The sequence below is a fragment of the Actinoalloteichus sp. GBA129-24 genome, from assembly GCF_001941645.1.
GTDB classification, from domain to species: Bacteria; Actinomycetota; Actinomycetes; order Mycobacteriales; family Pseudonocardiaceae; genus Actinoalloteichus_A; species Actinoalloteichus_A fjordicus.
Window position 1 is genome coordinate 3,270,268 of record NZ_CP016077.1, and the last position, 922,746, is coordinate 4,193,013.

Genomic DNA, 922,746 nt, shown 5'->3' on the forward strand with positions numbered 1-922,746 from the left:
GACGAGTGACCCAGCCGAAGAAGATCCGCAGCCGCGAAGAGCTGTACCGCCGGGTGCTGTCCACCGACCCGCAGGACGTCGCTGACCGCGAGGCGATGCCACTCGTAGCGCAGATCTACGCCTCGATGCTTGTCGCCGTCGAGCTGCAACTCGTCGCCACGCTCGCCGGGAGGCCCGGCCGCGAGTTGGAGATCACTCGCGTGCGCCGTGCGATCGGCGGCGGACATGGCTGACCCCGTGCAGACCCACGACGAGATGAAGAAGAAGTACACCCCGATCGGAGTCGGGAAGTGAACGATTCGGTGTTCGTGGCCGGCCATCCCGCCCCGCAGGGTTCGAAACGCCACGTCGGACGGGGAATCCTCGTGGAGTCCTCGAAAGCGGTGAAGCCATGGCGGGAATCCATTCGGTGGGCGGCCTCGGGAATGACCCGGCACGGCGCAGGAGAACCCGTTGCCGTCGACCTGGAATTCGTGATGCCCCGGCCGACGAGCACGCCGAAGCGGCGGACACCGCCCGCAGTTAAGCGTCCTGACCTCGATAAACTCGTCCGCGCCGTGTTCGACGCGCTCACCTCGGCGGGCACTATCGCGGACGATTCGCAGGCAACGGAACTGCGCGCGCGGAAACGGCTCGCGGAACTCGACGAGATCCCCGGAGTGCATATCCGGGTCATGTCGGCGAATGCGAATGCCGAACTCGAAATGGTAGAATCGGCCCAGTGAAATAGGCGTCGGGCGGGTGTCCGAATCACCCGCCCGACCGTCGGATAACACCTAGGAGGAATCCGACATGGAGAATCGTAACAGTCTCACGATCAGCAAGGATCACCTGCGCATCCTCGATGTGGATGCGAAGGAGGCCACGTCATGAGCACCCACACCGAGGGGGAGATCCTGGCGTGGGTCGAGGCCGGACTGCTGACCTGCGACGCCGACGACGTGTGGTGGGCGCGGCAGCCGGTCGGCCCGGTCCTCCTTGACCCGCAGGGGCAGGCCTCCGCCTCATACCTCCTCTGGGAGGGACGCATCGTCTCCCCGCGTGGCGGACCGTGCGAGCTGACCCAGATCGGCCGCGACCTGCTGGCCGTGTACCGAGACCAGGCCCTCCGGGAGGACGTCGACGCGCCCGGCCCCTTCGCGCCGGGCGACACGGTCTCGCACCTGGACCGCGCCACCGGCCTCACCCGCCGGGGCACCGTGATCACCGTGGGAGCGGAGGACGCACTGGTGCGGTTCGCCGCCGACGAGTTCGAGTTGATCCGCCACTCCGACCTCATCGTCCTGCACGCCCCTGCCTGACCCGCCGGCCGACGCCGGACCACCCGGCGTCGGCCCTTCACCCCTGGAGGGGACATGAGCACCGACACCCCGCACTACGCCTACATCCAGGCGTGCGCGTCCGCCCTCACCGCCGCCGGAATGCCGGTCGAGACCTGGTACGCCGACGAGGGCGACCTCCTCGACGCTGGCATCACACTGGATTCCGGGCGTTGCCTGGCGTGGTCCGAGGAACGCGCCTGGTACGCACTCACCTCGGACGGCGGCAACGTCATCGACTCGTTGGGAGCGTTCGCCCCGCCTCCCGCCGGTGTCGCCGCCTGGGCTGCCGCGATCCCGGCGAGGCCCAGGGTCATCGAGGCCCCCCGGTTCCGCAGCGCCGAGGACGAGGACGACGCCCTCCGCGCCGAAATCCTCGCCGACCTCGCCGAGTATCGAGGGGAGACCTCCGATGCCTGACCCCATCGCCCAGATCCGCGCGATCCTCGCCGAGCACGGCGTCGACCTGTCGAAGATCGTGATCGGCCGATCCGACATCGACGGCGAGGCGGTCGTCTACACCGGGCGCACCGAGACGGAGTCGATCGAGGCGAACTACCGACCGCTCGGCGACGTCCTGCGCGACCTCGTCGCCATCCACCAGGGAGAGCCGACCGATGACGAGTGACCCCGACACGTCTCCCTCCCCGGTACGCTTGCCCGAGCCGTGCTGGTGGGTTGACTACGGCGATGCCTGGGAGGACCCGCACTGCCTGACCCGCGCCGACGCCGTGCGGGTGATCAACCCCGGCCGGGGACACGGCATCGTCCGACAGGAGGCGCTGCCCTGTTGGCAGGTCACCTGCCACACCTGCGGCGAGCAGCAGCACGCCGCCGCCCTCGACGGCGAGTGCGGCTGGGAGTGCGGCGGCCCGCTCCTCGACCCCGGTGACGTCCCGCCGCCCCGCCACCCGGATCAGTCCGCGCTGTTCGAGGCGATGCCCACTGATGACCTCGGCATCCCCGGCGGCATGGTCGTCATGACGGAGGTGTGTGATGGCTGACTTCCCAATGCGCCCTCAGAATGTCGCCGTCCACCCTGTACCGGACGAGCAGCGTTCCCGCGCCCGCTTGGCCGTGGCCGCCGCCGCGACGGACGCGGCCGACTGCCGGGTGCTGCTGGACTGCCTCGGGCTGCTGCCCGACACCGCGGAGAGGCGGGCATCGTGAGCCGCCCGCCGATCCGCGTCACGATGACCGCGGTGGTCGACGTCCCCGAGGGGGACTATGCCCACACCGATGTGGACGACGTCGTGGCGGTGGCGGTGAACGTGTCCGCAGGTCGGGCGCATGACATCGTCCGCGCCGTCGAGACCCTGTCGGACGGATCACGCCGGATCACGGTCACCGCCCGTCTCGGGGAGTACCGGCCGCTCTGGGAGCCAGAGGAAACGACTGGGCCCGCCCCGGAGCCGGTCCCGCTCGCCCAGCTGTTCGGACCCGAGGAGTCGTCGTGACCGAGCAGACCACCAACCTCCTCCGGCGGGCCGCCGCCCGGCTGGACAGCCTGACCGACGTCCCGCCCACCCCCGCCCTGGGGGTCGCGTGGGTCCTCGGCCTCGCCCCGTCGGCCGCCGCCCCGCTCGCCGCACTCCTGCGGGCGGAGGCGGATCGTCTCGACGTCGAGGCCGCGCCGACACGACAGGCCTACCGGGAGTCCCTGCCGGGCACGGACCTGGCCCAGATCATCCTCGGGGAGGCGTCGTGATCGCCGACCGAACCGCCATGGCCGTGGCCCTCCTGTCGCTCGCTTCCCTCTGGGCTGGTGCCCCGTGGTGGGTGCAGACCGCATCGGCGGCGGTGTGCGTCGCCATTGCTGTCCCCGTTATCCGAGGAGACCTGCCGTGACGAACATCCCGACGATCGCCCCGAGCTGGCCGACCCCGATTCGCCGGGGACGAGGCCGCAAAGCCCGCGACCAGGCGATGGCGGAATCCGGCCGCTGGCTGGCCGCCCTGATCGCGGACAGCCGGGGGAAGCAGAAGGAGAAGGAGAAGCAGGGATGATCGACATCGTTGCGGCGATCGATGGCGCGCTGGCTGACGAGCGGGCCGCCGAGCTCCAGCTCGACCAATGCGCCACCTGCTCCCGCCGCCTGCGGGGCGACGCCTCCTACTACTGGTGCTCGGACACCTGCCAGGAGAGGTGGCACGCCGCCCGGTCGGAAGGCGAGGCCGAGGGTGGAGGGCTCGGCGGCGAGCTGCGGGACTGGCTGTCAGCCCGGCGGGCGGGCCGCCCGCCGGACCCCGATCCCATGCCCGACTACCGGCCCCGGTGGATGGGCGCGGCCGTCAACATGGCCTGGGTGGACGAGATGCCCATCTGGCAGGCACCCCGACGGATCGACTACCTCGTCACCGAACGGGGCGCCCACCGGCGTCGGTGGTCGGAGCCGCTCGCAGCAGCTCCGACCTCGTGGCGAATCGACGAGCTCCGCAGGTTCGTCGACCGCGCCGAGCTCACCCCCGTCGAGTTGGCAAGGACACGCGCCGCGATCCAACGGCTCACCCCAACCCCGGTGGACAACGGCTGGACAGCCGGGGATGAGATCGTCATCGCGCCGAACCCGGACGACCATGTCCTGGCCGAGACCTGGAACAGGTTGTACGACAGCCTGGTCTACCTAGCCGAATTCAACGGTCTTTCCCTGGTCAGGGTGACGAGCTACGAACAGCTCAGCGTGCCGCAAGGAACGCAGGTAAAGATGTCCGCGCTCCTAGGAACAGGACATAACCGTCCGTTCGGGTTCACCGGTGACACACGCCCTCGACACTGAGTTCATGACGAATGATCAGGAACTCGCCTACTACCGGTTGGCTCTCCTCAAGGCGTCCGACCGCCGGGACGACAAGGAACAGAGCAGGTTCAGACGGACCCACGGTGGAGTCATCCACCGGCTCCTCGATGAACATCGGCCCGACGGCGAACAGTGCGCCGCACCGGGCTGCGACACCGCCTGGCCCTGCGGAACCGTCCTAGGAGCACAGACCGACCTCGGCGGCATCCGCCCCTACGGAAGCTGACCCCCCTGCCGCCCCGGTGCTCCCACAGACCGGGGCGGCAGCGCAGGGGACACTGATACGCGACAACCCCGCCAAGGAGAGCGCCATGAACGGACAGGAATTCTTCGACAACCTCGAGCAGACCTTCCGCGACCACGATCGGCAGCGGCGTGCCGAGATCCGCAAAGCCCGCCGTGCCGCCGCACCCGCCGCCGAGGAGACGGACGCTGAGCAACCCGACCCGCGCAAGGACGTCCCGCCCGCCGACTAGATGTGGTGCCCTCGTGCCCGTGCCGCCCCCTCATCTGGTGGCGACACGGGCACATACACGAGCGCGCCTCGCGTGCAATCACCCGAACGGGCGCTACGCTGATCCGGTCGCCGCGCCTGGGAGGTCCACAGTGAACACCTGCTCTGCCTGCGAAGCCCCCACTGACATCGCCCTGTGCCCGCGCTGCGTCGCCCGCCTGACGCGCGCCCTCGGGCAGGTGCCGGAGCTGGACCGCGAGCTGGAGATCACCATCACCCGGCAGGCCGCGCAGAGGCCGGTCTCAGGTGGACGGTCAGCGGAGACGGTCGTGTCGTTCCACGAGGACGCCAGCGCGATCAAGCGGACGCTGCTCGCCGCCCTCGCCCGAGCGGTCCGAGCTGTCCACCAGCCCGACCCCGGCACGCATGTGTTCCTCCCCGCGGGCGTTCACCACACCCTCACCGGCCTCTCGACGTGGCTGTCCACCCGACCCCGCCCAACGTGGCTCGCGACCCACGAGGACGCTGCCGCCTTCGCCGAGGACATCCACGACGCCGTGTCCGCCGCGTGGCGAATCATCGACCGGGGCCCCGACCGGCGCTGGATCGGCCCCTGCGACACCGGGGACTGCCGCGCCGACGTCCGCGCCATCGAAGGACGGACAACCGCGACGTGCCGGGAGTGCGGAGCCGAACACGACGTCGAACAGCGTCTCGCTTGGATGGTCGAGTCAGTGCGCGGCCTCACCGGGGGAGCAGCGGAGATCACCGCCACCCTCCGCGCCGTCGGCGTCGACATCCCGGCGACGCGCATACGCACGTGGGCGTCCCGAAGGCGGCTCGCCGCCGTCTCGCCCGGCGTATACCGGGTCGCGGACGTGCTAGACCTCAATCGACCTGCGGAAATAGCCGCATAGTGTCCACTTGCGCCGAAGGGCTTGACACACTAGTCTGATTATGTTGCGCAATCGGTGTATCTACCCGATGCCACGCGAACCCCGCCGAGTGCGGGGTTTCGTCGTCTACAGCCCCGCCTTCCTTGCGCCCCGTGAGCACGCCACTGGCCTGCCGGGGATCTGGCCACCCTCTGGCGGGGATGGACGGCCGGTCCCGGTCTGGCGGCACGGGACCGGTCAACCCCCGCCGCCGCTGAGGAGCGAACGTGATTCCTGACGACCTTCCCCGCCGCTTCCGTCTGATCCGCGCGGTCGACGTCACCGGCCCGTCCGGCACCGGCCACGTCGCAGACGGCGTGCTCTGGCCCGACGACACCGCCACCGTCCACTGGCGCGGCGAGCGCGTCTCGAACGTCCACTGGACTGGCGGCCTGGCCGATGTCGAGGCCGTCCACGGACACGGCGGACTGACGACCGTCGAGTGGATCGACTGAGGAGCCTGCCGTGCGCTATCGGAAGATGATCGTCACCCACATCGACGGCACTGAGACCCGACACGGCGGCACCCACCATGACGTAACGGACGACGTGCTTCGGGTGTGGACGCGCTCGGATTACGGCGGCGAGCGGCAGAACATGACCTCATATCCGCTGGTCAACGTCAGATCGTTCCGCAACCGCGAGGACGGCGAGCCCGAATGTCACGCTGAGTAGATCAGACCACCGGGCTGGTACTCGCACTAGCAAATAATGCGATACAGGGAGTGACATCGGGGGGTTGGATGCGGATCGTGTGCTCGCACACCGAGGTCGAACTCGACGTCACCACCGCTGCTCCCGACGACACCGCCACCGCAATCTTCGAGTGGACGACCAGCCGGGACGGACGTCGCTACGCCACCGTCACGACCTGGTGCTGCGTCGCGCACACCGGTCGATCATGGGATCTGTTCTCGCTGGACTGTCCGCCGTGGTTGCAACGGCTCGCTGCTGAGCATCAGCCTGCGAGGTCAACCTCGTAGCCGAGCAGGACCAACGACGGCCCGGTCAGCACCTCCGTACGCAGCCGCGTGCAGTCCGCCGATTCTGCCTCGTGGCAGCCGATCTCCTCGTACTCCTCGTACGAGGCGAACAGGTTCGACGCAGCAGTCGTCATCGACGGCCACTCAGCCTGCGCCGCCATGTCCGTCACCGAACGCACGTCCTGCACCACCCCGGCCAGGTACCGGCCGCACCGCGGCTCCGTCCACCCCTCGTCGTAGCAGGCTTCTGCCCGAGCCGGGTTGTCGATGCCTTCCAGGTGCGGGCGCCAGTCCGACTCCACCGCCAGCAGCGTCCCCCCATCCGTGGGGTACGTCCGGGGTGCGGCATCCACCGTGGACACCGGGGACGACGGCAGGGGGGCGGGCTCGTCCGCCTCCGCCGTGCACGCGGCGAGCAGGAGCAGAGCAGGCAGGGCGAGCAGGCGGCGGCGGGACATCGGTACTCCGATCGGCAGGCGGGACTCACCCGAGGCATCGCACCCCGCACGCCTGCGGTTACCGAGGGAGCCCCGATGCGCCGAGCCCCAACCCCGTGCGTAGTACCCGGATGCCGGGGCCACGCGGTGCGCCTGTCCCGATGCCCCACCCACGCCCAGGCCCGTGACGCCCACCTGGCACGCACCACGCCAACCAAGGTGGCACGAACAACGGCAGTGAGAGTACGACGAACCAACGCCGTCCGAGCATGGCGCACCCAGCACGGGGACCACTGCCCAGGCTGGGGCACACCGCCACACGCAGCAGCCGACCTGACCGCCGACGACCCCGTGCCCATCGCACGCGGAGGCGATCCAATGCAGGCGTTGACCGTGCTGTGCAGGTCCTGCAACGGGCGCAAGGCCGCGCGCTGACCTGCAACAACAGGTCGGTCGATCGAATCGAGATCGAATCGAGTTGCATCACCGCAGGTCAGGGGGGTGGGGGGAACCCCTCCGCCCCGGCCAGCAGGAGCCCCGCCCCGTGCAAGGCGGACGCTCGCACCCGCAAAAACCAACCCCGGCCTTGATCGGCCCCTTCTTTCGGTTCGGCGCGATGCCGTCCGACCCTGATTCGGCGCGATGCCGAGGAGGACGCCATGCCCCAACCCAAGACCGGCCGCGCCGCTGGCCGACCCCGTAAACCCGTTGAGCGCGAACGCGCTGCGGGAAACCCCGGACACCGTCCGCTGCCTGCGTCCCCGATGCCCGGCCAAGGGATCGCGTCGGACGGGACGATCCCGGACGCTCCGGATTCCTTGGGGGAACAGGGTCGTGAGGTCTGGCGGCTTGTGTGGTCGGGCGCCCGGACGTGGATGGCTCCTGGTTCGGACCCGATTGTCGTTCGCCAGCTCTGCGAGGCATGGGACGAACGGCACGCGCTGCGCGAACACCTAGAAGCCGCGGGAACTGAAGGCCGCTGGTACACCACGGCGAACGGGCAGGTCGTCACGCATCCGTCCGTCACGCAGCTCCGCGCCCTCGATGCCCAGATCACGTCATGGCTGGCTGCGTGCGGGCTGACCCCGTCGGACCGTGCTCGCCTCGGGCTCGCCGAGGTGCGCGTGGCCGACCCGATGGACGATCTCGCGAAGCGCCGGGCCGACCGTGCCGCTGAGTCCGCCTGACCCCCAGTGGGCCCCGTCGATCTGGACGCCGTCTCGGTACAGCCGGTCTGGTGGCGATGATGTCGGAGACTTCGCCGAGACGTTGCTGACCGTTCCGAAGGGACCGAAGGCCCGGCAGCCGTTGGCGTTGACCCGCTGGCAGCAGTGGTTGTGCCGCTCGCTGCTGGAGCGCAAGGACGACGGACTGCTTCGCTACAGCGTCGCGATCGTCGGGCTCGCGAGGAAGAACGGCAAGTCGCTTCTTGGTTCGTCACTGGCCTTGGATCACCTGTTCTTCGGGCCGCCGGGCGCGGAGGTCTACAGCGCTGCCAAGGACCGGATGCAGGCCCGAATCGTGTTCGGCGAGGCCCGCAAGCAGGTCTTGGCGAGCGCACCGCTGAAACGCGTCGCGAAGGTCTACCGTGACGCCATCGAGGTCCCGGCGAAGGGCTCGGTGTACCGGGCGCTGTCCGCTGACGGTGGTGCCGCACAGGGGCTCAACCCGAGCTTGGTGATCGCCGACGAGGTGCACGTCTGGCCGTCCGGACCGAACAGCCGAGCTGGTGACGACCTCTGGGAGGCGCTCACCGAAGGTTCAGGTGCTCGCGAGGAGGCGCTGGTCGTGGCCATCACGACCGCGGGTTCCACTCTCGACTCCCTACTCGGTCGTCTGTACGAGTACGGCTCGAAGGTCGCGAGCGGCGAGGTCGACGACGAGACCTTCGGATTGTTCTGGTGGGCTGGGGCCGATGACGCACCGATCGACGACGAGCAGGCGTGGCGGGCCGCGAACCCGAACCTTGCTGAAGGGCTGCTGAGGCTCGACGACCTGAAGTCCTCGTCGAAGAGAACGGCTTGGCCAGCGTTCCGCCGGTACCGGATGAACCAATGGGTCAGCATGTCCGGCGAGGGTTTGGTGCCGCCGCAGCAGTGGCGCGAAGCAGCCCGACAGCAGCCGATTCCCTCGGGGAGTCGGGTCACGCTCGGCTTCGACGGATCCATCTCCGACGACGCGACCGCTCTCGTCGCCACCGACCTCGACACCGGCCTGCAACAGCTCCTCGCCATGTGGGAAGCGGACCGGTCCGATCCGGACTGGACGGTGCCGCGGGACGAGGTCGAGGCAGCCGTAATGCGCGCCTTCGAGTCGTACAACGTCGAGTTGATGTGGTGCGACCCCGCTTTCTGGGAAACCGAGGTCGAATCGTGGTCTGTCCAGTGGCCGGGCCGCGTCGAGCGGCTGCCGATGTCCAATGCCCGCATCGGCCCGATGGTTGCCCAGTGGTTGGCCGATCTTGCCGAGGGACGTCTGCTCCACGTCGAGAATCCGGGCCTGACCCGGCACGTCATGAACGCCATCGCGAAGGACACGCCGAGCGGAATCACGTTCCGCAAGGAGCGCCGCGACTCTCCCCGGAAGGTCGACGCCTACGCGGCGGCCGTCCTGTCCAACGGCGCACGTCACGACATCGTCGCGTGGGAAACCGCATCGTCCCGACACGAATCCAACCAGGTCATCGTCATGTGAGGAGGTCCGCGTGGCCCTCTGGGACCTCACCGACGAAGAGTGGTTCTCCCGACTGAATCAGAAGCGGTTGGAGCAGAAGTGGTCCGGCCGGAAGTGGTGGGAGTACTACGACAACGAACAGCCGCTCGCGTTCGTGGCCAGGATCTTGCAGGAGCAGGAGTACCGGTTCCCGCCGCTGATGATCGCGTGGCCCGAACTTGTTATCGACTCCCTCGAAGAGCGTCTGGACGTCGAGGGCTTTCGACTCGGTGACGATGACGAGGCCAGCGAGGCGCTGCACGACATCTGGCAATGGAACGACCTGGACGAAGAGTCTGAGGAAGCGCACCTCGCTGCGCTTGTCACGTCCACGTCGTACGTCATGGTCGGTCCAGCCGAACCGTATCCGAAGATCACCATCGAGTATGGCGACGAGGTTGCCGTTGAGGTCGATCCAGGTACGCGGCGCGTTGTTGCTGGGTTGAAGGTCTGGTCATCGGACGGGAAGATCGACAACCGGGGAACCCTCATGCTCCCTGGCCGGTTGATCGAGTTCGAGCTGGGGAAACCGGTTGGTTCGCAGTCTTCGCGCTGGTCCCCGGCGGCGGAGAGCCCGCAGGCCAGTCCGTTGGTCCCCTTGCTTCCGATGCTCAATCGAGCGCGAAAAAGCAAGGGCCGATCAGATCTCGTTGCAATGCGTCCGTTGGTTGACGCCGCAAACCAAACTGCGACCAATCTGCTGGCTGCCGTCGAGCACCATGCCCTTCCGAGGAAGTACGCCATCGGAGTCAGCAAGAAAGACTTCGTCGACGAGGAAGGTCGGCAACTTCCGACGTGGAAGGTCGGCACGGGAGCCGTGTGGGCAGTTCCCGGACGGCCAGCGCAGCGCGGCGAGACTCCTCCGCAGATCGAGTTGGGGCAGTTCCCGGCTTCTGATCTGCGGAACTTCATCGAGACGATCAAGCTCATGGCCCAGACTGCGGCCAGCCTTTACGGACTTCCGCAGAGCTACATGGGATTCGTTGCTGACAACCCCGCTTCCGCCGATTCGATCCGCGCCGCCGAGGCCCGGCTGATCAAGCGCGCCGAGCGACGACAAATCCGGTTCGGCGGAACGTGGGAACGGGCAATGCGAATCGCGTGGGAGATGCGCGGCGAAGGCCCGGCCGCAGCAACCCGGCTCGAAACGGTGTGGCGCGACCCTGCCACTCCGACTCGTGCGGCTCGGATCGACGCAGCCACGAAGGCGCTGCAATCCGGCCTCGCCGACGACGAACAGGCGCGGGAGGATGCGGGCTACACCGCCGAACAACGTCGTGCAATGCGCCGTCGAGCAGCGGAGAACCGAAACAGAATCTCCGATGACGTCCGCGCTTTGGATGTGACGGGGGTTCCGGATGCCGCTTCCATCCTCGGTGGCGCAGGTGGCCCAGTCCCACGCCAGCCAGCAGCAGGCGTACCAAGCTGACGCGCTGTCGCTGGTCCTGGAGGCGATGGACGGGTGGTCGGGCGACCCGGACGCATGGTTGGACCGGGTCCGCCTGATCGGCGACGAACTCCTTCGGCTCCAGGTCCTTGCTGCGGCACTGGCCGACGCTTACCTGTCCGACGTGCTCGACATGCAGGGCGCGGACCCGCGCTCGGATGGCGAAGTCGACCCGTCCGCGTTCGCCGACCTCACCGACGGCGGCGGATCGTGGCTTCGACTGCTCGTCTACGCCCCGACGTCGGTCGCTCGCATCGAGGACGGCATCGATCGTGCCCGATGGGTGGCGCAGTCGATCGCCCTGACCGGGATGCAGGACGTGGGACGGTCGGCGGTATCGGCGGCGATGTGGTCCCGACGTGCAGCAACGGGCTACGTGCGGATGCTCGTGCCGCCGAGCTGTGCGCGATGCGCAATCCTCGCTGGCCGCGTGTACCGGCGGGTGACGGCGTTCCGGCGGCACCCGAGGTGCGACTGCCGCCACGTTCCCCAGGCCGAAGACAGCGGAGACGACTGGTCGACGGACCCCGCGACCTACTTCCGGTCGCTGAGCGATGCCGAGCAGGACCGCATCTTCACCTCCGCAGGAGCGCAGGCGATCCGAGACGGCGCTGATATTTCGCAGGTCGTCAACGCGAGATCCGGCATCACCACGGTGACGGCGTACGGCCGGACCGTGCAAGCCACAACAACGGGCACGACAACGCGGGGCACTGCCGGTCAGCGCCTCGCCGAGGAAGCGGGCACCGACCGCGATGGTCGTAACCGCCGTGCCCGTACTCCCCGGCTGATGCCGGACGAGATCTACCAAGCCGCCGAGCTGGAGGGCTGGAGCCGAGACGAAGTTTTACGGCAGCTCTTTCGCTTCGGATACATCATCTGACCTGCCGCGATGGTCGGTCCAGATCCACTGTGGAGGACGGCGCGATGCCGGATACCGATGCACCTACGCCGGACGAGTCCGGCACCACCGAGGCCGCCGCGACGGCGGTCACGGAGTCCCTGGGAGACCCCGGAAAGGCGGCACTGTCCGCCGAACGGAAGCGGGCGAACGAGGCTGAGCGGAAGCTCAAGGAGTTCGAATCCCGCGTCCGCGAGTTCGAGGACCGCGACAAGTCCGATCTGGAGCGCGCCTCCGCCGAGCGGGAACGGCTCCAGGCGGAGCTGGCCACGGAGCGCGCGACGCGCCTGCGGCTGTCCGTCGCCGCCGAGCACGACATCCCGCGGGACTACCACCACCTGCTGACCGCGAGCTCCGAAGAGGAGCTGACGGCGCAGGCCAAGACCGTATCCGAGCTGGTCGCGCTCAAGGCCGCCCCGCAGTTCGCCGCGAATCCCGCGCAGGGCAAGAGGTCCGCAGAGTCCTCGACGCCGACACTGGAAGGCGGCGCCGCGGCCTACGCCGATCGGTTCGGAACCAACAAGTAAGGACGACCATGGATCTCAGCATCCGCGGCGAGTCGTTCGGGGTCGGTGACCAGTCGTGGCTGGGCTCCGAGCACGGGACGAGCATGACTCGCTCCATCACCCTCGACACCTCGGCGTTCGCCGCAGCCACTCACTTCCCGGAGGGGTTCTTCCTCTCCGGGCTTCCCCTTCAGCAGCTTCCCAGCGGCCTGTACGGGCCGTATGCGACGGACGGAACTCTAATCGGGTTCCTCTTCATGGCCGTCCCCGCCCCATCTCAGGGTCGCGACGTCGATGTGCAGGGCGCGATGTACGAGCACGGCCGTGTGATCGTGTCGAAGCTGCCCGTGGAGCTGCCCGAAGCCGCGCAAGAAGACCTGCACGGCCAGATCGTCTTCATGTGAGGAGGTGAACCATGGACCTGATCAAGGACTATATCGATCCGGTGACTCTCACCGGGTTCGCTCGTGAGGCCCTTCGCGACCTCCAGCAGAACCAATTCACCCTGTCCCGGTTCCTCAGTAACCGGACCATCGACGACATCGACTTCCGCGTCAACCGAGACCAGGCGGGACTCGCGAAGACGGCGAAGTACCGGGCCTACGACGCCGAGTCGCCCATCTCCGGTCGTCGGGGCATCCAGCGGATCATGGGCGAACTGCCCCCGATCTCCGAGAAGAGAATGCTCGGCGAGTACGAACGAATCAAGCTGCGCCGTCTCACCAGCAACGACCCGATCATCGCCTCGATCTACAACGACACCTACGAGCTGGTGCTGGCGATCTCGGCGCGAGTTGAGCTGGCTCGAGGTGAGGCACTAGCGACGGGCCGGATCGTCCTCGACGAGAACGGCGTCGTGTCCACGATCGACTTCGGACGCCGGGCCGACCATACGGTCGTGGCGGCGGTCCCGTGGTCGGACCCGGCGTCGACCCCACTGACGGATCTGTTGGCGTGGAAGGCGTCGTACCGGCAGCACAATGGCCGGCTGCCGGGCGTGATCCTCACGTCTGATCGCGTTGTGCAGTCCCTCATGCGTAATGAGGAGTTCCGGCAACTCGCTGCGACGGCGGTTGGTGGGACGCCAAACATCGTGTCGCAGGAGGCCATGCAGTCGACGCTCGTGGCGTACGGCCTGCCACGCATGGAGATCTACGAGGCTCAGGTCGAAGTCGACGGCACGGCGACGCAGGTGATCCCCGAGGACCTGGTAATCCTCCTGCCTGGCAACGACCGGCTGGGTACGACCCTATGGGGCACGACCGCCGAGGCCACCGAGCCATCGTTCGGTCTCGCCGAGGGCGGTCAGCCGGGCATTGTCGCAGGTAGTTACCGCAAGCCCGACCCGGTGTCACTGTGGACCAAGGCAGCGGCGATCGTCCTGCCGATCCTGCCGAACCCCGACCTGTCGTTCGTGGCGTCGGTGCTGAGCGACGACCCGGAGCCGGACCCTTCTCCCTGACGGTGACCCCGTCGAGCGCCTCGATCCCTCTGGGATAGGGGTGGGAGTCACCGAGAGGAGCAGGTCAGATGCCTGAACTCGCACGGACAGTGTGGGTGACCGATGAACGGGGTAGGCCTCATCGGTTCGGCCCGGGTTCGCCGCCACCGGAATGGGCGGCGGTGAAGATCCGAAATCCTCGGGCGTGGGCAACCGGCGGTAAGCCTGCCCCGCAGCAGACAGCGCCGCCCGTGCCTTCTGCTGCCAGCCCGCCTCCCCGATCGGGCGCTGGCTCCGGCGGTGCAGCGTGGCGGGCTTTCGCCGCGCAGCACGGTGTCGACGGCGCCGGGCTCAGTCGTGACGAGCTGATGGCCGAGCTGGTCGAGCGCGGAGTCATCAAGGAGGCGTGATGGACGAGCCGTTCGCCACGGTCGAAGAGTTCCGGGCGCGGTACAGCTCGGGGCTCTCTGACGAGCGGATCGCCGCGCTCCTGGATGACGCATCCGAGCTGATCCGGGCGCGGCGTCCGAGAATCGACGAGTGGATCGCGTCCGACCGTGTCCGGGCGGGCGCGGTTCGCGCAGTCGTGATTCAGATGGTGGCGCGTGCGGCGACGGCGGCGGAGACCCGGCTCGGGCTCCAATCGGAGACCGTCCCGGAGCACTCGTACGCGCTGACCACGGCTGCCGCGAACGGTCTGTACATCATGACGGCGGAACTCGCCGATATCACTCCGCAAGAGGACGCCGAGCGGGCGTTCTCCATCATTCCGGGGTGAGGCGATGTTCCCGACGTTCATGAGGATTCCGCTGATCGTCGAGACCCCGACTCGGATCACGGACCCGCTGACCGGGGACGCCGTTGACGGTCCGCCGACGATCGAGATGACCGACCGGGGCTACATCGAGGCAGCCCCCGTAGCTCAGGTGGGCTGGCAAACGGAGATGCTGGCCACCCAGCAGACGGTGCAGTCACTCTCGACCGTGATGGTCCCGCCCGAGGTTGCGATCACGGCGGGTTCCACGGTGATCGACCCGCGCGACGGTTCGCGGCACAAGGTCGTCGGCAAGCCCGCGATCCGGCGGAACCTCGCAGGCGAGCACAACTTCACTTCCTGCGCCGTCCGCTGGATCTCCGACATGCAGGGGGTGACGTGATGCCCGGACGCATGAGGATCACGGTGTATCCGGAGCAGTCTCGACGGGAGGCGTATCGCAGCTCGACGCCACCTCGACGGACGATCGCCGAGGCCGTCGTGGCCGGTGGACGATCGGACGCTCCTGTGCTGACCGGCGAGTACCGGGATGGCATGGGCGTTCGACAGGAGGGCGATCGGGTGTTCGCGGAGGACACCGACGACGAGGCGATCTACAAGGAGTACGGGACCAGCGACACCCCGGCGCACGCTTCGCTGACGGACTCCGCCCGCAGGTTCGGTCGGTACACGGGTTGGACGCCGAGGTGACGCTGCCGTGGATTCCGGGCGCGATCCGAGCCCTGCTGCTCGCTGACCCCGTGTTCGTCGAGGCGTGCCCCGGCGGGGTGACTCCTCGGGCTCCTTCGGACGTGACCCGGCCGTACGCGACGGTACAGGCGGCGGGCAACTACCAGATGGACCAGTCATCGACGGTGTTCCGTCCGCTGATCCAGATCGACGGTTGGTGCGGCGGGACGTCAGCATCCCCGCAGCCGCTCGCGTGGCGGGTGGCTGCGGAGGCGGCTCGGGTGCTGAGTACGGCGCGGAACGCGGCATGGGGGGACCTTCACTTCACGGCGCGGATCACCGACGGGCCGATGGAGCTGTCCCCGGACGTGTCCCGTGGGCCGTCGCTGCCCGTGTATCGGGCCGTTATCCGGGCCGAGCTGACGGTTCACGTCCGAATCTCCCCGGTATAACCACCCTCGACGACTTTCGTCACATGACGAAACTCTAACTCCGGCCTGCCTGCTTCGCGGGCGCCTTGCCAGGCAGGCCGGACCCCAATGACTTCGCACCACCGCAAGGCGCCCGAACCACCTCCATGCAAGGCGCCCGCCTGCCCGCGTTCGCGGGGAAGCAGGAGGAGACCATGTCTCAGTACGCGGACCCAGCGCTTACGCGGGTCTGGCTCGACGGCGACGCATTCCGGGCGCCCGCTGGAACCGCACTTCCTGACGACATCTTCGCCGAGGCATTGGACGGTTGGGATGCCTTCGGCGGCATCAAGGCTGGCTTCGAGGTCGAACGCACCACCGAGGTCACCCGGCACACGATCTGGAACTCGCGCGGCACCTACCGCCAGACCAGGGGTAACGAGGAACCGGTGATCCGACTCCGGCCGGTGGACTTCAGTATCGCCACGGCCATGACGCTGCTCACGGGTGGAACCACCGAGGAAGGCGCTGGCGGATTCGAGTGGGTTGAGGGCGACGACGAGCGCTTCGCCCTGATTCTGCGCGTGGTCGACGGTGACACCGCGAAGGCGTACTACGTCGAGAACGGTGAGCTGGCGAACAGGCCCACCGAGGCACTGAACGCCGATGACGTACAGGGATGGGACCTGGAGATCACTCCACTCGTGCCGGACGGCGGTGGACGGGCGATCCGTGTGTTCACGACCGAGGACCCGCTGGCGTCGGTTCCCCCGGTCCCTTCTCCCTGACGGTGGCGCCCTCAGCAGTCGTGCTTCCGCTCGGCTAGGCGTCACCGAAACCCCCACGAGAGAGGCGATAAATGGCAACGCAGCAGCTTGCCGCGACGCTCAACATGAGCGACGGCAGCACCCAGACCGTTACTTCGACCGCGACGTGGACGTCGTCCGATGACGAGGTGGCCACCGTGTCGACCGGCGGACTCGTGACCGCCGTCGCCGAGGGCGCGGCCACGATCACGGCTGCGCACTCCGGCCAGTCCGGGACGTGCGCGGTGACCGTCCCCGCTGCGGAAGCGGAGTCCCTGTCCGTGACCCCACCAACCGCCACGGTCGAGCTGGGCTGACGAGGAGTAGATGATGCAAGGCGCCCCGAACGAAGTCCTCGACTTGGACGAGTGGTTCTCGAAGCGGAAGTTGAACGACCGGCGGCTGAAGATCGGTGGCCGGTCGTTCCGTTTCCGTGCCGTGTATTCGGCTGACGAGGTCATCGAGGTCGACCAGATTATGAGGAAGGGCGACCTGCTTGGGTTGCTCACGTACTCGCTTCTCGATCGTGACCGTGCCGAGGATCTGCACGCGGCCTACCGAGAACCAGCTGAGCTTGAGACCAACCGACAATTCAAGAACGCCGTGGTCGAGCACCTGTTGAAGGGAATCGACCTGGGGGAATCCGAGGCGTCCTCGCCTGGGTCGTCGGCCCCGGCTGGGACGCCTGCCTCGCAGGATTCCGCCGACACTACGGACTCGACCTCCGGGACTGCCTGACCGCGCTGCCCGCACAGGATCTCGTGGCGCTCGTGCGGCAGCTCCCCGCTCCGTGGTCCCACCACGAGGAGAACACCGCCCGGCTGTACGAGGCGATGCATCACTGGCTGGACACGGACTGGGTGCGGTCGACGACCGACCCGGAAGACCCCGAGGTTCGCCGGGAGCGCGCCGAGGCTCGACGGTCCGGGGTGCGTCCGCCGAAACACCCGATCATCCCGCCCATCGGCCTACGCCCGGCGGACATCGCCGAGTCGCACTGGTCTCAGTACAAGCAGGCCGTCGAAAAGCACACCGCGCCCGCCATCGAGCGGACCCGCGAATCCCTGGCCCCCGATGAGTGGGCACGTCGTCTCGGGATCGAGATCGAGCACGTCTGATCGGAGGTCGAACGATGGCCGGTGGTCAGATCGAGATCGAGGTCGTGCCCGATCTCCGTCGTTTCCCGCAGGACCTCAGGTCTGGCCTGGAGCGCACCCGATCTGCCGCTGGTGCTGTCGCGCGTGGCATCGGTGTGGCGATCACTGCTGGAGTCGTCGGCGCAGGGGTCGCGTTTCGGTCGATCATCTCGCTCGGCAATGAGCTGACCTCGAATCTGAACACTCTCCAGGCCGTCAGCCAGGCGACCGGCGAGCAGATGGAGTCCGTCCGCGCCCGAGCCGAGGAACTGGGGTCTGACCTCACCCTCCCGGCGACGAGCGCGGCGGACGCGGCTGCGGCCATGCTCGAACTCGCCCGTGGTGGACTCACCGTCGAAGAGGCAATGGAGGCCGCGCGGGGCACGATCCAGCTCGCTGCGGCGGCGCAGGTAGACGCAGCCACGGCCGCCGAGATCCAAGCAGCGGCCCTCAGTCAGTTCCAGCTCGACGCAAGCGAGGCGTCGAGGGTCGCGGACGTGCTTGCCAACTCGGCGAACGCGAGCGCCGGAAGCATCACCGACATGGCGTACGCACTGCGGTACGTCGGCCCCGTCGCACAGTCCCTCGGCATCTCCATCGAGGACACGGCGGCGGCGATCGCGCAGCTGTCCAACGCCGGATTCTCCGGTGAAACCGCTGGTACAGCCCTTCGTGGAATCCTCGTCTCGCTCGCCGCGCCGAGCAACGAAGCTGCGGGCGCCATCGAGACGTTGGGGCTCACGGCGTTCGACGCAGAAGGTCGCTTCGTCGGATTCCAGGAGGTCATCGGCCAGCTCGCCGATGCGCAAGCGAGGCTCACTGACGAGCAGTTCGCGGGCGCGGCTGCGACCGCCTTCGGCCGCGAACCGCTAGCTGCCGTCAACGCTCTGGCGACGGAGGGCGCCGCGTCCTTTGATGCCATGGCGGAGGCCGTCGGCCGCCAGGGCGGCGCTGCCGAAGTCGCCGCAGCTCAGATGCTCGGTCTGCCTGGCGCTATGGAGCAGTTCGCATCGCAGGCGGAGAGCGCGGGCCTGCGGATCTATGACGCGATCGACGAGCCGCTGGAGGCGCTCGTCCGGTCGGCGGCCCAGCGGATGGAGCCCCTCGGGGAGTCCATCGCCGAAGGCATCGAGACCGGCCTGTTGGTTGCCGAGACGTTCGGCCCCCAGCTCGCCGACGCACTGTCGGAGCGGGGCGACGCAGTCGAGGACGCGCTCGATCGGCTCCTCGGGCCGATCGCTGATCAGATCGGGCCCCTGCTCAACGAGGCGCTCAACATTGGCATCACCGCCTGGGATGGGTTTACCGAGGTCGCAGGCGCGGCCGTTGACGAGCTGGAGCCCCTGGCACAGGCGACCGGTGAACTCGTCGGTGCGCTCACCGAGAGCGGTGCGCCGCTGACGGCGTTCGGTGCGGGACTCGGTCTCGCCGCCGACGCGGCGACGGTGACCGTGACGGCCCTCGGGCCGATCGTGGACATCGCCGCATCGCTCGTCGCGGGGTTCGCGGCGCTCCCCGGTCCGGTGCAGAGCGCGGTCGCGGCGATGCTGCTGCTGCGTCTCGTCCGACCGCAGGTGGACGGACTCGCGTCGTCGGTTCGTGATCGCTTGTCCACGGCGTACACCCGCCTCCAGGAGGAGATGCGCCTCCAGCAGTCCCTCGCCGCAATGGAGCGAGCGAGCCTTCGGGACAGCGCAACCGGTTTCGCCAGCGTCCGCGATCAGATTGACGCGACGACGGGCGTGGCACGGGTGCACAACCAGGTTCAGCGCGAGTCTTACGACTCGATCGGTGCGATCGGTTCGCAGGTTCCGGCGATCGGCCGGATGGCAACGGCGTACACGGCGGCCCGCGATGGAGCAGCCGTCTGGCTCGGTCGTCAGCAGCAGCTCGTGGCGGAGTCAGATCGACTCACCGGGTCGCTCCGTCAGGGCCTGACCCCGGCGGTGCAGGCCGTCGGTTCGCAGGCTGCGGGCGTCGCCGCAGGCGGGCTGTCCCTGCTCCGAACCGGCGTCGGCGGACTCGTGTCCGCGCTCGGCGGGCCGTGGGGTCTGGCGATCGGCGCGGCGGCGATCGGTCTCGGGATGCTGGCGGACAGCCAGCGGCAGGCCGCGCAGGCTGCGGAGGAGCACCGGGCGAGGATCGAGACACTGGCGTCCACCCTGGACCAACAAACCGGCGCGGTCACCCGCGCCACTCGGGAGATGCTGGCCGCCGAGGTAGCGGAAACCGGTCTCGATGACGCGGCTCGGTCCCTCGGGTTGTCCAGCAGCATGGTCACCGAGGCCATGCTCGGCAACGAGGCCGCTATTGCTCGGGTGAACTCGGCGATCCGGTCTCAGGCGGACGCGACGTCCGAAGCCGATGAGCGCTACGGCAGCTGGGTGCGTGGCGTCGAGCAGTACGGCGGAACCTGGGAGCAGCTACGCGAGGCCGCTCTCGGCAACGTCGATGCCTACGACCAGATCATGAGCTTGGTCAACGGGCCCGTCAACACCTCTGCCATGCAGGGACTCATCGACAACGTCCGCAGCGGCATCGGACCGGCGCACGAGCTGGCCGCCGCTCTTGGGTCGACTCGTTCCGAGCTGGACCAGGCGGCCGATCGAGTGCGGGAGTCCGCCACCGCGATGGGCGAGAACACCTCGTCGTCGCGGGAGCTGGAGTCCGCGATCGAGGCGCTCGGCTCTGCGGCGTCCACGTCGGAGCAGCGTATCGACGCGCTCGGCACGGCGCTGGATGCGCTGTCCGGCGGGCAGCGGGACTTCGATGAGAGCCTCGCTGATCTCGAGGCGGCTCTCGGCAACGTCGGGACGGCATCGAGATCGCTCGGGGAGTCGCTGGAGGAGAGCGGTGGCGCACTGCTCAACCAGGCGGGTCGCCTCGACGTCACCACCGAGGCCGGACGGCGGTTTCAGGACTCGGTGTTCCGGTCGCGGGATGCCCTGCTGACACACACGACCGTGGCATACGAGGACATCGCGGCACGGGAAGGGCAGGCGGCAGCCGCTGAGTATCTGACGGGGCAAGTCGACCGGACGAGGGAAACCCTGATCGGGGAGATGGTCCAGCTCGGCGCCACCCGAGACCAGGCAGAGCAGTACATCGACACGCTCAGCCTGACGCCCGAGATGGTGCTCACGGCGATCGAGCAGCCGGGGATGCTGGACTCGCTGGCACGGACGTCTGACCTTCGGCAGCGCCTCGCCGACCTCCCGGAGGGCGAGTTCGTTCGCATCGACGTGCCGACCGAGCAGCAGCGGAACGACCTGATCGACCTCGGCTACCGGGTGCGGACGCTCCCGGACGGTTCAATCGAGGTGTTCGCGAACACCGGCCCGGCCGACGGCAGCATCGCTGATCTGATCCGAAGGAACGACGGCCGGACGATCACGCTCACCGTAGCGACCGTCGGTATCGGCCCCGGTGGCGTGCCGACGTACTCGTACCCGTCCGGACCAGGTCGAACGCAGGCACGCGGCGGCATCCTCGGAACATACGGCGCCCCGATGTCCAGCTCGGTCGCCGAGATCGTCCCGCCGAACACCTGGCGCATCGTGGGCGATCGGATGCACGGAGACGAGTCTTTCATCCCGATCAACTCCTCGGCGCGGTCCGCCGCGATCCTCGCCGAGACCGCCTCTCGGATGGGCTATCAGATCCTCCGCCGCTACGCGACCGGCGGAATCGCCAGCACGGGCGGAGCGTCCCGCCTGCCGGACCCGGTTCCAGCGGGTCCGTCGCAACTCGTGGGGTCCCTCTACCTCGACTCCGGCGAGTTCCTCGGCGTCGTGCGCGGCGAGATCCAGTCATCGAATCGAGCGACCGGCAGCGCCATCGCGCGCCGAAGGAGGGTGTGAACGATGGCCTACGAGAACAGGCTGACCAGGGATTTCACCATCGGGACGATCCTCACCCCGGTGGCGCTGTCCGATACTACGATCACGAGCGATGCGTTCGCGGCCCTGGGGAGCGCCTACAACGCCTCGACGTACATCCCGCTCACCCTCCATCTGCCTGCCGAAGGCCGCGCCGAGGTGGTCTGGGTGACCGGCCACGAGGCGGGATCATCGGCGGTCACGGTGATCCGGGGCAGGGAGGAGACGTCGGCGCAGGCGTGGCCTGCCGGGACGGAGGTCCTGTGCGCGCCGCTGCGCCGTGACCTCATCGTCGGCGTGCCGGACCGGGCGTCGTTGCCAGCTGACCCGCACACCGGGATGCGTGCGCTGTCCGGGGTGGATGGGAAGGTCTTCGAACGGGTTGGGCCAGCCTGGGTGACTCCAACGAACTTCGCCAGCCCGAACCATGAGATCGGCCCCCGGCGGGGCGGGGCTGTCCCGCCGGACACGTCGATCCAGCAGATCCGCAGCGGCCAGGTCGCGGGGACGACCAACGCCAGCGGCGACTTCGTAGTGACGTACCGGGTCCCATTCCGAACGAACACCAACGTAGCCGTGTGTACGAACTCCAACCTCGCCGCCTTCTCGGGCCACTTCGTCGCCCACGCCGAGAGTGCGACCGGGTTCACGGTGCGGGCTATCGCCGCGCCCGGTTCCGCTGCGCCGAACCAGGCGTTCGGCATTGGATATATCGCGACCGGGTGGTGAGGTCGGGTGACTGCACCGCTCGGTACAGGCGCGTACGGGCACGGCGACGTCTCCGGTCGAATGCCGCCGATCGACCACACGAAGCCGCCGCCGCTGCCGGGCGGGACGAGGCGGTGGACGTACGACAGGGTGATCGGACCGGCCCCACTCGGCCTGCGGACACTCGGCGGGCTGCGCTTGCCGGACCCGTATCCGGGTGGCGGTGTGCTGGCCGCGCCCATCTCCGATGCGGGCGTGATGCGGGTGTGGGCGTGGTGGCCATGGGCTGAGACCGTGCAGATCCTGCGGATCGGGGCGGACGGTTCCCGTACCCCAGTTCGCGGTGCGTACCCGGCTACACCGGGGACGACCCGGCTCAACGCTGCCGGTAACCCTACGGCCGCCATTTCCCTCGCTGGGTTCGCGCCGGTTGACGACACCGCCCTGGAACGGGTCGCGGTCGACGATGTCGGACTGCCCGGCGTGACCACCGCCGTGCGCATGACCCCCTCGCCGAGCAGCACCCTTGGCGATGCGGTCGTGATCACACCCGGCTGGATGGAGGGACCGTGGAACGTGTCGTTTCATCTGCGGCTCAGCCAGTGGCCAGCTGACCCGGCGTTCGGCGTGCAGGTCCGAGCCCGCTGGCACAACGCGGCGGGCACGCTCGTCGCAACGAGGGTCGACCGCCTGCCGTCCGACGAGGTGGCGCGCAGCGTCGGCCAGTGGGCGCGGCAGGAGTTCCAACCGCCACAGTCCCCGACCGGCGTGCGGGCGACGATCGACATCGAGATCCTCGGCATCCCCGGCGGATACGCGGATGTGACGGCCATCCTGATCGAGGAGGCACCCGGAGGCGGGTTCTTCGACGGCTCCACGCTGGGCGGACAGTGGCTCGGCGTCGACCACCTGTCCCCGTCCATCCTGGCTGACGTGGTCGTCATCGACGACGGCGAGGCGCCGCTGGACGAGCTGGTCAGGTACGAGGTGTACTCGCCGACCAGCGTCTACGGCGGTCGGATGCGCTCCGAGTCCGTGTTGCTGCCGTCCGAGGGCCGGTCGTGGCTGACGCACCCGGACTTCCCGTCTCGTCCGATCGCGGTGCTGCCGTCGGCGGCCCCGGTTGTCGAGCGCGGGGCACGGCAGGCCGCGTGGGATGTGATCGGCCGCAGACTGCCGGTGGTGGTGTCGGACGGGCGAAGGCGCGGCATGGCCGGGTCGATCGCTGTCCCGTGTTTCGACCGCGCCACCTACGACGCGCTGCTGTCCATGCTGGACGACCTGTCCCCGGTGCTCTGGCGGACGCCGCACGGCTACCGGCCGGGCACCTACCTGTGGATCAGCCTCGGGGACCTCACCGAGGACCCGCGCGGCCACATCGTCCAGCACATTTACCGGATGCTGTCGGCCCCGTGGGCGCAGGTCGACGCACCTGCGGTTGTCGCCTGAGGAGGTTCGCGTGTGGCCTCTGCCGACGCGCATGGCTCAACGACTCGCGCACTCGCACCAGGTGACGGTTCGCGCCACCGTGTCCTCGCCCGAGTACGGCATCCTGTCCGACCTTCCGGTATCCGGCGGCGACGTCGTGGCAGACGCGGGATCGCAGGTGCGGCGGACGGCCCGCGTCGAACTGGCTGACCCATCACTGTGGCCGGACCACCCTAGAGCCGTCCTCTCGCCCCTCGGATCGGAGATGCTCGTCGAGTACGGCGTGCACGTGGGGGGCGGGGACATCGAGTGGGTTCCGCTGATCACCGGCGTGCTGTCCTCCGGTCACCGTCGCAGGCCGCAGACGTCCGGACCTGTCCGCATCGAGCTGGTCGACCGGTCCGACCTCGTCGCACAGGACCGGTTCGAGTCTCCAACGCAGACCCTCTCCGGGGTCACGGCGGTCTCGGAAATCACGAGGCTGATCCGGCAGACACTGCCGCAGGCTGAGGTGATCGACCTATCCGGGTCGACGGTGACGGTGCCGCGAATCGAGATCGAGCGGGAGCGGTGGGCCGACGGCATCGAAGCGGTTGCCAAGTCCGCGTCCCTCGACGTGTGCGCCGACCAGCTTGGGCGCTTCACAATCCGCCGCGTGCCGCAGGTGTCGGACCCGGCGGCATGGACGATCACCGAAGGCGAAGGGGGGACTCTCGTCGAGGCGGAGGAAGAGCTGACCCGCGACCGCGTCTACAACCGCGTGATCGCGACCGGCGAACGCACGGACGGGTCGACGCCGGTGGTCGGCACGGCGACGGACACTGACCCGGCGTCGCCGACCCGGTACAACGGCCCGCTCGGCAGGAAGCCGCGCTTCTACAGCTCTCCTCTGCTCGCCTCGACCGCGCAGGCCCAAGCCGCAGCCGCCTCAATCCTCGAGACCGCACGAGGTGTCGCCGCGCAGGTCACGCTGCGCGCCATCACTAATCCCGGCCTGGAGCCGGGCGACGTTGTACGACTCGCCGGAGGAAGAACCCCGCAGGTGCACATCCTCGATCGCGTCGTCACGCCGCTGGGAGTCGGGCTTCAGCAGCTCGCCACCCGCTCGCTCGACCTGCCCATGGAGGGCTCATGACCGACCCTGCCGATGCCATTGAACAGCGGTTTGCCGACGCCACATCGGGTCTCGTGCGAACCGGGGTGGTCACCGGAACCTCGGGCACCCAGCTCGTCGTCACGGTCGCAGGGACAGCAATGACTCTGCCACGGCTTGTTACCTACACGCCCACCGTCGGGCACGTCGTCATCATCCTGGCCGCACCGGGGGCGTGGCTGGTCCTCGGCAGAGTTGCCTGAACCGGAAGGAACGTCATGACCGAACCTGTGGACCCACCGTTAGATCCCCCCGTGGACCCTCCCGACGAGACCGAGCCGATGCCGCCAGCCGACCTCGTGCAGGACCCGGCGTGGCGGCAGCGCGTTGGTGTCGCGATCATCCGCGCCGCTCGTCATGTCGCGGTCATCGCCAACCCGCACGCCGATTACATGCAGCGCGACCTGTCGAAACAAATCCTTCAGCATCCCGATTCGTGGATCACGCCGATGGGGTGGGCGCTGGCCGTCGGCGACGTCGGTGGGGCCGGTGCGGTGACCGCTGAGTCCACCGATGAGGAGCTGTATGACGCGGCGCTGGCGGTGTGGGACCCGATGTGTAGCGCGACGACGTCGCTGATCCCGCGAACCTGATCTGATCAACAGCAGTGCTCGGGGGAGGCTGCCCAACAGCACGGAGCACACACATGCCTGACTGGCTCTCCGATCTCACCATCGCTCAGGCCGCCGGGTGGCTGGCCGCCGTAAGCGTGGTCGTCACCGTCCTCGCGCGGGCAGTCCGCTGGGCGGGCCCGCGATTACGACGTCTCGGTCACCTGATCGACGACCTCAGCGGCGAACCCGCAAGACCGGGGCACCCCGCACGGCCTGGTCTGATGCAGCGGGTCGGCACCCTCGAGGACCGCCTGGGGGTAGTGGAGGAGCGGACGCGGGAGTTGAAGCACAACGGCGGCTCGAGCATCAAGGATGCCGTGCATCGCGTCGATGCCGCTCTCTCTGATCGGGAGGAGTGACCGTGCAGATCATTAGCCGCGCCTCGTGGGGCGCCCGCTTCCCGGACGGTTTTCGGGCTGCACCGATCCCTGCCCGCGAGGTGTGGCTGCATCACAGCGTCACCTCGGGGTCCGGCGCCGCAGCGGTGCGGACGCTGGAGGCCGTCGGCCAGTCCCGGTTCGCGGGCGGCATCAGCTACACCTTCGTCGTGGACTCGGCAGGCCGGATCTACGAGGGCCACTCCGTGGGCCGTCAGGGGGCGCACACCGGGGGCCGCAACGACATCTCAAGAGCGATCTGCCTGATCGGCAACTACGAGACCCAGCAGATGACCGACCAGCAGATCCGCGCCGTCGCCTGGCTGCTCCGCCACGGCGCGGCCCATGGCTGGTGGCGGGCCAACCAGCTGAACGGCGGGCACCGGGACGCGCCCGGCGCCTCCACCGCCTGTCCCGGACGCCACGCGCAGGCACGCATCGGCGAGATCAACCGGCTCGCCGCATCAGACGACGACCTGGAGGACGACGACATGACTCCCGACGAGCGCACCGCCCTGTTCGAGATCCGCGACACCCTGCGCCAGGGCCTGTCCAACTCGCACCCGCCCGGCGACATCTGGCTGGCACTCACCGAACTGCGGAAGACGAGCAGCGCGGTGCTCGCAGCGCTCACCCCTGGGAAGGCGAACCAGAAGCTCCCCGGAGAGATGTACCTGGAGGTTCATCGCCTGCGCACCGAGGTCGCCGCGCTCACTGCGACGGTGGCGGCGCTCGCTGCTTCTGGTCCGGTCGATGCGGACGAGCTGATCGAGCGGATCAAGGACGCAATCGAGTCGGTGGAGATCCGACTGACCACAGAAGGAGCAGCATGACGCACGCACCCCCGGCCGCGCCTGTAGAGGCGAAGGTGAAGTCGGCGACCATCGCGGCGACGCTGACCGGCCTCGTCCTCGGCCTGATCACCACGTACCTCGGCGGGCCCGCGCCCGAGGCCATCGTGACTGCCGTGACCGCCCTCGTTGGCGGCGGCGTGTCCGGCCTGGTCACGTTCGCGGCGGGCTGGACGGCGCGGCACACGCCACGGGTGCTGTCGGTCGAGGACGTCGAGCCGGTGGAGTAGCCTGGCCGCATCGTCCCCACCCCGGTGGGGGTGGCCCCACTTGACACTTCGCGTCGGGCCAGTACAGCGACTCTCCCCGCTGGCGCGGGGGTCGACATGCGAACGCCCCGCATCACCGTCTGGTGGTGCGGGGCGTTTCGGCATGTTCGCCCTCACTCGAGCGGGGGGCTGACCTCGCAGCTCTCGGGCATGGCGGCGCAGGCCGCGCAGACGTAACCGGTCCGCCCGGTGCCGTCGATGATCTCCTTGAGCGCGACCTTTCGCGAGTCGTCGTCGCAGTAGTCGTTCTGGCAGTGGCCACGCCGCGCCCGTGCCGCCGCGCGCTTCTCTGCCGCCGCTTCCCGCTTCGCCTCGGCGTCTACTTCGGCGGTGATCTCAGCCAGCAACTTCCGTGCTTGCGGGATGGCGTCGACCGCCCACCTGTCCACATCAGGAACGAGTGCGCGGATGCGTGCCCGGTGCCATTCGGTGTCGTGCGTGCCGTTGTCGACGTCGGCGCCGATCTCATTACGCACCCAGCGGACGCGGTATCCATGCTCAGTCATCGTCTCGGCCAGGCGCTGCCCGGCCAAGCCCAGCGCCATCCTCTTAACATCCACGTCGACGTCGCCGACCTCATCGATAGTTCGCGCCCAGGTGATGTGCTCTCCGTCGTCCCCGGTGAGGTCGTGCCACGTCACGTAGGTGACATCTCGGCGGGTGGTCACGCGCGCTCCTCCTCGTCGGTGTCGGTCAGCTCGTCGACCAGGCACCTCGCGCAGTGCTCGCAGCGCGTCCACCACGCTCGGGTGGAGGTCCCGACGAGCCACACCGTGTCGCCGGGGTACGGGTAGGGACCTGGGTCGGGATCGGGGATGCGTCCGATGAGCGCTTCTCCGGTCCCCTCGGCGTCGCGGATCGAGTCGGGCCGGGAGCGGAGTTCGTTGATCTCGTCGAGGACTAGCATCAATTCCTCCTGGCGGGGAGTAACGATCTGTATCTCTGCGTAGCATCTCAGGCGGGTCGGACAGTTCGGGATCAGGTGATGTCGCCCTCATGGCGATCACATCCCCGCAGGTCACACGCTGTCCCGGTGACCGAGCCCGCCTACCCGACCCGCTGCGACCGTGGCCACCCGCTCGTCCCCGGCTGGCTTCTTGTCGGCTGGCATCCCTGCGACTGCACCCCCGGACTCCTCGGGCATCGCACCGTGACCTGCGTCCGCTGCCTGGACGCCGGAGCGGGCCGGGACACCTGGCATCACCCGCCGTGCAGCGGCAGCGTCCTCGGACGGCGGTCGTACTGATCACCCCCGCACGGGCGGGGAGGATTCGTCAGAGGATGGTCTCCAGCGGCCCCGCGTAGACCCACAGCGCTCGAGGCGGTCGGTGTTCCTCCGGGTCCAGCGACACGCCCTCGTCCTGTCGAGCCGCGTCGATCACCATCCGGTAGGGAGCCGACGGTCGAACCCGCTCTCGCGTCTCGGGGTGCCGGTTGACGTCGTCGACTGCCTGCGCCGCAGCGAGCGCCAACGCCTCGTCGAGCGGAATCTCCCGCGTCGCCCCGTCCACGGGGCCGCCGACATAGGTGGTGGTGATCTGTTGGGCGAGCAGCTGCTCGCCCACGGTGTCGATATCCATGCCCCTGTGTATCGGCAACAGGGCCGACGCGATCAAGGCCGAAACGAAGAAGACCCCGAACCGGTCCGGTTCGGGGTCTTCTCTCTTGCGGGCTTCGCCCTGCAAAATGGAGTATTGAGATCCGCCCGGCCTGGGCCGGTACTCGCCACCCGGGCAAGCCCACGTGGCGCAATGTCCGATCGTCGCAGACACACGACGGTAGACGTTTCGATCCGCGCCCCGATCTCTCGGGACTCTCACACCAGGCCAGCCTGGTGGAGCCAGCGGCCGAAGCCGCGCACACAGCATATCAGGGCGCCGACTTCCGCTTTCCGCGACCTGGTCGGCCCTCGATCCAGGCGTCGATGGTCGAGGGCTTCCACGCTGCCCCGCCGTCGGTGGTGTCGGGGGCGGGCATTTCCCCTCGTGCCCGGTATCGGTGGATGGTGCGGGGCTGCACGCCGATCCGGGCCGCGACCTCGCGCGGCGACAGAATCGTGTTGTCGCCCGACGTGAACCGATGCAGGGTGGTCCCCCGCCCGGCCAGGAGTGCCGCCATGTAGGGCGCGAACTCCGGGACGAGTTCGGTGACGCGGTCGGGCGCGGGTCGACTCCAGACGTCCCAGCCGAACACTGTGAGACCGCGCTGCCCGCCATCGCCGATCGGCAGCACGGTGCCGTCCTTGAGGATGCGGCGTGCGGGGGTGTCGTCTCCGGTGACGACGGCGTGGACGCGGGCGTTTTTCGGGGCGGAGTCGCCCTTGCGGCCGGTGACGGTGACCCAGGTGATGGTGGCGTCGTCGAGGCGGGTCATGTGCCAGCTGGCGCCTGCGGTGTAGGTCATGATCAACCCTTCGGTTTGTCGCACTTTGTGTTGACGTACCGACCGTACATCAACTAGAGTTTGTCGCACAAGGTGTAGACAAACTTGGAGTTGAGATGCTGAAGAAAACCCTCCGCGACGGACGCACCGTCACGATCGTGCGAGACCACCGAGGAGTCCTCGCCGCGAAACTCGCCGACGGCAGCACTCTCGCCCGCGGCGTCCTCGAGCGGCACCCGCGCCCACCGGCCCCCGAGATCACCCACCGACTCGGGCGACTCGGGCTCACCACGTCGGAGGCGGCAGAGGCGGAGAGGCTGGCGGCGCAGCCTCGGCTCGCTCCGGAGATGCCCCTGGTGGACCAGAGGGAGGCGCTGGTCCGCCGCATCACCAGCGCGATCGATGCGGACAGCGACGACCGGGCACGCGCCCACGACGCGGGAAACCCTGCCGGGTATTACCGCGGACGGAAGGCGCAGAACGACCTCGCCATCGCTGCGGCGCACCGCGCCCTCGGCGACTTTGACCGTGCACACCCCGAGGTGGTCGAGCAGGAGCGGGCGCGGTCGGCTGCGGACGTCCAGCGCTGGGCCGGGTGCTGAAGCAGCGAACGCGGGACTCTCGCGCCGGGCGAACCGGCGGAGCCAAGACGCGATCCCCGGACGTGCCACGGCCCCGCCTGCGGGGGATCAGGCGGGGCCGTGGTGCCGGACGTGGGATCAGGCGTCCGGCAGCTCGGGGGCGTGGGCTGCCGCCCAGGTGCGGAGTTCGGCGCGGCGGTCCAGACCAAGCCGCTCGCGCGCGTGGCGGAGGTGGCTCTCGACCGTTCGCGTTGGCATCCCGAGGTCGTCCGCGATCGCCGCCGGGGCCATCCCCCGGGCCAGCCTCGCGAGGACGCGGGCCTCGGTGGGCGTCGGCCAGCGGCGGGGCATCACGGCGGTCACGCGGCGACCAGCGCTCTCGACGGGGCGTGGCCGAGGAGTGCGTCCATCAGGAGGTCGGTGTCCTTGAGGTCATCGAGGATCGCGTCCGGACCGGCTGCCTCCAGGTCCTCCCGCGGGTCCGCACCGCCGCAGACCACCACCACACGGGTGCCAGCGTGACGCCCGGCCCGGATGTCTTCCACGGTGTCGCCGAACACCACTGCGTCACGGGGATCGGTGCCAGAACGCTCGAGCGACAGCAGCGCTGTATCGCCGCGCACCCATGCTTCGTCGCCCCACGCGGACGCCTCCACATCGACGAAGCCTTCCGCTCCGATCGCGGCCAGCTTGTCTATCCCCGGCAGCAGCATGTTCGCGCTGACGATCGATACGTCAAAGTGAGAGCTGATGTATGCCTGGCGGAGGAACTCCATTGCTCCTTGTCGCGGCTGGATGAGGGGCATCCATGATCGGCGACGTTGGCTGGCCAAGGCGGCGATCGCCCGGACTGAGTCCTTCACCGTGTCGTCGTCGTGTTCGTCTTCGGCTGCGATGAGGTTCCGCCGCAGTCGGTCCCATGCGGTGATTCCGGTGGGCAGCTTCAGAGCGGGGTACTTCCTGTGCCGCTTCTTCGCGAACGCAGCTGCGTAGCAGTCGAAGACTGACCCTTGCGGGTCGACGAGGGTTCCGTCGAGGTCGGCGAGGATTCGGATTCGGCAGCTCACGGCTGGTTCTCCTTCGCGGCAGGGGTGGCGGTTCGTCGTCCGGGGCTGGGCTGGTGCGTGCAGCGCATCTCGTGTGCGTCGGAGGCGGGGAAGTCCTCGTCCTCCCGGCCGCACCAACAGCAGGTGCGCGTCAGCCGCTTGCTGCGGTCCTGCTCGGTTTCGTCGTCGCGCCTGTGCATCCACGGCTTCATGACTCGCCCCCGTGGCAGGCGGGGCACGGCTGGAGCCGCTCGCCGTCGTCGGCAGGCCGAAGCACGGCGCCGCAGCGCGCGACGTCAAGCGCCCGGTACTGCGGGTCATGGATGTGCGAGTAGCCGGGGCGCAGCAGGCCCGCCCAGACGGCGCCTTTGAGGGTGCCTTTGAGGGCAGTCACCGTGACACCGCCCAGTAGAGCTGTTGAGCGGACCATGCAACACCTAGCACGCATATGAAAATGCAGGCGGCAGGAAACATGAGGAACCCCCTCGTTCTCCCAGTTCAAACCCGTTGCGCAACAATATACCGATGCTGTGCAACGGCGGCAACGCGGGTAGCGAATGCGAGGGTCATGTGACTATGATGTGTTGCATGGCAGGCAACAGCGGCAACGCCGCAACCAGGGCGATCGGTGAAGAGGTCGCCTCGTATCGCAAAGAAAAGGGACTGAGCGCCCGCAGTCTCGCCACACTCGCCGGGTTCAACGTGTCCACGATCTCCCGCGTCGAGTCCGGGAAGATGACCCCGTCAGTGGCCGTCCTGTCGACGATCCTCGCGCGCCTCGACGTCGTCGGGCCGGAGCGGGAACGACTGCTGTCGATGGTCGACGCTGCCGCTGCACCGCAGTGGATTGAGACCGGTGCGGGTCTGCCGCATCAGTTGCACGCCCTGCTCCGGTTCGAGCGCTCCGCGACGTCGGCCACCGAGGTTCACCCTGTTCTGGTCCCCGGCCTGTTGCAGGCCGAGAAGTACACGCGCGCGATCCTGCGGGCGTCGAATGTCCCGGACGAGGTCGTCGAAGCGCGCGTCGCGGTTCGCATGGGTCGACAGCGGGTCCTGCCCGCGCTCGCCTTCGAGGCAATCATCGACGAGACGGTGCTGCTGCGGCCCCTTGGCGGCAGCGGGGTGATGGCGGAGCAGTGCGAGCTGCTTCTGGACCGGTCCAAGCAGGGGACGACAGTTCGTGTCCTACCGATCGACCGGCTGCACCCCGCGCTGAACGGGGCGTTCTCGGTGTTCCGGTTCCCCGCCGACCGGCCGATCATCCACCTCGAGCACCTGTCGTCGGGGGTGTTCATCGACGACCCCGAGAGGACGCCGCCGTTCCTCAACGCGGTGGATAGTCTCCGTGAGACCGCGATGAGCCCGGCCGACTCGCAGGAGCTCATCGCGGCCTACAGAGACCGCCATCGACGAAACGAGGCAGAGTAATGACGGTACTGCATGGCTGGAAGAAATCATCTCGGAGCGGCGCAGAGTCGTCCTGTGTCGAGGTCGGCCAGGCCCCCGGCATCGTCGGTATCCGGGACACGAAGAACCGGGACGGCGGAACCCTCGTCGTCGACCGGTCGACGTTCGGCGCGCTGCTCGCGTCGATCCGGGCCGACCGGCTCCGCTGAGCCAGTGGCGGTCACCCCGTTGGCGGGTGGCCGCCACCCAAGCGGCAGGCGCGAGCATGTCCCGGCCGACGACACGATCGGGACATGGCGAAGAAAGACGACGGCGGGCTGTTCCCCGAGCCGTGCCGACACACCAGCACCCGACAGACCGAGCACGAGATCATCTGCACCGCCTGCGGCGAGGTCGTGGGCACCGCACCGCACTTAGGAGCGAAACCATGACCGTCTCATCGTGGGGCGACGTGACGCCCGGCGTCCCCGCCCATCATCACTGCCTCGCAACGCTGGAGTACGCCTCCGACCCGGCCCGGTGGGCCGACGCCTCCACCGAGAAGCCCACCCTGGTGGCGTGGTCTCCGAGCGAGGTGATCACCTGGGTTCGCGAGCAGATCGCCGAGCACGTGGACGAGGCTGTCCGCTCCGAAGGTGGAGAGGGGACGTCGATGGCCGAACTGCTTGACCTGTACTCGGCCGACCCGGCCCCGCTGGGTTCGTGGGAAGCGCTGCCGAATCTCTGGGAGCGGCTGGGGAACTCGACGTCGCGAGGGGGCTGGGCGATGGAGACCTGGAAGCTCAGCTCGGGTCGCCGCCTGGTCCTCCAGGTCCTCAGCTACGCCGATCGTGGCCAGCCGCCGGGCGAAACCAGGGGCCGCCTGTACGAGGTGTGCCGATCGCACAACCGCCCTGCCGAGGTTCCGTACCGGGCTCCGGCGGAGCTGGCCGCAGTCTGAGCCCGCAACGCAACGCGCCCCCCACGCCGTGCTGGCGTGGGGGCGTCGTCGTTCAGCGGCGTCGTCCGCCGCGCTGGTGTCGTCGGCGGTCCGGACGCGGCAGGCGGGTTGGACGTGGTCGGCGGGGCATGGGCGGCTCCTCGGGTAGTGGTTTCCTACCCCGGAGGTCTGCGCGCCCGGTCCGGTCTGCTCAGCGCCAGCTGCGTTTCGTCGGCGGCGTCGCGTCCTCCTGCGCCTCCGCGAGTCGCTCCGTGGCGGCGGGCGGACGGTCGATGGCCGCGCCGATTCCGAGCATGGCTAGCACTGTCGACCGTGCCTCCCAGTCTGGATGTGCCGTGGACATGGCGTTCGTTGCGGCCGTTTCGTGCTCGTCGAAGTTCATTCGTTCCTCTCGTGGTCTCCCGCGTCTACCGGTCTCCCGCCTACCGCATCCGGCGGTGGGCGGTGGTGGGGTGCGACCTGCGGTTTCTCCGCACCCTTGCCGGTGTCGCGGGTCTTCCCGGTATAGGCGGGAGAGGTGATATGTGCAGGTCAGAGCGGTAGGACTCGGTAGAGCGGTATACCGGGTCCTACCGGTGGTCTACCGCTGTTCTCCCGCCTTCCGGAGGGAGGACACGAGGTAGCCGCGCACTGTTCCCCTGCCGGGAATGTGGGCCTGCTCGCTCTCGATCCCCCACCGCTTCTTGAGTTCGCGGGTGAGCGCGGCGCCCTCCCGGGCGATGGCCGGGGTGTCTCCGTGGCGGGCTTTCCCGATCGCGGTGATGAGGTCCTTCGCCGCAACCATCTGGGCACCGGATGCGGTGGTGAGCACGAGGTCCGGACGCGCGCCGATCGCGTCCAGGATCGCCTGTAGCGGCTGCGGCAGGCGGCGGGCAGGGGCAGCGGGGGGAGCGGGCTCCGGGGCGGCGGGAGGCGGCTCGGGGGCAGCCTGCGGGGTGGGGGTCGCTGGCACGGCGGGTTCGCCCGGCTCGGCGTCGAGCACGGGCAGGGTTTCCAGCGCGGCGAGTGTGTCGCCGATGCGCTCGTCGGTCAGCTCGCGAGCCAGTCGACGGCGAGCTGTACTCCTTTGCAAGCGGGCGGTCGCTTCGCGCATCTTCTGCACGCCGGGACTGACCGCAGGCTCGGCGGTCGGAATGGGCGCAGGCGAGGCTGGTTCCTTCCCGGAGTAGACGTAGGCCAAGAACTCCTCCGGGGACGACTTCCACCTGTCCGCGAAGGCGTTGTCCGCGACGGTCAGTACGTCGCTGGCCCAGGACGGCCAGGTGCCACCGAGTCCAGCGACCGCCCGCGCTGACGCGGGAATGGACCGGAGCTTCTCCATCTTTGCGAGCATCGGGGACCGTTTTCCGACCTTCACGTAGGCGGTGCCGGGGTGGGTCAGGTTGACGTTGGTCATGCCGTAGGTCACGTCAGGTATGACGCGGCCGAGGTCAGCCGGGTCGGCGGACCGAAACGCCATGTGCCATGTGAGATTGGCCTTGATGCTGCCTCCCTGCATCCCGAAGTGGTCGGTGGTTCCACGCTGAGAGGCGAGAACGAGGTAGACGAACGCCCCCGTCGCGCCGCTGGTGAGCGCCTCTATCAGGGCTGATGCGTCGCGGGTGACCCCGTCGTGGCAGGTGATCTTCACGCGGGACTCGATGAGGCGGTGGACCTCGTCGAGGAACACTACGTAAGCGGGCCACTCGCGCGTCGGCTTTGTGGGTCGCTGTGAGGCCGGGGTGGAGAAGAAGTGGTCGGCGTACTGCCACATCGCGGCGAGCAGTCGCATCGCAGATATGGCAGTAGGTGACAGCCACCCGAACGGCGTCCGCAGGCTCTGTCCGGACTCCAGGTCTGCCAGCCATGGGGACACGAGGTCGGCCAACTTCCACGAGCCTCCCACGAGCGGGACCGCGTCCGAGCAGCGAGCCACGTGCTCGATCGCGGACTGCATGGTCGTGGACTTGCCGCTCTGGGAGGCTCCGATCATCTGCCCGTGTCCTCGCAGGCTGATCTCAACCCTGGAGCCGTCCAGGTGTTCACCTGGGCACCAGGGGTCCTGGATAGAGACCGGCTCGGACGAGGCGGGGCGCAGCCGTTCCTGGGCGAGGACGTCCCTCGTGAGCAGGCGGACCTGGGCTGTCCCCGCAGTGAGCCCGCGCTCGATCACGACCGATCCGTAGGCCACCTGAAGGTCGGGCCACTGACGGCCAGCGGCGGTGGCGATCCGGTCCGGGGTCTTCGCTCCGAACAGGACGTCGAGGTCTCCCTCGACTGCGGCGACGGATGCCGTGTAGCCCGCAGCGAACCGCTCGACGCCGACGACCCGGACCGAGACGCCCTTGAGGTCCAGGACGGGTTGCCATGCGGATGGGTCGGACGGGTCACCTGTCCCGACCGTCCCCGTCCGCACGCCACCCGTTCGTCCTGTCCCGCCCGTCTCGCCCGTCCCGTCTGGCGAAGGCGCGACGGGCTCGGGCAGGGACACGAGTAGCGGGTGCAGGACGCCCCACGCCACCACCGCGAGCAGCAGCAGGGACACGACAATCCCGCCGGAGATCACTGTCCCGGCGGCGAGCGCCCACGTCAGCCACGCCGAGGCGAGCACGCCGATTCCCCACGTCATCCAGCGGGCGGCTCGCCGCTGTCCCCATGTAGCGGCCAGCCGACGATCCAGTGCCCACTGGATGCGCCAGTGGGCGGCGGCGACGGCGAGCAGCCCGCCGACGGCCGCCGCCCACGGAGGTGTGGACGTGGCGGAGACCAGCACCGCGGCAAGGCCCCACAGGGATATCGCTCCCATGAGCGCCCAGGCAGCCGCCCTGGGTACGGTCATCTCCTCCACGTCCACTCCCATGTCAGCCCCTCACGTTCCAGTGCTGCTCGTTCGCACGCGGGGACTCGTGGCGGTTGAGGTCCACCTCGTGTTCGCGGACGAACGCCATCGCGGCGTCCTCCGCGCCCTGCTCCGTCGCACTCACGGCGGCACCGAGTTCACGGAGAGTGTCCGCCACGGAGGGGGCGTAGGGGTAGTTCGCCGCGATGTTCTCGGCTAGTGCGGCGAACCCTGCGCCGAGGTCGCGGATCTCGCCGGGCAACGCCATGAGGGCGTTCTTCATCTGGGTGGGCTCGTCGGGGTTGAACGCGGCCAGGGACTGGGCTGCGTCGGAGATGCCGAACATGCTTCCTCCTGCGATCACGGGTCGGGTCGGGCTGGACGGACGTTCCGTCCGGGTCGGGTCGGGTCGGGTTTCGGGGGTCGGGTCGAGGTGGACGGTCGGGCGGAGCCGGTCGACGCGCGTCCGTCCGCTGGCCGGACGTCGGGGGACGACCACCGGGGGACGGCGGAGACCGGACGCCCCGACAGGACGGTCGAGACGGGGGACGGGGGTCGGTTCGGACGGCTGGGACGGGACGAACGGACGCCCCGCCGCCTTCAGTCCGACCGCCCCGTCTCGGACGGCCTCAGCGGCGGACGCTGCGGCACGGCGGGCGGCGAGGCGCGGATCGGGCAGGCCCTCGAACGGGTCGCGCAGCGCCTGTCCCATGGGGGCGAGGTAGCGGTCCCAGATCCGTCGGTACTCCCGCTTTGACTTGCCCTGCTTCTCCGCAGGCTTGCCGTTGCGCCACGAGTCGTCGATCGGCAGGTCGTCGTCGCCGTCGACCAGTTCCTCTTCCTCGGCGGCCAGGCGGGCCTCCTCGGCGGCCACACGCGCGTCGTACTTCGCCTCCCGCTTCATGTGACGCTTCTCTTTGCCGTCCTCGATCCGGGCACGTGCCCACTCCCGCATCAAGGACGGCTCGCTGCGCGTCTTGGGCTTCTTGCCGCCGCCTCCGTGGGTGGTGTGCGTCGAGGTGTCCTTGACCTTCGGCGGCGTCCGCTTCGACGCAGGCGTCCGTCCCGCCGTGGACAGAGCGGACCGTCCCGACCCGGCTCGGGCAGCGGACGGCGTCCGGGCCGGACGGACACCACCGGGCCGGGGCGAGGGACGGGCACCAGCCGACCGGGGGGACGCGGGCCGTCCGGCCAGCCGGGTCGGACCGGTCGGACGTCCCGTCCCCGTCCGGCGTCCAGCGCTGGGGAGCCCGCCGGAGCGGGTGGCGGTGGTGTGCCCGGCGGTGCGACGGGCACGGGGAGAGGTGGGGCCTGCTGGCGTCCGCCCACCCGCCCGTCCTCCTGCGGGTCGGGACGGTCCCGTCCCGGACGTCCGTCCGGCGAGACGTCCAGTCCGTCCGGTCGGGGTCGTCCCTCCGCGCTGTCCCGCGTTCGGTGTCCGGCCGCGTCCGGCGAGGCGACCGGCGAGACCGGGGCGGGCCGCCCCGGCTCCGGTCCGTCCGCCTGTCCGACCCGTGTTCGTCCCGGCCCGTCCGGTCCCGGCCGTCCGTCCCCCGCCTGCCGTCCGTCCTGTCCTTCCGGCCACCGTGGGTCGGGTGCCTGCGGGACGGGCGGCTGCGGGACGGGCCGACCTGATCCGGTCAGCCAGACGGCGGACGGTCTGGGAGGCGGGACGGGGCGTGCTGGACGGACGGGAGGACGGGGAGCCGGGACGGGACGGGGCGGACGCCCCCTTCGGGGAGGGCTTCCCTCCTGTCCCCGAGCTGGCGGACGTGCCTGCGGGCTTCGAGGCCGTCTTCCCGCCGTCCTTCGTCGCCGCCTTGGTGGCCTCCGCAGCCGCCTTCGCCCGCTTGGCCTTGTGCGCCCGGATCACCAGCCACGCGGCGAGAGCCCCCACGGGCGGCAGGAGCCCGGCCCACCCCCACGCGGAGATGAGCACAGCGGACGCCCCGAGTCCGCCTGCCCCGGCGGCGACGGTGCCGACGGCGCGCACGGGGACACCCCCGGCCGCAGTAGCAGCCGGGGGGACCTCGGTCGTCTCGGGTGGTGGAGTCGCTGGTTGTTTCTGCTGGTCAGGCACGGGGACTCCTAGAAGATCGAGTTCCAGACGCTGACCGCGGTGGCGGCGATGCCGTTCACCGAGGCCGACGCGGCCTGGAGGAGGTTCGGGCCGATGGTGGTCGATGAGAGAACGACCCCGGCGACCGTCGCGAGGACAATCGCGATGATCATTCGGCCGCGACGGCCGATCAACCACGCGAGGAAGCAGAAGACTGCGAACAGGGCATATCCGGCAATCACAGGGCACTCCCAAGGGCACTGAGGACGGCAGGGACGCCGCGGTTGGCGATGAGTACGACGGAGAGCGCGACGGCGACGGCGAGGAACGCAGGCTGGATCAGCCCCTCCTCGGTGTCGGAGCCGCAGGGCGTGGTCCACGGCAGGCGGACGTACCGCCAGCCGCCGATCGGCCCGAGCAGCGGGACGCCCATCGGAGTTCCGGCGTCGAGCAGCAGGTGTGAGGCCCACCCGGCGGCCACGGCGTAGGGCAGCAGGGGCACGACGTCGGCGACTGCGGCGGACGGGTCGATCAGCACGCCGAGGACGAGCAGTCCAAGCGGGACGGTCCAGCCGTCCCGTCCGACCGCCCGGCGGAGCATCAGTCCCGACCCGGCCAGCAGGACGGCCGTCCCGATCAGGGCGCCCGTCCCCACTTCGGGGACGAGCAGGTCCGTGGCGATCGCAGCCAGCCAGACGGCTCCGAGGGTGTGGGTGATCCCCCGGTGTCCTCCGTCCTGCGCGGGACGGTCGGGACGGACGAGGACCCGTCCGCCCGTCCCCCGGTAGACCGTCCGTCCTGCCGTCCCGACCGTCCGGGACGCGATCCGTCCGACCGCCCCGAACGCCGTCGAAGCGGTGGACTCCGGGTGGTCGATGTCCGGGGCCAGCGCCGCCCCGGCGGCCACGGTGCCGAGGACCGCCGTGGCGGCCAGCCCGACCCCGGACACGACCGCGACGCCCAGCCCGGCGAGCCACCCTGCGTAGAGGTGTGTGCGGCCCCTCATCGCGTCCACCCCCGCAGCGGCGGATCGGCGGTGATGGGCAGGTCGCTCGTGGTCCGGTGCCACGGTCCGGGGTGTCCCGGTCCGCGACGCCAGATGCGGTCCACCGCCCACTCGTAGATGGAGGTGGCGGCGGCCTCGTCGGGCCAGTCCTCCTCGGACATCGCCGCGACGGGGTGTCCGGGGTGGACGATGCCCGTCCACCACGTCCCGTCCGTCCGCTGGTGGAGGGTGACCCTCCGGACGGCGGACGGGTCGGCGGTCGGCCACAGCTCGGTCTGGCGGATCATCCCGTCACCGCCTGGTAGATCACGATGGCGAGGATGACTAGCGGGGCGAACATGCCGAGCAGGTAGATCAGGTCCATGCCGTCGCGCTTCATGCTGCCCTCCGGGCGTTCAGTTCGTCGCGGACCTTGCGGGCACGCTCCGCCTTCACGCCGCTTCCGCGCATCTCCCGCAGGGTGTCCTGCACCCAGTCCTCAGTGATCCGCTGTCCGTCCGGGACAACACCGTTGGCGTGCTGCTCCAGCTGCTCGATCAGCTCGTCGAGGGACTGCCGGGCCGCTGCGATACGTACAGGGGACGGAGTCGGACGGGGCGGGACAGCCGAGGTCGGCTCGGTCGGACGGTCGGGACGGGCTGACCGGTCCACGGCCTCGTCCCGGTCGGACAGCGACAGCCCGAGGACTGCGGCGAAGTCGGACACGCCTAGCCGAGGGGACGGGTCGGGTCGAACCTCTGGGCGAACTGCGACCGGGACGGTTTCGGCGGGACGGGGCTCCGGGTTCTCCCGGTCGACGCGGGGCTTCCCGGGCGAACGGGTTTCCTTATCCTGCTTCCGGTCCGACCCTCGTGGCGTGTCCAGGTCTTCCTGGTAGTCGGCCTCGGCGTCGAGGCGGGCAGCGACGGACGCCATCTCCCAGGCTCGCTCCGAACCCCATGACGGGTCCAGGGTCCGCAGGCGCGCAGCCCGGTAGTAGATGACGGGGTGCATGATCCGCTGCATGGCCTTCTCGCGAAGGTCGGCGAGGTCGAATCCCGCCCGCTGCTCCCGAGCGAGAGTGACGTAGGAGTGCCACGTGATCGGGGCAAGCAGGGATACGCCGCCGAGGACGAGTCCGGTCATGAGGTCGTTGGACAGGTCGGCACCGTGCACCGTGTTGATGACGGCTGCGATCCCGGAGAACAGCCACATGCGGGCGATGTGCTTCCCGCTAGGAAGACCTCGGCGAGAACACCATGCGGCGAACACGCCGAACACCCAGCCGACCCCGACGACTACAGCGGCGATCGGGTAGGCAAGGTCGATCATGAGGTCGACAACGGGGATGCGGAATTCGAGTGGGAGGCTCAGGTAGTAGGAAATCTGCGCGGCGAGGTCGACGGCGGACGACCCCCCGGACAGGAGGATCGCTACGGTCAGCGCGCCTTGGTCGGATGCCCACTGGCGCAGCGATCGGCGCTTCGACTCGCGCCTGCGACGGCGGAAGAGGCCCATCACCGGCCCCCGCCGGTCAGCCGGTCGAGCCATCCTCGGCGGGGAGCGGAGGCCCGCTCCTGCTCCGCCTCGTGGGCTTCCTGCGCGAGGGATTGGAGCCCCCGCAGGAGATCGGCCTGCTCGGCACCCTGGGCGAGCGTGGCGTGAACTTGCGCGGCGGCGAGGTTGGCTGTGGCGTCTCGCGCCCACGAGAGAGACAGCCTGCCGTCGTCGACCTGCGCGGCGGCCAGGTGCTGCGCCGCGGCGGCGCGGTGCTCGTCGGGGGTCATCGCCGCACCCCGATCCGGGCGAGGAACCGGCGGGGGAGCTTCGTGTCCTCGGCGGCCCGATCCGCGATGAGCCGCTGGTCGCGCGCCCGCTGCGCCGCCTGCCAGGCGGCGTTCCGCGCTGCCATGTCCGTGGCCATCCGCAGCTGGGCATCGAGGACGAGCGCGTCGGCGAGCAGCTCGACGCTCCGGTGGTCGCCGCGCTCAGCTGCCGCGAGCACCGCGTCGAGGCGGTCGGCGTCCACATGGGTCTCGGCCTGACCGGCCAGGGTCCGTCCGGCGCTGAGGAGTGCGCGGGCGGTGATCCGGTCGGACATCGCCCGACGGGTGTCGTCGGTCCCGGACTGGTGGTGCTCGATCTGGCGTGCGGCGGCGGAGGTCGCGGCGTCCAGCAGACGCCGAACGGGGGTCGGGGCGCTCATCGGGCACCCGCCTCGACGGTCGCAGCAGCCTGCGCGAGGGTGGCGTACACCTGGGCGGCGGCGAGCCAACCGGCGCTGGGCGCGGTTCCCATGCCGACCTCGCCCGCGTTGGTGAGGCACTCGGCGGCGGCCACGGTCAGCTCGGCGCGGAGCGCAGGGTGGCGCTGCGTGCCATCTGGGTTGTGGAAGCCGATCAGCGGAAGCCTTGACATACTGGCAGGCACGGCCTGCTCCTCTCGTGGATCGAGATGGTAGGAGTGGGTCGAGGCCCTCGGCCAGCGTTTGCCGCGCTGCCGGGGGCCGTCTTAGACGTCAAGACGGAATGGGCTCGCAATTCGGTCACCGAGTTCGCGACGATGGGCCTGTTGCCGCAGATGGCGGAGTCCTTCGGCGTCTCGATCCCGGCGACCGGCAATGCCATCACCTTCTACGCACTCGGTGTCGTGGTGGGTGCGCCGCTGATCGTGAGTCTGGCCGCCCGACTGCCGCGTAAGGGCCTGTTGATGGGGCTGATGGTCGCGCTCGCCGTGGGCAACGTGCTGTCCGCCGTGGCACCGAGCGCCTCGCTGCTCGTGGCCGCCCGGTTCGTCGCCGGGCTGCCGCACGGGGCGTTCTTCGGGGTCGCCGCCGTGGTGGCGGCCGCGCTCGTCCCGCCTGGTCGGCGGGGTCGCGCGGTCGCCAGGATCATGATCGGACTGACCATCGCCAATCTTGCGGGGGTCCCGGTCGCGACGGCGGTGGGGCAGCAGGTCGGCTGGCGCAGCGCCTACTGGGCGGTGGCGGTGATCGCGGTGGTCACCGCGCTGGCGGTGCACCGGTACGTGCCGAGGATCGCGGCGACGCATGGGGCGAGCATCGTCGGCGAGCTGCGGGCCTTCGGCAGGCTTCAGGTGTGGTTCGCGCTGGTCACCGGGATGATCGGCTTCGGTGGCATGTTCGCCGTGTACTCCTACATCTCGCCGACCACCACCGAGGTCACCGGCCTTCCCGAGGCTGCGGTGCCGTGGATGCTGGCGGTGTTCGGTCTAGGGCAGACCGTGGGGGCCCTCATCGGCGGGCGGTTCGTGGACCGGTCGGTGCTGGGATCGGTGATCGGCTCGCTGATCGCGTCGTCGTCGGTGCTGGCGCTGTTCGGGCTGACGGCAACCCTGCCGGTGCTCGCCGTCGTCTCGGTGTTCCTGATCGGGTTCACGTCGCAGGTGCTGGCCGGTGCGCTTCAGGTGCATCTGATGGACGCCTCGCCGGACGCGCCGTCGCTGGCCTCGGCGTCGAACCACTCGGCGCTCAACATCGCCAACGCCGCCGGGGCGTGGCTCGGCGGCCTGGCCATCACGGCCGGGTGGGGCTACGCGTCCACGGCGTGGGTCGGGGTCGCGTTGAGCCTGACCGGCCTGGCCGTGGCTCTGCTGTCCGTCGTGGTCGCCCGCGCGAGTCGCAGTCGGGTGCTCGCCCCGGCCGGTGCTCCTCGGACGCGGGGCTGAGTCCTCGGTCCTCGGCACGCCTGCCGTTGCCGGTAGTCGGCGCGAAGTGCGCACGGTCCCGACTTGCTGCGCGGGTGTTCTCCACCCGATGCGGGGTCGGCCCGCACGGCTCGGCGCGGGCCCGGCGTCAGTCGATGTCGATCAGATCGTCGTCGGCGGGCGGCCACTCGCCGCCCCAGCGGACGTCACGGGCGGCCCGATAACGGGTGCCCTGTCGCCTGGAGACCGTGACATCGGCGATCTTTCCGTCGTCCGAGCAGAGTCGGAGCGCCACCTGCCCCTTCGGCTTCTGCGGATGACGCAGGACTCGGCCTGCGGCGCGTCGCCAGTCGTGCGGTGAGGCGACCACGTAGGAGAACTTCTCGTCTTCGAAGCTCAGGGCGCCGTCCTTGAGATAGCGGTGGGTGGCGCTGCGCGGGAGCCGTGTCGAGAAGTGGCACCAGTCCCGGCCTCGGGGGATGGGGCAGACGTCTTCGTGGGGGCAGGGCGCCACCAGCCGTAGGCCGAGGTCACGCAGCAGGTCCCGCGCGGCGACGATCCGTTCGTAGCCTGCGGGCGTGCCGGGTTCGATGATCACCAGCATGCCGGTGCTGCGGGACAGCCAGCGCACGGTCTCGGCTCTGCGACGTTCCGGCAGTTCACCCAGCACGTAGGACAGGGTGACGAGGTCGGCGGCCGGCGAGTCGGCGGTGGTGTCGATGGCGGCGCGCGTCCACGAGGACTGACGGACCGGCGCGGCCGAGGCGGCCTCGACGAGGCGTCGGCCGAGGGCGACCGCCGGGGCGGACTGCTCCAGGACGGTGATGTCGGTGAGCGAGGACCAGGCGTCGGCCGCAGCCCACACGTCGGCTCCCGTGCCGCCGCCGACGTCGATCTGAGTACGCGGCCTGAATCCGGGGGCGACCGTGATGACCTGGTCGAACACCGAGCGAACTGCCGCATAGGTGGCGGGCATCCGGTAGCAGGCGTACGCGGCGACGTCCACATCGGAGTTCAGGATCGGCTGTGCGGGCGGGGCGCCCTCCCGGTAATGCTGGATGAGTCGGTCTACCGACCGCGCCAGGGTCTGGCGGGGGAAGCGTGTCAGCGCACCGTCGAGCGCGGACATCAGATCGTGGGGGAGTGCCGACATGGGAGACCATTCTGCCGAGCGAGCCGGGGCCTCCTCGGCGCCGGCCCCGCGTTGTGGTCGAGCGGGAGAGCAGGCGCACCCTCGGATCACCCCTGGCGTGGGCGACCGGCGGTGGCAGGCCGACGCGGCCCGGCGTTTCGCGGCCTTCTTGTGCTGCTCGGCCTGCGGGGCGGATCGGACCGTAGCGCCTCGAGTGTGTGTCGCAGGTCCACGACCGTCCGTGTGACGGGCGTCGGTGCATGCAGGGCGGGTCCGTATGGCGTAGGTCTCACATCGGACGGCGGCCGGGTGTGCGGTCGTGCATCTGTCGCGGTGACCGACCGTTGACCTCGCCGTAATCGGAACGTGGTTGCCTGATCACCTGGTGCTGTCTTTCCTGGTGGAAGGGACGGATGATGACGACCATCTACGAAGAGATCGGCGGTCACGAGGCACTGATCACCGTCGTCGACGACTTCTACGTGCGTGTGCTGGCCGATCCCCAGCTCGCCCCCTTCTTCACCGGTGTGCGGCTGGCCCGGCTCAAGGGCCGTCAGGTGGAGTTCTTCGCCGCCGCGCTCGGCGGCCCGGGGCCCTACACGGGGGCGTCGATGAAGTCCGTGCATCGCGGTCGTGGGATCGAGCAGGCGCATTTCGACCGCGTCGCGGGACATCTCGCCGACTCACTGGCCGACGCAGGCGTGCCCGCGGCGACCATCGGGCGGATCATCGCCGCGATAGCGCCGTTGTCGAGCGACATCGTGAGCTCGGCGGCCTGACGGCGAACGAATCTGCGGTGCCGCGGCGGGCCCGGTGGCGCCTGCGGCCCCGGCGGTCGGCCGTCTCGGACCGCCGAGGTCTGCCGACACCATGTCGGGCCTTCGGCGTCCCGTGCCTGAGCCGCAGACACTCGAGTCGTCGGCCTCAGCCGCAGGCCGCGCGTGCCGGGTCGGCGCGACCTTGACGTCCGCGTCTCGGCCGTCGTCTGCGCCGGTCACGGTGCCCGGCGGGGCGCGCACGGCGGGCTTACGCTCGGCGGATGGTGCTGCATTCGGGCCGCCGCCAGGGGCCGACCCCCCAGGGAGCAGGCAATCCGTTCTACGGCCTGGCCGACCCCGCGCCGGGCTCGGAGATCACGCTGCCCCATCAGCGGCTGGGGGCGGGGCCCGTCCCACCCGACGCCGCGCTTCAGCTCGTGCGCGACGAGTTGGAACTCGACGGCAGTGCCCGACTCAATCTCGCGACCTTCGTGACCACCTGGATGGAGCCGCAGGCCCGCGAGCTGATGAACGACTGCGTGGCCAAGAACATGATCGACAAGGACGAGTATCCGCAGACCGCCGAGCTGGAGCGTCGCTGCGTGAACATCCTCGCCGACCTGTGGCACGCGCCCGAACCCGCCGATGTCATCGGCTGCTCGACCACCGGCTCCTCCGAGGCCTGCATGCTCGCGGGCATGGCGTTCAAGCGTCGGTGGCGCGGACCGGGCAGGCCCAACCTCGTGATGGGCGCGAACGTGCAGATTTGTTGGGAGAAGTTCTGCCAGTACTGGGAGGTGGAGCCCCGGCTCGTGCCGATGGCGGGGGACCGGTTCCACCTCAGCGCCGACGAGGCCGTCGCGCGGTGCGACGAGAACACCATCGGCGTCGTCGCGATCCTGGGCTCCACCTTCGACGGCAGTTACGAGCCCGTCGCCGAGATCACCGCCGCGCTCGACGGACTTCAGCGGCGCACCGGTCTCGACATCCCGGTGCACGTGGACGGCGCCTCCGGCGCCATGATCGCCCCGTTCCTCGATCCCGGACTGACCTGGGACTTCCGCCTGCCGAGAGTGGCGTCGATCAACACCTCCGGCCACAAGTACGGGCTGGTCTATCCCGGTGTGGGCTGGGTGTTGTGGCGGCATCGGGACCGGCTGCCTGCCGAACTGGTGTTCAAGGTCAACTATCTCGGCGGAGAGATGCCGACCTTCGCGCTCAATTTCTCCCGGCCCGGCGCCGAGGTGGTGGCGCAGTACTACACCTTCGCCCGGCTGGGCAGGGAGGGCTTCCGCGCGGTGCAACAGGCCGCCAGGGACGTGGCCACTCGACTGGCGGACCAGATCGCGGAGCTCGGGCCTTTCCGGCTGCTCACCAGGGGCGACGAACTGCCGGTGTTCGCCTTCACCACGAATGAGCGCGCCGCAGGCTTCACCGTCTTCGATGTCTCGCGTCGGCTGCGAGAACGCGGCTGGCAGGTCCCCGCCTACACCTTCCCGGCCGATCGGGAGGACCTGGCGGTCCTGCGGATCGTCTGCCGCAACGGCTTCACCCAGGACCTCGGCGACCTGTTCGTCGAGGAACTGCGTCGAGTACTCGCCGATCTCGACTCCTCGCCCGGTTGCGGGCATGCCACGGAGACCGCCTTCCACCACTGAGCCTGCGGCCGGTCGGCGGCGATGGCGGACGGCTGAGAGGCGGCGGGGACTCGGACGACCGAACGGGCCGGTGTCTGCCGTTCGGCCCGGCTGTCCTCTCGCTCTTGTCTGTCCGCCGCCGAGGCGCGACGGCCAAATCTGCACGGACCGTCCTCGGCGGAGGCTGACCGATTCGGCGCCTGCCGAGGCCCGCCGCGGCCTTGACGTGACCCGGTGCCGGCCGGATCTTCGGGGGCCGACCGGGACGAGCGATGCCGTCTGCCGGGGAGGCCCGCCTCCGCATCACCCGGCGTCGGGCGCGCCTCGGCATGACGGCCCATGCCACTACGCGGCGCGGAACGCTCCGTGGCCCGACGCGGAGCCGGGACGGACAGGCAATGGGAGCGCAGCCTGCTCGGCGTACCGGGCGATTCGTACTCGGAGTAACCGGACAGCTCGGCTGGGGGACACCCGGCTCAGGTAGACGGCCGTCACAGGCCTACGGTGGCATGACGTGACTGTCGCATGAACGGCGTGATCGAAGGCTTCTTCGTCATCGGAGCCGTCATCCTGGTGGGCTATCTGGTGGGGCGGACCGGCGTACTCGGCCCGTCGGCCACGCAGGTGCTCTCCCGAACGTCGTTCTTCGTCGCGACGCCCGCTCTGCTGTTCGTCACCCTCGCCCGCGCCGACGTCGGCGCCGTGCTCTCCTCTGCCCTGCTCGTCACCGGCGTGACCAGCTCCCTGGCCTGCCTGCTCTACGTGCCGGTCGGCATGCTGCGTCGGCGGCCGGGCGGCGAGACCGCCATCGGTTCCATGGCCGCCGGTTACGTCAACGCAGGTAATCTCGGCCTGCCGATCGCCGCCTACGCCCTCGGCGACGCGGCCGAGATGGCGCCGATCCTGCTGTTCCAGCTCGGCGTGCTCACTCCGGTCTTCACCACGGTCCTCGACATCCTCTCGGAGCGGGCCAACGGCACTCGCCCGGCCCTGCTGCGCACGGTGACCGCCCCGCTGCGAAACCCGATCGCGGTCGCCACCGCCGCAGGCCTGATTGTCTCGGCGACCGGCTTCATCCCGCCGGAACCGGTGATGGCGCCGATCGAGTTGCTGGCGAACCTCGCCGTGCCGGGGATGCTGCTGGCGTTCGGCATCTCCCTGCGCGGAGCGGCCCTGCCCGGCCGGTCGAAGGAGATCGTTCCGTCGCTCGTGGCCGTCGTGGTGATCAAGAACCTCGTTCATCCGCTGCTCGCGCTGCTCCTCGGGCTGCTGTTGGGCCTGGAAGGCCACGCGCTGCTGGCCGTCGTGGTGTGCGCAGCGCTGCCCTCGGCGCAGAACGTGTTCGGGTATGCCGTGCGCTTCGATCAGGGCGTCGCGCTGGCACGGGAGTCCGCGCTGACCACCACGATCCTGAGCCTGCCGGTGCTGTTCCTGGTGGTCGCGCTGCTCGCCTGACCTCCGGGCGCCGGCGTGGCGCGGCAGGCAGTCCGGGGCGGCGACGCGGCTCCTCGGCTGATCGGGCCGTCGCCGACCCGCGAGTTCCGCTGCGGTCAGGCGCCGCCTGCCGGGCACGGGGCGGCGCGAGGCGTCGCGGCCTGCGCCGACGGATCGGTCCGGTCGGCCGACTTCCCGGCCTCGCGGCCCGCGCACGTGCATCTTGAGCAGATCACGATCATGCCGACTCCCCAGGGCGTGAGCCGGGGCCGAGGTGTGGATCGATCCCGGCGTCGGCCTGCGGTCCGCGCCTCGGCGGCGACCCTGCGTCTCAGTGCCGAGCTGCCTGGTGCCGACCCGAGACAGGGTCTCGATGCCTGCGGCGGCGGGACACACCGCCGCGATCCGCCGACCCCTCAGCTCCGTCGGCGATTCGACAGCATATCGAATTCGATTCGATATTCCGAACGGTTAAATGACTGCTCGTCTCGCGCGGGTCGGCGAGGTCGGCAGCCGATCGGCATCGCTTAGCTGGTGAAGGAGGGTCGCCGAGGGTTGACGGATGTTCACGCTCCCACTACCGTCTGGGGAAACGCTTTCCGTCGAACTGAATTCGACATTTCGAACACCTGGGAGGCAATGATGCCTCGGCTGTTCCCGGACGCCTCGAACGAGGCGACCCCCGAAACGGCCCCCGGTACGCCGGAACGCCGCGCGCCCGGTGCAGGCTGCCTGCGTCCGGTCCGGCGGGCGGATGCCCGTCGGGGAGCGACGAGCACCGACCCGCGTCGAGGCAGTGCCCGCCGCGGTTCAGCCGGCATCACGGCAGCGAGGTCGGCCCCCCGACGCACCGACACCCCGCCGCCCCGGCAGCGTGACGCAGCGGGCACCACCCCACTCCATCACCGCGACCGATACCGGTAGACGACGACGCCGACCGAGCGGTCCCAGCTGGACGTCACGGCGGCGGGAGGGAACTGCGATGTCCGGTTCACCAGCGACGCCCCGCACGACGACCCGACGGGGAGCCGCCGTCGCGGTGGCGGCCGTGCTCGCCACGGGAACGGGCGTGCTCGCCCCGACCGCCCCCGCCGACACCCCGAGCCGCGAGCCCTATGCGGGCTACGTCTTCGTGTACTTCACCGGCGAGGGGACCGCCGACGGGGAACAGGTCTACTTCGCGGCCAGCCGAGGCGACGACCCGTTGGCCTTCGACGAGCTGGGCGGCGGGCGGCCCGTGCTGACCTCGGACCTCGGCGACCGGGGAGTACGTGATCCCTTCCTCATCCGCTCGCCCGAGGGCGACCGGTTCTTCCTGATCGCGACGGATCTGCGGATCCACGGCAACGGCGACTGGGACGGCGCGCAGCGACACGGCAGCCGCTCGATCATGATCTGGGAGTCCGAGGACCTGGTGACCTGGTCCGATCAGCGGATGGCGACGGTCTCGCCGCCGACGGCGGGCAACACCTGGGCACCCGAGGCGTTCTGGGACGCCGACCGCGAGGTCTACGTCGTCTTCTGGGCCTCCACGCTCTACGCGGCCGACGACCCGGACCACGTCGGCGACAGCCACCACCGGATGCTGTACGCCACGACGCGGGACTTCGTCGAGTTCAGCGAGCCTGCGGTGTGGGTGGACCCTGGCCACTCGGTGATCGACTCCACGCTCATCGAACACCAGGGCGCCTACTACCGCTTCACCAAGGACGAACGCGACGCGAGCGCGTCCAACCCCTGCGGCAAGTACATCGTCGCCGAACGCGCCGAGGATCTCCTCGACCCGTCATGGGACCTCGTCGCCGAATGCATCGGCCGGCCGACCGAGGACGGCCCCGGCATCGAACGGGGCGAAGGACCCACGGTGTTCAAGTCGAACACCGTGGACAAGTGGTACCTCTTCATCGACGAGTTCGGCGGCCGAGGCTACGTGCCGTTCGAGACGACCGACCTCGCCGAGGGCCGATGGACGATGTCGCGTGACTACGACCTGCCTGCCTCGCCCCGACACGGCACGGTCCTGCCGGTCACCCAGGCCGAGCACGACCGGCTGACCGAGGCCTTCGCCGCGCAGGCCCCCCGGTGACACCACACATGGCGGTCCGCTGCGGGCGGGCCGGTTCGGCGAACCCGCCCCGCCGCCGCCTCGATTCGATCGGTACCCGGCCGGATGCCCGGCCTGCCGGGTCCTTCACGACAGTTCCCCGCCCGGCCCACCGCCCCGTCGCGGGCCGTCGGCGGGCTCGACACGCGAAGGAGACCCCATGACCAGTCCGACGGCATCACGCTGGCTGCGCCTGTTGGTCGGCGCCGCCATGGTCGCGACGGCGGCCCTCACCGGCGCGGCCGAGGTGCTCGCGCCGCCGCAGGCCTCGGCCACCGCTGACGACGCCCGGCCCGCTGCCGCCCCCGCCGACACGGGCGCGAACATCCCCACCCAATGCGGCGGCGGTACGTTCCACGCCGAGGCGTACCTGAACGGCAGCACCTGGACCGCCCGCCGGGGCACCTCGACCGTCTACACCGGCAACGACATGCGAGCCGCCGTGCAGGCGGCGATCGGCAGCCTCTCCTCGGGACGCACCACCAAGGAGCGGGTCGTCGTGTGGAGTTCCGGCTCGATCAGCGCCGGAACCCGAATCTCACTGCCCAGCTACACGGTGCTCGACGTCTGCGGCACCATCAACGTCACCGGATCGGGCTCGGGCGACCAGGCCCCCGTCTACGCCAGGGGCGCCACCGACATCGAGGTGCAGAACCTCAGCGTCACCGGCTCCCCGCTGTACGGCATCTTCATGCGCAACGTCACCAACGTCCACCTCGGACAGATCGACATGCGGCTGTCCGGCGGCCTCGGCATCCGCATCGACAACCGAGGGGACACCAGCGTCCGCAGCAGGAACATCCGGATCGACAACGTCTTCGTCTCCGGGGCCAGCGCGCACGGCGTCGAGACCTACGGCGTCGACGGGCTGACCATCGGCACCGTGACGGCCCGCAACACCGGCGAGTCCGGACTGCTGCTCAACGACACCATCAACGCCACCGTGACCAGAGTGGACGGTCAGGGCACCGGGGCGGGCACCGGGTACGCGGCCTTCCGCATGGCCAACCGCAACGGTCGCGTCGGCAGCAGCTACCCCACCAACATCCGCGTCGGCGAGGTCATCGCGCGGGGCGGCGGCCGGGGGATCTTCTGTGTCTCGGAGAGCGGCGGAGCGGTCATCGACCGGGTGGACATCGCCAACACCGGCAACAACGCCATCCTGATCGAGAACTGCCACAACGTGACCATCGCCGCCCAGAGCGGCACCGTCACCGGCCCCGGGGACATCCGGCTCGCGGCGCGGACCGAGTTCGCCCCGAATTCCAACATCACCATCCAGAATCTGACCGTGACCAACTCCGCCGTCACGGAGAATCCGTGCAACGGCAGCAACATCACCTTCCGCAACATCACCCGGGTCAACAGCGGCTACAACGTGTGTTGAGGCCGTGATCCGCTCAGCCTCGCCTGGTCGGGCGCGGAGCCTCGGCTCGGCGCCCGACCGACCCGGTGTCGCGGAACCGGCTGACGCCTGCGCACCAGTCCGGGCGACCTCGAGGGGTGCGTGGCCGCGCTCCACCGCTCGGCGGGCTCATACAGGCCGAGCGGGCCGGACGCCGTGTCCGTGCCATCCATCGCGAGGGTTTCTGCCCGCCTCGGTGGTCACCTCGGCCCGCGACCAGGCTGCGGAGCCCCTGGCGGTCAGCCCGCCGAGGCCGCACGCAGGAGTCGGAGCTGGCCGATCTCGGCGACGTTCTTCGTCAGCTCGGTGTTGACCCAGGCGAGCATGTGGGCGACGGTCAGCTCCGGGCTGTCCCGCCACGGGAACGGCGCGGGCGCGTCCAGATCCGCGTCGGTGAGCCGATCCGACACCACGGCCCACTCGTCACGCAGCCCGCGCAGCCAGTCGATCGTCGGGGCACCGGGGCCGGGCCAGGCGATCTCGGTGCGGTCGCGGGGCGTCCTGCCCTGTGCGTGATCGATCGTCACACTCCACCACCACCCGACATGCCAGGTCAGCCACGCGATCGTCGGGACAGGGACCGGATCGGGCTCGACCTCGGCGAAGTCCGCCACCCAACCGCCGTCGGCGTCGGGCCGCATCGTCCAGCAGGGCCTGCCGGGCTCCCAGCCGAAGTCCGCAGGCGTCAGCTGCGCCAGGTGGAACTCCGTCAGTGCCCAGGTCAGGTCGAACTGCCAGCGCAGCAGCTCGGCACGGGATGTCGACATCGGCCGATCGTGTCACGCCCGCGACTCTGAGCCACAGTGCTTTTGTGCCCGCGCCTGCCTGCGGTGGTGTGCAGGCGGGCGCGGGCGGTCGTGGGATGTCGGGAAGCGGAGGTCTTGACCCGACGTGAGCGGCTGTGCTGATCTGTAGTTGGTCTGGACCAACTTCCCAGGAGGTCCCGTGTTTCCACGCTCGTCCCGTACCGCCGCCCTGGTCGCGCTGCTGTCCGCCCTCGCGCTGTCGGCATCGGGGACGGCGGTCGCAGCTGAGGAGGGCCCCGTGTCCACAGTGCCGATCGTGACTCCGACCCCGCAGCAGATCACGCCCAACGGCCGCGACGTCCGGGTGCCGCGCGAGGTCGCGCTGGTGCTCGGCGCCGAGGTCGACCAGTCGACAGAGGACCTCGTTCGCCGCACCCTCCGCCAGGCGGGCGCCCACGACATCCGAGTCGACGGACGCGCCGAACTCACCGTGGTGGTCGGTGCGATCGACGATCCGGTGGTCGCCGACGCGTTGGCGGACGCGGGCGGCGAACGACCCGACGAACTCGTCCCCGAGGGCTATTCGCTGGCGGGGGCGGCCCGCGGCCGAGGCGGCCTGGTGGCCCTGGCGGGCAACGACGGCGACGGCGTCTACTACGCCGCGCAGACCTTCCGGCAGCTCGCCCGCGACGGCGCCCTCGCTGCCGTGTCCGTCGTCGATCACCCCGTGATGGCCCTGCGCGGGAGCATCGAGGGGTTCTACGGCGCCCCGTGGTCACACGCCGACCGCCTCGATCAGCTGGCCTTCTACGGCGACGTCAAGGCGAACACCTACGTGTACACGCCGAAAGACGACCTCTACCTGCGCGAACGGTGGCGCGAGCCGTATCCGGCGGAGGACCTCGACGAACTCGAGGAGCTCGTCACCGAGGCGACCACCCATCACGTGCAGTTCACCTACGCCGTCTCGCCGGGACTGTCCATCTGCTATAGCGACCCGGCCGACCTCCAGAGTCTGACGGACAAACTGGACTCGCTCTATCAGCGCGGCGTCCGCAGCTTCTACGTCGCCTTCGACGACATCGACTACACCGAGTGGAACTGCGCAGGCGACCGGGAGCACTACGGCGAACCCGGTCAGGCGGCCGCAGGCCGCGCGCAGGCGGAGCTGCTCAACGCCGTTCAGCGTGGATATCTCGACACCCTGCCCGACGCCAACCCGCTGCAGATGGTGCCCACCGAGTACTCCGACGTCGAGGACTCGCCCTATAAGACGGTGCTGCGCGAGACGCTCGACGAGCGGATCGTCATTCAGTGGACCGGCACCGACGTCGTGCCGTCCTCGATCACCGTCGAGGACGCGGAGCGGGCCGCGCAGGTCTGGGGCCGCAAGGTCTACCTCTGGGACAACTACCCGGTGAACGACTTCGGGCAGACCGCAGGCAGGCTGCTGCTCGCCCCCTACGACAAGCGAGACGCCGAACTGGACTCGGCACTCAGCGGCATCGTGCTCAACCCGATGAACCAGGCCGCGCCGAGCAAGGTCGCGCTGTTCGGCGGCGCGTCGTTCGCGTGGAACAGCCGGGACTACGACGCCGACACGACCTGGCGGGCCGCCGCCGACTACCTGGCCGACGGTGACCCGGACACCGCACGTGCACTGCTCGCGTTCTTCGACACCTCGCACCTGGCGCCGACCTTCGGCGAGGTGCCGTGGCAGCCGCAGTCGCCCGCGCTCCAGGCCGAGATCGACGCGGTGCGTGACCAGCCGCACGGCGAGCCGCTGGACCGACTACGGGAGCGCGCGAGGCTGCTGGCCACCGCCTCGGAACAGATCCGGGCAGGCGTCGACGATCCGGCCTTCGCGGCCCAGACCAGGCCGTGGCTGGACGCGTTGACCCTGTGGGGCGGCGCCCTGGAGTCCACGATCGACGGCATCGACCGGGCCGAGGACGATCCGGCCGGTGCCGACCGGGCCTTCGCGCACGCGGCGGAGTTAGCCCGGGAGGCCGCGGCGATCCAGACGATCCCCGGCACGACGCGACCGCAGGGGCCGATCAAGATCGCCGACGGCGTGCTGGACGTCTTCATCGCCGACGCACCGGGGCTCGTCGGCCGAGGCTGAGCCTGCCTGCGAGCGGACCGACACCGGCTCGGGCGATCTCCTCGATCGTCCGAGCCGGTTCCGTCGTGGCGGTCGGCACCGGGCGGCTCTGTCCCCGCCTTCTGCGGCATCGACCTGGCAGCGGCCTGTCCGACGGCCACCGTCGCCGGAACCGGCCCCGTAGTGCAGGGGTCGGTGATCGTCCGCAGAAGCCGCGGCCGCCTTGATCGACTACGCGGGCGTCTGCTGATGGACGAGCAGTCGCCCGCCGTCGCCGTGTCGCAGGTAGGTGCTGGCCAGCGTGGCGGTGTACGTCGATGCGCCGCGCCGTCCCGCGAAGGTGTAGACGACGGTCGCGGTGTGCTCCGTCTCGACCAGCCGTTCGTCGGTGAACGAGGTCTCGTCCCAGCCCGGCGACGAGTTCATCGCGTCGATGCACTGAGCCTTGTCGAGCACGGCACCGGGGACGATCACGAGAGCGTCCTCGTGGAGGACGGCGGCGTAGTCCTCGCCGCTGCCGTGGGCCAATCGTCGCTCGACGGCAAGCAGCTCCTGCAGCACGGTCATATATACAGTGTACATATGGAGGCGGATAGACCGACGCTCACTCGACGGCGAGTCCTGGCTGAGGCGCTGGTACTGGTCGACACGGAGGGCACCTCGGCCTTGGGCGTGCGTCGTCTCGCCGCGCGGCTGGGCGTGACTCCGATGGCGCTGTACAACCACGTGGGCGGCAGACAGGACCTCGTCGACGGCCTGGCCGAGACCGTGCTGGCCAAGGCCCGCCTCAGCCCGGCGGATCGATCGCCCTACGAGACGATCGTCGCCCAGGCAGACGCGCTCTACCGCGCCTACCGCGCCCACCCGAACGTCGTGCCCCTGATCCGGCTCGCCTGCGGACGAGGCGACGAGATCGCCCATCCGTTCCTGGCCGTCGAGCAGGCCTGTCGGGCGGCCGGGCCCACGGCGGACCCGGTCGCGATCTGGATCTCGGTGAACGCGCTCGCCGCCGGGTTCGCCGAGTACGAGGCCGCCGGGCACGCGGTCGGCCACGACTTCGAGACCTCGTTCCGGTCCTCGGTGGAGACGCTCGTGCGGGGCCTGCTGCCTGCGGCACGGGCTCCGTCGTGATCCGCCCGGCTCCTGACGGCGGTGTTCGGCGGCAGTGCGGTGCGAACCGTCGCGGCGGCGTCGGTTCCGCTGCCGCCGGCTCAGGTGCACATCTTGTCGGCCACCGGTTCGGGACCCGCCTGCTGCGACACGTGGAAGGTCACGGGCAGGTTCTCCGCGCCGCGTCGGGACAGGTCGGCGATGCCGACGACGACGATCTCGATCCAGTTCTCGTCGCCGCCGGGGACGACCGTCGACTGACCGATCGCCAGTCCCAACGCGGTACACGTCTCACCCGGTGCCTCGACGAAGAAGTCCACGAACCCGGTGGTGCTGCTTCCGGTGCTGTCGTCGGCGCTGACCGCGACTCCGCCGCCGCCGGGCCCGGTCGCCCCGCCCGCCGCATACTTCGAGCCGTCCTGACTGGTCATCCCGAGGGCGGCCGTCACCCCGATGGTGACCGCGCCGTCCGATGTCTCGTTCGTGCCGAACAGCGGGACCACGAGTTCCCGTGGATCGGGCGGTGACGTGCTCGGTGTCGGTGTCCCCGACGGGCGGTCGGAACGCGGCGAACCGGGCTCCGACGACGGCGGGACGTCCGGCAGCGTCGACTGATCGACGCTGCCGAGCGGCGACTGTCGTGTCTGCTGGAGGACGGCCAGCCCGATCAGGGCCGCTCCGGCGATCGCCGCCGCTGCCAGCGTCCTGCCGAGCGTACGAGGCAGCGGACGACGCGGGCGCGAGGCGTACGCCTTCCCGGCGGGTGCGGACGTCGGACCTCGAGTGAGGGCGAGCCTGCTGACGCCGCCGGTGGCGAGACGTTGGGGGAGCGGCCTGCCCAGCGCGCCGAGTTCGCTCTCGGCGTGCCGGTGGATCTCGTCCATCGTCAACGGGGTCGGTGCGGAGAGCGCCCGCAGCAATGCCGCGGTGAAGGCGGTGTTGCGGTGCCCCCGTGGCGCGTGCGAGGGAGTGGTCGCGGTGGTAGAGGTGAGGATGTAGGTGCCCTCGAGGTCCAGCTGGCCCGCCACGAGGGCTGCCGGGCTCGCCATGGCGTTGACCGCTCGACCCGAGAAGCAGCAGTCCAGGATCAGCACCCGTGCTCGCGCCCGCGACCGGCTCAGACCGCGTTTGATCACGTCCAGCGGCAGCGCTGTGAAGTCCAACAGCTGCGGATCGGTATGAGCGGCGGCCAGATAGAGCGCGCCGTCGTCGTCGAGCATGCCGTGACCCGCGTAGTAGACCAGGAGCAGGTCGACGGCCTCCTTGCCCGCGCGGGACAGCGTCGCACCGACGTGCGCGGTGTCTGTCCGGCCTGCCTCGTCGAGGTCGAGTACGACGCAGTGCTCATCGGGGTCGCTGCCGAACAGACCGCGCAGTGGGTCGCGGAACGCCGCCTGCAGGTCGGCGAGGTTGTTGCGCACCGAGGGGATCGGAGGGAGGTCGTCGGAGCCGAAGGCGCTCGCTCCGATGAGGACCACCCGGCTGGCGCCGCCGTCGGCGAACCAGATGTCGGCCATGCGCCTTCACTCCCGCTCGGGTGCGGTCAGCTGTTCGACCTCGCGGATCACCGCCACCGGATTCCGCGCCCGCTGCACGTCGACGTGGACCTGTCGGCCGTCCGGCGCCGTGACGGTGATGGTGACGTCGGATCGGCGTTGGACCAGCCAGGTCGACATCGACCGGGCCACCACCGCGCCGGTTCCCCCGGCGCCGAGTGCCACCAGCAGGACGTCTGCCAGCGCGCCCATCTCGCCCTCGGCGCCGGGGCGGCGCCGGAGCTCGAGTCTGCCCCGCAGCGCGTTCTCCCGAACCAGCCAGTTCCGGAGTGCGCCCAGCTGGTCCGACATCCCGGGTCCGCGCACGGCGAGACTCAGCGCGGCAGGGGCGATCGCGTCGGCGGAGCGGTCGATCGGGTGCATGAGGTCATCATGCCACCGTGGGTGATCAGGCGGCTTCGAACAGTTCGTCCGCGACGGAGTCGGGGGCCAGGCTCGTCGAGATCGGCGGGCGGACGTCGTTCACGCGGACGGGTCGACCTGTCGTCCGCCACGCGGCACAATCACGGCGGTGACCATCACCACGCGCACCAACTGGTCGGGCAGCGTCACCTTCGCCGCGGACCGGGTCGAGTCGCCTCGTTCCGTCGATCAGGTTCGAGAGCTGGTGACCGGCTCCCGCTCGGCCCATGTGGTGGGCGCGGGCCACTCCTTCAACCGGATCGCCGACACCACCGGGACGTTGATCTCGCTCGACGACCTGCCTGCGGTGTTCGACCTTCGCCAGGACACCGTGCGCGTCGGCGCAGGCATGCGGCTCGCCGAGCTGGCGGCCCGGCTGCACGCCCACGGCGTGGCGCTGCCCGCCCTGCCGTCCCTGCCGCACATCACGGCCGCCGGGGCCTGCGCCACCGCGACCCACGGATCGGGTACGGCGATCGGCTCCCTCGCGGGCCTGGTCAGATCGGTGGACCTCGTCACTGCCGACGGCTCGACGCTGCGGCTGGACACCACGGACGAGGACTTCGCGGGCTCGGTGGTGTCGCTCGGCGCGCTGGGCGTCGTCGTGGCGATGGAGCTGGCCGTGTGTCCGGCGTTCGACGTGGCACAGCGCGTCTTCCAGGACATGCCGTGGGAGGCGCTGGTGACGAATCTCGACGCGGTGCTCTCCTGTGCCTACAGCGTGAGCGCGTTCACCACCTGGAGCGGCACGGCGGAGGTGTGGACCAAGGTGCGCACCGGCGACCCGTCCGCCGACCTGCGCTGGACCGGCGCCCGCGAGGCGACCGAGCCCCGCCACCCCGTGCCCGGCCAGCCCGCGCACCACTGCACGACCCAACTCGGCGAGCCCGGCCCGTGGCACGAACGGCTGCCGCATTTTCGGGCGGACTTCACCCCCAGCGTGGGAGCGGAGCTGCAGTCCGAGTACTTCGTCGCCCGCGAGCACGCTCCCGAGGCGCTCCGCGCGCTGGCAGACCTGCACGCCGAGTTCGCCCCGGTGCTGCTGACCTCGGAGATCCGCACCATCGACGCCGACGAGCACTGGCTGAGCCCGACCTACCGACGACCCAGCGTGGCGGTGCACTTCACCTGGCGGCCCGACGCCGCAGCGGTGGGCCGGATCGTGCTGCGGATCGAGGAGGCCCTCGCGCCGTGGGCGACCAGGCCGCACTGGGGGAAGCTGTTCGCCCTGCCTCCGGAGGTGCTGCGCGCCCGATACGAGCGCTGGGACGACTTCCGTGCCCTCCTCGACAGGCACGACCCGACGAGGAGGTTCCGCAACGACCTCGTCGAGGGCTGGTTCGGCTGACGCTCGCCGAGCCTGCGGCTCGCCGACGGCCGGGCGTGTCCCGGGACGAGGCGATCGGTGGGCGGAGGCGCCGACGGCTTCGCTGCTGTCGCCGTCGGATCCGGGCAACCCGGCGCGGTGGGCGTCCGCAGACGGGGGCAGGCGGTCCAGCCTGCTCCGGTCTCGTAGGGTCTGTCGCGTGGAGCGGTTGCAGCAGTTGACGAGCCCGAAGATCGCGGCCGAGTGGCCGGTGGACACCGCGACGATCGCGGTGGTCGGCGCCGACGGTGCGCTGTTGGGGCAGTACGGCGACCTGGACCGGGTGTACCCGCTCGCCTCGGTCACCAAGCTGCTGACGGCCTATGCCGTGCTGATCGCCGTAGAAGAGGGCGCGGTGGAGTGGGATCACCCCGCGGGCCCGGCAGGCTCGACGCTGCGCCACCTGATCGCCCACACCTCGGGCCTCGCCTTCGAGGGCGGCACGACGGTCGCCGAGGTCGGCGCGAAACGCGTCTACTCCAACGGCGGGTTCGACCTGCTCACGGCGACGGTCGAGGAGGCGTCGGGGATCTCCTTCGCGTCGTACCTGGCCGAGGCGGTGCTGGAGCCGCTCGGAATGTCGAGCACGGTGTTGGCCGGCAGCCCGGCGGCGGGAGCCGTCGCCAGCGGGGCCGATCTGGTCCGATTCGCCGCGGAACTGCAGTCGCCGCAGCTGGTGTCACCGGAGCTGGTGAGCGAGGCGACCACCGTGGCGTTCCCCGGCCGGGACGGAGTGCTGCCCGGTTACGGGATGCAGCGTCCCAACGACTGGGGCCTCGGCTTCGAGTTGCGCGACGGCAAGGAGCCGCACTGGACCGGGACGCTCACCTCGCCGTCGACGTTCGGCCATTTCGGTCAGTCCGGCACCTTCCTCTGGGTGGACCCCGTGCTCAAGGTCGCCTGTATCGCCCTGACCGACCGCGTGTTCGGCCGGTGGGCGATCCGGGCCTGGTCCGAGTTCAACGATGCACTGGTCACCGAACTGCGTGGGCGATCATGAGGCCTCCTGACCTGGTGGTCTTCAGCGCGCGGGCTGAGCGAGCCGCTGCGCCGAGCTCGGCCGGTCGACGGTCCGGCGTCGCTCCGTACGGAGTCGAGACCAGTCGCGGGCGGCTCGGCGACTGAGCCGGTCCGCACCGATCGCTGTGCCACCATTGCGAGACGTCCGAGTCGGCTCGGATGATCGACCTTCCGCGACGCGAGTGCGGCACGCCGCCGCCTTGCCGCCCCGGACTCGTCGGGCGTATCGCCGCCTGCCGACGGCGCGGCAGCCGGTGACGTGGAGACCCGCACCTTCGGTGCGGCGGCGATCGGGCGGCTCGTGTCGGCGGGCTACCCGGCGCTCGACCCTGCCGCGCCGTTCGAACCCGTCAGATAGCGGGCGACGGTCGCACGCAGTTGATCGGCGTGCTGGTAGATCTCCTCGGCGTGGGTGATCGGGATGCGCGTCTCGTTCTTCGCCGCGTCGAACACGCCGAGGTACTTCTGAGACCTGTTGAACCACAGTCGCGCGATCGGTCTGCGGTTGTTGTCGTCGAGCAGCACGCCGAAGTACGTCTTGGTGTCTCGAGCCGTGATCCGAGCGGCTTGCACCTCGCTGCACACGATCGCCCGGACGATGCGGAAGCCCTCCAGCTCCTCCTCGGTCGTGAGAATGCCGCGACGTGCCTCACCTGCCTCCTCGTCGACGTCCGCAGGCGCTTCGCCGGAGTCGGTGATCGTCGGCCCGCCGAGGTCCGCCGCACCCATGTCGTCGAACGGGGCGACCCGGCCGCTGACGTATCCGCCCGAGGAGCCGAGGGCCGTCTTCAAACGATCGTTGACCTGTTCGGTGAGGAACTGGCGCATCGCCTTGTCCACCAGCGGCAGGAACTGATCACGGACGCGCTGCGTGAACGAGCGTTCATAGACGCGAGTGGTCAGGAACCGAACCCACTCGTCGTCGGGCTCGGTGAACTGCGCGGCGAGGACCCGCTTGATCCTTCCGACGTACTTGAGTTCGCCCGCGGCGTTGATCACGGAGTCCAGATCGAAGGACTCCTTGGTCAGCTTCGCCAACTCCGGTAACAGCGTCTCGTCGATGTCGGTGAGATCGAAGATCAGGAACGGCTTGTCGTCCATCCGGTTCGGTGCGTCGAGATCGGTGTAGAAGTGGTAGGTCTCGCCGTTGGTCAGGATTGCGATTCGTGCGTTCGTGACCGCGAAGTACCGGAACAGCTGCGAGGCATGTTCGATGCGGAGCGGGTCGTTGACCTTCTTGGCCTCGACGAGCACCTGGACCTCGCCATCGTGCACGATGGCGTAATCGACCTTCTCGCCCTTCTTCATCCCGACGTCCACGGTGAACTCCGGGATCACCTCGGCGGGATTGAAGACGTCGTAGCCGAGAACGGAGCTGATGAAGGGCATGACGAAGGCATTCTTCGTCGCCTCTTCCGTCTCGACGCTCCCCTTGTGCTGATGGACCTTCAGCGCCAGTTCCTGCGTCCGCTCCGCAATGTCCATGCCGCTGATCCTCTCGCCGGGAACATGAGCTCGCGCAGTGCGTCGGTTCTCTCGTCGCGGGAATCCGGTATTCGCGGCGGGATGGCCTTCGATCAACTGCACGAGCTGGATCGAGAGTGCGCGGCCCGGTGTTAGCGAAGTCGACCGCTCTGTCACCGGGCTGTTTCGTATTCGTGTCATCGCCGGTTCTCGCTCGGCGAGGAGGCCGCTCCCGACCGATGAGGCGGCCGGCCCCTCGGATTTGGAACGGACACCGACTCGACAGACTCCGCTTGTCCGACCGATGTCGGGACAAGCCGGTACGGCACGACGTTCCCCGGCGAGTGACGGGCCCGCGGTGAGCCGGTCGCCTCGGCCGCCCTGCTGATCTGCGATGCGAGGGGAGGGGAGGCGGGCGCGATCGCGTCGCCGTTCGGAACGGGTCGACGATGCCACCGGGGACGTCACCCAGCTGACGGTGGAGGTGTCCTACGACGACGGCGAGAGCTGGGCCACTGTGCGTACCCGGTCGGCGGACGGGTGCCTCTCCGACCAGCAGTCGGAGGCTGTCGACTCGCGGTGGGTCGTGCGCCCCGACGCCGAGGGCAACACCGCAGGACGCGATCTGCGCCTACCCGCTCTCCGCCCGGCGAGTGAGGTGATCGGGGAAGCGGCGGTCCGGTGGGGGACACGGCCGCCGCCCCGATGCACCCGACGGCGGCTACCGCATCGGCTCGACGCTGAACGGCCTGCGTTCGTGGGTGCGCTGGTGCTCGGGGAACATCGAGATGAAGAACTCCGACCAGCCGCCCATCCGGACCCGGAGGAGGTCGTACTTCTCCGGATCACGGCAGGCCGCGGCGAAGGTCTCCGGGTTCGCACAGGTCACGGTGAGCAGATTGGACCCGGCGCCCTGCGCGAAGGTACGAAGGACCTCCTTCAGCACACCGAGATCGAAGTCCTCCCTGATGTTGAAGTCGGTGGGCGCGGTGTCCCAGAGCTCGGCGGAACCCGCGCCGCTGAGGCTCTTCAACACCGTCAGGAACTCGGCATCCTGATGGTCGACGGGCCGGTCACCGGGACTGGGCGTGGGGCTGAGATCGGTGGCCAGCGGCTCGCCGGCACGGCGTCCCTCCGCCGACGCCCCCGCAGCGGCACCGAACTCCAGGTAGTTCTCGAAGGTGCCGACCCCAGGCTGCATCTGGAGACCGAAGGGATGTTCGGCCGTGCCGTACCGCCCGGCCAGCTCGACCATGGTGCGCGCGGTCGGGGCGGCGGGATCGGTGAACACGCCCAGCACCGTCGTGGACATCCGCTGGAGGAAGTCGTTCCCGAAGGAGTCGACCTCCGGATTCCCTCGGCCGTACTTCGGCAGCACCAGCGCGGCCGCTCGGATGTCACGGAAGCGTTCGGCGCGTTCGGCGATCCGGCCCTCGCCCGCCAGTGTGCTGACGAACGGCTCCACCATGGACTCGCCCCAGTCGCACATCAGCGCCTCGACGAGTTCCGGCAGGGAGGTCACCGCCGTCGTCGGATCGAAGACGAGGCGCCGCACGGCGTACAGCGAGTTGATGGCGTTGGGCAGCGCGGTGAAGCAGGGCGCGATCACGTTGTAGCGGGCGCCGCCCGCGTAGTAGTCCATGCCCTTCTCGACGCAGTCGTCGACGAAGACCGACAGCAGCGGGGACGGGCACACGTCGCTCATCTGCCCGTACAGTCCCAGCATTCCGTCGGCCTGCTTGGCGTACATCCAGGACAGGTGGGTGAAGAACAGGTCCAGCACCTCGTCGAAGGAGGCGATCTCACCGGGCTTCGGCGAGGTGAACGACACCCGCTGGCCTCGGAAGAACATCGGTCCCGCCGTCAGCCACGACTTGCCCTGATTGAGGGTGGCCTCCAGGACCTGCAGGGTGTTGACGTTGCCGAGGGTGAACCAGTTCTTCCCCACGAACTGCGGTTCGTAGCAGCCGTCGCAGGCGTAGTCTCGCGCGACGCTCAGCGGCACGGTGCTGCGCCACTTCTCCCCCGCCTTCTCGGCCACCGGGGTGAACTCCGTCGGCCCTCGGCCCGCGCCGATGTCCTCCCCGCTGCGCACGAGTCCAGGGATGACCTTCTCGTCGTTGATCAGGATCGGATGGGCACCGCCGCTGATGAGTGCGAGTGCCGACTCGTCCAGGTACTCCTGCGGAATGTCGGACCGCACTCGGAGGGACAGGCAGGGCGCGTTCAACGGCAGTCGGCGGGCCGCCCGAAGACAGAGCATCGTCATGCGGTTGTAGGCGGGCCTGCCTGCCCCCGGCTCGTCGTCGGCCAGCGTGCCGCCGACGGTGATCTGCTGCACCCACTGGTTGTTGGACCCGCCCTGCGGGTAGTTCCCCGCCGCGCCGCCCATCGCCATGTTGCCGTCCGGCTGGTGATCGTCGACGAACATGCGGTTCCAGAGCACGCTCTCGCCGAGCTTGACCCACAGGCAGTCGATGATCTCCTGTGCCTGGTCGTCGTCGATCTCGCCCAGGGCGAGATCGCGATCGTAGAAGGGCTGGAGGAGCTGGTCGAGCCTGCCGATCGCCGTCGGTTCTCCGATCAGGTGGAGGCACGAGTGCAGGGTGAAGATCAACTGGGTGGCCTCGACGAGGCTCTCCGGCGGATTCACGGCGAGCCTCCGCATCCTCGCCTCGACGTCGGTGAGGTTGCGCCGTTCGGTCTCCAAGGAGACGGGCAGCTCCGCTGCGGTGTCCGCTGCCAGGTCGGCGAAGGCCAGGCAGTGTGCCTGGACCCCCTCCAACGCGAGGCGGGTGGCGAGGTAGAACTGCCGCTTCTGTTCATCGGTCGCTTCGGCCAGCCGGGTCGCGACGTCGTCGATGAGTCCGCCAAGCCCGTGGTCCAGCAGCCGCTGGTAGTCGGGGACGACGTGTCCGACCCCGGAGGCATGACCGAGGTTGCGGAAGAAGTTGCCGAGCTTCTCGTCCTGCCGGATGTAGTCCACGACGTACTTGCCCTGGCCGAGCCCGAGAGCGGGCATGCCGCCGACGATGATCTCCAGTGGATCGAGGTGATAGGTGTCGGCGCCGTTCACCCAGTTGCCCGCCGCGTCGGTCGTGCGTCCTCGAAAGCCGTACTCCTTGCTGGCGAACACACTGCCCAGACTGAGCTTCACGGCCCAGCCCATACGCTCCGTCACCGGGCGGTTCATGATCTCCGCCGCGCGTTCGGCACCGAACTCCTTCGCCACGAGGACCGACAGGTGCCCCGGCTCCGGCTGAACGCGGTCGAAGTACCAGTTGTCCTGCCAGCGGGAGAAGGTCTTGCTCAGCAGCCGGAGCACTCGTTTGGACGGCGGCAGGAAACGCTGCCGATCGTCCCCGGCCATGGTGGTCATGCGGAACAGGTAGTCGCGGTGGTTGTAGTACATGTAGCCGTTGCGCGACCGCTCGGTGAAATGGCGGTCGAGGCGATTCCAGTCCATACCGGGGAATTCGTCCCAGCCGACGTCGGACAGGTTCGCCAGAGTGATGGGCGCCAGCTCCAGGGCGGTCTGACTCGGAATGAAGTAGAAGCCGCCGATGTCGGCGTGTGCGGAGGTCAACAGGCGGTCGGCCATGTATCCCGGCTGGTCGCCGATCTGGGTGGACATGATCGATTCCAGGACGCGGACGTCCTTGGCGTAGCCCGCGAAGTAGACGCCGTGCTCGTCACGCAGGCTCGCACCCTTACGGCGCAGGTCGTCGCGACTGACGGCGTCGGAGGTGCCGTAGGGCAGGCCGAGCCGCAGGATTCGCATCGTGTCACCCGCGTCGCCCTGCGCTCGGGAGCACTTGATGTGGCTGCGTTCGTCCCTGGTCGGCACGATGATGTCCTCGGCCGTGCGGCCGACGAGATCCTCGATCTGGTCCGGACCCATGTTGAGGATGTGGTCCCAGTTGAAGGCGAAACGCTGAGCGAGGACGAAGGAGGATCCCGCGTACGCCGGGTCCTCGTTGCCGACGATCGTGTGGCCCTCGATGGTCACCGGATCGGTGGGGTTGTTCAGGTTCTCGGAGAATCGACAGCCGAGCACCTTCCCGCCGAGCTTGTCCTTGCGTACCGACTTCGTCGCCGCCTCCTGGGACACGGTCCGAGCCGGGTCGACGCAGCCGCTGTCGGCCAGCAGCTCTGACACCAGTTCGAACACGGCGGCACAGTCGCCGTCGCGGTCTGACTTCAGGTGGAACCACAGATCGGCCTGTGAATCGGCGAAGGTGCCACGGGATCGCTCGAAGACGTCCGAGGTGCTGCCCGCGTCGCTCGACGCCGAGGGGAAGAGCATGGTCATGCCCGTCGGCGGTGCGACGCCCTCCTGCTCGCAGATCTCCAGCCACAGCCGGAAACCGACGCCGACGACCGCCGTCGTGTTGGCGTCGCCGTAGCGCTCGTGGATCGTCTCGCGGACCGTGGACATCACCCCGGACAGCAGTGCTCTGGTGACGGGGGAGCCGTTCGGCGCTCGCCAGAAGGTGGCGAAGAGGGCGTGCGGCGACGGATAGACCAGGCCGGGCTGGACATGTCGCCAGACCTCGTGTCCCTCCAACACGTTCTCCGGGGGAACGGGGCGGGCTGTCGGCCCTGGGCGGGGGCTGGGGACGGTGGTCTGCGCCGAGTCGGTGCTGGTCGATGAATCGGGCACGGGGGAACCTTTCTCGTCGCAGGGCTGCGGCGGCGTCCGCGTATCACGCGGACACGGATCGGGTGGAATGCGTCGAGTCGCCGCCTGGAGGGAACGTCTGAAATGCGCAGCGGAGCGAGAACGCACAGAAAATGAATCTGGTTGTTGTCTTCGGGTCGGGCCGGACACTCCGAAGTTCGGTGTCCGGGCAAGTGCTCACGAGTCGGCGCGCGTTACCGGGCGAACGACGAGGTGGCACGGCATCGCGAGGCTTGCGCCGAGGAAGCGGCCGTGCCGTCGGACGGACAGTCGAGACTGGCGACGACGGCGATCGGGTTCCTCCGAAAAGCGGCGACGCGAGAAGGGAAGATTCTTACTTGTAATAGTGTTTCCCGTGCGTAGGTCAGGCAACCGACAAGTTAGTCGTCGGCCCGTCGCCGTGTCATCCCTCGGTCGGGGGATTTGACCGGGTGATCTGATCCGTGATTCCTATTCACATTCTGCTCGACGCCTCGATCCGAATCCGCCGCCCGGTCATCGGTGCAGGGATGTCGACGGGCGAGCTCGCGCCCGGCCCGGCTGCTGCGGTGCCCGGATTCGCCCTCGCGCAGGCCGGGTAGCCGAGGAGACGAGCGACGACCAGAAGGAGGAGGGACGGATCATGGCACGACAGGAGTTCTCGCCCGGCGACGCCGTCGAGTGGAGCAGCCACGGCAGTACGGCGGCGGGCGAAGTGCGCGAGAAGATCACCGACGACACCGAGGCGGCGGGGCGCACCGTGCGTGCCTCGGCGGACGACCCGCAGTACCGCGTGCGCAGTGCCAAGAGCGGGCGGGACGCCGTGCATCGGCCGGACGCACTGCGCAGGCGACGTTCGTGATGCGGTGGGGTGTCAGCTCGCGTCATCCTGGACGGACGGTCGAACCCGAGGTCACGCACTGCGCCCGGCACACCCGTTCGTGACGGGACTGCCACGGACCTCACGCGCGGTCGTCGTGCTGCCATCCGTCGACCGGGGAGTCGGAGCGACTCGATACGGCGGTATCGGCGTCGAGAGCGATCGAAGCGACCCTTCCGTTGCCTGCCGCACAGCCTCGGGGAGGACGGCGCTGATCGCCGGGTGCTCCCCAAGGCCGTCGACGTCGGGCCTGCGGCGATGAACCAGGCCGCCGCGACATACGCCGCACCGCGAGCGGTGCACCAGAACGCGCGGTGCATCGGCGCGCTGGTCAGAGACGCATCATGACCGCCTTGGTCTCGGTGTAGGCGTCCAGGACGTCGGTGCCGTGTTCGCGACCGATGCCGGACTCCTTGAAGCCTCCGAAGGGCATGGTGCCGCTGGTCATCTCGCCCCAGGTGTTGACCCAGACCGTGCCGACGCGCAACGCCGCGGCGGTGCGGTGCGCGGTGGACAGATCGCGAGTCCAGACGGAGGCGGAGAGGCCGTACACCGTGTCGTCACCCAGCCGGACGGCGTCGTCGGCGTCGGTGAAGGACATGATCGCCGCCACCGGACCGAAGATCTCCTCCTGCGCGATGCGCATGTCGTTGGTGACGTTCTCGATCAGGGTCGGCGGAAGGAACAGCCCGGTCTCACCGAGGGGTCGACCGCCGAGAGCGATACGGGCGCCGTCCTCGCGTGCCACGTCGAAGTAGGAGACGACCCGGTCGAAGTGCTCTCGGTGGGCGATCGGCCCCATGACGGTGTCGGGATGGAACGGATCACCGGGAACGTAACGGCCGAGCTCCTCGGCCAGGAGTTCGCCGAACTGCTCTCGGACCGGCTCTTGGACGAGGACGCGAGTGCCGGAGACACAGCCCTGGCCGCTGCCGCCGCAGAACGCCAGTGCCGCCGTCGCCGCGGCGGCCCGCAGGTCCGCATCGGCGAACACGATGGTCGGCGACTTGCCGCCCAGTTCGAGGGTGACCCGGGTGAGGGTGTCCGCCGAGGCCGTCAGGATGCGCTTGCCGACCGGCCCCGATCCGGTGAAGGAGACCTTGTCCACACCAGGGTGCGCGACGAGGGCGGCGCCGGTGACGGGCCCGGTGCCGGTGACGACGTTGACCACTCCGGCGGGCAGGTCCGTCTCGGCGAGCAGCGCCGCGAACCGCAGCGCGCTCAGGGGACTCTGCTCGGCGGGCTTCAGGACCACGGTGTTGCCGGTGGCCAGCGCGGGCGCGAGCTTCCACGACGTCTGGAGCATGGGGCCGTTCCAGGCGGTGATCGCCGCGACGACCCCGAGCGGCTGCCGCAGGACATAGTCCAGTCGGGACGGGTCCCCGGGGCCGGTCTGGCCGTAGATCTTGGTGGGCCAGCCCGCGTAGTGGCGGAACACCTCCACCGCGTGGTCGACCATCAGCAGGCTCCCCGCCAGCGGAGCACCCATGTCGAGGGTGTCCAGCGTCGCGAGTTCCTCGCGGTGCGCCTCGATGACGTCGGCGATCTGGAACAGCAGTCTGCTCCGGGCCTGTGGGCTGATCGCCGACCACGACGGGGCCTCGAACGCGGCCCGCGCCGAGGCGACGGCGGCGTCCACGTCGGCGGTGCCTGCGGCCGAGATCGCGGTCAGCACCGTCTCGGTGGTCGGATCGATCGTCGGGAAGGTCTCCTGAGTCTGTGCAGGCCGCAGGCGCCCGCCGATGAACAGGCCGTGCGGGCCGTCGTCGAGGAACGCGGGGCGAGGTCGCGGGGTCGCCGCGTCGAGGAACGGGGGAGTGGTCACGACGTCTCCAGGTGGTGCGAGCTGGGCGGATCGGGCCGGAATCGGGTTCGCGGCTCGACGTCGACTCTGCGGACCTCTGGCCGACGCCGGGTCGGCACTTCCTGCCTAGGAACGCCGGTCCCACCCACGGCGGGGCAGGCGAGAGGACAGTGGCGGGTGTGGACGACAGAGACACCCGTGAGTTCGCCGAGTTCCTCCGCGCGCGCCGTGCCCGCCTGCGTCCACAGGACGTCGGGCTCGAACCGGGTCCGCGCCGCAAGGTCGTCGGCCTGCGCCGGGAGGAACTGGCCCTGCTGGCCGGGGTGAGCACCGACTACTACCAGCGCATGGAGCAGGGCAGGCATCTTCGGCCCTCTGACGAGGTGCTCGACGCGCTGGCCAGGGCCTTGGCGCTGACCGACGACGAGACTCGGCACCTGCACACCCTCGCGCGCGCCGTCCGACGTCCGGTGCGGCCCGAACGCAGCAGGCGGTCACCGGAGCAGGTGCCCGAGACGACTCGACGACTGCTGCACACCATGAGCGGACCCGCGATGGTGTTGGGGCGTCATCTCGACGTACTCGCCTGGAACCCGTTGGCAGGCGCCCTCTTCGGCGGCCTGGACGGGTCCGCCCGCCACGAGCGGAACGTGTTGACGGCGTTGTTCCACCACCCGGATGCCCGGGAGGTCTGCCCGGACTGGGAGGCCAGTGCCATCGAGTACATCGGAATGCTGCGTGCCTCGGTCGCCGCCGATCCGGATCACCCTCGAGCCCGCAGGCTGGTCGGCGACCTGAGCGTCCGCAGCCAGGACTTCCGGCGGCTCTGGGCTCGGCACGACGTTCGGGAGCAGACCCGAGGCACCAAGACCTTCCGGCATCCGATGGTCGGCGGGCTGACGCTGGACTGGGACGCCTATCCGCTGCCGGGGCGCCCCGGACCGGTGCTCATGGCCTATACCGCCGTTCCGGACAGCGCCGATGCCGAGCGGCTGCAACTGTTGGCAGGACTGCTCTCCCCGCCGCCGACACCGTCCCGAGGAGTCGCCACCGAGGTCCTCGGGCTCGGCCCGCGGGTCGGCTCCGAACGGGACTGAACCGCACCCGGAACAGGCGACACGGTCCGACGTGGCCTCTTCTCGGGCTGGACGGTTCCTGGCAGCCGGGGTGGCCGATCGGGGCCGCGCATCGGTGTACGAACCGGAGCCCGAGTGCCGACGCCGGTGACCTGTCGTGTTCGTACGGCGACTGGCGGGTGTCCGCATCGCACCCGACGGAGGTCTCCGGCGACGGTCCGGACACAGAACGCCGTCGAATCGTTCGAACCGGGCTGTTCGGCAGGCCGACCGTGAGAGGCTCCCGCTCGAGCGCAGGTCAGGTGCCTTGCTCCGCCGAGACGCCAGGCGTCGCCGGTGTGCGAACAGCCGAGCGTCGTCGTGGGCCGACGGGTTGATCGCGGGTGAACTCGGTTCAGCGCAGCGGTACTCGACTGCGCTGCGCGACCCTGGGGTGGAGGTGACGTGTCCTTGAGCTGGCTGATCTGGCCTGTCGGTGTGGTGGTGCTGCTCGCCGCAGGCTTCGCCTCGGCGCTGCTGCCCCGATCACGGGGCAGGCGGCAGCGACGACGGCTGTCCTGGTCCACGGCACGGGCGGCGATCGCGAGCGCGGCCGTGAGCCGGGACGCTGCCGTCACGCGGGTCCCGGAGGCGGAGGACCTGCTCCTGCGCGCCGAGCTGATCGCCGCCGAGCACGGCGGGGTGGCGGCGGCGTCGACGGCGACGGAACACGCCCGACGGGCGGACCGGCTGTGGCGGGGTGAGCGACCGTGATCGGACGAGTGCTGTCCCGGTGGCATGGCGCGCTGCGATGGGGCGCGCTCGCCGCCGCCGCCGTCATCCTCATCGTCTTCCTCTTCGCCCAGCAGCAGCGCATCGACGTCAGTTACGGGCAGTCGCCCTCCTCGTCGACTCCCGTCGAGGAGGGCTCGGCGGGGGAACTCGGCGACGTGGGAGTCCCTTCCGTCGAGGAGATGACGGAGCTGGTGCGAGCCGACCCGGTGGTGCGGCTGCCCGGCTCGATCGCCGAGTGGGACCAGACCCGGGTCGATGAGGCGATCGGCGACTCCGACGTGCGCATCCTCGTCGCACCCCCCGGCCTCGACGAGGCGGAGCAGGACAGGGTGCGCGAGGTGGAGAACGCGACGATCCGGGTGCTGGGCACCGAGGTGTCCGGCGGGATGTACGGGGTGTCGACCACCACCCTGCCGGAGTGGCAGGTCCAGTTCGCCACCGGAGACGTGACGGGCATGCTGATCGCCCTGATCGCCGCGTTGCAGGAGGAGCCGAGCCCCGATGAGCCCGGCGATCCGCTCGAGGTGCGGGAGCCGAGCGAGGCGGAGCTGGCCGAGGTCGCGGCCGACCTGCGCGCGAGCGGGGTGTACATCGCCGAGGGTGCGACGTTGACCGACGTCCCGGCGGAGGCCTCGGCATCGGCGTTCCCGGACGGCGCCCTGTACGTCGCCTTTCCCCGGCAGTCCTTCGGGGAGCCGATGGCGCGGTACGGACCCGCGCTCGCGGAGCTCTTCCCCGACACCTCGATCGTGGTGATGTACGGCTATTGGATCGAGTACCACGGCCCTGGCGCCGAGGACTTCGGCGACGTGGTCGCGGCGAGCGTCTACAGCCGGTTCCAAGAGCGCATCAGCACCTACGCCTACCCCCAGCGCAACATCCTCTTCGTCTACCTGAACCGGGTGACCGACGTGCGGTATGCGGGACTGTTCGATCGCCCGCTGCCGTACCAGCCCTTCGATCCGCTGCGGGTCGCGCTGCCCGCCCTGCCGTGGCTGTTCGTGGTCTGCGTCCTGGCATTCCTCGTGTTGTCGTCTCGGCTGCTGCGGCGGCCGGTCTCGGCCGGAACAGCCGCAGGCGACCGGGTCCGCCACACCGCCGCGCCCGCCAGGCTGGCCGGCCTCACCACCCTGGCCGTCGAGGTGTCCGCGCTGACCGACGAGACGAGCGATCCCTCGCTGACCAGGGGGATCAGTCAACTCCATGCCGCGCGCGAGGCGTTAAGGCAGAACCTGCCGGAGCGGCACGTCCACGAGCTGCTGGACAAGGCCGAGGTCGAGTTCGACGACACCGCCACGGCGATGGGGCGAGACGACTATCGGCCCGACGACTATCTGCAGGGCAGGCCGGTATGAGGCGGCGTCACGGGTTCTCCGACTCACGGTTCACGCTCGCCGTCCTCGGCCTGCTGATCCTCGCGGGCTGGGCACTCTGGTCCGGCGGCATCCTCGACGGTCCCCTCGCCAGGGACCTTCGCACCTCCTCGGTCTACGCGGCACCCGGCGTCGAGTTGGACGAGGACGCTGCGGAGCGGATCCTCGGCAATCGCCGGGTGGCGGTGGGGGTCCTGGAGCCCGGAGCCGATCTGCGGGAGGGCTGTCACAGCGTGCGCGGCGCGGCCAACGGCACCGTGGTGCTGATGATCAGTCGGGACGACGACGAGTTCGCCACCTATGGCTGCGCGCTGCTTCCCGACGCCGATGACGAGAACTTCGGCCGGGCGTTCGTCGCGGAGATGACGATCGGCAGCGGCATCGACCAGTTCGTCGACCAGCCGTTGGAGGCGATGAAGCTCATCGCGATCAACTATGACGGGCTGGTGCGGGCCGGGACCGTACCGGACGGTGCGCGGACCATCAGTCCGTCGTTACCCCGGTACCTCGTCGCGGGCGCGGCGGTCGCGGCGGTCGTGCTCGGCTCCGCACTGGTGTACGTGACCGCCTATCGGACGGGTCGGTCTGCGGTGCTGCGGCGGGGTCGTCGGGAGGCGGTCGACGACGCACGCAGCGAGCTGACCGCTGCCGCGAGCGTCCTGGCGGGGCAGATTCTCGAACTCGACAGGCAGTACGTCCTGGTCACGGGCGGCTCGGGGCGCGGCAAGGCGCCGGTCTCCCGACAGACCGCGGCGCAACGACGGGAGTTCGCCGCCCGGTACCGGCGGGTGGTCTCGGACTACACCGAACTGCTCACCGAGATCACGAGACTGGACGCGGGGTCGGGCCGGAACGTCGAGCAGCTGGTGGCGCGGGTGGAGGCGATGACCGCGCGGTGTCGGTCCCTGGCCTTCCTGCGGGTGCGCGACCGCTGAGGACGTCGAGCCCCGCGACCGGTCTTCGGGTGCGGGGCGGCGTCGCCCTGCCACCCCGCCGCTCGGCAGGCCGCGAGTCTCGCCTCCTCGGCGGCCGTCGTCGACGGACGATCTCCTCCGGAGTCGACGCGCAGGGCCGGGCCGGGTGCCCCTGCGCAGTGGTTGCATCGTCGACGGCTGCGGCGGTGGGCGACGAGACTCGCACGGCGGGTCGCGGTCACGCTCGGCCGAGCCTGCCGACGGCGTCTCCGCTCCCGCGTCTCGGGTGGAGCCGACGATCCTCTGATGGGCGGCGGGGAACCGCACGGCCACGACACCAGCCCGGCATCGGCCCCGCCCGGTCCGCGCGGCTTTCGTGACTCTCACCCGTCGTCGGGCCGACTCCGGAGGCCAGGTCGACATCGGACGGATGACGCGCGGTGGTTCCCTTCCCGCTGGTGACCGGGTAGGGATGGGGGAGAAGTCGCCGCGATTTCCCACCCGTGTCTTCGGGGGTTCACGTCCTCGCTCGGTTCGGCCGATTGGCTCTGTTCCGGCCGGTACCCACCGGGTACAGGCCCTCGGAGGTTTCCGACAGGAACGAGACGATGACGAAACGCACCCCCAGACGTCTGCTCTCCCTTGCAGGCGCAGGCATCACCATGGTCGGTCTGACCCTGAGCGCGACGAGTCCCGCGCTGGCGGACTCCGACGGGCCGAAGAACATCATCATCCTCATCGGCGACGGCATGGGCTACAACCATGTCGACGCCGCGAGCCTCTACGAACACGGCACGAGCAACCACCAGGTGGCCGTGGACCCGGCCGCCGGGACCATCGAGCATCTGCCGGGCACGCCGTCCCAGGTGTACGAGTCCTTTCCCGTTCAGGTCGGCATGTCCACGCACGCCGCCAACGGGCGGGCGGAGTACGACCCGACCGCGGCCTGGTCGGACTTCGACTGGATCTCCGAGGGCGCGACCGACTCGGCTGCGGCGGGCACCGCCCTGGCCACCGGCGTCAAGACGAACAACGGCGTCCTGGGCCTCGACACCGAGGGCAACGCCGTCAAGAACGTCGCCGAGCGTGCCGCCGAGATCGACAAGGCCACCGGCGTCGTGACCTCGGTGCAGTTCTCCCACGCCACCCCGGCGTCCTGGGGAGCGCACAACGGCAATCGCAACGCCCTGCACGACATCTCCGACGAGATGATCGCCGGGCCGCTGGACGTGATCGTCGGTGCGGGTCACCCGCTCTACGACGACGACAACCAGCTGTTGGACACGCCGCGCCACGACTACCTGAGCGAGCGCAGCTGGAACCGACTGCAGGACGGCCAGACCGGTTTCGAGCTGGTCGAGGACAAGGCGGACTTCGAGGCGATCGCGGCGGGCGAGCGGCTGCCGGAGAAGTACCTCGGCCTGACCCAGGTCGCCTCCACCCTTCAGCAGGCGCGCTCCGGTGACGTCGACGGGGTGCTGCCCTTCGAGGTCCCGGCCAACGACGTCCCCGATCTGCCGACGCTGACCCAGGGCGCGCTCAACGTCCTCGGCCAGGACGAGGACGGCCTGTTCCTGATGGTGGAGGGCGGGGCCATCGACTGGACCGGTCACGCCAACGAGACGACCCGCAACATCGAGGAGACGGTCGACTTCAACCGCGCGGTCGAGACCGTCGTGGACTGGGTCGAGACCGAGAGCAGCTGGGACGAGACCCTCGTCATCGTGACCGCCGACCACGAGACCGGCTACCTCGACGGCAGCCGGTCCGACCCGACCTGGACGCCGATCACCGGAGCCAAGGGACAGCTTCCCGACCAGGCATGGTTCTCCGGCAACCACACGAATCAGCTCGTCCCGCTCTTCGCCAAGGGCGCGGGTTCGGACGCCCTGGCCGCCTCGGCCACCGGGACCGACCCGGTGCGCGGTGCCTACCTGGACAACATCGACGTCGCTCGGGTGGCGTTCGAGGCCTGGGGGTATGCGGACGGACCCGAGGACGACGGCATCCCGATGCGGGCCACCGTGCCGGGGCAGGACGCTTCCGAGCCGGGCAGGCTGACCCTGTCGGTCGCCGACTACGGCGACGCGATCCAGCTCGGCGAGGCCCGCAACGCGGGCGACCGGCTCCGTTCCACCGGCACCCTGCCGACCGTGTCGGTCACTGACTCACGGCCTCAGGACATGGTGGGCGACGGCGGCTGGACGGTCACCGGCCGTTCGGCGGCGCTCACCTCGGGCCCGCAGGTGATCCGCGCCGGGCACGTCGGCTGGACGCCCGGCCTGGTCACCGAGAAGCCGGGCGTGACCGTCGGTTCCCCGGTGTCGACGGTGCTCGACGGCGGCCCCGGCCTCGCCGAGTCCTCGACGCTCGCCTCCGCGGTCGCCGACGCTCGGTTCGGCACCACCGAGATCAGCGCGGACCTCGCGCTGGAGGTGCCGGTCGACACCCGAGCAGGCGACTACGAGGGCAGCCTGACCGTGTCGCTCTTCCCCGTCGACTGACCTGGCGGATTCCTCGTCGATCTCCTCGGCGAGGCCGTCTCCCCGATGCACTCTTCAGCCGTCGACGGTCCTCGGGTCCGTCGACGGCTGGGGATGTCGATTCTTCCTCTCGCCCGCTCCGCAGGGCGCTCCCGGAGAAGGACACGCCCTGATGACCGCCGCTCACCCCAGACCCGGCCGTGCCTCCGCCGCGAGGCCGACGATCAACCCCCGCATCGCAGACGGCCGTTCGCCGCGCCCGCCGAGGACGGCGATACAGCGGATCGCGTCGGCAGCCTGTCTGCTCATCGCCGCGATGACGGTGACGCCGCCCGTGATCGCATCGGCACGGACTCCCGTCGAGGTCCCCGCCCAGTCCGACGGGCAGGCCAGGACGACCTGGGCGGTCGAGCCCTCCGACGGCGAGGCGCCCGACGGCCGGGTCTCCTTCCGGCACGAGGTCGAGCCCGGCGGCGAGGTCTCTGATCACGTGGTGGTCACGAACTTCAGTCCCCACCCGGCGACGTTCGAGGTGCACGCGGGCGACGGCGTCGTGACCGCCGACGGCCGCTTCGATCTGCTCCCTGAGGACGCCGAACCCGCAGGTGACGACTCGGAGTCCGCTGCGGCCGCCGTCGCAGGTCCGGGCTCCTGGATCTCGCTCGACGGGAACGACCCCGGCGAGTCGGTGGTTCTGGAGATCGACGCGGACTCCTCGACGACCGTGCCCGTCGTCATCGCCCCGCCTGCCGACGCGACACCGGGTGACCATCCGGCGGGCATCACGGCGACGCTGCGCACCGACGGCGACGCCATGGCCTTCACGACCAGGGTCGGGGCCCGGATTCACCTGCGCGTCGCGGGCGAGGTGGTGCCGAGTCTCGCCGTCCACGACGTCCAGATCACCTCGATGCCGTCCTGGAACCCCTTCGCGCCGGGCAGCATGCGGGTCGACTACACGATCGTCAATGCGGGAAACGTCCGGATCGGCGCTGATCAGGCCGTGGCGGTCCAGGGACCCTTCGGCTGGGGAGGCCGCAACGCCGAGCCCGAGGCGATCCGGGAGATCCTGCCCGGCCGGTCGATGCAGGGCAGCGTCGTCGTCGACGGAGTCTGGCCGCTGGGCAGCCTGACGACCGGAGTCGAGGTCACCCCGCTCGTCGTCGGAGAGGACGTCGTCGACGCCGAGCTGACGAGCGCGTCGGCGTCGAGTTCGACCTGGGTGCTGCCCTGGCCCCAGCTTCTGGTCCTGCTCGCCGTGGCGGGCGTCGTGCTCTGGTGGCGGGTGGCCCGACGACGCGGACAGGCCAGGGCCGAGGCCCGTGTCGAGGCGAGGGTGGCCGAGGCGCTGGCGGCCGCGCGCGCGGGCGAGCAGGCCTAGGGCGCCGACGGCGCCACCTCGGCAACGCCGGGGCTGCGACGGCGGTTGCACCTGACCCGGCCTCGTCGGGGCGGCGGGTTCCGTGCTGCCGGGCGTCGACACCCTCCCGCGTCGTGACACCGATTCGTCCATGGCGGACGGTCGCCGCCCCACGCTGAGCCGACGCGGCGGATGTCGGAGTGGGCTGCCCGTCCCGCCCCGGCAGACCCGGTCGTCGACCCGTCGCGGGGTCCCTTCCCGCTGGCTGTGTCGCTGGTACCCCTCATCTACACCGTCCGACGCCGCCTTCGAGGCCGCATCGCCCCAGCCTCAGGCCGTGGACGGGTGACCCGGCACCGCCGTACCCCGGTGCCGCGCGCAGCCGGTCCTCGACCGGCCCGTGTGCGGCGGCCCTAGACTCCCCGGATGGCGAAGTACTTCGACGTGCACCCGGAGAACCCCCAACGGCGCACCGTCGGCCAGGTGGTCGACATCGTGCGTTCCGACGGCCTGATCGCCTATCCCACCGACTCCTGTTTCGCCCTCGGCGTCCAGCTCGGCAACCGCGACGGCCTCGATCGCATCAAGTCGATCCGACGGCTGGACGACCGGCATCACTTCACGCTGGTGTGCCGCGACTTCGCGCAGCTCGGCCAGTTCGTCCACGTCGGCAACGCGGTGTTCCGTGCGGTCAAGGCGTCGACGCCCGGCGGCTACACCTTCATCCTGCCCGCCACCAAGGAGGTGCCGCGCAGGCTGCTGCACCCCAAGAAGAAGACCGTCGGCGTCCGGATTCCCGATCACGTCGTCACCCAGGCGCTGCTGGCCGAACTCGGCGAGCCGCTGCTGTCGAGCACGTTGCTGCTGCCCGACCACGAGGAGCCGTTGACCCAGGGCTGGGAGATCAAGGAGGAGCTCGATCACGTCGTCGACGCGGTGATCGACTCCGGCGACTGCGGCACAGAGCCGACCACCGTGATCGACTTCTCCGAGGACGAGCCGGTGATCGTGCGACGCGGCGCGGGCGACCCGAGCCGTTTCGAGTAGCCCGGTCGGCCGCCCCGGCGCCCGTGCTGCGGCACGGCGCCGCTGCGGGGCGTCCGTCAGTCCCTCGCGTCGGCCAGCGGCCCTCGCGCTCGGGGAAGCGGGATGACCAGCGGGGTCCCGGCATGCGGGTCGACGATGACGTCACACGCCAAGCCGAAGACCTCGGTGACCAGCTCGGCGGTCAGCACTTCGGCCGGAGCCCCCTGCGCGACGATGCGGCCTCCGGCCATCACGACGAGGTGGGTGGCATACCGCGCGGCCTGGTTCAGGTCGTGCAGCACCGCGACGATGGTGCGGCCGTCCAGATGCAGTCGTGCGCACAGCTCCAGCAGCTCGAACTGGTGGGCGATGTCGAGGAAGGTCGTCGGCTCGTCCAGCAGGACGATGTCGGTCTCCTGCGCGAGCACCATCGCGAACCAGGCCCGTTGCCGTTGCCCGCCGGACAGCTCGCCGACCTGTCGGTCCGCGCTGTCGGTCAGGCCGGTGCGGTCCAGCGCCTCGGCCACCGCGTCGTCGTCGGCGTCGCTCCACTGCCGCAGCAGCGAGTGATGCGGATAGCGACTACGCCCCACCAGGTCCCGGACCGTGATCCGCTCCGGCGCGATCGGCGTCTGCGGCAGCAGCGCCAGCCGACGCGCGACCGCCTTGCCGCGATACCGCCGCAGGCTTCTGCCGTGCAGGAGGACGTCGCCCTCGGACGGCACGACCACCCGACCGAGCGCCTTGAGGACGGTCGACTTGCCGCAGCCGTTCGGCCCGATGACTACCGTCAGTCCGCCGCGCGGGATGTCCAGGCTCAGATCCCGCACCACGGGTTCGCCGCCGCCGTAGCCGAGCGTGATGCCCTCGGCCCGCAGACACCAGACGTCCTCGTGATCGGACTCGTCGGACGGAACGGCGCCACGGGCGTCGACCCGCGCCCGCCGCGTGGTGCGGCCGTGCTGGGGAGTCATAGCGTGCCCTTCCTCCATTCGCGGATCAACAGCAGTCCCAGGTACAGCCCGCCGATTCCCATGGTGAAGATCCCCACCGGAAGCCCGTCGCCCAGCGGGGAGTGTTGCGCGATGAGGTCGGCGAGCACGAGCAGCAGCGCGCCGGTCAGGCCGGACAGCGCCAGGTTCGGGCCCGGGCTGCGCGAGAGCCGCTTGGCGATGTTCGGCGCGGTCAGTGCGATGAACGAGATCGGCCCCGCGACGCTGACCGCAGCCCCCGACAAGACCACCGACAGCACGACCGCCCATGCCCTGGTCGCCTGCGGCCGGGCCCCGAATCCGTCGGCCAGCTCGTCGCCCATCTCGGTCACCGCGATCCGGCCTGCCAGGACGGCCACGAACGGCACCGTCACCGCGAGCGCGATGCCGATGGTCGCGGCGTGCTCCCACGACCGGGCCGACAGGCTGCCGTTGAGGTATGCGGCCAGCACCGACGCCCGATCACGGGCCACCACGAACACGACGTAGTGGGTGAACGCGGTCGCCATCGCGGCGACGGCGATCCCGGCGATGATCAGGCGACCGGGTTCACGAAAGCCGGTGCCCGTCGACACGTACACCAGCAGCACCGCAGCCGCCCCGCCGACGACCGCGCCGACCGACGCGGGCAGCAGGCCGGGAACCAGGAGGGCGAAGAACGCCGCACCCGCTCCCGCGCCTGCTCCGACGCCGATCACGTCCGGACTGCCCAGGGGATTCCGGGCGACGGACTGGAACAACGCCCCCGCCATGCCCAGGGCGATCCCGGTACCGATCGCCACGACCAGGCGAGGCCCCCGCAGGCGTTCCAGCGCGAACGCCGTCTGCGCGTCGAGCCGACCGGTGAACGCGGCGAAGAGGTCGGAGAGTGGGACGCCGAGCCGCCCGAGTGAGAGAGTCGCCGCGCCCGCGAGCAGGGTCGCCAGCACCAGGATCAGCGCGAGCAGCAACGACCTCGGCCGCACCGGCAGCGTCACAGCCGGGCCGAGTCGCAGCACGGGCCTGGGATCGATCCGCACCGGCCGTGCCTGCCCGACCGGTTCGGCGGTCGCTCGGTGACGTGTCACGAGGCGCCCCCCTTCATCCGGCGTACCGCCAGCAACAGGAACGGGGCCCCTGCGAAGGCCGCCACCACGCCGACCAGGAGTTCCTGAGGGCGCAGCAGGACGCGACCCACGACGTCGGCGGCCAGCAGCATGGTTGGTCCGAGGAGCAGCGCGCAGGGGATCTGTCGTCGGAAGTCGATGCCCACCAGGGCGCGCCCGATGTGCGGCACGGCGAGGCCGATGAAGGCGATCGGGCCCGCTGCGGCGGTGGCCGCCGCGCTGAGCAGTACGGCCGAGGCCAGCCCGCCCGCCCGAATCAGCGTCGCGTTGACCCCGAGCGACGAGGCAGTCTCGTCGCCGAGGGCCAGCGCGTTCAACGCGGGCCCCAACAGCAGGGCCAAGGCCATTCCCACCAGCATGAACGGCAGGATCATCAGCACCACGTCGAGGTCCCGGCCTGCCAGCGATCCGACCACCCAGTGCCGGTGACCGTCGAACACCTCGGGCAGGCTCAGGGTGACCGCCTGGATGTAGGCACCCAGCACGGCCGAGACGACCGCGCCCGCCAGCACCAGTCGGACCAGCCCGGAGGCCGGGCCCGCCGCGCCGATCGCATAGACCAGCAGACCCGCCAGGATCGCACCCGGCAGCGCCCACCACACGGTCGTCACGGCGGCCCGCGCGCCGAGGAACATCGTCGCCGTCACGATTCCTGCCGCCGCGCCCATGTTGATGCCCAACAGCCCCGGCTCGGCGAGCGGATTGCGGGTGATCGCCTGAAGCAGGGTTCCGGCGACGGCGAGACCCGCCCCGGCGAGGACGCCCAGCAGCGTGCGCGGATACCGGCTCTCGATCACCGTGGTCAGATACGGGTCGGCGGTGCCGTCGAACACCGACAGCACGTCGGCCGGGGTGGTCACCCTGGAGCCGAAGACCAGGCTCGCGAGCACCGTGCAGGCCAGCAGCACCAGTCCCGCGCAGAGCAGCAGCAGGTACCGCCGGGTGCCGCCGCCGCGAACCCCGCCGCGTCGCGGCGGCGGGGCGGACGCGGTCGGAGCGGACGTCGTCGAGGGGTTCGTCGCCGAGGAACTCGTCACCGAGGCGCTCGACGACGGGGAGACGGAGGCCACGTCAGTACGGTCCGTCAGCCGATCCGGGAGATCGCGTCGTCGATCAGCGGCAGGTAGCGGTCGATCGTCCACGGGACGGTCAGCGGATTGATCATCGACGAGGCGGTGACGAAGGGGTTCTCGTCGCTGGCCACCAGCGAGTCGCGGGAGACGGCGGGAATCGCCGCGTACAACGGCTGGCCCTCGATCTGCTCGCGGGTCTCGGCGTCCGAGTAGAAGGTGAAGACCAGGTCGCTCTCGGCGAGCTGGTCGGCCTGTTCCAGGCCGATCAACGCCGAATCGGTTCCCTCGGTCTCGGGGAAGGTCTCCACCACCGGATCGACGGTCAGTCCCAGCCTGCTCACCATCGCGACCCGTTGCTCGTCGGGCAGGAAGACGCCGAGCGTGCCGGGGCCGGTGGTGTAGACGTAGGAGAACGTGACGTCGGCGTACTCCGGGCGAGAGGCCGCCGCCTCGGCGAACCGGTCCTCGATGTCGGTGATCAGCGCCGCCGCCTCGTCGGACATGCCCAGCGCCCGGCCGATGAGCTCGATCTGCTCGTCCCAGTCGGTGCTCCAGGCCAGGCCGGGGTAGGCCACGGTGGGGGCGATGTCGTTGAGGATGTCGAACTGCTCCTGCGTGATGCCCGACCAGGGCGCCAGGATCACGTCGGGAGCGAGCTCCACGATCGCGGGGAAGTCGATGTCCTCGCCGCCGGTGAACTGCTCCGGCAGCTCCTCACCGGTTTCGGTGATCGCCTGGTGCACCCAGGGCAGGTAACCGGTCTCGTCGCTGCCCCAGTCGTAGCGTTCGACGCCGACCGGGGTGCGACCGAGGGCGATGGCGGTTTCCGCCGAGCCCTGCCCGAGCGTCACGACGCGTTCCGGACTCTCGGGGATCTCCGCCTCGCCCAGGGCGCTCTCGATCAGGACCGGGAACGTCCCGTCACCTGTGCCTGCCTCGGTGCCGCCGTTCTCAGTCGTGGTCGAGCAGCTCGCGAGTGCGACGACCGCCACGGCGATCACGGCACCTGCGGTCCGACGTCGACCCAGCGCGGAGTTCATCGATGGTTCCTCGTTCTCGTCCCAGTAGGTGATGCACGTCGGTCGGCGCCGACGGTGCACAATGCGGGTGCGGCACGCGGCGTCAGACGCCTGCGGGCCGCAATCGCACTTCATGCATGGTTGATGAAGGTTAGACTAACCTAACCGCAAGATCGGTTCGGTGGTGTCGGACGGTGGTCGGCGTCACGTGTGCCGAGGTCCGGCGACCACCGACGGCGAGCAGGCCCGTGCGGATCAGATCCGCCGGTCGGCGTCCTGCGGCGGACCGGGCTCGCGGGCGCGACGCGGCTCGTCCGCCGTCGACCAGGTGTTCCGGCCGGCGGAGTCGTCTGCCGGGGTGGCCCGCCGCTGTGCCGCTGCGGCGAGGGCGGAGCCTCGAGCCGGTGCCGACCTGAGCCCGAGTCGTCGACCATCCTCGTCAGGTGGGAAGACCGTCTGCGGCCCCATCACGCGGCTGCTTCGCCGCGCACGCGCGAATGGTCACCTCGCCGCAGCCGTGTGAACGCTCGCAGCTCGCGATCGGGTCGCGGCCACGGTGATCGAGAGCCGGACTCTCCTCGGCGGCGGCACCGGCAGCAGGCGCCGTCCTGCGCCGGCTGCCGGTCGTCGTCAGCTGCCGTCCTCCCGGTGCGCCGACTCCTCGGGCAGCACGGCGATCGCCGTGATCACCAGGCCGTCGTCGACCAGCCAGCGGCCGGTGAAGCCGGTCAGCTCACCACCGTCCCGCGTGTGGCCGGGTACCAGGAGTCGCGCCCGGAAGGTGCCGGTGTCCGGCTCGATCGTGATGTCGGCCTCCTCGAAGCCCAGCCAACGACCGGTCAGCGGGAACCAGGTCTTGTAGACGCTCTCCTTGGCGCTGAACAGGATGCGGTCCCAGTGCACGCCCTGCGCGGTGCGGGCCAGCGTGGCGTGGCGGTCGCACTCGGCGGGCAGGGCGATCGCGGCGAGCACCCCCTCCGGCAGTCGGTCGTGCGGCTCGGCGTCGATGCCGACCGAGACCACCGCCGACGTCCTGGCCACGGCGGCGGCCCGATAGCCTGCACAGTGCGTCATGCTTCCCACGATGCGCGCAGGCCACACCGGGGCGCCCCGTTCACCGGGCAGTAGTGGAGCGGGCGGCAGGCCGAGTTCCGCCAGCGCCAGCCTGGCACAGTGCCGCACGGTGCGGAACTCCCGTCGACGCTTGTCCACCGCGGCCGCCACCACCGCCTCCTCGGCCGGGAACAGCGTCGCCTCCGGTGGATCGTCCCGCCTCTCCACTGCGACGACCTCGGACGGCAGGATCTTCTCGATCACGAGTTCCCTCTCGGCAGGACGCGGCTCGGCCGCGAGCTTCATCGGTCGTGGGCACCAGCGCAGCGCAACCCTCGACGCGGCCGGTGCGGCAGGGTCGAGGGCGGCGCTGCGTCGAGTCCGGCGGTTCGGCGACCCTCGCCGGACACCGTCTCCGGCGAAGGTCAGCCGCCCGCGGGCACCTTGTCGGTCAGCTGCGCCGCGATCCGATCCATCACGGCGTCGGCGTGGGAGTTCAGGTAGAAGTGACCACCGGGATAGACGGTGAGGTCGAAGCCGCCCTCGGTGTGCTCCGCCCACCTCTCGGCCTCCGGGACCGTCACCTTCGGGTCGGCGTCGCCGAGGAAGGCGTACACGGGTGTGGCCAGTCGGGGTCCCGGCCGATGCCGATAGGTCTCGGCCGCGCGGTAGTCGGCACGGATCGACGGCAGCACCATCGCCATTATCTGCTTGTCGTCGAGCAGGCTCGTACTGGTGCCGCCGAGCTGCCTGACCGCCGCGATCAGCTCGTCGTCGCTGCGGAGATGAGCGTCCTCGCCCTGCCGCACGGTGACCGGTGCGCGCCTGCCGGAGGCGAACAGCCCGACGGGCACGACGCCGCGTTCCTCCAGGCGTAACGCCAGCTCGAATGCGACCAGTGCGCCAAGGCTGTGGCCGAACAGGCCCAGCGGCTTGTCTCGGAACGGCAGTACGACGTCCACCAGGCGGTCGGCCAGCTCCTCGACCGACTCGATCGACTTCTCTCCGAGACGGTCCTGTCTGCCCGGATACTGGACGGCGAGTGCCTCGATGCCCGGAGCCAGTCTTCGTGAGACCGGGAAGAAATAGCTCGCGGATCCCCCGGCGTGCGGCAGGCAGAGCAGCCGCGCGGTCGCCGTCGGGGTCGGATGGAAGCGCCGCACCCAGCGGTCGTTCGTGTCGCCGATCGTGGTCATGCTGCTGATGATCCTTCCCTTCAGGGATTCGTCATGGTGGATCGTCTCGCGATGATCGGCGTGGGACAAGGAGTTCGGAACCCCGGCACCCCGCGGCGGCATGCGTGATCGGGCGTGCTCTCTCCTCGTGCCAGGCGGCGTGGGGGTCGTCCGGCTGTGCAGGCCGCCCGCCGCCGACGGTCGCCGTCACCATCGGATGGGCGGCGCTACCGCACCGCGATTCGGAGGCTTCATGACCGAGCGATCTTTCGTGAGCAGACGAATCGGCGGCCGCGCTCACCGCGCTCCCGCCCGCCTGGCGCCCCTGCGGTCCGTCGTGACTCGAAGGTGCCTGCCGACTCGCCTGTGGTCGTCGTCGGCACCGTCGGCCACCGACCGTGCAGTAAAGTACAACGCTCGTGGCAATCGGGCTGCGGATGCCGGGACGAGGAACAGAGGATCAGACCATGACCAGGCGCGACGAACCCGGAGCACGTCCACGAGGCGGCCTGCCGGACAAGCGCCGGGCGATTCTGGCAGGTGCCCACACGGTGTTCGCGCGGGACGGCTACACGCGGGCGAGCGTCGACGCCATCTCTGCGGAGGCAGGCGTCTCCACCCGCACGGTCTACAACCATTTCCAGGACAAGGCAGAGCTGTTCGAGACGGTCATCCAGGAGAGTGCGGCCAGGGTCTCCGACGCGCACATCGCCATCATCGATCGCCATCTGAGCAAGGTGACGGACCTGGAGGCCGACCTCGTCGAGTTCGGCATCGCACTGGCAGGCTCCTGGTCCCATGGCTTCACCGAGCACTCCGCGCTGGTGCGACAGATCAACGCCGACGCGGGGCACCTGCCCGCCGCCGCCCTCGAGGCGTGGCAGCAGGCCGGCCCGGTGCGGGTCCGGCAGGAGTTGGCCCGTCGCCTGGCGCGGCTCGCCGACCGAGGGCTGCTGCGGGTGGACGACTCCCAGGTGGCCGCGATCCAGTTCCAGCGGCTGACCATGATCGACAGATCGAGTCGACCCGAACTCGCGAACACCGATGCGGAGCTGGCTGAGATGGTGGTCTCCGGCGTCCGGCTCTTCCTGCACGGCTGCGCGCGCTGACGTCGGGCCGAACCCGGGCCTGCGCCGATCAGGACGTCGACGTGGTCACGGATGTCGGAGCCGGGCCGCGACCATCGGGACCGGTGCGGGTCCGGCGCCTCGCGAGGTTTCCTCGTCTCGTCTGGCGCGTCGGCGTGACCTCGAGCTGAATACGCGCGTCGACGAGGTCGCAGGACGTCGGTCGGCCTGGGCCCGCCTCCCCGGTGTCCGTGTCGTGAACGGAGTCTTCGGTGCGTGCGGGGAGGAATCCGGCGGCTCTGCGGCGCGCGGCCTGCGGAGGCGAGCTCGCCTGCGCTCGCCGGTGAGCGCGAGCGGTCGTTCGCCGACGGCAGGCCGAGGCGGTGCGCCTCAGTGCGGTGACCGCAGTGAGATCGGGTCCCGGTCGCTCTCCGGCCCGCGCATCGTTCGCGCACCGCCCCGCCGCGAGGTCGCATCAGTCTGCGGGCTCGTCCTGTCGGATCGACGACGGTGGCCGAGTGAGCTTTTTGCACTAATCGTTTTACCCATTGCCGTACACGTTGTACCGTATTCCGGTGACCGAGACCCCGACCCTTCCTGCCGTGTCCCGCAGCCGTTCCATCGTGACCCTGGTGGCCGTGCTGCTCGGCTTCCTGACCCTGCCGATGCTCATGTCCGGAACCACCGTGGCGCTCCCCGCCATCGGCGTCGATCTGGAGGCCTCCGGCGCGGCACTGCAATGGGTGGTCGTCGGCTACTTCCTCGGCGCGGCCTCGCTGATGCTGGTGGCGGGTTCGCTCGGTGACCGCTTCGGTCGGCGACGGGTGTTCGCCGTCGGCGCCGCCGTGTACACGGCGGGTGCCCTGTTCAGCGCGCTGGCGCACGACATCCTGGTGTTGGACGCGGCGCGCACGCTGTCCGGCGTCGGCGCCGCCGGGGTGATGGCCTGCGGTGGTGCGATCCTGGGCGCCACCTTCGTCGGACCCGCTCGCACCAGAGCCTTCGCCGTGATGGGCACTACAGCAGGCCTGGGCCTGGCGCTGGGGCCCTCGCTGTCGGGCTGGCTCGTCGGCGAACTCGGGTGGCGCGGCACCTTCGGCACCTTCGCCGTCGTCGGTCTGCTGCTCTGGACCGGGACGCGCTTCATGGCCGAGTCCCGCTCCGCCGCGCCGTCCAAGGTGGACGTCCCCGGCACGCTCCTCTTCATCGGTGCAATGGCGCTGGTGATGTTCGGCGTCAACCAGGCTGCCGGGGCGAGTTGGGTCGCGCTCGTCGTCCTCCTCCCGATCGCCGTCGGGCTGGTGCTGTTCGTCCTCTTCGTGCTGGTCGAGCGGCGCACGCCCGCGCCGCTGCTCGACTTCACACTGCTCCGCGACCGGAGGTTCCTGAGCTGGTGCCTGGGTTGTGCCGTGCTGGCGTCGGCACCCTCGACGGCCATGATCTTCCTGCCGACCTACCTGCAGGGGGTGAACGGCGCCTCGGCGCAGGCCACCGGTCTGACCATGCTGATGTTGAGTGCACCCCTGCTGGTCATGCCCCAGGTCGGCGCCACGCTGATGAACCGCTTCGGCGTCTCGCCTCGCATCATCGTGGTCACCAGCCTGCTGCTGATCGCGGCGGGGAACGCCTGGCTCACGGTGCTCCAGCCGGGAATCGGCACGGCAGCCCTGGCAGGTCCCATGGCGACCATCGGCCTCGGCATGGGCCTGGCGGTCGGCACCGTCGACGCCCAGGCGATGAACCTGGTCGACCGGAACCGGCTCGGGATGGCGGCGGGGATCCTCAACACCGTGCGGACCGGCAGTGCGACGCTGGCCGCCACGGTCGTCGGCACCTCGATGATCACCCTCCTGCAGAGCAGGACCGGAGACGCCGACACGGCCGCCCGCATCGCGGCGGGCAACATCCCCGATGCCGAGCGCGCCGTGCACTCGGCGCAGTACACCGAGGTCTGGCACCTGGTGCTCTGGACGGTCGCGGTCGTCTGCGTCATCGCGGCGGCGACGGTGTGGACCCTGTTGATCCCGTCGCGTTCCTCGCACGACGCCGCCGACCGAGGGGCCGCCGTCGAGCTGAGTGCCGTCGAGTCGGACACCCCGGAGCGAGGCGACCCCGAGCAGGCCGTCCCCGAGCCGCAGCGAGTGTGACGCGAAGCCACGCGCCGACACCGCTCGCCACGCCGACGACCGCCTCTATCCGACTCGCTCACCGCGAACCTGCGGAGGAGCGGCTGCGCGGCGCGACGACCGCCTCGCACCCGTCCGTCGAGGCGGCCCCTCGCGGCTGCCCGTCTCCTCGGACGAGGCCGTCTGATCGAGATCTCTCCTAGGCTGCTCCGCCGGAGAGCTTCGGCCGCCCGGGGCCGGTCCGCGCCCCGCGCATCGACCACCCCGTCGCGCGCCGCCTGGCCTCGATCGTGTCGGCGTGCACGCGGCACTGCGGCCTCGGCGGTTCAGACGGTCTTGACGGCGCCGCCGTCGATGATGTGATCGGCCCCGGTGATGCTGCCCGCGATCGGCGAGGACAGGAAGGCGACCAGTGCGGCGACCTCCGCAGGCTCGACCAGGCGCCCGGTGACCATGCCCGAGGCCGCGGGCAGCCCGTCGAGCAGCGCGTCCAGCGGGATGCCCGCAGTGTCGGCGAGAGCCGCGCCGTATCCCTCGGCCGCCTCCCACATCCTGGTTCGCGTGGCGCCGGGGGAGACGGTGTTGACCCGTACGCCCTTCGGGCCGACCTCGCCGACGAGTGCCTTGCCGAAGGCGCTCAGGGCCGCCTTCGCCGTGGTGTAGGCGATCGGACCCGCATGGGGGATGCGGGCACCGTTGGAGGAGACGGTGACCACGGCGCCTCGGGAGGCGATCAGGCTGGGCAGTGCGGCCCTGGTGGTGCGGACCGTGCTGGTGAAGTTGAGGTCGAAGGTCCGTTGCCAGTAGTCATCGTCGAAGTCGACGAGCCCGCCGATCTGTCCCGCACCGTCGTCACCCCCGCCCACGTTGTTCACGAGCACGTCGATCACGCCCGCCTCGGCGAGCGCGTGCTCGACGAGACGGGCGGGGCCCTCCGGGTCGGCGAGGTCGACGGCCAGGGTGTCCGCGCCGGTCGCCGTCAGCTCCGGCGGCACCGTCCGCGACCCGGCGATCACCCGCATCCCCTCGTTCACCAGCGTTGTCACGATGGCCAGACCGATGCCGCGACTCGCGCCGGTCACGATCGCCGTCTTCCCCGCGAGCTTCAGATCCATGTGCAGCCTCCTGCTGAAATGCGACTTCCGTGACGCGATAACGGTACAAGATGCGACAATGATGTTGCAACTAGTCGTGAATGTGCAACCGCGCGGTAGTCTGCGGAGGCAGGGTGCTCGGGATGCGATGATCGAAGAAGGTCGCCTGGGCGGGTCTCGGGGCCACCGGGCCTCATCGGTGAAGGGACGCCGTGCCAGAGCCGGGCGCGGGAACGAGACGACGGGAGAGTCGTTGGACGCGACCGAGACCGCGGTGTTCGGGGGACGCGCCCACCGCGCCGACGCGGAGCGCACCGTCGCGACGATCCTCGCGGCGGCCGAGCGGGTGCTCAGCCGTGATCCCGCCGCGACCATGGAGCAGATCGCCGCCGCCGCAGGCGTGGCCAGAACGACGGTCCATCGGCGATTCGCCAGTCGAGACGCCCTGGTCAGCGCTATGAGCACCTGGGCGGCGAGTCGGTTCGCCGCCGCCGTCGACGCGGCAAGGCCAGAGGCGACTCCGCCGCTGGTCGCCTTGTATCAGGTGACCGCGAACGTGCTGCGGGTCAAGATCGACTGGGCCTACGCGATGAGCCGTCCCGCAGGGCGAGACTCCGAGATCGCCCGGATGCACACCGAGGTCGAACAACGTTGCGACGGACTGTTCCGACGCGCCGCCGAGGCAGGTCTGCTTCGCGAGGACGTCGACCGCACGTGGGCCCGACGGGTGTTCTATGCGCTCATCCACGAAGCGGCCACCGTGGGGGACGACGTGCTCGATCCCGACAAGGGTGCGCAACGAGTCGTCGACACCCTGCTGCACGGCCTCGGCCCTCGGCAGGCCGAGAGGGGCTGAGAAGTCGACGTCCGTCGGATGCGGGGCTCAGACCCGCCTGCGTCGACGCCGTGCTCCTCCGCGCGAACGGCTCGCGCGCCGTGACCGGGCCTCCACCGCGCGGCAGGGTCCCGGTCTTCCCGGCGGTGTCTACTGCCTCGGCCTGGGCGAGAACGCGACGAGGCCGCCGATTCGGGGTATCGACGGCCTCGTCTGGAAGGCGGATCGCGGATCAACTCGCGCTCCACTAAGTCATGACGCACCAGGATCGCGACAGCGGGACCGAGCCGCGTGCCTCCCGTCCTGCCACTCGTTCGCCGCCGCGATACGGGCTCCGCACCGCCTCGGCCCGTCCCCGCCAGGAGGCCTGCCGTGGTGCGGGCCGCCCGGCAGCGACGTCGACCGAGCGGTCTGCTTCGGCGGGCCGCCCGCGCGGTTCCGACGACAACCGCCGAGCGGGATCACGGGGTTCGCAGTGGAGCGACAGCCTGGTGCGCTGCGGCGGTTCCTCTGGCCTGAGCTGGACGTGGCGCCCGCGCCCTCGACGTGGCCTGCGTCGGGGCGGGGGGATCGTGTCCGGCCGGTCGCGGCCTCGTTCGCTCGGTCTGCCGGGCGGTCGGTCGCCCGGTGACGACACCCGACCGTCTTCGCGGACCCGGGAGCGTCCGAGCTCTCGCCCGCCCGCGAGAGGCCGCCTGCCGTGCTCGGTACGGCCCGTGCTGTCCGCTGCACGCCGGACGACCGGGGGCGATGCCGGTCGGGAAAAGGTCCCGGCGGCCTCGCGCCGATGTTCTCGTCGCACCACCGCTGGTACCTCCGGCTGCTCACGGCGGGTTCTCCGGCCCACCTGACACGGGACTGCGTGCGCACCACGGACGTCGCCGGGGTGCTCGTCTGACTCGTCGTCCGGTTCGGAACCGAGGCGGTCGCCCCCGCTGCCGCTCGGGCGCACCGACAACCGTCGATCCGCGATCGGATGCCCTGCGAGCCCGGCCCCCTCGCTGCTCGGCCTCGGTGGGTCGGACCCTGCCCGCGTCTGATGCGGCGAGCGGCCGGACCCGTCGACGGCCGAGGTGTCGCGGCGAGGCGACGGACGACCTGGCTGCACTGTGCGTACTGCGGCGAACTCTCCGGAATGTCGCTGGTGGTGACGATCTCTGCGGTGTCTCAAAGATCGCAGAACTCGGCGCGACCGGCTCGGGATGCATCCCGACTTCACCCGACAGGGGCGAGTGATCGTGTACCGGGCCTCCCGGTCCGCCGTCGTACCGGAGCCGGTCCTCATCACCCGCGGCCGCCCTCGCCGAGAGCGCTCTGCATCGAGTTCACGGCCGAAGCCGCCCCCCGAACCGACCACCGTGATCTCCGGCTATGCCCGGCGTCGCCGTGCGGCTCGGCGCGTCACGTGCCATGCCGAGCAGTGACCGACCGCTTCTCCAACCGACGGCGAGCAGCGCCACCGAGCGGGCGCGATCGAGTCGGTGCCCGGCCGCACCCGGCGCGCCCGTGCGGACCTCCTCGTGCGGACTCCGGGCGGGACCGGCACGCTTCCGACGTCGACGACGTGCAGTGGTCGAACCATTGACCGGTTCGGTCGGCGCTCCTTAGTCTCGGCTGGTGTGATCTCTCCTGATCGACCACCCTGATCGACCACCCTGGAGGCGGCGATGAGCAGGCGATTCAGATACCTCGGCGTGACATTGGCCTGCACCGCGCTGCTGGGCGGGCTGAGCCTTCCCGGCTTCGCGGGAAGTGCCGATCCGACCGGGGAACAGGCCCTCGGCGAGGACCTCGACCGTATCCTCGCCGACCCGAGGCTGGCCGGGGCCGCCACCGGAGTGGTGGTCCGCCGAGCCGACGACGGCGAGATCCTCTTCCAACGCGGCGCGGACGCCAATCTGCTGCCCGCCTCCAACGGCAAGCTGCTCTCCTCGGTCGCCGCGTTGGAGGCGCTCGGGCCCGACTATCGCTTCGCCACCGAGGTCCGCAGCGACGCACGTCAGATCGGTCGCGTCCTCAACGGCGACCTGTACCTGCGGGGGACCGGCGACCCCACGCTGCTCGCGCAGGACTACGCCGACCTCGCCGCCCAGATCGCCGACGCCGGGATCACCCTGGTGCGCGGCGACGTCGTCGCCGACGACACCTGGTTCGACGACACCCGCCTGGGCACCGGCTGGTCCTGGGACGACGAGCCCTACTACTACTCGGCGCAGATCTCCGCGCTGAACGTCGCGCCGGACACCGACTACGACGCGGGAACCGTCATCGTCCGAGTCGCTCCCGGCGACGAGGCAGGCGCGGCACCGGAGATCACCGTCGACCCGCCGACCGACTACGTCACCGTCGACGCTCGGGCGGTGACCGGAGAGGCGGGCAGCGCGGAGACCATCTCGGTCGAACGAGAGCGTGGCGGCAACGTCATCCGCGTCGCGGGGGCCATCCCGGCAGGGGGAACGGCCACCCAGGACTGGAGCACCGTCTGGGAGCCCACCGGGTACGCCGCCGACGTCTTCCGGCAGGCGCTGGCCGACCACGGGGTGCGCGTCGTCGGCGACGTCGAGTTCGGCACCACCCCGGAGGGTGCCGCAGTCCTGGCCGAGCACGCGTCGATGCCGCTGATCGAGCTGATGGTGCCGTTCATGAAACTCAGCAACAACGGCCACGCCGAGGTCCTGGTCAAGGCGATGGGCCGGGAACACGGCGACGCAGGCACCTGGCAGGCAGGGCGCGCCGTACTGGCGGAGAGCCTCGACGCACTAGGCGGTCCCGACTCGTCCGAGTATCGGATGGTCGACGGTTCCGGCTTGTCCAGGATGGACATGGTGACCGCAGGGCAGCTGGCCGAGTTGCTTGTGGCGGTGCAGGACGAGCCGTGGTTCGACGCCTGGCATGCGTCGCTGCCGATCGCGGGGGAGTCCGACCGAATGGTCGGCGGCACGCTGCGCAACCGGCTCGGCGGCACCGAGGCCCAGGGCAATGTCCACGCCAAGACCGGTTCGCTCACCGGGGTGACGGGGCTGTCCGGATACGTCACCGCCGCCTCCGGCGAGGAACTCGTCTTCTCGGTGGTGGTGAACAACTACCTGAGCGCGAGCCCGAAGGACGTCGAGGACGCCGTCGCATTGCGGCTCGCCCGCTACCAGGGCGCCGACGACCGGGTGTCGGATGCCGAGACGCTGTCGGTGCCCACCGCCGAGCTGCCCGAGGACGACCCGGTCACCCTGATCGACGAGTCCGCGCTGGAGTGCACCTGGGCACGGGCCTGCTGACCCCGGCGCGGCGACCGGCCGGTCCGGTGGTCGGGGACCCGGAGCGCGTGGGCACTCGCCAGCCCAGAGCCCGTTCCGGCCCAGGCGGGGATCGACCGCCCGGACGGGTCGCCGGTCGACGAGCTGCCCGACGGCCACGGCCTACCCGGCGAGGCCGCGCCACGCCGTCGGGGCCTGAGGGCGGATCATCGTGCGCCGATTAGACTCGGCGTCCTCATGGGAGCAACCCTCGTCGCCAAGGACCTCGCGGCCGGATTCGGCGATCACACATTGTTCAGCGGGCTGGATCTCGTCGTCGCGCCCGGCGACGTGGTCGGTCTGGTCGGGGTGAACGGCGCGGGCAAGTCGACGCTGTTGCGGCTGCTCGCGGGCCGGAGCACCCCCGATCAGGGATCGATCACCCTCAACCCGCCCAGCGCGACCGTCGGTCATCTGCCGCAGGAACCCGAGCGGCGAGCCGGGGAGACCGTGCGGGACTTCCTCGCCCGTCGGACCGGAGTGGCCGCCGCACAGGAGGCGCTGGACTCGGCCGTCGCGGCCCTCACCGAAGGCGCACCCGGCGCCGAGGACGCCTACGAGACCGCCCTCGATCGATGGCTGGCCCTCGGCGGCGCCGACCTGCCGGAACGGTCGGAGGAGACCGCCGCGCAGCTCGGACTCGGGGTCGGACTCGACCTGGAGATGACCGCCCTCTCCGGCGGCCAGGCGGCCAGGGCGGGCATGACCTCGCTGCTGCTCAGCCGTTACGACGTCTTCCTGCTCGACGAGCCGACCAACGACCTCGATCTCGACGGACTGGACCGCCTCGAACAGTTCGTGCGCCGCCTGCGGTCGCCGACGGTGCTGGTCAGTCACGATCGTGAGTTCCTGGCCAGGACCGTGACCAGCGTGCTGGAACTCGACCTCGCCCAACAGCAGGTGCGGCACTACGGCGGCGGTTACGACGCCTACCTCACCGAGCGGGAGCGGGTGCGTCGCCACGCGCGCCAGGACTACGAGGAATACGCCGACACCCGCGACTCCCTGGCCGCGCGCGCCCGCACACAGCGGGCGTGGATGGAGAAGGGCGTCAAGAACGCCCGGCGGAAGGCCACCGACAACGACAAGATCGGCCGCAAGTTCCGTGCCGAGTCCACTGAGAAGCAGGCAGCCAAGGCCCGGCAGACCGAGCGGCTCATCGAACGGCTCGACGTCGTCGAAGAGCCCCGCAAGGAGTGGGAACTCCAGATGTCGATCGCCGCCGCTCCGCGATCCGGCACGGTGGTGGCGACCCTGCGGTCGGCCGTGCTACGCCGAGGATCGTTCACGCTCGGTCCGGTGGACCTCCAGGTCGACTGGGCGGACCGGCTGGCGATCACCGGGGCCAACGGTGCGGGCAAGTCGACTCTGCTGGCCGCGCTGCTGGGCAGGCTCGACCCCGAGTCCGGCGCCGCCACGCTCGGCTCCGGTGTGGTCGTCGGCGAGGTCGACCAGGCCAGGGCACTGTTCTTCGGTGATCTGCCGCTGCTGGAGGCCTTCCGCAGCGAGCTGCCCGGTCCGCCGCCCGCCGAGATCCGGACCCTGCTGGCGAAGTTCGGCCTCGTGGCCGAGCACGTCTTCCGGCCCGCGTCCTCCCTCTCGCCGGGGGAGCGGACCCGCGCGGCACTCGCCCTGCTTCAGGCGCGCGGGGTGAACCTGTTGGTGCTGGACGAGCCGACCAACCATCTCGACCTGCCTGCCATCGAGCAGCTCGAGTCGGCGCTGGACTCCTACACCGGCACGCTGCTGCTGGTCACTCACGATCGGCGGATGCTGGACGCGGTGCGGGTCACGCGCCGCATCGAGGTCGCTGACGGGAAGATCAGCGAACGCGTGGTGTGACATCGCGAGGCAGGCAGTGGGCGTCGGCGGACGTCTGGAGGGGCGATGACGTCCGGCTGATCCCGGCTCGTGGTCCGCGGCGAAGTCACCATGCGGGCCGACCTCCGCTCGGCGTACGAGGGAGCCTCCACTGTGGGCTGAGGGCCGCCGGGCCGTCGTCGGGCTGGAACCGACCACTGTCGGCGGTACGACCATCTCGGGTGGCACGGCACCTGGCGCCTGCGGCCCGGCGTCGGAGCGATTCGCTGATCGAGGCTCGAGGGCCGCAGCTTCATGCACTACGTGATGGGGCTGCGTAACCATCCGTTGCGCTGTGCGCATCGTCGGGCGGTGGCCAGGACGCTCGCGATGGCGGGCGACGGCTCGTTCGCGGGCCACAGCACCGAGAGCTCTGCCGCGATCGGCGGATCGACGACGTCACGAAGGATGATGCTCGTGCCTGCCTTCGCGGCGTGCTCGGCAAACGATGCAGGGGCCAGGCCGACCTCGTGTCCGCTGGAGAGCCGGGCGAGCATGGCGTTCACCGGCGGTTCCTCGAATGCGCGAATCTCCGGTGAGAAGCCCGCTTCGTGGCACGCGGCGACGATGCCGTCGTAGTACGTCGGCGCGAGCCTGCGTGGGAACAGCAGCAGCGTCTCGTCGCGGAGGACCGTCACAGGGATCCTCGGGGCGGTAGCGAGGCGGTGGCGGGTGCTGAGGAGTGCGGAGACGGGCTCTTCGCGGAGAAGCTCGCCATCGACCCCGTCGATGGGCTGGGGTGAGAGGGCGAGACCGATGTCCAGGTCGCCTGCACAGAGCCGTTCGGGGATCTCGGAGCTGAAGAACTCTCGGGCCTCGACGGTGAAGTCGGGGTGGTCCTCCTGGAGAGCAGCCAGCAGCACCGTGAGCGTGTCGAAGCTGGTGATCGGCGTATAGCCCAGCCGAATCGTCGTCGCGATCCCTGACCCGGCCAGCCGGGTGACCCGCACGGCCTGCTCCAGCGCAGCCAGCGCGATCGGCGCCTCGCGAGCCAGCGTCCGGCCCGCGGCGGTGAGCTGCACCCGACGGCTCGAGCGCACGAACAGCGGGGTTTCGAGGGTCTCCTCGAGCTTGCGGATCTGATGGCTCAGGGACGGCTGGGAGATGTAGAGACGCATGGCTGCGCGGCCGAAGTGGAGTTCCTCGGCTACGGCGATGAAGTAGCGGAGGACGCGGGGGCTGATATCGATAGACGAATCCTATCGCTCAGCGTCCGGACAAGTCTTGGACGTCCGCCGGATGGCCGCCGTAGTGTCGTTCTCACGCCACGGAAGACGTTCCCACCCGCCCCGTCGAGTCTGGTCGGCTCTGGTCTCGGTTCGGGTGACCGGCCGGTATATCAGCCTGGTAAGGAGAGAAGCATGAACGTCACCGTGGTCGGACGAGGCGACATGGGCGGCGGGCCTGCCGACCCGTGCGAACCTGCCGGACACCAGGTGACGCGGCTGGGACGTGGCGGCGTCGACTCCTCGGAAGCGCTGCTGCTCGCGGTCCCGGGAAGCGCCGCAGCGGCGGCTCGGTCCTCCGTCTTCGGGCGTGCGGGCACGACGGTGCTCGACGCCTCGACCTCGATGGCGGTGCCCGGCCTCCGACCGGGTCCTCCTCCCACGCCCAGTACGCCGAGGCGGTGACGGGCGGGTCGACGGCGAAGGCGTTCGACGTCGACCCTCGCCTCTCTCGTCGGTCGGATAGCCGATGTCCCTGCACGGCCGAGCCACCCGTGGTCCGGTGACGAGGCAGCCCGCGGCCTGGTCCGGCAGCGCAGCCTCACCGCCGGCTGCGCTGCGGCCAGCCTGCGCGACCTGAGCATGGCCTCCACTCAGGGCGGCCCGACCCGCGTCGTATTCGCTATCGCGAAGGTCGGGCTCGGCCGGTTCGGCTGCCCGCCGGCTTCACCCGAGCAGTTCTGACTCACACCATCGAATGTTCGACTCATCACGCCGAAGGAAACATCGTGACGCGCACCGCAAAGGCCGGACTCGAAGCACTGCTGACTCCTGAGGAGAGCGTCCTAGTGCTCATCGACCGCCAGCCTTTCCCGTTCGCCAATATCGGCAGTCACCCCTACCGCGCACCGATCCGTCGATCTCGCCGACCGAGAACGCCGATGCACTGAAGGCCGCGATCGGCTGACAGGACGGGCCCGCCGTCACCCACGACGTTGCAGGCCGCGTCCGAACCTGCACCGGCGCGGTGTGTCCTACTCGTACGAAAGGGAGCAAGTCATGCAGTTCGGCATCTTCGGTGTAGGGGACATCGCCCCGGACCCGGTCACCGGCCTGCCGCGGTCGGAGGCGCAGCGTATCCAGGACACGATCCGGGTCGCGAAGGCAGCCGATGATCTTGGGTTGGACGTGTTCGCGTTCGGTGAACACCACAACCCGCCGTTCGTGGCGTCCAGTCCGCCCGCGATGCTCGCCTACCTGGCCGCCGAGACCGCACAGATCGTGCTGTCGACCTCGATCACCCTGATCACGACCAACGATCCGGTCAAGATCGCCGAGGACTACGCCTTCGTCCAGCACCTCGCAGGCGGGCGCATGGACGTGATGCTGGGACGGGGGAACACGGTGCCGGTGTACCCCTGGTTCGGGCAGGACATCCGGCAGGGAGTCCCCCTCGCTCTGGAGAACTACAACCTCCTGCACCGGCTGTGGCGGGAGGACGTGGTGGACTGGGAAGGTGACTACCGCACCGCTCTGCAAGGGTTCACGTCGACACCACGACCACTAGACGGGGTGGCGCCGTTCGTCTGGCACGGGGCGATTCGCACGCCTGAGATCGCGGAACAGGCGGCGTTCTACGGCAACGGGTACTTCGCCAACCACATTCTCGCGCCCCACTTCCACTTCAAGCCGTTGGTGGACTTCTACCGGCAGCGGTTCGAGCACTACGGGCACGGCCGCGCCGAGGACGCGATCGTGGGGTTGGGCGGGCAGGCGTTCATCGCCCGACGGTCCCAGGACGCTTACGATCGCTTCCGGCCGTACTTCGAGAGCTACCCCATGTTCCGAGGCTCCAGCCTGGAGCAGTTCGCCCAGAACACCCCGCTCTCGGTCGGATCTCCCCAGGAAGTGATCGACAAGACCCTCACCTTCCAGGAGGGTTTCGGTGACTACCAGCGGCAGCTGTGGGCGATGGATCTGGGGTCCGTGCCCGTGGACGTCGCACTGGAGCAGGTGGAACTGCTCGCCACCGAGGTCGTTCCGGTACTCCGCAAGGAGATGGACGCACGGCGTGCGGCCGGCGTCCCGGACGCGCCCACCCACGCCTCCCTCGTACACGCGGCGTACGGAGACGGACAGCCTCGGCAGGCCCGGCCTCGCCCGAACACCGGCGACAACACCTCCGGCGCGTTGCCGTATCTCGACAGCGACCCGGCCAAGCCCGCCGACCTGCCGAGGCCCTCATGAGCTTGGGAGAGACGCCCGTCCATCTCGTGACGGTCAGCGCCGGGACCAGCGAGCCGTCCACGACCCGGATGCTCGCCGACCGAGCCGCCCACGCCGTGGTCACCCGGCTTCGCGAGTCCGGTCGGAACGTGACCACCCGGACGATCGAGATCGCCCCGATCGCGGCTGAGGTCGCACAAAGCCTGGTCAGCGGGCTACCAGGCGACACAGTCCAGACCGCGATCGAGCAACTCGCCGACGCCGACGCGCTCATCGTCTCCACACCCGTCTACAAGGCAGGGATCAGCGGGCTGTTCAAGTCGTTCTTCGACCTCGTGGACAACGACCTCCTCATCGCCAGACCGGTACTTCTGGCGGCGACCGCCGGATCGCCCCGGCACGCGATGGTCGCCGACGACCACCTCCGACCACTGTTCGCGTTCCTGCGCGCGATCCCTGCACCCACCTCCCTGTTCGCCGCCCCCGAAGACTGGAGCTCGGGGGAGACCACCGCGCGCATCGACCGCGCCGCGCGTGAACTGGTCGCCCTCGTCGTGAGCGGTGTCGGACGGCACATCGCAGGCGCCGGTTGGCACGGCTACCAGCACACGTTCGGCGGGAACGCCACGAGGGCCCAGCGCACTGCGGGCGACATCGATCTCGACACGGATCTGATGCGACTAGCCCGAGGTGAACGATGACCGCAGGCCTCCTCGCCGTGCCCTCCGGTCGCGAATCCCCAGCCGGGTCGATATGCCGTCGGTGCCGACCGCCGGCTCGACATCATGAACCCGACAGCCGAGCCCGGCGTGATGCGCGCGCGACTGTGGTGGCGATCGGTGCCGGGCAGCCCGCCGGACCTGGAGCTCCTCGCTCGGCGGGACCCGGTGGTGTGTCGATGTTCCGATCACCCCTCCTCCGAGTCGGTGCTGGACTCCGACACCGGCACGCTGCTGGTCACCCACGATCGCTGGATGCCGGATGCGGTGCGGGTCGTGCGCCGCACCGAGGTCGCCGACGGGACGATCAGCGAACGCGTGGTGTGACGGCAGCGGGGATCGCGCTCCGCACGTGGCCGTGACCATCGCCGCTCGTTCATCCTGCCGATGCGTCAGATCGCCATAAACTGCGGGTATGAGTGCCAGGTCGACCTCGGCTCCCGCCCGCTACGCCGTCGTCACAGCGCCCGGCGTCCTGGAACTCCGGACCGCTGCGGGGCCGCCGGAACCGGCGGCCGACGGAGTCGTCGTGTCCATCACCTACTGCGGCGTGTGCGCCACCGACACCCATGCCTTCACCTCCGGCGGGCTCATCCCGCCCTCGGTGTTCGGACATGAGTGGGCGGGCACCATCACCGCGGTCGGGGACGAGGTCACCGGCCTGGCGGTGGGGGATCGGGTCGTCGCGGGCGTCGGCCCGGCGTGTGGTCACTGCGCGCAGTGCCGCGCAGGCCACCCCGAGCACTGCGACACGGCCTTCGCCGAGGCGAACGGGGTCACTCCCGACGCCCCTCGGCACGGCGGCTTCGCGACGGATCTCGCGGTGAGCGCCCGACGGGTCGTCCGGGTGATCGACGGGCTCGACGAGGAGCAGGCCGCCCTCGTGGAGCCCACCGCCGTCACCTATCACGCGGTCAAGCGGGCTCGGCAGCCCTTCGGGGCGATCGTGGTGGTGCAGGGGGCGGGCCCGATCGGCCTGCTGACCGCGCAGCATGCGCGACACGCGGGTGCCGGGGTGGTGCTCGTCGTCGAGCCGTCCCCCGGTCGCCGGGCGACGGCGCAGGCGCTGGGCTTCACCGAGGTCCATGAACCAGGGGAGGGGTTCGTCGCCCGGCTCCGCCAGATCACCGACGGGCTCGGCGCGGACGTCGTCTACGAGTGCAGCGGAGTGGCCGACCTCCTCCAGTCCTCGGCGGAACTTGTGCGGCGCGGCGGGCTGCTGGCGCTGTTGGGATATCCGGTGACGTCCTCCGACGTTAGCTACGGCGACTGGCAGTCCCGTGAGCTGACGGTGCTGGGGTCGCTGGCGTACAACCACGAGGACTTCGTGGGCGCCATGCGGTCCATCGCCGGTGGTTCGGTGCGGACCGAGGAACTGCACACCGGGACCGTCGGGCTGGACGATCTGTCCCGGCTGCTGGAGGAACTCGCCTCCGGGCAGAGCCGCCACGCGAAGGTGTTGGTCGACCCGCGACGGTGAGCGGCTTGTCGCTCACGCGACGGTGAGCGGCTTGTCGCTCACGCGACGGTGAGCGGCTCGCCGCTCGGGGCATCGGCGGCTCGGCTCGGGTTCGTTCGGTCCCGGGGGCAGGGGCTGTTCTGGCAGGTGGCGGCCGTGGTGCGCTCGCTCGACGTCTTCGGAGGTGCTCATTCGGCGGGCGGGAGAGGCGGCGATGACCGGTGGGGGGTCCGATCATCGCCGCCGAGTCGACCCGACCGTCGACATGCGGCCACGCTGTTCGTGCGGGAGAACGGTGGTCATACCGTTCCGCGATGCGGACGCCATTCTCGGGTGGGCGCCGGGGAGGTCGTCCGATCGCGAGGCACGAGAGCGGGCCCGGTTTCTCAGGCCGCCGAAGCCGATCTCTCGTCCGCGCCGATGTCGAACAAGCCCGCAGTGAACTCTCCGACCTCCACCGATGCGGACGGCTCATGGCGTTTCGGCTGGGCCTGTCTCTGCACCTCGACCTCCGTTTCGTACTTTGCGTAGTCAATCAACTACGCTGGGGAGCATTGGGGGTTTCCGGTGGGTCGGCAACTCGGAGTCCCTCCTTTCACCCGCTCGGGCCACTGAACGGGCGATGTGTCTGCCGGTGTGACGCCGTGTCGTCGAGATTCGACGCGAAACGCAGCCGTGGTGAGCGGCGGTGACGTGAGGCAGGGCGCTGGTCGGCGAATTCGCTCGAGGCCTCCCGCCGCGTTCTGGCTGATCTCTGGTGCGGCACTGACCGACTTCTATTGCGACGACTGTCACCATTGCTTCAGTTTCAATTAAAGTTAATTCTCCAGAGCTCAAGAAGACGACAAAACGCGCATCGACAAGACCGAGGCCGCTTCGCGAAGTCGCCGTCGGCGGCGGGCTGACCTGTGCTCCTCGAAGTGGACCGTCGAAGCCGCAGCCAGCTCGACCGCAAGATCGGCGAGCAGGCCGGACCGGCCGGTGCACGCCGCGCGGGCCCGGGCGGCGGTGTGGTCGATTCGGCGCGAGCCCGGTGCTGGCCCGACCGTGAGAAGACGGGACCGCTGCCTGATCCGCCCGGTCGACCCGCCTCAACGACGAGGCAGGCGCGCCGTGCCGCCCGCGCCGGGACGTCTGCCGTGCCAGGCGTCCCGCAGGAGAGCATCGAGCAGTTCGGCATCGACGGGTCGCGGGTTGGGATACGGGGTGGCGACCGCCAGTCGGGCGGCCTCGCGCAGGTCGACTTCGGCCATCCCCAGCTCACGCAGCGAGGTCGGGCCGCCGAGCGAGCCGATCAGATCCGCCAGACCGCTCGGTGCATCCGGCACACCCATGGCTGCGGCGATCCCGGCCATCACCTCGGGGACGGCCGGTGCGTTGAAGGCCGTCGCGTGCGGGAGGACGACGGTGTGGGTCGGCGCATGGGACAGGCCGAAAGAGCCGCCGAGGACGTGGCAGAGCTTGTGGTGCAGGCCCATGCCCGCAGCCGCCAGACAGGTGCCCGCCAGCCACGCCCCTTCCAACAGATCCGCCCGCGCCGCGCCGTCGGCGGGCTCCTCGGCGACGACGGGCAGGGCCGGAACGATCAGGCCGATCGCGGCGTGCGCGACGGCATCGATCAGGACATTGGCCTGTGGCGAGTACAACGCCTCCACCGCATGCGCCAGCGCGTTGACGGCACTGGTGATCGAGAGATCGACGGGCAGCCCCAGCGTCAGGTCGACGTCGTAGAGGACGGTCTCGGGGAGGAGGTCGGGGGAGGATCGGGTCGTCTTCCGCCCGTCCGCCGTCTCCCCGAGCACCGAGGTCACCTCGGAGCCTGCGTACGTGGTGGGCACGATCACCTGGGGCAGGCCCGTGCGGGCCGCCACCGCCTTGGCCAGTCCGGTGGCGGTGCCGCCGCCGATCGCCACCAGGCAGTCGACGTCGTGTTCCCGCACGACCGCCAGCGCCTGTTCGGTGATCTCGACCGGGGCGTGCATCGTCGCGCCCGCGAACTCGGCGACGAGCAGCGGACCGAGGGCATCGCGAAGCCGGTCCGTCGACCGGCGGGACGGTCCGCTGACCAACAGGACCCGGCGGGCGCCGAGCCGCGCTGCCTCCTCGCCGAGTCGACCGACGACACCTGCGCCGAAGATCACCCGACTCGGGGTCGACGTGTGCACGAAGGTTCGCATCTCTGTCCTCCGATCGAGCGACCTGCCCGGCATTCTCCGGGGAGCAGTGAATTCGTCGACGACCCGGCCGGACCGTCGACGAAGCGGACCGAGGATCAGGTCCGTGCCCAGCCGAGTTCGGCGAGGCGCGCCATCACGGGGCCCGGCCTGCCGCAGGCGGGCATCCGACGGCCGGCCTGCGGCCCGCCTGCGCTCGGCTCAGTCGTCGGTCAGCCAGTCGCGCGCCGCCTGGAGGCCGGTGACGGTGATCTGATGGCCGCCGGGATGTCGATGGGTCGACACCTGAGCCGAGTTCTCCGCCAACGCCGTGACCAGCCGATCGGCGGCGGGCAATGGTGCCATCGGGTCCTGCTCGCCGTTGGACAGCAGCAGTCTGCTGCCGCTCAGCGATTCCTCCGGGGCCTCCGACAGCGGCATCATCGCCGAGAACAGCACCGCCTCGCGCAGGCTGGCGGGCCGGAGCAGTGCCACGGCGGCGGCGATGTTGGCGCCGTTGGAGAAGCCGAGCGCGATCAGCCTGCGATCGGCGAGCCGGTAGCGGCGCCGGGCGTCGTCGACGAAGTCGGCGAGCTGGTGGGCGCGGGCGATGACGTCGGCGGTGTCGAAGACGCCTTCGGCGAGCCTGCGGAACCAGCGGGCCGCGCCGCGCTCGGTGACCGGACCGGCGGGCGCGATCAGCGGTGCGGTCGGGCTCAGCTCCCGTGCCAGGCCGACGAGGTCGTCCGGCCCGCCGCCGGTGCCGTGCAGGAGTAGCAGCACCGGCGCGTCCTCGGCACCGGGATGGAACCGGTGGCGGAGTGTGCTGTCCGCGCCCCTCACGTCGTCGCCGAATCTGCGGCGGTGTGCGCGCCGAGCGCTGCGGCGGTCGTGGTCGTCTCGGGCGCGAGGCGCTCCGACGCCTCGGCCGCCGACACGGTCGAGGCGAGCCGCTGCGGGTTGTTCTCGGCGGGCAGGTTCAACCGGGGCAGCATCGCCTGGATCTGCTCGCGGTCAGGCTCCAGCCAAGGCGGGAGCCGCAGGGCGCGGCCCAGTTCGAGCAGCGGTTCGTCGGCGGTGAAGCCGGGCTCGTCGGTGGCGACCTCCAGCAGGGTGCCGCCCGGCTCCCGGAAGTAGATCGAGCGGAAGTACTGGCGGTCCATGATCGAGGTGACGGACACTCCACGGTCGAGCAGCTCCGCCCGCCAGTCGACCTGGGTGGCGGCGTCGGGGACGCGCCAGGCGACGTGATGCACGGTGCCTGCCGCGACCAGTCCGCGCTGCGCGGTGGGCGTGACGAGGACGTCCACCAGGGCACCTGGTCCGCCGTCGCCTGCGGCGAACCGCAGTCGATCGCCGTGTTGGCTGGTGAGCCGGAGACCGAGGTCGTTGACGAGCATCGCCGAGGTCGCGGTCTCGTCGGTCACCGAGAGCGTGACCGAGTGCAGGCCTCGGACGGCGTGTTCGACCGGGATCAGGCCGTCGTCCCAGGGTGAGCGGGGGTCGGGCTGGGTGTGCGCGACGAGGGCCAGCGCGAGTCCGTCGGGGTCGCGGAAGGTCAGGACGGTCTCCTCGTCGCGGTGCTCGAGTCCGTCGACCTGCACACCGTGGTCGGTGAGGTGGGTGCGCCACCAGCCGATCGATGCCTCGGGGATCGAGAACGCCGTGGCCGTCGCCTGCCCGGTGCCGTGTCTGCCTCGGGGAGCGCCCTTCCAGGGGAAGAAGGTCATCAGCGAGCCGGGGCGGCCGGACTCGTCGCCGTAGTAGAGGTGATAGGTGCCGGTGTCGTCGAAGTTCACCGTCGTCTTGACGATGCGCAGTCCGAGCGCCCGCAGGTAGAAGTCGACGTTGCGCTGCGGGTCGCCGCCGATCGCGGTGACGTGGTGCAGGCCGCTCGTCTGTATCGCCATGGTGATGCTCTCCTGGGCGTCGATGGTCGAGCCTGAGGGGTGTGACGGTTTTCCCCGCGGGGCGAGGTGGGGCAAGGCGGGGAGGGTGCCGGTGGGGTCGTGACCCCCGGTGGGCGGTGACCCCCGGTGGGGCGGCGACGCGGCCGGAACAGCCTGCCGCGCCGCCGTCGACGGCGGGTGTGCCGGTGCTGCGATGGGCGGTCAGCCCGCGTTGCCTGCCTTGAGTGCTGCGGCGACCTTGACCACGCGGCGGGCCTGGACGGCGGCGGCGGTGCGAGTGGTGTCGTCCACCGGGTTGGCGCCCTGGGCGTCGACGTGGCTGGTGCCGTAGGGGTTGCCGTCCACGAACTTGGAACCGTCGGTGTAGCCGGGGCTCACGATGATGCCGCCGAAGTGGTGGACGGTGTGGTACAGCGCGAGCAGCGTCGACTCCTGACCGCCGTGGGCGGTGGCGCTGGAGGTGAAGCCGCTGTAGATCTTGTCGGCGAGCAGGCCCTGCTGCCACTGGCCGCCGAGGGAGTCGATGAACTGCTTGAGCTGGGCGGCGATGTTCCCGTACCGCGTGGGGGAGCCGAAGATCACGGCGTCGGCCCACAGGATGTCGTCGGGGGTCGCCACGGCGATGTCGGCGGTGGCCTCGATGTTGGCCCGCCAGGCCGGGTTGGAGTCGATGGCGCTGTCGGGGGCGAGTTCGGCGACCCTGCGCAGCCGGACCTCGGCGCCTGCCTTCTCGGCCTCGGCGATGAGGGTCTTCGCGATCTCGGCGATGGTGCCGGTCGAGGAGTAGTAGATGACGGTCAGCTTGACGGGGGTGCTCATAGGTGTCGTTCTCCCGGGGTGATGTGATCTGCGGAAGATGCTACCTGGATAACATCTTCCATGGAAGATATCTCCTGGGAAGAGTTTTCCGCGTTAGACTGTGGTCGTGCACACAGGAGACGAGGAAGACTCGGTGAGCCCGGGCGCCGTGCCGGCGCCGCAGCCGGGGGACGATGAGCTGGTGACCTGGTGGGGCCTGGTCATCGAGGGCTATCACGCGACCCAGGACAGACTGATGGGAGAGATCACCGCCCGATTCGGTCTGGCCCCCGCCTCCTTCGACATCCTCATCCGCCTCATCCGCTCACCGCGGACCCGGCTCCCGATGACTCGGCTCGCCAGGGAGGCGGCGCTCACCAGCGGTGGCTTCACCAAGGTCGCCGACCGCCTCGTCGCCGCCGACCTGATCCGGCGGGAGCCCTGCTCGACCGATCGGCGGATCACCTATGCCGTGCTCACCGAACACGGCCGTGACGTGGCCGAGCGTGCGCGGGCCGCGTGCGCGCAGATCCTGCGACAGCGGGTGCTGGAGCCGCTGGGCCCTGCGGCCTCGGAGTCGTTGGCCCAGGCGATGCGCACACTGCGGTCGGCCAACGGCGACGGCGTGGAGGGGCCTGCTCCGGCCGCCGGATCGGGTCGCAGCTGACGTCGAACCGGGTTCGGTCTGCCGTCGCACAGTCTGTTCGGCGGGCCTTGCCGGGCATGCCCCTCGCCTCGTTCGGACCCGTGTCCCTCCCGGGCCACCGGTCCGTCCTCGTCGGCACCAGGTGTCGTGGCCCGGACGGGAGGTGACCTGATCTCCGCTGTTCGGCCGCCCGTTTCGGAGTGCCTGCCGGCGGTGTGCGCTGCGCCGAACGGGCGATTATCGTGCCGAATCCGGTGAGGATCTTGCCTGATTCCCTCCGATGAGGAGAATTTCCCACTGTCAGTGGCGCTCGCCGGCAGGGGAGGCCAACCGGACGTGACCTCGGGAGGCCCGGTGCACGTGTCCAGATCCCGATTCCGTGCCAGGTCGGCGGTGGCGCTGGCGACTGCGGTCGGCCTGCTCTGCTCCGCGCTCACGGTGTCCTCGGCCTCGGCGGGAACCGCGAGGGTCGACGGCAGCACCGGGCCGTCGGCAGACGGTGAACCTCGGCAGGCGGAGCAGCTGCGGGGCGCCTGGGTGTCCAGTGTGTCCAACATCGACTGGCCGAGCGGCGCGGGCCTCAGCCCGGCGGCACAGCAACAGGAGTACGTCGACCTCCTTGACGAGCTGGTGGACCTGCGCCTCAACGCCGTCTTCGTCCAGATCCGTCCCACGGCCGACGCCTTCTGGCCCTCCCCACACGAACCGTGGTCGCAGTGGCTGACCGGCACGCAGGGCGTGGACCCCGGCTACGATCCGCTCGCGTTCCTCGTCGAGGAGGCCCACGCGCGGGGTCTGGAGTTCCATGCCTGGTTCAATCCCTATCGGGTCAGCACCCAGAGCGATCCGGGCAGGCTGGCCCCGGATCATCCGGCGCGGGTGAACCCGGACTGGATCTTTCGGTACGGCACCCAGCTCTACTACGACCCGGGGAATCCCGAGGTCCGCGCGTTCGTCCAGACGGCGATGATGGACGCGGTCGAGAACTATGACATCGACGGCGTGCACTTCGACGACTACTTCTATCCGTACCCGGTGAGCGGGCAGACGATTCCCGACCAGGACACCTTCGCCGAGTTCGGCGGCGACTTCACCTCGATCGCCGACTGGCGGCGCGACAACATCAACCTGCTGGTGCGGGAGATGGGCGAGCGGGTCGAGGCCGTCAAACCCGATGTCGACTTCGGCGTCAGCCCGTTCGGGATCTGGCGCAACAGGTCCAGCGACGCGAGCGGTTCCGACACCAACGGGCTGGAGTCCTACAGCGCGATCTTCGCCGACACCCGTCGGTGGATCGAGGAGGGCTGGGTCGACTACGTCACTCCGCAGGTCTACTGGGAGATCGGCCACTCCGCCGCCGACTACGCCGTCCTCGTCCCATGGTGGGCCGACGCGGTCGCGGGCACCGGCGTGCAGCTCTACATCGGACAGGCTGCCTACAAGGTCGGCAGCAACTCGGCATGGAACACCGCCGAGCTCAGCGAGCACCTGACACTCAATCAGGCACACCCCGAGGTCGGCGGCGACGTCTACTTCAGCGTGTCCTCCCTGCGCACGAATGCCGCAGCGGCCATCGCACGAGTGGTCCAGGACCACTACGGCGAGGCCGCCGACCCGCCCGCCTAGCGCCGAGCGCGAATGATCGGGAGCGTGAACTCACTGCCGAGGGGCCGGTCGGCAGGGCCGGCTGTCGAGAAGGCCGACGCCCTGCACTGACGACGGGCCCTCGGCGTCCGATCGGCGCCGCCGGTGGCGGGGCGTTCGATGCGCTCAGGAGTAGACGACGTCGGCAGGGGCGACGATCCGGACGCCTGCCGCTGCCAACTCCTGCTCGATCTCGGTGGAGACCGCTCGCGCCGGGATCTTCTCGTCCGGGTCGTCGTAGGTCGCGTGCGCGCCCTTGACGAGCACCACGTGATGTCCTCGGTGCACGGCGGCCAGCGAGGTCGCTCGGACGCAGTAGTCGCTCTGCATGCCCGCGACGATCAGGGTGGTCGGCTCGGGAAGGAGTTCGGCCAGCCCGGTGCCCTCGAAGGCGTCGGCCTGCCGCTTGTCGACGACCTCCTCGCCCGGCCGGGGCGAGTGCACGAGCTCCCAGCCCGGGGTGCCGGGCAGGTCCGGGTCGTCGTCGGTCCCGTTGTTGCGGACGTGGATGACCCTGGCGCCCTCGGCGCGACCTCGGACGAGCAGATTCTCGATGACCGGGGCGACGAGCGCCGCCTCCGGCACCGGCTCGGGCGCTTCGAGCATGTTGCGTTGAACATCGATGAGCAGCAGCACGGCAGACATTGCTGCACGGTATCCGGCGGCTCGGACAGGACACGCCACGCGGGGTCCGCGGGCCGTCGACGATCGGGCCGCCGCAGCGGACGATGCAGCCGGTCGAGACGCGCACACCCTGGTCGCCTGTCGGTCCCGGCAGTGCGGACACGAAGACCTCGGCAATCTATTGAAAATTATTCTCAATAGTGCCATGATCGAGCTATGTGTCGTTCAGTGGTCGAGGGCGCGCGGAGCGTGATCCCTCATCGTCGTGGCCGGCCTCGATGACCGGCTCGTACGTCACTCGAAGCGACGGTGCGCGTGGTGAATCGCGAATGAGGAGTGTCGATGCACGGGAAGCCGCAGTCCGGCAGCACCACGTCGCCCGAGGTGTCGCCGGGTGATCACGAGTGGCTCGCCCGACTGCCCGCCACGCTGTCGCGGGCCGAGATCCTCGAGGTCAACAAGGCGAAGAGCGATGTGCACACCTGGCGACGCCACGAGTACAACGGCTGGGCCTTCGACGTCCCGCCGGGCGTGTTCCTGCCGGGCGGGACGAGCAGGGTGCTGCACGACCGGCTGCTCGACGGCACCATCGCCCTGGCAGACCGCTCGTATGCCGCGATGGGCGCAGGCCTCGGCGTCGAGGCGGTGATCGCGGGGATGCGGGGCGCTCGCGAGGTCGTCGTCCTCGACGTACACGCCGACAGCGTGCGCGTGGCCGCCGAGCACTACGCCCGGCTGGCGGCCCCCGAGTCCGCCTCGGAGTTCGAGGCTCTCACCTCGGATCTGTTCGACGCGGTCGCGCCGGGCACGCGGTTCGACGTCGTGACCTTCAATCCTCCCGCGGTGAGTCTGCGCACCAGCGAGGTGCCCGACGTGGTGCGCAACGTGTGCGTGGGTCGGACCATCGTGGATCGGTTCGTGGACCAGCTCGTCGACCGTGATCTGCTGGCCGTCGGCGGCTCGGCGTTTCTGCTCCTGTCCAACACCGCCGACCTGCGGGGCGCGATCGACTATGCGTTGCGGCGCGGACTTCTTGTGGAGACGGTGCACGTGCAGACCTGGGGCGACGCGGTGCTGACCTACCTGTTCCGCTTGAGCGGAGTCCGGCCGTAGCCGAGCCGGGGACGGCGACGGCCCGGTTCCTCGCCGGGCATCCTGTCCGCTTCCGCGCCCGCGTCGTCGCGAGGCGGACCGGGCGAGATGCCTGCCGAGCCGGGGACCGTTCTCGGCGGCGCGCCGGTTGGGCGTGGACGAGGTCGGCGGCGCGGGATCGTGGCCGAAGGTGATGGCGATCAGGTCGATTGTGCGGGGGCGCGGATGTATGACCATGTCACGGATGCCGTCAAACGGCCCGCGATGATCTCGGTGGACTCGGACCTGGTCTGCGTCCGATTCGAGACGATGAAGATGTACTCGGCATTGGGCGCGGTGCGTGCGCTGCTGGACTCGGGCCGGGTGCGACCCGGCGACACGCTGATCGACTCGTCCAGCGGCATCTACGCTTATGCGCTGGCCTTGGCGTGTCATCGCCACGGGATGCGGTGTCACATCGTCGGGTCGACGACGGTGGACCGGGTGTTGCAGGTCCAACTGGAGATCCTGGGAGCCACGGTGGAACTGGTCCGGCCGTCCACCAGCCTGCGGCTGGATCAGAATCTCCGGGTTCGCCGCATCGCTGAGCTGTTACGGGAGAATCCGTCGTATCACTGGATGCGGCAGTATCACGACTCCATTCACTATTCGGGATATGCCGAGGTAGCGCGTCAAATCGGCGAGGAGCTGCCCGACGGGCCGTTGAGCATCGTCGGCGCGGTGGGCACCGGGGCGTCGACCGGGGCGATCGCCTCGTGGCTGCGGGCCTCGGGGCGCGACGTGCAGCTGGTGGGGGTGCAGCCTTTCGGCAGCGTGACCTTCGGCAGCGAGCATCTCGCCGACGCGGAGATCCTCATCGCCGGAATCGGCAGTTCGATCGAGTTCCAGAATGTGCGACACGAGCTGTACGACCGCATTCACTGGCTGTCCTTCGACTATGCGATGTCGGGGGCCGTCGGCCTGTTGCGGTCCAACGCGGTGTTCGCCGGGCTCTCGGCGGGAGCGGCCTACCTGGCCGCGCGATGGGAGCACCGGCTCGACGGTGTTCGTAGACAGGTCTTCATTGCGGCGGACACCGGCCACCGCTATGTGGAGACGGCGTTCAGCAGACATGCCGAGGCGCACGAGGTGGACAAGCTGGAGCCCCTGGAGGTCGAGTCCGTGCGGGAGCTGGCCCGGCCCTGGTCGGCGATGAACTGGGCGGGCAGGCCTGCCCCGCAGCCCGCCGGGGCCGGGCGGGGTGTCCGGTGACGGGCCGGACCCCTTCCCGGGGCGGACGTTCCCGGGGCGGACATGAGGAAGGTACGGCGGTGGCGTCGAACAGGCGGTCGGCAGAGAGCGGAACCATGGCGGCGGGAGCGACGACGCTGGCGGAGCTGGCCGAGTCGGTGCTGGCAGGTGAGCTGGGCCCGCCACCGTCGGAGTTGACGGCCACCAGCGCGTTCTGGCTTCGGCACACGACGCGGCTGGCAGGCTCGGCGGCGACGTATCTCAATCACTACGTGCTGCTGCGGGTCGGCGGCGCCTTCGGGGCCAGCTCCTTCGAGACGGGAGAGGTGGCCGCCGACTTCTGCGAGGGCGTGGCGGGCCGGGTGCTGGCGGAGTTGATCGCCGACGAGCGGCCTGCGGTCCGGGTGGCGGCGTTGGACGCCTACCTGGGCGAGGTGCGGCCGCATCGGACGGCGGCCGCCGCCCAGGCCACCACACTGCCCGCCGGGACGCCGGAGCAGCGGGCGGCGGCGCGAGACGCGGCCGTGGCAGGACTGCTCGACATCGAGCCGGGGGCACGGGTGGCCCTGATCGGCGTGGTGAACCCGCTGGTCGCCGCGATCCGGGAGCGGGGCGGGGTGCCGCTGCCCTGCGATTTCAACCTGCGGGCCACCGCATGGGGCGATCCGGTCGCCGAGTCGATGGCGACCGTGCTCGCCGAGGCGGACGCGGTGGTGGCCACGGGGATGACGTTGAGCAACGGCACCTTCGACCCGCTGCTGTCGACCTGCCGGGAGCGCGGACTGCCGCTGGTCGTGTACGCACAGACCGGCAGCGCGGTGGTCCGGGAGTTCCTCGGCGCCGGGGTCACGGCCTTGTCGGCGGAGCCGTTCCCGTTCTCGCAGTTCAGTGCGGAGACCACGACGGTGTACCGCTATCGGGCGTGAGTAGCGTCCGGCTACGGCCTTCCCGGCACGAATCATCGCCGTCAGCGTGGTGCCGGGGCGATCTACGTGAGTCATCGAGCTCGAATCGGCGGCTCGAACACCGGCTGGCGGGTGCGCTGTCGACGGCTGCTGCCTTGGGGACGAGCGGAGGCATGAGGCCGTGCCGAGCCGGTCGGGGCGGGCTCGGCACGGAGTGGGGCCGATGCGGAGGGTCGCCTCACGGCGAGTTTCCGAACGCGGCTCCGGCCGGACCGGTATTCCGCGACGGCGTGGTATTGAGCCCGGGGGACACAACCGCACCGACCACTCCCTTCAACCAGCCGGGAGGCGGGGATATTCCGCTGGCACGGCACTCTGCTCGCCAGGCGGAGGAGCAGGCCTCCGGGCGGCTGGGAGCGTGCCGCCGCGCCGGAGTCGGGCCGGGCGGCTGCCGGCATCCCGACGCCGTCGAGCATCGGCCCGCCTGCCCGCCTGCCCGCCTGCCCGCCGCCTGGCGAGGCTGACAGGCCTGACGTTCGCGTCGAAAACTCGGTCCGTGGAGGATCATGTCCCGATCCGGGCCGTCCCGGACGCTGGGGCTCCTGGCGGTCCCGAGTCGTTATGACGGACGTTATCCTTAACGGCCGTCGCGGGTGAGCGAGTACAGGTACGGAACCCGCCGCCGTCGGCCTGTCGAGTCCGCAGCTGTGATGTCGGATTCCCGCCGGCTGGGGCGGGCGTGGTCCGGGCATGCTGGCCGGGTGCGGGTGGACGTCGAGCGGGTGTGCGAGGGCAGTGCACGCCTGGTCCGCTCCGTCTCGCACCGCGACCGGCCACGAGCAGCGTCGACGGCGCGTCGGTCGTCCGGTCGCTCCCGATGGGCTCGCGGCCTCGGGAGCCGTCGTGCGGATCGCGGCGCAGGAGTGCGGGCTGCCCGCCGGCCTACTCGGGCTGGTGCCTGCGGCAGGCGGTGTGAGTGCTGCGGTGGGTCGGGGAGCACCCGATCAAGGCCGTGCCGGGTGCGGAGCAGGTCTCTCCGGGTGCGACGGTGGTGACGGACTGATGATCACGTGAGTGACGAGAGAGGCAGACGATGGGGAAGGTCGGTGTCGCCGTGCGGCGGACGCATACGGTGATGGAGAGCCCGTTGGGACCGATGACATTGGTGGCGGCGGACGGCCTGTTGTGCGGCGTGTACATGGTCGAGCATCGTCACCGGCCCGCGCTGGAGACCTTCGGTCCGGCGGACGCCACGAGCTTCACCGAGTGCGTCGCGCAGCTGACCGAGTACTTCGAGGGGCGGCGCACCGAGTTCGACCTGCCGACGGCCGCGCAGGGCACGCCGTTTCAACAGCAGGTCTGGTCGGCGTTGCGGGAGATTCCCTATGGGGAGACGGTGACCTACGGGTGGATCGCCGAGCGCCTGGGCAGGCCCACGGCATCGCGGGCGGTGGGCGCGGCCAACGGCCGCAATCCGATCTCGATCATCGTGCCGTGCCATCGGGTGATCGGTGCGGGCGGCGCACTGACGGGGTACGGAGGCGGGCTGCATCGTAAGGAGCGTCTGCTGGAGCTGGAACGGGTGCATCGGGCGGTGCCCTCGGTGAACTGACGGCGGTGCAGGCCGGGGCCGGCCGCTCGGCAGGTTTCGTCAATCGGCGGTCCCGATGATCGCGGCGACGCCGGGTCGGCGGTCGGGCTGAGGTGCGCGGGCGACAGGGGCGGTCCCGGTCGTGCCGTGCGAGCCGGCCCGTGGCAGGGCGTTCCGTTGCGACGCGGTGCCCAGCCTGCGTTCGACCCGCCCCGGACGGACTCCGCCGCCGTGCCTGCCCGTACCGGTGGCCGGTGTGTGCGGCGAGCCGATCCCGCGCCGCCGCCGCGTCGACGATACGAGGCTGATCTCGCGCGGCGCACGACGATCCGAGCCGGAGTCGGGATGCGATGCACGATCCCGTCGACCCGGGTGCCGTCGGCTGCCCAGACCGCCGCTCGGCGGCGGCCGTCTGGGCACCCGCCCCGGTGGCGGCCCGGACGCGGCGGCGTGGTGCGGCCCCGCCCGTGTGGTCCGTGTGATGACCTGTCGGTCGAAAAGTCCTGCGCATCGGCGTGCTGTGGTCATCATTCACGATGAGAGGAGCCATGGTGGCAGCGAAGGTGAACCGGCGTGCTGTGCTGGGATTGGGACTGGGCACGATGGCGGTCGCGGGGGCGGCCCTGGCGACGTCGGGGACGGCCGTCGCACAGCAGGCCAGGCCTCGGCAGGCAGTGACGACGGCCTCGGCGGCGTGCGACGTGATCGCGGAGGTCTATCGCGCCGAGACCGCCGCGGCGGGCGGGACCTGGAGTTCGCTGGTCTCGGTCGTCGACGCGGCGGGGACGGCGGTGCCCTCCGTGCAGGAGTCGATCGACGAGGTCGTGGAGGCCTACAGCGTCAACAAGATCGCCGTGGCCGTGGCGGTGCTGGACAAGATCGACCGAGGCCTGATCACCTTGGATCAGCAGGTGGAGGTCTCGGCGGAGATCATCGCCAACGACGGTGACGGCGTCTTCTACCTCGACCGGGCCTACCCGAGCCAGGTGACCGTGGGGCATGTCCTCGCGTTGCTGCTGACGGTCTCGGACAACACGGCGGTCCGCCTGAGCGGACTGGTGTGTCCGGCGGCCGAGCTGAACGAGATCCTCGTCGCCAAGGGCTACCCGCAGACGCAGGTCTCGCCGGTCGCCAATCCGAATCGCTTCTTCCTGGGCAGAACGACTCCGCGTGAGACCCACGACATGCTGAACGCCTTGGTCGCAGGCACACTGCTGTCGGCCGAATCCACCGAGTTCCTGCTGAACTGCCTGCGCGCCCCGGTGGCGTTCACCGACGGCATCCGCCGCGAGATGTCGTCCGACGAGCGACTGCGGGTGGCGACGAAGGCAGGCTGGTTCAACGACGGTCGCAACGAGGCCGGAGTGATCTTCGACCTCGACGGCGCCCCGGTGTTGACCTTCGCGCTGTTCGCGCGCGGGGTGCGTGACGAGGGCAACTTCGGTGCCACCCACCCGGCGGTGCAGGCTCGTTCGGTGATGGGCCGGGTGTTCCTGGACTCGGTCACCCCGTTGACCAGCCCGCTCGAGAATCGGGAGATCCCGGACTACCGGCCGCGCAACGGCGGCTGAGCCACCCGACCGCAGCAGAGCACCCGAGGTGTCCGAGGCCGGGGGAGCGGACTCAGCGACGCTCCGCCTGCCCGGCGGGAACCTCGGTCGAGCGGCCCAGATAGGTGCCGCGCGCCGCACCGGGCACGGTGATCTCCTCGAAGCCCAACCGGTCGTAGAACGCACGGGCCGCCACGTTCTCCGGGACCATGCCCAGGTGCACCCGTGGCACCCCCCGCGCGTTCAACGCGGCGAGCAGCGTCCACATCAGGGCCCGGCCGTACCCGGAGCGCTGCACCTGCGGCAGCAGGTCGATGTGCAGGTGCGCCGGATGATCGGCGAGCACGGGGTGAACCATCCGTCCCGGGGCGTGCAGCAGCGCCCGCATCTCCTCGTCGGGCGTGTGCGGGAGGTCGCCGGGCGGCGGATGCCGGTCGGCGACCATCGGCAGCCACACCTCGGCGAACTCCGCGGCGAAGGACACCGTGTCGGCCGCCCCGATCACATAGCCGACCGCCCGCTCGCCGTCGTCGAGGACGAACGCCAACTCCGGTTGTAAATGCAGGTAGGGACCGGCGAAGATGTCGGCCATCAGGTCGGGATGGACCTCGGCGGCGTCCGCGCGCGGAAACACGGTGCGGCGACAGACGTCGTAGACGGCGTCGCGATCGGCTGGTCGGTAGGGGCGGATCACCGGCTGAGGCATGGTGACGGCGGGCTCCTCTCACGGCGGTCGACGCGCCGAGCCCCGACCTGCCTGCGTGGCAGCCTCGAGGGGAATCGGCCTTCGACGTCGTCGCATCGACTCTACGATCATGATCGTGCCGTCGTCGAGCGCGCGACGGTCGTCGGAGGCCGTGCCTGCGGTGTTCGACCTCGCCGCACCGCCGGTCCGACGCACCGGCGTACAAGGAGTGACGTGGCGGACGAGGGCCCGGAGTCCGGCGAGCCGCGTCGCGGCGGGTGGTTCGAGCCGCCGCGACGCGCACCAGAACCGGAGAGTGGCGCGCGAGACGCCTCGTGGCGGCGGGCCGAACCCGACCCGAGCCGATGACGTGCTGCGGGCGGCGAGGTCCGGCAGTACGGCCGCCTCACCGCCCGAAGGCGTGCAGCAGTCGCGCGTTGCGCAGGGCCAGCACGCCCCGCCAGGCCAGTTCCGAAGCCGGGCCGGGCGGCTGCCAGGACAGCGGCCAGCCCCCGTCGGGCTGCTGGGTCTGCTGGATCGCATCGAGGTGTGCTTCGACGGCATCCGCCGGGAACAGTCCCCGACGCGGGTGGTCCGGGCCGGGAGCGAAGTCCAGCGGTCCCAGCCCGTAGCCCGATCCGGGGTAGAGGTGGAACGACGTCCACGTGGCAGCCCGCGCGGCGATCTCGGCGGCCACCTCGCGGGCCCGATCCTGCTCGGCCGCGTGATCGAGGAAACAGAACACGGTCAGGGCGGTGTGGGCGTCGAGGGACTCGGCCGTGCGCAGCGTCTCGATGTGGCGGGCACAGAACTGTTCGGCCGCCGTCGTCCAGTCCGACGTGATCTCCAGGGCACGCAGTCGGGACACGATGCTCGCCGTGGGATTGAGTCCGGCGGGGAACTTGCCGTCACCCCAGTGCTCGGCGCGCGGATACGCGGCGATCGTGGGCAGCACGATCGGCAGGCCGCCGTCGTCCTGCGCCTGGGCCGCCAGGTACGCGGGCAGACCGGCGGCGAAGGCATGGGCGTGGTCGCGGACCGAGGCGTGCTGTCCCGACGGGGACTGCAACACCTGTTCCACGACCTCCAAGGCGAAGTCGACGGCCAACGGCTGTGAGTCCGGTGCCAGGACGTCGGCCTCCAACCCGTGGCCCAGCCCGCCGTCGGCGTTGCGGTGGCCTTCCAACGCGTGCAGCACGGCATGCGCGTGTTCTGGATCGGGCGCGGCGAACCAGGCCTGGGCGAGACGACGTTCCAGCAGCCGGGCGTGGCCGTCGAGGAAGCCGAGGGCGCTGCGTGTCGGGGCGCGGAACTCGGTGATCTGAGTGGGCATTCCGGGATTCTGCCGCCCGAACCCCGGCGGCGTCGTGAACAGAACGGTCACCTCCGACGCAGGAACACCGCCGCGGTGCGGCCGGTGAGCTCCCGACAGTCGCGAGACAGGTGCGACTGGTCGGCATAACCGGCCCTGCTCGCGACCTCGGCCAGCGGCGTCCCGTGCTCGGCCGCCGCGATCGCGCGACGCAGCCTGCTGATCCGCAGGTAGGTGGCGGGACCGTAGCCGACGGCGGCGCGGAACCGGCGACGGAGCTGTCGCTCGCTCAGCGCCACGTCGGCGATCACGGCGGACACCCGCGTCGCGCCCGCGTCGATCCTGGCGAGCACTTCGGTCAGCTCCGGATCGGGCCTGGCCAGCGGACGGCCCGCGATCACCTCGGCCAGGGCAGCCGGATCGGCCCGCAGTCGGTCGGCGAGGCGTGCCCCCGTCGGGCCCCACAACTCGCTCAGCTCGACGCGGGAGTCCCGCAGTGCGTCGGCAGGCACGCCCAACGCCCGCGCGGCCTGACCTGGCCGGAACCGCAGACCGGTGATCACCGTGTCCGGCGGCACCGTGGACTGCCAGGCGCGGGTGTCCGGGCCCGCGACGAAGACCCGCTCGGCGGCCACGATCACATCCAGGCATCCGTCGGGGACGATCAGCCGGGTCGTGGACTCCCGCGCGCGCCATAGGCAGCGGACCAGGCCGCGCAGCGGCTCCGACGGTGGTCGTTCCCGATACACGGCCGCCGATCCTGCCCGAGAGCACCGACACGTCGCGGTGCCCGGACTGATCCGATGCAGACAGCCCCGTGGCAGCAGGCTTCGGCCGACTCCGGTGGAGTGCGCGCGGACCGACGATCGGACGCGGGAGCGGCCACCGCACCGGGGGAGAGAGCCAGCGCTGCCTGTCGGGTCTGGCGGCGACGGGCGCGGCAGGCGGGTGTGGTGGTCTGCTGGTGTGGCCGGGCCGTCGCCCGCGGGAGACGTGTCGGTCGGCGCACCGAGATCATCGGCCGATCTCGTCGAGCGTGGCCCCAGCGTGGTGCCTGCTCGACGTTGTTGACTGACGGGATGGACACTCCGGGCAGGCCGGTTACCGACACCACGCCCCCGCGTTCCACCGGCCCCGACCGCACCGACGATGACAGCACCGGCTCGCCGCGAACTCCGACCCGACCCGAGACGGCGGGCGCCCTCACCGGGGCTCGCGGTCGACCGCAGCGGGCCGACGACGAACCGGACCGACGCTCGTCGCAGATCCGTACAGCCCGTCCCGGCGAGGGTGATGCCCGCCGGATCGTCGGTGCCGCACTGCCGCTGTCGTTGTCGTTGATCGTCACGGCGATGGCGGCGCTGGTCAACACCGCCGTCCTGGGGCGCCACGACACGGCGGCACTGGCCGCGTTCACGATCGCCATGGCGGTGTATCTGCCCGCCACAGCCGCCGTGAGCGGCGCGACCCGAGGAGTGATGCCCTTCGTCGCGGCGAGCGGCACCGATCAGAGCGGTCTCCGGACGGTGATCCGGGACGGCCTGGTGTCGGCGTTGCTCGTAGGGCTGCTCGGCGCCGTCGCCACCGCCGCCGTCGGCCTGGTGGCGCAGGCGGGCGGCGTGTCCGCCGCGACGATCGCGCGGCTCGGGGCGCTGCCGATGATCCTGGCGGCGGCCGTGCTGGTGACCGCCGTCGGCTCGTCGGCCTCGGCCGCCCTCGTCGGGTTGGGCAGGCCACGCCCCGTCCTGCACGGCGGACTCGTCGGCGCACTGCTCACGGTGACGCTGTCCCCTGCCCTGGTGTTCGGGCTCGCCGGAATGCCCAGCCTCGGCGCCGCCGGGGCAGGCACGGCCGTGCTGATCGCGGTGACGGGCAATGCCCTGGTGACGATGGTCGGGTTGCGCCGCGTCGTGACCGCAACGGGGAGCAGGGCGACCCGGGGCGGAACCACCGTGCGGGGAGTGACGGCGTTGCTGCGGGTCGGGATACCGCTCTCGGCCACGGTCCTGATCAAATTCGCGTCGCTGGGGGTCCTGGCCTTCGCCGCCGCCCGCATCGGCACCGCTGCCTCTGCTGCGCACGGGATCGCGGTGTCGCTGGTGAACCTGACCTTCACCACGGCGGTGGCCGTCGGCCAGGCGATGGTGCCCTTGATCGCCAGGGACGTCGCCTCGGGCGGGGCACGGAGTCGTCCGATCGCGTGGGCGGGAGTCCGGATCGGCGTCCTTGCCCTGTCCGTCGTGGCGTTGACGCTGGCGGCGTGCCGCGACCTGCTGATTCCGTTGTTCAGCGCCGACGCGGTGGTCACGGCGACGGTCTCGGGTCTGCTCCCGTGGATCCTGCTGGTGGTGGTGGCCGACGGCATGCAGGCGATGCTGGGATTCGCGTTGATCGGACTTCGCCGCACCGTGCCGAGCATGATCGTGCTGGCGGCCGGGCACGGGCTGCTCGTGCTGCTGTGTCTCCCGATCGCGGCGTCGGCGGGTCTGGCCGGGCTGTGGGCGGCGCTCCTGGTGACGAACCTCCTGCTGGGGGTCGGCCAGGTCGTGGCGTTCCGACGGGTCACGGCGAAGGCCGCCCCGCCCGGCGCGACGATCACGTGATCCGGACGACGACCGATGTGAGGCGGTGGCGGCGGCCGGTTCCGACGCTCCAGGCCCGCGGCCCGTCCGGTCGCCGGGCGCTCGCCCGTCTCACCGCAGGCCGCGGGTGAGCCAGATCAGTTCGCCCTTCCGGTCGGTCGAGGTGTGGTCTCGCTCGAACCCGAGCTTGTCCAACACGCGAAGCGATGCGGTGTTCCCGGTGCGCACGGTCGCCCAGAGCCGCCGCCGCCCGGTCGTCACGGCGGCGGCGAGCACCGCGCGGGCCGCCTCGGCGGCCTCACCACGCCCCTGGGCGTGGCGGAACAACTCGTAGCCGATCTCGGGTTCGGCGCGGGTGGCCCGACCGACGATCAACCCGCAGTAGCCGACGACGTCGCCCTCTGCTCGTCGACGAAGGGCATACAGCCGGATTCCCGAGCGCGCCGCCTCGGCGAGCTGTTCCGCGATGCGACCGTGCACGTCCTCGGCGGTGGGCAGCCCGTGGCCGCGCTCGGCTGAGGACACCCGACGAGTCGGCACGGTCGAACACGCCGCACCCCGTGCCGCAGGCCTCGTGTTCGACCGCCGCACGGTTTCGGGCGTACCGAGATCGCCGACGGCATGGCTCGAGCTGCGCTCGGCGCGATCGACCCGGCTTTCATTACTGCTACCTCTATTGTTTCAGTGTTAACTGAATCAAATACCAAACCATCACAGACAAAAGCCGCGAGGGCGTAGGCGAGGCGAGGACCGGTGTCGGCGGCGAGCGATCAGTCATGATCGGGTGATGTGCGAAGAGGAGCCGTTGACCGGTGGCAACGTCAGCGCCTCGGTGGTCCGGGTCGGTGACACGGTGCGGAAGCCCGCCGTCGAGTCCACCGCGTCGGTCGCCGCGTTCCTGGCTCACCTGCGGGACGCAGGCTTCCCGCACGCGCCGAGCTCCGCGGGCATCGACGAGCGTGGCCGCCACGTCCTGGAGTACGTGCCGGCCACGATGAGCGACCGGCTCCCGCCGATGACCGTCCCCGAGCTGCGTCGTCTCGGCGGGCTGATCCGCCTGCTGCACGACACGGCGGAGACCTTCGTGCCGAGTGACGAGGCGCGGTGGGACGTGGTGATCCCGCCCGATCGCGTCGAGTTGATCTGCCATCACGACCTGGCCCCGTGGAACCTCGTCCGCGACGGGGACCGGTGGGTGTTCATCGACTGGGACGGTGCGGGTCCAGGTTCACGGCTCTGGGACCTCGCCTATGCCGCACACGGATTCGTTCCGCTGCATCCCGGCGGTGACCCGAACATCGACGCGCCTCGGCTGCGCGCCTTGGCGGACGGGTACGGACTCGACGCGGAGCAGCGTGCCGCGCTGCCGGTGTTGATCGTCGACCATGTGCGCGGCATGCACGATCTGCTCGTCGAGGGCGCGCGGACGGGCAGGCAGCCCTGGGCCCGGCTGCACGCCGAGGGGCACGCCCGGCACTGGGGGCCTGCCGCGGAGTACGTCCGCCGTCATCTCGATGTCTGGCGACAAGCGTTGATCATGTCCCCCGACGCCGCCGGCCACCGTACGATGACACCTGAATCCGGTGCGTGATCGGACGGGCGCCGGTGGTCTTGTCGGGGCGCTGCCATAAGGTCCGCGTCGACTTGATCAACGATCTTCAGATGGGGGCGACGGACATGACGAGGGACGAGCAGCGGACTGCGATCACGGGCGTCGCCCGCAGGCGAGCGCGGCGTCGGGGAGGACGTCGGGCCGATCGTGGGCATCTGGTGCTGGTCGCCTCCGACGGTGCGGCGCTGCCTTCGGCCGTTGCCCCGGCGGCTGCAGGCGACCCGGCCGTTCGGCTTCGGCGGGAGTGCCGGGAGACGGTGCGGCGGTGGATGGTGCGCTCGCTGCCCATCCCGGTGTCGACGTTGGTCCGGCTGTTCGAGGACGAGAGCTGGCGGGCTGCGCTGTCGGCGCTCGTGGTGGTTCCGGTGGACGGGCGCGGTTCGTTGGTCACGGAGTCGGCGGGCCTGCTGCGCGACGTCGATGCCGACGGCGGTGTGCTCGTCGTGGACGCGTCCGGGGCGGTGCGCACCCTCACGCCTGCTCGGCTGGTGATCGGGCATCCCGTGTTGCTGCCGGATCTGGAGCGGTTCCAGGAGTTGGCGATCGTCCTGGAGATCGAGCAGCCGGTCGCCCAGCTCTTTCGGCAGACCGAGGTTCGGCCGACGGTGATGTCGGCGACGGCGACGGCGATCGCGGACTACGCCGACGGCTACTTCGTCGAGTTGGGCGATGCCTTGGATCGTTGTCGGGCCGAGGGGCTGACGGTGCGAGACGGGTATGCGGTCTGCTCGGTGTTCGAGCGGGGACGAACCCTCGAGGCGCGGTACTGGATCGGCAGCGGCTCACCCGATCTGCCTGCCTGCACCGGGGAGCTGTTCTGGGTGTTGCCGGAGGGGACGCGCGTGCGGTGCAGCGACGTCGGTCCGGTCGCCTGGTCGGAGGGTGCGCGGATGGCGTCGGTGGTGTTCGCGGGTCGTTTCGGCGCGGAGGCGGGCTCGGTGGCCTGAGCGGGCCTGGTGGGCCGGGCTTGTTCGTGGTTGGGGCGAGGCCCGGGCTCTGTTCTGCGGGTGGTGGTGCCTGCGATCTCGGGGGTCTGGCGCGCGGCAGGCGGGACTTCGGAACGGCATGTTCGCGGGTCCGCGGGTTGAGCCGTGTCCGCATGCCGTGACGACTGTCTACTTCTGGTCCGATCGAGGAGAGGTCGCGGCGTCCGGAGGAGTCGGGTTCTCGGGTGGAGTCGACGGAGCGTCGCGTTCAGTCCGGGCAGGCGACTCCACGCCGCGATCATCGCGCGGCGCGGCGGTCGTTGATCTCGGGCCGGAGCGTCTTCTCGGCTGTGTTCGCCTGGGTTGTCGGCGGGTGCCACGGCGCTTCGTGCGGGCTGTCTCGACAGCGGATCGGCTGTGGTGTGGGCGGCCGGTTCGCGGTGGTCAGTCGTGGGGTGTGTCGGGGTGGCGGCTGCGGTAGGAGCGCATCTTGTGGCGGGCGCCGCAGGTGCTCATGCTGCACCAGACGCTGTTGTCGCCGGGGGAGCGGTCGTAGTAGACCCATTGGCAGTCTGGTGCGCGGCAGACCTTCAGGCGGGTGCGTCGGCCCGCGATCTCTTCGGTGGCGAGGGCGGTCAGCAGTTCTCCGATCATGGTCTCGGCGGGCCGGTGTGCGACGAGGGTCAGGCGGGCCGGGCCCTGGTCGGGCCACTGTGGTGGATTCAGGATGGTCGCTGCCCGGCTGCTGAGGATGCGGCTGGCGTCGGCGGCGGTGTCGTCGTCTGCGAGGTGGTGGCGGATCGCCTCGCGCAGGGTCACCAGTTCGCGCCGGTCGTCCTCGTCGAGGTCGTCGGCGACGTCGTGGTGTCCGTGTTCTCGTAGCCAGGCCTGGGTATTCGGGAGGTCGGTGAAGGCGTCGGTGTCTCGTAGCAGGCATGCGGAGTTGCAGAACGCCTCGATCGTGGTCAGGGGAGGCGGGGCGGGGGGTCGGGTGTAGGCCACTCGAGCATGTTACCGGCTTGGCCTTGGAGCAGGTAACCACGGCTGTTACCGTCTAGCTGGACAAGACGGTAACGAAAGGTGTGATGATCATGTGGGAGCTGGTCGAGAGCTTTCCGACTCGGCACGGTGTCGTCCGTTGGACCTGCGCCGGCCGGGGCAGCCCGGTCGTCCTCCTGCACGGGACGCCGTTCTCCTCCCGCGTCTGGCACGACGTCGCGACCGGACTCGCCCGGCGGCACACCGTCTATCTGTGGGACATGCCCGGCTACGGCCGCTCGGAGATGCGGGCGGGTCAGGACGTCTCGTTCGTCGCTCAGCAGGAGGTCTTCACCGATCTGCTCCGCGAGTGGGGACTCATCGAGCCTGCAGTGGTCGCTCATGACGTCGGCGGGACCGTCGCGTTGCGGGCCGCGCTGCTGAGCGGTGTCCGCTACGCGCGGCTGGCGCTCGTGGACGCGGTGAGCGTCCGCCCGTGGGGCAGTGACTTCTTTCGGCTGGTGCGGGAGAACGCCGAGGTCTTCGGGCAGCTGCCCGGGTCGCTGCACGAGGCACTGGTCCGCCGCTACCTGGTCTCGGCGGCTCACCGGGTCCTGCCTGCCGACCTGCTTGCCGAGCTGGCCCGGCCGTGGCTGGGAGCGGTGGGTCAGGACGCGTTCTACCGGCAGATCGCCCAGGCCGACGAACGGTTCACGCAGGAGATGGAGGACCGCTATCCCGAGTTGGACCTTCCGGTTCTCGTCGCCTGGGGGGCCGAGGACGCCTGGCTGCCTGTCGATCGCGCCCACACACTGGCCGGGGTGATCCCGAACGCCCGGCTGGAGATGATCGCGCAGGCGGGTCATCTCGTCCAGTTCGACGCGCCGGGGGCGCTCACGGCGCTGCTCGACGAGTTCCTGGCCGACTGATCACGATAGCGCTGGTCTCGGCCCCGGTCGGCGTCCGCCGCAGATCGCGGCGGCAGGTCTGGTGCGCAGGCGGTCGGTGGGTGTTCTCGGGGAGGGCGTGTGTCGGGCAGGCGGGTCTGCCGGGCTCGTTCGATCAGACCGGCGTGTCGGTGGTGACCGGTCGCGGACGGCCTCCGCCCCCCGGTAGGCGCGCGGAAGGCACGCGCGGGAGGTGATCGCCTGCGCAGGCTGAGTGCCCCCTGCGGCGCCGATGTCGATGCGCAGCATCGCTGGGATCGAGCCTGTGCCGGACAGGGGTGCGGAGAGCAACGGCCGGGGTGGTCTGGTCGGTCGGGCGGCGGGTGCCTGCGGTTCGGTGCCGGTCAGGTCGGCTTGCGGGCCTCGATCAGGAAGCGCTGCGCATGGGTGACGAAGGGGCCTGCGGTGCGCATGCGGGCGTGCAGTGCGGCGAGTGGGGCCCGGTAGGCCTCGATGGAGAAGTCCGGCACGGTCCAGATCACCTTGCGGAGGAAGTAGACGACCGCGCCGATGTCGTGGAACTCGGCTCGCAGGGCCGCCGAGCGCAGGTCGGTGACGGTGAGCCCGGTCTGCCGGACGATCTCGGCGGTCTGTTCCGGGTCGGGTCTGGTGCCCGGTGGGCGGGGTCCGGTGATGGCCTCGGCGAGTTCGATCATGCTGCCGGGGCCGATGCCCTGGGAGAGCAGGGTGCCACCGGGTCGGAGTACCCGTGCCGCCTCCGACCAGGGGGGTGCGACGGGGTGGCGGCTGATCACCAGGTCGAAGGTGTGGTCGTCGAAGGGCAGCCGGGTGGGGTCGCCGTCGACGACGGTGATGCCTGCCGGTTCGAGTCTGCGGCGGGCGAGGGCGAGGTTGGGCGGCCAGTACTCGGTGGCGCAGGTCGTCGGGGGAAGTCCGGGTATCCCTGCGAGGACCTCGCCGCCGCCGGTCTCCAGATCGAGCAGGGCGGTGGCGTGCTGCACGCGTTCGGCGACGAGTCGGGTGTATCCCCACGGGGCGCGTTCCTCGGTCGCGCGGCCGGTGAGCCAGGAGAAGCCCCAGCCGTCGACGTCGGCGGCGTCGGCCTCGGCGAGGAGCCCCTCGAAGGTCCGTGTCATGACCGGGAGCGTGCCGGCTGGCGCGTCCGGCAGGCCAGCGGATTTCTCGGCGGCGTCGCCGGGGTCCTGTCTGGTGGGGGTCCTGCGGAGGCAGGCGCGGGGGAGGGGGCGGGCCGTTCGTCGTGCTCGGTGAGGCTCCTCGGGCGTGCGGGGCAGGGGCGCGGTGGTTGGTCACGGTGTCCGGCTGTGTCGGTGGGGCGGCGTCCCCGGTGTTCGTGCTGATCTTCGCCGTGCGTGGTGGGCTGTCGCCGTCGGCGGGTGTTCTCCTCGGTGCGCGGCGGTGGTCGTCGCGGAGCCTGCGCGGCGGTGTCTTCGGCTGGTTCACGGGATGACCGTCGGGGGTGGTGCTGTTATGGTGGCGCTCGCGTGATCGGGAACAAGGGAGACCGACGTGGTGAGTGACGACGACATCTCCGGGTGATACCGGAAGTGATCGGCCGTAGGCAGGTGCGCAGGTGCGCTGCCCGCCGCTGCCGTGTCGTCGTCACGTGAACCCCGTTCTCTGCCGGGCGGCTTCGGTGCGCCCGCCGTCACCTTTGAGGGCTCTGCCATGTCCGATGCGTTCATCATCTGTTCGAATCTCTCTTTCTCCTGGCCCGACGACACCCCGGTGTTTCAGGATCTGTCCTTCACCGTGGGCGGGGGCCGCACGGGTCTCGTCGCGCCCAACGGTGCGGGCAAGACCACGCTGCTCCGGCTGATCGCGGGGGAGTGCACGCCCACCGGTGGGACGGTGTCGGTCGACGGGGTGCTGGGGTACCTCCCGCAGAACCTGCCCTTGGCCGGTGATCTGACGGTGGCCGATGTGCTGGGAATCGCGCCGCTGATCAGGGCGTTGGCGGCCATCGAGGCGGGTGATGTCGACGAGGCGCACTTCACCACGATCGGCGCCGAGTGGGACGTCGAGGAGCGCACCCGTGCTCAACTGGGCAGGCTGGGTCTAGGGGAGCTGCCTTTCACCCGGCGTCTCGACACGCTCAGCGGGGGGCAGATCGTCTCCCTCGGGTTGGCCGCGCAACTACTGAAGCGGCCGGATGTGCTGCTGCTGGACGAGCCGACGAACAATCTCGATCTCGACGCCCGCCGGGCGCTCTACGCCGTTCTGGAGGAGTGGACCGGCTGCCTGCTGCTGGTCAGTCACGATCGGGCGTTGCTGGACCGGATGGACCGCATCGCGGAGCTGGATCGCGGCGAGGTCCGTTTCTACGGCGGGAATCACACGGAGTACGAGGCGGCGGTGCGGGCTGCGCGGGAGGTCGCGGAGAAGAACGTGCGCAACGCGGAGCAGGAGGTGCGGCGGGAGAAGCGGGAGATGCAGCAGGCGCGGGAGCGGGCCGCGCGTCGCGCGGGCAACGCCGCCCGCACTCTCAAGAGCGCCGGTCTGCCGAGGATCGTCGCCGGGGCGATGAAACGGGGGGCGCAGGAGTCGGCGGGTCGCGCGAACGAGATGCATGCCGCGCGGGTCAGTGAGGCCAAGGCGCGACTGGACGAGGCGGGTCGCGCCGTGCGGGACGAGCAGACGATCGCGTTGGAGCTGCCGGGCACCCACGTGCCTGCCGGGCGCACGGTGTTCTCCGGTGAACGGCTGCAGGCCGCCTTCGGGACTCGGCCGTTGTTCGCGGGTTCGGGTGTCGACCTGACGATCCGGGGACCGGAGCGGATCGCGCTGGTCGGGGCCAACGGTGCAGGCAAGTCGACACTGCTGCGGATGATCAACGGTGATGTGGACTCGTCGGGCGGCGTGATCGCCAGGGCGGACGGCCGGATCGCCTACCTGTCGCAACGGCTGGACCTGTTGGACTCGACCCGCACCGTGGTGGAGAACCTGGCTGCCGCGGCGCCCGCGATGACGGCGGGGCAGCGATTGACCCTGTTGGCCCGTTTCCTGTTCCGAGGCGACCGGGTTCACCTTCCGGTCGGGGTGCTCTCCGGTGGTGAGCTGCTGCGGGCGACGTTGTGCTGTGTGCTGTGCGCCGAACCGGCGCCGCAGCTGCTGTTGTTGGACGAGCCGACGAACAATCTCGATCTGGTCAGTGTGGCGCGGTTGGAGAGTGCGCTCGGCGCCTATGAGGGGGCGTTCGTGGTGGTCAGTCACGACGAGCGGTTCCTCGCGGAGATCGGGGTGAACCGGTGGCTGCGGCTGTCGGACGGGACGCTGCGGGATGCGGAGGGTCCCGACGGCGGCTGAGGCTCTTGAGCGGGTCGGTGGCGCGCAGCGTCGGCGGGCGGAGATCGAGGGCGGCTGGTCGTCTCCGCCAAGGGGCACGACGGGCGAGGGCGGTGCCCCGCCGCCGGTGCGCGCCTGCCGGGTCGGCGTCGGCCGGTGTCGGAGGCGTCGTCGGGGTCCGGCAGGATCGGCGGCGGACGTCGACGCTGGTCACGAGGGAAGCGGTGGGACATGCTCACGGGGTATCGGACGATCGCCCGGAACGGTGAGCACGAGATCGAGATCCGCCGTTCCCGATTCCGCTGCCTGCTGAGCAGGGTCGACGACGAGGACGCGGCCCGGGCGGTGATCGCCGCGCGCCGTAAGGAGCACTGGAACGCCACGCATAACTGCACGGCCTACGTGCTCGGCGCCGCCTCGGACAAGCAGAAGTCCAGTGATGACGGTGAGCCCGCAGGCACGGCGGGGGTGCCGATGCTGGAGGTGTTGCGGCGACGTGAGCTCAGTGACGTGGTCGCCGTGGTGACGCGGTGGTTCGGCGGGGTGCAGCTCGGCGCAGGCGGTCTGATCCGCGCTTACGGTCAGGCGGTCGCCGAGACGATCGATCTGTTCGGCACGGTGGCGTTGCGTCCGTGCAGGCTGGTGACGGTGGCGGTGGACTTCCCGCAGGCCGGGCGGATCGAGCACGCGCTGCGGGACTCGGCGTATCCGGTGCTGGCCGCCGGCTACACCGACCGGGCACGGTTCGAGGTGGCGGTGGCCGAGGAGGCGTTGCCGGAGTTCACCGAGTGGGCGGTGACGATCAGCAACGGCGCGGCCGAGCTGGTGCACGGCGAGCTGACCTACGTGGAGGGCAGGCAGTAGGCGCGGGATGACTCGCCCACCCGCGTCGACCCGTACCGCCTGGGGCGCGCTCCCGGAGGGGGGCGGTCGGCCGACTGAACTCGGAGACGATCTCGTCCTTCCCGGACCGGACCGGACCGGACCGGACCGGACCGGCGGGGCGTCGTCTCGTGTCGTCTCGGCGGGGTGCCTGCCGTGTCCGCGTCCGTTCCGGTGGCGGCAGGCGATCGACACGCCAGGTTCGTCCGAAGGAGATCGCCGCGTCGTGTCGAAGTGGCGGTGTGGCGTTCGACGAGTAGGCAGGAGACACGTTCGACGCGAGACCCGAATCGTCGGACGGCCGAATGGACGGACCGGGAGAACACGCGATGAGAAGACTGACGGTGACCATGTTCCTGTCGTTGGACGGGGTCGTGCAGGGGCCGGGAGGTCCTGACGAGGACCGCGACGGCGGCTTCGAGCACGGCGGCTGGACCGTGCCCTACGGCGACGCCGACCTGATGGCCCTGGTGACGGGCTGGTTCGGCCGGGCAAGCGGATTCCTGTTGGGACGGCGAACCTACGACATCTTCGCGGCGTACTGGCCGCTGGTCACCGATGAGGAAGACCCGATCGCCACCCGGCTGAACAGGCTGCCCAAACACGTCGTCTCCCACCGCATGACCACGCCGCAGTGGCAGCACTCCACAGTGATCGGCGGCGACGTCGCCGAACAGGTCGCGCGACTCAAGGAAGACGATCCGGACGATGCAGGCGGGGAGTTGCAGATCCACGGCAGCGGCGGTCTCGTGCAGAGCCTGATGGTCCACGACCTGGTGGACGAGTATCGGCTGCTGATCTACCCCGTCATCCTGGGCACCGGGCGGCGTCTGTTCGTCGAGGGGAGTCCGCCCACGGCGCTGCGGCTGGTCGACTCCACGATCACCGGCGCGGGCGTCGCCGTGCACACCTACCAGCCCGCCGGGCGTCCCACCTACGGCACCTATGCCCTGGAGGACTCCTGATCGCCGGCCCCGCTCCCTGCCAGGCCTCGGCGGGCGACGGCGGACGTGTCGTGTAGGTCGCAGACCTGGGCGCCCGCCCGCTCGGCGTCTCCGGCCGGGTCGGGGACGCACGGCGGGGCACGCCGACCGTGGTCCGGCGTGCCCCGCCCTCGCCCACGTCCATCCCGCCGAACCCGGCGTGCGGCGGGGCCGTGGAGGTTCCCTCAGTCGTCGGAGGTCGGTCGTGTCGGCGCCGAGGACTCGCCGGGTACGGTGGGCGGCAGAGCACGGGAGCCGTCCCCGCACCCGACGTCTCCTCGGCGGCAGGCGGTGTCCCCGTCGCCGTGACCGTCGCGGCGACCTCCCGGACCACCGTAGGTCGTCGACCCGGCAGCAGGCGGCTGATCAGCGGGAACAGCAGGATCACCGCGATGATGACGTAGATCGTCACCGCGATCGGCGAGGACACCAGGCCCGTCGGGTCGCCGTCACTGATCTGCAGGGCTCGCCGCAGTTCGCGTTCGGCCGACGGGCCGAGGATCACCCCGGTGATCGCGGGGAGCCCCGGGAAGCCCGAACCGGCGCATCGCGAAGCCGAGCAGACCGATCACGAACAACAACAGCAGGTCCAGCACCTCCCCGCCCACCGCGTAGGCGCCGACGCTGGCGAAGAACAGGATGCCCGCGTACAGGTAGGGCCGGGGGACCTGCAACAGCTTCGCCCACAACGGCGCCAGCGGAGGGTTCAACGCCAGCAGCAGCACCGAGCCGATGAACATGCTGGCGATGAGCGTCCACACCAGGCCCGCCCCCCGCTCGAACAGCAGCGGACCGGGGTGGATGCCGTACTGCTGGAACGCCGCGAGCATCACGGCCGCCACCGCCGTGGTCGGCAGTCCCAACGTCAACATCGACACCATCGTGCCCGCGGCCGAGGCGCTGGCGGTGGCCTCCGGACCGGCAGTCCCTCGACCGCGCCGTGGCCGAACTCGTCCTGGTTCTTGGAGAGCCGTTTCTCGGTGACATAGGACAGCACCGTCGTCATGTCCGCGCCGCCCGCCGGGATTGCGCCGAACGGGAACCCGATGAACGGTCCACGCAGCCACGGCTTCCACGACCGACGCAGCTCGGCCCTGCCCAGCCACGGCCTGCCCACCGGGATCGGCCGGCCCGGGGTGTGTCGCAGATGCGCGGCCACCCACAACGACTCGCCGATGGCGAACGGGCCCACCGCGACCAGCACGATGTCGATGCCGTCGGCCAGGTGCAGCGACCCCAAGGTGAGGCGTTGCTGACCGGTCATCTGGTCCAGCCCGACCAACCCGATCGTCAAGCCGATGAGCAGCGAGGACAACCCGCGAGTCCGTGACTTGCCCAGCAGGGCGGTGGTGGCGTGGCCACGAACGCCAGCACCATCAACGCGGAGTAGTCCGGAGCACCGCACGAACCCTGCGCCCCGACCTCGTCCTGCTCGACGTCTACCTGCCCGACATCCACGGCCGCACCGTCCTGCGTGAACTACGCACCCAGGACACGACCGACGGCACCGTCGCCGAGACCATCGTGGTCACCGCCGCTCAGGACGTCGAGACGGTACGCGGAGCCGTGCACGGCGGCGAACGCCTGGAATCCTTCGCCTCGATGCACCGCAGGCTCGCCGCCTTCCCCGACGAACGGGAGGTGACCCAGCGCCAGGTGGACGAGGTGTTCGGCGCCCGCCCCCGCAGCACCGACACCTCACCCAAGGGAGTGGCCGCCGAGACCGCGTCGGTGGTCGCCGACACGCTGCGCACCGCCACCCGCGCGGGACTCGGCCTGTCGGCCACCGAGTGCGCGGAACAGACGGAACTGTCCAGAGCCAGTGCCCGCCGCTACCTGGAGTACTTCGTCGACGCCGGTCGCGCCGAGGTCCGACTCCGTTACGGCAGCACCGGCCGCCCCGAACGGCGCTTCCGCTGGGCAGAGGGCGGCAGTCGACCCTGATGCGACCGCGACCGGCTGGCCACCCGAGCACCTGCGGTGCCCGCCACACGATGCGCTCCTACCGCAGCCGCCACTCGGACACACCCCGCGACTGACCCCGCGAACCTGCCGCCCACGACACCCCCACCGCAGCTGATCACCGCTCGACCCGACCCGGTCCGCCCACCCGCCGACACCGACATGTCACCCGTCGACGGACGGCGCCTGCCGCCCGCAGTTTCGATCAACGCAGCAGGCCCTCGGCGGCCCCGCACCCCGCGAACAGTCGAGGACCGCTGCTCACCGACCCGGCGCGGCCGTCTCCCCACAGCCGCCGGACGACACGACGGGGTCGAACAGACCCGCCGGATCGTGGTGGGCGCGCAACGCGGTGAGCCGACGCCGGACGTCCGGCCGGTGTGCGGTCCGTAACTGATCGGCCGTCACCCGACCGAACAGAAAGTTGAGGCCGCGCCCCGCCGTCGACGGCCGTACCGCTTCCAACGCTCTGGCATGAACCCCCAGGACCACGTCGATGTCGGAGACCCGCGCCGCCGGGGCCGGAACCGACCCTCCGACGTCGTTCCCGTCCCCGCGCCCGCGCCCGTTCGACAGACCGGCGCCGACCCGACGGACACCGACCTGCTCGGCTGCGGAGATCGTCACCGGCGAGAGGACCCCCAACAGATACCGGGCCTCCCGATGCCCGACCGCGTCGGCCGTGCCGGGCGGCCTGCCCAACGCCCCGCCGAGGTGTGTGACCTGGACGACGCACATCACCGGTGCCTCCGGCCCGCACACCGACAGCACCGTGTCCGCCGCCGACCCGTCGGGGCCGGTCAGCATCGCGTTGTCGCCCTGGTAGGCGTGCGGCTCGGTCGGGTCGGCGTTGATGACGTCGGACTCGGCGAACGTCATGTCCCGCAGGGCGTCGTCGGTGACGCCCCCGATCCGCCGTAGCGGGGCGACCCGCCGCTCCCCGTCCGCCGGGTCGCCGAGATGGGCGACGTGAACCTGCACGGTGCGCCGTCCCCGCTGCTCGGCCGGGATGTCGGGGGAGTCGGGGAAGGAGATCACCGCCACCGACGAAGACGACCCCTCGGGCGCCGAGGCGGTCCAGTCCAGGTAGGCGGCCACCACCTCGCCCGCCCGCCCGGCGTCGAAGGTCAACGTGCCGCCGTAGAGCCGGGTGACCTCACTCAGACCGATCCGCATCCCGGTGACGACGCCGAGACCGTCCCGGCCGCCACGCAGCCCCCAGAACAGATCCGGATCGGACTCGGCGGTGACGTGTCGAAGCCGCGCGTCGGGAGTGACGACGTCCAACGCCCGCACGTGCTCCGCCGCCCAGCCCTGCGCCCGGCCCAGCAGACCCAGGCCGCCCCCGAGGGTGTAGGCGATCGCGTTGAGGTGCGGCGCACTGCCGGAGGGCGGCGCCAGACCATACCGGGCCGCAGCCTCGATCACCGCGTCCCAGCGGGCCCCCGCCTCGACCCACGCGGTCCGCGCGACGGGATCCACCGCGACCCCCGCCATCCGCCCGGTGGCGATCATCAGACCGCCCGCCGGTGCCTCGGAGGAGAGCCCGTGGCCGGTGGCCTGCACCGACACCGACAGCCCTCGCTCCCCGGCGTACTCGACGGCCGCGCGGACGTCGGCTGCCTGCGTCGCTCCGACGATCACGGCGGGCCTGCGGGCCCAGGCGGTCTGGAAACCGGTGCGCTCGGCGTCGAAACGGGCCTCGCCCGCCCGCACCACCGGGCCTCGGATCAGACCGAGAAGCGCGTCGTGTTCGGCTCGCCGATCCTTCGTCGCACCGCCGGGCGGCCGCCTCGGCGACCCCGACGGCACTCTCGACTGCTGGTGAGCGGACATCTGTTCCTCCTTCTTCTGCAACGGGACTTCTCGCGGCCCGCCCCGCACAGGCTCACGCGAGGCGGCACCGTGCTCGCGATCGGCGCGACGAGCACACTTCGAAGACGGTCCGGCGGCGCCGAACGTGAGATCAGCGCCCCGATGCGGCGCCGAATTCCCCCGAAAGGTAGAAGTCCTTGCGGACAGCTGATGTCCGTGACGACTGCCAGACTGCTCGGCGTGTCCAGGAACATGCCTGCCCGGATGCTGCGGCTGGTGTCGCTGCTGCAGAGCGGACGCGAGTGGACCGGTGGTCAACTCGCCGAGCGGCTGGGCGTCACCGACCGCACCGTGCGACGTGACGTCGACCGACTGCGCGCCCTGGACTACCCGGTGCAGGGCACCACCGGCATCGCGGGCGGCTACCGACTGTCCTCCGGGCGGAACCTGCCGCCGTTGATGTTGGACGACGACGAGGCCGTCGCCGTCGCCGTGGCGCTGCGCACCGCCGCAGGCGGGATGACCGGCATCGAGGAGACCGCCGTGCGAGCACTGGCCAAGCTGGATCGCCTGCTGCCTGCCCGGCTGCGCCCGAAGGTCGCCGCCGTCGCCGACATGACGGTCTCCGTCACCGCCCGCGCAGGACCCGACGTCGACCCCGCGACGCTGCTCGCGTTGGCGTCGGGCTGCCGGGAACGCGAGGTGCTGACCTTCGACCACCGAGGGCGCAGCGGCGACCGCGCACCACGCCGGGTCGAGCCGCACCGGCTCGTCGTCTCCCACGGACTCTGGTACCTGCTGGCCTTCGACCTCGACCGCGACGCCTGGCGTACCTTCCGCGTCGACCGCGTCACCGACCCCCGCCCCACCGGTCGGCGGGCCCGGTCACGACTCGCACCCGCCGACGTGGTCGCCCTCCTGACCAGGTACGTCACCACGGCGCCGTATCGCCACACCGCCGAGGTCACGGTGACCGCCACCGCCGCCGAGGTGCGAGCCTGCCTGCCCACGACGATCCCCGACCACATCACGACTCTCGACGAGCACCGCTGCCTCGTCCGACTGGGCGCGGACTCCCTCGACTCGATCACCGGGGACGTGACGGCACTGTTCGCGCTCGGCCCGACGGTCACCGTCGAGAGCGGCCCGCCGCTGACCGACCACCTGCGGACGCTCGCCCACCGGCTCGCCACCGCGGTGACCCCGACCGGCGGGGCCCGACCACCCGGAGGCGATCCGCCGCACCGTCCGGCGGTGTGATCACCACGGTGCACGACCGTCCGTCGGGGAGAGACCCGACCGGCGAGCCGCTGGTCATCGACGAAAGACCAGCAGACCGGGCCGTTCCGGTCCGGCAGTCAATCCCGCCGAGGACACCTCCGCGCGCAGTTCGGCCTCGTCGACCGGCCACAGGTCGAAGGACTCGAACTCCTCCCGGGCCGCGCCACCCGGTGCGGTCACCCGGTAGTGGAAGGTCCACCGCAGGCACCGTGATCCCGCGATCGGCGACGCCACGACCGAGACCTCATACCGCGTGTCGCCGACGTCGACGGTGGACAGCGTCGTCGGTCGTACGGGGGCAGGACCGGTGCGGTCCACCACCAGCAGCCCGCCGGGTCGCAGCATCGCCCGCGCCGTCGACCAGAGCCGATCCCGCGTCGGCGGCGGCAGCGCGTCCACGAAGTTCACACACACCATGAGGTCGACGGGCTCGATCGGCCTCAGCTCCTGCACGGGCTCCGGATACACCCGGACATGTCTGCGCATGGGCGTCGAGCCGGCCCACCGGGACAACAGCACCGCCCGCATCGGGCGCGACGGCTCCACCGCGTGCACCGGCACCGACGTCGACTCGGCCAACACCTCGGTGACGATGCCCGTACCGGCCCCCACCTCCAGGATGCCCGCCCGCGCCGACCGAGCCAGCGAGGCCAGCTCTCGCTGCGCCTTGCGTCGATATCGGCTTCGATGCAGCAGGTCGTAGAACTCCGAGGTGACCCGGTAGGGCTCGGCGTCCGGGACCGGCGCCGAACTCGATGCCTGCGCCGAGGGGGCGCGCGTCACGGTCGCGGGGCGTGTTCGGCTCATGGCCACATCATCACGGCCGGGGCGCGTCGGGGCGCGTCGTCGGTTTCCCCGGACCGTCACGGCCCGCCCCGCCACGACGCGCCCAGACCGAACCGACGCCGGGACGGCGCCGACTCGCGCGGTCCCGGACCGGACCCCTACGGTCTGTGATGATCACAGGAGGTGATGAGATGGTCACAGAGAGGTGGTCATCGATGATGTGGCCACTGCTGGGCGCGCTGCTCGTCGCCTGGCTGGTTCTCTTCGGGATCGTGGTGGTCGGGGTGCTCCTCGTCGACTGGCTGCGACACTGCAGGCAGCGACGACAGGACCGCGAGCAGTTCGCGGAGTATCGACGCGCCATCGCCGTGCTGCGCCGCGGCCGGGTCACCCCCGGTGCCTGCCGCCGGGCCGTGCGAACCCGCGAGAACCAGAGGCGGCCCGCACCGAAGGCGGGTGTGAACCGCCCGTCCTGACCCGCATCGCCGCGACCCGCAGGGGCCCGACCGGCCCCGAGTCGCATGCCGCGAACGCCGCCGCCGTGCACACCCCGTCCGGGGCGGCACCCTGCCGGGACCGCCGATCAACGACCGGACGTTCCCGGCAGCCTCGACACCCGCACCCGCAGGACCGGCAAGAGCCCCACCCGGTGGCCGCCGCCCCCGCCGCGAACCCGGGTCCGCACCCCGGAAGCCCGGCGGGGGCACGAGGCCAGCCTGCGGCGCTGATTCCGTAGGGTTGTCGGCGTGTCTTCAGCCATCATCGCGGCATCGCCGAGCGAGCCCGCGGATCAGGACGGCCCGCCGTCACACCAGCGGCGCCGGACCGTGCTGCGCGTCCTGTCCGCCCTCGCGGCAGGGGCGCTGCTGTCCCTGACCTTCGCACCGTACTCGTGGTGGTGGCTGGCCCCGATCGCCCTCGCCCTGTTCGCCTCAGCGATGCACGGGCGCCGGGCCCGCGCGGGCTTCGGCCTGGGCTTCCTCGCGGGAATGGCATTCTTCCTGCCCCTGTTGACCTGGACCAACGAATACGTCGGCGCGGTCCCCTGGGTGGTCCTGGCCGCGTTGGAGGCATCGTTCTTCGGCCTGGCCGGGATCATGATCGCCCTGGTCGGCAGGCTGCCCGCCGCGCCAGTGTGGGCAGCGGCCTCCTGGGTCGCCGCGGAGGCCCTGCGCGGCGCGATCCCGTTCCGAGGCTTTCCGCTCGGGAGCGTGGCCTTCGGTCAGGCCGACGGCCTGTTCCTCTCCCTGGCCTCCCTCGGCGGCGTCGCCCTCGTCGGGTTCGCCGTGGCACTCTGCGGCTTCGGCCTCGCCGACCTGGCCCGCCGCGTGCTGGGCGCCCGCCGCCTCACCACGGACGGTGCATCAACCGCCGAGTCACGAACGCTCGTCAAGCCCGCGATCCTGACAGTCGTGCCCGCACTGGCCGCGTTGGCCGCCCTGCCCGCAGTGGGCACCGACGCCCAGGAGGGCACCGTCACCGCCGCCCTGATCCAGGGCAACGTCCCCCAGCTCGGCCTGGAGTTCAACGCTCAACGACGGGCCGTCCTGGACAACCACGCCGACCGCACCCGGGAACTCGCCGCCGACGTCGCGGCAGGCCGCGAACCACAGCCCGACATCGTCATCTGGCCGGAGAACGCCTCCGACATCGACCCCTTCCGCCACGCCGACGCCGACGCCGTCATCGACTCGGCCGTGCGTGCCATCGACGCCCCCACGATGGTCGGCACGCTGGAGACCCCAGACCAGGGCGACATCCATAACACGGTCGTGCACTGGGACCCCGACGGCGGCCCCGTCGACACCTACCGCAAACGCGAGATCCAGCCCTTCGGCGAGCGCATCCCGCTGCGCGGCCTGGTCTCGGCGGTGATGGGCGTGGTCAATCCCTCGATTCGCATCCCCGACCGCGAGTATCAGCCCGGTGACGCGCCCGGCGTGTTCGCCATGGGCAGCGCCGACGTCGGCGTCGTCACGTGCTGGGAGGTGGCCTTCGACCACCGCGTCAACGACACGGTGCTCGCCGGTGCCACCGTGCTCGCGGTGCCGAGCAACAACGCGGCCTTCGGCCTGACCGCGATGTCGGAACAGCAGCTGGCGATCTCCCAGGTTCGGGCGGTCGAACACGGCCGTGCCGTCCTCGTCGCGGCGACCAGCGGCATCTCCGCCGTGGTCTCCCCGTCGGGCACCGTCGTGTCGTCGACTGACCTGTTCACCGCCGATGCACTGGTCGCGGAGATCCCCCTGCGCTCGACGACTACGCTGGCCACCCGGCTCGGCGCGGGCCCCGAGTGGATCCTCTCCGCTCTGGGCGTGGCGGCGGCGGGCTGGGTCGTGATCGGCGGCGTCCGACGTCGCCGACTCGACAGGCGGTCCGCCGTTCAGGACGAGTCTCACCAGTCCTGAGACGGCGCAGACAGCAGTACAGCGAAGGTCCCGGGCGCCACCGGGAACGGGGCGACATGATCGGGAACGGACAGTCGACGCAGGCGGGAGCGGCGTCGACGAGGAGGAGACACATGGCGGAGCAGCCTGCCGAGCACGAGAGCCAGGCTCCCGGCCTGGACAAGGTGCTGGTGGTCATACCGACGTACGACGAGCGGGAGAACATCGGCCCGATCGTCGCGCGTCTGCACGCGGCGCTGCCCACGGCGGAGGTGCTGGTCGTCGACGACGGCAGTCCGGACGGCACGGGGGAGTTGGCCGACGAGATGGCCGCCGAGGACCCGCGTGTCCATGTCATGCACCGCACGGAGAAGGCCGGGCTGGGCGCGGCATACGTGGCGGGCTTCAACTGGGCGTTGGAACGTGACTACGGGGTCGTGGTGGAGATGGACGCCGACGGCTCCCACGCCCCCGAGGAACTGCCTCGGCTGCTCGCGGCGCTGGGTGACGACGCCAACGGCGCCGACCTGGTGCTCGGCTCGCGGTACGTGCCCGGTGGTAGAACGGTGAACTGGTCCAGACGCCGGGAGTGGATCTCGCGCACCGGCAACCTGTACTCCAAGATCGCGCTGGGTGCCCCCGTGAAGGACATCACCGGCGGATACCGGGCGTTCCGCAGGCAGGTGCTGGAGAAGATCCGCCTGCACAACGTCGCCTCGCAGGGCTACTGCTTCCAGATCGACCTGGCCTGGCGGGCCATCGAAGCGGGCTTCACGGTCGCCGAGGTTCCGATCACCTTCACCGAGCGGGTGCACGGTGAGTCGAAGATGAGCGGCAATATCGTTCGCGAGGCGCTGCTGCGGGTGACCAAGTGGGGGCTGCGCCGACGCGGACGGCAGATTCAGTCGCTGCTGGGCGGGAGACGCGCGAACTGAGCCCACGGGCTCGGCACGGCGCGGACGTCACGTCGCGGACGCCCTAGCAGGCGATCATCGACGCCGCGCTACTCCGGCGGCAGGGGCGAGATCATCGGGCGGCATCGCGGGCGCGGACAGCGGCGAGTCGACGTAGGGACCGCCGTCGCAGCCCCGGCGGCGGGGACGTCGGGTGCTGTTCGGCACGGAGTCACGCCGAATGCGACGTCGGGAACGAGGCGGGTGCCGGTGAGGCGACCGTGGAGCGGGGACTCCGCTGTCACCCGACGGGCCGTATCCGTCTGACCGGGAATCCCGGCAGTCGTCACATCAGAGCGTGTCGCGGTCGCTCACCGCAGCGGCGAGGCGCCGGCCGTCGCGGCAGCCGGCACGGGGGCACCGGCCGTGCGTGTCACGTCTGCCGTGCTGGGCACCGCGTCCGCCCGTCAGACGACGCGCGGACGCACGACGGCACAGGCCTCCACACGGCAAGGCCGCCTGAACACATCCGGTTCAGGCGGCCTCCCCCGCCGCATCGTGCGGCCCGCAGCTCAGGCGGACCGAGAGGTGCGCCTGCCGCGCAGCTCTTCGAGCCGCTCGGACAGCAACTCCTCCAGCTCGGGGATCGTCCGGCGCTCCAGCAGCATGTCCCAGTGGGTACGAGCCGGCTTGACCTTCTTGGGCTCCGGCTCGTTGCCGTCGAGCATCTTCGACTCGTTGCCGTGCAGCCGACATTCCCAGATCGAGGGGACCTCGGCGTCGTCGGAGAACGGGACCTCGAAGTCGTGGCCCTTGGGGCAGGCGTAGCGCACCGTCCGGCGCGGTGCGAGGTCGTGATTGCGGTCGGTCTCGTAGCTGACGGCTCCGAGCCGGCTGCCACGCAGAACGCGGTCGGCCATAACGGTGTCCTTTCGCTCGGTCCAGGGTCTGGATCGACCCTGGGGTACGTGCTCACCGAGTGCAACGACGGTGAGGTCGTTGTCGTTCCCGGTTTGGCCTAGTCGGTTGCCCACGGTGACGTGTTTCACGCGTCAACGAAGGCTTCCTCCATAGGGATGCAATCGGGCGCTGTTCGTGACGCGTTATCCGCCAAGTAGCGAGCACGACCACACGAATGGGTGATGGTGCCCAGGGCGGAGGTTATCAAGCCAGACTCAGTTGCCCCTGTCCAGTAGCGATCGGACCGAGATCACCCGCCCTGAAATGACGACGACACAACACTTGGTAACGCACCGTGACAGATTCTTGGTCGGGGAGGTCTCGACCGTCCGGGACGGCAGCGCCTGCGGAGGCCCCGTCCTGCCCGGTGTCGGCCACCAGAACGGTGTCACCGGCCCGGATCACCCGCCCGTCCACCACCCGGGCGTTGAACCGTCCGGACGAGCCGCACCAGCACAACACCTCCACCTGCACCGCCTGAATCAGATCCGCCAACTCGAACAGCCGCCGAGAACCGGGGAAGAGCCTGCTCTGAAAGTCCGTCGCGATCCCGAAGCAGTACACGTCCACCTGCACGTCATCGGCCAGCTCGGCCAGCTGATCCACCTGCGACGCCGTGAGGAACTGCGCCTCGTCGACGATCAGGTAGTCCACCGGCCTGCTCGCCGACCAACGCCCCCGCACCAGCTCCCGAATGTCCAGGTCCTCGTTGACCTCCACCGCACCCCGGGTGATGCCGATCCGACTGGAGATCTTCGGCTGTCCTGACCGGTCGTGACGAACCAGCAACATCCCCTCACGGCCCTGCCGCGCATGGTTGTGATCGATCTGCAACGCCAGCGTCGACTTCCCGCAGTCCATCGGACCGTAGAAGAACCTCACCTGACCCGCCGCCCGCCGCCCGGAACGCCGGGGGAGCGAGGAGAGGGCATCGGTCGGGTCATCGGCCAACACTGCACTGTCCACGGCCGCAGACCTTACGGTGTGCACCGATCAGCCCGACGCACCCGCACACTCCCCGGACCGAGATCACACCACCTTCGGCGGCCGGTTGCCCGCCGCCACGATCGCCCGCCGCACCGGGACCAGCGCAACCAGGATCAGACCCACCACGAAGAACACCACCAACGACACGATCGCCAGCCGATAGGACCCCGTCGCCTGCCCGGCCGCCGCGAACACCAGCGGACCCAGCCACGACGTCGCCCGCTCGCCGACCTCGTACACCGAGAAGTACTCCGCCTCCCTGCCCGGCGGCACCAGCTGAGAGAACAACGACCGCGACAGCGCATTCGTTCCGCCCAGCACCAGACCGATGCCCACCGCCAGCCCGTAGAACTGGAACTCCTGGCCCGCCTCGACGAAGAACGCCGCGCCCACCACCACCACCCACAGCACCAGACTCACCATGATCGTCCGCTTGGCACCGAAACGCCGCGCCGCCCGCCCATGAGCCACCGCACCGACGAACGCGATGAACTGCACGATCAGGATCGTCGTGATCAGCACCGTCCGATCCAGGCCCAGCTCCCGCTCGCCGTACTGGCCCGCGACGTTGGTCACCGTCACGATCCCGTCGTTGTAGACCAGGTACGCCGCCAGGAACCCCAGGGTCAACGGATAAGACTTCGCCTCCCGCAGCGTCTGCCCCAACTGCCGGAAACCCGCCCGGAACACCGCCACACCCCGCTCACGGCCCTGCGGCGGCTGATGACCACGCAGCCGCGCCAACGGGATCAGCGTGAACACCGCCCACCACAGCCCCGCCGTGAAGAAGCACCACCGCACCGCCTCGGCCTCGGTCAGGCCCAACGACTCATGGCTCAGATAGAGAGCCAGATGGAACGCCAACGCCAGGCCCCCGCCCAGATAGCCGAACGCCCAGCCTCGAGACGACACCCCGTCCCGTTCGTCGGCGTCGGCGATCTCCGGCAGGAACGAGTAGTACACCACCACCGAACCGCCGAAGCAGATGTTGGCGAGGATGAACAGCACCACCCCGAGCTGCCAGTTCGTCCCCGCTAACAACGCCAACGCCGAGGTCGCCGCCGCCCCGGCGAAGGCGAATCCGCCGAGCATCACCCGCTTGTTCTGCGTCCGATCCGCGATGGCACCGGTGATCGGCAGCACCAGCACCTGCACCACCGTGGCCACCGACAGCAGATACCCCCACAGCGACCCCGCCGGGAACGACAGCCCCCATAGGCTGATGTCGCAGTCCACCAGGGCCGAGCCGTCCGCACAGGACTGCCCCTCGGCCCGTGCGGCGGACTCGGCGACCTCCGTCAGATACAGCGACAGGAAGACCGTGATGACCGAGGTCGGGAACACCGAGTTCGCCCAGTCATACCAACACCAGCCCCGCTGTTCCCTGCGCCGTTGTGCGCTGGTCGGCGCACTCTCGACGCCCGGCTCCACGACGTTCGACCCCACAGCCCGATTCCTCCCACCGGGTGAACTCCAGGCACCCGGTGGCGGGACTGTACTCGGCGTTTCACACCCCATGACCAGGAACGGCAGAGCCGACACCGAGCAGACACCGGTTCGTCGCGACACCAGCGGCGACCCGTCGCCGATCGTTCACCGGAGCCCCGTCGCACGACCCGCAGCCACCCCGGAAGCGGCCGTCGCGCCCGCCCTGGACGATCACCGCGCCGACGGCCACGCCCCCCGCGCCACCAGCTCCGCCCGCAGCAGGTCGGGACGATCCGTCACCAGCCCGTCCACCCCCAGATCCAACAGCTCCCGCATCCGAGCCGGATCGTCCACCGTCCAGACGTGCACCTCCAGCCCCCGACGCCGCACCGCCCCCACCAACCGCTCGTCGACCACCCGCAACGACCCGCGATGCAGCGGCACCTGCGCGAGCCTGCCCGCCACCGGCAGCCCGTCACCCCACCGACCGAGCCGCGACGAGGCCCACAACAGCCGCGCCGACCCACGCCCCAACGACGTCATCAGCCTCGGCCCGCCCACCCGCCGAAGCACCCGCAGCCGCCGCTCCTCGAACGAGGCCAGACACACCCGCGACCACGCCGACATCCGCTCCACGACCCGCAACACCGGACCCACCGCCTGGTCCGACTTCACATCGATGTTGAACCGCGCCGCAGGCAACGCCTCCAGCACCTCCTCCAACCGCGACACCGGCTCCCGACCGCCGATACGGGCCCGCCGCACCGCCGCCCACGGCAACGTCGCCACCACCCCCGCCGAGTCCGTCGTGCGACCCAACGTCGCGTCGTGCTGCACCACCACGACCCCGTCGGCGGTCGCCCGCACATCGGTCTCCAGATAGGCGAACCCCTCCGCCCACGCCCTGGCCAACGCCGAGGCGGAGTTCTCCATCCCCGCCAACTCGTCGAGATGCCAACCACGATGAGCGAACGCCCGAGGATGCGGGCCGTCGAGATACGGATGCGGTCGAAGCCGTCGTCGATGCACCCGCCCAGTGTGGGGTGCGGCGTGGCACCTCGGCAGGAGAGGCCGAGCCCGCTAGCGTTCACCGCCGTGGAGCATCTCGCCGACTCCCTCGCCCCGATCACGCGCCGCGAACCCCGACACTGCACCTGGTGTGGCGCTCGCCTCTCCTCCTCAGGCCGGACCGGGCGACCACGCCGATATTGCGGACAGGCCTGTAGACAACGTGCCTATGAACGTCGCAGCATGGTGCAACGCGGCGGGCTGCCCGACGACGCGGTGGTGCTGTCCGCCACCGAGATCACCGATCTCCAAGATCGCCTGTTCCAACTCCGCTGCGCCGCGGAGGACGTCCTCACCGGAGTCGAGGAGGGCCTCGACACCGAGGAGATGCACCGGCTGGCCGCCGAGCTCGTCGAGACGGCGGGGCGGCTGGAACGTCTGCGCTGACGATCCCAGCGCAGACCGCGGCTTGCCCACGGCACCATTCGAACGCCACGATTGCTCCAGCAGGGTGGGCACCAGGGGAGGAACGGGTGACGGACGACGAGGCCGTGCGACACGCTGTGTTGCAGAACGCGGACGTCGGATTCGGAGTGACCGACGTGCGCGGGCGACTCCAGTGGCTCAACGCCGCGCTCGCCCGGCTCCTCGGCGTCACCGAGGAACAGGGCGTCGGCGTCTCACTGCCCGCACTGCTGCCCGGCATCGCCGAAGCCGCCGACGAGCTGCCCTGGCTCAGCAGGATCGCCGCCGAGGACAAACCGCCCCGGTGGATCGAGGTCGTCTGCCTCCCGTTGCCCGGCACCGACCACCGCCTGCTCTACCGGGCCATGGACGTCACCCGATGGCGAGAACAGGAACTCATCAGGACCGACGCGTCCACCCGCCGATCACCAATCGTCGGACAGGTCGGGAACTGGGAGTGGTTCGTCGGCGAGGACCGCGTGGTCTGGTCAGAAGGCATGCGGGAGATGTCCGGGCACCCCGCCGACGCCGAACTGGACTACTCCGCGTTCCTCGGCCTGGTCCACCCCGAGGACCTGCCGCTGGTCGAACGCACCCTCAGCAGAGCACTACGCACCGGAGAACCCTTCACCTACATCCACCGAGCACTCAACGCCGACCCCGACGCCGACGAACGCATCTTCGAGTGCTTCGGCGAGGTCTTCCACGACAGACAGGGCGTGCCCGTCCGACTGGTCGGCAGCGCACACGACATCACCCAGGCCCACCAGGTCCACGTCGAGCTGCGCAAGATGGCCGAGGAAGACCCCCTCACCGGCCTGCCCAACCGGCGGTCCCTCACCCGCGAACTCGAGAGCCAACTCGCCGTGAGCACCACCGGCTCACTGCTGCTCATCGACCTCGACAACTTCAAAGACGTCAACGACCTGCGCGGCCACAAGATCGGCGACCAGGTCATGTGCACCCTCGCCGCCACCCTGCGCGACCGGATGGAAGGCCGGCAGTTCCTCGGCAGGCTCGGCGGCGACGAGTTCGCCGTCATCATGCCCGAGGTCGACGCCGCCCACGCCAGAGCCATCGCCCAACGCCTCGCCGAGGCCGTCGCCGCCGTCCCCATCGACGTCGCAGGCGCCGCCATCAGGATCACCGTCAGCACCGGCGTCGCCCCCTTCGCCTCCGGCCACGGCTGGGAGGCCGTCCTGGCCAACGCCGACCTCGCCCTCTACGCCTCCAAAGCGGCAGGCCGCAACCGGGTCACCGTCTACGACCCCGCCCACTACGCCGACACCGCCAAGAGAGTCGGCGTCCTGGAACGAGTGCGCACCGCACTGGGCAAGGGACACCTCGCACTCCACGCCATGCCCATGGTCAACCTCCGCACCGGCCGCACCCTCGGCTACGAACTGCTCCTCCGACTGGAAGACCACCAGCTTCCCCGCATCGGCCCCGCAGAGTTCCTCCCCGACGCCGAACGCACCGACCTGGTCCTGGAGATCGACCGCTGGGTCCTGGGCCAGGCCATCGACGCACTGGCCGCCCACCGCGACCCCGCCCTGCGCCTGGACGTCAACGTCTCCGCCCGCACCCTCGACGACGAGGACTTCTGCGACTTCGTCCTCGACCGCCTCGCCGCCGCCGACATCACCCAGGGCCGCTTCGGCATCGAGATCACCGAGACGGCGGCCATGACCAACCTCGACGCCGCCCGCGACCTCGCCCTCCGACTCCGCGACGCGGGATGCCGGATCACCCTCGACGACTTCGGCTCCGGCTTCGGCTCCTTCGTCCACCTCAAACACCTGCCCGTCACCGGACTCAAGATCGACGGCGAGTTCGTCCGGGGCATCGACCAGGGCCAGACCGACGCCGTGCTGGTCACCGGGATGATGGAAATCGCCAACGGACTCGGCCTGTCCACCGTCGCCGAGTGGGTGGAACGCCCCTCACAGGTCGAGGCACTGATGAAGCTCGGCGTCGAGGTCGCCCAAGGCTTCCACCTCGGCCGACCGGCCCCCCTCATCGACCTGCTGGCACGGCCGAACGGAGTATTGCCCCGCTAATTCACCCGATCGATTTTCGCCTCTGTCAGAATCTACCGGTCCGTCGCCCGCAGGCCGCCCGACATGCCCCAGGAGAACGTCCGCGTGAATTCCGCCGTACGGGGTGTCCGCCGCCTCGAACTGCTGACCCCAGACCCCGCCAGATCCGTGGAGTTCCACGCGAACCTCCACCAGTGGGTCGTCCTCGCCCAAGCCGACGACCGCTTCAGCTGCTGGGTCGGCGAACGACGCACCGCGCACATCCGCCGCCCGGAACCCGGCGAGACCACCGGCTGGCACGTCGTCTTCGGCGGCGGCCGCCGCCGAGGCCCCCGCGCCCTGACCGACGTCGGCGGCGGACTGCACGCCGTCCTGGACTCCGGCCGCGTCACCCACGGCCCCTGGGCGCCGGAACCCCGCGAAGGCGAACCCTGCTGGACCGAACTGGTCACCGCCGACCCACCGCGCTCCGACGCCTACTGGACCGCCAACGCAGGCTGGGACTTCCGCCCCAGCCCCGAACCGACCACCGCCGTCTACCAGGTCGACGGCCGGGCCATCGCAGGCCGACGCACCGCCGACGCCACCGACCACGCCGTCGGCTGGATCTGCCACCTCGCCAGCCCGGACCTCACCGAGTCCCTGCACCGCGCCCTCGAACTCGGCGGCCGGATCGACAGCGGCCCCACCCACACCGCAGTAGGCCTCACCGCCACCGTGAGCTGCCCGGACGGCTTCCCCCACGCCATGGTGGAGAACCCCGGCGTGTGGGCGGGCCGCCTGGCCGGTCAGCCTGCGGGCCCGCCCCCGAGCTGACCACGACCGCACTCCACGGTCCGGTGACACCCGCCGACCACAGCAGGGGAACGACGTCAGGTCCCACCCCGGTCGAGACGAGACCACCCCCGCCGGTCACGGCCAGATGACCGCCTCGGTGCGGACCCCGTCCTCCCGCACACACGTCGTCCCCGGCGCAGTCGCCGGACCACTGGAACACATCCAGGTCCCGACCTCGACCGGCCCGCCGCCACCCATCCCCGGCGCCGCACCGGCCGCCAGCCTCAGGTAGTAGTCCTGCATGATCCGCGTCGCCTCGAAACAGGGCACCTCGCCCCCGCGCACGAACACGTCGGCCGGGAAGTCCGCCGCCGTCATCACCACGTGATCACACTGCGTCCCCGACACATCCGGAGTCACCCGCAACGACACCCAGCCCCACAGCAGCCGGTGATCCGAGCAGGCCAGCCCGCCGCACTCACCGCCGTCCACCACGACCCGAGACGCCACCTCCGCCGCGAAGTGCCCCGCGTCGACGAACACGTAATCGGTCTTGAGCCGATCCGCCCCACCCTCCCACGTCCAGGCACCCTGCCGGGCAGGCGACGGACACGCCGCCGCAGGCTCCGCCGCACCACACATCCCGACCTCGTGAAACACCCCGTCACCCACCGGCGAGGAGTACAACGACGACAACCGCTCCGCCGACGGCTCGACACCGAGATCCCCGACGACGATCGTCGGCAGCATCGGCGCCTCGAGCTGCCACTGCTCGCTCAACTGCCCCAACTGCTCGTCACCCGCCGCACCGTCGGCCAGCCTCGTCACACAGGCCTGCACCGTCGTCGGACGCGCCGTATGGGCACACACCGCGCGCGTCACCGTCGACTCGTCACCGGGAACATCGTGATAGCGGAACGCCGAGACCATCGGCGCCCGCACCAGCACCGCCAACCCACTCCGAGCCTGCTCAGCGGGAACGTCCCGACCGGCGAGAGCACCACACGCCTCCGCCGCGCCCTCGATGTCCTCCCCGGGACCGAACTCGTAGTCCACGGCGAAGTCCTCGGCGGCCAGCAACTCCGCCAGCAGCACGATCTGACTCTCACACACCTCCTGCACGGCGATCACGTCCGGTCGGCCCGCCAGGATCTCCCCGGCGAGGAACTCCACCACCTCGGTCGCCTTCGACGACACCGCCTCCGTCGCCTGCCCGTCGCTCCCCGCGTTGTACTGCACCACCGCCAACGACGCGTCCCCGGCGTACTCGGCGACGCCGTCCTCCCGCGCCGGATACTCGCCCGGCCGGGTCTCGTCCGGCAGCATCGCGACCGTCGTCGACGCGGCAGACTCTGTCGGGGACCCGTCGGAACCAGTCGCCCCGGAGCATCCCGCCGCGACGACGACGGCGGCGCCGGCAACCGCGAGGACCCGACGTCCCACGACCGTCCGGTGTCGGAGGGACCCGAACACTGACATCAGCACTCCAGAGTGGTCGAAGACCGGTGACGAACGGCCCCTCCGACGTACCACCGACGCCCCCGGTTCCGAACCACCGGACCGCCGACGGCCGATCAACCCACGTCAGACGGCGAAGGTCAGTCCCGCTCCCGATCGACCAGCCGCGCCAACGCCCGATACGTCCGATTCACCGCCGCCGCCGCCCGCTGCTCCCGACCCGTGGCCTCGATGTAGTTCTGACTCGTCGCCAGACTCGCATGCCCCAACAACGCCATGATCTCCGAGGCGTTCGCCCCGTCCTCGGCCAGCCGGGTGGCGAACGTATGACGCAACGCGTGCAGACTCGCCCCCGCGGGAACCCGGTCATGCACCCCGGAAGAGCGGAAACAAGACCGCACCAGATACTCCAGGCCGCCACGCCCGATGGCCTCGCCCTGTCTGTCCAGCAACAACGGCGCCGAAGTCCCTCTGGCTCCTCGAGGAAAGCGCGTCCGGCACGACGTCAGGTAGTCCTCGACGATCCGCTCCATCGGCGCCTCGATCGGAATGGACCGCTCCCTGCTGCCTTTGCCCCGCACGTGCAGTCGACGCTCACCCGGCCTGCCCACCAGCGAACCCAGCGTCAACTCGCGCATCTCCGCCGACCGCAGCCCGGTGATCAGACCGAGCGCCAGCACCAGCACATCCCGCTCCGGCCAGGGATCACGACCGCGACCACCACCCGTGGCCGTCGCCGTCAGAAGCTCCTCCGGAGTCTGCTCCCCCCGCAACGGCTTGGGCGTCAACGCCGGAGTCCTCGGCCGGGCCACCGCCGCCATCGGATTGCCCGCCACCAGCTCCTCGGCCACACAGAACGTCAAGAACTGATTCCACGTCGACCACGCCCGCAGGACCGAACTCTTCGCATGAGTGTCGGCGAAGGCTCCGAAGGCCGACCGCAGCGACCCCGAGGTCACCTCCTCGAGATCGAGGTCACCCGCCGCACACCCCAGATCGCCCGCCAACAGCGCCGTCACGCCCGCCAGGTCACGCCGATACGCCGCAGTGGTGTGCGGGGAGTCCTTGCGGGGACGCCGAGCGAGGAAGAACGCGTCCTGGGCTTCGATCAACCGCATGCCGATCTTGTACACCGTCACCCCGTGATCGCGCACGCCAGCAGCCGCGACGGGGGCGCGACGACGCTGGTCGGCCACCCGAACCGATGATCACACGCTAGGCCGAACAGCGGTCGCCTATCCCCGACGGGCGTGCCCGAGCGCGTACGGTGGCCATCATGCAGGCGAAAATGTGGATCACACCGGATAGCGAGTTCGGGCTGGTGTCCCTCATGATCGAGGACACCGAGACCGGGGCTGTGGTCGGCCACGTCCTGGGTCCGAAGGAGTTCGACGCACTGCAACAGGCGACCAGAGAGGCTGCCGACCGCGCGGAGTCCACCGACGACCACGTGCAGATCAATCTAGCCGAGATCCTCGACCACTGACCCGCCCACCCTGATCGCTGCTGACAGCGGGCGACGGCCTTACGCCGCGAGACCAGACCCGTGCGGCGCACCGGTCGTGCCGACTGACCATCGGGACACGAGCGGGCGGGCGCCCCCTCGGTTCGTCACGGCCATGGACGACACCCAGAATCGCGGCCCGGGGGAGAGACCGGCCCGCTTCGGGCCGCCGCCCCGGAAGACCCATACCGCCGCGATGGTGGACCGAGAACGGCAGAACCCCAGGTCGGGCCTTGCGGGTGGGCACCGGCTGGCGACGCTCGCGCCCAGCGTCGGGTGCGACGCGGTCTGAGTGACCGCGTCGCTGCGGGGTCAGCCGACGGTGAAGGTTCCGTCGTAGCCTGCGAGGGTCACGCCTCGGAAACTCACGCACTGGACCCCGGCATCGATGATCTCGACATTGAACTGAGCCGTGAACTCCTCGCCCGCGAAGCGGCCGTCGGCGATGACACCCGCCAACTCCACGTGCGCCAGTCCGGACCCCGTCAGGACGAAGTCCACTGTGCTGGTCTCCGTGGTGCCGTCCCGCAGCGCCCAGTCGATGCGGCCCTCACCGGAGGTGCCCTCCGGGCTGCCGAGACAGCTCAGGGTGCCGATCGCAGTGCCGTGCAGCGAAGCTGAGCGGACCTCGCCCGCGGCGTCGATACAGCCTCCGTCGTTGCCCGCGAGGGTGAGCGTGCTGAGCCTCGGCACGAACAGGACGCCCGGCTGGAAACCGGCCTGCCCGCTCAGGTCGCACGTCACCTCGCCCGGCTGCTGCGCGGACGCCGTCGGAACGGCGGTTACGAGTGTCGCCGTCACGAATGCCGCTGCCATGAGCTTCAGGAGGTTCCGGAACATGACGTGAACTCATCCTTCCTGGTAGGCGGGAAGAGCCACGCTCTCCCTTCGGCCCGAAAGTAGGTCCTGATGATCATCTCGGCCGCGTGTGTCCGGGTATTTCACACGGCTGGGTAGCCGGAATCGCCCGACGGAGATCGCGGGGGAGCGGTACTGATCAAGCGGCAGGAGTGCCCGCCAGCGGAACAGGGTGCGACCGGGGCGCAAAGTCGAGAGCGGGGAAGCGCCCCCGACGGTCCCGACGACGAAAACCGGGTCGCGGCGGACAGCGCGGGCGCCATGCGATCGTCTCCGCAGGCCGGTGCCTCGGAGCGCGGACACGACGATGGACCTGGGCGACACTGTGGTCAGTGCTCGTCGCACTGCACCTCGGGCATGGTCCGGCAGGGCGCCGTACGGTGATCATTCATGCATAATGGCGATTATGCATGAAATCTCGGGCCAGGCCGAGGAGGGGCGCCCCGAACTCGGGGAGTCTGACGGTCGGTTCGACGTGACCGAGCCTCTCGATCTCGATCCCGTGCGCGTGCGTCATCCGGATCACCCCTCCGGGGCGCTTCTCAGGGCGGCCCGACGGCGCACCTACGCCACCGCGCCGAAGTCACCGCGCCGAGTTCATGGCGGACGCGTTCGTGCCGGGTGCCGCCGTCGGCGACTGACTGTCGAAAGCCGGTAGGCTCTCGTCGAATCCCGTCGATACGTCACCGTGACGAATCCCAGTCGGGCTTGGGCACCCGGGCTCGACATCACCGGAGTCGTTGGAACACGAAGCGGACGACGTCGTAGTCGCCGGAGGTGCGAGCGCCCGCGACGCGTACCCCATGGCAGGGGCGGCGCTCACTGAATGGGCCGGCCAGCGGGGGCGTTCATCGGGCGCGGCGATACCAGCGGACCAGCCACCGTCGCCCGCCGACCTCGCGAGGCTCATCCGGTCCGTCGACCCGATGAAAGCCCGCATTCTCGGCCGTGCGCTGGGATGCGCGGTTGTCGACATGGGTGAACAGTCGAATCTCGTTCACCGGCCAGTTCGCCAGCACCCGATCGCACAGGGCGCGCACTGCCTGACGGGCCACGCCGCGGCCGCGGGCGGCACGGGCGACCCAATAACTCACCTCCGCGCCGTCTTCCTGGCGGGTGGCGGCGACCGAGGCCAGTCGCGTCCCGGTTGCCGCGTCGACGACCAGGTATCCCATTGCGTCGTCGTCGCTACGCAGTCTTGCCAGCGCGGCGCGGAACTCTTCGACGGTCAAGGATGCGCGTTCGATCGTGAACCGCAGGATCTCCGCGTCCTGCACCTGTTCGACGTACCACTCGGCGTCCTCGTCGGAGACGTCGCGTAAGGCGATGTCCATGCGTTCCTCTCGCGTTGCGCAGGGCCGCCCGCGTGCCGGTCGACTGAGGTGAGCCTGCCAGGAACGCCGTGGCCTGAGGTACCCGTTTTCCACCCCGATCGGCCGCCGACCTGCGCCTGGGCGTTTGGCCGATAATGTACATTATGTTAACTAGTCGGTTCGCGGACGAACCGTCCCCCGTGCAGTCTTGTGCGGCGTTACCTCGGCTATGAGGCGCCGGCACCCGTCGGCTGCCGGTCGTTCTCGCGTCCGCAGGCGCTGCGGTGCCCGTCCGAACTCACGACGTCCTGTCTGCTCGCGGCCGAGGTCGCGACTCTCACCGTTCGTTCTGGCGCCGCCCACCGTCGGCACCGTCGTCGCGTGCTTCGCCACTACGGCATGGCGTCGGCCGCCGTTCGCCACGCCGGTGATTCTGTCGCTCGGCTGCCATCAGTCGGGTCCGACCCGCCTGCGGGTCGTCTCTCTGCGGTCCGGGACCTCCCGCTTTCCGTCGTGCTGCCGCTCCTCAGGCGTCGACCGGGCCGGGTGGAAACTGCCGGAACGGCTCGTCTGCCGGTGATCGTCCCCCGTTTACGGGTCTCCCCTGTCACTCCGAGTTTCGCCTACTGTCGCACTATTCAGATGGGTCGCCCACTTTGTGGGACCGATCCGGCTGTGGTGGGCGCAGCGTGATCGACTCGCTGCGTTGCAGGCTGGTTGGCGCGAACGTGGTGTCGTTCGCGCGAACAGCGCATTGACGCCGTCGAATCGCGACAGCAGGTGACAGCTCTGCTGGGGCCGCACTCCGTTGGCGGCGCCGAATATTCTTGATCGGCCGCCACGGTGGACCGTATCCGGGCCACATCGACCAGCGTTGAGATAGTGGCTGTTCAGCGGGCTGAGGTTCGACTTGTCGAGGTGGAATATCGGTGCTCGGCACTCCCCTGCTTCTGGTCCCAGGAATCGGTTCCAGTGCAAATCGAGTAGCGGTTGTCGAATATGATCACCGCATCACCCAAATACAGTAATCGGGAGGTCGCTCTTGACACTTTTAACTGATCTCGTTAAAGTTTAAACAGTTCGTAAACTATTCACGGCACTATTGTGCTTATTGGGCAGAGGCTTCTTCCGTCAGACGGCTGCGCGAGCATGCGTCTCAGCACGGAAGGAGCATCACACGCCTGTGGCGTGTCCGACCGTCCATGGGGGAACGGTGAACTTCAGCACGTCCGATGGATCGATGACCGGCCGCACCACGCCGGGAGGCCACAGCGCCCGCTCCTCCCGGCGAGTCACCGGAATCCATGACGACAGCGTCGGACATCCCCTCGCGGCGCCCGGCGCCCGTGCCAGAGACCGCCACGCATGACCCGGCACTCCGACCGGGCCGTCGACCTGGCGGACCTGGAACGCCTGGCGGCGGTGCTCTTGCCTGCGGAGGTCCGCGACTTCATCGCAGGTGGCAGCGGCACCGAACGAACCCTGGCGGCGAATCGCACGGCGCTGGACGCGACCTACGTCGTTCCCCGGATGCTCGCGGGCGTCGAGGCGGCGGCCACCAGAACGTCGCTCGTGGACACCGTGGCGGCGCTGCCGCTCGCGGTGGCACCCATGGCCTACCAGCGCCTGGTCCACCCGGACGGGGAACTCGCCGCCGCGCGCGCGGCGGCAGCGGCCGGGGTGCCGTTCACGGTCAGCACCCTGAGCAGTCGGACGGTCGAGGACATCGCGGGCACCGACGCCGCGCTGTGGTTCCAGCTGTACTGGCTCCGAGACCGAGGCGTCGTCACGGAGCTGGTGGCGCGGGCGGAGGCCGCAGGCTGTTCGGCGCTCGTCGTGACCGTCGACGTCCCGGTGATGGGCAGGCGGCTGCGCGACGTGCGCAACGGCTTCGCGCTGCCGTCGTCGGTGCAGGCGGCCCACCTTGCCCCTGGCCCGAGCGGGGCACACGACCGGCGAGCAGGCGGCTCTGCGGTCGCCGATCACACGGGGACGGCCTTCGACCCGACGCTCGGCTGGCATGACCTGGAGTGGCTGCGGGCACGCACTCGGCTTCCGTTGGTGGTCAAGGGAGTGCTCGATCCGAGGGATGCCGTGCGGTGCGTCGACCTGGGCGCGGCTGCGGTCGTGGTGTCCAACCACGGTGGACGGCAGCTTGACGGTGCGCTGCCCACTGCGCTGGCGCTGCCTCGTGTCGTCGAGGCGGTGGGTGCGACGGCCGAAGTGTTGGTGGACGGCGGCATTCGCAGCGGTGTCGACGTCCTGCGGGTGTTGGCGCTCGGTGCGAGCGGTGCGTTGATCGGCAGGCCGATCCTGTGGGGGCTGGCTGTCGACGGCGAGCACGGGGTGGCTCGAGTCCTGCGTCTGCTGGGTGTCGAGCTGGAGCAGGCGTTGCTACTTGCGGGATGTGTCGACGTCGCCGCCGCGCGTGATCTCACGACGCACCTCGATTCCTGTCTGCCCTGACGGCCGCACGGACCGTGAACGGCGCTACCGCACCGCGATTCGGAGGCTTCATGACCGAGATGGTGGATTTCCGCTTGTTGGGGCCCTTGGAGGTTCTGGTGCGGGGAGACCAGGTCCCGATCGGAGGTCCGAGGCAGCGGGTGGTGTTGACGATGCTGCTGCTGAATGCGGGTCGGGTGGTGTCGGTGGACAGCCTGGTCGAGACGGTGTGGGGCACGCGGCCGCCGTCGAGCAGTCGGACGCAGGTGGCGATCTGTGTGTCCGCGCTGCGGAAGACGTTCCGGGAGCGCGGGGTCGAGCGGAAGCTGATCGAGACTGCGGCGCCGGGGTATGTGCTGCGGCCGGAGGGGCACCGGATGGACACGCTGGTATTCGAGGAGTTGGTGGCCGAGGCGCGGGCGCGGCGGGGGCGGCTGGCCGAGGCGGTCCGCTGCTACGACGCGGCGTTGGCGTTGCGGCGTGGACCGGTGCTGTCCAACGTCACCGGGGCGGTGCCGGAGCATGCGGCCACGCAGTGGGAGGAGAGCCTGCTCGCCGCGTATGAGGAGCAGGTGGAGCTGCGGCTGCAGCTAGGTGAGCATCGTCTGCTGGTCGCGGGGCTGGTGGAGGCGGTGGACCGGCATCCGTTGCGGGACCGGCTGCACGGGTTGTTGATGACGGCGCAGTATCAGTCCGGGCAGCGGGTCGCGGCGTTGGAGACGTTCGTTCGGTGGCGTCGGCGGTCGATCGAGGAGTTGGGGCTGGAGCCCAGCGTGGAGCTGCGGCGGCTGCACGAGCGGATTCTGCTGGACGAAGGGGGGCCGGTGGTGGATCGGCCGCCTGCGCAGCTTCCTGCCGCGACGCAGGCGTTCACCGGTCGGACGGAGTCGTTGGCGGCGTTGGACGGGTTGGCTGCGCGGGGCGGGCGGGGTGGGGCGCCGCCGCTGGGGTTGTTGGTCGGCGGGGTCGGGGTGGGCAAGACCGCGCTGGCGGTGTGGTGGGGTGCTCGCAATGCCGATCTGTTTCCCGACGGTCAGTTGTTCGTGGATCTGAGTGGGCATGATCCGCGTCGTGCTCCGGTGGATCCGCACACGGCGTTGACGTATCTGCTGCATGCGTTGGGGGTGCCGCCGGAGCGGGTGCCCAGTCCTGCGGAGCGGCCTGCGTTGTTTCGTACGTTGGTGGCGGATCGGCGGATGCTGCTGGTGCTCGACGATGCCCGTGATGCCGCGCAGGTGTGGCCGTTGGTGCCGAACAGTCCGACGTGTCAGGTGTTGGTGACGTCGCGGAGCACGTTGCGTGAGCTGGTGGCGCGGTGTGGGACCGTGCCGTTGCGGCTCGGTGGTCTGCGCCAGGACGAGGCGGTGCAGCTGGTGCGTGGGATCGTCGGGGCTGCGAGGGTGGGGCGTGATCCGGAGGCGGTGTCTCAGCTCGTCGAGTTGTGCGGGCGCCTGCCGGGGGCGTTGTCGGCGGCGGCCGCACGGTTGGCGGGCAAGCCGCATTGGGATGTGCCGAGGATGGTGCGGGAGCTGCGTCGTCCTGCCGGGCGGTTGACCGGGCTCGGTGGTGGGGGGCAGCGGCTGCATGACGGGTTGGCGAGCAGTGCGCGTCGACTGGACCCGGTGGCGGCGCATCTGTATCAGGCGTTGGGTGGTCTGCCTGCTCCGGAGTTGACGAGTTGGACGGCGGAGGCGTTGTTGGGCTGTTCGGCGCCGGATGCCGATGACGTCTTGGAGCGGTTGGTGGACGCGCATCTGTTGGAACCGGCTGTCTCCGGTGCCGATGGCGAGGCTCGGTATCGGCTGCCGAGTCTGCCGCACGCCTATGCGGCGGAGTTGGCGACCGCTCCCCCGCCTGCGCAGGCGGGTGGGTCGGTGAGCGGACGGGAGGCGTCGTCCGGGCTTCGGCGTCCGGCGACCGCCGACGTGACGTGATGCGTCGGTTGCGGTCGTGGGCGCGGTGGGGTCGGCCTGCGCGTGTGATGCTCGCGTCGGGCGCGGTGATCGGGCGCCCTTCTCGATCCTCCGGCGGCGGTTCGGTCTCTGGTCGGGGCCGTGGGGTCCGGCCGGGGGTGCTGGGCTGTCGGCCGGTTGTCACCAGGAGTGTGCTGGACGGTGCATTCCCAGAACTGATGAGGAGCCCCGTGACCACAGTCGGAACCTGCCCTTATCCCTTCGGCGATCCGGTGCGCCTTGACGTGCACCCGAGTTATGCGCGGTCGCGTGCCGAGCAGCCCGCGATGCGGGTGCGGCTGCCCTACGGTGACGAGTGCTGGCTGGTCACTCGGTATTCCGATGTCAAGACCGTGTTGTCGGACTCGCGGTTCAGTCGGGCTCGTGCGGCCGGTCGGGAGGACACGCCTCGGGTGACGCCGGAGGCCGCGCCTGCGGGTTCGATCCTGAGTATGGACCCGCCGGAGCACAGCAGGCTGCGTCGGATGATCGCGCGGGGTTTCACCGCGCGGCGGGTTCGTGAGTTCCGGCCGCGTACTCAGGAGATCGTCGACGGCCTGTTGGACGAGATCGAGCGGGTCGGTCCGCCTGCGGATCTGGTGGAGAGGCTGGCGTTGCCGCTGCCGGTGTCGGTGATCTCGCAGATGCTCGGGGTGCCGCCTGCGGAGCATCACCGGTTTCGGGACTTCTCGGCGATGGTGTTGTCCACGACGGCGTTCACCAGGGAGGAGGTCGTGGCGGCGCGGGCGGGGTTGGAGGAGTATCTGGGTGAGCTGGCCGAGCAGCGTAGGCGGGTTCCCGGTGACGACCTGATGAGTGCGTTGGTGGCCGCGCACGATGATGATCGGCTCTCCGAGCAGGAGTTGCGGCAGACGGGGATCACGTTGCTGGTCGGCGGGCATGAGTCGACGGCGAGTCAGTTCGCCAGTTCGGTGTACCTGTTGTTGTCGCGGCCGGAGCGGTGGGCGTTGCTGCGGGAGCGTCCGGAGTTGGTGCCTTCTGCGGTGGAGGAGTTGCTGCGGTTCATTCCGTTGGGCTCCGGTGGTGCCTTCGCGCGGTATGCCGTCGAGGATGTGCAGCTGGGTGAGGTGCTGGTGCGGGCGGGTGAGGCGGTGGTGGCCAGTACCAATTCGGCGAATCGGGACGATCGGGTGTTCGCCGATCCGGATGAGTTCGACCTGACTCGTGAGCACAATCCGCATCTGGCGTTCGGGGGCGGGGTACACGTCTGTCTGGGGGCGCAGCTGGCCAGGGGCGAGTTGCAGGTGGCGTTGGAGTCGTTGTTGACGCGGTTCCCGGATCTGCGGCTGACGACGCCCGCGGAGGAGGTGCCGTGGAAGGAGGGGACGTTGCTGCGTTCTCCTCGAGAGTTGCCGGTCACCTGGTGATCAGCGTCGGCTTCGGCTGGTGAGGAGGAAGTCGACCACTGCGTCGGCGGCGGAGAGTTGTCGGCTGGTCGTCCCGACGGTGCGGGGCGGGTTGGGGAACTCGCCGCCCGGCCAGGTGTGTCCGCCGCCGTGGACGACGATGGACTCCACGCGTAGTCCGGTGGTGGGGTTGGTGCAGGTGTCGCGGGTGAGGGAGGTGCCGTCGGGCTGGTCGGTGTCGGGGAGTTCCTCGTGCCGGTGTTCGTCGGCGCCGCCTGCTCGGCAGAACGCGTTCACGGTGTCGGCGGTGGAGATCGTCGGTCGGGGTGGTTCCTGCCCGATCGGCGGTGTTCCCTCGGGTGGGGTGGTGAGGCCGTCGATGGGGCGCAGCGGGTCGGCGTCGCCGTAGACGGACAGCAGCGGGATGGGGCCGCTCGGTTGGACCGGGACGGGCGGCCCCGGGAGTTGGCCTGCCACGGAGGCTGCTGCGGTGAACCAGTCGGGGTGTTCGGCGGCCAGGCGCAGTGCCATCAGTCCGCCTTCGGAGAAGCCCGCCACGGCGACGCGGTCGGGGTCGATCTGGGTGGTGCTGGTGAGTTCGTCGATCACGGCGCGGGCGAAGTCGATGTCGGCGTCCGGGTCGGGGCGCAGTGCGGTGGGTTGTGGTGAGGCGCCCCAGCCTTCGTTCGCGCCTTGGAGGTATGCGGCGGCGACGCCGTGGGCGTCGGCGGCGGCGTTGAGTCCGCTGTAGCGCTCCATCTCGGCGGCGGAGCCGCCTTTGCCGTGCAGGACGAGTATCAGGGGTCTGCCGGGGTGTTCGGCGGGGCTCTCGGCCATGCGCAGTCGGTAGGAGCGGGGGGTGCCTGCGACGGAGATGTCGCGGAGGGTGGTGACGGCGTCGGTGGCCGGGCGCAGGGCGGCGGGTGCCTCCTCCCCCGCTGCGGCGGGGTCCGCCGGGGCGGGCGGGGCGGCGGGTTCGGGGGCGGTGCACGCGGTCAACGCCGTGGTGACGGCGATGGCCAGCGCGCACCGCTGCGGGAGTCCGACCATGGTCAGCGAGCGTAATGAGCCAGTTCCGGGGGTACCGGCGTCGACACACCTCCGTCCGCCGATCGGGTGTTTCCGGTGTGCCAGAACAGGTAGGTGCCGTCGTCGGTGGTGTCGGCGTCGGCGAGGAGTCGGGCGAGAGCCTTGGCCCCGTAGCACTCGTCGACGGCGATGCCTGCCGTGTCGTGGAGCAGGCGGGCGGCGTGTTCGGACCGGGGGTCGGGCCGACCGTAGGGCGCGGCGGAGTGGCCGTCGACGTGTCGGAGGTGTTCTGGTCGGACGGCGTGCTCCTCGGCGCCGATCAGGGCGGCCGTCTCTCTGGCGCGGCCCAGCAGGCCTGCTCCGGTGACGGAGGGGTCGCCGACGACGTCGACGGCGGTCACCTCGAACGGCATCTCGGCGGTGGCCAGTCCGGTGGCCAGTCCGGCGGCGATGCCTGCGGCGGTGAGGGTGGAGGCGGCAGGCAGGTAGACCCGCAGCGGGGTGGGCAGGGCCAGTGCGCGGGCCTGGTCGGCGAGTTCTCGGCCTGCCAGGGCGTGAGCGATTCCGGCGACGGGGGCTGCGCCGCCGAAGGGGATGACGAAGGGGCGTTCGCCTCGGTCGAGGAGTTCGTCGACGGCGGCCTGGTGGCGTGGGCGGGACGGGTGCACCGACACCCCGGTGGGCACGGGGTGCAGGCGGGCGCCCGCGTTCAGTGCCAGTTGCAGGTTCCGGCGTACGAGCGGGCCGGGTTCCTGGGGCAGGACCAGTGCGGTGACGGCGAGGCCGAGTCGGGCGGCGTGCAGGGCGGTGGCGGCGATGTGGTTGGAGCCGACGGTTCCTGCGGTGAGCACGGTGGTGGCGTCGGCCTGCGTGGCGGCGCCGAGGACGAACTCCAGTGCCCTGGTCTTGCAGCCGCCGAAGATCGACGAGTTCTCGTCGTCGCGTTTGAGGTGGATTCGGCGGCGGCACAGCCCTGCGAGCGGTTGGATGCGGGTCGGTGTGGTGGTCAGTGCGACGCGGGGCGGTGCGGCGGGCTCGGTCAAGCCGAGTCTCCGGCGGCCTGGCGCAGCGCCTCGCGCAGGCTGCGGGGTCGCATGTCGGTCCAGTGTTCGTCGATCCAGTCCAGGCACTGCTGTTTCGGGCCTCGGGTGCCGACGGTGTGCCAGCCTGCCGGGACGTCTCGGTCGGCGGGCCAGATCGAGTACTGCTCCTCGTCATTGATCACGACGTCGAATTCGGCGGATTTTTCATTGTCTCCCAGCACTTGAAATACCTCCACGCAGTTTTTTGGGGACATGTTAGCGAGGGGTCTTTTCATTTCGTTATCGTTGCCAGGGGCTTCTTTTGGTGGTTATTCTCGCGGCGTGGTGATCACCCGGGGGGCGGAGCGTTTCGGATTTCCCCGGATGCGGGGACTGGGCAGGTTGGCGATCACGGCGGGTGTGGACAGTCTCGGCAGTGGTCTGTTTCTTCCGTTCACCATTCCGTACTTCCTGGCCGTCACCGATCTGGGGCTGGTGGCCGTCGGTGCGGCGTTGTCGGTGGCCGCGCTCGCGGGGGTGCCTGCCGGTGTGCTGACGGGTCCGTTGGTGGACCGGTTCGGTGCGACTGCGGTGATCGTCGGCTGCAACGTGCTGCGGTGTGTCGGCTTCCTGTCCTATCTGTGGGTGGACACGCCGTGGCAGTTGATGCTGGCGGCGGCGATGATCTACTGGGCCGACGGGGCGTGGCTGCCTGCGCAGGGGACGATGGTGGTGGCCCTGGTGGGGCTGGAGCAGCAGCCGCGTTGGTTCGCGTTGATCCGGTCCACGCGCAATGCGGCGCTGGGGTTGGGCGGGATCGTCGCGGCGTCGGTGGTCGGGTTCGGTGACATCGGTTATCACGCGTTGGCGGTGTCCAATGCGGTCAGTTATGTGCTCGTGGCGGTGCTCATCGGCACCTGGCCGAAGGCGCGAGCGTTGGCGGGCAGGCGGGCGGCGGTGGCGCGGCCGAGGGCGACCGGCGGCTACCGGCGGGTCCTGCGGGATCGGCCGTTCATGCTGCTGGTGGTGGCCAACGGGTTCTTCGTGGTCGCGGTGTACGCGATCATCCTGTTGGTGCCCGCCTATGTCGGGTTGACGTTGCCGGGGTATGCGTGGCTGCCGGGGGCGTTGTACACGGTCAACACGGTGCTGGTGGTGGTGGCGCAGCCGCCGGTGGTCCGGTGGACCGAGAAGCGGGCCGAGACGGGGGTGCTGCGGCTGGCGGCGGTGGTGTGGGCGTTGGCGTTCGTCGTGTTGGCGACCTCGGCGTTGTTGCCGCCGCTGCCTGCGCTGGTGGCGTTGTTCCTGGGTGTGGTGGTGTTCACGGTGGCGGAGTTGTTGTTCGCACCGACCAGTTCCGCGTTCGCCGCGCGGTTGGCTCCGCCGGACATGCGGGGCCGGTATCTCGGGGTGCATCAGATGTCCTGGGGGATGGCCATGGTGGTGGCTCCGGTGTTGTTCACCGGTCTGTTGGCGCAGGGGACGGTGTGGCCGTGGCCGGTGCTCGTCGGCTGTTGCGCGGTGGCGTGGCTGGCGGTGGGCGGGGCGCGGGCCTCGCGGGTGGCTGCGGCGGCGGCGCGGGTGTGAGCGGTGTGTGTCAGGTGCCTGCTTGGCGGGCGTGGTCGGTGATGAACTCGGCGAGGCGGTCCAGCCCGAGGTCGATCTCGTCGGGGGTGAGCAGGCTGACCGACAGGCGCAGGTGCGGCATCGCGGTGCCGTCGCCGTAGAAGTGGTGCATCGGGGTCCACAGCACGCGGTGCTCGCGGGCGGAGCGCTCCAGCAGTGCGTCGTCCACGGGGAAGGGCACGGTCACGACGATGAAGAAGCCGCCTGCGGGGCTGTTCCAGCGCACGCCCAGCCGGTGTGCGTCGGGGAGTCGGGCGGCGAGGCCGTCGAGGACCTGTTCGCGGTTGCGGCGGTAGACCTCGATCTCGCGGGTGTTGGCCTTGACGAGGCTGTGTCCGTGTTCCAGGAGCAGGCCGCCGATCACGGCCTGGGCGATCGGCGGGGTGTTGACGGTGATCATGCTCTTGAGTCGGGAGAGCTGGTCGGCCAGTGGGATGGTGTGTCCGTCGCCGACGTCAACGGGCTGGTCGGCGACGGCGTAGCCGATGCGGGCGCCGGGGAATCCGGTCTTGGCGTAGGAGCCGAGGGACACCACGCGGTCGCCGCCGAGGGCCTTCAGTGTGGGTGGGCGGTCGTCGGTGGAGCCGAACAGGCGGTAGGGGTTGTCCTCGAGGATCAGGAGGTCTTCGTCGGCGGCCACGCGCAGCAGTTCCGAGCGGAGTCGGCGGTCGAGGGTGGCGCCGGAGGGGTTGGCGAAGTCGGGGACCACGTAGAGGGCTCTGGGGCGCAGGCCTGCGGCGCGGGCGCGGCGCGCGGCGGCCGTGAGGTCGTCGAGGTCCACGCCTGCGGGGCCGTCGCGTACGGGGAGCACTGGCATCTCGACGAGGCGGGCGGCCCCGGTGATGCCGACGTACACCGGGGACACGGCCAGCAGGACGTCGTGTGGGTCGGCGCGCAGGGCGCGCAGGACGAGCAGCATGGCCTCCTGCGCGCCGACGGTGACCACGATGGACTCCGGGTCGACGTGGACTGCCTCGTCCTCGGCCAGGTTGCGGGCGATCAGGTCGTGGATGATGCCCTTGGTGCGGCCGTACTGGAACAGTGTTCGGCGTGCTCCTGCGGCGTCCATTCCCTGGTCCTCGACGAGGTGTCGGTGGAAGGTGCGCAGGTATCGGTGCAGGTCCTCGACGTCGAAGAACTCCTCGTAGGGCCGTCCCGGGGCGAAGGACACGGCTTCCGGGTAGCGGTGGGCGACCTCGTTGAGGAACTCCATGGCGGCCAGCACCGGGTCGGCCAGCGAGCCGTGCAGGTCGGTCAGGCGCAGCGGGTCCATCGGCGTTCCCCTCCGGGCGGGCACGGCGTCGGGGTCTGGTGTTCGGGTGCGGCTAGCGGGGCGTCTTGGCCAGTTCTGCCTCGACCGCCGCGTAGAGGGCCTTGATGTTGCCGGTGCCGAAGGTGCGTGCGCCTGCTCGTTCGATCACTTCGAGGAAGAAGGTGCCTCGGGGGTGCGTGGACCGGGCGAAGATCTGGTAGAGCTTACCGCCCTGGTCCTCGTCGACGAGGATGTCCAGTTCGCCGAGTTCGGCCACGGAGTAGCGGGTGAGTTCGATGCGGTCGGCGAGGGCGTCGTAGTAGGCGCCGGGGGTGGTGAGGAAGTCGACGCCTCGGTCGCGCAGGGCGCGGATGGAGCCGGTGATGTCGTCGGTGATCAGCGCGATGTGCTGCACTCCTGCGCCGCCGTGGTTCTTGATGAAGTCGTCGATCTGGCCGGGGCTGCGGGAGGTGTCGGGCTCGATGAGGGTGAGGGTGACGGCGCTGGAGGCGCTCTGCACGACCTGGGAGTTCATCGACTGTGCGCCGACGACGATCTTCTCTTCGAAGATCATCGTGAAGTCGAGGACGTCTTCGTAGAATTTCACGGTGTCCGTCAGCTGTCCTGGTTCGAGGCAGACGGCGAAGTGGTCGAGGCCGTGGACGCCGGTTTCGGCGGGCGGCGCGTCCTCGGTCGTGGGTGCGGCGGTGGTGGGGCGCTGCACGAAGGTGTGGACGACGTCGCCGAAGCCCATGATGGCGGCGACGACCGCGTCGCCGTCCTCGGTGGGTGCGGCCACCGGGCGGGCTCCTCTGCGTACGGCTTCGGCGAATGCGGCGCGTGCGTTGGGGACGCCCAGGGCGATGTCGGCGACGCCGTCGCCGTGGACCCTGACGTAGGCGGCTGCGGGGTGGTCCCCGGTCACGGCCTCGGTGAACACCAGGCTGATGCCGCCTGCGCCGCCCACGGTGGCCGAGCGCACCGTGGTGTCCTCGGTGGTGTCGAGCACGGCCAGGCCGTACTTGTCGGCGAGTTCCGCCGCGGCCTGGTGCGCGTCGCCGACGTGGAACACCACGTGGTCGACGGTCATGTCCTGGAACGCGCCGCCTGCCTGTGCCGCCATTGCCAACCCCTCCGGTCGGGAAATCCATGCTCATGCGAGCAGTATTTATAGCGGGCGGTCTTATCATTCGGTTTTTCGTCGGCGGTCGCGGTCGATAAGGAACTGATAATCGGTGTTCCTAGCCTGGACCGACTATGGCGGACAGCAGGCGGGACTGGGAGTGCGGGGCCCGAGTCGAGAACGGTCCGGGCCGGTTATGGCGGCTGATCGCCGCGGCGTCGACTGCGGGCGGCGATCGGGTGGCCGTCGTGTGCGGGCGGCGCCGCCTGTCCTATGCGGAGCTGACTGCCCGGTCTGCGGCGCTCGCGCGTCGACTGCGGGCGGTCGGGGTCGGCCCGGAGCGGCCGGTGGCGGTGCTGGTCGAGGACGGCCTGGACCGGGTGGTGGCCTGTCTGGCGGTCTTCCGGGCTGGTGGTGTCTACCTTCCCCTCGATCCGGGGTGGCCTGCGGGCAGGCGGGCGGCGGTGCTGGCCGATGCGCGTCCGGTGGTGACCGTCAGCTCCGCCGGGGTGTTCGAGGAGGTCGCCGGGCCGGTCCTGTCCGTCGACGGCGAGGCCGAGGGGACCGGCGGAGTCGAGGCGGGCGACGGGGTGTCCGGGGCGGTGGGGTGGCCGGACCCGGTGCCGGGGCTGGCCGCGTATCTGACGTACACCTCCGGTTCGACCGGCAGGCCCAAGGGTGTGCTGCTCACCCATGGTGCGTTGGCGAATCGGATGCTGTGGTGGCAGGACGTCTATCCGCTGTTCTCGCAGGACGTGGTGTTGGCGACGGCGTCGCCGGGTTTCGACATCGCGGTGTGGGAGCTGCTCGCCGGGCTGGTGGTCGGGGCGCGGTTGGTGATCGCCGAGCATCGGCGGCACGGGATCGTGCCGTATCTCCCGGAGTTGATGGCCGCCGAGGGGGTCACTGTCGCGCATCTGGTGCCGTCGGTGCTGGACGAGCTGGTGGCGGGCTCGGCTGACGGTGAGCGGCTGGGTCTGCGGCTGACGGTGTGCGGCGGGGAGCGGGTGCCGCCGTCGTTGCGGGATCGGTTGCTGGCCCGTTCGGACACTCGGCTGGTGCACGCCTACGGGCCGACGGAGGCCACGATCACGGTGGTGCACGACGAGGCCGGGGCCGGTGCGGCGGCGGATCGGCTGCCGTTGGGCAGGCCGATGCATAACTGTGCGGTGGCCGTCGTGGATGCCGACGGCCTGCGGGTTCCGGTGGGGGTGGCCGGGGAGCTGCTGGTGGGCGGCGTCCCGTTGGCGCGCGGGTATCTGGGCGGGGCGGCGGCCACGGCGGTCCGGTTCCTGCCGGACTGGCTCGGGCTGGACCCGGCGGGCGGCGGGCGGGTGTATCGCACCGGGGATCGGGTGCGGTGGCTGGCCGACGGTCGGCTCGAGTTCCTGGGGCGGGTGGACGAGGAGTTCAAGGTTCGCGGGCATCGGGTGGACCCGGCCGAGGTCGAGTCCCTGCTGCATCGGCATCCGGCGGTCGGCCGGGCGGTCGTGCGGCAGGTGGACGGCCGGGTCGTGGCCTACCTCCAGGGCAGCGGCGGCGCGGAGCCCGCCGGGCTGCGGGCCCATCTGGTCGACGTGCTGCCCGAGGCGGTGATCCCCACGCGGTGGGTGTTCGTGGAGCGGTTCCCGACGACGTCGACGGGCAAGATCGATCACGCGGCCCTGCCCGCTGCGTCGGCGGGCGTGGGCGTGCCGACCGACGAGGCAGGCACCGAGGTCGAGCGGGAGCTGGCCGCGTTGTGGTCGGGCCTGCTCGGGGTGGACTCGGTGGGGGTCGCCGACGACTTCTTCGCGTTGGGCGGGCATTCGCTGATCGCCGCGCGGATCGTGGCGGCGGTGTGGCGTGGGCGGCGGGTGCGGTTGTCGATGGCCGACGTGCTGGCGGCCAGGACCGTGGCGGTCTTGGCCCGTCGCGTGGTGGAGCTGTCGGCCGGGCAGGCCGGGGCCGGGCCGTCGGTCGCCGAGACGGGCGAGCAGGCCGGGGCGGCGGCTGCCGTGCCCGCCGAGCTGCCGTTGTCGCCGGGTCAGGCGCGGATCTTGTTCGAGGAGGAGTTCCTCGGCGGCCCCGGCCTGTTCACCGTGTCCGTTCCGACGCGATGGCGGGGGCCGGTGAGCGAGGCGGCGCTGCGTGCGGCGTTGGACGGCCTGGTGCGGCGACATCCGGTGCTGCGCAGCGTGCCCTCGGTCGACGACGGTCCGCCTCGACTGTCGGTGGCCGACGCCGCATCGGTGCCGTTCCGCGTCGAGGACCTGCGCCCGCTCGATGCGGCGGCGCGCGAGCGGCGGGTGGCGGCGGCCACCGACGAGGCGATGGCCGAGCCGTTCGACCTGCGCAGGCCGCCGTTGCTGCGGGCGAGGCTGCTGCGACTGGCCGAGGAGGAGCACCTGTTCCTGCTCGTGCTGCATCACATCGTCATCGATCGCTGGTCGATGCGGGTGGTGGCCGAGGAGCTGCGGGAGTTGTACGCCGCCGCTCTCGACGGCCGGGCGCCCCAGCTCGCCGCGCCCGCGAATCCGGCGGTGCTGACCAGCGTCGACGCCTCAGTCCGCGCAGAGCGGGACCTGGCGTACTGGCGGCGCAGCCTCGACGGTGCGGTGTGGGACGTCGATCTTACGGTGGGGCCGCGTCGCCGCGTGGACCACGGGCACCGGGCCGGGCGGGTGGTGCGGGTGCTGTCGCCCGAGCAGACCGCCGCGCTGAGTGCGGTGTGCGCCGCGCGCGGCGTGACGCCGTTCATGGTCCTGCTGGCGGCGTTCCAGGTGCTGCTGCACCGGTTCTCCGACGCGCAGGACGTGGTGGTGGCGGCGCCGATGGCCGACCGGGATCTGCCGGGCGCCGAGGCGGTGGTGACCATGCTGGTGAACACCGTTCCGCTGCGGGTCGATCTGCGGGGTGCGCCGCGTTTCGGCGAGGTGCTGGAGCAGTGTCGTGCGGCGGTGCCCGCGGCGTATGCGCATCAGGCGGTGCCGGTGGAGCGGTTGGCCGGTGCGCTGGGCAGGCGGCGTGACGCCGGGCATCACCCGTTGATGCGGCACATGGTGGTGTGGGAGGACTCGCTCGGCACGGCGGTGGAGCTGCCGGGGGTGGTGGCGGAGCCGCTGCGCCCGCCGTCGCGTCTCACGGCCTTCGACCTGACGCTGATCGCGCGCGCCCTGCCCGACGGCGTCGACCTGGAGTTGGAGTTCAACCACGACGTGCTCGACGGTCCGGCCGCCGAGGTGTTGGCCGACGGGTTCACGGCGTTGCTGGCCGACGTCCTCGCCGACCCCGACCTGCGGATCGGTGCGGCGCGGCTGACCACCGTGGCGGCGGCGCCGGTCCTGGCGGGGCCTGTCGAGCCGCCCGCGACCGACGTGCCGGGGCTGTTGCGTGCGGTCGCCGGCCGCACCCCGGGCGCGGCGGCCGTGGTGGACGGGTCGACGGTGGTGGACTACGCGGAGTTGGTGCGGCACGCCGACGTGGTGGCGGCGCGGATCGGCGCGGCGGGCGGCCGTCGTGGGGACGTGGTCGGGGTGTGTCTGCCTCGGTCGGTCGACCTGGTGGCGGCGCTGTCGGGGGTGTTGGCGGCGGGGTGCGCGTTCCTGCCGTTGTCGCCGGATGATCCGGATGATCGGCTGCGCGGGCAGCTGGCGATCAGCGGCGCGCGGCTGGTGGTGAGCGCCGACGTCGACCGGTTCGCTCGGCTGGGCGTCGTGGCCGTGGACCCCGGTTCGGCCGGTGATCCGGGTGGACCGGGGCCTGCGCCGCAGCCTGCCGAGGCCGCCTACGTCCTCTTCACCTCCGGGTCGACTGGTGAGCCCAAGGGTGTCGTGGTGGAGCATCGTGCGTTGGCTGATCACGTGCGGTGGGCGGTGCGCGAGTACGGGCTCTCCCCCGCCGATCGGGTCTTGCAGTTCTGCGCGGTCACCTTCGACGTGCTGGTGGAGGAGGTGTTCCCCACCCTGGTCGCGGGTGCGACGGTGGTGTTGCGCGACGAGGCGTCGGCCGGGTCGGTGCAGGCGTTGCTGCAGCGGTGCGCGCGGCACGGGGTGACGGTGGCGAATCTGCCCACCGGCTATTGGGAACGACTCGTCGACGCCCTGAACGACGAGGGCGGGCTGGTGCTGCCGTCGTCGCTGCGGCTGATGGTGATCGGCGGGCAGCAGGTCGAGCCCGACGCGGTGGCGCACTGGCACCGACGTGCGGGCGGGGTGCGGCTGGTGAACGCCTACGGGCCGACCGAGGTCACGATCGGCGCCACCGCCGCGGATCTGGTGCCCGGCGGCGGGACGCCGATCGGGGTGCCGACGGCGAACACGCGGGCCTACCTGTTGGACCGGTATCTGATGCCGGTGCCGGACGGGGTGGTGGCGGAGCTGTATCTCGCGGGCGCGGGGTTGGCGCGGGGCTACGCGCGCCGCGGTGGGTTGACCGCCGAGCGGTTTCTGCCGGACCCGTTCGTCGGGGACGGGCAGCGGATGTATCGCACCGGCGACCTGGCGCGACGCGACGGCGGGGCGCTGCACTTCGTGAGTCGCACCGACCGGCAGGTCAAGCTGCGCGGCTTCCGGATCGAGCTGGACGAGGTGGAGACCGTCCTGGCCGGGCATCCCTCGGTGGTCGAGTCGGCGGTGGTGGTGCGCGGGGACGTCCTCATCGCGCACGTGGCCGCACCGGCCGGGGTGGAGTCGGCGGCGGTGCGGGCGTATGCGGCGGGCGTGCTGCCTGCGTTCATGGTTCCTGCGGTGGTGGCGGTGACCTCGGCGCTGCCGAGGACGGCGGCGGGCAAGATCGACCGGGCCGGGCTGGTCTCGCTCGACGTCGGCCCGGAGCCCGACGAGGGTTACCGCGAGCCGAGGACCGACCGGGAGCGGGCGGCGGCTGCGGTGTGGGCCGAGGCGTTGGGGGTGGCTCGGGTCGGGTTGGGCGACAGCTTCTTCGCCCTGGGCGGGCATTCGCTGCTGGCGATGGACCTGGTGCGGCGGATGCGCGGTCTGGGCTATCCGGAGCTGCGGATGCCGGATCTGTTCGCCAACCCCACCATCGAGGGTCTGGCGCCGTGGGCGGTCGACGAGCCCGCCACGACCGACGGCGAACCCGCCGCTGCCGCCGTCGTCGTCGACACGGCGCCGCTGTCGTGGGCGCAGCTGGCGATCTGGGCGCAGGCCACCACCGCAGGCGGCAGCACCTTCCACCTGCCGGTGGTGCTGCGGTTGTCCGGGCCGCTGTCGGTGCAGACACTGCGCGCGGCGACCGCGGCGCTGACCGACCGGCACGACCTGCTGCGCAGCGTGCTCGCCGAGGACCAGGACGGGCCGAGGTGGCGACCGGCCGGTCACACCCATGCGCTGCGCGTGCTCGACGCGGACGACGCCGACCCCGACGGGCAGCTCCGTGCTCTGATCGCCGAGCCCTTCGATCTCGCGGCCGCACCGCCCGTGCGCTGGATTCTGCTGCGGCGGGGAACGACCGAGCACGTGCTGGTGATCGTGCTGCACCACATCGCCGGGGACGGCTGGTCGGCCCGCGTCCTGGTGCGTGAGCTGGCCGAGCTGTATGCGGCCCGCGTCGAGCAGCGCCCGGCGGTGCTGCCCGCCGCCGCGAGCTTCCTGATCTCGGCTGCGGCCGACCGGGCCGCGCCGACCGACGACGCGGGGCTCGCGTTCTGGGCCGAGGCGCTGCGCGGGGCACCGGAACGCCTGGACCTGCCTGCGGCGCGGAAGCCGGACACGCCCCGCGACCCCGGCCGACACACCGTGCGCGTGCCGCTGCCCGCGTCGGCCGCCGCCGCGCTGGTCGCGTTGAGTCGACGGGAGGACACCACGCTCTTCATCACCGTGCTGGCCGGGGTGCAGGCGTGGCTGGCTCGGTGCTGCGGGCAGCCCGACGTCGTGGTGGGGACGCCGGTGGCCGACCGTGCAGACGAGGCCACGGCCGGGATGGTCGGCCCGTTGGTGTCGGTGCTGCCGATCCGGGTGGCGGTGGAGTCGGGCGGCTCGTTCACCGCGCACCTCGCGCGCACTCGTGCCGCCGTGCACGCCGCGTTCCAGCACGGCGCGGTCCCGACTCAGCAGATCGTGCGGCAGCTGGGGCGCAGCGGGCGCGGCCTCAGCCAGGTGGTGTTCGATCTCGACGACGACGCCGCCCAGGAGACCACGGCCTTCGCCGACGTCACGGCGCGGACGGTGCCGCAGACCCCGACGTTGGGGGCGTTCGACCTGGAGATCACCGCGCGCACCACGGTCGACGGGATGGACGTCGAGCTGCGTGGCGCCGCCGACCTGCTGAGTCACACCGGGATCGCCCACCTCGCCTCGGCGTTGGCGCACCTGCTCGGCGGGGTGGCCGAGCAGCCCGACGCCGCCGTGGCCGGTCTCGATCTGCTGGGCGACCGGGAACGGCACCGGCTGCTGGTGGAGCCCAACCGGCAGACCATGCCGGAGCGGCCCGCGGAGGTCCTCGGCCTCGTCACCGGCTGGGCCGTCCGCACACCGGATGCGACGGCGGTGACCACGTCGACCGGGTCGCTGACCTATCGGGAGCTCGACGCGCTGTCCGACGGGGTGGCCGCGTGGCTGCGGGAGCGTGACCTGCCGGTGGAGGGGCCGGTGGCCACCCGACTCGGGCGGTGCCTGCAGCTGCCCGCCGTCGTCCTGGGCATCTGGAAGGCGGGCGGGGTGTACGTCCCGCTGGACCCGGAACAGCCCACCGAGCGGCATCGACGAATCCTCGCCGACTGTCGGGCGCACGCGGTGATCGCCGACCAGGCCGACCCGGTCTTCGGGGACACGGCGTGCCTGGTGCTCGCCGAACTGCGCCCGGCCGACCCCGGTCCGGTGCGTCGACCCGAGCCCGACCAGCTCGCCTACGTGACCTACACGTCCGGGTCGACCGGGGCACCCAAGGGCGTGCAGTGCACTCACCGGGGACTGGCCAACCAGCTGGCGTGGTCGCGGCAGACATATCCGCTGCGGCCCGGTGACGCCGGGGCACAGGTCGCCGCCGTCGGTTTCGACATCTCGCTGTGGGAGCTGTTTCATCCGCTGGCCTGCGGCGGCAGGCTGGTGGTGCTCGACCAGGACCGGCACGGGGACGTGGCCGCGATCGCGGAGCTGGTGGCCGCCCAGCGGGTGGTCGTGCTGCATCTGGTGCCCACACTGCTGGAGCACTACCTGCGGGAGCGGCCCGCCGGGTCGCTGCGGCACGTGCTGTGCGGCGGGGAGCGCCTCTCCCCCGGCCTGCCCGCGCGGTTCGCGGCGCGGCTGCCCGCGGCGCTGCATCACACCTACGGGCCGACCGAGACCGCCATCATCGCCACGCACTGGCGCAGCCCGGGCGGGGTCGAACCCGGCCGGGTGTCGTTGGGGCGGCCGCTGCCGAATGCGCGGGTGTACGTGCTGGACGCGTTCGGGCAGCCGGTGCCTGCGGGGGTGGTCGGTGAGCTGGTGATCGGCGGCGAGGTGCTGGCTCGCGGGTACCTCGGGAATCCGGCGGCCACGGCGGACCGGTTCGTCCCGGACCCGTTCGCCGACATCCCCGGTGCCCGTGCCTACCGCACCGGCGACCTCGCCCGCTACCACCCCGAGGGCGGGCTGGAGTTCGTCGGCCGGGCGGACCGGCAGGTGAAGATCGCCGGGGTGCGGGTCGAGCCGCACGAGGTGGAGTCCGCCCTCGTCGCGACGCCGGGCGTGGCCGCGTGCGCGGTGCTGCCGTACCGGGACGACGGCGACGGCGAGGACGGCGACGGCGGCGACGGCGAGGACGGCGACGGCGTGGTGAGTCTGGTGGGCTATCTGGTCGCCGAGGACCCGACGGCCGATGCCGATGCGCTCAGTGCGCAGGTGCGCCGGGCGCTGCGGGAGCGGCTGCCTCGCGCGATGGTGCCCGCCCACCTGGTGGTGCTGGCCGAGTTGCCGATCGGCGTCACCGGGAAACTGGACGTGGCGGCCCTGCCCGCTCCGGTCCCGGCCGCGGCCCCGGCGACCGGCGAGGTCGTCGCGCCGGGCAGCGACGTCGAGCGTGCCCTGGCCGCCATCTGGTCGCAGGTGCTGCCGGTGGCCGCCGGTCGGGCGATCGGTGTCGGCGACAACTTCTTCGACCTCGGCGGCGACTCGGTCAGCGCGATCCGGGTGGCGGCCAGGGCCCGCGCGGCCGGGCTGCGGGTGGAGCTGGGGCAGGTGCTGCGGGCGGCGACCCTGGCGGACCTGGCCGTCGCGGTGGTCCCGATCGACCCGGCCGCCGATGCCGCCGCGCCGCTGTCGGCGGCCGCCGACGGCAGGCTGTGGCTCACCCCGGCGCAGCGCCGGTTCCTGGCCGGGGCGGCCCGCGAGACCGGACACTTCAACCAGGCCGTGCTGACCGAGCCGACCGAACGGATCGACCCTGCGCGACTGCGGGCGGCGTTACGCGCGGTGGCCGCCCACCACGATGCGTTCCGACTGCGCGCGGTGTGGGACGACGGACGATGGCAGGACCACGCCGTCCTGGCGTCGGCGGCCGACGCACTGGCCACGGTGCTGGTGGCCGACGCTCCTGTCGTCGCGGCGGACGTCGAGGAGTGGGCCCGACCGGTCCACGCGGCCGTGGACGTCGAGCACGGACCGACGTTGGCCGCGCTGGTCGGCGAGCGGGCCGAGGGCGGGCAGGTGGTGTTGCTGGTCGCCCACCACCTCGCGATCGACACCGCGTCCTGGGAGACGGTGCTGTCCGATCTGGACAGCGCCTACCGGCAGGTGTCGCGGGACGTGCCGGTGGCCCTGCCCGTCCCGGTGACGCCGTTCGCGGACTTCGCCCGGGCCCAGCCCGTACTCGCCGCGCGCGTGGACACCCCCGCCCAGCGTGAGCACTGGCGGCGCGGGCTCGCCGACCTGCCTCGGCTGCCGCTGCTGCCCGTGCTGCCTGCGGCGACCGGGGAGGACGACGACACCGCGCCCGTGCTGCTTCTGCTGGGCGCGGCGGACACCGAGGCGCTGCTGGCGGCGACCGCTGCCCACCGCATTCGGGTGGACGAGGTCCTGCTGGCCGGGGTGGCCCGCGTCGCCGCCCGGTGGACGGGAGACCGGCGGGTCGCGGTCCTACGGGAGACGCACGGTCGGTCGGGGCCGTCGGACTGGCCGGATCTGACCGGCACCGTCGGCTGGCTCACCGGGGTGTATCCGGTGTCGGTCGAGCTGCCTTCCGAGGATCCGCTGGCCGCGCTGCGGGCGGTGCGCGCGGCGCTGGCTGAGGTGCCCGACGGCGGGGTGGGCTACGGCCTGCTGCGCGCCGATGCCGGGCCGGAGCCGGACCTGGTGGTCAATCACCTGGGCTCCACGACGGGGCGTCCGGGTGCCGGGCTGTTCGCCCGTGCCGAGCGACAGATGATCGGCGCCTACGCCGCCGCCGAGCACGCCTCGGTGCGCGGAGTGGAGGTGATCTCGGGTCTGGACGACCGGGGCCTGTGGGTGGAGTGGCTGCACGACCCGCAGCGGTTCCCCCGCACGGCGGTGCGCGGGCTCGCCGAACAGTTGCGGATTGAGCTGATCGCGCTGGTCGCGGCCTTGGCCGGGCCGTTCGGCATTGCCGCGGTGCCCGCCGACTTCCCCGCCGTCGCCCTGCCCGCCGCCGACCTGCGGGCGGTGCTCACCGCCCGCACCGGCAGTCGCACGGTGCTGCCGCTGTCCCCGGCGCAGCAGGGCATGGTGGCCTGGCACCTCGCCCGCCCCGGCTCGGTCGCCTATCACACGCAGATCCTGTTCGAGGTCGACGGCGCGGTGGATCAGAGGGCGCTGCGCGCGGCCTGGCAGCAGGTGGTGGAGCACACCGACGTGTTCCGGGCTGCGTTTCCCAGCGCGGGCCTCGACGAGCCGGTGCAGGTGATCGGCGCGAGCCCGCCGGTGGACTGGCGCGTCCACACCGGGACCGAGGCGGATCTGGACGTCGTGCTGGCGGCCGACCGGTCCGAGCCCTTCGCCCTGGCCGAACCGGGTCCGCAGCGGTGGCACTGGATCGACGGCGGCGCCCGAGGGCGGTGGCTGTTGTGGAGCCACCACCACATCCTGCTCGACGGCTGGAGCCTGCCGCTGGTGCTCGCCGACGTCGCCGAGGCCTATGCCGCCCGGGTCGCCGGGCGCAGGTGGGTGCCGCCGCGCAGGCCCGGCTACGACGCCTACCTCGCCTGGCTGTCCACTCAGGACGAACAGGCCGGAGCGCGGTTCTGGCGGGACGCGCTGGCCTCGGCCGAGCCCACCCGTCTCGGGCGGGCAGGCGCTGTCGGCGCGACGTCCTCGGCGGCGCTGGTCACCGCCGATCTGCCGCCTGCGGCGACCCGGGCACTGACCCGCCTGGCCGAACGCAGCAGGGCCACCCTGCACTCGGTGGTGCTGGCCGCGTGGTCACTGCTGCTGCGCGGCCGCTGTGCCAGCCGGGACCTGCTGTTCGGGGTGGTGATGTCGCTGCGGCCGGAGGAGGTGCCCGGGTCGGAACGGCTCATCGGGCTGTGCCTGAACACCGTGCCGCTGCGGGTGCGCATCGACGACGACGCCGAACTGCCCGCGCTGTTCCACCAGGTGCAGCGCAGCCTGGTGGACGGCTACCAGCACGCCGCGCATCCCCTGGGCCGCATTCGAGCCTGGGCCGGGGCGTCGGACGCGTTGTTCGACTCCATCGTCGTCTTCGAGAACTACCCCGGCGACCGCACCGGAGCGGCCCTCGGCGAGCACGGCGCGCTGCGGGTGGTCCGCGCGGTGGAGAGCACCGAGTTCGCCGTGTCCCTGACGGTGCTGCCGGGCGATCGACTGACCTTCGAGCTGACCCATCAGACCGACGCGCTGACCTCGGCCGAGGCGACCGGCCTCGTCCGGCGCCTGGCCCGCCTGCTGGAGCGGATCGCCGACAGCGGCGACCCCGACGGAAGAGAGAACCCGTGACGCTGCGCGTGCGCGACCTGTTCGCCGACGACGCCGACGAGACCACCGCGCAGGTGGCCGAGTGGAACGACACCGCCCGCGACCGCCCCACCGACGTGGGCGTCCACCACCTGGTGCGGCGGCAGGCGGCCGAACACGGCGCGCGTCCTGCCGTCACCTTCGACGGGTCGACGGTGACCTACGCACAGCTGGACGCGGCGGCCGCCGCACTGGCAGGCAGGCTGATCGGGCTGGGCGTGCGGCCCGGCGACGTGGTGGCCGTCGCGATGCCCCCGTCGGCCGACCGGATCACCGCCGTGCTCGGCGTGCTCTACGCGGGCGCGGCCTACCTGCCGCTGGATCCGGAACTGCCCGCCCGGCGACTGGAGTTCCTGCTCGCCGACGCGGACGCGAGCGCGCTGATCATCGACACGGCCGCGCGGGCCGGACAGCTCCGGCACGACGGCCCGGTCCTGTCCTTCGACGCCCCCTCGCCCGACCCCGAGCCCACCGGCGCGACGACGACGGAGCAGGCGGCGTTCCCCGGCGCCGACCTGGTGGCGTACGTCATCTACACCTCCGGCTCCACCGGCCGCCCCAAGGGCGTGGCGGTGAATCACCGCAGCCTGGTCAACCGACTGCTCTGGATGCGCGACCGCTACCAGGTCGGCCCCGAGGACGTGATCCTGCACAAGACCTCCTTCAGCTTCGACGTGTCGGTGTGGGAGCAGCTGCTGCCGCTGATCAGCGGCGCCCGCCTGGTGGTCACCCCGGAGGCCACGAGACGAGACTCCGGGGCGCTGGTGACGCTCATTCGCGACGAGTCCGTGACGATGCTGCACTTCGTGCCGTCGCTGCTGCCCGCCTTCCTCGACGTGGCGGGCGTGGTCCAGGCCGCGACGCTGCGGGTGGCGATCTCCAGTGGTGAGGCACTGCCCAAGCCGATGGCGGCCGAGTTTGCGCGCACCCTCCCGCACTGCGCGCTGCACAACCTCTACGGACCCACCGAGGCCACCATCGACGTCACCCACTGGGCGGTCGACGCCGCCGACGAACGGCCGTTCGTGCCCATCGGCACCCCGATCGACAACACCTCCGTCCACGTGCTCGACGACGACCTCACGCCGCTGCCGGTCGGCTCGGAGGGCGAGCTGTGCATCGGCGGACGCGCCGTCGCCGTCGGCTACCTCGGCCGAGGGTCGTTGACGGCGGAGCGGTTCGTGCCCGATCCGTTCGGCGACCCCGGCGACCGCCTCTACCGCACCGGAGACCGGGCCCGCTTCGGGCCCGACGGCGCCGTGGAGTACCTGGGCAGGCGGGACGGACAGGTCAAGCTGCGCGGCTACCGCATCGAACTGGGCGAGATCGAGTCCGCGCTGCTGGAGTCCGACCTGGTCGGTCAGGCCGCGGTGGTGCTGCGGGGCGTCGACGGGGCCCGGCGGCTGGTCGGGTTCGTCTCCGGCCGCCCCGAGACGGCAGCCGAGCGGGAGCAGGCCGCCGCCCAGGTGCTGGCCACGGTGGCGGCCGCTCTGCCCGCGTACCAGGTGCCCGCCGAACTGGTCTGGCTGGACACCCTGCCGCTGACCACCTCGGGCAAGATCGACCGGGCGGCCCTGCCCGAGGTGACCGTGCAGCGGTCCGCTGCGGCGCCCGAGACGCCCACCGAACAGGCCATCGCGAGCCTGTGGGCCGAGTTGATCGGCGCCGGGGAACCCGGTCTGGACGACGACTTCTTCCGCTCCGGCGGCGACTCGGTGTCCAGCATGCGGCTGGCCGCTCGCGCCCAGCGCGAGGGCATCCGCCTGGAGGTCGCCACGATCTTCACCGACCGCACCGTCCGAGGCATGGCCGCCTCGGCGGACCGGGCCGCGTCGACGCCCGCCGTCGAGTCGCCGTCGGACGCGGCGGGCGCGGACGCGCTGACGGCGGGCATCGACGAGGCACAGCTGGCGTCGGTGCGCGACCGGCCCGGTGTCGTCGACGTCTACCCGCTGGCGCCCATGCAGGCCGGGATGCTGTTCCGAGGGCTGTACTGGCCCGACTCCGACGCCTACTTCAACCAGAACGTGCTGGAGCTGGTGGGCGGAGTCGACGAGGCCGCGCTGCACGAGGCGTGGCGGCGGGTCGCCGACCGGTACGAGATCCTGCGCACCGGCTTCGTCTGGGAGGAACTGGCCGAACCGCTGCAGTACGTGCGCTCCGACGTCCAGCCGCCGTGGACGACGCTGGACTGGTCGCAGGAGAGCCCCGACCGGCACGCCGAGCTGTTGGAACGGCTGTTGGCGGACGACCGCGCGGCCGGTCTGGGCCTGGACGCCTGCCCCCTGTACCGGCTCACCCTGGTGCGTCGAGGCGACCAGGGCCACTACCTACTGTGGAGTCATCACCACATCCTGCTCGACGGCTGGTGCCTGTCGCTGATCTGGGGCGACATGTTCCGCATCTACGAGGACCTCGTGCAGGGTCGGGAACCACAGCTTTCGCCGTGCAGGCCCTACCGGGACTACGTGGGCTGGATCCGGGCGAAGACCGCGCAGGGCGACGAACCGGAACGGTTCTGGCGGGAGTACCTGGCCGAGTTGTCGCCCGTCCCGTTCTCCGAGGCGCCCTCCGACCGGGAGGGTCTGTTCCACACGATCGTCCACGAGTTCACCGAGTCGCTGACCGAGCTGGTCGCCGAGGCCTCCCGCCGCTACGGCGTCACCTCCAACGCGATCACTCAGGCCGCGTGGAGCATGCTGCTGGCCCTGCGATCCGGCGCCGAGGACGTCGTGCACGGCCTGACCATCGCGGGCCGCCCGCCGGAGCTGGCCGGGTCCGAGCTGATGGTCGGGCTGTTCATCAACACGATCCCGCTGCGCATCCGGCTCGACCCGGACCGGACGGTGACCGAACTGCTGGACGCCATCCACCGTGACCTCGCCATCACCTCCGCGCAGGGCCATGTCCCGTTGGCCCAGATCAAGTCGTGGGCGGGCGGCACCCGGCTCTCCGGCGGTCGGGTCTTCGACAGCCTGGTGGCCTTCGAGAACTACCCCGAGGACAACCTGCCCGGCGACGACGAGCTGAGCATCCAGGTCATCGACCTGCACGCCCAGGAGAAGACCGAATATCCCATCGGGCTGATCGTGCTCCCGCTGGAGAAGCTGGCCTTCCACTTCAACTACGACACCACGCACTTCACCGCCGCCGAGGTCGACCGGCTGATCGCGACCTTCCAGCTGCTGATGGAGCAGCTCTGCACCCGCCCGAGCGCCCGACTGCGCGAACTGGACGTCACCCCCGCCGCCGACCGGGAGCTGCTGGCGGACTGGAACTCCACCACGACGGACGAACCGGACGCGGCGACCCTGCTCGCCCTGTTCACCCGCAGCCTCGCCGCCGCCCCGCACGCCCCGGCCGTGGTGGAGGGCGACACGGTGGTGAGCTACACCGACCTGAACGCCCGCGCCGCCGCTCTGGCCGGACGTCTCGCCGAGGCCGGGGTGGCGCGCGGCGACCTGGTGGCCCTCTGCCTGCCGAGGTCGACGGCGTTCGTCACGGCCCTGCTGGCCGTCCACCGGCACGGCGCGGTGCCGGTCCTGCTCGACCCGGACCACCCGACCGCCCGACAGCACACGATCGCCGCCGACGCCGGGGTGGCCGCCGTCCTCACCAGCGGCGACCCGGCCGGGTTCGCCGCCTGGCCGGTGATCCACCCCGACGGCACGGTCACGGCACCGACCGGCCCGCCGAGCCGCACCCGAGGCGTCGCCGACCCGGACCGCGACGCCTGCCTGGTCTACACCTCCGGTTCCACCGGCACCCCCAAGGGCGTCCTGGCACCCCAGGCCGGGCTGGTCAACCGGATCGTGTGGTCCGGCACGGCGTTTCCCACCGAGCAGCCGCCACGGGTGTCGGCCACGGCGGGCACCGCGTTCGACATCGCGCTGTGGGAGGTGTTCTTCCCGCTGGCCCACGGCGGCACCGTCGTCATCGTTCCGCACGAGGTCGTGCTCGACGCGGACCGGCTCGCGGAGCTGCTGCGCGCCGAGAAGGTGTCGGTCGCCCACCTGCTGCCCACCCTCCTCGCCGCGTTCCTCGACGGCCCCGAGGCCGCGCACTGCACCGGGCTGCGCCACGTGCTCTCCGGCGGCGAGGCCGTGAGCCCCGCCCTGGTCCGGGCGTTCGCCTACTCGGGCCTGGACGCGCTCCTGCACCAGGCCTACGGCCCGGCCGAGGCCTCCATCAGCGTCACCCACCACACCTGCACGCCCGAGGACGGCCTCGGCGATCGGGTGCCGATCGGACGGCCGATCGACAACACCACCGTGCACGTGGTCGATGCGCACCTGCGGGAGGTGCCCGTCGGGTGCGTCGGTGAACTGGCGACCGCCGGGATCGCCGTGGGCGCGGGATACCTCGGCGACGCCGACCTCACCGCCCGACGATTCCCCGCCAACCCCTTCGGCGAGGGCAGGCTCTACCTCACCGGCGACCGCGCGCGATGGCGAACGGACGGGACGCTGGAGTTCCTCGGTCGAGACGACCGGCAGGTGAAGGTGCGCGGCCACCGCGTCGAACCCGCCGAGATCGACCGCACCGCCGAGGAACACCCCACCGTGCGGCACGCCGTCACGGTCGTCCACGACGGCGCACTGACCACGTTCGCCGTGCCCCGCGCCGGAGCCGCGCTCGACCCCGGTGCACTGCGCCGCCTGCTGGTCGAACGCCTGCCGGACTGGATGATCGGCGGAATCACCGTGCTCGACGCCCTGCCGGTGACCGGCAACGGCAAGGTCGACCAGCGCAGGCTGACCGAGCTCGCGGGCGCCGCGGACGCGCAAGCCGGGGCGGAGGCGTCCCGGCCGCCGACCACCGAGTTGGAACAGCTGATCGCCCGCTGCTGGGAAGAGGTGCTCGGCGTCAGCGGCATCGGCGCGCACGACGACTTCTTCGACCTCGGCGGCCACTCGCTGCTCGTGGTGCGGCTGTTGCGGGTCCTGCGCGAGAACCTGCCCGCCGGGATGCGCTGCGACGTACCCCAGATCCTTAAGGCGGGCACCGTCGCCGGGCTCGCCGAGCAGCTCCTCGGCCCGGTCGCCGGGTCGGGCTCCCAGCACGTGCACACTCTCAACCCGGACGCGACCGGCGGGGCGCTGTTCCTCGTGCATCCCGGCGAGGGCCTCGCGCTGCCCTACCACGGGCTGGCGCCACTGCTGCCCGAGTGGCGGCTGCACGTGCTCTCCGATCCCCGGTTCGGGCAGCCGGACCACCGCTTCGGCACCCTCGCCGAGATGGCCACCCGCTACGTCGAATGGGTGCGCACCCTCGAACCCGAAGGGCCGTACCACCTCGGCGGCTGGTCCTTCGGCGGCGTGGTCGCCCTGGAGATGGCCCGACAGATGCAGGCACACGGGGACGTGGTCACCGACGTCCTGCTCATCGACAGCCATAACCTCAACGCCACCGCGCCGACCGGCGATCCCCGCGAGGGCATCCGAGCGCGGCTGGTCGAGCTGGGCGTGGACGCCGACTCTCCCGAGGGCGTCGACCTCGCCGACGAACTGGAGCACAACGGCGGCCTCGCCGCCCGCTACCCGCAGCCCGCCTACCCGGACCGGGTATCGCTGCTGTCGGTCGACGCCGGCGACCGCGACGCCGCCCGCCCACACGGCTGGGATCGGGCTTTGTTCCCCGGTCTGGTCGTCACGACCGTGCCCGGCGACCACGAGCGGCTCTTCGACACCGATCACCTGCCCGACACGGCTGCCGCCGTCCGCGACGCACTGGGGGAGAACCGATGACGACCCTGCCTGCGACGAGCCTGTCGGAGACCGCCCGCCGTTCGCCTGAACGCGCGGTGGAGACCTACGTCGAGGGCAGGCCGTACGACCTGTTCTATCTGTCGTCCGCCGGACGGCGGCTGGTGGGCCGCAAGACCGAGGCCGCCTATCCCGGCCCGGATCTCGGCGACGGACCGGTCGAGCGGCTCAAGGGCTGCCTGGTCGAGCCGGGGATGCTGCTGGGCATCGTCGAACGGGAGCAGGTGGCCGAGGACCACGTCGCGGTCTTCCATCGGCCGCTGGACGAGGCGGAGAAGGCGGCGCTGTTCGCCGAGGCCGCCGCCGATCCCCTGACCGACCTGTACTACCCCTTCGCGCAGCTCGGCGACCGAGTCCGCGAGGCCGCCGCGACCGAGGAGGGCGGGTGGGAGGTCACCGAGGAGTTCGTCGCCGAACTCGACCACGCCGAGTCGGTCCTGCGGGACTACGTGCCGCAGCGACTCGCCGAGCTGGGATTCCTCGGCGGCATCGCCTACGACGCCGCCTGCTCGACGGGGGCGTTCCTGTCGGCCGTCGGCCGCCGCTTCCCCGACGTCCGCACCGTCGGTCAGGACCTCAGCGCGGCGATGGTCGAGCACGCCCGGTCTCGGGTGGACGAGGTCCACTGTGGCGACAGCATCCGCCCCGCGATCCCGGCGGGCAGCGCGGACCTGGTGGTGTGCCGCCATCTCAACGCCTTCGTCGTCGGCACCGACCAGGCCCACGACCTGTTGGCGGCGGCGGTGAGCCGCTGCCGAGACGGCGGGCTGATCGTGCTGCTCGGCCACACCCCGATCCTGATCAGCACCCAGTGGTGTGAGATGGCCGGACTGGAGGTGGTGCAGCGCTCGGCGGCCACCCCGTCCGGTCATGCGCTGTTCCAGTGCTACGTGCTGCGCAAGGGAGGGAGTCGGGATGGGTGACGAGCCGCCCGCCGACCACGCGAGCCTGCTTCCCCGCCTGGCCGCTGAGCGAGTGGTCTTACGGGCGTTCCGGCCGGCGGACGCGGCGGCGTTGGCCGCCTACCGCTCCGATCCGGCGGTGGCCCGCTACCAGGCCTGGGACACGCCCCTGTCGGAGGAGCAGGCGGCCGAGTCCATCGCGGGCCGCGCCCGCGCCGACCCGGACCAGCCGGGCTGGACGCCCTACGCCGTCGCACTCGACGGCGTCCTGATCGGCGACGTCGGTGTGAACCTGCACGACAACCGAATGCAGGCCGACATCGGGTTCACGCTCGCCTCGGCGTTCCACGGGCGCGGCTACGCCACCGAGGCGGTCGGGCGCGTCCTGGACCACCTGTTCCTGGACCGGGGGCTGCACCGGGTCTCCGCCGAGTGCGATCCCCGGAACGACGCCTCCGTGCGGCTGCTCGACCGCCTCGGCTTTCGCCGCGAAGGTCTCCGGCGAGCCAACACGTGGTTGCGCGGCGAATGGGCCGACGACCTGCTCTTCGGCCTGCTGGCTGCCGACTACCGCGCCGCGCGGGGGTGAGCGGCGAGCAGCACGGACTTGCCTGGGGGCGCCGGGCGCGGCCAGGTTCGCACCGCCGCCGCACCCGACCCGACCGCCTCAGCGCGGACCGCTCCCCCACCACGCGCCCGCCGCTGCCGCAGCGGCGACGTAGTCGGTGAAGTCGCGGGGTTCGCGGCCGAGCGCCCGGTGGACGCCGTCGGAGACGCGGGCCTCGAAGTTCTCGCGGATCGGAGTGAGGCCTGCGGCCCAGATCTCCGCCTCGGCGGCGGGCGCGCCCTGCGCGACCAGGTCGGCGATGAAGTCCTCTACCGGGATCGGGACGTAGCGGGCCTGATGGCCGGTGGCGGCGGCGATCTCGGCCAACGCCTCGGCGATGGTCAGCGGTCGAGGGCCCGACAGCTCGTAGGTCGCTCCGGTGTGGGCGTCGTCGGCGGCGGTGAGCGCCGTGACCGCGACCTCGGCGATGTCCTCGACGTCGATGAACGTCGCGGCGCCGTCGGCGGCGGGCAACCGCAGCTCGCCTTGCCGGATGGGGGTGAGGAATGGCTCGGCGCTGAAGTTCTGGGCGAACCAGCCGGGGCGCAGGATCGTCCAGTCAGTGTCCGAGTCCCGCAATGCCGCCTCGCCCGCCAGATGTCCTTCGCCTGCCAGGTTGTCGGCGCCGAAGTAGCCGGGGGTGTCGACGCCGCGAGCCGACAGCAGCACCAGTCGGGGGACGCCGAGTTCCTCCGCCCGGCGGATCAGGGCCCCGGTGCGGTTCGCGCCGTCCAGGGGGACGAGGTAGGCGGCGGTCACGCCGGTGAGCGCGGCGTCCCAGGTCGTCTCGTCGAGCCAGTCGAAGTGCGTCGTACCGGACCTCGACGCGACGCGGACGGGGATGTCGGCGGCCTCAAGCCGGGCGGTCACCCGGCGGCCGGTCTTGCCGGTGCCGCCGATGACCAGGACGGGGTCGTGTGTCATGTCCTGAGCCTGCATCGTGCGCGGCGCGTCGACCATGGGTGATGCCCTCGGCGGCATGGGTGTTCGTCTCGACGTCGAGACGACCGAGCGCCGGTCAGGCCGGACTGCCCGCCGGTTGCAGCGTGGCCGGTTCCGCGCCGCAGGCTTCGGGCGGCGAGTCGCGGCGGCCGCTGCGGTGGGAGCTGGGGGTGACGCCTCGGACGCGGGTGAAGGCCGCGCTGAAGGCGAACGGATCGGTGTAGCCCACTCGGCGGGCGACGGCGGCCACGGTCGACTCGGGTTCGGTGAGCAGGTCGGCGGCCACGGCCATCCGCCACGCGGTCAGATAGGTCAGGGGCGGTTCGCCGACCAGAGCGCTGAACCTCCTGGCGAAGGCGGCGCGGGACACGGCCGCCTCCGCCGCCATCGCGGCGACGGTCCAGGGACGGGCCGGTTCGGCATGGACGGCGCGCAGCGCGGAGCCGACCACGGGATCGCCGAGTGCGTGATACCAGGCAGGCGGATGAGTCTCCGGGCGGTCGAACCAGGCGTGGAGCGTGCAGGTGAGCAGCCAGTCCAGCAGCCGGTCGAGCACGACCTGCCTGCCCGCCCCGTGGGCGGCGACCTCGGCGGCGAGAAAGTCCAGGACGGCGTCGCACTCCTCGTCGCCGGGCACGGTCAGCACGGGCGGCAGCGCACCGGGAAGTCGCCGTCCGACGTCGGCGCTGGTGCGGTACGCGCCGACGACCAGAGTGGTGGGCCCGCCGGACTCGGGACCGCCGGGCGGCGGCGGGTTCCTCGCCCGGTGCGGACCGTCGGGGTCGGGCAGCTCGTCGACGACGCTGAACGGCGCGGGACCGAGAATGACGGCGGTGTCACCGTGGTGCAGCGGCGTCGGGTCTCCGTTGTCGGGAATGAGCCAGCCGTTGCCGTGCGCCATCGTGCAGAGGGTCAGGGGGGCACCGTCGGCGAAGCGCAGCGACCAGGGCGGAGTGAGGATCGTGCGGTGGAACAGTGCTCCGTCGGCTCGGACGCCGCGCATGAGGTCGGTCAGCGCGTCCATGCCTCGACAGTAGCCGGGCCGGTCGGTGCGGCCGACGTGATCGCTCGACAGCGGCTGAGACAGGGAGTGCCGCCCGCCCCAGGCGAGGACCTCGGGGCGGGCGGCAGAGATGCCCGTCTCGCTGCTCAGCCCGCGACCCTCGGCCGCCTGATCAGCTCGAAGAGACCGGCGACGTCGCCCTGGCCGTGGCCGTCGGCGACCCGTCGCTGCATGAGGGCGTACAGCGGGGCGAGGAGTTCGACATCGACGCCCTGCTCCCGGCCCGCCTGCGCGAGATTGGCGACGCCGGTGGTCTGCATGGCCAGGGTGTTCATGACGCCGGTGTCATGGTCGTCGGCGTCGATTCGCTGGGCGAAGAGGTCGACGCTGATCGCCATGTCGGTGAGCCAGCGGCGGAGCATCGGGGCGAAGCTTTTCGTCGGAATGCCCTCGGAGTCGACGAGCGCGAAGGCCTGGAGGATGCCGGCGAACATGCCGTACATGCCGGTGAGCAGGGCGAGGTCCTGCAGCGCGGCCAGGCCGGGATCGGTGCCCAGGTGGTGGACCTCGCCGAGGACCTCCAGCGTGGCGCGGTGAGCGTCGAGGACCTCGTCCGGTCCGCTGTAGAGGAAAAAGGCCCCGGGCGTGGCCACGGTCGGCGGGATGGCCATGATCCCGCCGTCGAGATACTCGATGCCGTGCTCCCGTGCCCAGTCCGCGGTGGCTCGGGCCTGGCCGGGGATGCCGTTGGTGAGGTTGACCAGGGTGCGGCCCCGGAGGGCCTCGGTCACCGAGGCGTCGAGGATCTCATGCAGGGCCGGGTAGTCCAGGACGCACGCGATCACCAGCGGACCGGCCGCGACGGCGTCGGCGGCGGAGTTCGCCCGGCGGGCGCCTCGGGCGACCAGGGCCTCGACCCGCCCGGGCGAGCGGTTCCACACCGTCGTCGGGTGGCCCGCAGCCAGGAATGCGTCGGCCAGTGCGGTGCCCATCGCGCCGAGTCCGATGATCGTCACTGGAGTGGCCGGGGTCGTCGAGTGGTCGTGTTCTGGCACGGATGCTCCAGTCGTCAATGCTGGTCAGGAGTATTGGTCGGGCGAAATCCGCCTGCTGCCAGCGTCGTGCCGGGAAAGCCTGGATTCAAGTACGCACTAATTAGTGCGGTACGCACCGAAAAGTGAGAATCGGCTGCTCGATTCCTGACCCGGCAGGGTTCTCGCGCTGCTCGGGCCGAGTCGGACTGGTCGCTGGTGCGGGTTGCGCACGTCGCGCCGCGAAGCCTGTTGCCCGGTCAGCAGCCGGTTGAGGGCTCGGCCAGAGCCGCGCCGAGGGCGACGGCGTGGGCACCCGCCGACCGCCCGGCCCGCTCCGATCGCCCGCGTCCCGGCGGGGGTCTCGGCTTGGCGGGTACGGGCGGCTCTCCCGCCGCACCGGCTCGAGCGGGGCCTAGACGGGAGAGTTCCGGCGCACGTTCGAGGTCAGAACACGGTCGAGCGCCGCCCGGCCCGCGGGTCCCCAGGTCGGCTTGCCGCCGGGAAGGCCCTGTTCCCCGTTCTGTCCCATGAGGATGAGGAAGAGGCTCTTCAAGGCGGCCAATCCGCGGGCGCGGCGGATCGTCGCCTCGTCCGCCTGCGCGTACACCTCGAAGAACCGTTCGGCGGCGCCTGCGGGAAGCAGCACCCAGGCGGCCGCGAGGTCCCATGCCGGATCGCCTGCGAACATGGAGCCGAAGTCGACCACGCCCGAGAGTGTCCCGTCCGAGACGACGACGTTCGCGGGATGGAGGTCACCGTGCAGCCATACCGGCGGGCCCTCCCACTCGGGGGCGGCAACAGCGTCGCCCCAGACGGCCCGGACAGCCCGGATGTCGGCGGTAACGCCGCCGGGGGCGATGGCGTGCACGAACTCTTCGAAGCCGTCCGTGCAGTTCTTGGGGTGAGCGCCGCGGTCTGAACTGGCAGGCGCCTCGGCGGGCGCCTCTCTATGGAGCGCCCGGAGGAAGCCCGCCAGAGCGTCGGCCGCGTGGTCGTCACGACTGATCGAGACGCAGTCGAGCGGCTCGCCGGGAACCCACGTCATGACGGCCCAGGGCCTCGGGAAGAGCGCGGACGGTTCGCCGATCCGCTCCGGAGCCGGAACCGGGAGCGGAAGGCGCGGGGCCAGGACGGGCAGCCACCGGCACTCCTTGCGCTGGAGATCCGGGGCGTGTTCCGTGCGCGGCATGCGCACGGCCAACTCATCCCCGAGGCGCCACATGTGGTTGTCCCAGCCGCCTGCTACCTCGCGGATGACCAGCCCGGCGAGGTCGGGATGTTGGTCCTCGAGAAGAGCGTGCACCAGCTCTGCAGTGATCTCGATCTCGGGGTCGGTCATGTGAAGCCACGGTACGTGAGTCCGGCGGAGCGGACACTCACTCGCCGGAATGCCCGCTCGCCACGCCCGTTCCGTCGGCGGCCTCTCCAGAGCAGAAGGACGCCAGGCTAACGCGGGCCTACATCGTGGGTGATGCCTGAGTCAGGACATCAGGGGCGGCGTGGAGCCGAAACGCGGGCTGGTCACCAACAGGCTGGGTTCCTCGGTGCGCCGGCGACGGTCGAAGACGAGACCACACCAGTGTCTCCCCGAGGTCCGCGAAGATCATTCCTGGTCACGAGCGGGTCCGGCCTGTTTCGGAACCGATGTTCCGGAACACGTCGCTGTTTCGGAACGCATGTTCCGGATCAGGTAGGGTGCCGCCGATGCCCGGAACTCCACGACGTCAACGGTGGGACGCCGCGCGCAATCGCACCGCGCTGCTCGCCGCCGCCAGGGAGGCCTTCGCCGCTCGGGGGCTCGCGGTCGACGTTCGAGAGGTCGCCCGTCGGGCCGGTGTCGGCATCGCGACGCTGTATCGGCACTTCCCCACCAAGGACGATCTGGTGGCGGCGACGCTGGAAAAGGACCTCGCCGAGTGGTCCGAGGCCGCCGGGGTCGCGGTGGCCACCGAGGACGCCTGGTTCGGACTGACGTTGATCATCGAGCAGACCCTGGCCGTCATGGCCCGTCACCGGGCCGTCCTGGACGGCCTGTCCGAGCCGAGGAGCGCGCCGCAGATCCTCCTGCGCAGGCTCGCGACGCTGCGCGGGATGCTGGAAGGCCTGGTGGACCGTGCGCACCGGCAGGGCACGCTGCGACTGGACGTCTCCGCCGACGACGTCGGACTGTTGATCCTGGCGCTGGGGCGGGTCGTGCAGCTCACGGTCGCGGCGGGCGGCGTGGCCGTCGCTTCCGAGGGCGACGCCTCGAACGCGGTGTGGCGCAGGCACACCGGACTCGTCCTCGACGGCCTGCACACCCATGCGGTGCGAGAGTGACGGCAGGCGTCCCCGACGTGTGGTGACGTCGCCGTAGCCGAGGCCGACCTCGCCCAGTACGGTTCCGAGGCGGGCGAAGCACTGCCCGACTTGGATGGCGAAGTCCGTGGAGATCAGGCGGCCGTCGGCGTCGGCCGCGCACGGTCCGGCCACGGCGATCAGCCCGATCCGGAGTCCATGAGACGGCTGTACCCGTAGAGGACGGCGGCGGGGTTGATCACGACAGGCGGCGTGGTCGGTCCTGGGCGGCTCCGCAGGAGGACATCACGTCTCGGCCGGTGACTCGTCCGTTCCTGCGCCGTCGATCACCATGGTCGGCCCAGGAGCACAACCCTGCGACCACTCCTGATCGAGTGGGTCGAGTCCCGGCGGGCAGACGGCGTCGACCGACCGACGACGGTCACGATGCCGGTTCGCGGTCGCGGTCGTCCGATCGGCCCGCCTCCGGTTCGGACCATCGGTGCGTCGCCTGTGGACCGTGCCAGGACCGCCAGAGCGCGGCATACGGTCCGTCCGCGTCGAGAAGGTCCTCGTGGCTGCCCAGTTCGGTGATCCGACCGCCGTCCAGGACGGCGACGCGATCGGCGTCGTGGGCGGTGTGCAGCCGGTGCGCGATGGCGATGACGGTGCGCCCGGCCAGTACGGCGGCCAGCGATCGTTCGGCGTGCCGGGCGGTGGTCGGATCCAGCAGGGCGGTGGCCTCGTCGAGGATGACGGTGTGCGGGTCGGCCAGGACCACCCTGGCCAGGGCGATCTGCTGGGAGCGGGCGGCGTCCAACCCCGCCCCCGGCGTGTCGAGCCGGGTGTCCAGCCCGGCGGGCAGGTCGTCGACCCAGTGCGCGTCCACCGCGGCCAGCGCGGCGCGCAGCGTCGTGTCGGCAGCCTCGGGGGCGGCGATGCTCAGGTTGTCGCGCAGGGTGCCGAGGAAGACGTGGTGTTCCTGGGTGACCAGGACGACGCGGCGCCGTAGTTCCGCAGGCCCGAGCCGGGCGACGGGGACCCCGCCGACGGTGATGCTGCCCGTGCGTGGTGCGTCGATGCCGGCCAGCAGCCGTCCGAGGGTGGACTTCCCAGCGCCGGAGGGGCCCACCAGTGCCAGTCGCTCCCCCGGCCGCACGGCCAGGTCGATGCCGATCAGGACGTCACGGCCCTCGACGTAGGAATGGGAGACGCCGACGACCTCGATACGGTCGTCGGCCGGTGCCGTCTCCGTGTGGACGGGGGCGGTCCCGGCGGCCAGCGCGACGCCCTCGATCCGGGCCAGGGACGCGCCGCTGCGCTGCAGCTGCTCCAGGTAGATCAGCACCCGGTCGAGGGGTTCGGTGAGCTGGAGGATGTAGAGCCCGCCTGCGATGACGGTGCCGATACCAATCGTCCCTTCGAGATAGCGGACGCCGCCGACCAGCAGGATCACCGCCAGCGGAATCCCATAGGAGAACTCCAGGACGGGGTACAGGACCGTGCGCAGCCGCAGGGTCCGGTTCTTGGCGTCGTAGGAGTCGGCGACGCGGCGGTCGCCTTCAGTGATCCGGCGTCGCCGCAGCCGCAGCGACTCCACGGTCGCGGCGCCGTCGGCCGTGGCGGCGAGGCTCTCCGAGACTGCGGAGGTGGCGTGGCCCTCGGTGAGATAGGCGGTGCGGGCTCGACGCAGATACCACCGGGCCACCACCCCGATCACGGGGGCGCCGACCAGCGCGCACAAGCCGAACAGCGGGTCCAGCAGCGTGATCGCGCCGAGGATGAGCAGCACCTGCACGGCGGAGAGGAACAGGCCCGGTCCGGCATCGCGCAGGGTGGTGCCCAGGGTGGCGACGTCGGTGGAACTGCGGGTCATGAGGTCGCCGGACCCGGCGTGCTCGACGACGGAGGTGGGCAGGGCCAGCGTCCGGTCGACGAAGCGTTCGCGGAGCCGGGCCAGGGCGCGTTCGGCGAAGCGGTGGGCCGCGTAGTACGCGAGGCGGGTGAGCAGGAACTGGGCCACGGCGAAGGCGACGAGCGCGGCGGCGAGGAGGTCGAGGACGGCGGTGCCCTCGCCCGCCTCGACGCGATCGACGATCTCGCCGAGCAGCCGGGGCGCGGCCAGACCCGCCGCAGCGGCCAGGAACGTCAGGGTGATGACGATGACCAGCGCGCGCCGGTCATGGCGCAACAGATCCCAAGTGGCGCGGCCGACGGCGGGTGCGTCGGCGACGGGAAGTCGCCCGTCGGCGGGCGAGCTGCTCATCGGAGGCCCTCCTCGGCGGGTGCGGTGTCGGAGCGGGCCGTGGCGGCCGAGAGGACGGGGTCCGCACGAGTCGGTCTGGCGGGCGCCGGGTCCGCTGCCTCGTCTTCGGCGAGGACGTCGCGGGTGACCAGGGCACGGTAGCCGCGCGAGGCTGTCATCAGGGCGGCGTGGGTCCCCTCGGTGTGCACTCGCCCGTCGACGAGCAGGACGATGTGGTCGGCGTGGTCCAGGACCAGCGGTGACGCGGTGACCACGACGGTGGTCCGGCCCGTGCGGGCGACGGACAGCCTGCGGGCGATCACGGCCTCGGTATGGGCGTCGACCGAGGAGGTGGGCTCGATCAGCAGCAGGACGTCGGGGTCGGCCAGCACCGAACGGGCCAGCCGGAGCCGTTGCCGCTGGCCGCCGGAGAGGTCGCGGCCCTGGGGCCGAATCGTGGAGTCCAGGCCGTGGGGGAGTCCGCTGAGGACGTCGTCGGCTGCGGCGGTGTGCAGGGCGGCGAGGACCGCGGCGTCCGCGTGGTCCTCCCCCGTGGCCAGCGCCTCGCGCAGCGTGCCTGCGAAGAGGTAGGCGTCGTCGGCGGCCAGCAGGATGCGGCGGCGCGTCTCCGCCAGCGGGAGCCGGGCCAGCGGCGTGTCACCCCAGACGGCGTCGGAGTCGACGTGCCGGGCCAGCCGTTCCAGGATCGCCGTGGCCTCGACGGTGCGGGCGGTCACCAGGGCTGTCACGACACCGGGCGCGATGGTGACGCCGGAGGCCGGGTCGTGCAGGGCGGCCGGTTGGTCGGGACCGGGTACGGGCTCGACGTGGTCCTGCACGATCGGGGCGAGTCGAAGGACGTTCACGACGCGGCGGGCGGCGACCAGTCCCTTGGCGATCTGGTCGGCGCCCTCGATGAGGAAGAGCACCGGGACGATCAAGGCGGCGACGTAGCCGTAGACCGCGATCATCTCGCCCACGGTGATCTGTCCCGCCGAGGCCATCCTCGCGGCGATCCAGGTGACCGCGACGAGGAAGAGCGTGGGCATCCCGGCCGCGACGGCCTGGATCCAGCTGGTGACCGCTCCGACGCGGTAGCCCTCGGCCCGCAGGTCCTGGGATGCGGATCGATACCGGCGGGCGAACTGCTCCTTGCCGCCGATCCCGCAGAGCACCCGGAGCCCGGCGACGATGTCGCCTGCCTGGGCGGTCAGCGCGCCCTGATGCTCGCGGTAGCGGGTCTCGGCGGTCTGGAGCCTGCCCAGGAGCGGGCCGATGACGACACCCAGCAGCGGAACACCGAGCAGGACCACGGTCGCCAGCACCGGGGAGATCGCCAGCAGCAGGACCGTCACCGCGCCGTAGGCCATCACCGCGCCGACACCGGGCCCGACGCAGGTCAGTGCCAGGGCGATGTGACTGACGTCGGTGGCGCCGATGGTGACGACCTCGCCGGTGCCCACTCGGCGCGACAGCGTGTGGCCGAGGCGGGTCGTCTGCCGGGTGACGACCTGCACCGTGCGGAGCGAGGCATCGGTGCGGAGGAAGGTCATGGTGCGGTGCCGGGCCATGCCCGCGAGTGCGTTGGCGAGGGTCAGGGCAAGAATCCCCACCGTCCACCAGACCAGGGCGGACATGTCTCCGGCGCGCAGGCCGTCGTCGACGGCGCGGGAGAGCAGGTAGGGCGGCAGCATCATCCCCACCATCCAGATCGTGCTCCACATCGTCCCGGCCAGTGCCCGACGGAGCTGACTGACCACCAGCCACACCAGGTACCGGCCGGGGCCGCGGGTGTCTGGCACGCCGGGATCGGCGTAGGGGGCTCGTCTGCGCACGATTCCGACGGTAGCGGGGAGGGTGGCCCGTAGCGATGGATTTCCGCCCCCGACGAATGACCTCGCAGCCGAGGCGACCGGCTGGCTGAGCCCCCGATCCTGCCCGCTCGGATGACGGAGAAGACGCTGGTCACCGGGCTGGGGCGCTCGAGCGTGATGTGGCTGCCCGGTCCGGACGACGGTGTTACTGTCGGATCATGGGGCGTGGCCGGGAGAAGGCGAAGCAGGAGAAGGCGGCGCGGCGGTGGGACTCCGTCGCCGTGCCTGATCTGCTCGGCCTGACCGCACCGGAGGCCGAGCGGATCGGTGCGGAGCTCGGGCTGCGGGTGACCGCCCCCGGCGACGATCCCGAGCCGGTGGAGGAACTGAGCGGCACGGTGGTCCGCCAGCACCCCGCAGCGGGTGTGCTGGTCGCCCGGGGGTCACGGGTGATCGTGTCGACCACCGGTTCAGGTGGCGAGGCGGGCGCACACGAGCCGAGGTGGCCCTTCCCGCCGGTCCCGGAAGGACACACCGTGCTGGAGCCCGACGCCGATCGGGCCTTCTGATCGGCTGCGCGCCCGCCTGTCTGCTCCCGCGCGGCTCGTCGGCACTCGGCACTCGGCACTCGGCGAGAGGCCACGGTGCTCGACGCTCGTGCTCAGCGGTAGAGCTTCTCGGCGTAAGCCGGTCCGTAGTACGTCTCCAGTTCGGCAAGGGCTGCCTCGGGACGGTCCAGCACCTTGGCGATGCGAGGGCGGGAGGCCACGGCGTCGGGATTCCAGGTCTCGGGCTTCCACAACGCCGAGCGCAGGAACGCCTTCGAGCAGTGGTGGAAGATCTCGTCGATCTCCACGATCATCGCGACGCGGGGTCGGTTGCCCTTGACGATCATCTCGTCGAAGAACGGCGCGTCGCTCACCAGCCTCGCTCGACCGTTGATGCGCAGCGTGTCGCCTCGGCCCGGCACGAGGTAGATCAGGCCGACGTGCGGGTTGGCCAGGATGTTGCGGAATCCGTCGACCCGCCGGTTGCCCGGTCGGTCGGGGACGGCGATCGTCGTGTCGTCCAGCACGTGGGTGAAACCCGGCGGGTCGCCCTTCGGGGAGACGTCGCAGCGGCCTGCGGCGTCGGCGGTGGCGACCAGGCAGAACGGGGATGCCGCGAGCCAGTCCCGGTCCAGTTGGTGCAGCGCGGCGCGCTCCTTGGTCGCATTGCGCTCCGTCGGCTCGCCGATCAACGCGGCCAGCTCGGCAGGTGAGCTGATCTCCACCTGTCCCGTCGACCTCATCCGTGTCGTCCCCCGCGTCGTCGGTGCGTGCGCCCCGGCCGAGGGTAGTCCGGCGGCGGGGCCGGGAGCCGCCCGTTCCGGCCGTCGTGGAACCGGCCTCGCCGCCCGCGGCACCCGACCCGTCTCGTCGTCTCCCCGTTCCCCGAGGCCCGGCTCCTTCCGAGTCCCATATCGTCCGGTCGCCCGCCCTCCGCCCCTCGGCGACGTGCGCTTTCATCGGCCCGCCGCACCGCGATGGGCAGTCCGGCGCCTCCCACGGCGCTCCCGGCAGCGGGCGGATCTGCTCTCGCGGCGACGAGTTCCGCTCCGGACCGGTGAGTTTCGCGTTGCGGGGAAGTCTGTACCTCCGACAGCACGGTCGGTGCCCCGCCGAACACCGACGGCGGGCACCGCGACGACAGAAACGGAGTAGGGACCGATGGCGAAGACGGAACCGGTCGGGACGCTGCACACGGGTTTCAGCAGCCCCGGAGCGACGGCGGCGTCCTGGTCCGAGGTGCGGGAACGACTGGTGGCATCGGAGGTGTTCTGGATCTCCACGGTGCGCCCCGACGGACGTCCGCACGTGACTCCGCTGCTCGCGGTGTGGCGGGACGAGGCCCTGTACTTCTGTACCGGTGGGACCGAGCGCAAGTCCAGGAATCTTGCCGAGAACCCGCAGTGCACCCTCACCACCGGGTGCAACCGGCTCAATGAGGGCGTCGACCTCGTCGTTGACGGCCTGGCGGTGCGGGTATCGGAGAACGCCCTGCTACGCCGCCTCGCCGAGGACTGGGCGACCAAGTACGGGTGGAACTTCGCGGTGCGTGACGACGAGTTCGTCGGTGAGGGCGGGAACGTGGCTCAGGTGTACCGAGTGGAACCGGTGACGGTCTACGCCTACGGCCGCGATGCCGAGTACAGCGCGACGAGCTGGCGGTTCTGAGGCGCGACGGTCACTCACTCGGCGAGCGTGCAGCGGTCACGGCGTGCGTGCCGCAGCCTGCGACGCAGGATCGGCGGCAGGCGGTGCATCGCACCCGCTGCCGCCGATGGTGCCGCAGGCAGCAGACGCGACCGGCGGAGCACTCCGGGTGCACAGGTCTCCCTGCGTCGCACCGGCCGGGCGGAGTTCACCCACGCAGCGGTCGGTGCGTCAGCGCGGCAGGCACAGCGCCAGGACCCGATGAAGGCGACGGTCGTCGGTCGATCGCAGCGGCGGCAACAGCAGTGTGGTCAGGCCCGACTCGATGGCGGCCCCGTCCGGCCCGGACCGATCGCCCACCATGAGCGCGTCGGCGGCGTCGACGCCCAGCGCCGTCACGGTCCGATCGAACATCGCCCGGTCGGGTTTCTGCACGCCCTGTTCGAAGGACAGGGTGAACACGTCGACCAGGCCCGCCAGGCCTGCGTCGGCGAACACGGGTCGCAGATCGAAGTGGATGTCACTCACGACCGCGATCCGCACTCCGGCCGTATGCAGGCTCCGGAGCACCTCCGAGACGTCCGAGGCGAACGGGTTGTGCCGTGTGTCGGACTCGACGGCATACAGCGACCGGGCCAGCTCCGGGTCCAGACCGGCCTCGGCGAACACTCCGAGGTAGGTCTGTCGGTGCCGGTCGGCGTCGGCGTCGACGCCGGGGGCGTCCAGCCGACGTCCGTCGTGATCTACCGTCCGGATCGCGGCGAGGACGGTCTCGATCTGTTCCGGCCCTGCGTGTCGCCCGATCGACTCCAGTGCCCGTCGAACCCAGTCGGGTTCCGCGAGTGTCGTGACGAGGGTGCCGCGCCAGTCGAAGAGGACCGCGTCGAAGGACATGGTTCAGATCTATCACGATCGCCGTGGCGGTAGGACGTCGGTACTCGGCCCGGCCCAGAAGCGCCCGGCGGGCAGTGCAGTGTCGTCTGCCCGAGCCTGACGGGCTGCGTCACCCCACGCACGTCGCATCCCCGCGTCGTTTCCACCGACAGGTCATGAGCACTGCCAGACACCGGCCGGTCGGGTCCCCGATGGTGCCTGGTCGGCTCCACGCGACCGGGCGGCAACCAGCCGGGCCGGGAACGACATGCCGGTGACCGGTGGGCAGTGCCGGGGCCGGCATCAGGCCACAGCGGGTGTCGTCGGCTCGACGGCATCGCCGGATTTTTGTCGAAACAGCAAAGCAGTTTGACGATGTTGCGGAGGGCGCGGAGAGTCGGGCAGCGGAGGGCAGCCGCGAGGAAGACGCGGCGCGAAGCAGTGGAGGAAGGGTGACCACAGTGCGAGACGGCTACGACGTGGTGGTGGTGGGAGGCGGCGCCGCCGGACTCGGCGGGGCGCTGGCGCTGGCTCGGGCGCGTCGCTCGGTGCTGGTCGTCGACGCGGGCGAGCCGCGCAACGCCCCGGCCGGACACGTGCACAACTACCTGGGCCGTGAGGGCACTCCCCCCGGCGAGCTGCTCGCCGCAGGCCGCGCCGAGGTGGCGAGTTACGGCGGTGAGGTCGTCGCGGGCCGAGTCGTCTCGGCCGAGCCCGTCGGAGGGGACACCGAGGCGGACTCCACCGGTTTCCGCGTGCACCTCGCGGACGGACGACGCGTCTCCGCGCGGCGACTGCTGGTGGCCACCGGTCTGGTGGACGAGCTTCCCGAGGTGCCGGGGGTGGCCGAGCAGTGGGGACGCGGCGTCCTGCACTGTCCGTACTGCCACGGCTGGGAGGTGCGCGACCAGCAGATCGGCGTGTTGGCCACCAGCCCCTTCTCGCTGCATCAGGCACAGCTGTTCCGGCAGTGGAGCGCGCGGGTGACCTTCTTCCTGCACGACCAGCCCGCGCCTGCGGACGAGGAGCGTGAACGGCTGGCGGCCCGAGGGATCACCCTGGTCCCCGGCGAGGTGGCCGAACTGGTGTCCGTCGAGGACCGCGTCACCGGGGTCCGGCTGGTCTCGGGCGAGGTCGTGGCGTGTCAGGCCCTGGTGGTCGCACCCCGGTTCACCGCCCGTGCCGACGTGCTCGTGTCGCTCGGCCTGGAGTCGACCGAGCTGGAGGTCGGCGGGCATGTCTTCGGCAGTGCGGTGGCCGCCGACACGACGGGAGCCACCTCGGTCCCCGGTGTCTGGGCGGCGGGCAACGTCACGGACCTGCGGGGCCAGGTGATCGGCTCGGCGGCGGCGGGACTCACTGCGGCGGCGGCGCTCAACGCCGACCTGATCGAGGAGGACACCCGACGCGCCGTGGTCGAGTACCGCCGTGGGCGTGCGGGCTTCTCGGCCGATGCCGAGCGGGAGACGTCGGAACGGGTCCTGGGCGACCGGCGCCACGGCGGGTGAGACGGGCCGCGTGTCCCGGCAGGAGGGGCGCGGCGAGATCATCGCCGATCGCCGGGACCCCGTCGTCAGCGCGTCGACCGCAGCCGAACGATCTCGGCGTGGGTGCTGTCGTGGCCTGCGTGCAGGAAGCCCGCCAGTGCGCGCAGCCCGTCCTCGTCTAGATCGGCCAGGTCGTCGCGGGTCCGGGCGGTCAGGCCCGCGTAGTAGTCCGCGACGCGGCGAAGGCCGTGGCCGGTCGGCGTGATCAGTACTCGACGGCGGTCGTCGGGGTCGTCGGCGCGGCTGACGCAGCCTGCGGCGTCGAGTCGATCGATCATGCGGGAGACGGCACCGGGGCTGCGACCGAGGCGGTCGGCGAGATCACGGGCCGTCGTGGGACCGAATCGACGGAGCTCGTGCAGACAGTGCAGATCGGTGGGGACGACGCCCATCCGCTCGGCGATCAGCTCGTTGAGCTGGACCACCGCGCTCACGAAACTCGGCAGGGCGTCGAGGATCGTCCGCACGGCCGCGTCACGGTCGGCAGCGGCGTCCTCGGGGGATTTCGTCATGTGAATTCCGGTCGGTCCTTCTGATAGCTTGTGCCGCCCCGTCGGTGCGTCACGCAACTGGTGTGCCGCGCAATCATCCGGTATCGAGTCTCCCGCCCGAGGAGCAGGCTTGTCCCACGCACCAGATCCGACCCCGCCGTTCGGCGCCGATCGGCCCGCTCCGGCGGTGACCGCCGATGTCTGACCGCTCCACCCTCGCCGAGATACTCCCCGAACTGCCGGTGCTGCCCGCCGCCGACCTGCCCGGTCGCCTGCAGGCGACCTTCGTCCCCGCCGAGGGTGCCGTGGCGTGGTGGGGCGTGCCGGATCTGCCCGCCGTGCTCGCGTCCCGCGGCCTGCCTGCCGGGCGGGAGTCGCTCGTGCGGCTGGCCGCGCCGACACGGCAGGCCGGGCCGGCCGTCGTCGGCGCGGCGGTGCCCGCGCGACTCGCCGATCTCGACCTCGCCCTGCCCGCGTTGCGCCGACTCGACCCGGCCGCCCTCGACGACGGGGTCGGCGCCTCCCTGCATGCCTGGCGCGAGGCCGCGCTGCTGGTCGACGAGGCACGGACCGAGACTGCCGACGCCGAGTCCGGGTTCGCCGAGTTGGCCGGACGGATGCCTGCTGCCGCGCACGCGGTGCTCACCCCCGACGGGACCGCGATCGACACGGCGGCCGACCTGCTGGGCCGCTTCAGGCAGGCTGCGGCCACCCTCGTCGACCTGGCCACGGCCGCCGTGCAGGCGGAGCTGCGCCCCTACCAGGTCGAGGGCGTCGCGTGGCTTCGTTCGCTGGCACCGGTCGAGAACCCGGCGAGCCTGCCTGCGAGAACCGGCGCGGCGCCGCCGTCTCCCTCGGCCGAGGGTGCCGATCGACAGCGGCCCGGCGGCGGCGTGCTCGCCGACGAGATGGGGCTGGGCAAGACGCTCCAGGCGATCTGCCTGTTCGCCACCCGACGGTCGACGGGACCGCACCTGGTGGTCTGCCCGACCTCGGTCGTCGGCAACTGGCGTCGTGAACTGGCCAGATTCACTCCGGGCACCCCGGTCGTCGCCCACCACGGGTCCCGCCGAGGACTGCAGACCGCGCCTGCCGCCGGGACGGTCGTGGTCACCAGCTACAGCGTGCTGCGCTCCGACGCCGAGGCACTGGCCCGGATCGACTGGGACGTCGTGGTGTTCGACGAGGCACAGCAGATCAAGAACCCCGACACCCGCGCGGCCAGGGCCGCCGCGGCCCTGCCCGCCACGATCCGGCTCGCGATGACCGGAACCCCGGTGGAGAACCGGCTGGACGAACTCTGGGCGATCCTGCACATCACCAATCCCGGACTGCTGGGCACTCGCGCCCGATTCCGGCAGCGGTTCGCGGTGCCGGTCGAACAACGTCGTTCCGCGACGGCCGCCGCGCGCCTGGCCACGCTCATCGCGCCGCACGTCCTGCGCAGACGCAAGGCGGACGTCGCCGCAGATCTGCCGCCCAAGCTGTACTCGACGGTGGCCTGCACTCTGACCGAGGAGCAGGCGGAGCTGTATCGGGCTGCCGTGCGGCAGGCCTTCTCCGACGGACTCGGCACGGGCATCGGCCGCCGAGGCCGGGTACTGGCGTTGCTGACGGCGCTCAAACAGATCTGCAACCACCCCGCGCAGTACCGTCCTGACGACCGGGCACTGGCGGGTCGATCCGGCAAGTTCGACCGGGCCACCGAGATGCTCGCCGAGATCGTCGAGGACGACGACCGGGCGCTGGTCTTCACCCAGTACCGGGTGATGGGCGACCTGCTGTCCCGGCACCTGGCCGAGGAGCTGGGCGTCCCGACGGTGCCCTTCCTGCACGGCGGGTTGAGCGCCGAGCGCCGGGATCAGCTGGTCCACGCTTTCCAGCACGAGGACGACGGACCGCGGGTGCTGCTGTTGAGCCTGCGCGCCGCCGGGTTCGGCCTGAACCTGACGCGCGCGGGACACGTCGTGCACTACGACCGCTGGTGGAACCCGGCGGTGGAGGACCAGGCCACCGACCGAGCACACCGGATCGGCCGGGACCGGGCGCTGGCCGTGCACACCCTGGTCACCGGCGGGACCGTCGAAGACCACATCGCCAGGCTCCACGAGTCCAAGCGGGTCCTCGCCGACGCCGTCGCGGGCGGCGAGGCCGCGTTGGCTGAGCTGTCCGACGAGGACCTGCACGCCGTCCTCGACCTCGACGAGGAGGTGATCGGCTGATGAGCGCCGAGTTCGGTGCCACCGTGTGGGGTCGGGCGTGGTTGCGGACGGTCGAGTCGACCTCGGTCACCACGTCGAACGCCGGACTGCCCAAGGCTCGCAGTCTCGCCAGGAACCAGGCCGTCGCCGATCTGACCATCGTGACAGGACGGGTGACGGCCGAGGTGCGGGTCAAGGATGTCGGCTACCGCGTCGAGGTGGGCCTGCCCGAATGGAGCGGGCGAACCCGCGCCGAGGCGGAGCGCCTAGTGGCCGCCGCAGGCGCGCAGCGGGCCACGCTCGCACCAGGTGATCTGCCCGACTCCTTGGAAGCCGACCTGCGCCGTCACGAGATCGACCTGGCGGTGCACCCGTCGGCCCAGGTCGTCGAGTGCTCCTGCCCGGCGCGCGCACCTCGGTGTGTGCACGTGCTGGCCGTGCTCTACGCCCTCGTCCAGCGGATCGACGAGGAACCGGCGCTCGCCCTCGTCCTGCGGTCCGCCCACGCCGAGCCCGCCGCAGCGGCGCCTGCGGCCGGGGCGAATCGAATCCCGCTGACCGACCTCGACCCGGCCCGGTTCTACGGGGACTGACTTCTCCGTCGCATCCCTGTCCGTCCCCTGCGGTCCGACCCGCGTGACCGCAGGGGACGGACACTCGGACTCCCGTCTCGCGGAACAGGCAGGCGGGTCCGATACGGCGACGATTGTGGAGTCGGCGACGAGACCATGCTCCCGCGCACGGCGTACTCACACCCGGCGGCACACGGGAAGGCGCACACGTGGTCGACGAGCCGCCGCTGATCAACCCGATGCACCTGCGAGCAGGACAGCGGCAGCAGCACTGGCACCATCGGGGATCACCGCTCGTCGATCTCAGCGACGACCTCGCCGCCGACCGTGCAGCCAACACCACCCCCTGCACGCGGCCAGCGGAGACGGAGGGTTCCCGTCAGAACACGCAGGTACCGTCCTGGTAATGGCTGTTCGCCTGATAGTCGACGCGCGTGACGATCGGGGATTCCTGCTTGATTCGGGCGGCAAGTTCTTTGCCCTTTTCGATCCAAATTCGATGCGCCTCAGGGGACGGAAATGCTGAATCCGGCGGGTAAGTTTGATCCAGTGTTGCCTGATACTCGGCGTCCCACGACGTTACGGCCGCCGCGAGATCATCGGATAGTCCAAGGTAGGCCGCAGCCTCCTCAACAGTGAAGTTCCCGTACTCTCCCTCCATCTCGAAGTAGAAGGGGCCTTCCGCGTAGCCCACCAGGACTGATAGTTCCATGATTAGTTCTCATTCTTCTTGGCTGAAATTAGTGCAACTTTGTTTCGCTAGGTGACGGGTAGGGCTGTGACGATGTATCCGTTGGGGCTGATAAAGATGGCGATCTGTCGTCGCGGGGTCCCGTCGAAATCCACCTCGTACACCTCCTTGTCCACCATGTGGCCGATGAGTCTGCCACGTTCAATGCCCGCGAAAATCAGATCGACGACACGTGCCGCCGGGACCGCTTCCCGCTCAAAGAATTTGCGCCGATTTGGTCGGAGAATATGCGCTTTCCCTGACGTGTCAATTCGACCCTCCGCCAGCCAGACCAGGTAGCCGTCCTGATGACGTCCCACGTGGACGACCTTCTCCGGGCTGATCTTGATTCCGTTGCGGCGGAGTTCGGCGATGGCCGCGTCGGCCTGGAGGGTGGCCTGGCGGGCTTGGGTGAGTAGGGCGTGCGCCTGGCGGAGCTGGGCGATCACCTCGGTGACCGACGATTCACGACTCCTCACTGTGTGTGTTCGACCATGGTGACGGACCAGCGCCTCGTGGTCGAATGAGTTCTCGTCAGGATGTCCGGACGCCGTCAGGCGTGGCGGCGTGCCTTGCGTGTTTTGGGACCAGGTGTAGGCAGCGCGGGCCATGTCGCGCGTCCAGATCGAGATCAGCCACGCTCCTGGTCTCTTCGGCCTCCGCGACATCGAGAACCGCGCAGGCGGCACCCTGGGGCGTCTTCGGTGCGCTTGTTGCCTGGATCAAGGCCGACAGGGCTGCGCTGGCATGCCCGCGCCGACCCGATCTCCCCGAGCCGCGAACCGCGATCGGGACTTCTCGCATCTGCGATGTGCCTCGTCAGGTCGGTGCCTGCCGCGAACCTCGCGCCCCGAGGGAGAACCTGTCGGCTACGGCTCCGCCGACCAGGCCTGCCCGAGTCAGCGCGGTACGGGCTGCCGACGTCGCGAGCCCGCCGTCACCTCGTCTATCGAGTCGCAGTCGTACACCGCAGAAGGGTCCGTCTCGGCCGTGGCGGTGATGATCTCGGTGAGGATCGCGCGGGCGTCGCTCAGCTCGTCGATCTGGCCGGTGATGCGGTCGCGCTCCCGGCTCAGCTCCACGGCCAGTTCGGAGCAGCCGGGCACCAGCAGGTCGCCGTCGACGACCATGCAGGGCAGCACCTCGGCGATGATCGTCGTGTTGAGCCCGGCGGCGAGCAGCGTGCGGATGCGTCGCACCACCTCGACGTCGGACTCCGCGTACTCGCGATAGCCGCTGGGCCGCCGCTGCGGCTCCAACAGTTTCTGCTGCTCGTAATAGCGCAGTGACCGCTCGCTGACGCCGGTGCGGCGGGACAGCTCCCCGATGCGCATGTGACCTCCGACATCCCGAGTGGACTCTGACATCGATGTCAAAGTCTAGCGTCGCCGCCGTGACCGACCTTCACGCGACCACCGACATCGCTGCCGTCCAGACCGCCGCCACCGACCGCGTACCCGTCACGATCCTCGGCCTCGGCCCGATGGGTCGGGCCCTGGCCGGAGCCTTCCTGGCCGCAGGCCACCCCACGACCGTCTGGAACCGCTCACCAGGCAAGGAGGGCGACCTGATCTCCCGAGGGGCCGTCCGCGCCGCCACCGCAGCCGACGCGGCGGCGGCGAGTCCGCTGGTGATCGTCTGCGTGCTGGACTACGACGCCGTGCACGCCATTCTGGGCACCGTCGGCGACGCCCTGCGGGGACGCACCCTGGTGAACCTCACCGCGGACTCGCCCGCCCGCGCCCGCGAGACGGCAGACTGGGCCGCCGAACACGGCGTCGACTACCTGGACGGGTCGATCATGACCCCGACCACCACCATCGGCGGTCCCTCCGCCAGCGTGCTCTACAGCGGACCGACGGAGACCTACACGCGCTGGGCGCCGACGCTGGCCCACCTCGGCGGCGCGGCGAACCATCTCGGCACCGACCCCGGCCGGGCGGCCGCTCACGACATCGCCCTGCTGGACTTCTTCTGGACCTCGATGCACGGCCTCGTCCACGCGCTCGCACTCGCCAGGGCGGAGGGCATCACGGCGGCCGAACTCGCGCCGCACGCCAAGGGGATCAGCGCGATCCTGCCCGACATCATCGACCACTATGCCGCGCAGATCACCGCAGGAGAGAATCCCGAGGAGGACGCCATCCTCGCCTCTGCGACGACGAGCATCAGCCACATCATCCATACCGCGCGTGCCCATGGCCTGGACACCAGCGCGCTCGACACCACGACCGCACATTTCCGGCGGGCGCTCGACACGGGACGCGACGTCGTCGCAGCGATGAGCAACTCGACGACGGACTGAGACCGGGCGACGGGCGTGGGCCGGTCTCATCGGCCGTGCCCTGTCGGGCCTGCTCCGACGAACGGACTGCCTCGCGAGCGGGTGTCTCAGTCGATCAGGCCTGCATCGGCGCGGGGTCCACACCCGCCTCGGTCCACGCCCGCGTCAGGATCTCCTGCACCGTCTCCTCCGGTGTCTGTCGTGAGGTGTCCAGCCACAGGCCCAGTCTGGGAGTCTCCGCGCGGAACAGCCGATCCAGCTCCTCGACGCCCCAGGCCGGGCCGTAGGCGGTCTTGCCCCGGCCCGCCTCACGATCGGCGATCGAGGCGACGTCGGGGGCGAGCACCACCAGGAACAACGGCCTGCTGTGGACGGCGGCGAGCAGCCGAGGCAGCTCCTCGCCGATGACGATGTCCTGCGCGACGACGGCGAATCCCGCTCGCACGTATTCGTCGGCCACCGAGGCGGTCAACCGATGCCGGAGCCGCAGCTGTTCCAGCGCTGCGGGCTCGGCATCGGGCGTCATCTCGCGTCGCCCGGCGACGATCATCTTGCGGAACAGGTCTCCGCGCAGGTGGACCGCGCGGGGCAGTCGCTCGGCCAGCAGTTGGGCCACCGTGGACTTGCCTGCCGCCTGGACGCCGGTGATCAGCACGACGGCGGGTGTCCCCTGCTCCAGCGGGCTGGGCGGAGTCGGATCGACGGTCATGACGTCCTCGTCTTCTGGTGGTCGTGCGGGTGCTTCGGTTGGGACCGGACGGCACGAGGCGCGACGTCCGTCACGACGCCGTCCGGCTGAGCCTGGACCCTAGCCGGCCGTTCCGCATCGATGCACTCGGATTCTCGCCGGCAGACCGGTGTCCACACGAGACGGCCTGCCGTACGAGACCGCCCTCGGAACGGACGGCGTGGCACGTCGCGGATCACAGGTCACTCCGCCTGCGATCCGATCTCGCCGGTGTGTCGGTCGACGATCGCGCCGGCCGCGACGGAGGCGGGCAGCGCGCCGTAGGAACGGCCTCCCCCGTCGAGTCGGCTGCCGCAGAACGCGTCGGACACCTCGGCGGGGGCATGACGGACGAGTAAGGCGCCCTGGAGGGCCAGCGCAAGCCGTTCCGTCAAGGTGCGGGCCTGCCGCTGCGCCTCGGCCGGGTCGGCGGGCAGCCCGATCAGATCCCGGCGCACCAGGTCCAGGTGGGCATCGAGCCGCGGATTTCCGCCCCTGGCGAGGTCCACTTCGGCGAGGAACGCCTCGCCGGTCTCGGGAGTTCGGGTCAGCGCACGCAGCACGTCGAGACAGATGACGTTTCCGGAGCCCTCCCAGATCGAGGTCAGCGGCTGCTCCCGGTAGGCACGGGCCAGCGGGAAGTTCTCGCAGTAGCCGTTGCCGCCCAGGACCTCCATCGCCTCGAAGGCGTGAGCCGGTCCGCGTCGACAGACCCAGTACTTCAGCACGGCGGTGCCCAGCCTGCGGAGCTGCCGGTCCTGCTCGGACGCGTCGACGTCGTAGGCGCGTGCCAGGCGCAGCAGCCCGGCAGTGGCGGCCTCCGACTCCACACACAGATCGGCCAGCACCGACGTCATCAGCGGCTGGTCCACCAGCGCGGCACCGAAGGCGCGTCGGTGGCGGGCGTGATGGCAGGCCTCCACCACCGCGCGTCGCATGAGCGCCGCCGTGCCGCCGACGCAGTCGAGCCTCGTGTGGTTGACCATCTCGATGATGGTGCGCACGCCGGCACCAGGCTCGCCGACCAGCCGGGCCCACGCGCGGTCGAACTCGACCTCGCTGGAGGCGTTGGACCTGTTGCCCAGCTTGTCCTTCAGCCGTTGCAGCCGCAGCGTGTTGCGGGTGCCGTCGGGCAGCACCCGAGGGAGCAGGAAGCAGGTGGGGCCCGCGTCGGTCTGGGCCAGGACGAGGAAGGCGTCCGACATCGGGGCCGAGAAGAACCATTTGTGCCCGGTGAGCTGGTATTCGCCTTCGCCATGGAGCGGTCGGGCGCGGGTGATGTTGGACCGGACGTCCGAGCCGCCTTGGCGCTCGGTCATCCCCATGCCCATCAGCACGCCGGGCTTGTCGGCGGCCGGCCGCAGTTCCGGGTCGTAGTCCAACGATGTGAGCCGAGGCTCCCACTCGGCGGCCAGGTCCGGCTGAGCGCGCAGCGCGGGCACCGCGGCGTGGGTCATGGTGATCGGGCAGGCATGACCCGACTCGGTCTGGGCGAGCAGCAGGTGCACCGCCGACCGCGCGACGTGTGCGCCGGGGCGGGCCGCTCGCCAGGACAGGGCATGCGCGCCGAGGCCCACGGCGCCGGTCATCACCTGGTGGTAGGCCGGGTCGTACTCGACCTCGTCGACGCGGTGACCGACCCGGTCGTGGGTGTGCAGCCGAGGCGGCCGTTCCTCGGCGCGGTCGGCCCATGCGTGGAACCGTGCCGATCCGGCGAGCCTGCCCGCCTCGCCGAGGTGCTCCTGCGCCCAGTCGGCCGAGTATCGGGACACCGCTTCTCGCAGCGGCACGTTGGCGGCGAACTCGTCGACGTCGATGCGGGGCGGCGTCTGATTGCGGACCTCGCGGGCAGCGTCGAGGTCGGCTGAGGTGGAGGCGGCGGGCACGGGATCTCCTCGAACGTCGGCGGTCGCGGTGCCCGCCATCCTGCCCTGCTCAGAACCGGAATGATCGATCCGACCGTGCGACTCAGCGGATTCGACAGGCCTCGGCCGCCTCCCGCCCGGACATGAAGGGACCCAACAACTCTCGGCATCGCTCGGCGGTGGTCGTTCCCGCATCGCAGGCGATCGCGGCCGTCCGCTCGTCGACGCCGCGGGTGACGGCGAAGGCGACGCAGTCGTGCACGTCCTCGATCGCCGAGACCGGCGTCGCCGCTGCCGTCCCGAGCAGCAGCACCAACATCGACGCAGGCAGCATGCCCGGCGTCCCGCTCGTCTTCCTGACCATGTCGCGCACCCCTCGACTCGGCACGGTGGGCGCCGTACGGGCGTGCTGGGCGGCGAGTGGACTCGACGACGTCCGGCCGCAGGCCGCCGTACCGGCGTGGAGTGCAGTGCATCGCGCGTCGGGGTCGACACGCCAGCAGGATCACTCCGCTGCTCCGCGGTTCCACCACTTCGGGCCGGGAACATTCTCCCGTCGGCGCACTGAACCGTCCGTCGGGTGCGGATCGTCGCGGCAGGCGGTGCCGGGTCGTGGTCGCTGCACCACAAACCGGCATGGGCGGCAGTCGCTACGCCGCAGCCTGCGGAGTCGACGGCTCGGGGTGGAACCCGCTCGACGCGATCGCGCGTGACGTACATGTCCCACCGTAGCGAGATGAGCGCTGCGGCCCAGGTCGCCTTCTGAGTCCACCGACGGTCCGAGGGTTCTCCGGTCGTCAACCCGAACGACCTGGCCGAGCTCTATGCGGGCAGGGCCGACCTCGTCGCGCCGGCCGGGCACGGGATGCCTCCCGCCGGGCGGACGCCGAACCGCTGGATACATCGAGCAGCCGGCGGGAATGTGATCGTTCTTGCCGCCTGCCGTCGGCGCGAGGTCTCCACAGGGCTGGGGCGCGACGGTCGCCCGTCGGCGTAGGTCAGGGTCTCGGCGACTGCCTCGCCATGGCGGTTCCCGCCGGTGAGGTCAGGTCGTCGACGGGGTGAGTCCGGCCGTGCCGACGTCGACTTCGGTGACGATCCGAGTGATCACTGAGGTCACCAGCGTCCGCTCGGCGGCGGGCAGGTCGGCGGCGAGCGCATCCAGTTCTGCGACCACGCCGTCGTGGGCCAGCACGGCGAGGCGGGTTCCTGCGTCGGTCAGTGCGATTCGGTAGGCGCGTCGGTCCTGGGAATCGCGAACTCGGACGACGAGTTCGCGCCGTTCAACGCGGTCCACGAGACCGGTCAGGCTCGACTTCTCCAGGTTCAGTGCGCGGCACAGGTCCGTCATGCCGACCGGGCCACGGACCAGCACGCACAGCAGCTGAGCCTGCGCGGAGGTGAGGTCGTGACGACGGCTCACCTCGTCGAAGACGTGGTCGACCAGATGTGCGAGTCGCACTACTGCGTCGGCGAACCCCAGCGTCTCGGTCCTGTCGGTCATGGCGGCCTCCTGACGCCCGAGTGTAGTTGACAACGGTTCGCGAAACGAACTAATCTGGTTCGTATTACGAACAGTCCGCCAAGTAGACAGTTCTTATTGCGAATCATACGTACTGCGAACCTGGAGTGCTCATGCCTGAGACCGTGGTCGTCGTCGGCGGCGGGTATGCCGGAATAGCCGTGGCCAAGGCGCTCGACGACGTGGCCGACGTCGTCCTCGTGGAGCCTCGCGATGCGATGTTCCACAGCGTCGCCGCCTTACGGGGCGTCGTCGACCCGGAATGGTCCGATCGTCTCTTCCTGCCCTACGACCGGCTGCTCAGCCGAGGGCGGGTCGTACGCGACCGGGCAGTCCAGGTTGATCCGTCCGGAGTCGTCCTCGGCTCGGGCGCGCGGATCGACGCCGACTTCCTCGTTCTCGCCACCGGGTCTCGATACCCGTTCCCGGCGAAGACCGACATCGAGGACGCCGGGCGGGCCACGGCCGCCTTTCGCGGCACACAGAAGGCCCTGGCCGCCGCCGCCCGGGTCCTGCTGCTCGGTGCCGGGCCGGTGGGCCTCGAGCTGGCGGGCGAGATCACGGCGGCGTGGCCGGACAAGTCCGTGACGATCGTCGACCCCGCTTCCGACCTCCTCGGCGGCCGGTTCCCCGCCGACCTGCGGGCGGAGTTGCGTCGGCAGCTCCACACGCTCGGCGTCGAGCTGCTCCTCGGCACCTCGTTGGCCGAGCAGCCGACCACCGAGCCCGGCATGCCGGGGACGTTCACGGTGGCCACCAGCGCGGGCGGCAAGGTCACCGCAGACCTCTGGTTCCGCTGCTTCGGCGTCGTGCCGGTGTCGGACTACCTCGCGGACGAGCTGGCCGGAACTCGGCGACCCGACGGCCATGTCGAGGTCACCCCGGAGCTCCGGCTGCCGGGACAGCGCACGGTGTTCGCCGTCGGCGACCTGCCAGCGACCCCCGAAGCCGACACGGCGAGCGCGGCAGGACGACATGCCGAGGTGGTTGCGGGCAACATCCGCGCGATGATCCGGGGCGCGGCCGAACTCGTCGCCTACGAGCCCGCTGCCCCGGGCATCGCCCTGCCGCTGGGGCCCGGCGCGGGCGCCGCCTACTCGGACGAACTGGGGCTGCTCGGTGCGGAGACCACGGCGGAGATCAAGGGCGCGAACCTGATGGTGGACTTCTACCGGGACTACCTCCGCCTGGACTGAGACTTGGGCGCTGCCCGGTGACCTGGCCCCGACGTCGTCGGTCGAAAGCAGGCGGCGAGCGCTGGTCGAATGCGACGGTCGTCGGCGAGCCGAGGTCGTACGGCGGCACACCACGGCGGTGCGGCCTACCCAGGGTCGCGGCGTGAAGTCGGCCGTCCGAGCCCGGCACACCAGGGGTGCCGAGCAACGGACCTCGCGGAATCGACCCGGACACGGCGGGCTCGACGCACCTCGTTAACTCGATCGGGGTTGGTATGCCCGGCGGGAACGGGATGGCGATCTTTCGGCCCTAACCTCTCCTTCCATTCCCAGGAGGTGAGGCCATGAATACGCAGCACAGTGGACAGACGTCGATCGTCGTTCGCTGCGGCCCGAGGTGTGAACACGCGACGACGGTGGCCGGTCGCGAGATGCCGCCCCTCGCGTCGCCGGCTCGTCAGCCGATGCGGCGAGGTCGATTCCGGTGGTCGGCTCGGCGAACGGTCACGGTCCGGCAGCGGGCGGCGGCCCGATGAACGGCGAGGTCCAGCGGTCGTTCACCCAGGACACGCTGCCGAAGTCCGGACTGTGGCTGGACCGTCATCAGGTCGTCGGGACGCGACCCGCCGAGGGAACCCTGGTCGTGGCCCGGTGTGGTCGGTCGATGCGGGTCGGGCCGCCGCCGGAACGGGTCATCGCCGGGATCAGGCTGACCGCGTCGCGCCCGTGCTGGGACTGCGAGGAGGCAGCCGCGGGGCGGCGACCGGGAGCGACGAATCCGGCCAGACCGGTTCCGCCCCGTTCTGATCGGGAACGGTTGATCCGCGTGAAGATCGGGATGGCGCCGGAATCGCACCGGGTGGCGCACGTCTGCTTGTCGCTGGCACCGGTCGCGGGCCTGCTGCGTACGCGGTGCGGCCAGTGGCTGTCCGTCTCGGACGTCGACGTGCTCGCGTCGGACCACGGGGCACCCTGCCCGTCCTGCCTGGTGACATCGCTGTTATCGGGCCCGCGTCCCCGGGCCGCGTGCGTGCGGTACGGCCGGATGGCGCCTGCTGAGACGCGAGGATTCGGCTGGGCCGGTCGCAGGCCGACCCGCGCGCGAGCAGGCCGTGGGAGTCGGCAGCCTGCTTCGGTCCGAGGAGGTCGGACGCTGCGGCTTCGCCGCCACTGACCCGGATCGTCCGACGCCGCCGTCGACCAGCACTCGGACCTGCCGAGCCTGCGCGTCATCGGGCACCGCCGTGGCCTACGGTTGTTGATCGACACGGTCAGCGGCGGCGGAGGGCGAAACGGGTGCGCGAACGGTCGATCGAAGAGTTCCTGGATCAACTCGCCGCGCGCGAACCCACCCCCGGCGGGGGTGCGTCCGCCGCGCTCCACGCCGCCCAGTCGGCGGCGCTGCTGGCGATGGTGGCGCGCTACACCGACGGCGAACGCCATGCCGAGCACGCCGAGATAGTGGGCAACGTCCTGGTGGAGGCGGAGGAACTGCGGGCGGTCGCCCTGGATCTCGCCGAACGGGATGCCCTCGCGTTCGGTGCCGTCGGCGACGCCTACCGGCTGTCTCGGCGCACCGACGAGGAGAAGGCCGTCCGCAAGGAGGCGATTCAGCACGCTCTCAGCGGCGCCGCCCGGCCGCCCGCCGACACGATCGCCGTCGTGGCGCGGCTGCTCGCCCTGGCTGAGGAGCTGCTTCCCGTCGGCAATCGCAACGTGATCACCGACGTCGCCGCCTCGGCCGAGGCCGCCAGGGCGGCTGCGGCCGCCAGCCGGGTCAACGTGGAGATCAACCTGGCCGGCCTGGCCGACGTCGGTGCGCGCGAGGCGTTGCGCGCCGAGGTCGCCGGGGTCGACGATCTCCAGGCGCGCGCACACCGGTTGACCGAGGCCGTTCGGGAGATGATCCGATGACCGCGCGACTGCTGTCCGGCACGGAACTGGCCGCGTCGGTGCGTGCCGACACCACGAGCCGGGTCGCCGCCGCTGCGGCGGCCGGTCGCGTGCCGAGGCTGACGGTGGTGACGGCCACCGCCGACGAGGCCAGCGCCTGGTACGTCCGTTCGATCGCTCGGGCGGCGAAGCGAACCGGGATCGACTGCGTCGTCGTCGATCTCGGCCCGCAGGCCGCGCCGAGCGAGATCCACGAGCGACTGGCGGAATCGAGCGCCGACCCCGACGTGCACGGGCTGATGCTGCAGACGCCGCTGCCCGTCGGGACGAGCCTGGCCGAGGCCGCCCAGTTCATCGATCCGGCCAAGGACGTCGACGGCGCCGCGCCCGCGAGCCTGGGCAGGCTGGTCGCGGGCCTGCCCGCCTTCGCCCCGGCCACGGCCGCCGCCGTGGTGGCCCTGCTGGATCACCACGAGGTGTCGCTCGCGGGCCGGGAGGTGGCGATCGTCGGTCGATCCACTGTGGTGGGCAAGCCGCTGGCGCAGCTCCTGCTGGCCCGCGACGCGACCGTGACGCTGTGCCATTCGCGGACGCGAGACCTGCCTGCGGTGACCGGCCGCGCCGAGATCGTCGTCGCCGCGGTGGGTCGGGCAGGCCTGCTCACGTCGGCGCACGTTCGTCCAGGTGCCGTGGTGGTCGACGTCGGCACCAACCCGGCCGAGGACGGCGGGCTGCTGGGCGATGTCGCGCCCGAGGTGAGCGAGCAGGCAGGTGCCCTCTCCCCCGTGCCCGGCGGCGTCGGACCGGTGACGACCGCGCTGCTGCTGCGACACGCCGTCGAGGCCGCAGGCTGGTGACCCGGGGTACGCCAGGGCAGGAAACCCGGCCGGTGAGTGCGCGCCGCCTGCCCTGACCGGGGTGACCGGCGGGCCTGCCGGTCAGGGCTCGGCCGTCACCCCTCGTGCCCCCGATCGGCCGTCCACTCGGCGGCGTGCTCCTCGGCGAACTCGGCGAAGGTCCGGGGCGGGCGGCCGGTGAGGTCCAGCACGGCGGTGCTGACCAGGTCTTCCCGACCACGTTCGATGTCGGCTTCCACTGCTGCGAGGGCGGCGGCGAACGGGGCGGGCATGCCCGCGGCCCGGTTGTCGGCCGCCGACTCCTCGACGCCGATGTGCCGCACCCGGATCGGCCTGCCGGTGTGCGCGGTGATGATCGCCGCCGCGTCCTGATAGCTCAGCGACTTCGGGCCGGTGAGCAGATGGTCACGCCGGTCGTCGAGGACGCCGTCGAGGTCGGTCAGCAGTGCGGCGGCGGTGGCCGCGATGTCGGCTGCGTCGATCCAACCCACCCGACCGGCGCCTGCGGCGGTGCGGATCTCGCCGTGCCGCCGAATCCGTTCGCCCAGCGGGTGCGGGCTCAGGAAGTTCTGCATGAACCCGGACGGGCGCAGCACCACCCAGCCGGGCCGGGACCGCACCCGCTCGGCCAGCCACAGCGCGCCGGGGGCGTCGGGCAGCACGATCGCGGAGCCCAGCAGCACCACTCGGCGTACGCCGATGCGTGTCGCCTCGGCCAGAAACGGCTCGAGCAGCGGCATCGGATCCACGGTGAGCACCGGAGGCACCAGATAGACGCGATCCATCCCGTGCAGCGCGGCCGGGAAGGTCGTCGGGTCCGCCCAGTCGAACCGGACGGCGTCGGGATCATCGCCCGCCGGATGACGACTCGCCACCCGGATCGGCACCTCGCGCTCCCGCAGCAGTGCGGCCAGCACGCTGCCGGTCTTCCCGGTGCCGCCGGTGACCAGCACGCCGGTCATCGGGCGGTCCGCGAGCGCAGCGAGCCGAGCAGTTCGGGCAGTGTTCCGGCCGCCGAGGCGGCCGCCACCGGGCTCCAGTAGTCCCGATATCGGGTGATCAGGCCTTCGTGGACGGTGACGACGGTGACGTAGTCCAACCGGTAGGGCTCGCCGGTGGACACCGTGCGTCCGTGCGCGGTGAACTCCACCACGATGGTGTCCGGGCGGCTCGTGTGATGCACGGTGACAGCCGGGATCTCCCGCACGTCCATGCGGTCCGGATGACCCGCGAGATAGGCGCGGACAGCCTCTCGGCCGTTCAGCCGGGCGGGCGAGAGGGCTTCGGCGAACGGGAACTCGGCCGTGCCGTCCGCAGCCCACAGCTCGGCGACGGCGTTCATGTCTCTGGTCTGCAGCAGATCCAGCAGCCGACGAATGGTCTCGTCCGGAGTGCGGGGCATGGTGTTCCCTCCACGTCCGACGGAAGTAAGTGACCACCCCAGGCTGGGGGCGCAGGCCGCAGGCGCGGAACAGACCGGCGAGCCCCGGACCATCGGTCCGTGGCTGAGCCGGGCGGAGCCGTGCCACCCTGGCCCGGTGAGCCGACGCGAACTGGCAGACTTCCTGCGCCGCAGACGGGAGGCGCTGCGCCCGGATCAGGTGGACGTCGGTCGCCCGCCGGACAGGCGTGCCCGACGCACCCCCGGGCTGCGCAGGGAAGAGGTGGCCGTCCTCGCCGGGATGTCCATCAGCTACTACGAGCGGCTGGAACAGGCCCGCGCGTCACGTCCCTCACCTCAGGTGCTGGCCGCGCTGGGGACGGCGCTGCGATTCACCACCGCGGAGCGCGAACACCTGCGCGGCTGGCCGGGCAGACGCCGCCCCGCACGAATGTCGATCGCGTGCCCGTGCCCGCCGACGCCCGCCTGCTGCTGCACCGACTCGGGCGGATACCCGCCTACCTGGTCGACGAGCAGGAAGACATCGTCGCCTGGAACACCTCGGCGGCCGCGTTGATCATCGACTTCGCGCAGCTGCCCGCCGCGGAGCGCAACACCGTGCGAGTGGCCATCCGGCTGGGCGCCACGATCTGCTCGGCACCGGCAGGCGCGGAAGGCGAGTTCGCTCGGCAGGCCGCAGCCGACCTGCGTGCGACCATCGCCCGCTATCCGGCGCACCGCGCGCTCGGCGAACTGGTGAACGAGTTCGCCGCGCACAGCGTGGACTTCGCCGCCGGATGGCGCAGCCACGACGTGCGACCCCGTCGCACACTGCGCAAGCTCCTGAACCACCCCGAGTTCGGCCCGCTCGAACTGGACCGCCAGACCTTGCTGCTGCCCGGCACCGCCCTGCGGCTGGTGATCTACACCGCCGACCCTGACAGTGCCAGTGCCACCGCGCTCGCTCGGTTGGGACGAGCCTCCTGACGGCGAAGGCCACGGCTCGACCGCGACTGCTGGCGAGGATCCACCGTCGGGTCGACGCCGATCGGCGAGGGGAGTCGATGTCCGCAGGCCGGGGACGTGTTCTTCGGCCTGCGCGAATCACGGTCCAGGTCGTCTGGCGCCGCCCCGGAGGCGGGCAGCTCGCCGGAGATCACCGAGCGCGGCCCCGCAGCCGTCAACCTGCCTGCGGGAATGCGCTCCCCCGCCCTTGCGAGGAGCGACGTACCGGGCGGGCCACGAGGTCCGTCACTCGGGCCAGGCCGAGACGTAGATCCAGTCGAGGCCGTCCGGACCCGGCCCGTCCAGGTGTGCTGCTCGGCTGAGCCCGGCGTGGCGGGCCACGTGCTGCGAGGCGATGTTGGCGGGGCGGACCCTGGCGACGATCGGCGGCTCCGGCATCCGTCGCGTCGCCCAGTCCACGACCGCGCGCGCCGCCTCGCTCGCCAATCCCCGCCCCCACGCGGTGGGGGCGAGGCGGTAGAAGAGGTTGAGGATGGCCCGATCCTTCAACAGCATCGACTTCACCCCGCAGAAGCCCAGGGCGGTGTCGGAATCGTGTTCGCGCAGAACCAGATAGCCGATGCCGAAACGGTCCCATTGGGTGTCCCAACGGTGGAACAGCTGTTCGGCCTCCGCAGCGGTGTGCAGTCGATCGGAGGGGTTGTGCGCACACGTGCGCGGGTCCCGATGGACGGCCAGGATCGCGTCGACGTCGTGGCGGACCGGTCGTCGCAATGACAGCCTGCGCGTCGACACCGTCTCGGCGGCCTGATGTTCGGTCATCGAAGCGACGGTAGCCGGCGCCGGGTCATCTCGTGGTGATTCCCCGTCCCCCACCAGACGGACGCGCCGTGTCGGCGGCTCCCCGGTGCCGAGACGTCGACGCCCACCGACGCGAGCGATCGCCCGACCGGCCGTGGCCCCATGGCCACCCGGTCGGGTGCGACGTGTGCCGTCATCCACCCGATCGACCAGCTGGGAATGCAGGCAGCCGGATGTCAGGCTAAAGAGATCGGGTGAGCACCCGATCGCCGGTCGCGGCCGAGTACCCGGCCGCCGCGTCCTGCATTCCCGACGCCGCGCACGCCGTTCGGGCCAGGCCCCGGCCCGGTGCCGGTTCGCACCCTGAACCTGCCCGACGTGCCACCGCGCCGAGTCGGCCGGGGTCGGTCGGGGACACCGAGAAGCCGACATCGTGACCAACCCGACGCCGGAGCAGCCCCGGCACTCGGACGGCGACGCCGGGGCACCCGACGACGGCCTCGCCGACCACCACCCGGAGTCCTCCGTCGCGCCCCGAGGCTGGACGACGCTGTCGGTGGTCCTGGTCGGGGCCTTCGTGGCGTTGTTGGACACCACGATCGTCAACGTCGCCCTGCCGGACATCGGCCAGGCCCTGTCGGCGAGTGAGGAGACGTTGGCCTGGATCCTCTCGGGGTACTTCCTGTCCTTCGGGCTGATCCTCATCCCGGCGGGCAGGCTCGGCGACCGGTACGGCCACCGGATGATGTTCGTCGTCGGGCTGAGCCTGTTCACACTCACCAGCCTGGCCTGCGGGTTGTCCTCGAGCCCTGCGCAGCTGGTGACGTTGCGGGTGGTGCAGGGCCTCGGCGCAGGTCTGTTCTTCCCGGTCATCGCCGCCCTCATCCAGATCCAGTTCACCGGGCTGGCCCGGGGGAAGGCCTTCGGGCTGCTCAGTGCCGTCATCGGTGTCTCCACCGCGATCGGGCCGCTGTTGGGCGGGCTGCTGGTGCACGGGTTCGGCACGAGCGGCTGGCGGTGGGTCTTCCTCGTCAACGTGCCGATCGGTCTCATCGCGGTGCCTGCGGCGCTGCGCCTGCTTCCCCGACCACAGGGCAGGCCGACGACCGGTCTGCTGCGGTCCGCCGATCTGGTGGGCCTGGTGCTGCTCGTCGTCACGGGCGTCGCGCTGCTGCTTCCGTTGGTGGAGGGACAGCAGACGGGCTGGGTGGGCTGGCCGCTGGGCAGTCTCGCCGTGGCCGTCGTCGCCGCCGGCGTGCTGTGGTGGTGGGAGCGCCGCGTCGAGCGCGGCGACGGGACGCCGATTCTGCCGCCCGCCCTGCTCGGTCGCCCGGCGTTCGCGGCGGGAACCCTGGTCTCGCTGACCTATTTCGCCGCGTTCACCAGTGTGTTCTTCACCCTGTCGATCCTCTGGCAGGAGGGCCTCGGCCACGAGGCGCTGTCGACCGGGCTGATCTTGATGCCCTTCGCCGTCGGCACGCTGCTGGGCGCAACGGTCAGCGCCCCCGTGGCCGCGAGGCTCGGCCGGACGGTGTTGATCCTGGCTGCGGGGGTGGTGGCCGTCGGGTTGGGCGTCACCCTGCTGATGTTGCACCTGGGCGCTCCCGATCCGGACGGCTGGGCGCTGGTCGCGCCGCTGGGTGTGGCGGGGATCGGCAACGGGCTGTTCATCGCGCCGAACACCGGGCTGGTGCTGTCCTCGGTGGACCCCCGCCAGGCGGGAACGGCCAGCGCTCTGCTGTCCACGGCGCAGCGGCTCGGCAGCGCGGTGGGCGTGGCGTTGGTCAGTAGCGTGCTGTTCGGGACGCTGCGCATCGGCGAACTGGACCGGGCCTCGGCCTTCCTGCACAGCGCGCAGCTCGCTCTGTGCGTCAACATCGTCCTGGTCCTGGTCTCGTTGGGCCTGGTCTTCATGCTGCCGAGGAGGACGGCGGCCTCCGCCCTGTCGTGACCAGCGGGTCCCGACAGGGCGGGCCGCGGGGCCACCAGCCTTCGACCGATCCCGTGCTCGGTGACCCGGCCGGCGCCGGGTCGAGCACGCCGCCCGCCCGCAGCGGCTCGGCCTGACGTGTCGCGGCCCGGAAGCCGCTCTTGCCGTCCCCGTGTCGGTGCGCCGCGGCGGCCGGCCTACGAGACGGCGATGCCGGTTCCGAGGGACCGCACAGCGCGACGGACGGCCGCCCCCGCGCCCAGAGCCGGGCGCGGGCGGGTTCAGCCCGGATATGGTCGGTCGGCCCGCCCTCGGCGCAGCGTGTGCGCCCACCAGTCGAGCTGGTGGAACATCCTGCGCGCGGCGAGGTTCGCGGCCTCGGGGTCCACCAGTTCGCCCTCGGCGTCGAAGCGGTCTCCGGCATTGTGAAAGCTGACCGTTTCACGGATGGTGACCGCGTGCAGCTCGGCGAAGACCAGCCGAAGCTGCTCGACGGCGCGCAGTCCGCCGGAGATCCCGCCGTAGGACACGAAGGAGACGGGTTTGGCGTACCACTCCTTGGCCAACGAATCGACGGCCTCCTTCAGCGGGCCCGGATAGCCGTGGTTGTACTCCGGGGTGATCACCACGACGGCGTCGGCCGCGGCGATGCGCTCGGCGAACCGGGGTTGCGCGGCCTCGTCGGCCAGGTCGACGACGTCTACGGTCGTCGTCGACCGTGGGGCGGCCTGCCCGATCAGCCAACGGGCCACGGTCGGGCCGAACCGGCCCTTGCGCACGCTCCCGATGATCACTGCGAGCCGGATGTGCTCAGGCATGACGAGGTCCTTTCCCTGGGTCGCCTGTCGGCGGCGAAGCGGAGGAATCCGCACGAACGACTGCGCACGCCGAACGCGAGATCACCCGTCCGACGGCGGACCCCGAGGCTAGAACCCGAACCAAGGTTCAGGTCAAGCGGGAAGATCGCGATGGAGGCCGCATTGGGGAGGCGGGCCCGGCGGCAGGTCGAGGCCCCGGCTCGCAGGCGATCTGCGGGGCAGGCGGGGCGCAGGACGGGCCGAGGGTGAACTCTGGAGTGCGGTGACGCACGGGCGGCGGCCTCGCCGCTCGCGGTCGATCCCCGCTCGACATCGTCGGCGGGCTGCGCCTGACGCCTGCGCGACGGCGCACGGGGGACGGGGTGGACCGACAGGCGCGACGAGCTCGCGAAATCGGTTGCCAGACGGACTGATGATCTTGATAAGCGCTGCCTGCACGAGTTCGACGGGGGCTGTGGCGCAGGTGGTAGCGCGCCCCGACAGCATCGGGGAGGACGGGGGTTCGACTCCCCCCGGCCCCGCCGGGTCGATCACGACCCAGACCCACTCGACGGTCTTGCGGAAGGCGTGTCGTGTCGGCCGCTGTCCGGCCGCCCGGCCGGCTCGATCCGGTGATACAGACCCAACCCGACGACACCCGACGAAGTCAGGCTGTCTCAGCCTGACCACACGCCTGAGGTGGCGAAAGGCCGATGGTCAGGGGCACCGAACCGGACATGATCGGCCTCGACGAGAATGAAGATCAATGAGAAGGTCGGGAATGACGGCGACACGGTCTTGATCGTTCGAGACGGGGAACCGGCGGGGCGGACGTTGGCGGTTCGCTGCCCGCCTGTGGCGGTGGAGCCGACACCGGCGCTCGAATACGGGCATCAGGTGAGGCGACCCACCGGCTTGTCCACCGGGAGCACGTTCGTCCGACAGGCGGGCGAGTATCGGAGAGGGATGGACGATGGGTAATCCTTTAGTGGCTGATGTGGTGGACTCGACGTCGTCGACGTCGGGTCTGTCGCTGGTGGAGTCGGTGAACTCCACCAACCAGGCCATCGGCAACGGCGACTGGCTCGAGGCAGGACTCGGCACCGCCGACCTCGTCATGACCGCCCTGGACCCCTTCGCCGCGATCATCTCCAACGGCGTCGGCTGGCTCATCGAACACGTCGGACCCCTCTCCGACGCCCTCGACTCCCTCGCAGGCAACCCCGACGAGATCCGCTCCCACGCCGACACCTGGACCAACGTCGCCGACGAGGTCAACTCCGTCTCCACCGAACTCGGCAACCTCATCCAATCCGACGTCACCACCTGGACGGGTGCGGCCGCCGACGCCTACCGCGACCGCGCCACCGACACCGCCAACCTCATCCTCGCCGCCGGAACAGCCGCAGGCGGCGCCGCCGACGGCATCCAGAAAGCAGGCGAAGTCGTCTCCGCTGTTCGGGACGCGGTCCGCGACATCATCGCCGACGTCGTCGGCTCCATGGTCTCCTGGGCCTTACAGGTCCTGTTCACCCTCGGCATCGGACTCATCTGGGTAGTCCCCAAGGTCGTCGCCAAAGTCGCCCAGACCGCCGCGAAGATCGCCCAGCTCATCACCAAACTCACCACCTCCATGTCCAAACTCACCCCCCTCCTCAAAAAACTCGGCGACGACTTCGGCACCGCCACCAACGGCCTCAAAAACATCAAAACCAGCAACAACCACAACGCCCGCAGCCTCGACGCACCACCCGTCACACCCAACGGCACCCGAGGCAACGGCAGCGGCGACACCGCACCCCCCATCACACCCAACGGCACAGACGGACCCAACGGCACCAGCGGCGGGCCCGACGGAACCCGAGGTGGACCGGGTATCTCGCCCAACAGCACCACGCCGGACGCCTCCCGAGGCGGACCCACCATCACCCCCGACGGAACCCGCGGCGGCCCAGACGGAACCCGAGGCCTTCCGGGCGGCGACGGCTCGCGTTCGCCCAGGGGTGGTCCCGCCATCAGCCCGAGCGCTCTGCAGCAGTCCAATCCGATGGCCAGTCCTCACCAGTACACCCCGGGACTGGGCGGCCCGTCGACGGTAGCGGGCCCGTCTGCTGGTCCCAGCGTGCCGACCATCCAGGGCGTCCACTTCGGATCCGACAAGCGGCCGCATAGGCGGACGTTCGCCGCCGACAGCGTGAACTACCACACGCTGACCGATCCGAGTGGCAGGACGCTGGGAGTCGGGTTCCCGAGCAAATCACAGGACGTGTATCTCCAGCAGGGTTGGGCCAACTCGAATCCCTATTGGCAACAGGCCTATCACGAGCGCACGTCCACCGGGTATGTCGGCCGCCCGGCGCCGTGGGCCAATGATCCCAGCTACTCCGGCCCGTTCGCCGCGCTGGCTCACTCGAACGGTAAGCAATACACCGTCGAGGCCCCGACGGGCAGAGACGGCCGGATGGAGTCCGTCGCCGTCTCGCCTGAGTCCTATCACAAGATCTTGACCAGTAACCAGGTCTACCAGGCGAACATGACAGGAAACGAGAATCCGCTCATCGCCGCGTCGTGTAGCACGGGTGAGAAGGGCGGGGCGCAGCGGTTCGCCGATGCGCTGCACGGGACCGGCGACCAGCGACCCGTCTACGCACCCACCGGAGTGGTGACCACCGGGGTCTTGAACAACAACGGCGCCCACGGTGTTCTGGCCGTGGACCCGGTCAACACGACGACACCCGGCGGGTTCAAACGGTTCTAGCCCGGCGGCACTCGACGGCGGCGGCAGGTCAGACATCGGGGCATCGAGGGGCACCGTCGCCTCGGATCGGGCCGAGGCGTCTCGGCTGACCGCCTGGCTCGGCAGCCGTCGCCTCGGCAGTGGAGACAGCTCGCCGGCGATGAAGTCGGGCCGCTCTGCACCCTCGCTGTCGACCTAGACCGCCGCCGCTCGCCGCCGCAGGCCTGCGGCGGCGAGCGGCGGGCGGGAGTCGAGGCGCCGACGATCTCCGCTACCGCCCGTCGAAGTACGCCGTGCCCGACGATCACGGCGCAGGGCCGCCCGCTGTCCGTCAGGCTTCTCCGGAACCGGTGGACGTGCCGCTGTGAGCCAGCCGGACGGCGTCGGCCAACGGAGTGCTCGGCCTGCCGATCAGGCGCTGAAGGTCTCCGCTGTCGGTGTCGAGTTCGCCGCGCGCGATCGACCCGTCGAGGCTGGCGACGAAGCTCGCCGTGTCCGGGTCCAGGCCTGCGGACCGCAGTTCCGCCGCGAAGTCCTCGACGCTCAGATCGCGATAGACGACCGGCGTCCCGGTCACCTCAGTGATCGTCGCGGCCAGCTCGGGGAACGTGAACGGCGTGCCGCCCAGTTCGTACACCGCGTTCTCGTGACCGGACTCGGTCAGGACGGCTGCCGCCGCGGCGGCGAAGTCCGCGCGGGTGGCGCCCGCGATGCGTCCGTCGCCGCCGGCTCCCAGGATGACGCCGCTGCTGAGGTACTGGCCGAGCTGGCTGGTGTAGTTCTCGATGTACCAGCTATTGCGCAGGATGGTGAAGGCGATCCCGGAGTCTTCGAGTACCTGCTCGGTCGCCCGGTGCTCCGGGGCCAGCGCGAGAGTGGTGGCGTCCGCATGCGGGGCGCTGGTGTAGACGATGCGGGTGACGCCTGCTGCCTTGGCAGCGTCGATCACCGCCGTGTGCTGCGCGACGCGGTGACCCACCTCGCTGCCCGAGACCAGCAGCAGCGTGGTGACCCCCGCCAGTGCCGCGGGCAGGGTCGGAGGCCGCGAGTAGTCGCCCTCCCGGACCACCACGCCCGCATCGGCGAGATCGGCGGCCTTGGCGGGCGTGCGGGCGATCGCGACGATGTCGCCGGGCTGGACCCCGCGCGCACGCAGGGCCGCGACGGCGAGCCTGCCGTAGGGGCCGGTGACTCCGGTGACGGCATAGGTGGTCATGGTTCTCCTGTCGAACTGGCCATACTGGCATTCGGCTTGTACTAACTTTTCCACAGTACATTCGGATTGCAGTGCTCCGGTAAGGTGGGCGCATGTCCGCAGTGCCCACGCCCTCGTCCGACGCGATCGATCCTTCCGACGCGCTGGTCGCCGACGTGTTCGCCCGGAACTGCGACTCGCGGGCCGCGCTGGAGACCGTCGGCGGCAAGTGGTCGATCCTCGCGCTGCTCGCGCTCGTCGAGGGCGACTATCGCTTCAACGCGTTACGACGTCGCGTCGAGGGCGTGAGCGAGAAGATGCTCGCCCAGACCCTGCATGCCCTGGAACGGGACGGGCTCGTGCAGCGGGAGGTGGTGACCGTGATCCCGGCCCGCGTGGAGTACTCGCTGACGACGCTGGGTGCCGAGATCGCCGAGCGACTGCGGGGACTCACCGAGCTGCTGGAAGGCTCCATCGACCACATCACCGCAGCTCGCGCAGCCTATGACGCTCGACGGGGTTGAACGCGGACCGGCTTCGCCGACCGCTCCGGTGGTCGGGGCGGCCCCGAGTCGCCTGCCAGGTCGCCCGTGCGGCGGGTTCGGGTTGGCGGGTCGGCGAGCAGACCTGGTCGGCTCAGCCTTCCTGCAGCACGGACAGCACGTTGCCCGACGGGTCCTTGAACCAGGCGATCAGCGGCCCGCCGCCTCGGAACACGCCTTTCGCGTCCTGCTCGAAGCCCTCGTATCGCTCGAAGGTCACCCCGCGCCGTTTCAGCTCGTCGACTGCGGCATTGATGTCGGGCACCGGGAAGTTGAGAATCGTGAACGAGGCGGGAACGTGGTCGCGGCTCGGGTAGATCAACACGTCCCGACCCCCTGGTATGTGCAGGTTCATCAGGCCGAACTCCGACGAGTCGGTCAGGCTGAGGCCGAGGGTCTCGCCGTAGAATCGCTTTGCCTTCGCCATGTCGGCCACCGCGAATCCGCTGTACGCCTCGCTGCCCTCGAGCATGGGTCTCTCCTTCGTCATCGCCGGTCCCGACCATGTCGGCCCGTCTCGCCATGCCTGCTTCGGAGGCGGTACCGATCTTCGGCTCCGAGGCGCGACGTACTCGCTCGTTCCCGGCTGCGCCTGCACCGCCTTGCCTGCTCCAGCCTGCCGAAGAAACCGCCCGCCCGCCGGTTGAACGGACCGGGCGGCAAGGCCGGACCGGCGGTGCGCCACTCCCCTATACGTCGTTCCCCTGTATCGGGCCGGATCAGTTCGCAGCCGGTTCCCGCAGGTCCGCCGTCATGGTGATGCTGCCGGGGATGGCCTCACAGGCCCGCCGGAAGCAGGCCGCCAGCGCCTCTCGCGACGGGTTTCCCGGCAGGCAGCTCCACTCGTCCATCGCGGAGTGGAAGGCGGCCACCATCATGTCCAGCGCGAGACGAAGGCGCAGGTCCGGCGCACCCGACAGCATGATCCGCCTGCGCACGATCTCAGCGGCGGCGCGGGTGGTGCGGTCACAGAAGTGGAGTCCGTGCGCGTCCATCGACGGCGTCCGCTCGGTGAGGTGCCTGCTGAGCAGCACGCGACGCGCCCAGCCCTCGGCCGTCATCTGATCCAGTGCGGCGAGCAGGACGTCCCGCAGTACCTCGATCAGCGGCCGTCCCCGGGGATCGCAGGACTTCAGCTCCTCGATGAAGGCCGCCCAGAGATCCTGGGTCGGGGCCATCGCCACGTCTTCCTTGCTGCCGAAATTGCGGAAGAACGTGCGCTTGGAGACCTCGACCTCGGCACACAGCTCGTCCAGCGTCGTGCCTTCGAAGCCCTTCTCGGTGAACAGGTCCAGGGCCGTGTCGATCAGCTCCCGCCGGGTGCGCAGCTTCTTGCGCTCGCGCAGCGTGAGCCGGTCCGCCGGGGATGCGGACGGCGCGCTCGACGGGGAGGACGTGCTCATGCAGACCACCCTAACCGGTAGCAACTGCCCCTTGTAGGCTGATGCCACTCAGTGGCAGTTACGAGAGGTGATCACATGCGTGCCCTGCTGGTTGACCGATCGGTGCCTGGCGGACTCCGAATCGGGGCGGCTCCCGAGCCCGAGCCTGCTCCCCACCAGGCGTTGATCCGGGTGACCGCGTCCTCCCTCAACTTCGGCGAAGTGCGGCACCTCGTCGAGAGCAGCCCGGAGGGCACCGTGCTCGGCTGGGATGCCACCGGGGTCGTCGAGCGTGCCGCCGCCGACGGGACCGGTCCGGCCGTCGGTGCGCCGGTGGTGACCTTCGGCGCCGACGGGGCCTGGGCGGAGCGCCGTGCGGTGGACACGGACTTCATCGGGACTGCGCCCGACGGCGCCGACCTCGGTGCGCTCAGCACCGTTCCCGTCGCGGGCGGCAGCGCCCTGCGCGCGCTGCACCGTCTCGGCCCGATCCTCGGCAGGCGGGTGCTCGTCACCGGTGCCACCGGCGGCGTCGGCCGGTACACCGTGCAGCTCGCCCGGCTCGGCGGCGCCTACGTCCTGGCCGCCACCGGAGACCCGGACCACCACGGCGACGACCTGCGTGCCCTCGGCGCCCACGAAGTGGTGTCTGGGTCGTTGGAGTTCGACGGCCAGGTCGACGGCGTCGTGGACCTGGTGGGCGGACCGCAGCTCGTCGACGCCTACGGAAGCCTGGCCGAGGGCGGCACCCTCGTGTCGGTCGGGCACGTCACCGACGCGGGCGAGCATTTCCCGCACGGCGCCCTGTATGCGGACCAGGGCAGGCACGACCGGTCGATCGTGACGTTCTATCTCGGGGCCTGCCGAGGCCTCGCGCCCGACCTGACTTGGCTGGCCGCTCGCGTGTCGGCGGGCGAGCTGGACCCCCAGATCAGCTGGCGCGGCGGATGGGATCGGATTGACGAGGCGGTCGCCACCCTGCTCGGCCGCCGCCTGCACGGCAAGGCGGTTCTCGAGATCGGCTGAGTCCTGGGGCGCCGTCGTAGCCGGTCACGGTGGTCCAGGTCGCCTCGGGCGGGCGCTCGTCGTCCCAGCGGGCAGATCCCGCAGGACCGCCGTGTTCGGTGCGGCATCCCGTGCTGCGTTCGGGATCGGGATCGGGATCGGGATCGGGATCGGGGTCGAGCGGGCGAGGCTCGCCGAAGTCGAGGACCCCGCGTTCCCCACGGCACGCCGGGCTGCGTATCGCTCCCGCCTGCCCCGTGCCCGCGGGTCGCCACGGTTCAGCGTCGGAGCGGCTCCGCGGGCCTGGCGTCCGCTGGTCACCGAGGTCGGGACGGGTCTCCGCCGTGGCGGAACGGGGTCGTGGTGGCCAGTTCCATGAAGCCGAGACGACGAAGGATCGGCGCGCTCTCCGGGGAGGCGTCGACCTGGAGATAGCGGTATCCCCTGGCTGCGGCGAGCGCGACGCGATGCGCGACCATCGCCCGGAACACGCCTCGACCGCGCCAGGCGGGCAGCGTCGCCCCGCCCCAGAGCCCGGCAAAGTCCGTGCCCTCGGGAAACTCGACCCGGCCTTCGGCGACAGTCCGCCCCCGGCGACGGCGAGCACTCCCTCGACGGCGCGGGGCTGTCGGTGCAGATCGGCGACGAGTGCCCGACCCGACTCGGAGTGATCGCCGCCGAAGACCTCGTCGTGGACGGACACCAGCTCGGCGACATCGCGGGCGTCGGCGACGGCACTCAGCCGCACGCCCGACGGTGGGGACGGCTCGATGGCGAGTTCGGTGATCTCGGCGACGAGCAGCGTCTCGGCGGGCTGCGCCGTGAACCCGGCGGCGATCAGCCGCTCGGGCAGACTCGCGGGCCGGTCGTAGGAGTAGTGCTTCCACTCCCACGGCCTGCCCGCCGCCGCGAACCGCTCGACCTGCGCGGCGATGACCGCATCGACGTCGGCGTGGTCGGGACCGCACCAGGTCACCCCGGCCCACCCGTCGTCGGAGACGCAGCGGGTGACCTCGCCGTCGCGCTCGATCCGGCCGTTCGGGGTGTCCGGCGTCGGATCACGACGAATCTGCTGGTCATAGAGCGCGAGTACCGTGCGTCGGTCCATCCGGGGAGTGCATCACGCGGGAGCACGGCCGCCGCGCACCGGGTCGTCGCCGATGATCTCGCTCTGCTCGGCCGAGTCCTGCCGTCACCGCGCTCGACCACGCGACGGTTCTGCCGTCGTCCGAGCGGCGGCTGACCGTCGGCGAATCTCGGCACGCCCGGTGCCAGGCGATGACGAACAGGCGTGGCCGTCGGTGTCATCGCCCGACCGGACGTGAGCCGAGACGGCGTCGGCCGCCGCCGATCGACGGCCCTGTCGAGGTTCGCTGATCAGGCGGGCGGGTCGGCCACGGGCATCGGCGTCTCCCGTGGGGCGCCGAACCAGCGGGCCAGTGCGTCCCGCAGCCCGGCCGAGGCGGTGTCGACGGGTTCGTCGACGGTCGCGGCCCAGGCGATGTGGGCGTCCGGACGGATCAGGAGGGCGTCGGCCGGTCGTGACTCCGCCTCGGCGCTGCGGACGTCCACTCGATGCTGCCAGCCTCGGGCGATGTCGCGGAGATCCTGGCGGTCGGCGAGGTCGAGGAGTACGGGCCGTGCGGAGTGCAGCAGTTCCGCGACGCTGGTCGCGCCCTGGTCGGTATGCAGGGCGAGGTCCGGGGCGAAGGTGCCTGCCAGGGCGTGGTGATCCGGATCGGGTACCGGGTAGCGGATGTCGGCGCCCGAGATGAGGGCTCCGATGCGCCGCAACGGCTGCTCGTCGACGAACAGTTCGAGAAAGACCTCCCGCAAGGCCTGCGCTGCCGCGTCCTGTCCGCGCCGCAGGGCGACCTGAGCCTGGGTGTGCAGCATCGTGCGGGCGCCCGCGACGTGTCGTTCGTCGTGATACGTGTCCAGCAGGCCGGGCGGCGCCCAGCCGTGCAGGTCCGCGGCCAGCTTCCAAGCGAGGTTCACCGCGTCGAGCATGCCTGCGTTGAGGCCGACGCCCGTCGCCGGGAACAGGTGGGCCGCGTCGCCTGCCAGCATGATCCGCCCGTCGCGGTACCGCGCGGCCTGCCGAGCCTCAGATCGATAGCGCGACAGCCGGATCGGATCTCCCAGCGGGATGTCGATGTCGAGCACGCGGCGAATGCTGTCTTGCAACTCGGTCAGGCTCATCGGCGTGTCGTCGTCGGTTTCGGCGGGCTCGAACTCGGTGGTGGAGACGAGCAGCATCTCGGCGGTGAGCGCGCCGATGCCGAACACACCACGATCCGTCCTGATGAAGCTCGGACGAATCCGGCCGAGTCCGGGGACGTCGAGGTGGCCGTCGTCGAACACGGCCACCGCATCGGGCGTGGTGACCTGGCCGAGGCGGTTGACCTCGGGGTAGGTCGTGCCGGGGAACGGGATTCCCGCCCGGTCGCGCACCCGGCTGCGTGCTCCGTCGCAGCCGACGAGATATCGGGACCTCACCTGGTACGGCCCGTCCGGGCCGTGCACCTCCGCGGTCACCGTGTCGCCGTCCTGACTGACCCCGATGATCTCCTGTCGACGGCGGATGTCGACGTCGAGTTCGCGGGCGTGTTCGTCGAGCAGGCGTTCGAGCTGCGGTTGCGGGAGGTGCAGTCCCCGCAACGGGGGGTCTGCCAGGCCGGTGAAGTCCAGATGCACCTCACCGAACGGAAACCGGGGAGCCGGGTGGGCGGGGCCGACGCCTGCCGCTTCGAACCGGTCCAACAAGCCTCGATAGCGCAGCAGTTCCAGGATCTGACCGCTGAGACCGTTGGCCCTCGGGATGTCCCGGGTCTGCGGCTGTCGCTCCAACACCAGCGGCCGCACTCCGGCCCGCCGCAGTTCCCCGGCCAGCAGGAGACCGACCGGGCCCGCCCCCACGATGACCACGTCGACGTCGATCACCGGCCATTCCCTTCGTGGTCCTTCGTCGCCCTTTTCATCTGACTCGGTCCCTGATGAAGACATTCGCACTTCAGTTGCTCCCGTTTTCGCCGTCGTCGAGCTCGGCCGGTGATTCTGCGGCATGACCCGGGTCTTGCCGCAAGCCCCCCGGTGCGCTATAAATTGAGAGTGGGACAAGGTGAGTCGGTCCCCCCTCTCCCCTGGTCTGCGTCCGCAGTCGCCCGCCCTGTCGGTGCCGCGCGAGAGCACTCGCTGCCCGGCGGGAACGCGGCGCCCGTGCGCGAGTCGGGTGGGGCTGCTGCGGTCGAATTCGCGATCAGGTCTCCTGACGGGCGCTGATCGGCGCGGTCGATGATGACCGTTCGGAGCCTGCTCGCGGCCCCGCCGGGATTCCGTCCGGCAACCGAAATCCTGCCCTTCGAATTCCTTCGAGAGCAATTCCGGAATGTCGTCCTTTGAGAAGGCGAATTCTCGTGATCCCAGGTCGGACGATTCTCGATTCCGGGTTCTGCCCGCCCGTCGGTGCCGTACCGCGAGCAGCGCGACGATTCCGGACTGCACTCACGAGACGCATCTCGGATGCGCACCGAAGGCATCGTGCCGACTGTTACCAGGATCGGATGCTCATACCGGCCGTCGGCCCGCGCCACCTTCGGTCGAGACAAGCCCGAATACCCGGCCAGGGCAGTGGCGGGGCCGTCGGCCGAGGGGCCGTGACGGTGGCCCGATGCGCCTCGTCGACGCCTGAGGAGCCGAGGCGGTCCGCCACGCGCTCGCCCGTGCCGCCCGGGGCCGCGACGATCATGCCGGCCGCGACGGACTACCAGTGCGCGGGGCGGGCGAGGATCGCGGGAAGCCGGGTGGCGGCGTCGCCGTCGGCGGAGTTGACCTGGGGTTGGGTGAGGAAGAGGCTGTCGGCCAGGTTCGCGCCGTGCAGCCGGGCGTCCCGGAGATCCGCGCCGATCAGATCCGCCGAACTCAGGTCGGCGTCGGTCAGATCGGCGGCGATGAGATACGTCCCTCGCAGGTCGGCTCCCCGCAGGTCGGCGCCGCGCAGTCTCGCACCGATGAGGTCGGCTTTCCGGCGGCTCTTCCGCCTGCCGGGCACTCCCGCTCGCACCAGTTCGCTGGTCCGCCGCAACACCGTGTCGACCTCGTCGTGCTGCGCGGCCAAGTCCACCGCGAGCAGTTCCTTCGGAGTGCCTCTGGTGAGACCTTCGATGCGATCTCGCAGGTCACGGACCGCTGGACGGAGTGGTACGGCCGAGGGCAGGGTCAGCGCCTCAGACAGATACCAGAGCAGCTCGTGAAGCCTGCGCATGACCGGGAGCACGGCGAACATCTGTCCGGCGGTGTCCGGGGCCGCTCGCCAGTCTCGGCCGCCGAAGGTGGTCTGGGACACGCGCTGCCCGGCGCCGAGGCAGTCGAACGAGGTGCAGCCTGCGAAGCCTCGCTGTCGCAGGTCGGCATGAATGCCGCAGCCGAAGTCCTTCCGCAGGTTCGGGCAGGCGGTGCCTGCGGCCTTGGTGATCGCGAAGTCCTTCGACGCGGTGAAGGGCAGGGCGACGCAGCACAACGCGAAGCAGTTCGCGCAGTCGGCCAGCAGGTTGCGGCGGCCGTCGAAAGACACGGCCGGGAGATTCTCGGGCACCGGGTGGGTCGCTTCCGGTCGGGCGGCTGTCGTGGTTTTCGTGTCGCCAGGAGCGGCGGGTCCACGACGGTTCTGGTCGGGAGAGGCAGTCTAGGCGGCTCCGGGCGTCGGTCGGGTCCCGGGGCGACGTGGGCGGGCCCGACACCCCTGACCCTCGCCCGTGGGCCGGGAGTCAGGTGCATCACGTCGATCCTGGTATCTCGTCAGTTCTCGACCCGGATGCCGTTCTCCAGGGTCCTGATCACGACGCTCGTCACCCCGTGTCGGGAGAGCCGTCCCTGGTCCGCCTCTTCGTAGCCGGTGTAGACCAACGACCAGAGGACGCGCTGAATCCAGTCGGGGGTGACCTCGCGGTCGAAGACACCCTCGGCCTGACCTCGTTCGATAAGCGCGATGACCGGGTCGTCAGGTGCCGAAGGCGGCGCTGGCACGCCGTTGGCGCCGCCGTGCCCCTCCAGTATCTGCGGGTCGGCGAACAGGAACATCAACCGGTCACCGACGGACACCATGGCTGCGACGAGCCTGCGCATCGCCTCGGCAGGAGCGCCCTGTTCGATCTCGGCATCGGCCACGGCCTGCTCGATCGCCTCGACGGAGTCCTCGACTGCTGCGCTGATCAGCCCGTCACGATCCGGGAAGTACCGGCGCAGGGTCGTGCGGCTGACGCCTGCGGCCTCGGCGATCTCGGGCAGGGTCGCGGTGCGGTTGCGCGCGAGTACCGACGCCGCCGCACTGAGGATGGCCCGCTGCGTGCGGCCGCGTGTTCTCGACTCCAAGGCCGGGTCGTTCATGCCGCGCATGCTATCGGCAGCAGAGCTGCTTCCCGACAGCACCGGAATGGACCTCAAAAGGACCATTAAGGTAGCTTGAAGATCTATTTAGTGGTGTGCAAGGAACGGGAGGGCACGAATGCGAATCCTGGTGACCGGTGGAACAGGGAACATCGGCAGGCTGGTCGTCGACGAGCTGTTACGGGCGGACGCCGACGAGGTGCGGGTCCTGACCGCCGACCCGGTGCGGGCGGCCCTGCCCCCGGAGGTCGAGGTCGTCGAGGGCTACCTCGGGCGTGTCGAGACGCTGCCGAGGGCGTTGGAGGGTGTCGACCGCATGTACCTCGCGCCGCTGCCGAAGACCGTCGTCGAGGTCATGCGACTCGCCGCCTCGTCGGGCGTGGAGCGTGTCGTCGACGTGGCGGGCGGCAAGGACACCTGGTGGTACTGCATCGAGGAGGCCGTCGAACAGTCCGGGATCGCCTGGACGCATCTAGAACCGGGCGAGTTCATGACCAATCGGCTGAGCTGGGTCGACCAGATTCGCGACACGGGTCGCGTGCGGGACGCCTACCCCGACTCCGCAGGCGCTGCCATCGCGCTGGAGGACATCGCGGTCGTCGCTGCCGCCATGCTCCTGGAGGACGGACACCTGGGCAGGGCCTACGAGCTGACGGGGCCGGAGACGATCAGTCGGGCGGAGATGCTCCGCTGCATCGGGCGCGCACTCGGTCGGCACATTCCCTATGAGGAATTGTCCCACGAACAGGCGGTCGAGCTGTACGCCGCGACCATGGGCGAGTTCGGGAGCTGGTACGTCGGCGGCATGGCCGATCTCGTGGCCGAGCCTCACCGGTCCACCACCACGTTCCAAGACCTCATGGGGCGCCCCGGCACGACCTTCGCCGAGTGGGCGGCGGCCAACGCGGACTCCTTCCGCTGACTCCGTGGGCCCGCCCTGACGTCATCGCCGGCGGCCGCCGTCTCGGGCCGCTCGCGGTCGTCAGGGTGGTCCTGCCAGACCCAGGATGATTCGGACCTGGTGTGCACAGCGGCTCACGAACCAGAGTGACGTCCATGACCGAGATCGACACCGCAGTCCCCGATTTCCGCGACCGGGTAGTGCTGGTCACCGGCGGCACGACGGGCATGGGCCTGGCCACCGCGCGACTGCTGCTGGAACGCAATGCCCATGTGGTCATCACCGGCCGAGACGAGGGACGGCTCGCCTCGGCCGCCGAACGGCTGAGCCGGGCCGCCGACGACGCCCGACTCCTCACCGTGCGCGCGGACTCGGCCGACCTCACCGATCTCGAGGGCCTGGCCGAGGTCATTCGGGAGCGGCACGGCAGGCTGGACGGCGTGTTCGCCAACGCGGGGGTGGGCGCTTTCCAACGAGCCGAGGAGGTCTCCGAGGCGGCCTTCGACCACGTCGTCGACGTCAACTTCAAGGGAGTGTTCTTCACCATCCAGCAGGCGCTGCCACTGCTCGACGCGGCGGGCGGCGGCTCCATCGTGATCAACGCCTCCTGGACGCTGCATCGGGGCATGGCCGTCGCACCGGTGTACGCGGCCAGCAAGGCCGCCGTCCACAACCTGGCACGGACGCTGGGCGCCGACCTGGCAGGCCGGAACATCCGAGTCAACTCGGTCAGCCCCGGCTACATCGTCACCGACATGTTCACCGGGTTCGCCCCTGAACAGGCGGCGCAGGACGCCATCGCCGCCACCGTGCCGCTGAACCGACTCGGCCAGTCCTCGGACGTCGCCGAGGCCGTGGCCTTCCTGCTGTCCCCACAGTCCTCCTACATCACCGCCCAGGACCTTCTGGTGGACGGCGGACTGGTCACCGCGCTGCCCGGCTCCTGAGCCTCGATCCAGGACGCCGAGAGAAGGACATACTGGGCCGATGAACAGCGCGTCGACCATGGGCGAGTTCTTACGTGCCCGGCGTTCCGGACTGAGCCCCGACGTCGTCTCCCTGCCGAGCATCGGGGGGCGACGTCGGGTCTCGGGGCTTCGCCGCGAGGAGATCGCCCAGCTCGCCGGGGTCAGCGTCGACTACTACACCCGTATGGAACAGGGCCGGGTGGCCAATCCATCGGATGCCGTCCTCGACGCGCTCGCTCGCGCCCTGCGATTGGACGCGGAGGAGACCCGGCATCTGCACCGACTCGCCAGGCCGCAGTCGTCCGCCAGAAGGACCGCTCGCCGCAGAACCGTGCCGCAGACGGTGCGCCCCATGCTCCGACGGCTGCTTGACGAACTGGTGGACGTGCCCGCGGTGATCCGCGGCCGCCGGATGGACGTCCTGGCCTGGAACGACGCCGCCTGTGCGCTGTTCGGCGACTTCGCCGAGCTGGACCCGGCCGACCGCAACATCGCCCGCATGACCTTTCTGAATCCCGAGTCCCGTCGGCTGTACGCGGACTGGACGGCCTGCGCTCGCGAGAACGTGGCATACCTGCACATGGAGGCAGGTCTGCATCCCGACGACCCGCAGCTGGCGGGCCTGATCGGCGAGCTCTCCATGAAGAGCGAGGACTTCCGCCGCTGGTGGGCCCAACACCCCGTGCAGGACGGCACCTCGGGCATCAAACGGTTCCACCATCCGGTGGCAGGCGAGCTGACACTGGAGTACGAGACCCTGCGCGCGGCGGGCGACCCGAGTCAGGCGCTGCTCATGTACGCCGCCGAACCGGGCAGCCCCTCGCACGACGCCCTGCGGCTGCTGCTCGCCTGGGCCGTTCCGGAAGCTGCCTGCGCCCCTGAGGCGTCGAGCCGGTCGGGGTTTGACACAAGGCGAGCAGAGGAGCTCTAATCGCTTCTGTGTCGCGTGACGCCGACCAGAGAGCAGTGGGCAGGTCGGCAGTCGGGCGGTCACCTTCGCCAAGGGATCGTGTCATGAGTTCACTCTCCGCATCCTGCGTCTGACCCAGGCGGCGCCTCCGCGTGCGCCCTTCCCGTACTGCCGTGCCCGGCACCGTCGTCTCGAGTCCATGACCTCGCCGATCGTCTAGACCGACCAGAACCCTCGGGGCGGTCGGCGGTCTCTGCTGCCCGATCGAGGTCTCGGCCGCGACAGCACGGCCGTGCGATCTCGGCTGCGCCTGTCGTCCTCTTCTCGTCGCGATCACGCGACCCCTCGACTTCCGGGAGAACCGAACACGCATGTCCAGCTCCTCCCCCGGTGACTCCGTCACCCGAGACTCCTTCCACGACTCCGTCATCACCGAGTTCCGCGCGAACGGCGGCACGGTCGGCGGCCCCTTGGCGGGCGGCGACCTGTTGTTGCTGACCACCACCGGAGCACGAACCGGCAGTGAGTCGACCGTCCCCCTCGGCTATGTGCGGGACGGCGACCGGCTGCTGGTCGTCGGCTCCAACCTCGGCGCGCCCCGCCATCCGGCCTGGTATCACAACCTGCTCGCTCATCCGTCGGTCCGAGTGGAGATCGGCACCGAGACGTTCGAGGCGATCGCGGTCCCGGCAGAAGGCGCACGGCGCGAGCGTCTGTTTCGGCAGGTCGTGGCGGCGGTGCCGGGCTATCGCGACTATCAGGACCGCACCACCCGCCCGCTGCCGGTCGTGGTGTTGGAACGCGGCGACGCGCACTCGGCCGAGCACACCGGCGACGGGAGTCCTCGCGGGATCACCACCCTCGCCGACAAGCTCCTGGCAGTCCACGCGTGGCTTCGCGGCCAGTTGCGGCACCTTGTCGCCGAGACCGACGCACACCTCGCCGCGCGCGCAGCCCACCAGGGGCCGGGCGCGCCGCCCGCGCCCGGACTCGGCATGCAGATCCGACAGCACTGCCTGGCCTTCTGCGAGACGCTGGAGTTCCATCACACCAGTGAGGACGCGCATGTCCTCCCCGCCATCGCCGAGCATCAGCCGCAGTTGCGCGCGGCCGTGGACCGTCTTCGGGAGGAACACCGGACGGTCCGCCGCATCAAGGAGGAGATCCTCACCCTGCTGACCGAGATAGGCACGACCGACGCCCGCCGGTTCCGCACGGAGCTGGACCGCATGTCACGAGAGTTGATCGCGCACCTGGACTACGAGGAGGAGACCGTGCTTCCCATCCTGGCCGCGATTCCGCTGCCGGGGCGCTAGCGAGCAGCCGGTGTCCGCCGTTCGGCGGGGACGCCGGGGTGGAGGTGGGGACGGGAGTCTCCCCGCCCCACCGGCTCCGGCCCGTTGTCAGCGTTCACGGAGCCGGGAGCTGTGCCGTCGCGCCTGGAAGCGGTTTCCACACACGGCCATGGAACACCAGCGTCGATCGCCCGAGCGGGAGACGTCGTGGAAGTGCAGGACGCAGTCCGGGCGAAGCGACGCTGGCGCCCGCACAGCATCGTTGCTCGTAGCCGGAGTCAGTTCGTCTCCGCAGCGGCCTCGCCTGCTCGCCGCAACTGCTCGGTCAGCGCGTCGAGCTGAGCCTCGGCGCGTTCGGCGCGCGCCAACGCGAGGGCGCGGACCTCCTCGAAGGCTCGCAGCCGTTCTTCGGCGGCGGTGCGGGCGTCGGCAGCGGCCCGCAGCAGGTCGGCGCGTTGGTCGGCGGCCTCCGCGTGCAGTCGCTCGGCCTCGGTCGTGGCGAGTCGCCGAGCATCGGCGAGCTCGGCTCGGACTCGCTCCACCTCGGTGCGGGCATCGCTCGCCGTCTGCTCGGCCTGTTGAGCGGACACCTCTGCTCGCTCTGCGCGCACCACGGCCTGCTCTCGGGCGGCGCGCTCCTCCGCGATCTCCTCGGCGGCGAGCCGCCTCGCCTCGGTGATCTCCTGAGCGGCGGCGCGGCGGGCCTGCTCGGTGTCGCGCACGGCCGCTTCGCGGATGCCTTCTACTCGCTCGTCGGCCGCTCGGCGGATTCGGGCGGTCTCCACCTCGGCCTCGTTCCGCGCCGCCTCGACATCGGCTGCGGCCTGCCGGATCGCCGCTTCCATGCGGCCCTGCAGGTCGCGCAGCTCGTCCTGGGCGATCTCGGCGGCACGTTCCGCCTGCTCCGCGGCGGCGCTCGCGTCGTCGGCAGCGGCCATGGCCTCGGTGCGGTCCTTCTCTGCGGCCCGCCGACGCCGCTCGGCCTCGGCGATACCCGATTCGGCCTCGGCGATCCGCCGGGTCGCGTCGGCCTGCGTCGCCTGAATCTGCTCTTCGGCGACTCCGGGGTCGGCCAGGGTGTTCAGCTCGGCCACGGCCTGCTGCATGGTCTTGCTGACCTGGGTCGCCAACCCGCGAAACTGCGTCAGCAGGTCATCAGCCCTGATCTTCGCGGCGGTGACCGGTCCAGCCTGTTTCGTCACGGTGACGTTACTCGTGACGTCGTTCCCCTCCTGGGAGAGCCGCTGTCGCTCTCGCCAGGCCCGCCACCGGGTGTGCTCCGCAAGATCGCAGTACTCCGACGGTCTGCCGGGTCCCGCGCCTCGATGCACCGCGCGCTCACAGCCGGGATAGTTGCAGGTGTTCGTCTTGGCGGCTGCCTCGCTCGACGTCGCCGTCGTGGTCTCGGGGAGCTCCTGCGTGGTCATGAGGCGTGAGCCTAGTGTTCGCCGTGGGCAGACGTTTCTCACGAAACGCGCGTGGTGATTCGTTCGTGGTGATGAAATCCGGTGCCGTCCTGGCGATGGTTCATCGAGGGTGATCCGATCGGCAGGCCGTTCACGGGACTGCCTGTTCTCGATGCGCCGCCCCGGCCGGGGCGGCGTCCGGCGTCGCCGCAGCCGAGCTGAGGTCCGATGTGGACGATGCGCTGTTCCGTCCGGGCAGGCTGCCCCGGTAGCATCCCTGCCGATGACGATGCACGCGCCCCGATCGGACCCGTCGGGCCGTGCCGGTCCGATGCCGACAGATGCGTTGAGCTGGGTCGGGCGCAAAGTACGCCTGCGCCAGATCGTCCCCGCCGACCGCCGTACCTTGACGGGTTTCGATCGAGACTCGACTCGCAGCCCCGCTTCGCAGATCGGCGGATACCGGCACTGGGCGGAGCATCGGACCGCGCCCTCCGATTCGGGCGACGACTTCCGGTTCGCGATCGAGACCCTCTACGGCCGGATGCTGGTCGGGTCGATGTCCGCCGTCCAGACGGACGCCGCGTCGGGTCGGTTCAGCTACGGCATCGGCATCGGGACCGCACATCGGCGCTGTGGTTACGCGGGCGACGCCATCACCGTGTTGCTCAACTTCATGTTCGGCAGGCGCCGTTACCAGAAGTGCGAGGTCAGCATCTACGGCGGCAACCTCGCCTCCCTGTCGCTCCACAGCGGACTCGGCTTCCGCGAAGAGGGCAGGCCGCGAGACACCGAACTGCTGCGCGGCGAGGTGAAGTATCCGGTGCTGATGGGCATCACGGCTCACGAGTTCGCAGTCCGCCACCCCCACGGCACGACATCCGCACCGTCGGACCAGTCCCGACGCGGCAGGCATTCACGGACGCGCCGCCGCGGCCGACACTGGCGCGGCCAAGACTCCGGCTGACGTCGACCGCGCCGTATCGGTTGCCGACACCGGTCCTCCCCGTGCCGAGACGGACCAGCTCGCCTGGCGGACACGGACGCCCAACCCACGCCAGCGCCATCTCCCGCTGGGGGTGGCTCTGGTCATCGGGATGGTGCTGATCCCTTCAGCAGGGTGGTCCGCGCTCCGGGTGCTGGTCCGCTCCACCCTCGTCGCCGATTCCCATCCCGGGCTCGAGCCGGCGACGGAGGAGTGTCCAAGTCAGCTGACACGACCGGCGGATCGATCGTGTTTGCCGGGCGTGGCGCGGGGACGGAGCCTAATCCGGCGATTATCGTCCGACGGTGTCCGAAACAATCGATCCGTGAGGGGGATTCACGAATAGGTTCCCTGTTCCGCAGGACTCGAATCGGTGAGACTCCCGCACCGGACACCGTGGGAGATTGGGAATCCGCCGTCGACACCGGGTAAATAACTCCGCTGTGAGTTGCCTGCACTTGACCAGTGCCGTCCTCGGCCCGGGTGACACAGGGATCTCTCGGAAAAATCATCGGCGTATCGAATCGAGGATTCGAGGATCCGCCATACTCGGCGATTCGACGTGCTGACTGGGTCGATCGCGCCGAGAAAGCGGCTCCGTATCGAGAGAAGGGTGAGAGAGAACGTCATGAGCGCTGCGAAAGAACCGTCGCCGAAACGCATGGCCAGGGCCCGGATCGGTCGAGATCCCAGCTCCGCGCTGGCCGTGATGACGGCACTGATCGGCACTGCACTGCTCGGCTCGGCACTGGTTGCCGGGCCCACCGGCACGGCGGCGACCCCCTCCTCCGCCGGGCTCGCGAGACAGATCGTCGATCCCCAGTTCAACGTCATGGTGGAAGGCGACGCACAGCTCTACGAGAACGAGACCGAGGGCCCGGTGGCCTTGGGCGGCGATCTGTCGTTCCGGACCTACAACGTGGCTGCGAACGATCCGGGAACCTACGTGGCCCCCGGTGACGCTCGCCCAGCGGGGCTCGTGGTCGGCGGAGGCATCGACTTCGACGACACCCCGATGTACGGGCAACTGCGTGTGCTCCAGAACAGCTACGCCAAGATCGGTGACCTCTCCGGTGCGGAGGTGGTCGACGCAGGCAACCTCAGCTTCATTCAGGAGGCGGGCACCGTCATGGGCAGCCTGCCCTCGGTGAGCGTGCAGACCGATCAGCCGGTGGAATCGGTCGGGAGTCCCGCCGGGATCGATTTCGCGGGATTGTTCGCGGGGTATCGCAGTATCGCGAGCGGTCTGGCCGGCTGTCCGCAGACGGTGGAACTGCTCGACCAGAATGGCGCGGGACCGTGGAACGGCATTGATCCCAACGCCACGATCGAGCTGGTCGACGGCCAGAACATCCTGAACCTGACTGCCGATCAGCTCGCCGTGCTCGACAACATCAATCTGGCTCCCGGCAGCCCGGCTCCGGCCGCAGGCCGTTGGCTGATCTTCAACGTCCAGGTAGAGGGTGACTACGTCTTCAGCGTGCCCAACCTCGGCTTCCAGGGTAATCAGGTCTCCCGGCACATGCTGTGGAACTTCACCACCAGCGGCACCATCACGTTGCCTGCGAGCACGGGCAGGACGGTGTGGGGCACCTTCTATGCACCCAACGCTCGCCTCGTCGACCTCAGCGCAGGCAACATCGAAGGCAACGTGGTGGTGCGGGAGTTCCAGCACGGTGGCGAGGAGGTCGGCGTCAGCGGCGGCGAAGTACACCCCGCGTACTTCGAGGATGACGTGATCACTTGTGACGACGTCCCCCCGACGGAGCCGACCGAGCCGACCGAACCCACGGAGCCGACGGAACCCACGGAGCCGACCGAGCCGACCGAACCGACCGAACCCACGGAGCCGACCGAACCGACCGAACCGACCGAACCGACCGAACCCACGAGCCCGACCGAGCCCACGGAACCAACAGAACCAGGTGAGCCGACGGAACCGACCGAGCCCACGAGTCCCGGTGAGCCGACGAGGCCGGAGCCGACCAAGCCGGGTGGCGGCGGCAGTGTGCATGCCCCCGAGCCCCCGCAGGTCGTCCCCGTCGCGCACGTCGAGCAGGCGAGTTCCGGACGTCTCTTCACGGCGGGCCTCGGCGCAGTCCTGATCGCATACTCGGTCCTCGTCTTCCTGCGACGTCCTCGACGACTGTCCTGACGCGGTGCCCGCCGTGTCGCGCTCCGGCGCCTCCTGGAACGCGACGCGATTTGGGCGCGACGGGGGCTGACCCGGTCCCGTCACACCCTGACGCCCGGTGCGAGTACATCGCACCGGGCGTTGTCATGCGGAGACTCCTCACCCCGACTAGACCGAGTGCCAGATGATCCAGCGTCTGGCGGCATCCCGTGCACCGTCGGCTCGCCGGGCTCGACAAGGCGAACACTCTCCGGCACCACTGCTTCAAGCAGTTCGAGGTGTCGCCGAGCGACTACCGACGGGCGTTCCACCGGACAGAGCAGCAGGCACCGAGCCTGCACGCCTCCAGATGAGTCGTCGCGGCACTCCGCGTGAGCCCCTGCTCGGTGAGCGAGGAACGTCCACGGGTCCCCTGTCCCGGGGCCTGCACGCCATCCCGTTGTCCAGACGGCCCGGCGCCTCGACCAGGGCACAACGCGGCTCCCCGGTCGCCGTGGATCCCGTCCGGCGCGGCTGACCAGCGACGCTGCGTGCTCGTCGGCAGTCCCGAGGACACTGCGTCGCCGCGCCGATCCACTACTGGGGCGGACGGTGCAGGTGTGGTGCCGCGAGGCCGTGCCTGGGGGCTTGTCGCCGGGCTAAGCGGTCGGCGATCGCTCGGAGGTCTCGTCGTTGTGGCCACGTGGGTGAGCTGGTGTTGTGACGGTCTGTGGAGTTTCGGGTGGGTCGTTATGGCGTGGCGGGGTGCTGGGTCACAGATGTTGGAAGCGGTGGGTGACCGGCGCTTACGGTCTGGCTTGTACGTCACGGTCCGGTCACGAGAAAAGCATCAAGCAAGGCCCCCCGCGTGTGGGAGTGAGTCCCCCCGGGATGTGTGGGCCGGTCGGTTTTCCCCGCCGATCGCAGTGGCTGTGCCGTTTCCCCGAGACGCAGGAAAGGTTGACGATGCCCCGTACCACTCTGAACGGGCAGTTCACCACCCCGGCGACCCCGGAGCGCACGACCGCTGAAGCTTCCCGCACGACCCGGTTCTCCCGTCGCGGCGCAGGTAAGGCCGTGATCGCCTCCGCGCTGGCGGGTGCGTTCCTGTTGGGTGGCCAGCCGATGCTGGCCGGTGCCGCCGAGGACGGCGGTCCCGACAACTTCGTGGAGGTCCAGAGCACGGAGTCGGTGCTGCCCGCGTTTTATGACAATCCCGCTCGTGGTTTGACGTCGTTGGTGAATGAGACCAAGGCGGAGGCTGATCGGGTGGCGGCGGAGGAGGCTGCGGCTGCGGAGGCGGCGGCGCGTCCTGATTTCGTGAAGCCTGCGGAGGGCACGTTCACCTCTGGTTTCGGTGGTCGGTGGGGCACCACGCATTACGGTGTCGACATCGCCAACTCGATTGGTACGCCGGTGGTGGCGGCCACCGAGGGCACCGTGATCAACGCGGGCCCGGCCACGGGCTTCGGCCAGTGGGTGCGGGTGCAGGCGCCGGACGGCACGATCACCGTCTACGGCCATGTGGAGTCGTTCACCGCTGCGGTGGGCCAGCAGGTGGCCGCGGGCGAGCAGATCGCCACGGTCGGCAACCGGGGCCAGTCCACCGGCCCGCACCTGCACTTCGAGGTCCAGGTCGGCGGTCAGAAGATCGACCCCCAGCCCTGGCTCGCCGAGCGCGGCATCACCCTCCAGTAAGACCACCGAACACCCACACCGAGACGCCCGCCAGGACACCCTGGCGGGCGTCTTCGTGCGTCCACGCCCGGGGTCACTGCCCGAGAGCACCTCGCCCACTACGGCCTCGGGGAACATCGGTACAGCCGTTGGCGCTGAGAACGATCACGGTGAACGCGCCGTCGTGGATACGCAGGGCTACCTGCTCGCGGTGGAGCACGTCGAGCACGTGATCAGCTGTCCGCGGGGTGGGCGTCGGCAAGGGCCTCGCCGAAGAGCCGTCCGGCGAGTTCCACGCAGCGCATCCGGGCAGGAGAGAAGTCGTAAGGCATCTTGGTGATCGCTGTGGCGGCACTCATCTCTGTGCCCTCCTCCCCTTTCAGGTCGGCGTCGTAGATCTCGAAGATCTTCTCCTCGGCCGCGTCGAGACCAGCTGCCTCGATGGCCTGATTCAGGGCCATTTGGTGAGCGCATCGCTGTACGGCGAGTTCTTCGACGCGCGGGTCGTCGGGTTCGACGCCGTCGTCGAGGGCGGCCTCGGCCGCCTCAAGACGGTCCTCCTCGGCCCGAAGGTCGGGGTGGGTGGCCAGCACGATGAACGTGCCGGCCTGGATGGCGGCGCCCAGCGGCCCGAAGATCCGTTCTGTGACTAGCAGGGCGTCCAGATCGGAGGGGCGCAACGCGCCCGGGGGCAGGTGGCTGAGCCGGTCCGTGACCAGTTCGGAGAGCAGCCCCAGCGGGCTGCCCACCGCCTGCAGGCGCTGGACAGCCGCGCGCCGACGTTTGATGGCGGCCTCCTGCGCCGCCAAGGTTTCCTCCAGCCTGCTCAGGACCGACTCGATATCCAGGGCGTCGTCTCCAGCTTCGTCCCGGGCTTCGCCGAAGGCGGCCCGCATGTCGTCCAGGCTGATACCGGCAGCAGCCATCTTGCGGATCCACAGCAGGCGGGTCATGTCGTCATAGCCGTAGCGGCGGCGGCCGTCTCCGCCGCGCTCGGGCTCCGGCAGCAGACCGATCTCGTGGTAGTGGCGGATGGCGCGTGGGGTGATCCCGGCGAACGCAGCGGCATCACCGATCTTGACCTGTCGGGGAGGCGTGAGGGAGGGGTACATCGCAGACAGAGCCTTTCGTGCTGTGGTGCCCCGACTCCACCACATGCCGCTACGGCATGTGCAACAACCACATCCAGGTGCCATCGGAGTCAGGCCCTAGCTGCCGCCGGGACCGATCACGACGAACCATCCGCGAGCGCACGGACCTCCGACACCTTCCGGGCCAGCACCGACACCCCCGGCAGCAGCACCCTGTGCCGGCGCAGCCAGCCCACCGCCTGGTTGAACAGTGCCACCGGCCCTTCGGCGTGCGTCCACGCCCGACCGTGCAGGAACGTACGGAACTTCCGCGCCCACTCCGCATCGTGATACTCGTACGCGTCCCGGATCTCCCACGCGTGCTCGTACGCCGTCGGCTTGCGCTCGGTGTACTGCTTCACACACGAGACGTCCTCGATGCCGAGCTGCTCCCCGAGGTACTGCACCACCGCCCACGGAACGTCCAGCGGGTCGTCCGGGAGGAACCGGCCGATGTAGCACACGGTGCACAACTGAAGGGCGAACCTGAGCCGGTTGTGATCACCGCGCGCCGCTTCGCGATGAGTGTGCGGTCCTCGTCGTCGAGGAAGAAGAACCGCTCCAGCTCCGGCCGGGTCAGCTCCTCGTTGACCTTCCCGTACGAAGCCGCCTGCTCGTCGGTCAAGAACTCCACTGGCATGGACCTGACGCTAACGACGCCCGCAGCCACTCAACGATCTTCCGCCGAACCCCCGCGCCAGGCCGATCGGCTGTGCTAGAAGCCCATGATCACCGGCTTAGCGTTAACCGCTGTACGGCTGTGCCTCAAGGCCGTCATTGGACACGTCGGCGCCTGTCGTCAAACGATCGTTTACCGACCTGCGCCGCTGAGTGGAGGCGTCGCGGATGTTGCGCATTGCGCGCCAGTGTCAACCTTCCGGCCTCGGATCAGGCCGGCCGGTCGGGGCGTATCTGGCGAGCATGGTCTGGACGGCCTGTTCGACGGCGTCGTGGATGTCGGAGGCTGCGGGGTTCCAGTCGGTCAGCAGCATGCGCGGCCACAGCACGTAGTTGGCGATCATGCCGAGGAACTGGTTCGCGGCGCTCACGGCGTCCGGGACATCAGCGTTGCCCGCCTGGTGCTCGGATTCCAAGTAGTGCTGAACGGAGGTGAAGTAGGGCAGCTTGCCGAGTGAGAACTGCATCCGTCCCAGTTCGGGGAAACGAGGCAGTTCGGCGATGACTATCCGGAACAGGGCTGTCATGCCGGGCTGGCCGACCAGGTCGGCATAGCGGTGGCCGACGGTTGTCAGCCCGGAGCGCAGGTCTCCGGTCTGTGGCCGCGCGGCAGCGTCGCCTGCGTCACGCTGCCAGGACTCGGTGACGATGGCCTCGAAGAGGGCTGCCTTGGTGGGGAACCGCTTGAACAGGGTGGACTTCGAGACGCCGGCCGCTTCGGCGATCCGGGCTAGTGAGGTGCCGTCGTAGCCGCGATCCAGGAACAGTTCTGTGGCTGCGGTGGTGATCGCCTCGCGTTTCTGCTGAGCGAGCCTGCGGTGGTGTGCGGAGAGTTCTGCTGCCATGCGGACAGTATGCCGCAGACACGAGGCGAGTCACTTGACTCGCCTCGATAGTCCTGCATACGATACGAGAGCAAGGCGAGTCGAGTGACTCGCATCCTATCTGTGGCGCCCGGGCGAATTCCGGTGCCCGCGCGGTGGAGGAACAGTTCATGACGATCGACAAGATCGCTTTGGTGACCGGTGGGAATCGCGGCCTCGGACGTGGCGCGGCCATCGCTCTGGCCACACGCGGGGTGCGGGTCTTGGTCACCCACCGCGGTGATGCGGCCGGGGCGGAGAAGACGGTGGAACAGGTGCAGGCGGTGGGTGGGACTGCCGCTGTTCTCCGGCTCGACATCAGCGACGTCTCCTCTTTCGCGTCCTTCACCTCCGAACTGAGCGAGCAGCTGGAGCGCTGGGGTACTTCACGGCTCGACATCCTGGTCAACAACGCGGGAGTGGGGATCTTCGGACCGCTGGAGGACGTCGCGATCGACGACTTCGACACGGTGATGGGCACCAACGTCCGGGGCACGTTCTTCCTCATCCAGTCACTTGTGCCGCTGCTGGCCCAAGGCGGCCGCGTCATCAACGTCTCGACGTCACTCACCCGCCACACCAGCCCCGCCACCTCGGTCTACTCCGCCTCGAAGGCCGCCGTCGAAGCCCTGAGTCGCACCCTCGCCGCAGAACTCGGCCCGCGCGGCATCCGGGTCAACTCCATCGCCCCGGGGCCGACCGCCACCGATTTCAACGGTGGAGCGATGCGGGACGACGCCGAGATGCGCCAGGCTCTGGCCGGACAGACCGCGCTCGGCCGCGTCGGCGAACCTGAGGAGATCGGCGACGCCATCGCCACGCTGGCCTCCGAGGGCCTGCGCTGGGTCACCGCCCAGCGAATCGAGGTCTCCGGCGGCGCCCTCCTCTGAGCGACCGGGCGACGGCCTATCAAGACGCAGGCAGCGACGGCCCCGACTCGCCCCCAGCCGGTCTCGTCCTCGTCCAGCTCGGGCGCGTCCGGGTCGCGCAGCGAGCGCAGGGCGCTGGCAGGGTCGAGGCGGTGAAGCTGATCTCCCACGCGTGCTCGTCCGTCTTCGGCCGCTCGGTGTACCGCTTCACCACCGACGGGTCCTCGATACCGAGCTGCGCGGCCTGGTGCTCGACCACCGGCCACGGCGCGTCACGCGGGTCGTCCGGGAGGAACCGGCCGATGTAGCGCACCGTGCACATCTGGAGCGCGAAGCCGAGCTGGTGGTGCGTTGAACGTCGACCGCGATCAGATCGCGGTCGACGTCGTCCATCCGCCGCCGCGCCTCGTCGTGGGGCACCGAGATGTCCAGATCGATCCGGTTGCGCTGCGGCCTCGGCTCGGTCATCTGCTGGAACCAGACCGACCGGCTGTTGTCCGACCGGGTCCACGAGCGCCGCCTCGGGGCCGCTGTCCGCTGCCTCGTCCCGGTATCCGAGGACGGCCTTCCAGAACGGGCGGATCGATGCGATGTCGATTGCGTCGATCGCGAGTTCCAGCACCTGTACGGCCCGCGTTCCGCCGCGTCGGCCTGGGCATCGGTCCGCAGCCCGACCCCCGCGACGAGGGCTGAGATCCGGTGCGCGAGGTCGACGTCGTGCTGGGTCACCGACTCGGTGGCAGGCGACCGCAGCGTGAGGATCAGCCGGTCCCGGCGGAGGTCGGCGCTCAGGTGCCCGTCGGCATCGCCGTCCGTACCGGCCACGATCCGCCTGACGAGCTCGGCCGCCTCCGTCAACGAGACCACTCGCACGTAGGTGTGCAGGCCCGCCAGCACATACCGCCAGCCCAGCTCGCCGACTGTGTCGGAGATCTGCCGACTGCCGGGGGGCCGGCCCAGGTACCGATCGTCGTCCTCCACGCCGACCATCATCGCAGCCCGGCACGTCGGTCTCGTCGGTCTCGGCGACCGACCCCGCACAGGGGCCTTCTCGTCGTGGGCGGCCGTCAGCGCCTCGCGGTGGTCCTCGACCCCCAGCGGTCATCGTCACCGCGACGAAAGACAGCCGCCGTGTTCGATCCGACCCTGAAATTTCTGACCGCCGATAAGTGAACCTTATCGGCGGTCAGCGAGAGTGACGAGGCGATCACCAGGCGTTTCGCAGTCATATCGTTTCGTTTGAAACGTAACTAGCAAACGTAATGAAAGGATGGTGGCGACTACCGGAGGCGCGGGAGCGGAGTGGAACTCGGCAGTCGGGTCAGGACTCTGGTGTGGCCGAGTGATCCGGGAGTTCGCCAAACGACGCGACGGGGCGGCGCCCACGACTTCTGTCGCCCGCCTCGGCCAGGCCCTGCTCGAAGGCGGCGTTTGAGGAACATCGGAACGGAAACCAGCGCTAAGCCCTCGTTGCGCTGGTCAGGGACTCGACCGCTGACCGTTATCCATCGGTATGCAACGTTTCAGTAACGGGAGTGCTGGATGGTGGCTTGTCCGCCCGCCCTGCAGCAGCGGTGGTTATCAGGGAGCTGGCTTCTTCATGTGGTCGGCGGATAGATCGCGATGCGGCGCCTAGTTCGCCAGGTTGGCATCCGGCTGGAGTGGCCCGGCTCCGGGAGCCGGTGGGGTTGGCGGCCGTATTTGCTTAGTGAACTTTCACGTTCCGTAGCCAATAGGGCGACATGTCATTACAGTCGGTTGATCATCGGCGGGTATCGAGCGGTAGTGCTGAGTCCGTAGGGGGCACCCCATGACGAGGACGCTGTTCGGAGGTGACCGGTCGTCGGGGCCGGTCTCAGCTGGTTCTGTCAGGCCAGTGGTGTTGGTGACGCCGCCTCCTGTCACGCATCGCACGGCCGAGGAGAACCTGGGGCTGGGGTATCTGGCGGCGGTGCTGCGGGAGGATGGGTTCGAGGTCCGGGTGTTGGACGGCTGGTTGGCCGGGCTGACGGCTTCCCAACTGGCTAGCGCGGTCATGAGCGGGCCCGTGCCGCTGTTCGTCGGGTTCGCCTGTTATCGGTCCAACATGGACTCGGCGGTGACGACCGCCGCGTTGGTGCGTTCTGGGATGCCGGACGTTCCGATCGTGGCCGGAGGGTTCGGCCCGAGTTTTCACACCGGGGACTTCCTCGCTGCGGGTTTCGACGTCGTGGTGCGTGGCGAGGGGGAGTTGACCGTCGTCGAGCTCGCCCGGTTCTACCGGGATGGCACACCCGTACTGGACTCGATTCTGGGTATCAGCTTCCGGGCCGGTGACGGCGTCGTTCATCGTCCTGCCCGGCCGCTGATCGCCGATCTGGACACGGTGCCGATGCCTGCGCGGGACACGCTGGGTCTCACGTTGGCCCGCCGTAGCCCGGTGCATGTGCAGACCTCGCGGGGCTGCCAGGCCAGCTGCACGTTCTGTTCGATCGTCGCGTTCGAACGTCTCGGTGGCGGGCCGACCTGGAGGCAGCGGTCGATCAGCGGGGTCGTCGACGAGCTGGCGGCACTGGCCGCTCGTGGGGTGGAGCACGTCAAGGTCATCGACGACAGCCTGCTGGAGCCGCCCCGCGACTTGAGTTGGTGTAGTGCGTTAGCCGACGAGATCGCCCGGCGTGGTGTGAGGGTGGCGCTGCGGGGGCAGATCCGGGCCGATCGGGTCGACGACGCGGTGCTCGCCGAGCTGCGACGGGCGGGATTCTGGTCGTTCGCCTGCGGGATCGAGAACTTCTCGCCCACCGCGCTGCGGAGGATGGCCAAGCGCTCCCGCGTCGAGAACAACGTCGCCGCTCTGGAGGCATTCCGGCTGGCCGGGATGTACGTGCAGGCCGGACACATCCTGTTCGACCACGCCACCACGACGGGCGAGTTGGAGGAGAACTGGGCCGGGATGGCCCGGTTCTCCTGGACGATCTCCAAGGGTGTGTTCACCGAGATGTATGCCGCGGCCGGGACCGCCTACACCCGTGCGCTGGCTCGCACCGGACGTCTGGAGGCCGGGCCGGCCGCTGCGGGCACGGCGGGTCTGGGCAACGCGGTCTATGCGGTGGCGGATCCGGCTGCTGCGGCGGCGTATGCCGCGTTGAAGCGCTGGCAGCGCAGTCACGCCCGGATCTATGACCAGACCGTCGATCCCCTGGCCGCGCCCAAAGCCCTCGCCCCACGGGAACGTCCGGAGTTTCACCAGCTCTGCGTAGCCCTGCGCGAAGAAGACCTGAGGTTCTTTCGTTCGGTCCTCGACCTGGTCCACGCCGGTGCCTGCGTCGCCGAGACCGTGGAGTTCACCGAAGCTCGGATCGTGGAGACCGCCCCGTTCTATGTCCGCGCCACCGCCCGAGTCGAGCATGCCTACCGACGGGCTGGATTGGTCTACGACGCCGAGGACAACCCGTTTCTGTGCTGACACCACCACCGTGATCAGGGAGGACTTCATGTCCACGACAGATGCCGTGTTCCCGTGGCAGCCCAACAGCGGCCAGCGGCGGCTTCCGCTGACTCCGCTGGTCGATGCGACCGAACACTTCCGGCGCCAGGGAGTCGGACCGATCGAGCACACCGAGCTGGACGAATGTCCGATCGAGATCCGCAACATCGGCTGGACCCTGGGCAACGACTGCCCCTACCGCTGCACACACTGCTATTCGATGTCGGCACGCGAGAAGGGCATGGACTTCACCCCCGCCATCGTCGATCGCGTCATCGAGCAGCTCGCCGCCAACGGTGTCGAGACGGTCAACCTCGGCGGCAACGAACCCTTGTTCACCAACGGTCCCAACCCCGTCAACACCCTGTTGCCGCGCATCATCCACGGCCTGGCCGACGCCGGGATACTGGTCGGCCTGACCACCTCCGGCATCACCCTGACCCACCTCGAACGCGACCACGCCCACGCCCTCGCACGCCTCAACGACGTCGACGTCTCCTTCGACTCCCCGTATCCGGACGAGCACAACGCCAACCGGGGCGCGAAACTCTTCAAGCAAGCCGTCCGAGCACTGGAGATCTGCCGCGACCATGGGATCCCCCACAGCGTGATCATGTGCGCGATGGCATGGAACTTCACCGACGACCGCATCGACGCCCTCGTCTCCCTGGCCCGCGACAACGACGCACACATCCGCATCAACCCGCTGAAACCGGTTGAGGCACGCCACATGGACAGCGCTCTGCCCGCCGATCAATACTACGCCGGATTCTCCCGGCTGATGGCGCAGTGCTCCCCGATCGATCTCGGTGAACCCCCGCTGGCAGCGGTCACCGACTTCGCCGGCGCGGGCGGCTGTCCGTGCGGGAGGACGTCCTTCCGGATCCACTCCATCACCCCCGATGGGCGCATCCCCGTCTCGCCGTGCGTCTACCTGCACGACTACAAGGTCGGCGACCTCGTCACCGACGACCTCCACGACATCGTGCGCTCGCCTCAGTTCCAGACGTTCCGCCGACGCAACGCCCACCCCGAGGCCATTCCCGGCTGCGCAGGCTGCCCCCTGCTGGCCTCCTGCCGAGGCGGCTGCGCCGGGCGCTCCTACCTGCACCACGCCCACACCACCGGCCAACGAAGCCTGTTCGTCCAAGACCCCTACTGCCCGGTCGATATCGCACCGACCGCACCGTTCCCGACCAACCCGACCCTGCCCACCGACCAGCGACTCGTCCACATGGACTACCTCTGCACGTGGATCGGCAAGCCGTTACCCGCGACCTCTACCCCTTAGAACGACGGCCGACGGCCGGGCCGGGGACACAACCCGGCACGGCCGGCGGTCCGCTTCGGTGGGACGATGGCCGGGTGATCGTGCCTTCGGCGTCGCTGCGGCTGGCCACCGCCTACCTGCACCAACGGGTCAGCCTGCGCATCGACCGGCCCGCAGGAAGCCGCCACCCCCGGCACGGCTACCGCTACCCGGTGAACTACGGCTACCTGCCCGGTGTCCCGGCACCCGACGGCGACGACCTCGACGGTTACTACCTCACCACGACCCCTGTCGAGCAGGCCAACGGCGTCGTGATCGCCGTCATCCACCGCCACGACGACGACGACGACAAGCTCGTCGTCGTCGACGACCACGACACCGACCTCACCGACGACGACATCCACCGCCTGGTCGCCTTTCAAGAACTCCCCGGTCGGTACGACATCGTCCGCCACTCCATAAGCTGAACCGTCCCGTTCGGGTGGCGCCGCAAGCACGTCCTGCCGCCGACTCAAGCATGGTGACCTCCGGCCAGGCATGTAGCGGTGGGCCCCTCGTGACTTCGCGGATTCAACTGTCACGGCGCTCCGTAGCTGCTGGTCAGCCGCGTCGGCGGGGGCCGGACAATGTCTCGGTGGCCTCGTGGACGGCGGCGAGGCCGGGTTTGACGTAGCGCTGGACCGACCGCAGGGACTTGTGGCCGGTCTTCGTCATGATGACGTTGGCGGAGACGTTGGCGTCTCCGAGATGGGTGGCCGAGCTGTGCCGAAGCTGGTGCAGGCGAAGGCCGTCTCCGTGGTGGCCGAGCAGGATTCGGGCTCTGTCGTATCCGAGTCGGGCCCGGCCGGTCTCGGGGCAGATGTCGCGGGTGTCGGTGGTCGCGCGGCGGTGCGGGCCGGGCCTGTGTTCCGACAGGAACAGCGGCCCGTGTTCACGACCGGCGATGAGGCGGGGCAGCAGGTGTGCGGTGTCGGTGCCCCAGGTGATCCACATGGTGTCGCCGCCTTTGACGGTGATCCGGGCCTGCTTGTTGGCCAGGTCCAGATCCTCGATGTTCAGAGCGAGCACCGCGCTGGCTCGGGAGGCGGACTCGTAGAGCATCCGCCACAAGGTCTTCTCCCGGAGTGGGACATTCCGGCGTCGACACAGCCGATCGATCCGGGACCGCGACACGGCTTTGGTGTCGTCGTTGTTCTCGCGCCGCCGTTCGGCGGCCGCGGGCACTGCCGGTGCGGTCCAGTGTTGTCTGGTGGCGCACCAGGTCAGCCAGGAACCGACGGCGGCGCGGTTGCGGTTCCAGGTTGCCGGTTTCGCCGTGCCCCACAGCTGGCTCAGCGTGGTGGCGAGCTCGTCGTCTGCGACGTCGGCCAGCCGCCGGTTCGGGCCGAGCAACTCGGCTGCCCGGTCGAGCACGTTCGTATACGCACGCAGGGTGTGCCGGTTGCTCGTGACCTTCGGCGAGTCGAGGAAGGCGTCGATGGCGGCGCGCACGGTCGGTCCGCCGACCGTGCCCGTTCCGGATCGTCGAGTGTCGAGTGCGGTCACCGTCGCCGCCATCGTCCGCCACTCCTCGCCTAGACCTACCGGATAACACGCACGAGTCACGTATCCGCGTCCGCGTGATCCTTCCAGGTCGACTATCACCAATGTCGATCGGTCTACCGGATAAGGAACCGTTATCCGGTAGCTCCACGCAGCCTGCCCATATAGCGCAAGGTTGCGCCTCGCGTCGCACATTTGCGATGGCCGCAAAACTATGCGTATTGTGTCGTTCATGGTGATGCGAAACATTCTTAGTGATCTGTGTGGCATCGTGCACCCGCTGCCCGACCACCCTGGCGAGGACGCGCCCGACGGCGCGCTCGATGTCTTCTCCGACCAGACCGCCGACGTCGAGCACGACCGCGAACGGCTCCGGGGAAACATGGAGGCCGCCTGGGACGGCGCCGACGTCGACCCCCTGCTCGGCGAGATCAGTGACGCACGCGCCGAGATCCGTGCCGCCGAACACCGGCTGCGACTGCTGATCGCCTACGGCCGCGAGTTCGTCGAACCCCGCCCCTACACCCTCGACACCCTCGCCCAGGCCGCCGGCATGTCGGTCTCCGGGGTGCGCACCGCCTACGACGACGAGGAGATCGTGGAGGTTGCCCGGCGCATCGGCGCGAAGTTGCGCCGCCGTGACCAGGCCGACGCGGACGGGACATCGTCGTGATCGGCTTCCCGGGCGGCCTCCGGCCCCGGCCCGACGCGGCCTGCACGTGCGAACCTGCCTGGCTGGCCCTGGCCGTCCGGTTGGAGGACGGAACCCTCATCGACGTCCTGCCTGCCGCCACCCCCGGCGGGCTGGCCTGCCTGTACGCGGCCTGCTGTACTCGTTGCGCCGCGCGCTACCCGCACCCTTTCCGCGTGGCGCCCCGCACCCACGCGGCCTGACCACCATGCTGATCTCGAGAACGGAACCTGGACGGCTCGGGTGACACGTCCCCGCCGGGCCGTCCAGGTTCGAAACCGCCGCCGGGCGGCGGTTCAGCGATCGAGCGCGCTGGGCTGCACCCGGAGTGTGGCGACCTGTGTCGGAGTCTTCTTCGCGCGGGAGATGTCGGACATCGTCCAGTGCACTCCGACGACTTCCCAGGTCTCGTTACGTTCATCGCCCAGCGTGTCGCCGTGGTACCGGCGAGTCCGGACGGTGATGGTCTCCCCGACCCGGGGCACGACGACGACACCACCGGTCCCGGTCATCGAGTCGGGATACTGCAAGGGAGTGTGCGGGGCCATGAGCAGGACGTTCGCGTCGTCCCTGCCCTGCTCGTCCACGGCGAGGTAGTGGATCACCAGTTCAACGGGTGCGGTCACACCAATCCTTCCTTCGGTTCGGCTGCCTCGACCCCAACGGGGAGGATGAGCAGCAGGTTCCTCACGCATCCCGCCGTCACCTGCGCGGACTCAGCGCCTCACCGGCCCACCACCGGCGTTGTCGGCGTTGCCCAGCAGCTCGGCGGTCAGGTCACGCAGACCGGCGACGGCGGAGAACCGCGGGTCATTGGCGGGATCGTGCCCGTCGGTCTTGGCCTGCTCCCACATGGCATCGACGTACTCGTGCAGCGCCAGCCGCGCCTCGTACTGCGCCACCAGCTCCTCACCGCTCAACGCAGCGAGAGCGAGGTGATCGTGCGGCGTGAACCCGTTACACAACTCAATGACCATCATCTGGTGATCCAACTTCTCGGTCTCGTCCATCCCGGCATCGTCCCAAGACCGCCCGCCACTGGACCAGGCCCGCGAACGCGGCTGCGGCCCGACCACCGTCCGGTGACCGGACCACACCACGACCCGCTCATTCGGGGTCGTCCTCGTCGCTCTCCTCGGCGAGCGCGTTCGGGTCGCGCAGGGGCCGCAGGCCGCCGGCGAGGTCGGCGGGCAGCAAGAACGAATAGCGGCCCAAGAGGTTGATGTGGCGGTGTCGGAACGGCGATAGCCGGGTGGCATCCTCGTCACGCACCTCGTGGCCGCCCTCTCGCAGGTGGGTGATGGCGGCGTCGAGATAGCGGGTGTTGAACAACACCAGTGCGTTGAGCACCAGACCCAGCGCGCCGAGCTGGTCCTCCATGCCCTCGTAGTAGCGCTGCCGCAGTTCACCGCGCTTGCCGTGGAAGATGTCACGGCCGAGGGCGTGACGCCCTTCCTGCAGGTTGCCCTGGGACTTCATCGTGCGGCGGTAGTCGGGTTCGTCGGCCATGCGCAGCACATGCAGGGACTTGTGGATGCGGCCGTAGTGGGCGATCGCCTCGCCCAACGGGGTCGGGTTGCCGTCGCGGGACAGCATCCTGATCACGTCGTGCGCCCGCACCGCGCCGGTGTGGATCGAGGCGATCACCCGCAGGATGTCCTCCCAGTGCCGGGCGATCCGTTCCAGGTCGACCCGGCCGCGAGCGGCGGTGTTGAACGGTCCGTAGTCGGCGCGGGTGTCCACCCGCCACAGCTTCTGATCAGGCAGGTCGGCCAGTTGCGGGGCGTAGGTCCAGCCCGCCAGCGACAGGAGCCCGAAGACGATGTCCGAATAAGATGCGGTGTCGGTCACGATGGTCTGCGGGCGGACGCCGCCGTCGCGGTCGTAGAGCACGTCCAGCACATACAAGCTGTCCCGTGGGGTACCGGCCACCACCTTCGCACCGAGCCCGGCGGCCTGATCGTTGACCATGTTCAGCCAGGTCGCGCCCTTGCGGGCCTTGAAGTACTTCGGGTTGTAGCCGGCGTGCACCGTGTTGACCGGGACGACGAACCGCATCCCATCCACGCTCGCGACGTGACCACCGCCCCACAGCCCGGCCAGCCCGATAGCGGCCTGCGCGTCGATCAGAGCGGCGTTCGCAGCCCTGATCGTGTCCAGCCGCAGGTAGTTGGCGTTGACGTGCGCAAGCCGATCTCGCGTCAGAGCCGCCACGCCCGGTTTGGTCACCGGCCGCCAGCCGATGTTGCACGCCTCCGCGACCAGCAGCGCCGCGATCGTCACGTTCAGCTCCGACAGGCGCGCCTCGCCGCCGGTGATCGAGGTGAACGCCGCATCCGCGCCGGTCCAGGAGAACACCTCCAGCAGCACCTCCGGCAGATCGACCCGAGGCAGCATCCGGTGGGTGAACTCGCGCAGGTCGACCAGGCTCGGCGGGTCCGCCTCGGCCAGCAACGCCTTCAGGTGCAGCCGCCCGTCGTCGTCGAAGCTCACCGCCGCGTTGCCCGGCAACCGGGACGCGACGTCGAGGTAGGTGTCGTGCAGCAGCCGCGCCCGCTCGGCCAGATGCTCCGCCGGGTCCTCCGGCAACTCGAGGCTGGCCAGCACCAACGGCTTCGCCGCCGACCAGGCGTCCCCCGCCAGCAGCTTCGCCCGCGGATCACCCCATTTGGAGGAGTTCACGGCGAAGATGTCACGCCGCTTGAGATGCCGGTGGAACTGCTCCAGCACGCAGAAGGTGTAGGCACGCCAGTCCACCGCGCCCGGCTCCAGCTCAGGCCCGGACAGCACCAGCTTGCGCCAGGAGCCGATCAGCAGGGCCTGGTCGATCTCCTCGACGCCGACCTTGTTACGCCCACCGCCCCACAACCCGGGCAGCGCCGTCAACGCCCGCAACACCCGTTCGCCGTCCGGGGCGGCACCGAACGCGATCACCTGGCACAGCAGCGGCAGAAACGGTCGCACCGTCGCGTACCGCTTCACCAGCTCAGCCCGCCACGCCGCGTCGGCATCCTCGTCCGCCGGCCCTGCCAACGCCACGATGTCGGTCAACGCCTTGGTGATCTGCTCGCGCGGCACCACCGCCTCGATCTGCTCCCACACCTGCGCCAGGCTCACCGGCTCGAACGCCACATCCTCCCGCCCGGCGTCCGCAGCGAGGTCCTCACCGGCACCGGTGATCTCCATCAACACCCCGACCACCGCAGCGAGCCGGATGGACGCCTTCCCGAGCTTCGGCCAGGTCTTGACCTTCAGCTTGTTCGACTCCCGCTCCGCCCGCGCCAACAGCTTGCTGGTGATCAGCACATCCAACAGGTCCAGCGCGTCATCGACCGCACGGGTCTGCAGATACACCACAGTGGCCAACAACGTCGCCAACCGGCGGGAATCCGGATGCCGCCGCAGCAGGGTGGCCTTGCCCTCCATCCCATAGCGCGACAGCTCCGCCAACCGGCGCGGCGGCACCACCGAGGCGTCCACCCCGCCGAACCCCAACCCCAGGATCTCCGCCGCGCGCTCCAACGCACCGATCATCGCCGGGCCCGACACCCGGGTCGGCGGCCGACGCAGCTTGTCCAAGGCTGACAACCGCTCCCCGTCGGCAACCTCCAACAGCCGGTCCAACAGCGCCTTCTGCTCGTCGGTCAGCAACACGAACAACGTGTCCCACAACCGCCCGGTGGCCGCGTCACGACGGCCGGCCACCAGACGCACGAGCGTGCTCACCCCCGGCAGCAACGCCCGCCGATCCCGCAACCAGCCCACTGCGGCATCGAACAACGCCTTCGGCCCGTCCCCGGTGGTCCACGCCCGTCCCTCGACCCAATCACCCAACTCGCCCGCGAACCCACCGAACTCGTACCAGCCATCGGCCTCACGGATCTCCCTGGCGTGATCCAGCCGGGTCATCTCCCGATCCCCATAGGACTTCACACACGACGGATCAGCGATCCCCAACTGCTCCGCCAGGTAATCCACCAACTCGACCGGCACCCCATCGAGCGGATCATCCAGAAAACCGCCCGCATACCGAACCGTGGCCAACTGCACGGCGAAGCCGAGCCTGTTGTGATCACGGCGCTTCGACTCGATCAGCGCCAAGTCCACATCATCGAGGAAGAAGTACCGCTCCAACTCGGCCCGAGTGAACCCGCTCGGGAAACGACCGTACGCCGACGCCTGATCGTCGGACAGGAACTCAACCGGCAACGCATCTCTCCTGCTACTGCAACCGCCCACCGCGGCGGAACCGGAACGAACCTCAGCACCACGCAGCAGGGCCGGTCAACTCACGAAACAGCAGGTCAAGACACGATTCAGGCTTAGCGCTGGTTTTCGTTCCAATGTTCCTCAAACGCCAAGGCTCACGCGGAACACCGAAGGTCGTGAGCCATGCCGGCCCCAGTGCGCCGACATGGGAGGCCGAGTCACTCCCCTCCCCCGGTCGACAGCAATGTGCTGCGAGAAGATCGCGAACGGAGGGTTCAGACGAACGAAATCGCCGTGGTGAGGGGTACCAACCTGACCAGGGCCGAAAGGAGCCTGACGAAACCTGACGAAACTCCGGGGATGGTCAGCGCCGGTGGATAGGGGCAGCCTGGTCGGAGCCGACCGAACAACCAGAGCGACCGGCACAGTGATCGACTCCGGTGCCGAGGTCGGCACCCGTTGGAAGGTGCACAGTGACGTGCGGCCGCCGGGCGCCGCAGGCCGGCCCTCCCCTTGGCGTCCAGGGCCGGCCGAAGATCGCTACGACCTGGGACCACGACACAGACGGCACGGTGATCTGTGGCCGTCACGGCGATCCACGACGAGGCCCTGAGTCATGAGGCGTCGAACGACTGGCGGGAGACCGTCGTCCGCTACGGCTCGATCCGCGCCGTCGGAGTGCCGCTCTCGTCCCGCTGTGAAGACCCGGCCGGGTCAGTTCTGGAGGAATTCGAGCAGATCGGAGTGGAAGGTCTCCTTGAAGCCCTCGACGCTCGCGAGCCCGTGCGGCGCCCCCGGATAAACCTTCAGCGTCGCGTCCGGGACGATCGCGGCGGACTTCCGTCCTGCGGCATCGATCGGCACGATCTGGTCGTCGTCACCGTGGATGATCAGCGTCGGGACGTCGAACCGACCGAGATCCTCGGTGAAGTCCGTTTCGGAGAACGCCTTGACGCAGTCCAGCGCGCCCTTGATGCCCAACTGCATGCTCATCAACCAGAACGCGTCCCTCACCCCCTGCGTCACGGAATTGCCCGGCCGGTTGGCGCCGAAGAAGGGCTCGCTCAACTCCCGGTAGAACTGTGACCGGTCCTTGCGGATGCCAGCCCGGATGTCGTCGAAGGCGCCGATCGGGGTGCCCTCGGGGTTGCCCTCGGTGCGCAGCATCAACGGCGGGACGGCGCTGAGCAACACTGCCTTGCTCACTCGTGAGGTGCCGTGGCGCCCGATGTAGCGGGCCACTTCTCCGCCGCCGGTGGAATGTCCCACCAGGATCACGTTGTGCAGGTCGAGCTGCTCGATCACGCTCGCGAGGTCGTCGGCATAGGTGTCCATGTCGTTGCCGGTCCAGGTCTGTTCGGACCGGCCGTGGCCCCGCCGGTCGTGTGCGATCGCGCGGTAGCCTGCCTCGGCGACCACGTTCAGCTGGTCATCCCACACGTCGGAGTGCAAAGGCCAGCCGTGGGAGAAGACGACTGGCGTCCCCACTCCCCAGTCCTTGAAGAAGAGCTTCGTGCCGTCGTTGGTCGTGATCGTGCTCATCAGCAGCACCTCCTTCGTCGCAACGGCCCGTGACGAAGCGGCTCGTGATCGAGCTCGTCACGTCCGCCACGGCAAACGGCAGCCGCACCTCGTGCACCAGGCCTGTCGCCACCGGCCCGCGTTTCGCCTGCTCGGTTGCTGTCCCGACCGACTACCCGAACACCGTGATCACGAACCCGATCGGGTCGTCGGCTCTCGTCTCGAGTGCGGCTGCGGGTGCGCCTCAGTGACCTTCTCGATCATGACCGGCTTCTCCTCTCTCGCCGTCACTCAGGCGGCTGACAACCGCCGGCTCGGAAGCCCGCACCGTGATCGCACCGCAAGTGGTCGGATCTGATCATCCTGCGTTCTTCATCGGGTGGGTCGACCCCGGCGACCGACTGATCTCAGCAGCTCATGCGTAGCTGGGACGGTCGTTGCCGGGCGCGGTGCCGAGGTAGAGGTGGCCGGTCAGATGGCACCAGGCCGGGGAGCGGCCGGACTAGAGCTGGTCTTGTCCCACCTGCCCCGTGCCCGGGGGCAGGTCACGTACTCCTGAACAGCCGGTCCAGATGCACGTCGATCGCGGCGAGCGCGTCCTGGGGCTCGATCACGTCGAGTTCGATCAGGGAGGTGAAGCCGGTGAGGGCGAGGAGCAGGTTGGTCTCGGTCGCCGGGTCGCGGCCGGAGTCGATGTGCCCGTCGGCGATCGCCTGGTGGACCAGCCGCTCGACAAGAGCCCGCCCTTGGGCGAGGCCGCGGCGCGCCTGCTCGTGCACGGCCTCGTCGTGCAGCGCCTCCAGGACGTAGGCGGCGCTCATCCGGCTGGTCGCGCGGGCGTCGGCATGCAGGGGGAGCATTTCCGCGAGAGTCAGTCGCAGCACGTCACGGGGGTGCGGACGGTCACCGAGCTTTGCGAGCCCCTGGTGTATGCGCACCGAGGTCTGCTCGGACGCGAAGTCCATGGCGAAGGTGAGCATGGCGGTCCGGGAGGCGAAGTAGTGCTGCAACTGCCCGAGTGACATGCCCGCCTCCTGCGCCACCACGCGCATCGTCAGCTGTGTGACGCCGCGCTGCTCCACCACCCGCCACAGTGCGCGGGCGATCGCTTCGCGGCGTCCGCGGTGATCCACCTGTTTCGGCATCGCCTGCCCCCTCCCTCGTACCCCGGGACCGTTCCAATACAGTTGACATAATACACCTGACCCATAACCCTGGGGTCCACTCGAGGGGAAGGAATCGTCATGTCCGAACAGCCAAAGGTACGGACCACGGAAGGCGTGGTGCAGGGCCGCAGGCGGCAGGGGCACGCGGTGTTCCGCGGCATTCCCTACGCCCAGCCCCCGGTCGGAGCGCTCCGCTTCGCCGCGCCCGCGCCGCCGCACCGCTGGGAGGGGACGAGGCAGGCGGTCGAGTTCGGCCCCGTGGTGCCGCTGTCCCTGCCGATCGACGTGCCCCCGCAGGGCACCGACTGGCTGACCCTCAACGTCGGCACCCCGGACCCCGGCGCGGCGGGACTGCCGGTGCTGGTGTGGATCCCCGTGGGCGGCTACCTCTCGGCAGCGTCGAGCGACCCGATGTTCGACCCGGCAGCCCTGGCCGAGGCGGGAGTCGTCGTGGTGACCATCAACTGCCGCGTGGGCGCGGAGGGATTCGCGTTCCTCGACGACGTGCCGCCCAACCGCGGATTGCTCGACCAGATCGCGGCGCTCGAGTGGGTGCAGCGCAACATCGCCGCCTTCGGAGGCGACCCCGGCCGGGTCACCGTGGGCGGGGTATCCGCCGGGGCGGGGTCGGTCGCCGCCCTCCTGACGATGACGTCCGCGCGCGGACTGTTCCGGCGGGCCATCGCCCACTCGGTACCGGGGCTGCACAGCACCCCCGCGCTGGCACGGCAGGTCACCGCCGCGTTCGCGGATCGGCTCGGCGCGGCGGCCCCCACCGCCGAGGCCCTGCGTGACATCGACCCATGGCACCTGGCCGCCGAGCTCACTTCCTTCAACGCAGGCCTCCACGCGCACCGGGAGAGCTGGGGACGCCTCACGGAGACCGGCACCGCGCTGTGTCCCGTCGTCGACGGCGAGGTCCTCCCGGAAACGCCCTGGCCAGCGCTGACCGGCGCGCGCGCGAGCGGGACCGAACTGCTCGTCGGCCACGCCCGGGACGAATTCCGGTACTTCAGCGTCATGAGCGGACGGTACGGCACCTTCACCGAGGAGGACGCCCACGCAGCCCTGGAACTGCACGCCCCGCAGCCGGACGGCGCGCGGGCCTACCGTGCCGCGTTCCCGCAGGCAGGCCCGGAGGAGCTGGTGGAGACGGTGTACTCCGACGCCCTCTTCCGCATGCCGTCACAGCAGCTGGCCGAGGCGAACGCCGCAGCAGGCGGCACCTCGTACCTGTTCGAACTGTGCTGGGTTACCCCGGTCCTCGGCGGCATCCTGGGCGCCTGCCACAGCCTCGACGTGCCCCTGGCATTCGGCACGCTGGACAGCCCCGTCGGCACCAAGCTCATCGGCGAGGAGCCCACTCCCGAGGGCGTCGCGCTCTCCCGCGAACTCCAAGAGGCATGGGTCCGCTTCGTCACCACCGGCGACGCGGGCTGGCCCGCCCACCGGCCCGGCGAGCGTCTCACCCGCGTCCTGGACACCGAGTCGACGACGCTGCCCTACCCCGAACAGGCATCCCGCCAGATCTGGGAAGGCCACTCCCCCGCCCCCTTCGATCTCTCGTGATCGTCCGGGTCGGCTCCTACGACTGCGACGCCGCCACTCACCTGCCCCTCCGGGACAGCGCGAACTGGCGTACAGCCAGGCAACACCCGGCTGGCTTGGCAGCAGATCCCCCCGAGGGTGACGGACGACATCAAGAGCCGGGAGAGGCCGACGAGAGAGGGCCCAGGTCACGGATGATCCCGGCCAGGGACCAGATGGGCTCGCTCTCCGCCTCCCTCCACCACACCAGCGCGTACGGCAGCGGCTCCAGATCGGTGAGGCAGGTAGGCGATGTCCGGCCGTGCCCAGTAGCGGGTGACGTGGGCGGGGAAGAGCACCACGAGCTCGTCCATGCTGGCGAGGGCATGTTCGGTCAGCAGCCTGTTCATGATCGGGGCCAGACACGGGCCGCGAACACGGTGCTCAGCAAGGAGACGCCCGGGGGCCCACCCTCGCCGGGCCACCTGCGGTGGGCTGCCTGCGCCGCTGGGGCCGACTCAGCCCGCAGCCGGGTCGGCCTCCGCCTGCCTTGGGCTTCCCCAGGGGCCTCGGGCGAAGCTCGCGCCCGCCCGCAGCATCGTCCGCAGTTCCCAGATGCTGATCGCGCCTGCTCCGAGGGCGCCGGTCGTCGCAGCCACGATCGACGCGGTGGTGATGCCGCCGTCGAGGTGTTCGCCCACGAGATGGAACCCGGCGACGGAGCAGGCCAGCCAGATTCCCACCAACGGATCGAGCACGCTGCCTGCCGCCACCCCGAACGAGTTGTTGTGGATCAGATAGGCGGCGCAGAGCCCGAACCCGATGAACCACAACAGGACGGGCAGCGCGACCAGGGAGAGCAACAGCCGACCGCCGCTCAGATCGAAGTCGCGGGGCATGACCGCGTAGATCAGGCCCTGGAACGAGAAGCCTGCGGGCCAGCCGGGTATCTGGTTTCCCACGGTGAAGAGGAACAGCAGCAGCGCGCCGAGTCCGATGACGATGGTCGGCCGCATCTCGCGGGCCGCGCGTCGTCGGTGACCGCGTTCGGCCCGTATGAGGCAGAAGACGATGATGGCGAGCACGCCCGGGATGCCGGAGATCACGGTGGCGGAGGTGACCTCGAACAGTCCCGCGATGAAGGCGTCCGGGCCGCCGTCCACCAGTTGCACGAGCAGCACGAGGACACCGAGGCTCAAAATGACCCGTGCCTGGAGCAGCCTCTCGAGCAGAGGGGCAGCGGAGTCGACCGCCTCACCCGCCCGACCGTAGGCGGCGGCGTCGAAGAGGATGAGCGAGCGTGGCCCGTAACCGCCGAAGAGCCGCCGCGCGACGCGCCACGGCGCGATCAACCGTAGTATTCCCATGACTTCTCACCCCGGGCAGATTCTGCGGATTCCCCTGAATCGTCAGTGTAGTCGCGAAATCGGATTACTCGGCCGCCTCGGAAATCGACAGACAGGGTCGAACAATGTGCGGTCGATAGCTGTTTCCTACTGGCGAGTTCGACCGCGTCGAATTGACTCACGCCGGCGTGAATCGAACATTGATCTCGTCTTTGCGAGTGGCGTCCGGCGTTCCGGGCAGGCCGGCGACGTCTCGTCGTGGACCTCCGGACTCGGAATCCCGCTGCGTCTCCCCTGGCTCGGCATCGCCGACCTGCGTCCGCCGATGCGACTCTCGTGCTCTGTCGAGATCAGGATGGCGATGCGAGGACGCCGCGCAGAGGCGTCGATCTCGGCAGCAGCGAGTATTGGCGCCTGCTGCGGCGTCGGTGTCCGGAAATCCCCGTCACGGCTCGATGCGATGGCTGCCCCGGCAGCGGTGTTCGGCCGAGGTCAGTCTGCGGCGCAGATGGGCCCGCTCCGGCTCGGTGTGCGCCAGTGCGAGCGCATCCCGATACGCCGTCGCGGCCTCGGCGAACCGGTCGAGCCTGCACAGCAGGTCGCCTCGGGCGGTCGGGTACGGGCTGTAGTCGCGCAGCCGAGGGTCGTCCGCCAGCGTGGCGAGCAGGGTTAGACCTGCCTCGGGGCCGTCGCGCATGGCCACCGCCACCGCCCGGTTCAAGGCCACGACCGGAGACGGCGTCAATCGAAGAAGCACGTCGTAGAGGGCGACGATCTGCGGCCAGTCGGTGCTGATGACGTCCTCGGCTTCGGCATGCAGGGCGGCGATCGCGGCCTGCACCCCGTACGGCCCCGGCGGACCGCCGGTCAGCGCGGTGACCACCAGCGCCCGGCCCTCCTCGATCATCGCCCGGTCCCAGCGGGAGCGGTCCTGCTCGTCGAGCAGCCGGATCTCGCCGTCGCCGCCGGTGCGGGCGTCGCGCCGTGCATGCGTCGACAGCAGCAGCGCGAGCAGTCCGGCGACCTCCCGTTCACCGGGCAGCAGCCGATGCAGGATGCGGGTGAGCCGGAGAGCCTCCTCGGCGATGTCGAGGCGCTGCAGGGTCTGGCCGGAGCTGGCGGCGTAGCCCTCGGTGAAGAGGGAGTAGAGGACCTGGAGCACGCCGGGCAGGCGTTCCGACAGTTCGTCGGGACCCGGGACCCGGAAGGGGATGCGGGCCTGCCGGATCTTCCGCTTCACCCGCACGATCCGCTGGGCCATCGTGGCAGTCGGGATCAGGAATGCCCGCGCGACCTCGGCTGTGGTGAGACCCGCCAGGCACCGCAGGGTCAGGGCTCCTCGATCCTCGGCGGGCAGCGCCGGATGGGCGCAGGTGAAGAAGAGCTGCAACCGCTCGTCGGGGAGATCGCCGTCGGCGTCCGCAGGCGGTGACGGGTCGGCTCGGTCCGCCTCCACCTGCAGGATCGCGAGCCTGGCGGCGTAGGCGGTGTCTCGCCGCAGCCGGTCGACGGCCTTGCGTCGCGCCGTCGTGAGCAGCCAGGCCCCCGGGCTGCGGGGGACGCCGTCGACCGGCCAGTGTGTCAGCGCCGCCTCGACGGCCTCGGAGGCGACCTCCTCCGCCAGGTCGAGATCGCCGAAGCGGTGGACGAGAGCGGCGAGCAGCCTGCCACGTTCCTCGCGGAACGCCGCCTCGATCGATGGCGCCGCCTCGGCGGAGGCCGGTGCGGCTCCTGCGGACCCCACGAGTGGCCTGGCCTGCGAGTCTTCGGCTCCTGCGTCGCTCTCGCCCATCGCCGTCAGCCGGCGAAGTCGCCGAAGTCGGCGATCGGTCGGACCACGACCGAACCTCCGCCGCGCGCGCCGGGGCAGCGGGCCGCCCAGTCGAGGGCGACGTCGAGGTTCGGCACGTCGATGACGTCGTAGCCGCCGAGGACCTCGCGGGTCTCGGCGAACGGCCCGTCAGTGACGTTGCGCTCGCCCGCCTGGTCGACGCGGACGGTCGTCGCGGTGGTCAGGTCCGCGAGCGAGTGCCCGCCGACCAGGACTCCGGCGTCGCGCATCGCCTTCTCGTAGTCCATCCAGTCCTGCGGCTCACATCCCTCTGCGTCGGCCGACCCTGCGTAGATCAACAGCATGTACTTCACGGCCTGTCTCCTGTCGTGGTCCGGCACGGCGGGTCGCCGTACTAGATGACGACGGACGGGGGGTCGTCAAATCGACCGAGGCGACCAAGATTCTTCTGGCCGACGTCCCGACCGCACTGCGCCGCTCGTCCGCCCCCCCGCTCAGGTCCGCCGCCGCCGCGCCGCCCGGTCCGCCTGCGCAGCGTCGGAGGACGCGCCGCTGTGCCGATCACCGTGCGTCCCCGCGACGCCGTCTCGCTCAGCGCAGGCCGCCGAAGAAGTCCCGGATGTCGGCCACCAGCGTCTCGGGGTCGGCCATGGCCACCAGGTGGCTGAGACTGGTGTGGTCCGACCACCGGCAGTCTCAGCTCACGGCCTTCCTGACGAGGTCGGTGATCGCCTTCTCCGCTTCGTCGCTCAACTCGGTTACGGCGTAGGAGGTGGGCCATAGGCCGTCGTCGCCGTCGAGGTGCGCCTCTGGTGTGAAGCCGAAGCTGGAATAACGTTCCTTGTCGACCTGGCCGCTACGGAAGAAGCACACGACCTTCCCTTTCCTGGCATAGGCAGGCTGCCCGTACCACAGCTTCGGTGACAACTCCGGGGCGTTGGCGGTGACGATGGCGTGAATGCGTTCGGCCGAGGCGCGGTCCGACGCCGCCATCTCGGCGATCTTCGCCAGGACGTCGAGTTCCTCGGCCGCCGCCTTGTTGCCGCGACCTCGGCTCGCCTCCTTCGTCAATTCGGCGGCGCGTTCCTTCATGGCAGCACGTTCTTCCTCGGAGAAGCCGTTCGTGCTCATCGCTGTCACTCCCCTGTTCGCGATCGGCGTGCATTGCCCCTGACGCTAAGGGCGGACCGGGCCGCACGCTTCTTGATTCCTGATCGATGCCCGCTTCGCCTGCGACTCGCCGCCGATTGTCGTTCGGTCCGATCGACCGGCGGCGGTTTCACGGGCCACGCAGACCGGTCAGGAATCAAGAAGCCCGCGCCCGGCAGCGCTACCTAGCGTGTTGACCGTGAACCTCACCATTGCGCACGTCTTCCTGCCGCACACCGATCCCGAGGCCGCGCTGGGCTTCTACCGTGACCTCCTGGGCTTCGAGGTGCGCAACGACGTCGGCTACGAGGGCATGCGCTGGATCACCGTCGGGCCGGTGGGCGTGCCCGGCGCGTCGATCGTTCTGCAACCGCCCGCCGCCGATCCCGGCGTCACCGATGCGGAGCGCCGCACCATCGTCGAGCTCATCGCCAAGGGCGTCTACGCCGCTGTCACCTTGGCCGCCGACGACCTCGACGGGCTCTTCGATCGCCTCCAAGCCGCAGGCGTCGACGTCGTCCAGGAACCCGTCGTCCAGGGCTACGGGGTCCGCGACTGCGCGTTTCGCGATCCCGCGGGCAACCTCGTCCGCATCAATCAGCGCACCTGAGCGAACCGGCCCGCACGGCCCCCGCCAGGCCGACCGACCCCCACCGCACGAAGGAGCCATTCGATGGCGCTCTCTCTCGACATCATCACCCTCGGAGTACCGCAGCAGGCAGCCGCTCACGCCTTCTACGCGGCCGCGTTCTCCGTCACGGCCGCCGCCGACGAGCAGCCCGCTCACCTTGACCTGCACGGCACGGGGCGGCTGGCCCTCCAGCAGATCGACGCACTGGCCGCCGACGTCGACGCCGACCCGGCGACCACAGGCTTCCGCGGTTACGTCCTGTCCTGCGCCGTCGACCAGCCCGCCGAGGTGGAGGCGCTCCTCGGCACCGCCACCGTTCAGGGCGCCACGGTCGTCAGGCAGGCGAAGAAGCAGTTGTTCGGCGAGTTCACCGCTGTCCATCGGGCACCGGACGGTGCTGTCTGGAAACTAGCCGCCGCGACGAAGAAGAACACCGCTCCCGTCCCCGACCCGCCGAAGCCGACCGAGACCGCCGTCTTCCTCGGCGTCGCAAGCCCGAAGGCGTCCCTGGTGTTCTACACGGCGTTGGGCATGAGCGTGGACCGCGACTACGGCGACACGTTCATCGACTTCACCATCTCCGACGGCGTATGCAGGCTGGGGCTGCTGACCCGCAAGGCCCTGGCCAAGGACGCGGGCGTGGCCGAGGTGGGGGACGGGTTCTCCGCACTCGTCCTCACCCACCTCGCCGGGTCCCGGGAGGAGGTCGACGCGCTGCTCGCCGCCGCCGAATCCGCAGGCGGCCGGGTCGCGGCCGCCGTAGCCCACCCGGACCGGGGTGCCTACGCCGGGTACTTCACGGACCCCGACGGCTACCACTGGCGAGTCACCACCGCAGCGTGAGCGTGCACGGCCGGTCCGGCGGCGCGAGGGCGCGTCCGGGCTGGACCGGCCGCTCGTTCGCCGGGGCTCGACAGGCGTAGCGAGAAAGCAGACATTCGGCGGGCGGCGGACCGGGCGGCGCGGGTCCCGGTGAGCTGCCGACAGCCTGCGAACCGCCGGAGGACGTCTACCTGCTCGGACGTCCTCATCAGCCGTCCGAGCGGGCCGGCCTGCGGCGACACGACGCCGAGCATGTCCGAGTAACGGAGTGACGGACCGGCGTGCGCCGTTTCCCGGCGCTCCTCGTCGTCCGCGGGCGGCCCGTATCCGTGCTCCGATGCCGGGCTGCTCGTCGGCAGCCGCGCTCGACGACGAACCCGGTGCCGAGGCCCTCCCGATCCGCGGAGGTCTCCGCCGGGCTGTCACGCCCGAGGCAGACACCGGTCGTCATGAGTACGACCTCCGGGCGGCTGCTCCGCCTCTTGCCGCTGCTGCACACCCCGGAGGACTGGCCGGGCGGCGAGCCGGCCGAGCGATTGCGGGTCAGGCGTCTGCCTCGGCCCTCTCCGTCAACGACGCGACGGCGGTGAGGAACCGCTCGTGCATCTCCAGCTGTGCCCAGTGCCCGCACTTCTCCACCAGCACGAGTTCGGCCCCGTCGATCCGGTCTGCCGCTGTCACCGAGCCCGCCGGGTCGACCAGCGGATCGGCCGTGCCGTGGAAGAGCAGCGTCGGGACGCTGATCCGATGCACCTCGCCGAGGGCGTTGTTCCGCATCCGTCTCGGCCCGATGGCGGCCTTGTTGTAGCGGCCGTAGACGTAGCCCGCGCGGGGCCTGCGCGACTCCCGGACGAACTCGTCCACCACCTCGGGCGGCACGGTGTGCCGGTCATGCACCATCTGGTTGAGCGCGGTGCGGACGAATCTGTTGGCGAGTGCGCTCAGGGGCACGAGGATCGGGTCGGGCAGCAGGGTGGCGAGCCAGGCCATGTGATGCGCGACGGGGTTCTTGTATCGCTCGATGAGGCCGCCCGCCGCCACGGCGATCAGGCCCGCGCACCGCGTGGGATGACGCAGGGCGAACTGGATCGCGACCTCCCCGCCCATCGAGACCCCGCACACGATCACCCGCTCGATCGCGAGCGCGTCGAGCAGGGCGGCCAGCAGATCGGCCATGTCCGCCGCCGTCTCGGCGTAGGGAACTCCCTCGGTATAGCCGAATCCGGGCAGGTCCGGGGCAATGACCCGGCGTTCGCGGCGCAGCGGGTCCAGCAGTCGGAACCAGGAGATCGCGGCGTTGTCCGCTCCGCCGCCGTGCACCAGCAGCATCGGGACGCCCTCGCCGGGGTCGCTGCCTTCGAGCACGCGAACGCGGCCGCCGCGCAGCGCTACGAAGGTCTCCAGCGCACCGGGCGGGAGAAGGCGTTCGCTCACGTCGTGACCTCCGTGGTGGTGGCGAGCAGTTCGTCGACGAATGCGGTCAACGCGTCCTTTCCGGCGCCGATGTCGGCGTCGGGGGGTTCCAGTGCGCCTGCCACCAGCGCGGCCATCCCCCGCACCGTCGCCTCGGGATCGTCGGAGGCGGCGGACAGTCCCAGGGTGAAGGTGGTCAGGACCTCGGTGAGGGTGCCGTCGAGATCGCCGGTCAACACTCCGGCGTCGAGAAGCCGAGCGAGGTAGCGCCGCCCCGCCGCGATGCGCGCCGCCACTCTGGCGGCCCGGCGGGCGTCGACCCGGCCAGCAGGAGTCGAGGAGGCCTCGGTCCAGATCGTCCACAACAGCGGGTGGTCTCGCAGGGTCGACGCGGAGTGTCGGTAGACCTGGGAGAGCAGGCCGCCTCGGTCGTCGGCGAGGGCGGCGTCGCGCAGGGCATGCAGCAGCCGGGCGAACTCGCGGGTCACCATTGCGTCCAGGAGTTCGTCCCGAGATTCGAACCGCAGGTACAGCAGCCCCTTCGACACCCCGGCGGCTCGCGCGATGTCGTTCATCGACGCCTTGGCCGCACCATGCCGGAGCACCAGGGCATGAGCGACGTCGAGGATCTCCTGCGCGTCGGGAGCATGTCGGGGCATGACGCGTAAGTTACCAGATGACCGATTCGGTTCAAGTGGTCATCTGTCGAGTCCTGCGCAGCACTCCACGTCGGCGCAGCCTGCGATCGTCTGTCCAGGTCGCGAATCGCGGTCCATGCCTGCGGCGCCGCGTCGTGGGGCACGCCAGGCCGCCCCAGCCTCAGTCTCAGCCGCGCGGAGGAAGCCGACTCCGCGCACTCGGCACTCCTGCGCCGGTCCTGCTCCGTGCACTCGCCGCCGATCCCGCGCGCTGGGCAGGGACGGCGGCCGAGCGCATCGCCCGCCGGTCGGACCGAGGAGTCCCGGCAGGCCACACCGTCGATGCTGAACCCGCCGGGGATAGTGTCCCGGCCATGGCAACCAGGAGCGATGGTCATCCGGCCACGCCGTCCGCGCAGCGGTCGGCCGCCGCGTCACCCGCATCCGACTCGCCCGGCGGGCCGTCGGAGAACCCGGCCGGGGTCGCACCGCTGATCGAGCCCGACGACCTCGGCAGACAGGCGGTGCGGGACCTGATCGCCGAGCATCTCGCGGACATGCACGCCACCTCTCCTGCGGAGAGCGTGCACGCCCTGGACCATGCGGGCCTGCGCGCGGCCGGGGTGTCGTTCTGGACGTCGTGGGACGGCGGGACGCTGCTGGGGTGTGCGGCGCTGAAGCAGCTCTCGCCCACCGAGGGCGAGATCAAGGCGATGCGGACCCGGCCTGCGGCACGTGGTCGCGGCGTTGCCGCGCATCTGCTCGCCTTCCTGATCGAGGAGTCCCGCCGACGCGGCTATCACCGGCTCAATCTGGAGACGGGCAGCGAGGACTTCTTCGCACCTGCTCGCCGCCTCTACGCCCGGCACGGCTTCGTCTTCTGCCCGCCGTTCGCCGACTACGTCCCCGACCCGAACAGCGTGTTCATGACCCGAAGCCTCTCGGCGTCGGCTCCGGCGCCTGCCGACTGCTGAGCCGTCCACCCGAGGGGCCCCGAGGCGCAGTTCGCTCAGTCCGGCCCCGCCTCTCTCCCCGTCGTTCGACTCCGATCGGGTGCCTGCGTCGCAACGAGGTATGCGGCCTCGCCGCGGTCCCGGCTACGACCCGTCCGCCGCCCCGTCGACGGCGATGTCCAGCTCCGTGAGGAACGCCGTCGCCGCCGGACCGAGGGGGACGCGGTTCCAGACGAGGTACTCGATCCGGGCGGGGGCGTCGCGTACCGGGATCGTGACCACGCCCGTGAGGTGCGGCGTGTAGTGCGACGGAAGCAGCGCGATGCAGAGGTTCTGCCGGACGAGCCGCGTCATCATCAGGTCGACGGTGGTCACCTCGAAGGCCACCTCGCGCTGCACGCCCGCTGCGGCGAAGGCCTGGTCAGACTGCGCGCGCCCCGCCGTCCCCGCAGGCAGGTCCACGAAGGCCTCGTCGGCCAGCCGGGCGAGGTCGACCTCGGCCTGTCCCGCAAGCCGATGGCCGGGTGCGACCACGGCCACCAGCCGGTCCTCGGCCAGGCGCCGGGCCTCGACGCCTGCGGGCCGGGTCGTCACGGGCAGGCCGAGGAAGGCCAGTTCGAGGGTGCCCTCCTTGACCTGGTCGATGAGCTGCTCGCTGGGGCCGACGCGCAGACCGATGCGGACCTGGGGATACCGCTGATGGAAGGCGCGCAGGGCGGCTGGGATGTCGACCGCCGCGACGGTGGGGATCACTCCGACGGCGAGTCGCCCCCGGATCTCGCCGACGGCCGAGGCGACGTCGGCGGCGGCCCGCTCGGCGGCGTCGAGGCACCGACGGGCGGCAGGCAGGAAGGCCTCGCCTGCCTGCGTCAACCGGACCCGGCGGCTCGTGCGGTCGAAGAGCCGGGCACCGAGTTCCCGTTCCAGCCGTGCGATCTGATGGCTGAGCGCGGACTGGACGACGAGACACCGCTGGGCGGCCCTGGTGAAGCTGCTCGTCTCCGCGACGGCGACGACGTAGCGCATCTGGTGAAGCTCCATCCATCTATCGTGAATCACGATAGATCACGTGACAAACATGTGTTGGACTCATTGATGCTGCGCGTCGATCCTGGATCGCGTGACGAAACTGGTGACATCACCGACCCGCATCGGACTGGCGGGCATCGCGCTGACGGCGTTCGCGCCCGTGGTGTGGGGCACGACGTACGTGGTCACCACCGAGCTGCTCCCGCCGGGTCACCCGCTGTTCGCGGCCCTGGTGCGTGCCCTGCCCGCAGGCGTGATCGCGCTGGCGATCACCCGCACCCTGCCGCGCGGCACCTGGTGGCTGAAGGCGGCGACGTTGGGCGTCCTCAACATCGGCGTGTTCCTGCCGCTGCTGTTCATCTCCGCTGAGCGACTGCCCGGCGGTGTCGCCGCCACACTGGCCGCCGCGCAGCCGCTACTCGTGGCGATCCTGGCCGTCACGGTGCTTCAGCAGCGGGTGTCGGCCTGGACGCTCGCGTGGGGGGCGGCGGGCGGCGTGGGCGTCGGGCTGGTGGTCATCGGTCCGGAAGCGGGCTTCGACGCGGTCGGCGTACTGGCCGGTCTCGGCGGTGCGGGTGCGATGGCACTCGGTGTGACGCTGACGAAACGCTGGGGACGGCCCGCAGGCGTCAGCCCGACGGCGTTCGCGGGGTGGCAGCTCGCCGCAGGCGGTCTGCTCCTTCTGCCGGTGATGCTGCTGTTCGAGGGCACACCGCCTGCCGTCGACACGAGCGCCGCGCTCGGCTACCTCTGGCTCGGCATCCCCGGCGGCCTGATCGCCTACATCCTGTGGTTCCGGGGCGTCACCACGCTGCCGGTGACCTCCGTGGCCGTTCTCACCCTGCTGTCGCCGATGGTCGCCGCCCTGCTCGGCGCGGTCCTGCTCGGCCAGCTGCTCGGACCGATTCAGCTGCTCGGTTTCGCCGTCGCCCTCGCGGCGATCGTGGCAGGTCAGCTCGCCCCGAAATCCTCAACCACGAAGCCCATGAAGGAAAGGATCGACCGTTGAAGATCACCGTCATCGGAGCCGCCGGAATGGCGGGCTCCCGAGTCGTCACCGAAGCCGTGCGCCGAGGGCACCACGTCACCGCCGTCATTCGCAGCTCGAGACCGGACGCACTGCCCGCCGAGGCGACTCTCATCCGCGGCGATGCCACCGACGTCGAGCACCTGCGGAGCCTGCTCGGTGGCGCCGACGCGATCGTCGGCGCCACCCGCCCCGCTCCCGGCGAGGAGGACACCGTCGCCGCGACCACCTCGGCCCTGCTCGACGCCGCCGCAGCCGCCGAGACCCGTGCCCTGTTGATCGGCGGTGCCGCGCCCCTGCTGAGCCCGGCGGGCGGCCTGGTGTTCGACGACGACCGGTTCGTGCCGTCGTTCGTACGTCCGATCGCCGCAGCCAGCATCGTGCAGTGGGAGGTCTGCCGCACCCATGACGCCGACTGGGTCTACCTGAGCCCGCCTGCCATGCTCGAACCCGGCGTCCGGACCGGTGCCTATCGGCGTGGCACCACCACGCTCGTGGTGGCAGCAGACGGCACGTCCCGGATCTCGGCGGAGGACTTCGCCGTCGCCGTCGTCGACGAGTTGGAGAATCCCGGCCCGGATCGTCACATCACCGTCGGCTACTGACCGGCCTGCGATCACGGGGGCATGACGGCCCGCGTCCGCGCCGAGGGGATTCGCTCCGACGACGGGCCGTCACCGGCCGGGTGCCTGAGTCTCGACGCGATCTCCGTGCCCGCGCTCCACGGCCGCGACGTCGTCACGGGCGACCTATCCCGGTCGAGATCGAGTGGCGCGGGCGCGGTCCGTGGCCCGGTCGACGCCGTCGATCGCCGAGGGTGACGGTCAGCCGATCACGAGGATCACCGTGTAGAACCTAGAGCGATGACGAACCGCACCGGCGCAGATCCCACCCCGAGCAGGGTGGCGCTCGCCCGTCCGCTGCTGAACGCGGTCGCCGCGCTCGTGGTCATCGGGGTGTTCTGGCAGCCCGCGATCGTCGACGCGCCTGCGCCGTGGTCGGCCGTCGTCGGAATCGTCTCGGCCTCGGTCGCGGCGGCGGCGATGCTGGCGCGTTGGCGGTTTCCGGAACTCTCCGCAGCGGCGGCGGGCGTCGCGACGATCGTGGCGAGCGTCCTCGGGGTGTGCCAGGACCCGATGCTCGCTGCGGCGTGGTGCCTCTATCCGGTCGCCCTCGCCCGGTCCGCCCGGGCCCGTGTCCTCGCGTTCCTCGTCGGTGCCGTCCTGGCCGTGGCGATGACGACGGGCATCCCTGGCGTGGGAACGGACAGTACGGTGCAGCGGCTGGTGATCGCAGCGGCGGCATTGGGTGCCGCCTGGTTGTCGGGGGTCGCGGTGGGCAGACAGATCGACACGGCATTGGAGGTCGAGCGCGCCCGAGCTCGCGAGCAGGCGACTCGGGTACAGCTCGACGTCGCCCGCGACGTGCACGACGTGGTGGGACACGCCCTCGGGGTGATCGGCGCCGAGGCCGGGGTGACCCGAGGCCTGCCCGACGCGGACGAGCAGGAGCTCCGCGATGCGCTGGGCGACATCGAAGGGCACGCCAGGACTGCGCTGGAGGAGATCCAGGCGCTGGTCCGTTCCCTGCGATCCGGTCCGGACCGAGGAGCACTCCTCGTGGCGCCGGACGCGGACGGCGCCCTGACGCGGCTCCCCTCGTTGATCGCCGCGACGCGTGCCGCCGGAGTCGCGGTCGACGCACGGATCATGGTGCACGATTCGGTCGACGAGGTGGTCGGCATGGTGGCCACCCGAATCGTTCAGGAGGCACTGGGCAACGTCGTGCGACATGCACCCGGCGCGGCCTGCACCGTGGAACTCGAGCAGGACGGTGCCGAGGTCGTGGTGCGCGTCCGCGACGACGGGCCCGGGGCGCCGGAGGCCGCGACGGGCGGCTTCGGGTTGGCGGGAATGCGGGAGCGGGCCCGACTGGTCGGCGGCACCGTGACGTGGCGGAACCGGCCGGATCGCGGATTCGACGTCGAGGCCAGGCTCCCGTCGGGAGGAAGGCCGTGACCGACGCGGTGTCCGACACCGAGGCCCTGCCGATCCGGGTCTTCCTCGCGGATGACGACGACCGGTTCCGAGGCGCGTACCGGAAGCTGTTCGACCGCACGGCGGGATACCGGGTCGCCGGGGAGGCGGCGGACGGAACCCAGGCGGCCCGGCGGATCCTCGCGCTCGCACCCGACGTGGCGTTGCTCGACGTGCAGATGCCCGGCGGCGGAGGTCTGGCGGCGGCCCGGTGTGTTCTCGAGGCGAGCGACCGCATCCGGGTGATCATGCTGACGACCTTCGACCTGGACGAGTACGTGCACGAGGCCCTGACCCTGGGCGCGGCAGGCTTCCTGCTGAAGAACGCCGCTCCGCCGGAGGTGCTGCACGCGGTGCGCACGGTGCACGCGGGCAACGCCATGCTCGCCCCGGAGGTCACCGCGCGACTGATGCGCCGGTTCGCGCCGCCGAGGCCGCCACGACGGCACGCGTTCGCGGACCACACGCTGTCCGAGCGCGAGGTGCAGGTGATCCGGCTGGTGGCTCGCGGATACTCGAATCAGCGGATCGCGGACGAGCTGTTCCTGAGCATCGAGACCGTGCGCACCTATCTGCGCCGGATGTTCGCCAAGCTCGACGTGAACGACCGCACTCACCTGGCGGTGCTGGCCTACGAGGCCGGACTGCTCCACGAGCCGCGCTGAGCTGTCTACTTCCGGGGGACGCGGGCGGGACTGCCGCTGCCGCAGGCTGGGCGCCACCAGCAACGGCGACGGAATAGAGAAGACGCGTGATCGAGGCTTTCCAGCTCAGCAAGCACTATCAGCACACCAGGGCCGTCGACGACGTCACGTTCACCGTGCGACCCGGCCGCGTCACGGGCTTCCTCGGTCCCAACGGCGCCGGGAAGTCCAGCACGCTGCGGATGCTCCTGGGGCTGGACGCGCCCACCAGTGGAACCGCGTTGATCAAGGGCACTCGTTATCGAGACCTCCGACACCCGCTGCACACGGTCGGGGCACTACTGGACAACGCGGGCCCGGTGCCGGAGCGCCGGGCGATCGATCACCTCGCCTGGATCGCCCAGTCCAATCGACTCCCCCGAAGGCGGGTGTCGGAGGTACTCGAGGTCGTCGGCCTCGCCGACGCCGCGAGACGACGAGTCACGAAGTACTCACTCGGGATGAAGCAGCGGCTGGGGATCGCCGCAGCGCTGCTCGGGGAGCCCGAGATCCTCATCCTCGACGAGCCGGTGAACGGCCTCGATCCGGACGGGATTCGCTGGATCAGGAACTTCCTGCGTGACTACGCGGCGGCAGGTCGGACCGTGCTGCTCTCCAGTCATCTGATGACGGAGACGGCCGACACCGCGGACGACGTCGTCGTCATCGACCACGGCCGGATCGTCACCCAGGGGCCGCTCTCCGAGGTGACCGCAGGGCACGCCTCGTTGGAGGAGGCGTTCTTCGCCCTCACCGGTGACCGGCGCGGATCGGGACGGTGACCGCGATGTTCGCCGCGATCCGATCCGAACTGACCAAGATCGTCACCCTGCCGGGAGTGTGGATCTTCACCGGGATCATCCTCGGTCTGCACGTCTTCGTCCTGGCCCAGCCCCTGGATCTGTCCATCGAGGCGATCGAGAACATGACGCCCGACGGCGACGTCGAGGTGTTCATCGGTCTGCCGCAGCCTGCGGAGGAGGCGGTCCTCGGCCTCCTCGCCGGCTCGTCCCTCCAGCTCAGCCTGCTGCTCCCCGCCCTCGCCGCCGTGATCGCGGGCCAGGAGTTCCGTTCGCACCAGCTCGCCTCGACACTGCTCGCGACTCCCCGCCGAGGCAGGCTGTTCGCCGCGAAGGTCCTCGCCGCCACGCTGTGCCTGCTCCTGGTGGCCGTGCTGATCGCCGGGATCTCCACCGCGTTCACCTACGTGGTGATCAGGGACTGGAATCCGAGCCTGCTGATCTCGGCGGAGGCGCTGCTGATCAACGGCAGCTTCCTGGCCTTCGCCGTGCTGTTCGCCCTGGTCGGCCTGGCGGTCACCATCGCGGCCCGCAGCACGCTCGTCGGCGTCGTGGTCACCGTCGCGCTGATCGCTCTCACGATGACGCAGGCGTTGACCAGCATCGCCCCGGCGCTGGACGCGCTGACTCCGCTGAGCGCGGGCCGGAACCTACTGCTGGACCCGGGCATCAACGAGCTCACCGCAGGCCCGATGCACGGACTGATCGTGCTCGTCTGCTGGGCGGCGGCCGCCATCGGCGTCGCAGGCGTCGCCATCGCCAGAAGGGACGCCCGATGAGCACGGCGCAGCACCTCGCCGGACCCGCGTCCGCGACGGCCGTCAGGTTCACCGACGTCCTGTCCGCCGAGGTCACCAAGATCCGCACCCTGCCTGCACCCTGGATCGCCGTGGTCGTCGCCTTCGCGGCGAACACCCTGCTCGGCGCCCTCGCGGCGACGGACACCATGCGCTTCGCTGGTCCCGACGGCCAGATCTCGATCGGACAGTTCGGGACGCTGCTGCTGTCACCTGCCTACGCCTTCATCGCGGTCGCCGTCTTCGCCGCAGGTAGCGAGTACCGGTCCGGTCAACTCGGCGTCAGCCTCGCGGCCGTGCCGAACCGCACCAGGCTGTCGGCGGCGAAGCTGTCGGCGACGGCGATGATCTGCGTACTCGCGGCCGTGCCCGTCACCGGGCCCGGGTATCTCCTCCAGCACTACCCCGACCTCGTGGCGGGCGACCTGCGGGCGGCCCAGCTGCTCACCGGCCTCGGGACGGTCGTCGGCGTCTACCTGCTGCTCAGCCTGATCGGCTACGGCCTCGCCGTCGTGGTCAAGAGCGTCGTCACACCCGTCGCGGCGCTCTTCGCCATCCCGATCCTCGTCTCGCCCATGCTCCAGGGGGCACTGCCGGACGTGGTGCGGCTCCTGCCGCATGAGGCGGCGCTGAGCATTCTGGGCAACCCGACCGACCCGAGTTCGGCGCTCGACGTCGGTGCGGCATCGCTCACCCTGTCCGGCTGGGCGGCGGTCTTCGTCCTGCTGTCCTGCTGGTGTCTCGCCCGTCGGGACAGTCACGGCGGCTGACCCCGGGAACGCTCCGATCCGGGCAGCGTCGCTCGGTCGATCCGCCGCTGCCTGCTCGATCGGCATGGCGGCTGCGCTGATCGACTCGGCGGCGACGGGCCTGCCGCGCGGGCGGCGGCTCCGTCGCGGGTCGGCGAACAGGACGGGCGTCGGCCGTCGTGATCGATCGCGCACGCCTTCAGAATCCGGCGAACCTCCTCGCGGATCGTGTCGAAACTCCGTCATCGGCTCCGAGGTATCGGTGCAGCGCGGCCCACGGCCGAGTGGGCCGCGCCCGATGAGTCGATGAAGGAGAAGCTCATGAGCGACGACACGACGGCCACGGTCGAGACCTCCCCTGCGGCGTCCGGGGCCGAGGAGTCCGAGACGACGGCTGCGGAGACCGCGACGCCCAGTGCCGAGGTGACCCGCCTCGACCGACTGGTCGGCACCTGGACGGTGACCGGCGGGGTCACCGGCACCGTACGGTTCGAGTGGTTGGAGGGCGGGTTCTTCCTCCGCCAGCACGTCGACCTCGTGCAGTACGGCGCGAGGGTGCGCGGCATGGAGGTCGTCGGACACACCCGGCCCTTCGGCGGCGTGCCGTCGGCCGAGGTGTGGTCGCGGTACTACGACGACTCGGGCAACACCTTCGACTACGTCTACGAACTGGCCGGTGACACGCTCACCATCCGGGGCGGGGAGAAGGGGCCACCCGCCTACTACACCGGCCGGTTCAGCGAGGACGGCGACCCCCTCGAAGGCGCGTGGGTGTATCCGGGCGGGGGCGGCTACTCGGACACGATGACCAGGGTTCGCGACTAGAACGCGCCGCGGGCCAGGCCTCGACCGATCGTCGTCGACGCTCCGGCGCCGGCGACGCCCCCGAGGGGCGCGCGATGACGGTGATCACGTCGCCAGACGAGGAGAGACGCATGAAGTACATCCTGTTGGCCTACACGAAGGTGACGGACTGGGACGCGGTCGACGTGACCAGTCCCGAGTTCCAGGCCCTGTGCGAGTTCTACGCGGAGCTGGGCCGGGAACTGACCGAGAGCGGTGAACTGCTGGCGACCGAGGGCCTGGACCACCCCGCGCTGAGCAGGACCGTCCGCCCGCAGGACGGCGGCCCCGTCGCGGTGGACGGGCCGTTCGCCGAGGCCAAGGAGGCGCTGGCCAGCTTCTCGATCATCGACGTCGTCGACCACGAGCGGGCGCTGACCGTCGCGGCCAGGATCGTCGACGCCGTCGGCGACACGGTCGAGGTGCGCCCCATGTCCGGAATCCCGAGCGACGCCCCGGCGCAGGCCTGACGTCGATGTCGATTCCCACCGCTGTCGAGGGCCTGCTGCGCGATCTCGCTCCGCAGGTCCTCGGCGCGCTGGTGCGCCGCTACGGGCATTTCGACGCAAGCGAGGACGCCGTGCAGGAGGCGCTGCTGATCGCGGCGACCCGGTGGCCGGCCGACGGCGTTCCCGAAGAGCCGAGATCGTGGCTGATCCGGGTGGCGGGCCGCCGACTCGTCGACGAACTGCGCAGCAGTCAGGCCCGTCGAGAGCGCGAGGCCGCCGAGGCCCGGCGCATCCCGCAGGCCGAGTTCCTCGCGCCGCCGCCCGAGACACACCGCGAGTCCGAGCACGACGACTCGCTGGCGATGCTGTTCCGCTGCTGTCACCCCGCGCTGAGCCCGCCGTCGCAGGTCGCGCTCACGCTGCGGGCCGTCGGCGGGCTGACCACCATCGAGATCGCCCGCGCGTTCCTGATTGCCGAGGCGACCATGGGGCAGCGCATCAGCCGGGCCAAGAAGCGCATCACGGCCTCCGGGATCGGCTTCCGCCCGCCCCGGGACACCGAGCGGGCGGCCCGGCTGGACGCCGTGTCCCAGGTCCTCTACCTGATCTTCACCGAGGGGCACACCAGCACCTCGGGGGAGGCGCTGCACCGTGCGGACCTGTCGGCCGAGGCGATCCGTCTGACCCGAATGGTCCAAGCGGCTCTCCCCCGCAACGGCGAGGTGGCCGGGTTGCTGGCCCTCATGCTGCTCACCGACGCGCGTCGCGCGGCCCGCACCGGACCTGCGGGGGAACTGATCCCGCTGGCGGAACAGGACCGCACCCGTTGGGACGCGAGTGCGGTGGCGGAGGGCACGGCTCTGATCAGCGAGGCGATGGCACGCACCACGCCGGGCCCGTATCAGCTCCAGGCGGCGATCGCGGCCGTCCACGCCGAGCCGGTGCGCGCCGTGGACACCGACTGGCCGCAGATCCTCGGGCTGTACCGGCTGTTGGAGCGGCTGACCGGAAACCCGATGGTCACACTCAACCTCGGCGTGGCCGCCGCGATGGTCCACGGTCCCGAGGCGGGGCTGCGGCTGCTGGCCTCACTGGACGCCGACGAGCGACTTCGTGGACACCATCGCCTCGCGGCGGTGCGTGGCCACCTGTGGGAGCCGGCCGGTGACCACGAGGCGGCGGCGTACGCCGAGGCGGCTCGTCGCACGCTCAGCCTCCCCGAGCAGCGGTATCTCCTCGGCCGTGCAGTCAGGCTGCGCGACGGGCCTGCGGGGTGACGACCGTGGTCGTCGAGTCGACTTGCCGCTCGACGGCCACGGTCTCGTCCACTGCGCTCGGCTCGATCGCACGTCGCAGCGGGCCTCGTCTTGGTGCCGACGGGTCAGGAGCGGGTCACCGCCGAGGACGCCGAGTCGACGGGCGCGTTCGGGCGACCACGTCGATACAGCAGGCTGAAGATCGTCGCGGCGGCCAGTGCCGCCGCCGCGATCACCAGGGTGACGTGATAGCCGCTGTCGAAGGCTCGGACGGCGGCGTTCACCAGCGGGTCCGCGTCCTCGGTCGCCATTCCGGCGGCGGCGGCGCGGGCGTCGTCCAGGCTGGCGGCGGCCTCGGCCGGCGCCCCGGCGGGCAGGGTGATGACCCGGCTGTAGACGGAGGTCAGGGCGCTGCCCAGGATCGCGACGCCGGTCAGGCTGCCGAGTTCGTAGGAGACCTCCTCCACTGAGGACGCCATGCCCGCGCGGTGGGCGGGCGCGTTGCCCACGATCGCGGAGGAGGCGGCGGTCATCGCGACGCCGACGCCCGCGCCGATGACGACGAGACAGAGGATCACTGCGAGCTGTCCTGTCGTGCCGACGACGAGCATGGCGACCACGCCCAGCGTCGATGCCAGCAGTCCCCCGGCGATCAGCTTTCGCGGGCCCACCCGGTGCAGCCTCGCCCCGGCCACGATGCCCACCGGCAGTGAGCCGAGTGCGAAGGCGGCCACGACCAGGCCCGCCTCCAACGGACTCTGGCCCAGGACCAGTTGCAGACGCTGGGACAGGATGAGCTGCACGCCCGCCGTGGTGAACATCGCGGCGGCCGCGGCGACGACGCCGATGAGGATGCGCGGGTCGCGGAACAGGGTGAAGTCGATCAGTGGGTAGGCGCGGCCGCGTTGACGACGCACGAAGAGCCAGAACCCGAGGACGGCCGCGATCACCGCCACGCCGATGGCGGGCAGCGACGGCGCGGGATTCGTCGCCTCCTTGATCGCATAGACCAGGCCGACGAGCCCGACCATGATCTGGACCGAGGCCAGCGGGTCCCACGGCTTGTCGGCGGCTCCCCCGCCGCCGGGGGCGACGAGGACGGTGAGCACCAGGGCGATCAGCACGATCGGGATGTTGATCAGGAAGACCGATCCCCACCAGAAGTGCTCCAGGAGCAGGCCGCCGACGATCGGGCCGAGCGCGGTGCCGCAGACCGCGACCGAGCCCCAGATCGCGATGGCGATGTTGCGTTCCCGCTCGTCGTCGAAGGTGGTCCTGATCAACGAGAGCGTGGCGGGCATCATCGCCGCCGCTCCCACGGCGAGGAACGCTCGCGCGGCGATGAGGATCGTGGGCGAGGCGGCGTAGGCCGCCGCTGCGGAGGCGGCGCCGAACACGGCCAGGCCCACCAGGTACATCCGCTTGTGCCCGACGCGGTCGCCGAGCGTGCCCGCTCCCATGAGCAGACCCGCCATGACGAGCGGGTAGGCGTTGATGATCCACAGCTTCTCCGACGCGTTCGCGCGCAGTTCGCCGGTCAGCGTCGGCAGGGCGGTGTAGAGCACGGTCATGTCCACCGAGATCAGCAGGAGTCCCAGTGAGACGGTCAGCAGCACAGTCCAGCGGCGTGCGGGCATGAGGTATCCGACGGCTTTCTTCCGAGTGGTCGGGGCGGGATGACGGGTGGTCGATGCCACCAGACCGGAACCGGAGTCAGGACTCGGCGGGGTCCGACGGCGGCTCGATCAACGCGGTGATGCGGCGGGTCACGGCCTCCCGGACTGCGGGGGTCAGCGAGGTTCCCTTGGTGGCCTCGAGCAGCCACAGTCCGTCGGCGGCCAGGCGGGCGAGGAAGAGGTTCAGCGTCGCCGACTCCGGCGAGGTCGGCGCCGGGACCCAGCGCTGGGTCAGCTCGTTCCACACCTCGGCCAGTGCCGGGTGATTCGCCGACTCCAGCATGAACGCGAGTTCGGCGGTGCTGCTGGGCTGGTCGCTCAGATTGAGCCGGGCGTAGGCGGCGGCTCGCTGCTGCGGCGTCGCCTCGTCCCGAGGCATGCCCAACTCGGCGAGCAGCCGCTCCTCCCACTGGTCGGTGATGCGTTGCTGGATCGCCAGCAGCAGGTCGTCACGAGTGTGGAAGTGGTAGAGCAGGCCGCCCTTGGTCACGCCGGCCTCCTCGGCGGCGGCGTCCAGGGTCAGCCCGGTGATGCCCGCGCGCTCGGTGACGCGGATCGCGGCATCGAGGATCGCGGTCCTCGAACTCGGTCTCATGGGAGTAACTGTACCTTCCGGAAGGTACAGTTACCCGAGTGACTGCGGCCACATCGCGGCCGAGTGCGGGCGCCCGACGCGGGGCGAGGCGGTGAACTCGGTGTCGACGTCGGCGCCGTCTCTGGCGGCCTCCATGCACCGTGCGGCTCGCCCGTCTCCGGGGCGCCTACGTGCCGGTCGCCATCGGGGAACCGGATCGCCACGGCGGTGACCTGCGTGCCCTCGGCGCCCACGAAGTGGTGCGCGGTTCGTCGTCGGAGTTCGGCGGCCGGGTCGACAGTGTTCCTGGACTCTGGCAGGCGGGCCGCAGCTCGTCGACGCCCACGGAGCCGCGAAGCGAACCGACCGTCGGGTTCGGGCAAGTGGACCGAACGGTCCATTCGCCTGGGGCTGCCCACCGGCTCCCGGTCACCTCGATGTCGGACAACGGCGCCCGGCCCGGCGGCATCCTGAACCACGTCGATCAAATCACTTCGGTTGACCCACTTCGGATGAAGTGGTTTGATCGAAGTACTTCCGAGCGAGTCAGGAGTACCGGATGCGTCAGAACCCGGCCCGTCGAGCCGCCCTGCTCGACGGCGCCATCGAGGTCCTTGCCCGCGAGGGATCACGCGGCCTGACCCAGCGCGCCGTGGACAAGGAGGCGGCGGTGCCCATCGGCACCGCGTCCAACTACTTCCGCGACCGCGACGACCTGCTCGTCCAGGCGGGCGCCCGCGTCTACGAGCGGCTCAGGCCGGAGGATGCCGAGCTGACCGAGGCATTCGACCGGGTTCGGGACGTCGCGTCCTACACCGCGATGGTGCGGGAGGCCGTCGCCCGCTCCGCCGCCTTCCGGTCCGGCTACCTGGCGTTGTTGGAACTTCGGTTGGAGGCCACCAGACGGCCGGAGTTGCGGACGCTGCTCACCGAGCGGGTCCGCGCCGACCTCGACGAGAACGTCACCCTGCACGAGGCTGCGGGCCTGCCCGGCGACGCGACCGCCGTCCGACTCGTCTTCTTGGCGATGAACTGGCTCGTCGTCGAGCAGCTCACCCTGCCGGACGTCCTGACCGAGGACCAGCGCGACGAGTTGATCACGCAGGCCGTGGCGCGCATCGTCGTGCCGCCGCCTGCCGGCACCACGTGAACACCGCGACGTCACGCCCCGCAGCCGTCCACCGCTCCCGAGAACGAAGGTCCCCCATGCGCAAGCTCGTGTACTTCGTCGCCGCCACGCTCGACGGTTTCATCGCCGGTCCCGACGGGTCGGACCCCACCGGCCCCGACGGCTTCTGGACCCCCTCGCAGGACTACCTCGAGCACCTCATCGGCGAATACCCCGAGACCCTCCCCGGGCAGGCCCGCGCCGCGCTCGGCGTCACCGCCGAGGGCACCCACTTCGACACCGTGGTCGAAGGACGCAAGAGCTATCAGATCGGCATCGCCGCAGGCGTGACCAACGCCTACCCTCACCTTCGCCATCTGGTCTTCTCCCGGACTCTGACCGAAAGCCCGGATGTCGGCGTCGAGCTGGTCGCCGACGATCCGGCGGCGACGGTGCGGGAGCTGAAGCACAGCGGCGGCAAGGACATCTGGCTCGTCGGCGGCGCAGAACTGGCAGGCGCACTCTACGGCGAGATCGACCGCATGCTCGTCAAGCTCAGCCCGATCACCATCGGCGCAGGCATCCCTCTCTTCGGACGGACCACCGGCTTCGCCCCCGCCAACTGGGAACTCGCCGACCACACCATCCTCACCGGCGGTGCCTGCTTCCTCACCTACGACCGACGCCCCGCCACCCGGTAGACCACTGACGGGGAGTGCGAAGGGCCCCACCTCGGAGCCGACACTCGCCCGAGACGTGCCGCGCCCAGACCCCTCCGCCCGGTGGACAAGCCCACCTCCTCGAGGGATGGGTACCGCGCCGACTCGGCCCGAGTGAACCCGCTGGGGAACGGCTGTACGCCGACGTCTATCGCGGCGGACCCTGGACGCACCTCAGCACCACACAGCAGGATTGGCCACCTCGCGAAACAGCAGGTCAAGGCGCGATTCAGGCTTGGCACCGGTGTGTGTTCCCCTGTTCCTCAAACACCGCGTCGGAGGTGGGCAGGCACACCGACGGGCACGGAACGGAGGTCCGGACCAGGCCTCCTCGGATCGGGTCTGCCGACAGCGTCACCCGCGCAGCGCCTGGCCGATCCGCGCTGCCTGCAGGGTGAGGTGGTGACGTTCGGCGAGGTTGGGGGCAGACCGGGCGGCGTCGGCATACAGCTTCGCCGCGGTCGGAAGACGGACGACGGCGAGGACGAGTAGCCGAGCGCCCGTACAGGCGAATTGCTGTCCACCGTGAAGTTCATGGTGCAGACCCTCGCCGCCGCCGGCGAACTCCAGCGCGAGCTGACCCACGACGGACTGCGCGCCGCCGAGGCCAAGGGCAGCAAGGGCGGGCGTCGCCCCGCCGTGGCGGCCGACAAGACCGACGCCGTCCGCACCGCGTACTTGGAAGACCGCTCGATCGCCGCCCTCGCCCGGGACCACGACGTCAGCCGCGACGCCATCCGCACGGCTGTCGCCGACCTCATGCCCGACCACATCACCATCGAGGAGAACGTCCCGGGCCCGGAGTTGCCGGTCACCCTCGACATGCCGGGCAAGGTCGCCGACTTCCTCCGCGCCGCTGAGCTGGAGCCTGCCGAGCGGGCCGCGCTCGACCGGAGGGCGACCGTACAGCGCGGCCAGGGCTACACCATGCGCGTCAGCCGCGCCCGCCGTGCACCGCGGGCTCCTCGCCCGTTGCCAGCCGCTCGACGGCACCCAGGGCGTCCCGGCGGGCCCGGCCCAGTGCAAGGCCCGCCGCGAGTACGAGAAACGCGTCAGCACACTCGCGCCGATCGGACCACGATTGTTCTCGGAGCCAACCGCTGTACTGAGGTTCCCCGATGCCTGGAAGGGCCTCGTTCAGCGCGGAGCGATTCCCGTGTCCGTGGAACGGAGCGCCTCATCGAGGAGGCCCGCACCAGGGCCCGCCAGCCAGCGGTCGAAGCACAGCAGGGACGGGAACTCCGTGCGCAAGGCGTCGAGGTTCGCGTTTCCCACCAGCCTGCCGTCGTCTACGAGTGCTTCCAACTTGCTGAGGACCTCGTCCTGTGCCTGCAGGCGGCTGTAGCTGATCGGTCGACCGGCGGCCTGGGTCAGCTGCCCGGCCAGGGCGTTGCCGGTGAGAGCGTCACCGGCGATCTCCATGGTGCGGCCGGCGTAGCTTTCGGGTGAGCCGAAGACCGCGGCGACGATGCGGCCGATGTCGCGTACCGCGATGAACTGCATGGCCTGGTCGGGGCGCATCAGGAAGGACAGGTGTCCCCGGTCGAGGCCGATTTCGGGGGTCACCAGGAGCTCCATGAACGTGGCTGGCCGAATGATGGTGCCGGCGATGTCCAGATTCCGGACATGGGCCTCGATACGGCTCTTGGTGTCGAGATGGTCGATGCCCGTTGTCGAGCCCGCGGTGACCGCCGAGCTGTAGACAAGGTGGGCGACGCCGCAGCGCTCGGCGATGTCGGCCACCGCCGTGCCGAAGCGGACTTCGTCCTCGTTGGTCACGCCGGCGCCGGCCTGGCCGGAGTTCGGCTGGACACTGAAGACACCGTGGGCGTCAGCGAAGGCCGCGCGGAGCGACTCCGGATCCCCAAGGTCACCGCGGACGGTTTCGACGCCGGAGGCGGAGAGGGACTGGGCCCGGTAGCCGGACGGATCGCGGACGACCGCGCGCACCACCCAGCCGTCGGCCCGCAGCGCAGCGGCGACCGATCCTCCCTGCTGCCCCGTGGCGCCCAGGACGACGACGGTTTTGTTGATGTTGGTCATGCCGACCACGCTGCGCTTTCGGCGATCACGGACGTGTTCCTGATAAACATTGCTGATTCTTCCTGGGATCCTGAGGAGTGAGTCGGAGATGTGCTGGTCACAGGCGTGCTCCAGAGTTCGTAAGGGGTGGTTCGCGCCGTGTCCGCTACGCTAAAACCTGACGCCAACGTCAGGTGCAAGCGAGACGTGGAGTCGAGTCAGGAGGCCGGGATGCGGATCGGAGAGGTCGCCGCGAAGGCGGGCGTCAGCGTCAGGGCGCTGCGCTACTACGAGCAGCAGGACTTGCTGCACTCCACCCGGAATCCGGGTGGCCAGCGCCAGTATCCGGCCGGTGCCGTCGAACGGGTCAGGCTTATCCAACAGCTCTACTCCGTGGGCTTGCCCAGCAGAACCATCCGCGAGGTGCTGCCGTTCGCCGACTCCGGTGAGGCGTCACCGGAACTGCTGGAGCTGCTCGCGGCCGAACGCGACCGCCTCGACCGGCAGATGACGGACCTGCGGGACGTGCGCAACCGGCTGCACGACTGCATAACCGAGGCGCGGAATCATGACGGAACAGGAAGTCCATCCTGAAGCAGGGGCGGCCACACTCGCACGGCCCGGACCGTGATCGTTCTCACCGATAACCAGGGCTACAGCCTGCATGTCACCGCGCTGCCCGAGGTCCACCAGGCGCTGCTCGCCGCCGCGGCGCTGGGCGCCGACGGGGTATCCCCGGCCGAGCGCAAGGCGTACCGGATCTACACGGAACGGCTGAACAACGCGATGCTTGTGATGGATGAGAACCGGATCATCGGGAGCGTGCACAGGAGTTCGGATATCTGTGCAGAGAAACTCCTGAAATCGACACCGGGGCCGAAGATCCCCAGGTCGCGATTCGCACAACACCTCGCAGAACTACCCCAGGTTTTGACAGAGTTCTGCGAGACTGGCGGGATACAACTCGGACCCGACGATGCCGCGGCCGAACGCCACCCTTGTCCGCAATGCGACGTCCCCGCCGGCAGCGCCTGCGGAACCCGCGCCGGGAAGACCGCCGCGAAGTACCACACCGCTCGGTTCATCCTCGTACCGTCGCTGCGCGACGAGCTCACCGTGGCCGTCCCGGCCGATCGCGGGCCAGGGAAGAAATGGACGCAGGGCCCGGAGGTCGCCGCGACGGCGCCGGAGACGAGCGGCGTGCCGATCCGGATCGGCTACGCGCGCTGCTCGACCGCGACCACATCCACGAGAGGACCCTCGAAGGCCAGCGGGCCGCCGCCGCACGCGGCAACCACGGCGGCTGGCCCAAGGTGATCGACGAAGACGACGTGCTCTTCGCCCGCGCGCTGCGCGACAAGGGCACTCCAATGCCCGACATCGTGAAGAAGCTGACCATCAAGACCGGCAAGAACGCCGGCCAGCATCCCTCAGTCGCCTCGCTCTACCGCGCGCTCGCCGACACTGACGCCTGACCAGCAGCTTCAGGAGGCCATTGCCCCTTTCGCTCATATCCCGGTTGCCCCCAGGTAGGCCTGGGCGATCTGCCGAGTGGTCAGGCCGCCGACGGCCCGCAGCGTGAGGGCCGCCGCAGCCGCCGGGCTCAGCGACGGATGGGCGCACAGGAAGAAGAGCTGCAACGTGTCGTCTGCGGTCTCGGTCGGTCCTGGCGGCGGTTCCGCCTCGAACCGCTGTTCCCGGTCGCGACGCGAGACCTCGGCACGGCGGACGTCGAGGAACTTGCGCCAGGCGACCGTGACCAGCCAGCCCTTCGGGTCGGCGGGTCTGGTGTCTGGCCAGGTCAGCGCGGCCTGGATGAGCGCCTCCTGCACGGCGTCCTCGGCCGTCGCGAAGTCGACTCCGCGATGCACGAGGACGCCGATCACCGCAGGAGTCAACTCCCGCAGCAGGAGTTCGTCCACCACCTGATCTGCCTTACCGGTCCGGTCACTCGGTGACCGTCGGCGACGCGCTCAGCAGCGGGCGCACCTCGAGCCACTCGTGGATCGGCTTGCCGCCCGCACCGGGGGCGGCCGACAACTCGGCGGCGAGCGCGAGCGCCCGCTCGTAGGTGTCGACGTCGATCACCATCCAGCCTGCGATCAGGTCCTTGGTCTCGGCGAAGGGCCCGTCGGTGACCGGCGGCCTGCCCTCCCCGTCGTACCGGACGAACGTGCCCTCTGGCGAGAGGGCACGCTCGTCGACGAACTCGCCGCTGCTCCGGAGCCGGTCGGCGAAGTCGCCCATGAACTGCACATGGTCGCGGACCTCCTCCTGGGTCCACTGGTCCATCGGGACCGGATTCACGGCCTCCGGAGCACCCCGGTAGTGCTTGAGAAGCAGGTACTTGGCCATGCGGGTTCTCCTCGCTGCGGGCGGCCACGGTGGCCGCGACTGGTACTGGGACGGAGTCGCCAGGCCGTTCTCGACATCCTCGCCGCCTCTTCTTCGAGAACCTCCTGACTTGGCACGGACCGAGCCGCAAGATCAGCGCGCAGAACCCGCCGGGGGGCGACGGATTCGTCGGACGAGACCACTGACCAGCCGGTGTGCGGACGAGCGAGCCCGGCCGTACTGCTGCTACTCAACCCGGATCACGTCGAGTGCGCATGTGCCCGCACCCAACGAGTGATCGATCTCGTTCGCGGGCAGTGACGGGAGACCTCCGGCGGACGACCCGGCTGCGCTTGTGCCGAACGCGGGGCCCGGTGCAGGCGGGTCGTCAGTGGAGCAGCGGCCCGGGCCGACTCGGCCCCGCCTTCGCCGGAACACTCTTGTGGAGCAGGTGAGCGGGACTCCGGCTGGTGCGGTAGCCGATCGGCTACTGCACCAGCGGACTGGTCTGATCGGCAACCCGGGTCCACGGCGTCGGTGTGCGGCTCGATGGTCCGGTCGCCTGACCTCGACGTCGCGGTCGGGCGACCGGACTGTGCCTCTAGAGCCGTGTCGTCGGGGTCTGGTCTTCCGTGCAGGCCAGGGTGCGGTCGAGGAGCGGGAGCAGCCGGTCCCAGTGGCGCTGCAGTGCCGACGGGTTGAAGGCGTCGGTGTCGGACATGGTGTAGCCGTGGATGGTGTCGGGGTAGGTCTCGATGGTGTAGCTGATGCCTGCGGCGTCCAGGGCCTGGTTGAGCTCGCTGAGGTCTTCGGGCGTCAGGTCGTACTCGGCGAGGCCGAGGTGGACCTGAGCGGTGAGCTCGGCGACCAGGCGGTGTCCCCGGCAGGCGGTGAGCTGCGGGCGCGCCTGCTGGACCTCCTCACGGAGCAGTCGCCGATCGCGAGCCGGACCGTCGAGGAACACCAGCGGCTGCGCACGTTGCTGACCCGCGCGATCGGCGGGGCCTGACCGGAGATGGGCCAGGCCGCGGCGACGGAGGCGTGCCCGGTGCAGGCGGCGGGCCCGAACACGCCGACGTCGATGTTCCGCCCGGCGCCCGGCTGAGCACTGTCCGAACGGAGACGCCACGTCGTCGGCTCCTGATCCGCTGCTGCCGACCCAGAACGGAGCAGGGCGCGGAGACACCGACAGCCGACATCCGTCGCCGCCGGGATACCCGCTGACGGCATCGGCTCGATGCCGTCAGCGGGACCCGCACACACCGCGCGACAGTGCCCGGCCGAATCCGGGCCTGCGTTCGTCGAGTCGCAGCGGCAGGTCAGTCCCGCAGCGCCGTCCTCGCAGCCACCGCCGTTCTGGCGCGCGAGGTCCGACGCCACACCAGACCGGCGACACCCCCGGTGATCAGGGCCAGCGCCACCAGCAGGGCGCTGACCCACACCGGCGACCGGAAGCCGAGGCCTGCGTCGATGGTGATCCCGCCGAGCCAGGGGCCGATCGCGGCGCCCACGTTGAACGCCGCCGTCGCGAACCCGCCCGCCAGTCTCGGCGCGTCGCCTGCGGCGTAGAGCACCTGTGAGATCAGAGTCGACCCGACGGCGAAGGACAGCGTGCCCTGCACCAGGACGAGCACGATCGCGGCCGCCGGGCTCCCGGCCGTCAGCGCGAAGCCGATCCAGCCGAACAACAGCATCGTCCCGCCGATCGCCAGGAGCGGGATCGGCCGCGTGTCGGCGATCCGCCCCGCCAGGGTGACGCCGAGGAACGAGCCGATGCCGAACAGCGCGAGCCCGGCGGGCACCCAGCCCGCGCCGAGGCCGGTGACGTCGGTGATCAGCGGTGCGAGATAGGTGAACGTGCAGAAGGTGGCCCCGTTCACCAGGGCGGCCAGCGCCAGCAGCGTTCCGAGCCTCGGGCTGCGCAGTGCGCGCAGCTCCCGACGTGCGCTCGGAACGGCGACCTCGCCGGCGGGTGCGGCGTCGGCGGGGGCGTCGGCGGGGGCGGCAGACGGCACCGCCCGCAGGATCGCCACGACGGCGGGCACCGACACCAGCGCCACCGCCCAGAACGCCGAGCGCCATCCCCACGCCTGCCCCAACAGGGCACCGGCGGGGACGCCCGCGACGCAGGCGATGGTGACGCCGCCCAGCAGCGCGGCGGTGGCTCGCCCCTTGGCGTCGGGCTCGACCATCCCGGTCGCGGTCACCAGCGCCACCGCGAGGAAGCCCGCGTTGGCCAGCGCCCCGACCACCCGCGTGACCAGCAGGATCTCGTAGCTGGTGGTGAGCGCGCCGACGACGTGCACGATCAGGAAGACGAGCAGGAAGACCAACAGCGCGCGCCGACGCGACCAGCGCAGGCTCAGCAAGGCCATGAGCGGGGCGCCGATGATCATCCCGACGGCGAACGCCGAGGTCAACGCACCTGCGGCCGGGATGGACACCGACAGGTCCTCCGCGATGTCCGGGCCGAGTCCGGACAGCATGAACTCCGAGGTCCCCTGGGCGAAGACCGCGAGTCCGAGCAGATAGATGGCAAAGGGCATGACAAGACTCCGAGAGACCGCATCGAGGATCGATGAAGCGTCGGAAGGCGGCAGCGGGGTCGGTGCATCGACGGCAGCAGGCGCTCGCCTGATCAGACCCCGCGCGGCCCCCGCGCGATGAGACCTCGCCGCGTCACCGAGGACGCACGAGCGAGGTCGGACAGGAACCCGCACGGCGGCGATCCGGCGGCAGTGGTCACGTCAGAGCGACAGCCCGCGCGGCCTCAGGGCGGCGGAGCGTCGAGGACAGTGCCGGGAAGCCACCGGAAGCCGGTGGCTAGCGTCTTGACGCCTCGGGGCTGGACACGTTCGGCAGGCTAGTCGCGCCGGGCGGCGGGCGTCCACCGGATTTCCGGCCCGGCCCCGTCTGCAGGCAGCCCGGGTCGAATCCCCCGATTCCCGTATGCTGCCTGCCCGACCGGGCACGCGGGTGACGGACGGTCGGAACCATCGTGACGGCGGAGGTGACCAGGTCTGCGGCGCGCGAGCGATCACCGCCGCAGGGCGGGGTCAGGCCGTCACGACGATTCTGTAGCGGACGCTATAGCCTGGGCTGATGGCAGCGACACGCGGACGCCCTCGGAGCTTCGACCGCGAGGCCGCCCTGACCGTGGCGACCCGACTGTTCTGGGAGCACGGTTACGAGGCGACCTCGATCGGCGCCCTGACCGAGGCGATGAACATCAAGCCGCCCAGCCTGTACGCCGCATTCGGCGACAAGAAGGCCCTGTTCGACGAGGTCGTCACCACCTACCGCCAGACTCATGGCGAGTTCATGCTCCGCGCGCTCGACGAAGAGCCCGGCGTCCGGGCGGGCATCGCCAGAATGCTGCGGGAGGCCGCCGCCGCCTATACCGACCCCGCCCTGCCGCCGGGCTGTCTGGTGATCTCGGGCGCCGCCAACTGCTCCCCCGCCAACGCCGACGTCGCCGAGCGCCTGCGGGACCTGCGCAACGCCAACCTGACCGGGTTCGAGCAGCGACTGCGGAGCGCCGTGGCCGCAGGGGAACTACCCGCCGACACCGACGTCCCCGTCCTGGCCTCCTATCTCGCCGCCGTCATCCAGGGCATGTCGCAACGCGCGCGGGACGGCGCCTCCGCCCGTGAGCTCACGGCCCTGGCCGAGACGGCGATGCGTGCCGTGCCCGGCGGGGACGAGGCATCAGGCGAGGGCGGGGCGTCCTGACCCGAAGAGTGCGGGTGGCCGCCGGGCGACCGGCAGACCTTAAGCGGGCGCACCGAGGTGCCACCTCCGGCTCGGCGCGTCACCCGCCTTCCCGGACGAGCAGCGCCGGGCACCGTGCGCGGGACACGATCAGGAACGCCGCCGACCGGGCAGGCCGTGCCGAGGGCGTCCGGGGGTGCGACGGTCGCGGCGCCGTGCGCCGAGCGAACGCCATGAGGCGGCGCCGCCTCCGCGAGTCACGGCCATAAACTCTGCTCATGGTCAGTCTGCGTCAGCTCGAATACCTGGTTGCCGTCGCCGACCACGGCTCCTTCACCCGAGCCGCCGAGCTGCTGCACGTCACCCAGCCCGCGTTGTCCCATCAGATGCGCATCCTGGAGCGGTCCGCAGGCGGTCCGCTGCTGGAACGGCTTCCCCGGTCGGTGCGGCTGACCCCGGCAGGCCGGGCGATGCTGCCGCACGCGCGCGCCGCGCTCGCCGATGCGTATCGGGCCGGATGTGCGGCCCGGCAGGCCTCGGGCCTGGAACAGGGCGAACTGCGACTGGCGGCCGTGTACTCCGTGGGTCTGGGTGTGCTGCCTCCGGTGCTGCGCCGCTGGCGGCAGGATCACCGGGACGTGCAGATCAGTCTGTCGGAGCATCGGCACACCGACGAACTCCTCGCTGCGATGACTGAGGGCGCCGCCGATCTTGCCGTCGGCCCACTGCCGCGTCGGTGGAACGGACCGGTGTGGACGCTGGGCGTGGAGGAGTTCGTCGTCGTCCTGCCTTCCGACGATCCGATGGGGGACGGCGGGGCACTGCGAGTGGCGCTGTCCGCACTGGCCGACTGCAAGTGGGTGCACTACGCCTCGGGACACGGCCTGGCCGAGGTCCTCGATCAGGCCTGCGCCGAGGCGGGATTCCGACCTGTCGCCGCAGTGCGCACCGAGCAGACCGCCGCCGCCCCGGTGTTGGCCGCCGCCGGGCTCGGACCCGCGCTGGTGCCCGCCAACATGATTCCCACTGCCTTCGACGGCCTGGTCCTGCGCCCGGACCCTCCGGTGTGCCGCCCGCTGGCGGCCTACACCCGTCCCGCGCCCGATCCGCTGACCGAGGCCTTCGTCCGGATCCTCCTCGAGACCGTCCGCGTCCTGCCCGAGCCGCTGCGTGCTCGGTTCGGCCTCGGCGACGACGAGCCGCCGGGCTGAGCCTGCTACGCGGCGACGGCGGACCGTCTGGCGGCACGTCCGCCTCGCCGCGACCGACTCCGCCGAGTGACCGAGGTCACCTTTTGGCCGGTTTCCACAAGTTCAGGCACCAGGCACGGTCGGTGACGGCATTTCATTACCGGGCCTTACACGGGAGTGTTCAGGGTGAGAGTGGGCGAGAGCGAGCCCAACAGATGTCTAGTGCAGGAGGCTCGGTCGGTGTTCAGTCGTGTCGCCATCGTCAACCGCGGAGAGGCCGCGATGCGGCTGATCCACGCCGTGCGGGAGCTCTCCGCGGAAACCGGGACGCGGATCGAGACCGTCGCGTTCTTCACCGACGCCGACCGTACGGCCACCTTCGTCCGTGAGGCCGATCATGCCTTCGACCTCGGCCCCGCCTCGGCCCGGCCGTATCTGGACCTGGCGGTCCTGGAACGAGCACTGCGCGAGAGCGGCGCCGACGCCGCCTGGGTCGGTTGGGGCTTCGTCGCGGAGGACCCGGCGTTCGCCGAGCTGTGCGAGCGCATCGGGGTGACGTTCGTCGGGCCGAGCGCCGAGGCGATGCGCCGACTCGGGGACAAGATCGGGTCCAAGCTGCTCGCCGAGGAGGTCGACGTCCCGGTCGCGCCGTGGAGCAGGGGTGCGGTGGACGATCTGGCCGCCGCCGTCCGCGCGGCGGACGAGATCGGCTACCCGCTGATGCTCAAGGCGACCGCAGGCGGCGGCGGCCGAGGCATCCGGATGGTCACCTCCCCCGAGGAACTGACCGACGCCTACGAGCGCACCAGGATGGAGGCCGAGCGGGCCTTCGGCAGCGGCGTGGTGTTCCTGGAACGGCTGGTCACCGGCGCACGGCACGTCGAGGTGCAGGTGATCGCCGACGGTCAGGGCACGGCGTGGGCGCTGGGCGTGCGGGACTGCTCGGTGCAGCGCCGCAACCAGAAGATCATCGAGGAGTCGGCGTCCCCGGTGCTCACCTCGGAGCAGGCCGGTCAACTCAAGGCCGCCGCTGAACGACTGGTCCTGGCGGTCGGCTATCGGGGCGCGGGCACCGTCGAGTTCCTCTACCACCCCGGCGAGAAGCTGTTCGCGTTCCTGGAGGTCAACACCCGACTTCAGGTGGAACACCCCATCACCGAGCTGACCACCGGCATGGACCTGGTGAAGGCGCAGCTGCACGTCGCCGCAGGCGGACGACTGGAGGGCAGGCCGCCCGCCGAGAGCGGCCACGCCGTCGAGGCGCGGCTCAACGCCGAGGACCCGGACCGCGACTTCGCCCCGGCTCCGGGGCACATCGTCCGGTTGTCCCTCCCTGCGGGCCCCGGTATCCGCGTCGACACCGGGGTCAGCGAGGGCGACTCCATCCCGGCCGACTTCGACTCGATGATCGCGAAGATCATCGCGCACGGCCGCGACCGCGACGAGGCGCTGGGCAGGCTGCGCCGCGCGATGGCGCAGACCACGGTGATCATCGCGGGCGGCGCGACCAACAAGAGCTTCGTCCTCGACCTGCTGAACCAGCCCGAGGTGATCGACGCCAGCGCCGACACCGGCTGGATCGACCGGGTCCGGGGCGAGGGCAGGCTCGTCGCGCAGCAGGGCTCCGCAATCGCGCTCGCCGCCGCCGCGATCGAGGCCTACGAGGACGCCGAGACCCTCGCCCGGCAGCGTCTGCTGTCCACCGCGCACGGCGGACGCCCGCAGGTGCAACTGGACACCGACCGTGCGTTGGAGCTCAAGCTGCGCGGCGCCGGCTACCGGGTGCACGTCGGCCGCGTCGCACCGAACCGGTTCCGCGTCGCGATCGCCGCAGGCAAGGGCACACCCCAGGCGGCGGATGTCGTGATCGAACGCTTCGACCGCCACACCGGCCAGATCGTCGTCAACGGCACGCGGTTCCGACTGGTCACCAACGCGCACGGACCGACCCACCTGGTCGAGGTCGACGGGGTCGCACACCGCATCAGCCACGACGAGGGCGGCGTTCTGCGCGCCCCCTCCCCCGCGCTGGTGGTCGCCACGCCGCTGGAGGTCGGCGCCGAGGTGGAGGCGGGCTCTCCGGTCCTGGTGCTGGAGGCCATGAAGATGGAGACCGTGCTGCGCGCGCCGTTCCGGGCGCGGCTGCGCGAACGCCCGGTCGCGGTGGGCAGCCAGGTCGAGGCTGGGGCGCCGCTACTGTGGCTGGAACCGCTCGGCGACGGCGCCGACTCCGGCGCCGACCGGGACACCGCCGCCGCCGAGATCGACCTGCCTGCCGCGCCCGCCGACGTCCCCGCCGCCGAGCGGGTCGCGACCGGGCTGCGGGACCTGCGCGCCCTGCTGCTCGGCTTCGACGCCGACGCGCAGGACGGCCGTCGGGTGATGGACGACTACGCCTCGGCGCGTGCCGAGGTCGCCACGGGCAACGGCAGGCCGCTGGCGGGCGAGATCGAGCTCTTCGGCGTGTTCGCCGACCTGTCGGAGCTGACCCGCAACCGCCCGGCGGGCGCGGAGGGCACCCCCGACACCCAGGTGCACAGCCCCCGCGAGTACTTCCACACCTACCTGCAGAGCCTGGACGCCGAGCGGGCCGGGCTGCCCGAGGAGTTCCAGCAGCGCCTGACCAGGGTTCTCGGTCATTACGGAGTGACCGACCTGGAACGCACCCCGGAACTGGAGGACGCCGTCTTCCGGATCTTCCTCGCCCAGCGCCGCGCGGCCACCGACGTCGCCGTGGTGACCATGCTGATGCGGCAGTGGCTGACCGAGCCGCCGCCAGGCGGCCCCCTGCGCGAGACCGCGGGCCTGGCGCTGGAACACCTGGTCGCCGCCACCCAGGTCCGCTTCCCCGCCGTCGCCGACCTCGCCCGTTCGGTCGTCTTCCGGTGGTTCGCCCAGCCGATGCTGCGACGCAACCGGGCGCAGATCTACGCCGGCGTCCGCAAGCACCTCAACCACCTGGACGCCCACCCGGACGCGCCGGACCGCTCGGAGCGGATGGCCTCGATGGTGGCCAGCTCCGAGCCGCTGGTTCGGCTGCTCGGGCAGCGGATCGGCCGCAAGGGCGCCGGTCTGGCACCGATGCTGGAGGTGCTGACCCGCCGGTACTACGGCAACAAGTCGCTGCACGACCTGCACGCCACCGAGATCGCGGGCTGCACGTTCGTCGTCGCCGAACACCACGACGACGCGGGCCGGTCGGCGGTGCTGACCACCGCCGTGGACTTCGCGGCGCTGCCGGACGCCGTGCGGGCCATCGACGAGATCGCGCCGACCGACGACGTCGTCGCGGACATCTATCTGACCTGGTCGGACCAGCCGGAAGACCCGGATGCGATGGCCGCCGAACTGCGCGAGGTGCTGGCCTCCCGGAAGCTGTTCAGTCAGCTGCGCCGGGTCACCACCACGGTCGCCGGGCGCAGTGGCGCGGTGATGCACCACCACTTCACGTTCCGCCCGTCCTCCACCGGGATCACCGAGGAACGCCTCATCCGAGGCCTGCACCCCCTGATCGCCCAGCGGATGCAGCTGCAACGGCTGCGCAACTTCGACCTCACCCGGCTGCCCTCGGCCGACGAGGAGGTGTACCTGTTCCGCTGTGTCGCGCCGAAGAACACCTCCGACGAGCGGCTCGTCGCGTTGGCCCAGGTACGCGACCTGACCCCGCTGCGGGACGGCGAGGGCAGGCTGGTCGCGCTGCCCGCGCTCGAGGACACCCTGGCAGGCTGCCTGGACGCGATCCGCAAGGTGCAGTCCGGTCGGCCTGCGAACAAGCGGTTCGACACCAACCGGATCCTCATCTACGTCTGGCCGCCGAGCGAGCTGACCAATGCGGAGCTGAACACGGTCGCCCAGCGCATCCTGCCGACCACGGCGGGCGCCGGGCTGGAGGAGGTCGTGTTCCTCGCCCGCCAGCGTGCCCCGAAGAGCGGCGAACTGAGTGACATCGCGGTGCGCATCGGCTACGACGGCGAGTCCCGTATCCGACTGGAGATCGGCGATCGCCCGACCGGGCTGATCGAGCCGCTGGACGACTACCGGCAGAAGGTGCTGCGGGCGAGCAGGCGCGGCACCGTCTACCCCTACGAGCTGACCGGCATGCTCGCCGGTTCCCGAGGCACCTTCGTCGAGCACGACCTCGACGACGAGGGCGCCCTGGTGCCGGTGAGCCGACCGGCGGGCCAGAACACCGCCGCGCTGGTGGCGGGCGTGGTCACCACGCCCACCTCGCTGCACCCCGAGGGGATGTCCCGCGTGGTGCTGCTCGGCGACCCGACGAAGTCGTTGGGCGCGCTGTCGGAGCCGGAGTGCGCACGGGTGATCGCCGCCCTAGACCTCGCCGAGCGGCGGAGCATTCCTCTGGAGTGGTTCGCCCTGTCCTCGGGCGCCCGCATCTCGATGGAGTCCGGCACGGAGAACATGGACTGGGTGGCCGCCGCGCTCAAGCGCATCGTCACCTTCACTCAGGACGGCGGCGAGATCAACATCGTGGTCGCCGGGATCAACGTCGGCGCCCAGCCCTACTGGAACGCCGAGGCCACGATGCTCATGCACACCAAGGGCATCCTGGTGATGACGCCGGACTCGGCGATGGTGCTGACCGGCAAGCAGTCGCTGGACTTCTCCGGCGGCGTCTCCGCCGAGGACAACTTCGGCATCGGCGGCTACGACCGCGTCATGGGGCCGAACGGGCAGGCCCAGTACTGGGCGCCGAACCTGGGTGCGGCCCGCGACGTGCTGATGGCCCACTACGCGCACACCTATGTCGCACCGGGTGAGGCGGGACCCCGGCACTCGGGCACCACCGACCCGCACGACCGGGACATCTCCGACTACCCGCACGCCCTGGAGGGCAGCGACTTCGGGACGGTCGGCGAGATCTTCTCGGCCACCGCCAACCCGGACCGCAAGAAGGCCTTCGACATCCGCACCGTGATGCGTGCGGTGGCCGATCAGGACCATGCCGCGCTGGAGCGCTGGGCGGGCATGGCCGAGGCCGACACCGCCGTGGTGCAGGACGTGCACCTCGGCGGCAGGCCGGTGTGTCTGCTGGGCATCGAGTCCCGCTCGGTGGCCCGCCGGGGATTCCCTCCCACCGACGGGCCGGACACCTACACGGCGGGCACGTTGTTCCCGCGCTCGTCGAAGAAGGCGGCCCGTGCGATCAACGCGGCCAGCGGCAACCGGCCGCTGGTGGTGCTGGCGAACCTGTCCGGCTTCGACGGCTCCCCGGAGTCGATGCGCAGGCTGCAGCTGGAGTACGGCGCCGAGATCGGCCGGGCGGTCGTCAACTTCGAAGGCCCGATCGTGTTCTGTGTGATCTCCCGCTATCACGGCGGCGCGTTCGTGGTGTTCTCCAAGGCGCTCAACCCGAACATGACGGTGCTCGCCGTGGAGGGTGCGTTCGCCTCGGTGCTCGGCGGTGCGCCTGCGGCGGCGGTGGTGTTCGCGGGCGAGGTGAACCGGCGCACCTCGGCCGACCCACGGGTGGCCGACCTGGAGGCACGTCTCGGGGCGGCCGCCGGCGCCGAGCGGGTCGAGGTGAGTGCGACGTTGGCGGAGACGCGGGCGGCGGTGCGCGCGGAGAAGCTGACCGACGTGGCCACCGAGTTCGACCGGGTGCACAGTGTGCAGCGCGCCATCGAGGTCGGTTCGGTGGACGCCGTGGTGAGCGCCGCCGAGCTGCGCCCGAGGATCATCGAGGCCATCGGGCGGGCCTGACTCCGCCCTGTCGTGCGCGTGCCGCCCGGTCGGTCCGGGCGGCACGCGCCTGCGGCGAGACCGGCGGCGGATCCGGTTCTCGAGATGGTCGACGGACTGGTCGACGGCGGGTCAGCCTGCGTCTGTCGTCCTGATCGAAGCGCAGGCCGCTGTCGGGTCCGCGCCGCTCACGGGATGATGCGGCGATCTCGCAGTTCGGTGAAGACGTCCATGAACATCTGCTCGGTCTGGACGTACTCGTGGAATCCGTAGCGGCGGGCCTTGGATCCGTCGCCGAACATGTCGTAGTCCCAGGAGAACACGGCGTCGGCGAACGGCCAGGACGAGACCTCCGCGTAGGAGTGGGCGGCCAGCCCGTTCCGGCGGACGACGGAGTCCCACAGCGGCTCCTTGTCGGCCATGATCGTCGTCAGCGACATCGGCAGCGGCGGCGCGGTGTCCAGGTCGAAGAAACGGGCGATCTTCGGCCACATCTCGCTCCAGCGGAAGAGGTCGCCGTTGCCGATGTTGAAGGCCTCGCCCGCACAACGCGGGTCGGTGGCGGCCCAGACGGTCGCGCGGGCGAGCAGCCCGGCGTCGGTCGTCTCCAGCAGGCTGTCGTAGGCGCCGGGGCGACCGGGGAAGCGCAGCGGAAGCCCCAGCTCTTTGGACATGGTGGCGTAGACGGCGATCGCGATCGCCAGGTTCATCGGATTGCCCAGGGCGACGCCGGCGACCACCGAGGGGCGGATCGCCGACCAGCTCCACGTCCTGCCGCCGCTGCGTCGTTCCAGGAACTGTTGCTGGTCGACGTTGAACTCCGGCGGCATGTGCCCGGCGTCGGTCTCCCTGGCGGGCGTCGCGAACGGCCCGAGGTGCGCGCCGTAGACCTTGTAGCCCTGCATGAGGCTGACGTGGACGAGTCCCTCGGCGACCGGCTCGATCGCGTCGATGACGTTGACCAGCATCGCGAGGTTCGGCGGCACGAGCTCCGCCCAGGTCGGCCGGTCCTGGTAAGCGGCGTAGAAGACGTGTGTGACGTCGGTCAGCTCGGCGAGTCTGGTGCGGGTGTCCTCGGCGTCGAGCAGGTCGACGCGGACGTGTCGCAGTCGGTCGGCTTCGGTGCCGCCTCGGCGGGAGAGGCCGATGACCTGCCAGTCGCCGAGTTCGAGAAGGTGCTCGACGAGGCTGCCTCCGATGACTCCGTTGGCGCCGACCACGAGTGCGACCTTGGGCTGAGTGCTCATTACTCCTCTTTCGATGCCGACGTCGCCGATCCGACGTCGGGATGTGGTGCCCCCGGTGGGGCTCGCCGTCGGGCCGTCGCTCGCACAGGAGGCCGGGGACGGCCGCCGTCGAGCCTTCCTGGCCTGTCCTCATGAGTCCAAGGCTTGTTTCTCACCACATCGATGAGTTTTGCTCATACCTGTCGGGTCTCGGGTGCGGCCGATGACGCCCCGGATGCTGTCACCGTCGAGGAGGTCGGGCGGAGGACGAGCCGGGCCGCAGCGTGGGAGGGGCGTCGCGACGCCGGTCGGCGGCGAGCGTCGCCTGCGGAGGTGAGCCGTCGGCGGTTCAGGAGGTCCCGGTCGGCCGCAGGCCGTTGAGGAGCAGGTCGACGAGTCGACGGGGGTCGTAGCGCGGGTCGCTGCCGTGTCCGATGCAGAGGTTGCCGATGCCGCGCATCAGTTCGTAGGGCTCTGTGCCGGGGTCGATCTCGCCCGCCTGGACGGCGGCGTCGAGCAACTGCGTGAAGACGGGAACCAGGCGGTCGAGGAAATAGGTGTGCAGCGCCTCGAATGCGCTGTTGCCCGGCTGCAGTGCGTCGGCGAGGCCGTGTTTGGTGACGACGAAGTCGATGAGGAGGTCGACCCATCGGCGCAGCGCGAGGAAGGGCGAGTCGGCCTCGGCAGACAGCCTCGGCCCCGCCTCGGCGCACGCCTCCACCTGGTGGCGGTAGACGGCGACGACGAGTTCGGCGCGGGTCGGGAAGTGACGGTAGATCGTTCCGATCCCGACTTCGGCTCGGGCCGCGATCTCCCGGATGGGGGCGTCGACGCCGGAGGTGACGAACACGGCGGCCGCTGCGGCCAGCAGTGCCTGCTCGTTGCGCACCGCATCGGCGCGCCTGCCTCTGGCAGACGTCTGTCCGGCCGGATCGGTCGTGGACACCACAGCTCCTTCTGATGCGCGTTGACAAATCGGAACAGTGTTCCGTATGTTTTCGGAACGCTGTTCCGCTTCAGGGTGGCCGATGCGGAGCAGCTTCCGTCCCTGCGTTCTCACCGTTCCGCACCGGCGCCGGTCGGTCATCACCGGCGCCGGCGCCTCTGGCGAAAGGAACCACCCCATCATGAACGAACCGAACGACGCGGCCGACTACCTCGCCGCGACGACCCCCGTCCTCTCCGTCAACCCGGTCGTCCTGCCCACTCCCGGCCGCGCCGTCGACCTGGAGGCACGCGTCTCCACGCCGATCAGCGACGACGACGCGCTGCCGGTCATCCTGCTCTCTCACGGCCACGGCAACTCCCGCCACCTGTCCTCCCGCAACGGCTACGGCCCGCTCGCCGACTTCTACGCAGCGCACGGCTTCGTCGTCATCCAGCCCACCCACCTGGACTCCAAGACGCTGAGCCTGAACCCGGCGGACCCAGAGGCACCGCTGTACTGGCGATCACGGGCCCAGGACATGACCCGCATCCTCGATCAGCTGGACGTGATCGAGAAGGACGTTCCGCAGCTCGGCGGGCGCGTGGATCGGGACAGGGTCGCCGTGGTCGGGCACTCGATGGGCGGGCACACCGCGAGCCTGTTACTGGGTGCCAGGCTCACCGATCCCCACGACGGGACGGAGGTGAACCTGACCGAGCCGCGTATCACGGCGGGCGTGCTGCTCGCCGCGCCCGGTCGGGGCGGTGACGCCCTCAGCGAGTTCGCGGCCGAGAACTACCCCTTCCTCTCGACGACAGACCTGTCGCGGATGGCGACCCCCGCGCTCGTGGTCGCGGGCGACCAGGACCACTCCGCCCACCTCACGGTCCGGGGCGCGGCCTGGGCCACCGACCCGTACTTCCTCTCCCCCGGCCCGAAGTCCCTGCTCACCCTGTTCGGCGGCGAGCACGTCCTCGGCGGGGTCTCCGGATACGACGCCGCCGAGACCACCGACGACAGCCCCGAGCGGGTGGCCGTGGTCCAACGGCTGAGCTGGGCCTACCTCCGCTCGCAGCTCTACCCCGGCGACACGGCGTGGCAGGAGGCGTGCGCCGCGCTGACATCCGGACCCCGCCCACTCGGAAAGGTCGAATCCAAGTCATGACAGCGAACCGTCAACCGGCCGAGGACGGCGAGCGCGGGCCGTCCGACTCCCCGCCGCCCACGGCACTGATCACCGGCGCCGCGCACGGCCTCGGGCTGGAGGTCGCCCGACAACTGGCCGCGACCGGAGTCCGCGTGGTGATCGCCGCACGAGATCCCCAGCGGGCGGCCGAGGCCGCGCACCCCCTCGACGGAGTCGACGCCCTCCCGGTCGGCCTGGACATCGGCAGCCCGACCTCCGTCGCCGGCGCGGCGGAGGCCCTCGCCGCACATCCCGGCAGACTCGACATCCTGATCAACAATGCCGCCGCCTCTCCCGACCGCTTCGAGACCGCCACCGGAGCGGACCTCGGCACCGCGGCCGAGGTCGTGCAGGTGAACCTGTTCGGCGCCTGGCGCATGACGCAGGCCTTCCTGCCGCTGCTCCGCCGATCGGACCACCCTCGGATCGTCAACGTCAGCTCCGGTGCGGGCTCGCACACCGACGAGCAGTACGGCTTCCCGCTGTTCGGTGGTGCGGCGGCGACGCACGGCATCAGCAAGGCGGCGCTGAACGGGTTCACCGCCGTGCTGGCGGCGGAACTGGCCGACACCCCGGTCATCGTCAACGCGGTCTGCCCCGGCGTCACCGCGACGCAGCCCGGCGCCGAGCACCTGGGCGCGCGCCCGGTCGAGGACAGCGCTCCCGGCATCGTGTGGGCCGCGACCCTGCCGGACGACGGGCCGCGCGGCGGGTTCTTCCGCGACCGACAGCCCCTCGGCTGGTAGCCGCTGCCTGAAGACGGGGCTGGTGACCGCGCTCGTCCCGGGGACGAGGCGGCCCGTGCTGCCTGAGGTGCGAATGCCGGCCAGGGGACGGTCGTCGCACCGAGATCGGCCTGCTCGCTCTCGACGTTCCGGCGCCGGGAGGAAACGAAACGGGACGAGGCGGCGCCCGACGCGCCTGCTCTCGCACCGATCCTGCGGGCCGTGCCTCCCCCGCAGGTCGGCGCGGGCGCACCGATCGTGCCCGGCCGTGTCCCGCTCACCCCGGCGGTGGATCGGAACGGCGCCGTCGTCTTTCGTCGCCGACACACCGACGGAGGACAGCCATACGGGTCGCGGCTCCGGGGCTGCCGACACGAAGCACACCGGAGAGAGACCGAGAGGAGGTCAGAAGGAGAACACCACTCCTGCCATCTTCAACTTATAGCGCACCGGGGGGCTTGCGGCAAGACCCGGGGCATGCCGCAGAATCTCCCAGCCGAAGCCGTCACGTGCGAAAACGAGGGCTTCGGCGCGGTGCGTGGTGTCGGTGTGGCGTGGTGCCCCGTGCTGTGGTGCGGGGTACTCGACGCGGAGGACGCGGGCACCCGTGCCATCGGACTCGCCACGGCAGTCGGGCCGGAAGGCGACCGGAGTGAATCGGGGAATCTCATGATCGACGTGATCGTGGCGGGCGGCGGGCCCACCGGGATGATGCTGGCCGCCGAGCTGCGGCTGCACGGCGTGCACGTCGCCGTGCTGGAGAGGGACGCGGAGCCGACCAAGGTCATCCGCTCGCTCGGCCTGCATGCGCGCAGCATCGAACTGATGGACCAGCGCGGCCTGCTGGACCGCTTCCTCGCGCACGGCACGAAGTATCCGGTCGGCGGCTTCTTCGCAGGCATCGACAAGCCTGCGCCCGCTGTCGACACCGCGCATCCCTATGTCCTGGGGATCCCGCAGCCGGTCACCGACCGGCTGCTGACCGAGCATGCCCTCGAGCTCGGCGTCGAGATCCGGCGCGGCTGCACACTGGTCGAGGTGCATCAGGACCCCTGTGGGGTCACCGTGGAGCTGGCCGACGGCACGCGGCTGCGCTCGCGTTACCTCGTCGGCTGCGACGGCGGCCGCAGCACGGTGCGCAGGCTGCTCGGCATCGGCTTTCCCGGCGAGCCAGCCAAGGTCGAGACGCTGCTGGGCGAGGCGGAGCTGACCGCGTCACCGGAGCAGGTGGCCGAGGTGACGGCCGAGGTCCGCAAGACCGAGCAGCGGTTCGGTGCCGCGCCGATCGGGGACGGGGTGTTCCGCATCCTCGTGCCCGCCGCCGGGGTGTCCGAGGACCGGCGGACTCCGCCGACGCTGGAGGAGCTGAGCCGACAGCTGCGGGCAGTGGGGGGCACCGACTTCGGCGTGCATTCGCCGCGTTGGCTGTCTCGTTTCGGCGACGCCACCCGCCTGGCCGAGGCCTACCGGGTCGATCGGGTGCTGCTGGCGGGCGACGCGGCGCACATCCACCCGCCGAACGGGGGTCAGGGTCTCAACCTGGGGGTTCAGGACGCGGTGAACCTCGGCTGGAAACTCGCCGCCGAGATCGACGGCTGGGCGCCGGAGAGGCTGCTGGACAGCTACCAGGTCGAGCGACGTCCCGTGGCCGCCGATGTCCTGAACCTCACCCGAGCGATGGTCCAGCTCTCCCTGCTCGAGCCGGGGCCGCAGGCGGTGCGCGGCCTGGTGTCGGAGCTGATGGACTTCGAGGAGGTGAACCGGTATCTGATCGAGAAGGTCATCGCGATCGGCATCCGCTACGACTTCGGCGCGGGCCCTGAGCTGCTCGGCAGGCGGCTACGGGACGTGGCGCTGGGGCGGGGGCGCCTGTACGAGCGGATGCACCGAGGCCGGGGGCTGCTGCTCGATCAGACCGGCAGGCTGTCGACGGCGGGTTGGGCGGATCGGGTCGATCACGTCGTCGACACCAGTGCGGAGCTGACGCAACGGGCCGTGCCTGCGGCGCTGCTGCGGCCGGACGGTCACGTCGCGTGGGTCGGCGAGGATCAGCAGGAGCTGCTCGAGCACCTGCCCCGCTGGTTCGGCGCGCCGCTGGACTAAAGCGCGCGGCGTCGGGTCGATGCCGCCCGCGCGGCGTGGAGCTGTTCGAGGAGCAGCGTCGCGAAGCAGGCGTAGCCGATGTCGGCCGTGGGTTCTCCGGCGCCGATTCCGGCCGCACCGCCCTCGGCACCGACCCGACGCCGCGACGCCGGGTGCGAGCCCGCCCCGGGCGACGGCAACGGGTCAATCGCTCCAGGCGAGCGCGTGTGCGTGTGCGCTGCGGTCGACGGAAACTCGGGGACGACGGGGCGGGCCCGTTACGGCCGTCGTTGTGCGGGGCGCGCGGGCCCTGCCATGATCGACTGCATGTCTGGAAGACCCGAGGAAGACGTGGCGGTGCAGGCGGTTCGGTCGCGGGCGAGCGACTACGACACCGTGGCGGAGGGCTACACGGCCGAGAACGAGACCAGCCTGATGAACGCCTACCTCGAGCGGCCTGCGGCCCTGGCCCTCGCAGGCGAGGTGGCGGGCAGGCGGATTCTCGACGCGGGCTGTGGGTCCGGTCCGTTGTTCGCCGAGTTGCGCGAGCGGGGTGCTGTCGTGAGCGGCTTCGACGGCAGTCCGGGAATGCTGGAGCAGGCGCGGCGACGGCTGGGCGCCGACGCGGACCTGCGGGTCGCCGACCTGGCGGGTCCGCTGCCCTACGCCGACGACGCCTTCGACGACGTCATGGCCTCCTTCGTGCTGCACTACCTGCGGGACTGGGGGCCGACGCTCACTGAACTGCGGCGGGTGCTGCGGCCCGGCGGGAGGATCATCGCCTCGGTCGAGCATCCCCTCGTGCTCAACCTCATGAAGCGGCACACCGGCCCCCGGCCCGACTACTTCGCGACGGAGAACCGACTCGAAGACTGGACCATGGGCGGAGGGACCGCCCAGCTGAGTTTCTGGGACCGCCCGCTGGAGGCGATGACGGACGCCTTCCTCGCAGCGGGCCTCCGTATCACTCGCCTACACGAGCCCCGGCCGGTTCCGGCCGCCCACGAGCTGTTCCCCGACGACTTTCACATCGCCGACACGTGCCCGAGCGTCCTGTTCTTCGTGCTGCATTCGGAGTGAGCACCGCATCGGGTGGAGCCGGCGGCAGGGATCACGGCATCGTCGGCTGATCACGAGTCGCCGCCGGGCCGCTTGCGGATGGCGGGGTGGTCGGCACCCTCCGGCGGGGACACGGAGGCAGCGGCGACCGGCGCACCGTCCCCGGAGTCGACTGCTCGCCCGCAGCAGGGCAGGACTCGTCAGGCGCCAGGAGCTTCGGGAACTCGTGGACATCGGAAACTCGTGGACATCGGGGAGCCGTCGATCGAGGTGGCCGACCATGACCACAGCGCCCTGTCCGCCGATTCTCCGCGAATGCCACGGCCTTCTCGGCGTACGCGCTGGCGGGCGTTCTCATTCCTGGTGCTCTGTCGAGTCGTCCTGCGTGCCGGAGCCGTGCCGGGTCCACTCGTCGGTGAGCCGCACGAGTTCGTCGACGGCCGACTCCACCCGGTCCCGGTCTCCGGTGGTCAGGTAGTCCAGTTGCAGGCCCGCATAGGCGGCGTTGAGCAGGGTGGCGTTGCGCCGCGCGACGTCGGCGGGCACGCCGTGGGTCTGGAGGGCCTCGGCGACGAACTCGGCGCGGTCGCCCAGCATGGTCGGGACGTAGGAGCCTCGGAGTCTGCCCGCCGCCGCGAGCCCTTCGATCTCGTGCAGCAGCCGGACCAACGGCAGCGAGTCCGGTGCGAGGTGCCAGTCCCAAGAGGCGCGGACGACGGCGCCGAGGCTGCGTCCCTCGGCCCAGCCCGGCAGCGCCCGCAGCCTGCTGCGCTGCCGTTCGTCGAGGTGGGCCAGGACGGCGGCGATGAGGTCGTCCTTGTTGCTGAAGTGGTGCGTGAGCACGAAGGTGCTGTGTCCGAGGGCCTCGGCCAGGGGGCGCAGGGACAGCTGTGCGATCCCGTGCTCGACCAGGTAGTCCAGGATCGCGTCGAGCAGTTCGACGCGGCGGCGCGGGTCACGGGGCCTGGCCACGGCGGCACTCCCTGTCTCGGTGGGGCGGGGTCTCGACGACCAGGGTATTCGGGCTCTGGTCATGACACCCGTGATGCCTGAAAAAAACGTTCGTTATCCTTACTGGCGGGCGTCATCTTCATGGGGAGGAGCAGCACGTGACACGACGCGACGGCGTGCCGAGGACCCCCCTCGGCGATGAAGACGGACCGGCGGCGGCCACGGTCGGATCGCACCCTGCACCGGAAGGGACCGGCCATCCGCGTCGACGCACGATCCTCTGGGCGCTGGCGGCCGCGCTGCTCATGATGAGCACCACCGTGATGGCGGTGACCGTCGCACTCCCGACCATCGCCCGCGACCTGCGTGCCACCACCGGTCAACTCCAGTGGATCACCGAGGCCACCGTGCTGGCCCTGGCCGCGCTGCTGATCACGATGGGGGCGATCGGCGACCGCTACGGACGTCGTCGGGTGCTGCTGGCCGGGCTCGCGGTGCTGGTGCTCGCCGCCCTGCTCGCGGCCGTCGCCACCGGCCCCGGCGAGCTGATCGCCGCCCGAGCGCTGCTCGGCGTCGGCAACGCGATGGTCATGCCCGCGACCCTGGGGATCATCCGCAGCGTGTTCCCCCGCGACGAGCTCGCCTACGCGCTGGCAGTGTGGGCAGGCGTCGCCGGGCTGGGCGTCGTCCTGGGTCCGATGACCGGCGGCCTCCTCGTCGAGCACCTCGGCTGGCGAGCGGTGTTCCTGGCCATGGTGCCCGTCCTGCCCGCCGTCGGCGTCGCCGTCGTCCTCGTCGTCCCGCCTACGGCTCCCGACCGCACCGCACGGCCCGACCTGCTTGGGATGGCGCTGGTCTCCGGCGGCCTCGTCGCGGTCGTCCACGCGATCATCGAGGCACCCCGGCGAGGCGTGCTCGGCGAGGCGACCCTGCTCGGCGCCGGGGCGGCCGTGATCCTGCTCGGCGGATTCCTGGCCCGTCAACGCCGGACACGGCATCCGATGCTCGATCTGCGCATGGTGGCCGATCACACCTTCTGGCCCGCCGCAATGGCCGCTGCCACCGGATTCTTCGCGCTGATGGGCATGGTGTTCCTCCTCACCCAATACTTCCAGGAGGTGCTCGGCCACTCGCCGTCCGGAGCCGCGCTCCTCCTGCTTCCGATCGCCGCAGGCCAGCTGGCCATGGCCCCGATCACCCCGCGACTGATCGACCGGATCGGTCTGCGGTGGACCGTCTCGGGCGGACTTGGCGTGCTGGCCGTCGGGCTGACGCTGATCCCGACCGGCGTCCACACCGATCGCCACGGGGTACTCCTGATCGGACTGTTCCTTCTCGCCGCAGGCAACGGTGCCGCAGTGACCGCAGCGAGCACCGCCATGCTGGGCGCGGCGGGCACGCGACAGGCGGGGTCGGTCGCCGCCGTCATCGAGACCGCCTTCAAGCTCGGCGGCAGCCTCGGTGTGGCCGTTCTGGGCGGTGTCCTCGCCGGTCGACTCGCCGACCATCTCGCCTCGCACACGGCGGCCCTGCCCGCTGCGGAACGGGCTTTCGCGGGAGAGTCGATCAGCGGCGCCCTGCAGTCCGCCGCCCTGCTCGGCGGCCCGGCGGGCGACCGGTTCACCGACGCCGCCCGGCAGGCGTTCACCGCAGGCCTGACCCACGCCGCCGTCCTCGCGGCCTGCCTTGCCCTGGGCGCGGCGGTGCTGACCGCCTCAACCCTGCACGAACCCGATCGAACTCACCGAGGGAGACGATGACGACTCCGAGACAGAACCACGCGATGGTGCGCGGTCTGCGACTGGCCTACCTGGACTTCGGGGGAACCGGAGCGCCGCTGCTGGCCCTGCACGGTCACTTCGGACGCGGCCGACAGTTCGCCCGCCTGGCCGCCGATCTCGCCCCCCGCCACCGGGTGATCGCGGTGGACCTGCGTGGACACGGCCGCAGCGACCGTGGCGTCGACGTCACCCCCGACGCCTACACCGCCGACGTCGCGGAGTTCCTCCGCCACCTCGACCTCGGCCCGCTGCCGGTCCTCGGGCACTCGATGGGCGGCGTCATCGCCTACCGGGTCGCCGCCCGACATCCGGAGCTGGTCAGCGCGTTGATCGTCGAGGAGGGCGGCGCACTCAACCGGCAGCCCGAGATCGCCCACCCGGTGCTGGACGTGCGGGGCTGGGCGCGGCGGGCCCCGACCCCGGCCGCCCTGCGTCGTGAGGTGGAGAGCCACGGCATCCCCGACGCGAGCTACTTCCTGGCCAGCGCCTGCGAGTACCCGGACGGCTGGGGCTTCCTGTTCGACCACGACGACATGACGGCCTCGCAGCAGGAGTTGATCGGCGACTGGTGGCCGGACTGGCTCGGCGCGCGCTGCCCGACGCTGCTCGTGCACGGCCTGGCCAGCGGCGTGCTGCCCACGGCCATGGCACGCGACATGGCACGCCGCAGGCCCGGCACCGTGCTGCGGGAATTCGCCGACTGCGGCCACTGGGTCCACGATGACGATCCGGCCGGTTTCGCCGAGGCGGTGCGCGGCTTCCTCAGCTCGGCAGTCCCGACGTCGACGCTCTGACATCACGGCGGTCGCATCTTCCGCTGCCTGCTGCCGGAAGAACCCCCGGGTGGCGGCCGCAGCCCGATGCGGACGCGCTTCGGCTCGGCACCGTGTCCGTTCCGCAGCGCGCCGCCGGTCGCCATGGCCAGGCACAGCCGCCCGCTCCCCCGGTTCACGGCCCGGCTCCGCAGGCGGCGAGGCCGCTGCTCGGCAGCGGGGTGCCGATCCGGTGGAGTTGCCGCTTCCGGCGTCGACAGGTACCCACGGGGCATGAGCCGACTGAAGGACACCGACGTCGTCACAGGCACCCGTCGCGAGATCAGTGCCCATGACACGGCGACGGGCGAGGCGCTGACCATGCGGCGGCGCTACGCGGCGCACGTCTCGGATGTCTGGGATGCCTGCACCGATCCCGATCGGCTTGCTCGCTTCTTCATGCGACCCGACGGCGACCTGCGGGTGGGCGGCAGATTCTCCTTTCCCGGCAACGCCCACGGCGAGATCCTGCGGTGCGAGCCGCCGTGGCTGCTCGTCGTCAGCTGGATCTACGGGGTACCCGGCGGCGAACAGGTGGAGCTGCGGCTGTCACCGGACGAGGACGGCGGCACGCTGTTGGAACTGCGGCACTCCGCCCCGGACGGACTGCTCGACCGTGTGGTCAACGACCCGGACTCCGGGGCCTGGGGCATCGGGGCCGGCTGGGAGCTGGGCCTGATCGCACTCGAGGCGTCCCTGCGCGAGGAACTCCCCGGTCTCGAGTCGGCCTCGGTGCAGGACTCCCCGGAGTTCGCCGCCGTCGCGGAGCTGGCCGAGCGGGTCAGCGCGGCATGGGCGGCGGCGCTGACGGCGGCGGGCGTCGACCCGGCGTAGGGGGGCCGTGGCACCTTCGCGTTCCGACCTGGTGACTCTCTTCCGCCTCCTCGGCATGCAGTGCCGTCTCCGCGAATCCCCGCGCTCGATCATGATGTTCGGGAGGTTGTTCACCGCCGTCGTCCGACTGTGGCGGACGATCCACGCGGCGGCTGGGCCTCGTGCACGGTGGTGCGGAAGCGGTCACGGGCCGCCAGGAGCGCAACGTCCACGTGGAGCGGGCTCGCCTGACCGTGCGAGGGCCGGGCCGAGGTCGCGAGGAGCCCCAGCCGGTTCGCTCCGGCAGGTCCCGGATCACTGCTCGTCAGTCCTCACCACCGCGGCGCGGCGGTCTTGATCTCGTGGGCGAGGGTGAGCGCCTTTCCCGCTCGGGGCGGAACTTGATGCGGGTGCTGATCTTCTCGGAGGACACCCGCAGGGCGGTCGGGAAGATGAGCGCCTTCCGTGTAGTCCTGCGAATCGTGACCTGAGGATCGTCGGCCCGGATCGGGATGTTCGCGGAACTGTCACAACTGGTCATCTGTGCGTAGGGCACTGCAATCGCGGGTGCCACGGTCAGCGCGGTCGGCGTAGTCCTGCGATGAGGAGCTCGACCAGTTGGCGTGCGTCGTAGCGGAGGTCGCTGTCGGCGCCTATGCAGAGGTTTCCGACGCCGCGCATGAGTTGGTAGGCGTTGAGGTCGGGGCGGATCTCACCGGAGGCGGCGGCAGCGTCGAGGAGTCGGGTGCACACCGGCAGGAGGCGGTCTAGGAAGTAAGCGTGCAGCGTTTCGAAGCCGGTGTTGTCGTTCTGCAGGGCGGCCGCGAGACCGTGCTTGGTGACCAGGAAGTCGACGAAGAGGTCGACCCACCGTCCGAGGGCGACGTGCGGTGTCGGGCTGGTTGCCAGCAGGGCCGGGCCTGCCTCGGCGCAGGCGTCGACCTGGTGGCGGTACACGGCGATGATGAGATCCGCCCGGGTGGGGAAGTGGCGATAGATCGTGGCCGTCCCGACGCCGGCCTTGGCCGCGATGTCGCGTACCGGCGCGTCCACACCTGACGTGACGAAGATCGAAGCAGCCGCGTCGAGCAGGGTTTCCTTGTTACGCCGGGCGTCCGCTCGTCTGGGCTGGGCTGCATGCCCTGTGCTCCGGTCGCTGTCGTTCACCGCGCCCTGCCCTTCGTTGCCGAGTTGGCTAAACGGGACAACGTCCCGTATCGTCAAACGGAACATGGTCCCGCTTGCTCATGATGTCAGAGCAGGCGTCGATAACCAAGCCATGCGTTGCCGCCACGCTTCATCCGCACTGGAGGAACACGACTCATGCAGTACCGCACCTTGGGCCGCACCGGTGTGCAGGTCAGCTCCCTCGCGCTCGGCGCGATGAACTTCGGCAAGATCGGGCGCACCACTCAGGACGAGGTCACCGCCATCGTCGATGCCGCCCTCGAGGGAGGGATCAACGTCATCGACACCGCCGACGCGTACAGCGGCGGCGAGTCGGAGGAGATGGTCGGCAAGGCCATCGTCGGCCGCCGCGAGGACATCGTGCTGGCCACGAAGGCGAGCCTGCCGATGGGCGACGGGCGCAACCATCAGGGCAGTTCGCGCCGCTGGCTGGTCACCGAGCTGGACAACAGCCTGCGCCGCCTCGGTGTCGACCACGTTGATCTCTACCAGATCCACCGGTGGGACCCGAACACCGGCGACGAGGAGACCCTGTCGGCGTTGACCGACCTGCAGCGCGCGGGGAAGATCCGTTACTTCGGATCCTCGACGTTCCCCGCACACCGCATCGTGCAGGCCCAGTGGGCCGCCCGCGAGTACCACCTGGGCCGTTACGTCACCGAACAGCCCAGCTACTCGATCCTGCAGCGCGGGATCGAAACCCACGTGCTGCCCGTGACCGAGCAGTACGGGCTCGGTGTGCTGGTGTGGAGCCCGTTGGCTTCGGGCTGGCTGTCGGGCGCGATCCGCGAAGGCCGGGACATCACCACCAGCCGCTCCACGTTCATGCCACAACGCTTCGACACTGCCATCCCCGCGAACCGGGCCAAGCTCGACGCCGTCGAACAACTGGCTGCACTCGCCGACGAAGCCAGCCTGACCATGATCCAGCTCGCGCTCGGATTCGTGACCACGCATCCCGCAGTGACCAGCGCGCTCATCGGCCCCCGCACACTGGACCACCTGCACTCGCAACTCGCCGCCGCTGACACCGTGCTCGCCGCCGACGTGCTCGATGCGATCGACGCGATCGTCGCCCCCGGCACCGACCTGGCCGCGCACGAGAAGAACGACACGCCACCCGCGCTGCTCAACCCGGCACTGCGCCGCCGCTGACCGCCGGGCCCACCGCGCCGAGCACGGCAAAGAAACTGAGCGGTCGTACACCTCCAGGTGGCGGGCGCACCAGGTTGCCCGGCTGGTCCTGCACCACCAGGATCTTGCGTCACGCCTCGGTGACGAAGTCCACGTCGATCGCCACCGTCACCGCGTCCGCCCCATGCCCGACGGTCACCGTCTCCGGGACGTACTCGCCGGTGCGGCCCCGGATCGCGCGCAGGAACTCCACCGCGTCCAGCACACTGTGATCCGCGCAGGCGGCCTCCAGGTCGAGGGTGTCGAGCAGGGTGAACAGCGCCAAGCGGTGGCTCGTGTGGAACTTCTCCAGCAGCGGCAGATAGCTGTTGCCGTGGTGCGCCGCCACCACCTCATGCGCCGCCGAGAGCCGCTCGATCCCGCCCGCGTTCGCCGGCGTCGTGAGCTCGTATCCCTGCCGGCCCCCGCGTCACTCGACGATCCTCCGGCCGGCGACCGTGTCGTCGCGGTCCCTGCGGCGGTGCGCCGGCGACGGCCCCGCCTGCGGCGTTCGGCCGTCGCCTGACCAACAGGCGACGGTTCAGGACGGGCTCGTCTCGGCGAGGAAGTCGAGCAGGGCCGAGGTGACCTCCTCGGGCCGTTCCAGCGGGGGCAGGTGGCCGGTGTCGGGCAGGTCGAGTCGTCGGGCGCCGGGGATCTGTTCGGCGAGCATCGTGGAGACGGCCTGGATCCAGCGCACGTCGGCGGTGCCGTTGACGACCAGCGTCGGCACCCGCACCTGATCGAGCCGGGGCTTCGCGGGCGCGGGGTGCGGCCGTTCGAGGGTGGGCGGGCCGTTCCACGTGCGGGCGAAGACGCCCTCGATCATCGCCACGGCCGCCGCCCACACGTCGGGCGCAAGCGCGGCCGGGTCACGGTCGGGACCTGCGACGAGGAAGCGTGCCTGGGCCAGGGCCATCGCCGTCACGTCCGCCGGGTCCACGTGTGGGGCCTGACGTTCGTTGTAGGCCCGCAGTCGCTCGGCGGGGACGGCGCTGTGCACACGTTCGCGGGCGGAGGCGCGCATCTCCTCGGGCCAGTGGTGTCCGGAGAGCCCGGAGCAGATCAGGGTGAGGCTCCAGACCCGTTCCGGTGCGGCCAGTGCCACGTCCAGGGAGTAGGCGCCGCCGTTGGAGCAGCCGACGAGCGCCGCCCGCTCGACGTCGAGGGCGTCGAGCAGGGCGAGGAGGTCCTCGGCATGGGAGAAGCCGCCGTCGGCGTCGGCGGATTCGCCGTAGCCGCGCCAGTCGTAGCGGATGACCCGGTGATCGGCGGCCAGCCGTTCGAACTGCGCGTCCCACAGGCGACGGTCGGTGATGCCCGCGTGGGAGAACACCACGGCGTTGCCGCTGCCTGCCTCGTCGTAGGCCAGCTCGGTCCCGTTGACGGCGACTCTGTTCATGAGGGCACCGTAGCCGCGGCAGGCCGGGCCGTGGTCGCCTCCGCTGTGGACGAACCCCACCGCTCCTGCCGGGACCGGGCCGGTCGGCGGCGCCCGGCTTCTACGATGATCAGATGGATCGTCACCTGGACTTCGCGGGCGTGCACAACTTCCGGGACCTGGGCGGGTATCGGGCCGAGGACGGTCGCACCGTGCGGTGGCGGCAGCTGTTCCGGGCCGACGCGTTGTCGAGTCTGCGCCCCGCCGACGGGCAGCGGTTCCGCGCGTTGGGGATCGGCACGGTGATCGACCTGCGGTATCCGTACGAGATCGCGGCCAACGGGCGGGTGCCGCAGTATGACGGGCTGACCTATCACAATCTCAGCGTCGAGCACCGGCCCTACGAGCAGGCGGCGCTGGACCCCGCGATCGAGCCTGCCCGGTATTTCGCCGACCGTTATGCCGAGCTGTTGGCCGACGGGACGGCCGAGCTGCGCCGGGCACTGGAGGTGATCGCCTTCGAAGCCGAGGGGCCGGTGGTCTTCCACTGTCGGACGGGCAAGGACCGGACCGGCGTCCTGGCGGCGTTGCTGCTGGTGCTGCTGGGTGTGGCCGAGGAGGACGTGGTCGCCGACTACGCGTTGACCGGGCTGGCCACGGAGCGGTTCATCGCCGACTGGAATGCCGACCCGCGCAAGCCGCCGCTGCGGTGGCCCGGTTACGGGCAGGCCCCTGAGGAGACGATGCGCCTGGTGTTGGCCGAGCTCGTCGCCGCGCACGGGTCGGTGGCCGGTTATGTGCGGGGGCTGGGCCTGGACGACGTCGCGGTGGCGACGGCGCTGCGGGACCGGTTCCTGGAATCGGTCCCGGCTGATCGGCGTCGCGACTGAGGCGACGTCGAGGCGCGGCCGCGCCGACATCGTGCTCGACCGACCTGGTGGGGGCGCGGCCGCCGTCGACCTCGGTCGGCCCGTCCGACGCTGATCGGCTCACGGTCTGCTGTCCTCGTGAACGCCGCCGCCACCGCCCTCACGAGGACAGCGCCGAGCACGAACCCGGTCTGGTCAGCGTCTCGGTCCCGCGACGGAACAGGCCGCGGTGCCTGCGACAGCGAGGACCAGGGCCGTCCAGGTGTCTGCTGCGGTGCTGGGTGGCGGCACCATCCAGGTCGCCACCTCCATCGGCGTGCTCGTCGGGGCGGGGCGAGGAACGAGTCGGCCGGACCCCGCCCCGACCGGACAGCCCCCTGGCGCGCGGATCGGGCCCCAGGCGGCCGCGTGCACCCGTGCCGAGCCGGTCCTCTCCTGCTGCCGACCGTGGCGGACGTGCCTCAGCCGTGGCGGACGCGGCTTGACAGGGCGTGGGCGATGACGGTCTGGTCGGCGTTGATCGCGGTCTCGCCGTCCTCGACGTCCCACAGCGCGTTCTGCAGGACACGGCCGAGGGTCCAGTGGACGGCCCGCTGTCGGTCCAGGCCCATGACCTCGGTCATCAGGTCGAAGCGGCGCAGCACGGCGCGGGGGGCGTCGCCGGTGGCCACGACGTCGGGCCACCGGTTGACCAGCGCGGGCAGCAGGTCGAAGGCGGGGTCGCCCGCCAACGGCTTGGGGTCGATGGCCACCCAGGGCTCGCGGTCGCCGCCGGGCGGCGCGGCCAGCACGTTCTCGTAGTGCAGGTCCCAGTGCAGCAGCCGGTCGCCGGGTTCGTGGATCACCTCGGCCACCGCCGTCGCGCAGGCGCGCAGCAGGGTGCGGTCGGCCGGGTCCGACAGGTGCCGTTGCGCGGCGGGGACGTCGGCGAGCATGGCGGCGGCGATGTCGGCCAGGGTGCGCAGGCCGGGCGGGGCGGGCACGGCGACCAGTCGGGCGCCCAGTTCGGCGAGGATCCGCAGGGCCGTCAGGTCGTCGGGCATCCCGGCCAGACTGCGGTCGCCGTCGAGTCGTTCCAGCAGCAGGGTGCCGGTGTCGGGGTCGTCGGCCAGGAGCCGGACGACGCCGTCGCCCTGCCAGTGTCGCAGGCCGATCGGCTCGCCGACGTTCTCCTCGTCGACGGGTTGGAACTTCACCGCGGCCGGGGTTCCGTCGGCGCGCAGGACGGGCAGCACGAGGGCGACCATGCCGTGTCTGCCGGGTCCGTCCGGTCGCAGCTGCCAGCGCTCGAGGATCTCGTGGACGAGGGCGGGCAGGGCGGCGATCCAGGCGCGGCCCGCGTCGCCGCCGAAGCGGGCGTGGGAGGCGGCGAGTGCGGCGGGGACCTCGACGCGGTGCGTTGGTGCGGGCATGGCGGCACTCCCTCTCCCGATCGGATCGAGCTGCACTCTAGCCAGGGCGGGCGCTCGGCGGCGATCACTTCTCCTGCTGGCTCCGTCGGGGACCCGCTGGAGCGGGTGAGTCAGCTGCCGGGTGATCGGGGTTCGGGCGAGGTGCGGGCGGCGTGCCTGCTCGCGGCATGTCCGACGTTCGCCGAGGCGGCCGGTGCGGGCGTGATCTCCACCAGACCCTAGGTCCGTACAACGTACGGTACGATGGTTCGCGTTAATCCGTACGTTGTACGAAGTAGGGGGTGTTTCTGATGGACAGCGGACCGCTCGCCATCGACGTGCACGGGCTGCGCAGGCGATACCGCGACGTCGACGTCCTCACCGGCCTCGACCTGGCCGTGCCGCCCGGCCGCGTCTGCGGTCTGCTCGGCCCCAACGGCGCGGGCAAGACCACCACGGTGCGCATCCTGACCACCCTGCTGCGGGCCGACGGCGGCCGAGCCGCCATCGGCGGCATCGACGTCGCGACCGACCCCGCCGGGGTACGACGCCGTATCGGCCTGGTCGGCCAGCACACCGCCGTCGACGAGGTCCTCACCGGACGCCAGAACCTCCTGCTGTTCGGCAGACTCCACCACCTCGACGAACGCGCCGCTCACCGCCGAGCCGAACAGCTGCTCGCCCGCTTCGGACTGGCCGAGGCCGCCGACCGCAAGACCGCCCGATACTCCGGCGGAATGCGCCGCCGACTCGACCTCGCCGTCGGCCTGATCCAGGCACCCGCCGTGCTGTTCCTGGACGAACCCACCACCGGCCTGGACCCCCGCAGCCGCGACGAGGTCTGGCGGGCCGTACGCGACCTGGCCGCCGAGGGCACCACGGTCCTGCTCACCACCCAGTACCTGGAGGAGGCCGACCGGCTCGCCGTTCAGATCACCGTCCTGGACCACGGCCGCGCCGTCGCCTCAGGCACCCCGGAGGAGCTGAAGACCTCCCTCGGCGTGAACCGGCTCGACGTCGTCGTCACCCACCGCGCCGAACTGGGCCGGGCCGCCGAGATCCTCGGCCGCATCACCGGCACCGCCGTCACCGTCGACGAGGACTCCCACCGCGCCACCGCCCGCACCACGGCCACGGCGGCCACCACGGTCGCCGTCCTGTGCGCCCTGGACGCCGAAGACCTCGCCGTGCACGACGTCGCTCGCCGCCGCGCGACCCTGGACGAGGTGTTCCTCAGCCTCACCGACCGTACCGACCCGGCCCGCCGAACCGGAGAGGACACCGCCGCATGACCACACCCCGCACCGCCGAGGACCGCCCCGAGACCACCACCGGCGGACCGGCGGACCGGCGGACCGAGCCCGCCGAGCCGTCACCGACATCGCCGCCGTCACCCGACGCGACCTGCTGCGCTGGGCCGCCGACCCCGCACCGGTCGTCATCAACCTGCTGTTCCCGATCATGCTCGTGCTGGTGTTCGGCTACCTGTTCGGCGGAGCGATGACCGTGCCCGGCGGCGGCGACTACCGCGAATTCCTCCTGCCGGGCATGTTCGCCATGACCATGCTCTTCGGCCTGGAGTCCACCGTGCTGGCCGTCACCGCCGACACCGCACGCGGCGTCACCGACCGGTTCCGCTCCCTGCCGATCGCCTCGTCCGCCGTGCTCGGCGGCCGCGCCGTCGCCGACGTGATCGACTCGACGCTCCGGCTGGTCGTCGTCCTGCTCTGCGGCCTGGTCGTCGGCTGGCGGTGGCACGACGGACTCGGTGCCGCCGCCGCCGCGGTGGCCCTGCTCCTGCTGCTGCGGTTCGCCTTCATCTGGGTCGGCGTGTATCTGGGTTTGCTGCTCAAGACCCCCGAGTCGGCCGCCATGGTGCAGATCCTCGTCTGGCCGGTGGGGTTCCTCTCCAACGCCTTCGTCGCCCCGGAGACCATGCCCGCACCACTGGCGCTCATCGCCGAGTGGAACCCGATGTCGGCCACCGCCGCCGCCGCGCGGGAACGGTTCGGCAATCCGGGCTGGGGCGAGCAGTCCTGGGCCGCCCAACACGCCGTGGCCATGGCCGTCGGCTGGCCCGTGCTGCTGTCGGCGGTCTTCATCCCACTGTCCCTACGCCGCTACCGACACCTGAGCCGATGAAACACCCACCGCCGCACCAGGGCCGGTTCGGACCCGGTTCCCCCGACGTCGACCGCGACACCCGCCGCCCCTCGCACCGGGGCAGGATCGTCTCGCAGGCCAACCCGTACCGCTGTGTCGTCTCCCCGCGACTCCTTCTCCCCGCCCTTGAACCGTCCGCCTCGACAAGGAGCGTGATGCCGTGCCTGCCGCCGCACCCGAGACACCGAACCCGTGGGCGAGCCCGGTCGCGTTCGTCGCCGCCGACCCGCCCCGCGCGGGCAGACTCGCCGTCCGCACCGCCCCGGACCCGACCGCTCCTCCTGACCTCGCCACCGCGCCCGACCAGACCCCGCCCGCACCCGCCGTCGGCCTGCCCGGCCAGACCCCCTGGGCACTGCTCGACCCGGTCGACGGCGCCGTGCACGTCCGCACCGTCGCCGTCCACTGGATCGACATCGGCGACGCCCTCACCCTCCTGGGCGACACCGAACGCCCGACCCACCCGGCCGCCGTGTTCTGGCGGTCGGCCCTACGGCTCGCACTGCACCTGATCGCCAGGGGCAGACTGCTGCCCGGCCTGTCCCCCGGCGACCTCGACGCCTGGCGGGTCGGCCCGCTGGACGCCGACGACGCCGAGCAGATCACCGCACTGGCCGAGGCCATGCCCCCCGAAGCCCACGCCGTCCCCCTCCCCTCGACCGGTGCCGACCCGAACCTGCTACCCGACCCCCGCACGCTGGTGCGGGCCTTCCTCGACGCCGTGGCCGACACCCTGCCCCGCAGCCCGGCCGCCGCCGACGCCACCGGCACACCCGCCTTCGCCGCCGCCCCGCCCCGCCGACTGCCCGCACTGCGCGGCTGGGCCGAGGAGATCGCCGCAGGCGCCGACTCCGGGGTGCGGATCTCCCTGCGCCTGGACACCGAGGACCCCGTCGAGGACTGGGCCGACGTCGGGCCCGGCTCCTTCCGGGTCGTCGTGCAACTCCACAGCCTCGCCGACCCCACCCGCGTCATCGACGCCGCCGCCTGCTGGGCCGCGACCGACGCCGTCCCCACCGGCTTCGACGGCCGCACCCGCGTCGACGCCGTCCTGGCGATCCGTCGCGCCGCACTGCACTGGGAACCGCTGGGCAGGCTGCTGTCGCAGACCGTGCCCGCCGAGACGGCGATCACCGACGACGAGGTGTTCGACCTCCTCGGCTCCGCAGCCCGCAGGCTGGCCGCCGCCGGAGTGGACGTGCACCTGCCGCGCGCCCTCGGCCGTGACCTGACCACCCGACTGGTCGCGGGCGGCGGGTCCACGGCCCCCGACACCACCGCCCACTTCGACGACCTCCAGCCGCTGCACCTGGACTGGCAGCTGGCCCTGGGCGGCCACCCCCTCACCGACGCCGAACGCGACCTCCTCGCCGAAGCCCACCGCCCCGTGGTCCGCCTCCGCGACCAGTGGCTGCTCGTCGACCCCGACCTCCTCGACCGCGCCCGACGCACCCACACTCCCCCGCTGCCCGCCGTCGACGCCCTACGCCTCGCCCTGGCCGGACACACCGTCGTCGACGGCACCGACGTCGAAGTCGTCGCCGTCGACGCCCTGGAGACCCTCCGCACCAGGATCGCCGACCCCGAACACGACACGGAGCCCGTCCCCGCTCCCGCCGCCCTGGCCGCGACCCTGCGGGACTACCAACTCCGGGGCCTGCGCTGGCTGGACCGGATGACCTCCCTCGGCCTGGGCTGCTGCCTGGCCGACGACATGGGCCTGGGCAAGACGATCACCGTGATCGCCCTGCACCTGCACCGCCGAACCCGCCACCCCGACACCGGACCGACCCTCGTGGTGTGCCCCGCGTCGCTGCTGGGCAACTGGGAACGCGAGATCACCCGCTTCGCCCCCCACACCCCGGTGCGCCGCTTCCACGGCGGCACCCGCACCCTCGACGACGTCACCGACGGCATCGTCCTGACCACCTACGCCACCATGCGCCTGGACACCACCGCCCTGTCCACCGTCACCTGGGGACTCCTCGTCGCCGACGAGGCCCAACACGTCAAGAACCACCGCTCCCGCACCGCCACGGCACTCCGCCGCATCCCCACGCGCGCCCGCGTCGCCCTCACCGGCACCCCGGTGGAGAACAACCTCACCGAACTGTGGGCGATCCTGGACTGGACCACCCCCGGCCTGCTCGGGACGCTGCCCTCATTCCGCCGCGACACCGCCGCATTGCACCGCCCGCCGACCCCCGGCCCCGACGCACCCCGCGACCAGGCCGCACACCGCCTGGCCCGACTCGTGCGCCCCTTCCTGCTACGCCGACACAAATCCGACCCCGGCATCGCCCCGGAACTGCCCGCCAAGACCGAGACCGACCACCCGGCGCCCCTCACCACCGAACAGACAGGCCTGTACGAAGCCGTCGTCCGCGAGACCCTGCACCGCATCGCCTCAGCCGAGGCGATGCACCGCCGAGGCCTCATCCTCGGCCTGCTCACCGCCCTCAAACAGATCTGCAACCACCCCGCCCAGTACCTCAAGGAGACCCGACCCCGGCTGCACAACCGATCCGGAAAGCTCGCCGTCCTCGACGAACTCGTCGACGCCATCACCGCCGCCGACGGTTCAGTCCTCGTCTTCACCCAGTACGTCGCGATGGCACGACTGCTCCGCGACCACCTCACCGGCCGAGGCATCCCGGTGCAGCTCCTGCACGGCGGCACCCCCGTCGACCGACGAGAAGAACAGATCCGCCGCTTCCAGGACGGCGAGGTGCCGGTGTTCCTACTGTCACTGAAGGCCGCAGGCACCGGCCTCAACCTCACCCGCGCCGACCACGTCGTGCACTACGACCGGTGGTGGAACCCCGCCGTGGAGGCCCAGGCCACCGACCGCGCCCACCGCATCGGCCAGACCCGCCCCGTCCAGGTGCACCGACTCATCGCCGAAGGCACCCTCGAAGACCGGATCGCCGCGATGCTGGCGGCCAAACGCGACCTGGCCGACGCCGTGCTCACCACCGGAGAACAGGCACTCACCGAACTCACCGACAGCGAACTGGCCGAGGCGATCGAACTGAGGAGCCGACCGTGACACCCCGTCGAGCCGAACCCGCACTGGGCTTCCCCCCGTTCCCGCCCGGCCGCATCAGAAGAACCCGCACCTGGTGGGGCACCGCCTGGACGAAGGCCATGGAGGACACCTCACTGGACGTCGACCAGCTGCGCCGAGGCCGCCGCCACGCCATCGGCGGCCGCGTCGAGTCGATCACCGTCAGCCCCGGCAGGCTGGCCGCCCTCGTCCACGACACCGACGGCAGCACCCACCACAGCGTCGTCCACCTGGAACAGCTCAGCGACCGCGACTGGGACCGGTTCCTCGACCAGGTCGCCGTCACCGCCGGACACGTCGCCGCCCTGGTGGACCGGGACATGCCCCGAGAACTGGTGGACGTTGCCGACGACGCGGGCGTCCGCCTGCTGCCCGGACCGGGTGACCTCGAGCCGGAATGCGACTGTGTGGGCTTCGAACACCCGTGCCGCCACGCCGCCGCCCTGTCCTATCAGGCAGGCTGGCTCGTGGACGCCGATCCGTTCGTGCTGTTCCTGCTGCGTGGCCGGGAACGAGCCGAACTGCTCGACGAACTCCAGACCCGCACCGCCACAGAACCCCGACCCGCCGACCGGCACAGCCGACCCGACCCGACCGCACCGCCGCCCGGCGGAGTCCCCGCCGCCCAGTCCTACGCCCGCCCGGTGTCCCGGATGCCACCACCACCGCCCCCGATCCGGGACAGCCCGCCCACGCCGATGTTCGGCTCGGCCCCCGGCATCCCCCCGGCGGCCCTGACCTTCCTCGCCGCCGACGCCGCCCACCGCGCCGCCGCCCTGCTCACCGCCACGACCCCGCCTCCGGCACTGGATCGACGCACCGACGCAATCCGACTCGCCGCCACCTACGACGATCCCGCGCTGCACACCCGACTGAACGCCACCACCGAGGACCCCGCCGCGTTCGCCACGGCGGTCCGCGCCTGGCAGCTCGGCGGACCCGCCGGACTGGCCGCATTGGAGACGGTGTGGACGCCCACCGCCGCGCAGGCCGCCCGCGCGCGGGACGCCCTCACCGCCTACCGCGACGAGGAACGCCCCGGTCACGTTCCCGAGCTGCGAGCCTGGCGCAACCGGTGGACCGCCGACGACCGGGGCCTGCAGCTGCGGCTGGGCCGAGACGACCGGTGGTACCCCTTCCACCGGGTCGGCGACTCCTGGCAGCCTGCGGCCGCACCCGGCACCGACCCGACGGCGGCGCTGGCGGACCTCCTCGCAGGCTGACCGGCGCGCGGACCGCCTCGCCCGCAGGGGACCGCCTGCCCCCCGCGCGCGGCGCGGTCCGACGGCACCGGCCACGAGCGAACCTTGATCCGTCTCCTGCGACGTCATCGCCCGGCTGCGGCACGGAGGCGTGGCGGTCCGGTGCCGGTTCTCCCGCTCGGGGAGCGAACCCTGCCCGTGGCCGCCCGCCGGTGAGCCGCCGTCCCCCGCTGCACGGCGCGCGACCTCGCCCGAGCACGGCCCGCCCACCGAGGTCGACGGCCGAGGTCGCCCGCCGAGCCGCGTGCCTCAGTCCCGTGCCGAACGCCGATACCGCAGGAACACCACACCGGAGCCGAACACGCGGGTGTCCGCCAACTGCAGGGACAACGGCGCGGGCAGCGTCGGGAAGTACGGCGTGCCGCCGCCCAGGATCACGGGATGGACGAACAGACGGAACTCGTCGATCAGGTCCTCGCGCAGGAAGCTCGCCGCGATGCCCGCACCGCCCAGATCCATATCGCCGCCCGGCAGCGCCTTGAGCCGCGCCACCTCCCCGGCAAGGTCGTCACGGACGAGCGTGCTGTTGTGCTCGACCTTCTCCAAGGTCCGGGAGAACACGACCTTCGGCGTGGCCAGCCAGATCCGGGCGAAGTCGGCTTCCTGACTGCTCGCCGTCGGGTCGTCGACGACCGAGGGCCAGTAGCCTGCCATGTCCTGGTACAGGCGGCGCCCGTACAGCGAGGTGTCCACGCCACGAGCCTGCTCGTTGTGGAACTCGTGCAGCTCGGCGTCGGGAAGACTCCAGGAGATGTCGCCGTCGGCGGACTCCATGAATCCGTCCAACGAGACCGACAACGAATAGACAACGTCGCGCATTTCTCATCCTTCCCAGCTGTGTAGGCGATACCCGGCACCGTGCCGGACTCTGAGACAGACCGGCGAGACGGCCGAAACTCACCGCGGTGGCGATGGTGTTCCTCGTCTCCTCGACACTCACCGTCGCACTCGAGATCCGATCGAGCCCCTCGGCCGCCGCCGGTACCGCTCGACGCCACCGCCGCCGACCAGGCCGCCCGCCGCGTCATGATCTTGTCGCGGCCACGGATCAAGCCTCCGGTAGGGTGGGGCGCCGCAGGTCGTGGACACGCCAGAGAAGGAGGTGCGAGTCATTACCACCAGATCAGGTCGGGTGCTCCCACCTCGCCGCCGGGCGGTCCACCCGGCGTAGCCGAGGTGAGCGACGCCCGTCGTCATCGGCGAAAGGCTCACTCACATGTCGGCTTCCCTCCTCACCCGTTCCGCGATCATCACCCGACTTCGCGCCGCAGGATGCGTCTTCGCCGAAGACGAGGCCGGACTGCTCGTCTCGGCAGCCGCCACCGCCGCCGAACTCACCGACATGGTGGAACAGCGGGCCGCCGGACTGCCACTGGAACACGTCCTGGGCTGGGCGGAGTTCCACGGCCTGCGCATCGCGGTGGACCCCGGCGTGTTCGTCCCCCGCCGACGCACCGAGTTCCTCGTCGGCCAGGCCGTCACGGTCGCCCACCACACACCAGGCCCGGCGGCGCCGAGCCCACCGGCGACCGTCGTGGTGGACCTGTGCTGCGGCTCGGGCGCGGTGGGCGCCGCCCTGCTGAGCGTGCTGGACCACGTCGACCTGCACGCGGTGGACGTGGAGCCCGCCGCAGTGGCCTGCGCCCGCCGCAACGTCGCCCAGGCCGGCGGCGGCCGAGTCCACCAGGGCGACCTGTACGCACCGCTGCCCGCGACACTGCGCGGCCGCGTCGACGTCCTGGTCGCCAACGTCCCCTACGTCCCCACCGAAGAGTTCGACCTGCTGCCGCCCGAGGCCCGCCTCCACGAGCCCCGGACGGCCCTGGACGGCGGCGCCGACGGACTCGACGTCCTGCGACGGGTGGCCGCCGCCGCCCCGCACTGGCTGGCACCACGCGGCGCCCTGCTGGTCGAGACGAGCCAACGGCAGGCACCCAGCGCCGTCGCCGCCTTCGCCGACCACGGCCTGATCCCCGAGGTCACGACCTCCGACGACCTCCACGCCACGGTCGTCATCGGACGACCGAGATCGTCATGACCGCAAGCCGAGCCGCCGACACCCCCGTGGATTCGCCCCGCCGCCCGCCGAGAGGACCCTCCGACGCGGAGGACCGAGTCGGTCTGCCCCGAGAACAGGCGTCGCCGATCGCGGGACCACGATGCCTGCGGCCCTCGGGACGACAACTCTCCGCTGCGGACGAAGGAGCCGACATGACCGCATCACCACCAGACGCACGCGGGATACACCTCGCAGGCCCACGACTGGTGCTGCGCGACTTCCTGGACTCCGACGTCGACGCCGTCCACGCCTTCGCAGGCGACCCGGAGGTCACCCGATTCACCGACTGGGGTCCCAACAGCCCCGAGGACAGCCGCGCGTTCGTGGCCGACGCCGTGGCACAGGCACGCGAGTCCTCCCGGACCGAGTTCAGCCTGGCCGCCGTGGACGTCACCTCCGGCGTGCTCATCGGATCGGCGGCCGTGGGAATCACCAGCCGGACCCATCGACAGGGCGAACTCGGCTACGTGGTCCACCGCGACCACTGGGGTCGCGGGCTGGCCACCGAGGCCACGACCATGCTGCTGACCTTCGGCTTCCACCGCCTGGGCCTGCGACGCATCGCCGCGACCTGCCACCCGGACAACATCGCCTCCGCGCGGGTACTGCAGAAGGCAGGGCTGCGCCCGGAAGGCAGACTGCGCAGCAACCTGCACGTCCGAGGAGCCTGGCGTGACTCGCTGCTCTTCGCCGCCCTCGACGACGACTGACCTCCCCACAGCACCGGACTGCCCGCCATACCGCCGCCCTTCGATCGAGGCACCGGCCGACGGGCGGCCACGGCGACCACGCATACGGGAGAGCCCAGTCGCCTCGTCACCACCGGCCGCCACCCCGGACGCCGGAATCAGCCGGGGCGCCGCCTGCTCGTGATGATCGTGTCGAGATTGGTGCGCGTCGCCGCCAGCGCACCGATCGCCTGGTCGATCCGATCACGCTGCTGCACCAGCCTGTCGACCGACTCCGGGCAGTCCGGCGTCAACAGTCCGTCGTCGTCGACGATGCACGGCAGCACCTCCACGATCTGCGCCGTGCTCAGACCGGCCGCGAGCAGAACCCTGATCCGCCCCACCAGCGCGACATCCTCATCGCGATAGACGCGATAACCGCTCAGACGGCGCTCGGGAGCCAGCAGACCCTGCTCCTCGTAATACCGCAATACGAGCTCACTGACGCCCGCGCGCCGCGCCAGCTCCCCGATCCGCATCACCACTCCAGGGTTGACTCTCACGTTGACGTGAAGGTTTAGCTTAGCCGGCATGACCTCCGTGACAGTCCTCGGACTCGGCCCCATGGGACACGCCCTAGCCGCAGCCTGCACCGCCGCCGACCACCCCACCACCGTGTGGAACCGCACCCCGGGCCGAGGAGCCGACCTCGACGCCGACGTCGCCGACACCGCCGCCGAGGCGATCAACGCCAGCCCGCTCGTCCTCGTGTGCGTGCGCGACTACACGGTGGCGCAGTCGATCCTCGACGTCGACGCCCTGCGGGGCCGCACCCTGGTCAACCTCAGCGGTGGCGCCCCCCGAGAGGCCCGTGCACTGGCCGCCTGGGCCCGCGATCACGACATCGACTACCTCGACGCCGTGATCGTGGCCACCCCCGACGCCATCGGCGCCCCCGGTGCCGCACTGTTCTTCAGCGGCCCGCAGGACGTCTACGCCAAACACCAGGCCGTCCTCGCCGCCCTCGGCGAGAACGGGATCTACCTCGGTGACGACGCCAGCCGGGCCGCCGGGTTCGACGCGGCCCTGCAAGACCTGTTCTGGACGGCCATGAGCGGCATCGTCCACGCCTTCGCCCTTGCCACCGCAGAGGGCATCAAGCCCGCCGACATCGCAGAACACGCCAAGGCGATGGTCGGGATGTTCCCCGATCTGATCGACCAGGTCTCCGACCAGGTCACCACCGGCAGCTTCCCCGGCGACGACGCCGCCATCACCACTGCGGCAGCAGCCATGGACCACATCCTCGACACCGTGCGGTCCCACGACCTGGACAACGGCGTGCTCAGCGCCGCCCGCGCCGAGGTACAACAGGCCATCGACGCCGGACACGGATCATCGGGCTACGCCCGGCTCGCCACCCGCTAGACCCGACACCCCCAACGCGCCCCCGACACCGGCCGTCGTGTCGTGATCCACCCACCGACCCCGCGGACACCCGCCCGTGTGCCGGCGTCTCGACGACGTCACACGGGCCGACCGCACGGACGACGTCACTCACACCGGCGGCCCGCGCAGACCTCCAGGCCCGCCTCGGCGACGACGAAGAAGAGACATCAGACCCGGCGCAGCGCCCCGCCAGACGACAGCACGTCAGAACGACACACCGTCGGGCAGCAGAACCCCCCGCTGCACCGGCATCTCCACCGGACCCGCATAGGCAGGCGCCGCCGCCCACACCCGAGTCTGCGCCTCCGCACGGCACGCCGCCTCGTCGACGGTGACCTGGGAGAACAACCGGTAGGCCTCGGTGATCACCCGACCGCTCACCCCCGGCGTCGAATCCCCGACCAGCATCAGCCCGGTCCCCAACCGAGGACAGAACGCCAAGAACGTCGTACACCCCCGGGTGCCGCCGCTGTGCAGGAACACCGTCTCCCCCGACGCGTTGACCCGCCGCGTCCAGTCCAGACACGACTCGTCACCCCCACGCGCCCGACCATGCGGCTCATGAGTACGCCACAACGCCCGCTCCAACACCGTGCGATGCGGCCGCAGGTGCGCGTCCAGATACCGCAGCAGATCCCCCGGCGTGGCACGCAGAACCCCGGCCGCCGCCAACACCCCCATCCGCCACGGCGGCACCCGCCTGCCCCCACGATGCCCCACCGCACTGAGCAGCTCCGGCCGGTCCCGCTCATCGACACACGTCTGCAGCAGACCCAACGGCAGACACACCCGCTCGATCACCAGCTGCCGAAAGTCCTGCCGCACCGCCCGCCCCAACAACACCCCGAGCAGACCCATCCCCAGATTCGAATAACGACAGGTCACCCCCGGCGTCCCCCGAGGAGTCAACCGACACAACGCGGCATGAAGATCCGCCAACCCGTACCCGGCGTACGGATTGGTGCTCCACGCCGACGCCGCCCGCCGATACAGATTGGCAGGCAGCCGAGGCAACGCGGCGGTGTGCGACGCCAACTGCCCGAGAGTGATCGCCGCCGTCGCAGGACGCAACCGCCCGGCATCAGGAAGATACGCACTGATCGGATCGTCGAACCCCACCTCACCGCGCTCCACCATGTCGGCGAACAGCACCCCCGTGAAGGTCTTGGTCACCGAGCCCAGCTCGAACAACGTCCGCGCGTCCACCGGCGGACGCCCCTCCCGGTCCAGCACGCCATGACACACCACCGACCGCCGGCCCCGGACCACCGTGCCGACCACCAACGCCCCACCCTGAAACGACCGCCGCAACACCGGCAGAGCCGCAGCAAGCCGTTCAGCAGGCCGAGGCGTCACAGCGCACCGACCCGCGTCGGGGCCGCAGGCACCTCCGCCAACGCCGCCATGCCCCGCGACACCAGCAGCGTCCCGGCGATCGCCGCCACCACCGTCGGGTGATAGAAGTTCCGAAACGCCTCCGCCATCGACTCCGGCGCAGGCACCGCACCATACGGAAGCAGCCCGTCCTCCCGCTGCGCCCCGGCCAGCGCCACCCACGCGGCCACCGGATAACTCGGCGCCTCCAGACACAGGTCCACCATCAACAGCTCACCGACCAGATCCCACTGCTCGGCCTCCCGGTACACCTCCACCCACGCGGGCAGCCACCGATGCAGATAGTTCTGCAACGGACTCGGCAGCTCCTTCGGGTGCGCACCCCAGTCGGTCAGATGGAACACCGTATGCGTCACCGCATAGGCAGTCATGAAGTCCACCGTCCACGGCTCCGACCGACCGCCCAACCACGTCCGCGCCGTCAACTCCACCCGATCCAACGTCTCCGGCAGACCGATCACCCGCTGAGCAGCGGCGATCGCCAGCAACCGATTGGGCACCTGCTCGATCACCTGAGTGAACCGCAACCCCGCCAGATGAACCAGCAGCTCGTCCAGCTCCGCATTCCGCCTGCCCGCCCGGACGAACGGCGCATAGGTCTCCAACGGATAGGTCTCCGCCGAACTCCGACGCTGCAACTCCAACAGCACCCGACCAGAGTCGAACTCACTCCACGCGAAGTCGATCAACTCCGGAGCGATCTGCGCCTCCCTGGTGCCCGTCACCGACTCCCGCACCGCCAACGACCCCGCCAACGCCAACTCACACAGCGGCTTCATCGACTCGCCGATGTCGATCTCGCTCACCGGCCCCCGAGGAATCCGAAAATGAGGACCGGCCGCGCTCAACCAGCCCAAGGCGGCACCCGCCACGTGATGGCCCAGCGCCACCAACTCCTTGTTCATCGTCGGCTCCCCTCCAGCATCCGACCCGCCACCACCACGTCCAGCGACACCCTCGGATCACCACCGGCCACCAGCTCCAGATGACGCAACACCGCAGACAGCGACAACTCCGACCCCGCACCATCCCCCGCCGCCAGCCACCGCGCCAACCGAGCCGCCGTCCGATGATCACGCCGCAGCATCGACCGCGTCACGCCACGTTCCAGATCCGCGGAGAACCGACGGGCATCCTCATGCAACGGGCAGTACACGCCGGGCAACGCCAACGTGGACAACCGGGCCATCACCGAACACCACGACACCCACCCCGGCTGCCTGCCGAACCCGGCCCCGACCTCCACCGGCCAGGACACCTCCAACCCCGCCACACCCAACGAGGTCAACGCCCTGGCAGCCAGCCAGTCCCGCACCTTCGGGATCGCAGGCAGCTCCCGATCCACGCTCAACACCGGAAACGCCCGAACACTCGCAAGCACCAGCTCCACATCGGCACGACTCGGCCGACGCCCACCCAGCAGATGCGGCGCCATCGCATCCATCCCCAGCACCCGGATCGCCGCCAGCCCACCGCCGTCCTCCGACGACACCACCAACTCACTGAGCGTGAACGCGTCGTCCGGGCCCCGCAGGGCCCGGACGACGCTCTCAGCCAGTGCGTCCGTCAACGCCGTCAGGCGCACACGGGGTGACGGCTCCATCTCAAGCTGAGACACCGTTTCGGCTTCCTCTCCCCTCGGCGGTCCCTGTCAGCTGCGCGGCGCCGTCGGTTCCTTCGGCACGCCGTGGGACAGAGCCAGGAGGAGACCCAGCAGCAGAAGCCCCGCCGCCTTCGGCTCGAACAGCGGCGGGTCGGCGACCTGAAGTTCTACTTCCTCCATCAGCTCGGTCACCGCCCGAATCTCTTCGGCACTGGGGGCGATCGGTGTCCTGGTGGTGTCGAACGTCCGCATCGTTCCTCCTCGAAAACTTCCCGGCCCACAGGTTTTGTGGATGGAGTCACGTTAGACACCGATCCGAGATCAAAGAAAGCACCGGAGAACGAGGTGCACGGAATTGATGAATGTCATTTAACGAAAACATCACTGCAGGTCAGAGGATCAACTACGCCACGGAGATCGCCAACTGGCGACCGGTTGCCGAGAAGTTCCTGTTCGCCAGGAACACGACGTCCGCCGATCCCCACGACCCCGCCGACGACGAAAGATCCAGCCCCGCATTCCCTAGGCCGAGGACGCCGAACCACCCCCCGAGCCAATTGCGACTCACCGTCACTGAATTGCCGGAGAAGCGGCAGCCTTACCACCCTAAAGAATGAGATTACGAGAGCGGCGAGATGCGCGCAGTCGCCGACCCGCCCCATGCTGGATCATGAGACGGTGACCGACCACCCCACCACGCTGCCCGAAGACCGCCTCCCCGCCCCCGTCCAGACCGCCCTCCGCCACCGAACAGACCGCAGCGTCCTGGTCGACCACCGCGCCCTCGCCACCGTCCGAGCCCGCTTCGACACCGAACAGGCCGACGCCCTCACCCGCTACCTCGAAGCCTCCCAGTCACCCAACACCCTGCGCGCCTACCGCACCGACTGGGTCGCCTGGTCCGCCTGGTGCACCCGCGAGAACCGACAGGCACTCCCCGCCGACCCCGTCGACCTCGCCGTCTACCTCGCCCTCGCCGCCGACACCCGCCGCGACGGCACCGACCCGCCCCGTTGGGCCTTCAGCCCAGCCACCCTGGACCGCAAGGCCGCCGCCATCGCCGCCGTCCACGCCGCCAACGGCCTGCCCTCCCCCACCCGCGCCGACGTCGTCCGACTCACCCTCCGCGGCATCCGCCGCGCCCGCCGCGCCAGACCCGCCCGCAAACGCCCCATACTCCTGCACACCCTCGAAGCACTCCTCGCCGAACGACCCCCCGCGACCTGGCCCGGCGGCGTCACCCGCCGCCGCGACGCCCTCCTCCTGCTCGTCGGCTTCGCAGGCGCCCTCCGCCGCAGCGAACTCGCCGCCCTCACCTTCGCCGACATCGCCACCGAGACCGACCCCGCCACCGGCGAACCCCTGCTCATCGTCCACCTCGGCGTCACCAAGACCGACACCACCGCCACCGCACACCACCAGGTCGTCCTCCCCCGAGGAGCCCGACCACACACCTGCCCCGTCTGCGCCTTCGCCGACTGGACCGAACTCGTCGAGACCCACCGACGCGGCGGCCAGGACGCCGTCCGAACCCTCCTCGACACCCCCGGCCCGGACGACCGCGTACACCGCTGCCACCGCTTCACCCCCGCCACCGCCCTGCACGACCTCGCAACCCCCCTGCTGCCCGCCGTCAACCGCCACGGCGGACTCGCCGACCGCCCCCTGTCCGGCCGAGCAGTGTCCGAACTGGTCAAACGCTATGCACTCCGCGCAGGCCTCGACCCCGACCTGTTCGGCGGCCACTCCCTCCGCGCAGGCTTCGCCACCCAGGCAGCCCTCGGCGGAGCAGGCGACCGCGAGATCATGCGCCAAGGCCGCTGGTCCAACCCCCGCACCGTGCACCGCTACATCCGCGTCGCCAACCCCCTCGACGACAACGCCGTCACCCGCCTCGGGCTCTGACAACCACGAAGTCCCCACACCACCAAGCGCCGTGACCACCGGGCAGACACTCGCCGCAGGCGGGTCCGTGGCACTCTCCGACGCCGCGCCCAGCGGGCGACGGAGGACCCGCCCGCCGACACGACGCTCAGGCTCCCCACGAACCGCCGCGACACCTCATACACCCACCGCCGCACCCCGGAACGTCATCCGATACGCCGTCGGCGAGACCCCCACCACGGCCTGCAGGTGCTGCCGCATCGACGTCGCCGTCCCGAAGCCCGAGGCCGAGGCGATCTGATCCACCGACAGGTCCGTCTCCTCCAACAGCCGCCGCGCGGCCTCCACCCGCTGCTGAGTCAGCCACTGCACCGGCGAGATCCCCACCTCCTCCCGGAACCGCCGGGTGAACGTCCGCACACTCATCGACCCCTGAGCCGCCAACTCCCGCAACGTCAACGGCCGATCCAACCGCTCCAACGCCCACGTACGAGCCGGACCGGTCGACGAGGACCGCGACGGGGGAACCGGCCTGCGAATGAACTGCGCCTGCCCGCCCTCCCGATGCGGCGACACCACCGTTCCCCTGGCGACCTCGTTCGCCACCGCGGCACCGTGATCACAGCGGATCATGTACAGGCACAGATCGATCCCCGAGGCCACCCCGGCCGCCGTCAGGACGCCGTCGTCATCGGTGTAGAGAACGTCAGGATCCAACTCCACCGCAGGGAACATCTCCCGGAACATGTCACACGACCGCCAATGCGTCGTCGCCCGCCGACCGTCGAGCAGACCCGCCGCCGCCAGCACGAACGAACCCGTGCAGATCGACGCGATCCGCGTGCCCGGCCGGACGCTCGCCAACGCCGCCGCCAGCGGAGCACTGATCCGGCCGCCCTCGGCAGGCCCGTAATCCTCGTCCGAAGCAGGAACGACCACCGTGTCGGCTACCGCCAGCACCGAGGCGTCCCGCGCGACGGCGATGGTGAAATCGGCATCCGTTCGAACATCACCCGGTACGACAGCGCAGGTCACGACCTCGTACAGGCGCTCACCCTCGGCTGAGACGGCCTGCCCGAACAGTCGATGGACGATCCCCAGCTCCATCGACAACAGACCTGGACGCACCAACACGGCGACCAGGTGCCGAGCGGGATGACTCTCGCGTTGCATGGCCCGATTCTTTCACATGATGGCCATCAGGCCACTCGTCTCGCCGGGCCCGCAGCGGCAGAGTCGCTGTCGTGACCACGGCGGCACCGCTGTCGCAGTCACGGCGCCAGCCCCGGGCCCGCTCATGCGGGCCGGAGTGCCACCAGCCCGACGACGACAGGAGACGAGTCCATGAAGGTGCTGTGGATCTTCGCCCACCCCGAACCCCGGTCCCTCAACGGCGCACTCCGCGACGAGGGACTCCGCACCCTCACCGCACTCGGACATGAACACCGCCAGTCCGACCTCTACGCCATGGGCTGGAACCCCGTCGTCGACGCCGCCGACTTCGATCACGACCCGACCAGCCGACTCGTCGTAGGCTCCACCTCCCGACGGGCCTTCGAGAATCGAACACTCAGCGCCGACATCCGCCTCGAACAGGAGAAGCTCGACTGGGCCGACGTAGTCATCGTGCACTTCCCGCTCTGGTGGTACGGCATGCCCGCGATCCTCAAGGGCTGGTTCGACCGGGTCTTCGTCAAGGGCTTCGCCTACGGAGTCCGCGAGCCAGGGCCCGACGGCCGCACCCTCCGGTACGGCGAGGGCAGGATGGCAGGCAAGCGAGCGATGATCATCACCAGCGCAGGCTCCGGCGAGGCCGCCCTCGGCCCTCGCGGCGTCAACGGCGATCTCGACGAACTCCTGTTCCCGATCCAGCACGGCACGCTCTGGTACATCGGCCTGTCGGTGCTGCCGCCGCTGGCCGTCTACGGGGCGGACCGTCTTCCCGACGCGGAGTACGCCCACGCCGCAGCCGAGCTGCGGGAACGCCTCCGCACCCTGGCCACGGCCACGCCGATCCCGTTCCGCCGCCAGAACCACGGCGACTACGACAACGGTGTCCTGCGCCCCGATCTGGCAGCGGGACGCCAAGGGCTGAGCGTGCACCAGTCGGCGTGACGGCGTTCCTTCTTCCCTGGCCTGACATCGCCCATGTCAGGCCAGGGAAGAACGACGTCACGGGTGCGGCTCGGTGGGTCTGGGCGGTTTTTGGTTTGTTGTTTATTGAGTATTGCCTTTAGTTGACACTGAAGTGATAGATCATTTCGAGTTAAAGCAGGTCGAACAGCCTCGGCCTGCTAGCTCGGCGCCGGGGATTCCGGGCATGGACCGAACCCGGTGCTCAGCGCGCGGATTCTCACTCGGAGGTTCCCCGATGCCGAGGCAGTGCCCTCGACACCTCAGTCGGACAGGACCTTGTCGATCTCCTCCAGTTCGGCGGCCCCAGGAATCCAACCCCGGGACGCGGCGTTGACCTCGACCTGCTCCGGGGTGGTCGCACCGGCGATCACCGAGGGCACGTCCGGCTGGGCCAGGAGCCAGCCGATCGCCAGTTCGATGACGGAACGCCGGTGTCGAGCGGCGACGTCAAGCAGACGATCCACTCTGGCGAGGTTCTCCGCGCTCGCCAGCTGTGCGAACCCGGGAACGACCGCCAGCCGCGACCCCTCGGGGAGATCGTCGCGTCCGTTGTACTTCCCGGTCAGCAGTCCCGAGGCCAGGGGGAAATAGGGCACGACGCCCAGCCCCGCCCGACGGGCGGCAGGCACGACCTGCTCCTCCACCTCCCGCGCCAGCAGGTTCCACTCCATCTGCACGCCTCGTAACGGGAAGCCGTCATGATGGGCCGCCGCCGCCACGGTCGCGTCGATCCGCGCGGCGTCGACGTTGGCGAGGGCGAAATGCAGTACCTTTCCTGCGGCGAACAGCGCCTGAAACGCCTCCAGCATCTCCTCCACCGGCGCTTGCGGGTCCGGGGCGTGCTGGTAGTAGACGTCGATGCGGTCCGTTCCCAGTCTGCGCAGGCTCCGTTCGGCCGCGTCGGTGATCCATGCGGACAGCTCTCCCGATCGGTAGGTGTCCGCCGGTTCACGCCACCGGTACTTGGTCGCGATCACCGCATCGTCACGGCGTGCACCCAGGGCCGCGCCGAGATACTCCTCGGACGTGCCGCCGCCATACACCTCGGCGGTGTCGAAGTGGTTGATGCCCAGGTCCAGGGCGGTGCCGACGACAGCGGCCGCCTGTCCGGCGTCGATCTTCGTCCCGAAGTTGTTGCACCCCAATCCCACTTCCGAGACCAGGGGGCCGGATACTCCGAGCGCGCGAAAATCCATTCATCAACCTTTCCTCGTGAGAGAGCGATGCCTCGATCGCCCTGTGCAGCGCAACATCGCTCACACGCCCTGGCACACTGCGTCAGGGGGCGGACGGGGTCCCGATCGGTGTGGACCGGACCCTGCTGGTCTTCGACGTCGCACCGCTGATCGGCCGTCAACGTGCCAGTTGATCATAACCCGCTCCCGTTGTAGCAGGCGTGGAGCTCCGTCGTCAGGTTCGACTCCTGAGGACCCGAACCGAGCGAAATCCGAGACGGTGCCCGACCGCTTCACAACGCACCGTTGAGCGCCCTTCCGGATCGATCCTGATCAACTGTCAGCGGCCCGTCGCGCCGAACGCCACGGTGGTGGTGATCGAGCCGCACGTGGCAGCCATCGCGATCGATCTGCTCATGCTGAGGTGCTTCGGCGGCAGGGAACGGACCGGCCGGGCTGACCGAAGACTGCTCCGCAGCGCGGTTCCTCTGGCATCGGGACGAACTGTGCTGGACCTGGACGGGCGACTGGAGCTCGGGCGGAGTGCCCGAGAACGAGACCTGTGTCCCTACCGGACCGGGGGAACATCCTTGCTGAGCACGTCGATGGCGTGCTGTCGGTGCTCCGCGAAGAGCCGCACCGCGGTCACGGCGTCTCCGGTGCGCAGGGCCGCCACGAGGTCGGCGTGCTCGCCGGGAAGGTGCTCCAGATAGCCGACGCTGTTGGCACGGATCCGATTGATCAGGAAGAGGTGCACCTGGCAGCGGATGGCCTCCCACGCCTGGTGCACGCGGCGATGACCGCTTGCGAGGTAGATCGCGTCGTGGAAGGCGATGTCACAGGCTGCCATCTCGTATTCGTCCTCGGCGCGCTCCATGCGACGCGCGGCAGCCTCGACGGCCGCCAGATCGTCCTGGCTCGCCTCTCGGGCCACCAGCCCCACCGCCAGGTTCTCCAGTGCACCGCGCAGGCTGTCGAGCTCGGCGATGTCGTCGGCGGAGAGCTCGGTGACGGTGGCACCGCGATGCCAGGCGCTGCGCACCAACCCTTCGGCCTCCAGGCGCATCAACGCCTCGCGCACCGGGCCCCGACTCACCTCCAGTTCGGCGGACAGGTTCGCCTCTCGCAGCTGAGTTCCGGGCGGATAGGAGCCGTCGAAGATCGCGTCGCGCACCCGGTCGGCAACTTCGTCGGCCAGGCCCCTGCGGCGTGCGGGCGCCACCCGTGTCGGTTCACTCATCGCATTCCACCCTCCTCAATGTCCTAATGTTAACATTAGGACATTGAGGGTCAGGCTGGCCCGTGCCCAAGCGACACCGAGAAGACAAGGAGCATCCGACGATGACCGTGCTCGACTCGCCGATCCCCCGCTTCCACCTGGCCATGCCGGTGGACGATCTGGACGCTGCCCGCCACTTCTACGGCGAAGTGCTGGGCCTGAACCAGGGACGTTCCAGCGACACCTGGATCGACTGGGATCTGCAGGGCCACCAGTTCGTGACCCACCTCGCCCCCGAACGGCAGAAGCGCATCCACAACCCCGTCGACGGCCACGACGTGCCGGTCCCCCACTTCGGGCTGATCCTGACCGTGGCCAGGTTCCAAGAGCTCGCCGAGCGCCTCCGAGCCGCGAACACCGACTTCGTCATCGAGCCCTATGTCCGTTTCCAAGGCCGACCCGGGGAGCAGTGGACGATGTTCCTGCTCGACCCGGCAGGCAACGCCCTGGAGTTCAAGGCCTTCGCCGACGACTCCCAGGTGTTCGCAGCGTGAGCCGACTTCGGCGGAGGCCGGGGCTGTCCACTCGCACCAAGCGGAGGAGTCGATCATGAAGGTGTTCCAGATCGGTGCTGCCGGGGGCGTAGGCAGGCGGCTGGCCTGCCTGCTCGTTCAGCGCGGAGACCAGGTCAGCGGCATGTACCGTCGGCCAGAGCAGGCCGACACCGTGCATGACTCCGGCGCCGCGCCGATCGCAGGGGACCTGATCTCCGACACGGTCGAACAACTGGCCGAGAAGATGATCGGCCACGACGCGGTGGCCTTCTCCGCCAGAGCTCACGGCACCGACATGGACCAGACCACCGCCATCGACGGTACGGGTTTGCAGAAGGCCGCCCAGGCCGCCGAGCACGCCGGGGCGAAGCGGTTCGTCCTGGTCTCCGTGTTCCCCGAGGCGCTGCGCGGGGCCGCAGAGCCCTCTGCGGGGTTCGAGCACTACGCCGCCGCGAAGAAGGAGGCAGACGCCTACCTGGCTGGCACCGGGTTGGACTGGGTGATCGTTCGTCCGGGCACGTTGACCCACGAACAGGGCACCGGCCTGGTCACCGCCGGACCTGCCGTCGTCTATGGCGACGTGCCCCGTGATGACGTGGCCGCATTCATCGCCGGGGCCCTGTCCGAACCCGAGGTGAATCGCCAGATCGTGGAGTTGACCCGTGGCGAGGAACCGATCGGGCGGGCCGTGAGCAGGCTGGCCGATCAGCCTCGCGCCTGAGAGCCTGTTTCTGATCCTCCTCCGTCGTACGCGGTGATCAGCGTGGCTGAGCTGCCAGACGGAGGAGAGAGCCATGGTGACCGACGACAACGCCGCAGATCGCCACGCCGGCCCCGCGCAACAGGAAGCGGGGATCGAGAACGCGCGCTAAGAGGTGATCCCGGCCGGACCGCCGCTCAGGCCGTCCGGCCGGGAACCACTGCGTCCACGCTTCGAGCGAGCAGCACGGCCGACAGCAGCCCGGGGAAACGCTCTTCCAGGTCTTCGGTGCGCAATCGGCTCATGCGGGAAGTGCCCTCGTAGTACTGACGGATGATCCCGGCCTCCCGCAGTACCCGGAAGTGATGGGTCGATGTCGACTTGCTCACCGGAAGCTCGAAGGCGATGCAGGCCATGTCGTCGTGGCCCTGCCCCAGGTCGTGCACGATGCGCAGCCGGATCGGGTCGGCCAGCGCGCTGAGCACGTCCTCCAGGCTGATCTGAGCGGTCTCGGGGTGCTCCAGCTGTCGCCCCTGGGTAGCGCGGGCGGTCTTGTCCATGCTCCGACCTCCTTCCCTGCGGCTCACCTCACAATGTACGAGCACTGTCGTAGTTTGACAAGCAGCGTAGTACGACACGTACCGTACAAAGGGTCGGTCCCCGACTGGCACCTCAGACCGTCTATACGAAGGAACGATTGTGAGCACCCTGTTCACCCCGCTGACGCTGCGGGGACTGGTGATTCCCAACCGGGCCTGGATGTCCCCGATGTGCATGTACTCCGCAGACGCCCAAGGCCCCGACACTGGCGCGCCGACCGACTTCCACCTGGCGCACCTGGCCGACCGCGCGGCCGGTGGCCTCGGCATGGTCATGGTCGAGGCCACCGGAGTGTGCCCCGACGGCCGGATCAGCCCGTGGGACCTGGGCCTGTGGAACGACCGCCAGCAGGACGCGTTCGCGCGCATCACCGCAGCCATCCGCGCCCACGGCTCGGTACCTGCCATCCAGCTCGCGCACGCCGGCCGCAAGGCCTCGGTCGACAAGCCCTGGCTCGGCAACCGGCCCGTCACTCCGGCTGACGGCGGATGGACCACGGTCGGCCCCGGCGACGAGCCCTTCCACGACCACCCCGCGCCCACCGCACTGACCGTCGATGAGATCCAGCAGCTCGTGCGCGACTTCCGTGCATCGGCGAAGCGGGCACTCGCCGCCGGGTTCCAGATCGTGGAGGTGCACGGCGCCCACGGCTACCTGCTCAACTCCTTCCTCTCCCCCGCCACCAACCACCGCACCGACGCCTACGGCGGCAGCGTGGAGGACCGCATGCGGTTCCCGCTGGAGGTCGTCGACGCCGTACGCGAGGTCTGGCCTGAGCACCTCCCGGTGTTCTTCCGCACCTCCGCGACGGACTGGCTCTCCGAGAACCAGGACGATGCCGGGGAGGGCTGGACCGGCGAGGACACGGTGCGACTCGCCAAGGAGCTCCAGGCCAGGGGCGTGGACCTGCTCGACGTGTCCACCGGCGGCCTGGTCCACGACGCCGCCATCCCTGCCGCGCCCGGCTACCAGGTCCCCTTCGCCGAACAGGTGCGTCAGGAGACCGGCATGCCCACCGCTGCGGTGGGCCTGATCCTGGAACCCGCCCAGGCCGAGGAGATCCTGTCCTCCGGTCGCAGCGACGCCGTGTTCCTGGGGCGACAGCTCCTCCGCGAGCCCTACTGGGCACACCGCGCCGCCGAGGAACTGGGCAAGGACTCCTCCTGGCCCGAGCAGTACGGCTACGCGGTCAGGCGCAGCAAGCAACAGGACTGACACTGCTTAAGTGCCCACCATGAGCAACGGACAGGGCAAGACCGTCATCATCACCGGCTCCTCGTCGGGATCGGCGCGGCCGCCGCCAGGGCGCCTGCCGCCACCCTGCGCCCTGGACGGCATCGCCGTGTCCGCGCGCAGGCCCGGTAGGTCCCTGAATCCGCACCGTTGGAATCGGGCCGACGTCGGTGAGCGGGGGCCTGCCCGTGACCACTGCGGCACGACCCCCGCAACACCGGCTGCGGACAGAAATTCGGGCGCACATCCGGTCGCATTGCGCGTCGTCGGGCTTGCGGCCGTCAGCCCGGCGAACGACAAGCCTGTCCGGGACATGCTCATGCCTCCGGACAGGCATGGTCGCCTTTCCCGCGACGGGACCCGCCTCGCCGACCTGGTGGATCGACGGCACGCACGCAGATCCAGAACGGTCGCCCCCGCTGAGGCGTCTGGTGCGGCCGGTTCGTCGGCAGGCAGGCGCGCTGACGTCATCGCTGCGCCGCGTCTTCCTGGCGGGGTTTGTTTTTGTGTTTCGGATGGATTCTTTTCAATTGACACTGAAACAATGGAGGTAATCGTAACCGGAAGGCGCGTGGATATCACGTATCGCAGCAGGCCCGGTCACGGACCGGTGGAGCCGCCGATCACGGCGTCGGTCTCCTCGCCGACCTTCTTGTCCGCGCGTTCGGCGGGCAGCAGGGCGGAGAGGTCTCCGTTGTTGTCGTTCACCCTGATCACGAACGGCCGCAGGGCCGTGTAACGCACGACGCTCAGTGACGCTGGATCGACCACGATGCGCTGGAAGCCGTCCAGATGGGTGCACAGCGCATCGGCGAGGATCGCCTTGATCACGTCCCCATGGCTGCACGCCAGCCACACCGCGTCGGCGCCGTGTTCCGCGGTGATCCTCCTGTCGTGCTCCCGGATCGCCTCGACGGCTCTGGTCTGCACCTGGGCGAGCCCTTCCCCTTCCGGGAACACCGCGGCCGAGGGGTGCTGCTGCACGACCGACCAGAGGTCTTCCTTCGCGAGGTCGGTGAGCGATCGTCCGGTCCAGGCCCCGTAGTCGACCTCGGCCAGCCGGGGTTCGATGATCGGCTCGACGTCCCGGTCGCCGAGCAACGGCCGCAGCGTGTCCTGGCAGCGCTGCAACGGAGACGTGACCACCCCGACCAGCGGGACGTCCGCGAGTCTGGCGACCAACTCGGTGGCCTGACCTGCACCGACCTCGTGCAGCCCGACACCGGGGGTCCGGCCCGCGAGCACACCCGCCCCGTTCGCGGTGGACCGGGCGTGCCGAAGCAGGATCACAGTGGCCATGACACAAGCCTACTGACGCGCCGGTTCTCCCGACGGGTCCGGCAGGCCCGCGCGGTCCGACCTCCCTGGCTACGCAGGCATTCGGCACGCGGCCGTGCGCACGACCAGGACGCCGTCGATCAGTCGGCGTCGCCGAAGGTGCCGCTCTCGTAGACGCCGATGGTCCGGACGACCACGGCGCGTTCCTCGGGAGACAACGGCTCGAACGCCGCCCGCCAGGCGTCGGCGCCGCCGGCGAGCCAGCCCTCGATCGCCGAACGGGTCTCCTCGTCGTCGGTGATCGAGACGATCGTGCGCCTGCCGTCGTCGGGGTCGGCACGCCGTTGGAGCACGCCCTGCTTCGTCAGGTCGCTGACCATCAGGCTGACCGTCGTCGGAGCGACCTCCAGACAGGCGGCGAGCCGACTGACCGGAGTCGGGCCGTCGAGCAGCAGGTATGACAGCAATGAGAGGTGCCGAGGGGCGAGGGTGAAGGACCGGAGTCGCTCGGGGACGCTGATTCGCTTGAGCCGCGCCGCGACCCTGGGCATCAGCAACAGCATGGCCCGGATCGCCTCGTCCAAGCTCAGGCCGGGGGCTGCGGGCTGCTCCGTCGACATCCGGCGTCCTGTCCTCCTGTGCACGACGTCTGTTCGGGTCGGCCCACGCTACCGGACCGGCGAGGACATTCCGTGCGGCCGATCATCGTGACCGCCGCACGCCGTGCCGACTGCCGACGCCACCGGCAAACACGAACGGGGGTCGACACCAGGTATCGACCCCCGTTCACGATGCCACGTCAACCGGCGCTGATCACCCCGGTCGCGAGCAGACCGAGCAGCAGCACGCCGAGAGCGATCCGGTACCAGACGAACAGGTACACGCTGTGCCGCTCCACGTACTTCATCAGCCACGCGATGATCGCGTAGCCGACCGCGCCCGCCACCAGCGTCGCGACCAGCATCTGAGCCCCGGACGGTTGCAGACCGGGCCCGCCTGTCTCGAACACCTCCGGCAGTTCGGACAGCCCGGAGGCCACCACTGCCGGAATGGCGAGCAGGAAGGAGAATCGCACCGCTGTCGGCCGGTCCAGCCCGAGGAACAGGCCGGCCGTGATGGTCCCGCCGGACCGAGACACTCCGGGAATCAGCGCCATCGACTGGGCGAAGCCCATGATGATGCCGTCCTTGAGCGTCAGTTGGCTCATCGTCCTGCGCTGCCTGCCCAGGTACTCGGCGAGTCCGAGGAAGATGCCGAACACGATGAGCATGGTGGCGATGAGCCACAGATTCCGTGCGGTGGTGCGGATCTGATCAGCGAAGAGCAGTCCCAGCACACCGATCGGAATGGTGCCGATCACCACGTACCACGCCAGCTTGTAGTCGGGCGTCTGTCGCAAGCTGCGGTCACGGAAACCCCGCAACCACACCATGAACAGGCGGCCGATGTCCTTGGCGAAGTAGATCAACACCGCCGCCTCGGTACCCAGCTGGGTGACGGCGGTGAAGGAGGCGCCTGCGTCCTCCCTGAAGAAAAGCTCCGAGACGATCCGAAGATGCCCGGAGGAGGAGACCGGAAGAAATTCCGTCAGACCCTGGACCAGTCCGAGGACCAGGGCTTCCATCCACGTCACTAACTCACTCCTGCAAGGTCAAGAGCCTCGACGGCAAGACGAAGGGTTTCGACTCCCCGCGTCGGATCTTGCAGCATCGGAACGACGGACAAGGTGGTGACCCCCACCTGGGAGAAGGCCTGCATCCGGTCTGCTATCCGCTCGACGGGACCCAGCAGGGCGATCGAGTCCAGGAACTCCACCGGCAGGGCGGCCATCGCCCCGGCGTAGTCCCGCTCCAGATAGAGCCGCTGCACCTCCTCGGCCGCCGCACCGAACCCCATGCGCATCGCGAGGTCCTTGTAGAAGTTCTGCCTTCGGCTGCCCATGCCCCCGACGTAGAGCGCGGCATAGCCGCGGATCGCGTCGGCGCACACCCGCCAGTCCTCGCCAGGACAGACCGGCACGGAGGGCACCACGTCGAAGCCGTTCAGATCCCGGCCCGCACGGGCTCGACCGACGCTCAGGTGCCCGAGCTGCTCCCCCGCATGCTCCGGCGAGAGGAACACCGCCAGCCAGCCGTCGGCGATCTCCCCCGCCAGCTCGGTGTTCTTCGGGCCGATGCTCGCCAGGTACACCGGGATGTCCTCGCGCACCGGGTGCACGGTCAGCTTGAGTGCGGCTCCCGGACCGTCCGGAAGCGGCAGCCGATAGTGCTCGCCCTCGTAGCGCAGCCGCCCGCGTCCCAGTGCCGTACGGACGATCTCCACGTATTCGCGGGTCCGGCCCAGTGGCTTGGCGAACCGGACACCGTGCCAGCCCTCCGACACCTGCGGCCCGGACACGCCGAGGCCGAGCCGGAAGCGCCCCTGCGACAAAGTATCCAGCGTCGCGGCGGTCATCGCGGTGGCGGCAGGCGTCCGTGCCGGAATCTGCATGACGGCGCTGCCGAGCCCGATCCGGGTGGTCTGCGCGCCGATCCACGACAACACACTCGGTGCGTCCGACCCGTAGGCCTCCGCCACCCAGACCACGTCGTACCCGAGCCGGTCCGCCTCCACGGCCAGCTCCAGGTTGTGGTGATCGTTGCCCATTCCCCAGTACCCGAGATTCAGCCCAAGTCGCACCCACCGAACCCTACCGGCGGGTAACCAGCGGGAACAGTCCACGCTCCGGCGAGTCTGTCGCGATCCCTCCTCGGCTCCCGCCTTGGGTTGCCGAGGGCACCTCGGCGACCGGAACACTCAGCCCCGGGCGGCCCGGATTCGACGGTCGAACGGCCCACGATCGGCCAAGTGATGCGCATCACAATCCCTTTGCCGCGCCTTTGTCGACCATTGTCCACGGTGTCCGTTTCCAATCTCTCCTGGATGGACGGCCGGAGTGATTACAATCGCCTTATGGTTAATACATCTGGGGGAAAGAAACTGCCCGATACGGCGATGAGAATGACTCGGCGTCGACTCTTCGGGTTAGGCGCGGCCGCCACCGCCGGACTCGCCTTCGCCTCACTTGCCGCCGCAGCACCCGTGGCGGGACAGACCGCTCCACCAGGGATGACGCCGCGATCCGACCGCCCCGCCGACGCCACAGCAGCCTGGCGACTCCTATCCGAGGGAAATGCCCGGTTCGTTCGGGGAAAACCGCAGCATCCCCATCAGGATGAAGCCTGGCGCGATTCTCTCATCGAAGGTCAGAACCCGTTCGTGACGGTACTGGGCTGCGCGGATTCGCGAGTCCCCCCGGAGGTCCTCTTCGACCGAGGATTCGGTGATCTCTTCACCGTCCGCTCGGCAGGCGAGGTTCTCGACGACGCGGTGGTCGGCAGCATCGAGTACGGCGTCGAACACGTCGGGACCCCGCTCGTGGCGATCCTCGGCCACGCCCAGTGCGGAGCAGTGGCCGCCGCGATCGACACCGTGAACGGCGAAGGACACCTGGAGGGCGACATCAGCTCCCTGGTGCGCGACGTGGAGGCCTCCGTCCGTGCGACCCCCGCCGACTCCGACGCCGACGCCTTCCTCGCGGCCTGCGTGGCGACCCAGGCACGCCGGGTGGCGACGATGCTCCTGGAGCGGTCCGAGATAGTCCGCGACGCCGTCGAGCACCACGGCGTGCAGGTCGTCACGGCCGTCTACGAACTGGAGACAGGCCAGGTCAACCGACTCGACTGACCATGGGGACGACCCCGGTGTGCAGGCAGGCAGCGCCGGGGTCCACCATCCGCGGAGGGCGGCCCCTCGGGCCTCGAGCATCGGAGTGGATGAGGGATGCTGGACAGATGCGACCAGCTCCGCCCTCGATCAGGCCCGCCCGATCAGTCAAGACCACCGCCGCACCGCGTCGGCTCGTCTCGGCTCTGACTGCCGGCACGGCCCTGCTGACCGGCTGTTCCTTCGGCATGGCGGACGAGATCGTCGGCGACGACCCGCTGCCAGTCTCGGCCACGGCAGGCCCGGCGGACTCGCCCGACCAGACCGGTACGCCTGCGGGAGAGGTGCTCCCCCTCGACGACGGCGTCGTCACCGCCCTGCATTTCGACGCCTCGAGCAGGACGCTCACCGCCGCGCTTCCCGACCCGCCGCGTCTGCTGCTGCACGACCTCGACGACCTCGAGGCCGAGTCGCGCGAGATCGCGCTCCCCGGACCGGCCACGAGCCTCGAGCCCGCCGAGGACGGCGGCCTGCAGGCCCCGATCCCCGATGCGGAGACACTCGTGCGGGTCGATCTCGACACCGGCACGGCCGAGGAGGCTCCGCTGGCCCCCGCAGCGGTCTCGACCGCCGAGTCGGCCGGGACGACGATCCTGGCGCACCAGGAGGGCACGGTCGGGCTCCTCGACGAGGCGGGCGACCATCGGGAGGTCCCCGGCTTCGCGGGCGTCACCGACGTCCTCACGGTCGGCGACACCGTCTTCGCCCTCGATCGGGTGGAGAGTTCCCTGGTCGAGGTGAATCTGCCGGAGACTCGGCGAGGGCTGGCCCTGCGCGCGGGCGAGGGCGCCACGAACGCCGTCGTCGACCGATTCGACCGGGTCATCGTCACCGAGACTCGATCCGGTGAGCTGCTGGTGTTCTCCACAGACCCGTTCCTGCTCAGGCAGCGCTATCCCGTCCCTGGCGGCCCCTATGCGGTGGCCTACGACGAGCAGCGCGACCTGGCCTGGGTGACGCTGACCGAGACCAACGAACTGGTCGGCTACGACGTCGCGGGCGGGGAGCCGGTCGAACGCCACCGCTTCCCGAGCGTGGGCCAACCGAACTCCGTCACCGTGGATCAGGACACCGGAACAGTGGTGGTGGGCTCCGCCACCGGAGAAGGGATACAGGTGGTGCGTCCGTGAGCGACGAGGCCGTCATCGAGGGAGACTGGGAGTATCGGCCGCTGCGCCTGCCGCCGGGTGTCTCCCGGCGCACCGCAGCCGTCCAACTCGCCATCCACGCCGAATTCGCGGGCTGGGAACTGGCCCGCGTGCTGCTGTTCGGCGACGGCACCCGCAAGGTCTGGCTACGGCGGCGACGCAGCGCAGTGGGAATTCCCGGCCTGTTCACCTGAGGCGGCCTCGCGGTGGCCTGGCCGCACCGCACCTGGTCTCCCCTGCCGAGGCGGCCCGTCGGAAGGCTTGGGGCGGACGAACGGTTCGAGTGCAGGCGGAGCCCGACGATGGCGGCGAGGTCGATCTCACGCTCGGGTGCCACACCCGCACGGTGGTGCACGGTCTCCCGTGGGGACGACACAGTGCAAGGCCCGCGCACGCACCCGCGCCGGCACGGTGTCGACACCGCCGCACGAGAAGCTGCCTGAACCGCGCCCTGGCCTGTGCGGCGCATCGCCGGGTGGGCGGCTCACTGCCCACAAGCAGGCGTCTTCTCGACCGAGGCATGGCGCTCGTCCGCAGGAATGGCCGAGTAGCCGGTCCCTGGGCTGATGCCAGGGTCCACCCGGCCGCAGCCGCCGAACGTCGACGTGCTCCGTCGTCTCCTCTCCCCCACACCCCGCGCAGGCGAATCACCGAACCGTCCGCGCGCAGGAACTCGGCGAGGCCTGCCGCCGTCCATCCTGACGACGGCGGCAGGCCCGCACACCGAGAGAGCCGCAACGACGGCCCGGCGGGGATTCCCTCGAGGCCTGCCTGCATCACAGGCAGGCAGCTCGCTCAGCTGGAGAGCAGGAAGCGGTTGAGCACCCGAGTGCCGAACTTCAGCGCGTCCACCGGCACCCGCTCGTCCACCCCGTGGAACAGCGAGGCGAAGTCGAGATCGGCGGGGAGCTGGAGCGGGGCGAACCCGAAACACCGGATGCCGAGCTTCTGGAAGGCCTTCGCGTCGGTGCCGCCGGAGAGCATGTAAGGCAGCACGTGCGCGCCGGGGTCCTCCGCGGTGATCGATCCCGTCATCGCATCGACCAAGGCCCCGTCGAACGAGGTCTCCACCGGAGGAAGGCTGACCCACTCCCGCTCGACGTCCGGGCCGAGAATCTCCGCGAGCTCCCGTTCGAAAGCCTCCTGCCTGCCGGGCAGAACGCGACAGTCCACCGTTGCCTCGGCCACCGAGGGAATCACGTTCGCCTTGTAACCCGCCGTGAGCATGGTGGGGTTGGCGGTGTCCCGCAGCGTCGCCCCCACGATCCGCGAGATCGCCCCGAGCTTGCCGATCGCGCCGTCGAGGTCGTCCTCGGGGAAGTCCCAGCCGGTGATCTCCGTGACGCCCGCGAGGAACTCCCGCACCGAGTCGGTCAACACGATCGGGAAGCGGTGGGTGCCCAGCCGAGTGACGGCGGCGGCCAGCTTGGTGACCGCGTTGTCCTCGTGAATCATCGAGCCGTGGCCCGCTCGGGCCCGCACCTTCAGCTTGAGCCAGGCGATGCCCTTCTCCGCCGTCTCGACGAGATAGCTCCGCACCCCGTCCTTGAAGGTGACCGAGAAACCACCGACTTCGCTGATCGCCTCGGTGGCACCCTCGAAGAGGTCGGGTCGATTCGCCACCAGCCATTGGGAGCCCTGGAGACCGCCGGCTTCCTCGTCCGCGAGGAAAGCGAAGATGATGTCGCGCGGGGGAACGATGTTCTCCCGCTTGAACCTGCGGGCCAGCGCCAGCGACATGCCCAGCATGTCCTTCATGTCCACCGCGCCGCGGCCCCAGACGTAGCCGTCCTGCACGGCGCCGGAGAACGGGTGCACCGACCACTCCGAGGCATCGGCGGGCACGACGTCGAGATGGCCGTGAACGAGCAGCGCTCCCCGACTCGGATCAGCGCCCGGCAGCCGTACGAACACGTTGCCCCGCCCCGGCCGATCCCCCGACTCGACGTAGGTGGGGTCGTAACCCACCTCGCCCAGCTGTTCGGCGACGTATTCGCCCGCGGCCCGCTCCCCCACCACGGTGTCAGGATCTCCCGTGTTGGTGGTGTCGATCCGGATCAGCTCGCTCGTCAGCCGGACCGCATCGTCCTCGACGACGCCGAGCCCGCTGGTGATGTCTCCATGGGTGCTCACCAGCACTTTCTACCACTGACCACCGGGCCGACGGCAGTTTCAGGGGGCCGATTTGGGATCTGGCGGGACGATCAGCTAACCTATGTCCATCAGCACGGCGGAAGCCGAAGTTGGTCCGAGTGGCGGAATGGCAGACGCGCTAGCTTGAGGTGCTAGTCTCCGATAAGGAGGTGGGGGTTCAAGTCCCCCCTCGGACACAATCACTATTCACCCGTGGAGAGGTCGTCGCATAGACGGCCTCTTTCTCGTTTTCATACCGAAGTTCGAGTCGCAGCTCCCGGTACAGATCGGCGAGCCGGTCCGGGTTCGCCTCGGACAGGGCCGCTCCCACATCGCCGAGTGAGTCGATCATGGCGTGGATCTCGGCGTCGGTGATCGTGCTCGGTGCCGGGGTGTCGGTCAGCTCCGCGTGTGCCGCTGCTCGTTCGGCTTGTGCCTGGTTGATCGGCTCGACCAGCGCGGCCGGGTCGATTCCCGCGCCGATCGCGTCCTGGAACCGACGTAGCTTCGCCTCGGCCTCGGCGAGACGCCGGCGAACGTGTTCATGATCACTTCGCTGTCGGCGGTCGCCTTGCGAGTCGACCAGCGCTCGGATCGTGCGGCCGATGTTGGCCGGGGCGAACAGCTCGCCGATCCACCCGTTGACCGCGTCCCTGATGGCGTCTTCTCGCACGTAGATCGTGGGCGGATGCTCGGCGAGAGCGGGCGAGCCGGGAGCCAGCGTGCGCGCCGGGCACCGGTAGTACATGCCGTGTTTGCGGGGACTGCCCTCCATCTTCCGAGAGCAGATCCCGCACCGGATGTGCCCCCGGAACAGGTAGGTCCGTGTCGTCGCCCGGCCGGATCGTTCGGTCTTGCGGGCGGTGCGCAGCCCGCCGACGGACTTGGCCCGGCGCTTCACCTGTGCTTCGGTGAACTCCGCCACGGTGACGATCGGCGGATGCGCCATGCTGCGTGACCGCACGACCTGATCGGGCCTGGCCCGCCGGAACCGGGTGACATGCCCGGCCGCGATGTCCTCGGGATCGATCAGCGTCTCCTGCCGAGTCCACCGGCCGAACACCGCATAACCGGTGTACTTCGGATTGTCGAGAATCGCGCGGACCGTACTTCCCTGCCAACCATCCGCGAGCCGATGCCGATTCTGCTCCGGTCGTCGCGCCGAAGGACACGCAATGCCCGCACGATTGAGCCCGTTCGCGATCGCCCGATCCCCCTTCCCGTCCAAGTACTCGGCGAAGATCCGCCGCACGACCTCGGCCGCATCCCCGTCGATCTCCAGCACCCGCAGGCGGTAACCCTCGACCGCCTTACGCGGGTTCGGATGCGGACCCGCGTTCACCACCGTGTACCCGAACGGGGTGCGCCCACCTTGGTGACGTCCCTCATTGAGCACCTGCGCGTCCATCGCCGCCCGAACCCGAGCCTGAACATGCTGCCGCTCGGATTCGCTCATGCCGCCGAGCACGCTCATGAGCATCTTGTGTGACGGGTTGCGCGGGTCGAACCTGCCACCGAGTTCGGGAACCCAGAGGTCAACCCCGTAGGCGGCGAACTTCGGCGCGATCAACGAGAACTGGTTGCCGAACCAACACCGGGTCCCCTCCCCCACCACGACCGCCGACCAACCACGGTTCGGGTTCTTCAGCTCGGCCAGCAGGCGGGCCGCGTCGGTCCGGCGTTCCCACGGGACCGACCGGGACTGCCCGATGTCGAAGAACTCGGCCGCCACCACCCCGCCGAGCGGCTCGACGAACTTCCGCGCGGTGCCGACCTGCCAGCCGTGCGACGTCTCGGGGTCCTGGTTGTCCTCTGTCGAGCACCGGCCGTAGAAGGCCACCGGCCCGATACCGACGTCCGTCGACTCGACGACGTCCACGCCCAACAGATCGTCCAGGACAGCCCATGGATTGCTGATTTCATCTGTCATCTGATCACCTCATCGGTTCGGTCTTCGAGGACCGGAATCGTCGTCAACTCGACCAGTATGGCAAGCAGGACGCGACTTGCGGGCGCCGTCAGCACTGGTAGATCGGCGGGAACCCGAACCGTGAGCGGAGATCCGGGCTCGCTGCCTGACGTCGACCTGGTCACGCCTCACCGTCCACATCATCCTCGGTCGGGCTGATTTCACCAGCTCGTACCCGGTCGACCGCGTCCCGGATCTCCGCCGTCAGGTACCCGCGCACCCGCCGCACGCCGTCCCCCTCCGGGACGTACTGCCGGGTGGGTCGGCAGCCCAGTTCGCCCATCTGCCGGGCGAACACGCTCGGCTCCACGTCGAGTGCGTCGGTGAGTTCGGCGGTCGGCACGAAGCGTCGACCGCCGGGGCGAAGTTCCTCGCCCAGGAACTCGACGACACCCCGCAACGGTTCGGGCAGCCGCTCGGCGTTCCAGCTCACCGGCCCCGCGCTGAGTGCGTCCGTCACGGCCGCCGAGTCGATCCCGCGCACCGTGTCCTCTCCGGCCGCGTGACCGGACAGGGTGCCCGCGATCTCCCGCAGCACCCGGCCGCGTGTGCAGACGGCCCGCCACTCGGCGTTCGTCAGATAGAAGGTCCGCACCGTCAACGCGACGGCGTCCGCACCCGCGTCGGTCTCCCCGCCCGGCCGGAGGATGCCGACTCCCTTGTGACTCGGCAGCAGCGTGGAGGCGTCATAGCCACGGGTGTTCATCTGGTCGCCGAGCACGATGTTGGAGTCCCGCCAGTCCATCACCCGCAGGGCGAACCGAGTGCCGAGCACCGACCGGAGTCGAGACGGGATGGTCTGGGAGTCGGGTCGCTGCGTGGCGAGTACGACGATGATCCCGGCGGCAGGCCCCTTCCGAGCGAGGTAGGCCAGCAGGTCCGCGATGTACTCGCCGAGCGTCGTCCCCCGCTCCCCCATCGTCAGCTTCGTGGGGTTGTCGAGAAAGACCTGCACCTCGTCGAGGACCACAGCCGTGATCGGCATCCGATGGGCGGGATCACGGGAGAGCTGCGGCGTGATCTTCGACTCGGGACACGTCTCATCGTCGAGTTCGGCCATGCGCGCGTAGCGGGACTGCACCTCCGCCACGAGTTCGACCAGGCCGTCTCGCACGGCCTCGGCGTGCGCCTGGTCGTCGCCGCAGACGAACCGATGGGCGACGGCCTCGGCCGCCCGCCAGTCCTTCCCGCCCTTGCCGTCGAAGACGTACAGCCGGGCGAAGGCGTCCAGGATGAACCCCGCTGCGGCCAGGCGGACCGCCATCGTCTTGCCCTGTCGAGGAATCGCACCGACCAGTAGCGACGTCCACACCAACGGGAGGTCGACCTTGCGCCGTCGCGCGTCCCGCCCGAAGGGCACCGGCCGCCAGGCGTCCCAGGTCTCCGCCCGCACCAACGGGGAGGAGAACGGCGGACCGCTGTAAGGGTCGACGTCGGCGACCCAGAGGAACACCCGCCCGGCGTGGCCGCCTCGGCCGCGCACTCGCTCGGCCACGAGCTGCACCTCGTCCACCGCCAACGCCGAGGCCAGCGCGTCCCGATGCTTGAGCACGTCGGCCGCCTTGCGGGTGGCGGGCAGGTCGACCGTGATCGACCACCCGCCGCCACTATGGGTGGCGCGCTCGACCAGCCGCAGCGACTCGTCTCGGCCGATCAGCTTCGCGTCCCGGAAGGCGTCGACCAACACCTGTGGATCCATCGTCCAGGCGAGCGTGCGCGGTCCGCCCAGCGCCGCCGTGCGGCCCGGTGCGCCGTCCTTCCGACGGCCGGCCACGGCCAGGGCGAGCAGGCCCGCCCCGACCGCACTCCACAGCGCCGGCGGCCCCGCCACGAGGTCGACGACCACCAGGCCGCCGACAGCGGCGAGCGCCGTGATCCCCGTGACGCGCCAGCGATACAGCGTCAGCGCGCGGATCTCGACGAACTTCTCTGCCAGCTTCTCGGCCTGCTCGACCGCGTCCCGGTAGTCCTGCACCCGTACCCAGCGGCGCCACGCCCGCAGCGCGGCCAGCAGGCCTCGGCCGACCGCCCCGGCGATCCGCAGCGGAAACCGAAGCAGCCACGTCACGGCATCCTTGACCGCCTGCCATCCCACCCGCCGGGTGGGGAGGATTCTCCGGAACAGTCGGGAAGTGCGGGTGCGGTCGACCAGCCGCGCGACCAGCAGACGACCGCGAGCCCGAAACGGAACCGGCGGGCCGGCCGCCGAGGTTCGGTCCAGCGCGGCGCCCGGCTTCCTCTCCTTCTCTCCGTTCATCGACGACCACCCCGGCGGCGGGGCAGGTCCTTCGTGGTGACCGTCAAGGCGCGGGTCAGGCTGTAGGCCGCGAACAGGGCCGGGACGGCCAGAGCCGCGAGCACCACGCCGTCATGTACCCGGCTGGACATCACGACCCACTGCACGGCCACGATGAGCCCGGCGTTGAACAACACCCGCCCGGTGAGGGACAGCAGGCGTCCGCCGGTCTGGGCCTTCTCCGCCGCAACACGGGCACGTCGTGCGCCCGCCCGCCACACCGAGGCGAATGCGATCAGCACACCGAGTCCGGCCATGACCTCGATCGGCGTCAGGGTGAGAGCGGTCATGACAGTGATCCCCCTTCGTGGTCGGAGGTCTCGGAGTCGGCGAAGCGGTGTCGAGCCCAGATGTGGTGCAGCGCGCGCCGGTCGTCCTCGGCGAAGCCGCCCCAGATGCCGTGGGTCTCGGCCCCGGCGGTGTGAAGTTCGAGTGCCAGGCACTCGTCCTGGACCGGGCAGCCCGCGCAGAAGTGGGCGGCCAGCGCGCGATCCGGGTCGTCGGCGGTGTCGGGTTCTGGCGGGTCGCCTTCGCGGTGCGTCGTGTGGCAGAGGCCGTCGCGCTCAACGGCGTGCCGAAGGACGTCGGAGGGCACCGGGTCGAACTCGGCCAGGCAGCGAAGGACGTCGTCCCACTGGTCGCCGGTCATCAGGCGTCACCGCCGTCTGTGGAGAGGTGGCGCTCGCCGAGCAGCCGAACGAGTTCGGTCGCGGGGATTCGGGGACAGCCGTCGCGCCACCGCGCACGCAGTGCGCCGAGTCGAACGGCGCGCGATACCTGGGCGGGCTGGACGTTCAGAACCCAGGCGGTCTGACGGACGGAGTAGTGCGTTTCTCGCCCGGATTCGGGCAGGCGAATAGCCACGAGAAAACCTCTCAACGAAGTCTGATGTATTGAAATCAGCAACATAGTGCTGATTTCAGCGCGCAATAGGCAGCGCTAGGTCACGGGCGCTGGCGAACAACGCCCTGTCGTCTCGCGAATCACCGTGGAGCGGCTAATCTCGGCGCTGAGGCGGAGCGCGGAGGAATAGGTGTCGGAAGACTGGGCGGCAGTCGCCAAGGCGATTGACGAGCGTGTGCACGAGCTGGGCTGGCGCCAGCGGGAACTCGCGGAGCGTTCGCACGTCTCGCAGGCGATCGTCCGCGAGCTTCAGCACCACACCGTCGAGCGCAGACGCAGCCCGCGCACCCTCGAATCCCTGTCGGTGACGCTGGGCTGGCACCCGCAACACCTGGACGCCGTCGTTCACGGCCGCACGCCGTCCGAAGTGGACGAACCCGTGACCGACCCGGCCGACACGGTCTGGTCGCGCCTGGAAGGCATCGAGACCCGGCTTGCCGAGATCACCGAACGACTCGACGATCTGCACACCGATCTGTCGACGGTGGTACAGCACGTCCGCGACTCGAAGAAATGACCGTGAATTCGAGCGGCGGAATCGGGTTTCTCTCATGCCATTGATTCCACTCGGAATGCGCCTGCGAAACCATGCGATGACAGTGCAACTCCGATGCATGACCAGTGCAGAAGCAGCGCAGAACGGCTATCTCGGGGGGACGAGCTGATGGCGCGGCCGACCGGCTGGACCGGCGCGAGCGCGTGCGCCTTACAGGCCGCGTTGCGCCTGAGCAACGAGTCGTTCGCCGCCCGATTGGGAATCGCCGTGCGCACGGTCGCGGGCTGGCATCAGAAGTCGACGACTCGCCCCCGCCCGGAGATGCAACAGCTCCTCGACACGACGTTGGAACAAGCAGACCAGGCCGTGCGGGAGCGCTTCGCCGCGCTCAGCGCCCGGCCGGAGACCCCCGCGCAGCTCTCTCCCGCCGAGCCCGCTCGACAGGCCGAACCGGTCTCCGCCGAGGCGCTGCGGCGGCTGGACTCCGACCACGGCATCAACGACGCGCTCGCATGGCTCGACGACCATGCGGGGTGGGAACCCGGCACGGCACGCCGTGCGGTCGCCGAGCGGCTGGCAGCACTCGACGTCCGGGAGCTTCGGGACCGAGGCAGCCGACGCGGCAGGGTCGACCAGCGCCGCATCGCCCACGCGCTGGCCGCCTACTACCGCGATGTCGTCGAGGATCACGGCCGCTACACCGTCCGACACGACGGCGGCGCCGAGACCGAGACGAGCATCCTGACCCGACCGGGCTGGCTGGACCTGAACTGTTCCCTGACCACCGGAGGGGACCGCCTCGCCGTAGACGGCACCCCGGCTGCCGCGCTTCGCCTGGATGCCGAGGCTGCTGACCACGGGGTGCGCCGACTCGCGGAGACACTGGCGCTCGACATCCGGCTCACCGACATGCCGCTGTATCGCCTGACCGGGACCGCCGTCGACCAGGGCGGCATCGGCGGAACACTCGCCCTGTCCCGCTTCGTCGAGTACGCCTGCACCATGGACCTTCTGGAAGGCGAACTGGTCGACGCCCTCGCCACCGGGGCACCGGTAGAGCCCGGCAGCCTCCCCCTGCGGGATCGACACCTGCCGGATCTCGCCTCGGTACTCGATCTCGCCGGACGTCTCTGCGCGGGCGGCACGCTGGCGTTGTGCGCGATCGCGCGACCAGCCGACCCGTTTCGCGGACCGGCCGACTACGTCTTGCTGGTGCAGGAACGCTCCGGCCACGTCGTCAACGCCGCTCGGCGGCTCGCCGTCATCCCGAAGGGCTTCCACCAGCCCATGACCGACGTGCGGGCGGATGCCCGGCTGGGTGCCACGCTGCGGCGGGAGATGGAAGAGGAGCTGTTCGGCCGAGAGGACATCGACAACACGGTGTCCGATCAACGGCGAGCCGATCCGATGCACCCCAGCCGACTGTCCGCCCCGATGCGCTGGCTGTCGGAGGAGTTCGGGCGGCTCCGGATGGAGTGCACGGGGTTCGGTCTGAACCTCGTCAGCGGCAATTTCGAGTTCGCCGGAGTGATCGTCGTGGATGACGAAGATTTCTGGACACGCTTCGGCGGTGAGATCGAGGCCAACTGGGAATCGCACGGTCTTCGGCAGTATTCGAGCCTGGACAGTGGATTGATCTCGGAGCTGATCGGTGAGGTAGCGTGGAGCAATGAGGGCCTGTTCGCAATGTTGCAAGGCCTTCGGAGGTTGAGTGAGATCGGCGGGGACCGCGTGAACCTGCCCGCGATGAACTGGGAGGTGCGGGAGTGACGGCCCGCTGGCAACACGGAAACGCCAACGATGACACCCAGGAGACCCGTGGTTGGCTGCTCGGCCACTTCATCAATCCCACCAAGGACATTCGCTCGACGACCGACGTCGAGGTGAAATGGGCGAACCACCCGGCGGGCGACAAGCGCGCCGAGTGGACCACCGACGACCAGCGAACGACCCTGCTGTTGATGGTGCAGGGCGAATTCCGGCTGGATCTCACCGACGGCAGTGTCACCCTGGCCAAGCCCGGTGACTACGTGCTCTGGGGACCGGGCATCGACCACTCGTGGGAAGCCCTCGCCGATTCCGTGGTCATCACGGTGCGCTGGCCGTCGCTGCCCACCTGATCCTCACACCGGTAGGACATCAATCTGCGGGAGATCGACGCGCTCACCGCCGATCTCCCGCAGCCGTCGCAACCCTTGGGCAAACGCGAAGAGTCCTTCGTTGCTCCACGACTCGTCAGCAGCGAGAACGGCCACCAGTTCACGATCCAGGCTGGAATACTGCCGCAGGCTGCGTGATTCCCAGTTCGCCTCGATGTCACCACCGAAGCGCGTCCAGAACCGCTCATCGTCGATCACAAGCAGGCTGGCGAACTCATAGTTCCCACTGACGGTGTTCAGGCCGAATCCCGTGCACTCCATCCGAAGCCGTCCCGGTTCCTCGGACAGCCAGCGCATCGGCGCGGACAGCCGGCTCGGGTGCATCGGATTCGCTACTCGATTGCCGTCCTCGGTACTGTCCACCTCGGAGTGCCCGAACAGTTCCTCCTCTAGCTCGCGACGCAGCGTCGCCCCGATGCGGGTGTCCGCCCGGTAGTCTCGCAAGGGCTGATGGAATCCCTTCGGGATGACGGCCAGCCGACGCGCGGCGTTCACCACCTGTGTCGAGCGTTCTTGAATGAGAAGCACGTAATCGGCGGGTCCCCGAAACGCATCGGCCGGTCGCGCGATCGCACACAACGCCAAGGCCCCGCCGACGCAAAGCCGCGAACCGAGGTCAAGCATGCCGGCGAGCGAGGGAAGATACCGGTCCCGCAACGGCTGGCTGCCATGACACGGCGTCGCGCCGCGACTGACGGCGTCGGACAGCTCGGATTCCAACAGGTCCAGAGTGAGGGCGTATTCAACGAACGAGGCGAGCCCCACCGAGCCGCCGATGTGCGCGGGCTCAACGTCGACGGACAACAGCCGATACACCGGGCGGTCAGAGACACGGACTCCCGCCATGACGGCCTCGGCCAACCGATCGACGGCGTAGTGCGGCACGTCGTGTTCACGGGGCGCCCCCGGCATCACGGCATCCAGCCGAAGCAGGTCCGTGGTCGGTGTGAGCGGGCACCGCAGATCGAGCCAGGACGGACGGGTGAACACGGTTGTGTCGATTCCATGGCCGTCAATCCGAGTCCGATAGAAGCCGTGCCCCGGAACGGCCCGGTCGTAGTAGGCCGCCATCGCCTCCGCCAGTGCGCCACGTCCCACTCGCGCGGGAAGTCGCCCCGCGATCGCGGTTCGCACGCCCGGTTCGGCCAGCCTCTCGGTGACCCGGTCCTGTGTGGTCTGCGGAGTCCATCGGGATTGAGTGTCGAGCCAGTCGAACGCGGCGGACAAATCCACAGGGATGGTCCCGAAATCACCGGGGTGGGAGCGAGTCATCACGGTCTCGGGGACGTGAACGGTCCTCGGCAACGCCGTCCCACCCACGATGTCGGCCGTCCCGAGGGTGTCCCGTGGTGGGGACAGCAGGACATCGATGTCAAGACCGAAGATGCGTTCGAGAAGGCGTGCGGTGACCGTGCGAACCCGACCGAGCGGCTCCCCATCCGCGCGGTGCCCGGAGAGCAGCCGTTGCAGGTGCCGTGTACTGAGCGTGCCCGGCTCGCCGTGTTCACGCGCGAAGGTCTCGACGAACTCCGCGAACTCTTCGACGGACTGCCGCCGCTCCTTGATCTTCTGCTCCAGCACTGTCCGGTACACGCTCACGAGCCACCCCACCCCGTAGGTCCGTAGATGTCGTCATCAAGTCCGACTCAGGTCATTCCGCTGACCATGAGCTGACGTGATGATGATTTCAGTCTGACAGGGCTGTAAAGGAGCTGGTCGGACAGGTGACCGACGGAGGGCATTCGCGCCCGCCTCAAGCCGTCGGGCACCGGGAACGCGGCCGGGCAGCCATACACCGACACCCCGCCCCGGCCGCGTTCTCCCGACTCGACGGGAGGCCCGACGCGATGGCGAAGACCCCGGACGATCGATCCTCCGACCCGTGGGCACCACTGCTCCCGCCGGACAACCCCGCCGCCCAACGAGCACGCTGCGTCGCCTGGCTGACCAGCCGATGTCGGGGCGGCGTGGAGTGCGACTGCGTGCCAGTGGTGGAGATGTTTCCTACAGGCAATCAGCACCACTAAGCCGCCTCCGAGTTGCCATGTCCCATCAGCAACCAGCCACACTCACGGCTACAAACGACGCCTCGGGACACGCAGGACAGCTCGAAGGAAAATGTCGTATCCGTCCCATTCGATTCATCTCCAAGAGATGAATTGACGTCAACCCTCGCTTTATCCATCACGGGGAACCATCGAACGCCCGCATTGCAAAATACACCAGGATGCCCACAATTATGGCACCCACAATTACACCAGCCTTGAAATACTTCCAATTCTTTCCATTATCGTACTGGTGAATTATCGGCCCGCCGCTCCTCTCCATGAGGGCAACAGATTCTCTCGTTTCACTAGCCAGGGACGTCAATTTTACACTAGTCCCCTCTAACTCCTCCCTTGCCTCCCGAACTCGATCAGCAACATAGGAAGATTCAGCCATTTCTTCGGAAGCATTTTTCAGGACTTTGATGAATGGTTGCATCTCCATGAAGTTCTCAACTGCCATATTCAAGGAGCCCACATTATCCTCAAGCTTTCGAAGTTCCCCCGCTGAAGCCAGAAGCATTTCAGCCGAGTCGGGAAGATGCCGCAAGTAGGAAGCAGACTCAGCGAGGATACCTACTGCGTCGTAATCCAGGTACGGGCGTTCGAAGCTTTCGCGAACTAGTTCTCTCAAACTTTCCGCAGCACTTTGACTAATCTTTGCCAGTTCATTGATGGAATTAGCAATATCCTCCTTTGCCTCTACGACGACGCCTCCCAATATCTCCTCAAGGTCGCGCTTTCCGAGCACGTCGAGACCCGCCAGTTGCGTAGAGTAGTCCCCCTCACGCGCACGCTTCCATTCAATCAAGAGCGCTTTCGGATATTTTTGCTCCTTGGATTTGTCATCCACTGGGCCGTGATGCGACGAGCACAGGAGAATGAGATTTCCGAAACTATTTCTTTGAGGAACCGTCAGCAGCGGATCATATCTGGCACTACCCGGATTCAAGCCGTTAATATGCGCAATTTGAACACTTATACTAGGCTCTTTATCTACGATGCTCATAACTCGATTCGAGCACTGAGGAAAGTAGCATCGCCCACGACTTAGCATGAATAGCGCTTCCCGAACACCCGCTTTGTAGTATCTCTTAGCCACTTAAACCCCCATAAAACTCGCCTCAAGTTAACCCGACTGTAGCAGACAGTGATCGTATGACTCCATGTGGTCACCCGGCATCGGTCGTCCGTCGCTCTAGTCGCGTGGAGAAACAGCTGCCTCTCCACCCAGGTAGAGGCAGCAACGCCCTGGACCACCGACTAACTGGCCAAAGACAGCCGTGTGGTTAGTGCGCAAGTCCCCCCTCGGACACAGTTCTGTGGCAGCTATGCCCAGGTTTTGTGTTCAGTGTTTGAGTGTGTTCGGGCACTGTGTTGTGGTCTGTGAGGCGCACCCTCGTCGTTTTCGGCGGGGGTGTTCGTCATGAGTGGGGCTGTGATCGGCCCGGTGAATCTCGGGTCTCCGGGGTTGAGTGCCCTTTCTTGTGATTCTCGTTCTGCCGTGTCGGGCGTTCGTCGTGCGTTTCCGTTGCCGGTTGTTCCGGTACGGCGTAGTAGCACCGTGGTGTACGGGATGGCTGCGGTGGATAGTCGGGGTCGTGTTGCCGACCGCTCTGTCCTACGGGCGTTGGGTTGGGTGCCGGGTACGCGGATTGATCTGTGTGCCCGCGACGGGCTGATAGTGATCGACCACTCCGCTTCTGGCGTGTCGATGATCACTGTTCAAGGGCATCTTCGGGTTCCGGCGTCGATCCGGCACCGGGTGGGGCTGGTCGCGGGCGATCGAGTCCTGTTGACTGCCGACCCCGGCAGAAACCAACTCGTCGTGCACCCGCCGGCGGTCTTGGACGATCTGCTGGCCGCCCGTCACGCCGCGTTGTCCGGCGGTGATCTCTGATGACCGTCTCCGCTTCGCCTTCCTCGAACACGGCCTCGTCGGCTGAGGTGGATGCCGCCCGGCTGTTGCTGGCTCGCCTCGGGCTGTCGCCGGAAGACCTGATGGCGACACCGGCGAATCGGTCGGTGTCACCGACGTTCGCCGAGTACATCCCCCTCGTCTCGGCCGCCGTCACCGACGGCACCCGGCGGGTCTACGGCTCCTACTGGAACCGAATCCTGCATCACTGGGGCAACCGTCGGTTGGACGAGCCGACCCCGTCGGAGATCAAACAGCTCGTGGTGCGCATCAGAGCCGATGTCGTCCCCCGCCGCAACGCCCGAGGCGGTCGAGGCGCCGGGGAACATCTGATCGCCGCCCTGCGATGTGTCTACCGACATGCCGAAGACGACGGCCTGATCACCCGAGCCGACAACCCCGCCCTCAAAGTCCCCAAACCACGGCGCCTGCCCACCACCCGCCGTGCGGTCGCCGACACTCGACTCGCTGAGATCAACCACGTCGCCGCGACCACCGGTAACGATCCGGCTCTGGATACCTTGCTCCTGCGGCTGCACATCGAGACCGCCTGCCGCAGGGGCGGCGCCCTCGCGCTACGACCCCAAGACCTCGACCCAACCCAGTGCCTCATCTTCCTGCGAGAGAAGGGCGAGACGACCCGCTGGCAACCCGTCTCCCCCACCCTCATGGAACACCTCCAGCAACACACCCACGACCGACACGCACCAGCCGCGAAGCAGCTGCTGCGCTATGCCGACGGCCGCCCCATCACCACCCGCCGCTACGACCACCTCTGGACCCGCCTTGGCCGACACCTGTCTTGGGTGGCCACCCAACAGATCTCGACGCATTGGCTGCGCCACACCACGTTGACCTGGGTCGAACGCAACTTCGGCTACGCCACCGCCCGCGCCTACGCCGGACACACCACCACCAACGGCGACGCCGGAACCACCGCCACCTACGTCCGCGCCGACACCCACGACACCGCCACCGCACTTGCAGCCCTCACCGACGAACCACACCCACTCAGCCGATGACCACCACAACGACATCAATGCCAACCAGGAAGCCCGGCACTTGGCGGATTTCTTTCTGTCAACACTGAAGCAACAACCATGGACGAGAGCGACTCAAGCGTCGTCGGCGAACAGTTGTCGGGAGACCTCACTAGGGCACTGATCTGCGTCTCTTTGACCCCAGACTGGGGTCAAAGAGACGCAGGTTCAAATCCTGCCGTTCCGACGGTCGTGAAGCCCCGCTGAACTAGGCGAAAGCCCAGGTCAGCGGGGCTTTCTGCATTCTGATGTCGATCTTCCCGGTCCGTCCACTGTGGTCCGCTCGGCGGCTTGCAACTGGTTTTGGGAGGATCCGCTTGACGGACGCGATATGGGGTCGCACCAGCGACGCACGCCAGGTCACGAACGGGCAACGATCCCGTGTTCACTCCTGCCCCCGGTATCCGATGCGGGTTGGGGCGGAGAAGTGGCAAGAGACCCTTCCAGCACGTGATCAGACCGGGGCACGCAGGGAGCGCACTCCCCAAATCCCGCCAGCCGCTCGACGGCCCGCCGACGAAGATCACTGACCTTGGTTGCCCAGGACCGATGCCGACACCATCCTCACCGAACCCGTGAACTCTTCGGTGTGAACGAAGCGCGGAGCAGATGTGGCGGCGATGTTTCTCAGACCGTGTGACAACGGCTCGCCTCCACCACTCGTCACCGTAAGGAGCGTGGTCGTTCCTCCCCTACCAGCGGGTCGTCGTTGGAGGCCCGCTGGTAAGGGCCAGGTCACCACAGGCCTACGGGCTCGCCGAGGTGAACGCGATGCGGCGTTCCCGCTGCGCTCAACAGAACCTGCAGGTCGTGGGTGAGGACGTCGGGTACGGCCACGCCGAGCAGTCTGCGGGCTCGAGTGACGGCGACATACCAGTTGCGCAGGGTCCCGTCGTGGGCGGCATCGCCGTGCCGCCACCGTCGCACGGCGTCGTTCGACGGAAGCAGGAGCAGGACGGCGTCGGCTTCGCTGCCTTTGAGCTGGTGGACGTTGTCGATGCGAACCCCGAGTGTGCCGAGGCCCGCCGGTGACGGTCGGGGGACGGTGGGTTCCCCTCTCAGCAGGCCTGTGCGAGAGTTCGGGGTGGCGTCGGCGGGCGCAGGCCAAGCCTGGACTGCGGTGTTGACCTGTGCCGTCCAGGTCGAGGTCGGCGCGGGCAAGTGGTGCAGCAGCGCGTAGCCGTGACGCAAGGCGGTGCGCAGGGGCAGCCGGTGACGTGTGCTGATCGTCTCAAGACTGTCTTTGGTCGTGGGGTACCAGTACGCGGTCAGCCGATAGGCCGCCGCGCGGGCGGCCTCCTGCAGGGCCGCGGCCGAGGCGTGGGGGGCGCGGACAGTACGCCACGCGCGGGCGAGAAGGGTGGCCGGGTTCTCACTGGTCCAGGAGCGGGAACTGCCTCCGGGAAGATCGGCTCGGCGCTCTGCGGTGATCACGCAGTCAGCCGGGGCGATGGACTCCTGCGCTGCCAGTTCGGTGAACACCTCCGTTATGGGCCGTTCCGAGGTGGTGTGCTGCGGCTGGTCCTGTCCCAACCCCCGTCTTGACGTGGAGAAGGTCGTCGGCAGGATGACGACGGGGGTGCCCTCGGCGGCGTGCGGGCCTGCGGCCGTGTCGGCGGGGCGGCCGCCGCTGCGCAAGGTGGCGGCGAGGGAGCAGATGACGGGGCTGGACCGGTGATTGCGGGTGAGACGCATCGGCGGGCCCAGCTTGGCCGACAGCTGTTGCAGGCTGGTCGGGTCGGCGTCACGCCATGCATAGATCGCCTGGTCGGGGTCGGCGACCAGGATCAGCGGGACACCAGCGCCGTGGAGGGCGTCAAGGAGGAACAGATCGGTGCGGGAGCAGTCCTGTGCCTCGTCGACGACGACCTCCCGAAAGCGGGACCGGACCGGGGGCAGGACGTCATCGGGTCGCGTCTGCAAGTAGCGTCGGGCCAGCTGGCGGACGTCATGTCCGGTGAGGTAGCCCTGACCACGCAGACCGTTGCGCACCCGGAGGGCACGACGTTGCCATTCCCGCCTGACGTCGGCGTCGTCTCCGATCTTCTGGATCACCGACGTGGCGGCGATGTCGAAGCGGATCGTCTCTCGGCCGTGGTGGTCGAGGGTGAAGGGGACCTCGTTCAGGTCGATCACATCCGACCCGATGCGGATCGAGGTCTTGGCGGCCGGCAGCCGTGCCCAGGAGTCCAGGCGGCGCCATTCCGTTCCCGACGGCAGATACGGGCGGACGAGAAACTGCCAGAGGAACCCGTCGAGGGTGCCGACGAAGTGCGGATGGTTCACCATGTCGGGGCGGCCTGCGGTGACGCAGCGGCTGCGGATCTCCTCGGACGCGACCTGGGTGAACGACAGTAGTGCCCGGCCGCCCCGCAGCAGGGCAGGCGGATCGGCGAGGTGCCGGGCCTGGATGACGTGCGTCTTGCCCGCTCCGGGACAGGCATACAGCGTGAATGGGGCGGGTGCTGTGACGGCGTCGCGTTGCTCGTCGGTCAGTTCGGTCACGACGCCGTGTCCGGATTGTCAGTGATGAAACGGATCGCCTCGGCGAGGTAGTCAGGGACGGTGAACCCGCATCCGGGCGAGAGTTCGTCGGCTAAGGCGTGCGCGAACGCCGGTTTGGACACCGGTGCACCGACCACCTCGGTCAGCCGCTTCTTCTTCTTCACGAACTGATCAAGGAATGCCTGCGCCGGATCCGCGTCGTCCACGACCGCCTTCCACCGATCGGCAGGATTCGACGAGCAGGAGGCGAGGAAAGCCTTCTCCAAAAAGCCGATGTTCTCCTGACTCCAGAGCATGTATTCGAAGGTGGGATGCCCGATGGCCATGAATAGCCGGTCCGCGGCGCCCCACCCTGACACCAGAGCGGGGATCTCCTCGACCCGAGAGGCGGCCCGCCGCCCTGCGAAGTCATCGGCATCGGTGATCACTGCCACCCGTTGTGCAACGGAGGCCTGCCCACTCCCAGGTTTCAGCAGGACCGTGACATACGGTGTGAAGGCGACACCGCCCACGATGGCCAGGGTAGCGCCGTGGAAGCGTTCCACCGCCTCCTGTGACGCGGGGAGGTCCTCGGGGTCGTCGGTGTGCAGCAGCAGTTCGGCGAAGATCGGTAGCAGCAGCGCCTCAGACAATCCTTCGACCAGCACTGCTCGGGGCGCGAACAGCAGCGTGCTCTTGGTGATGTCCAGATAGCGGTCCAGCTCGCGTGTCTCCCGCCCGCTCATCCCGAGGTCGGCCAAGGCGACGACCTTGCTCTCCCACTGTGGGCCGTGACTGCGGTGGCGGGTGCACACGATCAGGTCCCGCACGCTAGCCGCCGCTGCGAGCACCGGTGAGTGCGTGGTCACCAGGACCTGAATGTGCCCTGCCGGTTCGGCGGGATCGACATGCGGCGCCCGACGGGAGTCCTCTGCGCGGCGGCGCAGATGACGCATGAGCAGGGTCTGCAGCTGCGGGTGCAGGTGGGACTCCGGTTCCTCGACGAGCAGCACGGTCAGGTCGGCCTGCCCGGCGGTGCTGAGCTCGGCCAGCACGGTCGCGATGAACAGGGCGTTGGCATAGCCCAGACCTGAGGACCCCAGCGGTGCGGGAGCGCCGTCGGTGTCGCCCAGATGCAGGTGGACGGCCCTGGCCAGCGACGCCAGGGTGGGCTCGGCAAATCGAGCGGCGGCCTGCTGAGGATGCGCTCCGGCCGTGACCGTCCGCAGCGGATCGTTGATCTTCGTCAGCAGGTTGGTGATCACCGGTTCCTCGGTGAGTTCCCCCAGCCTGGCCTCGGCGTGGTCGACGAACGCCTTGACGGCCTCCCGGCTGCCCAGCAGCGTGGCCAGCATCAGACGGATCCGGTCGCCGCTGCCGCTGCCCAGCTCCCGCACCGCGTCCCGCAAGGGAGGTAGGTAGACGTGGCGAACCCCGTGACGCAGTGCCGGTTCTCCCGCAGCCAAGTGATCCCGACCGACCGACCAGGTCGTCGCACCCCGACCTCGATCATCCTCGGGCGGCCGGAAGGTCAGGCCCCACCGGGCGCTGCGGGAACCACCGGGAGCGTCGGCGGGCAGCAGCCCTTCGAGGTAAGCACCGGCCATGGTCGGGGCGATGTCCTTCAGATCAGCCTCCACCCGCAGCGCCTCGCCCGAGGCGGCGGCACCGCAGAGATCCTGCCGGTCCGGTGTGGGCACCCGGCCGTGCACCGACCCGGTCAACAGCCGAACGGCGTCGATGACACTGGTCTTCCCGCTGTTGTTCTCACCGGCCAGCAGCGTGACGTCCGGCCGCAGCGGCACCGTCACCTCGCGGCACGCCCGGAAGTTCGTCAACCGCACTTCGGAAATGAACATGGCGACCTCGCGACGAGACGATCAATGTTGGGATCATCTTCGGCCGAGTGCACGGCGTTACAGGGCCGAACGGCTCAGACAACGGGGCGAGCAGAAGCGGCTCGGCGGTGCTACCGCCCCCTGCGCTGGGCAGTGCACTCGACAGGACGATGCTCTCGGCCAGGAACGGATCAGCCGCCCGCGCCCCGGCGGATCCTCGGCTGTGTCCGATGCACGGCAATACCGCTCATCGCCGGCCACCGCTCCCCGACGGTGCCGGGGTAGCAATACAGCACTCTTCTGAGGACCTGTCGTCCCTGAGCACACGCTCGCAAGTGGCGGCGCGGCACCCCATTTGGTGGGTGTTCCGTCTCCGCATCAATCGCGCTGCCAACCGAGCACTCACAATCTTCTGTCGAAACCAGACGGCTTCGCGGCCATAAACTTGCGGCTAGGCCATGCAGCACCGTGAAAGCACTAACCCTCCGTCATGCGGTTCACGGCTGTGTCGTCGGTAGTGGTCCTCACAGGGAGGTGATGACGTTGCCGATGAGTTGGTCGATGGTGGTGAGGGTGGTGTGGATCTCCGCCACGCCTTCGTCGCGGGTGTGCTGGATCCTGGCCAGGACCGTGGCCTCGTCCCGGGAGGTGCTCAGTGCTGCCTGTGCTTGGGCGTGTACGGCGTCGAGTCCTGCGCTGTATTCCTCGGCGGAGGTGGTGGGCAGGGATTCCTTGAGTGTCTGGAGTTGGCTGATCACGTCGCCGATGTCAGAGGTCACCGTGGTCGTAGCCCTTTCCGGTCTCGGCGGCGGGGATCACGGTGGCGGTGAACGCCGCGCGGCGGCGCACGGGGTGTTCGCTGAGTGTCGCGAGTGCGCGGTCGACGCCGTCCTGCACCACTCGGATGGCCTCGGTCGCGGAGGTTTCGCCTTCGACCGCCTTGTGGAACATCACGCGGCGGGCGGACACGGTGCCGTGGGCGAAGTGGGGGTCGAGGCCGCTGTGGTCGATCCAGGCGTCGCCCAGGGCGTCGAGGAAATCGCGGAACACCTGGTCGTCTTCGGTGAGGAAGGTGCAGGTGAAGCGCACGAAGTACGTCGAGTCCGGCAGGGCGGGCGGCGGGCTGGGTTCCTCGCCGTAGGCGGCGGTCACCAGGTTCGCGAAGTCGTGGCCGTCGGCTGCGGAGGCGGGATGTGTGGAGACCACGAGCCACTCGTCCTGGCCGGCATCGTGGCCATTGGCGTCGGGGGTCGTCACCGGGGTCTGGGGGGCGTCATTCATCGTCAGAGGTGTCCTTCCGTTGGTGGTCGATCTGTTCCAGCAGGCGCCGCAGCCTGCGCACGCTGCCCTGAGTGCTCGGGGTGGAGGAGAACACGTGTGCTTCTCCATGAGGACCCCAGACCTTCACGTGGCCGCCGCCACCCTTCTCAGCCACCCAGCCGCGGCGGGTGATCTCCTGTAGATAGTGGTTCGTCTCCTTGCCGGAGACCCGGGGCGGCGGCATGCCCCGCAGCTCGTCGACCTTACGACCCGACGACCCCTCCACCGGCGTTGGCGCGGTCGTCGTCGCCGACGGGATCGGTCCGTGCTCGTCGGCCAGCGCGTCGGCCTTGGCCAAGATCAGTGCCTCGACCTCACTGATGCCTGCGGTCAACGAGGCGCAGAGGTGCTCGCGCAGGCCGTGTATCTCGTCGACGACGTGTTCGTGGCGGCTCGTTCGCAGCAGTTCGGCCAGCATGGCGAGGATCGCGCCCAGTTCCTCGTCCAGCCGGACGATCACTGCCCGGGGCAATGACGAGGTGGTGGCACGCAACGCGGCGGCAACACCGAAGACTCCACTCACCGGGACACCTCGGCAGCAAACCCGCTGAAGAGCGTCGTTCCCCCTGGGAGCAGCTCGTGACCAACGAGTGTTGACGAGCTGCGTGTCCCGGCCAGGACATGCGGCGCGCGAAAGGTCGAGCAGCCGTCGACAATGGCCGGCTCGGCGCCGTCGCCGAAGTCCCGACACTCCCAAGACTCGGTGAGTGTCCGAGCGTTGCCGTGCGCCACCACGACACTCGCCACCAGAACCGAACCTGCTGGGCTCCGCGTCGACCTGGACTTCCGATCAAGGGAACGGCGTCCCGACACCGCCCGGTCCGTCTTCCCGGACAGCACCGTCAGCGGTGTGCTCGTCGACGCGCTCATCCCTGTGCAGCCGGGGAGGTGAGGGGCGGGATCGGGGTGAGGCCTGCGTCGGAGGTCGTGCCCTCGAGGGTGACGCGGGGCGTGTCCGTGCCGTGGACGTCGAAGTGGCACATCCCGGAGAGCGTGAAGAGGTAAGTCTCGGCGGTGCGGTCGAGCAGGTCTGCGCCGCGACCCGTCAGGCGAGCGGTGACACGGGCCAGCAGGGCACGTTCGTCGCGCGGTTCACTGACCAGCCCGAGGCTGACGTGGCTCGCCGTCCAGAGCCGGAGCACGACCAGGACCACCGACCATGGTGAGCGGCCCAGGTGCTCGGCCACCGACCACAAGCGGGTCTGGTGTGAGCGGTCGAGGAGGCTCAGCACCTCCAGCTCCCTGAGGCTGATTCCTCGGACACGCAACAACCCGGCACCGTCGACCCGCGCCCAGCGCAGCCCGCCGACGAGTTGATGCACTCGCCTCAACACCAACACCGGTTTCCAGTCCACCGGCCCGTTCTTCGACATCTGACTCGTCAACAGTTCTCCTGAGGTTCGTAACGGAGTCGCCCGGAAGCGGCGAGAGGAAGCGCCATGGCCGAGCTGTTCAGGGGCGGCACAGTCACGACGCTCGGACTCCCGCCGCCGGAGCGTCGGCATGTTCCATCGCTCGGGCGCAGGTTTTCCTCCGAGGCAGAGCGGCGCGAGCGGGCCTCCGGGTCACCAGGCCCGCCCGCGCCCCCTGCGGCCCGAGCGTGCGGGCGGGAGCACCGCATCGGGGAAAGCTCGGGCCGGGCAGCGTGCTGTCAGCAGGTGGGCGCTGCCGACAGCACGGGTGGTCGATGCTCGGTTCTCGGTAACAGCGACGCCCCCAGGCACGGCCCGCACGGCATTCCCGTACCGACACCGACGATGTCGATATCGGACACGGGAATCGGCGTTCCGCACCTCGCCCGCAGCAGAGGCGACGTGGCTGCCGGGATGGGACACACATGCACCACCCGACGCGACACAGGAGCCCGATCTGCTCTGAGTTGCACGAGCCACACCGCCTCAACCTCCAGCTGACGCGGTGGTGGCAGCGTCCTTCCCTCGGACACCGCGACACACGTCCAGCAGTCCCGATCCAGCAGAACAGGACGCTCCTCCGACACCTGCGCGGTGGGCATGGCCGCAGGCATCGACAGCCCACACAACGCCACGACCGCCGAGGTCGGCTCGGTACGTTCGCCCGCGACGCGGTGGTGCTCCACCACCAGGCCCGCAGCCAACGGCACACCCACCACGAAGAACACCGGTCCAGTAGTTCCGGTCATGGGCCCACCGCCGACGGGAAACAGGCAGGACAGTCGTTCAAGGTGATCAGCTCGGTGGTGATCCGGACGACCACCGCCCCGCACACCGCGACCCCCACCGATCGGTAGGAACCATCCCAGGTATGCCGCAGCCGACGGAACATCCCCGCCCACACCACCGACCGCTCATCGGCAACAGCACGCAGAAGACGGGGTTCCTCCCCGGGCCACACCTCCTCGGCGTGGGCCGCCGTCATGACCTCGCCGCCTGTCGTTCGCCGATCAGATCGAGCACGAGCAGCACCGCCGCCAGCAGCACCGCCGTGATCACCACGCTCACCACGTGCCCCCGCTCGACAGCACGCAGGGCCGCACCGGGGCGGACACCCGTCTGATGACGAGGGTGTTCCCCCCTCCCGAAGGTGACCGGCTCCTCGGCGATCCGTGGCAGGCGGGACGCCCGCCGTCGGTCGACTCGTCGAACCCAGAACGTCAGACGCCCGAGGACACCGGCTACTCTTGCTACGGACAGTGACGCGACGAGATGACCGTCGCTCCTTTCCGTGGGAAGGGGTGGGCGGCCCGCCAGGTGGCCCGCCCCGTTCCCACCACTCGGCTATGGATGGGCGTCCGGCCGAGAACTCGTCGGCCCCGGCCGAACGCCCGGTCCGTGCCCGGCCGCTGGCAAGATCACTGCTCGTGGTGGTGAGACGAACTCCCCTGCCATCGATTCCGCTATCCACCCGGATGTGAAGTGGACGGTGACGTTGACGACCGAGCACGAGTCAGGAAGCCGTACGCAACGACGTGCTCGCGTGGCTCATCTGTTCGAGAAACGCGATCAGGCACCGCCGCGCGGGCCCGTCCACCGCAGCGAGGTGTGCCTCGGCCGCTTCCGCCAGGACACTGCGGGCCTCGACGAGTCGATCGACGCCACACACGGTGATCGTCAGCATCCTGTCGCGGCCACCACCAACACCCTGAACGAAACCGCTCGCCATCATCCTGCGAACACGGTCGTGCACCGCAGCAGAGAGCAGCAGCCGCTCACTGACATACCCGACGCTCAACGGCTCCGACGCAGTCGCCAGCAACGACAAGATCCGATACTCACTCAACGACATCTTCTCGAAACGGACACGAAGCACCTGCCGCAACGTCTCCTCCAGGTGCCTGCCCGCAGCGGACCACACCTCCCACAACGCGATCGAATCCGGGCAGGGCGGAAACTCATGATGTCCTTCGGACACAGTCGTCTCCCTTCTTGGATCGAACAACCGACACCGGACGAAGCACCACGCCGCAACCCCGATCTCGGCGAGCGCAGCAAGGACCAGACCCACCCAGAGGGCCGTCATGGCAGCTCGGCTAGGACGGACCGAACGGTGACGATCACCGCGTCGGCGACCATGCACGGCACACCGCCGCCGGGCTCGGCCGCCTCGACGAGCCTGAGGTGCAGCCGCGCCCGAATCGGACCGGCCCAGTCGTCCTAGGCCGCACGCATCGCGAGACGATCTGAGCCGAGGGCGAACAGACGGTTCGGAGACAGAGGCACGAATCCGGCACGCTGCTGTCCGTCGTAGTGTTGGACATAGACGCCACGCTGCTCCGACTCGTCCGACTACAACACAGACGAAGTGTGGGAGGGCAAGGGGAGGAATCGGGGAGGATTGAAGCTCCTGGGCCCCTGCAGCTGGTGACTGAAGCCCCCTCATGCCAGGATCTCCTGAAGACGATTGATGGAGAAGGGCAGCCCGATGCCGACGGCAAATGACGAACTACGTCGAGCTCGCGAACGCACCGAGGCGCCTTCCCACCCTGGCGAGTGTCTGTCGCGGCAAGAGCTCGCCGAACTAGTCAACACACGTCTGTGGAACCATGGAGTAACTGCGGAAATCGATGCCAATTACATCGGAAAGCTTGAACGCGGCGTGATCCGTTGGCCGAGTGCTGTTTACCGCGAAGCTCTTCGTTCCATCTTGGGCGCGCCCACTGACTCCACGCTGGGGTTCAGCAACCGACGCCGGTCGGTGGTAAAGCTGGCGGACGTGGACCGCAAACAGTTCCTCCGCAGCGCCGCTTTCGGCGCTGGCGCACTCGCACTCGCACCCGTCGCTGCTCTTCTGGAGGGCGGCGAACCGACACCGATCCCCACGCAGGTGGGTCGACTCGAGATCGAGCAGATTCACACTGCCGCGAAGGTGTTCGCCGGATGGGATCATACCTACGGCGGCGGGCTTGCCAGGGAAGCCGTGTTGGCCCAGTTGCGCTGGTCGGCGGGCTTGCTGGAGGCCACTTGCTCAGGACGAGTGCGCGATCAGCTACATAGCGCGGTCGGCTATTTGGCGCACACCTATGGGTTCATGGCCTTCGACGCCTACGCCCACGACGATGCTCGTCGAACGTTTCGCTTCGCCCTCGCATGCGCCGAGGAGGCGAACGACTGGCATCTACGCGCCAAAGTCCTCTCCTCGATGGCGCGGCACGCCGTCTGGATCGGTCATCCGGACGAGGGCTTGACCCTGGCCGAGTGCGCGCTGGTACGTGCTGATCGCTTGACCGCCACTGAGTCCGCCATGTTGCACACCGCGCGAGCCCGCGCGCTGGCGAAGATGAGTCGAGTGCAAGACACGTTGAACGCCGTAGGCCAGGCCGACGCCACCTTCGCCCAGCGTCAGCCAGCCGACGATCCGCCGTGGATGTCCTACTACGACCACGCGCAACATCTCGGAGACACCGGGCATGCCCTGTTCGACCTCGCCGTGCAGGGCAGCCCCGTGGTGGAAGCGACGACACGGCTCGCCACCGCAGCCGCCGAACACACCGACGCGGCCGCCCGGTCGCGAGTGATCTCTCAGATCAAGCTCGCCTCGCTGACGATGGCGTGCGGCGATCCCGCCGAAGCCACTGTGATGGGAAGAGATGCACTCGACGGGGCTGCCGCCATCCGCTCGCGGCGGGCCGGTGACGACCTTCGGGAGCTGTGGCGTTACTCGGCACGGCATCCAACGGTCCCGGAAGTCACCGGGCTCCGGCAGCGCATCACCACGCTGATCCTCCCGGCCTCGACATGACGCCCACGAGCGACCCGCGAGCGGCGATGGCCGAAGCCTGCACTCGCGTAGGACTCGATCCGCACGGAGCCGAGCCGATTCGTCTCGGAGAGAACGCGATCTTCCGCCTGCCCCACCGTGTCGTTGTCCGCGTGACTCGGCCAGGACAGTTCACCGCAGCAGTGAAGGAGGTTCGGGTCGCCCGTTGGGCAGAGCAGCAGGGCGTTCCCGCAGTCCGCCTCGTTGCCGACGTCGACCAGCCGATTCCGGCCGCAGGACGCGCAGTGACCTTCTGGCAGGAGCTTCCCCCTCATCGGCACGGCACACCCACCGAGGTGGCCGGTGCGCTGCGCTTGCTGCATTCGATGCCGACACCGACCGAATTCACGCTCCCACCGCTGACACCGTTCATCCGGTTGGAGGAACGCATCACCGCAGTGACCAGGTCAGACGACCAGGCATGGTTGCGCCAGCATCTCATCAGCCTGCGCACGCGCTACGCCGAGCTGACGGTCGGCCTGCCGCACCGAGTCCTCCACGGCGATGCATGGAAGGGCAACGTCGTGTCCACCGACGACGGACAAGTGGTGTTGCTGGACTTGGAACGCTGTTCTGTCGGACCGCCTGAGTGGGACCTGGTGAGCACCGCCATCAAGCACACCAGCTTCGCCTGGATCACCATCGGGGACTATCAAGACTTCTGCCGAAGCTACGGCCACGACGTCACCACCTCAACATCCTTCGAGCTGCTACGAGACATTCGCGAACTCCGCATGACGTGCTACGCCGCGCAACACGCGAACGAACACCCACCCGCACGAACGGAGGCCGGACACCGCATCGACTGCCTCCGCGGAAGACACGGCGCCAGACCGTGGGCATGGAACCCCTTCTCCTGATCCAGCCGCCAGCACGCCATCTCCTCAACGGTGCCGCCCAATCTGGGCACGATGCAGCAGAAACTGAGAACCCTGTTGGTCAGGACAGGAACTGGAAGCGTCCCAGGAGCGAAGGTATGTAGTTGTGAGCTGTACCCAGCAGGTGAGCAGCGCTGCCTGTCACCGAACCAGACTGGCGACGACGGCCAAGGGATGAGGCAGGTCAACATCCCCGGCCTGGTTCAGACGGCGCCGGAATGCGTGGACTCAGGATCCGCGGGCCTCCTTCGAATCCGGTACCCGATGTGGCTGTTGTCAGCTGTGCCTGTCCGTCGTCACACTGGCCACCGCTGTGTCGTTGATCGATACAGGTGGGCAGTGTCGATTCGGTGGCAGGCGAGGAGGCAGTGCTGAGGGTCTGCTCGCGTTGCTGCGGCTTGAACTCTCGGTCGTCTGGTGTCGGATGCAATCATGATCGGGATGCACGGCGCCTGCCGGGAGATGAATCTGGCAGATGCCGTAGAAACGCAACAACGGCTCAGTGATCGCTGCACCACAGTCTCGGCGAAGGCCGGTGGAGGGTGACGGAGCCGTGACGGTGCTGGCACGGGGCACCGCTGCAGCAGGGCAGAGGGCGGAGGTGCAGTGTCGGTGACCGGCGAGTGGGGCTCGGCCTATCGCGAACTCACACCGGAGGCTGAGGAGATCTTCCGGCTGGTGAGCGTGCTGGCATTGCCCGATGTCGACGTCGCCCTGGTCGCGGCGGTCGCGGCGATCTCCGAGATGGACACCAGGCAGGCTCTTGACGAGTTGTACGCACGCTGCTGCTGACGCCCACACGGCCGGGCTGGGCGGGCATCGCGCCCGACAAGCTCAACTACGCCGCAGCGACAGCAGAACGGGCGCGGCACGTCGACTGTATCCGTTGGGTCCGCCGCGCCTGCGAACATGCCGTATCGCATCTGAACGCGGTGCCTCCGGCCGCCACCCCACAGCCTGGTATGTCCCTGGATGGGGCAGACCGACATCAACCTGCGGAGTTTCAACCGTCGGCGCGAGAACAGGAGTGGGTGCGCAACCGTAGAGAGCACCTGGTCCTTCTGATCCGTCTCGGCGTGAAGCACCGGTTATACGAGTTAGCGTGGAGTCTCGCCTTCGCCGTCTGGCCTGCGGCGTCGAGGCTCCCCGACAGGGCCTGGTGGTCAGGCCTCACCCTGTGGGGTACCGAAGCGGCGATCGAGTGGCGCCAACCAGCCCGCCTCGCCGACATCCTTGATCGCGCTGCGCACGTCTCCAGCCTCGTCGGTGATCATCTGACGGCGGAGTCGTATCTAGTCCGCTCGCTTGCAGCACGACGTCGGCTCGACGACATCCCGGGTATAGCCGCGACGACCCGAGTGCTGGCCGAGCTGTACGTGCGCTGGGGGCGGCTGCACAAGGCATTGGACGCATGGACCGAGACGCTAGCCGCCCACGAGTCCCGCGATGATCTGCCCGCCGTCGCGCGAACCCTGCATGCGATCGGCTCGACGCTGGTCGCAGCCGCCAGTCTGGACTCGGCACGTCTCCATCTCCTCCGCGCCGAACGGATGTACGCCGATCTTGAGGATCAAGCCCTCGACAGGGATCACGCCGAGACGATGATGCTGCTCGGACGAGTTCAACTGGAGCTCGGTACACCCTCGATCGCCCGTCGCACCTTCAGCGGCGCACTGGCGAAACTGGTCGATCTGGACGATACGGCGGCGGACGAGGTGCGTGCGCTGCTCGCGGCACCAGCCTCCGATCAGCGACCCGTCGTGGTCGGGGGCACGCCGACCGGACCGCTGCTGGACATCTTCGCGGCCCCATCACTCGCGGAAGAACTGAACCAAGGCGACAACCCCCTGGACGAGGAGCGTGACCAGGGGTGAGAGAAGACGACCCCGTCGGTCCTTTCTGTCACGACGCCGGACCCCGGATGGCGACCGCCTCCGTCGGCGCACCGGCTTCCGGGATCTCCTGCTCACGCTGATTCACCGCCCGCCGCCGGCGAGACCGGGAGGATGAAGGAATCGCCGTCACGGGCGGGCGGAACAGGATCATGGCTGGACAAGAGCTGCAGGACCGGGTCACACAGGTACACCACGCCGTAACGAGCCTTCGGATCGAGCTAACGAAGAACACCCGCGGCCATCAGCTTCCGTGCGATCTCGGTGGCCGCCTTCTCCGTGATCTTGTGCCGCGCCGAGATGTCCGCGTGGGTGGTCACCGGGGAACCGATGAGCGCCGCAGCGACGTCACGCGCCATACCGGTGCCAGTGACTCTGTCACGAAGATCCTGCTGCACGGCGGCAAGGTCCTGCACGACTCGGAGCTGGTTGCGCGCCTCCTGCATCAGCCCTGCCGCCACGAACTCAACCCAGGGATCAAACGCCCCGGTACGGATGACGCGGGCCAACTGTTGGGAGCACTCCTCTCGATTCCGGTCCCTCCACGCGGCGATCGGCAGAAGCTGATCTCTTAAGAGACCCTCCCGGACCAACGCCCACGAGACATACAACCCCGGCATCGGGAATCCACGGCCCTCGAACGGAGCCAGCACCTCCAGCTGATACAGCCCAAAGATGATCTTACTAACGCGGGAGAAGCGCCAGTCCGAGGAGTTCCAGGCGTCCCACGCCGCCAGCGCACCCGCAAGATCCGCACCGCTGGCAGCGAAAGTAGGTCGCCGATCGATATCGGACGAGCGCGACAGCAGGTGCTCACCCTGACGCAGGCCCTCGGCCGCTGATGCTCCGGAGAGAAGGGCGCGAGATCGCGCCATCAACGCCATGTCGATGGCGCCGCCGGAGTGGGCCAGCTCGAACCCGAGACGAGCACCCTCGCGATACCGGGAGAACTCCACCGGTAGTGCCAGTCGCTGCCGGCTGCCCGAGTTCTCCGGCGTCAAGAGATCACGCAGTGAGACTGACACACCGCGCAACGCCGACGAGCTCTGCATCTCCCGTGCCTGCACCGTCGTGACCAGCCCGGTCGACGTCGTGGTCGACGAGGTGGAAAGTCGCGCAGAAACCTCGTCCAACCGCGCCAACTGCTCCTGGGCGTCACCCAGTGTCGCGTGGGTCTCCTGTTGGAGGTCGAGGGCGATGCTGCGCAGTGGCGTCGGCACGAACATCCACTCGTAGCCGAACCGGGAGCATCCGACGTGGCCGGAAGTTGAACCGCCCGCCACAGGCCAGAAGCCGAAGATCGTTGAGTTTCCATGAGTGAGATATTTATCGGAACCCACCAATAATCCGCCAGCGGTAAGTTTCATCGATTGAAGATCCACAACTCTGCCCATCCACGCCCCTTCGCAGCTCACACAGTGCAGCGGAGGCTTCCATCGAGACCGCGGACCGACTGGACCAGGAGAATTCTCGTACCAGCTCTACGATGAAGCGAACGAACCGCGAAGCCGCCTACCTGCCCAGACGTATACGCCGTCGAGGCAGCAGACACTATAGGTCCCCTATTCGAGTGAACTTTCGGGTTTCAAGATGCGGATTACGGCTGGATGCTTGTCATCCCTTCATCGCAACACGCTTGCTCCGGCCGACCCTCAGGCTCCTACAATCTCTTGCTCCGATCCAGGCACACCCGCCTCAGCACGGTTGGCGCGACGTGATAGCAACCACATCAACGTGCAGCAGGCGTGGATTGACATGGGTCGGGAGGCGGCACTGACGACGGTTCTGCTTCTGACTCACACGGGATGGTTCACCGTCAGTCAGGGTTGAACAGCTGGCCTCGTCGGCATCCGCGACACCAAGAACCGCGACGACGGCATGCTCGTCATGGAACTGGAGACTTTCGGTGAGCTGTTCGTGGCGATCAAGGGCGGCGGCTGAGTTGGCCTACGGCCGAGGGCATTCGGCGAGCACCCGCGTATCTCTCTTCCGCTGGGGCTTGCCGCCCGATCGTTTACCCAGGTTAGGCCAGCATATGGCCTGTCAACAGGTCGAGATTCTGCTCTTTAGAGGAGGTGCCCTCCCGGCCCGGGCTAGGCTGGGCCTCCTTGGTGGTGCGATCCCTAGGGCCCGCAACGTGGCCTAGCCGTGCGCCGAAGCCTACCCGTGCAGGTCTGCGAGCAGTTCGGTAGGAATGCTCCGGTGAACGATGCCGTGGCCATGGCAGTCGTCTCTCAGCGGAGGAGATGACCTAACACAGATGCACTGGGCGGGCTAAGGGGTCCGTACCAGGCGGGTTCGTCAGCAGAGCCCGCATAGCCGAAGCGCAGACGAGTTCACCCCGATACGTCGTCATAGGTGACGACGAACCGGCTGTGTGTCTTCTCGATGGCAGGCCCGACGAGCTCGCTAGCGCCACACTGGAGAGCGAACCACGACACAGTGGTCATTCAGATCGCCAATCATTTCTACTTCATGCCGATCTCGAGGACAGGACGCGAAGGGTGGGCTGCACTCAACAAAACTTGTCGATCTCGCAATTGGCGATAGCGGCCAACAAGGCCTTCAAGAAATCGCTAGCGATCACCACCGTCCGCGTTGAGATAAGTGTCGAGGGCGTCCATCGACGCCCGGAACGGTGACGCTCGTCGACGCTGATGGTGGTGCCGCAACAGCGCCTGACGAGCCGCCTCGGTCAGCTCAGCCGACACGGCATCGTCCTGCAGCACCCATCCTGCGGCCACGTCGGCACGGTACTGGCGCAACAACTGGACCGCAGGCAGTTCCGCAGCTGAGGTGTCAGCTTCAAGATGGTAAGCAGCCCGAGTGTCCTGCGCATCCTGCCAGGCCCGTCGAAGCTTCTCGGCGCGCGGCTTGGGAACGGGCGGCGGCACGTACGGCGATCCAAGACTGGCAAGCGCCCGGCGGGTCCGGTCCTGCGATTCCCGCACCCGCCGCACCGCGTCGACCCTCGTGGGCCGCCGGAACGGCTCCAGTACCGCATCCCGAGTGCTCGCCGCCGCAGCGGGCTCAGTGGGCTCCTCCTGGCCGATCGACTGGCGGCGCAGTGCCTCGGCCAACTCTTCTGCGTCACGAAACCCCTCCCTCGGGGGTTTGGACCTGTTCCAGCGGCCAAGGCGCTTCCGGACGACGCGCTCCATCGGAGTGAGTTCACGCTCGTCGTCTCCATCCGCGTGCTGTGCTCCGGAGCGTCGGTCTCGTCGGCGCTGGGCGACCAGCCGTTTGGCTGCGACTTGCGGGCTCATCGGATAGGAGACGCCGTCCGGGGTTCGGTCCAGCGCCATGAGGATCGCCCTGGGACACCACAGAGAGTGATAGTAGGGCTCCAGGATATTGTTGTAGGCCACAACCATGATGGGCGCTGGCGAGGCCTCGCCGAGATCAGCCATGACCGTGCGGGTGGCCGCATGCTGGGTGAGCTTGTCATCTCGGTGTGGCACCAGGGCCACGTGGCCCAGCATGTTCTCCTCATGCGACGGAGGCCCGAAAGTGGTCATTGGTGAAGTAGATCACGCAAGCGCCACGCTGAGCAATCGAACGGCGACTCTAAGTATACGGCGCCTGGCCTCGAGACGCCGTTTCGTCCTGCGGTCCTGCTGGTGCAGTCGTCGCGGCCACACAATGACGTAGCCAGGGCCCCCGGTGGCGACGTAGGACACGGTGCGTAACTAGTCTGATGTCAGGCTGCTTTTGAGATCACCGCTATCAGTGCAGTCGCCGCTGCCCGATCACCAAGACAAGCCCATCAATAAACTGGCCCCGATCGCGAAGGCGAGGCACCCTCAGTTCTCCCCGTGCAGACGAGGTGGGTCGATCGGCGAGCCTGAGTGACGACTGCAGTAAACGACGTGACGACCGTTCATCCCTGACGGACACGGCACCGATGAAATTCGGCTGCGCTAGGCACCACCGTAGCTTCGTCACGGACACAAGCAGCGATACACCGGCTGAAGATCTCATCTGACGTGACGGGCGATCGGAGAAGGTGCCAATGGCATCCCGAGACCTGCGAACGCCTGCGGGAAGCTTCGATTGCGGCAGTGCTGTCGGTGAGGATACCGTCGTTGTCGAACGAAAGTCCCTGAACCTTGGTCTTGGTGATGTCGGGCCGTCATGTGACTCCAATGACCAACCCCCGTTCGCGAATCCAGGGAAGGAGCATCAAGAATCGAATTCTCCACCCGGCAGCCCGCACTGTTCCCAGACTCCAGCGAAGACATTCGACCGGAAAAGGGAACCCGCAGAGTGAGCTTGAGCTCGAGCCACGCAAGTCGTATTTCTCCCGGGCGAAGGAGCCAACGAACTACACACACCGCGAACAAATCCGGCAGCCTCCGTCAGATACTCTTTCGGCGCGAAGAATGAGCGCTGGCGCGGGACCACGACCAAACTTGGCCTTGCCGACCCGATCCGGAGCCATTTGCGCAGCCGTTTAAAGCACCGCTGGTGGTTAGGACTCGGTACGACCCACCGCCAGGCGGTCAACCGAGTGGGCAGCCGCCAGCGTTGTACCGGTTTCACACCCAACGCATGAATGATCACCCGATCGAGAAGAGGGTAGCTCGTCGGCTACGGTGCCACACAAGCAGACAGCAGGATTGGACCGGGGTGAACATGGATCTGCCCGCTAAGTACAAACTACACGTAACGCCCGTCGCTGGCGTCGATGCTGGGTTGGTAGAGATCGGGATGCAGTACTGGTCATTGACCGGTATCGATCAGTACGGTGCAGCAGCCTGGGCGACTCCCGTCAGAGACATCGACACACACGGTCGCGGGGCAGCGAACGTCGTGGCCGCGGCTGCGGTGCGCGCGGTTCTGCAAGAAGTTCAGTGCTGCCAATGCGGAGAGCAGCTTCGCCTCAGGACTCGCTCCAGTCTGACCAGCGTTCTTTCTGAAGGATCTACACATTGTGTGGACTGCGACCCGAAGCTGCTGCAGCGTTCAGCCGCTATACTTGTACCAGAGGGCCAAGCGTCGCGGCGGAGCAGCAAGGACCAAGTGCAGCGCGAGCAACGACAACAGCAGAAACAGCACAAACAGCACCTACAAAAGATGCGCCAATGCGGTCTCGACCTGTGGCACCACCGACAGCTGAACGCAATCCGCGAAGAGTTCTTGACAGAGCTGCCGATCATAGATGTACCGAACGCTAACATATTGACAGAACTCGCAACCCTAACACTTCTACGCTTCGCAGAAGACACAGACCCCATACCTCCAATGCGACAATGGATTCACCCATTTCCTTTTCACTCCGGAAATAGAAAGATCTCGACACTCATCAACGACATTAGGAGCGCAGGACTCCTCCTTCCCGATTCCACGACGCCGCCAAATGTGTTCGTTTGGGAGCCGCCAGATTTTGACGAGGAGTGGAGTCGGGCAGACGGAGAACTAGAGAATCTTCCATTTCCGAAATTGACCGATAGATACTACCCAATCGATACTTTTATGCGCATCCCATTTGACCAAAGCTCGGAGGCGGGGCGCGATCGGTTGGATTCACATCTGTCCGAGAGGCTCGCCCCACGAAGTATGACCGCGCAGCGACAACAAGAAATGGTGGAGGTAATACACGAGATTCTAGCGACGGAGGCCATACGTTTCTTCTTGAGGGAGCTGGAGCGCCACAACCTTCCCGAAGTAACCGAGAACCACGCGCCCCGGTTGACGGAAGCAGCCGAGCGACTCGTTGCCGAGAATACTCTGGGTTTCGCCTATTTCCTGGGATGGAAAGCGGCCAAAACTGCCGCCGCAGCAGCACAGGCGAATCGCAGGGCACCTCTGCGTAACATGACGACATATGCCGTGAACACGTTCGAGCGAGACGTACAACACGCGTTGGATAAGCATAAAACCACCATCCGCGAGTTTGACGAGTCGCCATATTTTCCCCTTGCCGCAATGACGAAGACGTTGTTTTTTACAGCTTTGCAAATGGATCCTATGCGGACAAGCGTCGCGATGGCACGTGACGCCATGCCAATACCGGTGATTGCGGAACCGCTAGACGAATCCCCGCTACCAGAACGCGAGTATCAACCAGACGGTTTTCGCCGAGGAAGCAGCAGCTGGATCGAGTTCGCTGGCGACTCGTCGGCCAAGATTTTGTTGAGGGCTAGCAGATATCTATTGGGACTCGAAAAGTTGATGCCCTTCTTGGCTGTATCGATGCACTGGGAGACATTTCCGTCCGAATACGATACTGTCTACAGTCTCCGCATCGAGCTCGATGGTGTCGACGAAGCTTGCTTGCCCCTGGAGGGGAATTTCGAGTACCGCAGCGGTTGCGAATGCCATGGTGCGACAGATCGCGCTGAACAGGTACCCACTCTGCTCACTGATGCGTGTGTGGAAGCCCCTGGTGATCGCAGTGACCACGTCCCTCCACGCGGCTTGTAAATCAGTTGCCTTCCGCGGGGCCTCCCGCGCCAGAGTCACCCTCTCTCTGCCTGCGGCGGTCGAACCACCTGACGCAGTGCACCGTGCCCCCTGACTAAGCAGGGTGGCTCAAGCGAGTCAACTCTAAAACTATAGGCTGGGACAGTGCCGGATCCGGGGTACATGGCAGGTAGGGCAGTGGTCGCGCCGAGAGGAAGCGCGCGGTGGGATGCGTCTGTGAGTGATGGAGAGACCATCTACACAGCGACACGACGGTTGCTGGTCGCTGGTCTGACAGAGTCCGGTGCGGCGTTCACCCCGAGTGATGCAGTATGGACAGCTGCCGCAGCCGAGGACTTACTCGAGCGAGTCACCGAGCCGAACACGGCGGCAGAAGGTCAGTTCATCGAGCGATTACGGGCCAAGCTGGTCGGGGCTTCGTCAGCGACGATCCAGTTGGCAGGAGAAATGGTGTACCTGCACCTGTTGGTGCCGGATGACGTCGGTGGCGAGACCAAGGCGAAACTTGTGGAGACGGTGCTGTCGGCGGACCCGAAGGCGGTGATGGTTCCGCCCGAGTTGACTGCGGCGCTGTTCAGTGGTTTCGCCCGGCCGGGTCCGGCCTACCGTGCCTACCGTGGATGGCAGTTGGCATGGCTGCTTCGGTTCGCGCTCGCGTGGAGGGCACTGGTGCCTGCGACACAGGAAGAGGCGTTACGCGATCCGTGGAGCTTCCGGCGCATCGCCGACTCGTTCCCTGTCGACAGGGCCTACAGTCAACGTAACGCGCTGTTGCACCTGGCGTTCCCTGGCACGTTCGAGGGGGTCGTGTCTCGCAGGCATAAGCGGCTGATCATCGATGCGTTCGCCGGGACCGGCGTCGAGGTCTCCGGCGATGACGACCGGGATCTCATCGCGGTGCGCGCCGCCGTGGAACGCCGTCACGGCGGCCGGGTCGACTTTTACGACCCCGAGTTGATGGCACGTTGGCATCCCGAGAAAGCACTATCACCTACGTCCGAAGCTGCGGGCCTGGTGCTTGCCGAGATCGTAGAAGAGGAGACTTCCGTGCTTCTCGAGCCCACAGCGGCCCTCGCTGCGGGGTTGTTCGTGGACCAGTCGTGGCTGTCGGAGACCGTGGATCTGTTGCGCGAGCAGAGACAGCTGATCCTGTACGGACCGCCTGGGACGGGCAAGACGTATCTGGCGCAGGAGCTGGCCCGGTTCCTCACTGCGGAGGTCGGCGGTGAACATCGGTTGGTCCAGTTCCACCCGTCGTATGCTTACGAGGACTTCTTCGAAGGGTTCCGTCCGCGCCGGGGTGAGGTGTCTGGCACCGTCGCGTTTGATCTCGAACCGGGGCCGTTGAGGCTGCTGGCTGATCGCGCCGCACAGGCACCGGACGTGCCCTTCGTGCTGATCATCGATGAGATCAACCGTGCCAACCTGGCGAAAGTCTTCGGAGAGCTGTACTTCCTCTTAGAGTACCGCGATCGGTCAGTACGGCTGCAGTACTCGCCGACCACCGACTTCAGGCTACCGTCGAATCTGTACGTCATCGGTACCATGAACACCGCCGATCGGTCGATCGCCTTGGTCGACTCCGCGATGCGACGCCGATTCGCGTGGCAAGGCCTCTTCCCCGGAGAACCACCCGTGGCCGACATGCTCCGCCGCTGGTTACACGCTCACGACCTGCCCGACGATCGCGCCGACCTGTTGGACGCGCTCAACGCCCGCATCGCCGAGCGAGACGCCGCCGTCGGCCCTTCGTACCTCATGAATCGGCGGGTCGGCACAGAACCTGGGCTCGCGCGCATCTGGAGACACCACATCCTGCCGCTGATGGAGGAGAGACACGTCGGTGAGGGCCTCGATATCGAAGCCCTGTATGGGCTGGCCGCGCTCCGTTCGGGCACAGGCAGAACAGCAACACGCCGCGAGGATGCACCGCCGCTGGAAGAGACTGGGGAACCGTCGCGGTGAGACTGCTGAGGCTCGCCGAGTATCAGAGCCGAGCCTTCCCACCGCTGAACCGTAGGACCGCCGAGATGCTGGCGGCCACCGGTGCCGTACGAGTGGCCGCGGACCTCGACGGACGGACAGTGCTCACCGCCTCCTCCCGCGTCGGCATCCTGCGATGCGGCGACATCCAGCTGCGCATCACTCCGAAGTTCCCGGTCCGGCGACTGCTCTGGCTTCTCGGATACGCGCACAACCCTCGGGGATGGCGCGAGGACGACATCATCGACCTCGCCGAGACCGACGACTTCGTGACAGCTCTCGCGATGTCCTTCTACGCCGCGACCCGTCGGGCTCTGACCCGGGGCGTGCTCCAGGGATACCACGCCATCGAGGAGACCCTCCCCGTACTGAAAGGCCGCTTACGCGAGGTCGACCAGATCCGACGCCGAGGCGGACTCGCGCTGCCCGTGGAGGTCCGATACGACGACTACACCATCGACATCCCCGAGAACCGCATCCTGCTCACCGCCGCTCTCCGACTGCTACGCATCCCGGGTCTTCCCGCCGCGACGTGCCGTGGAATCCGCACACTGGCGGCACTCTTGACTGGTGTGACTCCCCTGCCCGTCGGCGACGCCGTTCCGTGCCCTCCACCGAACCGGATGAACGACCGGTATCAGGGCGCACTGCGTCTCGCCCGGATCGTCCTCGCCGGCCACGGCATCGATCACGCACCAGGGACGGCATCCGCCGTCGGGTTCCTCTTCGACCTCGACACCGTCTTCGAACAGTGGCTCACCGCCGTTCTGCGGCATTCGCTACCAGCAGACCTAGGACGTCTTCGCGACCAGCCCGTCTATCACCTCGACACCGACGAACGTGTGCGCATCCGACCAGACCTGGTCTGGGAACGCCACGGCCGCCCCAACGCCGTACTCGACGCCAAGTACAAGCACACCACGCATTCCAACGCCCCACACGCCGACCTTTACCAGATGCTCGCCTACTGCACCGCCCTCCGGCTAGACGAAGGACATCTCGTCTACGCCTCCGGCACAGGCCCCAGCACCCACACAATCCCCGGCGGAGGAACCCGTATCCACCTCTGGGCCCTAGACCTCGCACTCCCCCGCCGCGAACTACTCGCCGACATTCACGCACTCGCAGTACGCATCACAAACGCGCAGTAACCCGACCCTCACTCGACCTGAATGTCAGAACATCCGCGGCGGACTTCACCCACGAGATCACTGGGCGGGATTATCTGTTCCAGACGATGCTCGATGAGGTTTCGGGCGGGGAAGGTATCGGACAATATCCGCGCTCAGAACGGGCATCGCTCCTCCGGCAGATGGGGGCGAATCGCCCGAAGCATCCATGCCGTGCGAGGGGATCGATTCGGCCCCGTGGCTGGCCCTGGGTTCGACACCTGGGCCGAGGCTGTCACAGCGTTCTTCGCTGATCTCGCGGCCGATCTGGACGACGCCGGTCTCGATTCGGCCGACGTGCACGAGGTGCTGGCCGCAGTGGACAAGCACCAGGCGGTGTTGAACGAGGTACCAGAGCCGCGTCGGCTGCATGGTGATCTGTGGACGGTCAACGTGATGATGGCGTCTCATGCGCTGAAGCCCACGATCACCGGGGTTTTCGCGATGGTATTCGATCAGATCGTGGGCTGGCTGCGGCGTCAGGGTCACGACGTTCCGCCCCGGCCGTTGCCCGGGTGGCTCCGGTCCTCTGGTGACACGGTGAGTTCATAACCGAAACGCCTGATGAGTTCACCGCACGAAGTGGCTGAAAGTCGACGCAAAGCCCGCCTACCGCTAGCAGCGCTGGCCGCTGGCGTTCCGGTGACCTCACCGACTTCCGGAGTACGGCATCATGCTACGAGCGCTCCACCTCAAGTATCCTGATCAAGGCAGCAGTTCAAAGCAACGATGGCCGCCCTGGCCTCGAGCTCAGAGCGCTGGAGCAGCGCAGCAAGCACTCGACGGAACGACAGGCAGGCGTCGGAGAACATGGCATTTCTGGGCAAGACCAAACGGGCGGTCCAACAGTTCCCGTCGCCGGAGGAGTTGTATCTCAGCGGTACTCTGCCGCGGACCACGGCCGCTGTCGACTCGCTCTGGTTGCATCAGGGCGACGTTATTCGTGCCTACGCCGAGGACCATCAAGACACTCCAGACCTCGCGCTGGAACTGCCGACGGGTACAGGCAAGACGCTGCCGGGCTTGCTCATCGGGGAGTGGGTGCGGCGGAAGGCCTTGGGGCCAGTAATCTACGCGACGCCGACCAAGCAGCTCGCGCGTCAGGTGGCGGCAACGGCCGAGCGCGAGGGTATTCCGGTCGCGGTCCCTGACCGGAAGCGCCAAGCACTGGGATCCGGCGGATGAGGCGTCGGTCGAGGGCGGCGAGGCGATCGGGCTCGCGACCTACAGTGCTGTCTTCAACAGCAGTCCGAAGCTTCCCGATCCCCGACTGGTGATCTTCGACGACGCCCACGCGGGTGAGCAGTTCGTCGGGAACGAGTACGGCATAAGTATCCGTCGCTACGACGACGAGGATGCGTACAACCAAGTGTTGGAGGCGCTGAAGCCGTTCCTGTCCGGTCTCCTCATCCAGCGTCTCGAAGGCGAGCCCGACCCCGGCGCGCACCACCAGGTACGCCTGATCCTGCCCGCAGTTGACCAGACGGCACTGAGCAAGCTCGACGCCGCCTTGGCGGATCTGCCCAAACCTCAATCGTACAAGCTCGCCATGATCCGGTCGGGCCTGGCAGCCTGCTGTGTTTACCTATCATACGGCGGCATCCAGATCCGTCCGATGATCCCGCCGACGTACGAAAACCACATCTTCGCTCGCACCAGGCAACGCATCTACCTGTCGGCGACTCTCGGCTCGGGCGGCGAGTTGGAACGTGCCTTCGGGCGACGAGAGATCGTGCGGATGCCGCTTCCTACCAAGACGCCTCCGCGCTCTGGCCGGCGATTATTTGTCTTCCCTGACCTGGTCAAAGGTGGGGATGCGGTCGGCCTGACCAAGCAGATCATCAGCCTCACCGACAAGGCGCTCGTACTGAGCCAGGCGACTGTCACCAACACCGAAGCGGCAGCCAAGGTGCTGGCCGGCGATGGCGTGCCGGTCATGGGACGAGACGATCTAGAGCGGCAGGGTCTGGAGTCTTTCGCCGAGGCTTCGACTGGGGTGCTAGGTCTGGCCAACCGCTACAACGGACTCGATCTGCCCGGTGATGCCTGCCGGATTGTTGTCCTCGATGGTAAGCCGGATGCTGTCGGGCTGCAGGAGCGGTTCCTGAGCGAGCGGGCAGAGGCCAACGCCGCCCTAGCCGAGCGCCTTCGGTCCCGCATCGTGCAGGGCGCCGGCCGCTGCACCCGTGGCCCGAACGACTACGCAGTGGTGGTCGTGCTTGGTTCGGACATCATGAAGTATTTCTCTCGACCCGAAAACCTCAAGGCGCTCGAACTTGAGTTGCAGGCCGAGGTCGAGTTCGGTTGGCAGAACAGCAAGGGCGTCGACCCTGACGAGGTTATTGAGAACGTCGAGATGTTCCTTGACCACGGTGCCCACTGGCGTGAGCAAGGTGAGCCAGCGGTAGCCGAGTTCCGACACGACGCCGTCAAGGTCGAGCCACCAGGAACTGACGCTCTCGGCAAGGCTGCTGCGCTGGAGGTTGAGGCGTGGCAGCTGGCCTTCGGCGGCGACTGGATTGGCGCGAGCGAGAAGCTTCAGGAAGCGGTGCCGCATGTCGGTCCGGCTGCGACGCGAGGCTACCGTGGTCTGCTGGTGTACCTGGCTGGTCTGTGGTTGCACCTTGGTGCCCAGGACGAGACCCAACGGTCACGTGCCCGACAGCTTGTTCGAGAGGCCGCTCTCGCCGCTAATCGCGGCACCTGGCTCAAGGAGATGCGGGAGCTTCCGGGCGCCGAGGCGGTCCCGCTCGTCCCCAGGGACATCGTGGCAGTGAACCAAGTCGTCGCCCGCCTGCGCGGCCAACTCAAGCCGAAGCAGATCAACGCTGCCCTCATCGAGATGCAGGAAGCTATCGCGCATGATGAGGCAACCCGGTACGAACGCGGCCTGACGACTCTAGGATCGTTCCTCGGGGCCGAGGCTTCCAAGCCGAAGGGTCGAGGTCGCTGCGACTCTGCCTGGGTGTGGGGCACCGCCATGTGGATGACCATTGAGGCCAAGTCGGAGGAGCATGACGACGGCCTGCTTCCGCTCAAGGATGTTCGCCAGGCCAACACCCAGCTTGACCAGCTGGCGGCGGACCGAGGGATGGATCACCCGCCGGCGGCCAGCCCAGCGATCATCGTGTCGGACAAGTTGTCGGTAGACCCGCAGCACGCTCAGGCGGCGAACCCGAACGTCTACCTGGCCTCGACCGGAGTCGTTAAAGAGATCGCCAGCGATGCGGCCGTCGTCTGGGCTGACCTGCTGATGACCGCAGTCGGAATCGCCTCCGAGCACGCTCAGCGGCAGCACGTCAGGTCTGTCATGACTGAGAACGGCTGCCTACCGAGCCAGGTAATCGATCGGCTCACGCAGAACCGGATCAGGCCCGGCGACTGATGGAGCGGAACCATTCAGTGCCGAACTCTGGTGCTACGGTCGCTGACATCTTCACCACGCCGTGCGCAGGCACGTGCCTTGGAGCGCATCGCGACGACCGCTGCGCAGATCGGCGGCCTTGAGTAGGTCCGTATTGCTCGCTCGGCGACGTTGCCCTGTTGATTGTTGCCCCCCTCCTCGAGTCTGAGCTCTTCACAGCGCAAAGTGTCAAGCACGTCTTCGCATGCGCCAGCCGTTCTTTCGTTACGTCCGCCTTCCCGGTGTCGCCCTGCTCGTTAGGGTGCTGGAGGCAATCCGTAGTGATTGTGAGGAAGCCACGCCCGCTGCACGGCCTCCGAATCGTCAACGTGGGTAGGCGCAGCAGTTTGTCCCAGCGCCGGGCGGTAATGGACAGCCTCACAGTGCCATCGCCCATCGGTGTCCGCAGGTGGGCCGCTACCGTCCCCGCACATGATGACTCCCGCGGCCGGGCGAGGTTGGGCGGCACTAGACCTGGTCGCCGAGGCCATCGCCCGAGTGCGCTCCACCGATGCGACCGACACGGAGGCCGCGCTGCTCGCGGCGTGGCACGGCTTCGCCACCGCCGAAGCCGCAGGCTGGTTCCTGGCCCGAAACAGCCTGGACGACGCCACGCTGGCCCGTAACGCCAGTCATCTCATGGCCGCCGTCGCCGATCGGCTGCGTGAGGCGCCGTCCCTGCCTTACCTCGACCCGCTGGCCGAGACCGTCGACGGCCTGATCCGGAGCGGCTTCCAGATTCCCGTGGACAACCGCGCGATCGTCCACCACGAACCGGACCAGCCTGCGGACGACTCTGCGGCGGGGATTGTGCGCCGTGCAGTCCTGGCGCTCGCCCTGGAACTGAACATGTTGCTACCCCACACCGCCGAACACGCCGACAGCCCAGCCGACCGGGTTGCCTGCGAGCACGGCACCCGCCTGGCCAACGAGCTCGGGCGCTGCTGGGAGGGCAGGCTGGACAGCTTCCTCAACAGCCACCGCGATCTGCGCACGCCCGGCCAGCCACGCCATCTGCCCGGCACGAGCACTAGGCGCAAGCACGCGATGAAGCGCGCCTGACCGATGCGGCCGACAGACCGGCTCGTCCTCATCGACCTGGAGAACGTGGTCGGCTTCCGACCCAAGGCCCGCACGCTGCGAGCACGCGTCACCGCCCTACTCGATGCGGCCGAACCTCACCATCACGCCGTGGCCGCCTACGCCACCGACGGCCTCGATGACGACTCCACCGCCTCGACACTCGCCAGCCTGGGCGTCGCACCCCTACTTGCGCTGCCCGGTCCGGACGCCGCAGAGACGATGCTGCTGGTCCATGCGAGGCGGATGCAGGCCGAGGGATGCGTGCTCTTCACCGTCTGCTCCGGCGACCACGCTTTCGCCGCACTGACCGACAGTGAGGTCGCCCGCGTCGAAGTCCTGGTCTGGGAGGGCCAACCCGTCTCGACCAAGCTCGCCGAGGCCGCCGGCAACGTGCGCACATTGCCCCGGCCCGGCGCTGTCACTTCTGCAAGCCGAGCACCAGCTCACCTCACCGCGCCCGCGGATCCGGATCCGGATCCGGATCCCATGCCACGCCAACACATCCGTCACATCAGCGCGAAGCTGCCGGACGTGGTCACAGGATTCTTCATCGGTGTCGGCATCGCGGTGGGACACCGCCTCACAAGTCTCCTCTTCCCTAGCCGCCCCCGTCATCGTCATCCCACCAGGTGATCTCCGATGTCCTCTGCGATGTCCAGCGGGCCCACGTCGCACGCATGCAAGGACCCAAACACACAGGTCAAGGCATATTGTTATCCCGTCCGCCCAACAACATCGCCAAGCACGGATCAGTTTGAGACCAAGCTTGGACCAAATCGTCCTGTTGTATACCCATTCGTACGCATGTGTACGGAGGCCGAGAGACGACATAGTGAGTTTGGTCAGCGGCGGCACACCCGATTCATCAGGCGAGGCGGTGAGGGAAGGTCCGATCAGGCCTGGGGGTGCAGCCTGGCGGGGTCGCGGGGCTCCAGCACGGTTCCAGGTTGTGTATGACTTGGAAGGCGTTCTATATGGATCAATCGACGGTATTGGTTGCACTGGAAAGTGCTACTCCGCAAGAGGCCCTGGCCGCGCTTTCTCGCGGCCCGCGGTCAATCGAGTGTCCGGATCTTGGTAGTGGACGGCTGGTGTTCCCTCGTTACAAGGAGGTTCGCCACCTGCTGCGGGACCCATATTTCCTCTGTGCGCCGACTGCGGCTGGAATGCTCGCCGCAGTGGGGCCCAGAACCCGACAAGTGTTAGGATCGGTCGCTTCGTGGGTGCTCTATGCCGATCCACCTCTGCATTCCAGGTTGCGTGGTCTCCTGGCCAAGGTCTTCGCCCCTCGACGGATCGTCGCCCTGCAGGCTGCCATCGCGTCGCATGCGGACGAGCTGGTCGCCGGTTTCATCGCCCGGGGAGGAGGCGACGCGGTCACGGAACTCGCGCAACCATTACCGGTAAGTACAATCAGCGCTTTGCTGTCGGTTCCCGAAGCTGATCAGAGTAAAGTCAGGGCATGGTCTGATGACGTGGTATTGATCACAGAGCCGAAACTGACCGTAGCTCAGGAACACCAGGCGGCCACGGGTTGGAGCCGACTGTCGGAGTATTTCGACGACCTTATGGGTCAGCGTCGTGTCCGGCCGGGTGCGGACATCGTATCCGGACTAGTCCACGCGGATAATGGTGACCGCCTGACGGACGAGGAGATCATTGCCAACTGCATCGCTCTGCTCGTCGGAGGCCATGAGACGACCAGCAGTCTCCTATCGAGCCTGCTTTTGGCGGCCGCCTCGCACGCCGAGCATCGGGATGCCGTCGTTGGCAGTGAGACCCACGCCGCCCAGTTCGTCGAGGAGGTCTTGCGGCTGTATGGACCTTCGAAGATCACTGCCCGCGTTCCCCGTGAGGACACTGATGTGTTAGGTGTGCCAGTTGCGGCGGGGCAGCGGCTCATTCTGCTTCAGGCGTCAGCCAATCGTGATCCGGAGATCTTCGATGCACCTGAGGAGTTCCGTCCTGAGCGGCGCCCAAATCCTCACCTTGGATTCGGGTATGGCTCACATGCCTGTTTCGGAGCGATGCTAGCCCGGATGCAGGCTGTCGCGCTCCTGCGAGCATTCATGCATGAGTCACACAAGCTCACCATTGACACCGCCAGCGTGGTGTGGAAGCCCTCGCAGGTGTTGCGAACCGCAGCCCGCTTACCGGTGTCCGTGGTGCCTACACCGCGAGGTGCCAGGTGATCCTGACTGGACCATTCATCGAACAGGAACTCGCCGCAGGACGGATCGTCATCGATCCGTTCAACCCGGACGCAGTCAACCCCAACAGCTACAACTACCGGCTCGGTGCTCATATCAAGCGCTTCGATATGGACTCCGGCACATTTGAGAGCGTGTCGCTTCCGGAGGACGGGCATGTCCTGGTCCCGCGCCAGACGTATCTCGGGCACACGACCGAGGTCATCGGCAGCCAGACCTACGCCATGTCGCTGATCGGGCGCAGTTCGATGGGACGCCTGGGTCTGTTCCTGCAGGTCTCGGCGGACCTGGGGCACACGACGTCCTGCCACCGCTGGACCTTGGAAATTGTCGCCGCCCGCCGCATCCGGCTCTACCCCGGGATGGTCGTCGGCCAGGTCTCGTTCTGGTGCAATACCGGTCAGCTCGTCCCCACCACCCCGTTGTACGCCACTTTCAATGACCCGAGCGAATCGCGAATCGGAGCACCCACGTGATTCTCACCGGACAAGAGATCGCGAACCAAGTCGACCAGAATCGCATCACAATCTCGCCCTACGCACGATCCCGCTGTACCACCAACTCCTACGACCTCGCCCTCGGTCGACGGCTGGTGTACTACACCGAGGAGGTACTCGACCCCCGCCGCGAACCCGGGTACGAGGTGCGCGAGATCCCCGATGAGGGCTACGTCCTCGACCAGGGAGAGTTCGTGCTCGCCGAGACCGTCGAGCGGTTCGGCAGCGATCACTACGTGCCGGAGATACACGCCAAGTCCGGGACCGCGCGCTTGGGCCTGTTCGTCCATGTCACCGCCGACCTGATCGACCTCGGCTTTGTTGGACAGTCGACGCTGCAGCTGTACGCCACATTGCCGGTGCGGATTTGGCCTGGGATGCTGATCGCCCAGGTGACGTTCTGGGTTCCCAAAGGGCGAATCAGGTTGTACGGGGGGAAGTACCAACACGCGGACGGCCCGCAGATCTCCCGCAGCTATGAGGACCACCCGGGAGGGGTAGCCCGTGACTGACCGACCCGACACGGGCTTCGCGCGCATTCAGCGTCGCGCCGCCTGTTTGTTCGCGCCCAACGCGCGCATCGAATCCGCGGCGCCCTTCCACGGGGCGCGAGCCCGCGAGGCCGGTGTGGCGGCGGCCGCCGTGCTCGGCGCGTTTGCCGCGCGCATCGAGGCCGACCAGCTCGACGGGCTGATGATCGAGCTGACACGGGGTCACCACGGTGACTGCCTGGCCGCACTCGCGGCCACCACCCGAGAGGTCCTTACCGGGCTCCTGGAAGAGAACGATGCGACAGGTGGGGAACTGGCCAGCGCGGGTTCAGAGCACTGGTGGCTGCGGCTGCATGGAACGCGGTGGTTCGTGCTGACCTTCGCACCCTGCTACGCGGTGACCTCCCCCCGTCATACCTTCGGCTCGTCATCAACGTTCATCGTGTTGCAACCGGTGGAGTCGTTCGACCGGCACGCCACTCCACGGGGTGGCCTGATCTCCGACGCTGTCCGGCAGCGGATTCGGCGGGCATACGCGACTCGGGGATGCGAGTACGACGGCGATCTGGCTCAGCAGGGCGTCGAGGCCTTGAAATTCGTGTGGCCCCGCCACCTTGGAGAGGCCCCCGTCCGGTGGTGGCCTTCCCCTGCACGCAGCGAACCGGCCACGTCGTGACCCCGAATTCCGATTACACCCTCGTCGCCCAGCAGATCGCCACTGTCCATGCTGCCGCACAGCCGACGACCTGGGACGCACCCCGTGAGCTGTTGCGCGCGGCAACGGCACTCTTCACCACCGGCGAGCCGCCTAGCGGTGTCGATAACCTTCTTGCGGGTCTCGCCCAGCTGCTCGCGCAGGGTCCCTTCACGGCTGTCGGTCTACACGCGGCGATCCCATCGGCGCCCCTCCCGCCGAGCCTGCGCCCGGCGAGGCCGACGGGACCGCCGGAGGAGGACGTCCTGCGGCACGCCCTGGCCCTCGCCGAGTCTCCCAGCACTCTGCCGTGGCCGAATGGGCCAGCGGACCCGGTCCGTCTCACGGCGGCCCTGCGAGCGCTGGGTGGTCGGATCCCCTGCCGCATGGTGGCGATGCGGACAGTGGCCGTGGCCTATCTCTTGGAACAGTTCAGCACGGCGTCGGAGGATGAGCGGCGCTGGCGGTCGCGCCGGATCGCGTGGCTTCTTGATCCCCGGGTCAGCGACATCGAGACGCTCCTCCTCGAGCTCACCGGCCCCGGCGACCCCCTCGTGGCTCCCGTGAGGACATCCACACGGAGGTGGTCCGAGCCCGTGTCGGATCGTCCGCTGCCATTATCTGGGTGGTCGCACCAGCAGGCCGTGGACGGAGTGCTGTGTCTGGCTGGCCGGATCGGATCGGTTCGCGGCCACCGCCGGCTGGTGTTCGCCGACTTGTGGTGGGAGGGCGCCTGCGTCCAACTGGCGCTGGAGGGAGAACACACCACGAGGGTGCGCGCGGGTGATCTGGTGTCGATTCGAGGGACCGGCGGGCGAAGCCGTACCGGCCACCCGACGGTCTTCGTCACTCATCTCGACCGACACTGCCCCGGAGCAATACCAGCCCAGCCCCCGGCGGTGGGCATCAGCTCGACGGTGACCGCGATCCGCAGGTACCTGGGTACCCAAGGATTCGCGGAAATGATCACGCCTGTTCTGTCCGACGGTTACTTCGGCGGGGCCGCCCGACCGTTCACTACCTGGGCCGCCGCCGCCGAGCGTCGGCAGTACCTGCGCGTCACGACGGAGCTGGCGTTGCTGGAAGTGATCGCATCGGGCCGAAGCCGGTGCTACGAGATCGGTCCATCCTTCCGCAACGAGGGCCTGCGGGGTCAGTCGGCCAAAGAATTTCTCATGTTCGAGGCGTACTCGGCGGATCTCGATCGTGACGGGATGGTCGACTGCATGCTCGAGCTGATCCGGACCGTGGCTGCCTACCCGGCCCCGGTGCGCAGGATGTCGTTCGACGAGGCGTTCCTGGAGGTCTGCGGGGTCGATCCGCAGGATGTCGTTGCGCTTAGTGCGCTCGCGGCCGAGCACATCCCGATCACCGCGTCCCGTACTGGTGATCCGGACATCTTGGCGCGGCGGTTGTGGCGCACCGCGCTACGCGCCCGATTGCCAGGTCTGGTCGCCCTGGACGCGATCCCCGGTCCGGCGTCGCCGCTCATCGCCGGAACTGGGCGGGCTGCCGCCCGCGTGTGGCTGTACGCCCAGGGCGTCGAGCTGGCCGAGATCAGCCGTAACGAATGCGATCCTCGCAAGCTCGCCGAGGCGTTCCGGCACCAGTTCGCCAGCGACCCGCACGCCGTGCACCGTGACTGCCGGCAGGTGGTCGCACTGTTTGAGGGCGGAGTACCGCCGTGTGTCGGGGTCGGCATGAGCATCAGCCGCCTGGCCCAACTCACCCGTGACACGGCGCCGAAGCTCACCGATTCGCCCTACCAACAGGAGCTGACCCGATGACTGCATCACGAACGCAGGGAGACGCTGGTGAGCACGCTGCGTGGCTATCGGGCAACCAGGCGATGTGGGACGCGCGCGTGCCACTACACACCGCCAGCGACTGGTATGACGTGGACGGGTTCCGACGCGGCGAACTCGCCCTGGATGATCTGGAGCGTTCGGGGGTCGGCGATGTTCGAGGGCGGTCCCTACTGCACCTGCAATGCCACATCGGGTTAGGGACGCTGTCCTGGACGCGGCTGGGCGCCGACGCCACCGGCGTCGACTTCTCCGGCGAAGCCATCATTCAGGCACGGGCGTTGGCCAAAGACCTTGGCCTTCCCACCCGGTTCGAGCGGGCCGAGGTGTCCTCGTGTCGGCTGAACCGAACATTCGATGTGTGTTTCACCTCCTGGGGCGTGCTGATGTGGCTGCCCGACCTCGCGGCGTGGGCCCGCACCATCGCCGTCCACCTGCATCCAGGAGGTGAATTCTTCCTTGCCGAGGGGCATCCACACTTGTTCATCTGGGACGACGTGCGCGACGGAGCCGGGTACCTCCCGCGCAATCCTTACTTTGCTCACCAGCAGCCCGTCATCGACTCCGAGGCCAGCACCTATGTTGATCCCAGCATGAGTATCGGCCTCCCCCAATACCGCTGGAACCATCCGCTATCCGAAGTCGTGACGGCCGTCGCCGCTGCGGGGCTGCGGATCACCGAATTGACTGAGCACTCTCGTCTGCCCTGGCAGCCGTTGTCGTGGATGGTTCCCGACCAGGATCCTGGCTGGTGGCGGATCGACCGGGATCCGTTTCCACTGAGCTTCACCCTCAAAGCTGTCAAGGAGAAACGGTGACCACGCCTTCCTTATCTCCCCATTCCTGGCCGTTGTCGGTGATTCCGCGTACCGCGCAGGAAGTCTGGGCGGCCTGCTACCCCGACTTCGTGGCCATGGTCAATCAGACCAACGTCATGCCTGGCGCCTTCACCACGCTCAACACGTGGGCTCTCCAATCCCGGATGGACCACAACTCCACAATCCTGGATGTTGCGTGCACCACCGGCTTCTCCTCCCGTGAACTAGCCCGCCTCACTGGATGCCGCGCGACCGGATTCGACCTGTCGGCCGATGCTGTCGCGTTGGCGCGCTACAACCATCATTCCACCGACCCGAGCCTGGATCTGGAGTACGTGCAGGCCGACGGCACGACCTATGCCTCGTCCCGCCGGTTCAGCCACATCGTCGTGGGCGCGGCCCTGGGGTTCTTCCTCGACCCCGCAGGCATGGCCACCCGCCTGACCGGCCAGCTCGACGACGGCGGCTACTTGTTGGCCTCGCCGTTCTGGAGTGCAGCGCCGCTGTCGCCCGAGGTCGCGGTCATACGTCGGGAGGTTTTTGGGATCAGCAGTCCCATGGAGACCCGTGCGGAGGCACTGGCGATGTTCGCTGGCCTCGACCTCCTTTACCAGGCAGACCACTTGCTGATCCCGGAAAGCGACGCGGATATCGAGCACTACTGCGTATCGACGATCGACCGGGCATGTTCGCAGTCCGGTGTGGAGGACTCTTCAGTGCGTGCGGCGATGCTCGCGCGCCTGCGATCGATCAAACATGCGACCAACCGGCTACGGGAACACCAACGCTATTCGGTGCTCGTTCTACGCTACGACGCGAGCACCTGTCCTCGACGGTTCGTCGAACTGTTTTAGGCGACCACGGTGAGCCTCGTGTACCGCAAGGAACGTAGTTGATGTTGCTGTTCGTGAACGGCCCCTTCGGTGTAGGGAAGACGACCACCGTCAATCTGCTGGCCCAGGACCTGCCGGAAGCACTGGTCATCGACCCGGAGAAGGTCGGCCACATGCTGTGGTCACAACTGCCGGAGCCATTGCGGGCTGAGGAGTTCGAGCTGGAGCCGGTCTGGCCTGTCGTGACCCGATGCCTCTTGGACCAGACGGCACGCACGTATGGCCGGACCATACTGGTGCCGATGACGATCGCACGGCCGACGGTGTTCGATCAGATCGTGGGCTGGCTGCGGCGCCAGGGTCACGACGTTCTCCACGTCACGTTGCTGGCTGCCGCAGCCACCATCCGAGACCGCCTTCGTGCCCGGGGCGAGCGTCCCGATCGATGGGGCGAACTGAGCTGGGAAGGGCTGCAAGTCGAGCGGTGCCTCACCAGCCTGGGCGGACCGATGTTCGCCACTCACCTGCACACCGACGGCCGCAGCCCTCGCAGTGTGGCCGACGGGATCCTCGCTCTGAAGGCACTTGGCTCGCACCGCACCAACGCCGTCGACACGTGACCGAGGTTGTGGGAAGCCCTGATCCCGTCCCGCAGCGGTCTGGTTAGGCTCCGGACAGCAGTGTTCGGATACGGTCCGGTCCCAGGGCCAGCAATAGCGTGGGCAGCCGCGGTCCGGTGTCGCGGCCAACCAGCAGCGTGTACAGCAACGAGAACAGCGCCCGTTGCGCCGCCTTCAGCTCCGGGGTGGGTGGTGCGTCCAGGGGCAGTTGGGCTTGCAACTTCGGCACGCCGTAGACCAGGGTGGTCAGCCCGGTCACCGACCAGTCCTCGCCGAGTCGGTCCAGTAGCAGCTTGATCGCCTCCCGCTCGCTGGGTGCGAGCTGCTCCAGACGTTCACGGTCGGGCTCGGTGCGCACCTGGGTGCGATCCTCGACGGCGACGTGCCCGGTCACCCAGTTGTAGGCCCGATCGAGCCTGGGACGGGCCTGGTCCAGGCTCCCCAGGGGCTCGTCTGCGGTGAAGTCCCGCAGGATGCGTCGGGTTTGTTCCTCGTCGCCGGTGGTGATGTCCACGACGGAGGCCAGGGTGCGGAACGGGAGGACCCGTTCGGTACTCGGGAGGGCTCGGGTCGCCGTTGCGACCGACCGCGCCCGGACTGCCTGCTCGACTGGTTCGGCGGTGCCGTCGGCGACGCGGCGGCCGACGGCATCCCATTCGTCGTAGAGCCGGTTGACTTCCTGGTCGAAGGCGATGGTGATTGCTTGGTTGGGCTTGCGACGCGCATAGACCCAGCGCAGCAGCGGTGCCTCCAGGATCCGCAGTGCATCATCGGGGGTCGGTGCTCCGCCCGCCGATCCGCTCATCTTGGCGGACCCGCTGATTCCCACGAAGGAATAGCCGAGGTACGCGGGAGGCTGGCCGTCGAATACCTCGCGCACGAGTTGCGAGCCCACGGTGAAGCTCGAACCGGGAGAGGAGTGATCGACGCCGGCGGCCTCGAACGTCACGCCTTCGAAGGCCCACCGCATCGGCCAGTCGGCCTTCCAGACCAGCTTCCCGCCGTCCTTCTGGCGGAGGTTGAACCCGTCGGCATGCCCACACACACAGGCATAGCTGATCTCCGTGCTGACCTCGTCAAAAGAGGTGACGGTGGTGGTGTCGCGGCCGCAGGCCGAGCAGTACGGCTTGTACGGGTAGTAGTCGCGGCCCGTGCTGTACTCGTCCCCGTCCTCAGCATCGGTGACCTCGGTCTTCTTGGCCGTGCGGTAGCGGCCAAGAATCCCATCGATCGTGGCGCGACTCCGCATGGCGTGAATGATCTGCTCGCGGTAGACGCCCGACCTGTACATCTCGGTCTGGCTGATCTCCACTACGTCCACGCCGAGTTCGGCCAGCGCGGTACGGAAAGGGCTCTTGAAATGCTCGGCCCAGTTGGCGTGTTCGCCGCACGGGTCCGGTACTGCGGTCAGCGGGCGTCCGATGTGTTCGGCGAACGACGCGGGCAGGCCTGCCGGAACCTTGCGAAGCCGGTCGTAGTCGTCCCACGACAGCAGGTGCTTGCACTCGATCCCGCGCCGCTGGAGCTCGTCGGCGACGAAATGCGGGACCATGATCTCGCGCAGGTTTCCCAGGTGAATGGGGCCGGACGGGCTGATACCGGACGCACAGACGAGCGGCGTGTCCGGCCTACGGCGTTTGCCTTCGGCGATGACCTGGTCTGCTGCTGCGACCACCCAATCGCCTTGCTTCCCGCCAGCCACGTTCTGCCTCCTGGTGCTGTCTTCAGTGGAACCGGGCAAGGATACCGGGGGTGGGGCGTGGTGGAATCGGAGGCATCAGGTGCCGTCCGGCCCCAACGCAGGTGTTCGAGACGAGATGTCGACAGCGGCACATAAGAATATCGTGGCGTTGGCGAAGACCGAAAACCCTGCGTGGCGACGGGTCCAGAACGTCATCCAGTTCGTCAACCAACGTGCCCGCCCACGCCGCCGAAGGTAGACGTGGTGTGTAATCGCGTCACCTTGGCCGACGGTCGTGTCGTGGGCGGAACGCGGCTGCTGCGAGGTGAGGACGCCCACTGCGCCGCGACCGAGATGGCCTCTCGGATCGCCGCACGAGGTGGGGACACCTCCCGCATCATCACCGCGGGCGACCTGATCTACGTCGCGAGCGCGACGGAAGCCGACCGCACGGCGACTTTCCACAGCGCCATGGCACTGCTCGCCGAACCCCACGACACTCCGGCCGCTGCGGTGACCGCCTGGTCGGACGCGGCGTACCTTCTCTACCAGGCACCCCGTAGAAAGCGAGGCGGCGACGCCACCGTGCGCACATTCCTTATCGCCGCAGGCACCGCGCTACTGGGCTACCCACCCGTTCTCATGCACGACATCGACCTCAACGCCTACACCCGACCAGCCGGGCAGTTCGTGAACCAGTTACGAGCCATCCAACACAACGCCCCGGAGCACATCGCACCCTGAGTCGTCCGGCAACTGGAGCCTGCTACTCACGCCCGCAGTCGGCCGAGCACGTCCGTCATCTGCTCGTACGTCTCCGGCACTGCGTCAGCGTTTCCAACCGGTGCCGCTCCAAACGGATAGCCCCGATGTGCTTGGCCAGGTAGAACAGCGACCGTCGAGCCGCAGCGGCCGTGGACGGTCGAGGCCCGTAGGCTTCCCAGAAAGCGTCGCGTTCAGTGCCGGGTTTCTTGGCCGCCATGAACACCGACCAATCGGACTCAGGATCCCCCCAGGACGTTCGGTCATTGCGGCCGTGCGATCGTCATCGGCACCAGTATGGTCCGGCCATACGTGCGTGCCGTCTGGTCCAAGAGGCATCGGGTCACGACAGGCCAGACCGGCTCCAGCTCGAACTCCTCAGCCCGCAATGGCTCCGGCAGTTGTGACCACAGCATGTGGCCGACCTTCTCCGGGTCGATGACCAGTGCTTCCGGCAGGTCCTGGGCCAGCAGATTGACGGTGGTCGTCTTCCCTACACCGAAGGGGCCGTTCACGAACAGCAACATCAACTACGTTCCTTGCGGTACACGAGGCTCACCGTGGTCGCCTAAAACAGTTCGACGAACCGTCGAGGACAGGTGCTCGCGTGGCTGGATCGGCAGCTGCGGTCGATGACGGAGCATTCGAAAACGGAGATGAGGCGATATCCTGCCCACACTGCGGAGTTAGGCGAGTACTGTGCGCGAGGAAGGGGATGGGAGGGGTACACGCGATGACAGCACGGCCTGTCACCCCGCTTGCTGCTGCTCGCGAGGCCGCCGGTTATACCCAGGAGAATCTCGCCGTGGCTCTGGGAGTTGAGCGGACCACTATCGGACGCTGGGACCGTGGGAGCCAGTTGCCTCAGCCCTGGCAGCGGCACGGCCTCGCCACCGCTCTACAGATTTCACTCGATGCACTTGATGACCTGTTGCGGCGCACCGTTCGGCGACCTGCGGCCGACACGAGTACGGCCCAGGACTCGTCTGTGTCGAGCCCGGTGACGAATGCAGCGGGGCGGATGGTTCACCGGAACCAATCGGTACCCGAGGTCGACGTCATCCATGCTGGCATCCCGCGCCTGCGCCGTGCGCTTGACCGGTTGGACCTGCCCGACGACGGACCGACCAGGTCTCCGGACAACCTGCGCAGCGAGATCATCCGGGCCAGCGACGATCGGCTGCAATCTCGTTATGGCGGTCTCGCCCGCCGCCTCCCCGGCCTCATCGCCGAACTCGCCCGCGCCGGTCAGTTGGGTGACACGGCAGGTCGGCGCGACGCCGCCGCCCTGTTGACCTTGGCCTTGCGGGCTGCTGACGGCGTTGCATTCAAGGCTGGCTACCTGGACTTGTCCGCCCGGCTGATAGACATGATGCGCTCGACTGCTCAGATCGCCGAGGACCCGCTGTTGCTGGCTGTCGTGGCGTACGTCCGCACCGAAAGCTTCTTTGCCACCGGCGACCTGGACACCGCCGCCCGCGCTCTCGACGTTGCCACTGACCACGTGCCCGATCTCGACCAGATCTCCTCGTCGGCCGCGTTCGGTGCTCTGCACATGCGCGCTGCGGTGGTGGCTGGTCGAGCGGGCAAGGCTGACGTGGCGACCGAGCATCTGCGTGAGGCTAGTCGCGCTGCGGTTGGCGTGCCGGAGGGCATCTACCTGGGCACCGCGTTCGGGCCGGCTTCCCTGCGCATACACGAACTCGCGGTCGCCGTTGAATTACGAGATCCACTGGGTATCGAACGTGCGGCGTCCTGGCATCCGCCCGACGAGCTCCCAGCCGAGCGCCGCTCCCATTATTTCATCGATCTAGCCCGTGCCCAGCTCGACCTCGGTTACCACGATGACGCTTACCTGTGCCTTCAGACCGCTCGGCAGGCCGCGCCCGAACACGTTCGCACTCACCCGCAGGTCCGTCAGTCCCTGTCAACATTGCTGCGCACTCACAACGCGCCCAGTACTGGCCTGCTCGACCTCGCGGCGTGGGCCCGCGCTCGTTGATCCGCCAACCACCAGCCGCTCACCGGGAGAACAGCAGACCTGGCAGGTCATGGATCGAATCGATCACCCACTCCGCATCGCGACGTACCAGCGGATCGTCAGCCCACAGGTACCCCCATGGACCGCGCCGAATCAACGCCGTGCGGAACCCCGCTGCCCTCGCAGCCACGACGTCGTTATCCCGGTGGTCACCGACGTACACCGTCTCGCCCGGCCCGTCGGGCACCATCTGGGCGGCGCGGGTGAAGAATTCGGGCGAGGGTTTGGCGGCTCCCCATTCCCCGGAGGTCGCGATGCAGTCCACCGGCAACTCCAGCGCACGCAACAGCTCAGCTGCGCGAGCCGTCTGATTGCCTGCCACCCCGATCCACAAGCCACGTGCTCGCAGAGCGGCCAAGCCGGGCCGCACATCGCTGTAGAGGTCACAGTCCTCGATGCGCTCACCGAGACCAGCCTCCTCGCGCAGCGCCCGTTCGCGCGCGACGTCGAAGCCGGGCTTGAAGTACTCGAACGTCTCGGCGTTGTCCCGGCCAGCGGCGGTAACTGCACCCAACACTGTCGAGAACGTATGGCGGGGAACGCCGATCCAGTCGGACCACGCACCCCACTCCCGCGAATCGTCCAGCAACGTCTCGCCCACGTCGAACAACACCGCAGTCACCATGCTCATACTCCTACGTTCCATACATACCGTGAGGGACCCGAGCAACAGGCAGGCCGCACCCCGAACTGCCAGCTCGCCGTAGGACAGCAGCCGGAAGACTGGCCGATCCGGAGCTGCAGAAGTCCGCCGTTGGGCTCCACACGGGTCCGGGTGGCTCGTGATCACCTCGCCTCTTACCTAGTGAGGTGGGTGGTGTCGTTGTGGTTCAGCAAGGTCCAGCGCCAGCCGGCTTCGGGGCGGGTCCAGGCGAGTGGTTGTTGTTCCCAGCGGGTGATGCTGGCGTAGTGCACGGCGAACGCGGTGTTCGCGCGGAGGCTAGCGGCCAGATTGAGGAACAGGTGGGCTGCGGCGGTGACGGTTTCGCCGTGCCCGATGATCAACACGGTGCCCTCGGTGTGCCGGTGGAGGATGTCGCACAAGGTCGCATTGGCACGTCGGAGATAGGCGGACCAGGGTTCGGCGCCGGGCGCGATGGGCTGGTCGGGATGGTGGGCGGGGATGCGTCCGAATGCGGCCACGACTTCGGTCCATGATTTTCCGTCGGCGTCGCCGTAGTCGGGTTCGCGCAGATCGTCCAGAGTGGTGATGGACAGCCCAAGGCTGTGGCCGATGATGTCGGCCGTCTCACGCGCCCGTCGAAGCGGGGTGGTGTAAGCGGCGGTGATCGGGGTTTGGGCGTGGTCGATGCGCAGCCTGTCGGCCAGCTGATGGGCCTGCTGGTAGCCGTGGTCGGTGAGACCGGTGCAGCCCCGCGGGCCGCCGATGATGCCATGGACGTTGCAGTGGGCTTCTCCGTGCCGAGCCAAGGTCAATCGGGTCGGTTTCATACCTTCCTCCGCCGGTCGGCGTCGAGCACGTGCTGGTATATCGCCAGGCATCGCGCTGCGTGGGTAGCACCGGTGAACTGCTCGGCACGAGCATTGGCGCAGCGAGCGACGTTCACCGAGACAACGCCATGGCCGACGATGCTGTCCAGTGCGGTCGCCATGAGCTCCGGATCGCCGGTGGGCACGATCCGGCCTGCGTCGCCGACGAGTTCAGCCAGGTTCGCGACGTCGGTCGCCACTACGGGGACGGCGTGGGCGAGGTAGTCGGCGATGGCACCACTGCCTTGAAAACTAGGGTGCGACCGGTAAGGGAACACCCCGGCCGCGCTAGCCCGGACAAGTGCGGACCGATCGGCCGGGCCGAGGTAACCAGGTACCACGACCAGCTCGCCAGTACCGACCCGAATCGGCCCCTTCACGAAGGCACCCAGGTCGACACCAGCCTGCTCGGGCTGATTCCAGAGATCTCCAGCCAGTACAACGCGCGCCGGCACGCGCATCCGCTCGAGCACGGAGCGGAGCAGGCTCGCGTCCTTCCACGGTGCGGCGTAACCGTAGAGGCTGATCACCGGTATCCCCGGCGGTGTGTCCAGGGCTGCGGCGAGCGCCGGCCGGGCATTGGGTGAAGTTCCGATCGGGATCGTGGTAGGCAGCCAGGCAACCCCGCCAGGAACATCGTCGGGCACCGTGCCGGCCAGTTGGTGGCGCGCATACTGTCCGAAGAATACGTAGCCGTCGAGGGTGCGGATTGCCTCTTGAACGACGCTGTTCCAGCGTCGATCGGGTACGTGCTCGTGTAACAGGGTCGGGGCAAGGGTGTGCACGTGGTACACCACCGGCGGGTCGGGGCGGTCAACCCGTCGATCTGCCCAGAACGCGGGGACGAGCTGTTCGATCTCCAGGTTACCGAAGTGCAGCGACACCAGGTCGTAGCTGTCCAGATCGACCTGGTCGGCGTGGGCACGTGCTTCGGTGAGCATCCTCTCCAACGGCCAGAACCGGTGTCGGGTCTGGTCGTAGGGAATCTGGCTGGAGCCGTGCCGGTCGACCGTGACACCGTGGTGCCGCAGGCCTGCGGTCAGTACGTCGAGGTAAGGCGGCAGACTGCCGTCCGAGTGATCCGGGCCGAGAACCAACACGCGCATCGCTTACGTCACCATCGTTTCCTTGTGCAGCGTGCGGTAGACCGCGAGTGTCTCGGCCGCTGCGGTGTCCCAGTCGAACCGGGCGGGCAGCGTTGCCGCTGGCGCAACGTCGGCGAGGATGGCACGGAGATCAGCGGCGGTGCGGTAAGTGTGGCCGCCGCCAGCCGCGAGAAGCTCCGGTGCGGTGCCGAGGTCGGCGGGCAGCAGCACCGGGGTGCCGCAGGCCAACGCTTCAGCGATGGCCAGGCCGAATCCCTCCCACCGCGAGGTCGACAGCAGGAAGTCCCCCGCCCGATAGAAGCCCGGCAGATCCTCTGCGGGCAAGTCCTGCACGATCGTCACGGTGTCCTCGACGCCGGACAGCGTGATCGGGGACAAAGGCGGGGCGTGCCCCAGCAGCACCGTGATATGCGCGACGTCGACGAGTTCACCGGCCAGCCGCTCAAGGCGGTCCCACCCTTTCATGGGTGTCGTCTTGCCCACCCACACCAGGCGATGCCGCTCGCCCTCAGGGCTACTCCACGGCGGCGGCAACGATGTACTCGGGCTGGCAAGGGACCGGCTGGTCGCCGCAGTGGCGTCGGCCGCGAGCGTGATCCACCGGCCGCCGGTCGGGAGCGTGACGGGGCCGGGCAGGAAGCGGTCGCGCTCGACGCCATTGGCGATGACCACCGGCTGCGGGATGCCGTAGGCGGCGGCCAGATCGCCGGCGGCGAACTCGCTGACTGCCAGCACTTTCTCGGCGGCGTACAGCAACTCACGTTCGGCGGTGATCAGATGACTGAAGGCGCGCATGGTGGCCGCGGAGAGGTCGCCGCGAACTACGACCGGCGCCCGCGCCGGAGAAGGTCGTCGTACATAGTGCAGGGTTTCGGCCTCCCACGAGGAGGATTCCACGACGTCCGGTCGCACGTCAGCCAGTGCCGTCTCCACCGCTTGACGATGGCGGCCGAGATCGTCGGTGCGGGGCAACGCGAGCGTTCGGATGCCTGTGAGAGTGAGGGGGTCTGGGGTGTGCTGAGTGATGAGAACGATTTCGTGGCCCGCGGCGTGAAACAGCAGGGCGAGCGCTCGGTAGAGGGTTCCGATTCCGCCCCTCGTCGTAGCGTGTAAATCCCGGTGCACCAACGCGATGCGCACCGCCCTCACCGACGCCTGTGCAGGCGTGCCCGGAAAGCGTCCCACTGTGGGTAGAGCTGGGCCAGTCGTCGGGCGCGAAACTCGTCGTCGGGCAGCTCCGTATGCAGGCGCAGCTCACGCGAAAGCACGATCGCCTGATTGATCAGGAAAGGCATCTCTATCTCAGCCTCTCCCACTAGGGCGTCGACGGCGTCGTGGGCGCCCGGGGTATCCACGAGCAGAGTGCGCAGCAGCGCCAAATCGAATCCGGGCAGGAACAAGCCGGTGAATTCGAAGTCCAGCAGCACACATCCGCTGGGCTCGGTGAGCAGCAGGTTCGCTGGCAGCGGGTCGCCATGATTGGCCTTCCACGGCGGTAGCGTCAGCGCGAGCAGGGCGTGCAGAGCGGCACGGTCGTCGGCGTCGAAGAACCCGGAGTGGTAGTACCGTTCCACCCGGTCGGGATAGTCGAACACGGGCGCCAGCACGCCGGGGGGCGGCGTCCAGCCAGCGAAGGCTGTGACGGTGTCCAGCACGGTGGCGAGTGCGGCTGTTGACAAGGGCTGCGCGGGGTAACGCTCGGTGTCCACCGGCTGGCCGGGAATGTGCTCGACGACCAAGACGCTGTGCCCGTTGGTGTGCAGTAGTCCGGGCACCCGAACCGGCGGTGGGTTCCTTGCGAACGCCTGATAAATCCGCGTCTCGTGGTGGAACTTGGCCTGCCAGAATTCCTCGTCGGTGAGCAACACCTTGATCACTACGGGCAGGCCGTCGCGCTCGCCGAGCGCGAGCACGGACTTGTCGCTGACGCGCAGCACCTCGCCCAGCACTACACCGCCGAGATCAATAGTTCTCAGGTCACGCGGCATGCCGGTCACCAGCGTGTTCTCCCCTCACAGTCCGGGCCAGCTGATCGACCAGGTCCGCTTCGGCCTGCGGTTCGTGCCAGGCGTGCTCGATCGCCTGGATCGAGTGCAGGTAGTAATGCGGGTTCGGCGGCGCTCCGGTCGCCAGAGCACCGAGAACCTTCCAGTACATGATGCCGCTGTAAAGACGGAACCGCGCGGACCGTGCGGTTGTGGGCGGCCACTGGAACCAGATCCGACGCACCAACGCGCTGAACTCTGCCATCGCCGGTGCTTCTTCGGCGACGGCACCGATCATGCTGTCAGCCTGCGGCACTCGATGGTAGACGACAGTCGGCTGATGGATGCGGCTGAAGCGGTAGCCGTGCTCCCGAGTCAGGCGCAGCCAGAAGTCCCAGTCCTCAATCGCCGGTAACCCAGGATGCAGCCGGGCCGTAGCGGGCCTGCGGAAGACTGCGGTGTGCACGGGGAACAGGTTGCACACCTCCAACAGCAGCGGATCGAACCCGACATCCCACACCACGGCCTCCCGCACCGGGCGGTCCGGATCGATCCGATGATCGGTCACCAGGCAGGTCGTGGCCACCCCGTCCGCACCAGATTCCAGCCCGGCCAATGCGGTGACCAGATGGCGGGGCAGGAACACGTCATCGTCGTCGAGGAACGCCACATATCGACCTCTGGACAGGTCTAGGCCGGTGTTACGAGCACTGGGCAGTCCGCACCGGCGCGGATGGTTCATCGCAACGACAGGCAGGCCCCAGTCCCGTGCTGTGGCGATCACCGACTCGACCGACGTCCCACCGTCATTGATGACGACGACCTCCACCTCGGCGAGGTCGACGCCTTGCTGGGCGGCAACGCTCGCCAGAGCCTGGCCTAGCTCGACCGGCCGGTTGAGGGTCGGCACGATCACGCTCACCAGCGGGATCATCCTCTTCATCGTGGTCCTTCCGGTTGGTCGGCGATGGCCGCCAACAGCGGTGTGAGGGCGCCGTGGTGGCGCCAGGTCACCACGCGCGAAACTGCTGCGAGTTCGGCAAGCCGCTCTGCCGCGTCACGGGCGTAGGCATCGCGGTCGCGTTCGATGCGGGGCAGATGATGGGTGTTGAGCCCTGGGTCGAATACCCAGTCGAAGCGGACGTGCGGCCACAGCGCCCCCACCGGATCTGCCACCACCGTCGGGACACTGACGGACTGGTCTTCAGGGGCATAACCGGCCAGCACCACTACAACCTGACGGCCGGCTAACACGGTGTGCAGGGGGTTGCGCTGTCCCAGACCGCGATAGGTGTAGAGCAGTCGGACATCGTGACTGTAGCGCTGCTGACACGGCATTCGCCGGAACTCCTCGGTGTCGACGCCCTCGTTCGCCCATGGAGCTCCGAGCCGGTCCGCGTAGTCGAAGTAGGTGCCGATCTTGACCGGGATCGGTGTCGGCAACGACGTCGCCACGAGCCCTTCCGGTGTGCGGTAGAGGATGAGATGGTCGTTGGACAGAAGCCGAGAGCCGCCCAGGGCGGCGCCCAATGCCAGAGTGGTCTTGCCGCTACCCTTGTCCCCAACCACGATCACGACCCGCGCCCCGTCAGCCACGGCGGAGGCGTGCAGCATCGTGTACTCACGCGCTTCGCAATAGTCCAGCAACACTTCCCGGATCACTTTCCGAACCGTGATTGCGAGATCACGCGGATCGGACGAACACACCACTGCCTGCTGGGACTCCAGGTCGACGCGGTAGCCGACTCGCCACGGTGTCAAGGCCATCCCCGGTTCCGGTTCGGCCAGTCGGGATTGAATCGTCCACCCCGAAATTTCCTCATGGGCTGTGCTCGGCTCCAGTGAATAGAAGGCGCGCAGGTAGTCGACCACGCCAATGTGGTCGGTGACCACTGTGACTCGCACCGGGCCAAGATCGGCAACAACCTGATGCTCACGGCTCATCCGCTCAACTCCATCTCGGCCGAAACAGGTACGGCAATGGCCTCAGCGAAGCCGGCCTGCTTCGTCCACCTTCGACCCCGTCGAGGTCGGTCTTCCCTGTCCGACAAGTCACCCGCCAACCTCTCACCGGGTACCCCAGTGGGGGAGTCAGCGATCACGAGTCGCCGTGGAGCATCTCTCACTCTCGCTGCCAATAGCCAGAGTCTTTCACGGTTTCACCCATTCGCCACAACCGTGCCGATCGGGATATCAGCAGGTCATCATGCCTCTCGCCTCATGGACGCCCCATAAGCGCCCCATGGGCGCCCTGTTTCGCACGCTGGGGCGGACGTTCAATTGCAGTGGCAAGGTCGAAGTAGTCCCAACGGCACCGTTGCCACCAGATTCCGGCGCCAGCTCGCGTGACCCGAGCGAACAGCGGAAAGCACGACGGCACGGGAACAGCAGAACTGCGGGATGTAAGCACTCGCTGAGTATCGGAGTAGATGATGACCCTCTCCCGGCGTTTCGTGGAGCCTTCGATTTCACGACTCACACCAAGCAAATTCGCTGCGCCGCGCTTCCTCACACGGCCGGTATGGGCGCGGAGCTGCGCCGCGCGAGGCGATGACGCACGATGAACCATCACGGACCTTGGACGGTTACGTGCCGTGATGTCGTTGGCCGCCCTCGGAGTCTGAGGGTGCTCGTGCACGGCTCGGAGGTCATCGTGGTGGCGCCTGCTGGTGAGGCAGCCTCGTTCGACGCCGCTGAAGCAGAGCAGTTCCGCTCCGTCTTCACCAAAGCCATGGATGTGGCCGCCAATCCGGCTTCCCGCGGACTTGGCACCTCCGAGGAGGCCAGGACCAGTCCCGTAATCCCGCTGGCAGCTCGGTCATCGAACGATTGCTCGGCCTGGTCTCCGGCACGGCCCTTCTGCGGTCAGCTGGGGACAGGGACAGGGGGTTCCGGATGACGTCGGCATCGCGTCGTGGTGTGAGGCCTGTCGGTGTGATCGAGGGTGGAGAGCAGGGGAGTGTCTCATCGCCCGTCGAGGTTCGGCGCGCTGCTCAGGATCGCTCTCTCACCGCAGTCTCGCGTCCTTGCTTGTATGGCTCGGGGTTCGCTGCGGATCCGTCGGCGGTGTATGCCCGGCTGCGGGGGGTGGGTCCGGCGGCGGTGGTGGAGATCGCGCCGGGGGTGTCGGCGATGTTGGTGACGAGTTATGGGTTGGCGTTGCGGGTACTGCGTGATCCGGAGTCGTTTCCGAGGGATCCTCGGGGGTGGCAAGCATCGTTGCCGTCGGGGTGTCCGGTGTTGCCGATGTTGGGGTTTCGGCCGAATGCGCTGTTCAGTGATGGCCTGGCGCATGCGCGTCTGCGCGCGGCGCTGGCGGACGGTCTCGGCCAGATCGATCCGCGGTGGCTGCGCGAGGTCGTCGAGCGCAGCGCCCTGGCCCTCATCGAGGAGGTGGCCGGCTGCGGTGAGGCGGATCTGGTGGCCGGGTTCGCGGCTCGGTTGCCGGTGATGGTGTTCACCGAGCTGCTGGGTTGTCCTGCGGGGTTGGCGACGGAGTTCATGACGCACCTGCCGTTGATCTTCGATGCGACCGGGGACCGGGCCGGGGCGGCTGACCGGGTGTTGACGCGGTGCTGGAGCGACCTGGTGGAGCTGAAGCAGGACTCGCCGGGTGAGGACCTTCCGTCGTGGCTGTTGGCGCATCCGGCGGGGTTGTCGTCGGAGGAGGTGGTGCAGCAGCTGGTTCTGCTGGTGGCGGCAGGGGTGGAGCCGACGCGGAATCTCATCGCGAACGCCGTACGCGTGCTGTTGTCCGAGCCTCGGTTCGCCGACGGGCTGCTCGGCGGGAGCGTGTCGGTCGATGACGCCATCACCGAGGTCCTCTGGGCTGACCCGCCGATGGCGAACTACACCCCCACCCACCCGGCAGACGACATCGAGATCGACGGCGTCCACCTGGCCGCAGGCTCGCTGGTCCTGGTCAGCCTGACCGCAGCCAACAACGACCCCGCACTGGGCGGCGTCGACCGAGCGGGCAACCAGGCACATCTGGCCTGGGGCGCGGGCCCGCATCTGTGCCCCGCCCGAGCCCAGGCACGCCTGATCGCCGCCATCGCGATCGACACGCTCCTGGACCACCTCCCAGGCCTGGAGCTGGCCGTGGCCGTCGAGGACCTGACCTGGCGACCCGGGCCCTTCCACCGCGCACTGACCACGCTGCCCGTGCGTTTCCCCCCGACCTCCATCCCGACCCCGACTGCAGGAGAGCTCACGTGCCCGATCACTCGACTTCCCGCCGGCCGTACCGACTCGACCCCGCAGGCCGCGACATCCACGGCGAGGCGACGCTTCTCCGCAGCGAGGGTGTCGCAACGGTGGTGGAGCTCCCTGGCCCGGTGGTGGCATGGACGGTGACCAGCCACGATCATCTGAGACGTCTCCTGTCGGACCCGAGGGTGTCCAAAGACGCCCACCGGCACTGGCCCGGCTACGCCGACGGCGAGATCACCCTCGACTCGATCCTGGCGGCCTGGGTCGGGCGGCGGAACATGTTCGGCTCCTACGGCGGCGACCACTCACGCCTGCGCGGCGTGGCCTCCACCGCGTTCACCCCTCGGCGAATCAGCGCCCTGGTGCCCTGGATCTCGACGATCACCGACCGCCTGCTCGACGACATCGCCACCGTCCCTGCCGGAACAGTGATCGACCTGCGCGAGTCCTTCGCCTATCCCCTGCCCATCGACGTCATCTGCGGGCTGTTCGGCGTTCCCGACGACCTCCGGCCGACGCTGCGCCAGGTAGTCGACGGCATCTTCGCCACCACCTCGACCCCCGACGAGGCCCACGCCGTCGGCGCCCGCCAGTACGAGGTGATCTCCCAGCTCATCGACGCCCGCCGCGCATCACCCGGCGACGACCTCACCTCGGATCTGATCGCCGCGCGAGACGCCGACGACTCCCGGCTCAGCGAGCTGGAGCTGGCCGACACGCTGCTGCTCGTCCTCGTCGCCGGGCACGAGACCGTCGTGAACCTCCTCGATCACGCCATCACCGCACTACTCACCCACCCCGACCAACTCGCCCTCCTCCGCCGCGGCGACCGCACCTGGAAAGACGTGATCGAGGAAACCCTGCGCTGGCAGGCCCCCGTCGCGAACCTCCCCCTGCGCTACGCCGTCGAAGACATCCCACTCGACGACGACATCGTCATCCGCCAAGGCCACGCCATCCTCGCCGCCTACGCCGCCACCGGCCGCGACCCCCACCACCACGGCCACTCCGCCCACCGATACGACCTCACCCGCGAACTCAAAGACCACCTCGCCTTCGGCCACGGCGCCCACTACTGCCTCGGAGCACCCCTGGCCCGACTCGAAGCCACCATCGCCCTCGACGCCCTGTTCACCCGATTCCCCGACCTCGCCCTCGCCGTCCCACCCGACGAACTGCAGCCCTCAGAGTCCTTCATCTCCAACGGACACCACACCCTCCCCGTCATCCCCACACCCCGAGACAGCCCCGACGATCACTGACCTCAGCAACCGAAGAAGAGAAAGCGAGCACCCAATCGATGAGCAGCTTCGCCGAACTCGACAACGCCTTGGAACTCTGCGAGTCCGAGGGGCCGGTGATCGCGCTCAGTCTCGCGGAGAACGAGATTGCGCTTGTTCAGCAGAACCTCGGAGCGGTAGGCGATGCACCGTGGCAACCGGAACTGGTGTCCCTCCAACAACGTGCGGCGGCGAGCACCGCCCAGGCACGAGAGGACATGGCAGTCCTGCGGCAGAGCGTCAGTGACATCAGAGGGAGGCTGAGGTCCACGTTTTGAGCACCATCGCCTCGACGCGCCATCCACCGCCGACGAGAACACCACCGCACGAACGCCGCCCAATGTGCGCACGTCCGACGTCCTGGCCGCCGCGCGCCGCAGCCGCCCACGCCACCCCCGCAAGGAGCTGGAAGCCGTTCTCCGCGATGTCGAGCGCGACGGCTGGCTCGTCACCAAAGGCAAGACCTACTACCACGCACGCTGCCCGTGCGGCCGACATCAACGGGCTGTCCACCTGACACCCTCTGGCAACAACTATGTCCGCAATCTCCGCATGTGGTTCCGCAGAAAGAGGTGTTCACGCTGACGACGTTCGAGATCACCCTCGTTCATCGATTCGACCAGTTCGACCCGCGGTGTTTCGACGACTGGTTCACGATGGTCGCCGAGACGTTCTACGACAACTCGACCATCACCGACCAGGCCCTCAGCACCAGCCTCGACGTCCACGAAGTCGAACTGTCGATGACTGTCACCGCCGAGCACGACCACGCCGCCGCGATCATCGCGATCACCGCAACCCACGATGCACTCAACACCGCCGCCAGCGGCATCGTGACGATGCACGAAGGCTTCGCTCTCACACTCACCGTCGCCGATGAGGACAACCCGACCGGCCAAGACAAGACCTGACCGCACGGGCGGAGATCGCTGGAGATCGATCCGGCCGCGCCACCACGCCCACCACCGATCCCTCGGTCGGCGGGTCCCATCTGTCGCCACAGCCGTGCAGAACCACCCACTCAGCCTGAACGGAGCAGGACTTCGTGGACTTCTACGTGATCGAGACAACGGTGTTACCGCGCGCCGCCCGCGCCTCCCGGATGGTCCTACCCACGACCCTTCGCTTCGGACCCGTGGTCACTCAGATCCGTGACCAGCCCGGTCCGTTCGAAGACACCGCCGACGCGCTGCGCTGGCTACGGACTGAATACGACACCCTCCGTGAGGCACTCGTGGCCGCCACACGGAATCACCGCGACGACCTGGCATGGCAACTGTCCGAGACGTTGTGGCCGCTGTTCCTGCATCATCGCCACCTGGTCACGCCCACCGTGTTCACCGACGGCGCCGCCGCAGCCCACCGCGCCGCCCAGACCGCCCAAGACCCCGACCACACCCGCCGACACCGACTCGGCCAGGCCAGCCTCCTACTCAAGGCAGTCGCCGCCCGGCTGAAACTCGGCGACATCGACACAGCCGAGACCCTCCTGCCCGAAGCGACCGCGCTCACCCGCCACCTCGACTCCCCAGCACTCCAGGCCACCGCCCGAGCCCAACACGGCCAACTCGCCCGAGCACGCGGCTCGCTCACCGACGCGGTGGACTCGTTCCGCGATGCCCTCCGGCTGGAAGAACAGGGCGGGACCCCGCGCGGCACGTCCCTGCGACACCGTGCCCTCGCCTCCGTCCTCTGCGACCTCGGCCTGCACGACCAAGCCGAAACCCACCTCCACCACGCGTGTGAACTCCTGACCGACAGCCGCGATGCCCGGGACCGAGCACAGATCGGCGAGCAGTTGGGAACGCTGCGCTCCCTCACAGGCCGCCACGACGATGCTGTCACCGAACTGACCCGAGCACTCACCGTCCTCGGCGACCTCCCCAGCCACTACCAGGCCACCTGCCACCGCAGACTCGCCCTCGCTCTGGAACGCCGCGCCGCAGCAGCCCTCAACACCAATCCGACACCCGACCACGGCGACCCGCTCCACACCAAAGCCACCCAGGACCGGCGCCGCGCCGTCATCCACCGCACCCGAGCCCGCGAACTCGCCCCCGACCACTACACCGCTACCACCCTCACGACCTGACCACCACACACCGGCTGGACACCACCCGCCCCCAACCAGCAGGCTCACCCTCAGGAACCGGCACGACCTGACACCGATACCCCGATGTCCGGGCCACCGCTGCGGCCGGCACCTCGGCGTGAGTAGCGCGTCGCCCCTATTCGAGGCCACGACCGGCGAAGGCCAACGTGTTCGGGAACTGCCTCGCACCACGCGCGAACGTGGCGGCGGCCCCGGAGCCGAGTGTGTCGCCGCAGCGGTAGCGGCGTTCCCACCTCTGGCATTGCTGCCAGCGGTCGAGTTGCTCGACCATGCGCTCAAGCGGCACCGCGACGAGACGGCACCGGTAGTGCGTCTCGCCGTATTCCCGAACGAGTCTCGACCGCTGGCAGAGCCGACCGCCGAGCAGCTCATGTCGTGTGAGTTCCGCCCGCGCGTGCCTCATCGAGCATCTGTCGGGCGAAATTGAGTGCGCCGTCAGCGTCGTCCATCCGGGTGCGCGGGGATCGACGTGCGCTGGGATCGTGACGCCACTGACCAACTTGAGGGGCTGGTTCGCCGCGACGATGGGTATTCGCCCCTGCTTCGCCGCTGTGGTAAGCCGAGGGCGGTTAACCTGCAGTCATCACCGTCAGGGGGAACGATGTCGCGGCGTCAAGCCTTCAGTCAACGCAGGAAGATCCTGGGGTACTCCCAAGAGTCCTTCGCTGTCAGAGTCGGGGTGGAGTTCTCCACGGTCGGGCGATGGGAGCGGGGCGAGCTGACCCCCCAGCCGTGGCGCCGGCCGAGAATCGCCAATGCGCTTCAGGTCCCGTTGGAAGAACTCGAGCAGTTGCTGGCACTCGAGGAATCGCCGATGACACGCGATGCCGGAGCACGGCGGAGTCGCACTGGCGACATCGTGGTGGTCTCCGGCCCATCGTCCAGTCCTCGCCTTGTGTTCTGGGAGGCGAGCAGCCTGGTACGCGAGGTCCTTGATCAGAGTGAGGTGGATCTGACGGTGTTCTCGCGACGCACGGTGTTGACCACTACGGCCGGGTTGGCCGGGGCGGCATTCGCGGCGGCGTTGGAGCCGGTTCTTCGACCTGTCCTCACGGCATCGACGCCGGGCCATGCCTTCGCCACGGCCCAGCTGGTGGACGCCGAGGAGATCGTAGGGCAGTTGACCCGGCTGCACCGCCGTGCGGGTGGTCTCGATGTTCGGATGGTGGCGGCTCAACTCAATGCCTTCTGTCGGCGTCTCCGCGAGGCGCCACAAGGAACCCCGGAGACGTCACGCGCCTTCCGGGTCGCTGCCGAGCTTGCCGAACTCGTGGCGTCGATGAACTGGGACGACGGCCTGCACGACAGCGCTCAGCGTTACTTCCTCCTCGCCGTCCAGCTGGCCCATGCGGCGAACGATCGTGTGCTGGTCGCAGTCGTTCTGGCTGCACTGGCTCGCCAGTGCAGCGACCTCGGCCGCCCAAAGGACGCATTGGAGGCAGTTCAGCTGGCGCAGTACCTGACACGACGGGAGGCGACACCTCGGTTGCGAGCGCTCCTTGCTACGCGGGAAGGATGGGCACACGCTCAGCAAGGGGACGCGAAGGCCTTCCAGCGCTGTGTCACCGCCGCCCAAGACCACCACGCCGAGGGCGTCGACGAGGATGACAGCCATGCGAGCATCATCGGCTTGGACGACGCCGAACTCGCCGGAGTCGTCGGAGCCCGTTACCGCGACCTCGCCGCGCATGACGTGCGACACGCGCGCACAGCACAGGAGTACATCGACACCGCCTTGCGGCTGCGCCCGTCAGATCACCTCCGCACCCGCACGTTCGACCTGATCGGTCTCGCTCGTACGCATGTGATCTCCCGTGAGCCTGACCGGGCCGCCGAACTCATCGCCGAGGTCCTTCCGCCAATCCCCACCCTGGCTCATGGCCGGGTCGGCCGGAAACTACGGGAGTTTCACCGTGAGGCCGCCGTGTTCGATGATGTCCCCGCCGTCCACGACGTTCGTCAGGCCGTGATAGAACTGACGACGAGTTGAAGGGAACCCTCGCGACGATGCGCATCGGTGTCACCGGACATTCAAATCTGACCGCCGACAGCGAACCGCCGATCGCCGAGGCGATCCGAGAGCTTCTCCGCGACCGGGCTCCGGGCAGTCTGGTCGGGGTGACGTGTCTGGCGCGTGGGGCCGATCAGGTGTTCGCCGAGGTGGTCCTCGAGCTCGCGGGTGCCGTCGAGGTCGTGCTGCCCGCCACCGACTACCGCGCGCGCAAGGTCAAGCCCGACAACGCGGCGAAATTCGACCGCCTGCTCAGCCAGGCGTCCTCCGTGCACACGATGCCCTTCGACACGTCTGACAGCGCCGCCTACCTGGCCGCCTCCGAGCATCTCCTCGACGGCGTCGACGAGGTGATCGCGGTCTGGGACGGTCGACCAGCGGCAGGCAGCGGCGGCACCGCCGACGTCGTCATCGCCGCCCAACAACGGGGCCTGCCCGTGAATGTGGTCTGGCCAGCCGGAGCCAGCCGGGCCTGAGCGCATCACAGCGACACCTCGGACCCCATTCGTGTTCCAAGGACGACCATGTAGCGATCTATCCCGAAGCCCGGAGAGCACCGCATCCGATCGAACAAGCATGCCCCTTGCACAGCCCCGGCGCCCATCGACCAAAACTTTCTTCTCCCTGCGTCGAGGGGCGTCTCGTCCGCAGGCTCAGGCTCGAGCGGTTGTCCAGTGTCGGCTGATGCGGGTCCACCAGGTGACGTTGGCGGCGAGGGTGGTCTGGGTGTCGAGGGTGCGGGCGCGGTGTTCGGTGGGGATCGGGTCGGCGTTGGTGCGGTAGTGCTCGAGTGCGGTCCGGATCATGGCGGTGTGGGCGAGGGCGTCGGCGGTGTCGTGGTCGTGTCCGTCGGCGAGGGCCTGGTGGTAGGCGTGTGTTCGGATGCGGGCGTCGAGGTGCGGGTGGAGGAAGACGATGATGTCCCAGCATTCGATGACGCGGTGATGCAGTCGTTGGTCGAGTCCGGCCAGGGACAGTCGGTCCCAGATCTGGTGGAGCTGTGGGGGCCACCAGTTCGGCCGAAGGTTCATGATCACGTCGGGGCGGACGGTGACGAGGGCGGCCCATAGGGGTGCGAGTCGGCCGTAGGCGGAGCGGTCCCGCAGGAGCCGGATGGCGGTCGGGACGGTGGTGGCGACCAGGGGTGTGGCCAGTCCGAGGCTGGTGAACACCGCGCCCAGGGCGATGAGCGCCCACTCGGCCAGGTACTGGTCGTACCCGGGTGCCGCGTCGAGCAGCGCCAGGACCAGGTAGGTGAGGCGGTGGAGCAGGTAGAGGCCGATGAAGCCGACGCCGACGCCGACGAGCCTCAGGCCTCGACGAGTCCAGGGTCGGGTGGCGGGATCGCGGGCCCAGATCCCCACCAGGATGGTGACGCTGACCGCGCAGTAGAGCATGTAGGCGATGTAGAGCAGCACCGCCGCAGCCGAGTAGGGGGCGGCGGTCCACGCCGAGTCTTGAAGTGCGGCGGCGGCGTCCGCGTCGGTGCCGAGCCCGGCCAGAACCCAACGCAGGGTGAGGACGCCGACCAGGATCGCGGTGTGGATGCGCAGACGACGATCTCGTGAGTCGCCGGGAAGCCAGACCCAGCAGAGGAATGCCGAGCGCAACAAGAAGGCGCAGCTGATGGCGACGGTGTGACGCAGGGCGTAGGACCAGCGATCTCCCAGTGCCGTGTCGAGGTGCGGGGTGACGGCCTGCAGTTCGAGCACGAGGCCGAAGGCGAGGACGGCGGCGCAGGCGAGCATGAAGGTGGCCGCGGGTTTGTTGGTTCCGTCACGGCCCAGGTGGAGTGCCTTGGCCGTGACGGCGATCAGGACCACCGCGATGACCGCGAGCTGGATCAGGTCCCTCATCGGTGAGCCTTTCCCGGGAATTCGAACGCGCTGGTGAGCAACCGGTTCGACCCGGTGTGCGCGGTGGTGAGCGCGCGGCGGCGGCCGGCGGCTCGCCAGATGGCGTAGGCGAGGGTCTCGGCCTCCAGCTCTCGCTGGTCGGTGTGATGCCGACGATGCAGCACGCGAGTGGGTTCGGTCGGTTGAGCGGGTGTGCCCGCCTGCTGTGGGACGGGGAGGCCCTCATGGCCCAGCAGCATGTGTGCCAGTTCGTGGAGCGTCGCGTTCTCGCGATAGAGCTCGGAGGCGGTGTCGTCGACGACGATGAGATCGAGCTCGGGCTGTGCGACCCAGAGTGCGGTGGCTCGGACCGCGTGATGGCTCATGGTGGCTGGCTCGACGACGATCGGTCTGCCTCTCGCTGCGGCAATGCCGCTGATGAAGTCCTCGAGCGACCACGGTGACGGCAGCGTCACCCGCCGCAGGACGTCGGCGGCACGACGCCGAGCGGCAGGCAGGCTCAGCGGCCTCACCGCTCCGCCCGGCCCGTCCGCCTCGAGTGCAGATCGCTGATCAGCTGATCCACCGCGGCGAGGTCGGCGTCGTCGAGGTCGGCCAGGCGCCCGAGTAGCAACGCCTGGCGACGCGGCAACCAGAAGTAGGACTCCGGCACGCCGAAGAACGCGCACAGGGACTCCATGGTCCGTTGATCAATGGTCGAGCGGCCGTTACGGATACCGGTCAGCGTTCCGTGGGAGATCGGGTACCCGGCGTCGGTCATCCGTCTCGCCAGCTCTCGCATGCTCAGTGCGGATAGTTTCTCCCGCCGCATGTGATCCTTGATCAGTCGCTCGAACTTGTTGGCCAGCTGCTCCTCTGTGGTCATGTCTCCACCCTCGCATCACCCACCTGGGTGACATCCACGCAGACTTCCTGTTCAATGCGTTGAACAGCGTTGCGAGTTATGCCTATGGTCCTGTCAGCGTGTTCACCACGTTAAACACTCAACACCCACAGAGTAGGCGAACACGCCGCTCGACGAAAGAGGACCCATTTTCGTTGAACCGTACATAACCGTTGGGATGGATCATGACCGCTGTCGAGGCTCGCAATTCCCGGGACACACCCCCCGACGACCCACTCGCCGCCGCCCACGCCCGCGAGGCGGCGCTGGAAGCAGAAGTGCATCGACTCAGCCGGGACGATCTCACCGGCTTCCTGCGGCGCGGCCCGTGGGGCCAGCAGGCCGCCGAGGCGCTGCTGCACCTCGGCAGCGACGCCCTCCTGTTGATCACTGATCTGGACCGTTTCAAACGGATCAACGACAGGTTCGGTCATCGCGGCGGAGATGTGGTCCTCCGTACCCAGGCCCATCGCCTGCGTGAATCGCTTCCCTCCACGGCGGTGCTCGGCCGTCTGGGAGGTGACGGTGGCGACGAGTTCTTGGCGCTGACCGAACGGGACGCTGTCGATCTCCAGAATCTCGTTCAAGTACTCGCGCGCCCGGTCGAGATCCTCGGGCGAGCGGTGCCCGTGTCGGCGTCGGTCGGCGCGGCTGTGCGGCCGGCCTGCGCTCCGGCGCCCCTGCTGGCCGACTTGTTGGCGACGGCCGACGACGCCCTGTACGAGGCGAAGACCGCCGGACGGGGTAGCTGCCGGATTCGTACCTGCTGATCTGAGTCTTCCGGTGCGCGTGGCGCAGCCGCCTGCACCACCCGGTCCGGCAGACGACCCCGACGTCCGCCCGGCGCCGCGCGAATTCCAGGCGCAGCGACGCCGCCGGGTCCTTAGGAGACGGCGACGACCCCCACGTCGGTCTCCTGTTCGTGGCGTGTCCGACCGGAAACACCCCCCGGTCGGGCACGCCACGGCGTCTTCCTCACATCATTCGATCAATGAAGGTGACCTCGTGTATGCCCCGCTTCAACTTCAAGCGCTTCGAAACATCCGCAGCCTGATCAAGGGCGAGTGGGTGCCGGACATCCTCGTCGCCCTGCGCGGTGAGTCGCAGCACTTCAGCGAACTACGGAGCCGGGTCAACAGTCTCCAGGTCGCCCGGCGCTCCACCGGTTCCGGCGTGTTGCACGACGGGATCCTGTCCCGGACCCTGCAGCGGATGGAACACGACGGGCTGGTCGAACGCCGGGCGCAGGCCGGGGTGTTCCCGCCGTCGGTCGAGTACCGCCTGACACCGCTCGGCGAGGACCTGATCGTCGTCATGCAGCCGCTCGCCGCGTGGATCGCGCACCGGACCGCAGCGAACGCTGCTCCGACTCACTCGGATCAGCCTTGCGTCCTGTCACGCGCCTGCCATGAGCAGCACGGTGACCGCCCCTGCGAGTAAGGCAGGTCCCAGCGGCATCGCCGACTGCGGGGAGGCACCACGCAGCAGGATCAGGACGGCGCCCTGGACGGTGGCGAAGACGAGCCCCAGCACGGTTCCGGTCAGCAGCACCGGCCATCCTGCCCAGCCCATCACGAGGCCGAGGAGACCGGCCAGCCGGACGTCACCTGCTCCCAGCCCTCCTCGGGCGCACAAGGCCACGGCCAGATACCCGCTGAACAGGACGACCATCCCCGACACTGCGCGCAAGAACGACGTCAGGTCATCACTGACGAGTGCGGCGAGACCGAGCAGCAGAACGTGGACCGGGTAGGCGGGCAGCAGGAGTGCCGTCGGCAGGCGTCGCTCCCGCCAGTCGATCACGGCTAACGGCATCCCGACGGCGACCAGGGCGCTGTAGGCGAGCAACTCGGGTCTGACCCCGACGCGCCAGGCCAACAGTCCGAACAGCAGGGCCGTCCCGACGGCCAGCGGCCCGGTCGAGCCGTGACGCCGTGTCGGCGGCCGGGTGTTCGAGAACCGTCGTATCACCGCGCTGCCGCCCACTCCGCAGGCGGCGCCGAGCAGCGTCCAGCCACAGAGGCCCCACCACATCAGCACGAGATCAATTCCTTTCGATCATACTTTCAATCACGCACTGAACAAAAGAAAAAGATCCTCTCGGGCACTTGTTCAACAATGCAGAGATCAGTGATCGACGCATTCCGTGACCAGTCACCGATTGTGTACTCCGTTCGGGTGATTGTCGAGGCTGGTGCCCATACGCGCATCAATACGCGTTCTTACTCACCTTGCGGTGAGTGCCAGGTCGGGCGGTAGAGATATGCCATCCCCGATACCCCCGGATCTGGAGGTCAGAGTGAAGCCCCGATTCGTCCCCGATTCACGGAGCTGGGCCGCCCTGGCGGTGGCGGTGTTATCCGTCGCCACCGCGACCGCCTGCACCACAACTGATTCCGCTGATTCGCCGGCGCGATCCTCGACGGTCCCGAACACGTCACCGGAGTCCTCTGCCACGAGCAGCCCGTCGCCTTCTCCTCACGACGACGCTGAAGCAGCGGCGGTGGCTGCGTATGAAGGAATGTGGGCTGCCTTCGTCGCCGCGGGAACGACGGCGCACTGGCAGGACCCTGCCCTGGCCACGCACGCCACCGGCCAGGCATTGTCGACCTTGACCCGCGGCCTCTACGCCGATGCCTACAACGGCCTGGTCACCCGAGGAGAACCGATCCTCGACCCGACGGTCTCCTCAGCCGAACCCGCAGGCGATCCGACGACGGTGATCGTGACCGACTGTGGTGACGGGTCGAACTGGCTGAAGTACACCGCCGAGGGGCAGCTGGCCGACGACGAACCCGGTGGACGACGGCGGATCAACGCGATCGTCGAGCGCCAGCCGAACCACGACTGGATGGTCACCGACTTCGGCGTTCACGAGGTGGGAACATGCTGAACCTGACCCGCCTCGGTGTGACCGTCGGTTCCGCTGCCCTCTTGCTGCTCACCGGCGCGGCGCACACCTCCGCCGCTGACGGCTGGCGTGACGTCGACTGCTGGCAGATCCCCCGGCCCGGCTGCGATCTCGGTGCCGGGTCAGACGGACACGGCCCGGCTCCCGGCATCCCCTCGCCCGGATCGCCCCGGCCTCCGGCCCAGGACGGACAGGGCGGCGGCGAGCAGGCGCCCGCACCCGGTGGCGACGGCGAGGACGACGGACTGGCCGAGTGCGAGTACGTCCGTAGCGACTACCAGTCACCCCCGGGTGCGATCCCGGCCTCGGTCTTCCCGTCGGCGTCCCCGACGCTTCCGGCGGTGGTGCCGGCTGCACACCGTTCGCGGGCCGCTGTGTCGAGCCGGGCTCCGGACTCTGCGGTTCCGGTGCAGGACGGGGAGGAGCCGGGTGCCTGGTATGTGTGGCAGTGCTCCACGGAGGGCTACCGCGACGCCCTGTACCGGCCGCCCGTGTGGATTCCCGACGGCGAGGAACCAGGCGCTGAGCTGTTGCCCTCACCGGAGGAGTTGGCCGCGCTGGCGCGGGACCAGCTGCGGCTGCCGCAGCCGAGCATCGCGACGTCCCCGACCGGGGACCAGCTCGTGCACCTGCCGACGTGGCTGTGGCTGGAGGAGACCAGCTGGGGTGCGCGGTCGGCGACGGCGTCGGTTCCCGGCGTGTCGGTCACCGCGACAGCCCGCCCGGTGTCGACGACCTGGTCCACCGGGGACGGAGCTTCGGTGACCTGCACCGGCCCCGGCACCCCGTTCCCCGCCGACGGCGATCCCGAAGCCCCCTCACCGGACTGCGGGCACGTCTACCGCAGCTCCTCCGACCACCAGCCCGACCGGGAATTCCCCCTGACCGCGACCGTGCGGTGGGAGATCACCTGGTCCGGCGGCGGCGCCGGAGGGACGTTCCCCGACCTGACGACCGAGGCGACCACCACGGTGCGCGTCGCCGAGTCCCAGGCCCTCAACACCGGCTGAGCGACCTTTCGCCGGTGGTCGCTTCCCCGAGCTGGCTTCAACTTCTCGGTTCTCTCCTCTACTCGTTCTCGTCGTCGCTGCTCGGGCGGACGACGGGTCCCTCACTCCACTCCTCTGGAGGTAGTTCGTGAACGTCACGACGCAAGAATCGGCCTCGACGGCCGCAGCATCGGCGGAGCACTGGGCCAGTGGAGGGAAGGGGCCGCGATCTCGGCCGCCGGGCAGAAGTCGACGGCGTGTGCCGCATCTGGCTGTGGGTGGTGTGCTGGTCCTGGCGTGCGCGGCCGGTTCGGTGTGGATGTGGACCACGGCCGGCGAGCGGCGTGCAGTGCTCGCGGTGGCGCATCCGGTGTCGGTGGGCCATGTGCTTACGGCCGCCGACCTGCGCGAGGTACAAGTCGGGGCGGACCCCGATCTTCCGGTGGTCGATGCCGTCGCCGTCGACGGCGTCCTCGGCCGTCCGATGGGCACCAGCCTCCCCGCGGGTGCCCTACTCCACCGCGACGCGGTGGGCACCGTCCTGATGCCTGCGGCGGATCGAGCCATGACGGCGGTGGCCGTGCCCGACGGGCGCGTTCCCCCCGAGGTCGCCGCCGGGGCAGCGGTGTCCCTGGTCGCAGCCCCCGACGAGTCGGCTCTTGAAGGCGCCGGGGCCGCCGAGGCGTGGGCGGCGACGGTCGTCGGCGTCACCACACGGGAGACGACGTCGACGACGGTCCTCAGCGTCGAACTGGCGTCCGATGACGCACGGGAGGTCGCGGCCGTGGCCGACGGGCAGATCTCGGTGGTCGTCCTGGGCGGTGATCGGTGATGCTGATCGCCCTGGCCAGTCTCAAAGGGTCTCCTGGGGTGACCACGTTCGCCGTGGCGCTGGCAGCGACCTGGCCTGGTGGGTGTCGGCGGGTCCTCGTCGAGTGCGATCCCTCGGGCGGGGACCTCGGGGTGCGGTTCGGACTGCCGACCTCACCCGGGTTGGTCAGCCTCGCCGCGGCGGGGCGCACCCACGACGATCCCGAGCTGGTGTGGCGGCACGCGTGGCCGTTGCCCTCGGAAGTGCCCGTCGTCGCTGCTCCGCCGGGCGCGGAGCAGGCTAGGGCCGCCGTCGCCGCGCTGGCCCCCGCACGCGACCGGGCCGGTGTGCTGGTCGCTGCGGGACGGGCGGGCGGGGTGGTGCTCGTCGACTGCGGGCGTCTGGATCCCGCGTCGCCTGCGTGGCCGCTGGTGGCGGCGGCGGATGCGTTGCTGTTGATGAGCGGAGCGCATGCCGATGAGCTGGCCCACCTCGCGGCACGGCTGACCACCGCGGGCCGATGGTCCCGACACCCCGCGCTGCTCCTCGTCGGCGAAGGGCATTCCAGCAGCGAGGTCACCCGCGAACTGGGCGTCCCGGTGCTGGCTCAGGTTCCACACGACCCGCGCAGCGCCGCAGCGCTCAGCGGACGCCCCACCAGCCGCAGGACGGTGACCCGTTCCGGGCTCGCTCGCGTCGCCCACCAGGTCGCCCGAGCCTTGACGACCCGAGACGCCGACGTCCCTCGAACTTCCGGGCCCGATGCCGCACCTGTTCAGGCCGGAGTGCGACATCCGATCGCGCTCGCAGAAAAGGCGGTCGCGCCGCTGGCGGCTGCCGCCGAGGATCTGACGACGACAAGGACGACCCGATGACCTCCTTCGACTCCCGACCGCCACTGTCACAGCGCCGACGACAGGAGACCTCCCCTCGCGCATCAGGGTTCGTCGACGAACCGCCTGGTGGTGGCGTCGTGGACAGGCTGCGTCGTCGGCTGCGTACTGATCTGACGACGGTGCTCCCTGAGCGAGTCGCGGCCCAGCAGCAACGCTCCGGTGTGCCGTCCACCCCCGAGGGGCGGCGGGTGCTGGCTCAGGCGATCCTCGCCGAGTCCGTCCAGGCGCACAGCGAAGCCGAGCTGATGGCCAACCGGGCACTCGCCCCGGGCGACGTCGAGGCGCGGGTCGTCGCGGAGGTCCTCGACGAGGTGTTCGGGATGGCCGGGTTGCAGCCGCTGTTGGACGACCCGTCCATCGAGACGATCAACGCCAATTCGTGGGATCGGGTGTTCGTCCAGTACTCCGACGGGAGCCGGGAGCGAGTCCGTCCGATCGCCGGGTCCGATGAGGAGCTGACCGACCTCGTGCGGCTGCTCTCCGCCCGCTCGGGTGCGGAGGAGCGCCGCTTCGACCGGGGTTCCCCGTCGGTCAACGTGCAGTTGCCCGGCGGTCAGCGGCTGTTCGCGGTGACCGGGCTGACCGCCGGTGGGGTGACGTCGCTGTCGATCCGCCGCCACCGGCATCGCCACGCCACCCTCGGCCAACTCCGGAGGAGCGGCACCCTCGACGACGGGCTCGTCGAGTTCCTCCGAGCGCTGGTTCGGGCGCGGAAGAACATCCTGATCACCGGTGGCACGGGCATCGGCAAGACCACGCTGCTGCGGGCGCTGGCCTCCGAGATGGACCCCCGCGAGCGCCTGGTCACCATCGAGGACGCCTTCGAGCTCGGTCTCGACGCCGACGGCGATCGGCACCCGGATGTCACCGCGTTGCAGGCCCGCGAGGCCAACGTCGAAGGCGAAGGCACGGTGTCCCAGGCCGAGCTGGTGCGGTGGGGACTGCGGATGTCTCCGGACCGGGTGATCGTCGGGGAGATCCGCGGCCCCGAGGTGATCCCGATGTGCAACGCCATGTCGCAGGGCAACGACGGCAGCATGGCCACCCTGCACGCCTCCAGTTCGAAGATCGCCTTCGCCCGGTTGGCCTCCTACGCCGCCCAAGGCGCCGAACGACTGCCAGTGGAGGCGACGAACCTGCTGGTGGCCTCGGCCGTGCACGTCGTGGTGCACCTCGCCCACGCCGTGGACCGCAGAACCCGGGTGGTGTCCTCGATCCGCGAGGTCGTCGGCGCCGACGGCGCCCAGGTGATCTCCAACGAGGTCTACCGGCCCGGACCCGACCGCCGCGCCCGACCGGTCGCCGGGGCACTGTCCACCGACACCCTGGAAGACCTGATCGCCGTCGGCCTGGACCCCGACGTTCTCACTCGCGGCGGGACGTGGACGTCGTGATCGGCATGACCACCTGGGCGGCGCTCCTCGGCATCGGCGTCGGCCTCGGTGTGCTTCTCCTCGTCACCGGCTGGCACGCCCCTGCCCCCGACCGGGCGGCCCGGTCGTCGCGACGCGCACGGGAACACCGTGGGCCGACGGTGCGGCGCGCGGTGCCTGCGGTCGGCGTCGCCCTCGCGGGGTCGGTGCTTACCGGGTGGGTCGTCGGCGGAGTCCTGGCCGGGCTGGCCTGCTACGCACTGCCCCGACTGCTCGGCCGCGACCCCGACCACCAGCGGCGAGTCGCCCGCGTCGAGGGCATCGCGACCTGGACCGAGCAGCTGCGCGACACCCTCTCGGCCGCCGCCGGGTTGGAACAGGCGATCCTGGCCACCGCCGACCTCGCCCCCGTCGCCATCCGACCACAGATCGCCGCGCTCACCGCCCGGCTGCGCGCGGGAGAGCGACTGGCACCGGCCCTGCGGCACCTGGCCGGCGACCTCGCCGACCCGACCGCCGACCTGGTGATCGCCGCGTTGATCTCCGCGTCACAGCAGCAGGCCCGCCGACTCGCCGACCTCCTCGGGTCCTTGGCGCTGGCGGCGCGGGAGCAGGTGTCGATGCGGCTGCGCATCGACGCCGGACGCGCCCGGACTCGCACCTCGATCCGCGTCATCGTCGGCACCACGCTGGCCTTCGCCATCGGCCTGGTCGTGCTCAACCGCGACTACCTCACCGCCTACGACACCACCACCGGACAGCTGGTCCTCCTCGGCGTCGGCGGGCTCTTCGGCGCCGGGTTCGCCTGGCTGGCCCGGATCGCCACCGTCATCGAACCTGCTCGCGTCCTCACCGCGACCGCAGATCACACCCGGTCCGAACACGGGGTCCTCTCGTGACCGCCGCGCTGTTCCTCGGTCTCGGCCTGGGTCTGGGGCTCTGGGTGATCACCCTCTGGCTTGTCCCGCCGCGTCCCGCATTGCGAACGCTCCTGCACCGCCCGGACAGCGGTCCGGTCGACCCGGATTCCGGAGGCGGCGGCGGGTTGGGGTGGGCCGGTCTCGTCGGCCGTCCGGCGGCGCGCGTGCTGCGGGGCATCGGGCTGCCCGGAGCCCGACTCCGCCGTGACCTGGCCGTTCTGGACACGCCGGTCGCCGGGCACCTCGCGGAGAAGGCGGTCCTGGCCGCACTCGGGCTGCTCACCCCGGGACTCGTGCATCTCCTGCTGGCCTTGCTCGGAGCGGCCCCGCCGTGGCCGGTGCCGATCGTGGCGGCCGTCGTGCTCGCCGGGATCGGGTTCGTCGTACCCGACCTGCGCGTCGGTCGGGAGGCCGCCGCACGACGCGAGGAGTTCCGCCACGCGCTGTCGGTCTACCTGGACCTGGTCTGGATCACCCTCGCCGGGGGAGCCGGCGTCGACAGCGCCCTGCACCAGTGCGCCGCCATCGGCCACGGCTTCGCCTTCACCCGTCTCCGCCGGGCACTGGCCGACGCCCACCTCATCCGCAGCACACCCTGGGCGACGCTGCAACGCCTCGGCGACGACCTCGACATCACCGAGCTGACCGAACTCGCCGCCACCATCTCCCTGGCAGGCCACGAAGGCGCCCGGGTGCGCACCTCCCTCGCGGCGAAAGCCCAGGCACTGCGCACCCGGCAACTCACCACCGCCGAAGGCCAAGCCCAGGCCGCCACCGAACGCATGTCCCTGCCCGTCATGGCGCTGTTCCTGGGATTCCTGGTGTTCATCGGCTATCCCGCGCTCACCCACGTCCTGACCGGACTCTGACCGATTCCCGCTGTTATCCGAAACCGTGACCAGCAGAAACGGAGCCACACCGATGCTCACCTATCTCAACCTGTTCACCGAGGGCCTGCGCGATCGATGGCAGGCGCTGCACCGCGACCCGGATGCCGGGTATTCCACCGAGACCGTCGTCGTGACCGCGCTGCTGGTGGCCCTGGCCATCGCCGTCCTGGCCGTCCTGGCCATCGCCGTCATGAACCGTGCCACCAGCATCGACCTCGGCGTGTGACCCCGTGCGCACCTCCCCACACGCCGACGCGCACTGTGCCCCGGCTTCGAATTCGACCCCACGGCCGATCCGCCGACGGGTCCGCGACGCCTTGTCCGGTGAGTCCGGCGCGGTGTCGGTGGAGCTGGTCATCGCAACCCCGCTGCTGCTACTCGTGCTGCTGCTGATCGTGCAGTTCACCCTGTGGTCGCATGCCACCCACCTCGCTCAGGCCGCCGCCTCCCGAGGCCTGGCCGCCGCTCGCATCCACGAGGCCACCGCCGCCGAGGGCCACCACGCCGCCAGCAGCCTCCTGGACTCCCTCGGCACCGCCACCCTGACCGAGATCAGCATCGACGTCGACCGCGACACCAACCTCGCCTCCGCACGCATCACCGGTCGGGCCACCAGCGTCGTCCCCGGCCTGCACCTTCCCGTCCGCGCCGCCGCCAGCGGCCCGGTCGAACGAGTCGTCCCCGCCGTCCCGGGAGCGCGGAACGGCGGGGAGAGCCGATGACACGCCACGGCCGGGTCTTCGACCGGACACCTCCACCACCACGCCTCACCAGGACCGGCCGTTGGTGGCGATCTGATCGCGGGTCGGCGGCCGTGGAGGTCACACTGCTGACACCCGTGCTGATCATGCTGCTCGTGTTCGTCGCCGTGGTGATCCACCGCGGCGTCACCGCCCGTCTGCGTCTCGACGACGCCGCCCACCAGGCCGCGCGGGCAGCCAGCATCGAACGGTCGGCTGCTGGCGCGCGAACAGCAGCGCGCACCGCTGTGACAGAGACCCTCGGCTCCGGCGACGTGGTCTGCCAGTCGCCGAACGTCGAACTCGACACCACGGGGCTGACCGCCGGCGGTGCCGTGACGGCGACGGTGACCTGCACCCTCGACCTCGGCGACGCCCTCCTCCTGGGAGTTCCGACACGAACGCTCTCAGCGTCGGCCACCGAGGTCGTCGACACCTGGCGAGCCGCCAACACCACCCAGACGACAGGAGACAGACGATGAGCCGACGTGCCCGACATGCCCGCCCGACCTGGTGGGACCGCCTCCGCACCTGGTGGCGAGGCTGGTGGACACGAGAGGAGGGCCGGGTGACCGCCTTCGTCGTCACCCTCGTTCTTGCCGTCCTCACCCTGGCCGGGCTGGCGTTGGACGGCGGCCTGGCCTTGGCCGCCAGTGTCCGCGCCGCCGGTCAGGCCCAGTCCGCTGCCCGTGCCGGCGCGCAAGCACTGGACCTCGCGGCCTTCCGCGACAGCGGGACGCTGCGGCTCGTACCCGCCCGCGCCGCCGCCGACGCCCACGATCACCTCGACCGCGTCGGAACGACCGGAGTCGTCTCCGCATCCGAGGCGGAGGTCACCGTCACCGTCACGGACTCCCATCGCACGCAGTTGCTGAACCTGATCGGGATCTCCGAGCTGCCTGTGCGCGGCGAAGGAACAGCACTCCCCGAACGCGGCGACACCGCCCCCCAGCCCTAACAACAGACCACCCGTCCATCCCGCACCAGGTCAGGCGGCGGAGGCACGATGTGATCAGACTCGGCAACGAACTCAGAAGGCTGCTCGCCGCGACAGGCGCCCTGGCCGCGTTGATCGCGCTGCTCTGCGGGGTGCCGTGGGCCCTGGTTCGCTACATCGGCTGGCCCCTGCCCGACCGCCTGCCCAGCCTCGCCGAGATTCCGGACATGCTGCTGAGCCCGATGACCACCGGACTACTCCTCGATGTCCTGGCCTGTCTGTGCTGGCTGGCCTGGGGCGTCTTCCTCCTCGACGTCGCCCGCAGCGCCGTCCACGCCGTGGGCGGCGTCCACCGCCGACCCCGACGGGGCGGGCCGAGACACACCGTGGCCGCCGTCCTGGTCGGCGTACTGATCGTCGCGGTCCTCGGCGGACGAGCACCGCCGACCTCGACGCCCGCAGCTCCTGTCGTGGCAGCTCTGCACGATGACGACCTCCGAGGTAAGCCTTCGGTGACCCTCGTCGGGATGCAGGACGCTGCCTCTTCTGCGGACGAACAGGCTCGGCCCACCACCGTGATCGTGCGGGCACCACAGGACGGCGTACACGACTCGCTCTGGCGCATCGCCGACCGCACCCTCGGCGACGGGACCCGCTGGCCCGACATCTACGCCCTCAACGAAGGGACCAGTCAACCCGGCGGGCGAGCCCTGACCAACCCGGCGCTGATCCATCCCGGACAGGAACTCCTCCTTCCCCACCACACCGCGTCCGACCACCCTCGGCCCGACAGCCACCCGCCGGAAAGCCCCGACCGCACCCCGGCACCACCGCCGGCGCCGCCCTCACCGCCACATCTCGACGCAGAACCAGACCGGGACCGGGACTCGGCAGACGCTCCCTCGCCCCCGACAGCACCCGGCATCGCGCCTCCGCCGACCGACCGCCCTCCGGAACCATCGGCGCGCGATCAACCGTCGGCGCCTCCGCCAGCGGTGTTCGTCGGACTCGGCCTGGCCGCGGCGGTCAGCACGGCGTTGCTGCTCGCTCGGCGTCGGCACCGTCGGTCGTACCGGCCCGGCAGCGGCCGTCGTGAGGTCCTGCCCGTCGCTCCCGTCGTCTACCAGCTGCACCTCGCCCACGTGCGTACCGACACCCCGGATGACGCCGCGGGCAGCGACCTCGACGAGCTGTTCGGCGGCCGGGTGACGCAGGCGGTCGCCCTTGGCTCCGCAGCCCGACAGACTCACCCGCCGGGCGATGTCCACGGCACGCCGCTGGGAATGCGCGACGGCCGTGAGATCGCCGTGGACCTGGCCCGCACCCGAGGACTCGGCCTGATCGGCGTCGGCGCGCCCGCCGCCGCACGAGCCCTGCTGCTCACCCTGCTCACCGACCGTGCGCCGCAGGACGTCCGCCAGGAACCGACCCGCGTCCTCTTGGCCGCACCCGACTTGGCCGCGTTCCTCGACCACCACCCCGGGCACCGTCGGCACCACGGGGGTCTCAGGGTGGTCTCCGATCTGGACGCGGTGCTGGACGAGGTAGACACCGAGATCCTGCGGCGTCTGCGCAGCGAGCCGCCGCCCACCGGCTGGCCGCTGCTGGCGCTCCTGGTGCGCGTGCCGGACCGTGCTGTCGGCCGGGTGCAGGCCGCGTTGGACAACGGCGGTCACCTCGGGATCGTCGGGATCATCCTCGGGTCGTGGCCGGCCGGGATCACCGCGTCGCTCACCACCGACGGCATCGTCTCGGCGACCAACCCCGGGCCCGGCAGACGACTACTCGGCACCCGGATGTTCCGCCTGACCACCGAGTCGGACGCCACCGACCTGCTCGCCCTGTTCCACCCCGCCGACCCCGACCCCGAGACGTCCTGGGTCGACCGGTGTCCCGAGCACGACGACCCCGACGACGATTCCCGTCTACGGGACGTCGATGCGCTGGAGGTCACCGCACCACCGCCCGCCGCGCTCGACCCGGCACCTTCGAGCGACGCCGATGCGGCACCGGAGTCGACGTCCCGGGAGCCCTCGACCTCCACCTCGGCGGCGTCGGACCCCGCCGAGGAGACCGTCGTTCCCCTGCGCCTGGTCGTCCTGGGCGCGCTGCGCCTGCACTGGCGTCCCGACGCGACCGACGAGCAGGCCGGCCGCGAGATCCTCGCGGACCTGTCACCCCGACAGCGAGAACTCCTGGTGTTCCTCGCCGTGCACCCGCAGGGAGTCTCCCGCGAGCTCCTCGTCTCGACACTCTGGACCGCAGGTCCCCCGCGCAGGCCGACCAACGCCCTGAACACGGCACTGACCCGACTGCGCACAACGCTCGGTGAGGCCACCCACGGGTCGATCACCGAGGTCGTCGTCCTGCGCGGCGACCGCTACCACCTCGACCCGAGAAGCATCGACGTCGACTACTGGACGTTCAGCGAAGCCGTGGCGGCTCGACGTGTGGCCGCCACCGACCGCGACCGGGTGGACGCCGATCGCCGCATCCTGGCGTGTTATGCGGGTCCACTCGCCGAGGACCTCGTCGGTGACTGGGTCGAACCCGTGCGCGAGGCCGCGCGCCGCGACGCGCTGGACGCAGTCGCCGCAATGGCCCGCGCCACCGTCGCACACGACCCCGAAGAGACTCTCGACCTCCTCGAGAACGCCCGCACCATCGATCCGCACAATGACCTGCTCTACCGCGACATCATGCGACTACAACACCGCCTCGACCGCCCCGAGGCAATAGCCCGCACACTCCAATTACTCACGACCCGCCTCGCCGAGATCGGCGAGACCCCCAGCCCCGAGACCCGCGATCTCGCCGCCCGACTTCAACACCACCGCGACACGACGCCACCCGATTCCATCGCCGAGATGACGCGGACGGAGAGAGTCGTTCACCGGGCACAACGCGGTGACGGCACCAGAGAGTCACCGTTGTGACTCAGCCTCGCCATGCCAATCGACGTCGGCGACACCGTCGCGGACGGCGCGGGCCCGCACGATGACCTGCTCATGCCGACCAGCCCAGTCCACGACCGCACTCATCGCCGACACGAAGTCCCGAGCCGCCGGAGTCAACCCGTAGCTGACATGCGGAGGGAAAACCTCAGACTTCTGACTTCGAGTCAACAACCCCTCGTCAGTCAACTTTTTCAAGACTTTCGTCAGAATGCTATCGTGCAAGACATCCAATCGATTAGACCATTCCACACTCAGCGAATACGAACGAATCGTGGACAGTATCTCCACCCGCCGCAGAGGGCCAGCCGACACCGCCATCAGCACGGCCGGCACCCACTTGTCTCCCAGCAACGAACGCACCGCATACCACCGCGACAGGAAGAGCTCGTCCGCCTCGTTCATCGCCACTCCCGTCCCGTGCCCACCCCCTGCGGGGAACCCACATCCTCGCCCCTCGGCCGAACGAGTCATCCTCCCGGCGAGCACAGCCCGCCGCCACACGATCATGACCAGCCCAGACCAGCAGGGATGCCGATCGGGATACCACCAGGGAAGCCAGCAGGGAAGCCAGCTGAGCCGGCACCACCCGACACGACTCCACCACCAGGTCACACCCCGTGCCGGGGGTACCACGGCCATCCCAGAGTCCTCCCCGCACAGGAAGGTGAACACATCGGGGCAGCCGCGCGGGACCAGCCCCTCCCTCACCGGCCTTCTCCCCACGACTTCTGACACTACTCACCTTTCATGCCCTCACTTCACCGAATACTCCCTTCATTCCCCATTCCTTCGAATTAACCAATTGAATCATCGGATCGAATGCCGCGAAAGGAAACCGCCCCCGACCAAGGGTAATACAAACAACGGAACGGAGACAATGCCACACGCCCCCATTCGGACACATGGCGAATTGCGGCGGAAAAATCTCGAAAAGAGTCATGAAAATCGGGGTTCGTCCGGTTGCATTCGCCGACCAACAGAGCTATCGTTAAATCACAACAACGGGAACGGAAAGCACCGAAAATCCACGAATGGCGCGCAATCATGGCACGTCGAATGCACACTCGGCGCGATCCGCCAATTATTGAATGGGGGAAACCATGTGTTTCGCCGACACCCTCACCGAAACCGACGACACGGTGACCGCGTACTGCTACTGCGGTTGGGTCGAATACGGACACACCCAGGAATCGGCTGACGCCGCCGCCGAATCCCACCAGAACTCGACGGAATAACCGAATACCGGCCTCGACCGCCACCCGTATCGCCACAGCCCCCACCGTGCCTCGCACATTCGACCCTGCCCGTATCACACCCCGCGCTGAACGCTGAACGAATCCCGACCGCCGGAATTCATCGAAGGAGATCGACGTCATGGATATGAACGAGGCCTTCAACGAGATGCGTGACGCCACCAATTGGTGCCTGCTCGCCGAGCCCGACGACGACCCGCAGCTCTGGATCGCCGAGGCGAAGCGCGCGCTGGAAGCGGTCAACAGCTTCCACTTCTCGTGCAGTTGGGAGTGGCGGCGCATGGATCGCCGTTCCTGATTCGCCGCCGGCACCTCACCCGAGGCCCCCGCACCACGACCGAAGGGATTTCGTGATCATGAAGCTCACCGTCGGCATGTTGATCGACCAGCTCACGGCGTTCGACCCGGAGGCGTCGGTGCGTCTGGCGTTCCAACCCGCCTGGCCCCTCGAGTACGACGTGGAACGGGTGACCGGATCCCACACGCCGCCTGGCGACGACGACCTCGACGACGCCCCCGGGGTGGTGTGGATCGGACAGGGCGACCACATCGGATACCTGCCCGAAACCGCCACCGACGCCATGGGGTGGCAACGCGACCAGGACTGAACCGGCCGCCGTTCGGCCGTCAACGAACGGCCGAACGGCGCCCGCACCTCGGCCCGTTCGCCATCCCACCGCACGAGATCGAAAGGACGACACGCGATGACCACCGCACCTCCGCCACCGGTTCCGTCGGCGACATCCGCCGCGACCGTTCCCCGGCCGGCGGGTGCTCGGTTGCGCAGCGGTGAGCTCCGCCGACAGGTGGCCGCCGTACTCGCCGACCAAACCGAGGTCGATCACACGCCGCGCACCGTCGCCCTCGCGTTGGGTCGGTCGGCCGGCGCGGTCGCGAACGCCTTGGCCGTGTTGGTGGACCGGGGTGAGGCCGCGCAGACGTCGACGACACCGGTACGGTTTCGGGCCAACGCTGCCACGGCAGCCGCCGCGACGGCGGCGCACACCGGGGGCTCGGGGTCGCCGCGTCGGTCCCGCGCGACGGCGCCGCCCGCGCCGGCCACGGGTGCCGGGGTGGTGTCGGGGCCGGTGACACGGCCGAACGGGCAGACCTATCACCCGCGCACCGTCGCGGGGATGCCCGACGTCACGGCGCTACGCCGGTTGCGTGAGGCCGGGGTGCCTGCGTTGTTGTACGGCCCACCCGGCACCGGGAAGACGTCGGTGGTCGAGGCGGCGTTCCCGGATCTGATCACCGTCGCGGGTGACGGTGACACCACGGTGGCCGACTTCGTCGGCGAGTACACGCAGACGCCCGACGGCCGGTACGTGTTCGTCCACGGTCCCCTGATCCGCGCGATGCGTGCGGGCCTTCCCCTGTTCATCGACGACGCCACCCTGATCCCGCCGACCGTGTTGGCCGTGGTCTACCCCGCGATGGACGGACGCCGCGAGATCGTCGTGAAGGCCTACGGCGGCGAGGTCGTGCACGCCGCCCCCGGGTTCTACACGATCGCCGGCCACAACCCCGGTGTTCACGGCGCGGTGTTGTCCGACGCGTTGGCGTCCCGGTTCGCCGTACAGATCCAGGTGTCCACCGACTACGACCTCGCCACCCAGCTCGAGATCGACCGGCGCGCCGTGCGCGTCGCGCGCAACCTCGCCGCCCGTCAGGCACGCGGTGAGGTCGGGTGGGCGCCGCAACTCCGTGAACTGATCGCGTTTCAGCGGATCGCCGACGTGTTGGGCAGTGATGCCGCCGCCGGGAACCTCATCGGCGCCGCACCGGAGGAGGACCGCGACACCGTTGGCTTGGTGGTGCGCGGGGTGTTCGGCAAACCGCTGGAGCCGCTCGCCCTCGGTGCCCGCATCTGACACGCCCGGCCGACCCCGTCGAGGAAGGACACCCGTCACCATGACCACCCACCTGATCAGCGACCCCACCGTCCCTGGCACCGCCGTGTTCCCCGCCGCCCCCGGCTGGCTCACCCTGTCAGCCGCGATGACCGAGGAGGTCCCGGTGATCGCCGACCGCGACGACCTGCTGGTCACCATCGCCCCCGGGGCCGGACACGGCGGACCGGCGTGTTTCCTCCACGCCCACGCCGTGATCGAGGTCGACGGCACCCACCTCGGCGCCGTCGACCCCGCCACCGCCACACCCCACCGGATCGGCGACCGCGCCCGCTATGCGACCGCCTGGGGGCTGCTCACCCACGAATGCGCCCACGCCGCCCACAGCCGATGGGACCCGCCACCCGGCGCCAAACCGAATGCCGCCACCGCCGCCACCCTGCTGGAAGAGTCGCGCATCGAGGCCGCCCACCTACGGCGCCGCCCCGACGACCGACACTGGCTGCGCGCCTCGACGATCAACCTGATCCTCGCCGACCTCCCGGCCGCCGACCCCGCCCACGGTCCCGCGATGACCGCCCACGACGCGGCACAGGCCGCCGCATTGTTGCTGGCACGCACCGACGCCGGGGTCCTGACCGCCACCGAAACCGCACCGGTCGCGCGGGCCGTGGAGTCCGTCCTCGGGAAGGACGTCCTCGCGGCGTTGCGCGCGGTGTGGTGTGAGGCGTTCGGCGTCGCCGACGACGACGCCGAGGCCATGCTCGACCTCGGCCGCCGATGGTGCGAGATCATCGGCACCGACGCCGACAGCGACCCCGACGGCGACCCCGACCCCGACCCCGACGGCGACCCTGACCCCGACGGCAACGGCAACGGCAACGGCAACGGCAACGGCAGTGACATGGCAACCGACCCGGATGCCGCCCCGGTGCCCTCGCCGCTCACCAGGGCGATCACCACCAGCCTGGCATCGGTGGCGCGGGCGGTAGCGGACGAGGCTGGACCCGTCGATCCCGCCGACGCGACGGCGACACCCGCCGCCGACCCGCTCGCCGACACGGTCGCCCAGCGGGTGTTCGCCACCGACGGGCCGCGCGACGGGCGCACCGCCACGACCGGTACCCGGTCGCCGACCGCCGCCGAACGTACCGCCGCCCGCACCATGGCACGCGCGCTGAACACCGCCGGGATTCGGGAATGGGTGGCCACGAAGACGACCTCGGCGACCCCGCCCGGGCGGCTGCGGATGCGCGGGGCGCTGGCCGCCGACGCACAACGCGCCGCCGGGGCGCTGCCCACCGCCGAGCCGTTCACCCGCACCACCCGCACCACCGTTCCCGCACCACCGCTGCGGCTGGGCATCGCGTGCGACGTGTCCGGATCAATGGACACGTTCGCGGGGCCCGTGGCCTCGACGGCGTGGATCCTCGCCCACGCCGCCCGCCACACCCGGGTGCCCGCCGACACCGCCACGGTGATCTTCGGCAACCACGTGCGCCCCATCGTCTACCCGGGAACCGCACCCGCCAAGGTCACCGAGTTCGACGCCGACGACGACTGGGAAGCCGTCGACAAGGCCCTCGACGCACTCGACGGCGCCCTCGGCCTGTCCCACCCCGGCGCCGCCCGCCTGCTCGTCGTGATCTCCGACGGCTACTTCCAGGACGAACCCCGCGCCGCAGGGCAACACCGCGTCGACCGGCTGCGCGCCACCGGCTGCGGCGTGTTGTGGCTGTCCCCCAACAACTACGCCACCCCGTTCAACGGGGTGACCGTCCACACCGTGACCGACCCCACCGCCACCGCGCGCGCGGTCGGACGCGCCGCCACCGCCGCCCTGCACGCCACCCGCTGAACTCCGGCACACCAACCCGGCCACCACACCGAAAGGACTATCGATCATGGGAATGGCGCTGTTCGTCGTCGGACGCGGCGACCACGCCCGCGCCCTCGGCGCGGTCGTCCTGTACATCCCGACCGGCGAAAACCCCGGCCCGACCCCCGAGGTGATGAACACCCTCCCCGAAGGCCAGGCGGTCCTCACCGTCGACGCATTCGAACGCGCCGTGACCGACCTGCTCCCGGCATGGCGAGACGCCTGGCGGGGAGAAGCCTATCCAGGGTTCGACGACGAGTTCGACTTCGTCTACGCCTACGACGACGACCGGATCCTGTTCTGGCGAGACCACACCTGGCACGACATCACCGCCACGTGACCAATCTCGACACCTGGCTCACCCGACACGGGATGCGACCCGACGGTTGGTGACCACCTCCACGACCTACCCACACCCGCACCACGACCGAGGGGAACCCGTGATCCGGAACGGTCACCATCCAGCCCCCGAACCCGCACCGACCCGACAAGAACAGGAAGGACCAACACTCGTGATCGACAACGACGCGGCGGACTTCTACCTCGGGCGGGGAACCGACGCCCGCTGGCTCGGATCACTCGCGACCGACGGAGACCCCGCCTCGATACTGCCCGGCTACGGACTCGACGTCGTCCGCGACGCCTCCGACTACTTCGCGACCCTCGCCCGGCTCCTCCACGACAGGGAGGTCGACGAGCCTTTCGGCGCCCACCCCGTGAGCTGGGGATGGCCGTGGCCCTACGAGACCAGCGCGGTCACCGGCTGGACCTACGCCTGGGACGGCGGACTCTGGATGTCCCGCCTCGGATCGGCCTGGACCCGCATCAGCCGCGATCCCACCGAGTTCGGTGCCGCCGAACCGATGTTCCCGACGATGCTCCCCGCGACGACACCCGCCACCTCCTACCTGGACGCCGCGCGACCCGGCCGGGTACACGGTTGGGCCTACACACCGACCGCCGACTGGCCGCTGCCCGAGGTCGCCGCCGCGATCCTCACCCTGCTCACCCTCCGCGCGCACCACCCCACCGTGGCCCACGATCGCGTCCGTCTCCGCTACGCCATGACCCTCGACCCCGACACCCGCGTACTCCAGGTCGACTGCCACGGCTACACCGACGCCGACCTCCGCGACACCAACGGAAACACCCTCGTCCGCCCGCACGAGGCCGAGGAAGACGTGCACCGCGCCATCGCCGAATTCGGATGGCACCACCCCGACGACCCCACCGACCGGCGACTGCACCCCATCGTCCGATGCCTCGACGAAGCCACCCAACAAGCACGTGCCCAGACGATCGGAACCGTCACCATCGCACAAACCTGACCCGAAGCCCCCGCCCACACCCCGCGCCGCCACCGGAAGGACGTGTGGTCCTGGGCACCGGCCAGCTGTGGTGGCGGCCGGCACCGACCCCGACAGCACAGACAGCGACCCCACGCCCGACCCCGACGCCGCCCGCCTGTTGGTCGTGATCTCCGACGGCCACTTCCGGGACGAACCCCATGCCGCAGGACAGCACCGCGTCGACCGGTTGCGCGCCACCGGGTGCGGCGTGTTGTGGCTGTCCCCCGGCGACTACGCCACCCCGTTCAACGGGGTGACCGTCCACACCGTGACCGACCTCACCGCCACCGCGCGCGGTCGGACGCGCCGCCACCGCCGCCCTGCACGCCACCCGCTGAACCCCGGCACACCAACCCGGCCCCCACACCGAAGGATTATCGATCATGGGAATGGCGCTGTTCGTCGTCGGACGCGGCGACCACGCCCGCGCCCTCGGCGCGGTCGTCCTGTACACCTCGACCGGTGACAACCCCGGCCCGACGCCCGACATTATGAACACCCTCCCCGAAGGTCAGGCGGTTCTCACCGCCCCCACCGTCGAGGCATTCACCCGCGCCGTGGTCAACCTGTTCCCGGCATGGCGGGACGCCGAGCTGGGTGCGGCCTATCCCGGGTTCGACGACGAGTTCGACTTCGTCTACGCCTACGACGACGACCGGGTCCTGTTCTGGCGAGACCGCACCTGGCGCGACATCACCGCCGCCTGACCGGTCGCGACACCACCGACCGCCGGCCGGCCCGGCGTGGCACTACCCGCGCCCGATCCGATGACCGCGCCCACCCGCCGACGGCGCCACGCCGAACGGCCGACGACGCCCCGTTGCGTTCCCATATCGACCGGTGCCGACACACCGCCGCCACCGGCATACCCGCCCGGAACACGGGCGTCCGTGGCCACCACCGCCACGTGAGCGGCGCACACCACAGCCGTCTCATGTGGACGTTGTTGATCAGCGGCAATAGCGGATTACGCCATACGGGCCGTTCCCGCCAGCCACGGCCACATCGGGTTGACGTCGGCGCGGCAACCAAGCGTCCATACACATCGCCGTACGGCACCGACCCAACACACACCAACACGAACGGAGAACCCGATGACCACCACACCCACACCCACGCCGACCGCCACGACCGACGAACCGACGCGCAACCCCCGCCTAGTCACCCTGATCGACACCGAGGCCGACGTTCCCCCATCCCCGCCGCCGATGGGCATGCCCGCCGACGCCGAGGGCCTGTTGATCACCTGTGTCGACGTGGACACCACCTCGACGAACCTGACCGTCGAGCCGATCCTGTTCGAGGCCCACTGGCTGCACACCCTGCGCCCGGCCCGGGACGTCGAGGGCGACGTCGTGATCCGGGTGCACACCACCGCATCCGACACGCACGTGGACATCGAGCTGCTCGTCGCCTATCAGGGCCGGTGGGAGCAGGCCGGGGTCTGGAACGGACTCGACACGACCTGGCCCGTATACGTCGCCCGCACCGTCTCCCTGATCATGCGGCTCGACGGCGACGCCGCCAGGCCCATGCCGAGGTCGACCCGACCGGGACACACCGACACCAACTGAGCCGCAAACTCATCGGCCGGAACCCGGGCACACGAACCCGGGTTCCGGCCGAACGGTGTCCCGCATCGCATCGAAACGACACCGCGCCCGAAGGCGCTCACGTCGACAACACCCGCAACCACCACATTCGCAGGCACGTCACCGACACCGCCGACGCCCGGACCACACGTCACCGGCGCCGGGGCGTGCGGCCGGACATCGCAATGACACCCGGTGCCCCGTGCCCGCCCCGTGACGGTGGCCGCACCCGGTGCAACACGGCGGGAACCGGAAGGTGCGCCGATGCCGCCGAACCGCCACGCGACGGTTCCGGGCGAGGCGCGTGCCATCGCGGCATCCGTGCCGCGACACGGCGCCCGACGAGGCGCCACCGCACGCACGACCCGCGTACGGCGAACGGGCCGTCCGGGGCAGGGCCGCACACCACGGCCCGGTCGTAGGCGTTGGGCCGATACCCCGACCGGGGCGACACGAACCCCAGTACCGCGCCGTCGACGTCGGCAGGGCGAGGCGATCCCGCCCACCACACCACTACCGGACCGCACCGAGCGCGCACGTCGACGGCCCGACCCAACCCCGAATGACCGGGCGGCGCCGTCCGTCCGGTCGAGCCGCCCGGCGCACCGGCGCGGGCCGGCGACGCCGCGCGTGTGGTCGCGCCGGGATCGCCGACGGATTCCACCCGATGCCCGCGACGTGATCCGTCTCATCGGTCCGCCGGACCCGGCACCGTCACGAACACCGCCGACAGCCGGACGGGCGTGATCCCGGCTCGCTGTCATCCGCCGGGATCACGCCCGAAACACCCTCCGCCGTATTACCCTGCCCGCGATCGATCCACCTCGTCGAGGCGATCAAGGACTTCGGGCAGGTCCCTCGTCAGGTGTTCGCAGAACGTCCGCAACGCCTCCATTCGTCGGCGCCCCGCCACCCCGTCGGCACCGACGTGCTCGATGCCGCGCCGCGCCGCATCCCCCATGACCCGCAACGCCGTACTGAACGTCGCCATCAGGCGCAGGCCGACCTGGTCCGGACACCGGTACCGCCGTGATCGGGTCCCCGGTGTCGGAACCTCCTCGATCAGGCCACGCTGGGCGAGCACGTCGACGGCCGCCCACACCGACCCGCTTCCGACCTGGAGATTTCCCGCTATCTGGACGGCCGTGATCGCCTCCTCGTCCGTGAGCAGCAACCCTGCCAACACCCGGGCGGGCATGCGCCGCAGGTCGAAACGTGTCAACGCCAACGCGAGATCCTCGGTGGCCTGGAGATCCATCATCCGTCCTTCCGTTCCCGTTCCTGTCGGTCGCGACAGGCGGCGGGTGCCGACCACAAGGCGGCACCCGCCGTGATCACCGATGCCGTTCGGGGTCACGCCGTCGGCGCGTCGCCCTCGACGGCCTGATAGCGCTTCGGGGATTCGGCGACCCGCCTGGCGTAGCCGTCGGCGACCAACCTCTCCAGTGCGTTCGCGACGGCCCCGCCCGACCGACCCAGCCGCTTGCCGAGCTGGGCCGGCCCGAACGACTCACCGGGGTGCGCGGTCAGGTAGTCCTCGACCATCCCCCGGAGGGCGCCCTTCGCCAGTCGACCCGTCGGTCCGGTCCGAGGCGTAGGGGCGGTGTCGGTCGACGACGGCGCGGGCGGCGCCTCCTCGATCGGAACGTCGGCCTCGGCGGGGGTCGGGTCGGCGGCGGTGTCGGTCGGCGCGTCGGGCACGACGGCCAGCCGGACTGACATCACCTCCTCGCCCGACGGAGTCGCCCCGTCGCCGTCGGAATCGGAATCCGACCCGCTGTCGGTGTTCGTGTCCGGCTCGACGTCGGTGTCGGTGTCGGCGGGTCCGTCGACGTCGATGACGCTCCACCGGTCGGCGGGGCGCCGACCGCCGGTGGCGATGCCGGCCGTCCTCGTGGCGCTGCCCTCCGTATCCCACGTGGCGAGGATCTTCGTCGCGGTCGACCGGCCGATGCCGGCGGTGAACGCGAGGTCGGCGGCGGTCGATCCGGGATTGTCGTGCAACGCCCGCCACAACCGGTGCTCCGCATCGGTGCGGCGACCGCCGGGAACGGCGTGCAGGCGGGTGGTGTTCGTGGTGTCGGGCATGACGGCCACTCCTTCGTAAAGAGGGGTTACGGGTCATGCCCCCGGGGGCGGTGCAGCCCCCGGCGCGCTACCGGTCGAAACGGGCTACGCGTCTATGAACGCTTCCATCACCGCGACGAGTCAAGCCCCACACCACAACACAACCGTCTCATGTAGACGTCCGTGATCAGCGGCTATAGCCGATTGCGCCATCCCGGTCGTCCCGTCACATCCGGCCGCATCGGGCTTGACGACGGCGCGCCACGACCACGCGTCCATACACATCGCCGTACGACCTCGACCAGCACAACCGACCGCGAACGGAGATCCCGATGACCACCACACCGACCCCGCCCATCACCGACCAGCTCACACCGTCGAACTGGGACAGGGACCCCGGACATAGTGGTCCTGTTCGACGCCGACCCCGACGTGGTGTCCCCGACGCCGATGGGGATGCCCGCCGACTACGAGCGCCTGATGATCACCTGCATCGACGTGGCCACCACCCCGCCGGGCCTGACCGCCAACCCGATCCTGTTCGAAGCGGCCTGGAACAAGACGTTCCCCCGGCAGAGGATGTCGACGGCGACGTCGTCGTCCGCGTGCACACCACCACATCCGAAACACACGTCGACATCGAGCTGCTGGTCGCCACCAGGGCGTATGGGAACAGGCCGCAATGTGGCACGGTCTCGACGACACCTGGCCACGACACATCGGCACGCACCGCCGCAATGATCTTGCGCCTCGACTACACCGTCAACGCACCCATGACCATTCCTGCCAGCCGCCCGGAGCCGATCTTCACCGCCTGACACCCGATCAGACTCCTCGGCCGGAACCCGGATACACGCGGGTTCCGGCCGAACGGCGTCCCCTACACGCGACACCGCCGCCCAACCTGACGAACGCGACTCGATTCACGTTCGGAGATCACCTGTCCGAGGGAGATCCATAACGCTCTCGAAACGTCGGGCCCGCGATGACCTCGCCACCGTGTGAGAGTGACCCGATGCATACTAACTGCGTGCGGACTGCGCTCTTCGGCTACGGACTGCTGACTGTCCCAGAGGTGGAGGCACGACTAGAGACCATCCAGTCGAGGGTGGGCAATGGGCAGTGTCCTCGGTGTTGCGGACGATTGCCCGAGTGGCCCGACACCTCTCACACCATCTCAGACTGCTGCTTGCCGATCTGCAACGCTTGTGGAAATAAAGAATCCACCGAGGAGTTCCGCACCGGGTTTGTGCCACCTATCCCCGAGTGGGACTCGTTGCCTATAGTTCCGCGTCGGATCCGAGTGCGAGCCCGATACGTCTCGATGCCCATTCCCCTCGGTAAACGCACGTGATGTCCGTGCGGAAATCGCCCCGGGACCGCAATCTTCCGATTCCAGGCACCGCGCGAACGCATCTACACTCCCCGCAATCACTCAACCGGAATCGACGCCCCTTCTACAACCCGCACGCACTCTGGCAACGGGGCACCAACGAAAATACCAACGGACTCCTCCGACAATATCTCCCCAAGGGAACCAACCTCTCCACCCGCACTCACGCCGAACTCGACGCCATCGCCGACGAACTCAACAACCGTCCACGCCAGACACTCGACTGGCTCGAACCCATTGAATTCTTCAAAAACCTCCTACTTAACGACGGTGGTGCACCCACTGCTTGACACCAGCCGGGCCTTTATTCCGTCAAATCGTCCACCGGCACCACTCGAATGTCCTTTAGATCCCGAAGCCATACAGTAGATTCCGCATCCCAACCCCGCAGCTCGGCAACTCCAAGCGATGTAACTACCGGAAAATTCTGCGTAGCCAAGAGCCCTCTTGCAGTGAGATGGACAGCGCGGAAATCGACGGAGACGTCCCGCCATTCGACACAAATACGACCACCTCGAGAATCACCTGGATATTGCGAGGCAAGCCATTGAAAATCCCTGAGAGCATCAATGTGATAGATTGAATGATCACTCTCATGAAAGTAGACGGACCACAGAGTTCTATTCTCTCTCGAAAATTCCGCACGCTCCTTCCTTGCCCAGGAACTCTCACCATTAGGCAGGTAGGAAGAAGTCCAAAGCGCCCCTTGAGGCTTCTCCGATATGACAGAGCCAAGCCGGGAATCCAGAGTGCCAACGGATCGGATTTCGCCTGTTTTCGAGAACCAGGATTGCGGACTACTCAATTCCGTCCGCGCAAACCAACCCGCCTTCATGCGGCCCATAATCCGTTCGGCCACGTCGTCCAATTCAGGAGCAATCTGCGGCAGGAACACATCGCGCGAATTCCGGAGGCTTGCAGCAAAGGTTATCTGATGATAAAGATTCACATCGTCCAACCGCCGCAGGCCTTCGAAATCATCCAAAAATTGCTTGCACAGCTCCACCAGAATAGGGCTTTTGAAAGCACCCGAAATGAAATCTTGACTCCTCACGCAGAGTCCCTTCAGTCACGATCAGATACGCCCCGTAATATTGCACTACAAGGTCGCACTTCCGAGACTGAAGGGCTACCTCGGCATCAGATAGTACAGGAGCCGGCAGCGCGGGCATCGCCATCCGCTCGGCGGACCTGTTGAACCTGGCCGCGTTCTCCTCCGGGCGGAACAACGCGATCGCCCCGTTGGCCTGCCGGTAGGCCTTCATGCCTTCGAAGCACGCCTGTGCGTAGTGGAACACGGACGTCGCGGGGGCGAGCGTGAACGGCCCGTAGGGCTCGAGGCGCCCGTCGTGCCAACCATGCTCGGCCGACCAACGGAGTGTGACCATGTGGTCGGTGAAGGTGGTGCCGAACCCCGGCGAGGCCAGGATCGCCGTCCGCTCCGCCTCCGGCACGGGCTTCCCACTCGGACGTATCTCGAAGTCGGCCATCAACGGTTCACCCTTTTCCGCGACGAGACCCGTCTACCTCGGCGCTGCGTGGAGCGCAGCGCCGCATGCTGGCGGGCACGGGCCAACACGTCGCTGTATCGGAAGATGTCGTTGTTCCCGCCGGACAGGACGCACACGACCGTCCCTTTCGGCTTGTGTCGCAGCGGCATTCGCGCCGCGGCGCAGGCCAGCGCACCCGCGGGCTCGGCGATGATGCCCTCGGTCTGGTACAGGTCCACCATCTCGACGCACACCGCGCCTTCCGGCACGAGCACCAGCTCGTCCACCAGGTCCCGGACGACCTCGTAGCCGATGCGACCGACACGGGCGACCGCGGCACCGTCGACGAACGGGTCGAGGTGTGTGAGCGAAACCGGGCCACCGGCGGAAAGCGCGGCTCGCATGCTCGCGGCGCCCGCAGGTTCGGCACCGACGACGTGGACGTCGGGCAACCGGTGTTTCAGCCAGAGCAGCATGCCGGCGATCAGCCCGCCTCCCCCGACGGGCACGATGACGGTGCCGATCCGTTCGCGGCACTGCTCGGTGATCTCGACGGCGACAGTGCCCTGGCCCGCGACTGTTCTGTCGTCGTCGAAAGGGTGCACGAGAACGGCGCCGGTCCGCATGCTGTCCCGCCGCGCGGCGAGGTCGGCATCGTCGAAGGACCTACCCGCGACGGCGGGCGTGACGAAGTCGCCCCCCAGGGCGGCGATCCGCCCGCGCTTCTGGGACGGCGTGGTGGCCGGGAGGTACACCCTCCCCGGGATCCCCAGCTGGCTGCAGCTGTAGGCCACGCCCTGGCCGTGGTTCCCCGCACTCGCGCAGACGACCCCGCACCGACGTTCCTCCGTGCTGAGCGACGAGATCAGGTGGTAGGCGCCACGGACCTTGTAGGAACGGCATACCTGCAGGTCCTCCCGTTTCAACAGAACAGGAACACCGACTTCCGCGCTCAGCCGCGCACTCGGTTCGAGCGGCGTCCGGCGCACCACCCGTCGCAACACGTCGGCCGCACGCGAGATGTCGGAAGGATTCATTCGCTCGGTCCCCACATTTCGCCGCGGTTCGCGGTGGACGCCCGGTGCGCCTCAGCTCATGAGGCGGTCGCGCGGGATCCGATGTCGGCGAGGACGTCACTCAGGTCGGCCAGCAGCACGACTTCCTCGGTCCTGAGGTACAGGTGCCCACCGGGCATCGTCAGGAGCCGGAAGGCGCCGCGGGTCAGTTCCGCCCAGCGGCGCATCTGCTCCGGGGTCACCTGGGTGTCCTCGTCGCCGGTGTAGCCGTGCACCGGGCAGTCGAGCAGCGGGCGGGGGCCTCCGGAGAAGTCGTCCACCAGGCGGTAGTCCGCGCGGACCGCGGGAAGCACGATCTCCCGCAGGCCCGCGTCCTCGAAGACCTCGGCAAGGCTCGCGTCGAAGCTCACGATGTGCGCGATGATCTCCTCGTCCGTGCCGAAGATCATCGGTCGGCCCGCGAGCGCGTGCGTCGGCCGTCGGCCGGATACGCACAGTGCGGCGGGCGGGCTCCCCCGTTCCTGGAAACGCAGCGCCACCTCGTGTGCCAACGTGGCCCCCATGCTGTGACCGAACAACACGAGCCGGTGCCCCACCAGGTCGCCGAGGGCGTCGGCGATGTCGTCCGCGAGGACTTCGAGCCGAGGCGGGATCGGCTCGCCGATGCGGTTCTCCCGGCCCGGGTACGCGACGGCGAGCACGCCGACGTCCTCGGGGAGTCCTCGAGCCCAGGTGCGGAACGTGCTCGCCCCCGCGCCGGCGGGTGCGAAGCAGATGAGCTTCGTCTCGCACCCGTCGTCATCGCGGTAGCGGCGTACCCAGCGATCTTCCATTGATGTCACCTCCGACCTCGGTGAGGGTGGGGCTCACGGCGTCCTGTTCCGCGCGCCTGGCGACGATCGAGTCGACGATGTCGCCGCTTCGCAGCGCGATGTTCGACAGGAGCGAGGAGCTGAGGCCGTGGGTGTGTTCGGTACCGCCCTGGAGGTAGATGCCGCAGCGCAACTCGAGGGCGGTGACGATGCGGTAGTCCCGGCCCACCCGGTACCGGCCCGACTCGTCGCGCAGGCACAGCCCGTCGAGCTCGCGGAGCAGGCTCGTCGGCTTCATCGCGTCGTACCCGGTCGCGCAGACGAGCGCGTCGACGGTGAGCTCGCGTGCCTGGGTGCCGGGCCCTTCCTGCAGGGACACGCGGGTCTCGTCGCCGACGCGCTTCACGCCGGAGACCCGCGTCAGGTTGAGGAACTCCAGGCGCCTCACGCCCCGCACCTCGTCGTCGTACCACCTGCGGTACAGGCTCCTGATCAGGTCGTCGTCGACGACCGAGTAGTTCGTGTTGCGGTGGTAACGCCAGAACGCGTCTCGCGTCCGCTCGGTGCCGAAGTAGTAGTCGTCCACGGCGCTCGGGTGGAAGACCTGGTTGGCGAAGGGGGTGTCGTCCGCGATGGAGTAGCCGTAGGACGGGACGACCGCGTGCACTTGGGCGTGCGGAAGCTCGTCGTAGAGGAACCTGGTGATCTCGGCCGCGCTCTGGCCGGCTCCGGCGACGGCCACCCGACGCAGCTCCCGGGGGTCGATCCGGCGGTACTTCTCCAGGAACTCGGAGCTGTGCCACACTCGTTCGTCCCGCTCGGTGCCCTCTGGCATGTTCGGCACCAGGCCCGTCGAGATCACGACGTTACGTGCCCGGACCGTACGGCTGCCTTGGCCGGTGGCGTCCGCCACCTCGAGCCGCAGATCCGACTGCTCGGGCGCGGTGTCCAACGGCAGCCCGATCGATCGCACCTCCGAGCCGTAGGCGACGCGGTCGGCCACCCTTTCCTGGGCCCACTCCAGGTACTGGTGGAACTCCTGGCGCGTCGGGAAGAAGTCCTGGTTGTTCACGAACTCCGCGAGCCTGCCCGACGCGTGCAGGTAGGCGACGAAGCTGAAGCTCGACGTCGGGTTGCGGAAGGTGGCCAGGTCCTTGAGAAAGGAAACCTGCATGGTCGTCGACGGCAGCAGCATATTGCGGTGCCAGCCGAACGATGCCTGGCGTTCCATAAAGAGGCTGCTTATCTCATTCCCCGCACCATTCCCCCGAGACTCTTCCAGGGCGATGGCGAGCGACAGGTTGGACGGGCCGAATCCGACGCCGACCACGTCGTAGGTATCGTGTTCACGATCACTCATGGAGAATTCTTCCGCTCGCCAGCAAACAGTGTCCCGTTCTCAGAGGGTCCCAGACCCGGGCGGACTTGAGTTTCCATTCGGCACGCCGCCAACGTAGACCGCCTCGATGCTCTGTTCAAGGGCGTCGGTCGCGTATTACTGTCCCGCCGACGGGACAGTGCATTCAACCCTATCTATGGTTCACGTGACAGAAATTTCTGTTGGAAATGGTCCGTGAAGGAGATCTCGATGTTCGTCCCCAGCTTCTACCGTCCGCCCGACAGCTCGTGGATGATCGAGATCGTCGAGAACCACCCCCTTGCGCTGCTGACGAGCAACGGTCCGCCGGGAGGCGTCCCGTTCGCCACCCATCTCCCGGCAATCCCGAAGTCACTCGCCACCGAGTCGGCGGATCTCTCGGGCAGCGTTCTGCTGTGCCACCTCAACCGGGGGAACCCGCACTGGTCCGCCCTGGAGACCGGTGACGCTGTGCTGCTCACGTTCACGGGTCCGCACGGATACGTCACACCGACCGTCTACGCGTACACACCGGCCGCGCCGACGTGGAACTTCACCTCGGTACACGTGCGCGGGATCACCGAGAAGATCGAGTCCGCGGACGAGACACTCGAGGTGGTCATGGCCACGGTACGTGCCTTCGAGAGCCGCTTCGGCAGTGACTGGGACATGACCGGGTCGATCGACTACTTCCGGAAGATCCAGCCGGCGGTCGGTGCCTTCCGTGTCCACGTGACCGGTGCCGACGGGATGTTCAAGTTGAGCCAGGAGCAGAGCAGCGAGGTCCGCGACCGGGTGCGACGCTCGTTCGACGCGCACCCCGTCCCGCACTGCCACGCGGTGGCCGGCCTGATGGACCAGCTGCCCTGATCTCATGCGCCTCGCTCACCGGCGTCCACGTGGGAACCCGCTCAGGCGTCGGCCGACCGCGGTGCGACCCGGCTGCCCCGCGGGCGCGAGCAGAACTCCTCGGTGATCCGCTCCAGCTCCGACACCAGGGCGACGGGGGTGGGCAGGTCGAGCGCCTGCCGCTGGAGCCGCTCGGCGCCCCTGAGGAACCCGTCCTCCTCGAGCATGCGTGTCACGCACTCCCTGACGCGCGGTCCGGTCAGTTCGTCCATCGCGATCGACAGCCCAGCTCCGGTCTCGCGCAACACGGTCCTCTTCGCGACCGCGTCAACGGAGCTCTCGACGATGAGCTGTGGCACCCCGTGCACCATCGCGCCGTTGAAGCACCCCGCCCCACCGTGGTGGATCACCACCGAACAGCTGGGCAGGAGGACGTTCATCGGGACGAACTCGACGACCCGGGTGTTGTCGGGAACCCTCACGAGCTGGTCGCGTTCCTCGTCGGACAGTGTGAGGATCAGCTCGATGTCGAGGTCGGCCATCGAGTCCAGCGCTTCCTGCACCTGCGCGACAGACATCCCGAGAATGTCGATCCACGGTGCCTTCGAGATGCCGAACGTCATCAGCACACGGGACACGCGCGGGGCCTCGTTGAGCCAGGACGGTACGACGGAGCGCCCGTTGTAGGGCACATAGCTCATGGAGAGCGTCCGCTCGTGGGGCTCCAGGCGCCACTGCTCGGGCAGGATGTTGACCGCGAACTGACCGGTGACCACCTCTTCGGAGAAGTCACGCCCGTACTTCCGTGCCCAGCCCGCGTACCACTCGCGCACCGGGTCCAGACGCTCGTCGGCGGGCTGCTGCTCCTGGGCACGCAGGAAGTCGTGGCGGATCCGGAGGAACAGGTCGTTCCAGCACACCATCCGCGCATGCGCCGCCCCGACGGCGTCCGCCGCCACCGCGCCCGCGTGCGCGATCACGTCGCACAGCACGAGGTCGGGTTTCCAGAAACGGCAGTACGTCACGAGGTCCTCGACCAGCTCGTCGTTCACGATCCACATCCCAGGGACCACGACGGTGCCGAGGAACCAGGACAGTTCGTCCCACGGGAGACCTGTCCTGCCGCCCTCCCCCAGCGCGAACAGGGAGTCGGTCAGGAAGGGCGGGACCGCGGCCGCCATCTTCGGCGCGTTCTCGCCCCGGATGCGGTGGAGGCGCTCCTGTAGCGTCTCGTCCGGCCCGACAGGGACAGCCGTCAGCCCGGCTTCTGTGATGCTGTCGGTGAACTCCGGTTCGCTGGCCACCCGCACCTCGTGACCCGCCGACCGCAGGGCCCAGGCGAGCGGCACCATCTGGTACAGATGTGAATTCCACGGACCGGTGACGAACAGAACTCGCAAGCGATTCACCCCTTGGTCAGTACGCGCAGGCCCAGTCTGGTCGCCGTCGTGTCAACCTCGTGCCCGCGTCCTGCCCTGCTCGATCAGCTCGGCGACCTGAGCGGGGGTCTGCGCGAGGTAGAAGGCGCGCACGGACAGCTCGACGTCGTAGTCCTGGGCCACCCGGTCGATGATCTTTATCCCGATCAGCGAGTTGCCGCCGAGCTCGAAGAAGTTGTCATCAGCTCCGACCGCGTCGCAGTTGAGGTATTCGTTCCACAGCGCCGAGATCTCGTGCACGAGTGACACCGACAGCCCCGATTCCTTTGCCAGCCTGTCCTTCCTCCGCGTGCCGGCGAGACGGCGCGCACTCGTCGCGCGCGCCGGATGTCCCGCCAACGGGACAGGGGTGACTGTTCCGACCCTGCCCCGGCCGCACGGCCGGTGTCACCGTCCACTGCACGGCCGGGGGCTCGCCGTCCGCACGGCCATTGCCGCGGTATCCGGGGGGACTTACGGTGACAACCCGGAACAGTGACGTCTGTCCACGTCAGGGCACTTCCGGCCATCATGCGTTGAAGGGGGTTTCGTTGCTGAAGTCGCAACGGCTCGCGGTGCTGCCCATCGACTCGTACGACCTGGATTCCGAGTTGTCCATCGTGGACGACCACGAGTACAAAGGCGAGTACGACGCGCTCACCTTCGGTGAGTGGTCGTGCCATGTGCTGGCGAACGGCAGTGGCACCGAATCCGACATCGCCTTCCGGCCCCACGGTGACCGCCTCGCCCTGACCGAGCTCGGCAGAAGACTACCGAACATCATGTCGCTGGTGACCGGTCACTTCTCCCTCGACCGGTTGCAGTGGGTGCGCATATTCAGCCTCCGCGACGGCTGCATGGCCCCGCACGTCGACTTCCTCGAGTTCGAGGAGCCGGGCACGAGGCTCCAGGTTCCGCTGCGCACCAGCGAGGAGTCCCTCCATTCGGAGAATGACATCGTCTACCACATCCGTCGCGGCGAGGTCTGGAAGATACACACGACCCATCCGCATTCGGCGGGCAGCACGTCCGAGACCGCCCGGCTCTCCCTGTGCCTCGACTTCTCCGACGCGGAAGAGCCGGTCGAGATCCGCGGCGATGTTCCAGCGGTCGAGCCGGTCCGCGTCATGGCACGACCAGAGCCGACCGAAGCGGAGCTCGAAGAGCTCCTGGACTCCTGCCGGCAGCTCACCGCCGCGACCATGCGGTCGGGCTTCCGCCGGTTCGCCGAGTTCCACTACGAGCGGCACGCGCATGCCAGGGAGGTCTTCGACTGGTACGTGGAGGCCGCGCGGCGTTCCGGGGACGACGACATGGTCGCGAAGGCCCAGGCCTACCGCACGTACTGCATCGAGAAGCGAACCCTGGAAGAGACGTTCGAGTGGTGAGGGGCCACCGGCCACGCGCCTGGTACACGAAAAGGAGCTGATGCATGGACAAGCCTGGCGATGACGTTCTGAGGAAGGCCGCGGCGGAGTACGCCGAGCAGGGTTTCTCCATCATCCGCGGCGTCGTGCCACCGGAGGTCCTGGACGAGGTACGCGTCCACGTCGGCTGGCTCACCCGCAAGTACCCGGATCTGCGTCCCGAACACTTCCACCACCCACTGATCCGCAACGACGCCTTCTGGGCACGTCTGGTCTCGGACCCGCGTCTGGTGGACATCGCGGAGTTCTTCCTCGGCCCGGATCTGGCGTGCTTCACCGCCCACTACATCTGCAAGCCCCCGTACGACGGACAACCCGTGCTGTGGCACCAGGACGGCGCGTACTGGGCGCTGGAGCCGATGGAGGCGCTGACGGTGTGGCTGGCCGTCGACGAGAGCACCACGGAGAACGGCTGCCTACGGATGATCCCGGGTAGTCACCGACTGCCGCTGCACAAGCCGTCGGCCCGGACGGACGAGCCCAACATGCTGTTCTCCACCTGCGACGAGGATCTGGTGCGGGAGTGGACGGAGAAGTCCGAGATCGTGGACATCGAGCTCCAGCCCGGGGACGTCTCGATCCACCACCCCCATCTGCTGCACTGCTCGGAGGCGAACACCTCCGCCAAGCGGCGGTGCGGCCTCGACATCGGCTACATCTCGACGACCACCCGGATCCGGAGTGACGGCATCTACCTGGACCCACTGCTGGTACGCGGATCCGACATCAACGATCTGAACAGCTACCGCCGGTTCCCTGCCTGGCAGGAGAACGAGACGATCCCCTTCGCGGGGCAGGACGAGTGGAGCGACAAGGTGGCCGTGCTCAACGCGACGCTGCCCGCGCGTTCCCGCAGCCTTCCCGAGGAGAGTCCGATCGAGACGACCTGGCACATGATCGACCGGTTGCGCGAAGGCACCGTGAAGAGCTGATCGCGGCCGTCCGGGCACCTGGTGCGTCATATCGGAAGTGGATCTCACAGAGCGACAGCCCCGTCCGGCCAGGATCGGTTTTCCCTCAAGGGAACCGGTCCGGCCGGGCGGGGCTGAACTCTGCGGCGGGAACCGCCCTCAGATGCGCACGGGGAACGAGGTGAGCAGCCGGGGAGCCCCACCGGGCATGGTGTCGCGGTAGGTCAGCTCGCGTCGGCTCACGGCGAGCTCGAGACTGTCACGCTGGAGCATCAGGTGGTCGATGGCCACCTCGCCTTCGAGGTTCGCAAGTGACGCACCGATGCACCGGTGCGGTCCCGCGCCGAAGGAGAGATGGCCTTCCCCGCGCTTCGGCACACGTTGTATGTCGCACTGTTCGGGTCGCGGGAAATGGCGGGGGTCGAAGTTGGCGGCGTGAAGGGAGCCTGTCAGGGCATCGCCCTGACAGACCTGTACCCCGGCGAGCTCCATGTCCTGGGTCGCGTACCGCGGTCCGGCGGTCGAGATGGAGGACGCCATCCGCATCAGTTCTTCGACGGCGTGCGGCAGTGCTTCCGGCTTGGCGCGAAGCAGGGCCAACTGGTCCGGGTTGTCCTGCAGTGCGAGAACCCCGTTGAGGATGAAGTCGTTCATGGCGTGGTAGGAGGCGTTCACCAGGGTCACGGCCATGGAGATGGCATCGGCTTCGTCGAGCCGGACGTCGTCCGAGTCCATGGCCCGCACCAGCGTGGAGATCGTGTCGTTGGCCGGCTGGGCCCGGCGACGGGTGATGAGCTCCCTGAGGTACTCGCACAGGCCGAGCAGGCTCGTGGTGAAGTCGGCCTCGGCATTGGCGTACTCGCCCATCCACTTCTGTATCCGCGGCTGATCGGTCTCGTCGATACCGATGAGCCCGCAGATGACATCGATGGTGAGGGGCGCGGCGTACTCGTGGAGGAGGTCGCCGGAGCCCTTCCGTTCCAGGGCGTCCAGAAGTCCGGCAGAGGTCTTCTCGATGCGCGGCCGCAGCGCTTCGATGCGCCGGTTGGTGAACGCGGGCGCGAGGGTACGCCGCAACCGGGCGTGGCTCTGGCCGTCCTCGAGCATCAGGTTCGCCCCGAAGTAGTCGCTCAGCTCGTCCGAGAGGTCGAGTGTCGCGACCATCTGCTCCGTGATGCTCGGCCCCTCGTGACCGGGGACCTTGCTGACGTCCACGACGAACCGCGGGTCGCTCAGCACCTTCCTTATCAGTTCGCTGCGCGTCATCAGCCACACGCGCTGCCCACCGGGGAATCCGACGCGCACCATCGGTGCCCACTCCCGCAGTCGGGCCAGGGCACCGATGGGATCGTCCTCGAACTCGGGGGCCAGCAGGCTGACGATCTGCTCATCCGGGCTCGGTTTGGACTCGTCCATGGATCCGCTTCCTTTCGTCAGGCGGCAGAGGACGTTGCCGCCCACGGACGAACGCCACCTCGATCAGGTCGAGCACCTCCCGGGCGCCGTCGACCAGGTACATGTGATCGCCAGGGAGCTCCGCATAGCTGAACTCGCCCGTGGTCGCCTTCCGCCACTCCCGCGCCTGCTCCGCCGTGACCAGGCCGTCGGAGCCGCCGCGTACCGAACAGATCGGCACCGCCAGCGGTTCGTCGCTACTCGGCACGTAGTTCTCGTGCATCTCGCAGTCGGCCCGCAGCACGGGAAGGATCAGCTCACGCATCTCCGGATGGTCGAGGGCCTCGTGCCTGAACCCCGCGAACTCCTCGACCCTGGCGAGGAACTCCTGCTCCGGCAGGCCGGTGGCCCGTCTCTCCCGCTGTGTCCACGGGCCAGGCGAACCGCTGACGACCAGTCGTTCGACCAGCACGTCACGTGCGCTCAACAGATGCGCGAGCTCGTACGCGAGCACAGCGCCCAGGCTGTGCCCGAACAACACGACCCGTTCCTTCTCGCCGAGGTCCGCGACGACGTCGTCGACGGAGCTCACGGCCGCCTCGACCACGTTCCGGTGCGGCGTCTCCAGAATTCGCTTCTCCCTGCCGGGCAGCTCGACCGGGACCACCCGCCACCGGCCGCCCGCGAGCGCCCGCCACGGGTGGAAGAACGATGGTCCCGCTCCCGCGAACGGCACGCACACCAACGCTGTCACCTGGACCGCCCCCAGTCCTCAGTCCAGCCGGCCCGCGATGACCCGCATGATCTGGTCGGCGGGCTTGGGCATGTGCATGTACTCGTGTGAGGCGTCCACGTCGTACTCCTCGATGGAGCCGAGAACGTGCTGTCGCCAGTGGACCGCGTACGATCCCCAGTCCTTGCCCTGTGTCGCGTGGAAGTACAGCATGTCCCCGCGGTAGACCGGCGAGTCGAACTCCTTCATGATGGCGCGGTTGTTGGCGCCGACCTTCCCCATCATGTTCAGGAGGTCGTCGATGTTCCCCGTGTTGATGTACTCGCTCATGAACTCCGCGACCTCCTTCCGGAAGGCGGTCGGCTCGATGCCGTCGAGATTCTTGAACCCGCTCGACGGCATGGCGTCCAGGATCGCCAGGAGCCCCACCTCGTGCCCACGCCGGTCCAACGCCTCCGCGAGAGCGTGTGCGACCGGGCCGCTGAAGGACCAGCCGACCAGGTTGTACGGCCCCTCCGGCTGGATCTCGAGTATCCGGTCGAGGTAGTCGTCGACCATCTCCCGCACCGACGCGGCCAGTGGGTCCGTGCCGTTGCAGCCACGGGCCTGCAGGGCGTAGGCCGGCCGGTCGCGCATGTACGGCGCGAAGGAGAAGAACACCCAGCCCAGACCGCCGCCACCGTGGAGGAACCACACCGGTGTCTTCCCCGTGCCGGGATCGTCGTGCAGGGGCAGCACGACGCCGTACTGGTCGACGTCCTCGGTGAGGATGCCGCCGCCGGTGAGCATCAGCGCCGACAGCTCGGCCACGGTGGGGTACCGCACGATCGTCCGCACGGGCAGGTCGAAACCGAAGTGCTTGCGGATGCGGGCGCTGAGCCGGGTGGCCAGGAGCGAATGTCCACCGAGCGTGAAGAAGTCGTCCCCAATCCCGACCTTCTCCACACCGAGCAGTTCGCCGAAGAGAGAGCACAGCTTCTCCTCCTGGGCGTTGCGCGGCCCTCCGCTCTGGGTGGCCGCGTTCACCGGCGCCTGGCCGTCTGGCTCGGTTCGCGGTGCTCCGTTGGTCGGGATGGTCGCGTCGTGCGCGGGCAGCGCCTGCCGGTCGAGTTTGCCCGCCGGCGTCAACGGCAGCTCCGCGAGCGGCACCACCGCGGACGGGACCATGTAGTCCGGCAGCCGCTCACGCAGGTACGCGGGCAGCTCGGCCGGCAGTCGACCGATCCAGTCGGGACCGTCGGTCGCCTCGGCGTCCGGATCAGGCACCACGTACGCCACCAGGCGCTTGTCGCCGCGTCCGTCCTCCCGCGCGATGACCGCCGCCCGCGCCACACCCGGGTGCCCGGCGAGCACGTTCTCGATCTCCCCGAGCTCGATGCGGAACCCTCGGAGCTTGACCTGGAAGTCGGTCCGGCCGATGTACTCGAGCTGACCGTCCTTGTTCCATCGCACGACGTCGCCGGTGCGGTACATCCGCGCGCCTGGCTCGCCGTAGGGAGAGGCGACGAACCGGTGCGAGGTCAACGCGGTCTGCCCGAGGTAGCCCCTGGCGAGCCCGGTCCCGGCCAGGTACAGCTCGCCGGTGACACCGGGCGCGACCGGACGCAGTGCCCCGTCGAGCACGTAAACTTGGGTGTTCCAGATCGGTGTGCCGATCGGCACCCGGTCCGCACCCGGCACGTGCTCGTAGGCGAGGACCTCCACCGTCGCCTCGGTCGGACCGTAGAGGTTGTGGGCGGCACAGCCGGGCAGCAGGTCGACGAACGTGTTCGCGAGGGCCGCCGGGAACGCCTCACCCGCGACCTCGATCCAGCGAAGGCTGGTGCACTTGCCCGCCGAGGGTTCGGCGACGAACGCCTCCAGCAGGGAAGGCACGAAGTCCGCGACGGTCACCCGCTCCCGCTGGATCAGCTCGGCCAGGTAGACCGGGTCCTTGCGCCCGTCTGGACGGGCGACCACGACCGCGGCCCCCATCCGCAGCGGCGCGAACATCTCCGGCACCGACATGTCGAAGCTCGTCGAGGTGATCAGCAGGATCCGGTCCTGCGGCGTGACGTCGAAGTGCGCCAGCCCCCACTCGATCCTGTTCATGATCGACCGGTGCGACACCTGCACACCCTTGGGTCCACCGGTCGAACCCGAGGTGTAGATCAGGTACGCGGCGTTGTCGGGCGACAGCTCTCGCCGGGGGTTCGTCTCCGGGTACCCGGAGACGTCCGGAAGCGTCGAGTCGAGCACCAGCAACGGCTGAGCGCTCTCCAGCAGCTGCCGCACCCGGTCCGGCGGCAGCTCGGTGTCCACCGGCACATAGGACGCCCCCGCCTTCACCACCGCGAAGATCGCCACCATCAGCTCGACCGAACGCGGGATCCGCACCGCGACGACCTGTTCCGGTCCCGCTCCCTGTTCGACCAGCCAGTGCGCCAGCCGGTTGGCACGCCGGTTGAACTCCGAGTAGCTCAACGTCTCCTGCTCGCCGATCACCGCGAGACGGTCCGGGTCGCGCTCCACCTGGGCCTCGAACGCGCCCGGCAGAGTGCCAACGGACACCGGCGCCACGGTGTCGTTGACCCCCCGCAGCAACCACTCGCGCTCGTCGGCCGACAGCACGTCGATCGCACTGACGGGCGTCCGCGCGTCGGCGGCCACCTGCTCCAGGACACGCAGGAGCCGCGCGGTGATCGCCTCGGCCGTCTCCCGGTCGAAGAGCTGGGTCGAGTACATCAGGTCGCCCCACAGTGCCCCAGACTCGTCCATGGTCATGCTGAGGAACAGGTCGGACATGATGGTCGACACGAGGTGCTGCTCGAACCCCACCTCGAGCCCCGGCAGCGCGTACTCCCCCTTCGCCCAGTTCTGCCAGGCGAACATCACCTGGAACAGCGGCTGGTACGCCGCCGAACGGTCGGGGTTGATCAGTTCGACCAGCATCTCCAACGGCAGGTCCTGGTGTTCGTAGGCCGCCAGCGCCTTCTCCCGCACCCTGGCCAGCAGCTCGGCGAACGACGGATCACCCGACAGGTCCACCCGCAGCACCTGGGTGTTGACGAAGAACCCCACCAGGTCGGCCAGCGCCTCGTCGGTCCGCCCGGCGATCGGACTACCGATCGTCACGTCGTCTCCGCCGCCCAGCTTGCCCAGCAGCAGCCCCAGCCCGGCCTGCATGACCATCGCCATGGTCACCCCGTGCTCGGCGGCCAGCCTCCGCAGCCCGGCCGCCACGTGCGGGTCCACCACGACGCCGACCGTGTCGCCCTGCAGGCTCCGCCGCTCGGGTCGGGGGCGGTCCAGCGGGAGGTTGAGCGGCTGCGGCACCCCCTCGAGCTCCGCGCGCCAGTACTCGGCCTGCTTCGCGGCCATGCTGTCCGGGTCCGTCACGTCGCCGAGCAGCTCACGCTGCCACAACGCGTAGTCCTTGTACTGCACCGCCAACGGCTCCCACGCCGGTGCCCTGCCCTCCAGGCGAGCGGTGTAGGCGACGGCCAGGTCCCGTGCCAGCGGCGCGCCGGAGACCCCGTCCGATGCGATGTGGTGGATCACCAGGACCAGGACGTGTTCCTCCTCGGCGCAGCGGAACAGGTGTGCCCGCAACGGGATCTCGGTCGACAGGTCGAAGTGGTGGGCGATGACCTCGTTGACCGGGCCCGACAGCTCCTCCGGCACCACGTCGACCACCGGTAGCCGCACCAGCGCCTCCTCCGCTGGCAGGACCAGCTGGTGAGGCTCGTCCTCGGCGTCCGTCACATACGTGGTGCGAAGGATTTCGTGCCGGTCGATCAGGTCGTTGATCGCCGTGACGAGAGCGGTGTGATCCAGTGGGCCGGTGAGCCGGAACGTCGGGGAGATGTTGTAGGTCTCCGCCCTGTCCTCCAACTGGTGCGTCAGCCACATGCGGCGTTGTGCGTACGACAGCGGAATCACTGGGTCACTCCTCTACGATCTCTTGCGCATACTGGGACGAAGGGGGACGGCGGACTCCTCCGACCACGCAGCGAGCGCGGACACGGTCGGCAGGTCGAAGATCTTGCGGATGGGGATCTCGATCCCGATCTCGGCGCGGGCGCGGGTGATCAGCCGGGCGGCCAGCAGGGAATGCCCACCGAGCGTGAAGAAGCCGTCGTCGACGCCGACCCGGTCCAGGCCGAGAACCTCGGCGAACAGCATGGCCAGGGCCGCCTCGCGAGGGGTGCGGGGCGGCAGCAAGGCCGTGGCGGGCGTGACGTCCGGGACGGGCAGCCTTCCGTGGTCGAGCTTCCCGTTGGGAGACAGGGGCAGCCGGTCGAGCGACACGAAGGCGGCGGGGACCATGTAGTCCGGCAGCCGGTCCGCCAGGTGGTCGCGGAGCCGGGCCGGCTCCGGCGCGGTCTCGCCGGGGGCGGGGACGAGGTAGGCGGCCAGGTAGCGGGTGCCCGCGTTCTCCCTCGCCATGACCGCCGCCTGGGCGACGTGGGGATGGGCGGTCAGGGCGGCCTCGACCTCGCCGGGTTCGACGCGGTAGCCACGGATCTTGACCTGGGTGTCGATGCGGCCCAGGTGGTGCAGCTCGCCGTCGGCGGAGAGGCTGGCCAGGTCGCCGGTGCGGTACATGCGGGTGCCGGGGGGCCCGTAGGGGTCGGCGACGAAGCGCTCGGCGGTCAGCGCGGCCTGGCCCTGGTAGCCGCGTCCGGCCCCGGCCAGGTAGAGCTCGCCGGGCGTGCCCAGCGGCAGCAGGGTGAGGTCTGGACCGAGGACGTAGGCGCGGACCCCCGGGAAGGGCCTGCCGATGGGCACGTCGGTGTCGTAGGCCTCGTCGGCGCGCAGCAGGTGGGCGGTGGCGTAGAACGTCTCGCTGGGGCCGTAGCTGTTGATGACCCGGGCGTCCGGCCAGAGCGTGCGCACCCGCTTCGCCAGGGCCGGGGTCAGCACCTCCCCGGAGATGTTCAGCGCCGTGGGGCGTATGCGGTCGCCGAGCTGGCCGACGAGCTCGGCGAAGGCCGCCGGCACCGAGCAGATGACGTCGACCTTCCACGTGTCGCGTTCGACCAGCTCCAGCACGTCGCGCACGATCTCGACGCTGCCGCCGGTGGTGAGCGCGGCGAACAGCTCGAAGGTAGCGACGTCGAACCCGAACGAGGCGGCGAGCAGCATCCTCGCGCCCGCGGTCATCCCGGCGTGCGCGACCATGGTGTCAACGGCGCTGATGACGGTGGCGTGGGTGATGCCGATGCCCTTGGGCACGCCGGTCGAGCCGGAGGTGTAGACGACGAAGGCGAGGTTGTCGGGTCCGGCCGCGTGCCGTGCCCCGGCAGCCGTGGCGGCCACGCGGTCGATGTCGTCCAGCACGAGGACCGGGACATCGGTGGCGGGGACGAGCGCGCGGGTGTCGGCGTCCGCGAGGACGAGGTGCGGCCGGGCGCCGGTGAGCACGTGCGGGAGGCGGCTGCGGGCGTAGGCGGGGTCCACGGGCAGGTAGGCGCCGCCAGCCTTGAGCACGCCCAGCAGGGCCACGACCATGGTCGTGGTGCGTGGCAGGACCACGCTCACCACGGTCTCCGGGCCCACGCCGAGTGCGGCCAGGCTCGCCGCGAGCCGTTCGGCTTCGGCGTCCACCTCGGCGTACGTGAGCGACTCGCTCCCGGCGACCACGGCGACCGCGTCCGGGGTCAGCGCCGTCTGTGCCTCGACGCGCGCGGTGAGCGTGGCGCCGGCGGACGGGGCGGCCGGGTGGTCGAACTCGTGCAGCATCCAGTCGCGCTCGGCCGGCTCCAGGATGTCGAGCCGCGCGACCCTCAGGTCGAGGCCGGCCGCCATCTGCCTCAGTATGCGGACGAGGCGCGTCGCGTACTCCTGCGCCGTGTTCCGGTCGACGACGTCCGGCGCGTACTGGAGGACGAGTTCGAGGTGCGAGCCGATCCCCGCCGCCAGGCACAGTGGGTAGTTGTTGCCAGCGAACGGGCGGAAGTCGGTGAACGTCATTCCGTCCGCGGCATCGCTGGCGGCGCTGAGGCCCTCGCGGTCGATGGGGTACGACTCGAAGACGACCAGCGTGTCGAAGAGGGACTGCATGCCGGTGGCCTGCTGGATCTCCGCGAGCCCGTGGTGGTGGTGCTCCGCGAGGGCTGCCTGCCGGCTCTGTAGCCGGGTGACGACGTCGGCGAGGGTGTCGGCCGGCGCGTGTTCGACACGCACGGGAACGGTGTTGATGAACATCCCGACCATCGACTCGACGTCTGCCACCGCTGGTGGGCGACCCGAGACGGTGGCGCCGAACACCACGTCTTGGCGGCCGGTGAGCCGGCTGAGCAGCAGCGCCCAGGCGCCCTGGACCAGGCTGTTGACGGTGATGCCGAGCTCCGCGGCACGCAGGCTGAGCTCCCGGGCCTCGTCGGGCGGCAACGTGATGTCGACCTGGTCGCGGCCCTCGCCGTCCGCACCCGCGGATCCGGAGGTGAGCAGGGTCGGCCCCTCGAGCCCTTCGAGCTCGGCCGCCCACACCCGTGCCGCCTCCTCCTGGTCCTGCCTGCCGAGCCAGGCGAGGAACTCGCCGTACTCGCCGGCCCTGGGCAGACCGGCCGGGTCGCCGTCGGAGGCGTAGAGGAACAGCAGGTCCCGCATCAGCAACGGGGTGGACCAGCCGTCGAACAGCATGTGGTGGAAGGTCAGCACGAGCTCGGCCCGGTCGGGCCCGAGGTCGGCGAGGGCCAGCCTCATGAGGGGCGCGGTGCTCGCGTCGAAGTAGTCGGTCCGGTTCTGCGCGAGGAACCGCTCCCACGTCTCGGTGCGCACCGGCTCGTCGACCGCGCCGAGGTCGAGGTGCCGCCACGGCAGGGTCACGGTCTCCGGTACCACCTGCACGACGTCTCCGTCCGCCCGGTCGACGAACGCCGCGCGGAGGCAGGCGTAGCGCGCCAACAGGGCCTGTCCGGCCCGGCGCATCCGCTCCGGGTCGGCCTTTCCGGACAGCTCGAACACCATCTGGATGTGGTAGGGGTCGTGTGCCGCTCCGCCCAACCTCGCGTGGAACAGGATCCCGGACTGCGCCGGAGTCATCGGCCACACCTGCGCCAGCCTGCCGAAGCGGGCCTCCCAGGCGTCGATCTCCTCCTGGCTCACCGGGACCAGCGGTGCGTCGCTGGGGGTCAGCCCACCCGCGTCGGAGGTGGTGGCGTGCCGCGCCAGCGCGGTCAGCGCGTCCACCCACAGCCCGGCCAGCTTGCTCACCTCGTCCCGGGACAGCACGCCGGTGGGGAAGCCGAAGTAGGCGGTCAGCTCGTCTCCGCCGGGAGTGGCGACGGCCACGGCGTTGATCTCCAGCGCCGACAGCACCGGCATGTCCTCGTCCGGCGCGGCGATCAGCTCCGGGTGTGCGGTGTCCGGGGCCCAGCCCAGTCCGCGCAGCTCGCCGGGAATGTCCGCGCCGGAGGCCTTGCCGAGGTAGTTGAACCCGATCCGCGGCTGCCGCTCCTTCGCGAGGACGGCGGCGGTCTCGCTGTTGAGGTGACGCAGTAGGCCGTAGCCGATGCCGTTGTCCGGCATCGCCCGCAGCTGCTCCTTCACCGCCTTGATAGCCTGCCCGGCGGCCGGTGCGCCCGCGAACGCCGCCGCCACGTCGATGCCGACCATGTCCAGGCGTACGGGGAACATCGCGGTGAACCAGCCGACCGTGCCCGACAGGTCCGCGCCGGGCACCAGGTTCTCTTCTCTGCCGTGCCCTTCCAGCCGGACCAGCGTCGAGGACTCGGGCACGCCTCGCGTCCCACGCCAGCGTGCGATGGCGAGGGCGAGCCCGGTCAGGAGTCCGTCGTCGACACTGCCCCGGAACACCGTCGGCACCGTGTTCAGCAGGATCTCCGTGACGTCCGCCGGTACCCGGACGCGGACCGTGTCCACGGTCGCCGCGACGTCGCGCGCCGGGTCCGGGTCCCGCGCGCCCAACACCGGCTCCTCGCCGGCCAGGACCCGTTGCCACGCGGGCAGTTCCGCGACCCGCGCCGGGGTGGCCGCCTCGTCGGACATGGCGTGCGCCCACCGCCGCAACGAGGTACCCACGCCCGCCTGCGCCGGGGTGGCGCCGTCGCGGACCCGCCGCCAGGCCGAGACCAGGTCGGGAACCAGGATCCGCCACGACACCCCGTCGACGACCAGGTGGTGCAACACGGTCAGCAGTCGGTCCGCGCCCGTGTCGGAGGTGAACCAGACGAACTGCGCCATGACGCCGTTGTCCGGGTCGAGGCGGGCCGCGGCCGCGTCCAGCTCGGCGTGCACGTCGGCGTCGCGGTAGCCGACCTCCCGCACCAGCGCGCGTGCGTCCACACTGCCGACCGGCCCCATCCACAGGCCCAGCCGCTTCCGGTCGAGCCGGGAGCGCAGTACGTCGTGCCGGTCGAGCACGGCCTGCACCGTGGCGACCAGCTCGGCACGGTCGATGCCCTCGGGCAGCGTCAGCATGGCGGACATGCAGTACCGGCCGATGCCACCGCCGAGTGCGAGCACGTGCGCCGCCGTCGGCGGCAGCGGGGCCCAGCCGACGCCGCCACCCGGCAGCTCGGCCAAGGTCACGCGCTCCTCTTCCGCACGTCCCTCGACCAGCTCGGCCAGCCGGGCGGCCGTGCGGTGCTCGAAGATCTCCCGCGTGCTGATGCCGACCCCACGCGCCCTGGCACGCGCGACGACCTGGATGGAACGAATGCTGTCCCCGCCGATGGCGAAGAAGTCGTCGTCGATGCCCACCTGCTGTGCGTCGAGCACATCGGTGTACACCTCGGCCAGGACCCGCTCCGCAGCACCGCGGGGTGCCCGGTACTCGGGGCCGCCGAGCTTCGGCTCGGGTAGCGCGGCCCGGTCCAGTTTCCCGGCCACGGTCAGCGGCAGCCGGTCGAGGACCACGAACAGGGTGGGCACCATGTAGTCCGGCAGCCGCTCGGCCACGAACCGCCGCAGGTCCGCCACCGGCACACTCGCAGCCGGTCCCGCGCCGCCGTCCGCGGTGTCGGCAGGCGCCACGTAGCCGACGAGCCGAGCGCTGCCGGTGTGGTCCTCGCGCACCGTGACCGCTGCCTGAGCGACGGCGGGGTGCTGTGCGACGACGGTCTCGACCTCGTTCGGCTCGATCCGGATGCCGTTCACCTTCACCTGCGCGTCGGCCCGTCCGGCGTACCTCAGTCCGCCGTCCTCGTTCCACCTGGCCAGGTCGCCGGTGCGGTACATGCGCGCACCGGCGGGGCCGAAGGGGCAGGCGACGAACCGCTCCGCGGTGGCTCCGCCGCTGTGGTGATAGCCGCGGGAGAGCAGACCTCCGACGTACAGTTCGCCGATCACTCCGGGCGGGACCGGTGCGAGCTCCGGACCCAGGACGTGAGCACGCATGTTGGCCAGGGGCCGTCCGACCGGTATCGGTCCGGTCCCGGCGGGCTGCCTCGGCAGCGTGTACGTCGAGGCGTAGAAGCTCTCGGTCTGCCCGTAGGCGTTGACGACCCGCACACCGGGTAGGACGTCGTGAACCTTGCGGACCAGCTCGGCCGACAGCACCTCACCGGCGAGGACGACGGTCTCCACGTCGAGGTCGAGGCTGCCCTGGCCGCCGGTGAGCTGGTCGAGCAGTGCGGAGAACACCGAGGGCACGGCGCTGATGGTGGTGCCCGACCACTCGGCGCGTTCGGCGATTTCGAGCACGTCGCGCACGATCTCCACGCTCGCCCCGGTGGTGAGCGCGGTGAAGATCTCGAACACCGAGACGTCGAAGTTCACCGAGCTCGCGGCCAGCATCCGGGACCCCGCAACGATGTCCAGCCGCTGCCGCAGGTCGCGTACACCGTTGACCACGCTCGCGTGGGTGATGGCGACGCCCTTGGGGATCCCGGTCGACCCCGACGTGAACATCACGTACGCGAGGTTGTCCGGCCTGACGCCGACGTTGGCAGCCCTTTCAGCGGGGCCGTCCAGGTCCACGTCGTCCAGGTGCAGGACCGGTGGCCGGCACCCGGCCACCGTCGCCGCGGTTCGCCGGTCGGTCAGCACCAGCGCGGGAGCGGCCGTGTCGAGCAGGATGCCGACGCGCGCCGACGGGTAGTCGGGGTCGACCGGCAGGTAGGCGCCGCCTGCCTTGAGCACGGCCAGGAGCGCGACCACCAGGTCCGCGCAGCGCGGCAGGGCCACGGCCGTCAGGACATCCGGCCCGACGCCGCGGTCCCGCAGTATCTCGGCCAGCCGGCAGGCACGGGCGTCCAGCTCACGGTAGGAGAGCGTCGTTTCCCCGGACACCGCGGTCGCGTCCGGTGTGCGCACCACCTGGGCGGCGACCAGCTCCGGCAGTGTGGCCGCGGGCACCGGTGCCGTGGTCTCGTTCAGCTGTGCCAGCCGGTCCCGCTCGGCGCCGGTGAGCACGTCCACACCCCGCAGCCGTGTCCCCGGGTCGGCGACCACCTGCCGCAGCACGCGCACGTAGCGCTCGGCGACGCTCTGCGCCGTGGTGTGGTCGAACAGTTCGGTCGCGTACTCGAGGCGTCCGTAGGCGCCACCCGACGCGACCGGGATGATGTTGAAGATCAGGTCGAACTTGGCGGTGCCCGCGCTCGCGGCGAGGGGCGTGACCCGCAGCCGGGGCATCTCGATCCGCGACCACTCGAACTGCCAGGCCAGCATCACCTGGAACAGCGGCTGGTACGAGGTGGTGCGTTCCGGGCCGAGCAGCTCCACCAGGCGCTCGAACGGCACGTCCTGGTTGTCGTACGCCGCCAGGGCCCGGTCGCGCACCTGCTCGAGCAACTCGCCGAACGACGGGTTCCCAGACAGGTCGACGCGCAGCACCCAGGTGTTGGCGAAGAACCCGATCAGGTCGTCGAGCTGCTCGTCGGCGCGCCCCTCGATCGGGCTGCCGATCGTCAGGTCGTTGCAGGCGCCGAGGTGGTGCAGGAGCACCGCGAGCGCGGCCTGCGCGATCATCGGGGGCGTGGCACCGCTCACCGCGGCGAGCTTCCTCAGCCCGTCGAGCAGCTCGGGTTCCAGCTCGAAGTCGGCGTGGCCGCCGCGGTGGTCGGCCGCCGTCGGCCTGGGCCGGTCCAGGGGCAGCTGCACCGGCTGCGGTACCCCGGCCAGCTCCCGCCGCCAGTAGTCCAGCTGCCTGGCCGCGATGCTGTCCTGGTCCGCCTCGTCTCCGAGCAGCTGCCGCTGCCACAGCGTGTAGTCCTTGTACTGCACGGGAAGCGGCGCCCAGTCCGGCGCCCTGCCCTCGTGGCGGGCCGAGTAGCCGGTCACCAGGTCCCTGAGGAACGCCCCCATCGACGTCCCGTCCGCGGCGATGTGATGGAACACGAACACCAGGACGTGCTCCAGGGGACCGGTCCGGAGCACCGTCGTCCGCAGGGGGAGGTCGGTCTCGAGGTGGAACGTCTCGGACGCGGCCTCGTGCATCGCGGCGTCCACCGCGTCCTCGGCCACGTCGACCAGGCGCAGCGGGAGGACCGCTTCCGTCGAGGACAGGATCCGCTGCTCCGGCATGCCGTCTGCGTCCTCCGCGACGAGGGTACGCAGGCTCTCGTGCCGGGCCGCGATGTCCTGTACCGCCGCGGTCAGTGCCTCGGTGTCCAGCGGCCCGTCCAGGCGGATCGCGAACGGGATGTTGTAGGTGGCGGACGGCCCTTCCAGGCGGTAGAGGAACCACAGCCGGCTCTGGGCAAAGGACAACGGGATCATCGACGCCTCTCCTATCCGGTCATCCGCCGCACCTGGGGGCGGTTCGATGTGGCCAGTTCCTTCAGCTGGACCGACAGCTGGGCGACGGTCGGATTGCGGAAGATCGTCGTGACGTTCACGTCGACGTTGAACTCGCCGCGTATGCGGCCGACCAGCCGGGTGGCCAACAGCGAATGCCCGCCGTGGGAGAAGAAGTCGATGTCGATGCCGACCTTTTCCACTCCGAGCAGCTCGGCGAACAACCGGCAGAGGACTTCTTCGTCGTGGTTGCGCGGTCCTCGTCCCGCGGCGGCCGCTGCGTGCCCGGGGTCGGGGAGCGCGGCCCGGTCGAGTTTCCCGCTCGGTGTCGTGGGAAGCTCGGCGATCGGCACGATCGCCGAGGGAACCATGTACTCCGGCAGCCGCCCCCTGAGCAGGTCCGTCAGGGACTCGACGTCCACACCGGCCGGGTCCGCCCCGGCGCCCGGCACCACGTAGGCGACGAGGCGTTGGTCGCCCCGCCTCTTCTCCCGCACGACCACCGCGGCCTGCGCCACAGCGGGATGCCCGGTGAGCACGTTCTCGATCTCCCCGAGCTCGATACGCAGCCCGCGGACCTTGACCTGGAAGTCGGTGCGCCCGAGGTACTCGAGCTGGCCGTCGTCGTTCCACCGCACCACGTCCCCGGTGCGATACATCCGTGTGCCGGGCTCGCCGTGTGGGCAGGCGACGAACCGCTGCGAGGTCAACCCGGTCTGCCCGAGGTAGCCCCTGGCGAGCCCGGTCCCGGCCAGGTACAGCTCGCCGGTGACACCGGGCACGACCGGACGCAGTGCCCCGTCGAGCACGTAAACTTGGGTGTTCCAGATCGGTGTGCCGATCGGCACCCGGTCCGCACCCGGCACGTGCTGCCAGCCCGTCACCTCGACCGAGGCCTCGGTCGGGCCGTACAGGTTGTGCACACCGCAGCCGGGCAGCAGATCGGTGACGTTGTTCGCCAACGCGGCCGGGAACGCCTCGCCCGCCACCTCTATCCAGCGAAGGCTGGTGCACTTCCTCGCCGTCGCTTCGGCGACGAACGCCTCGAGCAGGGAGGGCACGAAGTCGGCGCCGGTCACCCGCTCCCGCCGGATCAGCTCGGCCAGGTAGGCGGGGTCCCTGCGCCCGTCCGGACGCGCGACCACGACCGCCGCACCCACCTGCAGCGGCGCGAACAGCTCCGGCACGGACACGTCGAAGCTCGCCGTCGTGCTCAGTAGCACCCGGTCCTGCGGCGTGACGTCGAAGTGCGCCAGCCCCCACTCGATCCTGTTCATGATCGACCGGTGCGACACCTGCACACCCTTGGGGCCGCCAGTCGAGCCCGAGGTGTAGATGACGTAGGCGGTATTGTCCGACGATAACACACGTTCCGGATTCGTCTCCGGGTACCCGGACACCTCCGGGAGCGCCTCCTCGAGCGTCAGCAGGGGCCGTGCGCTGTCCACCAGCCGCCGCACCCGGTCCTCCGGCAGCTCGGTGTCCACCGGCAGATAGGCGGCGCCGGCCTTCACCACCGCGTAGATCGCCACCATCAGCTCGACGGAACGGGGGATGCGCACCGCGACGACCTTTTCGGGGCCCGCACCCTGTTCGACCAGCCAGTGCGCCAGCCGGTTGGCACGCCGGTTGAACTCCGAGTAGCTCAACGTCTCCTGCTCGCCGATCACGGCGATCCGCTCGGGTGAGCGCCCCACCTCGGCCTCGAACGCATCCGGCAGCGTGACCTCAGCCACCGGATGTGCCGTGTCGTTGACCCCCCGCAGCAACCACTCGCGCTCGTCGGCCGACAGCACGTCGATCGCACTGACTGGTGTCCTCGGGTCGGCCGCCAGCTGCTCCAGCACACACACGAGCCGGGTGGCGACGGCCTGCACCGCCGGACGGTCGTAGATGTTGTCCGGGTAGTCGAGGGAGAGCCGCAGATTGGGGTCCGAGGCGTTGAGGGTGAGTGGGTAGTGCGAGCCGGCGAACGGTCGGATGGCGTCGATCGTGAGCCCCGCCGCGTCGTTCGCGCCGGTGATGCCCTCCCGGTCGACCGGGTAGTTCTCGAACACGACGATCGTGTCGAACAGGGCGGGCAGTCCCGTTCCCCGCTGGATGTCGGCCAGCCCGTAGTAGTGGTGGTCGAGCAGCGCGACCTGCCGGTTCTGCAGCTCGGTGAGGACATCGCCAACGCTGCTCTCCGGCCAGCAGAACACCCTGATCGGCAGCGTGTTGATGAACAGCCCGACCATCTCCTCCGAACCGGGGAGATCCGCCGGGCGGCCGTTGACGGCGGCGCCGACCACCACGTCCTGCTGCCCGGTCAGCTTCGAGAGCAGGACCGCCCACGCCCCCTGCAGGAGCGTGTTCAACGTGACCCCGAGTTCCGCGGCGCGCCGGGCCAGCTCACGCCCCTTGTCCATCGACAGCGGTACCTCGATCCGCCCGAGAGCGGACGCCTTCTCCCTCAGCGCGGTGTCCGGGGCCACGAGCGTCGGCTGGTCGAACCCGGCGAGCTCGGCCTGCCACCTGGCGGCCGTCGCCTCCCGGTCCCGAGTGGACAGCCAGGCCAGGTAGTCACCGTAGCCGCGAACCGGAGCGAGCTCGTGGGTCCCGGAGTACAGCAGGATTAGGTCCCTGAACACCAACGGCGACGACCAGCCGTCGAGCACGGTGTGGTGCGCCGTCATGACGAGCTTGGCCTGCCTCGGCCCGTAGGTGAGCACGGCCATGCGCAACAACGGCGGCCGGGTGGGGTCCAGCCGGTCGGCCCGGTCCTCGGCGAGGACCTTGTCGAGCACCGCGTCCTGCTCGGCGCCGCCGCGACCGGTCAGATCGATGTGCCGCCACGGCAGGGCGACGTGCTCGGGTACGACCTGCACCGCGTCGCCGTCGGCTGCCGTGAGGAACGCGGCACGCAGGTTCGGATACCGGTCGAGCAGCGCCTCCCCCGCCGACCGCATGCGCGCCGGGTCCACCTGCCCGGACAGGTGCAGCACGAACTGCATGTGGTAGACGTCGAAGGAGCCGTCCGCGACCGCGGCCTGGAACTGGATCCCGGTCTGTCCCGGGGCCTGCGGCCACACCTGCGCCAGCCGGCCGTAGCGCTCCTCCCATGCCTCGATCTCGTCCTGCCGCACAGAGACCAGCGGAGCGTCCGAGGGCGTGAGCCCTCCGGCGTCCAGGCGAGAGCCGTAGGCGGCCATGCCGCGCAGCACCTCGACCCACAGCTCGGCCAGCTCGGCGGTCCGCTCGCGGGACAGCAACCCGGAGGCGAACATGAAGGCCGCGTGCAGCTGGGTGCCGGCGGAGGTGTCCGCGGCGACCGCGCCGACCTCCAGCGCGGACAGCGCGGGCAGGTCCGGGTCGGGCGCCGGGATCAGGTCGGTGGACCAGAACGCCGGTCCCCACCCGTCCGCGCGCAGATCTTCCGGGACGTCGGCGTCGGAGACACGGCCGAGGTAGTTGAAGCCGAGCTGCGGCGCCGGGTAGTCGGCGAGCTGCGTGGCGGTGTCCGGGTTCAGGTAGCGCAGCAGTCCGTATCCCACACCCTTGTCCGGGATCCCGCGGAGCTGCTCCTTGACCAGCTTGATCGCCTTCCCGGCCGACGGGCCCCCGGCCAGCACGTCAGCCAGGTCCACCCCGCGCACGTCGACCCGGACCGGGTACATGCTGGTGAACCACCCGACGGTCCGGGAGAGGTCGGCCCCGGGGACGACGTCCTCCTCACGGCCGTGCCCCTCCAACCTGACCAGGGTCGAGCCGTCCGCACCGCGCCACCGGTCCACCGCCAGAGCGAGCGCGGCGAGCAGGACATCGGTCGCGGTGCCGTTGAACGCCGAGGGGAGCCGGGTCAGCACCACCTCGGTGATCTCGGCGGGCACACGTATCAGCAAGGTCTCGACCGTGGACATCACGTCCACCGCCGGGTCGAACCGCCGCGTGCCCAGAGGGGGGTTCGACGCCTCCAGTATGTCCCGCCAGTACGCCAGCTCCGCTTCCCGCTCCGGGGAGAACGCCTCGGTCCGCAGTGCCGCCGCCCAGCGGCGCGCCGACGTCCCGACAGTGGGCAGCTCGGGCGTCCGGCCGGAGCGGACCTGCCGCCACGCCTGCGCGAGGTCCGACATGAGGATGCGCCAGGAGACACCGTCCACCACCAGGTGGTGCAGCACCACGAGCAGCCTGCCCTCGGCCGACTCCGGGGCGAACCAGACGACGGCCGCCATCCTCCCGGCTTCCGGGTCGAGGCGCCCGGTCGCGTCGTCCAGCTCCGCCTTCGCCGCCTCCGACGAGGACGGCTCGTCCCACCGGCCGTCGCAGGGGACCCGGTGGACCAGGTCCGCCGCCCGCACGGTGCCCGCCGGACGTACCTCGAGGAACCGCTCGTCCCCGGACACCAGCCGCGCACGTAGGAGGTCGTGCCGGTCGAGCACGGCGTCCAGCGTCGCGGCCAGGCCGTCCGCGTCGATGTCCCTGGGCAGCTCCAGCGTCATCGCCATGGCGAACCGGGTCGTCCCGCAGCCGTGCTCGAACACCTGCCGCGCCACCGGCTGCAACGGCATGGGGCCGATGCCGCCGCCCTCGTCCTCGGCGAGCGTCGGCACCGCGTCCTCGCGGGCGGCGGCCACCTCGGCCAGCCGGGCCGCGGTGCGGCACTCGAAGATCTCGCGTGTGGTGAGCGTCAGGCCCCGCGCCCTCGCCCGCGCCACCACCTGGAGTGATCGCAGGCTGTCCCCGCCCACCGCGAAGAAGTCGTCGTCGACGCCGACCCGCTCCACACCGAGCACGTCCGCGTACGCCGCAGCGATGACCGCCTCGGCTTCGGTGCGTGGCGCCCGGTAGGTCTCGGGGACGAAATCCGGTTCGGGCAGCGCCGAGCGGTCCAGTTTGCCGGTCGGCCCGAGCGGTATCCGGCCGATGGCCACGAAGGCAGACGGCACCTTGTAGTCGGGCAGCCGGGCCGCGACGAACTTGCGCAGCTCGGCGGCCGAGGCACCGGCCTGGATGTCGACGTCGACGATCCCACCCGCGCCGTCGTCCCCGCCGGAGTCCATGCCAGCGTGCACGACGTACGCGACGAGCCTGCGGCCGCCCGACGGCACCTCCTGGCTGACCACCACCGCCTCGCTGATCCCGGGGTGCAGCACGCACGTCGCCTCGACCTCGGCGGTCTCGATGCGGAAGCCGCGCACCTTCACCTGGCCGTCGCTCCTGCCGACGCACTCCAGCCTGCCGTTCGCGTTCCAGCGGGCCAGGTCGCCAGTGCGGTACATCCGCTCGCCCGGGGGACCGAACGGGTTCGCCGAGTACCGCTCGGCGGTCAGGCCCGGGCGGCCGTGGTAGCCGCGGCCGAGGCAGGTCCCGGCCACGTACAGCTCACCGGTGACGCCCTGTGGCACCGGGGCGAGTCCCGGGCCCAGCACGTACGCACGCATGTTCCCCAGCGGGATCCCGATCGGCACGACCTCGCCGTCCACCCATTCCTCGCTCGCCGCGAGGGAGAACGCGGAGACGTAGAAGCTCTCGCTCTGTCCGTAGCCGTTCACGACCTGCACCCCGGGCAGGGTTTCTCGCAGCTGCTGCACCAGTCGGGCCGGAAGCACCTCACCCGCCAGGACGACCGCGCGCAGATCGGGCACCTTCCCCAGGTGCCCCAGCAGTTCCCCGAACACCGAGGGGACCGCGCTGATCACGTGGCCGTCCCAGCCGTCCCGCTCGCCGAGCGCGAGCGCGTTCGGCAGCAGCTCGACCGTGCCGCCGGTGGACAGGGTGGTCAGCAGCTCGAAGACCGAGACGTCGAAGTCCACCGAGGTGGCGGCCGACATCCGCCAACCGGGAGGCGCGTCCAGGACGCGCACCAGCTCCCGAACCCCGTTGACGACGTTGCGATGGGTGATCGCCGCGCCCTTCGGCCGCCCCGTCGAGCCGGAGGTGTACATCACGTACGCCAGGGCATCCGGAGCCGGCCGCGTGCTCCGGTCCGCGGCGGTCGGCGTTCCCCGGGGCGGATCCCAGTCCGCGGCGCGGTCGAGGTCGACGATCTCGATGTCGTCGCGCGGCAGGGCCTGCCAGGTGTCGGTGTCCGTGACAGCGAACCGCGGGGCCGCTTCCGCGAGCACCGTCGCTGCCCGCCCGGCGAGATACCTCGGGTCCATGGGCAGGTAGGCGGCACCGGACTTGAGGATCCCGAGCAGGCCTGCCACCAGGTTCTCCGTGCGCGGCAACGCGAGCACCACCAGGTCCTCGGGGCAGGCGCCGCGGCGGACCAGCTCGCGGGCGACGCGGTTCGCCGCGTCGTCGAGCTCCCGGTAGGTCAGCGTCCGGTCCTCGCACACGAGGGCGGGGGCGTCTGGCGTCCTGGCGACCTGGGCCTCGAACAGCTCCGGGATCGTCAGGTCGGACACCGTGGTCGCGGTGTCGTTGAACCGCACGACCAACCGGTCCCGCTCGATCGCGTCGAGCGCGTCGATGCCGCCGATCCTGCTCCCGGGGTCAGCCACGAGCCTGCCGAGGATGCGGACGAAGCGCCGCGCCAGCCCTTCGACCGTCCCCTCGTCGAACAGGTCGGTCGCGTACTCCAGCCGGCACTCCGCCGCGCCCGACGCGTTCGGGACCAGGTCGAAGAACAGGTCGAACTTGGCCGTTCCGGTTTCGAGCCGCTCGGCCTGGACCTCGAAGCCGGGGATGTCCGGCTCCGGCACCGGCGGCTGCCAGGAGAGCATCACCTGGAAGAGCGGGTGGTAGGCGGTGGACCGGTCCGGGTTGAGCAGCTCGACGAGCCGCTCGAACGGCAGGTCCTGGTTGTCGTACGCGGCCAGGGACCGCTCCCGGACCCGCTGGAGCAGCTCCCGGCAGGTGGGGTTCCACGACAGGTCGACACGCAGCACCCAGGTGTTGACGAAGAACCCGACGAGGTCCCGCAGCTGTTCGTCGGTGCGGCCCGCGATCGGGGCGCCGATCGGCACGTCGTCACCGCAGCCGAGGTGGTACAGCAGCACCGCCAGCGCGGCGTGCATGACCATCGAGGCGGTGACGTCCTCGTGCGCCGACAGCTTCTCCACCGACCGGAGCAGGTCGGGGCCGAGCGAGAACCGGACCACGTCGCCCCGGCGGCTCAGCTCCCTCGGGCGTGGGCGGTCGGTGGGAACGGCAAGCGGCTGTGCCAGACCGGACAGGGTCTGCCGCCAGTAGGCCAGCTGCTCGGCTGCCAGACTGGCCGGGTCGGACTCGTCGCCGAGCACGTCCTGGTGCCAGAGGGCGTAGTCGGCGTACTGCACCGGCAGCGGCTCCCACGCCGGCGCCCTGCCCCGGCAGCGTGCCGCGAACGCCACGGTCAGGTCGCGCAGCAGCGGCCCCATGGACTCCCCGTCCAGGGCGATGTGGTGCACCACCAGCACGAGGGTGTGCTCGCGCGGCCCGCACCGCACGAGCCTGGCGCGGACCGGGATGTCGGCGGCCAGGTCGAAGGAGGCGGTGGCCGTCTCCCGCAGCACCGCCGCCCGCTCCTCCTCGCGCGTGGCCTCGACGACGGGCAGCTCGAAACCGGCCTCCCCCAGCAGCAGCACGCGCTGGTGCGGGAGACCGTCGTCGTCCTCGACGATCACGGTGCGGAGCACCTCGTGCCTGCCGATGACATCGTGGAACGCCGACTCCAGCGCACTGACGCTCAGGTCACCGGTCAGCCGCAGGGCGGAAGCGCTGTTGTACGTCGGCGACGGCCCCTCGAACCGGTCCGTGAACCACAGCCGGCGCTGCGCGAATGACAACGGGATCAAGGTGTCTCCAAATCCGCTGAACGAGCGAGCCGCACCACTCAGCTCTGGTCGAGCACCGCCAGGAGCTCGTCGTTGTAGAAGTCGTCGATGGAGCACGCGCCCGAGAGCGTGGAGAAGTAGCGGTCGATCAGGCTCTGGTGACCGACCAGCTTCCCCAGCATCTCCGTCAGCCTCCCTGGCTCGAGTTCGGCCACGTTGAGCGCGCCCCGGTAGAGGTCGAGGAAGTCGTCGGTCAGGTCCTTCTCGTAGCGTTTCAGCTCCAGGTTCAGCGCGGGCTCGTCGTGCAACCGGTCCCCGACGTGGTCGGTGAGCGACTGGGCCTGGAGGAAGGCGTCGGTGATACCGCGGGCCGTGATGGAGTCCTTGTGGTGCACCGCGTCGCCGACCAGCACCCACCCTGGCCCGTAGGCCTTGCGGAAGAAGTTCTCCTGGTGGCCGGTGCCGTACAGCTGCTCCACCCGCCTGCCAGCCGACATCCGCTCGTGGAGGTCGGGGGCCGTGTCGCGGACGGCCTGGCGGAACGCGGGTTCCACCGCGGTGCGGACCTCGGCGAACTCGCTCTGGGGGAAGTAGGCCATGATCAGCGTGAGGTCGTCGTTGGTGGGGATGGCACCGATCCAGCGGCCCGGCCCCTCGTAGAGCTCGAAGTGGCTCGGCACGTCCGCCCAGTAGCTGTAGTAGGTGCAGGTCATCCTCGGATGCTCGACGACCTTCTCTGCGCCTGCCTTGCGGGCCACCAGCGACCGCATGCCGTCCGCGCCGACGACCAGCCGCGCCCGTTCCGTCGCCTCGGCGCCTCCTGGCGTGGTGTACCGCACCCCGACGACCCGGTCGTCCTCGTGGACGAGGTCGTTGACCGTGCACGACTCCTGGAAGTCCACACCGGACGCCACGGCACCGTCGGCGAGAACCGGGTCGAGCACGAAACGCCTCGGCGCGTACGTGGTCCGGTGGCCGTCGGCGGGCAGGGAGAAGCCGTCGAGACGGACACCGAGAGCCTCGTAGCTCTGGTGGTCGATCGGCCGGCAACCCGCGTCGCGGAGCCTGTCCAGCAGCCCCCACCCGTCGAGCAGCGCCACGCCCGGCTGGTGGATGTAGTGCGACGACAGGGTGTCCTGCGGGAAACGCACCTTCTCCAGGAGCAGGACGCGGTAACCCTGTCTGGCGAACAGCATCGCCGCAGGTGAACCCGCGCAACGGGCGCCTATGACAACTACGTCGTACATGGCCCTCGCTTACTGTTGAGTTACGGCACCCGTGGATTCGATGTACGCGGAAATGGAAGCGACCGTCGAATTGCGGAACATCTGGTCCATCGGGACTTCGACGCCCAGTTCCTCGATGAGAAATCCCTGGATTCTGGCCATGATCACGGACTGGCCGCCAAGAGCGAAGAAGTCGTCGTCGACCGCTATGTCGTCGCGCTGGAGTTCCCGGCACCAGATGGCGTGCACTCCGTCGACAATCATCGCAGTACTCCCGTTCGCCTTCAACGGCCGGTCGACGATGTCGGCGTTTTGGTTCCCGAAATCCGCGACCAGTGCCGCGCGGTCCACTTTTCCGTGCGGACTCAGCGGAATACGAGGAATGTCGACGAACCTGGCGGGCACCATGTTCCTCGGCAGCGTCTCGAGGAGGCCGGCGCGCAGGCCGCCACCGTCGAGGCCGTCCCCAGCCGGGACGACGAACGCGATCAGCTCCGTCTCGCCCGAGTCGCTCTTCCAGGGCACCACGGCGGCCTGCCTGACCCCGTCCAGCCTGCAGAGCGCGCGCTCGACGTCGTTGGGGTCGATACGCATGCCCCGCACCTTCACCTGCGCGTCCATGCGGCCGACGACGACGAGCTGCCCGGACTCGGTGACGTAGCCGAGGTCACCCGTGCGGTACAGCCTGCGCGGCACACCGTCGACCAGGGTCGTCGTGAAGCGCTCCGGCTCGGGTCCGTCACCGTTCAGGTAGCCGGCGCCGACGCTGGTTCCGGAGATGCAGATCTCGCCGTACTCCCCCGTCCCGACACCACTGCCCCGCTCGTCGCGGAGGTGGATCTCGGTGTTGTGGACCGGCAGGCCGACCGGGGCGATGTCGTGTCCGCCCGGCCGGATGCCGGCGAGGTCGTACGACGAGGCGACATCCGTGCACTCGGCGACGCCGTACTGGTGCAGGAGTGTGCAGGTGTTCCCCTCGCGCCCCGCCCAGTCCGCGATCCTCCCGACGAGCAGCGGCTCCCCGCCGAAGAGCACGTAGTCCAGCCCGGCGAGCGTCTCACCCCCACGTGCGGTCTCCCAGTCCACCAGGAGGTACAGCGTGCTCGACGCGCAGTGCACCGTGCGTATTCCGTGCTCGTCCAGCAGGCGGTAGGCCATCGCCACGTCGAAGTTGCGGCTCGCCATCAGGTGCAGGGTCGCGCCGCAGAACAACGGCATCATCAGGCTGCGCTGGGAGAGGTCGAAGCCGAAGGCACTGACGACCAGGTTGGCGGACTCTCGGTGCAGGCCGTACTCGAGCCGCAGCCAGTTCAGCAGGTTGAACCAGCCCTCGTGCCGCACCCCGGTGAGCTTCGGCGTACCCGTCGACCCGGACGTGAAGACCGCGTAGCACAGGTCGTCCCCGGTGACCAGGACGTCGGGACCGGTCGCCGGAAGATCGCCGAGGCAGTCGGAAAGCCGGCCGGGGGCGACCACCTCGACCGCCGGGGACGCCACCAGCCCGGCCGTCGCTGGGGACGCCGCGACCAGGGCCAGACCGGGGGTCTGCCGCAGCAGCTCCCGGAGCCTCGCCGCGGGATAGGCCGGATCGAACGGCACGTAGGCCGCGCCCGCCTTGAGCGTGCCGAGGATCGCGATGACCAGGTCGACCGAATAGTCGAGACAGAGGCCGATCCTGGCGCCCCGGCCCAGTCCGCGCCTGGTGAGGAAATGCGCGAACCGGTTGGCCGCGGCGTCCAGCTCCGCGTATGTCAACCGCTCCCCAGCACAGCTGACGGCGACGGCATCCGGGGTGGTCCTTGCGTGCGCCTCGAACCGCGCGTGGACAACGGACGTCGGAGGCAGAGCGACGCGCTTTCCCCGGAGAATCATGTGCGTGCTCAGCGCCTTCAGTCCGTGGCCATGGCTTCCCGCAGGCTCTTCGGCCGCAGGTCGGTCCAGTTCCGCTCGACGTACTCCAGGCACTCGGCCCTGGCCGCCTCACCGAAGACCACCCGCCAGCCCGCGGGGACCTCCACGAACACCGGCCACAGGGAGTGCTGGTCCTCGTCGTTCACCACAACGTAGAAGCTGCCGTTCTCGTCATCGAAAGGGTTCGTACTCACTGCCACCGTCCTCAACAGACACGACGCGACCCAGCGTGCAAACGAAGCGACACAATGCGAAAGAACACCGAAGCCGGACAGTTCACCGATCACGAATGTCCTGGCGACGGGACATCCGGCACTCGCGGACACCCAGAACGCTGACGCCAGCGTTTGAGACGCTAGGCCCCGACCTCCACGACCCACAAGACCAGCGAAATCACCCGGCCGCCCGCCACCCACCGAACCTGTATCCCACCGGGGTTCTGTGCCAGCATGACCGGGAGGACACCACGAACAGACTTGTCGAGAATGGAATCCAGCCAGTTTCACCACAACAGCCCCGCCTGGCCTGGATCGGTTTCCTGTCACGGAACACGATCCAGCCGGGACGGGGCTGATGTGGTTCGAACCTACGTTCTGTGTCGACTTCTCAGGAGATCTTACGGCGGTAGATCGTCGTGGCGAACACGAACGCGACGACGAGAATGCCGACACACCAGGCCAGTGCGACCCAGATGTCGTTGCCGACCGACTGCTCGGTGAACAGCGCGCGGATCGTGTTGACGATCGATGTGACCGGCTGGTTCTCGGCGAAGGCACGCACCGGCCCTGGCATGCCGTCGGTCGGCACGAAAGCCGAGCTGAGGAACGGCAGGAAGATCAGCGGGTAAGAGAACACGCCCGCGCCCTCGACCGACTTCGCGGACAGACCGGGGATGACGGCGATCCAGGTCAACGCTAGGGTGAACAGGAGCAGGATGCCGGCGACCGCGAGCCAGGCCAGCACCCCAGCTCCCGTGCGGAAGCCCATGATCAACGCGACGCCAAGGACGACCACGAGCGAGATCAGGTTGGCGACCAACGAGGTCAGAACGTGCGCCCACAGGACGGCCGATCGCGCGATCGGCATGGAGTGGAACCGCTCGAACACGCCGCCCTTCATGTCCACGAACAGCCGGAAAGCGGTGTAGGAGATGCCCGACGCGATGGTGATGAGCAGGATGCCAGGCAGCAGGTAGTTCACATAGGACTCTCCGCTACCCGTGTCGATCGCCCCGCCGAACACGAAGACGAACATCAGCATCATGGCGATCGGCATGACCGCGGTCGTGATGATGGTGTCCGGGCTGCGCGCGATGTGACGCAGGGAGCGGCCGAGCAGGACAGTGCTGTCGCCGAGGAAATGCCTGTTCATCATCGCTCCTTGGTCGTCGTGCCGACGCTGCGGTCATCGCCGGCGTCCTCCTTGCCGTTCTCCCCGACGAGGGCGAAGAAGACGTCCTCGAGGGTCGGCTTCTTCTCGACGTACTCGACCTTCGGCGCCGGAAGCAGTGCCTGCAGCTCGGCGAGGGTGCCGTTCACGAGGATCCGGCCCTCGTGGAGGATCGCGATCCGGTCCGCGAGTTGCGCGGCCTCGTCCAGGTACTGAGTCGTGAGCAGCACCGTCGTGCCGCGTCCGGCCAGTTCCCTGACGACCTCCCACACCTCGAGGCGCCCCTGGGGGTCGAGCCCGGCTGTCGGCTCGTCAAGGAAGATGACCGGCGGGCTCGCGACAAGGCTCATCGCGATGTCGAGGCGGCGGCGCATGCCACCCGAGTACGTCAGCGCCCGCCGCGAGCTCGCCTCGGTCAGCGAGAAGCGTTCGAGCATCTCGTCCGCGACCCGTCCCGGGTCGGCGAGGTACCGCAGCTTCGCGACCAGTACGAGGTTCTCCCGCCCGGTCAGGATGTCGTCGACGGCCGCGAACTGCCCGGTGAGGCTGATAGACTCCCGCACGTCCGCGGCCTGCGTGGCGACATCGAAGCCGTTGACGATTACGGTCCCCCCGTCGGGTCGGAGCAGCGTGGACAGGATCCGCACGAGCGTGGTCTTGCCTGCCCCGTTCGAGCCGAGCAGGGCGAAGATGCCGCCTCGCGACACCTCGAAGTCCACGCCGCGCAGCACCTTCAGGTCCTTGTACGACTTCTCCAGGCCCTGCACGCGGATCGCCGGACCTTGCTGCGTTGTCATCAGACCGCCCTCTCTTCACTTCCTGTGCGTTCTCCGGCGGCACTGGTCATCCGGCAGCGCCACTTCTGCCTGATCCACTCTCTGGTCATGTCGTGACCACCTCCCTGATGGATCGACAGGTGTTACTTGTCGGCCGTGCCGGTCTCCCCGCTGATGGACTCCTGATAGACGTCCGCGTTGGTGCGCGAGTCCTTCACCAGGTCGTCGACGAAGGCGGCGACGTCAGTGCCGAGGAGCTCCAGAACTCCCTTGCCGGACGCGACGCCCTCCTCGAAGAAGTCGACGATCTTCGAGAGCACCGGGCCGTCAGGCAGGTCGACCGGTCCGACCTTGAAGAGGTACCGCTGAATCTCCTTGTAAACGATCTGGTAGTCCTGCGGCAGCGACTTGACCCGCGCCATGTGCGCTCGCCACTGCTTCTTACCCTGGATGATGTCCTGGATCCCCACTTCAGCCTCCCAGCTGGCCCAGCTTCTTCGCGACGTTCCTGTTCAGCTGCTCGCGCCACCGGTCGCGATAGCTCGGAGCCTCTTCTCCGCCGGTCAGCGCCCCGCAGAAGCCGTCGATGTCGTCACCGAGCACCTCCTGGACGCTCAGCCCGTCCGCCGCCGTCTCCTCGAGCAGCCCCAGGACGCCATCGAGAATCGGGATCAGGTTGCGGCCCGTGAAGTCCGAGTGCGGGGATACGTTGACCTTGATCCGTTCCCACGCCGCCCGGTATTCGGCCGGCAGTTCCTCGGCCCGCGCCTCGAACGCCTTCCATTCCCTCGTGAGGTCACTGCCCGTCACGGTCTCCCAGAAGCTCATCGCCCGCCCTCTTTGAGATTGTCTATTCGTGATGAGAGGTACTCCCATTTCGTCCAGAACGTCGCGAGCCGTTCACGGCCCGCGTCGTTGAGCGCGAAGAACTTGCGCGGCGGCCCCTGTCCGGATGGCCTTTTCGTCACCTGGACGAGCCCGTTCCTCTCCAGTCGCACCAGAATGGTGTAGATCGTTCCCTCCACGACGTCGGCGAAGCCGAGTTCGTTCAGCCGACGCGTGATGGCATACCCGTAGGTCTCCTCGTTGCCGATGATGTGGAGCACGCAGCCTTCGAGCGTGCCCTTGAGCATCTCCGTCAGGTCATCCATCGCGGATCCTCTTCGCACCCCTGATACTACGTAGTGCTGAGTACCACTACACGGTATCACAGAGTAGCGACAAGTCCAGTACCGCTCGGAAGTAGCGGATGGGAGACGGACGACGCTCAGAGAACCTGGCCGTCCCTGGTCTTCCTGCGCAGAGCCGGTCTGCTGGACTTGGCGAGGTTGTTCCACATGTCGGAAAGGCCGGTGACGGTGCGCACCGCGAACAGCGTGCGGATGGACACTTCCTGGTCCAGCTCCGACCTGATCAGGCCGACCAGCCTGATCGCACGCAGCGAGTTGCCGCCGAGGTCGAAGAAGTCGTCGTCGATGCCCACCTGGTCCAGCTCGAGCACGTCGGCGAACGCCTCGGCCAGAACCCGTTCAGTGTCGTTGCGTGGCGCCCGGTACTGCCTGCCGCCGAACTCGGGTTCGGGCAGCGACGCCAGGTCCACTCTCCCGCCGGGCGTCAGCGGCAGGTGTTCCAGCACCGTGAACACCGACGGCACCAGGAACTCCGGCAACCGCCCCACGGTGAACCGGCGCAGCTCGTCACCCGAAGGGCCTGCCTCGTCGTCGACGGCCTCGCCGCTCACCGGGACCACATAGGCCACCAGACACCGCCGCCCGGCGGGGTCCTCCCCACCGACCACCACCGACCGCACCAGCCTGGGGTGCTCGGACAGTGCTTCCTCGACCTCCGCCACGTCGACCCCGAAACCACGTACCTCCGCCCTGGCGTCGACCCGGCCCACGTACTCGAGCCTGGCGACATCGTCGCCGTCGGCAGCCCACCGCACCCGGTCCCCGGTCCGGTACATGCGCCCGCCGGCCGGACCGAACGGACAGGGCACGAACCGCTCCGCCGTCCGGCCGGGTCGTCCGGGATATCCCCGCACCACGCCGGGCCCGGCCACATACAGGTCTCCGGTCACGCCGACGGGGACCGGCGCCAGTCCGGGGCCCAGCACGTAGAGGGCGGTGTTGTCCATCGGGCGGCCGATCATGCCAGGACGCGCGGCATCGGCGCCGTGGCACGCGGCGAACACGGTCGACTCCATCGGACCGTGACCGTTGACGATCGTCAGCTCGGGGCACGCCGCCCGCACCCGTCGCACCGCGGCCGCGGACACGCGGTCACCACCGGTCCACACCTCGCGCAGCCCGGCCAGGCGCTCGGGACGTTCCGCCGCGACCGAGGAGAACAGCTCAGCGGACAGCCACACCGTCGAGACGTCGTCCGCCGTTCGCGACTCGGCCAGGTCGTCGACGTCCAGCCTCCCTGGAGGCGTCACGACCACCCGGCCGCCGTTCAGCAACGGCACCCACAGCTCGAGGGCGAGCGCGTCGGACGTGTGCGGCGAATGCCACAACACGGCGCCGTGGCCACCATCCCGCCAGCGGCGATCGATGACGAGCCGGAGCATGTTCCGGTGCGTCACCGCGGCTCCGGTGGCCGTACGGGACGATCCGGAGCCGTACATGACGGCCATCAGGTTGTCCTGGTGCGACGGGACCGGAACCTCCCGCGCGTCGTCGTCGGCGGTGTCCGACCGGAGCTCGCCGAACACGATCGCCGGGACGCCCAGTTCGGCGGAGAGCTCCTCGGCCGTCGCCGCGTCGGTGAGCAGTGCGCGCACCGAGCAGTCACCGACCACCGGCATGATCTGCTCCACGGGGCAGGTGGGGTCGACCGGCAGGTAGGCGCCGCCCGCCTTGACCACTCCCAGCAGGGCGACGGCCAGGTCCACCGACCGGGGCAGCGCCACCGCCACGACCGCCTCGGATCCGACTCCCCTGCGCCGCAGTGACCCGGCGATGCGGGCCGACCGCTCGTCCAGCTCCCGGTACGAGACCGCCGAGCCCCAGGACACGATCGCGTCGGCACCGGGAGCCCTCTCCACCTGGCGGGAGAACAGCTCGGAAACCGTCAGCTCCGGCAGCGGCACGTCCGTGTCGTTCGGCGCGGTCAGCACCACGTCCCGCTCGGCACCGGACACGACGTCGATGGCACCGACCGGAAGCCGAGGATCGGCGGCCATCACGGCCCGGACGAACGCGACCAGATCCGCACCGATGAACCCCAGCTCCGCGCGGGAGTACAGGCCCGAGGGGGCGTCGAGCCGGAAGTACAGGTCGCTGTCGGCGCTTCCGTCGGTGCCGACGCTGATCGACAGCTCGTTGAAGGCCCCGTTGATCCCGCCGAAGGAGCGCGCCGGGCTACCCGCGAAGTGGAGTTGCTCCGCGAACCCGACGACGTTCATGACAGCACCGAAGCTGCCGCGTCCACTCAGGACGGTTCCGCTCGCCTGCTGGATGTCCGAGTAGTGGCAGGCCGTGTGATCGAAGATCTCGTAGGTCTGGTCGCCGACCGCCTCGGCGATCTCGGCGAAGGTCGCGTCGAGCGGAACCCTCACCCGCACCGGCACGACGTTCACCGCCAGACCGGGCGTCCTGCTCGCGACCCCGACCCGGTTGCCAACGGCCAGCGACAGGAGGAACTCCGGATGATCGCAGCGGTGCCGGAAGTACACCGCCGCGGCCGCGGTCAACATCGACGACATCCACATACCCGTGGACGTCGCGATCTCGGTCCACGCGTCCGCCTCGGCACGCGGGACGGTCACCGTCCTGCTCACCACGCCAATGGCGTCGGCCAGCTCCGACCAGCGATCGGCGCTGCCCATCGGTTCGGACAGGGCGACTCGCGCCGCGTCGGACAGGGCGACACGCGGAACCTGTGCGGGCGGGGGCGCGTCCTTCAGATAGTCGCGCCAGAACTCCTTGTCGTCGGCGAACCTCTGGGAGGCGAGGTACTCCGTCGCACCGGCCGCGAACGAGCCGGCGTCCCACGGGTGCGGCAACTCCGGCACCGCCGCCCCCCGCGTCAGCGCCGTGTACACCTCGGCGAGGCGGCGCGACAGCAGACCACCCACACCGTAGCCGTCCGAGATGAGGTGGTGGTACGCGATGACCACGAGCGAGCGGGCCGCCGACAGCGTGACCACGCCCAGCCGGAACAGCAGATCGTGCTCCAGGTCGAACGGCTGCCCGATCATGCCGGCCAACGCCTCGCGCGCCGACCGCTCGGGATCGACCGCGTCGCTGACGTCGAGGAAGAACGGCCGCCAGTCCCCCAGATCCCTTGGCACCAAACGCAGGCCGCTGCCCTCGTCGACGAAGCTGACACGCAGCACTTCCGCCTCGTCCAACACATGCCGGAACGCGGACTCCATGACCGCCGCGTCCAGCGCACCGTCCACATCCCACATGGTCAGCGCATGGTTCATCGTGTCGGCAGACATCTTCTGCGCCAGCCACAGTCCTTTGTGCGCAGACGACGCATCGAACGAACGCACGCGGCTGCCCCTCTCGCTAGTTCGAGAAACGGGTCTCCTGAGAATCTTCGCGGTGTCCCGCCGCCGGGACGGTCGAGGCGACCGACCTCGCCGGCTCGCGGTCACACGTCCCAGGTGACCAGGAAACTCGTCATCCCGTAGACCGCCGCCGAATCCGGACGCAGGCCGATCTCCTCGACCGGTACGGCCAGGCGCAGTGTGGGGAAGCGGTTGAACAGAGCGGAAAGCGCGATCCGCAGCTCGGCGCGGGCCAGCTGCTGCCCGACGCACATGTGGCTGCCGTGGCCGAAGGCCAGGTGCCCGCCGTCCTGCCGTCGGAGGTTGAGCACCTGAGGATCGTCGAAACGGTCGGGGTCGCGGTTGGCGGTGTTGTACGACAGGACGACCAGCTCGCCCGCCTTGATGGTCTGGCCGCCCAGCTCGACGTCCTCCAGCGCCGCCCTCATGAACGTCTTGGCGACGGTCAGGTACCGTAGCAGCTCCTCGACGGCCGGGTCGACGAGCGTCGGATCGGCGCGCAGCGCGGCCAGCTGCGCCGGGTTCTGGAGCAGCGCGAAGGTGCCGAGCGCCAACGTGTTCGCGGTGGTGTCGAAGCCGGCCATCATCGTGAAGTGGCTGATCCCCCGCAGCTCCTCGTCGTTCAGGTCGCTGTCGGTGAGGTCGCTGAGGATGTCGTCGGTGGGGTTCGCACGCTTGGCGGCCACCAGCTCCGTGAAGTACTTCTGGGCCGCGGCGAAGGCCACGATCTGTTCCTCGGCGGTCGCCTGCCCGCCGAGGAACACGTCGAGCTGGTCCTGGAAGTGGTCCCGGTCCTCGTACGGCACCCCCAGCAGCTCACAGATCATGATGGTGGGGATGGGTTTGGCGAACGCCGTCAGCAGGTCAACAGGCGGCCCGGCCTTCTCCATGGCATCCAGACAGTCGGCGGTGATCCGCTCGACGCGTTCGGTGAGCTGGCGTATCCGCCGGGGGGTGAACCTGCTCACCAGTGGTTTCCGATAGCGCCCGTGCAGCGGCTCGTCCATGAAGACGAACTCGCCAGGCGATGCGGGCGGCGGCTCCCAGCCGGTGATGTCCCTGGCCAGGTCGAGCATGAGCTCCTTGCGCGCGCTGAACCTCGGGTCGGCGAGGACCGACGTGATCAGGTCGTAGCCGGTGATCACCCAGCCGGGTATGTCGCCGGGAAAGGTGAAGCGGCTTATGGGGCCGTGCCAGCGGGCCTCGATCAACTCTGCCGGCGGGTCGAAAGGGCAGCCGGGCTTGCGCTCCAGCATCATCGTCTCGACGGCATGGACGGCTTCACCCATGGACGATCCTCATTTCGCGACTTCTCCGGCAACGAGCGAGTCGACCTCGCGTGACAGGGACAGAATCGCGAGACACCGGACTTGACCGCAATACCGCGCGGCAACTCCAATGAACGACGGCGAAGGCGAAACTGGCGGCACGCCAGGAGATCAGCGGAGCGGCGGGCCGCGCCGGCTCCCTCGCGCGGACGGGCTGCCGGGCGGGACCGTCTCGCCGACGGGACACCGCGAGTTCGACAGCGGCGTCAGAAACGTGGTGGAGTGAGGGGAAACTACGTGCCACACGCCGGCATGGACACGGACGTGGTGATCGCTGGTGCGGGGCCGACAGGCCTGATGCTCGCCTGTGAGCTGCGGCTGGCGGGCGTCGACGTGGTGGTGGTCGACCGGCTCGGCGAGCGGACCGGCGAGTCGCGAGCCGGCGGGATCCACTCCCGCACACTGGAGGTGCTGGACCAGCGCGGAGTCCTCGACCGCTTCCTCGCACTCGGCAAACCCGAGCTGGTGGGCCATTTCTCCGGCCTGTACCTGGAGTTCGACGAGTCCGAGTCCAGGCACCCCTATCCGCTGACGATCCTGCAGCCTGTCATCGAGCGGCTGCTGGAGGAGTGGGCCGGCGAGTTCGGTACGTGGGTACGCAGGTCGTCCGAGGTGGTCGGAGTCCACCAGGACGAGGCCGGCGTGACGGTCGAGCTGAGCACGATCGGTGCGGCGGCACCCGCGACGCTGCGCGCCCGCTACCTCGTGGGCTGCGACGGCGGGCGCAGCACGGTGCGCACGCTGACCGGCATCGACTTTCCCGGCACTCCGGCGACGATGACCTCACTGATCGGGGACGTCGAGCTCCCCGACCTGCCAGACGACTACGTCTGGGGGCGGGCGGGTCAGGGCGGCCACTTCTCGGCGATCGCCTTCGAACCCGGGTGGCACCGGGTGATCACCTCCGAGTACGACCACGTCGCCGACCAGGACGAACCCGTGACGTTCGAACAGCTCCGGGAGTCGCTGGTCAGGCTCATCGGCACCGACTACGGCATGCACAGCCCGCGGTGGGTCTCCCGGTTCAACGACACCGCACGGCAGGCCGCGCAGTACCGCAAGGGCAAGGTGTTCCTCGCTGGCGACGCCGCGCACATCCATTTCCCCGCCGGCGGGCAGGGGCTGAACATCGGTGTACAGGACGCGGTCAACCTCGGCTGGAAGCTCGGCTCGGTGGTACGCGGCCACGCTCCGGAGAGCCTGCTGGACAGCTACCACGCCGAGCGCCACCCCGTCGCCGAACGCGTCCTGCACAACACGAGAGCGCAGGCGGCCCTGAGCCGTCCGGACGCCCAGACGGAGGCACTGCGCGACGTGTTCGCCTCGCTCATAGTCTTCGACGACGTCAACCGGCATCTGCGCCACATGCTCACCGCACTGGGCATCCGGTACCCGGCCGTCGGCGACCACCCGCTGGCTGGCCGCCGCGTCCCCGACGCCGACTTCCACACGTCCAGCGACGCCTCCCGTGTGTACGAACTGCTGCACGCCGCCCGCCCCGTGCTGCTCGACCTGCGCGGCAGCGCACTGGTGGCGGCGACCGCCGAGGGCTGGGGTGACCGCGTCGACCTCGTCGAGGCGCGATGCGCGGACGACCACTGGACCGTCCCGGCCGTCGGCGAGATCCCCGTTCCCACCGCGCTTCTCATCCGTCCCGACGGTTACGTCGCCTGGGCGGCCGCGGCGGGCACGCCGGACACCACCAGCCTCCAGACCGCCCTCACCACCTTGCTGGGCCCCCGCCTCGGCAGAATGGCCCACTCCTCGAGGTAGTGATCCCGACGGCCACCGGACAACTGGAACCGCCGCCTACAGCCATTCCCCCGCTCGCCCGCTGTCGCTCAGCGCGGGAGCGACGACGCGCACGGTCGTCGGAGGGTCCTGCCGGACCGGCTCCAGATGGAGGCACTGGGTGCCCTCGGACGACGAGAACGCCGCGAGACAGGCGCACTCCGCGGTGGTGAAGCCCGCGAACCGGTAGGCCACCTCCATCATCCGGTTACGTTCGGTACGCCTGAAATCGGCGACGAGGTGCACCCCGGCCCGCGCCGCGGCATCGGTGAGCCACCGCAGCAGCACCGCGCCCGCGCCGAAGGAGACGACCCGGCACGACGTCGCCAGCAGCTTGATGCGCCACGCCCGCGCGGTCTTCTCGACCAGCACGACCCCGACCGCGCCATGCGGCCCGAAGCGGTCGGCCATCGAGACCACCAACACGTCGTGATCCTCATCGGACAGCAGGGAACGCAGCACGGCGTCGGAGTAGTGCACACCGGTCGCGTTCATCTGGCTGGTCCGCAGGGTCAGCTCCTCGACGCGCGTGATCTCCTCGTCCCTGGCCTCCGTGATGTGCATCACCAGGTCGAGCGAGCGCAGGAAGTCCTCGTCGGCGCCCTGGAACCGCTCGCGCTGCTGGTCCCTCTCGAACCCGGCCTGGTACATCCGGCGGCGCCTGCGGGCATCGACGGTGACCACAGCGGGGCTGAACTCGGGCAGGTCGAGCAGGTCGCGGGCCTGCTCGGCCGGATAGCACCGGACTTCCGGCAGGTGGTACCGGACCTCGGCACGCTCGCTCGGCAGGTCGTCGATGAACGCGATCGTCCGCAGCGAGAAGTTCAGCCGCTTGGCGATCTCGCGCACCGACTCGGACTTCGGGCCCCAGCCGATGTGCGGCAGGACGAAGTACTCGCCGAGGCCGAGCTTCTCGAGCCGTGCCCACGCCTCGTCGTGGTCGTTGCGGCTCGACACGGCCTGCAACACCCCGCGCGCGTCGAGCCCCACGACCACGTCGCGCACGGCGTCGTCGATCTCGACGTGGCCGTCCTCGGCCAGCGTGCCCTTCCACAGCGTGTTGTCGAGATCCCAGATCAGGCACTTCACGATCGGATCCGTGTCAGGCATGTCCGCTCCCGTCCCGTACGACCTCTCGGATCGCCGTCGATGCGGCGTGCTCGGCAAGGATCAGCTGGCAGATCTCGTTGCTGCCCTCGATGATCTCCATCAGCTTCGCGTCGCGGTACGCCCGTTCCACCACGTGCCCGCCCGCCGCGCCCGCGGAGGCGAGCACCTGCATCGCCGAGGCCGCGCCACGTGCGGCGTTCCCGGCCGCGACGTGCTTGGCGAGGACCGCCGCCTGCACCTGCTCCGGCGAACCGCCGTCCCAGCTGCGGCTGGCCTGCTCGCACACGTACGTCGCCGTCCGCTCGGCGGCGTAGAGCTCGGCCAGGTGACGTGCGACGAGCTGGTGGCGCAGCAGGGGTTTCCCGAACTGCTCCCGGTCTCCGGCGTGCCGGACGGCGGCCGCGAGGCAGGCTCGAAGGATGCCGACGCACCCCCAGGCCACCGACAGCCGACCGTAGGTCAGCGCGATCGTGGTCAGCATGACGACCGGCTGGCCCGCCACCGCGAGCAGGTTCCTCGCGGGCAGCCGAACGCCGTCGAGCACCACGGACGCGTGCCCCGCCGCACGGCAGCCGAGCGGGTCGGCCACCCGTGTTACACGGACACCTGGTGCCGACGCGGGCACCACGGCGACGGCGCCGCCCGCGCCGTGGCGGCCGAACACGAGGATCCAGTCCGCGTACGCGGCGACCGTGATCCACGTCTTGGTGCCGTCGACGACGATCTCGTCGCCGTCGCGCCGGATCTCCGTGGTCATCGCGGCGAGGTCGCTGCCAGCACCCGGTTCGCTGAACGCCACCGCGGCCAGGTCCCCGCCGGTGAGCCTGCCGATGTACTCCACGCGCTGGGCGTTGTCACCGAACCGCTGTACGGTCCACGCGGCCATCCCCTGGGACGTCATCACGCTGCGCAGCGAGCTGCACAGCGCACCGGTGTGCGCGGTGAGCTCCCCGTTGTCCATCCCGGACAGGCCGAGGCCGCCGAAGCGGGTGGCCGCCTCGGCGCAGAGCGCGCCCTTCGCGCCGAGCCCACGCAGGACGGCGACCGGGATCTCGCCGGAGACGTCCCACTCGCCCGCCGCGTCGACGACCGTGTCGGTGACCAGTGCGGTCAGGGTCTCAAGCACCAGCTTCGCCGCCGCGCAGCCGGGTCACCAGCGAGCTCATCGACCGCAGGGTGCGGAAGTTGTCGAGCGTGAGGTCGGCGCCCTCGACGACGACGCCGAACGTGCCCTCCACGAACACCACCAGCTCCATCGCGAAGAGCGAGGAGACCACGCCGGAGGCGAACAGGTCCACCTCCGGTTCCCAGGTCCTCCTGGTCTTCGCCTCGAGAAACTCACCGATTCGCCGCTCGATCCCAGCGACCGATGACGCAATCGTCGAGTCCGTCATGGGTTACCCCTCTCTCAGCTCACCTTGTTCTTGCGCGCCAACGTGATCCCGTCCGCCATCACGAGCATCGACAACTCGACTCTCCTGTCGGCGTGCAGGGATGCGTTGAGCGCCCGGATGGCTTCCGTGTCGGCGTCGCCTGCTTCCGGGTCCGCGACCCGTCCGAAGTAGAGCGTGTTGTCGAGCACAACCAGGCCACCGGCCCGCAGGTGGACGAGCGCCTGTTCGTAGTAGTGCGCGTAGCCGGTCTTGTCGGCGTCGATGAAGACCATGTCGAAGGTCTCCGGCCCGCGCTCGGCGAGCAGCTTCGACATGGTCTCCGCGCCGTCCCCGAGCCGCAGGTCGATCCGGTCGGACACCCCGGCACGAGCCCAGTACCGGCGGGCGACCCTGGTCCAGCGCTCGCTGATGTCACAGGTGACGATCTGGCCGCCGGGCGGCAGCGCACGCGCCATGCACAGTGCGCTGTAGCCGGTGAACGTGCCTATCTCCAGCACCTGGGCTGCACCGGTCAGCCCGACCAGCATGGCGAGCAGCTGTCCCTCCTCCGGCATGGTCACCATGGCGTGGAGCGCTGGCATGAGTGCCGTCTCGGCGACCAGGTCGCGGAGGATCTCGTCGTCGCGCAGGGACACCGACCGCACGTAGTCGAGCACGCGGTCGCTCAGCTCCACCTGGCCCGCCATCAGCGTGCCCCGTACTCGTAGAAGCCACGGCCGGTCTTGCGCCCGTGGTCGCCGGCCGCGACCTTGCGCAGGAGCAGCTCACTCGGGCGGCAGCCCTCGTCCCCCGTGCGCTCGTACAACACTTTCAGGGAGTCGACGAGGTTGTCGATCCCGATCAGGTCGGCAGTCCGCAGCGGACCCGTCGGATGTCCGAGGCACCCTTCCATCAACGCGTCGACGTCCTCGACGGTGGCCCGGCCCTCCTCGACGACGTTGGCGGCGTCGTTGATCATGCGGTGCAGCACCCGGCTCGTGACGAAGCCGGGTCCGTCGCCGACCACGATCCCCTTCCTGTCCAGAATGGACAGCAGGTCCCGCACGGCCGACATGGCCCGCTCACCGGTCCGCGGTCCGCGGACGACCTCGAGCGTGCCGATCAGGTAGGGCGGGTTCATGAAGTGGACGCCGACCAGGTCCTCGGGGGACGGGACCTGACAGGCGAGTTCGTCGACCGGGATGGACGAGGTGTTGGTGACCCGCGGCGTGCCCGGCGCGACGACGGCGGCGATCTCCTTGTGCAGCTCGGCTTTCAGCCCGGCGTCCTCGGTGACCGCCTCGATCACCCAGCCCGCGTCCGACGCCGCGGCCGCGTCGTCGGCGGTCCGCAGCTCACCGGTCGGCCCGCTCCTCGGCAGGGCGCCCATCATGTGGGCGAACCGGAGCTCGGCCCGTACCCGCTCGCGTGCCGTACCCAGCCGCGCCGGGTCCACGTCCACGAGCGTGACCGGCACGCCACGACCGACGAGAAGAGTGGCGATACCGATGCCCATCACTCCCGCTCCGAACACGGCGACAGAAGGCGTTCCCATGATCACCCCAGCTCACTTTCCAGAAGGCTGTGAAAGAGAAGTCACGATGTGCCCGGCGACCCGTCTCGGTGTCGGGTGCCGCAGCACGAGGTTCACCCGCAGGTCGAGCCCGGTCATCACGGCGAGGCGCTTGCTCAACGTCACCGCCAGCAGCGAGTCGAAGCCGAGGTCCTTGAACTCCCGGTCGGGGTCGACCTCGGCACCGGAGGACTGGCCGAGCACGACGGCAACCTTCTCGAGGACGTGGTCGAGCACGAGTGCCGCCGCCTCGTCGTCGGGGAGGCCGGAGATCATGTCCGGCAGGGGGACGGGTTCGTCGTCGCCGCCGGAGGGCAGCTCCAGCGGGGGTGCCTCCGCCCCGTGCGAGGAGTACAGCCAGTACCGCTGCCGCTGGAACGCGTACGTCGGCAGGTCCACCCGTCTGCGCGCACCGAACAGGGCTTCCCAGTCCACGGCCCCGCCCCGGACGTGCAGCTGGGCCAGCGAGCCGACCACCGCCTCCACCTCGCCCCGGTCCCGGCGCGCCGAGGACAGGACCACCGCGTCGTCCAGCTCCTCGACCATCTCCTGCACCGGAACGGTCAGCACGGGGTGCGGGCTCATCTCGACGAACACCCGGAAACCGTCCGCCACCAGCCGCCGCACGCAGCTCTCAAAGAGGACCTTCTCACGCAGGTTGTCGTACCAGTAGGTGTCCGTCAGCCGCGCTGTGTCGATCGCCTCGCCGTGCAGGGTCGAGTAGAAGGGCAGTGCCGACGTCGCGGGGCTCAGGCCGGCCAGAGGTTCGACCACCCGGTCGCGGACCCGGCTCACCTGGTGTGAATGGGAGGCATAGTCGACCGAGATCCTCCGGGCCTGGGCGCCTTCCGCGTTCATCTTCTCGACGAACTCGTCCAGCGCGCCCGGCTCCCCGGAGACCACCACCGAGCGGGGACCGTTGACGACGGCGACGCTCAGCTGGTCGTGCCACGGGGCGAGACGCGCCGCCACGAGATCCGCTGACGCCGCGACCGACGCCATCCCGCCGTGACCGACAAGACCCACCAGAGCCTTGCTGCGGAGCGCGACGATCCTGGTGGCGTCCCGCATCGACAGCGCACCACACACGTGGGCGGCGGCTATCTCACCCTGGCTGTGTCCCACCACCGCCGCCGGTTCCACGCCCCAGGACCGCCACAGGGCGGCCATGGACACCATCACCGAGAACAGCGTGGGCTGGACGACGTCCACCCGGTCCAGTGATGGCGCCCCCGCCACGCCGCGCACCACGTCGACCAGCGACCAGTCGACCCACTCGGCCAAGGCGGTGGCGCACTCGTCGAGGCTGTGCGCGAAGACGGGGAAGGCGTCGTACAGCTGCCTGCCCATGCCGACCCACTGCGATCCCTGTCCCGGGAACATGAAGGCCACGCCGCCGAGGTCCCCGGCGACACCGCTCACCACCGCGGCGGACTCCGCGCCGTTGCGCACCGCCGCCAGACCACTCAGCAACTCGTCCCGGTCGCGGCCGAGTACCACCGCACGGTGGCCGAAACCCGACCGGCTCGACACCAACGACCAGCCGACGTCGGCGATGTCGGCACCCGGATCCGCGGTGGCGAACTCACGCAGCCTGCCCGCCTGACGCCGCAGCGCCGCCGCGTTCTTGGCCGACACCACCCACGGCACCAGCCCGCCCGCGACGGCGGGGCCAGGACCGGGCTCGGCGTGCTCCACCGGCGGTCCCTCTTCCAGGATCACGTGCGCGTTCGTGCCGCTGAACCCGAACGACGACACCCCGGCCATCCGACGGCCACCCGTTTCGGGCCATTCCCGCCCCTCCGCCAGCAGTTCGACCGTGCCGGAAGACCAGTCCACGTGCCTCGTCGGCGCGTCGAGGTGCAGGGTCTTCGGCAGGAACCCATGACGGATGGCCATCACGGCCTTGATGACCCCACCGACGCCGGCTGCGGCCTGGGCATGGCCGAGGTTCGACTTCAGGGAGCCCAGCCAGAGGGGTCTGCCCTCGTCCCGGCCCTGTCCGTAGGTCGCGAGCAGGGCGTCCGCCTCGACGGGATCGCCCAGCACGGTTCCGGTGCCGTGGGCTTCGACCAGGTCCACATCGCACGCCCGGACCCCCGCGTCCGCTAGCGCCTTGCGGATCACCTGCTGCTGGGCGCGGCCGCTCGGCGCGGTCAGCCCGTTGCTGGCCCCGTCCTGGTTGACCGCCGAACCGCGGAGGATGGCCAGCACCGGATGGCCGTGGCGGCGGGCGTCGGACAACCGCTCCAGCAGCAGCACGCCCACCCCCTCGGCCCAGGCGGTCCCGTCGGCGGCGTCCGCGAAGGCCTTGCACTGGCCGTCTGGCGACAGGCCGCGCTGCCGGCAGAACGACACGAAGGCCGCGGGCGTCGACATCACCGCCGCTCCGCCGGCCAGCGCGAGGGAGCACTCCCCGGAACGCAGTGACCGCACCGCCATGTGCACGGCCACCAGCGACGACGAACACGCCGTGTCCACCGTGACCGCGGGCCCGGTCAACCCCAGCGAGTAGGCCACCCGGCCGGAGGCGACGCTCAGCGCGCTCCCGAACGACAGGTGGCCCTCCAGCTCGTGGCTGCTCGCATCGAGGAAACGCAGGCCGTACTCCGGCGAGCTCAGTCCGGAGAAGACACCGACCTCGGCCCCGTGCACGTCGGCGGGAACGATGCCGGCACGCTCGAAGGCCTCCCACGACGTCTCAAGCAACAGGCGCTGCTGCGGGTCGGTCGCCAGCGCCTCCCTCGGGCTGATGCCGAAGAAGTCGGCGTCGAAGTCCGCCACGTCCGCCAGGAACCCCCCGTGCCGCACGTACGAGGCGCCGAGGGTGTCGGGGTCCTGGTCGAACACGTCCGGCCAGCCGCGGTCCCGGGGGAACTCCTCCGCCAGGTCCCGGCCGCCGCGGACCGCGTCCCACAGCTCCTCGGGCGAGGACACGCCGCCGGGGAAGCGGCATGCCATGGCCACCACGGCGATCGGCTCGCAGCGCCTGGCCTTCAGGGCGTCGTTCTCCCTGCGGAGGCGGTCGCGCTCCTCGAGCAGCGTGCGGAGCGCCCGCTCGACCCGGTCCGCGCCGTCCGCCGCCCGATCCGCGGAGTGGTCCATGTCAGGTGCCCTTCTGTTCCAGAGCCAGGTCGACGAGTGCGTCCAGGTCCAAGTCCGCGAGTTCGTCCGCACGGAGGTCCGCACCCGGCACCTGCTCGCGGATCTCCGCGTCCTGCGCCGGGCCCGCTGCCGGGCGCAGCAGGCCGGACAGGTGCATGGCCAGCTCACGTGGTGTCGGGTAGCTGAAGACGACGGTGGGCGGTAGCCGCAGCCCGGTGGACGAGGTCAGGCGGTTGGACAGTTCGACCGAGGTCAGCGAGTCGAACCCGAGGTGGGTGAACGCCTGGTCGACGTCGACGGCCTTCCTGGACGGGTGTCCGAGCACGACGGCGGTCTGCTCGCGGACCCAGTCCAGCACGGCCGCCTCCGCCTCCCCCTCCGGCAGGGTGGCCAGCCCGGCGGACAGGTCGGGTGGGCCCCCGGTCGTGCTCGTCCGGTTCCGGAGCGGACCGTCGCCGTCGACGAGGTCGCGCAGCAACAGCGGCAGCTCGGCGCCCGTCTTCCCGCGTAGCGCGGAGAAGTCCAGCCGGGCCGGGATGAGCAATGGCTTGTCGATCGCGCATGCCGCGTCGAACAGGGCCAGTGCCTTGGGTGCCGGCATCGCGGCGACGCCCAGCCGCCGGATCCGCGAGAGGGCGGCCTGGTCCAGGTCCGCGGTCATGCCGCCGCGCTGTTCCCACCAGCCCCAGCAGAGTGACGTGCCGACCAGGCCGGACGCCCTGCGGCGTGCCGCGAGGCCGTCCAGGACCCCGTTCGCGGCGGCGTAGTTCGCCTGCCCTCCGCCGCCGAGTGTGCCGGCCAGCGCGGAGAACAGGACGAACGCCGAAAGGGTGTGCCCCTCGGTCAGCTCGTGCAGGGTGAGCGCACCGCCCGCCTTGCCGTGCAGCACGCGGTCGAGGCTCTCCTCGGTCAGCGACTCGACCGTGCCGTCCGCCAGCACCCCCGCCGCGTGCACGACCGCCGTCAGCGGGTACCCGTGGGGCATGTCCGCGAGCAGGTCCGCCACGGCGGCCCGGTCCGCGACGTCGCAGGCCACGACCCTGACGGCCGCGCCATGCCCCTCAAGGTCCGCGACCAGCTCGGCGGCCCCCTCGGCGGTCATCCCAGCCCGGCTCGCCAGCACCAGGCTCCGCACCCCGTGTTCGGCGACGAGGTGGCGCGCCACCAGCGAACCGACTCCGCCGGTCCCGCCCGTGACCAGCACGGTCCCACCGCCGAAACACCCGCCGACCTCGAGGACCAGCTTGCCGACGTGCCGGCCCTGGCTCATCTCGCGGAACGCCGGGCGTGCGTCGCGGACGTCCCGGACAGAGATCGGGTTCAGCTGTACCCGTCCGTCGGCGAACAGCTCCATGAGCGCCCGGAACATCTCGTGGAGCGCGTCGGGCCCCACCTCGTAGAGGTCGAAGGCCTGGTAGTCGACCCCGGGGTGCTCGGTAGCCACCTGACGGGGATCGCGGATGTCCGTCTTGCCCATCTCGACGAAGGTCCCGCCCTTGGTGAGCAGCCTCATCGAGGCGTCGACGAAGTCGTGCGCGAGGGAGTTCAGGACGACGTCCACGCCGCGGCCGCCCGAGGACTCCAGGAACTTGTCGGCGAACTCCAGATCCCGCGACGATGCCAGGTGGTCGTCGTCCAGTCCCAGACCACGCAGGACCGGCCACTTGGCCGGGCTGGCGGTCGCGTAGATCTCGGCGCCCGCGTGCCTGGCCAGCCGGACGGCGGCCATCCCGACGCCGCTCGCCGCGGCGTGGATGAGAATCCGTTGTCCCTCCTCGAGCCTCGTCGCACCGAAGAGCGCGTAGTACGCGGTGAGGAACGTGCTCGGCACGGACGCCGCCTCGACGTGGCTCCAGCCGTGGGGGACGGGCACGAGCATGCGGTGGTCCGCGACGGCCACGCGGCCGAAGGCACCGGTGAACGCGCCCATCACCCGGTCGCCCGGCGCGAGCCCGGTGACGTCGTCCGCGACCTCCAGGACCGTCCCGGCGCCCTCACTGCCGATCCCTGCGTCGAAGGCGGTTCCGTCCACCAGGCCGAGTGCGATCGTGACGTCCCGGAAGTTGAGCCCGGCGGCGACCACGGCGATGCGGACCTGCCCACTGGTCAAGGGCTCGTCCACCTCGGGGCAGGGCACCCACGTCAGGTTCTCCAAGGTCCCCTTGTCCGGAATGCCCAGCCGGTGGGCGCCGGCCGCTGGTGGTTCGATCCGGTGGTTCGCGGGTGCCGCCGACGTCATGCGGGGGACGAGAACCGCGCCGCCACGCAGTGCCAGCTGGTCCTCACCGGCGCCCAGCGCCTCCGGTAGGCAGACCAGGGACGACTCCTCGTCGTCGATGTCCACCAGCCGGAACCTGCCGGGACGCTCTGTCTGGGCGGAACGGACCAGGCCCCACACCGACGCGCCGGCGAGGCTCTCGACGCACTCACCTCCGCCGGTGTCGATTGCCAGGCGGGTGAGGACGACGAGCGTGGTGCCCGCGAGCCGCTCCTCGGCGAGGAACCGCCGCACCACGCCGAGCACCCGCGTGTCCGCGCTGCCGATCTCGACGAGCGCGTCAAGGCCGTCGGGGAGGAAGTCGTCGAGGCAGAGGACGATGTGCAGGGGTGGCGTGCCCGCGAGGACCTCGTCCACGGACGCGTGGAGCGGGACGTTGTCGTCGCCTGCCAGGGAGAGCCGGGCGGCCAGGCCGTTCGTCGCGCCGAGAACGCCCCACCGCCCTCGGCAGGTTTCCCGCCCGCCCGGAGGCAGCGGTCGCCATCGCAGCTCGAACAGCGACCGCTCGTGCCCGCCGAGCGCCGCGCGCAGCTGCTCGGCGCTCGCCGGCCGGAACGTCAGCGCGTCGACGTGCGCGATCTCGCGGCCGTGCTCGTCGGCGACCACCACGGACACGGCGCCCTCGCCCGCCGGGGTGATCCGGGCCCGCACGGTCGTCCCGCATTGTCCCACCAGGTTCACCCCGGACCACGAGAACGGCATCCAGGCCCGACCGCCGTCCGCGTCGAGGACGGTGCCCGCCGCCACCGCGCGCAGCGTCGCGTCGAGCAGCGCGGGATGCATGGTGAAACCACCGGCGGCCGAGTCGTCGCCCGCGTCGGGCAGCGTGGCGAGCGCGTGGACCTCGTCGCCGCGCTGCCACACTTCTCGCAGCCCGAGGAACGTCGGCCCGAAGTCGAACCCGTTGTCCGCGAGGGAGTCGTGGAGACCGCCGATGTCGAGTCGCCGTGCCCCGGCCGGAGGCCACACCGCGAGTGACGGCGTGTCGTCGGTCGGCACGGCCGGCCGTCGTGCGCTCGGTGCCAGGCTCCCCACCGCGTGCCGGGTCCAGCCGCCCGCCGTGCTGCCGTCCTCGCCAGCGCGCGAGTACACCGCGAGGGAGCGGTGTCCCGTCTCGTCCGCCGTACCGGCGACGACCCGTACCCGCACGTCGCCCGAGCCGGGAAGGACCAGGGGAACGGCCAGGGAGAGCTCCTCGACCGCCCCGCAGCCGACGAGGTCGCCCACCCACAGCGCGAGGTCCAGGTAGGCCGTCGCCGGTACGACGACCGAACCGAACACGGCGTGGTCGGCCAGCCAGCCGTGGGTCCGTAGGGACCACGAGCCGGTGAACATCACCTCGCCGGTGCCGGGGTGGTCCACCACAGCACCCAGCAGCGGATGCCCCGGAGCCGAGAGACCGGCGGCGGCCACGTCCGCGGAGCCCGTCCAGGCGGGGGAGTCCAGCCAGTACCGCTGCCGCTCGAACGCGTACGTCGGGAGGTCCACCCGCCCGCGCGGTCCGAACAGGGCATCCCAGCGCACGTCCCCGCCCCGCACGTGCAGCTGGGCCAGCAGGCCGACGAATGCCTCCACGGCACCGCGGTTCCCCCTCGGCGACAGGACCACTGCGTCGTCCACGCCCGCACCGGCGAAGTTCTCCTTGGTGATGCCGGTGAGCGTCGACCCGGGGCCCACCTCGAGGAAGACACGCGCACCGGCCGCACGGGTGTGCTCCACCGCGTCGTGGAAGCGAACCGGTTCGCGGACGTGGCTCACCCAGTGCTCGACGGAGGTCAGCTCGTCGAGCGTGGCCTCGCGGCCCAGCCTGGTCGAGACGACCGGGATCGTCAGCTCACCCGCGCGCGGCCTGCCGATTGACGCCGCGAACTCGTCCAGGACCGGGTCCATGAGCGGGGAGTGGAAGGCGTGGTCGACCTCGAGCAGCTTCGCCGACCTACCGTCCGCGACGAGTCGTTCCCTGAGCTCCAGGATCTCGTCGCGGTGGCCGGAGACCACCACGGACTCCTGGCCGTTGACGGCGGCGAGGCCGACGTGCTCGTAGCGGCCGAGCAGGGCGCCCACCTCGTCCTCCGAGGCACGCACCGCCAGCATCGCGCCCCACTCGCCGACCGACTGCATGCCCCGCCCACGAGCGGCCACGAGCCTGGCCGCGTAGTCCAGGTCGATCGCCCCGGACACGTGCGCGGCCGCGATCTCTCCGACGGAGTGACCGATCAGGTAGTCGGGCCGGGGGCAGTACCGCGTCATGAGCCGGTACAGGCCGACGTGCAGCGCGAACAACGCGGGTTGCGCGATGTCGGTTCGCTCGCGGTCCTCCGGCTCGTCGGTGAGGAGCAGGGGCTTCAGCGCGAAGGGGAGGAAGGCGGCGAAGTGTTCGCAGGTCTCGTCGAGGCTCTGCGCGAAGACGGGGAACGCCTCGTACAGTTGCCCAGCCACACCGGCCCAGGGCGCCCCCTGGCCAGGGAACAGGAAGGCGGAGTCACCGAGCTTCCCGGCGACACCACGCACCACGCCGGCGGACTCCGTGCCCTCACCCAACAACGCAAGACCGCTCAGCAGCTCGTCCCGATCCCGCCCCAGCACCACCGCGCGGTGTTCGAGTCGAGCCCGGCTCGTCGCCAAGGCCCGACCCACGGCGGCGATGTCCAGGTCCGTGCCGGCGGTGGCGAAGTCGCGCAGCTTCTCCGCCTGCGCCCGCAGCGCCCGTTCCGACCGCGCCGACACGACCCACGGCGTGGGGCCGCCCGCACCGGCCGTGCCGGGTGCTGTCTCCTCGACGGGCGCCTGTTCGAGGACCAAGTGCGCGTTGGTGCCGCTCACGCCGAACGACGACACGCCGGCCCGCCGAGGGCGACCGCCGGTCCCTGGCCACGGCCGCGCCTGCGCGAGCGGCCGCACCGCGCCGGCCGACCAGTCCACGTGCGGCGTCGGCGCGTCCAGGTGCAGCGTCCTCGGCAGGGTGCCGTGGCGCATGGCCATGACCATCTTGATGACGCCCGCCACGCCCGCCGCGCACTGCGGGTGACCGATGTTCGACTTCACCGACCCGATCCACAGCGGCCGGTCCGCGACCCGGTCCCTGCCGTAGGTGGCCAGCAGCGCCTGCGCCTCGATCGGGTCACCCAGCCTGGTGCCCGTGCCGTGTGCCTCGACGGCGTCCACCTCGTCGGCCGTCAACCGCGCGTTCGCAAGGGCCTGGCGGATGAGGCGTTGCTGGGATGAGCCGTTGGGGGCGGTCAGGCCGTTGCTGGCGCCGTCCTGGTTGACGGCCGAGCCGCGCACGACCGCCAGCACGTGGTGTCCGTTGCTCCGTGCGTCGGAAAGGCGTTCCAGCAACAGCAGACCGACGCCCTCACCCCAGGCCGTGCCGTCCGCGGCGGACGCGAACGGCTTGCACCGGCCGTCCGGAGCCAGCCCGCGCTGGCGGCTGAACTCGATGAACGCACTGGGCGTCGCCATGACCGACACGCCGCCCGCCAGGGCCAGCGAGCACTCGCCGTTCCGCAGCGCCTGGGCCGCCATGTGCACGGTCACCAGCGACGACGAGCACGCCGTGTCGATCGTGACGGCCGGCCCTTCGAGACCCAACACGTAGGAGACGCGCCCGGAGGCGACCGCGGTCGAGGTGCCGGACAGCAGGTAGTCCTCGATCCCCTGCCTCGTCGGTGCCCCGTAGTCCTGGTGCGCGACCCCCACGAAGACGCCGGTGCGGCTGCCGCGCAGCGTCGTCGGATCGATTCCCGCCCGTTCGATCGCCTCCCACGACGTCTCCAGCAGGAGACGCTGTTGCGGGTCGAGCGCCGTCGCCTCCCGAGGACTGATCTCGAAGAAGCCCGGGTCGAACTCGTCGGCGTCGTACAGGAAGCCACCCTCACGCACGTACGACTTGCCGTGGGTGCCCAGCTCCGACGCGTACAGCTCGTCGACGTCCCAGCCACGGTTCGACGGGAAGCCCGCGATGGCGTCCCGCTCGGCGACGAGCAGGTCCCACAGGTCCTCCGGCGAGCGCACGCCGCCCGGATACCGGCAGCTCATGCCGACGATCGCGATCGGCTCGCGCGAAGCCGAGGACAGCTCGGCGTTCACCCGGCGCAGTCGTTCGGACTCCTTGAGGGACGCGCGCAACGCCTCGACGACAGCGTCAGCCGGCTCGGCCATCATGACCTCCCCGTCCCGTCGGGCACGTCGTTCCTCATCGCCATGCGCACCAGGTCGGCCACACCCATCTCGTCAAGCGACGGTCCGTCGCCGTTCTCCGGTGGATGGCTCGCGCCGCCTGTATCGGTGCCGCCGGCCGCCGGGTGGCCCGCCAGGCTCAGCAGCGACTCCAGCAGCCCCGCCTCGCGCAGCCGCGCGGGCGAGATCGACAGCACCAGTTCCCGCACCTCGGCGTCGTCCACGTCCGTCGCCACACCTCCGGGCGCACTTCCCCCCGCCGTCCGCTCCGGGAACAGCTTCGCCCGCAGGTAGCGTGCCGCGGCGACCGGCGTCGGGTAGTCGAACAGCAGCGTGGTGGGCAGCCGCAACCCGGTCACGCGCCGCAGCCGGTTCCGCAGCTCCACGGAGGTCAGTGAGTCGAACCCGGCCAGGCTGAACGCCCGCTCGCCACCGATCTGGTCCGGCCCGTCCAGTCCGAGGACCGCCGCGGCGTGCGCGCGGACGGTCCCCAGCAGTGCGTCGTCCAGCTTGCGCTCCGGCAGCTCCTTGAGCCGGGCCACCAGGTCGCCCTCCGACGCATCGCCGGCGTGTCCGGCCGGGGAACCCGCCGCCGTGCGCACGGCGGTGTCGGGGAGGTCGGCGATGAGCCTGCTGGGACGGGCCGCGGTGAAGGCGGCCGCGAAGTCCGTCCACTCCACCTGGGCCACCATCACCTGCATCTCCCCCCGGGTCAGTGCGGCGGCCAGCGCCGCCACCGCCGTCTCGGGCGCCATCGGCGGCAGCCCTCTCCGACGGAGGCGTTCGTCCACCTCGCCGGTCACCAGGCCGCCGCCGCCCCACGAACCCCAGGCCACGGCGGTCGCGGGCAGCCCGGCCGCGCGGCGCACCTCGGCCAGCGCGTCGAGGAAGGCGTTCGCCGCGGCGTATCCGGCCTGGCCGCCGTTGCCCAGTACGCCGGTGGCAGAGGAGAACAGCACGAACGCCTCCAGCCCCAGATCGGCCGTGAGCTCGTGCAGCGCCGTGGCCGCGGCCACCTTGGGCCGCAGCACCTGCTCCAGCCGCTCCGCCGTGAGCGACTCCACCAACCCGTCCGCGAGTGCGCCGGCGCCGTGGAACACGGCGGTCAGCGGGTGTTCCGCTGGCACCGACGCCAGCAGCTCCCGCAGCACGTCGCGGTCGGCGACGTCGACCGCGGCCACGGTCACGGGCGACCCGAGCCCCGTCAGCTCCGCTTCCAGCTCCGCGATGCCCGGGGTGTCCCTGCCGCGCCTGCCGACCAGCAGGAGGTTCGGCGCTCCGGCCCGTGCCAGCCAGCGGCAGACGTGCGATCCGACCGCGCCCGCACCGCCCGTCACCAGCACCGTGCCCGTCGGACGCCAGTCGGGCGCCGGTGCGTCACCGAGCGGTGCGCGGGTGAGCCGCCTGCCGAACGCTCCGGAGGGGCGTACCGCCACCTGGTCCTCGCCATGGCCTCGGCCCGGCCCGTCCGCTCCGTCGACGTCGGCGAGAACCGCGCACAGCAGGTCCGCGACGGGCCCGTCCAGCCGGGCCGGCACGTCCACGAGCCCACCCCACCGCTCCGGCCGTTCCAGCGCCACCGTTCGGCCGAGGCCCCAGACCTGGGCCTGCAGCGGGTTGGCGAGGGTGTCGGCGTTCCCCGTGGACACGGCTTCGCGCGTCAGGCACCACAGCCGGGCTTCGACACCCGCGTCGTCCAGCGCCTGCAGCAGGGCGACCGTGCCGGCGAGGCCGGCGGAGACCGGCTCGTGCGCGGCACCGAGGCCGTCGTCGACGAGCGCGGCGAGCGACAGCACGCCGGTGAGAGGGCTCGCGACCGTGCCGTCGGCGGCCATGGCGGTGAGCCGCCTGCCGAGTGCGGCGCGGTCCCGCAGGTCGGCTGACGCGACGTCCCAGCGGACCACCTCGGCGCGCCGTCGCCGCAGCGCGTCGATCGCCTTGTCCACCACGGGGTCCGAAGTGGCCGACTCGGGGACGACCACGAGCCAGGTACTTCCCGCCAGCCGTCCCGCAGCCCCGGACTCGATGCCGGGCAGCGGCTTCCACGTCACGCGGTAGCGCCGGCTCTCCATGAGGGACCGGTCCAGCCGGCGCCGCCGCCACGACGACATGGCGGACAGGACGGCCGGGAGAGCGGAGTCGACGGCGTCGCGTTCGCTGTCCGCGTCACCCAGCCCCAGCGTGCCGATCACCGCGTCCAGGTCCTCCCGTTCCACCGCGTTCCAGAACTCGGTGTCGTCGGGGGCCTCGGAGCCTGTGATCACGTGGCCGGTGCCGGACGGATCGGCGTCCAGCAGCCAGTAGTGCTGGTGTTGGAAGGGATAGGTGGGCAGGTCGAGGTGGGTGGGTCGGGTCTCGGGATAGAACCCTGACCAGTCGACCGAGGCGTGGGTGTGGGTGGTGGCGAGAGAAGTCAGCACGCGGTGCCAGCCGCCGTCCTCCCGGCGCAATGTGCCGGTCACTTCGGCGGCACCCGCGTGGTCCTCGACCGTCTCCTGCACCGCACTGGTGAGCACCGGATGGGGACTGGCCTCAACGAAGAGGGTGTGCCCGTCATCCAGCAAGGCACGAGTCGCCGCCTGGAAATCAACCGTGGAAGCCAAGTTCTCGTACCAGTACTCGGCATCCATCACGGTCGTGTCCACTATCGGACCACCGACATGACCGGCCACAGTGGAATAGAACGCAACCGCGGCAGGGCAAGGCCGCACCGGCGCCAACAACTCCAGCAACTCCTCGCGCAGGGCCACCACGTGCAAGGAATGGGCGGCGAAGTCCACACCCGGAAGCTCCCACCGCATCAACCCAGCCTTCGACAACACGGCATTGAACTCCGCCACCGCGGTCACCGAACCGGACACCGTCACGGTGGCCGGGCCATTCACCGCCGCCACCGACAAACTGCCATCCCCGTCGCCGAGCATCGCCCGCACCCGATCCTCAGACGCCAGCACCGTCAACATGCGACCCAAACCACGAAGACCCATCAGAGCCTGACTGCGCAACGCCACAAGCCGCGCCGAATCCTCAAGAGTCAGGACCCCCGCAATGTGCGCGGCAGCAATCTCACCCTGCGAATGGCCCACCACCGCATCCGGCACGACACCCAAGTGCTCCCACAAGCGGGCCAGGGAGACCATGACCGCCCACAACACGGGCTGCACCACATCAACCCGATCCAGGCCCGGAGCACCCTCCACCCCGGACAGAACATCAACCAGATCCCAGCCGGTAAACGGCTCCAACACCGCCGCACAGACCCTGAGATGTTCAGCGAAGACCGGCGAGGAGCCCATCAGCTCCACACCCATACCAACCCATTGCGAACCCTGACCGGGAAAGACCATCACCGTCTTACCCGACCTAACAGCCACACCCGTCACCACATGCGCAGACGGCTCACCAGTGGCCAACGACGCCAGCGCACCCCGGAAATCAGCCATGTCCCGGCCGATCACTACCGCCCGGTGGTCGAACACGGAACGACCCGCCACGAGCGCATGACCAACCTGCGCGGGAGTCGCCTGCGGACAACGGTCGAGGTGATCCAGCAGCCGCCGAGCCTGCTCCCCCAACGCGGCCTCCGACTTCGCCGACACCGGCCACGGCAACGCCCCATCCGTCACCACCCGCGACCCCACACCAGCCACGAACTCGACCACCGGACCCTGCTCGATGATCACATGCGCATTCGTCCCGCTGACACCGAACGACGACACGCCCACCCTGCGCGGACGACCCGGATCCGGCCAGGACCGCGCCTCCGTCAACAACTCCACCGAGCCAGACGCCCAGTCCACATGCGACGACGGAGCATCGACGTGCAGCGTCCTTGGCAACCGACCGTGCCGCATGGCCATCACCATCTTGATCACACCACCCACACCCGCCGCGGCCTGGGCGTGGCCGATGTTCGACTTCAGCGACCCCAACCACAACGGCCGATCCTCCGGCCGCCCCTGACCATAAGTGGCCAACAGCGCCTGCGCCTCGATCGGGTCACCCAGGGCAGTCCCGGTCCCATGACCCTCGACCGCGTCGACCTCGTCGGCCCGGACCCCGGCGTTGGCCAGAGCCTGCTGGATCACGCGCTGCTGCGAAAGGCCGTTGGGGGCGGCCAGGCCATTGGACGCACCGTCCTGGTTGACCGCCGAGCCCCGCACGACCGCCAGCACCTCGTGGCCGTTGCGTCGCGCGTCCGACAGTTTCTCCAACAGGAGGACACCGACACCCTCGCCCCAGCCCGTGCCGTCTGCTCCCTCGGCGAAGGCCTTGCAGCGGCCGTCCGGCGCGAGGGCGCGCTGGCGGCTGAACTCCACGAAGATGCCGGGGCTCGACATCACCGTCACGCCGCCCGCGACGGCCAGGTCGCAGTCGCCGGCGCGTAGCGCCTGCGCGGCCAGGTGCAGGGCCACGAGCGACGAGGAGCACGCGGTGTCCACGGTGACGGCGGGGCCATGCAGGCCGAGGGTGTAGGCGACGCGGCCGGAGAGCACGGAGGTGAAGTTGCCGGTCAGCAGATAGCCACCGGCCCTGTCGTCCGCCTCGTGCAGTCGTGGCCCGTAGTCCTGGGCGAGCGCGCCGAGGTAGACGCCCGTGCCGCTGTCGCGCAGCACGGCCGGGTCGACCCCGGTCCGCTCGAGGGCCTCCCACACGGTCTCCAGGATCAGGCGCTGCTGCGGGTCCATGGCGAGGGCCTCACGCGGGCTGATACCGAAGAACTCGGCGTCGAACCGGTCCGCGTCGTGCAGGAACCCGCCATGGCGCGTGTACGAGCGGCCCGCGCGGTCCGGGTCGTCGTCGAAGAGGGCGTCGAGGGGCCAGCCGCGGTTGACGGGGAACTCGGAGATGACGTCCTTCTCGTCGAGGACCATCTGCCACAGGTCTTCTGGCGAGGCCACGTCGCCGGGGAAGCGGCAGGCCATGGAGACGATGGCGATGGGCTCGTCCGCGTCGCCGACGGGGCGCGTGGTGACCGGCACCGCCGCGGTGGCCGTGCCGGTCAGCCGCGCGGCGATCTGCTGGGCGAACTGCTCCGGCGTGGGGTGGTCGAAGAGCAGCGTCACCGGGAGCCGCGCACCGGTGGCGTCGACCAGGCGGTTGCGCAGCTCCACCGCGCGCGCGGAGTCGAGGCCGAGGTTCTGGAACGTGTCCGTGCCGTCCAGTTCCGCGTCCGCGTCCAGCCCCAAGACGAGAGCGGTCTCGATACGCACCAACTCCAGGAGGCCGTCCGTGACCTGCTCGGCCGCCGCGCCCGGTGCTTCGGCCGCCGGGGCATGGCCCGGCACCGACGCGGGCAGGTCGATGAGCGAGGCATCCGGGCCGAACGCCGGCCGCCAGTGCACTGTGGCGCCGCTGTTGTGCAGTCGCGCGAGCGAGGCGAGGAACCGGCGTGTTCCCAGCTCGTCGCGGCGCAGCGTCTCCACCACGACCGCGTCGGACTCCAGGTCGTCCAGGGTCTGCTGGAGCGCCAGGGTGATGACCGGGTGCGGGCTGATCTCGACGAAGGCCTGGTGGTCGGCCGCCAGTGCGCGCACGGACCGCTCGAACCGCACCGTGTTGCGCAGGTTGGAGTACCAGTAGGCGGCGTCCAGGGTGGTGGTGTCGAGGAAGTCGCCCGTCACGGTCGAGTGGAAGGGCACGGTCGCCGTGCGGGGCTCGACCGGCGCGAGCCCGGTGAGGATCTCCTCGCGCAGCGCCTCGATGTGCGAGGAGTGGGCCGCGAGGTCCACGGGGATCCGCTTGGCCGGCATGCCCTCGGCGGGGAGCTCGTCGAGCAGCCGGTCGACGACGTCGCGGTCGCCGGACAGGATCACCGACCGTGGTCCGTTGACGGCGGCGACGGCGACCCGGTCGCCCCATTCGGCGAGTTTCGGTTCCAGGGACGCCAGTGGCGCCGACACGGAGATCATCCCGCCCCTGCCGGCGAGCCTGGCCTGGGCCCCGCTCCACAGGGAGACCACCCGCGCCCCGTCCTCCAGGGACAGGCCTCCTGCGACGACCGCGGCGGCGATCTCGCCGTTGCTGTGCCCGAGCACGGCGGCGGGCCGCACCCCGAAGGACTTCCACAGCTCGGCGAGGGCCACCATCACCGCGAACAGGGCGGGTTGGACGACGTCGTCACGGTCGAGGGACGCGGAGCCGGGCGTCCCCCGCAGGACGTCCTCCAGTGACCAGTCGATGTAGGGGGCGAGTGCCCTGGCACTCGCGTCCACGGCGTCGCGGAACACGTCGGAGTCGTCGAGGAGCCCGGCGGCCATGCCGATCCACTGGGAGCCCTGGCCGGGGAAGACGAAGACGATCCGGTTCCGCGCCGCGGCGCTGCCGCTGACCAGGCTGGTGCTCCGGTCGCCACACGCGAGTGCGGCAAGTTCGTCGGTGAGCTGCTGCTCGTCGTCGGCCCACAGGACGGTCCGGTGCCCTGCGGCGGAGGGTTCCGCGGCGGCGATGGACATGGCGAGGTCGCGCAGCCCTGGCCGGTTCTCCTCGTACTGTGCGAGCAGGCGGCGCGCGCGGGCCCGCACGTCGTCCTGGGTCGCACCGGAGACGACCAGGGGGAACGGGCCATTGCGCAAGCCCGGACCGCCGGTGGCGAAGTCCTCGTTCGCGGCGGCCGCCACGACGACGCGGCACCCGGCGCCGCTCGTGCTCGACGAGGGCCGCCCGTGCTCGACGGACAGCACGGCCTCGAGCAGCGCCGCCATGCCGGACGCCAGGCCAGGACCAGGAAGCGTGCCTTCCGGTCCGGACGCCGGCTCGGTGTCGTCGACGCGCAGCACCGCGTGCACGCGGTCGCCGTCGGCCCGCGCCCGAGTGAGGGTCTTGAGCACCAGCACGATGCCGACGGCGCTCTCGGGGCCGTCGACGCCACCGGCGAGCGTCACGTCGGTCCGGCCGTCGCGCAGGCTCCGCGTGGCCAGGAGCACGGCCCGCAGCGCGGACGCGGCGCCGGTCGTGACGGTCGGCGTGAGCCCGCGCGACCCGACGTCGTGACCCGCGGCCGGCACGCCGAGGAAGAACTCCACCCCGCTGCCCCGGAAATCCTCCTGCGCGATGCCCGCCGTCGTCAGTGCCTTCCGGACCAGGGCGAGGAGCGTCGGTCCGTCTTCGACGGATGCGGCAGGCCGCCGCGCCGACGTCCTGGCCTGGGTGAGCAGCGTCCAGTAGGCGTCGGGGTCATGGGCTCCGGGGAGGCTGCAGGACATCCCGACGACGGCGACATCGGTGGCTGCACGACTCATGCGATCCCTTTCGGTTCCCTCTTTCGGGCTGCACTGCTGTCACGCCAGGAAGTCAGCAACCCCAGCAGTTCGTCCCGCGCGTACATGAAGTCGTGGTGGCCGCCGTCGACGACCTGGATGTCGACCGAGTCCGCGTACTGACGCCACCCCTCGAGCTGGTCGAGCCTCACCTCCGGGTCGTCCCGCCAGTGCAGGACGACGACGGGGCAGCGCACCCTGACGGGCTCCGTCCGCCGGTAGGCACGTGCGGCTTCGAGGTCACGGAGCAGCACGCCCATGCCCAGGTCGATCATGTCCGGCCGCGGCACCATCCCCCGGCCGCGGATGACCGACTCGAGCCCGGCGCGCAGCTCGGACTCGGTCATGGTGAGCATCCGGTCGCGCGAGGCCTCGTGCGGCGCGGGCTGGCCGGACACGAAGAGGCACGCCGGCCCGGGCAGTCCCCGTTCGGCGAGGCGGATCACGGTCTCGTACGCGGGCAACGCACCCGCGCAGTGCCCGAAGAACGCAAACGGCGAGTCGACTAGCGGCTCAAGGGGTTCGACCAGGCTGTCGGCGAGATCCTCGTAGGTGCCGTAGTGGGGGTGGGCCAACCGGTTCTCACGGCCGGGGAACTGCACCGGGCACAACTCGACGTCGCCGATCACGGCTGGCCACGCGCTGAACGCCGAAGCCCCGGCTCCGGAGTAGGGGAAGCAGAAGATCCGGGCCGCGTGGTCGGCCGACTGCGGCCGGACGAACCACGGCGACGTGACGGTGCCGGACCCGGAAGTCATGGCGTCCTTCGTTTCTGGACGGCGATGGGCAGATGGGTCATTCCGGCGATGAAGTACGAACGCAGGTGCCGCGGTTCGCCGTCGAGGTCGATCGCCGCGAACCGCTGGAGCAGTTCCTCGAAGAACACGCGCAGGGTCATCCGGGCCAGTGGTCCCCCGACGCAGTAGTGCGGCCCGAACCCGAACGCGACGTGGTGGTTCGCGTTGCCGCGCACGATGTCGAACTCGTGCGGATCGGTGAACCGGGACTCGTCCCGGTTGGCCGACCCGATCCACGCGACGACCGCGCTACCGGCCGGGACCGTGCCCCCGCCGATCCGCGTGTCGCTCACCGCGTACCTCATGAAGTTGCATGCCGCCGACGTCCAGCGCAGCCCTTCCTCGACGAGGTTCGGGACCAGCGACGAGTTGGCCTGCGCCTTCGCGAACTGCTCTGGCCGCTCGGCGAGCGCGAGCACCGTGCCGGAGACGGTGTGCGGCGTCGTCACGTTGGCGCCGAGGAGCAGGCTGTAGCCGTCGAGGGCGATCTCCTCGTCGGTCAGCGGCGCACCACCCGCGTGGACGGTCATGAGGTGGTCGAGCAGGCTCCCGTCCCCACCCTCTCCCGACCGCCGCCGTGCGACCCACTCGGTGATGTAGGTGACGAGCTCGTGGTGGGAGATGGCCAGCGTCGCGGCTTCGTTGCCGAGTAGGAAATGCGGGTCCGACGGGGCCGTCACCATCGCGGTCAGCTGCACGAGCTCGTCCCAGTCCCGCTCCGGGATCCCCAGCAGCGGGCCCGCGACGATCATCGGGAGACGGTGCGCCCGCTCCGCCAGGTCGAAGGTGCCACCGTCGAGCGCGGGCTCGAGGAAGCGCACGACCGCCTGCCGGATCCGGTCCTGCCAGGACGCCACCGCCCGCGCGGTGAGCCTGGCGCCGATCGCCCTGCGGACCTGGGTGTGGCGCGGCGGGTCGGTGGACGTCAGCAGCCTGCCCGCCGCGACATCGTCCACCCCGAGGTGGGTGACCACCGTGCCGCGCTCCGAGGTGAACGTCTGGTACTCGCCGAGCACGCGGCAGACGTCGTCGTAACGGGTCACCGACCAGAACTCGCGGCCGTCCGGCAGGACCTGGTGGTGCAGGGGCGCCTTCGACCGCATCACCTCCCAGATCGGGTGCGGATCGCCCAAGCTGTAGAGGTCCAGGTCGAACAGGTCGACGCGAGCGAGGTCTATATCGCGCCCCGCACCCGGCGTCAACCTCACGTCCCCGACCTCCCCTGGTCAATCATTCAGTTGCCGCCAATCGCGAAGAAGCGGTCACTTCGCCGAAACGAATACTCACCAACGTCACCGCCGACCCGGCCCCCAGACTGTCACCGCCGGGACGACCGCTGAAACCCTTTCGCTGTCCCGCCGACAAGACAGCGTTGAGCCGGGACGGTGAGCAGCCGCGATGAATTTCTTTCGCTTTGGCGAAACCTGTCGCGCCAGCGGCCGGGCGTGTTAGCTTGCGGACGGTGAGACTCTCTGCAGATGACCCACGGGGAGAAGGCGCATGGTCGAGGAGAACCCGTCTGTCCGAACCCAGAAGAGCCTTGAGAAGCGCGAAAACGACCCACCTGCCTTATCGGAATCCTCATCTTTCGTCACAAGAACAGGCTTACTCCTGCCGAAGCGGATGGCATTCGAGAAGTGGGTCGGAATGGGCAGCTATCTGTCCAACATAATGTCCGGCTCATCGTGGTGCCTCGGGGACTGGCTGCTGTACGGGGAGACAAAATTCAGCGGCAGGTACCGCGACGCGATCGAACTTACTTCATTAGATTACCAAACGTTGAGAAATCACGCCTGGGTCGCACGGCGCTTTCCCATGTCTCGTCGGCGGGACAAGTTGAGTTTCACCCACCACGCCGAGGTGGCAGCCCTCCCGCAGCCCGAACAGGGCTTCTGGCTGCTCAAGGCGGAAGAGCACGGATGGTCCGCCAAGCGGCTGCGCCGTGAGGTGAGAGCGAGTCTGCTGGAACGTGGCATCAGCAGCGGCCCGAAACGTGGTGCGGGCCAGAATCCCCGAGCGCTGAACAAGGGCGGCAGCGTCGAGGACGCCGGCGCGTTTTCACCCGGCGGCACCATCTCGCTGAAAGTCTCGGTGCCGGCGGACTGCCTCGAGTTCTGCCGGGCGACGGCCAACAGACTCGGCATCAATGTCGAGGCATGGGCAGCTCAGATCCTCGTGGCGGCGGCAGAAGCACTCGGCGAGCGCGATGACTCCCAGCTGTCACAAACGGGATGAATCGTCCGCGGTCGAGCATCCAGCGTTCATCCATCAGGTGACACGGCCGCTTTCCACTGGTCGCGAAGGGAGTCCTGGAGGCACGTCGTGTGCGACCAGCCGAGCAGGGCGTTGGCACGGCGTACATCCACCTTCGTCCAGGCGCCTTTGCCGCCCGGGTTCCCCGGCATGGTGGCCACGCGCATCCGGACCCGGCGCGGGGGGAGGCCGGCGGCTCCGGTCATCATCTCGGCCACGTCGGGCACGGTGTGCACCTCCCCCCGACCGATGTTGATAACGAGACCGGCGACCGGTGCCACAGCGGCCCGTACGACGGCATCGGCGACATCCCGGATATCGACGAAGTCACGCATGTCCGGGGTGACCGTCAGGTCCAGACGGCCGCCGGGAGGCAGTTGACGGAGCTGCTCGATCAGGGAGCCGAGGAAGCTGGCGGCCGGTGCGCGCGGCCCGCACACGTTGGTGATGCGCAGGACCACGGCGTCGGTCCGGCCCTCGGCCGCGGCTGCCAGTACGGATCTGCTGCCGATGAGCTTGGTCTGTCCATACGGCGCCGACGGGCGCTCGGGATGGTGTTCGTCCGCGGCGTCGCCCGGGGAGATCTCACCGTACTCGTGGACTGAACCGAGGTGCACCAGCCGGGTGGGCGGCGGCACGAGTCGCAACAGCCGGTCGACCAGGACCGTGTGCGCGCGGAACATCTGCTCCTCCGTGCCGCGCCAGCCGGCCCCGGCCGCGTTGACCACGAGATCGCTGTCGGCCACGAGGTCGTTCAGCGCGCGGTCGTCGTCGCCGAGCAGGTCTGCTCGCAGCAGGCGGGCACCTGGGACCACCGGCCCCTCGTGCCGGGCCACGGCCGTGACCTGGGCGGCGCCCGCGCGTAACAGTGCCGCACAGATGTGTCGGCCGAGAGAACCGGTGCCGCCGAGCACGACCGCCGAACCCCGCCGCGATGGGGGTGCGGACAGCGTCACTCGCCCCACTTCATGTAGATCACGGGCTGCTCGCGGAAGGGAAGTTGGTGCAGTGTCATGTTCTCGAGGCCGAGAGTCTCGCGGATCGCGGCGGTCACGCCGGGCCACCTCGGATGCCCTAGCTCGTCGAAGGCGACGATGCTGCCCTTGACGAGGTGGGGACGGATCGCCTGGAGCAGGTCACGGGTCGGTTCGTAGAGGTCGAGATCGAAGAAGGCCATCCCGATCACCGTCTCCGGGTTCTCCTCCAGATAGCGCGGGACCGTCTCCCGGACGTCTCCCTTGACCACGAAGGTCCGTTGGACGTGCGGGATGGAGTCGCCCGCCTCGTGCGCCGCGAGGACCTCACGCAGGTGGTCGACCTCGTCGTCGGGGACGGCGAACCTGCCGACGGTCGCGCTCGGGCTCACCTGGTCGATCTCGGAGACCGTGGGAAATCCGGTGAAGGTGTCGAAGCCGATGATCCTGCGGAATGAGTTGTACGGCTCGTGGAGGCCACGCAGCGCGGCGAGGATGGCGAGATGGCGTCCATGTAGGACACCGAACTCCATGATCACGCCGGGGATGTCGGTCAGCATCCGGTAGAGCGCGTCCATCGTCAGCAGGTCGGCGAGCTGATGACGCCGTAGATAGACGGGAAGATTGTCGATCAGGTACACGGGCGGAATCGGTGTTTCCGTCAGCAGTTTCGTGAGCCGTTCCCGCACATCCTTCTCCTGTGCCGACTCGTGTGGCAGAAGCCGCGGATTCTTGTACTCGGTATCGGTCATGCGGTCGTCCCTTCTCGACAGAACCAGGGCGGTCGAAGCGACACTGGCGTCGGCATATCTTGGCAGCCTACGCCCAGGCACGGGAACAAGGTCCGTGCCGTGTGCGTGTCCCGCCGACGGGACACGCACACGCGCGAAATCCGCACCCCATGCGGGCAGTCGCGCCAGACAATGCGTCAGAGAACCGCACCGGAAATGAATCTCTCCAGCTCCGCCGGATTGTGTACTCGGCGGGCTGATCGACGGTGTGAGATCCGATTGTTGGTCGAGACAGGAGGAACGATGAGCACACCGCCTGCTGCGACGCCGGTCCCCGTCCCCGCGGCGCGTAGCCACACGTCGGCCTCGCGGCTCGCCCGGTCGGCGGGCACGGTACCCAGCCTGGCGGAGTTCGAGCGAACCGTGCGGGACACGCGGGAGCACGTCGTCACCAACACCGAGATGGTGCCGCTGGACCGCCTGCACGGCTGGCACTACGACGAGGGCACGGGCTTCATCGCACACGAGAGCGGCCGCTTCTTCTCCGTCGAGGGTCTCCAGGTGGAGACGAGGAGTGGGCTGACCGCGTGGGGACAGCCCATAATCAACCAGCCGGAGACCGGCATCCTGGGGTTTCTGGCGAAGGAGATCGATGGGGTCCTGCACTTCCTCATGCAGCTCAAGGCGGAGCCGGGTAACCGCAACGGCCTCCAGCTCTCCCCCACCGTCCAGGCGACCAAGAGCAACTACACGGGCATCCACGGCGGGCTGGACGTCCCGTACCTGGAGTTCTTCCAGGACCCCGCACGGCGGCGGGTGATCGCCGACGTGCGCCAGTCCGAGCAGGGGTCGAGGTTCCTGCGCAAGCGGAACCGGAACATGGTCGTGGACACCAGGGAACCAGTCGAGGCGCGGGACGGGTTCGTGTGGCTCACGCTGGGGCAGCTGCACCGGCTCATGTCCACAGAGGATCTGATGAACATGAGCACCCGATCCGTGCTCGCCTGTCTCCCCCTGGGGGACGGTGCACTCGCGACCGGGGACGAGGGTTTCGCGACGGCACTGGTGCGTTCCCTCGCGTCGGACGGCCCCGAGCTGCACTCGCTGGTCGACGTACTTAGCTGGATCACCGAGGCCAGGACGCGTTCCGAGATGCACGCACGCACCGTCCCACTCGACGCGCTCACGGACTGGGAGTTCACGGGCGGTCGCATCACACACCGGGCCGGGCGACACTTCGACGTGGTTGGCGTGCGGGTGGAGGCCGTGGGCCGGGAGGTGGGACAGTGGTGGCAGCCCATGATCCGGGCCCAGTCCACGGAGCTCGCCGCTCTTCTCGTCACCCGTGTGCGCGGTGTGCTGCATGTGCTCATGCAGTTACGGGCCGAGCCGGGCCTGACAGACACCGCGGAGCTGGCGCCCACGGTGCAGTACACTCCGGACCACTACGCCCAGCCACCCGAGGAGCGACCGCCTTTTCTCGACCTGGTCCAGAACGCCCGAGCGGCCGACATCCGCTTCGACACAGTCCTTTCCGACGAGGGCGGGCGTTTCTACCACACCGGCAGCAGGCACGTCGTGGTCGAGACCGGGTGGCTACCGGAACCGCCGGAGTTCCGCTGGCTGACGCTGGCTCAGCTGGAACAGCTCACCCAGCACAGTCACTACCTCAACATGCAGGCCCGGAGCGTGCTGGCCTGTCTGCGATCGCTGTTCAGCGGAGGCGACCGATGACCACCATCAGCGTTGACGACCGGCTATACACGCGACTGGGCCGTACGGCGCTGCGGGTCAGCCGCATCTGCCTCGGCACGGTCAACTTCGGGGGACGGGTGACGGAGCCCGAGGCGCGGGAGTTGCTGGACCACGCGGTCGACACAGGGATCAACTTCCTCGACACGGCGAACATGTACGGCTGGCGGGAGTACAAGGGCTACACGGAGGAGGTCATCGGCAGGTGGCTGGCGTCACGGGCGTCACTGCGCGACCGGGTCGTACTGGCCACCAAGGTGGGTAACCCCATGAGCGACGGTCTCAACGAGCAGGGGCTGTCCGCGCGGCACGTCGTCGCCGCCTGCGAGGCGTCACTGCGCCGCCTGGGCACTGACTGGATCGACCTGTACCAGATGCACCACGTGGACCGGGACGCCGGCTGGGACGAGGTGTGGCAGGCCATGGAGATCCTGGTGCGGCAGGGCAAGGTGCGCTATGTGGGCTCGTCCAACTTCGCGGGCTGGGAGATCGCGGCGGCACAGGAGGCGGCGAGGGCACGGCACTTCCTCGGCGTGGTGTCCGAGCAGTGTCTCTACAACCTCGCCGTGCGCTTCCCGGAGCTGGAACTGCTCCCCGCGGCACGCGCGTACGGAGTGGCCGTGCTTCCGTGGTCCCCGCTGCACGGGGGGCTGCTCAGCGGTGTGCTGCGCAAGACCGCCGAGGGGCGTGCGGTCAAGTCGGGGCAGGGCCGGTCGGCGTCGGCGCTGAAGAAGATGCGCGGCACGATCGAGCGGTACGAGCGGCTGTGTGCGGACTTCGGCCGGGACCCGGCGCAGGTCGGCCTCGCCTGGGTGACGGCTCGACCCGGGGTGACGTCCACGGTCATCGGACCGCGCAACCCCAGCCACGTCAAGGACGCGTTGCAGGCGTTGGAATCGCCCCTGTCGGACCTGGAGACGGCTCGCCTCGAGGAGTTGTTCCCGCCGATCGGCCAGGGCGGGGTGGCTCCGGACGCGTGGCTCACGTAACCGAACCGACGGGCACGACGAAGGATCACGGGAAGCCGTCGCGCCGTCGCGCTTCGGCGTATTCGGGAAGCAGACCCTGCTCGTCGAGTTCCTTCAGGGTGGGTGCCGTGCGGTCCCGTTCGGACAGCACCGGCTCCATCCCCTCCGGAAGTGGCAACGCCAGATCCGGGTCGAGCGGGGAGAGCGCGAGCTCGAGGGCGGGAACGTAGTCGCCGGAGATCATGTAGGAGATGACGGTGTCGTCACGCAGGGCGGCGAAGCCGTGCCCCACGCCGACGGGGACGTACAGCCCCCGCACGGTCTGACCGCTCAACCGGGTGGTGTCCCAGCGGCCGAACGTGGGCGAACCCTTGCGCAGGTCCACGACGAAGTCCTGTGCCTCGCCGGCCAGGCAGCACACGAACTTGGCCTTGCCGGGCGGGCACCGGGTGAAGTGGATACCGCGCAGCGTGTCGCGCTGGGAGATGCTGTAGCTGAGCTGGGTGACAGAGAACTCGCTCCTGCCGGTGTGCGCGGCGAGCGCCTCCTGACTGAAGGGAGAGGCGAACGTGCCGCGCTGGTCGCGGTGGATCTCCGGGGAGAACGCGACGACTCCCGCCACGGCGAGTTGTCGTGCGTACATGTGATCTCCTCGTTTGGCAGCGCGATGCACCACTATCCAGCGTGCTGACGTCCCGCGTCGAGTGCATGGCCGGTCAAGGCGCTCACTCGGACCGGTCCGCCGCCTCCAGAAGGACCTGGGCGGCCCATGTCTCTATGTTGAGGCCGAGCCTGCTCGCCGTCGTCCGGCAGACCTCGAGATGGTCCGCCGGAACCGCGACACTGAGCGAGACGGTGTGGCCGGGTGTGGTCGTGTCCGGCTCTCCGGTCTTCCGGCTCCACTGCAGCTCTCGCACGTTTCGACCCTCGCCAGGATCCTGCTCGTCACCGATGACACGTTCCTGGAGACTCGCTCTCACCTCGCGGCGCAACCGCTTGGCGGACCATCCGCATTCGTCCGCCTTGCGCAGCCAGAAGTCCTGCTCAGGCTCCGAAAGAGACGCCACCTCGGCGTGATGGGTGAAACTCAACGTCTCCCGTCGGCGGGAGATGGGAAAACGCCGAGCGACCCATGCGTGGTTTCTCAATGTTTGATAGTCCAGGGAAGTAAATTCGGTGGCATCGCGATACCTTCCACTGAAGGACTCCTCCCCGTACACCAGCCAGTCTCCCAAGCACCAGGTCGACGCGGAAATCGCATTGGAAAGATAGCTACCGATTCCGACCCATTTGTCGAATGCGATCCGGGCTCGGGTTTGGTGGCGTCGTCGCCAGTCTGACCAATGATCGGTGTGTGCCTGTGGGTGCGCAGGACGGGTCAGGGTGGCCCAGAGTCGTCTGATTTCATTGCAGGACATGGGAATTAGATCGTTTCCCTCACCGCTGGTGCCGCTTTTTGGTGGTCGCGGACACGTTCAGCGTGGGCGGTGACAGCGAGGAACGCCGCCGCGAGCATGGACAAGGTGATATGCCGGTACCAAGCGTCGTACTTGCGAACCTGATAGTGATCCAGCCCGGTCTCGTTCTCCCCCGACATTAAACGCCAGCCGGACTGCGTCGCATGGTCGACATCGTCGATAGGGGGTATAACTCGGCCTCAACGACTCGACGAGTGCCACGACATCGGAACAGCGCCGACGGCCGAAGAGAGAGTGGATAAATGACACCGTCCGAGCCTGACCCGACCGTCATGCCACGGTTCTGCCGGGAGGTCGTGCCAACGATGTTGACAGAGGCATGTGGTGTGGACGCCGCGCAGGCGGCGGAGATCGGCGAGGACGTGTTGGTGCGGGCGTTGTCGTTCGCCGCCCTTGATGACCCGGATCGGGATGTGCTGATGAGCCCGTTCGTTGAGGAGGTGTTCGACCACGATCCGCCCGAGTCCGCCCTGGAGGTGAAAGCCGCGGTGGCGGTGGTGGTCCGCAACGGCCTGCTGGAGGAGACCCACACCAACGGTCCGCTCAACCCCGGCGGTATCCAAGCGATCACCACTGCCGCGACGGCGCCGCTGTCCCATCTGCTCGCCGCGGGCCGTTGTGGGCTCGTGCGACCGGACGGTGAGAACCTCTTCGCTGGCTTGCCAGACACGTATCCTCGCGCGTGGAGCTGTCTTGCCACGCTCGCGGACACCATCGGCCCCGGCGGACGCAGCGCCTACCGACCTCCCGACGGCCCCGTGCCCACGCTGCCGGAGCCTGGTGAACTGGTCGAGGCGCCCGCCGCGACCAGTGACGACCGCGTGTCGGTCCTGAGCGGGATCGATGACCGGTTCGACCGGCGCCTGGTCGAGATGCTGGACGCGGCCGCCTTCCACGGCGTCGTCCTGTGGATCTCGGCGTTGAGCAGGATCTCCCGCAACCTCGAGAAACTCCTCCGCACGCTCGAGTTCCTCATCGCGCACAACGCCACCGTCCTGACCACCAACTACATGATCCGCGGCAGCGACGTGTGGGTACGACGCGGCGTGTTCGTGAAACCGGTCAGCGAGGACCCCGCCGCGTGCCTGTCCGACAGTACCGGCCTCACCGGCGCCCATAAGAAAGCCTACGAACAGGTAGCTAGGCAAGTCGCCCAACACCGCTCGAAGATGTGACGCACTGGGCCAATCAGGTACAGGGTCCTCGCCGCAGGTCACGCCCCTTGTGCCATCCTGACACCGCCGCAGTTGCGCGGTCGGCGCCTGGGGCCACGATGGATGCGTGAACGGTGTCAGCCAGGTGTCACGGGTCTCCTCACGCCCCAGCCAGGTGCGGGAGCGGCTGATCGGCGCGCTCATCCCCGACGCACTCGGCCACGGCAACGAGGACGCGCGCGTCCCGCTGGCCGTGCTGCCGACGCTTCGCCGGCTGGACCACCTCCACCCAGCGACGTTGCTGGTGTCGACGAGCAGGATGGACCGCTCCGGCCGTGTCCATGAACGGATCCTGCTACGCGAACTCGGCTGGAACCCCGGCAGCCGGGTGGACATGGACACGATGCACAGCATGATCCTCATCGCCGCCACCCCGACCGGTCAGCACACCATCGACCACCGCGGCGCCATCAAACTCCCCGCCCCCATCCGGCGCCTCTGCCGGATCGAATACGGCCCGCCGCTCGTGCTCGCCGCAGTTGTACCCGAACAGGTGATGGTCGTTCACCCCTCCGCCACCGTCGCCCACCTGCTCACCACGCACTACACCGACCTCATCCGCACCGAGTTGGACCGTGCGGGCTTGGAACGCGCCAACCATGATCCCGTAGACGGAGGATCGCGATGACGTCCCCGTACGACCCGCTCGATCGGCTGCACGAGGCTCGTCAAGCACTGGCCAACCTCGGCCTAACGGTCGCCGACCTCCTGGACACGGAGCACGTCGATCAAACACCGACCTTGGGTGAGTACCTGCCCACAGTCATTGATGCCGCTGGTCCGGGGGCCAACCGCACCTACGGCACGTACTGGGCCCGCATGGCCACCCTCTGGGGCGACCGCCGCCTGAACGAACTGCGCGCCAGCGACATCGAAGGTATGAAGAACGTCGCCGCCGCCTCAGCCCGCTCCCGCCGATCTCACCGTCATGGCCGGCACGCCGGCGAACACGTCGTCGCAGCGGCCCGCGCCATCTACAACCGCACCATCGCCGACGGCCTCATCGACCACAAACACAGCCCCGCCCACCGCGTCACCAAACCCCGCCGACTCCCGAACTCCCGCCGCGCCCTCAGCGGATGGGAGCTCGAGCAGATCAACGCTACAGCCCGCGTCAGCGGCAACGACGCCGTCCTCGATGCACTCCTGCTCCGACTGCACACCGAGACAGCGTGCCGACGCGGCGGCGCGCTCGGCATCCGACTCGAGGACCTCGACCCCGATCGTTGCCTGGTCAAACTCCTGGAGAAGGGCAGTACCGTCCGCTGGCAACCCATCACCCCAGCACTCGCCAACTGCCTGGTCGACCACGCCACCGCCCGCGGCGCCGTCCTCGCGACCGATCCCCTACTTCGGTTCCGTGATGGACGCCCACTCACCAGCAGACGCTACGACCACCTCTGGAGACGCCTCGGCGAACGCCTCCCCTGGGTCGCCACTCAAGGCATCTCCACACACTGGCTCCGCCACACCACTCTCACGTGGGTGGAACGACACTTCGGCTACGGCATTGCCCGCGCCTACGCCGGACACACCGACACGGCTGGACCAGCAACCACCACCTACATCAAAGCCAGCCTCCAAGAAGTCGCGACCGCCCTCGCCGCCATGACCGGCCAACCCCATCCCCTGGCCCAAACATGATCCACGCGACGCAACCAACACCTCCGACCAACGACTCAACCCTGTCGACGGTGAGGTTGTGTACCCGTCGTGGTGCGTCGTAGGCGTCGACGACAGAGACCGAGGCATCCCGGTGATCCGCAGTCTCGAAGCGGTGACCCGGCTCTAGGTCCTCGGCGTTGACCCAGGCGTTCAGGTCCGCGACCCAGAACGGATGCTCCGCGGTCGCAGTGATCATGTCCGTGCTGCCGCCTTCGGTGACGATGGTGACGTCGACCAGCTGCTTGACGCCGTCGCCGACGATCGTTGCCGTCACCAGCTGAACGCTGGTCTCGCCCGTGGTCGGGTCCGTTGCCAGGACCTCGTCACCGACCCCGACGTCCTCAATCGGTTTCGAAAAATCGTCCGGCCTGAGCAACCTCAGTACGGCTTCGCGGTGCCGGTGGCGGGTCCGAAGGGAAGTCTGGGGTGCGCTGCGGCAGCCCGGCTAGCGTCATCAAGTCGCGCGAACCTAATAATTCACGCGGTTTTATAAGATCCCAGGGAGCCCTCCGGACCCGATATCAAATCAGATTGATGTTATTTGAATTATGCTGTAGGGCGAAGACCAGCCAGGCAGGCCAGCCCTCAACACATCGCCGTCACCGTCGCCATAGTCGGGAGGAGCGTCACCAATTTCCGGCACATCGAGGATATAGAAGGTCGAGGAAATGCCGGAAACTCTAAATCTTGCATTCGGAAAGAATGACAAGGTCACTTGAAATACCCCCGAAGAGAAGTCGGGAGAACTGGCTATCACATTCCAGGACGTCAACGAGGTGGCCGGCGAGCCATCCGACAGCCAATGGCACTCGCGGAGCCCACGGACGACGAGCAGCCCCGTGTTGCCGACATCAATCTGAAGTGCGGTACGCAGATCAAAGAGGATCCCCACAGTTGACCTGAGGACATCGGCGCGAACCTCAAGCACCTGCGTCTCCATCAACGCATCGTCCTCACGCAATGGATCGGGCTGCGTCCCCGCCACCGCACCTGAGACACCGGGCGTCCATAGAAGATCCCAGACTGATCTCATGCCAGTCGAAGACAGTTGTACTGGTCTGAACGAGTCCCGCATGTCATCCGAACCATCACCGCACTCGGATTCTACCGACTCGGATGCCGAATCATGAATAGCGATCAGCCCTAAATGAAAGAATCTCTACTTCTTCCGGATCAAAACAGAAGGGGTCCTCCCGGCCTTCTAGGACAAAACCGAAAAACTCCCTTAACGCCTCGTTTCCAAGATCAACCGGATGAAAAGGGAGTGGATAATCCACACCATGGAGCAGCTGGCGCTCGCCATTCCAGAAAGGTGACTCGAAGCTGAGCCTGTCACCTACATCTTCAATGATTCCATCCGCAGGACTTACACTCAGTGCCCGAACTAGATCGCCATCAGACCAAGTGGCGAATGCGGCCCAATCTTCGGCGCTATGCATGAAGACCACATAGGCATTCCCCTTCTGCGCCAGCGGTGAAATCGTTCCCGCCAGCAGACTTGGCCTACTACGTACGAGTGCCCGAGAGAAGATAACGTCCAAACCAGCGAAAGACGCCACACACACGACTCCCTCGTCTGGCCACACCGCGAGGTCAAGTGAAAGCGGTTCCGCCTCGCGGACCGGGCCTCCGAGAACCGTCTCGGCAAGGGACTTGGCCCGCGAAGCATCAATCTTCGGAAATGGAACGCGGAAAGCCTCCTTCGCATACCCCTCGGAAAATACCACCATGGCCACTTTAGACCCCATTTAGAATTCAACCCTTAAAATTGCAGAACCACAGCTACGGATTACTACATGCGGGACAACTTCATAGATCAATTTCTACCCTCATCGTCACCTGTGCGCCCTTTTTCAATCCCGGCAATCGACTTGTATTCAGCACGGCCCCACCGCGAGAAAGCTCCGCATACCCAACTCGTTGATTATCGGTGAGAGATGAACCCTCACCAGTCTTCACCTCAGTCGCGACCCAGTTCCCCGAAGAATCCTGTGCCACAAAATCAGCCCTAAACACGTTACCATGACTGTTCCTAAACCTTACCTCACTTGTAATGTTGGTGTAACCCTCATTTTGGAGCCGCTGGCGGGTGGCATTCTCACCAAGAGTACCGTGCGGAAGTCCGTTTACTGAACACTCACCAGCGTTGTGGACCAATACCGGCGCCGTACCCGCCAGCACATAGTACGTGTGCAGCCTGTCGATGGTGAGGTTACGTACCTGCTGTGGCGCGTCGTGGGCATCGACGGCGGTAACCGCAGCTTCCCGGTGGTCGGCAGTCTCGAAGCGGTGACCCGGCTCCAGGTCCTCGGCGTTGACCCAGGCGTTCACGTCCGCGACCCAGAACGGGTGCTCGGCCGTCGCGGTGATCGTGTCCGTGCCGCCGCCGTCTGACGTTGCCGTCACCGTTGCCGTCAAACGGCCAAAGGGGCCCCGCCGGAGATCACTCCGGCGGGGCACCTTTCTTTTCTTCCATTTCCCCAATATTTCAATCGCCAGGAAATTGCGCAATCAAACCAAGAGGATGCGGGACGCATCAAGCCAAGCGCCCGATTCCATCTATCCAGACGAAGAAGTGCCGTTCGCTGGAATCTTATAGGCCGCCGCAATTCCTTCATCGAAGATCACGACTAGCGCATCAGGCATATAAGTGAATCCCATCCCGTCGGATTCACCTAGCGCAATCACCAGGCTCGATTTATCGGAGAACCCGAAGCGGTACGCCCAAGGCATTTCTGGACATCCCTCGTTAGGGACATGCCAGGCGGCTCCGAGGCTGGCGATCGACACACCGAGGAACCGGCTCCAATCGATGTGATTACTCACATCAATAGGGTCTCCAAGCAATTTTGCGCCCGACTCCCCCGGGCCCCTGAACTCGATCGCCATGCCTTCATTAAAACCCTCCATCGCCCAGGCCAGAACCAGCACGGACCCGCTCTCCATGCCCAGCTCAACGGCCATGTCGACTTCGTGAGCGCGATCCTCTCTATGCCCTTCAGGCCAGCCGTTCCCACGCAGCGCCACATAACGGACCGTTCGCACGACCTCGCCTGCGATAGCTTCCTGGAGTTCAGCAAGACTGGCACCATTGTGGGCCCGAGCATCCCACGGCTGGATTGCCAACATTTCTAATACCGCCCAAAGTATTGGAACTGACCATTTGCGTCGAACGTCGCCCCGATTCCGAGCCCACCGGCCGGATCCGGCATGATGTACCGCGACCCGCCAGCGAAGTTGCCAGAATTCACAGGCGACGTAGCGGTTTTCGGGTTGGTCAGAATGTCATCCAGCAGATCCTGACCGGCCGATTTCAACTGCTTCCCTGGAACCACAGGCAGATCCCCGCGGTTCATGTGCTTCTGATACTCGCGTCCTGCATGAGTCGTCTTCCCCTTGGCCGCGCGCATACCGCTCTGCGAAAGAGCGTCCAGATCACGGCAGCCGCCGGAGTTGTGAACGAGGACCGGCGTCTCGCCCGCCAGCACATAGTACGTGTGCAGTCGACCGACGGTGAGGTTGTGTACCTGCCGCGGCACGTAGTAGGCATCGACCGCGGTAACCGCAGCTTCCCGGTGATCCGCCGTCTCGAAGCGGTGACCCGGCTCGAGGTCCTCGGCGTTGACCCAGGCATCCAGGTCCGCGACCCAGAAGGGATGCTCGGCCGTCGCGGTGATCGTGTCCGTGCTGCCGTCTTCGGTGACGATGGTGACGTCGACCAGCTGCTTGACGCCGTCGCCGACGATCGTTGCCGTCACCAGCTGAACGCTGGTCTCGCCCGTGGTCGGGTCCGTTGCCAGGACCTCGTCACCGACCCCGACGTCCTCGATCGGCTTCGTCGACCCGTCCGCCATGAGCACCTCGGTGCCCGCAGCGAAGCTGTTCGACGTATCGCAGGAGCCGGCATCGGTGAGGTTCGTCGGATCGGTGTAGGAGACCTCTGACGGAGCCTGGTCGTGCACGGAGATGTTCGTGATCACCGGCCCCGAGGAGTCGAGAAGATCACGCTGTAACCGGTCGTAGGACGCAGCCACGTCCTCCACTCGGTCCGACAGATCCCCGACCGCCCACGCAGGTAACGACGGCGACGTCGACACCGAGGGATCAGGACCGTCGCCGTACCACGGGTCGTCCCAGCCGTCCGGCAACGCCACCGGGTTCTCGATTGCGTTCTCGCGGTTCAGTCGGCGTGCCTCGATTGCCGGGTCCGGGGGCGGCGGTACATAGTAGGTCCAGGTCCCACCGGTGCCGGAGCCGGAACCAGGCCCGGAGAGGTACCAGAATCCAGATCCGCCGCCGCTGCCGGAACTCCAGTTCATCCCAGCCCAGAAACTCGTGAACCAGTTTCCCCACCCGCCACCATTGTTGCCAGAAGCTGCACACGTCGGGAAGCAGTTGTTGTTCGCCTGGTCATACCACCCGTTGGTTGAAGGCGGAGCCGCACTGGCCGAACCGGGAACCTTCCGGTTCGTCATTGAATCCCAGGCGTTACTGATCCCGTCCACAATCGAATTTCCTGCGTCGGCACACTTCCTGGGATTCCTCGCGCAGTACTTCGCCGCTTGTTTCGCGGCTTCGATGGCAAGCCACACAGCCCAAGGTAGGTGCCCGTCGGGGTCGATGAAGTTCGTCGGCGCCCCGGCCCCGTACGTGTACCGGTTCGTCAGGATCGACGGGCTGCTCGGGAGGTCGATGTCGTCCCGAGAGAGGAACGCGGCACTCGCGGGGTCGTACCAGCGGGCGCCCATGTTGGTCATGCCGGTGTCAGGGTCGGTCCAGTCGCCCTGGAACCCGATGATGCCGGTCGATCCGGCCGTGTCGACGACCTGGCCGAAGGGGTCGTAGGCGCGGGAGCCGGTCAGGGCAGCGCCGGTGACCGGCAGTCCGCCGATCACGTCGCCGTGCCGGTCCGAGACCGCCAACGCCGTCGTGTCGGCGTCGGACCAGGCCAGCAGCTCGTCGCCGGGCCCCCGGCCGAAGACCGAGGCGCCGTCGGACACCGGCTCGATGCTGAGCCCGGCATAGGAGAACCCGCCCACGCCGTTGCGGGCGCCCACCCGGTCCAGCGCGTCGTAGTCGTACGTCGTGCCGCCTCGGGCGATCAGCCTGTCGAAGGCGTCGAAGGAGAACTCCTCCACCAGCCCGGAGCTGTCCCGACCGGCCACGGTGCCTCGGGCGGTGTGCTCATAGGTGTAGTCGCCGTCGGCGAGCAGGCGGTTGCGCTCGTCATAAGCGGCCGTCTTGTCCCCGACCGCGATCCGGTTCCCGGCGGCATCGCTGCCCGGCTGGCGGAGTGCGGGTTGGAGTTGCATCCGGTGAAGACCCGGTTGGTGTATTGCAAGGACGAGAACCGTCCGGGCTCCTACGAGTACGAGCAGTTCACGTTCCTGGGATACACGTTCCGAGCACGGCAATCGTATAGTTCGGTGACGGCGAAGTTCTTCGTCAGTTTCTCCCCGGCGGTCAGCCGGGAGGCACTGACGCGGATACGACGCACGATCCGGGGTTGGCGTCTTCATCGGCGCAGTGACATGACCTTTCAGGAGATCGTCGCCCACATCAACAAGTATGCCACCGGGTGGATCGCCTACTATGGGCGGTTCTACAAATCTCAGCTACATGCGGCGTTCTACGGCCTGAACGATTTCCTGGTGAAATGGGCCAGACGGAAGTATAAGACGTTGAAGAGGCGCAAGAAACATGCGTGGGCGTGGCTGATCGGGATCGCGAGTCGGTACCCGTTGAGTCTTGCTCATTGGCGTCTTGGTGTTCGTCCGACGTGAACGGTGAAGGTTGGATGATGGGAGCCGTGTAAGCCGAGAGGTTTACGCACGGTTCTGAGAGAGCCGGGCGGTGCGATTCCGCCCGGCCACTCGCTTTCGCGCGGGAGCTCGACCCGCGACCGCCACGATAGTCGAGTTCATCGACGACCACAGGGAATCGTTCGGAGTCGAGCCGGTCTGCCGTGAATTGGAGATCGCTCCGTCGACCTACTACGCCGCCGTGTCCCGGCCGCGCTCCGCCCGGTCGATCCGCGACGACGAACTGAAGAGCGAGATCCGACGTGTGTTCGAGGAGAACTACGGCGTCTACGGAGCACGGAAGATCTGGCGGCAACTGGGCCGCGAGGGCATCGACGTCGCCCGGTGCACGGTCGAGCGGCTGATGCGCGAGTTGAGGATCTCTGGTGCCGTGCGCGGGAGAACCCGGCGCACGACCGTGGCCGACCCGAGTGCTCGACGACCTCCGGACCTGGTCAACCGCGACTTCACCGGGATCGAGTAAGACCAGGACGGCACGGTGCCGCGTGAGGCCTTCCCCCAGTGCCGCCGTCGCGGCCCGCATCTGCGCGTTGGTCGCGACATCGCCCGCCCACAACGCCCGCGAGATCTGGTTCAGAAGCACACCGGCCCGGCGGATCTCCCATTCGACACGGTCCAGCTCGGTCACCAACGTCCGTGCCTGCGCCAACGACAACCCCGGCGCAGTCGGCGAAGGCCTCTCGGTCATCGGCGAGGCCGACACCGCCGACTCCACCAACAACCTCGGCACGCTCACGCCCGCAGCCGCCGCCCGCACCGTCAACTCCACCGCCTCGGCGTGACCGGCGTGCACCGACCACTGCACAGGCCGACCACCCTCGACCCGCCGCTGCCGCCTTCCCCGCACTCCCATCCCGCTACCACCGTCCCGTGCCGCTACACCATTCGGAGTAGCGACACGGTAAGCGGGGACACGCCGCAGCGGCGGCATCCGCAGGACAATTCTGCGCACCGACGCCGATCAGGCGTCTGAGCTCTAGCTCGCTCCCGCCGATCAGACAGGCACCGACGCCCCTGCGAGCAGTGCCAGCCCGAGCAAGGCGACCACCGCCGCACCCGCAAGCACGCCCGTCGCAGCAGCGCGATCAGCGGCGTTTCGACCATGCAACACCGACGGGGTGGCCATCAATCCCACGACGACAGCGGCACCGACAACCGCCAAAACCAGATAGAGCAGCATCGTTCTCGTTCCTCCACGATTCGAGTTCATCTCGACGGGGAGGGGGCTCCGAGGTTCTCCACTGTGTCTACTTCGGAGCAGAACACGACCCATAACCCTCAAGATCCCACCTTCAGTGGGCCAGCGACGGCCACCGAATGATCACGCGGTCCTCACCATCGCTGCAGGCGCAGTTGCCCGCTGGCGAGGCCTTCGCGCAGCGCGGTCGGCTGCGGCCTGCCAGGCACGTTGTGCTGTGCCAACGCCCGGACGGCAGGCGTCTCAGCCCACTCCCGCGCGTCCATGGCTGTCTTCGGCCAATCGGCGCCCGGCAGCTCCACGCCGAAGTCGCACACCGCGAGCTGGCCGCGGTGGACCGCGTCGACGACATCCAGTGCCATATCGAGCAGGTCGGTGTAGCCGACTGCAACCGCCTTGAAGACGCCGCCGCTGCGGAGGGACCCGACGTAGCACTTGTTCACCTGCTAGTCACAGCACGCGCAGTCCGCGCAGCGGACATCGTCGACGGGCGCCACCAACGCGGTGTCACACGTCAGGCACGCCGCCCAGGAGACCGCTGGCTGAAAGCACAGCGGCTCGTCGGTGATCGTCACGGTGCCTTGGATGAGCTGGTCGTGTCCGCAGCGCGTGCAGATCACCCGACGGGACACCGCGAGCCTCGTCCCGGCTTCCCCCGAACCTCTATTACGGCGTCGACCGGTCCTTGGCAGCCAGACTACTCGAAACAGATGCTTCCACCGCCTGAATCTGCCCCCATTTCAGTGGTGGTCTCCCGGCCCTGCGTTGTTCTCGCGTTCGTCGGCATCGGCGCCGTCGTAGTCGAGCGTCGTCATCTGGCGTGTGCAGCCGTCGTGGGGCCGAGCTCGAAATCGACCTGACCCGCATTCTTCGGCCCGTCACGTCGGGGTGCGCAACCCGGGCCGGCACGGGGAACACCCGACGGAGGTCAGCGCCGCCCGGACATCGGGTTGGTGGTCGGGTACCCGATGGCGGAGGTGGTGTTGTGGTGGCTGATCCACCCGGTGGTTGCGCGGGCGATACCGGGACCGGTCAATCCCATCTCTGCAAGGAGTTCGTTGCGGGATGCGTGCTCGGGGAAGCAGCGTGGGATGGCCAGATTCAGCAGCGGCATATCCAGACCGGCCTCGCGTAGCAGCCCTGATACAGCCTGGCCCACACCGCCGGCGCGGCTGTTGTCCTCCACCGTGACCACGTGGCGGTGTCGTACGGCCAGTGCGGTGATCGACGCGGGAACCGGCAACACCCAGCGTGGGTCGATGACGGTGGTGCTGATGCCGTGACCGTGGAGCAGTTCGGCGGCGGCCAGGCAAGCAGCGGCCATCGCGCCGACGGAGATCAGGAGGACGTCGGTGGCGTGGTCTTCGCCGTCGGTGGGGGTCGGGCGGTGCAGCACGTCGAGCCCGTCGACGCGGTCGAGTGCGGGGATGTCGGCACCGACGGTGCCCTTGGGGTAGCGCAGCACCGTAGGGGCGTCGTCCACCTCGATCGCCTCGCCCAACAGCACCCGCAGTGTGGCGGCGTCGCGGGGTGCCGCCACGCGCAGGCCGGGCACGGTGCCCAGCATCGACAGGTCCCACATGCCGTTGTGGCTGGGCCCGTCGGAACCGGTGATCCCGGCCCGGTCGAGCACGATGGTCACCGGGAGTCGGTGCAGCGCTAGGTCGAGCAACACCTGGTCATAAGCGCGGTTGAGGAAGGTCGCGTACAACGCGATCACAGGATGCAGGCCGCCCATCGCCATCCCGGCCGCCATCGTCACGGCGTGCTGCTCCGCGATGCCCACATCGAAGAATCGAGTGGGAAAAGCCTCAGCGAAGCGGTCCAGCCCGACCGGCCCACGCATCGCGGCCGAGATGGTCACCAGGTCACGGCGCCGGGCGCCCAGCGCGGTGACCTCCTCGGCGAACACGCTGGTCCAGTCCAGAGCGGAGGCTTTCAGGGATCGGCCGGTGACCGGATCGATGGGGCCCACAACGTGGAACTGCTCGGCCTCGTCAGCCTCGGCGGGGCCGTAGCCGCGGCCCTTGGCAGTGATGGCGTGCACGACCACCGGCCCACCGTAGCCGTGCGCCAACCGCAATGTCTCCTGCAAAGCGGGCAGGTCGTGCCCGTCAACGGGCCCCAGGTACTTCAATCCGAGGTCGGCGAACAGCACCTGCGGGGCCAGCACGTCCTTGACGCCTTCCTTCGCCGCATGCAGCGCCCGGAACAGGGTTTCGCCCCCGGGGGCGCGGCGCAGTGCCCTTCTGCCCCATTCCAGTGCGGCCTCATAGCGGGGGTTGGTGCGCAGTGCCGCCAGATGGTCGGCCAGGCCACCGATGGTGGGCGAGTAGGAGCGGCCGTTGTCGTTGACGACGATCACCAAGGGCTGTCCGGGATCAGCGGCAATGTTGTTCAGCGCCTCCCACGCCATGCCACCAGTCAGCGCGCCGTCACCGATCACCGCGACCACACGTCTGTGCGAGCGTCCGCTCAGGGTGTTCGCGCGGGCGATCCCTGCGGCCCAGCTGGTGGCGGTAGAGGCGTGGGAATTCTCCACCACGTCGTGCTCGGACTCCGCACGCGACGGGTAGCCGGACAGCCCGCCCTTGGCCTTGAGCCGGGAGAAGTCATGACGGCCGGTGAGCAGCTTGTGAACGTAGCTCTGGTGGCCGGTGTCGAACACGATCGTGTCTCGAGGTGAGTCGAACACCCGGTGCAGGGCGATCGTCAGCTCGACCACGCCGAGGTTGGGGCCCAGGTGCCCGCCGGTCTTGGCGACCTCCGAGATGAGGAAGCGGCGGATGTCCGCCGCTAGATGCGGCAGGTCCTGTTCGGACAGTGCCCTGAGGTCGGCGGGGCCGTCGATGCCTTCCAGCAGCGTCACGGGTGTGCCCTCTCACTGATCGGTGGCGTGGTGTAGCCGGCGGCGCAGGGGGCTGGCGGACGCCGCAGAGTCTAGCTGCGTCCGGCCATAAATGGTGACCGATGTGTGGGCATGCGATCACGGCCCGTGGTTGGTCAGGTCAACGCGGTATGCCAGGACGGTCAGCTCGGGCTGGCGCTCGGCGGTGGACACCTCAACGTCGCGGGCATGAGGAAACCCGTCGGGGCCGATCGAGTCGGGCAATAACAGCCGAATCGCTTCGGACGACGCGGCAGGTCTGGGGTGCAGGCGGCGCAGCACGGTGAGGTGGATCGTGGCCACCATCGGGACCAGTTCGACCAGCGGGCGCTGCCAGCGCAGACGGTCGCCGAGGTCGACTCGAACCAAGCCGTCCAGACGAACTCGTTCCAGCGCGTCGACGACCAGTTCCAGCTCCACTCGGTAGCCGCGGGGCCAACGGCATCGGAGCCAGCATGGCGAACACGTCGATGCCGCCTCGGAAGTCTGCCGCGCTGGCCGTCTCCCAGCTGATCCAGAGGCCTGCTGCGAGCATCACGCCGCCCGTCAGCGCGGCCGGTCCGGTGCGAGCCAGGTGGACACCGTGGTTTCCCAGGTTGTAGAGGACCACCGCGAGTGGCAGGAAGACCAACGGAGACAACCTGACTCCCCCGGCCGCACCGGCCACGACTGCCGCCACCAGCGTGCCGAAGATCAGCAGGAAGGCGGTGACCGGCACTCGACGCCGAGCCGACAAGGCAACCAGGGCCACCAGCTCGAAGCCGATCAGCAGCAACTACGCGGTTGAGGACTCGTCCGTGCTCGGCTGTAACAGCGGCGGCACCACCAGGGTCAACGCGATGACCACGGCATCCGCTTCCCACCAACGCCACGGGCCAGAATCTCCCGTCACAGCCCAACCCTATGGCCGAGTCTGCCGCCGATCGTCACTCTTAGGGACTACCGGGCTGATCCCTCACCCGTCCAGACAATACAGCGAAGCCGCAGCTGTCGCCCCGCTCGGCAGGACTCCGGGGCTCGCGCCCTGCGCCCGTAGCTCGTTCAGCTGGCTCCTGGCGCGGTGATCATCGCGGTCCACGAGTCACTGCCGAAAAGCAGGCGCGAAGCTCCTGATCGGCCGCCACCCCGGGCGCCGGGTCGCGGCACCACTGTCAGGGGGTGCCGCGTCGACACCTCGCAGGCCATCCCGTCTCGTCCACCGGTGCTCGGACGCCCGGCGTGGGCAGGCCAGTGCCGCACCGTTCGCTGCGCCGCAGCCCTCACCTGCTCGTCGTCCGTCTCCGGGTCCAGACCGAGCCGGGTACGCGGATCGATCCCGTGTTCGCCGAGCAGCCGTACAGCGTCGTCGGCGACGCCGTACGGAAATCGGGTCCATCCCCTTCGTCGCTGTCGGCTCGAGGGACGACAAGCAACGGCAGACGCTCACCCGACCGAGGCGAGACGCGACCCTCTGCCCTGCGTCTACGTCGCCAGAGTTCCGGATGGGGGCCGCACCTCGACGAGCTCCGCATGCCTGCCCTGTTAACGATTCGCCCCTCGTCCGACATCAGGATCTGGTCCGCCCTGGTTCGACGTCCTCGCCGTCCAGATGCCTCCGTAAGCCACTCACTTCCTCCGCAGGAGGCTTGGAGCCGACGGCCGCATGCCGCCTACGGTCTTCGCAGCACGACGGGTCTCGATCGACTATCTGCGAACGATGCGACTTGTCGCTGCGAACCGGCCGAGAGAAGCACGTCGTCACTGATCAGCCCACATGTCCTGCCCTAAGGCATTACATCGGCGCACGAAGAGGTTCGCCCTGAGTAGCCACCCAACTCGTGAACTCGTGTGAGATCCGGCGCACGACCTCGGCCGTGTCGTCGTCGATCGCCAGCACCCCGAAGTCGGTACCCCTCGGCGGCCTTACGCGGGTTGCGGGCACCCAGACCGATCGCCGCTGTCAAACCAGGTGCAACACCGGAACCGCGCGGCGGCAAGACGCTGGGAATCGTGCCGCCGAACGCCTACCGTGCGCTCGCCGTCGGAGTGGAAGAACGTGGGCGGCTTCTTCCGCCGCAGTCGGATCGCGGGGAGCACAGCTGGAAGCTCGGCGGCAACACCAGGGGTCGGACGAAGTGTGCCCGAGCGCTCGTCCGAGGGAACGACGGAGAACGGTTTCCGGTCACGATCAGATGCACCGCGCCCCGGCAACCCCCCGGGCACCCCGGACACCCCCTGCCGAAAGCAGACCGGCCCCACGCCGCAGCGCGGGGTGCCCCGTGAACGGCGTTCGGACACGCACGAGTTGGCCGACGTACTGGGCGAGTGCGCGCGAAACGGACAGGATGGCCAGGTATGGGATCCTGCGGATTCCGTGGTGCAGGAAGAACCAGCTGAGCGTGCAACCTGTGAATGGAGCAACGAATTAGCCCATCTGCTGGAACATTACCACGCACAACCAGCGGGCCAGCGTCGTCTGTCGACCTTCAATTCATCGAACACCACGGTGATAAGCCTCAGCGATCCCCGTGGTCCAACCATGACCGGGCCAGGCAGGACGCTGGTCCACGCCACCGGAAACTGCGCAGCGGGTCGGTTCGCACCGACCGAACCGACGTGACGCAGGAGCGAACCCACCGTTCACCGTCGAACGGCGTCAGGCACTCCTGTGGTGGAGGGGGGGGTGACCGTGAGCACAGCACGCTGCCAGCCGGTGGCCTGCTCACGAGTCGTCGAGAGACATCACGACGCACCAATCACAATAATCACGGGACAGGCTCCCGCGAACTTTGGATATCGAGTATTGGCCAACGTCAGAGAACTCCCCATTCTGAAAAAACGGAGACCAATATGAAAAACTCGACAAGCACGATGACCTCGTGCAGAACAGTCATCGCCACCAAGAACGGAGCTTCCTCCGACGATGACTGCGATATCTACACCTCGTTGTCCGAGCAGTCCGGTCTCTGCACGGCCCACCTGGACACGCACCTGCGGGTTCGCGATGCCAGCGAGGATTTCTGCGATCAGTTCGACCGGACCGCCGCACAGGTCTGCGGGTTGAATTTCGTCGAGCTCGTCCATCCCAGCGCGCGCAGGCTGCTACAGCAGCAATTCGGACGCCTGATCGAGGGCACCAACAAGAGTTTCGTCGATAAGCTGACCACCGTTCGTCAGCAGCGAACCGCACGCCTCGGCGACCTGTGGGCCATGGCGGTCACCGAGCGGGCCGGGGAATTGAAGCACATCCTGGTGCTGCTCAACCCCGCGACCGATGAAGGCCAGTCCGTCAAACCGAAGAAACGCCTCATGCTCTCATCGATGGATGCGACGATCATCGAGAACGTCGCATCCGGACTGTCCAGCGTGACCATCGCGAACCGAATGTACCTGAGCAGGCAGAGCGTCGAGTACCACGTGAGCAATCTGATCCGCGAGTTCAAGGTGGCCAACCGCACCGCACTCATCGCGAAAGCCTACAGCCTGGGTATTCTCTCTTCCGACGTGTGGCCGCCACGGGTTCCCGAAGCGTATATCAAGTAGAACGCCGCCCGGGCTGCCGTGCAACGGTGCACGGCAGCGACGACGGAGCAGGCACTCACCCGCCGGACCCGCCGCCGCCACCGGTTCTAGGCCGGACTCACGACCCGCGCCCGGGATTCGAACACCGCGACCGCGCCGTCGACGCCGCCGGCCGCGCGGATGTTCTCCTGCAGCGCCTCGATGGCCTTGCGGTAGTGCGGCGCGTCCGCCTCCCGCACCGCAGCCAGCAGCACCTCACCGTCGATCTGATCGTGACGGATCAGCGGGCCGACGCCCAGTTCGGCCGCCCGCTCGGCGATCATCTGTTGTTCCGGCGAGTGCGGCACCATCACCGGTGTGACCCCATAGTGCAATGCCTGCATCAGGCTGCCCATACCGGCTTGGTTGATGATCATTCTGGCGTGTGGCAGCACGGCGAGATGCGGAAGCCATTGGTGCACCTCGACGTTCTCCGGGACAATCCCCAGTTCCTCGGGCCGCACCCGGCTGCCTAGGGTGAGCACCACATGCCATGGTTGGCCTTCGAAGGCCTGCGCGCACATCCGGAAGAACTCGGGGCGCTCGTTCGTCGTGGTGCCGAGCGAGACCAGGACCACCGGGAGACCGCTGGCAGGGGGCGTCCAGCCAGTCTCCGGTTCCTTTCGCTCCAGGCACGGCCCGACGAAGGAATGGCGTTCGTCGAAGGTCTCGTAGCCGAGCTGGAACTCTTTGGGGAAGAAGGCGAGGTTGGCCTCCTCAGCGGGATCGTTCACCAACGCGGGGTCGCTAAAGCCGTGCGCTCCGAGGTAGGTCATCAGCGCGGTGAAGTACTCGGCCATCGCGGGGTGCTGCGGATCGAACTGTTCGCCGACCTGTTCGAAGAGCTTGACGAGAAACAAGAACTCGTTACTGGAGGCGAAGGTGGGGAACAACTCGATCGCAGGCCGATTCCACTTCCTGGAGAGAACCCGCCCCGAGAGGAACGTGACGAGGTCGTAGGCCACCACGTCCGGTGGGGCGTCGGCGAAGTGGGCCTCGATCGAGGCGGTGGTGGCCTGTGCCTCCTGGACCGCCCGGAGGGGTTGGCGGAACATGTGCTCGACGTCGAATAGATCGCCGGGCGGGGTGGTGGACAATGGGGATTCGTAGATCAGCACCTCGGCACCGGTTGCCGCGACCGTCTCGGCCAGATTCTCGGTGATGGCGTAAACCACCTCATGACCTCGGCGCACCAACTCGGTCACCAGCGGCAGGGTGGGCATGACGTGACCATGCATCGGAAGCGGCATCATCAGGATACGCAGACCCGTCACCGGCTCCGCCTCGTTGGTCTCCGAATGCAATGAACGTGGCGACATTGCTCTCCTTACAGTTGGTCGCGGGTAGGACTTCCGGTAGCTCCGGCCGCCACGCCGCTCGCGCGGCCCCGCAGATTTCTTCGATCTCAGCGCGGCTTCTGGGAAGATGCCGAGATTCGCGCTGGCTCGCGTCCGGAATCCGGCCAGCTCGGCCGTTGGTCACAGCGTCTCGGCGATCCATGCCTCGATGGCGGCTGCGGTGGTCTCGGCGTGGGACTCGACCATCGTGTAGTGGTCCCCCGGCACCACGATCGAGGTGTGCGCGGTATCCCAGGTGGACCGCCACTCGCCCTCCGGTTCGTGCTGATCCGGGCCGATCATGATTGCGTCGGCGGGCTGAGCGAACAACACCGGCGCCGCGAGGGACGCAGGCTCGAAGTCGGCGAAGATCCGAAAGTACCAGCTCATCGCGCTGAGCCGGGTGGTGTCCAGTTCTCCGAACAGACTCTCCCGGTCGAACATCCCCTGGGTCATCTGCTGCCAGAACGCGTTCCCGGTGACGGTGCGCGGGATGTAGCTGTCCAGTAGCACCACGGCGGCCGGGGGACGCCCCTCGGCCTCCAGGGCACTCGCGGTGGCGTGCGCGAACAGGCCGCCGGAGGAGGATCCCAGCAGGATGAACGGCTCCTCGCCTGCTGCCGCGAGCACCGCGTCGGCGTAGAGGCCGAACAGTGCCTCGCGGGTGGCGGGCAGCGGTTCGTCCGCCGGGAAGCCCGGAGTGGGAATGCCGTGCAGGTCGCGTACCCCTCGGGACGCGGCGGCCAGCCTGGAGTACTGGTGGATCCCGCCCATCGCGGCGTAGGAGCTGAAGCAGATCAGCGGCGGGCGCGCTTCGCCTCGGGCCAACTGCACCGGGACCAGCGGCCTGCCGAACTCGGCTGCGTCGCGGAACGACGGGCGCAGCGCCGCCGCAGCCTCGAGCAGGCCGAGCCCCTCTTTGAGCCGGTTCGCGGCGCATGCCTCACGGAAGAGGTGCCGAAGGCTGTCGGCGGGGTCGCTCCGGGTGCTCGCGGTGGTGGCGTCCGGCGCGGTGGCGAGCTCCTCGCGCAGGAGTCGGGCCAGCGCGGACGGAGTCCGGTGATCGAACACCACGCTCGCCGCCATGCGCAGCCCGGTCGCCGAGCCGAGCCGGTTGCGGAGTTCCATCGCGGTGAGCGAGTCGAATCCGGCCGCGAGCAGGTCCTGTTCCGCCGCCAGCGTGTCCTTGCCCGTGAAGCCGAGGATCGCCTCGGCGCTGGTGCGCACCAGGCCGGTGAGCGTTTCCAGCTGTTCGGCTTCGGACATGCCCGCAAGTTCCCTGCGCAGGGTTCCCGCGTCCGTACCACGCACGGCGGTGGCTCGTCTGCGGCCCGGCCGGACCAGACCTGCGAACATGCGCGGCAGTTCCGCCGTCCCGGAGCGTAGGGCGGCGGTGTCCAGCGGTGCGGCGACGAGTGCGGGATCGGTGCTGCCGAGCGCGCTGTCGAACAGGGCCAGGCCGTCCGCTTCGGACAGCGGGCGCAGACCTCCTCGGGACATCCGCGATCGGCCCGCGCCTGCGAGGTCGGCGGCGGCGGCCCAGAGCCCCCAGGCCAGCGAGTGTGCAGGCAGGCCGAGTCGCCGCCGGTACTGGGCGAGTCCGTCGAGGAAGGCGTTGGCGGCGGCGTAGTTGCCCTGGCCGGGCCAGCCGAAGGTACCGACCACGGACGAGAACAGCACGAAGGCGCTCGGTGCGGCGTCGGCGGTCAGCTCGTGGAGGTTGAGCGCCGCGTCCACCTTGGGGCGCAGCACCCGGTCCATGCGTTCCTCGTCGAGGGAGTCGAGCACGCCGTCGTCGAGCACTCCGGCGGCGTGCACCACTGCGGTGAGCGGCCGGTCGACGGGGATGGCGGCGAGCACCTGTGCGAGGGCGGTGCGGTCGGCGGCGTCGCAGGTGAGGAGTTCGGGACGCGCTCCGAGCGAGGTGAGTTCGCCGAGCAGTTCCTCGGCGCCGTCGGCTTTCGGTCCACGACGGCTGAGCAGCAGCAGATCGCGAGCGCCGTACCGGGTGACGAGGTGGCGGGCGAAGATCCGACCGAGGGTGCCCGTCGCACCCGTGAGCAGCACCGTGCCGTCTCCGAGACTGATCGGCTCTGCCGAGGGCAGCGGGACCGCGCGTTCGAGTCGCGGGATGTGCACGGCGCCGTCGCGCACTGCGGCCTGCGGTTCGCCTGCGGCGAGGAGCGCGGGCAGGGCTGCTGCGGACTTCTCCCGGTCGTCCAGGTCGACCAGCAGGAACCGGTCGGGGTTCTCACTCTGCGCGGTGCGCAGCAGGCCCCAGATTGCGGCGCCGCCGAGGTCGGTGACCTGGTCATGGGCGGCTGCGGAGATCGCCCCCCGGGTGCAGATCACGAGACGGGAGCCGTGCAGGGAGTCCTCGGTGAGCCAGTCCTGCACCATCCGGAGTGCGTGGGATGCATCCGATCGGATGGCGGCTGCCGCGTCCCCGTCCCCGGTGGTGGCGGTCAGACAGGAGACGAGGACGACGTCGGGGGCGGCTGCTCCCCGTCCGGCCGCCGCTCCGAGCGAGGCGAGATCCAGGTACGACTCGGCAGGCATGCCTGCGGCGCGCAGGCTGGAAATGAGATCGAGTTCGTCCTCGCCGACCACGGCCCACCTGCCGCCCTGTTCGGCGGTGTCGAGCGGAAGGACCGGCCAGGTCAGGCGTAGCAGCGGGTGGTGGCTGCCGCCGTTGGTGTCCGGTGCGGCGGGCAGCGGCCGCAGGACGAGGGATTCGGTGGACAGCAGCGGTTCGCCCGCCCCGTCGGCGAGGGTGAGCACGACGGTGTCCGCGGCGGTCCTGCTCAGCCGCACCCGTGCGGCGGTCGCGCCGGTGGCGGCGAGCGATATCCCGGACCAGGAGAAGGGCATCCAGCCGTCGGCGAGTTCGCCGTCCAGCGCGACCAGGTTGATCACGTCCAGCGCGGCGTTGAGCAGCACCGGGTGGATGCCGAAGCGGGCGGCCTCCTCGTGTAGTTCCTCGGGAAGAGCGACGTCGGCGAAGACCTCCTCGCCGTCCCGCCAGGCGGTGAGGATGCCGTTCTCCGGTGTGTCGAGTTCGATCGCGGTGGCGCCTGCGGGTGGCCAGACGTGCAGTTCGCCGCCGGAGCCTGCCGCCGGGGCGAGCAGTCCGGCCGCGTGCCGGGTCCAGTCGGGTTCGGCGGCGCCTGCGGGACGAGAGTAGACCGTGACGGCCCGCTTGCCGTCGGCCTCGGGTTCAGCGATGGCGACCTGGATCTGCACCACGCCGTCCTCCGTCAGGGTGAGTGGTGTCTCCAGGGTGAGTTCGTCCACCCGCCGGTAGCCGATGTGGTCGGCGGCGTGCAGGGCGAGTTCGAGGAAGCCCGAGCCGGGGAAGAGAACGGTGCCCGCCACCGAATGCCAGTTCAGCCACGGCTGTCGGGCGGTGGACAGGGCGCCGGTGAGAATGGTGTCACCGCCTGCTGCGAGGTCGGTCGCGGCGCCGAGTAACGGGTGTTCGGTCGGCTCGAGCCCGAGGGAGCCTGCGTTCCCGGCAGGCTGCGAGTTCTCCAGCCAGTAGTGGGTGTGTTGGAACGGGTAGGTGGGCAGCGGCACCCGCCGGGAGTGCTCACCGAAGGCGGGGGTCCAGTCGACCGGGTATCCCTGTGTCCAGGCCTGACCGAGGCTGTCGTACAACCGGCCCAGTCCGCCGTCGTCCCTGCGCAGCGTCCCCGTCACCAGGGCCCCGTCGACCTCTAGAACGTCCAGGGTGTCCTGAATGGACATCGTGAGCACCGGATGCGGCGAGGACTCGACGAACCCGGTGTAGCCCTGCTCCGCCAGCGACACGATCGCAGAATGGAAACGCACCGTCTGACGAAGATTCCGATACCAATACCCGGAATCCAACTCACTGGTGTCGATCCAGTCACCGGTCACCGTGGAGAAGAAACCCACCCCACTGCGCTGCGGCGCAATCCCGTCCAACGCCGTCAGCAGATCCGACTCGAGCCGCTCGACCTGCTCGGAATGCGAGGCGTAGTCCACCGCGATCCGCCGCACCCGAACCCCATCGGACTCACACGACCCGGCGAAGCCGGCCAACGCCTCCGGCTCACCCGAGACCACCACCGACGACGGGCCGTTCACCGCCGCCACCGACACCACACCACCGGCACCGGCACCGGCACCGGCGTCGAACGTCGTGAGGCGGGAGCGGACCTCGTCTTCGGGCAAAGCCACCGACAGCATCCCGCCGCCCCCGGCCAGGGTCTGCGCAATCAACCGAGAACGAGCACACACCACCCGCGCGCCATCAGACAACGACAAGCCACCCGCCACCACCGCCGCAGCAATCTCACCCTGGGAATGACCCACCACCGCATCCGGCCGAACACCAAACGACTCCCACACCGCAGCCAACGACACCAACACCGCAAACAACACCGGCTGAACAACATCAACCCGCCCCAACAACCCCTCATCATCCACAGCAGCGACAAGCGACCACTCAACCCACGGCGCCAACGCCTGGGCACACTCCGCGAACCGCGCAGCAAACACCGGAGAACACCCCAACAACTCCCGACCCATCCCCACCCACTGCGAACCCTGACCCGGAAACACCAGAACCACCCGACCAGCAGGACCGGCCACGCCGGCGACATCAGGTGCGTCGAGCGCTGCCAGCCCGGCGAGCAGTTCATCCCGATCGCCGCCGACCACCACCGCGCGGTGCTCGAAGGTCGACCGCGAGGTCGCCAGCGACCGCCCCACCTCGGCGACCCCGAGTCCCGGGGCACCCGCCAGATGGGACGCGAGGCGATCTGCCTGCGCCGCCAATGCCTCCGGCGAGCGCGCCGACAGCGTCCACGGCACCACCCGAGGGGTGGCCTCCGGGGTATCGAGGCGCACGGCCGCGGGCTCCGGTGCCTGTTCGAGCAGCACATGCGCGTTGGTTCCGCTGATCCCGAAGGAGGACACCCCGGCCCGCCGGGGCCGGTCCGCACTCTCCCAGGGAACCGCCTCGGTGAGCAGTCGGATGTCGCTGCTCGCCCAGTCCACGTGGGAGGTCGGCGCGTCGACGTGCAGCGTCTTGGGCAGCACCCCGTGGCGCATCGCCTGCACCATCTTGATGACGCCGCCGACCCCGGCCGCAGCCTGGGAATGACCGATATTCGACTTCAACGAACCCAACCACAACGGCCGATCCGCCGGGCGATCCCGACCGTAGGTGGCCAGCAACGCCTGCGCCTCGATCGGATCACCCAAGGTGGTCCCGGTCCCGTGCGCCTCCACCACGTCGACCTCGGACGCCGCCAGACCGGCATCCCCCAACGCTGCACGGATCACCCGCTGCTGCGAAGGACCGTTCGGCGCGGTCAGACCGTTCGAGGCGCCGTCGGAGTTCACCGCAGAACCCCGCACCACCGCCAACACCGGATGCCCGTTGCGCCGCGCATCGGACAACCGCTCCACCAGCAGCAGGCCGACGCCCTCGGACCAGCCGGTGCCGTCCGCCGATTCGGCGAACGCCTTGCAGCGGCCGTCCGGGGCCAGTCCGCGCTGGCGACTGAACTCCAGGAACATCCCGGGGGTCGCCATCACCGCGACGCCGCCCACCAGGGCGAGGCTGCACTCGCCGGCAGCCAGCGAGCGCGAGGCGAGGTGCAGGGCGACCAGCGAGGACGAGCATGCCGTGTCCACCGTCATCGACGGGCCCTCCAGACCCAGCACATAGGCGATCCGGCCGGAGGAGACGCTGCCCGCGTTGCCCGTGAGCAGGTGTCCGGTGATCTCCTCGGGGACCTCGGTCGATCCGGTGCCGTAGTTGCTCGACGCGGCGCCGATGAACACTCCGGTCGGGGTGCCCCGCAGCGAGGCGGGGACCACTCCGGCGTTCTCCAACACCTCCCAGGACGCCTCCAGCAGCAGCCGCTGCTGCGGGTCCATGGCAAGGGCCTCGCGGGGGGAGATGCCGAAGAACCGAGGGTCGAAGCCGCCGACGCCGTCGACGAAGCCGCCTTCGTGCACGTAGCTCACCCCGGCGCGCTGCCCGGCGGTTCCGGCCATCCCGGCCAGGTCCCAGCCTCGGTCGGTCGGGAACTCCCCGACGGCGTCGACTCCCTCGGAGACCAGGCGCCACAGGTCCTCGGGGGAGGTGACGCCGCCGGGGAAGCGACAGCTCATCGCCACGATCGCGATCGGATCCGCAGCCTCCGAGGTGCGCACCGGGCCTGCCGGGGCGCGCGAGGTGTCCGCACCGCCGAGGTCGAGGTCCAGCTGGGTGGCGAGGGCCGACGGGGTCGGGTAGTCGAAGATCAGCGTGGACGGCAGCCGCAGGCCGGTCGCCGAGCCGAGCAGGTTGCGCAACTCGACGGCGGTGAGGGAGTCGAAGCCGAGATCGGTGAACGCGCGGTCCGGGTCGACCGCTTCGAGGGAACCGTGTCCGAGCACGCCCGCGACCTGCGCGCGGACCACTTCGAGCAGGGCCGCCGAGCGCTGGAGGCCGGTCATTCCGGCGAGCCGCTCGCGCAACGAACCCGCACCGCTCGACGTCCCTGCGGCGGGGCGGCGGTGGACCGATGCGAGCCCGGACAGCACGGCGGGCAGTCCTGTTGCACGGGCACGCAGGACCCGCAGGTCGAAGCGCACCGGGACCGGCGCGGGATGGGCTGCGGTCACCGCGAGGTCGAACAGCGGCCAGCCGTCCTGCTCGGTGAAGGGCACCAGTCCCGCAGCGGACATTCGACGCAGATCGGCTTCGCCGACGGTGCCGGTCATCCCGCCGTCCGCGGCCCAGGGACCCCAGGCCAGCGAATGGGCGGGCAGCCCTGCCGAGGACCGGTGTGCGGCCAGTGCGTCGAGCAGGGCGTTCGCCGCGGCGTAGTTGGCCTGGCCCTGCGCACCGACGGTGGCTGACAGCGAGGAGAACAGCACGAAACCGGCGAGGTCGAGGCTGCGGGTCAGCTCGTGCAGGTGGATCGCCGCATCGGCTTTCGGGCGCAGCACGGTGTCGAGTCGGTCTTCGGTGAGCGCGTCGAGCAGCCCGTCGTCGAGAACGCCTGCGGTGTGTACGACGGCGGTGAGCGGCCGGTCGGCGGGCACGTCGCGCAGCGCGGCGGCGAGTGCGTCGCGGTCGGCCCCGTCGCAGGCGAGTACCTCGGTCTCGGCGCCGAGCCCCGCGAGTTCGGTGATCAGCTCCTCGGCGCCGGGCGTCGCACGGCCTCGGCGGCTGATCAGCAGCAGGTGTCGGAAGCCGTCGCGGGCGAGGTGTCGGGCCAGCTGGGTACCGAGTGCGCCGGTACCACCGGTGATCAGCACGGTGCCGTCGCGTCGCCATGGCGCCTGCACGGTGAGCACCGCCTTGCCCACGAGGCCGGCCTGGCTCAGCCTGCGGAATGCGGCGCGCGCGTCCCGGACATCCCAGGCGGTGATCGGCAGCGGTCGCAGCGCGCCCTGGTCGAACAACGTCAGCAGCGCCGCGAACATTTCCTGAATGCGTTCCGGCCCCGCCTCTATCAGGTCGAAGGCGCGATACCCGGTGGTCGGCTCACGCAGATCGGTCTTGCCCAGCTCGAGGAACCGGCCGCCGGGGGCGAGCAGCCGCAGCGAGGCGTCCAGGTACTCGCCCGCCAGCGAGTTGAGCACGACGTCCACCCCTCGGCCGTCGGTGGCCGTGCGGAAGCGGTCCTCGAACTGCACGTCGCGGGAGGAGCCGAGGTGGTCCTCGGCGAAATCGAGGGCGCGCAGGGTGTCGTGCTTGGCCACGCTGGCGGTGCCGAAGACCTCGGCGCCGAGGTGGCGAGCGAGTTGGGTGGCGGCCATGCCGACCCCGCCTGCGGCGGCGTGCACCAGGACCGTCTCCCCCGGGTTGACCTGCCCGAGATCGACCAGCGCGTAGTAGGCGGTGAGGAAGACCAGCGGCACGGAGGCTGCTTCGGCGAAGGTCCAGCCGTCCGGGATTCGTGCACACATCCGGTGGTCGGCGAGCGCGACCGGGCCGAAGGCGCCGCCGAAGATGCCCATCACCCGATCGCCGGGGCGCAGCGAGGTCACGCCGGGTCCGGTCTCCACGACCACCCCGGCCGCCTCGATGCCCAGCGGCACGGGCGGGCCGGGGTACATCCCGAGGGCGCCGAGCACGTCGCGGAAGTTGATCCCGGCGGCCCGCACCTCCACCCGGAGCTGGCCCTCGGTCAGCGGTGCCCCCGCCTCGGGGAACTCCACCAGGGTCAGGTTGTCCAACGATCCGCGTTCCGGGGCGTCCAACCGCCAGTGCTCGACGGGCGGCGGCCTCAGCGGGCCGTCCGGTTCGCCGGGCTTGGGCATTCGGGCGAGTCGCGGTACCGCAAGCCTGCCGCCGCGCAGCACGGCTTGTTCCTCACCGGAGGCCACCAGGGCGGGCAGTGCGGCTGCGGAGGCGGGGTGGTCGTCGAGGTCGGCCAACACGATCCGACCGGGATGCTCGGACTGGGCCGTGCGCGCAAGCCCCCAGGCGGCTGCGGCGGCGGGGGCGGCGGCGTCCTCCCCGACGGCGAACCTGGTGAGCAGGAGTAGCCGCGAGTCGACGAACCGGTCGTCGGCAAGCCAGGACTGCAACACCTCGAGCGCCGCCTGGACTGCGTCGTGGGTGTGTTCGGCGCTGATGGGGCCGGACGCCGTGCGGAGCAGCACGACCACCACGTCGGCGGCGGTGACGGCGTCCAGAGTGGGGTGGTCGGCGATCTCGGCGACCTGCCGGGCCAGGGTGGCGGTGAGTTCTTCGCCGTCCAGCACGGCCCAGCTGCCGGGGCCTGCCTGCGGTTCGACGACCATCGGTTTCCAGTCCACCCGGTACAGGGCCTCGGACTGTGCGGTGGGCCGGTCGGTGGTCATCGGGCGCAGGACGAGCGAGTCGACCGAGGCGACCGGGGCTCCGGTGGCGTCGGCTACGGCGATGGCGAGGGCGTCCGCGCCGTGCCGGGACAGCCGGGCCCGCAGGGTGCCCGCGCCCGCAGCGTGCAGGGTGACCCCGGACCAGGCGAACGGCACCAGGCCGCGCTGGTCCTCGGTGCCGATCCCGGTGAAGCCTGCGGCGTGCAGGGCCGCGTCCAGCAGGGCCGGGTGCAGGCCGAATGCGGTGGCGCACGGACGTTCCTCCTCGGGCAGGTCGACCTCGACGAACACCTCCTCGCCTCGGACCCAGGCCGCCTGGAGTCCTCGGAACGCCGGGCCGTAGGTCAGCCCGCCCGCAGCGAGTCGGGTGTAGAGCTCCTCGGCGTCGAACGGCAGCGCCTGCGCGCCTGCGGGCGGCCACTCTGCGAAGTCGAAGTCGGCACGCCCGATGGTTTCGGTGAGCACCCCGGCGGCGTGGGTGGTCCACGAGCCGTCGTCGTCTGGGCGGGAGTAGACATGCAGCGAGCGTTCACCGCTCTGCTCGCGTTCGCCGACGACGATCTGAAGGTGGACGTCTTGTCGGGTGAGGGTGAGCGGCGTGTGCAGGGTCAGCTCGGCCAGCTGCGGGAAACCAAGCTGGTCGCCTGCATGAATGGCCAGCTCGACCAGCGCCGTTCCCGGCACGATCACCGTGCCCTGCACGACATGATCGGCCAACCAGGGATGGAATCGGGTCGAGACCCGGCCGGTCAACACCAGACCGTCGGTTCCCGCCACGGCGACCATCGCACCGAGCAGGGGATGTTCGGCAGCGGTCAGACCCGCTGCGGTGACATCACCGGTGCCGCTTCCCGGCTCGGGCCAGAACCGTTGGCGTTGGAACGCATGGGTGGGCAGGTCGACCCGGTGGGCGCCGGGCAGCAGGGCGTCCCAGTCCAACGGGATGCCGGTGATGTGCAGGGTGGCCAGCGCGGTGAGCAGGCCTTCCGCTTCCGATCGGTCCTTGCGCGAGGCGGCCACCGCTGTCGATTCGGCGATGATCTCGCCGACCATGGGAGTGAGCACCGCCTGCGGACCCAACTCCAAGAACCGCGTCACCCCGATACGACGTAACGCATCCACACCGTCGGCGAACCGGACCGGCTCCCGCACATGCCGAACCCAGTACTCGGGGGTCGAAATCTCCTCTCCCGCCACCTCGCCCGAGACCAACGACACCACCGGAAGCCGCGCCGACTCGAACCGAACACCCTCCGCCACCCCGGCGAACTCCACCAACATCGGATCCATCAGATGCGAATGGAACGCATGCGACACCACCAGCCTGCGAGTCTTGCGACCCAAGCTGGCGAAATGCGCCGCCACCGCCGACACCGCGACCTCGGCACCGGACACCACCACCGACCCCGGACCGTTCACGGCCGCAATACCCACCACATCCGACAACAGCGGCCGCACCTCGTCCTCCGACGCCGCCACCGCCACCATCGCCCCACCCTCGGGCAACGCCTGCATCAACCGACCACGCGCCCCCACCAGCCGACACGCATCCTCCAGCGAAAACACCCCCGCGACATACGCAGCAGTGATCTCCCCCAACGAATGCCCCGTCACCACATCCGGACGAACACCCCACGACTCCACCAAACGGAACAGCGCCACCTCAAACGCAAACAAACCAGCCTGCGCAAACACCGTCCGATCCAAAACAGAACCAGACCCAGAATCAGAATCAGAACCGGAGTCAGAATTTGACGCCCCGAACACCACCTCCGCCAACCCGCCCGGCAACAGACCATCGAACCCGGCACACACCGCATCAAAAGACTCCGCGAACACCGGAAACGCGCCGTACAACTCCCGACCCATCCCCACCCGCTGCGCACCCTGACCCGAGAACAACACCGCCAACCGGCCGGAACCGGCCGTACCGGTGACCACCCTCGGACCGGCGGCACCGGCGGCGAGCACACCCAGACCAGCAAGCAACTGCTCCCGGTCGCCACCCAGCACCACCGCACGATGGGAATGCAGCGAGCGCGTCGTGGCCAGTGACCACCCCAGGTCGACCGGAGCGATTCGGGGCGCATCCTCCACAAACGACAGCAGCCGCGCGGCCTGAGCCCGCAACGCCTCCGGCGACCGCGCCGAGACCACCCACGGCACCACCGGCACCGGCACCCGCGCCGGGACCTCGGTCGCGACCGGCGGCGGCACCTGCTCCAGAACCAGGTGTGCGTTGGTGCCGGAGATTCCGAAGGAGGACACCCCGACCCGCCGGGGCCGATCCACCGCAGGCCACTCGACCTGCTCCGTCAACAACCGGACCGCACCCGCGTCCCAGTCCACATGCGACGACGGCGCATCCACATGCAAGGTCCTCGGCAGCACACCATGGCGCAACGCCAGCACCATCTTGATCACACCGGCGATGCCCGCCGCGGCCTGGGTGTGGCCGATGTTCGACTTCACCGAACCCAGCCACAGCGGGCGATCCGCCGGACGGTCCTGGCCATAGGTGGCAAGCAGGGCCTGTGCCTCAATCGGATCGCCCAACCTCGTCCCGGTCCCATGCGCCTCAACGGCATCGACACCGCCGGCCGGGATTCGCGCGTTCGCCAGGGCCTGCCGGATCACCCGCTGCTGGGAGGGACCGTTCGGCGACGTCAGGCCGTTCGAGGCACCGTCGGAGTTCACCGCAGAACCCCGCACCACCGCCAGCACCTGATGCCCGTTGCGCTGCGCATCGGATAGCCGCTCCAACAACACCAGGCCCACGCCCTCGGACCAGCCGGTGCCGTCCGCCGCATCGGCGAACGCCTTGCAGCGGCCGTCGGTCGCCAACCCGCGCTGCATGCTGAACCCGACGAACGAACTCGGCGTGGACATCACGGTGACCCCGCCTGCCAGGGCAAGGGTGCATTCCCGCCTGCTCAGTGCATGACAGGCCAGGTGCAGCGATACCAGTGCGGAGGAGCACGCCGTGTCGATCGACACCGCCGGGCCCTCCAACCCGAGCGCGTAGGCGACCCGCCCGGATAGGATCGCCGCCGCATTCCCGGTGCCGGAGAAGGCCTCGGCTCGTTGCGGCGAGGCGGCCATCAACGCCGAATAGTCCTGCCCGTTGGTACCCGCGAACACCCCGACGGGGGCGCCGCGCAGCGACAGCGGATCGATACCCGCACGTTCCAGCGCCTCCCAGGCGCTCTCCAGCAGTAGCCGCTGCTGAGGGTCCATACCGACGGCCTCGCGCGGGCTGATCCCGAACAACTCGGCGTCGAAATCCGCCACCCCATCGAGGAATCCGCCCTCACGCACGTAGCTCTTGCCGGGCACGCCCGGCTCCGGATCGTAAAGGCCCTCGACGTCCCAGCCCCGGTCGGCGGGGAACTCCGAGATGGCGTCGCCGCCCTCGGACAGCAGCCGCCACAGGTCCTCCGGCGAGCGCACGCCGCCGGGGAATCGGCAGGCCATCGACACGATCGCAATCGGCTCCCGCGCGTCGGACTCGGCGGCGCGCAACCGCTCCCGGGTCTGGTGCAGTTCGGCGGTGACACGCTTGAGGTATCCGACGAGCTTCTCTTCGTTCGCCATGCGGGGTCACTGGTCCTTCGTTGATGAAGCCGGGCCGAACTCGTCGTCGATGAACGCGAGTACTTCGTCGGCGCTCGCCGCGTCCAGCTGGTCGCTGATCGAATCGCCCAGGGCGGAGTCGAGCCGGGCGGAGTCGAGGCGGGTCAGCAGCGCCCGCAGTCGCGGGATGATCCCGGTGGTCTCGATATCCGCAGCGGTGAACTCCGAGGTGCCGTTCTCCAACCGGTCGAGTTCGGCCAGCACCGCCAGCTGCCCGACGGGGCCCTGTTCGTCCAGCAGTTCGGCGCGCAGCCAACCAGCCAGTTCGGTTGAACTCGGGTGGTCGAACACCAGCGTCGTGGGCAGGTCCAGACCGGTGCAGGCCATCAGGCGGTCGCGTAGTTCCACCGCGAGGAGGGAGTCGAAACCGAGATCACGGAAAGCTCGATCGGGTGGCACCGTGTCCGGGCCGTCATGACCGAGCACCGCCGAGACCTCGGTACGGACCAGCGTCAGCAGGATCCCGTCCCGCTCCCCGGGTGCCGTGTCGGCGAGCTGGGAGCGCAGGCGCGCACCGCTGTCGCCGGACCGGCGGATCTCCGTGTTCAGCGCGGCCTGGACCTCGGCCAGCTCGCCGAGCAGCGGGCTCGGGCGCAGCGCGGTGAAGGGACCTGCGAACCCGGGCCAGTCCACCTCGGCGATCGTGGTGGTGGCGCGGTCCTCGGCCAGGCCGAGTTGCAGGGCGGCGATCGCGTCCGCTGGCGCGAGCACGATCAGACCGAGTCTGCGCAGTGCCGTGGCGGCCGCCTCGTCGGCGACCATGCCGCCCCCTCCCCACGGTCCCCAGGCAACGGAGGTACCGGCCAGCCCGGCCGCGCGACGCCGCAGCGCCAGGGCGTCCAGGTAGGCGTTGGCAGCGGAGTAGGCGGCCTGTCCGCCGCTGCCCCAGATTCCGGCGATGGAGGAGAACAACAGGAAGGCGTCCAGGGGGCGGTCGCCGAGCACCTCGTGAAGGTTGTCCGCGCCGGTCACCTTCGCTCGGAAGAGGTCAGCGAACTCCTCGATCGAGGTTTCGGTTACGGCGCCGAAACCCGCGACGCCGGCGGTGTGCACCACGGTTCGCAGCTCCTCGCCCGCCTCGTCGAGGCCGCGCACCAGGTCGGCGACGGCGGCGTGATCGGCCACGTCGCAGGCGAGTACGGTCACCCTGGCACCGAGATCCCGCAGTTCCCGTTCCAAGGCGACCGCGCCGGGAGCAGCAGGCCCGCGTCTGCTGGCGAGCACCAGGTGCTCGGTGCCGAGACCGGCCAGCCAGCGGGCGACGTGGCCGCCGAGAGCCCCGGTGCCACCGGTGATCAGCGCGGTGCCACGGCTGCGCCAGGACGGCTCGGTCCCGCTCGCGACGACCCGATTCAGCCGCCTGCCGTATGCGGCGGCCGGACGCAGCGCGACCTGATCCTCATTCGAGCCGCCGAACAACACCCCGGGCAGCCGTTGCAGGGCACTCTGGTTCAGCTCCTGCGGCAGGTCCACCACACCACCCCAGCGGCGCGGGAACTCCAGGGCCGCCACCCGGCCGAGCCCCCACACCGCAGCCTGACCCGGGTCTCGGACCGGGTCCTCGGGGCCGGTGCCGACCGCACCGAGGGTGATCATCCAGACGGGCGCCTCGATCGCGGCATCGGTCAGCGCCTGGAGAAGCAGCACGGCGGGTGCGACTCCCGAGGGCAGCTCCGCCGTGGTGGCGCCCGCTTCGGGCCAGGACAGCAGCGAGAGCACCCCGTCGGGCCCGCTGTCCTCGGCCGAGGCGCGCAGGACGCGGGCGAGTTCCGCCCTGGTGAGGCCTCGGGTGGCGACCTGCTGCACCCGGACCCGGCCGATGGCGCCTGCCAGGGTCTTGTGCACCGCTTCGGCATAGGCGTCGGCAGCTGATTCCTCGGGCACCAGCAGCAGCCAGTAGCCTGCCCCCGCATCCGGGGTCGTTGCGGCGTCCTGGGCAGGCTCGGGGATCTCCCGCCAGCCGATCTCGTACCGCCGGGAGTCCACTGTGGATGCGGCGGGATCGGCCAGCCAGAAGCGCTGGTGGTCGAAGGCGTAGGTGGGCAGGTCCACCGGGCGGGCGTCCGGGAACACCGCCGACCAGTCCGGTGAGGAGCCTGCCGCGTACAAGCTGGCCACGGCGGTCATCAGGGCCGCAGTCTCGGCGCGTCCGGTGCGCAGCGCGGGGATCAGCGCCTCCCCGTCGGAGCCGGTCTCCCTGGCCAGCGCGGTGAGCACTCCGCGCGGCCCCACCTCCAAGAACCTGGTGACGCCCCGGTCCCGCAGTGCGGTCAGGCCGTCGTGGAACCGCACCGGTTCGCGGACGTGCCGCACCCAGTGCTCCGGCGAGGCCGGTTCGGCCCCGGCCAGATTCGACACCAACGGGATCCTCGGCGGGGCATAGCTCAGCGACTCGGCAACCGCCCGGAAGTCGGCCAGGACCGGATCCATCCTCGGCGAGTGGAAGGCGTGGCTCACCACCAGCCTGCGGGTTCGCCTGCCGACGGCCTCGAAGCGGGCGCCGAGTTCGAGTACCGCGTCCTCGTCGCCGGACAGCACCACCGAGGTCGGACCGTTGACGGCGGCCAGGTCGACGGTTGCGGACAGCAGCGGGCGGACCTCGTCCTCGGCTGCCTGCACCGACAGCATCGCGCCGCCGCCGGGAAGGGCCTGCATCAGAGCGCCTCGGGCGGCCACCAGCCTGCAGGCGTCGTCCAGCGTGAGCACGCCCGCCACATGCGCCGAGGCCAGCTCGCCGATGGAGTGGCCCATCACCAGATCGGGCAGCAGTCCCCAGGATTCGAGCAGCCGGAACAGCGCGACTTCGACGGCGAACAACCCTGCCTGGGTATAGGCGGTGTGGTCGAGCAGCGCGGCGTTCTCGGTGCCCTCCTCGGCGAACACCACCTCCCGCAGCGGTCGGTCTAGCCTGCCTGCGAATCCGGCGCAGGCCGCGTCGAAGGCGTCGGCGAATGCGGCGTGCGCGGCGTGCAGCTCACGACCCATGCCGGGGCGCTGCGCCCCTTGGCCGGAGAACAGGAACGCGGATCTGCCCGCGACCCGGCTGCCGGTGATCACCCGAGGATCGGGTGCGCCGTCGGCCAGCGCGGTCAGGCCGCGCATCAGCTCGGACCGGTCATCACCGATGACGACCGCGCGGTGCTGGTGCGCGGCCCGGGTGGCGGCCAGCGACCAGCCGATGTCCGAGGATCGAAGTTCCGGCCCGGCCTCGGCGGCCGCGAGCAGGCGGGCGGCCTGGGCGGGCAGCGCTTCGCGCGTTCTGGCGGACACCGGCCAGGCGAGCACCTCGGGGGCGCTCGCGCCGCTGCCTGCTGATTCCGAGCCGGGGTCGGGATCGGTGGGCGCCTCCTCCAGCACGATGTGGGCGTTGGTGCCGCTGATGCCGAACGAGGAGACCCCCGCTCGGCGCGGTCGGCCCGGGTCCGGCCAGGTCTGCTCCTCGGTGAGCAGCCGGACCGCGCCACTGTCCCAGTCGACCTGGGCGGACGGCCGGTCCACGTGCAGGGTCCTCGGCAGGGTGCGGTGCCGAAGCGCCTCGACCATCTTGATCACGCCTGCGACCCCGGCGGCCAGCTGGGTATGGCCCAGGTTCGACTTCACCGAACCGAGCCACAGCGGGCGGTCCGCCGGTCGGTCCCGGCCGTAGACGGCCAACAGCGCCTGCGCCTCGATCGGGTCGCCCAGGGCGGTCCCGGTGCCATGGGCCTCGACGGCGTCCACCTCGGCTGGTGTCAGGTCGGCGGCGGCGAGGGCGGCGCGGATGACCCGCTGCTGGGAGGGACCGTTCGGTGCGGTGAGGCCGTTGGAGGCGCCGTCGGAGTTGACCGCCGAGCCTCGAACCACGGCCAGCACGGTCCGGCCCTCGCGGCGGGCCTCGGAGAGGCGCTGTACCAGCAGCATGCCGACGCCTTCGGACCAGCCGGTGCCGTCGGCCGCCTCGGCGAACGGTTTGCACCGCCCGTCCGGGGCGAGTCCGCCCTGGCGGCCGAACTCGCGGAAGGCCATCGGGGAGGCCATGATCGTCACCCCGCCGACCAGCGCGAGCGAGCACTCGCCCGCCCGCAGTGCCTGGGCGGCCAGGTGCAGTGCCACCAGCGACGAGGAGCAGGCGGTGTCCAGCGAGACGGCGGGGCCCTCCAAGCCGAGCAGGTAGGCGATCCGGCCGGAGATCACGCTGCCCGCGCTACCGGTGAGCAGGTGCCCGGCGACCTCCTCGGGCACCTCGGCGAGCCCGGCGCCGTAGCCGCTGGTGGCTGCGCCGAGGAACACCCCGGTGCGAGTGCCTGCCAGCGCGGTCGGGTCGATGCGGGCGCGTTCCAGCAGTTCCCAGGAGGTCTCCAGGACCAGCCGCTGTTGCGGGTCCATGGCCAGCGCCTCGCGTGGGGAGATCCCGAAGAACGCCGGGTCGAAATCACCGGCGGCGTGGACGAACCCCCCGGTTCCCCGTATCCCCCAGCCCCGGTCGACGGGGAAGTCGCCCATGGCGTCGCCGCCGTCGCGGACGAGTTGCCACAGCTCCTCCGGAGAACCGATGCCGCCGGGATAGCGGCAGCTGGTGGCGAGGATCGCGATCGGCTCGCCCGCCGCATCGGACAGCTCGCGGACTCGCCGCTGCAGCCGCCCGTTCTCCTTGAGCGAGGCACGCAGCGCCTCGACGAGTTCCTCGGTCGACGTGGTCATCTCATCCCTCCACTCGCGCGGTCGGGGACGCCCCGAGCGCCCGCTCGATCAGGGCGGCGGCGTCGAGGTCGTCGTACTCCTCGCCCGCACCGGCGTCCGCACCGGCGGCGTCGCCATCGGCAAGTCGCAGCAGCGTGTCCAGCAGGCCCGCCTTGCGGAACCGCTCCAGCGGTATCCCCGCGAGGGCGCGGCGCAGCTCGGCCTCGGCGGGGTCGGCCGGTTCCGCCGATTCCGGCAGAATTCCGGCGAGTAGCTCCCCGGCCAGTGCGGCCGGTGTCGGATGGTCGTAGACGAGCGTGGCGGACAACCGCAGCCCGGTGGCGGCGGTCAGCGCGTTGCGGAACTCCACGGCCGTCAGCGAGTCGAAGCCGAGATCGGCGAAGGCCCGTTCCACGTCGAGCTCGTGTGCGTCGTGGTACCCGAGTGCACCCGCTGCCTGCTCGCGGACCAGTCGCACCAGCATTCCGTGCCGCTCGCCGGGTTCCGTTGCGGCGAGCGCCGCCCGCAGTGCCGATCCGGAGCCGGTGTCCGCAGGCTGCTTCTCCCGCAGCGCGGCCGCCACCTCGGGAAGCTCGCCCAGCAGCGGGCTGGGCCGCAACGCGGTGAAACCGGCGGCGAACCGGGACCAGTCCACATCGGCCACGGTCACCGTGGTTCGGTCCTCCGCCAGGCTGCGGCGCAACGCGAGGATCGCGAGCTCCGGTGCCAGCAGTCGCAGACCGAGCCGTTCCAGCCCCTGCGCTGCCTCCGGACCGGAGACCATGCCGCCGCCGCCCCACGGTCCCCAGGCAACCGCCGTGGCCCTGAGTCCTCGGGCCCGGCGCAGTTCGGCGAGCCCGTCGAGGTAGGCGTTGGCCGCCGCGTAGGCGCCCTGCCCGCCGCTGCCCCAGATGCCCGCGATGGAAGAGAAGAGTACGAAGGCGTCGAGTTCGGTGTCGGCGAAGGCGGCATCGAGGTTGCGCGCCCCGGCCACCTTCGCCGCGAGGACCCGTTCGAATTGGTCGGAGGAGGTCTCGGCGAGGGTGTTCACCTCGGACACCCCGGCAGCGTGCACCACCACCCGGACCTGTTCGCCCTGTTCGGCCAGCCCGGACAACAACGCGGACAGCGCTTCGGCGTCCGAGGCGTCGAAGGCCGCGAGGGTCACCCTGACGCCGTACCCGCGCAACTCCTCGGCGAGTTCCTCCGCACCGGGAGATCCGGGGCCTCGGCGGCTGGTGAGCACCAGGTGCTCGGCGCCGCCGCCTGCGAGCCAGCGGGCGACCTGCCCGCCCAGCGCGCCGGTCCCGCCGGTGACGAGCGCGGTGCCGCGGGTCGCCCACTCCGGGCCGCCGGTCGCGGCACCCACCCGGACCAGACGTCTGCCGAACACCCCGGCGGACCGCACGGCAAGCTGGTCCTCGCCTGCTGCGCCGGACAGCAGGCCCGGCAACCGGCGCAGCACGCCCTGGTCCCGGGTAGCAGGCAGGTCGATCAGGCCGCCCCAGCCACGCGGGAACTCCAGGGCCGCGACCCGGCCCAGGCCCCACACCATGGCCTGCCCCGGATCGGTGACCGGGTCGCCCGGCCCGGTGCCGACCGCCCCCCGGGTGAGGCACCACAGCGGCGCTCCCAATCCGGCCCCGGCAAGGGCCCGCAGCAGGGCCAGCAGGGCATCGGCTTCGGCGCCGCCCTGCCAGCCTGCGGGGAAGAGCACTCCGGTCACGCCTTCGGCTGCGGCAGCCAGTTTCGCCGGGTCGTCCAGCGCATCCCGGTGCGCCAACCGAACCAGGTCGGACGCAGGACCGGTCAGTTCGGCGGTCACCTCGGCCAGGTACTCGTCGGCGGACTCCGGTTCGATCAGCAGCCAGCTGCCGAGTGCCACGGGTTCGCCGGGTGCGGCGAGCGGGGACCACCCGACGTCGTAGCGCCACGAGTCCGCGGTGGACGAATCGTGCAGCCTGCGTCGCCAGGAGTTCAGCGCAGGCAGCACCTCGCCGAGCGGGGCGTCCTCGGTCAATCCCAGGGTGTGGGTCAGATCGGCGAGGTCGGCCCGCTCCACGGCTTCCCAGAGCACCGTGTCCTCGGCGGCGGCTGTCGGCACCGACGGATCGAGCCAGAGCCGCTGTCGCTGGAAGGGGTAGGTGGGCAGCGCGATCCGCCTGCCGCCGCTCACGACGGGAGTCCAGTCCACCCGGCCGCCGTGCACGTGCCAGGCGCCCAGCGCGGCGGTGAAGGTGTCCTGCTCATCGGTGCTGTCCGCCCGCGCGGCCGGGATGAAGGACCGCTCCTGGTTCGCAGGCAGTCCGGCGGCGGCCAGCGCGGTGAGCACGGCGTCCGGGCCGAGTTCGAGGAAGCGGGTGACCTGAGCGGAGTCCAGGTAGGAGACGGCATCGCCGAAGCGGACGGTGGCCCGGACCTGCTCGACCCAGTAGCCGGGTGAGCACAGCTCGGCCTCGGTGGCGGGTGCACCGGTCACCGTCGACACCACGGCCGTCCGGGGCGGTTGGAAGTCCACGGTGGCCATGACGCGGCCGAAATCGGCGAGCATCGGTTCCATCCGGGGCGAGTGGAAGGCGTGCGAGACGCGCAGCCTGCGCACCTTCCGGCCTCGGGCGGCGAACTCCGCCCCGATCGCCAGCACAGCGTCCTCGTCACCGGAGACCACCACCGAGGCCGGACCGTTCACCGCCGCCAGGGTGGCGGCCCCTGGCACTTCGGCTCCAGCCGGCACTTCGGCTCCAGCCGGCACTTCGGCCCCGGACTGCGCCGCGATCCCCGACAGCAGCGGCCGCACCTCGTCGGCGGTGGCCTGCACCGCGACCATCGCACCGCCGGAGGGCAGCGCCTGCATCAACCTGCCTCGGGCGGCGACCACCCGGCAGGCGTCCGCCAGGGAGAACACCCCCGCGACGTGCGCTGCGGCCAGTTCGCCGATGGAGTGGCCGACCAGGTAATCGGCGCTGAGGCCGTGTGCTTCGGCGAGTCGGAACAGCGCCACCTCGTAGGCGAACAGCGCGGGTTGGCCGTAGCCGGTGTGGTCCAGCAGCGCGGCCTCCGGTGATCCCGGCTCGGCGAACACCAGCTCGGCGAGCGGGCGGTCCAGTTCGGCATCCAGGTAGGCGGCCGCAGCGTCGAAGGCCTCGGCGAACACCTCGGAGGCGGCATACAGTCCCCGGCCCATCCCGGCGTGCTGCGCTCCCTGACCGGTGAACAGGAAGGCCGCGCGGGCGCCCGGTCGCGCGATCCCGGTGAGCACACCGGCGGTCTGCTCGCCCTCGGCGAGGGCACGCAGCCCGGCCGTCAGCTCGCCGCCGTTCGCGCCCGACACCGTCGCGCGGTGCTCCAGCGTGGCGCGGTGGTGCGCGAGCGTGCGGGCCACATCGGCCGGGTCCGCCTCGCCGATGCCCGCAAGGAGGTTCGCGGCCTGGGCCCGCAGTGCCTCGGCGGTGCGGGCGGACACCAGCCACGGCGCGGGCCGGTCCGGTCGGTCGGCCGGTTCGACACCGGTCGGCGATTCGGGCGCCTGTTCCAGAATGGTGTGCGCGTTGGTGCCGCTGATCCCGAACGAGGAGACCGCAGCACGGCGCGGCCTGCCGGTCTCGGGCCAGGACATCGGTTCGGTGAGCAGCCGCACCGCGCCTGCCGACCAGTCCACCTTCGTCGTCGGCCGGTCGGCGTGCAGCGTCACCGGGAGCAGGCCGTGCCGGATGGCCTGGACCATCTTGATGACTCCGGCGACGCCGGCCGCCGACTGGGTGTGTCCGATGTTGGACTTGATCGACCCGAGCCACAGCGGCCGCTCCGGTTCGCGGCCGAGGCCGTACCCGGCGAGCAGGGCCTGTGCCTCCACCGGATCGCCGAGGGCCGTCCCGGTGCCGTGTGCTTCGACGGCGTCCACCTCGGACGATTCCAGGCCGGCGCCCGCCAGGGCCTGGCGGATCACCCGTTGCTGCGCGGGACCGTTGGGGGCGGTGAGGCCGTTCGAGGCGCCGTCGGAGTTGACGGCGGAGCCGCGCACGGTGGCCAGTACGTCGTGGCCCAGTCGCCGCGCCTGGGACAGCCGCTCCACCAGCAGCAGGCCGACCCCTTCCGACCAGCCGGTGCCGTCGGCCTCGTCGGAGAACGCCTTACACCGGCCGTCCGGGGCAAGCCCGCCCTGGCGGCCGAACTCCAGGAAGGCGTTGGGAGTGGACATCACGGTGACCCCGCCGACGACGGCGAGCTCGCACTCCCCGCCGCGCAGCGACTGGGCGGCCAGATGCAGCGCGACCAGCGAGGAGGAGCAGGCGGTGTCCAAGGAGATGGCGGGGCCCTCGAGCCCGAGCAGATAGGCGATCCGGCCGGAGGCAACGCTGCTCGCACTGCCGGTGAGCAGGTGTCCCGCGACACCGTCGGGGACCTCGGTCAGCGCGGCTCCGTACCCGGAGGAACCGGCGCCGATGAACACCCCGGTCGCGCTGCCGCGCAGGGCGGTGGGGTCGATTCCGGCGCGTTCGAACAGTTCCCAGCAGGATTCCAGCAGCAGCCGCTGCTGCGGGTCCATGGCCAGCGCCTCGCGCGGCGAGATCCCGAAGAAGCCGGGGTCGAAGGTGTCGGCGTCGTAGACGAAGCCGCCCTGCCGCTCGGCCGCGCTTCCGCCGAGGCCTGCGAGGTCCCAGCCTCGGTTCTCGGGGAACCGCGAGATCGCGTCGGTGCCGTCGACCACCAGCTGCCACAGGTCTTCCGGGGAGCGGACCCCGCCGGGGAACCGACAGCTCATCGCGACGATGACGATCGGGTCCTCGTCGCCAGCGGTGTCGATGACCGGTCCGGCAGGCGTCGGGCCGTCCTCGCCGAGCAACTCCGTTCGGACCAGGCGGGCGAGTGCGGCGGAGTTCGGGTGGTCGAAGGCCAGGGTGGTCGGCAGCGCGAGCCCGGTGGCCTCGGTCAGTCGGTTGCGCAGTTCCACGGCGGTCAGCGAGTCGAATCCGAGGTCCGAGAAGGCGCGTTCCGGGGCGATCGCGGCCGCGTCGCGGTGGCCGAGCACCAGGGCCACCTGTTCGCGGACCAGTTCGTCGATCGCCCTGTCCCGGTCGGCGGCAGGCAGGCCCGCCAGCCGTTGCCGCAACCGGTCGCCGGTTCCACCACCCGATGCGCCGTCCGCGACGGCCTCGACTGCGGCGGGGACGCCTGCCAGCAGCGGGCTGGCTCGTAGGGCGGTGAAGCCCGGTGCGAAGGCGGACCAGTCCACATCGGCCACCACGGTGGTGGTCAGCTGGTGCTCCACCGAGCTGTGGAGTGCGGTGACGGCGGCGTCGGGGTCCATCGGGCGCAGGCCTCGGCGGCGCAGGGCCTCCTCGGCTCCGTCAGCGGCGGCCATCCCGTCGCCGGACCACGGTCCCCAGGCGATCGAGGTGGCCGCGAGGCCGAGGGACCGGCGATGCTCGGCAAGCGCGTCGAGATAGGCGTTTCCTGCGGCGTAGGCCGCCTGGCCTCCGCTGCCCCAGATCGCCGCGATCGAGGAGAACAGCACGAACGCATCGAGTTCGGTGTCCGCGAGCACCTCATGGAGGTGGCGTGCCCCGGTGACCTTGGCGTGGATCATCTCGGCGAGATCGGCAACGGAGGTCTCGGCCAGCGACCGGAGTCCGGTCTGCCCGGCCGCATGCACCACTGCACGCACCGGGGTGCCCTCGGCCGCCAGCCGGGCGGTCAGGGCGGCGAGCGCCTCGCGGTCGGTGACATCGCAGGCGAGGACCTCGGCACGGGTACCGAGTCCGGTCAGCTCCTCGGTGAGGGCGGCGGCGCCCGGCGCGGCAGGCCCGCGCCTGCTGGTGAGCACCAGGTGGTCGGCTCCGGAGCGGGCCAGCCAACGGGCGATGTGCGCTCCGAGCCCGCCGGTGCCGCCGGTGACGAGCACTGTTCCGCGCGGCGACCAACCGGTTGCAGGCCCGGCCAGCGGTGCGGGCACGAGCCTGCGGCCCAGCACGGCGGATCCTCGGATGGCGACCTGGTCCTCGGTGCCGTCCGCGAGCACTCGGCACAACCGGGCGAGGCCGCGCCGGTCGAGGTTCGCAGGCAGGTCGATCAGCCCGCCCCAGCGGGTGGGTTGTTCGAGCGCCGCAACCCGGCCCAGGCCCCAGAGTTGGGCCCGTTCTGGGTCGGAGAGCGGATCGGAGCGCCCGGTGGTGACGGCGCCGTGGGTCAGCACCCACAGTTGCGCCCGGGAGTCCTCGGTGTCCAGGAGATGCAGCACGGTGAGCAGTTCATCCACCCCGGGGTCGGCCAGGATGATCTGCTGCGCGGTGTCGCGGGTGAGTGCCTCGGCGAGGTCGTCGTCCGAGAGACACAGCGGGGTGACGGTGGCACCGCCCACGCGCAGTGCCTCGGCGATGGCGTCGGTGTCCTCGGCAGCGCTTCCCGCCACGAGCAGCCACTCGCCTTCGGGGGTGTCGGGGCCGAGGTCCAGCAGCGGCTGCCAGTTCACCCGGTAGCGCCAGGATTCCAACTCAGACTGTGCGGCGAGCCTGCGACGCCAGGCGTTCATGGCGGGCAGCACGTCCCGCAGCGGCGCCTGGTCCACCCGCAGGGTGCCTGCCAGCGCGTCGAGGTCCTGTTCCTCGACGGCGGCCCAGAAGGCACCGTCGGTTCGGGTGTCGTATTCGGTTGTCGAGTGGGCGGCGGGTTCTGGCCAGTAGCGCTGGCGGTGGAAGGCGTAGGTGGGCAGGTCGATCCGCCGGGCACCGGGCAGCAGTGCGGCCCAGTCCAGCGGGGTGCCGGTGGTGTGCAGGGCGGCCATCGCCCCGACCAGGGTCTCGGCCTCCGGCCGGTCCTTGCGCAGCGCAGACACCACCGTGGCATCACCGACGATCTCAGCGACCATCGATGTGAGCACGGCTTGCGGACCCAACTCCAGAAAACGTGTCACCCCGGTACGGTGCAAAGCCTCGATACCGTCGGCGAACCGAACGCACTCCCGCACATGCCGAACCCAATAACCAGCGGTCGAGATCTCCTCGGCCGCCACCTCACCCGAGACCAACGACACCACCGGAAGCCGCGCCGACTCGAACCGAACACCCTCCGCCACCCCGGCGAACTCCACCAACATCGGATCCATCAGATGCGAATGGAACGCATGCGACACCACCAGCCTGCGAGTCTTGCGACCCAAGCTGGCGAAATGCGCCGCCACCGCCGACACCGCGACCTCGGCACCGGACACCACCACCGACCCCGGACCGTTCACGGCCGCAATACCCACCACATCCGACAACAGCGGCCGCACCTCGTCCTCCGACGCCGCCACCGCCACCATCGCCCCACCCTCGGGCAACGCCTGCATCAACCGACCACGCGCCCCCACCAGCCGACACGCATCCTCCAGCGAAAACACCCCCGCGACATACGCAGCAGTGATCTCCCCCAACGAATGCCCCGTCACCACATCCGGACGAACACCCCACGACTCCACCAAACGGAACAGCGCCACCTCAAACGCAAACAAACCAGCCTGCGCAAACACCGTCCGATCCAAAACAGAACCAGAGCCGGAATCGGAATCCTCGAACACCACCTCGCTCAACACACCTGGCAACAACCCGTCAAAACCCGCACACACCGCATCAAAAGACTCCGCGAACACCGGAAACGCGCCGTACAACTCCCGGCCCATCCCCACCCGCTGCGCACCCTGACCGGAGAACAGCACGGCCAAGCGGCCGGGCCCGGCGGCGATGCCGGTCACGACCCGTGGATCGACACGGCCGTCCGCAAGCGCCCCCAGGCCTGCGATCAGTTCCTCGCGGTCGCCGCCGATCACCACCGCGCGATGCGCATGCACCGATCGCGTGGTCGCCAGTGCACAGCCCACGTCGACAGGATCGATCTCCGGAGCATCCTCCACAAAGGACCGCAGTCGCGCGGCCTGCGCCCGCAGCGCCTCCGGGGATCGCGCCGAGACCGCCCAGGGCGTCACCGACACCGGCATCCGCACCGGCTCGGCTCCCGGCTCCGCAGGTACCTCCTCGAGCAGTAGGTGCGCATTGGTGCCGCTGACCCCGAACGAGGACACCCCGGCCCGCCTCGGCCGGTCGGTCACAGGCCACGGGGTCTGCTCCGTCAGCAGCGCGATCGCGTCGGAGGACCAGTCGACGTGCGGGGACGGCGCGTCCACGTGCAGCGTCTTCGGCAACACCCCGTGCCGCATCGCCTGCACCATCTTGATCACACCGGCAATGCCCGCCGCAGCCTGCGTGTGCCCGAGATTCGACTTCACCGAGCCCAACCACAACGGCTGTCCGTCCGGCCGATCCCGCCCGTAGGTCGCCAACAGCGCCTGCGCCTCGATCGGATCGCCTAGGCTCGTCCCGGTCCCGTGTGCCTCGACGGCGTCCACCTCCGAGGCGTCGAGACCGGAGTTCGCCAGGGCCTGCCGGATCACCCGCTGCTGGGAGGGACCGTTCGGCGACGTCAGGCCGTTCGAGGCGCCGTCGGAGTTCACCGCAGAACCCCGCAGCACCGCCAACACCGGATGCCCGTTGCGCCGCGCGTCGGACAGCCGTTCCAGCAGCACCAAACCGAGGCCCTCTGACCAGCCGGTACCGTCCGCCGCCTCGGCGAACGCCTTGCAGCGGCCGTCGGCGGCCAGTCCGCGCTGTCGGCTGAACGCCACGAAGGCACCCGGGGTGGCCATCACCGTGGCCCCGCCCGCGAGTGCGAGATCGCATTCCCCCGAGCGCAGCGACTGCGCCGCCAGGTGCATCGCCACCAGCGAGGAGGAGCACGCGGTGTCCACCGTGACCGCCGGGCCCTCCAGCCCGAAGGCGTAGGCGACCCGGCCGGAGACGACGCTGGCCGCGTTGCCGGTGCCGGAGTGCCCCTCGCCTGCGTCGACGGCGCCCATCAGCGCCAGCTGGTAGTCCTGCCCGTTGGTGCCGACGAAGGCACCTGCCCGGCTGCCGCGCACGTCGATCGGATCGATGCCTGCGCGTTCGAACAGCTCCCAGGAGCCTTCCAGCAGCAGTCGCTGCTGTGGGTCCATCGCCAGTGCCTCGCGCGGCGAGATCCCGAAGAAGCCGGCGTCGAACCCGGCGGCGTCATCGAGGAAGCCGCCTTCGGCGACGTAGCTGGTACCGGGGTGGTCCGGATCAGGGTGGTAGAGCGAATCGACATACCAGCCTCGGTCGCGCGGGAAGCCGGCGATCGCGTCGGTTCCGGTGGCGAGCAGCTCCCACAGCTCGTCGGGGTTGTGCACCCCGCCTGGGAAACGACAGCTCATCGAGACGATCGCGATCGGCTCGCCGGTCTCGGCGTGGGCCGAGGACGGCGCTGCTGCCGATCCGCCTGTTCCCACGATCTGCTCGGCCAGGTGGCCAGCCAGCAGGGCGGGGGTCGGATAGTCGAAGACGAGGGTGGCGGACAGCGGCAGGCCGCTCGCGGCGCCGAGCAGGTTGCGCAGCTCGACGGCGGTCAGCGAGTCGAAGCCGAGATCACGGAAGGCCCGGTCCGCGTCGATCGCTGCCGAACCGGAGTAGCCGAGTATCCCGGCCGTCTGTGCCCGGACCAGTTCAAGCAGCGCCGCGTGCTGTTCGGCCTGCGTTCGGCCGGCCAGCACCTCGTGGAGCCCGAGATCCGCTGCCGACGAGGCCGGGGCGACGACGCCTGCGGCTTCGGGCAGCTCGCGCAGCAGCGGGCTGGGGCGGGTGCGGGAGAGCACCGGGGTGTAGCGACTCCAGTCGATATCGGCGACGACCACATCGGCGCCGGGATGCCAGACCGCCCGGCCCAACGCGGTGACCGCGAGGTCCGGCGACATCGGCAGCACCCCGCCGCGCCGGGTGCGCTGGGCCGCCAGTTCGTCGGCGGCCATTCCAGTCCCCGCCCAGCTGCCCCAGGCGATCGCGGTGGCAGGCAGGCCCTGTCCGGTGCGCCACTGCGCGAAGGCGTCCAGTGCCGCGTTGGCCGCCGCGTAGCCGCCCTGCCCCGCAGCACCCACCGCGCCGGCGAGTGAGGTGAACAGCACGAACGCCGAGAGATCCGTACCCGAGGTCACCTCGTGCAGGTTCATCGCAGCCTGGACCTTGGCCTCCATCACGGCGGCGAGGCGGTCGGTGCTCAGTCCGGCCAGCACGCCGTCGTCGAGTACGCCTGCGGCGTGCACGACGGCGCTGAGCGGGGCGTCCTGGGGTACCGCCGCGAGCACCGCGCGCAGTTGTTCCGTCGAGGCCGCATCACCGGCGAGGGCGTCGGCGCGGACTCCGAGATCGGTCAGTTCCGCCACGAGTTCGGCGGCGCCGGGAGTGTCCGGACCTCGGCGACTCGCGAGCAGGATGTGTTCCGCGCCGTTGCGGGCGAACCAGCGGGCCGCGTGCGCGCCGAGCGCACCGGTACCGCCGACGATGAGCACCGTGCCACCGCCTCGCCAGCCGTCCGGACCAGCCGTGAGCCTCGGCGCCCGAACCAGACGACGGGCGAGCAGTCCGGTGCCTCGGACCGCTATCTGGTTCTCCTCGCCCTGAGCCAGGGCGGTGAGCACCCGGCGGATGCCGCGCTCGTCGGTCGCCGAGGGCAGGTCGATCAGCCCGCCCCAGCGGTCCGGGTGCTCCTGCGCGATCACGCCGCCGAGGCCCCACAGCGCGGCCTGCACCGGGTGTCGCACCGGGTCCTGCTCACCCACGGAGGTCGCGCCGTCGGTGAGCAGCCACAGCGGCGCCGTCACGCCGGTGTCCCCGAGTGCCTGCACGAGGGTGGTGGTGGCCGCAAGACCGACGGTCAGTCCCGGATGATCCGGGTGCTGCCTCTCGTCCAGCGCCAGCAGCGAGACCACCCCGGCGAAGCTCTGCCCGGTGTGCGCCCGCAGGGCTGCGGCGACGGTCTCCCGGTCTGCTGTCGCTCCCGGCTGTTCGAGCACCACGGGTTCAGCGCCGATGGCGGCGAGACCGTCGGCAAGCGCGGTCGACCAGTCGGCTCCGGTGTGCCCCGGTGGGACGATCAGCAGCCAGCGACCGGCGGGGCGTAGGTCCTCGACGACGAGCGGCGCCCAGGAGATCCGGTAGCACCAGGAGTCCACGGTGGACAGCGATTCGCGTTCGCGGTGCCACTGCGCGAGGGCGGGCAACACCTGGTCGAGCGGCGCGTCATCGGCCACCCCGAGGGCGCGGGCGAGCTCCCGGTCGGCCACCAGGTCCCAGAACGGGTCCTCGGCAGCGGCGGCGGCGGGCTCGGAACCGGCGAGCCAGTATCGTTCCCGCTCGAAGGCGTAGGTGGGCAGGTCGATCCGTCGGGCGCCAGGCAGCAGTGCGGCCCAGTCCAACGGGGTGCCGGTGGTGTGCAGGGCGGCCACGGCGGCCAGCAGCGTTTCGGCCTCGGGCCGGTCCTTGCGTTGGGCGGGCACGGCCGTGGCGTCCTCGACGATCTCGCCGATCATCGAGGTGAGCACTGCCTGTGGACCCAACTCCAGGAACCGCGTCACCCCGGTGCGGTGCACCGTCTCGATGCCATCGGCGAACCGAACACAGTCCCGCACATGCCGCACCCAATAACCAGCGGTCGAGACCTCCTCCCCGGCCATCTCACCCGACACCAATGACACCAGGGGAAGCGCCGCAGGCCGATAATCCACCGACTCCGCCACCGCCGCGAAATCAGCCGACATCGGCTCCATCAACGCCGAGTGAAACGCATGCGACACCACCAAACGACGAGTCCGACAACCCAGACCGGCGAAATGCCGCTCCACCACCGCGACCGCATCCTCGGCACCCGACACCACCACCGACCGAGGACCATTCACCGCCGCGACATCCACCACACCCGACAGCACCGGACGAACCTCGTCCTCCGCCGCCCCGATGGCCACCATCACCCCACCAGCGGGCAACGCCTGCATCAACCGACCCCGCGCCGCCACCAGACGACACGCATCCTCCAGCGAGAACACCCCCGCGACATACGCAGCAGTGATCTCACCCAGCGAATGCCCCGTCACCACATCCGGACGAACACCCCACGACTCCACCAAACGGAACAGCGCCACCTCAAACGCAAACAATCCAGCCTGCGCAAACACCGTCCGATCCAACACAGAACCAGCACCAGAATCGGAATCGGAATCCGAGCCCTCGAACACCACCTCACTCAACACACCCGGCAACAACCCATCAAAAGCGGCACACACCGCATCAAAAGAATCCGCAAAAACCGGAAACGCGCCATACAACCCACGACCCATCCCCACCCACTGCGCACCCTGACCCGAGAACAGAACGGCCAAGCCACTTCCCCGCCCAGCCACACCCGACGACACCGACGGATGCCTCTCCCCAGCCACCACCGCACGCAGACCCGCCACCACACCCACCCGATCGGCAGCCACCACCACCGCACGATGCTCCAACTCCGCGCGCGAGACACCGAGGGAGTAACCGAGGTCCGTGAGGGCCAGTCCGGGGCTCTGCTCGACGAAGGACAGCAGGCGGGCCGCCTGCGCGGACAGCGCCGCCGAGGAGCGCGCCGAGACACGAAGCGGGACGAGCGCAGCGGGCTCGGTCGACGGCTCCGGCTTCTCGGCAGCCGTCGCCGTCTCGGAATCCGCTGCCTGTCGGGAACCCACGGCCTGCCGGGAATCCGCTGCCTTCTCGGCGTCCGCGACAGCCGCCGGGGCCTGTTCCAAGATGACGTGCGCGTTGGTGCCGCTGACCCCGAAGGCGGAGATGCCGATCCGGCGCGGGCGTTCGGTCGCGGGCCAGGCCTGCGCCTCGCGCAGCAGCTCGACGTTCCCGGTGGACCAGTCCACGTGTGAGGTCGGTTCGGTCACGTGCAGGGTCTTGGGCAGTGTGGAGTGCTTCATCGCCAGCACGGCTTTGATGACGCCGGTGACCCCGGCTGCGGCCTGGGTGTGCCCGATGTTCGATTTCAGGGTGCCGAGCCAGAGCGGCTGGTCGGCGCGCCGGTCCTTGCCGTAGGTGGCCAGCAGCGCCTGTGCCTCGATCGGGTCGCCCAGCGTCGTCCCGGTCCCGTGTGCCTCCACCGCGTCCACATCGGCGGCGGCCAGCCGGGCATCGATCAGTGCCTGGCGGATGACCCGTTCCTGGGAGGGACCGTTCGGCGCGGTCAGCCCGTTCGACGCGCCGTCCTGGTTCAACGCCGAGCCTCGGAGCACGGCGAGCACCTCGTGCCCGTTGGCGCGGGCGTCGGAGAGCCGCTCCACCATCAGCAGGCCGACGCCCTCACCCCAGCCGGTGCCGTCGGCGTCATCGGAGAACGCCTTGCATCGGCCGTCGACCGCGAGGCCGCGCTGCCTGCTGAACTGGACGAACGAGCCCGCATTGGCCAGGACCGCCACCCCGCCCGCGATCGCGAACTCGCACTCCCGTCTGCGCAGGGCCTGCGCGGCCAAGTGCAGGGCCACCAGCGAGGAGGAGCAGGCGGTGTCGATGGTGACCGCAGGACCCTCCAGCCCGTACACATAGGACAACCGGCCCGAGGCGACGCTGGCGGAGATGCCGGTGAGCAGGTGCCCCTCGACGTCCTCGGGAACGCTGCGCAGCCCGGTGGCGTACCCGGAGAGCCCGGCACCGACGAACACCCCGCCTGCGGCGCCCTTCACCGAGGTGGGCGCGATACCGGCGCGCTCGAACAGCTCCCAGGTCGCCTCGAGCAGCAACCGCTGCTGCGGGTCCATCCCGAGTGCCTCGCGCGGGGAGATGCCGAACAGCGAGGCGTCGAACCAGCCCGCGTCGTGCAGGAACGCCCCTTTCCTGGTGTAGCTGGTGCCGGGCGCGTCCGGGTCCGGGTTGTACAGCGCCTCGAGGTCCCAGCCCCGGTCCTCCGGAAACCCGGTGACGGCGTCCTCGCCTGCGGACAGCAGCTCCCACAGATCCTCGGGGGAGCGGATGCCGCCGGGGTACCGGCAGCTCATGGACACGATGGCGATCGGCTCGTGGTCCGCCGCCTCGCGCTCGCGGAGCCGTTCGCGCGTCTCGTGCAGATCGACGGTGACTCGCTTCAGGTACTCGCGGAGCTTGTCCTCATTCACGCTCTACACCTTGCCTACGCAGCAGTGCCGAAAGAACAATCGAAATACCAAAGGAAACCGGGTAGTCGGGCCGGATCACGAGGTGCCGAACTGCTTGTCGATGAAGTCGAACATCTCGTCGTCGCTGGCTGCGCCGATCCGGTCGGTCACCGAGTCGCCCGCGTGGTCGGCCTTGAGCTCGTCCAATCGGGACAACATGGCCCGCAGTCGGCTGCTCACCGCAGCCTGCGCCGCATCGTCGGAGGTGAGATCGGAGATCGCCGCGTCCAACCGGTCCAGCTCGGCATTCATCGAGGCGCCGGGCTGCTCGTCGGCATCGGCGAGCTGCGCCTGGAGGAATTCCGCCATATCCGCTGCGGTCGGGTGGTCGAACAGCAGGGAGCCGGGCAGGCGCAGCTCGGTGGCAGCGGCCAGCCTGTTGCGCACGTCCAGGGCCATCAGCGAGTCGAATCCGTAGTCCTTGAACGCGCGAGCCGGATCGACCTCCTGTGGGCCCGCGTGCCCGAGGGTCCGCGCGACCTGTGATCGGACCAGTTCCAGCAGTTCCAGTCTCCGCTGGGCGGGCAGCATTCCGGCGAGCCGGTCGCGCAGCCCGGCACCCGCCCTGGCGGCTGTCGAGGACCGCCGGCGGGCGGGAAGCAGCCCGCTGAGCACGGCCGGAACGGCATCGCCCTGCCCACGCAGGGCGACCCGGTCGAACTGGGCGGGCAGGGTGACCGTCTCTCCGGTGGCCAGCGCCGCGTCGAACAGGGCGAGCCCGGTCTCCGAGGACATGGCCACCACGCCGCCTCGGCCGAGCCGAGCACGGTCGGCGTGGTCCAGACCGCCGGTCAGCTCGCTCGTCTCGGCCCACAGACCCCAGGCCATCGACAATGCGGGCAGACCCTCGGCGCGTCGGCGCAGCGCCAGCGCGTCCAGGTAGGCGTTGGCCGCCGCGTAATTGCCCTGCCCCGGGGTGCCGAGGGTGCCCGCAAGCGAGGAGAACAGCACGAACGCGGAGAGATCCAGCCCTCGGGTGAGCTCGTCGAGGTGACGCGCGGCGTCCACCTTGGGCCGCAGCACGCGATCCACGGATTCCGTGGTCAACGAGCCGATCACGCCGTCCTCGAGCACCCCGGCGAGGTGAACGACACCACGCAACGGCCACTCGTCGGGGATCTCGGCGAGCAGGGCGGCCAGTTCCTCCCGGTCGGCGGCGTCGCAGGCCACCACCTCGGCCTGCGCGCCGAGCGCGGCGAGTTCGGCCACCAGTTCATCGGCTCCGGGTGCCCGGGTACCCCGGCGACTGCTCAGCACCAGGCGTCGAACCCCGTGCACCTGCACCAGGTGTCGGGCGACGAGCCCGCCGAGGACTCCGGTGCCACCGGTGACGAGCACGGTGGAGGCGGGATCGAAGGCGACTGCCCCACCGTCGGACGATTCGGGCAGCTCGACCGCCCTCGGCACGAAGGTCGCACCGCCTCGGATCGCCACCTGTGGCTCGGCGGCGGCAAGCACCCCGGGCAGGACGTCTGCCTCGGTCCCGTCGTCCCCGAGGTCGACCAGCAGGAGGCGACCGGGGTTCTCCGACTGCGCCGTGCGCAGCAGCCCCCAGATCGCGGCCGCACCGGGGTCCGGCGTCACGCCCGCGCAGCTGACCGCGTGCCGGGTGAGCACGACCAGCAGCGCGTCGGCGTACCGGTCCTCGGCCAGCCAGTCCTGCACCAGCCGTAGTGCCGCGTGCACTGCGGTATGCGGGTCGCCGCCCGCCAGCGGCGCGATCACGACCTCGGCAGGAACCTCGCCCAGGTCGGCGAGCGAACCGACCGGGCGGGCCGACAGGGCGGTCGCACTCACCGGGACGCCGGTGTCCAGCAGTGCCCACGGCCGGTCCGCGCCGTTCTCGGGCGCGGCGGTGAGCCGGAGCGGCTGCCAGGCCAGTCCCAGGAGCGGCCCGGCCCCGGTCCGGTCACCGCCGAGCCTGCTCCGGTCGAGCGGACGCAGTCGGACCGCCGTCGCGGACAGCACCGGGTTCCCGTCCTGATCGGCAACCGTGACCGACACCTGGTCCTCGCCTGCCACGCCGAGGTGCACCCGGATGCGGCCTGCGCCGGGCGAGTACAGCCGGACCCCGGTCCAGCCGGTGGGGACCAGGCCTCGGCTCTGGTCGTCGGCGATGAGCAGCGCGGTGGTGAGCAGACCGGGATGCAGCCCGAACCGGGCGGCGACCGGGTCCTCCTCCTCGGGAAGGTCGATCTCGGCGAACAGGTCGGTGTCTCGGCGCCAGAGGGCACGCACGGTGCCGAACCGCGATCCGAGCGCAGTGCCCCCGTCGGCGATCCGCTGATGCAGCTCATCGGGGTCGGCTTCGACCGCGTCCGGCGGCCAGTTGCCAAGGTCGGTGCCGGGGTCGGCGAATTCCTCGGCAAGCAGGCCTGCTGCGTAACGGGTCCACCGCCCGGTCCCGTCGTCCTCGTGCGGACGTGCGTGGACGGTCAGCGGGCGGTGCCCCGACTCGTCCGGTGCGGCGACGGCGACCTGCACCTGCAAGGCAGCGTCGTGAGACAGCGGCAGCGGCAGCAGCACGTCGAGCTGGGCGAGGTGGCCGAAACCGACCCGGCCCCCGGCCTGTAGCGCCAGTTCTGTCCACAGCGCCTCGGGCACCACGGTGACGCCGTCGACGGTATGATCGGCCAGCCAGGGCTGGCCGGGCACCGACAGCCGTCCGGTCAACACCACCCCGTCGGCTTCGGCGAGGTCCACCGCCGCTCCCAGCACCGGATGGTCGGCGTCGGCGAGGCCCAGCGACCCTGGGTCGCCTGCGCCTGCCGTTCCGAGGGACACCTCGGGCCAGTAGCGGCTGTGTCGGAAGGGATAGGTGGGCAGTTCGACGTGCCGAGACCGGTGCCCGGCGAACGCGGCCGACCAGTCGATCCGCCTGCCGTAGATCCAGGCCTGGGCGAGGCTCTCGTACAGCTGCGCGAGTCCGCCCTCGTCCCGGCGGAGTGTGCCGACGACCAGTGCCTCGACCTCGACGGTGTCCAGCGTGTCGTGCACGGGCATGGTCAGCACCGGATGTGGCGAGGCCTCCACGAAGGCGGTGTATCCCTCGGCTGCCAGCGCGGCGATCGCGGATTCGAAGCGGACGGTCTCCCGCAGATTCCGATACCAGTACCCGGCGTCGAGCTCGGCGGTGTCGATCCGGCCGCCCGTCACGGTGGAGTAGAACCCGATGCCGCTGCCGCGCGGCGCGACGTCGGCCAGGGCCGTGAGCAGGTCCGCCTCGATCCGCTCGACCTGCGCCGAGTGCGAGGCGTAGTCCACCGGGATCCGCTTCGCCCGGATGCCGTCCGCCTCGCACTCCGCGGCGAACGCGGCCAGTGCCTCGGGGTCGCCGGACACCACCACGGCGCGGGGACCGTTCACCGCGGCCACCGACACCCCGCCGCCGAACTCGACGAGTCGAGCACGGACCTCGGCCGCAGGCAGGCCCACCGAGTACATGCCGCCGTGCCCGGCCAGGGTCTCCGCGATCAACCGGGATCGCAGGCACACCACCCGGGCACCATCGGTCAAGGACAGGGCGCCCGCGACCACGGCGGCGGCGATCTCGCCCTGTGAGTGGCCGACCACCGCATCCGGTGTCAGGCCGAAGGACTCCCAGACCGCGGCCAGGGAGACCAGCATGGCGAACAGCACCGGCTGCACCACGTCCACCCGGTCCAACAGGTCCTGATCACCGAGCGCGTCGTAGACCGACCAGTCCACCCAGCGGTCCAGTTCTTCGGCGCACTCGGCGAACCTGGCGGCGAACGCCGGGGACGACTCCAGCAGTTCCCGGCCCATTCCGATCCACTGTGATCCCTGGCCGGGGAAGACGAAGGCCACCGCGCCGGGGCGGTGCGCGGCGCGCGATTCGGCCTCGCCTGTGGCCAGGGCGCGCAGCCCCGTCAGCAGTTGCTCCCGACCGGTGCTAGCAACGACGGCGCGGTACTCGAAGGTCGACCGGGTGGTGGCCAGCTCGTGCCCCACCGCAGCCACATCGGCCTCGGGGTTCTCCGCCGAGAAGGACAGCAGCCGTTCGGCGTAGGCACTCAGGGCGGCTGCCGAGCGCGCCGAGAGCACCCACGGCACCAGGGCGGGGGCCTGGCCCGCCGGTTCGGGAAGCAGGTCGGCAGGCCCCTCCTCGATGATCACATGTGCGTTGGTGCCGCTGATGCCGAAGGAGGAGATCCCGGCCCGTCGCGGACGGTCCCCGACCGCCCACGGCACCGGCTCAGTGAGCAGCCGAACCGCACCGGCCTCCCAGTCCACATGGGACGAGGGCGCATCGACGTGCAGTGTCCTGGGCAGCACGCCGTGCCGCATCGCCTGCACCATCTTGATCACGCTGGCCACTCCGGCCGCCGCCTGGGTGTGCCCCAGATTCGACTTGACCGAGCCCAGCCACAGCGGCTGCTCGACGGATCGATCCCTGCCGTAGGTGGCGAGCAGCGCCTGCGCCTCGATCGGGTCGCCGAGGGTGGTCCCGGTGCCGTGCGCATCCACTGCGTCCACATCGGACGGCGCCAGCCCCGCGTCGGCCACCGCGCGGCGGATCACCCGCTGCTGTGAGGGGCCGTTCGGTGCGGTCAATCCGTTCGACGCGCCGTCGGAGTTCACCGCCGAGCCCCGCAGCACGGCGAGCACCGGGTGCCCGTTGCGCCGTGCATCGGACAACCGCTCCACCAACAGCACACCGACGCCCTCGGACCAACTCGTACCGTCGGCGGCATCGGCGAAGGGTTTGCACCGGCCGTCCGCAGCGAGGCCGCGCTGCCTGCTGAACTCCACGAACACGGTGGGGGTGGCCATCACGGTGACCCCGCCGACCAGGGCCAGCGAGCACTCGCCCTGCCGAAGTGCCTGGCGGGCCCAGTGCAGCGCCACCAGTGAGGAGGAGCAGGCGGTGTCGATCGAGACGGCAGGCCCCTCCAGCCCGAGTGCGTAGGCCACCCGGCCGGAGACGATGCTCCCGGCCGCGCCGACGCTGACATGCCCTTCCGCATCGTCCCCGCCGCCGGAGAGCAGGGCCCCGTAGTCCTGGTACATGACGCCTGCGAACACCCCGGTCGGGCTGCCGCGCAGTGCGGCCGGATCGATGCCCGCCCGCTCGATCGCCTCCCAGGAGGTCTCCAGCAGCAACCGCTGTTGCGGATCCATCGCCAGCGCCTCGCGCGGGGAGATGCCGAAGAAGCCCTCGTCGAAGCCGCCGACGTCGTCCAGGAAGCCACCGCTGCGGGTGTAGCACTTGCCGGGTGTGCCGGGGTCGGGATCGTAGAGCGCGTCGAGGTCCCAGCCTCGGTCGGCGGGGAACTCGGCGATGCCGTCGCGCCCCTCGGCAAGCAGCTGCCAGAGCTGTTCCGGCGAGTCGACCCCGCCCGGATAGCGGCAGGCCATGGCGACGATGGCGATCGGCTCGTCGTCGCCATCGGGTTGGCTGCGACCGGTCGGGGCGAGGTCGTCGAGAGGTGCCGCGCCGACGAACAGCTCGCCGTCCACCAGTTCGGCCAGCCGTTCCGGGGTCGGGTGATCGAAGATCAGGGTCGCGGGCAGTCGCAGCCCCGTCGCCTCGGCGAGGCCGTTGCGCAGCTCGAGGGCGATCAGCGAGTCGAAGCCCAGTTCCGCGAAGGTCCGGTCGGCGGGCACCGATTCCGCTGAACCGTGGCCGAGTACCGAGGCCACCTGCGCGCGCACCAGTGCGAGCAGGGCACGCCGCCGATCGGCGGCGGACAGCCCGGCAAGCCGTTGGCGCAGGCCGCCCGCGTCCGCTGCGCCGGTGAGCGCTGCGGTGCGGCGGCCTGCCGGCACCAGACCGCGCAGGATGCCGGGCAGCGAGGAGCCTTGCGCACGCAGGGCGGTCGGGACGAGCTTGACCGGTACGAGCAGGCAGTCCCGACCGGAGACCGAGGCGTCGAACAGCGCAAGCCCCTCCTCCGCGGACAACGCCGACACCCCGCCCCGACCCAACCTCGCCGAAGACGCGACGCCCGCCAACTCGCTCTCCTGGTCCCAGAGCCCCCAGGCAAGCGAATGCGCGGTCCGGCCGACGCCGCGCCGATGCTGGGCGAGGGCGTCCAGACAGGCGTTCGCCGCCGCGTAGTTGCCCTGCCCCGGGGTGCCGACCAGCCCGGCAAAGGAGGAGAACAGCACGAAGGCGGACAACTCCGCCGACTCGGTCAGCTCGTGCAGGTTGATCGCGGCGTCGATCTTGGGCCGCATCACCCGGTCGATCCGGTCGGCATCGAGCGAATGCAGCACGCCGTCGTTCACCACCCCGGCCGCGTGCACCACGCCCCGCACCGGGTGTTCCGCCGGAATCTCCCGCAGCGTCGCGGCAAGGGCCGCCCGGTCCGCCGCATCGCAGGCGACGATCCTTGCCTGTGCGCCGAGCGCGGTCAGCTCGTCCAGCAGCTCGACGGCACCCGGTGCCTCGATGCCTCGGCGGCTGAGCAGCAGCAGATGCCGGACGCCGTTGGCCCGGACCAGATGTCTGCTGACCAGCGCACCCAGCGCACCGGTGGCCCCGGTGACGACCACGGTTCCCTCCGGTCCGAAACGCGCAACGGGTTCCGGATCAGGTGCGGCCTGGGTCAGCCTCGGGATCAGAACGCGGCCCGCCCGCACCGCCACCTGCGGTTCCCCGGAGGCGACGGCGGCCGCGAGCACATCGGCGGATGCGGTGAGATCGTCGGTGTCGATCAGCACGAAGCGGCCGGGGTTCTCCGACTGGGCCGAGCGGGCCAAGCCCCAGGCAGCCGCGCCGCAGAGGTCGATGCAGTCCTGCGGGTCACCGTGGTCCGGCGTGCTGTCGGTGTCGACCGCCCCGCTGGTGAGCAGGATCAATCGCGAGTCGGCCAAGCGGTCGTCGGCCAGCCAGGTCTGCAACACGTGCAGCGTGTTGGCGGTGCTGGCGCGGATTCGGGCGGCGGCGGCCTCGCCGTCCCAGGATGCGGCGCGGTACGCGAGCACGACGACGTCCGGTGCGGGTTCGGTGTCGAGTCGATCTATGAGCGCGGCGAGGTCGGCAGGGGTGTCGAGACCGGCGACACTGTTGCGCAGCGCCTCGGTGAGGTCTGCGTCGCCGACCACCGACCACCGCGCCGCCGAGGCCGTCTCGGCCACCGGATGTTCGATCCAGGACAGCCGGTACAGCGAGTTCGCACCGGGTCTGGCAGGCGCGGCAGTGAACGGCCGCAGCACCAGCGAATCCGCCGAGAACACCGGGTTCCCGGCCGGGTCCTCGACGCTCAGGGCGGCGGTGTCGGCGGAGCGGGGCCGCACTCGGACGCGCAGGGTGGTGGCGCCTGCGGCGTGCAGCGCGGCACGCGAGAGCGAGAACGGCACGAGTGGTTGCCCGCCCTCCGCGCCGAGCCCGGTCAGCGAGACCGCGTGCAGGGCCGCATCGAGCAGCGCGGGATGCAGGCCGTACCGACGGGCCTGGGCTCGTTGATCCTCGGAAAGCCGGACCTCGGCGAACACGTCCTCGCCCCGGCGCCACGCGGCGGTGAGGCCCTGGAAGGCAGGGCCGTAGGCCAGCCCCGCGCCGGAAAGCCGGTCGTAGAGCCCGGTGACGTCGATCGGCTCGGACCCCGTCGGCGGCCAGACCGGGTCCACCGTCGCGGGAACCTGTTGCTGCGCGGTCAGGATGCCGGCGGCGTGCTGAATCCAGTCCTGTCCCTCGGTGCAGGAGAAGACGGTGATCGGGCGGCCCTGCTCCGCTGGTTCGCCGACGACGACCTGTAGTCGGGTGTCGTGTCGGGTGAGAGTGAGCGGGGTGTGCAACGTGAGCTCCGCCAGGTGCGGGGCGCCGACGTGATCCCCGGCATGGACGGCGAGCTCGACCAAGGCGGTGCCCGGCAGGATCACCGCACCGTGCACGACATGATCGGCCAGCCAGGGGTGCGTCCGGGTCGAGATCCGCCCGGTGAACACCAGACCGTCGGTGCCTGCCATGGTGACCACGGCACCCAGCAATGGATGCTCCGTCGAGGCCAGACCCGCAGCGGTGACATCGGCTGCGTCCAGTCCCGACTCCGGCCAGAACCGCTCGTGTTGGAAGGCGTAGGTGGGCAGGTCGATCTGTCGGGCGCCGGGGAGCAGTGCGGCCCAGTCCAGCGGGGTGCCGGTGGTGTGCAGGGCGGCCACGGCGGCCAGCAGCGTTTCGGCCTCGGGCCGGTCCTTGCGTTGGGCGGGCACGGCCGTGGCGTCCTCGACGATCTCGCCGATCATCGAGGTGAGCACTGCCTGTGGGCCCAGTTCGAGGAATCGGGTGACTCCGGTTCGGTGCACCGTCTGGATGCCGTCGGCGAAGCGAACACACTCCCGAACATGCCGCACCCAATACTCGGGGGTCGAGACCTCCTCCTCCGCCATCTCACCCGACACCAATGACACCAGGGGAAGCGCCGCAGGCCGATAATCCACCGACTCCACCACCGCCGCGAAATCAGCCGACATCGGCTCCATCAACGGCGAGTGAAACGCATGCGACACCACCAAACGACGAGTCCGACAACCCAGACCCGCGAAATGCCGCTCCACCACCGCGACCGCATCCTCGGCACCCGACACCACCACCGACCGAGGACCATTCACCGCCGCGACATCCACCACACCCGACAGCACCGGACGAACCTCGTCCTCCGCCGCCCCGATGGCCACCATCACCCCACCAGCGGGCAACGCCTGCATCAACCGACCCCGCGCCGCCACCAGACGACACGCATCCTCCAGCGAGAACACCCCCGCGACATACGCAGCAGTGATCTCACCCAGCGAATGCCCCGTCACCACATCCGGACGAACACCCCACGACTCCACCAAACGGAACAGCGCCACCTCAAACGCAAACAATCCAGCCTGCGCAAACACCGTCCGATCCAACACAGAACCAGCACCAGAATCGGAATCGGAAGCCGAGCCCTCGAACACCACCTCACTCAACACACCCGGCAACAACCCATCAAAAGCGGCACACACCGCATCAAAAGAATCCGCAAAAACCGGAAACGCGCCATACAACCCACGACCCATCCCCACCCACTGCGCACCCTGACCCGAGAACAGAACGGCCAAGCCACTTCCCCGCCCAGCCACACCCGACGACACCGACGGATGCCTCTCCCCAGCCACCACCGCACGCAGACCCGCCACCACACCCACCCGATCGGCAGCCACCACCACCGCACGATGCTCCAACTCCGCGCGCGAGACACCCAACGAATAGCCGACGTCCGCCAGGTCGAGCTCGGGATGGCGCTCCGCGAAGGACAGCAGGCGGGCCGCCTGCGCCGACAATGCCGCCGAGGAGCGCGCCGAGACCGCCCACGGCACCACGGGCACCGTTGACGGCTCCGCCGCCCCGGCTGTGTCCGGGCCCTGCTCCAACAACACGTGTGCGTTGGTGCCGCTGATGCCGAAGGAGGACACCCCGGCTCGCCGAGGCCGGTCGTCGCTCTCCCACGGCACCGATTCGGTCAGCAGCCGGACCGCACCCGAATCCCAGTCCACATGCGAGGAGGGGGCGTCCACGTGCAGCGTCTTCGGCAACACCCCGTGCCGCATCGCCTGCACCATCTTGATCACACCGGCAATGCCCGCCGCAGCCTGCGTGTGCCCGAGATTCGACTTCACCGAACCCAACCACAACGGCCGCTCGACGGACCGGCCCCGACCATAAGTCGCCAACAAGGCCTGCGCCTCGATCGGATCACCCAGCCTGGTGCCGGTGCCATGCGCCTCCACGACGTCCACCTCGGTCGGTGCGAGGTCGGCGGCGGCGAGCGCCGCGCGGATGACGCGCTGCTGGGCGGGACCGTTCGGCGCGGTCAACCCGTTCGACGCGCCGTCCTGGTTCACTGCGGAGCCGCGCACCAGGGCCAACACCTGATGTCCGTTGCGCCGGGCGTCCGACAACCGCTCCAGCAACACCATGCCCACGCCTTCGGACCAACCGGTACCGTCGGCGGCCTCGGCGAAGGGCTTGCAGCGGCCGTCGGGTGCCAGCCCCCGCTGCCTGCTGAACGTCACGAAGGCACCGGGCGTCGCCATCACCGTCACGCCGCCTGCCAGCGCCATCGAGCACTCGCCGGAGCGCAGCGACTGCGCCGCCAGATGCATCGCCACCAGCGACGACGAACACGCCGTGTCGATCGTCACCGCCGGACCCTCCAGCCCGAACAGATAGGCGACCCGACCCGAGAGCACGCTCCCGGCCCCACCGGTGCCCTCGTGACCCTGCGAGTCGTCGTCGGCGGCGGCCAACCGGCCACCGTAGTCGTGGTACATCTGTCCGGCAAACACCCCGATGGAGCTGCCGCGCACCGAATGCGGATCGATCCCGGCGCGTTCGAAGGTCTCCCAACTCGTCTCCAACAGGAGCCGCTGCTGCGGATCCATCGCCAACGCCTCGCGCGGGGAGATGCCGAAGAAGTTCGCGTCGAAACCGGCCGGATCGGTCAGGAAGCCGCCCTCTCGGGCGTAGCAGGTGCCCGCCTTGCCCGGCTCCGGGTCGTACAGGGCGTCCAGGTCCCAGCCTCGGTCGGCGGGGAACCCGCTGATGCCGTCGGTCCCGGCGGCAACCATTCGCCAGAGGTCGTCCGGCGTGTCTGCCCCGCCCGGGTAGCGGCAGCCCATCGCCACGATCGCGATCGGCTCGTCGTGCGCAGGCGTGGGCTGGTCGGGGCCCGTCACCTGCTCGAGCGCGCCGAAGAGCTCGGCATCGAGGTAGGCGGCCAGTGCGCTGGGCGTCGGGTAGTCGTAGACCAGGGTGGCGGGCAACCGTAATCCGGTGTTCTCGATGAGCTGGTTGCGCAGTTCCACCGCAGTGAGGGAATCGAACCCGAGCTCGGTGAAGGCCTGCTCGGGTCGGATCGAGGCAGTCGAGGCGTGCCCGAGCACGACCGCGACCCGGTCGCACACCACGGCGACCAACGCGGCCTGCCGCTCCTCGCGCGGCACCGCTGTCAGCCGGTCGCGCAGACCACCGTCGGACGACTCCGCAGCGGCACGCCGGGTGGGCGGCACCAGCACCTGCCAGAGCGCGGGAAGGGCCTGACCGCCTGCGTTCCGGCTGCGCAGTGCCGCCAGGTCGAGCTTCGCCGGGATGGTCACCGGTTCGCCCGCAGCGAGCGCGGCGTCGAACAGTGCCAGTCCTTCGGCGACCGGCAGTTCCCGGACGCCGCCTCTGGCGAGCCGGGATCGGTCGGTGCCAGACAGGTCCCTGGTGAGGTCACCTGATCCCGCCCACAGCCCCCAGTCCAGCGACAGCGCGGGCAGTCCGGCGGCGCGGCGTTGCTCGGCCAGCGCGTCGAGTGCGGCGTTCGCCGCCGCATAGTTGGCCTGTCCCGGGGTGCCGACCACGCCTGCCAGCGAGGAGAAGAGCACGAAGGCGGTGAGGCCGAGTTCGGCGGTCAATTCGTGCAGGTGCCGAGCGGCGACGATCTTCGGCCGAAGGACCCGGTCGAGGCCCGCGACGGTCTGCGAGAGGAGGGTGCCGTCCTCGAGCACCCCCGCCGCGTGCACCACGGCCCGCAACGGCCGGTCGGCGGGGATCCGCGCCAGCACATCGGCCAGTGCCGCTCGGTCCGCCACATCACAGGCCGCGATCTCAGTCCTGGCGCCCAGTTCCGCGAGTTCGGCGACCAGCGCCTCCGCGCCGGTGCCCCGGCGGCTGAGCAGCAACAGGTCGCGGACCCCGTACGCGGTCACCAGGTGTCGCGCGATCTCGATACCCAGCGCACCGGTACCGCCGGTGATCAGCACCGTCCCGTCCGCACCGAAGGCGCCTGCGGGGACGGCGTCGGCGACGGGGGCCGCGCGGACCAGTCGAGGGACGTAGGCGGCTCCGCCACGGAGGGCGATCTGTGGTTCACCGGAGTTCAGGGCGGCGACCACCGCCGCCTCCGAGGCGGTCGACCCGTCGCTGTCGATCAGCACGATCCGGCCGGGGTGCTCGGATTGAGCCGAGCGCACCAGTCCCCAGACGGCGGCGGGCACCGGATCCGGCACGGTTCCGGCGCAGCCGACCGCATCGCGGGTGGACAGCACCAGCCTGCGGTCCGCCGAGCGTTCTTCGCCCAGCCAGTCCTGGATGCGGGTGAGGGCGGCGTGGGCGGTGTCGGCGACCACGAAGTCCGCGTCGGCGGACTCCTCGGACGCGACGTCGGCGCCCGCGCTGAGCAAGGTCCACTCCAGGTGGAACAGGGGGTTGCTCGGCGCGGTCTGCCCCGTGGTGTGCCTCGGCCGGAGCAGGAGTTCCGCCACCGAGACGACGACCCGGCCCGCGCCGTCGGCGATCAGCAGCTCGACGGAGTCGCCGCCGAGGTTCCGCAGCCGCAGCCGCACGGCCCGCGCGCCTGCCGCGTGTAGCGAGACGCCCTTCCAGACGAACGGCAGTAGCGCGGTCCCGCTGTCCGTTCCGACGCCGGTGAAGCCGATCGCGTGCAGCACGGCGTCCAGCAGCGCGGGGTGGATTCCGTAGCCTGCGGCCTCGCCCGCCACGGTGTCGGGCAGGGCGGCTTCGGCGTAGACGGCGTCCCCGTGTCGCCATACCGAGTGCAGGCCTCGGAAGGCGGGGCCGTAACCGAGGCCCGCATCGTCGAACCGTTCGTAGAGGTCGGCCGGTTCGACCGGTTCTGCTCCGGCGGGCGGCCACTGTGCCCAGGTCTCGGCCTCGGGTTCGCGGGTGGCACGGAGCGCTCCGGTGGCGTGGGCAGTCCAGTCCTCGGCGCCGTCGGGCAGCGAGAACACCGTCACCGAGTGCTGTCCGTCGGCATCCGGTGCGTCGACGGCCAGCTGAATCCGGACCCCGCGTTGCCCGTCGAGGACGAGCGGCGTGTGCAGGGTGAGTTCCGTGAGATGCGGGGCGCCGATGTGGTCACCGGCGCGGATGGCGAGTTCCACGAAGGCGGTGCCGGGGACCAACGCGGTGCCGTCGACGGTGTGCTCGGCCAGCCAGGGATGTGTCCGGGTGGAGAGCCTGCCTGCGAGCACGACACCGCCGGAGCCCGGTAGGGCGAGCGAGGCGCTGAGCATCGGGTGGTCCGCTGCGGCCAGGCCCATGGTGGCGGGGTCGCCGTTGGCGGCAGGCCCGTCCAGCCAGTAGCGCTGGTGTTGGAAGGCGTAGGTGGGCAGGTCCACCTGCCGGGCACCGGGGAAGAGCGCCGCCCAGTCCGGGACGGCACCTGCGAGGTGCAAGGTGGCCACGGCGGACATCAGGGCTTCCGGCTCGGGGCGGTCTCGGCGCAATGCCGCCACCGCCGTCGTCGCCGTCGCCGCCGTTGCCAGCCCGGCCGTCGCCGTCCCCGCCGTCTCAGCAGCGGTGACCATCGGCGTGAGCACGGCCTGTGGGCCCAGCTCCAGGAACCGGGTCACGCCGGTACGGCGTAAGGCGGCGACGCCGTCGGCGAACCGGACCGGCTCCCGCACATGCCGAACCCAGTACTCGGCGGTCGAGATCTCCTCCCCCGCCACCTCTCCCGAGACCAGCGACACCACGGGCAGCCGGGCAGCCCGGTACGCCACCGACTCCGCGACCTCGGCGAACTCGGCGAGCATCGGATCCATCAGGTGCGAGTGGAAGGCGTGCGAGACCGCCAGCCTGCGCGTCCGGCGACCGAGACCGGAGAAGTGCCGCTCCACGGCGGAGACCTCGTCCTCGACTCCGGAGACCACCACGGCTTCCGGACCGTTGACCGCCGCGAGGGCCGTGCCCTCGGTCAGCCGCAACCGCACCTCGTCCTCGGACGCCGCCACAGCCACCATCGCCCCACCCTCGGGCAACGCCTGCATCAACCCGCCCCTGCCGGCGACCAGCCGACACGCATCCTCCAGCGAGAACACCCCGGCAAGGTGCGCAGCAGTGATCTCACCCAGCGAATGCCCCGTCACCGCATCCGGACGAACACCCCAGGACTCCACCAGCCGAAACAACGCCACCTCGAACGCGAACAACCCAGCCTGCGCATATACCGTCCGATCCAATTCGGCCCCGGACCCGGACGCACCGTCGGCGAACACCACCGCCGCCAACCTGCCCGGCAACAGACCATCGAACCCGGCACACACCGCATCAAACGACTCCGCGAACACCGGAAACGCGCCGTACAACTCCCGACCCATCCCCACCCGCTGCGCACCCTGACCCGAGAACAGCACGGCCAGCCGGCCCGGCGTGGCGATGCCCGTGACCACCCGCCGATCCAGTCCGCCCGTCGCGAGGACGTCCAGACCCGCCAACAGCTCCGCCCGATCGGCGCCCAGTACCGCCGCACGATGGGAATGGGCCGTGCGGCTGGCGCCGAGTGAGTAGCCGAGATCGGCAAGGCCGAGTTCAGGCCGGTCGGTCACGAAGGAGGACAGTCGGGCAGCCTGCGCGGCCAAGGCCGCCGGCGATCGAGCCGAGAGCACCCAGGGCAGGACGGGCAGCTCGGTCGACTCGGAGCGTTCCGGGTGCGGCGTGAGCGGGCCCTCCTCGATGACCACGTGCGCGTTCGTGCCGCTGAAGCCGAACGAGGACACCCCGGCCCGCCGAGGCCCGTCGCCGTCCGGCCACACCACCTGCTCGGTGAGCAGCCGGACCGAGCCCGAGTCCCAGTCCACCTGCGAGGACGGCTCGTCGACGTGCAAGGTCCTCGGCAGCACACCGTGCTGCATCGCCTGCACCATCTTGATCACGCCGCCGACACCTGCGGCAGCCTGGGTGTGTCCGATGTTCGACTTCAGCGAACCGAGCCACAGCGGCCGGTCGGCGGGGCGGTCCTGACCGTAGGTCGCCAGCAGGGCCTGCGCCTCGATCGGATCTCCCAGCGTGGTCCCGGTGCCGTGCGCCTCGACAACGTCCACATCGGAGGGTGTCAGTCCGGCGTCGGCCAGCGCCCGGCGGATCACCCGCTGTTGCGAGGGACCGTTCGGCGCGGTCAACCCGTTCGACGCGCCGTCCTGGTTCACGGCCGAACCCCGCACCACCGCCAGCACCCGATGTCCGTTGCGTCGGGCGTCCGACATCCGTTCCAGCAGCACCATCCCGACGCCCTCAGACCAACCGGTGCCGTCCGCGGCCTCGGCGAACGGCTTGCACCGGCCGTCCGGTGCCAGCCCGCGCTGCCTGCTGAACTCCACGAACGCGGTCGGCGTGGACATCACGGTCACGCCACCGGCCATCGCGAGATCGCACTCCCCGGAGCGCAGCGCCTGGGCGGCCAGGTGCATCGCGACCAGCGAGGAGGAACAGGCGGTGTCGATGGACACGGCCGCACCCTCGAGCCCGAGGGCGTAGGCGACCCGACCCGATACGACGCTGCCCGCCGCGCCGGTGCCGACATGTCCGTCAGTGTCCTGAGCTGCGGCGGCGACCTGTGCGCCGTAGTCGTGGTACATGACGCCGGTGAACACGCCGGTCGCGCTGCCGCGCAGACTCGCGGGCTCGATGCCCGCGCGTTCGAGGACCTCCCAACAGGACTCGAGCAGCAGCCGCTGCTGCGGGTCCATCGCCAGCGCCTCGCGCGGCGAGATACCGAAGAAGCCGGCGTCGAAACCGGCCGCATCGTGCAGGAACCCGCCGTCACGCACGTAGCTCGTGCCGGGTCGGGTCCGCTCGGGGTCGACGAGGCGATCGAGGTCCCAGCCCCGATCCTCGGGGAACCCGGTGATGCCGTCGCCGCCCTCGACGACCAGCCGCCACAGGTCCTCCGGGGACTGCACACCACCCGGGTAGCGGCAGCTCATCGCCACGATGGCGATCGGGTCGTCGTTCGCCCGCACGGAGGCCGCGACGGGCGCGGCGGCGGTTGCCACACCGGTCAGTCCGACGTCCAAGAACTCCGCAAGGGCCTGCGGCGACGGATAGTCGAACACCAGGGTCGCGGGGAGCGCCAGTCCGGTGACTCCGGTCAGCGCATTGCGCAGCTCGACGGCGGTCAAGGAGTCGAATCCGAGGTCTGCGAAGGACTCGTCGGGCACGACGGCCACCGACGAGGCGTGTCCGAGCACGGCGGCGGCCTGGGCGCGGACGAGTTCGAGCAGGGCGTCCCGTCGTTCGGCCGCAGGCAGCCCGGCCAGTTCGGCCGCAGGCCCCGAACCTGCGGCGCGGACCGCGTGCCGCCGCCTGGATCGGACGAGATCGCGCAGCAGCGGATGTGGCGGTGCGCCGGACGCGGTCAGCGCCGCGATGTCGAGCCGGACCGGTAGCAGCACCGGTTCATCCCGGCCGAGCGCGGCGTCGAAGAGCGCGAGTCCCTCGGCGGCCGACAGCGCGCGGACCCCGCCACGGGTCAGGCGGCTGCGGTCCCGCTCGACGAGTCCGCCGGTCAGCTCCCCGGTCTCCGCCCAGAGTCCCCAGGCGAGGGACTGAGCGGGCAGGCCCTGCGCACGTCGCTGTAGGGCGAGCGCGTCCAGGTAGGCGTTGGCGGCGGCATAGTTGGCCTGGCCGGGCGTGCCCAGCATCCCGGCGGCCGAGGAGAACAGGACGAATGCGGAGAGGTCGAGCCCTTCGGTCAACTCGTGCAGGTGCCGTGCGGCCAGGGCTTTGCCACGCAACACGTGATCGAGGCCCTCGGCGGTGAGCGTGGTGATGGTGGCGTCGTCCAGGACTCCGGCGGCGTGTACGACGCCGGTCAGCGGCCGGTCCGCAGGCAGGTCCGTAAGCAGCGCGGCGAGCGCAGTGCGGTCCGAGACGTCGCAGGCCACGACCGCCACTCGGGCGCCCGACGTGGCGAGTTCGGCGCGGAGGTCCTCGGCGCCGGGGGCGGCCGGTCCGCGTCTGCCGACCAGGACCAGGTCGCGCACCCCGTGGGCGAGGACGAGATGTCGTGCGACCAGCGAGCCGAGCGCACCGGTCCCCCCGGTTACCAACACGGTGCCGGACCCGAACTCCGGTGTGCCGGTCTGTGCCGGTGCTCGCCGGACGCGCGGGGCGCTGACCCGGCCCTGCCGCACGGCAAGTTGCGGTTCACCGGTGGCGAGCAGGGCGTCCAGCACCGTGGCGGCGGCGATGCGGTCGTCGGTGTCGAGCAGCACGAAGCGTCCGGGGTGCTCGGTCTGGGCCGAGCGCACCAGGCCCCAGATCGCCGCCGCGTCCGGCTCCGGTGTGTCGCCGGTCGCGTCGGCGGTCATGATGACCAGGCGGGAGTCGGCGAGGCGTTCCTCGGCAAGCCAGTCCTGGACGAGGGCGAGCGCACCGAGGCAGTCGGCCGGGCTCGGCGCGAGCAGCACCTCGGGTGCGATCTCGGCGGCCGAGGCGAGGTCGGCACAGGTCTCGGCCCGCAGTGCCTCGGCGAGTGCCGGCTCGCCGCCGAGCACGGCCCGGTGGGTCCGTCCGATACCCGTCGGGAGCTCTAACGGCGTCCAGTCGAGGTGGAAGAGGGCGGTGCGCGCAATCGCCGAGGTCGAACTGCCCGGCTCCGAGGAGATCGGGCGCAGCACGAGATCCCGCACGGTGGCGACCGGGTGACCGTCCTCGTCGGCGAGCACGAGCGACAGGGAATCAGTACCCCGGGGCCGCAGTCGTACCCGCAGGGCGGCCGCGTGCGCGGCGTGCAGGGTGACCCCGGACCAGGCGAACGGAAGCAGCGCGCGGTCGGTCGCGGCGGCGAGCGGGGTATGGCCTGCGGCGTGCAGGGCCGCGTCCAGCAAGGCGGGGTGCAACCCGAACCGGCCTGTGTCGGCAACGATCTCGGTGTCCAGTGCGACCTCGGCGTACACGTCCTCGCCGTGTCGCCAGGCAGCGCGTAGGCCTCGGAATGCCGGGCCGTAGTCCAGTCCTGCCTCGGCCAGCTCCGCATAGCCGCCGGTCAGGTCGATCTGTTCGGCGCCGGCAGGCGGCCACGGGGCGAGGGTGAACTCCTCGGTCGGGCCCTCCGGCGCCAGTACACCCGTGGCGTGGCTGGTCCAGGGCTGCTCGTCCGCACCGGGACGGGCATAGATCTGTAGCTCGCGGTCGCCGTTCTCGCCTGCCGCGCCGAGCACCACCTGCAACTGCACGACCTCGGCATCGGGCAGCACGAGCGGGGCGTGCAGGGTGAGTTCGCGCAGCTGCGGGCAGCCCGCCTGGTCACCGGCCCGGATCGCCAGTTCGACCAGGGCCGAGCCGGGGAGCACCGGGACCCCGGAGACGACGTGGTCGGCCAGCCATGGGTGGGTGCGGGTGGACAGCCGCCCGGTGAGTACCAGGCGGTCGGAGTCTGCCAGCCAGATCGCGGCGCCGAGCAGCGGGTGGTCGGTTCTCTCCAGTCCCAGCGAGGCCGGGTCGCCGCCGTCCGAGGTCGCGTCCAGCCAGTAGCGCTGGTGTTGGAACGCATAGGTGGGCAGGTCGATCCGGTGGGCACCGGGCAGCAATGCGTCCCAGTCCAACGGAATGCCGGTGGTGTGCAGGGTGGCCAGGGCGGCCAGCAGGGTCTCGACCTCGGGCCGATCCCGGCGCGAGGCGGCCACCGCCGCCGATTCGGCGACGATCTCCCCGACCGAGGGAGTGAGCACGGCCTGTGGGCCCAGCTCCAGGAACCGGGTCACGCCGGTACGGCGTAAGGCGGCGACGCCGTCGGCGAACCGGACCGGCTCCCGCACATGCCGAACCCAGTACTCGGCGGTCGAAATCTCCTCCCCCGCCACCTCTCCCGAGACCAGAGACACCACGGGCAGCCCGGCAGCCCGGTACACCACCGACTCCGCCACCTCCGCGAACTCGGCGAGCATCGGATCCATCAGATGCGAGTGGAAGGCGTGCGACACCGCAAGCCTGCGAACCTTGCGACCCAGACCGGAGAAGTGCGCCGCCACCGTCGACACCGCGTCCTCGACACCGGACACCACCACCGAGCCCGGGCCGTTGACCGCCGCGATGCCCACCACATCCGACAACAGGGGCCGAACCTCGTCCTCGGACGCCGCGACAGCCACCATCGCCCCGCCCTCGGGCAACGCCTGCATCAACCCGCCCCTGCCGGCGACCAGCCGACAGGCATCCGACAACGAGAACACCCCGGCAAGGTGCGCAGCAGTGATCTCACCCAGCGAATGCCCCGTCACCGCATCCGGACGAACACCCCAGGACTCCACCAGCCGAAACAACGCCACCTCAAACGCGAACAAACCCGCCTGCGCAAACACCGTCCGATCCAACTCAGAACCCGACCCAGAACCAGAACCGGACTCAGACTCAGACTCGGAGTCGGGCGCCCCGAACACCACCTCCGCCAACCCACCCGGCAACACACCATCGAACCCGGCACACACCGCATCAAAAGACTCCGCGAACACCGGAAACGCGCCGTACAACTCACGACCCATCCCCACCCGCTGCGCACCCTGACCCGAGAACAGCACCGCCAGCAGACCGGAGCCTGCGCCTGCGGTACCGGTGATCACCCGCCGGTCCGCACCGCCTGCGGCGAGCACACCCAGACCGGCGAGCAACTCTGCCCGGTCGGCACCCAGCACCACCGCACGATGGGAATGCAGCGAGCGGGAGACACCCAGCGAGTACGCGGTGGCCGCCGGGTCGAGCTCGGGAGTTCCGTCCGCAAAGGACAGCAGCCGCGCGGCCTGGGCCCGCAGCGCCTCCGGCGACCGCGCCGAGACCACCCACGGCACCACCGGCAGCGACGCCGCAGGCACCGGCAGCCCCGGGGACGCCGCCCCGGCGGACGGTTCCTCCGGTGCCTGTTCCAGGACGATGTGCGCGTTGGTGCCGGAGATTCCGAAGGAGGACACCCCGACCCGCCGGGGCCGGTCCACCGCAGGCCACTGGACCTGCTCGGTCAACAACCGCACCGCACCCGCATCCCAGTCCACATGCGAGGACGGCGCATCCACATGCAAGGTCTTGGGCAGCACACCGTGGCGCATCGCCTGCACCATCTTGATGACGCCGCCGACCCCGGCCGCAGCCTGGGAATGACCGATGTTCGACTTCAACGAACCAAGCCACAACGGCCGATCCGGCAGACGATCCCGACCGTAGGTGGCCAACAACGCCTGCGCCTCGATCGGGTCACCCAAGGTCGTGCCCGTCCCGTGCGCCTCCACCGCGTCCACCTCCGACGCGACAAGACCCGCATCCGCCAACGCACGCCGAATCACCCGCTGCTGCGCCGGACCGTTCGGCGCCGTCAGTCCGTTCGACGCGCCGTCCTGGTTCACCGAGGAGCCGCGCAGCACGGCGAGCACGCGGTGTCCCTTGGCCTTGGCGTCCGAGAGCCGCTCCAGCAGCACCAGACCGACGCCCTCCGACCAGCCGGTGCCGTCCGCCGCCTCGGCGAACGGCTTGCACCGGCCGTCGGCGGCCAGCCCGCGCTGCCTGCTGAACTCCACGAAGGGCATCGGCGAGGACATCACCGTCACGCCGCCTGCCAGCGCCATCGAGCACTCGCCGGAGCGCAGCGACTGCGCCGCCAGATGCATCGCCACCAGCGACGACGAACACGCCGTGTCGATCGTCACCGCCGGACCCTCCAGCCCGAACAGATAGGCGACCCGACCGGAGGCGATGCTGCCCGCGCTGCCGCTGCCGAGGTAACCCTCGAACTCCTCCGGGACCTCGTGCAGCCGGGCTGCGTAGTCGTGGTGCATCATGCCCGCGAACACGCCGGTCGCGGTGCCGCGCAGGCTCTCCGGGTCGATTCCGGCGCGTTCAAACAGCTCCCACGAGGCCTCCAGCAGCAGTCGCTGCTGCGGATCGACCGTCAGCGCCTCCCGGGGACTGAGCCCGAAGAACGCCGCGTCGAACCGGTCCGCATCGTGGAGGAAACCGCCCTCGCGGGCGTAGCTGGTGCCCGCGACGTCCGGATCGGCGTTGTAGAGCCGGTCCAGGTCCCATCCCCGGTTCACCGGGAATCCGGTGATCCCGTCGCGTCCCTCGGCCACCAACCGCCACAGGTCTTCCGGCGAGGCGACCCCACCCGGGTAGCGGCAGCTCATCGCCACGATCGCAATCGGTTCGTCCGGTGCGGCGAGGACCGCAGGGGCGGTGTCGACCGGGCGCAGACCCGCGAGTTCGGTGTGGAGCAGTTCCACCAGCGCGGCCGGGGTCGGGTGGTCGAACACCAGCGTCGCGGGCAGTCGGACACCGGTTTCCGAGGTCAGCCGGTTGCGCAGTTCGATCGAGGTGAGCGAGTCGAACCCGAGATCACGGAAGGCGCGGGACACCTCGACCGAGGCGGCCGAATCGTGCCCGAGCACCTCCGCGATCTTCGCCCGGACCAGGTCGGTCAGCACCCGGTCCCGTTCGGCCTCGGTCAGACCCGCCAATCGCGCGGCAAGCGGTGCGGCGCCCGCTGCGGCACCGGCTGCGACGATCCGCCGCCGGGTGGCCTGCACCCGGTCGCGCAACACGGTGGGGACCGCCTCGCCGTGGCCGCGCAGCGTCGCCAGGTCCAGCCGGACGGGCACCAGCGCGCCCCCTGATCCGGCGCAGGCCGCGTCGAACAGCGTCAGACCGTCCTCGGTGGACAGCGGGAGCACGCCGCCTCTGGCGGCGCGATGCAGATCGGTCTCCCCGAGGTTCGCCGTCATCGCACTGGTCTCGGCCCACATGCCCCAGGCCAGTGCGAGGGTGGGAAGACCGGCGGCTGCTCGGAACCCGGCGAAGGCATCGAGGAAGGAGTTCGCGGCCGCGTAACCGGACTGACCCGGCCCGCCGAAGACCCCGGCGGCCGAGGAGAACAACACGAAGGCGGACAGGTCCCGGCCTGAGGTCAGTTCGTGCAGGTTGACTGCGGCGTCCACCTTCGCGCGCAGCACCGCTGCCACTCTCGGCGCGGTCTGGGAGCCGACGACGCCGTCGTCCAACACCCCCGCCACGTGCACCACCCCGCGCAACGGGTGCTCCGAAGGGATCGTGTCGAGTGCTGCGGCCAGCGCCGCGCGGTCCGCCGCATCGGCGGCCACCAACTCGGCATGCGCACCCAGCTCCGCGAGTTCCGCACACAGTTCGACGGCCCCCGGGGCCTGCGCGCCCCGGCGGCTCAGCAGGAGCAGTCTGCGAACGCCGTGGACGCGAACCAGGTGGCGGGCGAGCAGACCGCCCAGTGCACCGGTCGCGCCGGTCACCAGCACGGTGCCCTCGGGGCCGAACTCCGCGGCCGGGGCAGGCCGCTCGTCCTTGACGGCCCGCACCAGCCGAGGCACGAAGATCGCGCCCGATCGGACCGCCAGCTCCGGCTCGCCCGAGGTGAGCAGGGCGGGCAGGACACGCACCGAGCTCTCGTCCTCGTCGATGTCGATCAGCACGATCCGACCGGGATGCTCCGACTGCGCCGAGCGCACCAGCCCCCAGGCCGCAGCCGAGGCCGGATCAAGCGGTGCGCCGCCGCAGTCCACCGCGCCGCGACCGAGGACCACCAGTCGGGTGTCGACGAACCGCTCCTGCCCGAGCCAGTCCTGCACGGCGGTCAGCGCCCGCAGGGTACGTGCGTGTGCCGTCGCGGCGAGATCCCCCTCGGAGGGCACCGCTGCGGCCAGGTCCAAGACGAGCACCTCGGGAGCCGGACCGTCGGGCGCCTGCCCCTCGGCCGCCGCATCGGGCGCCAGCACCTCCAGCGCCGCCACGTGGTCGGAGAGTGCGGACCGCACCGGGGAATCGACGAGCAGCGCCCACCGCTCGGCGGAGGCGACCGCCTTGGTGGGCAGCGGGGTCCAGCCGCACCGGAACAGGGAGTTGCGGACCACCCCGGGCGCAGGCGCGAGCTGCTCGGCCGCCTGCGGGCGCAGCGAGAGGGAGTCGACCTCGGCAACCGGTTCACCGGTGCCGTCGGCCACGGCCAGCGAGATCGATTCCTCGCCGCTCCGCCGCAGCCGTACCCGCAGCACGGTTGCGCCCGTGGCGTGCAGCGTCACCCCCGTCCAGGAGAACGGCAGTACGGCACCGCCGCCGCCCACCCCGGTATGGCCTGCCGCGTGCAAGGCGGCGTCGAGCAGCGCCGGGTGCAGCGCGAACTCGCCGGTCGCCCCCTCGGGCAGCGCGACCTCGACGAAGACGTCGTCACCGGAGGTCCACACCGCGCGCAGGCCGCGAAACACCGGTCCGTACTCCAGACCGACCTCGGCCAGCCGGTCGTAGAAGGACTCCGGATCGAGGTCCACCTCGGCCGCACCCGCAGGCGGCCACTCGGCAGCCGGGAAATCCGCCGGTTCCGCCGCGCTGCCCAGCAGGCCGTGCGCGTGCAGTGTCCACGGTTCATCCTCGGCCTCGGACGAGGGTCGCGAGTAGATGCGCAGGGAACGGGCGGCCGAGCCGTCCGGTGCGCCCACCACGACCTGGAGCCGCACCGCGCCCTCCTCGGGCAGCGTCAGCGGCGCCTGGAGGGTCAGTTCCTCCACCCGGGGGCAGCCCGCCCGGTCCCCCGCGTGCAGGGCGAGCTCGACCAACGCGGTCCCCGGCAACACGACCGCCCCGGCGACGCGGTGCTCGGTCAGCCAGGGGTGGCTGCGCACGGACAGCTGCCCGGTGAGCAGACTCCCGTCCGAGTCGGCGAGCGCGATCGCCCCGGCGAGCAGCGGATGCGCTGCGGCGGCCAGGCCCATGGCCTCGGGGTTCTCGGCGACGACCGGAGCATCGAGCCAGAAGCGCCTGCGCTGGAACGGATAGGTGGGCAGGTCCACGCGCGGCGACGCGGTGCCGTCGAACACCAGCGGCCAGCCGATCTCGGCGCCGTGGCAGTGCAGGCGGGCCAGCGCCTCGGTGACCGCCCGAGGTTCCGGTCGGTCGCCACGCAGCAGCGGGGTCGCCACGATGTCCTCGGCACCGTCGAGGCAGTCCTGCACCATCGCGGTGAGCGTGCCGCCGGGCCCGATCTCCAGGAAACGGGTGACGCTCTTCCCTCGGAGGAAGGCGATGCCGTCGCGGAAGCGGACGGCCGCGCGCACGTGCCGCACCCAGTAGTCGGGCGAGGTCAGTTCCTTGATCTTGGCCTGCACGCCGGTCACGTTGGACACCACGGCCAGCCGGGGCCGCCGGTAGGTCACGGTCCGCGCGACCTGCTCGAACTCGCCGAGCATCTCGTCCATCAGCGGCGAGTGGAACGCGTGCGACACGGCCAGCCGCCTGGTCTTGCGGCCGCGCTCGACGAACTCCGCCGCCAGGGCGGCGACCGCCTCCTCCGCACCAGAGACCACCACGGAGGCAGGCCCGTTGATCGCGGCGATTCCCGTCTGCTCGGTCAGCAGCGGGGTCACCTCGTCCTCGGTGGCCGCGATTGCCACCATCGCCCCGCCCGTGGGCAGGGCCTGCATCAGTCTGCCGCGCGCGCCCACCAGCCTGCAGGCGTCCGGCAGCGAGAACGCCCCGGCCAGATGCGCCGCGACCAGCTCGCCGATGGAGTGACCGACCAGGTAGCGGGGGCGCACGCCCCAGGACTCGACCAGCCGGTAGGCGGCCACCTCCACCGCGAACAGCGCGGCCTGAGTGAAGACGGTGCGGTCGAGAAGAGCGGCCTCGGGGCTGTTCTGCGACGCGAAGACCACCTCGCGCAACGGCTGCGGCAGCTCGGGGTCGAGATGCGTGCACACCTCGTCGAAGGCCCGGGCGAACACCGGGTACGACCGGTACAGCTCCAGGCCCATCCCCGGGCGCTGGGAGCCCTGACCGGAGAACAGGAACGCGAGCCTGCCGGTGCCTGCCGGGCCGCGCACCAGCTGCGCCGAACCGGTTCCGTCCGCGAGCGCGCGCAGCCCGCCGAGCAGCTCCGCACGATCGGTGCCCAGCACCACCGCGCGGTCGTCGAAGTGGGTGCGGGTGGTGGCCAGCGCCTGTCCGACATCCACCGTGGGCAGATCGGGACGCTGCTCCAGCAGCGCGAGCAGCCGCTCGGCCTGCTCGTGCAACGCCTGCCCGGTGCGTCCGGAGAGAAGCCAGGGCACGATCTCGGGCCGGGCGGCCTCGACCTGATCCGACGCGGCCTGACCCGGCTCGGCCTGATCCGATTCGACCGGGTCCGGCTCGGCAGGGTCCGGTTTTGGGGCCTGCTCGACGATGACGTGCGCATTCGTGCCGCTGACGCCGAACGAGGAGATCCCTGCCCTGCGCGGCCGGTCCGAAACAGGCCAGTCCACCGGTTCGGCGAGCAGGCGCACCGCGCCCGCCGTCCAATCCACCGAGGTGGTGGGCTGGTCCGCGTGCAGGCTCTTGGGCAGCAGGCCGTGGCGCAGGGACTGCACCATCTTGATCACCCCGCCGACGCCGGCAGCGGCCTGGGTGTGCCCGATGTTGGACTTCAGCGCGCCGAGCCACAGCGGCCGGTCCGCTGGACGGTCCTGACCGTAGGTGGCCAGCAGCGCCTGCGCCTCGATCGGATCACCCAGCGTGGTACCCGTGCCGTGCGCCTCCACGGCATCCACATCGGACGCCGCGAGGCCGGCATCGGCCAGCGCCTGCCGGATCACCCGCTGCTGGGCGGGACCGTTGGGCGCGGTGAGCCTGCTGCTGGCGCCGTCCTGATTGATCGCCGAGCCCCGGAGCACCGCGAGCACCTCGTGCCCGTTGCGCCGGGCGTCGGAGAGTCGCTCCAACAACACCAGACCGATGCCCTCTGCCCAGCCGGTGCCGTCTGCCGACGCCGAGAACGGTTTGCACCGGCCGTCGGCGGCCAGACCGCGCTGTCGGCTGAACTCCACGAAGGTGTTCGGCGTCGACATCACCGTGACCCCGCCCGCCAACGCCAGCGTGCACTCGCCTCGACGCAGGGCCTGCATCGCCCAGTGCATGGCGACCAGCGACGAGGAGCACGCCGTGTCGATGGTGACCGCAGGGCCTTCGAGACCGAACGTGTAGGCCACTCGCCCGGACGCGATGCTCGGCGCGCTGCCGTTGCCGAGGTAGCCCTCCAGCCCGGCAGGTGCGCTGGTGAACCGGGCGCCGTAGTCGTTGTACATGATGCCGGTGAACACGCCGGTCCGGCTGCCGCGCAGATCTGCGGGCGGGATGCCTGCCCGCTCGAACGCCTCCCAGGTGGCCTCCAGAAGCAGGCGCTGTTGCGGATCGGTGGCCAGCGCCTCCCGTGGATTCAGCCCGAAGAAATCGGGGTCGAAATCGGCGGCGTCGTGCAGGAAACCGCCCGCCCTGGCGTAGGTGGTACCAGCCGAATCCGGATCGGGATGGTAAATCCGCTCGGTGTCCCAGCCCCGGTCGGCGGGGAATTCGGTGATGGCCTCCCCGCCGGATTCGACCAGCCGCCACAGGTCCTCCGGAGAGGTGACGCCGCCGGGATAACGACAGCTCATCGCGACGATCGCAATGGGCTCACGCTCGCGGTCATCGAGCTCGCGCAGCCGCTGCCGCGTTCGCTGCAGGTCGGTCGTGACCCGCTTGAGATAATCCCGAAGCTTGCCGTCGCTCATTGAGGTCGTCCCTTTCGCGGCGCGATCGAGCCAGGTGAATCAGGAGATTCCCAGTTCGTTGTCGATCAGATCGAAGATCTCGTCGTCGCTTGCGGCGTCGATCTTCGGATCGACCTGGTCCGTTCCTGGGGACATCTCGTCCAGTGCGGACAACAGCCGACGCAACCTGTCGGTGAGAGCGACCCGCTCCGGCTCGCTGCCGGCGATCCCGGGTAGCGCTCGTTCGATGGCCGCCACCCCGCCGAGGGCATCGGCGAGGCCGTCGCCCGCCTCCTGGGCGGTCTCCGCCCGCAGGTGACCGGCGAGGGCGGCAGGCGTGGGGTAGTCGAACAGCAGGGTCGCGGGCAGCCGGAGCCCGGTGGCCGAGGTGAGCCTGTTGCGCAGCTCGACGGCGGTCAGCGAGTCGAAGCCGAGATCGAGGAAGCCCCGGTCGGTGTCGATGGTCTCCGGGTCGGCGATGCCGAGGACCTGCGCCGCCTCCACCTGCACCAGATCGGCCAGCAGCTCATACCGTTCCTCGGCGGTCAGCGGGGCCAGCCGTTCGGCCAGTTCGGTCTCCGGTGCCGGCCCGGCCCGGCGCAGCCGGGGCGGGGCGAGTGCCCGCAGCATCGGCGGTACCGGCCCATCGGCCAGGGCGCCGGTCACCAGACGGGACGGCACGAGCACCGGCTCGTCCCGCGCGGTGGCGAGATCGAACAGCTCGAACGCCTCCGCCGTGACCAGCGGCGCGAGGCCGCCTCGGGCCATCCTGGCGAGATCGGCCGGATCGAGTTTCCCGGTCATCCCGCTCGCCTCGGCCCACAAGCCCCACACCAGGGACTGGGCGGGCAGGCCGAGTGCGTGCCGCTGCCCGGCGAAGGCGTCCAGGAAGGCGTTCGCCGAGGCGTAATTTCCCTGCCCGGTGCCGCCGAGGGTGCCTGCCAGGGACGAGTACAGCACGAAGGCCTCGAGGTCGAGATCCACGGTGAGCTCGTGCAGGTTGACCACCGCATCGACCTTCGGTCGCAGCACGGTGTCCATCCGGGCCGGCGTGAGGGCGGTCAGCACTCCGTCGTCGAGTGCCCCCGCCACGTGCACCACAGCGGCGAGCGGGTGCTCCTCGGGTACCGAGGCCAGCACCGAGGAGAGTGCCGCACGGTCCGCCGCATCGCAGGCCACCAGCCGAACCTCGCAACCGAGATCGGCGAGCTCGGCCACGAACTTGGTGGCGCCGGGCGCCCCCGGGCCGCGCCTGCCTGCGAGCAGCAGGTGCCGAACCCCGCGCTCGGTGACGAGGTGCCGGGCCAGCACACGGCCGAGGGTGCCGGTCGCACCGGTGATCAGCGTGGTGCCGTGTCGCGGCCACTCCCGCCGGTGCGCTGCGGAATCGGCGGCGCCCGCCGGATCGACGGCGCCCGCGGGGACCAACCGGGGTACATGCACCTGGGTGCCTCGGATCGCCAGCTGGGGTTCCCCGCTCGCGAGCGCGTCGGCGACCACCCGGATCGGGTACTCGTCCGGTTCGAGGTCGAGCAGCACGAACCGGTCCGGGTGCTCGGACTGTGCGGTCCGCAGCAGGCCGTGTACCGAGGCACCGACCGGGTCCGCGACCGCGCCTGCGGCCGCGCAGGCTCCCCTGGTGAGCACCACCAGGGTGGTGTCCGTGAGGCTGTCCTCGGCGAGCCAGTCCTGCACCAGCCGCAGCGCCCGGTTCGTGATCGCGCGGACCGCGTCCGGCACGGTCGTCCCCGGCGGCGGGGCGATGGAGAAGTCGGCGAACACGACATCCGGCCGAGCGGCGGCGGAGACGACGGAGGCGAGGTCGGCGAACTGGTCCGAACCGTGGAAACCGGTCAACCCGTCACCGGCAGGTTCCAACAGACCCCACCTGCCGGGCACCGATTCGGCGACCGGGAGCACCGGCCAGTCCAGGCGGTACAGGGCATCCGCCCCGGCAGGCCGTGCGGCCAGCAGCTGTTCGGCGGGCAGTGGTCGCAGACGCAGCCCGGCCACCGAGATCACCGGGCGACCTGCGGGGTCGGCTGCGACCAGCGCGACGGAGTCCTCCCCCGTCGGCGACAGTCTGATCCGCAGCGCGGTCGCCCCGGTGGCGTGCAGGGTGATGCCGCTCCAGGAGAAGGGCAGCCGCCCGCCGGAATCGGAGTCCTCGAAGGCGATCGTGTGCAGCGCGGCGTCGAGCAGCGCGGGGTGCACACCGAAGCTCCCCGCAGCGGCCTCCTGACCTGCGGGCAACGCGACCTCGGCCAGTACTTCCTCGCCCAGCCGCCAGGCTGCGCGCAGGCCCTGGAACACCGGGCCGTAGTCGAAGCCGTTGGCCGCGCACTGCTGATACAGGTCCGAGATGTCCAGCGACTGCGCACCGGCCGGTGGCCAGTCCGCCCCGGCCGGCGATGCAGGCCCTCGGGCCCCGGCAGTGGCACCGAGGACACCGGCGGCGTGCTGGACCCAGCCACCGGGGCCGGTGTCGGGCCGGGTGTGCACGGTGATCGCCCGGCGGCCGGACTCGTCGGCGGGAGCGAGGACCAGCTGGAGCCGCACCGCACCGTCGGCCGCCAGCACCAACGGCGCCTGCAGGGTCAGCTCCTCGATCACACCGGTCCCCACCGGTTCTCCTGCAGCGAGCGCGAGTTCGAGGAACGCGGTGCCAGGGAAGAGGATCGTGCCGGACACCACGTGCTCGGCGAGCCAGGGCTGGGCCTGCGGGGAGATCCGGCCCGCGTACAGCATGGTGCCGTCGGCGGCCAGTTCCACCACGCTGCCCAGCAGCGGGTGACCGGTCGGCGCGAGACCGGCCTCGCCGCCTGCCCGCCGGGTGATCTCCAGCCAGTACCGCTCGCGCTGGAACGCGTAGGTCGGCAGATCGACGCGGAGCGCACCGGGCCTGCCGAAACCTGCCTCGCGGTCGAGTGCGACGCCGCGAACGTGCAGTTCGGCCAGCGCCGTGGTCACCGCGTCCCGATCGGCACGGTCGCCGCGCAGTGCGGACACCGCGACCGTGTCCGGGCTGATCGCGTCCGGATCGTCCTGGACGAGCGCGATCAGCACGCCGTCCGGGCCGAGTTCCGCGAACGCGGTGACCCCGAGTCCGGTCAGGGTCCGGACGCCGTCGCCGAAGCGGACGGCCTCGCGGACGTGGCGCACCCAGTACTCCGGGGTGCACAGGTCCGGCCCGTCGGCGAGCGCGCCGGTCAGATTGGACACCACGGCGATGCGGGGCGCCGAGTAGTCGAGCCCGGCAGCGATCTCGGCGAACTCCGCCAGCATCGCGTCCATCAGCGGGGAGTGGAACGCGTGCGAGACCCGCAGCCGCTTGGTCTTGTGGCCGCGTTCGGCGAGTTGCGCGCCGATCCGGTCCACCGCATAGGCGGCACCGGACACCACCACCGAGCGCGGGCCGTTGACCGCCGCGATACCGACCTCGTGCTCGTGTCCGGCGAGCAGTGCGCGGACCTCGGCCTCGGCGGCGAGCACCGACACCATCGCCCCACCGGGCGGCAGTGCCTGCATGAGCCGCCCCCTGGCCAGCACGAGCCTGCACGCGTCTGGCAGCGTGAGCACGCCGGAGAGATGGGCGGCGGTGATCTCGCCGATCGAGTGGCCGAGAAGGTAGTCCGGTTCGACTCCACAGGCCTCGAACAGCCGGAACAGCGCGACCTCGACGGCGAACAATCCGATCTGGGTGTACTCGGTGCGGTCCAGCAGTTCGGCGTCCTCGCTGCCCGCCTCGGCGAACACCACCTGCTTGAGCGGGCGGGCCAGTTCGCCGTCGGCATGGGCGCACACCTCGTCGAACGCGGCGGCGAACACCGGGGAGACGGCATGCAGGTCCCGGCCCATCCCGGCCCGTTGGGCGCCCTGACCGGTGCACAGGAAGGCGAGCTTCCGACTGACTGCCGCGCCCGTGATCAGCCCGGGGGCGGTCTCGCCCTCGGCAAGGGCACGCAGCGCGGTCAGATCCCCGCCGGGGATCACCGCGCGGTAGTCGAACTCGGCACGGGTGGTGGCCAGCGACCAGGCCACATCCGAGGGATCGAGAGTGGGTTGCTGCTCGACGACGTGCAGCAGTCGGCCCGCCTGCCCACGCAGCGCCGCAGCCGAGCGCGCCGACAGCGGCCAGGCCGGTGCGATGCCCGCGAGTGCGGTGCCCATCGCCTCCGGTTCGGCGGTCTCGGCCACACCGTCCCGGTCCAGCACCACGTGCACGTTGGTGCCGCTGATCCCGAAGGAGGACACCGCTGCCCGCCTCGGGCGGACGCCCTCGACCCACGGCACCGGTTCAGTGAGCAGTCGCAGCGACCCGGAACTCCAGTCGATGTGCGGCGAGGGCTCCTCGGCGTGCAGGGTGCGCGGCAGCTCTTCGTGCCGCAGCGCCATCACCATCTTGATCAACCCGGCCAGCCCGGAGGCGGCCTGGGTGTGACCGATGTTCGACTTCACCGACCCGAGCCACAGCGGCCGATCGGCAGGCCGGTCCCGACCGTAGGTGGCGAGCAGGGCCCCTGCCTCGATCGGATCGCCGAGCGAGGTGCCGGTGCCGTGCGCCTCCACCACATCCACATCGGACGGCTCCAGACCGGCATTGGCCAAGGCCTGCCGGATCACCCGCTGCTGCGCGGGCCCGCTCGGAGCGGTCAGCCCGTTCGAGGCGCCATCCTGGTTGACCGCCGAACCGCGCACCACCGCGAGCACCCGGTGTCCGTTGCGGTGGGCATCGGAGAGCCGTTCGACGAGCAGCATTCCGGCGCCCTCGGCCCAGCCCGCACCATCGGCGCCTGCGCCGAACGCCTTGCAGCGGCCGTCGGGGGCGAGCGCCCGCTGTCTGCTGAACTCCACGAAGGTGTCCAGGGTGGAGATCACGGTGACCCCGCCTGCCAGCGCCATCGTGCACTCGCCTCGGCGCACCGCGTCGGCGGCCAGGTGCAGTGCGACCAGCGAGGAGGAGCAGGCGGTGTCCACGGTGAGCGCAGGCCCCTCGAAGCCGAACAGGTAGGAGATCCGGCCGGAGGCGACGCTGCCCGCGCTGCCGGTGGCCAGGTATCCCTCCAGTCCGTCCGGGGTCTGTCCGCTGCGGGAGGCGTAGTCGTGGTAGTTCGAGCCGACGAACACGCCGATCCGCTCGCCCCTGGCGCCGCCGGGATCGATCCCGGCGGTTTCGAAGGCCTCCCAGGACGTCTCCAGCAGCAGCCGCTGCTGCGGGTCGATCGCGAGGGCCTCACGCGGCGAGACGCCGAAGAACTGGGCGTCGAACTCACCGGCCTCGTGCAGGAATCCGCCGCCCGTGGTGTAGAAGGTGCCCTGGTGGTCGGGGTCCGGGTGGTAACTCTCGTCCAGCGCCCAGCCTCGGTCGGCAGGCAGCGGGGAGATCACGTCCCGTCCTTCGGCGACCAGCCGCCAGAGGTCCTCGGCGGATTCGACGCCGCCGGGGAAGCGACAGCCGATGCCCACGATCGCGATCGGGTCGTCTACGGCGGGTCCGCTTGTGGTGGCGGCGGGCACCGGCGCATCGGCAACCGCGCCGAGCAGTTCCGCTGCCAGATACCGCGCCAGTGCGGTTGCCGTGGGGTGATCGAAGACCAGGGTCACCGGCAGCCGCAGCCCGGTGCTCTCGGCGATCCGGTTGCGCAGATCGACCGAGGTGAGCGAGTCGAAGCCGAGATCACGGAACGCGCGGTCGGCGTCGATCGCCGCCGCGTCGGGATAGCCCAACGCGGTGGCGGCGAGCTCTCGGACCGAGTCGAGCAGCCAGGCGGAGCGTTCCGAGGCAGGCAGCGCGCGGAGTTCGCCGACGAGCCCCGGCTCCTCGGTCACCACCGATGGCACCGCCGCAGGCAGACCGCGTAGCGCCGGGTTCGGGCGCGAGGCCGTCAGACTCGGGCCGTAGCGCTCCCAGTCGATCTCGGCCACCGCGAGGAATGCCGTGCCGTCGGCCACCGCCCGACCCAGTTCGGCGAGGGCGGGTTCGGGTTCCAGCAGGCCCATCCCGCTGCGCCGGAAGCGGGCCGCCGCCGCCTCGTCCACCAGTCCGCCGCCCGCCAGGGCGCCCCAGGCGAGGGAGGTCGCGGGCAGGCCGAGCCCGCGCCGATGCTCGGCCAGCGCGTCGAGGTAGGCGTTGGCGGCGGCGTAGCTGCCCTGCCCCGGTCCGCCGAGGGTGCCCGCCAACGAGGAGAAGAGCACGAAGGCGTCCAACTCGTGATGTCGGGTCAGCTCGTGCAGGTTGTGCGCGGCGTCGAGCTTGGACCTCAGCACGCCTGCGACTCGCTCCGGGGTGAGCGTGGCCAGCACGCCGTCGTCCACCACGCCTGCGGTGTGCACCACGGCGGTGAGTTCGCCAGGAAGCGAGTCCAGCAACGCGGACAGCGCCTCTCGGTCGGCGACGTCGCAGGCCGCGACGGTCACCTCGGCACCGAGCTCGCGCAGCTCGGCGGCCAGTTCCCCGGCTCCCGCCGCAGCCGGTCCACGGCGGCTGACGAGCAGCAGGTGCTCGGCGCCTGCGGCGGCCAGCCACCTGGCGGTCCGGGCGCCGAACGAGCCGGTGCCACCGGTCACCAGCACGGTGCCGCTCGGGGTCCACTCGGAGGTCCCCGCGTCGGGCTCGGCGCGCACCAGGCGCCGGGCGAGCAGTCCACGCCCGCGCACCGCAAGCTGGTCCTCACCGTCCACACCGGACAGCGCGGCGCAGATCAGGCCTGCCGCGTGGTCGTCCCACTCGACGGGCAGGTCGATCATGCCGCCCCAGCGCTCGGGGTGTTCCTGGCCTGCGATCCGTCCCAGTCCCCAGCCGAGGGCCTGCAGCGGCGCGGTCAGCGGCTCGGCCGGTTCGGTGCTGACGGCTCCCCTGGTCACGGTCCACAATGCGGCCGGAACACCGGAGTCTCCCAGTGCCTGGAGAAGAGTGAGAGTGGCGAGAAGTCCGACCGGCGTCGCCGAGTCCGGGCCCGCCGGTTCTTCGGCGGCGCCGAGCAGGGAGAGCACTCCGGTGAGCCTGCGTTCGGTGTCCGCCTCGCGCAGTCGGGTCGCCACGGCGGCGCGGTCCCCGCTGCCGTCGACCACCAGCACCCGTAGATCGGCCCCCCGCCCGCGCAGTGCATCGGCGAGCTGCTCGTGGGCGTGGTCGCCTGCGGGCACCGCAAGCAGCCAGGCGCCGGTGAGGTCGGTGGCTGCGAGGTCGGTGCCTGCCTCGACCGGCTGCCAGTCGACCTGGTAGCGGCGGCCGCCCTCGGCGGACGCGGTGGAACGGCTCCGCCGGGCCGGGGTCTCGGAGGCGAGCCAGTAGCGCTCCCGCTGGAAGGCGTAGGTGGGAAGTTCGACGGTGTGCGGATCGAAGGAGGCGAAGACCGGGGCCCAGTCCACCGGCAGACCTCGGACCCAGGCCTCGGCCAGCGAGGTCAGCAGCCTGCCGATTCCGCCCTCGCCGCGCCGCAGCGTGCCGACGACGGCGGTGGGCGTGAGCGCGCCTGCCCGGTCCAGGCCGTCCTGCACGGCCATGGTGAGCACGGGGTGCGGGCTGATCTCGACGAATCCGGTGAAGCCCTGTCGGGCGAGCGCGCCGATCGCGGTGTCGAACCGGACCGTGGCGCGCAGGTTGCGGTACCAGTAGTGGGCGTCCAGGTCGGCGGTGTCGAGCCAGTCGCCGGTGACCGTGGAGAAGAACGGCACGGTCCCGGACTGCGGGCTGAGGCAGGCCAGCGCCTCGACCAGTTGTTCCTCGATCCGCTCCACCTGCGCCGAGTGCGAGGCGTAGTCGACCGGGATTCGGCGGGCACGCACCTCCTGTGCCTCGCATTCGGCAAGCAGCTCCGCGAGCGCCGAAGGCTCACCGGAGACGACGACCGCCGACGGCCCGTTGACCGCCGCGATGGAGATCCGCTCCTCGAACCGGTCGATCCTGGTGCGTGCCTCGTCCACCGACAGGGCCAGCGACACCATGCCGCCGTCGCCTGCGAGCACCTCGGCGATCAGTCGAGAGCGGAGGCAGACGATCCGCGCGCCGTCGGCGAGGCTCAGGCCGCCTGCCACGACGGCGGCGGCGATCTCGCCCTGGCTGTGCCCGGCGACGGCCTGCGGTTCGATGCCGTACGCCCGCCACACCTCGGCGAGTGACACCAGTACGGCGTACAGCAGCGGCTGGACGACGTCGACCCGCTCCAGCAGGGCCTCGTCGGACAGGGCCTCGCGGGCGGGCCAGTCGGTGTGCTCGGCGAACGCCTCCGTGCATTCGGCGAAGCGGGCGGCGAACACCTCGGAGGACTCCAGCAGCTCCACCGCCATGCCGGTCCACTGCGATCCCTGGCCGGGGAACAGGAAGGTGATCCGCCCGTCCACGTTCGCGATGCCGGTCACGAGACCGGGTGTGGAGCCGCCGTCGGCGAGCACACCCAGCCCGTCCCGCAGCGCCTGCCCGCCCTCGGCGACCACGACGGCGCGACGGTCCAGCGCGGCCCGCGAGGTCGTGAGCGAGAAGCCGATGTCCACGGCGGAGGTCTCGGTGCCTGCGAACCGGTCCAGCAGGGCCGCGGCCTGGGCGCGCAGTGCGGGGGCCGTCCGGGCGGACACCGGCCACGGCACGGTCAGGTCCGCCTGCGGCGGCGTGGTCACAGCCGCAGGCACGACCGTCCTCGGGTGATCCTCCTCGGTCGGCAGCTCCTCGATGACGACGTGCGCGTTGGTACCGCTGACCCCGAAGGAGGAGATCCCGGCGCGGCGGGGTCGGCCGTCGCGCTGCCACGGCTGTTGTTCGGTCAACAGCCGGACGTCACCGGCCGTCCAGTCCACATGAGTGGTGGGCTGGTCGGCGTGCAGGGTGCGGGGCAGCTGCTCGTTCCGCAGCGCCATCAGCATCTTGATCAGACCGGCCAGCCCGGAGGCCGCCTGGGTATGACCGATGTTCGACTTCACCGACCCGAGCCACAACGGCCGATCGGCAGGCCTGCCCTGTCCATACGTCGCCAGCAGGGCCTGCGCCTCGATCGGGTCGCCCAGCCTGGTGCCGGTGCCGTGCGCCTCCACGACATCCACATCGGACGGTTCTAGGCCTGCATTGGCCAAGGCCTGGCGGATGACCCGCTGCTGCGCCAGGCCGCTCGGTGCGCTCAACCCGTTCGAGGCGCCGTCCTGGTTGATCGCCGAACCGCGCAGCAGGCCGAGTACCCGATGTCCGTTGCGGCGGGCGTCGGAGAGCCGCTCGACGAGCACCAGACCGGCGCCCTCGGCGAGCGCCATGCCGTCGGCGCCCGCGCCGAAGGCCTTGCACCGGCCGTCCAGGGACAGACCGCGCTGCCTGCTGAACCCGATGAACCCGTCCGGGCCGTACATGACCGCGACGCCACCGGCCAGCGCCATCGTGCACTCGCCTCGGCGCACCGCATCGGCGGCCAGGTGCAGCGAGACCAGCGCGGAGGAACAGCCGGTGTCGATGGTGATCGCCGGCCCCTCCAGGCCGAAGGTGTAGGAGACCCGGCCGGACAACACGCTGGTCGCGGTGCCGGTCACCAGGTGGCCCTCGGCGCCGTCGGGCAGTTCCGGGGTGTCGTTGCCGTAGCCCTGATAGGCGGCGCCGAGGAACACCCCCGTGCTGCTGCCGCGCAAGGTGTGCGGGTCGATCCCGGCCCGCTCCAACGCCTCCCAGGCGACCTCCATCACCATCCGCTGCTGCGGATCCATCGCGAGGGCCTCACGCGGGGAGATGCCGAAGAACCCGGGGTCGAAGTCCGCCGCCCCGGTGACGAACCCACCGCTGCGCACGTAGCTGGTGCCCGGCCGGTCGGGGTCCGGGTCGTACAGCTGCTCGACGTTCCAACCCCGATCCTCGGGAAACGTCGAGATCGCGTCGACACCGGCGGCGACCAGGTCCCACAGCTGTTCCGGGGTGCTGACATCACCGGGGAACCGGCAGGCCATCGACACGATGGCGATCGGGTCGTCGTCCACCTCGGTGCGCGTCGACACCGGTGCCAGGACGGGTTCGTCGGCGCGGTCGCCGAGCAGGGCGGTGCGCAGGTTCTCGGCCAGCACGGTGGCCGTCGGGTGGTCGAAGACGATGGTGGAGCGCAGCCGCAGGCCGGTGGCCGCGTTGAGCCGGTTGCGTAGTTCGACGGAGAGCAGCGAGTCGAAGCCGAGTTCCCGGAAGGCACGTCCGGTGTCCACCATCTCCGGGCCGTCGTGGCCGAGCACCGCCGCGACCTGGCTTCGCACCAGGTCCAGCAGCAGCCAGTCCTGTTCGGCTCGTTCGAGATTGCGCAGCCGCCGCGCGAATCCGCCGTCTGCGGTGCCCTCCTCGGCCGTCGACGCCGCATCCGCCGCCAGGATCTCGCGCACCTCGGGGATCTCGGCGAGCAGGGGGCGGTCGCGCGTGGCGGTGAAGACCGGCACGAACCGGTCCCAGTCGACATCGGCGATCGCGATGAACGCCTCGTCCCGGTCGAGCGCCTGCTGCATGCCCGCCACCGCGATTGCGGGGTCCATGAAGGTGATCCCGCGAAAACGCAGTTGTTCCTGCATCTTGTCGACGGCCATGCCGCCGCCGTCCGGACTCCAGATGCCCCAGGCGATCGAGGTGCCTGCGAGGCCGCGAGCCCGGCGGTTCTCGGCGAGCGCGTCGACGTAGGCGTTGGAGGCCGCGTAGGCGCCGTGGTCGCCGCTGCCCCAGACGCCCGCGACCGAGGAGCAGAGCACGAACGCGTCCAGGGTGTCCTCGGCGAACAGCGCGTCGAGGTTCCGCGCGCCTGCCATCTTGGCCCGCACGCCCTCGGCGAAGTCCTCGATCGAGGTGTCGGCAAGCGGCACCAGTAGACCGATGCCCGCGGTGTGCACGACCGTGCGGATGTCGTCGCCGTCGCGCGCCAGGCCCTCGACCAGCTCGGTCAGCGCGTCCAGGTCGGTGACGTCGCAGGCGACGATGGTGACTCTGGCGCCGAGGGCGGTCAGTTCGGCCGCCAGTTCGTCGGCTCCCGGGGCGGCACTGCCTCGGCGGTTGGTGAGCACCAGGTGCTCGGCGCCGCCGCAGGCAAGCCAGCGAGCGGTGTGCGCGCCGAGACCGCCGGTGCCGCCGGTGATCAGCGCGGTGCCGCGCGGAGTCCAGCGGCGGTGCGGTGTGCGGTCGCCGATCGGCAGGCGTACCAGCCGCCGGAGCAGGACCCCGGTGCCGCGCACCGCGAGCTGGTCTTCGGTGCCGGGGTCGGCGAGGACGCCGGTCAGGTGCGCAACGGTGGCGGTGTCCAGGTCGGCAGGCAGGTCCACCAGCCCGCCCCAGCGATCCGGGTGTTCCAGCGCGATCACCCGGCCCAGGCCCCAGAACGCGGCGTCGGCGGGGTTGTCCACCTTCTCACCCCGGCCGGTGGCCATCGACTCCCGAGTGGCCAGCCAGAGTCTCGCGGTACCGCCGACATCGGACAGTGCCTGGAACAGGCCGACGGTGGCGGTCATCCCGATGGTGAGTCCGGTGTGACCGGGGTCGGGACGGTGGTCGGCGGCGAGCAAGGAGAACACGTCTGTCACCGGGTCGGTGTCGAGCAGTTCGTGCAGCCGGGTCGCCAGGGCGGCTCGGCCGAGGTCCTCGTCGGGACCCAGCACGAGTTCGCGGACCTGCACGCCTGCGCCGGTGAGGCCGTCGCGGAGGGTGTGTGCCCGGTCGGCGTCGGCTTCGGAACTCACCAGGAGCCAACTGCCGGTGAGCGCGCGGCGCGGGGCGGCCGGGCGGGGCCGCCAGCTGATGCCGTAACGCCAGCGGTCCAGGCTGCTGTCCTGCCGCTGCCTGGCGCGTCGGGCGGAGAGGGCGGGGAGGACCTCGGCGAGGGCGGCGGGGGTCACCTCGAGTTCATCGGCGAGCGAGGCGAGATCGTTGGCGTCCACCGCCTGCCAGAACCCGGCGTCGGCGGGCTCGGCTACCGCTCCGGGCGCGGCCGGGGTGGCGTCGAGCCAGTAGTGGCTGTGTTGGAAGGCATAGGTGGGCAGGGGCGCGCGCCGGGGTTCGTCGCCGAAGGCGGGGGTCCAGTCCACCGGATACCCCAGTGCCCAGGCCTGGCCCACGCTGTCGTACAACCGGCGCAGCCCACCGTCGTCCCTGCGCAGCGTCCCGGTCACCAGGGCGCCGTCGACCTCCAGGGCGTCCAGGGTGTCCTGGATGGACATCGTCAGCACCGGATGCGGTGAGGACTCCACGAATCCGGTGTAGCCCTGCTCCGCCAACGCAGTGATCGCAGAGTGGAAATGCACCGTGTGGCGGAGGTTCCGGTACCAATAGTCGGCGTCCAACTCACTGGTGTCGATCCAGTCGCCGGTCACCGTGGAGAAGAACCCCGTCTCACTGCTGCGCGGCGTGATCTGCGCGAGCACCGCCAGCAGATCGGCTTCGAGCCGCTCGACCTGCTCGGAATGCGAGGCGTAGTCCACCGCGATCCGCCGCACCCGAACACCATCGGCCTCACACGACCCGGCGAAGCCGGCCAAGGCCTCGGGTTCGCCGGAGACCACCACCGACGACGGGCCGTTCACCGCCGCCACCGACACCGAACCGGCACCGAAACCCGCGAGACGGGACCTGACCTCGTCCTCGGGCAGGGCCACCGACAGCATCCCGCCACCCCCGGCCAGGGTCTTTGCGATCAACCGGGAACGAGCACACACCACCCGCGCGCCGTCAGACAACGACAGACCACCCGCCACCACCGCCGCAGCAATCTCACCCTGGGAATGACCCACCACCGCATCCGGCCGAACACCAAACGACTCCCACACCGCAGCCAACGACACCAACACCGCAAACAACACCGGCTGAACAACATCAACCCGCGCCAACAACCCCTCATCATCCACAGCAGCGACAAGAGACCACTCAACCCACGGCGCCAACGCCTCCCCACACTCCGCGAACCGCGCAGCAAACACCGGTGAAGACCCCAGCAACTCCCGACCCATCCCCACCCACTGCGAACCCTGACCCGGAAACACCAAGGCCACCCGACCAGCAGGACCGGCCACGCCGGTCACCAGGGCTGCGTCGGAGCCGTTGTCTGCGAGGACGCCTGCGGCCGCGATCAGTTCCTCCCGGCGGTCGCCCACCAGCACCGCGCGGTGTTCCATGGCGTCGCGTGCCGTCGCCATGGCGAACGCGGTGTCCCCCGGGGACAGCTCCGGCCGGGCGCGGACATGCTCGAGCAGCCGCTCCGCCTGTGCAGACAGCGCGGCGGCCGACCGAGCCGACAGCAGCCACGGCAGCATCCCCGGCTCGGTTGCGAGGCCGTCGGGGGCCGTCTCGGGTACCGGCGCCTCCTCGACGATCACGTGCGCGTTCGTCCCGCTGCCGCCGAAGGAGGACACGCCCGCACGCCGGGGCGCATCCGTGGCAGGCCAGGTTGCGTTCTCGGTGACCAGCTCGACCTGTCCAGCCGTCCAGTCCACGTGCGAGGTCGGGGTGTCCACGTGCAGGGTTGCGGGCACGGTCGCGTGTTGCAGCGAGAGAACGGTCTTGATGATCCCGGCGACACCGGAGGCCGCCTGCGAGTGCCCGATGTTCGACTTCACCGAGCCGAGCAGCAGCGGCCGTCCGCCCTCGCGGTGCTGCCCATAGGTGGCAAGCAGTGCCTGTGCCTCAATCGGGTCGCCGAGCTCGGTGCCGGTGCCGTGTGCCTCCACGGCGTCGACCTCGGCGGGTGAGAGCCCCGCGTCGCGCAGTGCCTCGCGGATCACCCGCTGTTGGGCGGGCCCGCTCGGCGCGGTGAGACCGTTGGACGCACCGTCCTGATTGGTCGCCGACCCGCGCAGGACGGCGAGCACTCGATGGCCGTTGCGCTGCGCGTCGGACAGGCGCTCCAGCAGGAGCACGCCGATGCCCTCGGACCATGCCGTGCCGTCGGCTGCTTCGGCGAACGGCTTGCAACGCCCGTCGGGCGCGAGCCCTCGCTGTCTGCTGAACTCCACGAAGTTGCGAGGGGAGGCCATGACCGTCGCACCGCCGACCAGCGCCATCGAACACTCCTGCTGGCGCAGTGCGCGGATGGCGAGGTGGGTCGCCACCAGCGAGGAGGAGCACATCGTGTCGATGGTGACCGCAGGTCCCTCGAACCCGAAGGTGTAGGCGATCCGGCCGGAGAGCACCGCACTCGAGGAACCGGTCAGCAGATGCCCTTCGACGCCGTCGGCGGCACCGTCGACGCCCGCGCCGTAACCCTGGTTGCTCGATCCGACGAAGACCCCGGTTCCGCTGCCGCGCAATGACTCGGGTGCCAGGCCCGCGCGTTCGACCGCCTCCCATGAGACCTCCAGCAACAGCCGCTGCTGTGGATCCATGGCCAGTGCCTCGCGTGGGGACACACCGAAGAAAGCCGCGTCGAATCCGGCCGCGCCTGCAAGGAAACCGCCCTCGCGCACGTAGGATTTGCCGCTCCGCTCGGGGTCCGGGTCGTAGTATCCGGCTGCCTCCCAGCCACGGTCGGCGGGCCAGTCGGACATCACGTCCCGGCCGGTTGCCGCGACCTCCCAGAGCTGTTCGGGCGAATCCACCCCGCCGGGGAATCGACAGGCCATGGAGACGACGGCGATGGGCTCGTGGCGATCGGCTTCGACCTGCCGCAGGCGCTGACGAGTCTGCCGCAGATCCGCGGTCACCTTTTTCAGGTAGTCGCGAAGCTTGCCGTCGTCCACCATCTACCACCAACTCCTTGACGCAGGGGGCGACATCGGATTACCGCAGGAAAGGAACGATCGCCGGGCACGCCGGTGCGCAGCCGAGCGTGAGAACTGATCGGAAATCTGCCAGAGACCGATTAGCAGAATTGTCAATCTTGCGGGGCACGGGCAGCCGAGAAAGCCCGGCCCAGGTGGACAGTGCGGTTGACCCGGGGTGGGTCGACGCCTGGCGGGTGATCGACATCACCCGTCCCCGTCCGCCATCGGGCGTCTCGTCCGATGGCCGGGCTGGGACCGAAACCGCAGGTCCGCCAGTCTGCTCCGACGCGGGCGGCCTGCCGACCCCGCTGGAGCACGCCGCCGTCGCCGAGCAGCGCTGGCGGACCCGTTCGCGAATTCGATGCCGCCATCGGATCGAGTGACATCATCCGAAGATCTTCCGCAGTTCCGTGATCGCGTGCGCACGAGCCGGAAAACACCACCCGGCACGGGACTACCCGACGATTCCGGTCGGGAGGTGCGTCAGTCCGCTATTGCGGCGATCGAGTCACCACGCAGTACCGCATCGAGGGCCTGTGGGATCAAGGCGGTGTCCATCAGCGCGGTGAGCCGGTCACGCAGGCGAGTGTCCGAGACCAACAGCCCCGTCGCCAGGTCGGCGTCCACGGTGGCCCGGTCGCGCTGCCGCCCGGCGTAGATCTCGGCCAGCCGCCCGGCCTGGAAGGCTGCGTAGTCCTGCCGCCAGTGGAAACCCGCATAGGGGCTCAGCCGCTGGTTCGTGTTGTAGGACGAGCCACCATTGATGATCTTGCGGCAGTACTGCTCGTAACCCCGGTCGGGAACATGCAACAGCGACAGCGGCCGGTGTTGCGCCTTCGGCCCCAGGTTCGGCCCGGAGGCCCCGTGGTTGCCCTGGTCCACCGTCACCTCGGGATCACCCCGGTGGCAGACCTTGGCCGGGTCCCCGTGCCCGAGATCGGCCAGTGAGGTGGTGTCCCGCAGGATGAGCCGGTCGAGCCACGGACCGGTGGCATCCGGATCGGCGACGAGGTTGTCCGGCCGCACCGGCAGCAGGCCTGCCTGTGGTTCCACCTCGGCGAAGGCCGAGGCCAGCGCACCGCGTTCCACCGTGGCGGCGCCGTCCGGCCAGAAGAACTCGTCGGCATCGCAGTTGATCACCCAGTCGGCGCCGTGGGCCTCGGCGGCCCGGCGGGCCATCCTGGTCACCCAGCGGCCCTGTTCATAGTCCTGGGTCGGTTCGTGGTGCAGTTCGAGCATCCCGAGGTCGCGATACGCCTCCAGCACCTCCACCGTGCCGTCCACGGAACCGTTGTCGGTGGCCACGATCAGATCGACACCCGCATCGAAGTGGTGCTCGATCGTCGCCGCGACCACGTCGACCTCGTCGCGTACCAATAGGGTCATGACCAGCTGCATGTCGTCCTGTCTCCTCAGTGGGTTCGGCTGCGGGCAGGCTGCAGCGGGTGAGCGCTGCCGCCCTCGGTGGTGTCCGTCGGTCGGGGCGTAACGGTCGTCTCGGCGCTGTCAGTCCGAGGATCGACACCGGAAGTTCGCGGGCAGGCGGGGTCTCCCCCGAATAGGTGGTCGGCTGTCCGCCTCATCGAGGCCCCTTCCGCCCGGTCCGCTTGAGTCAGGCGAGGCCGAGTTCGTTGTCGATGAGCTCGAACATCTCGTCGTCGGTCGCGGTGTCCAACAGGTCCTCGGGCTCCTCGCCGCTGTGATCGGCGACGGCGGGAGCTCCCCACCTGCGCAGCAGCGCTTCCAGGCGAGTGGCGAGCTCGGCACGCTCGGCCCCGGTGGGCGGCGTCCTGGTCAATCCGAGCTCGAATCGCTCCAGTTCGGCCAACGGGTCCCGATCGTCGGGCCGGTGGTCGGGCACCACCAGGGTTCCGAGCAGCTGCTCGGCGAGAGCGGCGGGGGTGGGGAAATCGAAGACGAGGGTGGCGGGCAGCCGCAGCCCGACCACGGTGCCGAGCCGGTTGCGGAAGTCGACTGCGGTCACCGAGTCGAACCCCAGCTCTCGGAAGGTCTGTCGGCCCGTTCCGGCGAGCGTCCCCGAATGGCCGAGCACCCTGGCGGCCTGGGAGTTGACGAGGTCGATCAGCGAGCGCCGCTGCTCGGCGGGGCTGAGCCCGGCCAGCGTCCTGGCGAAGTCCGTGCGGTCGTCCTCGGCCGCCACCGCGACGGCCGGTTCGGCCTCGGTGAGCGCACGCACCTCGGGTAGATCACCGAGGAGGGGGCGGGCCCTGACCAGCGTGTACGTGGGCGCGAACCGCGTCCAGTCGATGTCGGCGACCACCACGTGTGGCACCCCCGACCGGACGGCCTGCTCCATCGCGGTGACGGCCAGCTCCGGCGCCATCGCGGGGACGCCGCGTTGGCGCAGCCGGACGGCCTCCTGGGCATCCACCATGCCGCCGCCCGCCCAGGCACCCCAGGAGATGGCGGTGGCGGGGAGTCCGAGCGCCTGCCGCCGATGGGCGAGCGCGTCCAGGTAGGCGTTGGCCGCAGCGTAGCCGGGCTGCCTGGCATTGCCCCACACCCCTGCGCCGGAGGAGAACAACACGAAGGCGTCCAGGTCGAGCCCGCTGGTCAGTTCGTCGAGATGCCGTGCTCCGGCGACCTTGGCGCCGAACATCGCGGTGAAGTCGGTGAGCTCGAGATCGGTGAGCGGGGTCTCGGGGGCGACGATCCCGGCGGCGTGCACGATCGCGGCGGGCGGTTCGGGCAGCGAGCGCAGCAGGTCCGCCACCGCGTCCCGGTCTGCGACGTCACAGGCTGCGATGGTGACCTCGGCGCCGAGGGCGGTCAGCTCGGCCGTCAACTCCGAGGCTCCCGGAGCGGCGCTGCCGCTGCGGCTGGTGAGCACCAGGTGCTCGGCGCCGTTCGCGGCAAGCCAACGGGCGGCATGCGCACCGAGCGCACCGGTGCCGCCGGTGATCAGCGCGGTGCCGCGCGGGGTCCACGGGGTGCCGGGGAGTTCGGGCTGGTTCGCCCGGACCAGTCTCCTGCCGTGGAGTCCTCCGGAACGCACCGCGAGCTGGTCCTCGTCGCCTGCACCGGACAGGGCCGCGCACAGCAACTCGATGTCCTGTTCACCGGGTGCGGCAGGCAGGTCGATCAGACCGCCCCAGTGATCGGGCAGGTCCAGGCCTGCGACGATGCCGAAACCCCAGGCCGCAGCTTGATCCGGGTGGTCAACCGGTTCGCCTGCTGCGGCGGTTGCGGCGGTGGTCACCGTCCACAGCGGGGCTTCCACCCCGATGTCGAGCAGGGCTTGGACGAGTCGGAAGGTCCCGGTCAATCCTCGGCGCAGGGCAGGCGCGTCGGGTTCCGGTCTGCCGTCGGTGGCCAGCAGGGACAGCACGCCGCGCAGGTCGTGGTCGTCGGTGGCCGCGCGAAGGCGTTCGGCAAGCCGGGACCGGTCGTCGTGGTCCACCTCCACCGACACGACCTTCTGGCCGCTGCTCTCCATTCCCCGCGCGCAGGCCTCGGCGAGCGAGCGGCAGGCGTCGGGGGCGACCAGCAACCAGGTTCCGCCTGAGTCCGGGTTTTCCGGCGGGTCGATCGAGGTCCATTCCAGCCGGTAGCGCCAGGAGTCGACGGCGCCGTCCGGCACCGGCACGTCGGGCCAGTAGTGGGTGTGTTGGAACGGGTAGGTGGGCAGCGGCACCGGCCGGGAGTGGTCGCCGAACGCCGGGGTCCAGTCCACCGGATACCCCAGCGCCCAGGCCTGGCCCACGCTGTCGTACAAGCGGCGCAGCCCACCGTCGTCCCTGCGCAGCGTCCCGGTCACCAGGGCGCCGTCGACCTCCAGGGCGTCCAGGGTGTCCTGGATGGACATCGTGAGCACCGGATGCGGTGAGGACTCCACGAATCCGGTGTAGCCCTGCTCCGCCAACGCAGTGATCGCAGAGTGGAAATGCACCGTCTGACGAAGATTCCGATACCAATACCCGGCATCCAACTCACTGGTCTCGATCCAGTCACCGGTCACCGTGGAGAAGAAACCCACCTCGCTGCTGCGCGGCGTGACCTCCGCCAACACCGCCAGCAAGTCCGCTTCGAGCCGCTCCACCTGCTCGGAATGCGACGCATAATCCACCGCAATACGCCGAAGGCGAACCCCGTCGGACTCACACGCCTCGGCGAACCCGGCCAAGGCCTCGGGTTCGCCGGAGACCACCACCGACGACGGGCCGTTCACCGCCGCCACCGACACACCACCGGCACCGGCATCGGCACCGGCATCGGCATCGGCGTCGGCACCGGCGTCGAACGTCGTGAGGCGGGAGCGGACCTCGTCTTCGGGCAGGGCCACCGACAGCATCCCGCCGCCCCCCGCCAGGGTCTGGGCGATCAACCGGGAACGAGCACACACCACCCGCGCGCCATCAGACAACGACAAGCCACCCGCGACCACCGCCGCGGCGATCTCCCCCTGCGAATGACCCACCACCGCATCCGGCCGAACACCAAACGACTCCCACACCGCAGCCAACGACACCAACACCGCAAACAACACCGGCTGAACAACATCAACCCGCGCCAACAACCCCTCATCATCCACAGCAGCGACAAGAGACCAGTCGACCCACTCCCCCAACGCCTCCCCACACTCCGCAAACCGCGCAGCAAACACCGGTGAAGACCCCAGCAACTCCCGACCCATCCCCACCCACTGCGAACCCTGACCCGGAAACACCAAGGCCACCCGACCAGCAGGACCGCTCACCACGCCGGTATCGATCGTGTGGAGCCCGGCGAGCAGTTCGTCCCGATCGCCTGCCAGCACCGCGCGGATCTCGAGGGCCGATCGCGCGGCCACCAGCGAACAGCCCAGATCCATCGCGGACAGTTCGGGGCGCGAACCGGCGTGCTCGGCCAGCCGGGCGGCCTGCGCCCGCAGCGCTTGGGCCGACCGCGCCGACAGCACCCAGGGCGCCACCGGAAGAGTCTCCGGCGGCGGGGCGGTCTCCGGCTGGTCCGGTGCTTGTTCCAGCACGACGTGTGCGTTGGTGCCGCTGATCCCGAACGCGGAGACGCCCGCCCGTCGAGGCTCGCCGGTATCCGGCCATTCCACCTGCTCCGTCAGCAGTCGGACCGCACCCGAATCCCAGTCCACGTGGGAGGTCGGCGCGTCCACGTGCAGGGTCTTCGGCAGTATCCCGCGTCGCATCGACTCGACGATCTTGATCACGCCCGCCAGCCCCGCCACGGTCTGGGTGTGGCCGATGTTCGACTTCACCGAGCCCAACCACAACGGCCGCTCCGCCGGACGATCCCGACCATAAGTCGCCAACAACGCCTGCGCCTCGATCGGATCACCCAAGGTGGTCCCGGTCCCGTGCGCCTCCACCACATCGACCTCGGACGCCTCGAGACCGGAATTCGTCAACGCCTGCCGGATCACCCGCTGCTGCGACGGGCCGTTCGGCGCCGTCAGACCGTTCGAGGCACCGTCCTGATTCACTGCGGAACCGCGCACCACCGCCAGCACCTCGTGCCCGTTGCGCCGGGCGTCCGACAGCCTCTCGAGGACGAGCATCCCGGCACCTTCGGACAACGCGAATCCGTCGGCCGCCTCCGCGAAGGACTTGCACCGGCCATCCGGCGCCAGACCCCGCTGCGAGCTGAAGCCGCTGAACTGCGCTGGGGTGGACATCACCATGGCCGCGCCCGCGAGCGCCAGTCCGCACTCCCCGGCACGCAGCGCCCGGACCGCCAGATGCATGGCGACCAGGGAGGAGGAGCAGGCGGTGTCGATGGTGAGCGCGGGGCCTTCCAGCCCGAGGACATAAGCGATCCGGCCGGAGGCGACGCTGCCTGCCTCGCCGGTGACCGCGTAGCTCTCGTCCGCGCTCTCGTCCCGCCGCAGGACCGATCCGTAGTACTGCTCGCCGAGCCCGACGAACACGCCGGTCTGGCTGCCACGCAGCGAACGAGGGTCGAGCCCGCCCCGCTCCAGGGCCTCCCAGGAGGTCTCCAACAGCAGCCGCTGCTGCGGGTCCATGGACAGCGCCTCGCGGGGCGAGATTCCGAAGAACCCGGCGTCGAATCCGGCGACGTCCTGGAGGAACCCGCCCTCGCGGACGTAGCTGCGCCCTCGGGCCTGCGGATCCTCGTTGAAGAGTGCGGCGAGGTCCCAGCCACGGTCGAGCGGGAAGGTGCCGATCGCGTCGCCCCCTGCGGCGACGAACTCGAACAGTTCCTCGGGACTGGACAGGCCGCCGGGCAGCCGACAGCTCATCGCGACGATCGCGATCGGTTCCGCCGGATCGGCGACCGTGACCGCCCCCACCGGGGCCACCGCCGCGCCACCGTCGTCGAACAGGCCGATCTCCAGGTGGTGCGCGAGTTCCGTCGGGGACGGGTAGTCGTAGACCAGGGTGGCGGGCAGGCGCAGGCCGGTCGCCCCGGTCAGCCGGTTGCGCAGTTCCACCGCGGTGAGCGAGTCGAAGCCGAGTTCGGTGAACGCGCGCTGCCCGGCGACCGATTCGCGCCCGGTGTGCCCGAGCACGGCCGCCGTGTGCTTCTGCACGAGTTCGAGCAGGGCCCGCTTGCGTTCGGCGCCGGATCGGCCTGCGAGTTCCGCTCGGATCCTGCTGCCCTGTGGCGGGACCGCCGGGCCGGTGTTCTCCTGCTCTTCGGCGATGGCGGTGAACAAGGTGCTGGTTCGGGTGGAGGAGAAGACCGGCAGGAAGCGCGGCCAGTCCACCTCGGCGATGGCGAGGAACGGGGTGTCCTCGCCCGCAGCCCGCTCCAGGCCTCGGACAGCGGTGGCCGGGTCGAGCACCGGCACCCCGCGTCTGCGCAGGACGTCCTGCAAGGATTCGGGGATCATCCCGCCGCCGCCCCAGGGTCCCCAGGCGATCGACCGGATCGGCGCGCCGTCGGCCCACCGCTGTCGGGCGAAGGCATCGAGGTAGGCGTTCGCGGCGGCATAGGCGCCGTGGTCGGCCACGCCCCAGGCCGAGGAGATCGAGGAGAACAGCAGCACCTTGTCCATGGCCGCGAGGTCGAACACCTCGTCGAGGTTGCGCAGCCCGCCGACCTTCGCGGCGAGCACCTCGGCCATCGACTCGACGCCCAGGGAGGAGAGCGGTTCCAGGACACCGATCCCGGCCGCGTGCACGATGCTGCGCACCGGGTGCCCGGCGGCGGCCAGCCGTGCCGCGAGGTCGGCCACTGCGGCGCGATCGGTGATGTCGCAGGCCGCGACGGTCACCTCGGTACCCGCCTCCTCCAGTTCGGCCACGAGTTCGGGAGCACCGTCGGTGGCGGCGCCTCGGCGGCCGACGAGCACGAGGTGATCGGCACCGGCGCGAGCAAGCCACCGTGCGATGTGCGCGCCGAGGGTGCCGGTGCCGCCGGTGACGAGGACCGTGCCGGCTGGCCGGAAGGATTGCCCGGCGTGTGCGGGCAACGGCGCGCGGACCAGCCGCCTGCCGTAGACGCCGTCCGGGCGAATCGCGAGCTGGTCCTCGCCGTCCATGCGGGTGAGGGCTGCGGCGAGTGCCCCCGCCCAGTCGCCGTCCTGCGCCGGGAGGTCGATCAGTCCGCCCCAGCGTCGCGGGTGCTCCAGCGCGGCGACCAGGCCCAGGCCCCAGGCGGTCGCCTGGTCCGGGCTGGCCAGCCGGTCGGTGTCGCCGGTCGAGACGGCGCCACGGGTGACGCACCACAGCGGCGCGGAGATCTCGGCCTCGGCGAGGGCCCGGAGCAGTCGGGTGATCGCGTCGAGTCCGGCCGGGACGAGGGTCGGCCCGGCGTCGTCCGAACCGAGCAGCAGCAGTACGCCCACGGGTGGTTCGTCGGCGGCGGCCCGCAGGGATTCGGCGAGCTCGCCTTCTTCGCCGAGGGCGACGGTGCGGATGACCGCGCCCCGACCGGCCAGCTCGGTGTACAGATCCGGCTCGTGCCCGCCGGTGGTCACCGCGAGCCAGGTGCCGGAAAGTCGTGCGTGGGCGTCCGAGGCGAGGTCCGCCCAGGCGATGCGGTAGCGCCAGTCGTCCACGGCCTCGTCGCGGCGCGCGGCCTGCCGCGTTTCCAACCAGTAGCGGGTGTGCTGGAACGGGTAGGTGGGCAGCGGCACCCGCCGGGAGTGGTCGCCGAAGGCCGAGGCCCAGTCCACCGGATAACCACGCATCCAGACCTGGCCCACGCTGTCGTACAACCGGCGCAGCCCACCGTCGTCCCGCCGCAGCGTCCCAGTCACCAACAGCCCGTCTTCGTCCAGGAAGCCCGGACCGTCCAGGGTGTCCTGGATGGACATCGTGAGCACCGGATGCGGTGAGGACTCCACGAATCCGGTGTAGCCCTGCTCCGCCAACGCAGTGATCGCAGAGTGGAAATGCACCGTCTGACGAAGATTCCGATACCAATACCCGGCATCCAACTCACTGGTCTCGATCCAGTCACCGGTCACCGTGGAGAAGAAACCCACCTCGCTGCTGCGCGGCGTGACCTCCGCCAACACCGCCAGCAAGTCCGCTTCGAGCCGCTCCACCTGCTCGGAATGCGACGCATAATCCACCGCAACCCACCGCACCCGAACACCCTCGGACTCACACCCCTCGGCGAAGCCGGCCAAGGCGACGGGCTCGCCGGAGACCACCACCGACGACGGGCCGTTCACCGCCGCCACCGACACACCACCGGCACCGGCATCGGCATCGGCGTCGGCACCGGCGTCGAACGTCGTGAGGCGGGAGCGGACCTCGTCTTCGGGCAGGGCCACCGACAGCATCCCGCCGCCCCCCGCCAGGGTCTGGGCGATCAACCGGGAACGAGCACACACCACCCGCGCGCCATCAGACAACGACAAGCCACCCGCCACCACCGCCGCGGCGATCTCACCCTGGGAATGACCCACCACCGCATCCGGCCGAACACCAAAGGACTCCCACACCGCAGCCAACGACACCAACACCGCAAACAACACCGGCTGAACAACATCAACCCGCGCCAACAACCCCTCATCATCCAAAGCAGCGACAAGAGACCAGTCAACCCACGGGGCCAACGCCTCCCCGCACTCCGCGAACCGCGCAGCGAACACCGGAGAACACCCCAACAACTCCCGACCCATCCCCACCCACTGCGAACCCTGACCCGGAAACACCAGAACCACCCGACCGACGGAACCGGCGCGATCGAAGTTCTCGGGCACCATTCCCAATCCGGCCAGCAGTTCGGCGGGCTCCGCCCCGATCACCACAGCGCGGTGCTCCATCGCATCGCGGGCCACCGCCAACGTGAAGGCGGTGTCCACCGGCGACAGATCCGAATCCGCACCGACCTGCTCGGCCAACCGGCCCGCCAGGTCCGATAACGCCGCAGGCGAACGGGCCGACAGCAACCACGGCACCACCCCGGGTTCGGCATCGGGGCCTGCCACCACCTCGGCGGGTTCCGGCGCCTCCTCGACGATCACGTGCGCGTTGGTGCCGGAGATCCCGAAGGAGGACACCCCGACCCGCCGAGGCCGGTCCACCGCAGGCCACTCGACCTGCTCCGTCAACAACCGCACCGCACCCGCATCCCAGTCCACATGCGACGACGGCACATCCACATGCAAGGTCTTCGGCAACACCCCATGGCGCAACGCCTGCACCATCTTGATGACGCCGCCGACCCCGGCCGCAGCCTGGGAATGACCGATATTCGACTTCAACGACCCCAACCACAACGGCCGATCCGCCGGGCGATCCCGACCATAAGTCGCCAACAACGCCTGCGCCTCGATCGGATCACCCAAGGTGGTCCCGGTCCCGTGCGCCTCCACCGCGTCCACCTCCGACGCGACAAGACCCGCATCCGCCAACGCACGCCGAATCACCCGCTGCTGCGCGACGCCATTCGGCGCGGTGAGGCCGTTCGAGGCGCCATCGGAGTTCACCGCAGAACCCCGCACCACCGCCAACACCGGATGCCCGTTGCGCCGGGCGTCTGAGAGCCGCTCCACCAGCAGCACACCGACGCCCTCGGACCAGCCGGTGCCGTCGGCGGACTCCGCGAAGGCCTTGCAACGCCCGTCCGGTGCCAGTCCCCGCTGTCTGCTGAACTCCACGAAGACCCCCGGCGTGGCCATCACCGTCGCCCCACCGACCAACGCCATCGAGCACTCGCCCTGGCGCAGCGCCCGCGCGGCCAGGTGCAGGGCCACCAGCGAGGACGAACATGCGGTGTCCACGGTCATGGAGGGCCCCAGCAGGCCGAGCGTGTAGGCGATCCGGCCGGAGGCGACGCTCGCCGCGGTGCCGGTCAGGGTGTAGCCGCCGGAATCGTCCGCAGCCTCATGCAGGCGGGCGCCGTACTCCTGCGTCGTGGTGCCGACGAACACCCCGGTGTCGCTGCCCTGCAGGGAATTCGCAGCCAGCCCGGCCCGCTCCACGGCCTCCCAGGACACCTCGAGCAGCAACCGCTGCTGCGGGTCCATCGCCAGCGCCTCACGCGGGGACACCCCGAAGAAGTCTGCGTCGAACCCGCCCGCGCCCGTAAGGAACCCGCCCTCCTTTGCGTAGGACCTGCCTGGCAGGCCGGGCTGCGGGTCGTAGCTGCCTGCCAGATCCCAACCTCGGTCCTGGGGCCAGTCCGACACCACGTCGCCGCCTGCGGCCACGACGTCCCACAACTGCTCCGGCGAGACGACCCCGCCGGGGAATCGGCAGGCCATCGACACGATCGCCAGCGGTTCCGCGAGATCAGGAACCCCGGCAGCCTCGGTGGCACCGAGGTCGACATCGTCGGGCTGCTCGGCCGCGAGGTGGCCGGCGAGCGCTGCGGGTGTCGGGTAGCTGAAGAGCACGGACACCGGGATCGGCCGTCCGATCGTCGCGCCGACCTGGGCGCGTAGTTCGACGAGGGACATCGAATCGCAGCCGAGATCCTTGAAGGTGGCGCGCGGATCCACCGCCGCACCGTCGCCGATGATGCCGCCGAGCCTGCGGACGATGAGGGCTTCCCACTCTGACGCACTGCGCGCGGCCTGCTCCGGATCACCCTCTGGCGCGGAGCCGTCCAGCCAGTGACGACGGCGTTGGAAGGCGTAGGTGGGCAGTTCCACCCGCTCGGCACCGGCCGACGGCAGCAGACCGTTCCAGTCCGGGGAGAGCCCTCGGACGTGCAGCTGCGCCGCCCCGGACAACAGGTTCAGCACGGCGGGCTCGTCGCGACGCAGCGTCCCGATCACGACCCTGAGCCGGGTCTCCCCGGCGAGAGTGTCCTCGATGGCGGGAACGAGGATCGGGTGCGGGCTCACCTCGATGAAGAAGTCGTGCCCCGACGCGGCGAGTGCCCGGACGCCCGGCTCGAACCGGACGGTGCTTCGCAGGTTGCGGTACCAGTAGTCCGCGTCCAGGTCGGCACCGTCGACCCAGTCGCCGGTCACCGTGGAGAGGATGCGCACCGGGCACCGGCGGGGCTCGATACCGGCGAAGGCGGCGCGCAGGGCCTGTTCCGCAGGTTCCACGGCGGGTGAGTGCGAGGCGAACTCGGCCGCTCGCACGCCCCGGCACCGCACGCCCTGCGCGGCCACGAGCTCGGCGAATGCGTCCAGCGTCGACTGGGGCCCGGCGAGCACGATGGATTCCGGGCCGTTCAACGCGGCGATCGACACCCCCGGCGCCAGTTCAGCGAACCGCTCGCGGTAGTCCTGCGCGCTCGTCCCGAGAATGAGCATCCCGCCACCGGAGTCGGCGAGAAGGTCGGTGGTGATGCCGACCCGCAGGGCGGCGATCTTCGCGGCATCGTCCAGGGACAATGCCCCCGCGACATGGGCGGCCGCGACCTCGCCCTGCGAATGACCGATCACCGCGGCGGGCTCGATCCCGGCGGCCCGCCAGGTCTGTGCCAGTGACACCGACATCGCGAACAGCACCGGCTGCACCACGGCGGTCCGCCCCAGGTCCGGGGCGCCCTCGACACCGCGCAGCACATCGAGCACCGACCATCCGGTATGTCGGGCCAGTGCCAGGGAGCAGGCCTCGACGTGCTCGGCGAACACCGGCACGGTGTCGAGCAGCTCCACCGCCATGTCCGCCCACTGCGCACCCTGGCCGGGGAACACGAAGACGACCTCGCCCTCGGCGTCGGTCACGCCTGCGGTCAGCCTCGGGTCCGGCTCCCCGAGCGCCAGCGCACGGGTCGCCTCGATCAGGTCCGCGCGGGTGGCCGCCTGCACCACCGCGCGGTGCTCGAAGGTGGTGCGGGTATCCCGCAGCGCCGCGCCGATCGCCTCCACCGGCAGGTCCGCCTGTTCCTCGGCGAACGCGGCGAGCCGTTCGGCCTGTCCGCGCAGCGCCCGTCGGCTCCGCGCGGAGAGCAGCCAGGTCGGTGTTGCCAGACCCGCGCCCGGCGCGCCGGACCCGGCCCCGGGCTCCCCGGTCACCGATGCCTCGGCGTAGCCGGCAAGCACCACATGGCAGTTGGTGCCGCCGATCCCGAAGGAGGACACCCCGGCCACCGGCGGGTGGTCCGGCCCGGGCCAGCCGGTACGCGCGGTCTGCACGCGCAACCCCAGTTCCGGCAGCGAGATCGCCGGATTGGGCCGTTCGAAGTTCAGCGAGGGCGGCAATTCCTCGTGGCGCAACGCGAGCACGGTCTTCAGCAGGCCCGCGATGCCCGAGGCGCCCTCCAGGTGTCCGATGTTGGTCTTCACCGAGCCGACCAGCAATGGTGTCGCCGGGGACCGTTCCGCGCCGAGTGCGGCCCCGAGCGCGGCGGCCTCGATCGGATCGCCGACCCGGGTGCCGGTGCCGTGCAGCTCCACGTACTGCACCTCGGCGGGTTCGACCCCGGCGCTGCGGCAGGCGGTCCGCAGCAGGTCGCGCTGCGCCGTCTCGCTCGGTGCGGTGAGGTTCGCACCACCGCCGTCGTTGTTGGTCGCACTGCCGAGGATGACCCCGTGCACTGTGTCACCGTCGGACACGGCATCGGCCAGCCGTTTGAGCACGACGAACCCGCCGCCCTCGCCGCGCACGATCCCGTTCGCCCGGTGGTCGAAGGTGTGACAACGTCCGTCCGGGGAGAGCACTCCGAGCGCGGCAAGGTGCGCGGTGCCGTCCGGCACGAGATTGAGCTGCACCCCGCCTGCGAGGGCGAGGCCGGATTCCCCGGCGCGCAGGCTCTCACAGGCGAGGTGCACCGCGACCAACGAGGAGGACTGTCCGGTGTCCACGGTCAGGCTCGGACCGTGCAGCCGCAGGAAGTAGGAGATGCGATTGGCGATCATGCTGCGGTAGAGCCCGGTCAGCACGTACCGGCCGGACGAACCGTCCAGCCCCGCCAGCGCGCGGTAGTCCTCGGCCATCGCGCCGACGAACACCCCGGCCGGTCCGCCCGCGAGCGTCCCGGGCAGGATGCCCGCGTTCTCCAGGGCTTCCCAGCTCAGTTCCAGCACGAGCCGCTGCTGCGGATCCATCATGGCGGCCTCGCTCGGCGAGAGCCCGAAGAAGGCGGGGTCGAATCGATCGACCTCGTCGAGGTACCCGGCCGCAGTGCCTGCCGGGTACCGATCGACAGGGGCGTCCCGGATCGCATCGATGCCGTCGGTCAGCAACCGCCAGAAGGCCGAGGGATCGGGGGCCTGCGGGAAGCGGCAGGAGATACCCACGATCGCGATCGGCTCGGAACCTGCCCTGGTCATCACGTCGAACCACCATCCACGCGTGGCGCGACCCATGGCTGAGCCGCGCGATCCGGCTGTCAGCCCTGCTGCCTGGCGGGGACGGCTGTGGCCCCTGCTCCCGTTCGTGCCTCGAGATGCCGATCCGGGAGCTCCTGCGGGGAGTACTCGCCGGGCCGAACGCGCCACCGTGGCGAACCGGTACTCGACCGAGAGCACCCGCTCCGCAGTACGGTGCTGCTCCGCGAGCCTCGACCCAGGTGCTCGGGTGGGCCTGCCACGGCGCGATCGAGCTGCGACCGCGCGGTGCTGCCCGGGATCGTGGCGGAGTCGTGGGCGTGGTCGACATCGTCGGTGCCCGACTCGGCCGGTCGGTTCCGCCTGGCGTCGGGGAAAGTCCGCTCCACCGGGTGGTGCTGCGGACAGCTCGCGCCGAGGATCCGATCGACCACTGCGATCCAGTCGAACGCCGGGGTCCAGCCGATCACCCCCGGCACAGCACCGAGTGCCCCGAAAGCCGCAGACCCGCGGGCACCAGTGGAAATTCCGTTCACCACGGGACCCTTCCTCCGGCTACGGGCGATGGGAACGACGGTAGCCACGGGTGATTGGCACTTTCCTCAACAAGGAACTGGCACCGTTCGCCGAGAAGCTTCCCGCTCGCGCTCAGGTGGAGGACGGTCGCATGGCACCAGGAGTCGCCGATGTGCAACGAGAGAACCCGAGGGTGCCACCAGGCGGCACCACCCTCTGGGTCCGCCGGTTCGAAGCCTCGTCACCCAAGGCACCCCGCCTGATCTGTCTGCCGCATGCGGGCGGCTCCGCAAGCTTCTACCTGCCGATGGCGCGGGACCTCGCACCCGTCGCGGATGTGCTGGCCGTGCAGTACCCCGGCAGGCAGGACCGCAGGCACGAACCCCACATCGAGGATCTCCACGAACTGGCAGACCAGACCTTCGCCGCGCTGGAGCCCGAACTCGACCGGCCGGTCGTGTTGTTCGGCCACAGCATGGGCGCCATCCTCGCCTTCGAGATCGCCAGGCGCATCGAGGCGGCAGGCGGCGTACCGCCGTCGCGGCTGTTCGTCTCCGGCCGTCGGGCACCCGGCACCCATCGCGACGAGCGGGTCCACCAGCGCGACGACGATGCGCTGATCGCCGAACTGCAATCGCTCAGCGGCACCGACGACCGGGCGCTGGGCAACGAGGAGATCATGCGGATGTCCATGCCGTCGATCCGCAGCGACTACAAGGCCGCCGAAACTTATCGCTATCGACCCGGGCCGCCGCTGAGCAGCCCGATCAGCGTCCTGATCGGCGACGACGACGTCAAGGCGACGATCGACGAGGCGCGACGGTGGAGCGAGCACACCCACGCCGAGTGCACCGTGCGGGTGTTCGAAGGCGGGCACTTCTACCTGCTCCAGCATAAGACCGAGGTGCTGGCGGACATCCGCGCGGAACTCCTGGCGGTATGACCCGGTCATGACCGAACCGATGATCGAAGCCCGTGGAGTCGGCAAGACCTTCGGCGCGGTCGCCGCGCTGGACTCGGTGAGTCTGAGCCTCGACCGAGGCAAGGTGCTCGGTCTACTCGGCCACAACGGCGCGGGGAAGACGACCCTGGTCAACGTGCTGACCACGATGCTGCCGCCGAGTTCGGGCAGCGCGCGCGTGGCGGGCTTCGACGTGACCGAGAACGTCCACGAGATCCGCACCAGGATCGGTCTCACCGGCCAGTTCGCCTCGGTCGACGAGCAACTCAGCGGCCGGTCGAACCTGGTGATGGTGGCCAGGCTGCTCGGCGCCGGGCGCAGGAAGGCGAAAGACCGCGCGGACGAACTGCTGGAGCTGTTCGGCCTGACCGATGCCGCGCTGCGGCCCGCACGCCATTATTCCGGCGGCATGCGCAGGCGCCTCGATCTCGCCTCCTGCATCGTGGGCAGGCCCGAGGTGATCTTCCTGGACGAACCGACCACCGGACTCGATCCAGTAAGCCGCCGCAACCTGTGGACCTTGTTGCAGGGCCTGGTCGAGGATGGCGCGACGGTGCTGCTCACCACCCAGTACCTCGACGAGGCCGATCATCTGGCCGACACGATCACCGTGCTCGCCGACGGCAAGGTGGTGGCCGCAGGCACCCCGGCCGAGCTGAAGGCCGGGGTCGGGCAGCGCACCGTGACGGTGACCATCTCGGCCGCCGACGATCTCGGAGCGGCGACCACGGGCCTCGAACGGGCCGGGCTGGACCCCAGGGTGAACGCCGAGGCGCGGACGCTGACCATGCCGATCATCGCCAACCGGGAGGTGGCCATCGTGGTCCGGGCGCTGGACGAGGTCGGCATCGAGGCCTCCGAACTCGCGCTGGGTGAGCCGACCCTGGACGACGTCTATCTGGCCGTCGCGAAGACCCCTCTGCCGGTGCGGGTCTAGCCCGTAACCGGGCAGGACGGGTTCGGGCCGACCGACACCGGACCGCCCCCGACGCGATCGGGCCCCGAATCCGATCCGAGGCGGGCCCGCCCGCCGGGGTGACGCACCCGTGCCCGGATGCAAGGGGCCGCGCGACCCGCATCCGATCCGCACCCGACGAGAACCTCGTCTGACCCTGGGAGTTCCGATCAGTATCTCCTCGTTCCAGCAGGCGCCGCCGCGATGGCGCGGCAGTTCCGCGTTCACGCAGATCTCGGTGCTCACCGGCAGATCGCTGCACGCGACCCTCACCGACTGGCGCCTCGTCATGCTGAACCTGGTCCAGCCGGTGGTCATCCTGGTCCTGTTCACCCAGGTCTTCGGCAGCCTGGCGAGCGGCGCGAGCTTCCCGGCCGGGGTCGACTACATCGAGTTCCTGATGCCTGCAATCCTGGTGAACACCGCCTTGCAGTCCTCGATCCAGTCCGGGGTCGGTCTGGTGGACGACATGAAGAACGGGGTGCTCAACCGGCTGCGCTCGCTGCCGATCCGCCCGAGCTCGATCCTCGTCGCTCGGAGCATCTCCGACCTGGTCCGCACCGGCTTCCAGCTGGTCGTGATCCACACTCTGGCCAGTGCGCTGTTCGGCTACTACCCGGCGACCGGGTTCCCCGGCGTGCTGATCTCGCTGAGCCTGGCACTGGTCGTCGGTTGGGGGATCACCTGGGTGTTCCTCGCACTGGGCACCTGGATGCGCAACGCCGAGGTGATGCAGAGCGTCAGCGTGCTGACCATGTTCCCGCTGATGTTCGCCTCCAGCGCCTACGTCCCGATCGCGGACATGCCCGCCTGGCTCGGCGCGGTGGCGACGGTCAACCCGCTGACCTACGCGGTGGACGCAACCCGCGCGGTGGCGCTGGGCCTGCCCGGTGGCGGGTCCGCCCTGCTCGCCACCGCGATCAGCCTGGTGATCGCGGGAATCAGCGGTGTGATCGCGACGACCGGGTTCCGCAGGCCGCAATGACTCCCGGAGGAACGGGGACCGCAAGCAGGCTGTCCGCAGCGGCTTGGGCGCCGACTTCGGCGCTACCCGAACCTCGATACCGGACGGCCGGGTAGCACAAGGCATCACCAGGGCTCGGTCTGCTCGGCCGGGTCGGCAGGCGCGGCCCGCCCGCGCCCTCCGCGGCCCGCCCGCCGCACGGCGCTGCCGGAGTGCGGCGCTGCCGGAGTGACCGGCGAGACGGTGGTACGGCGAGACGGTGGTACGGCGAGACGGTGGTACGGCGAGACGGTGGTACGGCGGGCGAGCACCGGGCATCAAACACCGAGCACCGCCGGCGCCGCCGAGCACCGGGCCCGGGCGTTGGGCATCGCCTTCCCCGGGTCGCTGCCAGGCCCCGGGTCGTCGCAGCCGCAGCGCCTAGCGCAGGCCGCGGGGACGCAGGTCGGTCCGGTGTTCGTCGATCCGGTCCAGGCAGGCCCCGGGTCGCCCGGCCGGGCATCCCCCGCACATTCACGCGGGGTGGACGCCCGGGACCGGGAGATCCGTTGTGGACTACACGGCGGGAATCTAGCTGTAGTCGTAGAACCCGCGTCCCGTTTTGCGCCCGAGCAGCCCGCCGTCGACCATCCTGGTCAACAGCGGCGGCGGCGCGTAGAGCGGTTCGTGGTACTCCGCGTAGAGCGCGTCGCCGACGGCGGCGACTACGTCGAGACCGATCATGTCCATCAGCCGCAGCGGGCCCATCGGGTGTGCGCAGCCGAGGGTCATGCCCCGGTCGACGTCCTCAGCGCTGGCGAAGCCGGACTCGACCATTCGGATGGCGGACAGCAGATACGGCACCAGCAGTGCGTTGACCACGAACCCGGCACGATCGGGAGATCGGACGACCTCCTTGGCCAGCCCGGTGGTCACGAACTCCACCGAGTCCTCCACCGTGCTGTCGTCGGTGAGCAACGACGGCACGATCTCGACCAGGGGCAGCACCGGGACCGGGTTGAAGAAGTGCACGCCGATCACGCGCCCCGGCCGCTCCGTGACCTTGGCCAGCCGGATCAGGGGGATCGCCGAGGTGGTCGAGGCGAGCACGGCGGTCTCCGCCCGGACGACCTTGTCGAGCGTCTGGAACACGGCGGTCTTGACTGTCTCGTCCTCGCGAACCGCCTCCAGCACGAGATCACGGTCGGCGAGTTCGCCGAGATCGGCGCCGAACGACACCTTCGCCTCGGCCGCCGCCGCCTGTTCGGCCGTGATCTTCTGCTTGGTGACCGACTTCTCCAGGGAACGGAGCAGCCGGGCATGGTCCCGGGCAGCCGAGGCCGGACCGGAGGCGACCACGTGGACGTCGAAGCCACGCAGCGCGCAGAGTTCTGCGAAGCCGCCGCCCATCAGCCCGCCGCCGACCACCCCGACCCGACGTATCTCCCGGGCCGTCATCCGGTCCGCCAGCGCAGCAGGCAGGTGCCCAACGACATGCCGCCGCCGAATGCGGCGAGCACGATCAGATCGCCGTCGGCGAGAGCGCCCGAGGCGTTGGCGTCATCCAGCACCACCGGCACCGATGCGCTGCCGACGTTGCCGTAGCGCTCCAGTGTGTAGTGGGTACGGGCGTGCTGGAGACCGGCCTTCTCGACGAGTTGGGCGAGCAGCACGCCGTTGGCCTGGTGCGGCACGAAATGGTCGACGTCGCCGAGGTGCAGCCCCGCCCGCAACAGCAGGTCGTCCAGGGCGGGTGGTACCGCGTCCATGACGAAGTCTCGGACACCCCGGCCGTTCATCCGGAAGTAGTGCCCGCCATCGGCCACCGTCTGCGCGGTGGTGGGTCGTCTGCTGCCCCCCGCGTCCACCCGGATCAGGTCCCCGCGCTCGCCACGACTGGCGAGTCCGACCTCGAGCATCCCGTAGGGCGCCGGGACCGCGCCGAGCACTGCCGCGCCCGCACCGTCACCGAGCAACACCGCCGTGCTGCGGTCGTCGAAGTCGAGGATCCTGGAGTAGACGTCGGCGGCGACCACCAGCACGAGCGCCTGGGGATTGAGCGTGACCAGGGCACGGGCGAGTGCCATCCCGTACACGAAACCCGCGCACACCACGTTGATGTCGAAGCAGGCCGCGTGAGTCGCACCGATGACCTGCTGGATCACGCACGAGGTCGGCGGCTGCGGCGAGTCGCCGGTGGACGTGGAGACGATCAGGTAGTCGACATCGGCGGCGGTGACCCCTGCCCGCTCCAGCGCGCGGCGAGCCGCCTCGGCGCCGAGGTCCGAGGTCGCCTGGTCCGAGGCCGCGTAACGGCGGCCTTCGATCCGGGTGCGCTCGGTGATCCACTCGGCGGTGGTGTCGGGTACTCGGTTCGCGATCTCCGTGTTGTCGACGACCCGCTCCGGCAGGTACGAACCGGTGCCGAGCACACCGACTGGAACGCCGACGGGGCCGACGGAAGCAGTCATCGCCGCCTCACCCGGCCGCTACGGTCGCTCGGGCCAGCGGAGCGACCCGGTCGGCACCGATCCGCGTTCGCAGCTCGTGATCGGTGACTCCGAGCCCCGCTCGGGGTGCGAGGCACAGCACCCCGATCTTGCCGATGTGCTGATTGGTCTGCACGGTGCGAACCGCCTCGCCGACATCGTCGAGGTCATACACATCGCTCAACGCGGGGGCGATCCGCCCCGACGCGATCAGCCGGTTGGTCTCCCACTGCTCGTGGAGGTTGGCCGCATGGCTGCCGATCACCCGCTTCAGTTTCATCCACAGGTAGCGATTGTCGAACTCGTGGCGGTAGCCGGTGCTGGAGCCACAGGTGACGACGGTGCCGCCCCGACGAACCACGAACACCGAGATGCCGAAGGTGGCCCGGCCGACATGTTCGAAGACGATGTCCGGATCCCGGCCGGTCTCACGGCGGATGATTCGACCCAGCCGCTTCCCGACCTCGAGAACCCTGGCCGGGTCGTCGGCCACGTGGTCGTCGATGCCGATCTCCCGACGGTCGATCACCACGTCGCAACCGAGTCTGCGGACTGCCTCAGCCTTCTCCGCCGAGCCGACCACGCCGATCGCGATCCCGCCGCCGTTGCGCACGAACTGGACGGCGTAGGTGCCGAGACCTCCGGCGGCCCCCCACACCAATACGACGTCACCCTGTTTCATCCTGGCGCCGCGCTCGCCGACCAGCATCCGGTAGGCGGTGCCTGCGCACAGTGGGTTGCAGGCCGCCTCCTCCCAGGTCAGGTGCGCGGGTTTGGGAACGAGTTGGCTGGTCCGGACCACGCTGTAGTGCGCGAGGCCGCCGAAGTTGGTCTCGAAGCCCCAGGCCAGCTGTTCGGAGCCCAGCATCCCGTCCGCATGGGTGGCCGGTTCCTGGTCGTCGACGTAGACGGGGCTCACCACCACGTGATCACCGATCTTCCAGCGCCGGACGCCACTGCCGACCCGGACCACGACACCCGCACCGTCCGAACCGACCACCTGATAGGGCAAGTCATGACGGGCGGCCCAGCCACCGTTGCGGGCGAAGCGGCGGAGGAACTGGAAGGTGGGCAATGGCTCGAACATCGCCGACCACACGGTGTTGTAGTTGACGGCACTGGCCATCACAGCGATCAGCACTTCGTCCGGCGCCAGCTCGGGCATCGCGACCTCGCCGACCCGCAGCGATTTGCGGACGTCCTTGTCGACGACGCCGCCGAACATTCCGACGTCCTCGGCGCGCAGATGAGCGGCGACGAAGCGTTCCGGCGGCGCCAGCCGGGACAGGTCTGCTGCGGGGGCTCCCGCAATGACTGCTTCCGATAGTGGGTCCATCACGGTCGCCTTCCTCGTGACCGGTCCCGCGATCACGGGTGCCGCATCGAGGAAACGTCGCGCACCCCCGTTCCCACCACCCCTGCCGCCCGCCCCCACCACCTCGGAATGGTGTCTGCGACGCCCTCGCACCGGAGGTGACCCCCCTAGCTCGGGCCTGCCGCCATATCCCCTCTTCCCGTACCCGCCGAACACCGGGATGATGGTGGGCAGTCAATCCCTGAAGCGTCGCCTCGCGCACGCACTTCTTCCTTGTTCGCCGCCGAATCGGCGTCACGAGGTAGCCGGCCGACGAACGAGACTCCGGCAGGCAGCCGACGCACAGCAGGCGCTGTACCGGATCCGCGCCACCGACAGGCAGGCCGAAGAGCCTGTCTTCGATCCCCCCGTCGTCGGCGGGATCAGCGTGGCTGAGCTACCAGGCGGAGGAGGAGAACCACAGCGGAGCTCTGGTGACTTCACGACGACGCCGCAGATCGCCGCGCAGGCCCCGCGCAACTCCGAAGGTGGGGATGCGGAACAGGCTCTTTAGATGCCGGTCGCCGTTGTCGGTATGGCGTGCCGGTCACCCGGCGGGATCCTCCAGCAGTGGTGGCGGCGGTTCGGTGCGGGCCACGACGCCGGTGCGGGGATGTCCTCGGGCCGCGGTGGGAAGCCGGCCGCGCCCGCCGTCTGGAGCCGGATCACCCGGGGCCTGGTGGACACCCGGGCGGGCACGCGCCTGTCGCGGTGGTCCGCCCCCACACCCCTTGCCGGGTTGTCTGGATGACAACCCGGCTGTGTCGCCTGCCGACGCAGATCGTTGTCAGCCCGAGGGACTCCCGGCTTTACTCGTCGACGACTCGAGCAAGCCCGGTGCGGCGCTGCGCGCGAGGGTGAGACCGATCAGGTCTGCCCGCCTGCTCACCCCGAGCTTGCGGAACACCCTGGTAAGCCGTTGCTCGACCGCGCTCATGGAGAGGAACAGCTTGCGGCCGATCTCGCGATTGGTCAGCCCCTGGGCGGCAAGTCCGGCGACACGACTCTCCGCGTCGGTGAGCTGGGGATAGCGCTGCTCGTCGTCGTCGACCAGGTTGGTGAGGTCGAAGCGCTCGCCGCTGAGCAACAGGTTCTTGGCCACTCCGAGGGCATCGCAGCCGCTGGAGACCTCGATGGCTCGGCGGCCGGTCAAGCGGGAGCGCTCGGAGTCGCCCCTGGCGTAGTACTCGTTGCTCAATTCTGCCAAGGAGTTGATCAATTCCAGCAGGTGCCCGCTGTTCTGCAGCAGTTTCACCGACTCCTCGAGGAACTGCCTGCGATCACTGATCAACCCCGTCTCCGCGAGGAGTCGCAGCGAGACGGCATGTACAGCCCGGGCCCGACCTCGGGCCCGAAGGAGCTGCTTGTCGAACATCCCCTTCGCCTCCCTGGGCCTGCCCAGCGCGAGGTATGCCTGCCCCACGCCGATGCGCCAGGAGACGAACGTCGGTATGTCGAAGTCCCACGAGGTCATCAACCGGCCGCAGGTGCGGAAATCCTCCAGAGCCGCGTAGGGACGGTTCGTGGCGAGAGCGTGCTGCCCCCGGGCATACAGGTACGGCAGTGCGAACGCGGTGTCCTCCAGATTAGCGGGGACGGGGCGGCGCAGCAGCTCCGCCGCCTCGTCCAGATACCCGAGCGCGGTGCTGGCAAGCACGTGGGTGCCAACCGGATAGCCTACGGCGACACACCAGCTCTTGACGCTGATGAGGTTCAGGGCCGACGCGGCCCGACTGCGAGCCAGCGGCATATCGCCGCGCCGATAGGCCACCTCGGCGGCGACGCTGAGCAGGACCGCGCGCAGCGTGTCCAAGCTGCGGGCGGCGAACTGGCTGTCGAGCCGTAGACACCACTGCTCGGCATCGTCGAGCCGATCGACGTAGACCAACGCCAGCAGAATGGACATCAGGGGCTCGACGGCGATCCCGCTCAGTTCACCGTTCTGCAGCACGTAGTCCGCGTCGGCGGCTACGCGCGCGGGTTCACCGCCCGACAACGCCACACCGAGCGCCTCGACGGCACGCTGGAACAGGTCCCCGCCGCCCGGGTCGCCTGCGGCGCTCGTCGGCTCAGTGAACGAGCCGGGACTGACGAAGTGCAGCCACCGCAACGCAGGCTCGGCCACGGCGGTGGACGTGTCGTCGCCAATCGACCGGATGACGTCCGCTGCCTCGGCGAAGTGCCCGTTCCAGGCCAGTGTGCTGAGCAGCAGTTCGAACCCGTCTCCCGTGAGATGCCCGGCACGCCGAGCGGCGCGGAGGTCGCCGAGGTGGCTGGCGGCGGCGGAGGGATTCCGCCGCCATCGAGCGGCGACGAGCAGACCCAGGGCCCGGACACGGACAGTCTCGGCGGTGGTAAGGCTGCGCGCGGCTTTCGCATACCGCACGGTGTCGGCGGGACGATCGCCGCGCAGCGCGAAGTCGGCGGCTTCGACAAGCAACTCCGCCGCCCACGGCAACTCGGAACCGAAGTCGCCGGGGTCGGCGTCCAATGCGGCGACCAGGTGCGTGGCGGCCAGTGGTACGTCCGCGCCGCAGTGGTGCAGCAACGAGGCGATCCTGCGGTGGGCATGGCCGCGCTCGGCAGGAGTGAGGGTGGCCAGTGCGACCTCCTGAGCTGCGGGATGGCGAAATCCGCCGTCGTCGTCGAGCAAGCCGGCGACGGTCAGATCGGTGACGGCCTGGTTGACGTCCGCAGAAGGGGCATCGGCCAGCTCGTAGAGCAGGTGACGGGAGGACGTGGTGTCCAGCAGTGCGAGACAGCGGGCCACCTCCAGCACCGTCCGACCGCCCCGATACAGACAGGTTGAGACCGCCACCTTGAAGGTCTCCCCCGGAGCCAACACGCCTGTCTCGTAGCCGTCGACGACCAGGGCCTCGGCGAGCAGGGGGTTCCCACCGCAGAGCGCGTGGCACTCCTCGGCACGGCGGTCGTCGAGCGGCACCTCGAGCAGGGCCGCGACGTCATCGACGTCAAGCATGCGCAGTCGCGCCGCACGCACCGGCACCAGGCTGCTCAGCTCCGCGATCAGGGCGGCGGCGGGTGCGACAGCCGGATCCACGGTGCTCAGCAGAACGAGTACCGGTGTCCCGACGATACGACGCAACACGTAGAGCAGTGCGTCCACCGACGCCGCGTCAGCGTGGTGGACCTCGTCCACCACGAGCACCGCCGGGCTGCCCCCGACGACGTCGGCGAGTAGGGCGCGACCATTGTCGACGGACTGGTGGGAGCGCAGCTGGTCTAGGCCGGTCCCCGGTCCGGTGCGCTGCCCCGCTCGGCGCAGGAGCTGCTCCACGATCCCCATCGAGACATCGTGCTCACTGAGCGAGCCGGTCGCGGTGAAGACGGTTCCGATGCCCGCCGAAACCTTGTCCGCGAAATCGCGCAACAGCCTGCTCTTCCCGGACATCATCGGTCCGGACACGACAACGGCGCGGTCGTAGCCGCCCAAGAAGGCTCTGAAGGACTCGTCCAGGACGGCGACTGCGTCCGCCCGGCGCATCGATCTCATCGACATTGGGCTGCCCAATCGGGTTCGTCCTCGTGGACGTCGGTCTGATATCTCGTGGAAGGCGGTCAGGCATTCGAGCGGCGGGTGTTCCATTCCGCACCGTCCTCGGTAGCCGGATTGCGCACCGGATCGATGTTCTCACGGCTGTGATCGGCCGCCACGAAGTCGAGTCTTCGTGGTTTCGCACCCGGCGCCGGACGCACACACGCGGTCACCACGACGTCCACCTCGGCACCGGTCGCCGCAGTCGCGGACAGGATTTCGTTGGTCATGCTGTCCTCTCGGTCAGATGGAGACGTCCAGGCCGGCGCACACTGGCGGCCAGACGCGATGCCGGGACCGGATCGGGTGTCCGGACAGTGCCGAGCGGGATCAGGATCTCCCCGGGCCTGCGCGTCCAGCGCGATCAGCGACACAAACCCGAAACACAACCGCAGAACGAGTGCGCTCATCGTCGGGTGTGAGCTGACAAGACCTCTACGGCGGCGGCCGTCGCGATCGACGAACATGCGGGCGCCAGTGCGATCACGCCGAGTGTTCGGGACATGGCGAGACGAACCAGCTGGTGCACCTCGCCGGGGCGGCAGCATGACAACATTGTCAGCAGGAAGAGGACAGACCCGGGCGCCGTCTCGATGTCACTGGTTCAAGATCGATTCCTCGCACACCAAGACTTGCCCATAAATCTGCGGAGCGCCGGAACCAAGCTCGAGCCTGAAACAGTCGATTGACCCGACACATCCAGAAACAGACGACGATAAACGTTTCCAGAAGTAGCCGAGGAAGTTCTCAAAAATCCGGATAAGCGAATTCGACGAAATCTATCGCCAGCCGAACCTTGTTGAGTGTACCGTCAGACCGACCAGAAAAACATCAATCTTCACACGCAGTGAACACCGCTTCCGGAGCCGGCAATACCGTCGCAACATCCGGCACCGGATACACCACAGGACTCCCGAGGCTATGGTCGAGAACCATATCTCCCGGATCTACCGTTGAACGCCGCATGATCACATCTTGCGAGAGAACCGCTTCAGCCCGCAACCACGCCCGTCCGATCAGGAGATTTTTGCCCGAAAGTGCAGCGGTCTCGACCCGAGATCAGGGACGAGCGTCCTCGAGCATGCCCGCCGCAGCGGTGGACGCCGACCGACGCCGCGGGTATCGGGTTCCCGTTCACGGCCGAATTAGACGAAAGTTTAATATACATCTGGTTATCCGCGATGGACACCAGGTTTCCAGCGATGGCGTCGTCTGATGGAGAGGCACGACACGGCGACGCTCACCAAGCTGAACGATCGACATGCGCCGGGGGCAACGACAGAGAGTGCAGAGGCGCCCAAGCGGACGTCACCGTGCAGTCGACGAAGTCCATCACGCCATGCCCACAGCCGGCCCCGAATCGGCCCCTGTGGGCGACCGCACGCGCCTGTTCTTGGCGATCGCGTCGTGACAGCGTCGCCCAGACCAGATGCGTCTTCCACAGCGCGATCGAGCTGGTGGGGAAGTCGATCGCGCTCAGCAGATGCGCCCAACTGCCCGCACGGTGCTCCACACGACGCTCGGGCTGGCCTACTCCAGCTCGATCTGGGTGAGCATCCGGCGGCTGACCTCGCTGCGCTCCGCTGGCGCCGACACACTCAGGCCCCGCGCCCCGCGCACGCCCGCACAGAAGCAGGTCTCGCGCTCCCCGACCGGGTCCTTTCGCCGACCGGCAGGCTCGGTGCGCACGCGGTGGTCAAGGCGTTCGGCACCCAAGAGTCGTTCCTCCAGGCCATCGGCTCCACCCGCGGGGGCGGCCACCTCGGCTACGTGGGCGCGAACCACGGAGTCTCCATCCCCGGAGACCAGTTGTTCTCCGCAGGCATCCACACCCTCGGCGGCCGGCGCCCGTGCGGCACCACCTGCCCGAGCCGATCCGGCTCATCTGGGACCGAGGCATCTACCCCCGGCGGGATCTTCGACCCGGCCCTCCCGCTGACGGGGGCAGTCGAAAGCTACCGGGCGATGGATGAACGTCGCGCCACCAAGGGTCCGCCCATCCTCTGATTCGCCCTGGCGCCTCAGCCTCCACAGGAGCGACTTCCGGGTGTCTCTCTCAGTGTCCCGTCAGGTGCGGACATGGCGAGGACCGTCACGACACCCTTCTGCTCCTCCTCCGCAATCGTCAGGATCGGAATCGACTTGTTGATCGGGTTGCCTTCGTCGTCGAAGGAGAGACAGCCACTCGCTCCCTTGACGGTGTTACCGCCCTTCATGTGGAAGAGCATTCGGCCGACGTCCTCGCCCGTGATGTCGAGTTCCGCCGTGGTCTCGCTGTCGCCCAGCGCCGCGACCATGGCGTGGGTGATCACCAGCACCGCGTCGTGGCCCATCATCGCCCGACCGTCGTCGGTCGGGTTCCCGAAGCGTTTGCTGTAGGCCCCACCCGGTTCGAAGCGCTCGAGCGACTCCCGATTCACGGCCTGGTTGACCTCTTTCACGGCGCCGGGGTGGGCCAGACCGGTGTAGAGCACCTGGATGTTCTTCATCGCCGCCACGCCCGTCAACTCCTCGGCGGTGAGGTTGCTGAGGTCGTCGCCCGTCATGACAGTGATCGACTTGTCGTCGCAGACCGGCTCGGCGCCAAGCCGCTGCACCATGCGTACCAGCTCTTCCGAGCGGCCGGCGAACAGGAGGGCGAGTTCCTCCCGAGCGTCGGTGCACACCTGACCGGGTACCTGGTGAATCTCGTTCTCCCACCTCTCATTGTCGGACCCGTACGAAATGATCAGGTCTTGGCCAGCTTCGCCGACGGACTCTTCGAAAGCATCAGCGAGGGTTTGTGCATAGTGATTGCTCCCTCTGATGTCCCGGATGATCATCATTTCGGTGTGCCCCTGGAGTTTGAGGTGGTTGACTGCGGCCAGTGCCTGGTCGGCGTTGGTCGGGGCGACACGGACGAAGTTCTCGATGGGCGGCTCGAAGTCGGCGGTCATCGTGCTCGCCACGATGGCCAGTCGCTCCTCCGAGAGTTTCTCGACCGCCGCGATGTTCTGCTCCTCACTGGGGCCGAGCCCCGCCACCGCCACCAGTCTGTCCTCGGTGCGCTGGCGCTTCGCCAGTTCCGCCACCGTGTGCTCCCAATGCTGCGCGGTGCTTCCAGTGTTCGCGATGAGCAGGCGGATCTTCGGCGCCCGTTCGCTGTTGTGCCGTCTCAGCGCGTCATACGCGCCCTGGAGCTCATCGAGCACCGCTTTCCTGGTGTTGGAGTCCGCGTCCGTCAGGGTGAAGGACGTCATGTAGGCGATGCTGTAGTACGTCGTGTTGCGCTCGTGCGCCTCATCGATCACCTCGTCGTTCGCCACCTTGATGAGGTCGAAGACCCTCTCATACTCCTCGTACTCATCGCCGAAACCGACCCCGCCGTCCGTGACGCCGACGCACTCGCCGGCATCCCCGAGCCTCTTCAGCCCGGACGGTCCGCAGGACTGGCTCATCTCAAAGAGCAGCCACGTCCCCACTATGCCGACGACCGCCAACACGGAACCCACGACGAGCAGGATGAAGCGTTTGCGGAGCACGTCCAGGCGTGCCTTGATGCGCATCGTTCGCGTCCTTTCCCATGCCATCGGTGAGGTCGGCGCTCTTCTGCGGGGGGTTCACTTCTCCATCAGGGGGACGTGGCGGGGGAGGTGCGCCAGTAGCGGTAGCGCTCAGCTTCGTCCAGCAGCACGACGACGTCGCGGCCGCTGAGCCGGGTGAGCTGACCGAAACCGTCGGCCAGTGTCTCCTTGAGTCGCCTGCGCGGATCGGCCAGCGGATCGCACCACACCCAGCGCGCCGCCACCAGGCCACGGACCAGCGCGGTGACGGTGACCTCGGAATCGGCGGGGACTGCGGCCAGCAGTCCGGCGAACAGGGTACGCGGGCCGTCTCCCGGGGCGAACCGGTTGGGTGCGGTGGTGATCACGTTGAACGAGGCGACCCACGCGGTGGCGTGCTGTTCGCCGAACCGCCCGGCCAGGTGACCGGTCACCTTTTCCAACTGCCCGGCGGCCAACCGGTGGTACATCTCGTGGGTTGGGTTGCCCGTCTCCCGGAAGTGCTCGGCGAGCTCCTCGTGCACCGTGGTCCAGTCGTCCGCCCGCTCGGCCAGACGCCACAGCAGGAGACGCCGCAGCCAGGGATGCAGCGAAGGGGCTTCGTCGGGTGCCTCACCGCCGTCACCCGTCCACGGCGCGAGCAGCCAGCGGGCGCGCAGCTCGTTGAAGAGCCTGGCGAACTTGCTGTGCAGCCGGATGGCGCTCGACAGGTCCCGGGCCGCGGCGCACCTGACCAGCAGGTCGACATCGTCCGGTGCGAAGCCACGGAGCAGCTGGCGCAGCGCGCTGTCGACGAGCCTCGGGCCGGTCTCGGCGTCCGGAACGGAGGCTCCGTCGCCGGTCCGGTCGTCAGGGTGTTCGGTGGCCCGCAGCGTGCGGTCGGGGAGGGCGCGCAGCCAGACGTCCTGCTCCGGACCGTCGTTGCCGGGCATGCCCTGCTGGGTGATCACCGTCAGCACGTCCTGGACGGCGCGAGGCATGCCACCGGTCAGCCGGTGCACGAACGGAGCGAGGTGCAGACACCGCGCCAATGCCGGACTTGAGGGGGCGGCGAGTTCCATGCGCACCCGCACCTCGTCAGGGCTGAGATCGCGCAGCCGGACCGGGTACCACCAGGAGTCCTCCGACTCCAGCCACGGACGGCGTCGTTCCCCCCAGTCGTCGAGTGAGACGTAGTCGGGTTCGAGTGGTCTGCGCCAGGGCCACTGGTCGCCGGTGGAAGGGCCCCAGCGGGGCAGCCAGCGGTGCGCCGAGACGACCACCGTCAGGGGGTCGGCCCGGCCCCCTCCGCGAAGCGCGTCCTCATGCCGTGTGCGGATCAGCAGATCGAGGAAGTGACGGCCGCCGGCGGTATCCGCGTCCTCCAGCAGCAGCAGGAACGAGTGCGGGCGGAAGGGGCTGTCCGCACGCTCCCGCAGATCCGCGAGAAAGGCCGAGAACAGCATTTGGTCCAGCTTCCTCTGTTCCTCCGTGTCGCCGCTGTGCCGCCAGTTGCTGAGTTCTGCCAGGGCCCGCCAGCCGTTGCTGTCCTGCGTCAGCCGGTGTTCCCCGTACCAGCGCACCGGGCCGCTGAAGCCACGAAGGTACGACCGTGTGCTGCGGCTCAGCCGCTTGAGGAGCTCGACCACCAGTTCCGACGCACCCTCCGGGGCACCCAAGGAGTGATCCGCCACCTTCGCGAAGGCGGCCAGGTAGTTGCCGTCATACCGCTCCTCCGCCTTCCGCTCGAACTGCTTGAGCGACTGCTTGATCGCTGATTCGCTCTGCTTTCGGCTCAACTCCGAGTAGTCGTTGTCGGAGGCCAACAGCCCGAGGCGGAGCCTCGGCAGTGTGACGCGACTGTAAGCGGGGTTGTGGCTCTCCAGGCGGAAAGCGAGCGCGCCGAGCACGTGGCGGGGCAGAAGCGACTTCTGACGTCCGAGGTTGAGGTATGCGAACGGATGCTCCTCTCCGTACTTCTCGACGAGCGACGCATGCATCTCGCTGGAGCCGCTGCCCGGAGGGCCGAGCATGATGGTGACGGGTCGCTCGGCGCCCGGTTTGTCGAGGCACTCGCCGACCAGGGAGATGATGGCTCCCCGACTTCTCGCATCGGTCGGAAGTGTCACCATGGCGTCCCCCTAACCCCTCGTCTGCCACCCGGGCGGCCGTCCACAGCATAGCCACGCAAAGTCGGCGAGATGCTCAATTCACGTTTCTCGAACAGGAATCCGCTGCGTCGCCTGGTTGACCAGCCGATGCCGGGGAGACATGCGACTGCGTGCCGGTGGCGGAGGCGTTTCCCAAGGCCAGCGATCCCCGCTCCGAATAGTCCCGCCAACCCTCCCGACTCGCTAGCCGCACAAACCGTAGCTCTCGGGCATCCTCGCGACAGCTCGAGACAGGCACCGGAGGCATCCCGCTTCGGCAGGCCGGGAAGTTGTTCTCGCAAACAATCAATCACGTCCTCGGGAGTCCGAGACCGCTTCAGGTTGCCGGACCGCTCGGTCAAGATGGCATCCCTGGCCACAAGAATAAGTGATGACCTATAAAGAATTCTTAGAAAATGTCGAACCGGCCCTCGGGGTTTCGCGGGGAAGAAACACTGATAAATCGAAATCAGGGGCCGCGCCAAGGCTGCGGGCCCGGCAATCACAGTCCGCCCCCTTTTGTGTGTAACGGAGATCAAGGCGGAGTTCCGCAGAGAGCCGCCCGAGTTTCACCGGGTCGGCGCCCGACAGTGCCTCTCCCACATCGCCGAGCGAGTCGACCATGGCGTGCCGCGACGTCCTCGGGATCGAGCAGTGTCTCGTGTCGCGTCCACCGACCGAACACAGCAAACCCGGTGTACCGAGGATTGTCGAGAATCACGCGCACCGTGCTCGCCTGCTGGCCGTCGGCGAGCCGATGCCGGTTCCGCTCCGGCTTACGCGCCAAAGGACAGGCAATGCGATCGCGGTTCAACGCTGCCGCGATCGCCCGGTCCCCCTTCCCGTCGGAGGTACTCGGCGAAGATCCGGCGCACGACCTCGGCCCGGAAGGCGCGCGGCGCGGCGCTGGAGAAACATCGGCAAGTGCACAGTGCGAGCACTGTGCACCTTCCCACCAGGCATCGCTCGTGAAGCCCGCCGACCGCCGGGATCCCCGCCTGCCCCTCTCTGTCGATCGAAGGACTGGATCGCGACATTCATCTCCCCGAGGTGAGACGCCACCCTCTTGCCCTGCTCCTGCTCCGCCAGAACTCCTGATAGGGGCCCGGCACCTCGACGAGCTCCTCATGCCTGCCCTGCTGGACGATCCGCCCTTCATCCAACATCAGGATCTGGTCCGCCCTGGTCACCGTGTTCAGACGGTGTGCGATCACGAGCAGAGCCCTGTCCTGTGCCAGCTTCGACACCGCAGCCTGGATGATCGCGTCGTTCTCCGGGTCCAGTGAGGCGGTGGCCTCGTCGAGGATCACGATCGGGGAGTTCTTCAGCAGCGCGCGGGCAATCGAGATCCGCTGCCGCTGTCCCCCGGAGAGCCGGGCTCCTCCCTCCCCCACCGTGGTCTCCCAGCCCTCGGGGAGCTCGGCGATCAGCTCGTCGAGACCCGCAAGGGTGGCGGCGGCACGCAGTTCGTCCTCACCCGCGTCCAACCGCCCGATGAGGACGTTGTCCCGCACGGTGCCCTCGAACAGGTAGACGTCCTGGAACACCGTGGAGACGAGCGGAGTGAGGGCTTCCGTACCGATGTCGGTGACGGGGATCCCTCCGATCCGGACTGCGCCCGCGTCGACGTCCCAGAAGCGTGCGAGCAGCCTCGCGACCGTGGTCTTCCCCGAGCCGGAGGGGCCGACCAGCGCGGTGAGTCCCCGAGCAGGCATCCGGAAAGACACATCGGTCAGCACCGGCGAGCCGTCGTAGCCGAAACCGACGCCGTCGAACTCGACATCCGTGCACGCGGGCAGCCTCGGTGTCGCGGGCTCGGGCAGCGTCGGTTCTCGGATCACCCGGTCCACCTCGTTCAGGGCATTGGACGAGAGCCGTAGTGCTGCGGAGAGGTCAGCGGCCACCATCATCGGCTCGATGAACCGCGCGACGAGTACGGCCACGGCCAGCATGGTCGGCACGTCAAGTGTGCTCCCCATGACGAACGTCACCCCGAGCACGAGCACGACCGCGAAGCTCGCGCGCACCATGAAGCCGAATCCGGTGAGGCCCGGAAGGCTGCGCCAGATCATCGAGCGATCGATGTCACGTTGCGTGCGCAGAGCCTCGTCGAGCATCCGGGTGCCGCGGCCTTCCTGTCCGAAAGCACGCAGGACCGGTTGATTCCTGGTGAACTCCAGCACGCGGTTGGCCGAATCGACCATCGCCCCGCCTCTGGCGGCGTCGGCTCGCTGCACGACGTCCGAGGCCCATTTCGCCACCAGGGCCAGGATCGGCGCGAAGAGCGTCATCACCAGCGCGAGCCGCCAGTCGAAGAGGTACATCGCGGCGATCGCCGCCATCGGACTGAGCACTCCGTTGCACAGTGGGCGCAACAGGTGCGCGGGCACCGTCATCACACCCATCACATGCTGATTGCTCGTCCGAGTCAACTCGCCGACCCTCGCGGGGTTGAACCAGCCCAGCGGAAGTCGGGCGATTGCATCACCCAGTCGGTGGTGCAGGCGCCTGGCAATGTCCGAACCGACGCGGAATCCTCGTTTCTGAGCGCTGAACTGGGCGACGACGGCGGCGGCTGCCGCCACGACCATGCCGGTGAGCGGCAGCAAGGCCGACTCCGGCGAAGGCCCCAGCAGCGCGCGCAGCACCGGCACCAGGGTCGCAAAGGCGATGCCCTGCAACAGCGCGGCGGTGACCAGTAGTGCCAGCAGCCTGCGCAAGGCCGCAGCATGCGCGGGCCCGAGCACCGCGAACAGTTGACGAATCACGCCGAGAGCTCCTCTTCTGGTGCCGCCGAGGCGGGGGCGAGCTGTGCCTGCCACATTCGCGCGTACCGGCCTCGGGTGGAGAGCAGCTCTTCGTGGCTGCCACGTTCGACCACACGACCTCCGTCGAGCACGAGGATCTGGTCCGCCTGGGTGATCGTGGCGAGTCGATGCGCGATCACCAGCAGGGTCCGACGCGCGGCGAGCGCGGACAAGGCATCCTGGATCTGGGCCTCCGCGTGCGGGTCGGCCAATGCGGTCGCCTCGTCCAGGATGAGCAACGGAGTGTCGGCAAGCAGCGCTCGCGCGATGGACAGACGTTGAGCCTCGCCACCGGAGAGACGAAGCTCTGTGCCGATCACCGAGTCGTATCCGCGTGGCGCGGCGAGTATCCGCTCGTGAATCCGCGCGGCCTCCGCCGCCGCCCGCACCTCGTCCTCGGTCGCCTCCGGTCGGCCCAGTCGGATGTTCTCCAGCACCGACATACGCAGCAGTGCCACGTCCTGGAAGACGAAGCCGACGTTGCGATACAACGTCGTGCTGTCCAACGCCCGGACGTCCGTGCCGCCCAAGGTGATGGAACCCTTGGTGACATCGAAGAACCGTGCCACCAGCATGGCCAGCGTCGACTTGCCTGCCCCCGACGGGCCGACGAGCGCGGTGACGGTGCCGGGGCGCAGTTCAAGGTTCACTCCGCGCAGCACCTCGTCGGAGTCCGCGCCATAAGAGAAGCTGACATCCTCGATTCGCACCCCGATTCCTTCGGGTTGCCGAGGCTGCGCGGGCTGCGAGAGCAGGGGCTCCGTCAGTACCTCGTTCACCGCCTGTGCCGCCGCCATCCCGCCCCGCAGGTTCTGCAGGCGCGTTCCGATCGTCGCCATGGGCGCCGCGAGGGGCGGCGCCAACAGGGCGAAGGGCACGATGGCTGCGGCGGGCATCCAGCCTGCGATGACCATCACGGTTCCCGTGGACATCACCAGGATGAGCACCGCCGGAGCGGAGACCACCAGCTGTGACGCGGTCGTGATCGTCGTGGTGCGGCCTGCCCAGGTGCTGAAGAAGTCGTGGAAGGCGTCGGCCGCAGCGAGGAAGCGTCGATGTGCACGACGGTGCTCGCCGAAGGTCTTCACCACTGCGATGCCGTCGACGAACTCCGACACGCCAGAGTTGATCTCCTGCTGCGCGCGGCCGTACTCGGCGAACTGGTCTGCGGAGCCGCCCATCGCTCGTGCGAAGAGGACGATGCCGAGCACCAACGGGATCATGCTGATCAGTGCCATGCGCCAGTCGATCAACAGGAGATACGCCATGGCCGTCAGTGGGGTGACCACCACGGATACGACGTCGAGCAGCGCGTGCGCGACCAGGTGATGCAGGCTGTGCACGTCATCGTGCAGAACCTTGCCGAGCCGGGAGGATCCTCGGGCCGCGAGGCGACCGAGCGGAACCCGACTCAACCGCTCGGCCATCCCGGTGCGGAGTGTGTGCTGCAGTCGGTTGTCCGCGAGGTGACTCACGAGGTTGGCGGCGGAGGCGAGTACCAGGGCTGTGCCGGTCGCGGCGACCCCGATGACCGCCAAGGGCCATACGTCCGTGTCCGAACGCTGTCCGAGCAGTGCCCTGCCGATCTCGGACACCATGATGAGCGGAATCACCGCAAGCACCGCGGCCAGTGCCTGAAGCATCATCGCGGTCGCCAATGCGCCGCGGATCGTTCTCAACAGCGTCATCGGCTTGTCTCCGGCTCCTGGTGTCGGTCTTGGCAGGGGGTTCTCGTCCACGCAGCCGCTCTCCCGGGCTCGGATGCTGGTCCGGTCGGCGGTCCGGAGATCAGACGACAGCCCCGGCGACACGGGCAGCCGAGGCGCCCCGGCGAGGCGATCATCTGCGTTCTTCCAATGCCCGGCCCGTGTCTGCGGAGGAAGAGCGCCCTGTCATCGCCCCACCCGCCCCGCGTCACGTCCGTGATCAGCTCGGACGCTGACATCCGCATCCCTTCGGTCGAGGGAAGGAGGCATTTCCTGATCGTTTCGTTGATCGTGTCGCCGTTCGCGCTCCGGCACCGTCCACTGAGGACGGGGGTCGGCAGGTCGGCCACGCACAACCGGCCCGTGCTCAGCACGATTCGGCCCAGGTCTTCACAGGCCGGGTGTCGGCCTGCGAGCCTCGGTCGTCCGCCATGCCTGCGTCGGGCGTGTCGGTGCCGTCTTCATCGCCCCGTTGGATGTCGCTCGGTTCGGAAGAGGAACGGGGCAGGACGATCACGGCGAGGAGTGCCCCCGCTGCCAGCGCCACCGCCGCCAGCGCCAATGCCGTCGAGTACCCGGCCGCCAACGCCGCCACCATGTCGCCATCGTGAGAGGACGTAACGTGAGCGGCGGCGGTGACGAGCACCGCCAGGCCCACCGAGCCGCCCAGCTGCCGGGAGCTGTTCAGTACTGCCGATGCGGTCCCCGCATCTCGCGCGGGCACGCCGGACGTGGCGGCGGCACCCATGGCCACGAAGGAGACGCCGATCCCCACACTGCAGACCATCGACGGTCCCAGCAGCTGGGTGAGGAACTCTGCCTCCGGGCTCAGGCCCGCGAACCAGGCCAGTCCGGCCGCGCCGGTCAGACCGCCGATGAGGAGCAACGTTCGAGGGCCGAGTCGCTCCAGGTTCCGCATGGCGATACGCAGGCCGACGACCGTGCCCGCGCAGAAGGGCAGAAACGCCGCTCCTGCGAGCGCAGGCGAATAGTCGAGAACCCGTTGCAGATAGAGCGAGACGAAGAAGAAGCCTGCGAGCTGTCCGGCGGAGAGCAGGAAGCCGAACAGATTGGCTCCCAGTACTGCGCGTCTCGTGAAGAGGGTCAACGGCATCAGGGGCTCCGGTGCCCTGTGCTCGACCAGTACGAAGACGGCGAGGATCGCCACTGCGAAGACGAAGAGCAGTGCCGTGTCCGGTGCGGTCCAGCCGCCGCCCTCGCCACGCAGCACCCCGAGGATGAGCAGTGACATCCCGGTGGTGACGAGCACGGCACCCGTCACGTCGAGCCTCGGCCGATGCTCGGCGCGGCTCTCTCGAACGCCGCTCAGTACGGCGAACAGCAGGACCGCCACGATCGGCAGGTTGATCAGCATCACCCATCGCCAGCCCATGAACTCGGTGAGCAGCCCGCTGAGCAGCACGCCTGCCGCCCCGCCTAAGGCACCACCTGCCCCCCAGAGTGCGAGCGCACGAGCGCGCACGGGACCACCGGAGAGATTCACCGTGATCAGCGCGAGCGCCACCGGGGAGATGCCCGCCGCGGCGAGCCCTTGAATGGCACGGGCCGCGCCCAGTTCCCAGGCATGTGTCGCCAGGCCTGCCCACAGACTGGCCGCACCGAACAGGACCACGGCGCCGAGAAGCACACGCCGCCGCCCGAACACGTCGCCGAGTCGGCCTCCTAACAGGAGAAATCCCGAGAACGTCAGCAGGTAGGCGTTCACGACCCAGTGAAGATTCGACTCCGTGAAACCCAAGCCTTCCTGGATGGACGGCAGGGCGATGTTGACCAGTGAGATGTCCAGCGCGACCAGGAACTGCGCGGTGAACACCACCACGAGCATCCGGTTCACCAGCCTCGAATCCGAACCCATGGCTCCTCGACTATGTTTCCGTACATGTACGTAAATATAACGTCAGCCCTTCAGGAGGGCGCACGGGGCCGGGGTCAGGCGCGCCAAGACAATGGCGACATGACAGAACCGCCGAGGCAGGCGCGCCGAGTGGGCAGGCCCGCCCGGATCAACCGCGCGACGATCGTGACCGCCGCCCGCTCGGTGTTGGAGGCCGAAGGCCTGGACGCACTCACCATGCGACGGCTCGCCCGCGAGGTCGGCCGCGCCCCGATGGCGCTCTACCATCACGTCAGCAGCAGAAGCGAGCTGCTCACGGCGGTGCTCAGCGTGCAGGCAGGCGAGATTCCCCGCCCGAAGCTGCCTGCAGACCCCCGCGATCGCATGGTCGCCGTCGCCTGCCATCTGCACGGCGCCCTCGCCGAGGTTCCCTGGGTGATGGAGGTCCTGTCCCATGGCGAGGGCGTCGGCGTCCCGGCGCTCTGGATCTCGGACGAATTCCTCGCGAGTGCCCGCGACTGGGGCGCCACGCCGGAACGCGCCCTGCACATGTTCCGCTCGATCTGGCATTACATCATCGGTGAGCTGACCCATCGGTTCCATGCCCGCCGCCGAAAGACCGACCCCGAGCTGCCCGACGACTGGCGTGCCTCCGTCGGCGAGACAGACCTCGTCGACGTTCCGACCTTGCGGGCAATGCTGCCGGAATGGGATCGACTGTCGGCCTCCTACGACGTCTCTGTCGCGATCACCGAGCTGATCGACGGAATGCTGGCCGTCACCCGACCCGAGGGGCGGACCTCCATCTGACAGGCAGGTGCACACCGGGGCCTTCTCCATCGCGAGCGGATCGCCGCACTGCGCCGAAGGCGGGTCGCCGCACGCCGCCTCGGCGTCCAGACATGACGGCCCCGTCGCCGGATCAGGACGGCAGGCGACCCTGCCCACCGGTGGGCGCACCGTGTGATCGCGGGGCACTGAACGCTCTCGTGAGCGGGCCACCTTCGGCAGAGACCTGCTTGCTGCTACCGAGCCAAAGGCGAAGAGGATCATCGCGGGTCAGGCGGCCCGCCCCGCAGGCGGGATCGGCCGAACAGTCGCCGTCGCGAGCATCCGCCCACCTGGCATTGGCGCGGCTATGATAATCATTTTCACATCATATGCAGCCGCCGCGCCTCGACGGCAGGGAAGGGACGGACGTCCATGCAGAATGAGCAGCGACCTGCAGGCGACGAGTACGAGATCTCCGGCGAGTTCCTCGATCTCCTGATCGCCCCACACTGGCATGCACTTGCGCCTGCTCTCCAGGACGCGCTGGTCGGGGTCGACGACACCGCCGGGCCGGTGCTCGATATCGGCTCAGGCAGCGGGCGCGCCCTCCCCACGATCGACGCGGTCCTGCCCGACGCGGAGATCTGGGCATCGGAGCCTGCACGCACCCTGCGCAGCATCCTGTTGGCCACCGTCGCAGCCTCGCCGAGACTGCGAGACAAGGTGACCGTGATCGATCACACGCCGCTGGCGGCGGCGCTGCCGGACTCCCTCTCGGCAGTAGTCGCGATCAACGTGATCGGCCACTTCACACCGACCGACCGAGGCAGATTGTGGGACCTCCTGGCCGAACGGCTCGCTCCCGGCGGTCGCATGGTGCTGAATCTCCAACCGCCTTCCACACCCGAGCCCGTGCCGGAGACCGCGCCCAGCTCGGTCCACATCGGCCGACGTCGTTACGAAGGTCGAGGTCGAGCCGAGGTCGCGGGGCCGGCCAGTGTCACCTGGCGGATGACTTACCGCGTCTATCACGATGAAGTGCTCCAGGCCGAGCATCAGGTCGACTACGACTGGTGGGTGCTGAGCGAGGAGACCCTCCGCTCGGAGACGACCGCACGAGGCTTGCGAACGACGACGGTCGGACCGTCCGATCTCGCGATGTACGCGATCGACCGAGCCCGACAGGCCTGAACGAGGGATCTCCACGCCCCGCCGAACCAACGCGACGAACGGGCGCACGCACCTGGGCGAACGGCATCAGTCACCGACGACGGCGGGGCGACCTACGACACGATGTCGCGGCCATCCCAGGAGAACCTGCGGGGAGTGCCGCCCCACCGCCTCCCGGCCCGACCTCGATCGCGAGGACTACTCGAGCCGCCGCCTCGACGTACCCACGATTCGACCCTTGTTCGGACCACTGAGCGACCAGTGTCGAAGCCCAGAACAGACCGCCGCCGGGAGCGAACGTCCCAGCACCCCGACCCGCGCCCGGCCGAAGTCCGATTCTGAGCAGAACAGGGGCTTGTCGATGCGAAGCACTGTTGAGCCCGATCTGTGCATCGCAGCGATGCCCGTCGGGAGCCGGCCGGCTGTCCGAACTGTGACGGCCTGTCAGTGTGGAACGGGAATGACGGGGCAGGTGGCACCGTCATCCCCGCAGCGCGGAAACCGTCACATCAGCTGATCCGTCGAGCGCCCCTCATCCCTCGTCCTCGTGTTCGTGTTCGTGCGGATCGCTGTGATCGTGCACCTCTCCCCCGTGCTCCGGCCGTAGTCGACCGCCGTCCAGGCCGGTCGCGGCCACCACGATCAGCAGAACGGCGATAGCGGCCACCGAGATCCGCCCTGCCAACCGGAGCCAAGCGGGCAGCAGGCCTGTCTTCCTCGCCGACATGTCGAGCCGCTCCCCGCGGCGCGCGGGCTCGAGCAGCCGCCAGAGAAGAAGCACGGCGATCGGCACCTGAAGTAACCACAGCACCGTGCGCGGCCAGCCCTCGTACCAGACGTTGGTGCTGTAGAGCAGCGTGTGCCATACGCTGAGTGCGTAGACGACGATGATGAACCGATGCAGAATCCGCCAGGCCTTGGCCCCGATCCGCCTGCGGAAGTAGTACGCCAGACCGAGCGGGATCGCGAGGTAGAACGCCGCCTGTCCGATCGGCATCGCGATCCAGCCGGTGCTGCCGTCGTGTCCGCCCGGCACGAAGGCGCGGACGAAGGCGGCCCAGACCCGGTCTCCCCATGCGTCGGGCGCATTGTCGCGGACGACCTGAGCGGCGTACAGCAGCGCATGAGCGGCCATCAGACTGAGCACGCTGAGGCTGGTGGTGCGATGGAGACGTTCGAGCTTGGCGGGCTGCCACCGCAGCCAACCGGGCTTGGAGCCCGATATCAAGAGTCCGAGGACGACCGCGAGATACGCCCAGAGCAACGCGGACCAGCCGAAGGCCTGGCTCAGGAAGTAGACCCAGTACCGGTCGGCATCGGCCATGTAGGAGATCACGGACACGGTGTCCGACTGACCTGCGCGTACTCGGAGGTAGAGGAACACGAACACCGATGCGGTGATGAGCAGGGCGATGCCGAGATCGAGCATCGAACCCCGTAGATCGGCAGTGAACCCGGATGACGTGCGATCGGAACGCCTGCGTTGCTCACCGTCGGACGAGCTCTGGTGAGCGAGTTGCTCGTCGGTTCGTCTCCTGGGATCGGGTCTGGTCGGCATCATCTCTCCTTTGAGATCAACGCTCCCCGCTGAAGCACACCACGTCGCTCACGGCCTCCGCCAGAGCAGTCGTGAAAGCTGGAGCGTGGAAGGTCACCTGTGTTCAGCCGGTGCTGATCCGTTCTCCGGTGTCTCGGCTGCCTCCTCCGCGCGGCGCAGACAGCCTGCAAGCACGGCGTCCAGGCCGCTTTCGAAGATGGTGTCCATGCTGAGGGTGAAGAAGCGGCTGCCGATCCGCGAGGCCGCCGGATACCGCGCGGTGTCGAGGGAGGACAGTCCGGACACGAACGCCCGTGCTCTGCTCGGGACGGCCTGCCGCGCGCGGGCGTCTGCCGCGTCTTCGACGCTGACGCGGGAGAAGACCCAGCTCATGATCATGGCGCAGGCACGGGCCGTCGCCTCGTCGTCGAATCCGGCCTTCAGCATGCTGCTCGCCAGGTCGTCGAGCAGCCGGTAGGCCTGCTCACCGGCAGGCCCGTTCGCCGTCAACCAGGCGGCCAGACCAGGAAATCGGCGAAGTCCGCTCCGCTGCGCGCGAGCCCATTCACGCGCGTTGCGATGCCAGGGCGCAGCGGGATCGAGGCGTGGCCGGATGAGCTTCCCTGCCTCGTCGGCCACGATCCGGTTGAGGCTTTCTCGGTTCTCGACATAGCGGTAGATCGCCATGGGCGTCACCGAGAGTCGCTCCGCCAGCACGCGCATGGACATCGCGGCGAAGCCACCCTCGGCCGCGATGTCGAGCGCCGCCCCGACGACAGCCTCGCGGTCCAGGCCGACAGCAGGCATGTGGCTCACCCCTCAATTGACAATCATTTTCGCCTACACCTAGTCTACGGCGTATAGTACGCGCGGTCGGGCTCTTCCCGAGCCCGTCGTGCCGCGCGCCGAACAGGTAAGGGCACCTCTCGTGGTTGAACTCGATCGTCGTCGCTTCCTCGGCTTGGGCGCCTTCACGGCCGCCGTCGTCGCCGCAGGTCTCACTGGGTGCGGCACCGCCGCAACCCCCGCGCAGAACATCGGGCGCTTACGCGCGGCGTTCGCAGGCGGCGGCGCGGGCGAGACGCTGAACTACCTGGTCGGGCCCACCGCGCTGGACTTCGTCCGTGCCCGGCTCGTCCACGCCGCGCTCGGCATGATCGACGTCAGCCAGCCCGACGGTGTGCGGTACGGCGCGCTCGAGTCCATCGACGTCAGCGATGATCTGACGACCTACACGCTGCACGTGCGCCCGGGCATCGCCTTCACCGACGGCTCGCCGCTGACCGCCGAGGACATCCTCTATTCACTCCGGGCTCCCGCGCTGCTCCAAGGGCTGCCGTTCACCCAGATCGTCGGCCGTGACTTCGACCTCGACAACGCCGTGATCGATGACGAGCACACCCTGACGCTGCCCACGCTGCGCCCCATCGCGGATGGTCGTCTACTGCTGTGCCAGAGCATGTTGGCGATCAAGGCGGGCACGACGGAGTTCACGAACACCACTGTCTCCTGCGGCCCGTTCGTCATCTCGGCATTCCAGGCAGGGCAGGAGACTCTGCTGACCCGCAATCCCGACTACTTCGGCGCGGCCATCGGCGACGAACCGACGCTGGACGAGATCCAACTGCTGTCCATCGCCGACGACAACGCCAGGGTCGCCGCGCTCACCGGGGGACAGGCCGACTTCATCAGCGGCATCACTCCCGCGCTCGCGCAGAACCTCGACGGCGCCGACGGCGTCGTCGTGACGAACGGCGAGCTGCCCTACGCCTCCTGTCTGCGGTTCGTGATGAACCCGAGCTTCGAGCCGTTCGCCGACGTCCGGGTGCGGCAGGCGTTCAAGCTCGCCGTCGACCGACAGTCGATCATCGACAACGTCTACTACGGTCGGGCGTACCTCGGTAATGACATTCCGGCGCTCGGCTTCCCGACCTACCACTCGGCGCTCGAACAGCGTGCCTACGATCCGGACACGGCACGGGACCTGCTGGAACAGGCAGGCCAGAGTGGTATGAGCGTCGAATTGACCGTCGGCCCCGAGCTGCCCGGAATGGTCGAGACCGCGACGCTGATCGTCGAGAATCTCCAGGCGATCGGGGTCGACGCCACCCTCGCCGAGCTTCCAGCAGGACAGCTCTTCGCCGATTACGAGGCCTACACCGCCCTTCCCTTCGCCGCCGGGTACAACCCGCCTGCGCTGTTCGAGCCGAACCACACCCCCGGGGTGCTCCCCGAGGCCGACGCCCTGGTGGTCACCGCGCGCGGCGGCCTGACGGAGGACGAGCGACTGGACGCGTCGCATCAGGCACAACAGCTGCTGTGGGAGAACGGGAACCAGATCGGGCCGGTCTTCGTCCCCGGTATCGACGCCGCCGTGGACGCGGTGAGCGGGGTCCGAGATCAACAGTTCCCCGACTTGACGAATGCCCGCCTGGCAGAATGAGTCACGCCCGAGGTATGCCGGGATTCATCGGCTCCCGGCTCTGCATCGCGGTCGTCACGCTGGGAATCCTCTCGGTCGTCGTGTTCTGGGCGACCGAGGTCCTTCCCGGCGACGCCGTCGGCGTGCTGTCGGGAAGCGACGCGACCGAGGCCGAGCGTGCTGCCGTGCGCGAGGCGCTCGGCCTCGACCGGCCGGCTCCTGAGCGTTACCTGGACTGGGTCGGCGGCGCCCTGCGCGGTGATCTCGGCGTCTCCATGGTCTCCGGCAGACCGGTGGACGAGATCCTCGTCCCGAGACTGCTGAACACGCTCGTGCTCGTGGTCATCGCCATAGTGGTGATCGCCGCCGTGTCGGTGACGATCGGACTCCTCTCCGGTATGCGGGCGGGCGGCCCGCTTGATCGCGTTCTCAGCTCGGCCACGATGGGTTTGATCGCCACGCCCGACTTCCTGCTCGCCACCCTGCTCCTCACCGTGTTCGCCACGATGCTGGGTCTGTTCCCCGCCGTGTCGCTCGTCCCGCTCGGCGACTCCGCCTGGCAACACGCCGAACTGCTCGTCCTGCCCACTGCGGCGTTGGTGCTCGGCGGTCTCGGCGGCACCACACGGCTCGTCCGATCCAGCGTGATCAGCGTCGTACGCAGTCCCTACATCGAGAATGCCCGGCTTAACGGCGCACGCGGCCTACACCTGGCACTCGCTCATGTCCTGCCCAATGCACTCGGCCCCGGAGTGCAGGCACTCGCGATCATGGCGGCCGGGCTGCTCGGCGGCGGGATAGTCGTCGAGACACTGTTCAACTACCCCGGCATCGGATTCGAACTCACGCAGGCGGTGGGCACCCGCGACGTGCCCGTCGTCGCGGGGCTGAGTCTGGCGCTGAGTACCTGCACGCTGATGATCCTGCTGCTGGGCGATCTGGCCGCTCGCCTGCTCGGCGGGCGGGCCTCCCGAGGTGCGACCCGATGAAGATCATCCGCCGTGGCATCGCTGTCTTGCTGTTCGCGGTGCTGTTGTTCGGTCTCGTCGGACCGTTCCTTCCGTTCGGCTCCACTACCGCCGTACAGGAGTCCCCGTTCGCTTCGGCATCGGTCGCCCACCCGTTGGGGACCGACTTCCTCGGCCGCGACACGCTCGCTCGGGTCGCGGCGGGCGGACAGACAGTGATCATTCAGGCGCTCATCGCCACCGTCGCCGTGAGCATCGTCGGCATCCTGCTCGGCGCGGCGACGGGAATGACCACCCGGCGTTGGGGAGCCGTGCCCCTGCGGATTCTCGACGGGCTCTCCGCGCTACCGCCCCTCTTCATCCTCGTGCTGCTCGCTTCAGGTGCTCCCGGCAACGATCTTCTGGTGGTGGCCGCGATCGCGACCGTCACCACGCCCTTCTCCGTCCGCGTCATCCGCGAGGCGACTCGTCAGGTCTGCGGCACCGCTTTCGCCAGGACCGCCTGGGCAAGAGGGGACAGCGTCTTCCGACGCCTCCGCTACGACGTCCTGCCGGGAATCACCGAGGCCGTATGGGCCGATGCCGGAGTTCGATTCGTCGCGGCCGTCCAGCTTGCGGCGACAGCAGGTTTCCTCGGGCTCACCGCGGGCGCACCCGCAGCGAACTGGGGCCGCATGGTCCGAGAGAACGCCGTGGGCGTGGGGGTCAATCCGCTGCCCGTCCTCGTGCCCGCCGCTCTGATCATCGCGCTGGCACTCGGCTTCACTCTCCTCACCGATCGCCTCTCCGCCCGTACGGGCGCCGACATCAGTGAAGCGGCGGTCGCATGAACATCGTGACGCTCGACGGACTCAGCGTCCATGCGGGTGGACGCGCCATCGTCGACTCCGTGTCCCTGACGATCGATCGTGCGGAGATCGTCGGCTTGGGCGGGGCGTCAGGAGCGGGGAAGACGACGCTGCTGCACACCATGATCGGCCGACTCGGTCCCGGACTGCGGCAGACCGCAGGCGTCGTCGAGGTATGCGGAGAGGATCCGTTCAGTCCCGAAGGTCGACGGCGGCTGCGCGGCGCCGATGTCACCTACCTCCCCCAGGATGCGGCAGGCTCGCTCAACCCGGCTCACCGAGTGCACTGGCACCTAGACCAGATGCTGCGCCGCAGCAACCGGACACTGTCCCGGACGCACCGCGCCGAGGAGATCGTCCGAATCCTCGACTCGGTGCGGCTGCCGCCACGGCTGCTCCGCGCCTATCCGGCCGAGCTCTCCGGCGGGCAGGCGCAACGGGTCGCGCTGGCCGCTGCGCTGCTCCCTCGGCCGAGTCTTCTCCTGCTCGACGAGCCCACCAGCAACGTCAGCGCGGCGGCTGCGCGCGAACTCGCAACTGTGATCAGCCAGGCGGTCGACCCGATGTCGATCGGCGTCGTCAGCCACGACCAGGACTTCCTGGCCGGACTCGCGCATCGGATTCACCACGTCGCCGACGGTCGCATCGTCTCGGCGCCACGGCGACACCGAACGTACCCGGCGCGCTCACCAGGACGTCGCGATGCCGCTCCGGTCCTCGCCGCGACCGGCGTGACCATCTCCTACGGCCCTCGTGACGTCCTCGTCGACGGCTCCCTCGCCGTGGGCCCCGGCGAGTGCATCGCCGTTCGGGGCGAGTCGGGAGCGGGAAAGAGCAGCCTCGCGCGGTGCTTGGCAGGTGTTCAACTCCCTCGCTCCGGTGCACTGACTCTCCACGGGCAGCCCGTCCCCTGGCCCGTCGGATCCCGCCGAAATCTCGCTCGGATCGCGGTGTCCTACGTCGAACAGGATTCCCAGGCGGCGCTGGCGCCGTGGGAACGAGTCTCCCGAACGCTGGAACGGGCGCGGGCCGCCGCCCTCCGTAACGGACTGTCCCCAACGGAGGAATCAGCGCTGCTGGCTGCCGTAGGTCTGGCACCCGACATCGTCGAACGCACGCCCCGGCAGCTCAGCGGAGGTCAGCGCCAACGCGTCAACCTGATCAGGGCGCTCGTATGCAGGCCCGATGTACTGATCTGCGACGAGGTGACCGCCTCGCTCGACGAGGAGACCGAGACGCGGGTACTGGACGTCCTCGATGATCTCCGCGCCCGTCTCGGGTTGGCCGTCGTCCTGATCACGCACAGCGACCACGTCGCCGCCCGAGCATCCCGTTCCCTTCACCTCCTTGAAGCCCGACTGACGTGACCCGACGCCCGCCGCTGGACCCGACTCGTCAGGCCCGGCTCACCAGGCTGTGCGGGTGAACCGTCGATACAAGGGCCAGAGCACCACGGCGTGGTAGAGGACGCCGCCTGCGAGATAAGGCCACCAGGACGCACCGTCCCCTGCGGCGAGGAACGCCTGAGCAGGCCAGTAGGTGGGCACCACCCCGAACAGAATGCTCCAGGAGGAGTCGAGGAAGGGCGGCAGCAGCGGGAGCCCGGCGACCACGATGCCCAGTGCCCGCATGGCGGCGAGTCCTTCGACCTTGTTCCTGGCCGTCGACAGGATCGCGAGGGCGATCACCAGTGCCGACAGACCGGTGAGCACACCGATCGGGATGAGGGTCGGCAGCAGCGAGAACGAGAAGATGCCGCTGGCCGACACCGTGCCGAGCACGTAGACCAGGGTGATCCCGACGGCGGTCACCGATCGGTAGGCGATGTAGTCACCCATGGAGACGGGTGCGACCCGTATCGCGGTGAGCGTGCCCGCGTCCCGCTCGTCGAGCACCAGCAGCGCCGTGACGCCGCCGACCACGATCGGGCTCGTGAGCAGCAGGAAGCCGACGAGGATCAGCGGGTAGTACGGCGTCAGGTCGAACTGGTTGTTCTCCGCCAGCATCCGGGTCACCGGCGGAGTGCCGAAACGGACGGTGGCGATCCACACCAACGGTGCGAACACCATTCCGATCAGCAGTGCGTCGCGCCGCGAACTGCGGAAGTCGTTTCGGCCGAAGGCCGCGAATGCCCGTGTCATGTCACGCGCCTCCTGTCTTGGCGACGAGGTACCTGTCGAACAGGCGTCGAGCCAACAGCCACATGCCGGTGGCGAAGATCAGTGGGTAAGCCACGCCGTAGCCGATCTGCCAGCCGGTCAGTGCCGTCTGATCGAAGGCTGCCCCGAGGAAGAGCAGCGGGCCGTACGTCGGCACCAGGTGAAGCCACGGCGTCTCCCAGAGACCGGAGTAGCCGAGGACCGGCAGGTTGAAGACCGCGATCGGGACGACTGCGGGCATGAACCAGTCGCTGACCGACTGGAACGGCAGGACGGTGATGAAGCCGAGCAGCAGCATCAGCACGGTGCCCAGAGCCGCACCGAGGGTCAGCAGGGGCAGGTGATATCCCACGCCATGGGTCACCGTCGCGAGGAACACGGCTAACAGGACGGAGAGTCCGGTCAGCAGGATCACCTTGGACGCGAGGTACTCGTGAAACCGCAGCGGCGTGGTCACCACGGCATCCAGCGTCCGCTCCCCCTTCTCGAAGAAGACGGCCCCGGCGACGAAGAAGAATCCGACGATCAGCAGGTCGCCGAAGATCACGTACGGCTCCGCCGCCGACCGCAGGTCTGCGGGCATCGGCAGTAGGAGTGCCAGCCAGAGCACGCCGGAGAACACGGCGGCGTGCAGGAACTTGTAACGGCGCTGGAGGGTGATCTCCAGGCGCAGTGCCGTCCCCAGGCGGCTCACTTCAGGCTCCGACCGGTGGTCTCGACGAAGACGTCGTCGAGAGTGGCTTCGCCGCTGTGGATGGTCTCGATCCGCTCGGTACGGAGCAGGCTGTGGAACTCGTGATCATCGGCCAGCGAGTCGAGGGGGAAGTCCCGACCGATCAGGATCTGCGCCTCGTCGCGATACTCCACCCTCACCTGGCGCACGCTGCGCTGGACCTTGAGTTCCTTGGGCGAGTCGAGAGCCACGATCTTGCCGTCCACGACGAAGGCGACCCGGTCGCAGAGCTGGTCAGCGGTCGTCATGTCGTGCGTGGTCAGAAAGATCGTCTTTCCGCGAGCCTTCTCGCCGAGGACGATGTCCCGGACCCTGCGCGCGTTGACCGGGTCGAGTCCCGACGTCGGTTCGTCAAGGAACAGCAGGTCGGCATCGTGCAGGAGGGCCCGCACGAGCACGAGGCGCATCTGCATGCCCTTGGAGAACGTCGAGACCCTGGCGTCCGCCTCTGCCGCCAGACCCACCGCGTCGAGCAGTTCCATCGGATCACGAGTGGCTCTGCCGTAGAGCGAGGCGAAGAAGGTCAGGTTCTCCCGCGCGGTGAGCTTCTGGTAGTGGTTGGGCAGTTCGAAGGAGACGCCGACGCGCTGGTAGTAGTCCTGTCCCCAGGCAGCGGGTTCTCGGCCCCACACCGAGACCGAGCCGCCGTGTCCGGTCAACAGGCCGATCAGGATCTTCTGGGTCGTCGACTTTCCCGCGCCGCTGGGCCCGAGGAACCCGAAGATCTCACCGCCGTCGACGGCGAAGTCCATGCCCCGCACCGCTGGTTCGGCGGCGCCGGGGTAGCTGAAGGTGAGTCCGTCCACCTCGATCACAGTCATACGGAGACACTACCCAATCTTCGCACTTTTTCGAAGATTCCGAACAGATAGGATGTGCCGGACGCAGAAGGGAAGAGTGATGACCGATCTGATGGACGCCGCCGAGCGGCTCGCGTTGACGCTCACCGAGGGGGGCATGCAGCGGATGACGGCACGGGTCATGAGCGCGTTGCTGTTCGCCGAGCAGGAGACGGTCACCGCAGGCGAGCTGGCCGAGCGACTCAAGATCAGTCCGGGCACGGTGTCCACCGCCGTCAAGAACCTCGCCACCGTCGGACTCATCGAGCGGGTGCCGGCCCCCGGCAGCCGTCGAGAGCACTTCCGGTTCCGCGGCGATGCATGGACGACTCTGATGTCCAGCAAGAACACGACGCTCAAGGTCATGCAGGACGCAGCGCAGGAAGGCATCGACACGGCCGGTGAAGACAGTGTGGCAGGCCGTCGACTCGTCGAGATGCGCGACTTCTACGGCTACCTCATGGCTGAGCTTCCGCCGGTCATCGACCGCTGGACCGCCGCCAAGATCGAGCGCGCCCGGCTGGAGTGACGCAGGCCACCCGGAGTCGACGAGGGCTGGGGGCTGACCAGACGTCTGCTGCCGAGAAGCCCTGGCTCGAGGTCACCCCACCGTGGCGAAACGGAGCCGCGTGGCAGGCGTCCTGCTACTGGCAGCGAGATCAGCAGGAAGGTGATCGCCGACCGCGGCAGGAACGTGAAGCCCGTCCGCTGCCGGAGACGACTCGTCCTGCCGAGCTTCGACGTGGTACGGCGGGGGAAGAGGAGTGCACCACCGCCTCGTCCCACGACGACGACGTGTCCAAGGCACGCGGTCCGCAGTGATCGCGCCGGTCAGCTGCGCCCGCCGGGGCATTCGCCGCTGACTCGTTGCAGGTGTTCCCCGGTCAGCGACGGTCGGTGTGTGAGCAGTCCTGCGGGTGTTCCTTGGTAGACGATGGTGCCGCCTTGGTCGCCTGCACCTGGGCCGATGTCGATGACGTGGTCTGCGTGGGCGATGACACGCTGGTTGTGTTCGATCACGACGACGGTCGCCCCGCCATCGATGAGGCGGTCGAGCAGGGCCAGCAGCCTGTCGGTGTCGGAGCCGTGGAGGCCTGCGGTGGGTTCGTCGAGCACGATGCGAAGCCGAGCAGGATCGGTCGTGTCGGCGAGGTGCCTGGCGAGGAGAAGGCGTTGGCGTTCGCCTCCGGAGAGGGTGTCGGCCCCCTGCCCGATCGCAAGGTAGCCGAGGCCGACCTCCTCGAGCCAGCGCAGCCGCGGGACGACGTCGACCTCGGCCGCGAGTAGTTCGGCGGCCTGGGCGGCCTTCATGGTGAGGACATCGGCGATCGTGTGTCCGTCCAGCGTTGCGGCGAGGGCGGTCGGGTTGAAGCGGGTGCCGTTGCATGCCTCGCAGGTGCTGCGGACATCGTCGAGGAAGGCCAGGTCGGTGACGACGACGCCTTTTCCCTTGCACGCCGGGCAGGCCCCACGCGCGTTCGCGCTGAACCACGAGGGTGACGTCCCGTTCGCGGCGGCGAACGCCTGTCGGAGCGGTTCGGCGACGCCGAGCACCGTCGCCGGAGTAGATCTGATGCCGCCGCGCAGCGGTTCTTGGCCTATGACGGTGAACTCGGGATGCTGACGCGGCAACTCGGCAGCGGCCAGGGTGCTCTTCCCTGAACCGGCGACCCCGGACACGGCGGTGAGAACCCCCAGCGGCACGTCCACGGTGACATCCCGCAGGTTGTGTCCCGTGGCATTCGCCACGGTGACCGTCTGCGAGGCTTCACGAGGGCGGCGATTGATGCGGACCCGGCCGCGCAGTATCCGACCCGTTGCGGTGTCCGTCGCGCCGAGCATGCTGGGTGCACCCTCGAACTGCACACAGCCTCCGGCGGTTCCAGCGCCGGGTCCCAGGTCGATGACGTGATCGGCGGCAGCGATCACGTCCGGGTGATGCTCGACGACGAGGACGGTGTTGTGTGCGTCCCGCAACTGCACGAGCAGCGTCAGGAGCCGGTGCACGTCGTGCGGGTGCAGGCCGACGCTGGGCTCGTCGAAGACGAAGCAGACGTCGCTGAGCGCGCTCCCGAGATGGCGGACGATCTTTATCCGTTGTGCCTCGCCGCCAGAGAGCGTCGTCGACAAGCGACCGAGGCTGAGATATCCGAGGCCTACCGCATCCAACGCCTCCAGGCGTTCGCGGATCGCGACGAGGACAGGCTCGACACGCACGTCGCGGAGGGCCGCGACCACCTGGCGAAGCTCACTGACAGGCAGGTCCGACCAGTCCGCGATGGAGCGATCTTCGATCAGACTTGCTCGGGCGGCGGCGTTCAGGCGTGCTCCACCGCACTCGGGGCAGGTTGCGCGCATGACCACCCGCGCAAGCCCTTCTTGTTCGTCGTCGGTGAGACGAGACGGGGTCTTGCGGAGGTAGGCGTTGCGCAGCCTGGGAATCACTCCGTCGAACAGGCCCGACTTGGGGTACTCGGGACCAGGATCGGTCAGCGGCAGATTCTCGGCGTACAGCAGGAGGTGCAGATCGTCTGCGGAGATTTCCGAGAGTGCCTGGTCGGGGTCGACGAGCGCGGAATGAACCATACGCTTCCACCGGTAGGTTCCAGGCGCGAAGGTCGGAAAGCGGATCGCTCCCTCATTCAGACTCCGCGACCTGTCGAGTAGTGCGTCGAGGTCGATATCGTCGACCGTGCCGAGGCCTTCGCAGCGCGGACACATCCCGCTCGGGTCGTTGAACGAGTACGCGGGCGAGTACCCCGCGTTCGGGATGCCGATCCGGGAGAACAGCATGCGCAGCAGCGGAGCAACGTCACTCGCCGTGCCGACCGTGGAACGGGCGTTGCCAGTGAACCGGCGTTGATCCACCACCGTGGTGTGCATCAGCCCGTCAAGTCGATCGGCATCGGCATGTCCACGCTGCGGTAGGCGATTTCGCACGAACAACGGGTACGAGTCGGCGACCAGACGCTGCGCCTCGGCGGCGATCGTGCCGAACGCCAGCGACGACTTCCCCGACCCCGAGACCCCGGTGAACACAGTGATTCGATGCTTCGGCACGCGCACCGAGACTTCACGCAGGTTGTTCGTTCGCGCGCCCTCGACGGTGATCCACTCAGCTCTGTCCTCAACCTTGCCCATGCCTTCGGCCACCTGCTCACGCTACGATCAGATGCGGTCATATAATGACCACAACTCGCGGCACACGAGAGGTAGTGCGATGGGCTCGCCCCGAGAGCGGATGCTCCGACTGCTCTCGCTGTTGCAGAGCGGCCGACGCTGGACTGCCACCGACCTTGCGGCTGCACTCGAGTGCACGCCCCGCACCCTGCGCCGCGACATCGAGTACCTGCGGGAGCTGGGCTATCCCGTGACGAGCACGCGCGGTCCCGGTGGCAATTACCGGCTCGTCGCCGGCCGGGCACTGCCACCCCTCATGCTCGAAGACGACGAAGCGATCGCAACGGTCCTGGGGTTGAAGCTGGCAGTGGCCGGGGACGTCGGGATCGGCTTCGCCGCCGAAGCCGCACAGCGAGCCGAGGAGAAGCTCCGCCGCATCCTGCCGCCCAAGTTGCGGCGCACCACCGACGAACTGCTGGTCGCCGTGGAGTTCGCTGCCGCCGCGCATCCACTGCCAGCATCCACGCTGCTGACGACGATCGCGGAAGCGATCTCCGGACACCGCAGGCTCACCTTCACATACGAGAGTAGAAAAGGCAGCGCCGAGCGTCAGGTCGAACCGACTCGACTCCTCCGGATGCAGCAACGATGGTATCTGTTCGCCTGGGATCGGGGGCGTGCCGACTGGCGCACGTTTCGGCTGGACCGGATGACCGACAGCCCGGTCCCCGGCACCGGATTCATCCCGAGGCCGGTGCCCTCCGACGACCTCCTCGGATACACCCACGAGCACTTCCGTAGAACTCCGATGCACACCATCACGCTTACTCTCCAGACGAGTGCTCAGGACGCATCCGTGCGCCTGCATCGCATCGACGGTGTGCTCGAACCTCTCGCAAACGGCCGCTGCCGTTACACCGCCCATGTCGACTCTTACGAATGGCTCGCCCTCGTCCTGATCCTCACCGACATCGAGTTCACCATCGTAGGACCCGAGGAGTTCCGAGAATACATCGCAACACACGCGCAACGATGGACCCGCTCCGCTCGCCGAGATTCACGCCGTGACTCACCGCCCGCAGAAGATTGAGGACCACCCGGCCGCGCAGCGGAACGGCCCATTGGGTCGCCTCGGTCCACGCGCCAGCTTCCACCGGGAAGTCACCCCACCGCCGGGTCCTAGTCGATGAACTTGTCTACCGGTCGTCTCACCGGCTTCGGTGAACGAGTTGAACTCGGGAAACCCGTAGGCCAACTGCGGAGACATTCTTCGCCACCCTAGCCGTCCCGTGCCCGCGCGAAGCTCTGTTACCCGGCGGTTCGACCCGGAATCGGAGGCAGCCGTCCTCGATGACCGCGACCGCACCGTCGTGCGACGGCTTGATTCCGCAGCTGATCAGAGCACCTCGTCCCTCGTTTGATGACGACATATCTCGAGCCGTGGTGCGGAGCGGCATCGTCCGCGCGGCCGCGTATTCTCGCGCTCACTCGGCCGCCTCGTCCGGAGCGCTTACCAGGGCGCGATTGTTCAGCACGGGAGAGAAGACCAGCGCCACCAGGATGAGAAAGACCCCACCGGCGGCATACGAGACCTGGACGGTGAACACGCTGGCGAGAACGCCGCCGAGTAGCGCACCGACCGGCCCGCCGGTCATTACCACCAGTCTGCTCGACGAGAGCACCTTCCCCAAGAGTTCAGGAGGCACGATCTGCTGGCGCAATGTGCTCACGACGACTTTCTCTGCAGTCATCAACGCACCGGTCACCATCATCATCGCGGCCGCAACCCACGCATTGTCGACGAGTCCCAGAACCAGAACGGCCGCGCCGACTCCGGTTTTTCCGGTGAGCAGCACCGTGCCGGAGCCGAACCGCTTCCTGGCGGCCGCGGCCGCCAGTCCCCCGACCGTTGCGCCCACCGCAGTGGCCATCAGTAACAGACCGAACCCGAAATCCGGAAGTTCGAGGACCTCCTTGGCCAGCAGCGCGAGCATCGCGAACTGAGCGGTGGCGACGACGTTGCCAAGGCAGGACACCGTGGCCAGTGCCCGCAGGATCCGGTTCCCGAACAGCCACCGAATGCCCTCGACGATTTCGCTCCGCACGCTCTTGCGCGGAGCGTCGGACGTCGCCTTCGGCGTGCCATCCGTCCTGATCGAGAGGATCACGAGGCCGCTGGCGGCGAACGAGAGAGCGTTGCCCGCGAACGGCAGGAAGTTCCACACACCGAACAGGGCGGCGCCGAGCGGGGGGCCCACGAAGTCCTCACCGTTGCTCTCCGCCGCGGCAATCCGCCCGTTCGCCGTTGCCAGGTTCCGCGGGTCCCGCGACACGAAATCGGGAATGGCCGACTGGGCGGCGACGTCGAAGAAGACCTGGCCGATGCCCAGCAGGAACGCCGCGAGCACCAGCCACACCAGGTTCACCTGCGCAGTCAGGATGAGCACCGCGAGAGCGACCAGGACGGCGAACCGGCCCAGATCCGCCCACACCATCACCCGCCTGCGGTCCAGCCGGTCCACCACGACACCGGCGTGCAGCGAGACCAGCACCCAGGGAATCTCGGCGGCCACGACGACGAGGCTCAACGCCATCGGGCTGCTGCTGATCTGCAGGGCCAGCAGGGGCAACACGGCGGCGTGCATGCCGGTGCCGATGGCCGACACGAGCGTGGCACCGAAGAGCCGGTGGAAGCGACTGCCCAGTCTCACCTTGGCGTCGTCGGACTCCTTCCTGGGCACGTCGATAATTCCTCCGGCCAGACTTTCACAACAGAAGACTCCAGCGCTGATTACCGCTCTGAACCGTACCGTGTGAACACGCCCGAGACGATCCTTCCGATGCTCAGAACTAGTTCCACGTTCGTCATCTCCTCGTGCCCGCAGTCGATCGAGTAGGTCTCCACTCCGCCCTGGGCGAGACCAGCCCGCCACGGTCGCGGCCGCTCCGCAGCGCCCTGCGATCACGCCGTCTCGATGCTGACTAATTCTTCACTGAAGTTCCGTGACTCGTCGGCGTCGAGAAGCCGAACGCGGCGATCGGCCATCGGCGACAGTCTGGCCACGTTGTCCTCGAACAGATCGTCGGCTCGTAAATCCTGACCCCGGCCGAACGTACTTCCGGAAAAAGAGACGTCAGGGTGTACCATTCCGCCAGCGGCCCGGGCAGCCCAGACGCCTCTGTTGGCAGTTGGTCCGCGCAGCCTTCCGCAGAACCACGCCACCTGCGCAGTAGGTCAGCTACGTCGATATCGGCAGGGCTGATCATTACCTCATCATCACACTAACCCTGGCCCAGCCATCGACGCCGGAGTCCTAGCGCTGTTCTCAGGACCTGAATCCAACCACACGGTCTCGCACAAGATCTACCAGAAGTCCACTAACCGAGCGGGTTTCCTCGCCAGAAATCTACCCGCAGCGACCACCGAGTACACCCGTCCGCTCACCCGGCCACCGCTTCCCCGTCGAGATCGCGACCCACCAGAGACACCAGCGCATCGACCGCTGTCTGCTCGATCGCCGCGATCTCGACCTCGTCTCCCTGGTGCGCGCCCAGGGTCATCAGCCCGATGATGCTTGCGGCATCGACCGGCTCCCCCGCCACGCCGTCGACCACCTTCGCGATGGAGGTCGGGACTCCTTGTGCGGCAGCAGTCTTGGCCAGTAGTGCGGCAGGTCTGGCGTGCAGACCGGCGGCAGCTGCCACCCGGACACGTTGACGGTGCATCGTCTTCTCCATTCTCGGTTCGCCACTGCGAAAGCTGCGGGCCTGGTCACGCCAGGAGTCGCGGCTCGTGTCACGGCGAGGCGGCGGCTCTCGTCACGACGGGAGCCACCGCCTCGCCGCAACACGAGCCGCAGACCTCACCCCGCCACAGCCGAAGTCCCGACACCCGCACCCGAAGGCGCCCGCCCAATCTGCTTCGCCAGGATCACCGCCCCGGCCGACACCACCATCCCGATGACGATCGCCAGCAGATAGAGCAGCGGCCCGCCGACCAGCGGGAGTACGAACAGGCCGCCGTGCGGAGCCCGCAGCGTCGAACCGAAGGCCATCGACAGGGCTCCGGTGGTGGCGGAGCCGAGCATGATCGAGGGCAGCACCCGCAGTGGGTCCGCCGCCGCGAAGGGGATCACGCCCTCGGTGATGAAGGACGCTCCGAGCAGCCAGGCGGGTCGGGCGCTCTCCTGTTCGGACGGGCTGAACAGCTTGGCTCGCACGGTGACGGCCAGCGCCAGCGCCAGCGGCGGCACCATGCCTGCCGCCATCACCGCCGCCATCAACTCCAGGGCGGTCTCGCTGCCGGTGCTGAGTCCGCCGACGGCGAAGGTGTAGGCGGCCTTGTTCACCGGCCCGCCCGCGTCGAAGGCGATCATCGTTCCGACGACCAGGCCGAGTAAGGCCGCGTTCACCCCGGCCAGGCTGTTGAGCCAGTCGGTCAGGCCGACGGTGACCGAGGCGATCGGCCCGCCGAGCACCACGAACATCAGCGTGCCGACCACCGCCGAGCCCAGCAGCGGCAGTACCAGCACCGGCATCACGCCCGCGAGGGCGTGGGGCACCTTGATTCGGCGGAGCGCACCGACGACGGCGCCCGCGAGAAAGCCTGCGACCAGGCCGCCGAGGAAACCCGCCCCGACCACCACCGCGATCGCTCCGCCGACGAATCCGGGGGCGATCGCCGGTCGGTCGGCCATGGCGAAGGCGATGAAGCCTGCGAGGACGGGGACCAGGAAGTCGAAGGAGATGCTGCCGATCTGGTTCGCCAGCGCGGCCCAGCCTGCCAGGCTGCCTGCGTCGAACCGCTCGGTGACCGGGGGCGCCTCGGTGATGTCGTAGCCGCCGAGCGCGAAGCTCAGCGCGATCAGCAGGCCGCCTGCGGCTACGAACGGGATCACGTAGCTGACGCCGGTCATCAGCCACTGCCGTAGCCGGGTTCCGAAACCCGTCCCGGCGGGCTCGGCGGGGGGTCGTGGCGCGGGGTCCGGTTCCGCAGGCTCGGTGCTGGTCTGCTGCTCGGCCGCGGTCTTCGCCCGGTCGATCAAGCCTGCCGAACCGCTGACGGCCTGTCTCACCGTCGCCTCGACGAAGGGCTTGCCTGCGAAGCGCTCCCGGTCCTGGACGCCGACGTCGACGGCGAAGATCACCGCGTCGGCGGCCCGGATGTCCGCTATGGACAGCGGGGTGGATCCTGCGGAGCCCTGGGTCTCGACCTGGATCTGGTGTCCGGCGGCCTTGGCGGCCTGTTCCAGTGCCTCGGCGGCCATGTAGGTGTGCGCGATGCCCGTCGGGCACGCGGTGACGGCGACGAATCTCATGGCGTGACCTCCCCGCGCACGTAGGACGCGACCGCCTCGGGATCGACGGCGGTCAAGAGGGTCTGGGTGAACTCCGCACGCATCAGCCTGCGGGCCAGTGCGGCGAGCACTTTCAGGTGGTCGGCGTCGGCACCGTCGGGCGCGGCGATCAGGAAGACGAGCCGTGCGGGGCCGTCCTCGGCACCGAAGTCGACCCCGGCGGTGCTGCGGCCGAACGCCAGCGTCGGGGCGGTCACCGCCGTCGAACGGCAGTGCGGGATGCCGATGCCGCCCTCCAGGCCGGTGGGCATCTGCTGTTCGCGCGCCTCGACGTCGGCCAGGAACCTGTCGATGTCGGTGACCCTGCCTGCGGCGACGAGCCTGCTCGCCAGCGAGCGCACCACGGCGCGTCGTTCGGTGTCGACCAGTTCCAGGTCGACCAGATCCGAGGTGATCAGTGCGTCTGTCATAAGGCCGCTCCGTCGAGGCTCAGAGATGCATCTGCTTCCGACACGCGCACGTCGCCCGTGCGCAGATCCTTCGGGGCGGGCATCCGGGTGCCCGCCTGTTCGACCGCCGCCGTGCCGTAGGCGACGGCGGTGCGCAGCGCCGAGGGTCCTGCCGCACCTGCGAGCAGGAAGCCGGCCAGGGTTGCATCACCGGCGCCGACTGTGCTGCGCACCACGGAGGCGGTGCTGCTGGCGTGCCAGCTTCCGGTGTCCTCCACCAGTACCGCGCCGTGTTCGCCGAGGCTGACCAGCACCGTGCCCACTCCCGATGCGCGCAGTCGCCGGGCGGTGTCGAGGACGTCGCCGAGGTGGTGGAGCGGACGTCCGGCGAGTTCGGCGCACTCGGCCAGGTTGGGGGTGACCAGGTCCGGATCGGCCGCGCAGGCCGCTGCCAGCGGAGGTCCGGAGGCGTCGACCGCCACTCGGGCGCCCGAGCGACGCGCGGCGTGCACGAGTCGGGCGTGCAGATCGGCGGGGCAGCCCGGCGGCAGGCTGCCGCAGGCAACGAGCCAGTCCGCGCGCGCCCCGAGTTCGGCGGCCTTCGTCTCCAGGGCGGCGATCTCGGCCTCGGTCAGCTCCGGGCCGGGTTCGTTGAACTTGCTGGTGGTGCCGTCGGCATCCACCACGGCGAGGTTGCTGCGGGTGGCAGAGCGGATCGGCACCTCGACCACCGGAACCGCCTCGGGGGCGAGCAGTTCGGCCAGCCGGACGCCCTCCGCGCCGCCGGAGGGCAGCAGCGCCAGAGTGGACCGGCCGGCTGCGGCGAGGGCGCGGGCGACATTGACCCCCTTGCCACCCGGATCCAGTCGCACCCGCCGGGCCCGGTGCACCGCCCCGCGCACCAACTCGTCTACCAGGATCGTCCTGTCCAGGCTCGGATTGGGCGTCACAGTGACGATCACGCGAGGATCACCTCGCTCTCGGCCTCGTTCAGTGCCGCGACCGCCACCTCGTCGAGCCTGGTGTCGGTGACCACGACGTCGATGTCGGAGATCTCGGCGAACCGGCTGAACTGGTCGTCGCCGTATTTGCTGCTGTCGGCCAGCAGGATCCGCCTGCGGCAGGCCCGGATCATCGCCGCCTTCACCGCGGCTTCCACCGGGTCGGGGGTGGTGCAGCCGCGCTGCGGCGAGAAACCGTTGGCACCGAAGAAACCGACGTCGATGGTGAGACCGGCCAGGACGTCCAGCGCCCACGATTCCACCGCTGCGAGTGTGGTGCCCCGGATCCGCCCGCCGAGCATGAACAGCGTGCAGTGCGATCGGGGGGCGAGCTGATTGGCCACCGGCAGCGCGTTGGTCACCACGGTCAGCTCTCGGTCCGAGGGCAGTAGACCGGCCAGCCTGGTCGTGGTGGTTCCGGCGTCGAACAACAGCGTGCCGCGCTGCGGAAGTAGGGCGACGGCGGTGCGGGCAATGCGTTCCTTCTCCGCAGCATTGGTGGCATCGCGCTGAGAGACACCCGGCTCGAAGTCCAATCGCTCGACGGGAATCGCGCCGCCGTAGACGCGCCGAACCAGCCCTTGTCGTTCCAGCGCACCGAGGTCGCGGCGGATCGTCTCCGGTGCCACGGCCAGTTCGTCGGACGCGGCCATCACGTCGATACGCCCGTCCCGCCGGGCCCGCTGCATCAACAACTGCTGACGTTCCGCTCCGTACATGCCCGGTTAGCTCCGCTTCCTGTTTGTTGTTGCCTGATTCTGCCTTTTGTTGTCGCATTGTCAAGGGATTCGGCAACGTGGGGGTCCTGGTGGCCGATCCGGACTCCGGCAAGCGAACGGCATGTTCGCGGGCGTGGTCGTGACATGGCGGCAGCGTCCACCGCGGACGGCAGGCAAGGCCGCCTGATCAGCACGTCGACGGTGCTGTCGGATCCGCCTCGCATCTCGTCGTCATCGCGACGATCACCATGCCCAGCACGGGTTCCGGCAGTCGGTCCGGCGGTGGTGACGACGAACAAAGCTGCGACGCTCCGCCCGTCGATGAGTCCGTGTTCCGCGACGGCCGAAGGGCTGCGACCAGGCAGCCGGCCTGCACAGCGAGCCCGAATGATCACCGCGCGCACACGACATCCGGGGCAGGCAGGACCGAAATGCGGCGCAGCTCACGAACAGTTGACTGTCCCTGTCGCGGCAGGCTTCACTGTCGAATCAATTGACAACGATTTTCACTTCAATCAGTGCGGGAGTCTCGTCCCGCTAGGTGAGCCCGCTGGTGAACGCCTCGATCCCCGATTCTCTCGTGCCGCCGCGCAGGCGCGCGTCACGCGCCGTCCTCGTCCTCGGCTCGCTCGCGATGCTGTTGATCCTCGTCGTGATCGTGGCCGTGTCAGTCGGGCCGGTCCGGATCCCCTTCCTCGACACCATCGTCATCCTGCTCGACCAGGTCAGTCCCGAGTCGTCCGGAGGAAGCCGACATGAGCTCGTCGTCGAGACGATCCGGTTGCCGCGAGTCCTGGTCGCGCTGCTCGTCGGGATGGCGCTGGCGGTGGCGGGCACGATCATGCAGGCCCTGTTTCGCAATCCACTCGCCGATCCGGGGGTGACGGGAGTCTCCAGTGGCGCCGCTGCCGGATCGGTGCTGGTCCTGGCGGGCGGGGCCACGGCCGCAGGTCGCTGGGTCCTGCCCGCCGCTGCCTTCACGGGTGCCCTGGCCGCGCTGATCTTGGTACATATGGTCGCCGCGGTGCGCCGGGATCGGTCTGCGGCGACGCTGCTGCTGATCGGGATCGCGCTCAATGCGCTGCTCGGAGCAGTGATCAGCGCGGTGATCGCGAACGTACCCGACGACCGGGACGTACGCGGCATCGTGTTCTGGCTCAACGGTGACCTGGTGGCTCGCACCTGGGAGCACGTCGGGATGGCGGTGCTGCCGGTGGCCCTCGGGGTGGCGGCATCCCTCGTCTTCACCCGTGACCTCAACATGCTCCTGCTCGGCGAGGGAGCGGCCCAGGCCGCCGGTGTGGACGTCGTCCGAACCCGGCGTGTCCTGCTGACACTCGCGGCGGTGATCACCGGAGCCTCCGTGGCCGTGGCGGGCGCCATCGGCTTCGTCGGCCTGGTCGTGCCGCATCTCGTCCGCCTGGCGATCGGCCCGGATCACCGGCTGCTGCTGCCCGCCTCGGCACTGCTCGGCGGCTCCTTCCTGGTACTGGCCGACCTCGGCGCGCGGATGCTGTTCAGCCCGGTGATCCTCCAGACCGGCACGGTGACCGCACTGATCGGCGCCCCGGTGTTCCTGCTGCTGGTGCTGCGACGCAAGCGGAAGGCCACGCCGTGACCGACCTGGATCGAATCCGGACCGACGGGCCGCCCCGACTCGTCGCCGAGGGCGTCGGCGTAGTGATCGACGGGCGACCCGTGCTCACCGACGTCGAGCTGGCAGTCCGCCCCGGTGAGGTGCTGGCCCTGGTGGGCCCCAATGGTGCGGGCAAGAGCACCCTGTTGTCCGCGCTGGCGGGGCTACGACGACCTGACAGCGGCACGGTGCGGTTAGGCGAGAAACCGCTGCGGACGCTACGGCCCCGCACCGTGGCCAGAAGCCTCGCCCACGTGCCGCAGGACACCAGACTCGACTTTGATTTCACCGCCAGGCAGGTGGTCCTGATGGGACGACATCCGCATCTGGGCCGGTTCGCCCCGTTGCGGGCCGAAGACGAAGGCATCGCCGACCAGGCACTGCGCACGGCAGGAGCCGAGCGGTGGGCGGACCAGGAGGTCACCACCCTCTCCGGCGGCGAACGACAGCTCGTCCACATCGCCAAGGCACTGACTCAACAACCCGAGGTGCTGTTGCTCGACGAGCCGGTCGCCGCGCTGGATCTGCGCCATCAGCTCCACGTTCTCCAGCTGTTACGAAACCTCTCCACCGAGGGGACCGCGCTGGTCGTCGTCCTGCACGACCTGGACCAGGCAGCTCGCTTCTGCGACCGAGTGGCCCTGCTCCACGAGGGCCGCGTGCTCGCCGACGGCACACCGGAGCACGTGCTGACCGAGCAGAACATCGCACTCGCGTACCAGGTGCGCAGCGTCATCCGACGAGATCCCGACACCCGCTGCCTGCGGGTGATCCCACTGGACATCATCGACACGAGATCAGGAGACGACGCATGAGCGTCCCCAGACGAGTATCTTCCCTGGCAGGAGCGGTGCTGGTGGCGGTACTGCTGGCCGCAGGCTGCGGCACGACCCCGGCCGAGGCGCCGGAAACAGATCCCACCGCCGTTCAGTCGGGCTATCCGAAAGTGATCGACCAAGGGGGCGCCGAACCCGTGACCATCGAGGCCGAACCCCAGCGCATCGCCGCGTTGTCCCCGGACGTGGCCGAAGCTGCCTTGGAGCTGATCGGCCCGGAGCGACTCGTCGCCGTACCCAGGAACCTCAGCTCGCCGAGCCTCGGCAATCACGTCGAGGACGCCGCATCCGTGCCCGAACAGCTGGCACCAGGCAACGACCCCGATCCGGACCAGGTGCTCTCATACGAACCCGACCTCATCCTGCTCACCCCTCGCCATGAGGGCGAGCAGGACGCAGCGTCCGTGCTCGGGGGCACCGGCATCCCGGTGTTGGCGATGGAGCACTGGGACGACCTCGACGACATCGCCGCCAATCTGATGCTGCTCGGAGAAGCACTCGATGCCGAGGAACAGGCCGAGAGCCTCGTCGAGGAGATGAACCTCAGACGCGACGCCGTCGCCGATGCGGTCGCCGACCTGGATCGACCCTCGGTGCTGGCGCTGAGCAATCAGGCAGGCACCCCGTTCGTCATCGGCCCCGACGCCTTCACCTCCGCCCTCATCGAGCTCGGCGGCGGCGAATCGGCCGCCGAGGCCGCCGGAGTACGCGCCACCGGACCCGCCGACCCGGAGCTGATCGTCTCCGCGGAACCCGACGCCATCCTGCTCGTCGACGTCAAGGGCAGCGGCCGTGACTCCTTCGACGCCGTACTCGAGAACCCTGCCGTCGCCGACCTTCCCGCGATGACGGAGGACCGCGTGTTGATCCTGCCCGCCGCATCGGCGTTGGCCACCGGCATCACTCACACCCTCGACGGGCTGGAGGAGTTGGCAGGCTGGCTGCATCCCGATGCTCTCGACCACGACTAAGGGAACTGGCGAACCATGAAGAAGTCACAGCTGGCAGGCGCCGCCCTGCTCACCGGCCTCGCGATCGGGCTCGCCGGACCGGCCTGACCGCAGTAGACGGGCTGGACCGGCTCTGGTCGCTGCCTCCGGCGATCGAGGAAACCGGGACGCGCACCGCCTCCTCCCCTGCCGGTCACCAAACCACGGATCGTCCCGTCCGGCATGGGAGTCGGGTTCCGGATCGCGTCGTCGTAGGCAGTGGATCACCCGGTATCGTGACAGCCAGCGCTCACCGGCTCCCCTCCTGATCACGATCGCCTGCGGTCTCAGGATCGACGTCATAGGCGGCGAGGTGGGCGGGAAGACCGATGGACCGGCCCGCGTGTCTGCGAGTCATCGAGTGCCCATCAGAACCGGCCGCGATGTCGAGAGCGACGCCTCAGCTGGATCCTCGACCGAGTGGGAACGGTCCCTACTGCCATAGAACGGCGACCAACACGTTCACAATCGCCAGTCCGCCTGCGGTATGGAACAGCGGCTTGACCTTGCCTTCGCGGCGCTGTGCGCGGTTGGCGAGAACGGCGGCGATGAGTACCGCCAGCGCGATGAGGAGCTTCGCAGCGATCTTGACGTGATTGACCCCGCCATCTGATACCTGAAGCACGCCGACCAGGGCGAGACCGCTGGCCATCTGGACGGCAGCTCCGCCGAGCATGACGCCGGTGGCGAAGTTCGCCTGCGCACGCATCTGCACGAAGAACGTGCCTACGATCGCGGCCATGCCGAGTAGGTGAGTGGCCAGGAGGCACAAGTGGATGATGTCCAACACGGTCACAGGGTTCCGATCCGTTCGCAGCGTCAGAATGGGAGCAGTCAGGGGATCCGACGGGCCCGTCGGCCCGCGAGGCGTGGGCGGTGGGCCGGATGTCGACGACGGCAGCGCACCGGGCGACACAGGGGCAACAGACTCTCATCGCCCACACCCAACCTTCAGCCAGCCTGAAGGCTAGCAGAGCCACCTTACGGGACGACCATGGACTGACCCAGCGGGTGCGACCGGGGCTCCCCGTGGGGAAAATGGCGGGGTGGCAGACGAAGATGAGTGCATGGACGCGCCGACGATCAGTCCGTCGATTGTGCTGCTCAGTTTGGCCCGCCGCATCGAGATCGAGCTGGCCGAGGCTCTTGCGGACCTCGGATTGACGGTGAGCCGCTTCGGGCTGCTCGGGCATATCACCGGCGTGCCGGGAGTCTCCTTCAGCGATTTGGCCCGCATGTCTGGGATCACCGTCCAGAGCGTCCATGCGGCAGTGAAATCACTCGCGGCCGCCGGCCTCGTACGCGACAACACCGCTCGGGCGGGTGCCGCCTCCGCGATCGAGCTCACCGAAGAAGGGCGCCGCATCATGGATGCGGCGATGAGGAGCGTCAGTAAGGTCGATGAGCGACTCTTCGGCACCGACGCCGACCCGAGCCAGCAGCAGATCGGCGCGACCGTGCACGCGACCTTCGGAGCCGGCCGCTAGTCCGTGTTCCAGGTTCGGATTCCTGTGCGCGCCCTGAACGATGCTGATCAAGATGTGGGGCGAGGCGATCTCTCTGATGCGCAGTGGTCGGTGCTGGAGCCGTTGCTGCCTGCGGTGGGTGTAAGTCGCGAGTGGCCTGGCTGTCGGCGGCTGGTAGACGGGGTGCGGTGGCGAGTTCGGACCGGAGTTCCGTGGCGGGATCTGCCTTTGCCGGCACCACGCCACGGGCGATTCGCCATTACCACGAGATCGGCCTGCTCCCCGAGCCTGAGCGGGGCGGTAATGATCGCCGCCGCTACGGGTACGAGGACATGATCCGCCTGCTGTGGATTCGCAAGATGGCCGACGCCGGGATCGCCTGGACGACATCCGTGATGCCTTCACCACCGGCATGGCTTCCGCCGGTGCGGACGGCAGAGACGGTATCGCGGGCATCCTGGAGCGGTTGGAGGAAACCCTCGCCGAGCAGGAGGCGGAACTGCGGCGGCAACGAACCGCCGTGCAGCGGATGCGCACCGAAGGCAGCCGGATGGGCCTGCTCACCGACTTCGTCACCGAACGCCTCAAGAGCCTGCCCGAAAGCTCCCTGCGTCAGGCGGACCTGGACACTCTGCTGGTCACGGAGCGGATCTTCGGCCCGCTCGGCGCGGCCGTCCAGGCCACCCGCTTCATCGTCCTGGCCACGCACCCCACTCTGCGGGAGGATTCCGACCGCATCGACGACGTCGAGGAGGCACTCGATGACAGCGTCGCCGTCGATGATCCACGGGTGGCTCACGTGGCCGTCGAGCGGCACGCCTTCGAAAAGCGCCCTGCATGCCGTCATCGAGGAGTCCGGCTTGGACAAGGACGACGATGCCCTCTTCGACGCCTGGGACGCTCTGCACCCTGCTACCGCCGATGACGGCGAGGACGAGGCCGACCTCGGCGCTGGCAGGCGGGAGGCGAACTCCATGAGCGCGTTCGAAGCCATCGGCAAGATGCCCTACGACTTCTCCCCAGCCCGCCTGCGCTGTATGGAACTGGCCGTAGAGCTATCCGCCCAAGACTCACCCGCTACCTGAAACACGGCCTAGTCACGTCCCGAAGTGCCGCGACCTGACGGGATCGGTGCGGCCGGGATTGGTGGAGTCGGTGACATCGAGCACCGCGATCATCCGATGGTGCCCTGATGGATGAGTCTTCAGCACCGCCGCTGTGTGGAGGTCGCCCGCACAGGCTCGACGCAAAGGGGCACCGCGTGGAGTGTGCAGGATGCGGACCACACACTCCTCGGTATTCGCTTCGTCGGTACCGACCACGTCTTCCGGCTGAACGGGACCCGGGTGGAGGCCTTCTCCGGCGTAGCCGACGACCTGTACGGCCTCCTCACTCGCGGACAAGTGAACCAGTATCGTCGCGAGATCTACCAGCGCCGCTCCACCTGGCCCGGCAAGTCCGCAGACCGCTCGTGGGGTGGGCCGGTGTCGGTTCACCCGGATGGAACCGTGCTCGCCATGCGCTTACTCCGCTGACATGACGATTCGGCATGAGGCCGCCTGCCCGAGACGCAGGCGAGCGTGTCCGTGATCACTTCCCTTTCCAGGTTTGAGTTGGTCAGCGAAGGCCTGGGCATGGTGGCGGTGTCGTATCGGTGGTGCCGTCAGCGGCTGACGGGCCGCACTTCAGCAGCGGAGTGGACTTCCTCCACGGCCTCATCCCGGAAGGAAGTCCACTCCTGGAGCGCGCCTCGGTCGGATCGGCGGCCCGGTGTCAGGGGCAGCGCTCCTGGTAGTTGAGCCGCACTGGTGCGGTCTGAGTCACGGTGCCGTCGTCGGCCCACACCTCGGCGTGGTAGACGCCGACGGGAGCGGGCGCAAGCGAGAGCTCGGCGAAGTACCTGATCCCCGGGCCAGGGTGCGATCCGGGCGCGATGGTTCCCTCCGGGCTGGTCGAGCCGGCAGGCATGTTCCGCACCCCGATGATGATCGGGGTGGACCACTCTCCGAATATGGGCGCCCAGACGTAAGTGTCCCGCCACCCTCGCTCGGCCACGACGCACAACCGCTGCTCGAAGTCGTCCAGATACCACGTTCCCGACTCCGTCGTCCCTCCCGAGCTCGCGGCGGCGGGTGCACCCGCCAGCAGCATCCCGACCAGGCCGACCGCCACACCCATGACATCGAGCCTTGTTCTCATTTCGCATCTCCTGGGCTCGAACGGCGTCGTCGGGAACGACGCTACGAACCGGCGACACCGGTGTCAGCCTCCCGTGCACCCGATTCGCCTTCTCGGAGCAGTAACTGCTTGTCAAGCATCGATGCTCCGACAACTGTCACGGCCCCGCGCCGTGCGGCCGACGACTCGAGACGGGCCATCAGGTCATCGACGATGGAGCCCGCAGCCGGTGTTCCTTCTCCTCGGCACCGACGCCCCACCGCGCCCCGACCGATCATCAGAGGCCGTGCCTGCGCCGGTATCTCCGCAGTCCCGGCTGTGCCAGGCGTTCGAGCAGGGGGCGGAGGCGCGGCAGCAGACCCGGCGTCAGGCCGACGGTCTTGAGCAGCCATCCGTCGTATCGGGGCAGGTAGGTCTCGAGCCGGGGGCGGTCGAGATTGGCCACGACGGCCGCGGCGACGGTGTCCGCGCTCATCGGGTCGCCGAGGAAGTTGAGTGCGGACCCGCCGTCGGTGACCTCGTGCCGCAGCATCGCGGTGTCCGCCGAGGCGGGATGCACCATGCCGACGCGCACCCCGGTCTCGCGTTCGAGCATCGCCAGAGCGAGCATGAAGGCTCGTAGTCCCGCCTTCGAGGCGCTGTAGCCCGCGCTCTCCGCCAGCGGTAGCAGCGCGCCCATCGACACGACGGACACGATGTGGCCTCGGGCGGCCCGCAATGCGGGGTACAGCGCGCGGCTGAGCTGCATGGGTGCCTGGAGGTTGACCGACTGTTCGCGACGGCTCTCCGCGACGGTGACCTCCTCGAACGGCCTGGTCACCACGATGCCCGCGTTGTTGACGAGCAGATCGCACCGCGCGCCCCGTGCCGCGATCTCGGCCACGACGGCCGGATGGAAGTCGGGGGCCGTGAGGTCGATCGCGAGCCGGGTCACCGGCTCCGGGAGTCGGTCCAGCCCCTCGGTGTCCAGGTCCACGGCGATGACATGGAAGCCGCGTAGGTTCAGTCTCCTGCAGACGGCGGTGCCGATGGCGCCTGCCGCTCCGGTGACGACCGCCGTCTTCATCCTCGCACCCCCTGCGGCGCCGCAGGCCGGTCGAACATGCCCGAGGTCAGGTCAGTCCAGCCGACGCGGTCGCGCACCTCGGCCAGATGTCGACGGTAGGCGTGCGCGTCCACATAGGAGCGATGTCGTGGCGAGTTCACGAACCGGATGCCGCCGCTGAGGTCCGGGCGGTCGGCGGCGATCATCCGGTCGAACCGCTCGGCGCGGTCGGGCGCGTGGGCCTGGTCGTGCAGATACTGGGCGATGATGTTGCTGATGTGGTCGAAGACGGTGTACGCGCTGGAGTTGATCTCGATGTAGCCGAGCCCGAACAGGTTGTGGTGTCGCCGGTTGAACGCCGTCAGGTAGAGGTCCGGCCTGCCGTCCCGCCAGTCGAAGTACTTCTCCGCGTAGGGGATGTTCCAGTCGTAGCCGGTGGCGTACAGCACGAGGTCGATCTCCTCGGTGCTGCCGTCGGCGAACCGGACCCGAGAGCCTGCCAGCCGGGCGACGTCGGGACGGATCGCGACGTCGCCGTGTTGCAGGTGGTGGATGAGCTGACTGTTGAGCAGCGGATGCGTCTCGAACAACTGGTGATCCGGTTTCGGCAGCCCGTACCTGGTGAGATCGCCCTGGATCAGACGCAGCAGCGCCCGGAACAGCCGCTGCTCGATTCGCGGCGGCAGCCTCGGACCGCGTTCGCTGAACTCGTCGCTCGGAATGCCGAAGACATGCTTCGGGATCACGTGGTAGCCCCGCCGGACGCTGACGAAAGCGGCGGCGGCATGGGCCGCGGCATCGCAGGCGATGTCGGCGCCGGAATTGCCAAGACCGACCACCAGGACGCGCCTGCCCCGGAACTCCAGCGGGTCACGATAGGTCGAGGAATGCCGGATCTCCCCGGCGAACTCGCCGGCAGGCGCAGGCATGCGCGGCGCCCATGTGGTTCCCGTCGCGCACACTACCGCGCGATAGTCCTGGCGGGAGCCGTCGTCGAGGGTCACCCGCCAGGCGTCGTCGACGCGCTCGACCGCGTCGACGACCGTGCGGAACCGGATCGACTCGAGTAGACCGTGGGTGGTCGCGAAATCCCGCGTGTACCGGAGGATCAGCCGGTTGCTCGGGTAGTCGGGGAACGAGTCGGGCATCGGGAAGTCGAAGAAGCCGGAGGTCTTCCGTGAGGAGATGAAATGCGCGGACTCGTACATCGGTGTTCCGGGATTGTCCAGATCCCAGATGCCGCCGACGTCGGAATGCCGTTCGTACTGGTCGTAGGGAATACCGAGCCGCCGAAAGGCCCTGGCCGCCGACAAGCCGGCTGGCCCGGCACCGATGATGCACACCCGCCCGCGATCCGCCGTCATGGTTCCTCCCGCCGTGGACGTGACATCAGCCCAGTGAAACGGTCTCGACCACGATTCCGACAGGGCGGATTCGGCTAACATGGGGGGCAGACCGGACCAGGAGGTGCCGGGTGGCCGAACGAAGAGTTCCGAGCCTGACCCAGGCCGTCATCCCGCCGTCCGTGTTGTCCGGCACCGTCGAGGTCGGCAGGCGCGAGGGCCGCCCGATCGTCCCCTGGTTCGCAGGCACCGGACTGGATCCGACCGACCTCGTCACCTCGGGCTCGGTCCGGGTGTCCTACCGCCAGGCCGCCGTCGTGCTGCGCCGCGCGGTACACGCGATGCCAGGCAGGCCGCTCGGCATGCGGGTCGGCTGCCGGGACACGCTGCTGTCGTTCGGCATGCTCGGCATCGCGATGCGATCGTGCGCCACCGCGGCGGACGCCCTGACCCTCGCCCGCGAACTGCATCAGGCCGCGGGCAGCCTGATGGACCTGGACGTCGAGACCTTCGGCGACGAGATGGCGCTGCGGCTGCACGAACTACGCCCCGACCCCGAACTGGTCGCCTTCCTCTGTGAGGAGGCGCTGTGCAGCACCCTGGTCGTCATCCGTGCGATGCTCGGCGCGGCCTGGTCTCCCACCCGAGTCGAACTCGCCTATCCGGCCCCGCAGTACGTCCAGGAGTATCACCGCCTCTTCCGATGCCCGCTGCGATTCGACGCCGAGGCCAACCGCCTGGTCTTCCCCACCGAGGTGTTGGCACGCCCGCTCCCCACCCACCACGAACCGACCCGCGCGGTCGCCGTGGAGACCTGCCGCCGCCTGCTCGACCTCGACGACAGCCGCCCGGACGTCGTCGCCTCGGTCGAGAGCCTGCTCAGGCGGAATCTCCGGTCTCGCCTCACCATGACCGAGACCGCACGGCACCTGCGGATCACCGAGCGAACCCTGCGTCGCCGACTCACCGCCGCAGGCGAGCATTTCAGCACCATCCGCGACCGCGTGCGCAGACACCGTGCGATCACCCTGCTCCGCGATTCCACGCTCACGATCGAAGCCGTCGCGCACGAGATCGGTTTCAGCGACGCCCGCGAGTTCCGCCGCGCCTACCTCCGCTGGACCGGAGAAACACCCAGCACGACCCGCCGTCGGCAGGGCCAAGCCCACCAGGCTGAGGCTGCCGAGCTCGACTAACCGCGCCCCAGCGGGTCCGCGACGATGTCGAATGCGCGACCTCGGTCACGAATTCCGTTGCCGCAGCAGTCCTCGCGGAAAGACACGAAAGCAGTTCACCAGGGCCGGGATTGACCACGGCCCCTCGGGCGGGCCTACTTCTGAGGCGGCGACCTCGAGTCCCTGCGCCGTCAGATGGGAAGGTCGGCCGCCGCGACCGGCAGACCGAAGATCCCTTGCGAGGCTCCTGATCGACTGCCCTCGCGGACGAAATCCTGAAACCGTATGACGTCGACCCGGTCGCGCGGCGTGTGCAGCGCGTGGCCGGTGCTTACCCGCTCCCGCCGGACGCGATGGGGCGCCGTCCGGGCCTGCAGTGCACGTCGTCTTCGGCGACGCCGGGCGGACGGGGATCAGCCCATCCGGGAGCGAGAAGCCTGCCAGGGGAACCCGATCAGCCGTCGCTCAGTCGCGGCCCAGGGACCGGCGAATCTCGTCGAGTTTCGCCCGACCCGCCTCCTCGCGTTTCGCCCACTGCTCGTCGAGGGACTTCACATCGGGCCCCGAGCCGCCGATTCCGGCCAGTTCGATCGACCCCACGGCCGTGTTGGACCGGTTCTCGATCTTGTCCCGCACGTAGTCGAAGCTGGGAACGCCACCCTCCGAGTAGTCCGCCGGCGGCACCGCGACGGGCGGCACCGACGCGGCAGACGCAGGCGATGTGGTGGGGACCGACGCGGACGGGGAGCCGACCGCGGGTTCGCCGACGATCTCGGCGTCCACCACGTTGGGGTCGTCGCTCTGGGGCCCGCTCATCAACTGCCTCCTCCGTCGAATGTCGCTCCCCCGACCCTACTTGGCCGCGAGACCGGCAGCGCTCGATCGCTGTCGTGAGCCCGGGCGCAGCGCGCCCAGAGCCGCGACGGGCGATCGGTGCGGAGCGGGCGGCCCGGCAGGCAGCACGTGACGACGCCCGTAGCGATCTCCGATCTACCCATCGTGATCAACAGGGCGGCCGGGGCAGGCACGGTGGCCGCGTAGTACGTCGGCCCGATCGCGCGGTGTGGTGATCGGCACCGAAGCCGACGACCCGCGGAGCAGGGCCGGCCTGCGGATCGCACGTAACCGAGGTTGCGGTCACGGGCACCGGCCGGGTCTCCTCGCCCCTGCACCCGCCTCCCGACGGCGGGCACCGCTCCCGGTCTGTCGGGTTTGCCCGGTAGCAAGCCGCTCACCAGCGCAGCCGCCGGACCTATTGACTCGTTCCGCCCCCACGCAGGCATGGCGATCACTACGCTCCGCACCTGATGCGTCACTCCGCTACGTGAATCGGAGGGGACATGGACGAGAGCATCCTCGATCCCGGCGGCGCCCGTGCGCGGCTGGCCGCCTGGAAGGGCCGGATCGACAAGCTGGCCGCCGACACTCAGGCGATGAGCGACCGGTTTCAGGCGGTGCGGATCACCGCGAACGACTCGACCGGCTTGACCGAGGTCACCATCGATTCGACCGGTGCGCTGGTGGACCTCAAGTTGACCGACCGGATTCAGCGGGTGGCGCCTGCCGTCGTCGCTCAGACGATCATGGCCACGCTCGGCGAGGCACGGACCAGGCTTGCCGAGCGGTCGCAGGAGATCATCGCGGAGACGGTGGGCACCGAGTCAGCCACGGCGAGGGCCGTCTCGGACAGCGTCGGCAGGCACCTGCGCGGCGATCCCCCACCGAAACGCCCCTCGGCACCGGACGAGGACGACGGTGACTACGACACGCGGTCCTATCTCGGGGGGCGGTGAGCGTGAGCGAGGGATACGAGGTCGACGTCGAGCAGTTACGCACCCATGCGGGCAATGTGGACTCCGTCGGTGCCCGGTTCGAGGCGGTGATCTCCGCCAGTTCGCATATCGCGCAGAACGACGAGGCGTACGGGCTGCTGTGCGGATGGATCGCCGCCGTGTTGGAGGGCAGGCACACCAGACAGGACGAACTGATCGCCTATGTGGCGGAGAACCTCGCGCTCGCCGCCGAGGCCCTGCGCACCACCGCGTCCGACTACGAGGCCATGGAGGACACGGCCTCGGGGCTGATCGGCTCGGCGGGCGGTGAACTGACGCCATGACCGACGACTCGCTGATCGCCCCGGTCGAGTCCTCCCGCGAGGCGTGGACGGGATCTGGTCTCGCGGAGAGTATCGAAGGGCTGGTCGATGCGATCAAGAGCGAGGGCTGGGTCGACGACGCACTGGCGGGCACCACACTGGCCGTCGAGGCCGCGGCGACCGCGATGGACCCGATCAGCGCATTGCTGGCCAACGGGCTCGGCTGGGCGATCGAGCACTTCGAGCCGCTGCGGGAGATGCTCGACGAGCTGACGGGGATACCGGACGTGGTCGCGTCCCATGCCGCTACCTGGGACAACATGGCGTCCGAGCTGAGCGGGATGTCCACCGAACTCGGCGCTCGGCTCGACGCGGACCTCCCGGGTTGGAACGGCGACGCGGCGGACGCCTACCGGAGCATGATGTCCAACAACGTCACGGCCATCGGGGGCCTGTCCGCGATCTCGGCGGCGATGGCTGCGGCCACCGAGGGCGCGGGCGGTCTGGTGCAGTCGACCCGCGAGCTCGTCCGCGATCTGATCGCGGACCTGGTGGCCAGGGTGATCGTCTGGGCGGTCGAGGCGATCTTCGTGGTCACCATTCCGGTGATCGCGAGCCAGATCGCGGCCGCAGTAGTCAAATGGACCGGCCGCATCCTCACCTACACCCTGGGCCTGATCGACAGCCTCACCAACCTCACCAAGCTCCTCGACGGGTAGGCGGCCATGTTGAGACTGCTCGTGTTACTCCTGCTGACCGTCCGGTTCCTCTTGCACCAGAGGAGATCAGACGGCGGTGACGGCGACGGAACCTCGGACGGCGACGGAACCCGGGACCAGCACCACGGCTCGATCGATGCGGGCGCCGGGGTGAGCAGTGCGCAGGACACCACCATGGACCTCGCACAGCGAGGCCGCCGGACGGAGACCGGCCACCAGCCCACCTCCCCGGGTCAGGACGAGACCGGCACCCAGTGGGACAACACCGAAGAGGGGACAAGCCCGCCCCGCCCCGAGGACCTCTCCCTCAGCGACGAGCGCCGCAACCACATCATGGACGGCCATGGCGAGGACGACGGCGGTGGTCACTTTCCGGGTACCGGCAAGCCGGACAAGACCGAGTTCCCCGAGAGGTGGGCGCCCGAGGATGAGAACCGCCCCGGCGACCTGATCACCCAGCAGATCCTCGACATAGCCAGGAACCCGGACGAACCGCCGTTCTTGCAGGACAACGGGAACTGGAACGTTCAAGGCACCCGCGACGGCGTCACGGTCGAGATCATCGTCGATTCCGACGGCAACATCGTGACCGCGTTCCCCGAGGCAGGCGGGCACGGCGTGTTCAAGAACGACGAGAACGGCGATCCTGGGGTGTACACCGAGGACGGCACGTTGATTCAGCCGGACGAGAACGGCCGATGGTTCGGAGAAGATGAACGGGGCGACCCGATCGAATACGACGAGCACGGCAACCCGATCGATTAGGGCAGACAGAGCAAGGAGACACACTGTTGGACGTCGTCAAGCTGGGCAAGGCGCTGCGCAACCTGTTGGAGCGGCTCGACAGCCGTCTTGCGGAGCGGATCTCGCCGCGACAGCTCAGGTCCTACTGGTCCTATCTCGACGCCGGGGAGCGCACCGAACTGCTCGACGCACTGTGCGCGACGCTGGTGAAGCGACAGGTCCCGGTCACCGGGGAGGAGCGGGACATCCTCGCCGGGATCCTGGCCATGTACGACAACCCCGACGCGCGCCACACCTACGTCAAGGACCCGGAGGGGGTGCTCGCGAAGCTCAACGTCACGTCCGCGTCGTGACCACGGCGCCTAGCCCGCCGCAGCCGGTCCGCCGCGCCTGCTCACCGTCTCCGCTGGGCAGGCGCGGCGGAATCAGCGGCCGCCTCGGTTGATCGTCGGGTCTGCGGCGGGTGGAGTGCCTGCCTGCCTGCGAGGTGTCACGAGACGACGGTCTCGGGGGTCCCGGTGTCCGATCCGGCGGCGGGTGCCGAACGCCGGGGCCTGCGGGCGAGGATGTACAGGAAGAGGACTGCCATGAGGGCGACTCCCGCCCACATCGCGGTCTGCCACCCGCTGACGAAGGAGTCCTGGGCGGCTCGGACCAGTGTCTGCGCGTGGACGCCTGCGCCGTCGGCGGCTTCGAGGGCGTTGGCGATGCCTTCGCGTGCGGTGTCGGCGAGGTCCGGGGGAACGCCGTCGAGTGTGGGCGTGATGGCACTGCGGTAGGAGGCCGACAGCAGCGCTCCGAGTAGCGCGACGCCGATCGCGGTGCCGAACTCCCTGGTGACGTCGTTGAGCGCGGAGGCGACGCCTTGGCGTTCCCGAGGCAGCGCACTGGTGATGGCCTCGGTGGCGGGCGGCATCGACAGGCCCATGCCCGTTCCCATGACGATCATGCCGGGCAGGACGGTGAGGTATCCGCCGTCGACGGAGACGAGCGTGGCCAGGAGGGCCAGGCCCGCGCCTGCCAGGAAGACTCCCGTCGTCATCGTCGCGCGGGCTCCGACCCGCTCGGCCAGGCGGGGGGCGAGGCCGGAGGCGACCATCATCAACCCGGCCATGGGCAGGATCGCCGCGGTGGACAGCAGGCCCGACCAGCCGAAGACGGTCTGAAAGAACGGGTAGAGGACGACGGAGACGCCCGCCTGGACCCCGAAGACCGCCAGGAGTGCCACGGAGCCGGTTGCCAGGCCGCGCTCACGGAAGAGGCGGACGTCCAGCAGCGGAGCGCGGTGGCGCAGCTCCCAGGCCACGAAGCCGACGGTGCCGACGACACCGATGAGCAGGCTGATGACCGTGCCGGGTGCGGTCCAGCCCTTCTCTGGGCCTTCGTGGAGGAAGTAGATGAGCCCGACCACGGCGAGGAGCGACGCCAGCGAGCCGACCGTGTCGAAGGAATGCTGCGACGCCTCGCGCGAGTCGGGGACCGAGCGCCGCACCATGATGACCGCGACGAGGACGAGTGCGATGGGAAGAACGAACAGGAAGCGCCAGTTCGCCACATCGACGAGGATGGCCGACAGGAACATGCCCAGCAGACCGCCGCCGCCTGCGACGGCGGTCCATACACCGATCGCCCGGCCGCGCTCCTTCTCCGGGAAGGTCGAGGTGATGACGGCGAGCGTGACGGGCATGATCATCGCGGCCCCGATCCCGCTGAGGGAGCGTGCCACGAGCATGACCTCGGCCGACGGGGCAAGACCCGCGACCGCGTTCGCGACGCCGAAGGCGGCCAGTCCCGCGAGGAGCACGGGCCTGCGACCCCAGCGGTCGCCGACCGCGCCGAGCGGCAGCAGGAGCGCGGCCAGCGTGAGGATGTAGATGTTGATGATCCACAGGACCGTGCTCTGGGAGGCGTCGAAGTCGACGGCGAGGTCCGGCTGGGCGACGTTCAGGCCGGTCACCGAGGAGATGACGGCCATCAGCGCGACCGAGACCGCGATGAGGATCGAGCGACGCTGTCGGGCGTCTGAGACCGTCACGCCGAGGGCGCCACTCGGATCAGCAGGCCCCTTCACAGGCCGGTTCGGGTTCATGATGTCCTCTCGAGAAGGCAGGGAAGAGCCACGCCGGAGCGAGTGCGCAGGCGCGGTGCGGTGGCTGTTGACGCGTCGTGGCGCGCACGGAGTCGTCGTGCGGCGCGGATGCTCAGGCGTGCGTGGTGCCGGACTCGGCGGCGGCGAGGAGGGCCGCGTCGGTGTCGGCGGCGGCGAGGTGGGCGTTCATGTGAGCGCCTGCGAGGGCTCCGGCCGCGGCGGAGGCGCCGACCTGTGCGGTCAAGTCGGTGGCGTTGCCCGCCACCCACACGCCCGGCACCTCGGTGGTGCCTGCCATCCCGGTGACGAAGCGGCGACCCATGCCGCCCGGCAGATCCTCCATCGGCAGCCGCAGGCCGTCGAGTCCGTCCGTGCGGGCCAGCGTCGTGGTGGCGACGGCGAGCACCCGGCGCGGCACGACCTGTCCATCGGCCAGCCGCACGCCCGTGATGCCGCTCTCGCCGCTGTCGACCCCGGTCACCGGGGTGTCGACGACGCGGACGCCTCGGGCGGCGAATCGGGCGCGCGCGTCCTCGTCCAGGTCGGTTCCTCGGGTGAAGTACACCAGGTCCTCGGTCAGCTGACGGAACAACAGCGCGTGGTGGACCGAGGCCGGGCCCACGGCCAGGATGCCGATGGACTTGTCGCGGACCTCCCAGCCATGGCAGTACGGGCAGTGCACCACGCCGCGGCCCCAGTGCCGGGCCAGGCCGGGGATGTCGGGGAGCACGTCGCGTAGTCCGGTGGCGACCAGCACCCGACGCGCCGTCACCAGGCTGCCGTCGGTCAGGGTGACGGCGAAACGCGGGTCGCCGTCGGCCGAGGGCGCGGCGGGCGCGGCGGAGGTCACCTCACCGGTCGTGACCTGCCCGCCGTAGCGGCGCACCTCCTCCCGGCCGAGGCGCAACAGCTCCGCGGGCGGCGTGCCGTCCAAGCCGAGCAGGCCGTGCACGCCCTCGGCCTGCGCGTTGCGGGGAGTGCCGCTGTCGATCACGACGACCGACCGGCGGGAGCGGGCCAGCATCAGTGCGCCGTTCAAGCCTGCGGCACCACCGCCGATCACCACGGCGTCGACGGTCTCGTCTGGTAGCGGGCTCGTCCCGTTCGTCTCAGGCATGGCGGTGCCTCCGTTCTTCGGGTGGGTGGGCGGCCCTGGTCGTGGGGCGCTACGCCGCAAGAGTAGGCACAGCTTGCGGATTGGGCATAAGATCGTGCCTATGACGCAAGATGATGGCGAGTTGGACAGCCTGGTACGCAAACGCATTCGCGCCCTGCGCGTGGCGCAGGGCTGGTCGCTGGAGGAACTGGCCACCCGTGCTCGGCTGAGTCCGTCGTCGCTCAGCCGGATCGAGAACGGCCAGCGCCGCCTCGCCCTGGACCAGCTCGTGACCCTCGCCCGAGCCCTGGACACCTCTCTCGATCAGCTGGTCGAGACGGACACCGACGACGTGATCTCCAATCCGATGATCGACGGCGCCCATAGCGTGATGCGGTGGCCGATCAAGGCAGATCCCGGGATGACGGTCATGCGTCAGCGCATGACCGATCCGCCGCCGGACAGTCCCGCCCGCCTGCGCGCGCACCCGGGCCGCGAGTGGCTCGTCGTGCTCTCCGGCACCGCCGTCCTCCTGCTGGGCAACCGACGCTTCCGCGTGGAGGCCAACCAGGCCGCCGAGTTTCCCACCATGCTCCCGCACGCGATCGGCACCGCGGGCGGACCGTGCGAGATCCTGGGCATCTTCGACCGCGAGGCCCGCCGCGGGCACAACACCGAGAAGGCTCGACCGGAGACGGAGCCGTCATGATGATCGGCCGACGCTCGTTCCTGGCCGTCACTTGCGTGGTGAGCTGCCCTAACACCGATCGCCTTGCTCTCTAAGCAAGAAGTCATGCATCTGACGCACAATCGCCTTACCGTGGCGTCATGAAGCCCACTGCGCAGGACCCTGGCGGGTCACACGGTCACGGACACGGCCACGGACACCGGAGCGACGTGCACGGCCAGACTGAGATCCTCGATCTCGATGCGGAGGTCCTCGCCGAGCACACCGCGTCGATCACCGCGTGGCTGCCCGTCGAGGCGAGTCCCCGTCAGATCGTGGACCTGGGCTGCGGGACCGGCGCAGGCACCGCCGCCCTGCTCGCCCGCTTTCCCGATGCACACGTCACCGCCGTCGACTCGTCGGTCGACCACCTGCAGCGCCTGCAGGAGAAGGCCTGCAAGCAAGGGGTGGCCGACCGCGTGCGCACCGTCCAGACCGACCTCGACTCGACATGGCCGGAACTCGGCAGGCCCGAGCTGGTGTGGGCGTCGGCTTCGCTGCACCACCTGGCCGATCCCGACCGCACCCTGCGTCAGGTGCGTGACACGCTTGCGCCCGGCGGGCTGTTCGTCGTCGTCGAGCTCGCAGGCTTCCCTCGGTTCCTGCCCGACGATGCTCCCGAGCATCGTCCCGGCCTGGAGGCACGCTGCCACGCCGCAAGCGACCGCCGCCACGCCGAGCACCTGCCCCACCGAGGCGCCGACTGGGGCCACAAGCTGACCGCCGCCGGCTTCACCCTCGTCGGCGAACGCACCATCACCGTCGACGTCGAGCGCTCCCGTTCCGAGGCGGTCGCCCGCTACGCGCTCACCGGCCTGCGACGCATGCGCGACGCCGTCGCCGATGTGCTCTCGGCCGACGACCTCACCGCGCTGGACCAGCTGCTCGACACCGACGGCCCCCACAGCATCCTGCGCCGCGACGATCTCGCGGTCCGCACCGAACGCGTCGTGTGGGCCGCACGCCGCACCTGAACACCACGCTCCAGGTCACACCACGACATCGTCGCGTTTGCCCGACCGGCAGCGCCAGGCCCGACTCCTTGCTTCATAAGCAATCCCTTGTGCTTTTAGCGCATGGAAGTCGTACGTTGATCTCAGGCGCACCGGTCCGACACGCGGGCGCCCCGCCGGTCACGTGACCTCCCGACGCGGGGCAGCACCACGACGCCGACAGAGGAGAAAGGACGACACCTGTGACGAATACAGATCACGTTCCCGCGCACCAGCGGACAGCGAACGACGCAGCCGACAGCGGGCCCGCCGACTACGAGGCGTGGCGCGAGGCCAGGTGGGACGAGATCGCAGGCCCGAACGGCAAGGCGAGGGTCGTCGCCAACGGCAGGGTGACCGGCCGCGACGCCCACATCATTGCGGGCGTTCCCGGGCAGTGGAGCACCACCGAGAATGGCGCCTTGACGGTGTCGGTCGCTGCCGAGGACAGCGTGACCGTCAACGGCGAAGCGGTGACCGGAACAGCCGAGGTGCCGTCCGGCAGCTCACTCGGGTTCTCCGGGGGGCGCGTGGGCTTCGCGGGCGGCGCGGACGGCGCCTACGGCCTGGTCGTCATGGACCACGAGGCTCTCGCCCGATCGGGACTCAGCGGGATCGACACCTACCCCTACGACCCCGCCTGGGTCTTCGAAGGGGAATATCGAGCGGCTCCCGAGGGCCGCCGCATCGACGTGGAACGCCTGACGACTCCCCGCAGCACGGAGGCCATCCTGGCGCCCGTCGACCTCGTCGTCACCGTCAAGGGCACGGAACACGTGCTGTCCGTGCTCGAGGACATGCCGGGCCAGCGACTCGTGGTCTTCACCGACGAGACCAACGGAACCGAGACACCCGACATCGGCCGCTGGCTGGTCCTGCCCCTCCTGGAGCCCGGCAGCACCCTGACGGTCGACTTCAACCAGGCCACGCTCTCCCACCACCACCTGGTCCCCGCCGTCTTCACCTGCCCGCTCTCGCCTCCCGGCAATCACGTGCCCATGCGAGTCGAGGCAGGAGAACGCGCTCTCGTCTACGCCGACGACTGAAGCGCCCCGCAGTTCCCGACAGAGCACCTCCCGTACAGAAGGAAGCGACACCATGAGCCAGGACCTCAAAGACAAGGCGATCGCCTACCTCCGCCACCTGGAGAACAGGGAATGGGCCGAGGCGCAGGCGATGTGCACCGAGGAGACCACCGTCTGGCACAACGACGGCAAGGGCGATTCGACGATCCAGGAGAACATCGCGGGCATGGCGGCCCAGATCGAGCCCATCGAGTCGATGCGCTACGACATCACCCGGCAGTTCTCCCAGCCGGACGAGGTCCTCCAGCAGCACGTCGTGAACGTGGTCATGAAGGCAGGAGCCCGATTCCGGGTCGACGCCGCCGTGTACTTCCGCTTCGAAGGCGGCCGCATCACTCGCATTGAGGAATACGCAGGCCTGCCGGGCGAGGACGCCGCCTGATCGAGCGGCATCCCCCTGGGCGTCACGGTCGCGCCGGGTCGCACCAGCTGGTTCGAGCTGGTGCGACCCGGCCGCTCCCGACCGACTCCGCTCCCGACCGACTCCGCTGCGTGGCCGACGCCCTGTTCGGCAGGCCCCGGCGGTGTGCCGGCGTCGTCGTCCCGGCGGGCTCGTGCCGTGCGGTCGGGTGTCGGTGCGCCGCAGGCGGGAATACCTCGGCGGCGTCCGAGCCGGACACCTCACCCGTTCAGCACCCCCGTGTTCCGGCAGGCCACCAGCCGCCACTCTCCGTCCTCGGTGGACATGACGAACAACGGAGTGCCTTCGCCCTCAGCCTCCGTCTGCCGCCCGTCATGACTCACGTACAGCTGGCGTACCTTGACGGCGGCCACGTCGGCCCGGATGAACAGCACGTGGACCACCTCGAGTGTCATCGTGAGGCCCGCCATCCCGCCAGGAAGCACCTCCCGAGCGAACACCGCGATCTCATCGCGACCGAGAAGCCGCCTCCCGCCGCCCGTCGTCCACACCGCATCGGCCCGGAACAGGCTGAGGAACTCCTCGACGAGTTCGTTCTGAACGGCGTGCTGGACGGCGGCGACCACCCGCCTGATCGCGTCCATCTCGGATTCACGGGTCGGTCTGTCGGTCTCCTTCGTATCCACGCGCATCAGCGTGCAACCCGAAGTCGACGTGAGGTCAAGGCGCGCTCGGTCGCCTCAGGCCTCCATCCGCGGCCGCCACGGTGAGCCGGGACCAGCGGGGACCCCCGATGCGGGATCATCGGCAGGGTGTGGAACAGGATCGCCCGCTGGATCGCGTCGGCGTGACGGTGGACGTGGAGCTGGACATCCTCGAACCTGGTTCGGGTGGATCAAGTCGGTTTTGATCCACCCGCACTTTGTGCAGTAGCTGTCAATTCATGTGGCGTGCCAGGAACTCAAGCTTGGGCTGCGGGTCGCGTTGGAAGTCGAGGTAGCCGTCCCAGCGGGCGGTCGTGCCCTCGATCCAGTGCAGCTCCTTCTCCTCGATGGGGATGTTGTCGTACATGCTCTGCACGTCACTCGGTTCCGTCATCAGATCGTCCTTCACCTGATACAGGTAGGTGGGCGTTCGGACGCACTTGGCCCAGGTCACCGGCGTCATCTCCTCGAAGGTGAAGCTGACCCGCAGTTGGATCTCTCGCTCAAGTTCGTCGATGCGGTCAGGGAAGCCGAGCATCTCGAGGCTCCGCCTCATGGTGACGCCGACCGACAGCGGCTGGGGGGCCAACACGCATCGGACGTCCACGAACTCGCCGGGGTGCTCTTGCATCGCGAACATCGTGGCGTTCATGCCCTGACAGCGGCTGAAGAGTCCGATGGTCATTCCGCTGGTTCGGGCGTCGGCTCGCGCGAACTTCAGCGAGCCGACGACGTCGCGGGCCTCGAAACGACCCCCGCTTCCGCCGCCCGAGTTGGCGCTGCCGCTCTGTCCCAGATTCCGAAAGTCGTAAGTCAGGACGTTGTAGCCGGCATCGTGAAGGATGCGGTAGTCGGGCACGTAGTCGACCTCGAAGTCATTGCCGGTCGCGGCGCCGATCGACTTCCACGGCTCGAGGTGGGCGGGTAAGCCATAGCGGCTGAACCACAGCGGGTGGTTGGCGATGATGAGCTTCTTGGACCCTTCGCGGGGGATCCACCAGGCCTCGAGCGGCGTGCCGTCGAGGGACGGGAACGTGATGTTCTCGTAGCCGAGGCCGTAGTCACCGGGATTCTTCAGGAGCGGTGACCGCACGAGCGTTCCGTATCCGGCGGCGAGGGCCTTGATGGTCTCCGTCACCACATCATGGGTGAGGGCGCGTTCGGATATATCGGTCATGTGTCTCTCCATTGCTCTGTCATATGGAGCTGTCCGCGAGGGACGCGAGCCATTCACGCAGCAGCGCGACCTCAGTCGGGCGCAAGCGCTCCAGGGGGCCACGCGGCAACGCGTCCAGAAGTTGTCGCGCCGGGCGCGTGACACCGTCTGCGAAGGTGTCGCCCGGGTTCAGAGGGTGAAACAGTGCGTGGGCGATGGTGTCGCGAACGTTCGTTGAGATTGGGTGCGTGCTGTCAGCCTGCGCGGCGATCAGCTGCAGCGTCACACCGACCGCGGCGGCGGACATCGTCTCCGTTGCCGCGTCGACGGAGACCATCAGTTGGCCCTTGGCCCCCCACTCAGCGACCGTGCGAGCGAGTTCGTCCCGCGCCACCAACGCAGCAGGAGCTGTCTGATCAGCCTGAGGGTTGCCGAACATCAGCCGGTAGTGGGCAGGATGCTCGCAGCCGAAGGACACGTGCACATCCCAACCGGTGCGGAAGTCTTCGAGCACATCGCCGCTCCACGCGATGGCACGCTTTCCGTCGAGATACGTGTTGAACCCCTCCAGCACCACCGCATCCAGCAGTGCGTGTTTGTCTTTGAAGTGGTGGTAGAGGGTCGGGGCCGTGACCTGCGCTCCCGAGCAGATCTCGCGCGTGGAGATCTGACCGTCGGCAGACGAGGCGAGAAGCTGCTCCGCAGCACGCATCAGCCTGGTACGGACATCGCCGTCGATCGCTCGTGCAGATCCGTTCTCGCCCACGGGTAGCAACGGTACACGATCTAGCGACTTTCAGGGTAGTGGCGATATACAGGGCCGCCCTGGCGTCACGCCGGGGAGCGGGTGGAAGGTGCCCTGTCCTGCACACCCCGCAGGTCGGCCGCGCGTCTCGCCGGGGTGGGGAGTCCTGATCGGACCATCACCGAGGTGCGACGGCCCCGTCGCGGACTCCACGGACGGCGCCTCCGCCATGCGGGCGTTCCCGCGCGGCCTGATACCCCTCACCGGCCACGGCACGGTGAATCCAGCGGTGAGTCGGATCGCCGCCGCCGTGCTAGGCGAGCGGGCGGGCGCCGCGCAGGAACTGTTCGGCTGCGGTGGCCACGAGCCCGTCCAGCAGTTCCGGCTTGACGATGTTGCCGTTGATGATCGAGGCGATGCCCTGCAGAGTCGCGAACAGGACGATCCCGATCCGCTCTGAGTTCCCCGTCTGCAGTGCGCCCTGCGCCTGCCCCTGGATGATCAGGTCGTTCATCAGCCCGAAGGGCGCCTCGGCCGCCTTGACGATCCGCGCCGCGTCCGGCCGGTGCTTGCCCGCATACATCAGTTCGACGAGCGCGGCGTTCTCGGTGGCGAAGCGGGTGTAGGCCGTCATCGTGGCGAGCACGCGCGAGGGGAAGTCGTCGTCCGCGCCGGTCAACGCGGCGCGCAGGGTCGTGTCCAGCCGGGCGAACCCGGCTTCGGCGAGTGCGTCGAGCAGTGCCTGGCGGTTCGGGAAGTGTCGGCGCGGTGCGGCGTGGCTGACGCCGATCTCCCTGGCCAGATCGCGCAGCGCCAGCCGGTCCGCCCCGTGTTCCCGCAGACCGCGCTCGGCCGCATCGAGCAGTGCGGTGCGGAGGTTGCCGTGGTGGTAGGGCCGCTCGTCGATGGCGTCTGACATGGAGCCGATCGTAGCAACCTAGTTGCCGTTGCCAACATTGTTGTCGTCGTCTACTTTGTAGACTATGACAACATTCTCGGCTTCAGGCATCCCCTCTCAGGCGGGACGCACCGTCGTCGTCACCGGCGGGAACAGCGGAATCGGCCGCGTCGCCGCCCGCGCACTCGCGGCCAGGGGCGCGCACGTCGTGCTCGCCGTGCGCGATCTCGCCAAGGGCCGTACGGCCGCCGCCGCGATGACCGGCCACGTCGAGGCCCGACGGCTCGACCTCGCCGACCTGGCCTCGGTCCGCGCGTTCGCCGAGGGTCTCGGCGGGCCCGTCGACATCCTGATCAACAACGCAGGCGTGATGATCCCGCCGCACTCCCGCACCGCCGACGGTTTCGAGCTGCAGTTCGGCACCAACCACCTGGGGCATTTCGCGTTGACGAACCTCCTCCTGCCTCAGATCAGACAACGGGTCGTCACCGTGTCCTCCAACGGCCACAAGGTGGGCTCGATCGACTTCGACGACCTCAACTGGGAACGCAGGCCGTACCGGGCGATGCGTGCCTACGCGCAGTCCAAGCTCGCCAATCTGTTGTTCACCTCGGAGCTCCAGCGACGACTCGCCGAGGTCGGCTCACCGGTGATCTCGACCGCCGCCCATCCGGGCATGGCGGCCACGAGCCTGCTGAAGTCCGACGGGCGGCCACGGGTGCGCCACCTCGCGGAGAAGGTGATTGCCGGTCTGTTAGCGCAGAGCGAGGACGACGGCGCCCTGCCGACGTTGTACGCGGCGGTGGCGGACGTCCCTGGCGACGGTTATGCGGGCCCGAGCGGCTTCCTGGAGGGGCGCGGAGCGCCGAAGCTGGTCGGCCGCTCGGCGCGAGCGCGGGACACGGAAGCGGGCCGCCGGCTGTGGGAGGCCTCTGAAGAGCTGACCGGAGTCGCCTTTCCTCGCCGGTCTCTCCAGGCCGGGGTGGACGCATGAGCCGAGTCCGGACCGACCACGGCGTCGTCGAAGGAGTCGAGAGCGGCGGGCTGCACCTCTTCCGGAACATCCCTTTCGCCGCGCCGCCGTTCGGCCGCCGTCGGTTCCGCCCGCCCGTGCCGCCCGAGCCGTGGGACGGGGTGCGCGACGGGACCCGGTCGGGACCGGCTGCTCCGCAGCCCGCAGGGCAGGGCCTGCTCGGCAGTGTGTACGCGCCGCAGCGCACCGGTGCGGACTGCCTCACCCTGGAGGTGTGCACGCCCGATCCGGGGACCACTGGTCTGCCGGTGATGGTGCACGTTCACGGTGGCGCCTATGTCTACGGCGCGGGTTCGGCGCCGGGCTTTCGCGGGCACACCTTCGCCCGGCACGGGATCGTGCACGTCGGTGTCAACTACCGGCTGGGTGTCGACGGCTTCCTCTACCTGGGTGCCGGTGCGGACAACCTCGGGTTACGCGACCAGACTGCCGCGCTGGAGTGGGTGCACCGCAACATCGCCGCCTTCGGCGGTGACCCAGGGCAGGTGACGATCTTCGGTCAGTCCGGCGGAGCGGTCAGCGTGTTCACTCACCTGGCGATGCCTGCCTCGCGCGGGCTGTTCACCCGCGCGATCGCGCAGAGCGGACACCCTGCGGCGACGGTGGGGCCGGACGAGGCGATGCGGATCACGCGGCACGTCGCGCGCCGCCTCGGCGTCGCAGCGACCGTCGAGGGGCTGCGCGACGTCCCGATCGCACGGACCGTGGCCGCCACGGAAGCGGCGTTGGCAGGCTTCGGCCGGAACATCATCGTGGGCGACCGGCGTTCCCTTCTTCTCAGTCCTTTTCGGGCGATCCACGACACCGAGACCCTGCCCACCCCTCCCGGCCGGATCGCAGGCACCGGCACCGCGTCCGACGTGCCGGTGCTGACCGGCACCGTGCGCAACGAGGCCGTCGACATCATCACCGCGATGGCGAGCAGTCCCTTCTCTGCCCCGCTGATCCGCCGAGGGCTCCGATCGGCGCTCGGCATCGATCGCACACTGCGCGACGCCTACCGGGACGGACCGCGTCGCATCACCGATCCCTCCGCGCTGATCGAGGCGGCCTGGACGGACTGGGCATTCCGCATGCCCACCCTCCGCTTCGCGGTGGCCCGAGCCGCACCCACCTGGATCTACGAGTTCCGCTGGCAGTCCGAAGCCCGCCCGCCCCTGCTCGGTGCGTCGCACGGCATCGACCTCTGTTTCGTGCGCGACGACGTCGATCTCGTGGCGACGGCAGGCAAGGCAGGGCGGGAACTGCTCGGGGCACGGCGACCGCACGGCCTGGCGACCGCCATGCACGACGCGTGGGTGCGGTTCGTCAGGTCCGGCGATCCCGGCTGGCCCCGCTACGAATCCCGGGAGCGGGCGACGATGGTGTTCGACACCTCCTCCCACGTCGTGGCGGACGCGGCAGGCGCAGAGCGTCGGGTGTGGGAGGGGCGTGCGCTGCACGGACTGTGAATCGCGTCCCGGCGACCGGCCCGATGGACGGGTGGCCGACACTGCGCCGGTCCACTCGTCGAGCGGGTCGAGCACGGCTGTTCCGAGGAAGGTCGACGTATCGCCCGGACCCCCGCTCGGCCAGGGCGGGCGAGCGAGAAGCCGATGCTTTCCGCGCGGGGAGAACGACCTCCGGCGCCACCAGCTGGTGACCACGCACCCGGCCCGTGCCGGTTCGGCGTGCGCACGGTGGCGTCTCCCCGTCGGAGACCTCCGTCGGCGAAGGCGGCCACCGTGGCGGACCATGCGGCGGCCCGCCTCGGCCCACGCCTACCTCACCGACGGGTCCGCTGCCGTGACGACGGCGATCAGGCGACGTCGACCACCTCGTGCAGGCGCAGTCTGCGGTTGAATCCGCCCGCGATCCGCGCGACGACGGTGCGCGGCAGCAGCCGCGCAAGCCAGGTCATGACCCGATTCACCTTCCGGCCCGGGTAGGACACCGCGCGTCGTCGGGTGTAGTCGTCCAGCGTCTGGGCCGCGAGCGGGGCGGGCGAGTCCGCCGCGCGGGGGTCGATCTCGGCCGAGGTTCCGTCGAAGAAACCGGTCGCGATCGCGCCGGGGTGCGCGGCCATGATGTGGACGCCGGTGCCCCGAAGCTCCTCGGCCAGCGCCTCGGTGAAGGAGAGCACGAAGGCCTTGGTCGCGGCATAGCCCGCCTGGTAGGGCATGGGCTGGAAGGCTGCGGTGGACGAGACGTTGATGATGCCTCCGGAGCCGCGGGCGACCAGCTCGGCCCCGATCGCGTGGGTCAGCGTGAGCAGGCCGCTGATGTTGAGCCCGACGGAGCGCAGCTGCGGCTCGAGCGGGCGGGTGAGGAACGGGCCCACGCTGCCCGCGCCCGCGTTGTTGAGCAGCAGGTCGACCGTCAGACCGCGATCGCGCAGCTCCTGGAGGATGCGCTCCGGGCCGTCCGGAACGGCGAGGTCGCCGACGATCACCTCGGCCTCCGGGCCGCCGTGCCGTTCCCGGATCTGTGCGGCGACCTCCCGCAGGTCCGCATCCGAACGGGCCAGCAGGATCACCCGCGCTCCCCGGCGTGCCAGCTCCAGCGCGTACTCCCGCCCCAGTCCCTTGGACGCACCCGTGACGAGCGCAGTGACACCACGGTAGTCATCTCTCATCAGATCTCCATTGCTTCGAGTCTCGAAGCATTGAGCCTAACAGGGTCCTTTCGAGTCTCGAAACATCGATATGATGGCGGCATGACCACGCCCGAGCTCTCCGCGGTGGTCGCCGCGACCCACGACATCTGGATGCGGACCAACGATCTGATCGCGCACGCGCTGGCCGGGCACCGGCTGACACCGGCGACGTTCCAGGCGCTGTGGGCCATCGACCCGGCCGAGCCGCCACCCTCGATGAAGGTGATGGCCGCACGCCTGTACTGCAACGCACCGAACCTCACCTTCATCACCGACCAACTCGTGGACCGAGGCCTGGTGGAACGCGCGGTGGACCCGGCCAACCGCCGCTCCCGCCTCCTGGTGCTGACCGCCAAGGGCCGCCGGGTTCGCGACGAACTGGTCCAGACGGCCATGGAGAAGACGCCGTTCGCGGGGCTGACCCACGAGGAGCTGGGGCAGCTCGCGACCCTGCTGTACCGGGTCGTCGACGGGTCTGACGGGGTGCTGTCTCGCCAATCATGAGCGGGGAGCGCCGGGGCCGGGTCACTCCGACGCCACACCCCGCTGACCAGTCAGGACCGGCATGACAAGACAGTCTGGACGAGAACGGCCGGATCGACGTCGAGGCGGGACTCGAACGTCGTGCGTTGCGGTTGCCGGTCTGGTCGCCGGCATACTGCCGGGAAGCACCCCGTGCACCGCGCCGCACCGACGCGCATCTCGCCGCAGCGTCGCAGTCGTCACGACGAGCAGGCCGCCGAGCACGATGACGAGGGGAGACGTGACGGCGTTCCTCGGCTTCGGCGGGCAGCCCGACGTCGGGGCGGGCGGTTTCCGCGCGCGCCGCGTCGCTACCGCCGCCTCGGCGCGGCGGGACACGGCGGCCCGGTGTCTGGCGCCGCCATCGTCGCCACCAACACGGCGCCGCCTGATCATCTCACTCGGAGGGTCCCGGAGCGGCCTCGATCACTGCGGCGCCGCCGGTCAGCCGCACGGCGGGGCTCGGGACGAACCCGGCGGAGGTCAGCAGGACGGCGAACTCCTCGAGGGTGCGTTCACGTCCGTCCAGGACCGACAGCATGTACAGGTCCATCAGCCCGGTCAGTCGCGCCGCCGGGTCCGAGGACAGGACCGGGTCCGAGACCCGCTCGATGATCATCAGTGTGGCGGTGGGCGCCATGGCACGGCGGCACACCGTCAGGAGTTCGAGACATCGCGCATCCGGCCAGTCGTGCAGGATGTCGCGTAACAGGTACAGATCACCGCCTGCCGGCACTGCGGTGAAGAAGTCCCCCGCCGAGACCGCACACCGATCGCCCAGCCCGGCGGCGGCAAGCCGCTCCCGCGCCTGCGCTGCCGCTCCGGGCAGGTCGAGGAGCACTCCCCTGCCCGCCGGATGGTCGGTCAGCACTCGCCGCAACAGCGCGCCGTCTCCGCCGCCGACGTCCACGATCGTCGGGAATCTCGTGAAGTCGACCCGGCTCAGCCGATCGAGGGTGAGATCGAGATCGGCGGCCTGGGAGGCGTAGAACAACGAACTCAGTTCCGGGTCTCCGGCGAGCAGGCCGAAGACGTCGACGCCGTGAACCCGTTCGAAGGACGGGGTCCCCGTACGCACGGTGTCCAGGAGCCGGTCCCAGCCCGGTCCGAACTCGGCCGCGAGCATCGCCGTGGGCCAGGCGGACCCTGGCACGTCGCTGCGGAGCGTCTCCCCGAGCGAGGTGAGGGCGAACGCGCCGTCGGCGCCGACGGTCACGGTGTCGAAGTTGGCCAGCACGCGGAGCAGCCTGGCGAGCGGACCGGGGAGTGCCCCGCACCGCCGGGCCAGCTGCTCCGCTGTCTGCGGGCCCTCGTGGAGCAGGTCGGGAAGACGCAGCGCGGCTGCCGTGCACAGCGCGGCGGACAGCAGGCGACCGAAGATCATGGCGCGCATCTCGGCGGCGGACGCGAGGTGTTCGGCCTGCGAGACGGCGACGGCGGTCTCGGCCGCCGCTCCGTTCCGCTCGTGGCCCTGCGGATCACCGACCATCACTGCGTCGTCTCGGAACTCGGCCGCAGGCCCGCGAGCGCGACGGCCTCATCCGGTTCGGGAACCCGTTCCTCGCCGGTTCCCCTGGAAGGACCCATCGCCGGATCTCCCCGCCGCACGGCCTCGGCGGCGAGGCTCGCCTCCTCGTCGAGTCGGCCCGCCCAGTAGTCGTTGAGCCGGTCGGCGAAGACCTCCCTGAAGTATCCGAGATAGGTGAGACGGCGGGCGGAGTCGCGTTCATGGGTGACGAAGAACATCAGGTCCGCCGGGACCATCGGGCGCATCCCCAGCATCGGCAGCGGGCTGGCGAAGGGGCGGAAGTCCGAATGGTGGAGCCCTGGCGTGTCATGGTTTGGCCAGAAGTCTCCTGCCATGTAGCCCCTGGTGACGAACTCGGCGCGCAGCCTTCCGTGCACTCGGTCGACCATGGCCTTCAGTTCCGGTTCCGGCAGACCGTGGGGCACCACGACGGAGACGAGATAGATCCGGTCCGATCCCAATTCGGTGGATCGGGCCAGCATCCCGTCGCGCAGGGTTCGGGCTCGGTCGGCGAGCGCGTCGTCGCCCTGCGCGGCCGCGAAACCCTCGACGTGGACGTAGTCACGTGCCAATGCACGAACCATGTAGGGGCAGACCACCCCGGACCTGCCCAGTTCCGGATGGGGCTTCGGCGGGTACTCGCCGACCCATCGGCGGGCCAACGCCACCCGAGCCTCGGGGTCCGTCGGGAGCGTCGTACCGGTCTCCGTCGTCATGACCTTCGCCCTCCTCGATTCGGTTGTCGTCTCCGTGCCATCGTTTCCGTGTCGTGGTCTCGTACGGCGACGTTCGCCACCCGAAGAAGGTCAGGCGCTGGGACGGCGCGTCGGAGCAGCAGGGTCGAAGGGCTCCAGACCGCCGCAGCACAGCGCGAAGCAGGCCATGACCGGTCGCCCGTGGCCATGGCCGTCATCACCCCGACTCCGGTCGGGAAGCCCGCCAGGACGGTGCCGAAGCCGTCGGCCGCGCCCGCGCGGGGAGCGGGGACTCGGAGCGGCTGCGGGCCCCGCGGGCCTGCTCCGGCGCCGGAGCCCGTTCCTCCGTCAACCAGGTCCGTTCGACGCCGGGTGGAGCCGGGCGAAGTACTCGTGCTGCGAGGGCAGCGTCCGCACCAGTTCGTCGGCCTGATCGCGCACTATCTGGAACTCCTTGTGCGCCGAGGCGTCGGAGAGCAGCGCGAGCGCCGGTGACGACCGCAGGGGCACACCCCCGAGTCCGAGCAGCATGCAGGCATAGGAATAGGGCTCGAACCCGTGATAGTGGGGAAACACCGTCTCAGTGTCGGGCAGCCGGGTCTGCCACGCCTCCATGCGTTCGGCGAGGGCGTCAGGAACGGGGCGGGTCTTGGCGTCACGCCAATACTGGTTGTCGGTCCGCGCCGCGCCCCGATAGTGCAGAACCAGGAACTCGCGGACACCGTCCATGCAGTTCGCGATCGACCGGTTGTAGGCGTCGCGTAGGGCCGGATTCCAGTCGTCGCCGGGAAAGTGCTTCACGAGCTGCTCGATGCCGTGCTGGATGAAGAAGATCCCCGTGGACTCCAGGGGCTCGACGAAGCCGCTGGACAGCCCGACCGCGACGCAGTTGCGCACCCAGGAGTCCCGGCTGCGGCCGATGCGCATCCTGATGTGGTTGGCCTCCAGATCGTCGGCGGCCGGTCCGACGAAGGCCCGCAGGTCCCGCTCCGCCTCCTCCGGCGTGATGTACTCGCTCGCATAGACGTAGCCGGTGCCGATCCGTCCGAAGAGCGGGATGGTCCAGATCCAGCCCGCGTCGCGCGCGCTGGCCGTGGTGCAGGGACGAATGCCCTTGGCCGCCATGTCGACCGGCACTCGCAGCGCGACCGCGCGGTCGTTGGGCAGCGTGTCCTGATAGGACTGGAACGGCTCCTCCAGCGCCTTGTTCAGCAGCAGACCGCGGAATCCGGTGCAGTCGACGAACAGGTCGCCGCGCAGTTCGCCGTGTTCCCGAGTGAGGACGTGGTCGATCCAACCGCGTTCGTCGAGGGAGACGTCGAGGACGTCGTCCACGACGTGCCGCACGCCCCGCCGGACGGCGTAGCCGCTCAGATAGTCGGCGAGCAGGCTCGCGTCGAAGTGGTAGGCGTAGGGGAACTGGGTGTCCTGTTCGGACAGGGTGGTGCGGTGGACGCGTTCCGGTCCGCTCTCGACGAAGTCCTGTTCGAACAGCCGACCGTCATGGTGACGTGGTGACCGCTTCGCGTCGCAGAGGGCGGCGATGAGGAAGCAGTCTCGGTCGAAACGGTCCGTGACGCCCTGCTGGAGCCACCAGTCGGTGATCGGGAAGCCGTCGACCATGCGCTGCCGCTCGAACGGGTGGTAGAAGTGATGCCCCTTGTGTCGCCAGTCCTCGAACCTGATGGCGAGCTTGTAGGTCGCCTGGCAGGCAGGCATCCATTCTCGCTCGTCCAGCCCGAGGTAGTCGAAGAAGTGCCGGACGGTGCTGAAGGTGGCCTCGCCGACGCCGATCGTCCCGACCCGCGCCGATTCGACGAGAGTCACCTCGATGCGATCGGCGAACGCGGCCTTCAGATAGGACGCGGTCATCCATCCGGCGGTGCCGCCACCCACGATCACTACGCTTCTCGGCATGTCGACCTCCTAGAGAACGCTCTGGTCCATGTCATTGGGACGGCACGACCACCCGGTCGGGTCGCGGTGAGCAGGTATCGCCAGGTCGAGGCCTCCAGTCCCGCCTCGACGAACGCCTTCTCGTAGACCTCCCGCCCCACGATCCGGGGTGTCCATGACGGCGTGGACGAGTTCGCAGGCAAGGCCCGGTGCGCCGTCCGGTTCTGGCGGACGACGTCGGCGATCAGGACGTGCCCAGCATCGGTGAAACCCGACGCCACAGCCGCAGGGCGCCGGGCGGGACCGCAGCATCGAAGCCGATGGCCTCGGTGCCCCACCGCCATCGGCTTCGCGGAATCTCGAAGTAGTCCGCGTTATTCATCGCCCGAGAGGACCACGCCGGAGAGCACTCGAAGAAGAAGGGAGGATTCAGTCTTCATTCTGCGATCCGCCTTACTGCCAGCGACGCTACGACGAGGTTCCACGGTAGACACGACACGCAATCGCGTAACGCACGGGAGACGATTGCGGTCGAACAATCACCAGAATTCAAACACAGCAGGTTGAATATGTAACTAAGTCGACATCAAGGCTGCCCGAGGGACCCGAGACCGGTTCACGAAAGGGCACGATCGTGGCTACTGCCATCGGCCGCCGAGGACCCGCCAGCCTTCGTCGCCGTAGGGCCGCGCGTGCGACGGGAGAACATCGAGGGGCCGAGATCACCGGACGCCTCGACGACCCGCGCGTGATCTGCCGACGATGGTCGAGCAGGTTCGCGACTCGAGGAAGTGATCCGAACTCCCTGCTCCCGTTGATTCCAGCGGCTGCGTGATCATGCGACGACGACGGTCTTCCTCGATCGTTGGTCAAGAGTACGCACGCTCGACCAACGATCGGGTTGTCCGGCCGTCAGGCGCTCTCCTGTCAGGACCGTGCCGTCCCTGAATCGGCTAGGCGGTCCCGGTCGCGTGGTCAGTGCAGAGAAGAGCCCACCGAGGAATGGCGGTGACGCGGCTGCTGGTCAAGCGCGTCGCACCACAGCTCGTAGACTGATCGCGAGACCGAGGACGCACCAGGTCAGCAGTACGACGAGGTCTCGGCCGCTTGCGGTGTAGCTGTCCGCCAGCAGCCCGGCACGAAGCAGATCCGCGGCGGGCCGGAACGGAAGCCAGTCATGAACGGTCTGGAACCACTGCGGAAGCTGGGCGGCCTGGAAGGTCACCGGTGAGAACAGCATGACGAAGAACACCAGGATCTGCGTGGCGATCTGAGTCAGCATGGGCGGCAGTACGACGGCGATCGCGTAGCCCACCGAGGCGGCGGTGAGCATGGTCAGCGCCGATGCGGCAGCCAGCAGCGGCCAGTCGAACGCATAGCCGAAGCCATATCGCAGCTGGGCGACTACCACTGCGACGGCGACGCTGGGCACGGCGACCAAGAGCCATACGGTCAGATCGGCCAGCAGCAGCAACGGCCTGGGCACCGGTTGGGCGCGCAGGTAGGTGAAGGTGCCGCTCGTGCGTGCCTGCGCCACGCCCATCGGGACGATGACCAGCCCGACGACCATCAGGAGCACGGTGGGTGCTCCGGTGGAGAGGAACTGGGCCGAGGCCGAGTCGATGTCGGGGATGAGAAACCCGAAACCGATGATGACCCCGGCGGCGAGGAGAGCCTGGACGGCGATGACGAACGGCAGCATCGGGCCGCTCTGGGCGAGCGTCCAGCGCAGCAGGGTGCCGAATGTCGTCCACAACCCGATGCGAGCAGGCACGGCGACGACAGCAGGCGGCGAGGAGACGGTCGTCCTGGGTTCAGCCATCGTTGGTGTCCTTCGTGCTGGTCGTGTCGGTGACGCCGCCGGTGGCGGCGAGGTAGACGTCTTCGAGGGTGGCCGGGGCCAGTGCATAGCCTTCGATGCGCTCGGCTGTGCGCAGGTTCGCAGCCCAGGCGACGGCCGCCTCGGCCTCTGCCGCGCGAATGGTCAGCAGCACGCGTCGGCCTGCCCGGACGCGCCGAGCGATCGAGAGAGGAATCTCCGAGCCGGACTCGGACGGATCATCGTCGTTCGGGTTGAGCGAGAGTTCGAGTCGCAGATCGTGGTCGTCTTCCCCTCGGAGCCGGCTCGGCGACCCCGAGGCGACCACCTTGCCTCGGTCCAGCACCACCAGTTCGTCCACGACACGTTCCGCCTCGGCGACGTTGTGGGTCACGAGTAAGACGCCTGCACCCTCGTCGCCGAGCCTGCGCACCATCTTCCACAGGAGTCGGCGACGGGCCGCATCGACGTCGTTGGTCGGCTCGTCGAGGATGACGAGCGGCACCCGCGCGACTGCGGCCATGGCGAACGCGGTGAGCCTGCGCACGCCACCAGAGAGTCCGCCGCCGTCCGGAAGCGCGCGTCGGTTGAACCATTCGCCGATGTCCAGCTCCTCAGCCACGGCGCGCGCCGCAGTGGTGGCCTGGGCGCGGGACATCCCGCGAAGCCGAGCAGCGATCTCGATCGAGGTCCGAGGCGTCAACCCGTCCAGCGGCGCCCGTGATGGACTACAACCTGGCGGCACTGCGCGGCGAGGACTGGAACCCGCCCGCGACAACGGGCCTGAGACGCACCGACACCCTGGGATCGCAGGCCACAGCCGAGGAGGATGCGACGCGGATGGTGCACGGGTTCGGACTCGCCACCTTGGAGTTCATCGCGACTGCGGCCCGAGACGACAAGCTGATCACGGCTCTGCGTCAACGCGTTCACCTGATGATCGACGGCTATCAGCGCGTCGCCGCAGCCGCCCGCCCGGACGACGAGAACATCGCGGTCGAGGACATCGCTCGTCTGATGGCGGCACTCGATCAGGGGGTGTACGTGCTGACGCTCATCGGCATCGACTCCATGGACGGCACGCTGATGCGCACCGGTCTACGACGACTCCTGGACCCGGGGCAGGCCGCAGGGGAATCACGAGAAGGGCACGATGACCGCACCTCGGCACTGCCGGACGTCGAGCGCGTGCAGCGGCTTCTCCGGAATCCACCCGCCTTCTGAGCCGTCGGTGCACCCGGGTTCCTCGTCGAGAGCGCGACCGGCTCGCAGCCTGCCGAAGCAGGCAACGCCCCTCGGGGCGGGCAGGGTCTCTCCCGCCGCGTCCAGCGTCCGGACACGGCGAAGGCGGCCGCAGCTGTCGCGGCGGGCCCGGTCAGTCCGCAGTCGAGACGAATGCCGCCGGGCAGACGGACCTGTCCCCGCCGTCCTGCCTGCGACGCCTTCAGACCGGGCCGGTGTCAGCGGGGTCCGGCGAGCACATCCTCGTGGTCGGTGAATCGGAACTTCACGCGTGTCCTGTTGGGCGCGCGGAGCACGGCCTCGACCGCCACTGACGATCAGGCCGCGCCCGCGTCGTCCGAATCTCGTCGACGCGATCACCAAGCCGGTGGGGATCCCGCGCGCTCCGCGCGTGACACACATGCCGGCGTTCCAGCCGGCCTGCACCGGACTCGGCTCGTCGCACGCCGCAAATCAACAGCAAGACCAGCGCCTACCGGGATCAGGTGGCGGCGACCGCCTCCGACGAGTTGTCGTCCCTCGGCTGGTTCCGGTGTTCCTCGCGGGCCCTCGACTCCGGCTTACGCAGGAACAGCGCCGCTGCGGCCGCTCCGGCGAAGGTCACCAGCGCCCCGACGAGCAGGCCCGCCCGCAGGCCGACCAGCGCGCCTGCCTCCGCCGTCACGCCCTCGGTGATGGTCGCCGACGCGACCACCGCGGCCAGCACGGCGACGCCGACCGCGCTGCCGACATGCTGTGCCGTCTGGGCGAGCCCGCCTGCGAGGCCCTGATCCGCGTTGGACACGCCCGAGGTCATGGTGCCGATGAACGACACCACCGCGAGCACGTGCCCGAAGCCGAGCGCCGAGGTCGTGAGCAACAGCAGGGTCAGGTTGTCCTCCTGCGGCAGCAGCAGCATCGCCGCAGTGCCGATCCCCTGCACCAGCAGGCCGATGACGAGAGTCCTCGGCGTGCCGATCGCGGCGATGAACCTCGCGGCCAGCGCCCCCGCCACGATGGCGGCGACACCCTCGGCGAGGAAGCCCGCGCCGGTCGCCAGCGGACTCCACAAGAGCACATCCTGCATGTAGAGGCTCAACAGGACCGTGGTGCCGCCGCACATGCCGAAGGTGACGAAGCCGGTCAGGCCGCCCCATGTCACCGAACGACGCCGGAGGATCGACAAGGGTGCGAGCGGAGCCTTGGTCCTGCCCTCGACGTAGCGGAACGCGCCCAACAGGAGCACCGCGGCGAGCAGCAACGACAGGGCGAGCGGGTCCGTCCAACCGGTGGTGCCGACCGTGGAGATCCCGTAGACCAACGCGAGCAGACCGCTGGTGGCCAGCAGCGCGCCGGGGACGTCGAGCCGGGCGGAACGTCGTTCCTCGTGTCGGGGCAGGAGGGTCACCGCGCCGAGGAGCACGACGGCGCCCATGATGACCAGGATCAACATCGTCCAACGCCAGCTCAGCCCGCTGGTGACGACCCCGCCGCCGATGGTGCCCGCGACGAAGCCGAATGAGAGCAGCGCACCGCTGACGCCGAGGGCCTTGTCCCGGCGAGGCCCCTCCGGGAACAGCGAGGTGAGCAGCGCGAGCGCGGTGGCGCCGACCATCGCCGAGCCGACGCCCTGCCCCGCCCTGGCCGCGATCAGCACCCACGGCACCGAGGCCAGCCCCGCGACCAGCGAGAACACGGTCACGATCACCATGCCCACGATGAACAACCGCCTACGGCCGAACAGGTCGGAGAGCCTGCCGAACAACAGCAGCAGTCCTGCGGCGGGCAGGATGAACGCGGTCACGACCCACTGCAGTGCGCCAGGACCGCCGAAGCCCAGGCTACGGTCGATGGCGGGCAGTGCGACCGTGACGATGGAGAAGTCGAGCGCGATCATGAACTGGGCGGCGCACACGGTAATCAACGTGAGCGCGCCTCGGATACCGAATCCCATCGGGATCGCACTCCCCGAAGGTGGAGTTCCAGAGACCGTCGTCCTGGCCATGCCTGCCGTCGCCTTCCGCCGAGCCGCTTCGTTCTCACGGCAATCCTGATCGGCGGCGAACCGGTTACCCAGCCCTCTGGTTGAGGTAGGAACCCTGTTGGTACCACCCGGAGTGTCAGTCTCGATTCGGTTCGGTGCGCGAAAATTCCTGATATGAACCGGCTCAGCGACCTCGGTGACTTCCTCCGCACCAGACGCGCACAGTTGCGACCCGAGCAGCTCGACCTGGTGGACTACGGTGGCCGTCGCCGGGTCCCGGGCCTGCGCCGAGAAGAACTGGCCCAGCTCGCCGGTATCAGCGTCAGCTACTACATCCGGTTGGAGCAGGGGCACGACGTCAACGCCTCCGACTCGGTGCTGGACGCGCTGGCGAGCGCACTGCGACTCACTCCGGAGGAGCACACTCACCTGTACAGCCTCACCCGTGCCGAACCGCGCCCCCGTGCTCGGGCCACGCCGGAACGGGTGCGCGAGAGCATCAGAGTCGTCGTCGACTCCCTGGAGCACCTGCCCGCGCTGGTCCTCGGTCGGTTCGGTGACGTGCTCGTCTGGAATCGGCTCGCCCACTCGCTCCTCGCCGGGCATCTCCCCTTCGATTCGGTCCGCCGCGCAGCCGATCGACCGAACTGGCCTCGGATGCTCTTCCTCGACCCGCAGGTCCGGGAGCTGTTCTGCGACTGGGAGGCGAAGTCGCGCGACACCGTCGCGGATCTGAGAATGATCGCGGGCAGCCATGCCGATGCCGCGAGGCTCGCCGAACTCGTCGGCGAGCTGTCGAGGAAGAGCAGCGAGTTCCGCGCTCTCTGGTCGGCGCACTCGGTACGACGGTGCGCATTTCACGACCGGCGCTTCCACCATCCGGTCGTCGGAGAACTGACCCTCACCGACGAGCTGATGACGCTGCCCGACGACGACGGTCAGCGCCTCATCCTGTTCCACGCCCGGCCCGGTTCCTCCTCGGCAGCCGCGCTGACTCTGCTCGCGGAGCTCTCGATGAAGGGAGTCGAGCGACTGCCACCGCAGGAGGCCGACCACCGGTGATCGGGTGTCACCGGCCGCAGACCGAGGAGTCGTCGACAGATCGACGGCCCGACCTGTCGGCGCCTGCGCCGGAGCGTCGGTCTGCTCGTCGCAGGGCGGGCAGCCACCACGCTGCGCCGTGGCATGGCGCCCATGGACGGTGCCCCTCCGCCGAGAATCCCGGTTTCGATCATCTACTGCACCGGGTGCCCGATGTGGAATCGGCGGCGAGTCGGTACCGCGCGGCGGGCTTCCCGCCCCCTTTCAGTCGGCGGTGGACGGGCCGGGGCGCCTCGCACGACGGATGTGCTCCCAGCAGATACCGTGCCGTCGCGGCACCCCGGAGCCCCGGATCGGGAAAGGCGATCTCGGTCTTCGGCGTAGGTCGACCGCCGTTCAAAGCACCGCGACACCTTCGGGGTTCTCCTCACTCGAGGAATGAGCGGGGGTCTGCCCTTCTTCCACCGATCCCGAGACACCGGAGTTCCTCCGAACACGTGGCACGGTGAGCGGGGCGAGCGTCTCGGGTGGCGGCGCGGTTGAGAGACTGCGGCGGTGAGTGTGATTCGGGCATGCCCGTGCGGGCTCGGCGAGCCGTTCGCCGACTGTTGCGCGCTGCTGCACGCGGGCAGCCGTCGAGCGGCCACGGCCGAGCAGCTCATGCGCTCGCGATACTCGGCCTTCGCCGTCGGCGACACCGCCTACCTGCTGCGGACCTGGCATTCCTCGCGCCGTCCGACCGAGCTCAGTCTCGATCCCGAGCAACGCTGGATTCGCCTCGACATCCTCGGCCGCACCGGCGGCGGACCGTTCGACAGCGAAGGGACCGTACGTTTCCGGGCGCACTACCGGCTGCCCGGGCACGCGGGGTCGCTCACCGAGAACAGCCGCTTCCGGCGCACCGACGGCTCCTGGTTCTACGTCGACGGCGATCACGACTGATCACTCGCTCAGCCGCGACACGGACGCAGCCTGCGCATCCCCCGGGCGCCTGATCGCATCGTAGGCACCCGGCCCGATCGCGTCGCCGCCACTCGCTTGTTCGCGACGATGGCCCCCTCATCGCGGAACAGCACACTCCTTCGGCGAATCCGACCGGGGATCCGATTGATGGCACGCCCGACGGGAGAGCAGGCGATCACCCCTCGTGACGAACGCCTGCTCTTGTCTCTGCTGCCACGGTGAGGCTGTCTTGACTTGACCAGCCGGCGGATCTTGATTTACTTTCAATCAACACTGAAATAATGATCTCTAATGAGGGTTCGGGGCAGGGAGTCGCGAGCGGATCGCACCGCACCGCACCAGATGGTGCACCTGCGGATCTTTCTGCACTAGTTTCACGAATTAGTGAATCTAATGTAGATTGTGCGGCATGACCACAGTGGTGCGGGCCGAGGGCCTGCGGAAGTCGTTCGGCGCGTTCGCCGCGCTCGACGGGCTGGATCTGGCGGTGTCCGAAGGTGAGGTCCACGGTTTCCTCGGGCCGAACGGTGCGGGGAAGTCGACGACGATCCGGGTGCTCTTAGGCCTGTACCGGCCCAACGGCGGCGAGGTGCTGCTGTTCGGCGAGAGTCCGTGGCAGCGCCCGGCGGATCTGCACCGCCGACTGGCGTACGTGCCCGGCGACGTGAACCTGTGGCCGTCGTTGACCGGCGGCGAGGCGATCGACCTGCTCATCCGGCTGCGCGGCGCCTCGCCACAGGGGTCGCAGCGCGAGCGGCTGATCGAGGCGTTCGAGTTCGATCCGACCAAACGCATCCGGACCTACTCCAAGGGCAACCGGCAGAAGGTCGCGCTGATCGCGGCGTTCGCACTGCCTGCCGAGCTGTACATCCTGGACGAACCGACCTCGGGCCTGGACCCGCTGATGGCGCGACGCTTCCAGCGGGAGGTCGCCAGAGTCGCCGCCGAGGGCTCCTCAGTCCTGTTGTCCAGTCACATCCTGGCCGAGGTCGAGGAGGTCGCCGACCGCATCTCGATCATCCGCAACGGCAGGCGGGTGGAGACCGGGACGTTGCGGGAGCTGCGGCACCTGACCCGCACCGAGTACTCGATCCCCGCCACGCTGGCGCCAGAGCACGCCGAGCGGCTCGAACCGTTCACCCACGACTGGGCGGCGAGCGACGGCCGAACCACCTTCGCCGTCGAACCCGCCGACACGGGACACGTCCTTGCGCTCCTCGCCGAGGCGGGGGTGCCCGGTCTGACGGCTCAGCCGCCGTCTCTGGAAGAGCTGTTCCTGCGTCACTACAGCGACGACCACCGTGCCGACGGGAACTCCGGGGCAGGTCGGCGGTGACCGGATCGTTCGCACTGACCCTGGTCGCGCTGCGCCGAGATCGAGGTCAGCTGCTGCTGTGGGCGCTCGGTCTGCTGGTCGCAGCGCTGATCTGCGCAGTCAACATCGCGGGGGGATTCGGCGAGGAGTCGCAGCGTCTCGCCGCCCTGGCGGTGGCGGTCGACAGCCCCGCGCTGCTCATCGGGCGAGGGCTTCCGATGGGCACCTCCGAGGGCGCCTTCCTGTTCTACACCTACGGCGTCGTGTTCGCGACGGTCTTCGCGCTGTTCGCCACGGTCTTCGCCGTACGCCATGGGCGGACCGAGGAGGAGGACGGCACTCGGGAGCTAATGCGTGCCGCCGTCACCGGCCGACTGGCGAACGTGATCGCCGTCTTCGCCGCCGGAGCGATCGCGACCGCGGGCCTGGCCGCCGCGATGGTCGTGGGGCTCGTCGTCGGGGGCGGCGATCCGGTCGGATCGGTGTGGGCAGGCCTGACCTGCACGCTGGTCGGGGTGGTGTTCCTGGCCGCCGGGACGCTGTGCAGCCAGTTCGCGCCGACCTCGCGCGGCGCCATCGGTCTGGGCACTGCACTCATCCTGCTGTTCTTCGTCCTCCGAGTCGTCGCCGATGTCGCGGCCGACATCGACGCGCTGACCTTCGTCGGCACGCCCGTCGTCCTCGGCTGGCTCTCGCCGTTCAGCCTGGCAGGGATCGCCGATCCCTACGGATCCGTCGACCCTCGGCCGTTGCTCCTCCTCGCCTGCGCCGCGACTCTCGGTGCAGCGGGTGCCGTCGCGGTCGAACGCGGCCGGGAGTTCGGGGCGTCGCTCCTGCCCGCCCGGCCCGGCCCCGTGCACGCCGCGCCCAGCCTGCGCACCCCGCTGCGGCTCACCCTGCGTCTCCACCGAGGAACACTGCTCGCGATGATGTGCGCAGGCGCCGGAGTCGGAGCGTTCGCCGCCGTCCTGACCGTGTTCGCCGTCGCAGGCGACGAACAGAACGACGCCGTCGGTCAGACGATCCGCGAACTCGTCGGCCGGGACGGTCCGCTGTACGACCTGCTGCTCAGTTACGTCATGGTCCTGGTCGGCGAATGCGCCGCCATCGCGGGTGCCCTGGTCATCCTCCGCGCCCGGCGTGAGGAGGCGGCCGGGAACGTCGAACTGGTCCGAGGCACCGCCGCAGGACCCGGCCGCTGGTTCTCGTCCGTGCTCGCCGTGGGAGCGGGCTCGATCCTGCTCGTCCTGACGACCGCCTGGCTCGGGGCGACGACCGTCTACGTCGCGCAGGGCAGGAACGCCGAGGCGATCTGGCAGGTGCTCGCCGCGACCGTGGCACAGCTGCCCGCCACCGCCCTCTACCTCGGCGTCATCGCCATCACGTTCGCCGTCGTGCCCCGCCTCACCAGCGGGATCGCCTGGACTATCCTCGTGCTGGGCGTCGTCCTCGCCGAACTCGGCGGGCGACTCGGCCTTCCGGACTGGGCGATCGCGATCTCCCCATTCGTGCACACCCCACTGGTCACCACGGCAGATCCCGACTGGAGCGGCGCGGTCTGGATGACCGTCGTCGCGGTGGTGACCATCGCGCTCGCCGTCGTCGCCTACCGCAGGAGGGACCTCAGCCCATGACCCGACGCCGCGCAGCCGACCACGGCGCTGCTCGCCTCGACGGGGACGTCGTGGCGGATCGCGGGAACGAGGAGCTGCCGGACGAGGCCGCCCGACGCCACGCCGACCGGCTCGCCGGTCTGCTGGACGCGGCAGGCTTCCCGCGAATGCCCGCGCGGACCCTGATGGCGCTGTTGACCAGCCCGAGCGGCGAGCTGACCGCCGAGCAGATCAGCAAGACCCTCGACGTCAGCCCGGCGGCCGTGTCCGGTGCGATCCGCTATCTCCAGTCGACGCACCTCGTGCACACCGGGTCGCTGCGCGGGACCCGTCGCCGGGTCTACAGCCTCGCCCCGAACTGGTACACGGCCACGCTGACTCGATCCTCCATGTACGGGGAACTGCGCGAACTCGCCCGCGCGAGCCCGCCGTCGCTGCGTCCCGACACCGCCGCCGGGCAGCGCGTCGAGGAGATGGCCGACTTCTACGCCTTCCTCAACCGCAAGTTCCCCGAACTCCTCACCGAGTGGAACGAGCTTCGGGCACAGGGCGGCACGCACCGGGAACCGCCGGAGGCGTAGCACTCCCGCATGCTGCCGTCGACCATCCGCGCCCCGCACCTCGACATGCCGAGGTGCACTCGCCACGCAGGCAGCTCGTTCGGCGGCAATGCCGAGACGAATGCCACGTTCGACCTCGGCGCGTCCAGCAGGTGCCAGGTGACGACCAGCGGGGCGGGGCCGTCGGCGGCAGGCGGCAGGGCGGTGAACGGCACGCAGGCGGCGGTGCCGGTGATCGGTGAGTGCATCCCGTCACGGTAGGTCGACGGCGGCGAGGCGTCGCCGGTGATCGCCATCGGCGGAATCGACGCGGCGAGCGCCCGGGCTCGGCGGCACGGTGCGGCCGAGGATCACCGGGAGCGTCGGCGACGGGCCGAGTGCCCGCAGGCGCGGGGCGGTCCTCGTCCGTCCTCACGCGCAGCCGAGGGCTGCGGTGTCGGATCGACGTCCGACAGCGGGCAGTAATCGGCCGGTCCGGGTGGCGTAGGCCGGGTAGTCGGCCCCGTGGACGCGGTGGAGGCAGGGCTTCTCGACCACCCGTACCTGCACCTGGCCTCCGACGAGGAGGCAGAGCAGGGCGAGCAGCCGTGGCGAGGTGGGCACCATCGCGGTCAGGCCGACCGAGGCGACGATCATGCCGGTGAAGGCCGGGGTGCGGGCCGACAGGACGACGCCGTCAGTGACCAGGTCGGTGGTCTCGGACGGGTCGGCGCCGACTCGCCGGAAGCGCCTCATCGCCGCCTGCGCGGCGCGGACGCCGACGAAGCCCGTGACCGCCAGGAACCAGGCCGGGAATGGTCTGCCCGGTCGAGCTTCTGGCGGCCAGACGGCGCCGCCCGCGGCCGGCAGCGGGGCGAGGAGCAGCGCCGCCGCCATCGGCAGCCGGGGCCCACCAACCGGCGGAGGCGACAGCGGTCGGGAGAGGCGACGGCCGGTGTCGCCGGTGGCTCGGCGATGCCACCACGCACGGAGTCCGAACACCGTGGTGATTCCGAGCAGGTACCGGACGAAGAGACACCCCTGCGGTCATGCTCTACTCCGAGCCGGGGGTCGGTCGGGTCAACAGACGTCGCAGCACGGCGCTGCCGGTTGGGGGCGCCCGCCGTCGGACGAGGACGGTGGCGACGTCCCAGCCGGTGTCGCGACGCCGGGCAGGGCGACGATGCGCGCCGCTCGGACGGCGTTGAGGATGACCAGGACCTCGGCCAGTTCATGGATGAACACGACACTCGCCAGCCCGAGGACGCCGACGGCGCCGAGCGGGATGAGTACGGCGATGATCGCCAGGGAGAGTGCGACGTTCTGCAGCATGACGGCTCGGGCGTGGCGGGCATGGGCGAGTGTCTGGGGCAGGTGCCGGAGGTCCTCGCCCATCAGGGCGACGTCGGCGGTCTCGATGGCGACGTCGGTGCCCATAGCGCCCATGGCGATGCCGACGTCGGCGGTCGCCAGCGCCGGTGCGTCGTTGACGCCGTCGCCGACCATGGCGATCCGGCCGCCGCCCCGCAGGTCAGCCAGGAGACGGGCCTTGTCCTCGGGGAGCAGTTCGGCGTGCACGGTGTGGATGCCTGCCTGGGCGGCCAGCGCTGCGGCGGTGCGGGAGTTGTCGCCGCTGAGCATCGCGGTGTCGATGTTCATCCGGCGCAGCCGGTCGACGACCACGGGGACCTCGGCGCGCAGTTCGTCGCGGACGGCGATCACCCCGGCCAGGGTGCCGTCCCGTTCCAGAAGCACCACGGTGGCGCCGAGGGCCTGAAGTCGCTCGACCTCCTCGGCCGAGGAGCCCGCGTCGATCCAGCCGGGTCTGCCAAGCCGCAGTAGTCGCCCGTGACGGCGTCCCCGCAGGCCGTGGCCGGGGATCGCCGTGACGTCGTCGGCGGCGGAGACGTCCCCGGCGGCGGCGAGGATCGCGCGGGACAGGGGGTGTTCGCTGCGGATCTCCAGCGCCGCCGCCGCGGCGAGGACATCCGCCCTGCTGGTGTCCTGCTCGGTCGAGATCACGGCCACGACCTCGGGGGTGTTGCGGGTCAAGGTGCCGGTCTTGTCCAGTGCCACGGTGTCGACGCGGCCGAGTTCCTCCAGCGCCATGCCGCCCTTGATCAGCACACCGTGTCTTCCTGCCGCGCCGACGGCGGCGACCACAGTCAGCGGCACGGAGATCGCCAGCGCGCAGGGCGAGGCGGCGACGAGCACGACGAGGGCGCGTTCCAACCAGACCAGGGGGTCGCCGAGCAGCGCACCGCCCGCGGCGATGAGCAGCGCCAAGACCATGATCGCCGGGACTAGCGGCCGGGCGATGCGGTCGGCCAGGCGTTGGCCGCTGCCCTTGCGCTCCTGGGCCTCCTCGACGATGTGCACGATGCGGGCCAGCGAGGAGTCCGAGGTCCGCGCGGTGACGTCGACCTCGATCGCGCCGCCGCCGTTGATCGCCCCGGCATGCACGACGGCGCCGGGACCCGCTTCGACCGGCATCGACTCGCCGGTGATCGCCGAGAGGTCCAGGGTGGTGCGGCCGGTGCGGACCACGCCGTCGGTGGCCGCTCGCTCGCCGGGCCGCAGCAGCAGCCGATCCCCGACGACGAGGTCTCCCGGCGCCACCCGGCTCTCGGCACCGTCCCGGAGCACCGACGCCGTCGGGGGCACCAGGCCGAGCAGGGCGCGCAGGCTGCGACGGGTGCGAGCGATCGCGTAGTGCTCCAGCCCTTCGGCGACGGAGAAGAGCACGCCGAGCATGGCGGCCTCGGTGAGCTGTCCCAGGGCGACGGCGCCGACGGCGGCGATGGACATCAGCGTGCCGACTCCGACTCGGCGACGCAGCAGGTTGCGCAGGGCGCCGGGCACGAACGTCGCGGCACCCGCTATCGCCGAGGCCAGCGTCAGACCGGTGCCGATCGCCTCCGCGCCTGCGGCGGTCGCAGGCCAGGCTCCGGCGAGCAGCAGCGCGGCCACGGCCGCGAATCGCAGTTCGCGGACCTGCCATAACCGCTCCACCGCGTGCGGTCGACCCGGTTCCGTCTCGGAGGTCGTGCCGCCCGGCCGGTGTTCCCCCGAGCCGCAGCACTCGTCAGCCACGCCGTCCACCCTCGGTCGACGTCCCGGTCCCGATCGCGGCGCCGACGATCGGGGCGACGTGCTCCCCCAGGACCGCGGTGAGGAGGCGGCGACCTCGCCCGGTCAGGGAGTACATCACCAGCTTGCCGTCCCGCCGGGAGGACACCAGGGCGGCGATCTTGAGCTGCCGCAGGTGGTGGGAGACCAGGTTCTGCGCGTGCCCCACGATCCAGGCCACGTCGCAGACGCACAACTCGCCGCCGGCGGCCAGGGCCACGGCGATGGTCAGCCGGGTCGGGTCGCTCAACGCCCGCGCGGCCGCCGCAGCGGGCTCCACCGCAGACAGCGCGGGCAGGCCCGCCCTGATCTCCTCCGCATGCGGCAGATCAAGGCACAACAGGTCACAGGCGTCGTCACGATCAACGGTCACATCAATAAACTAACACTCGTTGATGTGTTAACCAGTAGTAGCGGTGCTCGTCTCATCGTGCGTGAGTGTCTGGCGGTCATCGGCGGGCCGATGACCGGACGTCGAGGCGATGCGGAGGGCGCGGGCGACCGCCGCCTGCTCCGGCGGCGAGCAGGCCTCGCGCGACCCGTCGCCGGGTTGCCCTCGTCGCGAACATCGCTCTCCTCCAGGGCTCGGTCTGCGGCTATGCCACGACCACGCCGGGCTTCGCGGCCGAGTACACCGTCATCTCCGCGCTCTACTGGCTGACGCTGTTCTGACCACCAGCGTCGGGCTTGACACTGCGCCTCGGCCCGAGTGTGCGGCGTGGATACGGGGCGCGCCCGGCACGTCGAGGCGGCCGAGGGCGCCGCCGCCTCGACGTGCGCGGCCGAATCGGCCTGGTTCGGCCGCGCGGGCGGTCCACAGGAGGTCGGACAGGGAGCCGCATGATCATCCGGTTCGTCTGGCGAGCGCGTCCCGGACACGGCGAGCGCCCTACGCACCCTGCCGCCCGCGTGAGCAGCGGCGGCGGACTGCGGCGGCTCCTCGCGGGTGTCCGGCGGGGCGGGTGCGGACGTCGGCACCGTGACGATCCCCGCCCCGCCAGGGCAGGTCGTCCTCGCGCCCGCAAGACGGCAGGGCAGGCATCGCCGTGAAGGTCTCGCCCTCGGGAACTGGTCAGATCGCCGAGAAGTCTCCACCGAAGCTTCAACGATACGGTCGAACACCATGACGACGGCAGGAGAGCACCCGACGATCGAACTCAGCCTGGCGGAACTGCGCGAGATCGCCGGTTATGCCGTGGCCTGTGCCGAACCCGCGATGGCGATCTTCGATCGCGCACGCCCGTCGGATCGGCGCTCACGGGCCGCCGTCGACGCTGCGCAGGCGTTCGCCGCCGGGGCGGCCCGCACGAAGGGAATCCGGGAGGCGGCGTGGGCGGCGCAGCGGGCGTTCGGGGCTGCCCGTGATGCCGGGCAGGCCGCGGCTGCCGAAGCTGCGCGCGCCGCCGTCGCCTCGGCCGGTGCGGCGTTCCTGCACCCCCTGGCGAGGGCGACCCAGGTCTGGCACCTCCTCGGATCGGCCGCCCACGCGGCTCGGGCATTCGAACTGGCGGCCTGCGACGACCCCGCCGTCGGCGCCGCGCACCTGGAACAGGCGCGGGTGCTGGCCCGTCCCGTCGTGGTGCGCGTCCTGCTCCGGTATCCGAACGCCCCCGGTGGTCGTGGCCGGACGGGAGAACTGCTGCGGAGTCTGGACGCGGCGCTGCGACAGCAGGCGGCCGGGGCCTGAGAGGCCGCCCCTCCGCACCATGAACCGGCTGGCCCGAGGTTCCGCTTCGGCCACTCGGCAGCGATCTCGAACCGTGATCGGGCGCCCGATCCACTTCGGGGATATTAGTCGGATATTAGTCAGTTGATTCTCTTGACGGTGCCGGCGCCCCGGCGACAAACTGCTGGCTAATCCGCATTAGTTACGTGAGAAAGCGGCTCGCAGCCCGCGACTAATGCGTATTAGTCGAGGAGTCGCGTATGGCCGAGAAACGACCGGTGAAAGCTCGCCGGGGGCGGCCGAGGCAGGCGGAGGTCGCCCGGCTCGCCGGGGTGTCGCAGACGACGGTGTCGCTGGTGATCGGCGGCAACAAGCAGGGCATCGTGCTGCATCCCGACACCCGCGCCCGCGTGCTGGAGGCGGCCAGGGCGTTGGGCTACGTGCCCGACCCGGCGGCTCGGCGACTGGCCGCCGCCCGCAACAACCTGTTGGGGGTCTTCAGCTTCACCGCCACGTTCCCGACCGCCGTGGAGCACTCGTACTACCCGTTCCTCGTCGGCATCGAGCAGGAGGCGGCCGCGCGCGGCTACGACATGGTGCTGTTCACCGGCTCCAGTTCCGGCGGCGCACAGGCAGGCGCGTCCGGCGCGCTGGAACGGGTACGACTCGCCGACGGATGTCTGTTCCTCGGCCGCCACATCCCCGCCGACGAGCTGCGCAGGCTGGTCGAGGACGGCTATCCGGCCGTGCACATCGGCCGCCGCGACGAACTCGACGGCCTGGCCTGGGTCGGCGCCGACTACGTGGACGCCAGCGCCGAGGTGGTCCGACACCTCGCCGGGCTCGGCCACCGCCGCATCGTGCTCGTCCGCGAGGACGACGACGCCCCCGCGTCCACCGACCGCGAGCGCGGCTTCCGCGAGGCGCTGGCCGCCGCCGGACTCCCCGACGCCGTTCCCGTGGCACGTGCCGCCGATCCGGTCGCGGAGATCACGCCGGACTGGCTCCGGGACCGGCACGCCGAGGGCGTCACCGCCTTCGTCGCGGAGGAGACCGACACCGGGGCGGCCTGGCGGGCGCTGCTGGCGGCCGTCGAGGGCGCGGGACTCGACGTCCCCGCCGACGTCTCGCTCGCGCTGCTCGGCTCCCCGCCCGCCGACTTCGCAGGCCGTCCCCTTCCCACCGGATTCGACGTTCCCCGTGCCGAACTCGGCGCGGCCGCCGTGCGGGCGCTCACCGCCCTGCTCACCACCGGCGAGACCGAGTCTCCCCTGGTGGCCTGCGCCTTCCGGCCGGGGAGCACGGCGGGCCCTGCGGCCGTCCAGTGACCAGCAGCCTTCACCAGAACGAGCAGAGGAGTACGCACCACATGCCCACCCCCATCGGCACTCCGACCGAGACCGACGTCCTCATCGTGGGCGGCGGACTAGGCGGCGTGGCCGCCGCCCTCGCCGTCTGTCGGGCCGGGCGCACCGCCGTCCTGACCGAGGAGACCGACTGGATCGGCGGCCAGCTCACCGCGCAGGCCGTGCCCCCGGACGAGCACCCCTGGGTGGAGCAGTTCGGCGTCACCGCCACCTATCGGGCGCTGCGCGAGTCGATCCGCGAGCACTACCGCCGCTGGTATCCGCTGCGCGCCGAGGCCCTCGACCTGCCGTACCTCAATCCGGGTGCGGGGCGGGTCAGCAAGCTCTGCCACGAGCCGAAGGTGGCGCTCGCCGTGCTGGAGGCGATGCTGGCACCGCACCGCGCCGCAGGCAGGCTCACCGTCCTCACCGAGCAGCGGCCCGTCGCCGCCGAGACCGACCACGACGCCGTCCGCGCCGTCACCGTCGCCGACGTCCGCGACGGCGCCCGGCACACCATCACGGCCGCCTACGTCATCGACGCCACCGAGACCGGCGAACTGCTCGAACTGGCAGGCGTCGAGCACGCCCTGGGCGCCGAGTCCCGCGCCGAGTACGACGAGCCGCACGCCCCCGAGGTCGCGGACCCGCTCAACCAGCAGGGCATCACCGTCTGCTTCGCCCTCTCCCATCACGAGGGCGCCGACCACACCATCGACCGGCCTGCGGGCTACGACTTCTGGCGTTCGTACCGCCCCGACTTCTGGCCCGGTCCGCTGCTCGGCTTCCTGGCCCCCGACCCGCGCACGCTCGCGCCGGTCGAACGCACTTTCGTGCCGAACCCGGACGTCGATCCGCTCGCCGTCACGGCCGATCAGAGCGCCGACGCGGGTGACAAGGAGCTGTGGGGCTTCCGCCGCATCATCGCCAGGGGGATGCACCGCCCCGGCGCCGTCGACTCGGACGTCACGCTCGTCAACTGGCCGCTCAACGACTACTGGCTCAAGCCGCTCGTCGGTGCGGGCGAGGAGACCTCCCGGCAGGCGCTGGCCGGGGCGAGGGAGTTGTCGCTGTCGGTCCTGTACTGGCTGCAGACCGAGGCGCCGCGCACCGACGGCGGCACCGGCTTCCCCGGGCTCCGGCTGCGTCCCGACATCACGGGCACCGCCGACGGCCTGGCCAAGTCCGCGTACGTCCGCGAGGCCCGCCGCATCAAGGCCGTCACCACCGTCACCGAGCATGACGTGGCCATCGACATCGTCGGCCCGTACGGCGGCACCCGGTACCGCGACTCCGTGGGCGTCGGCGGTTACCGCATCGACCTGCATCCCTCCACGGGCGGCGACGACTACATCGACGTCGGCTCCGTTCCGTTCGAGATCCCGCTCGGCGCGCTCGTGCCACGCCGGGTCCGCAACCTGCTGCCCGCAGGCAAGAACATCGGCACCACGCACATCACCAACGGCTGCTACCGCCTGCACCCGGTCGAGTGGAACGTCGGCGAGGTCGCCGGGGCGCTCGCCGCGCACTGCGTCACCGAGAACGTGCAGCCGCACCAGGTGCAGGAGCAGGACAAGAGGTTCGACGAGTTCGCCCGCGTGCTCGACCGGGCCGGGGTGCAGCGGCACTGGCCCGACGTTCGCGGCTACTAGGCAGGACGGCCCCACCGCACCCGTAGTCCCCCGACCCGCACCATCCGCTCGACCCGCGTACGACACAAGGAGGTGTCCATAACGTGGCTCCGCACCGCATCCGCGTCGGCATCGACGTGGGCGGAACCTTCACCGACGCCGTCGCGATCGACTCCGCCACGCTGGAGCTCGTCGCCCAGGTGAAGGTCCCGACCAGTCACCATCACGCCGACGGCGTCGCGCACGGCATCGTGGAGGCGCTGAACCGGCTGTTGACCGACGTCGGCCGCACGCCGGACGACGTCGCGTTCCTCGCCCACGGCACCACGCAGGCCACCAACGCCCTGTTGGAGGGCGATGTGGCGCCGGTCGGCCTGATCGGCATCGGCACCGGACTCGGCGCCGTGCCGACCAGACGCCTCGCCGGGCTCGCGAAGCTCGACCTCACGCCCGGCAGACGGTTCCCGCTGCACTACGCGCACGTGGCCGATCCCGGCGAGGCCGCGAACGTGCGCACCGCCGTCGAGCAGCTCGTCGCGGCGGGCGTCGAGGTGCTCGTGGCCAGCGAGCCGTTCAGCGTCGACCTGCCGGACGGCGAGGCCGCGGTGTTGGAGACGGCCCGTCCCTATGGGCTTCCGATGACCGCGGCGCACGAGATCACCTCGCTGTACGGGCTGCGCAAGCGCACCCGCACCGCCGTGGTCAACGCCGCGATCATGCCGAAGATGCTGGCCACCGCCGAACTGGTGGACGCGGGCATCACGGCGGCCGGGGTGCAGGCGCCGCTGATGGTGATGCGGTGCGACGGCGGCGTCATGTCGCTCACCGAGATGCGGCGACGACCGCTGCTGACCGTGCTGTCCGGGCCCGCGGCCGGGGTGGCCGGGGCATTGATGCAGGAACGGGTCAGCGAGGGCGTGTTCCTGGAGACCGGCGGCACGTCCACCGACATCAGCGTGATCCGCCGGGGCAAGGTCGCCGTCAAGCACGCCACCATCCTCGGCAAGACCTCGTACCTCTCCGCGTTGGACGTGCGCACGGTCGGCGTCGGCGGCGGCTCCCTGGTGCGGCTCGGCGACGGCCGGGTGCACGGCGTCGGGCCGCGCAGCGCGCACATCGCGGGCCTGCCGTACGCCTGCTACGCCGACCCGGCGGACCTGCGCGACGCGAAGCTCACCACCGTGAGCCCGCTGCCGGGCGATCCTGGCGACTACGCGGTCCTCGACGCCGCAGGCGGCCGCTTCGCCATCACCATGACCTGCGCGGCGAACGCGCTGGGCCGGGTCCCCGACGGCGACTTCGCCGCCTGCGACCCGGCGGCAGCCCTGGCGGCACTCGCGCCGCTCGCCCAGGCCCTCGGCACCGACGTCGCGGGCGCCGCGACGCGGGTGCTGGACGCGGGCGTGCGGCAGGTGCGCGAGGTGGTGGACGAGATGATCGGCGACTACCGCCTCGACCGCGACACCGTCGTCCTGGTCGGCGGCGGGGGCGGGGCGGCGGCCGTGACCCCGCATCTGGCCGCCACGACCGGCCTCTCGGGTCGGATCGCCGCGCACAACGAGGTCATCAGCCCGATCGGCGTGGCGCTCGCCTTAGTACGGGAACAGGTCGAGCGGATCATCCCCGGCGCCACCCAGGAGCAGATCCTCGGCGTACGGGGCGAGGCGGAGGCCGCCGTCGTGGCGCAGGGCGCCGCGCCTGCGGCGGTGGAGGTCGAGGTCACGGTCGACCCGCAGACCAACACGGTCCGGGCGGTCGCGACCGGCGCGACCGAGCTGCGCACTCAGGACCGGGCCCACCGCGCCGATGACGCCGAGCGGCTCTCGGCGGCGGCGACCAGCCTCAAAGTCGATCCGTCCACTGTGGAGGTCTTGGCTGGCACGTCCGCGCACACCGTCTACGGCACCACCCACCGTCGCCGTTTCCGCAGGGCTCGCCGCCCTGTCCGCGTGATCGACGCCGACGGCGTGGTGCGGCTCCACGCCGCCGACGCGCACGTCGCGACGACCACGGTCGGCGAGGCGCCGGAGCTGCTGAATCGTCTGATCCACGAGTCCACCTCGTACGGTGACGGCGGCGTCCGCGCTCCGGCGTTGCGCCTGCTGCTCGGCTCTCGGATCGCGGACCTGTCCGGGGTGCTCGACGCGGAGTCGCTGCTGGCGCTGGCCCGCAGCGAGCTGCGCTCCCGCGCGGCCGACGAACCGGTGATCGCGGTGCTGGAGGCCCGGTCATGACCGGGCCGAGACCGGCGCGCACTGCCCTCGCCCAAGCGGGGGCGTCTCTCGACCGGCTCACCGAGGGCAGGCGCGAGATGCTGCGCGCCGAGTGCGCGCGGTCGGCGGAGACGGACGACGCGGAGTTCGGCCGCAGACTGCTGGCGGACTCCCCGACGCACGAGGGCCGCGACCCGGCGCTGCTGCACCGTTGGGCGACGACGGCGACGGAGTTCGGCACGGGGCTCGCCGAAGGGGACCGCGACGGCGAGACGGTGCGCGACCGCAGGCGACACCAGGAGCCGCTCGTCGTCGAGTGCACGGGCGGAATCGAACGACTCCTGCTCGCCCGCTACGTGTCGCGGCCCGTCCCGGCCGTCGAGCTGTTCACCGACACCCTCGCGCTGGGCGAACAACTCGTCGAGATGCTCGGGTGGCGCGAGTGGTACGCCCCCGGGGCGCTCCGCGCGGCGGCGCTGGCGCATGAGGAGGCGCATCGGCTCCTGCACGAGGACGCCGGTCTGCGCCGGGCGCTGCGCGACCGGCTCGGGCACACCGTCCTGCGTCTCGGTCGGCTTCGGGTCGCCGGGCACGTCGTAGGCGCCGACGAACTCGTCGCGCACGGCTACGCCGCCGCCCGCTGCGGTCTCGGCCGCAGCCCGCTTCTACTCACCGTCGCGCTCGCAGGCGCGGTACGGGCCCTCGGAGAGGACTGAGAAACCGCCATGGGGATCATCATCATCCTGCTCATGCTGGCGGCCGTCGGCCTGATGCTCACGCGCAAGCTGCCCACGGCCGTCACCCTGGTCCTGCTGGCCGTGGCCGTGGCCGCCGTGGTCGGCGCTCCGATCGTCGGCGAGAACAGCATCGTGGACACGGTCCTCCAGGAGGGCGCGGTGGCGCAGGCCGCCACCATGATCGCCGTGCTCATCGGCTCCTGGATGGGCAAGCTGATGCAGGAGACCGGCATCGCCAGCACCCTCGTCCGCAAGATCGTCGAGTTCGGGGGTGACCGGCCCACCGTGGTGGCGCTCGGCGTGCTCCTGGTCTCCGCGCTCATCGGCACCGTCACCGGCTCCGCACCCGCCGCGATGATGGCGGGCATCATCGGCATTCCCGCGATGGTCGCGGTCGGTGTCCCGAAGGCCACCGCCGCAGGGACCATCCTGATGGGAATCGCCGCAGGCATGCCGTTCGAGCTGCCGATCTGGCAGTTCTTCTCCACGACGCTGGACCTGCCGGTGGAGACCGTGCGCGGGTTCATGCTGCGGCTGTTCCCCTTCGCCGCCGTGTTCGCCGTGCTCTTCGTCCTCATCGAGAACCGCCGCAGGGGCGTCGAGCACGCCTGGTCCCTGGCGAACCCGGCCGCGCGTTCGACAGGCGGCGGCGACCGACGGCGCAACCGGGCCCGGCAGATGGGCGACGCGCCGTGGTACGCGCTGCTCGCCCCGCTCGTGCCGCTGGTGCTCGCGCTGGGCTTCGAGCTGGCGATCATCCCGTCGATGCTCGCGGGCGTGCTGTACGCGCTGGTGACCACGACCCGGCCGAGGGAGATGAACAAGCGGCTCCTGCGCACGCTGTACGGCGGCTTCGAGATCGCCGCCCCGCCCATCGTGCTGTTCATCGCGATCGGCATCCTGCTCTCCGCAGTGCGGCTGCCCGGCGCGGTCGAGGCGCTCAACCCGCTCGTCACGGCGGTCAGCCCGGCGAATCCGATCGTCTTCGTGGTGGTCTTCACGGTGTTGACTCCGCTGTGCCTCTACCGAGGCCCGCTGAACGTCTACGGGCTCGGCGCCGGCATCGCCGGAGTGCTCATCTCCGCAGGCATCTACCCGGCCGCCGCCGTGCTGGGCCTGACCGCCTCGTACAACCAGGTCTTCGGTGTCGCCGACCCGACGAGCACTCAGACCGTGTGGGCGGCGCAGTACTCCGGCGTCAGCCCGCAACAGGTGATGCTGCGCACGCTGCCGTACGTGTGGTGCGTCGCCCTCGCCGGTCTGATCGTCACTGCCGTCACCGAGCTGTAGGACATCGTCGTCCGAGAAGAGGAGCCGCAGATGACCGTCAACCGTCGTCGCTTCCTGCAGGCCGCCACCACCGGGGCCACCGTGCTCGCCGCAGGCACACTCGGCGCCCCACCCGCACTGGCCGCACCCGGCGGCTTCCCCGACTACCGCTACGTCCGCACGCTGCTCCGCCCGGACCAGCTCGGGTACGACCCGACCGGCGAGATCATCTTCCCCTGTGTGCGGGGCGTGTACGACCGGCTCAGCTCGCCGATCGGCCGCTACTACCTCTACTACGCCCCGCACAACGACCCCGGCGGCATCTGCCTGGCCTACGGCGACTCGCTGGAAGGGCCGTTCACCGAGTACCCGGGCAACCCGATCGTCGCCAACCGGTGGGACCCGCACTACAGCGTGCCCCATGTGTCGTCCCCGCACGTCATGTGGCACGCCGGACAGCGTGAGATGTGGCTGTACTTCCACGGCGACAACCGGACCACCCGACTGGCCCGCTCCGCCGACGGCATCCACTTCACCTACGACAAGATCGTGCTGTCGACCTCGATGCTGCCCGCAGGCGCCACCGAGGCCTCCTACGCCAGGGTCTTCCCGTACAACCTGCCGTCTCGTGGCGCCCGCTACGTCATGGTCTTCATGCGCAACACCACCGCGGACCGCCGCAACATCAGCTGGGGCTGGTCGGCGGACGGGCGGAACTGGCAGTTCGATCCGACGCCGCTGGTCGAGCCGCAGGCCGTCGGCGCCGTCAACCTCTCCGGGCCGCATCTGCTGGAGCGGAACGGGAACGCGTACGTCGTCTACCACACCGACAAGGGCAGCGGCGGCAACATCCTCATCACCGAGGTCGGCGCCGACTTCTCGCGCCGTCGTCATCTCGGCGTCTTCTACGACTCGCGGTCGGCAGCCCCGGAGAGCGGTCGAGCCGCGGCACCGTGCTTCGGCACCGACCGAGGCGTGCCGTACATGATCTACGAGGCGGGTGAACGGCTGGGCGGCGTCATCGCCATGGCGCGGGGCTGAGCCGACGGTGCCGGTCGTCGCAGGCGTGTTCGTGACGACGATTGAGACCTCGCCCCGGAGAGATCGGTCCGGTGGCGGCGCCTCGCCGGGGACGCCGCAACGGTCCTTCACGGCGTCGCCGACGCTGGAGCCGACACGGCGGGCCGAGCGTCGGCACTCGATGCCGAGGGCGGTGACCGGCGAACGACGATCAGGGTGATCGGATTCCTGGCGGAGGGCACCGGGAACGACGCCACCCTGGAAGGCGCACGCGAGCGTCTTCCAGGGTGGGCGGCCCTGGCGCACGGTCCGGCCGGGCTCGTCTGCTGCCGTGGGAGCGAGTCGCCTGCGGTACCTCGGACGTGGGAGGAGCAGGGACGTCGACGGGCGGCACCCGATCCCGAGCCGGCGGGTGGCGGCGGTGTCTCGCCGGCGGGACCGGGCCAGTCTGATCTGCACCGTCCGAATCGGCTTTCGGCACCAGCGGTGATAATCGGGCATTGTCCGGACGGTGCGAGCAGTCGCAAGGCAGCACGCTGGACGACATCACCTATGGACGACGTCGGCAGCCGACACTCGATCGATATCGGCAACGGTCCGTTCGGGTGGCGCGGATAATCCATTCGGCCGAGGAATCATCGGCGCCATCGGCATCGGATCTCCGATCGACGGAGGCGCGCAGCGGGTCTGACGGCCGAGTTCCCACTGCCAGGCCACCAGGTCGCCGTCAATGCCGAGTAACGGTATTCCCGCTGGTCGGCTGTGCGCGCGCCGCCCGCTGGTCGGCAGGACATCGCAGTGCACGGAAACGACGAGCGGTGTCTCGACGTCATCGAGCGGGCGCGGCCGGACAGCGCGCCTGCCGTCGGCCGAGAACGGCGGCGCGCCGCCGGGTCGAACCGGCCGGGCGAGAGGCAGGCCTGCCGAGAGCCGCACTCCGCAGCCCCGGTTTTCAACCCGGCACGACCTGCGTCGACCCCGCCGTGCTCGTCACGTCGAACCAGCAGGCGGCCCGATCCGTGCTCGCACACCGTGCCCGACAGCGTCTCGCGAGCGGGACGGCATCGACCGGACGAATCGGGCGTCGAGAACACAGTATTCGCCGCAGATTGCAGGCCGTCATCCGACCATTGGCTGGGTACGATCTAGCTCGTTCCACGCTGTCGACCGAGTATGCCGAGGTATCCGAGATGAGATTCTTCGTGATCGACGGACTGACGCAATGAGTTCGGGAGAGGTCACCCTGGCCGCAGTCGAGGTGCAGGATTCGGAAGAATTCCTGACGAAAGTCCAACAAGGAGTCTGGCACCGCCAGCAACTCGAGCCGAACAGTCCGTCCTGGAATGTCGCCACCGCACTGTACATTCACGGAGAACTGGATCACGTCGCCTTCGAGGCCGCGCTGCGGATCGTGGTCGACGACGCCGACGCGCTGCATGCCCGCTTCGTCCCACGGCAGGACGGGCCGAGGCGAATCCGGCGCGCTCCCGGCAGGTGGGAGCTGCGTCGCGTCGACGTGAGCGGGGACGTCGCGCCGCGCGCGGCGGCGGAACGGCTGATGCGCGCAGACCTCGACACGGTGGTCGACCTGGAACACGGCCCGCTGTTCGCGCAACTGCTGCTGACGCTGTCCCCCGACCTGACCGTCTGGTACCAGCGCGTGCACCACATCGCCTTGGACGCCACCGGCTACGAGATCCTTCGGGCGCGGCTCGGTACGGTGTATGCCGCCCTGCGCGCGGGTGAGGTGCCCGCCGCCGAGGAGTTCCCCAGCGAACGCGTGCTGCGGGAGGCCGAGGTCGACTACCACGCCTCGCGGGACCACGACCGAGATCGGCGGTACTGGACGACCCTGCTGGCAGACCATCCCGGGCCCACCCCGATCTCGGCGGGGGCAGGCGCCATGGCGACCCCGGCGCCCGCAGCGCCGTCGACCACGTCCCCCACGACGGGCGGCCGGCCCCACCGCAGCATCGGGCGCCCGCCCTCGGAGTACGAGGCGGCGGAGCGCGCCCTGCGCCGACGAGTGGCCGCCAACCGCTCCGCCGTGCTGACCGCAGCCGTGGCCGTCTATATCGGCCGGGCGACTGGCACCGACGACGTCGTCCTGCGGCTGCCGATGACCGGCCGGACCGACGCGAGGACCCGGCTGGTGCCCGGAATGGCGGCGACCGTGGTCTCCCTCCGGCTCACCGTCACCGGCGACGAGTGCTTCGCCGTCCTCGTCGAGCGGACCGCAGCCGAACTCCTCCGAGCGCTGCGACATCAGCGTTACGGCATCGAGGAGCTGCGCCGAGACCTCGACATCGGCTCCGATCGTCCGGGAGGCCGGTCCAGCGGGGCCCTGGTCAACTTCCTGCCGTTCGCCGACACCGTCGAGTTCGGGCCGCACCGCGCCGAACTCGATCCGCTGGCCAACGGGCCGGTCGACGACCTGGCCGTCTCCATCCACTCCGATGCCCATGGCCTGCGACTGGCGGTCGATCTCGACCCGACCTGCCATGACGCCGAGGACGCCGACGCCCACCGCGACCGACTCCTGGGACTGCTGACCGCCGCCGTCGCCGAGCCGGATCGGCCTCTCGGCGAGATCCACGCCGCCACCGAGGCGGATCTCGCCGCGCTGATCGGGCCGGTCTCGGCGGCCGGGACACCGGCGACGGTGCTGAGTCTGCTGGCCGACAGCGTGGCCCGACTGCCGAACCTGCCCGCGGTGCGCGACGCCGAGACCACGCTGACCTATGCCGAGCTGTCCATCCGGTCGAACCGGTTGGCACACCAGCTGCTCGGCAGCGGCCACGGCCGCGAGGAGGTCGTCGGCATCGCGTTGTCCCGCTCGGTCGAGTACGTCGTGGCCGTACTGGCGGTACTCAAAGCGGGCTGTGCCCTCCTGCCGCTGGACCCGCAGGACCCGACGTCCCATCTCGCCTCGGCACTGGCGGCGGCGGGCGGCACGCTGATGATCAGCAGACGCGCGCTGGTGGACGTCGACGAGTTCTCGATACCGGTGGTGGACCTGGACTGTCCGAAGACGACCGACCGGGTGTCGGCGTGCTCGACCGCCGAGCCGACGGACGAGGACCGGGGAATGGCGCTGTCGGGCGCGCACGCCGCGTATGTGATCACCACCTCGGGCTCGACCGGAACGCCGAGATCGGTGGTGCTCGCCCATGCGGGCCTCGTCCGGCTCGCCGAGCGGCACCGCACCGAGATCGTCGACCCCTGGGCACGCGCGTCCGGCCGTCGGTTACGGGCTGCCCACGTGGCGCCCTTCGTCTTCGATGCCGCCTGGGACCCGCTGCTGCTGATGTTCACCGGTCAGGAGCTGTTCCTGGTGGACGAGAAGACGCGACGCGACCCGGCGGCGCTCGTCGAGGCCCTGCGTCGCGAACGCTGTGATCTCCTCGAGACGACACCGTCCTACTTCCGCAGACTCCTCTCAGCGGGGGTTCTCGACGAGCATCTCCCCCGGCCGAGTCTCGTCGCCCTCGGCGGCGAACCGCTCGACGAGGAGCTCTGGGCGCTGCTGCGGAGCACCACCGGGGTGACCGGTTTCAACTTCTACGGACCCACCGAGTGCACGGTGGACCCGCTCACCGCGAGATCGACGGACGACGAGGCGGTCACTCTCGGGCGACCGGGAATCGATGTCCGCGCCTATGTGCTCGACGCACGGCAACGACGGCTCGGCCCCGGCTCGATCGGCGAGCTGTACCTGGCGGGCCCCGGCGTCGCGCGCGGCTATCAGGGGGACGGCAGGTTGACCGCGAGCCGGTTCCTGCCCGACCCCTTCGGCTCGCCGGGATCACGCATGTTCCGCACCGGCGATCTCGTCTCCTGGACCGTGTCCGGCAGACTGCGATTCCTGCGCAGGCTCGACGACCAGGTGAAGATTCGCGGCGTCCGAGTGGAGCTGGGCGCGGTCGAACACGCCGTGCTCCGCGATCCCGACGTCCGCGAGGTCGGCGTCGTGACCAGGACGGATGTCCACGGTGATCCGGTGCTGGTCGCCTTCGTCGTCCGGAACGGGGATGCCGCAGGCGTGGCCGGGCTCCGCAGCAGGCTCACGCAGACCCTGCCTGCGCAACTGGTGCCGTCCCTGTTCGCCGAGCTCGACGCCCTGCCGATCACCTCGCGGGGAAAGCTCGATCAGCAGGCGCTTCCCGAGAGCACCGAGATCACCGACCCCGGCGTGGGCCCGACACGGGCACGTCCACCGACGTCGGAACTGGAGAAGACGCTGTACGAGCTGTTCACGGAGGTGCTCGGCGTCGCTCCCGCCGGGGTCGACGACGAGTTCTTCGCGTTGGGCGGGCATTCGCTCGGCGCGACCCGCCTCGTCTTCCGCATCAACCAGAGCCTCGACGTCCGCTGTTCCCTCCGGGCGCTGTTCGATGCCCCGACTGTCGCGTCACTGGCCCGGCGGATCGAGAGCGAGACCGGGCGGGTGGCGCTCGATGACTGATCTGCACCCCGACCGAAGCAGGCAGGCTCGGTCGTCGACGACCGAGCAGCCCAGGACGCTGCGGAGCTGCCTGGACGCGCATCCCTCGGACGTGCCCCTGTTCGACGGCAGAACCGCCGCGCAGGTGCGCGACCTGGCAGACCTCGCGGCCCGCCGATTCGCCGCGTGTGACGTCGCCGGCCGCCTCGTGGGGCTGCGCATGGCGAACGGAGTCGAGTGGGTGGCGGCCCTGCTCGGTCTGCTCGAGGCGGGCGCCCATCCCCTGCTCCTTGCGGCGGACTCTCCCGAGCCGGAATGGCACCGACTGCTCACCGTGGCAGGCGGTGATCTGCTGGCGACCGGCATCGATCCCGCGCAGGGGCGGCTTCGCCAGGTGTCGGCCGACGCGACGCCGCCTGCCTCGGGCGTCGAGCGGGTCGTTCCCAGTGAGCCGTCGGTCGTCATCATGACCTCGGGTTCCACCGGTGTGCCCAAGGCCGTCGTCCGCAGCCAGCGGTCGCTGCTGGTCGAGGCGGCACACTACCGGCGGCACTTCCGGGTCGGTCGGGACGACGTGTTGTGGATTCCGCTGCCGCTGCCGCACGCCTACGCGCTGAGCTGGCTGTCCTGCGCACTGCTTGCCGGAACCGACACCCGACTGCCCGCCCCGGGTGCCCTGGGCGAACTGGAGAACGGCCTCCGAACCGAGGCGACGGTGGCGGCGCTCGTGCCCTCGCTGACGCGGCTGCTGCTGCACCGCCGTCGGCGGCGAGCCGATGCAGGCGGCCCCGCACCGTTGCGGACGGTGGTCGTGGGTGCCGGAGCCGTCGACGAGCCGTTGGCGACCGAGTTCCGGCAGGCCTATGGGATCGGGTTGTCCCGTGTCTACGGGTCGACCGAGACGGGAGCCGTCTGCGCGGCGGGGCCCGACGTGCCCGCGCTCTGCGTCGGCAGACCGCTGCCGGGAGTCGACCATCGCGTCCTGGACGAGGCAGGCCGCCCGATCGGTGCGGGCGGCGAGGGCCTCCTGGAGGTGCGAACCGGCACCGGCGAGTCCTGGCAGGCGACCGGAGACCTGGTGTTCCAGGACGAGCAGGGCCGGCTCACGGTGCTGGGCAGGCAGGCGAACGCGGTGCGCCGAGGTGATCGCTGGATCGCCCCCTCGGAGGTGGAGTCGGTGTTCCGGGAGCATCCCGGAGTCCGGGAGGCCCGGGTGACGGCGATCCGGTCGGCGACGGCAGGCGAGGACGGGCTCCTGGTCGAGATCGAGGCGGGGAGCGCAGGCGAAGGCGACGCGGCGGCACCGCCCGGACCCGCTGACCTGATGTCTTTCGCGCGCGAGCGGCTGGCCGCCTACAAGCTCCCCAATGAGGTCCGCGTGGTCCACCGGCTCGCGCGCGGCGCGTCGGGGAAGGTGGTGGCGAAGCCTCGGTATCGGTGGGCGGAATCGGCCGTGCTCAGCGAGGCCGCGAGGGCCCATCGAGTCTCGGCGACGCTCTTCGCCCTACGGGATCTGGGTCTGACGGAGCTGCTGACCGGATCGCTCAACACCGAGGAGATCGCCCGGCGCGCCGGGGTGGCTCCCGTCGAGTTGGAGTTCCTCCTGGACACGGCGGCGGGCCTCGGGCTGCTCGTCCCCGGCGGCTCAGGGCGTCTCGTCGCCGACGGCGTCGCCCTGGATCTACAGCTCATCGACGCCGAGGCACGAACGTCCCGGCTGGCACGGGACGCCGTCGTGGACGTCGTGCGAGCCGGAGCGGGCAGCTCGACACCGGCCGCCGGTTCGCCGGACACCGCCGCCGACCCACCACGCGACCCGACACCGCCCGCACTCGCCACGAGGACCGTCGAGGGGCTGCGGCTGCTCGATCCGCCGTCGGGCGCCCGAGTGCTGGAGGTGACCACGGGGGACGGCCGCTATCTGGCCGCCCTGCTGCGGCGAGACACCGCCGCGCGGGGTCACCTGGTGCAGGTCGGTACCACCGCCGAGCCGGCCGTCTCGCTGCGCACCGAGGCCGCCGGACGGGTGACCTACGCCGCGCCCGCCCCGGACGAACCCGACCTGGACCTGTGCGTCATCAGCGACGCCGTGCACGGTCCCCGACCCGGCGACGAGCCGCTCCGGCTGTTCCAGCGCCTGCGGCCCGGCGGTGTGCTCCTCGTCGACGATCGGTTCCTGCCCGAATCGGGCGGGCCCGCACGCGGCGAGGGCCTGGACTGGCTGGTACGACGCGGATTCTCCTGGCCGCAGCTCGCCCCGCTGCTGGCCGCGCTGCGCGCGGAGGGGGCCGAGGTCAGCGTCCGTCATCCCTCGACGGGGGCCTCGGCGGGGGCCTTCGTGATCGCCGTGGCACCGGGATGACCGAACCGGTGGTCGGACCGACCCGGACCACGCCGGGACACCGCCGCCGGGAGACGACCATGATCAGTCGAGGAGAGAAGAGCGCCATGGACCTGATCGAGACGAGGCTGCGCCAGGTGATCGCGGATGCGCGGCAGCCGCGCATCGAGCCGGCCGACATCCCCAGTACCGGACTGTTGGACACGCTCGGCCTCGACTCCGGTGCCTGTCTGAGTCTCCTGCTCAGCGTGGAAGAGGAGTTCGACATCGAGATCGAGGACGCGGACCTCTCCCCCCGTCTGGTGGACGATCTGACGGTGTTGGCCGACTACGTCCGGAGTCGGACCGGCTCGCTCGAGCTGAGCTGAGCTGGCTCTGCCCGGCTCTGCTCGTCCTCGGAAGCACGGCGACGGCAGGCAGAAACCAGTGGGCATCCTGGTCTGCGGGGTCACTCGACTGTCGGCACCCGAGCGCCCACCGCATCAGCCGAACCATGACCGTCCGTTCGGCACCGCAACGCCGCGCCGACTGTGCATAGGCCGCCGCACCAGTGGACGTGACCCGAGCTTCGTGATCGAGTCGCATCGGCCGGCCGCCTCGGCGGTCGTGGCCGCGATCCGCCGCCGGACCGAGTCCCTCGGCCGGACCGTCGACTCACACCCGAGATCGACGCGGTGACCGCGTCGATCCGGGGCTGGTCGTCCTCGGTGGCCGCCGACCAGCCGGTGCGGGACCTGATTCGCCGAACACGTGACGAAGCCGGTGTGCGCAGGCTATGCCGCGCGATGCCGCGTCCGGGGCGACGTCCGGGGTTCGCCGCCGGGGCGAGCCCGGTCCGACGGCTCACCCGTCGCGGCGCGACAGCGTGTCGGTGTCCTGCCGGGGAACCACGATGTCCACCGGGGTCGAGTCCGCGACCTCACCCGCTCCGGCCACCTGGTCGAGCACGCTGGTCATCCAGTCCACCAGGTTGCGTCGAGAGCGACTGGCCGCCGCCTCCCAGGCCTCGTGTCGACGACCGTCGATGCGCATCTCCACATGCATCGTCTGGGGTCTCGTCACCTCACGCTCGGCATTCCGCGCGGCACGGGCTCGATTCCGCAACTGATTCCTCGACCAGGAGTGGCGCTGCGCGCGGGACAGCCAGCGCTCCTGCTCCTCCGGGGGCAGCGCCGCCACCTCGGCATGGTGCTGGAAGCTCAGGCCGAGGTAGCGCCGAGCAGGCGGGAACTTGCCCGCAACCCAGGCGTAATTGCGTAACGTCTGGTAATCCAGTCGGGTCTCGTTGATCGCCCGGTGGTAGCGATCCGGATATCTCGCCTGGCCGAAGAGCAGCCAATCACCGAGCCACCAGACCGAGGACTCCGACACCGCGGCGATCCGCTGCCCGACCTGCTTCCACTCGTCGATCGAGAGGGTGTCCGCAAGCACGAGGGCATTCCGTCGAGAGCGGACCCGCTTCTCGTCGATCAGTGCCGAGTGCTCCTCCCCTGCGACTACGGTCACCTGTCCGGATTCCTGCGGTACCGTCACTGGAGCCATCCATTCGTCACGTGACTTCTCACCTGTTGACTTTTGTTGCCGCCCGCACCGGCGATCGCGAACAGGCGAACAGGAGCACGCCGGGTCACGCCGTCCACGAGAAGGGGTCGTGACCAGCTGGATCAGTCCGGTCGACCTCATGCGGGACCCGGGTCGGCTCCCGTCGCCGTCGACAGGTTCGGGCGAAGGCCGTCCACATCACGGAAAAGAGAGACGCCCCACCGGGAAGGCTTCGTACTCAGCCTTCTTCAGTGCGCGAAAGAATACCGATCAGGACTCGACCACGGGAATCTCGGTCGATTCCTCCCGACGACCATCCGGTGTCGGATTCGAATCAGGAGAGGCAGTGCTCGACGAGACGATGCCGGTTCGCCAACGACGACCACAATTCGCCGACCCGAGGTACATGACGACGAAAGTATCTTCCCGCCGAAGCCTGCTCTACCGCCGATCGAGTGAAGGCCATCGAACAGTGCGCGCAGTGATAGCGGGACGGGAAAGGGGCCGCTGGATCTGGACCGGCAGCCGGCCGTCCACTATGGTCCGGCGGCGCTGCCGTCGGCCCGGGATACGCGGCCGCCCCGCATCTCGAGCCTGAGTCACCGGTCGCCTCGGCCGTGCCGTCGAGCTGATCGCCGAATTCGGATCGGTGCGTCGGCGGGCGCCTTCGGTGCGACCCGCCCCGGCGTCGTCGCCGGGGCGGGTGTCCGCCCGACAGCCTCCCGTCACCGACTCAGAACGAGAACCCCGCCGGGAACGGGTCCGTCGGGTCCAGCAGGTACTGCCCCATTCCCGTCACCCAGGCCCGCCCGGTGATCGTCGGGATCACGGCGGGAATGCCTGCCACGTCGGTCTCCCGCACGAGCCTGCCCACGAAGCGGCTGCCGATGAACGACTCGTTCACGAAGTCCGTGTCCAACGGCAGCTCGCCCCGAGCCCACAGCTCGGCCATGCGGGCGCTGGTGCCCGTGCCGCACGGCGAGCGGTCGAACCAGCCGGGGTGGATGGCCATCGCGTGCCGCGACAGCCGCGCGTCAGAGCCCGGGGCGACGAATTCGACGTGATGGCAGTGGTCCACCCCGTCGATGCTCGGGTGTCGCGGCGGTGCCGTGGCGTTGATGGCGGCCATGATGTCCAGTCCGGCCCGCAGGACGTCATCGGCTCGCGACCGGTCGAAGGGCAGGCCCACGTCGTCGAGTTCGACCATGGCGTAGTAGTTGCCGCCGAAGGCCAGGCTGTAGGGCACGTCCCCGAGTCCGGGCACGGCCACGACCTTGTCCAGGCGGTCCACGAAGCTCGGGACGTTCTCGATCGTCACCGACTCGGCGTGGCCGTCGGCGACGGCCACCCTGGCGACGACCACCCCGGCCGGGGTGTCCAGCCGGATGACGGTCTCCGGTTCGTGCACCTCGACCATCCCGGTCTCGACGAGCACCGAGGCGACCCCGATCGTCCCGTGGCCGCACATCGGCAGGAAGCCGGAGACCTCGATGAACAGCACGCCCCAGTCGCAGTCCGGCCGGGTGCTCGGCTGCAGGATCGCCCCGCTCATCGCGGCATGGCCCCGAGGCTCGGTCACGAGGAACGTGCGCAGCTCGTCGAGGTGCTCGATCGCGTGCAGCCGACGCTCGTTCATGGTGGCACCGGGGATGACACCGACGCCGCCGGTGACGACGCGCGTCGGCATCCCCTCGGTGTGTGAGTCGACCGCGCTGACGGTCCTGATGGATCGCACGGCTTGTCGCCCTCCCGATCGCCTGCGGCTCAGCGGTTCTTCGTGTAGGCCAGGGCCCGTTCGGTGTCCCGCCGGACGGCCGCCGCCGCCGTCTCGGACAGCGGACCGCGCGGCGGACGGGTCACGCCGCCGTAGCTCTCGCCGATCACGTCGATCGACAGCTTGATGGCCTGGACGAACTCGGTCTTGGAGTCCCAGGCGAACACCGGGACCATGTTGCGGTACAGGTCGCGGGCCTCGAAGACCTTGCCCGCCATGACCAGCCGGTACAGCTCGACGGCCTCTCGTGGGAAGGCGTTCGGGTAGCCGGCGAACCAGCCGGTCGCCCCCGCCACCAGCGACTCGAACAGCAGGTCGTCCGCCCCCGCGATGACCTGCAGGCTCGTCTTGTCGAGGATCTCCAGGACGCGGCGCACGTCCCCGGAGAACTCCTTGACGGCGACGAGGTTGTCGAGTCCGTCGATCTTGGCGAGCAGATCGGGCGTGAGGTCGACCTTCGTGTCGAAGGGATTGTTGTAGGCCATGATCGGCAGGCCCACCTCGTTCACCTTCTCGTAGTGCTCGATGATCTCGCCCTCGTTCGCGCGGAAGATCGTCGGCGGGAGCAGTAACACGCCCGCCGCACCGTCCTCGGCGGCGAGTTCGGCCCAGTGCTTGGCCTGGTGCCAGCCCACGCCGTGCACGCCCGCGACGACGAGACCCCGATCGCCGACGGTCTCCACCGCGACCTGGATCACCTTGCGGCGCTCCTCGTCGGTGAGGGAGGAGTACTCGCCGAGGGATCCGTTCGGGCCGACGCCTCGGCAGCCGTTGTTCATCAGCCAGTCGCAGTGCGCGGCGAAGCGGTCGAAGTCGACGGCGAGGCCCGCAGGAGCGTTCGGGTCCTCCTTGAAGGGAAGCGTGGTGGCGACGATGACGCCGCCGAGGTCGAACTTCGTGCCGGTCATGGGGTGTGTCCTTCCTGTGCAGTCGGGGCGGCCGGGAGCGCCGCCAGTTCCGCGAGACTGATCGGCGCCGCAATGGGCCGCCGGTCGGTGGAGGCGTCGGCGATGACTCCGTCGGGCGTGGTCTGCCCGAGGATCTCCTCGACGTTCCTGCCGCACATCCGGGCCTGGCAGATGCCGAGCCCTGCGCGGCTGGTGAGCTTGGTGGAGCGCAGTCCCCTGGACCGGGTCGCCGTGACGGTGTCGACGAGTTCGCCGTGGGTGACCTCTTCGCACCGGCACAGCACGGTGTCGCCGTCCAGCCAGGCGGTCCAGCCCGGTCGGATGCCGTGCGCTCCTTCGATCCGTGCCGCGAAGCGGGTGGTGCTCACGCGCCTGCGGCGGAGCCGGGCGGTCCGTCGTTCGTCGGCGGCGCCCGCGGCGGCCAGTCCGGCCAGCGCCCCCTCGGTCTCGGCCGCCTGCGCACCGCCGATGCCGGTGATCTCCCCTGCGGCGAAGACGTCCTCAACGCTGGTGCGGCCGTCCTGATCCGTGACGACGAAGCGGTCGGGCCCGATCCGGCAGCCTGCCGCGATGGCCAGTTCGAGCCTCGGGGTGAAGCCGTGGCTGACGCAGACGGCGTCCACCTCGATGCGCCGCTCGGTGCCCGGCAGCGGCGCCCACGTCGAGTCCAGTCGCGCGACGGTGACCGACTCGACCCGCTCGCCGCCGTGGGCGGCGACCACGGCGGAGCCGGTGACGTACGGGATGCGGTGTCTCAGCTGGCTGAGCAGGTAACCGCCCAGCTCGCCGCCTTTGCCCAGGGCGGAGAACAGCTCCCACGGCCGGGCGGTCCAGTTCCGGACGAGGGCGGGCAGGCGGGCCGCCTCGTGGATGCCGACGACGCGGGCGTCGGTGTGGGTCAGGGCGGCGGCGACCGGCAGGAGGAACGGTCCGGCGCCCGCCACCAGGACACGCCCGCCGACCGTGACCCGCTCCCCCTTCGCGAGTGCCTGCGCCGCCCCGGCGGAGTAGACGCCCGGCAGGTCCCAGCCGGGGAACGGGAGGGTCCGGTCGTGGGCGCCGGTGGCGAGGACGAGGGCGTCGGGCAGCAGCGTGCGCGGCGTCCTGGCCCGCCCGTCCGGCGGCCCGGCCAGGACGTGCACTCGCGGCCGCCCGTCCTGCCGATCGATCGCCCAGACCTGCGCCCCAGTGATGATCTCGCAGCCCGCGTCGGCGCTGAGACGATCGCGCAGCGCGGTGAACCGCGACCAGCCGTGGTGCAGCCGCCGCTGCCGACGGGCCGGTCGGTCCGGGGGCAGGTGGCGCCAGTACTGACCGCCCAGGCCGTCGGCGGCGTCGAGGAGCACGACGGCGGCTCCCGCGTCGCGGGCGGCGCGGGCGGCGGCGATACCGGCAGGTCCGGCGCCGATGATCACGACGGTCATGACCCGGCCCCCGGCAGCTCGTCCGCCTGCAGGGTCACGGTGTCGCCGTGGCAGGCGCGGCGCTGACAGGCGCGCACGTCGCGCTCGCCGTTGACCGTGACGACGCAGTCGAAGCACACGCCGATCCCGCAGAACACCCCCCTGGGCCTGCGAGATCGGCTGGTCGTCCGCCAGGAGTCCCGGCCTGCGGCGAGCAGCACGCCCGCGAGCGTCTGGCCGCGCACGCCGGGGACGGGCTCGCCGTCCACCTCGATGACGATGTCGACCTCGTCGGCGCGTCCGACGACGTCGACGGACGACGGAACCATGGTCGGGCCCGTCCGGCGCCTGCCTTCGGGTCGCGGGCTCATGCGGCGCCTGCCTTCGGGTCGGGGACGGCGAGCGGGCGTCCGCTCGGACGGAACGGCGTCGGGTCCACGGGAGCGGGCCCGCCGAGCAGGTCGGCGGCCAGAAGCTGGGCGGTGACGACGGACAGCCCGATGCCCGCGCCCTCGTGCCCGCTGGCGTGCCAGAGGCCGCGCAGCCGGGGGTCCTGCCCGATGAGCGGCAGGTGATCGTCGAGGTAGGGCCGGAACCCGCCGTAGGCCCGCATCACCGGGGCGGCGGCGAGGAAGGGGAACAGGGCGACGGCCTTGCGGGCGATCTCGCGGAGCACCTCGACGCGGATGCTCGGGTCGAAGCCGACCTGCTCGCGGCTCGATCCGATGAGGACGGTCCCGGCCGCAGTGGACTCGACGACGCTGGAGGTCTGCAGGGCGGCGTCGGCGGACTGGGTCGCACCGACGTAGTCGCCGTCGTAGACCTTGTGGAAGATCCGGTGCGGCATCCGGGTGGTGACCAGGACCATCCCCCGCCGGGGGCGGACCAGCACCGGTGCCCCGATCCGCTCCGACACCTCGCCGGACCAGGGGCCCGCCGCGAGGACGACGGCGTCTGCGGTGAGGTCGCCGCGGGTGGTGGTGATGCCGACGAGCCGGTCGTCGCGGACGATGCCGCCCAGGACCTCGACGCCGGTGCGCACCTCGGCGCCTGCCCGGCGCGCGGAGGCCAGCAGCGCCTCGCCTGCCGCGACGGGCTGGACCTGGCAGTCCTGCGGGTAGTACACGGCGGCGGTGAGGTCGGGGGTGAGATCCGGTTCGAGCTCGTGGGCCTCCTGGGCGGTCACGACGCGGGCGTCCACTCCGGCGGCACGCTGCTCGGCGGCGAAGTCGATCAGGGGCTGGGCGCCGGCCTCCGTCGTGGCCACGACGAGTCCGCCCTTCTTCTCGAACTCGACGGCGGGGAAGGACTCGCCGAGTTCGTCGGCGAGTTCGGCGACGACGTCCGGCCAGCAGGCGTTCGCCGCGAGGGCCAGCTCCAGTTCGGCACCGGGCCCCTTGTCGGAGACGAGGAGGTTGCCCTCGCAGGAGGCGCTCGTGCCGGTCATCGTCGGGCCTCGGTCGACGACGAGGACCCGGTGGCCGCGCCGGGCCAGTGTCCGGGCGCAGGCGGCACCGACGATGCCCGCGCCGATCACGATGATCTCGGTCATCCACCCTCCTTCCGCTAGTAATATGTCACATATCGCGGCCGAATGAGAGTGCTCTGCCTCACGAATCGCCGAACCTCGCAGCTCGCCGACCCCGGCTCGCCGAACGCCACAAGCCGCCCGCGTCCCGACGTCGCCCGCCGCGCCGCCTCAGGACGCGGTCGTCTCCGAACGACCGGCCCACCAACCGCTGATGTGGCCGAGATGCTGGTGCATCAGGGCCTTGGCACCCTCCGCGTCGCCCGCCTCGATCCGGTCGAGCAGCAGATGATGCTCGGAGGCCGACTGGTCGAGCTGGCGTGATTCGAGCATCGTCACCAGCCCGACCAGCCGGGTCCGCGACCGCAGATCGGCGATGATCTGCGTCAACAGCGGATTGGCCAGCAGTTCCGTGAGCGCCAGATGGAACTCCCGGTCCGCCTGGAGATAGGCGTGCAGATCACTCGTCGTGGCGCCGGTGACGATGGCGTCGGCGAGTGCCCTGAATCGGGCCATGTCGACCGGGATGCCGCTGGCGGCCAGGTCCCGCATCGCCGAGGGCTCGAGCCGCTGCCGGACGTCGAGGAGTTGATCGAGGATCTCCTCGCTCACCGTCGTGACCCGGAACCCCTTGTTGCGCACCGGAGTCACGAAGCCGCGCTTCTCCAGATCGAGCATGGCCTCCCGCACCGGCGTCGCCGACATCTCGTACTGCGCCGCCAACGTCGGCACCGTCAGGAGGGAGCCGGGGGCGAGCTCCCCCGACACGATGGCCGAGGACAGCGCCTCCTCGACCTGAGCACGCAGGCTCAGCTGCCGCTGGATCTTCGAGCCGGACAGGTTCCTCATCCTCTTTCGCTCACGCCGTCGACCTGCAGGCCTGGTGGTGATGGTCGGTCGCTCAGCGTAGAACTCCGCGCTGGATCACCGCGCGCGGCTTGGCCTCGTCCCACAGCAGCGACGCGTCGGTGAGCGGGTCGCCGCCGAAGACGACGAGATCACCCGACCGGCCCTGGGCGATCATCCCGAGGTCGGAGCGTTGAATGGCGCGAGCGTTCACGGCCGTGGCGGCCCGCAGGGTCTCCAGGACGCCGTCGACGTCGATCTGGAGCCGGAGGCCGAGGAGCTGGTCATCCTCCAGCTCGCCCATCAGGTCGGAGCCGAAGCCCACGGGCACCCCGGCGTCGCGCGCGATCCGGATCGCCTCCTTGCCTGCGGCGAGCACCTGTCGGTTCTTGGCCTGCCCGGTCGCCGAGAGGCCGATCGACACTCCTCGGCGTTCCATCGCGTCGTAGGCGACCAGGGTCGGGATCAGGTAGGCACCGTGTTCGGCCGAGATCGCCGCGGCGCGTTCGTCCATCAGGTTGCCGTGCTCGATGGTGCGCACGCCGTTCTCGACCGCGTGGATGATCGCCTCGGGCGGGTAGGCGTGCGCGGCGACGTAGCTGCCGCGCCGGGCCGCCTCGTCGGTGGCCGCGCGCACCTCGTCCGCGTGGTACTGAAGGAACTGGATCGGGTCCGTCGGCGAGACGACGCCGCCGGAGGCCATGATCTTGATCGCGTGCGCCCCGGTGCGGAACCGCTCCCGCACGGCCCGCCGCACGGAGTCCGGACCGTCCACCACCTCGGAGAGATGGGCGTGCGCGGCGCAGTGGTCGAGGTCGCCCTGCCGGGGGTCGCCGTGTCCGCCGGTCTGGCTCAGCGCGGGTCCCGTGTAGAGGTACCTCGGCGCCCGCACGTAGCCGGCGTCGATCGCCTTGGCCAGGCCTGCGTCTCCCCCTGCGACGTCGCGCACGGTGGTGAAGCCCCGATCCAGCGCTCGGTGCAGGCGGTCGGCGCCGACCAGCGAGACGTAGCTCAGCGGCGACGACTCGATCGTCATGACGTCGATGCTGGTCCCGTAGGCGTGGAAGTGGGCGTCGATGAGTCCGGGGGTGACCGTCCGGCCGCCCGCGTCGAAGACCTCGCCGGTGCGGGGAAGATCCCGGCCCACCTCGGCGATGACGCCGTCGACCACCGCGATCTCGGTCGCATCCTCCAGGATGCGTTCGCCGTCGAAGATCCGGGCGTCGACGACCGTGATCGTCCCGGTCGCCGTGCTCCTCGCGTTCGTCACGCGCGTTCCTCTCCCTCGTGGTCGGCGGCCCTGACTCGGATCGCCCGTTCGATCTCGTCCGCCAGCACGGCCAGCGGCACGCTGCCGAGCCCGAGCACGGCGTCGTGGAACCAACGGATGTCGAAGTCCGACCCCAGCGTGTCCTCGGCGAGGCGACGCAGTCGCATCACCGTCGACTGCCCGATGAAATAGGCGGTGGCCTGGCCCGGCCACGCGATGTACCGGTCGATCTCGGTGACGATCTCGTGCTCGGCGATGGCGGTGTTGCTCCGCAGGTAGTCCTGTGCCCGCTCGCGGCTCCAGCCGAACGCGTGCATGCCGGGATCGACGACCAGCCGCACCGCCCGCCACATCTGGAAGCTCAGCATGCCCATCGTCTCGAAGGGATCGCGGTACATCCCCATCTCGACGCCCAGCCGCTCGGTGTAGAGCGCCCAGCCCTCCCCGTAGGCGGAGATGTAGACGTGGCGCCGGAAGGCGGGCAGATCCGCCAGCTCGCTGGCCAGAGCGATCTGGAAGCAGTGCCCCGGCGCGGCCTCGTGCAGGGTGAGCGCGCAGAGCGAGTACAGGGGCCGGGCGGGCAGGTTGTAGGTGTTCAGCGTGTAGCGGTCGATCCCGCCGCGCCCGAACGTGTAGTAGGGCGCGAGTTCCGGCGGCGGCTCGATGATGCCGAAGCGCCGCAGAGGCACGCGACCGAAGTACTCGTGGACGACCCCGTCGAAGCGCTTGGCGTGCCAGGCTGCCTCCTTGAGCAGGTCCTCCGCGGTGGTGGCGTAGAACCGGGGATCGGTGCGCATGAACTCCAGCATCCGAGGCACGTCGCCGTCGAAGCCCGCCTCCTCGGCGACCGCAACCATCTCCTCGCGGATGGCGGCCACGCTCTTCTCCCCGAGCGCGAAGATCTCCTCCGGGCTCAGCTTCGTCGTGTTGTACTCGGCGAGCTGGGCCAGGTAATAGTCCAGGCCGCCGGGGCCCGCCGTCGCCGCGATCTCCTCGGGCAGGCCGGGGAAGTACTCCTCCTCGAGGAACCGCAGCAGCTCGACGTGCGCGGGGATCACCGACGAACCGATCACCTCGAGGGCGCGGGCGAGCAGCGCCTCGTCGACGATCCCGGCCTCGCGGGCCGATAAGAAGGGTGCGGCGTAGCGGGTCTGCTCCGCCGAGGCCGCCGCCGCGACGGACCGCACCGGGTCGGCCCGGCCCGCCATCGACACCCGGGCGGGCCCGAAGCCTCGGGCCAGCCCGGCGCGCATGTTCTGGATGTGCTGGGCGAACCAGCGGGGCAGGTCGGCGAGCTGCGTCACGAACGCCTCGGCCTCCCCGGCGTCGCGCAGCGTGCCGTTCGCCCGATCGGCGTGCGTCGTCCAGAACGCCGTGTCGGCGTTGGCGGGCCGCTCGAACTGTCGGTGCTCGACACCCGAGACGAGCGTCTCCACCTGCTGCACGTACACCGCGAGGTCCACCCGCGTCGACGCGTCGAGTGCGTCCGTGTCGAGGGCGCGTACCCGGGCGAGCACGTCACGCCAGTGCCCGGCACGACGCTCGTGCGCCTCGGGGCTCTCGTCCGGCAGGAAGGCGTCGACGCCGAGCGCGGAGCCGTAGTGCTGACGGCCCAGCTCGCCGAGCCGCCACTCCCACTCCTGTTCGCTGATCGTCCGGAACGTCTCGGCCGCCGTCATGTCAGTCCTGCCCTTCTGGTGGCGTCCACTCTCTTCTCCGTCTCTCCCACTCGGGGTTGATCCTCGGCACGGCCGCCAGCAGCGCCCGCGTGTACTCCTCGCGCGGCGCGTCGAAGACCTGATCACGACTGCCCTGCTCGACCACTCGCCCGCCGCTCATCACCGCGACGCGGTCGGCGAGCCGCCGCACGACCGCGAGGTCGTGGGCGATGAAGACGTAGCTGAGCCCGAGGTCGCGTTGCAGGTCCCGCAGCAGGTCGATCACCTGCGCCTGCACCGACACGTCCAACGCGGAGACCGCCTCGTCGCAGATCACCACCTTCGGATTGACCGCCAGCGCACGGGCGATCCCGATGCGCTGTGCCTGACCACCGGAGAACTGATGCGGATACCTGGTCGAGTGGTCGGGGTTCAGCCCGACCCGCTCCATCAGCTCCTTGCAGATCTGCGTTCCGCCCTTGCGCGGTGAGAGGCCCTGATAGCGCAGCGGCGCCGTGATGATCTTCTCGACGTCGTGTCGCGGATTCAGCGAGGAGTAGGGGTCCTGGAACACCACCTGCACCGTGCGGCGGAAGGTCCGCAGCCGGGCCGGGGGCGCCGAGGTCACGTCCTCGCCGTCCAGTTCGATCGTCCCCGAGGTCGGTTCGTCGAGGCGGGCCAGCAGCCGGGCCGTCGAGGACTTCCCGCTGCCCGACTCGCCGACGACGGCCAGTGTCTCCGACGCGCCGACTTCGAGGGTGACGTCGTCGACCGCCCGGAAGGCCGGGCCGCGTCGGCCCCCGGTCGCGTACTCGCGGACGAGGTTGCGCCCCGCGAGGATCGGCGTGTTCATGCCCCGGCCTCCTCGACCTCGTCGATACGCGGCGTCGCGTCGAGCAGCTGCCGGGTGTAGGCGTGGCCGGGCCGGGAGAACACCTGCTCGGCGGTGCCCGCCTCCATCTGGCGGCCGTTGCGCAGCACGAGCACGTCGTGCGCGACCTCGCTCACCACGGCGAGATCGTGGGTGATGAAGAGCATCCCGACCCCGGTGTCGCGCTGTAGTTCGGTGAGCAGCGTCAGGATCTGCGCCTGCACCGTCACGTCCAGCGCGGTGGTCGGCTCATCGGCGATGATGATCTCGGGCTCGCAGACCAGCGCCATCGCGATCATGATCCGTTGGCGCATCCCGCCGGAGAACTGGTGGGGATAGTGGTCGAACCGCCGCTGCGGCTCCTTGATGCTCACCCGTTCCATCGCCTCGATCGCGATCTTCTTCGCCTGTGCCGAGGTGGCCCGCCGATGAGCGCGGAAGGCCTCGGCGATCTGGAAGCCGACGGTGTAGTAGGGATTGAGCGAGGACAACGGGTCTTGGAAGATCATCGCGATCCGCTCGCCCCTGATCGCCCGCATCTCCCTGGCGGAGCGTTCCAGCAGCTCCTGATCGCCGAAGCGGACGGAGCCCGAGGTGCGCGCCTCGGGCGGAAGCAGTCCCATGATCGCCAACGAGGTCATGGACTTGCCGGAGCCGGACTCGCCGACGACGCCGAGGGTGCGCCCCGAGCGGAGGGAGAACGACAGGTCGTCAACGACCGCGTCCTCGGGATCGGGACCGAAGGCGACGCGCAGTCCGGTGACGCGCAGCAGCTCGTCGTCCTGGCCGGTCGGTGCGGCGTTCATCGGGTTCCCTTCCTGACACGCGGGTCCAGCAGGGGATAGAGGAGGTCGACGACGATGTTCATCAGCACCACCGCGGCACCCGCGAGGAGGGTGACGCCCATGATCACGGGCTGGTCGTTGGTGCCGATGGCGTCGTAGGCGAGCTTGCCGACGCCGTTGAGGCCGAACACCGTCTCCGTGATGAGCGCCCCGCCCAGCAACGCCGCGAAGTCCATCCCGAACAGGGTGGCCACCGGTGTCAACGACGGCCGCAACGCGTGGCGCGTCAACAGCTGTCCCTTGGGCAGGCCCTTGGCGCGCGCCGTGCGGACGTAGTTCTCCGACAGGGTCTCGATCACGTTCGCCCGGGTCATCCGCGTGTACATGGCGGCGTACATGATGGAGAGCACGATCCACGGCATGAGGTAGGTCTGGAACCACCGCAGCGGATCCTCGCCGAAGGCGACGACCGTCGGGAACGGCAGCACCTCGAGCTGGACGACGAGCAGCCACTGCAGGATGAGCGCGACGAAGTAGTTCGGCAGGGCGATCCCGCCGAGCGCGAGGCCGGTGGCCCCGCGATCCCACCACGTCCCCGCCTTGACGGCGGCGATCAGGCCCGCGCCGACGCCGACGAGCAGCCACAGCAGCGCCGCGCCCACCGCGATGGTGACGGTGACGTCGATGCGGTCGCCGATCATGGTCATGACCGACTGGCGGGTCTGGAAGCTGTACCCCAGACACGGCGCCTCGCAGACGATCGCGGTGGGGCCCTCGCCGTAGGTGCGGCCGACGAAGATCCCGGCCAGGAACACCCAGAACTGGACCCAGAACGGATCCTCCAGCCCGAGCCTGGTGCGGATGTCCTCGATGCGTTCGGGGGTGCACGTCTGCCCGCAGATGCTCAGCGCGGGGTCGGGTGTGAGGACGAAGAACACGACGAAGGTGAAGAAGACGACGGCGAGCAGGACGAGCACGGCGCTCATGAGCCGTCGGGCGATGTAGAGGGGCATCAGTGCTGCGTCCTCCTCTGCAGAGTCGCCTGGAGCGTGTCACCGATCACCATGAACGAGAGCACGGTCAGGGTGAGGAACAGGCCGGGGATCATGAAGAACATGGGGTCGGAGGCGTACCAGGGGACAGCCGAGGAGATCATCTGCCCCCAGGACGCCGTCGGCGGCCGCACGCCGACACCGAGGAACGACAGCCCCGCCTCGGTGGCGATGAACGTCGGCACCGACAGCGTCGCCATCACCGTGATCGTCCCCACCAGGTTCGGCAGGACCTCCTTGAACACGATGGCGATCCGGCTCGCCCCCGAGGCCCGCGCCGCCTCGACGAACTCGCGCTGGGCGATCGACATCGTCTGCCCCCGCACGACGCGCGCCGTCGCGGGCCAGCCGAACAACGCCAGCACGACCACCAGCAGCATGGGCCGGTTGCCCTGCGGCAGCGCCGAGAGGATCGCGATCATGAAGATCAGCGCCGGGAAGGCCATCAGGAAGTCCATGACCCTCGACACGATCTGGTCGACGATGCCGCCGAAGAACCCGGCGAGCACGCCGAACACGACGCCGAGCACCGTGGTGACGGCTGCCGCGCTCACCGCGATCGTCAACGACACCTGCGCGCCGTAGACGATGCGGGCGAAGATGTCCCGGCCGTTGAGCGGCTCGACGCCGAACCAGTGTTCGGCGCTCATCCCCCCGAAGGGGCCGATGGGCAGGCCCCCTCGGATGGGATCGATCTTGTCCTCATGGAACTCGTACGGGCCCGAGCCGCTGATCATCGTCAGCAGCGGCGCGAAGACCGCCATGAGGACGACGATGCCGAGGAAGATGAAGGAGGCGATGACGGCGGGCCGCCGCCATCGACTTCCCCCGCGTCTGCGCACCGCCTGCCGCGTGAGTGCCTGTGTGGTCATCGCCATGGCGACGTCACCCCTGCGGGTTCTTCAAGCCGACGGACGAGTAGTCGACGTACCCGCTGCGGGCGGAGCTGGCGAAGGCGTTGCCGATGTTCTCGCCGACCATCTGCAGCGGCGTCTCCCGCACCAGCGGCACGACGGGGGCGAACTCCATGATCTCCCGGTCCAGCTCGCCGTAGGCGACGTTCTGCTCGTCGACGTCCGCGATCGCCTCGATCTCGTCGAACCGGTCGTTGATCACCGACTCGTCGAACTGGCTGATGTTGGTGTTGCCGGTGTCGGTGACGTTGTCGCCGTCGAACAGCGGAGTCAGCAGCGGGTAACCCGACATCCACGACGAGCACCAGCCCGTGATGGCCAGCTCGTTCTGCTGGGCGGGGGTGGCGATGACCTCGTAGAAGGTCGCCGCATCGATGACGTTCAGCTCGACGTTGATGCCCACCGCCCCGAGGGACTGCTGCACGGACTCCGCCTGGGCCTGCCACTTCGGCAGCGCCCGGACGTCGAGGGTCAGCGTCAGCTCGCCCTCGGCGATGCCCGCCTCCGCCAGGAGTTCGATCGCCAGGTCCTGATCCGTCGGGTAGAGGTCGAACTCCTGCCGTTCTGGCACCGACGGCGTGAGCATCGTGTGCGCCGGTTCGGCCATCGCCGGGCCGCCGGTGGCGGTGACGACGCTCTCCTTGTCGACCGCGTGGTTGATGGCCTGCCGCACCCGGACGTCGGACAACGCCTCGTGGCTGTTGTTCATCGACATGTACATGGTGCAGGTGGGCAGCGAGCGGACGGTGCGCTGCTGGAACGCCGGATCGGACATGACCTGGGCGAGGGAGGCAGGCTGCAGGCCGTTGGTGCTCGACGCCATCGCGTTCGCGTCAGCGCCCTGCCCGGAGACCATCCGCTGGTCGACCGTGTTGCCGTCGATCCCGAAGAGGAACTCGTAGCCGTCCGGCGACGCGGCGCGGGTCTCGTCGGTCGCCGGGTCCCACTCCTCGTTGCGGACGAGCGTGAGGCGTTCGCCCCGCGTGTACTCCTCCACCCGGTACGGACCGGACGAGATGGGCTGCTCATCCAGCTGGTCCACCGTCACCTCGCCCACCGGGAACGGCGTGAAGGGCTGGGTGGCGGCGACGGCGTCGAAACCGGCCAGCGGCCCCTGAAGGGTGAACACGATCGTCTTGTCGTCCGGCGTCTGGATGGAGTCCAGGCCCTCCGGCGCCGCGTAGACGCCTGCGTACTCCCTGGCTCCGTCGATGATCTCGTGGAAGTCCGAGCCGATCGCCAACGCGGGGTCCAGGGACCGTTCGATGCCGTACTTCACGTCGGCCGAGGTGATCTCGCGGCCGTCCTCGTACCGCAGTCCGTCCTTGAGCGTGTACGTCCACTCGGTGGCGTCCTCGTTGGACTCCCCCGGGCCGACGGCCAGGTCGCCCACGATCTCCAGCTCGCCGGTCTCCTCGTCGTAGACGAAGTCGGTGAGCTGGCGATAGATCAGCTCGTAGACGTTGTTGACATTGCCGTCGTTGCCCATCGCCGGATCGAGGTGGGAGAGGTCGACGGTGCCCAGCACGGTCACGATGCCGCCCTGCTCGGTCTCCCCGGTGTTGAGGGCGAAGCCGCCGTCGGTGGTGACGACGTCGTCGGCGTCGTCTCCGGACCCGCCGCATGCGGTGAGTGTCAGCGCGGCGACCGTACAGATTCCGATCGCGGCGCGTGCTCTGCGATGTGTGGCCATGATTCCTTCACTCCCGGATGCGTCGGGGGGTACTTGAGTGCCCTGAAGAGAGCGGGTGCTGCGAGATCAGGTGGTGCGGAAGAGGGGGTGCCGCGGTGGGCATCACCCGGCTCGGAGCCAGACCCGCATGGCGCCGGGTCCCCGGTTGGCCCACAGCCGGTACGGCACGAGGTCGACGGTGGTCGGCTCTCCCGCCGGTTCCGGCTCGTCGGCCGTCCCGAGCACCGGGTACAGCTCGGCGGACGTCGACGGTCGCGTTCGGACGTCCACTGCGATGCGGAGGACGTCGGTGTCGGGATCAGAACCGAGCCGGTCGACGCGGACGCGGGCGGAGCCGAGGTCGGCGGGGCTCAGGACGATGTCGTCGAGCGGAACCTGCTGGTCCTGCTGCTCGGCGCAGTAGACGACGGGTCCTCTGGCGACGGCGATCGAGCCTCGGAGCGCGTCGACCGCCGGGTGCGCGCCGTGGAGGCGCACCGGCATGGGCAGGTCGAGTTCGACGACGGTGCCGGGTACCCAGTCATGACGCAGCCGAAGCCAGCCGTCGACGGCCTCGACCGGCACCTCCTCGCCTGCGACCCGGGCGGTCGCGCCGTCGGCCCAGGCGGGAATCCGCAGGGCGAGTTCCGCACCCGGTTCGGCGCGGCCGACCGTCAGGGTGACTCGCCCGTCGTCCGGGTAGGCGGTCCGGATGCTCACTGCGATCCGCTCGGTGTCGACGTCGGCGTCGGCGTAGACGATCACCCCGACGCCGGTCTGGGTGGCGACGGCCAAGTGGTCCGGCAGCTCGGCCATCCAGCGGATGACGTTCGGCGGGCAGCACGCGCACCCGAACCACTCGCGGCGCGGCGGCGATCCGGCCGGGGCGCCGCCGCCCTGCCGGTGTTCGGGACGACGCTGCAGCGGATTGTCGTAGGAGAAGGCGGTGCCCCGCTGGGAGAGCGCCACCGCGTAGGCGTTGTACAAGATCCGCTCGAACACGTCGCCGTACCGCGCGTCCCCGGTGGCCAGCAGCAGGCGCCAGGCCCACTGCATCGTGCCGATCGCCGCGCAGGTCTCCGAGTAGGAGCGTTCGGAGGGCAACTCGTACCGGTCGCCGACCGCCTCGTCGGAGTGTCGAGCGCCGAGCCCGCCCGTGAGGTACAGCCTGGTGTCGAGCATGTCGTCCCACAACCGTCGGGACGCGTCGAGCAGCGCGGCGTCGCCCCGCTCGATCGCCACGTCGGTGGCGCCCGCGGCGAGGTAGACCATCCGCACGGCGTGGCCGCGCAGCCCGGTCAGCTCCCGGAAGGGCGCGTCATCCTGGAAGTAGTCGGGCGAGAAGAAGGTCGCCGGAACGGATTCGTGCCCGCGCCGGTCCACGAAGGACGCGGCGAGGTCGAGATACCGTCGGTCCCCGGTGTGCCGGGTCAGCTCGACGAGGGCCATCTCCACCTCGGGATGTCCGCACGCGTCGCCCGTGTTCGCGAACCGGGTGACGGCCAGATCAGCGAACCGGACGGCTACCCGCAGTAACCGATCGTCGCCCGCCTGTCTGCTCGCGGCCACGGCGGCCTGCACGAGGTGCCCGAGGTTGTACAGCTCGTGCCCCCAGGCGAGGTCCTCCCAGGGTTCGCGCGCGGTGTGCTCGTTCTGCACGAAGGAGTTGAGATACCCGTCGGCCCGCTGCGCCCGTTCGATGAGGTCGACGGCCTCGTCCCAGAACGCCGTCACCTCCTCGCCGACCTCGTCGCGGCCGATCTCGTAGGCGAGGCCCTCCAGGGTCTTGTAGACGTCGGTGTCCAGGAACGGGTAGCGCCCGACGTACTCCGCTCCGGTCCCCTCGGCGACGGTGCGCAGATTGCCGAGGGTGCCCGCCTCGCGCAACTGCGCGATGGTGTGCGGGATGGTCGCCGCCCGGTTGCGCTCCTGCCAGTCGGCGAGCAGCCCGCCACGCAGGACGACGCGGTCGGCGGGAGTCACGGGCACGCGGTCGGGCGTGGGTCGCACGGCGGCGAGGGGGCCCGTGCCCGGGGCGGGCTCGGGGATGCTCACCCCTCGATCAGCTCTCGTCGAACGGTCCATGCGTGGGTCCTTTCGCCGGCCAGCCCCATGTAGTGGGTGACACACTACTGAGAAAAGCGCTGCTGTAAAGGGGTGAAAACGCAGCGAAATACTTCCTTAACTTGCGGGCCTGTGCTCCCGTGACCAGGCCGGACCCGGGCGCGTCACGGGATCGGCGGCTCGATCGCCCGCTCGGCGGGCAATCGGCCTGCCCCTCGGCGCGACGCCGCCTGCCCCCTCCCGGCTCGTCGGCGACCTCGCCGCGGACGCTCGGGGCGAGGGATCGACGGTGCGCCGGGACGGCGCCCGGCGCCTGAGCCCGAGGCGCCGCCCCTCGGTCCGTCGCAGCGGCCTGCTCGGCGGCGGCGACGGACGCGAGAGACGGCGTCGGCTGGTCTCCCCGATCCGGTGGATCAGCAGGGAGAGTTCGTCTGGGTCAACAGTCCCAGCCGCCACGGCAGGCGGTTGTAGTCGCCGCCCGCCCCGGGGTCCAGGCCCTGATACAGGTAGCGCAGATCGCAGGGGCTGATCTCCATCGTCTGGTCGACGCCGGAACGCAGCATCTCGCCGTGACTGATGTCCCTGCTCCACTGTCCGCCTGGGAACGTCACGTTGTTGGCCCGAGCGAACGGGCGGGACTCGCTGTCGGCGAGGGCCGTCCACGGTCCGGTGATCGCCGGAGCGGTCCAGGACCGGAACCACCGTCGACCGTCCGAGCCGATCGCCTCGTGCACCAGGAGGTAGCCCTGATCGCCCTGAATCCGGTAGACGTTCGCCGCCTCGAACAGCCGGTTGCGGTCGGCGTCCTCCATCGCGATCACGGTGTTGGTGAATCCGGCGGGGAAGTTCGCGACCGTGGTCTCGGACCGGTATAGGTGACCGTTGTCGTCCGAGGAGAACAGGTAGCACATCGCCGCGTCGCACACCGTCCAGAAGTCGACCCAGTAGCCGTCGCCGATGTTGTCCCGGATGATCTCGGGCATCGCGGAGTAGAAGTTCCTCGGCGCGGACCAGGTCTCCGGCCTGGTGATGTCCGTCGTCGTGGAGTAGGAGCCGCCCGCGCCCGTCTGGTAGACGAGGTACCACAGACCCTGCGGGGCGAAGTAGAACACCTGCGGCGCCGCTCGGTAACCGGGGCCGATCCCGGACTGGTCCAGGTAGTGGTGTGGTGCCGACGACGCCTGGGACCAGTCACTGAAACTGGTGTACACCATGTTGTATCCGTCGGTGTACACCGTCGCGAACACATGCCACCGTCCGTCGTGATAGACGACGGACGGGTCCTTGACCGACACCGCCGGGTGGCCCGAATCGGGTTTGGGGCTGATGATCGGCCCGGTGGACGACCATTGGAAGGAGTTCGGCAGGCTGCCGTCCGGCGGCTGCGGCGTGGTGCCGCCCGTACAGTTCGTGCCGTTGAGACTGAAGATCGTCGGCGGCGGTGTCGTCGTCCCGGAGGTCGTGCCGTTGAAGCCGAATGACACCGAGCCGCCCGCCGGGATGCGCGCGTTGTGGCCGGCATCGCGCGCGACGACCTGGGAGCCGTTCTGCGTCACTGCAGCGTTCCAGGCATGATCGACCCCCTGTCCGGCGGTGAACGACCAGGTCAACGACCAGCCGTTCACCTCGGAACCGAGGTTCCTGATCGTCACGTTCGTGGTGAAGCCGCCGGGCCACTGTGCCGCGGTCGCATAGTCGACCGAGCAGCCTTCCTGTGCCTCGGACGCAGCAGAAGCGGCGGCGGGAGCGCCGGCGGCGGTGAGCAGTGCAGACGCGAAGAGCAACGCGGACGCCGTGGCGACCGACCGCGACAGGGCGGCCGCGAGGCGTCGGGATACGGACATGAGCATCCTTTCGTGACAGGAATGCGACGTCGTCTCGGCTCGCGATCCGGCAGCGGGTGACCTCGGCGAATCGGGCCGGGGCAGGCCGGTGAGTCGAATGAGGTCAGGTCTGGTGGGGCAGGCGGGGACCACTGCGGACGGGGCGGTTCGTCGCTCCTCTCGTCGCACGCCACCTGAGACGAGCGGTCCTTAGCGGTCCGCACGGGCTGATCACACGATCGACGGCCGCTCCGACGGCAGTGCGCGACACACCTCGCACGTCCGACGGAATTGCGTCGGCGCGACAAAGGATTCCCAGATCAGGTCGCTGAACCGGCATATTCCGCAGCTCGGCGAGGATTATCACGGCGAATTCGTCGAGTCTCGACGACAGCGCCCGCAGAAGAGCCGAGGAGTCACTCCGGAGAACTCGACGAGGACGTCGTCACCGACGACGAACACAGCAGGCGAATCCACACCGTCCGGCGGGTGTGCCGTCGTCGTCGGTCACCGTACGAGAACGTCGCCGCCCGCCCGGAACGAGCAGGATCTTGGTGGCGGCCACCGCGTCGATTCACGATGTCGATGCGCGGCGAGGTGGACCGTACCGGTGACTCCTGATCGGCGGGAAGCGGTCGTTCCTCCTCGGCGAAAGGATCGATCGCATCGGGACTCCTCACGTCGGCATTGACGGTGATCACGGCGACGCACTCCCTGTGGAACCTCTCGGGAACCGACAGATCCCAGACCGATGACAACATATCCTCACGTCACGTCGATGCGCAATACACCAACGGGACGACTGCCGAATAATGCACCCAAGAAGTGATCGTGTCGCGATCGATCGTCGTTCGACGAAGAATTCCATCGATGTCATCGAAGAATTCGGGAGGCGACTCCGCACCCGATCGGCAGCCTTCGCTGCCGCCGCAGGCCCGGTGTCCGAAGGTGGCGACGGCGGTTCCGGGTGATGAAGGTATCGGCAGCCGTCCCCACTCCCCCGGGCTCGGCCCGCCCGACTCGCGAACGGCTCGGCAGGATCGACCCGGCCTGTGGCCAGCCACCCACGACACAGGCCTTCCGGTGCTGACGTCGATTCTCCAGGGCAGGGGACGACGGGCGGTCTCCGGCCGGCGATGCGCCGCCAAACCGAAGAGATCCGCCCGCCTCCGGTTCTGATCAGTCGGCGTGCCGCCGTCCGCAGTCGTCTCCAGGCCCGGGCTCGACACGCGGTGGCCTGCCGAAGGTCGGCGAGTCCCCCGCCGCCCCGACGTGTCTCGATCGCAGAAGTCGTCCCCGCCTGGCCTGTTCCGTGCCGAGACTAGGCCGTCCAGTCACGCGACCACCGCGCACGGCGCTCTTCGTCTCGGAGGATCCATTCCGATCCCTCTGCCGCCACCGCCTCGAGAATCGGAAGCGCCGCGTCGATTCCCGAGGTCTGCAGGGCTGCCGAGAACAGCTCCGAGTCGTTCTCGACGACGTCGTCCTTCTGCTGACGGAAGTTCTCGGCGACGACAGTGATGGCGTCGCCACTGAGCAGCGTGAGCCGGAACGTGCGGCTCCGCAACGACTCCACCAGGCGGAAATCCTCGCCGACGACCTCCGCGGCCCTGGCCCCCTTCTCCGTCACCGAGGCCGAGGCCAGCGAGTTGTAATTGAACAGGTTGCGGCGCTCGTCGCGCGCCTCTCCGGTGAGGAAGTCCAGATCGACGCGCGCCTCTCGCACACCGCTTCTGGTGAGAAGAAATATCTGTACGGAGTACCGCGCGAAACGCGGCGGCCCTTTCACCACTCGCGCACGGGCGCCGTCGGCGCCCTCCGTCATCACGACATGGGTGACGACGTCGTGTTCGCCCAGCTTCGCGCGCCGCATCGCGTCATTCCGCAGGTAGATCTTGTCCAAGGCAAGCCACCGGGCCATCTCTGCATCCGTCGGACGATCGGCGAGTTCGCGACGACGCTCCTCGTAGGCCGCGGTCTCCTGCTCGAGGAGATCTCGCGCATCCTGCAGAAGCAGCTCGTCGGCCCGCCGAAGCCCCATGAGGTGCGTGATCCTCTCGACCGCGAGACCGCCTCCGAGTCCGAGGAGCACCACGGCGAGGTACGCGCCGCTCAGTGCCAGAACCGTCACTGCGGCTGACGCCAGTACGACGCCCACGGTGCACAGCCGAGTAGACCTCGGCTCGCACGGCACGGGGAAACAGAACAGCTCTTGCGTCCGCCAGCCCGACGCAACACGTCGCGCATGCCAGCTGATCAACCAGTCTACTTTCGCAGGTTCCAGGCGGGCATTGCCGTACTGAGCCACCAGTCGTCGTTTGAGGTGGTCACGGATGCCGCCGACGTACCGGGGCCAGTCGCCCGCCTGATGCGGACGGGCGTCGGTGAAGCGCTGATCCACGAGTTGGTAAATCTCCTTGACGAAGGCGGTGGGAACCCAGTGTCCAGGTGAGACGGCCGCGAGCGGAGCTCCCGGCATGACCTCGCTCCGCCGTCGTTGTTTCCAGGCCTGCCAGGCCCGACGGGTGATGCCGTGTTTCACAGCAAGATGACCGCCGACTGCCACCAGTGGCAGGAACACCAGGAAACCGGCCATCGTCGAACCCGCCATCGCCTGCCAGAGACCGAACCCCGTCAGCAGCAGCCCGATGATCATCCTCGGCCAGGTCCCCGGCTCCGGGACGGACGCCGGTGGCACGCTCAGACGTGGTGTCGCCGGGTCCGGCTCGAAGAACTTCCACGCTCGGGCCCGCCTACCTGGCCGAAATCGTTCGATGGTGATCCGCTGGGCACGAGCGGCGTCGAGACTGGCCTGTTCGGCGGTGCCGAGGATCATCTGCAGATGCAGATGGATCTCCTCCTGTCGGGCGTCCGGCAGAGTCTTGAACGAGGCGACCACCTGGGAACTGTCGTCGGCCTCACCCTGCATCCGCATCCGTGCGAACGTCAGGAATTCCCAGACCACCTCAAAGGCGGCGCTCCACTCGTCGTGTCGCAGCAAGGCGAGCATCTTTCGAGCGTCGCTGATCGAATCGACGTGCTCCGTCTTGATGTCGTGGAACGACCGATCACTGACCACGGCGAGGAAGTAGTGATAGGCCCGCTGAGTGGTCCCCTCCCCCGTGCTGAGGAGTTCGCCGAGGATGCGCTCGGCAGGTCGAGGCGTTCCTCCCGCGAGGAAGTTTCGGGCGACCTCGTGCCTGCGTTCGGGGATGTCGCCGGGATCGAGGTTGTAGACGTTCTCGTTGTGGACTGCGTTGCCGTAGAGCGCTCCGATCTGTTGACCTACCGTCGCCCCGTCGCGCGCCTCGTTGCGGCTGCCACCACCACGCCGGTCTGACATCGTCGCGCTGAATTCCGCAGTGTTCACCTGGAGTCCGCTCCCCAAGTCAGCGTGACGCCCCCGTGGTTGACTCCGAACTGCTGGCCGACTCGTGCGTTGCCCTGCGCGACATTGGAGACACGAACCGCTTCGCCGCCGGCATCGGCATTGCCGGGTTCGGCTTCCGATTGCTGGTCGTTGCGTGCTCCGGCCGCCTCGTCGATCGCTGCGGCGAGGGCGACGGCGAACGCCGCCGCGTTGCGCGCGGCGATGCGTTGCGAGCCCCGGCCGTCGGTCAGTTCCTTGGTCCCGTCTGCGTGATCGCTGATGGACCTGATGGTCACCATGGGCACGCTGCCGCTGAGATGTCCGGCGATGGCGAAGCCCGAGCTCTCCATCTCGATCGCCACCGCGTCGTTGAAGTTCTCGCGAATCCTGGTCGCCACCGGCGAGGTTCCCGAGTTCAGTACGACGTCTCCGGCAGCGATCGGCTCGAAGTGGACGCTCGGCGCGACTCCCTCGCCCGGACCTGCGAGGCCGCCATACCAGGCGTCGCTCCTGGGCAGCCGACGAGCCACCTGCTCGAGTTCGTGTGAGGCGTCCCATGACCGTGGACGCACCAGGAAGGCGTGATCCTCGCTGCGCCCCCCGTGATAGGCGTGAATCTTGGTGCCCACCACGACATCACCGATCTCCAGCCAGGAGCGGAGTCCGCCTGCGACGCCGACGAACATCACCGCCCTCGGGGAGAACTCCGTGATCGCGCGTTCGGTGAGGGCGGCCGCGCCGAGGGTTCCCGGACCGGTCACGCCGAGCGCGACCCGCGTGGCCGACCGCCCGGCCGGTGAGCCGACGTCGAAGAGGGTCCCTGCTCGGTGTGGGTGCACCTCGACATCCACCAGATGTTCGAGGACTGCCTGCTGTTCGACCGGCAACGCGGTCAGGATCACGATCATCGCTCGTCTCCCATGAGGACCTCTCAGCCGAGGTCCGCTCGTTGTGCACAAGGGTGCGGGGGCGAGTCCGCGAGACGGCCCGAACGATCTGTGTCCACAGCGATCGGCCCCGTCCGATGGGGCCGATGTGCCTGCTGTGACGAAGATCAGCGCGGGAGGAGGCTAGCCGAGCCGGTTCCTTCTCGTCAATCTGACGCTAACGAGCCGCGCCGTAGGCCGACACGAGATAGCATGCGTCTGCGGCGAGCCGCTCCGGACACGCCGATTCCCGCCCGCCGCAGCATCCGAAAGCGACGTCATGCCCGAGGCCCCATGGACGATCCCCTCGATCGCGATCGCCGTGGACCTCGCGGTGTTCACCGTCATGGACGGCATGTTCCAGATCATGCTCGTCGAACGCGGTGTCGAGCCGTATCGAGGTCTGCCCGCCCTGCCCGGCGGATTCCTCCACGATGCCGGGGAGAGCCTCGACGCCGCAGCGGCGCGCGAACTGGCGGAGGAGACCGGTCTGGACGCATCCCGGCTTCACTGGGAACAGCTCGGCACGTATGGCGAACCGGATCGCGATCCACGGCAACGTGTCGTCACGGTCTGCTACCTCGCTTTCGTCGTCGGGACGGCGACACCGCAGGCAGGCGGCGATGCTCGTGCCGCGTCCTGGGTTCCGACGTCCACCATCCTGAAAGGAGACACCCAGCTGGCCTTCGACCACCGCCAGATCATCGATGCGGCGGTCGAACGGGCGCGCAGCAAGCTTGAGTACACGACTCTCGCGGCAACCTTCTGTGACCCTGAGTTCACGGTCACCGACCTCCGCCAGGTGTACGAGATCGTGTGGGATGAGCATCTCGACCCGCGGAACTTCCATCGGAAGGTCACCGGTGTGACGGATTTCCTGGTTCCGACGGGACGACAGACGGTGCGACACGGAGGTCGCCCGGCAGCCCTCTTCCGGCGGGGTTCCGCCCATCTCCTCCACCCGGCGATGTTGCGCCCTTGTCCACCGAGACCGGCATCCGCCATCCAAACCTCCTGAAGACGGCGTCACCGATGATGTCCCGGTGGTCGAAGGCGAGTTCCTCGATCGCGAACAGTTCGGGCAGGCCGACCCACGCCGCCCGGCTCGCGTCGTCGCCCCCGACGACCGGCGGCGCGCCGGGAAGGTAGCCGTGATGAGCCACGCTGACGACGGGGCCTCGAGGGTCCCGACCGGGTCGCCCATAGCAGCCGAACCGCTGCAGACGATCTGCGGCCAGTAGAACCCCGGTCTCTTCGCAGAGCTCGCGGGCGGCGGCGTCCACCGGGCGCTCGCCCGGTTCGACGAATCCGCCCGGCAGCGCGAGCGCCGCCCGATACGGCTCCTTGGCGCGCTCCACGACGAGCACCGACAGCACGCCGGTCTCCTTGGTGAACAACACCACGTCCGCCGTCCACCGCGCGGCCTTCGACTTCGGTCGACAATGAGTGTTCATGGTGATCACGCTAGGTTATTGTCAGATTGACATCAAGTACTTGACCAGACCCTCCAACCGGAGCATCCTCTTATGGTCTCGTTGACCACAAGGGGTGATCCGGTTCGGTGTCCATCTGGTCTCGGCGTCTGCGCGCTGGCGGGCGCCCCCAGAAGCAACTCGTCGGCCTGGCAGCTCCGCCGACTCACGAGGCCGCCGGCCGGGGCCTCATCATCGGCGGCGTCAGGGTTGCCGCATCGCCCGCCCGGAACAAGGCGGCAGGCCTTCCGTTGACGGTGGCACGTCTACGGCCCGTCGCGATGACGAAACCTTCTGCCTCGGTGACCTTGCGGTGGAAGTTGGATCTGTCCAATTCGACCCCCCACACGCGCTCGTACACCTCCCGAAGATCACTGATCGTGAACTCTGGAGGGCAGAAGGCGGTGGCGATGGTGCGGAACTGCAGCTCCGCACGAGCCAGTTCCAGCGCGTCTCGGAGGATCTCATCGTGGTCGAAGGCAAGGCCGTCAGCGAGTGTGCGGACCTCGGCGATCGGCAGCCACCGTGCCGTTCGGGCATCCGATCCTGCGGACGGGAGTGGAAGGTCCGGAGCGATGGCCAGGTGAGCGCACGTGACCACCCTCGGACGACGCGGATCGCGATCCGGCCTGGAGTAGACGCCGACCTGCTGGAGATACAGCGTTGCGGCGTCGACTCCAGTCTCCTCCGACAGCTCTCGCGCCGCAGTCTGCTCGATACTCTCGTCACCACGCAGGAATCCCCCCGGCAACGCGAAACGCCCGAGGAACGGCTCGTTGCCCCGCTCCACGACGAGCAGACACAGTGCTCCGTCTCGGATGGTCAGGATCACGAGGTCTGCGGTGAACATGAGGACCTGGCGGGCGCGGCTCATGCCGGGGAGGGTACTGAGCGCGAAGGCCTCGACCCCCGTGGAAGGCCTGCTCAGGACGAAGAGAACGGGAGCTGCCCGATGATTCGGTCGGCGCTGTCGCCGGTCCAGGACCGGGCCGTCAGCACGACCCGCGCCCGCCGAACAGGCGGGCTCTCGCTCGGCCCAGCCACCCGGCGGCGAACACCAGGTCGCGCACCTGACCGCGAAGGCCCGCGACCGGTGGTCCGGCCGCCGCCCTCGGCCAGACCACGACGTCTCGCAGGCGCGACCGCCTGCGCTGCGACGCCCACCGTGAGCAGGACCTCAGGTCACGTCGTGTACGACCGAGATCCCGACCCGGCCAGGTGCCCCTGGTCGACGATCAGATACTCGTCACGGATCGGCGTTCCCGCCAGCCAGTTCTCCAGGATCTCCCGCGTGGCGGCGGCATATCGCGCCTGTGCCGACAACGTCGTTCCCGAGACGTGCGGGGTCATGCCCTGATGCGGCATGTTCCGCCAGGGGTGGTCGGCAGGCGGCGGCTGCGGGTACCACACGTCGCCCGCGTAGCCCGCGAGGCGACCGCTCTCCACGGCCCGGACCACGGCGTCTCGGTCGCAGATGGCGGCGCGCGCGGTGTTGACGAGGTAGGAGCCTCGCTTCATCGACCCGATCAGCTCATCGTCGAAGAGCCCCTTCGTCTCGGGATGCAGCGGCGCATGGATCGACAGCACGTCGACGGCGGACGCCAGCGAGCGGACGTCCTCGTGAAAGACCAGGTTCAGTTCCTCCTCCAGCTCGATGGGCAGCCGATTCTTGTCCGTGTAGTGCAGCGTGACGTCGAACGGCGCGAGTCGGCGCAGGACGGCGACGCCGATGCGGCCCGCCGCCATCACCCCGACCGCCATGCCCTCGAGGTCGTAGGAACGCTGCGCGGCGTCGGCGATGTGCCAGCCCCGATCGTCGGTGACCAGGCGATGCGCGGGCAGGTAATCCCGGACCAGGGCCAGGATCTGCATGACGGCGTGCTCGGCGACGCTGATGCTGTTCGAGTACGTCGCCTCCGCCACCGTGACCTTGTTCTCGACGGCGGCCTTCAGATCGACGTGGTCCGAGCCGATCCCGGCGGTGATCGCGAGCCTCAAGCGGGGCGCCTTCGCGATCAGGTCCGAGGTGAGGTAGGCGGGCCAGAACGGCTGCGAGATCACCACGTCGGCGTCGGGCAACTCCCGCTCGAACACCGAGTCGGGACCTTCCTTGTCGGAGGTGACGACGAACTCGTGTCCGGCCCGTTCGAGGAAGTTCCGGAGCCCGAGACCCCCCGAGACGCTGCCGACCAGTTCGCCAGGGCGGAAGTCGAGGCCCTCGGGCGTGGGCGTCGACTGACCGTCGGGATAACGATCGATCGTCGGGATGTCGTCCCGCGCATATCGCGGCGGAAAGCCGTCTGCCGGGTCGTCGTAGAGGACGCAGAGAATCTTCGCCATGTGCTTCTTCCTCCTCACACGCGGACTGTCTTCCTGCCTACCCACTGACCGCGGCCGACAATCATCGCGCGATGCTGCCCCGTCGTGCCGACGGACCACTGCCGAGCGCAACGGCGCCCGTGACCTGGCACGAAAATGTCCTGGAGCTGTCGGAATCCGACCGGTGGTCCGACGGCGACGGTCCGACTCCGATCGCGGTCCGCGAGGGCGAACCGGCACAGAGCGGCCCCACGGTGTCGCACCGGCCTGCGTGTGCCGACCGTCGTCGACGCCCGGACCGACCTTCGGCTGCGGCCTTGACACACCTCTTCGGCCGGGGTCAGTCTCGGGAGGATCTTCGCCGGGCCTGAAACACCGCCTCCGGCGCAGGACGGCGATCGGAGTGCAGCGTGGCCTCGACGATGACCATCCACGACGCCGCATCCCGGACCGCACTTGGCCGACTGCGAGCAGGCCCTGTCGCCGGGCCGCAGGCCGGTTCCACCCGCACCGGCCGAGTTCGGCCGTTCGCCGACACCACACCGGGCCCCGCACGGTCACCGCGCGGATCTTCCGCTCCGTTGGTGCCGCCGAACGGCTGAATCCGCGCCGATAGACGACCGATGCCCCGGCACTCTGGCAGCTCTGAAGACGACAGCCCTGAAGACGACGGGCCCGAACACCGCCGGGTCCGAACACGCTGCGCCGACGGGAAGGACCGACCATGAGGATCGCGCTGGGCAACGACCACGCTGGCTACCCGCTCAAGAATCACGTCGCCTCGGTGCTGCGTCGTCTCGGCCACGAGGTCGCCGATCACGGCACCGACGACGACGCGCCGGTGGACTTTCCGGACATCACCTTCGCGACCTGCGACGCGGTCCGTCGAGGCGAGGCGGACCGAGCCGTGCTGGTGTGCGGCACGGGCGTCGGCGCCGTCATGGCGGCGAACAAGATCTCGGGCATCCGCTGCGCACTCGGACACAACGTCTACTCGGCGCACCAGAACGTGGAGCACGACGACGCCAACGCGATCGCCATGGGCGCGTGGCTGATCGGCCCGGCGCCCGCCGCCGAGGTGCTGGAGTCCTTCCTCGGCGCCCGCTTCGACGACGACGCCGACACGATTCGACGGGTCGCGAAGCTGCGCGAGCTGGAGCTGCGGTCGGCACGGGAGCTGACCGCGTCCGGCTGAGCTCCTTCGGTCAGCACCGCCGATCCAGCAGAGCGAAGGAGTCAGGCTCATGACAGCGGACGCCGACAGCAGACGCCGCGCGGAACACGGGACACCCGGAAAGCTCAAGACGGCACTGGCCACGCGGGCGACCGACCCGCCGCGCTCACCGCGCTGGTGGCGGCGAGTCTGCCGGCCGTGGGAGTCACGGTCTTCGCGGGCTGGCTCACCGACCGCGTCGGCAGACGCCGCGTGTACCTCACGGCCTGCCTGCTGGCGATCGGGTTCGGCATCCCGATGTTCCTGTTGGCCAACGCCGCCACGCAGGTGTCCCTGCTGCCGGCGATGGGCATCGGCATCGGTGTCATCCATGCCCTGCTCACCGGCACCCAGGTGCGTGGTTCGCCGAGCTGTTCCGGGCGAACACCCGGACCTCGGGAGCGTCGATCGGCTATCAGGTGGCGGCGTCGATCGCGGGCTTCGCCCCCTTCGTCGCCGTGCTGTTGGAGAATTCGGTTGGGGCGGCCCGGCGAGCTTCTACCTGTTCGTCGCCTCGATCGGCATCGTGGGCGTGCTGGCGACGCAGGAGACCTGGAGCGCCGCCCGCCGCGCCGAGGTGGAGGCGTTCATCGCGACCGATCCGCAGCAGGGGGCGGGAGATCGGTGAGGATTGGTCATCGGCATCACCCCGTCTGACCATGGACTCGATGAGCGGCAGCGCCGTTGCACAGGCAGGCACTGTGGAGATGTCGACTCGCGCTGCCGTTCCCTACCCAGCCCGAGCACACCGCCACAGCCCTCGCCGGAGACCAGCCGGACGATCACCGCTGCCTGCGGCGAGAGGTCGGCATCGAAACCGTGGCCGCCTTCCCGCGCGTGCAACGGGAGTCGACGCGTGTCGTCGGCTCCCGCGACCACGACAGTCCGGTGCACGCCTGTCGGTGTGCACCGGACCGCCCGGACAGTCGAGCCGCAGTGGCTTCGGAAGGTACTCGCTCGCGGGCGGCGCACGTCGTGCCGGCAGTGAGCACCGGCCCTCCGCTCGACCCACCGCTCAGTCGGTGCCGAACTCCATCGCGGCCCGGTCCAGGATCTCGTCGTCGCCGGAGACGGTGCCTCGGGAGGCGATGGCCTGGGCCCCGCCCTGCGGCATCGCGCCGATCAGCCCCGTGGCGGCGGCCTGCGCGGCGCCGGTGAGCGCGGGCTGGGTGGTGCCGACCAGACCGAGGACGGCGTACTGCTCGAGTCGGGCGCGGGAGTCGGCGATGTCGAGGTTGCGCATGGTGAGCTGGCCGATCCGGTCCACCGGGCCGAACGCCGAGTCCTCGGTGCGTTCCATCGACAGCTTGTCCGGGTGGTAGCTGAAGGACGGGCCCGTCGTGTCGAGGATCGAGTAGTCCTCACCGCGCCGAAGCCGCAGCGTCACCTCGCCGATGACGGCGGTGCCGACCCAGCGCTGCAGCGATTCGCGCACCATCAACGCCTGCGGGTCGAGCCAGCGGCCCTCGTACATCAGCCTGCCGAGGCGCCTGCCCTCGTTGTGGTAGTGGGCGAGCGTGTCCTCATTGTGGATGGCGTTGACCAGCCGCTCGTACGCCGCGTGCAGCAGCGCCATCCCCGGCGCCTCGTAGATGCCGCGGCTCTTGGCCTCGATCACCCGGTTCTCGATCTGGTCGGACATGCCCATGCCGTGCCTGCCGCCGATCGCGTTCGCCTCCAGCACCAGGTCGACCGGGGTGGCGAACTCCTTGCCGTTGATCGAGACGGGCCTGCCCTGGTCGAAGCCGATCGTCACGTCCTCCGTCTCGACCTCGACGTCCGGGTCCCAGAAGCGGACGCCCATGATCGGGTTGACGGTCTCGATGCCGGTGTCGAGATGCTCCAGCGTCTTGGCCTCGTGGGTGGCGCCCCAGATGTTGGCGTCGGTCGAGTACGCCTTCTCCGTGCTGTCCCGGTAGGGCAGCTCATGGGCGAGCAGCCACTCCGACATCTCCTTGCGACCGCCGAGCTCGGTGACGAAGTCCGCGTCGAGCCACGGCTTGTAGATGCGCAGATTCGGGTTCGCGAGCAGCCCGTAGCGGTAGAAGCGCTCGATGTCGTTGCCCTTGAAGGTCGAGCCGTCGCCCCAAATCTGGACGTCGTCCTCCAGCATCGCCCTGACGAGCAGCGTTCCGGTCACGGCGCGGCCGAGCGGCGTGGTGTTGAAGTACGCACGCCCTCCCGAACGGATGTGGAACGCACCGCAGGTGAGCGCGGCCAGCCCCTCCTCGACCAGTGCGGCGCGGCAGTCGACCAGGCGGGCGATCTCGGCGCCGTAGGCCAGCGCCCGGCCCGGTACGGAGCCGATGTCGGGCTCGTCGTACTGACCGATGTCGGCGGTGTAGGTGCAGGGAACCGCGCCCTTGTCGCGCATCCACGCGACTGCGACCGAGGTGTCGAGACCACCGGAGAAGGCGATGCCGACGCGCTCGCCGGCGGGCAGGGAGGTGAGGACCTTAGACACGAGGACGAATTATGCACGATCCTGAATTTTCATGCAAGCCCGACCGCGCAACGCCGCCCGATGCCCGAGCCGCAGCCGAACCGGACCCCGACAGCCCGGAGTGCGCCGACGGGTCGCGGCCGTCCGGACGACGGAGGCCGAGACGAACGATCTGTGGCGGAAAATTTCCAACCAGATATGACGGTCGTGGCAACCTCGGCGGTCAAGCATGCGTCTCAACTCATGAAGGACCATGACCGACAGGAGGACCGCAATGAATCGACGTAGCGTGCTTGTGCCCGCGATGCTGGCAGCCGGCGGCCTGTTCCTGGCCGCGTGTGGACAGACCGAGTCCGATCAGGATGCGGTGCCTGCGGACGACACCGCCGCCGAGGCTCCGGCGAGCGGCGGCCTGACCGAGGACAGCACCCCGTCCGACGACGGCAGCCCGACCGACGCCAGTGGAGCGGCCGATCCCACCGGTCCGGGCGAGGACGGCTTGGAACCGGTCGACTGCGGCGAGATCGAACTCGACGCGGGCACCACGCACAACCTGATCGCCCTGCCCTCGGCGGGCGGCGTGGTCGGCTGCACCGAGGCGTTCAACGTGATCGACGAGTTCATCCAGCTGCCCGACGAGGAGAAGGCGGAGGCCGCCCTCGGCAACGTCGAACTCTCCGACGGCTGGTCCTGCACCATCGACGACGGTGCGACGGCCGGGGTCGGCTGCGTCCAGGGCCAGATGGCGGACGACTTCGAGTTCGCCTTCCAGACCCAGCCGTGATCGGCGGGCTGGGCGGTGGCGACGGCGACCGGCCTGCCAGAGCACGTCGTCGCAGATGCAGGCAGCGATCGGGTCTGAGCTGAGCCTCGAGATCGGCGTGACCGAGCAGCTCCGTGGTCGGCGACGGCGTTCGGGGATCGGGCGCGGTGAGATTCGAACTCACCGCGCCCGGCCCTGTCGTCAACGGACAAGCCAATCCGGCGGCGATGACCTCCGCACCCGATCACCTTTCGTCGCTCGATCAGTGCAACTGTCAGCGATTCGGATGAATGATCTTGACGATGGGCTGAGCCGATCCGCATAATCGTCCACCGAAACGGCCGCACCCCGGCGGCTATTATCGATCGGAGCGGAATGTCTCGCCTTCTCGGTGCTCTCGCCCTCGCCGCCGCAGCCGCCTTCGCCACCACCGTCCCGGCAGCTGCCGCAGGCCCCTGCGACCATCTCACGCCCGATACCTACGCCTACGTCGAGTGCCTCAACAAGCACAATTTCGGCTGAGCACGACGGGCAGCGAACCGCACTCGATCACACGGTTGACCTGCTACGAGACGAATTCCGACCGCGTGATCGCGACGTGATCCGCACCCGACGCAGGACTCCCGGCAGTTCGGAACAATGGATCGGCCCGAACGCCGGGAGGGCCCGTCGATCAGATCGAACGGCCTTGGGCCATCGAGTTCTTCCGCACCAGCCGACGACACCCCGCCGCCACAAATTCTCACCGGACCGAAAGGAGAAGAAAGGCGGGACGGCAGGGCAGCCGAAGACGACGGCGTCGCCACGATCGCGGCCTGTTGATCGACGCGCCCGTTCCAGCATCGAATGACGGCCACCGTCGTCGTCGTATTCTCGAACCAATTTCAGGTCTGTGTCGTTCCGTGCCCGGTGCCTCACGGCAGGACCTGCTCGACGAGTTCCGCCACCGGCCGTCCAGGGCCACCGAGATCGGTGCCTTCGGTACGACCGGGCATCGTGTCCCCGGGGCTCCTCCGCCCGCCGGGCACCGCCGGCACCGAGGAGCACTATCCGACAGGCGTGACGAGCACCCGGCCGTGATCGCCTGCATCGACGCGTTCTCGTGTCTGGGCGACGCCGGCCGGGACCATCCCGGGCGATCTCCCCGTCGACTGCACGGATACACCTCGCCTCTTGCGTGATCGCGTGGCCGGTCTGCCGGTTCGCGGCTGCGCCGACCAGGTCCGGTCGGTACGCGGCGATGTCTCGGCGCGGTGGTCGAGGCGCCGCAGGCGCAGGATCGTCCGGCTCCTGATCGACGCGTGCGCCGCCGTCCGCCTCGCCGCGCGGCCGAGCGGAGACGAAAGCGGAACCCGGCCGTGTTGCGGGCAGCCGAGCCCCGCGATCGTGGTGCCGCCCGGCAGTCACCCGGATCACGGCACGCTCCTCGCGAGCGGCAGGCCGCGACGGCGCGCGGCCGGGCATCGCGAGGAATGCACCGCCCACCGCCGCGTCCGCCCGGGGAGGACCTGTCGTCACGCGGCCGGGGCGGGCTCCACCACCGCCGCAGGCATCGTCCGGAGCCTGCTGACCGGCGAGAGGATCAGCCCGATCACGACGGCGGCCGACCCGATCGCGGCCACGATCAGGGCGTTGCGGGCACCGACGGCCTCGGCGAGCAGTCCTGCGACCAGGCCGCCGAGCGCGCCGCCGCCGAACAGCAGGGTGCGGAAGCAGGCCGTCATGCGGCCCATCATCGACTGCGGCGTCAGGGTCTGCCGCAGCGCCACGATGATCACCCCCGCGATGCCCAGCCCGAGGTAGGTGGTGAAGAACGAGGCGATGAACATCGCGATCATCACCGGTCGGGGCCCGGCGGCCAGCACGATCAGCAGCGGACCGAGCAGCAGGCCGCTCTGTGCCACGAAGTACGTCGGCCCGATCGGGAAGCGCGCGACGACCCGACGCGACACGACCGCCCCGATCAGACCGCCGACCGAGGCCGTGCCGAAGATCAGGCCGAGCGTGGTGGAGTCGAGGCCGATCGTGCGCGTGCCGTAGAGCAGGAACATCGTCCACGTGGTGATCATCGAGAAGTTGCAGCAGAACCCGATGAGGGCGAGCCACCGCAGCAGCGGCTTGCCGAACACCCAGACCAGGCCGTCCTTCAGCTCGCGGGACGCGCGCCGCTCCGGCACCGCCACGGGCTTGGGCTCCTTGGCGCCGATGAGCATCAGCGAGACGATCGACAGCAGGTAGGTGCCGGTCTGCGCGAGCAGCGCGATCGGCGGGGTCAGCCACGCCACGACCACGCCTGCGATGCCGGGCCCGGCGACGTCTGCCGTGGACGAGCTGATGCCCATCTTGGAGCTGGCCTCGACGTAGTGCTCCGGACTCTTCACCAGCGTCGGCACGTACGACATCCAGCTCAGGTCGAACAAGACCGACGCCACGCCGATGAGGCAGGCGATCACCAGCAGTACCGGCACGGACAGCAGATCAGTCACCCAGAGTAACGGGACGAGGGCGATCAGCACCATCCTGGCCAGGTTCGACCACAGCATCACCCGTCGCCTGCGCACCCGGTCGACCCAGATGCCGAGCAGCAGCGCCAACACGAGGTAGGGCGCGAGCTGCACGAACCGCAGGTAGCCGACCTGGCTGTCGGTGGCGTCGAGCGAGTAGATCGCGGTCAGCGGCAGGGCGAGGATGGTCACCTGGGTGCCGAGCAGGGAGACCGTCTCGCCCACCCAGAACTTCATGAAGTCCGGGTTGCGCCAGAGGCTCTTCTGCCGGGCAGGCGGCGTCTCGGACTGGTCGGGGTCGATGATGGACACGGTGCTGGTCTCCTAGTCGCCGAGGCGCTTGCGAACGAGCCTGCTCAGCTCGAGAAGGCTGTCGCCGGTCCAGATGGAGTGGTGGGTGCTGCCGGGGACGGTGCACTCGACGAGGTCCGGTAGAAGCCTGCCCCACCGCATGTCCTCGGCGGGCGAGTGCTCCGCCAGGACGTGTATCGAGGGCCCGGCATGGCTGCCGGTGACCTCGATCGAGTAGAACGCCGCCAGATGCGCACGGAACACCGCGTACTGCTCGCCGAGCAGGTAGGCGTCGAGTTCCTCCGGGAGGATGCCCGCGTCCTCGACCTGCTCGAACGCCGTGTCGGGGTCGACGTCGGCGGTCCAGGTCGCGGCCAGCTCGTCCAGGCCCGGCGGCGACTCGGCGGACGTGCCCGCCATGTCCCGGACGAACCGGCGCAGGATCTCCTGCTCTGGCGGGAGGTCCGTCACCTCCGGGATGCCCGCGTCCACCAGCACCAGCTGGTCCACGACGTCGCCTGCGGCGGTGAGCCGTTTTGCCATCTCGAACGCCACCAGACCGCCGAGCGACCATCCGAGCAGCAGGTACGGCCCGCCAGGGTGGAATTCGCGGAGGACGTCGGTGTACTCGTCGGCGAGGGCCGACAACGACCGCACCGGGGTGCGGTCGTTGTCGAACCCCGGAGCTTCGAAGCCGTGCACGGGCCGGTCGTCGTCGAGCAGCCGGGCGAGGCCTGCGTAGGCGTACGCCGAGCCCGACACCGCGTGCACGCAGAACACCGGCGGCTTCTCGCCCCCGGGGCGCAGCGGGACGAGCCGTTCCAGGTCAGCCATTCGTCCGCGCCCGCACCAGGTCGTCGATGGTCTGCGAGATCGCGCCGACGGTGGCGTTGCCGTACAGCAGCCGCACGGTGATCCGGATCTTGAAGGTCTTGTTGATCCGACTCACCAGGCGCAGGGCCTGCAACGAGTTTCCGCCGATGTCGAAGATGCTGTCGTTGCGGCCGATGCGCTCGACGCCCAGCACCTCGGCGAACCGCTTCGCCACCTCGATCTCGGTGTCGGTCTGCGGCTCGGCCAGTTCGCGGTCGCCGTCCTCGTCGACCGGGTCCGGCAGCGCGTTGCGGTTGATCTTCCACCCGTCGTTGTTCATCGGGAAGCGGTCCAGCGCCACCCAGGCGGAGGGCACCATGTAGTCCGGCAGCGACTCCGCGAGGTGGTCGCGCAGTGCCGAGGACGACGGGGGCTCGGCCGCCGACGTGTGGTATCCGACCAGCCGGTTCTCGCCGCGTCGGTCCGGGCGCATGAGCACCACGGCGCGCAGCACGCCGGGATGGCCCTGCAAGGCGGTCTCGATCTCGCCGAGCTCGACGCGCAGGCCGCGCAGCTTCACCTGGTTGTCGATGCGGCCGAGGAACTCGATCTGGCCGTGCTCGCTCCACCGCACCAGGTCCCCGCTGCGGTAGACCGTGCTGTCGGGGTCGAACGGGTCGGTGACGAACTTCTCGGCGGTCATCGCCTGCTGGTTGAGGTAGCCACGCGAGAGACCGCCTTCGGCCCCGCCGATGAGCAGTTCGCCGTTCACGCCCTTGGGCACGAGGTTGTCGAACCGGTCGACGACGTAGACCTGCCGGTTGAGCTGCGGGCGGCCGATCGGCGGCGGCGTCGTCCACTCGATCTGCTCGACGTGGTATTCCGTCTGGCCGATCGCGCACTCGGTGGGGCCGTACAGGTTGAGGTACTTACGGCCGGGCAGGTTCCACTTGTTGACCAGTTCCGGCGGCAGCACCTCCGCACCGCCCATGACGTACTTCAGGTCCGGATACGGCGCGGGCTCCATCACCGACTGCATCGCGGGCGGCAGGCCCGCGTAGGTGACCCGCTGGTCACGCAGGAGCGCTGTCAACGCCTCCGGCGACTGGGCGTCGTCGGGCGAGACGGCGACGATCCGCGCCCCGACGAGGAACGCCGTCCAGATCTCGCCCTGCGACATGTCGAAGTTCAGTGCAGGCAGCTGGAGCAGCCGGTCCTGCGGGCCGAGGTCGAACGTTCGCCGGTAGGCCTCGCAGAAGAAGGACACCGCCCGGTGGGCGATCATGACGCCCTTGGGGGTGCCGGTGGAGCCGGAGGTGTAGAGCACGTAGGCCAGCGACTCCCGAGTGGTGGCGTCCGGCAGCGGCTCGTCGGCCGGGGTGCGCTCGACGGCCGCCCAGTCGGCGTCGATCAGGACCGTCGCCCACCCGTCGACCTCGGGCAGCCGGTCGGCGAGGGCGGCGCGGCTGATCACGACCGGCGCGGCGGTGTCGCGGATCATGAAGTCGAGGCGGCCTGCAGGCACCTTCGGGTCCATCATGGCGAACGCGCCGCCCGCCTTCAGCACGCCGAGCATCGCTACGTAGGCGTCCAGGTCGCGGTCGATGACGATCGCCACCACCTGGCCGTGCGTCACGCCCAGCGTCCGCAGATGCCGGGCGAGCAGGTCGCCGCGCCGGTCCAGCTCCCCGTAGGTCAGCTCCGCGCCTCGACACACCACGGCCACCGCGTCCGGCGTGGCCCGCGCGACCTCGGCGAAGGCCACGTGCAGCGGCAGCTCGGAGTACTCGGCCGCCGCGCCGCGCCCCCACTCCATCAGCTCGGCCCGCTCCGCCGGGGTCACCACGGGCAGCCTGGACAGCGGCTGCGACGAGTCGGCGGACGCCGCCGTCACGACCGACCCGATGTGGTCGAGCAGCGCCTCGATCCGCCACTGGTCGAACAGGTCGGTGGAGTACTCCACGACCGCGCGCAGCGAGTCGCCGGACTCCACGAAGTCGATCGCCATGTCGAACCGGGAGCCGGTCGAGGCCAGCGAGATCGGCTCGGCCTCGATGCCGGGCAGGTCCAGCGCACCGCCGGAGTTCGCGTCGCCGAGCAGCTGCATGGAGACCTGGAACAGCGGGTTGCGGCCGGGCACCCTTACCGGCTGCACCCGGTCCACCACCAGGTGGAACGGCACCTCCTGATGCTCGTAGAGGTCGAAGTTCGCCTCCATGGTGCGGGCGAGCAGCTCGGCGAAGGTCGGGTCGCCCGACAGGTCGGAGCGCAGCACCACCATGTTGACGAACAGGCCGACGACCGTCTCCTCCTCGGGGTCGACCCGGCCCAGCATCGGCACGCCGACGGGGACGTCCTCCTGGCCCGTGTAGCGGCTGAGCACCACGTTCAGCGCGGAGACCAGCACCATGTAGAGCGAGACGCCGTGCTCCTCGGCCAGCCTGCGGGCCGCGATCAGCAGTTCGTCCGGCAGGTGCCGGGTGATCGAGTGCGCCCGCCTGGTCGGTGCGGGCGGGCGTGGCCGGTCGGTGGGGAACTCCAGGGTCGGGAGGTCCCCCAGCCGCTCCGCCCAGAACGCCAGCTCCTCGTCCAGCGTCTCGCCGTGCATGTGTTCGCGCTGTGCCCGCGCGGACTCGGTGAACCGCGAGCCCGGCCCGTCGAACGCGGGCTCGCGCCCCTCGGTGAGCGCCCGATACGCCTCGGCCAGCTCGGTGTTGACGATTCCGGACGACCAGCCGTCGGTGATGATGTGATGCACGTTCTGCAGCAGCACGTGGTCGTCCTCGGCGAACGCGAGGACGCGGTAGCGGTACAGCGGTCCGTTCTCCAGATCGAACGGCGTGGTGGACATCTCCTCCAGCGCGGCCTCGATCGCCCGCTCACGCCCGTCGTCGGCCAGGCCGGGATGCGCCTCGACCTCCAGCGCCACCTCCGACGGCGCGGTGAGGACCTGGTACGGCGTGCCCTCCGAGGAGCGGATGGTGACCCGTAACGCCTCGTGCCGCTCGACCACGATGCTCAGGCATCTCTGCAGCACCGGCACGTCCAGCGGTCCGCGCAGCCGGGCCGCGAGCAGGATGTTGTAGGTCGTCAGGCCCGGGGTGAGCTGGTCGAGGAACCACAGTTGTTCCTGACCGAAGGACAGCGGTGCCTGGGTGACGGAGTGCGTGGACGTGGTCATGTCGGGTGCTTCTCCCCTTGCGAAGTGTCAGACGGCACGCATCGCGCGCCGCGTCCGCAGACCGGACGCGGCGCGGCCGACAAGCGATCGCCGAACAGCCGTGATCTGTCGAAGTCCACCGTCGATCCGAGATCCGAACGGATGCCTTCACGCCCTGCGCGGCGTCACGAACACGTCGTTGACGACGTAGCCGTCCAAGCCGTGCTTCTCGCCGTAGGCGAGCAGGTCGCTGGTGCGATTGATGAATCCGCGTCCGTTGTTGTTCAGCGAGGTGTTGCACAGGACGCTGAAACCGGTGATGTCGCGGAACGCCTCCAACACGTCGACGATGCGACCGTTGCGCTCTCGGGTGACCGTCTGCGTGCGGGCGCTGCCGTCCACGTGCGTGACGGCCTTGAGCCGATCGCTGGTCACCCGGTTGAAGAAGAGCATGTACGGGTCGACGACCGAGCCCGCGAACCACCGGTGCGCGTCGGACTCCAGCGCGATGGGGGCGATGGGGCGATACCCCTCCCGACGCTTGATCGCGTTGAGCCGCGCCGTCGTCTCCTCGGTGAACGGCGCCGCGAGGATCGACCGGTTGCCCAGCGCACGCGGGCCCATCTCGTACCGGCCCGCGGCCCAGCCGATGATGTTGCCCTGTTCGACGTAGCGGGCGACCTCGGCGGGCACCAGGGGGCGCACCTCGTACTTCGCCAGGTCCGGCTGGACGTCCTCGACGAACTCCTCACCCGAGTAGACCGACCACTCGATGGTCGCGTCACCGGTGTAGTACCACTGGGCGTCGATGCCGGTGCCCAGCGCGGAGCCGCTGTCGTTCGGGCACGGCGGAACGAACACCGACTCGAACAGGCCGCTCTCCCGCCACTGGGCGTTCCAGTCGCAGTTCAGGCCGCAGCCGCCGGAGATCAGCAGCGGCAGGCCCTCCTTCATGTGCTCCGAGGCGTAGTCGTAGAACATGTCGAAGATCGCCTGCGAGTGCTTGGCCGCGATGTTGCGGTACTCCTGCGACTCGACGCCCTTGTCGTAGACGTGCGACCAGGACATCTCGTCCTTGGACAGATTCAGGATGATCTGCTGCTGTCGCAGGATGAAGTCGATGGTCTCCTTCTCTTCGGCGGTCGTCGGGCCCTGCTCGGCGAAGGCGGTCAACGCCATCTGCTTGCCCGCGTCGTTGTAGCGGAACAGACCGGTGCCCACGGGAAAGCTCGGGTCGGCCAGGGCGAACAGGTAGGCGTACTTGTTGCCGGGGTCGGCGAGCACGTGCTTGAGGTGCGTCGGCCTGCCCTGCTCGTCGATGCGGTAGAAGTCGCCGATGTTCCCCTCCCACACCAGCGAGTAGTAGGCCTGCCCGGTGGCTCGCGGGGCCATGCCCAGCGAGGTGTAGATGTGCGATCGCTCGTGGGTGGAGGAGAAGTAGCGCACCTTCTTCCCGAAGAAGGTGCCCTCCTCGTCCGAGGTCGACCCGTCGCCGACGCCGAAGTAGCCGGTCCTGGACGGCGGCTCCACGGAGTGGAAGCCCTTGACCCAGCCACCCAGGGCCACGACGTCGGGCACCCGGTCGAGCAGTCCGGCCGCGCGCGCCATGACCTCCCCGGTCAGCCGGTCGTAGCGCGGGTAGTTGTCCTTCTCGGCCTCCAGGGCGAACAGCAGTCTGCCGTCCTCGATGGCCGTGATTCCTCCGTCGTGCCCCTCTTTGAGCGAGAGAATCAGCATGATCGCGTCGTCACCTTCTTGTTCGTATGCGGAGGGCGGTGCTGGTGGTCGTCCCGATCGGCCGCGTGGCCACGGGCGTCAGGGAGCCGCGCGCATCGCCGCCTCCTTCGCGCTGAGCACCGGGACCAGCACGCGGTCGAGATCGGTGAGGGCCCGAGACCACCTGCCGGGAGACGGCACGTAGTGGTTGTAGTAGCTGGCGCCTTCTGCGGGCGGCCCGAACACGGCGATCGCGGTGCACGGCTCGCCGTCCCGCCGGATCACGTATCCGTCCCGGTCCAGGGTCAGACGCCGCGATCGGTCGTCGCCCGCCGCGACCCACGTCCGCAGCGCCGAACCGACGGGGTCCTTCTCGTCGTCGGGCGCAGGCCAGGTCAGGTTGGCCCGCACGACGGCGTCGACCTCGACGCGGCGCGGTTCGCCCAGCCCGGTGGACGTCAGCGCCCACCGGTCGCCCGCCCGCGCAACCACGGCCCCCGGCCCGGGCCCCAGGGTGACGATGCCGGCCGCCGTCAACGCCAGCAGTTCGTGGAGGCGTTCCTTCTGCGGGCCGATCACCACGCGGTTGACCAGGGGCACGTACTCGTCCAGGAAGTACCGGTGCGACTCCTCGGTCAGGCCCGGCGGGTCGACGACGACCCGGAGGCTCTCCCGGTGGTCGCGGAGCACCTCCAGTGCCTCCTTGACCGGGCTGACGCCGAGGCCCCGCTCCGCCTCGGCCAGGTCGGCGCGGGCCAGCGCCAGCGTCGCGTCGCGGTACTCCGCATAGGTCGCCCAGGTGCCGGGCACCGGCGACAACGCCCGGTCGACCGCCGCGATCTCCGCGTAGGTCGGCGGGCCCGGCGCCGCCAGCCGGGCGAGGGCCTCGCGCCGGATCAGCGGTTCCACGTCGCGGCGGAAGTCCAGCAGGCCGCCGGGCACCCGCTCCCGCAGTCTCGTGATCGCGGCCGGGGTGAGGTGCGTTGCGGGTGCCGGGAGGCGCCCCCGACTCGCGCGCGGCCGGGCGCACGGCAGGAGGCCCGTCCGGTTGGCCAGCACGATGTGCGGCTCCCGGCCCGAGGGGGTGTAGCCGTCCTGGCCGAAGACACCGCCTCGCCCCACCGTGAGCCCGGCGATCACGTCCATGGCCGTCAGGCCGGAGCCCCGCAGCGCGACCGTCGCGCCCTCGGCGATGCCCTCGACCCGCGCGGGCAGCGGGTAGGGCGTCGCCACGAGGGCACCGCCCGCAGCGGGCTCGGCGGCGGCCAGGCCGTGCCCGGTGGTCACGACGGCCAGGTCCACCTCGTGCGTGGTGCCGTCCGCCAACGTCACCACCGCGCCGGACCCCGCCTGCCGCACGTCGCGGGCGACCGCCGGGAGGTGCCGCACCGTCAGCCGGGGCGGCACCCGCGCCAGCAGGTCGCGCACCGCCCACTGGAGGTACTCGCCGAGCAGCCTGCGCGGCAGGTAGTCGTCGAACCGCACCGGCCCGTGCCGGGTCAGGCACCATTCGTGCAGGCTCGGCCCGGTGGTGACCGGTGCGCCCGGCGTCATGTGCTCGTCGGAGAAGATCGTGAGCTGGGCGGCGATGGTGTTGAGCAGCAGGTAGTCCGGCTGCTTGACGTCGTGCACGCCCACCCCCGGCTCGCCCGGCTCGATGAGCAGCAGCTCCGTCGCCGGACCGGGCAGCCTGGTGTGGCTGACGACCCGTTCCAGCACCGACAGGCCGCGCGGGCCTGCCCCGATGACCGCGATGCGCATGGCCGTCACCACCGCTGCGTCTCGCCGAAGAAGTCCGGCACCTCGAGCGCCAGCCCCTGTTCACGGGCGACCGAGAGCACGTGCTGCCCGACCGCGAGGTCCAGGACGCCCAGGCCGAACGGCGACACCAGCACGCCCCGGCCCGGATCGGGCAGCGCCCGGCCGAGCACCAGGTCGGCGATCGTGCCCGTGACGAAGTCGCGGTTGCCCGTCTCCTGCTCGGCCAGGTGCGGCGAGGTGTCGGCCTTCATGCAGTGCTCGACGTCGTCGAGGTAGTTCTGCGCGCCGAGGACCACCGACGGGGCGAAGTCACGCAGCGAGATGTTCAGCGCGATCTGCCCCGGCTCCAAGGGGCGCGCGAGGTGCGGGGCCCCGGCCGTCGTCGCGGTCACCACGGTCTGCGCCGTCAGCGCCTCCGGGGCCGTGGCCACCCGCTCCGCGATCAGTCCCAGCTCGTCCCTCGCCAGCCGCACGAGGTTGTCGGCCGACTCCGGGTGCAGATCGAACACCCGCAGCCGGTCCACTCGGTGGCCGACCGCCGTCAGGTAGCGCAGGATCGTCCGCGCGATCACCCCGGCCCCGATGATCGAGACCTCTCCGTTGCCCGGCAGGTGTGCCGCGAGCGCCCGCGCCGCCACCGCCGCCGACGCCGCCGTCCGCGCGGCGCTGATCGACGCCGCCTCCAGCAGCGCCGTCGGGTAGCCGGTCTCGTAGTCGTTGAGGATCAGCACCGCCGAGGCACGCGGCACGTCCCGCCGCACGTTCGACGGGAAGCTGGCGATCCACTTGATGCCCGCGACGGGGGCGGCGGCCAGGTCGGCGAAGGCGGGCAGCGCGATGATCCTGGCGTCCGGCTTCGCCGGGAACCGCAGGAAGTAGCTGTCCGGGTTGATCGTTCGCCCGGCGTCGTGCCGCAGGTAGGCGTCCTGGACCAGGTCGACCACGCGCGGGAGCGAGGCGTCCAGGACCTCCTTGACGACCCTGCCGGGCACCACCTCAAACGAGAACATCACGCTGTCCCTCCTCGAGCGGCCGTTCGGGGGCCAGTGCCCGGCCCAGGCCGTGCTCGATCACCCAGTCGTCGTCGTAGACGGAGTTCAGGTATCGCTCGCCGAGGTCGGGGGCTATCGCCACGACCGTCTCGTCCGGGTCGATGTCGGCGGCCTGGCGGCGGATCGCGGCGAGGACCGTGCCGGTCGAGCCGCCCGCGAGCAGGCCGGTCGTCCTGGCCAGCCAGCGGCACTCGCGCACCGTGTCGTCCTCGTGCACCAGCACCACCTCGTCCGGTGCGTCCGGCGCCAGCAGCTCCGGCCGCCTGCTCGTGCCCAGGCCCGGAATGTGGCGGGGCCCCGGTTCGGAGCTGAAGTTCACCGAGCCCACCGAGTCGACGGCGACGATCCGGGTCTGCGGGCTGTGCGTCCGGAAGTAGTCCGTGATCCCCATGAGCGTCCCGCCGGTGCCGACGCCGACGTACAGCCGGTCCACCTTGTGGAACTCGTCGAGCACGGCCGGGGCGGTGCTCTGCTCGTGGGCGAGCGAGTTGTCGGGATTGGCGTACTGGTTGACCCAGAACAGGTCCGGCTCCTCCTGAAGCCGTCGCCTGATGTAGGAGATCCGGCTGCCCAGGAAGCCGCCGTTCTCGTCGCGCTCCCGGATGACGACCACCTCGGCCCCCAGGGTCCGCATGATCGCGGCGGCCGAGGCGTTGGCGTTCGCGTCCGTGACGCAGGTGAGGCGGTAGCCCTTCGCCGCGCAGATCACCGCGAGCGCCACCCCGAGGTTCCCCGACGTCGACTCGATGATCCGGACCTGTGACATGTCCACACCGGACAGTTCCGCGCCGGTGAGAATGCTGCGGGCGGTCTTCAGTTTGATCGATCCTGCTGCGTTGAGGCCCTCCAGTTTCAGGTAGAAGCGGGTGAGATCCCCCAGCCCGGTGACACGTAAGAAGACGTCGTCCCGCACCAGGTCATAGACACGATCCGTGATCAACGCGATCCTCCAATGCGAGTTCACGTCGGAATATCGGAAGAAACGGAGAAACCTGCCGCCCCGTCGAGATCAGGTGCTCGGCACCGGGGCTGACCACTGCCGCTGTCGTTCGAGCGTCGCGAGTTCGTACTCCAGGCGTCCGCCCGCGACGCCGGGAGCGGCAGGGCGGACTCGGCCGACGTGCATCCTCTGCAAGGGCACGATCGTGAAGCCGGAGAACGACTCCGGCGGCTCCGCAGACGACGCGGTCAACGCCGCCGCGAGCGCCGACAGGCCGGGCACGGTCGTCACCACGGCCGTCGAACGGGCGGCGGCGGTCGACCTCGCCACGCGCGCCGACGGGGTCCGGTCCAGCGTCACCACCAGCTCGACCTCGTCCACCAGCAGCCTGGCCAGGTCGTCATCGGACAGCCCGGCCGGGAGCGCCCGCACCGGCACGTCCTCGGCGGCCAACAGCTCGGCGGTCGCGTGGTCGGCCACCAGCTCGACACCGTGCCGCCGCAGCGTGGCCAGCGCGGGAAGGGCCGCCGCCACCTGCCGACGGGTCAACGAGACGTAGGCCGGACCCGACGACGGCAGCGCCACTCCCGCAGCCAGCTGCGCCTTGGCGTAGGCCAGACCGAAGGACACGTCGGTGCCCATGACCTCGCCGGTGGACTTCATCTCCGGCCCCAGCAGCGAGTCGACGCCCCCGCCGTCGGCGGTGCGGAACCGAGGGAACGGGAGCACCGCCTCCTTGACCGCGACGAGGGCCTGCGGTGACGGTCGTGTCCCGTCGCCGACGGCGGGGAGGACGCCCTCCGAGCGCAGGTCGACGATGCTCGCGCCGAGCATGATCCGCGCCGCCGCCCTGGCCAGCGGGACGGCGGTCGCCTTGGACACGAACGGCACGGTGCGCGACGCCCTCGGGTTGGCCTCCAGCACGTAGAGCACGCCGTCCTTGAGCGCGTACTGGACGTTGAGCAGGCCGCGCACCCCGATGCCTGCGGCGATGGCGCGGGTGGAAAACCGCACGGCGTCGACGTCGGCCCCGCTCAGGGTGATCGGGGGCAGCACGCACGCCGAGTCGCCGGAGTGCACGCCTGCCTCCTCGATGTGCTCCATCACGCCGCCGACGAAGATCTCCTCGCCGTCGAACAGGGCGTCCACGTCGATCTCGATCGCGTCGTCCAGGAACCGGTCGACCAGCACCGGGTGCTCCGGACTGACCTCGGTGGCGCGGACGATGTAGCCCGCCAGCGCCTGGTCGTCGTAGACGATCTCCATGCCGCGACCGCCCAGCACGTAGGAGGGGCGCACCAGCACCGGGTAGCCGATCTCGTCGGCGACGGCCTTGGCCTGGGCGAACGACGTGGCGGTGCCGTACCTCGGCGCGGGAAGACCCGCGTCGGCGAGCACCCGACCGAAGGCGCCCCGGTCCTCGGCGAGGTGGATGGCGTGCGGCGGAGTCCCCACGATCGGCACCCCCGCGTCCGCGAGCCGCTGCGCCAGGCCCAGCGGCGTCTGCCCGCCGAGCTGCACGATCACGCCGACGACGGTGCCGGAGCGCTGCTCGGCGTGGCACACCTCCAGCACGTCTTCGAAGGTCAGCGGTTCGAAGTACAGCCGGTCGGCGGTGTCGTAGTCGGTGGACACGGTCTCCGGATTGCAGTTGACCATCACCGTCTCGTACCCGTGCCCGAAGTCGGGAGCCTCGCGCAGCGCCGTCGCCGCGTGCACGCACGAGTAGTCGAACTCGATCCCCTGCCCGATCCGGTTCGGTCCGGAGCCCAGGATGACGACCTTGGGTCGATCCCGCTGCTCGGCGACCTCGGTCTCCGCGTCGGGGTCGAACTCGTAGGCCGAGTAGTGGTACGGCGTCGTGGCGGCGAACTCGGCCGCGCAGGTGTCGACGGTCTTGAAGACCGGCCGCACGCCCAGCGCGTGCCGCAGGGCGCGCACGCCGTCCTCGCCAGCCGATTCGGGGCGCAGCACCGCGATCTGTCGATCGGACAGGCCCGCCCGCTTCGCCGCGCGCAGCAGGGGTTCGTCCAGCATCGGCGCGTCCCGGATCTCCCGGCCGAGGTCGACCAGGCAGGCGATCTGCTCAACGAACCACGGGTCGATGCCGGACGCCGCATGCACCTGCTGGATCGTCGCGCCCAGACGCAGCGCCCGGTCCACCGTGTACAGGCGCCCGTCGTGGCCGGTGCGCAGGGCGTCCAGGACGGACTTCAGCGCGGTGTCCGGGTCGACGGCCGGGTCGTCGGGCACGGTCCAGAAGCCCGCGGCCCTGGTCTCCATGGAGCGCAACGCCTTGCCCAGCGCCTCGATGAAGCTGCGGCCGATGGCCATCGCCTCGCCGACCGACTTCATGGTCGTGGTCAGGGTGGGATCGGCGCCGGGGAACTTCTCGAAGGCGAACCGGGGCACCTTCACCGCGACGTAGTCCAGGGTCGGCTCGAAGCTGGCCGGGGTCTCGCCGGTGATGTCGTTGCGGATCTCGTCCAGGGTGTAGCCGATCGCGAGTCGCGCGGCGATCTTGGCGATGGGGAAGCCGGTCGCCTTCGACGCCAGCGCCGAGGAGCGCGAGACGCGCGGGTTCATCTCGATGACGACCATCCGCCCGGTCGCCGGGTTCACGGCGAACTGGATGTTGCAGCCGCCGGTGTCCACGCCCACCTCGCGGATCACCGCGATGCCGACGTCGCGCATGTGCTGGTACTCGCGGTCGGTCAGGGTCATCGCGGGCGCGACGGTCACCGAGTCGCCGGTGTGCACGCCCATCGGGTCGATGTTCTCGATGGAGCACACCACGACGACGTTGTCCTTGCGGTCCCGCATCAGCTCCAGCTCGTACTCCTTCCAGCCGAGCACGCTCTCCTCGATCAGCACCTCGGTGACCGGGGACTCCGCGAGTCCGCCCTCGGCCAGCCGCTCCAGCTCCTCGGGGGTGCGGGCCAGGCCGGAGCCCAGGCCGCCCATGGTGAACGACGGCCGGATCACCACCGGCAGGCCCAGCTCGGCGACGGTGGCGCGGACCTCGGCCATGGTGCGGCACACCGCGCTGCGCGGGACCTCCGCGCCGATGCCGCGCACCAGGCACTTGAAGACCTGTCGGTCTTCGCCGCGCTGAATGGCCTCGATGTCAGCGCCGATCAGCTCGACGTCGTACTTCGCCAGCACCCCGCGTTCGTGCAGCGCGAGAGCGGTGTTCAACGCGGTCTGCCCGCCCAGCGTGGCCAGGATCGCGTCCGGCCGCTCCGCAGCGATCACCTTCTCCACGAACTCCGGCGTGATCGGCTCGATATACGTCGCATCCGCGAACTCCGGATCAGTCATGATCGTCGCCGGATTCGAGTTCACCAGGCTGACCCGCAGGCCCTCCTCCCGCAACACCCGACACGCCTGAGTACCGGAATAGTCGAACTCACAGGCCTGACCGATGACGATCGGCCCAGAGCCGATCACCAGTACGTGTCGGAGATCGGTCCGCTTCGGCATCAGCAGACCCCGCCCGTCGTCCGTTCGTCGACGAGGCGAGCCGTCGGGTCGCCGACCTCGTCGGACCGAGGAGCCTCGTCCTGTCCGCAGGCCGCGTCCGGCCCGCGGTGCGCGCCTGCCGCGGATCGCCCGTGGCGGGCACCGACGTCCTCCCCCGGGCCGCGTGCCTCGCCGTCGGCGGCTGTCGAGGTGCTCGGCCGCAGGGGCGGGCCTGCGGCCGTCCCCCGGGCAGCGGCGCCCCGCCTCGTGCCGACCGCCTGGCAGTTCCCGCCGTGGAACCCACGACGGCTCAGCAGTAGAACAGCAGCATTCATCCGCACGCCCCCAAGACGACGGGCGCGCCCCCCAAGACGCGCCATTCCCCGACCTGGCCGAGATCGCCGCTGATCGCATACGGAGTGCGGCCGGAGTGCACCGCGTGAGACGGTGTCCGGTGGCAGGGCGCAATGGCGATTCAAACGGTCGGCGGTCGAGTCGGCTTCAGGTTATCAACCGGCACTCATTCGACAAGGGTGCATTCGGCCTAACAATTCGAGGCAGCGACAGTTGCCCGAAAACAGGATCGGCGCACAAAGAAGTCGATGAGTCACAGACAGCGCGCACGCACAACAAGTTGGCGAGCGACCGAAAAATCGGGCATAAGACCGGGTTCGCAACCGAAGGGACGGCTGCGCGGCGCAGGCACCACCGGGACTACCACCGGGGACTACCACCCACGAACTGCGAAGACGAGGCCTCGGGACGATCAACGACGACTCCGCCTGCCGCGACGTATACCGCACCTCACCGGCTGTCCCACCAGCCGGGAATCGCAGTTTCACGATGGACGAAAGAATCCCGAGACGCGTATTAAAGTCACGTTCGGCGGACCGGTGGCTCCGTCGCGACATCACCTGCCGCGATAACCGATCGGCTGGCGATAACCTGGTCGACAGGGCCGGAACCGACGAGTACGGTTTGCGCTCGAGGCGAGTCTTACCGGCCGGAACCCGATCCCAGTCGGTGATTCTGTCGAGCCACGCGACGTCCACCGCACGGGGCGGCGTCGTCCGGAGTGCGCGCGGTCACGATTGCGCCCGCCCGACAATCCGCCCCAGGGAGAGCGTCGAAGGAATGCCCGGCAGGCACCTCGTGCCGCCCCGGCCCGAGGCCGGTTCGCGGGAAATCGGTTGCCCACACCACCGAGGCGACCCATAGGGTCACTTCCCGTGATGGTGCAGGGTGATGTCGACAACGGCTGGGCAGTCCTGACTGACGACGGCCGAGGGGGCGGACTGCGGGCGCTGCGCAGACCGGACGGGCGCCGACACCTGTTCTTCCTCGGCGCGGCGACCGACGAGTACGGCCCGCTGGTCGAGACCGCGCTCCGCGCGCTGGACACCGATCTGTACGTGGAGGTGGACGAGGCCGACGCCGCCGCGCTCACCGCACTGACCGAGCGCGGTTTCGTGGTGCACCGCAGCGAGCACCGGTACGCGGTGCCGACCGATCCGGCGGTGACCGGGCTGGGCGTCGGGCTCGGCGATGTCGAGCTCCGGTCGGTCATGGCGGCCGACCCCGACCGGTGGCGAGTGCTCGACGACGAGCTGCGCGGGGAGGTTCCCGGCGCGGGCGGCTGGCGGAACGACCCGGTGAGCTTCGCCTCGGACACCTTCGCCGATCCCGAGTTCGACCCGGCGCTGTACCTGATCGCGGTGGATCGCGTCACCGACGCCTATCTCGGCCTGACCCGGGTATGGAACCGGCAGCCGAGACCTCGACTGGGCCTGATCGGCACCGCCGCCGACCACCGCCGGCGCGGGGTGGCACGTCACCTGCTCGCCGAGGCGTTCGGGGTGCTGCACCGCCGAGGACATCACGAGGTGACCTGCGAGGTCGACGAGCGCAACACCGCCTCGAACGCGCTGTTACTCGGCGTCGGTGCACGCCGGGAGGGCGGCGGCGTCGAACTCCTGCGGCGGGGCGCCGCCGGGTGAGAGTCTCCGCCACACACCCGCTCCCCTGCCACTGAGTCACCGACTCGATCAGGAGCCGGAACTGCGGAACGTCCCGGCTGGTCGGCATCGAGGGTCCGTGCTCACCACCCTGAGCATCGCGCGACGGCGCGCCGCCCCGGTCCCCCTAGACCGGTCTGTCCGCGAAGGCCATGACGATCGCGTCCGTGAGTTCGGCGCCGTAGCGGCCGTCCTGGTCGAGGTCCGGGTCGTAGATCGTCACGTGGAGGCCCACGCAGCGCTCGTCGGCGAGCATCGGGCGCAGCAGGTCGAGCAGTTCGCCGTACTGCAGGCCGCCGGGGTCGGGAGCGTCCACCGCGGGAAGCACCTCGATGTCGAGCACGTCGACGTCGAGGTGCACCCAGAATCCGTCCAGACCGTCGAACCGCTCCAGGGTTCGCGCGGCCACCGCAGCGGGCCCCGCTGCCTGGATCTGCGGTGCCGTCCAGCAGGCGATCCCGGCCTCGGCCAGGTTCGGCACGTCCTCGTCGTCGTCCCGGTTGCCGAGCACGACGACGTCGCCGTCCCGGACGTAGGGTCCGAGCCCGTCGATGTCGGTGACGTCGGCCCGGCCCCGGCCGGTGGCCAGGGCGAGCGTCTCGCCCGCCGCCGCGCCGGACCGGCCCGCCTGCGCCAGTCGGAGGAAGTCCGCGCTGCCGTCGAAGTACGCGAGCCCGTACCGGCCGCGACGGCGCAGGGCGAGCATCGGCGCCAACAGGATGCTGCAGTCGCCGCCGAGCACGAACGGGAACTCTCCTCGATCCAGCTGCCGTGCGATGCGCTCGGCCAGGCGTGCGGTGTACTCGGCGATCGCGGCGCCGTTGAAGAGTCCGTCGCCCGGCGACCAGTCCGAGACGTCATACCTCGGCGGGACCACGTAGCCCGCGTCGCCCGCGCCGATCCGCCCGAGCAGCCCGTGATCGCGGAGCACGCCCGCGAGCTTGTAACAGCCGGGCAGGACACCGGGAGCAGGCATGCGCAGACCGAGGTTGGACGGCGCGTCCAGCACGACGATCGGGTTCATGGCCCGGACTCTACGATCCCGATCTGACTCCGCCGATCAGTCCGCGCTGCCGCACGCGGGTCACGCGGCGCGGTCGAGTTCGGCCGCCAAGCCTGCGCGGGCCTGGGCTCGCGACGGCCCGTCCACACCGCGCACCAGGCCGACCGCGTCCGGCAGCGAGACCGGCAGGCCCCCCGCGTCCGAGTCTCCGGTGCCCGCCGGGCCCGGCAGTCCCGCCCCACGGTGTCCTCGGTAGACGACGATCAACAGGATGACCCCGACGAACACCAGGCCGTGCGAGAGCACCCGCTCCGGGGTGGCCAGACCCGCCATGAGGTCGCCGATCGAGACCAGCGCCAGCACCACGGCGAACCCGCCGAGCATCGGCAGCTGACCGGCCGCCGCCCGCGTCCGCACCGCAGCCCAGAGCAGGCCGATCCCGAGCGCGAGATTCCACGCGGCACTCTCGTTGATCAGGTGTCCCGCCATGAGACCCGACTCGTGTGCGACGTGCCCGTGGTCGCCGCCGCCGATCAGCTGGACGGCCCCGAGCACGATCTGGGCGATCGCGACGAGGCCGAGGAGGATGCGACGCACCGGCAGCCGAGGGGCCGCAGGCGGCGCGATCGTCATGATCCGGGCGGTGAGATCGGGGACGGCGGGCGCGGCTCGGACGTGCATCGAGCGACGCATCTCCGTCACGGCGCGCTCCCAGGCCTGGCAGGAGGAACAACTGTGGACGTGCCCGGCGACCTCCGACTCCGGCAGGACGTCGGCCTCGCCGTCGAGGTGTGCCGACAGAGCCTCCCGGTACTTCGCACAGTTCATGGCGCTGATTGTCGTCGGCTCAGGTGAACCCGCTCGCGCGCACCTCGGCTACTGTGAGGCCCGTGACTCGCAAGGGTGATCGACTGAGCGAAGAACAGATCACCGCGCTCGCACTCTCCGCCGGTCGAGGCGACCGAGCAGCCCTGGAGGCATGGGTCCGCGCGACACAGGCCGACGTCTGGCGGTTCCTCGCCCACCTCGACGGTCCCGGCAGCGCCGACGACCTGACCCAGGAGACCTACCTGCGGGCGTTCACCTCGCTGCCGAGCTTCGCCGCGCGATCCTCCTCCCGCACCTGGCTGATCTCGATCGCCCGCCGCGTGGTGGTGGACCGGATCAGGTCACGCGCCGCCCGCCCACGGGTCTCCCACGAGGTCGACTGGCAGCAGGCCGCCGAAAGCGATGCCGCACGTCGGCGCAGGCGCTCGGCAGGCTTCGAGGACATCGTGGAACTCAACGTGCTCCTGGACTCGCTCGACGAGTCCCGGCGTTCCGCGATCGTGCTCACCCAGATACTGGGGCTGTCCTATGCGGAGGCCGCGAAGGTCTGCGACTGCGAGGTCGGCACCATCCGCTCGCGGGTGGCACGGGCCAGGGACGACCTGCTCCAGGCCCGTGGGCAGGCCCACGAGACCGGCTGACGACACCCGTCGCACACGTCGGACGAGAGAATCGGTGCCCCCTGCCGTCTTCTGGTCCCCGGCATCCCGCCCGGCACGCCGGGACTGGACGAGACCGCCGCCCTCCCCCGCCTGTCCTCACCGGGTCGGCTCGGCACGCCGCGACCGGCCGGGCACGCCTGCGACGAATCAGCCGGGCGGACCGGCTCGGCGGGCGGACGGGTCTGCCGCCTGCTCCGCAGTGTCTCGGGCACCCGCGAGCGGCTGGGCGGCATAGTGAATGCGCACCACCCCGTCGGAATGGCGCTGCGCCTCGGCGTTGACGCCGAAGACCGAGCGGAGCATGGCGGGGGTGAGCACGTCGAGGACGGGGCCGACCGCCACGATCCGACCCCGGTCGAGGACCACCAGCTCGTCACAGGTCCGCGCCGCCATCTCCAGCTCGTGCAGCACCGCCAGGGTGGTGACCCCCGTCGTGCGCACCAGGGCCAGCAGTTCGAAGCGGGCGCGGATGTCCAGGTGGTTGGTCGGCTCGTCGAGGATCAGCAGCCGAGGCTCCTGGGCGAGCGCCCTGGCGACCAGCACGCGTTGACGCTCGCCGCCGGACAGCGTCCCGAACGCCCGATCGGCGAAGTCGGCCGTCGCCGTCCTGGTCATGGCGTCCAGGACGACCTCCCGATCCCGGGAGCCAGGACGTTCGAGGAGGCCGTGATGCGGAGTCCGCCCGAGCGCGACGACCTCGGCGACGGTCAGCCCGGCCGAGGAGGAGTCGCTCTGCAGCACCGCGGCCGTACGGCGGGCCGCCTGGCGCGGAGCCAGCCGCCAGACGTCGTCGTCGCCGACGCGGACGACGCCCGCGTCGGGCCGCAGCGAGCGGTAGACCGAGCGCAGCAGGGTCGTCTTGCCGCTGCCGTTCGGGCCCACCAGCCCGACGAAGGAGCCCGAAACCACGTCGAAACCGGCCTGGTGGACGATCCGATCGTCGCCGATGGAGAGGTCCACCCCGGTCAGCTGCAGTCTCATGCGGCATCCCATCCTCGGCCACGCCGAATCAGCCAGACGAAGAACGGCGCGCCGAAGACGGCGGTGACGATGCCCAGCGGCAGTTCGTTGGGCGGATCGACGACGCGGGAGAGCAGGTCGACCAGCACCAGATAGGACGCGCCGATCAAGGCCGACAGCGGCAGGAGGCGTCGGTGATCGACGCCGAAGGCCAGCCGCACCAGGTGCGGGATCATCAGGCCGACGAAGCCGATGCCGCCTGCGACCGAGATCAGCGAGGCGGTGATCAGCGATGCGGTGATCAGCAGGCCGATGCGCAGTCGCCACACGTCCACGCCCAGCGCGGTGGCCGACTCCTCGCCGGTGACCAGCGCGTTGAGTCGCCTGCCGTAGAGGACGAGCAGCCCGGTGCTCGCCAGGACGATGGCGGCGGTGAGGGGCAGCTGCTCCCACTGCGCGCCCGCGACGCTGCCCAGCATCCAGAACATCACCCGGCGCAGCTCGTTCGGATTCGCCTGCAACTGGACGAAACTGGTGACGGCGGCCAGCAGGTAGCCGACCGCGACGCCCGAGAGCACCAGTCGGGTCGGCACCAGCCTGCCGCCGCGCTGGCCGAGCGCGAAGACCAGGACCACCGCGAGCAGCGCGCCGAGGAAGGCGGCGCCGGTGACGCCGAGGCCCGCGAGTCCGGCGAACACGCCGGTCCCGATCGTCATCACCAGGACCGCGCCCACTGAGGCACCCGAGGAGATGCCCAGGAGGTAGGGATCGGCCAACGGGTTGGCGACGACGGCCTGCAGGACGACGCCCGCCACCGACAGGCCCGCCCCGCACAGCGCGGCCAACAAGACCCTCGGCACCCGGTAGCCCCACAGGATCTGGTCGTCGACGACGTCGGCGGGCGGTCGACCCGTGAGGCGGTCGACGATCACGCGCCAGGTGTCCGCAAGTCCGATGTGGACGGAACCGATGCCGATCGCCACGAGCATCGTGACGGCGAGGACGATCAGCAGGCCCGCGGCCAGTGGAACCAGCGGAACCCGACCGAACGGCGCCGTGCCTCGGCGCTCGGCCATCTCAGAACCTTTCGGGATGCGCCATGCGCGCGATCGCCTCGACGGCCTCGGCGTTGCTCGGACCCAGGTAGATCGAGTCCGACAGCACCACGAAGTCCTCGTCGCGCGCGGCCGCCCACTGGGGGAACTCGTCGAACAGCCTGCGTGCCTCCGACTCCGGGTCGGGGTGCCGGTAGCTCACGATGACCACGCCGTCGACGGCGGCCTGAGCGGCGTGTTCCCGGCTCACGTCGGCGAACATGCCCTCGGAGGCGTCGCCGAAGGCGTTCACCGCGCCCGCCCGAGCCAGGACGTCGTTCCAGATTCCGGTGGCTCCGACGTCGCCGAGTCCGCCCGAGCCCATGCTCATGCCGACGAACAAGACGAGGACGTTCTTCTCCGCCGCCCCCGCCACCTGGGCCTCGATCTCCGCGATCGCCGCGCGCGACTGCGCGATGACCTCCTCGGCCCGCTCCGGGACGTCGAAGATCGTGCCGAGGTCGGTGATCAGCTCGTAGCCGTCCTCAATGACCGGTTCGCCGTCGACCGTGCCCGTCGGGCCGCAGCTTCGGGCCGGGACATAGCTGTTCGCGCCGAGCCGCCGCAGTTCGTCCCTGGTCGCATGCCCCAGGTCGGCGGAGAAGCCACCGTCGTAGGTGGCGAGCACGAAGTCCGGCCGCAGGGCGAGCATCGCCTCGCGCGGGATGTCGCCCGACTCGTTCAGTGCGAGGCCGCCGGTCGACAGCGCCTCGATCTCCTGCTGCCGACCGTCGACCTCCGAGGCCCCGTAGTCCTGCGCGTTGGCCACGATCCGATCGCCCAGCCCCAGCGCCAGCATCGAGGAGACCTCGGCGACCGAGCCGCCGTTCATCACGACGGTGCGTTCGGGCGGTGCGGGGAAGGTGTACTCCTCGCCGCAGTTCTCGATCACCACGGGGTAGCCCGCCGGGCTCTGCTGCGCCGCAGCACCCACAGGCGGGGTCTCCGAAACCGTGTTCGCACAGCCCGCCGAGGCCGCCAGCACCGCCGCCGCCGCCACGGCGATCAGCCTTCGCCGAGTCACCACGGTCGTCTCCTCCTCTGCCGTCGCCGCACCTCGCGACAGCGGTCGCGAGACGTCCTTGAATCGGTCGGGCCGGTGCGGATCGAAGTTCCCGCCGACTGTGGACGACTGAAGCGGAGGCCGCGTCGACGACGCCGGGCGTGAGAAGGGTCTCCGCCGCCTGGTCGGCCGAGCCGTTCTCCCCGGCACGGGCAGGCGGCTGACCTGGCCCTCGGCCGCGGGGGGCGACGGCTGCCTGCCTGCCCGGTGCAATCCCTCGGCAGGGCAGGGAACCATCCGGGCGGACGGGCCGACCTCTGGAGCGTGCAGAGACGTGACAGACCAGATCTGGGAACCCGCCGCCTGATCCGTGGCGGCCTGACGCTTTCGGTGGTGATCGCCGTGGCCGTCGTCGCGGTGACCGTGGCTCTCGCCGGTGACGTGCACGCGCCGCTCGGTGACGAGGACCCCGGCCTGATCACCTCGCTGGGCGCGACGCTGCTACGGCTGTCGGCCCGGCTCGCGGGCGCGGTCTGCCTCGGTTCGTTGGTGTTCGCCGCCTTCTGCACGCCGTCCGCGCCGACGGGCACCGTGACCGCCGACGGCTATGCCGCGCTGCGGACGGCGGGTCGTGCGGCGGTCTGCTGGGCGGGGGCGGCGGTGTTGCTCGTCCCGTTCAGCGCGGCTGACGTCGCCGGTCGACCGGTGGCCAGGATGGCGGAGCCTGCCGTCCTGTGGGGCCTCGTCGACGCGCTCGAGGAGCCGAAGGCGTGGGTGTTCGTGCTGTTCTGCGCGGTCTTCGTGGCCGTGGGTGCGCGCTGGACGCTGTCCTGGCGCCCGAGCGTGCTGCTGCTCGTGGTCGCCGCGTTCGGCGTGCTCGCACCGGTCGTCGTCGGGCATGCCGCCGTGGGTGTCTGGCACGACGTGGCGACCAACGCGATGCTGTGGCACGCGGTGGCGGCGGCACTCTGGCTGGGCACGCTGGTCGCGTTGCTGCTGCATGTGCGTCGCGGCGGAGCCCGTCAGGACCTGGCGATCCGGCGTTACCACCGCCTCTCCCTCGGCTGCCTCGTCATCCTCGGCGGCTCGGGAGTGATCAGCGGCCTGATCGGGGCCCGGCCTGCCGGCCTGCTCAGCACCGGCTACGGACTGCTGATCATCGTCAAGGCCCTCGTCCTGGTCGGACTCGCCGCGATCGTGGTCGTCCTGCGACGGCGGTGGCTTCGGCCCTCCTTGGCCGACGACCGACGACCGGTGGCCCGGCTGCTCCTGATCGAGGTGGTCGTGCTGGGACTGGCCGCCGGGGTGTCCGCCGCGCTGAGCCGACTCGTGTTGCCCGCGTTCTTCTCCGATCCCGCGTCGATCATGGAGACGCTGATCGGCTACGAGCTGACCGCCGCACCCGACCTCGCGAGCATGGTGCTGGGCTGGCGGCTCAACCTGGTGGTCGGCGTCGGGGCGCTGGCCGCGCTGGTGCTCTACCTGTTCGGGGCGCGCAGGCTGCGACGCCGAGGCGACCGCTGGCCGGTCGGGCGCACCGTGGCCTGGATCGGCGGCTGTCTGGTCGTCCTGGTCGCGACGTCGTCCGGGCTCGGTCGGTTCGCCCCCGGCGCCTTCAGCATCCACATGGCCACGCACATGACGCTGAACATGCTGGCTCCGGTGCTGCTGGTGCTGGGCGGACCGATCACGCTCGCGCTGCGCGCCCTGCCCGCCGCAGGCGAGGGACGCCCGCCGGGGCCGAGGGAATGGCTGGTGTCGCTGTCCCATTCCAGGGCAGCCCGGCTGCTGCTGCATCCCGTGACGGCCTCCGTGGTGTTCATCGGCTCGCTCTTCGGGCTGTACTTCACCGGCCTCTTCGGCGAGGCGATGCCGGAGCACTGGGCGCACCAGCTGATGACCGTCCACTTCCTGGTGTCCGGCTACGTCTTCTACTGGCTGGTCATCGGCGTGGACCGGCCGCCTCGGCCACTGCCGCATCTGGCCAGGCTGGGCATGCTGTTCGCCGCGATGCCGTTCCACGCGTTCTTCGGGGTGCTGCTGATGAGCAGGCCGACGCTGATCGGCGAGATGTACTACCGCTCTCTCGACGTGGGCTGGGTGCCCGACCTGCTCGCCGATCAGCATCTCGGTGGGGCGATCGCCTGGGTCGCGGGCGAGGTGCCGATGGTGCTCGTGCTCATCGCCCTGCTCGTCCAGTGGTCCCGACAAGACGAGCAGGACTCGCGTCGACACGATCGTCGGGAGGGTGCGGCGCGCGGCGACGGGAACAACCTGGACTCCTACAACGCGATGCTCGCGGCGCTGGCCGACCGACGAGACTGACCGGCTCCCGGGCACGGCCGGACCATGGCGGCGGCACTGGCATCGCGCCGGCCGTGCGACGGGGGCGGCGGCATCGCGGGCGGCATCGCGGGCGGCAGAGACTGCGACTACGAGACGGCCTCCAACGGCAGGTCGTTGCCGCGCCAGGTCGCCGCCAGGTCCTGAACCGGCACGTCGAGCGCCTCGCCCAGGCAGACGATCGTGCCGAATCCGGGGGACGGCAGTCGGCCGGTCTCGATCTTGCGCAGGGTCTCCGGCGAAATGCCCGCCGCCTGTGCGACTTCCGCCAGGTCCCGTCCCGCTCGCGCGCGGCGCAGCAGGGCGCCGAGACGTCTGCCTGCTTCGAGCTGCTCGGACGTGAGCGGTTGACGGACCATGCCCCCAGGATATGGTTGGTATTATTATACCGGTAGGTGCTAGGGTGCCGGTATAATAATACCAATACCCTGTGACGTGAGGTAATCGTGATCGAACTGAAGACGCCTGCGGAGATCGGACGCATGCAGGTGGCCGGGCGTTTCGTCGCCGAGGTGCTCTCCGAGGTCGCCAGGCTCGCCGACGTGGGCGTCAACCTCCTGGACCTAGAGCACCACGTGCGCGGCATGATCACCCGGCGCGGGGCGGAGTCGTGCTACTGGGACTACACCCCGTCCTTCGGCAAGGGCCCGTTCCGCAACGTCATCTGCCTGTCCGTCAACGACGCCGTCCTGCACGGCCTGCCCCACGACTACACCCTGCGCGACGGGGACGTGCTCAGTGCGGATCTCGCGGTCACCATCGACGGCTGGGCGGCGGACTCGGCGCGCACGATCATCGTCGGAACCGCAGCCGAGGAGGACCTGCGACTCATCCGCGCCACCGAGGAGGCGTTGGCGGCGGCGATCGAGGCGGCGCGGCCGGGCAACCGCCTGGGCGACATCTCGGCGGCGATCGGGGCGGTGGCAGCCGCCCACGGCTATCCGGTCAACACCGAGTTCGGTGGTCACGGCATCGGCCGCACCATGCACGAGGATCTCCACGTCGCCAACAAGGGCCGGGCGGGCCGAGGCATGAAGCTCCGGCCGGGGCTGACCCTCGCCCTCGAACCCTGGTTCGCCAGGACGACCGACCGGATCGTCTACGACCCCGACGGCTGGACCATCCGGTCGGCGGACGGCTCGCGCACGGCTCACTCCGAGCACACGGTGGCCGTCACCGAGGGCGCCCCGCTGGTGCTCACCCGGCGGGAAGCGGAGAACTCTGCGCCGCAGGGGAACTCGGCCGGTCGACTGTCCACGACGGACGCCTAGGCCGCCCCGATCGCCCGAGCCCTGCCCCAGTGAACGGCGCTGGTGACCCTCGGGGCGGCCCAGGTGGCCGTGGTCGGGCCCGGTCATCTCGGCCCGGCACCTCCACGATCCCGGCGCCGCGACGCGGGCCGCCGGACTCGTCTCCGTCGGGAAGTGGGCTGCGGCGTGGTCGAATCGGGTGTCCGCCGCAGTCCCGATTCCAGCGAGCCGCCCGGTGCGGGCCGATCCAGGGAAGTCGGGTGATCACGGCGGCGGACGTCTCGGCCGCCGCCAGAATCAGTGCGGCGGTGCGGCCGACGGCGGGCTCCTTCGTCACCGGCGATTCCACGCGGTGTCGTCGGAAACAGCCGTCGCGGCGCGAGCCCGCAGCTCGGGGCCGTCAGCGAGTCGGCCGTCAGCGAGTCGGTCAGTACTGCGGCGGTCATCACCGGGGCGGTCGCCGTCACGGCCCATGCCCTCGGGCGCAGCCTCACACCGGCGCGAAGGCCGCCGTCCGCCGCCTGCCTCACCTCCTCGTCGATCCACGCCGTCACCGGCGGCTGTCACCGTCACCGTGCAGGTAGTCGGACGGCGAGGCCGCCCGGTTCCCGAGGAGTCCGACCGGCAGGGGCTGCTTCCGGCGCGCGGCAGGCGGCGTACTGTGCGAGCGCATTCTCGGTCCGGTCCTGTCGCCGTCACCACCGACAGCAGCCACCGGAATGACGGAGAGCCATGTCCGCCCACACCAGACCCCCCGACACCGCCGAGCAGCGCGTCGAGCTGATCCTCGGCGGGATGACCTGCGCAGCCTGCGCCGCCCGCGTGGAACGAGCCCTGAACAAGGTCGACGGTGCCCGCGCCTCGGTAAACTTCGCGACCGAGCGTGCGGTGGTGCACCACACGTCGGCGGTGACGCCCGAGGGACTCCTCGCCGTGGTCGAACGCGCGGGCTACCAGGCGACGGTGCGGCAGGCGCCGGGCGATGCCGAACAGCGGCAGTCCCGGGCCCGGCAGATCAGGGAGCTTCGGCGGCGGCTGGCGGTGGCGGCGTTGCTCGCGGTGCCGCTCGGGAACATCGCCATCACACTCGCGCTGGTGCCCGAGCTGCGGTTTCCCTACTGGGAGCTGCTGTGCCTGCTGCTCGCCACCCCGGTCGTCTTCTGGTCTGCGGCGCCGTTCCACCGCGCTGCCCTGCAAGCGCTGCGGCACGGTTCGTCGACGATGGACACGCTGGTGTCCCTCGGCGTGCTCGCCTCCTACGGCTGGTCGGTCTTCTCGCTGCTGCTGGGCGGCTCCGCCGAACCGGGCTACTGGCTCGGCTTCGGCACCACGGCCGCCGGTGCGGACGCGGTGTACCTGGAGGTCGCGGCCGGGGTGACGACGTTCCTGCTGGCCGGTCGCTACTTCGAGATGCGGTCCCGCCACCGTGCGGTCGACCTGCTGACTGCGCTGGACGGGCTCGCCGCCAAGGACGTCCGCGTGCTGCGCGCGGGAGTGGAGACCGTCGTCCCGATCGGCGCGCTCGCCGTCGGCGACCTGTTCATCGTGCGCCCCGGCGAGAAGATCGCCGCCGACGGCCGGGTGGAACGCGGCCTGTCCACTGTGGACACCAGTGCGATCACCGGCGAGTCGGTGCCCGCCGAGGTCGGCCCCGAGACGAGGGTGGTCGGCGGGACCATCAATCTCAGCGGGCGGCTCGTGGTGCAGGCCACCGCGGTCGGTGCCCGGTCGCAGCTCGCGCAGATGAGTGCGCTCGCCGAGCGCGCGCAGGCGGGCAAGGCCCGCATCCAACGGCTGGCCGACCGGATCTGCGCGATCTTCGTCCCCGTGGTGCTGGTGATCACGGCGATCACCTTCGCCAGCTGGCTGCTCACCGGCCATGCCACGACGGAGGCGTTCCGGGCCGCCGTGTCGGTGCTGATCATCGCCTGCCCCTGCGCGCTGGGGCTCGCGACACCGACCGCGTTGATGGTGGGCGTCGGACGAGGCGCACAGCTCGGCATCCTCATCAAGGGTCCGGAGGCCCTGGAGACCAGCAGGCGCATCGACACGGTCGTGCTGGACAAGACCGGGACGGTGACCACCGGACGGATGACGCTCACCGAGATCGTTCCCGTCGGGAGCCTCCCGGCAGACCAGGTCCTCCGGCTCGCGGCGGCGGTGGAGAGCGCCTCGGAACACCCGATCGCGGCGGCCGTGACGGCGCGGGCCCACGCCGAACTCGGCGACCTGCCCGAGGTGGACCGTTTCACGGCCTCGCCCGGTCTCGGCGCGCGCGGCGAGGTCGAGGGCCGGGCAGTCCTCATCGGCCGGGCGTCGCTGCTCGCCGACGAGGACATCTCGATCGATGCCGCTATTGCGGAGCGACTCGCCGACGCACAACGGACCGGAGCGACGGCCGTCGTCGTGGCGGTCGACGAGATCGTCGTGGGGCTGCTGGTGGTTCGTGACGAGGTCAGGCCGGGTGCGCGCGAGGCCGTCGCGCACCTGCACCGACTCGGCCTGCGCACCCTGTTGTTGAGCGGAGACACCGAGATCACGGCGAGAGCCGTCGCCGACGAGGTGGGCATCACCGAGGTGTCGGCAGGCGTGCTGCCCGCCGAGAAGGCGGCCGCCGTCGCGGAGCTGCAGGGCGCGGGCCGTCGGGTGGCCATGGTGGGCGACGGCGTCAACGACGCCCCGGCGCTGGCCACGGCGGACCTGGGTCTGGCCATGGCGCGCGGCACCGACATCGCCCTGCGTTCGGCCGACGTCATCCTGGTGCGGGACGACCTCCGCGTGGTCGCGGACGCGATCCTGCTCTCCCATCAGACGCTGCGCACCATTCACGGCAATCTCGGCTGGGCGTTCGTCTACAACCTGGCGGGAATTCCGCTGGCGGCATTCGGCCTGCTCAACCCGTTGATCGCCGGCGCGGCCATGTCGCTGTCCTCGCTGCTGGTGGTGAGCAACAGCCTGCGGCTGCGGCGCTTCTCGAGCGTCGACGTCGGGCCGGGAAGCGCCGAACCCCGGCCGTAGCCGAGCGCCGTGGCGGCCCCGGACTCGCCGACGGCGCCGCCGCGCAGTCGGCGTCCGGCGGCTCCAGCGGCGTCCCTTCGGCTCCAGCGGCGTCCGGCAGGCCGTCCCCCGGCGAGACACGGGCAGGACGGCGGGTAGGTCCGGCAGGCACCGGACCTGGTCGGCATCGTGGACACACGGCCGGGATCACGATCCGGACCGCGTCGACGCTCCCGCTCGTCGACATCGTGTGCGACGATCGCGATGATCGAGTTCTCGGCCTCGACGACCGAGCCTCCCCCATGCCTCCCGCACCGCCGCGCCCCGTCCACGAGCCGCTGCTCGCCGGCCGGGGGTCGGCACCTCGACCCGGCCCGCCCCGGCTCAGGGTCGGATCATCGACGACACGAACTCTGGACCCGGAGGAACGATCCCATGTTCGACCTCGAAGCAGTCGTGGCCGCCGTTACCCAGGCCTACGGAGAGGACCTGGGCGAAGCGGTGTCGAACTGCGACGCCGCAGACGGCCTGGTCGACGTCGTCTCCGCCGTCGCGAAGGACCACGACCTCGAACTCGACGAGATCATCGCCGCTGCCGAACTCGACGACGACGAGGCGGCCTGGGCGGCGTCCGCCAACCGCCCGGCAGCGGTGCTGATCAGCCGGATCCGCGACGGGCTCTCCTGACACCGCCGGTCGCGGGCGAATTAGGCCCCGTTCGCGGCGCCTTATCACCAGGGCATCGGGGACCTGCTCCGCAGCATCGACGCCCAGGGCCGTGCCGAGATCACGACGATGCGGCCGGCCTGCACCGATCTGATCGAGCTGCCCGAGCGAGCCGACGACTACCTCCCGCTGCCCGATCCCGACCTCCAGGCCGCCTGGTCTGCCGCGCCTGCCGACGTCAGCAGCGCGGCCGGAGGCTGTCTGACGGCCTCGATCGATCGGACGGGCAGGCCGTCTCGGCGGCGCTGCCTGCGCTGAGCACCGTCCCGGACGCGGTGGCCTGCGTCGGCGTCCGGACGATGGAGGCGGCCTCGGACGCACGACGACGTCGAGGAATCACCCCGGAGCCCGTCCCGGCGAGCGTCCGGGGTCTCTGCTCCGAGGGATGACGCGACGTTCTCGGCGCCCGCTCGTCGGCGGCGGCGAGCAGGCCCGCAGGGCACGAGGTCTGCGGACCGGGGCAGGACGAGGCATGATCCGAGACCGCCGGGCTGAGCGCGCTCCGCCTCGAACGACCCCGGATCGCGCACCAACCGAGCAGGCCGGGCATCCCGCTCGGCTCGGCCGCTCAAAGTCGTCGTCACTCCCCGACGTAGGAGATGGCAGGCCTCGGGGGCGTGCTCATCCCGTGACCGAGGAAGTAGTCGACGTGATGTGACTGCAGATAACCGTGCAGGGTCATGGCATTGCGGTAGGCCGGGTTGTGGGCCAGGGTGTAGAGCCGCGTGTCGGTGGGCTGGTCGGTCGTGAAGACGATCAGCTCGTCGCGGTCGGCGTTGGTGTAGACGACCTCTTCGCGCCAGTCGCCCAGGATGTCACCGACGAGTGCGGGGTTCACCCCGTGCGCGTTGACCGCCCCGTAGTCGGAGTTCCGCAGCAGCCGGCGCAGGCTGTTGCTCGGCCTCGGGTTCTCGGGGTCCCACTTCTCGAACTTGCCGTCGTTGAGCAGTTCCATGGTGAGATCGCCGTCCCACCACAACCCCAGCTGCGGCCACGGCGCCAGCCCGGTGTCGGGTTCGGTGAGCTCGTCGGTGGAGGCGTTGTAGAGGCCGGAGAAGGACCAGACCTCCATGCCGGGGAAGCGGGGGTCGATGTCGCCGACCATGCCCCGCCCGACGTCGGCGACGCCGTCACCGAAGTGCTGCCAGATCATCTCGCCGTCGGCGGCGTCGTAGTAGTACTCGCGCAGGCCGCTGGGGTTGTCCTGCTGCACGCCGTAGCCCTCCAGACCGGGCCGTTGCGGATCGATGTCGGCGATGTGAAAGCGGTCGCCGTGGACGATGCCCGCGTCGGCCAGCGAGTAGCGCAGGGTGCCGTCGCCATTGAGGACGAATCCGATCTCGACGATCTCGTCCTTCCCGTCACCGTCGACGTCGATGATGCGGGTGTTGTGCCCGTCCGGCGCGTCCTGATCTCCGCGCAGCCATCTCCACTCCTGCGTCAGGTCCTCGCCGTCGAACTGCCAGGCACCGATGACGAGGTTGAAGCCACCGTTGCCCACCCGGTTCTTCAGGTACGCCACCAGACTCGGGGTGACGCCGTCGAGGTGGCCGACGCCGAAGCGCGCGTACATCGGGCCGTCTGCGAGGTAGTCGGCAGGCACCGGGGCGGCGGTCCGAAGCGCGCCGGTCTCGCCGTCGAGCACGGCGATCGACTGGCGGACGTCGTCCTGCTCGCGGTGGGTGGTCCCGTCACCGAAGACGACCCCGTCGGCGACGCCTCGTCGCCGGGCGGCTCGGCCGCAGGCACGGGAGCGGCGGCGCCCATCGTGGTGAGGCCGAAGATCAGAGCGACGGCTGCGGTCAGGGCTGTCGAGACGGTGGTCAGTCGCCGTCCCGGACGCCATCGGTGTCTGCGGTGCATGAAGATCTCCTCGTCATCGTCGACTTGTCGTTCTTCTCGGCAGGCGCGGTGCACAAGGGGGTGGCAGGCAGACATCGCCGGTCCACACCGGACGGCGGATCATCCCTTCCGGTCTCGAGAAAGCGCTTTCCCAGCCATGGCGTGCCCAGGCCCGCGGGAAGCACGCCCGCCACATCGCCACCGCGCGGGACCGTTGCTCAGCGTCATGCTCGCCCTGCGACTCGTCAATCCCCCACCTGCGACGCTCGACCGCCGTCCCGACCGGGGGAATAGGCGCATCGCGGCGCTGTAGCTCGATGGGCGCCCACGTCAGACACCCGGACGGGCCCCGGCGGGCACCGGCCTCGACATGCCATGAGGAGACCGACGACCCGGCATCCACCGTGCATCGGGACGGGCCGCATCGCCGGTCGGAGGAATTCCGGCGCCGGCGCGCAGCGAACCCGAGGAGGGCTCATTCCGCGTCGAACGTAAGACTCGACCATGAATAAAGATCGACTTCACTTTCCAGGAAAGGAAGCTCCGGAAATCAGTCCGAATCATTGCGACCAGAAGAACCGACCGGCGACCAATTCACCCTGTCATGGCGCCTCTAACGAGTGCGATAAGGATCGATATCGCTGCGACTCTCGAATTCCGGTGCATCCTTGACCGGCGAGTTCCCAGCAGCGGGTTCCCCTGGAGCCGAAGGGAAAGATCAATGTGCTCGACCTCGACCACCGCGAGCGACGACAGGCCCGAGGATGCCGCAGGACACACTGTTTCTGACTTCACCGTTCAACCCAATAGTGATAACTGCCGACGGGTGTGCGAACGGACGGAACATCTTCTGGTCAGCGTCAGTCCGGGGCAGCTACCTCAGCGTGGCGCTGCTGACTCGACTGCTGGGATGGGCACACCGGAGGTTCGCGGAGGTCGACGTCGTCATTCCCGACACGACTTTGGTGCACACCCAACTCGAATTGGGACATTCGGAGAAGGAAACCCAGGAGCGGAGCCGGGAAGAGTGCAACCGGGTGGTGCGGGCCTGGGATCAGATCGGGCTGGAACGTGCCCCCGAGCGCTGGCACCTGCTCTCGGAGTTCGCCGAATGCCCGCGCTATCGGGCCCTGCTGAGCCAGGCGGAGGCAGCGGTCGCACAACCGTCGCCACTGCGACGGGCCTGCCTGCACACCAGCCGCGTCGTGCTGGAGTCCCGGCGGCCGAGCGTCCCGTTCACCGACGAGCAGATCGAACAGGGTGCCCGGTACGTCGTGGCTGAGCTGCCATTCGTCGTCGACACCGCCGGCATCCTCGGTGTGCCGTCGTCGGTGAGCTTCTATCACCGAGCCGCCGAATTCATCCGCGAGGTGGTCGCCGCACGCGGCCCGCTGCGCCCCGTCCCCTCCCCGGGATGTGCGCTGATCCGCCCGGCGACGACTGCGGCGGAGAGCTCCGCCTCCGCCGCGACCACCCTGCCCGGCTGAGCTGAGCAGGAGAAAGGAACGGCGATGTTGCCGATCGACGACATTCCGATCTGGCCCTTCGAGGGGGTGGGACCACCGACTGCCCGCCTGGACGACCCGGCTGCGGGACACCGCCGAGCCGGGATACCGGGTACGCACCCGCAACGGCGACACGGTCTGGCTGGTCACTCAGGCCGAGGTCGCCCGCGCCTGTCTGGCCGACCCTCGGATGAGCCTCCGGGCCGCGAGCGCAGATGACTCCCCGAGGCAGGAGGCCGTGCGGTTCCGACCACCGGGCACCCGAGGTGACGCCACACCCGTGCTGGAGCGGCCGGAGCTGCGCAGGCTGTTCCGACAGGCGTTGAGTTCGCAGGCCGCCGACGCCCAGCGACAGCATGCCGCCGAGGCCGCACAACGGTTCCTGAGCCGCCTGCGCCGCCAGGGTCCGCCCATGGACCTGCACACCGCCATCGCACTTCCGCTGCCGTTCGAGATGAGCGGCCGCGCGCTGCTGGGCGATCTCTCACCACGGCTGCGGCGCAGGCTCCACGCCGACGCCCTCATCGGCCTCAACGGCGCCGCCTACTCGCGTGACGACATCGAGACGGCCTGGCTCGACTACCACCGGTCGTTCACCGACTGGTACGCCAACCCTGTGCACCTGACCGGCGATCACCTCATGGCCCGGTTCCAGCGCGCTGCCGAGGGCATGCTCTCCCCGCACGAGCTGGCCGAGATCGCGGGGATGCTGTGGGCCGCCGGTCACGAGAGCACAGTCGGCTTCCTCACCAATGCCTCCCTGGCTCTGCTGTCCCATCCGGACGTCTGGAACGAACTCCGCGACCGGCCGGAGCTGATCCCCCAGTCCGTCGACGAACTGCTGCGCTACACGCCGCTGGCCACCGGCGGCGCCCCGCGTCGCGCCGTCGAGGACGCGGACATCGCCGGGCTGTGCCTGGCCCGAGGGGACTGCGCCGTGTTCTCGTATCTATTCTTCGTCGGCCAAGGCGAGGCCGACGATGCTCGTCTCCCGTGCGGCGGAAAGGACCCCGCGCGGGACGCAGGCGACGCCGTCGGCGAATGCTCGTCCGGGATCGCGCGCCCCGACGACAGCCGACAGCCGATCACAGACCCGGCATCAGGACGATCCGCCGCCCCGAGTCTTACCCGTCGGCACCCGCTTCCACACCCCGCACCGCAGCCGTCGGGCCTCCCGACGCGAGCCCGGCACCACGAGTCAGCAGCACCCAGCGGCCCGGCGAACACCTGACCCCCTGTCTCTCCGGTGCGGTGACCCCTATTCCCACGAAGGATGCTGGAGCGCCTCGATGGCGCCACGTAGCATCCATTCGGACGAGCGGCCGCGACTTGCCCGAACAGGTGGTTGGCGATGGAGGAAGTCATTACCGCCGAGGGCGGCGGCGAGCGAGGGCGAGCGACCAGACACACCATTCCGCGGCCGCTGATTCCGGCGACCGGCCGAGTAGACACACACCGGCCGAGCTCGACACCGGTCTCGACAGGGGACCGCGAGATCATGATCACTCGGATGCCGCGTTGCCGCCCGACAGTACGCAGAGTGCTCGACGCAGGCACGATACTCGGCCGACATCGCGGCCATGCCGAGTCCCGCGATCTGGCACCGGCAGTCGTCGGCACCCATCACGAGGTGCGACTGACGACGGCGGAAGACGACCGGCTCGGCCGCCGGATCATTCGGCTCGCCGCAGGCGAACCCTGATTCCTCGTATCGCTGCGACGGCGCCGCCGAGAGCATGGGACATCGCCCTTCTCCTGGCAGTCGACGGACCTGGTCCACTCGATACACATCGGCTGACTGCGATCTCCCGCGATGACGGGAGATCCGCTCGCCGACACCGAAACGGAGCAGCTCGACATTCGACCGCCAGAAGGAGATCGCGGTATGACAACAGGCCATTCCGAGGTAACGCTGCTGCCCACGCTGCGCGAGCGCCCGTTGGATCCTCCCGACGAGCTGGCCCGGCTGCGTGAGCGACAGCCCATCGCCAGGATGACCTACCCGGACGGACATCTGGGCTGGCTGGTGACCAGCCACGCCGCCGCGCGAGCGATACTCGCCGACCGTCGCTTCAGCTCTCGACAGGACCTGATGCGCGCCTCGCTCCCGCACATCGTCGCGCAGGAGCCGCAGACGCCCGCCGATCCGGGGAACTTCATCCGGCTGGACCCGCCCGACCACACCAGGTACCGGCAGCTGCTCGCGGGACAGTTCACCATGCGTCGCATGCGCAGCCTCCAGCCGAGGGTGGAGCACATCGTCGAGGGTCTGCTCGACGAGATGGAGCGTCAGGAGGCCCCGACCGACCTGGTGCGGAGCTTCTCCCTGCCCATCGCCTCGATGGTGATCTGCGAGCTGCTCGGCGCCCCGTACTCCGAACTCGACGAGTTTCAGCATCACACGGCGGTGCTGCTGACCCTGACCTCGACGATCGATCAGATCCAGGAGGCGGCCGTCAGCGTGAACGAGTTCGTGCGCAGGCTCGTGCTCAGCAAGCGCCGGGAGCCGACCGACGACATCCTCGGCAGGCTGATGGCCGAGAACGACCTGTCCGACGAGGAGCTGACCAACATCGCCTTCCTCCTGCTGGCCGCCGGGCACGAGACGACCGCGAACATGCTGTCGCTGGGCACCTACACCCTGCTGTGCCATCCGGAGCAGCTCGAACGGCTGCGCACCGACCCGGCGTTGATCGACGACGCCGTGGAGGAGCTGCTGCGCTACCTCACCATCTTCCACATCGGACCCTCGCGGACCGCATTGGCCGACGTCGAGCTGGACGGCCACCTGATCAAGGCAGGCGACACGGTCACTCTCTCGCTCAGCGCCGCCGACCGCGACCCGGAGAAGTTCGCCGATCCGGATCGGTTCGACGTCACGCAGGCGGCAGGCGGTCACCTCGCCTTCGGCCACGGTGTGCATCAGTGTCTCGGTCAGCAGCTCGCCCGCATGCAGATGCGCGTCGGATACACCGCGCTCATCAGGCGATTCCCGACGCTGCGGCTCGCCGTCGAACCTGCGGAGGTGCCGATGCGGGACGACATGACCATCTATGGGCTGCGCAGGCTCCCGGTCACCTGGTAGCAGGCGAGGGAGAACTCGCGGTCGAGCCCTGACGAGCCGGCCGAGGGCAGGGCTGCCGAAACGCTGGAGAGCGATCCCCAGGCACCACGGCCGGCTCGGTCGGGTTCAGCCCTCGGTGCGGTACTTCATCGTCATGCTCTCCAGGATCGGGACCAGCTCGCCGGGCGTCGGGTCCGCCAGGCTCTCCTGTCGCAGCCGGGCGGCGCTCTCCTGGAAGGAGGGCTCCGTCAGCATCCGTACCAGACCGGCCCTGACCTCGGCACCGGTGAGATCTGCCGAGTGGATGTGCAGGCCTGCACCGAGGTCCGTCAGCTGCCGTGCCTTGAGCACCGTGTCGAACATGTTCGGGATGATGAGCTGCGGCACTCCTGCGGCCAGCGCGGTCGAGTAGGTTCCCGCCCCGCCATGGTGGACCACCGCCGCACAGGTGGGCAGCAGGGCATGGAGCGGCACGAACTCGACGGCTCGCACGTTCGGATGGCGTAACGAGTCCGCCAACGCCGCCTGCTGCCGCTCGGTGAGGGTGACGACCACCTCGGCATCGAGGTCCGCGATCGCGTCGAGAATCATGCCGATGTCCTGTTGCCCGGGGCCCGGCACGTGTTCGTATTCGCGTTGACTGATACCGATCGTGACACAGATACGTGGCCGCGTCGACGGTTCCCGCAGCCAATTCGGAATAGGCGATCGGCCGTTATAAGGAACGTATTGCATAGGCACCGACGGCGTCGCGGCGGCGAGCCTCGTGGCGGCGGGCATCGGGTCGATCGTCCACTGCCCGTTCACCACGTCCTCGTGAAAGGTCGCGCCGTGGCGCTGGAGAACATCGGTCAGCCACTCGGCCTGCAGGTCGGTCTGCTCCCCGGCTGGGCGCCCGTCCCGCAGCGCGACGAAGTGCTCGCGAGTGCGCGTCCAGACGTCCTGACCCCAGAGCAGCCGCGCGTGTGCCGCGCCGGTCACCCGCGCCGCCACCGCGCCCGCGAACGTGATCGGCTCCCAGATGACCAGGTCAGGACGCCAGTCGACGGCAAAATCGACCAGATCGTCCACCATCGAGTCGTTGAAGGGGATGACCCCGGCCTTGAGGAACGACCGGTAGCCCCTGGTGAGCTCCTCCCAGTCGAGCGACTCGGGTTCGAGGCCGAAGATCTCGACAGGCTTCGCGATGTCGTCGTCGGCGTTCGCAACGATCTCGGCTGTGCTGAAGTCGGCGCCGACCGACACGGCGGGCAGCCCCGCCTCGGTGATCACGTCGGTCAGTATCGGCTGACTGGCGACCACGACCTCGTGGCCTGCCACCCGAAAAGCCCATGCCAACGGAACCATCGGATACAGGTGAGTTCTCGCCGAGAACGTGGTGAACAGGACGCGCATGAATCCTCCCCAGGCCGGAAATCAATCGACGTCACGGTCAGGCTGTTCGTGGTCTCCGGTTGAGGGTAACGGAACTCCACGAGAAATCGACTTCGTCATGCGGATCGATTTCCCCGCCATGACGTCTCAAGGGGCGCCTGCCGGCCGATGCATACCCGTCCATCGCCGTGGGCCGGTGAGAGACGGGGGCCGCCGTCCCCCACCGGCCGCCGACCGATCAGCTCAGGGGAGCACCGGCCGCAGCGACCTCCAGGCCTTCGAGGACGGCGGGCAGGGGCGCGGAGTGGACCACGATCAGTTTCTGGGTGGCCCTGGTGAGCGCGACATAGAGTTCCGCCGCGCCGTGCAGCGGGTTGGCCAGGATCTGGTGCGGCTCGACGACCACGACCAGGTCGAACTCCAGCCCCTTGGACGCCTGCGGAGTGATGACGGCCGCGTCGACTCCGAACTTCCCGAGTTCGAGGGTCAGGCCCTCCGGCACGATCACCACCGCCGCGCCCTCCTCCGGAGCCGTGCGGATCGCCTCGGCCACGGCAGCAGCCAGTTCGGCAGAACTCGTCTCGCGGGCCTGCGGCCGGATGCCGTTGCTGCGAATCGACTCCGGGGTCGCAAGAGACGGGTCCAGTTCGGCGAGGACCTTGCTCGCCACCTCCATGATCTCCGAGGGCGTCCGGTAGTTGATCGTCAGCTCCCGGAAGATCCACCGCTGCGGCACGTACTCGTCGAGCATCGCGCCCCAGGTACGCGCGCCCGCCGTGGACTGCCGCTGCGACAGGTCACCGACGATCGTCATCGACTTGGTCGGGCAGCGACGCATGAGGACTCGCCAGTCCATCTCGGACAGTTCTTGCGCCTCGTCGACCACGACGTGCCCATAGGTCCACTCGCGGTCGCTCGACGCCCGCGTGGCGATGTCGCGACCGTCGCGCTCCTGGTTCCGGTCGGCGAGAGTCTCGGCGTCCACGACGTCGACTGCCCGCAGCGTCTCGCCGTCGAGGTCCTCGTCGGTGTCCAGCACCTGGAGCACGCCCTTGGTGTATTGGACGTGCTCCAGCCGCTCCCGCTCGGCCCGCTTCTCCGCGCTGTGGTCGACGCCGAGGAACTCCACCGCCTCGTCGAGCAGTGGGGCGTCGGAGACCGTCCAGGCGTCGCCCGCCTCGCGGTACAGGCTCATTCTGTCCGCATCGGACAGTGCCGACGCGGCCGCCTCGATACGCCCACGGTCGCTGAACAGGTCGGCGAGCAGTCGTTGCGGCGTCAGGAACGGCCACAACCGATTCACGGCCCGGACGACGTCGTCACTGCCCTTCAGCGCGGCGGCGGTGTCGGCGGCGAGCTCGGCCCGCAGCACGGTGTCACGCTTGTCCAGCCATCCCTTGCCGATCTGATTCACCGCCCGCGTCACCAAGCCCTCGACGAGGTGCTGGTGGAAGACCTCGCGCGCGTCGTTGTGCAGCAGGCCGGTGTCGCGGGTGTACTGCCGGGCCCGCTCGGCCAGCTTGGCGTCGACCTTGAGGTCGTCGACGTGGTCCAGGTCGATCGAGATCGGCGCGTCCGGCAGCTCCTGACGATCGGCGACGGCGGCCTTCAGCACGTCGACCATGGCCAGAGATCCCTTGACGCGCTTGGCGTCCGGGCCTTCCTCCCTGGTGGCCACGACACCCGGCATCAGCATTCCCGTCGTGGCGAACACGACGCTGGTCTCGCCGAGCGACGGCAGGACGTTGCCGACGTAGTCGAGGAAGCCCTCGTTCGGGCCGACCACCAGCACGCCTCGCCTGGCGAGCCGGTCCCGGTGGTTGTAGAGCAGGTGCGCGACGCGGTGCAGGGCCACGGCGGTCTTCCCGGTGCCGGGGCCGCCCTGGATCACCACGACCCCGCCGTGGCCGAGGCGGATGATCTCGTCCTGTTCGGACTGGATCGTGGCGACGATATCGCGCATCTGCCCTTCGCGCGGGGCGTTGAGCGCCGCGAGGAGCGCGCTGTCGGCGTCTCCCCCGCCCTCGGCGACGTCGAGGTCGAGCACGTCGTCGTGAAAGTCGACGATCTCGTGCCCGCGCGAGCGGAAGTGACGGCGCCGCACCAGACCCTCGGGCTTCGCGACGGTGGCACAGTAGAACGGCCTGCTGGCAGGCGCCCGCCAGTCGATCACCAGCGGCTCGTAGTCGTCCTCTTCGTCGAACAGCCCGATCCGGCCGATGTAGGTGGTCTCGCCGTCGGTGTCGTCGATCCGACCGAAGCACAGGCCGGAGTCCGCGACCTTCAGCGCGTGGATCCGGGTCGTGAGGTGGTCCACCGAGGCCTGCTGCTGCCAGCGCGCCTGCGGGCTGGTCGCGGTGCTGTCACGCAGGTTCCGTTCAAGCTCCTGCTCCGCCTTTCGCCTCTCCTCGTCGAGCTTCTCGTAGAGGGACGCGACGTACTCGCGTTCCGCCGCCAGCTCGGCCGCGAACTCGAAGGTTGACAACTTGCCTCACATCCACTAGGATCATTATAGGATTTTTGTGCCTCTTCATCCGGCACTATACCGCAGTGGATCTCTGCGCTCTCGACCATGGCGTCTGCGTGGGTCTGTGCGACCGTCGGTTCCTGTCTCCCGAAGCGTCCATCCGTCGATTCCTCAGCGGCCGACGTCGGCCGGAATCGGAGATCGTCCTTCCTCCTTCCGCTGAGCCCTCGTGCCTCCCCCGGCCGGAACGTCCGGACTCCGTCATCCCGCACGGGATCGCTCTGTCGGTCCTCCTCGAGATCGCCTCCCACACGCCGCCGCACCGCAGGACACCGACTCCCTTCACCACGGCAGGACTTCTCTGCCTCACCGTGACGTCGCGGGCGACGGCGGTCATCGCGCGTCATCGCCCGCAGCCGCCGCACCACTCTGCCGACAGGACCGCCCGCACCGAGACGCCCTCGTCGACGTCCGCATCGCCCACCTCGGGACCGCCGACGTCGGCGGCCTCAGACCGGCCGAGCGCCCCGGGCGCGGAGCAGCTCCTCGACGTGGTCGGCCGCCAGGCGGGCGCCCCCGGCCCGCTCGATGTCAGCCTGCATGTCTCGCAGTCGATCCCGCACCGACGCGCTGTCCGACACCGCCAGGACCGCCGTCCGCAGGGTCTCCCCGGTCACGTCGTCCGAGGGCAGGAGGCGGCCGAGTCCTAGTTCGGCGACTCGCTCGGCGTTGGCGTACTGCTCCGGATGCCGGGGCACGACGACCAGCGGGACGCCGAAGGAAAGCGATCCCATGATCGACCCCATACCGCCGGGACAGACGAACACCGCCGCATGGGCCAGGACCTCGGCCTGCGGGATCCACGGGTGCACCTCGACGTTCGGCGGCAACGGTCCGACCGCCGCCTCGCCGACCTTGTCCCCGATGGTCATCACGACATGCCACGGCAGGTCTTCGAACGCGGTAGCACAGACGCGGAAGAAATCGGGACGATCGTTGTCCACCGTGCCCAGCGAGATCAGCACGACGGGTAGGCCGTCGCCGGGCGGACTCCACCGCGACTCCTGGGGAAGCAGGCTCGTCCGTGGGCGACAGGGACCGACGAAGGCGTGGTCAGCACCGAATGTCTCGCCCTGGAACTGGAACTCCCGAGGGATGAACACCAGGCTCAGTTCGGTGTCGCCGGGGAAGAAGCCCGTCTGATCGTCGGTGGTCAGACCGTGCGAGGCGCGGAACTCCGCGAGCCGGGTGTCGACCTCCTGCATCGCCGGATGAGCGAAGTCGATCTGATCGACGCCGACGGACAGCCGCTCCTGGAGCGAGAAGTGCTCATTGGAGGCGAAGACGGGCAGCAGCCTCGCCACGGGCCGGTCCCACTTCTGCGCCAGGACGCCGCCGGGCAGGTAGAAGATGATGTCGCACAGCAGGACGTCGGGGACGTCATCGGACAAGCGGGCAGCGACCACGTCACACGCCGCCGATGTCTCGACCACGAGCCGCAGGCTCGCCTCGGCGATCTCGTCGACGGTCGGGTCGACCAACGGCGGCTCCACGCTCAACGGGACGTCGTAGCGCACGATCTCGGCCCCGGTCGCCGCGATGTCGTCGGCGCCGAGGTCTCCGACGAAACAGGTGACCCGATTCCCCCTGCGCACCAGTTCGGCCACGACCTCCACCGCAGGCATGGTGTGCCCGTGCGCCGGATAGAGCATGCAGGCGATGTGCCTGCGGTCATGCCCTGGAGCCGTCGTCGAATCCGGTTCGGATCGTCGTTCCGTCATGGTGCTCCTCCGCTCGCAACCGGGCAGGTGTGCGCGAGGCCTCGTCCGCGATCGGCGCAACGTACCGATGAATCAGCCGTTCGAGGTATCCAGGGCCGAAGCCGTAGGTGGCGACCTCGGGAACCAGCTCGCGCAGCCGGGCGATCGACACGGCTGCTCCGCCTGCGGACCCGGTCACGAAGTCCCAGCGCGCGGATCTGTTCAGCCGCGCCTCGATGCCGGCGACGATGCGGTCGACCGGCTGCGGAGTCCCGGAGGCGACGTTGACCACGGTGCGGCACACCTTCGCGGCCAGCAGGCGGTCCAGGATCTCCATCAGGTGGCTCACGTCGAGCAGATCACGATGACTGCCCTGGTACACGGTCACCACGCCCGAGGTGATCTGCGCCGTCAGGGAGGGCACCAGCTGATGCGGGGGCTGCCCGTCACCGACCAGGGAGCTGAGCCGCAGGGTCAGCCAGTTCGCTCCGGAGACCGCGATCATCGACTCGAGGTCGAACTTGTGTCGTCCGTAGGGCGAGATCGGCGAGATCGGGTCGTCCTCGGCGTGCGGTCCGCCCTCGCTGCCGTACAGACCGGAGGCTGCTGTGGACAGGAAGACCACCGTCCGGTTCTCGGCCCGACAGCGTCGAGTGACCTCCTCGACGAGAGTCAGTTCCCGAGCGAACTCCGCAACGCTGTTCGCCGTGGTGCGGGACACGCCTGCCGCAATAATGGTCGTGTCCGGATGGTGATCAAAAAAGTAGGTGCGTAGATGTCGCGCAATGAACCCGTTCCCGATGACCTCCATCAATTCCCCTTCGCGACCACAGCGCCCTTGATTCGATCATTTGAGAACGCCGACCCCGGTCGGACGCTACCGGAGCCAATAATCCGCGAGCAACCCCTACCGATCGACCCCTAGTTTCTTGCCTGCCATGGCGATGCCGGGATAACCTATCGCTGTCGCGAGCTATCAGCTCGCCCCACTTCGCAGCGGGTGGCGCGTCGACCAGGAGGAATCGAGCATGACCGAACTTCATTTCGTGCAGTTCACCGAGGATCTCGGCAGTTATACGCCGTCCCAGCACCCGGAGTACGGGCCTCATGAGGCGATGTACATCTACTCAGAGATCTTCGAGAACCGCTCGTATCTGAAGAATCAGGTCACCCTGCCTGCCGACGCCCTCATCATCGACGCAGGCGCGAACATCGGAATCTTCGCGCTCTTCATGAAACAGGAGTTCCCGCGCGCCGAGATCCTGGCCTTCGAGCCGATTCCGGAGATCTTCGAGGCCTTGACCCGGAACATCGAACTACAGGCCCTCGAATCGGTGTCCTCCTTTCCGATCGGACTGGGCGACACGGACGGAGAGGTAAGTTTCACCTATTATCCGTCGCTCCCCAGCAATTCGACCAGATACCCAGCGGACAAGGAGCTCAGTCGGCATTTGATGACCGGCCTCATGGGTGCCGAGGCCGCTAGTCGAATCTACACGGGCAGCGAGATCACGGTCCCGATCGCGCGGCTGTCGACGGTGCTCCGCAGGCACGGGAGCACTCGTCAGGTCGACCTGCTCAAGATCGACGTCGAGGGCGCGGAGCTGGACGTGCTGCGCGGCATCGACGACGCAGACTGGCCGAGGATCCGCCAGGTGGTCGCCGAGGTCGAGGACTTCCACGGGCGCCTCTCGGCGTTCTGCACGCTGTTGCAGGAGAAGGGCTTCTCAGTCGTCGACGAGGCCGCGGACGGCCTGTCGGGATCGAAGAATCACATGGTGTACGCCGTTCGGGCCTGAGGTCCCGCGCGCCGGAACCGCGCACGCCCTGCGGAGATCTCCGCAGTTCCGTCCGACCTGGTCTCGACAATGCCTCGCGGCAGCGTCTCACAGCAATGCCCGCCGCAATCTCCACCCGGCGACGTCCGTTCGGCGGGAGTCCGGATATCGACGACTCCGGACGCAGTGGCGACCACCCCAGCACTCCAAGGAGTCCTCTCGTGTACGAAGCCGATCTCGCCGCCGTCTACGACGCCTTCTACGAGGCTCGGGGCAAGGACTATGCGGCCGAGGCCGCCGATATCGCGCGGGAGATTCGAAAGCGCGCGCCGGATGCGACCTCACTGCTCGACGTCGCCTGCGGAACCGCGTCTCATCTCCAACGCTTCGCCGCACTGTTCGACGACGTCGAGGGCATGGATCTCTCGGCGGACATGCTCGCTTACGCCCGTACCAAGCTGCCGGGCGTACGACTTCACCAAGGCGACATGCGCAAGGTCGATCTCGGCCGTGGCTTCGACGCGATCACCAGCATGTTCAGCTCGGTCGGATACCTTCGATCCACGGCCGAACTCGACGAGACGATGCGCAGTCTGGCCGGTCACCTGACTCCCGGCGGTGTCCTGGTCATCGAACCCTGGTGGTTTCCCGAGACGTTCCTCTCCGGTTACGTCGCAGGAGACGTGGTGACGAGCGGCGGCAGAACCATCGCGCGGGTCTCGCATTCGGTGCGCGAGGGCGGTGCGACACACATGCAGGTGCATTTCATCGTCGCGGACGCCGAATCCGGCGCCGAGCACTTCGCCGCCTCCCATGTCATCACGCTGTTCACCAGGCAGGAGTACGAGCAGGCCTTCGAGCGGGCGGGACTGGCCGTGGAGTACCTGCCGGGCGGGCCGTCCGGACGAGGGCTCTTCGTCGGCGTCGGCTGAGGACGTCGCTCGGCCCGCCGGTGGCAGTGGCGGTTCCCGGGCGACTCACCGCCGTACGGCGAGCACCCGATACGAGTTGGTGAGGCGCAGCCGGTCCGCCACGGGCTGGGCGACACGATCGAGGAGCATCCCTGCGAGCATCAGCGGGGCCCCCGCGATCAGCGCCGCGAGCCTGCCCGCCCGGCGACCGAGGCCGGGCCGATCGAACAGCCACGGCCGATCCTGTCTCGGCGCCAGATGGTTGACGAACAGCCAGGTCGCCGCCGCGAGGTCGTACGGCAGGTGGGCCTCGGCGCGTTGCACCGCGACGACGTCGAAGCCGGACCGACCCAGCTCCGCACGCAGGTTCGCCAGCGGGATGAAGTGCAGGTGTTGCGGCTGGGTCCACCCGATCCACCAGCGCCCGAGCAGTCGGGCGAACCGACACTCCGGATCGGGCACGTCGATCAGCAGGTGGCCGCCGGATCGCAGGACACGCTGCGCCGCACGCAGTTCCGGCTTGGGCTCCGCGCTGTGCTCCAGGTAGTGGAACATGCTGACCACGTCGTAGCGGTCCGTCAACTCGTCGGCGAGGTCGACGAACTGTCCCTGGTAAGCGCGCTTGATCCGTCCCTGCTGCCTGCCGAGCTCCACGCCTGCACCCAGGTCGAGTCCGTCGAACTCGGTGTCGGGGAACAGCTGGGCCGCCGCAGAGCAGAAGTGCCCGTGCGAGGTTCCGACGTCCAGCCAGGACTTCGGATCGGCATGGGGCAGGACCACCTCGGCGCGAGCACGGTGTGAGCCTGCCTCCTTCTCCAGCTGGCGGTCCATCTGTTCGGCGGCGAGCCCGTCGTAGAAGTCCCGGTAGTAGAACTCCAGGCCCTCCGCGGTGAGACGGGGATTCTGGAAGACGTGCCCGCAGCCGCCGCACTCGTCGAGCGTGAACCGCCCCGGCTTGTGCTGGAGGAGGTCGGTGGTTCGCAGGCGCAGCCGCAGGTCGGCGGAGCCGCACCACGGGCACGCCGTGCTACGCGGGTGGAAGAACCTCCTGGTGCCGAGGTGAAGATCCGCTCGATACGCGACCCTGCTTCGATCCACCTCGTCGGTGGTGGGCATCCTGACGCTCCTCTGCCGTTCGCGGTTGGCGTTGATGATCACCCGTCTGTCGCACCCCTTTCGCGGTCAGGCCGGTGCAGACGGACGCTCGCCCACACCTCCGGCGTCGGCGGGCGGACGAACGTCCCTGTCCTCGGCCAGGCCCCGGTGCAGACGGGCATCGTCGGTCTGCTCACCGGCCGCGGCACGGAGAGCGGCGATGACGGTGGTGACGTCCTCTTCGGACAGATGCGGCCCGATCGGGAGGCTCAACACCTGGTCGGAAAGCCGCTCGGCACGCGGGAACGTGCCTGCGGGCCACCGTGGTCCGGCATAGGCGGGCGACAGGTGCACGGGCGTCGGATAGTGGATGAGCGTCCCGATCCCGGCGGCGTCGAGCTGCTGCGCAAGCCGATCCCGACGCGCACTGCGCACGACGAAGAGGTGCCAGACCGGGTCGGCCCACGGCATGACGTAGGGCATGGTCACCCCGGGCAGATCACCGCACTCGGTCAGATAGCGCTGCGCGACGTCGGCACGCCGGGAGTTCCAGGCGTCGAGATGCGTCAGCTTCACCCGGAGCACGGCGGCCTGGACCTCGTCCAGCCGCGAGTTGGTGCCCTTGATCTCGTGGCGGTACTTCACGGTGGAGCCGTAGTTGCGCAGCAGCCGCAGGCGATCGGCCACCGCGTCGTCTCCGGTGATCACCGCGCCGCCGTCGCCCATCGCACCGAGGTTCTTGCCGGGATAGAAGCTGAACGCCGTCGCCGTGGAACCCGATCCGACCCGCACGCCCCGGTGCCGCGCGCCGTGGGCCTGCGCCGCGTCTTCCAGGACGTGCAGGTCGTGTCGCCGGGCAACGGCCAGAACGGCGTCCATGTCCGCAGGCTGCCCGTACAGGTGCACCGGGATGATCGCCCTCGTCCTCGGCGTGATCGCGTCTTCGAGGCGATCGGGGTCGAGGTTGTAGGTGCGCTCGTCGGGTTCGACGGCCACCGGCACGGCGCCGGTCGCGGAGACGGCGAGCCAGGTGGCGATGAAGGTGTGCGCGGGCACGAGGACCTCGTGCCCCTGCCCGACGTCCATGGCGCGCAGGGCCAGTTCCAACGCATCGCATCCGCTGCCGACGGCCACGCAGTGCCGGGCTCCACAGTAGGCGGCGTACTCGGACTCGAACGCCTCGATCTCAGGCCCGAGCAGATATCGGCCGGAGGCCAGCACTCGATGCACGGCGGCATCGATGTCGTCCTGGAGTTCGACATAGGCCGCGCCCGGATCGAGGAACGGTACCGTCATGCGTATTCCCTGGCTGCTGTCAAGAAGTCCGCATACTCCCGGAAGTAGTCGGACTCGTCATAGTGGTTGGAGGCCAGCACCAGCCCGACCGCCCCGGACGAGAAGTTGATGAGGTTTCGCCAGATCACCGGACCGATGTAGAGGCCCTGTCGGGGCGAGGTCAGGCTGAACCGACGCCTTCGGAATCCGTCGTCCACGGCGACTTCGAAATGCCCGTGAACCGCGATGATGAGCTGTTCCAGGTGGTGATGACCGTGTGCGCCGCGAATGGCGGTGGTCGGCAGGTCATAGAGGTAGTAGACGCGTCTGATCTCGAAGTCCACGTCCTTGCCCGCCTCGACGACGGAGAGGCTGCCGCGTGGATCGACGAACTCGGGGAGTTCCACGATATGGCAGGGCTTCACTCTGCCTACGGAGACGGCATGATCAGACTTCGCATCCATCTTGTGGACTCCCCCGTAGCCTTCCGATGATATTCTGATCTTATGGACGACCGGGGCTCGACGAGAACCCCTTAATTCGGCCCGGACAGCCCCTTGATCGAACCCCGATCACCGGACTGGCGGCGAAATTCCGCCGGTCCCGGCACGTACCGACGAGTTCACGGTAGATCGCCGCACGGAAGAGCACGGCGGTCGACTGGTAATTCGGTCGGTCGGACCCGGTCGACTACTCCTCGGTCGTCGCGGGACGGAATCTGTTGATCGCCGGGAGATGCCGGGCCCGCATCTCAGGATCGGACACGCCGAGGCCCTCGCGCGGTGCAAGGCAGCGGATGCCGACCTTTCCGGTGTGCTGGTTGAGATGGACACTGCGCGTGGCGTCGCCGACCTCGTCGAGCGGATAGCTGATCGACAGCGTCGGATGGATCATGCCCCGGCAGATCAGCCGGTTCGCCTCCCATGCCTCGCGATAATTCGCGAAGTGGGTGCCGATGATCCGCTTGAGCGACATCCACAGATAGCGGTTGTCGAACACGTGCTGGTATCCGGAGGTGGACGCGCACGTCACGATGGTGCCGCCCCGGGCCGCGACGAAGACGCTCGCGCCGAAGGTCTCCCGGCCCGGATGCTCGAAGACGATGTCGGGGTCCTCCCCGCCGGTCAGCTCGCGGATCTTCCGGCCGAAGCGGGCCCATTCGCGCGGATCGGGCTCGTGTTCGTCCTTCCAGAACCGGTAGTTCTCCGCAGACCGGTCGATGACCAGCTCTGCCCCCGACGACCGCACCAGTTCGGCCTTGTGCTCGTCGGAGACGACGCAGATCGGGACGGCCCCGCCGTTGCGGACGAGCTGGGTGGCGTACGAACCGAGTCCGCCTGCCGCACCCCAGATCAGGACGGTGTCGCCCTGCTTCATCCTGGCTCCGTTACGGGAGACCAGTTGCCGGTAGGCGGTCGAGTTGACCAGTCCTGAGCCTGCCGACTCCTCCCACGTCAGATGCGCGGGCTTGGGCATGAGCTGGTTGGCATTCACCAGCGCCAGCTCGGCGAGCCCGCCGAAGTTCGTCTCGAACCCCCAGATCCGTTGTTCCGGGTCGAGCATCGTGTCGTCGTGCCCTCGGGGCGACTGGAGATCGACCGACAGGCAGTGCGCGACGACCCGGTCACCCGGCTTCCAGGCGGTGACGCCGTCGCCGGTCCGCAGCACGACGCCGGAGAGGTCGGAGCCGAGGACGTGGTATGGCAGATCGTGGCGGGCTGCGGAGGCGCTCGCGCGGCCGTAACGTTTCAGGAAGGAGAACGTCGGCAGCGGCTCGAAGATCGCGCTCCACACCGTGTTGTAGTTGACGGCGCTGGCCATGACGGCGATCAGCGCCTCGCCCGGTCCCGGCTCGGGAGTCGGCACGTCCATCACGTGCAGCGACTTCCCGGGATCCTTGTCCGCGGAGGCGACACCCTCGAACATGGTCGTCTCCTCCGCCAGCAGGACGGCGCCCCGATAGCTTTCCGGCACGGGCAGCGCGGACACATCGGCGCCTGTCCCGTCTTCAGACAGGACAGCATCAAGAATGTCAATCATTTTCCGCCGCCTTCGGTCCGGACATCTCGCCGTCGCCGCACTCTATCGACGAGAATTCCGAGTAGGTACCCCTAGTCTGTCCACTTGTCTCGAACGCGACTTCAGGGGTCGGTCCACAACTGCGGGCGCGGACTGCGCCGCCGCCGCCGCGAAGAACGATCCCGCCAGGTTCCCGATCACACCGGTCGCGGTTCGTCGCAATCGCCGCCCGACCGGTTGACCCGCGACAATGGCTCGCCCCCGCGAAGGATTGATGGTGCGGTGCCACCGCCTGGACGCACGCAGCCCCCCGGACCGGCCGAGATCCGGGCGACCAGGCTGACTCGCGTTCGAATTCCAGCTCGGCACCGGGCCGACTGGCGGCACCGAATCGAATGCCGTGATCGCACGACGGATTCGAACCCTGCCGCGCCATCGTGATCACCGCATCCGTCCGAATACCGGCTGATCACGTCTGCTTTCGGGAGATTCGATTGTCGACTTCGCGACACCGAAGATCACAGCCTGCTCACGAGGGCGACATCCGCCACGATTCTTCGAGAAGAAGTCTGCGGCGGAGGCCGTAGACCACGGACCGCTTCTCCTACGACGACGCGATGAGAGAACGGCGATCCGCGCGGTCGACGCGAGCGGCAAGGCCCCACCGCCGCTGCGGCGTCTCCCCCACGGTTCCCGACGATCGCGGTGCAGACGCCCGCCGCCGATCAGCGCTCCGCGATCGGGCCCGCTGCGTGGCCCCGCCTCTCGCGTCGGGTACACCGCTCAGGCGGAATCCGGCACGTCAGCACACCAGCTCGGCGGGCAGGTGTGCCCGTCGGTGGACGTTCAACTTGCGGTAGACGCGTGTCAGGTGCTGTTCGACCGTGCTGACCGTGATGAAGAGCTGCTGACTGATCTCGCGGTTGGTGTGGCCCTGGGCGGCGAGACTGGCGACCCGGCGCTCGGCGTTGCTCAACGAGCTGAACTCCTCACCCGGCACCGGCTGCGGCAGGCTGGTCTCCCGCACCGCCCGCCGGACGCCGCACAGATCGAACAGCTCGCCTGCCCGCCTGGCGAAGGTCTCGGCCTTGTCGACGTCGCCGAGTGCCCGGTAGGTCCGGCTGAGTTCGTTGTGCGTGTGTGCCAGCTCCAGCTTGTCCCCACACCGTTGCAGCATCTCGCTGCTGCTCCGGAGCAGGCTGGGACGCCGGACGAGGTCGCTCACACTCGCGAGGGTGCGCAGCGAGATCCCCCGGATCCGGGACGGTCCCGGCCCGACGAGCCGCAACTGCTCTTCGGCGAGCTGTCTGGCGTGATCGCGCCTGCCGAGGGCGAGATTGGCCTGCGCTGCGGCACTGCGCCACGGGATGAGGGCGGGGAAGTCCAGCCGCCATCGGATGAGCTTCTCCCCGCATTCGAGGAGATCGTCGATCGCGGTGTACACGTGGCCGGTCGCCAGATGGTAGGAGCCCCGGGCATACAGGTACAACAGGCCCCACGTCGTGTCGAACATCGACTGCGGCACGGCCTGACACAGCAGTTCCTCGGCCTGGTGGTAGCGCCCGGCCGTGGTCGTGGCGAGCAGTCGCAGACTCAGCGGAGCCCCGATCAACATGCCCCAGCTCTGCGGCGACATCCGCGCCATCGCGGTCTGCGCCTGGCGTTCGACGTCGGCCAGGTCGCCCCGGCGCAGGGAGATCAGGGCCGTTGTGACCTCGAGCTGTGCCTGCCAGGTCGACGCGCTCTGCTCGCCCGCCTCACGCCACAGGACCGTGCACCAGCGGGACGCCTCCTCCAGCCGGTCGCCGATGACCAGCGCGGCCAGGGAGATCGCGACGGGCGTGACGGTGGTGTGATCGAGCCTGCAACCCTGGATCACCTGTTGGGCGGTCTGCGCCGCGGCGTCGTCGTCGCTGTTCTTGAGCACCGCCGTCAGCGCCGTGATCGCGCGGGTGATGGGCTGATCGTCGAGGAACCGCCCCGACGTGGGCAGGACCTCGACCCGGTCCGGCCGCGCGGTCAGCAGCCACGGACAGCCGATGCTCAGCTCCGCCGTGATCTGCGCGGCGAGCTGGGGGGCGTGTTCGTCGACCAGTTCCAGCAGCTCGGTCACCTCGTCGAACCGACCGTGCCAGATCAGATAGCCGACCAGCGTCGTCACGTCGTTGTCGAGGAGGTGCCCGATCTCGCCGCCGTGATAGGACGAGGCGAGGTGCTGGGCTGCGGCGGAGGGGTTGACCCGCCAGACCAGGTGGATGAGACGACCGGTGATCGACGCACGCCGACGCCGATCACCGCAGACTGCACGGGCCACCGTCAGGCATTCGATCGCGTGGTGCACCTGATCATTGAGCAGGGCCTGCTCTGCGGAGTCGGAGAAGACGTCGATCGCCCACGGCTCGTCCGGCACGATGTCGCCTGCCGCGAGCAGGTGCCCGGCGACGACGTCCGTCTCGGCGCCCTCCTGGTTGAGCAGCCGCGCGGCGCGCAGGTTCAGCTCCATCCGCCGTCGGGGCGCTGTGCTCTCGATGACGATGTCGCGCAGCACCGACGCCCTGAACCGGGCTCCCGCGACGAGGCCGGAGTCCACCAGGGCGGTGAGCGCCTCGTCCACGGCCTGGATGCCGAGGTTCGACAGCTCGACGAGCCGTCGCGCCGACGAGAGCGGTCCCAGGACGGCGATTCCGGAGGCGATCTCGGCAAGGGCGGGTTCCCCGGAGTGGAGGCAGGTGACCACCGAGCGGCTGAAGGTGTGCCCGGCCACGGGAGCCGTCGGACCGGGCCGCGCGGGGTCGAGGCCCTGTCCGGCGTGCGTCGTGGCGAGGGTGTCTGCGAGAAGACTGTCGACGAGCAGTGAGCTTCCGCCGGTGACCGCTAGACAGGACTCGGCGAAGCCCGCCGGGCAGGAGCCGAGCACCGTGCGGGCGACGTCGGCGATCTGTGCCAGGTCGAGGGTGTCCAGCCGGATGCGGTGGGAGTAGGACTGGCGGAACAGCTCGGCGTCGAAGAGCGGATGGGCCGGGCGCGGCGAGGTCCATCCGCTCAGTACCAGCATCGTCCTGGTCGAGCGCAGCCGCCGCTGCAGGTACGACACGGCGCCCAGCGAGGGCCGGTCGGCGTACTGGAGGTCGTCGATCTCGATGACCAGCGGTCTGCTCTGCGCCAGCCCGAGCAGCAGGGTCACCAGGTTGTGCACGAGGCGGGCATGGAACTGCTGGACGATGACCGGCCCCTGCGCGGGATCCGACACGGCGGCGTCCACATCGAGCATGTGCGGGCCGAGGAGCTCGTTGGCCTCCGCCGCCACCCCCGCGGGCAGTGCGTCGTTGTGGAAGAGCTGGCTCACCACTCCGAACGGCAGCGCCTGCTCCGCCCGTGAGCACTTCGCCGCGAGGACGAGCGCGCCCTCGGCCGCAGCGTGATCACAGAAATCTCGCAGCAGCTTCACATTGCCGCTGCCGATCGGCCCGTCCAGCATCATGACCCGGCCGAAGCCGCTTGTGACTGCGGCATACTGTGACCGCAGCGCCTCGAACTGGTCCTGAAACTCCGTGCAGCACTGCGTATCCATGGAAACTCCCCAGACGACCTCAGAATCCGCTACGGGCAGCAGTCTCTCCTCGTCGATTCGCCCGCGTCGACTCATCATCATTCGATTGACATCACGACTAGAAGCGTTCAGCCATCAGCCATCCCTGATGATCAAACATCAGGCTAACCGGACGAACGACGACCAGTCAAGGCAATAGAATCAACCAGACAAGGCGACCTGCCGAGGATTACAGCATCAGCGTGCGTTCATTCCAGGCATCCCGCCGATGAATTGGCGTCGACAAAATAGCCGAGAATGATCGGCGCCTGCCGACTTCGAATTTATGGCGTCGACCTTGGCCCTGAATTCACCGCGACGAATCGGGCGATCGCCGAATTCGTTCGGCCGCAGCCGCCCGCCCGAATCCGTCGAACAGCACCGTTGCCGCAGCAGGGTCAGGGCTTTCGCCCCACGCGCCCGCCGCCGACCGACTCGCCGGGAGAACAGCCGGGAGTCGGCCCAGGTCTCGCCGCGGCGGCCGCACTGCCGCCTGCCCGACACACCGTGCGACGAACTCGATGATCACGCCCCGGGGCCCAGACGTGGATCGGCCGTACCGAAGCAGGCGATCCTCGACGCGCGCGCAGGAGGTCGATACGGCGCCGTCGGGACCGGCGAGACATCACTGCGCCATGACCCGCAGTACCGCGCGACGCCGGGCCGGGGACGGCCGAGCCGCAGCGCCCGTGCCACCGCCACACCGAGCGGAATCCGGCTGGCGTGCCCGCATTCGGCGCCGGACAAGAAGAGCCCGGACAGCGATGGACAGCTGATTCCTGCACGTGCAGATGACATTCGAAGAAAGCGGTGACGGCGACGTCTTCCCGCCAGCGTCCTGTCCCGACATCCGCGCCCGCAATCACCCTTACACAGCCCCCCGGCGCAACTTCTTCAGCCGCAGAGTCGAGCCAGCCCGACCCTCACTGAAGCCCGATCAACCGTTTACCACCGATCTGGTTCGACTCGGACCGTAAGGTTTCAGCACAGTCTCGATTATGACACGGATCGCCGAGCGGGAGCAAGTAGTCACGTGCCGTCACGGGTCCAGCTGATCGATCGACAAGGCGTGACGGCCGACGGACCGCCGGACCGCCGCAATCTCGCGAATGACTGCGCCCGAGAAGTACGGTCGTTGTCAAGACAGTCTTCGACATACTGTCACCGAGAGCCACCATTCGGCCCGCTTATCGCAAATCCGAGATACCGAGAGTGACATCACTTCGTGATACGGAAAGGACATCGCGATCATTGACGCAGCCGTCCCGGCGAAAGATCCCCTTTGTCTGGTCCACCGGGCATCGGACGGTGTCGACCAGTCTGCCGCCCGACGCCGCGCCGACGCAGGATCGACCACGCCGGGGCGGGCCTGGCCCGCCCCGGTCGCGGCGGCCGGACGGACCCGGCTAGACCTCCGTGCCGGTGCGGAGCCAGTCCTCGACGGCGTGCGCGGTGTCGACGGCATGGTGTTCGAGCATCGTGAAGTGGTCGCCGGGCACCTCGGCGACGGCCTCGGCCGAATCCCAGGAGGCGCGCCACTGCACGTCGTGCGACTGGTCGTCGCCCAGCGATCCGGGACGCACGAACAGCGTGGGCGCGGTGATGTCGCGCACCACGCACTCCTCCAACAGCCGGACATAGCGGCCCATGGCGGAGAGCCGGTCTGCGGTGTACGGCCCGAAGGACTCCTCCCGGGAGAACAGGCCAGCCAGCATGTGCGTCGCGAACCCCTCCATCGCCTTGCTGTCGGGCAGGTAGGTGTCGAGCAGGACGAGTGCGGCGGGCGCGTGACCGCTGTCCTGCAGTTGTCGGGCCGCGGCCTGGGCAAGGAGTCCGCCTGCCGAGTAGCCGAGGAGGACGAACGGCTCGTCCCCCGTCGTCTCCCGCACAGACCGGGCGAGCAGCCCGACGGCCGCCTCGATCGTGGCGGGCAGCGACTCGCCCGCCGCGAAGCCCGGCACGGTCAACGCGGACACGGCCCGCCTGCCGTCGAACGCGGCGGCCAGCCGGATGAACTGGTGCGCCCCACCCATACCCATCGGCGACGGCACGCAGATCAGCTTCGGCCCGGGGCCCGAGGCCAGTTCGGCCACCGCGGGCGCGGTCGCGGGCCCGTCCGCGTCGTGGAACGACGGGCGCAGGTCGGCGACGGCATTGAGCAGTTCGAAGCCCCGGTCGCGCTGATCGGTCGTCACGGCGTGGCGGAACAACGCGCTCAGCGTGTCTGCGGCGTCGTTCGCAGGCTGGGAGGCCGCCGACGCCTGCCGCAGATGCCGGGCGAGCCCGGCGGGCGTCCGGTGGTCGAACACCGCCGTGGCGGGCAGCCGCAGGCCGGTCGCCCGAGTGATCGCGTTGCGCAACTCGACGGCGGCGAGCGAGTCGAAGCCCGACTCCAGGAACCCTCGGTCGGCCACGACGTCCTCGGCCGAACGATGCCCCAGCACCGAGGCGGTCTCGGCGAGGACGAGCTCCAGCAGCAGACGTTCCCGTGCTTCAGGGTCCAGCCCGACGAGCCTGTCCTTCAGGTCGTGCCGCCCTGCGGCCGGGCGGCGTCGTGCCCTCACGAGGCCCGTGAACAGTGGCGGCACCCGGCCCGCGTCGCGCATGTCGAGCCGCACCGGAGCAAGAACGGGCTCGGCACTGGCCAGTGCCGCATCGAAGAGTGCCAGTCCGTCCGCGATGGAGAGTGCGGAGACGCCGCGCGACCGGGTCACGGCCGCCGTCATCGTGCTGGTCTCGGACCAGAGACCCCAGGCCAGTGACTGCGCGCGCAGGCCGATGGCTCTGCGGTGCTGGGCGAGTGCGTCCAGGAACGTGTTCGCCGAGGCGTAGTTGCCCTGCCCCGGCGCGCCGAAGAGTCCGGAGGTCGAGGAGAACAGCACGAATGCGGTGAGATCCTCGGTGAGCTCGTGCAGGTGCACGGCCGCGTCGACCTTCGGGGCGAACACCGTGTCGAGCTGTTGCGGTGTCAGCGACTCGATGACGCCGTCGTCGAGCACTCCTGCGGCGTGCACCACGGCGGTGACGGCGTGCGCCGCCAGGAGCGCAACGACCTGCTCTCGCTCGGCGACGTCGCACACGACGACGGCGACCTCCGCGCCCATCTCCTCCAGCTCGGCACGTAGTTCGGCGGCGCCGGGCGCATCGAGACCCCGGCGGCTGGTGAGTACGAGCCGCTCGACGCCGTGTTCGGCGACGAGATGTCTCGCCAGCGCCGCCCCGAGCGTCCCGGTGCCGCCGGTGATCAGTGTCGTTCCCCGCGCATCCCAGCCGCCGCCGTCGACAGCGGACACGCGCTGGAGCCGCGCCGCGAAGACGTCGCGGCCGCGCACCACGAGCTGCGGCTCGCCCGTCGCTGCGAGGAGTTCGACGTCCAGTTCGTCGTCGGCGGTGCCGTCGACCAGCACGATCCGGTCCGGATGCTCCGACTGGGCGGACCGCACCAGCCCCCAGACGGCGGCGCCTGCCAGGTCGGGCACCTCGTCCGACGAGACCGCGACCGCGCCCCGCGTCACCACCACCAGTCGGTCGTCCGTTCCCCGCAGCCACTCCTGAAGGTGCGACAGCACCGCACCGACTGCGGCGCGCGGGGTGTGCTGCGGGCATTCGAACACCGACACGACTGCCCGTTCGCCGGTCGGACGAGTCGGAACCCACTCGACGCGATACAACGAGTCGGTCGAGGCTGCCCTGGTCATCGGTCGGACGGTGATCGATCGGACCGACACCACGGGCGCTCCCGTGTCATCGACGCCGTGCAGCGACACGGACCCGTCCGGGCCCTTCGTGATCCGTACCCGCATCGTCGTCGCTCCGGACGCGTGCAGCCGCACCCCCGACCAGCTGAAGGGAAGTCCGATGCCCTCGCCGCCGTCGGCGCTCAATCCGATCGTGTGCAGTGCCGCGTCGAGCAACGCCGGATGCAGGCCGAACCGTGCGGCGGCCGCCCGCTCCTCCTCCGACACCGCGACCTCGGCGAACAGCTCGTCGCCTCGACGCCATGCCGTGTGCAGCCCCTGGAAGACGGGGCCGTAGTCGTATCCCCGCATCGCCAGCTCGTCGTAGAAGCCTGCCAGGTCGACCGTCTCGGCATTCGCAGGCTGCCATTCCATGGCGTCGGCGACGAGGCTGTCGCCGGGCTCGGCCAGCGCACCGGTCGCGTGCGTGGTCCAGGTGTCGCCGATGCGGGAGTGGATGTTCACCGGTCGGAGACCGGCATCGTCGGGCGCGCCGACCGACACCCGCACCTCGGCGGCGGCGTTCTCCGTGAGCACGAGCGGAGCCTGGAGGGTGAGTTCCTCGACCGCTCCGTACCCGACCTCGTCGCCTGCGCGGACGGCGAGTTCGACGAAAGCGGTCCCGGGCAGCAGCACGGTGCCCGCGACGGCGTGATCGGCCAGCCACGGGTGGGTGCGGAGAGACAACCTGCCGGTGAACACGACCCCAGCGTCCGCCGGCAGCGCCACCGCCGCGCCGAGCAGCGGGTGGTCTGCGGCGGTCAGGCCTGCGGAGCTGACGTCTCCGGCCGAGTCGGGGGCGTCGAGCCAGTAGCGTTCGTGTTGGAAGGCGTAGGCAGGCAGTGCGATCCGGCGACCGCCGTCAAGGAACGCCGTCAGATCGATGTCGATGCCGTGGGTGAACAGTTCCCCCGCCGAGGCCAGAAAGCGGTCCATGCCGCCGTCGTCCCGGCGCAGCGTGCCGACCACCAGAGCACCCTCGCGGTCACGGCCGTCGAGGACCTCCTGAACGCCGTAGGTCAGCACCGGATGCGCACTGCACTCCACAAACACGCCGACACCGTCGTCCAGCAACGATTCCACCGCACGGTCGAACCGCACCGTCTCCCGCAGATTCGTGAACCAGTACTGCGCGTCCAGCGATGCGGTATCGACCACCGTGCCCGTCACCGACGAATAAAACGGCACCCCCGACGACCGAGGCTCCACCCCCGCCAGACTCTCGATCAACTCATCCCGCAGCGCATCCATCAACACCGAATGCGAGGCGTAATCCACCGGAACCCACCGCGCCCGAACACCCCGCGACTCACACGCTGCCACGACCCGCTCAAGACCCGAGACCGAACCCGACACCACCACCGACGACGGACCGTTCACCGCCGCCAAGGAGACACCATCGGAGAGCAGACCCACCACCTCAGACACCGGCAACGCCACCGACACCATCCCACCACCACCACCCAGACCCGCGATCAAACGGCTCCGCTCCACCACCACCCGCACACCATCACGCAGACTCAACCCACCCGACACCACCGCCGCCGCAATCTCACCCTGCGAATGACCCACCACCGCCGACGGAACCACACCCACCGAACACCACAACTCCGCCAACGACACCATCACCGCAAACAACACCGGCTGAACAACATCAACCCGCCCCAACACCCCCTCATCACCCAAAACATCCAACAACGACCACCCAACAAACTCCGACAACACCACCGCACACTCAGCCATCCGTTCAGCAAAAACAGATGACGACGCCAACAAATCCACAGCCATCCCCACCCACTGCGAACCCTGACCCGGAAACACCAACACCACACCAGAACCGGCGGCACGATCACCGGGAACCACGCGGCCTGAGACGACTTCCCCCAGCCCGGCCCGGAAATCGTCGATGCCGGAACCCGACACCAGCACCCGTCGATCAAACGAGGATCGCGATGTCAGGGTGAAACCCACATCCCGGATGTCCAGTTCGGATCGGGAGGCAAGGAAAGCCGACAGTCGGGCGGCCTGTGCACGCAGCGCGGCATCGGATTTCGCGGAGACGACCCAGGGAACGACCCCGGCGGCGGAAGTCGACCTCCGTGTGTCGTTCGCCGCACCGCCCTGGACCGTGGCCAGTTCGCCGGGCGATTCCGGCCCGGCCAGCCCGGAGGGGTCCTCCAGGACCACATGGGCGTTCGTCCCGCTGACGCCGAAGGAAGACACTCCCGCGCGGCGAGGCCGAGCCGTCGCGGGCCAGGCGACCGGCTCCGTCACGAGTTCCACCGCGCCCGCAGACCAGTCCACGTGCGGCGTCGGCTCGTCGACGTGCAAGGTCTTGGGCACCACCCCGTGCTGCATCGCCAACACCATCTTGATCACCCCGGCGGCCCCCGCTGCGGCCTGGGTGTGCCCGAGATTCGACTTCACCGAACCCAACAGCAACGGCCGATCCCGGTCCTGCCCATACGTCGCGATCAACGCCTGCGCCTCGATCGGATCACCCAACCGAGTACCCGTGCCATGCGCCTCCACCACATCCACGTCCCCGGTGGACAGACCCGCATTCGCCAACGCCTGCCGAATCACCCGCTGCTGCGACGGACCATTCGGCGCCGTCAACCCATTCGACGCACCATCCTGATTCACCGCCGAACCCCGCACCACCGCCAACACCGAATGACCCAACCGACGCGCATCCGACAACCGCTCCACCAACACCAGACCCACACCCTCAGACCACCCCGTCCCATCCGCCGAGGCCGAGAACGACCTGCACCGACCATCGGCGGAAAGCCCACGCTGCCGCGAGAACTCCACGAACACCCCGGGGGTGGCCATCACCGCGACGCCGCCCGCGAGCGCCAGATCGCACTCGCCAGAGCGCAGGGCCTGCGCCGCCAGGTGCAGCGCGACCAACGAGGAGGAGCACGCCGTGTCCACGGTCATCGCGGGCCCCTCCAGGCCCAGCGCGTAGGCGATGCGACCGGAGGCGACGCTGCCCGCGTTGCCGTTGCCCAGGTGCCCTTCGAGATCCGCAGGCACCTGGTGCAGCCTGCCGAGGTAATCGTGGTACATCAGTCCGGTGAACACCCCGGTCCTGCTGCCGCGCAACGACTGCGCATCGATGCCCGCGCCGTCGAGCGTCTCCCAGGCGGTCTCCAGCAGCAGCCGCTGCTGCGGATCCATCGCCAACGCCTCGCGCGGGGAGATCCCGAAGAAGGCGGCGTCGAACAACCCTGCGTCGTGGAGGAAGCCGCCGTTGCGGGTGTAGCTCGTGCCTAGGTGTTCGGGGTCCGGGTCGTACAGGGCGTCCAGGTCCCAGCCTCGGTCCGCCGGGAATCCGCCGACGGCGTCGCGGCCGCTCGCCACGAGGTCCCAGAGGTCGTCGGGGGACGCGACCCCGTCAGGGTATCGACACGCCATGCCGACGATCACGATCGGATCGTCGGACACGGCGGCGGTCGGCGTGGCGGGGACGACCGTCGCAGGCCCGCCGTGTCGCTCCGCGTACAGGTGCGCGGCCAGCACTGACGGCGACGGATAGTCGAAGATCAGGGTCGACGGCAGTTGCAGACCGGTGGCAGCGTTGAGTTCGTTACGCAGCTCGACGGCGGTCAGCGAGTCGAAGCCCAGCTCGTGGAAGGCCTTGGTCGGCTCGATGTCGTCGCCGGATCCGTAGCCGAGCACGGCCGCCGTGCGGCTGCGGACGAGTTCGAGCAGTTCCTCGGGCGCTGCGTACTGCGTGTCACCCGTTCTCGGCGCCTTTCGCGGGCTTCGCACGAGACCGGACCACAGCGGGGGCACCTCCTGCGCGGCAAGCACCGACAGGTCGAGCCGGACCGGGACGACGACCGCCGAGTCCACTCCCGAGGCGACGTCGAGCAGCGCGAGCCCGTCCGCCGTGCTCAGTGGGAGGACGCCGCCACGCGACATGCGGCTGTGGTCCGCCGTGCCGAGTTCTCCGGTGATGCCGCTGGCCTCGGCCCACAGTCCCCAGGCCAGTGACTGCGCGGGAAGTCCCCTGGCCCGGCGGAGCTCGGCCACCGCGTCCAGGAAGGCGTTCGCCGCCGCATAGTTGCCCTGCCCGGCGCTGCCGACCACCCCGGCGGCGGAGGAGAACAGCACGAACGTCGAGACGTCGCCCGCCAGCTCGTGAAGGTGCCACGCGGCGGCCGCCTTCGGGGCGAACACGGTGTCCACCCGTTCCGGCGTCATCGACTGGATCACGCCGTCGTCGAGCACGCCCGCCGTGTGGACCACGGCGTCGACCGGGTGTTCGGCCAGCAGGGCCGCGACCTGCTCGCGATCCGACACGTCACAGGCCACCAGCGTGACGGCGGCGCCGAGGTCCGCGAGTTCGTCGCGCAGCTCCACCGCGCCCGGCGCAGTCAGCCCACGGCGGCTCGTCAAGACCAGGTGCCGGACACCGTGGACGGTGACGAGGTGGCGCGCGACCGCCGCGCCGAGTGTGCCCGTTCCCCCGGTGATCAGTGTCTGCTGCGACGCAGCCCAGTCGGTTCGAGCCGCCTCGGCGGCCGCGCGCTTCAGTCGCGCGGCGAACACCTGATCACCCCGCACCGCCAGCTGCGGCTCGCCGAGCCCTGCCAAGCGCTCCGCGTCGACCGCGGTGTCGGCGTCCACCAGCACGAACTGCCCTGGACGTTCGGTCTGGGCCGACCGCACCAGTCCCCAGACGGCAGCAGCGGCGGGGTCGGGGGCCTCGCCGGGGGACACCACGACCGCTCCTCGTGTCAGCACGACGAGCCGCTGGTCGGACTGCACGGCGACCAGGGCGCGCGCGATGCCGCTCCTGGCCGCCGCCACCGGGTCGGTGCCCAGGTCCGTGCAGTCCACCGTGTGGACCGGGACGCCGGATTCGCCGGCCGGCACGGGCACCCAGTCGAGTCTGAAGAGCGCATCACGGACGTCCACCCGCCGCGCTGCCACCCGGTCGAGGGCGACGGGGCGCAGCCGCAGCGTCTCGACCGAGGCCACCGGCTGTCCCGACGGGTCGAACAGCTCCAGCGCCATCGCGTCGGGCCCCGTCGGGCGCAACCTGACCAGCAGTGTCGAGGCACCGCTCGCGTGGAGGGTGACCCCGGAGAAGGCGAAGGGCAGCCGGACCGCGTCGTCCTCGGCGCCGACGAACGCGCTCGCGTGCAACGCGGCGTCCAGCAGCGCCGGGTGCAGGCCGAACCGCTCCGCATCGCGCCGGGAGTCCTCGGGCAGGGCCACCTCGGCGAGGATCTCCTCGCCCCGCCGCCATGCGGCGCGCAGCCCGCGGAAGGTCTGCCCATACGGCAGACCTCGGTCGGTCAGCTCCTCGTAGAACCCGTCAACGCTGATCGGCGTCTCGTCGGAGAGCGATCGTTCGAGGGCGGGCGCAGGCTGGGGCCGGGCGGGCGAGAGGATTCCGTCGGCGTGGCACGTCCACGGCTCGTCCGAGGTGTCGCTCTCCACGCGGGAGTAGACGCGTACGCGGCGCAGACCGGACTCGTCTGGTTCGTCGATCGCGAGCTGCACCTGCACGGCCTCGTCGGTGCGCAGCACCAGGGGTGCCTGGATCGTCAGCTCGTGCAGCCGACTGCACCCGACCTCGTCACCGGCCCGTAACGCCAGTTCCACGAAACCGGTGCCCGGCAGCAGCACCACGTCGCCGACGAGGTGTTCGGCGAGCCACGGGTGTGACCGCAAGGAAAGCCTGCCGGAGAACACCACGCCGTCCGAGTCGGCGAGCATGACGGCGGCGCCGAGCAGCGGATGTCCGGCGGCGATCAGCCCGGCGGCGGCGACGTCGGCGGACGATTCGGGGATGTCGAGCCAGTGCCGCTGTCGTTGGAAGGGGTAGGTGGGGAGGTCCACGCGCCTGCCACCGGTGTGGAACGCAGCGAAGTCGACCTCGCCACCCGCGACGTGCAACCGAGCCAACGCCTCCACAAAAGACGACACCTCCGACCGATCACGCCGCAACACCGGAACCGCACCAGCCACCAACGCAGACAAAGCACCACCCGGCCCCACCTCAAGAAAAAAACAATCCCCCAACCCACTCACATAATCATGAAAACGCACCGTCTCCCGAACATGCCGAACCCAATAATCAACCGAAGCCACCTCCCCACCAGCCACCAACCGAACCCGCGGCTCCGAAAAAGACAACCCACCAATCGCCAACCGAAAATCAGCCAACATCGGATCCATCAACGACGAATGAAAAGCATGCGACACCCGCAACCGCGACGACCGCCGACCACCAAAACGAGACACCACCCCCGCAACCTCAGACTCCACCCCCGACAACACCACCGAACCAACACCATTCACCGCAGCAACAGACACCCCCGCCGTCAACCACGGCACCACCTCAGACTCCGACGCCTCCACCGCAACCATCACCCCACCCACCGGCAACGCCTGCATCAACCGCGCCCGCTCCGACACCAACACACACGCATCCTCCAACGAGAGAACACCCGCCACATGCGCCGCAGCAACCTCCCCCACCGAATGCCCCACCACCACACCCGGCCGAACACCACACCACTCCAACAAACGAAACAACGCAACCTCCACCGCAAACACCGCAGGCTGCGCCCACCCCGTCAAACTCAACACATCAACATCACCCCCCCACATCACCCCACGCACACCAGAACCCAAACAACCCAACACCGAATCCAACGCCTCAGCAAAAACCGGAAAACAACCATACAACTCACGACCCATACCCAAAAACTGCGAACCCTGACCCGAAAACAACAACACCAGATCACGATCCACCACCCGCCCCCGAGCAACCTCCACACCATCCACCACGACGGCGCGATGCTCGAATCGGGACCGGGTCGTCGCCAGCGAGCAGGCGACGTCGAGAGCATCGTCGTCGTTCGCGCGCAGCCGCTCGATCTGCTCGTCCAGGGCGGCCGAGGACTTCGCCGAGACCACCCACGGGGTCGGCAGCGCGGCGGCCGTGGCCCGCGCGGCAGCTGCTTCGGGGTCACTGCCCCGCTCGGGAACGGGTTCGGCAGCGGACTCCGAATCGATCGCCGCCTCAAGGATCACGTGGGCGTTCGTGCCGCTGACCCCGAAGGACGAGACGGCGGCCCGCCGAGTCCGATCCGACACGGGCCAGGACACGGCGCTGGTCGCGAGCTCGACGGCGCCCGCCGACCACGTCACATAGGGCGAGGGTTCGTCGACGTGCAGCGTCTGGGGCACGATCCCGTGCCGAAGGGCGAGCACCATCTTGATGACGCCCGCGACACCGGCTGCCGCCTGGGTGTGCCCCAGGTTCGACTTCACCGAGCCGAGCAGCAGGGGCCGCGAGCGGCCCTGCCCGTACGTCGCGATCAGGGCCTGCGCCTCGATCGGATCGCCGAGCCTGGTTCCGGTGCCGTGCGCCTCGACGACGTCGACGTCCGAGGTGGACAGGTCCGCCGAGGCGAGCGCCTGCTGGATGACGCGCTGCTGCGAGGGACCGTTCGGCGCCGTCAACCCGTTGGAGGCGCCGTCCTGGTTGACCGCCGAGCCGCGCACGACGGCCAGCACCGGGTGGCCCCGCCGCCGGGCATCCGACAGTCGTTCCACCAGCAGCAGTCCGACGCCCTCGGACCACCCGGTGCCGTCGGCCGAGGCGGCGAAGGCCTTGCACCGGCCGTCCGGGGCGAGCCCGCCCTGCCGGGAGAACTCGACGAACGCGGCCGGGGTGGACATCACGGTGGCACCGCCTGCCAGGGCCAGATCGCACTCGCCGGAGCGCAGCGCCTGGATTGCCCAGTGCAGGGCCACCAGCGAGGAGGAACAGGCGGTGTCGATCGTCACCGCAGGACCCTCCAGGCCCAGCGTGTAGGCGATGCGACCGGACACGACGCTGGCGGCGTTGCCGATCAACAGGTGGTCGGCGGCCGCCGCAGGCACCTGACGCAGGCCGCTGACGTAGTCCTGGCCGTTGGTGCCGACGAAGACGCCCGTGTTGCCGCCCCGCAGCGACACCGGGTCGAGTCCGGCCCGTTCGATCGCCTCCCACGACGCTTCGAGCAGCAGGCGCTGCTGGGGATCCATCGCCGTCGCCTCCCGGGGCGAGATCCCGAAGAACTCCGCATCGAAGTCCGCGACGCGCTCGACGAAGCCGCCTCGGTGCGTCGTGCTGGAGCCCGGCCTGCCCGTGGCGTGCAGGCGGTCGAGGTCCCAGCCTCGGTCCGCCGGGAATCCCGTCAGGACGTCGCGGCCGTCGGTCAGCACGCGCCACAGATCCTCGGGCGAGGCGATGCCGCCGGGGAACCGACAGGACATGCCGACGATCGCGATCGGCTCGCGGCTCGCCTGTTCGGCCTGGCGGAGGCGCTCGCGCGTGTCGTGCAGCTGCGCAGTGACCCGCTTGAGGAAGTACCGGAGGTTGTCCTCACCGGTCATCGTGTGAACCCCCAGAGAGAAGAAGATCAGGAAATGCCGAACTCTTTGCCGAGCAGCTCGAAGACGGCCTCGTCGGAGGCGTCCTCCAACTGATCGGCGATGCCGAGGCCGCCGTCGTCGGCGCACGTGTCGAGCAGCCGCCGCAGCCGGGCGGCGACGGCCGACCGCGCCCTGCTGTCCAGGTCCGCTTCGGACAGCGCGGATTCGAGGAGATCGAGTTCGTCGAACACCGGCTTCGTGTGCCCCGTGAGCTCGCTGTGGAGGTGGGCCGCGAGTGTCGCCGACGTCGGATGGTCGAACACGGCCGTCGCGGGCATGGTGAGCCCGGTGGCCGCCCCGAGCCGGTTGCGCAGTTCCAGCGCGGTCAACGAGTCGAAGCCGAGGTCCTTGAACGCCTGATCCGGCCGGATCTCGTCGACGGACCGGTGACCGAGCACCTGGGCGGTGTGTCTGCGCACGAGATCCTGCAACGCACGGACGCTCTCGGCCGGGGGGAGCGCGGCGTAGTCGGGGATGTCCACGATGCCCTCGGCAGGCACCAGCCGTTCCAGCAGCCTGCTGCCCCGCGCCACCGTGAAGGCGGGCCCGAACCGCGTCCAGTCCACCTCGGCCACGACGACGTCCGTCTCGTCGAGATCGAGCACCCGTTGCAGGGCGACGATCGCCCGCTCCGGCGCCATCCCGCGCAGGCCGAGGCGCTCCAGCTGGTCCGGTTCGATGCCGCCCGCCATGCCACCGCCCGCCCAGGGGCCCCAGGCCACGGCGGTGGCGGGCAGTCCGGCCGCCCGACGGCGCACGGCGAGCGCGTGGAGGGATGAGTTCGCCGCCGCGTAGGCGGACTGGCCGCCACTGCCCCACACCGCGGCGCCCGAGGAGAACAGCACGAAGGCCGACAGCTCGCGCGAACGCGTCAGCTCGTCGAGGTATGCGGCAGCCGTGGCTTTGGCCGCGAACACCGCGTCGAGCCGGTCGGGGGTCAGCGCATCGACGACCCCGTCGTCGAGCCGTCCTGCGGCGTGGAAGACCGCGTCGACGGGATACTCGTCGAGCAGCGCGGCCAGCGCGTCGCGATCCGCGACGTCACAGGCGGCCAGCGTCACCTGAGCACCGGCGGCCCGGAGTTCCTCCCGCAGCTCGGCGGCGCCGGGAGCGCGATCTCCTCGGCGACTCGCGAGGACGAGATGCTCGGCACCGGAGGCGACCAGCCAGCGCGCGACGTGGGCGCCGAGCGCCCCCGCTCCGCCCGTGACGAGCACGGTGCCCGAGGGACGCCACGATCCGGCCGGGACGGGCGCGGGCGCGTGGTCCAGCCTGCGCACGAACACGCCGCCTGCGCGGATGGCGACCTGGTCCTCATCGCCTGAGGCGAGCACGTCCAGCAGGAGACCGAGGCCGCGTTCGCCTGTGACGGCGGGCAGGTCGACGAGGCCGCCCCACCGTTCGGGGTGCTCCAGTGCCGCGACGCGACCGAAGCCCCACACCGCCGCCTGCTCCGGGTCGGGGGTCTCCCCCGGCTCCACCGCGACCGCCGCCGTGGTGACGCACCAGAGCGGCGCTGCCACGCCCGCGTCGCCCAGCGCCTGGACTAGTGCGACGGTGCCGGACAGGCCCAGCATCGAGACCACACCGGACACGGTGTCCTCGCCCAGCGCTGCTCGGAGTTGATCGGCGAGCACCGCGCGGTCCGGCTCGGCCGCCTCGATCGTGCGCGCCGCACCGCCCCGGCGGCGCACCGAGGCGCCGAGGGTCTCGGAGTCGCCCTGCGGCGACGTCACGATGAGCAGGCTGCCTGCGGTCGTCGCAGGCGGAACGTTCCAGGGAGACCAGGTGACGTGGTACCGCAGCACGTCGGCAGAATGCCGTGATTCGTCACGCGGTCGAGCGTCAAGCCAGTAGCGCTGTCGTTGGAAGGGGTAGGTGGGGAGGTCCACGCGCCTGCCACCGGTGTGGAACGCAGCGAAGTCGACCTCGCCACCCGCGACGTGCAACCGAGCCAACGCCTCCACAAAAGACGACACCTCCGACCGATCACGCCGCAACACCGGAACCGCACCAGCCACCAACGCAGACAAAGCACCACCCGGCCCCACCTCAAGAAAAAAACAATCCCCCAACCCACTCACATAATCATGAAAACGCACCGTCTCCCGAACATGCCGAACCCAATAATCAACCGAAGCCACCTCCCCACCAGCCACCAACCGAACCCGCGGCTCCGAAAAAGACAACCCACCAATCGCCAACCGAAAATCAGCCAACATCGGATCCATCAACGACGAATGAAAAGCATGCGACACCCGCAACCGCGACGACCGCCGACCACCAAAACGAGACACCACCCCCGCAACCTCAGACTCCACCCCCGACAACACCACCGAACCAACACCATTCACCGCAGCAACAGACACCCCCGCCGTCAACCACGGCACCACCTCAGACTCCGACGCCTCCACCGCAACCATCACCCCACCCACCGGCAACGCCTGCATCAACCGCGCCCGCTCCGACACCAACACACACGCATCCTCCAACGAGAGAACACCCGCCACATGCGCCGCAGCAACCTCCCCCACCGAATGCCCCACCACCACACCCGGCCGAACACCACACCACTCCAACAAACGAAACAACGCAACCTCCACCGCAAACACCGCAGGCTGCGCCCACCCCGTCAAACTCAACACATCAACATCACCCCCCCACATCACCCCACGCACACCAGAACCCAAACAACCCAACACCGAATCCAACGCCTCAGCAAAAACCGGAAAACAACCATACAACTCACGACCCATACCCAAAAACTGCGAACCCTGACCCGAAAACAACAACACCAGATCACGATCCACCACCCGCCCCCGAGCAACCTCCACACCATCCACCACGACGGCGCGATGCTCCAGGGCGGCGCGGGTGGTCGCGAGTGAGTGACCGACGTCGACGGGATCGCCGGACAGCGAGGCTACCTGGTCGAGCTGAGCACGCAGCGATTCCGGGGACCGGGCGGACACCGGCCAGGGAATCCCGGCGGCGGGAATCCGTGCCCCCTGCGCTCGGTCCGATTCTGACGACTCCGGCGCGGGCGCCTCCTCCACGATGACGTGGGCGTTGGTACCGCTGGCACCGAAGGACGACACGCCCGCGCGGCGTAGTCGGCCGGCGTCCGGCCAGGGGACGGACTCGGCGGCCAGTTCCACCGCACCGGCCGACCAGTCCACCTGCGGCGTCGGCTCGTCGACGTGCAACGTCTCGGGCACCACCCCGTGCTGCATCGCCAACACCATCTTGATCACCCCGGCGGCCCCCGCTGCGGCCTGGGTGTGCCCGAGATTCGACTTCACCGAACCCAACAGCAACGGCCGATCCCGGTCCTGCCCATACGTCGCGATCAACGCCTGCGCCTCGATCGGATCACCCAACCGAGTACCCGTGCCATGCGCCTCCACCACATCCACGTCCCCGGTGGACAGACCCGCATTCGCCAACGCCTGCCGAATCACCCGCTGCTGCGACGGACCATTCGGCGCCGTCAACCCATTCGACGCACCATCCTGATTCACCGCCGAACCCCGCACCACCGCCAACACCGAATGACCCAACCGACGCGCATCCGACAACCGCTCCACCAACAGCAACCCGACACCCTCGGCGAAGCCCGTGCCGTCGGCCGAGGCGGCGAAGGACTTGCATCGGCCGTCGCCTGCCAGGCCCTGCTGCCGGGCGAACTCGACGAAGACGCCGGGGGTGAACATCACCGTGGCACCGCCTGCGATCGCCAGATCGGCGTCGCCGGAGCGCAGCGCCTGGATCGCCCAGTGCAGGGCCACCAGCGAGGAGGAACAGGCGGTGTCGACAGTGACCGCCGGCCCCTCCAGACCCAGCGAATACGCCACCCGCCCGGATGCCACGCTGGCTGCGCTGCCGTTGCCGACGAAACCTGCGAGCTCCGGCGGCACCGAGGCAAGCCGCGAGGAGTAGTCGCTGTACATCAGGCCGGTGAACACCCCGGTCCGGCTGCCGTGCAACGACGACGGGTCGATGCCCGCGCGTTCCAGCACCTCCCACGACGTCTCCAGCAGCAGCCGCTGCTGCGGATCCATCGCCAACGCCTCGCGAGGCGAGATCCCGAAGAAGCCTGCGTCGAAGTCGGCCGCGTCCGGCAGGAATCCCCCTGAGCGCATTCCCGAACCATCGACCTGGTCATAGACGTGGTCGAGGTCCCAGCCTCGGTCTGTCGGGAAGCCGCCGAGCACCTCGCCGCCGTCGCGCAGCAGGCGCCAGAGGTCTTCCGGGGACCGCACGCCGCCGGGGAAGCGGCACGCCATCCCGACGATCGCGATCGGCTCCGTGGCGGCCGCGACCAGCGTCCTGCTCTGTTCGCGGAGGCGTTCCACCTCCTTCAGCGAGGAGCGCAGCGCCTCGACGAGCTTGCCGTTGGTGTCCGTCATGCTTCACCGCCGAACTGAGCCATCCGCAGCAGTTCCTCCGTGTCCAGCTCGTCAATCGAGCCGAGCGTCTCGGCGGCCTGGTCCTCGCCGTCGGCGAGTTTCCGCAAGACGTCGAGCAGGCCTGCCTGTCGCAGTCGTGCCGCCGGAATGGCGGACAGGATGTTCTTGATCTCGACCTCCTCCGGGTCGAGCGACGGCCCGGCCCCGTCGGGCAGCAGCAGGTCCCGTAAGTGCTCGGCCAGCGCGGCGGGGGTCGGATGGTCGAAGACGAGCGTCGCGGGAAGCCGCAGCCGCGTCTCCCGATTCATCCTGTTGCGCAGCTCCACGGCGGTGAGCGAGTCGAAGCCCAGTTCCTTGAACGCCTTGTCCACCGCGATCACGTCGGCGGACCGGTGTCCGAGGACGGCCGCGGTGGTGGTCCGCACCAGGGTGATCAGCTCCTGCGCCTGTGTCTCCGGCGACAGGCCTGCGAGCCGCTCCGCGATCGGTACGCCGTTCGCCGGGCCTCGCCCGGCGGCCGCCCGGCGGCGAGCGGCGGGCACGAGGTCGCGCAACAGCTGCGGGACCGGTTCCGACACGGTGCGCAGATCGAGTTGCGCCGTCACGAGGGTCGGGTGGTCGGTGCCGACCGCCGCGTCCAGCAGCGCGAGGCCGTCCTCGACGGACATCGGGACGACGCCGCCGCGAGCCAGCCGTGACAGGTCGGCGCCGTCCAGGCCGCTCGTCAACTCGCTCGGCTGCGCCCAGTGCCCCCAGGCGAGGCACTGAGCAGGGAGTCCGCGCGCCCTGCGGTGCTGGGCCAGAGCGTCCAGGAACGTGTTCGCCGAGGCGTAGTTCCCCTGCCCCGCCGCCCCGAACACCCCGGACGCCGAGGAGAACGACACGAAGGCGGTCACCTCGCCCACCAGTTCATGCAGGTGCCAGGCCGCATCGACCTTGGGGGCGAACACGGTGCGCACCCGCTCGGGGGTGAGGGACGAGATGACGCCGTCGTCGAGGACCCCGGCGGCGTGGACCACGGAGGTCACCGGATGTTCGGCCAGCAGGGCTGCGACCTGTGCACGATCCGAGACGTCACACGCCACCACGACCGGGTCCGCGCCCAGTCCGATCAGCTCGTCACACAGCGCCGCCGCGCCCGGCGCGGCCTGCCCGCGACGACTGGTCAACACCAGCCGCCGTACCCCGTGCACCCCGGCGAGATGCCGAGCCACCGCCGCCCCGAGCATGCCCGTCCCGCCGGTGATCAGCGTGGTTCCCGAGGCGTCCCACGGTCCCCGCTCGCCGGGTTCCGGTGCTTTGGACTCCGCCGTACCTGCGACGGCCTGCGGCGTGGACGCGGCGACGAGCCGGGCGGTCAGCACCCGCCCGGCCCGCACACTCACCTGCGACTCGTCGGTGGCGAGGACGGCGGGCAGCAGTGCAGGCGGTTCGGCGTCCTCGTCCAAGTCGACGAGCACGATCCGGTCCGGGTGCTCGGTCTGCGCCGAGCGCACCAGCCCCCAGACGGCGGCGCCCGCCAGATCCTCGCCCGCCTCGACGGCGCCTCGCGTCACCACGACGAGCCGAGTCGCCGCCCATCGCTCGGCGGCCGACCACTCCTGGAGGACGGCGAGCACCCGCAGCACCGCCTCCCGCGCGGAGGCGGGAGTCTGGTTCTCGTCCGCGAGCCGGTTCGGCAGGCAGGACAACACGATCGTGTCGGGTGCCGCCTCGTCCGGGGCAGCGGCCAGTGCGGCGAGGTCGGCGTGTGCGGTGACGCCCGCGACGGCGGCGAGCGGCTTGGCCTCGGCGCCGCCGAGGACCCCCCACCGTCCGCAGCGGGCGTCGACGTCGACCGTGACGGGTCGCCAGTCGAGCCGGAAGAGTCCCTCGCGCCGCTCCGCCCCGGTCAGCAGTTCGGTGCGGACGGCCCGTAGCCGCAGCGAGTCCACGACCGCGACGGGTGCCCCGGTCGGGTCGGCGATGTCGATCGACATCTCGTTCTCGTCGGTCGCCCGCAGTCGCACGCGCAGGGCCGAGGCGCCAGCCGCGTACAGGGACACGCCGCTCCAGGTGAACGGCAGCTGGACCTCGGCGTCCGTTCGGGGGCGCAGTCCTGCGACGTGCAGTGCCGCATCGAGCAATGCCGGGTGCAGGCCGAACCGGCCCGCGCTGCCGTCCTCACCGGTCGGCAGTTCGACCTCGGCGAAGAGTTCGTCGCCTTGTCGCCAGGCCCGCCGCAGCCCTCGGAACGTCGCGCCGTACTCGTAGCCCCTTTCGGCCAGGCCTGCGTAGAAGTCGGACACGTCGACCGGCTCCGCAGCGGCGGGCGGCCACTGAAGGAGGCCCGACACCGCGCGGGTGCCGATCGGCCGCAGGTGTCCCGTCGCGTGGCACGTCCAGGCGAGGCCTCCCGCACCGCGCGAGTGCACGGCGACCGGTCGGACCCCGGCCTCGTCGGGCTCGCTCACCGAGACCTGGAGCTGCACGCCGCCCCGCTCGGGCACGATCAGCGGCGCGTGCAGCGTGAGTTCGTCGACGGTCCCGGTGCCGACCTCGTCGCCCGCGCGGATCGCGAGTTCGACGAAGGCGGTGCCCGGCAGCAGCACGGTGCCCGCGACGGCGTGCTCGGCCAGCCACGGATGCGTCTCGATCGACACCTGTCCGGTGAGCAGGACGCCGTCGGAGTCGGCGAGCGGCACCACGGCGCTCAGCAGCGGGTGATGGGCGGTGTCCACTCCGGCCGAGGCCACGTCGAGCGACCCGTCCAACGCCGCCAGCCAGTAGCGTTCGCGTTGGAAGGGGTAGGTGGGCAGCTCGACTCGTCGGCCGCCTGCCAGGAACGGGGTGACGTCGACGTCGACGCCGTGGGTGAACAGTTCGCCCGCCGAGGCGAGGAAGCGGTCCATGTCGCCGTCGTCCCGACGCAGGGTGCCGATCGCCAGGGCGTCGCCGTCCCGTTCGTCGATGACCTCCTGAATGCCATAGGTCGTCACCGGATGCGCACTGGACTCCACGAACACACCGAAACCATCGACCAGCAACGATTCCACCGCACGATCGAACCGCACCGTCTCCCGCAGATTCCGAAACCAATACCCCGCATCCAACGACGCGGTGTCCAACGGCGCACCCGTCACCGACGAATAAAACGGGATCACCGACGACCGAGGCTCGACATCCGCCAGGCTCTCGACCAGCTCGTCCCGCAGCGCATCCATCAACACCGAATGCGAGGCGTAATCCACCGGAACCCACCGCGCCCGAACACCCCGCGACTCACACGCTGCCACGACCCGCTCAAGACCCGAGACCGAACCCGACACCACCACCGACGACGGACCGTTCACCGCCGCCAACGACACACCGTCAGGAAGCAGCTCCGTCACCTCGGACGCAGGCAACGCCACCGACACCATTCCCCCGCCACCACCAAGACCAGCGATCAAACGGCTCCGCTGAACCACCACCCGCACACCATCACGCAGACTCAACCCACCCGACACCACCGCCGCCGCAATCTCACCCTGCGAATGACCCACCACCGCCGACGGAACCACACCCACCGAACACCACAACTCCGCCAACGACACCATCACCGCAAACAACACCGGCTGAACAACATCAACCCGCCCCAACGCCTGCTCATCACCCAGAACGTCAAACAACGACCACCCGACGAACTCCGACAACGCCGCCGCACACTCGCCCATCCGACCCGCGAAAACAGGAGACGACCCCAACAAACCCGCCGCCATCCCCACCCACTGCGAACCCTGACCCGGAAACACCAACACCACACCACCGGCAACACGACCACCGGGAACCACCGCACCGGAGGCGACCGCCGACAGGCCCGGCAGGAGATCGGCCACCCCGGAACCGACGACCAGTGCTCGATGCTCGAACAGCGACCGCGAGGCCAGCGACCGGCCCACGTCCACCGGGGACAGCTCGGGCCGATCCCGCAGGAAGTCCGACAGCCGGGCGGCCTGCGCGCGCAACGCGGCGTCCGATCGCGCCGACAGCACCCACGGGACGACCGCGGCGGACCCGGCGGACGTCGACTCGTCGGGCTCGGCCCCGGCGACGCCGTCGGCAGGCGATGCCAGAGCGGGCGCCTCCTCCAGGATTACGTGCGCATTCGTCCCGCTCACCCCGAAGGACGACACGCCGCCCCGACGCGGCCTGCCCGTGGCAGGCCACTCCACCGACTCGGTCACCAGCTCGACCGCACCCGCCGACCAGTCGACGTGCGGGGTCGGCTCGTCGACGTGCAACGTCTTGGGCACCACCCCATGGCGCATCGCCAGCACCATCTTGATCACGCTCGCCACCCCGCCGGGGGCCTGGGTGTGTCCGAGGTTCGACTTCACCGAGCCGAGCAGCAGGGGCTGTGAACGGTGCTGCCCGTAGGTGGCCAGCAGGGCGGAGGCCTCGATCGGATCGCCGAGGCGGGTGCCCGTGCCGTGCGCCTCCACCACGTCGACGTCCGATGTGGACAGTCCCGCGTCGGCCAGGGCCCGGCGGATGACCCGCTGTTGAGCGGGGCCGCTCGGTGCGGACAGCCCGTTGGACGCGCCGTCCTGGTTGAGGGCGGAGCCGCGCACCACGGCCAGCACGGTGTGCCCGCGACGCCGGGCGTCGGACAGCCGTTCCAACAGCACCAGCGCGGTGCCCTCGGACCAGACCGTGCCGTCGGCGTCGGCGGCGAAGGACTTGCAGCGGCCGTCGGGAGCGAGTCCGCCCTGCTTGGAGAACTCGACGAACGCCCGAGGCGTGAACATCGCCGTCACGCCACCCGTGACCGCGAGGGAGCAGTCGCCGTCGCGGAGCGCACGGATCGCGTTGTGCATCGCCACGAGTGAGGAGGAACAGGCGGTGTCCACGGTGATCGCGGGGCCCTCCAGCCCGAAGGCATAGGCCACGCGTCCCGAGACGACGCTGCCCGCGTTGCCGATCAGCAGATGACCGGAGACCTCCTCGGGGATGTCGCGGAGGCCGACCGTGTAGTCCTGACCGTTGTTGCCGATGAACACGCCGGTGTCCGAGCCGCGCATCGTCGCCGGGTCGATGCCCGCCCGTTCGAACAGTTCCCACGAGGTCTCCAGCAGCTGACGCTGCTGCGGGTCCATGCCCGTCGCCTCGCGCGGCGAGATCCCGAAGAACGCGGCGTCGAAGTGCGCCGCAGCGCGCAGGAACCCGCCCCGGCGGGCGACCGTCGTGCCGAGGCGGTCGGGGTCCGGGTCGTGTAGACGCGCGAGGTCCCAGCCTCGATCGGTCGGGAACTCCGACATCACGTCGGCCTCGTCGAGCAGCAGCCGCCACAGGTCGTCCGGGGAGTCGACGTCACCGGGGAACCGGCACGTCATGCCGACGATCACGACGGGGTCGTCGGCCACGAAGGTCCCCGAGGGTCCGGCCGCCTGAATCGTCCCGGCAGGGTCCGCCTCCTCGGCGCCGAACAGCATCGCCAGGACGTGATCGGCCAGCGCCGTGGCGTTCGGATGGTCGAACACCACCGTCGTCGGCAGCGGCAGGCCGGTGGCCGAGGTCAGCTGATTGCGCAGTTCGACCGCCGTGAGCGAGTCGAATCCGAGCTCCTTGAACGCCCGCGACGGTGCGACCGCATCGGCGGAGCGGTGGCCGAGGACGGCGGCCGTCTGCGCAAGGACGAGATCCCGCACCGCAGCGCGCCGTTCGGCGGCTCCCATCCCGGTCAGCGTCGCCGCCAGCCCGGCGGGCGCGGAGTCGTCGGCAGGCTCGGTCGTGCGCAGTTCCGGCAGATCCGCCAGCAGCGGGCTGGGCCGCGCGATGGTGAACTGGGGCGCGAACCGCGCCCAGTCGATGTCGGCGACGGTCACCGTCGTCTCGTCGCCGTCGAGTGCCGTGTGCAGGGCCGACACGGCGAGGTCCGGCCGAAGCGGCCGGAGGCCCCACCTGCTGAGAAGTTCGCCTGCCTCGCCCTCGGCCATGCCTGCGCCGCCCCAGAAGCCCCAGGCGACGGAGGTCGCCAGGCGTCCCTCGGCATGCCTGCGCTCGGCGAGCGCGTCGAGGAAGGCATTCGCCGCCGCGTAGGCACCCTGGTTGCTGCCGCCCCAGACCCCTGCGCCGGAGGAGAACAACACGAAGGCCGAGAGCTGCTGCCCGAGGGTGAGTTCGTCGAGGTTCAGTGCGCCGGTCACCTTGGCGCGCAGGAGGTCCGCGAGGTGGGCGGGGGTGATGTCCTCGATCGACCCCGTGTCGCCGATGCCCGCCGTGTGGAAGACCGCCGACACGGGCTGCTCCGTGAGCAGGGCCGCCAGCGCCTCGCGGTCGGCGACGTCGCAGGCGGCGATCGTGACCCGGCCGCCGAGCCCCTCGAGTTCGGCGCGGAGTTCCGCCGCTCCAGGGGCCTGCTCGCCCCGTCGGCTGGTCAACAGGACGTGATCCGCCCCGATGGTGACCAGCCAGCGCGCCACGTGGGCGCCGACGCCGCCGGTGCCGCCGGTGACCAGCACGGTGCCCTCGGGCCGCCAGACCCGGCGAGTCGCGGGGCGCCGTGCGTGGCGGAGCCTGCGCGCGAACACCCCGGACCGGCGCACCGCGAGCTGATCCTCGCCGTCGGTGCGGGTGAGCGACTGGACGAACCGCGCCGCGACCCGGTCGTCCACCTGCTCGGGAAGGTCGATCAACCCGCCCCAGCGCCGGGGATGCTCGAGTGCCACGACGCGACCAAGTCCCCACGCGGCGGCCTGCACCGGGGAGGGCGGCGGGCCGTCGACGGCAGCGACGGCGCCCGTGGTGACCCACCACATGACGGCGTCGGAGGCCAGATCTCCCATGGCCTGGACGAGCGCGACGGAGGCGGTGAGGCCGCAGGACACGCCGGGCAGCACGGGGTGCGGCCGTTCGTCCTGGGCCAGAAAGGACACCACGCCTGCGAGGTCCGCCCGCCCACCGGCCACGGCGTGCAGCTGTTCCGCCAACGACGCCCGGTCCGAGGCGGCGGCGTCGACGCGGACCACCGTCACCTCGGCGCCGCGCCGCGCCAACGCCTCGGCAGCGGGCTCGCCCTGCGGTCCGGTGAGGAGCACCCAGCTGCCGGTGAGCACGTCCTGACCGGGGGGCACGTCCGAGCCGGTGGCGGCCAGCGGTACCCAATCGATGTCGTAGCGCCACTCCCGGGCGGCGCGGCCCTCGCGATCACGCCTGCGCCAGGTCGCGAGGGCGGGCAGGACGGCGGCGAGCTGGCCCTCGGCGACGTCGAGCGACGTCGACAGCGCGGGAAGGTCGCCGTTCTCCACTGCCGCCCAGAACTCGGAGTCGAACTCCCCGCCTGCCTGCTCCGGCGCGGCGGCGTCGAGCCAGAATCGTTCGCGCCCGAAGGCGTAGGTCGGCAGGTCCACCGGTCGCGCGTCACCGTCGACGGTCCAGTCGACGGCCACCCCGCGTACATGCGCCTCGGCCAGCGAGGTGAGGAATCGCCGCCGGCCGCCGTCGTCACGCCGCAGGGTGCCGACGGTCAGCACGGGAGTCTCGGTGTCCTGCGCGGTCTCCTGGACACCGGCGATGAGCACGGGGTGGGAGCTGGCCTCGATGAACGTCTCGTGTCCCGTGGCGAACAGCTCGCCGAGCGCCCCGACGAAGTCGATCGGCATCCGAGCGTTCCGGTACCAGTACTCGGGCGTCAGCTCGGCGGTGTCCAGCAGTCCGCCCGTCACCGTCGAGAAGAACGGGACGGCGCTGGAGCGCGGGGTGATCCCGTCGAGCAGCTCGAGCAGCGTGTCGTGCAGCGGGTCCACCTGTGCGCAGTGCGAGGCCACGGTGGCGGGCACGACGCGGGCCCGCACGCCCTCGGCGACCAGCTCCGCCACCAGCTCGTCAAGCGCGTCGACCGCGCCTGCGACGGCCGAGGACCGGGGTCCGTTCATGCCGGAGAGCGCCAGGCGTCCGTCCCACCGCTCCAGCCGCAGCCGCAGGTCGGCCGAGGGCATCGCCACCGAGGCCACCGCGCCGTTGCCGACGAGCCGCTCGGCGAACAGCCTGCTGCGCAGCACCACGACCCGCATCGCGTCGTCCAGGGACAGCGCGCCCGCCACGTACGCGGCGGCGATCTCGCCCTGGCTGTGACCGACCACCGCCGCAGGCTGCACGCCGTGCGCCCGCCACATCTCGGCGAGCGAGACCATCACCGAGAACAGCGCGGGCTGCACGACCTCGATCCGCTCGTAGCCGGGTGCGCCGGGCGCACCCCGCAGCACGTCGGTGAGCGACCAGTCCACCAAGGGTGCGAGGGCCCGTTCGCATTCCGCGACCGCGGCGCGGAAGACCGGTGCGGAGTCGAGCAGCTCGACGCCCATGCCCGACCACTGCGCGCCCTGGCCGGGGAAGATGAAGACCGTTCTGCCCTCGATGTCGGCCACGCCCGTGACCACACCCGGCGCGGGCCTGCCCTGCCGGAGTGCGTCGAGTCCCTCGACGAGCTCCGCGCGGTCGCGGCCGATCGCCACCGCCCGGTGCTCGAACCTCGACCGCGTCGTCAGCAGCGAATACGCGACGTCCGAGGTCCGCAGTTCGGGCCGTGCGGTGACGTGGGCCAGCAGCCTGCCGCTCTGGGCGCGCAGCACGGCCGCCGACTTCGCGGAGATCAGCCAGGGAGTCGCTCCGCCGGAGAACGACGTCGCGGGAGGCTGGGGGGCTTCCGTAGCAGGCAGGGCCGGTTCAGCGTCGGCGGCCGGTGCCTCCTCCAGGATCACGTGGGCGTTGGTGCCCGAGATTCCGAAGGACGACACGCCTGCCCGCCGTACCCCCGTCGACTCCCAATCGACGGCAGCAGACGCCACCTCCACGGCACCCGCCGACCAGTCGACCTGCGGAGTCGGCACGTCGACGTGCAGGGTCTGTGGCACGATCCCGTGTCGCATGCCGAGCACCATCTTGATCACCCCGGCGACGCCTGCGGCGGCCTGGGTGTGCCCGAGGTTCGACTTCACCGAGCCCAGCAGCAACGGCCGCGAGCGGTCCTGGCCGTAGGTCGCGATGACCGCCTGTGCCTCGATCGGGTCACCGAGCCGCGTGCCGGTGCCGTGCGCCTCCACCACGTCGACGTCGGCAGGAGACAACCCGGCCGAGGCAAGGGCCTGCCGGATCACCCGCTGCTGCGCGGGACCATTCGGCGCGGTCAGGCCGTTGGAGGCGCCGTCCTGATTGATCGCGGAACCTCGCACCACCGCCAGTACCGAATGCCCCAGCCGCCGTGCGTCGGACAGCCGCTCCACCAGGACGAGACCCACGCCCTCGGAGAAGCCCGCCCCGTCGGAGCGGGCGGCGAAGGGCTTGCAGCGGCCGTCCGGGGCAAGCCCGCCCTGCCGCGAGAACTCGGCGAAGACGTCCGGGGTGAACATCACCGAGACGCCGCCCGCGAGCGCCGTCGAGCACTCGCCCGCCCGCACGGCCTGCACCGCCAGATGCAGCGCGACCAGCGAGGAGGAGCACGCCGTGTCCACGGTGACGGCAGGACCTTCCAGGCCCAGTGTGTAGGCGATCCGCCCGGACGCCACGCTGCCCGCGTTGCCGTTGCCGACGTACCCTTCCAGGTCCTCGGGCAGTCCGGGCAGGCGTGCCGCGTAGTCGTGGTGCATCAGACCCACGAACACCCCGGTCGCACTGCCACGCAGAGACTCCGCGTCGATGCCCGCGCGCTCGATGACCTCCCAGGAGGTCTCCAGCAGCAGGCGCTGCTGCGGGTCCATCGCCAGCGCCTCGCGCGGCGAGATCCCGAAGAACTCAGCGTCGAACTCGGCCGCGTCGTGCAGGAAGCCGCCCTCGCGGGCGTGGATGGTGCCGGACCGGTCGGATCCGGGGTTGTAGCGGCTCTCGACGTCCCAGCCTCGGTCGGTGGGGAAGCCCGAGATCACGTCGCCGCCCGTCGAGAGCACCTGCCACAGGTCCTCGGGAGACTCGATGCCACCGGGGAATCGACACGCCATGCCGACGATCGCGATCGGCTCCTTGGCCGTCTCCTCCAGCCGGTACAGGCGGTCGCTCGTGTCGTGCAGCTCGGCCGTCACCCGCTTGAGATACTCGCGCAGTTTCGCTTCGTTCGACATCTAGAGGAAACCCCCAAGGCGTGTGATCAGGACCGGCCGAGCCTGTTGTCGATCAGGGTGAAGATCTCGTCGTCGGACGCCGAGTCGAGCTGGTCGGCGAAGGAACCGTGTGCCGCATCGCCGGTCCACCTGGTGAGAAGGGCCTTCAGCCGGTCGGTGACCGCCGACCGCGTCTCGTCGTCGAGATCGCCGGTCAGGCCTGCTTCCAGCCGGTCGAGGTCGGCCAGCACGGGGGATGCGGGAGACTCGGGGACGGCGGCGCCGAACAGCTCCACGTCCAGGAGTCCGACGATCGCCTGCGGGGTCGGGTAGTCGAACACCAGCGTCGCGGGCAGGCGCAGGCCGGTCTCGCGGTGGAGTCGGTTGCGCAGCTCCACGGCCATGAGCGAGTCGAAGCCCAGCTCCTTGAACGCCCGCGTGGGCCGGACCTCGCCGACGGTCGCGTGTCCGAGCACCTCGGCGCCTGCCGATCGGACGAGGGTCAACAGGGCTGCCGCACGGTCCGGCGGATCGAGACGCACCAGGCGGTCGACCAAGGTCGCCTCGCCTGCTGCGGGTGCGGCGGCGGTGCGGCGCGTGGTCCGCTGCAGTGCTCGGCACACGGCGGGCAGCGTGGCCCGGAGGTCGAGTCGCACCGGCAGCACCACGGGTCGTGGTCCCGCCACGGCGGTGTCGAACAAGGCCAGTCCCTCGTCGGTCGACAGCGGCACCACGCCGCGCCGCGTCATCCTCGATCGGTCTGCGGCGCCGAGTCGGGCGGTCATCTCGCTGGTCGACTCCCACCAGCCCCAGGCGAGCGAGTGCGCAGGCAGGCCGTGCGCCCTGCGGTGCTCGGCGAGCGCATCCAGGAAGGTGTTGGCCGCCGCGTAGTTGGACTGTCCTGCTGTCCCGAACACGCCGGACGCCGAAGAGAACATCACGAAGGCCGACAGGTCGCCTGCGAGTTCGTGCAGGTGCCAGGCCGCGTCGACCTTCGGGCGGAACACCGTGTCCACCCGCTCCGGCGTCAGCGCGGAGACCACCCCGTCGTCGAGGGCGCCTGCGCTGTGCACCACCGTGGTGATCGGGTGCGCAGCGAGCAGCGCGGCCACGGCGGCACGGTCGGACAGGTCGCAGGCCACCACGGCGACCTCGGCGTCCCACCCGGTCAGCTCCTCGCGCAGCGCGACGGCACCGGGGGCGTCCAGTCCACGACGACTGGCCAGCACCAGGTTGCGGACCCCGTGCCGCCGCACCAGATGTCGGGCCACGGCGGCACCCAGCGTGCCGGTCCCGCCGGTGATCAGGACGACGCCTGCCGGGTCCCAGGAGGGCGCCGCCGACTCGGTGGTCCTGCTGCGCGCCAGCTGCGGTATGAACAGCTGCCCGGCTCGGACGGCGATCTGCTGCTCGCCGCAGGCCGCCGCCGCCGACAGCTCCGCGTCACCGGTGTGCTCCTCGGCGTCCAGCAGTATCAGTCGGTCCGGGTTCTCGGACTGCGCGGACCGCACCAGACCCCAGACGGCCGCCGACGCCGGATCCGGCACGTCGCCGTCGACCGCACGCACCGCGCCTCTCGTGACCACCGCCAGGCGGGTGTCGGCGAAGCGCTGGTCGGCGAGCCAGGCGCGGACGACGTCCAACACGGCGCCGACGACCCGGCGGGCCCGCGTGGGCGCGTCCTGGCTGCCTGCGCAGGCGGCGTCCAGCAGCACGACGGCCGGCGTGGAGCCGTCCGCCGCCTGCGAGTCCAGGTCCAGGTCTCGGCCGATCCAGGCTACCGAGGTGCCGCCGACCGTCGCGAGTGCCTGCGGTCCGGTCCAGTCGAGGTGGTAGAGCGAGTCCGTCGAGGCGACGGCGAGCTGGTCGGGTGTCACCGGGCGCAGGGCGAGCGAGTCCACCGAGACCACGGGAGCGCCGGTCTGGTCGGCGGCGTCGAGGGAGACCACGCCCTCGCCCCGCATCGTCAGCCGGACACGCAGCACGCGCGCGCCTGCGGCATGTATCGAGACGCCGGACCAGCTGAACGGGAGCCGGACCTCCTCGGTCTGCGCGACCGCTCCGGCCGGATGCAGCGCGGCGTCGAGCAGCGCGGGATGCAGGCCGAAGGCGGTCGCCCCGGTCGTCGCCTCGGCGGGCAGCATGACCTCGGCGTAGATCTCCTCCTCGGTCCGCCACATCGCCCGCAGACCCTGGAACATCGGCCCGTACTGGTAACCCTGGTCGTACAGTCGTTCGTACACGCCGGCCAGCGGCACGACCGTCGCCGCAGGCGGCCACGCCGTCAGGCCGAGGTCGCGGCTCGGCTGGTCGACCCCGAGCTGCCCGAACGCATGACACGTCCATGCGTCGTTCTCGGCATCGGCGCGCCGCGAGTACACACTCACCGGCCGCAGCCCGGACTCGTCCGGCGCTCCGACCAGTACCTGCACGGCGACCCCTCCGTGGGGCGGGAGGATGACCGGGGCCGCCAGCGTCAGCTCCGCGACGCGACTGCAGCCGACCTGGTCGCCTGCGTGGACGGCGAGTTCGACGAAGGCGGTGCCCGGCAGCAGCACGGTGCCGGCCACGGCGTGCTCGGCCAGCCACGGATGCGTCTCGATCGACACCTGTCCGGTGAGCAGGACGCCGTCGGAGTCGGCCATCGAGACCGAGGCGCCCACCAGCGGATGGCCCGCGTCCTGTTGCCCGATCGAGGCCAGATCACCGGCGAAGCCCTTGGGCATCTGGAGCCAATAGCGTTCACGTTGGAATGCGTAGGTCGGCAGGTCGACCTGGCGACCGCCGGCCAGCAGGGGCGTGACGTCGACGTCGACGCCGTGGGTGAACAGTTCGCCCGCCGAGGCGAGGAAGCGGTCCATGCCGCCGTCGTCCCGACGCAGGGTACCGATCGCCAGGGCGTCGCCGTCCCGTTCGTCGATGACCTCCTGAATGCCATAGGTCGTCACCGGATGCGCACTGGACTCCACGAACACACCGAAACCATCGACCAGCAACGATTCCACCGCACGATCGAACCGCACCGTCTCCCGCAGATTCGTGAACCAGTACTGCGCATCCAACGACGCCGTGTCGACCACCGATCCCGTCACCGACGAATAAAACGGGATCTCCGACGACCGAGGCTCGACATCCGCCAGGCTCTCGACCAGCTCGTCCCGCAGCGCATCCATCAACACCGAATGCGAGGCGTAATCCACCGGAACCCACCGCGCCCGAACACCCCGCGACTCACAATCGGCCACCACTCGCTCAAGACCCGAGACCGAACCCGACACCACCACCGACGACGGACCGTTCACCGCCGCCAACGACACACCGTCAGGAAGCAGCTCCGTCACCTCGGACGCAGGCAACGCCACCGACACCATTCCCCCGCCACCACCAAGACCAGCGATCAAACGGCTCCGCTGAACCACCACCCGCACACCATCACGCAGACTCAACCCACCCGACACCACCGCCGCCGCAATCTCACCCTGCGAATGACCCACCACCGCCGACGGAACCACACCCACCGAACACCACAACTCCGCCAACGACACCATCACCGCAAACAACACCGGCTGAACAACATCAACCCGCCCCAACGCCTGCTCATCACCCAGAACGTCAAACAACGACCACCCGACGAACTCCGACAACGCCGCCGCACACTCGCCCATCCGACCCGCGAAAACAGGAGACGACCCCAACAAACCCGCCGCCATCCCCACCCACTGCGAACCCTGACCCGGAAACACCAACACCACACCACCGGCAACACGACCACCGGGAACCACCGCACCGGAGGCGACCGCCGACAGGCCCGCCATGAACTCGTCGGTGCGAGACCCCGAGATCAGCACCCGGCGATCGAACCGCGCTCGCGCCGTGGCCAGGGACATTCCGACATCCGCTGGACGCACCGCCGGCCGCGCCCGTAGGAAGTCCACCAACCGGTCTGCCTGCGCACGCAGCGCGGCGTCCGACTTGCCCGAGAGAATCCAGGGAACGATCGAGTGGTCCGGGGCCGCCGCTGCGGACGCCACGGGGTCCGCCGGGGGCTCGGGCGGCGCCTCCACGATCACGTGCGCGTTCGTCCCGCTGACGCCGAAGGAGGACACTCCCGCCCGACGCGGCCGGTCGGCGACGGGCCACGGCTGCGCCTCGGTGACCAGCTCCACCGCACCGGCCGACCAGTCCACGTGCGGCGTCGGCTCGTCGACGTGCAAGGTCTTGGGCACCACCCCGTGGCGCATCGCCAACACCATCTTCATGACGCCCGCGATGCCCGCCGCCGCCTGGGTGTGCCCGAGGTTCGACTTCACCGAACCGAGCAGCAGCGGCCGGGCACGGTCCTGCCCGTACGTCGCGATCAACGCCTGCGCCTCGATCGGATCACCCAGCCGAGTACCCGTGCCGTGCGCCTCCACCACATCCACGTCGGCGGCGGACACCCCGGCCGAGGCAAGGGCCTGCCGGATCACCCGTTGCTGCGCAGGGCCGTTCGGCGCGGTGAGGCCGTTCGACGCACCATCCTGATTCACCGCAGAACCCCGCACCACCGCCAACACCGAATGCCCGTTGCGCCGCGCATCCGACAACCGCTCCACCAACACCAGACCGACACCCTCGGACCAGCCCGTGCCGTCCGCCGCCCCGGCGAAGGACTTGCAGCGGCCGTCGGCGGACAGCCCGCGCTGCCGGGAGAACTCCACGAAGACGCCGGGCGTCGCGAGTGCGGTGACGCCGCCTGCGAGGGCGAGGTCGCACTCGCCGGAGCGCAGGGCCTGCGCCGCCAGGTGCAGCGCGACCAACGAGGACGAACAGGCGGTGTCGACGGTGACCGCAGGGCCCTCCAGGCCCAGGGCATAAGCCACGCGACCGGAGGCGACGCTGCCCGCGTTGCCGTTGCCCGCGTATCCCTCGACGTCCTCCGGCACTCTGGGCAGCCGAGCCGCGTAGTCGTGGTACATCAGGCCCGCGTAGACGCTGGTCCGGCTTCCCCGCATCGACACCGGGTCGATGCCCGCCCGCTCGAAGACCTCCCAGGAGGTCTCCAGCAGGAGTCGCTGCTGCGGGTCCATCGCCAGCGCCTCGCGCGGCGAGATCTCGAAGAATCCCGCGTCGAAGTCGGCGACGTCGCGCAGGAAGCCGCCAGCGCGGGTGTAGCTCTTGCCGGGCACGCCGGGTTCCGGGTCGTAGAGCTCGTGGAGGTTCCAGCCTCGATCGGTCGGGAAGTCGGAGACGACCTCGCCGCCGTCGGCGAGGAGCCGCCACAGGCTGTCCGGGTCGTTCACACCACCAGGGAAACGGCAGGCCATACCGACGATGACGATCTGGTCGTCCGAGACCGAGCCCGTCGTGCCGGGCTCCACGGCGAGGGGCTCCGCCGTCGCGACGGTCTGGCCGAACAGCCGCTGATGCAGGAAGTCGGCGAGCGCGCCGGGCGTCGGGTAGTCGAACACCATCGTCGCGGGCAGGCGCAGGCCGGTCTCGACGTTGAGGCGGTTGCGGAGTTCGACGGCCGTCAGCGAGTCGAAACCGAGCAGCTGGAACGTCTGGGCGGTGTCGACGGCCTCGGGGGAGGAGTGGCCGAGCACTCTGGCCGCCTGGGCGCGCACCAGGTCCCCGAGCAGGGACTTCTGTCGGGGGTCGTCCAGGTCTGCGATGCGTTCCCGCAGGGTGCCTGCGGCTGCCACTGCCCGCCTGCGGGCGGGCACGAGGTCGGCGAACAGGCGCGGCACCTCGCCCTGGAACGCCGTCAGGTCGAGCCGCAGCGGCGCCACCGAGGCCTCGCCGACGCCGAGTGCCGCGTCGAACCGGGCCAGCCCGTCCTCGGTGGACATCGGGACGACCCCGGCCCTGCCGAGCCGCGTCACGTCCGCGCCGTCCAGTGCCCCGGTCAGTTCGCTCGCCTGCGACCACAGGCCCCACGCCAGCGACTGCGCGGGCAGTCCCAGTGCTCGGCGATGGTGGGCCAACGCGTCCAGGAAGGCGTTCGCCGCCGCGTAGTTGCCCTGCCCGGCGTTCCCGATGAGCCCGGCCGCCGACGAGAAGGACACGAAGGCGGACAGCTCGCCCGCGAGCTCGTGGAGATGCCAGGCGGCGTCCGCCTTCGGGGCGAACACCGTGTCGAGGCGCTCCGGTGTCAACGACGTCACGACTCCGTCGTCGAGCACCCCCGCCGTGTGCACCACGGCGTCGACCGGGTGCTCCGCCAACAGCCCGGCGACCTGCTCGCGATCGGCCATGTCACAGGCCACGACGACGACGGCCGCGCCGAGCCCGACGAGCTCGTCCCGCAGCTCCACGGCATCCGGCGCCGTCAGGCCCCGCCGACTGGTGAGGACCAGGTCTCGGACACCGTGTCTCGTCACGAGGTGTCGGGCGACGGCGGCGCCTAGTGTCCCGGTGCCGCCGGTGATCAAGGTCGTGCCGGAGGCGTCCCAGGCGGGTTCGGCCACGGCGGACATTCGCCGCAGCCGCGCGGCGAACACCCGATCACCACGCACCGCCAACTGCGGTTCGTCGAGCGCGGCCAACAGTTCGAGGTCGACGGTGCCGTCGGTGTCCACCAGCACGATCCGGCCGGGATGCTCGGACTGTGCCGACCGCACGAGCCCCCACACGGCCGCGCCCGCGAGATCGGGCGACTCCTCCGGAGTGACCGCGACGGCGCCTCGGGTCAGCACGACGAGTCGCTCTTCCGGCTCCCTCTCCAGCCAGGACTGCAGCTCGGTCAGCACACGGCCGACGGCGGTGCGCGGGGTGCTCTCCCGCTCCTGGCGATCGAGCACCGAGACGGCCGTCCGCCTGCCTGCGGCCTCCGTCGGCACCCACTCCACCCGGAACAGCGAGTCGCGGTTCGAAGAGCCGGCCCGGACCCGCGTCGCGGGACGCACGACCAGCGACTCGGCCGACAGCACGGGTGCGCCGGACGCGTCGGCTGCCTGGATCGACATCGTGTCGGCGGCCAGCCGTCGCACGCGCACCCTCAGCTCCGTGGCGCCCGCCGCGTAGGACCGCACGTCGGACCAGACGAACGGCAGGAGCGGTTCCTGCGGCCCGCTTCCGTCGAGCGCGAAGCTGTGCAGTGCCGCGTCCAGCAACGCGGGGTGCACGCCGAACCATTGCGCCGCAGCGCCCTCCTCCTCGGCGAGCGCCACCTCGACGAAGATCTCGTCGGCGCGTCGCCACGCCCGCCGCAGTCCTTGGAAGGCCGGGCCGTAGAGCATGCCGATCTGGGCGAACCTGCCGTAGACGTGATCGACGTCGACGGTCTCGGCTCCGGTCGGCGGCCACTGGGTCAGGTCGAAGTCGGCCTGCGGCAGGGTGGGCAACAGCAGACCGGTCGCGTGGCGGGTCCAGTGGACGGCGTCGTCGTCGGTACCGCGCGCATGGACGCCGACCTGACGAGCGCCGTCGTCTGCCTGCGGACCGACGACGACCTGAATACGCACCGCGCCGGACTCGGGGACCACCAGCGGCGTCTGGAGGGTCAGCTCATGCAGCCGCGTGCAGCCGACGGCCGCACCGGCCTTCGTCGCCAGCTCCACGAGACCCGTGCCGGGGAAGATCACGGCCCCGTCGACGACGTGATCGGCCAGCCACGGCTGTTCGGTGACCGAGATCCGGCCGGTGCAGACGACCTCGTCCGAGCCCGCGACCGGGACCGTCGCACCGAGCAGCGGGTGATCGGCGGCGTCGAGGCCGACGGAGGCGACGTCGCCCGCCGAGGCGGGCGTCGCCAGCCAGAAGCGGTCGCGTTGGAAGGCGTAGGCGGGCAGGTCGACCCGTCGGCCACCGGTCAGCAGGGGCGTGACGTCGACATCGACGCCGTGGGCGAACAGCTCGCCCGCCGAGGCGAGGAAGCGGTCCATGCCGCCGTCGGCACGGCGCAGGGTGCCGACCACCAGCGCGTCGGCGGCATCCCGATCGCCGTCGCGTTCGTCGACGACCTCCTGAATGCCGTAGGTCAGCACCGGATGCGCACTGGACTCCACGAACACGCCGAGACCGTCGGTCAGCAACGCCGCCACGGCGCGGTCGAACCGCACCGTCTCGCGCAGGTTCCGGAACCAGTACCGCGCGTCCAAGGACGCGGTGTCGACCACCGTGCCCGTCACCGACGAGTAGAACGGCACGGCTGAGGAGCGCGGCTCGATCTCCGAGAGGAGTTCGAGCAGCTGATCGCGGATCTCCTCGATCAGCACCGAGTGCGAGGCGTAGTCCACCGGGATCCAGCGGGCCCGGACGCCCCGTGACTCGCACTCGGCCACCACCCGGGTCAGACCCGCCCGCGCACCCGAGACCACCACCGAGGACGGACCGTTCACCGCCGCCACGGTGACGCTTCCGGAGAGCAGGTCGGCCACCTCGGGCAGCGGCAGTGCCACCGACACCATGCCTCCGCCGCCGCCGAGGGCCGCGATCAGCCGACTCCGCCGGGCCACCACTCGCGCCGCGTCCCGCAGACTCAGGCCGCCCGCGACGCACGCGGCGGCGATCTCGCCCTGCGAATGACCCACCACGGCCGAGGGGACGACGCCCACCGAGCGCCACAACTCCGCCAAAGAGACCATCACCGCGAACAACACCGGCTGCACGATGTCGACCCGCGACAACGCCGCCTCGTCACTCAGCACGTCGAACAGCGACCACTCGACGAACTCCGACAGCGCCGCCGCACACTCACCCATCCGCTCGGCGAACACCGACGAGGACGCCAGCAGCTCCACGGCCAGGCCGACCCACTGCGAGCCCTGACCGGGGAACACCAGCACCACCCCACCGGCGGCGCGCCGCCCCGCAGTCAGCCGACCGGCGGCCACCTCGTCGAGGCTCGCCAGCAGGTCCGCCCGATTCGCACCGGCGAGCAACACGCGCCGGTCGAACAGCGACCGCGATGCCAGTGCCGCTCCCACGTCCGTCGGCGGGAGATCGGGTCGATCCCGGAGGAACTCCGCCAGGCGAGCCGCCTGGCCGCGCAGGGCCGCGTCCGACTTCCCGGAGAGCACCCATGGGACGACCGGGGACGTCGCGGGCTCGGCTGTGGACTCGATGGCAGCAGGCGGCGGCTCGGGCTGGTCCGCCGCCGGTTCCGGCGCGGGGGCCGCCTCCAGGATCACGTGCGCGTTCGTGCCGCTGACGCCGAAGGACGACACCCCGGCGCGGCGGGGTCGGCCCGTGTCCGGCCACGGGACGGACTCGGCGGCCAGCTCCACCGCGCCCACCGACCAGTCCACCTGCGGCGTGGGCTCGTCGACGTGCAACGTCTCGGGCACCACCCCGTGCTGCATCGCCAACACCATCTTCAGCACACCGGCGATCCCCGCCGCCGCCTGCGTATGCCCGAGATTCGACTTCACCGAGCCCAACAACAACGGCCGAGACCGACCCTGTCCGTAGGTGGTCAGCAGGGCATGGGCCTCGATGGGGTCGCCAAGCCGGGTACCGGTGCCGTGCGCCTCCACCACGTCCACGTCCCCGGTGGACAGACCCGCCGAGGCCAACGCCTGCCGAATCACCCGCTGCTGCGACGGACCATTCGGCGCCGTCAACCCATTCGACGCACCATCCTGATTCACCGCCGAACCCCGCACCACCGCCAACACCGAATGACCCAACCGACGCGCATCCGACAACCGCTCCACCAACACCAGACCCACACCCTCAGACCACCCCGTCCCATCCGCCGAGGCCGAGAACGACCTGCACCGACCATCGGCGGAAAGCCCACGCTGCCGCGAGAACTCCACGAACACCCCGGGGCGCGACATCACGGTGACCCCGCCCGCGACGGCCGCCGTGCACTCGCCGCTGCGCAGGGCCTGCACGGCCAGATGCAGCGCGACCAGGGACGACGAGCACGCCGTGTCCACGGTGACCGCCGGGCCCTCCAGCCCGAACGTGTAGGCGATGCGGCCGGACACGACGCTGGCGGCGTTGCCGGTCAGGACCTGGCCCTCGACGTCGCGGGGGATGTCGCCGAGGTCGGTGACGTAGTCCTGTCCGTTGGTGCCGACGAACACTCCGATCCGCTCGCCGCGCACGGCTGCCGGACGGATGCCCGCGTGTTCGAAGAGCTCCCAGGCGGTCTCCAACAGCAGCCGCTGCTGCGGATCCATCGCCAGCGCCTCGCGCGGGGAGATCCCGAAGAAGGCGGCGTCGAACTCGGCGGCGTCGGGCAGGAAGCCGCCCGCGCGTGTGTAGCTCGTTCCCGAACGGGCGGCGGTCGGGTCGTAGAGGGCGTCGAGGTCCCAGCCCCGGTCGGACGGGAATCCGCCGATCGCGTCCTCGCCGTGGGACAACAGTCGCCACAGGTCCTCGGGTGAGCGCACGCCACCCGGGAACCGGCAGGCCGTGCCGACGATCACGATCGGGTCGTCCGCCACGGCGGCCGTGACCGGCGCGACGGGGGCGTCCTCGCGGCGGCCGCCGGTCGTCTCCTGGGAGAGGTACGCCGCGAGTGCGGCGGGCGTCGGGTGGTCGAACACCACTGCGGCGGACAGGAGCACGCCCGTCGCGGCGCTCATCCGGTTGCGCAGCGCGACGGCGGTCAACGAGTCGAAGCCCAGGTCCTTGAACACCCGATGCGCGTCGATGTCGGCACCGGATCGGTGGCCCAGCACGGCGGCACTCTCGGTGCGCACCAGCTCCAGCAGGACGCGGCCGCGTTCGGCATCATCGAGGGCCGCCAGCTCGGTCGAGGGGCTGCGGTCGTCGGTCCGCGCGCCGACCTCGGGCAGGTCCGCCAGCAGCGGACTCCATCGCGCCGCCGTGAACTGCGGGGCGAACCTCGCCCAGTCGACGTCGGCGACGGTCACCCCCGTCTCGCCACGGTCGAGGGAGAGCTGTAGGGCCGCCAGGGCGGTCGGCACCGGCAGCGCGCGCAGGCCGTCCTCGGCCAGTCGAGTGCCGACGGGGCCCGCCGCCATGCCCTCACCCGCCCACGGCCCCCAGGAGATCGCCGTCGCGGGCAGGCCTTCGGCGCGGCGGCGCTCGGCGAGCGCGTCGAGGAAGGCGTTCGCCGCCGCGTAGTTGCCCTGCCCTGCCGTGCCGAGCACCCCGGTCACCGAGGAGAACAGCACGAAGGCCGACAGCTCACGGTCCCGCGTCAGCTCGTCGAGGTGGGTCGCGCCCCAGGCCTTCGGGGCCAGCGTCCGATCCAGCTGCTCGGGGGTGAGGGAGGCGAGCACGCCGTCCTCGAGCACACCTGCCGTGTGGAACACCGCGTCGACCGGGTGGGCGGCCAGCAGCGCGGCGACGGCGGCGCGGTCGGCGACGTCGCAGGCCACCACGTCGACGTCGGCGCCCAGCGCCCGCAGCTCGGCGGCGAGGTCGGCGGCGCCCGGTGCGTCGGCGCCCCGGCGGCTGGTCAGGATGAGACGGTCGGCTCCCCCGCTCGCGAGCAGGCGCGCCACCGCACCGCCCAGCGCCCCGGTGCCACCGGTGACCAGGACGGTGCCCGAGGGCCGCCAGCCGCCGCTTGCGCCGGAGCGGGCCCTGGCCAGCCGTCGGACGAAGGTCCCCGACTGCCGGACCGCCACCTGGTCCTCCCCTGCGGGATCGGCCAGCACGGCGGTGAACCGGGTCAGCGTCGCCGCGTCCGGGCGGGCGGGCAGGTCGATCAGCCCGGCCCACAGGCGGGGCGATTCGAGCGCGGCCACCCTGCCCAGTCCCCACACCGCCGCCTGCCACGGGTCCACGGGTCCGTCGGAGCCTGCGGCGGCCACGCCGTTGCGCGTCACGCACCACAAGGGGATGGTGCGGTCGCCGAGGGTCTGGATCATCGAGAGCGTGGCGTGCAGTCCGACGGTGCTCACCACTCCCGCACAGTCGGCGGGCAGGCCCTCGGCCAGTGCGGTCGGGGTGAGCCGGACGACCGCCGCCCCGGCGGCCGACAGCACCGCGGCGAGGTCGTCGGCGGCGTCCTCGGAGATCAGCGCCCAGTCGCCGGACAGCCAGGCCGCCGCCGACGGTGTCGTCGGTCGCCACACCACCTCGTGGCGAAGGCCGTCCACCAGGGAGCGACGCTGCCTGCGTTCCCACCAGGAGGACAGCCACGGCAGCAGCTCGGCCAGCGGCGCCCGTTCGTCGGCGCCGAGGTCGAGCGAGCGGGCGAGGGCGTCGAGGTCGCCTCGGCCGACGGCGGCCCAGAACTCGACGTCGGCCCCGGAACCGCTGGTGATCCGGGGCTCCAGCCAGAAACGCGTGCGGTCGAAGGCGTACGTCGGCAGCGTGATCCGGCTGCCCGCCGTCCCCAGCGTGTCCCGCTCGATCGGGACGCCGAGGGTGAAGAGCCGCGCGGCCGCCGTCCGCAGGGCGAGCGACTCGGGTCGGTCCGTCAGCAGCGACGGCACGGCGACCGCCGATCCGCGCAGTGACTCCGCCGCCATCGCCGACAACACCCCGCCCGGCCCCAGCTCCAGCAGCGCCGAGACGCCTGCGTCCTCCAGCCCGCGCACGCCGTCGGCGAACCTGACCGGCTCGCGCACATGACGCACCCAGTACTCCCCGTCGCGGAGCTCCTCGGCATCCGCCGGGCCGCCCGTGACGTTGGACAGCACGACGAGACGGGGCGCGTGAAACTCCAGACCCCGCACGACCTCGGCGAACTCCGCCAGCATCGGGTCCATGAGCGGCGAGTGGAAGGCGTGGCTCACGCGCAGCCGCCGAGACTTCTCGAAGCGGGTGGCCAGGGCGGCCACCTCGTCCTCGACGCCGGAGACCACCACCGAATGCGGGCCGTTGATCGCGGCGATCGACACGCCCGACGTCAGCAGCGGGCGGACCTCCTCCTCGCTCGCCCGCACCGACGCCATCGCGCCGCCCGCAGGCAGCGCCTGCATCAGTGATCCACGGGCGGCCACCAGGGTGCAGGCGTCCGCAAGGGTCAGCACGCCTGCGACATGTGCCGCGACGATCTCCCCGATCGAATGGCCGCCGACGACATCGGGGCGCACGCCCCACGACTCGACCAGGCGGAAGAGCGCGACCTCGACGGCGAACAGCGCCGCCTGCGTCCAGCCGGTCTGTGCGAGCAGCTCGTGGTCCTCGGCGAAGACGACCTCGCGCAGCGGCCGGTCCAGCTTCGGATCCAGCTCGGCGCAGACCTCGTCGAACGCGGCGGCGAAGGCCGGGTGGCTCGCGTAGAGCTCAGAGCCCATGCCTGCCCGCTGAGCGCCCTGACCGGTGAAGAGCACGGCCAGCCGCCCGGACACGGCGGCGGAGCCGGTGACCGCGAACGTCGAGGATCGTGCGGCGGCGACCGCCGCCAGGCCGTCGATCAGCTCGGCACGGTCCCGGCCGATCACGACCGCGCGGTAATCGAACGCGGATCGCGTCGTCACCAGCGAGTGCGCCACGTCGGCGGGATCGACGTCCGGCCGTCGGACGAACTCCAGCAGCCGCTCGGCCTGTGCGCGCAGCGCGGACTCCGACTTCGCGGTGAGGACCCAGGACGTCACCTCGGCCCGGCCCGAGGCCGCTGTCTCGGACTCGTCCGGCACGACGGCGGAATCAGGAGACGCCGCGTCGGCGGCGGGCCGCCCGCCGAGACGGTCGCCGGGGTCCGAGGACACCGGAACCGGTGAGCGGCCCGGCACGGACGGCGGTTCCTCCAGGATCACGTGTGCGTTCGTGCCAGAGATCCCGAACGACGAGACACCCGCCCGGCGCACGCCCGCCGACGCCCACTCGACGGCCTCGGGCACCAGCGACACCGCGCCCGCCGACCAGTCCACCTGCGGACTGGGCTCGTCGAGATGCAGCGTCGCGGGCACAATCCCGTGCCGCATCGCCAACACCATCTTCAGCACCCCGGCGATCCCCGCCGCCGCCTGCGTATGCCCGAGATTCGACTTGACCGAACCCAGCAGCACCGGCCGCGAACGACCCTGCCCGTAGGTCGCGATGACTGCCTGCGCCTCGATGGGGTCGCCGAGCCGGGTACCGGTGCCATGCGCCTCCACCACGTCGACATCCGCCGCGGACAGACCCGCCGAGGCCAACGCCTGCCGGATCACCCGCTGCTGCGACGGACCATTCGGCGCCGTCAACCCATTCGACGCACCATCCTGATTCACCGCCGAACCCCGCACCACCGCCAACACCGAATGACCGAGACGACGGGCATCCGACAACCGCTCCACCAACACCAGACCCACACCCTCGGCGAGGCCGAATCCGTCTGCGGTGCTGGAGAAGGGCTTGCACCGGCCGTCCGGTGCGAGCCCTCCATGGCGGGAGAACTCGACGAACATGCCCAGGTTCGGTAGGACGGTCACCCCGCCCGCCAGCGCCGAGGTGCACTCCCCGGCCCGTACGGCCTGCGCCGCCAGGTGCAGCGCGACCAGGGAGGACGAGCACGCCGTGTCCACGGTCACCGCAGGGCCTTCCAGGCCCAGCGTGTAGGCGATCCGCCCGGAGAGGACGCTGCCGGTGTTACCGGTCAGGACGTGACCCTCGTGCCCGGACGCGGCGTCCAGGCGGGGCCCGTAGTCCATCGTCATCGCGCCGACGAAGACCCCGGTCCTGCTGCCCCGCAATGACAGCGGGTCGATGCCCGTACGTTCCAGCACCTCCCAGGACGTCTCGAGCAGCAGTCGCTGCTGCGGGTCCATCGCCAATGCCTCCCGAGGCGAGATCCCGAAGAACTCCGCGTCGAAGAGGTCCGCGTCGGGCAGGAAGCCCGCCTCGCTCTGGTAGTACTGACCGGGCTTGTCGATCACCGGCGAATAGGCGCCGGTCACGTCCCAGCCCCGGTCGGCAGGGAAACCGGACACCACGTCGACGCCCTCGGCGACGACCCGCCACAGCTCCTCCGGCGAGGCGACGCCGCCGGGGTAACGGCAGGCCAGGCCGACGATGACCACCGGGTCCTCGGCAGCGGCCGGAACCGGGACGACGGCATCGACCTCGGCGGCGCCGAAGAGCTCGGCGTGCAGGAATTCGGCGAGCCGAGCGGGGGTCGGGTAGTCGAAGGCGAGGGTGTGCGGCAGCCGCAGCCCGGTTGCGGCGCCCACCCGGTTGCGGATCTCCACGGCGGTGACCGAGTCGAAACCGAGGTCGCGAAAGGGCCGTCGGGGATCGACGAGACGACCGTCCGTCCGGCCCAGCGTCACCGCCACCTCGTGACACACCAGTTCCTGCAGCGCCGCCAGCTGCTCGACGGCGGACCGGGGCGCCAGCGCCTCGGCGAGCGGCACGAACTCGGCGACCGGACCGTCCTCGTCCGCCGCAGGCAGGTCCAAGGCCGCACCGTGGCCCGCGAACACCACCGAGGCGTCGAACTCGACGCCGTCGACGTGCAGTTCGGCGAGCGAGTGCGTCACGCGGGCGAGATCGGCCTGATCGCGGCGCAGCGCCCCGCGCACCGACGCCGCAGCCCCGGCGTCCTCGACGGTTTCCAGCATCGCCGCAGTCAGCACCGGATGCGGGCTCATCTCCAGCAACACGTGGTGGCCGTCGGCGAGCACCGCCCTGGTCACGTCGTCGAACCGCACGGTGTTGCGGAGATTGCGGCACCAGTAGTCGGCATCGAGCAGCTCACCGTCGGGCAGCCGAGATCCGTGCAGCGCCGAGTAGAAGGGCAGCTGCGGCGCCACCGGCCGCAGCGGGGCCAGCTCCCGGCGCAGGCGGGGCATGATCAGGTCGATGTGGGCGGAGTGCGCCGCGAGTCCGACGGCGACCTTGCGCGCGGTCCTGCCGTCGGCGTGCAGGGCGGTCACGAGCTCGTCGGCGGCGTCGGCGTCCCCCGAGACGATCACTGCGGCGGGTCCGTTCACCGCGGCGACGCCGAGCGCGTCGCCCCAGGGCCGTAGGAACTCCGTCACCTCCGCTCGGGTCGCGCGGACCGACACCATCTCGCCTCGGCCCGCCAGCGTCACCTGCGCCTGGCTCCACCGGGCCGCGACTCGGGCCGCGTCGTCGAGGCCCAGCGCACCGGACAACTCGGCCGCGAGGACCTCGCCCAGACTGTGCCCCGCGACGGCCGAGGGCTCCACGCCGTGTGCGCGCCACACCGAGGCCTGAGCCAGGCCGACCGCGAACAGCGCGGGCTGCGCGATGTCGGCGCGGTCCAACAACAGCTCCGGCGACGCCCCGCGCAGCAGATCGAGCAGGGACCAGTCCAGGAACGGCTCCAGTGCCTGCGCGCAGTCGTCGATCCGGGCGCGGAACACGGCGGAGGTCTCCAGCAGTGCGCGGGCCATGCCCGGCCACTGCGAGCCCTGTCCCGAGAAGACGAAGGCCACGGAGTCCCCGACGTGGGGTCCCTCCACCAGACCGGCGGCGCTGTGTCCTGCAGCCAGCCCGCGCAGACCGGTCAGGAAGTCGGTGCGCTCGCCTGCGACGAGTGCGGCCCGCCACCCGCCTGCGGGACGACGCTGGGCGAGGGTCCAGCCGACGTCGACCGGGTGCCAGTCCGGCGTCGAGTCCAGGTGGGCGAGCAGTCGGCCTGCCTGGCCGCGTACCGACTGCACGCCGCCGCCGGACAAGATCCACGGCAGCCGATCCACCCCGGAACTACGCACCATTGTGTACCGCGCTCCTTCTCCCCGCACCGGTCACCGCGAACAAAGAGTGAGACCATTCGACTGCGGACAGCACGAACGGCAATGGTCGCGCTCAGTCACGCCAGAGTTGCATGGAAGAACCGGGCCGAGTAACCCCTGTCCGAAACCCCTAGGCGTCTCACCAGCGCTTTCCTGGCGGGCCCTCCACCTCGTGAGAACGGGATGAATTCCACGCGCAGTCGCCTCGGTGCGAGGTCGCCCGACCTGCGAGATCCGCGATGACGACTGCGAAGTCGGACTGCGAACGAGGGAGGAAGGTCCAGTCCGAAGAGGACAGCTGCCCCGCCCGGCGCCGCGCGGCGGCCCTGCCACAGACGATCACCGGGCCGCTCGTCGCCCGGATGGGTCGGAAAAGCCGCGTCAGTCGAAAAGCCGCGTCAGAAGGCCGCGACGGAGGAGCCGGGGCAGAGGGACACGACGGGAAGGCGGTCGGCGAACCGCGCGACGAACGCTGTCGAGGAGCGGGACCACTCGGCCGCGCGACACCGAAGGCTTCCGGTCGGGCTCGCGCAGGCGAGCCAGGGCGGCAGGCCGGGCCCGCTGCCCGCCGCGCCGCCGCGAGCCGCCCCCGCGTCACCTCGTCGAGGAGCGGCGATGGTGCCGAACAGACGCAGCGCACGGCCGACGGCGAGGCCGGCTAGGCCGAGTAGACGACGAGCTGTGTGCCGGGAGCGGACCGGACGTCGAAGGTCTGGAAAAACGGACTGGCCGGCCGCACTCCCGGCCCGACGACCTGCGGGAGCCCGCCTCCGCGATCCGGTGGTGAATCGCGGAGGCGTCGCCTGGAGCCCCCGCAGGCAGGCACCGTCACCGTCGGGCGGTCGCGGGCTCCTGATCCTCGTACCCGTTGTCGATCTCGCTCGCGGCGCCGTCCGCGCCCGTCGATCCGATCGAACGGTCGTCCGACTCCGGTTCCGACTCCGACTCCGGCTTGTCAGGCGTCGACTTCCCGCCGATGAACAACGAGGTGATGAAGGCGAGCACGCCGACGCCCCCGGCGACCAGGAATGCGGTCCGCAGTCCGCCCGCGTCGGGAACACCGGACGGAGCCGCGCTGGACAGGGAGGCGACGGTGATGAACACCGCCGTACCGAGAGCACCCGCGACCTGCTGGAGCGTCGAGAGGATCGCGCTGCCGTGGGAGTAGAGGTGATCCGGCAGGACGCTCAGGGCCGAGGTCATCAACGGGGTCATCATCAGTCCGAGCCCGACCATCAGCAGAACGTGGATGGCGACGACCGCCTGAATCGGCGAGTTCGCCCCCAACGTGACGAACAGCCACAGCGCCACGGTCATGGCCAGGGCGCCGGGAATCACCAGCGGACGCGCGCCGAATCGGTCGAACATCCGCCCCACCGGCCGACCGAGCAGGCCGAGCGCCAGCCCGCCGGGCAGCACCGCCAGTCCGCTGACGAACGTGCTCGTGTTCAGGACCGTCTGCAGGTACAGCGGCAGCAGGATCGCCGAGATTCCCAGCAGACACATGAACAGCAGCGCGGCCAGGACCATGGCGACCACGAAGGTGCGGTGACCGAACGGCCCGAGGTTCAGCAGCGCCCGACCGTCACGCTGGAGTCTGAGCTGGCGCCAGGTGAACACGCCGAGGGAGGCCAGGCCGAGAACGATCGCCGCCCACGGCGGCACCGGGTGCTCTCCGCCTGCGGACTCGCCGATCGAGGACAGTCCGTAGAGCACCCCGCCGAACCCGAGGGCGGACAGCAGCACCGAGAGCACGTCGAGCGGCACCCGACGGGTCTCGCTGTGCAGCCGCATCAGGTTCGCGCCGATCAGGAGCGCGGCCACCGCGAGCGGCAGCACGATCCAGAACATCCAGCGCCAGCCCAGCGAGGACAGCACCGCGCCGCCGATCGTCGGACCCAGCGCGGGCGCGACGGCGATGACGATCATGATCGTGCCCATCGTGGCACCGCGCTTCTCAGCGGGTACCAGACGCATCGCCGAGGTCATCAGCAGCGGGAGCATGACCGCCGTGCCACAGGCCTGCACCACCCGGCCGAGCAGCAGGACCGCGAAGCCGGGAGCGAGCGCGCTCAGCAGCGTGCCCAGACTGAACAAGGTCAGCGAGGCAAGGAAGATCTGGCGTGGCGTGAACCGCTCCAGCAGGAATCCGGTGGTAGGGATGACCACGGCCATCGTCAGCAGGAACCCGCTGGTCAGCCATTGGGCGGTGGTCGTGGACACGTCGAGGTCGACACCGAGGTCACGCAGGGCGACGCTCAGGATCGTCTCGTTCAGGATCATCACGAAGGCGGATGCGACCAACACGCCGATCAGGACGTTGGCGCGCGGCGGCGGCGGGGCGTCGCGGTCGGAGTCCGCAGTGGCTGCGCCCACGGAGTCGATCATGTCGAGGCATTCCTCACAGAGTCGGGAGCGGCTGGGGTGGGCAGGGTCGTCGCAGCACCCGTCCGGGAGTCGTCATCGTCACGACGTGCGACAGGCCTCCGCGATGTTCCGCGCCTCGGCTGCCGGACGATCGCCTGCCCGCGCAGGTCGACGCGACGCTGCACACGTTCGATGGGCACGGTGACACGGCAGACGGCGTACGAGACGCTCGTCTCCCTCCTGCAGACGGCTCGACCCGCCTGACGACGATGTCGGGGGGCGGCCGTTTCTCGGACGACAGGATCATCGTCCGAGCCCCAGAACAACACGGTAACCCCGACCCCCGACGATTTCGATCGAAATTCGGTTGACCGGAAGGCCGGGCCGCCCGTCGCATCCCGGACGGACGAGCCTGCGGTCTCATGCCGACCTCGGGAAGAACGTCATCCCAGGTCGCGGGGTGCCTGCCGAGCAGCGGCGGCGAACCGGTGTGGCGGTCGGCACACCGCGCGCGCCGCAGGCTCGGCGGGCCGGGCGGCGGCGGTCTTCGACGCCGATGTTCGACGCAAGAGTCGAACGCCAGGCTGTCACGACCCTGGGGAACCCTCCGCCGCTCGGCTCTATGGCGGAGACGTCGTGTCGAGCTGGTCGCGCCTGGGCCCGGACACTCACGGCGGACCCGCACCGACGCAGGCGGGCCGACGCCGTCACCGCCGAGAGGCGATGCCGGACCGGGGCGGGGCCGACGCGGCGAGTGGTCAGCTCAGGGTCGCGGTGGTGGCCGCGATCGCCCCGAGCAGGCGCAGCGCGTCGGCCGACGGCGAGGCGGGCTCGGCCGAGTAGACGACGAGTTGGGCGCCGGGCGCGGACCGGACGTCGAAAGCCTGGAAGCCGAGGGTGAGGCTCCCCACCTGAGGGTGCAGGAACTCCTTCGCCTCGGCGGTCTTCCCGCGCACCTCGTGACGTCGCCAGTAACGACGGAACTCGACGGCCGCGTGCAGTTCCTCGACGAGGCGGCCGATCTCGGAGTCCGTGCCGTTCCCGGCGACGGCGGTGCGCAGGTTGGCGGCGCAGGCCTCCGCAGCGCGATGCCAGTCCACGAAGAAGGTCGGTGCGACCGGGTCGAGGAAGGTCATCCGCACGAGGTTGTCGAAGGCCCGGAAGGGGCTGTACAGCGCCTCGGCGAGGCGATTGGCGGCCAGGACGTCCAGCCGTTCGTTCAGGATCATCGCCGGGGTGTCGGGCCAGGAGTCCAGCAGTGCCCGCAGTTCCGGCGACGCCGTCGCGACGCTCCCGGCGGGCGCGGCGTGGAAGGGGACGTCGGCGAGCCGGAACAGGTGCTCCCGGCCGTGCACGTCGAGCCGCAGCACGCGGGCCAGCGCGTTGAGCACCCCGGCGGAGGGGTTGCGCTCGCGGCCCTGTTCGAGCCGCGCGTAGTAGTCCACGCTGACCCCGGCCATCGCGGCCAGCTCCTCACGCCGCAGGCCCGCGACCCGACGCCGCCCGGTCTCGGCCACGATGCCGACGTCCTGCGGGGTCACCGCGGCTCGGCGGGCACTGAGGTAGGCGCCCAGGTCGCCGCGCTTCGTCATGCGCACCACGGTAGGCCGCAGGCGCTCGACCTATCCAGGCCGTGTCACTCCTGGTCAGGAGACGACCTTCCTCCCCGTGACTCCGGAGCTGACGATCGAGGTCGTACCACGTGAACGACGACACGAAGAGGACTTTCGATGCAGGCATCGGATTACTGCGGGCTCTGGGTGACCGAGGACGGGCGCATCCGCCACCGGCTGCTGCCGACCGGTCGCTACGACGAGGCCAGGGACCAGAACGAGCACGCCTACCAGGGTGACTACCGGATCGACGGCGAGCACATCGACTACCGGGACGACACCGGATTCAGCGCCGACGGCGACTTCGTCGACGGCGTCCTGCATCACGCCGGGATGATCCTGTACCGCAGGCCCGACTTCTCCCCCGCCGCCGGGGAGGAGATCGAGCTGGCCCGCAGGCAGGGACCGCACCGGCCGCTGCTGTTCACGGGCGCGCGGCTCCTGACCGGGGACCCGCTCATCGGCGACGTCGAGCGCGGCGACGTGCTCCTGGCCGGGCAGACGATCGCGGGCATCGGTCCCGGCCTGCTCACCGCCGCCGACGACGACGGCGCCATCGTCGTGGACTGCCGGGACACCGTCATCATCCCCGCCGTCGTCGACCTCCTCGCGCTGCACTCGCTGCGCACGGAGCGAGCCGACGCGGTCGGGACGCTGGTGCCCGGCGCCGAGGCGAGCTTCCTCGTCCTCCGGGAATCCGACGTCGCGACTATCGCGGCGGGGCTGGCCCGGCAGTTCGCGGATTCGACGGTCCTCGGCGCGGTCGTCAGCCGAGGCGAGGTCGTCCACTGGGGCTCTCGCCCGCGCCCCGACGATCGTCCGTCCGTGTCTGCCGAGGTCCTCGCCGGGCAGACCGACGAGCGCCGGGTCGGCACCTGGATCGACGAGACCGGCTTCCTGCATCAGCACCTCGGCTCCGACGGCCGGTACGACGAGACCCGTGGCGGACGGCCGCACGCGTTCCAGGGGCGTTACTGGATCGACGGCGACCGGATCGACTACCTCGACGACCTGGGGTTCTGGGCCTACGGCGACTTCGTCGACGACGTGCTGCACCACGCGGGCTACACCCTGCGACGCCGCCCCTGACCCCGTCTCCTCCCCACCGACGAGAGAGCGACCACACCATGCCGACACCACTGCCGGACCTCGGCAGCCCCGGCCCCACCACGTTCCTGTTCACCGGCGGCACCATCGTCACCGGCTCTCCCACGATCCCCGACCTCGAGTCCGGCGACGTCCTGGTCGGCGACGGCCTGATCCTCGCGGTCGGCCCGGACCTGCGCAGCTCGCCAGAGTTCGCCGACCGGATCGCCGAGGCCGTCGTCATCGACACGCGCGGCCGCATCCTCGCGCCCGGCTTCGTCGACACCCATCGACACGCGTGGCAGTCACAGCTGCGACGCAGCATCCCGGACGTCGGCGACCTCGTCTCCTACGTCACCAGCACCCTCGGCGGCGCGGCCCCCGCGTACACGCCGGAGGACATGCTGATCGGCACCCGGCTGGCGGCGCTCGCGGCGATCGACGCGGGCATCACCACGATGCTCGACTTCTCCCACAACGCCCGCAGCGCCGCGCACACCGACGCCGCCGTCACCGCGTTGATCGACACGGGGATCCGAGGCGTGCACGCCTCGATGGCGCCGCACTTCGGCGACTGGGACCGGCAGTGGCCCGCCGACCTCGGCCGAGTCGTGTCGCGATACCAGGGTGCGGAGAGCGGACGCATCACCGTGCAGCTCGCCGCGCTGGCCACCGACGAGATCGCGGGCGAGCACCTCGCCTACGGTCCGCACCTCGCCTCGGTCGCCGAGTCCCTGGACATCGGCGTCAGCATCGACGCCGTCTTCGGCGCCTCGTCCTCGCGGGCCCTCCTCGACTGGGCACGGCGGGGCATCCTGCACTCGAAGGTCATGCTCATCCATGCCACCGGCCTGACCGACGAGGCGTGGCGGGCGGTGGGCGACACGGGGGCGACCGTCGCGCTGGCCCCGACCTCGGAGCCGCAGATCGGCCTCGAATCGGGAGTGCCCGCGATCGACGAGGCCCTCGCCGTCGGAGTCCGTCCCGGCCTCAGCATCGACGTCGAGGTGGCGCTGGCGGGCGACATGTTCACGCAGATGCGGGCGCTGCTGGCCGTCCAGCGGATGCGGGCGGTCGAGAACTCCCCCGACCGCGCGAACCCCTCGGCGCGCATCACCACCCGCGACGTCCTCGACTTCGCGACGCTGCACGGTGCCCACACGCTGGGGCTCGCCGATCGCACCGGGTCCGTCGAGGCGGGCAAGCGGGCGGACCTGATCCTGGTGAACGCCGAGTCGATCGCGACCATGCCGCTCAACGACGCCGTCGGGACCCTGGTCCTGGGGGCGAGTCCCGCCGACGTCGATGCCGTGCTCGTCGACGGCGTGCCGCGAAAGTGGGCGGGCTCGCTCGTCGGGGTCGACGTCGACGCCGTGCGGGACGAGGTCACGGCGTCCAGGGACGCGATCCTGCGGCGTATCGGCGCGGCGGCGGAGCGGCAGGCCGGGCGCGGCTGATCCGCCCGGGCGCTGCGGGGATCCGATGACGCGATCATCGGAGCCGGTGTCGCAGGCCCGGCGGCACCGGCCCGACGGCGCTGCGGGAGACGGCACGGTGGGAGACCGCGCTCCGAAGGCGACGGCGTGCTCGGCCGGGACCGCGCGGGCAGGCGAGCGGGCGGCGCGGGAGGACCACGCTCCGCTGCCGCTCCGGGCAGGCGAGTCCGGTCCGGACGCCGCACGGACGACGAGTCGCCGATCGTCCCGCGTCCCGCGTCCCGCACCGACGGTGAGCCGACGAACTCGGCGCAATCGGTCCGCGAGGAAATACGGGGCCGGTCCGTGCGGAATAGATCACGTCGGTCTCGAATCGGGAATTTCCGCTGAGTTCAGAACGTCTCATCCTGGCGTCCCCGTAGTCGCGTCACCGCACTCCTGGAGAGCATTCTCGTGACCAACGCAGCAGACTTCGCCAAGATGAACGAGGGCGTCATCAAGGAGTTCCGAGAGAACGAAGGACAGGTCGGCGGCATGTTCGCAGGCTCACCGCTGGCCCTGGTGCACCACTTCGGTGCCAAGTCCGGTATCGAGCGCATCGCGCCCCTCGTCTACCTCGACGACGACGGCCGCATCTTCATCTTCGCGAGCAAGGGCGGCGACCCGAAGCACCCCGACTGGTACCACAACCTCGTCGCCACTCCGAGGACGACCGTGGAGATCGGCAACGAGACGATCGAGGTGACCGCCACGGTCATCACCGGCGAAGAGCGCGACGTGATCTACGCGAAGCAGTGCGCGGTGGCCCCGCAGTTCACCGATTACCAGAACAAGACCACCCGCGTCATCCCCGTGGTGGAGCTGGTCCGCACCTCGGGCTGACGACGCACCGACGACGGGGCCGGGCGGGCGGCGCCGGCCGGGCGAGCGGGTTCGGGCCGCCCGGCGGGGTATCGGTGCCGACGGATCCCCCGGCGACGACACGCCGGGCGTCGGTCCGGGTGTCGAATGCCGGGGCCGTCCCCGATCCCGGCCGGGTCCGGCGCCCGCGTCAACCGAAAGTGTCGGAAGAGCGGAACACCGTGGGCGTCGGGGCCGAACGGGATTCCCCCGTCGATTCCCGATCGGAGTCGTCGGAAGTCTTCTCGGACACCGCCGTCGGCCCTTCGGGGCAGGCCGGTGGTGAGCACGGCCCGCCCCGGCCCGGCATCTCCGGGAGCCCCGACGACGGTGCGGCGCGGCCGCCTCGGGCGGCCGCCGACGGCCTGGCCGACACGGCGGTCGGCGGACCCCGACACACCACGGCCGACGACCGGCGGGGCGGCCTCGCCCGCATCCGATGGGCTGTCTGTCGCGGCGGTCGTCGTCGGTTGTTGTGGATTAACTTCGATGAGCACTGAAACAACGGAGGCCGGTGACTGCAACCACCGACGCGTCAGGCGCCGTGGAGCCCGCCGGACCCCGGCGCCGCACCCCCGAGATCGATGCGTAACGAGAGCTCCGATCAACGACGCCCGATCGACCGAGGGCACGGCCCCAACTAACCGCACGGCCGTTCGTGCTAATTTGCACCAGCCGTCCTGATCGAGGAGTACCGAGGAGGAGTACCGGGCATGGCCGTCGTTCAGTCAGTCGCCAGCGTCACCCTCAACAGCCTGTCCCGCGTCTCGGCCGCACTGGCGGGCAGGGGCGCTTACCGGCTGATGCACATGCCCTTCGCCCGCAGCTCCCCTCGGCAGGCCGAACGCGAGCGGATGGGCACGGCCCACATCGAGCGGATGCGCGTCGGCGCCGCGTCCGTGGTCACCTACCGCTGGGGCAGCGGCGAACGTCCCGTGCTGCTCGTGCACGGCTGGCAGTCGCGCGGTTCGCGGCTCACCGATCTCGTTCCGGGGCTGCTCGACCAGGGCCACAGCGTCATCACCTTCGACGCGCCCGGCCACGGCGACTCGACCGGCCGCAGCGTCACCATCCTGGACTACCGCGAGATCATCACCCGGCTCCAGGACCGGTACGGCGTCTTCGAGGCCATCGTGGCCCACTCGATGGGCGTCCTCGGATCGTTCGACCCGCTGAGCCGAGGCGTCCAGACGCGACGGTTCGTGAGCATCAGCGGCGTCTGCGACTTCACCCATCTGGTCGAGGAGTTCTGCTCGACCCTGCGGCTGCGTGCGCAGGTGCAGGAGCAGATGTACTGCCTGGTCGGCGCGCGGCTCTTCCCCGACCTGCCCGCCGACCGGATGCCCTTCTCTGTCACGCACGCCGCCGACATCGTCTCGATGCCGGTCCTGGTCATCCACGACGAGCAGGACGACCTGGTCGAGCACGGACACGGCCTGCGCATCGCCGCCGCCCTGGGCGATCGGGCCCGGCTCGTCACCACGAACGGACTGGGCCATCGACGCATCCTCGGCGACGGCGAGGTCATCCGCACCGTGCTGGACTTCGTGAACGGCGGCGAGCCGCAGCGGACCGAAGCCGCCGAGAAGCACCCGACGGCTCCCCTCGCGGCCGAGTGATCGCCTGACGGGCAGGGAGCCTGTCTGCGGGCGGTCGAGGCCTCGCTCACTCGCTCGCCGCACGATCACGCGCACCCTCAGTACACTGCCGCGTTCAGGCACACGAGGTCTCGGCCCAGCAGACAGGCAGGCACGGGCATGGCAGCACGGGCACGTTCCGACGGAGACGGAAGAGTCGAGCGCGGGAACCAGACCCGCAGACTGATCCTGAAACGCAGCGTGGACACGGCGTCCGTCGAAGGACTCGAGGGCCTCTCGCTCGGCCGACTCGCGGCCGAACTCCAGCTCAGTAAGAGCGGGGTGTTCGCCCTCTTCGGGTCCAAGGTGGACCTGCAACTCGCCACGGTCCGGGCGGCGATCGCGATCTACGTCGAACACGTCGTGCTGCCTCCCCATGAGCTGCCGCCCGGTCTCGGCAGGCTCTGGAGGGTGTGCACCTCCTGGCTTCGCTACTCCCGAGGGCGGGTGTTCCCCGGCGGCTGTTTCTTCTACGCCGTCTCGGCGGAGTACGACGCCCGCGAAGGTCCGGTGCACGAGGCCCTCGCCGCAGCCCGCGCCGACTGGACCGGCTTCCTCGAGCGGACGGTCCGTGAGGCACAGCGGGTCGGCGAGGTGCGGGCGGAGGTCGACGGCCCTCAACTCGTCTTCGAGATGATCGCCCTGATGGAGCTGGCGAACGCCGAGTCCGTGATGCACGGCGACGACGGCTACTACGACAAGGCGACCAAGGGCATCATCACCAGACTGCGCGACGCGGCCGTCGACCCCACGCTGCTGCCCGAAGCATCGTCGCCGTCCGACGTCGGCTGAGGTCGACGACCGCATCGCCGGGCTCGACCTCCCGGCAGGATCGGGACCGGACCACGAAGGCCGCAGGACGCACGCGAGCAGCGTGGTGGACATCCCGTCGTGGGGCGAGACCGGCGGCCAGACGACCATCCGCGACGGCCGGGCGGCCTCACGCGGCGGTCTTCGGAACCGCGCTTCCTCGCGGCTCCGTCCGCTGCCCGACTCGCCGCGCCCGCCGTCACGTCGTCACCCCGCTCTCGCGGTGTCGACAGAAGTCGGCGATGCCGTCATCTCGGAGACTCGGAGATCGTGGCGATCGACGAGGCCTTCCAGCACTGCTCGAGGGCGTTCCTGCACCGCCCGCCTGCCATCGCCCCCGCATGACGGCAGGCGTCCTGCCCGGTCCGGCACGGGGGCAGGACGCCTGCGTCCGCTCAGCCGAGCCGCCGCCTCAGCCCTCGCTCGACGCCGCAGGCCTCGGTGTCAGGCGCAGCACGCTGCCTTCGCCGTTCGCCGAGAGGTAGAGCGCGCCGTCCCGATCCACCGCGAGGCCGGTGAACTGCCGGGGCAGGCCCGGCATGCCGTGGCAGAAGAGGGCGGGTTCGGCGCGGGTGATCCCCGGCGGGAGGCCCACCGGAAGGTCCTCGGCGTCGATCCGGTGCTCCCCCGTGCTGAGGCTGATCGCCCGCAGCCGCCGATGCTCGGTCTCCACGACGAACAGCTCGTCGCCCCGGATCGCCAGGCCCTGTGGCGCGCCGAGGTCGTCGGCGACGAGTACCGCCTCGCCGTCGTCGAGCCGGAACACCGCGCCGCGACCGGCATCGCTCACGTGACAGCGCTGCCGGTCGTCGAAGGCCACGTCCACGGGGTGGTCCAACCCGTCCGCGAGCACGGTGACGACGTCGTCCTCATCCACCGCAAGGACCCGGCCGGTTCCCGTCTCGGCGACGACGAGCGAGCCGTCGCCGCGCACGGCCAGGCCTGCGGGCCGATCCAGTCCATCGGCCCGCACCCGCACGGTTCGGGCGACCGGGTCGTAGGTGCACAGCCTGCCGTACTGCGAACTCACGTGCAGCAGGCCCTCGGCGGCGGCGACGCCGTGGACGAAGATCATCATCTCGCGGGTGCGGACGCCGCCCGGCTCCCCGGCCCGACTGCGCGAGCCGTCGAGAACGGCCGGGCCGCCGGGGCCGCCCGCGCTGCCCGAACCCCCGTGCCCCGCCGAAACCGCCGCGCTCGCCGAGTCCACCGGACTCGCAGGTTCCGCCGGACTCGCAGGTTCCGCCGGACTCGCAGCGTCCGCCGGACTCGCAGCGTCCGCCGGACTCGCAGCGTCCGCCGGACTCGCCAGCCGGTAGTGGTCGGCCGCATACACCGTGCCGTCGCCGCCGACCGCCACGCCGAACGGGCCGTCGAGCCCCTGCGGGACGACGTCCCTGGTCCGGCCGTCGGCGTGCAGCTCGGCGATGCCGCCGCTGGCATAGCTGGAGATGAACATCCGGTTCTCGTCGTCGAAGGCCGCGTTGTCCAGCCCCGTCACCCCGCTGGCGACGACCGTGCGCGATCCGGTGCCTGCGAGGTCGACGCCGGTCACGAGGCCCGCCGCCCCGCGCGACAGGACGAAGAGCACGCCGCCCCGATCGAAGCGCACCGCCACGGGCTCGTGCACCTCGTCGGCGACGAGCTCGGGCTCGCCGCCCTCGAGCGGAATCCGGAAGACCTGGTCGGTGAGCATGTGCGGGTAGTAGAGGCAGCCGTCCGGACCGAGCTGCATCGCATTGCCCATGACCAGTCCGTCGGTGAGCACCTTCGGCTCACCGCCGTCCGGGAACAGCTCCACCAGCCTGCCGTCGATCGTCATCTCGTTGACGAAGAGCCGATCGCCGACGCAGGTGATGCCGTTGGGCACCCGCAGCTGATCGGACACCAGGCTGAACTCGCCGCGCGGATCACGACGCCACACCCGGCCGGGCACGAGATCGGTGATGTACATCGAGCCGTCCGCTCCGAAGGCGAGGTCGTCCGGTGCCTGCACGACTCCGTCGGCGGGCACGATCACCTCGACGTCCCCGGAAGCGACGTCGACCGCGCTGATCTGCCCGGCGAGGAACTGCGCGACGTACAGCCGTCCGTCCGGTCCGAAGGCGACGCCGTTGGAGCCCCACAGCCGGTTCGGCCGATTGAGCCGCCGAATCTTCCACCGGGTGCTCGTCGGTCCGGAATGTCCCGCAGCGGCGAACCGGCTCGGCTGCGCGAACGCCTCGGCGCTCATTCGGCGTCGACCATGACGTCGTTCATTCCACCGCCGTCCCGCCAACGTCTGAGCAGTTCGTGGAACACGACGGGCCCGTCGCTGTAGGTCTCGCCGCGCGGGCGCGGTCGTCCCTCGTTGTTGTAGTAGCCGGGGGTGCACTCGGCCTGGAACCGGTACTGGTCCGGCGCGTTCGCCCGGAGGGTGGTCACCCAGGCCTCCTCGGCCGCCGCGCTCGGCTCGATGCGACGGGCCTTGCGCTCGCGTGCCTCGGCGACGACCTCGGCGACATGCTTCGCCTGCTCGTCGAGGACGTGCACGAAGTTGACCGAGGCCGCGTTCTGCAACGGGCCCAGATGGAACAGGTTGGGAAACCCGTTGCTGTAGAAGCCGTGCAGTGTCTTGGGACCACGCCCCCAGTACTCGGTGAGCGCCACCCCGTTGCGGCCGTATACCGGCAGACTGCCGGACAACACGCCCGAGATGCCGACCTCGAAGCCGGTCGCGAAGACGATGCAGTCGACCTCGTACTCCGTCCCGCCGACCACCACGGCGTTCTCGGTGATGCGCTCGACTCCCCCGTGATCGGCGGTGTCGACCAGCGTGACGTCGTCTCGGTTGAACGCCTCCAGGTAGTGATCGCTGAAGGTCGGGCGCTTGCACATGTAGCGGTACCAGGGCTTGAGGGCCTCGGCGGTCGCCGGGTCCTTGACGACGGCGTCGACCCTGGCACGGATCTCGTTCATCTTCTGGAAGTCGGCGATCTCGTTCACGTGCTCCCGCTCCTCGGGAGGCAGATCCCGGTAGGCATCGCTCGGGATGAGGTTCTGCAGCAGTCGGGCGCTGCCGGTCCAGCCGTCGGCTACCAGGTCCTCCTCGGCCTGACCGCCGTGAACGATCGTGAGGAAGTTGTCCATCCGGCGCCGCTGCCAGCCGGGAGTCAGCGACTCGGCCCACTTCGGGTCCGTGCGGCCGTTGCCTCGGACGTCGACCGAGGAGGGGGTGCGCTGGAACACGTACAGGTGCTGGGCGTCGCGGCCGAGGTGCGGCACGACCTGAATGGCGGTCGCGCCGGTCCCCACCAGTGCGACGCGCTTGTCCGCGAGCCGGTCCAGGCCGCCGTCGGCGTTACCGCCGGTGTAGTCGTAGTCCCAACGACTCGTGTGGAAGGTGTGCCCGGCGAAGGTCTCGATGCCGGGGATGCCGGGGAGCTTGGGCCTGCTCAGTGTTCCGCTGGACACCACGACGTGCCGCGCTCGCATCTCGTCGTCGCGGTTGGTGCGGACGATCCACTCCGACTTCTCGTCGTCCCAGCGCAGTTCGGTGGCCCTGGTCTGGAAACAGACGTCGCGGTAGAGGTCGAAGTGCCGCCCGATCGCTCTGGCGTGCTGCCGGATCTCCTCGCCCGGCGCGTACTTCCACTCCGGGACGTACCCGACCTCCTCCAGCAGCGGCATGTAGACGTAGGACTCGATGTCGCAGTGGATACCGGGATAGCGGTTCCAGTACCAGGTCCCGCCGAAGTCCCCCGCCTCCTCGATCACTCGGATGTCCTCGACGCCCGCCTGCCGAAGGCGGGCTCCGGTGAGCAGGCCGCCGAACCCGCCGCCGACGATCACCACCTCGACCCGGTCGTGCAGCGGCTCGCGGGTGCGCTCGACGTCGGAGTAGGGATCGTCCGCGTAGTAGCCGAAGTCGCCGTCGACGCGTCGGTACTGCGCGTTGCCGTCGGGTCGGATGCGGCGGTCTCGCTCGGCCCGATACCTGGCGCGGAGGGCCTCCGGGTCGAAGCCGAGCTGGTCGGGAAGCGCGGCGTGGGCGGCGGGGGGCTGGTCAGGCGTGGGCATGCAGGCCTCTCTGTCGTGTCGCCGGCGGTGTTCCTCGGTCGCGGAGCGGCTGTGGGCGGGCGAGGTCGCCGCCGTCCACAGCAGACCGATCGATCGACCTCGACCCGGGGCCTCGCGAGCGGCAGGGCGACGGCGCGGCCGCCCGCTCCCTCGCCCCTGCCGCGCACCGTCGGCACCCGGCATCCCGTGGCGCACCACAGGAGTGACCATCGGTGTTCCGGCGCCGGGCGCCCGGTCAGGTGCGGCGGCCCGGTTGTCGAGCTCGATCGACTCCAGCTAAGCGTCGCCTGATTGCTGAGTCAATCGACTGACTTAATCATCGCTGGTCACCGCCCCGGGTGATGCTGATCACAGAAAGTGACTGTGAAGTCTGCGTGAGGACCGGCGGGCGCCGAGGGACGCGCGGCGGCACCGAAGGTGCGGCTGCGGCCGCGTCTCAGCCCGGCTCGGCTGCCGAGGCCTCCGCCTGGCGATCCAGCGTCGCCGCCCAGCTCGCCAGCAGCCGCAGGGCGTCACGGGCGGTGCTGCCCGGCTCGGCGGTGTAGACGAGGAGGTTGAGTCCGGGGTCGGCGGTGAGGGTCAGCACCTCCCACGCGAGACCGAGGTCGCCGACCTGCGGATGCTGCATGTGCTTGACGCCGGAGTGGTGGAATCGCACGTTGTGCGCCGCCCAGCGCGTCCGGAACTCCTCGCTGCGGGTCGACAGCTCGCCGACCAGGTCGGAGAGCCCTCGGTCGTAGGGATCGCGGCCAGCCTCGGCCCGCAGCAGCCCCACGGTGTCGCTGGCGGCTCGCTCCCAGTCACGCCAGAACGCCCTCGCCCGAGGGTTGAGGAACAGGAAGCGGGCGTGGTTGGCAGGCCGGATCGGATCGGTGTACATCTCCGAGTACAGCGCGTGACCGAGCCGGTTGGCGGCGAGGATGTCGAGTCGCCCGTTGAGCACGAAGGCGGGCGCGTCGTCCATCGCGTCGAGGATGCGCTGCACGCTCGGCCGCACGCGATGCTGCTGCCGGCTGCGTCGCGGACGTGCCGTGGTGTTCGCCGAGCGTGCCAGGTCGAACAGGTGGGCACGTTCTGCGTCGTCCAGCTGCAACGCGCGGGCGAGGGCGCCCAGCACGCTCTCGGAGACGCCGCTGAGATTGCCCCGCTCCAGACGGGTGTAGTAGTCGACGCTCACCCCGGCGAGCAGCGCCGCCTCCTCCCGACGCAGGCCGGGAACACGCCGATTGCCGCCGTAGATGCTCAGCCCGGCCTGGTCCGGCGTGATCCTGCCCCGCCTGGAGGTCAGGAACTCGCGGATCTCGTTCCGGTAGTCCACGACCACCAGGGTAAGACCGGCCCGGACGTGCAGGGAGGTACTGCCGTTACCTGACTCGACAGGTCCTCCCGAGGCCGCGTCAGTGCGGGTTTCATCCTCGGTGGTCCAGGGGACCCGGAGAGCGAGCACGACGATCCGACCGTCATCGAAGACGGCCTCGCCGCCCCGGAGACGTCCCTGGGCAGCCCATCGACGAAGACGATTCGAGAGAAGGAAGCTCATGCGAGCCACCTTGATCTACGGTGCCGGTGACGTGCGGGTGGAGGACGTTCCCGACGCCAGGCTGCGCGAGCCCACCGACGCCGTGGTGCGGGTCCTGCGGTCGTGTGTCTGCGGCAGCGACCTGTGGCCCTTCGGCTCCCGACCCGCCTCCGCGCACGGCGACCGGATGGGACACGAGTTCCTCGGCGTGGTGGAGGAGGTCGGCTCGGCGGTGTCCGGGCTGACGGCCGGTGACGTGGTGGTCGCCCCGTTCGTCTGGGCGGACAACACCTGTGACTTCTGCGCCGAGGGTCTGCAGACCTCGTGCAGGCACGGCGGGAACTGGGGCGCGCCCGACGTCGACGGCGGCCAGGGCGAGGCCGTGCGGGTTCCCCAGGCGCAGGGCACGCTGGTCCGACTGCCCGTCGCGGAGGACTCCGCGCTGCTGCCGTCGCTGCTCACCCTCTCCGACGTCCTGCCGACCGGCCATCACTGCGCGGTGACGGCCGGGGTCGGACCCCGCACCACCGTCACGGTGATCGGCGACGGCGCCGTCGGGCTCTCGGCCGTGCTGGCCGCCAAGCGGCTCGGCGCCGAACGCATCCTGCTGATGGGCAGGCACGCCGACCGCACCGACCTCGGCCGCGAGTTCGGCGCCACCGACGTCGTCGCCGAGCGCGGCGCGGCGGGCGTCGAGCGGGTCCGCGAGCTGACCGGCGGCGACGGCACGCACGCCGTGCTGGAGTGCGTGGGCACCCTGCCCGCGATCGAGACGGCCTTCGGCGTGGTCCGCGACGGCGGCGCGGTCAGCAGGGTCGGCGTGCCGCAGTACTCCGAGGTCCCCATGGACTTCGGCGTGTTCCTGCGCAACGTCACCCTCACCGGCGGGGTCGCGCCCGCCCGCGCCTACATCGACGAACTGCTGCCCGCCGTGCTCGACGGTGTCATCCAGCCCGGCAAGGTGTTCGACCGGACCGTGAGCCTGGACAAGGTGGCCGACGGCTACCGTGCGATGGCCGACCGCACCGCGCTGAAGGTGCTCGTCCAGCCCTGAGCCGCTCGTTTCGATCCTTAAGCGACTTGCCGGAGCGGACAGGCCGAGGTGGCGAGGGTCCGGTGTCCTCGCCACCTCCGGCGCGGCGGCGGCCGCGCGTCGGCTCGGCTCAGCCGACGCCGATCACCAGGCGACCGGCAGTTCGTAGACGCCGTAGACGAAGCCGTCGTGCTTGAAGGGCACCTCGTCGAAGTCGACGGCGAGCCGCAGACCGGGGATGCGTCGGTAGAGCGTGCTGTAGACGGCCTGGAGTTCCAGCCGCGCCAACGACTGCCCGAGACACTGATGTCCGCCGAAGCCGAAGGCCACGTGGTGCCGGGCCTCCCGCAGCACGTCGAGCCGATCGGGATCGGGGAAGGCCTCGGCGTCCCGGTTGGCGATCTCGTTGGGCAGCACCAGGCCTTCGCCCGCCTGCACGGTCTGCCCGCCGACCTCGATGTCGGCCATGGCCACCCGGCGCCTGCCGCCGTGGGTGATGTTGAGGTAGCGCAGCAGTTCGTCGACCGCGCCCGCGACGACCTTCGGATCGTCGGCGTCGCGCACGAGGGCGAGCTGATCGGGGTTGCGCAGCAGGGCGAGCGTGCTCAGCGCGATCATGTTCGCGGTGGTCTCGTGCCCGGCGATCAGCAGGAGCACCGCCATCGACGTGGCCTCCGGCGTGGTCAGCTCACCCTTGGTGATCCGCGCGGCCAGCCGGGACAGCAGGTCGTCGCCGGGATCGTCGATCTTGGCGGTCACCAGGGTGTGGAGGTAGCCACCCAGCCGTTCGATGGCGGCGGCCCGCTGCTCCGGCGTCGAGTTCCGGTTGATGAGGGTCCGGCTGTTGCTCTGGAAGAACTCGTGATCGGCGTAGGGGACGTCGAGCAGGTCGCAGATCACCAGCGACGGCACCGGGAGGGCGAAGGCCTCCACGAGGTCCACCGGCGTCGGCCCGGCCAGCATGTCGTCGATGGCATCGTCGATGATCTTCTGCACGGCAGGCCGCATGGCCGCCACCCGTTTCACCGTGAACTCGGCGCTGACCATCCGACGCAGCCGGGCGTGCTCGGGGTCGTCCATCCCGATGAAGCTGAGGCTCCCGGCCTTGCCGGGGGCCTGGCGCGGGTAGTCGGGGCGGGTCATGTCTGCGCTGACCCTGGCGTCACCCAGCACCGCGCGCTGTTCGGCATAGCGGGTGACCAGCCAGGGCGTGCTGCCGTCCCAGAGCCGGACCCGCGTCAGCGGTGCCTCCTCCTGGAGGGTGCGCAGCTCCGGGGGCGGGTCGAAGGGACAGCCCTGCGCCCTGGGCATGGGGTATTCGGGGGTCTCTGCGGAGGGTTCGGTCGTGCTCGTCATCGTGATCCTTCCGGTGAGGGTGCCCGCCCGCGCAGACGGCGAAGGGCGGTACGGGGAGGGGTGGTACGGCGACGGGCGTTCGGCGACGGAACGGCCGGGCGGCAGGCGGCGGGCCCGAGGCTCAGCGATCCGCCGTCGCGGTGCGGGCTCGCGCCGCCGTCACGTGCTGTGTCACCTGCTGCGGTGCCGCGTCATTCGCGGGCGAGCGCTCCGGTCTCGGTTCGGCCAGCTGCCGTCGATGGGCGCGGGCCTGCTTGGGCATGTTCCAGCCCAGGACGCCGACGGCCTCGCCGCCTCGGCGATAGAGCGCGACGAAGCGGCGCGCGGCGACCTCGCCTTCCACGATCGTCACCTCGGCGTCGGCTCCGGGCAGGCCGTGGATCTGGAGCCGCGCCCGGAACTGGTCGGTCCAGAAATAGGGCACCGGCACGTACGAGCAGCGCCCGCCGAGCAGGTTGTCGGCGACCACGCCCGCCTGCTCGGCGGCATTGGTGCGGTTCTCCAGTCGCAGCGAGGCGCCGAGCCGCTCGTGGTGCCAGCGGGCGACGTCGCCCACCGCGTAGATCCCCGCCTCGGCGCGGCAGTGGGCGTCGCACACCACTCCGTCGGCCAGGCGCAGCCCGCTGCCGCGCAGCCAGTCCGTCGCGGGCACGGCGCCGAGTGCCACCAGGACCACGTCCGCCGGGAGCACCTCCCCGTCGGCCAGTCGGACTCCGGTCACCCGGCCGTCGGGTGCGGCGGTCAGGCCGGTCACGGCGGTTCCGAGCCGAAGTCGGACGCCGTGTTCGGCGTGCAGCTCCGCCAGCGTATCCGCCACCAGCGGACCGAGCTGGGCGGCCAGCGGGGCCTGCTGCGGCCCGGCCAGGACGACGTCCAGGCCCATGCCGCGCGCGGTGGCGGCGACCTCCGCACCGAGCACCCCGTCCCCGACCACGACCAGTCGAGCCGAGTCCCGCAGGTCGGCCCGCAAGGCGAGCGCGTCGTCCAGGGTGCGCAGCACGTGGACGCCGCGGATGCCTGCCTGGTCGGGCAGCAGGCGTGGGCGGGCGCCGGTCGCCAGCACGACGGCGTCCGCGCTCAGGCTGAGCCCGGCTGTGGTGCGGACGGTCCGCGTCGGCACGTCCAACGCGGCGGCCGCATCGCCGAGGACGAGCCGGGCGTCCAGGGCGTCGAGGGCCTCCGGAGTCCGCAGCCGGGAGCGCTCGGGCTCCCACGTCCCGCCGAGGACCTGTTTGGACAGCGGGGGTCGGTCGTAGGGCGGATGAGCCTCGTCGCCGAGCAGGGTCAGCTCGCCGCCATAACCCTTGCGGCGTAACGCCTCCGCAGTGGCGAGCCCTGCGGCGGACGCCCCGACCACCAGGACCCCTGCGAGTGTGCTCACGCCGTCCCGCTGAGCTGGATCACGGCGGCGGGGCACACGTCGGCGGCCTCACGGACCCTGTCGTGGAACTCCTCGGCGGGCTCGGCGTCCAGCAGCACCACGACGCCGTCCTCGTCACGCTGGTCGAACACCTCGGGCACGGCCAGGACGCACGAGCCCGCGCCGCAGCATTTGTCCTCGTCCACAGAGATCTTCATCGGTTGCACTCCTCATCACGGCGGGTGCCGGGCCTCGCCCACGGTGGTGCCCGCCTGTCGATCCGTCTTCGATCACACGTCGGTCACCGTGACCGGCGCGAGCCACATCCCGGTGATCGCGTCGATCAGGCCGGTAGCGGCGTCCTCCCAGGTGGCCCGGGCCGTGAGCGTTCCCTCGGCCAGGGCGCGCTCCCGCTCGGCGCAGGTGTGGGACATCAGATAGCGGGCCATCGCGCTGCGCTCGACATGCACCGGCAAGGGCAGCATCGGCAGACAGCGGTTGAGTCCGTCGAGCACCTGCTGGATGGGCTGGGTGCTCAGCGCCTCGTCGATGATGATCCGTCGGAGGCCGGGGTCGGTCATGACCTGGGCGCCGAACCGGGCGTACCAGGTGGGTCCGCCCAGCTCCGCCAGGTGTTCGGTGAACGGGCGCACCAGGCAGGCCACCCAGTCGCGCACCTCGTCGCTGTCGCCGATCTCGGCGAGCATCCGAATGCGGATCAGCTCCACCGGCTCGGCGTGTCGGCGCACGATGGCACGGACCAGGTCCGCCTTGGTACCGAAGTGGTAGCCGACAGCGAAGTTGTTGCCCTGCCCGGCGGCCTCGCCGACCTGGCGGTTGGACACCGCGAACACCCCGTGCTCGGCGAACAGCCGCTCCGCCGCGCTCAGGATCAGCTCTCGAGTCTCCTCGACCTGCTCGGCTCTTCTCGTTCTGCCCGGCATCGTCACCACCGCACCGAGCCGCCGCGCCGCCCGGCGGGGATGAGGCCCTGGACACGCCGCCGCCCGGTACCGGGTGCCGCCTCGTCGCCGCCGGGCAGCGTCGCAAGCGCCGACCCCTGCGGACCGCACGGCTCCGCAGGCGCCGTCAGGGCGGTGATCGGGCGGTTCAGCGCCTGCTGCGCGTCACTGCGCGTCATGAGGCCTCCTCCAGTGGATCTCGATCGACTCAAGCTAAGCGGGCTTCGTGATTTGAGTCAAGCGACTGACTTAACACGTTCGGTTGACTCCGGACATGGTCCCCGACGCCGCAGGCGGACCCGAGGCCGGCGTCGCTCCCGCCCGCTCCCCCGCCTGGCAGGGCATGGCCGCCACCCGCCCTGCGACCGGTCCTGCTCGCCACCTCGGAAGACCGCGCGGACCCGCAGTCAGCCGACCGGGCGCGCAGACCGACACGCCCGGCAGGGGGCCGCCCGACGCGCCGAGCCGTTGCACGGGAGCACGCCGAGGACGGCCCGAGGTTCGTACCCCTGAAGACGCTGCGCGAGACGACGGGACGCGCCAGAGTCGAAGACAGCGACCCCGACCACCCGAATACCGCCGAACGGACCCGCCGCCGCCCGACGGGCGGATCACCCGCGCCGACCTACGGCTAATCTAAGTCAACCGACTGATTTAATTCTCTCCTTCTCCCCTCACCCGGTCAGGACGAAAGGCTTCACCATGTCGAGTGCTTCGGCACGAACCACCGACGTCGGGACGGTCGCCCCGCCACGCACGAACGTCGTCGTCTCGGTGCTGGCGATGGCAGGCATCGTCGTGGCGCTGATGCAGACCCTCGTCATCCCGCTGATCCCCGAACTTCCCCGGCTGCTGAACGCGACCACGGCGGACGCGAGCTGGGTGATCACCGCGACGCTGCTGTCCGCCGCCGTCGCCACCCCCACGATCGGCCGGCTGGGCGACATGTACGGCAAGAGACGCATGCTGCTGGTGAGCCTGGCGCTCCTGGTGACAGGTTCGGTCATCGGCGCGCTCAGCAACTCGCTTGCGCCCATGATCGTCGGGCGAGTGCTGCAGGGCCTCGCCGCAGGCGTGATCCCGCTGGGGATCAGCATCATGCGGGACGAACTGCCCGCCGAACGGCTGGGCTCGGCGACGGCGATGATGAGCGCGTCACTCGGCGTGGGCGGCGCGCTCGGGCTGCCCACCGCGGCGCTGCTGGCCGAGTACACCGACTGGCACGTGCTGTTCTGGGCGTCCGCCGTCCTCGGGGCGACCGCCGCCGGACTGGTGTTCGCCCTGGTGCCCGAATCCCGCATCCGCACCGGAGGCCGCTTCGACCTCGTCGGCGCGATCGGGCTGTCGACCGCGTTGATCTGTCTGCTGCTGGGCGTCTCCAAGGGCGCCGACTGGGGATGGACCAGCGGGCTCACCACCACGATGTTCGCCGTCACCGCCGTGGTGCTCGCGGCCTGGGGCTGGTGGGAGCTGCGGACCCGGCAGCCGCTGGTGGACCTCCGCACCACCATGCGTCGCCAGGTGCTGCTGACCAACCTCGCCTCGGCGGTGTTCGGCTTCTCGATGTTCGCGATGTCGCTGGTGATGCCGCAGCTGCTGCAGCTGCCCACCGCCACCGGGTACGGGCTGGGCCAGCCGATGATGACCGTCGGGCTGGTCATGGCGCCGTCCGGGCTGGTCATGATGGCGATGGCCCCGGTGTCGGCCCGCATCTCACGACTGAGCGGGCCGAGGACGACGCTGATGGTGGGCGCCGTCGTGGTCGCGGCAGGCTACGGCCTGAGCATGGTGCTGATGTCGGCGATCTGGCAGCTGATGTTGATCTCCAGCATCATCGGGGCAGGCATCGGCATCGCTTACGGGGCGATGCCCGCACTCGTCATGTCGGCCGTGCCCGTGTCGGAGACGGCCGCCGCCAACAGCCTGAACACGCTGATGCGGTCGATCGGCACCTCGCTGTCCAGCGCGGTGGCAGGCGTCGTCCTCGCGCAGTTGACCATCACGCTCGGCTCTACCGCCGTCCCGTCCCAGAACGGTTTCCGCGTGGTCATGGCCATCGGAGCGGGCGCGGCACTGGCCGCCGCCGTCATCGCCGCCTTCCTGCCCAGGCGGCGGCCGAGCGTGCCGTCCTCGGTGGCGACGGAGAAGGCCGCACCCGCCGAGCTCGCGAGCTGACGGCCGCGTAGCGGAGTGGTCCGCCCTGGACGCAGGCAAGACCGATCCACCTGGGCCGATCCGACGCCGGCGGTCGTCCAGGCGGCGTGGTCACCGCCCCGACTCACTCCTGGGGCGCCCTCCGGACGCGGCCGATCCGTCGGGCCGGACCCGGCGGCACACCGGTCGGGGGCGCGGCGAGTAGGTGAGCGGGCCGGGCCGCCGCCGTCCGCCCCGACCACGAACACGGGTGCGGCGCCGAGCCAGGACGCCTGCTGTCGAGGGCCGGGAGCCGCCCGGTGCCGATCATCGACGAGGATCTTCTCCCCGCGCGTCGACCGGCACCGACGCCGTCACCGAGGCAGCGAAGCCAACACGGCCGCCAGTTCGTCGGGCCGGCTGGCGAACGGGCTGTGGTCGCCGGGGAGCGTGTGCACCGTGAACGGCTCGCCGGGCATCGCCTCGTCGGCCTCGGCGATCATCAGGTCCTGTGCGGCGGGCAGGAACGCCTGGTCCTCCGCACAGCGCAGGAAGGTGCGCGGGATGCTCCCCCAGCGCTGCGGGGTCAGGGCGACCGGACTGCTCGGGATCGACAGCGGCAGGTCCGGGGTCAGCGCCGACCGCCACCGGTCCAACCGATCGGCGGGCACGTCCCCGTAATAGGTCCGGTGCAGTTCGTCGACATAGCGCTGCTCCGTCGAGATCGGATTGATCCGGATCGCACCGATCGCCGCCGGATCGCCGATCGTCAGGCCCGCGCCGCGATCGACGGTGTTCTCCGGCGCGCTCGCGTAGTCGAGGAAGCGAGGCCGGCCCGCCGGGACGAAGGAGGACAGGTAGACGATCCGATCGACGAGTTCCGGGGCCCGCTCGGCGGCCAGCGAGGCGGGTCCGCCTCCTGCGCTGTGCGCGACCAGGACCACCGCCCGAGCGTGGCCGCGGACGGCGCGCAGGGCGGCCAGCACGGCGTCGGCGCAGTCGTCCATGGTCAGTCCGGCCAGTTCCGACTTCTCGGTGCTCATCGTGTTCTGATCACCGGTGAGGTATCCGGTGGGAAGGGGCGCGTCGAAGCCGTGGCCGGGCAGGTCCACCGCGATGCTCGCGACGCCGCGTCCGGCAAGGGCACGCTGGGTCGAGACCCATTGCCGGGAGCTGTGCCAGGCGCCGTGGACGAGGACGAACATCGTGTCGATCGGGGATACGGTCATGATCCTCATCTCATCGGCGACGAGCATCGTCATCGACCGATATGTCTGACACACTGCCCCGCGATACCTGTCGGATATCGCCGCTGATCGAGAGGGCCCGCGTCATGGAGGCACGTCACCTGCGCTACGCGGTGGCGCTGGCCGAGCACCAGCACTTCGGCCGAGCCGCGGCGGCGATCGGGATCGCGCAGCCGCCGTTGTCGAAGCAGATCGCCGCCCTGGAACAGGAGGTCGGCGCCCGATTGTTCGACCGGACGTCGCACGGGGTCTTCCCGACGGCGGCAGGCGAGGCGTTCCTCGTGCGCGCGCACCGGGCCCTGGCCGAGATGTCCGCCGCCGCGATCGACTCCGGACGCGCGGCGCGCGGCGAGACCGGCCGACTGCGGATCGGCTTCGTCGCCTCGGCGCTGCTCGAACCGCTGCCCGTCGTGCTCGTCCGGTTCGGCAGGGAACGGCCGGATGTGCGGCTGAGCCTGCACGAGATGGCGACGAGCCGAAGCACCGCCGCGCTGGTCAGCGGCGAGCTGGACGTCGCGATCGGGCTCGGCGCACCGCGCGGAGCAGGCGCCGAGGGCCTCGTCCAGGTCACGCTCGGCCACGACCACCTGGTGGCTGCGGTGGCGCGGTCACACCCCTATGCGGGGCAGCAGACGATCGGACTGGACCAGCTCCGGCAGCAGCACCTCATCATCTCCTCCGGCGAGGACGAGCCCGGCGTGATCGGCATGCTGCGCACCCTCTTCGGCGCGGACTCCAGGGCGTTGGAGGGTGCCACCGTCGCGCGAGACGTCCACACCATCGCGGGGCTGGCCGCCTGCGGCGTCGGAGTCGGCCTCGGTCCGTCCCGGATGCGGCTGATCACCCGGACCGATCTCTGGGTCTGTGCGGTGGCGCCGCGCACGCTGCTGCCCGAACTCACACTGGCATTCCGAGCGGCCGACGACTCTCCCGTGCTGGCGGCGTTCCTCGATGCCATCCGCTCCCACTGCGCGGACATCGACGACGCACTGGGCCGTCGACTCGGTTCGCGCTGAGCGATTCCCCTCCGGTGCGGCGCACTCCGTCGATCGGGTCCGCCCCACCGCACGTCGGCGCCGCGCTGGAATCGCCGCTCCCGCCGCACTGCGGTGCTGGTCCGCGCGCCGAGTCCGGGCCCGCGACGCCGACGGACGGCGGGCACACCAGCGGGTGACCGGGCCCCGAGGCCGTCGTTCGAGCAGCGAGGCCGCCCGGTTTGATGCGCACCGGTCGCGGCCGCGCGGTGCTCGCAGGCAGGCCCTGGAATCTCGGCTCCATCGAGCCGGGCCGTCGCCACTGGAGGGTCCTCCACCGCGCTGGCTCACTTGCGCCGGTTGCCCAGTTGGGACAGACGATTCCCTACGCAGGTCCCGGCCCGGCCAGCAGAATCACCGGGGTCCGGGACTGCGTCCATCGAGACGCGGGGGGAGAGTCCCGGACCGCGTCCGAACACCCACGGGGGAACCAGACATGCCCGCCAGAGCCGAGCCGGACCGACTCGCCGCTGCCACGGTGCTGGTCGGCACGGCGAGCAGGTACGCCGCGCCTGCCGCCGTCGCGGCGGAGCGGACTGCCGAGGCGACGCGGGCCGTCGTCGCTCAGCACCGCAGCGACCACGCCGCGCCGGGGCGACAGCCGTGGTCTCAGCCCACGACCCGAGGTGGAGCGTCACCAGCGGGACGAGACGGCTCGGTCCCGCGCGCCGCCCTTCGCGTAGGCCGACGCCGGGGACCCGCCGTCCGACCACCGGCCCCGGCTCCGGGTCCAACCCGGCGGCGACCGCAGGCGACCGCGCCGCGTTCGTCGCGGTCGACGTCGTCGATCCGTTCTCACTCTCCGGCGGTGTGACGCCGCTCGACGCGGCCGGGACGACCGCGCTGTCCGACGCGCATTGATCCACTCCGTACCGATCGGAGTTCCCTACTGAAAGGATTCCGTTTGATGTCCCTGTCCTCGCTGTCATTCCGCTCTCGACGCTGGGCGATCGCCGCCGTCGTGGCGGTGTCGGCCACGACGACCACCGCCGTGCTCCCCGCCTCGGCGCAGGCCGACTCGGGTCGGGAGGCCGCGCAGGCCGCCGTCGACTCCTTCGTGTCCCAGGAGCGGGCGATGGGCGCCGCCGCGTTTCGGGTCGGCGGTGCCGACGACTGGAGCGTGCACGCCGGAACCGTGTCCAGTCAGGAGGATCGCCCGATCACCGACCAGGACCACTACCGGGTCGGCAGCGTCACCAAGACCTTCGTCGCCACGGTCGTCCTCCAGCTCGTCGCCGAGGGCGCGATCTCGCTGGACACCGGTTTCGGCACCTATGTCCCCGGACTCACGACGGGCACCGCCCACGATGACACCGCGATCACCGTCCGCCACCTGCTCCAGAGCACCAGCGGCATCGCCGACTACCTTCCCGGCCTGGCCGCGCTGCCGACCAACTGGTGGCAGAGCTACGACGTGACCGATCACGTCAGGACCGGGCTGGCCCAGGCCCCGCTATCCGCGCCGGGCGAGGAGCACCACTACTCCAACACCAACTACGTCATCCTCGGCCTGCTGATCGAGGCGGTCACGGGCAACACCGCGGCTCAGGAGATCGCCGACCGCATCCTCGTCCCGCACGGGCTGGCGAACACCGGCCTGCAGTCCGCAGGCGAGCAGCTCATGCCCGAGCCGTACGTGACCGGCTTCGTCGCGGTGCCGCTGGTTCCGGTGCGGATCGACGCCAGGTCACAGGACCCGACGATGGCCTGGACATCGGCGGCGATGTACTCGACCGCCGCCGACACGGCACGATTCCTCGATCTGCTGCTCGACGGCGAACTGGTGCCGCCTGCACTGCTGACCGAGATGATGACGCCGTTCCCCGGCGGGTCCTACGGCCTCGGCCTCTACGAGACCGAGTTGACCTGCGGGATGACCGTCTACGGGCACGACGGCCTGATGCCCGGATACACCACTCTCGCCCTCGCCGTCCCCGGTGGTGAGCAGGCAGTCGTCCTGGCCGCCGTCACCCCGCTCTCCGCAGCGGGCCTGCAGCTGCGTGTCGAGGCCGCCTCCGCCGTTCTCTGCCCCTGACCGACGAGAGGTCGCAGGCGGCCGCCGTGCCGCGTGAGGTCGGCGGCCGCCGCGACTCGTCCGAGGGGAGCACCGACTCTGTTGACCATCGCCGCGCGTGCCTCCTATCGTCGTGCCGGGGGACGGGCACGCTTCGGGGGTGGATGGTTCTGGACGCGCTCGACCCCGACACGACGCACGGGCTGGTGTATCGCACGCTGATCAGCAGGCCGCGCGCCGGGATCACCGAACTCGCCGCCGAGACCGGCATCACGCCCGCGGTCCTGCACGGCGTGCTGCGTCAGCTCGCCGCCGAGCACGTGGTGATTCCGCTGGACGACGACCGGTGGGAGGCGCACTCCCCCGCCCAGATCACCGAGTCCGCCCTGGACCGGGACGCCGCCCGGCGTGCGGAGCTGCGCAGATCCGGCGTCGAGCTGGAACGGGTCTTCCGGTTCGCCCGTCGGGAGAGCGGCCATTACGGACCGCTGGAGGTGATCGACGATCCCGTCCGCATCCTCGCCACCCTGCAGCGGATGCAGGCAGGCGCTCGGCGCGAGATGCGACTGATCGACCGACCGCCGTACTTCGCGCAGCCGCCGTACTACGCCGCACAGGAGAAGACTCAGCACGAGCTGATGGCGGCCGGGCTGAGCTACCGCACGATCTATTACGAGTCGGCCTTCGCCGACACGCAGATCCCCGACGTGGCGGCGATGGTCGCGGCGGGCGAGCAGGCCCGCACCCTGCAGGACCCCCCGATGAAACTGGCCATCGCCGATGACGACCTCGCCATGGTGACGGTGCAGTCGGAGAGCGGCCCCGGGGTGGTGTCGTTGTTCATCCGCCCATCCGGCCTGCTCACCGCCCTGTCCGACACCTTCGAGACGCTGTGGCGGCTCGCGATGCCCATCTCGGCCGTCGGCGTGGACACCCTCGACGACGAACGGGACCGCCGCATCCTCACGCTGATGGCCAGCGGCGCCACCGACGACGCCATCGCCCGCAGGCTGACGCTGTCTCGCCGCACCGTCGTCCGTCGGGTCGCGGCGCTGCTCGAACGCCTCGGCGCCACCACCCGGTTCCAGGCGGGCGTCCAGGCGGCCCGGCGCGGGTGGCTCTGATGCAGGCGGGCTCGCCGGATGCCCGGATCTGCGGTTCCCGGTGGACACGTCGGCGGGCGGTGACCCCTGGGCTGGGCGAACCCGATACCGAACGGCGTCCCGCTCTTCCATGAGCACACCGTGTCTCGAAAACCTGATCTCTTCAGATTCTCGTGTGCCCGCAGGTTCTCCTGCCACGACGGGCTGGCGGCGCCCCGTCCACACACCACTGGCTGCGACGGGCACGCAGAACGGCCTGCCGGATCACGTGGAGGGGTGCGCTCGAAACGGCGTGGCTCACGGAAGCAGCCGTGACTCCGCGACGCTCGACGCGGAACGGCTCGGCGATCGACAGTCAGGGATACAGGCCGTGCACCGCGACCCGCAGCGCCTCGCGGACCGCCTCGACAAGGCCCGCACCCTCGATTCGCCCCTCCCGGTCGCCCGCCGACGTCTCCTCGGCGTCGTCCGAGCCCCAGGCGTGGTGCTCCACGGCGGCGCGGAGGGCTCCGTTGACCATCGCGGCACGCACCCTGGCGCGCAGACCGTCGGGGCGGAATCCGGTCGACCGGCCGAGCGCGGTGGCGAAGATCAACTCGGCGTCGTCGTGCACCGTCAGCCAGACCGCACGCAGGCCCGGCTCGGTCCGGGTGAGTCGGATCAGGGCGAGCACCGTCGGCACATCGGTGATGGCCTGACCCGCCGCAGCCGCCGCCTCGTCGACGAGGACGGCCGGATCCGCGCCGGGGTGCCAGCGGGACAGCGCGCGGGTGACGACGTCGACTCCGGTGGTGAGCAGGGGACGGACGCAGCCCTCCTTCGTGGCCGCGTACCGCCAGAAGGTCCGCAGTGAGATGCCTGCGGCCAGGGCGATGTCCTCGGCGGAGGTGGCGTCCACGCCCCGCTCGGCGAAGAGCCGGACGGCCTCGCGGGCGATCCCCAGACGCATCTCGGTCTTGCGGCGTTCGCTGAGCGGCGGGCGCCCTGCCCTGGTCGCGGCGGCCGGGACGTCGACGTCCGCCGCGCCCGCGCCTTCGCCTCGCACCGGCATGTTCCCCTGCCCTTACTCCTGCACTACTGCCGTCACCCTACTATCTGGCACGATGGGACACGATGGCACTCCGTGCCATCAATGGGGTACGGCGGCACGCCGTGCCACCGACAGGACCGAGAGCAGCGGAGCGCCAGATGAGCAGTAGCGGACTCGACGGCAGCAGCGTGATCGTCACCGGGGCAGGAGCGGGCATCGGCCGCGCGGCGGCCCTGCGGTTCGCGGGCGAAGGCGCCCGCGTGGTGGTGGCCGACCTCGACGCGGACCGGGCGGCGGCGGTCGTCGCCGAGATCTCGGCGGCGGGCGGGACCGCCGTCGCGGCGGTCGGCGACCTGAGCGGACAACCCGTGGTCGACCGGGTCGTCGCCACGGCCGTGGACACCTTCGGCGGGGTGGACGTGCTGGTCAACAACGCCGGGATCATGGACGGGATGACCGCGCTCGCGGACGTCACGGACGCGGAGTGGGAACGGGTGATCCGGATCAACCTGACCGCACCGTTCCTCCTCAGCCGCGCCGTCCTCCCGCACATGCTCGCCAAGGGCTCCGGAGCGATCGTCAACACCGCCTCGGAGGCGAGCCTGCGGGGCAGTGCGGCAGGCGCCGCCTACACAGCCTCCAAGCACGGCGTCGTCGGACTGACGAAGTCCCTCGCGGTGATGTACCGCGACGCGGGCATCCGCACCAACGCCATCGCACCGGGCGGGACGAGGACCAGCATCGCCCTACAGCCTGGGGAGGGAACCGGTCCCGCCGTCCTGGCGCCGTACATGGTGAACCTGGGTCGGGTGGCCGAGGCCGACGAGCAGGCGGCGGCGATCGTGTTCCTCGCCTCCCCCGCGGCCTCCAACATCAACGGCGTCGTCGTCCCCGTCGACAACGGGTGGTCGGCGGTCTGAGGACGCACCGGCTCCGGCGCGGCGAGTCCGACCCGACCGCCGACCGATGCCGGGCGCGGTCGACTCCCCCGGAGCGTCGCCGACGAGGTCTCCTGAGCTGGTCGACGTCGAGCGGCAGGCCGAGGCAGGCACCGGCCTGTCCGCCCGCGGCCCGGCTCGGCAGGCGGGCGGATCGGGCTCGGGACCGGAGAACAGTCCGATCGGACCGGATCACCAGGTGACGGGCAGCGCGTGCAGGCCGTAGATCGTCATGTCCACGCGAAACGGGAGCTGCTCCAACGGCACGGCGGGCCGCATCGTCGGGAACCGACGCAGCAGCGTGGCGACGGCGATCTGGAGTTCGACGCGGGCCAGGGTCTGGCCGACGCACTGGTGGACGCCGAAGCCGAAGGCGACATGGCGCGCAGCGTTGGGACGGCCGATGTCCAGCACATCGGGATTCCCGAACTCTCGCGGATCGCGGTTGACCGCGGGAATCGCGATGATCACGCCCTCGCCCGCCCTGAGCCGCCGTCCGCCGATCTCGACATCCTCGGTGACCGCACGACGCGGTCCGTTGCGGATGATGCTGTGCAAGCGCAACAGCTCCTCGACGGCGCCTCGGATCAGTGCCGGGTCTTGACGGAGACGCTCGGCGGTCTCGGGGTCGCGCATCAGGGTCAGGGCGCTCAACCCGATCATGTTGGCGGTCGTCTCGAACCCACCGATCAGCAGGACCGCGGCGATGGCCAGCAGCTCGTGGCGGGACAGCTCGCCGGATCGCACCTGCTCGACCACCAGGCGACTGAGGAGGTCCTCACCGGGATCGTGCTCCTTGGCGGTCACCAGCTCGTCGAGGTAGGCAGCCAGTTCGTTCAGGACACCGGCAAGCTCCGCAGGGCTGCACTCGCGGGAGTTCATCCTGGCGGTGATGTCCCGAAATCGAGGGTGATCCTCCTCCGGGATGCCCAGGAGCAGACCGATCACCGAGGACGGCAGCGGCAGCGCCATCGCCGAGACCAGGTCGACCGGCCGTCCGGCCCGTTCCATCGCGTCGCAGAGTCCCTCGGCCAGCTCCTCGATCCGAGGGCGCAGGGCCTCGACGCGCCGGACCATGAACTCCCCCGTCAGCATGCGCCGCAACCGAGTGTGCTCGGGCGGGTCCATGCGGATGAAGCCGAGACTGACGATGTTCGTGTCGGTCGTGCTGCCGCCGACCATGCCGCTGGTCGGGAAGCCGGGTGTGGCGGGCACGGAGCTGAACCGTCGATGGTCGCCGAGCACCGCGCGGGCCTCGGCGTGACTGGTGACCAGCCAGGCCTCACTCCCGTCGTCGAGGGAGACCCGACTCAGCGGCGCCTCCGCACGCAACGCGTCCAGACCCGCAGGCAGGCCGAACGGACAGCCCGGCGGCGGGGCGACCGGCAGCGGCGGCACGGCGGACGCGACGGGGGAAGACACGGTCAGATCGCTCATATCGCTCCTGCTTCTCGAGGGCTCGTGCTGCACGAATCGCCCGTACGCACGCGGGTCAGGTCCGGCTGTTTCGCAGACACCGCAGGCGAACGGCGGTCGCTCGCCGAGCCACCCGGCCCGAGGCCACCGCCCCACGCCACGACACGACACGACACGACACATGCGCGCACAGTAACGATTTCCGGGCCGAATTGTCACTTATCGTGATCACCTGGACGTCGTCGCGGCCGGTCTCGGACCGGTCTGCCCGCCGCCACCGCGCGGCCGGTCATCCGGTCGGCACCAGGCCTCGGCGGGCCGAGGCGCGGACGAAGGCGGAGTCGCCGTCCATCACCAGGACTTTTCTCCACTCGGCATCCCCGCTTCGATAGAATCGCGGTTCGTCGATGCACACCGCACCACGGTGGTTCGGACTCGCCCCGAGCCGGGACCGTCCGTGCGGAGAAACCGGAAAGGACGCCCGTGACCACGCCGGTCGAGACACTCGAATTCCAATCCGAGGCCCGTCAACTGCTGCAGTTGATGATTCACTCCATCTATTCGAACAAGGACACCTTCCTGCGAGAGCTGGTGTCCAACGCCTCGGACGCCTTGGACAAGCTGCGGTTGGAGACCTACCGCGACAAGGACCTCGAGGCGGACACCTCCGACCTGCACGTTCGCCTGGAGGTCGACAAGGATCAGCGCACGCTGACGGTGCGCGACAACGGAATCGGGATGAACCGTGACGATGTCGTGAGCCTCATCGGCACCATCGCCAAGTCGGGCACTGCGGAGTTCCTCACCAAGCTCAAGGCCTCCCAGTCCCAGGACTCGGCGGTCGCCCAGGACCTCATCGGCCAGTTCGGGGTCGGCTTCTATTCGAGTTTCATGGTCGCCGACAAGGTCACGCTCGTGACCCGCCGGGCAGGCGAGGTCGAAGGCGTGCGCTGGGAGTCCGACGGCGACGGCACTTACACGATCGGTCCCGCCGAGGACGCCCCCCAGGGCACCTCGGTGATCCTGCACCTCAAGCCTGCGGACGCCGACGACCAGCTCTACGACTACACCTCGCCTGCGAAGCTGCGCGAGGTCGTCAAGCGCTACTCCGACTTCATCACCTGGCCGATCCGGATGGCCGTCGAGGCCCCAGCCGCTCCCGAGACGGCAGCGGCGACCCCGGAGGCCGACGGGGAGCAGGCCGACGCCGAGCAGGCGAAGGACGACGCCGCGACGCCGGCGCTGGAGACGCTCAACTCCATGAAGGCCCTGTGGGCCCGTCCCAAGGACGAGGTCACGCAGGCGGAGTACACCGAGTTCTACAAGCACGTCAGCCACGACTGGACCGACCCGCTGGAGACGATCCGGCTCGCAGCCGAGGGGACCTTCGAGTACCAGGCGCTGCTGTTCCTGCCCTCCCGCGCGCCGCTGGACCTGTTCATGCGGGACACCAGGCGCGGCGTGCAGCTCTACGTCAAGCGCGTCTTCATCATGGACGACTGCGAAGAGCTCGTCCCCGAGTACCTCCGTTTCGTCAAGGGCGTCGTCGACGCCCAGGACCTCTCGCTCAACGTGTCGCGGGAGATCCTCCAGCAGGACCGTCAAATCCAGTTGATCCGCCGACGCCTGGTCAAGAAGGTGTTGTCGACGATCAAGGACATGATGGCGAACAGCCCGGAGAACTACGCGACCTTCTGGTCCGAGTTCGGCCGCGCCGTGAAGGAGGGCCTGCTCTCGGACTTCGACAACCGCGAGGCGATCCTGGAGATCTGCTCCTTCCCCTCCACACACGACGAGGAGAAGCCGACGAGCCTGCGGGAGTACGTCGAGCGAATGAAGGAGGGTCAGGAGCACATCTACTACCTGACCGGCGACTCCCGGGCGAGCATCGAGAACTCGCCGCACCTGGAGGCGTTCCGGGCCAAGGGCTACGAGGTGCTGGCGCTGACCGACCAGATCGACGAGATGTGGATCGACTCGGTCGACGGCTTCGACGGGACGCGCTTCCAGTCGGTGGCCAAGGGGCAGGTCGACCTCGACACCGAGGAGGAGAAGAAGACCTCCGAGTCCGAGCGCGCCCAGCGGGAGAAGGACTTCGCGACCCTGCTGTCGCGCATGTCCGCGAGCCTGGCCGACGAGGTGAAGGAGGTCCGGCTCTCCGCCCGGCTGACGACCTCCCCCGCCTGCATCGTGGGCGACACGCACGACGTCACCCCGACTCTGGAGAAGATGTACCGCGCGATGGGCCAGGACATCCCGCAGATCAAGCGCATCCTGGAGCTGAACCCGACGCACCCGCTGGTGACGCGCCTGCGCGCCGCCCACGATGAACAGCCCGACGGCGACGGTGACGGCGCACTCGCCGAGACCGCCGAGCTGCTGTACGGGATGGCGCTGCTCGCCGAGGGCGGCGAACTCGCCGACACGGCACGGTTCACCCGGCTGCTGGCGGGCAGGCTGGAGAAGTCGCTGTAAGAGCCTGTCTTTGATCCCCCTGGAGTCGTGAGCGGGGATCAGCGTGGCCGAGCTGCCAGGCGGAGGAAGGAGACCTGACGGAGTCATGTCGACTGACGACAACGCCGCAGATCGCCGCGCCTGCCCCGCGCAACAGGACAGTGGGGATCAAAGACAGGCTCTCAGACAGCGGACCGGGCCACGGCCTGGGTTCGGACGCACTGTCACCCGGCGTGCTCTGTACCGGGGACACGGCGACGGGCGTCCGGACTCGGGTCGTAGTCCGGGTTCGGGCGCCACCGTGGCGGTCGCCGCAGGCCCGCGGCAGGCACTCAGCACCGCAGTCACGAAGAAGTACCCGGACCGCCCGCGCTTTTAGAATCCGATAATGGACAGGAGATGTCGTATCTGCGGTGGCCCGGTACAGGAATTCCTCGATCTGGGTCGGCATCCGACAGCGAACGGTTTTCCACTGCCTGCCGAGTCCGACCGCGAGACGCTCTTTCGCCTCGCCATCGGTTCCTGTGTGCAGTGCACGATGGTGCAGCTCATCGACGAGATGCCACAGGAACTCCGATATCATGCGGAATATCGATATCACGCCTCCGGATCAGCGGGCCACCGACGACATTTCGCCGAGAACGCACGTCGGCTCCTGGCTACGGAACTCACCGGCCGAGACCCGTTCATCGTGGAGATCGGCAGCAACGACGGCGTCCTGCTCGCCTCGATAGCCCAGGCAGGGATCAGACATCTGGGGGTGGAGCCGTCCGCGACCGTGGCCGAGGTGGCGGAGTCGAAGGGCGTGCAGGTGCTGCGGGCATTCTTCGACGAGCGGACCGCCGAGGCGATCCGCTCCGGACACGGCATGGCCGACGTCGTGTTCGGAGCGAACACGATCTGCCACATCGCCCACATCGACTCCGTCCTGCGTGGAGTCGACGCGCTGTTGGCGCCCCACGGCGTCTTCGTGTTCGAAGAGCCCTACCTCGGAACGGTGATCGAGGGCACCGCCTTCGACCAGATCTACGATGAACACGTCCTGTACTTCAGCGTGACGTCGGTGCAGGCGATGGCCGCGCACTTCGGCTTCGAACTGGTCGACGTCGAGCCCACTCCCCTACATGGTGGGGAGATCCGCTACACGCTGGCGCGCGTCGGAGCACGAGCCGTGCAGCCGTCGGTTCCGAGGATGATCGGCGAGGAACTGACGCGAAAGCTGACGGACCCTGCGACGTTCGAGCGCTTCGGCCGTACCGTCGAGCGGATCCGGGAGGACCTGGTCACGCTACTCACCAGATTACGGGCCGCCGGAAAGCGGGTGGTCGGCTACGGCGCACCCGGCAAGTGCGCCACAGTCACCAACTACTGCGACATCCGCCCCGACCTCGTGCCGTTCGTCTGTGACTCCACCCCCGCCAAGCAGGGCCGACTCGTCCCGGGGTCGCATCTACCGGTACGGCCCCCTGCGGCGTTCAGCGATCCATACCCGGATTACGCCCTGCTGTTCGCGTGGAATCACGCGGACGAGATCATGGCCAAAGAACAGGACTTCCGCGCCGGCGGCGGGCAGTGGATCCGCTATGTACCGGAGGTCCACATCGTCTGAGGGTGCCCCGGGTCGGCACGAATCTCACGATCCGGGCGTCTTTCCATGGCGCGGCTGCCTCGACGTGAGTCGCGCCGTGCGGCGTTCGTCGCCCGGTCACCATGGGTGTCTCCAGCCGGCCCAGGTCCTCAGCAGAATGGCGGCTCAGCGCCGTCTCCTCCGAAGCGACGCACGCCCGAGTTCCGGCCCTCGGCTCAGCCGCCTGCTGCGGCGCAGCGGAGACCGGGCGGACGCACCGTGTGGAGGTACGCGGACCAGCCACGCCGGGCTCTCGGCCCGGTCGACCAGGAACGGCTCTCGCCGCACCGCGAACCGCGTCCCGGCCCGCCGGGCGCTCGATCGAAGCGTGCGACGGGCGCACGACGGCAGTCGTCGACGCAGAGCAGCGCGATCCACGATCACCGCGCAGGCTCGGCGTCGACACCTCGTGCGCGCAGGCGAACCAATCCGAACGCGACGGGCGCCGGAGCCTCGTCAGCGACCTTCGTCGGCCCGACGGCGCGCACGGACCGAGGACCGCACTGCGGTGACGACGCGTTCCACGTCGTCGTCGCTCAACGACTGGTGCATGGGCAGCAACAGCGTCCGTTCGGCGGCATCCTCGGCGTCCGGGAGGACGACGTCCGAACCGTACGCCGCCACTTTGTGCAGGAGGGGGTACCGGAAGGTGGTGTAGATGCCACGTTCGTAGAGATCGCGAGCCACCTCGTCCCGGATGCCACCGTCGAACCTGACCCAGTACATGTAGTGGGAGGTCTCGTGTCCCTCAGGCAGCTGAGGAGGACAGGACATCCCCTGGAGCCCCGCGAACTCCTGGTCGTAACGACGCGCGACCTCACGCCTGCGTGCCATGAACTCGGGAAGCCTGCTGAGCTGGACACTGCCGACGGCGGTGAGCACGTCGTTGGTCACCGACCGCCGGGCGAAGGCCGACACCTCGAACTCCCACCATCGGGTACGGCTGCGCTGTGCCTGGTCGTAGCCGCTGGCCTGCTCGAGACCGAAGTAGGCGAGTCTGGGTGCCCTGGCCGCCAGTTCCGGATCACGAACGTAGAGCATCCCGCCGTCGACGGTGACCACGATCTTGCCGTGGTCGAAGCTCCAGACGGCCAGGTCGCCGAACGTCCCACACGCCCGACCGTCCACCCGAGAGTCGATGGCGATGGCGGCGTCCTCGATCAGAAGCACCCCGCGCTCTCGGCACAGTTGCGCGATGGCCGCGATGTCGCCGGGATACCCGCCGTAGTGCAGCACGAGCACTGCCTTCGTCCTCGGCGTCATCGCAGCCCGGATCGAATCGGCAGTCGGGTTGAGTCCGTGAGGATCCACATCGCAGAACACCGGCCGGGCACCCCGCGCCGCGACGGCGTTGGCAGCACCGACGAAGCTCACCGTCGGCATCACCACCTCGGTGCCGGGACCGACGCCTGCCAGCTCCATCGCCAGAAAAGTCGCCTCGGTGCAGGAGTTCACCGAGGTGACGTGACCAGGATCGACCCCGATATGCCGGGCGAACTCCGCCTCGAATGCCGCAGTACGCGGCCCCCGCCCGATCCAGTTGCTCTCGAAGACCTCCTGCACAGCGGCCAGCTCGCGCGTTCCGAGCGACGGTTGAAATATATTGATCATCTCACTCATCACACACTCCGATTCGAGTTGGCCGGGACGAACGATCCCGTCATCATGGTCCCAGCAGGCGCCGCGATTCGGTAGCTCCCTGACTAGGTCCGCACGATCCGACAAATTCAATCCATCAATGCGACACCGGTCGGAACAGAATTCCGCAAGCGCGGCCCGGGGGAATCCGTTGACGCACCACCTTTGCGGGCACGCATCGGCGACTGTCGTACGACGGCGGAACACGCTGCACCGACGGTGAGCACCTTGCGACAACTCACATAGTCTACCGCGCTGCTAACGTGGCAGGCGACCGAGTGGTCACCGGAATTCGGCCGCATCTCGGCCCGACGCCATTCGCAGGGAATCGGCCGCACTCTGCCGACAGCTAGGGAAGAGCAGTCATGCGATTCATTCCACGGTTTCGTCACCCCCGTATCGCCGTCGTCGGTTTCGGTTATGTCGGGTCGTGTCTCGGGGTCACGCTGGCCGAACTCGGCAGGCCCGTCGTCGCGATCGACAAGGACGGCGTGTTGATCGACGAACTCCGAGCGGGGCGGTGCCCGATTCCGGAGCCTGGTCTTTCCGAGGCGGTGGCCAGGCTGCACGGCTCAGAGCTGCTGACGTTCACCACCGACCACGACGCCGTACGAGACGCGGACATCGTGATCATCACGGTGGGCACGCCGGTGGATGAGCACGGCACCCTCCTGACCGACGCACTAGAGCAGGTCTGCGGGCAACTCGCCGCCCGGCTACGACGGGAGCAGCTCGTGATCCTCAAGAGCACCGTCTCACCAGGGACGACCCGCACGCTGGTCGCACCCCTGCTCGAGCGCTCCGGGCTCCGCGTCGAGCACGATTTCGGACTGGCGTTCACTCCGGAGCGGCTTGCCGAGGGGTCCGCACTGGCGCAACTGCGCACGCTGCCGATCGTGGTAGGCGGGTGTGGACCCGACAGCGCCGCGGCCGCCGAGCAGTTCTGGGCGCAGGCCCTGGAGGTCCCGACGCAGACAGTGCCGACACCGGAGACAGCCGAGGTCGTCAAGCTGGCCACCAACTGGTGGATCGATGCCAACATCGCCATCGCCAACGAGGTGGCCCGACTCTCGGCGGCCTTCGACGTCGATGTACTCGACGTGATCGGAGCTGCCAATCAGCTGCCCAAGGGCGAACGGCACGTCAACATCCTGCTGCCCAGCATCGGCGTCGGCGGGTCGTGCCTCGTCAAGGACCCGTGGATGGTGTGGCGAGCCGCACGTGACCGGGGCGTCGATCTGCGGACCATACCGGTGGCCCGCCAGGTCAATGAGGCTATGCCAGGTCACAGCCGCCAGGTGATCAGCGATGAACTCCTCAAGCTCAACGTCAGCCCCGCAGCGGCGAAGGTCGCCGTGTTGGGCGTGACGTTCAAGAACGACACCGGCGATCTCCGCAACACACCGGTCAAGGGAGTGGTGGACGCCCTGCTGGCTGCGGGGACGACGGTGACGTTGTTCGACCCCTTGGCCGATCCCGATGCCGTTCACGACATGTTCGGCATCCGGCCCGAGTCGACGCTCGAGGCCGCGGTCGACGGCGCGCACTGCGTCGCGATCCTCGCCGGGCACCGCCAGTTTCGCGAGATCGACTTCGCGGCGCTGTGTACGGTCGTCGCCGACCAGTGTCTGATCTTCGACGGGCGGATCTACTACCCGGCCGACACGATCCGTCGGCTCCACGACCTCGGGCTGCACTACCGGGGGATCGGGCGTTGACCAGCGGGGCGCCCGCGATCCGCCCCGTACTTCGCTCGGCACCGCGATCGACGTAGGCAGGCAGGCACGCCCGGCAGGTTCCCCCACGAGTCGGGCTCCGCCTCCCACCGCCGTACCCGTCTCCGCGCTGAAGGCGTCGGGGCCGCTGGGCGTGTACCACGGCATCGCCCGCCGAAGAGGGACGACTTCCCGGCAGGCAGTCCTTCGGGTCCCAGTCACGTCCCGGTATTCCGTCGGCGATGCCCGACGGGACGGACGCCGTCCAGCGCCCGTCCCGTCGTCGTCGCTAGGAGAACATCGTCGGCCCGCACCGGGTGAGACCAGTGCGGCCGAACCTCATGCGCCGGACCCGGCGAGCACCTCGACCACGGCGGCAGTCGTCCTGCCGACCTCGTCTCCTGTCATGACCAGGGGCGGGGCCATGATGATGTTGTGCGCGTAAGGTCGAACGATGATCCCGTGCTCGTCACGGATGCGGGCTGTCAACGCGAACACCTCCGGGAAGGGCATCGGCTCTCGCGTCCGCCGGTCTCGGACCATCTCGACGGCGGCGGCGGCGCCCACCACTCTGACGTCTCCGACGGTGGAGACGTCGGCCAGTGCGGCGAGGCCTGCGCGGAATCGATCCCCCATCGGGAGCGCGCCTGCCACCAGGTCTTCGCGCTCGATGATGTCCAGGTTCGCCAAGGCCACCGCGCTGCCGACGGGGTGGCCGCTGAAGGTGTAACCATGGAAGAAGCCGGTCTCCCGACAGATGACCTCACCGATCTCATCGCGCATCAGCACCGCACCGAGCGAGAAGTAACCGCTGGTGAGCCCCTTCGCAGTGGTGATGATGTCGGGTTTCATGCCACGCGCGGCCGATTCGAACCAGGAGCCGGTGCGACCGAACGCCGTGATGACCTCGTCGGCGACGAGCAGGATCCCGTGCCGAGAGAGCACCTCGCGCACGCGCGGCCAGTAGTCGTCGGGGGGAGTCAGCACGCCGCCGCCGCCCATGACCGGCTCACCGACCATCGCCGCGATCCTGCCGGGTCCGATCCGAGCGATCGTCTCCTCCAGCTCGGCGATCAGGAAATCGGTGGGCTCGCGCTCGCCGTACAGCTCGGCCGCGCGGTAGGCATACGGCGGCGAGACCTTGACGACGTCCGGCAGGTTCGGACCGACACCCGCCTGCATCAGCTCGAAACCGGTCAGGGTTCCGGCACCGTAGCCCGCACCGTGGAAGCCGAAGTCTCGCGAGATGATCCAGGTACGGTCCGGCTCCCCGCGTCTGCGGTGATAGAGGCGGGCTGCCTTGACTGCGGTCTCGACGCTGTCGGAGCCACCGCTGGTGAAGAAGACCTTGTTGAGGTCGTCCGGTGCCAGCCCCGCGAGCCGGGTCGCCAGGGCGATCGTCTTATCGGTGCTGAACTCCTGGAAGGTGGTGAAGTACTCCAACTCGGCGATCTGTCGCGCGGCGGCATCGGCGAGCTCACGACGGCCGTGGCCGACATGGGAATGCCACAGCCCACCGCCGGTGGCGTCGAGCAGTTCCCTGCCCGCCGCGTCCCACACCGTAGAGCCGCTGCCTCGCACGATGACAACGCGCTCGCCGATCGAGTCCGCCTGCATCGGGTGAATGAGATGCCGACGATCCAACTCAGCCAGTTCCGTCGCCGAAAGATCCATTCTTTGGTTCGATGAACTGATCGTCACAATGATTCCAATCACGAGTGACCACGATGGGCCGGTTCGAACGAGCCACCAGTCAGGAATAGCACGATGGCGACCGCTGGCCGCTTTCGTCATCGACACTGAAAAGCATCGATTCACGCATTCCGAGTCTAACCGGCCCGGGCAGTCCGGTTCCCCTCCTGGATTGCTCGCTTCGCAGTCGACTACCAGCTGACGGGCAGGGTGAGAAGTCGCGGCAGGGTCAGATCGTCGTACCAGGGAATTCGGTCGACCGGCTCGGCCAAGCGCAATCCCGGCAGCCGGGTCACCAGGGCATGGAACGCGATCTCCAACTGCAGTCGCGCCAGATTGTGGCCCAGGCAGTGATGTATTCCGTGGCTGAAAGCGAAATGGCCGGACGGCGGTCGTCGGACGTCCAGCTCATCGGGATGGGTCGTGAGATCACCACCGAAGTGCGCGGCAGCGAAGCCGATGAGGATGCCGTCCCCCGCCCTGATCACCTCGTCGCCGACCGCGATATCGGTCAGGGCGACCCTGGCGAGCTGCTCGACGAGGGAGAGGTACCGCATGATCTCGTCCAAGGCGCCGGGGATCAAGGCTGGTTCGGCTGCCAACGCGGCGAACTGTCCAGGCTCCTCCAACAGTGCCAGTGTCCCGAGGGCGATGGTCTGCGTACTAGTCACGGTGCCTGCGACCAGGATCGCGAGGGTAAACTCGATCAGCTCGCCGACGGCCAGCCCACCGGTCCGGACGTGGTCGCGGATCAGCTTGCCGAGCAGGCCGTCCGTCGTCCCGCTCTCCGCTGAGCGCGCCAGCTTGTCGGTGATCAGGTCGGTCAGATAGTCCGTCAGCTCCTGCTGGGCCCGTTCGGCGCGCGTCGGGTCGAACAGCTCCCGCGCGTGCTCTTCGAAACGGGCCCGCTCCTGATAGGGCACGCCCAGGAATGCGCAGATCACCATCATCGGCACCGGGCGGGCGAACGCGGTGACCAGGTCGGCGGGCGGTCCCTCCCGCAGCATGAGGTCGATGTGCTCGTCGACGATCTGCTGGATCTCGTCTCGATGCGTGCCGATGCGGCGGGTGGTGAAACTCGGCAGCAGTATTCGACGCTGCCGAGTGTGCTCCGGCGGGTCGACACCGAAGAGCACGCCCGCGAACCCGCCCTCCTGTTCCTGAGCCATCTCTCGCGTGGCCCGCATGTGCAGGTGACTCTCGGCGAGCACCGGATGGTTCGGGTGATCTGACCTGCTGGACACTCGTTCATCCGCCAGCAGGGCGCGGGCCTCCTCGTATCCGGTCACCAACCACGCGGTGCGACCGTCGTACAGCCGCACCTTCGTGAGGGGACCGGATCTCGCGAGTTCGCGCAGTTCCGGTGATGGCCGGTAGGGGCACGCCCGCGGGCGCGGGTAGTGCGTCGGCTCCTCGGGCCCTCCGGGGGGAGACGTCTCCGTCGGCTGTGACAATGTCCACCTCTTCCGTCTGACCGGGCAGGCAGGTGATGCGCCCGGCTCACGCGCTCATGCTGAGCGACCGCGCGGCATTGACAGCCAGGAGAATCGGCGGATCGAGCGCGGTCATCGGCCGCAGTGTGATGTCGGCGCGCGGCGAATCGGCGGACGACGCGATCTCGACGGGACCATAGGTGCCGACATACGGGCCGCGATCTTCGGCAGACCTCGGCGCCGGGATCACGTCGTCAGCCGCAGGTGAGAACGAACAGGCCAGTACATACCACGTGCCAGCCGGGACGTCCGTCAGTTCATACTGACCGTGTCCCTCGATGGCCGTGCAGGCGACCGGCAGGCCTTGGGGGATCGGGCCGGGGAAGAGTGCGATCACGACGAATTCGGGCAGGTGGCTCGGGGAGGAGAAGACCCGTCCGCTGATGGTCGCCAGGCCGGTGTGATGCAGGGCCGCCGTGTCGACGATGTCGTCGACGCCTGCGGAGACGACTCCGCCGAGCCTGCGATACGCACTCGGCGCCATTCCCACGCAGCTCCGAAAACGCGAACTGAAGGTACCGACACTTGCGTAGCCGACTTGGTGACTGATGTCGGTGACACTTAATTGCGTGGACCGGAGCAGTCGTTTCGCGGCTTCTAGTCGCATAGCCGACAGGAAACGTCCCGGAGACACGCCGGTCGCCCGCAGGAACACTCTCGAAAAATGGAACTTACTGAACATGGCAGCCCGCGCCATGTCGTCAATGGTGATACGCTCGCTAAGGTTCTCACGCATCAGATCAATGACCCGCTTGACCGCGCCCTCGACAACTTCGTCCACAGCAGTCCCCCAATAGGAAGCAAGAGAGAAGAAAATCAACCCGTCTGCCAAACGGCCCACGGAAGACGAGCAGCACACAGTAAAGAAACCACCCCCAAAGAAAAATCTAACAATAGTGCAGCCGCCGACCGAAGTCAGTCCTATTCCATGGTGTTTCCCGGCCGTCCCCGACCTTCATCAAGCTAGCAACCGCACCTCAGGCACGCAACACCCGACACAATCCGGATTCGATGCCAGAGTGCGTCCGTACATGGCTTTGGACTACATCAGAGCCGGTCGCAAGGTTCCGCACTACGCGTAATCACGGCTGGTAAGGCAAGCGCGAAGAAATCAACCGCACGCCGCTTTACGGAACCGATAAGCCAAAGCGGCCGCGACGTCACTAGGCCAGTCAGCCTAATGCACTGGTTCATTCAAACCAAGCCGAGGGCGACCAGGCCGACGACGACCTCGGAAGCAGGAAAAGCAACCCAGAAGGTGCGAAACCAGACACGATCACCTATGGGCAATCATCCACAACTTAGATCCACAGATCGAAAATAAGCCACGGCGCAACCGATCACGGCCGCCGACGGAACCGAAGAAGGCAACCAGGAATACGCGATGGACCGCCGAGAAGAAGGGGGGCGAGTCGCGCGGCAGTCCCGAGTCACGGCGTCGGATAAGGCACGAGGAGAGATGTCCGCCGCTTCCGGACCAGAGATGATCCATCCGACAGGAAGGCAGGTCAGGCCCGACGGCGAAACGACACACCGAGCGACCGACAGATTCCGGAGAGAACGGGGAGCCATGACCGAGCCGCCTGCGAGCCGGGCACGGAACGACGTCGGCGACGAGTTCCCACGCCGCAGCAGCGCTGCTTTCGCCGCGACGGCGCGCCGAAGCGACTCCCGTCGTCCGATGACCATTCCTCGGGCTACCGGGACTCCCGAGTCCAGGACGTCCTGCGATATGACCGTCGGGCGCGCCGGTCGGCTGGTACCGGGCGCCCGAGGCGCCGCGAACCGGGCGCTGCTCGGCGAGCCGAGACCTCGACAGTGCAGGCGGTCCGGCCACTGCACAGCACGGTCGGCAGGCGGCGGAGACCGGTCGCCGGGCGAAGTCGACGGCGCGTGCTCGGCGCATCGGCCCCTCGACGTCGGCGAGCAGGCTTCGCGGCAGGTAGCCCGGAGCGGGCGACGGCTGCCGAGCAGGCCGACTGCCGAGCGCCGAGCGGCCGACGGCTCAACGACGGGAATCCCCCGCCGCCTTCTTCTTGAGTCCCCGATAGTAGGCCCGCTGGTCCGGATCGAGATGTTCGATCGCGTACCGCAGCATGGTGCGAGGCATCGCTTCGGCGTACTCGTCCAGGAACGCGATGAGCCGGTCCGGCGCCTTGCGCCCCGCCTCGCGCACCCAGCCGCCTGCCGCCTTGTGGATCAGATCCTCCTCGTCGCCGAGCAGGATCTCGGCGATCGCGAACGTGTCGTCCACTTCGTCATGCCTGATGAAGTAGAAGGTACTGACGATCGCGGTACGCCGCTCCCAGATGTTCATCGAGCGAGCGAGCCGATACAGGATGTCGCGCGGCTTGTCGAACAGGTAGCCGCCGATCACATGCGGGGCGGCGAGGTCGACCAGATCCCAGTTGTTGATCCGGTCGATCCGGGACAGGTACAGCTCGTACAGCTCTTTCCGCCGCTCCTGGCCCGTCTTCTTCCGCCTGGCCTGCTTGTCCATGACGCTGAGCGCGCCTGCCCGCACCTCGTGGATCGGACTCGCCAACAGCCGATCGATCTCCGCCGGTGTCAGGTCGATGAACTCCTTCGCCAAGGCGAAGACCTGCCCCATACGCACGCCGATGAACTGATCGCCCTCGCCGTACTCGCCCTCGCCGGACTTGAAGTAGCGCTGAATCTTGCGCAGTTCCTCGTCCGAACGGTGGCTCTCCAGACGCTGGACGAACCGCTCGGCCGTCAATTCGAGCGTCATCCTGTCATCCCCTCTCGCCGTCTGACAGCGGGACCTCGCCACGCACAGCCTGCCTCCGACCGACCTCGGTCGGGGAATCCGAGCCAGTGACCGACGACCAGGTCGCTCCGGCTGCATCGATCCTGCCTGCCGGCCGTACCGAAGCGGCCGCTGGAGGCAGACCTGCGGAGCGGACCCTGGAAGCGGACACCTTATGAGACTGTCAGGCGCGGGACGAGATCTGCTGAAGCGCCCAGCGATTTCCGTCCGGGTCGCTGAAGAAGGCGAACCCGACGTTGTCCAGTGCATCGTCCTCCGTGCTCGACCGGAACCCCTCCGGTCCCGCCACCTGGACCTCGCTGATCTCGACGCCGCGGCCTGCCAGTTCCTCCCTGGCAGCGCGAATGTCCGGGACGACGAGTTGGAGCCCCTGGAGCGACCCCGGCTCCATCTCCACCATCCCCAACCCGAGGACGATCGAGCAGCCCGAACCCGGCGGAGTCAGCTGGATGATCCCCGGTCCACCATCGACCCGGGTGTCGTGGTCCACCACGAAGCCCATCTTCTCGGCATAGAACTTCTTCGCCCGGTCCAGGTCGGCGACCGGCATGGCAACCACTTCCAGCGTCCAGTTCATACGTGCCGTTCCTTCTCTCTCGTCTGCCTGCATACCTTCATGCCCGAGTTGACGTGTCACAACCTCGACGACGATCCGTCGATCTGCTGTCTCGGGTCGACTTGAGCAACTCGGCGAGGCGGTCACAGCCTTCGCCGAAGCCGCGGTCCATGGGGGTCAGGAGAGCAGCGTCACGGGTCTCTCGCGAGGGATGCAGCACCGTGCTGATGACGGTGGTCCGCTCGCCGTCCTCGGTGAACTCCGTGGTGACCAACGATTCGACATCCGGGGGCCACGAGTCGCCATAGGACTCGGTCTGCACCAGGCGACGGGGCACGACGATCTCGCGGTACACCCCGCGTTGAACCATCTCGACACCGCCGGGGCCCCGGGAGACGAAGCGCCATGCCCCGCCGATCCGAAGGTCGACCTCACACGTCACCAGGCTCCACCCGCGCGCTCCGAACCAGTGCATCAGCAGCTCGGGCCTGGTCCACGCCGCGAAGACCAGCCGCGCAGGCGCGTCGAAGGCCCTGGTCAACCTGATCTCCCGGTCCGTAGGGGTGGTGACCACCAGCCGGCAGGAGTCTCTCCCGAACGACATCAGGTGTTCTCCGGCTTCCCGTCCTGCCGTTCCACGGCCTTGAGCTGCTCTAGCACCGTGTCGAGTCGTTGGAAGCTCTCCTCCCTGGTGCGGCGGAACTCCTCAAGCCAGAGGACGGCTGCGTCCAGGGGCACCCGGTTCAGTCGGGAGGGTCGTCGCTGCGCGTCGCGGCCCCGCACGACCAGGCCTGCTCGCTCCAACACCTTCAGATGTTTCGAGACCGCAGGCTGACTGATATCGAAAGGCGCGGCCAGCTCCGTCACCGTCGCGTCCCCCAGGGCCAACCGAGCGATGATCGCGCGACGAGTGGGGTCGGCGAGCGCGGCGAACGTCCTGTCGAGCAGCTCCGGACTCATGCTTCATAACCCCCAGGTTTAATAACCTTGCGGTTTTGTACCGCTCAGCCTGCCGCGTGTCAAGTCGACCCGACTGCCACGCACGCCACCGAGTGACTACAGCGCGGCCGTCGACACCGCATCCACGAAGGTGCACCCGAGAACACGCGCGATCAGGATTGATCCTGGCTTCAGGCTCACGGGGTCGAGCACGGCGGCGCCCGAGGACACCGCCCGGTGCACGCCTGCGGCGCGTTCGACCGAGGCGGGCGGAGCCCGATCGACTGCCCCGGCGCGGTTCGGCAGGCAGCGTCGCAGGGCCCCTTCCCACTGAGAGGAGAGTCATGGCAGACAGCAACGCCATCACCGTCACGGACTCCGACTATCTCCGGCTGATCATCCACGGTGTGACCGCATTCGAATTACTCAGGACGGCGTTGGAGTTCGACCTCTTCGAGCGGTTGGAACAGGCCGACGGAATGACGATCGACGACGTCGCCTCGGCGATCGAGGTCGACCAGCAGCCGGCCCGAATACTGCTGCTCGGCCTCGCCTCCCTTCGGTTGCTGGAGAAACGCGGTGACGCGTATGTCAACAGCGCGGTGACGCGCCGCAAGATGCTCCGAGGCAGTCCACGATTCCTCGGCCCACTCGTGGACATCCAGGCCGAGATCATCAATGCCGGTATCGGTGACTTCGCCGAGTCCATGCGTCGCAACACCAATGTGGGGCTACGGCACCTCGACGGACCCGGCACCACGCTCTATGAACGCCTCACCGCGCATCCTCGACTTCAGGAGATCTTCTACGCGAACATGGGCGACGCGTCGAGCAAGGCACTCACACAGCTGCGCACGCTGTACGACTTCTCGGACATCCGCCACCTCGTCGACCTCGGCGGCGGGGACGGGACCAACAGCCTCGAACTCGTCAGGCACCACCCCGACCTGACGGTGACGGTCTTCGACCAGGAGAGCGTCACCAGACTCGCCGAAGCCAGGGTCGACGACCAGGACCTGCGACGACGAATCGCCTACCACCCCGGTGACCTGTTCGCCGACCCCTTCCCGCAAGGCGCGGATGCGATCCTGTACTTCCACCTCTTCGAGATCTTCTCCCCGGCACGCAACACGCGGCTCCTCCGCAAGTGCCATGCGGCACTGCCTGCGGGCGGCGTATGCCTCGTCTACAACTTCGTCTCCGACGACGAGGGCACCGGCTCCCTGAGCGCCGGGCTCGTGTCACCGTATTTCCTGGCCCTGGCATCGGGTGAGGGCATGACCTATTCGCCGGCCGACGTCGAACGCGCCGTGCTGGCCGCCGGTTTCTCCAGAGTGGAGCGGCACGACAACCTCGGATTCAGCCACACCCTGATCGTCGGCCACAAATAGGAACTCGCCCACTCGTCTTCTCACGACTGCCGTCGAGCCCCCGTGGATCTGTGACGGTGGAAGGAGGCTGTCCGCACGATGAACTCCTCCGAGCCCATCGCCGTCCTCGGGATGGCGTGTCGATTCGCCCAGGGCATCGACTCGCCCGCAGCATTCTGGGAGCTGCTCCACGACGGACGAGACACCATCTCCAAGGTTTCCGACGACCGCTGGGAATCTTATTCCTGGCGGGATCGGGAATACGCCGAGGCACTGCGCGATGTGACCAGGAACGGCGCCTTCCTCGACGACATACGGGGATTCGACGCCGACTTCTTCGGCATCACACCGCGCGAGGCGGCACTGATGGACCCGCAGCAGCGGATCATGCTGGAGCTGTCCTGGGAGGCGCTGGAACACGCGGGCATCCCGCCCTCCGACCTGGGCGGCTCCGACACGGGCGTGTTCGTCGGTGTCGGGTCGGACGACTACGGCAGGCGGCTCCTGGAGGACCTGCCCCGGATCGAAGCCTGGACGGGAATCGGTGCCTCCTACTGCGGAGTCGCCAACCGGGTGTCCCATGCGCTGGACCTTCGCGGGCCGAGCATGGCGGTGGACACGGCGTGCTCCTCGTCGCTGGTGTCGATTCATCTGGCCGTACAGGCACTGCGGGCGCGGGAGTGTCCGGTCGCCCTCGCGGGCGGCGTGCTGGTGATGGCCGCACCCGGCCTGTCGCTGGTACTCGACGCCGCAGGCGCCACGGCCGCCGACGGGCGCTGCAAGTCCTTCGACGCGAATGCGGACGGCTACGGCCGTGGGGAGGGCGGCGGAATGCTCGTGCTCAAGCGACTGACCGACGCGCGCCGGGACGGTGATCGGGTGCTGGCGGTGATCCGAGGCAGTGCGGTACGCCAGGACGGGCGGACCAGCGGGATCATGGCGCCCAACGGCGAGGCGCAGGCTCATCTCATGCACCAGGCCTGCGAGAACGCACAGGTCGACCCGGCCGACGTCGACTACGTGGAGGCTCATGGCACCGGCACGCCCGCGGGCGACCCGATGGAGGCGCGCGCGATGGGCTCGGTGTTCGGCGCGGGCCGTGCCCCCGGCAGACCGCTGCTCACCGGGTCGGTCAAGCCCAACATCGGCCATCTGGAGGCGGCGGCGGGCGTCGCCGGGGTGATCAAGACCGTGCTCGCGCTACGCCACGGCATGATCCCCCCGAGTCTGAACCTCGTCGTGCCCAATCCCGCCGTCGACTGGGAGGAGTCCGGGCTGCGGGTGGTGACGGAACCGACGCGATGGCCGGTGTCCGACCGGCCCCGGCTGGCGGCCGTGTCCGGTTACGGCTACGGCGGCACCCTCGCACACGTCGTGCTGGAAGAGGGGGACGCGTCGGAGTCCGGGGGGCGGGAGGCCGGACTCGCCCTGTACCCGCTGTCCGCAGGCAGTCCGGAGGCCCTTCGGCGGAACGCCGAACGCCTCGCCGATCAACTTGCCGCCTGCGACGCGTCGACGGGAGACATCGGCCACACGCTGGCCCTGCGTCGAACCCACCTGCCGTATCGCACCGCAGTGGTCGCCCGCGATCGGGAGCAGCTCGCCCTCGGCCTGCGTGCGTCGGTCGAGGCCGTCGCGACGAAGGCCGAACCACCCTCGGAGTCGGGACGGGCCACGGTCTGGGTCTTCTCCGGCCACGGCTCCCAGTGGCGCGGCATGGGCCGAGGTCTGCTGCGGGAGTCACCGGCCTTCGCCGAGGTGATCGACGCCGTCGAGCCGGTGTTCCGCGAGGAGATCGGGCTGTCGCCCCGCGCGACGCTGCTCGACGACGCGCCGCAGTCGGTGGACGTCGTGCAACCGATGATCTTCGCGATGCAGGTCGGCCTCGCAGCGGTGTGGCGGTCCCAGGGGCTGCGCCCCGGCGCGGTGCTGGGCCACTCCGTCGGCGAGATCGCCGCCGCCGTGACAGCAGGCGTCTTCACTCTCGAACAGGGCGCGCGACTCGTGTGTCGGCGGTCGGCGCTGTTGCGGCAGGTTGCCGGGAACGGCGCCATGGCGATGGTGAGTCTCGCCGCAGCGGAGGTGCGGCGGCGGCTCGGCGATCGCGTCGACGTCGTGGTGGCGGTCGAGGCGGCTCCACACGCCACGGTGATCTCCGGGGACGTGGATGCCGTCGCCCAGCTCAGCGCGCGCTGGCGGGCCGACGGCGTGGCCGCCCGCGCCGTCGACTCCGATGTGGCCTTCCACAGCCCGCAGATGGGGCCCCTGCTCGATGCACTCGTCGCGGGCACGGCCGACCTCGTGCCGAGCCCGCCGACACTGCCGGTGTACGGAACCGCCTTGGCGAATCCGAGGTCGACCGCGCCGAGGGACAGCCGATACTGGGCGGTCAACCTCCGGCAGCCGGTCCGATTCTCCTCGGCGGTCGTCGCCGCGCTCGAGGACGGGCACCGGCTGTTCCTGGAGGTCTCGCCGCATCCGGTCGTCGAGCACTCGGTGGAGGAGGTGTTCGCGGAGCTCGGCGTCGAGGACGCTGCGGTGACCCACTCCCTACGCCGGAACAGACCAGAGCTGGAGTCGGTGCTGACGGGTCTCGGCCTGCTGTACCGCCGGGGTGCCGAGGTGGACTGGCGCGCGACCTGGCAGACCGGGCGCCCCGTCGATCTGCCCGTCACGACCTGGCAGCATCGGCCGCACTGGGTTGCCGAACCGCCCCGGGTCACACCGCTCGCCGCCGCACACGACGCGGGACGGCACACGCTGCTGGGCGGCAGGCTCGATCTGGCAGGTCCGCCGCCCATGACGGTGTGGGTCACCCGGCTCGATCGCGAGAACCGGCCTTATCCCGGCGATCACCCGGTGCGTGACGTCGAGATCGTCCCGGCCGCGGTACTGCTGAACACCTTCATCGCCGCCGGGAGTCCCGACCGGGGGCACGATCTGGTCGACATCGTGCTGCGAGTGCCGGTCAGTCTCTCCGCCGCACGAGACGTGCAGGTCACGCGCCAGGACGACTCGCTCCGGCTGACCGCCAAAATCGTGGGTGACGAGCAGGGCACGGGGTGGATCACCCACACCACCGCCACGCTCGCGTCCTGCCCCGACGAGGACGCCGAGGCCCTCCCGACCGTGCAGGACACCGCCGCGACGGAGGAGCTCCCGGTCGATCGGGTGGTGGACGGACTGGCCGCGCTGGGTGTCACCGCCATGGGATTCCCCTGGATGATCGAACGGCTGCGCGGTGGAACGGGCGTCCTGACGGCCACCGTCCGCGCGGACCACGATCCCGAGCGCGAGCCCACGACCTGGGCGCCCGTCCTCGACGCAGCACTGTCCGCGGCCTCGGTCGCATTCCCCGGCCCGCCCGTGCTGCGGATGCCCGCGAGCATCCGGCGGCTCCGGCTGACCGGGCGCCCGCCTGCTCAGGCACAGGTGACCGTGTCCGTGGCGGGTAAGGACGTCGTCGACGTGCTCATCACCGACGGCGACGGGACACCGGTGGGCAGGCTGTCCGGACTTCGCTACGGGGTGCTCGACGGCGAGGCCGACGAGCGGACGGACCCCGCAGCCCTGGTGCACGAGGTCGTGTGGCGACCGGTGGAGTGCCGGGCGCAGGCGGAGTCCTCGGCATCCACCTGCCCGAGACCCGCCACGGTCGCCGTCGTCGGCCCCCTCGGCCCATTGCGCGAGGCGGTGAGCGAAGGACTTCGCCACGCAGGCCTGCGCACCAGGGCCGTCGCCGAACCCGAGGAACTGCAGGACGACGACCTGGCCGAGGACCGCGTCGTGATCGTGGTGCCTGGCGTCGGATCGGCGAGCGGAATCGGCGAGGCCGCGTTCGACGCGTCATGGCTGTTGGCCAGGACGGCGCAGCAGGTCGCGGCGACCGGCGTGCGCGGCGGGGCTCGGCTGTGGTGCGTCACCCAGGGGGTCCGCGACGCCGTCGACGCCCGATCGCTGGCTCATGGACCGCTCTGGGGCCTCGGCCGGATCATCGGCGGCGAGCATCCCGACCGATGGGGAGGCGTCGTCGACGTCGGACAGCCGCCGGACGACGTCGCCGCCCTCGTCGACGTGATCGGTACCGTGCGCGGCGAAGACGTCGTCGCGGTGATCGACGGTGCACCGTTCGTCCCTCGGCTGCAGCGGCCTGCGAACGATCCGCCGCGCCTCCCGACGCGGTGCAGACCGGAAGGGACCTACCTCGTCACCGGGGGGCTCGGTGCTCTCGGCCTCGACGTCGCCCGGCGACTGGCCGACCGGGGCGCACGCAGGCTGGTCCTGGCAGGCCGCCGTGGCCTGCCGCCGCGTGACCGCTGGGCTGAGTGCGTCGATCCCGCCGACACCGCCCGGATCGAGGCCGTCCGCGATCTGGAACGGGCCGGGGTCACGGTCGCCGTCGTCGCCGTCGACGTCGCGGACCCGACGCAGGCCCGGCGGCTGCTCGATCCGGCCACGCTGGGTCTACCGCCCATCCGAGGCGTGGTCCATGCCGCCGGAGTCCTCGACGACCGGATGCTGCGCGATCTCGACGCCGAGTCCTTGCGCCGGGTCCTGCGCCCGAAGCTGGCGGGTGCGCTGGTGCTGCATGAGATGTTCCCCCCGGGAGCCCTCGATTTCTTCGTGCTCTTCTCGTCCGCAGGCCAGCTTCTCGGGTTGCCGGGGCAGGCGTCCTACGGCGCGGGGAATGCCTTTCTCGACACGCTCGCGACCCATCGACGCCGCAGCGGCGATCCGGCGACGACGAGCCTGGCCTGGACCTCATGGCGGGGACTGGGCATGTCGACGTCCACGGAGGTCATCGATGCCGAACTCGCCGCCAGAGGCACGGCGGACATCACGGCTGCCGAGGCATCCGACGCCTGGGACCTGGCCGATCGGCACGGCCTCGCCTACGCAGCAGTGCTGCGGACCGTACCGCTGGGCCCGGGGGATCGCAGACCCGCGCTGTTCGCGGATCTGCCCGACGACGACCGTCGGAGCGACGAGGTCCCCGAGCATCCGCGACTCTCCCCGGTGGCCGATCCGGAGGGACGCGGCACGCAGGTCATGCTGCTGGAGGAGATCACCCGGCAGGTAGCGGCCGAGACCCGACTGGCCGTGTCCGAAGTGGACCGGCACCGGCCGCTCGTCGAGATGGGCGTCGACTCGGTCATGACCGTCCGAATCCGGCGCGGTCTCGAACGGCGGTTCGACCTGTCATTGCCCACGACCCTGTTCTGGGATCGGCCGAGCATCGACGCCGTCGCCGCGCTGTTGGCCGAGCACGTCGAGCAGGCAGGCCACGACGACGGGGAGACGCGATGAACACCGAGGCGCTGGTTCCGTGGCCCGCCGATCTCGCCCACGCCTACCGCGTGGCGGGCTGCTGGCGGGGCAGGTCGTTGGGCTCCGGTCCCTGGGAGTGGGCCGAACAGTGGGGCGACCGCGTAGCCGTGGTCGGCGGAGATCGGCGATTGACCTTCCGAGAACTGGCGATGCTGACGGACCGGCTCGCCGAGGGGTTCGGCGCTGTCGGCCTGGTCCGGGGAGACACCGTCCTCGTACAGCTGCCGAACGGGTGGGAGTTCGTCGTCACCACGCTCGCGTGCCTCCGCGCCGGGGTGGTGCCGGTGATGATGCTGCCCCCGCATCGTGAGTACGAGCTGGCCTCGATCGGCCGCCACGTCGACGCCAAGGCGCTGATCGTGCCCGACGACTGGCGCGGGTACGACCACCAGGAACTCGCGCTGCGAGTGGCCGCCACGCTGCCCTCCCCCGCCAAGGTGATCGTGGCAGGCGAGAACGTCCGGTCCGAATGCCTCGGGCTTCGGGAGCTGATGAGCCGCAGCGGCCAGGTCGACGCCCGCCGCCGCAGACTCGACGCCGTGTCGCCCGACGCCTCCGACGTCGCGGTGTTCCTGCTTTCCGGCGGCACCACCGGCGTGCCGAAGGTGATCGGCCGGACACATGACGATTACGACTACAACATCCGCCGGAGCGCCGCCGTCTGCGGCTTCGGACCGGACACGGTGTATCTCGCGGTCCTGCCCGCCGGACACAACTTCCCGTTGGCGTCGCCGGGAATCCTCGGTGCGCTGTCGGCAGGCGGACGGGTCGTGATGCTGCCGAGTCCTCGATCGGAGACGGTCTTCGCCACGATCGCGGCCGAGCGCGTCACCGTCACCTCGGCGGTCCCGGCCATCGTCCTGCGCTGGATGGAGGAGGTGAGTGTGACCGGGCCGGACCTCTCCAGTCTGCGCATCGTTCACGTCGGCGGATCGGTGCTGTCACCGGAGGTCGCGGCCCGGATCGGCCCGGCCCTGGGCTGTCGTGTGCAGCAGGTCTACGGAATGGCGGAAGGACTCCTCTGTTACACGCCGATCGACGCACCCGACGAGGTCACGCACCGAACCCAGGGAGCTCCGATCAGTCCGTACGACGAGCTGCTGGTCGTCGACCGCGACGGTCGAGCGGTGCCCCGGGGCAGGATCGGCGAGCTGCTCACCCGAGGGCCGTACACCCCGCGCGGGTACTTCGGGGTGCCCGAGCAGAACGCGCTCTCCTACACAGAGGACGGCTGGTACCGAACCGGCGACCTGGTACGGATCACTCCCGAGGGCAACATCGTGGTCTGCGGTCGGGTGAAGGACTTGATCAACCGGGCGGGCGAGAAGATCTCGGCAGGCGAGATCGAGACGCTGGTGCAGGAGATGCCCGCGATCATCGAGGCCGCCGCGGTGGCGATGCCCGATCCCCAGGTCGGCGAGCGAGTGTGTCTGTTCGTCCGTGCCCGTCCAGGCCGGACCCTCACCTTGGACGACGTCGCCGAGGCCCTCACCGCCAGAGGCGTTGCCGCGTTCAAGATTCCGGAACGGCTGGAGCTGCTCGACGACCTGCCGCACACGCCCGTCGGCAAACCGGACAAGGCCGCGCTGCGCGGGCTGCTGGCGGCGAAGCCCGACACCCGCTCCTGACGAGCATCCCGGTTCCGAGGCCCCGCCCCGGCTAGACCTGACGACGACCTCCCGAGCAGCCCGGCCCGGCCCCTCGGTCAGAGCGTCCCCGCTGACTGCACGGCGCGAGTGGGCCTGTCGACGACGGTCTCGCCGCCCGGCCGACACTCGGCGGTCGGGCGGTCGGCCACGCTGTCGACGACGAGGGGTGAACGCCGGGGCTGCACCAGGACACGGCGGCGACCGGCGAACTCGCCAGGAACCCGCACCACGCACCACTCGGGTCCCGCCCGGACGGCGTCCTTCTCTCGGGCCCTGGCTCGGGCCCATGCGAGCCGCGCGCCACCCACACAGGCCGCCGCCCTGCCGCGCAGCCGCGTCGCGGTCGGCGAGGCCGGACCGGGGCACGCCGGGGAGTCCCGGCCGATGTCGCCGAGGAGACATCGGCCGGACTCCCGCTGCCGCCGAGCAGGCGGCCGCCGTCGACAGGTCGGGCTTTCGTCGCCTGTCACACGGCCGAGGAACTCGGCAGGCAGGAGACGTTCGCGGAAGATCAGACGGCCGGCCCCGTGCGACCGAGGTGCGGCCGATCCCGCACGCACTGTCGGGACCAGTTGCCCGGTGCCCGGCGCGGAGATGGACTCTCAGCCGGTTCTAGCGTCGAGCACGCTGCCGAGCATCGCCGCGAACTCGTCCGGGTGAGTCACGTAGCCCACGTGTCCACCGGGGAAGTGCATGATCTCAGTGCCGAGACGTCCGGCGAGTTCCACATTGGGCAGGTAGGGGAAGTGTTCTCGTGCGGTCGTCCCGCCCGCCAGGATGAGACGATCCGAGAACGTCCGCAACGCCTCGATGTCCGGCAGAAAGGCGGGGTAGGTGCGGATCTCGTGCTCGAACCAGAAGAGTTGATTGCGTCGCAGTCTCGTCAGCATCTCGGCGAGCCGGTCCGGCGGCAGCGCGGAGCCTTCGGGTGCCCTGGTGGGCGTGGTCATCCCCATGCCCTCGCGGAACATCTTCCGGGCCGCCTCGACGCCGGACTGCCGAAAAGTGGTGTACAGATCGGCATAGAAACCGAGCCAGTGTGCCGAGTCGGGCAGCACCGAGGCCAGCGGCGGCTCATGCGCGATCAGCGTCCGTAGGCGATCCGGGTGCCGCTCCAGCAGTGCGAGCGCGATGACGGCACCGGAGCTGCTGCCCAGCACGTGGGCGGGTCCGTCGGCCACGTGGACCAGCAGCCTGCGGGCATCGTCCACGTCCTCGGTCAGGCGGCGCTCGTCGTCGACCGGTCGCAGCATCGGGCTGCGGGAGAAGCCGCGTCGGTCGTACGTGATGACGGTGTAACGGTCGGCCAGCGCGTCCGCCAACGGCGCGAAGGGCTCCGCGTCGCCGTTGCCGGTGGGAATGATCAACAACACGGGTCCCGACCCTCGCACCTCGTGGTGCAGACGCGCCCCCGGCACGATCAGCGTGTCGATTCTGGGTTCGTGTCGCATAGGTCCTCCGATGATGGCGAGTGCCGTCGGGACGGGGCGGACGCGCTGGGGCTACCGCTTCGATGCGGCGGCACGAGACGGAAGGTGGCGCAGAGTGGTGAGCGCGAGCACCGTCAGGCCGAGGAAGGCGACCGCGCAGATCGTCGCGGTGGTGTTCAGACCGGCGACGAAGGCCTGTCGGGCCGAGTCGACCAGGCCATCGGCGATCGGGGGTGACAGCTCGCCTGCCGAGGCGAGGGCGCCTGCGAGCGTCTCCCCCGAGGCCTCCCCTGCCTCGGTACCCGCGAGCTCCGGCGGGACGTCCACGCCCGCGCGGTAGACGGCGGCCCCGACGCTGCCCAACAGCGCGATGCCCAGCGCGACCCCCAGTTCCCCGCCGGTCGACTGCAACGAGGACGCGGACCCCGCCTTCTCCGGCGGGGCCGAGGGCACGACGACCTGAGCGACGAGCGGGCCTACCGGGCTGACGCCGAAGTAGACGCCGGTGAAGCCGATTAACAGGACGGCGAGTCCCGTCTCGGGCCCGACCTGGGTCAGCACCACCATGCCGACCGCCGCGATCACCGCTCCCGAGGCGATGAGATAGGCAGGCCGCACGAGGTGGCCCACCGCCTGGCTCAGGAAGATGCCGATGATCAGGGCGAGTGTCGGGACCAGCACCCACAGCCCGGCGTTCAGCGGCGAGAGCCCCTCGACGAGTTGGAGATGCTGGGCCACGAGGAAGCCGGTGCCTGCCTGCACGGCGGCGACGAGCAGCCCGATGACCAAGGCGGCACTGACCGCGCGGATGGCGAACAGCCGCAGGTCCAACAGTGGTTCGGCCAGCCGACGCTGCCGAAGGACGAACGCCAGGCCGAAGAGGAGGCCGATCGCGGCGGCGGCGAGCGGCAGGAACTGCCAGCCGACGCGGGCGATCTCCTTGACGCCGTAGACGAAGGGCAGGAGGGCGGCCAGCGACAGGACCACGCTCAGCGGGTCGAGCCTGCCTGCGCCGGGGTTGGCGAACTCCGGGAGCAGCCGCCGCCCCGTCACCAGCAGCACCACCATCACGGGTACCGCGACGAGGAAGGCCGAGCCCCACCAGAACCAGTGCAGCAGAACGCCGCCGAGGACGGGACCCAGCGCCACCCCAGCCGTCAAGGCTGCCGACCACACCGAGATCGCCACCCCGCGCTGCGCAGGATCGCGGAACATCCCCATCACCAATGCCAACGTGGAGGGCACGATCGTGGCTCCCGCGATGCCCAGCAGGGCACGCGACGCGATCAGCATCTCGGCCGATGACGAGTACGCAGCGATGACGGACACCACGCCGAAGGCCGCCGCGCCGATGAGCAGGAGGCGACGTCTGCCGATCCGATCGCCGAGCGTCCCCATCGTGACGAGGAAGCCCGCGATGAGGAATCCGTAGGCATCGGTGATCCACAACTGCTCGCTGGCACTCACCGACAGGGCCGCCGTCAGCTCAGGCAACGCCAAGAACAGCACGCCGATGTCCAGCATCGTGAGCATCGTCGGCAACATCAGGACCGCCAGGGCGGTCCATTCCCTGCGGCCCGCCTTCGGTGGGGGGCCGTCCCCGGGCACGGTCATCAGCTTCTCCTCATCGACGTCGGTGCCGTGCGCGTGGCCGCACAGCGGATACACCGCCCGAGACGGCCGGGACGGGACAGCGGCCCGCCCCACAACGCGGTGGGCGGGCAGAACGGACCCGGTTCGACCGGCTGTGCGGCGGCTGGCCCGCTCGCCGGGCACGCTCGTGTGTCGGCGCGGACGCCGACAGCGCTAGCCGCGGCGGTGTTCGAGGGTCATCCGTTCCAGGAGCGGGACGACGTCGGCGGGGCTCGGCATGGCGAGCCACGTGTCGAAGACGTCCTGAGCACCGCGCTGAATCGCCGGGTCCTCGACGGCCGTCAGGATCACCGCCCGGATCTCCTCGACAGACTGAGTCCGATGATTCAGCCGAAGGCCCGCGCCCCGACCGACCACGTAGTCAGCGGTGGGGGTCGCCTCCAGCTTCTTGGCGGGCAGCTCCCACGAGGTGACCTTCTCGACGACGTCCTCGCTGATGCCGAACTCGAACCCCACCCGGTAGGTGCCGTCGCCGGGCATCTTCGGGTCGACCTCGACGGGCTGCATCATCAGCGTCTCCCCCGTGTCGCAGACGATCTGCGGCACCTTGGCCGCGACGGGCGCGCCGAAGGTACCGAGGCCCCCATGGTGGATCAGGACCGAGCAGGTGGGCATCAGCTGGGTCAACGGGACCCATTCGATCGTGCGCACGTTGTCCGGAATCCGCTCGACTCCCTCCAACTGCGGGGCGTTGACGGTCGCGATCATCTCGACGTCCAGGCCGTCGACCGCCTCCAGGATCTTCGGAGTTCGTCCCCAGTCGCCCTTGATGAACCTGCGCGTGGACTCCCCCAGCGATAACGCCACCCTCGGCCGCTCCGGCCGACGGTGCAGCCATCGCGGGAACGGCTCGGCGCCGTTGTAGGGCACGTACCGCATCGACAAGGTCGTCGTGCTCGTCGGGAGGACCAGCCCGGGCGGCATCGGGTCGATACTCCACTGTCCGTACAGCAGCTCGTCGTCGACCTCCATGCCGTACTTCTCCGCCAGGGGCGCCATGAGCTCGGCCTGCGGATTGGGCGACAACCCGGCAGCGAGCAGCTCGGTCCGGCGCTCTGCCAGCCGGTCCAGGCTCCACGCCAGGTAGTCCGGTCCGATGAGCATGCGGGCGTGGGCGGCGCCACTGACCTTCGCGGCGACAGGGCCGCAGGCGAACGTCGGATCCCAGATCACCAGGTCGGGCCGCCAGTCCCGTGCGAAGTCGATCAGCTCATCGGCATACGGCAGATCCGTCCTCACATAGTCGGAGATCGGGTTCAACAACCATTGGAAGTAGGCGATCCAGTGTTCCCGCGCCGCCGCGTCCAGCCCGAGTGCATCGGCATAGCGGAGCACCTCCTCGGGATGGGAGGGGGCGCGCGCGTCGGGCCGTGTCCTTGCCTCGTCGACCCGAGCATCGCCTAGACCGACCGGGGTCAGTCCCGCCGCCGTGACAGAGCCTTCGAAGCGGGCATGCGAGGCGACTCGCACCTCGTGTCCTGCGCTCTGCAAGGCCCAGGCGCAGGGCACCGCAGGCCAGAAGTGCGCGTGCGACGGGTAGACGACGAACAGGACTCGCATGAGATCTCCTTTGAGAATGTCGGCCCCGCATGGCAGCACCGAATCGGCGATTCTCGACCGGCCCGCCGAAAGTTCGAAAGTTCGGGATTCGGCCAACCCGGACAGTCCCGATCGATGCTCCTCCCCATGATTGGCATGCGGCACCGGACCCGCATCTTCGGAAATGCCCTATTGACGTTCCTTCCGCGCGATGTCCGGCCGGGCCTCGACAGATCGCGACGAGCGGGGTGAAACGCGGTCCTGGCGGGTTGATTCCGGTAAGGAGACACCGGGAACGGCGGTGTGGACGACCCGGCCACCGGCGGTGATGCGGTCGTTCCACGACCGCAGGCACCCCGCAATCACGAAGAACCACGCACGGTCGCCGGTTGCTACCTTGGCCGAGATAGTCGAGGTCACGGCATCGAAGCTGCCGACAGGGCAGGGTTTCCCTGCCGCGCAGGCGGCACGACGCGACAGCTGCCGACCGACCCCGTCACCGACCAGTCGGGCTGAGAGCCGAGGGATCGCCATGTCAGAATACGACGATGCCGTCAGACTTCCTGTCTCGGCATTCGCCGACCCCGAGAAGCTGTTCGCGATGCTGGGTGATCGCGGGCCGGTTCATCGGGTCACCCTGCCGGACGGGATGCCCACCGTACTGGTCACCGGGAATGACGCGGCGCGGGCCGCCCTCGCCGATTCCCGACTGGTCCGGGGAATCGACGCGGCGGCACCGGAACTGCATCGCTATCATCCGATGGGCGGCGCCGACTTCCCGCTTTCCGCACATATGCTCTTCGCCGATCCACCGAATCACGGGAGACTACGTCGGCTGGTCTCGAAGGCCTTCACCCGACGGCGGGTGGAGGAGATGCGTCCGAGGGTCCAGCAGATCACCGACGCACTGATCGACGCCGTCGCCGCTGACGGCTCCGCCGATCTCGTGACCGCGCTCGCGCTGCCGCTCCCGATCACCGTCATCTGCGAGATGCTGGGCATCCCGGTCGGCGACCGTGCCGAGTTCGAGGAACACGCCGAGGTCCTCACCGGAATCAACACCTCCTCCGGCTACGACGAGATCATCGCGGCAGGCCGCTGGCTGGACGTCTATCTCACCGCGCTGGTGAGCACGCGGCGCCGCGCCCCCGGCGCCGACCTCGTGTCGGCGATGCTGCTTGCGCAGGAGGAGGACGACCGCCTCACCGACGCCGAGGTGCGGTCGAACGCGATGCTGCTGCTGAGCGCGGGATTCGAGACGACGGTCAACTTGATCGCCAACGGCCTGCTCACGCTGCTGCGGCATCCCGAGTCGACGGCGATGTTGCGGGCGGACCCGACCATGATGCCCGGCGCCGTCGAGGAACTGCTCCGATTCGACAGCCCGGTGTCGAGCGTGACCTACCACTTCGCGCGGGAACCCCTGGAGATCGCCGGTGTCGAGATCCGACCGGGCGAGCACGTCGTGATCTCGGCCGCCGCCGCCAACCACGATCCGGAGGTCTTCGAGGAACCCGGTCGCCTGGACCTGCGGCGGGAGGTCGGAGGTCGGATTCTCGGCTTCAGCCACGGCATCCACTACTGCCTCGGTGCCCCGCTCGCCCGGATGGAGGGCGAGATCGCCTTCGCCACCGTACTGCGCAGACTCGACGACCTCCGACTGGCAGTTCCACCGACGGAGCTGGCCTGGAAGCCGAGCTACAACCTGCACCGGCTGACCGCGCTGCCGGTGGAGTTCACCCCCGTCACCGCCGCTCGGCCCGCACCCGCAGGCCCGAACCGCCGAGCCGACTGACCCTCGACGTCCGCCCGGCGATGCCGTCCACGCCGCACCCGCAGGCGTCGCCCCGCCTGACGAGTACTGCCCGCAGCAGGCCGCGGGCAGCAGGCCTCCGGGCAGCAGGCCGGTCGCACGGCGGGGAGCCGCCCCGCACGCCGCGCCTCGGGAACGACGACCCCGTGACGACACGGGAGCACGAGGCGAACAGCAACCCGAGCCTGCCGTCGGCAGGTTCGGACTCGATGACGAATGGAGCCCCACGATGCGAGGTCGACAGAGGATGTCCGTACTGGCTGCGGCGGTGGCCGTGACGGCCGCCGTCGCGGGATGCAGCCCGCAGCAGCCGCCCGATCCGCCCTCGACGAGTCCGGTCGACGTCGCCGCATCCACCAGCCCGGTCGACGACCTGCGCTCGATCCTGTTGCCCGTCGAGGAACACCCGGCGGGCAGCCAGCTCAACCCGGAGATGCCGCTGCGGGAAGCCGTGGCACGAGCGATGCCCGGCACCGGCGAGCCCTCTGGTGTGGTCGTGATGCCCCGATGCGTCAGTTACTTCTCGGCGATCGACGGCCTGGAGTCGTTGGAGGGCTGGTATCACTTCGGCAACCGCGCCGACGGAGCGCTCTTCATCGCCTTCGTGGCGGAGGCTCCTGGCAGCGACGCACTCGATCTGATCCGGATGCGAGTGGAGGGGTGCGGCGAGGGCCACCAGACCATCCAGGGCTGGCCGCCGAGCGCCACCGGAGGCGGGGAGACCGTCAGCAGCACCCTGTCGTTCACCGAACGCGAGATGGCGGAACTGCCGGACGCGCAGTCCCTCGGCATCACCCAGTCCATCGTGTTCAACGACCAGGACCACGAACTCGTGCAGACGATCCGGCAGAGCTGGCAATGCCCGGAGACCGCCTGCGTGTCCGAGGACTCGATGGTGCTGACCGACGACGTGTTCATCTGGGTTCACGAGGGTGGCGAAGGGTCGAACTCGGACGCGATCGCCGAGGCCATGTACGAGCGGATCACCTCCTGACGCACGAGGCGGAGGCGCTCGGCAGGCCGCAGCACCGGTCCCGGGGTCCGCGCCCACCGGATTCCTTCACCAGCGCGGACAGCGAGGACGGACAGCGACCCGCCGGGCCGCGTCGGCCCGGCTTCCCACGAACAGATTGGACGGACCTCCGATGGTGCGAGCACTGGTGACCGGCGGCTGTGGATTCATCGGCACCCACCTTGTGCGACGCCTTCTCGCCGACGGCGACGAGGTGACGGTCGTCGACATCGCGACGCCGCCCGACTCGCTGGGCGCCGACGGGGGGCGGGTCGGGCACCTGCGCATCGACATCCGTGATCGTGACGCCCTCCAGGAGGCCGTCTCAGCCTCGGAGGTCGACGTCGTCTATCACCTTGCCGCGGTCGTCGGCGTCGACCAGTACCTCGCCCGCCCGCTCGACGTCATCGACATCAACCTCAACGGGACACGAAATGTGCTCGACCTGGCCCGGCGGTCGGGCGCGCGAGTGGTGGTCGCCAGTACCAGCGAGGTGTTCGGGAAGAACCCAGCGGTGCCGTGGGCCGAGGACGGGGATCGCGTGCTGGGCCCCACCTCGGCCGACCGCTGGGCCTATTCGTCGAGCAAGGCGCTCATGGAACACCTGGCGTTCGCCTACATCCGCGAGCACCGGCTCGATGCCTCGATCGTCCGGTACTTCAACGTGTACGGGCCGGGGCAGCGACCCGCTTACGTCGTGAGCCGCTCGATTCACCGCGCGCTCAACGGGCACGACATGGTCGTCTACGACCGGGGAGACCAGACCCGGTGTTTCACCTACGTCGACGACGTCGTCGACGGCACGATCCTCGCGGCGCGAAACCCGGCGGCGACGGGTGAGGCGTTCAACATCGGCAGCATGGACGAGGCGACGGTAGCCGAGGTCGTGACGCTGATCGCGGCGGCCACCGGGGCATCGTGGACCTCCGTGGACACCGCGGCGCACCTTGGCTCGGCGTACGAGGACCTGCCACGACGGGTTCCCGACAATGCCAAGGCACGGCGGCTGCTGGGCTGGGAGCCGACCACCGGGTTGGACGCGGGACTCGCCAAGACCGTCGAGTGGGCGCGGCGGACCCCGGCCTGGCTGGGCCGGCCCGACACGGGCGCGGCCTGACACGCCCGCCCGGCCGCCCGGCGGCGGGTCGGGGCTGCCGGGGGTGGGCGGACTACCGGCCGCAGCAGACGGTCCGGCAGGCACCGTGCCGGTCGCCGATCAGACCTGAGGGCGGGCGAGCCCACATTCGACGAGCAGGAAGGGGCGCTCATGCACGGCGCCGATGCCGAGGTGAAGAACGTCCCGGTCGACGGCCGGACCCGCGATTATCTGGTCCGTTCGTGCAGTCCGCCGGAGCCGGCGCTGCTGGCCCTGGCCGAACGCACGGCGTCGACGGGCGAGTCCGCCGGGATGATGGTGCCGTTGGAGCAGGCCGCACTGCTCACCCTGTTGGCCAGGACGTGCACCGCCAGGACAGTGGTCGACATCGGCACCTTCACCGGGATCTCCGCGCTGGCGCTCGCGCTCGGCGTCGGCCGAGGCGGCCGGGTGATCACCTGTGATGTGACCGATCGGTGGGCGGGAATCGCCCAGGAGCACTGGAGTCGTGCGGGCGTCGCCGATCGCATCGAGTTTCACGTCAGCTCGGCGGGTCGGGTGCTGCGGGAGCTTGCGACGGGGCCGCCGGTCGACCTGGTGTTCGTCGACGCGGACAAGATGAACTATCCGAGCTACTGCCGGGCGGCGATCCCCCTGCTGCGCCAAGGCGGGCTGCTGGTGATCGACAACGTGCTGCTGGACGGGACCGTGGTCGACCCCGAGCGGGCTGCGGAGGGCCTGTCCCGTGCCTGTGCTCGGACGCTGCGGGAGGTCAACGCCGAGCTCTCCGCCGACGCCAGGTTGGAGACGGTGATGCTTCCCATCGCTGACGGCCTCACCATCGCGCGTCGCCGATGAGCATCGGGCCCGATCGGCATCGTCGCACCGCCGCCTGATCGCGAGGCCGACCGAGGCCGACGGAACCCCGGTCGACACAGCCACTGCCCGCACCGCCGGATCTGGCCTCCTGACTGCTCCGCTGCCGGACCGGACCCGCCGATCAGGTCGGTTCCCCGCGCCCCGGCCCGTAGGAGAAGAAGCCCCCACGGCGACCACCACCGACACAGCCGCCACCGAGACCGCCCGCCGTTCCAGCCCGACGAAGGCCGCCACCGTCCCGAGGGACGGTGGCGGCCTTCTCGGCTGCTCGGGTCGATCAGCGGCGGAGGGAGGTCTGGAAGCCCAGGTGGGCGTAGTGGTCGGCGATGGCGTGGAAGGACTCCTTCGGCTCCACCTGGTAGTCGGAGGCGGGATCGGCGGGATCGGTCCGAATCGTCTTCACCAAGGCCATGCTCGCCATGTCCAGATCAACCGTCGGATCGGCAGAGTGCGGGTGTGTCGGGTGGATGAACTCCGACACGGTCGCAGCCCTGATGCCCGCCTGCTCGAAGACGTCGAACATCCTGAGGTGGTAGGCGGCCTGGGCACCCTCGTCGCGAACGTGGCCGTCCAGGATGGTGGGCACGGGCCCGGACCGCTCGACCACGTCCCAGAAGAAGAACGCCTTGTGCTCCGCTCCCCGGTAGGTGGCCGTGCCGAACTCCGCGATGTCCACCGGCCTGCCCCAACGCCGGTACTCGCGCAGCTCCGCAATGTGCTGCTCAGGAGTCCGGAAGACCGGCACGTACTGGTACATGAGGCCGATGAAGTCGAATCGACGCCAGTCGACGTCTTCGAACGGGGCCGCCGAGTAGCCCACTTCGCCGCCGAAGGCCCTGCCGACCACGTCGTGCGCCTCGGCGAGGAACTCGTCGAGGCGCGGCGCGGCGGCGGCGAAGTCGACGGTGCCGGTGGGGGTGAGCAGGTGGTGCTCGGCGTCGGCGTAGATGTCGGCCATCCGCTCGTGATACTGCTCGCCCTCGATGAGGCCAGGGGTGAACAGCAGATGGACGGCGCCGACCGTCATGTCGATGTCCGCTCCCTGAGCACGAAGCGACTCGGCGAGCCGGGCGGCCTCGGCCAGGTGTTCCAGGATCTCCGTGCGCGGTCGGTCGACGAGCCGGGGCTGCAGCCGCACGTGCAGGCCGCGTTCGGCGACCTCGCTCGCCGTGTCGGCGAGGCGGCCGAGGTCGCTGCCGTAGACGGTGACCGAGTTGCAGTTCAGCTGGTCGCTGATGAGGCTGATCTCGTCGAGCATTCGCCGTCTGCTCCAGACCGCACGAGACAGCGAACCCTGGCCGGTCGCGAAGTTCGTCCCCGTGTCGTAGGCGACGCCTCGCAGGGACAGCGTGTCGGTGTGGCGATGCCGTTCGCCGGGTGGCCGTGTCATCGTGTGCTCTCCTCCATGTCCTCGACTGATCCGCGTCCACACAGTGCGCGGGGCGGACTTCTTCTGACGAGCGCCGCCGGGAGACGGGCGGTCCCGTCCAGGACTGGTCCGCACGGGAGGTGCGGTCCCCGGACCCCGGCCGCCGATGCCGACGAGGAACCCGTTACCAGGTCACCGGAAGCTCGTAGAGCCGTTGCAGGGTCCCGTCATTGTTGTTGCTGGGCAGGTCCTCGGTGGGCACCGCGGATCGCAGGTTCGGGAACCGCTCGACGAGCGAACGGAAGGCGATCTCCAGTTCGAGACGCGCGAGGTTGTCGCCGGGACAGCGATGGATGCCATGGCTGAAGCTGAACGACGGCCTGGGCGGACGTCGGATGTCGAACACGTCGGGTTCGGCGGCCGAGCGGGGGTCGAAGTTGACCCCGGCGCAGCTCACGAGGATGCCCTCCCCTGCCTTGATGACTCCGCCGTCCAGTTCGATGTCCTCCACCGCGACCCTGGCGAACGCCTCCACCAGGGACACGTATCGCAGGATCTCCTCCACCGCAGCAGGCACCAGGCCGGGATCGGCACGCAGCGCCGCCCACTGCTCCGGATCGTCCAGCAGCGCCAACGTGCCGAGCGAGATCACGTTGGTGGTGGTGTCGGTGCCCGCCACCAGCATCGCCATCGCGATGTGCACCAGCTCCGAGCGCGTCATCCTGTCCTGGTGCAGGTGCTCGACGATCAGGTCGTCGATCAGGCCGGACAGTCCGGCGCCGGGTTCGCGTTCCTTCCGCTGAATCAGGCGATCGAGGTACTCGCCGAGTTCGGTGGTCGCCTCATCGGCCAGTTCCGGCACGAACAGCTTGCGCGCCGGTCTCTCGAACTCCTCATGGTCCTCGTAGGGAACCCCGAGCACCAGGCTCATCACCATGGAGGGCACCGGCTGAGCGAACCTGGTCACCAGGTCGGCGGGAGCCCCGGAACGCTCCAGGTCGTCCAGGCTCGCGTCCACGATGCGCTGCACGTCCGCCCGGAGCCGCGCAGTCCGGCGTAACGTGAAACTCGGCATGATCATCTGGCGTTGCCTGGTGTGCTCCGGCGGGTCGACGCCGAAGAGGACGTCGGCGTATCCGCTGTCGACGACCTTCTCGAACTCCACGTTGAGCAGGGGATAGTTTCCGTGGTACGGGCGGATGGACACCCGTCGATAGTCGGAGAGCACCGCACGCGCCTGCGCGGCGCCGGTCACGAGCCAGGCGTGCCTGCCGTTGTAGAGTCGAACCTTGGTCATCGGACCCGCATCGCCGAGCCGGACATGTTTCTCGGCGGGCCGATAAGGGCACTGCGACGAGCGCTGGATCGGATACTCCGGCAATTCGGCTGAGACATCGGACGAGCCGGGCATAGAACACCCCTCGGTCGGAATTCGGATACGACGTGTCGAAATCAGGACGGCGTGCTGGTCGAATGTCGAGACCGACGGATCCATCCTCGACATATCGTCGGGCCGCGCGCAGAACGCGCGCATCTCCGCACGTGCGGATCACGGTGATTCCGCACGATCAGGACGATTTACGGCTGCCGATCGTGCCGTCGTACCTCACCTCGGCGAGGAATACGCGATCGGACACCCCACGACGGCACGGCGTGGACCAGGACGTGCTCGATGCGGACTCGCGTTATCCACCCGTGCCCTATCATCCCGCTCTCCTTGTCGGCGGTGTCGGATGACGGAGATCGTGTAGCCGGAACCGGCGGGCGAACCTGCGCGGACAACCAAGCGGGTCGTTCCGCCCCGGCCATCAGATCGGGGAGCACAGTCGATGACCAGCCGCCACGATTCCCACGCAGAATCCACGCCGCCGCGACCCGGGACACGCCCCATGACGGGCGACGAATACGTCGAGAGCCTGCGCGACGACCGCGAGGTCTATCTCTACGGCAAGCGGATCGCCGACGTCACAGCACATCCGGCATTCCGCAACCCGATCCGGATGACGGCCCGTCTCTACGACTCCCTGCACGATCCGGACCGCCGCGAGCTGCTCACCGCACCGGTGGACTCCGGCGGGGACGGCCGCACCCACCGGTTCTTCACGACTCCGCACAGCGCCGACGATCTCGTCGCCGACCAGCGGGCCATCGCCGAGTGGGCGCGGATGAGCTACGGATGGCTGGGCCGAGGGCCGGACTACAAGGCCTCGTTCCTGGGCACCCTCGGCGCGAACGCCGACTACTACGCGCCGTACTCCGACAACGCCAGGCGCTGGTATCGAGAGTCTCAGGAGAAGGTGCTGTACTGGAACCACGCGATCGTGCACCCGCCCGTCGATCGAGACCGCTCGCCCGACGAGGTCGCCGACGTCTTCATCCACGTGGAGAAGGAGACCGATCAGGGCCTGATCGTCAGCGGGGCGAAGGTGGTCGCCACGGCGGCCGTGCTCACGCACTACAACTTCATCGCCCACTACGGACTCCCGGTCAAAAAGCGCGAGTTCGCCCTGGTGGCGGCGGTGGCGACGAACGCACCCGGCGTCAAGCTGATCTGCCGCCCCTCCTACACCGCCTCCGCCGCCGTCCTCGGGAGCCCGTTCGACTATCCGCTGTCCTCCCGGCTGGACGAGAATGACACCATCCTGGTGCTGGACAAGGTGCTCATCCCCTGGGAGAACGTCTTCATCTACGGTGACCTCGGCAAGGTGCAGCTCTTCACCGGCCGCTCGGGATTTCCCGAACGTTTCACGTTCCACGGCTGCACCCGCCTCGCGGTGAAACTCGAGTTCCTGGCGGGACTGCTGGCCAAGGCATTGGAGATCACCGGGACCGCCGACTTTCGCGGCGTGCGCGCCCGGCTCGGCGAGGTCCTGGCATGGCGCAACCTGTTCTGGGGGCTCTCCGACGCCGCCGCCCGCAATCCGGTGCCATGGAAGAACGGCTCCGTGCTGCCCAACCCGCAGTACGGCATGGCTTATCGATGGTTCATGCAGATCGGCTACCCGCGTATCCGCGAGATCATCCTTCAGGACGTCGCCAGCGGACTGATCTACGTCAACTCCAGCGTCGACGACTTCGCCGATCCCGATGTCCGCGGGTACCTGGACCAGTATCTCCGAGGTTCCGGGGGCACCGACTCGGTTCAGCGGGTCAAGGTGATGAAGCTGCTGTGGGACGCGGTCGGCTCCGAGTTCGCGGGACGTCACGAGCTGTATGAACGCAATTACGCGGGCAGCCACGAGAACACCCGCCTCGAACTCTTGTCCGCCCAGCTCGCGGGCGGCGAGATGGACGAGTACAAGGCGTTCGTCGACAGCTGTCTCGCGGAGTACGACCTGGACGGCTGGCGGGTGCCCGATCTCGCGTCCTACGACGAGCTGCGCCGCGCCGGGACGGATCTCCTCGGCCCCTGATCCCGGCGGGCCCCGGGGTGTCGCGACATCGGTCGGGCGCGCATCGGCGACGCCCGACCGATCGTCGGTTCGCAGGCACAGCAGGCGGCCATGGGCGAACGCTCAGGAGACGGGATCGACCAGCGTGTCCGCGAGCGTGACCACGGTGTCGCGCAGCACCACCCGGAACTCCTCGGCCATCCGCACCACCGACTCCTCATCGAAGAGGTTGGTGGTGTAGCCGATCTTGCCCAGGATGAGCCCGCCCGGCCTTGGTTCCAGAGACCAGAGCAGCCCGTCTGGGAGCTGGGAGCCCACCGACGCGGACAGCAGGCGACGGCGCATCGCGGTGAACCTCAGATCACCCGCCTGCCAGTCGGTCATCATGAACGGCGACTGGACGACCTGGAACACCGAGGCTGCGCCGTCCGGCTCCGACAGGGGCGACATCAGCTCTGGCGCCTCCTCCGAGAGCTGGACGAACGGAATCTCGTGAACGTAGGCGGCGAGACAGGCGGACCGGACCCGTGCGACCACGGCGAGGAGGTCCGCGCAGCCCTCGACGTCGACCCGCAGCGGCAGGAAGTTGTAGAAGGAGCCGACGACGTCCTCGGTCCATCCCGGCGAGCGGCCGGGGGTGAACGTCGGCAGCACCAGATCGGTCTGGCCGGTCCTGTCACGCAGGTGCATCAGATAGGCCGCGAGGAGCACCATGAACGACGAGGACCGGGTTCTCGCGGCGACCGTCGCGGTGGCACGACCGAACTCCTCACCGAGCAGGAAGCGGTGCCAGCCGGTGCGGAAGTCGCCCTCCGCCGGACGCGGCCGGTCCGTGGGGATCGTCAACATCCGAGCGCCGTGCAGGCTCGTCCGCCAGAACGCCCGTGCGGCAGCCGTAGCAGGACGTTCCGCCTCGGCGCGCTGCCATGCCGTGTACTCCCTCGGTTGACGAGCCGGGGGCAGGACCGGTCGCCGCCGCTGTGCTCGCGCCGCGTAGTGCTCGGCGAGATCACGCATCACCACCTGGGCAGACCATCCGTCGACCATCGTATGGTGGGCGACCATGACGAGCACGGCGTCCTGGCGATCGAACCTGCCCAGGACCATCCGCATCGACGGGTACTCGTCGGTTCCGAAGGGACCGGCCTCGATGTCGCAGGCGAACTGCTCGGCGATGCGCTCTCGATCTCCGTCGGCAGGCAGATCACGCACCACCAGCTCGGGCGCGGCGGGTGGGCGCACCCGCTGGTAGACACCGGTCTCGTCGAGGACGATCGCCGTCCGCAGCCCCTCGTGTCGTGCCACGACGTCGTTCAGGGCTCCGCGCAGGATGCGCAGATCGAGCGGTCCGTGCAGCCGCCACCCGCCGACGATGTGGTAGTACGGCCCGAACGGCCCGTTGCCGTCCCCGTGATCCATCGCACGCAGGAACTCCTGCTGCAACGACAGCGCGATCCGGTCCCCGTCCTGCCGCAGTTCGGAGGGCTGCGGTCGAGGCGTCGTGTCCGTCATGAGCGTGGGCTCCCGTCGGTCGATGGCTGTCGCGACGACCAGTGCAGGCCGTCGGCGGACGGCACCAGACCGCCCGCCCGTACCGGAGTGCGCTCATCGGCGTTCCCGCCGGCCGCCGCCTGGAACTGGATGTGCAGCCCAGACCGGGACACCGCCTTGACCAGCGCGGCGCCTAACAGGTCGCGGTCCTCGCCCTCCTGCCCGACGGGCCTGCCGACGATGTCGGCGAGTTCCTGGAAGGCCGCCTGGTTGCGATCGGCGTAGGAACCCGCCCCGACGAGCGCGTCCTCACCGGACGCTCCGCCGCCGACGAGTTCGACGAAGGACTCCAGGTCGGAGGCACCGGCTCCCCCGAGGACCTTCCTCGCCTTCCAGAAGTACGACGCCTCGTCCTGGTGCATGTCGTAGAAGCCCACCAGGAAGTCGTGGAAGCGCGTGTACTCCATGCGGTAACGCGCCTCGAACTCCGCCAGACAGACGTCCTCGTCAAGGCGGCCCGCGAGCATGGTGTTGAGGGACCGAGCCGCCAGGAGAGCGCCGTAGGTGGCCAGGTGGACGCCGGAGGAGAACACGGGGTCGATGAAGCAGGCCGCATCGCCCACCAGCACGAAGCCGGGGCGCCAGAACCGCTCCTGGATGTAGGAATAGTCCTTGCGAACCCTGATCTCGCCGTATGGTCCGCTCGTGACGCGTCGGGCGTCGGCGAGGTTCTCGGCGATCAACGGGCAGTCCTGGATCAGGCCGGCCAACGCCGCCTCTCGATCGCCTCGGACCCGGTCGAGCGCATCCGGCCGCACCACCGCGCCCACGCTGGTCAGCTCGTCACTGAGCGGGATGTACCAGAACCAGCCCGCGTCGAAGGCCGCGGCGAGGATGTTGCCCTGGTTCGGCGGTGGGAGCCGCCGCCCGCCCTCGAAGTAGCCGAAGAGCGCGAGGTTGCGGAAGAACTCGGAGTACCGTCGGCGACCGCCCACCCGACTGTGGATGCGGCTCTTGTTGCCGGAGGCGTCGACGACGTACCTGGCCCGAACGTCGCGGGTCGTGCCGTCGTCCGTCGTGACGGACACCCCGACCACCCGGTCACCCTCGTCGATCACGTCGATGACCGGCGACTCCTCCCAGACCTCGACACCGACCCGGCGGGCGTTGTCCAGCAGGATCTGATCGAACCGCATGCGCTCCACCTGGTACGCGGTCGACGTGTCACCGGCGAACCTGGCCGACGCGGCGAAGGAGAACGTCCACGGGTCGGGGTTGTTCCCCCACCGGAACGTTCCGCCGCGCTTGACGACGAACCCGGCCCGCGTCAACTCGTCGGTGATGCCCAGCAGCCTGCCGATCCCATGGACCGTCGCGGGCAGCAGTGACTCGCCGATCTGGTAGCGCGGGAATCGTTCCTTCTCCACGAGCAGCACCCGATGGCCCTGCATCGCCACGAGTGCTGCCACGGTCGAACCGCCTGGGCCGCCGCCCACCACGACGACGTCGTAGTCCGGATGGTCCTGATCCCTCATCGCCCCTCCTCCGTCCGCTCGTCCTCCACGCCGTTCATCGCAGTCCTTCCGTCACCTGATCGACGGCGGCGGCGAAGGCGCCTGCTGCCAGGGCCTCGGCCACCCGCTCGATGTCATCGGCCATGTAGCGATCGACGTCCAGCGTCGGAGCGAGCGACCGCACCAGCAGGTACGTCGCCTCGGCCGCCGGGCTCAACCGGTCGCGACCGCCGGAGAGGTCGACCGCCTGCGCTGCGGCCAGGAACTCCACTGCCAGGATCGTGTCGTTGTTGCGCAGGACCCGACGAGCGTTCCGCGCCGCGATGAGTCCCATGCTGACGATGTCCTGGTTGTCTCCGTTGGACGGCACGCTCTGAGTGCTTGCCGGGCCGATGGTCCGGTTCTCCGCCACCAACGCCGTTGCCGGATACTGCGCGCCGGCGAACCCGCTGTTCAGACCGGGATCACCACTGACGAGGAACTCAGGCAGCCCATCGTTCAGGTACCGGTTCAGCAGCCGATTGGTCTGTCGTTCAGACAGCACACCGAGCTGCGTGAGCCCGATGGTCACGTAGTCCATCGCGATCGCGATCGGCTGACCGTGGAAGTTGGCGCCGTGGAAGACCTCCCGGTCCTCGAAGAAGAGCGGGTTGTCGTTGGCCGAGTTCAACTCGACGTCCAGCTTCCCGGCAGCGTGTGTGAGGGCGTCGCGCACGGCACCGAGCACCTGCGGCACGGCACGAAGGGAGTACGCCTTCTGGAGATAGACCTCGGTGCGTTGAACGTCCCGGCCCTGCTCACGGGTGTCCTGCACCCACCTGCGCAGCACGGCGTGCTCCACGGT

General features: G+C 69.8%; 687 protein-coding genes, 3 tRNA genes, 13 pseudogenes and 1 other annotated feature (2 of these 704 cut by a window edge). Of the genes and pseudogenes, 348 read left to right on the forward strand and 355 right to left on the reverse strand.

Features of this window, described 5'->3' with window-relative positions; genetic code table 11:
• The 18 genes from UA75_RS14605 to UA75_RS14675 all read left to right on the forward strand — a co-directional run.
• A protein-coding gene (locus UA75_RS14605) for a hypothetical protein (RefSeq protein ID WP_075740711.1) crosses the window boundary here: on the forward strand, positions 1-9 show its final stretch. The gene continues 369 nt to the left of window position 1, outside the view; only the last 9 of its 378 coding nucleotides appear in the window; the start codon falls outside the window, past its left edge; it ends in the stop codon at positions 7-9.
• Positions 6-233 (forward strand): hypothetical protein, encoded by a 228-nt coding sequence (locus UA75_RS14610; protein ID WP_075740712.1) that lies wholly within the window; start codon positions 6-8, stop codon positions 231-233. Before UA75_RS14605 ends, UA75_RS14610 begins: the two co-directional genes overlap by 4 nt.
• Positions 234-290: 57 nt before the next feature.
• A complete protein-coding gene (locus UA75_RS14615) occupies positions 291-725 on the forward strand; it encodes a RusA family crossover junction endodeoxyribonuclease (RefSeq protein ID WP_075740713.1) in 435 nt (144 codons plus the stop codon).
• A gap of 144 nt (positions 726-869) precedes the next feature.
• Entirely contained in the window at positions 870-1,301 is a 432-nt protein-coding gene (locus UA75_RS14620; RefSeq protein WP_075740714.1) for a hypothetical protein, read from the forward strand.
• A 54-nt stretch (positions 1,302-1,355) separates the two neighbouring features.
• Positions 1,356-1,739, forward strand: coding sequence for a DUF6292 family protein (locus UA75_RS14625; protein ID WP_075740715.1), 384 nt, complete (start codon positions 1,356-1,358; stop codon positions 1,737-1,739).
• Positions 1,732-1,947 carry a hypothetical protein gene (locus UA75_RS14630; protein WP_075740716.1) on the forward strand — a complete coding sequence of 72 codons (216 nt, stop codon included), beginning with the start codon at positions 1,732-1,734 and terminating at the stop codon, positions 1,945-1,947. Before UA75_RS14625 ends, UA75_RS14630 begins: the two co-directional genes overlap by 8 nt.
• Positions 1,937-2,323, forward strand: coding sequence for a hypothetical protein (locus tag UA75_RS14635; protein ID WP_157434182.1), 387 nt, complete (start codon positions 1,937-1,939; stop codon positions 2,321-2,323). Before UA75_RS14630 ends, UA75_RS14635 begins: the two co-directional genes overlap by 11 nt.
• The gene (locus tag UA75_RS33865) at positions 2,316-2,489 is read left to right on the forward strand and encodes a hypothetical protein (protein WP_198044296.1); all 174 of its coding nucleotides are present in this window, start codon (positions 2,316-2,318) and stop codon (positions 2,487-2,489) included. The genes UA75_RS14635 and UA75_RS33865 overlap by 8 nt, the downstream gene beginning before the upstream one ends.
• The gene (locus tag UA75_RS14640) at positions 2,486-2,776 is read left to right on the forward strand and encodes a hypothetical protein (protein ID WP_075740718.1); all 291 of its coding nucleotides are present in this window, start codon (positions 2,486-2,488) and stop codon (positions 2,774-2,776) included. Before UA75_RS33865 ends, UA75_RS14640 begins: the two co-directional genes overlap by 4 nt.
• The gene (locus UA75_RS14645; protein ID WP_075740719.1) at positions 2,773-3,027 is read left to right on the forward strand and encodes a hypothetical protein; all 255 of its coding nucleotides are present in this window, start codon (positions 2,773-2,775) and stop codon (positions 3,025-3,027) included. Before UA75_RS14640 ends, UA75_RS14645 begins: the two co-directional genes overlap by 4 nt.
• A gap of 136 nt (positions 3,028-3,163) precedes the next feature.
• Positions 3,164-3,325: a hypothetical protein gene (locus tag UA75_RS32860; RefSeq protein ID WP_157434183.1), complete on the forward strand. Its 162-nt coding sequence runs from the start codon at positions 3,164-3,166 to the stop codon at positions 3,323-3,325.
• Positions 3,322-4,095 carry a hypothetical protein gene (locus UA75_RS14650; protein ID WP_075740720.1) on the forward strand — a complete coding sequence of 258 codons (774 nt, stop codon included), beginning with the start codon at positions 3,322-3,324 and terminating at the stop codon, positions 4,093-4,095. The genes UA75_RS32860 and UA75_RS14650 overlap by 4 nt, the downstream gene beginning before the upstream one ends.
• 4 nt (positions 4,096-4,099) lie before the next feature.
• On the forward strand, positions 4,100-4,342 hold the full coding sequence (locus UA75_RS14655) for a hypothetical protein (protein WP_075740721.1): 243 nt from the start codon (positions 4,100-4,102) through the stop codon (positions 4,340-4,342).
• Positions 4,343-4,427: 85 nt separating this feature from the next.
• The gene (locus UA75_RS32865; protein WP_157434184.1) at positions 4,428-4,592 is read left to right on the forward strand and encodes a hypothetical protein; all 165 of its coding nucleotides are present in this window, start codon (positions 4,428-4,430) and stop codon (positions 4,590-4,592) included.
• 130 nt (positions 4,593-4,722) lie between these two features.
• Positions 4,723-5,487 carry a hypothetical protein gene (locus tag UA75_RS14660; protein ID WP_075740722.1) on the forward strand — a complete coding sequence of 255 codons (765 nt, stop codon included), beginning with the start codon at positions 4,723-4,725 and terminating at the stop codon, positions 5,485-5,487.
• Positions 5,488-5,732: 245 nt separating this feature from the next.
• Positions 5,733-5,960, forward strand: a complete 228-nt coding sequence (locus UA75_RS14665; protein ID WP_198044263.1) for a hypothetical protein — start codon at positions 5,733-5,735, stop codon at positions 5,958-5,960.
• A gap of 10 nt (positions 5,961-5,970) precedes the next feature.
• Positions 5,971-6,180 carry a hypothetical protein gene (locus UA75_RS14670; protein WP_075740723.1) on the forward strand — a complete coding sequence of 70 codons (210 nt, stop codon included), beginning with the start codon at positions 5,971-5,973 and terminating at the stop codon, positions 6,178-6,180.
• A 50-nt stretch (positions 6,181-6,230) separates the two neighbouring features.
• Positions 6,231-6,488 (forward strand): hypothetical protein, encoded by a 258-nt coding sequence (locus UA75_RS14675; protein WP_157434185.1) that lies wholly within the window; start codon positions 6,231-6,233, stop codon positions 6,486-6,488.
• Here UA75_RS14675 and UA75_RS14680 read toward each other — a convergent pair.
• On the reverse strand, positions 6,464-6,946 hold the full coding sequence (locus UA75_RS14680) for a hypothetical protein (RefSeq protein WP_075740725.1): 483 nt from the start codon (positions 6,944-6,946) through the stop codon (positions 6,464-6,466). The genes UA75_RS14675 and UA75_RS14680 overlap by 25 nt on opposite strands.
• A 743-nt stretch (positions 6,947-7,689) precedes the next feature.
• On the opposite strand from UA75_RS14680, the gene UA75_RS14690 reads away from it, so the two are divergent.
• From UA75_RS14690 to UA75_RS14805, 24 genes are all read left to right on the forward strand, one after another.
• The gene (locus UA75_RS14690) at positions 7,690-8,112 is read left to right on the forward strand and encodes a phage terminase small subunit P27 family (protein ID WP_075740727.1); all 423 of its coding nucleotides are present in this window, start codon (positions 7,690-7,692) and stop codon (positions 8,110-8,112) included.
• Between the two features lie 82 nt (positions 8,113-8,194).
• Positions 8,195-9,619, forward strand: coding sequence for a terminase large subunit domain-containing protein (locus UA75_RS14695; RefSeq protein WP_075740728.1), 1,425 nt, complete (start codon positions 8,195-8,197; stop codon positions 9,617-9,619).
• 10 nt (positions 9,620-9,629) lie between these two features.
• Positions 9,630-11,066 carry a phage portal protein gene (locus tag UA75_RS14700; protein ID WP_075740729.1) on the forward strand — a complete coding sequence of 479 codons (1,437 nt, stop codon included), beginning with the start codon at positions 9,630-9,632 and terminating at the stop codon, positions 11,064-11,066.
• Entirely contained in the window at positions 11,023-11,967 is a 945-nt protein-coding gene (locus UA75_RS14705; RefSeq protein WP_157434186.1) for a hypothetical protein, read from the forward strand. The genes UA75_RS14700 and UA75_RS14705 overlap by 44 nt, the downstream gene beginning before the upstream one ends.
• Before the next feature lie 44 nt (positions 11,968-12,011).
• Complete coding sequence (locus UA75_RS14710) at positions 12,012-12,512, forward strand: hypothetical protein (RefSeq protein ID WP_157434187.1); 501 nt, start codon at positions 12,012-12,014, stop codon at positions 12,510-12,512.
• Positions 12,513-12,520: 8 nt separating this feature from the next.
• Positions 12,521-12,895, forward strand: a complete 375-nt coding sequence (locus UA75_RS14715) for a hypothetical protein (protein ID WP_075740732.1) — start codon at positions 12,521-12,523, stop codon at positions 12,893-12,895.
• A gap of 11 nt (positions 12,896-12,906) precedes the next feature.
• Positions 12,907-13,953, forward strand: a complete 1,047-nt coding sequence (locus UA75_RS14720; protein WP_075740733.1) for a major capsid protein — start codon at positions 12,907-12,909, stop codon at positions 13,951-13,953.
• Between the two features lie 388 nt (positions 13,954-14,341).
• Positions 14,342-14,710 carry a Gp19/Gp15/Gp42 family protein gene (locus UA75_RS14725; protein WP_075740734.1) on the forward strand — a complete coding sequence of 123 codons (369 nt, stop codon included), beginning with the start codon at positions 14,342-14,344 and terminating at the stop codon, positions 14,708-14,710.
• Between the two features lie 4 nt (positions 14,711-14,714).
• Positions 14,715-15,089 (forward strand): hypothetical protein, encoded by a 375-nt coding sequence (locus UA75_RS14730; RefSeq protein WP_075740735.1) that lies wholly within the window; start codon positions 14,715-14,717, stop codon positions 15,087-15,089.
• On the forward strand, positions 15,089-15,397 hold the full coding sequence (locus UA75_RS14735; protein ID WP_075740736.1) for a hypothetical protein: 309 nt from the start codon (positions 15,089-15,091) through the stop codon (positions 15,395-15,397). The genes UA75_RS14730 and UA75_RS14735 overlap by 1 nt, the downstream gene beginning before the upstream one ends.
• Positions 15,382-15,828, forward strand: coding sequence for a hypothetical protein (locus UA75_RS14740; protein WP_075740737.1), 447 nt, complete (start codon positions 15,382-15,384; stop codon positions 15,826-15,828). The genes UA75_RS14735 and UA75_RS14740 overlap by 16 nt, the downstream gene beginning before the upstream one ends.
• A 173-nt stretch (positions 15,829-16,001) precedes the next feature.
• A complete protein-coding gene (locus tag UA75_RS14745; protein ID WP_075743818.1) occupies positions 16,002-16,574 on the forward strand; it encodes a hypothetical protein in 573 nt (190 codons plus the stop codon).
• 71 nt (positions 16,575-16,645) lie between these two features.
• Positions 16,646-16,909 carry an Ig-like domain-containing protein gene (locus UA75_RS14750; RefSeq protein ID WP_075740738.1) on the forward strand — a complete coding sequence of 88 codons (264 nt, stop codon included), beginning with the start codon at positions 16,646-16,648 and terminating at the stop codon, positions 16,907-16,909.
• Between the two features lie 10 nt (positions 16,910-16,919).
• Entirely contained in the window at positions 16,920-17,330 is a 411-nt protein-coding gene (locus tag UA75_RS14755) for a hypothetical protein (RefSeq protein ID WP_075740739.1), read from the forward strand.
• A 23-nt stretch (positions 17,331-17,353) separates the two neighbouring features.
• The gene (locus UA75_RS14760; RefSeq protein ID WP_075740740.1) at positions 17,354-17,710 is read left to right on the forward strand and encodes a hypothetical protein; all 357 of its coding nucleotides are present in this window, start codon (positions 17,354-17,356) and stop codon (positions 17,708-17,710) included.
• Between the two features lie 14 nt (positions 17,711-17,724).
• A complete protein-coding gene (locus UA75_RS14765) occupies positions 17,725-21,588 on the forward strand; it encodes a phage tail tape measure protein (protein WP_075740741.1) in 3,864 nt (1,287 codons plus the stop codon).
• 3 nt (positions 21,589-21,591) lie between these two features.
• Positions 21,592-22,335, forward strand: coding sequence for a hypothetical protein (locus UA75_RS14770; RefSeq protein WP_075740742.1), 744 nt, complete (start codon positions 21,592-21,594; stop codon positions 22,333-22,335).
• A gap of 6 nt (positions 22,336-22,341) precedes the next feature.
• Positions 22,342-23,763 carry a hypothetical protein gene (locus UA75_RS14775; RefSeq protein WP_157434188.1) on the forward strand — a complete coding sequence of 474 codons (1,422 nt, stop codon included), beginning with the start codon at positions 22,342-22,344 and terminating at the stop codon, positions 23,761-23,763.
• 31 nt (positions 23,764-23,794) lie between these two features.
• The gene (locus tag UA75_RS14780) at positions 23,795-24,877 is read left to right on the forward strand and encodes a DUF5047 domain-containing protein (RefSeq protein ID WP_157434189.1); all 1,083 of its coding nucleotides are present in this window, start codon (positions 23,795-23,797) and stop codon (positions 24,875-24,877) included.
• Positions 24,874-25,098 (forward strand): hypothetical protein, encoded by a 225-nt coding sequence (locus tag UA75_RS14785; RefSeq protein ID WP_075740745.1) that lies wholly within the window; start codon positions 24,874-24,876, stop codon positions 25,096-25,098. Before UA75_RS14780 ends, UA75_RS14785 begins: the two co-directional genes overlap by 4 nt.
• 78 nt (positions 25,099-25,176) lie before the next feature.
• Positions 25,177-25,488 (forward strand): hypothetical protein, encoded by a 312-nt coding sequence (locus UA75_RS14790; RefSeq protein ID WP_157434190.1) that lies wholly within the window; start codon positions 25,177-25,179, stop codon positions 25,486-25,488.
• Between the two features lie 53 nt (positions 25,489-25,541).
• Positions 25,542-25,868, forward strand: a complete 327-nt coding sequence (locus UA75_RS14795; RefSeq protein ID WP_075740747.1) for a hypothetical protein — start codon at positions 25,542-25,544, stop codon at positions 25,866-25,868.
• A 2-nt stretch (positions 25,869-25,870) separates the two neighbouring features.
• A complete protein-coding gene (locus tag UA75_RS14800; protein WP_083691017.1) occupies positions 25,871-26,719 on the forward strand; it encodes a peptidoglycan recognition family protein in 849 nt (282 codons plus the stop codon).
• Positions 26,716-26,967: a holin gene (locus tag UA75_RS14805; protein WP_157434191.1), complete on the forward strand. Its 252-nt coding sequence runs from the start codon at positions 26,716-26,718 to the stop codon at positions 26,965-26,967. The genes UA75_RS14800 and UA75_RS14805 overlap by 4 nt, the downstream gene beginning before the upstream one ends.
• Before the next feature lie 152 nt (positions 26,968-27,119).
• Here UA75_RS14805 and UA75_RS14810 read toward each other — a convergent pair whose 3' ends face one another.
• Positions 27,120-27,674 (reverse strand): hypothetical protein, encoded by a 555-nt coding sequence (locus UA75_RS14810; protein ID WP_075740750.1) that lies wholly within the window; start codon positions 27,672-27,674, stop codon positions 27,120-27,122.
• The gene (locus UA75_RS14815; RefSeq protein WP_075740751.1) at positions 27,671-27,913 is read right to left on the reverse strand and encodes a hypothetical protein; all 243 of its coding nucleotides are present in this window, start codon (positions 27,911-27,913) and stop codon (positions 27,671-27,673) included. Before UA75_RS14815 ends, UA75_RS14810 begins: the two co-directional genes overlap by 4 nt.
• A gap of 126 nt (positions 27,914-28,039) precedes the next feature.
• Here UA75_RS14815 and UA75_RS32870 point away from each other — a divergent pair, with 126 nt between their 5' ends.
• Positions 28,040-28,252, forward strand: a complete 213-nt coding sequence (locus tag UA75_RS32870; RefSeq protein WP_157434192.1) for a hypothetical protein — start codon at positions 28,040-28,042, stop codon at positions 28,250-28,252.
• A 28-nt stretch (positions 28,253-28,280) separates the two neighbouring features.
• Here UA75_RS32870 and UA75_RS14820 read toward each other — a convergent pair whose 3' ends face one another.
• Positions 28,281-28,586, reverse strand: coding sequence for a hypothetical protein (locus UA75_RS14820; protein ID WP_075740752.1), 306 nt, complete (start codon positions 28,584-28,586; stop codon positions 28,281-28,283).
• A gap of 289 nt (positions 28,587-28,875) precedes the next feature.
• The gene (locus UA75_RS31795; RefSeq protein WP_083690699.1) at positions 28,876-29,409 is read right to left on the reverse strand and encodes a helix-turn-helix transcriptional regulator; all 534 of its coding nucleotides are present in this window, start codon (positions 29,407-29,409) and stop codon (positions 28,876-28,878) included.
• Between the two features lie 95 nt (positions 29,410-29,504).
• Between UA75_RS31795 and UA75_RS14830 the strand changes: the two genes are divergently transcribed.
• Positions 29,505-29,990: a hypothetical protein gene (locus UA75_RS14830; protein ID WP_075740753.1), complete on the forward strand. Its 486-nt coding sequence runs from the start codon at positions 29,505-29,507 to the stop codon at positions 29,988-29,990.
• A 117-nt stretch (positions 29,991-30,107) separates the two neighbouring features.
• Here the strand turns inward: UA75_RS14830 and UA75_RS14835 are convergent, their stop codons facing one another.
• Genes UA75_RS14835 through UA75_RS33875 form a run of 4 tightly spaced genes read right to left on the reverse strand, consistent with a single transcriptional unit; the run spans position 30,108 to position 31,409 of the window.
• Positions 30,108-30,332: a response regulator transcription factor gene (locus UA75_RS14835; protein WP_075740754.1), complete on the reverse strand. Its 225-nt coding sequence runs from the start codon at positions 30,330-30,332 to the stop codon at positions 30,108-30,110.
• Positions 30,329-31,036 carry an HAD family hydrolase gene (locus tag UA75_RS14840; protein WP_075740755.1) on the reverse strand — a complete coding sequence of 236 codons (708 nt, stop codon included), beginning with the start codon at positions 31,034-31,036 and terminating at the stop codon, positions 30,329-30,331. The genes UA75_RS14835 and UA75_RS14840 overlap by 4 nt, the downstream gene beginning before the upstream one ends.
• A complete protein-coding gene (locus UA75_RS33870) occupies positions 31,033-31,215 on the reverse strand; it encodes a hypothetical protein (RefSeq protein WP_075740756.1) in 183 nt (60 codons plus the stop codon). The genes UA75_RS14840 and UA75_RS33870 overlap by 4 nt, the downstream gene beginning before the upstream one ends.
• 8 nt (positions 31,216-31,223) lie before the next feature.
• The gene (locus UA75_RS33875) at positions 31,224-31,409 is read right to left on the reverse strand and encodes a hypothetical protein (RefSeq protein ID WP_075740757.1); all 186 of its coding nucleotides are present in this window, start codon (positions 31,407-31,409) and stop codon (positions 31,224-31,226) included.
• A 194-nt stretch (positions 31,410-31,603) separates the two neighbouring features.
• On the opposite strand from UA75_RS33875, the gene UA75_RS14855 reads away from it, so the two are divergent.
• The 4 genes from UA75_RS14855 to UA75_RS14865 all read left to right on the forward strand — a co-directional run bounded on the left by UA75_RS14855 (position 31,604) and on the right by UA75_RS14865 (position 33,362).
• Entirely contained in the window at positions 31,604-32,443 is an 840-nt protein-coding gene (locus UA75_RS14855; protein WP_075740758.1) for a helix-turn-helix domain-containing protein, read from the forward strand.
• On the forward strand, positions 32,443-32,631 hold the full coding sequence (locus UA75_RS14860) for a DUF397 domain-containing protein (RefSeq protein ID WP_075740759.1): 189 nt from the start codon (positions 32,443-32,445) through the stop codon (positions 32,629-32,631). Before UA75_RS14855 ends, UA75_RS14860 begins: the two co-directional genes overlap by 1 nt.
• Before the next feature lie 84 nt (positions 32,632-32,715).
• A complete protein-coding gene (locus tag UA75_RS32875; RefSeq protein WP_157434193.1) occupies positions 32,716-32,853 on the forward strand; it encodes a hypothetical protein in 138 nt (45 codons plus the stop codon).
• On the forward strand, positions 32,850-33,362 hold the full coding sequence (locus UA75_RS14865) for a hypothetical protein (protein ID WP_075740760.1): 513 nt from the start codon (positions 32,850-32,852) through the stop codon (positions 33,360-33,362). Before UA75_RS32875 ends, UA75_RS14865 begins: the two co-directional genes overlap by 4 nt.
• A 580-nt stretch (positions 33,363-33,942) precedes the next feature.
• Here the strand turns inward: UA75_RS14865 and UA75_RS14870 are convergent.
• The 9 genes from UA75_RS14870 to UA75_RS14910 form a co-directional block, all read right to left on the reverse strand.
• Complete coding sequence (locus UA75_RS14870) at positions 33,943-36,201, reverse strand: hypothetical protein (RefSeq protein WP_075740761.1); 2,259 nt, start codon at positions 36,199-36,201, stop codon at positions 33,943-33,945.
• Position 36,202: 1 nt separating this feature from the next.
• A complete protein-coding gene (locus tag UA75_RS14875) occupies positions 36,203-37,084 on the reverse strand; it encodes a hypothetical protein (RefSeq protein WP_157434194.1) in 882 nt (293 codons plus the stop codon).
• Between the two features lie 1,184 nt (positions 37,085-38,268).
• Positions 38,269-38,481 (reverse strand): hypothetical protein, encoded by a 213-nt coding sequence (locus tag UA75_RS14880; RefSeq protein WP_075740763.1) that lies wholly within the window; start codon positions 38,479-38,481, stop codon positions 38,269-38,271.
• Entirely contained in the window at positions 38,478-39,245 is a 768-nt protein-coding gene (locus tag UA75_RS14885) for a metal-dependent hydrolase (protein WP_157434195.1), read from the reverse strand. Before UA75_RS14885 ends, UA75_RS14880 begins: the two co-directional genes overlap by 4 nt.
• A complete protein-coding gene (locus UA75_RS14890; RefSeq protein ID WP_075740765.1) occupies positions 39,242-39,532 on the reverse strand; it encodes a hypothetical protein in 291 nt (96 codons plus the stop codon). Before UA75_RS14890 ends, UA75_RS14885 begins: the two co-directional genes overlap by 4 nt.
• An 88-nt stretch (positions 39,533-39,620) precedes the next feature.
• A complete protein-coding gene (locus UA75_RS14895) occupies positions 39,621-40,775 on the reverse strand; it encodes a hypothetical protein (protein WP_198044264.1) in 1,155 nt (384 codons plus the stop codon).
• Positions 40,742-41,011, reverse strand: coding sequence for a hypothetical protein (locus UA75_RS14900; RefSeq protein WP_075740767.1), 270 nt, complete (start codon positions 41,009-41,011; stop codon positions 40,742-40,744). The genes UA75_RS14895 and UA75_RS14900 overlap by 34 nt, the downstream gene beginning before the upstream one ends.
• A complete protein-coding gene (locus tag UA75_RS14905; protein ID WP_075740768.1) occupies positions 41,008-41,430 on the reverse strand; it encodes a hypothetical protein in 423 nt (140 codons plus the stop codon). The genes UA75_RS14900 and UA75_RS14905 overlap by 4 nt, the downstream gene beginning before the upstream one ends.
• Entirely contained in the window at positions 41,427-41,654 is a 228-nt protein-coding gene (locus UA75_RS14910) for a hypothetical protein (protein WP_157434196.1), read from the reverse strand. The genes UA75_RS14905 and UA75_RS14910 overlap by 4 nt, the downstream gene beginning before the upstream one ends.
• 24 nt (positions 41,655-41,678) lie before the next feature.
• On the opposite strand from UA75_RS14910, the gene UA75_RS14915 reads away from it, so the two are divergent.
• Complete coding sequence (locus UA75_RS14915) at positions 41,679-42,911, forward strand: MFS transporter (protein WP_083690703.1); 1,233 nt, start codon at positions 41,679-41,681, stop codon at positions 42,909-42,911.
• 127 nt (positions 42,912-43,038) lie between these two features.
• Here the strand turns inward: UA75_RS14915 and UA75_RS14920 are convergent, their stop codons facing one another.
• The gene (locus UA75_RS14920; protein WP_075740770.1) at positions 43,039-44,043 is read right to left on the reverse strand and encodes a small ribosomal subunit Rsm22 family protein; all 1,005 of its coding nucleotides are present in this window, start codon (positions 44,041-44,043) and stop codon (positions 43,039-43,041) included.
• A 392-nt stretch (positions 44,044-44,435) separates the two neighbouring features.
• Between UA75_RS14920 and UA75_RS14925 the strand changes: the two genes are divergently transcribed.
• The 5 genes from UA75_RS14925 (at position 44,436) to UA75_RS14950 (ending at position 51,342) form a co-directional block, all read left to right on the forward strand.
• Positions 44,436-44,801 carry a group I truncated hemoglobin gene (locus UA75_RS14925; RefSeq protein ID WP_318533303.1) on the forward strand — a complete coding sequence of 122 codons (366 nt, stop codon included), beginning with the start codon at positions 44,436-44,438 and terminating at the stop codon, positions 44,799-44,801.
• Positions 44,802-45,061: 260 nt separating this feature from the next.
• Positions 45,062-46,438 carry a glutamate decarboxylase gene (locus UA75_RS14930; protein ID WP_075740771.1) on the forward strand — a complete coding sequence of 459 codons (1,377 nt, stop codon included), beginning with the start codon at positions 45,062-45,064 and terminating at the stop codon, positions 46,436-46,438.
• Positions 46,439-46,942: 504 nt separating this feature from the next.
• A complete protein-coding gene (locus UA75_RS14935) occupies positions 46,943-47,872 on the forward strand; it encodes an AEC family transporter (protein WP_075740772.1) in 930 nt (309 codons plus the stop codon).
• Between the two features lie 961 nt (positions 47,873-48,833).
• Positions 48,834-49,937, forward strand: a complete 1,104-nt coding sequence (locus UA75_RS14945; protein ID WP_075740774.1) for a glycoside hydrolase family 43 protein — start codon at positions 48,834-48,836, stop codon at positions 49,935-49,937.
• A 178-nt stretch (positions 49,938-50,115) separates the two neighbouring features.
• Positions 50,116-51,342: a hypothetical protein gene (locus UA75_RS14950; RefSeq protein ID WP_075740775.1), complete on the forward strand. Its 1,227-nt coding sequence runs from the start codon at positions 50,116-50,118 to the stop codon at positions 51,340-51,342.
• A 257-nt stretch (positions 51,343-51,599) separates the two neighbouring features.
• On the opposite strand, the gene UA75_RS14955 is transcribed toward UA75_RS14950, so the two are convergent.
• Positions 51,600-52,127: a DinB family protein gene (locus UA75_RS14955; protein WP_075740776.1), complete on the reverse strand. Its 528-nt coding sequence runs from the start codon at positions 52,125-52,127 to the stop codon at positions 51,600-51,602.
• A 178-nt stretch (positions 52,128-52,305) separates the two neighbouring features.
• On the opposite strand from UA75_RS14955, the gene UA75_RS14960 reads away from it, so the two are divergent.
• Positions 52,306-54,231 (forward strand): beta-N-acetylhexosaminidase family protein, encoded by a 1,926-nt coding sequence (locus UA75_RS14960; RefSeq protein WP_083683207.1) that lies wholly within the window; start codon positions 52,306-52,308, stop codon positions 54,229-54,231.
• A 210-nt stretch (positions 54,232-54,441) separates the two neighbouring features.
• On the opposite strand, the gene UA75_RS14965 is transcribed toward UA75_RS14960, so the two are convergent.
• The gene (locus UA75_RS14965; protein WP_075740777.1) at positions 54,442-54,777 is read right to left on the reverse strand and encodes a nuclear transport factor 2 family protein; all 336 of its coding nucleotides are present in this window, start codon (positions 54,775-54,777) and stop codon (positions 54,442-54,444) included.
• A 15-nt stretch (positions 54,778-54,792) separates the two neighbouring features.
• Between UA75_RS14965 and UA75_RS14970 the strand changes: the two genes are divergently transcribed.
• Complete coding sequence (locus UA75_RS14970) at positions 54,793-55,341, forward strand: TetR/AcrR family transcriptional regulator (RefSeq protein ID WP_075740778.1); 549 nt, start codon at positions 54,793-54,795, stop codon at positions 55,339-55,341.
• Positions 55,342-55,421: 80 nt separating this feature from the next.
• Here UA75_RS14970 and UA75_RS14975 read toward each other — a convergent pair whose 3' ends face one another.
• Together UA75_RS14975 and UA75_RS14980 are read right to left on the reverse strand one after the other, a co-directional pair.
• Complete coding sequence (locus tag UA75_RS14975) at positions 55,422-56,837, reverse strand: caspase family protein (protein WP_075740779.1); 1,416 nt, start codon at positions 56,835-56,837, stop codon at positions 55,422-55,424.
• Between the two features lie 6 nt (positions 56,838-56,843).
• Positions 56,844-57,239, reverse strand: a complete 396-nt coding sequence (locus tag UA75_RS14980; RefSeq protein WP_075740780.1) for an effector-associated constant component EACC1 — start codon at positions 57,237-57,239, stop codon at positions 56,844-56,846.
• 148 nt (positions 57,240-57,387) lie between these two features.
• On the opposite strand from UA75_RS14980, the gene UA75_RS14985 reads away from it, so the two are divergent.
• Positions 57,388-58,626 (forward strand): D-arabinono-1,4-lactone oxidase, encoded by a 1,239-nt coding sequence (locus UA75_RS14985; RefSeq protein ID WP_075740781.1) that lies wholly within the window; start codon positions 57,388-57,390, stop codon positions 58,624-58,626.
• A gap of 196 nt (positions 58,627-58,822) precedes the next feature.
• Positions 58,823-59,644 carry a serine hydrolase domain-containing protein gene (locus UA75_RS14990; RefSeq protein ID WP_075743823.1) on the forward strand — a complete coding sequence of 274 codons (822 nt, stop codon included), beginning with the start codon at positions 58,823-58,825 and terminating at the stop codon, positions 59,642-59,644.
• A 332-nt stretch (positions 59,645-59,976) separates the two neighbouring features.
• Here UA75_RS14990 and UA75_RS14995 read toward each other — a convergent pair whose 3' ends face one another.
• Together UA75_RS14995 and UA75_RS15000 are read right to left on the reverse strand one after the other, a co-directional pair.
• Positions 59,977-61,149, reverse strand: coding sequence for a type I restriction endonuclease (locus tag UA75_RS14995; protein ID WP_075740782.1), 1,173 nt, complete (start codon positions 61,147-61,149; stop codon positions 59,977-59,979).
• 700 nt (positions 61,150-61,849) lie between these two features.
• Positions 61,850-65,791: a Dyp-type peroxidase gene (locus UA75_RS15000; RefSeq protein WP_232237760.1), complete on the reverse strand. Its 3,942-nt coding sequence runs from the start codon at positions 65,789-65,791 to the stop codon at positions 61,850-61,852.
• Positions 65,792-66,431: 640 nt separating this feature from the next.
• Between UA75_RS15000 and UA75_RS15005 the strand changes: the two genes are divergently transcribed.
• Positions 66,432-66,650: a DUF2945 domain-containing protein gene (locus tag UA75_RS15005; protein ID WP_075740783.1), complete on the forward strand. Its 219-nt coding sequence runs from the start codon at positions 66,432-66,434 to the stop codon at positions 66,648-66,650.
• A gap of 349 nt (positions 66,651-66,999) precedes the next feature.
• On the opposite strand, the gene UA75_RS15010 is transcribed toward UA75_RS15005, so the two are convergent.
• The gene (locus UA75_RS15010) at positions 67,000-68,493 is read right to left on the reverse strand and encodes an aldehyde dehydrogenase family protein (RefSeq protein ID WP_075740784.1); all 1,494 of its coding nucleotides are present in this window, start codon (positions 68,491-68,493) and stop codon (positions 67,000-67,002) included.
• A 158-nt stretch (positions 68,494-68,651) separates the two neighbouring features.
• On the opposite strand from UA75_RS15010, the gene UA75_RS15015 reads away from it, so the two are divergent.
• The 7 genes from UA75_RS15015 (at position 68,652) to UA75_RS15045 (ending at position 77,499) form a co-directional block, all read left to right on the forward strand.
• Positions 68,652-69,569, forward strand: a complete 918-nt coding sequence (locus UA75_RS15015; protein ID WP_075740785.1) for a helix-turn-helix domain-containing protein — start codon at positions 68,652-68,654, stop codon at positions 69,567-69,569.
• 423 nt (positions 69,570-69,992) lie between these two features.
• The gene (locus tag UA75_RS15020; RefSeq protein ID WP_075740786.1) at positions 69,993-70,301 is read left to right on the forward strand and encodes a DUF6403 family protein; all 309 of its coding nucleotides are present in this window, start codon (positions 69,993-69,995) and stop codon (positions 70,299-70,301) included.
• A complete protein-coding gene (locus UA75_RS15025) occupies positions 70,298-71,677 on the forward strand; it encodes a hypothetical protein (protein WP_232237761.1) in 1,380 nt (459 codons plus the stop codon). Before UA75_RS15020 ends, UA75_RS15025 begins: the two co-directional genes overlap by 4 nt.
• Complete coding sequence (locus tag UA75_RS15030) at positions 71,674-72,630, forward strand: hypothetical protein (RefSeq protein WP_232237762.1); 957 nt, start codon at positions 71,674-71,676, stop codon at positions 72,628-72,630. The genes UA75_RS15025 and UA75_RS15030 overlap by 4 nt, the downstream gene beginning before the upstream one ends.
• Before the next feature lie 587 nt (positions 72,631-73,217).
• Positions 73,218-75,113 carry an alkaline phosphatase gene (locus UA75_RS15035; protein WP_075740787.1) on the forward strand — a complete coding sequence of 632 codons (1,896 nt, stop codon included), beginning with the start codon at positions 73,218-73,220 and terminating at the stop codon, positions 75,111-75,113.
• A 151-nt stretch (positions 75,114-75,264) separates the two neighbouring features.
• The gene (locus UA75_RS15040) at positions 75,265-76,473 is read left to right on the forward strand and encodes a hypothetical protein (protein WP_075740788.1); all 1,209 of its coding nucleotides are present in this window, start codon (positions 75,265-75,267) and stop codon (positions 76,471-76,473) included.
• Between the two features lie 405 nt (positions 76,474-76,878).
• Positions 76,879-77,499 carry an L-threonylcarbamoyladenylate synthase gene (locus UA75_RS15045; RefSeq protein WP_075740789.1) on the forward strand — a complete coding sequence of 207 codons (621 nt, stop codon included), beginning with the start codon at positions 76,879-76,881 and terminating at the stop codon, positions 77,497-77,499.
• A 56-nt stretch (positions 77,500-77,555) separates the two neighbouring features.
• Here the strand turns inward: UA75_RS15045 and UA75_RS15050 are convergent, their stop codons facing one another.
• The 6 genes from UA75_RS15050 to UA75_RS15080 all read right to left on the reverse strand — a co-directional run bounded on the left by UA75_RS15050 (position 77,556) and on the right by UA75_RS15080 (position 83,917).
• Positions 77,556-78,452, reverse strand: coding sequence for an ABC transporter ATP-binding protein (locus tag UA75_RS15050; RefSeq protein WP_083683209.1), 897 nt, complete (start codon positions 78,450-78,452; stop codon positions 77,556-77,558).
• Complete coding sequence (locus tag UA75_RS15055) at positions 78,449-79,537, reverse strand: FecCD family ABC transporter permease (protein WP_198043029.1); 1,089 nt, start codon at positions 79,535-79,537, stop codon at positions 78,449-78,451. Before UA75_RS15055 ends, UA75_RS15050 begins: the two co-directional genes overlap by 4 nt.
• Positions 79,534-80,646, reverse strand: coding sequence for a FecCD family ABC transporter permease (locus UA75_RS15060; protein ID WP_232237763.1), 1,113 nt, complete (start codon positions 80,644-80,646; stop codon positions 79,534-79,536). Before UA75_RS15060 ends, UA75_RS15055 begins: the two co-directional genes overlap by 4 nt.
• 14 nt (positions 80,647-80,660) lie before the next feature.
• The gene (locus UA75_RS15065) at positions 80,661-81,689 is read right to left on the reverse strand and encodes an iron-siderophore ABC transporter substrate-binding protein (protein ID WP_075740790.1); all 1,029 of its coding nucleotides are present in this window, start codon (positions 81,687-81,689) and stop codon (positions 80,661-80,663) included.
• A gap of 609 nt (positions 81,690-82,298) precedes the next feature.
• A complete protein-coding gene (locus UA75_RS15075) occupies positions 82,299-83,027 on the reverse strand; it encodes a 4'-phosphopantetheinyl transferase family protein (RefSeq protein ID WP_198043030.1) in 729 nt (242 codons plus the stop codon).
• A 119-nt stretch (positions 83,028-83,146) separates the two neighbouring features.
• Positions 83,147-83,917, reverse strand: coding sequence for a thioesterase II family protein (locus tag UA75_RS15080; RefSeq protein ID WP_075743831.1), 771 nt, complete (start codon positions 83,915-83,917; stop codon positions 83,147-83,149).
• A 446-nt stretch (positions 83,918-84,363) separates the two neighbouring features.
• Between UA75_RS15080 and UA75_RS15085 the strand changes: the two genes are divergently transcribed.
• Positions 84,364-85,005, forward strand: a complete 642-nt coding sequence (locus UA75_RS15085; RefSeq protein WP_075740792.1) for a TetR/AcrR family transcriptional regulator — start codon at positions 84,364-84,366, stop codon at positions 85,003-85,005.
• Between the two features lie 533 nt (positions 85,006-85,538).
• Positions 85,539-87,110: an MFS transporter gene (locus tag UA75_RS15090; RefSeq protein ID WP_075740793.1), complete on the forward strand. Its 1,572-nt coding sequence runs from the start codon at positions 85,539-85,541 to the stop codon at positions 87,108-87,110.
• A gap of 305 nt (positions 87,111-87,415) precedes the next feature.
• On the opposite strand, the gene UA75_RS15095 is transcribed toward UA75_RS15090, so the two are convergent.
• Positions 87,416-88,204: an SDR family oxidoreductase gene (locus UA75_RS15095; RefSeq protein ID WP_075740794.1), complete on the reverse strand. Its 789-nt coding sequence runs from the start codon at positions 88,202-88,204 to the stop codon at positions 87,416-87,418.
• A 232-nt stretch (positions 88,205-88,436) separates the two neighbouring features.
• On the opposite strand from UA75_RS15095, the gene UA75_RS15100 reads away from it, so the two are divergent.
• From UA75_RS15100 to UA75_RS15110, 3 genes are all read left to right on the forward strand, one after another.
• On the forward strand, positions 88,437-89,039 hold the full coding sequence (locus UA75_RS15100; RefSeq protein ID WP_232237764.1) for a TetR/AcrR family transcriptional regulator: 603 nt from the start codon (positions 88,437-88,439) through the stop codon (positions 89,037-89,039).
• Positions 89,040-90,685: 1,646 nt separating this feature from the next.
• On the forward strand, positions 90,686-92,290 hold the full coding sequence (dacB, locus tag UA75_RS15105; RefSeq protein WP_083683211.1) for a D-alanyl-D-alanine carboxypeptidase/D-alanyl-D-alanine-endopeptidase: 1,605 nt from the start codon (positions 90,686-90,688) through the stop codon (positions 92,288-92,290).
• A 216-nt stretch (positions 92,291-92,506) separates the two neighbouring features.
• Positions 92,507-94,150, forward strand: coding sequence for an ABC-F family ATP-binding cassette domain-containing protein (locus tag UA75_RS15110; RefSeq protein WP_075740795.1), 1,644 nt, complete (start codon positions 92,507-92,509; stop codon positions 94,148-94,150).
• Positions 94,151-94,428: 278 nt separating this feature from the next.
• On the opposite strand, the gene UA75_RS15115 is transcribed toward UA75_RS15110, so the two are convergent.
• Complete coding sequence (locus UA75_RS15115; protein WP_318533311.1) at positions 94,429-95,358, reverse strand: LysR substrate-binding domain-containing protein; 930 nt, start codon at positions 95,356-95,358, stop codon at positions 94,429-94,431.
• 171 nt (positions 95,359-95,529) lie between these two features.
• On the opposite strand from UA75_RS15115, the gene UA75_RS15120 reads away from it, so the two are divergent.
• The 5 genes from UA75_RS15120 (at position 95,530) to UA75_RS15140 (ending at position 99,759) form a co-directional block, all read left to right on the forward strand.
• Positions 95,530-95,799 (forward strand): hypothetical protein, encoded by a 270-nt coding sequence (locus UA75_RS15120; protein WP_075740797.1) that lies wholly within the window; start codon positions 95,530-95,532, stop codon positions 95,797-95,799.
• Between the two features lie 594 nt (positions 95,800-96,393).
• Positions 96,394-97,581, forward strand: coding sequence for a CE1758 family FMN-dependent luciferase-like monooxygenase (locus tag UA75_RS15125; protein WP_075740798.1), 1,188 nt, complete (start codon positions 96,394-96,396; stop codon positions 97,579-97,581).
• Positions 97,578-98,261: a CE1759 family FMN reductase gene (locus UA75_RS15130; RefSeq protein WP_075740799.1), complete on the forward strand. Its 684-nt coding sequence runs from the start codon at positions 97,578-97,580 to the stop codon at positions 98,259-98,261. Before UA75_RS15125 ends, UA75_RS15130 begins: the two co-directional genes overlap by 4 nt.
• Before the next feature lie 84 nt (positions 98,262-98,345).
• Positions 98,346-98,606 (forward strand): hypothetical protein, encoded by a 261-nt coding sequence (locus tag UA75_RS15135; protein ID WP_075740800.1) that lies wholly within the window; start codon positions 98,346-98,348, stop codon positions 98,604-98,606.
• A gap of 88 nt (positions 98,607-98,694) precedes the next feature.
• Positions 98,695-99,759 carry a zinc-dependent alcohol dehydrogenase gene (locus tag UA75_RS15140; RefSeq protein ID WP_075740801.1) on the forward strand — a complete coding sequence of 355 codons (1,065 nt, stop codon included), beginning with the start codon at positions 98,695-98,697 and terminating at the stop codon, positions 99,757-99,759.
• Between the two features lie 1,070 nt (positions 99,760-100,829).
• On the opposite strand, the gene UA75_RS15145 is transcribed toward UA75_RS15140, so the two are convergent.
• The 4 genes from UA75_RS15145 to wrbA all read right to left on the reverse strand — a co-directional run bounded on the left by UA75_RS15145 (position 100,830) and on the right by wrbA (position 104,620).
• Positions 100,830-101,915, reverse strand: coding sequence for a maleylacetate reductase (locus UA75_RS15145; RefSeq protein WP_075743834.1), 1,086 nt, complete (start codon positions 101,913-101,915; stop codon positions 100,830-100,832).
• A gap of 198 nt (positions 101,916-102,113) precedes the next feature.
• Positions 102,114-102,734 carry an alpha/beta hydrolase gene (locus tag UA75_RS15150; RefSeq protein ID WP_075740802.1) on the reverse strand — a complete coding sequence of 207 codons (621 nt, stop codon included), beginning with the start codon at positions 102,732-102,734 and terminating at the stop codon, positions 102,114-102,116.
• On the reverse strand, positions 102,731-103,801 hold the full coding sequence (locus UA75_RS15155) for a ring-cleaving dioxygenase (RefSeq protein WP_083683212.1): 1,071 nt from the start codon (positions 103,799-103,801) through the stop codon (positions 102,731-102,733). Before UA75_RS15155 ends, UA75_RS15150 begins: the two co-directional genes overlap by 4 nt.
• A gap of 201 nt (positions 103,802-104,002) precedes the next feature.
• Positions 104,003-104,620 carry an NAD(P)H:quinone oxidoreductase gene (gene wrbA, locus UA75_RS15160; RefSeq protein ID WP_075740803.1) on the reverse strand — a complete coding sequence of 206 codons (618 nt, stop codon included), beginning with the start codon at positions 104,618-104,620 and terminating at the stop codon, positions 104,003-104,005.
• A gap of 106 nt (positions 104,621-104,726) precedes the next feature.
• On the opposite strand from wrbA, the gene UA75_RS15165 reads away from it, so the two are divergent.
• Positions 104,727-105,266 (forward strand): MarR family winged helix-turn-helix transcriptional regulator, encoded by a 540-nt coding sequence (locus UA75_RS15165; protein WP_404799976.1) that lies wholly within the window; start codon positions 104,727-104,729, stop codon positions 105,264-105,266.
• Between the two features lie 333 nt (positions 105,267-105,599).
• The gene (locus tag UA75_RS15170; protein WP_075743836.1) at positions 105,600-106,871 is read left to right on the forward strand and encodes a glycoside hydrolase family 10 protein; all 1,272 of its coding nucleotides are present in this window, start codon (positions 105,600-105,602) and stop codon (positions 106,869-106,871) included.
• Positions 106,872-107,015: 144 nt separating this feature from the next.
• On the opposite strand, the gene UA75_RS15175 is transcribed toward UA75_RS15170, so the two are convergent.
• A complete protein-coding gene (locus UA75_RS15175; protein WP_075740804.1) occupies positions 107,016-107,534 on the reverse strand; it encodes an isochorismatase family protein in 519 nt (172 codons plus the stop codon).
• Between the two features lie 321 nt (positions 107,535-107,855).
• Here UA75_RS15175 and UA75_RS15180 point away from each other — a divergent pair, with 321 nt between their 5' ends.
• From UA75_RS15180 to UA75_RS15200, 5 genes are all read left to right on the forward strand, one after another.
• Positions 107,856-108,626 (forward strand): methyltransferase, encoded by a 771-nt coding sequence (locus tag UA75_RS15180; protein WP_157434198.1) that lies wholly within the window; start codon positions 107,856-107,858, stop codon positions 108,624-108,626.
• Between the two features lie 204 nt (positions 108,627-108,830).
• The gene (locus tag UA75_RS15185) at positions 108,831-109,856 is read left to right on the forward strand and encodes a pyridoxal-phosphate dependent enzyme (RefSeq protein WP_075740805.1); all 1,026 of its coding nucleotides are present in this window, start codon (positions 108,831-108,833) and stop codon (positions 109,854-109,856) included.
• A gap of 59 nt (positions 109,857-109,915) precedes the next feature.
• Positions 109,916-110,761: a Rossmann-like domain-containing protein gene (locus tag UA75_RS15190; protein ID WP_232237765.1), complete on the forward strand. Its 846-nt coding sequence runs from the start codon at positions 109,916-109,918 to the stop codon at positions 110,759-110,761.
• A gap of 1,072 nt (positions 110,762-111,833) precedes the next feature.
• Complete coding sequence (locus tag UA75_RS15195) at positions 111,834-112,352, forward strand: methylated-DNA--[protein]-cysteine S-methyltransferase (protein WP_075740807.1); 519 nt, start codon at positions 111,834-111,836, stop codon at positions 112,350-112,352.
• A gap of 527 nt (positions 112,353-112,879) precedes the next feature.
• Entirely contained in the window at positions 112,880-113,902 is a 1,023-nt protein-coding gene (locus UA75_RS15200) for a serine hydrolase (RefSeq protein WP_075740808.1), read from the forward strand.
• Positions 113,903-113,954: 52 nt separating this feature from the next.
• Here UA75_RS15200 and UA75_RS15205 read toward each other — a convergent pair whose 3' ends face one another.
• The 3 genes from UA75_RS15205 to UA75_RS15215 form a co-directional block, all read right to left on the reverse strand.
• Positions 113,955-114,587: a GNAT family N-acetyltransferase gene (locus tag UA75_RS15205; protein ID WP_075740809.1), complete on the reverse strand. Its 633-nt coding sequence runs from the start codon at positions 114,585-114,587 to the stop codon at positions 113,955-113,957.
• 385 nt (positions 114,588-114,972) lie between these two features.
• Positions 114,973-115,899, reverse strand: coding sequence for a hypothetical protein (locus tag UA75_RS15210; RefSeq protein WP_075740810.1), 927 nt, complete (start codon positions 115,897-115,899; stop codon positions 114,973-114,975).
• Positions 115,900-115,946: 47 nt separating this feature from the next.
• The gene (locus UA75_RS15215; protein WP_075740811.1) at positions 115,947-116,627 is read right to left on the reverse strand and encodes a helix-turn-helix domain-containing protein; all 681 of its coding nucleotides are present in this window, start codon (positions 116,625-116,627) and stop codon (positions 115,947-115,949) included.
• A 330-nt stretch (positions 116,628-116,957) separates the two neighbouring features.
• Here UA75_RS15215 and UA75_RS15220 point away from each other — a divergent pair, with 330 nt between their 5' ends.
• Entirely contained in the window at positions 116,958-118,481 is a 1,524-nt protein-coding gene (locus tag UA75_RS15220; RefSeq protein ID WP_198043031.1) for an MATE family efflux transporter, read from the forward strand.
• 90 nt (positions 118,482-118,571) lie between these two features.
• On the opposite strand, the gene UA75_RS15225 is transcribed toward UA75_RS15220, so the two are convergent.
• Positions 118,572-118,985, reverse strand: coding sequence for a GNAT family N-acetyltransferase (locus tag UA75_RS15225; RefSeq protein ID WP_075740812.1), 414 nt, complete (start codon positions 118,983-118,985; stop codon positions 118,572-118,574).
• Between the two features lie 262 nt (positions 118,986-119,247).
• On the opposite strand from UA75_RS15225, the gene UA75_RS15230 reads away from it, so the two are divergent.
• A complete protein-coding gene (locus UA75_RS15230) occupies positions 119,248-120,051 on the forward strand; it encodes a phosphotransferase enzyme family protein (RefSeq protein WP_075740813.1) in 804 nt (267 codons plus the stop codon).
• Between the two features lie 71 nt (positions 120,052-120,122).
• Entirely contained in the window at positions 120,123-121,019 is an 897-nt protein-coding gene (locus tag UA75_RS34925; RefSeq protein WP_157434199.1) for a DUF4132 domain-containing protein, read from the forward strand.
• A gap of 423 nt (positions 121,020-121,442) precedes the next feature.
• On the opposite strand, the gene UA75_RS15240 is transcribed toward UA75_RS34925, so the two are convergent.
• Positions 121,443-122,000, reverse strand: a complete 558-nt coding sequence (locus UA75_RS15240; RefSeq protein WP_075740815.1) for a CGNR zinc finger domain-containing protein — start codon at positions 121,998-122,000, stop codon at positions 121,443-121,445.
• An 83-nt stretch (positions 122,001-122,083) separates the two neighbouring features.
• Between UA75_RS15240 and UA75_RS15245 the strand changes: the two genes are divergently transcribed.
• Positions 122,084-122,905, forward strand: a complete 822-nt coding sequence (locus UA75_RS15245; protein ID WP_075740816.1) for an alpha/beta fold hydrolase — start codon at positions 122,084-122,086, stop codon at positions 122,903-122,905.
• 362 nt (positions 122,906-123,267) lie between these two features.
• On the opposite strand, the gene UA75_RS15250 is transcribed toward UA75_RS15245, so the two are convergent.
• Positions 123,268-124,020 carry a class I SAM-dependent methyltransferase gene (locus UA75_RS15250; protein WP_075740817.1) on the reverse strand — a complete coding sequence of 251 codons (753 nt, stop codon included), beginning with the start codon at positions 124,018-124,020 and terminating at the stop codon, positions 123,268-123,270.
• Between the two features lie 176 nt (positions 124,021-124,196).
• On the opposite strand from UA75_RS15250, the gene UA75_RS32885 reads away from it, so the two are divergent.
• From UA75_RS32885 to UA75_RS15265, 4 genes are all read left to right on the forward strand, one after another.
• On the forward strand, positions 124,197-124,352 hold the full coding sequence (locus UA75_RS32885) for a hypothetical protein (RefSeq protein WP_232251207.1): 156 nt from the start codon (positions 124,197-124,199) through the stop codon (positions 124,350-124,352).
• 218 nt (positions 124,353-124,570) lie between these two features.
• Entirely contained in the window at positions 124,571-126,208 is a 1,638-nt protein-coding gene (locus UA75_RS15255; RefSeq protein ID WP_075740818.1) for an ABC-F family ATP-binding cassette domain-containing protein, read from the forward strand.
• A 210-nt stretch (positions 126,209-126,418) separates the two neighbouring features.
• Positions 126,419-127,051, forward strand: coding sequence for a YigZ family protein (locus tag UA75_RS15260; RefSeq protein ID WP_075740819.1), 633 nt, complete (start codon positions 126,419-126,421; stop codon positions 127,049-127,051).
• Between the two features lie 347 nt (positions 127,052-127,398).
• Positions 127,399-128,034 (forward strand): dihydrofolate reductase family protein, encoded by a 636-nt coding sequence (locus UA75_RS15265; protein ID WP_075743839.1) that lies wholly within the window; start codon positions 127,399-127,401, stop codon positions 128,032-128,034.
• A gap of 361 nt (positions 128,035-128,395) precedes the next feature.
• Here UA75_RS15265 and UA75_RS15270 read toward each other — a convergent pair.
• Positions 128,396-129,453 (reverse strand): annotated as a pseudogene (locus UA75_RS15270) (tripartite tricarboxylate transporter permease); the annotation flags it as partial.
• A 51-nt stretch (positions 129,454-129,504) separates the two neighbouring features.
• Here UA75_RS15270 and UA75_RS15275 point away from each other — a divergent pair.
• A complete protein-coding gene (locus tag UA75_RS15275; protein WP_412459538.1) occupies positions 129,505-129,996 on the forward strand; it encodes a hypothetical protein in 492 nt (163 codons plus the stop codon).
• 279 nt (positions 129,997-130,275) lie between these two features.
• Here UA75_RS15275 and UA75_RS15280 read toward each other — a convergent pair whose 3' ends face one another.
• Entirely contained in the window at positions 130,276-131,850 is a 1,575-nt protein-coding gene (locus UA75_RS15280; protein WP_157434201.1) for an FAD-binding oxidoreductase, read from the reverse strand.
• A gap of 189 nt (positions 131,851-132,039) precedes the next feature.
• Between UA75_RS15280 and UA75_RS15285 the strand changes: the two genes are divergently transcribed.
• Positions 132,040-133,089 carry a helix-turn-helix transcriptional regulator gene (locus tag UA75_RS15285; RefSeq protein ID WP_232251208.1) on the forward strand — a complete coding sequence of 350 codons (1,050 nt, stop codon included), beginning with the start codon at positions 132,040-132,042 and terminating at the stop codon, positions 133,087-133,089.
• Between the two features lie 54 nt (positions 133,090-133,143).
• On the opposite strand, the gene UA75_RS15290 is transcribed toward UA75_RS15285, so the two are convergent.
• On the reverse strand, positions 133,144-133,917 hold the full coding sequence (locus UA75_RS15290; RefSeq protein WP_157434202.1) for a class I SAM-dependent methyltransferase: 774 nt from the start codon (positions 133,915-133,917) through the stop codon (positions 133,144-133,146).
• A 194-nt stretch (positions 133,918-134,111) separates the two neighbouring features.
• Here UA75_RS15290 and UA75_RS32890 point away from each other — a divergent pair, with 194 nt between their 5' ends.
• The 3 genes from UA75_RS32890 (at position 134,112) to UA75_RS15305 (ending at position 137,218) form a co-directional block, all read left to right on the forward strand.
• Positions 134,112-134,372: a hypothetical protein gene (locus UA75_RS32890; protein ID WP_157434203.1), complete on the forward strand. Its 261-nt coding sequence runs from the start codon at positions 134,112-134,114 to the stop codon at positions 134,370-134,372.
• A gap of 270 nt (positions 134,373-134,642) precedes the next feature.
• Positions 134,643-136,304 carry an apolipoprotein N-acyltransferase gene (gene lnt, locus UA75_RS15300; protein ID WP_075740824.1) on the forward strand — a complete coding sequence of 554 codons (1,662 nt, stop codon included), beginning with the start codon at positions 134,643-134,645 and terminating at the stop codon, positions 136,302-136,304.
• 113 nt (positions 136,305-136,417) lie between these two features.
• On the forward strand, positions 136,418-137,218 hold the full coding sequence (locus UA75_RS15305; protein ID WP_075740825.1) for a polyprenol monophosphomannose synthase: 801 nt from the start codon (positions 136,418-136,420) through the stop codon (positions 137,216-137,218).
• A gap of 530 nt (positions 137,219-137,748) precedes the next feature.
• Here UA75_RS15305 and UA75_RS15310 read toward each other — a convergent pair.
• The 4 genes from UA75_RS15310 to UA75_RS15325 form a co-directional block, all read right to left on the reverse strand.
• Positions 137,749-138,096: an RNA polymerase-binding protein RbpA gene (locus UA75_RS15310; RefSeq protein ID WP_075740826.1), complete on the reverse strand. Its 348-nt coding sequence runs from the start codon at positions 138,094-138,096 to the stop codon at positions 137,749-137,751.
• Between the two features lie 244 nt (positions 138,097-138,340).
• Complete coding sequence (locus UA75_RS15315; RefSeq protein ID WP_075740827.1) at positions 138,341-139,102, reverse strand: thymidine kinase; 762 nt, start codon at positions 139,100-139,102, stop codon at positions 138,341-138,343.
• A 63-nt stretch (positions 139,103-139,165) separates the two neighbouring features.
• Entirely contained in the window at positions 139,166-140,569 is a 1,404-nt protein-coding gene (locus tag UA75_RS15320) for an MFS transporter (RefSeq protein WP_232237767.1), read from the reverse strand.
• 213 nt (positions 140,570-140,782) lie between these two features.
• Positions 140,783-141,580, reverse strand: a complete 798-nt coding sequence (locus UA75_RS15325) for a glycerophosphodiester phosphodiesterase family protein (protein WP_075740828.1) — start codon at positions 141,578-141,580, stop codon at positions 140,783-140,785.
• A gap of 66 nt (positions 141,581-141,646) precedes the next feature.
• Between UA75_RS15325 and UA75_RS15330 the strand changes: the two genes are divergently transcribed.
• The 3 genes from UA75_RS15330 to UA75_RS15340 all read left to right on the forward strand — a co-directional run bounded on the left by UA75_RS15330 (position 141,647) and on the right by UA75_RS15340 (position 144,879).
• Positions 141,647-142,006: a hypothetical protein gene (locus tag UA75_RS15330; RefSeq protein ID WP_075743842.1), complete on the forward strand. Its 360-nt coding sequence runs from the start codon at positions 141,647-141,649 to the stop codon at positions 142,004-142,006.
• An 86-nt stretch (positions 142,007-142,092) separates the two neighbouring features.
• Positions 142,093-144,084 carry a putative bifunctional diguanylate cyclase/phosphodiesterase gene (locus UA75_RS15335; RefSeq protein ID WP_232237768.1) on the forward strand — a complete coding sequence of 664 codons (1,992 nt, stop codon included), beginning with the start codon at positions 142,093-142,095 and terminating at the stop codon, positions 144,082-144,084.
• Positions 144,085-144,168: 84 nt separating this feature from the next.
• Entirely contained in the window at positions 144,169-144,879 is a 711-nt protein-coding gene (locus UA75_RS15340) for a VOC family protein (RefSeq protein ID WP_157434204.1), read from the forward strand.
• Between the two features lie 96 nt (positions 144,880-144,975).
• Here UA75_RS15340 and UA75_RS15345 read toward each other — a convergent pair whose 3' ends face one another.
• Together UA75_RS15345 and UA75_RS15350 are read right to left on the reverse strand one after the other, a co-directional pair.
• A complete protein-coding gene (locus UA75_RS15345; RefSeq protein WP_198044265.1) occupies positions 144,976-146,166 on the reverse strand; it encodes an endonuclease/exonuclease/phosphatase family protein in 1,191 nt (396 codons plus the stop codon).
• A 272-nt stretch (positions 146,167-146,438) separates the two neighbouring features.
• Complete coding sequence (locus tag UA75_RS15350; RefSeq protein WP_075743844.1) at positions 146,439-147,416, reverse strand: tyrosine-type recombinase/integrase; 978 nt, start codon at positions 147,414-147,416, stop codon at positions 146,439-146,441.
• 158 nt (positions 147,417-147,574) lie between these two features.
• Between UA75_RS15350 and UA75_RS15355 the strand changes: the two genes are divergently transcribed.
• Positions 147,575-147,784 (forward strand): hypothetical protein, encoded by a 210-nt coding sequence (locus UA75_RS15355; RefSeq protein WP_093941743.1) that lies wholly within the window; start codon positions 147,575-147,577, stop codon positions 147,782-147,784.
• Positions 147,785-148,114: 330 nt separating this feature from the next.
• Here the strand turns inward: UA75_RS15355 and UA75_RS15360 are convergent, their stop codons facing one another.
• Both UA75_RS15360 and UA75_RS15365 read right to left on the reverse strand, forming a co-directional pair.
• Positions 148,115-148,642 carry a hypothetical protein gene (locus tag UA75_RS15360; RefSeq protein WP_075740832.1) on the reverse strand — a complete coding sequence of 176 codons (528 nt, stop codon included), beginning with the start codon at positions 148,640-148,642 and terminating at the stop codon, positions 148,115-148,117.
• Between the two features lie 866 nt (positions 148,643-149,508).
• Positions 149,509-149,994 (reverse strand): GNAT family N-acetyltransferase, encoded by a 486-nt coding sequence (locus UA75_RS15365; RefSeq protein ID WP_075740833.1) that lies wholly within the window; start codon positions 149,992-149,994, stop codon positions 149,509-149,511.
• Between the two features lie 1,344 nt (positions 149,995-151,338).
• Between UA75_RS15365 and UA75_RS15370 the strand changes: the two genes are divergently transcribed.
• The 3 genes from UA75_RS15370 (at position 151,339) to UA75_RS15380 (ending at position 155,758) form a co-directional block, all read left to right on the forward strand.
• A complete protein-coding gene (locus UA75_RS15370) occupies positions 151,339-152,439 on the forward strand; it encodes an alpha-hydroxy acid oxidase (RefSeq protein ID WP_075740834.1) in 1,101 nt (366 codons plus the stop codon).
• A gap of 50 nt (positions 152,440-152,489) precedes the next feature.
• Complete coding sequence (locus UA75_RS15375; protein ID WP_261340765.1) at positions 152,490-154,352, forward strand: BTAD domain-containing putative transcriptional regulator; 1,863 nt, start codon at positions 152,490-152,492, stop codon at positions 154,350-154,352.
• A 209-nt stretch (positions 154,353-154,561) separates the two neighbouring features.
• Positions 154,562-155,758, forward strand: a complete 1,197-nt coding sequence (locus UA75_RS15380) for a cytochrome P450 (protein ID WP_083683219.1) — start codon at positions 154,562-154,564, stop codon at positions 155,756-155,758.
• Here the strand turns inward: UA75_RS15380 and UA75_RS15385 are convergent, their stop codons facing one another.
• From UA75_RS15385 to UA75_RS15395, 3 genes are read right to left on the reverse strand one after another with little or no spacing between them, the layout of a single operon-like run.
• Positions 155,759-156,787 (reverse strand): alpha/beta hydrolase family esterase, encoded by a 1,029-nt coding sequence (locus UA75_RS15385; protein WP_075740836.1) that lies wholly within the window; start codon positions 156,785-156,787, stop codon positions 155,759-155,761.
• A gap of 2 nt (positions 156,788-156,789) precedes the next feature.
• Positions 156,790-157,809, reverse strand: a complete 1,020-nt coding sequence (locus tag UA75_RS15390) for a 1-aminocyclopropane-1-carboxylate deaminase/D-cysteine desulfhydrase (RefSeq protein WP_232237770.1) — start codon at positions 157,807-157,809, stop codon at positions 156,790-156,792.
• Entirely contained in the window at positions 157,806-158,030 is a 225-nt protein-coding gene (locus UA75_RS15395) for an MbtH family protein (protein ID WP_232237844.1), read from the reverse strand. Before UA75_RS15395 ends, UA75_RS15390 begins: the two co-directional genes overlap by 4 nt.
• A 100-nt stretch (positions 158,031-158,130) precedes the next feature.
• Between UA75_RS15395 and UA75_RS15400 the strand changes: the two genes are divergently transcribed.
• Positions 158,131-159,375, forward strand: a complete 1,245-nt coding sequence (locus UA75_RS15400; protein ID WP_075740838.1) for an MFS transporter — start codon at positions 158,131-158,133, stop codon at positions 159,373-159,375.
• A gap of 10 nt (positions 159,376-159,385) precedes the next feature.
• Here the strand turns inward: UA75_RS15400 and UA75_RS15405 are convergent, their stop codons facing one another.
• Together UA75_RS15405 and hppD are read right to left on the reverse strand one after the other, a co-directional pair.
• Complete coding sequence (locus UA75_RS15405) at positions 159,386-160,687, reverse strand: PLP-dependent aminotransferase family protein (protein ID WP_075740839.1); 1,302 nt, start codon at positions 160,685-160,687, stop codon at positions 159,386-159,388.
• A gap of 52 nt (positions 160,688-160,739) precedes the next feature.
• Positions 160,740-161,789 (reverse strand): 4-hydroxyphenylpyruvate dioxygenase, encoded by a 1,050-nt coding sequence (hppD, locus tag UA75_RS15410; protein ID WP_075740840.1) that lies wholly within the window; start codon positions 161,787-161,789, stop codon positions 160,740-160,742.
• A gap of 134 nt (positions 161,790-161,923) precedes the next feature.
• On the opposite strand from hppD, the gene UA75_RS15415 reads away from it, so the two are divergent.
• From UA75_RS15415 to UA75_RS15430, 4 genes are read left to right on the forward strand one after another with little or no spacing between them, the layout of a single operon-like run.
• The gene (locus UA75_RS15415) at positions 161,924-172,678 is read left to right on the forward strand and encodes a non-ribosomal peptide synthetase (RefSeq protein ID WP_075740841.1); all 10,755 of its coding nucleotides are present in this window, start codon (positions 161,924-161,926) and stop codon (positions 172,676-172,678) included.
• Positions 172,675-178,443, forward strand: a complete 5,769-nt coding sequence (locus UA75_RS15420) for a non-ribosomal peptide synthetase (protein WP_075740842.1) — start codon at positions 172,675-172,677, stop codon at positions 178,441-178,443. Before UA75_RS15415 ends, UA75_RS15420 begins: the two co-directional genes overlap by 4 nt.
• A complete protein-coding gene (locus UA75_RS15425) occupies positions 178,440-179,384 on the forward strand; it encodes a class I SAM-dependent methyltransferase (RefSeq protein ID WP_075740843.1) in 945 nt (314 codons plus the stop codon). Before UA75_RS15420 ends, UA75_RS15425 begins: the two co-directional genes overlap by 4 nt.
• The gene (locus UA75_RS15430; RefSeq protein ID WP_075740844.1) at positions 179,377-179,952 is read left to right on the forward strand and encodes a GNAT family N-acetyltransferase; all 576 of its coding nucleotides are present in this window, start codon (positions 179,377-179,379) and stop codon (positions 179,950-179,952) included. The genes UA75_RS15425 and UA75_RS15430 overlap by 8 nt, the downstream gene beginning before the upstream one ends.
• Positions 179,953-180,030: 78 nt before the next feature.
• Here the strand turns inward: UA75_RS15430 and UA75_RS15435 are convergent, their stop codons facing one another.
• The 4 genes from UA75_RS15435 to UA75_RS15450 form a co-directional block, all read right to left on the reverse strand.
• Positions 180,031-180,894, reverse strand: a complete 864-nt coding sequence (locus UA75_RS15435) for an NAD(P)H-binding protein (protein ID WP_075743846.1) — start codon at positions 180,892-180,894, stop codon at positions 180,031-180,033.
• Positions 180,895-180,988: 94 nt separating this feature from the next.
• Positions 180,989-181,936, reverse strand: a complete 948-nt coding sequence (locus tag UA75_RS15440) for an AraC family transcriptional regulator (RefSeq protein ID WP_075740845.1) — start codon at positions 181,934-181,936, stop codon at positions 180,989-180,991.
• A gap of 125 nt (positions 181,937-182,061) precedes the next feature.
• Positions 182,062-182,970 (reverse strand): NAD(P)-dependent oxidoreductase, encoded by a 909-nt coding sequence (locus tag UA75_RS15445; protein WP_075740846.1) that lies wholly within the window; start codon positions 182,968-182,970, stop codon positions 182,062-182,064.
• A gap of 391 nt (positions 182,971-183,361) precedes the next feature.
• Positions 183,362-184,288 (reverse strand): aminoglycoside phosphotransferase family protein, encoded by a 927-nt coding sequence (locus UA75_RS15450; RefSeq protein WP_075740847.1) that lies wholly within the window; start codon positions 184,286-184,288, stop codon positions 183,362-183,364.
• 365 nt (positions 184,289-184,653) lie between these two features.
• On the opposite strand from UA75_RS15450, the gene UA75_RS15455 reads away from it, so the two are divergent.
• Positions 184,654-185,268, forward strand: a complete 615-nt coding sequence (locus tag UA75_RS15455) for a TetR/AcrR family transcriptional regulator (protein WP_075740848.1) — start codon at positions 184,654-184,656, stop codon at positions 185,266-185,268.
• Between the two features lie 400 nt (positions 185,269-185,668).
• On the opposite strand, the gene UA75_RS15460 is transcribed toward UA75_RS15455, so the two are convergent.
• Both UA75_RS15460 and UA75_RS15465 read right to left on the reverse strand, forming a co-directional pair.
• Positions 185,669-187,492, reverse strand: coding sequence for an ABC transporter ATP-binding protein (locus UA75_RS15460; protein WP_075740849.1), 1,824 nt, complete (start codon positions 187,490-187,492; stop codon positions 185,669-185,671).
• Entirely contained in the window at positions 187,489-189,306 is a 1,818-nt protein-coding gene (locus UA75_RS15465) for an ABC transporter ATP-binding protein (RefSeq protein ID WP_075740850.1), read from the reverse strand. Before UA75_RS15465 ends, UA75_RS15460 begins: the two co-directional genes overlap by 4 nt.
• Before the next feature lie 197 nt (positions 189,307-189,503).
• On the opposite strand from UA75_RS15465, the gene UA75_RS15470 reads away from it, so the two are divergent.
• Positions 189,504-189,854, forward strand: coding sequence for a PASTA domain-containing protein (locus UA75_RS15470; protein WP_075740851.1), 351 nt, complete (start codon positions 189,504-189,506; stop codon positions 189,852-189,854).
• 92 nt (positions 189,855-189,946) lie between these two features.
• On the opposite strand, the gene UA75_RS15475 is transcribed toward UA75_RS15470, so the two are convergent.
• Entirely contained in the window at positions 189,947-190,576 is a 630-nt protein-coding gene (locus UA75_RS15475) for a pyridoxamine 5'-phosphate oxidase family protein (RefSeq protein ID WP_075740852.1), read from the reverse strand.
• A gap of 418 nt (positions 190,577-190,994) precedes the next feature.
• Between UA75_RS15475 and UA75_RS15480 the strand changes: the two genes are divergently transcribed.
• Entirely contained in the window at positions 190,995-191,501 is a 507-nt protein-coding gene (locus tag UA75_RS15480; protein ID WP_075740853.1) for a pyridoxamine 5'-phosphate oxidase family protein, read from the forward strand.
• Between the two features lie 210 nt (positions 191,502-191,711).
• Here the strand turns inward: UA75_RS15480 and UA75_RS15485 are convergent, their stop codons facing one another.
• Positions 191,712-192,374: an HAD family hydrolase gene (locus tag UA75_RS15485; RefSeq protein WP_075740854.1), complete on the reverse strand. Its 663-nt coding sequence runs from the start codon at positions 192,372-192,374 to the stop codon at positions 191,712-191,714.
• A gap of 431 nt (positions 192,375-192,805) precedes the next feature.
• Between UA75_RS15485 and UA75_RS15490 the strand changes: the two genes are divergently transcribed.
• Positions 192,806-193,861: an NAD(P)/FAD-dependent oxidoreductase gene (locus UA75_RS15490; RefSeq protein WP_404799977.1), complete on the forward strand. Its 1,056-nt coding sequence runs from the start codon at positions 192,806-192,808 to the stop codon at positions 193,859-193,861.
• 65 nt (positions 193,862-193,926) lie between these two features.
• On the opposite strand, the gene UA75_RS15495 is transcribed toward UA75_RS15490, so the two are convergent.
• Entirely contained in the window at positions 193,927-194,412 is a 486-nt protein-coding gene (locus tag UA75_RS15495; RefSeq protein ID WP_075740856.1) for a MarR family winged helix-turn-helix transcriptional regulator, read from the reverse strand.
• A 176-nt stretch (positions 194,413-194,588) separates the two neighbouring features.
• On the opposite strand from UA75_RS15495, the gene UA75_RS15500 reads away from it, so the two are divergent.
• A complete protein-coding gene (locus UA75_RS15500) occupies positions 194,589-196,613 on the forward strand; it encodes a DEAD/DEAH box helicase (protein WP_083690708.1) in 2,025 nt (674 codons plus the stop codon).
• Complete coding sequence (locus UA75_RS15505; protein WP_075740857.1) at positions 196,613-197,185, forward strand: SWIM zinc finger family protein; 573 nt, start codon at positions 196,613-196,615, stop codon at positions 197,183-197,185. Before UA75_RS15500 ends, UA75_RS15505 begins: the two co-directional genes overlap by 1 nt.
• A 358-nt stretch (positions 197,186-197,543) precedes the next feature.
• On the opposite strand, the gene UA75_RS32895 is transcribed toward UA75_RS15505, so the two are convergent.
• The 3 genes from UA75_RS32895 to UA75_RS15520 all read right to left on the reverse strand — a co-directional run bounded on the left by UA75_RS32895 (position 197,544) and on the right by UA75_RS15520 (position 199,261).
• Positions 197,544-197,876, reverse strand: a complete 333-nt coding sequence (locus tag UA75_RS32895) for a hypothetical protein (protein ID WP_157434206.1) — start codon at positions 197,874-197,876, stop codon at positions 197,544-197,546.
• 47 nt (positions 197,877-197,923) lie between these two features.
• Positions 197,924-198,505: a hypothetical protein gene (locus UA75_RS15515; RefSeq protein WP_157434207.1), complete on the reverse strand. Its 582-nt coding sequence runs from the start codon at positions 198,503-198,505 to the stop codon at positions 197,924-197,926.
• A 288-nt stretch (positions 198,506-198,793) separates the two neighbouring features.
• Complete coding sequence (locus UA75_RS15520; protein ID WP_404799978.1) at positions 198,794-199,261, reverse strand: MerR family transcriptional regulator; 468 nt, start codon at positions 199,259-199,261, stop codon at positions 198,794-198,796.
• Between the two features lie 26 nt (positions 199,262-199,287).
• Here UA75_RS15520 and UA75_RS15525 point away from each other — a divergent pair, with 26 nt between their 5' ends.
• Positions 199,288-200,199, forward strand: a complete 912-nt coding sequence (locus UA75_RS15525) for an NAD(P)-dependent oxidoreductase (RefSeq protein WP_198043033.1) — start codon at positions 199,288-199,290, stop codon at positions 200,197-200,199.
• Between the two features lie 94 nt (positions 200,200-200,293).
• Here the strand turns inward: UA75_RS15525 and UA75_RS15530 are convergent, their stop codons facing one another.
• From UA75_RS15530 to UA75_RS15545, 4 genes are all read right to left on the reverse strand, one after another.
• On the reverse strand, positions 200,294-200,887 hold the full coding sequence (locus UA75_RS15530; RefSeq protein WP_075740861.1) for an AAA family ATPase: 594 nt from the start codon (positions 200,885-200,887) through the stop codon (positions 200,294-200,296).
• A 221-nt stretch (positions 200,888-201,108) separates the two neighbouring features.
• Positions 201,109-202,830 carry an acyl-CoA dehydrogenase family protein gene (locus UA75_RS15535; protein ID WP_083683225.1) on the reverse strand — a complete coding sequence of 574 codons (1,722 nt, stop codon included), beginning with the start codon at positions 202,828-202,830 and terminating at the stop codon, positions 201,109-201,111.
• A 43-nt stretch (positions 202,831-202,873) separates the two neighbouring features.
• A complete protein-coding gene (locus UA75_RS15540; protein ID WP_075740862.1) occupies positions 202,874-203,134 on the reverse strand; it encodes a hypothetical protein in 261 nt (86 codons plus the stop codon).
• A gap of 681 nt (positions 203,135-203,815) precedes the next feature.
• A complete protein-coding gene (locus UA75_RS15545; protein ID WP_075740863.1) occupies positions 203,816-204,274 on the reverse strand; it encodes a MarR family winged helix-turn-helix transcriptional regulator in 459 nt (152 codons plus the stop codon).
• A 131-nt stretch (positions 204,275-204,405) separates the two neighbouring features.
• Between UA75_RS15545 and UA75_RS15550 the strand changes: the two genes are divergently transcribed.
• The 3 genes from UA75_RS15550 to UA75_RS15565 all read left to right on the forward strand — a co-directional run bounded on the left by UA75_RS15550 (position 204,406) and on the right by UA75_RS15565 (position 208,217).
• A complete protein-coding gene (locus UA75_RS15550) occupies positions 204,406-205,488 on the forward strand; it encodes an FAD-dependent oxidoreductase (RefSeq protein ID WP_075740864.1) in 1,083 nt (360 codons plus the stop codon).
• Between the two features lie 1,275 nt (positions 205,489-206,763).
• Positions 206,764-207,381: a cyclodeaminase/cyclohydrolase family protein gene (locus tag UA75_RS15560; RefSeq protein WP_075740866.1), complete on the forward strand. Its 618-nt coding sequence runs from the start codon at positions 206,764-206,766 to the stop codon at positions 207,379-207,381.
• Positions 207,378-208,217 (forward strand): bifunctional 5,10-methylenetetrahydrofolate dehydrogenase/5,10-methenyltetrahydrofolate cyclohydrolase, encoded by an 840-nt coding sequence (locus tag UA75_RS15565; protein WP_075740867.1) that lies wholly within the window; start codon positions 207,378-207,380, stop codon positions 208,215-208,217. Before UA75_RS15560 ends, UA75_RS15565 begins: the two co-directional genes overlap by 4 nt.
• A 95-nt stretch (positions 208,218-208,312) precedes the next feature.
• Here the strand turns inward: UA75_RS15565 and UA75_RS15570 are convergent, their stop codons facing one another.
• Both UA75_RS15570 and UA75_RS15575 read right to left on the reverse strand, forming a co-directional pair.
• The gene (locus UA75_RS15570; protein ID WP_075740868.1) at positions 208,313-209,179 is read right to left on the reverse strand and encodes an ergot alkaloid biosynthesis protein; all 867 of its coding nucleotides are present in this window, start codon (positions 209,177-209,179) and stop codon (positions 208,313-208,315) included.
• Entirely contained in the window at positions 209,176-209,619 is a 444-nt protein-coding gene (locus UA75_RS15575; protein WP_075740869.1) for a nuclear transport factor 2 family protein, read from the reverse strand. The genes UA75_RS15570 and UA75_RS15575 overlap by 4 nt, the downstream gene beginning before the upstream one ends.
• On the opposite strand from UA75_RS15575, the gene UA75_RS34525 reads away from it, so the two are divergent.
• Positions 209,618-210,175 (forward strand): helix-turn-helix domain-containing protein, encoded by a 558-nt coding sequence (locus tag UA75_RS34525; RefSeq protein WP_232251209.1) that lies wholly within the window; start codon positions 209,618-209,620, stop codon positions 210,173-210,175. The two genes, UA75_RS15575 and UA75_RS34525, sit on opposite strands and share 2 nt — an antisense overlap.
• The gene (locus UA75_RS34530; RefSeq protein WP_232251210.1) at positions 210,061-210,585 is read left to right on the forward strand and encodes a DNA-binding protein; all 525 of its coding nucleotides are present in this window, start codon (positions 210,061-210,063) and stop codon (positions 210,583-210,585) included. Before UA75_RS34525 ends, UA75_RS34530 begins: the two co-directional genes overlap by 115 nt.
• A 264-nt stretch (positions 210,586-210,849) precedes the next feature.
• Here the strand turns inward: UA75_RS34530 and UA75_RS15585 are convergent, their stop codons facing one another.
• On the reverse strand, positions 210,850-211,386 hold the full coding sequence (locus UA75_RS15585; RefSeq protein WP_075740870.1) for a GNAT family N-acetyltransferase: 537 nt from the start codon (positions 211,384-211,386) through the stop codon (positions 210,850-210,852).
• A 412-nt stretch (positions 211,387-211,798) separates the two neighbouring features.
• On the opposite strand from UA75_RS15585, the gene UA75_RS15590 reads away from it, so the two are divergent.
• Complete coding sequence (locus UA75_RS15590) at positions 211,799-213,316, forward strand: MFS transporter (RefSeq protein ID WP_075740871.1); 1,518 nt, start codon at positions 211,799-211,801, stop codon at positions 213,314-213,316.
• A 260-nt stretch (positions 213,317-213,576) separates the two neighbouring features.
• Here the strand turns inward: UA75_RS15590 and UA75_RS15595 are convergent, their stop codons facing one another.
• On the reverse strand, positions 213,577-214,113 hold the full coding sequence (locus UA75_RS15595; RefSeq protein WP_075740872.1) for an NADPH-dependent FMN reductase: 537 nt from the start codon (positions 214,111-214,113) through the stop codon (positions 213,577-213,579).
• Between the two features lie 448 nt (positions 214,114-214,561).
• Between UA75_RS15595 and UA75_RS15600 the strand changes: the two genes are divergently transcribed.
• Positions 214,562-214,634 (forward strand) — tRNA-Ala (locus UA75_RS15600).
• Positions 214,635-215,065: 431 nt separating this feature from the next.
• Complete coding sequence (locus UA75_RS15610; RefSeq protein ID WP_157434208.1) at positions 215,066-216,850, forward strand: putative T7SS-secreted protein; 1,785 nt, start codon at positions 215,066-215,068, stop codon at positions 216,848-216,850.
• Positions 216,851-217,160: 310 nt separating this feature from the next.
• Here UA75_RS15610 and UA75_RS15615 read toward each other — a convergent pair whose 3' ends face one another.
• Entirely contained in the window at positions 217,161-218,045 is an 885-nt protein-coding gene (locus UA75_RS15615; protein ID WP_075740875.1) for an SDR family oxidoreductase, read from the reverse strand.
• A gap of 92 nt (positions 218,046-218,137) precedes the next feature.
• On the opposite strand from UA75_RS15615, the gene UA75_RS15620 reads away from it, so the two are divergent.
• Positions 218,138-218,548 carry a winged helix-turn-helix transcriptional regulator gene (locus UA75_RS15620; protein WP_075740876.1) on the forward strand — a complete coding sequence of 137 codons (411 nt, stop codon included), beginning with the start codon at positions 218,138-218,140 and terminating at the stop codon, positions 218,546-218,548.
• 112 nt (positions 218,549-218,660) lie between these two features.
• Here the strand turns inward: UA75_RS15620 and UA75_RS15625 are convergent, their stop codons facing one another.
• Together UA75_RS15625 and UA75_RS15630 are read right to left on the reverse strand one after the other, a co-directional pair.
• A complete protein-coding gene (locus tag UA75_RS15625) occupies positions 218,661-219,038 on the reverse strand; it encodes a VOC family protein (RefSeq protein ID WP_075740877.1) in 378 nt (125 codons plus the stop codon).
• A gap of 247 nt (positions 219,039-219,285) precedes the next feature.
• Entirely contained in the window at positions 219,286-219,969 is a 684-nt protein-coding gene (locus UA75_RS15630) for a TetR/AcrR family transcriptional regulator (RefSeq protein ID WP_075740878.1), read from the reverse strand.
• A 75-nt stretch (positions 219,970-220,044) separates the two neighbouring features.
• On the opposite strand from UA75_RS15630, the gene UA75_RS15635 reads away from it, so the two are divergent.
• On the forward strand, positions 220,045-220,974 hold the full coding sequence (locus UA75_RS15635) for a zinc-binding dehydrogenase (RefSeq protein ID WP_075740879.1): 930 nt from the start codon (positions 220,045-220,047) through the stop codon (positions 220,972-220,974).
• On the opposite strand, the gene UA75_RS15640 is transcribed toward UA75_RS15635, so the two are convergent.
• The 4 genes from UA75_RS15640 to UA75_RS15655 form a co-directional block, all read right to left on the reverse strand.
• Positions 220,880-222,061 (reverse strand): hypothetical protein, encoded by a 1,182-nt coding sequence (locus UA75_RS15640; RefSeq protein WP_198044266.1) that lies wholly within the window; start codon positions 222,059-222,061, stop codon positions 220,880-220,882. The genes UA75_RS15635 and UA75_RS15640 overlap by 95 nt on opposite strands.
• Positions 222,062-222,330: 269 nt before the next feature.
• Positions 222,331-223,896 (reverse strand): FAD-dependent monooxygenase, encoded by a 1,566-nt coding sequence (locus UA75_RS15645; protein ID WP_075740880.1) that lies wholly within the window; start codon positions 223,894-223,896, stop codon positions 222,331-222,333.
• 820 nt (positions 223,897-224,716) lie between these two features.
• Positions 224,717-225,526, reverse strand: a complete 810-nt coding sequence (locus tag UA75_RS34535) for a pentapeptide repeat-containing protein (RefSeq protein ID WP_232237773.1) — start codon at positions 225,524-225,526, stop codon at positions 224,717-224,719.
• Positions 225,527-225,750: 224 nt separating this feature from the next.
• Entirely contained in the window at positions 225,751-226,338 is a 588-nt protein-coding gene (locus UA75_RS15655; RefSeq protein WP_075743849.1) for a TetR/AcrR family transcriptional regulator, read from the reverse strand.
• Between the two features lie 118 nt (positions 226,339-226,456).
• On the opposite strand from UA75_RS15655, the gene UA75_RS15660 reads away from it, so the two are divergent.
• From UA75_RS15660 to UA75_RS15675, 4 genes are all read left to right on the forward strand, one after another.
• Positions 226,457-227,260 (forward strand): NAD(P)H-binding protein, encoded by an 804-nt coding sequence (locus tag UA75_RS15660; protein ID WP_075740882.1) that lies wholly within the window; start codon positions 226,457-226,459, stop codon positions 227,258-227,260.
• A 134-nt stretch (positions 227,261-227,394) separates the two neighbouring features.
• On the forward strand, positions 227,395-228,186 hold the full coding sequence (locus UA75_RS15665; RefSeq protein WP_075740883.1) for an SDR family NAD(P)-dependent oxidoreductase: 792 nt from the start codon (positions 227,395-227,397) through the stop codon (positions 228,184-228,186).
• 40 nt (positions 228,187-228,226) lie between these two features.
• Positions 228,227-229,138 carry a helix-turn-helix transcriptional regulator gene (locus UA75_RS15670; RefSeq protein ID WP_075740884.1) on the forward strand — a complete coding sequence of 304 codons (912 nt, stop codon included), beginning with the start codon at positions 228,227-228,229 and terminating at the stop codon, positions 229,136-229,138.
• Between the two features lie 350 nt (positions 229,139-229,488).
• On the forward strand, positions 229,489-230,433 hold the full coding sequence (locus tag UA75_RS15675) for a nitroreductase/quinone reductase family protein (RefSeq protein WP_075740885.1): 945 nt from the start codon (positions 229,489-229,491) through the stop codon (positions 230,431-230,433).
• An 87-nt stretch (positions 230,434-230,520) separates the two neighbouring features.
• On the opposite strand, the gene UA75_RS34540 is transcribed toward UA75_RS15675, so the two are convergent.
• Both UA75_RS34540 and UA75_RS15685 read right to left on the reverse strand, forming a co-directional pair.
• Positions 230,521-230,667 carry a CGNR zinc finger domain-containing protein gene (locus UA75_RS34540; protein ID WP_404799979.1) on the reverse strand — a complete coding sequence of 49 codons (147 nt, stop codon included), beginning with the start codon at positions 230,665-230,667 and terminating at the stop codon, positions 230,521-230,523.
• A 23-nt stretch (positions 230,668-230,690) separates the two neighbouring features.
• Complete coding sequence (locus tag UA75_RS15685; RefSeq protein ID WP_075740886.1) at positions 230,691-231,839, reverse strand: hypothetical protein; 1,149 nt, start codon at positions 231,837-231,839, stop codon at positions 230,691-230,693.
• 310 nt (positions 231,840-232,149) lie between these two features.
• On the opposite strand from UA75_RS15685, the gene UA75_RS15690 reads away from it, so the two are divergent.
• From UA75_RS15690 to UA75_RS15705, 3 genes are all read left to right on the forward strand, one after another.
• On the forward strand, positions 232,150-232,785 hold the full coding sequence (locus tag UA75_RS15690; protein ID WP_075743850.1) for a GNAT family N-acetyltransferase: 636 nt from the start codon (positions 232,150-232,152) through the stop codon (positions 232,783-232,785).
• A gap of 631 nt (positions 232,786-233,416) precedes the next feature.
• Positions 233,417-234,958: a choice-of-anchor A family protein gene (locus tag UA75_RS31820; protein ID WP_157434209.1), complete on the forward strand. Its 1,542-nt coding sequence runs from the start codon at positions 233,417-233,419 to the stop codon at positions 234,956-234,958.
• Positions 234,959-235,882: 924 nt separating this feature from the next.
• On the forward strand, positions 235,883-236,614 hold the full coding sequence (locus UA75_RS15705; protein ID WP_232237774.1) for a M23 family metallopeptidase: 732 nt from the start codon (positions 235,883-235,885) through the stop codon (positions 236,612-236,614).
• A gap of 212 nt (positions 236,615-236,826) precedes the next feature.
• Here the strand turns inward: UA75_RS15705 and UA75_RS15710 are convergent, their stop codons facing one another.
• The 4 genes from UA75_RS15710 to UA75_RS15720 form a co-directional block, all read right to left on the reverse strand.
• Complete coding sequence (locus tag UA75_RS15710; protein ID WP_075740887.1) at positions 236,827-237,705, reverse strand: MerR family transcriptional regulator; 879 nt, start codon at positions 237,703-237,705, stop codon at positions 236,827-236,829.
• 116 nt (positions 237,706-237,821) lie between these two features.
• The gene (locus UA75_RS34545) at positions 237,822-238,187 is read right to left on the reverse strand and encodes a DUF4158 domain-containing protein (RefSeq protein ID WP_232237775.1); all 366 of its coding nucleotides are present in this window, start codon (positions 238,185-238,187) and stop codon (positions 237,822-237,824) included.
• A complete protein-coding gene (locus UA75_RS34550) occupies positions 238,082-238,363 on the reverse strand; it encodes a DUF4158 domain-containing protein (RefSeq protein ID WP_232237776.1) in 282 nt (93 codons plus the stop codon). Before UA75_RS34550 ends, UA75_RS34545 begins: the two co-directional genes overlap by 106 nt.
• Positions 238,364-238,592: 229 nt before the next feature.
• Positions 238,593-239,246 (reverse strand): TetR/AcrR family transcriptional regulator, encoded by a 654-nt coding sequence (locus UA75_RS15720; RefSeq protein ID WP_075740888.1) that lies wholly within the window; start codon positions 239,244-239,246, stop codon positions 238,593-238,595.
• A gap of 149 nt (positions 239,247-239,395) precedes the next feature.
• On the opposite strand from UA75_RS15720, the gene UA75_RS15725 reads away from it, so the two are divergent.
• Positions 239,396-240,154, forward strand: a complete 759-nt coding sequence (locus tag UA75_RS15725) for an SDR family NAD(P)-dependent oxidoreductase (RefSeq protein WP_083684065.1) — start codon at positions 239,396-239,398, stop codon at positions 240,152-240,154.
• Between the two features lie 19 nt (positions 240,155-240,173).
• Here UA75_RS15725 and UA75_RS35170 read toward each other — a convergent pair whose 3' ends face one another.
• Both UA75_RS35170 and UA75_RS34555 read right to left on the reverse strand, forming a co-directional pair.
• Positions 240,174-240,455: a DUF4158 domain-containing protein gene (locus UA75_RS35170; RefSeq protein WP_404799980.1), complete on the reverse strand. Its 282-nt coding sequence runs from the start codon at positions 240,453-240,455 to the stop codon at positions 240,174-240,176.
• Positions 240,341-241,114, reverse strand: a complete 774-nt coding sequence (locus UA75_RS34555; protein ID WP_232237777.1) for a hypothetical protein — start codon at positions 241,112-241,114, stop codon at positions 240,341-240,343. Before UA75_RS34555 ends, UA75_RS35170 begins: the two co-directional genes overlap by 115 nt.
• 904 nt (positions 241,115-242,018) lie before the next feature.
• On the opposite strand from UA75_RS34555, the gene UA75_RS15735 reads away from it, so the two are divergent.
• From UA75_RS15735 to UA75_RS15745, 3 genes are all read left to right on the forward strand, one after another.
• The gene (locus UA75_RS15735; RefSeq protein ID WP_198043039.1) at positions 242,019-243,578 is read left to right on the forward strand and encodes a B12-binding domain-containing radical SAM protein; all 1,560 of its coding nucleotides are present in this window, start codon (positions 242,019-242,021) and stop codon (positions 243,576-243,578) included.
• Between the two features lie 28 nt (positions 243,579-243,606).
• Positions 243,607-244,890, forward strand: a complete 1,284-nt coding sequence (locus tag UA75_RS15740) for a radical SAM/SPASM domain-containing protein (RefSeq protein ID WP_075743852.1) — start codon at positions 243,607-243,609, stop codon at positions 244,888-244,890.
• Between the two features lie 74 nt (positions 244,891-244,964).
• Positions 244,965-245,336 carry an inorganic diphosphatase gene (locus UA75_RS15745; RefSeq protein WP_198043040.1) on the forward strand — a complete coding sequence of 124 codons (372 nt, stop codon included), beginning with the start codon at positions 244,965-244,967 and terminating at the stop codon, positions 245,334-245,336.
• A 133-nt stretch (positions 245,337-245,469) separates the two neighbouring features.
• Here UA75_RS15745 and UA75_RS15750 read toward each other — a convergent pair whose 3' ends face one another.
• Positions 245,470-246,426 carry a tyrosine-type recombinase/integrase gene (locus tag UA75_RS15750; protein WP_075740890.1) on the reverse strand — a complete coding sequence of 319 codons (957 nt, stop codon included), beginning with the start codon at positions 246,424-246,426 and terminating at the stop codon, positions 245,470-245,472.
• A gap of 217 nt (positions 246,427-246,643) precedes the next feature.
• Between UA75_RS15750 and UA75_RS15755 the strand changes: the two genes are divergently transcribed.
• Both UA75_RS15755 and UA75_RS15760 read left to right on the forward strand, forming a co-directional pair.
• On the forward strand, positions 246,644-247,084 hold the full coding sequence (locus UA75_RS15755) for a hypothetical protein (protein WP_075740891.1): 441 nt from the start codon (positions 246,644-246,646) through the stop codon (positions 247,082-247,084).
• Complete coding sequence (locus tag UA75_RS15760; protein WP_075740892.1) at positions 247,081-247,305, forward strand: hypothetical protein; 225 nt, start codon at positions 247,081-247,083, stop codon at positions 247,303-247,305. Before UA75_RS15755 ends, UA75_RS15760 begins: the two co-directional genes overlap by 4 nt.
• 93 nt (positions 247,306-247,398) lie before the next feature.
• Here the strand turns inward: UA75_RS15760 and UA75_RS15765 are convergent, their stop codons facing one another.
• The 5 genes from UA75_RS15765 to UA75_RS15790 form a co-directional block, all read right to left on the reverse strand.
• On the reverse strand, positions 247,399-247,728 hold the full coding sequence (locus UA75_RS15765; RefSeq protein WP_075740893.1) for a hypothetical protein: 330 nt from the start codon (positions 247,726-247,728) through the stop codon (positions 247,399-247,401).
• Positions 247,729-247,818: 90 nt separating this feature from the next.
• On the reverse strand, positions 247,819-248,112 hold the full coding sequence (locus UA75_RS15770) for a hypothetical protein (protein ID WP_075740894.1): 294 nt from the start codon (positions 248,110-248,112) through the stop codon (positions 247,819-247,821).
• 97 nt (positions 248,113-248,209) lie between these two features.
• Positions 248,210-251,311 (reverse strand): Tn3 family transposase, encoded by a 3,102-nt coding sequence (locus UA75_RS15775; protein WP_075740895.1) that lies wholly within the window; start codon positions 251,309-251,311, stop codon positions 248,210-248,212.
• Between the two features lie 714 nt (positions 251,312-252,025).
• Positions 252,026-252,853 (reverse strand): alpha/beta fold hydrolase, encoded by an 828-nt coding sequence (locus UA75_RS15780; RefSeq protein WP_075743854.1) that lies wholly within the window; start codon positions 252,851-252,853, stop codon positions 252,026-252,028.
• Positions 252,854-253,377: 524 nt separating this feature from the next.
• Positions 253,378-253,977, reverse strand: a complete 600-nt coding sequence (locus UA75_RS15790; RefSeq protein WP_075740897.1) for a TetR/AcrR family transcriptional regulator — start codon at positions 253,975-253,977, stop codon at positions 253,378-253,380.
• A 99-nt stretch (positions 253,978-254,076) separates the two neighbouring features.
• Here UA75_RS15790 and UA75_RS15795 point away from each other — a divergent pair, with 99 nt between their 5' ends.
• Positions 254,077-255,567, forward strand: a complete 1,491-nt coding sequence (locus UA75_RS15795; RefSeq protein WP_075740898.1) for a carboxylesterase/lipase family protein — start codon at positions 254,077-254,079, stop codon at positions 255,565-255,567.
• A gap of 167 nt (positions 255,568-255,734) precedes the next feature.
• On the opposite strand, the gene UA75_RS15800 is transcribed toward UA75_RS15795, so the two are convergent.
• The 5 genes from UA75_RS15800 to UA75_RS15820 all read right to left on the reverse strand — a co-directional run bounded on the left by UA75_RS15800 (position 255,735) and on the right by UA75_RS15820 (position 259,794).
• Positions 255,735-255,935, reverse strand: coding sequence for a hypothetical protein (locus tag UA75_RS15800; RefSeq protein WP_198043041.1), 201 nt, complete (start codon positions 255,933-255,935; stop codon positions 255,735-255,737).
• Between the two features lie 108 nt (positions 255,936-256,043).
• A complete protein-coding gene (locus tag UA75_RS15805; RefSeq protein ID WP_157434210.1) occupies positions 256,044-256,892 on the reverse strand; it encodes a hypothetical protein in 849 nt (282 codons plus the stop codon).
• 424 nt (positions 256,893-257,316) lie between these two features.
• Complete coding sequence (locus tag UA75_RS15810) at positions 257,317-258,663, reverse strand: RNA polymerase sigma factor (RefSeq protein ID WP_083683232.1); 1,347 nt, start codon at positions 258,661-258,663, stop codon at positions 257,317-257,319.
• Positions 258,664-258,668: 5 nt separating this feature from the next.
• Positions 258,669-259,016 carry a YciI family protein gene (locus UA75_RS15815; RefSeq protein ID WP_075743855.1) on the reverse strand — a complete coding sequence of 116 codons (348 nt, stop codon included), beginning with the start codon at positions 259,014-259,016 and terminating at the stop codon, positions 258,669-258,671.
• A 343-nt stretch (positions 259,017-259,359) separates the two neighbouring features.
• The gene (locus UA75_RS15820; RefSeq protein ID WP_075740900.1) at positions 259,360-259,794 is read right to left on the reverse strand and encodes an iron chaperone; all 435 of its coding nucleotides are present in this window, start codon (positions 259,792-259,794) and stop codon (positions 259,360-259,362) included.
• 217 nt (positions 259,795-260,011) lie between these two features.
• Here UA75_RS15820 and UA75_RS15825 point away from each other — a divergent pair, with 217 nt between their 5' ends.
• Positions 260,012-260,422 carry a VOC family protein gene (locus tag UA75_RS15825; RefSeq protein WP_075743857.1) on the forward strand — a complete coding sequence of 137 codons (411 nt, stop codon included), beginning with the start codon at positions 260,012-260,014 and terminating at the stop codon, positions 260,420-260,422.
• A 63-nt stretch (positions 260,423-260,485) separates the two neighbouring features.
• Complete coding sequence (locus UA75_RS15830; protein ID WP_075740901.1) at positions 260,486-261,286, forward strand: VOC family protein; 801 nt, start codon at positions 260,486-260,488, stop codon at positions 261,284-261,286.
• A 522-nt stretch (positions 261,287-261,808) separates the two neighbouring features.
• Here UA75_RS15830 and UA75_RS15835 read toward each other — a convergent pair.
• Positions 261,809-262,699 carry an alpha/beta fold hydrolase gene (locus UA75_RS15835; protein WP_075740902.1) on the reverse strand — a complete coding sequence of 297 codons (891 nt, stop codon included), beginning with the start codon at positions 262,697-262,699 and terminating at the stop codon, positions 261,809-261,811.
• Positions 262,696-263,337 (reverse strand): TetR/AcrR family transcriptional regulator, encoded by a 642-nt coding sequence (locus UA75_RS15840; RefSeq protein WP_075740903.1) that lies wholly within the window; start codon positions 263,335-263,337, stop codon positions 262,696-262,698. Before UA75_RS15840 ends, UA75_RS15835 begins: the two co-directional genes overlap by 4 nt.
• A 353-nt stretch (positions 263,338-263,690) precedes the next feature.
• Here UA75_RS15840 and UA75_RS15845 point away from each other — a divergent pair, with 353 nt between their 5' ends.
• On the forward strand, positions 263,691-264,290 hold the full coding sequence (locus tag UA75_RS15845) for a GNAT family N-acetyltransferase (RefSeq protein WP_083683233.1): 600 nt from the start codon (positions 263,691-263,693) through the stop codon (positions 264,288-264,290).
• A 123-nt stretch (positions 264,291-264,413) separates the two neighbouring features.
• On the opposite strand, the gene UA75_RS15850 is transcribed toward UA75_RS15845, so the two are convergent.
• Positions 264,414-265,310, reverse strand: a complete 897-nt coding sequence (locus UA75_RS15850; protein WP_075740904.1) for a LysR family transcriptional regulator — start codon at positions 265,308-265,310, stop codon at positions 264,414-264,416.
• An 88-nt stretch (positions 265,311-265,398) separates the two neighbouring features.
• Between UA75_RS15850 and UA75_RS15855 the strand changes: the two genes are divergently transcribed.
• The 10 genes from UA75_RS15855 to UA75_RS15900 all read left to right on the forward strand — a co-directional run bounded on the left by UA75_RS15855 (position 265,399) and on the right by UA75_RS15900 (position 273,959).
• Positions 265,399-266,307, forward strand: coding sequence for an EamA family transporter (locus UA75_RS15855; protein ID WP_261340764.1), 909 nt, complete (start codon positions 265,399-265,401; stop codon positions 266,305-266,307).
• Positions 266,304-266,930: an NAD(P)-dependent oxidoreductase gene (locus tag UA75_RS15860; protein ID WP_075740905.1), complete on the forward strand. Its 627-nt coding sequence runs from the start codon at positions 266,304-266,306 to the stop codon at positions 266,928-266,930. Before UA75_RS15855 ends, UA75_RS15860 begins: the two co-directional genes overlap by 4 nt.
• A 258-nt stretch (positions 266,931-267,188) precedes the next feature.
• The gene (locus UA75_RS15865) at positions 267,189-268,343 is read left to right on the forward strand and encodes a sensor histidine kinase (RefSeq protein ID WP_083683234.1); all 1,155 of its coding nucleotides are present in this window, start codon (positions 267,189-267,191) and stop codon (positions 268,341-268,343) included.
• Positions 268,340-269,026 (forward strand): response regulator transcription factor, encoded by a 687-nt coding sequence (locus UA75_RS15870; RefSeq protein ID WP_232237778.1) that lies wholly within the window; start codon positions 268,340-268,342, stop codon positions 269,024-269,026. Before UA75_RS15865 ends, UA75_RS15870 begins: the two co-directional genes overlap by 4 nt.
• A gap of 86 nt (positions 269,027-269,112) precedes the next feature.
• Positions 269,113-269,826: an ABC transporter ATP-binding protein gene (locus UA75_RS15875; RefSeq protein WP_075740906.1), complete on the forward strand. Its 714-nt coding sequence runs from the start codon at positions 269,113-269,115 to the stop codon at positions 269,824-269,826.
• On the forward strand, positions 269,823-270,623 hold the full coding sequence (locus tag UA75_RS15880; protein WP_083683235.1) for a hypothetical protein: 801 nt from the start codon (positions 269,823-269,825) through the stop codon (positions 270,621-270,623). Before UA75_RS15875 ends, UA75_RS15880 begins: the two co-directional genes overlap by 4 nt.
• The gene (locus UA75_RS15885; protein ID WP_075740907.1) at positions 270,620-271,411 is read left to right on the forward strand and encodes a hypothetical protein; all 792 of its coding nucleotides are present in this window, start codon (positions 270,620-270,622) and stop codon (positions 271,409-271,411) included. The genes UA75_RS15880 and UA75_RS15885 overlap by 4 nt, the downstream gene beginning before the upstream one ends.
• A gap of 300 nt (positions 271,412-271,711) precedes the next feature.
• Complete coding sequence (locus UA75_RS15890) at positions 271,712-272,215, forward strand: hypothetical protein (RefSeq protein WP_232237779.1); 504 nt, start codon at positions 271,712-271,714, stop codon at positions 272,213-272,215.
• A gap of 110 nt (positions 272,216-272,325) precedes the next feature.
• Complete coding sequence (locus UA75_RS15895; RefSeq protein WP_075743864.1) at positions 272,326-272,703, forward strand: YciI family protein; 378 nt, start codon at positions 272,326-272,328, stop codon at positions 272,701-272,703.
• Positions 272,704-272,708: 5 nt separating this feature from the next.
• Entirely contained in the window at positions 272,709-273,959 is a 1,251-nt protein-coding gene (locus UA75_RS15900) for an RNA polymerase sigma factor (RefSeq protein ID WP_075740908.1), read from the forward strand.
• 104 nt (positions 273,960-274,063) lie between these two features.
• On the opposite strand, the gene UA75_RS15905 is transcribed toward UA75_RS15900, so the two are convergent.
• Together UA75_RS15905 and UA75_RS15910 are read right to left on the reverse strand one after the other, a co-directional pair.
• Positions 274,064-275,575, reverse strand: a complete 1,512-nt coding sequence (locus UA75_RS15905; RefSeq protein WP_075740909.1) for an MFS transporter — start codon at positions 275,573-275,575, stop codon at positions 274,064-274,066.
• Positions 275,576-275,651: 76 nt separating this feature from the next.
• The gene (locus UA75_RS15910) at positions 275,652-276,209 is read right to left on the reverse strand and encodes a TetR/AcrR family transcriptional regulator (RefSeq protein WP_075740910.1); all 558 of its coding nucleotides are present in this window, start codon (positions 276,207-276,209) and stop codon (positions 275,652-275,654) included.
• Positions 276,210-276,747: 538 nt separating this feature from the next.
• Here UA75_RS15910 and UA75_RS15915 point away from each other — a divergent pair.
• Both UA75_RS15915 and UA75_RS15920 read left to right on the forward strand, forming a co-directional pair.
• Positions 276,748-277,338, forward strand: a complete 591-nt coding sequence (locus UA75_RS15915; protein WP_075740911.1) for a TetR/AcrR family transcriptional regulator — start codon at positions 276,748-276,750, stop codon at positions 277,336-277,338.
• Between the two features lie 56 nt (positions 277,339-277,394).
• A complete protein-coding gene (locus UA75_RS15920; RefSeq protein ID WP_075740912.1) occupies positions 277,395-277,997 on the forward strand; it encodes a dihydrofolate reductase family protein in 603 nt (200 codons plus the stop codon).
• A 372-nt stretch (positions 277,998-278,369) separates the two neighbouring features.
• Here UA75_RS15920 and UA75_RS32905 read toward each other — a convergent pair whose 3' ends face one another.
• Entirely contained in the window at positions 278,370-279,008 is a 639-nt protein-coding gene (locus tag UA75_RS32905) for a hypothetical protein (protein ID WP_157434211.1), read from the reverse strand.
• 144 nt (positions 279,009-279,152) lie between these two features.
• A complete protein-coding gene (locus UA75_RS15930) occupies positions 279,153-280,058 on the reverse strand; it encodes an NmrA/HSCARG family protein (protein ID WP_075743865.1) in 906 nt (301 codons plus the stop codon).
• A 210-nt stretch (positions 280,059-280,268) separates the two neighbouring features.
• On the opposite strand from UA75_RS15930, the gene UA75_RS15935 reads away from it, so the two are divergent.
• From UA75_RS15935 to UA75_RS33895, 3 genes are read left to right on the forward strand one after another with little or no spacing between them, the layout of a single operon-like run.
• Positions 280,269-280,631 carry a MerR family transcriptional regulator gene (locus UA75_RS15935; RefSeq protein WP_075743866.1) on the forward strand — a complete coding sequence of 121 codons (363 nt, stop codon included), beginning with the start codon at positions 280,269-280,271 and terminating at the stop codon, positions 280,629-280,631.
• A 33-nt stretch (positions 280,632-280,664) separates the two neighbouring features.
• Positions 280,665-281,354, forward strand: coding sequence for a hypothetical protein (locus tag UA75_RS33890; RefSeq protein WP_198043044.1), 690 nt, complete (start codon positions 280,665-280,667; stop codon positions 281,352-281,354).
• Positions 281,351-281,512 (forward strand): hypothetical protein, encoded by a 162-nt coding sequence (locus tag UA75_RS33895; protein WP_198043045.1) that lies wholly within the window; start codon positions 281,351-281,353, stop codon positions 281,510-281,512. Before UA75_RS33890 ends, UA75_RS33895 begins: the two co-directional genes overlap by 4 nt.
• Before the next feature lie 51 nt (positions 281,513-281,563).
• Here UA75_RS33895 and UA75_RS15945 read toward each other — a convergent pair.
• The 4 genes and pseudogenes from UA75_RS15945 to UA75_RS15960 form a co-directional block, all read right to left on the reverse strand.
• Positions 281,564-281,959 (reverse strand): annotated as a pseudogene (locus UA75_RS15945) (sigma factor); the annotation flags it as partial.
• A gap of 25 nt (positions 281,960-281,984) precedes the next feature.
• On the reverse strand, positions 281,985-282,392 hold the full coding sequence (locus tag UA75_RS15950; RefSeq protein ID WP_075740914.1) for a YciI family protein: 408 nt from the start codon (positions 282,390-282,392) through the stop codon (positions 281,985-281,987).
• Positions 282,393-282,972: 580 nt separating this feature from the next.
• Positions 282,973-283,335, reverse strand: coding sequence for a dienelactone hydrolase family protein (locus UA75_RS34565; RefSeq protein WP_318533304.1), 363 nt, complete (start codon positions 283,333-283,335; stop codon positions 282,973-282,975).
• 355 nt (positions 283,336-283,690) lie between these two features.
• Positions 283,691-284,917 carry a Cmx/CmrA family chloramphenicol efflux MFS transporter gene (locus UA75_RS15960; protein WP_075740915.1) on the reverse strand — a complete coding sequence of 409 codons (1,227 nt, stop codon included), beginning with the start codon at positions 284,915-284,917 and terminating at the stop codon, positions 283,691-283,693.
• 556 nt (positions 284,918-285,473) lie between these two features.
• On the opposite strand from UA75_RS15960, the gene UA75_RS15965 reads away from it, so the two are divergent.
• From UA75_RS15965 to UA75_RS15975, 3 genes are all read left to right on the forward strand, one after another.
• Positions 285,474-286,103, forward strand: coding sequence for a TetR/AcrR family transcriptional regulator (locus UA75_RS15965; protein ID WP_075740916.1), 630 nt, complete (start codon positions 285,474-285,476; stop codon positions 286,101-286,103).
• 257 nt (positions 286,104-286,360) lie between these two features.
• Positions 286,361-287,293, forward strand: a complete 933-nt coding sequence (locus UA75_RS15970) for a LysR family transcriptional regulator (RefSeq protein ID WP_075740917.1) — start codon at positions 286,361-286,363, stop codon at positions 287,291-287,293.
• Between the two features lie 219 nt (positions 287,294-287,512).
• The gene (locus tag UA75_RS15975; protein WP_075743867.1) at positions 287,513-292,993 is read left to right on the forward strand and encodes a biotin carboxylase N-terminal domain-containing protein; all 5,481 of its coding nucleotides are present in this window, start codon (positions 287,513-287,515) and stop codon (positions 292,991-292,993) included.
• A 167-nt stretch (positions 292,994-293,160) separates the two neighbouring features.
• On the opposite strand, the gene UA75_RS15980 is transcribed toward UA75_RS15975, so the two are convergent.
• Both UA75_RS15980 and UA75_RS15985 read right to left on the reverse strand, forming a co-directional pair.
• Positions 293,161-294,219, reverse strand: coding sequence for an SDR family oxidoreductase (locus UA75_RS15980; protein ID WP_075740918.1), 1,059 nt, complete (start codon positions 294,217-294,219; stop codon positions 293,161-293,163).
• Between the two features lie 328 nt (positions 294,220-294,547).
• Positions 294,548-295,144 carry a TetR/AcrR family transcriptional regulator gene (locus tag UA75_RS15985; protein ID WP_075743868.1) on the reverse strand — a complete coding sequence of 199 codons (597 nt, stop codon included), beginning with the start codon at positions 295,142-295,144 and terminating at the stop codon, positions 294,548-294,550.
• 181 nt (positions 295,145-295,325) lie between these two features.
• Between UA75_RS15985 and UA75_RS15990 the strand changes: the two genes are divergently transcribed.
• The 4 genes from UA75_RS15990 to UA75_RS16010 all read left to right on the forward strand — a co-directional run bounded on the left by UA75_RS15990 (position 295,326) and on the right by UA75_RS16010 (position 300,199).
• Positions 295,326-296,291, forward strand: coding sequence for an alpha/beta hydrolase family protein (locus UA75_RS15990; protein ID WP_075740919.1), 966 nt, complete (start codon positions 295,326-295,328; stop codon positions 296,289-296,291).
• Entirely contained in the window at positions 296,288-297,058 is a 771-nt protein-coding gene (locus tag UA75_RS15995; RefSeq protein WP_083683237.1) for an SDR family NAD(P)-dependent oxidoreductase, read from the forward strand. Before UA75_RS15990 ends, UA75_RS15995 begins: the two co-directional genes overlap by 4 nt.
• Before the next feature lie 648 nt (positions 297,059-297,706).
• Positions 297,707-299,140: a rifampin monooxygenase gene (rox, locus tag UA75_RS16000; RefSeq protein WP_075743870.1), complete on the forward strand. Its 1,434-nt coding sequence runs from the start codon at positions 297,707-297,709 to the stop codon at positions 299,138-299,140.
• Positions 299,141-299,446: 306 nt separating this feature from the next.
• Positions 299,447-300,199 carry a class I SAM-dependent methyltransferase gene (locus tag UA75_RS16010; RefSeq protein WP_075743871.1) on the forward strand — a complete coding sequence of 251 codons (753 nt, stop codon included), beginning with the start codon at positions 299,447-299,449 and terminating at the stop codon, positions 300,197-300,199.
• A 333-nt stretch (positions 300,200-300,532) separates the two neighbouring features.
• Here UA75_RS16010 and UA75_RS16015 read toward each other — a convergent pair whose 3' ends face one another.
• Positions 300,533-301,150: a TetR/AcrR family transcriptional regulator gene (locus tag UA75_RS16015; protein WP_075740921.1), complete on the reverse strand. Its 618-nt coding sequence runs from the start codon at positions 301,148-301,150 to the stop codon at positions 300,533-300,535.
• A 137-nt stretch (positions 301,151-301,287) separates the two neighbouring features.
• On the opposite strand from UA75_RS16015, the gene UA75_RS16020 reads away from it, so the two are divergent.
• From UA75_RS16020 to UA75_RS16030, 3 genes are all read left to right on the forward strand, one after another.
• Complete coding sequence (locus UA75_RS16020) at positions 301,288-302,889, forward strand: MFS transporter (RefSeq protein WP_157434212.1); 1,602 nt, start codon at positions 301,288-301,290, stop codon at positions 302,887-302,889.
• Positions 302,886-303,704 carry an alpha/beta fold hydrolase gene (locus UA75_RS16025; protein ID WP_075740923.1) on the forward strand — a complete coding sequence of 273 codons (819 nt, stop codon included), beginning with the start codon at positions 302,886-302,888 and terminating at the stop codon, positions 303,702-303,704. Before UA75_RS16020 ends, UA75_RS16025 begins: the two co-directional genes overlap by 4 nt.
• Before the next feature lie 252 nt (positions 303,705-303,956).
• Positions 303,957-304,556 carry an SRPBCC family protein gene (locus UA75_RS16030; RefSeq protein ID WP_075740924.1) on the forward strand — a complete coding sequence of 200 codons (600 nt, stop codon included), beginning with the start codon at positions 303,957-303,959 and terminating at the stop codon, positions 304,554-304,556.
• Positions 304,557-305,111: 555 nt separating this feature from the next.
• Here the strand turns inward: UA75_RS16030 and UA75_RS16035 are convergent.
• The gene (locus UA75_RS16035) at positions 305,112-305,702 is read right to left on the reverse strand and encodes a TetR/AcrR family transcriptional regulator (RefSeq protein ID WP_075740925.1); all 591 of its coding nucleotides are present in this window, start codon (positions 305,700-305,702) and stop codon (positions 305,112-305,114) included.
• Between the two features lie 156 nt (positions 305,703-305,858).
• Here UA75_RS16035 and UA75_RS16040 point away from each other — a divergent pair, with 156 nt between their 5' ends.
• Positions 305,859-306,878, forward strand: coding sequence for an aldo/keto reductase (locus tag UA75_RS16040; protein WP_075740926.1), 1,020 nt, complete (start codon positions 305,859-305,861; stop codon positions 306,876-306,878).
• Between the two features lie 109 nt (positions 306,879-306,987).
• On the opposite strand, the gene UA75_RS16045 is transcribed toward UA75_RS16040, so the two are convergent.
• A complete protein-coding gene (locus UA75_RS16045; RefSeq protein ID WP_232237780.1) occupies positions 306,988-307,245 on the reverse strand; it encodes a hypothetical protein in 258 nt (85 codons plus the stop codon).
• Positions 307,246-307,437: 192 nt separating this feature from the next.
• Positions 307,438-308,298 carry an alpha/beta fold hydrolase gene (locus UA75_RS16050; protein WP_075743872.1) on the reverse strand — a complete coding sequence of 287 codons (861 nt, stop codon included), beginning with the start codon at positions 308,296-308,298 and terminating at the stop codon, positions 307,438-307,440.
• Between the two features lie 113 nt (positions 308,299-308,411).
• Here UA75_RS16050 and UA75_RS16055 point away from each other — a divergent pair, with 113 nt between their 5' ends.
• Complete coding sequence (locus UA75_RS16055) at positions 308,412-309,167, forward strand: tyrosine-protein phosphatase (RefSeq protein ID WP_075740927.1); 756 nt, start codon at positions 308,412-308,414, stop codon at positions 309,165-309,167.
• Positions 309,168-309,607: 440 nt separating this feature from the next.
• Here UA75_RS16055 and UA75_RS16060 read toward each other — a convergent pair whose 3' ends face one another.
• Positions 309,608-310,558, reverse strand: coding sequence for an aminoglycoside phosphotransferase family protein (locus UA75_RS16060; protein ID WP_075740928.1), 951 nt, complete (start codon positions 310,556-310,558; stop codon positions 309,608-309,610).
• A 290-nt stretch (positions 310,559-310,848) separates the two neighbouring features.
• On the opposite strand from UA75_RS16060, the gene UA75_RS16065 reads away from it, so the two are divergent.
• The 4 genes from UA75_RS16065 to UA75_RS16080 all read left to right on the forward strand — a co-directional run bounded on the left by UA75_RS16065 (position 310,849) and on the right by UA75_RS16080 (position 316,990).
• Positions 310,849-311,829: an ABC transporter ATP-binding protein gene (locus tag UA75_RS16065; RefSeq protein ID WP_075740929.1), complete on the forward strand. Its 981-nt coding sequence runs from the start codon at positions 310,849-310,851 to the stop codon at positions 311,827-311,829.
• Between the two features lie 148 nt (positions 311,830-311,977).
• Complete coding sequence (locus UA75_RS16070; RefSeq protein ID WP_404799993.1) at positions 311,978-312,679, forward strand: ABC transporter permease; 702 nt, start codon at positions 311,978-311,980, stop codon at positions 312,677-312,679.
• A gap of 436 nt (positions 312,680-313,115) precedes the next feature.
• A complete protein-coding gene (locus UA75_RS16075; RefSeq protein ID WP_232237846.1) occupies positions 313,116-315,749 on the forward strand; it encodes a DEAD/DEAH box helicase in 2,634 nt (877 codons plus the stop codon).
• On the forward strand, positions 315,746-316,990 hold the full coding sequence (locus UA75_RS16080; protein WP_157434213.1) for a hypothetical protein: 1,245 nt from the start codon (positions 315,746-315,748) through the stop codon (positions 316,988-316,990). The genes UA75_RS16075 and UA75_RS16080 overlap by 4 nt, the downstream gene beginning before the upstream one ends.
• Positions 316,991-317,278: 288 nt before the next feature.
• On the opposite strand, the gene UA75_RS16085 is transcribed toward UA75_RS16080, so the two are convergent.
• Complete coding sequence (locus UA75_RS16085; RefSeq protein WP_075740932.1) at positions 317,279-317,848, reverse strand: dihydrofolate reductase family protein; 570 nt, start codon at positions 317,846-317,848, stop codon at positions 317,279-317,281.
• Positions 317,849-318,245: 397 nt separating this feature from the next.
• Here UA75_RS16085 and UA75_RS16090 point away from each other — a divergent pair, with 397 nt between their 5' ends.
• The gene (locus UA75_RS16090) at positions 318,246-319,067 is read left to right on the forward strand and encodes a putative protein N(5)-glutamine methyltransferase (protein WP_075740933.1); all 822 of its coding nucleotides are present in this window, start codon (positions 318,246-318,248) and stop codon (positions 319,065-319,067) included.
• Positions 319,068-319,240: 173 nt separating this feature from the next.
• Positions 319,241-319,798 (forward strand): GNAT family N-acetyltransferase, encoded by a 558-nt coding sequence (locus tag UA75_RS16095; protein ID WP_075740934.1) that lies wholly within the window; start codon positions 319,241-319,243, stop codon positions 319,796-319,798.
• Positions 319,799-319,935: 137 nt separating this feature from the next.
• Here the strand turns inward: UA75_RS16095 and UA75_RS16100 are convergent, their stop codons facing one another.
• Positions 319,936-320,295 (reverse strand): MerR family transcriptional regulator, encoded by a 360-nt coding sequence (locus tag UA75_RS16100; RefSeq protein ID WP_075743874.1) that lies wholly within the window; start codon positions 320,293-320,295, stop codon positions 319,936-319,938.
• Between the two features lie 52 nt (positions 320,296-320,347).
• On the opposite strand from UA75_RS16100, the gene UA75_RS16105 reads away from it, so the two are divergent.
• Positions 320,348-321,184 (forward strand): NAD(P)-dependent oxidoreductase, encoded by an 837-nt coding sequence (locus UA75_RS16105; protein WP_075740935.1) that lies wholly within the window; start codon positions 320,348-320,350, stop codon positions 321,182-321,184.
• Positions 321,185-321,409: 225 nt separating this feature from the next.
• On the opposite strand, the gene UA75_RS16110 is transcribed toward UA75_RS16105, so the two are convergent.
• From UA75_RS16110 to UA75_RS16125, 4 genes are all read right to left on the reverse strand, one after another.
• Positions 321,410-322,486 (reverse strand): serine hydrolase domain-containing protein, encoded by a 1,077-nt coding sequence (locus UA75_RS16110; RefSeq protein ID WP_075740936.1) that lies wholly within the window; start codon positions 322,484-322,486, stop codon positions 321,410-321,412.
• Between the two features lie 71 nt (positions 322,487-322,557).
• Positions 322,558-323,505 carry a DUF6895 family protein gene (locus tag UA75_RS33905; RefSeq protein ID WP_075740937.1) on the reverse strand — a complete coding sequence of 316 codons (948 nt, stop codon included), beginning with the start codon at positions 323,503-323,505 and terminating at the stop codon, positions 322,558-322,560.
• Positions 323,502-324,218 (reverse strand): hypothetical protein, encoded by a 717-nt coding sequence (locus tag UA75_RS16120; RefSeq protein WP_157434215.1) that lies wholly within the window; start codon positions 324,216-324,218, stop codon positions 323,502-323,504. The genes UA75_RS33905 and UA75_RS16120 overlap by 4 nt, the downstream gene beginning before the upstream one ends.
• Before the next feature lie 33 nt (positions 324,219-324,251).
• Positions 324,252-324,455, reverse strand: a complete 204-nt coding sequence (locus UA75_RS16125; RefSeq protein WP_075740939.1) for a hypothetical protein — start codon at positions 324,453-324,455, stop codon at positions 324,252-324,254.
• Between the two features lie 426 nt (positions 324,456-324,881).
• Between UA75_RS16125 and UA75_RS16130 the strand changes: the two genes are divergently transcribed.
• Complete coding sequence (locus tag UA75_RS16130) at positions 324,882-326,108, forward strand: site-specific integrase (RefSeq protein ID WP_232251211.1); 1,227 nt, start codon at positions 324,882-324,884, stop codon at positions 326,106-326,108.
• 156 nt (positions 326,109-326,264) lie between these two features.
• Here the strand turns inward: UA75_RS16130 and UA75_RS16135 are convergent, their stop codons facing one another.
• The gene (locus tag UA75_RS16135; protein ID WP_075740941.1) at positions 326,265-327,260 is read right to left on the reverse strand and encodes a GlxA family transcriptional regulator; all 996 of its coding nucleotides are present in this window, start codon (positions 327,258-327,260) and stop codon (positions 326,265-326,267) included.
• Between the two features lie 171 nt (positions 327,261-327,431).
• Between UA75_RS16135 and UA75_RS16140 the strand changes: the two genes are divergently transcribed.
• On the forward strand, positions 327,432-328,202 hold the full coding sequence (locus tag UA75_RS16140) for an NAD(P)H-dependent oxidoreductase (RefSeq protein WP_075740942.1): 771 nt from the start codon (positions 327,432-327,434) through the stop codon (positions 328,200-328,202).
• Between the two features lie 281 nt (positions 328,203-328,483).
• Here UA75_RS16140 and UA75_RS16145 read toward each other — a convergent pair whose 3' ends face one another.
• Positions 328,484-329,419 (reverse strand): aldo/keto reductase, encoded by a 936-nt coding sequence (locus tag UA75_RS16145; protein WP_075740943.1) that lies wholly within the window; start codon positions 329,417-329,419, stop codon positions 328,484-328,486.
• 547 nt (positions 329,420-329,966) lie between these two features.
• Positions 329,967-330,638: a GntR family transcriptional regulator gene (locus tag UA75_RS16150; RefSeq protein ID WP_075740944.1), complete on the reverse strand. Its 672-nt coding sequence runs from the start codon at positions 330,636-330,638 to the stop codon at positions 329,967-329,969.
• A 101-nt stretch (positions 330,639-330,739) separates the two neighbouring features.
• Here UA75_RS16150 and UA75_RS16155 point away from each other — a divergent pair, with 101 nt between their 5' ends.
• Entirely contained in the window at positions 330,740-331,171 is a 432-nt protein-coding gene (locus UA75_RS16155; RefSeq protein ID WP_075743875.1) for a VOC family protein, read from the forward strand.
• A gap of 55 nt (positions 331,172-331,226) precedes the next feature.
• Complete coding sequence (locus tag UA75_RS16160) at positions 331,227-331,892, forward strand: NAD(P)H-binding protein (RefSeq protein ID WP_075740945.1); 666 nt, start codon at positions 331,227-331,229, stop codon at positions 331,890-331,892.
• A gap of 176 nt (positions 331,893-332,068) precedes the next feature.
• Here UA75_RS16160 and UA75_RS16165 read toward each other — a convergent pair whose 3' ends face one another.
• Positions 332,069-332,431: an ArsR/SmtB family transcription factor gene (locus UA75_RS16165; protein ID WP_075740946.1), complete on the reverse strand. Its 363-nt coding sequence runs from the start codon at positions 332,429-332,431 to the stop codon at positions 332,069-332,071.
• Positions 332,432-332,570: 139 nt separating this feature from the next.
• On the opposite strand from UA75_RS16165, the gene UA75_RS16170 reads away from it, so the two are divergent.
• Positions 332,571-333,686: an NADH:flavin oxidoreductase/NADH oxidase gene (locus UA75_RS16170; protein ID WP_075740947.1), complete on the forward strand. Its 1,116-nt coding sequence runs from the start codon at positions 332,571-332,573 to the stop codon at positions 333,684-333,686.
• Positions 333,687-334,304: 618 nt separating this feature from the next.
• Here the strand turns inward: UA75_RS16170 and UA75_RS16175 are convergent.
• The 4 genes from UA75_RS16175 to UA75_RS16190 form a co-directional block, all read right to left on the reverse strand.
• A complete protein-coding gene (locus UA75_RS16175; protein WP_075740948.1) occupies positions 334,305-335,003 on the reverse strand; it encodes a histidine phosphatase family protein in 699 nt (232 codons plus the stop codon).
• A gap of 119 nt (positions 335,004-335,122) precedes the next feature.
• A complete protein-coding gene (locus tag UA75_RS16180) occupies positions 335,123-335,602 on the reverse strand; it encodes a MarR family winged helix-turn-helix transcriptional regulator (protein WP_075740949.1) in 480 nt (159 codons plus the stop codon).
• Between the two features lie 179 nt (positions 335,603-335,781).
• Positions 335,782-336,615, reverse strand: coding sequence for an undecaprenyl-diphosphate phosphatase (locus tag UA75_RS16185; protein ID WP_232251212.1), 834 nt, complete (start codon positions 336,613-336,615; stop codon positions 335,782-335,784).
• Positions 336,615-337,661, reverse strand: coding sequence for an LLM class F420-dependent oxidoreductase (locus tag UA75_RS16190; RefSeq protein ID WP_075740950.1), 1,047 nt, complete (start codon positions 337,659-337,661; stop codon positions 336,615-336,617). Before UA75_RS16190 ends, UA75_RS16185 begins: the two co-directional genes overlap by 1 nt.
• Positions 337,662-338,240: 579 nt before the next feature.
• On the opposite strand from UA75_RS16190, the gene UA75_RS33910 reads away from it, so the two are divergent.
• From UA75_RS33910 to UA75_RS16205, 3 genes are all read left to right on the forward strand, one after another.
• Positions 338,241-338,708, forward strand: a complete 468-nt coding sequence (locus UA75_RS33910) for a carbonic anhydrase (RefSeq protein WP_198044148.1) — start codon at positions 338,241-338,243, stop codon at positions 338,706-338,708.
• Positions 338,709-338,815: 107 nt separating this feature from the next.
• On the forward strand, positions 338,816-339,877 hold the full coding sequence (locus UA75_RS16200; RefSeq protein ID WP_075740952.1) for a YncE family protein: 1,062 nt from the start codon (positions 338,816-338,818) through the stop codon (positions 339,875-339,877).
• Entirely contained in the window at positions 339,874-340,089 is a 216-nt protein-coding gene (locus UA75_RS16205; RefSeq protein ID WP_075740953.1) for a DUF5703 family protein, read from the forward strand. Before UA75_RS16200 ends, UA75_RS16205 begins: the two co-directional genes overlap by 4 nt.
• Positions 340,090-340,690: 601 nt before the next feature.
• Here UA75_RS16205 and UA75_RS16210 read toward each other — a convergent pair.
• On the reverse strand, positions 340,691-342,028 hold the full coding sequence (locus UA75_RS16210) for a M20/M25/M40 family metallo-hydrolase (protein WP_075743877.1): 1,338 nt from the start codon (positions 342,026-342,028) through the stop codon (positions 340,691-340,693).
• A gap of 113 nt (positions 342,029-342,141) precedes the next feature.
• On the opposite strand from UA75_RS16210, the gene UA75_RS16215 reads away from it, so the two are divergent.
• Positions 342,142-342,225, forward strand: a tRNA-Leu gene (locus UA75_RS16215).
• Here the strand turns inward: UA75_RS16215 and UA75_RS16220 are convergent.
• The 4 genes from UA75_RS16220 to UA75_RS16235 form a co-directional block, all read right to left on the reverse strand.
• Positions 342,207-343,958: a recombinase family protein gene (locus tag UA75_RS16220; protein ID WP_075740954.1), complete on the reverse strand. Its 1,752-nt coding sequence runs from the start codon at positions 343,956-343,958 to the stop codon at positions 342,207-342,209. The two genes, UA75_RS16215 and UA75_RS16220, sit on opposite strands and share 19 nt — an antisense overlap.
• A gap of 160 nt (positions 343,959-344,118) precedes the next feature.
• Positions 344,119-346,254: an FtsK/SpoIIIE domain-containing protein gene (locus UA75_RS16225; RefSeq protein ID WP_075740955.1), complete on the reverse strand. Its 2,136-nt coding sequence runs from the start codon at positions 346,252-346,254 to the stop codon at positions 344,119-344,121.
• On the reverse strand, positions 346,251-346,583 hold the full coding sequence (locus tag UA75_RS16230) for a hypothetical protein (protein WP_075740956.1): 333 nt from the start codon (positions 346,581-346,583) through the stop codon (positions 346,251-346,253). Before UA75_RS16230 ends, UA75_RS16225 begins: the two co-directional genes overlap by 4 nt.
• Positions 346,580-346,942 (reverse strand): WhiB family transcriptional regulator, encoded by a 363-nt coding sequence (locus UA75_RS16235; RefSeq protein ID WP_075740957.1) that lies wholly within the window; start codon positions 346,940-346,942, stop codon positions 346,580-346,582. The genes UA75_RS16230 and UA75_RS16235 overlap by 4 nt, the downstream gene beginning before the upstream one ends.
• Before the next feature lie 384 nt (positions 346,943-347,326).
• On the opposite strand from UA75_RS16235, the gene UA75_RS16240 reads away from it, so the two are divergent.
• From UA75_RS16240 to UA75_RS16250, 3 genes are all read left to right on the forward strand, one after another.
• Positions 347,327-347,713, forward strand: coding sequence for a helix-turn-helix domain-containing protein (locus UA75_RS16240; RefSeq protein WP_075740958.1), 387 nt, complete (start codon positions 347,327-347,329; stop codon positions 347,711-347,713).
• Between the two features lie 147 nt (positions 347,714-347,860).
• Positions 347,861-349,462: a transcriptional regulator gene (locus UA75_RS16245; protein ID WP_075740959.1), complete on the forward strand. Its 1,602-nt coding sequence runs from the start codon at positions 347,861-347,863 to the stop codon at positions 349,460-349,462.
• Positions 349,459-349,812, forward strand: a complete 354-nt coding sequence (locus tag UA75_RS16250; RefSeq protein WP_075740960.1) for a signal peptidase I — start codon at positions 349,459-349,461, stop codon at positions 349,810-349,812. The genes UA75_RS16245 and UA75_RS16250 overlap by 4 nt, the downstream gene beginning before the upstream one ends.
• Before the next feature lie 3 nt (positions 349,813-349,815).
• On the opposite strand, the gene UA75_RS16255 is transcribed toward UA75_RS16250, so the two are convergent.
• Positions 349,816-351,450 (reverse strand): transcriptional regulator, encoded by a 1,635-nt coding sequence (locus UA75_RS16255; protein ID WP_157434217.1) that lies wholly within the window; start codon positions 351,448-351,450, stop codon positions 349,816-349,818.
• A 585-nt stretch (positions 351,451-352,035) separates the two neighbouring features.
• Positions 352,036-352,905, reverse strand: a complete 870-nt coding sequence (locus UA75_RS32910) for a hypothetical protein (RefSeq protein WP_157434218.1) — start codon at positions 352,903-352,905, stop codon at positions 352,036-352,038.
• A gap of 699 nt (positions 352,906-353,604) precedes the next feature.
• Between UA75_RS32910 and UA75_RS34570 the strand changes: the two genes are divergently transcribed.
• Positions 353,605-353,796 (forward strand): AbrB/MazE/SpoVT family DNA-binding domain-containing protein, encoded by a 192-nt coding sequence (locus UA75_RS34570; RefSeq protein ID WP_232237783.1) that lies wholly within the window; start codon positions 353,605-353,607, stop codon positions 353,794-353,796.
• Complete coding sequence (locus UA75_RS16265) at positions 353,796-354,836, forward strand: tyrosine-type recombinase/integrase (protein WP_075740962.1); 1,041 nt, start codon at positions 353,796-353,798, stop codon at positions 354,834-354,836. The genes UA75_RS34570 and UA75_RS16265 overlap by 1 nt, the downstream gene beginning before the upstream one ends.
• Positions 354,837-355,589: 753 nt before the next feature.
• Here the strand turns inward: UA75_RS16265 and UA75_RS16270 are convergent.
• From UA75_RS16270 to UA75_RS16320, 9 genes are all read right to left on the reverse strand, one after another.
• Entirely contained in the window at positions 355,590-357,359 is a 1,770-nt protein-coding gene (locus UA75_RS16270) for a UvrD-helicase domain-containing protein (RefSeq protein WP_075740963.1), read from the reverse strand.
• Positions 357,356-359,197, reverse strand: a complete 1,842-nt coding sequence (locus tag UA75_RS16275; protein WP_075740964.1) for an ATP-dependent nuclease — start codon at positions 359,195-359,197, stop codon at positions 357,356-357,358. The genes UA75_RS16270 and UA75_RS16275 overlap by 4 nt, the downstream gene beginning before the upstream one ends.
• A gap of 503 nt (positions 359,198-359,700) precedes the next feature.
• A complete protein-coding gene (locus UA75_RS16280; RefSeq protein ID WP_075740965.1) occupies positions 359,701-359,955 on the reverse strand; it encodes a hypothetical protein in 255 nt (84 codons plus the stop codon).
• A complete protein-coding gene (locus tag UA75_RS16285; RefSeq protein ID WP_157434219.1) occupies positions 359,945-360,457 on the reverse strand; it encodes a hypothetical protein in 513 nt (170 codons plus the stop codon). The genes UA75_RS16280 and UA75_RS16285 overlap by 11 nt, the downstream gene beginning before the upstream one ends.
• Positions 360,450-361,019, reverse strand: coding sequence for a hypothetical protein (locus UA75_RS16290; RefSeq protein ID WP_157434220.1), 570 nt, complete (start codon positions 361,017-361,019; stop codon positions 360,450-360,452). Before UA75_RS16290 ends, UA75_RS16285 begins: the two co-directional genes overlap by 8 nt.
• Before the next feature lie 343 nt (positions 361,020-361,362).
• Positions 361,363-361,881: a hypothetical protein gene (locus tag UA75_RS16300; protein ID WP_157434221.1), complete on the reverse strand. Its 519-nt coding sequence runs from the start codon at positions 361,879-361,881 to the stop codon at positions 361,363-361,365.
• 266 nt (positions 361,882-362,147) lie between these two features.
• Positions 362,148-362,657 (reverse strand): hypothetical protein, encoded by a 510-nt coding sequence (locus tag UA75_RS16305; protein WP_157434222.1) that lies wholly within the window; start codon positions 362,655-362,657, stop codon positions 362,148-362,150.
• Positions 362,654-362,893 (reverse strand): hypothetical protein, encoded by a 240-nt coding sequence (locus UA75_RS16310; RefSeq protein ID WP_075740971.1) that lies wholly within the window; start codon positions 362,891-362,893, stop codon positions 362,654-362,656. Before UA75_RS16310 ends, UA75_RS16305 begins: the two co-directional genes overlap by 4 nt.
• Positions 362,894-363,421: 528 nt before the next feature.
• Positions 363,422-363,886 carry a MarR family transcriptional regulator gene (locus tag UA75_RS16320; protein WP_157434223.1) on the reverse strand — a complete coding sequence of 155 codons (465 nt, stop codon included), beginning with the start codon at positions 363,884-363,886 and terminating at the stop codon, positions 363,422-363,424.
• Between the two features lie 492 nt (positions 363,887-364,378).
• Here UA75_RS16320 and UA75_RS16325 point away from each other — a divergent pair, with 492 nt between their 5' ends.
• The 4 genes from UA75_RS16325 to UA75_RS32915 all read left to right on the forward strand — a co-directional run bounded on the left by UA75_RS16325 (position 364,379) and on the right by UA75_RS32915 (position 368,483).
• Positions 364,379-365,713, forward strand: coding sequence for a helix-turn-helix domain-containing protein (locus tag UA75_RS16325; protein ID WP_232251068.1), 1,335 nt, complete (start codon positions 364,379-364,381; stop codon positions 365,711-365,713).
• A gap of 26 nt (positions 365,714-365,739) precedes the next feature.
• Positions 365,740-366,591 (forward strand): phosphotransferase enzyme family protein, encoded by an 852-nt coding sequence (locus UA75_RS16330; RefSeq protein ID WP_257787622.1) that lies wholly within the window; start codon positions 365,740-365,742, stop codon positions 366,589-366,591.
• Between the two features lie 630 nt (positions 366,592-367,221).
• Positions 367,222-367,401, forward strand: a complete 180-nt coding sequence (locus UA75_RS16335; protein ID WP_157434224.1) for a hypothetical protein — start codon at positions 367,222-367,224, stop codon at positions 367,399-367,401.
• 239 nt (positions 367,402-367,640) lie between these two features.
• Complete coding sequence (locus tag UA75_RS32915; protein WP_075740976.1) at positions 367,641-368,483, forward strand: tetratricopeptide repeat protein; 843 nt, start codon at positions 367,641-367,643, stop codon at positions 368,481-368,483.
• Between the two features lie 239 nt (positions 368,484-368,722).
• On the opposite strand, the gene UA75_RS16345 is transcribed toward UA75_RS32915, so the two are convergent.
• The gene (locus tag UA75_RS16345) at positions 368,723-369,868 is read right to left on the reverse strand and encodes a Fic family protein (protein ID WP_157434226.1); all 1,146 of its coding nucleotides are present in this window, start codon (positions 369,866-369,868) and stop codon (positions 368,723-368,725) included.
• A 1,209-nt stretch (positions 369,869-371,077) separates the two neighbouring features.
• A complete protein-coding gene (locus UA75_RS16350; RefSeq protein ID WP_157434227.1) occupies positions 371,078-372,019 on the reverse strand; it encodes a hypothetical protein in 942 nt (313 codons plus the stop codon).
• Positions 372,020-373,130: 1,111 nt separating this feature from the next.
• Here UA75_RS16350 and UA75_RS32920 point away from each other — a divergent pair.
• The 16 genes from UA75_RS32920 to UA75_RS16425 all read left to right on the forward strand — a co-directional run bounded on the left by UA75_RS32920 (position 373,131) and on the right by UA75_RS16425 (position 390,533).
• On the forward strand, positions 373,131-374,927 hold the full coding sequence (locus tag UA75_RS32920; protein ID WP_157434228.1) for a hypothetical protein: 1,797 nt from the start codon (positions 373,131-373,133) through the stop codon (positions 374,925-374,927).
• 216 nt (positions 374,928-375,143) lie between these two features.
• Complete coding sequence (locus UA75_RS16355) at positions 375,144-376,892, forward strand: McrB family protein (protein WP_232251071.1); 1,749 nt, start codon at positions 375,144-375,146, stop codon at positions 376,890-376,892.
• Entirely contained in the window at positions 376,889-378,061 is a 1,173-nt protein-coding gene (locus UA75_RS16360) for an McrC family protein (protein ID WP_075740980.1), read from the forward strand. The genes UA75_RS16355 and UA75_RS16360 overlap by 4 nt, the downstream gene beginning before the upstream one ends.
• A 93-nt stretch (positions 378,062-378,154) precedes the next feature.
• Positions 378,155-378,631 (forward strand): phosphotransferase, encoded by a 477-nt coding sequence (locus UA75_RS32925; RefSeq protein ID WP_232251233.1) that lies wholly within the window; start codon positions 378,155-378,157, stop codon positions 378,629-378,631.
• A 258-nt stretch (positions 378,632-378,889) separates the two neighbouring features.
• Positions 378,890-379,264 (forward strand): DEAD/DEAH box helicase family protein, encoded by a 375-nt coding sequence (locus tag UA75_RS16370; RefSeq protein ID WP_075740982.1) that lies wholly within the window; start codon positions 378,890-378,892, stop codon positions 379,262-379,264.
• Between the two features lie 88 nt (positions 379,265-379,352).
• Positions 379,353-381,464, forward strand: coding sequence for a hypothetical protein (locus UA75_RS16375; RefSeq protein WP_075740983.1), 2,112 nt, complete (start codon positions 379,353-379,355; stop codon positions 381,462-381,464).
• A 450-nt stretch (positions 381,465-381,914) separates the two neighbouring features.
• On the forward strand, positions 381,915-382,544 hold the full coding sequence (locus tag UA75_RS16380; RefSeq protein ID WP_075740984.1) for a hypothetical protein: 630 nt from the start codon (positions 381,915-381,917) through the stop codon (positions 382,542-382,544).
• A 129-nt stretch (positions 382,545-382,673) separates the two neighbouring features.
• Positions 382,674-383,198: a hypothetical protein gene (locus UA75_RS16385; protein ID WP_157434230.1), complete on the forward strand. Its 525-nt coding sequence runs from the start codon at positions 382,674-382,676 to the stop codon at positions 383,196-383,198.
• Between the two features lie 341 nt (positions 383,199-383,539).
• Positions 383,540-384,757: a cytochrome P450 gene (locus tag UA75_RS31845; RefSeq protein WP_198044150.1), complete on the forward strand. Its 1,218-nt coding sequence runs from the start codon at positions 383,540-383,542 to the stop codon at positions 384,755-384,757.
• Positions 384,754-385,251 carry a dCTP deaminase domain-containing protein gene (locus tag UA75_RS16395; protein ID WP_075740987.1) on the forward strand — a complete coding sequence of 166 codons (498 nt, stop codon included), beginning with the start codon at positions 384,754-384,756 and terminating at the stop codon, positions 385,249-385,251. Before UA75_RS31845 ends, UA75_RS16395 begins: the two co-directional genes overlap by 4 nt.
• Positions 385,248-385,784 carry a dCTP deaminase gene (dcd, locus tag UA75_RS16400; RefSeq protein WP_075740988.1) on the forward strand — a complete coding sequence of 179 codons (537 nt, stop codon included), beginning with the start codon at positions 385,248-385,250 and terminating at the stop codon, positions 385,782-385,784. Before UA75_RS16395 ends, dcd begins: the two co-directional genes overlap by 4 nt.
• The gene (locus tag UA75_RS33915; protein WP_075740989.1) at positions 385,777-386,439 is read left to right on the forward strand and encodes a YqcI/YcgG family protein; all 663 of its coding nucleotides are present in this window, start codon (positions 385,777-385,779) and stop codon (positions 386,437-386,439) included. The genes dcd and UA75_RS33915 overlap by 8 nt, the downstream gene beginning before the upstream one ends.
• Positions 386,436-388,244 (forward strand): amino acid--tRNA ligase-related protein, encoded by a 1,809-nt coding sequence (locus tag UA75_RS16410; RefSeq protein WP_198044151.1) that lies wholly within the window; start codon positions 386,436-386,438, stop codon positions 388,242-388,244. The genes UA75_RS33915 and UA75_RS16410 overlap by 4 nt, the downstream gene beginning before the upstream one ends.
• Positions 388,241-389,080, forward strand: coding sequence for a class I SAM-dependent methyltransferase (locus tag UA75_RS16415; protein ID WP_075740991.1), 840 nt, complete (start codon positions 388,241-388,243; stop codon positions 389,078-389,080). The genes UA75_RS16410 and UA75_RS16415 overlap by 4 nt, the downstream gene beginning before the upstream one ends.
• A complete protein-coding gene (locus UA75_RS16420; RefSeq protein WP_157434232.1) occupies positions 389,077-389,934 on the forward strand; it encodes a class I SAM-dependent methyltransferase in 858 nt (285 codons plus the stop codon). Before UA75_RS16415 ends, UA75_RS16420 begins: the two co-directional genes overlap by 4 nt.
• A 41-nt stretch (positions 389,935-389,975) precedes the next feature.
• Entirely contained in the window at positions 389,976-390,533 is a 558-nt protein-coding gene (locus UA75_RS16425; protein WP_075740993.1) for an AAA family ATPase, read from the forward strand.
• 43 nt (positions 390,534-390,576) lie between these two features.
• Here the strand turns inward: UA75_RS16425 and lysS are convergent, their stop codons facing one another.
• Positions 390,577-392,208: a lysine--tRNA ligase gene (gene lysS, locus UA75_RS16430; RefSeq protein ID WP_232251073.1), complete on the reverse strand. Its 1,632-nt coding sequence runs from the start codon at positions 392,206-392,208 to the stop codon at positions 390,577-390,579.
• A gap of 306 nt (positions 392,209-392,514) precedes the next feature.
• Here lysS and UA75_RS16435 point away from each other — a divergent pair, with 306 nt between their 5' ends.
• Positions 392,515-392,958 (forward strand): hypothetical protein, encoded by a 444-nt coding sequence (locus UA75_RS16435; RefSeq protein WP_157434233.1) that lies wholly within the window; start codon positions 392,515-392,517, stop codon positions 392,956-392,958.
• 281 nt (positions 392,959-393,239) lie between these two features.
• Here the strand turns inward: UA75_RS16435 and UA75_RS16440 are convergent, their stop codons facing one another.
• Positions 393,240-393,503: an ATP-binding protein gene (locus UA75_RS16440; protein ID WP_075740996.1), complete on the reverse strand. Its 264-nt coding sequence runs from the start codon at positions 393,501-393,503 to the stop codon at positions 393,240-393,242.
• 206 nt (positions 393,504-393,709) lie between these two features.
• Here UA75_RS16440 and UA75_RS16445 point away from each other — a divergent pair, with 206 nt between their 5' ends.
• Positions 393,710-394,978, forward strand: a complete 1,269-nt coding sequence (locus UA75_RS16445) for a helix-turn-helix domain-containing protein (protein WP_075740997.1) — start codon at positions 393,710-393,712, stop codon at positions 394,976-394,978.
• A 19-nt stretch (positions 394,979-394,997) separates the two neighbouring features.
• Here UA75_RS16445 and UA75_RS16450 read toward each other — a convergent pair whose 3' ends face one another.
• From UA75_RS16450 to UA75_RS16480, 7 genes are all read right to left on the reverse strand, one after another.
• Positions 394,998-395,642 carry an HAD family hydrolase gene (locus tag UA75_RS16450; protein ID WP_075743880.1) on the reverse strand — a complete coding sequence of 215 codons (645 nt, stop codon included), beginning with the start codon at positions 395,640-395,642 and terminating at the stop codon, positions 394,998-395,000.
• A gap of 173 nt (positions 395,643-395,815) precedes the next feature.
• Entirely contained in the window at positions 395,816-396,469 is a 654-nt protein-coding gene (locus UA75_RS16455; RefSeq protein ID WP_075740998.1) for a histidine phosphatase family protein, read from the reverse strand.
• Positions 396,466-397,449 carry a glycosyltransferase gene (locus UA75_RS16460; protein WP_198044152.1) on the reverse strand — a complete coding sequence of 328 codons (984 nt, stop codon included), beginning with the start codon at positions 397,447-397,449 and terminating at the stop codon, positions 396,466-396,468. The genes UA75_RS16455 and UA75_RS16460 overlap by 4 nt, the downstream gene beginning before the upstream one ends.
• Before the next feature lie 168 nt (positions 397,450-397,617).
• Positions 397,618-398,754 carry a glycosyltransferase family 4 protein gene (locus tag UA75_RS16465; RefSeq protein WP_198044153.1) on the reverse strand — a complete coding sequence of 379 codons (1,137 nt, stop codon included), beginning with the start codon at positions 398,752-398,754 and terminating at the stop codon, positions 397,618-397,620.
• A gap of 5 nt (positions 398,755-398,759) precedes the next feature.
• On the reverse strand, positions 398,760-399,602 hold the full coding sequence (locus UA75_RS16470; protein WP_075743881.1) for a phosphotransferase: 843 nt from the start codon (positions 399,600-399,602) through the stop codon (positions 398,760-398,762).
• Positions 399,592-400,542, reverse strand: a complete 951-nt coding sequence (locus UA75_RS16475) for a glycosyltransferase family 2 protein (protein WP_075741001.1) — start codon at positions 400,540-400,542, stop codon at positions 399,592-399,594. The genes UA75_RS16470 and UA75_RS16475 overlap by 11 nt, the downstream gene beginning before the upstream one ends.
• On the reverse strand, positions 400,539-401,543 hold the full coding sequence (locus tag UA75_RS16480) for a hypothetical protein (RefSeq protein ID WP_157434234.1): 1,005 nt from the start codon (positions 401,541-401,543) through the stop codon (positions 400,539-400,541). Before UA75_RS16480 ends, UA75_RS16475 begins: the two co-directional genes overlap by 4 nt.
• A 1,086-nt stretch (positions 401,544-402,629) precedes the next feature.
• Here UA75_RS16480 and UA75_RS34575 point away from each other — a divergent pair.
• The 8 genes and pseudogenes from UA75_RS34575 (at position 402,630) to UA75_RS16520 (ending at position 409,691) form a co-directional block, all read left to right on the forward strand.
• A complete protein-coding gene (locus UA75_RS34575) occupies positions 402,630-403,955 on the forward strand; it encodes a cytochrome P450 (protein ID WP_232251074.1) in 1,326 nt (441 codons plus the stop codon).
• Positions 403,916-405,073 carry a cytochrome P450 family protein gene (locus UA75_RS16485; RefSeq protein ID WP_232251075.1) on the forward strand — a complete coding sequence of 386 codons (1,158 nt, stop codon included), beginning with the start codon at positions 403,916-403,918 and terminating at the stop codon, positions 405,071-405,073. The genes UA75_RS34575 and UA75_RS16485 overlap by 40 nt, the downstream gene beginning before the upstream one ends.
• A 38-nt stretch (positions 405,074-405,111) precedes the next feature.
• A complete protein-coding gene (locus UA75_RS16490) occupies positions 405,112-405,369 on the forward strand; it encodes a hypothetical protein (protein WP_075741004.1) in 258 nt (85 codons plus the stop codon).
• A gap of 276 nt (positions 405,370-405,645) precedes the next feature.
• Positions 405,646-406,002, forward strand: a complete 357-nt coding sequence (locus UA75_RS16500) for a hypothetical protein (RefSeq protein ID WP_232251076.1) — start codon at positions 405,646-405,648, stop codon at positions 406,000-406,002.
• Positions 406,003-406,136: 134 nt separating this feature from the next.
• Positions 406,137-407,183 carry a tetratricopeptide repeat protein gene (locus tag UA75_RS16505; protein WP_075741006.1) on the forward strand — a complete coding sequence of 349 codons (1,047 nt, stop codon included), beginning with the start codon at positions 406,137-406,139 and terminating at the stop codon, positions 407,181-407,183.
• A gap of 622 nt (positions 407,184-407,805) precedes the next feature.
• A pseudogene (locus tag UA75_RS34580) lies at positions 407,806-407,985 on the forward strand (helix-turn-helix transcriptional regulator); the annotation flags it as partial.
• 33 nt (positions 407,986-408,018) lie between these two features.
• A complete protein-coding gene (locus UA75_RS16515) occupies positions 408,019-409,194 on the forward strand; it encodes a hypothetical protein (protein WP_232251253.1) in 1,176 nt (391 codons plus the stop codon).
• A 17-nt stretch (positions 409,195-409,211) separates the two neighbouring features.
• Positions 409,212-409,691 (forward strand): hypothetical protein, encoded by a 480-nt coding sequence (locus UA75_RS16520; protein ID WP_075741009.1) that lies wholly within the window; start codon positions 409,212-409,214, stop codon positions 409,689-409,691.
• 177 nt (positions 409,692-409,868) lie between these two features.
• Here the strand turns inward: UA75_RS16520 and UA75_RS16525 are convergent, their stop codons facing one another.
• Genes UA75_RS16525 through UA75_RS16535 form a run of 3 tightly spaced genes read right to left on the reverse strand, consistent with a single transcriptional unit; the run spans position 409,869 to position 411,936 of the window.
• A complete protein-coding gene (locus UA75_RS16525; RefSeq protein WP_075741010.1) occupies positions 409,869-411,071 on the reverse strand; it encodes an MAB_1171c family putative transporter in 1,203 nt (400 codons plus the stop codon).
• The gene (locus tag UA75_RS16530; protein WP_075741011.1) at positions 411,068-411,583 is read right to left on the reverse strand and encodes an ImmA/IrrE family metallo-endopeptidase; all 516 of its coding nucleotides are present in this window, start codon (positions 411,581-411,583) and stop codon (positions 411,068-411,070) included. Before UA75_RS16530 ends, UA75_RS16525 begins: the two co-directional genes overlap by 4 nt.
• On the reverse strand, positions 411,580-411,936 hold the full coding sequence (locus UA75_RS16535; protein WP_075741012.1) for a helix-turn-helix domain-containing protein: 357 nt from the start codon (positions 411,934-411,936) through the stop codon (positions 411,580-411,582). The genes UA75_RS16530 and UA75_RS16535 overlap by 4 nt, the downstream gene beginning before the upstream one ends.
• A gap of 203 nt (positions 411,937-412,139) precedes the next feature.
• Here UA75_RS16535 and UA75_RS16540 point away from each other — a divergent pair, with 203 nt between their 5' ends.
• Complete coding sequence (locus UA75_RS16540; protein WP_157434236.1) at positions 412,140-412,724, forward strand: GGDEF domain-containing protein; 585 nt, start codon at positions 412,140-412,142, stop codon at positions 412,722-412,724.
• A 235-nt stretch (positions 412,725-412,959) separates the two neighbouring features.
• Positions 412,960-413,394: a winged helix-turn-helix transcriptional regulator gene (locus UA75_RS33920; protein WP_198044155.1), complete on the forward strand. Its 435-nt coding sequence runs from the start codon at positions 412,960-412,962 to the stop codon at positions 413,392-413,394.
• On the opposite strand, the gene UA75_RS16550 is transcribed toward UA75_RS33920, so the two are convergent.
• On the reverse strand, positions 413,350-413,988 hold the full coding sequence (locus tag UA75_RS16550) for a prepilin peptidase (protein ID WP_232251235.1): 639 nt from the start codon (positions 413,986-413,988) through the stop codon (positions 413,350-413,352). The two genes, UA75_RS33920 and UA75_RS16550, sit on opposite strands and share 45 nt — an antisense overlap.
• 469 nt (positions 413,989-414,457) lie before the next feature.
• Here UA75_RS16550 and UA75_RS16555 point away from each other — a divergent pair, with 469 nt between their 5' ends.
• The 12 genes from UA75_RS16555 (at position 414,458) to UA75_RS16610 (ending at position 425,357) form a co-directional block, all read left to right on the forward strand.
• Positions 414,458-414,847 (forward strand): hypothetical protein, encoded by a 390-nt coding sequence (locus UA75_RS16555; RefSeq protein ID WP_232237280.1) that lies wholly within the window; start codon positions 414,458-414,460, stop codon positions 414,845-414,847.
• Complete coding sequence (locus UA75_RS33925; RefSeq protein ID WP_075741016.1) at positions 414,841-415,875, forward strand: hypothetical protein; 1,035 nt, start codon at positions 414,841-414,843, stop codon at positions 415,873-415,875. The genes UA75_RS16555 and UA75_RS33925 overlap by 7 nt, the downstream gene beginning before the upstream one ends.
• Positions 415,876-416,113: 238 nt before the next feature.
• A complete protein-coding gene (locus tag UA75_RS16565; protein WP_157434237.1) occupies positions 416,114-416,686 on the forward strand; it encodes an SAF domain-containing protein in 573 nt (190 codons plus the stop codon).
• A 38-nt stretch (positions 416,687-416,724) separates the two neighbouring features.
• On the forward strand, positions 416,725-417,540 hold the full coding sequence (locus UA75_RS16570; protein ID WP_157434238.1) for a chromosome partitioning protein: 816 nt from the start codon (positions 416,725-416,727) through the stop codon (positions 417,538-417,540).
• Positions 417,537-418,955 (forward strand): CpaF family protein, encoded by a 1,419-nt coding sequence (locus UA75_RS16575; protein WP_083690718.1) that lies wholly within the window; start codon positions 417,537-417,539, stop codon positions 418,953-418,955. Before UA75_RS16570 ends, UA75_RS16575 begins: the two co-directional genes overlap by 4 nt.
• 5 nt (positions 418,956-418,960) lie before the next feature.
• Positions 418,961-419,833 carry a type II secretion system F family protein gene (locus UA75_RS16580; RefSeq protein WP_075743885.1) on the forward strand — a complete coding sequence of 291 codons (873 nt, stop codon included), beginning with the start codon at positions 418,961-418,963 and terminating at the stop codon, positions 419,831-419,833.
• Complete coding sequence (locus UA75_RS16585; protein WP_075741019.1) at positions 419,830-420,723, forward strand: type II secretion system F family protein; 894 nt, start codon at positions 419,830-419,832, stop codon at positions 420,721-420,723. Before UA75_RS16580 ends, UA75_RS16585 begins: the two co-directional genes overlap by 4 nt.
• A 25-nt stretch (positions 420,724-420,748) precedes the next feature.
• Entirely contained in the window at positions 420,749-420,970 is a 222-nt protein-coding gene (locus tag UA75_RS16590) for a hypothetical protein (protein ID WP_232251078.1), read from the forward strand.
• Between the two features lie 91 nt (positions 420,971-421,061).
• Entirely contained in the window at positions 421,062-421,466 is a 405-nt protein-coding gene (locus UA75_RS16595) for a TadE/TadG family type IV pilus assembly protein (protein ID WP_232251079.1), read from the forward strand.
• The gene (locus UA75_RS16600; RefSeq protein ID WP_083690719.1) at positions 421,463-421,966 is read left to right on the forward strand and encodes a TadE/TadG family type IV pilus assembly protein; all 504 of its coding nucleotides are present in this window, start codon (positions 421,463-421,465) and stop codon (positions 421,964-421,966) included. The genes UA75_RS16595 and UA75_RS16600 overlap by 4 nt, the downstream gene beginning before the upstream one ends.
• Complete coding sequence (locus UA75_RS16605; protein WP_232251080.1) at positions 421,963-422,442, forward strand: Tad domain-containing protein; 480 nt, start codon at positions 421,963-421,965, stop codon at positions 422,440-422,442. Before UA75_RS16600 ends, UA75_RS16605 begins: the two co-directional genes overlap by 4 nt.
• Positions 422,443-422,492: 50 nt before the next feature.
• Positions 422,493-425,357, forward strand: coding sequence for a BTAD domain-containing putative transcriptional regulator (locus tag UA75_RS16610; protein WP_075741022.1), 2,865 nt, complete (start codon positions 422,493-422,495; stop codon positions 425,355-425,357).
• Here UA75_RS16610 and UA75_RS33930 read toward each other — a convergent pair.
• On the reverse strand, positions 425,346-425,780 hold the full coding sequence (locus UA75_RS33930) for a winged helix-turn-helix transcriptional regulator (RefSeq protein WP_198042731.1): 435 nt from the start codon (positions 425,778-425,780) through the stop codon (positions 425,346-425,348). The two genes, UA75_RS16610 and UA75_RS33930, sit on opposite strands and share 12 nt — an antisense overlap.
• Before the next feature lie 686 nt (positions 425,781-426,466).
• Between UA75_RS33930 and UA75_RS32935 the strand changes: the two genes are divergently transcribed.
• The 9 genes from UA75_RS32935 (at position 426,467) to UA75_RS16650 (ending at position 433,286) form a co-directional block, all read left to right on the forward strand.
• Positions 426,467-426,613 carry a hypothetical protein gene (locus UA75_RS32935; protein WP_157434240.1) on the forward strand — a complete coding sequence of 49 codons (147 nt, stop codon included), beginning with the start codon at positions 426,467-426,469 and terminating at the stop codon, positions 426,611-426,613.
• A 139-nt stretch (positions 426,614-426,752) separates the two neighbouring features.
• Positions 426,753-426,929: a hypothetical protein gene (locus UA75_RS32940; protein ID WP_157434241.1), complete on the forward strand. Its 177-nt coding sequence runs from the start codon at positions 426,753-426,755 to the stop codon at positions 426,927-426,929.
• A gap of 58 nt (positions 426,930-426,987) precedes the next feature.
• A complete protein-coding gene (locus tag UA75_RS16620; RefSeq protein WP_075743888.1) occupies positions 426,988-427,239 on the forward strand; it encodes a hypothetical protein in 252 nt (83 codons plus the stop codon).
• 96 nt (positions 427,240-427,335) lie between these two features.
• The gene (locus UA75_RS16625; protein ID WP_075741024.1) at positions 427,336-428,505 is read left to right on the forward strand and encodes an AAA family ATPase; all 1,170 of its coding nucleotides are present in this window, start codon (positions 427,336-427,338) and stop codon (positions 428,503-428,505) included.
• Positions 428,506-428,545: 40 nt separating this feature from the next.
• Complete coding sequence (locus UA75_RS16630; protein ID WP_075741025.1) at positions 428,546-430,342, forward strand: VWA domain-containing protein; 1,797 nt, start codon at positions 428,546-428,548, stop codon at positions 430,340-430,342.
• Positions 430,343-430,388: 46 nt separating this feature from the next.
• A complete protein-coding gene (locus UA75_RS16635; RefSeq protein ID WP_157434242.1) occupies positions 430,389-430,703 on the forward strand; it encodes a hypothetical protein in 315 nt (104 codons plus the stop codon).
• A 172-nt stretch (positions 430,704-430,875) separates the two neighbouring features.
• Complete coding sequence (locus UA75_RS16640) at positions 430,876-431,691, forward strand: hypothetical protein (RefSeq protein WP_075741027.1); 816 nt, start codon at positions 430,876-430,878, stop codon at positions 431,689-431,691.
• A gap of 404 nt (positions 431,692-432,095) precedes the next feature.
• Entirely contained in the window at positions 432,096-432,419 is a 324-nt protein-coding gene (locus UA75_RS16645) for a hypothetical protein (protein WP_157434243.1), read from the forward strand.
• Between the two features lie 387 nt (positions 432,420-432,806).
• Positions 432,807-433,286, forward strand: a complete 480-nt coding sequence (locus UA75_RS16650; protein ID WP_075741029.1) for a hypothetical protein — start codon at positions 432,807-432,809, stop codon at positions 433,284-433,286.
• Positions 433,287-434,103: 817 nt separating this feature from the next.
• On the opposite strand, the gene UA75_RS16655 is transcribed toward UA75_RS16650, so the two are convergent.
• Together UA75_RS16655 and UA75_RS16660 are read right to left on the reverse strand one after the other, a co-directional pair.
• Positions 434,104-434,565 carry a hypothetical protein gene (locus tag UA75_RS16655; protein WP_075741030.1) on the reverse strand — a complete coding sequence of 154 codons (462 nt, stop codon included), beginning with the start codon at positions 434,563-434,565 and terminating at the stop codon, positions 434,104-434,106.
• Positions 434,566-434,657: 92 nt separating this feature from the next.
• Positions 434,658-435,392 (reverse strand): MarR family transcriptional regulator, encoded by a 735-nt coding sequence (locus UA75_RS16660; protein WP_075743889.1) that lies wholly within the window; start codon positions 435,390-435,392, stop codon positions 434,658-434,660.
• A 584-nt stretch (positions 435,393-435,976) separates the two neighbouring features.
• Between UA75_RS16660 and UA75_RS34585 the strand changes: the two genes are divergently transcribed.
• Both UA75_RS34585 and UA75_RS34590 read left to right on the forward strand, forming a co-directional pair.
• A complete protein-coding gene (locus UA75_RS34585; RefSeq protein WP_075741031.1) occupies positions 435,977-436,189 on the forward strand; it encodes a hypothetical protein in 213 nt (70 codons plus the stop codon).
• A gap of 637 nt (positions 436,190-436,826) precedes the next feature.
• Positions 436,827-437,054, forward strand: a pseudogene (locus UA75_RS34590) (transposase); the annotation flags it as partial.
• A 14-nt stretch (positions 437,055-437,068) separates the two neighbouring features.
• Here UA75_RS34590 and UA75_RS32945 read toward each other — a convergent pair.
• Genes UA75_RS32945 through UA75_RS16685 form a run of 5 tightly spaced genes read right to left on the reverse strand, consistent with a single transcriptional unit; the run spans position 437,069 to position 441,442 of the window.
• The gene (locus UA75_RS32945) at positions 437,069-437,818 is read right to left on the reverse strand and encodes a hypothetical protein (protein ID WP_157442251.1); all 750 of its coding nucleotides are present in this window, start codon (positions 437,816-437,818) and stop codon (positions 437,069-437,071) included.
• Positions 437,742-438,254, reverse strand: a complete 513-nt coding sequence (locus tag UA75_RS35175; RefSeq protein ID WP_198044157.1) for a hypothetical protein — start codon at positions 438,252-438,254, stop codon at positions 437,742-437,744. The genes UA75_RS32945 and UA75_RS35175 overlap by 77 nt, the downstream gene beginning before the upstream one ends.
• Positions 438,254-439,291, reverse strand: a complete 1,038-nt coding sequence (gene ilvA, locus UA75_RS16675) for a threonine ammonia-lyase IlvA (RefSeq protein ID WP_083690720.1) — start codon at positions 439,289-439,291, stop codon at positions 438,254-438,256. Before ilvA ends, UA75_RS35175 begins: the two co-directional genes overlap by 1 nt.
• A gap of 56 nt (positions 439,292-439,347) precedes the next feature.
• Positions 439,348-440,103 carry a thioesterase II family protein gene (locus UA75_RS16680; RefSeq protein WP_075741033.1) on the reverse strand — a complete coding sequence of 252 codons (756 nt, stop codon included), beginning with the start codon at positions 440,101-440,103 and terminating at the stop codon, positions 439,348-439,350.
• Positions 440,069-441,442, reverse strand: coding sequence for a lysine N(6)-hydroxylase/L-ornithine N(5)-oxygenase family protein (locus UA75_RS16685; RefSeq protein WP_083690721.1), 1,374 nt, complete (start codon positions 441,440-441,442; stop codon positions 440,069-440,071). Before UA75_RS16685 ends, UA75_RS16680 begins: the two co-directional genes overlap by 35 nt.
• A 228-nt stretch (positions 441,443-441,670) precedes the next feature.
• On the opposite strand from UA75_RS16685, the gene UA75_RS16690 reads away from it, so the two are divergent.
• Complete coding sequence (locus UA75_RS16690) at positions 441,671-442,309, forward strand: FMN-binding negative transcriptional regulator (RefSeq protein ID WP_075743890.1); 639 nt, start codon at positions 441,671-441,673, stop codon at positions 442,307-442,309.
• A gap of 41 nt (positions 442,310-442,350) precedes the next feature.
• Here the strand turns inward: UA75_RS16690 and UA75_RS16695 are convergent, their stop codons facing one another.
• Positions 442,351-443,697 carry an activator-dependent family glycosyltransferase gene (locus tag UA75_RS16695; protein WP_083690722.1) on the reverse strand — a complete coding sequence of 449 codons (1,347 nt, stop codon included), beginning with the start codon at positions 443,695-443,697 and terminating at the stop codon, positions 442,351-442,353.
• Between the two features lie 42 nt (positions 443,698-443,739).
• Complete coding sequence (locus UA75_RS16700) at positions 443,740-443,976, reverse strand: phosphopantetheine-binding protein (RefSeq protein ID WP_198044158.1); 237 nt, start codon at positions 443,974-443,976, stop codon at positions 443,740-443,742.
• A gap of 281 nt (positions 443,977-444,257) precedes the next feature.
• On the opposite strand from UA75_RS16700, the gene UA75_RS16705 reads away from it, so the two are divergent.
• Positions 444,258-445,094 carry a putative nonproteinogenic amino acid hydroxylase gene (locus tag UA75_RS16705; protein WP_075741034.1) on the forward strand — a complete coding sequence of 279 codons (837 nt, stop codon included), beginning with the start codon at positions 444,258-444,260 and terminating at the stop codon, positions 445,092-445,094.
• Between the two features lie 44 nt (positions 445,095-445,138).
• The gene (locus UA75_RS16710) at positions 445,139-446,065 is read left to right on the forward strand and encodes a phytanoyl-CoA dioxygenase family protein (RefSeq protein WP_075741035.1); all 927 of its coding nucleotides are present in this window, start codon (positions 445,139-445,141) and stop codon (positions 446,063-446,065) included.
• A gap of 138 nt (positions 446,066-446,203) precedes the next feature.
• On the opposite strand, the gene UA75_RS16715 is transcribed toward UA75_RS16710, so the two are convergent.
• From UA75_RS16715 to UA75_RS16790, 15 genes are all read right to left on the reverse strand, one after another.
• Positions 446,204-447,505, reverse strand: coding sequence for a cytochrome P450 (locus UA75_RS16715; RefSeq protein WP_157434245.1), 1,302 nt, complete (start codon positions 447,503-447,505; stop codon positions 446,204-446,206).
• Positions 447,432-448,193, reverse strand: coding sequence for a thioesterase II family protein (locus tag UA75_RS16720; RefSeq protein WP_232251081.1), 762 nt, complete (start codon positions 448,191-448,193; stop codon positions 447,432-447,434). Before UA75_RS16720 ends, UA75_RS16715 begins: the two co-directional genes overlap by 74 nt.
• An 18-nt stretch (positions 448,194-448,211) precedes the next feature.
• Complete coding sequence (locus UA75_RS16725) at positions 448,212-452,093, reverse strand: non-ribosomal peptide synthetase (RefSeq protein WP_075741037.1); 3,882 nt, start codon at positions 452,091-452,093, stop codon at positions 448,212-448,214.
• A gap of 12 nt (positions 452,094-452,105) precedes the next feature.
• Entirely contained in the window at positions 452,106-459,842 is a 7,737-nt protein-coding gene (locus tag UA75_RS16730; protein ID WP_075741038.1) for a non-ribosomal peptide synthetase, read from the reverse strand.
• A gap of 11 nt (positions 459,843-459,853) precedes the next feature.
• A complete protein-coding gene (locus UA75_RS16735; RefSeq protein WP_075741039.1) occupies positions 459,854-467,620 on the reverse strand; it encodes a non-ribosomal peptide synthetase in 7,767 nt (2,588 codons plus the stop codon).
• A 38-nt stretch (positions 467,621-467,658) separates the two neighbouring features.
• The gene (locus tag UA75_RS16740; protein ID WP_075741040.1) at positions 467,659-468,846 is read right to left on the reverse strand and encodes an NAD(P)/FAD-dependent oxidoreductase; all 1,188 of its coding nucleotides are present in this window, start codon (positions 468,844-468,846) and stop codon (positions 467,659-467,661) included.
• A gap of 9 nt (positions 468,847-468,855) precedes the next feature.
• Positions 468,856-470,697 carry a non-ribosomal peptide synthetase gene (locus tag UA75_RS16750; RefSeq protein ID WP_083690725.1) on the reverse strand — a complete coding sequence of 614 codons (1,842 nt, stop codon included), beginning with the start codon at positions 470,695-470,697 and terminating at the stop codon, positions 468,856-468,858.
• 17 nt (positions 470,698-470,714) lie between these two features.
• Positions 470,715-470,930, reverse strand: a complete 216-nt coding sequence (locus tag UA75_RS16755) for an MbtH family protein (RefSeq protein WP_075741041.1) — start codon at positions 470,928-470,930, stop codon at positions 470,715-470,717.
• Positions 470,931-471,342: 412 nt separating this feature from the next.
• Complete coding sequence (locus UA75_RS16760; RefSeq protein ID WP_075741042.1) at positions 471,343-472,107, reverse strand: ABC transporter permease; 765 nt, start codon at positions 472,105-472,107, stop codon at positions 471,343-471,345.
• Positions 472,107-472,922: an ABC transporter ATP-binding protein gene (locus UA75_RS16765; RefSeq protein WP_075741043.1), complete on the reverse strand. Its 816-nt coding sequence runs from the start codon at positions 472,920-472,922 to the stop codon at positions 472,107-472,109. The genes UA75_RS16760 and UA75_RS16765 overlap by 1 nt, the downstream gene beginning before the upstream one ends.
• 122 nt (positions 472,923-473,044) lie before the next feature.
• Positions 473,045-473,371, reverse strand: a complete 327-nt coding sequence (locus tag UA75_RS16770; RefSeq protein ID WP_075741044.1) for a DUF1048 domain-containing protein — start codon at positions 473,369-473,371, stop codon at positions 473,045-473,047.
• 1 nt (position 473,372) lies between these two features.
• Positions 473,373-473,729: a DUF1048 domain-containing protein gene (locus tag UA75_RS16775; protein WP_075741045.1), complete on the reverse strand. Its 357-nt coding sequence runs from the start codon at positions 473,727-473,729 to the stop codon at positions 473,373-473,375.
• Complete coding sequence (locus tag UA75_RS16780) at positions 473,726-474,052, reverse strand: PadR family transcriptional regulator (protein ID WP_075741046.1); 327 nt, start codon at positions 474,050-474,052, stop codon at positions 473,726-473,728. Before UA75_RS16780 ends, UA75_RS16775 begins: the two co-directional genes overlap by 4 nt.
• A 116-nt stretch (positions 474,053-474,168) precedes the next feature.
• Entirely contained in the window at positions 474,169-477,405 is a 3,237-nt protein-coding gene (locus tag UA75_RS16785; RefSeq protein WP_075741047.1) for a non-ribosomal peptide synthetase, read from the reverse strand.
• Positions 477,406-477,506: 101 nt separating this feature from the next.
• Positions 477,507-478,712, reverse strand: a complete 1,206-nt coding sequence (locus UA75_RS16790) for a cytochrome P450 (protein ID WP_075741048.1) — start codon at positions 478,710-478,712, stop codon at positions 477,507-477,509.
• 291 nt (positions 478,713-479,003) lie between these two features.
• Between UA75_RS16790 and UA75_RS16795 the strand changes: the two genes are divergently transcribed.
• Positions 479,004-480,524, forward strand: coding sequence for an FAD-dependent monooxygenase (locus tag UA75_RS16795; protein WP_232251083.1), 1,521 nt, complete (start codon positions 479,004-479,006; stop codon positions 480,522-480,524).
• A 36-nt stretch (positions 480,525-480,560) separates the two neighbouring features.
• Here UA75_RS16795 and UA75_RS16800 read toward each other — a convergent pair whose 3' ends face one another.
• The 10 genes and pseudogenes from UA75_RS16800 to UA75_RS16845 all read right to left on the reverse strand — a co-directional run bounded on the left by UA75_RS16800 (position 480,561) and on the right by UA75_RS16845 (position 503,424).
• Positions 480,561-481,652, reverse strand: a complete 1,092-nt coding sequence (locus UA75_RS16800; RefSeq protein ID WP_075741050.1) for an HAD-IIIC family phosphatase — start codon at positions 481,650-481,652, stop codon at positions 480,561-480,563.
• Positions 481,645-482,778 (reverse strand): acyl-CoA dehydrogenase family protein, encoded by a 1,134-nt coding sequence (locus tag UA75_RS16805; protein ID WP_075741051.1) that lies wholly within the window; start codon positions 482,776-482,778, stop codon positions 481,645-481,647. Before UA75_RS16805 ends, UA75_RS16800 begins: the two co-directional genes overlap by 8 nt.
• A complete protein-coding gene (locus tag UA75_RS16810) occupies positions 482,771-483,046 on the reverse strand; it encodes a phosphopantetheine-binding protein (RefSeq protein ID WP_075741052.1) in 276 nt (91 codons plus the stop codon). The genes UA75_RS16805 and UA75_RS16810 overlap by 8 nt, the downstream gene beginning before the upstream one ends.
• Before the next feature lie 14 nt (positions 483,047-483,060).
• On the reverse strand, positions 483,061-483,732 hold the full coding sequence (locus UA75_RS16815) for an O-methyltransferase (RefSeq protein WP_075741053.1): 672 nt from the start codon (positions 483,730-483,732) through the stop codon (positions 483,061-483,063).
• A complete protein-coding gene (locus UA75_RS16820; protein WP_075743893.1) occupies positions 483,732-484,580 on the reverse strand; it encodes a 3-hydroxyacyl-CoA dehydrogenase family protein in 849 nt (282 codons plus the stop codon). Before UA75_RS16820 ends, UA75_RS16815 begins: the two co-directional genes overlap by 1 nt.
• 12 nt (positions 484,581-484,592) lie before the next feature.
• A pseudogene (locus UA75_RS16825) lies at positions 484,593-487,580 on the reverse strand (type I polyketide synthase); the annotation flags it as partial.
• 124 nt (positions 487,581-487,704) lie between these two features.
• Positions 487,705-494,124 (reverse strand): annotated as a pseudogene (locus tag UA75_RS16830) (SDR family NAD(P)-dependent oxidoreductase); the annotation flags it as partial.
• 17 nt (positions 494,125-494,141) lie between these two features.
• Complete coding sequence (locus tag UA75_RS16835) at positions 494,142-501,401, reverse strand: type I polyketide synthase (RefSeq protein ID WP_075741056.1); 7,260 nt, start codon at positions 501,399-501,401, stop codon at positions 494,142-494,144.
• The gene (locus UA75_RS16840) at positions 501,398-502,177 is read right to left on the reverse strand and encodes a thioesterase II family protein (RefSeq protein ID WP_075741057.1); all 780 of its coding nucleotides are present in this window, start codon (positions 502,175-502,177) and stop codon (positions 501,398-501,400) included. The genes UA75_RS16835 and UA75_RS16840 overlap by 4 nt, the downstream gene beginning before the upstream one ends.
• Entirely contained in the window at positions 502,174-503,424 is a 1,251-nt protein-coding gene (locus UA75_RS16845; protein ID WP_075741058.1) for a cytochrome P450, read from the reverse strand. Before UA75_RS16845 ends, UA75_RS16840 begins: the two co-directional genes overlap by 4 nt.
• A gap of 292 nt (positions 503,425-503,716) precedes the next feature.
• Between UA75_RS16845 and UA75_RS32950 the strand changes: the two genes are divergently transcribed.
• Positions 503,717-504,451 (forward strand): LmbU family transcriptional regulator, encoded by a 735-nt coding sequence (locus tag UA75_RS32950; protein WP_157434247.1) that lies wholly within the window; start codon positions 503,717-503,719, stop codon positions 504,449-504,451.
• 26 nt (positions 504,452-504,477) lie between these two features.
• On the opposite strand, the gene UA75_RS16855 is transcribed toward UA75_RS32950, so the two are convergent.
• Together UA75_RS16855 and UA75_RS16860 are read right to left on the reverse strand one after the other, a co-directional pair.
• Complete coding sequence (locus tag UA75_RS16855; RefSeq protein WP_198044160.1) at positions 504,478-505,425, reverse strand: NAD-dependent epimerase/dehydratase family protein; 948 nt, start codon at positions 505,423-505,425, stop codon at positions 504,478-504,480.
• On the reverse strand, positions 505,422-506,195 hold the full coding sequence (locus tag UA75_RS16860; protein ID WP_075741060.1) for a class I SAM-dependent methyltransferase: 774 nt from the start codon (positions 506,193-506,195) through the stop codon (positions 505,422-505,424). The genes UA75_RS16855 and UA75_RS16860 overlap by 4 nt, the downstream gene beginning before the upstream one ends.
• Before the next feature lie 282 nt (positions 506,196-506,477).
• Between UA75_RS16860 and UA75_RS16865 the strand changes: the two genes are divergently transcribed.
• Both UA75_RS16865 and UA75_RS16870 read left to right on the forward strand, forming a co-directional pair.
• On the forward strand, positions 506,478-507,908 hold the full coding sequence (locus tag UA75_RS16865; protein WP_075741061.1) for an NDP-hexose 2,3-dehydratase family protein: 1,431 nt from the start codon (positions 506,478-506,480) through the stop codon (positions 507,906-507,908).
• Positions 507,905-508,915, forward strand: a complete 1,011-nt coding sequence (locus UA75_RS16870) for an aldo/keto reductase (protein ID WP_075741062.1) — start codon at positions 507,905-507,907, stop codon at positions 508,913-508,915. Before UA75_RS16865 ends, UA75_RS16870 begins: the two co-directional genes overlap by 4 nt.
• 25 nt (positions 508,916-508,940) lie before the next feature.
• On the opposite strand, the gene UA75_RS16875 is transcribed toward UA75_RS16870, so the two are convergent.
• The 3 genes and pseudogenes from UA75_RS16875 to UA75_RS32955 form a co-directional block, all read right to left on the reverse strand.
• A complete protein-coding gene (locus UA75_RS16875; protein ID WP_075741063.1) occupies positions 508,941-509,537 on the reverse strand; it encodes a dTDP-4-dehydrorhamnose 3,5-epimerase family protein in 597 nt (198 codons plus the stop codon).
• Between the two features lie 82 nt (positions 509,538-509,619).
• Positions 509,620-510,312: an LmbU family transcriptional regulator gene (locus tag UA75_RS31855; RefSeq protein ID WP_198044161.1), complete on the reverse strand. Its 693-nt coding sequence runs from the start codon at positions 510,310-510,312 to the stop codon at positions 509,620-509,622.
• Positions 510,313-510,317: 5 nt separating this feature from the next.
• A pseudogene (locus tag UA75_RS32955) lies at positions 510,318-510,482 on the reverse strand (IS701 family transposase); the annotation flags it as partial.
• A 216-nt stretch (positions 510,483-510,698) separates the two neighbouring features.
• On the opposite strand from UA75_RS32955, the gene UA75_RS16885 reads away from it, so the two are divergent.
• The 3 genes from UA75_RS16885 (at position 510,699) to UA75_RS16895 (ending at position 513,230) form a co-directional block, all read left to right on the forward strand.
• Positions 510,699-511,547, forward strand: coding sequence for a recombinase family protein (locus UA75_RS16885; protein ID WP_075741064.1), 849 nt, complete (start codon positions 510,699-510,701; stop codon positions 511,545-511,547).
• Positions 511,548-511,653: 106 nt separating this feature from the next.
• Positions 511,654-512,214 (forward strand): hypothetical protein, encoded by a 561-nt coding sequence (locus tag UA75_RS16890; protein ID WP_075741065.1) that lies wholly within the window; start codon positions 511,654-511,656, stop codon positions 512,212-512,214.
• Entirely contained in the window at positions 512,211-513,230 is a 1,020-nt protein-coding gene (locus UA75_RS16895) for a tyrosine-type recombinase/integrase (RefSeq protein WP_075741066.1), read from the forward strand. The genes UA75_RS16890 and UA75_RS16895 overlap by 4 nt, the downstream gene beginning before the upstream one ends.
• On the opposite strand, the gene UA75_RS16900 is transcribed toward UA75_RS16895, so the two are convergent.
• The 6 genes from UA75_RS16900 to UA75_RS31860 all read right to left on the reverse strand — a co-directional run bounded on the left by UA75_RS16900 (position 513,154) and on the right by UA75_RS31860 (position 518,809).
• On the reverse strand, positions 513,154-513,627 hold the full coding sequence (locus UA75_RS16900) for a polymorphic toxin-type HINT domain-containing protein (RefSeq protein ID WP_075741067.1): 474 nt from the start codon (positions 513,625-513,627) through the stop codon (positions 513,154-513,156). The two genes, UA75_RS16895 and UA75_RS16900, sit on opposite strands and share 77 nt — an antisense overlap.
• 150 nt (positions 513,628-513,777) lie before the next feature.
• Positions 513,778-514,191 carry a hypothetical protein gene (locus tag UA75_RS32960; RefSeq protein WP_157434249.1) on the reverse strand — a complete coding sequence of 138 codons (414 nt, stop codon included), beginning with the start codon at positions 514,189-514,191 and terminating at the stop codon, positions 513,778-513,780.
• Between the two features lie 184 nt (positions 514,192-514,375).
• Positions 514,376-514,981, reverse strand: a complete 606-nt coding sequence (locus UA75_RS16905) for a DUF6928 family protein (protein WP_232251236.1) — start codon at positions 514,979-514,981, stop codon at positions 514,376-514,378.
• A gap of 79 nt (positions 514,982-515,060) precedes the next feature.
• Positions 515,061-515,762: a polymorphic toxin-type HINT domain-containing protein gene (locus UA75_RS16910; RefSeq protein WP_083690741.1), complete on the reverse strand. Its 702-nt coding sequence runs from the start codon at positions 515,760-515,762 to the stop codon at positions 515,061-515,063.
• Positions 515,763-515,810: 48 nt separating this feature from the next.
• Positions 515,811-516,380 (reverse strand): hypothetical protein, encoded by a 570-nt coding sequence (locus UA75_RS16915; protein ID WP_157434250.1) that lies wholly within the window; start codon positions 516,378-516,380, stop codon positions 515,811-515,813.
• A 2-nt stretch (positions 516,381-516,382) separates the two neighbouring features.
• Positions 516,383-518,809, reverse strand: coding sequence for an RHS repeat-associated core domain-containing protein (locus tag UA75_RS31860; protein WP_232251085.1), 2,427 nt, complete (start codon positions 518,807-518,809; stop codon positions 516,383-516,385).
• Here UA75_RS31860 and UA75_RS35180 point away from each other — a divergent pair.
• From UA75_RS35180 to UA75_RS16940, 3 genes and pseudogenes are all read left to right on the forward strand, one after another.
• Entirely contained in the window at positions 518,783-519,034 is a 252-nt protein-coding gene (locus tag UA75_RS35180; protein WP_412459525.1) for a group II intron maturase-specific domain-containing protein, read from the forward strand. The two genes, UA75_RS31860 and UA75_RS35180, sit on opposite strands and share 27 nt — an antisense overlap.
• 91 nt (positions 519,035-519,125) lie before the next feature.
• Positions 519,126-519,236 (forward strand) — a sequence feature (AL1L pseudoknot).
• A pseudogene (locus UA75_RS16935) lies at positions 519,132-519,521 on the forward strand (IS3 family transposase); the annotation flags it as partial. It overlaps the preceding feature by 105 nt.
• 37 nt (positions 519,522-519,558) lie before the next feature.
• Positions 519,559-519,855: a hypothetical protein gene (locus UA75_RS16940; RefSeq protein ID WP_075741072.1), complete on the forward strand. Its 297-nt coding sequence runs from the start codon at positions 519,559-519,561 to the stop codon at positions 519,853-519,855.
• Between the two features lie 212 nt (positions 519,856-520,067).
• On the opposite strand, the gene UA75_RS16945 is transcribed toward UA75_RS16940, so the two are convergent.
• From UA75_RS16945 to UA75_RS16960, 4 genes are all read right to left on the reverse strand, one after another.
• Positions 520,068-520,253, reverse strand: a complete 186-nt coding sequence (locus tag UA75_RS16945) for a hypothetical protein (RefSeq protein WP_075741073.1) — start codon at positions 520,251-520,253, stop codon at positions 520,068-520,070.
• A 152-nt stretch (positions 520,254-520,405) separates the two neighbouring features.
• Positions 520,406-520,714: a hypothetical protein gene (locus UA75_RS16950; protein WP_075741074.1), complete on the reverse strand. Its 309-nt coding sequence runs from the start codon at positions 520,712-520,714 to the stop codon at positions 520,406-520,408.
• Between the two features lie 485 nt (positions 520,715-521,199).
• Entirely contained in the window at positions 521,200-523,140 is a 1,941-nt protein-coding gene (gene dxs, locus UA75_RS16955) for a 1-deoxy-D-xylulose-5-phosphate synthase (RefSeq protein WP_083690745.1), read from the reverse strand.
• Between the two features lie 117 nt (positions 523,141-523,257).
• Positions 523,258-523,578: a hypothetical protein gene (locus UA75_RS16960; protein ID WP_075741075.1), complete on the reverse strand. Its 321-nt coding sequence runs from the start codon at positions 523,576-523,578 to the stop codon at positions 523,258-523,260.
• Positions 523,579-525,987: 2,409 nt separating this feature from the next.
• On the opposite strand from UA75_RS16960, the gene UA75_RS33950 reads away from it, so the two are divergent.
• Complete coding sequence (locus UA75_RS33950) at positions 525,988-526,680, forward strand: helix-turn-helix transcriptional regulator (RefSeq protein WP_198044164.1); 693 nt, start codon at positions 525,988-525,990, stop codon at positions 526,678-526,680.
• A gap of 86 nt (positions 526,681-526,766) precedes the next feature.
• On the opposite strand, the gene UA75_RS16970 is transcribed toward UA75_RS33950, so the two are convergent.
• The 8 genes and pseudogenes from UA75_RS16970 to UA75_RS33980 form a co-directional block, all read right to left on the reverse strand.
• A complete protein-coding gene (locus UA75_RS16970; protein WP_075741076.1) occupies positions 526,767-528,017 on the reverse strand; it encodes a macrolide family glycosyltransferase in 1,251 nt (416 codons plus the stop codon).
• A gap of 159 nt (positions 528,018-528,176) precedes the next feature.
• On the reverse strand, positions 528,177-540,467 hold the full coding sequence (locus tag UA75_RS16975; protein ID WP_075741077.1) for a type I polyketide synthase: 12,291 nt from the start codon (positions 540,465-540,467) through the stop codon (positions 528,177-528,179).
• A 6-nt stretch (positions 540,468-540,473) separates the two neighbouring features.
• Positions 540,474-545,153 (reverse strand): annotated as a pseudogene (locus UA75_RS35035) (type I polyketide synthase); the annotation flags it as partial.
• Positions 545,154-545,187: 34 nt separating this feature from the next.
• A complete protein-coding gene (locus UA75_RS34615; protein ID WP_075741079.1) occupies positions 545,188-559,185 on the reverse strand; it encodes a type I polyketide synthase in 13,998 nt (4,665 codons plus the stop codon).
• 75 nt (positions 559,186-559,260) lie between these two features.
• Positions 559,261-585,534: a type I polyketide synthase gene (locus UA75_RS16990; protein WP_157434253.1), complete on the reverse strand. Its 26,274-nt coding sequence runs from the start codon at positions 585,532-585,534 to the stop codon at positions 559,261-559,263.
• 39 nt (positions 585,535-585,573) lie between these two features.
• Positions 585,574-600,171, reverse strand: coding sequence for a type I polyketide synthase (locus UA75_RS17020; protein ID WP_412459539.1), 14,598 nt, complete (start codon positions 600,169-600,171; stop codon positions 585,574-585,576).
• Between the two features lie 507 nt (positions 600,172-600,678).
• Positions 600,679-601,581: a glycosyltransferase family 2 protein gene (locus tag UA75_RS17025; RefSeq protein WP_198042741.1), complete on the reverse strand. Its 903-nt coding sequence runs from the start codon at positions 601,579-601,581 to the stop codon at positions 600,679-600,681.
• A gap of 226 nt (positions 601,582-601,807) precedes the next feature.
• Complete coding sequence (locus tag UA75_RS33980) at positions 601,808-613,822, reverse strand: type I polyketide synthase (protein ID WP_083691035.1); 12,015 nt, start codon at positions 613,820-613,822, stop codon at positions 601,808-601,810.
• A gap of 583 nt (positions 613,823-614,405) precedes the next feature.
• Between UA75_RS33980 and UA75_RS17040 the strand changes: the two genes are divergently transcribed.
• The 3 genes from UA75_RS17040 to UA75_RS17050 all read left to right on the forward strand — a co-directional run bounded on the left by UA75_RS17040 (position 614,406) and on the right by UA75_RS17050 (position 617,236).
• Positions 614,406-615,278: a thioesterase II family protein gene (locus tag UA75_RS17040; RefSeq protein WP_232237286.1), complete on the forward strand. Its 873-nt coding sequence runs from the start codon at positions 614,406-614,408 to the stop codon at positions 615,276-615,278.
• 7 nt (positions 615,279-615,285) lie between these two features.
• Entirely contained in the window at positions 615,286-616,233 is a 948-nt protein-coding gene (locus tag UA75_RS17045) for an ATP-binding cassette domain-containing protein (RefSeq protein WP_075741084.1), read from the forward strand.
• 109 nt (positions 616,234-616,342) lie between these two features.
• A complete protein-coding gene (locus tag UA75_RS17050; RefSeq protein ID WP_232237287.1) occupies positions 616,343-617,236 on the forward strand; it encodes an ABC transporter permease in 894 nt (297 codons plus the stop codon).
• 549 nt (positions 617,237-617,785) lie between these two features.
• On the opposite strand, the gene UA75_RS17055 is transcribed toward UA75_RS17050, so the two are convergent.
• The 12 genes from UA75_RS17055 to UA75_RS17110 form a co-directional block, all read right to left on the reverse strand.
• Positions 617,786-618,652, reverse strand: coding sequence for a 3-hydroxybutyryl-CoA dehydrogenase (locus UA75_RS17055; protein ID WP_075741085.1), 867 nt, complete (start codon positions 618,650-618,652; stop codon positions 617,786-617,788).
• Positions 618,649-619,665 (reverse strand): 3-oxoacyl-ACP synthase III family protein, encoded by a 1,017-nt coding sequence (locus UA75_RS17060; protein WP_075741086.1) that lies wholly within the window; start codon positions 619,663-619,665, stop codon positions 618,649-618,651. The genes UA75_RS17055 and UA75_RS17060 overlap by 4 nt, the downstream gene beginning before the upstream one ends.
• 7 nt (positions 619,666-619,672) lie before the next feature.
• A complete protein-coding gene (gene ccrA, locus UA75_RS17065; protein ID WP_075743902.1) occupies positions 619,673-621,019 on the reverse strand; it encodes a crotonyl-CoA carboxylase/reductase in 1,347 nt (448 codons plus the stop codon).
• An 805-nt stretch (positions 621,020-621,824) separates the two neighbouring features.
• Complete coding sequence (locus UA75_RS17070) at positions 621,825-624,551, reverse strand: LuxR C-terminal-related transcriptional regulator (RefSeq protein WP_198044165.1); 2,727 nt, start codon at positions 624,549-624,551, stop codon at positions 621,825-621,827.
• Between the two features lie 65 nt (positions 624,552-624,616).
• Positions 624,617-624,823 carry a hypothetical protein gene (locus UA75_RS33010; protein WP_075764830.1) on the reverse strand — a complete coding sequence of 69 codons (207 nt, stop codon included), beginning with the start codon at positions 624,821-624,823 and terminating at the stop codon, positions 624,617-624,619.
• Between the two features lie 1,300 nt (positions 624,824-626,123).
• A complete protein-coding gene (locus UA75_RS33015; RefSeq protein WP_157434254.1) occupies positions 626,124-626,378 on the reverse strand; it encodes a hypothetical protein in 255 nt (84 codons plus the stop codon).
• Between the two features lie 236 nt (positions 626,379-626,614).
• Positions 626,615-628,138: a hypothetical protein gene (locus tag UA75_RS17090; protein WP_075741091.1), complete on the reverse strand. Its 1,524-nt coding sequence runs from the start codon at positions 628,136-628,138 to the stop codon at positions 626,615-626,617.
• A 65-nt stretch (positions 628,139-628,203) separates the two neighbouring features.
• Positions 628,204-630,246: a hypothetical protein gene (locus tag UA75_RS17095; RefSeq protein ID WP_075741092.1), complete on the reverse strand. Its 2,043-nt coding sequence runs from the start codon at positions 630,244-630,246 to the stop codon at positions 628,204-628,206.
• A 553-nt stretch (positions 630,247-630,799) separates the two neighbouring features.
• Positions 630,800-631,393: a recombinase family protein gene (locus UA75_RS33020; protein ID WP_232237288.1), complete on the reverse strand. Its 594-nt coding sequence runs from the start codon at positions 631,391-631,393 to the stop codon at positions 630,800-630,802.
• On the reverse strand, positions 631,302-633,032 hold the full coding sequence (locus UA75_RS17100; RefSeq protein ID WP_075741093.1) for an ABC transporter ATP-binding protein: 1,731 nt from the start codon (positions 633,030-633,032) through the stop codon (positions 631,302-631,304). Before UA75_RS17100 ends, UA75_RS33020 begins: the two co-directional genes overlap by 92 nt.
• Entirely contained in the window at positions 633,029-634,759 is a 1,731-nt protein-coding gene (locus UA75_RS17105; protein ID WP_157434255.1) for an ABC transporter ATP-binding protein, read from the reverse strand. The genes UA75_RS17100 and UA75_RS17105 overlap by 4 nt, the downstream gene beginning before the upstream one ends.
• Before the next feature lie 385 nt (positions 634,760-635,144).
• Positions 635,145-636,653: an MFS transporter gene (locus tag UA75_RS17110; protein WP_075741094.1), complete on the reverse strand. Its 1,509-nt coding sequence runs from the start codon at positions 636,651-636,653 to the stop codon at positions 635,145-635,147.
• A gap of 99 nt (positions 636,654-636,752) precedes the next feature.
• Here UA75_RS17110 and UA75_RS17115 point away from each other — a divergent pair, with 99 nt between their 5' ends.
• Positions 636,753-637,442 carry a TetR/AcrR family transcriptional regulator gene (locus UA75_RS17115; RefSeq protein ID WP_075741095.1) on the forward strand — a complete coding sequence of 230 codons (690 nt, stop codon included), beginning with the start codon at positions 636,753-636,755 and terminating at the stop codon, positions 637,440-637,442.
• 393 nt (positions 637,443-637,835) lie between these two features.
• On the forward strand, positions 637,836-638,594 hold the full coding sequence (locus tag UA75_RS17120; RefSeq protein WP_075741096.1) for a class I SAM-dependent methyltransferase: 759 nt from the start codon (positions 637,836-637,838) through the stop codon (positions 638,592-638,594).
• A gap of 511 nt (positions 638,595-639,105) precedes the next feature.
• On the opposite strand, the gene UA75_RS17125 is transcribed toward UA75_RS17120, so the two are convergent.
• The gene (locus UA75_RS17125; RefSeq protein ID WP_083683269.1) at positions 639,106-640,134 is read right to left on the reverse strand and encodes a ferric reductase-like transmembrane domain-containing protein; all 1,029 of its coding nucleotides are present in this window, start codon (positions 640,132-640,134) and stop codon (positions 639,106-639,108) included.
• A 90-nt stretch (positions 640,135-640,224) separates the two neighbouring features.
• Positions 640,225-640,917 (reverse strand): TetR/AcrR family transcriptional regulator, encoded by a 693-nt coding sequence (locus UA75_RS17130; protein WP_075741097.1) that lies wholly within the window; start codon positions 640,915-640,917, stop codon positions 640,225-640,227.
• A 121-nt stretch (positions 640,918-641,038) separates the two neighbouring features.
• Between UA75_RS17130 and UA75_RS17135 the strand changes: the two genes are divergently transcribed.
• Genes UA75_RS17135 through UA75_RS17150 form a run of 4 tightly spaced genes read left to right on the forward strand, consistent with a single transcriptional unit; the run spans position 641,039 to position 645,715 of the window.
• Positions 641,039-642,553 carry an ABC transporter substrate-binding protein gene (locus UA75_RS17135; protein WP_075741098.1) on the forward strand — a complete coding sequence of 505 codons (1,515 nt, stop codon included), beginning with the start codon at positions 641,039-641,041 and terminating at the stop codon, positions 642,551-642,553.
• The gene (locus UA75_RS17140; protein ID WP_198042743.1) at positions 642,550-643,521 is read left to right on the forward strand and encodes an ABC transporter permease; all 972 of its coding nucleotides are present in this window, start codon (positions 642,550-642,552) and stop codon (positions 643,519-643,521) included. The genes UA75_RS17135 and UA75_RS17140 overlap by 4 nt, the downstream gene beginning before the upstream one ends.
• The gene (locus tag UA75_RS17145) at positions 643,518-644,330 is read left to right on the forward strand and encodes an ABC transporter permease (RefSeq protein WP_083690754.1); all 813 of its coding nucleotides are present in this window, start codon (positions 643,518-643,520) and stop codon (positions 644,328-644,330) included. Before UA75_RS17140 ends, UA75_RS17145 begins: the two co-directional genes overlap by 4 nt.
• Positions 644,327-645,715, forward strand: a complete 1,389-nt coding sequence (locus UA75_RS17150) for an ABC transporter ATP-binding protein (RefSeq protein WP_075741101.1) — start codon at positions 644,327-644,329, stop codon at positions 645,713-645,715. The genes UA75_RS17145 and UA75_RS17150 overlap by 4 nt, the downstream gene beginning before the upstream one ends.
• Positions 645,716-645,754: 39 nt before the next feature.
• Here the strand turns inward: UA75_RS17150 and UA75_RS17155 are convergent, their stop codons facing one another.
• Genes UA75_RS17155 through UA75_RS17165 form a run of 3 tightly spaced genes read right to left on the reverse strand, consistent with a single transcriptional unit; the run spans position 645,755 to position 648,061 of the window.
• Positions 645,755-646,489, reverse strand: a complete 735-nt coding sequence (locus UA75_RS17155) for an ABC transporter permease (protein ID WP_075741102.1) — start codon at positions 646,487-646,489, stop codon at positions 645,755-645,757.
• A 1-nt stretch (position 646,490) separates the two neighbouring features.
• Complete coding sequence (locus tag UA75_RS17160) at positions 646,491-647,201, reverse strand: fluoroquinolone transporter permease (protein ID WP_075741103.1); 711 nt, start codon at positions 647,199-647,201, stop codon at positions 646,491-646,493.
• Complete coding sequence (locus UA75_RS17165; protein ID WP_075741104.1) at positions 647,198-648,061, reverse strand: ABC transporter ATP-binding protein; 864 nt, start codon at positions 648,059-648,061, stop codon at positions 647,198-647,200. The genes UA75_RS17160 and UA75_RS17165 overlap by 4 nt, the downstream gene beginning before the upstream one ends.
• A gap of 79 nt (positions 648,062-648,140) precedes the next feature.
• On the opposite strand from UA75_RS17165, the gene UA75_RS17170 reads away from it, so the two are divergent.
• Positions 648,141-648,608: a GbsR/MarR family transcriptional regulator gene (locus UA75_RS17170; RefSeq protein WP_075741105.1), complete on the forward strand. Its 468-nt coding sequence runs from the start codon at positions 648,141-648,143 to the stop codon at positions 648,606-648,608.
• A 302-nt stretch (positions 648,609-648,910) separates the two neighbouring features.
• Here the strand turns inward: UA75_RS17170 and UA75_RS17175 are convergent, their stop codons facing one another.
• Positions 648,911-651,220, reverse strand: coding sequence for a thiamine ABC transporter permease (locus tag UA75_RS17175; protein WP_075741106.1), 2,310 nt, complete (start codon positions 651,218-651,220; stop codon positions 648,911-648,913).
• 79 nt (positions 651,221-651,299) lie between these two features.
• Here UA75_RS17175 and UA75_RS17180 point away from each other — a divergent pair, with 79 nt between their 5' ends.
• Entirely contained in the window at positions 651,300-652,289 is a 990-nt protein-coding gene (locus UA75_RS17180; RefSeq protein WP_075741107.1) for a helix-turn-helix transcriptional regulator, read from the forward strand.
• Positions 652,290-652,683: 394 nt separating this feature from the next.
• Here the strand turns inward: UA75_RS17180 and UA75_RS17185 are convergent, their stop codons facing one another.
• From UA75_RS17185 to UA75_RS17210, 6 genes are all read right to left on the reverse strand, one after another.
• Positions 652,684-654,165 (reverse strand): MFS transporter, encoded by a 1,482-nt coding sequence (locus UA75_RS17185; RefSeq protein ID WP_318533254.1) that lies wholly within the window; start codon positions 654,163-654,165, stop codon positions 652,684-652,686.
• 475 nt (positions 654,166-654,640) lie between these two features.
• Complete coding sequence (locus UA75_RS17190) at positions 654,641-654,925, reverse strand: HPr family phosphocarrier protein (RefSeq protein ID WP_075743903.1); 285 nt, start codon at positions 654,923-654,925, stop codon at positions 654,641-654,643.
• A gap of 137 nt (positions 654,926-655,062) precedes the next feature.
• Complete coding sequence (locus tag UA75_RS17195) at positions 655,063-656,517, reverse strand: PTS fructose transporter subunit IIC (protein WP_075741109.1); 1,455 nt, start codon at positions 656,515-656,517, stop codon at positions 655,063-655,065.
• A complete protein-coding gene (locus tag UA75_RS17200) occupies positions 656,514-656,966 on the reverse strand; it encodes a PTS sugar transporter subunit IIA (RefSeq protein ID WP_075741110.1) in 453 nt (150 codons plus the stop codon). Before UA75_RS17200 ends, UA75_RS17195 begins: the two co-directional genes overlap by 4 nt.
• The gene (gene pfkB, locus UA75_RS17205) at positions 656,963-657,907 is read right to left on the reverse strand and encodes a 1-phosphofructokinase (RefSeq protein ID WP_075741111.1); all 945 of its coding nucleotides are present in this window, start codon (positions 657,905-657,907) and stop codon (positions 656,963-656,965) included. Before pfkB ends, UA75_RS17200 begins: the two co-directional genes overlap by 4 nt.
• On the reverse strand, positions 657,904-658,665 hold the full coding sequence (locus UA75_RS17210) for a DeoR/GlpR family DNA-binding transcription regulator (protein WP_075741112.1): 762 nt from the start codon (positions 658,663-658,665) through the stop codon (positions 657,904-657,906). The genes pfkB and UA75_RS17210 overlap by 4 nt, the downstream gene beginning before the upstream one ends.
• Positions 658,666-659,206: 541 nt before the next feature.
• On the opposite strand from UA75_RS17210, the gene UA75_RS17215 reads away from it, so the two are divergent.
• Genes UA75_RS17215 through UA75_RS17225 form a run of 3 tightly spaced genes read left to right on the forward strand, consistent with a single transcriptional unit; the run spans position 659,207 to position 662,108 of the window.
• Entirely contained in the window at positions 659,207-660,283 is a 1,077-nt protein-coding gene (locus tag UA75_RS17215; RefSeq protein ID WP_232237290.1) for a FecCD family ABC transporter permease, read from the forward strand.
• Positions 660,280-661,116: a heme ABC transporter ATP-binding protein gene (locus tag UA75_RS17220; protein ID WP_083683273.1), complete on the forward strand. Its 837-nt coding sequence runs from the start codon at positions 660,280-660,282 to the stop codon at positions 661,114-661,116. The genes UA75_RS17215 and UA75_RS17220 overlap by 4 nt, the downstream gene beginning before the upstream one ends.
• A complete protein-coding gene (locus UA75_RS17225; RefSeq protein ID WP_075741113.1) occupies positions 661,113-662,108 on the forward strand; it encodes an ABC transporter substrate-binding protein in 996 nt (331 codons plus the stop codon). Before UA75_RS17220 ends, UA75_RS17225 begins: the two co-directional genes overlap by 4 nt.
• Positions 662,109-662,559: 451 nt before the next feature.
• Here the strand turns inward: UA75_RS17225 and UA75_RS17230 are convergent, their stop codons facing one another.
• Positions 662,560-662,916, reverse strand: coding sequence for a hypothetical protein (locus UA75_RS17230; RefSeq protein ID WP_157434256.1), 357 nt, complete (start codon positions 662,914-662,916; stop codon positions 662,560-662,562).
• Positions 662,917-663,172: 256 nt separating this feature from the next.
• Between UA75_RS17230 and UA75_RS17235 the strand changes: the two genes are divergently transcribed.
• Complete coding sequence (locus tag UA75_RS17235; protein ID WP_232237291.1) at positions 663,173-663,613, forward strand: MarR family winged helix-turn-helix transcriptional regulator; 441 nt, start codon at positions 663,173-663,175, stop codon at positions 663,611-663,613.
• Between the two features lie 191 nt (positions 663,614-663,804).
• Positions 663,805-663,909 (forward strand): annotated as a pseudogene (locus tag UA75_RS35185) (MerR family transcriptional regulator); the annotation flags it as partial.
• Here the strand turns inward: UA75_RS35185 and UA75_RS34625 are convergent.
• Positions 663,909-664,460 (reverse strand): hypothetical protein, encoded by a 552-nt coding sequence (locus UA75_RS34625; RefSeq protein WP_232237292.1) that lies wholly within the window; start codon positions 664,458-664,460, stop codon positions 663,909-663,911. The pseudogene UA75_RS35185 and the gene UA75_RS34625 overlap by 1 nt on opposite strands.
• Here UA75_RS34625 and UA75_RS34630 point away from each other — a divergent pair.
• Both UA75_RS34630 and UA75_RS17250 read left to right on the forward strand, forming a co-directional pair.
• A complete protein-coding gene (locus UA75_RS34630) occupies positions 664,453-664,677 on the forward strand; it encodes a hypothetical protein (protein WP_232237293.1) in 225 nt (74 codons plus the stop codon). The two genes, UA75_RS34625 and UA75_RS34630, sit on opposite strands and share 8 nt — an antisense overlap.
• Positions 664,678-664,788: 111 nt before the next feature.
• Positions 664,789-665,127, forward strand: a complete 339-nt coding sequence (locus UA75_RS17250; RefSeq protein WP_318533255.1) for a hypothetical protein — start codon at positions 664,789-664,791, stop codon at positions 665,125-665,127.
• A gap of 238 nt (positions 665,128-665,365) precedes the next feature.
• On the opposite strand, the gene UA75_RS17255 is transcribed toward UA75_RS17250, so the two are convergent.
• The 3 genes from UA75_RS17255 to UA75_RS17265 all read right to left on the reverse strand — a co-directional run bounded on the left by UA75_RS17255 (position 665,366) and on the right by UA75_RS17265 (position 668,179).
• Positions 665,366-665,791 (reverse strand): DUF5980 family protein, encoded by a 426-nt coding sequence (locus tag UA75_RS17255; RefSeq protein ID WP_075741115.1) that lies wholly within the window; start codon positions 665,789-665,791, stop codon positions 665,366-665,368.
• 256 nt (positions 665,792-666,047) lie between these two features.
• Positions 666,048-666,836 (reverse strand): SDR family NAD(P)-dependent oxidoreductase, encoded by a 789-nt coding sequence (locus UA75_RS17260; RefSeq protein ID WP_075741116.1) that lies wholly within the window; start codon positions 666,834-666,836, stop codon positions 666,048-666,050.
• Positions 666,833-668,179 (reverse strand): flavin-containing monooxygenase, encoded by a 1,347-nt coding sequence (locus UA75_RS17265; protein WP_198042745.1) that lies wholly within the window; start codon positions 668,177-668,179, stop codon positions 666,833-666,835. Before UA75_RS17265 ends, UA75_RS17260 begins: the two co-directional genes overlap by 4 nt.
• A gap of 110 nt (positions 668,180-668,289) precedes the next feature.
• Between UA75_RS17265 and UA75_RS17270 the strand changes: the two genes are divergently transcribed.
• Positions 668,290-669,354, forward strand: a complete 1,065-nt coding sequence (locus tag UA75_RS17270; RefSeq protein WP_075741117.1) for an AraC family transcriptional regulator — start codon at positions 668,290-668,292, stop codon at positions 669,352-669,354.
• A gap of 444 nt (positions 669,355-669,798) precedes the next feature.
• Here UA75_RS17270 and UA75_RS17275 read toward each other — a convergent pair whose 3' ends face one another.
• Positions 669,799-670,149: a hypothetical protein gene (locus UA75_RS17275; protein WP_075741118.1), complete on the reverse strand. Its 351-nt coding sequence runs from the start codon at positions 670,147-670,149 to the stop codon at positions 669,799-669,801.
• Between the two features lie 524 nt (positions 670,150-670,673).
• Here UA75_RS17275 and UA75_RS17280 point away from each other — a divergent pair.
• From UA75_RS17280 to UA75_RS17300, 5 genes are read left to right on the forward strand one after another with little or no spacing between them, the layout of a single operon-like run.
• Positions 670,674-671,126: a YbaB/EbfC family nucleoid-associated protein gene (locus tag UA75_RS17280; RefSeq protein WP_075741119.1), complete on the forward strand. Its 453-nt coding sequence runs from the start codon at positions 670,674-670,676 to the stop codon at positions 671,124-671,126.
• Between the two features lie 2 nt (positions 671,127-671,128).
• The gene (locus UA75_RS17285) at positions 671,129-671,449 is read left to right on the forward strand and encodes a type VII secretion target (protein ID WP_075741120.1); all 321 of its coding nucleotides are present in this window, start codon (positions 671,129-671,131) and stop codon (positions 671,447-671,449) included.
• A complete protein-coding gene (locus UA75_RS17290) occupies positions 671,446-672,147 on the forward strand; it encodes a hypothetical protein (protein ID WP_075741121.1) in 702 nt (233 codons plus the stop codon). The genes UA75_RS17285 and UA75_RS17290 overlap by 4 nt, the downstream gene beginning before the upstream one ends.
• A gap of 6 nt (positions 672,148-672,153) precedes the next feature.
• Entirely contained in the window at positions 672,154-672,912 is a 759-nt protein-coding gene (locus UA75_RS17295) for an EndoU domain-containing protein (RefSeq protein ID WP_075741122.1), read from the forward strand.
• Between the two features lie 26 nt (positions 672,913-672,938).
• A complete protein-coding gene (locus tag UA75_RS17300) occupies positions 672,939-673,244 on the forward strand; it encodes a hypothetical protein (RefSeq protein ID WP_075741123.1) in 306 nt (101 codons plus the stop codon).
• A gap of 137 nt (positions 673,245-673,381) precedes the next feature.
• Here the strand turns inward: UA75_RS17300 and UA75_RS17305 are convergent, their stop codons facing one another.
• Positions 673,382-674,926 carry a DHA2 family efflux MFS transporter permease subunit gene (locus tag UA75_RS17305; RefSeq protein ID WP_232237294.1) on the reverse strand — a complete coding sequence of 515 codons (1,545 nt, stop codon included), beginning with the start codon at positions 674,924-674,926 and terminating at the stop codon, positions 673,382-673,384.
• 166 nt (positions 674,927-675,092) lie between these two features.
• Positions 675,093-676,097 carry an NAD(P)/FAD-dependent oxidoreductase gene (locus UA75_RS17310; protein WP_075741125.1) on the reverse strand — a complete coding sequence of 335 codons (1,005 nt, stop codon included), beginning with the start codon at positions 676,095-676,097 and terminating at the stop codon, positions 675,093-675,095.
• A 100-nt stretch (positions 676,098-676,197) separates the two neighbouring features.
• Here UA75_RS17310 and UA75_RS17315 point away from each other — a divergent pair, with 100 nt between their 5' ends.
• From UA75_RS17315 to UA75_RS17330, 4 genes are all read left to right on the forward strand, one after another.
• A complete protein-coding gene (locus UA75_RS17315; protein WP_198042746.1) occupies positions 676,198-676,785 on the forward strand; it encodes a helix-turn-helix domain-containing protein in 588 nt (195 codons plus the stop codon).
• A 119-nt stretch (positions 676,786-676,904) separates the two neighbouring features.
• A complete protein-coding gene (locus UA75_RS17320; RefSeq protein WP_075741126.1) occupies positions 676,905-677,777 on the forward strand; it encodes a class I SAM-dependent methyltransferase in 873 nt (290 codons plus the stop codon).
• A gap of 221 nt (positions 677,778-677,998) precedes the next feature.
• Positions 677,999-678,841: a DUF1684 domain-containing protein gene (locus tag UA75_RS17325; protein ID WP_075741127.1), complete on the forward strand. Its 843-nt coding sequence runs from the start codon at positions 677,999-678,001 to the stop codon at positions 678,839-678,841.
• A gap of 52 nt (positions 678,842-678,893) precedes the next feature.
• A complete protein-coding gene (locus UA75_RS17330) occupies positions 678,894-679,262 on the forward strand; it encodes a nuclear transport factor 2 family protein (protein ID WP_075741128.1) in 369 nt (122 codons plus the stop codon).
• Positions 679,263-679,501: 239 nt separating this feature from the next.
• On the opposite strand, the gene UA75_RS17335 is transcribed toward UA75_RS17330, so the two are convergent.
• From UA75_RS17335 to UA75_RS17350, 4 genes are all read right to left on the reverse strand, one after another.
• Positions 679,502-679,927: an SgcJ/EcaC family oxidoreductase gene (locus UA75_RS17335; protein ID WP_232237295.1), complete on the reverse strand. Its 426-nt coding sequence runs from the start codon at positions 679,925-679,927 to the stop codon at positions 679,502-679,504.
• Between the two features lie 250 nt (positions 679,928-680,177).
• Positions 680,178-681,134, reverse strand: coding sequence for an alpha/beta hydrolase family protein (locus UA75_RS17340; RefSeq protein WP_198042747.1), 957 nt, complete (start codon positions 681,132-681,134; stop codon positions 680,178-680,180).
• 7 nt (positions 681,135-681,141) lie between these two features.
• A complete protein-coding gene (locus UA75_RS17345) occupies positions 681,142-681,867 on the reverse strand; it encodes a TetR/AcrR family transcriptional regulator (RefSeq protein ID WP_083683275.1) in 726 nt (241 codons plus the stop codon).
• A gap of 292 nt (positions 681,868-682,159) precedes the next feature.
• Positions 682,160-682,765, reverse strand: a complete 606-nt coding sequence (locus UA75_RS17350) for a TetR/AcrR family transcriptional regulator (RefSeq protein WP_075741131.1) — start codon at positions 682,763-682,765, stop codon at positions 682,160-682,162.
• 64 nt (positions 682,766-682,829) lie between these two features.
• Here UA75_RS17350 and UA75_RS17355 point away from each other — a divergent pair, with 64 nt between their 5' ends.
• The gene (locus tag UA75_RS17355; RefSeq protein ID WP_075741132.1) at positions 682,830-683,738 is read left to right on the forward strand and encodes an oxidoreductase; all 909 of its coding nucleotides are present in this window, start codon (positions 682,830-682,832) and stop codon (positions 683,736-683,738) included.
• On the forward strand, positions 683,735-685,228 hold the full coding sequence (locus tag UA75_RS17360) for a carboxylesterase/lipase family protein (RefSeq protein ID WP_075741133.1): 1,494 nt from the start codon (positions 683,735-683,737) through the stop codon (positions 685,226-685,228). The genes UA75_RS17355 and UA75_RS17360 overlap by 4 nt, the downstream gene beginning before the upstream one ends.
• A 347-nt stretch (positions 685,229-685,575) precedes the next feature.
• Here UA75_RS17360 and UA75_RS17365 read toward each other — a convergent pair whose 3' ends face one another.
• Positions 685,576-686,391 (reverse strand): SDR family NAD(P)-dependent oxidoreductase, encoded by an 816-nt coding sequence (locus tag UA75_RS17365; protein ID WP_075741134.1) that lies wholly within the window; start codon positions 686,389-686,391, stop codon positions 685,576-685,578.
• Positions 686,392-686,472: 81 nt separating this feature from the next.
• On the opposite strand from UA75_RS17365, the gene UA75_RS17370 reads away from it, so the two are divergent.
• Positions 686,473-686,916: a MarR family winged helix-turn-helix transcriptional regulator gene (locus UA75_RS17370; protein WP_075741135.1), complete on the forward strand. Its 444-nt coding sequence runs from the start codon at positions 686,473-686,475 to the stop codon at positions 686,914-686,916.
• Between the two features lie 415 nt (positions 686,917-687,331).
• On the opposite strand, the gene UA75_RS17375 is transcribed toward UA75_RS17370, so the two are convergent.
• The 6 genes from UA75_RS17375 to UA75_RS17395 all read right to left on the reverse strand — a co-directional run bounded on the left by UA75_RS17375 (position 687,332) and on the right by UA75_RS17395 (position 693,530).
• A complete protein-coding gene (locus UA75_RS17375) occupies positions 687,332-688,423 on the reverse strand; it encodes a methyltransferase (protein ID WP_083683276.1) in 1,092 nt (363 codons plus the stop codon).
• Entirely contained in the window at positions 688,423-689,178 is a 756-nt protein-coding gene (locus UA75_RS17380; protein ID WP_075741136.1) for a DUF6875 domain-containing protein, read from the reverse strand. The genes UA75_RS17375 and UA75_RS17380 overlap by 1 nt, the downstream gene beginning before the upstream one ends.
• A gap of 327 nt (positions 689,179-689,505) precedes the next feature.
• Complete coding sequence (locus tag UA75_RS17385; protein WP_075741137.1) at positions 689,506-691,074, reverse strand: tryptophan halogenase family protein; 1,569 nt, start codon at positions 691,072-691,074, stop codon at positions 689,506-689,508.
• A 223-nt stretch (positions 691,075-691,297) separates the two neighbouring features.
• A complete protein-coding gene (locus UA75_RS33025) occupies positions 691,298-691,435 on the reverse strand; it encodes a hypothetical protein (protein ID WP_157434257.1) in 138 nt (45 codons plus the stop codon).
• A 642-nt stretch (positions 691,436-692,077) separates the two neighbouring features.
• Positions 692,078-692,875, reverse strand: coding sequence for an ABC transporter permease (locus UA75_RS17390; RefSeq protein WP_075741138.1), 798 nt, complete (start codon positions 692,873-692,875; stop codon positions 692,078-692,080).
• Complete coding sequence (locus UA75_RS17395) at positions 692,868-693,530, reverse strand: ATP-binding cassette domain-containing protein (RefSeq protein ID WP_157434258.1); 663 nt, start codon at positions 693,528-693,530, stop codon at positions 692,868-692,870. Before UA75_RS17395 ends, UA75_RS17390 begins: the two co-directional genes overlap by 8 nt.
• A gap of 65 nt (positions 693,531-693,595) precedes the next feature.
• On the opposite strand from UA75_RS17395, the gene UA75_RS17400 reads away from it, so the two are divergent.
• On the forward strand, positions 693,596-694,096 hold the full coding sequence (locus UA75_RS17400; protein WP_157434259.1) for a TetR/AcrR family transcriptional regulator: 501 nt from the start codon (positions 693,596-693,598) through the stop codon (positions 694,094-694,096).
• 499 nt (positions 694,097-694,595) lie between these two features.
• Here the strand turns inward: UA75_RS17400 and UA75_RS17405 are convergent, their stop codons facing one another.
• Entirely contained in the window at positions 694,596-696,047 is a 1,452-nt protein-coding gene (locus UA75_RS17405; protein WP_083690756.1) for an MFS transporter, read from the reverse strand.
• 204 nt (positions 696,048-696,251) lie between these two features.
• Here UA75_RS17405 and UA75_RS17410 point away from each other — a divergent pair, with 204 nt between their 5' ends.
• The 6 genes from UA75_RS17410 to UA75_RS35190 all read left to right on the forward strand — a co-directional run bounded on the left by UA75_RS17410 (position 696,252) and on the right by UA75_RS35190 (position 701,830).
• A complete protein-coding gene (locus tag UA75_RS17410) occupies positions 696,252-697,139 on the forward strand; it encodes a helix-turn-helix domain-containing protein (RefSeq protein ID WP_075741141.1) in 888 nt (295 codons plus the stop codon).
• Between the two features lie 540 nt (positions 697,140-697,679).
• Positions 697,680-698,060, forward strand: a complete 381-nt coding sequence (locus UA75_RS17415; protein WP_075743911.1) for a YchJ family protein — start codon at positions 697,680-697,682, stop codon at positions 698,058-698,060.
• Between the two features lie 430 nt (positions 698,061-698,490).
• Complete coding sequence (locus UA75_RS17420; RefSeq protein ID WP_198042749.1) at positions 698,491-699,417, forward strand: ATP-binding cassette domain-containing protein; 927 nt, start codon at positions 698,491-698,493, stop codon at positions 699,415-699,417.
• Positions 699,414-701,030 (forward strand): hypothetical protein, encoded by a 1,617-nt coding sequence (locus UA75_RS17425; RefSeq protein ID WP_075741142.1) that lies wholly within the window; start codon positions 699,414-699,416, stop codon positions 701,028-701,030. Before UA75_RS17420 ends, UA75_RS17425 begins: the two co-directional genes overlap by 4 nt.
• Positions 701,027-701,590, forward strand: a complete 564-nt coding sequence (locus tag UA75_RS17430) for a GbsR/MarR family transcriptional regulator (RefSeq protein ID WP_083683278.1) — start codon at positions 701,027-701,029, stop codon at positions 701,588-701,590. The genes UA75_RS17425 and UA75_RS17430 overlap by 4 nt, the downstream gene beginning before the upstream one ends.
• A gap of 9 nt (positions 701,591-701,599) precedes the next feature.
• On the forward strand, positions 701,600-701,830 hold the full coding sequence (locus UA75_RS35190; RefSeq protein WP_157434261.1) for a hypothetical protein: 231 nt from the start codon (positions 701,600-701,602) through the stop codon (positions 701,828-701,830).
• A gap of 150 nt (positions 701,831-701,980) precedes the next feature.
• Here UA75_RS35190 and UA75_RS17440 read toward each other — a convergent pair whose 3' ends face one another.
• The 3 genes from UA75_RS17440 to UA75_RS17450 all read right to left on the reverse strand — a co-directional run bounded on the left by UA75_RS17440 (position 701,981) and on the right by UA75_RS17450 (position 705,050).
• Positions 701,981-702,550 carry a methyltransferase gene (locus UA75_RS17440; protein ID WP_198042750.1) on the reverse strand — a complete coding sequence of 190 codons (570 nt, stop codon included), beginning with the start codon at positions 702,548-702,550 and terminating at the stop codon, positions 701,981-701,983.
• Between the two features lie 78 nt (positions 702,551-702,628).
• On the reverse strand, positions 702,629-704,641 hold the full coding sequence (locus UA75_RS17445; protein WP_083684075.1) for a heavy metal translocating P-type ATPase: 2,013 nt from the start codon (positions 704,639-704,641) through the stop codon (positions 702,629-702,631).
• Positions 704,634-705,050: an ArsR/SmtB family transcription factor gene (locus UA75_RS17450; RefSeq protein ID WP_075741144.1), complete on the reverse strand. Its 417-nt coding sequence runs from the start codon at positions 705,048-705,050 to the stop codon at positions 704,634-704,636. The genes UA75_RS17445 and UA75_RS17450 overlap by 8 nt, the downstream gene beginning before the upstream one ends.
• Before the next feature lie 65 nt (positions 705,051-705,115).
• Here UA75_RS17450 and UA75_RS17455 point away from each other — a divergent pair, with 65 nt between their 5' ends.
• From UA75_RS17455 to UA75_RS17505, 11 genes are all read left to right on the forward strand, one after another.
• Entirely contained in the window at positions 705,116-705,349 is a 234-nt protein-coding gene (locus tag UA75_RS17455) for a hypothetical protein (RefSeq protein WP_075741145.1), read from the forward strand.
• A 451-nt stretch (positions 705,350-705,800) separates the two neighbouring features.
• On the forward strand, positions 705,801-706,364 hold the full coding sequence (locus UA75_RS17460) for a putative immunity protein (protein WP_075741146.1): 564 nt from the start codon (positions 705,801-705,803) through the stop codon (positions 706,362-706,364).
• A 239-nt stretch (positions 706,365-706,603) separates the two neighbouring features.
• Positions 706,604-707,671 carry a LacI family DNA-binding transcriptional regulator gene (locus UA75_RS17465; RefSeq protein ID WP_075741147.1) on the forward strand — a complete coding sequence of 356 codons (1,068 nt, stop codon included), beginning with the start codon at positions 706,604-706,606 and terminating at the stop codon, positions 707,669-707,671.
• A 41-nt stretch (positions 707,672-707,712) separates the two neighbouring features.
• Positions 707,713-709,341 (forward strand): FAD-dependent oxidoreductase, encoded by a 1,629-nt coding sequence (locus tag UA75_RS17470; protein ID WP_075741148.1) that lies wholly within the window; start codon positions 707,713-707,715, stop codon positions 709,339-709,341.
• 83 nt (positions 709,342-709,424) lie between these two features.
• Entirely contained in the window at positions 709,425-711,554 is a 2,130-nt protein-coding gene (locus UA75_RS17475; protein ID WP_075741149.1) for a hydantoinase/oxoprolinase family protein, read from the forward strand.
• On the forward strand, positions 711,551-712,249 hold the full coding sequence (locus tag UA75_RS17480) for a hypothetical protein (protein ID WP_232237296.1): 699 nt from the start codon (positions 711,551-711,553) through the stop codon (positions 712,247-712,249). The genes UA75_RS17475 and UA75_RS17480 overlap by 4 nt, the downstream gene beginning before the upstream one ends.
• Positions 712,250-712,258: 9 nt before the next feature.
• The gene (locus UA75_RS17485) at positions 712,259-713,560 is read left to right on the forward strand and encodes a TRAP transporter large permease subunit (protein ID WP_075741150.1); all 1,302 of its coding nucleotides are present in this window, start codon (positions 712,259-712,261) and stop codon (positions 713,558-713,560) included.
• Between the two features lie 30 nt (positions 713,561-713,590).
• Entirely contained in the window at positions 713,591-714,580 is a 990-nt protein-coding gene (locus tag UA75_RS17490) for a twin-arginine translocation signal domain-containing protein (RefSeq protein WP_075741151.1), read from the forward strand.
• A 1,201-nt stretch (positions 714,581-715,781) separates the two neighbouring features.
• Positions 715,782-719,024 carry a non-ribosomal peptide synthetase gene (locus UA75_RS17495; RefSeq protein WP_075741152.1) on the forward strand — a complete coding sequence of 1,081 codons (3,243 nt, stop codon included), beginning with the start codon at positions 715,782-715,784 and terminating at the stop codon, positions 719,022-719,024.
• Positions 719,017-721,365, forward strand: a complete 2,349-nt coding sequence (locus UA75_RS17500) for an AMP-binding protein (protein WP_075741153.1) — start codon at positions 719,017-719,019, stop codon at positions 721,363-721,365. The genes UA75_RS17495 and UA75_RS17500 overlap by 8 nt, the downstream gene beginning before the upstream one ends.
• Before the next feature lie 59 nt (positions 721,366-721,424).
• Positions 721,425-721,712 carry a phosphopantetheine-binding protein gene (locus UA75_RS17505; protein WP_198044166.1) on the forward strand — a complete coding sequence of 96 codons (288 nt, stop codon included), beginning with the start codon at positions 721,425-721,427 and terminating at the stop codon, positions 721,710-721,712.
• Positions 721,713-722,187: 475 nt separating this feature from the next.
• On the opposite strand, the gene UA75_RS17510 is transcribed toward UA75_RS17505, so the two are convergent.
• From UA75_RS17510 to UA75_RS17600, 18 genes are all read right to left on the reverse strand, one after another.
• Positions 722,188-722,850 carry an LmbU family transcriptional regulator gene (locus tag UA75_RS17510; protein WP_232251086.1) on the reverse strand — a complete coding sequence of 221 codons (663 nt, stop codon included), beginning with the start codon at positions 722,848-722,850 and terminating at the stop codon, positions 722,188-722,190.
• Between the two features lie 769 nt (positions 722,851-723,619).
• Positions 723,620-724,621, reverse strand: a complete 1,002-nt coding sequence (locus UA75_RS17515) for a proline racemase family protein (protein ID WP_075741155.1) — start codon at positions 724,619-724,621, stop codon at positions 723,620-723,622.
• 29 nt (positions 724,622-724,650) lie between these two features.
• A complete protein-coding gene (locus UA75_RS17520) occupies positions 724,651-725,568 on the reverse strand; it encodes a dihydrodipicolinate synthase family protein (RefSeq protein WP_075741156.1) in 918 nt (305 codons plus the stop codon).
• Complete coding sequence (locus tag UA75_RS17525; protein ID WP_075741157.1) at positions 725,565-726,992, reverse strand: FAD-dependent oxidoreductase; 1,428 nt, start codon at positions 726,990-726,992, stop codon at positions 725,565-725,567. Before UA75_RS17525 ends, UA75_RS17520 begins: the two co-directional genes overlap by 4 nt.
• Complete coding sequence (locus UA75_RS33035) at positions 726,989-727,300, reverse strand: (2Fe-2S)-binding protein (RefSeq protein ID WP_075741158.1); 312 nt, start codon at positions 727,298-727,300, stop codon at positions 726,989-726,991. Before UA75_RS33035 ends, UA75_RS17525 begins: the two co-directional genes overlap by 4 nt.
• A gap of 38 nt (positions 727,301-727,338) precedes the next feature.
• On the reverse strand, positions 727,339-728,523 hold the full coding sequence (locus UA75_RS17535) for an NAD(P)/FAD-dependent oxidoreductase (RefSeq protein WP_075741159.1): 1,185 nt from the start codon (positions 728,521-728,523) through the stop codon (positions 727,339-727,341).
• A gap of 147 nt (positions 728,524-728,670) precedes the next feature.
• On the reverse strand, positions 728,671-729,348 hold the full coding sequence (locus tag UA75_RS17540; protein WP_075741160.1) for a GntR family transcriptional regulator: 678 nt from the start codon (positions 729,346-729,348) through the stop codon (positions 728,671-728,673).
• A gap of 52 nt (positions 729,349-729,400) precedes the next feature.
• Positions 729,401-730,615 carry a metal-dependent hydrolase family protein gene (locus UA75_RS17545; RefSeq protein ID WP_075741161.1) on the reverse strand — a complete coding sequence of 405 codons (1,215 nt, stop codon included), beginning with the start codon at positions 730,613-730,615 and terminating at the stop codon, positions 729,401-729,403.
• A complete protein-coding gene (locus UA75_RS17550; RefSeq protein WP_075741162.1) occupies positions 730,612-732,294 on the reverse strand; it encodes a DUF885 domain-containing protein in 1,683 nt (560 codons plus the stop codon). Before UA75_RS17550 ends, UA75_RS17545 begins: the two co-directional genes overlap by 4 nt.
• 1 nt (position 732,295) lies before the next feature.
• Entirely contained in the window at positions 732,296-733,126 is an 831-nt protein-coding gene (locus UA75_RS17555) for an ATP-binding cassette domain-containing protein (RefSeq protein ID WP_075741163.1), read from the reverse strand.
• Positions 733,123-733,950: an ABC transporter ATP-binding protein gene (locus UA75_RS17560; protein ID WP_075741164.1), complete on the reverse strand. Its 828-nt coding sequence runs from the start codon at positions 733,948-733,950 to the stop codon at positions 733,123-733,125. The genes UA75_RS17555 and UA75_RS17560 overlap by 4 nt, the downstream gene beginning before the upstream one ends.
• Positions 733,947-734,942: an ABC transporter permease gene (locus tag UA75_RS17565; RefSeq protein WP_075741165.1), complete on the reverse strand. Its 996-nt coding sequence runs from the start codon at positions 734,940-734,942 to the stop codon at positions 733,947-733,949. The genes UA75_RS17560 and UA75_RS17565 overlap by 4 nt, the downstream gene beginning before the upstream one ends.
• Positions 734,942-735,859: an ABC transporter permease gene (locus UA75_RS17570; protein WP_198042752.1), complete on the reverse strand. Its 918-nt coding sequence runs from the start codon at positions 735,857-735,859 to the stop codon at positions 734,942-734,944. Before UA75_RS17570 ends, UA75_RS17565 begins: the two co-directional genes overlap by 1 nt.
• Before the next feature lie 7 nt (positions 735,860-735,866).
• Positions 735,867-737,588 (reverse strand): ABC transporter substrate-binding protein, encoded by a 1,722-nt coding sequence (locus UA75_RS17575; RefSeq protein WP_075741166.1) that lies wholly within the window; start codon positions 737,586-737,588, stop codon positions 735,867-735,869.
• A 102-nt stretch (positions 737,589-737,690) separates the two neighbouring features.
• Positions 737,691-739,652, reverse strand: a complete 1,962-nt coding sequence (locus UA75_RS17580) for a glycoside hydrolase family 127 protein (RefSeq protein ID WP_157434263.1) — start codon at positions 739,650-739,652, stop codon at positions 737,691-737,693.
• Between the two features lie 392 nt (positions 739,653-740,044).
• Positions 740,045-741,475: a non-reducing end alpha-L-arabinofuranosidase family hydrolase gene (locus UA75_RS17585; protein WP_075743918.1), complete on the reverse strand. Its 1,431-nt coding sequence runs from the start codon at positions 741,473-741,475 to the stop codon at positions 740,045-740,047.
• 1,300 nt (positions 741,476-742,775) lie between these two features.
• On the reverse strand, positions 742,776-744,824 hold the full coding sequence (locus UA75_RS17595) for a hypothetical protein (RefSeq protein WP_075741168.1): 2,049 nt from the start codon (positions 744,822-744,824) through the stop codon (positions 742,776-742,778).
• Positions 744,821-745,732: a 5'-methylthioadenosine/S-adenosylhomocysteine nucleosidase gene (locus tag UA75_RS17600; protein WP_075741169.1), complete on the reverse strand. Its 912-nt coding sequence runs from the start codon at positions 745,730-745,732 to the stop codon at positions 744,821-744,823. The genes UA75_RS17595 and UA75_RS17600 overlap by 4 nt, the downstream gene beginning before the upstream one ends.
• 298 nt (positions 745,733-746,030) lie before the next feature.
• Here UA75_RS17600 and UA75_RS17605 point away from each other — a divergent pair, with 298 nt between their 5' ends.
• Positions 746,031-746,768, forward strand: a complete 738-nt coding sequence (locus UA75_RS17605) for an NUDIX hydrolase (protein WP_075741170.1) — start codon at positions 746,031-746,033, stop codon at positions 746,766-746,768.
• A 25-nt stretch (positions 746,769-746,793) separates the two neighbouring features.
• Here the strand turns inward: UA75_RS17605 and UA75_RS34640 are convergent.
• The 3 genes and pseudogenes from UA75_RS34640 to UA75_RS17620 all read right to left on the reverse strand — a co-directional run.
• A pseudogene (locus UA75_RS34640) lies at positions 746,794-747,204 on the reverse strand (NUDIX domain-containing protein); the annotation flags it as partial.
• Between the two features lie 184 nt (positions 747,205-747,388).
• Entirely contained in the window at positions 747,389-748,096 is a 708-nt protein-coding gene (locus UA75_RS17615) for an NUDIX hydrolase (protein ID WP_075741172.1), read from the reverse strand.
• A gap of 308 nt (positions 748,097-748,404) precedes the next feature.
• The gene (locus tag UA75_RS17620) at positions 748,405-749,562 is read right to left on the reverse strand and encodes an NAD-dependent formate dehydrogenase (RefSeq protein WP_075741173.1); all 1,158 of its coding nucleotides are present in this window, start codon (positions 749,560-749,562) and stop codon (positions 748,405-748,407) included.
• Positions 749,563-750,265: 703 nt separating this feature from the next.
• Between UA75_RS17620 and UA75_RS17630 the strand changes: the two genes are divergently transcribed.
• A complete protein-coding gene (locus UA75_RS17630; protein ID WP_075741175.1) occupies positions 750,266-750,736 on the forward strand; it encodes an RpiB/LacA/LacB family sugar-phosphate isomerase in 471 nt (156 codons plus the stop codon).
• Positions 750,737-751,769: 1,033 nt separating this feature from the next.
• Here the strand turns inward: UA75_RS17630 and argG are convergent.
• Positions 751,770-753,218: an argininosuccinate synthase gene (gene argG / locus UA75_RS17640; protein WP_075741177.1), complete on the reverse strand. Its 1,449-nt coding sequence runs from the start codon at positions 753,216-753,218 to the stop codon at positions 751,770-751,772.
• A 253-nt stretch (positions 753,219-753,471) separates the two neighbouring features.
• On the opposite strand from argG, the gene UA75_RS17645 reads away from it, so the two are divergent.
• Complete coding sequence (locus UA75_RS17645; protein WP_157434264.1) at positions 753,472-753,981, forward strand: hypothetical protein; 510 nt, start codon at positions 753,472-753,474, stop codon at positions 753,979-753,981.
• A 138-nt stretch (positions 753,982-754,119) separates the two neighbouring features.
• On the opposite strand, the gene UA75_RS33040 is transcribed toward UA75_RS17645, so the two are convergent.
• A tRNA-OTHER gene (locus UA75_RS33040) sits at positions 754,120-754,202 on the reverse strand.
• Positions 754,203-754,335: 133 nt separating this feature from the next.
• Between UA75_RS33040 and UA75_RS33045 the strand changes: the two genes are divergently transcribed.
• Entirely contained in the window at positions 754,336-754,482 is a 147-nt protein-coding gene (locus UA75_RS33045) for a hypothetical protein (protein ID WP_157434265.1), read from the forward strand.
• Positions 754,483-755,474: 992 nt separating this feature from the next.
• Here UA75_RS33045 and UA75_RS17650 read toward each other — a convergent pair.
• The 8 genes from UA75_RS17650 to carB all read right to left on the reverse strand — a co-directional run bounded on the left by UA75_RS17650 (position 755,475) and on the right by carB (position 769,680).
• Complete coding sequence (locus UA75_RS17650) at positions 755,475-756,776, reverse strand: MFS transporter (protein WP_198044168.1); 1,302 nt, start codon at positions 756,774-756,776, stop codon at positions 755,475-755,477.
• 12 nt (positions 756,777-756,788) lie between these two features.
• Positions 756,789-757,589: an alpha/beta fold hydrolase gene (locus UA75_RS17655; RefSeq protein WP_075741179.1), complete on the reverse strand. Its 801-nt coding sequence runs from the start codon at positions 757,587-757,589 to the stop codon at positions 756,789-756,791.
• Positions 757,582-760,749 carry a non-ribosomal peptide synthetase gene (locus tag UA75_RS17660; RefSeq protein ID WP_075741180.1) on the reverse strand — a complete coding sequence of 1,056 codons (3,168 nt, stop codon included), beginning with the start codon at positions 760,747-760,749 and terminating at the stop codon, positions 757,582-757,584. Before UA75_RS17660 ends, UA75_RS17655 begins: the two co-directional genes overlap by 8 nt.
• 147 nt (positions 760,750-760,896) lie before the next feature.
• Positions 760,897-762,465 (reverse strand): carbamoyltransferase C-terminal domain-containing protein, encoded by a 1,569-nt coding sequence (locus UA75_RS17665; protein ID WP_075741181.1) that lies wholly within the window; start codon positions 762,463-762,465, stop codon positions 760,897-760,899.
• Positions 762,466-762,543: 78 nt separating this feature from the next.
• Positions 762,544-764,205, reverse strand: coding sequence for an FAD/NAD(P)-binding protein (locus tag UA75_RS17670; protein WP_075743920.1), 1,662 nt, complete (start codon positions 764,203-764,205; stop codon positions 762,544-762,546).
• Between the two features lie 5 nt (positions 764,206-764,210).
• On the reverse strand, positions 764,211-765,215 hold the full coding sequence (gene sbnB / locus UA75_RS17675) for a 2,3-diaminopropionate biosynthesis protein SbnB (protein WP_075741182.1): 1,005 nt from the start codon (positions 765,213-765,215) through the stop codon (positions 764,211-764,213).
• Positions 765,202-766,197 carry a 2,3-diaminopropionate biosynthesis protein SbnA gene (gene sbnA, locus UA75_RS17680; RefSeq protein ID WP_075741183.1) on the reverse strand — a complete coding sequence of 332 codons (996 nt, stop codon included), beginning with the start codon at positions 766,195-766,197 and terminating at the stop codon, positions 765,202-765,204. The genes sbnB and sbnA overlap by 14 nt, the downstream gene beginning before the upstream one ends.
• Positions 766,198-766,266: 69 nt before the next feature.
• A complete protein-coding gene (carB, locus tag UA75_RS17685) occupies positions 766,267-769,680 on the reverse strand; it encodes a carbamoyl-phosphate synthase large subunit (protein WP_083683282.1) in 3,414 nt (1,137 codons plus the stop codon).
• Between the two features lie 1,211 nt (positions 769,681-770,891).
• Here carB and UA75_RS17695 point away from each other — a divergent pair.
• Positions 770,892-771,656, forward strand: coding sequence for a GNAT family N-acetyltransferase (locus tag UA75_RS17695; RefSeq protein ID WP_075741185.1), 765 nt, complete (start codon positions 770,892-770,894; stop codon positions 771,654-771,656).
• Between the two features lie 145 nt (positions 771,657-771,801).
• Here the strand turns inward: UA75_RS17695 and UA75_RS17700 are convergent, their stop codons facing one another.
• Complete coding sequence (locus UA75_RS17700) at positions 771,802-772,698, reverse strand: arginase family protein (protein ID WP_075741186.1); 897 nt, start codon at positions 772,696-772,698, stop codon at positions 771,802-771,804.
• A gap of 60 nt (positions 772,699-772,758) precedes the next feature.
• Complete coding sequence (locus UA75_RS17705; protein ID WP_157434266.1) at positions 772,759-773,505, reverse strand: zf-HC2 domain-containing protein; 747 nt, start codon at positions 773,503-773,505, stop codon at positions 772,759-772,761.
• A 62-nt stretch (positions 773,506-773,567) separates the two neighbouring features.
• Here UA75_RS17705 and UA75_RS17710 point away from each other — a divergent pair, with 62 nt between their 5' ends.
• Positions 773,568-774,146: a sigma-70 family RNA polymerase sigma factor gene (locus UA75_RS17710; protein WP_075743921.1), complete on the forward strand. Its 579-nt coding sequence runs from the start codon at positions 773,568-773,570 to the stop codon at positions 774,144-774,146.
• Between the two features lie 168 nt (positions 774,147-774,314).
• Here the strand turns inward: UA75_RS17710 and UA75_RS17715 are convergent, their stop codons facing one another.
• From UA75_RS17715 to UA75_RS17725, 3 genes are read right to left on the reverse strand one after another with little or no spacing between them, the layout of a single operon-like run.
• On the reverse strand, positions 774,315-775,148 hold the full coding sequence (locus tag UA75_RS17715; RefSeq protein ID WP_075741188.1) for an ABC transporter ATP-binding protein: 834 nt from the start codon (positions 775,146-775,148) through the stop codon (positions 774,315-774,317).
• The gene (locus UA75_RS17720; RefSeq protein ID WP_198042753.1) at positions 775,145-776,203 is read right to left on the reverse strand and encodes a FecCD family ABC transporter permease; all 1,059 of its coding nucleotides are present in this window, start codon (positions 776,201-776,203) and stop codon (positions 775,145-775,147) included. Before UA75_RS17720 ends, UA75_RS17715 begins: the two co-directional genes overlap by 4 nt.
• A 1-nt stretch (position 776,204) precedes the next feature.
• On the reverse strand, positions 776,205-777,248 hold the full coding sequence (locus UA75_RS17725) for an ABC transporter substrate-binding protein (RefSeq protein WP_198042754.1): 1,044 nt from the start codon (positions 777,246-777,248) through the stop codon (positions 776,205-776,207).
• 369 nt (positions 777,249-777,617) lie between these two features.
• On the opposite strand from UA75_RS17725, the gene UA75_RS17730 reads away from it, so the two are divergent.
• Positions 777,618-779,549, forward strand: a complete 1,932-nt coding sequence (locus UA75_RS17730) for a bifunctional copper resistance protein CopD/cytochrome c oxidase assembly protein (protein ID WP_232237298.1) — start codon at positions 777,618-777,620, stop codon at positions 779,547-779,549.
• Positions 779,550-779,656: 107 nt separating this feature from the next.
• Here UA75_RS17730 and UA75_RS17735 read toward each other — a convergent pair whose 3' ends face one another.
• On the reverse strand, positions 779,657-779,926 hold the full coding sequence (locus UA75_RS17735; RefSeq protein ID WP_075741189.1) for a helix-turn-helix domain-containing protein: 270 nt from the start codon (positions 779,924-779,926) through the stop codon (positions 779,657-779,659).
• A gap of 87 nt (positions 779,927-780,013) precedes the next feature.
• Between UA75_RS17735 and map the strand changes: the two genes are divergently transcribed.
• From map to UA75_RS17755, 4 genes are all read left to right on the forward strand, one after another.
• Positions 780,014-780,838, forward strand: a complete 825-nt coding sequence (gene map, locus UA75_RS17740; protein WP_075741190.1) for a type I methionyl aminopeptidase — start codon at positions 780,014-780,016, stop codon at positions 780,836-780,838.
• A 711-nt stretch (positions 780,839-781,549) separates the two neighbouring features.
• Positions 781,550-783,835 carry a heavy metal translocating P-type ATPase gene (locus UA75_RS17745; RefSeq protein WP_075741191.1) on the forward strand — a complete coding sequence of 762 codons (2,286 nt, stop codon included), beginning with the start codon at positions 781,550-781,552 and terminating at the stop codon, positions 783,833-783,835.
• Between the two features lie 414 nt (positions 783,836-784,249).
• Positions 784,250-784,501 (forward strand): hypothetical protein, encoded by a 252-nt coding sequence (locus tag UA75_RS17750; RefSeq protein ID WP_075741192.1) that lies wholly within the window; start codon positions 784,250-784,252, stop codon positions 784,499-784,501.
• A 108-nt stretch (positions 784,502-784,609) separates the two neighbouring features.
• The gene (locus UA75_RS17755; protein ID WP_075741193.1) at positions 784,610-784,798 is read left to right on the forward strand and encodes a hypothetical protein; all 189 of its coding nucleotides are present in this window, start codon (positions 784,610-784,612) and stop codon (positions 784,796-784,798) included.
• Between the two features lie 322 nt (positions 784,799-785,120).
• Here the strand turns inward: UA75_RS17755 and UA75_RS17760 are convergent, their stop codons facing one another.
• The gene (locus UA75_RS17760; protein ID WP_198044169.1) at positions 785,121-786,185 is read right to left on the reverse strand and encodes a hypothetical protein; all 1,065 of its coding nucleotides are present in this window, start codon (positions 786,183-786,185) and stop codon (positions 785,121-785,123) included.
• A gap of 961 nt (positions 786,186-787,146) precedes the next feature.
• Between UA75_RS17760 and UA75_RS17765 the strand changes: the two genes are divergently transcribed.
• The 4 genes from UA75_RS17765 to UA75_RS17775 all read left to right on the forward strand — a co-directional run bounded on the left by UA75_RS17765 (position 787,147) and on the right by UA75_RS17775 (position 790,972).
• Entirely contained in the window at positions 787,147-787,869 is a 723-nt protein-coding gene (locus tag UA75_RS17765) for a tRNA-dependent cyclodipeptide synthase (protein ID WP_083683283.1), read from the forward strand.
• A gap of 256 nt (positions 787,870-788,125) precedes the next feature.
• Positions 788,126-789,118: a cytochrome P450 gene (locus UA75_RS17770; protein ID WP_157434267.1), complete on the forward strand. Its 993-nt coding sequence runs from the start codon at positions 788,126-788,128 to the stop codon at positions 789,116-789,118.
• Between the two features lie 309 nt (positions 789,119-789,427).
• Complete coding sequence (locus UA75_RS33050) at positions 789,428-789,589, forward strand: hypothetical protein (protein WP_157434268.1); 162 nt, start codon at positions 789,428-789,430, stop codon at positions 789,587-789,589.
• A 183-nt stretch (positions 789,590-789,772) separates the two neighbouring features.
• Positions 789,773-790,972, forward strand: a complete 1,200-nt coding sequence (locus UA75_RS17775; protein WP_075743925.1) for a cytochrome P450 — start codon at positions 789,773-789,775, stop codon at positions 790,970-790,972.
• Positions 790,973-791,077: 105 nt separating this feature from the next.
• Here UA75_RS17775 and UA75_RS17780 read toward each other — a convergent pair whose 3' ends face one another.
• From UA75_RS17780 to UA75_RS17795, 4 genes are all read right to left on the reverse strand, one after another.
• Positions 791,078-792,346, reverse strand: coding sequence for an activator-dependent family glycosyltransferase (locus UA75_RS17780; RefSeq protein WP_075741197.1), 1,269 nt, complete (start codon positions 792,344-792,346; stop codon positions 791,078-791,080).
• Positions 792,347-792,563: 217 nt separating this feature from the next.
• A complete protein-coding gene (locus UA75_RS17785) occupies positions 792,564-794,810 on the reverse strand; it encodes an ATP-binding domain-containing protein (RefSeq protein ID WP_232237299.1) in 2,247 nt (748 codons plus the stop codon).
• Between the two features lie 491 nt (positions 794,811-795,301).
• Entirely contained in the window at positions 795,302-796,573 is a 1,272-nt protein-coding gene (locus UA75_RS17790; RefSeq protein ID WP_083683284.1) for a macrolide family glycosyltransferase, read from the reverse strand.
• Positions 796,524-797,363, reverse strand: a complete 840-nt coding sequence (locus UA75_RS17795; RefSeq protein ID WP_075741199.1) for an NAD-dependent epimerase/dehydratase family protein — start codon at positions 797,361-797,363, stop codon at positions 796,524-796,526. Before UA75_RS17795 ends, UA75_RS17790 begins: the two co-directional genes overlap by 50 nt.
• A 217-nt stretch (positions 797,364-797,580) precedes the next feature.
• On the opposite strand from UA75_RS17795, the gene UA75_RS17800 reads away from it, so the two are divergent.
• Entirely contained in the window at positions 797,581-798,351 is a 771-nt protein-coding gene (locus UA75_RS17800) for an FkbM family methyltransferase (RefSeq protein ID WP_075741200.1), read from the forward strand.
• 200 nt (positions 798,352-798,551) lie between these two features.
• The gene (locus UA75_RS17805) at positions 798,552-799,262 is read left to right on the forward strand and encodes a class I SAM-dependent DNA methyltransferase (protein ID WP_075741201.1); all 711 of its coding nucleotides are present in this window, start codon (positions 798,552-798,554) and stop codon (positions 799,260-799,262) included.
• A gap of 45 nt (positions 799,263-799,307) precedes the next feature.
• On the opposite strand, the gene UA75_RS17810 is transcribed toward UA75_RS17805, so the two are convergent.
• The 11 genes and pseudogenes from UA75_RS17810 to UA75_RS17860 form a co-directional block, all read right to left on the reverse strand.
• Positions 799,308-800,357 carry a class I SAM-dependent methyltransferase gene (locus UA75_RS17810; RefSeq protein ID WP_075743927.1) on the reverse strand — a complete coding sequence of 350 codons (1,050 nt, stop codon included), beginning with the start codon at positions 800,355-800,357 and terminating at the stop codon, positions 799,308-799,310.
• Positions 800,358-800,534: 177 nt separating this feature from the next.
• Positions 800,535-801,632 (reverse strand): annotated as a pseudogene (locus UA75_RS17815) (DegT/DnrJ/EryC1/StrS family aminotransferase); the annotation flags it as partial.
• Positions 801,629-802,075: a sugar 3,4-ketoisomerase gene (locus tag UA75_RS17820; protein ID WP_075741203.1), complete on the reverse strand. Its 447-nt coding sequence runs from the start codon at positions 802,073-802,075 to the stop codon at positions 801,629-801,631. The gene UA75_RS17820 and the pseudogene UA75_RS17815, both read right to left, overlap by 4 nt.
• A 226-nt stretch (positions 802,076-802,301) precedes the next feature.
• On the reverse strand, positions 802,302-803,651 hold the full coding sequence (gene ccrA / locus UA75_RS17825) for a crotonyl-CoA carboxylase/reductase (protein WP_075741204.1): 1,350 nt from the start codon (positions 803,649-803,651) through the stop codon (positions 802,302-802,304).
• A gap of 781 nt (positions 803,652-804,432) precedes the next feature.
• Positions 804,433-807,201, reverse strand: a complete 2,769-nt coding sequence (locus UA75_RS17830; RefSeq protein ID WP_075741205.1) for an ATP-binding protein — start codon at positions 807,199-807,201, stop codon at positions 804,433-804,435.
• Between the two features lie 1,424 nt (positions 807,202-808,625).
• The gene (locus UA75_RS17835) at positions 808,626-819,368 is read right to left on the reverse strand and encodes a type I polyketide synthase (protein ID WP_075741206.1); all 10,743 of its coding nucleotides are present in this window, start codon (positions 819,366-819,368) and stop codon (positions 808,626-808,628) included.
• Between the two features lie 26 nt (positions 819,369-819,394).
• Positions 819,395-823,816: pseudogene (locus UA75_RS17840) on the reverse strand (type I polyketide synthase); the annotation flags it as partial.
• The gene (locus UA75_RS17845; RefSeq protein ID WP_075741208.1) at positions 823,813-833,889 is read right to left on the reverse strand and encodes a type I polyketide synthase; all 10,077 of its coding nucleotides are present in this window, start codon (positions 833,887-833,889) and stop codon (positions 823,813-823,815) included. The gene UA75_RS17845 and the pseudogene UA75_RS17840, both read right to left, overlap by 4 nt.
• 26 nt (positions 833,890-833,915) lie before the next feature.
• The gene (locus UA75_RS34645; RefSeq protein WP_232251088.1) at positions 833,916-850,391 is read right to left on the reverse strand and encodes a type I polyketide synthase; all 16,476 of its coding nucleotides are present in this window, start codon (positions 850,389-850,391) and stop codon (positions 833,916-833,918) included.
• Between the two features lie 846 nt (positions 850,392-851,237).
• A complete protein-coding gene (locus UA75_RS17855; protein WP_083683286.1) occupies positions 851,238-852,797 on the reverse strand; it encodes a DHA2 family efflux MFS transporter permease subunit in 1,560 nt (519 codons plus the stop codon).
• A gap of 737 nt (positions 852,798-853,534) precedes the next feature.
• The gene (locus tag UA75_RS17860; protein WP_075741210.1) at positions 853,535-854,368 is read right to left on the reverse strand and encodes a helix-turn-helix domain-containing protein; all 834 of its coding nucleotides are present in this window, start codon (positions 854,366-854,368) and stop codon (positions 853,535-853,537) included.
• A 138-nt stretch (positions 854,369-854,506) separates the two neighbouring features.
• Here UA75_RS17860 and UA75_RS17865 point away from each other — a divergent pair, with 138 nt between their 5' ends.
• From UA75_RS17865 to UA75_RS17890, 5 genes are all read left to right on the forward strand, one after another.
• Positions 854,507-855,478: an Atu4866 domain-containing protein gene (locus tag UA75_RS17865; protein ID WP_075741211.1), complete on the forward strand. Its 972-nt coding sequence runs from the start codon at positions 854,507-854,509 to the stop codon at positions 855,476-855,478.
• A 38-nt stretch (positions 855,479-855,516) separates the two neighbouring features.
• Positions 855,517-856,932: an amidohydrolase family protein gene (locus UA75_RS17870; RefSeq protein WP_075741212.1), complete on the forward strand. Its 1,416-nt coding sequence runs from the start codon at positions 855,517-855,519 to the stop codon at positions 856,930-856,932.
• 432 nt (positions 856,933-857,364) lie between these two features.
• Entirely contained in the window at positions 857,365-857,793 is a 429-nt protein-coding gene (locus tag UA75_RS17875; protein ID WP_075741213.1) for a nitroreductase family deazaflavin-dependent oxidoreductase, read from the forward strand.
• 731 nt (positions 857,794-858,524) lie between these two features.
• A complete protein-coding gene (locus UA75_RS17885; protein ID WP_075741215.1) occupies positions 858,525-859,430 on the forward strand; it encodes an alpha/beta hydrolase in 906 nt (301 codons plus the stop codon).
• A 138-nt stretch (positions 859,431-859,568) separates the two neighbouring features.
• Positions 859,569-860,240, forward strand: coding sequence for a TetR/AcrR family transcriptional regulator (locus UA75_RS17890; protein ID WP_075741216.1), 672 nt, complete (start codon positions 859,569-859,571; stop codon positions 860,238-860,240).
• Between the two features lie 430 nt (positions 860,241-860,670).
• Here the strand turns inward: UA75_RS17890 and UA75_RS17895 are convergent, their stop codons facing one another.
• The 3 genes from UA75_RS17895 to UA75_RS17905 all read right to left on the reverse strand — a co-directional run bounded on the left by UA75_RS17895 (position 860,671) and on the right by UA75_RS17905 (position 865,644).
• A complete protein-coding gene (locus UA75_RS17895) occupies positions 860,671-862,491 on the reverse strand; it encodes an SMP-30/gluconolactonase/LRE family protein (RefSeq protein WP_075741217.1) in 1,821 nt (606 codons plus the stop codon).
• A complete protein-coding gene (locus UA75_RS17900) occupies positions 862,488-864,317 on the reverse strand; it encodes a flavin-containing monooxygenase (protein ID WP_075743928.1) in 1,830 nt (609 codons plus the stop codon). The genes UA75_RS17895 and UA75_RS17900 overlap by 4 nt, the downstream gene beginning before the upstream one ends.
• Before the next feature lie 436 nt (positions 864,318-864,753).
• Positions 864,754-865,644 (reverse strand): helix-turn-helix transcriptional regulator, encoded by an 891-nt coding sequence (locus tag UA75_RS17905; protein WP_232237853.1) that lies wholly within the window; start codon positions 865,642-865,644, stop codon positions 864,754-864,756.
• A 211-nt stretch (positions 865,645-865,855) separates the two neighbouring features.
• On the opposite strand from UA75_RS17905, the gene UA75_RS17910 reads away from it, so the two are divergent.
• Positions 865,856-866,890: a zinc-binding dehydrogenase gene (locus tag UA75_RS17910; RefSeq protein WP_075741218.1), complete on the forward strand. Its 1,035-nt coding sequence runs from the start codon at positions 865,856-865,858 to the stop codon at positions 866,888-866,890.
• Between the two features lie 123 nt (positions 866,891-867,013).
• Here UA75_RS17910 and UA75_RS17915 read toward each other — a convergent pair whose 3' ends face one another.
• The 5 genes from UA75_RS17915 to UA75_RS17935 all read right to left on the reverse strand — a co-directional run bounded on the left by UA75_RS17915 (position 867,014) and on the right by UA75_RS17935 (position 870,726).
• The gene (locus UA75_RS17915; RefSeq protein WP_075741219.1) at positions 867,014-868,225 is read right to left on the reverse strand and encodes a cytochrome P450; all 1,212 of its coding nucleotides are present in this window, start codon (positions 868,223-868,225) and stop codon (positions 867,014-867,016) included.
• A 121-nt stretch (positions 868,226-868,346) separates the two neighbouring features.
• Positions 868,347-869,606 (reverse strand): NAD(P)/FAD-dependent oxidoreductase, encoded by a 1,260-nt coding sequence (locus UA75_RS17920; RefSeq protein WP_083690763.1) that lies wholly within the window; start codon positions 869,604-869,606, stop codon positions 868,347-868,349.
• Complete coding sequence (locus tag UA75_RS17925; RefSeq protein ID WP_075741220.1) at positions 869,603-869,803, reverse strand: ferredoxin; 201 nt, start codon at positions 869,801-869,803, stop codon at positions 869,603-869,605. Before UA75_RS17925 ends, UA75_RS17920 begins: the two co-directional genes overlap by 4 nt.
• A 72-nt stretch (positions 869,804-869,875) precedes the next feature.
• Complete coding sequence (locus UA75_RS17930) at positions 869,876-870,529, reverse strand: TetR/AcrR family transcriptional regulator (RefSeq protein WP_075741221.1); 654 nt, start codon at positions 870,527-870,529, stop codon at positions 869,876-869,878.
• A 2-nt stretch (positions 870,530-870,531) separates the two neighbouring features.
• Complete coding sequence (locus UA75_RS17935; RefSeq protein ID WP_075741222.1) at positions 870,532-870,726, reverse strand: hypothetical protein; 195 nt, start codon at positions 870,724-870,726, stop codon at positions 870,532-870,534.
• A gap of 523 nt (positions 870,727-871,249) precedes the next feature.
• On the opposite strand from UA75_RS17935, the gene UA75_RS17940 reads away from it, so the two are divergent.
• The gene (locus UA75_RS17940) at positions 871,250-872,722 is read left to right on the forward strand and encodes an MFS transporter (protein WP_075741223.1); all 1,473 of its coding nucleotides are present in this window, start codon (positions 871,250-871,252) and stop codon (positions 872,720-872,722) included.
• Between the two features lie 332 nt (positions 872,723-873,054).
• On the opposite strand, the gene UA75_RS17945 is transcribed toward UA75_RS17940, so the two are convergent.
• Positions 873,055-873,909, reverse strand: coding sequence for an alpha/beta fold hydrolase (locus UA75_RS17945; RefSeq protein ID WP_075743930.1), 855 nt, complete (start codon positions 873,907-873,909; stop codon positions 873,055-873,057).
• A gap of 104 nt (positions 873,910-874,013) precedes the next feature.
• Between UA75_RS17945 and UA75_RS17950 the strand changes: the two genes are divergently transcribed.
• The 4 genes from UA75_RS17950 to UA75_RS17965 all read left to right on the forward strand — a co-directional run bounded on the left by UA75_RS17950 (position 874,014) and on the right by UA75_RS17965 (position 878,099).
• Positions 874,014-874,943: a LysR family transcriptional regulator gene (locus UA75_RS17950; RefSeq protein ID WP_075741224.1), complete on the forward strand. Its 930-nt coding sequence runs from the start codon at positions 874,014-874,016 to the stop codon at positions 874,941-874,943.
• A gap of 621 nt (positions 874,944-875,564) precedes the next feature.
• Positions 875,565-875,822, forward strand: a complete 258-nt coding sequence (locus UA75_RS33085; protein WP_075741225.1) for a hypothetical protein — start codon at positions 875,565-875,567, stop codon at positions 875,820-875,822.
• Between the two features lie 46 nt (positions 875,823-875,868).
• Positions 875,869-876,996 (forward strand): serine hydrolase domain-containing protein, encoded by a 1,128-nt coding sequence (locus UA75_RS17960; RefSeq protein ID WP_075741226.1) that lies wholly within the window; start codon positions 875,869-875,871, stop codon positions 876,994-876,996.
• A gap of 143 nt (positions 876,997-877,139) precedes the next feature.
• Complete coding sequence (locus tag UA75_RS17965; protein ID WP_075741227.1) at positions 877,140-878,099, forward strand: helix-turn-helix transcriptional regulator; 960 nt, start codon at positions 877,140-877,142, stop codon at positions 878,097-878,099.
• A gap of 334 nt (positions 878,100-878,433) precedes the next feature.
• Here UA75_RS17965 and UA75_RS17970 read toward each other — a convergent pair whose 3' ends face one another.
• Positions 878,434-879,129, reverse strand: a complete 696-nt coding sequence (locus UA75_RS17970) for a TetR/AcrR family transcriptional regulator (protein ID WP_075741228.1) — start codon at positions 879,127-879,129, stop codon at positions 878,434-878,436.
• A 137-nt stretch (positions 879,130-879,266) separates the two neighbouring features.
• On the opposite strand from UA75_RS17970, the gene UA75_RS17975 reads away from it, so the two are divergent.
• Positions 879,267-880,028 (forward strand): SDR family NAD(P)-dependent oxidoreductase, encoded by a 762-nt coding sequence (locus UA75_RS17975; RefSeq protein WP_075741229.1) that lies wholly within the window; start codon positions 879,267-879,269, stop codon positions 880,026-880,028.
• A gap of 210 nt (positions 880,029-880,238) precedes the next feature.
• Here the strand turns inward: UA75_RS17975 and UA75_RS17985 are convergent, their stop codons facing one another.
• Positions 880,239-881,483 (reverse strand): cytochrome P450, encoded by a 1,245-nt coding sequence (locus tag UA75_RS17985; RefSeq protein ID WP_198044170.1) that lies wholly within the window; start codon positions 881,481-881,483, stop codon positions 880,239-880,241.
• Positions 881,484-881,945: 462 nt separating this feature from the next.
• Between UA75_RS17985 and htpG the strand changes: the two genes are divergently transcribed.
• Positions 881,946-883,937: a molecular chaperone HtpG gene (gene htpG, locus UA75_RS17990; RefSeq protein WP_075741231.1), complete on the forward strand. Its 1,992-nt coding sequence runs from the start codon at positions 881,946-881,948 to the stop codon at positions 883,935-883,937.
• Between the two features lie 367 nt (positions 883,938-884,304).
• A complete protein-coding gene (locus tag UA75_RS17995; RefSeq protein ID WP_075741232.1) occupies positions 884,305-885,525 on the forward strand; it encodes a class I SAM-dependent methyltransferase in 1,221 nt (406 codons plus the stop codon).
• Between the two features lie 474 nt (positions 885,526-885,999).
• Here the strand turns inward: UA75_RS17995 and UA75_RS18000 are convergent, their stop codons facing one another.
• Complete coding sequence (locus UA75_RS18000) at positions 886,000-887,163, reverse strand: DegT/DnrJ/EryC1/StrS family aminotransferase (RefSeq protein WP_075741233.1); 1,164 nt, start codon at positions 887,161-887,163, stop codon at positions 886,000-886,002.
• A gap of 383 nt (positions 887,164-887,546) precedes the next feature.
• Here UA75_RS18000 and UA75_RS18005 point away from each other — a divergent pair, with 383 nt between their 5' ends.
• Positions 887,547-888,899, forward strand: a complete 1,353-nt coding sequence (locus tag UA75_RS18005; protein WP_075741234.1) for a nucleotide sugar dehydrogenase — start codon at positions 887,547-887,549, stop codon at positions 888,897-888,899.
• Between the two features lie 336 nt (positions 888,900-889,235).
• Here UA75_RS18005 and UA75_RS18010 read toward each other — a convergent pair whose 3' ends face one another.
• The 7 genes from UA75_RS18010 to UA75_RS18040 form a co-directional block, all read right to left on the reverse strand.
• On the reverse strand, positions 889,236-890,612 hold the full coding sequence (locus tag UA75_RS18010; RefSeq protein ID WP_318533337.1) for an aspartate aminotransferase family protein: 1,377 nt from the start codon (positions 890,610-890,612) through the stop codon (positions 889,236-889,238).
• A 167-nt stretch (positions 890,613-890,779) separates the two neighbouring features.
• Positions 890,780-891,910 (reverse strand): cytochrome P450, encoded by a 1,131-nt coding sequence (locus UA75_RS18015; protein WP_198044171.1) that lies wholly within the window; start codon positions 891,908-891,910, stop codon positions 890,780-890,782.
• 178 nt (positions 891,911-892,088) lie between these two features.
• A complete protein-coding gene (locus UA75_RS18020) occupies positions 892,089-892,862 on the reverse strand; it encodes a helix-turn-helix domain-containing protein (protein WP_198042759.1) in 774 nt (257 codons plus the stop codon).
• Between the two features lie 1,224 nt (positions 892,863-894,086).
• The gene (locus tag UA75_RS18025; protein ID WP_075741237.1) at positions 894,087-894,833 is read right to left on the reverse strand and encodes a DNA alkylation repair protein; all 747 of its coding nucleotides are present in this window, start codon (positions 894,831-894,833) and stop codon (positions 894,087-894,089) included.
• 202 nt (positions 894,834-895,035) lie between these two features.
• Positions 895,036-895,449, reverse strand: a complete 414-nt coding sequence (locus UA75_RS18030; protein WP_075741238.1) for a VOC family protein — start codon at positions 895,447-895,449, stop codon at positions 895,036-895,038.
• A 37-nt stretch (positions 895,450-895,486) separates the two neighbouring features.
• Positions 895,487-896,032, reverse strand: a complete 546-nt coding sequence (locus UA75_RS18035; protein ID WP_075741239.1) for an SRPBCC family protein — start codon at positions 896,030-896,032, stop codon at positions 895,487-895,489.
• A complete protein-coding gene (locus tag UA75_RS18040; protein WP_075741240.1) occupies positions 896,032-896,388 on the reverse strand; it encodes an ArsR/SmtB family transcription factor in 357 nt (118 codons plus the stop codon). Before UA75_RS18040 ends, UA75_RS18035 begins: the two co-directional genes overlap by 1 nt.
• Before the next feature lie 323 nt (positions 896,389-896,711).
• On the opposite strand from UA75_RS18040, the gene UA75_RS18045 reads away from it, so the two are divergent.
• The 3 genes from UA75_RS18045 to UA75_RS18055 all read left to right on the forward strand — a co-directional run bounded on the left by UA75_RS18045 (position 896,712) and on the right by UA75_RS18055 (position 904,693).
• Complete coding sequence (locus UA75_RS18045; protein ID WP_075741241.1) at positions 896,712-897,758, forward strand: methyltransferase; 1,047 nt, start codon at positions 896,712-896,714, stop codon at positions 897,756-897,758.
• Positions 897,759-897,836: 78 nt separating this feature from the next.
• Complete coding sequence (locus UA75_RS18050; protein ID WP_075741242.1) at positions 897,837-903,044, forward strand: type I polyketide synthase; 5,208 nt, start codon at positions 897,837-897,839, stop codon at positions 903,042-903,044.
• Positions 903,041-904,693 (forward strand): (2,3-dihydroxybenzoyl)adenylate synthase, encoded by a 1,653-nt coding sequence (locus UA75_RS18055; protein ID WP_075741243.1) that lies wholly within the window; start codon positions 903,041-903,043, stop codon positions 904,691-904,693. Before UA75_RS18050 ends, UA75_RS18055 begins: the two co-directional genes overlap by 4 nt.
• 623 nt (positions 904,694-905,316) lie before the next feature.
• Here UA75_RS18055 and UA75_RS18065 read toward each other — a convergent pair.
• The 3 genes from UA75_RS18065 to UA75_RS18075 all read right to left on the reverse strand — a co-directional run bounded on the left by UA75_RS18065 (position 905,317) and on the right by UA75_RS18075 (position 909,357).
• Positions 905,317-906,165, reverse strand: coding sequence for an alpha/beta fold hydrolase (locus UA75_RS18065; RefSeq protein WP_075741245.1), 849 nt, complete (start codon positions 906,163-906,165; stop codon positions 905,317-905,319).
• Positions 906,166-906,216: 51 nt separating this feature from the next.
• Entirely contained in the window at positions 906,217-907,758 is a 1,542-nt protein-coding gene (locus tag UA75_RS18070) for an MFS transporter (protein ID WP_075743933.1), read from the reverse strand.
• A 192-nt stretch (positions 907,759-907,950) separates the two neighbouring features.
• On the reverse strand, positions 907,951-909,357 hold the full coding sequence (locus UA75_RS18075) for a nucleotide disphospho-sugar-binding domain-containing protein (RefSeq protein ID WP_075741246.1): 1,407 nt from the start codon (positions 909,355-909,357) through the stop codon (positions 907,951-907,953).
• A 511-nt stretch (positions 909,358-909,868) separates the two neighbouring features.
• On the opposite strand from UA75_RS18075, the gene UA75_RS18080 reads away from it, so the two are divergent.
• The 4 genes from UA75_RS18080 (at position 909,869) to UA75_RS18095 (ending at position 914,115) form a co-directional block, all read left to right on the forward strand.
• Positions 909,869-911,131 (forward strand): cytochrome P450 family protein, encoded by a 1,263-nt coding sequence (locus UA75_RS18080; protein WP_075741247.1) that lies wholly within the window; start codon positions 909,869-909,871, stop codon positions 911,129-911,131.
• A 247-nt stretch (positions 911,132-911,378) separates the two neighbouring features.
• Positions 911,379-912,143, forward strand: coding sequence for a hypothetical protein (locus tag UA75_RS18085; RefSeq protein WP_075741248.1), 765 nt, complete (start codon positions 911,379-911,381; stop codon positions 912,141-912,143).
• Positions 912,144-912,294: 151 nt separating this feature from the next.
• Positions 912,295-913,278, forward strand: coding sequence for an NAD-dependent epimerase/dehydratase family protein (locus UA75_RS18090; RefSeq protein ID WP_075741249.1), 984 nt, complete (start codon positions 912,295-912,297; stop codon positions 913,276-913,278).
• 150 nt (positions 913,279-913,428) lie between these two features.
• Entirely contained in the window at positions 913,429-914,115 is a 687-nt protein-coding gene (locus tag UA75_RS18095) for an O-methyltransferase (RefSeq protein WP_075741250.1), read from the forward strand.
• A 298-nt stretch (positions 914,116-914,413) separates the two neighbouring features.
• Here UA75_RS18095 and UA75_RS18100 read toward each other — a convergent pair whose 3' ends face one another.
• On the reverse strand, positions 914,414-915,526 hold the full coding sequence (locus UA75_RS18100; protein ID WP_075741251.1) for an abortive infection protein: 1,113 nt from the start codon (positions 915,524-915,526) through the stop codon (positions 914,414-914,416).
• Positions 915,527-915,689: 163 nt separating this feature from the next.
• Positions 915,690-916,802 (reverse strand): cytochrome P450, encoded by a 1,113-nt coding sequence (locus UA75_RS18105; RefSeq protein WP_198042760.1) that lies wholly within the window; start codon positions 916,800-916,802, stop codon positions 915,690-915,692.
• 592 nt (positions 916,803-917,394) lie between these two features.
• On the opposite strand from UA75_RS18105, the gene UA75_RS18115 reads away from it, so the two are divergent.
• On the forward strand, positions 917,395-918,918 hold the full coding sequence (locus tag UA75_RS18115; RefSeq protein WP_232237301.1) for a 4-hydroxyphenylacetate 3-hydroxylase family protein: 1,524 nt from the start codon (positions 917,395-917,397) through the stop codon (positions 918,916-918,918).
• A gap of 102 nt (positions 918,919-919,020) precedes the next feature.
• Here the strand turns inward: UA75_RS18115 and UA75_RS18120 are convergent, their stop codons facing one another.
• The 3 genes in view from UA75_RS18120 to cmdF are tightly spaced (at most 34 nt apart) and all read right to left on the reverse strand, a layout consistent with a single transcriptional unit that may run on beyond the window.
• A complete protein-coding gene (locus tag UA75_RS18120) occupies positions 919,021-920,409 on the reverse strand; it encodes a condensation domain-containing protein (RefSeq protein ID WP_075741255.1) in 1,389 nt (462 codons plus the stop codon).
• On the reverse strand, positions 920,406-921,923 hold the full coding sequence (locus tag UA75_RS18125) for a tryptophan 7-halogenase (protein WP_075741256.1): 1,518 nt from the start codon (positions 921,921-921,923) through the stop codon (positions 920,406-920,408). The genes UA75_RS18120 and UA75_RS18125 overlap by 4 nt, the downstream gene beginning before the upstream one ends.
• Before the next feature lie 34 nt (positions 921,924-921,957).
• Positions 921,958-922,746, reverse strand: partial view of a tyrosine 2,3-aminomutase gene (cmdF, locus tag UA75_RS18130; protein ID WP_075741257.1) — the final stretch only. The gene runs 819 nt beyond the window's last position; 789 of the gene's 1,608 nt are visible here — the last part of the coding sequence; its start codon lies off the right edge, out of view; it ends in the stop codon at positions 921,958-921,960.

Coding starts and splice junctions, on each gene's coding strand:
- UA75_RS15655 (WP_075743849.1), bottom strand. CDS start 226,338: ATGAACGACCCGGCCTTGGAGTCGAGAACACGCGGCCGCACGCAGCGG.
- UA75_RS14895 (WP_198044264.1), bottom strand. CDS start 40,775: ATGGCTCGACCGGCTGACCGGCGGGGGCCGGTGATGGGCCTCTTCCGC.
- UA75_RS16065 (WP_075740929.1), top strand. CDS start 310,849: ATGGACAGCGGACCGCTCGCCATCGACGTGCACGGGCTGCGCAGGCGA.
- UA75_RS15575 (WP_075740869.1), bottom strand. CDS start 209,619: ATGCCCCGCACTCCGGACGAGACCATTCGTCGGCTGCTGGATCTGCTG.
- UA75_RS17665 (WP_075741181.1), bottom strand. CDS start 762,465: ATGCTGATTCTCTCGCTCAAAGAGGGGCACGACGGAGGAATCACGGCC.
- UA75_RS18070 (WP_075743933.1), bottom strand. CDS start 907,758: ATGACCGTGCCCGGGGACGGCCCCCCACCGAAGGCGGGCCGCAGGGAA.
- UA75_RS14620 (WP_075740714.1), top strand. CDS start 870: ATGAGCACCCACACCGAGGGGGAGATCCTGGCGTGGGTCGAGGCCGGA.
- UA75_RS14925 (WP_318533303.1), top strand. CDS start 44,436: ATGATGACGACCATCTACGAAGAGATCGGCGGTCACGAGGCACTGATC.
- UA75_RS17985 (WP_198044170.1), bottom strand. CDS start 881,483: ATGAGCGATCTGACCGTGTCTTCCCCCGTCGCGTCCGCCGTGCCGCCG.
- UA75_RS15080 (WP_075743831.1), bottom strand. CDS start 83,917: ATGACCACGATCGGCGACACGAACGACCGCTGGGTGCGGCGCTTCCAT.
- UA75_RS17700 (WP_075741186.1), bottom strand. CDS start 772,698: ATGAACCCGATCGTCGTGCTGGACGCGCCGTCCAACCTCGGTCTGCGC.
- UA75_RS15135 (WP_075740800.1), top strand. CDS start 98,346: ATGAACCCGACAGCCGAGCCCGGCGTGATGCGCGCGCGACTGTGGTGG.
- UA75_RS14970 (WP_075740778.1), top strand. CDS start 54,793: ATGGAGGCGGATAGACCGACGCTCACTCGACGGCGAGTCCTGGCTGAG.
- UA75_RS15830 (WP_075740901.1), top strand. CDS start 260,486: ATGGCGCTCTCTCTCGACATCATCACCCTCGGAGTACCGCAGCAGGCA.
- UA75_RS17140 (WP_198042743.1), top strand. CDS start 642,550: ATGAGTCACGCCCGAGGTATGCCGGGATTCATCGGCTCCCGGCTCTGC.
- UA75_RS15185 (WP_075740805.1), top strand. CDS start 108,831: ATGTATGACCATGTCACGGATGCCGTCAAACGGCCCGCGATGATCTCG.
- UA75_RS15200 (WP_075740808.1), top strand. CDS start 112,880: ATGGTGGCAGCGAAGGTGAACCGGCGTGCTGTGCTGGGATTGGGACTG.
- UA75_RS14770 (WP_075740742.1), top strand. CDS start 21,592: ATGGCCTACGAGAACAGGCTGACCAGGGATTTCACCATCGGGACGATC.
- UA75_RS15935 (WP_075743866.1), top strand. CDS start 280,269: ATGCGGATCGGAGAGGTCGCCGCGAAGGCGGGCGTCAGCGTCAGGGCG.
- UA75_RS14650 (WP_075740720.1), top strand. CDS start 3,322: ATGATCGACATCGTTGCGGCGATCGATGGCGCGCTGGCTGACGAGCGG.
- UA75_RS15095 (WP_075740794.1), bottom strand. CDS start 88,204: ATGGATCTGAAGCTCGCGGGGAAGACGGCGATCGTGACCGGCGCGAGT.
- UA75_RS17995 (WP_075741232.1), top strand. CDS start 884,305: ATGGACAGGAGATGTCGTATCTGCGGTGGCCCGGTACAGGAATTCCTC.
- UA75_RS17195 (WP_075741109.1), bottom strand. CDS start 656,517: ATGAGATTCGTCGCCGTCACCGCGTGCCCGACGGGCATCGCGCACACC.
- UA75_RS15370 (WP_075740834.1), top strand. CDS start 151,339: ATGACCCGGCACTCCGACCGGGCCGTCGACCTGGCGGACCTGGAACGC.
- UA75_RS17855 (WP_083683286.1), bottom strand. CDS start 852,797: ATGATCGACTCCGTGGGCGCAGCCACTGCGGACTCCGACCGCGACGCC.
- UA75_RS15770 (WP_075740894.1), bottom strand. CDS start 248,112: ATGGACGAGACCGAGAAGTTGGATCACCAGATGATGGTCATTGAGTTG.
- UA75_RS17965 (WP_075741227.1), top strand. CDS start 877,140: ATGGTTCTGGACGCGCTCGACCCCGACACGACGCACGGGCTGGTGTAT.
- UA75_RS17320 (WP_075741126.1), top strand. CDS start 676,905: ATGAAGCCCACTGCGCAGGACCCTGGCGGGTCACACGGTCACGGACAC.
- UA75_RS14875 (WP_157434194.1), bottom strand. CDS start 37,084: ATGAAGCGGGAGGCGAAGTACGACGCGCGTGTGGCCGCCGAGGAGGCC.
- UA75_RS17915 (WP_075741219.1), bottom strand. CDS start 868,225: ATGACGAGCACGACCGAACCCTCCGCAGAGACCCCCGAATACCCCATG.
- UA75_RS14715 (WP_075740732.1), top strand. CDS start 12,521: ATGGATCTCAGCATCCGCGGCGAGTCGTTCGGGGTCGGTGACCAGTCG.
- UA75_RS17180 (WP_075741107.1), top strand. CDS start 651,300: ATGGGCTCGCCCCGAGAGCGGATGCTCCGACTGCTCTCGCTGTTGCAG.
- UA75_RS17830 (WP_075741205.1), bottom strand. CDS start 807,201: ATGGATACGCAGTGCTGCACGGAGTTTCAGGACCAGTTCGAGGCGCTG.
- UA75_RS18050 (WP_075741242.1), top strand. CDS start 897,837: ATGAACTCCTCCGAGCCCATCGCCGTCCTCGGGATGGCGTGTCGATTC.
- UA75_RS14830 (WP_075740753.1), top strand. CDS start 29,505: ATGCTGAAGAAAACCCTCCGCGACGGACGCACCGTCACGATCGTGCGA.
- UA75_RS15915 (WP_075740911.1), top strand. CDS start 276,748: ATGCGTCAGAACCCGGCCCGTCGAGCCGCCCTGCTCGACGGCGCCATC.
- UA75_RS14710 (WP_157434187.1), top strand. CDS start 12,012: ATGCCGGATACCGATGCACCTACGCCGGACGAGTCCGGCACCACCGAG.
- UA75_RS32910 (WP_157434218.1), bottom strand. CDS start 352,905: ATGAGCATCGTAGATAAAGAGCCTAGTATAAGTGTTCAAATTGCGCAT.
- UA75_RS15665 (WP_075740883.1), top strand. CDS start 227,395: ATGACCGAGATCGACACCGCAGTCCCCGATTTCCGCGACCGGGTAGTG.
- UA75_RS17360 (WP_075741133.1), top strand. CDS start 683,735: ATGAGCCGAGTCCGGACCGACCACGGCGTCGTCGAAGGAGTCGAGAGC.
- UA75_RS16945 (WP_075741073.1), bottom strand. CDS start 520,253: ATGCTGCTCTATCTGGTTTTGGCGGTTGTCGGTGCCGCTGTCGTCGTG.
- UA75_RS18040 (WP_075741240.1), bottom strand. CDS start 896,388: ATGAGTCCGGAGCTGCTCGACAGGACGTTCGCCGCGCTCGCCGACCCC.
- UA75_RS15050 (WP_083683209.1), bottom strand. CDS start 78,452: ATGACTCCCCAGCACGGCCGCACCACGCGGCGGGCGCGGGTCGACGCC.
- UA75_RS15635 (WP_075740879.1), top strand. CDS start 220,045: ATGCGTGCCCTGCTGGTTGACCGATCGGTGCCTGGCGGACTCCGAATC.
- UA75_RS34550 (WP_232237776.1), bottom strand. CDS start 238,363: ATGCCAGTGGAGTTCTTGACCGACGAGCAGGCGGCTTCGTACGGGAAG.
- UA75_RS15705 (WP_232237774.1), top strand. CDS start 235,883: ATGCCCCGTACCACTCTGAACGGGCAGTTCACCACCCCGGCGACCCCG.
- UA75_RS14625 (WP_075740715.1), top strand. CDS start 1,356: ATGAGCACCGACACCCCGCACTACGCCTACATCCAGGCGTGCGCGTCC.
- UA75_RS17070 (WP_198044165.1), bottom strand. CDS start 624,551: ATGAGATCGATGCGCCGGGCGGACGCAGTCGCCGTCCTGGACGAGTCC.
- UA75_RS17660 (WP_075741180.1), bottom strand. CDS start 760,749: ATGACCACGTCCACGCACTCCGTCACCCAGGCACCGCTGTCCTTCGGT.
- UA75_RS15280 (WP_157434201.1), bottom strand. CDS start 131,850: ATGTCCGCTCACCAGCAGTCGAGAGTGCCGTCGGGGTCGCCGAGGCGG.
- UA75_RS16775 (WP_075741045.1), bottom strand. CDS start 473,729: ATGAGCTTCTGGGAGACCGTGACGGGCAGTGACCTCACGAGGGAATGG.
- rox (WP_075743870.1), top strand. CDS start 297,707: ATGATCGACGTGATCGTGGCGGGCGGCGGGCCCACCGGGATGATGCTG.
- UA75_RS17750 (WP_075741192.1), top strand. CDS start 784,250: ATGTTCGACCTCGAAGCAGTCGTGGCCGCCGTTACCCAGGCCTACGGA.
- UA75_RS14900 (WP_075740767.1), bottom strand. CDS start 41,011: ATGACCCCCGACGAGCACCGCGCCGCCGCGGCGCAGCACCTGGCCGCC.
- dacB (WP_083683211.1), top strand. CDS start 90,686: ATGAGCAGGCGATTCAGATACCTCGGCGTGACATTGGCCTGCACCGCG.
- UA75_RS16345 (WP_157434226.1), bottom strand. CDS start 369,868: ATGAAACTTACCGCTGGCGGATTATTGGTGGGTTCCGATAAATATCTC.
- UA75_RS15375 (WP_261340765.1), top strand. CDS start 152,490: ATGACCGAGATGGTGGATTTCCGCTTGTTGGGGCCCTTGGAGGTTCTG.
- UA75_RS17350 (WP_075741131.1), bottom strand. CDS start 682,765: ATGTCAGACGCCATCGACGAGCGGCCCTACCACCACGGCAACCTCCGC.
- UA75_RS14635 (WP_157434182.1), top strand. CDS start 1,937: ATGACGAGTGACCCCGACACGTCTCCCTCCCCGGTACGCTTGCCCGAG.
- UA75_RS16650 (WP_075741029.1), top strand. CDS start 432,807: ATGACCACCACACCCACACCCACGCCGACCGCCACGACCGACGAACCG.
- UA75_RS15530 (WP_075740861.1), bottom strand. CDS start 200,887: ATGACCGTCGATCCGACTCCGCCCAGCCCGCTGGAGCAGGGGACACCC.
- UA75_RS15740 (WP_075743852.1), top strand. CDS start 243,607: ATGTCCACGACAGATGCCGTGTTCCCGTGGCAGCCCAACAGCGGCCAG.
- UA75_RS16915 (WP_157434250.1), bottom strand. CDS start 516,380: ATGTTGGCAATCCAGCCGTGGGATGCTCGGGCCCACAATGGTGCCAGT.
- UA75_RS32960 (WP_157434249.1), bottom strand. CDS start 514,191: ATGGAGACGCAGGTGCTTGAGGTTCGCGCCGATGTCCTCAGGTCAACT.
- UA75_RS33950 (WP_198044164.1), top strand. CDS start 525,988: ATGAAAAACTCGACAAGCACGATGACCTCGTGCAGAACAGTCATCGCC.
- UA75_RS16550 (WP_232251235.1), bottom strand. CDS start 413,988: ATGTGGTGGGGCCTCTGTGGCTGGACGCTGCTCGGCGCCGCCTGCGGA.
- UA75_RS16820 (WP_075743893.1), bottom strand. CDS start 484,580: ATGGGAACGCCTTCTGTCGCCGTGTTCGGAGCGGGAGTGATGGGCATC.
- UA75_RS17410 (WP_075741141.1), top strand. CDS start 696,252: ATGAACCGGCTCAGCGACCTCGGTGACTTCCTCCGCACCAGACGCGCA.
- UA75_RS15615 (WP_075740875.1), bottom strand. CDS start 218,045: ATGACCACCTATGCCGTCACCGGAGTCACCGGCCCCTACGGCAGGCTC.
- UA75_RS16535 (WP_075741012.1), bottom strand. CDS start 411,936: ATGACCACAGAGGAGCAGCTGGCCAACAAGTTCGAGCGACTGATCAAG.
- UA75_RS17385 (WP_075741137.1), bottom strand. CDS start 691,074: ATGCCGAGAAGCGTAGTGATCGTGGGTGGCGGCACCGCCGGATGGATG.
- UA75_RS33980 (WP_083691035.1), bottom strand. CDS start 613,822: ATGACCAGGGCAGGTTCCGAGCCGATCGCGATCGTGGGTATCTCCTGC.
- UA75_RS15505 (WP_075740857.1), top strand. CDS start 196,613: ATGAGCGCCGAGTTCGGTGCCACCGTGTGGGGTCGGGCGTGGTTGCGG.
- UA75_RS17925 (WP_075741220.1), bottom strand. CDS start 869,803: ATGAAGATCTCTGTGGACGAGGACAAATGCTGCGGCGCGGGCTCGTGC.
- UA75_RS15545 (WP_075740863.1), bottom strand. CDS start 204,274: ATGACCGACAGGACCGAGACGCTGGGGTTCGCCGACGCAGTAGTGCGA.
- UA75_RS15145 (WP_075743834.1), bottom strand. CDS start 101,915: ATGCGAACCTTCGTGCACACGTCGACCCCGAGTCGGGTGATCTTCGGC.
- UA75_RS16515 (WP_232251253.1), top strand. CDS start 408,019: ATGACACGCGATGCCGGAGCACGGCGGAGTCGCACTGGCGACATCGTG.
- UA75_RS16520 (WP_075741009.1), top strand. CDS start 409,212: ATGCGCATCGGTGTCACCGGACATTCAAATCTGACCGCCGACAGCGAA.
- UA75_RS14855 (WP_075740758.1), top strand. CDS start 31,604: ATGGCAGGCAACAGCGGCAACGCCGCAACCAGGGCGATCGGTGAAGAG.
- UA75_RS15305 (WP_075740825.1), top strand. CDS start 136,418: ATGGCGGAGCAGCCTGCCGAGCACGAGAGCCAGGCTCCCGGCCTGGAC.
- UA75_RS16275 (WP_075740964.1), bottom strand. CDS start 359,197: ATGTTCATTTCCGAAGTGCGGTTGACGAACTTCCGGGCGTGCCGCGAG.
- UA75_RS17885 (WP_075741215.1), top strand. CDS start 858,525: ATGGCCGTCGTTCAGTCAGTCGCCAGCGTCACCCTCAACAGCCTGTCC.
- UA75_RS14945 (WP_075740774.1), top strand. CDS start 48,834: ATGTCCGGTTCACCAGCGACGCCCCGCACGACGACCCGACGGGGAGCC.
- UA75_RS32890 (WP_157434203.1), top strand. CDS start 134,112: ATGATGTGGCCACTGCTGGGCGCGCTGCTCGTCGCCTGGCTGGTTCTC.
- UA75_RS17330 (WP_075741128.1), top strand. CDS start 678,894: ATGAGCCAGGACCTCAAAGACAAGGCGATCGCCTACCTCCGCCACCTG.
- UA75_RS17810 (WP_075743927.1), bottom strand. CDS start 800,357: ATGCCCACCACCGACGAGGTGGATCGAAGCAGGGTCGCGTATCGAGCG.
- UA75_RS15725 (WP_083684065.1), top strand. CDS start 239,396: ATGACGATCGACAAGATCGCTTTGGTGACCGGTGGGAATCGCGGCCTC.
- UA75_RS32895 (WP_157434206.1), bottom strand. CDS start 197,876: ATGGAACTATCAGTCCTGGTGGGCTACGCGGAAGGCCCCTTCTACTTC.
- UA75_RS16635 (WP_157434242.1), top strand. CDS start 430,389: ATGGGAATGGCGCTGTTCGTCGTCGGACGCGGCGACCACGCCCGCGCC.
- UA75_RS15220 (WP_198043031.1), top strand. CDS start 116,958: ATGGACACTCCGGGCAGGCCGGTTACCGACACCACGCCCCCGCGTTCC.
- UA75_RS16040 (WP_075740926.1), top strand. CDS start 305,859: ATGCAGTACCGCACCTTGGGCCGCACCGGTGTGCAGGTCAGCTCCCTC.
- carB (WP_083683282.1), bottom strand. CDS start 769,680: ATGCCGAAGCGGACCGATCTCCGACACGTACTGGTGATCGGCTCTGGG.
- UA75_RS16780 (WP_075741046.1), bottom strand. CDS start 474,052: ATGGATGACCTGACGGAGATGCTCAAGGGCACGCTCGAAGGCTGCGTG.
- UA75_RS16740 (WP_075741040.1), bottom strand. CDS start 468,846: ATGTACGACGTAGTTGTCATAGGCGCCCGTTGCGCGGGTTCACCTGCG.
- UA75_RS15660 (WP_075740882.1), top strand. CDS start 226,457: ATGCGAATCCTGGTGACCGGTGGAACAGGGAACATCGGCAGGCTGGTC.
- UA75_RS15430 (WP_075740844.1), top strand. CDS start 179,377: ATGGGTGACGAGCCGCCCGCCGACCACGCGAGCCTGCTTCCCCGCCTG.
- UA75_RS18080 (WP_075741247.1), top strand. CDS start 909,869: ATGTCAGAATACGACGATGCCGTCAGACTTCCTGTCTCGGCATTCGCC.
- UA75_RS15625 (WP_075740877.1), bottom strand. CDS start 219,038: ATGCTCGAGGGCAGCGAGGCGTACAGCGGATTCGCGGTGGCCGACATG.
- UA75_RS14950 (WP_075740775.1), top strand. CDS start 50,116: ATGACCAGTCCGACGGCATCACGCTGGCTGCGCCTGTTGGTCGGCGCC.
- UA75_RS14890 (WP_075740765.1), bottom strand. CDS start 39,532: ATGATCCGCCAGACCGAGCTGTGGCCGACCGCCGACCCGTCCGCCGTC.
- UA75_RS16990 (WP_157434253.1), bottom strand. CDS start 585,534: ATGAGCGACGGCAAGCTTCGGGATTATCTCAAGCGGGTCACGACCGAC.
- UA75_RS16230 (WP_075740956.1), bottom strand. CDS start 346,583: ATGACCGCTCTCACCCTGACGCCGATCGAGGTCATGGCCGGACTCGGT.
- UA75_RS15385 (WP_075740836.1), bottom strand. CDS start 156,787: ATGGTCGGACTCCCGCAGCGGTGCGCGCTGGCCATCGCCGTCACCACG.
- UA75_RS17380 (WP_075741136.1), bottom strand. CDS start 689,178: ATGACGACGGAGACCGGTACGACGCTCCCGACGGACCCCGAGGCTCGG.
- UA75_RS16050 (WP_075743872.1), bottom strand. CDS start 308,298: ATGAACAGAGTCGCCGTCAACGGGACCGAGCTGGCCTACGACGAGGCA.
- UA75_RS18090 (WP_075741249.1), top strand. CDS start 912,295: ATGGTGCGAGCACTGGTGACCGGCGGCTGTGGATTCATCGGCACCCAC.
- UA75_RS18025 (WP_075741237.1), bottom strand. CDS start 894,833: ATGACGCTCGAATTGACGGCCGAGCGGTTCGTCCAGCGTCTGGAGAGC.
- UA75_RS16865 (WP_075741061.1), top strand. CDS start 506,478: ATGAGCACACCGCCTGCTGCGACGCCGGTCCCCGTCCCCGCGGCGCGT.
- UA75_RS16730 (WP_075741038.1), bottom strand. CDS start 459,842: ATGATCCCGTTGTCCTTTGCCCAGAGCCGGCTGTGGTTCCTCTACCGC.
- UA75_RS16460 (WP_198044152.1), bottom strand. CDS start 397,449: ATGCTCACCGAAGCACGTGCCCACGCCGACCAGGTCGATCTGGACAGC.
- UA75_RS18075 (WP_075741246.1), bottom strand. CDS start 909,357: ATGCGAGTCCTGTTCGTCGTCTACCCGTCGCACGCGCACTTCTGGCCT.
- UA75_RS14690 (WP_075740727.1), top strand. CDS start 7,690: ATGCCCGGCCAAGGGATCGCGTCGGACGGGACGATCCCGGACGCTCCG.
- UA75_RS17295 (WP_075741122.1), top strand. CDS start 672,154: ATGTTGAGACTGCTCGTGTTACTCCTGCTGACCGTCCGGTTCCTCTTG.
- UA75_RS16145 (WP_075740943.1), bottom strand. CDS start 329,419: ATGGATTTTCGCGCGCTCGGAGTATCCGGCCCCCTGGTCTCGGAAGTG.
- UA75_RS17265 (WP_198042745.1), bottom strand. CDS start 668,179: ATGACGGCGGATCGCGGGCGGGTGTGCATCATCGGTGCCGGGCCAGCC.
- UA75_RS17355 (WP_075741132.1), top strand. CDS start 682,830: ATGACAACATTCTCGGCTTCAGGCATCCCCTCTCAGGCGGGACGCACC.
- UA75_RS15500 (WP_083690708.1), top strand. CDS start 194,589: ATGTCTGACCGCTCCACCCTCGCCGAGATACTCCCCGAACTGCCGGTG.
- UA75_RS16685 (WP_083690721.1), bottom strand. CDS start 441,442: ATGAGTGATCGTGAACACGATACCTACGACGTGGTCGGCGTCGGATTC.
- UA75_RS14805 (WP_157434191.1), top strand. CDS start 26,716: ATGACGCACGCACCCCCGGCCGCGCCTGTAGAGGCGAAGGTGAAGTCG.
- UA75_RS15890 (WP_232237779.1), top strand. CDS start 271,712: ATGAGCGACGACACGACGGCCACGGTCGAGACCTCCCCTGCGGCGTCC.
- UA75_RS15570 (WP_075740868.1), bottom strand. CDS start 209,179: ATGACCGGCGTGCTGGTCACCGGCGGCACCGGGAAGACCGGCAGCGTG.
- UA75_RS16575 (WP_083690718.1), top strand. CDS start 417,537: ATGACCTCCTTCGACTCCCGACCGCCACTGTCACAGCGCCGACGACAG.
- UA75_RS15980 (WP_075740918.1), bottom strand. CDS start 294,219: ATGAGCACTCAGCCCAAGGTCGCACTCGTGGTCGGCGCCAACGGAGTC.
- UA75_RS14995 (WP_075740782.1), bottom strand. CDS start 61,149: ATGGACATTGCGGAGCGGACGCAGGAACTGGCGCTGAAGGTCCATCAG.
- UA75_RS15515 (WP_157434207.1), bottom strand. CDS start 198,505: ATGGCCCGCGCTGCCTACACCTGGTCCCAAAACACGCAAGGCACGCCG.
- UA75_RS16200 (WP_075740952.1), top strand. CDS start 338,816: ATGCGACCAGCTCCGCCCTCGATCAGGCCCGCCCGATCAGTCAAGACC.
- UA75_RS16480 (WP_157434234.1), bottom strand. CDS start 401,543: ATGAGCCGTGAGCATCAGGTTGTTGCCGATCTTGGCCCGGTGCGAGTC.
- UA75_RS17225 (WP_075741113.1), top strand. CDS start 661,113: ATGAGCGTCCCCAGACGAGTATCTTCCCTGGCAGGAGCGGTGCTGGTG.
- UA75_RS17340 (WP_198042747.1), bottom strand. CDS start 681,134: ATGGAGAGACACATGACCGATATATCCGAACGCGCCCTCACCCATGAT.
- UA75_RS16455 (WP_075740998.1), bottom strand. CDS start 396,469: ATGAAACCGACCCGATTGACCTTGGCTCGGCACGGAGAAGCCCACTGC.
- UA75_RS15895 (WP_075743864.1), top strand. CDS start 272,326: ATGAAGTACATCCTGTTGGCCTACACGAAGGTGACGGACTGGGACGCG.
- UA75_RS15820 (WP_075740900.1), bottom strand. CDS start 259,794: ATGAGCACGAACGGCTTCTCCGAGGAAGAACGTGCTGCCATGAAGGAA.
- UA75_RS16475 (WP_075741001.1), bottom strand. CDS start 400,542: ATGAAGAGGATGATCCCGCTGGTGAGCGTGATCGTGCCGACCCTCAAC.
- UA75_RS14725 (WP_075740734.1), top strand. CDS start 14,342: ATGGACGAGCCGTTCGCCACGGTCGAAGAGTTCCGGGCGCGGTACAGC.
- UA75_RS17290 (WP_075741121.1), top strand. CDS start 671,446: ATGACCGACGACTCGCTGATCGCCCCGGTCGAGTCCTCCCGCGAGGCG.
- UA75_RS17975 (WP_075741229.1), top strand. CDS start 879,267: ATGAGCAGTAGCGGACTCGACGGCAGCAGCGTGATCGTCACCGGGGCA.
- UA75_RS15360 (WP_075740832.1), bottom strand. CDS start 148,642: ATGTTCCGGAACCTCCTGAAGCTCATGGCAGCGGCATTCGTGACGGCG.
- UA75_RS16470 (WP_075743881.1), bottom strand. CDS start 399,602: ATGCCGCGTGACCTGAGAACTATTGATCTCGGCGGTGTAGTGCTGGGC.
- UA75_RS15255 (WP_075740818.1), top strand. CDS start 124,571: ATGTCCGATGCGTTCATCATCTGTTCGAATCTCTCTTTCTCCTGGCCC.
- UA75_RS14820 (WP_075740752.1), bottom strand. CDS start 28,586: ATGGATATCGACACCGTGGGCGAGCAGCTGCTCGCCCAACAGATCACC.
- UA75_RS17400 (WP_157434259.1), top strand. CDS start 693,596: ATGGACTACAACCTGGCGGCACTGCGCGGCGAGGACTGGAACCCGCCC.
- UA75_RS34925 (WP_157434199.1), top strand. CDS start 120,123: ATGGGGGCGACGGACATGACGAGGGACGAGCAGCGGACTGCGATCACG.
- UA75_RS16815 (WP_075741053.1), bottom strand. CDS start 483,732: ATGGCGGGCCAGGTGGAGCTGAGCGACCGCGTGCTCGACTACGTGCGG.
- UA75_RS17580 (WP_157434263.1), bottom strand. CDS start 739,652: ATGGACCGTTCGACGAGAGCTGATCGAGGGGTGAGCATCCCCGAGCCC.
- UA75_RS15345 (WP_198044265.1), bottom strand. CDS start 146,166: ATGCTGCCGGACGAGACCCGGCCGGGCGAGTATCCGGCGCGGGAGGAC.
- UA75_RS15140 (WP_075740801.1), top strand. CDS start 98,695: ATGAGTGCCAGGTCGACCTCGGCTCCCGCCCGCTACGCCGTCGTCACA.
- UA75_RS17800 (WP_075741200.1), top strand. CDS start 797,581: ATGACCGAACTTCATTTCGTGCAGTTCACCGAGGATCTCGGCAGTTAT.
- UA75_RS16285 (WP_157434219.1), bottom strand. CDS start 360,457: ATGAATGACGCCCCCCAGACCCCGGTGACGACCCCCGACGCCAATGGC.
- UA75_RS14915 (WP_083690703.1), top strand. CDS start 41,679: ATGGTAGGAGTGGGTCGAGGCCCTCGGCCAGCGTTTGCCGCGCTGCCG.
- UA75_RS17095 (WP_075741092.1), bottom strand. CDS start 630,246: ATGGTGACACTTCCGACCGATGCGAGAAGTCGGGGAGCCATCATCTCC.
- UA75_RS15595 (WP_075740872.1), bottom strand. CDS start 214,113: ATGCCTGAGCACATCCGGCTCGCAGTGATCATCGGGAGCGTGCGCAAG.
- UA75_RS16370 (WP_075740982.1), top strand. CDS start 378,890: ATGGCATTTCTGGGCAAGACCAAACGGGCGGTCCAACAGTTCCCGTCG.
- UA75_RS16425 (WP_075740993.1), top strand. CDS start 389,976: ATGTTGCTGTTCGTGAACGGCCCCTTCGGTGTAGGGAAGACGACCACC.
- UA75_RS15805 (WP_157434210.1), bottom strand. CDS start 256,892: ATGGGAATACTACGGTTGATCGCGCCGTGGCGCGTCGCGCGGCGGCTC.
- UA75_RS15520 (WP_404799978.1), bottom strand. CDS start 199,261: ATGTCAGAGTCCACTCGGGATGTCGGAGGTCACATGCGCATCGGGGAG.
- UA75_RS15850 (WP_075740904.1), bottom strand. CDS start 265,310: ATGGAGCTTCACCAGATGCGCTACGTCGTCGCCGTCGCGGAGACGAGC.
- UA75_RS16330 (WP_257787622.1), top strand. CDS start 365,740: ATGGCCGAAGCCTGCACTCGCGTAGGACTCGATCCGCACGGAGCCGAG.
- UA75_RS15540 (WP_075740862.1), bottom strand. CDS start 203,134: ATGGTCAGGAAGACGAGCGGGACGCCGGGCATGCTGCCTGCGTCGATG.
- UA75_RS16525 (WP_075741010.1), bottom strand. CDS start 411,071: ATGAGGGACCTGATCCAGCTCGCGGTCATCGCGGTGGTCCTGATCGCC.
- UA75_RS15310 (WP_075740826.1), bottom strand. CDS start 138,096: ATGGCCGACCGCGTTCTGCGTGGCAGCCGGCTCGGAGCCGTCAGCTAC.
- UA75_RS14980 (WP_075740780.1), bottom strand. CDS start 57,239: ATGCACCCGATCGACCGCTCCGCCGACGCGATCGCCCCTGCCGCGCTG.
- UA75_RS16875 (WP_075741063.1), bottom strand. CDS start 509,537: ATGTACGCACGACAACTCGCCGTGGCGGGAGTCGTCGCGTTCTCCCCG.
- UA75_RS35175 (WP_198044157.1), bottom strand. CDS start 438,254: ATGGCCGACTTCGAGATACGTCCGAGTGGGAAGCCCGTGCCGGAGGCG.
- UA75_RS17155 (WP_075741102.1), bottom strand. CDS start 646,489: ATGACACGGGCATTCGCGGCCTTCGGCCGAAACGACTTCCGCAGTTCG.
- UA75_RS15195 (WP_075740807.1), top strand. CDS start 111,834: ATGGGGAAGGTCGGTGTCGCCGTGCGGCGGACGCATACGGTGATGGAG.
- UA75_RS15180 (WP_157434198.1), top strand. CDS start 107,856: ATGCACGGGAAGCCGCAGTCCGGCAGCACCACGTCGCCCGAGGTGTCG.
- UA75_RS18120 (WP_075741255.1), bottom strand. CDS start 920,409: ATGACGGACACGACGCCTCGACCGCAGCCCTCCGAACTGCGGCAGGAC.
- UA75_RS16765 (WP_075741043.1), bottom strand. CDS start 472,922: ATGACAACGCAGCAAGGTCCGGCGATCCGCGTGCAGGGCCTGGAGAAG.
- UA75_RS16905 (WP_232251236.1), bottom strand. CDS start 514,981: ATGGTGGTATTTTCCGAGGGGTATGCGAAGGAGGCTTTCCGCGTTCCA.
- UA75_RS16760 (WP_075741042.1), bottom strand. CDS start 472,107: ATGAACAGGCATTTCCTCGGCGACAGCACTGTCCTGCTCGGCCGCTCC.
- UA75_RS17550 (WP_075741162.1), bottom strand. CDS start 732,294: ATGACGGCGGCCGAGACGTTCCGGACGATCAGCGAACAGGAGTGGGAG.
- UA75_RS16660 (WP_075743889.1), bottom strand. CDS start 435,392: ATGCCCGACACCACGAACACCACCCGCCTGCACGCCGTTCCCGGCGGT.
- UA75_RS15585 (WP_075740870.1), bottom strand. CDS start 211,386: ATGACCGAACATCAGGCCGCCGAGACGGTGTCGACGCGCAGGCTGTCA.
- UA75_RS15885 (WP_075740907.1), top strand. CDS start 270,620: ATGAGCACGGCGCAGCACCTCGCCGGACCCGCGTCCGCGACGGCCGTC.
- UA75_RS16165 (WP_075740946.1), bottom strand. CDS start 332,431: ATGGACAAGACCGCCCGCGCTACCCAGGGGCGACAGCTGGAGCACCCC.
- UA75_RS14905 (WP_075740768.1), bottom strand. CDS start 41,430: ATGAGCGCCCCGACCCCCGTTCGGCGTCTGCTGGACGCCGCGACCTCC.
- UA75_RS15965 (WP_075740916.1), top strand. CDS start 285,474: ATGGCAGCGACACGCGGACGCCCTCGGAGCTTCGACCGCGAGGCCGCC.
- UA75_RS16490 (WP_075741004.1), top strand. CDS start 405,112: ATGAGCAGCTTCGCCGAACTCGACAACGCCTTGGAACTCTGCGAGTCC.
- UA75_RS16095 (WP_075740934.1), top strand. CDS start 319,241: ATGACCGCATCACCACCAGACGCACGCGGGATACACCTCGCAGGCCCA.
- UA75_RS16790 (WP_075741048.1), bottom strand. CDS start 478,712: ATGGGTGAAGCCGTCCATGCCGTCGAGACGATGATGCTGGAGCGCAAG.
- UA75_RS16160 (WP_075740945.1), top strand. CDS start 331,227: ATGAAGGTGTTCCAGATCGGTGCTGCCGGGGGCGTAGGCAGGCGGCTG.
- UA75_RS15475 (WP_075740852.1), bottom strand. CDS start 190,576: ATGAGGTCGACGGGACAGGTGGAGATCAGCTCACCTGCCGAGCTGGCC.
- UA75_RS17790 (WP_083683284.1), bottom strand. CDS start 796,573: ATGACGGAACGACGATCCGAACCGGATTCGACGACGGCTCCAGGGCAT.
- UA75_RS16085 (WP_075740932.1), bottom strand. CDS start 317,848: ATGCGCGACGTTGTCTATTCGTTGTCGGTCTCGTTGGACGGATTCATG.
- UA75_RS16100 (WP_075743874.1), bottom strand. CDS start 320,295: ATGCGGATCGGGGAGCTGGCGCGGCGCGCGGGCGTCAGTGAGCTCGTA.
- UA75_RS15350 (WP_075743844.1), bottom strand. CDS start 147,416: ATGCGGTTGATCGAAGCCCAGGACGCGTTCTTCCTCGCTCGGCGTCCC.
- UA75_RS17125 (WP_083683269.1), bottom strand. CDS start 640,134: ATGATGCCGACCAGACCCGATCCCAGGAGACGAACCGACGAGCAACTC.
- UA75_RS17485 (WP_075741150.1), top strand. CDS start 712,259: ATGGGGATCATCATCATCCTGCTCATGCTGGCGGCCGTCGGCCTGATG.
- UA75_RS15535 (WP_083683225.1), bottom strand. CDS start 202,830: ATGGCGGGCACCGCGACCGCCGACGTTCGAGGAGATCCCGTGCCCGCC.
- UA75_RS15405 (WP_075740839.1), bottom strand. CDS start 160,687: ATGGACCCGCTGCGCCTGACCGACCTGCACGGCTCGCTGGCCGACCCG.
- UA75_RS34525 (WP_232251209.1), top strand. CDS start 209,618: ATGGTGTTCCCTCCACGTCCGACGGAAGTAAGTGACCACCCCAGGCTG.
- UA75_RS33020 (WP_232237288.1), bottom strand. CDS start 631,393: ATGAGGAGCTCGTCGAGGTGCCGGGCCCCTATCAGGAGTTCTGGCGGA.
- UA75_RS15365 (WP_075740833.1), bottom strand. CDS start 149,994: ATGGACATCGCCTTACGCGACGTCTCCGACGAGGACGCCGAGTGGTAC.
- UA75_RS16245 (WP_075740959.1), top strand. CDS start 347,861: ATGGCGCGGCCGACCGGCTGGACCGGCGCGAGCGCGTGCGCCTTACAG.
- UA75_RS15970 (WP_075740917.1), top strand. CDS start 286,361: ATGGTCAGTCTGCGTCAGCTCGAATACCTGGTTGCCGTCGCCGACCAC.
- UA75_RS17555 (WP_075741163.1), bottom strand. CDS start 733,126: ATGAACACGCCGATCCTCGCGGGGCGCAACCTCGTCCGCGAGTACGCG.
- UA75_RS17645 (WP_157434264.1), top strand. CDS start 753,472: ATGAATCGACGTAGCGTGCTTGTGCCCGCGATGCTGGCAGCCGGCGGC.
- UA75_RS17835 (WP_075741206.1), bottom strand. CDS start 819,368: ATGACCGGTGAGGACAACCTCCGGTACTTCCTCAAGCGGGTCACTGCG.
- UA75_RS14755 (WP_075740739.1), top strand. CDS start 16,920: ATGATGCAAGGCGCCCCGAACGAAGTCCTCGACTTGGACGAGTGGTTC.
- ccrA (WP_075741204.1), bottom strand. CDS start 803,651: ATGATTGACATTCTTGATGCTGTCCTGTCTGAAGACGGGACAGGCGCC.
- UA75_RS15920 (WP_075740912.1), top strand. CDS start 277,395: ATGCGCAAGCTCGTGTACTTCGTCGCCGCCACGCTCGACGGTTTCATC.
- UA75_RS15950 (WP_075740914.1), bottom strand. CDS start 282,392: ATGGCCAAGTACCTGCTTCTCAAGCACTACCGGGGTGCTCCGGAGGCC.
- UA75_RS14790 (WP_157434190.1), top strand. CDS start 25,177: ATGCCGCCAGCCGACCTCGTGCAGGACCCGGCGTGGCGGCAGCGCGTT.
- UA75_RS33905 (WP_075740937.1), bottom strand. CDS start 323,505: ATGAACAAGGAGTTGGTGGCGCTGGGCCATCACGTGGCGGGTGCCGCC.
- UA75_RS15005 (WP_075740783.1), top strand. CDS start 66,432: ATGGCACGACAGGAGTTCTCGCCCGGCGACGCCGTCGAGTGGAGCAGC.
- UA75_RS15125 (WP_075740798.1), top strand. CDS start 96,394: ATGCAGTTCGGCATCTTCGGTGTAGGGGACATCGCCCCGGACCCGGTC.
- UA75_RS15485 (WP_075740854.1), bottom strand. CDS start 192,374: ATGTCCTTCGACGCGGTCCTCTTCGACTGGCGCGGCACCCTCGTCACG.
- UA75_RS17175 (WP_075741106.1), bottom strand. CDS start 651,220: ATGGGCAAGGTTGAGGACAGAGCTGAGTGGATCACCGTCGAGGGCGCG.
- UA75_RS15780 (WP_075743854.1), bottom strand. CDS start 252,853: ATGAGCACGATCACGACCAACGACGGCACGAAGCTCTTCTTCAAGGAC.
- UA75_RS31845 (WP_198044150.1), top strand. CDS start 383,540: ATGGATCAATCGACGGTATTGGTTGCACTGGAAAGTGCTACTCCGCAA.
- UA75_RS17465 (WP_075741147.1), top strand. CDS start 706,604: ATGGCCGAGAAACGACCGGTGAAAGCTCGCCGGGGGCGGCCGAGGCAG.
- ilvA (WP_083690720.1), bottom strand. CDS start 439,291: ATGAATCCTTCCGACATCTCGCGTGCGGCCGACGTGTTGCGACGGGTG.
- UA75_RS14935 (WP_075740772.1), top strand. CDS start 46,943: ATGAACGGCGTGATCGAAGGCTTCTTCGTCATCGGAGCCGTCATCCTG.
- UA75_RS15045 (WP_075740789.1), top strand. CDS start 76,879: ATGGCGAAGTACTTCGACGTGCACCCGGAGAACCCCCAACGGCGCACC.
- UA75_RS16870 (WP_075741062.1), top strand. CDS start 507,905: ATGACCACCATCAGCGTTGACGACCGGCTATACACGCGACTGGGCCGT.
- UA75_RS15210 (WP_075740810.1), bottom strand. CDS start 115,899: ATGCCCACTCAGATCACCGAGTTCCGCGCCCCGACACGCAGCGCCCTC.
- UA75_RS17365 (WP_075741134.1), bottom strand. CDS start 686,391: ATGAGAGATGACTACCGTGGTGTCACTGCGCTCGTCACGGGTGCGTCC.
- UA75_RS16055 (WP_075740927.1), top strand. CDS start 308,412: ATGGATCGTCACCTGGACTTCGCGGGCGTGCACAACTTCCGGGACCTG.
- UA75_RS15610 (WP_157434208.1), top strand. CDS start 215,066: ATGGGTAATCCTTTAGTGGCTGATGTGGTGGACTCGACGTCGTCGACG.
- UA75_RS17910 (WP_075741218.1), top strand. CDS start 865,856: ATGCGAGCCACCTTGATCTACGGTGCCGGTGACGTGCGGGTGGAGGAC.
- UA75_RS15440 (WP_075740845.1), bottom strand. CDS start 181,936: ATGGACGCGCTGACCGACCTCATGCGCGGCGTCCGAGCCGACGGAGCA.
- UA75_RS16605 (WP_232251080.1), top strand. CDS start 421,963: ATGAGCCGACGTGCCCGACATGCCCGCCCGACCTGGTGGGACCGCCTC.
- UA75_RS33865 (WP_198044296.1), top strand. CDS start 2,316: ATGGCTGACTTCCCAATGCGCCCTCAGAATGTCGCCGTCCACCCTGTA.
- UA75_RS15685 (WP_075740886.1), bottom strand. CDS start 231,839: ATGACCACGCAGGAGCTCCCCGAGACCACGACGGCGACGTCGAGCGAG.
- UA75_RS17025 (WP_198042741.1), bottom strand. CDS start 601,581: ATGACCCTATTGGTACGCGACGAGGTCGACGTGGTCGCGGCGACGATC.
- UA75_RS16625 (WP_075741024.1), top strand. CDS start 427,336: ATGACCACCGCACCTCCGCCACCGGTTCCGTCGGCGACATCCGCCGCG.
- UA75_RS16135 (WP_075740941.1), bottom strand. CDS start 327,260: ATGCAACGCGAGAGTCATCCCGCTCGGCACCTGGTCGCCGTGTTGGTG.
- UA75_RS17255 (WP_075741115.1), bottom strand. CDS start 665,791: ATGAGAACAAGGCTCGATGTCATGGGTGTGGCGGTCGGCCTGGTCGGG.
- UA75_RS14780 (WP_157434189.1), top strand. CDS start 23,795: ATGGCTCAACGACTCGCGCACTCGCACCAGGTGACGGTTCGCGCCACC.
- UA75_RS15960 (WP_075740915.1), bottom strand. CDS start 284,917: ATGCCCTTTGCCATCTATCTGCTCGGACTCGCGGTCTTCGCCCAGGGG.
- UA75_RS17525 (WP_075741157.1), bottom strand. CDS start 726,992: ATGACCGTCGTGATCATCGGCGCCGGACCTGCCGGTATCGCCGCCGCC.
- UA75_RS17820 (WP_075741203.1), bottom strand. CDS start 802,075: ATGGATGCGAAGTCTGATCATGCCGTCTCCGTAGGCAGAGTGAAGCCC.
- UA75_RS18095 (WP_075741250.1), top strand. CDS start 913,429: ATGCACGGCGCCGATGCCGAGGTGAAGAACGTCCCGGTCGACGGCCGG.
- UA75_RS17405 (WP_083690756.1), bottom strand. CDS start 696,047: ATGGGATTCGGTATCCGAGGCGCGCTCACGTTGATTACCGTGTGCGCC.
- UA75_RS15230 (WP_075740813.1), top strand. CDS start 119,248: ATGTGCGAAGAGGAGCCGTTGACCGGTGGCAACGTCAGCGCCTCGGTG.
- UA75_RS15155 (WP_083683212.1), bottom strand. CDS start 103,801: ATGGCGATACAGACGAGCGGCCTGCACCACGTCACCGCGATCGGCGGC.
- UA75_RS17280 (WP_075741119.1), top strand. CDS start 670,674: ATGGACGAGAGCATCCTCGATCCCGGCGGCGCCCGTGCGCGGCTGGCC.
- UA75_RS15085 (WP_075740792.1), top strand. CDS start 84,364: ATGACCAGGCGCGACGAACCCGGAGCACGTCCACGAGGCGGCCTGCCG.
- UA75_RS17960 (WP_075741226.1), top strand. CDS start 875,869: ATGTCCCTGTCCTCGCTGTCATTCCGCTCTCGACGCTGGGCGATCGCC.
- UA75_RS14965 (WP_075740777.1), bottom strand. CDS start 54,777: ATGACCGTGCTGCAGGAGCTGCTTGCCGTCGAGCGACGATTGGCCCAC.
- UA75_RS14870 (WP_075740761.1), bottom strand. CDS start 36,201: ATGGGAGTGGACGTGGAGGAGATGACCGTACCCAGGGCGGCTGCCTGG.
- UA75_RS15480 (WP_075740853.1), top strand. CDS start 190,995: ATGGCGAAGACGGAACCGGTCGGGACGCTGCACACGGGTTTCAGCAGC.
- UA75_RS17630 (WP_075741175.1), top strand. CDS start 750,266: ATGAGGATCGCGCTGGGCAACGACCACGCTGGCTACCCGCTCAAGAAT.
- UA75_RS33045 (WP_157434265.1), top strand. CDS start 754,336: ATGTCTCGCCTTCTCGGTGCTCTCGCCCTCGCCGCCGCAGCCGCCTTC.
- UA75_RS17695 (WP_075741185.1), top strand. CDS start 770,892: ATGGTGCAGGGTGATGTCGACAACGGCTGGGCAGTCCTGACTGACGAC.
- UA75_RS15250 (WP_075740817.1), bottom strand. CDS start 124,020: ATGACACGGACCTTCGAGGGGCTCCTCGCCGAGGCCGACGCCGCCGAC.
- UA75_RS16710 (WP_075741035.1), top strand. CDS start 445,139: ATGGACAAGCCTGGCGATGACGTTCTGAGGAAGGCCGCGGCGGAGTAC.
- UA75_RS17575 (WP_075741166.1), bottom strand. CDS start 737,588: ATGGCCACACATCGCAGAGCACGCGCCGCGATCGGAATCTGTACGGTC.
- UA75_RS14975 (WP_075740779.1), bottom strand. CDS start 56,837: ATGGCCGACATCTGGTTCGCCGACGGCGGCGCCAGCCGGGTGGTCCTC.
- UA75_RS33035 (WP_075741158.1), bottom strand. CDS start 727,300: ATGGTTCCGTCGTCCGTCGACGTCGTCGGACGCGCCGACGAGGTCGAC.
- UA75_RS35180 (WP_412459525.1), top strand. CDS start 518,783: ATGACCTTTCAGGAGATCGTCGCCCACATCAACAAGTATGCCACCGGG.
- UA75_RS17210 (WP_075741112.1), bottom strand. CDS start 658,665: ATGTACGGAGCGGAACGTCAGCAGTTGTTGATGCAGCGGGCCCGGCGG.
- UA75_RS17735 (WP_075741189.1), bottom strand. CDS start 779,926: ATGGTCCGTCAACCGCTCACGTCCGAGCAGCTCGAAGCAGGCAGACGT.
- UA75_RS14920 (WP_075740770.1), bottom strand. CDS start 44,043: ATGTCGGCACTCCCCCACGATCTGATGTCCGCGCTCGACGGTGCGCTG.
- UA75_RS17395 (WP_157434258.1), bottom strand. CDS start 693,530: ATGTCCCGCGCCCAGGCCACCACTGCGGCGCGCGCCGTGGCTGAGGAG.
- UA75_RS15175 (WP_075740804.1), bottom strand. CDS start 107,534: ATGTCTGCCGTGCTGCTGCTCATCGATGTTCAACGCAACATGCTCGAA.
- UA75_RS16325 (WP_232251068.1), top strand. CDS start 364,379: ATGGAGAAGGGCAGCCCGATGCCGACGGCAAATGACGAACTACGTCGA.
- UA75_RS32950 (WP_157434247.1), top strand. CDS start 503,717: ATGGTCGAGGAGAACCCGTCTGTCCGAACCCAGAAGAGCCTTGAGAAG.
- UA75_RS15460 (WP_075740849.1), bottom strand. CDS start 187,492: ATGAGCAGCTCGCCCGCCGACGGGCGACTTCCCGTCGCCGACGCACCC.
- UA75_RS17110 (WP_075741094.1), bottom strand. CDS start 636,653: ATGGGTTCGGATTCGAGGCTGGTGAACCGGATGCTCGTGGTGGTGTTC.
- UA75_RS17115 (WP_075741095.1), top strand. CDS start 636,753: ATGACAGAACCGCCGAGGCAGGCGCGCCGAGTGGGCAGGCCCGCCCGG.
- UA75_RS32935 (WP_157434240.1), top strand. CDS start 426,467: ATGGGGGAAACCATGTGTTTCGCCGACACCCTCACCGAAACCGACGAC.
- UA75_RS14795 (WP_075740747.1), top strand. CDS start 25,542: ATGCCTGACTGGCTCTCCGATCTCACCATCGCTCAGGCCGCCGGGTGG.
- UA75_RS15710 (WP_075740887.1), bottom strand. CDS start 237,705: ATGTACCCCTCCCTCACGCCTCCCCGACAGGTCAAGATCGGTGATGCC.
- UA75_RS15435 (WP_075743846.1), bottom strand. CDS start 180,894: ATGACACACGACCCCGTCCTGGTCATCGGCGGCACCGGCAAGACCGGC.
- UA75_RS17705 (WP_157434266.1), bottom strand. CDS start 773,505: ATGAACTGTGCGAAGTACCGGGAGGCTCTGTCGGCACACCTCGACGGC.
- UA75_RS16150 (WP_075740944.1), bottom strand. CDS start 330,638: ATGAGTGAACCGACACGGGTGGCGCCCGCACGCCGCAGGGGCCTGGCC.
- UA75_RS17860 (WP_075741210.1), bottom strand. CDS start 854,368: ATGACGAAGCGCGGCGACCTGGGCGCCTACCTCAGTGCCCGCCGAGCC.
- UA75_RS15930 (WP_075743865.1), bottom strand. CDS start 280,058: ATGACCAACATCAACAAAACCGTCGTCGTCCTGGGCGCCACGGGGCAG.
- UA75_RS17190 (WP_075743903.1), bottom strand. CDS start 654,925: ATGCACCGTCAACGTGTCCGGGTGGCAGCTGCCGCCGGTCTGCACGCC.
- UA75_RS16810 (WP_075741052.1), bottom strand. CDS start 483,046: ATGACGGACTCGACGATTGCGTCATCGGTCGCTGGGATCGAGCGGCGA.
- UA75_RS17200 (WP_075741110.1), bottom strand. CDS start 656,966: ATGACAGACGCACTGATCACCTCGGATCTGGTCGACCTGGAACTGGTC.
- UA75_RS17780 (WP_075741197.1), bottom strand. CDS start 792,346: ATGCGCGTCCTGTTCACCACGTTCTCGGCGAGAACTCACCTGTATCCG.
- UA75_RS15455 (WP_075740848.1), top strand. CDS start 184,654: ATGCCCGGAACTCCACGACGTCAACGGTGGGACGCCGCGCGCAATCGC.
- UA75_RS16060 (WP_075740928.1), bottom strand. CDS start 310,558: ATGCCCGCACCAACGCACCGCGTCGAGGTCCCCGCCGCACTCGCCGCC.
- UA75_RS17970 (WP_075741228.1), bottom strand. CDS start 879,129: ATGCCGGTGCGAGGCGAAGGCGCGGGCGCGGCGGACGTCGACGTCCCG.
- UA75_RS14860 (WP_075740759.1), top strand. CDS start 32,443: ATGACGGTACTGCATGGCTGGAAGAAATCATCTCGGAGCGGCGCAGAG.
- UA75_RS16840 (WP_075741057.1), bottom strand. CDS start 502,177: ATGACTTCCGGGTCCGGCACCGTCACGTCGCCGTGGTTCGTCCGGCCG.
- UA75_RS15290 (WP_157434202.1), bottom strand. CDS start 133,917: ATGAGCCGAACACGCCCCGCGACCGTGACGCGCGCCCCCTCGGCGCAG.
- UA75_RS14750 (WP_075740738.1), top strand. CDS start 16,646: ATGGCAACGCAGCAGCTTGCCGCGACGCTCAACATGAGCGACGGCAGC.
- UA75_RS17500 (WP_075741153.1), top strand. CDS start 719,017: ATGACTGATCTGCACCCCGACCGAAGCAGGCAGGCTCGGTCGTCGACG.
- UA75_RS15285 (WP_232251208.1), top strand. CDS start 132,040: ATGTCCGTGACGACTGCCAGACTGCTCGGCGTGTCCAGGAACATGCCT.
- UA75_RS17795 (WP_075741199.1), bottom strand. CDS start 797,363: ATGGAGGTCATCGGGAACGGGTTCATTGCGCGACATCTACGCACCTAC.
- UA75_RS17090 (WP_075741091.1), bottom strand. CDS start 628,138: ATGCGCATCAAGGCACGCCTGGACGTGCTCCGCAAACGCTTCATCCTG.
- UA75_RS16800 (WP_075741050.1), bottom strand. CDS start 481,652: ATGCCTGACACGGATCCGATCGTGAAGTGCCTGATCTGGGATCTCGAC.
- UA75_RS16445 (WP_075740997.1), top strand. CDS start 393,710: ATGACAGCACGGCCTGTCACCCCGCTTGCTGCTGCTCGCGAGGCCGCC.
- UA75_RS14655 (WP_075740721.1), top strand. CDS start 4,100: ATGACGAATGATCAGGAACTCGCCTACTACCGGTTGGCTCTCCTCAAG.
- UA75_RS15260 (WP_075740819.1), top strand. CDS start 126,419: ATGCTCACGGGGTATCGGACGATCGCCCGGAACGGTGAGCACGAGATC.
- UA75_RS17755 (WP_075741193.1), top strand. CDS start 784,610: ATGCGGCCGGCCTGCACCGATCTGATCGAGCTGCCCGAGCGAGCCGAC.
- UA75_RS16030 (WP_075740924.1), top strand. CDS start 303,957: ATGAGCCGACTGAAGGACACCGACGTCGTCACAGGCACCCGTCGCGAG.
- UA75_RS33870 (WP_075740756.1), bottom strand. CDS start 31,215: ATGCACAGGCGCGACGACGAAACCGAGCAGGACCGCAGCAAGCGGCTG.
- UA75_RS17890 (WP_075741216.1), top strand. CDS start 859,569: ATGGCAGCACGGGCACGTTCCGACGGAGACGGAAGAGTCGAGCGCGGG.
- UA75_RS16540 (WP_157434236.1), top strand. CDS start 412,140: ATGACCGCTGTCGAGGCTCGCAATTCCCGGGACACACCCCCCGACGAC.
- UA75_RS17495 (WP_075741152.1), top strand. CDS start 715,782: ATGAGTTCGGGAGAGGTCACCCTGGCCGCAGTCGAGGTGCAGGATTCG.
- UA75_RS16225 (WP_075740955.1), bottom strand. CDS start 346,254: ATGAACGGAGAGAAGGAGAGGAAGCCGGGCGCCGCGCTGGACCGAACC.
- UA75_RS17055 (WP_075741085.1), bottom strand. CDS start 618,652: ATGACGGCCCGGGAGATACGTCGGGTCGGGGTGGTCGGCGGCGGGCTG.
- UA75_RS17620 (WP_075741173.1), bottom strand. CDS start 749,562: ATGGCGAAGATTCTCTGCGTCCTCTACGACGACCCGGCAGACGGCTTT.
- UA75_RS17275 (WP_075741118.1), bottom strand. CDS start 670,149: ATGAGCGGGCCCCAGAGCGACGACCCCAACGTGGTGGACGCCGAGATC.
- UA75_RS17105 (WP_157434255.1), bottom strand. CDS start 634,759: ATGACGCTGTTGAGAACGATCCGCGGCGCATTGGCGACCGCGATGATG.
- UA75_RS15120 (WP_075740797.1), top strand. CDS start 95,530: ATGAACGTCACCGTGGTCGGACGAGGCGACATGGGCGGCGGGCCTGCC.
- UA75_RS16680 (WP_075741033.1), bottom strand. CDS start 440,103: ATGGAAGATCGCTGGGTACGCCGCTACCGCGATGACGACGGGTGCGAG.
- UA75_RS14735 (WP_075740736.1), top strand. CDS start 15,089: ATGCCCGGACGCATGAGGATCACGGTGTATCCGGAGCAGTCTCGACGG.
- UA75_RS18100 (WP_075741251.1), bottom strand. CDS start 915,526: ATGACACGGCCACCCGGCGAACGGCATCGCCACACCGACACGCTGTCC.
- UA75_RS15565 (WP_075740867.1), top strand. CDS start 207,378: ATGACCGCGCGACTGCTGTCCGGCACGGAACTGGCCGCGTCGGTGCGT.
- UA75_RS16750 (WP_083690725.1), bottom strand. CDS start 470,697: ATGATTCTCCGGGGAAAGCGCGTCGCTCTGCCTCCGACGTCCGTTGTC.
- UA75_RS32875 (WP_157434193.1), top strand. CDS start 32,716: ATGGCGAAGAAAGACGACGGCGGGCTGTTCCCCGAGCCGTGCCGACAC.
- UA75_RS17165 (WP_075741104.1), bottom strand. CDS start 648,061: ATGACTGTGATCGAGGTGGACGGACTCACCTTCAGCTACCCCGGCGCC.
- UA75_RS16140 (WP_075740942.1), top strand. CDS start 327,432: ATGAAGGTGCTGTGGATCTTCGCCCACCCCGAACCCCGGTCCCTCAAC.
- UA75_RS15640 (WP_198044266.1), bottom strand. CDS start 222,061: ATGGACCGACGCACGGTACTCGCGCTCTATGACCAGCAGATTCGTCGT.
- UA75_RS14720 (WP_075740733.1), top strand. CDS start 12,907: ATGGACCTGATCAAGGACTATATCGATCCGGTGACTCTCACCGGGTTC.
- UA75_RS17945 (WP_075743930.1), bottom strand. CDS start 873,909: ATGACCGTATCCCCGATCGACACGATGTTCGTCCTCGTCCACGGCGCC.
- UA75_RS16220 (WP_075740954.1), bottom strand. CDS start 343,958: ATGACAGATGAAATCAGCAATCCATGGGCTGTCCTGGACGATCTGTTG.
- UA75_RS16180 (WP_075740949.1), bottom strand. CDS start 335,602: ATGTCGACGGAGCAGCCCGCAGCCCCCGGCCTGAGCTTGGACGAGGCG.
- UA75_RS33925 (WP_075741016.1), top strand. CDS start 414,841: ATGCTGAACCTGACCCGCCTCGGTGTGACCGTCGGTTCCGCTGCCCTC.
- UA75_RS17570 (WP_198042752.1), bottom strand. CDS start 735,859: ATGGCGATGACCACACAGGCACTCACGCGGCAGGCGGTGCGCAGACGC.
- UA75_RS14865 (WP_075740760.1), top strand. CDS start 32,850: ATGACCGTCTCATCGTGGGGCGACGTGACGCCCGGCGTCCCCGCCCAT.
- UA75_RS33025 (WP_157434257.1), bottom strand. CDS start 691,435: ATGAATAACGCGGACTACTTCGAGATTCCGCGAAGCCGATGGCGGTGG.
- UA75_RS32940 (WP_157434241.1), top strand. CDS start 426,753: ATGGATATGAACGAGGCCTTCAACGAGATGCGTGACGCCACCAATTGG.
- UA75_RS15065 (WP_075740790.1), bottom strand. CDS start 81,689: ATGAACTCCGCGCTGGGTCGACGTCGGACCGCAGGTGCCGTGATCGCC.
- UA75_RS15470 (WP_075740851.1), top strand. CDS start 189,504: ATGGGGCGTGGCCGGGAGAAGGCGAAGCAGGAGAAGGCGGCGCGGCGG.
- UA75_RS17655 (WP_075741179.1), bottom strand. CDS start 757,589: ATGGCTGACCTGGAACGGCTCGTCCCGCTGCGCCCCGGGGGCGAGAAG.
- UA75_RS17615 (WP_075741172.1), bottom strand. CDS start 748,096: ATGAGCCGCGCCCGCCAGGTCCTCATGTTCACCGCAGACCTCGTGATC.
- ccrA (WP_075743902.1), bottom strand. CDS start 621,019: ATGGACCCACTATCGGAAGCAGTCATTGCGGGAGCCCCCGCAGCAGAC.
- UA75_RS15630 (WP_075740878.1), bottom strand. CDS start 219,969: ATGAGCACGTCCTCCCCGTCGAGCGCGCCGTCCGCATCCCCGGCGGAC.
- UA75_RS17370 (WP_075741135.1), top strand. CDS start 686,473: ATGACCACGCCCGAGCTCTCCGCGGTGGTCGCCGCGACCCACGACATC.
- UA75_RS31795 (WP_083690699.1), bottom strand. CDS start 29,409: ATGACCTACACCGCAGGCGCCAGCTGGCACATGACCCGCCTCGACGAC.
- UA75_RS17130 (WP_075741097.1), bottom strand. CDS start 640,917: ATGCCTGCTGTCGGCCTGGACCGCGAGGCTGTCGTCGGGGCGGCGCTC.
- UA75_RS17560 (WP_075741164.1), bottom strand. CDS start 733,950: ATGAACGCCGCACCGACCGGCCAGGACGACGAGCTGCTGCGCGTCACC.
- UA75_RS15995 (WP_083683237.1), top strand. CDS start 296,288: ATGACAGCGAACCGTCAACCGGCCGAGGACGGCGAGCGCGGGCCGTCC.
- UA75_RS18065 (WP_075741245.1), bottom strand. CDS start 906,165: ATGCGACACGAACCCAGAATCGACACGCTGATCGTGCCGGGGGCGCGT.
- UA75_RS15245 (WP_075740816.1), top strand. CDS start 122,084: ATGATCATGTGGGAGCTGGTCGAGAGCTTTCCGACTCGGCACGGTGTC.
- UA75_RS17585 (WP_075743918.1), bottom strand. CDS start 741,475: ATGTCCGTATCCCGACGCCTCGCGGCCGCCCTGTCGCGGTCGGTCGCC.
- UA75_RS16835 (WP_075741056.1), bottom strand. CDS start 501,401: ATGAGTCGTGCAGCCACCGATGTCGCCGTCGTCGGGATGTCCTGCAGC.
- UA75_RS15415 (WP_075740841.1), top strand. CDS start 161,924: ATGGCGGACAGCAGGCGGGACTGGGAGTGCGGGGCCCGAGTCGAGAAC.
- UA75_RS31855 (WP_198044161.1), bottom strand. CDS start 510,312: ATGTCCTGCAATGAAATCAGACGACTCTGGGCCACCCTGACCCGTCCT.
- UA75_RS16010 (WP_075743871.1), top strand. CDS start 299,447: ATGTCTGGAAGACCCGAGGAAGACGTGGCGGTGCAGGCGGTTCGGTCG.
- UA75_RS17930 (WP_075741221.1), bottom strand. CDS start 870,529: ATGCCGGGCAGAACGAGAAGAGCCGAGCAGGTCGAGGAGACTCGAGAG.
- UA75_RS18115 (WP_232237301.1), top strand. CDS start 917,395: ATGACGGGCGACGAATACGTCGAGAGCCTGCGCGACGACCGCGAGGTC.
- UA75_RS16310 (WP_075740971.1), bottom strand. CDS start 362,893: ATGACGGCGGCCCACGCCGAGGAGGTGTGGCCCGGGGAGGAACCCCGT.
- UA75_RS16350 (WP_157434227.1), bottom strand. CDS start 372,019: ATGACCACTTTCGGGCCTCCGTCGCATGAGGAGAACATGCTGGGCCAC.
- UA75_RS17310 (WP_075741125.1), bottom strand. CDS start 676,097: ATGCCTGAGACGAACGGGACGAGCCCGCTACCAGACGAGACCGTCGAC.
- UA75_RS17765 (WP_083683283.1), top strand. CDS start 787,147: ATGCCGCAGGACACACTGTTTCTGACTTCACCGTTCAACCCAATAGTG.
- UA75_RS16970 (WP_075741076.1), bottom strand. CDS start 528,017: ATGTCGCCACGTTCATTGCATTCGGAGACCAACGAGGCGGAGCCGGTG.
- UA75_RS17745 (WP_075741191.1), top strand. CDS start 781,550: ATGTCCGCCCACACCAGACCCCCCGACACCGCCGAGCAGCGCGTCGAG.
- UA75_RS18105 (WP_198042760.1), bottom strand. CDS start 916,802: ATGACCAAGGTTCGACTCTACAACGGCAGGCACGCCTGGCTCGTGACC.
- UA75_RS15075 (WP_198043030.1), bottom strand. CDS start 83,027: ATGAAGCTCGCGGCCGAGCCGCGTCCTGCCGAGAGGGAACTCGTGATC.
- UA75_RS15990 (WP_075740919.1), top strand. CDS start 295,326: ATGAACGAACCGAACGACGCGGCCGACTACCTCGCCGCGACGACCCCC.
- UA75_RS17505 (WP_198044166.1), top strand. CDS start 721,425: ATGATCAGTCGAGGAGAGAAGAGCGCCATGGACCTGATCGAGACGAGG.
- UA75_RS18085 (WP_075741248.1), top strand. CDS start 911,379: ATGCGAGGTCGACAGAGGATGTCCGTACTGGCTGCGGCGGTGGCCGTG.
- UA75_RS17715 (WP_075741188.1), bottom strand. CDS start 775,148: ATGAGACTGCAGCTGACCGGGGTGGACCTCTCCATCGGCGACGATCGG.
- UA75_RS16655 (WP_075741030.1), bottom strand. CDS start 434,565: ATGATGGATCTCCAGGCCACCGAGGATCTCGCGTTGGCGTTGACACGT.
- UA75_RS14730 (WP_075740735.1), top strand. CDS start 14,715: ATGTTCCCGACGTTCATGAGGATTCCGCTGATCGTCGAGACCCCGACT.
- UA75_RS15790 (WP_075740897.1), bottom strand. CDS start 253,977: ATGCCGAAACAGGTGGATCACCGCGGACGCCGCGAAGCGATCGCCCGC.
- UA75_RS16105 (WP_075740935.1), top strand. CDS start 320,348: ATGACCTCCGTGACAGTCCTCGGACTCGGCCCCATGGGACACGCCCTA.
- UA75_RS16090 (WP_075740933.1), top strand. CDS start 318,246: ATGTCGGCTTCCCTCCTCACCCGTTCCGCGATCATCACCCGACTTCGC.
- UA75_RS14815 (WP_075740751.1), bottom strand. CDS start 27,913: ATGCTAGTCCTCGACGAGATCAACGAACTCCGCTCCCGGCCCGACTCG.
- UA75_RS14785 (WP_075740745.1), top strand. CDS start 24,874: ATGACCGACCCTGCCGATGCCATTGAACAGCGGTTTGCCGACGCCACA.
- UA75_RS17720 (WP_198042753.1), bottom strand. CDS start 776,203: ATGGCCGAGCGCCGAGGCACGGCGCCGTTCGGTCGGGTTCCGCTGGTT.
- UA75_RS18005 (WP_075741234.1), top strand. CDS start 887,547: ATGCGATTCATTCCACGGTTTCGTCACCCCCGTATCGCCGTCGTCGGT.
- UA75_RS34645 (WP_232251088.1), bottom strand. CDS start 850,391: ATGGTGCGTAGTTCCGGGGTGGATCGGCTGCCGTGGATCTTGTCCGGC.
- UA75_RS32865 (WP_157434184.1), top strand. CDS start 4,428: ATGAACGGACAGGAATTCTTCGACAACCTCGAGCAGACCTTCCGCGAC.
- UA75_RS16645 (WP_157434243.1), top strand. CDS start 432,096: ATGGGAATGGCGCTGTTCGTCGTCGGACGCGGCGACCACGCCCGCGCC.
- UA75_RS18045 (WP_075741241.1), top strand. CDS start 896,712: ATGGCAGACAGCAACGCCATCACCGTCACGGACTCCGACTATCTCCGG.
- UA75_RS14765 (WP_075740741.1), top strand. CDS start 17,725: ATGGCCGGTGGTCAGATCGAGATCGAGGTCGTGCCCGATCTCCGTCGT.
- UA75_RS16860 (WP_075741060.1), bottom strand. CDS start 506,195: ATGACCGATACCGAGTACAAGAATCCGCGGCTTCTGCCACACGAGTCG.
- UA75_RS18030 (WP_075741238.1), bottom strand. CDS start 895,449: ATGAACTGGACGCTGGAAGTGGTTGCCATGCCGGTCGCCGACCTGGAC.
- UA75_RS15910 (WP_075740910.1), bottom strand. CDS start 276,209: ATGAGACCGAGTTCGAGGACCGCGATCCTCGATGCCGCGATCCGCGTC.
- UA75_RS17250 (WP_318533255.1), top strand. CDS start 664,789: ATGAGTCTTCAGCACCGCCGCTGTGTGGAGGTCGCCCGCACAGGCTCG.
- UA75_RS17480 (WP_232237296.1), top strand. CDS start 711,551: ATGACCGGGCCGAGACCGGCGCGCACTGCCCTCGCCCAAGCGGGGGCG.
- UA75_RS17170 (WP_075741105.1), top strand. CDS start 648,141: ATGACCGATCTGATGGACGCCGCCGAGCGGCTCGCGTTGACGCTCACC.
- UA75_RS15675 (WP_075740885.1), top strand. CDS start 229,489: ATGTCCAGCTCCTCCCCCGGTGACTCCGTCACCCGAGACTCCTTCCAC.
- UA75_RS18055 (WP_075741243.1), top strand. CDS start 903,041: ATGAACACCGAGGCGCTGGTTCCGTGGCCCGCCGATCTCGCCCACGCC.
- UA75_RS15130 (WP_075740799.1), top strand. CDS start 97,578: ATGAGCTTGGGAGAGACGCCCGTCCATCTCGTGACGGTCAGCGCCGGG.
- UA75_RS35190 (WP_157434261.1), top strand. CDS start 701,600: ATGCTGCCGTCGACCATCCGCGCCCCGCACCTCGACATGCCGAGGTGC.
- UA75_RS15795 (WP_075740898.1), top strand. CDS start 254,077: ATGTCCGAACAGCCAAAGGTACGGACCACGGAAGGCGTGGTGCAGGGC.
- UA75_RS15030 (WP_232237762.1), top strand. CDS start 71,674: ATGAGGCGGCGTCACGGGTTCTCCGACTCACGGTTCACGCTCGCCGTC.
- UA75_RS15670 (WP_075740884.1), top strand. CDS start 228,227: ATGAACAGCGCGTCGACCATGGGCGAGTTCTTACGTGCCCGGCGTTCC.
- hppD (WP_075740840.1), bottom strand. CDS start 161,789: ATGGCGGCACAGGCAGGCGGCGCGTTCCAGGACATGACCGTCGACCAC.
- UA75_RS33010 (WP_075764830.1), bottom strand. CDS start 624,823: ATGACCAACGAAATCCTGTCCGCGACTGCGGCGACCGGTGCCGAGGTG.
- UA75_RS15620 (WP_075740876.1), top strand. CDS start 218,138: ATGTCCGCAGTGCCCACGCCCTCGTCCGACGCGATCGATCCTTCCGAC.
- UA75_RS16975 (WP_075741077.1), bottom strand. CDS start 540,467: ATGGCGAACGAAGAGAAGCTCGTCGGATACCTCAAGCGTGTCACCGCC.
- UA75_RS17870 (WP_075741212.1), top strand. CDS start 855,517: ATGCCGACACCACTGCCGGACCTCGGCAGCCCCGGCCCCACCACGTTC.
- UA75_RS17470 (WP_075741148.1), top strand. CDS start 707,713: ATGCCCACCCCCATCGGCACTCCGACCGAGACCGACGTCCTCATCGTG.
- UA75_RS17375 (WP_083683276.1), bottom strand. CDS start 688,423: ATGGTCGGTGATCCGCAGGGCCACGAGCGGAACGGAGCGGCGGCCGAG.
- UA75_RS17940 (WP_075741223.1), top strand. CDS start 871,250: ATGTCGAGTGCTTCGGCACGAACCACCGACGTCGGGACGGTCGCCCCG.
- UA75_RS15265 (WP_075743839.1), top strand. CDS start 127,399: ATGAGAAGACTGACGGTGACCATGTTCCTGTCGTTGGACGGGGTCGTG.
- UA75_RS14885 (WP_157434195.1), bottom strand. CDS start 39,245: ATGAGGGGCCGCACACACCTCTACGCAGGGTGGCTCGCCGGGCTGGGC.
- UA75_RS17045 (WP_075741084.1), top strand. CDS start 615,286: ATGACCGAACCGATGATCGAAGCCCGTGGAGTCGGCAAGACCTTCGGC.
- UA75_RS17865 (WP_075741211.1), top strand. CDS start 854,507: ATGCAGGCATCGGATTACTGCGGGCTCTGGGTGACCGAGGACGGGCGC.
- UA75_RS15205 (WP_075740809.1), bottom strand. CDS start 114,587: ATGCCTCAGCCGGTGATCCGCCCCTACCGACCAGCCGATCGCGACGCC.
- UA75_RS16380 (WP_075740984.1), top strand. CDS start 381,915: ATGATGACTCCCGCGGCCGGGCGAGGTTGGGCGGCACTAGACCTGGTC.
- UA75_RS16305 (WP_157434222.1), bottom strand. CDS start 362,657: ATGACCGGAACTACTGGACCGGTGTTCTTCGTGGTGGGTGTGCCGTTG.
- UA75_RS18035 (WP_075741239.1), bottom strand. CDS start 896,032: ATGTCGTTCGGGAGAGACTCCTGCCGGCTGGTGGTCACCACCCCTACG.
- UA75_RS16580 (WP_075743885.1), top strand. CDS start 418,961: ATGACCACCTGGGCGGCGCTCCTCGGCATCGGCGTCGGCCTCGGTGTG.
- UA75_RS14955 (WP_075740776.1), bottom strand. CDS start 52,127: ATGTCGACATCCCGTGCCGAGCTGCTGCGCTGGCAGTTCGACCTGACC.
- UA75_RS17845 (WP_075741208.1), bottom strand. CDS start 833,889: ATGTCGAACGAAGCGAAACTGCGCGAGTATCTCAAGCGGGTGACGGCC.
- UA75_RS17120 (WP_075741096.1), top strand. CDS start 637,836: ATGCAGAATGAGCAGCGACCTGCAGGCGACGAGTACGAGATCTCCGGC.
- UA75_RS17145 (WP_083690754.1), top strand. CDS start 643,518: ATGAAGATCATCCGCCGTGGCATCGCTGTCTTGCTGTTCGCGGTGCTG.
- UA75_RS15755 (WP_075740891.1), top strand. CDS start 246,644: ATGGTGATGCGAAACATTCTTAGTGATCTGTGTGGCATCGTGCACCCG.
- UA75_RS17490 (WP_075741151.1), top strand. CDS start 713,591: ATGACCGTCAACCGTCGTCGCTTCCTGCAGGCCGCCACCACCGGGGCC.
- UA75_RS16600 (WP_083690719.1), top strand. CDS start 421,463: ATGACACGCCACGGCCGGGTCTTCGACCGGACACCTCCACCACCACGC.
- UA75_RS17540 (WP_075741160.1), bottom strand. CDS start 729,348: ATGAGGAACCTGTCCGGCTCGAAGATCCAGCGGCAGCTGAGCCTGCGT.
- UA75_RS14680 (WP_075740725.1), bottom strand. CDS start 6,946: ATGTCCCGCCGCCGCCTGCTCGCCCTGCCTGCTCTGCTCCTGCTCGCC.
- UA75_RS15355 (WP_093941743.1), top strand. CDS start 147,575: ATGCAGGCGAAAATGTGGATCACACCGGATAGCGAGTTCGGGCTGGTG.
- UA75_RS17565 (WP_075741165.1), bottom strand. CDS start 734,942: ATGCCCCTCTACATCGCCCGACGGCTCATGAGCGCCGTGCTCGTCCTG.
- UA75_RS17895 (WP_075741217.1), bottom strand. CDS start 862,491: ATGAGCGCCGAGGCGTTCGCGCAGCCGAGCCGGTTCGCCGCTGCGGGA.
- UA75_RS15810 (WP_083683232.1), bottom strand. CDS start 258,663: ATGGGCGAGAGCGACGCAGGAGCCGAAGACTCGCAGGCCAGGCCACTC.
- UA75_RS15035 (WP_075740787.1), top strand. CDS start 73,218: ATGACGAAACGCACCCCCAGACGTCTGCTCTCCCTTGCAGGCGCAGGC.
- UA75_RS15425 (WP_075740843.1), top strand. CDS start 178,440: ATGACGACCCTGCCTGCGACGAGCCTGTCGGAGACCGCCCGCCGTTCG.
- UA75_RS17060 (WP_075741086.1), bottom strand. CDS start 619,665: ATGACTGCTTCCGTCGGCCCCGTCGGCGTTCCAGTCGGTGTGCTCGGC.
- UA75_RS32925 (WP_232251233.1), top strand. CDS start 378,155: ATGAGGTTTCGGGCGGGGAAGGTATCGGACAATATCCGCGCTCAGAAC.
- UA75_RS16025 (WP_075740923.1), top strand. CDS start 302,886: ATGACGACTCCGAGACAGAACCACGCGATGGTGCGCGGTCTGCGACTG.
- UA75_RS14630 (WP_075740716.1), top strand. CDS start 1,732: ATGCCTGACCCCATCGCCCAGATCCGCGCGATCCTCGCCGAGCACGGC.
- UA75_RS17520 (WP_075741156.1), bottom strand. CDS start 725,568: ATGACCGGCACGAAGTTCGACCTCGGCGGCGTCATCGTCGCCACCACG.
- UA75_RS16265 (WP_075740962.1), top strand. CDS start 353,796: ATGACCGTCTCCGCTTCGCCTTCCTCGAACACGGCCTCGTCGGCTGAG.
- UA75_RS15750 (WP_075740890.1), bottom strand. CDS start 246,426: ATGGCGGCGACGGTGACCGCACTCGACACTCGACGATCCGGAACGGGC.
- UA75_RS18000 (WP_075741233.1), bottom strand. CDS start 887,163: ATGAGTGAGATGATCAATATATTTCAACCGTCGCTCGGAACGCGCGAG.
- UA75_RS16440 (WP_075740996.1), bottom strand. CDS start 393,503: ATGTTGCTGTTCGTGAACGGCCCCTTCGGTGTAGGGAAGACGACCACC.
- UA75_RS15905 (WP_075740909.1), bottom strand. CDS start 275,575: ATGCCCGCACGCCGCTGGACTGTGCTGCTGACCGTCTCACTGGGACTC.
- UA75_RS16235 (WP_075740957.1), bottom strand. CDS start 346,942: ATGACCGGCGACCAGTGGGACGACGTCCTTCGCTGCCTGGCCGAGTTC.
- UA75_RS16125 (WP_075740939.1), bottom strand. CDS start 324,455: ATGCGGACGTTCGACACCACCAGGACACCGATCGCCCCCAGTGCCGAA.
- UA75_RS15845 (WP_083683233.1), top strand. CDS start 263,691: ATGGCAACCAGGAGCGATGGTCATCCGGCCACGCCGTCCGCGCAGCGG.
- UA75_RS17600 (WP_075741169.1), bottom strand. CDS start 745,732: ATGATCGTGATCCTGACCGCGTTGCCGGTCGAACAGCAGGCAGTCCTC.
- UA75_RS14745 (WP_075743818.1), top strand. CDS start 16,002: ATGTCTCAGTACGCGGACCCAGCGCTTACGCGGGTCTGGCTCGACGGC.
- UA75_RS15900 (WP_075740908.1), top strand. CDS start 272,709: ATGTCGATTCCCACCGCTGTCGAGGGCCTGCTGCGCGATCTCGCTCCG.
- UA75_RS17605 (WP_075741170.1), top strand. CDS start 746,031: ATGCCCGAGGCCCCATGGACGATCCCCTCGATCGCGATCGCCGTGGAC.
- UA75_RS17460 (WP_075741146.1), top strand. CDS start 705,801: ATGACGACGGCAGGAGAGCACCCGACGATCGAACTCAGCCTGGCGGAA.
- UA75_RS15800 (WP_198043041.1), bottom strand. CDS start 255,935: ATGAACAGGCTGCTGACCGAACATGCCCTCGCCAGCATGGACGAGCTC.
- UA75_RS16795 (WP_232251083.1), top strand. CDS start 479,004: ATGGACACGGACGTGGTGATCGCTGGTGCGGGGCCGACAGGCCTGATG.
- UA75_RS15495 (WP_075740856.1), bottom strand. CDS start 194,412: ATGACGAAATCCCCCGAGGACGCCGCTGCCGACCGTGACGCGGCCGTG.
- UA75_RS17935 (WP_075741222.1), bottom strand. CDS start 870,726: ATGACGCGCAGTGACGCGCAGCAGGCGCTGAACCGCCCGATCACCGCC.
- UA75_RS17900 (WP_075743928.1), bottom strand. CDS start 864,317: ATGCCCACGCCTGACCAGCCCCCCGCCGCCCACGCCGCGCTTCCCGAC.
- UA75_RS15550 (WP_075740864.1), top strand. CDS start 204,406: ATGCCTGAGACCGTGGTCGTCGTCGGCGGCGGGTATGCCGGAATAGCC.
- UA75_RS17150 (WP_075741101.1), top strand. CDS start 644,327: ATGAACATCGTGACGCTCGACGGACTCAGCGTCCATGCGGGTGGACGC.
- UA75_RS16630 (WP_075741025.1), top strand. CDS start 428,546: ATGACCACCCACCTGATCAGCGACCCCACCGTCCCTGGCACCGCCGTG.
- UA75_RS17430 (WP_083683278.1), top strand. CDS start 701,027: ATGACCCGACGCCGCGCAGCCGACCACGGCGCTGCTCGCCTCGACGGG.
- UA75_RS16415 (WP_075740991.1), top strand. CDS start 388,241: ATGACTGCATCACGAACGCAGGGAGACGCTGGTGAGCACGCTGCGTGG.
- UA75_RS15450 (WP_075740847.1), bottom strand. CDS start 184,288: ATGACCGACCCCGAGATCGAGATCACTGCAGAGCTGGTGCACGCTCTT.
- UA75_RS17390 (WP_075741138.1), bottom strand. CDS start 692,875: ATGGCTGAACCCAGGACGACCGTCTCCTCGCCGCCTGCTGTCGTCGCC.
- UA75_RS16690 (WP_075743890.1), top strand. CDS start 441,671: ATGTTCGTCCCCAGCTTCTACCGTCCGCCCGACAGCTCGTGGATGATC.
- UA75_RS15720 (WP_075740888.1), bottom strand. CDS start 239,246: ATGGCAGCAGAACTCTCCGCACACCACCGCAGGCTCGCTCAGCAGAAA.
- sbnB (WP_075741182.1), bottom strand. CDS start 765,215: ATGTTCTCGTTTGAGGTGGTGCCCGGCAGGGTCGTCAAGGAGGTCCTG.
- UA75_RS15110 (WP_075740795.1), top strand. CDS start 92,507: ATGGGAGCAACCCTCGTCGCCAAGGACCTCGCGGCCGGATTCGGCGAT.
- UA75_RS15690 (WP_075743850.1), top strand. CDS start 232,150: ATGCCGACAGATGCGTTGAGCTGGGTCGGGCGCAAAGTACGCCTGCGC.
- UA75_RS15840 (WP_075740903.1), bottom strand. CDS start 263,337: ATGCCCCGACATGCTCCCGACGCGCAGGAGATCCTCGACGTCGCTCAT.
- UA75_RS16450 (WP_075743880.1), bottom strand. CDS start 395,642: ATGGTGACTGCGGTGTTGTTCGACGTGGGCGAGACGTTGCTGGACGAT.
- wrbA (WP_075740803.1), bottom strand. CDS start 104,620: ATGAGCACCCCCGTCAAGCTGACCGTCATCTACTACTCCTCGACCGGC.
- UA75_RS16620 (WP_075743888.1), top strand. CDS start 426,988: ATGAAGCTCACCGTCGGCATGTTGATCGACCAGCTCACGGCGTTCGAC.
- UA75_RS15865 (WP_083683234.1), top strand. CDS start 267,189: ATGACGAACCGCACCGGCGCAGATCCCACCCCGAGCAGGGTGGCGCTC.
- UA75_RS17315 (WP_198042746.1), top strand. CDS start 676,198: ATGACGCAAGATGATGGCGAGTTGGACAGCCTGGTACGCAAACGCATT.
- UA75_RS15040 (WP_075740788.1), top strand. CDS start 75,265: ATGACCGCCGCTCACCCCAGACCCGGCCGTGCCTCCGCCGCGAGGCCG.
- UA75_RS16155 (WP_075743875.1), top strand. CDS start 330,740: ATGACCGTGCTCGACTCGCCGATCCCCCGCTTCCACCTGGCCATGCCG.
- UA75_RS17535 (WP_075741159.1), bottom strand. CDS start 728,523: ATGACCGAGATCATCGTGATCGGCGCGGGCATCGTCGGTGCCGCCTGC.
- UA75_RS16175 (WP_075740948.1), bottom strand. CDS start 335,003: ATGGCCACTGTGATCCTGCTTCGGCACGCCCGGTCCACCGCGAACGGG.
- UA75_RS14930 (WP_075740771.1), top strand. CDS start 45,062: ATGGTGCTGCATTCGGGCCGCCGCCAGGGGCCGACCCCCCAGGGAGCA.
- UA75_RS33930 (WP_198042731.1), bottom strand. CDS start 425,780: ATGAACGAGGCGGACGAGCTCTTCCTGTCGCGGTGGTATGCGGTGCGT.
- UA75_RS17670 (WP_075743920.1), bottom strand. CDS start 764,205: ATGCGCATCGCGGTCATCGGGGCAGGCCCGCGCGGCCTGTCGGTGCTG.
- UA75_RS17260 (WP_075741116.1), bottom strand. CDS start 666,836: ATGAAGACGGCGGTCGTCACCGGAGCGGCAGGCGCCATCGGCACCGCC.
- UA75_RS16895 (WP_075741066.1), top strand. CDS start 512,211: ATGACGTCCCCGTACGACCCGCTCGATCGGCTGCACGAGGCTCGTCAA.
- UA75_RS35170 (WP_404799980.1), bottom strand. CDS start 240,455: ATGTGCACGGTGCGCTACATCGGCCGGTTCCTCCCGGACGACCCGCGT.
- UA75_RS17775 (WP_075743925.1), top strand. CDS start 789,773: ATGACAACAGGCCATTCCGAGGTAACGCTGCTGCCCACGCTGCGCGAG.
- UA75_RS18125 (WP_075741256.1), bottom strand. CDS start 921,923: ATGAGGGATCAGGACCATCCGGACTACGACGTCGTCGTGGTGGGCGGC.
- UA75_RS17420 (WP_198042749.1), top strand. CDS start 698,491: ATGACCACAGTGGTGCGGGCCGAGGGCCTGCGGAAGTCGTTCGGCGCG.
- UA75_RS17950 (WP_075741224.1), top strand. CDS start 874,014: ATGGAGGCACGTCACCTGCGCTACGCGGTGGCGCTGGCCGAGCACCAG.